This window comes from Mycolicibacterium sp. HS_4_1 (genome assembly GCF_054515875.1).
This window is the reverse complement of record NZ_CM137261.1, coordinates 517194-1424538: the sequence shown is the minus strand read 5'-3', so window position 1 is coordinate 1424538 and position 907345 is coordinate 517194. Positions and strand designations below refer to the sequence as shown.

Genomic DNA, 907345 nt, shown 5'->3' with positions numbered 1-907345 from the left:
GACACCATCCGCAAGGCCCTCATCGCCTACCGCGTGATGGCCTGGGCGACCGGTATCTGGCTCATCGCCCTCTGCTACGAGCTGGTGGCGCACTACGTCTTCAACGACGTCAGCCTGAACTGGATCGGCATCGTCCACGGCTGGGTGTACTTCATCTATCTGCTGTGCACGTTCAACCTGGCCGTCAAGGTCCGCTGGCCGCTGGGCCAGACCATCGGCACCCTCTTCGCCGGTACGGTCCCGCTGCTCGGCATCATCGTCGAGCACTTCCGCACCGAAGACGTGAAGAAGCGCTTCGACCTCGCCTGACGCCGAAGGCATTCGCGACTGTAACCGCAGGGCGGTAATCGGGCCCGGAAACCGCCGTGGCGTTACGGTCGCGGTGCTCACCCAACCGTCACGACGCTTGTAGCCCAGCAGGCCACACCGCGTCGGTCAGGTCGCGTGAGAGTCGGATGGTCACGTCGTCGACCGCACAGCGCGATGCCCTCGCATGAGCGATTCTGCGCAACACGACGCCGCTGGGGTCACGCGACGTAACTCGAATGACGAGCCAACCCATCTCAATCATTTCCTCGATCCGCGCGATGTCCTTGCGAATCTGATCGGGATCCATGTGGTGCCGGCCCTCGTATTCGACCGCAATCTTCAGTTCGGGCCACGCGAGATCGACCACCCCGATCACGACACCGTATTCGTTGTAGATCGGGTGCTGGCTGACCGGTCGTGGAAAACCTGCTTTGACAAGCAACAGCCGCAACCGCGTCTCGCCCGGCGATTCGGCGCCAGGGTCCACCAGCGAGAGTGTCACCCGAGCCCGCTTCAGGCCTCGCCGCCCAGGGTGGCGTTCGACAGCCGCCTCGACGTCCGCGACCGTCAACCGCGCCGCCCGAGCCAACGCGTCGATGGCCGCGACCGCGACGTCCTCGCGACACCGGCGAGCCAGGTCAACGGCTGTGCGCGACGGCGTGGTCAGCCGCATCTCGCCGATCGCGCACACCTCATCACCATCCAAAGTGTCCGCCCACGCCACGATGCCGCGCGCGGGCCGTCGATTACTGTGAATGATGTTGGCCGGCAACGCCGCATCGATGTACCGGGCTCCGTGGAGCGCGGCCGCAGAGAAGCCCGCGAGTACACCCGTGCGTCTGGATCGCAACCAAGCCGCCTTGGCCCGCATGATCGCAGTCGGCTGCGTGCCCCGCGGCACATACACATCCTGGTGGACGGCAACGAAATTAGTTCGCAACTGATGACGCGTCAGCCTGCCCACAGCCAATGCCTCGCTGCCGATGAATGGCTCCCCCATGATGGCAGTGTGCCCAGCCGCCGGCCGCTGACCAAGGCGCAGCGACGAAGCCCTGTGCATAACCCGGCGAACCCCGTCGCGACCGTAACGCCACGGCGGAAACCGGGCCGGAAAACCGCCGTGGCGTTACGGTCGCAGCACCAGCACGACCTCAGCCCAGCCGCTTGAGCACCTCGACCGCCAACTGCTCGCCGCGGTCCTCCTGCAGGAAGTGCGACGCACCTTCGATGCGGACCTGCTCGTCGACGGTCGGAATCAGGTCGACGAACGCCTCGCCAGCGCGCGGGTACGGGAACACCGGGTCCTGGTCGGAGAACGCGACCAGCGCCGGCTTCTCCCAGCGCGACAGCGCGTCGGTGACGGCCTGCATCTCGGCAGCGCCGGCGGCGTCTTCAGTGATCGGCACCAAAAGCGGGAACTGCGCGGCGCCCGCCTTGGACTCCACGGTGGGGAACGGCGCGTCGTAGGCGGCGACCACCTCGGGTGACAACTCTGTCGTCGTCGCACCCTGAATCACGAAGCCGACGGGCAAGTCAGGGTTGGCCTCCGCGAAGGCACGCCACGCCATGAAGCCCTTCGAGACCCGGCCTGTGAACAGCCCGGTGTTGAAAATCGCCAGGGCGCCAACCTGATCCGCGTTCTCCATCGCCCACCGCAGGCCGATCGGTCCGCCCCAGTCTTGCACGATGGCGGTGGCATCCTGCAGCCCCAGACCGCCCAGCACGCGCGTCACCAACTCCACGTGCTTGTCATAGCTGTACCACCGGCGATCGGTGGGCTTGTCGGAGCGACCGAAGCCCGCATAGTCGGGCACGATCACCCGATGGCCGGCCTCGACGAACGGGCCGATCATCTTGCGGTACAGGTACGCCCACGTCGGCTCGCCGTGGAAGCAAACGATGGGCTTGCCGTCGCGCGGCCCCTCGTCGAGGTAGTGCATGCGCAAGCCGTCGATGTCGACGTAGTTGGGGGCGAAGTCGTAGCCCAGCAGATTCGCGAATCGCTCATCGGGGGTACGGAAGACCTCAAGGTTAGTCATGTGGTCAAGTTAGCCATTGTTGACCGACCGGTCAACTACCAATTAGAGTCCACAGGTGCCCCGGACTTCCGACGCCCGTGACCGCCTGGTCGCGACTGCCGCCCGACTCTTTCTCGAACGCAGCTACCAAGCCGTCGGGGTCGATGAACTGTGCCGCGCCACCGACATCCGCAAAGGCAGCTTCTACCACTACTTCTCATCGAAATCCGAGCTGGCCAAAGCCGTTATCGACCTGCACGCCAAGGCATTTCAACGTCAGCTCGCCGGCTCCCCCACCGCGACCCCGGCCGAGAAGCTGCACGCGGTACCCGACGCGATCGGCGCCATCCAATCCGCCCTCGAAGCCCAATTCGGCCGCGCGGTGGGCTGCCCGTTCGGCAACTTCGCCGCCGAACTGTCCACCACCGACGACGATCTGCGCGCGCACCTCGCACACACCCTGGCCGCGATGCAGCATCACCTGGCGCTCATCTGCCAGGAAGCCCTGGCCGACGGAACCCTGCGTCCGGGTACCGATCCCGAACAGCTCGCGCACGCACTACTGGCGCAGTATCAGGGCATCATCCTGCTGGCCAAGCTGAACGATTCTGGCGTCGCGCACCTCGCACCCGCGCTGCACGACTTCATCAACGGATACCTGGTCACGCCGTAGCTCACGCGCACCTGCTGGCCAGGCGGCTCTCATCACATCCTCGGGCATCATTCGGCCTCTCGCTCACTGAAACGCATTTGTCTACTTGTCAGACAAGTGCGATAGTTCGTCGTGCCGATCCCAAGGAGAACTCATATGCCCGCCGAACGCCCCGCTCCGCCGAACGCCGCCGTCATGCGAGGCGGACTACCCGCCGAACTCGGTGTGGGCACCATCGGCGGAATGATCGGCGGCCTCTTCGGCGGCGGCAGCGGCGTCTTCTACGTGCCGGCCCTGGAGCATTTGACCGCGCTGCCGCGGCCAACCCTGCACGGGACGGCCACCGCCGCCAACACCGCCGTTGTCGGGGTCGGCGCACTGACCTTTGCGTTGGCCGGCGGCAGCATCGACTGGAACGCCGGCATCGGCATGCTGGTCGGAGGGACGATCGGCGGCCTCTTCGGCGCCAGGCTGATCATGAAGGTGTCCCACGCCACCCTGCGCTGGCTATTCGTCACGGTGCTCTTACTGTCGGCGCTCAAGCTCGGCCTGGACATCGCCGGCGTCCACCTGCTCCAAGGCGGGGCGGCATTTTCCGCCGCTGTCGTTCACAACTGGATCTACGTCGCGCCGGTCTCGCTGGCCAGCGGGCTGCTGATAGGCGCCTGGGCCGCAGCAGTCGGCCTGGGCGGCGGGCTACTCGCCGTTCCCGCACTGATGATGTTGTTCGGCTGCGACCTGCATACGGCGATTGGAACATCGCTGCTGATGTTCGTCCCGAACTCGATCGTCGGATGGATCATGCACGCCCGCCAAGGAACAGCGTCACCCCGGCTGAGTCTGACCCTCAACGTCGGCGCGCTGCCGGGGGCGATTGCCGGCGCAGTGCTGGCCCTGGTCCTGAACGCCAAGGCACTGTCGGCGACATACGCCGCCTTCTGCCTATTCGTCGCAATCCGCGAACTGATCCGGATGTACCGCGCACGATCCCCACAGATCGACGCCGAACCCCAGGACATCGTCGTCGCTATCGCCGATGCGCCATGAGAGCCGAGACTAGCCCGCAGCCAACTCCCGCAGCGCCGGTACCAACTGCGCCAACGCGCGCCCGCGGTGTGACGCCGCGTCCTTCTCGGCAGGCGTCAGCTCCGCGGCCGACACCGAACCACCGGCCGGTACGAAGATCGGGTCATAGCCGAATCCACCGGACCCCCGCGGCTCCCGCGCGATAACGCCCGGCCACTCACCGCGCACCACCACCGAACCTGCGGCGGAAACCAGCGCGCAACACGACACGAACGCCGCACCGCGACGGTCGTCGGGCACATCCTCGAGCTGCCCGAGCACCAGCTCCAGATTCGCCCGGTCATCCCCATGGCCGCCGGCCCACCGCGCCGAGAGCACGCCGGGCATGCCGTTCAACGCATCGACCGACACTCCGGAATCATCTGCGATGCAAGGAATTCCGGTGGCCTCGAACCCGTCGCGGGCCTTGGCCAACGCGTTCTCCTCGAACGTCGCCCCGGTCTCGGGCGCCTCGGGGTACTCGGGCACATCGGCCAACGACAACAACGTCAGACCGACAACACCCGCGGCATCAAGGACGCGCTGCAGCTCCGCCAGCTTCTTCGCATTGCGCGAAGCGACCAGAAGCTCAGGCACCAAATGCCTTCTTCGCGGGCCCCGTCGGCTCGGGCAGCACACCCGGATACGGCAGCTCCAGAGCCTCGCGCTGCAGCGCGAACAGCTGGTCGCAGGCAGCCAAAGCCGCGTCCAGAAGCTTGTCCAGCGTCGAGCGCGGGAACGTCGCACCCTCGCCGGTCCCCTGCACCTCCACCAGGGTCCCGGTGTCGGTGGCGACGACGTTCATGTCGACCTCCGCGCGCGAGTCCTCGGTGTACGGCAGGTCCGTGCGGACGCGGCCGTCGACCACACCCACCGACACGGCAGCGATGGCACACGACAGCGGCCGCGGATCCTTCAACCGTCCGGCCGCGGCCAGGTAGGTGACAGCGTCGGCCAACGCCACATACGCGCCGGTGATCGCTGCAGTGCGGGTACCGCCGTCGGCCTGCAGCACGTCGCAGTCGATGGCGATGGTGTTCTCGCCCAGGGCACTCAAATCAATGCACGCACGCAGCGAGCGGCCGATCAACCGGCTGATCTCCTGGGTCCGCCCACCGACGCGGCCCTTCACCGACTCGCGGTCGGAGCGGTCATGCGTGGCGGCCGGCAGCATCGCGTATTCGGCGGTCAGCCAGCCCAAGCCGGAACCCTTGCGCCAGCGCGGCACGCCTTCGGATACCGATGCCGTGCACATCACGCGCGTTTCACCGAACTCCACCAACACCGACCCCGCAGGGTGGTTGGTGAATCCTCGGGTGATCTTTACCGGGCGGAGTTCGTCGTCAAGGCGACCGTCTTCTCGTCGGGACACCCGACAACCCTAGCGGGCCGCCCTGAGCACGGCGGTGACTTACCGGCGGGTGATGTCGAACGACTCGTTGCAGACCACGCCGTGCACGGGTCCGTCGAACTCGGCCTTGGCCTCGCTGATGACGTCCTCGCGGGACGTCCACGGCGGGATGTGGGTCAGCAGCAGCTCTTTGACGCCGGCCTCGCGAGCCGCGCGGCCGGCCTCGGTGCCGGACAGGTGCAACTTCGGCGGACGGTCGGGAGAGTCGGTCCACGACGCCTCGCACAGGAACACGTCGGCACCGCGAGCCAGGTCGACCAACGCGTCGCAGTAGCCGGTATCCGCGGAGTAGACGAGCGTCGCGCCGGACGGATCGGTGAAGCGCATGCCGTACGACTCGGTCGGGTGGCAGACCAGGCGCGGCGTCACGGTCAGCGAGCCGATCTCGACGTCTTCGCCGTCCACCCAGACCTTGATGTCGAAGATGTCGGTGATGTCGTCGATCTCGCCGCCCTCGGGTGACGACGCCGCACCGAGCCGGTGCCAGGTGGCCGCCGGCCCGAACATCAGCGCGCGGCCGACCGGCGGATTCGGGTGGTAGCGCCGCCAGACGAACAGCCCTGGCAAGTCCAAACAATGGTCGGCATGCAGATGCGACAGCAATATATTTACCGAACCCGGATCGGCATGACGCTGCAGTGCGCCGAGCACCCCGCCGCCGAAGTCGATAACCATCGGCGTGGTGTCCGGAGCGGTCAGCAGATAGCCCGAGGCCGGAGAATCCGGCCCACCCACGCTGCCGGAGCAACCGAGAATGGTGAGGCGCACACCCCTAGCTTGCCACGCCGACACGCCCTGCGACGAAAAGACGGCACCTTTGGGCGGCCAGTTTCTCGATTACTCCCGAAAGCGATACCGATCACGCTTGGGGCAGCGCGATGGGCGGCGAATGCCGAATTCAGCAAATTACGTCGGAATCGACGGCAGGGCTGCGCCCTTACGCCGTTCGCGCGCTTCTCTTTCCGGACTGCTCAGCAAATACGCGGCGAGCACACCGGCGATGCCACCGCACAGATGGCCCTGCCACGACACGCCGAAGGTGCCCGGCAGCGCGCCCCACAGCACACCGCCATAGACGAACAGCACCACGACGCCGACGACGATCTGCCACGCATGCCGAGTGAAGAAGCCGAACACGATGAGGAACGTCAGCCAGCCGAAGATCAGCCCAGACGCCCCGATGTGCACCGACTCGACGCCCTGCGGCGCGCCGATGTTGCCGATGAGCCACGTACCGAAACCGCCGAGCAGCCAGATGATCAGAGTGGCCGCGAGGAACCGGCCCATGCCCGCGAGCGTCACCAGGAACCCGAGCACCAAGGCCGGACCCGTGTTCGCGAGCAGGTGCGCCCAGTCGGCGTGCAGCAGCGGCGCCCACAAGATGCCCCAGAGGCCATCGGTCTCCAGCGGCCGGATGCCGTCCTGATTGAGCTCCTGATGATGCAGCGCATCCCAGCCTTCGATGAGCCACAGCAGCGCGACGAAGCTGACGATCGTGACACCGCCGACCTTCCACGTCGCAGGCGGCTTCGGCTTCGACGGAGTCGTGGACAAGTCGTGCGTCATGCTCGATCCGCTCCGCTACTCGCTGGCGTCATACCCTCAGGCTACCGACGAACGACGTCAGGCGAAGGCTCCCGGCAGCAGCTCGCGGTAGGTCGGGATATCGGCGATCGACTCCGCAGCCAGCACCCCGACCATCACGGCGGTGGCGAGCGCGTCAGCAGCAGCGGCCCCGATCTCGGAGATCAGTCGCGTCTCAGGATTCATCTGCTCCGGCGTCGCCGGGTCCGGCTCGATGTGGACCCGGCCCGTCGCCAGCGCGAAGACGGTGTCGCCGTCGACGGCGGTATGCGCCGGACGGATCGTGTGGGCCAGTCCGTTGTGCGCGGCGACGGCCACCTTCTTGCAGCCGCCCGGGCTGAGCGCGGCATCGGTCGCGACGACGGCGATGGTCGTGTTGAGCGGCTTGGGGTCTTTCACCCGGGTCGCATACGCCTCGATCTGGTCGGCCGGTGGCGGCTTCAGGCCAAACCGGGCGATCTGGTCCGCCGACCACGGCAGCCCGGTCTGCGGGTCGACGACGTGGCCGGCCGCATTGACGATGACGAGCGCCCCGACGGTGACACCATTGTCGAGCGTGACCGATGCCGTCCCGAGTCCGCCCTTGAGCGCCCCGGCCCGTGCACCCGCGCCCGCGCCCACGTTGCCGGTGGGCACGTCGGTGCCGGCATGGGCGACGGCCTGGTAGCCGAATTCGGCCGTCGGCCGGTTGGCCCACGCGCCGACGGGTAGATCGAAGATCACGGCGCCCGGCACGATCGGCACCCGCCCGCCGGGCATCTTCACGCCGCGGTCGTGTTCCTCGAGCCAGGTCATGACGCCGTCGGCCGCGGCGAGCCCGTAGGCGCTGCCGCCGGTGAGCACGATCGCGTCGACATGCTGCACGCTGTTGGACGGGTCGAGCAGGTCGGTCTCGCGGGTGCCGGGCGCTCCGCCGCGCACGTCGACCGCGCCGACGGTTCCGGGCGGCGCGAGCACGACGGTGGTGCCGGTCGCCCAGCCGCCGCCCAGGGTGGCGTCTTCGATCCGCTGGTAGTTGCCGACCAGGATGTCAGGGACGAAGGTGATGGAACCCGTCACCGCTCGTCCAGCAGACTCAGCACCAGATACTCCTGCAGATACGTCAGCCACTGATACACCTCCAGATGCCCCGCCATCGGATGATCCGGCGAAAGACGTTGCGGCCCATCGGGTCCGATGTCGAGCATGGCGCCAAGGGCCAGCCGCACGTCGTTGATCGCGGCCGCCCAGTCCTGCGCCTGCTCTTCTGTCAGTTCGAACTTGCCTGCCGGCTCCGGAAGCGAGTCCAGAAGGCGTTGCGCGGCTTGCCGTTTGGCGTCGATGATGGTCGGTTCATGCAGGCTGCGCAGTGCGCCGTTGAGGCTCTCACCGGCGGCGCGGCCGTCTGGATGCTTGGCCGGGTCGTGATAGAAGTCCGGCAGCAACCGGCGCATGGTGTCGTCGTCGGGGGGCTGCGACGGCCCGATCTTCATGCCGGTCAATTCGGCGAGTTCGTCACGCGGTAAAGCGGATTCGCGTTCGTCGAGCATCTCGATCAGCGAGCCGACCAAGTTGCGCAGCATGGTGACTTCGTGCGCTTCCAGACCCGACTTGATGCGCACGCCCGACGACGTGGTCACCCGCTTCCACTTGCGCACCGCTCAGCGGTCCTGCTGCATGGTTGCCCACAGCCCGGCTGCGTGCAGTTTGGTGACGTCGACCTCCATCGACTCCCGGCTGCCCGCCGAGACGACGGCTTTACCCTCGGTGTGCACCTGCATCATCAACTCGGTGGCGCGCACCTCGCTGTAACCGAAAAGCTTCTGGAAGACGTAAGTCACGTAGGTCATCAGATTCACCGGGTCGTCCCAGACGATGGTCACCCACGGACTGTCCAGGCCGGCCACCTCTTCGACGTCAGTCGCGGGGCTTGTCCGCGCGACTACCGTCGACGAGCTGGCACCCAGAACCATGAGCCCAGAATAGCGGGGCAGATGCGCGGTGAAGAACCAGTACGGTGAGGTCTGTGACCGCCGCGTTGCTGACCGACAAATACGAGCTCACCATGCTCGCTGCCGCCCTGCGCGACGGCACGGCGCATCGTCGCGCGTCGTTCGAGGTGTTTGCCAGGAGACTGCCGTTCGGACGCCGATACGGAGTGGTCGCCGGCACCGCGCGGTTCCTGGCGGCGCTCGCCGACTTCCGGTTCGACGACACGGCGCTGGCCTCACTGGACTTTCTCGACGCCGAGACACTGCGCTGGCTCGCTGACTACGAGTTCCGCGGCGACATCGACGGCTACCCCGAGGGCGAGCTGTACTTCCCCGATTCTCCGGTGCTGTCGATCCACGGCACGTTCGCCGAATGCGTGATTCTCGAGACCCTCGTGCTGTCGATCTTCAATCACGACACCGCGATCGCGTCAGCGGCCGCGCGCATGGTCAGCGCCTCGACCGGCCGGCCGCTCATCGAGATGGGTTCGCGCCGCACACACGAGCACGCCGCGGTCGCCGCGGCCCGGGCCGCATACCTCGCCGGGTTCCTCGCCTCCTCGAACCTGGAGGCGCAGCGGACCTACGGCGTCCCCGCGCTGGGCACCAGCGCGCACGCCTTCACCATGGTGCACACCGCGACGAGCGGTCCCGACGAGGTTGCCGCGTTCCGCGCCCAGGTCGACGCGTTGGGCGTCGGGACGACGCTGCTGGTCGACACCTACGACATCACCCAGGGCGTGGCCAACGCCATCGAGGTGGCCGGACCCGAGCTCGGCGCGGTCCGTATCGACTCCGGCGACCTGGGCGTCATGGCCCGCCAGGTCCGCGACCAACTCGACGCACTGGGTGCGCGCGGCACCAAGATCGTGGTGTCCGGCGACCTCGACGAATACTCGATCGCCGCGCTGGCCGCCGCACCGGTCGACGTCTACGGCGTCGGCACGTCAGTGGTCACCGGGTCCGGTGCGCCAACGGCGTCGATGGTCTACAAGCTGGTCGAGGTCGACGGCATGCCGGTGGCAAAACGCAGCAACCGCAAGGAATCTCACGGCGGCCACAAGGCGGCGCTGCGGTTGGCAAAAGAGTCGGGAACCATCATCGAAGAGGTGGTGTACCCGGCCGATTCACCCCCACCCGACGACGGACGGGTGCTGACGGTTCCGTTGGTGCGGTCGGGTTCGGTCGTGTGCCACTCGTCGCTGGCCGATGCCCGTGCGCGCGTCGCCGCCGGACTGCACAGCCTGCCGTGGGACGGACTCAAGCTCTCCGCCGGTGAGCCCGCCATCCCGACCCGACTGGTGGGTGCATGAGCCGCAAAACCAAAGCGACGGACGCTACAAACGTTTCTGGGCTGCTGTCCATCGCGGTATCCGCCCTCGGCGGTGCCGAGCGCAGCGGCCAGATCGAGATGGCCGAAGCCGTCGGCCATGCCTTCGACAACGGTGAACACCTGGCGGTTCAGGCCGGCACCGGCACCGGAAAGTCCTTGGCGTACCTGGTGCCATCCATCGCGCACGCCGTCGCATCGAATCAGCCTGTGGTGGTGTCGACCGCGACCATCGCACTGCAGCGCCAGCTTGTGGACCGCGACCTGCCCCGCTTGGCCGACGCCTTGGCTCCGCACCTGCCGCGCCGTCCCGAGTTCGCATTGCTCAAGGGCCGCGGAAACTACCTGTGCCTGAACAAGGTTCACAGCGGAGCCTCTGCCGAAGAAGATCTCCCCCAGGAGGAGCTGTTCAACCCTGTCGCCGCGTCGGCGTTGGGCCGTGACGTCAAGCGACTCATCGAATGGTCGTCGGACACCGAGAGCGGTGACCGCGACGAGGTGGTGCCGGGCGTGCTGGACCGCGCCTGGTCGCAGGTCAGCGTCGGCGCCCGGGAGTGCATCGGCGCCACGCGATGCCCTTACGGCACAGATTGTTTCGCCGAGAAGGCCCGCGCCAAGGCGGGTGCGGTCGACGTCATCGTCACCAACCACGCGCTGCTGGCCATCGATGCCATCTCCGAGGTCAATGTGCTGCCCGAACACCAGTTGCTCGTGGTCGACGAGGCCCACGAACTGGTCGACCGCGTCACGAGCGTGGCGACCGGCGAGCTTTCCGCAACGTCCATGGCCGTGGCACTCCGACGCGCCGCCCGGCTGGTGGAACCTGAACTGGCAGAACGCCTCGAGGCTTCCATCGCCACACTGGGGTCGGCCATCCACGATATGGAGCCCGGACGCATCGACGTGCTCGACGACGAACTCGCCACCTATCTGACGGTAGTGCGCGATTCGACGGACAAGGTCAAGATGGCGATCGATACCGCACCGTCGGACCCCACCGCCGCGGCCGCACGCAGCGAGGCCGTCACCGCGCTGACCGATCTCAGCGACACCGCGTCCCGCATCATCGACTCGTTTGTGCCGGCCATCCCCGACCGCTACGACGTGGTGTGGCTGGACCGCGAAGAGTCCAGGGGCTCAGTGCGTTACGTCCTGCGAGTAGCTCCGCTGTCGGTGGCCGGGCTACTGCGCGGCCGGCTGTTCGGCGAGGTGACCGCAGTGCTGACGTCGGCGACGCTGACCATTGGCGGGCGCTTCGAATCGATGGCCCGAGCGTGGGGACTGTCGGCGCCCTCGGAAGAGGATGCCTCCACGTCGTCAGCTCCTCGGTGGAAGGGCATGGACGTGGGTTCGCCCTTCTCCCACGCCAAGTCGGGAATTCTGTATGTCGCGAAGCATCTGCCGCCACCAGGACGCGACGCCGCTCCACCGGAGCAACTCGACGAAATCTACGAGCTGATCACCGCTGCCGGCGGACGTACGCTCGGCCTGTTCTCGTCGATGCGCGCCGCCAAGACCGCCGCCGAGATCATGCGTGAACGGCTCGACACCCCGGTGCTGTGCCAGGGCGAGGACTCGACGTCAACGCTGGTGCGCCGCTTCACCGAAGACGCCGAGACGTCGCTGTTCGGCACGCTGTCGCTGTGGCAGGGCGTCGACGTGCCGGGACCGTCGCTGTCGCTGGTGATCATCGACCGAATTCCGTTCCCCCGCCCCGACGATCCGCTACTGACGGCGCGCCAGCGGGCCGTTGCCGCACGCGGCGGCAACGGATTCATGGCGGTGGCGGCATCGCACGCCGCGCTGCTGCTGGCGCAGGGCGCGGGGCGACTGCTGCGCAGCGTCAACGACCGGGGCGTCATCGCGATCCTGGACTCCCGGATGGCGACGGCGCGCTACGGCGGATTCCTGCAGTCGTCGCTGCCGCCCTATTGGTCGACGACCGACCCGGTTCGGGTGCGCAGCGCACTGGAGCGGCTGGCTGCATCCAGCTGACGAGACTCGTGGGCCGTGCGCCCGCGGTCTGCGCCGCCCGCAGCCCACAGCCCCGGGGAACTCCTTCCCCACCACTTCACGTCAGGACCTGTCAACCGAGGCTGACACCGTCAGCATGTGATGACAATGTCAGCCCATGCTGTCGGGTCCGGATCGCACACGTTGCAGACAGAGGCGACACGCCCGACGTCGATCACAACCCACGCAGCCGCTCGACATGGTCGCGCTGCAATTCGGCTGCCCGCGTGAGGAACTCGGTGATCAGCTCGAGCTGTTTGGTGCTGTATCGGCTCAGCAAGCTGCGCTCCCCCTCGGCCACCAGCGGACCGATGAGTTCGAAGGCGCGCTCACGCGCACCTGCGGTGGCGTGCACCAGCAGTTTGCGGCGATCACTCGGGTGCGCTGAGCGCGTCACATAACCGACCTTCTCCAAGCGGTCGAGCATCGTCGTGGCGCTGCCGGTGGTCAGACCCAGCCGGTCGGCCAACTCCCGCGGGGTGAGGCCATCCGGCGTTTCCTGGATCAGGATCTCGAGACACCGCGCATCCGTCGTGTTGATGCCGAGCAGCCGCGCGACCTCGCGGTCGAAGTCGTCGACCGCCGCCTGATAGGCCTGCACCGCCGCACCCAGACGGTCCGTCACCGGTTTTTCGCTTGACAATCGAGCGATCTTCCTTTCATTCTATTGCTTGATAATCAAGCTATCTGATTGTCGAGCCATCTGGCGAGATACCGAGGAACACGCATGACCGAAGCACTCATCATCGGCGCCGGGGTTGCCGGCCCGGTCCTGGGCATCGCGCTGCAGCGGGTGGGAATCGACGCGCACGTCTTCGAACGCTCCCCGTCCGGCGCCGACCTCCGCGGCGCCTGGCTGAACTTTCAGGCCAACGGCATGGATGCGCTGCGCGCTGTCGATGCAGCCGGGCCGCTCGAGAACCTGGGTTACCCGAACGACGCCATCAGTTTCATCACCGGCAGCGGTAGAGAGCTGGGCCGAATTCCCATGGCCGCACGGCGCCCGGACGGCCAGCTGTCGGTCATGATGCGTCGCGCCGACCTCTACCGCGAACTCAACGCGCTGGCCACCGAACGCGGTGTGCACTATAGCTACGGCACGGAGTTCGTCTCCGCGACAACAGCTTCCAACGGCCGGGTCCGTGCGCGATTCGCCGACGGCAGTACCGCGACCGGCGATCTTCTGATCGGCTGCGACGGGATTCATTCGGCAGTGCGCCACACCATCGACCCGCACGCTCGCGCGCCCCGCTACGTGCCGGTACTCAACGTCGGGGGTTACATCCCGAACTTCACCGTCGACGTGCCGCCGCGCGAATTCCGGATGCAGTTCGGCACCCGGTGCTTCTTCGCCTGGTTCCCGACCCCGGACGGTGGCACCGTCTGGTTCGCCAACCCACCGATGGCCCGCGAACCCGAACGCGGGGTGTTGTCCGACATGACCGACGCCGACTGGCGAAACTGGCTGCACCAGTTGATGTCCGGCGATACCGGACCCGCCCACGACATCATCGACGCCGCGCCTGGCCCGATGATCGGGTGGGCCACCTACGACCTACCGGTGGTCAAGCACTGGCACAACCACCGCAACCAGATCATCATCGGCGACGCCGCCCATGCCACCGCACCATCGGCAGGCCAAGGCGCGTCGATGTCCGTCGAGGACGCCGTCATACTCGCGCAGTGCCTGCGCGATTGCCCTGACATCCCAACGGCATTCACGACATTCGAATCGCTGCGCCGCAGCCGGGTGGAGAAGATCGTCCGCCACGGACACCGGTCGGCCAACAGCAAGGCCGCCGGCCCGGTAGGGCGGTTCCTGCGTGACCTGATTCTGCCGGTGGCGTTCCGGCAGGCCGCCAAAGACGACGGCCGCTCGATGATGTGGCTGCAGGGCCACCACATCGAGTTCGACCACACCGTCCAGCCGGTGCCTGCCTAGTTACACCGGCAGGCGCACCACGAACCCGGACTCCAGCGCCACCCACAGCGCGCCATCACGATCGACGGCCAACCCGTGCGGCTCGCTGCCCGGCGGCAGATCGAATGTCGAGACCTCGCCGTCGGCGGTGACCCGGGCGATGGCATCTGCGCCCCACAGACTCACCCACACGCCATCGGCCGCATCGGCGACCACCGCGTGCGGCTTGCCCGGCAGGTCCAATTCCTGGATGGCGTCATTCAGCGGGATGCGGCCCAGCTTGCCCGCACCAATTGCGGTGAACCACACGGCATCGTCATGGGTGGCGCAGATGCCGACGGGCCCCGCGGACGGCGTCGGAGTCTGCCGGACCGACAGCTTGCCGTCCACCGTCAGTCGCCCGATGGCAGACTTCTGATTCAGCGTGAACCAGAGTGCACCGTCGCCGCCTCCGGTGATCATCGACGGCATCCCGCCGGGCGCGGCGACCTGCTCCACGACGCCGTCGGCACCTACGCGACAGACCGTCCCAGCGTCCATGGCGGTGAACCAGACGGCGTCGTCGGGTCCGACTGCGATGCCGAATGGCGCACTGCCCGAATCTAGTTCAACGAACGTCAGGGCACCGTCACCATTGATCCGGCCCAGCCGGTCGGTGCCGGCACAGGTGAACCACATCGCCCCATCGGAGCCCGCGCAGATCTGCATCGGCCGGCTGTCGGCACCGACTTCGAACAGCCGCACGGCACCGCGGGCGTCAACCCGGGCCACCGAACCTGCCGACACCAACGTCACCCACATCGCGCCGTCCGGGCCGGCCGCCAGCGCGTACGGTCCACCATCGACCGCAACAGTCAGTGCACTCACGCCAGCGTGACCAGCCCGAGTTCGTTGTCGGCGGCCAGCAATGCGTTGTGCGGCAACACCCGAACGGTGTACCCGACGGGCCCGGCCACCGGCAGCGGCGTGGTTGCCGAGAAGACTTCGACGCCACCCTCGCCGGAATTCGTGTGCGTCATGGGCACCGTCACCGGGTCCACCAGTTGGTCGCCGGCGTCGACCCGTCCCAGAACCGCTTGCACCACAACTTCGTCGGTGCGCAGACCAGCCAGCTGCACCTTGGCGGTCAGCGACAACTCCGAACCCAGCAGCGGCGTATCGGGCAGCCCGTAGCTGTCGACGTCGGTGATCTGAATCTTCGGCCAGGTCTCGGTCACCCGCTGGCGATAGGCGGCCAACGACCGGGCCGCACCGAACGGCACGCCGTCGATCGGCTCTATCGTGTGCCGGAACGACTGCGCCGCAGGGCCGTAATACTTCTCGGTGTAGTCGCGCACCATGCGCGACGCCAGCACCTTCGGCCCGAGCGACTGCAAGGTGTGCCGCACCATCTCGACCCATCGCATCGGCACGTCGTGCTCATTGCGCTCGTAGAACTTGGGCGCCACCGAGTGCTGCATCAGGTCGTACAGCGCGGCGGCTTCGAGGTCGTCGCGGCGGGTCTCATCGGTGACGCCGTCAGCAGTCGGTATTTCCCAACCGTTTTCGCCGTCGTACCACTCGTCCCACCAGCCGTCGCGGATCGAGAGGTTAAGCCCACCGTTGAGCGCGCTCTTCATGCCCGACGTGCCACACGCTTCCAGCGGACGCAGCGGGTTGTTGAGCCACACATCGCAGCCCCAGTACAGCACGCGGGCCATCGACATGTCGTAGTCCGGCAGGAATGCGATCCGGTGCCGCACCTCGGGCCGGTCGGCGAATTTCACCACCTGCTGGATCAGCGCCTTCCCGCCGTCGTCGGCCGGATGCGACTTGCCCGCGACGATCAGCTGCACCGGCCGCGACTCGTCGAGCAGCAGCCTTTCCAGCCGCTCCGGGTCGCGCAGCATCAACGTCAACCGCTTGTACGTGGGCACCCGGCGAGCGAAGCCGATTGTCAACACCGACGGATCGAAAGCCGTTGCGATCCAACCGAGTTCGGCCTCGGTGGCACCGCGCTCCAGCCACGAACGCCGCAGTCGCGCCCGCACATCGGCAATGAGCATCCTGCGCAGCTGCGACCGGATCCACCACAGGTGGCCAGGGTCGACGTCGTGCAGCCGCTGCCACAGGTGCGGCTCCCCCGCCGCCTGGTCGACCGCCTCCATGCCCTCGACGCCGACCAGCTCCCGGCCCAACTCCAGCCACTTCGGCGCCGCCCACGTGGGCGCGTGCACGCCGTTCGTGATCGAGCCGATGGGAACCTCGGCCTGGTCGAATCCCGGCCACAGTTCGTTGAACATGCCGCGGCTCACCCGGCCGTGCAGCAGGGACACCCCGTTGGCGCGCTGCGCGAGCCGTAAACCCATGTGTGCCATGTTGAATTTGCTCGGGTCGTCCTCGGCACCGAATGCGACCACGCGGTACAGCGGCACCTCGGGCAGCAGCGGTGCGGCGACGGTGTCGTCGAAGTAGCGGCGCACCATCTCGACAGGGAACCGGTCGATGCCCGCCGGCACCGGGGTGTGGGTGGTGAACACGGTCGACGACCGGACGACCGTCAGCGCGGTCTCGAAGTCCAGTCCTGAGCCGCTGATGTACTCCCGAATACGTTCCACGCCAAGGAAACCCGCGTGGCCTTCGTTCATGTGATAGACCTCGGGCGCTTCGATGCCCTCGATCTCGGTGAACGCCCGGATGGCGCGGATGCCACCGATGCCGGCGAGTAGCTCCTGCTTGATCCGGTGTTCCTGGTCGCCGCCGTACAGCCGGTCGGTCACCGAACGCAGCTCATGGTCGTTCTCAGGGATGTCGGAGTCGAGCAGTAACAACGGAACTCGCCCGACCTGCGCCACCCATACCCGCGCCCGCAGCACCTGCGACTCCGGCAGGTTCAGGGACACCAGGGTCGGTTGGCCGTCCGCGCCGGTCAACAGCCGCAGCGGCAGACCCTGCGGGTCGAGCGACGGGTAGTTCTCGTGCTGCCAACCGTCGGCCGTCAGCGACTGCTTGAAATAGCCGGACCGGTAGTGCAGCCCGACCGCGATCAAAGGCAGGCCGAGGTCCGACGCCGACTTGAGATGATCACCCGCGAGGATGCCCAGACCACCGGAGTAGTTGGGCAGGACTTCCGCGACGCCGAACTCCATGGAGAAATAGGCGATGCCCTTCGGCATCGCGGGGCCGCCGTCCTCGGCATGGTCGGCCTGCTCCTGGTACCACAGCGGCCGGCTCAGATAGTTGTCCAGATCGGTGGCGCGGTAGTCCACCCGGCCGACGAAGTCCTCGTCGGCCGCCAGTTCGTCGAGGCGCGCGGGGCTGACCGCGCCGAGCAACGCCACCGGGTCGGCGCCAACCTGTTCCCACAGCACCGGATCGATCTCCGCGAACAGCTCCTGAGTGGGCGTGTGCCAGGACCAGCGCAGGTTGATGGACAACCGCTCCAGGGCGGCGAGACGTTCGGGCAGGTGGGCACGGACGGTGAACCGACGGAGGGCTTTCACACAAAAGAACCTTACTGACATTTTTTCCACGTGCAGGGTCAGTTCAGCGACGGCGCACGACGCATCCAGCCGCTCACTGCCCCTGGGGTGTCATCGACTACTACGGTGGGTATCAGAAGCACGGGCGGGCCATTGAGGCCACTACGGTGCGTAGTGGCATGTGCCCGGGTAAGGAGTGGTTTGGGTGGCCGGTCGGATCGAGATCGACGACGTCGCACCAGTGGTGTCCGCAGGCCGATATCCCGCCAAGGCCGTGGTGGGCGAAGTGGTTCCGATCAGTGCCACCGTGTGGCGCGAGGGGCACGACGCCGTCGCCGCAACGCTGGTGGTGCGCTACCACGGACCCACCTACCCGCAGCTCGCTGAAACCCCGCCCGGTGCAACGGCGGTGCCGGCTCCGCCTCGCGCAAAAATCAAGCCCACCCGGCTGCCCATGGCACAGGGCTTCACGCCCGACGTGTTCCACGGCCAGTTCACGCCCGACGAGGTCGGATTGTGGACCTTCCGGGTCGACGGCTGGGGCGACCCGATCGCGACGTGGCGACACGCCATCACGGTCAAGCTCGAGGCGGGGCAGAGCGAGGCCGAGTTGTCCAACGATCTGCTGGTCGGCGCGACCCTTATGGAGCGTGCCGCGACGGCCGTCCCCCAGGACGACCGCACGCCGCTGCTCGCAGCCGCGAGGCGGCTCCGGGAGCCCGGCGACCCGTATGCCCGAGCCGCGGCAGCGTTGGCGCCCGACGTCACGGACCTGCTGCGCAAGTACCCGCTACGTGAATTGGTCACGCGCGGAGAGCAATACGGCATCTGGGTCGACCGTCCGCGGGCCCGGTTCAGCTCCTGGTACGAGCTGTTCCCCCGGTCCACCGGCGGCTGGGACTCCGAAGGCCGACCGGTGCACGGCACGTTCTCCACGACCGCCAAGGCCATTCCACGGGTTGCCGCAATGGGTTTCGACGTCTTGTACCTGCCGCCGGTGCATCCCATCGGCAAGGTGCACCGCAAGGGCCCGAACAACAGCGTCACCGCCGCACCCGGCGACGTCGGTTCTCCGTGGGCCATCGGCAGTGACGAAGGCGGGCACGACGCGGTGCACCCGGACCTCGGGACCATCGCCGAGTTCGACGACATGGTCGCCACCGCCCGCGACAACGGCCTTGAAGTGGCTCTCGACCTGGCGCTGCAGTGCGCACCTGATCACCCGTGGGCCAAGGAGCACCCGGAGTGGTTCACGGTGTTGCCCGACGGCACCATCGCATACGCGGAGAATCCACCGAAGAAGTACCAGGACATCTACCCGCTGAACTTCGACAACGACCCGGCAGGCCTGTACGACGAGGTGCTGCGCGTGGTCAAGTTCTGGATGTCGCACGGCGTCAAGATCTTCCGTGTCGACAATCCGCACACCAAGCCGGCGAACTTCTGGGCCTGGCTCATCGCCCAGGCCAAGAACATCGACCCCGACGTCTTGTTCCTGTCCGAGGCGTTCACCCGCCCGGCCCGGCTCTACGGCCTCGCGAAACTCGGCTTCACCCAGTCGTATACGTACTTCACGTGGCGTAACTACAAGTGGGAGATCACCGAGTTCGGCCAGCAGATCGCCGAGTACGCCGACTTCTACCGACCCAACCTGTTCGTCAACACCCCCGACATCCTGCATGCCGGCCTGCAGCACGGCGGCCCAGGGATGTTCGCGATCCGCGCGGTGCTGGCTGCCACGCTGAGCTCATCCTGGGGTGTCTACTCCGGCTATGAGTTGTTCGAGCACCTGCCGGTGCGCGAGGGCAGCGAGGAGTACCTGGACTCGGAGAAGTACCAGTTGCGGCCGCGGGACTTCGAGGCGGCGCTGGCCGGCGGCCGGTCCCTGGAGCCACTGCTGACCCGGCTCAACGAGATTCGGCGCGTGCACCCGGCGCTCGGCCAATTACGGACCATCAAGTTCCATCACATCGACAACGATGCGATGTTGGCGTACAGCAAGTTCGACCCCGTTACCGGCGACACCGTCCTTGTGGTGTTGACGCTCAACGCATTCGGCCCCGAGCAAGCAACGCTGTGGCTGGACATGGGCGCCCTCGGCATGGAGGAACACGACCGGTTCTGGGTGCGAGACGAGATCACCGGTGAGGAATATCAATGGGGCGCAGCAAATTACGTACGACTGGACCCGGGCAAAGCAGTAGCCCACATCCTGAATATGCCGCAAATCCCGTACGACAAACGGCTGAACCTCCTGCGGAGGCAACCGTGACCAGCCACCTCCGGCCACCCACCGCCGACCTGGCCCGACTGCTGGCCGGCGAGCACCACGACCCGCATTCGATCCTGGGCGCGCACGAATACGGCAAGCGCACCGTCATCCGGGCACTGCGTCCACATGCCACCGGCGTCACGGCGCTGATCGGCAAGAAGCGCTACCCGATGGAGGCCATCGAGGATGGCGTGTTTGCCGTCGAGGTGCCGTTCACCAAGCTGGCCGACTACCGCTTCGAGGTCGAATACCCAGGCGACGTCTTGCACGTCACGGCTGACCCGTACCGCTTTCTGCCGACGCTCGGCGACATGGATCTGCACCTGCTGGCCGAGGGGCGCCACGAACGCCTCTGGGAAATCCTTGGTGCCCAACCCCGTTCGTTCACCACACCCGACGGCGTCGTCGACGGGTTCTCGTTCGCGGTGTGGGCGCCCAATGCCAAGGGCGTCAACCTGATCGGCGACTTCAACCACTGGGACGGCAGCGAGGCCCCGATGCGGGCACTGGGCTCGTCCGGGGTGTGGGAGCTGTTCTGGCCCGGGTTCGAAGCCGACAGTCTGTACAAGTTCCGCATCCGCAGCGGCAACGGAGCAGTCAGCGATCGCGCCGATCCGATGGCCTTCAGCACCGAGGTGCCGCCGCTGACGGCGTCGAAAACCTTTGTCAGTTCCCATGTCTGGAACGACGACGCATGGATGACCGCCCGTGCCGAGCTGAACCCGGTATTCGAGCCCATGAGCACCTACGAGGTGCACCTCATGTCCTGGCGCCCCGGGCTGAGCTACCGGGAGCTGGCCGTCGAACTCACCGAATACGTGGTGGCGCAGGGCTTCACGCACGTCGAGCTACTTCCGGTGGCCGAGCACCCCTACGGCGGCTCCTGGGGTTACCAGGTGACGTCGTACTACGCGCCGACCTCGCGGCTCGGCACACCCGACGACTTCCGGTATCTGGTCGACACGCTGCACCAGGCCGGCATCGGCGTGATCGTCGACTGGGTGCCCGCGCATTTCCCCAAGGACTCGTGGGCACTCGGTCGCTTCGACGGCACGCCGCTGTACGAGCACGCCGACCCTCGGCGCGGCGAGCAACTCGATTGGGGCACCTACGTTTTCGACTTCGGACGCAACGAGGTCCGCAACTTCCTGGTGGCCAACGCGCTGTACTGGCTCGAGGAGTTCCACATCGACGGCCTCCGCGTCGACGCCGTCGCCTCCATGCTGTACCTCGACTACTCCCGCCCCGACGGCGGTTGGACGCCCAACATCTACGGCGGCCGGGAGAACCTGGAGGCCGTGCAGTTCCTGCAGGAGATGAACGCCACCGTCCACAAACTGGTCCCCGGCATCGTCACCGTCGCCGAGGAATCCACCTCGTGGCCTGGCGTCACCCGCCCGACAAACCTTGGCGGCCTTGGCTTCTCGATGAAGTGGAACATGGGGTGGATGAACGACACCCTGGACTACATCAGCCACAACCCGGTGCATCGCAGCTATCACCACCACGAGATGACGTTCTCGATGCTGTACGCCTACAGCGAGAACTACGTGCTGCCGATCAGCCACGACGAAGTCGTGCACGGCAAGGGCACACTGTGGACCCGGATGCCCGGCGACGATCACGCCAAGGCCGCAGGCCTCCGGCAGCTCCTGGCCTACCAGTGGGCCCACCCGGGCAAGCAATTGCTGTTCATGGGACAGGAATTCGGCCAGCGCGCCGAGTGGTCCGAGGAACGAGGACTGGACTGGTTCCAGCTCGGCGAGCACAGCTTCTCCACGGGGGTGCAGCAGCTGGTCCGCGACATCAACGGCATCTACCGCGACAACCGCGCGCTGTGGTCCCGCGACAGCAATCCCGAGGGTTACTCGTGGATCGACGCCAACGACTCGAACAACAATGTGCTGAGCTTCCTGCGGTTCGGCGACGACGGGTCGGCCATCGCCTGCGTCTTCAACTTCTCCGGTAGCGAGCACTCGCAGTACCGGCTGGGCCTGCCGCACACCGGTACCTGGCACGAACTGCTCAACACCGACGCCACCGTCTACAACGGTGCCGGCGCAGGCAACATGGGCGTGGTCGAGGCCACCGACGACCCCTGGCACGGCCGGCCCGCGTCCGCGGTCCTGGTACTCCCGCCACTGTCAGCGCTGTGGCTCAAGCCCGCCGAGTAGACCGCGAGCAGAGATCAGTAGAGGGCGTTGGCGAGGTTGCGCCGGCCGGCGATGACCTCAGGGTCGGCCGGGTCGAACAGGTCGAACAACTCGATGAGCCGGGTCCGCACGCGGGTCCGGTCGTCGCCCGAAGTCTTCTTGACGAGCGCGATCAGCCGGTTGAACGCAGCGGCGACGTCGCGCTGGAACAGCTGCACGTCGGCGGCCGCGAAGGCCAGGTCGATGTCGTCGGGTGAAGCATCGGCGAGGCGCACGGCTTCCGGCCGCTGCGCAGACGCACGCTGCAGGAACGCGATCTGCTGCACGGCACCCTTGGCCTCGACGTGCGCCGGGTCGGCGTCGAGGATCGCCTGGTACGCGGCCAAGGCCGCGTCGAAGTCTCCGTTGTCCAGGAAGTCCCGGGCCTGCGCGAGTGCGGGGTCGACCTGCTCCTCCTCGCCCTCGGCGCCGCTACCGAGCTTGCCGGCGGTCGCCTGCAGCAGCGAGTCCACCCAGCGTCGCAGCTGATCAGCCGGCTGGCCGCCCTCGAAGCTCGTGATCGGCTGTCCCCCGGCCAACGCCACAACCGTCGGTACGCCCTGGATACCGAACATCTGCGCAATGCGCGGCGCGGTGTCGACGTTGACCGTGCCGAACGACCACTTGCCGCCGTCTTCGGCCGCCAGCGCGGACAGCGTCTGCCCCAACTGGACGCTCGAGTCGCTGCGCGGCGACCACAGCAGCACCACGACGGGCACCTCGCCGGAGCGGATGAGCACCTCGGCTTCGAGATTGGCCTCGGTGATCTCGATGCCACCGGGTGCGCCACCGGCAGCGGCAGCGCCTTCGGCGGGACGGTTCTTGAGCGCGGAGAGGTCAACCGCACCAGCCAGCGCGGGACCGATAGGACGCGGACGAGTCACGCTGTCCAGTCTGTCACGCGACGGCTGACGTCTCCGGTTCGGCCTCGGCCGCAGGAGCACCGACAGCCAGGGCCCCGCTTCGTTCGGCCCAGCGCAGGAAGATCACACTGGCCAGCGGCACGATGCTGGCCAGCGCCGCCGACACCCACGTGACCGGGGACCAGCGCGCAGCCCGGCCTACGACCAGTCCGGTGGCCAGGAACGCCAGAAACACCACGCCGTGGACCATGCCGAAGATGTGCACGCCGATCTCGGTCCGGGGCGTGCCGAGGTACTTGAAGTACATGCCGGTCAGCAGCCCGATCCAGCTGAAGGCCTCGGCCAACGCGATCAGACGAAACCAGCCCGCCACCCGGGACACCACAGCGCTCATGGCGCCATTGTGCCCGAGTGACGGGCTGACTACTACGAGGCGTAGTTCACACCTCGTCGTCGCCGAGATGACGGTAGCTGACGAAAATCGGCGGAAAACCGTCATCAAGCGCCATCTCGGCGGGGAAAACTAGGGACGACGCAGGATCAGGGCGTCGCCCTGACCACCGGCGCCACACAGCGCCGCCACCGCGTACTTCCCGCCCCTGCGCTGAAGCTCGAGAGCGGCATGCAGGGTGATGCGGGCGCCGGACATGCCGATCGGGTGACCGATGGCGATGGCGCCACCGTTGACGTTCACCTTGGCCGGGTCGACGCCAAGCTCCTTGGTCGAGGCCAGCGACACCGCGGCGAACGCTTCGTTGATCTCCAGCACGTCCAGCTGGTCGACCGTGATGCCCTCACGCTCGACGGCCTTTTTGATGGCGTTGGCCGGCTGGCTCTGCAGCGTCGAGTCCGGACCGGCGACGACGCCGTGCGCCCCGATCTCGCACAGCCAGGTCAGGCCCAGCGACTCGGCCTTTTCCTTACTCATCACCACGACGGCACACGCGCCGTCCGAGATCTGCGACGACGAACCGGCGGTGATGGTGCCGTCCTTGCGGAACGCCGGCTTCAGGCCGCCCAGGGACTCAGCCGTGGTGTTGCCCCGGATGCCCTCGTCCTCGGCGAACTCGATCGGGTCGCCCTTGCGCTGCGGGATGGACACCGGCACGACCTCGTCGGCGAAGACGCCGTCCTTCCAGGATGCGGCGGCCTTCTGGTGCGACTGCGCGGCGAACTCGTCCTGCTCGGCGCGGGTGAACTTGTCCTGGTCGTTGCGCTGCTCGGTCAGGGCGCCCATCGGCTGGTCGGTGAACACGTCGTACAGACCGTCGTACGCGAGGTGGTCCAGCGCGGTCACGTTGCCGTACTTGTAGCCCTCGCGGCTCTTGGGCAGCAGGTGCGGCGCCTGGCTCATGGACTCCTGTCCACCGGCCACCACGACCTCGAACTCACCGGCGCGAATCAGCTGGTCAGCGAGCGCGATGGCGTCGATGCCCGACAGGCACATCTTGTTGATGGTCAGCGCCGGGACGTCCCACGGAATGCCGCCGCCGACGGCCGACTGACGCGCCGGCATCTGGCCCGCACCGGCGGTCAGGACCTGGCCCATGATCACGTAGTCCACGATGGACGCGTCGGCCTCACCATTCGGGAAGGCCTTTGCCAGAGCACCCTTGATCGCGAGAGCCCCCAGGTCGCTACCCGAGAAGTCCTTCAGCGAACCCAGCAGTTTGCCCACCGGGGTGCGGGCTCCAGCAACAATTACCGAGGTCGTCATTTCCATCCTCCAACAAATCTGTAACGGCTAATGTGGCCGATCACACAGGCGCAAATTCGGTCGTCTCAGGTTACCTTTACGTTATGACCACCGAACACGTCGATGCCCGTCCCGCGCTGGCCAGCGCCCTGGTGACCGCCATCGATCATGTCGGCATCGCCGTGCCGGACCTGGACGTCGCGATCCGGTGGTACCACGACCACCTGGGCATGATCGTCCTGCACGAAGAGGTCAACGAGGACCAGGGCGTCCGCGAAGCCATGCTCTCCGTCCGCGGCGCGCCGGTCGGCAGCGCCCAGATTCAGCTGCTGGCGCCGCTCGACGAGAAGTCGACCATCGCCAAGTTCATCGACACCCGCGGCCCCGGCCTGCAGCAGCTGGCCTACCGGACCAGCGACATCGACGCCCTGTCCGAGCGCCTGCGCGCCGAGGGCGTCCGCCTGCTCTACGACGCCCCGCGCCGCGGTACCGCCGACTCGCGCATCAACTTCATCCACCCGAAGGATGCCGGTGGCGTGCTGATCGAGCTGGTCGAGCCGGCCGCCGAAGCACACTGACGCGCCGCTCGCGCCCCAACTAGGACCACCTTCGGGTCGGTCCTCTGTTCCCCCGATTCGCCCAGCACGGCGTGTGCCAATGCCGTCGGTCTTCGGCGTCGTCGACCCGTAGCACCACCACATGCGCAGTGCCCGGGCGAATTTCGTGATCGCACCCCGGGCACCGATACGTCTTGACGGCACGCGAACCGGCAACCGGACGTACCTCGTAGTCGTATCCGTCGGGCCCGGTCTCCACCCGGCGCGACGACAGCCCGAGCAGCGGCGGCGGGTCGCGCCGAGACCGCTCCGGACGTCGCCGAGGCATCAGAACAACCGGAACTCGTCGTTGTCCATGCCGCGCATCTTGTCGTAGTCCAAAGTGACGCAACGGATTCCGCGGTCAGTCGCCAACGTGCGAGCCTGCGGCTTGATCTGCTGGGCGGCGAAGACGCCGGCCACGGGCGCCAGCAAGCTGTCGCGGTTGAGCAGGTCGAGATACCGCGTCAGCTGCTCGACGCCGTCGATCTCGCCGCGGCGCTTGATCTCCACCGCGACCGACGCACCGGTCTCGTCCCGGCACAGGAGGTCCACCGGACCGATCGGCGTCGGGTACTCCCGTCGCACCAACGTGTAGCCGACACCCAGCAGCTCGACGTGCTCGGCGAGCAACTCCTGCAGGTGCGCCTCCACACCGTCCTTGACCAGACCGGGATCGACGCCGAGTTCATGGCTGGAGTCGTGCTCGATGTCCTCGACGGTGATCCGCAGCTGCTCGCCGGCCTTGTTCTCGACGACCCAGACCAGAGCCGAAACCCCGTCCGCCGCCGTCTCCTCCACAGTCCAACACGGCGGCGTCATCCAGTTCAGCGGCTTGTAGGCACGGTCGTCGGCATGCACGCTCACCGACCCGTCCGCCTTGAACAACAGCAGGCGACGGGCTGACGGCAGATGTGCGGTCAAACGTCCGACGTAGTCAACGGTGCACTGGGCGATCACGAGACGCACCCGACCCACCTTAGGGGCACTGAATCCGGGTCCGGACTCGCCCCACGAACTAGGCTGACGCCCAATGACTGCGGACCAGACCGGGACGACGCGCCTGGCACGGCTACGGGAAGCCATCACCCCGCGTACCAGCTTGCAGGCCAGGCCCGAATACGGATCGTGGATTCTGGGGCGCGTCTCCGAAACCCAGCGCCGCCGCCGGATCCGGATCCAACTGATCCTGACCACGTTCGTGATCGTCGCGAACATGATCGGCGTCGGCGTCTCGATTCTCATCGAGACGGTGCTGTTCCCGACCCCCAACGTCTTCCGGTCCGACGTCTGGTGGATCACCACGATCGTGGCGCCGGCGTACATCATGCTCGCCTTCCTCGTCGGCGTGGTGTGGGCGACCAACAGGGTGATTCAAAGCGTGCGGTGGGCCATCGAAGAACGCACTCCCACAGTCGAGGACCAGCGCAACACCTTCCGGGCACCGGGCCAGCTCACGCGGGTACTGCTGTTCCTATGGGGCGCCGGCGCCGTACTGCTGACGACGCTGTACGCGTTGCACGACACGCAGTTCATTCCCAAACTGCTGCTGGGTGTCACGTTCCCCGGCATCGTCGTGTCCACCAGTTGCAACCTGTACACCGAGTTCGCGCTGCGCCCGGTCGCCGCCGACGCCCTGCAGGCCGGGCGCCCGCCGTCGCGGCTGGCCCCGGGGATCATGGGCCGAACCATGGTGGTGTGGGCATTCGGCTCGGGCGTTCCGATGCTGGGCGTGCTGTTGGCCGCGGTGTTCGCGCTGACCCAAAACACCCTCACGCCAACCCAATTCGCCTTCGCCGTGCTGGTGCTGGCGGTGTTCGCGTTGGTGTTCGGCGCGCTCTTGATGTGGATCGTGGCGTGGCTGACGGCAAGCCCGATCCGCATCGTGCGAGAGGCCCTCAGCCGCGTCGAGCGGGGCGACCTGACCACTGATCTCGTGGTCTTCGACGGCACCGAATTGGGCCAGCTGCAACGCGGATTCAACTCGATGGTGCACGGGCTGCGCGAACGTGAACGGGTGCGCGATCTGTTCGGCCGCCACGTCGGCCGCGAAGTCGCGGCCCTGGCCGAGCAGGAAAAACCAGAACTCGGCGGCGAAGAACGCCACGCGGCGGTGATCTTCGTCGACGTCATCGGCTCCACCCAACTGGTGACCAGCCGCCCGGCCGCCGAGGTCGTCGAACTGCTCAATCGCTTCTTCGCCGTGATCGTCGACGAGGTGGACCGCCACCACGGGTTCGTCAACAAATTCGAGGGCGACGCGGTGCTGGCGGTGTTCGGAGCGCCGGTGTCACTGCAGTGCGCCGAGGGTGACACGCTGGCCGCCGCCCGCGCCATCGCGTCACGGTTGCGCGACGAAGTGCCCGAGCTCCAAGCCGGGCTCGGCGTCGCCGCCGGGACGGTGGTGGCCGGCAATGTCGGGGCCAAGGAGCGGTTCGAGTACACGGTGATCGGCGAACCGGTCAATGCGGCAGCCCGACTGTGCGAGCTCGCCAAGTCCGTGCCGGGTCAGCTGGCGGCCGCCGCGGACATGCTCGACGCGGTCAGCGAATCGGAAAGAGTGCACTGGGCTTTGGGCGACACCGTCACGCTGCGTGGGCTGTCCGAGCCGACGCGGTTGGCCGTTCTCGCCTGAAATTCATAACTGCTTCACACAGATCCGGAGGATCATGGTGAGCATGAAGCGACATTCCGCCATGGCCGCCGCCGGCGCACTCGCCATGTCGTTCGTGCTCGCACCGCTCGCCGCTGCCGACATTTACGACACCAGCGGTTCGGCAGCTGACGTCATCAATAATCTGCAGTCCGAGGGCTACCTCGTCCACATCAACTGGACCAACGGCTTCGACGTCAAACCGCTCGATGTCTGCTGGGTCACCGGCGTGAACAACCCGGGCAATTTCAAACCCGGCGGGCCCGTGGCCGCAACCGTCTACGTCGACGTGCAGTGCCCCAACCACGAGTACTGAGTCACACCTGCGGGTAGGGCGCGAAGCGGCTGTCGAATCCGGCCTTGCGCTGATCGAGGGCCGCTTGCCGTTGTGCGGCAGTGACATACACGGTCCCGGGCGGCAGGACCGTGCTGAGGTCGCTCAGCGCGACCACCTGTGAACTCACCTTCGGCAGATCGGTGCCGGTCGTGTCGATGTCCTGGAAGCGGATCGAAATGGTGCCCTGGTTCAGTCCGCCCGTGGATACCCAGTTCGCCACGCCGGGGTCCGTCGGTGACACCACGATGGTGTAGCTGCCGTCCGGGTTGGCCACCGATTGGGCGATGTTGAGGCTGGTCTGCTGATCCCAGTAGTTCTTGGTGACGGTCCAGTCGTTGGTCACCGGTACGACGAAATAGCCCGCATCGCCGGGCTTGATGGTCAGCACCAGCGCCTCGTCGTTGGCCAATTGGAAGTACCCCGGGCTCTGGACCTGTGTCGACAGGAACGTGGCATTGCTCGCCGGGTCGGTGAACACGTTGGGCGCCTTCTGCTTTCCGGATGAATCGTGTGTGGCGACCGACATGTACTGCGGCTCCATCTGCAGTCCGAGGGCCAACACCACCGAGGCCTCCAGCCCCTTCAGGAACGTCGGCATCACCGGCAGCGGCGGGACGAGCGAGACCAGATTGGTCAGCATCGAATTACCGGCCACGAACGAACCAAGGCCGGGAATGGCGAAGCCACCGATCTGCGCGAACAAGCTGTCCGGAGGGCCACCGACCCGCTGGATCGACAGACTCATCGGAGACTGAGCATTCCAGTCTGACAACGTGTTTCGGGCTACGATCAACGTGGTGTTGGCCGGAATCTGAAGATGGTTGGTCTCGCCCTGAGCGGCCGGGCGCGAACTCACCGTGACCGCGAAGGTGCCGTCGGGGTTGATCTGCATGTCCTTGGCATTGAGCACCGCCGCTGTGGTCCCACCCAGGCCGGTCAGCACACTGAACGTGGTCTCGGCGGGCATCTGACCGGGCGCGAACTTGCCCGTGATGACGTACGTCGACGTCGAGTTGACCCCCATCATCCGGTAGATGGTGTCCGGATTGTCATAGAGAATCCGGGTACCCGTGACGGACTGACCGAACCAATCATGCGGCGGCATAACCATTTCCAGCACCGTCGGGTTCATGGAGTTCAGCAGTTGGTACTCCATGGCGGCCTGTTGAGCGTACTCGTTGACCGCTTGCCCCAGCTGGCTCAGGTTCCCCCGGTCGGGCCCGCCGGCCTGGGAGTACTGCTGCTTGGCATTGATCTGGAACCCAAACGTGAGGATCGCCTTCATGAGCTGCATCGGCAGCGTGTTGACGATGGCGTTGGCCTGATTCTCCGCGGCCAGCTGTTGGGACGTGCCGAGCACCGTGGCGGTGCTCGGGAGCGTCGTCGGCGCGGCCGCCAATGTCGTTGTCGCGGAGGATGACGCGTTCTCCCGCCGGGTGACGCCGAGCAGTGCGGACAATGCCGCGTTCTGCAGTGGCGCTATGGGGTTTCCGGACGCATTCGCCGTCCCGGTCCAGCCCACTGCCGCAAGCGCATGCGACACCGCCGAGGTCGTCGCAGCGATCGGCGCACCGATCGACGCCACGGGCGCGGCCACATGCACCCTCGGCACGGTGCTCACGGGTGCGTCCGCGTTCGCGACCGCCGCCACCTGCTCCTTCGAGGGCTTGTCAGCCGCCTGCACGGTCGGTGCGGTGGAGACCTTCTTGGTCGTGGGCTTCGTGTCAGAATCCGACACCTTGTCGGCCGAGTCCTTCGCCGACGACGGCTTCGCCACGTCCGTCTTGCCCGACGGCCGCTTCGACGACTTCTTCGCCGAATTCACTTCGCCAGAGGGCTTGTCGCCCCTGCCGGTCTTCGGGTTGTTCGCGTCAGATTTCTCCCCGCCACCCTTGGCATTACTCTCGCCCTTGGCATGACTCTCTGACGACGACCCACCGGCGTCGCCCGGCGCGGCGAATGCGACGCCCGGGCTGTTCGCCACGGCCACGCCAATGCCCAGGGCGACGGCCAACGCACCAACCCGGCCGACGAATCTGGCTGCGCCCGTGGGCAACTGCTCACGACTATTCATTGACCCGCGCCTCCCGTGCACCCCGACTAGAACGCGTTTCAGGTATAACAGGGCCGCACTCGCGCGTCAGCTATTTGCGAGACAAATGATTAAATATGTCTCGCGAGCCACGTTGATGTCGATTTTCCGCTAGTACTTGGCACGGCTGCATGCCATTGTCGAAGACATGTACGACGACTTCGACCGCTGCTACCGGGCAGTCCAATCCAAGGACGCCCGGTTCGACGGTTGGTTCGTCACGGCCGTCCTCACCACCGGCATCTACTGCCGCCCCAGTTGCCCGGTCCGGCCACCGTTCGCGCGCAACGTCCGCTTCTACCCAACCGCGGCCGCGGCGCAACGAGCGGGCTTCCGGGCGTGCAAGCGCTGTCGGCCCGATGCGTCGCCGGGGTCGCCCGAGTGGAACATTCGCACCGACGTGGTCGCCCGCGCGATGCGCTTGATCGCCGACGGCACGGTCGACCGCGAGGGTGTCACCGGGCTGGCCGCCAGGCTCGGCTACACCACCCGGCAGCTCGAGCGTCTACTCCAGGCCGAGGTCGGCGCGAACCCCTTGGCGCTCGCCCGGGCCCAACGGAGCCAGACCGCGCGGGTACTCATCGAGACCACGAAGCTGCCCTTCGGGGACGTCGGTTTCGCCGCAGGATTCTCCAGCATCCGCCAGTTCAACGACACCGTTCGCGAAGTATGCGCACTGACGCCCACCGAGCTCCGCCAACGGGCACAGGCACGGTTCAAACCAAACGAAACCACCGGCACGGGAACGCTTTCCGTCCGACTGCCGGTCCGCACGCCCTTCGCCTATGAGGGAGTGTTCGGGCATCTCGCGGCCGGCGCGGTGCCCGGCGTCGAAGAAGTGCACGACGGCGCCTTCCGACGCACCCTCCGACTTCCCAACGGCACCGGGATCGTCGGCCTGTCGCCCCGCGTCAACCACGTCCAGTGCACACTGGTCCTCGACGACTTCCGGGACCTGGCCACCGCCATCGCCCGATGCCGACGACTACTCGACCTCGACGCCGACCCCGAGGCCGTCATCGACGTCCTCAACGCCGACAGGCACCTGGCACCGATCGTCGCCAAGGCCCCCGGCCAACGAATCCCCCGCACGGTCGATGAGAACGAGCTGGCGCTGCGCGTGGTCATCGGCCAGCAGGTGTCCATGAAGGCCGCGGCAACGCATACCCGTCGGCTTGCGGTCGCCTACGGCACGACGATCGACGATGCGATGGGTGGCCTGACCCATGTCTTCCCTTCCGTGTCGCAGCTGGCCGAGATCGATCCCAGCCACCTCGCCTTCCCCGAGTCCCGTCGACGCACCCTTGTCGCATTGATCGACGCCCTCGCAGCCGGCACCGTTGAACTCGACGCCGGATCAGACTGGCTGCAGGCTCGTACCCAGCTGGCCGAACTACCCGGGATCGGACCATGGACAGCGGAGGTGATCGCGATGCGGGGCCTCGGCGATCCCGACGCCTTCCCCGCCAGCGATCTCGGAGTCCAGGTCGCGGCCAAACAGGCTGGATTACCGGACAATGCACGTCAACTGATCGAACACAGTGCGCGATGGCGCCCGTGGCGCGCGTACGCCACACAACATCTATGGACTTCCTTGGATCATGCGGTCAACCAGTGGCCGCCACTGACCAGAGACACGACGCAATCACCACAACAGGAGCAGGCATGAGCGCCACCTTTCAGACGCGGACGATGCAAAGTCCGGTCGGCACCATCACCCTCGCCGGACGCGATGGCCGGATACGACATCTGCGGATGGACGAACAAACCTACGAACCCAGCCACGACGGTTGGGAGCCCGACCAGACGGCATTTCAGGATGCGGTAGATCAACTCACCGCCTACTTCGCCGGTGACCTCCAGGAATTCGATCTGGAACTCGACCTCGTGGGTACTGGATTCCAGCGCCGCGTATGGGGCGCGCTGTTGACCATTCCCTATGGCGAGACACGGTCATACGGCGAAATTGCCTTGCAAGTCGGATCACCTGGTGCTTCACGAGCCGTGGGTTTGGCGAATGGGCATAATCCGGTGGGCATCATCGTGCCGTGCCATCGGGTGATCGGGGCGAATGGCAGCTTGACCGGATATGGCGGTGGATTGGATCGCAAGAAATTGCTTCTGGATCTCGAGAAAAGCCGGTCAGGAGCTGACGAGCCGACGCTGTTCGATTGATCGAATGACGTCGGCCGGCGCCGCGACTTGCGCGGCGCCGAAACGTAAAATGCCTCAGCCCCCGATTTTCATCGGGGGCTGAGGGCTAATTTGTGTTCGGCGGTGTCCTACTTTTCCGCCCGTGCAGGGCAGTATCATCGGCGCTGGCAGGCTTAGCTTCCGGGTTCGGGATGGGACCGGGCGTTTCCCTGCCGCTGTTGCCGCCGTAACTCTATTTAATTACGCCTCCACCGGGTGTTATTTGGTGGTGGGGTGTGGTCTGTTCGACTCGTATGTGGGTTGTGGTTGCGGGCACGATTGATGTGCAATGTTCTTCGTCTTGTTTTACACACGATTGGTTTTTTTGGGTGTGTGTAAGTTTTCGGCCGGTTAGTGCCAGTTCCCTAAACCCATTGCTGGGTGTGCAGGTCTGGTCTATCGATCCCGTGGTCTGCGGGGGGCCTTATCCCTCTAAAAGGGTGAGAAACCTGGTCTTGGAAGAGGTTTCCCGCTTAGATGCTTTCAGCGGTTATCCTGTCCGAACGTAGCTATCCAGCGGTGCCCCTGGTGGGACAACTGGTAGACCAGAGGTTCGTCCGTCCCGGTCCTCTCGTACTAGGGACAGGTTTCCTCAAGTTTCTGACGCGCGCGGCGGATAGAGACCGAACTGTCTCACGACGTTCTAAACCCAGCTCGCGTGCCGCTTTAATGGGCGAACAGCCCAACCCTTGGGACCTGCTCCAGCCCCAGGATGCGACGAGCCGACATCGAGGTGCCAAACCATCCCGTCGATATGGACTCTTGGGGAAGATCAGCCTGTTATCCCCGGGGTACCTTTTATCCGTTGAGCGACACCCCTTCCACTCGGGGGTGCCGGATCACTAGTCCCGACTTTCGTCCCTGCTCGACTTGTAGGTCTCGCAGTCAAGCTCCCTTGTGCACTTACACTCAACACCTGATTGCCGTCCAGGTTGAGGGAACCTTTGGGCGCCTCCGTTACATTTTAGGAGGCAACCGCCCCAGTTAAACTACCCACCAGGCACTGTCCCTGGACCGGATATACGGTCCGAAGTTAGAAGCCCAATACGATCAGAGTGGTATTTCAACAACGACTCCACACACACTGGCGTGTGCGCTTCACAGTCTCCCACCTATCCTACACAAACCGTACCGAACTCCAATACCAAGTTGTAGTGAAGGTCCCGGGGTCTTTTCGTCCTGCCGCGCGTAACGAGCATCTTTACTCGTAGTGCAATTTCGCCGAGTCTATGGTTGAGACAGTTGAGAAGTCGTTACGCCATTCGTGCAGGTCGGAACTTACCCGACAAGGAATTTCGCTACCTTAGGATGGTTATAGTTACCACCGCCGTTTACTGGGGCTTAAATTCTCCGCTTCACCCCCGAAGGAGTTAACAGGTCCTCTTAACCTTCCAGCACCGGGCAGGCGTCAGTCCGTATACATCGTCTTGCGACTTCGCACGGACCTGTGTTTTTAGTAAACAGTCGCTTCTCACTGGTTTGTGCCACCCCCTCCCGCTACCCACCGCAAGGGTGTTGACGGTATGGAGGTCCCCCTTCTCCCGAAGTTACGGGGGTATTTTGCCGAGTTCCTTAACCATAGTTAACTCGTACGCCTTAGTATTCTCTACCTGACCACCTGTGTTGGTTTGGGGTACGGGCCATGTGTGCACTCGCTAGAGGTTTTTCTTGGCAGCATAGGATCACCGAATTCGCCTCACTCGGCTATGCATCACCTCTCAGACATATGAACGACGGATTTGCCTATCGTTCGTCCTACAGGCTTACCCCGGTATTACCACTGACCGGTACGGCTACCTTCCTGCGTCACCCCATCGCTTGACTACTACCCACCAGGGTCCCACGCAGCCGGCAACACGTGATCCCCGAAAGGATCATCACGTGCCATTTGGATGGTTAGCACAATGGATTCATCACGGACGCACACACACGGGTACGGGAATATCAACCCGTTGTCCATCGACTACGCCTGTCGGCCTCGCCTTAGGTCCCGACTCACCCTGGGCGGACTGGCCTGCCCCAGGAACCCTTGGTCTTTCGGCGGGCAAGGTTCTCACTTGCCTATTCGCTACTCATGCCTGCATTCTCACTCCCACACCCTCCACAGCTCCATCACTAGGCTGCTTCACTGGATGCAGGACGCTCCCCTACCCATCCTTGCGGATGCCGCGACTTCGGCGGTGTGCTTGAGCCCCGCTACATTATCGGCGCACAATCACTTGACCAGTGAGCTATTACGCACTCTTTCAAGGGTGGCTGCTTCTAAGCCAACCTCCTGGTTGTCTTCGCGACTGCACATCCTTTTCCACTTAGCACACGCTTAGGGGCCTTAGTCGGCGATCTGGGCTGTTTCCCTCTCGACGCACGGAGCTTATCCCCCGCCGTCTCACTGCCACGCTTTTGTCTTACCGGCATTCGGAGTTTGGCTGACGTCAGTAACCTGGTGAGGCCCATCGGCCATCCAGTAGCTCTACCTCCGGCAAGAAACACGCAACGCTGCACCTAAATGCATTTCGGGGAGAACCAGCTATCACGGAGTTTGATTGGCCTTTCACCCCTACCCACAACTCATCCCCTCAGTCTTCAACCTAAGTGGGTTCGGGCCTCCACGCGGTCTTACCCGCGCTTCACCCTGGCCATGGGTAGATCACTCCGCTTCGGGTCCAGAACATGCCACTACACCCTTACGGGATACGCCCTATTCAGACTCGCTTTCGCTACGGCTACCCCCCACGGGTTAACCTCGCGACATGTCCCTGACTCGCAGGCTCATTCTTCAAAAGGCACGCCATCACCCCACGTAAACGAGGGCTCTGACGGATTGTAGGCACACGGTTTCAGGTACTATTTCACTCCCCTCCCGGGGTACTTTTCACCATTCCCTCACGGTACTAATCCGCTATCGGTCATCAGAAGGTATTTAGGCTTACCGAGTGGTCTCGGCAGATTCACAGCAGATTTCACGGGCCCGCTGCTACTCGGGAACACCATCAAGGCAGACATCGGGTTTTCACGTACGGGACTCTCACCCTCTACGGCAGGCCATCCCAAGCCACTTCCGTTAACCACGACATTTTTTTACTGCCCTCCAGCCAGGTAGAACTGGAAAGATAGGTCCCACAACCCCGCACACACAACCCCTACCCGGTATCACATGCATACGGTTTAGCCTCATCCGCTTTCGCTCGCCACTACTCACGGAATCACAATTGTTTTCTCTTCCTACGGGTACTGAGATGTTTCACTTCCCCGCGTTACCTCCCACACCCTATATATTCAGGCGTGGGTAACACGACATAACTCGTGCTGGGTTTCCCCATTCGGACATCCTCGGATCAACGCTCGGTTGGCAGCTCCCCGAGGCTTATCGCAGCCTCCTACGTCCTTCATCGGCCTCTGATGCCAAGGCATCCACCATGCGCCCTTAAACACTTACGACACAAAAAACCAATTGAAAACAAGAATCAAAATTGCACATCAACACACACAGAACAAGCAACCCAGAAACCGAAGCCTCCGGGCACCAATTCAGCGCGCATTAGATGCTCGCAACCACTATCCACGAATCAAACACCACACCCCACCACCAAAACCGGTGAGGCAACAACAACCCCCACCACCCCCAACGGGATGATGTCCCCCACCCCAAAGGGCGGAAGCGAACGGGCCTGTTGTCTCAGGACCCAACAGTGTGTCTGGCAATTCTTTCGATCAACGTGTCATCCCAGCTGATCAGCGTTCGTTGTCATATGCACCCGCCGGACAAGCCCACTACAGGCGCCGGCGACAATCCCAACCATGAACCCCGACACTGTTGCCGGCATGGGGGAAAACCCCGAAGGGCATGTAAATGGTGCTCCTTAGAAAGGAGGTGATCCAGCCGCACCTTCCGGTACGGCTACCTTGTTACGACTTCGTCCCAATCGCCGATCCCACCTTCGACGGCTCCCTCCACAAGGGTTAGGCCACCGGCTTCGGGTGTTACCGACTTTCATGACGTGACGGGCGGTGTGTACAAGGCCCGGGAACGTATTCACCGCAGCGTTGCTGATCTGCGATTACTAGCGACTCCAACTTCACGGGGTCGAGTTGCAGACCCCGATCCGAACTGAGACCGGCTTTCAAGGGATTCGCTCCACCTCACGGATTCGCAGCCCTTTGTACCGGCCATTGTAGCATGTGTGAAGCCCTGGACATAAGGGGCATGATGACTTGACGTCATCCCCACCTTCCTCCGAGTTGACCCCGGCAGTCTCTTACGAGTCCCCGCCATAACGCGCTGGCAACATAAGATAGGGGTTGCGCTCGTTGCGGGACTTAACCCAACATCTCACGACACGAGCTGACGACAGCCATGCACCACCTGCACACAGGCCACAAGGGAACTGATATCTCTACCAGCGTCCTGTGCATGTCAAACCCAGGTAAGGTTCTTCGCGTTGCATCGAATTAATCCACATGCTCCGCCGCTTGTGCGGGCCCCCGTCAATTTCTTTGAGTTTTAGCCTTGCGGCCGTACTCCCCAGGCGGGGTACTTAATGCGTTAGCTACGGCACGGATCCCAAGGAAGGAACCCACACCTAGTACCCACCGTTTACGGCGTGGACTACCAGGGTATCTAATCCTGTTCGCTCCCCACGCTTTCGCTCCTCAGCGTCAGTTACTGCCCAGAGACCCGCCTTCGCCACCGGTGTTCCTCCTGATATCTGCGCATTCCACCGCTACACCAGGAATTCCAGTCTCCCCTGCAGTACTCTAGTCTGCCCGTATCGCCCGCACGCCCACAGTTAAGCTGTGAGTTTTCACGAACAACGCGACAAACCACCTACGAGCTCTTTACGCCCAGTAATTCCGGACAACGCTCGGACCCTACGTATTACCGCGGCTGCTGGCACGTAGTTGGCCGGTCCTTCTTCTATAGGTACCGTCACTTGCGCTTCGTCCCTATTGAAAGAGGTTTACAACCCGAAGGCCGTCATCCCTCACGCGGCGTCGCTGCATCAGGCTTGCGCCCATTGTGCAATATTCCCCACTGCTGCCTCCCGTAGGAGTCTGGGCCGTATCTCAGTCCCAGTGTGGCCGGTCACCCTCTCAGGCCGGCTACCCGTCGTCGCCTTGGTAGGCCATTACCCCACCAACAAGCTGATAGGCCGCGGGCCCATCCCACACCGCAAAAGCTTTCCACCACACACCATGAAGCATGCGGTCATATTCGGTATTAGACCCAGTTTCCCAGGCTTATCCCAAAGTGCAGGGCAGATCACCCACGTGTTACTCACCCGTTCGCCACTCGAGTACCCCGAAGGGCCTTTCCGTTCGACTTGCATGTGTTAAGCACGCCGCCAGCGTTCGTCCTGAGCCAGAATCAAACTCTCCAAACAAAAACTACCCATCCACAGACAGGCCGAATTCGAATCAGAAAAATCCGATCACAAACAAAAGACACCAAACAAACTGGCATCAAAAAACAACCACACCCCACAAACGGGAAAACACGAGGCATGGTCAAAAAACAACAAACAAAAACCACCAAACACACTATTGAGTTCTCAAACAACACGCCGTTTTCGGGCAACCCCACCAACCTACTACCTCTTGGTCGGGCTGTCAAGCTCTTGCTCTGGGCTTTGTTGGCCCCGCTCGCTGCTGACTTGGAATACATTAGCGGGCTGATCTTGATTTTACAAAACGGCTGCATATGGGCGGTTTTTCGCCCAAAACGCGTCACGCGGCAGTCCGGCGGAAGGCTCAGCGCGACACGCCAACGGCCGTCAACTGACTCGTTCGACCTCCGCGCCCAGACTTACGAGGTTCTCCACGAACAACGGGTATCCGCGATCGATGTGGAAAACGTCATGAACCTCGGTATCGCCGTCGGCAACCAATCCCGCCAACACCAAACCGGCGCCGGCACGAATATCCGAGGCCCACACCGGTGCACTCGACAATTGCGGAATTCCGCGGACCACCGCGTGATGTCCGTCGGTCCGGGCGTCCGCGCCCAGGCGGATCATCTCCTCGACGAACCGGAACCGCGCTTCGAACACGTTCTCGGTGATCATCGACGTGCCCTCGGCGATGCACGCCAACCCGATGGCCATGGGCTGCAGGTCGGTCGGGAATCCCGGATACGGCAGCGTCGCGACGTTGACCGCCTTCGGGCGTTCGTACTGCACGACCCGGAAACCGTTGTCGTGCTGCGTCACGGTCGCGCCGGCATCGTGGAGTTTGTGCAGCACCAGCTGAAGATGCTGCGGGTCCACACCCGTCACCGCGACGTCGCCTCGCGTCATCGCCGCGGCAATTCCCCAGGTCGCTGCCACAATCCGGTCACCGATCACCCGGTGCTCCGTCGGATGCAGCTTGTCCACCCCGGTGATGGTGAGGGTCGAGGTCCCTCCCCCACTGACCTTGGCGCCCATCTGGTTCAGCATGTCGCAGATGTCGACGATGTCCGGCTCACGTGCCGCGTTGTGGATGACGGTCACACCCTCGGCGAGCACCGCCGCCATCAGGATGTTCTCTGTCGCCCCCACCGACGGGAACTCGAGCTGAATCTCCGCCCCGCGCAGGTGGTCAGCTTCTGCAACCACGCAACCGTGCTCGATGTTGCACCGGGCACCGAGCTGGCGCAGGCCGGATTGATGCATGTCCAGGGGTCGCGATCCGATCGCGTCGCCGCCGGGTAATGCGACTTTCGCCTTCTTGCAGCGCCCTACCAGCGGACCGAGCACACACACCGAAGCGCGAAACTGCCGGACCGCGGCGAAATCCGCGTCGTACTTGGGCTCGTCGGGCGAGGTGATCCGGGCAACGTCGCCGTCGAGCTCAACAGTCGCTCCGAGACCACGCAGCACCTCGGCCATCAACGGAACATCCAGGATGTCCGGACAGTTGGTGATCGTGGTGGTGCCTTCAGCCAACAACGCTGCGGCCATCAGCTTCAGCACGCTGTTCTTAGCGCCCCCCACGGCAACTTCGCCGGACAACCGGCTACCCCCAGTCACCACGAAACGCTCGCTCACGCGGCTAAGTGTAGACAGCGGCGGAGGCCGGTGTCAGGCCACAAAGAAGTCACCGCGAGTACGGTTTCACCATGGCTGTGCACCTGACCCGCATCTACACCCGGACCGGCGACGACGGGTCGACCGGGCTCAGCGATTTCAGCCGCGTGTCGAAGAACGATTCGCGCCTGGCCGCCTACGCCGACTGTGACGAAGCCAACGCCGCGATCGGCGTCGCGGTCTCGGCAGGCGCGCCTGATGAACGAATCCGCTTGGTACTCCTGCAGATTCAGAACGATCTCTTCGATGCAGGTGCCGACCTGTCGACTCCCGTGGTCGAGAATCCGGAATACCCGCCGCTGCGAATCACCCAGCCGTACATCGATCGGCTCGAAGCCTGGTGCGACGAGTTCAACGAGCCGCTGTCGAAGCTCACGTCGTTCATCCTGCCCGGCGGCACTCCGCTGTCGGCGTACCTGCACGTCGCCCGGACCGTGGTTCGGCGGGCGGAGCGTGCGGCCTGGCAGGCAATCGATGAACACGGCGACAGCGTCAGCGTCCTGCCGGCCAAATATCTGAACCGGCTGTCGGATCTGCTGTTCATCCTGTCGCGGGCCGCGAACCCCGACGGTGATGTGCTGTGGCAGCCCGCCGCGGGACGCGGCAATGGGGAAACAGCGGAGGGATCGTAATTCAGACCGCGCGGCGCCGGGACCGCGGCGACGGCCGGGCCTCGAGCCACGACGTGAAAGCCGTCAAAGCTCCACGGTCCAAAGCTATTTCGTAACCCCTGCGCCGTTCGGGACTGTTGTCACGCAGCTCAAGAATGACCGTCTGATCGGTCATGATGTCGAATTCGTCGCCCCGCGGGGCGCGGCGTCCGACGACTTCCAGGCCACGACGGGACAGTCTGCGGTCGGGCCACCAGCGCAGGCTCGACAAACGATAAAAGCCGGCCTCACCACCGCGGTAGCGCATGACTCCATGCCGCCACCCGTGGCCGCCGGCAGCTGGGTAGTCGCGCAGGATGGCGGCGGTGCCGCCAACCTGACGCAACTTCCACAAGCGATAACTCAGTGCGGCAACAGCCAGCACCAACACACCGACGAGCGCGACCATCATCAACATGGACGCGCTCATCGGAGTATCAGTCGAGCTGGCCTACGGCGCGCAGACGCGCCCGGCCCCACGCAGCGGTCGCCTCGTCGTCCGACGCGGCATCGGCCTTGGCCGCATGCGCATCGATCTCCGACTCCAGCGCCGCATCTTCCACGAGAATCCGCACGGTCTCCTCGGTCACCGAGAGGAACCCACCGGACACCGCGATCCGCAGATCATCCTCGCCCTCGCGCTCGACCCGGACCATCGCGTCCTCGACCAGCTGGCCGACCAACGGGATGTGCCGGGGCAGGATGCCGATCTCGCCGGCGGTGGTGCGAGTGAAGACGAATGTGGCCTTGCCCGTCCACAGCGCGCGCTCGACGGCGACGATCTCGACGTCCATTTCGGCCATGTCACACCACCTTTCGACTGTGTTGTTTGCTCTTCGCGCAAGCGCTCAGCGCATGGGTAACCAACGAGATCACAGCTTGGCGCCGAGGCTTTCGGCCTTCTTCGCCAGGTCGTCGAGACCACCGATGAGGAAGAACGCCTGCTCCGGCAGGTGGTCGAAGTCGCCCTTGGCGAGACGGTCGAACGCCTCGATGGTCTCCTTCAGCGGCACCGTCGAACCCGGCTGGCCGGTGAACTGCTCGGCGGCCATCATGTTCTGGCTCAGGAAGCGCTCGATCTTACGTGCGCGGTACACCAGCACCTTGTCCTCTTCCGACAGTTCGTCGATACCGAGGATGGCGATGATGTCCTGAAGGTCCTTGTAGCGCTGCAGGATTCGGATGACTTCCTGAGCAACCCGGTAGTGCTCGTCGCCGACGATGCTGGGGTGCAGGATCGTCGAGGACGACGCCAGCGGGTCCACGGCCGGGAAGATGCCTTTGGAGAACACCGCACGAGAGAGCTCGGTGGTGGCGTCCAGGTGGGCGAACGTGGTGGCCGGGGCCGGGTCGGTGTAGTCGTCGGCGGGCACATACACGGCCTGCATCGAGGTGATGGAACGACCACGGGTCGAGGTGATGCGCTCCTGGAGCTCACCCATCTCGTCCGCCAGCGTCGGCTGGTAACCCACGGCCGAAGGCATACGACCGAGCAGGGTCGAGACCTCGGAACCGGCCTGGGTGAACCGGAAGATGTTGTCGATGAAGAGCAGCACGTCCTGGTTCTGCTCGTCGCGGAAGTACTCGGCCATGGTCAGGGCCGACAGCGCGACGCGCATACGGGTGCCTGGTGGCTCGTCCATCTGGCCGAACACGAGCGCGGTGTCCTTGAGCACGTTCGCGTCCGCGAGCTCGACCCACAGGTCGTTGCCCTCACGGGTGCGCTCGCCGACGCCGGCGAACACCGAGGTACCACCGAAGTTGCGGGCGATACGGTTGATCATCTCCTGGATCAGAACCGTCTTGCCCACGCCGGCACCGCCGAACAGGGCGATCTTGCCACCACGCACGTACGGCGTGAGCAGGTCGACGACCTTCAGACCGGTCTCCAGCATCTCGGTGCGGGGCTCCAGGTCGGCGAAGGCCGGCGGCTTGCGGTGGATGGACCAGTGCTGGAAGTCCTTGCCGTAGCCGGGCTCGTCCAGGCAGTCACCCAGCGCGTTGAACACGTGGCCCTTGACGCCGTCGCCGACGGGCACCGAGATCGAGGCGCCGGTGTCGCGAACGTCGGTGCCACGCACCAGGCCGTCGGTCGGCTGCATCGAGATGCAGCGCACCAGGTGGTCACCGAGGTGCTGCGCAACCTCGAGGGTCAGGGTCTTGGCCAGCGCACCGAAGGTGATGTCGGCGTGCAGGGCGTTGAACAGTTCGGGCACCGAGCCACGCGGGAATTCGATGTCCACCACCGGGCCGGTGATGCGAACCACGCGACCAGTGGTCTTGGTCTCTACAGCAGAAGTCATATCTCTCTTCGCTTCCTACGGGGCCTATTTCGCGTCGGCCAGCGCGTTGGCGCCACCGACGATTTCGCTGATTTCCTGGGTGATCTGGGCCTGGCGCTCGCGGTTCGCGGCGAGGGTCAGGGCCTTGATCAGGTCGTCGGCGTTGTCCGTTGCCGACTTCATGGCGCGTCGACGCGAAGCCGACTCCGAGGCCGCGGCCTCAAGCAGTGCCGCGTAGACACGCGTCGCGATGTACCGCGGCAGCAGCGCATCGAACAACGTGTCGGCGCTCGGCTCGAACGAGTACAGCGTGTGGACGCCGGTCGGCTCCCCCGTGTACTCGACGGCCAGCGGTGCGATCCGCACGGCCTCGGCGGTCTGCGACAGCATCGACTTGAACTCTGTCGAGACGATGTGCAGTTCGTCGACACCCAAGATGCCGTCGGCTCCCGGTCCGTCACCCTCGTCATCGGCACCCGCCATGAATGCCGATACCAGCGTGTCGGCGATTTCCTTGGCGTTGACGTACTCCGGACGCTCCGAGAAACCGGTCCAGGACTCGATGACCGAACGCCCGCGGAAGCTGTAGTAGCCCAAGGCCTTTCGGCCGACCACATACAGCACCGGTTCCTTGCCCTCTTCACGCAACAGCGAGAACAGTTCCTCGGCCCGGCGCAGCACGTTGGCGTTGTAGCCGCCGCACAGGCCGCGGTCCGACGACACCACCAGCACCCCGGCACGCCGGGGATTCTCCCGCTCGACGAGCAGCGGGTGATCCAGCGCGCTGGCTCCCGCAAGCTCGGTGAGCATGTTGGTGATCTCAGTGGCGTAGGGCCGGGCTGCATCAACCCGGGCCTGCGCCTTGGCGATCCGCGACGTGGCGATCAGCTCCTGCGCCTTCGTGATCTTCTTGATCGACGAGGCGGATTTGATACGTCCGCGTAGCTCGCGCAGTGTGGCTGCCATTGGTTACCTAGGCCTTCTTCGGTGCCGGCTTGTGGACCTTCACCGACTCCTGGCCGAGGTCAGCGGGATCCAGTGCCTCGGCAGCGGCTTCCTTGACGACGACCGAGCTGCCGTCGGTGGCGGCGAAGCCCTTCTTGAACTCGTTGATGACCGAGACCAGCTTCTCCTCGTTCTCCTCGGAGAGCTTCTTCGTCGACTTGATGCCGTCGAGGATGTCGGCGTGGCTGGCCTTCACGTGTTCCAGCAGCTCCGCAGAGAAACGTGAAACGTCCTCGACCGGAACCGAATCCAGGTGGCCCTGAGTGCCGAGGAAGATCTCGATGACCTGGTCCTCGACCGCCAGCGGGCTGTACTGCGGCTGCTTGAGCAGCTCGACCAGGCGAACACCGCGGTCCAGCTGAGCCTTCGAAGCAGCATCCAGGTCCGAGGCGAACGCCGCGAAGGCCTCCAGCTCGCGGTACTGCGACAGGTCCAGACGCAGCGAGCCCGCCACTTCCTTCATGGCCTTGATCTGGGCGGCACCACCGACACGGGACACCGACACACCGACGTTCACGGCCGGGCGAACACCCTGGTTGAACAGGTCGGACTCCAGGAAGCACTGGCCGTCGGTGATCGAGATGACGTTGGTCGGGATGAACGCCGAAATGTCGTTGGCCTTGGTCTCGATCACCGGCAGACCCGTCATCGAACCGCCACCGAGCTCGTCGGACAGCTTCGCGCAACGCTCCAGCAGACGGGAGTGCAAGTAGAAGACGTCACCCGGGAAGGCTTCGCGGCCCGGCGGGCGACGCAGCAGCAGCGAGATGGCGCGGTAGGCGTCGGCCTGCTTGGACAAGTCGTCGAACACGATCAGGACGTGCTTGCCGTTGTACATCCAGTGCTGGCCGATGGCCGAACCGGTGTACGGGGCCAGCCACTTGAAGCCGGCGGGGTCAGAGGCGGGAGCCGCGACGATGGTCGTGTACTCCATGGCGCCACCCTCTTCCAGCGCACGCTTCACGCTGGCGATGGTGGTGCCCTTCTGGCCGATGGCGACGTAGACGCAGCGCACCTGCTGCTTCGGGTCGCCGGTCTCCCAGGCCTCGCGCTGGTTCAAGATGGTGTCGACGCAGACGGCGGTCTTGCCGGTCTTGCGGTCACCGATGATGAGCTGGCGCTGGCCGCGGCCGATCGGGGTCATGGCGTCGATGGCCTTGATACCGGTCTGCAGCGGCTCGCTGACGCTCTGGCGCTGTACGACCGACGGGGCCTGGAGCTCGAGGGCACGACGGGTCTCGGCCTTGATCTCGCCCTGACCGTCGATGGGCTCGCCGAGCGGGTTGATGACGCGGCCGAGGAACTCGTCGCCGACCGGCACCGAGAGCACCTCTCCGGTGCGCTTGACCTGCTGGCCCTCTTCGATCTTCGCGAAATCACCCAAGATGACCGCACCGACGCTGTGCTCGTCGAGGTTCAGGGCCACGCCCAGAACACCGCCGGGGAACTCGAGGAGCTCCTGCGTCATAACCGAGGGCAGACCCTCGACGTGTGCGATGCCGTCACCGGCGTCGACGACAGTGCCGATCTCTTCACGATCGGTCGAGGCCGAGAACGTCGTTACGTAGTTCTCGATGGCACCTTCGATATCAGCAGCCGAGATTGTCAACTCTGCCATGGTTTTTGGTCTTCCTAGTCTTGGGTGTTTCGGAGTTAGTCGGGCAGCCGGTTGGAGGCGGCAGCCAGTCGTGACGAGATGGAGCCGTCGATCACCTCGTCACCGACGGTGATGGTCAGACCACCGAGGAGGCTCGGATCGACATGCAGCTGGACGGACACCGGGTGGCCGTAGATGCGGGTCAGGACCGACGCGAGTCGGGTCCGCTGGGCATCGGACAGCGCCGCGGCAGCCTCCACGTGGGCAACAACCTCACCACGGCGGGCGACTGCCAGCTCGGCCAGATCGAGGACCGCCTGGTCGGCACGTTCGCCGCGCAACAGGCTCACGGTCTGCGTCAGCAGCGCCTTGACGGTGCTGTTGAGCGCGCCGTGGGCACCGGTAAGCACGTTGTCCAGCAAGGCAACTCGGCTGTCGACCGGAGTGCCGTAGTCACCGAGCAGCGTCGACAGGCGCGGCTGCGCGTCCAGCACACGGCTGAACCGGAACAGCTGGTCCTCGACCTCGGCGACCTCACCGTTGACCTCGGCCCGCTTGATCAGCGCCAGGCGAGCGACGTGCTCGATGGCGTCGACCAGATCGGGCTGCTCCGACCACCGCGACGACACCGCGGAGCGCAGCAGCTCCAGGGCGGGGGCGCCGATCTTGCCGGACAGCACCGCATCCAGCAGGGTGACCTTGGGGGCCGAGTTGTCGGCGGGTTCGGCCAGGTGCCGGGCGAGGTTGTTCTCGGTCAGCAGCAGCCGGACGACGGCAGCCAGATCATCGGCCAGCGCGGTCAGCGCCGCCGCATCGAGACTGCCTGCAGTGGCGTCGAACTTGGTGACCAGCGCGTTCAGTGAATCCCGGCTCGCGGCCCGCAGCTTCACCTCGGCGTGGGTGCCGACCTCAGCGGAGGACGGCGCCATCTGTTCCAGATCCGCGAGGAAGCGGTCCACGGTGCCGGCCTGAGCGGCGGGCTCGGCGACGTACCGGCGCACCAGTTCGTCGGCCTTGGCCACCGACTCCGCGCCCAGCTCCTGACGGAGCTCGCGGATCACGCCCTGACGCATCAACTCGACGTGCTGGCCGCCCTGCGCCTTGATCCGCTCAGCGTCGATAGCGGCCTGCTCGGAGAGCTGCTCGACGATGCGCTGCGAATCGTGCCGGGCCTCGTCGGTCACCTTGGCCGACTCTGCATTGGCGTCGGCGAGAGCCTTGGCGTGCATCTTGTCGGCGTCGGCGAGTTTCTGTGCAGCTTCGGCACTTTCGGCCAGCGCGACACGAACGGCTTCCTGCTGCTTGGCCATCAAGCCCTTCACCGGAGGCACGACGTACTTCCAGATGATGAACACGATGACGGCAAAGCCGATCAGCTGCCCGATGAAGATTTCCATCTAGTGGCTCCCGCCTGATTTCACGTCAGATGCCAACTCCACACCGAGGATGCGGCTCGCCAGCGTCTGGGACAGGTTGTCGACCGACGACTGCAGTTCGGCCTCTGTGGACTGCCGCTGCGCGGACAGTGCCTGGTCGGCACCTTTGAGGGTTTCGGCCACCTCACCACTTGCCGCTGCACGCGCCTGGTCGACGACCTTGCGGCCCTCGTTGCGGGCCTCGTCACGGATGGCCGAAGCCTCCGTACGGGCACCCGCCATCGCCGCGTTGTAGTCCGCCTCTGCGGCGGCCACCTGCTCAGCCGACTTCCGGTTGTCAGCAGCGGTCTTGGCCAGCATTTCCTCGCGTTCGACCAAGACCTTGCTGATCGGTGGCACAACCCACTTGCCGATCACGCCGAGCACGATCAGGAAGATGATCAGCACGACGAAGAAGGTCGCGTTGGGGATCAGGAAGTTCTGACCCCCGCCACCCTCTGCTGCTGCCTGGCCCGAGGCCAGGATGGTTGCGCTCAATTCACCCATGTCGACGGATTACGACAGGCCCGGGGTGGCGAACACGAAGAGCGCCATGAAGGCCAGGTTGATGAAGTACGCGGCTTCCACCAGACCGACGGTGATGAAGAACGGGGTGAACAGGCGGCCCTGGGCCTCCGGCTGGCGGGCGATGCCCGAGATCAGCGCGTTACCGGCAATACCGTCACCGATACCGGCACCGATGGCGCCACCGGCCATGATCAAGCCACCGCCGATGAGGGCGCCCTGGATGATAGTGGCGTTCGTTGCTGCGTCGGCCATTCTCTTTTTCCTCCTTGGTAACTGGTAGCTGCGCTACCAGGGTCTTATTTGTGGTTCCTACAGGTCTTGCGGGACTTAGTGGTGCTCGTCGAGTTCCATCGACTGGCTGAAGTACAGGATCGTCAGCAGCGCGAAGATGAACGCCTGGATCAGACCGACGAACAGGTCGAAGGTCTTCCAGATGGCGTTCGGCGCCCACTGCACGTACCAGGGGAACATCGCGATCAGGGCGACCAGGATGCCGCCGGCGAACATGTTTCCGAAGAGTCGCAGAGACAGCGAGACCGGCTTGGCGATCTCCTCGACGATGTTGATCGGAGCCAGGACCGCGACGTGACCCTTCAGCAGCTTCTTGAAGTGGCCGAAGACACCCCGGCGCCAGATGCCCGCAGCGTGGTAGCAGAGGAACACGAACAGCGCGAGCGCCAACACGTAGTTGATGTCCGAGGCCGGCGGGGCCAGCAACTCCTTCGCGCCACCGTCTTCCCCACCGAACTGCACCGGCAGGACCGAGAGCCAGTTGGAGATCAGGATGAAGGTGAAGATCGTGACGGCCAGCGGCAGCACGAACGGAGCGACCTTCATACCGATCGCGGTCTCGATCTGCTGGCGCATCTGGATGGTGATGGCCTCGAAGAACAGCTGAACACCGCCGGGCACTCCGGTTGAGGTCACCTTCGCCTTCACGAAGAAGGCCAACGCGATGACGATGACCGCAGCCACGCTGGTGGCGATGATCGTGTCGACGTTGAAGGTGTAGCCCCACAGCTCGTGCTGCTCGTGGTGGCCGACCTCGATGGCGGCCTCGGCGGCGAATTGTTGAATCACTTGGGTCGTCAGTCCTTTGCTTCTGATCCGTCGTGTGCTTCTGGTTGGTCGACGCCGGCACCACCGTCACGCTGGCCGGCGCGGACCTTCTTCATCACCGGCAATGCGGTGCTCATGACAAGAATCGCCTGGAACAGCGCCACCCCGAAGAGGACGCCGATACCGGCCGGCTTGAAGAACCAGGTGATCAGCAGGGCGATCACCGAGATGACCACCAGCCGCATCGCGGAGTTGGCTGCCATCTGCATCTTCAGTGGGTGATCCTTGGCGGTGACCTTGGCGACCGCGCGACGGACCATCAGGGCGTTGGTCAGACCGAGCGCCATTCCCAGACCGAAGAAGGCGCCGAACTTGAGATTGCCGCTCACTGCGTAGCCGCCGCCGAGCGCGATGGCCGTCACGAGAAGAGAGACAGCAAACAAACGCACGGGCCGAAAAGCCACTGCCGGCAACACCAGAGGCGCGTCCTGCGCTGGTGTCGTCATGGTGTTCACCTCAATCCCGCGGTCACGAGTGCCGTCCCCATATACCTGGCAATCCTGTGTGCGTGCCCACAGAGCGTATCGAAGGTCACATCGAGCGCGTCGGGCACACTGGAATCACCCAAGGGGAAGCTCCCTTTGTCGGTCGTCATTCGGCGCCGATCGGCTTGTGCGAACCGATGGGCCGGGCCGGCAACCCGCGAGGTTTTTCGGGTTCTGCCAGAACCGTACCACATGGTGGGCACCCAAAAACGGGCACCTACTACTTTTTGTCGTACTCGCCTTCTGGCAGGTCATCGCGCCGCCGCAGGAGCGGAATCAAGGTGAAAATAGCGGCCAGCAGGATGGCCCCGAGCATCACCGCACCCGTGTATCGGGGGTCGAAGAAAATGGTGCTGGCCGCCCCCAGCGCCACGATGCCCACCCATAGGTAGATGAGCAGCACGACGCGGCGGTGCGAGTGGCCGATCTGCAGCAGCCGATGGTGCAGATGCATCTTGTCGGGACTGAACGGGCTCAGGCCCGCCCGGGTACGACGGACGATCGCCAGCAGCATGTCGAGGGCGGGCACGAACATCACCGCAACGACCAACAGGAACGGCGACAGCAAAGCAAACACATCGCGCGCGCCGTAGGCGTTCTGGGAAATCGGACCGGCTGCGGTGGTCGACGCAGCGGCCAGCATCAAGCCGATCAGCATGGACCCGGAATCCCCCATGAAGATGCGGGCCGGATGGAAGTTGTGCGGCAGGAACCCCAGGCACGCGCCGGCAAGCACCACCGAGATGACGGCCGGCGGGTAGAACAGCACGTCACCGCCGTGGTCACGCAGCAGCCCGACCGAGAAGATGCAGATGGCCGACGCGGTGATGAGGCCGAGCCCGGCAGCCAGACCGTCGAGCCCGTCGACGAAGTTCATCGCGTTGACGATCGACACCGTCAGCGCCAGGGTCAGCAGGATGGACGACGCCTGGTCCAGCACGATGGTGCCGACGCCGCCGATCGGGATGTACAGCACACTCCACGCGACACCCATGGTGACCAGGACGCTGGCCGCGGTGATCTGGCCCGCGAACTTGGTCAGCGCGTCCAGGCCCCAGCGGTCATCGATCAGGCCGATGAGCATGATCAGGCCGCCCGCCACCACGACCGCCGGCATGCCCGACGAATAGACGAAACCTCGCGTCAGGGCGGGCAATTGGGAGGCCAGCAGCACGGCGGCGACCACCCCGATGTACATCGCCAGCCCGCCCATGCGCGGGACCGGCTGGACGTGGACGTCACGTTCGCGCGGGTAGGCGACCGCACCGAACCGGAAGGCCAGCGCCCGCACCCAGCCGGTGGCGAAGTAGGTGATGATCGCCGCGGTGAGACCGACCAGCACCAGCTCTCTGAGCGGGACCCCGGTGCCCCGGTCGATCTGCGCGAGCAGCCGGCCTGCGTCGGCAACTACGGTCACGACATCTCGCCGGTCAGGGACTTCAGTTCGACGCCGAGCACCTCGGCGATCTGCGCGACGGAGATCGGTCCTTCGCGCAGCACCCGCGGCGTCGCGCTGGTGAGGTCGACGATCGTGGATGCGGCCTGCTTGGTCGCCGGTCCGGCGTCCAAGTACACCTCGACCTTGTCGCCCAGCTGCGCCCGCGCCTCCTCTGCATTGACGGCGGGCGACTGGCCGGAGATGTTGGCGCTGGACACAGCCATGGGGCCGACCTCGCGCAACAGCTCGATGGCCACGGGGTGCAGTGGCATGCGCAGCATGACGCTGCCGTTGGTGTCACCGAGGTCCCACGACAGCGACGGGGCCTGCCGCACCACCAGGCTCAGCGCACCCGGCCAGAACGCCTCGATCAGGTCGCGCGCAGACGGCGGCACGGAGTAGACCAGGCCGTCGATGGTGCGCCAGGAGCCGACCAGGACCGGGACGGGCATGTTGCGACCCCTCCCCTTTGCGGCCAGCAGCGCCGCCACCGCCTCGCTGTTGAAGGCGTCGGCGCCGAGCCCGTAGACGGTGTCGGTGGGCAGCACGACCAGGCGACCGCCCTTGAGCGCACTGATCGCGGAGGCGATCCCAGTGCCGCGCTTGACCGCATCGCCGCAGTCGAACGTCTCCATCTATGACTCCTCACGCAAGCATTCGTCGGTTGCCATGACCCGTTTACCGTCGAGTCGCGGTCACGAACCGGGGCCGCCCGGTCAGATCGCGCCGTGCGGTGATGCCTCCGAACGTACCGTCGCGCTCCAACGCGGCCACCACCTGATCCGCCGTGGTGTCGTCGTGCTCGATGCCCAGTGCGCCGCCGGGCCGCAGCAAGCGCGCCGCCAGCGCGATGATCGGCACGATGACCGACATGCCGTCGGGCCCACCGAACAGGGCCGCGGCCGGGTCGTGGTCGATGACTTCGGGATCGAGCTCGGCACCGTCCGGGATGTACGGCGGGTTGGATACCAGCAGGTCCACTGTGCCGTCCCTGTCTGCCAGCAGGCTGGGAACAGTGACGTCGGCCTCCAGCACCTCGACGGCGGTGCCGGCACAGTTGCGCCGGGCGTAGACCAGGGCCTCCGGGGATTTCTCGACGGCCACGATCTTCGCCTGCGGCCAGGTGTGCGCCAACGCCAACGCCAGCGCGCCCGATCCGGTGCACAGATCCACGATCACCGGGCTCGGCGGCACCGGCTGCTTCATGGCCCACTCCAGCAGTGCCTCGGTCTCCGGGCGGGGAATGAACACTCCCGGGCCGACCTGCACCTCCACCGGGCCGAATGCTGCCGTTCCGATCAAGTGCTGCAAGGGAATTCGCTGCGCACGCCGTTCCACCAGGTCACGGAAATGCGGATAGAACGCGGCCTCGGGCTCGGTGAACATCACCCGGGCCCGGTCCACCCCGGCAGCGTGCGCTGCGAGGTATTCGGCGTCGACCCGGGCGGAGTCGACGCCCGCGGCGGCCAGCACGGCAGCCGCGTCAGCGATCGCTTGTCGGACGGAGCTCACTCTTGCGGGTCACTCCTGCGAGAGCCGGGCCTGCTTGTCGGCGGCCGCCAGGGCGTCGAGCAGCGCGTCCATGTCGCCGTCGAGCACCTGGTCCAGGTTGTGGGCCTTGAAGTTGATGCGGTGATCGGCGATCCGGTTCTCGGGGAAGTTGTAGGTCCGGATGCGCTCGCTGCGGTCGACGGTGCGGATCTGGCTGGCGCGGTCGGCGGACGCGTCCGCCGAGGCCTGCTCTTCGGCCAGGGCCTGCAGCCGGGCGGCGAGCACCACCATGGCGCGGGCCTTGTTCTGCAGCTGCGAGCGCTCGTTCTGGCAGGTGACGACGATACCGGTGGGCAGGTGCGTGATGCGGACCGCCGAGTCGGTGGTGTTGACGCCCTGACCGCCCTTGCCGGACGAGCGGTAGACGTCGATACGCAGGTCGGATTCATCGATCTGGACCTGCTCGACGTCCTCGGGCTCCGGGTAGACCAGGACGCCGGCTGCCGAGGTGTGCACGCGCCCCTGGGATTCGGTGACGGGCACGCGCTGCACGCGGTGGACACCGCCCTCGAATTTCATGCGCGACCACACGCCGTCGGCCGAGTCGCCCTTGCCGGCGATGGTGATGGTGGCGTCCTTGTAGCCGCCGAGGTCCGACCAGGTCTCGTCGAGCACCGTCACGGTCCAGCCGTGGCGCTCGGCGTACCGGATGTACATGCGCGCAAGGTCGGCTGCGAAAAGGGCCGATTCCTCGCCGCCCTCACCGGACTTCACCTCGAGGACGACGTCGTCGGCGTCGTGCGGATCACGCGGGGCCAGCAGGTCGGTCAGCTTGGCGTCGAGTTCGGCGACGCGGGCCTCCAGCTCGGGCACCTCCGCGGCGAACGCGGCGTCCTCGGCGGCCAGCTCGCGGGCCGCTTCGAGGTCACCCCGGGCAGCCTCGAGCTTGCGATAGGTGACGACGATCGGCGACACCTGCGCGAACCGGCGACCGACCTTGCGGGCCGCGCCGGCATCAGCGTGCAGGTTCGGGTCGCCCAGCTGCCGTTCGAGATCGGCGTGCTCGGCCAGCAGTGCCTCGATGCGGGGCGCTGTGTCTGTCTCTGCCACTTGAGGACTCCTGCGGTTGTCTGTGCCGGGTGCCGGATACGAAAACGGCGCCCGGACCTGACGCGAATGCGACAGATCGGGCGCCGTGAACGAAGCTAGCTCTCGGACGCGGCCTTCGAGCCGGTGTTGCGCTTGCCGTACCGCTTCTCGAAGCGGGCCACGCGGCCGCCGGTGTCGAGAAGCTTCTGCTTGCCCGTGTAGAACGGGTGGCACTGCGAGCACACCTCGACCACGATGTGGCCGCTTTCCTTGGTGCTACGAGTCTGGAAGCTGTTGCCGCAACCGCAGACCACGGTGGTCTCGACGTATGCGGGGTGGATACCCGATTTCATTTCATGGTCCTCTGTGATCGATGGCGCCGGGTCGCCCGATTATTCGGACGTGAACCGGAGCCGAGGGGGTTCGGCGGTCGATTATGCCAGGTCAGCCGCCAAGGTCCTAAACGCGGCCGGGCCGCCGACTATTCCTGGGCGCCGCGCCGGCCCAGGTCGGCCAGGCGATGCTCCAGGAATCGTCGTTCGGGGTCGGTCGCGGCCAGTGTCAGGGCGCGTTCGAACGCGGTTCGCGCCTCGTCGGTCCGGCCCAGGCGCCGCAGCAATTCCGCCTGAGTCGACGGCAGGTAGCGGTAATCGCCCAGGTCAAGCGCGTCGATGAGGTTCAGCGCCCGCGCGGGGTCCCCGGCCTCGGCGATGGCCACCGCGCGATTGAGGGCCACGACGGGCGACCTGGTCAGCTGTTCGAGCCGCTCGTACAAGACCACGACCTCGTGCCAGTCGATCCGCTCCTCGGCCTGCAACGAGGCGATGGCGGCCTGCAGTACATAGGGCCCGCCGGCCAGCCGCAAAGCCAGCGCGCGATCGAGCGCTGCCCGTCCGGCATCGACCTTGGCCTGGTCGTGCAACGTGCGGTCCTGCTCGGCGAGCGGCACCACGCGGCCGTCGACCACACGGGCCGCTCGTCGCGAATCGTGCAGCAGCATCAGCGCCAGCAGCCCGTAGGCCTCGGGCTCGTCGGCCAACAATTCCGCGAGGAGCCGGCCCAGCCTGATCGCTTCGGCAGCCAGGTCGCCGCGCTCGGTGAAGCCCTGGTTGAAGATCAGGTAGATCGCCGCGAGCACCGCCGCCACCCGGTCGGGCAGCAGCCGGTCCGCCGGCAGGGCGAACGGGATGTTCGTCGCCCTGATCTTGGTCTTGGCGCGGGAGAGCCGGCGCTTCATCGTGTCCTCGGAGACCAGGAACGCGCGCCCGATCTCGGCCGTCGTCAGCCCGCCGAGGGCCCGCAGGGTGAGGGCCACCTGGGCCTCGCGGGCCAACGCCGGATGGCAGCACATGAAGATGAGCTGCAGGCGTTCGTCGCCGATGGTGCTGTCGTCGAGGTCGATCTCGTCCATGGTCGTCGCCTGTCGATCCGCTTGCAGCAGCCGGGTTTTGGCGCGCAGCGTCTGCTCGCGGCGCAGCCGGTCGACCGCCGCATTGCGTCCGGTCCGCACCAGCCAGGCCACCGGCGCGTCTGGCACGCCGTCGCGGGGCCACCGCTCGGCAGCGCGGACGAACGCCTCCTGCGCGGCATCCTCGGCGAGCTCGAAGTCGCCGAGGATGCCGATGAGCGCGGCCAGGACGCGGCCCCAATCCCGCTCGAAGATCGCGTCGATCAGCGCCTGGCCCCTTCCCGTCGCTTCGCTCGCCATGGACCCTTCCCGTCGCTTCGCTCGCCCTAGACCTCCCCCGGCATCTCGAAGAGCGGACGTACCTCGACGGCACCGCCGAGGCGTACCGCCGGAATCCGTTGTGCCCACTCCAAGGCTTGGTCGAGGTTGTCGGCGTCGATGACGAAGTAGCCGGCGAACACCTCTTTGGTGTCGGCGTACGGGCCGTCGGTGATCAGGCCGTCGGCACGCACCGTGGTGGCCGTCTCGACGGGCTGCAGATGGCCGCCACCGACGCACTGCGGCTCGACCCGCAGAGCCATGTACTCCGCGCTCAGCGCGGCCTGCTCGGCTTCGGTCAGCTCCGCGTCGTGACTACCGGGCCGGGTATAGATCAGCGTTGCGTATTTCATCGTGGTCTCCTTCGGGGTTGATCGTCCAACAGCAGGGAGACGAACGGGAACCCATCAGGGGGACACGACGGCAGAAATTAGTTTTCGGGCAGCCGGCCGTACTCGGTACCGTCGCGCTTCCACAGCACCCGGCCGGCCGGATCCGCGCCCAGGGCGACCAGTTCCCGCTTGAGAATCTTGTTGGTCGCGGTGCTGGGCAGGTCGTCGGCCAGCCAGACGTACCGCGGCCAGGACTTCGGTGACATGTCCGGCTGCGCGGCCAGGAACTCCGCGAACGGCTTCGGGTCAAGAGTCTGCCCATCGCGCAGCACCATGGCCGCCATGACCTGGTCGCCGACGAACTCGTCGGGCACCGGGTACACGGCGACCCGACTGATCACCGGGTGCCGCAACAGGATTCGCTCGATGGGCGCCGCGGTGATGTTCTCCCCGTCCACCCGCATCCAGTCGGCGGTACGGCCGGCCAGGTAGATCCAGCCGTCCGCGTCGCGGTAGGCCAGGTCGCCCGACCAGTACATGCCGTGCCGCAGCCGCTCATCGGTGGCGCCCTGGTCGTTGTGGTAACCGCGGAACATGCCGCTGCCGTTGGTGTTCACCAGCTCGCCGGTGGCTGCCTCGGCGTTGACGAGCGCACCGGCCTCATCGAATCGGGCCACCGCGCATTCGGTCACGGTCTCCGGGTCATAGATGGCCACGCCCGGAAAACCCTGTCCGATACTGCCCGCCGGGGTGCCTTCCGACCGCGTGATGATGATTGCGAGCTCGGTCGAGCCGAAGCCGTCCCACACGTCGCAGTCGAAGCGGCGGCTGAATTCGTCGATGTCGCGGTCGGCGGCCTCATTACCGAACGCCACCCGCAGCGGGTTGTCGTGGTCGTCGGGCTGCTCGGCGGTCGCCAGGATGTAAGCCAGCGGCTTGCCGACGTAGTTCATGTAGGTCGCGCCGTAGCGGCGGATGTCCGGGAGGAAGCTCGAGGCGGAGAACTGCGCGGGCGCCATCGCCGCTCCGGATCCGAGTGCGACGCCCCAGCCTGCGTAGACGCCGTTGGAGTGGAACAGCGGCATCGCCAGGTAGCAGGTGTCGGCCGCGGTGAGGCCGTAGCGCTGGACGAGTGCCGCGGCGGAGAACAGCACGATGGAATGGGCCACCTCGACGGCCTTGGGCTCACCGCTGGTGCCCGAGGTGAAGATCATCATGAAGGTGTCGTCGGGTCCGACTTCACGATGCGGGGTCAGGTCCTGCTGAGGCCACTCGGTCGCGGTGACGTCGATGACGGTGACGCCCGGCAGGTTGACGTCCTGGAGTAGCTCTCGACCCGCCCGATCTACGAGCAGAATCTGACATTCGACGCGCGCGATGTCCCGGGCCAGCGCCGCACCGCGGCGGGTGGTGTTGATGCCACACAGCACGTAGCCGCCCAGCGCCGCGGCGGCCAGCGCCGTCAGCATCTCGGGGGTGTTGCCCAGCAGGGTGCCCACGTGCAGGGGCCGCAGCGGGTCGGCCTGGCCGATCAGGGCGGCGGCCTGTGCCTGCGCTCCGGCCACGTACTCTCGCCAGGTCCAGGCCGTCTCGCCGTACTTGACGGCGACGGTGTCCTGGCCGGCGCGCTCGCGAAGCAACTGCTGAAGGGTGTCCGCCATTTAGGCTCCCGGTGCGGCGGGGGTCACGACAACCACCCGCAGTGAACAGATTCTTGAAAGTGTCTACCATTGTTGAGGGGTAGCGCAATAGCATCTGCGCCCTGGCAGAATCGTCGTTCGCCCGGTTGACATGTGAGGAGATACCCGGTGGCAAGCCCAGAGTCCCCGAGGAGCGTGCGCGATCGACTGATCGACGCCGCTGAAGAGTGCATGCGCGCCAAGGGAATTCGCGCCACGACGGTATCCGAGGTCGCCGAGGCCGCCGGCGTCTCCCGCGGTTGGCTCTACCGGCACTTTCCCGACAAGGTGACGCTGCTGGGCGCGGCGATCGTCCGCCTGAACAACGCCTACTGGTCTGACGCGCACGCCATGCTGGCGTCGATCGACGGCCTGGACAACCAGATGGTCACCGGAATCCAGCACGGGCGCACCGCATATGACGATCCCGGCGCCCTGCTGATGAAGCTGCGCGTCGAGGAACCCGACGAGTTCGCCGCCTGCGCCGGCGCCGGCGTGCAGGGCCTGGTGCCGGACCTCGCCGATTTCTGGTCCCGCTATCTGGTCGCCGCCCGCGACAACGGCGAAATCCACCCCGACACCGATATCGATGAAGCCGCCGAGTGGGTCGCGCGCGTCATCCTGTCGCTGGCCACGATGCCCGGGCAGCGGCTGGACGCCAACAACGCCGACGAACTGCTTGCACACGTGCGCCGCTACGTGATGCCGGGGTTGAAGGCCCAGCCGTAACGGTCGCCCCCTCGTCAGAATGCACTGAAGGCCGCAACTCGGGCAGAGTTGCGGCCTTCAGTTTCAAGAACGGCGACGGTTTAGTCGTTGTCCATGTTGCCCGGCGCGGTCTTGGAGACCTGGACCAGGAATTCGTAGTTGGTCTTGGTCTTACGCAACTGGCTCATCAACAGGTCGATGGCCTGATGCGGGTCCAGACCAGACAGCACGCGGCGCAGCTTGTGCACCACCGCGAACTCGTCGGTGGACAGCAGCAGTTCGTCCTTACGGGTACCGGACGGGTTGACGTCGACGGCCGGGAACACCCGGCGCTCGGCGATCTTGCGGTCCAGCTTGAGCTCGGCGTTACCCGTGCCCTTGAACTCCTCGAAGATGACGGTGTCACCGGTCGAGCCGGTCTCGACCATCGCGGTGGCGATGATGGTCAGCGAGCCACCGTGCTCGATGTTGCGGGCCGCGCCGAGGAAACGCTTCGGCGGATACAGGGCGGTGGAGTCCACACCACCGGACAGGATGCGGCCCGACGCCGGCGACGCGTTGTTGTACGCGCGGCCCAGCCGGGTGATCGAGTCCAGCAGCACCACGACGTCCTTGCCCTGCTCGACCAGGCGCTTGGCCCGCTCGATGGCCAGCTCGGCGGCCTGGGTGTGGTCTGACGGCGGACGGTCGAAGGTCGAGGCGATGACCTCACCCTTCACCGACCTCTGCATGTCGGTGACCTCTTCCGGACGCTCGTCGACGAGCACCACCATCAGGTGGCATTCCGGATTGTTCAGGGTGATCGCGTTGGCGATGTCCTGCATGATCGTCGTCTTACCGGCCTTCGGCGGGGACACGATCAGCGCGCGCTGGCCCTTACCGATCGGCATGATCAGGTCGATCACACGCGTGGTCAGCCGGTCGGGCGTGGTCTCCAGGCGCAGACGCTGGTTCGGGTACAGCGGGGTGAGCTTCTGGAAGTCCGGCCGGTTCTTGGCGTTCTCCACGGGGCCACCGTTGACACTGTCAAGGCGGACCAGCGGATTGAACTTCTGGCGCGGGTTGTTCCCACCCCCGGTGTTCTCGCCCTCGCGCGCCACCCGCACGGCGCCGGTCACCGCGTCACCGCGGCGCAGGCCGTTCTTGCGGACCATGTTCATCGAGACGTAGACGTCGTTCGGGCCGGCCAGATAGCCCGAGGTGCGGACGAACGCGTAGTTGTCCAGCACATCCAGGATGCCGGCGACCGGCTGCAGGACGTCGTCCTCGCGCAGTTCGGTGTCGGCGTTCCCGCCCTGGTTGTCGCCGCGCTCGCCACGACGACGACGGTCGCGGTCCCGGAACCGGCGGCCACGACGGCCCTGACGGCTGTCGTCATCGTCATCGTCGTTGTTGGAGTTGTTGTTGGTGTTGCCACCCTGGGCGCGGTTGCCACCCTGGTTGTCGCCACCGCGGTTGCGGTCACGGTTGCCGCCCTGGTCGCGATTGCCACCCTGGTCGCGGCCGCCGCCCTGGTTACCTTCGGACTTGTTCCCGCCCTGGTTGCTGTTGTCGGCGTTCCGGTCGCGGTTGCGCTCCTCGCGAGGTGCCTCGGCGTTGTCCGCGTTCTCGGCCTTGCCGGCGGCCTTGTCGCCGGCATCGCCGGATTCGCCCTCAACGGCCCCCCCGGCACGGCGCGATGCGCCACGACGCTCGCGACGCGGCGGCTGCTCGGCAGCTGGCGCGTCAGCGGCGGCGTTGTTCGCGGCCGGAGCCTGAGCTTCCTTGGCCTCGGTGGCGGCGTCGCTGCCGTTCACGGCCTCGGCGGCCTTGGTTTCGTTCTTGGCCTCGGCCTTGGGCTCGGCGGCCTTGGCGGCCTTGACCTCGGCCTTGGCACCGTTGGCCTCGCCGCGGTGTTCGCGGATGGCGGCGATCAATTCGCTCTTGCGCATGCCGGAGGTGCCCTTGACGCCGGCTTCGGCGGCGAGCGCACGCAGGTCGGGGAGCAGAAGACTGGTCAGCGATCCAGAGCGTCCGGCCGCCGGCGCTTCAGTTGCCGGGGCATCGGTATTGCCGTCGGCGGTGAAGAGGTCCGTATCAGTCACGGATTTCCTTTCTGTGCCCTCGCACGTCTGATCAGGCGAGGGTTGGGTTCGCAGTCGGACGGCTTCCCCGAACCGCATTCGTCAAATGCCCTGGTCAGCTGAGGCACTGCAACAGCCACGCACCGGGATTTGCCGCCGTGCGGCGAACCATCAGTCCACGAGTTGAACATCAAAGAGAAGAGTGGTCGTCCTACCGTAGGCGCAGGTACTAGAGCCTGCGATTGCTGGACGTTGCGAGAATATCTCTGATCCGACAATGAAGCAAGAAATGCCACTCCGGCGTGTGCTTTCCGTTAGACGCCGGCACCGACGATCCAGCGAACCCCTTGGCCCACCGCCATCTTTTCAACTGCGAAACCGTTGGCAGCGCCGAACTCGAGGACTTCGGCGGGCAGCTCGGGTTCAGTGCTGAATGCGATAACCGCAGGTCCAGCACCGGAAAGCACCGCTGCCACACCAGAACGCCGGAGCATCGCCAGATATTCCGCGGAGGCCGGCATGGCCGCGGCGCGCTGCGGCTGATGCATCACGTCTTCGGTGGCTGCCATCAGCAAATCCGGGCGCTGCGTCAGCGCCACCACCAACAGCGCGGCGCGGCTGACGTTGAAGGTGGCGTCCGAATGCGCGATGAGCTCCGGGAGCACTGCCCGGGTCTCCGCGGTCGAGGAGCGCACCTGCGGGATCGCCGGGAACAGGTGGATGTCGGGATGCAGCGTCAGCGGTGCGGCTGCGTAGGTGGGGCCGGGTGCGGTCCAGGACACGACAGCACCCCCCAACACGGCGGCGGAAGCGTTGTCGGGATGACCTTCGAACTCCGACGACAGTTGAACCAGCTGATCGAGCGTCAGCGGCTTCGAACCCGATTGCGCGATAAGACCATTGGCGACGGCCAAGCCGCCGACCACCGCTGCCGCCGACGAACCGAGGCCGCGCGAATGCGGAATGACGTTGCGGCACTTGATGTTCAGACCGGGAACCGAGACACCACCGACCGCCAGGCCACGCCGGATGGCCCGCACGACCAGATGGGACTCATCGCCCGGAACCTGCCCGGCCCCCTCCCCCGTCACCTCGATGACGAGGCCGGAATCGGTTGTCTCCGCCTGAATTTCGTCGTACAGGCTCAATGCCAGGCCCAGGCTGTCGAAGCCGGGGCCCAGATTGGCACTCGAGGCGGGGACGACGGCGGTGGCGAGCAGGCCGGCGGGCAGGTTCTCGGTCACTGGTGTCAGACCAGTCCGAGCTGTTCGACCACGGCGGTCGGATCGACCGGGATGGCCTTGACCTCGGGCATGCCCTTGAGCGCGGTGTCGGGGTCCTTCAGGCCGTTGCCGGTGACGGTGCACACCACGGTCGAGCCGGGCTTGACCCAGCCGTCCTCGATGGACTTGAGCAGGCCGGCGATGCTGGCGGCCGAGGCCGGCTCCACGAAGACGCCTTCGGCCTTGGCGACCAGGTGGTACGCGGCGAGGATCTCTTCGTCGGTGGCGGCGAGGAAGCGGCCATCCGACTGCTCCTTGGCGGCGACGGCGCCGTCCCACGAAGCCGGCGAGCCGATTCGGATCGCGGTCGCGATGGTCTCGGGGTTCTTGACGGGCTCACCGAGCACCAGCGGCGCCGCGCCGGCGGCCTGCGTGCCGAGCATGCGGGGCAGCCGGTCGGAGACGCCGTCACGGTGGTATTCGCTGTAACCGCGCCAGTAGGCGGTGATGTTGCCGGCGTTGCCGACGGGCAGCGAGTGCACGTCAGGCGCGGTGCCGAGCGCATCGACGATCTCGAACGCCGCCGTCTTCTGCCCCTCGATACGGACCGGGTTGACGGAGTTGACCAGGGCGATGGTCGGGTAGTCGGCGGTCAGCTTGCGCGCCAGCTCCAGACAGTCGTCGAAGTTGCCGTCGACCTGAATGATCTTGGCGCCGTGCATGACTGCCTGCGCCAGCTTGCCCATGGCGATCTTGCCCTGCGGGATCAACACCGCGCAGGTGATGCCCGCGCGCGCGGCGTACGCGGCCGCCGAGGCCGAGGTGTTGCCGGTGGACGCGCACAGCACGGCCTTCTGGCCGCGCGCCACCGCGTCACTGACGGCCATGGTCATGCCACGGTCCTTGAACGAACCGGTCGGGTTCAGCCCCTCGACCTTCAAATGCACGGTGCAGCCGGTCAGTTCACTCAGCCGCTTGGCGTGGATCAGCGGCGTGCCGCCCTCGAGCAGGGTGACGGGCGTCCAGTTCTCGGTGCCGGGCAGACGGTCCCGGTAGGCCTCGATGAGGCCGGGCCACGGCTTGTGCACGCTCATTACTTACTGGTTCCTTCCATGCGCAGCACGCTGTTGATGCTCTGCACTGCTTCGTGCTCGGCAAGGGCCGCAACGGTTTCCGACAAGGCTTCGTCGGTGGCCCGGTGGGTGACCACGACTATGCGGGCGCCGCTGCGCTGACCGACCTCGTCCTCCATGCCCTCCTGGCGGACCTCGGCGATGCTCACCTTGCGTTTGGCGAATTCGGCGGCGACAGAAGACAGCACACCCGGGATGTCCGCGACATTCATGCTGACGTAGTAGCGGGTCTCGATCGCACCGATGGGCGCGATGGGCAGCTTGGCGTACTTGGACTCGCGCGGACCCCGGCCACCCTGTACCCGGTTGCGCGCAGCCATGACCACATCCCCCATCACGGCCGACGCCGTCGGAGCACCACCGGCACCGCGGCCGTAGAACATCAGCTCACCGGCCGCTTCCGCCTCGACGAAGACGGCGTTGAACGCGCCGCTGACCGAGGCCAGCGGGTGCTCCAGCGGCACCAGCGCCGGGTAGACGCGAGCCGAAACCCGTTGTTTGCCTTTACCGGTGGTCAGGCGCTCACAGATGGCGAGCAGCTTGATGGTGCAGCCCAGCGCCTTCGCGGACTCGAAGTCCGCGGCGCTGACCTTGGTCATGCCCTCGCGGTAGACGTCGTCGGCGGTGACCCGGGTGTGGAACGCGATGGACGCCAGGATGGCGGCCTTGGCGGCGGCGTCGTAGCCCTCGACGTCGGCGGTGGGGTCGGCTTCGGCGTAGCCCAGCACGCCGGCTTCGGCGAGTGCGTCGGCGTAGTCGGCGCCGGTCTCGCTCATGGCCGACAGGATGTAGTTGGTGGTGCCGTTGACGATGCCGGCCACCCGGAGCACGACGTCACCCGCGAGGGACTGGGTCAGCGGGCGGATCACCGGGATCGCGCCGGCCACGGCGGCCTCGAAATACAGGTCCACGCGGGCCTTTTCGGCCGCCTGGGCGAGTTCGCCGGTCGACTGTGCCATCAGCGCCTTGTTGGCGGTGACCACCGACTTGCCCTGCTCCAGCGCGGTCATGATGGCCTTGCGGGCGGGCTCGACGGGACCCATGAGCTCGATGACGATGTCGACGTCGTCGCGGGAAACCAGCGCTTCGATGTCATCGGTGAGCATGTCGACCGGCACGCCGCGGCCCTTGGCGACCTTGCGGACGCCGACGCCGCGCAGCTCCAGGGGCGCACCGATGCGAGCGGCCAGGTCGTCGGCGCTGTCCTTGATGATCCGGACCACCTCGGTCCCGACGTTCCCGAGTCCGAGAACTGCTACGCCGATTGGCTTTTCACTCATTGACCACTCACCTCCAGGCTCAATAGGTCTTCGATGGTCTCCCGACGCAAGATCAGCCGGGCGTTGCCGCCGCGCACCGCGACGACGGCGGGACGGGTCAGCAGGTTGTACCGGCTGGACATCGAGTAGCAGTAGGCGCCGGTGGCCGCGACGGCGATCAGGTCGCCGGGCGCGAGATCGTCGGACACCCAGGTGTCGCGGACGATGATGTCGCCGGTCTCGCAGTGTTTTCCGACGATCCGGGCCAGCGTCGCCTGCGCGCCGCCGGCGCGCGACACCAGGCGGGCGTCGTACTGCGCGTCGTACAGGGACGGCCGGATGTTGTCGCTCATGCCGCCGTCGACGCTGACATAGCGCCGATACTTGTCGGCCGACACGGCAACGTCTTTCACGGTGCCGACCTCGTAGAGCGTGATGGTGCCCGGACCCGCGATGGCCCGGCCCGGCTCCACGACCAGCTTGGGCGTGGGCAGGCCGACGGCCTCGGACTCGGCCTTCACGATGGCTTTGAGCTTGTCGGCCAATTCCTTCATGGGCGGCGGGTCGTCGCTGGGCAGGTATGAGATACCCAGTCCCCCACCGAGATCCATGACGGACATCTGCGCGGTCTTCTCGACACCGAATTCGGCGACCACGTCGCGCAGCAGGCCGATGACGCGGTGTGCGGCGATCTCGAAGCCGGCCACGTCGAAGATCTGCGAGCCGACGTGGCAATGCAAGCCGACCAGACGCAGATTGTCGGTGGCGAAGACCTTGCGCACCGCATCCATGGCCGCGCCACTGGCCAGCGAAAGACCGAACTTCTGGTCCTCGTGGGCGGTGGAGATGAACTCGTGGGTGTGCGCCTCGACGCCGGGGGTCACGCGGACGAGCACGTCCTGCACCACGCCCGCGGCACCGGCGATGGCCTCCAGGCGCTCGATCTCGATTTCGGAGTCCAACACGATGTGCCCGACGCCGGCCTTGACCGCGGCCGTCAGTTCCGGAACTGATTTATTGTTGCCGTGCACCGTGATTCGCTCAGCCGGGAACTCGGCGTGCAGGGCCACCGCCAGCTCGCCGCCGGTGGCGACGTCGAGGCACAGGCCTTCCTGCGCGACCCAGCGCGCGATCTCGGCACACAGGAACGCTTTTCCGGCGTAGTGCACGTGCTCGCCGCCCCCGAAGGCGTCGGCGATCTCGCGGCAACGGGAGCGGAAGTCGTCCTCGTCGATGACGAACAGCGGGGTACCGAACTGCTCGGCCAGTGCGCCGACCGTGACGCCGGCGATGCTGACCTGGCCGTCGGCGCCGCGAACGAGGTTGCGTGGCCAGACATTCGGCGCCAACAGGTTGATCTCGTCGGCCGTCCCCGGCTCCTCCGGCACCACGTTGCCGGTGGGCTGTCCGCTCACATCCGCTCCGGAGCGCTGACGCCGAGGATGTGCAGACCGTTGGCGATGACCTGGCGGGTGGCCGCGCACAGCGCGAGCCGCGCCCGGTGCAGGTCGCTGTGCTCTTCGTCGCCCATCGGCAGCACGCGGCAGGAGTCGTAGAACCGGTGGTAGTCACCAGCCAGGTCTTCGAGATACCGGCACACGCGGTGCGGTTCACGAAGGGCCGCAGCGGTTTTGAGTACCCGCGGGAACTCGCCGATGGTGCGCATCAGGGTGGCTTCACGGTCGTGGTCGAGCAGGTCCAGGTGTCCGAGGTCGACCTGCAGGCCGAGGTCGGCGGCGTTACGTGCCAGAGCCGACAGCCGGGCGTGCGCGTATTGCACGTAGTAGACCGGGTTTTCGTTGGACGCGCTGGCCCACAGCCCCAGGTCGATGTCGATGGGGCTGTTCACCGACGACCGGATCAGTACGTAGCGGGCCGCGTCCACGCCGATGGCGTCGACGAGGTCCTCGAGGGTGATCACGGTGCCGGCGCGCTTGCTCATGCGCATCGGCTGGCCATCCCTGACCAGGTTGACCATCTGGCCGATCAGCACCTCGACGGTGTCGGGGTCCTCGCCGAGCGCGGCCGCGACGGCCTTCAACCGGCCGATGTAGCCGTGGTGGTCGGCACCGAGCATGTAGATACACAGGTCGAACCCGCGCTGGCGCTTGTCCAGGTAGTACGCGATGTCACCGGCGACGTATGCCGGGTTGCCGTCGCCCTTGATGACGACGCGGTCCTTGTCGTCACCGAAGTCGGTGGTGCGCAACCAGATTGCGCCGTCCTGCTGGTAGATGGAGCCGTTGTCGCGCAGCTTCTCGATGGCCTGCTCCACGCGGCCCGAGGTGTGCATCGAGTCTTCGTGGGTGTAGACGTCGAAGTCGGTGCCGAAGTCGTGCAGCGACTGTTTGATCGACGTGAACATCAGCTCCACGCCGAGTTCACGGAACACTTCCTGGCACTCGTCGGCGGGCAGGGTCAGTGCATCGGGCCGCTTGGCCACGACGTCAGCTGCGATGTCCTTGATGTAGTCGCCGCCGTAGCCGTCCTCCGGCGCCGGCTCGCCCTTGGCGGCCGCGACCAGGGAGCGGGCGAAACGGTCGATCTGCCCGCCGTGGTCGTTGAAGTAGTACTCACGGATGACGGTGGCGTCCTGCGTGGCCAGCAGCCGGCCCAGCGCGTCACCGACGGCGGCCCAGCGGGTGCCGCCGATGTGGATGGGCCCGGTCGGGTTGGCCGAGACGAACTCCAGGTTGATGTGGCGGCCCTTGAGATCCTCGGACGTGCCGTAGCGGTCCCCGGCCCCTAATACGTTGAGAACGACGACGCTCTGCGCGGACGCCTCGATGCGCAGGTTCACAAAGCCCGGACCGGCAACAGTGGCGTCGGCGATACCCTCGGCGTCGTTCAGCCGCTCTGCGAGCCATTCAGCCAGGTCACGTGGGTTGACGCCGACCTTCTTGCCCAGCTGCAGCGCCAGGTTGGTGGCGTAATCGCCGTGCTCGGGGTTACGCGGACGCTCGATGGCGACTGTTTCGGGCAGCGCGGCGATGTCCAGGTCGTGTTCGACCAGGACCACGGCGGCGGTGTTCTTGAGCAGTTCAGCCAGATCGGCGGGGGTCACGGGGGTCCATCCTATGGGCTGAGCTGCTCACGCTTGTCCTCGCCTGCTGGTTGACTGGTTGTCCGCTGACGGTTGACACCGATTCGGGAGCCGGGCTACCGATGCGCTAGTCTGTGATCGCCCAACGGCGCCGCTGGCTGGCCAGCATCAAGCGCCCCCGTAGCTCAGGGGATAGAGCGTCTGCCTCCGGAGCAGAAGGCCGCAGGTTCGAATCCTGCCGGGGGCACTTTCCAACTCACGCAGGTGCGATTCCGCCCACCTTGCCGTCCCAAGAATTCCCCAAGCCGTCCGGCGCATTCTGTGGTCACCACGACCCAGACGAGGACGGACCAAACTCATGAACCGACGCATCGCAGCACTGGCAGGCGCCACGTTGGCGACCTGCGGTATGGCGCTGTCAGCTCCCGCCCAGGCCGGTCCCCTGCCGCCGCACACGTGGTGCCCGGGCGACAGCATGACCTACTCCCGTTACGACATGTCGTCGGGACCGGGGGTCGCGTACCAGTGGGACATGAACGTCTGCCACACCTGGTACTTCGTCAAGGGCAGCCTGGGCAACGTGCCGTATCAGGGCCACCTACCCAGTGGCGTCTGGGACGGCGACAATCCACCCGACGTTCGTCAGGATTCGTGCGACTTCTGTTCGTAGGCGATCAGCGACGGCCACTACCCGCGTTATAGCCCGGTGAAGCCACGTCCGCTTCCGACAGATCGAACGGTGCCGGCGCGATGACGTCAGGGGTGAACAGATTGCCGCCGGTCGGAGCACCTACTTCGGCGGGCGCTGCGCTCTCGGCCGGTGGCGCGCTGATGATCTCGCTGGTCCCGACCGGGCCCTCGTCCATGTCCACGGCCTCACTGGGTGTGCCACCGATCTGCGGGCCGGGGACCCAGACCATGAGGTCCTGCATGCCGTCGTTGTAGACGACGCTGTTCGGGACATCACCGACGACGTCGAAGTAGAGCTTTCCGGTCGCCGTTCCGCCAGGTGGTGCCGCGGGCACGTTCCCGCCGATGACCCGGTAGTTCTCTCCGCTCTCGGCGCGGGCGTTGAAGAACGCGGTGATGGGGTTGGCCCAGCCACCGAGCCCTTCGACCTTTACGGTCGCCGAGTAAAGCTGGCCGTTGTGCGGTACCGGGTCCGAACTTGGGTGCAGACCCTTGACCGTGTAGCCGATTTCGTTCAGCGCCTCCTGCTGACCGAACGGCTTGATGTTGTTGGCCGCCGAGGCGGATCCCGCCGCCGCGACCATGCCGAACGCGATCGCGGCGATACCCACGGGCGCCACAAATTTGATCTTCACCGTTACTCCCCTTCGTCCCGCCAGGCAGTGTCCAACGCGGAGGTTACCTCGCCGATCAGCCATCGCGAGCAGTAACGCTCATGGCAATGTCGCCTTGGCGGGTGGCGTCGACCTCGATCTCCGTCGCCACCGAGCGTCAGCGACGCGCCGCCGGTCAGGATCGAATCCGGAAAGGTCGAGAAGCTCTGCGCCACCGGCACATGCCAGCAAACATCTCATGTGGTCGACAGCCAAGCCGCGGCAAAATAAGCATCCAGGCCGTTAATTTTCGGCAACTGCACTGCACGCGCAGCGCGGCAATGCGACGATTCGAGCCGTGACCGACTCCCACGACATCGCCCAAGCGGCTCGCCTCCGAGCAGAACTGTGGCGCCAGGTCGAGGAGATATCGCTCGAACTCGAACAAGCTGAACGCCGGGAGCGCCGCCTGTCCGACTGGCGCCACCGCACGAGTCGCCGGTTGCGCACCGAACTCTACGAAGCGCACCACCTCATCGATGCACTCAATAGACGCTTCCCGGCCCTGGACGCCGTCGACCCCAGCCTCGACACGTCAGAGCCCTACCCGCTATCGAGCTGACCTCTGCGTGTTGGCGGCGTGTCTCGTCGAAAACATTTACCGCGCATAGGCGAACGGCTACAACCAGGCGAGCGCAGCGACCACAAGCGCCTCGGTACCCGTGTCCAGCGTCGGCTGAACCACCGGGCCGAAGGTCGGCGAGTGGTTCACCGGGATGTCCTGGCTGATGCGGCCGGCTTCGGCCGCGCGCGTGAACTCGGCGGCATCGATGCCGCCGAACATCCAGTACGTGTACGGCACCCCCAGCGCCCGCGGGATGTCGCTGAAATCCTCACTCGCGGCCACCGGTGGGATCGTCAGGGCCCGGTCGCCGAAGTGCTCGACGAACGCGTCATGTGCGCGGGTGGTGGCAGCTTCGTCGTTGTCGGTCACCGGGAACTGGTCGTAGAAGTCGAATTCCGGGTCTTTCGGGGAATCCGACGCCTGGCATTCGGCGACGACAATGCGTTTGATGGCCGCGATCACCGCAGTGCGCACGGCGTTGTCGTAGGTGCGCAGGTTCAGTTCCAGCACCGCGTGGTCACCGATGATGTTGCTCTTGGTGCCCGAATTGATGCTGCCGACGGTGAGCACGACCGTCTGGCTCGGCTCGACTTCGCGCGACACGATGGTCTGCAGCCGGATCACGATCATGGCGGCCAGCACGACGGGATCGATGGTGGCGTGCGGCATGGACCCATGGCCGCCGCGCCCGTACACCGTCACCCGAATGCTGTCTGCGGCAGCCATGACCGGCCCACTACGGGTGCCGACGTATCCGGCCGGTGCCGGAGCGACATGCTGGCCCAGCGCCACGTCGACCTTGCCGACGATGCTCGCCAGCCCGTCGGCGACCATGCCGGCGGCACCGCCACCGACCTCTTCTGCGGGCTGGAACAGCGCAATCGCCGTGCCCTGCCAGTGCTCTCGCCCGCCGGCCAGCAGCGCGGCCGCGCCGAGCAGGCAGGTGACGTGAGTGTCGTGGCCGCAGGCGTGCATAACGGGCACGTCCTTGCCGGCCGCGTCCGTAGCCCGGACCGTGCTGGCGTAGGGCAGCCCGGTGGCCTCGGCGACCGGCAGGGCGTCCATGTCGGCGCGCATCAGCACCGACGCACCGTCACCGTTGCGCAGAATGCCGACGACTCCGGTACCGCCGACGCCGCCGGTCACCTGGTAGCCGAGCTCATTCAGCTTGTCCGACACCAGTTTTGCGGTGCGATGTTCCTGATGTGACAACTCCGGATGCTCATGCAGGTCCCGGTACAGGTCCTCCTGCCACACCCGCACCTCGGGCAGGCCGGCCAGCACGTCGGTCGCACGACTCATAGTGCTGCCTCTCCGGTGAAGTCCTTGACCACGTCGGCCACCCGGCGCAACTGGTCGATGTCCGAACTGGTCGGAATCAGATGTACCTCGTCGGTGCCGATGTCATCGAATTTCTGCAGTACATCGAGCAATTCGTCTTCGGTGCCCGCCCACCCCGTGGTCGGCGCCATCGCATCGACATATTCCTCCGGAATCCAGTTCATGTACCGGCGTAGGTGACGGTGCACCTGGTTGCGTGCCTCGTCCTTGTCACCGAGAGCGAACCAGAACGAGGTGGCCAAGTGCGGCTTGGGTTTTCCGGCCTCGGCCCAGGCCGCGCGGGCGACGTCGAACAGCTCACTCTCGCGTTCCACGTTGAGATCCAGCGTGGTGCCGGCCATGCCGTCGGCCCAATTCGCCGCACTACGTACGGTTTTCGGCCCGATGGTGCCGACCAGGAGCCGCGGCCCGCCCGGCTGAACGGCTGTGGGGCCGACGGGCAGCACGGATTCGGTGAGCTTCTCCCCCGCCCAGACGCGCTTCATCAATGCCACCCGCTCGGCCATGCCGCGCATGGTCTGGGTGTCGGGATCGGCGCCCACGGCGTGGTAATCCTCATGGCGGCCCCCGACGCCGATGCCGACGGTGAGCCGTCCGCCACTGAGCATGTCGCCGGTGGCAAGCGCTTTCGCGAGCATCACCGGATCGTGCAGTTGCGGGACGATGACGGTGGTGACCAGGCGCACCCGGTCGGTCCAAGCGGCCAGCGCACCGAGCAGGGTCAGGGAATCGGGATTGTCGAAGGCGATGCGCTCGCCCCAACACAAGGACGAGAAGGGCCCGCCGTCGATCACTCTCGCCCACGCCGTCAGCGTCGCCGCATCGAGGTTGGGCTCCATCACTGGCATCGTCATCCCGATCTGCACACAGCCGATTCTGGCACGCGCATCCAGCGCCAGGGGCCACGTTGCCCGACCCGGCACGGGGAGTGGACGTGCCGGCAACCCCGGGTGCAGCGACAACCGGTGGGGGTAAACCCCCACAAGAGTCGCGGGAAAACGCCGTGTCTCCGCACTCGGCCGGTGCCTAAGTTGGAGGCATGGTTGCAACAGCTACAGGCCCCGCCTCGGCCGAGCCGACAAATCCGAAGGCGGCGCCGCCCGTGCAGCGAGACCTCGGTGTCGTCCCCACGGCGTCGATGATCGTCGGCGCCATGGCCGGCATGTTCTGGTTCTGGATACCGCTGTCTCTGCTCATCCTGGCCGTCACCTCCATTCCCTCGGTGATCGGGACTGTGCTGGGCGGAGTCCTGTTCGTCTACGCCGTCCGCGCCACCGACCGGGTGGAACGGCTACGCAGCGAAGCGGTGTTCGCCTTCAACATCGCCACCCCGTCCCGAAAGATGACTCCCTACATCGGTTTTCAGGGATGGGTCCACCAGCTCTGGCTGGACGTCAGCAGCGGCCGGTTCTGGAAGGTGCTGGCCCACAGCTACCTCCGCATGGTTTTCGACATTTTCGCGGTCGGATTGGCGTTCACACTTCTCGCCTTCGCACTGATCGGGCCCGCCGCGGCGACCGCGATCGACAACAGCGACGCCGCCGCCGGTCTGAGCTTCATCTCACCGCCGCTGTCTTGGCTGCTGGCCGCCATTGCGCTGGCTGCCGCCGGAGCCATCCTGGTGTTCGGTCCCCGGGTTGACGCGGTGATCGACCGGTGGCTGCTGCCGTCGTCACCGACCGAAGCCCTGCAGCACGAGGTCAGCGCCCTGCACCAGGCCCGCCGCGGCGCGGTGTCGTCGGCATCCACCGAACGGCACCGCATCGAACGCGACCTGCATGACAGCGTGCAGCCCCGGCTCGTGTCGTTGGCCATGACCATCGGGCTGGCCCAGACCAAGCTGGACTCCGACCTGCCCGAGGCTCGCAAGCTGATCGCCGAGGCCCACGACGACGCCAAAGCCGCACTCCTCGAACTACGAAATGTGGTGCGCGGTATCGCGCCGACGATCCTGGCCGACCGCGGACTGGATGCCGCACTGTCGGCGGTAGTGCAGCGCACCGAAACTGCCGGTGTCCCGGTGACGCTGGAACTACAACTGCCGAAACGCTTTTCCGACGAAGTCGAATCGTGCGCATACTTCGTGGTCGCCGAGTCATTGACGAACATCGCCAAGCACGCCAAAGCCACTCACGCCGTGGTCTCGGTGCGCTACCACGAGCCCACCGACCAGCTGCACATCTCGGTGTTCGACGACGGTATCGGCGGCGCCCAATCCGATGGCGACGACACCACGGGACTGCGCGGGCTGGGCGAACGAGTGCGCGCGGCGCGCGGCACCTTCACCGTCTCCAGCCCGGAAACCGGAACGACGACCGTGACGGCGGTACTGCCATGCGCATTGTGATCGCCGAAGATTCGGCCCTGCTGCGCGCGGGCATCGAGCGCATCCTGACCGACGCCGGCCACGAAGTGCTCGCCGGGGTGCCCGATGCCACGGAGCTGCTGCATGCCGTCAACGAGCACAAGCCCGACCTCGTCATCGTCGATGTCCGGATGCCACCGACGTTCACCGATGAAGGCATCCGCGCCGCCGCCCTGCTCCGCAGCCAGAATCCCGAGTCACCGGTGCTGGTGCTCTCACATTACGTCGAAGAACGCTATGCGGCGGACCTGATCGCCTCGGACACAAGGGGCTTCGGGTACCTGCTGAAGGACCGGGTGGCCGACGTCCCCGCATTCCTGGACGCGGTCAACACGGTCGGCACCGGCGGGACCGTCCTCGATCCCGAAGTGGTGTCACAAATCCTGGTGCGCACGCACCGCCGCTCGACCCTGGCCGTGCTCACCCCACGTGAGCAGGAGGTGATGCAGCTGATGGCGGAGGGCAAGACCAACTCGGCCATCGCGACCCTGCTGCACATCTCGATCGGCTCCGCGGAGAAACACATCGCGTCCATCTTCACCAAGCTCGACCTGGCCCCCGACGACAGCGAGAACCGGCGGGTTCTCGCCGTCTTGCGCTATCTCGAATCCTGAAGAGAGAAAAGGATTTTCCATGACTTCGAATGTGAACTTCGAACCAGTGACCGCGCCGGTCCCGGCAACCGCGCCCGCACTGTCGCCGGGCGGGCGCTCGGCGATCCGGACGCTGCTGGTCCTGGTTGCTCTGCTGGGAACGGTGTCTGCCGCGGCCGGGCTCGGCGGTTTGGCGTGGGGCATCAGCTCGGTACGCGTGGCCGCCGAAACCGAAACACTGCCGGCCGATATGAGCACCCTCACCATCGACACCGGCGACATGCCCACGGCTGTCCGGATCACCAGCGACCGCAACGTCCGTGAGCCGCGCGTGCGGATGCGCCTGCTGAATACCTCGCGCGACGACCAGCAGGCACTGAAGGTGACGCGGACCGGCGGCACCGTCGGGCTGACCGTCACCGGCACCCCGTCCCCGCTGTTCGACTTCGGTCCACCCGGGGAAATCACCGTGACCCTGCCACCCGATGTCGCACACCGGCTTTCGGTCACCGCCAAGCAGCAGGTCGGCGTCCTGCTGAGCCAGACCGACCTGGACCAACTGACCGTGCGCAACACGGACGGCGCCGTGGTGCTCGGCGGCAACGCCCGCCGCATCGAAATCCACACGCAGAGCGGCGACGTCCAGACCCGGGACCCGATCGTGGTCACCGACGCCTTCATCGCCGACTCCACCGACGGCCACATCGGGGTGGACTTCAAGGAGGCGGCCCCGCGCACCGTGAACGTCACCAGCCAGAACTCCGACGTCGACATCACCCTGCCGCCCGGCGGGCCCTACCTGGTCCGGGCCCAGGCCGGCGAACAGGCGAAAGTGCGGGTTCCCCAGACCGACGATGCGTCTCGCGCCGTCGCGCAGGTCACCGCGCGGGCGGACGAGGGCAGTGTGGTGATCGCGACGCGTCGCTAGCCGTCTGGCCGCACGCCTCGACGCGGCGCGTTCCTCGCCGCTTGATCGTCGCCGCGGCTAAGCGCCGGTGAACGGGCCCACCCGCAACGTCGGGTACGCCGTGCTGGCACAAGCGGTATCGGCATGGCCGATGATGATCGGCTCGGCTTCGCCCGGCAGGTTGACCTGTAAGCCACTGACCGGCACGGCATCACAGTCTGCCGGGAAGTTGCCCGCGTTGACGACACCCAGGTTCGCCGACGTGGACTGGCCGGGTTCGATCACCACCACGCCGATGGTGTCGGGGTCCTGGCTCGCGGCCACCCCGACGGGATGGTTGTCAGAGCCCGCGATGAACGCCACCGCCGGATAGCCCGACATGCTGCACGGTGCGTCACCGGAGTTCTTCAGGATCACCGGATAGAACGTGGTGCCGGCGGCACCGTCGGGCGGGCCGAGGCTGGGCGTCAATTGCGCACTGGCGCAACGTGGTACTTGAACGGGGTCGGCATGAGCGACAGCGATCGGCCAGGCACACGCGACCGCCAACGGGACAGCGACAATGGTTCGCACACCGGCTCCCTTCACGACGCTCATCCGAGCCCGGCCATGATGTCGGCTACCGACCCCGACCGGATTTTCCGGAATCCGCTGCCCGCCCATACGTTTGTTCCGTCCGGATCACCAGCGGCAACGGCAGCCTTCCGCACCGGACTGGTCAGGTAGTGCACCTCCGGATAGCCCAGCGGTGCCTGCTCGTCGTGTTCCTCGATGAACCTGTTCCGCAGTCCTCGCGCGTAGCGACCCGAGAAGGCTTTGGTGACAACCGTTTCGGTGAACCTCGGGTCGACGAGCGCAGCGCGGTGCGCCGGGCTGGAGCCGGACTCGTCGGCGAGCAGGAACGCGGTGCCGAGTTGCGCGGCCACCGCACCGGCCGCGATCACCGCGGCCACGTCGTCGGCCGTCATCAGGCCGCCGGCCGCAACGACCGGCAGATCCGTGGCGGCAAGCACGTCGGCCAGCAGTTCGGTGAGCGGCTGAGTCGCGGGCGCGGCCAGCGGGTCATAGGTGCCGCGATGACCCCCGGCCCCGGGTCCCTGGACGGCGAGGGCATCGACGCCGGACGCGACGGCCACCCGGGCTTCGTCGGCAGTGGTGACCGTCGCGACGGTCGTGATGCCGGCCTGCCGCAATCGCGTGCACTCGTCGGCGGTGGGCCCGCCGAAGGTCAACGACACGACTTCGGGCCGCAGGTCGACGACGACGTCGAGCTTGGCGGCCCAATCGTCGTCGTTGAACGTGGGTTCGCCGAGCGCGGCCCCGTACCGCGCGACCTCGCCGGCGAGGTCGTCGGCGTAGCGCTCGATCTCGCGAGGCTGGGCGGTACTGGGCTGGGACGCAAAGAGATTCACGCCGAGCGGACCGGTGGTCAGCGCGCGCGCAGCGGTGATGCGATCGGCGAGCGCCCGAGCCGTCAGATAGCCGGCAGCCACAAATCCCAGGCCACCGGCCGCCGAGCCTGCCGCAGCCAGCTCTGGCGTCGTGGGCCCGCCCGCCATGGGCGCGACGATAACCGGAACTGCCAGCTCACGTAGATCGAAGGCCATGCCTAGATCATGACAGGCCGACGCCGCGCGCACCGGCAGTGACGCGGCGCGCGCCACCGGGTAGAACGGAGAGACATGGCCATCACCTTCAACCACACCATCGTCCATTCGACCGACCGCGCGGCCGCGGCCACTTTCTTCGCCGACCTCTTCGGCCTACCGCCCGCGAGAGAATTCGGGCACTTTCTCGCCGTCGAACTGAACCACGGCGTCAGCCTCGACTTCGCCCAGATGCCGGACGGCACAGCAATCGTGCCGCAGCATTACGCGTTCCTGGTCTCCGAGGACGAGTTCACCGCGATCTACGGCCGCATTGTCGAACGCGGACTGCAACATTGGGCCGATCCCCGGGGACAGCATCCCGGCGAGATCAACCACAACGACGGCGGTCGAGGCGTCTACTTCCAGGATCCCAGCGGGCACTACCTGGAGATCATCACCAAGCCGTACGGCTCGGGCGGCTGAGCACCTGGCCTGCCAGCGTCTCTGCGCCCTGCAAGGTCGTCACCACCGTATCGGTCGAGGAAGATGACCGTGACGTCAGCGACAGGGGTCACTACTCGGCGACGGGAGAACGTTCGATCTGCTCACGCAGGATGTCGCCGTGCCCCGCGTGGCGCGCGAAGTCCTCGATCGCGAGCAAGTAGATGAATCGCAGGTTGACCTCGCCAAGGCGGGGGTGCGTTCTGACCTCGTCGAGATCGAACTGGGCAGCGATTGCACGGGAACGTTCACTGGCGCTTTCGAATTCGGCGATCACGTCGGCCACGGCCTCATCGCCGTCGACAATGAAGCTGGCGTCACCCGCCGTCGTACCTCCGCCACATTCGCTCTCGGGCACTGCACCGAGGATGTGCTGGAACCAGATTCGCTCGGCGACCGCCGCGTGCTTGAGCAACCCGATGGGGGTGGTCATCGACGCAACGAGACGGCGGCGGGCATCGATATCCGGCAGGCCGCGCACGGTGTTGACCAGTTCGGCGCGGTTGCGGTCGAGCGTGCTCTCCAGCAACCGGCGTTCAGACCCGGTAGTGATTTGCGGTATCGACCATGTCGTCATTGTCGGCTCGATTCTGTTGACGTGGATATCGAAATATTCTGTTGTGCTTGTGATTTCATGGTCGAGACCATTCCGCTGCGCGTTGGTCGACCACCTTCAGCCCCGAAGGTGGCAGGCGAGGACACTTGCGGCGAGGTGCGTTGGACGTGCGGAGCCGCACAAACAGATCTGCTGGGCCGGCGATTCAGGCAACGGCCTACGCGGCTGATCTACGGAACGAAGGCCGGCCCGGGCCGGCGTTGCGTCCGAGGCTACCAGGCCGGCGCGCGTAGATCGACGGAAGCGGCTAACCGTGGCCGCGGCGCGCTTCCTGTGTCCGGTAGTCCCCCGCCAAGGAGCTGACGTGGTCAGGCAGCTTGCCGGTGGCGACGTCGGCGAGGCTGGTCTGCTCGAGCACCGAACGCATGCTGGCACGCAGGGCGCGCCACACATCGGTGAGCGCGGCCGTCGGTCCGGAGTACGGCAGGTCGCCCAACCCAATGTCCCGGACGCTGGCCAGCGGACCGTCGATGCAGCGCAAGACGTCGGCGATGCTGATGTCCCCCGCCGCACGGGCCAGTTCGTACCCGCCGTCACGGCCGCGATGGCTGCGCACCAGCCGATCGGTACGCAGGTTGGTCAGGATGTCGACCAGAAACTGCGCGGGGATGCCCTGCGCCTTGGCCAGGTCCTCGGTTTTGACCAGCGCACCGGCCTCGGCGGCGGCCAGTTCGACCATGGCGCGGACGGCGTACTCCGCCTTGGCTGACATCCGCATCAGCCAATCATGCCATTCCGGGTCGGATTAGTCCGGAATAGCCGCGGCGTCGGCCGCGACCACCGCCACCAGATCGGCGAGGCCGGCCAGACTTGCCGCCTGCAGCGCCACAGCCGGCACCGCCTGCCCATCTGGGCCGGCCAGGGTCCGGGTCGCGGTCGCCGCGGCCACGACCGTCGGGGCGTACCCGAGACTGAACGCGCCACGCGCGGTGGAGCTCACGCACATGTGCGTCATGAAGCCGGCGAGCACCAGGTTCGAGGCACCCAGCGCCTTGAGCCGCGCGTCGAGATCGGTCTGCACGAACGAGTTCGGGAACTGCTTGACGATCACCGGCTCGTCGCCGCGCGGACCCACCCGGTCGACGATCGCGCCGATATCGGCGCCGATGTCGTAGAGCGAGCCCGGCCCGTCGTCGTGCTGAATATGGATGACGGGAATGCCGGCGGCGCGGGCACGGTCGAGCAACACGGCGGTCTCATCGAGTGCGGCCTGCACGCCCTCGAGTTCCATCACCCCTTGCGTGTAGGTGTTCTGGCAGTCGATCAGCACCAGGGCCGAGTCCGCGAGACGGACGGGTTCGACAGGCAGGCTGGACAATTCACGCAGGGTGGGGCGAGTCATCCGGTTAGCTTCCAGGAGCCGATCTTCGCCGGCACTCAGTTGTTGCCGTTGAGGCCCGGATGCAGACCGGGTGCCACGTTCGGCGCTCCCGGTGCGGTGACGCCCGGGCTGAACAGATTGCCTCCGGTGGGGCTGATGGTCTTCTCGGTCGGCACCACCGACGAAGACGGCGATGTCGTCGTGGCCGTTGTGGTCGTCGTCGTTGTCGTGGACGGCGACTGCCCGCCGTTGTTGCTGCAGCCCGCGGTGAGCACGCCCATCGCAACGAGAGCGGCACCGCCGGCCGCGACCATCAACCTCCGAGTGGACAGAAATGTGCTCATGCGATCCCAAAGTAGCCCTGACCGGGCGTTATCGCCACCGCTGGCTCAGCCGCCGGGCTGCTGGCCAAGGATCGCCGCGCCCAGCCAGCGCCTGATGAAGGCCCTCAACTCTGCAGGGGTGCGTCCGTCGCCGGCCGGCGCAAGGAAGTAGGACAGCATGATGCGCAGCGTGAATTCGACAAGCTCGCGAAGCGCCGTGTCGTCGTATCCGTAACTCGCCCAGTCGACGTCGAACCGGGTGATCATCTGCATGCCGAAGTCCTGCGCCTCGGCCGATGCCATGTCACTGCTGTGCGCGCTGACGTACGGCGCCGACATCAGGATGCCGAGGTGCGGCGTCCGGGTCACCGCGTCGAGCGTGTAGAGCACACCTTCCGTCATCGCGTCGGCCGGATTGTGGATCCCGCGCACATGCTCGCTGAGCTGGTCCAGAAATCCGTCGACCGAGGCGATGGCGGCTGCCCGCATCAGGTCGTCGGCGGTCGGGAAGTACCGGTACACCGTCTGCCGGATGACGCCGAGTGATTCGGCGACGTCGGCGATGGTGATCGCGGTCCCCGTACTGGACAGCAGTTCGACGGCAGCGGCGACGATGCGCCGGGTCGCCTCGTCGTCATCGGCGGGCGGCTCCCCACCCCAACCGCGACGTTTGCGTGCCATTCGCCGGACGGTACACGCCGGAGGCCGCCGCGGGCATTGACGGATGCGCCCGCGCACTGTAACCATACACAGAAGACGCTGTTTGTATGATTACTGATCGAGGTGCCCGATGACCGACCTCCAGGTCCGCAAGATGCGGTTCGCTTTCGCGGACCACCCCGTGCCGTTCCTCTGGAACGAGACCAACCCAGCCTTCTCCGCGATGGCAAATGCGGTGTCCTTCTTGGCAATTGCGTTCGAGAAGATGATCGTCAGCACCATGGCCGAGGCCAAGCCGCTACTGACCGACCCTATGATCGCCGAAGAAGCCGATGCCTTCGTCCGGCAGGAGGGCCAGCATTCGATGGCCCACCGGGCACATGCCCGAGGGCTCATCAAGGCCCACCCGGCGCTCAAAGAGACGCTCGACGACGTGATCGCCGCGTTCGACGACCTCGTCGCCAACAAGCCCCTCAAGTACCGGCTGGCCTACACCGCCGATCTGGAGGCGACGTTCACGCCCGTCTTCAAGTTGATGCTCGACCATGACGACACGTTGTTCGCCCCGGGCGACGACCGCGTCGCGTCACTGTTCCTGTGGCACTTCGTCGAAGAGGTCGAACACCGCAGCTCGGCGCTGATCATCTACAACGGCCTGGTCGACGATCCGTGGTATCGCATGCGGGTGGCACCGTCGATCTTCAAGCACGTCATGGACTGCGTACGGACGGCGTGCGACGGGTTCAACAAGCATCTGCCGCTGGAAGTCCGCAAGGTCGACGCACTGTCGGCGTTCGCGCTCGAACGCCGGAAGAACACCATCCTGAAGCGGCTGGGCCGGATCCCTGACTTCGGACCGTTCACCAGCGCGTTCCACGACCTTCCGCTCCGCGAGCAATTGGCGGCGCTGTCCGGCATCGTCCGCAGCCAGATCCCGGGCCACAACCCGGAGCACGAGAAGCTGCCCGCACTGGCGACCGAATGGTTCGATCGCTACGACGCCGGCTACGACGTCACGCACTGGTACACCGCCGGAAAGCAGGCCGCCAATGTCTGATCTTTGTTCGCCGACGTTCGCTGATCTAGCTGGGCGCCTTGGGTTTTCCTGTAAGACGGCCGGCGGCCTGGTCGAGGTCCGCAACCCCCTGCAGCTGGAGAACTGGACCCTGCCGGTCCTCGAGCTGACGGTGATCACCGGTGCGGTACTGACCCTCGTCTACGCGATCATCCGCCTCCGGCGCCACGGTGACGCCACGAATATCGCCCTGTGGTTCGGCGCGGTGGCCTATCTGCTGATCATCGAACCGCCGCTGTACTTCCCGGCGGCCTTCGGCATCGCCGACCGGGTCGACACCATGTTCGCGCACAACGTGTTCACGGTGGACTTCCTCTGGGGCCGGCTGCCGCTGTACATCGTGGCGATCTATCCGATGATGGCGACCGTCGCGTTCGAAATCGTCCGCAGCCTAGGGGTTTTCCGGCGCTACGGCACCCTGATCGGTGCCGTGTGCGTGGGCTTCGTCCACCACGCGTTCTACGAGATCTTCGACCACCTGGGCCCGCAGCTGCGGTGGTGGGAATGGTCGGTGCACAACCCGATGAACCAGCCGATGTTCGACTCCGTGCCGCTGCCCAGTGTGGTGGTCTTCGCCGCGCTGTGGCCGATGTCGCTGGCGCTGTGCGTGCAGTTCTTCGTGGGCCGGCACGCTGATCGAGGCCGCCGCTTCACCGGTGTCCAAATCCTTTGGCGCACTGTGGTCGCCGGGGTGTTGGCTTCGTTGGGTACTGCAATCCTGCCGCTGCCCGCGACCGTGATCGGCGGTGTGACCGGCAGCAGCACCGCGGGCGGCATTGCCTATGCGGCCGAACTGGCGGCTGTCTGCGCCGTGGCGGTCTGGGCGCTGGTCTCGCAGTGGCGCCGGCTGCGCAGCACCGTGGCCAGCCCGACTGAGCCACGCTATGCGAGCCCGCCGTGGTTGGTCGGATACGCCGTCGCCTACCTGGTCGTCATGGCTGCGCTGTGGGCGAGCGCGCTGCCCGCCTACTTCAGCGCGGTCAACGGCGTTACCGCACATGGCGATCCGATCGGCAGCCTGTGGTACACCGTCGTGTGCTTCGCGATCGCGGTCATGTGCATCGCCGCGGCACGGACGGCCGCGCCCGCCAAATCGAATGCGCCGCTGCCGGTTACCGCGTCGGCGTAGTCGTAGGCACCCAGATCAGGCCCTCCCACGAGCAGAATCCATGGCTTCAATCACGAGGCATCTTCGACCATCGTCATTGATGCCAGGTACTTCTCCGGGCCCTCAGAAGTCCCTGAGTGTAAAAACCATGGGCAGGTCGCCACTTCGATTGCACCCAGGTACTTTTCCACCTCTTCCGGCGCTCAACGCGAAGCCGTCCGAGATAGCCGAAATGGCTGTGGAAACCAGACGTTTCCACAGCCATTTCGTCGATGTTGCGGCGGCTACTGCGCGGCAGTGACCGCCAGTACCCGCTCGGCTAGTTCCGGCCGGCACACGATCAGGTCGGGCAACTTCGGGTCTTCGCGGTTGTAGACCAGCGGCGAGCCGTCGATGCGCGAGGTGTGCAGTCCGGCCGCCCGGGCCACCGCGACGGGCGCGGCGGAGTCCCACTCGTATTGCCCACCGGCGTGGACGTACACGTCGGCCCGGCCCTGGATCACGGCCGCGACTTTGGCTCCGGCCGAACCCATTTCGACCAGAACACCGCCGAGGGCGTCCCGCACCGTGAGGGCGATGGCCGGCGGACGGGTGCGCGACACCACGATCCGCGGCGGACCGTCGACCGCGCTGGGGGCGGCCACCTCGGGCGTGTGCAGCGTGGTGTTCTGTGCGGGCAGCGCCACGGCGCCGGCGACCAATTCGCCGGACTCCCACAGCGCCACGTGCACGGCCCAGTCGTCCCGGTCCAGCTCAGAGAACTCGCGCGTGCCGTCGAGCGGATCGATGATCCACACCCGGTCGGACGCCAGCCGGGTGTTGTTGGCCCGCTCTTCCTCCGTCGCTTCCTCGGAGAGCACCGCGTCGCCGGGGCGCAGCCGCGCCAGCTCCGTCATCAGGAACTCGTGAGAACGCTTGTCCCCCGCCGCTTTCCGCTCCGCGGCGGCGGCATCGGCGTACTCGGCTCGCACGTCCAGCAACAGGTCACCGGCACGGGTGGCGAGTCGCTCTGCGACGTCGTGATCGATCATCGAGCCGCCACCAGCATGTCGACCACACGCTGCGCCTGGGCGTCCAGATCGTCCGGCGACAGCTTCAGGTCCGGGTTCTTCGGCCGTTGGTAGGGGCTGTCGATGCCGGTGAAGTGCGTGATCTCACCGGCCCGCGCCTTGGCGTACAGCCCCTTGGGGTCGCGGGCCTCGCAGTCGGCCAACGGGGTGTCCATGAACACCTCGAAGAACTCGAATCCCTGGTCGGTGTGAACCTTTCGCGCCAGCTCACGATGTTCGTCCAGCGGGCTGATGGCCGGCACCAGCACGATCTGACCGGAATCGGCCAGCAGCGTGGCGATGTGAGCCAGCCGGCGCAGGTTCTCCGAGCGGTCTGCCATGGAGAAGCCCAGGTCGGAGTTCAGCCCGTGGCGCAGGTTGTCGCCATCGAGAACGTAGGCGGGACGGCCCAATTCGAGCAACTTGCGCTCGACCAGCATGGCCACCGACGACTTGCCCGAGCCGGACAGACCGGTGAACCACACTGTGCTGCCCTTGGACAGCCGGTCCTGCGCCGTGACCAGGTTGGCGTGCCGCACCGCATTCGGGCTCGCGGACCGGCTCGCGGCCGGCGTGGTGTCGCGCACCATGCCTGCGGCGACCGTGCCGTTGGTGTCCGGGTCGATCAGGATGAACGACCCCGTCACCGCATTGCGCGAGTACTCGTCGAGCAGCAGCGGCTGCTGCGTGCGCAGCGTGACGCGGCCGAGTTCGTTGAGCTTCAACGCCGTTGCACTCTTGTCGCGGTGCAAGGTGTTGACGTCCAGTCGGTAGTCCAGGTCCACGACCCGGGCCCGCGTGGTCCGGGTGGTGTGCTTGATGATGTAGTCCCGGCCCGGCTCGAGCGCCGCATCGTCGGACATCCAGCACACCGTGGCGTCGAATTCCTGCGTCGTGTACGGCTGGTTGTGCACCCGGGCGATCATGTCGCCACGCGAGATGTCGATGTCATCGGCCAGATGGACCGACACCGCCATGGGCGCGAACGCCTCCTCGAGCGGACCGGTGGGGCCGTCGATCGCGGTGATGGTGCTGGTCTTTCCCGCTGGAAGAACGACGATTTCGTCGCCGGGACGCATGACGCCACTGGCGATGGTGCCCGCGTAGCTGCGGTGGTCGGCGTGCTCGTGGGTCTGCGGCCGGATGACGTATTGCACCGGGAAGCGGGCGTCCTTGAGGTTGCGGTCACCGGCGATGTACACCTCTTCGAGGTGGCTCAGCAGCGACGGACCCTCGTACCACGGGGTCTTGTCCGACTTGGTCACCACGTTGTCGCCGGTCAGCGCCGACAGCGGGATGGTGGTGACGTCCTGGATGTCCAGGCGGGCCGCGAACTCATGAAAATCATCACGGATGGTCTCGAATTGCTTTTGGTCCCAATCGATCAGGTCCATCTTGTTGACTGCCAGCACGATGTGCTGGATACCGAGCAGCGAGGCCAGGAACGCGTGCCGGCGCGACTGCTCGAGCAGGCCGTGACGGGCGTCGACCAGCACGATGGCCAGCTGCGCCGTCGAGGTACCGGTGACCATGTTCCGGGTGTACTGGATGTGCCCCGGGGTGTCGGCGATGATGAATTTCCGCTTGGCCGTGGCGAAGTAGCGGTAGGCGACATCGATGGTGATGCCCTGTTCCCGCTCGGCGCGCAGGCCGTCGGTAACCAATGCGAGGTCGGTGTACCCGTGGCCACGCTCCTTGGAGGTGCGCTCGACGGCAGCCAGCTGGTCTTCCATGACGGCCTTGCTGTCATAGAGCAGCCGGCCGATCAGCGTGGACTTACCGTCGTCCACCGAACCGGCAGTGGCGATGCGAAGCAACGTTGCCATCAGAAGTAACCCTCTCGCTTACGGTCTTCCATGCCGGCCTCAGAAATCCGGTCGTCTGCGCGGGTCGCGCCGCGCTCGGTCAGTCGGGACACCGCGGTCTCGGCGATAACTTCCTCGACAGTCGAAGCCTCCGACTCGACGCAGCCGGTGCAGGTGACGTCGCCGACGGTGCGGAAGCGCACGGTCTTGGTGATCACCGGCTCGTCCTCGCGGGGCTTCAGGTATTCGTGCACCGCGAGCAGCATGCCGTCGCGCTCGAAGACCTGACGCTCGTGGGCGTAGTAGATGCTCGGCAGCGCGATCTCTTCGGCGCCGATGTAGGCCCAGATGTCGTACTCGGTCCAGTTCGACAGCGGGAAGACGCGAATGTGCTCGCCCTTGCGGTGCCGCCCGTTGTACAGGTTCCACAGCTCGGGTCGCTGGTTCTTGGGGTCCCACTGGCCGAACTCGTCACGGAAGCTGAAGACGCGCTCCTTGGCGCGGGCCTTCTCCTCGTCGCGGCGGGCGCCACCGAAGGCGGCGTCGAACTTGTTCTCGCGGATGCCGCGCAGCAGCGACACGGTCTGCAGCGGGTTACGCGACGGGCCGTTGTCGACAACGCGGCCGGCGTCGATGTCTTCTTGCACGCTGGCCACAACCAGGCGCAGGTTGTACTTCTCGACCAGGGCGTCGCGGGTGGCGATGACCTCTTCGAAGTTGTGGCCCGTGTCCACGTGCATGACGGGGAAGGGCAGTCGGCCCGGCGCGAACGCCTTGATGGCCAGGTGCAGCATCACGATCGAGTCCTTGCCACCGGAGAACAGCAGCACCGGCCGCTCGAACTCCGCGGCGACCTCGCGGATGATGTGGATGGCCTCGGCCTCCAGCGATCGCAGATGGCTCAATTCATATTTGGCGGCCCGCTGGTCCACCTTGGACGCCTCGGCGGCGTCGGGAGTGACGGTCATCATTTCCCCGTAAAGTTGGTAGAACTGGTCAAGATAAGAACCATGGTGAGAATTTACGTGGCCAGTGGTGCAGTGTCAACGTTTGCGATCTCCCAGATCAGCCGGAGCAACACTCCGTCGTGGCCAACGATTTCCCGGCTCCGCTGACGCGCGCTCCCGCGGACCGCGGCAGCTGCCACGACTCGACGATGGTCAGCGCCATCACGACTCCGAGCACCAGGAACGTCGCCGGGTACGACCCGATCCGGCTGAGCAAGAGCGCCCCCACCGCAACGCCGAGGCCCGCGGCAAGTTCCTGCACAGCGGCGTTGAGGGTGTTGGCGTGGGTGAGATCATCGCCGTCGACGTCCGAGAACGCCAGGTTGTTGTAGGCGGTGAAGCCAACCGACCGCAACGCACCGCTGACGTACAGGACCACCGCGATCACCGGTAACGGTAACGAGGGCCGCAGTGTCGCCAGCAACCCGAAGCAGGCCACCGACGCGACCCCGTTGACGAGCAGCACGGTACGAATCCCGAAGCGCCGCATCAGTGGAGTCGTTGCCGGCTTGATCGTGAGGTTGCCGATGAACAACGCCGCCACCATGGCACCGGCCACCAACGGGTTCCAGCCGAATTCCAGCTGGAATTGCAGGGTCAGCAGGAACGGCACCGCAACGATCACGAGCCGGTAGAGGGAGCCGGCGCTGACGGTGATCCGCAGGGTCCGCACGCGCAGCACCGGGAGGTCGACCAGAGGCGAATCGGTACGCAACAGATGCCACACCGCGGCGACCAGCAGCACGGTCGCCGCGGCACCGCAGCCACCGACGAGAGACCAGTCCGTGCCCGCCACCCGGATGTGCTCGAGCGCGACGAGCGCAGCGCCGATGCCGCCGCTCAGCGCCAGCATGCCCCGCCAGTCCAGTGGGCGGCCCGCCGCTACCGACCCGCCGCGAACCAGCCTGAGCGACAACAGCACACCGAGTACCCCGACGGGGATGTTGACAACGAAGATCCAGCGCCAGGACCCCACGGTCACGATCGCGCCGCCAAGCACCGGGGCCAGCACGGGTGCCGCCATCGCGGGCCAGGTCAGCACGGCGATGGCGCGCATCAGATGGGACTTGTGACTGTCCCGCAACACCGCGAGTCTGCCGACCGGCACCATCATGGCACCACCCACCCCCTGCACGATCCGCATCGCGACCAGCATCGGCAATGAGCCACTGAGCGCACAGCCGACCGAGGCCAGAGTGAACACCACGATGGCCGAAATGAACACTCGCCGAATCCCGTAGCGATCCGCCAGCCAGCCTGTGACCGGAATCAGAACCGCCACCGTGACCAGGTAGGCCGAAATCGCAGTATTCACATCGATGGGTTTCGCCCCCAGCGACGTGGCGACCAGGGGAATGGCCGGCGTGATGATGGTGCCGTCGAGGACTTCCATGAAGTAGGCGCCGGCCACCAACAATGCCAATGCCTTTGGGAACGGTGGACTTTGGTCAGGGGCCACGGCCGCAATGTAGCCCGTCAACCTGACAACTGTGCCGATCGTCCAGGTGCCTGAGCCGGTGGGTGGGTTCGGCGGTGCCCAGCTGCGGCGCCGCGAGACGAGAACGACTCGGCCACCCCACGCTTCCGGCCAGGTAGGCATCACTACCTGCCAGGTAATTGAATCGACTACGCGCCGCGCGCACACTTCGATGTCATGAGTCCGCACACCGGCGCCGAGGTCATGGCGCAGTTCATTCCGCAGTCACCGCTGGTCGCCAAACTCGGCATCGTCGCCGACGCGCTCGACGCCCCCGAGGTGCGGCTGCGGATGCCGTGGGACCCGTCCAACACCACACTCGCCGACATGGTGCACGGCGGCGCGATCGCAGCGCTGGCGGACGTCACCGTGATGGCTGCGGCGTGGTCGACCGAGCAGGCGCCGGAATCGCTTCGCGGCGTGACGATCTCGATGTCGGTTCAGTACCTGGCACCGGCCCGGTCGACCGACCTGATCGCCGTCGGACGCGTCCTGCACCGTGGAAAGTCGTTGATGCACTGCGAAGTCGAGATCACGACTCCCGACGACAACCCGGTGGCCAAGGCCGTCGGTACCTACAAGATCGGGTGAGCGCAGATGCCGGATTCAGGCGGACACAACGTCATGCCTCGGATCGCAGTCAGCATGTGGCTGCAATCCGAGGCGTAGACGCGTGCAGAACTCAGTGGGGTGCTTCGAGGTCGTACACCGTGGCGCCGCCGACATCGAGCTTGGCGAAATGCCCCGTCACCCATGCGGTGATCTCCGCGGCACTCCCCCGTTCGCGACCACCCGGCCCCGGACCGCGCTTGTGATCGCCGGCGATGAAGTAGTGAATCTGGCCGTCCTCGACATACTGGCGGAACTGCACCAGGGTCGGTGCGTTGTCACCCCCGGAGAAACCACCGATCGCCATCAACGACTTGCCGGTGCTCAATTCCAGATCTCCGGCCTGGAAGGAGCCGACCGTAGCGGCGGCCCACCGGCTGTTCGTGCCGCGGATCAGGTTCTCGAGTTCGGCGTTCGGCCCACTACGGCCGGGCCCGCCGGGCCCGCCGCCCGGCCACGAGTCACCGCCGGGGCGCGGCGGGCCGGACATCGACCCGGGACCACTGCTGTGACCTTGCGCCACGTTGTACACGGCGAATGAGGCCGATCCGGCCAGGCCGGCGACGATCGCGACGCCGGCGATGACGGCCACCAGCCGTCCGGAGCGCTGCCCCGCCACCACGATGGCCACCGCCGACAGGACCGCCACCACCGCGATGCACCAGCGCAGCGCGGGCATCCAGTGCGGGGTACGGGACAGCAGCGCGAATGCCCAGCCGGCCGAGACGACGAGCAGCGCCGCGAGCAGCAGACGGGCCGGCAGCGTGTCCCGGCGCTGCCACAGGTGCGCGACCGTCATGCCCGCCAGTGCGGCCACCGCCGGCGCCAAGGCGACGTTGTAGTACGGGTGCACCGTGCCGTCCATGAAACTGAACACCGCACCGGTCACCAAAAGCCAACCGCCCCACAGCAGCACACCAGCGCGCCCGAGGTCGGTGCGCGGAGCGCTGACACTCGCCCACAGCAGCAGCACCAGGCCGATCAACGCCACGGGCAGCAACCACGACACCTCGACGCCCATCGACGGGCCGAACAGTCGGGTGATGCCGGCGTGCCCGCCGAAGAACAGACTGTCCCGCATTCCACCGCCGGGGCCGCCGCTGGGACGGTCACCGCCGGTGATCCGCTCGATGCCGTTGTAGCCCAAGGCCAGCTGCAGCAGGCTGTTGTCGGTGGACCCGGCAATGTACGGACGGGCGTCGGCGGGCCAGAGGCTGACCAGCGCCAAGTACCAGCCCGCCGAAACCACGAGGGCCGCAGCCGCCATCAGCAGCGCCCTGACCCGGCGCCAGAGCCCGAACGGCGCAGCGATCAGGAACGCCAGGGCCAGTCCCGGTACCGGCAGGAACGCTTGCAGCATCTTGGTCAAGAAGGCGAAGCCGACGATGGCTCCCGTCAGCGCCATCCACCGGGCCGACGTGGCGAACGCTGTGGACTGGATGGCCCGCACCGTGCAATAGGCCGCCGCGATCAGCAGCAGCACGAGCAGTGCGTCGGGGTTGTTGAACCGGAACATCAGGGCCGCAACGGGAGTCACGGCCAGCACCAGGCCGGCCAGCAGTCCGGCGGCTGCGCCGCTGGTGCGCCGGACCGTCGCGTAGAGCATGCCGACCGCGGCCACGCCCATGAGGGCCTGCGGCAGCAGCATGCTGAACGCACTGAATCCGAATACCCGGCCCGACAGGCCCATCAGCCACAGCGCGGCCGGAGGCTTGTCGACCGTGATGGCGTTGCCCGCGTCAAAAGACCCGAACAGCAGCGCTTCCCAGTTCTGGGTTCCGGCCTGCGCCGCGGCGGCGTAGTAGGAGTTGGCCCAACCCGACGAGCCGAGCGCCCACAGGTACAGCACCGCAGTCCCGGCCAGCAGCGTCAACAGCGCGGATCGTTCCCATACCGGGCGAGTCCAGATTGCCGTGCCGCGGCGGGGTTTCGGCAAATGAGCGACAGGCGGCGCAGTGGCGATCACGAGCGGGTCTCCTCGGAGGAAGTTGTGGTGCAGGTCAATTCGTGCGCTTGGGGTGGAACACCCAGCCACGCAGCAACACGAATCGCACCGCGGTCGCGAGCAGGTTGGCGGCCACGAGCACGCTCAGCTCGACGAGGTGATGGGCATGGGGCACGAACACGTGGAGTCCCGCGAGCGCGCCACTGGTGATCGCCAACGCGATGCCGAAGACGATCAGCCCTTCGAACTGGTGCCGTGTCGCACTGACGGCACCGCCGCCGCGGACGCCGAAGGTGAAGCGGCGGTTGGCCGCGGTGTTGACGACCGCGGTGATCAGCAGGGCGACCAGGTTGGCCGTCTGCGCACCGAGCGGCGCGTGCATCATCATGAACAGCATCAGGTAGGCCAGGGTGGATGCGACGCCGATGCTGCCGAACCGGACGACCTGACGCAGCAGCGACCGGGGCGCTCCGGACCTGGGCGACGAACCCAGCTGGGCGGCGATGGTGTGCACCGGGATGGAGCCGTTGGCGAAGCCGCGCAGCAGGCGACCGACGCCTTTGAGGTCGGCGGTGGCGGTGGCGATGATGTCGACCCGGCTGTCGGGGTCGTCGACCCAGTCCACCGGGACCTCGTGGATGCGCAGCCCGGTGCGCTCGGCCAGCACCAGCAGTTCGGTGTCGAAGAACCAGCCGGTGTCCTCGACGAGCGGGAGCAGGGCCTGCGCCACATCGGCCCGGATGGCCTTGAAGCCGCACTGGGCGTCGGAGAACTTGGCGGCGAGCGCGCCGCGCAGGATCAGGTTGTAGCAGCGCGAGATGAACTCCCGCTTGGGTCCGCGCACGACCCGGGAGCTCCGGGACAGCCGGGTGCCGATCGCCAGGTCCGAGTGGCCGGAGATCAACGGCGCCACCAGCGGGCCGAGAGCGGCCAGGTCGGTGGACAGGTCGACGTCCATGTAGACCAGCACCGGTGACGGAGAGTGCGACCACACCTCGTGCAGTGCCCGGCCCCGGCCCTTGAGCTCGAGGCGCACGACGCGGACGTTGTCGAATTCGGCGGCCAGTTCGGCCGCGACCTGCGGGGTGTCGTCGATGCTGGCGTTGTCGGCGATGGTGATCTGCACCGGGTACGGGAAGTGCTCTTCCAGGTGTCGGTGCAGACGGCGGATCGCGCCGGGCAGGGCAACCTGCTCGTTGTAGACGGGGACCACCACGTCCAGGACCGGAACACCGGCCGCCTGAGCAGCAACCGCCGCGTTCTGGCGGGTGGTGAAGCGGCGCTCCATGTCGCTCTCGAGCACGTTTGTCATGTCACCAATATTTGGGCCACAGCTTTAGCCCGCCATGGGGTGAAGCTATGCGCAAGCTATGTGTTTTGCGCGGCGAGTTGACGCGGGTGTGCCAGGTCATAGACGACGGTGCCCTCGACCGTGGTGGCCGTGAAATGCGAGCTCACCCAGGTGGCGATCTGCTGGGATTCCTGGGTGCCGGCGTCCTGGCCGCTGTTGCCCTGTCTCGGGTGACCCCAGCCCATCTTGACGTCGCCGTCGATGAAGTAATGAATCTGGCCGGTGGCGACGTACTGCTGGAACTGCGCGAGGGTCGGCGCCGGATCGGTGCCGTTGAAGCCGCCCACGGCCATCACCGGGGCCCGCGCGGCCAGTTGGTAGCCCGCGGCGTTGTTGGAGCCGACGACGGCGGCCGCCCACCGATACTTCGCGGCGTCGGTGCCCAGCAGTGTGGTCAGGGCTGCCCCGGGTACCGGCGAATCGAGGAGGCCGCCGCCCGGCTTGAGTCCTTGCGGCGGTGCGCCCAGCGCCTGGCCGGGCCGGCCCGCCGGCCCCCGGCGCGCACCATGTCCGGACGGCGGACCCCATCCACCGTGCGCGTCGGCCGGTCCCACCGACGGCATCGCGCCGGTGTGTGAGACGCCGGCAGTGGCAACCGAATACACCGCCGGCGCAGCCAGGCAGGCCGCCACCGCCACTGCGGCGGCGAGCCGAGCCGGGCGGAATCGCGGCGGCACCAGTAACAGCGCCACAGCGACGGCACCGATGGTCGGCACCACCACCCGCAGCCAGTTCAGGCTGCCGCCGCGGCTCAGCAGGATCTCGACCACCGCCACGGTGACGACCACTGCGCCCGCCATGGCGAGCCGTGCCGGGATCGCCGTACGGTTGTGCCACATCAGCACCGAGCCGATGCCGAGGCACGCGCCGATGGCCGGCGCCAGCGCAACGGTGTAGTACGGGTGCACGATGCCGTTGGCGAAGCTGAACACGGCCGCGGTGAAAACCAGCCACCCACCCCAGATGATCAGGGCCGCCCGCGTCGTATCGGTGCGCGGCGCCCGGCGGGTCAGCCACAGCCCCGCCACCAGACAGATCAGGGCCGCAGGCACCAGCCATCCCGCGTAGGTTCCCATGCTCGGGCCCAGGAGCCGGTCCCAGCCGGCGTCGAAATTCGGATTGCCGAGGCCGCCGGGCTCGTTGCCGCTCAACCGGCCCACGCCGTTGTAACCCAGAGCCAGTTCGATGATCGAATCGTGTTGCGATCCACCGATATACGGCCGCGCCGAAGATGGCCACAGTTCGACAAGCAACAGGTACCAACCGCCCGAGATGACCATTGCCGCCGCGGCGCCGAGCAAGCGCCACCACCGCGCACGCAGCCGCGACGGCCCGGCCACCAGGTACGCCGCGGCGAACGCCGGCAGCACCAGGAACGCCTGCAGCATCTTGGCCAGGAACGCGAACCCGGCAGCCACGCCCGCGGCGAGCAACCAGCCACGGCCGGCGTCTTCCTCACAGGCGCGTTGCACGCAGTAGGCGCTGATCACCAGCAGCAGGACCAGCAGCGCATCGGGATTGTTGAACCGGAACATCAAGGTGGCAACCGGCGTCAGGGCGAACACCGCCCCGGCCAGCAGCGCGGCGGCCGGTCCGGCAGCGCGACGGACCGCGGCGTAGAGCACCGCCACCGCGGCCACTCCCATCAAGGCCTGCGGCACCAGGATGCTCCACGAGCTGAGCCCGAAAAGCCGCACCGACAGGTCCATCACCCACAGCGCGCCTGGGGTCTTGTCGACGGTGATGGCATTGCCGGAGTCGCTGGCACCGAACAACATCGCGGTCCAGTCGCTGGCACCGGCCTGTGCCGCCGCTGAATAGAAGCTGTTGGCCCAACCACTCACCGACAGGTTCCACAGGTACAACACAGCCGTCGCCGCCAGCAGGACGCCGAGCTGGAGCCACTCCCCGACGGGACGGCGCAATACGGAGGTCACCAGTCTTATTGTGCGCGTGCTGGTTAGGCGGACGTGGAGGCGACGCTATGCGGTGGCTGTGAGACCGAACCCGCCGCAACCGCAGGCAACCGCACCGTGAATACGGTCGCACCGGGTCGGCTGTCGACGCTGATGGTGCCGCCGTGCGCCTTCACCACGGCGACGACGATAGCCAGCCCCAGCCCGGTGCTACCGGCCTGCCGGGACCGCGACGAGTCACCGCGGGCGAACCGCTCGAACACCTCGGGCTGCAACGCTTTTGGAATACCCGGGCCGTCGTCGGCGACGCTGATCACCGTCGCGTCCGGATCCGCCGACAGCGCGATGGTCACCGATGTTCCCGCCGGCGTGTGCGTACGGGCATTCGCCAACAGGTTCACCAGCACCTGGTGCAGCCGGGCCGGATCACCCTCGATGATGACGGGTTCGTCGGGCAGATCCAGCGACCAGTCGTGATCGGGACCGGCGACGTGGGCATCACTGACGGCATCGACGACCACTTGCGACAGGTCGACGCTCTCCATCTCCAGCGGCCGGCCCGCATCCAGTCGCGCCAGCAGGAGCATGTCCTCGACGAGCCGGGTCATGCGCGCAGTCTCGGATTCGACGCGGTTCATCGCGTGGGCGACGTCGGCGGGCAGCTCGTCGCTCTTGCGTTGCGCCAGCTCGGTATAGCCGCGGATCGCGGCAAGCGGTGTGCGGAGTTCGTGACTGGCGTCGGCCACGAACTGGCGCACTCGCGTCTCACTGGCATGACGGGCCGCGAGGGCGGCGGCGATCCGGTCCAGCATGCGGTTCAGCGCCGAACCCAGTTGGCCCACTTCGGTGTGCGCGGCAACCGGGTCGACGTGCACGATCTCCGTCGGCAGCTGCACCTCTCCCCGGTCCAGTTCCCGGTCTGCCACGTCGCGCGCGGCGGCGGAAACCCTTGACAGCGGGGCGAGCTGGCGCCGGATGATCCAGACGCCGACCGTCGTCGCGCCGATCAGTGCCAGCGCCCCCACCGCACAGAACATGCCGAGCACCCACAGCAGCGTGTTGTCGACGTGTCTGGTGGGCAGCCCGGTCACGATGGTCTGCGGCCCGCCGTGCCGAGGATGCAGGCCGATGACGCGGTAGCGGCCCAGCCCGTCGATCTCCATGGTCCGGATCTTGCGGTCCGGCGGCACCTGCGCCAATTGTGCTGTGGCCGTGGTACTCAACGACGCGCGACTGCCCTCGGAGGTGATGACGCCGGCGTCGACCTGGCCGCGCAACACCACCGCCCCGAGGGTGCCGACGGCCTGCCCGGGCGCATTGAGGAAACCCGGGCCGGGGCCGGCCTCGGGGTCGAAGCGCATGCGGAAATGCGGATCCATGGACGGCCGCGGCACCCCACCGGTCAGGGGCGGCGCCATGGGCGGTGGCGGCAGCTCGAAGATGGCGGCCGAGCGCCGGCCCGCCTCCAGCACCTGGTCGTTCAGCTGGTGCAACAGAAAACGTTGCAGCGCAAACTCGGTCGCCGCACCGACGCTGATGATGACCAGTGCCAGCAGCAGTACCTGGGTGACCAGCAAGCGGACCCGCAGCGACCAGCTCCGCGGCTGCCAGATCCGCGTGCCGGACGCCTCAGCGGGCAGGTCGGAGGACATATCCGGCGCCACGCAGGGTATGGATCATGGGCTCGCGTCCACTGTCGATCTTCTTGCGCAGGTAGGACACATACAGCTCAACAATGTTGGAGCGGCCGCCGAAGTCGTAGCTCCACACCCGGTCGAGAATCTGGGCCTTGCTCAGCACCCGCTTGGAGTTGCGCATCATGTAGCGCAACAGTTCGAACTCGGTGGCGGTCAACGTGACCTGCTCGCCGCCGCGCGTCACCTCGTGACTGTCCTCGTCGAGCACCAGGTCGCCGACGACGATCTGCGCGCCGCCGGCCTCGTTGGCCACCCCTGTGCGTCGCAGCAGCGCGCGCAGTCGCAGCACCACTTCCTCGATGCTGAACGGCTTGGTGACGTAGTCGTCGCCGCCCGCGGTCAAGCCGGCAATGCGGTCCTCGACCGAATCCTTCGCGGTCAGCAGCAGCAGCGGCAGCCCCGGAATCTGCTCACGCAGCTTGCGCAGCACGTCGAGCCCGCTCATGTCGGGCAGCATCACGTCCAGCACAACCACGTCGGGCGGGTTGTCTTTGGCCAGCGCGATCGCGGTCGCACCATCGCCGGCGGTGGCGATATCCCAGCCCTCGTAGCGCAAGGCCATGGAAACGAGCTCGGCCAGGACCGGCTCGTCGTCGACGACCAGGACGTTGATCGGCTTCCCGTCGGCCCGGTGCATCACGACACGCGGGGTTTCACTGTCACGGGCGGGACTGCTGGGACCACTCACAGCTCTATTATTCGCACTGGTGTAGGGCGCGACTGTGACAACTCTATGTGCCAGCTATGAATCCCGATCCCGCCGAAACGGTATTCCAGCAGGCTGCTACTCGAACTTCCCCTGCTGGAATGCCGTTTCGGCGGCAGAGCGGCTAGCCCTGCGGGTTGGTGTTCGGGGCCTGACCCGCGAACAGCGGCGCCTTGCCGGTGATCGAGGGCGCCGCAAAAGTGACGGGCACGGTCGTGCTCGTCGTGATCAGCGTGCTGTCGGCACTCGTCGACTGAGACGGGGCGGCCAACACGCCCACACATACCGCTGCCGCACCCATCGCGGCGCTTCCGCCGATGATGCCGATCGCCCATTTCATGGTGATGCCGGAAGTCTCTGCTCGACTCATGGGTTCCCTCCCGTGTACTTGGGACCACTGCGCTGCGCCGCGCCCTCGGGGCGCGCGGCCGGTCATATATTCCAAGTCAAGCGCGCCAATCTGACAGAGCGCTGGACTGGTTCTGCCAGTTCGCCAACGCCGCCATCGCCCATCTGAGAGGCCGCTGGACTGCTTCTCTCGGTTGTCAACGCCGCCACCAAGCCGGTAATTCCGCCCCGGGCCGCCGTCATCTCTTAACCTGTGCGCATGCGGTTTTCGGTGAGCGGCCCATGACGCGGTTCCTGATCCGCCGATTGTTCAACTACGCGATCCTGTTGACGCTGGCGACATTTCTCACTTTCGCGCTCACGTCGGTGACCTTCCACCCGCTGGACAACCTGCTGCAGCGCAACCCCCGCCCGCCGCAGTCCGTGATCGACGCCAAAGCACACGACCTCGGCCTCGACAAGGCGCTGCTGCCACGCTACGCCAACTGGGTATCCGGGGCCGCACATGGCGACTTCGGGAAAACCGTTACCGGGCAGCCTGTTTCAGAAGAGTTGGGACGGCGGGTGTGGACCAGCCTGCGACTGGTGGCCATCGGATCGATCCTGGGCAGCATCATCGGCGTGATCATCGGGGCCTGGGGCGCGGTCCGGCAGTACCGGCTCTCCGACCGGACCATCACCGTGCTGGCCCTGCTGATTCTCAGCGCTCCGACATTCGTCATCGCCAACCTGCTGATCCTCGCCGCGCTCGGCGTGAACGAGGTGCTGGGATTCCAACTGTTCCAGTACACGGGCGAGACCTCGCCGTACGCGGCAGGCGGCTGGCCCGGTTTCGTCGACCGGCTCCAGCACCTGGTGCTGCCCACGACGACGTTGGCGCTGGCCGCCATCGCGGGATACAGCCGCTATCAGCGCAACGCGATGCTCGACGTACTCGGCCAGGACTTCATCCGTACCGCACGCGCCAAGGGCCTGACGCGACGCCAGGCGCTCTTCAAACACGGCCTGCGCACCGCGCTGATCCCGATGGCCACGCTATTCGCCTATGGGGTCGCCGGGCTGGTCACCGGCGCGGTGTTCGTCGAGAAGATTTTCGGCTGGCACGGCATGGGTGAATGGATGGTGCAGGGCATCCAAGGTCAGGACGCCAACATCGTCGCCGCGTTCACATTGTTCTCCGGGACCACGATCCTCATCGGCGGCCTGCTGTCCGACATCGTCTACGCCGCCCTCGACCCCCGGGTACGGGTCTCATGAGCGTCCAGTTCGGGCTGCCCCGCGCCCGGTTCGCATCGCGCCGCACGCTGGTGACGCGGCGGTTCGTCCGCAATCGTCCCGCGGTGCTGTCCCTCGTGCTGCTCGTGACATTGTTCGTCGGCTGCTACGCGCTGCCGCCGCTGCTCCCCTACTCGTACACCGACATGGACTTCGACGCGCTGCTGCAACCACCGGACGGCCGGCACCTGTTCGGCACCAACGCCCTCGGGCAGGACGTCTTCGCACAGACGTTGAGGGGCATGCAGAAGTCGATGCTGATCGGGGTCTGCGTGGCGGTGATCTCGACAGTCATCGCCGCAACGGTCGGCTCGGTCGCGGGTTACTTCGGTGGCTGGCGGGACCGGGCCCTGATGTGGATCGTGGACCTGCTGCTGGTAATCCCCGGGTTCATCCTCATCGCGATCGTCACACCCCGCATCCGGCATCAGAGCACGGTCCTGTGGCTGGTGATCCTGCTGGCGGCGTTCTCCTGGATGATCAGCTCACGCATGGTGCGTGGCCTGACCATGAGCCTGCGCGAACGCGAGTTCGTCACGGCCGCACGGTATATGGGTGTCAGCCACGCCAGAATCATCGCGCGACACATCGTGCCGAATGTGGCCTCGATCCTCATCATCGACACGACGCTCAACGTGGGCATGGCGATCCTCGCCGAAACCGGTTTGAGTTTCCTGGGTTTCGGGATCCAGCCGCCCGACGTATCCCTGGGCACGTTGATCGCCGACGGCACCCCGTCGGTCACCACATTTCCCTGGGTCTTCCTGTTCCCGGCCGGGGTCCTGGTGGTGATCGTCCTGTGCGCCAACCTGGTCGGTGACGGCCTGCGCGACGCGCTCGATCCCTCGGCGCGGCCCCGGCGGCGGGCGGTGAAGCGATGAGCGCGCAACTGCTCGAGGTCCGTGACCTCACCGTCAGCTTCCAGACCTCGGACGAGGACGTCTCGGCGGTGCGGGGCATGAACTTTCACATCGGCCCCGGCGAGGTGCTGGCGTTGGTCGGCGAGTCCGGTGCGGGTAAATCGGCCACCGCCATGGCGGTGGTGGGCCTGCTACCCGAGCATGCTCAGGTGACCGGCTCGGTGACACTGCAGGGCAAGCAGCTCATCGGGCTCGACGACGCCGCGATGTCCGAAGTGCGCGGCCGCGTGATCGGCACGGTATTCCAGGACCCGATGTCGGCACTCACCCCGGTGTACACCGTCGGCGACCAGATAGCCGAAGCCCTTCGCGTGCACGACCGTTCAGTGGCGCGGCATACTGCGCGCAAGCGGGCGGTCGAACTGCTGGAGCTGGTCGGCATCAAACAGCCCGAGGCCCGCGCCAAGGCATTCCCGCACGAGTTGTCCGGCGGCGAGCGGCAGCGCGTCGTCATCGCCACCGCGATCGCCAATGACCCCGACCTCATCATCTGCGACGAACCCACCACGGCACTCGACGTCACGGTGCAGGCGCAGATCCTCGACGTGCTGCGCACCGCCCGCGACGTGACGGGCGCCGGGGTGCTGATGATCACCCACGATCTGGGGGTGGTCGCCGAATTCGCCGACCGCGCCATGGTGATGTACGCCGGCCGGGCGGTGGAGACCGCGCCGGTGGCGAACCTGTACCGCGACCGGGTGATGCCCTACACCGTCGGCCTACTGGGATCGGTGCCGCGGCTCGATGCCCCACAGGGCTCGCGGTTGGTGCCGATTCCCGGTTCACCGCCGTCGATGGCCGGCCTCGCGCCGGGCTGCCCGTTCGCGCCGCGCTGCCCGCTGGCGGACGACGACTGCCGGGCGGCCGAGCCGGCGCTGCTCGAGGTCGAGCCCGGGCATGCCGCCGCGTGCATCCACACCGACCAGGTGACGGGCCGCAGCGCGGCCGAAATCTACGGGGTGGCAACCGAACCCGAGGTGGTGGCGGATGACGACGCCGACCGGCCCGTGGTGCTCACGGTCAGCGACCTGGTCAAGACCTTCAAACTCAGTGGCGGAATGTTGCGGCGCAAGGTCGGTGAGCTGCGGGCGGTCGACGGCGTCAGCCTGCAGCTGCAGCAGGGCCGGACCCTTGGCATCGTCGGCGAGTCCGGCTCCGGCAAGACCACCACGCTGCATCAGATTCTGAACCTGACGGCGCCGCAATCGGGTTCGATCACGGTGCTCGGTCATGACGTGGCCGGCCTGAACCGCGAGACGCGGCGGGAGCTGCGCGGCGACCTTCAGGTGGTGTTCCAGGACCCGGTGGCCGCTCTCGACCCCCGGCTGCCGGTGTTCGATGTCCTGGCCGAACCGTTGCGGGTCGGCGGGTTCGACAAGAATCGCATCGAGGACCGCGTCAGCGAGCTGCTCGGCATCGTCGGCCTGCGGAACGAGGACGCCGCGCGCTATCCCGCCGAGTTCTCCGGTGGGCAGAAACAGCGCATCGGCATCGCCCGCGCGCTGGCCCGTCAGCCCAAGATTCTGGCGCTCGACGAACCGGTGTCGGCACTGGACGTCTCGATCCAGGCCGGCATCATCAACCTGCTACTTGACCTGCAGCAGCGCTTCGACCTGTCGTATCTGTTTGTCTCGCACGATCTTTCCGTGGTCCGGCATATGGCCCATACCGTGGCGGTGATGTACAAGGGCGCTGTCGTCGAACAGGGCGACGCCGCACAGGTTTTCAGTGATCCCCAGGACCCCTACACCCAGCGGCTGCTGGGTGCCGTGCCGCAGCCGGGAGGTGAAGATGGATTCTCGTCGTAGCCGACTGCTGACGGTCCTGGTGGCCGCGATGGCTACTGTCGCGCTGGTCATCACCATCGGCGGCTGCTCGAGTCAGTACCGCGGATCCAGCGCCGGCGCACCGAAACTCGGTGCGGCCAACGACCTCAACCCGCGAGATCCGTCGACCCTGATGCAGGGCGGCAATCTGCGGCTGGCGCTCACCGCGTTTCCGGACAACTTCAACACGCTGAGCATCGATGGCGGTACCGCCGACACCGCCTCGATCCTGAGGCCGACCCTGCCACGGGCCTTCATCGTCGGCCCCGACGGTTCGACGACCGTGAACCACGACTACTTCACGGACATCCAGCTCACCAGCACCGACCCTCAGGTGGTCACCTACACGATCAACCCCAAGGCGGTGTGGAGCGACGGCACCCCGATCACCTGGCAGGACATCGCTTCACAGATCGCCGCGACGCGGGGCAAGGACCCGGCTTATCAGATCGCCAGCCCCAATGGCAGTGAACGCATCGCATCGGTGACCCGCGGCGTCGATGACCGGCAGGCGGTCATGACCTTCACCAGCCACTACGCCGACTGGCGCGGCATGTTCGCCGGCAATGGCATGCTGCTGCCGAAGGTTTCCACGGCCGACCCCGAGGTGTTCAACAAAGGCCAACTGACCACGCCCGGCCCGTCGGCGGGACCGTTCGTCATCTCGAATGTCGACCGCGCTGCGCAGCGAATCACGTTGACCCGCAACCCCCGCTGGTGGGGCGCCCGGCCGCTGCTGGACAGCATCACGTTCCTCGTACTCGACGACGCCGCCCGGATCCCGGCGCTGCAGAACAACGCCATCGATGCCACCGGGCTGGGGTCGATCGATGACATGGTGCGTGCCCGACGCACCAAAGGTGTCGACATCCGCACCGCCCCAGGCCCCCTTTGGTCGCACCTGACCTTCAACGGCGCGCCCGGTTCGATTCTCGCCGACTCGGCGCTGCGCCACGCCATTGCGATGGGCATCGACCGGCAGACCATCGTCACGGTCCTGCAGCACGGCCTGGTGGACCACCCGGTGCCGTTGAACAGCCACATCTACGTCGCCGGCCAGCAGGGCTATCAAGACAACAGCGGCGGAGTGCCTTTCGACCCGAACGCCGCGCGGCGAGAGCTCGATACACTGGGCTGGACGCTGCCTGCCGGCCGCTCGGTGCGGGAGAAGGACGGCCGGCCGTTGAGCGTCCGGCTCGTCTTCTATGACGCCTCCGGAGGCCGGCAGATCGGGCAGATCGTCCAGAAGACCCTCGCCGAGATCGGCGTCCGGCTGGAGCTGGTGGTGTCCTCGGGCGCAGACCTGTTCAGCCAGTACATCATTCCCGGCAACTTCGACATCGCCGCGTTCGCCTGGCAGGGCGACGCCTTCCCGTTCGGCGGTCTGACCCAGATCTATGCCGCCGACGGCGAGAGCAACTTCGGCAAAGTCGGCAGCCCCGAAATCGACGCCAAGATCGAGCAGACTCTCGACGAGCTCGATCCCGTCAAAGCCCAGGCGCTGGCCAACCAGCTGGATCGCATGCTCTGGGCGGAAACGTTCAGCCTGCCGCTTGCGCAGTCTCCCGGAAACGTTGCGGTCCGAAGCACTTTGGCCAACTTCGGCCCGGCAGGTCTGGGCGACCTGAACTACATGACGATCGGGTTCACCAAGTCCTGAGCTGGCGGATGGCCCGCGGCAGCGCGGCCGGCACCAACGCCTCCGCGGCCGCGGCGGTCGTGATGCCCCGAACCATCAGACGGATCGCGAAATCCAGCGGTTCGTTGTCCAATTCTGTTGCCCGGTCCGGTAGCCCGGCGTGCTCGCCGGCAACCACCGCAGCGGCGATGGCCAGCGCCGACCCCTCCCGCATGTCGAGCACACTGTGCCCCGCGGACGGCAGTTCCAGCAGTACCGCGTCCGGAATCAGCGCCGCGACCCGTCGCGCGACCGCCGGCGGCGTGATCAGGTCACGGCCGCCGGAGATCACCACGGTGGGCCAGTCGAATCCCGGCATCGCCGACACCAGATCGAACGGCTCCGCGACGAAATCGGCGTCGCCGGTGGCAGATTCGCGATATGCCAGTGCCGGGTCGATCGGCAGACCGTCAGGTTCGGGGGCGTAGTTGAGCTCCTGGTAACCGATGTGCTCGACGAGATCGGGTTCGTGCCGATACGGCGTCTTGCTATCGAACAGCAGCTTGGTGCTGTGCCCGATGGCGTGCCACAACAATCCCCGTCCGGTGAGCAGCAACTCGAGCTGCTGCTCGAGCACCTCCGGACCGACCAGGCCGTACAGCCCGGTCGCCAATTGCACCACCCAGGGCGTCAGTTTCCCGTCCGCGGCCAGGTCCCGGACCCGCCTCGCCAGGCCCTCGGTCGACGGCGCGGTGCCCTCCCATAACGCGGCCCGGGTGGCTTCCCGCACCGCCTCGATGTCATCAGCGCAGAGCAGCGGTGAGTCCAGCACCATCGCGTGCACCCTCTCGGGATGACGGACACCGACACCCGCCGCCAGGTAGCTGCCATAGGACGTGCCGTAGACCACCGCCGACCGGGCGCCGGCGTCCTCCACCACCGCCGCGATGTCGTCGACGGCGGCCTCGATGGTCAGCGCCGCAGTGGGCAGATCGGCGCCGGCGTCGTCGTGCCGGGACATCCCGATGCCGCGGTGCTCGACCATGATGACGTCCAGGCCCGCAGCCGTCGCCCGGCGGCGCAGATTGTGGTAGTGCCCGATCGAGGCCGCGCCCGGCCCGCCGGGGATGATCACCAGCGGACGGTCGCTGGGCGGGCCCGTCCGCACGTAGAACAGATCGAATTCCTCTGCGCCGCTTGGCCGGACCGGTCGGCGCACCGACGTCACCCCGGGCAGTGTCGCGAGCTTGTCGTGCGCCCGGCGGCGTTTGGCGTTCATGGTCATCGAGACTCATTGTGCCGTGCGCAGCTTCGGCATCACTGAGAGTCCGGAAGCGACTCCTCAGGCAGTGATGAGGTCGGCGGCTTTCTCCCCGATCAGGACGCTCGGGGCGTGCGTGTGGCCGCGGATGATCGTCGGCATCACCGAGGCGTCGGCCACCCGCAGCCCGTCGACGCCACGTACCCGCAGCTGCGGGTCGACCACGCTGGCCTCGTCGGTGCCCATCCGGCACGTCGTGGTCGGGTGATAGAGCGTGTGTGACGTGGAGGCCAGGGCCAGCTCCAGCGTCATGTCGTCGAGCTCACGTGCGCCGACCGGCCGGGCGATGTCGCCGAGCAGGCCTTTCAGCGCCGGCGCCTGGGTCATGTCCGCCAGCATCCGCAAGCCCGCCAACAACGCCGTGCGGTCGGCACCCTCGGGGTCGGACAGGTAGCGCGGGTCGATGACCGGCTTGGCCAGCGGATCAGCCGACGCCAGGCGGATGGTGCCGGTGCTCTTGGGCTTGACCAGAATGGGTCCCATCGCCACCGCATCGCGCGGGTACGCCTCGCCGATGCCTTCGTCGAAGAACGGCGCGGGCGCGAAGATCAGCTCGATGTCGGGCTGAGCGAGATCGGGGTTGCTGCGCACGAACCCGTATGCCTCACCGACGTTCGACGTCAGCATGCCGCGGCGACGGCTGAGGTAGTTGAGCAGTTGCACCGGCTTTTCGGCGCTGACCAGGGTCTCGCAGTTGGCGTCGAATCCGAGCAGCACCACCAGGTGATCCAGCAGATTCGACCCGACGCCAGGCGCATCGTGGACGACGTCGATGCCGTGCTCGGCCAAATGCTCGCGTGGACCGATGCCGGACAGCATCAGCAGCTGCGGGCTGTTGATCGCACCGCCGGACAGGATCACCTCGCGGCGCGCCCGGACGATCTGGCGACGGCCGTCCGCCTCGTACTCGACGCCGACCGCCCGGCCGTCCTCGATCAGTACCCGCGTCGCGGCGGCGCCGGTGCGCAGGTGCAGGTTGGACCGCCGCAGTGCCGGCCGCAGGTACGCGTCGGCGGTGCTCCACCGGGCGCCGCGGCGCTGGCAGACCGTGGTCTCGACGAATCCCTCGTGGCCGCACTGCTGCGCGGCCTCCAGCCACGCGGCGGTGATGCCGCGCGGGCTACGCTGTGGGCTGAGCATCAATGGCCCGGCCTCGATCCGGTCGAAATACTTCTCCACGGCCGCGTACGACCATTCTTCTCCGGCGAGCTCGCCCCACTCGTCGTAATCGGAGGGCATACCGCGGACCCACATCATGGCGTTCATCGACGACGAACCGCCGAGGGTCTTGCCGCGCGGCCAGAAAATCTTCCGGTCGGCGAGCTGGGGCTGCGGCTCGGTCGAGTAGTTCCAGTCGAATTCACCGCAGAACAGCTTCGCGAAAGCCGCCGGGATGCGGATGAACTGATTCTTGTCGGCGGCCCCCGCCTCGAGCACCACCACCTGCGAGGCGCCGTCGGCGCTCAGACGATCAGCCAGCACCGCACCGGCCGAGCCGGTCCCTACGACGACGAAATCAGCGATCACGGCCGCAGTCTGTCACGAAAAGGGCCCCGTCACGGGCCTAAGCGGTGAGCTCGATTCGCGTGGCGTCCTCGACACTGGCGTAACGCTCTGGGCTGCAGGTCAACACGATGACCTGGCCGTCACCGCCGACCGCGTCGAACACCTCACCCATCCGCGCCAACCGGCCCGCATCGGTGAACCCCAGTGCATCGTCGATGATCACCGGGACGGTGTCCTCTTTGGCCACCAGCGCCGCCCCGGCGAGCCGGGCCACGATCCCGAGCTGTTCCTTGGCCCCACCGGACAGGCTTTCGTACGGCACCGTGGTGCCGGCGACGGTGCGGCTGCAGATCCGCAGATCACTGTCGACCTCGACGGTGAAGCTGTCGCCGAACACGATGCGCCCCAGCCGTTCCACCTCGGTGCGGAACGGCGCCACGTACCGCTGCCGGGCCTGGTCGCGGTGCCGGCCCATCACCGTGCGCAGCAGCTCAGCCGCCCGGGCGCGACGGCCCACCGCGGCATGCTCGGACTCCGCGTGCCGCAGCGCCACCTCGGCGACATCGAGTTGGCTCTGCCGCCCCTGGGTTCCGTACACCTTCAATTGTGCTGCGACGTCGCGCAATTGGTCATCGAGTTCGCGGCGCCGGGCACCGATCCGCGCCGAATCCGCAATGGCCGTTGCCAGTTCGGCATCGACGACGTCGGGTGTGGTGGCCGCCAGCGCGGTGGCCAGTTCCTGTTCGCGCGCCGTAGCGGCGGCAGCCTGCTCTCCCAGCGTCGCCACGCGCCGGCTCAACGTGGCGTCGTCTTCGACGTCGCGCTGCCGAGCCAGTCGCTCGGTGGCCTCGGCGAGCGCGGCCGTCGCCGCGGCCACCTTCTCGCGGGCGACTGTCGCCGCAGTCAGCGCGGCAGCCACGGCCGCCGTCGCCGCGGTCGCCGCATCCCGGCACTGCTCATAATCGGTTGCCGCACGACGTTGTTCGGCGTCGGCGGCCTCCAGCTCCGCCCGCACAGCCCCGACATCGATGGGACCGGTGTCGCCGAACTGCTCCTGCAGCGTCGCGAGCCGAGCCGCGAGCACCTCGACCGTATCGGCGCCCAGCAGCGTCTGCCGGGTGACGGTCAGCCGATCACGCTCGGCCTCCAGGTCGCGCCGGCGGGTGTCCAGCGCACGCGCGGCCTCGACATCGGCCACACCGTGCGGCTGTAGTGCAGCCGCCAGGGCACTGCGCGCGGCGTCGAGGACAGCGCTGGTATCCGCGGCTGGGGTGCCGGGCAGCACCCGTACGGTCAGCAGACCCGGGAGCTCCACGTCGGTCCGACCGCCCACGCTGGTGGCCCATTCCGTCCCGGCGGACAAGGTGACGTCCTGGTCTGCGACCCGCAGCTGCACGTCACCTTGAGCAACCAATTCGATTCGCGCCGAGGCGAGTTCAGCAGCTGCGGCAGCGCGATCCACAGCCGCGGCGGCCGTTTCGATGGCGCGCATGCCCGCCGTGGTCAGCGTGATCTTGGCCAGCTGCTCGGCCACCACCGCGAGCTCCTCGGCGGCGGTCCGCACCCGCTGCAGTTGGCCGGCCAGCCGATCGGCTTCGGCGCGCTGCGAAAGCTGGTCCACCACCCGCCGCGCCGCGTCCAGGCGCGCCCGACCGGCGTCCACCACGGACCGCGCCACTGCCACGGCGGTATCCGCGGTCTGCTGGAGCTGCGCCGCGGCCACCTGCTGCTGCCCGGCGTGCTCGGCCGCGGCGGTCAGGTCACCGATGCTGCCGGTCCGCTGCTCGACGTCGGCCTGCAGCCGCCGCCGCTCGTCCAGCGCACTCCGCGCTGCTGTCGCCGTGGCCACCGCAGCTTGCGCCTGCACCCGCGCCTGAGCGAGCTCGTCGCGGATTCGCGCCACGGCGCCGGCCGCCTCGCGGGCCGCGGCCAGCCGCACGTCAGCGGCCGTCAATTGTTCTGCGGCCGTGGTCAATTCAATGGTCAGCTCACCGTGTCGCCGAACCGCGTCGTCGACCTCGGCCACCGCTGCGGTGCGCGCGGCAACCTCGGCCTGTGCGGCTTTGAGGCCCTTGATGGCCTCGGCCCACACACCGGTGGGACGGCCCGTTTGGGTGAAGTACTTCAAGAACTCGACGTCGATCCGGTCGACCAGCAGCGGTTCGTTGCCTGACAGGGCACCCTCGAGCGCACCGGCCTGGCCGGCCGCGACATCGAGTGCCCGCGCCAGCGCATCGCAGCCGGCCAGATCGACCGGCACCGTGGCCGCGGACTGCAGGATGCGCTGGGCCCGCCAGAGTTCGGTGTCGACGGTCTCGTCGAGCATGGCCCGCACCCGGTCGTGCGCCTCGTCGCCCGTGAGCTGCTCGCGCCGCGGCGCCAGGACGGTCAGCCGCGTCTCGGCCTTCTTGTGGAACCGCTTGTAGTACTCGAACCGGTAGGGGCCGGTGGAGATTTCGGCGGTCACCTCGGCGCCCACATCGGCATGCGTCGGCTTGACCTGCTTGACCTCTTTCTTGGTCGAGCGGTCCTTGGACTCCAACAGCAGATCGAGTGCCTCGATCATGGAGGACTTACCGATCTCGTTGGCGCCGGCGACCACCACCACGCCGCGGTCGGGAAAATCGATCTCGCGGTGAGTGATTCCGCGGTAATTGGTCAGGATCAGGCGGTGCAGCTTCATGCCGCGGTGCCTCGATCCACCAGACGCAGCAACAGTGCGAGAGCCGCACGGGCGTCCTCTGCGTCGTCACCCGATGCACTTGCGGTGCCGACCAGTTCGTCGACCGCTGCCGCGGCGAACCCGCCGATGCCCAGGTCCGAGAATTCGCCGTCCGCCGGAACAACAACGAGGTCGGTATGCCGCTCCCAGGTGGTGAGTGCCGCGAACAAGCGCGCGTAACGATCCAGGCAGGCGTCGAGCACAGCCTTGTCGGAAATGGTCAGCGACCCCGTCAGTGCCAGCCGGACCACGGTGCGCTCCTTGTCCGGCAGGCCGTCGAGATTCAGGTCCAGGTCGGCGATATCACGATCCGTGTCGACGATGCGCCGCAGCGTGACGAACCGCCACTGCCCCACCCGCCGGGCCTCGACCGTCACGTTTTTAGCCTCAGCTGCGACATCCAGGTCCACCACCAGCACGTGGCCCGAATCTGCTTCGATGTCATCGTAATTCGTGACTTCCGGCGCACCGGAGTACCACACCCGTCCGGTGCTGCCCACCTCGGTGCGAGAGTGCTTGTCCCCCAACGCCACATAGTGCACAGCGCCACGGCGCACGGCGGCCTCGACGGCGTCCAGCCGGATCAGCGCCGGTTTGGTGGGATCAGGATCGAGGACGTCAACCCCGCCGTGGCCCACCACAATTCGGGTGACGCCGTCGGCCGGAAGGTCACCAACCACATCGCCCGTCAGGTCCGTGGTGGGCGCCTTGGAACGCCACGGCGCACCGACGATCTGCACCCCGGGCCGCAGCTCATGCACACCGTCGAGCACCGTGACGTTCGGCGGGCATTCGGCCAGGAACAAGGTGCTGGTGTACACCGACGACGGATCCAGCGGATCGTGATTGCCGGGCAACAGGAAGACCGGGACCTTGATGGCCCGCATGGCCTCGAGCGACAGGCTGACCTCACGCGGGTCAAGCTGGTTGTGCTCGAAGACGTCGCCCGCCACGACGACGAACTCGGCACCGACCTCAGCGCACAGAGCACCGAGGCGAGCCACCGCATCACGACGTGCGGCCGAGTAGCGCGGCTGCGCCTCACCGCCCAGGAAATGCCGGGTCATACCGAGCTGCCAGTCGGCGGTGTGGACGAAACGCATGGGGCGAGTGTAAATCCGGGCACCGACAACTCCGGGGATCTACGGTGGGCGGGTGACGGGAACCCGAACATTGATCCTGCTGAGGCACGCGAAATCCGACTATCCCGAAGGTGTCGCCGACCACGACCGGCCGCTGGCCAAGCGCGGCATCCGCGAGGCGGCACTGGCCGGGGAGTGGATTCGGCAGCATCTACAGCCCGTTGACGCCGTCCTGTGCTCGACCGCCACCCGAACCCGGCAGACGCTCGCCCACACCGGGATCGACGCACCCGTGACGTACGTCGAACGCCTCTATGATTCGACGCCGGGCAGCACCATCGGCGTCATCAACGACGCACCGGAGTCGGCGAACACGCTGCTGGTGATCGGCCACGAACCGGTCATCTCATCAGTCGCCCTGGGTTTGGCGTCGCCCGACACCAGTGACCGCGAGGTGACCGAACAAATTGCGATGAAGTACCCGACATCATCGATCGCGGTCCTGCACACCGACCGGCCGTGGGCAGAGCTGGAACTGGGCAGCGCCACGCTGGTGGAGTTCCACATCCCCCGGTAGAACTGCCGCACTCTCCCCCGCGAGCGGGAGGTGCCCCCACAACGCGACTCGTCCCTCGCCGCTTGATCGTCGTACGGCGGGTCAGGAGTTGGTGGCGAGCGTCAGCTCCATCAGCTTGGTGGCCATACCGCAGGTGTCCGCACCCGGCCCCTGCGGGTTCACCCACCAGCCCACGACACCGGCGGCGTCGCTGGCCACACCGCACGAACCGTTGGGGTCGTTCGGGTGCATGATGATCGACTTCACGCCGGCGATCGCCTTGTTCTCGTACTTGTAGTTGAGGTGCTGGGCGACCTTCGTCTCCTCGTCGAGGCTGCCCTGCTCGTACCAGAACCGGGTGATGTCGATGAGGCCCGCGGACTGGTTCAGCGCCTGCCAGCGGCAGACCGCACCCACGAAGGTGCTCTGGATGTCCAGCGGGTCGGCACCGACCGTCTTGGCCAGCACGTCGTTGGTCAGCACATCGCACTCTTTGAGCAGGTTGGGGTACGAGTCGGCCGAATGCTCACTGCCGCCGCCGGCACCTTCCTTCATCGCGGTGCCCTCGACCGACCGCGCGCATCCCACGAGCGCCAGCGCAGACATCACGACGACGGCTCCAGCCAGTTTTCGCTGTGTCATTTCGCGTTCGCAATCGATTGCCGGGAGAGTTCCTTCGCGATGTCACACGGGTCGGGGAAGGGTTTCTGGGAGAAGCTGATGGACCATTCGATGAAGTCGTCATCGAACTGGATGCCGACCTCACACAGGCTCTTGCCGATCATCGGGTCCTCACCGAGTGCGACGAAACCGGAGTGGCCCTGGATGTTGATGTCGTTGACGTCGGCGCGCGTGCGTTCCTCGGTCTTGCGTTCGCGGCCGATTGGGCTGCCCCGATACCAGGTGAACGAGAAGTGCGGACCGAGGATGCCGCCATTGACCAGCCACTGGCAGCCGACGGAGTTCTTCGCGGTGTTGACGAGGCCGGCGACCTGGGTCAGCTGGCTGACGGTCTGATCACTGACGCCGCCGCACACCGGGAACATCGGGCCGTGCTTGGCCGGGCCCGCTGCCGACGGGCCCGACGGGCCGCCCGCGGGAGCGCCGCCGCTGCTGCTGCCCTGGTCCGAGCAGGCGGACATCGCCGGAATCATCGCCGCGGCAAGCACGGTCGCGGCGGCGGTCTTCACCTGTCTGCGGGTCACGCCATGCACTGTAGCGGCAGGTTCGGAGGTCAACCACCGACAGGCCGACTGACCTGGTCTTTCTACAAGCTTTCCCGGGTGTGCCACAGTAACCGCATGCTCTGGGCACTGCTGCGGCAGTACACGAGGCCGTATCGGCGGCAGCTGACGGTGGTGGCGACGCTGCAACTGATCAGCACTCTGGCCTCGCTGTATCTGCCCACACTCAATGCCCGGATCATCGACCAAGGCGTCGCCCGCGGCGACACCGCCGTCATCGGGCGACTCGGCGGCGTCATGCTGGGTGTCAGCGCGCTGCAGGTGCTGTGCGCGATCGGCGCGGTCTATTTCGGTTCCCGCGCCGGTATGGGTTTCGGCCGCGACCTGCGGTGGTCGGTATTCCGCCGGGTGCTCGGCTGGTCCAATGCCGAGGCTGTGCGCTTCGGGGCGCCCACACTGATGACACGCACCACCAACGACGTCCAGCAGATTCAGGTACTGGTGCAGATGACGTGCACCATGCTGATCACCGCGCCCATCATGAGCGTCGGCGGCATTGCGATGGCCGTGCACCAGAACGCCGGGCTGTCCTGGCTGTTGCTGGTCAGCGTGCCGGTGATGGCGATCTGCAACTACCTGATCATCTCGCGCCTCTTGCCGTTGTTCCGCAGCATGCAGCGGCTGATCGACAACATCAATCGGGTGCTGCGCGAACAGCTCACCGGCATCCGCGTCGTCCGCGCGTTCTCTCGGGAAGACGACGAACGCGAACGGTTCGCCAAGGCCAACCACGCGCTGACCGACACCACCCTGACGGTCGGCCGGTGGCAAGCGCTGATGCTGCCGGCGACGACGCTCGTGGTGAACCTCTCCAGCGTTGCGGTGATCTGGTTCGGCGGCATCCGCATCGACCACGGCCAGATGGAAGTCGGCTCGCTGATCGCCTTCCTGTCCTACTTCATGCAGATTCTGATGGCCGTGTTGATGGTGACCATCGTGCTGGTGATCCTGCCGCGGGCATCGGTGTGCGCCGAGCGGATCACCGATGTGCTCGCGACCGAGCCGACGATCGTGGCGCCCGCTGCGCCGGTGGTGCCGGACATCCGGCGCGGGGAAATACAGGTGGCGGCAGCCACCTTCGGGTATCCCGGGGCCGACGACCCTGTGCTGCACGGGGTTTCGCTGACCGCGCGGCCCGGGACGGTGACGGCCATCGTCGGATCGACAGGGTCGGGAAAGTCGACGCTGATGGCGCTGCTGTGCCGGATGTATGACGTCACCTCCGGCGCGGTACTGGTCGACGGCGTCGACGTGCGGGACTACGACCCCGAACAGCTGTGGTCGATGATCGGCGTGGTGCCGCAGCGCGGGCACCTGTTCTCCGGCACCGTCGCCGACAACCTGCGGTTCGGCAAGGCCGACGCCACCGAGGACGAGATGTGGGCCGCGCTCGGTGTCGCGTCGGCTGATTTCGTGGCGGACCATCCCGAGGGACTCGGCATGCCGGTCGCTCAGGGCGGCACGAATTTCTCCGGTGGCCAGCGCCAACGTCTGGCCATCGCCCGCGCGGTGATCCGCCGGCCGGCGGTGTATCTGTTCGACGACGCGTTCTCGGCCCTGGACGTCCACACCGATGCCCGGGTGCGGGCCGCGTTGTCGGCGGTGGCTGCCGATGCCACGGTGGTCATTGTTGCCCAGCGTCTTTCGACGGTCGCCGCCGCCGATCAGATCGTCGTACTGGACAACGGTCAGGTAGTGGCCGCCGGAACGCACTCCGAGCTGATCGAGTCTTGCCCGGTGTACCGCGAATTCGCGCAATCGCAGGCGGTTGTGGCCGGAGGCGTGGCGTGACCCGGCCGCCGTCGGCCGCGATGCTGGCTTCGGGCCAGCGGTCCGAGAACTTCCTGGGCACGGTGCTGCGGCTGGTGAAACAGCTGGCACCGCAACGCACCCGGGTCATCGTGGTGATGCTGTTGGGCACCGCGGGGATCGCGGTCGGCGTGGTCGGGCCACGCATCCTGGGCCATGCCACCGACCTGTTGTTCAACGGCGTACTGGGCCGCGGCTTGCCGGCGGGGATCACCCGCGAGCAGGCAGTGGCCGCGGCTCGGGCCCGCGGCGACAACACTTTTGCCGACCTGCTCGCAGGATCCCACGTGGTCCCGGGACAAGGTGTCGACTTCAATGCGATCGGTCATGTGCTGACCATCGCCCTGCTGCTCTATCTCGGTTCGGCGCTGATGGTGTGGGCCGAGGCGCGGCTGCTCAACACCATTGTCCAGCGCACCATGTTCACGCTGCGCGCCCGCGTAGAGGACAAGGTGCACCGGCTACCGTTGTCCTACTTCGATTCCCGGCCCCGGGGCGAGATTCTCAGCCGGGTCACCAACGACATCGACAACGTCCAGACCTCGCTGACGATCACCGTCAGCCAGCTGTTGACCTCGGCATTGACAGTGGTGGCGGTGCTGGTGGCGATGATCTGGATTTCGCCGCTGCTGGCGTTGATCACAGTGCTGACTGTGCCGTTCACGTTGCTGGCGACGCGGGTTATCACCAAGCGTTCGCGACAGCAGTTCATGGCGCAGTGGCGCAACACCGGCCGGCTCAACGCCCACATCGAAGAGACCTACAGCGGCTTCACCGTGGTCAAGACCTTCGGGCACCGGGCGCTGGCCGAAGCGAAGTTCCGCGAGCTGAATGACGATGTGTACCAGGCGAGTTTCGGCGCACAGTCGCTGTCCGGCCTGGTCTCCCCCATCACGACGTTCATCGGCAATATCAGCTACGTCGGCGTCGCGGTGGTCGGTGGCATCCAGGTGGCGACCGGGCAGATCAGCCTCGGCAGCATTCAGGCGTTCATCCAATACGTACGACAGTTCAATCAGCCGCTGACCCAGATCGCGTCCATGTACAACACCATGCAGTCCGGGATGGCCAGTGCGGAGCGGGTTTTCGAGTTCCTGGATGCGGACGAGGAAATCGCTGAAGCGGCGCCGGCTCCCGTTCGCTTGGCGGACGCAACGGATCGGGTGGAGTTCGAGCGCGTCAACTTCTCCTACGTACCCGGCAAGCCGGTGATCGAGGACCTGTCGTTCGTCGCTGAACCGGGCAGCACCGTGGCCATCGTGGGGCCGACCGGGGCCGGCAAGACCACGCTGGTGAATCTGCTGATGCGGTTCTACGAACCCGCATCCGGCCGAATCCTGCTGGGCGGTCGCGACATCGCCACGATGAGCCGAGCCGAGTTGCGGTTGCACATCGGCATGGTGCTGCAGGACACCTGGCTGATCGGCGGCACCATCTACGACAACATCGCCTACGGACGCCCGGACGCCACCGAGGCGGAAGTCATCGAGGCTGCCCGCATCGCCCGCGTCGACCATTTCGTGCACACCCTGCCGAACGGCTATCAAACGCGGCTGAACGAAAACGGCGTGAACATCAGCGCCGGCGAGAAGCAGCTGATCACCATCGCCCGAGCACTGCTGCGGCAACCCCAGCTGCTGATCCTCGACGAAGCCACCAGTTCCGTCGACAGCCGCACCGAGCTGCTGATCGCCCAGGCCACCGCAGAACTGCGCCGCAACCGGACGAGTTTCGTTATCGCGCACCGGCTTTCCACCATCCGCGACGCGGATCTGATCCTGGTGGTCAAGGCCGGCCGGATCGTCGAGCGCGGATCCCACGAGGAGCTGCTCCATCGCCGCGGGGCCTACTGGGCAATGACGCAGGCCTGACGGTCGCGTGGCCGGTCCCAACTGAGCCGAGCGTCAGGATGGTGGCAGTCCACATTCCGCGGTGTGCGGGCCTGCTGACTCGGCTCCGCCGCCGAAGCAGCAGGCCCGCGATCCGCCTATCACTGTTGAATTATCAAGGTGCGCAGAAGATTCGAGGCCGTGCGTTATGCGGCCACGTCCAGTCGCATGGTGCGGCGGTTGTAGGCCGGGATGGGTCTGCGGTGCGGGTCCACGGCCGCGGGTGGGATGAGCCAGGGGTGTCTGTCCATCCCCATGACGACGTCCCAGCCGTCGTGATGGACATTGGCGTGACACGCCGGGCACAGCAGGCAGCCGTTGCTCAGGCTGGTTTGGCCGTGGTGGGTCCAGTGCACGATGTGATGGGCATGGGTACGCCCGGGAGGTGTGCCGCATTTGATGCAGCATTGATCCCGCAGGTACAGCGCTTTGCGCAGCGGCGCCGGGAACAACCGTTTATCGCGTCCCATGTCCAGGGGTACCTGTTCGCCGTCCACGATCACCGTGGTGACAGTGGTGTCGCAGGCCAGCCGGTCCAGCGTCGCCATGCTGATCGATCCCATGAACTCGAGTTGGGCCAGGTCCGGCGCGTCAGCAGGCACCGTCAGCAGCAGTTGGGTGCGCGGCGCCGACGCGATATCCCCGCCACGCGCGGCGATATCGAGCACCGCCTCCAGGGCATCAGCGCGCCGCCGCCCCGCCGAACGGACATCAGCGGTGCCGTCCGGTTCGGGCCGCGGCGCCGACCACTGCTCCATCGCGGCCACGAATTTCGCACCCACCTCCGCATCCAGATCCGCCCGCACCTGCAGGCGCCCGTCGCTGGTCACCCGGTGATCGACGGTGTTGATCGACCGGTCCTCCGCCGCAGGCAGCCCACCCTCAGAGGCGGCCAGTCGGTTGCCCAGCCGCCGGGCCCGGTCCCCGATCTGGGCGGGGGTGGCCCCGGAGAAGAACTGCCCCACCAGATCGGTCACCTGCCCGAACCGGACCTCCTCATCCACCGGGCCCGGTGCGCGGGCCCGAATATGGTTGATGCCCTTGACGATCGCATCCACATGCTCACCGGAAATCGCCCCATCCGCGGCGTGGGCGGCCAGCGTCGGCAACGACGGTAACGCCCCACCGATACGCACCATCCGCTCCGCCACGCTCGGTGCACACCCCAACGCGATTAACAACTCCCGCAGCGTCCGCCCCTGCGAAGCCGCAACCCCACACCGATCCAGCACCCCGGTCACCGTCGCCGCCAGATGATCGATCACGCCGCGTAGCGTCACCAGCACCCGCATCGACTCGAGAGCGTCGTCTCCGGTGATGTCATCCGGAACGCCCAAACCTCGGGCAATGTCGAGGCTGGTAGCGAGATCCACTGCGATTCCCATACCACATCCTATCGAACAAACGTTCGAACAACAATGGATGTGATCGTCGGATATTGCGATGCATCAGGACATCGGTGACAGTTCGGGTTGCCTTGGCCGTGACACCTGCGCCCGAGCCTCAGGCGGAGGCTGTCGACACAGCATTGCCCCCGTGCCCCCTGACGATCTCGCATGGGCGGATCACACGCTCCGAAACGGACCCCGCCGCGGTGCTCCAGCGACAGACCCGGCACGAACACCCCGAGACGTGGCAGCCCTACGGCCGATACGGGGTGACCCGCGGCAGCCACGCGGGCACCGATTCGCAGTAGCGGCGGTAGTCCTCGCCGAACTGCGTCTGCAGCGTGGGCTGCTCGTAGAAGAACACGAACGCGGCCGTCATCAACATGAAAAGCACTGCGTACCAGAGCAGCACGGCCTGACCGAGAACCAGCGCCTGGCCGACGATGACGGTCGCGACCGCGAGATACATCGGGTTACGGACGAACCGGTGCGGCCCCGTCACCACCAGACACCGAGTAGGCGCCGCAGGCAATGGCGTACCCAGGCCGTCACTGGCGAATTTGTAGATCGCAATGAGCAGCACCGGGAGCCCGAGTGCAATCAGAACAACTCCGGCAATCCACGCTCCAGAGAGCCCGAGGAGGTCGCCCCGCCGCCAACCATCGGTGAGCAGATACGGAATCACCCCAGCCATGGTCCCGGGCACGATGACAGTGAAAACCGCACTGCGCATGAGGCCTTGACGTCGACGAGACGCCAACGAACCCATGACTCAGGCCGCGAACGCAGACGTCAGTTGAACCCGGATCACCGGATCGGAGTCGAGACGATGCCGTAGCGCACTCTCGAATTGCCAGATGGACGCGAGATCGTGGTCCAGTCGGCAGTCCACGGCCGTCGCCGCGCCCGACGGCGGCGGACTGTCGGCGATGTGGTCCGCGACGGGTTCGAGCAAGGTCCGCGGCGCCGCGAGGTAGTAGCCGGGATTCGGACCGCCGACCTCGGCCGCGTACAGCAAGCCGTGCTCAGTGATGACGATGTGCGTGGCCAGCACCCGCACCGGCCCGTGCCGTTCCGCGGCGCCCCACTCCTCGGCCGCCAACCGCCCCTGGATCACGTGTAGCCGCACGTCGTCGGTCAGGAATGTCGTGAAGTCACCCGGCCCGAGCACACGGGCAGACGCGAGATCAGCATCCAGGCCGCCGCACAGCATCTCACCGATGTAATTGAACAACCGATCGTTCATGACGCGCTCCCATCGGGCCGGTCCCTTGAGCGTGCACCCGCCCGATGGCGAACGTCAATGGTTATTCAGAGCTGCGGGCCCTCGGCACGAAGGTCGTCGACCGCGGTCATCGCGTCACGCAATTTTGCGAGCCATTCCTCGGCATGCTCACCAACGAGCCGTACCGACCAGGCCAGCGCATCGGAACGGGACCGCGCCACCCCGGCGTCGACCAGAGTGTCGAGCACCTGACGCTCCGGCTGCTTGAGTCGGGTCATCACAGGAACGGCCAAGTGAGTGAAGAGGGTTCGCTCCGAGTCCCCCACCGATACACCCCAGGCGACTTTGCGGCCGTAACGGGCTTCCGCCTCATCGGCGATTCGCATGCGCTCAGACCGGGTCTCTTCGCGGAAGCGCGCGACGCGCCCGGATGCCCGAGCAGCGGTTTCCGGGTTCTCCGCCTCGGGCAGTCGCCCGATGACGATGATCTCCTCGCGGTCGACCGTGACGTCCGGGTCTCCGGCGAACCACTCTTCCGGAAGCCGACCGGCGAACCAATCGGCGGCGTCGCCCGCGTCGGGCTGCTGCGCTTGTTGCCAGCCGCCGCGGCGGTCCTGGCCAGAATGACGTTGTCTCATGCTTACATGATTACATCGTTACAGTTGAAAGAAAACGGCCTTTCACCCCAGGCGAACACTGGTTTCGTCAGAGGTTGCGCCGCAGCATCACACCGCCGGCCACGAGCAGCGCGAGCGCAAGCAACACCGCCCAACCGGTGCCCGCGAATACGCCCACGAGGACGACGGCGATGATCGCGGGCGAGGCCAGGAACAGGATCATGCCCGGGTGCTGCTTTGCGACAGCCAGAGCGCTCTTGGCCCGAACGGGGTCGATTTCCTTGCGTGCCATGGGAACCAGAATGCCACCCGGCCCGACTTGAAGACGGAGGAAGGCCGAGACTCACCTCATAGCCCTACCTATACCCCCTATGGGTATATACTCGGGGCCATGAGTCAGGTACTTGAAGTTCAGGGAATGTCGTGCGGCCACTGCGTCGCGTCCATCACGTCAGCTGTCGAGCCACTGCCGGGCGTGACCGGCGTCGAGGTGGACATCAAGGCGGGAACCGTACGCGTTGATGGTGAGCCCGACCGGGCCGCCGTTGCCGCCGCGATCGAAGACGCCGGATACGACGTCGTCCAACCAGCATGACCACGTCGGTCACGCTGTCCGTGGGCGGTATGACGTGTTCGTCATGTGCCGCCCGAATCGAGAAGCGGCTCAACCGGATTGACGGAGTTCACGCCGCCGTGAACTTCGCGACCGAGCAGGCGGCCGTCACTTACCCGGACAGCGTGACCACCGACGACCTCGTGGCGGCCGTGGAGGCCACCGGCTATACCGCGAGCATCGACAAGGCCGATACGCCAACCGAAACGGCATACCTACCGCGGCTGTTGGTGTCCCTTGCCCTGACCATTCCGGTGCTCGCCCTGTCGATGATCCCGGCCCTGCAGTTCCCGCACTGGCCGCTGTGGGCGACGGCGCTCACCACCCCGGTGGTGCTGTGGGGCGCCTGGCCGCTGCATCACGCCGCGTGGATCAACCTGCGGCACGGCGCGGCCACCATGGACACCCTGGTGTCGCTCGGCGTTCTCACCTCGTACCTGTGGTCGGCATGGCTGCTGACCACGGGCAGCGAGCACCTCTACCTGGAGGTTGCCGCCACCGTCACGACGCTGATCCTGGCCGGCAAGTTCTTCGAGACCCGCGCCAAGCGGCAATCCGGCGCAGCGTTGCGCGCGCTGCTCGATCTCGGCGCCAAGGACGTCGCGGTACTCCGGGACGGCCACGAGGCCCGGGTGCCCATCGAACAACTGGCGGTCGGCGACACCTTCGTGGTCCGCCCCGGCGAGAAAGTCGCCACCGATGGCGTGGTGATCAGCGGGACATCCGCGGTCGACGCGTCGATGCTGACCGGCGAATCGGTCCCCGTCGAGGTCGGCCCCGGCGACCAACTCGCCGGAGCGACGGTGAACGCCGGTGGGCGCCTCGAGGTTCGGGCCACGCGCATCGGCGCGGACACCCAACTGGCGCAGATGGCGCGCTTGGTCGCCGATGCGCAGAGCGGCAAGGCCGAAGTCCAACGCCTCGCCGATCGGGTGTCGGCGGTGTTCGTACCGGTGGTCATCGGACTGGCGCTGCTGACGCTGATCGGCTGGCTGGTCGCCGGCGGCGGCTCGGTCAGCGCCGCACTGACCGCCGCCGTGTCGGTGCTGATCATCGCGTGCCCCTGCGCACTCGGGCTGGCCACGCCGACGGCACTGCTGGTCGGCACCGGTCGCGGCGCACAACTGGGCATCTTGATCAAGGGTCCGCAGGTGCTCGAATCGACCCGCAAAGTCGACACCGTCGTGCTGGACAAGACCGGCACGGTGACCACCGGAAAGATGACGGTGACCGCGGTACATACCCAGTCCGACAACGTGTTACGGCTCGCGGGTGCGCTGGAGCACGCCTCCGAACACCCCATCGCCCAGGCCGTGGCAGCCGAAGCGGCGCGTTCGGCCAATGATGCGCTGACCACGGTCACGGACTTCGTCAACCACGACGGTCGCGGCGTCACCGGCGTGGTGGACGGTCACGATGTCGCCGTCGGGCGGTACAGCTGGCTGGCCGCGGAGGCCGCGCCGGAGCTGCAGACCGCCGCACGCACCGCGGAAGCCGAGGGTCGCACGCCCGTGTGGGTGGCGATCGACGGTGTCATCGCAGGCGTCATCGTGGTCTCGGACAAGGTGAAAGACACTGCCGCCGAGGCCATCGCCGATCTCAAGAAACTGGGGCTGACGCCCGTGCTGCTGTCCGGCGACAACGCCCGCGCGGCCGGTGCGGTGGCGGCCGAAGTCGGCATCGACACAGTGATCGCCGAAGTGCTGCCCGCCGACAAGGTCGACGAGGTCAAGCGGCTGCAGGACCAGGGCCGGGTCGTGGCGATGGTCGGCGACGGCGTGAATGATGCTGCCGCCCTTGCCCAAGCCGACCTGGGACTGGCGATGGGCACCGGCACCGACGTGGCGATCGAGGCCTCGGACCTGACCCTGGTCAGTGGCGATCTTCGCGCAGCGGGCGACGCCATCCGGCTGTCCCGAGCCACGCTCAAGACCATCAAGGGCAACCTGTTCTGGGCGTTCGCCTACAACGTCGCGGCGATCCCGCTGGCGGCCATGGGCCTGCTCAACCCGATGATCGCCAGCGCGGCAATGGCTTTCAGCTCGCTGTTCGTCGTGAGCAACAGCCTGCGACTGCGCAGCTTCAAGCCCAGCCGGTAGCTACCAGATCCGGACCCAGTCGATCAGCATCTCCGCCGGGTACGTGCCGGGGCCGGGATCGCCGCCACCAGAACCCGCGACCGCGAGGTCGATGATCGGGAACAGAGTGTAGCCAGGATCGTTGAAGTGCCAGTTGGGCAACGACTTTGCCGGCACGTTGAAGTACGGCTGGGCACCGTCGGTGTAATCCAGCCAGAACCGGATGCCCGCGTCGTCCCATTGGCACCGCCACGTGTGCCAGTTGCTGTCCGGTGCGATGGTGTGCGAAACATGTTCGCCGCCATTCAGATTCGCGTGCACAGTGGTGCCGGGAGCCCAGCTCCCGTTGCCGTACCACTCCATGATGTCCACCTCGCCGCCGACGACAGGATCGCTGTTGGCCAGGTACCAGGCCGGCCAGCAACCCGGCGTCAGACAGTTGAGCTTGATCCGGGCCTCGAAGGTGTGGCCGATGCCGGCGTGGAAGGTACCGAAAATCTTGCCGCTGTAATAGGTGTTGCCGTCCTTCGCGGCGCGGATCACCAGGTTCGACTTGCCGTCCAGGAAAAGGTTCTTGCGGTCGTTGCGGTACTGGCCGACGTGCTCGGGCAGCTCCCAGTACGTCGGGTCCTTCATCGATTCGCGGGCCGTCGCGATCTCCCATTTCGAGGTATCCGGCGCCGATCCGGCCGGTCCGTCGAAGTTGTCCTCGAAGATGAGCTTTCCAGGCGTATCGGCCCGGGCCTCGGTGATCGGGAGCGTGGCGGCCAACAGGCCCAACCCCGCCATCGACATCATGCTGCGACGATCAATGTCTGGCATGCCTACCCATGTAAGCGGCGTCGCGGCCAGGGTGCAAGTCGGGGTGCGGCACCGCAGCTAGTCCACAGCGCGTCGGGCGCGGAACAATTTCACCTCGTCACGGATGCCTTTGAGCCGTCGCGCACCGGCGAATGACCAGTCGAAACCCGGTGCCTCACCGACCGCCTCACGAGCTGATTCAGCCAGGAGGACGGCACCGGGGCGGGCCACGCCCGTCACGCGGCTGGCCTGGTTGACGGGGCTACCGAACCAGTCCCCCGCCCGGCTCACGGCCACCCCGGTTGCCATGCCGGCCTTGAGCCGCGGTAGCGCTTCGTCCTCATCGGCCGCGGCGACCAGCTGTAGCAACACGTTCAACAGGGGTACCGGCTCGGCGCTGACGAGCATGACCTCGTCACCGATGGTCTTGACGAAGCGCACCGGCGGCTCAGCGAGATCACGGGCGAGGTCGGCCAGCCGCTGCGACAACTTCTCCAGATCCTCCGGCGGCAGCTCCTCGCCAAGACTGGTGAAGCCGACCAGATCGGCGAAGGCGACCGACACCTGCCCGGAGCCCGGCAGCGGCCGCCCGGCGATCCGCTCGCTGGCGCTGACCTCCTCCTCCAACAACGCGTGCAACAACTGGGTACGCAGCATGTCCCCGATCATCGGGCCGAGCAGCGGCGCAACCTCGCCGATCAGCGCGGCCGTCGCCTTCGCGCCGTCGAGTTCGCTGACCCCCGGCTGCAGGATCGCGGACAACCCTGCGAAGCGCATCACCTCGACGGTGCGGGAGAGGCCTTCGGCCATGACCTGAACCACGGCGATGACCTGGTCCTCGGGGAGCCCTAAACGGAGAAACCGTTTGGCGTACCCGATCAGCTCGCTGTCGACCGGCAGGTGCAGCGCCGCGTCGACATCATCCGTGCGAGGCCGACCGGCTGCATGCAGAATCCGTTGCAGGAGGTCCAGATCCACGCCCCACTGCGCGCTGATCTGACGAGCCGACAGCCTGGTGCCGTCATCACCCAATGCCCGCCGAGACGGCAGCAGCGTCGGTGCGAACGCCTCGGTGATCTGCTCCTCGGTGAACCCCTCGGACAGCAACCATGCGGTCAGCTCATCGGGCTCGGCTGGCTCGGCAGTGTGTTCGCTCACCCGGCCAACCTATCGTGCCTGGCAGTCCCGCAGAATGGACGCATGACCGAGCAGGAGATGCCGCTGCGCACCGGGCTGCCGGCGGTGGTCGGTTCCGCCCCACGAGTGCTGATCCTTGGCTCGTTCCCCAGCGAGAAGTCGTTGGACACCGGCGAGTACTACGCCAACACGCGCAACCAGTTCTGGCGGCTGTTGGGCGCGCTCCTCGGGTTCGACGCACAGCTGCCGTATGCCGAGCGCATCGACGCCGTCACCGGCGCCGGGGTGGCGCTGTGGGACGTTGTGCACAGCTGCCGGCGGGTCGGTAGCCTGGACGCGAACATCGATCGGAAAACGTTGGTACTCAACGACTTCAACGCCTTCTTGGCAGAGCATCCGACGATCGAGCGGGGATTGGTCAACGGACTGACGGCGTACACGTTGTTCCAGCAGGCCGACGTTGCACTGCCAGCGACTCGGCTGCCGTCGAGCAGCGGAGCACTGACCATGTCGTTCACCGAAAAACTCGCCGCATGGCGAGTAGTCGGCTGACGTTTCACCTGCGCCGATCGGGGTATGCCGGCCGAATGCGGTGTGCATCCGCATCCGGACCCAGGGGGTTTACCCATGTCACGCATCACTACGAAGCTGCCGGGATTCACGAAGTTTCTGGGTGCGGCGCTGACGGCGCTGACGATCGGTGGCCTGATCGCAGCGACGCCTGCCGGCGCATTCTCCCGGCCAGGACTACCCGTCGAATACCTGAACGTCCCCTCGGCGGCCATGGGCCGCGACATAAAAGTCGAGTTCCAGGGTGGCGGTCCCCACGCCCTGTACCTATTGGACGGTCTGCGCGCCCAAGATGACACCAACGGCTGGGACATCAACACCCCGGCCTTCGAGTGGTACAACGGTTCGGGCCTGTCGGTGGTCATGCCGGTCGGCGGCATGTCGAGCTTCTACACCGACTGGTATCAACCGGCCGTCGGCAACGGAACCACTCAGACCTACAAGTGGGAAACCTTCCTGAGCAGTGAATTACCCGCCTGGTTGGCCGCCAACAAGCACGTCTCGACCGGCGGTAACGCCGTCGTCGGGCTGTCGATGAGTGGTTCGACCGCCCTGATCTACGTCGCCTACCACCCCGACAAGTTCCGGTACGCCGGATCCCTGTCGGGCTTCCTGAACCTGTCCGACTCGTTCTGGCCATCGATGGTCGGGCTCGCGATGAACGATTCCGGCGGCTTCAACCCCGGCCCGATGTGGGGCCCGCCCGGTGACCCGGCGTGGGCGCGCAACGACCCGACGGTCAACGTCGGCAGGATCGCTTCGTCCGGCGCACGACTGTGGGTGTACTGCGGCACCGGCACGCCAGACGATCTGGCGGGCGCGACAAGCGGTGTGCCGCAGCAGTTCCTGGAGAGCTTCACGCTCGCCTCGAACACCAAATTCCAGAGCGCCTACCAGGCTGCGGGTGGCCACAACGCCACCTTCGACTTCCCGCCGACGGGTACCCACACCTGGGCCTACTGGGGTCAGCAACTCCTGCAGATGAAGCCGGACATCCAGGCCACGCTCGGCGCGCGCTAGCAGCCCACGGGTGGCCGACGATCAGCCCAGGGCCGGGCAGCTTCGAGCTGCGCACTCAGCGACAATAGCGTCGCCTCGTCAAACGGCCTGCCCACCAGCTGGATCGAGGTCGGGATACCGCTGCCGTCCAGTCCCCAGGGCACGACCGCTGCCGGTTGGCCGGTGACGTTGAACATGGCCTGGAACGGCACCCGCGCCGCGACCGACGCCAGGGTGGCGACGGCACCGCGGCGCTGGTATTTCCCGATCCGGGACGGTCCGGACGCCGTCCCCGGGGTGATCACCACGTCGACAGTGTCGAACACCGACTGCACCCGTGCGGCCAGCGCAGGTTCAGCGGCCCGGATCGCATCGATTCGTCGCTGGGAGATGAGCCCACCGATCCTGGCGAAGGCCCGGGTCCGGCGGTCCAACCGCTCCGGGTGCGGCAACGCCGACACGTCGTCGTACACCCCGCGGAAGTACCGCGGCAGGGCGTGCCCGTACACCGCTGACACCGGATAGTCGGGGTCACGCTCGACGACGTCGTGACCCAGTTCCCTCAGGAGCGCCCCCGCCTGCTGCACCGCCGCGCGTTGCTGCGCTCCCACCCGCGCGGTCACCAACGGAGGCACCTTGGTGCTCAACGCAATTCGCAGGCATCCGGGTGGCCGTCGGGCGGCCTCGACGAAGCCTCCGTCGGTGGTGGTGGTGGTGGCGGCGTCCAGGAACACGGCGGCGTCTTCCACGGTGCGGGCCAGTGGCCCGTACGCCACCAGACCGCACCACGAATCGTCGTGTGGGCTCATGGGAATCCGATCGCGCTGCGGTTTGATGCCGAACAACCCGCACCACGTGGCCGGAATCCGGATCGAGCCCATGCCATCGGAACCCAGCGCCATGGCAGCCAGACCGGCAGCGACCGCCGCGCCACTGCCGCCGCTGCTGCCGCCCGGTGCGAAACCCGGGTTCCAGGGATTCCGTGTCGCGCCGTAGGTCAGCGTCTCGGTGAAGGGCCAGATCATCATCTCGGGCACCGAGGTCTTGCCCAGGATCACCGCGCCGGCGGCGCGCAGGCGGCGGATCACCTCCGCATCCGCGGCAGCGGCCGGTCCATGGGCGGTGCTGCCGTAGGTCGTCAATTCGCCCGCCACATCGGTGTCGTCCTTGACGGCGATCGGCACGCCGAGCAGCGGTAGCCGTTCCCCCGCGTCCAGCCGGGCCTGCGCGGCCCGCGCCTGCGCCCGGGCACTGTCGGCCAGAACAACCCGGTAACAACGCAATTCGGGGTCGATACGCCGGATCCGGTCCAGATACAGTTCCACGAGTTCGGGCGCGCTCACCGCGCCGGCAGCGAGCAGCCGGGCCTGCTGGGCGGCGCCGGCGAAGGCCAGATCACGAGGGTCCATGCGGCGCAGACTACCTATCATCGGCGATGTTTTGTGGCGTACTCCCCTGGTGTGCAGCCGAGCATGGCCCGGAAGTCGTTGATGAAATGCGCCTGGTCGTACCAGCCCAAACGCACTGCCAGATCGGCGAAATCGAGATCCGGGACCGCCTCGATCTGTAGTGCCGCATGCTGCAGGCGGTAGCGGCACAGCACCCATTTGACGGGTACACCGACGTAGCGGCGGAACACTCGCTGGGTGGTGCGCTCGCTCCAGGGAGACAGCGCCATCACCTGTTCGACGCGGTGCAGCTGCAGATCCTTGCTGACCTGGTCGAGCAACGCCAACAGGTCGCGGTAGGTGGTGTCCGCGTCGGTACGGTCGCCGATCGCGTCATCGAGGGCAGCTGCCGCCTGTTCGATATCGTCGGCGAAAGACATTGGTGCGCCGAATAATTCGTCGTCAGCAGGTAGGACGCGGCCCGTCAGGGCGCCGGCGTCCCGGCCGAACCGGGCCGCGAACCCACCGGGCCGGAACCGCGCTCCCACCACCGAGCCCGACTCAGACAGCGTGGTGGTGAACACCCGCTCGACCACACCGTGCACCAGCGTCGCCGGCAACGGGTGACCGTGCCGAACGTCATCGGTGCCCCACTCGTGGGTCAGGTGCACCGCGGGAAACGTGATGACGGTGCTGTCGAACGGCTCCGCGTCACGCAAATCCCAGGTGACCGACCAGAAATTCTCAACCCAGACGGCCGCCGCGGCAGACGGTTGCCATTGCCGCAGGTCGAACACCGAGCCCGTGCCGGCACGGCCGACCACACCCAGCCTCGGAGCTGTTGTCGGGTTTTTCCAAGCCGCCACATCATCGACCCTACGAAACTGGGTGCCATGAGCGTGCAACCAATTCCCCAGGGCTACACCAGCCTCACTCCTTTCCTGGTGATTGACGGGGCCGCCGCTGCCATCGACTTCTACGTCGAGGTGTTCGGTGCTCGGCTGATCGAGAAGATGGACGCGAGTGACGGCACCGTGGCACACGCCGAACTGGACTTCGGCACCGGCCGGCTGCAATTGTCCGGTCCCAACCCCGACTACGAGCTGATCGCGCCGCCGTGCAGTGGGCCCGTCACCCACTCTGTGGTGTTGTACTGCCACAACGTCGACGCAGTCGTGGACCGGGCCGAACGCGCCGGTGCGACCATCCGGGAAGCGGCACAGACTTTCGTCACCGGCGACCGGTTCGCGTCGATCATCGATCCGTTCGGTCAGCGCTGGGCCGTGATGACGCGCGTCGAAGAGGTCGACGCCGCCGAGCGCGACCGCCGGTTGTCGGAGTGGGCGGCCACCAACGTTTGACCTGCCTGGCCTACCGTGGACTGATGGCCTGTGTGTTCTGCGACATCATCGCCGGGGAGGCGCCTGCGATCCGCGTTTACGAGGACGACGACTACCTGGCGTTCCTGGACATCCGGCCGTTCGCCCGCGGCCATACTCTGGTGGTCCCCAAACAGCACTACGAGAACCTGGTCGACACCCCGCCGGACGTGATCGCCGGGCTGGCCAAACTCGGGCAACGCATCGCGCAGGCCTCGCGCGAGTCCGGTTTGCACGCCGACGGCAACAACATCGCGATCAACGACGGCAAAGCCGCATTTCAGACGGTTTTCCACATCCATCTGCACGTCGTCCCACGGAAGACCGGCGACAAGCTAGCGTTCGCCAAGGGCATGCTGTTGCGCCGTGATCCGGACCGGGAAACCAGTGGAAAGATCCTACTGGAGGCGGTGGCGCGGCTGTCCGATCCGCAGGCAGACTTGAGCACATGAGCATGCCCTTGTGGGAGAAATACCTCGGCCTGCCGTTGCTGAAAATGCACGACCGGATCTACCAGAAGACGGAAGGCCGGATCGGGCACCAGTTTCCCGGTGTGCCACCCAGCCTGCTGCTGCATACCGTCGGCGCCAAGACCGGACTGGCCCGCACCACGTCACTGACCTACGCCAAGGACAGCGAGTCCTACCTCGTGGTCGCATCCAAGGGCGGCGAGCCGACGGCACCCGGGTGGTACTTCAACCTCAAAGCCAAGCCCAACATCGAAATCAACGTCGGGACAAAACGATTCCCGGTCACCGCCCGTGTGGTCGGCAAGGACGACCCGGACTACGCGCGGCTGTGGCAGGTCGTGAACAAGAACAACGCCAATCGGTACGCGGGCTATCAGAAGCGCACCACCCGGCCGATCCCGGTGGTCGCACTGACGCCACGTTAGAGCAGCTGCTCGGCCAGGAGCCGCAGCGTGGTCTCGCGCGCCGGCGCGGTGGCTGGATCGCAGCCCCGGCGCGCGGCGGCGACGGGGCTGACCATCACCTCGTCGACACCGAAATGCGATGCCAGGTCCCGGATTTGCTGGGCAGCCTCGCCTGGCGAGCCGACAACGGCCCGCTCCATCCCGGCGGCCACGATGGCCTGCTGAGTAGCGGTGAGCTGGTTGTTCTCGGAGTCTTCGACCAGGTCGAGCGGGCGCAGCGGTTCGCCGGTCCGCAGCCACGCCATCATCTGCAAGTTGGGCCGGATCAGCTGTTCGGCCTCGTCGCGGGTCTCCGCCACGCAGGCATTAACGGTCATGAATGTCGTTGGCTTCTCGGCGAACTCGCTGGGCCGGAATTCCTCGCGATAGGTGGCCAGCGCCTCTTCGGTGCCCTGGCCGGAGAAGTGGTGGGCAAACACATACGGCAGCCCCTTGGCTGCGGCAAGATGCGCCGAATACATCGACGAGCCGAGCAGCCACAGTTTCGGCGGGCTGACGGCGGCCGGCGTCGCCTTCAGAATATAGTTCTGGTCCAACAGGTTTCGGCCTTCGAGCGACACCTTGACGCCGCCGGGGCTCATGAGCGCGACGACGTCGTCGAGATACTCGGGAAAGCGGTGGATGTCCTCGTCGGTGCGCCCGGCCGGGCCGCGCAGCGCTATCGAGGTGACGGGGTCGGTGCCCGGCGCCCGTCCGACACCGAGGTCGATGCGCCCGGGCGCGGCCGCCTCCAGCAGCGCGAATTGTTCTGCGACCGCCAGCGGTGCGTGGTTTGGCAGCATCACACCGCCCGACCCGAGCCGGATCTGCGCGGTCTGGGCAGCCAGGTAGCCCAGTACGACCGGCGGGCTGGTGGCGGCAACCGCGGGCATGTTGTGGTGCTCGGCGACCCAGTAACGGGTGTAGCCCAGCTCGTCGGCGACCTTGGCGAGGCGCACGGTGGCGGCGAAGGCGTCGGCGGTGGACTGGTCGCTGCGGACCGGGATGAGATCAAGGACGGACAACTGCACGATTTAATCCAACCCTTTCTCACCCGATGCGATTCCCTTGGCCACGGTGAACACGTCATCGAGCATGGCCGGGGTGAGCCTGCCGGTGAACGTGTTCTGCTGGCTGGGGTGGTAGCAGCCGAGCAGACGACGCCCGTCGGGAAGCGCGGCCAGCGCGCCGTGGCCGAACTTCGGATAGGGCCGTCCCGCGCCGGTCAGGTCCAGCGCGGCCTTCCAGGCGAAGCCACCGAGCGCGACGACAACGCGGACGTCCTGGCTCGTCAGTCGCCACTCCGCGCTCAGCCACGGCTCGCACGTATCGCGTTCGGCCGGCGTCGGGGCGTTGTCGGGCGGCGCGCACCTCACCGCGGCGACCACGCGAATATCGTTGAGGGTCAGCCCATCTGCCGCATCAAGACTCTCGCCGCTGCTGGCCAGGCCGACGCGGTGCAGGGCCGCGAACAGAAAATCGCCTGAGCGGTCACCCGTGAACACCCGGCCCGTGCGGTTGGCCCCGTGCGCGGCCGGCGCCAGTCCCAGTACCCAGATCCGCGGCCGGTCCACCCCCAGACCCGCCGCCGGCCGGCCCCAGTACGGCTCGCCGGAATAGGCCTTGCGCTTGGCCACCGTCCGCATGGCGACGTCCTCACGCCAGGTGACCAGGCGGGGACACCCGCGGCAGACGGATACCTGGGCGTCGAGATCCGCCACCTCGGTGCAGCGGCGGGCCCTGGCCCGGACCTGAGCCGCGGTGCGGGCGACGGGGGTCTCGGCGTCGGCCGGGTCCCCGGGCCAACCCGAGCCGGCCGGCACCGGGGACGGGAACAACACTCCGGTTCGGGGATGCGGCAGCACCCCCAGATTCTGCGCCCCGTCCGCGCGGCTAAGCAGCGAAGCTGTCTAATTGCACGCGGTGATAGGCCGACCGCAGCCGCTCGTAGCGGTACCGGTTGTACGCCAACGGGTCGAGAACGACGGCCCGTGGCAGATGCCGCCAGGCCAGCCTCGTCGCCGACAGGTACAGGGCGTATTCCAGGCGGTTCAATGGCGTCGATCGAATGCCGAGCAGTTCCCGCATCTTCGGGTGGGCATGACGCTGACCCAACACCTTGGGCACGCGCAGTGCGATCGGCGTCAACGCGCCCCAGAACGGCAAAACGAGCCTTCGCAACCGCGTCGGGAGCAGCGCGGGCACCGGAAGCGTGTCAAAGCTGTCGTCGGCGTATTGCAGAAATGCGTTGTCCGCCAAGCACTCCTCGGCGACCCGGTCGTAGTACGCCAGCATGTCGGCAAGCGTTTCCGGCAGCTTGGCCCGCGAGCTGGGCAGCTCCAGATAGCTCGTCATCCACCGCAGGGTCTGGTAGACGACCTCGCGTTGCTCAGCGTCGAGATCCTCACCACGGATGGCGACATAGCCCCGGTAGAACAGGTTCAGCGAGCTGATGGCGATCCAGTTCCACAGTTCGGGGTCGAGCGCGCTGAATCTGGTATCCGAGAACTCGCCGTTGCCGGTCCCCCGCACGCCGGCGTGCAGCCGTTTGAGCTCCTCGGTATCGAAGCGGCGGTCCACCTCGTCGCCGAACAGCATCAACATTCCATACGCCAGCGAGCGGATGCCCCGGTCGGTGAAGTTCTCTTGAAATCGTCCCGACCAATCGACCGCTGCCGCGATCGGGCGGTACGCCACCTGGTCGAGTGCCAGGCGCCCGAAGAGACCGAGACTCAGCGGCGAGCCCAGCCACCACCGGACGTCAGCGGCCAGCTCGGCATGCGGCTGGCCCGGGGCCCATGGCTCAACTGCCGCGTCAACGGAGGTTGCCGTGCTCGTCATGGCCAATCCAATCTGTCATCAAGCGTTGATAGATGTCATGAGGCAACCATCTGTCAACACGTGTGTCAAGATTGATTCTGTGAGTGGGCCACGGCAGTACGGCGGCTTGAGCGGTGCCGACCGCATCGCCGAGCGGCGACGACGCTTCATGGCGGCCGGCCTGGACCTGATGGGCACCAAAGGCATCCCCGCGACGACCCTGCGGGGCGTCGCCGAGCGAGCCGGACTGGCCGCGCGCTACTTCGCCGAATCGTTTCCGACGATCGAAGACCTGCACATCGCGGTGTTCGACGACATCGTCGCCGAGCTGGAACAGCGCGGACTCGCCGCGATCGCCGATACCGAAGGTGGTCCGCGGGCCCGCTCACGCGCGGCCCTCGGGGCGCTGGCAGACCTCGTACTGGCGGACCAGCGCAAGGGCCGCGTGATCTTGATCGAATCCGGCTCCTCACCAGCACTCGGCCCGCGCCGCCTCGCCGAGGCTCAGCGCTTCGCCGGCATTGTCGCCGGGCTGAGCGGACCGGGTGGCTCCCCCACCGACTTGCGCCTGGCCGCGCAGTTCGTCATCGGCGGGGTCGGCGAGACGCTCACCGCCGTCCTCCTCGGAGCGATCAAGGTCGACCGCGAGCACCTTCTCGACATGCTGAACGACCTGTTGTTTGCTTCGCTACGCGCAGTCCGGCCGCCCGCCGGCGCGATCAGAACGGGATGACGGACTCACTGTTGAGGTTCAGCCACACCCGGCGCGCCCAGCGCCGCACCGGACCGGCGGACAGATGGGCGATCAGTTCCCGGTCGTCGATCAGATAGCCCCCAGGCACCCGCTGCCAGAGGCCGGCCAGCCAAAGCTCCAGGGCCACAACCGTTGTCACCGAACCGGGGGCAATGGCATCGAGGACCGCATCGGCCACGAAAGCCGGGCGACGGGTACGCACGCTGCGGCTCACGGCACGCACATGGAGTTCGATCGCGGTCGCTGACACATGCGCCCCGCGAGGGCTGCCACGCAGCGCCTCCATCTCGGCCAACATGGCCTTGCTGTACACGCTGCCAAGCGTACCCGTAACACTGTCGTTACACGGGATTAATACGCATGGCACATGGCGCGCGCCGTAACCGGTCGGCGCGCTGCTCCTAGACTTGCCGGGTGCACACCGCGCTGCCGAGCCTCATCGCCGACCTACCCGCTGACGCCGTCGTCACCGATCCGGACATCGTCGCGTCCTACCGCCAGGACCGGGCTCTGGATCCGGACGCCGGCACGCCCATCGCAGTGGTGCGGCCGCGGAGCACCGAGGAAGTGCAGACGATCCTGCGCTGGGCCAGTGCACACACGATTCCGGTGGTACCACGCGGCGCCGGCACCAGCCTGTCCGGCGGCGCGACGGCTGTCGACGGCGGCATCGTGCTCACCACCGAACGCATGCGCGACATCGTCGTCGACACGGCCACCCGTACCGCCGTGGTGCAGCCCGGGCTGCTCAACGCCGAGGTGAAGAAAGCCGTTGCGGCCCATGGGCTCTGGTACCCGCCCGACCCGTCGTCATTCGAAATCTGCAGCATCGGCGGCAACGTCGCCACCAACGCCGGTGGCCTGTGCTGCGTGAAATACGGCGTCACCACCGACTACATCCTCGGCCTGCAGGTGGTCCTGGCCGACGGCACCGCGGTACGGCTCGGCGGCCCGCGACTGAAAGACGTTGCGGGACTGAGCCTCACCAAACTGTTCGTCGGCAGCGAAGGCACGCTCGGCGTCGTCACCGAGGCGACGCTGCGCCTGCTGCCACCACAGCATCGCGGGTGCACCGTGGTCGCCAGTTTCGACTCGGTGCGCGCCGCAGCCGATGCCGTCGTGACCATTACCGGCCGGATTCGGCCGTCGATGCTGGAGTTCATGGACGACGTCGCGATCAACGCGGTCGAGGACAAACTCAAGATGGGCCTGGACCGCAGCGCCAAGGCAATGCTGGTGGCGGCGTCCGACGATCGCGGCGCCGCGGGTGTCGAGGACACCGAATACATGGCTCGTGTCTTCACCGAAGCCGGTGCGACAGAAGTGTTTTCGACCGACGACCCCGACGAGGGCGAGGCCTTCGTGGCCGCCCGGCGGTTCGCCATCCCGGCAGTGGAGGCCAAAGGCCCGCTACTCCTGGAGGACGTCGGTGTGCCGCTGCCCGCGCTGGCGGACCTGGTCGACGGGGTAGGTGAGATCGCCCGTAAGCACGACCTGCTGATCTCGGTGATCGCGCACGCCGGAGACGGCAACACCCACCCACTGATCGTCCACGACCCGAACGACGCCGAGAACACCCGGCGGGCCAACATCGCGTTCGGCGAGATCATGGACCTGGCCGTGTCGCTGGGTGGCACCATCACCGGGGAGCACGGCGTCGGCCGACTCAAGCGGCCGTGGCTGGCCGGCCAACTCGGCCCGGAGGTCATGGAACTGAATCGCCGGATCAAGGCGGCACTCGATCCCGATAACATCCTGAATCCGGGTGCGGGCATTTGATTCGGGCATTTGTAGGTCCTCAAATTCCATGGCATCTGCCGAATCTCTGAGCCGCCGCGATGCTGTATGTGTCACGTTGTGTCATCAGGCGCCGCCTTCGGCCGGCTTGTGGCAATGCCGCAGTACGCGATGGAGCCGTGGCGGTGGTGGCGCCCCGCCTGCATGATCCGCGTTCTTGTCGGCCTGAACTGCTAGGCGGTTTGCCGTCGCGGCCTGATTTCCCACGGATAGGCTGCCGATCTTTCGGGACCGGACACCGGCGAGGCCGCAGAATGTTCCGTGCATGACAGTGATCGATTGATCACCCGTGGTCGGTGCTGGGCGCCAGGCACAGTGAACTCATCGACGAGCAACCTGAGGCGCTCGTGATCCGCATGGAGTGCGTATGCCTGCAGCCACGTGTTGCACAGCTGCACCAGGAGCGGATGCAACGGAATTCGTTTATCCGCAATCAGGCTGACCAAGATACGAATCGCGGTAAATGGGTCGCCGGCACCGATGCTAACGAAGACGTGGTTGCGCTCCCGTCGATCCAATTCATGTTTGGCGGCCTCAACAAGCGACCAGGCCAAGTCAATTTCCTGCATCTTTTGCATGGCAACTGCCCATCGTGTGGTTCACTTCGACCAAGTGCTAAGTCGCACTGGCCATTTGAGGTTGTCGTCAAGTAGACGCCGACAGACGTACCCCCGTGTGGCGTCTCCGCCGTGCCCGCCAGCTCCTTGTCGAAAATCAACCCTCGACAAGACGGTGTCGCCGATCACTGGTGGTCAAAGTCCACATATCTGCCGCCGTCGGTCGCGGGTTCGCTCACATCGGGTTCCGCCACAAGTGCGGGCCTGAATGCGACGACGATGCAAGGTCTGCACTCAGCGATTCCCGGAGGAACGATTGAAGGGCCGCAACTCAGCTCGATTGGTGGTAGGAGTCCGATCCTCATTTGTGTTGGCTCCCTTCACGGCTATTGATAGAGCCTGAACGTCAAACCGGTCAGCAGCTGACGTTCTACTTGGTGATTCAGTCCGCGGGCTCTGGTCGAACCCGGCTTCAACGTTCAACTGCGTCGCGGTGCGTTGGGCGGCTGTCATGCTGTTGCCCTGTCTAGTGACCCGTGTCGGATCGCGTTGCGCCTGTGATCATTTCGTCTCATGTGCAATCACTTCGCATTGACACCGAAGCATCAAGCAGTTCGCGGGGCAGGCTGATCCGCGCCGTCTGCTCTTGACCGGGGTTGTTGTCGAGGTCTTCGAGGATGGCGGCCTGCGCGGCCGGGGGCAGGGTGTGCAGGATCGAGCGCACGCGAGCCTGACGACGAGCCACCGCCTGGCGCACCGGCATCCCCGGGGTCACCTCGATCTGCGGCGGCACCCCCTCGACCTCTTCGACACCACCATCAGCGTGACCCAGATCCGACGCGGCCTGCTCAGCAGCAGCAGTCGCGGCGTCCTTCTCCTCCGACATACCGATCGGACCGATACGACGACCGTTGAGGAACTGCTTGACCGCCGGCTCCTCACTGGTCAACAACACCTCACGAGGCCCGAACATCACCAAATGCTTGCGGTACAGCATGCCGATGTTGTCCGGCACCGTCCGCACCACATTGATGTTGTGCGTCACGATCAAGATGGTCGCGTCGATCTGGGCGTTGATGTCGATCAGCAGCTGCGACAGGTAGGCGGTACGGACGGGGTCCAGACCGGAGTCCGGCTCGTCGACCAGGATGATCTCCGGGTCCAACACCAGGGCCCGGGCCAGGCCGGCACGCTTACGCATACCACCGGAAATCTCACCGGGGAACTTGTGACCGTCGTTGGGCATACCCACGATGTCGAGCTTTTCCATGACGATCTTGCGGATCTCGGACTCGGACTTCTTGGTGTGCTCACGCAGCGGGAACGCCGTATTGTCGTAGATGTTCATCGAGCCGAACAGCGCACCGTCCTGGAACAGCACACCGAACAGCGTCCGGATCTCGTAGAGCTCCTTGGCCGAGCACTCGATGATGTTGGTGCCGTCGATGACGATCGAACCGCGCTCAGGACGCAGCAAACCGATCAGCGACTTCAAGAACACCGACTTACCGGTACCGGACGGACCCAGCATGACGCTGACCTCACCGGCGGGGATGGTCAACGTGACGTCTTCCCAGATCTTCGACGACCCAAAGGACTTACTCAGTCCGGTCACATCGATTTGGATACCCATCGAAAACTCCTCTGGTCGTTATCGAATCGCGTGGACGAGGTCTGCCGAGAGCGCGCGCAGCTGCGGGCCCCAACTACTCCAGTCGTGCTGACCACCGGTCGGAAAATCGAAGTGCCCGTTCTGGCCGCCGGCCAAGCGGAAGTTCGAATAGAAGCTGCGGCTGCTTCCTTGGGCCTGGTCGCAGTAGCCGATCATCGCCGCCGGATCACTGCAGGACACCGTCTGCGGACTGAACACCCACAGTCGGGTGTCGTTGTCGATCAACAGCCGCAGATGCGCGTCAGGGTCATGCGATTTCCACCGGCCAAATTGGGCAGCGCCCCACATCGCCTGGGTATTGACCCCACCGAACCGTTGCATTCCCTCCGTGATCGCGCCGTTGAGGAAGGTGTTGCCCACCGTCAGAAAGCCCGACATCGATCCGGCGTATCGAAACCGGTCCGGATGGAAGGCCGCCAGCGTCAATGCGGCAGTGCCGCCCTGGGCGGCACCGACGATGCCGTCGCCTCCCGATGCCAGACCTTTGTTGGCGGCCAGCCAGTTCGGTAGCTCATCACTCAGGAACGTCTCCCACTGTTTGCCGGCATCCTGTTCCCAGTTGGTGTAAAGGCTGAATGCGCCTCCAGCAGGTGCCACTACCGAAATGCCCTTACCAGCAAGGGTGTTGATCGCGTTGCCGGCAGTTACCCAGTTGCTCACGTCGGGGCTGGCGTTGAAGGCGTCGAGGAGGTAGACCGCGTGGGGGCCGCCGCTCATGAAAGCCACAGGAATATTGCGGCCCATCGCGGCCGACGGCACCATCAGCGTTTCGAAGCCGGCGGCTTTGGCGTGGCCGGCAGTCCATAGCGATACTGCGGCGACGGCGGCAAGTGCTGTCCGGAGTATGGCGATTCGTGCCATCAGCGCGACTCCTTTGCTCGAACGGTATGGGGTGGTGTTGCCATGTTGTGTTGCTGGCCAGGAATGTCGCGATGCCTATACGGGTGGGTATGCGGGCGGTGGGTATACGCCGCGCAGTGCCCAGGGCAACCAGTTCATGAAGTATTCGATTTCGTCGCTAGCGTCGTAGTCGGGCGTGGGGTCCATTCTGTTCTCCTCAATTCAGGCGATCAGGGCGTGGCGATCCGGCGCAGCACCGAGGTCAGCCGGGCGCCCCGTAAACAGCGACGAGGACGGTGCGGTTCAGACTGTTTTCTGACCACACCCCGATCTGGCTGTACGCGCAGTTCGACATGATGGCCATGTAGTCCGGGCGGTAGTACCACTGGTTCAAGATGTCGAGGTTGTTGATCGCCAGTGACGGGTTAATGGCCACGGTTTCGGCGACAGTGCCCGTGTAGCCGGCGGCTCGAGCCCGGTCCTGTGAGCTGGACCCGTCCGAACCGACATCGGCGTCCAGATCGCGATTGTTGAGGACGTCCAATGTGTGCCACTGCGCGGCCAACTGCAGTTGGGGGTTGACCTTGACGTCGTTGGTGCATCCGGCGTGGTGTTGGACGGTGTACACGTTGTCTACCACCGAGTTGTTCAGGCGGTGGTTGTCCGCATTCGCGGCCGGCTCACACACTCCAGTCGAAGTGGTCACGGCCATAATCGTCAGGGCGGCCGACGCCCCGGCCAGGAAGCGATGGCTAGGCGACAACAACGCGCAACCTTCGCCGGCGTGCATGCTCATCGGAGTGGTCCTGGGTTCTGGTATCCGGCCGCGGACTGGCGTAGTTGCCATATCTGAGCGGGGCAGAGTTCGTCGACTGCTTGGTTGACCAAATATGCGGCTTGATAGCCGTCGACCGTGCCCTGATCGCGTTTGACCGCGTTGATGATGTCGCCGTAGCCGATTTTGCGCTCCACCTGGTCGCACAAGGTGTAGCCGTAGCGCACAGCATCATCGGCGCCTGTGAAGTGGTATCCGGGCCGGACGGTGATGTTCACCAGGTAGCCCACCGCGTCCGCGCGCGCCGCACTCATGGCAACCGGGCTCAGCCCGCACAGCATTCCCCCTGCCACGGCGGCGAGCAGGCGACGGACTACAGCCGTCTTAATTTGGCAGATAGGCGATTTCGAGTTCATGGCGTTAGATCGGCTCGAATTTGGAGACCATCCATTGTCCGTCCACCTTGTCGAGGCTGACACGGACGCTGGAGGCAGTGTTGGTGGGCGGATCAGTTCCGATGGTGATGGTCTGGTCGACGAAGAGCAGGACCACCGCGTGGTGTCCATCGGCGCTGGAAGGTCCGGCGGCGGCGACAGTAGCCTGCGAAATAATGTGTCGCTCTTTGGCTCCGGGGATGACGACCTTGTCAACCAGGGCGGTATAGGCATTGCGGAAATCACCGGTGAGCCGATCTTGGGCGGCCCCCAGGTCCTTGTCGACGCTATCCGGCTTGTACGACAGCATCGCGGTGGTGATTTGCTTGGCGGCCTCGACGGCGTGCGCGCGGGAGGTCTGTTCGGCATGGAAAGTGCCGTCGGCGTATTTCAGGTATCCGATGGCTCCGCCGATCATCATCACCAGGACTGGCAGGATGATGTACACGATGCGCGTTTTCCATCGGGCACGTCGTGGCGGGCGCGGGGTATCGGGCGTGTCGGCGCTGTCGTGTTCGGCGCTGTCGACGGCGTCTTCACTGGGCGCTGAAAGCTCCTCTGCCACTGCCAAAGTGATGGAATCGGTCTCCACGGCGGCTTCCTCGACCGTCTCGCTGGTACCAGCGTCGTGGGCTTGGGTGTGAACGGACATGGCGGAGTTCCCGTCGGTTGTGGTGCAGCGGTGGTGGCTGGTCCGAATGCGGAGTGCCTGAATCATGCGACGAACTCCACGTTGGCGACCTTGGCGCTATTCCCGTTATGTTCAACGCCGATGCGCATGCGCCAGGACCGTGGCGGTGCGGTCTGGGCACCTGCCCCGGTGGAGGTTTTCACCGTTACGGCCACCAGAACTTGGGCGTGACCGGCTTCTTCGGATTCGATGCTGGCTTCGGCGACGGTTCCCTCGGACTTGGATTTTGCTTCCTTGACGGCGGCGATAAACGGTTGCGAGCGTTGGGCGAAATCGTCGTAGAACGTGCCGGTCGCCGAGTCCAGGATCCGTTGCACGTCAGCGTCTGCGCGGGTGAAGTCGATGGTGGTCAGGTTGATGGCCCCCTGACGTGCCACCGCGACGTAGAGCGCATCACGTTGCGACTGTTGGTGATTCAGGTAGACCCGGTAGCCCAGCCACCCCGCCAGCCCTGACGCTGCGAGGAACATGAGTAGGCCCAACGCCCCAGCGGCGGCCAGCCGACTGAATCGCCGCCGCAGCGACGCGGGCGCCTCGGTGTCCCCCTCGGCATCCACTGCGGTGTCGGCCAGCGCCATATCGCCGTCGCGAGAACCCTCATCAGCCACGATCGAGCCCTCGGGTTCTGGTGCCGTTGAGTCGTTTACCGCGCGCTCGGTCAGGGCTTCGCCGGCATCAACATTGTCTGCCATGTCTGCTCCTTCGCACTCTGGGCAAGGTCGGATTGGGTGTAAGTGTTGCCGTCAGGTCCGACGTAGTTGCCGGTCGTCGGGTCGTATTGGGCGACCGCTATCGGTCGCGGTTCGGCCGATAGAGGTGGTCCCGAGCCGGGCGGCAGCTGGGGAATGGCTTGTCCGGTTGAGGTGGCGTTGGGATCGCCTTTCCAGTTGTAGCCGTCGTTGAGGGGCACGTACTGTTCGTTGCTTTCGCACATCTTGACTGTCGGTGCACGCTTGCCGGGAACGGTCAAGCATGGATAGTTACGTGCGCCGCGAACGTTGAGGGCGGAGTCCTGTGGTACACGGCAGTACAGGTCGCCGGCGGGTCGGTCGGGGTAGTCCACATCGCTGGCGCTACGACGCTGTTGCGCGGGCAGGAAGCCTGTCGAACAGGTCGGCGGCAGATTCAGATTGAGGTGGAAGTCGAGGTACACGCCTTTGTACGCCTGTTTCGTGCCATCGTTGGCGACTACACCCGCCTGCAGCATCGAAACTGCCTGCGGCAAAAGCACCAGCAACTGTTCGACGGCGGGTTGATAGGCGACAGCGACCTGTCCGAGGCTGACCAGGTTGGACAGTACGACCGGCAGAGTGGGCTTGAGCCTCTCGATCAGCTGACGCGCCTGCTCCGAGGTCTGCGACCCCTTGTCGATGAAGCCAGCCAGGTCACTGTCGTGGGTTTTCAGCTGTCGGGTGATCGTCGCCAGGTTTCCTGCCCATGTCGAGACGGCGTCAGCTGTGTTGATCTGTGCGTCCAGCAGTGGCTGGGACTTGTCGATCACGGTGGTGATCGACTCGAGGTTCTTTCGGGCATCGAGCGCCAGCTGGGTAGAACTTTTGACCAGTCGGGAGAGCTCGGGTCCCAATCCACCTACCGCAGTGGATGATTCGTCGATTACGGTCTTCAGGTCGTCTTGCGGTATGGCGCGCAGGCCGTTGTTGGCCGATGCGATCAGTGTGTTGATGTCTGGTGGCACCGAGGTACGTGCGAGCGGGATCACGGTCCCGTCCGTGAGTTTGTTGCTCGAATCGCTGCGGGGCAGTAATGCGACGAACTGCTCTCCGATGGCGGTTTGGCTGTGTACCTGCGCGTCGAGGTCCGCGGGGATCGGGACGTTTGATTTGAGCTGCAAGACGGCCGCGACGCCGGAGTCGGTCAGGATCACCGATTCGACGCGGCCTACTTCGGTGCCGCGGTAGGTGACGTTAGCCCGCGGGTACAGCCCTGCGGCCTGAGGTAGCTCGATGGTGACGTTGTAGTAACCGATACCCAGATAGGCGGGTGCGCGCATGTAGCCGAAGAGCATGATCGATCCAGCAATAGCGGCCACTACGGTGAAGACTGCGAATTGGATTCGTACACGGAGACTTTGATGCATCTCAATGACCTTGATCGAAGTGGTAGGGAGCCACCAGAGGGTTGCCGGCGGTGGCTGGGCTGGGTAGCTGCCCGATGGTGCGGCCCCACTGCATTTCCAGTTGGGTGAGGTTGCCTTCCCATCGTGTGCCTGTGAAGAGCGCATTGTCGAGGCGGCTCAGTGTCAGGTCCAGAACCAGCGTCAGGTTTGCAGAGTCTCCCCGAAACCACTTTCGGACGTTTTCGGTCGGCCACGGGTAGGTGGCGAGCATGCTCAACGAGCGGGTCAACGCCGGTCCCGCGTTGGCCAGGGATTCCAGTACCGGCCCTGCGTCGTTGAGTTCGGCCAGCAGGGCATCCTTGGTTTTGTTGACCGTGTCGTGAGTGAGCGCGCTGAATTGGCCGAACCTGTCGAGGGCTTCCGCGAGGTTCTGACGCTGTTCCGAAAGCACTTGCAGTGCATCAGGAATGGTCTGCAGGGCCTTGTCGAGTACGGGCTTTCTGTCTGCGAATTGACCGGCCAGGTTGTTGAGGCCGTCGGTGGCAGCGATGATGTCGCCTTTTTGATCGTTGAGATGCCCTATGAATACGTCGAGTTGACTGATGAGGCTACGTACATCTTGTTCGCGGCCGGCGAACGCGGTGTTCAGAGCTCGGGTGATGTCCTGCACCTGCCCCAGCCCCCCGCCGTTGAGGACCGTCGACAGCGCCCCTAGTGTCTGCTCGACCGTCGGGTAGCTGCCTGCCCGGGCGAGCGGAATGAGCGATCCGTCGTGCAGTGTTCCCTGCGGGGCCTGGCCGGCTGGCGGCGCCAATTCGACATGCAAGGTGCCCAGGAGGCTGGTTTGTCCCACTTTAGCGGTGACGTTGCCGGGCAGCCGGACGTCACCGTTGACCACCATGGTGACCAAGGCGTGCCACCCCTGCCGTTCGATCTTGGTCACGTGGCCCACGGTTACGTCGCCGACACGCACCCGTGAGTTCTGTTGGATATTAGTGACATTGGGCATCTGTGCTTGAACGGTGAATGAGCCGGGACCGCCACCTTCGGTGCCAGGCAACGGTAGCGAGTTCAGGCCTCGCCACTCACATCCGGTAAGGCATCCCAGGACCGCGGCCAGCGCCACGACGAGACGAGCCATAGCTATCACGATCCACCTCCAGGCGGCATCATCATTCCCGAAAGTCCAGCGTTGGGGTCGGTCTGAACCGGCGCCTCTGCGGCCAACGGCGGTCTTGCATCGGGTGCAGCGGCCCCGATTGGTGTCGGGTTGGCAGGGGCGGACGGGCGGTAATCGGGCCGCATCCAATCTTCGGTGTAGGTCACCTCATTCGGTCTCGCCATCTGGGACACGAACGGATTGATGCCGAGTGGCGGGAAGTTGAACTGCCGGTTCTTCACGATCGGTGCCAGGTATTGAACGCACAGTTTGGCTGCCTGCTCACCACCTAGTCGCGACGCGGCTTGGATTGCGCCGCACAGGAACGACAACGGGTTCGCGAAGTTGGTCACCGAAAGAACGCCGGTAATAGCGCCGTTCGTCGGCGAGTAGATGTTGATCAGGTTCTGCGCGGCGTTGGGTGCCACGTGGAGGGCCTGTTTGATGTCGTCGAGGCTGCCGACGAGAAGCTGGGAAATCGATGTCAACTTGTCCGAGCTGGTACCGATCGCATCACGGTTGTCGGCGACGAATTTGGCTACGTCCCCCGCCGCAGTGTTGATGTCAGCGATGACGCGGCCGACCGCAGCGGGGTCGCTGGCGAGATATCCGGTCACGGCGGCGAGGTTGCGGTTTAGTTGGGCCATCGCCCCTGCACTCGACTGCAGTGCCGACACCAAAATAGACAGGTGCTTGACCGTGGTGAAGATATCGTCGCTGTGGTCTCCGAGGGCCGACATCGCTTGTGACAGTTTGATTATCGCATCCCGAATACCCGGCCCCTGGCCACGCAGGTTGTCTGCGGCCGTGTTGATGAACTGCCCGATGGGGCTGACGCCTCCTGGCGCGGTTGGCTGCAGTGCCGCGTTGAGCTTCTGCAGCTGCTCACGAAAATCATCCCATTCCATGGGGACGGCAGTCCGATCTTGCGGGATTACCGCACCGTCACGGATCCGGGCTCCACCGGTGTAGGCCGGGGTTAATTGAATCGAGCGCGACGTGACCAATTGCGGGGACAGGATCACGGCTTTCGCATCGGCTGGCACCGCAACATCACTGTCGATCCAGAAGGTGACCTTGGCCCGCTTGGGCTGGGGCTCGATCTTATCGATCTGGCCTACGGGCACGCCGAGGACGACGACGTCATCACCAGCGAAAATGCCATTGCTGTTGTCGAAATAGGCGGTGACCAGGGTCCGTCCGGTCTGCTGCAGGAACCGCATCGCGGTGATCGTGCCTCCGACAACGGCGGCTATCAGAATGGCGGCCAGGATAATTCGAGCGCGGCGACTCACGGTTGTCCTCCGGTGGTTAGCGGCTCACCAGGGGCCGGCACGTAGACGGGGGTTGGGATGGGAGGCGGCGGGACGTCGGCTGGGGCCCCCGGGGGCGGGCCGCCTGCTGGCGGCGCCGGGTCGGGTTCGTGGTACGGATAGCGCGGGTCGCCAGGATGACCGGTGATCGCATCGGGCAGGTTCATCCGCGGATCGCCGCCCTGGCCGGTGCGTGGGTACGGCATTGGCAGCGCCGGTGTTCCGGGCTGGCCAGTTTGCGGATCGTGCAATTGGGACGGCAACAGGGTGTGCGGGTCTAAGCCAAGATCTGAGAACGCAGCATCGACGAACGGCTGGACAAATTGGCCGGGCAACAAGTTGGCGAGGTACGCCTTGAAGAAGGGCCCCGAGCCAACCGACTCACCCAGGGACATCAGATAACCGGTCAGCAGGTGAAGCGATTTCTTGATTCCCTGTTTGTGGTCGTCGACCAAGGTCAGGACATCGTTGAGTTTGTCCAGCGCCGGTTTGAGTTGCTGTCGATTGTCCGCAATGAACCCTGAGAGTTGCTGGGCCAGCGCCGACAAATTGCCGGCGCTGTGTTCGAGTGCATCGCTCTGTGTTCGCAGCTGTGCCAGAAGCGCATTCGTGTCCGCGATCAGGTTCACGATCTGATCGCTGCGCTGCGCCAGTACTCCGGTGGCCTTGTTCGCATTTTCCAGCAGAGACCGGAGGCTCGCGTCACGTTCATTGAGGGTCTTCGAGAAACGTGAGACCCCGGCCAGCGCTCGCCGCAGGTTGGCCGGTGTGTCTTTGAAGGTAGTCGACAAGGTGCTCAAGGCGGTGTTGAGCTTGTCGGTGTTGAGGGCATTGACGGTACCTGCCAAATCGCCTAAGGCATCGGGCAATTGGTAAGCCGACCGGGTGCGGTCCAGCGGAATGGTTGCCGATAATGTGCCCTCGCCCCGCGGAAGGACCTCCAAGACTTTGGCGCCTAAAAGACTCTTTGTGCGAATCTGGACCTCGGTCTGCCGGCCCAGGTGCACTTCGCTCTTGATCTTGAAGTCGATAAGGACCCGCGGCCCGTCCAACCGGACGCTGGTCACCTCGCCGACGCGGAAACCGGAGACCTGGACGGCAGCGCCGGTGCGCAGTCCACTGGCCTCGGCAAAGTACGCCGAATACTGTTCTCCCCGATCAATAAATGGCAGCTCCTTGTACTGCAGCGCACCGACCACCAAGGTGGCAGTGATCGCCACGCCGGCAATGCCGACCATCACCGGATTGCGTTCCGAAAGCGATTTCATTTTGGCGCGCACCGTCCCGTCGTTTGGCTGGCGACCTTCACAAATACCGGCTGACCGCCCTTACCGTTGAGCTTGAGGATCGCGTCACAGAGGTAGAAGGAGAAGTAGTCGCCGTATATTGCCTGCCGCGACAGCGCTTGATATGCGTCGGGCAGGATGTTGAGCAGATTGTTCATATAGTCGCGGTCGCCAACCACGACTCCCGCCGTCCGATCAGCCTCTTTCACAGCATTTTTCACTGCTGGCCGGGCCTGTACCAGTAGATCAGCGAGGGACGCCGCGGCGGCGTTGGTGTGCGCGATGGCGTTGCTGATATCGGTCTTGCGTTCGGCGAGGCCCTTTACCAAGTGCGCGAGTTGATCGATAGCTTTGTCGAATTGAGCGCTTTGCTGCCCCAGGGAGCCGAGCACTGTGTTGAGGTTGGTGACAACTTGGCCGATGAGCTGGTCGCGGTCAGCCAAGGTGCTGGTGAACGCGGCAGTCTGGTCTAAGAACGTTCCTATGGCGTCACCTTGGCCTTGAAATGCCTGGATCAGCTGCTCGCTCAACGCATTGACCTGATCGGGGTCGAGCGCACGGAACAAAGGCCGGAACCCACCGATCAGCGCATCGAGATCTAGCGCCGGCGTAGTACGGTCGACGGGGATCACTTGTCCAGGAGCGAGTTTACCGACGCCGCCGACGCCCTCCGTCAGTTCCAGATACCGGTCGCCGACGAGATTGTCGTAGCGGATAGCGGCTCCCGTACCCTGGGTCAACGTCACTGTATCGTCAGCCGAAAACCTAACGTGCACCACAGCTTTGGTATCGACACTAATCTTCCCAACTTGCCCGACCTCCACCCCCGCGATACGGACGAATTCGCCCTCTTTCAATCCGCTGACGTCGGTGAATTCTGCGACGTAGGTCCTTTGGGTCTGGAACCGCAACTGCGCGAACACGAGGATCAGCGCGAAGGTTCCGACTCCACATAACGACAGGAAGATACCAAGTCGGGCTATCGTCCCACGTAGTTTGTTTCTCACGGTCGTACCTCGTGGCTGTTGGTTGAGTTCATGGTGGCGGCGGTTGAGGTCATGGTGTCGGCGGCACCGCGACTGGCTCAGGTGCAGCAGGTGGCCCGGTAAGCGGTGGCGCCGGTGGGCCACCGGGGGGCGGCTGATACAGCGGTGCGCCATCCGGTCCGTATTGCGGTGCACCGTAGGCGGGGCCTCCCGGATATGAGTCGGGGCCAGGTGCGGGTGGACCGGGGTAACGGATGCTCGGAGGCTCCGGATTGGCCCGAGTTACAGGAAAGTAGTTGGCCCAGCCGGGGAATCCGATGCCCGGATTAGGCCGGAAGTCCGTGCCGGTGCCAAATCCGGTGTTGGTGATGAGCTGTCGGACCGGCCAATTCTTGCTTGCGTCGGGTAGTGATCCACAACCCGGCTTACCGTCGGGGCCGCCTTTAGCCGCTACGACAGGGAGGTTTTCCGGGTAGCGGTAGGGATCGGAGCCGAACAGGACCGTGCCGTCGGCAATGACGGTGCGGCCGTTTCCGCCTACGGCATCTCGTCCGCCGTGGTCGAGCCACCACTTGGCACCTACCAGGGTGCACGTGTACTCCGGGTTGTACTTGAGCAGTAGATCGGCAGTTGGTTGCAGCACATTGATGGCTTGCACGAGATTGCTTTGGTTGTGGGCGAGGAAGTCTACTGCGGTGTCGCCCAAGCCAATCGTGCTCAGCAGCAGTGCTTCGAGTTGTTTCGAGTGTCCGGAGATGGTGGCTGCGGTACTTGTGACCGCGTCCATTGTCGATACGATGTCGGGCGCTGCGGTGCTGTAGGTATCAGCGAATCCCTTAAGCGAACGCCAGTTTCGATCGACATTATCCATCCGCGGGTTGATCGCCAGCAGCACCTGGTTTGCTGCCGTGGTGGCCTCCCCTATCCTCTCGCCTTGCCCGCGTACGCCGTCGGCGAGCGCCGAGAGCACGGAGTTGAGTTTGGCGGGATCGATCTGGTGGAGCACCTCTACCAGATTCTGAAATACGGTGTTTACTTCAGTGGCCACATTGCGAGACATCAGCACCGCTCCGGCGGTAATACGTTGGGGGCTGGGCTTTTCGGGGAGAGTGAGCTCGACGTACTTGGCACCGAACGCGGTTGTGGACTTGATCTCGGCGCCGACATTAGCCGGGATGAATCGCGTTTGGTCCGGGAACAGTTCCAGGCGCAGGCTTACCGGCCGAGTATCTCCGTCAATGCCAGCGACTCGGCCGACCTCCACGCCCCGCAGTTTGACCTTGGCACCGGTTTCCATTACCAGTCCGGCTCGTTCCGCGGTCAAGGTAACCGGCACGAAACTGTTCAGTGAGCCGGTGAATTGGGCGGCCGTGACGAAAATGATGGTAGTGATCGCGACGAGCAATACGATCGGCCATGCGGCTAGAGGGACGCGGTGCTGTCCAGATTGAGGTTTCATGTGCACTATCCAGAGAGGTGAAAGTCGCCGCTCTGTCCGTAGACAGCGAGGACGATAGTGGTGACGACGAACGCGGTGACGACTAGCGAGGTGCGCACGGCACGGCCTACGGCTTCACCGACACCGGCCGGGCCGCCGGAGGCCGTGTAGCCGTAGTAGGTGTGCACCAGCATGATCACTATGGCCATGGCGACCGACTGGACAAATGACCAGGCCAGGTCGGCGGGGTTGAGGAAAGTGTTGAAGTAATGGTCGTAGACACCGGCCGACTGGCCGTAAATGAAGATGGTTCCGAACCGGGCGGCCAGGAACGAACACATCACACCGACGCAGTACAGCGGCACGACCACCACCACGCCTGCGATGAGTCGCGAGGACGCCAGGTAGGACAACGAGCGCACGCCGATCACCTCCAGAGCATCGATTTCCTCGTTGATTCGCATGGCGCCCAGTTGTGCGGTAGCGCCAGCGCCTATGGTGGCCGACAAGGCCACCGCCGTGGTGGCCGGAGCAATATCACGGGTGTTGAAGAACGCCGAGGCAAACCCGGTGAGAGCCTCGACGCCGATATCGGCGAATTGGTTGTAGCCCTGGACTGCGATCAGCGCACCGTTGGCGAGGTCCAAGAATGCGACGATGACGACCGTTCCACCGATGACCGCCAGCGCGCCAGTGCCAAGGCCCATAGTGGCGATCAGCCGGATAACTTCATGGCGGTAGTTCCGGGCAGCATCACCGACAGACCCAAAAGTGCGGACGTAGAAATGGATCTGGACTGCCACACGGTTATATGCAGACGTCCACTTGCGGCCGAGGTCCGAGAGCCTCTGACTACAGCCGCTGGAAATGCTGGCACTCATAGCGTCGCCTGCATACCGACAGCGGTGGCCAGAACATTGATTGCAAACAGCGCCATGAAGGCAAAAACCACCGTTTCATTCACGGCATTGCCGACCCCAGCGGGGCCGCCACCGACAGAGATACCCTTGAAGCAGGCAATGAGCCCGGCAGCCATGCCGAAGAGGGCCGATTTCGTCAAGGCGATCACCACGTCGGCCGCGTGGGTCAACACCGTCAGTCCCGCGACGAAGGCGCCCGGCGAGACGTGCTGGACGAACACCGAGAAACAGTAAGCACCACCCAGTCCGACAAGGACGACTGTCGAGGTCAGCGCGAGCGAAATCGTCATTGCGGCAAGCACTCTGGGTACCACCAAGGCCTGGATTGGATTGATACCCATGACACGCATTGCGTCGAGTTCCTCACGAATTGTGCGTGCACCCAGGTCGGCACACATAGCGGTAGAGCCTGCGCCGGCTATGACCAGCACTGTGACGGCGGGACCAATCTGGGTGACCGCACCAAGGGCAGCGCCGGTGCCCGAGAAGTCGGCGGCGCCAAATTCGATCAACAGGATGTTGAAGACGAAGACGAACAACACGGTGTAAGGCACCGTGAGCATCAACGCCGGCAGCAGCGACACACGTGCCACGAACCAGGCCTGAGCCAGGTATTCACGCCAGGCAAGCCGGGTACGGAACAGGGTCATGAAGGTATCGACCGTGAAGGCGAAGAACTCGCCCGCAGCACGCAAAGGCCGCGATGCCGCCTGCACCGCGGTCACCATTTTCGTCCTAGCTCAATGGCCTTGGTGTACATCATCTGCCGTTCATCCTCCCGCCGCCGTCCGACTACCTTGAGGATGGTCCAGATCGCGCCTGCGCCACATCCGTAGCAGCGCGCAATAACTACCTACATATCCGTTGTCGACGCTGACATACGCGTAAAAATGCAGCCGGTGCCGGCAAAACGCGCGTCGGCTCGGTTATGGCGGGCCCAACCACGCCATCTAGTGGTTCTGCTTCCTGTACATCCGAAATCTGTTACTCAGTGCCACATTTCGATCTTCTGATCTTCTCGGTCGCCGCACGTCAAGAGATGCTATGCCGTACGTCATCACACAGAACTGGTGTAAGAACGGCGGCAAACAGCTGACGCGCCGCCACAGCGTGGTTGACCTCGTAGCCTGGTACAACGGGCATCCCGATGCCGCGGGTATCGAGGTGAACGTCACCAGCACTCGCACGGTCGTCATCGGCAACGTGGCCCTCGACATTGCCCGGATCCTGCTGCTCGACCCCGCTCGGCTGGCGGCGACCGATATCGCCGACCATGCCTTGGACACTTTGTCGGACAGCAGGATCCGCGAAGTGGTGATCATGGCTCGCCGCGGACCGCGAGCGGCTGCGTTCTCGGCTGGGACGAATGACGATCCATAGATATGGCCGAACACGCCCGCGGCGCGGCCCAGGGGCAAGTTCGTCGACGTCGAGGACATGCCCGATACCGCACTACACCGACAACGCTAGCCGCGAACCGCATTCTGGTGCGCGACCCATGCCGCGATCTGTGTGCGGGTATTGAAGCCCAGCTTCGCCAGCAGATGCTGGACGTGCGCTTCGACTGTGCGTCGGGACAGCACCAGCTCGTCGGCGATCTCCTGGTTGCTATGTCCGAGTGCGATCAGTTCAGCGATCTCGCGTTCACGTTTCGTCGGTCTGGCGATGCTGTCGGGGCCGCTATTCGGTACGGACTCTTCCAAAGCGAATGCCACGGACTCGTCGAGAGTCATGCGGTTACCATGTCGGTGGGCGGCCTGAAATGGCCGCTCACCGAGCCTGCGTGCGAGCTTGGCACTGACCTCTCGGTGGCGGAAAAAGCCAGGCACCGTGTCGACTGACATCCCCATGCCATGCCAAATTCGGTCCGCAGCACCCAGCAACACGGCGGCGCGCTCCAGTTTTCCGTCGCTGGCAGCTACCCAGGCAATGCCTTCTAGCGCCTCGGCGGTACCGATCTGGTCCCGTAATGGACGCTTGAGGCTCAATCCTGAGCGCAATAGTACGGACGCTTCGGCAAGATTCCCCCGATTCCAGGCATCCATACCTGCCGCCCACAGTGAGCTGGACCAGGCCCACGTCTCACCACGAGGAACGGTCAGCTCTCGACACCGCCGGTGAGCCTCGGCCACCTTGTCGGACTCACCACGCAGCATCGAGACTATCGCGAACAAGACCAAGGTGATTGCCGTCCCGGAGCAATCATTGGCTGCGTCGAGCTGGTCCAACGCGGCCGCCAACAGCGTGGCCGCCTGTTCGGGGTCATCGCGCGTCAGCGCCAACAAACCCTGCCCTTGCGTGACATATGCCCGGCCAGTGGCATCGACATCGCCTATCTGCTCGGCCTCGTCGAGCATCCGGGCGGCGGAATCCAGTTCACGTCGCAGGATGCACAGGCTGGCGGCTGCGTAGAGGCCGCGAACCCGCACCGGGCCAGATTCCGGCACCATCGCAAGCAGCCGCTCGGTCCAATAGCTGCCCTCTGCGAGCAGCCCACTCATCATCCAATACTGGTAGAGCGCACTGGCCATCCCGAGTCCGGCTGCCGCCTCCCCTGGCTCGGTGAGGCAAAAGTCCAGCGCGACACGGAGGTTCGCGATGTCGGCACGCAAGAGCTCCTGATCTTCGGCCAGGCGTGGGGGTGCCCAGTCCAGCATCGCCCGATTGACGATCGCCAGGTACCAGTCCCGATGCCGGCGCCGCCAATCGACTGTGTCGGCGGCGTCGCCGCCAAGCTTGTTCAGCCCGAACTGGCGGATCGTCTCCAGCAGCCGATAGCGGACCCGCCCCCGGTCTTCTTCCCGGATCAGAATGGACTTGTCGACCAGTGAGGTCAGCAGCGGCAGAACCTGCTCGGCCGGAATCCTGTCATCAGCGCAAACACCCTCGGCCGCAGCAAGTTCCACACCACCCGAGAAGACCGAGACCCGCGCCCACAGCAGTTGTTCCTCGACCGAGCAGATGTCGTAACTCCACGACATCGATGCACTCAGGGTTCGTTGCCGCGCCGGGCCACCGCGCCGCCCGCTGTCGAGCAGATCCGGCCGTGCGGCCAGCAGTCCTACCAGCTGCTCCAGGGACAGCGCCCGCAGCCTGACGGCAGCTAACTCGACCGCGAGCGGGATGCCGTCGAGTATGCGGCACAGTTCGGCGACTGCCTGATAGTTCGACTCGGTCAGCTTGAAGGTCGGCACCACCGATATCGCGCGCTCAACGAAGAGCCGCACTGCATCGTATTGACCGAAACCTTCAAACGGACACTCTGCGGTGGGTACCTCCAGCGGCAGGGTCGGGAACACGTTCTCACCTATCACCGCAATCGGTTCCCGGCTGGTAGCGAGGATGCTGACCCCCGGGCACGCGCTCATCAGCGCGTCGATCAATTGGGCACAGGCTCCCACCATGTGCTCGCAGTTGTCGAAGACCAGCAGCCGGTGTGAATCCGTCAGGTAATTAACCAGATTCTTGGCGTTCCAGCGGTTCACCGACCCCGGGAACCCCAGCGCATCGCCGACCAGGTCACACAGCAACGCGTCGTCATGCAAGTCGGCCAGCGAAATGTAGGTGATGCCATCGGGAAACGAACTGCGTACCCGATTGGCGGCCTCGATCGCCAGACGGGACTTACCAGCGCCGCCCACCCCGGTTAACGTGACCAGTCGTTCTCTGGTGGCAAGGCGAACCAGCTGCTTCAGCTCATTCGAGCGCCCGATGAATCGGGTTGTTTCCGCAGGCAAATCATCAGCAGGTCCACAAGGGAGGTCTGGTTCAGGCAAACCCATCTGACGCATCCTAGTTCGTGCTGGCACCGCCGGCACGCGATCGACTCGGCCGCGCCGACGTTGCCAGCTACAGTGGCAGTGGTGTGTCTACTTGGTCGACGTCGACGAAGTTGGGCACCCCAGCCTTTCTTCGGCGATCTCCCTTGCCGCGCCCGCCGGGGTGCCGCCGCGCTGGGCGGCGCGCTGCACAATGGCGAGGACAACGTTCTCCAGTTGCCCGATCTGTTCACGAGCATCGGATAGTTGGCGCCTATCGCGCTCGGCGGCGACCTGGATCAGGCCGCCAGCATTGGCAACATAGTCCGGCACCCAGGTGATCTGCCGGTGGAACAGTTGCTCTTCGACGTCGTCGCCGGCCAACTGATTATTGGCCGCTCCGCACACAATCGAAGCACGCAGCTTCGCAACACTTTCCGGCGTCAAACTGGCGCCCAACGCGCACGGTGCATAGACATCAATCGCGGCTTCAAACAGGTTATCGATGATGGGCAAGTCGGGGTGGGTCTGCTGGATCCGGGCCAGAGCCGGTTCATAACGCTCGCACACCACCACATCGGCGCCCGCCTCCAACAATAGATCTACCAGGCAGGAACCGACTTTGCCGACGCCCTCAACACCAACCCGCAGTCCGTGAAGAGTGCGGTTCAGGCGGACTGCCGCGGCCGCCCGGATGGCTGCCAGCACCCCGAGTGCCGTCGACAGGCTGCTGTCGCCAAACCCTCCGGCGGCCTCAGTGCGGCCCACGACGTGACGAGTCGTCTCTCCGATGACATCGAGGTCTGCCGACGTGGTACCGACGTCGGCCGCAGTCAAATACCGACCTCCGAACGAATCGACGAAGCGACCGTACGCGCGAAGCAGCGCAGGCGTTTTCAGTACTGCCGGATCACCCAGAATCACCGCCTTGCCGCCACCGAGCGCGAGGCCGGCCGCGGCCGCTTTATACGTCATCCCTGAGCTCAGTCGACTCACATCGGACAGCGCAGCTGCTTCATCGGGATAGGGGTAGAAGCGGGTGCCTCCGAGCGCGGGCCCGAGTCTGGTGTCGTGGACGGCAATGATCGAGCGCAAACCGGTCGACGGGTCCTCGCAACTCCGGACATCTTCATAGCCGGGCACATCGAGCTTCTCGATCCGCAACGTCTGTACTGCAGCACCGCTGGTGGTCATTGATCTCCTTGTTCAGATGTTGATGGCGTGGCCCTGGAGCCCATGGACGGCCTCCACAATCGCCTCGCCGAGGGTGGGATGGACGTGCACATTGCGGGATATCTCAAACGAACCGAGATCCCACTTCTGCGCGAGCGTCAGCTCGGGCAGTAGTTCCGCGGCGTCGGCGCCGACGATGTGACCACCAAGCAGCGCACCATCGCGGTCGGCGATGAGCTTGACGAATCCACCCGCGTCACCGAAGCTGTGCGCCTTGCCATTTGCCGAGAATGGAAACTTCGCAACGCGCACTTCGGCGTGCTCGCTCCGGGCCTCCTCCTCTGTCAGGCCAAACGAGGCGACCTGGGGCTGGCAGAAGATCGCCCTCGGCATCATCCGGTAGTCGCCGAGCTCCATGGTGGCGGCCTTGCCAATGGTCTCGGCCGCAACCACCCCCATGGCCTCGGCAACGTGCGCCAGTTGCAGTTTCATCGTGACATCGCCGACCGCATAGATGTGGGGTGTCGTCGTACGCATTCGCTCATCGATCACGATGGCGCCACGGGCATCGACGCTCACCCCCGCGGTATCCAGCCCGAGCCCGGCGGAGTTGGCTTCGAAACCGACAGCCACGAGAACCTTGTCGGCGGTCTTGGTACTCACCTCGCCGGCGCCCCGCTGCCAAGCTACTCTGGCGGAACCATCCTCTTCGTGTACAGATTCAACACGGGCAGAGGTGAGGACCTCGATACCGAGCTTTCGGTATGCCTTGGCCAGCTCGCGCGATACCTCGACGTCCTCGGCCGGAGTCACGCGATCGGCGTATTCGATGATGGTGACATCGGTGCCATACGCATTGAGCACATAGCCGACCTCCATTCCGATCGCGCCGGCCCCCACGATCACTATCGATTCCGGCGGATCGGGATCGATGATGAGCTGCTCGTAGGTGACTACACGATCTGAAAGCTCCACTCCTGCTAGCTGTTTCGGGCGTGCACCAGTGGCGATGACGGCGTGGTCGAAGGTGATCGTGCTCAACTGCCCGCCGTGGGTACGGACTTCGATGGTCTTCGGTCCGGTGAAGGAGCCTCGGCCGTCGATTTCGACAATCCGGTTCTTCTTCATCAGATAGTGGATCCCTGCGGCGCGGCCGTCGGCGACTTTCCGGCTGCGCTCGTGTGCGACGCGATAGCTCGCTTTGATCTCGCCGCTCAGTCCGTAGGTCTGCGCTTCGTGACAGACTATTCGTACGATTTCGGCGTTGCGCAACAACACTTTTGATGGAATGCAGCCAACATTGAGACAGACCCCTCCCCAGTATTTTTCCTCGATGACGGCGACGGACAGCCCTAGCTGGGCAGCCCGGATCGCCGCGACGTAGCCACCGGGGCCGGCTCCGAGGACCACCACGTCAAAATGTGTGACCGGCTGGGTATTCGACTCTGTCACAGCAACCCCAACCCCGGGTTCGCCACGATGGCGGCGGTATCGGCCAGCAACTGTGAACCGTGCTGCCCATCGAGCACTCGATGGTCGAAGGACAGGGCCAGTTGTAGCACCGATCTCGGTTCAATGCGTTCGCCAGTCGCAGTATCGACCACCCATGGCACGCGCCGGATGGCGCCGACCGCGAGGATCGCGGTCTCGCCCGGGTTGAGGATGGGCGTGCCGGTGTCGACCCCGAACACCCCAACATTGGTGATTGTGGTGGTTCCGCCCCGCATCGCCTCGGGGGAAGTCTTGCCCTCTCGCGCCGTGCGGGCCAGATCCGCGATCCGTTCGACGAGTTGGCTTAGACTGAGTTTGTTGGCCGCTCGGATGTTGGGTACGACCAACCCGCGCTCGGTGGCCGCGGCGATACCCAGGTTGACCGCATCTGGAATGACGATCTCTTGGGCCGCCTCGTCCCAACGGCCGTTGGCGACCGGGGTCCGGGCCAGCGCCAGCAGATATGCGCGCGCAACGAGGGCGAGCGGAGTGATCTTGGCACCGCGGAAGTCTCGATGCTGCGCCAGACGGTCCTTGAGTGCCAGAGTCTCAGTCATGTCGACCGTGACGAACTCGGTGACGTGCGGCGCAGTGAACGCCGACTGCACCATGGCGGCCGCCATGTGCTTGCGGACTCCCTTGATCGAAATCCGAGTTTCCGAATTTGGTTGCACTGCAATTGGTTCAGCTGCAGAAGACGATTCGCGGTCCAGATCGGAACCGTGTGCAGCCAGCACATCGGCCCGGGTGACGATGCCGTCGACGCCCGACGCGGCGACGCCGGCGAGGTCAATCCCCAGCACCTCAGCGAGTTTGCGAACCGGCGGTTTTGCCCGCGGTCTTGCTCCGGCGTCGTGCTGTTTCGACTCGGTAGCCCGTTGCGACGCTCGCCCGCGACGGCGTCCAACCCGTGCTTCACCGCGTGATCCATACCCCACCAACAGTTTTGGTTCCTCGGCCGCAGCCTTGGCCGCAATAGCGATGATCGGGGTGCCGACAGGGACGGTCTGTCCAGCCTGGGCCATCAGCTCAACAACGGTACCTGAGTAGGGCGAGGGCAGTTCGACCATCGATTTCGCGGTTTCGATCTCAACGATGGTCTGATTGATCTCGACCTCATCGCCCACGGCAACGTGCCAGGCGACAACTTCGGCCTCGGTCAGGCCTTCTCCCACATCAGGTAGCAGGAACAGCTCAGCGTTGTCTGTCATGACAGCTCCGGTTGTATCGGTGGTTTTTTCAGTGGCCATAACTGGCGTCACAGGCGTCGAGGATGCGGTCAACGTTGGGAAGCCAGTCCACTTCCAGCCGGCTCGTCGGATACGGGGTGTCATAGCCGGTCACCCTCAGAATCGGCGCCTGCAGGTCGTAGAAAGCCTCAGCCTGCACCCGAGCGGCCAGCTCCGCACCGACGCCGGCGCACTGCGAGGCCTCGTGCGCAATCACCAGCCGCCCGGTCCGGCGCACTGAGGACACCACGGCCGCATCGTCAATCGGCGACAACGATCGCAAATCGATGACCTCCACGTCGCGACCCTCATCGGCCAGCGCTGAAGCGGCGTCGAGCGCCATCGGAACCAATGCGCCATAGGTGACCAAGGTGAGGTCCGAGCCATTCCGCACAATTTGGGCTCTATCCCAGCGCTGCCCATGACTTGTCTTGTCCAGTTCGCCTTTTCGCCAGTACGATTTCTTCGGCTCCAGAAATATCACCGGGTCTTCACAACGAATAGCCGCCCGCAACATGTGGTAGGCGTCCTGAGAAGTGGACGGGCACACGACCCGCAGACCGGCAGTGTGAGCGAAGTACGCCTCCGGCGACTCGCTGTGATGTTCGATTGCGCCGATCCCACCGCCTACCGGGATCCGGATCACCACAGGCAGTTTCACCATCCCGCTAGAGCGGTGCCGGTACTTCGCCAGTTGGGTGATGATCTGATTGACCGCTGGAAATACAAAGCCGTCGAACTGGATCTCACACACCGGCCGGTATCCCGCCATCGCCAAACCAACAGCACTGCCGACGATTCCGGCCTCACCAAGTGGCGCGTCAACCACCCGCAGCTCACTGAATTGCTTCTGGAGCCCTTCGGTCACCCGAAACACCCCGCCCAGGCGGCCAATATCCTCGCCGATGAGAACGACCTTTTCGTCGTCTTCCATAGCCTCTCGCAAACCTTGGTTGAGGGCATGCGCCAGCGCGACCGTACTCACTTGGACTCCTCGGCTCCACGGGCGACGAACTCCAGATGTTCAGCCAGTTGCTTGTTCAACTCGGGCGTCATCTCAGCCAATGTATTTCGGAAACTTTCCCCGGGATCGGGTTCAGGCAATTGCCGACAGCCTGTCCGGAGCCGATGAGCCAACTGCGTCGCCTCACCATCGATCTCAGCCAAAAAACTCTCATCGATGCGATCGGCACCGGCAGCGTCCGATTGCAGGTAAACGCGAAGCCGCTCAATCGGATCCAGCTTCAGCCAATGGTCATTCTCCGCACCCGAGCGGTACCGCGAGTCGTCGTCGGAGGTGGTATGCGGATTGCGCCGATAGGTCACCGCCTCGATCAGCGTGGGGCCACCACCTTCGCGGGCTCGGGTGAGCGCTTCAACAGCGACGGTGTGGCAGGCGACGACGTCGTTGCCATCTACCCGAATCCCCGGGAACCCGAATCCGCGGGCTCGCTCCGCAACCGGAACTCGACTCTGAGTCGAGTAGGGCGACGAAATCGCCCACTGATTGTTCTGGCAGAAGAACACCACCGGCAGATCCTGAGTAGCGGCCCAGGTGAAAGCCTCATTGGTCTCGCCCTCACTAAGCGATCCATCGCCGAGGAACACCATCACCGCGCGGTCCCTGGTGGGATCGCCGGTGCCGATGCTGCCGTCTCGCAGCAGACCCATCGCGTACCCCACGGCATGCAAAGTCTGCGCTCCGATCACCATGGTGTACAACTGAAATCCACGCTCACGCGGATCCCAGCCACCGCTTGTCGTGCCGCGAAAAATACCCAGAAGACTGACCGGGTCGACTCCACGGCACCAGGCGACGGCATGCTCCCGGTAGGTTGGGAACAACACGTCCTGAGGCATTGCCGCCGAAGCGGCGCCTACCTGCGCAGCCTCTTGACCGAGTAGCGACGGCCAAAGTCCTAACTCACCTTGGCGCTGTAACGCGATGGCCTCAGCATCGATCCGGCGGGCCAGAATCATGTCGCGAAGTGCGACACGTAGATCGAGTTTTCCGGCGTTGAATTCGTACAAATTCGCGGCCGCTGGGACCCCCTCTGGAGCAAGGACACACCATGGTTCAACCCCTGCGATAGGCGGTGCTGCGGACATCCATACCTCCTCGATCAAAGACGTGTTAGAGATTGCAGCGCAAGCGAATACGAAGGCAAGTTCCACGCACGTTCACGCCGAACATGGACTGAATTACGCCCAGTCGGCGCCAATTTTTGCAATAATCAATTGCCCCAAGCACAGATTGGAATCCGGTCAAATCATGTCCCTCGACCGCGTCGACCGCGAGATCATCGAAATTCTCCGCCAGAATGCCCGGGCACCCGTGAGTCAGATTGCCCATCGGGTCGGCCTCTCCACCGGGCCCGTATCGCGGCGGATAGCCCGATTGGAACGGAGCGGAGTGATCAAGGGCTATGTAGCCGTCGTCGATCAACAGTCCGTCGGCGGAATCGACGCCTTCACCGAAGTGCGTCTGTTCGGCAGCATCGATACCGGTGAGATCGAGGCAATTGCTCGCGAGCTCCCGGAAATTAAAGAGGTCTATACAGTTTCGGGCGATCCGGACGTGCTGATCAGGTTCCGCGTCGACAACGCCGACCACCTGCAACGCGTCGTTAATGCCATCCGGCGATCAGGCAAGATCGCAAGCACCAAAACACTTATCGTGATGAAGACGTGGGATTCGAATACAGCCGACTACTGGTAGCGATCGCAGTCAGGCGGGGTGTGCACAGCCGAACCTGATGATCCGTTCGATACACCGGAGTCTCAAAGAATCGTTGGACCGCAACACCATTGGCCTGGCGACCATCTATCGTCACACGATGGCGTTACCAAGCAACTACACGAGACATGCATTTCGGCCGAGGAGAGGCCGCCGGCGGCTATCCAAACAACTAGATAGCCCACGGGGCATTGGGCGGCCAAACGACCATCGCCAGCCCTTTCGATGACGACACACGGTGGGCAGCTATGGCGTGTCTCGACATCAACCGATCCCGAGCTTGCGCAGCCGAGGCTCAAGATCGGTCTTGAACAGCTCCAGAAAACGACGCTGGTCCTGCCGGGGGTCATGGAACACCAGGTGGTTCAGGCCCCAGTCGACATATTGCTTGACCTTCTCGACGGCTTCGTCCGGGTCCGACGCCACGATCCAGCGCTTGGCGACCTGCTCGATAGGCAGCGCGTCGGCGGCCGCTTCCATCTCGATCGGGTCGTCGATGGAGTGCTTCTGCTCGGCCGTCAGCGACAGCGGCGCCCAGAACCGGGTGTTCTCCAACGCCAGAGCGGGGTCCGGATCGTAGGAGATCTTGATCTCGATCATCCGGTCGATGTCGTCGGGGTTCTTGCCCGCCGCCTCGGCGCCCTCGCGCATGGCGGGGATGAGCTTGTCCTTGTACAACTCCTCGCCCTTGCCCGAGGTGCAGATGAAACCGTCGCCCGCACGGCCGGCGTACTTGGCCACCTGCGGCCCGCCCGCGGCGATGTAGATCGGGATGCCACCCTCGGGCACGTCGTAGATCGAGGCGCCCTTGGTCTTGTAGTACTCGCCTTCGAAGTCGACGCGGTCGCCGAGCCACAGCTCACGCATCAACCGCACGGACTCGCGCAGCCGCGCATACCTTTCTTTGAACTCCGGCCATTCGCCTTCATAACCGGTGGCGATCTCGTTGAGCGCCTCCCCGGTGCCGATGCCCAGGAAGATCCGGTCCGGGTACAGACAGCCCATGGTCGCGAACGCCTGCGCGATGACGGCCGGGTTGTAGCGGAACGTCGGGGTCAGCACCGAGGTGCCCAGGATCAGCCGCTCGGTGCGCTCGCCCACGGCGGTCATCCAGGCCAGGGAGAACGGGGCGTGGCCGCCGGTGTGGCGCCATGGCTGGAAGTGATCACTGACGGTGGCGCTGTCCATGCCCGCCGCTTCGGCGGCCACCGCCAGCTCGACAAGTTCACGCGGGGCGAACTGCTCCGCCGACGCCTTGTATCCCAGCCTGAGTTCAGCCATGAGTTCCGTTCCTGTTCGCTTGCTTCAATAGTTGAACTCGATGAACGACGACAGCGTCCGAGCCCTGTCGCTGAGCATGCGCAATTTCACGCAATGCGGCAGCCGTGGCGGTCATCGAACTGCCGCGCCGGCGCCGCTACGGCATCCCGTCGTCGGCTGCCTGCACCCGGTGGCCACCGAACTGCCTTCGCAGCGCCGCAACCGCTTTCATGGTCGGGGATTGCACCTGCCGTGATGAGAACCGAGCGAAAAGGGCCGCCGAGATGACCGGTACGGGGACGGCTTGTCTGATCGCTTCTTCGATCGTCCAGCGGCCCTCGCCTGAATCCTCGGTGTAGCCATCGATCGACGCCAAGTCAGGGTCTGCGGCCAGCGCGGCCACGAGCAGCTCGAGCAACCACGATCGAACGACTGTCCCGTCTGTCCACGCCTCCAGGACGGCTGCGGCATCGGCGACGGGCTCGGCTGCGCGCAGCAGTTCGTACCCCTCCGCATAGGCCTGCATAAGGCCGTATTCGATTCCGTTGTGAATCATCTTGGCGTAGTGGCCTGCACCGACAGCTCCCGCATGGACAAAGGACCGGCTTCTGCGGCCGGCCGGACGTAACGCGTCGAAGACCGGACTGAGGAACTCGATGTCGGCCGGATCCCCACCAGCCATGAGGCCGTACCCATTGGCTCGACCCCAAATCCCGCCTGAGACACCGCAATCGACGAATCGAATCCCACGCTGGTTGAGAAGTTCGGCGTGAGCTGCATCGTCCAGGTAATGAGTGTTACCACCATCGATGACGAGATCGCCAGGTTCGAGCAGGTCACCGAGTGTCCGCACCACCTCGTGCGTTGCCTCGCCTGCAGGCACCATCAGCCATACGGTCCTTGGTGCTGTCAGAGAATTAACCAGTTCCGCGAGCGTCGCTGCATCTGTCACTTGGGGACGACAGTCGTATCCGATCGCGTCGTGACCGCAATCACGCAGTCGCTGACGCATATTGAGGCCCATCCGGCCTAGGCCGACGAGACCCAGTTGCATAGTTCCATCGCTCTCTTATCAGGCCACAGGTTCACGGAGTTCACATCCGGGGCTATGCGCCGATCGGCCAATACGCTTTCGACAACCTTCTTCGAGTCCTAGCGAACAGGCGAGTGCAGCGGAGCACATTCGCCTGTCGTTGGGGCCGAGAGTCAGCGCAACGCCGCCTTGAGCGCTTCAGCGGCTGCCGCCGGATCCTCTGCGCCGTAGATTGCGCCACCTGCCACGGCGACCTCGGCACCGGCGTCGCGTACTGCGGCGATCGTGCCCACTTTCACACCACCGGCAACTGAGAACGGGACGCCTGCCTCCTTGCCGTCTTGCAATAGCGTGTCGATTGAGTACCCGGGTTGTGCTTGCTCATCCAGCCCTGCGTGGATCTCGACGAACGCGACGCCGAGCTTGGAGATTTCGCGTGCGCGCTCGACCCTATTCGTCACGCCAATTAGATCGGCGACGACCTTCTTGCCATGCTTCAGGCCAGCTTCAACGGCTCCTTTGATGGTGGCGTCACCAGCGGCACCCAGGACAGTGACGAGATCAGCTCCGGCAGAAAACGCGAGGTCGGCTTCGAGGAATCCCGCATCGGCGGTCTTGAGGTCCGCAAATACTTCCTTATCCGGGTGCGCTGCCTTAATCGCACTGATGACTCCGAGGCCAGCGCTCTTAATCAGAGGCGTCCCCAATTCGATGATATCGACATAGGGGGCCACCTTGTGCGTGAGCGTGAGCGCATCGGCAGTCGTCAGTAGGTCAACTGCAACTTGTAGCTTGGTCATACTTTTTCTCCCGTCGGGTAATGCCAATTGGACGTTCATTAGTCATCCGATGTTTGCGTGCCGCCGCCACAATCTCTCCGCGGTCTGGTCGCTAGTTCTCCACAAAGACAAAAACAACGCGTCGAAGCCGAGAAGGACGGACTGCTCGAAGAGACTCCCGGCGTACTGCAGCGTGACTGCGCCGCTGTGATCCTGTTTGTCAGCGGCCGGCACCGTCAGGACTTCATCGGCCAGCTGCGCAAGCGGTGAACCTGAGGCAGTGGTCACTGCAATAACCTTGGCACCAACCCTTTTCGCGGTCTGCGCAGCAGCGACCGCCGAGGCCGTCGTGCCTGATCCAGAAACCGCGATCAGCAGGTCGCCATCATCGATCGCCGGGGCGGTTACCGCGCCTGCGACATGCACATCAAGTCCGAGATGCATCAAACGCATGGCAGCCATCTGGACAGCCAGCCCACTTCGGCCGCCTCCGACGACGAATACAGATCGGGCAGAAGTAATATGCACTCCGGCACGATCCCATGCTTCGTCTGACAAAGTGCCGAACAGGCGTTGGTTTTCAACGATAACAGTTTCCCGGCAGGCGCCAAACGAGTGTGGCTGTTCGACTTTCACGCTCACTGGCGCCCCTCTCCATCAAATGTTCCGCGCCGAATAGGCGTCAGCACGGTCCAACCCCCTCCCAATCGGCGCCGAAACGTGTGAAGATGTTCGCGAATGTTCTTGCTGCGGTCGCTAATTCATCTAGAACGACGAACTCATCGCTGCCATGGGCCACTGTCATCGAGCCCGGCCCGTACACCACCGTAGGAATGTTCACATCGTTGCGCAGAAAGCGCGCATCCGTCCCAAGATAGAGACCGCGCACGGATGGTCCGTCCTCAGCCGCATCGCGCACGAACCCCACGAACGGGTGCTCTGCGTTGAGTTCGGAGCCGGCGGCGAACGCGAGCACCTTCACGGTGCTGTCGATGTTGTCACCAGCTTCGGCGATGAGCGCCTGCAAGGTCTCCAACGCATGTTCGCGGGTTTCACCTGGCAATACCCGACGATCAACGCGCAGCACGCACGAGCTGGCGACAATATTCGGCGCCGTCCCGCCATGAATTTCGCCGACGTTGCACGTTGGCGATCCGAGCAGCGGATGATGAGCGCCGAAGTCAGCCTCCTGCAGCACTCGGACCAATCTGGCCGCGTCCGCGATCGCGGAATGCCCTGCCGCGGGGTCACTTCCGTGGGCGGCGCGACCGACCACCGTGATCTCAGCGAGGAGCACGCCTCGCTCTGCAACGCATACCTGCAGCTCGCTCGGCTCAGGGACGATGGCGGCATCCGCCGCGATAAGGCCGGCCCGCAGCAGCGCCGCAGTGCCCCAATGGCCACCGGTCTCCTCGTCGGCAACCAAGTGCAGCACAACGTCACACGACGGCGGCTGCTTTGCGTCGAAGCAAGCCCGCAGGCCTTCGATCGCGGCGGCGATGCCACCTTTCATGTCGCAGGCACCACGTCCGTAAAGCCGGCCGTCGCGCACCACCCCGCCGAATGGCGGCAGCGCCCACTCATCCTCGATTACCGGGACCACGTCGATATGCCCATTGATCAGCAACCGCCGGCGCGAGCCGGCACCGGTTCCTCGCACAGTGGCCAGAAGCGAGGTCCGCCCCGGCGCCGGTTCGAAAACCTCAGCCTTGGCCCCCAGCCCGACCAGCACATCCGACAGCAGCGGAACGATCGAACGCTCATCGCCGGGCGGATTACTGGTATCGCATCGCACCATCGCAGCGGTCAGTTCGGCGCACCGCCATTTATCCACCGCGGCCGCAGCCGCCACCTGGGCGGTCACAGATAGTCCACGACATCGTCGAGGAAACCCAGCGGCCCAATGCCCGCGAGAAACTCACGCAGGGCCGGGCGATAAACGAACAGATCAGAGAACAGGGCCCGCGCGCCGTCCCGATCACCGCTGCGAGCCAGGAGAACCGCCCGCCAGAAATCCGCCTCACGATTCTGTGCACCGAGTAGCTTGGCTGCCTCGGCGAGCCCAGCAAGCTTCTCGTGCAACACATCCGTGGCGATATTGCGGTAGGGCCCTATCATCAGGTCGGGTGCGAAGATCACCGCACCCACGACGTCGAAGGCCCGATGCAAGGGCAGCAGGCGGGACAGTTCGGCGACAGGGTCGGGATCATCGTCCACTCTGATGTCGATCAAGACCTGGTTCCACGGTGCATCAGTGCGCTGTCCGCCGTGCACCGTCAACACCGCCGACTGCGATCCGCGAATGTCGCCGCCTGCGACTTCTGCCGCTACCATCGCGGCCAGAATTCGTTCCGCCAGTGGACCATTCGCGCCTTGGTAGGCATCCATCATGTCGTGACAGACTCTGTCGCAGGACAGCATGTTGCCCTGTATCGCGACGCCGTCGGCGACCAGTCCCGTCGCGACCGGTGCGCATCGGCTGCCGGTGAACGTCGCCGCGCGACCTGCGGCATCGACGGCGCCGAGCTGGCGGTAAGCGCTCAGCGGATCCGTGGCGGTCACACGATCGACTGCAGCCTGCGCCGACGCCCCAGCCCGCATCTGCGCAACCGCGCCCGGTCCGTAGTCGACGTTGACGAAGGCCTGGGTGGCCACCACGCCGACTCCGGCCTCACCCCAGCCGACCAGCCGCCCAACGCCGAAGAAGTGCGATTGCGATCCGCAGCCCAGCTCTCCCGAGGCCGGGTCCCGCGCGACAATCGAATATGTCATGGTCTCACCGAATTCCTGTCTGGGTGTGCTGGTTAATCAGCGCGGCGACTTGGCTGGGCACCTCCACCATCGGCAGATGCCCGACCCCGTCGAGGATGACAGTGCGGCCTCCGGTGGCGGTTGCGATCTCCACCGTCATCTCCGGTGGGCACGTCGGATCGGCTGTGCCAGCCACCGCCAGAACCGGAGCCAGCACCCGACTGACAGAGTTCCGGATATCGGCCCCGAAGGCGGATCGCAAGATCGCGCCGACCACGGCTTCCGGGCGGTTGCCGGCGACGCGGATGACGTCAAGCAGCCGCGGCTCCGCACGGAATTTCGGGCCCACGATCGTAGGTGTCAGATCGGCGAAATAGCGCCGGCTCCCCATCCGCTCCAGTCGCCCGACCATCGCCTCGATCTCCTGGTGAGATGCGCCCGTGGCGAGTGTCGAACCGAATGTGGTGACGCTGAGTACCCGGTCGGGGTAGCGGGCCGCGAGCGCCAACGCGATCGCCCCGCCCAGTGAACCGCCGACAAGGTGTACGGCATCGGCGTGCAGGCCGTCGAGCACTGCGAGGACATCCGGTACGTAGCCGTCGTCGACGGTGTATGGGCCGGACCACACGGATTGCCCGTGCCCGCGCAGGTCTATCGCCACCGCGGGCATGTCGAGCAACGGGAGCACCGAGTGCCAGACCACTCCGGCAGTGTTGATGGGATGCAGAAGCACCACAGCGGTCCGCTGGTCGGCCCACCCCGAAGCGGTCACGGCCAGCTGCCCGGCCGGGCCGGGCAGTTGCCGGGACTGGAAGGTAGCCCTCATTCCGTTACATACTTCGCAGTCCCGGCCTTGGCCGCCTCACTGACGTGCATATGCCAGATTCGCCACTGCGGTGCACCGTTTCCGTCGTCGCGACGGTAGAACTCGGTGTTACGAAACCGGAGGGGCCCTGAGCTCTCCAATGTTCCCGACGGGCTGGGCAGCAACAGCTCGCACTCCCCTTCGGATGTGAGCAGCGCGACGTCACCGAAGACCTGCACGGTGGGATCGGAGGTGTCGTAGATCGCCTTGATGTTCGCCCCAATGGCGTTGAGGTTGCGCCAGAGCTTCGCCTTGTCCTCGACGCCTTGATAAGTGAAGCCGTTCAGGTTGAACTGCAGATAAGCGTCCCCAACCGGGAAGAACCCGAACATCGACTCGGCGATCAAGTCCACATTGGCTTCCAGCCACCCGTTGTGCACTGCCAGGATCTCTGCGGTGTCGGTGCCAGTTTCGGTATCAGTCATGTGTTGCCTCCTTGAATGGCTGACTAGAAGAGGGACGCGACGGCGGCCAGGGATTCTCGGCCGTTGTCCTCGATCAGTGGGACCACGACCACCTTGTCGGCACCGGCCTCGAAGAGTCGTTTGAGCGCGATCGTGGCTTCTGCGGGCGTCCCGGTGATCGACATGGCATCCACCCAGTGATCGGGCATTTCGGCGAGCACGACGTCGGCGCCGCCCCGCGACAGCATGTCGGACAACATGTCGTTACCGCCGATCGAACCGAGCATCGGGTTGGGACCGGTCGCGGCCAGATAGAAGGCGAGCGCCGGCTTGATCTGCTCTCGGCTCTGAGCGGCCGCGGCCGGTTCGACAGACATGTTGATCGCGCACAGCACGACGAGTTCAGGCTTGTCTTGCCGACCGGCCTCGGCGGCAGCGGCGTCCAGTTTGATCCGTGCGCCGCTCACGTATTCAGGCGTGGCGAGCACGCTGACCACCAACCCGTCAGCCACTTCGCCAGTGAGTGCGATGCCCTTGTCTCCAAGCACACCCACATACAACGGAACCCGCTCGGCCGGCGGGTGGGTCAGGGCCACCTCGACGAAACTGTGTACCCGGCCTGCATCGGTCACTGTCTCGGAGGCGAGCAATCGCCGCACGCCGGTGAGGGTTTCGCGCAGCGCGCTCATGGGGGAACGGACGGTCAGTCCCATCTGCGCAGTCCAGGCTGGCACCCCGTGCCCAATGCCCGGTGCGAACCGCCCCGGGAAAGCCCGCGCCAGGGTGGCGATCTCCATGGCCAGTAGTGCCGGATGGCGGACCACGGAAGAGACCACAGAGACCCCGACCCGGATCCGTTGGGTGGCACTCAACGCGATTGCCGAGGCTGCGAAACCACCGAGGAAAAAGTAATCCTCCGGCACCCAGAGCTCACCGAATCCGTTCTGTTCCACCCACTTCGTAAGACCTGCTATGTCTTCGGGTTTCGTGGTGCTGCCGAGTAGCACGCCCACCCGGTCACCGTCCACCTGTGCTGCAGTGCTCAACGCAGTCCTCTCGGGTCCTCGTCGGATAGCTCGATGGTTTCGATCGCGCCCACCGGGCAGGATTCAGCGGCCCGGATGACGGCCGCTTGCAGTTCTGGTGACGGCTGCTCGGCGAGTAAAACCACCCAGCCGTCCCGGGTGCTACCGAATACCTGCGGCGCACTTCGCTGGCAGATACCGCTGGCCATGCAGTGTTCAGACTGGACGATTACCCGTATCCCGGCCATGTCTCAGAGCCTCACGGGACGCGAATGCCATCCGCGCGCAAGAATGTTGCTGGTCCTACGCTGCGCCGGCCGGCTGCCCGCGCTGAAATCTGGGAAGCGCTCGAGGATCTTGCCCAGCACCACCGCGCCCTCAAGGCGGGCCAACGGCGCGCCGACACAGAAATGGATGCCGTGGCTGAAAGACAGGTGCCGCGACGCGTCACGCGAGATGTCGATGCTGTCTGGATCGCTGAACTGGCGCGGGTCGCGGTTGGCCGCGGCGATGATCTGGAAGCACATCTGACCGGCCTTGATTTGCTGGCCACCATACTCGACGTCGCGAATCGCCTTGCGGAAGTCCATGTGAAACGGAGGATCGAACCGCAGCATCTCCTCGATGGCTACGGGAATCATCGCCGGTTCTGACAGCAGTTGTTCCTTGAGCTCCGGATGCTCGATCATGATGGTCATCGCGCTGCCGATCAGCGAAGTGGTCGTGTCGTTGCCGGCCGACAGCAGCAGAGTCACCTGGGAAACCACCTCATCCAGCTCCAGCAATTCGCCGGACTCGGTCTCTGTGGAGGCGATGAGCGTGATCAGATCGTCCTGCGGATCAGCCTTGCGCTGTTTGACCAGAGCAGCCAGGTAATCGATCATCTCCAGCGAGGTGCGGATCGACTCGTCGCGTAACTGGCCCTGGACTCCGGCATCGAAAGTGCGCCCGAACGCCTCCGACCATTCGCGCAGCTGCGCCCACATGTCCTCAGGCACGCCCAGAATGGACGCGATCACGGCCACCGGGATGTCTGCTGCGAGGCGGGGCATGATGTCCAGTTCGTCGCCCGGCTGGTACCTGCTCAAGACCAGATCGGCAACATCCTCCGTGGTCGAGCGCCAACGACCAATCGACTGCGGGGTGAACGCGTGCCTGAAGATTGACCGGATCCGGGTGTGCTCCGGCGGGTCCTTGAAGATGAACTGCCGCGAGCTGATCGAGATGAATCGACGATGTTCGGGATCCTCGGGATCGTGAATTCCCGGGCCACCGGCGAAGAACGTGTCGTTGGAGAAGGCATCGTGCCGAGACACCATCGACCGCACATCGTCATAGCGTGTAACAATCCACGCGCCCAGGACATCGGACCAGTGCACACCTGACCCCAGTTCCCGCAGTTTGTCGTACAGGGGGAAAGGGTCGGCGACGCCGCCCAGAACCAAGTCCCGCACGATCGCCGCAGCATCGGCATCTTCGGCCGTGGTCACTGTCTACACCTCCACGATGTGGTTGAAAACCGTTATGCCGTTGAGAGTTCCATCAGAGGCAGTGGCGTCACATCGGTAATGCGCGCATGTTCACTACGTAATTTCGTACTGTCGACGCGCCACCGGTTGATTTGCATCACGAAGGCGCTCTACTCATGTCGTCACATACCGCGAACACCACCAGGGGGGCAGGCGTCCGACCACCGGTCAACGGAGAACAACAACGAAGCACAATGACTCGGCCTGAGAAAGATCCGCGACGAGGTGACCCACCCAATTTCCGGCCAACTTTTGAGCATCACCAACCGTCCTGGTGCCAGTAACTTTCTCGTTCTGGCGCAAGCGATTTACCACCTATTGGAGGTCATGAATGCTCGCCGCGGGATGCGCAAGCACATGTCCAAAAACTGAAGCAGACCGCAAAAAACCTCCGCCGCAACTACTTTCGGCAGCTAACCATTAGTGATCTCACGAGTTGCACCGAGTTGGGGTCGTACCCACTGTCCCCGCGCCACCGTCAACCCTCGCGAACAGGCCGCAGCCGGCGCCAACATCGCCGACCACTCTCAACAAATCGCGATGACCTTCGGCGCACGTGCTCGTCGCAGCGGGACCGATTCGTGTCGACGGCATCACGACGCTCAACGACTTTCCAAATGCCGAACGTCACAACTAACGCAGCACCCGAACGCCGATGAACAGGCCAGCACAGAACCGACCTAGGTGTAACTCTTGGACAGGTTGTGAACGGCGTGGTGAGCGGAAATAGGTGAGGACCTCCGGTATCGCTGTGGTTACCACACACACATCGATCACCGAGAGGTCCTCGTGTCTCACCGTAATGCCTTCCTGACTCCGCGTGGCCGTTTGGCTCTGGCTCAGTGTGTTGTTGATGACCGATGGCCGCTGGCTCGTGCTGCCGAGCGATTCCAGTGTTCGAGGGCCACGGCCAAGAAATGGGCCGATCGCTACCGCGCTGGAGGTAAGCAGGCGATGGCCGATCGCTCCAGCCGCCCGCACCGTAGCCCGCGGCGCCTGGCGCAGCGTCGCGAGCGCCGGATCATCAAGGTGCGCTTCACCCGTCGCTGGGGCCCGCACCGCATCGCGGCGCACCTACGGCTGCCCCGCTCGACTGTGGAGGCGGTCCTGCGCCGCTACCGGATGCCGCTGCTGCGTGATCTGGACCAGAACACCGGGTTGGTCGTGCGCCGACCCAAACCTCACCGCTACGAGCATCCCGCGCCCGGAGACCTGGTCCACGTCGACATCAAAAAGCTCGGTCGCATCCCCGACGGCGGTGGGCATCGCAAACTCGGGCGCCAAGCCGGACGGCGCAACCGCAGCGGGGCCGGCTACGCCTACCTGCACCATGCCGTTGATGACCACTCGCGGTTGGCGTACTCGGAGATCCTCGGCGATGAGCGCAAACAGACCGCCGCCGATTTCTGGGTCCGGGCCAACGCCTACTTCAATGGTTACGGCATCACTGTTAAGCGGGTGCTGACCGATAACGGATCATGCTATCGGTCAAAGGTTTTCGCTACCGCGCTCGGCGATGGCATCAGCCACAAGAAGACCCGGCCGTACCGTCCCCAAACCAACGGCAAGGTCGAACGATTCAACCGGACCCTGGCCACCGAATGGGCCTACGCACGCACCTACCTATCAGAGGACGAACGCGCCGTGACCTATCCCCACTGGCTGCATCACTACAATCACCATCGACCCCACAGCGGCATCAAAGGCAAGACACCCATCGACCGCCTACGCGTTCACAACCTGCCTGTGAAGAACACCTAGGCCGCTACAGCGTCTCGCCTAATCCATCAGTGCCGCTACATACAGCCGCACAAGCAGCAGGTCACATGCCTGAGACCAGCCCGATATGTCAAATTCGCCGAGGCAACGACGCTAACGTGAATACGACGTGGCGAAAAAGCCAAGTCGCCGACTCTCTGAAGCATTGACACATCCGGTCGACCGCCGTACACATAAGACATGACGGCGATTTTGTCTCACGAGGCATCCGGCTCCCCCGTGGCGTTCCAGCTTGCCGATTCCGCCGGGTGGGTCGACCCCTGGCCGATGTACCGGTCACTGCGCGACCACGACCCTGTGCATCACGTGGTGCCTGCCGGCGATCCCGCCGCCGACTACTACGTGCTGTCCCGGCACGCCGACATCTGGACCGCCGCGCGCGACCACGAGACATTCTCGTCGGCGCAGGGCCTGACCGTCAACTACGGCGAGCTGGAACTCATTGGCCTGCAAGACAACCCACCGATGGTGATGACGGACCCGCCCGTGCACACCGAATTCCGCAAGCTGGTGTCGCGCGGCTTCACCCCGCGCCAGGTCGAGGCAGTCGAGCCCAAGGTCCGCGAATTCGTCGTGCAACGGCTCGAGAAGCTCAAGGCCGCCGGCGGCGGAGACATCGTGACCGAGCTGTTCAAGCCGCTACCGTCGATGGTCGTCGCGCACTACCTCGGCGTGCCCGAGGCCGACCGCGACCAATTCGACGGCTGGACCGAGGCCATCGTCGCGGCCAACACCGCCGAGGGCGGACTGGGCAGCGCACTCGAGACGCTGGGCAGCGCGCTCGGCGACATGATGGGCTACTTCACGGCACTCATCGAACGCCGCCGCACGGAGCCCGAAGACGACACGGTGTCGCACCTGGTAGCCGCCGGGCAAGAAGAAGGGGCCGCCGACACCGTTGATCTGCTGTCGATCCTTGCGTTCACCTTCACCATGGTCACCGGCGGCAACGACACCACCACCGGGATGCTGGGCGGCGCGGTGCAGCTCCTGCACCGGCACCCCGACCAGCGCCGCCTGCTCGTCGAAAACCCCGACCTCATCGCCGAATCCGTCGACGAACTACTCCGGCTCACCTCGCCGGTCCAAGGCCTGGCGCGCACCGCCACCCGCGACGTGACCATCGGCGACACCACCATTCCGGCCGGACGCAAAGCGTTGTTGCTCTACGGCTCGGGCAACCGCGACGAACGCCAATACGGGCCCAACGCAGGCGAATTGGATGTGACGCGCGCACCGCGCAACATCCTGACGTTCAGTCACGGCGCGCACCACTGTCTGGGCGCGGCGGCCGCGCGGATGCAGTCCCGCGTCGCACTGACCGAACTGCTCTCGCGGATACCGGAATTCACCGTCGACGAGGACAGCATCGAGTGGGCCGGGGGCAGCTATGTACGACGTCCACTCTCGGTGCCGTTTACCATTTGCTGATGGCAACTGACTGGCTGGCCGGCCGACGCACCGAGGTCGCAGCGGAGGCCATCCTGGACGCCGCCGACCGCCTGTTCGCCGAGCAGGACGCCGCGACCGTCGGGATGCTCGAAATCGCCAGGGCGGCAGGCTGTTCCCGCGCCACGCTGTACCGGTATTACGAGAACCGGGACGTGCTGCACCTGGCCTACGTGCACCGCGAGGCGTTTCGGGTGTTCGCCCAAGTCGGCGAGCAGATCGCGGACATCAGCGACCCGCGCACCCGGCTGCTCGACGGAGTGGCGATCGCACTGCGCAGCGTGCGGGAAAGTCCCGCACTGTCATCGTGGTTCGTCGCCACCCAGCGGCCCATCGGCGGTGAGGTGGCCGCGCAGTCGGACGTCATCACCGGCCTGGTGGCGGCGTTCCTGTCAGATTTGTGGCCGGATCTCGAGACCGAGGCCGCGCACCGCCGGGCCAACTGGCTGGTCCGGATGATGGTGTCGCTGTTGATGTTCCCCGGCGCCGACGAAGACGACGAGCGCGCGATGCTCGACGAATTCGTGGTGGCCCAACTGGTTCCCCGGTAGTCCCGTGGCTTCGCTCGGCCCGGCGTGATCAAGCTTCCCAGTAGGCCCGCGCCTTGATGGCCTTCTTCGGAATCTGGTAGTCCTCGCGCAGCACCTTGACCACCGACCGGGTGGTCCGGTTGTCGCACGCCACCCAACCGAAGTGGTCGGAGGCGTCGAACGCCGAGGCCCGCACGGTCTCGACCAGTGCCTCGCCGTCGTTCTTGCGATCGACCCAGGTCACGGTCAGCCCCGGAGCGCCGGTACCCACCTGAAGGTCGCGGTCGTCGTCGTGCCCGGCCTCCAGATACACCTGGATGGATGCCTCGCCGATGGCCTGCAGCAGCGAGTTGATGGCCGGCAGCGATGCGGTGTCGCCGACCAGGAGGTAGCCGGCCGGCGCGGGCTCGGGCAGCTCGAAGCTGCTGCCGAGCAGCGTCACCTCGAGGGTGTCGCCGGGCTTGGCCTCCTGGGCCCAGCGGGTGGCCAGACCGTCATGGAGAGCGAAGTCGATGTCGGTGGTGCCGGCAACGGGATCGGGGTTGACCAGCGTGTAGCCGCGCTGGTGCGCCCTGTCACCGTCGGGGAACCAACCGCGGACCCACATGGTCGGGTGCACCGGCCGTTCGGCCAACAGGTTCCCGGTGGTGAAGTGCAGCCGCAGATAGTTCGCGGTGATCTGGGTGCGGCCGGTGACGGTCAGCTCGTAGTCGCCGCCCCGCCACAGTTTGACCAGTGCCCCCTGAATTCCACGCGACGGTTTCGACTCGCTCATTAGGGCAGCATAACCTAATTTAATTCATGAGTGGTTCCTCTGCGGTTTGCGCTGGCCGCAGCTATCTTCAACCCGTGTTCGGCATCCTCCGGCCGTGCCGGCATCGACTCGGCAAGGAACTCGCCGCCGTCTGGACCGCCCAGTTGTGCGGCCTGTGCCTCGCCCTCCGCGATGACTACGGTCAGGGCGGCCGGGTCGCCACCAACTACGACGGGCTCGTGGTGTCGGCGTTGGTGGAGGCACAGTCCACCTCCGCGCCCGGACGCCGGGAGGCCGGCCGCTGCCCGCTACGGGGCATGCGCAAGGCCGACGTCGCGATAGGTGAATCGGTCCGGCTCGCGGCCGTGGTCTCACTGGTGCTCGCGGCGGCGCGGGTGCGCGACCATGTCGATGACGGAGACGGGGTGTTCGCCGCCACGGGCGTGCGGCCCGCGGCCCGACGGATCGCCGACCGGTGGGTCCGGCAGGGCACCGGAGTCGGCACTGCCCTCGGCTTCGACACCACCGTGCTGATGGACGCCATCGATCGGCAACCGGCACTGGAAGCCGCTGCGGCGGCGGGCAGTTCGTTGCTCGCCGTCACCGAACCCACGGAAACCTCGGTCGCGGCGGCATTCGCGCACACCGCGGTACTGGCCGGGCGGCCGGCAAACGTGGAGCCACTGGGTGAAATCGGTCGGTTGTTCGGGCGGGTCGCGCACCTGCTCGATGCGGTCGAAGACCTGGACGCCGACCGTACGCACGGGAAATGGAATCCGGTGACCGCCACCGCAACACCGATCGGCGATGTCCGTACGACGTGCGACGACGCGGTGCTCGGCATCGAACTCGCCTTGGCCGACGTGGAATTCACCGCTGGGCGGTTGGTGCATCGGCTCCTGACCCGCGAATTACGGCGGGCCGTGACCCGGACCTTCAGCCGCGCGGGGTTCGAAGCGGCGGATGTGCCGCCCGGCGCCGGCCCTTCTGCGGCGCCATTCGGCGAGCTGCCGATCGACGGCGGCGCCGAACCCGAAGATCGCGCCGAACCTGAAGATCCCGAGGACCAGGAGAAGGAAACCAAGCTCAAGGGCGGCTGGTTCGACAGCTGTTGTGTGTGCGACTGCTGTTGTGACTGCGGGGATTGCGACTGCTGCCGCGGGGACTGCTGCGACTGCTAGTTCCGGACCCGGGTGAACCGGTGCAGTAGCCACGCCACCGGAATGGTGAACAGCGTCGTCAGCGTGAACAGCGCGAACGTCGACCCGGTCCAGATGTGCTGGTGCATCACCTCGACCATGACCAGTTCCATGACGACCAGGTGCACCAGGAAGATCTCGTAGGAAATCTCACCGAGGAAGACCATCGGCCGGCTTCCGAGCAGCCACGCGTACCAACCGCGGTTCCCCAAGCCCAGCGGCGCGACGGCCAACGTGGCGATGGCCGCGTAGAGCACCGACTTCCACAGGCTTTCCAGCAGCGTCGCCGGCGACGTGGTCGGAGCGCCGGCGATGGGTGTCGACGCGATGAGGTAGCAGACCAATGCCATTGGGATGCACAGGAATCCGTAGGCACGCACACCCATCACAGACAGCACGGATAGCAGCATCCCGCCGACGAACCAGATCAGATAGGTGGGCAACCACAGCCGGGCGCCGTCGGGTAGGAAATGCGTCGTGTGCACCAAGGTCAGCCACCCGAAGCTCGATGCGGCTAGAATCCCGAGCGCGCCGAGCAACACCCCGGGCCGCCATTGCCGCCGGCACAGCACCACCATCAGCAGGTAGGCCAACAGCGGAAGGGCAACGTAGAAAGCAGCTTCCACCGCCAGGCTCCACATCTGGGTGAGACCTTGGTGCAGCCAGGAGAACAGGTAGTTGTCGGTGTAGATCTGAGTGAGCGTGAGGTTGCGGATCAGCCCCAGCCAGGTGTGGCCGGGATTCGGGCCGGCCGTCCGGAAGTGATACAACGCGTAGGCCGCCAACACCGTGACCACGTAGGCGGGCATGATCCGCCGTACCCGGTGCCAGGCGTAACGCTGCAACGACGGTGCCTCGTAGGGCTTTTCGGCATCAGTACGAGCCAGCGCCTTCACCCACGGGGTGAACAGCAGGAAGCCCGACAGCACGAAGAAGATCGGCACGCCGATCTCGGCCCGCGAGTACATCAACCCGACGTAGTCTTGCGTGTACTTACCCGTCGTGTAGGCCGCGTGGGTCAACACCACCAGCAGAGCGGCGACAGCACGGACCCCGGTGAGTGAATCAACCCGGGTCACTTGTACTTACGCTTGCCCTCGCCTCGACCTTCGTGCTTGCCGCCGCGGCGATCGTCGTCACGGCCGCCACCCTGACGTGGCCCACGATCCTGGCGGCCGCCGCGGTCGGAGTACGAACCCCGGTCCGGACGTGCGCCACGATCCTGGTAACCGCCGGAATGCCCGCCCTTGTCCAGCTCCAGGTGAATCAACTGGCCCGAAATGCGGGTGCTCTCCAGCTTTTTGAGCGTGTCCTGGCTCAACTTGGCGGGCAGCTCGACCAACGAGTGGTCCACGCGGATGCTGATGTGCCCGAAGTCGCTGCGATTGAGCCCGCCCTCGTTGGCGATGGCGCCGACGATGGCACCCGGCATCACCTTGTGCCGCTTGCCCACCGCGATGCGGTACGTGGCCAGGTCGTCACGCGTCGACCGGGGCTTGCGTTCCCGGTCGCCGCGGTCCCCGTGGTCGTCACGATCCCGGTCGGGACGTTCACGGCGTTTCTCCGGCGGCGGCTCCTTCATCAGGAACTCTTCGCCGCCCTGGGTCTGCACGGCCAGCGCCGCCGCGATCTCGGCGAGCGGCACGTTGTTGTCGCGCTCGTAGTCCTCGATCAACCGGCGGAACAGCTCGATGCCCGGCGCGTTGAGCGAGTCGGTGAGCGAGTCACGGAACTTCGACACGCGCTGGGCGTTGACGTCGTCGACCGAAGGCAGTTGGGACTCGACGAGTTTCTTGCGCGTGACGCGCTCGATCGAGTTGAGCAAGTGCCGTTCGCGCGGCGTGACGAACAGCAGCGCGGTGCCCGAACGCCCCGCGCGGCCGGTGCGCCCGATGCGGTGCACGTACGACTCGGGGTCGTGCGGGATGTCGTAGTTCAGAACGTGAGAGATGCGTTCGACGTCAAGGCCACGGGCCGCCACGTCGGTCGCGATCAGGATGTCGATGGAGCCGTCCTTGAGCCCGTTGATGGTGCGCTCACGGACCGCTTGCGCAATGTCGCCGTTGATCGCAGCCGCGGAAAAGCCACGCGCCCTGAGCTTTTCGGCAACTTCCTCGGTGGCCTGCTTGGTGCGGACGAAGACGATCATCGCCTCGAACGGCTCAACCTCGAGCAGCCGGGTGATGGCGTCCATCTTGCGGGCGCCGGCCACCTGGATGTATCGCTGCGTGATGTTCTCAGCGGTCTGCGCCTTGGCCTTGATGGTCACTTCGACCGGGTCGTGCAGATACCGGGCGGTGATCTTCTTGATGGCCGGCGGCATGGTCGCCGAGAAGAGGGCGACCTGCTTGTACTCCGGGGTGTCGGCCAGGATGCGCTCGACGTCCTCGGCGAAGCCCATCTGCAGCATCTCGTCGGCCTCGTCGAGCACCAGATAATCGAGGTGCGAGAGGTCCAGGCTGCCCTTCGACAGGTGGTCGATCACGCGGCCCGGGGTTCCGACCACGACCTGCGCACCGCGCTTGAGACCGGCCAACTGCGGCGTGTACGACGAGCCGCCGTAGATCGGCAGCACGTTGATGTTCAGGTGCGCGCCGTACTTTCCGAACGCCTCGGCCACCTGCAGCGCCAGCTCGCGCGTCGGCGCCAGCACCAGACACTGGGTGTTGCGGCTGGTGGGGTCGATCTTGGACAACACCGGAACCGCGAAGGCGGCGGTTTTGCCGGTACCGGTCTGGGCGAGGCCGACGACGTCGGACCCGTTCAGAATCGCCGGGATGGTGGCGGCCTGGATGGGCGAGGGAGACTCGTAGCCGACGTCGGTCAGCGCCCGCAGCACCTCCGGACGGATGTTCAGGTCGGCGAAGGTGACCTCGTCGCCGGTTTCGGCGGAGGTGTCAGAAGCGGGTGCAGTGGTGGTGTTCTGGCCGCCCGAATCCGGGTCGGCTTCGGGCGAAGACGTCGTCATTATGTGAGCAGTCTAGTAGGTCTTCGTCGGCGTGCCGACGCTCTGGCGAGGTCCAGTACGCCCAGCATGGCTGACCGTACTCCCCCTCGTTCGCCTTATAGGGTGGCCGGGTGCGCTGCGCCGAACCGAAACTGATGACGATCGCGGTGGCCGCACTCGCGGCGGCAAGCCTGTCCGCATGTGGCTCGGGCGACTCGACCGCTTCCAAGACTCCCGATCCGACGGCGCCGGCCGCGGCCAAAAAATCTGCCGCACCGACCGTCGTCGCCGGTCCGAAGACCAGCGCGGCACCCGCGGACCCCTGCGCAGTCAGTCTCACCGCTCCTGACATCGCCAAGGCAGTGTCCACGCTGCCGGCGGATCCCCGCAGCAAGCAGGGCTGGAGCCCGGAGCCACTGGCCGGCAACTACAACCAGTGCGCGCCACTGTCGGTGGTGATTGTGAAAGCGAACACCAACGCCGAGCAGCCCAATACCCGCGCCGTGATGTTCCACCTGGGCCAGTTCATCCCGACCGGCGTGCCCGACACGTACGGGTTCAACGGCATCGACCTGGCCGCATCCACCGGCGACACCGTCGCCCTGAGCTACACCAACCCGGCGACGGGGCTCAAGAGCGTCGTGCGATTCCACTGGAACGGCAACGGCGTCGAGTTGATCGGCAACACGCGCTAGGTGTTCTTCTCCACCTTGTTGACGTAGTGGGGGTAGACCGAAGCGACGCTGGTGGTGAAAATCCGGCTCACCGAGACCACCGTAGCCCCGGCGTTTTGTCACCGGGCTGCCATATGGTGACGACGTGTTCCTGAGTCCGACCGATCAGACCGCGCCGGTCATCTACAGCGCGTCTGATCTCGCGGCCGCGGCGCGGTGCGAGTACGCGCTGCTGCGCCGGTTCGACGGGATGCTGGGCCGGGGACCGAAGGCCGTGGTGGACGACGATCTGTTGGCGCGCACAGCCGAACTCGGCGACGCCCACGAGCAGCGGCACCTGGAGCAGCTCCGCGAGGCGTCCGGGGACAACGTCACGATGATCGGCCGGCCGCGGCCGTATACGGTCGCCGGGCTGCTCGCGGCGGCCGAGGCCACCAGGGCAGCCGTCGACCGCCGGGCGCCAGTGATCTATCAGGCCGCGATGTTCGATGGCCGCTTCCTGGGTTTCGCCGACTTCCTGATCCTGGAGGACGGGCGCTATCGGCTTCGGGACACCAAGCTGGCCCGCTCGGTGAAAGTCGAGGCGCTCCTGCAGCTGGCGGCCTACGCCGACGCGCTGGAGCAGGCCGGGGTGCCGGTGGCACCGGAAGTCGACCTGGTGCTCGGGGACGGCACCGTCGCCAGTTATCCAGTGGCCGAACTGCTTCCTGTGTACCTGCCCCGACGCGCCGCGCTGCAGCGGCTGCTCGACGAACACCGGGCCGGTGGGGCACCGGTGTCCTGGGAGACCCCGGACCTGCGGGCCTGCCACCAATGCGATGACTGCGCGGTCGAAGTCCGAGAACGCGATGATCTCCTGCTAGTGGCCGGCATGCGGGTGAGCCAGCGGGCCCGGCTGCTCGACGCCGGGATCACCACCATGCACGAGTTGGCCGAACACACCGGTGCGGTGCCCGGACTCTCGTCCCGCATCGTGGCGAATCTCGTGGGGCAGGCGGGCCTGCAGGTCACTCCCCCGATCGAGGGCAAGCCCCAGTTCGAGGTGATCGACGCGCAGCCCCTCACCGGCCTGCCCGAGCCCGACCGTGGCGACCTGTTCTTCGACTACGAAGGCGACCCGCTGTGGACCGAGAACGGCCGGGACTGGGGTCTGGAGTACCTGTGGGGCACCCTGACCGCCACCGGCACGTTCCATCCGCTGTGGGCACATGACCGGACCAGTGAACGGCAGGCGCTCATCGACTTCCTGGCGTTGGTGCGCAAGCAGCGCAAGCGGTACCCGAACATGCACATCTACCACTACGCGGCCTACGAGAAGAGCACGCTGCTGCGGCTGTCCGGGCGCTACGGCGTCGGCGAGGCCGAGGTGGACGAACTGCTGCGAAACGGCGTGCTGGTCGACCTTTTACCGTTGGTACGCAAGAGCATTCGCGTGGGTACCGAGAGCTACAGCATCAAGTACCTGGAGCCCCTGTACATGGGCGGCGAGTTGCGCGTCGGCGAGGTCACCAAAGCCACCGACTCGATCACGCAGTACGCGCGCTACACCGAGTTGGAGGCCGCCGGGGAGCACGAGGAAGCGGCGACGGTCCTCAAGGAGATCGAGGACTACAACCACTACGACTGCCGCTCCACGCTGCGGCTGCGCGAGTGGCTGCTCGGGGTGGCGTGGGCCGCGGGCATCGCGCCCCGTGGGCCGGTCAGCGGCGGCCCGGCACGACCCGAGACCGCGGCGCCGGCCGACGACGCAACGCAGCGCGCCCTGACCAAGTACGCGGGCGACGGCACCACGGCGCGTTCCGCCGAACAGCAGGCCGTGGCCATGATCGCGGCAGCCCGCGGGTACCACCAGCGCGAGGAAAAGCCGTTCTGGTGGGAGCATTTCGACCGGATCAACAATCCGGTCGACGAATGGGCCGACAGCGCAGACGTTTTCGTGGCCACGACCACCCCGCACATCGCCGTCGACTGGAACACGCCCCCCAAGGCCCGTAAGCCGCAGCGTCAGGTGCTGCTGCGGGGCGAGATCGCCGCCGGCTCCATCCCGCCCGGTGCCGAGGTCTTCGCCCTCTATGAACCGCCCTCTCCGGCAGGGCTTTCCGACGATCCTGACGTCCGGGCCGCCGGCGCCGCCAAGGTGCTGGACTGCAACGAGGACGGCACCGAAGTGCTGATCATGCACCGCACCGGGAAAGACGGCGACGAGTTCGACCAGCTGCCGTTCGCCCTGACGCCAGGCCCGCCACCGAACACAAAACCACTGCGGAACGCGATCGAGACGGCCGCCGGCGCGGTGGCCGCCGGGTTGCCGTCGCTGCCGCCCAACGCGGTGCTGGACATCCTCTTGCGCTCCGCCCCCCGCACCGGCTCCAAGGGACCGCTCCCCCGTACCGGCGACACCGCGCGGGATATCGTTGCCGCCCTGCGGGATCTGGATTCGTCGTACCTTGCGGTGCACGGCCCGCCGGGCACGGGAAAGACCTTCACCGCCTCGAAGGTCATCGCCGACCTGGTCAACCACGACCACTGGCGCATCGGCGTGGTGGCGCAGTCGCACGCCGTCGTGGAGAACGTCCTCAACAGCGTGGTCAAGGCCGGGGTCGACGGCGCAATGGTCGGCAAGAAGCGTGCGCCGGACGACGCACCGTTCACCGACGTCCCGGACAACCAGTACGCACGCTTCATCGCGGACCACAACGGCTGCGTGATAGGCGGCACCGCTTGGGATTTCGCCAACGACGGGCGCGTCCCCCGGGGCTGTCTGGATCTGCTCGTCATCGAGGAGGCCGGCCAGTTCAGCCTGGCCAACACCATCGCCGTCGCGTCGGCAGCAAGCAATCTGCTGCTGCTCGGTGATCCGCAGCAGCTGCCACAGGTCAGCCAGGGCACCCACCCGGAACCGGTGGACGAGTCGGCCCTGAGCTGGCTGGTCGAGGGCCGGCACACGCTGCCTGCCGAACGCGGCTACTTCCTGGACATCTCGTACCGGATGCACCCGGCGGTGTGCGCGCCGGTATCGGCGCTGTCATACGACAACCGGCTGCTATCCGCTGAAAGCGTCAGCGGTGCACGGCGATTGGCCGGGATCGAGCCCGGCGTGCACCTGATGACCGTCGACCACGACGGCAACGCGACCGACAGCCCCGAGGAAGCCGAGGCGATCATCGCGGCCATCGGCGATCTGGTCGGCCGGCAGTGGTCCGACGAGGACGGCACGAAAACCCTTGGCCCCGAGGATGTTCTGATCGTGGCACCGTACAACGCGCAGGTGGTGCTGCTGCGCGAGCGGACGGACGCGGCCGGGTACGGCGATGTCCAGGTGGGCACCGTCGACAAGTTCCAGGGGCGGCAGGCGCCCGTGGTGTTCGTGTCGATGACGGCGTCGTCCGTCGCCGAGGTCCCCCGCGGCATGGGTTTCCTGCTGAACCGCAACCGGCTCAACGTAGCGATCAGCCGCGCCAAGTACGCCGCCTACATGGTGCGCTCGGCGCTGTTGACCGACTACCTTCCGTCGACCCCGGACGGGATGATCGAGCTCGGCGCATTCCTGTCGGTGACCGCATGACCATGCCGCCGCCGGGCCCGCAGACGCCTCCCGTTCACCACGTCTGGACCGCCGGCCCGTCTGACCGCCGGCACTTCACGTGGCTCTCCACTCGGCAAGCCCTGACCCGGTGGCAGCTGTGGTTGATCCTCGTGGTCGCCATCGGGTTCTCGGCGGCCGGCGCCGGATCCGCGCCGACGGCCATCGGCGTCGCGATCGTCCTACTGCCGATGTTCTTCGCCGTCATCGCGGCCACAACCTGGTACCGCGTCTATCGGGCGTTGGGCCACACCATGTTTCCCGGCGCGCAATGGGCGTCCGGATTCAACGACTACGGGTTCATGCTGGCGACCCCGGGCGGCACCGTCACGCTCGGCTGGGCCACGGTCACCGCGGTCCGGCCGAGCGCCGAGATGGTGACATTCCACACCAAGACCGGCCGTGTCGGTATCCCGAGCCCTCTTGTACCACCGCCCGCGGTCGACTACGCGCGGACTCAGATCGCCCGGCAGCAGCGATGATCGATCCCCTGATCGAACGGCTCACCGCTGCCGTCGGCGCGGCATACGTCACCACCGACTCCGACGTACTCGCCGGCCGGGTCGTCGACCACACCGGCCGCTATCGCGGCCGCGCCCGGGCACTGGTCCGTCCGGGCAACGACGCCGAAGTCGCGGCGGTACTGCGCGCGTGCCGGGACACCGGCGCCTACCTCACGGTCCAGGGTGGGCGGACATCGCTGGTCGCCGGGGCCGTTCCCGAGCATGACGACATCCTGCTGTCCACCGAACGGTTGTCGGCGGTCGCAGCGGTCGACACCGACGAACGCCGGGTCCGGGCCGGGGCCGGCGCGACCTGCGCCGCGGTCCAGCACGCCGCGGCCGCCGCGGGTCTGGTGTTCGGCGTCGATCTCGCGTCGCGTGATTCGGCGACTGTCGGCGGTATGGCATCGACGAATGCCGGCGGGCTGCGCACCGTGCGGTACGGCAATATGCGCGAACAGATTCTGGGCCTCGATGTGGCGTTGCCCGACGGCTCGCTGATACGCCGGCACAGTCAGGTGCGCAGCGACAACACCGGCTACGACCTGACCTCGTTGTTCGTCGGGGCAGAAGGCACGCTCGGAGTGATCACCGGACTTGACCTTCGGCTGTATCCGGCTCCGGCACAGCGGGTTACCGCGGTGGCCGGCTTCGACGATCTGAACGCATTGATCGATGCCGGCCGCCGATTCCGGGATACGGACGGCATCGCCGCACTCGAACTCATCGACTCGCGCGGCAGTGCGCTGACCGCCGAACATCTAGGAGTCGCCGCACCGGTGGACGGTGCCTGGCAGCTGCTGATCGAGCTGGCCGGCGACACCGATCAGACCGAGCTGCTGGCCTCCGCACTCGAGGACACCCAGCTGGTCGGCGAACCCGCAGTGGGCGTGGACATCAGCGCGTCTCAGCGACTGTGGCAGGTGCGCGAATCGATCGGCGAGATCCTCGGCTGGTACGGTCCGCCGCTGAAATTCGATGTGTCGCTGCCACTTTCCAGCATTGCCGGGTTCACCGCGCGGGCCGTGACCGTCACCGCCGAGCATGCACCCGATGCCATCCCGGTACTTTTCGGCCACATCGGCGAGGGCAATCTGCACCTGAACCTGGTGCGCTGCAACGTCTCTGACGAGACCGAACGCGCGTTGTACGGCGCCATGATGACACTCATCGCCGACTGCGGAGGGAACGTCAGCTCCGAACACGGCGTCGGCACCCGGAAACGCGACTACCTCAGCATGTCTCGCACCGATGCCGATATCGCGGCCATGCGCACGCTGAAGGCGGCATTCGACCCGACCGGTTATCTGAACCCCGCCGTCCTGTTCCGCTGATTGCGCGGCGCTTTGGGCGGTAGCGTCCATACGGTGCGCCGATACGCCCTGGCTGTTGTGACGCTGCCGCTGCTCACGCTCGCCGGACTCGAGGCGCCCGACAGCCACGCAACGCAGGCCTGCGACACCACCGATGCGAGCCGTGCACCCGCGGTGATCACCGGATTCGACGGTTACACCGCGGTGAACCTCTGCGATTACGCCGGGCCCAAGCACTACGGCTGGTCCTCGTACCGGTTCACGACGGCCGACGGCGTGCACTGCGAGCTGTACGACGGGCCGAACTCGTGGCAGTACTACTCCAGCATCACCTGCTGGGGGAAGCTGCCGGGCGTGCCGGCGGACGTGACCCAGGTCGACGTCGCCGCAGGCAGTGTGGCGACTTACGGCCAGGCGGATGTCAGGCAGAAGGAAACGCAGGACGGTGGCGTGCCCGTCGACCCGGCCGGCTACCGGCAGTTGGCGCCCGGGCAGAAGATCGTGGTCCCCGGTGCCAAGGGCTCTGTCGACGAGAACGACGAAGTGTGCGCGACGGCCGGTGACGGCGCACTCACCTGCGAGATCCAGAATCCCGGCGAAGCGTGGGGTCAGGACCAGGCGACGCACGGTTTCGTGCTGTCAGTGCAAGGCAGCCGAATCTACTGAGCAGTCAGCCAGCGTGTGAGCGGCGGCCGCGAACGTAACCTGACGGCGGAATATCCCGCCACAAATCGCCCTGCGGTTACATTCGCGAGCCGAGCTACATGGAATGCAGGCCGTAAGCGCCCGGATCGTCGTCATCGTCGCGGTAGTGGCGGCCTCGGCGTGGTGAGGCAGGCGCATCGGCCGCCACGAATTCCGGGCGATGTGAGTTGGGCCAGTGGTCGACGCGCATCGGAATTGGTGCGGTGAGCGGCTCGTCGGCCTCGTAGCGCTCATCGGCCTCGTAGTGCTCGTGACGCTCGTCCGGTTCGGTGTACCAGCTGTCCCACGACTCGTAAGCGTCCAGATTATCGCGGTCGACGGTGTACTCGACGTAGTCGTCGTCATCGGGAAAGTAGTTGGGCTCGGGCCACTCCGGAACCGATCCCCGGGACCTAACCAGCGGCATCGCCGTCGCTTGACCCCGCAGGAACAGCGCGGCGACGACACCGAACAGCGCGACGAACGCCGGGAGTAGCAATGACTGCGACATCGCGGTGGCGAACGGCTCGCGCAGGAACGGCGGCAGCGTCACGGGTGCGCCCTCACCGGCAGGTGGCCGCCCGCCCGTCGGCATCTCGGCGCTGATCCGGGATGTCATGTAGGCGGCCATGCCGGCACTGCCCAGCACCGAACCGACCTGCCGCGTCGCGTTGTAGACGCCGGACCCGGCGCCGGCCAGCCGCGGCGGCAGGTTGCGGGTGGCGGTGGCCGCCAGCGGCGACCAGATGAACGCCATGCCGATACCCATGGCAATGAACGGCAGCACCAGCTGCCAGACCGGCGTGGACGGGGTCAGCCCGAACGACAGCCAGGTCAGCCCGATCGCCAGCGCCGAGAACCCGGACCCGACGATGGGCTGCGGCGGATACCGATCGATCAGCCGGCCCACCAGCGGCGCCAGCACCCCGGACACGATCGCCATGGGCGCAGTGAGCAGCGCTGACTCCGTCGCACTCAGACCGAGGACGGCCTGGGCGTGGAACATCACCGGCAGGATCATCGCGGTGACACAGAAGCCGATGGTGGCCACAGCCACGTTGGACAGGCAGAAGTCGTTGTCGTGGAACACCGTCAACGGAATCAGCGGCTCGTCGGGGTTCACCGACTGCCAGTACACGAACGCGGCCATGAAGCCCACGCCGGCGAGGATCACCAGCCAGATCCACCACGCCCAGTCGTGCGTCTGCCCCTCCTGCAGGCCGAAGACGATGGCGAACATGCCGACGCCTGACAGCACCACGCCGAGCACGTCGAACCGGTGCCGTTCGGTGGGCAACTCGGGGACCAGGACCCAGGCCAGGGCCAGGCCGGCGATGCCGATAGGGACGTTGACGAAGAAGATCCACTGCCAGCCGAGGTGGTCCACCAGCACACCGCCGGCCAACGGACCGACCAGTGTCGCCACGCCCGCCGTGGCGCCCCACACGCTCATGGCTGCACCGCGGCGATCGGGCGGGAAGATTCGGGTGATCGTGGACAAGGTCTGGGGAGTAAGCAGTGCGGCGCCGAGGCCCTGCACCACGCGGGCGGCGATGAGCATCCCGATGCTGCCGGACAAGCCGCACCACAACGACGCCAGCGTGAACACGGCAAGGCCGGCCAGGTACAGGTTCCGCGGGCCGAAGCGGTCACCGAGCCGGCCCGCGACCAGCAGCGGCACCGCGTAGGCCAGCAGGTATGCGCTGGTCACCCAGATCACGCCGTCGTAGTCGGTGCCGAGCTTCTGCATGATGACGACGTTGGCGACGGCGACGATCGTGGAGTCGACCAGGATCATGAAGAAGCCGAACATCATGGCCCAGAGCGCGTGCCAGGGTCGACTGACTTGCGCAGTACTCACCGGCGGATCCCGGCGGAAATCAACGTGTGCATGCAGTGGGTATCAAGTCTGGGGGCCGGCGGGTGTGCCGGTCTCGACTTCGACGCTACGGATAGTCGCGAATCCGAACAAGTCAGCAAGTTCGGCCGTGCCGCCAACTGACCCGAAGGCCTACGACCGGTGGCGTTCGTGTCCCGACGTACCCATGTCGCCGACGGCCAGCAAGGCCAGCAGCGCGACCACCACGCCCGTCGTCATCACGCCCGCGAGCGCCAACTCACCATTGCCGAGCGCGCCGACGAGTGGTGCCACCGCCGCGCCGAGCCCGAACTGGGCGGCGCCCAGAGCGGCGGCCGCGGTGCCGGCGGCATCGGGGTGCCGGGCCAGTGCGACGGCGGGTGTGTTCGGGATCACCAGGCCCATCGCGGCGAGCATCGCCCAGACCGGGATCAGGAAGCCCGCCAATCCGCCGACATGCAGGGCCGCCAGCGCGACGAACCCGAGGCCGAACGCCGAAGCGGCGACCAGCGCCACAACCGCGATCTTCTGCGGGGCGAACCGGCGCAGCAGCACGACGTTGAACTGGGTGGCACCGATGAGCGCGATCGCACCGGCCGCGAACACCAGGGCGAAGGTCTGCTGATCCAGGCCATAGTGGCCCTGCAGCACGAAGGCGGCACCCGCGATGTACGCGAACAGGCCGGACATGCCGAGGGCACCGACGAGCACCAGAGCCACGAACCGGATGTCGCTGAGCACCTCGACGTACGTGCGCAAGATGGCCCGTAGTTGTAGCGGACGCCGGTCTGCGACCGCGAGGGTCTCGGGCAGCGCCAGCACCGCCACCGCCAGGATCGCGCCGCCCAATACCGCGAGCGCGGCGAACACCCAGTGCCACGACCCGCGCAACAGCACTGCGGCCCCCAGCGAGGGCGCCAACACCGGTGCCACGCCCAGGACCAGGATCAACCGGGACATCACGACGGCCGCGACCGACTCTTCGAACAGGTCACTCACCACCGCAATGGCCACGACCGAGGCAGCAGCAGCACCGACGCCCTGCAATGTGCGGGCGATGCCGAGCATTTCGATGTTCGGCGCGAACAGGCAGAGCACCGAGGCCGCCATGTGCAGCAGGATGCCGGCGATCAGGGGCCGCCGGCGACCCAGCGCATCCGACAGCGGGCCGACGATGAGCTGGCCGAGCGCCAGTCCGCCGAGTGTCCCGGTCAGCGTCAGTTGCGCGACCGATGACGACAACCCCAGCTCAGACGCGATCCGGGGCAGCGCGGGAAGGTACATGTCGATGGTCAGGGGGCCGAGCGCGACCAGCAGTCCGAGTACCACGATCATCCGGGTCCGGCTCGGCGTCCGGCCTACCTCCGACACCTCGGCGGGCGCGCCGCTATCGGCGGCGTCGCCTACCGCTGTCAGATCCACAAGGGGCGATGCTGCCATGAATATGGTTAGCAATGCATACCGGTTTTTTCTTCCCGGCAAACGGGGCGGTCGCTACTGGCCCAGATGGCGCGGCCGGAGTGATCCGCGTTACCAGCTCAGCCGGTGTGGGCACTCAGATGCCGCGCCGATCGTTGACCACGAGTTAGCCTGAATTCCTGAGTACGGAGATGGAGAGGCCGGCCGATGAGTGCTCGCTCCAGCATGAAGGGGCAGTTGCCTGTGAAGCATGACGCCCACGCCGAGGACCCTGGCGCTGCCGCCAAGGCGCTCTCGCACATCATCGAGGGCGGTGCCCGGGTGCAGGCGCCGGCAGTGGCCGCGTACGTCAACCGGTTGCGTGAGCACAACCCCGGTGCCACCCCCGCCGAGATCATCACCAAGCTTGAGAGGCACTACCTGGCCGCGACCATGGCCAGCGGCGCCGCAGTCGGATCGGCCGCGGTCTTCCCAGGCATCGGCACCCTCGTCGCGATGTCGGCGGTGGCCGCCGAGACCGTGGTGTTCCTCGAAGCGACCGCGGTGTTCGCCCTCGCGGTAGCCGAGGTGCACGGCATCCCGGTCGCTCAGCGGGAGCGTCGTCGCGCGCTGGTCCTGGCGGTACTCGTCGGCGATGCGGGCAAGCACGCCATCGGGGATCTGCTCGGCACCGGCCGCACCAGTGGCGCGTGGCTGGCCGACGGTGCCGCGACGGTGCCGTTACCGGCCGTCTCGCAACTGAATGCGCGGCTGCTGAAGTTCTTCGTGAAGAAGTACACGCTCAAGCGCGGCGCCATCGCCTTCGGCAAGCTGCTGCCCGTCGGCGTCGGCGCGGTGATCGGCGGTGTCGGCAACCGGTTGATGAGCAAGAAGATCATCGAGAACACCCATACGGCCTTCGGGCCTCCGCCGGCAAGGTGGCGCCAGACGCTACATGTGCTGCCCGAGGCGCGGGGTTAGCAAACTGTCCGCAGATTGATGCACCAATTGGTGGGCTTCCGCCGTCCGTGGAATCGGCCGACGGGTTAGCCTTAGGCGGCACGGGGGCGGGCGACCGCCAACACAACACAAGGCGGGTACGCCGGGCTTGGGTCCGGCACCCGTCGAGCAGAACGAAACGAGGCGAACAGCGGCCGTGAGCACATCACCTTCACCATTCGGTCAGAACGAGTGGCTGGTCGAAGAGATGTATCGCAAATTCCGTGAGGACCCGTCCTCGGTGGACCCGAGTTGGCACGACTTCCTGCTTGACTACAACCCCGAACCCATCACGGACGCAACGGATTCCGCCGCCGTAGCAGCCCCGGCTCCGGCGGCGGCCCCTGCTGCTCCGGCCCCCGCCGCGCCTGCTCCGGCTCCCGCCGCGGCCCCTGCTGCGCCGGCGAAGGCCGCGCCGGCCAAGGCCGCCGCGCCGGGACCGGCGCCCGCCGAAGACTCCGAGACGCAGGTGCTGCGCGGCGCCGCGGCCGCCGTCGTCAAGAACATGAACGCGTCGCTCGATGTGCCCACCGCGACAAGCGTGCGCGCCATCCCCGCGAAGCTGATGATCGACAACCGCATCGTCATCAACAACCACCTCAAGCGCACCCGCGGCGGCAAGATCAGCTTCACCCACCTGCTCGGCTACGCCATCGTCCAGGCGGTCAAGCAGTTCCCGAACATGAACCGGTACTTCGCCGAGGTGGACGGGAAGCCGACGGCGGTCACCCCGGCTCACACCAACCTCGGCCTGGCCATCGACCTGCAGAACAAGGACGGCTCGCGCCAGCTCGTCGTCGCAGCCATCAAGCGTTGCGAGACAATGCAATTCGGCCAGTTCATCGCCGCCTACGAGGACATCGTGCGGCGTGCGCGCGACGGCAAGCTGACGGCCGAGGACTTCAGCGGCGTCACCATCTCGCTCACCAACCCGGGCACCATCGGCACCGTGCACTCGGTGCCGCGCCTCATGCGCGGCCAGGGCGCCATCATCGGCGCAGGCGCCATGGAGTACCCGGCGGAGTTCCAGGGCGCCAGCCAAGAGCGCATCGCCGAACTGGGCATCGGCAAGCTCATCACGCTGACGTCGACCTACGACCACCGCATCATCCAGGGCGCCGAGTCCGGTGACTTCCTGCGCACGGTCCACAAACTGCTGCTGGACGACGCCTTCTTCGACGAGATCTTCCGTGAGCTGGGCATCCCCTACGAGCCGGTGCGCTGGCGGATCGACAACCCGGACTCGATCTCCCACAAGAACGCGCGCATCATCGAGTTGATCGCGGCCTACCGCAACCGCGGCCACCTGATGGCCGACATCGACCCGCTGCGCCTGGACAAGACCCGCTTCCGCAGCCACCCCGACCTCGACGTCAACACCCATGGCCTCACGCTGTGGGACCTGGACCGCGAGTTCAAGGTTGACGGTTTCGCCGGCAAGCAGTTCATGAAGCTGCGCGACGTGCTGTCGGTGCTCCGTGATGCGTACTGCCGCCACATCGGTGTCGAGTACACCCACATCCTCGAACCCGAGCAGCAGAAGTGGCTGCAGGAGCGCGTCGAGGTCAAACACGACAAGCCGACGGTCGGCGAGCAGAAGTACATCCTGTCCAAGCTCAACGCCGCCGAGGCCTTCGAAACCTTCCTGCACACCAAATACGTTGGGCAGAAGCGCTTCTCGCTGGAAGGCGCGGAAGCCGTCATCCCGATGATGGACGCCGCCATCGACCAGGCCGCCGAACACAACCTCGACGAAGTGGTCATCGGGATGCCGCACCGCGGCCGCCTGAACGTGCTGGCGAACATCGTGGGCAAGCCGTACTCGAAGATCTTCAGCGAGTTCGAGGGCAACCTGAACCCCGCTCTGGCGCACGGCTCCGGCGACGTCAAGTACCACCTCGGCGCCTCGGGCCACTACCTGCAGATGTTCGGCGACAACGAGATCGACGTATCGCTGGTGGCCAACCCCAGCCATCTGGAAGCCGTCGACCCGGTGCTCGAAGGCCTGGTCCGGGCCAAGCAGGACCTGCTGGCCGGCGAGCATGAGGACAGCGACGGCCACGGCCGCTTCTCGATCATGCCCATGATGCTGCACGGCGATGCCGCATTTGCCGGCCAGGGCGTGGTCGCCGAAACGCTCAACCTGGCGCTCCTGAAGGGCTACAGCACCGGCGGCACCATCCACATCGTGGTGAACAACCAGATCGGATTCACCACGGCGCCAACGGATTCGCGCTCCAGCGAGTACTGCACAGACGTGGCCAAGATGATCGGTGCGCCGATCTTCCACGTCAACGGCGACGACCCCGAGGCGTGCGGCTGGGTGGCCCGCCTGGCCGTCGACTTCCGCGAGGCGTTCAAGAAGGACGTCGTCATCGACATGCTGTGCTACCGCCGCCGCGGCCACAACGAAGGCGATGACCCGTCGATGACCCAGCCGTACATGTACGACGTCATCGACACCAAGCGCGGCGTCCGCAAGACCTACACCGAAGCCCTCATCGGCCGTGGTGACATCTCCATGAAAGAGGCCGAGGACGCGCTGCGCGACTACCAGGGTCAGCTGGAGCGCGTCTTCAACGAGGTCCGCGAGCTGGAGAAGCACGAGATCGAGCCGAGCGAATCGGTCGAGTCCGACCAGACCATCCCGCAACGCCTGCTGACCGCGGTGGACAAGTCGCTGCTGGCCCGCATCGGCGACGCACACCTGGCCCTACCCGAGGGCTTCACCGTGCACCCGCGCGTCAAGCCGGTGCTCGAGAAGCGCCGCGAGATGGCCTACGAGGGCAAGATCGACTGGGCGTTCGGCGAGCTGCTTGCCCTGGGCTCGATGATCGCCGAAGGCCGGCTGATCCGGCTGTCCGGCCAGGACACCCAGCGCGGCACCTTCACGCAGCGGCACGCGGTCCTCATCGATCGCAAGACCGGCGAGGAGTTCACTCCGCTACAGCTGCTGGCGACCAACACCGACGGCACCCCGACCGGCGGCAAGCTGCTGGTCTACAACTCGGCACTGTCCGAGTACGCGGCCGTCGGCTTCGAGTACGGGTACTCGGTGGGCAACCCCGACGCCATGGTGCTGTGGGAAGCCCAGTTCGGTGACTTCGTCAACGGCGCGCAGTCGATCATCGACGAGTTCATCAGCTCCGGCGAGGCCAAGTGGGGCCAGCTCTCCGACGTCGTGCTGCTGCTGCCGCACGGTCACGAGGGCCAGGGCCCGGACCACACCTCGGGCCGCATCGAGCGGTTCCTGCAGGTGTGCGCCGAGGGCTCCATGACCGTGGCGCAGCCGTCCACCCCGGCCAACTACTTCCACCTGCTGCGCAGGCACGGCCTCGACGGCATCCACCGCCCGCTGATCGTCTTCACCCCGAAGTCCATGCTGCGCAACAAGGCGGCCGTCAGCGACGTCAAGGACTTCACCGAGATCAAGTTCCGCTCGGTGCTCGAAGAGCCCACCTATGAAGACGGCATCGGCGACCGGTCGAAGGTCACCCGGGTGTTGCTGTGCAGCGGCAAGCTGTACTACGACCTGGTGGCCCGCAAGGTCAAGGACAACCGCGAGGACATCGCGATCATCCGCATCGAGCAGCTGTACCCGCTGCCCAGGCGCCGGCTCGAGGCGACGCTGGCGCAGTACCCGAACGCGCAACAGTACTTCTGGGTGCAGGAAGAGCCGGCCAACCAGGGTGCCTGGCCGACGTTCGGCCTGAGCCTGCCGGAACTGCTGCCGGACCGCCTCACCGGCATCAAGCGCATCTCGCGCCGGGCCATGAGCGCACCGTCATCGGGTAGCTCGAAGGTGCACGCCATCGAGCAGCAGGCCATCATCGACGAGGCCTTCGCCTAGTCCGCCAGAACGGCAAGAAATGGTCGCTGTCATCTGATGACAGCGACCATTTCGCCGTTCTGAGGGTGCAGGCCCGACCCGGGCCGCCAGGTCAACGCGTCAGCACCAGCGGACCCGATTCGGTGATCGCCACGGTGTCCTCGGTATGGGCCGTCCGAGAGCCGTCAGCCGATCGGATGGTCCAACCGTCGCGGTCGTAGCGGATGCGGTTGGTGCCTGCGGCCCACCACGGCTCCAGCGCCAGCGTCATCCCCGCCCGCAGCTTCAGGCCCCGGCCGGGTCTGCCGACGTTCGACACGTGTGGGTCCTCGTGCATGGTCCGGCCGAGCCCATGCCCGCCGAACTCGGCGTTCACCGAATAGCCGTAGTCAGCGGCGACGGCACCGATGGCAGCCGAGATATCGCCGAGCCGGTTACCCGGCCGGGCCGCGGCGATGCCGGCAGCCAGCGCCTCCTCGGTGGCCCGAACCAGCCGTACGTCGGCGGGGGCGGGTGTGCCGATGATCACGGTGCGGGCCGCATCGGCCACCCAGCCGCCGATGGACACCGCGAAGTCCATGGTGAGCACGTCACCGTCGCGTAGCCGATAGTCGTGCGGAAGACCGTGCAGCACAGCATCATTGACCGACAGACAGATGACATTGCGGAATGGGCCCGTGCCGAAGGAGGGGTCGTAGTCCCAGTAGCAGGACTGGGCGCCGCGGCGTTTGATCATGTCGCGCGCGTGGTGCTCCAGATCGAGGAGATTGACACCGATGGCGGCCAGACCGCTCAGCTCGGTCAGCACTTCGGCCACGAAGCCGCCCGTGATCCGCATCTGCTCGATCTCGGCGGCGGTCTTCAGTTCGATCATGCAGCACCCTCCGGATTGGTATTTAAATACCAGAGCAAGCCTAGCGGTATTTGAATACCGACGCTACGGTGGTCCCATGGTCCGCACCCCGCTGAGTCCCGAGCAAGTCGCGGCAGGCCGCCGGCTCGGCGCAGCGCTGCGCACCGCGCGGGGCGCCCGCACCCTCGAAGACGTGGCCCGTTCAGCGGGCATCTCACCCGAGACATTGCGCAAGATCGAAACCGGCCGCCTACCCTCGCCCGCGTTCGGCACCGTCATCGGACTCAGCGACGCGCTCGGCATGCCCCTGGAGGTCTTGGCAGATGTATGGCGACCGGCCCGGGCCGCGGCCTCATAACCGGCAGCCGGATCGGTCCGATGAGCACGCCCGCCGACGCAATCTGGGTTGGCGGATGTGGTGCGGTCCCGGCATGTCCACCTATCTGGTCAGCGCAACCAAACCTGCCGGGGATAGAACCGCGGGTATCGGCTAGCCTGACGCCAAGTCAAGACGCGTCAACACAAGGGAGTGTTCATGGAGGGCTTCGCCGGGAAAGTCTGTGTCGTCACCGGAGCCGGATCGGGTATCGGTCAAGCCCTTGCCATCGAACTCGCCCGCTCGGGCGCCAAGCTGGCGATCAGTGACGTCAACACCGAGGGCCTCGCCGAGACCGAGGCCCAGATCAAGGCCATCGGCGCCCCGGTCAAGACCGACCGTCTCAACGTCACCGAGCGCGAAGCCTTCGCGCTGTACGCCGACGCCGTGGCCGAGCACTTCGGCAAGGTCAACCAGATCTACAACAACGCCGGCATCGCCTTCACCGGCGACATCGAGATCAGCCAGTTCAAAGACATCGAACGCGTCATGGACGTCAACTTCTGGGGCGTCGTCAACGGCACCAAGGAGTTCCTGCCGCACCTGATCGCCTCCGGCGACGGCCACGTCATCAACGTCTCCAGTGTCTTCGGCCTGTTCGCCGTCCCTGGCCAGGCCGCCTACAACGCCTCCAAGTTCGCCGTCCGCGGCTTCACCGAGGCCCTGCGCCAGGAGATGAAACTGGCCGGCCACCCGGTCAAGGTCACCACAGTGCATCCCGGTGGCATCAAGACCGGCATCGCCCGCAACGCCACCGCAGCCGAGGGCATCGACCCGAAGGAACTGGCCAAGGCCTTCGACGCGAAGCTGGCCAAAACCACCCCTGAACGCGCTGCCACGATCATCCTGGAAGCGGTCCGCAAGGGCCACGCCCGCGTGCTCGTCGGACCGGACGCCAAGCTGCTGGACCTGATCATCCGAGCCACCGGCTCGGGTGCCTATCAGGACCTGTTCTCGCGGGTCACGTCCCGCGTCATGCCGTCGCGTTCGCACTGACAACTCAAGGAGCACTGATGGAGGGATTCGCCGGCAAGGTCTGTGTGATCACCGGGGCCGGATCGGGCATCGGCCAGGCATTGGCCATCGAGCTCGCCCGCTCGGGCGCGAGCCTGGCGATCAGCGATATCGACACCGACGGCCTGGCCAAGACAGAGGAACAGGTCAAGGCCATCGGCGCCCCGGTGAAAGCCGACCGCCTCAACGTCGCCGAGCGTGAGGCCTTCGAGGTCTACGCCGGCGAGGTGGTCAAGCACTTCGGCAAGGTCAACCAGATTTACAACAACGCCGGGATCGCCTTCACCGGCGACGTCGAGGTCAGCCAGTTCAAGGACATCGAACGGGTCATGGACGTCGACTTCTGGGGCGTCGTGAACGGCACCAAGGTGTTCCTGCCGCACCTGATCGCCTCGGGCGACGGCCACGTCGTCAACGTCTCGAGTATCTTCGGCCTGTTCGCGGTGCCCAGCCAATCCGCCTATAACGCAGCCAAATTCGCGGTGCGCGGCTTCACCGAGGCCCTGCGCCAGGAGATGAAGCTGGCCGGCCACCCGGTCAAGGTCACCACGGTGCATCCGGGCGGCATCAAGACCAACATCGTGCGCAACTCCACCGCCGCAGCCGATATCGACTCCGCGGGCCTGAACAAGTTGTTCGACAGGTGCGCCCTCACCACCCCGGAACAGGCCGCCAAGATCATTCTCGAAGCGGTGCGCAAGGGCCACGCCCGGGTACTGGTCGGACCCGACGCCAAGATCATCGACGTGATCGTCCGGATCACCGGATCAGGCGCCTACCAGGGATTGTTCGCGGCCATCGCCGGACGGGTGCTGCCGAAGCTCGGCTAGTGGTCGAGCGGGTGCTGGGCCAACCACGCACCCGCCACCGCCGCCGGGTCGGCACCCTTGTCGACCTGACCGATCATGTCGGTCAGCGTCGCGGTATCCAGTTCGCCGGCAATTCCGTTGAGCGCCAACACCTGTTGCTCAGCCAGGACATTGCGGCGGTACAACGGCACCACGTTCTCGGCGCGGATCAGCGCGGTCCGGTCGGTCAGCACAGTGACCCCTGCAGGTGCCGCCGGCGCCGCCGTCGAGGTCCACGCCAGTGTCACGGCACCCGCCTTCAGCGCCGCGAAAAGACTTGCGGTATCCGGAAATTCACGCGCCACCGGCAAGACGCAGTCCCCCACCCGCTTGGGATGGGCGGCCCGCACGACGACCCCGACGGACAGGTCACGGCAATGGTTCGGCAGCGCCGCGGCGTCGCGGGCACCCCATGTCGCCGCCGTCGCCTCGGTCACCGCGACGGCAGGTTTGTCCTGAGCTGACGCCGTGTAGTCGGCCGCGGCCACGCCTTCGGGCAGCGCCGAGATCATCGACCGGTACACCTGCTCGTCGGCCCGCGCCGTGGCGTGCGGGACGAACCTCGCGAGCAGTTCACCGGTCAGACCCGGTGCCACCGTGACATCAGCGGAATCGAGCGCCGCAACAGGATCCGGGACCAGCTGCACGCGGGTCGGGATACCGAAATATCCCAGCGCCGCCGAGTACAGATGGGCCAGCAGCTTCGACTCGTTGGTCGGCGCCGCACCGACCGTCAGTGCGGGGGCCGGCGGCGCAGGTTGGTCGCTGCCGCAACCCGCCGCCGTCGCGGTGAGCAGTGCGGCCAACGCCACACCGCCCGCCGCGACCCAGCGGTTCACGATGCTCAGGCTTGCGATGCGGCAGCCACTGCGGCTGCCACCGCCGGACCCACGCGCGGGTCGAGCGCGCTGGGCACGATGTAATCGACGGACAGGTCATCACCCACGACGGAGAAAATGGCTTCTGCGGCAGCCACTTTCATGGCTTCGGTGATGCGGCGGGCACCGGCGTCCAGGGCTCCGCGGAACACACCCGGGAAGGCCAGCACGTTGTTGATCTGGTTCGGGAAGTCGCTGCGGCCGGTGGCCACGACCGCCGCGTACTTGCGCGCGGTGTCCGGGTGGATCTCCGGGTCCGGGTTCGACAGCGCGAACACGATGCCGCCCGGTGCCATGGTCGCGATGAATTCTTCGGGCACCACACCGGCGGACACCCCGAGGAAGACGTCAGCTCCGTCGAGGGCCTCGGCCACACCGCCGGTGATGCCACGCGGGTTGGTGCGCTCGGCCAGCGTCGCCTTGAAGGAGTTGAGGTCGCCGCGGCCCGAGTGCACGATGCCCTTGCTGTCCAGCACGATGATGTCGCGGATACCGCTTTCGAGCATGATCTTGGTGCACGCGACGCCGGCCGCACCGGCGCCGGACACCACGACCTTGAGGTTGTGCATGTCGCGCTCGAGCACCTTGGTGGCGCCCATCAGGGCGGCGAGCACCACGATGGCGGTGCCGTGCTGGTCGTCGTGCATGACGGGGCAGTCCAGCGCCTCGATGACGCGGCGCTCGATCTCGAAACATCGCGGAGCGGAGATGTCCTCCAGGTTGACGGCGCCGAACGTCGGACGCAGCCGGATGAGGGTTTCGACGATTTCGTCGGGGTCCTTGGTATCCAGCACGATCGGGATGGAGTCGAGGCCGCCGAAGGTCTTGAACAGGGCGCTCTTGCCCTCCATGACCGGCAGCGAGGCCGCCGGTCCGATGTCGCCGAGGCCGAGGACGGCGCTGCCGTCGCTGACGACGGCGACCAGGCGATTGGCCCAGGTGTACTTCTTGGCCAGGGTCGCATCGGCCGCGATGGCGCGGCTGACCTGGGCGACGCCCGGCGTGTAGGCGATCGACAACGCGCGCTGGGTATCCAGCGGCTCGTTGAGGGCTACGGAGAGCTTGCCCCCTTCGTGGGCGGCGAAAATCTCCGCATCATCGATGACCACCTGGGGTGTGCGCACGGCACCTGACTTCTCTGACACCGCGTTAGGCTACTTCACACAAAAGCTACCCGCCGGTTACGCGTAGCATTTGCGAGGGCCGTATGGGCCTACACAGTCCGCCCCACGGGAGGTCTTGCCGCATGCCCTCGTTTCGCGCACTACAGCCTTCGAACTTCCGGCCCACCCCGAAGAAGGCCGTTACCGGCCCTGATGCCAGCTCCATCCATGTGCCGGTCGCGCGCGCCATGGTGGACTGCGGTGTCTACGTCGACGGGGCGCGCCTCCCGGGCAAGTACACCCACGGCGCCGCGGTCGCCAAGGTGCGGGAGCTGCGCGCTGATGGACAAGACGCGTTCGTCTGGATCGGGCTGCACGAGCCCGACCACCATCAGATGCAGGCCGTCGCGGACGTCTTCGGGCTGCATGAACTGGCCGTCGAGGACGCGGTCTGCGCACATCAGCGACCCAAGCTGGAGCGGTACGACCAGACCCTGTTCCTGGTACTCAAGACGGTCAGCTACGTGGCACACGAATCGGTGGCCAACGCCCGCGAGATCGTCGAGACCGGTGAGATCATGGTGTTCGTCGGCCCCGAATTCGTGGTCACAGTCCGGCACGGAGAACACACCGGGCTGGCCGGGGTGCGGCATCGGTTGGAGCAGGCGCCCGGCATCCTGAAGCTCGGACCCTATGCGGTGATGCATGCCATCGCCGACCATGTGGTGGACAGCTATCTCGATGTGACCCAGCTGGTCGAAAACGACATCGACACCGTCGAGCAGAGCGTTTTCTCGTCGCACACCCAGACCGACATCGAGAGCATCTACCTGCTCAAGCGCGAGGTGGTCGAGCTGCGGCATTCCGTGAACCCGCTGACCATGGCCTTGCAGCGCCTGCTTTCCGATCACAACGACCTGATCTCGAAAGAGGTCCGGCGCTACATCCGCGACGTCAATGACCACAACAGCCAGGCCGCCGACCGGATCACCGGTTTCGACGACCTGCTGAGTTCCCTGGTGCAGGCCGCTCTCGGCAAAGTCGGGATGGAACAGAACGTCGATATGCGCAAGATCTCGGCGTGGGTAGCCATCGCCGCGGTGCCGACCATGATCGCCGGCATCTACGGCATGAACTTCGAAAACATGCCCGAATTGCATTGGCATTACGGGTATTTCGTAGTCCTGGCGGTCATGGCGACGGTGTGCACGGGGTTGTACCGGACCTTCCGGCGCAACAATTGGCTCTAGCGCGTGAACTGACGGCAACGCGGAGCCGAACGGCATCTTTCGTAAAACGCGACGCGGAATGCCGCAGGTCAGGCATGATTTCGAGATGAAAATCGGAACCATGTCCCTCGCGGTGGCGGTGGCCTTCGCGAGCGCTGCGCTTGCCGGCGTCGCCGCGCCGGCCGCCCACGCCAACGGCGCGGACGCCGTCATCAGGGACCTCGAGAGCGAGGGCTATACCGTGAGGCTCAACTGGCTCAACGGCAACAAGCCGACGCTCCTGCCGCGCTGCACCGTAGTCCGGGTCAACAACCCATCCTCCGACGAACCGGCCGAGGGCGACGTCGTGTGGGCGGATATCTCCTGCCCGAACAACACGTCCTAGCTCGGCTCGGCAGCGCGGCGGCGTTGATCGAGGACGTCGACGCCGTCCTGCTGCCAGGCTTCGCGCATGGCGTCGGCGCCCTTGAGTCGCACCCAGGCGGCCTCGGTGGCGGTGATCGGCGTCGCGGTGAGGATCCGCACCGGCTGGTACGGCTCGGGTAGCGCGACCTCACCAATGTCACTGGTGCCCAACAGAAATGCGGTGAACGCCGCGCCCTGCCATACAGGTCCCTGAAGATCGATGAGAGCATCCGGCTCCAGGATCAGACCTTCGACGGTCGGCGCGGACGCCAGTATCGCGATCGAGCGGGCCAGACCCGGGGGCGTCGGGCCACGCAGGGACAGCACAGCTTCCGCACGTGGACCACTGATCCCGTCGGCCATCATGTCGGTCGGGTCCGCCATGGGATACCGCGAACACCCGTGGGACACATAGTGATACACGTCGCCGTCGGTCGGACCGAAGCGCAGCACTTCGATGGGGTCGGCACCGAGAAAGGTGACGCTGGCGCCCACCGGCTCGGCCGTGCTGCCGCGCCCGGCGAAATACCCCGCCACATGGGCCTTTACCGCTCCGAGAACGTCGGTCACTGCGGTAGTGACAGGTTGCGACCCGTGGCCGGGTCGAACAGGATCAGTTTGGACGTGTCCAGAGCCAGCTCGATCTTGCTGCCCGCGGTCGCCGACGACTTGGCCGAAACCCTTGCCACATAAGTATTCTCACTCGAGCCGGCGTCCACGGTGTCGTGAGCCAGCTGCTCCAGCTGGGCAGCCTGCGCGCCGGTACCTTCGATGCGGAAGTGCACGTATTTGTCGGCGCCGAGCGACTCCACCAGCTCGGCCTCGACCTCGAAGGTCAGTGACTGGATGCGCGCATAGGCGTCGATCACGGAGGCGTCGTCGAACTGCTCGGGGCGCACGCCCGCGATCAGGTCGGCCGACGGCCGGTGCCGGTCCAGCGCGGCGCGAGCCTCGTCGCTCAGGGTCACTTCACCGAACGGGAGCTGCACCCCGACATCGGTCCGGCTGGCCGGGAAGAAGTTCATCGACGGGGAGCCGATGAAGCCCGCGACAAACAGGTTCGCCGGCTCGTTGTACAGCTCGTCGGGCGTGCCGACCTGTTGCGCGACACCGCCACTCATCACCACCACGCGGTCGCCCAACGTCATCGCCTCGGTCTGGTCGTGGGTGACGTAGACGGTGGTGGTACCCAGCCTGGCCTGCAGCCGGGCGATCTCGGTGCGCATCTGCACCCGCAGCTTCGCGTCCAGGTTGGACAACGGCTCGTCCATCAGAAAGGCCTTGGGGCTGCGCACGATGGCGCGGCCCATCGCCACGCGCTGACGCTGGCCACCGGACAGCTGGGCGGGCTTGCGGTCCAGAAGTGGGGTCAGGTCAAGGATTTTCGCGGTTTCCTCGACCTTGGCCGCGATCTCGGCCTTCGGCATCTTCGCGAGGGTGAGCGGGAATGCGATGTTTTGCCGCACCGTCATGTGCGGGTACAGCGCGTAGGACTGGAACACCATCGCGATGTCCCGGTCCCGCGGCTCCTTCTCGTTGACCCGTTCGCCACCGATGCGCAGTTCGCCGGAGCTGATGTCCTCCAGCCCGGCAATCATGTTGAGTGTCGTCGACTTTCCGCACCCCGACGGCCCGACCAGGATGAGGAACTCACCGTCGGCGATGGTCAGCGACAGGTCCTGCACGGCCGTCGCCCCACCGGTGTAACTCTTGGTGACGTGGTCCAAAACGATTTCGGCCATGAATTACCCCTTCACCGCACCGGACGTCAGGCCCGCGACGATTCGTCGTTGGAAGATCAGAACAAAGATGATGATGGGCACCGTGATGACCATCGCCCCCGCGGCGATGGAACCCGTCGGTTCCTCGAATTGCGAACTGCCCGTGAAGTTCGCGATGGCCACCGGCGCGGTGATCGCCCGCTGCGTGGCGGTCAACGACAAGGCCAGCAACAGGTCGTTCCAGGCGAAGATGAATACCAGGATCGCCGCGGTGACGATGCCGGGAGCGGCCAGCGGGGCGATGACCTTCCGGAAGGCCTGCCCCGGCGTGGCGCCGTCCATCTTGGCGGCCTTCTCCAAATCCCAAGGGATTTCCCGGAAGAACGCCGACAGGGTGTAGATCGCCAGCGGCAGGGCGAAGGTGATGTACGGCAGAATCAGGCCCGGCCAGGTGTCGAACAGCCCGACGGTGCGCTCGATGTTGAACAGCGGTGTCACAAGCGAGATCTGGGGGAACATCGAGATCAACAGCGCCAGACCGACCAGCAGCCGCTTGCCCGGAAAGTCCAGGCGCGCGACAGCATAGGCCGCCATGCCACCGATCGTCACCGCGATGGCGGTGGTGATCAGCCCGATTCCGATCGAGTTGACCAGGGCCGAGCCGAAGCCGCCGCCGGTGAAGATGCCCTTGTAGTTGTCGAACGTGACCTGGCGCGGAATCAGATTGCCGTCCTTGACCGTTGACGTCGGCTTGAGTGACAGCGAGAAAATCCACAGCACCGGCAGCAGCGCATACACCACCACCAGGACGTTGACCACACCCCAACCGGCCAACCGGCCGCCGCGTGTCTGATCGCTCATGTCACCGCACCTCGGCTTCCGCCACAGGTTTTCCCGTCGCTTCGCTCGCCCCGGGCGCCGCGGCACCGAAAATCTTGATGTAGATGAACGCGATGATCGCGACGGTGGCGAAGATCAGCACGCTGATCGCCGAGCCAAGCCCGATGTTGAATGCCTTGAACAGGTTGTCGTAACCCAGGATCGACACCGAGCCGGTGTTGTTGGTGCCGCCCGTCAGCACGTAGATGTTGTCGAAGATGCGGAACGCATCCAAGGTGCGGAACAGCAGGGCGACCAGGATGGCCGGTTTCATCAGCGGCAGCGTCACTTTGGCGAACCGTTGCCAGCGGCCCGCGCCGTCCATCTGGGCGGCGTCGAGCAGATCCTGGGGCACCAGCACCAGCCCGGCCAACAGCAGCAGCGACATGAACGGGGTGGTCTTCCACACCTCGGCCAGCACCACGATGGCCAGCGACGGCAACTGCTCGGTGAGCGGAGCGCTGCCCGTGGGCAGCAGGTTCGCGAGGTATCCGGTGCCCGGCGTCCACGCGTAATACCAACTGTAAGAAGCGGCTACGGTCACGATGCCATACGGGATGAGGATGGCGGTGCGCACCACGGAGCTGCCGAACATGGTCCGGTGCATCACCACTGCCAGCGCCATGCCGAGCACGAACTCGATGGCCACCGACACCACCGTGATGCCGAGGGTGACCACGAAAGCCGTCCACCAGTAATGGTCGGTGAGGATCGTCGTGTAGTTGTCCAGCCCCACGAATCGGGTCTCCCGCGGCGCCGCGAGGTTGTCCCGGTGCAGGCTCAGCCATACCGCGTAGCCGACCGGGTACGCGGCCACGGCCAGCATCACCAACACGGCCGGGGCGATCAGTGCATACGCGAGACGGCGCTCGGGGTGGCCGATGCGGCCCGGGGCCGGTCTGTTCACTCGGCGAGCTTCGCTCACGGGATCAGTCCCTTGCCGTCGATCGCCTGTTGCACCTCGGAGGTCAGCTTGTCTGCGGTGGCCTCTGGGTCGATCTTGGTGATCGGTGCCAGCGTCGCCGAAATCCGCGTCGAGACAGCCTGATACTGCGGCGTGACGGGCCGCACCGCGGCATCGGCGAGTTGACGACGGATCACCGCGTACTGCGGGTACTTGGCCTGGAACTTGGGCTCGTCGTACAGCGATGCGCGCACCGCGGGCAGTCCGCCCTCCACAGATGTGTACTCCTGATTTGCCGCGCTGCGCATGCACCGGATGGCTTCGAAGGCCTCGGCCTTGTGCGTACTGTCCTTGCCCACAGCGAGATTCAGCCCACCGATGGTGACCTTCGCCGGCACCCCGGGTTGCACCGACGGGTAGTCCGCGAAGCCGAACACCTTCTTGCTGTCGTCGTAGGCGGTATTGAATTGCGCATCGTCGGGCGCGAAGGTGCCGACGTCGTTGATGGCGCTCTTGAGGTCCGCGCGCTCGTTCAGCGGCAGGAACGGCACGCCGCCCTTGACCGCGTTCTCGAGCATGGACGGCAGCACGAACGGCCAGTTCACCTCGAGCGCGGCCTTGCCCTGCTCGAGCGCCAGCCGGGCCGTCCCCTCGTCGGTCTGGGTGATCGACGGGTCGGCGCCGGGCGCGGTGGCCACCGACTTGATGATCTGCAGCGCCTTGACGGTCGCAGTCCGATGCTCAGGGGTGTCGGTCAAGGTGACTTTCTTGCCGTCGTCGGACAGCACGCTGCCGCCCGCACTGGTCAGCAAGGTGTTGAACCAGACCACCAGGCCCTCGTACTGCTTGCCCTGAACGGCAATCCAGCTGGGTCCACCGGCGGCATGCAGCCGGGTCGCCTGCGCCACCATCTCGTCCCAGGTGGCCGGCGGTTCGGGCATCAGATCGGCGCGGTACCAGAGCATCTGGGTGTTGGTCGTGATGGGCGCCGCGAACAGCCGGCCCTTCCACTGCGCGGTCTTCAGCGGACCGGGCAAGGTGTCGTCGGCAGCGTCGGCCTCCGCTTTTCCGGCTGGATCGTCGGCCAGGGGCACAGCCCAGCCGGCCTCGGCGAACTCTGCGGTCCACACCACGTCCAGGCCCATGATGTCGAGGCTCTTGTCGTTGCCGGTCAGCCGGCGGGCCAGCTGCAGCCGCTGATCGTCGGCGCCCTTGGGCAAACTGATCTGCTTGATACTGAAGCGGCCATCGAGCTCGGCATTGCACCGCTTGGCGAGCGCCGAGAAGGTCGCCATCTCATTGGCCGAGGTGTAGACGTTGACGACGGTGCCGCCGGCACCGGACCCGCAGGCGGACACCAACGTGGCGGCCGTGCACGCCGCCGCACCCGCTGCCAGCGCAGCCCGCAGCTTTCCCGCGCGCACCACGGACGCCTCCTGTCTCACGGGAACCTCCCGCGCGCAAACCGTAGAGCGCAGAAGGTGTGCCATGCAACATATCGTCGACGTCAGGAGCCGATCAGGTGCCTCGGTGGCGACGCCAGGAGCCGATCAGGTGGCCGGCCCCGGAAGGCTCAGAGCGACAGCCGGCCCAACAGATCACGCCCCTGCTCGGCGCACACCGGATCGCACAATACGTCGTACCGTCCGGCGACCAGTTGCATGGTGGAGCTGAAATCTCTTGTGCCGCGCGACATCGCGTATTGCACGCCGGAGGTGATCAAGCCGAAGAACACACCGGCGATCAGACCGGTGAGCAGCGATCCCCACGCGTTGGTGCCGAAAAGCCCCAGCACCAGCCCGATGAACAGGCCCAGCCATGCGCCGGTCAGAATGCCGCCGCCCAGCACGCGCGGCCAGGTGAGCCGCCCGGTGACCCGCTCGACCTGCATGAGGTCGACGCCCACGATGGTGACGTGCTGCACCGGAAACTGTTGGTCTGACAGGTAATCGACGGCGCGCTGCGCCTCGGCATAGGTCGGGTAGGACCCGATGGGCCAGCCCTTCGGCGGGGTCGGCAATCCGGGCTGTCCACCCGGGCCCGGGGTCCGGTCGGGCTGCAGCGGATTCGTCATGCCCCTGGTCTCCTGTCACTCGCCGCGGAACGCACTTCGGCTACCACGATGCCATGATCTCTTAGGCTAGGTTGGTCGGCATGACAAGTCCGGGCGCGGAGTCAGGGCAGCCCTCCTGGGATCCGTCGCAGCCGGCCAGTCCGTCGGCCCGGCCGTCCGGCACCGACGCCGAACCGACCAGCGACTACCCGGTGTACGAATACCCGCCGCTCGAAGCGCCCGGGCCCACCGCGGCGCCTTGGCAGCAGGGTCCGGCCGCGCCCCAGCCCCACTTCCAACCCCAGCCACCGACAGGCCCGTTTGCCGCGCCTGCCGGCCCACCGCCGGGCTTCTACGGTCCCCCGCCCGCCGCGCCGTACGGCCCACCGTCGGGGTTCGTGCCGCCGGCCGGCTTCCTGCCGCCCCCGATGTATTCGTCGTACCCGCCGCCGCCGGCGAACGACGGCATGGCCATCGGATCGCTGGCGTGTTCGCTGGTCGCGTTACCGCTCTATTTCATGTGTTTCATCGGTCCGGTCGTCTCGCTGCTGGGCATCGTCCTCGGCATCGTGGCCGTGATGCAGGGCAAGGGCCGGCCGCAGACCAACGGCCGCACCATGGCCATCGCGGGAATCGCCATCGGTGGCGTGTCCATCGTCGTCGGCCTGCTCGGCTTCGCGCTGTTCTACGACTGGGCGATTCACCAAGATCCGAACTTGTGATCGGCGCACGAGTCAACCGACTGGCGGTCGGCTCGGTCGTGTGCGCACTGGCCGGTGTGGTGCTGGGCCCCGTGGCGCTCATCGGCGTGGGACTCGGCGTGGTCGCCTACGAGCGGATCCCCGGCAGCGGCACCAGGGGCCGCGCTCTGGCGCTCAGCGGCATCGTGTGCGGCGCCCTGGCGTTCCTGCTCAATCTGTTTCTGGTCGTGCTCGTCCTCGGCGCGTAGCCGACCCGCTCACGCCGGCGGGCTGAACCGCTCGCCGGTGCGCGTCATCCCGGCGGCACGTCCCTTGCCCGCGATCACCAGCGCCATCTTGCGACTGGCCTCGTCGATCATCTCGTCGCCGAGCAACACCGCACCGCGGGCACCACCGGCCCGCGAGGTGTGCCATTCGTAGGCCTCGAGGATCAGCTCGGCATGGTCGTAGTCGGCCTGGCGCGGACTGAAGATCTCGTTTCCGGCGGCGATCTGGTCGGGGTGCAGAACCCACTTCCCGTCGTACCCGAGCGCCGCGGTCTGGCCTGCGACGCGCGTGAACGCCTCGGTGTCCTTCACCTTGAAATACGGGCCGTCGATGGCATTGATGCCGTGCGCCCGCGCCGCCACCAGAATCGTCATCAGCACGTGGTGATAGGCGTCGCCGACGCCGTAGCCGACGGGCTGCTCCCCGACCACCAGAGTGCGCATGTTCAGGCTGGCCATCAGATCCCCGGGCCCGAAGATCAGCGCCTGCACGCGCGGGCCACCGGCGATGGAGTCGGCGTTGGTCAGCCCCTTGGCGTCTTCGATCTGGGCCTCGATGCCGATGCCGCCGACAGGCAGCCCATGCGTGCGCTCCAGCTGGGTCAGCAGCAGATCGAGCGCCTGCACGTGCGAGACATCGCTGACCTTCGGCAGCACGATGACGTCGAGCTCGCCGCCCCCGCGCGCGACCGCTGTGACGACCTCGATCACGTCGGCGTACGTCCAGGGGGTGGTCCAGTCATTGACCCGGAGTCCACGCAGCTGGCCCGCCCAGCCCGGCTCGCACAACGCCTGCGCCACCCGGGTGCGCGCCGCGGCCTTCGCGTCGGCTGCGACCGCGTCCTCGAGGTCGAGGAACACCTGATCGGCCGGCAAGGTCTTGGCCTTCGCGATCATCTTGTCGCTGCTGCCCGGAACAGAAAGGCAGGTACGGCGGGGCCGATACACGTTCTCCACGACCCCACTCTCTACCCTGTGGTGCATGGTGGCGGTCAACAGGGTCTTCGTGGCTCGGCTCGCTGGATTGGTCGTGCTGGGCCCTGATGGAGAATCGGTCGGCCGGGTGCGCGACGTGGTCGTGAGCATGGGCGTCATCCGCCAGCAACCGCGGGTGCTCGGCCTCGTCGTGGAACTGACCACGCGCCGCAGAATATTCGTCCCGATCCTGCGAGTGACCTCGATCGAGCACAACTCCGTCACCCTCACGGGAGCGACCATCTCGCTGCGCCGGTTCGAACAGCGCCCGGGCGAGGCCCTGGTTCTCGGGCAGATCTTGGACACCCGCGTCCGCGTCAGGGATCCGGAGCTCGAACAGCTCGCCGGCCTCGATGTCGTCGTGGTCGACCTCGCCATCGAGCAGACCCGGTCGCGCGACTGGTTGGTCACCCGCGTCGCGGTGCGGCACCGCCGGCTGGGCCGACGCACCACGGTGCACGTGGTCGAGTGGCAGAACGTCATCGGGCTGACGCCGTCGGCGCTCGCGCTGCCCGGTCAGGGCGTCGCCCAGTTGCTGGAGCAGTTCGACGGCCAGCGTCCCGTCGAGGTCGCCGACGCGCTCCGCGACCTGCCGGCCAAACGCCGTCACGAAGTGGTCAGGGCTCTCGACGACGAGCGGCTGGCCGACATCCTGCAGGAGCTCTCCGAACCCGAGCAGGCCGAACTGCTCAATCAGCTGGGCACCGAGCGTGCCGCGGACGTGTTGGAAGAGATGGACCCCGACGACGCCGCCGACCTGCTCGGCGAGCTCGACGCCACCCGCGCCGCCGTGCTGCTGGACCGGATGGACCCCGATGACGCCGAGCCGGTGCGGCGCCTGCTGCAGCACTCTCCCGACACCGCCGGTGGTCTGATGACGCCCGAGCCCGTCGTCCTCGCCCCCGACACCACGGTCGCCGAGGCGCTCGCCCGCGTCCGCGACCCCGAGCTGACCTCGGCGCTGGCGTCCATGACGTTCGTGGCGCGGCCGCCGACCGCGACGCCGACCGGACGCTACCTGGGCCTCGTGCACACGCAACGGCTGCTGCGCGAACCGCCGGCCACCCAAGTCGGCGGCATCCTCGACACCGATCTGCCGGTGCTGTCCCCAAACAGCTCGCTGGCCGAGGTGACGCGCTACTTCGCCGCCTACAACCTGGTGTCCGCGCCAGTGGTCGACGACGAGAATCACCTGCTCGGCGCCGTCACCGTCGACGACCTGCTCGACCACCTGCTGCCCGCCGGCTGGCGCAGTGCCGACGGACCAGGGCCGGACTCGACCCAGGCCATCACTGACAACATCTCGGGAGCGGGCCGGTGAGCGAGCCTTCGGCACGGCAGCGCCTGGACATTCCGCGCACGTCCCGCTTCCGGCTGACGCCGCGCTTGGACGTCGAGGCGGTCGGTCGGTTCAGTGAAGGGATCGCCCGGTTCCTGGGCACGGGCAAATATCTGCTCATCCAGACGGTCATCGTGATCATCTGGATCGCCTTCAACCTGATCGCCATCAGCCTGCAATTCGACCCGTACCCGTTCATCCTGCTGAACCTGGCGTTCTCGACCCAGGCCGCATACGCGGCACCACTGATTCTGCTGGCGCAGAACCGTCAGGAAAACCGGGACCGGGTGTCGCTCGAAGAAGACCGCCGGCGCGCGGCGCAGACCAAAGCCGACACCGAATTCCTGGCGCGCGAACTGGCCGCGCTGCGGTTGGCCGTCGGCGAGGTGGCCACTCGGGACTACCTCCGCCGCGAACTCGACGAGTTGCGGACGCTGATTGCTCAGCAGAACGGCGGCAAGGGCGGATCCGGCAAACGCAAGACCGGAAAGTCACGTCCGCCGGTCGAGGAAAACGAGGCTTTCGGCGACTCCGCGGGCGGCTCCGCCCCGGCCGCCGATGAGAGTTTCCACTCGGCGGAAACATTGCTACGCCAACCGCCCGCGGAGTAGGTATGGTGACTTGAATCACAACACATGTCACCGGGGTCACTCCGGTATTCCACTTCCATAGGATGGCTTAGTGCTTATCGGGGGCGACACCGCTGACTCCGCGGACGACGCTGCGTCTGCTACTGACCCCCACGCACTTCTAGGTGAATCCGCACTGGTAGACGACACTGTCGAGGACTATGACGCCGCTGTCGCCGACGAAGCTGATCCGGCCGACGAAGGCGTCCCGGGCCGCCGCCGCCGAATGGCCCGGGCAATGCGCCGCCCACTGGCCGGCGTCGCGGTCGTCGCGCCACTCGTGCTGATGCTCGCCGTCGGCGGTTCCGCGCCTACTCGGCAAACAGTGCACAACAGCGCCACCGCGGGCGTCACGCCACTGGCGGCCGTCACACCCACCAGCCCCAGCCCCAGCAACCGGGCCGGTATGACGGTGGTGGCGTCCGATCAAGTGCCGCGCGCCCTGCACATGGATCCGACCACGGCCCTGTCTCCGCCGCCGGCGTCGCTGGTGATGGCGCCCGGCGGGCTGCGGATTCCGCCGGTCGTGCTCAACGCCTACCGCACCGCCGAGAAGATCATGGCGACCAACGCCCCGGGCTGCGGTATCAGCTGGAACCTGCTCGCCGGTATCGGTCGCATCGAATCCGGGCACGCCAACAGCGGTGCCACGGACGCGCGCGGCACCGCGCTCACCCCGATCCTCGGACCTGTCCTGGACGGCACGCTGGCCGGCAACGAGGTCATCGTGCAGAGCATCGCGGCCGGGCGGGTGACCTACGCCCGCGCACTGGGCCCCATGCAGTTCCTGCCCGGCACCTGGGCCCGGTATGCCGCGGACGCCATCGGCGACGGCAAGCCCGACGTCCAGAACGTTTACGACGCATCCCTCGCCGCGGCGCGCTACCTGTGCAGTGGCGGACTGAACCTGCGTGATCCGTCGCAGGTGCTGACGGCGATCCTGCGCTACAACAACTCGATGCCCTACGCCCAGAACGTGCTCGGTTGGGCGAAGGCTTACGTCACCGGTATCGCACCGGTCGACCTGCCGCCGATCGTCGGCCCGCCGCCCGCCATCGGCGACCAGCACCTGGACAACCCCGAGGGGCTCGGGCCGGGCCTGCCCATCAACGCGATGGGACTGCCGTCCGACGATCCGCTGGCGTTGACGCCCGCGCTGCAGATGGGACGCACGGGTCCGTTGCCCGGCCCGGCGGAGCCGAAGCAGAACTGTGCGGTGTTCTGCCTGCAAGGTGGACCTGCCCCGAGCGCGGCGCCCATTCCGGCTCCCGATGCCCCGGCACTGGACGCGCAGCAGCCGAACCCGTTCAACCTGCCACCGTTCCAGCTGCCGCCGGCTCCTCTCGCGCCGCCGCCGGCACCCGTCGCGCCGGCCCCGGCTCCCGCCCTTGGCGGCCCCATTCCGGTGACCGCCGTGGGTGTGGGCACCCCGGCCGCCGGCCCGGTCGGAGCGGCTCCTGGTCCCGCCGTCGCGCCCGCAGCGGTGGCCGCGGCACCCGGCCCCGCCGCTGCGCCACCTGCGGATCCCGGACCACCGCCGGCGCCGGCCTTCCCTGGCCTACCCTGACCAGCTGCCGGCGCGCTGACCGGCAGTTATAAACTCACAAGTAATGTCTGCTGAGCTGAATGCCGCCGTGCGTGCCGCACTGGGCAAAGTTGTCGACCCTGAACTGCGCCGCCCGATCACCGAGGTCGGCATGGTCAAGGACGTGACCGTCGAATCCGACGGTGCCGTGCACGTCGAGATTTACCTGACCACGTCGGCCTGCCCCAAGAAGACCGAGATCACCGATCGGGTCACCGCGGCCGTCATCGACGTGCCGGGCACCGGCGCGGTCAAGGTGACCCTCGACGTGATGAACGACGAGCAGCGCGCCGAACTGCGCAAGCAACTGCGCGGCGACTCCAAGGAGCCGGTCATCCCGTTCGCCCAGCCGGGCTCGCTGACCCGGGTGTACGCAGTGGCGTCCGGCAAGGGCGGCGTCGGCAAGTCCAGCGTGACGGTGAACCTGGCAGCCGCACTGGCCGCCAAAGGCCTGTCGGTCGGCCTGCTCGACGCCGACATCTATGGCCACTCGGTGCCCCGGATGATGGGCGTGCAGGATCGGCCCACCCAGGTGGATTCGATGATCCTGCCGCCGGTTTCGCACGACGTGAAGGTCATCTCCATCGCGATGTTCACCCAGGGCAACACCCCCGTGGTGTGGCGCGGGCCCATGCTGCACCGGGCGTTGCAGCAGTTCCTGGCCGACGTGTATTGGGGTGACCTCGATGTGCTGCTGCTCGACCTGCCGCCCGGCACCGGCGACATCGCCATCTCGGTGGCGCAGTTGATTCCCGGCGCCGAGATTCTCGTGGTCACCACGCCCCAGATGGCCGCCGCCGAGGTGGCCGAGCGCGCCGGCGCGATCGCGGTACAGACCCGTCAGCGCATCGTCGGCGTGGTCGAGAACATGTCCGGACTCACCCTGCCCGACGGCACCACGATGCAGCTGTTCGGCGAGGGCGGTGGCGCACAGGTTGCCGAAAGCCTCACGCGCACAGTCGGTGCCGAGGTTCCACTGCTGGGCCAGGTGCCGCTGGACCCGCGGCTCGTGAGCGCCGGCGACTCCGGCGTGCCCCTGGTGCTTTCCGATGCCGAGTCGGCTGCCGGACAAGCGCTGCGCGGCATCGCCGACAAACTGTCCAGCCGCAAGCGCGGACTGGCCGGCATGTCGCTCGGGCTCGACCCAGCTGGGCGCTGACCCCCTCCTCCGACAGGAATCGACAAGTGACACATATCCATACGCGCAGCGGCGCACAGAACGTCGGCCTGCTGAGCGTGGCGGCCTATCGCCCCGGCCGCGTCGTCACCAACGACGAGATCTGTGAAACCATCGATTCGTCGGACGAATGGATCTACTCCAGGACCGGAATCAAGAACCGCCGGTTCGCCGGCCCTGACGAGTCCGCGGTCACGATGGCGTGCGAGGCCGGCCGCCGCGCCTGCGCGGCGGCGGGATTACGGAGCTCGGACAGTGCTGATGCGCGGTCCGCTTCGCTACCCGCTGTAGACGCGGTCATCGTCGCCACCAGCACCAACTTCCGCAACACCCCGCCGTGCGGGCCCCAGGTGGCCACAGAGATTGGCGCACAGGGCATTCCGGCCTTCGACATCGCCGCGGGCTGCGCCGGATTCGGTTACTCGCTGGGCGTGGCCGCCGACATGATCCGGGCGGGCAGTGCCGGCCGCATCCTCGTGGTGGGCTCGGAGAAGCTGTCCGACGCCGTCGACATGACCGACCGCGGCAACGCTTTCATCTTCGCCGACGGTGCCGCCGCGGTGGTGGTCGGGCCGACCGAAGAGCAAGGCATCGGGCCCACCGTCGCAGGCAGCGACGGCGAGCAGTCCAGCGCCATCGTGCAGGATCTCAGCTGGATCGACTACGCCGAGAACCCCTCCGGCCCAAGGCCTTTCCTGCGCATGGAGGGCCAGACCGTCTTCCGCTGGGCAGCGTTCCAGATGGTCGACGTCGGCAGGCGCGCCATCGCGGCCGCCGGCCTGACGGTCGACGACATCGAGGTCTTCATCCCCCATCAGGCCAACGGCCGGATCAACGAGCTACTCACCAAGGGCCTGGAGCTCAAGCCGGAAACTGTTGTTGCCCAAGATATTCAGGATGCCGGCAACACGTCGGCCGCCTCGATTCCGCTGGCGATGTACACCCTGCTGGACACCGGCGAGGCCAAACCCGGCAGCCTGGCGCTACTCCTGGGCTACGGCGCGGGCCTGGCCTACGCCGCCCAGGTGATCCGGCTGCCGGGATAGCCGCTCAGCCGGCCACACTGGCCAGCTTGCGCTTCTCCTCGTAGAACCGCGCCCGCTCGTCGAGCATGCCGAGGAACCCGATCAGTTGTTCGCGCGCCTGCTCGCCGACCGGCCCGAAATCGTTGCGGTCGAAGATGTTCCAGAAGCGCAGCACCGGGACCAGCACGTCGTCATGGTGGATGCGCAGGTCGTAGATACCGGCCTTGGCGATGGTCAGCGCATTCTTCGCGAAGTCGGTCATACCCAGGCCGGGCATCGCGAAGTTGATGACCTCGCCACAGATGGCGACCATCGCCTCGTCCGGGGCGATCGCTAGGGCCGCGGCCATCAGGTTGCGGTAAAACACCATGTGCAGGTTCTCGTCGGCCGCGATGCGAGCCAGCAGCTGGTCCGCCAGCGGGCAGCCCGACGCCCGGCCGGTATTGCGATGCGAGACGCGCGTGGCCAGTTCCTGAAATGAGACATAGGCGAGCACCGACAGCGCGCTGCGGTCGCCCGCGTCGTAGCCGGCGACGGTGTGCTCCATTCGGAGCCGTTCCAGGGCAACGGGATCGACGCCGCGGGTGACGACGAGATAGTCGCGCAGCGCGATGCTGTGGCGCCCCTCCTCAGCTGTCCACTGCCCGATCCAGGTACCCCACGCACCGTCGCGCGAGAACCGGGTGGCGATCTCGCGGTGATACGACGGCAGGTTGTCCTCGGTCAGGAGGTTGACCGTCAGCGCCGTCTTGGCGACCGGGTCGAGCGGCGAGTCCTCCGGCTGCCAATCTTCGCCGCCGAGGAACGCGAAGTCACGCCCGCGGCTCCACGGGACGTAGTCGTGCGGGAACCATTCCCGCGACATCGACAGGTGCCGGTCGAGGTTCTGCGCGACGACGGGCTCCAGTTCATACAGCACAGCTGTCTGGGTATCCATGGGTCAATCCCTCCATCGGTGGTCGGCGTAGGCCCGCAACGCCACAAACCTACGATACCGTAACCTACGGTACCGTAGGTTAGCGTTCGGTGACCAGATGATGACGACCTTCAGCGCCGATCACAGGAAAAAGCCCGGTCCGTGGGCATGACCACAGACCGGGCTTTTGACCGAGGAAGTCGATCAGCCCCGCAGCGCGGAGGCGAAGATCGCCGGCAGTTTGGCCCAGCTCGGCTTCCCGGTGAACGCGGTGAGGAGCCGGCCGGTGGTCGCGGCCGTCCGGTTGTTGACGAACCACGGCGGCTTCGGCGAAATGGACAGTTCGCCGCCGATCAGCGAGCGCGGCGACGGGCGGAACGGCCCGCGTACCACCGTGCGCTCGGGCTTCTCGAGCAGGAAACCGTTGTGCACCACACCGATCCCGCTTTGCACGTCGGCCAGCGTGTGCCCGGGGAAGGCCCCCCAGGTGGCGTGCGGGGTGAGGTAGCCGACGCCGGTCCAAGCGTTCACCGCCACCGTGCCGTAGTGCAGCGCCTCAATCATGGCGTCGAAGGCCTTGCCGAGGGCCTTGATGGTGGCGGGCGCGGCGACGATGTTGACACCGAGGGTGCCGACGAAGTCCTCGTTGGCCAGGCGGGTGGCCTCGCGGACGAACTCGACGCCGGCGCTGTCCAGGTCGATGACGCCGTACACCGGCGAGAAGTACTCGGTGTTGAGCAATGCGGTGCGGTCTTCGGGATCCACCACCAGCACGCGGTCGCCGAGCCGCTGGGCCTGCGGGTAGGTCGCCTCGGCACCGGCCACCCGGGAATCGGAGCCCGGGTAGTAGGCCGCGCGGTCGGGCGCCGCGGCAATCGCCTTGGTCAGGGCTGCGACGAACTCGTCGCGCTGCGCCCATTTCGACGACAGCACGACGACCTGCGACGCCACGCAGTTGTAGCCGTTGTTGTGCAGCCGCTGGGTGGCGATGTGGTTGGCCTGGAACTCGATGTCTGCGCGGCTCCACTTGCCGGGCACGACGATGGTCGGTGACACCCCGCCGAGCTCGCTGGTGATGTCCTTGTGCAAGATCGGCTCGCCCGCGGCTTTGCGTCGGGCCCCCTCTTCGCCGACACCGAAGACAATGGCGTCGTGGGTCAGGGCGCTGCCTGTCATGTGCACGTGGTCCACCGCGTCGTGCTGCACCAGGTAGGTGCCGACGTCCGCGCCACCGGTGAGGATCCGCACCGCACCGAGCGCGATGAACGGGGCCAGCACCTTGGTCAGCACCGGCAGCAGTGGATCGGTGACCGGGTTGAGCTTGAGCGCCACGACCCTGTTGTGGGCGATCAGCTCGTACACGGTGTCCAGTGGGGCGATCGACGTGATGTTGCCCGCACCGAGTACGACGCCGATGCCGTTGGTCTTGCCCGGATCCCGCTGTGCCAGACCAGCGGTCCGCAGTGCCTCGTCCCGGCTGACACCCGGCTGCAGCCAGACGTCGGCACTGAACCCAGACAGCAGCAGCTTGTCGAAGATATTGAGCGGCAGCACTTTCACCGTGGTGCGGCCCGCGGCGGTGCCGAAGTCGGCGCCGTTCAGCGGGCTCTGGCCAGCCTCCAACTTGGCCAGGCTCGCCGACAGTGCGGCAGCCCCGGCCGCCAGCGGGTAGGGCCCGGAAATCCATTCCTCACCAACGAGCGGCGACTCCGGATTCAGCTGTTTGATTCCGGCCGCGGCCTCGACCCACTCGGCGCCGTGCCGCACCGCCAGCTGCTGCACGTCGTCGAGAATCTGGCGCCGTCGTACCAGAGGGGTTGCGGCCCAAGCCTTCTCACCTTCGGCGAGGTCATCCAGCGCCTGGTCCACCAGGGCCGTGTACGCAGTGTCCGTCATGTCCTGAATTCTCCCGGTGGTGTGGTCGGTATGGGCCGGAATCAGCCGGCGTGCGCTTCGAATTCCAGCAGCGCGTCGTTGTGGTTGTGCTCGTACGGCGTGGGCCCCTGCCCCAGCTCCCGCTTGGCGAGCAGGGCCTGGTACTGCTCGAATGGCGTGGTCCGGCCGAACTTCTTGCGAGCCTCAGCCGGGGTGTAGGTGACCGGGTTCTGGGCCGGGATCTTCATCAGCGCCGGGCCGACGATCGGCGTGGTATGCGGGGTGGTGAAGTCCAGGACCGCGAGCTCGAGGCGCGGGATGCCGGAAACCGCCCGCAGGAACGGCCGCGCGATCAGCTTGGCGATGACGTCATCGGAATAGTTCTGCGGGATACCGCCGAGGGCGCGCATCCACTTCGGCATGGTGGCGATGATGGCACGGCGCATCGGCCAGTTGAACACGCGCCGCATCCAGCTCGGGACGCGCTCGGGCAGGATGTGGTACCCGAGGTCGACAAGGTAGTTCATCATGTTCTGCGCCACCTCGGAGCTGGCCATCTGCGGCCGGTACTGCTCGAAGTACTGCTGGATGCCCGCACGCGTGCGCGGCACGTCGTCCGGGTTGATGGTCTGGAATTCGGCGGCGCGCGCGCATTCTTCCCAATACTGCAGTTCCTCGGCATCGGTCAGCTTGCCCGGCCCGAACATTTCGTAGGTGTAGAGGATCGAGTGCCACGCGGTCAGGTGGATCCACAGCTGCGAATACGGATCGTTCGCGTCGAACTGCTTGCCGCTGATCGGCTCGGTGCCGATGGCCTTGCTGTGAATCTTGACGAGGATCTCGGAGGCATCCAGCACCGACTCGGCATCGCCGAAGGCCACCAGCGCGAAGTACTGCATGGTGCGGTCGTAGCGCAGCCGGGTACGGGCATACACCTGGCCGCTGGCGTCCACCGCGGCCGCCAGGTAGGGGTCGAGGTGCTCGATGGTCACGGCGCGAGCGAAGCCCAACAGCAGCGACGTCGGGTAGCTCCACACCCGCCAGGTGACGGAGTCAGGTCCGAAGAATCCGTAGTCGGCGGCGGGCGTCAGCAACGCATCAGCGACGGGCAGTCCAGCAACGCGGCGAAATGTGGATACGGCGTCCATCGTCGTTCCCCTTTGAACGGGAAGGCGCCACCCTCTGGCGCGATCATCAGATGGTACGACACGTACCACTTGATAGCTAGACTCCGACTGATTGGATGCATCAGGCAACTCCCGACCAGGTACATGAGGTAGAACAAGGAGCCATGGCGAATGCCACCACCGGTCGCTGGGCCGGCCAACGCGAGCGCAGGCGCGCTGAGTTCATCGACGCTGCCCTCGTCGTGATCGAGCAACACGGGCCCCAGACCTCGACCGAACAGATCGCCGCGCACGTCGGCGTCAGCCGTACCAAGCTGTACCGGCACTTCGTCGACGCGGCGGACCTGCAACACTCGGTCGCACACCGGACCAGCCAGATGATCACCGCCGAACTCGCACCGGTGTGGCGGCCCGAAGGCAGCATGGCGCAGATCATCAAGGCCGGCGTGAGCGCGCACGTCCACTTTCTGACCCAGCACCCGAATCTGTACCGCTACCTGCAGCGATGCTCGATCGATGAGGGCTTCAACGCCTTCGCCGACATCAAGATCACCATCGCCAACCTGCTGACCACGGTCCTGAAGATGTATGTGGCGGCATTCGATGTGGCGGCCGACGCGGAGCGATTGTCCTACGGCATCGTCGGCCTGGTCGAAACCGCCGCGGGGCACTGGCTCGAACAGCCACTGCGCGATACCCAGGACGCGCTAATCGCCGACCTGACCCGCTGGATCTGGTTGATGCTCGACGACTCATTGCGCGCCGGTGGCGTCTACGTCGCCGCGGACGAAATCCTGCCGCCGGCGGCGGAGATCGCCGAGCACTCCGATCGGTACCGCGATCCGGCGCGGCTAGAGGCGCTGAACCTATAGACGGTCAGGTCGCGTCAGGATCGAACTGTGTCGGCCCCGGCCGCGGCGGCTGCGCCGTAGCGCCCGGCGTGGGCGGAACGCCGTTGACCTCCGGCGTGGTCAGGGGCTTCGTCTGATCCGGTGTCGCGGCGTCGAAAGCTCCGGTGATGAACGAATCGTCGCCGTCCAGCAGATGCTTGGTGAGCGCCGCCCGCGGCGTCATCCCGCGCAGCTTCTGCAGTTCACTGAGCGGTTGACGCAGATCCTCGAATTCCGGCCCGAGGTCCTGGCGCAGCTGGCCGGTCGCGGTGCTCAGGTAATCGCGCACCTGCTTGAGGCTGCCGGCCGTCCACCGGATGGCGCCGGGTAGCCGCTCCGGGCCGAGGATCACCAGGCCCGCGATGACCAGCACGAGCATCTCGCCCCATCCGATGTTGCCGAACATCAGCTGGCCGGGGTGTCTGCGTTGGGAACGACGGTGAGCGTCAAGTGCCGGCCTTCGCGGATCACCTCGATGGGCGCCGGCTGACCGATCTGCAACTGCCGCACCGCGACCACGAACTCGTCGGCATCGGCGACCTTGCGGTTACCGACCTTGACGACGACGTCGTTCTCCAGGATGCCGCCCTTGTCGGCGGGGCCGCCGCCGACGACGTTGACGACCTGGGCGCCCGAGGCAACCTTGTCGCTGGCCGACTTGGCGTTCAGGCCCAGCGTCGGGTGGAAGATCTTGCCGTCCTTGATCAGCACCTGGACCGTGGCCTTGACCTCGTTCACCGGGATGGCGAAGCCGAGACCACTGGCGCTGTCGGACAACGACTTCCCGGCCGTGTTGATCCCGATGACCTCGGAATTCATGTTGATGAGCGGACCACCGGAGTTGCCGTGGTTGATCGAGGCGTCGGTCTGGATGCCGTCGATGACGGTGTCGGTGTCGGACCCTTCGCCAGATAGCGGCACGGGGCGATGCAGCGCGCTGACGATGCCGTGAGTGACGGTGCTGCGCAGGCCCAGTGGGGCGCCGGCCGCGATGACCTCGTCACCGACCTTGACCTTGTCCGCGTCGCCGAACTTCGCGACGACCAGATTGTCGACGTTGTCGACCTTCAGCACCGCCAGGTCGGTCTTGGGGTCACGACCGACAAGGTTCGCCGGCACCTGCTTGCCGTCGTTGAACACCACGGAGATGTGGTACTTGCCGGGATCCTTCGCGGCGTCGGAGATGACGTGGTTGTTGGTGACGACGTAACCACGGCCGTCGACCACCACACCGGAGCCCTGCGATCCGTCGGTGTCACCCATCGCTTCGATGGTCACCACCGAATCCGCCACGGCGGCAGCCACTTTCGCAAACCGGCCGGCCGGCAGGTCACCATTGTCGCTGGTCTTCAAGGTGACCTTGGAGGTGGTGAAGGCCTCCACCACCTCTGCGGTCTTGCGGCCGACGACGCCACCGACCAGGCCGATCACCAACGCCAGCAGGGCCAGCACCGCGAGTGCGGTCATGGAGACCCTGCGGCCGAACAGCACGTCGCGCACGCCGAGCTTGCCGACGGGAGCGGCGACCGTCACCGGCGGCGGGGTGGGCAGTGCCGGAGTCCCGAGTGACGGCGCGGCCGACGGATCCCGCCACGGGTCCGCGACGGCGTCGTCGTCATCCGCGCTCTCGGCCTCCAGCGCACCCGCGTCGGCCGGGTGCCGCTGCAGGGAGTCGGCGGCACCACCCGGCCGCCCGAAGGCCTCCGCCAGCACGGGATCGGGCGCCTGATTGGTGGGGGTGTACTCCCCCTGGTTCCGGATCTGGTCCTCGGCGAGGAAGGAACCGGCGAAGCCGTCGGGCCTGCCGAACGCGCGCTGCGACGCCGGGTCCACCGGGGTGCGCGTCACCGGACGCGGTGCCAGACGGGGGCGATCGCCGGACATGTCCTGATTCGTCACCGGTGTTCCACTCCCCATCTGCTGGCTCTATCTGCACTGGCCGCCTGGATGGGCGGGCCGGCTACTCAAAATTTCAGACTCAACCCTACCGGCGGCGGCGACGTTCCCGCGGCGGCCGGTCGGCAAAGTCCTGGTCTTCGATTGCGGATGCCTGGACATCCGCGAACTGCGTCGATGCGTCGTTGGGGATGTTCGCCAAGGCACCCAGCAACGAATTCGGCGCGATGATCGGGCACGAATCACGCAAGGCGCTTCGGGCCTGCCCCTGAGCGTCCACCTCGGCGGCGCAATCCGGGCACTGCGACAGGTGATGGGCGGCGCGCAAGTGCGCACCCATCTGCAGTTCACCGTCGACGAATGCGGCGATGGCCTCGATGGCCAGGTGTTCCGTGGAGCCGAAGCGCCGCGGGCCGACGGGCCCGTCGCTCTGGGAGGCGAACTGAGCGGGCAGCCAGGAGAACGCACGACGGAACAACTGTCCCCGGTCGACCATCACCGTCCTCCTCTCCGCGCCACGCCTCCGTCTGCGCTGCCGTTACTACTGAATGTAGCGCGACAACCTGGAACGGATACGTCACAACGCTCAGGCGGACTTGGCGGAGATCGCCGCGGCCGCCTCGGAGTAGTCACCGGGGTGGCTGGCCAGGTACTCCCGCAACGCCTGCCGGCCACGGTGAATGCGACTGCGCACGGTGCCCAGCTTGACGTCGAGCGTCGCGCCGATCTCCTCGTACGACAGACCTTCGATGTCGCAGAGCACCACGGCGGCGCGGAACTCCGGGGGCAGCGAATCGAGCGCGGCCTGCAGATCCGGTCCGAGCCGCGAGTCGTGGTACACCTGCTCGGGGTTCGGATCGTCGGCGGGCACCCGGTCGTAGTCCTCGGGCAGTGCCTCCATGCGGATCCGGGTGCGGCGCCGGACCATGTCCAGGAACAGGTTGGTGGTGATGCGATGCAGCCAGCCCTCGAATGTGCCGGGCTGGTAGTTCTGGACCGAACGGAACACCCGGATGAAGGTCTCCTGGGTGAGGTCTTCGGCGTCCTGCGGGTTACCCGACAAGCGGTAGGCCAGGCGGTACACCCGGTCGGCGTGCTGGCGCACCAGCTCGTCCCATGACGGCATGGACGCCACATCGCCGGTGGCGTCGAACACTGCAGTGCCCGTCAGCTCGTCGCTGACTTCAGCCCAGTCCGACTCGGCCTCGGCGACCGGAACGTGGGACATATGGGTCGGGGCAAGCATCGTCGGGGCCGGACCAGTTCCCGTAATGGTGGTCGTGGCAATCTCCAGTTCGGTGGGTTCCTCGTCGTAGGTACACGACGTATCCAGACCAACCGGTACCTGGAGTCCGATATTCCCGATGCCGCGGATATCCGGCGACTGCCGGACGCCGGAATCAGCTTGCAGATCATTCACACTCGCGTGCATGGCGATTACGGTTCCCCACCCTGGTGAGGTTGATGTATGAGCATACTGAACTTTTCCTGAGAAACCGGATTCCAGGACCATGACCTGCGGATACCCCATAAATGTTCGCCAAAACTTAACGTTGCGTCCCGGGCGTGGCGCGGCGTCGCTCAGGATCAGCCCTCAGCCTCCGGAGTGGCCTTCAGAGCAGCCGCCGAATCGACCCGAAGGTCAGCTCACCGTGTTGAGCGTGTGCTGAGCGCCGGCCAGCCGGCCGTTGGTTACGCTGCGGACATGTCCAGCACCGATGACCCGACGGTTTCGGCCGGTAGTGGCCAGCCTGCGCCGGCTGGGTCGGCTCCGGCCGCCCCCGCTCCGGCGCCGACCCAGCCGGTCGCCGCTGCACCGGCCGCCGCTCCCAAGCCCAGCACGGCCGAGGCCATCGTGGAGCACGCCGAGCGGTCCATCACCGAGGAACCGATCACCGCGGCGGCCCGGGAGCGGGCAGAGGAGAGCGGAGCCAATCCGATCACCCCGGCCGTCGGCGCGCTGCTGAGCGTGCTCGCCAAGATCGCATCGGCCAAGGCCGTCGTCGAGGTCGGAACGGGCGCCGGCGTGAGTGGACTGTGGCTGCTGTCCGGCATGCGCGACGACGGTGTCCTGACCACCATCGACATCGAGCCCGAGCACCAGCGGCTGGCCAAGCAGGCGTTCGTCGCAGCGGGCGTCGGACCGTCGCGGACCCGGCTGATCGTGGGCCGCGCGCAGGAAGTCCTGACCCGGCTGGCCGACGAGTCGTACGACCTGGTGTTCGTCGACGGTGAACCCGTCGACCAGCCGCAATTCGTCGCCGAGGGCGTCCGCCTGCTGCGGCCGGGCGGCGTTATCGTCATGCACCGGGCCGCGCTCGGCGGTCGCGCCGGGGACGCCACCGCCAACGATCGCGATGTGACCGCGGTACGCGACGCCACCCGCGTCATCGCCGAGGACGAGCGACTGACCCCGGTCCTGGTGCCGCTGGGCGACGGGTTGCTGGCCGCAGTCCGCGACTAGAGATCGTCTCGCCCCGCGTTGACCCTGAACTCAGGGCGCAAAAGGCCGAGTAACCAACACCGTCACTACAGGCTCAACAGTCGAATTCCGCCGACCCGCGTCGACCCTGTACTCAGGGCACAAGAGCCCAAGTAACCGAGACCCGCACCGCAGGATCGACGGCGTGCGCACCTGATCTCATCGCGTGCCGCCAAATCTTTACGCCCCTTTGACGCAACAGGTCCTTGACGCCAGGCTGAACGCGTGTTTAGCGTACTGAACATGCGTTCAGTCGAAGACCTCACCACCGTCGCCCGCATCCGCGACGCCGCGATCGAACAGTTCGGCGAGCACGGGTTCTCGGCCAGCGTCCGCAGCATCGCCGCGGCTGCCGGAGTCAGCGCGGCATTGGTGATCCATCACTTCGGGTCGAAAGAGAAGCTGCGCGAAGCCTGCGATGCCTATGTCATCGAAACGGTCCGGATCGCCAAGACCGAGTCGATGCAGAACGCCAGCCCGAGCGCGTGGTTCGCCCAGCTCGCCGAGATCGAATCCTTCGCGCCCATGACGGCCTATCTGATGCAGGCCCTGCAGACCGGCGGCGAACTGTCGAAGTCTTTGTGGCAGAACATGATCGACAACACCGAAGGCTACCTGGAAGAGGGCGTCCGCGCCGGCACCATCAAGCCGAGCCACGACCCCAAGGCGCGCGCCCGATTCTTGGCACTCACCGGCGGCGGCGCCTTCCTGACGTACATCCAGCTGCACGACAACCCATCGGATTACCGGAAGGTGCTGCACGACTACGCGCAGGACATGCTGTTGCCCGCTCTCGAGCTGTACACCGAGGGCCTGATGTCCGATTCGACGATGTACGAGGCGTTCCTGGCCCAACAGGAATCAGGCAACCCCATCGTCACCACCACCGAGGAGTGAATGTGAACGCCGCTACAGACGCCATCGAAATCGACACCCTGACCAAGAACTTCGGCGCGGTCCGGGCGCTCGACGGGCTGAATCTGAGAGTCCAACGGGGTGAGGTCCACGGCTTCCTGGGCCCCAACGGCGCCGGAAAGTCGACGACCATCCGCGTCTTGCTCGGGCTCGTCCGCGCGGACTCCGGCATGGTCCGTCTGCTCGGTGGCGATCCGTGGACCGACTCTGTGGCTCTGCATCGCCATATCGGTTATGTGCCAGGCGATGTCACGCTATGGCCAACCCTGACCGGCGGTGAGACCATCGACCTGTTGGCCCGCATGCGCGGCGGCATCGACGAGAAACGCCGCACCGAACTCACCGAGCGATTCGACCTGGACCCCACCAAGAAGACCCGCACGTACTCGAAAGGCAACCGGCAGAAGGTCTCGCTGATCTCCGCGTTTGCCTCGAACGCCGACCTGCTGCTGCTCGACGAACCCAGCAGCGGCCTGGATCCGTTGATGGAGAACATCTTCCAGCAGTGCGTTGCCGAGTCCGCCCACCGCGGTACCACCGTCCTGCTGTCGAGCCACATCCTGGCCGAGACCGAACGGCTGTGCCAGCGGGTGACGATCATCCGTGCCGGCCGGACCGTCGAGACCGGAACGCTGGATTCGATGCGGCACCTGTCGAGCACCACGATCAAAGCCGACATGATCAACAACCCGGGCCGGATCGACCATCTGCCAGGGGTTTCCGACATCGTCTTCGACGGTCGGATGCTCACCGCCCGGGTCGAATCCGAGAGCCTCGGCGCCGTCATCAAAGCGCTCGGCGATGCCGGCGTGCGCTCGCTGGTGAGCCAACCGCCGACGTTGGAGGATCTGTTCCTGCGGCACTACGGCCACCACGACCAAGGTCGTGCGCGCCGCGAACCCGAGGAGGTGCGGGCATGACCGCCGTCCTGGCGCGGCCGGCGCAGCCCGGTCGTGCTGCCGCGGGGTCGTCCAGCTTCGCCGGAACTCTTGGGCTGCTTCGTCTCTACCTGCGTACCGACCGCATCGTGCTGCCGCTGTGGGTACTGCTGCTGTCCCTGCCGCTGTCCACGGTGTACATCGGCAGCATCGCGGCCGTCTACCCCACCGCAGCGGGGCGCGCCGGTTTCGTCGCGAGCATCATGGCCAGCCCGGCCCAGCGCGCGATCTACGGCAACATCTACAACGACAGCCTCGGCTCCGCCGGCATCTGGAAAGCCGGCATGTTCCACGTACTGATCGCTGTCGCCGTCATCCTGACGATGATCCGGCACACGCGCGCGGACGAGGAGGCCGGACGCACCGAGTTGATCGAATCGACGGCCGTCGGCCGCAACGCCGGCCTGACCGCCGCGCTGCTGATCACCGGCGGTGCCTCTCTGCTGACCGGGCTCATCGGATTTCTCGGCCTACTGAAAGCCGATGTGCCCGTTATGGGTTCACTGGCGTTCAGTTGCGCGCTGGCCGCTTCCGGGCTGGTGTTCACCGCCGTGGCCGCCGTGGCCGCCCAACTCTCCGCCAGCGCCCGCGTCTCCCGCGGCATTGCCTTCGGAGTACTCGGCGCCGCGTTCACCCTGCGTGCCGTCGGCGACGCCGGCGGCAGCGAGCTCTCCTGGGCATCGCCGTTGGGCTGGTCCCTGTTGGTGCGCCCGTATGCCGGTGACCGGTTCGGAGTGCTGGCGCTGCATCTGACGCTGACCGCCGCCCTGGTGGTACTGGCGTACCAGCTCCAGGGTGCCCGCGACGTCGGCGCCGGGATGTTCGCCGAACGGCGCGGCCGGCCACGGGCCACCGGATTGCTCAGCGGGCCAACGGGGTTGGCCTGGCGTCTCTGCCGCGGCTCGGTAGTGGTGTGGACCATCGGACTCGGGCTGTACGGACTGTTGGTCGGCAGCGTCGTGCACGGTATCGGCGACGAGCTGGGCGGTAGCGGCTCGGCCCGCGACATCATCACCCGACTCGGCGGCACCGGCGCACTGGAGCAGGCGTTCATCTCGATCGCTTTCAACATGCTGGGAATGGTGGCCGCCGCATTCGCGGTCTCGCTGGCGCTGCGGCCGCATCAGGAGGAGAGCGGCCAGCGCGCCGAGACGCTGCTCGCCGGGGCGGTGAGCCGAACCCGTTGGCTGACAGGCTATCTGGTCATCGCTCTGGCCGGGACGACCGCCGCGATGCTGACGTCAGGCCTACTGGCCGGATTCACCTACGGCGCCGCAGCGGGCGACATCGGCGGCAAGCTGCCGCTGGCATTGGGCTCTGCGGCCGTGCAATTGCCCGCCCTGTGGCTCCTGGTGGCGGTGACGACGGTGTTGTTCGGCGCGGCGCCGCGGTTCACCCCGGCGGCATGGGGCGTGCTGGTTGGGTTCATCGCGGTGTATCTGCTTGGCTCACTGGCGAATTCACCGCACTGGCTGTTGGACCTCGATCCGTTCAGCCACGTCCCGCGAGTCGGTAGCGGAGGCTTCACCGCAATCCCCCTGGTGTGGCTGCTGGTCCTGGATGCGGCTCTGATCATCGTGGGCACCTTGGCCTTCCGGCGCCGCGATCTACGGTAGGAGAAACCATGAAACTGGCCATGCAGGCGCTCGCGTCGGCCGTCCTGGGCATCATCTTCTTCGCCGTGTTGCTGTGTGTACCGGCCGGCACCATCCACTACTGGCAGGCCTGGGTTTTCATCGCGGTGTTCATGATCGCCACCATGGGTCCAAGCATGTACCTGGCGGTGAAGCACCCCGAGGCGCTGGCCCGGCGGATGCACGGCGGTCCGAAGGCCGAGACCCGACCCGTACAGAAGCTCGTCATGTGGGCGGTCCTGACGTCGGTGTTCGCAACCGGGGTGGTCAGCGCCCTGGACTGGCGGTTCGGCTGGTCGAGCGTGCCGACGGCGGTGGTGGTGCTGGGCAACGCCGTCGTGGGTGTATCGCTGGTGGCAGCCCAGTGGGTGGTGATCCAGAACAACTTCGCGGGCGCGAGTATCTCCGTCGAGGCCGGACAGCCCGTGATCTCGACCGGGCTGTACGGCATCGTGCGGCACCCCATGTACATCTGCGCGCTGATCATGATGTTCGCGACCCCGCTCGCGCTCGGCTCCTACTGGGGACTGGTGCCGGTGATCGCGAGCGCACCGGCGCTGATGATCCGGATCTTCGACGAGGAGAAGATGCTGCGCGCCGAGCTGCCCGGATACATCGACTACACCCACAAGGTGCGCTACCGCTTGCTGCCGTACGTCTGGTAGATCGTCGCCGACAAAGTGCCCACTCGCGACAGCATCAATGACACAATTCAGACGTTCGTGCGGCCGACGTCAGGCGGCACGTCTTCGGCTCCGGTACCGCGGCGCAGACCGCGGCCGTCACCGACCCTGGCGCGTTCACCAGTTCCGGACAGTGGATTCCCGTCGTGATCGGGGCCGTCACCGCGCTGGTGGTCTCCCTGACCAAATCCACGGTGCGGCCCGTCGCGAACGTGGCCACCGGCGGCCTCGCGGCCCGCGTGTTGAGCACTGTGGAAGACGTGGCCAGTGTCGGGCTGGTGATCATCGCCATCGTGGTGCCGGTGTTGGTTGTCGTCGCGCTCGCGGCTCTGGTCTGGGCGGCGGTCACGCTGCTCCGACGCAGGAAGCGGCGCAAGGCCGGCGACGCGGCCGGCTAAATCCAAACGCCCTTACCGACTGCGACTACACCGCCGGCGCTGACCGAAAAGCGTTCGCGGTCCTTCTCCAGGTCGACACCGACCATCTCGCCGGGTCCGACGACCACGTTCTTGTCCAAGATCGTGTGCCGGACCACCGCTCCCCGACCGACCCGCGCGCCGGGCATGATCACGCTGCCCTCGACGATGGCGCCGTCGTCGATCACTACGTTGGACGACAGCACCGAGTTGCGCACGGACGCAGCCGAAATGATGCTGCCCGCGCCGACCACCGATTCCTGCGCCGAGCCGCCGTTGACGAACTTGGCCGGGGCCAGGTGCTCCGATTCGCCGAGGATGGGCCAGCGCCGGTTGTAGAGGTTGAACACCGGGTGCACCGACACGAGGTCCATGTGGGCGTCGTAGAACGCGTCGAGTGTTCCGACATCGCGCCAGTAGCCGTGGTCACGTTCGGTGGCCCCGGGCACCTCGTTGTCGTTGAAGTCGTAGACGGCGGCCATTCCGTCGGCAACCATCTGCGGAATGATGTTGCCGCCCATGTCGTGATCGGAGTCGTGGTTCTCGGCGTCCACGCGGATGGCGTCGATGAGCGCCTTGGTGGTGAACACGTAGTTGCCCATGGAGACGAACGTCTGTTCCGGATCGTCGGGAGTGCCCGGCGGGTCCGACGGCTTCTCGACGAAGCTGCGGATGCGGCCTGACTCGTCGGCGTCGATGCAGCCGAATGCCGACGCCTCGGCCCGCGGCACCCGGATGCCGGCGACCGTCGCGCCCGCTCCGCTTTCGATGTGGAACCGCACCATCTGCTCGGGGTCCATGCGGTACACGTGATCGGCGCCGAAGACCACGATGTAGTCGGGGTCTTCGTCGTAGACGAGGTTCATCGACTGGTAGATGGCGTCGGCCGAGCCGGTGTACCACCGCGGCCCGAGCCGCTGCTGCGCCGGAACCGGGGTGATGTACTCACCGGCCAGGCCCGAGAGCCGCCAGTTCTGCGAGATGTGCCGGTCCAGGGAATGCGACTTGTATTGCGTCAGAACACAAATCCGCAGGTAACGGGCGTTGACGAGGTTGGAGAGCACGAAGTCGATGAGCCGGTAGGCACCGCCGAACGGTACCGCGGGCTTGGCTCGGTCCGCAGTCAGCGGATACAGCCGTTTGCCCTCGCCGCCGGCCAAGACGATTCCCAGCACCTGCGGCTGTTCCCTCATGGCACCAAACCTAATAGGCGCCAACCGAAGCGGCCAGACATACGCGAGAACCTGTTACGCGTTAACGTCATCGACATGCGGGTGGCGATGATGACTCGGGAGTATCCGCCGGAGGTCTACGGCGGCGCGGGCGTGCACGTGACCGAACTCGTCGCGCAGCTGACGAAGCTGTGCGACGTCGACGTCCACTGCATGGGTGTGCACCGCAGAGATGCGTTCGTGGCCCAGCCCGACCCGCTACTCGCCGGGGCCAACGCGGCCCTGACGACGCTGTCGGCGGACCTGGCGATGGTCAACAACGCCTTCGCCGGTCCGGCCGCCGTACCTACGGTGGTGCACTCGCACACCTGGTATACGGGGATGGCCGGACACCTCACCGCGCTGCTGCACGGCATCCCGCATGTGCTGACCGCACACTCGCTGGAACCGAGACGGCCGTGGAAGGCCGAGCAGCTCGGCGGCGGCTACCGCATCTCGTCGTGGGTCGAACGCACGGCGATCGAAGCGGCCGACGCCGTCATCGCGGTCAGTGCGGGCATGCGGGCCGACGTCCTGGCCACCTACCCGCAGCTGGACCCCGCGCGAGTGCACGTAGTGCGCAACGGGATCGACACCGACGACTGGTATCCGGTGGAGGCGGGCCAGACTCTGGCCGACCTGGGGATCGATCCGGACCGGCCGATCGTGGCGTTCGTCGGGCGGATCACGCGGCAGAAGGGCGTCAGCCATCTGATCGCGGCAGCCCACCGGTTCGACCCGGACGTGCAGCTGGTGCTGTGTGCCGGCGCACCCGACACCCCGGAGATCGCCGCCGAGGTGGCGGCCGCAGTGAAGGAGCTCAGCACGACGCGTGCCGGGGTGCACTGGATCCAGGAGATGCTGCCGACCGAGAAGATCCGCGAAATTCTCGCGACGGCAACAGTTTTCGTCTGCCCATCGGTCTACGAACCGCTGGGCATCGTCAACCTCGAAGCCATGGCCTGCGGGACCGCCGTGGTCGCCTCGGACGTCGGCGGCATCCCCGAGGTGGTCGGCGACGGCATCACCGGACTCCTGGTGCACTACGACGCCGCCGATGCGGTGAGGTTTGAGACGGGGCTCGCGGTCGCGGTCAACGCCTTGGTCCGCGACCCCGACCGGGCCCGCACGTTCGGGGAGGCCGGCCGTCGGCGGTGCATCGAGGAATTCTCCTGGATGCAGGTCGCCGAGCAGACGCTCGGCATCTATCGGAGCGTCTGCGACTGAACTAGCTGGTGACGTTCTTCAGTTCGTCGCCCAGGGCTGCGGCCTCATCGGGGGTCAGCTCGACCACCAGACGACCGCCACCTTCCAGCGGTACCCGCATGACGATGCCGCGCCCCTCTTTGGTTGCTTCCAGTGGACCGTCTCCGGTCCGGGGCTTCATCGCCGCCATCGGGTGCTCCCTCCGCACGCGCCCGGACCGCATCCACGGTCCCGGATCAAGGCCGGAACAACCCACTGGCGCGGGTCGGCTCACGGCACTGAACTGCAACTGAACTATGTCTATTGTTCCCTATCGCTACCTGTGGGTGTGAAAGACCCGCCCGTGAGGCCTTTGATCAGCTGTGCGGGGGCACCCAACACGACTCCACGTGGTCGTCGACCATCCCGGTGGCCTGCATCAACGCATACGCCGTGGTCGGGCCGACGAACCGAAATCCCCGGCGCTTCAGCTCCTTCGCCATGGCCACCGATTCCGGCGTGGTCGCCGGGACCTGCGCCAGGTCGGCCGGGCGGGGCCGCGGTGGGGGTGCGAACGACCACAGCAGCTCGTCGAGGTCCAGACCACCGTCGATCACACGGGCGTTGGCGATGGTCGCCTCGATCTTGGCGCGGTTGCGGACGACGCCCGGATCGGCCAATAGCCGGTCGATGTCCTTCTCTCCGAAGCCGGCCACCTTCGCGACGTCGAACCCGTGAAACGCGGCCCGGAAGTTCTCCCGCTTGCGCAGGATGGTCAGCCAAGACAGGCCGCTCTGGAACGCCTCCAACGACACACGCTCGAACAGGGCCTGCGTGCCACGCAACGGGCGACCCCATTCGGTGTCGTGATAGTCGCGGTACTGCGTGGCGTCGGCGGACTCGCCGATGACGACCCAGCCGCACCGGATCTTGCCGTCGGGCGCGGTCACTGCTCGGAGTCCGCGGTTTGCGCCCGCAACGTCGTCAACTCGCCGCGCAGCGAGTCCAGTTCCTGTGCCAGCCGGTCCAGCACCCAGTCGACCTCGCTGGTCTTGTAACCGCGCAGGGTCTGCGTGAACTTGACGGCGTCGACGTCAGCACCGGTGACGCCGGAGGCGGGCAGCACGGTGGCCGTGGTGCCCCGGGCCAGTGGCGGCAGTTGCTCACCGCGGCCGAACAGGACCGTGCCCAAGGCGAACAGCACCACCGCGACCAGGATCAGCACCACGAGGTAGATCAGAATCAGCGTCACACCGATGATCCTGCCGGATCACCCTGACAAGTGGGATCAGCGCAGGGTGTTCATGGCGGGACGGTCGATGAGCGACACCGTCGACGTCCGCGGCGTGTAGTTTTCACCGTCGGCGAAGAACTGGGTCAGTCCGACGCCCGAATCGCTGATGCCGCAGCGCGACAGCAGCGTGGCGATCACCTGGCGGCTCATCGCGGCCAGCTCTGTCAGCGGCCGGTTGCGATGCGTGCGCACCCCGAGATTGACTTGCGCGATGGCATCGAGACCCAGCTTGTCGTAGGTATCGATCAGCAGGCCGATCTCGACGCCGTAGCCCGGCGCGAAGCCCACCGATGTCAGCAGCTCCCGCGTGCCGGCGTATTCGCCGCCCAGAGGCTGCAGCAGGCACGTGAGCTCGGGCCGCAGCGAAGCCAATAGCGGGCGGGCCACGAGCTCGGTGACGCGACCGCCGCCGTTGGCGTCTTCAGCGCCGCCCACCTTGAGCGGACGCCGATAGAAACCCTTGACCAGGTGCACACCGTCGGCGAGCAGCAGCGGACCGAGCAGCTTGGGCACGAACATCGGGTCGGGGTCGAGCAGATCGGAGTCGACGAACACGATGATGTCACCGGTGGTGGCTGCCAGCGAGCGCCACAGCGCCTCGCCCTTGCCGGGCTGCACCGGCACCTCGGGCAGCGCTTGTTCGCGGCTGACGACCCGCGCCCCGGCCTCGATGGCACGCAGCTCGGTCTCATCGGTCGAACCGGAGTCGAGGACCACCAGCTCGTCGACCAGGCCACCCAACAGTGGGCTGATGCTGTCGATGACGTCGGCGACGGTCTCTTCCTCATTCAGCGCGGGCAGCACCACCGAGATGGTCCGGCCGGCCTTGGCGGCCTCGAGTTCGGCGATGGTCCAGGTGGGCCGACTCCAGCTCCGTTCGGCCAGCCACGCATGGCGGGCGATCGATTCGGCGGTCATTTCGGGCATTAGGGTCACGCGAGTCCCCTCACTGTTCGGCTCGGTGGACGCCCGCCCTGGATCGACGCGACCATTTCCAGCACGCGTCGGGTGGGGCCCACCTCGTGCACCCGGAACATGGCGGCGCCGTCAGCGGCGGCGAGTGCCGTCGCGGCCAGCGTCCCCTCCAGGCGCTCGGTCAGTTCGACACCTAGAGTCTCCCCCACAAAATCCTTGTTACTGAGGGCCATCAGCACTGGCCATCCGGTATTTACAAGATCTTTCACGTGGCGCAACAAACTAAGACCGTGGTAAGTGTTCTTGCCGAAATCGTGCGTCGGGTCGATCAAGATCGCGTCCTTCGCAACGCCGACATCGACGGCATGCTGCGCAGCTGACGTCACCTCGGCGATGACGTCGTCGACCACGCCCCGCTCGGTGACGCCGTAGTTGACGCGGAAGGGCCGAGTGCGCGGCACCGCTCCGCCGGTGTGCGAGCAGACCAGCCCCGCACCGAATTCGGCGGCCACCTCCGGTAGCCCGGGATCGGCGCCGGCCCAGGTGTCGTTGATCAGGTCGGCTCCGGCCGCGCAGGCCTGCTTGGCCACACTGGCGCGCCAGGTGTCGACGCTGATCAGTTGGTCGGGATATTCGCCCCGGAGCCATTCGATGAACGGCACCACGCGCGCGATCTCCTCGTCGGCGTCGACGGTGCTGCCCGGCCCGGCCTTGACGCCGCCGATGTCGATGACGTCGGCGCCGTCTTCGATGGCCCGGCGCGCTGCCTTCTGGGCAGCGCCGTCGCTGAAGGTCGCCCCCCGGTCATAGAACGAATCCGGGGTGCGGTTCACGATCGCCATGATCAGCGCGCGATCGCCGGCCACCTGGCGACCCAGGAACTGGCCCCGTGGAGAGGACTGCACGGCTCCCAGGCTATCCGGCTGCCGCAAACCTGCTGATTGTGCGGGTGCGGGTAGCTCGTAGACGCCTACCGTGGCTTCTTGCCGTCCTTCACCTCGGCCGGGTAGTCGGGGTAGAAGGGCACGTAGCCCTCGTCACGCCCGGCCAGCACATAGACCGGGTCCGTCACCTCGTCGCCGTAGCCCTGCTTACGCAGATCGACCTTCTGGCTCTTGAACGTCGAGGTGTGCGCCAGCGCGGGCACGATCCGGATGAACAGCGGCACCGCGTAGGCGGGCAGGTGCTCGAAACCGGCCTTCGCCAGTGCGGCGCCGTCGAACTCGGCACCGTCACGCAACTGCACCGAGGCCATGCCGGCGCGGCCGCCGCAGCCCGGCACCTCGACCCCGTAGACGGTGCATTCCTCGACCTGGTCGTCGGCGCCGAGCGCGGCCTCGACCTCGGTGGTGGCGACGTTCTCGCCCTTCCACCGGAAGGTGTCGCCGAGACGGTCGGCGAACGCGGCGTGCGCGAAGCCCTGCGACCGCATCAGGTCACCGGTGTTGAACCAGACGTCGCCGTCCTTGAACGCGTTGCGCACCAGCTTCTTCTCGCTGGCCGACTTGTCGGTGTAGCCGTCGAACGGTTGCAGGCCGTTGACCTTGCTGAGCAGCAGGCCCGGCTCGCCACGCTTGACCTTGCGCAGCCGGCCGTCGGGGCCGCGGGCCGGCTCGCCGGTCTCCAGGTCGTACTCGACGTAGACGACGGGCGACGGGCAGATGCCGGTCGTCTTGTCGATGTTGAACACGTTGACGAAGCCGGTGTTGCCCTCGCTGGCGGCGTAGAACTCACACACGCGCTTGATGCCGAAGCGGGAGGTGAACTCGTCCCAGATCGCGGGGCGCAGCCCGTTGCCGGCGATGACGCGCACCTGGTGCGCCTGGTCCGTCGGCTTGGGCGGCTGGTTCAGCAGGTAGCCGCAAATCTCGCCGATGTAGATGAACGCGGTCGCCTCGTACCGGATGACCTCGTCCCAGAAGCGCGAGGCGGAGAACGACCTGCCCAGCGCCAGCGCGGCGCCGGCGTTGAGGGCCGACGACGTCGCGACCGTCAGGGCGTTGTTGTGGTAGAGCGGCAGGCAGCAATACAGGGTGTCGCTGCTGTTCAGGCGCAGCCCCAACCCGCCGAACCCGCCGAGCGCGCGCAGCCAGCGGTAGTGCGTCATGACGCTGGCCTTGGGCATGCCGGTGGTGCCCGAGGTGAAGATGTAGAACGCCTTCTCCTTGGCCAGGATCTGGCTGGTGCCCACCGGGTTGGCGGTCGACTGGCCGATGGCGAGCTCACGCAGGTCCTCGACCGAGATGAGGCCCTTGGTCAGCTCAGGGTCGGCGCCGCACTCGGTGACGGGCTCGAGGAAGTCCGACTCGGCGACCAGGACCTTGGCGCCCAGCAAACCCAGGCTGTGCGCAAGGACATTGCCGCGCTGGTTGTAGTTGATCATCCCGGCGACGGCGCCGCACTTGACCGTCGCCAGCATCAGCAGCACGGCGTCCGGCGAATTGCGCAGCATGATGCCGACGACCGAACCCGGGCCGACGCCCTTGGCCGCGAGCACCGACGCGTAGCGGTTCACCGTCGCGTTGGCCTGGCCGTAGGTGATGTGGTGGTCGTCGAACTTGATGAAGACCTTGTCCTTGTTGGCCTCGGCGCGTTCCTGGAACACCTTGCCGATGGACGTCTTCGCCGTCGGGCTGGCACCGAAGCCGGTGATCAGACCCCGAAGGATCACCGGGGCGTCGGAGAGGAAACCGGGCAGTTGCTTGGCAATTTCAAGCAGGCCGACGCCGGTGCGTGATGTCTCGTCACTCATGCGTGGTGAGCCTAATGAGCGGTGTGACCCGGTGCACAAGCAGCTATGGCTTCGTCGATGTCCTTCGCGACCACCAGCCGGTCGAGCGCGGCCTGCTGCACGTATCCGGTGTCGACCAGGGTGTGCAACCAGGTCAGCAACCCGTCGTAGTGGCCGTGCGGATCGAGCATGACCAGCGGCTTGTCGTGCATGTTGAGGTAGCCGGCTGTCCAGGCCTCGAAGAACTCCTCCAGGGTGCCAATGCCACCGGGCAGCGCGATGAACGCGTCGGACCGGTCCTCCATGATCTGCTTCCGCTCGCGCATGGTGTCGGTAACGATCAGTTCGCTCGCGTTCACATCGGCGAGTTCACGGTGCACCAGTTTCTTCGGGATGACGCCGACGGTGCGGCCGCCGTTCTCCCGGGCACCGTCGGCGACGGCGCCCATCGCCGAGACGTTGCCGCCGCCGGACACCAGGGTCCAGCCTTTCGCCGCGATGGCCCGGCCGACGTCGCCGGCGAGGGTCAGCAACTCAGGATGGCGAGGACCGGCGGCGCAGTAGACGCAGACGGCGTAGGCATTTTCCGCATTGTTGTTGTCGGCCAGCACAGCACAACGCTAATCGAGCGGTGCGGCCCGGCGCGCAGCCATAGGATCGGACGGTGGTGCTCAGCCAGCTGAAAGCGGGCGTCGAAACCCGGTGTGGTGCGCTGCTGACCGGTGCCCGTGGGTCCGGCAAGACCACCGCGGCGCGGGCCGCGTACGACGAGCTGACACCGGGGTTCGAGCGCGCAGCGTGGATCAACGGCACCGCGGCCGACTCTGCTGTGCCATTCGCCGCGTTCGAGCGGTTGTTCACGGTGCCCGAGACGGGACGCACGGTACAGGTCCTGCAAGCGGCGCGGGACGCGCTCGGGACTGGACTGCTGCTGGTTGTCGACGACGGGCATCTGCTGGACCGGCTCTCCGCGTCGCTGGTGTATCAGCTCGCGGTGTCCGGCGCGGCGCGGGTCATCGTGACCGCGGCAGCCGATCATTTCCTGCCCGAGGGCATTTCGGCTCTGGTGCGCGATCGGCTGGTGGTTCCGGTGGCGGCCGAGGAACCGGATGCTGCCGCCGTGCCCGCGGCTCCGGAGCCGGCGCTGCCGCCTCTGGACGATGACGGCGTCGTCGCCCGGCTGCGGCGCGCGGTGCGTGCACTTGATGCCGCCGACGAACAGCCCGGGGCCGAGTTGGCTGCCGCCGCCGGCGATGCGCTGCGCCTGGGCGATCTGGAGTTGGCGGAGCGACTTGGCCGGGCAGCGCTGCCGGCAGGCGGCCTGGCTGCCCGCGTGACAATGAGCTACGCGCTGGCCTGGCAGGGCCGCGGGCTGGATGCCGATGCTGTACTGGCCGAGGTCGACGCGGCGGTGCTGTCCGAGCCGGAACTGATGGCGTGGGCACTACCCCGCGCGGCCAACCAGTTCTGGATGCTGTCGCAGCCCGAACGCGCGACCGCCTTCCTGCGCACCGTCCGTGGCCGGGTGCAGACGAGGGCCGCGCAGGTCACGCTGGACGCCTTGTCCGCGACGTTCGCGATGAATGCGGGCAACCTCGCGAAAGCCATGCAACTGGCTGACTCGGTGTTGGCCAGTGCGGACCCCAGCGATACCGCGGTCGGCTGGGCGGCATCGGCAGCAGCGCTGAGTTGCGCTCGCACGGGCCGGTTGACCGAGGTGGACGCCTTCGCCGACCGCGCCCTGGCCGCCGGGCAACCGGGGCTGCTGCGGTTCACGAGTGGCCTCGGCCAAACGACGGCCCTGCTGTTGGCGGGCGAGCCGGACAAGGCTCAGCAGCTGGCTCGAGAACTCATCGACTTCACTCAGTCCCAACAGCCTGGGCGAGCCATCGGCGAGGTGCTACTGGCCGATGTGCTGATCGCGCGCGGTGAGCTCGACGCGGCCATCGAATTGCTGCAGGACGCCGCAAAGGTACTGTCGCCCACCGGATATTCGTGGGGCCCGCTGGCCTGGATGTTGTTGGCACGGGCCCTCGGCCAGCGCGGTGCGACCGCTGAGGCGGGCCGGGCACTTTCGCGCGCCGAGGCCCGGCACGGGCTGAAGTCGATGTTGTTCGCGCCCGAACTGGCGCTGGCTCGCGCCTGGACCACCGCGGCGCGGCGGGACCGGCACGGCGCTATCGCCGCCGCCCGCGAGGCGTTCCGTGCTGCCGAGCGGGGCGGGCAGTCGGCCGTGGCGCTGCGGGCCCTGCACGACGCGGCGGTCCTGGGCGACGTCCGGGCCGCGGGTTGTTTCGACCGCATCGACCTCGACTGTGCCTTCGGCCGGCAGGCCCGAGTGGTGGCGGCGGAGGTCGTCGCCGATCGGGCCTGACCATTTGCCGCAGGGCAGGTCGCCGACACCGCCATAGGATTGACCGCAACGGGACATCGAGGGGTCAGGTCATGGGCGATCGGCTACACGTCAATACCGAGGGTGTACTGGGCATGGCCCGCGTGCACGACGCGGTCGCAGCAGGGCTCGGTGAGCTCCAGAACAGCGGTGGTCTCGGGGAGTCCGTTGGCCCCGCGAAGACGCACGGGCTGATCGCTTTCGGGATGAATTCGGCGCTGGGCGGCGTCATGGCGCGCCGGGACAACATTCTGCAGTCGACGGGAGCGGCCGGCCAGCAGATGTCCGAGCAGTTGCACCGCGCCGCGGAGTCCTACCGGGCCGGTGACGAGCAGGGCGCGCGGGGCCTGTCCTCGGCGGCCGAGGGCATTCCCGGCGGCGGCGGCGGTGGTGTCAGCGCCGGCACGCCGGGCGGTCTCGGCGCGGCGGTGCCGGGCAGCCCGGCCGCCGGCGGTGGCGACGTGGCGCAGACGCTCGGTCAGGTGGGCCAGCAGGCCGGGCAGATCGCGCAGGGTGTCGCGCAGACGTTGGGCCAGATTCCCGGCCAGTTGGCGCAAGGCCTCACCGGGGTGCTCAGCGGGATAGCCAGTGGCCTGGGTGGCATCGAAGGTGTCGGCGCTGGGCATGCGGCCGGTGCCGGGCTCGGCGGGCTGGATGATCCCAGCGGGGTGGACTCCGTTGGCGAACACGGCAAGTCCGACGCCGACGATCAAGACCGGGACCGTCAAGACCGTCGGGATCCGGAGCGCCACGAAAAGGGCGAGGACGACAACCGGATTTTGTCGGTTGAACACCGACAGCCCGGCGGGTCCGATGTGAACGAAGCCGGGCCGACGGCCGGCGCCGCTCCCCCGCCGCGCCGGCCGGCCCAGACCCGGCCGCAAGACATTTAGGCTGAGCCTCGCGTTGAGTGTGCGTGGGCGCAGACAAGTGCCGAGTAGCGATCAGCTGCGATGCACAGTCAATCGCAGCCTGGGATTGAGTGTGCACTGCGACAGACAAATGTCGAGTGGCGATCGGCTGGGACGCACGGTCAACGAGGTGGTGCCGCAGAGTGGCGTTGACTGTGCGTGGGCGCAGACAACGTCGAGTGCCACCCAGCAGTGATGCACGGTCAACTGCGCTCGGAGGCACACCCGGGCAGCGTCATCCACCGCTCGATGCCGATGGCGGCGAGGAACCGCTCGTCGTGGCTGACGACGATGAAGGCACCTCGGTAGGCGTTCAGCGCGGCCTCCAGTTGCGCGACGCTGACCAGATCCAGGTTGTTGGTCGGTTCGTCGAGCAGCAGCAGGTGCGGCGCCGGTTCGGCGTACAGCACGCAGGCCAGCGTCGCGCGCAGCCGCTCCCCACCGGACAGAACCGATACGGGCAGATCAATTCTGTTGTCCTGGAACAGGAACTGCGCCAGCAGGTGTCGCCTACGCGTGACACCCAGGGTCGGCGCCCAGGTCATCAGGTTCTCCAGGACACTGCGCTGTTCATCCAGCAGGTCGAGGCGCTGCGACAGATAGGCGATGCGGCCGCCGCCGCGGGTCAGAGTGCCGGCATCGGGCTGGAGGTCGCCGTTGATCATCCGAAGCAACGTGGACTTTCCCGCGCCGTTGCGACCGGTCAGGGCGATGCGTTCGGGGCCGCGGATATCGAGGTCGATCCCGGCCCCGGCCCCGGCCCCGTTGCCGTTGCCGTTGCCGGCGAACAACATCCGGCCACCGCGCTGGATGTTCAGCCCGGTCGCACTCAGGACGGTCCGGCCTGCGGGCACTTCCGTGTTCGGCAGGTCGAGCGCGATGACATCGTCGTCCCGCACCGCGCGTTCCGCGGCGTCGAGGCGGGCCCGGGCGTCATCGACGCGACGCGCATGGACCTCGTCGGCCCGGCCGGCTGACTCTTGAGCGTTGCGTTTGAGTTGTCCGGCAATGATTTTCGGCAGGCCGGCGTCTTTGACGTTGCGGGCGGCGGTGCCGGCACGACGTGCGGCGCGTTCCCGGGCCTGCTGCATCTGCCGTTTCTGGAGTTTGAGCTGCGACTCCGCGTTGCGCATCTCGTCTGCCGCGGCACGTTGCCCGTCAGCCACCGCGTCCTGATAGGCCGTGAATTTCCCGCCATAAAACTGGATGTCACCGTCGCGCAGTTCCGCGATGCGGTCCATGCGATCCAGCAGTGCGCGGTCGTGGCTGATCAACAGCAGGGCGCCCGAGTAGCGGTCCAGCTCATCGTACAGCCGTTGTCGTGCAACGGAATCCAGGTTATTGGTGGGCTCGTCGAGCAGCAGCACATCGGGCCGCCGAAGCAGTTGTGCGGCCAGCCCCAGGATGACGACCTCTCCGCCGGACAGGGTGCCGAGCACCCGGTCGAGGGGGACGTCGAGGCCGAGCCGCGCCAGCTGCGCGATGCTGCGTTCCTCGATGTCCCAGTCGTCGCCGATCGCGGCGAACACCGCCTCGGAGGCATCACCGTCCGCCAGCGCAGTCAAGGCAGCCAAAATAGTTGCCACCCCGAGCATTTCGGCGACGGTCAGATCGGTCACGAAGGGCAGCGTCTGTGGCAGGTAGCCGAGCGAGCCGTCGATGGTGACGCGGCCTCCGGTCGGCTGCAGCTCTCCGGCGATGAGTTTCAGCAGGGTGCTCTTACCGGCACCGTTGGGGGCGACCAGTCCGGTGCGACCGGCACCGACGGTGAACGACAAATCCGAGAACAGCTCGGTGTCATCGGGCCAGGCAAACGACAAATGGGAACACGTAATAGAAGACATGCAAAAGCTCTCGCGAGAGTGACAGGGGCAGGGCGTACTCCGGTTATCCGGAGATGTCTTCTCCCAGCATGTTTCGGCCCACCTCGGTTGACAGCAGTTGCAAAGCCCACGGTACTCGTGTGCGCAACTGATTTATCTCCGGTCAGTAACCGCGCAGCTGATCCAGCTGTCGCCGTTCACGTTTGGTGGGACGGCCCGCTCCCCGATCACGAACAGGCACCGCGGGTATCGTCTCTTTGGCGGGCGGCGGCGGGCTGCGATCGATCAGGCATTCCGGCACGATGGCCGCACCCACGCGCTTGGCGATCGGCCGGATGACCTCCACGATGCGCTCGCGGCCCTCGATCCGGACCCGGACCTCGTCGCCCGGGCTGACCAACTGCGCAGGTTTGACGGGCACACCGTTGACTCGGACATGTCCGGCCCGGCAGGCCGCGGCAGCCAGGGCCCGGGTCTTGGTGATCCGAACCGCGAAAATCCAGCTGTCGACGCGGACGCTACTCAACGTGTCAGGTACCGCCGCAGTATGTCGGTGACCACGGTGATCTCCGCCGTCGACACCCGTTCGTCGACCTTGTGCGCGAGGTTCGGGTCGCCCGGTCCGTAGTTGACGGCCGGAATACCCAGGGCGGCAAAGCGTGCCACGTCGGTCCAGCCATACTTGGCCCGCACCTGTCCCCCGGCGGCCGCGACCAGTGCGGCCGCGGCAGGCTGCGTCAGCCCCGGCAGTGCACCGGCTGCGGAGTCGGTGAGCTCGATGCGGACATCGAGACCGGCGAACACCTCGTGCACATGCGTGAGCGCCTGCTCGACACTGCGGTCCGGGGCGAACCGGAAGTTCACGGTGACCGAGCCGGCGTCGGGGATGACGTTGCCGGCGATACCGCCGTCGATCCGGACCGCGGAAAGACCTTCTCGGTAGACGCAGCCGTCGATGTCCACCTGGCGGGCCCGGTAGCCGGTGAGCCGGTCGAGGATGGCACCGAGCTTGTGAATCGCGTTGTCGCCCAGCCACGATCGTGCCGAATGCGCGCGGGTGCCGGTGGTGTGGATGATGACGCGCAACGTGCCCTGGCAGCCGGCTTCGATGAGGCCGCCCGAGGGCTCGCCGAGGATCGCGACGTCGGCCTCGAGCCAGTCGGGCAGTTCACGTTCGATGCGGCCGAGTCCGTTGGCGCTGGACTCGATCTCTTCGCAGTCATACATGACGAGGGTGATGTCGTGCGTCGGCTCGGCAATGGTGGCGGCGAGGTGCAGGAACACCGCGTCGCCGGCCTTCATGTCGGAGGTGCCGCAGCCCCAGAGTTCGTCGCCGTCGAGCCGGCTCGGCAGGTTGTCCGCCGCGGGCACGGTGTCGGTGTGCCCGGCCAACAGCACGCGCGACGGCCGGCCCAGGTTGGTCCGCGCCAGCACGGCGTCGCCGTTGCGGATCACCTCGAAGTGCGGGGCCTGCGCCTTCAGCGCGGTCTCGATCTCGTCGGCGATGAGCTGTTCGTGCCGGGATTCGCTGGGGATGTCGACCAGCGCGGCGGTCAGAGCGATCGGGTCGGCGGTGAGATCCAGCATTCAGCCAGGTTAGTCGGTCCGCCGGTTCAGGCGACCGCGCGCAGGGCCCGGATGGCCGGCGCGGTCGAGGCGCCCAGCAGTGTCGAGCGGTCGGCCGGGTAGCGCACATCGATGACGGCATCGTCGCCGAACCGGTAGGGCTTGCCAAGAACCAAGCCCGCCAACTGCTTTCGCATCCGCGACAGCTCGGCTCGCACCGTGACCACCCGGCTCCGGTCACCGTAGAGGTCCTCGGCCAGCTCCGACGCCGACCTCCCGTTCCGGTGTATCGCCAGCACCAGCAGGATTTCGGCGTGCCGCAGCGAGATGTCATGGCGCCACCCACCGAACTGGCCGGCCATCTCGAGGACGGGCGCACCACGCAGGTCCAGGACCACGCGGGTGGCGGCCGCGTCGTCGTCGGCCGCGGCGGTCGATGGCCGGACCAGCCACCCGCCGGGCAGAATCTCGACCTCGCACCGGCCCAACGTAGGGATCCAGACCCGGCCCGGGGCCAGCTCGTCGGGCAGCAGAATCCGGTTGTGCAGCGGCATCTGATCGACAGCGGCCACCCAGCCGTCGGCGTCGACGGCCAGCGCCGGACTGCCGATCCGCGCGAGAATGGGCGCGGCGACCATTCGCAGCCGGTTCAGCGTCCGGTCATGTTGCTCGCGTAGGTGGGATTCGGCGAGTCGCGCGACGGCATCGACCAGCGCGACGGTGGTGGGATGCACCGTCGAGGCCGGCCCGGAGACGTCGACGACGCCGATCACCTGGCCGGTGCGCGGGTCGCGGACGGGTGCGCCGGCGCAGGTCCACGCGTGATGGCTGCGCAGGAAATGCTCGGCGGAGAACACCTGCACGGCGCGGTTGGACGCCAGCGCGGTGCCGATGGCGTTGGTGCCGACGGCACCCTCGCCCCAGTTGGCGCCCTCGACGAACCCGAGCCGGTCGGCCTTGCCGAGCACCGCCGCGGATCCCGACCGCCATAACACGCGGCCCCGGGCGTCGGCCAGCACCAGGATGTTGTCCCCTTCGGCGACAATGGATTCCAGCCCCCTGGACACCTCGTCGAGCACCGCGAGCAAGCCCGATGACTTGCGCAGTGCGTCCAACCCGGACGCCTCGATGACCGGTGGGATGTGGGTGTCGGGGTTGACGCCCCGGGCCAGCATCCGCTGCCAGGATTCGCCGATGACGTCGCGGGGCCGCGCGGGCGCGCGGCCGCCGGACATGGTCGCGTCGTAGACAGCCGACATCAACCGCGCGTAACTGCGCGGGTCCTCGCCAACGGCTACCGCTGGTTCAGGCACGGCCGGGCTCTGCATCATCGCCGATTGTGCTCCGCATGTCAGCGATAAACCAGACCGCCGTCGATCAGACCCGCCTGCCCGGTCATGTAGTCGGCGTCCGGTCCGGCCAGATACGACACGAACCCCGCTACGTCGTCCGGGGTTTCAGCGCGGCCCAGAGCAATCCCGCCGACGAACTTCGCGTACGTCTCGCCGACCGGCGCGCCGGTGAGTTCGGCGAACCGCTTGTCGATCTCCACCCACATATCGGTGCCCACCACGCCGGGACAATAGGCGTTGACGTTGATGCCGTCGGCGGCATGCTCCTTGGCGGCGGCTTGGGTCAAGGCGCGCACGGCGAATTTGGTGGCGCTGTACGGCCCGAGCATGGCGAAGCCGTCGTGCCCGGCGATCGACGAGGCGTTGATGATCTTGCTGACTTTGCCGTTCGCCTGGTTCCCGAGTTCTTTGAATTTCGCGACGGCGGCCTGGATGCCCCACAGCACGCCGTCGACGTTGATGGACCACAACCGCTGGAGGTCCTCGGGCGTCACGTCGACGAGCGGGCCGACCAATGCGACACCGGCGTTGTTCACCATGATGTCGAGCCCGCCGAGTTCGGTCGCGACGTAGTCGACGGCAGCGAACACTTGATCCCGGTTACCGACGTCGGCCACGAAAGTGGTGAATTTTGAGCCGATTTCGGATATCTCGGCGGCCACCTCGGCCAGCGGGTCGGCTTCGATGTCGACGAGTGCGACGTCGGCGCCGTCGCGGGCCAGTCGCAGCGCGATGCCACGTCCGATGCCGCGGCCGGCACCGGTGACCAGGGCGACTCTTCCTGTCAATGTCATTGCTGTTTCTCCGCTCATCGCGTCGGGTCGACCAGAACCTTCATCTTGTTCCCCGCGTGCAGCGCTTCGAACCCCTCGCTGACCACGTCGCCTATCGGGATCTGGGCCACCCATCCGGTGGTGTCGTAGGCACCTTGCGCCATCAACGCGATGACAGCTTCGAAGTCGGCGCCGGTGTAGCAGAGCGAGCCCTGGATTCGGGACTCGTTCATCACGAGGCGCAAAAGCGGGGTCTGCAGCGGCTTTTCGTAGATGGCAACGCTGACCATGGGTTTGCGCGATCCGACGCAGGCCAACGCGGTCTCGACGGCGGGGGTGACGCCGGCGGCGTCGAACACGGCGTCGGCTCCGGCGCCGTAGGTGTGGTCGGCAATGAAGCCCGGCACGTCGGTGGCTGTCGGGTCGAGCGTGACGGCGCCGAGCGCTTCAATGGCCGCCCGCCGGGTCGGCGACGGCTCGACGACGAAGACCTCCTGAAGTCCCTTGCCCCGCAAGGCGAACCACAGCCCGATGCCGATCGGGCCCGCACCGAACACCATCGCGGTGTCACCGGAACGGACGTCGCCGAGAGTGGCGGCGTGGTAGGCGACCGACATCGGTTCGACGAGCGCTCCGAGTTCCAGCGAGACGTTGTCGGGCAATCGGTGCAGCATGTTCGTCGGCACGACGGTGTATTCGGCCATGCCACCGTCGGACATCAGGCCGTGGAAGCCGATTTGCTGGCAGACGTTGTAGTTGCCCGCCGCGCAGGGTCCGCAGTGGCCGCATTTGTAGATCGGCTCGACGGCCACCCGGTCGCCCTCGCGCCATTCGGTGACGCCGGCGCCGACAGCCGTGATGATGCCGGAGAATTCGTGGCCCAGCGTCAGTGGCAGCTCCTGGTGGGTCAGCGGATGCGGCTGCGTGGGGACGAAGATGGGGCCGGCGTAGTACTCGTGCAGGTCGGTGCCGCAGATGCCGTTGAAGCCGACCTGCAGTTGCACCTGGCCCGGCCCGGGGGTCGGGATGGCGACGTCCTCGACCGAGACTTTGTTGGGACCGTAATAGACAGCTGCTCTCATGAGCCCAGTTGTATGTGACGGCGACCACATCCCGACAGAGTTGCAGGGGGTTGCAACGCTGCAACGTGGTGCAACTCTTGTCGGAAGTTGCGCCCTGGCTGTGTCCTGAGTCACATGACCGCAACACTGGAACCCACAACCGCCGTCTCTCCGCAGCAGCGTGTCGAGACCTGGCTCGCCAACTTCGAAGCGGCGCTGGCCGCACAGGACATCGACGGCGTGGTCGGGATGTTCGCCGTCGACAGCTTCTGGCGCGACCTCGTCGCCTTCACCTGGAACCTCAAGACCGTCGAAGGACGCGACCAGATCGCCGGCATGCTGCGCGCCCGACTGGCCGACACCACTCCATCCGGGTTCCGGATGCGCGAACCCGCCACCGCCGACGGCGACGTGACGTCGGCATTCATCGAGTTCGAGACGGCCACCGGGCGCGGCTCGGGGCACCTGCGGCTGCGTGGCGACGAAGGTTGGACGCTGCTGACGACACTGCAGGAGCTCAAGGGCCATGAGGAACGCAAGGGCGCGACGCGGGTGCTCGGCGCCGTGCACGGGTCCGATCCCGACCCACGCTCGTGGGCCGAGAAGCGCGCCGAGGAAGAGGCGACACTGGGCCGCGAGAAGCAGCCCTATGTGCTGGTGATCGGCGGCGGCCAGGGCGGTATCGCGCTGGGTGCGCGGCTGCGTCAGCTCGGCGTGCCGGCCATCGTCGTCGACAAGCACGACCGACCCGGTGACCAGTGGCGGGGGCGGTACAAGTCCCTGTGCCTGCACGACCCGGTCTGGTACGACCACCTGCCCTACCTGCCGTTCCCGGCCAACTGGCCGGTGTTCGCGCCGAAGGACAAGGTCGGTGACTGGCTGGAGTTCTACACCAAGGTCATGGAGGTGCCGTACTGGTCACGCACCGAATGCCTCTCGGCCACTTATGATTCCGAGGCCGGCCGGTGGACCGTCGAAGTGAATCGTGACGGCGAGCAGCTGACCTTGCATCCGACGCAACTGGTGCTGGCAACCGGGATGTCCGGAAAGCCCAGCATCCCAACGCTTCCGGGCCAGGACGTCTTCGCCGGCGAACAGCACCACTCGAGCCAGCATCCGGGGCCGGACCGCTACGTGGGCAAGAAGGTCGTCGTGGTGGGGTCCAACAACTCCGCGCACGACATCTGTAAAGCCCTGTACGAGAACGGCGTCGACGTGACGATGCTGCAGCGCTCGTCGACCCACGTCGTCAAATCGGATTCGCTGATGGACCTCGGTCTCGGGGATCTGTACTCCGAGCGGGCGGTGGCCGCGGGCATGACGACCGAGAAGGCCGACCTGACGTTCGCGTCGCTGCCCTACGCCATCATGGCCGATTTCCAGCGACCGATCTACGACGCGATCCGGGTGCGGGACAAGGACTTCTATGACCGGCTGGAGGCTGCCGGGTTCGAACTGGACTTCGGCGACGACGACTCCGGGCTGTTCATGAAGTACCTGCGCCGCGGCTCGGGCTACTACATCGACGTCGGTGCGTGTGAGCTGGTGGCCAACGGGTCGATCAAGCTGGCACACGGCCAGGTGTCGCACCTGACCAAGGACGCGGTGGTGCTGGCCGACGGCACCGAGCTGCCCGCCGACGTCGTCGTCTACGCGACCGGCTACGGGTCGATGAACGGCTGGGCCGCCGACCTGATGGGCCAGGAGATCGCCGACCGCGTCGGCAAGGTGTGGGGCCTGGGCAGCGGGACGGCCAAGGACCCCGGTCCGTGGGAGGGCGAGCAGCGCAACATGTGGAAGCCGACGCAGCAGGAGAACCTGTGGTTCCACGGCGGCAACCTGCACCAGTCGCGGCACTACTCGCTGTACCTGGCGCTGCAGCTCAAGGCCCGTTATGAGGGCATCCCCACGCCGGTCTACGGCCTGCAGGAGGTCCATCACCTGCAGTGAGCTGGTTTCCGCGCGAGCTGGGGGCACCGCCCTCTCCTGGGTGGTGCCCCCAGTTCCGCGCTGGTTCAGTAACCTTGGCCAACGTGACTTCTTCTTCTGGTGCATCCGGCATCGGCATCGCCACCATCACCGCCGACGGAACGGTCCTGGACACCTGGTTCCCCGCGCCCGCGCTCTCGGCCGACGCCGCGGCCGGCCCGGTCCCCGCTGAGCTGGAAGCCCTCGTCGGCACCGATGAGGATCGCGGCGTGCGCACCGAGATCGTGCGGACCACCATCGCCTCGCTGGATGACAAGCCCGCCGACACGCACGATGTCTGGCTGCGACTGCACCTGCTGTCACACCGTCTGGTCGCGCCCCACGGCGCCAACCTGGACGGCATCTTCGGCCTCCTGACCAACGTGGTGTGGACCAACTTCGGCCCGTGCGCGGTCGAGGGCTTCGAGACCGTCCGCGCCAAGCTGCGCCGTCGCGGCACCGTCACCGTGTTCGGCGTAGACAAGTTCCCCCGCATGGTCGACTACGTGCTGCCGAGCGGCGTGCGCATCGCCGACGCCGACCGCGTCCGCCTGGGCGCGCACCTGGCGTCGGGCACCACGGTCATGCACGAGGGCTTCGTCAACTTCAACGCCGGCACCCTCGGCACCTCGATGGTGGAGGGCCGCATCTCGGGGGGCGTCGTCGTCGATGACGGGTCCGACGTCGGTGGTGGCGCGTCGATCATGGGCACGCTGTCCGGCGGCGGCAAAGAGGTCATCTCGGTGGGCAAGCGGTGCCTGCTGGGCGCCAACGCCGGCCTGGGCATCTCGCTCGGCGACGACTGCGTCATCGAGGCCGGCCTGTACGTCACCGCCGGCACGAAGGTGACCACCGCCGACGGTCAGACTGTCAAGGCCAAGGAGCTGTCCGGCTCGAACAACCTGCTGTTCCGCCGGAACTCGGTCAGCGGCGCGGTCGAGGTCGTCAAGCGTGACGGCACCGGCATCACCCTCAACGAGGCGTTGCACGCCAACTGATCAGATATCGAGCACCACATCGCTTTCCGGTGCGGCCGAGCAGATCAAGACGGCTCCGACTCGGGGAGGTTCGAGCGGTTCCCGGATATATGTAGTTGTGCCCGCGATGATTTCGGTCTCGCACAGGTGACACACACCGCTTCGGCAGGCGAAGCGGGTCGGGACATCGCAGGCGTCAGCCAGGTCGAGAAGGCTGTCGTAGTCCGGCGACCACTGCACCGTGAGCCCGCTGCGGGAGAAGACCACGGCAGGACCGGTGCCGGCCCGGCCCGATGGCGGATGCGGGGCCCGACGAGCCACTTCGTCGACGACGCCGGGATGTATCGAAGGTAAGGCGCCGAACGTCTCGGTGTACACCCGCGCCGGATCCAAGCCGGCGGCCAGGAGGCCATCCCGAACCTCAGCCATGAAATTGGTTGGCCCACAAACGTATGCCGCCGCGGCTGGCGGCAGGCCCAGCGCAACCAACATCGCCCGGTTCAATCGTCCTTGAGTCTGTGTATAGATGGTCTGCTGACGTGCGTTGGGAAGTGTCGCAATCAGCGCATCGATTTCGGCTGCGAAAGCATGTGTTTCACGATTCCGCGCGGTGTGCAGCCACCAGATTTCCCGGCCCCTGTCTGTTGCGGACAGCCAATGCAGCATTGCCAGAACCGGAGTTACTCCGATACCGGCGGAGACCAAGACCACCGGGGAGGTCTCGCCGGTGAGACAGAAATCGCCGCGAGGGGCGGCGACCTCGAGCACAAGCCCTGGGACCGCGTGGGCGTGCAACCAGCTGCTGACCATCCCCCGCTCTTCTCGTTTCACGCTGATGCGGTAGGCACTGGGGGTGGGGCTGCCCGATATCGAGTAACTCCGCACCGGTGCCGGTTCACCGGCCTGCGGAACCCTGATCGTGAGGTACTGGCCGGCAAGCGGTCCCGGTAACGGGCTGCGGTCCTGCTCTTTCAGCCAAATGGACACCACTGCCGAGGTTTCATGGTGCACTGCAGTCACTTGCAACGCACGAAACCCGTTCCACCCCGGTTCGGTCCCGATAGGCGGTCCGGTAAGAACCCCTGAGGCCTCGTGCGCCGCAAGCATGTCGCGAAACGACTGCAGCCAACCGGTGCTCAACGCCGGAACTTCGACGATCTTGCGAAGTTGCCCCCTATCTCGATCCGGCAGGTAGAGCAGTGCATCGACATCACTGACGCTGAGCTCATGAAGTCCGCGCCGAGTCCTGACCACGTCGTCACCGGCACGCACCTGACCTTCCCTGATGACACGGAAGTAGAATCCTGGGCGACGTTGGGAGACAAGCAGTTTGGGCATCTGCGGCTCATTGAGCCGAATCCCCAGACGAAAGCAGGTGACGCGGGGCTGGGTGACCTCGAACTCGGCATCTCCGATGCGGTAGCGATCGCCTATACAGACCTCGTCGTCAGCGAGTCCACTGACGGTGAAGTTCTCGCCGAAGTCTCCCGGTGCGAGATCGTCTCGGGCCAGGTATTCGCCCCAAAAGTCATAGGACTCCGTCTGGTAAACCATGACCGCGCGCTGTTCGCCGCCATGACCTGCTAGATCGCCTTGACCATCGCCGTCGATGTTGAGCCGCCGCACCATGACTGGACCATCGACCGGCGTCTTCCAGATACCGGTCACAATGGTGCTGTTCTTCCATGGCACGTGCTTGGGCATACCGACGTTGACCGAGACGAGCGTGGCCACATGCGCCTCCTTGCGTAACCTCGACAGCTTCGGAAAAGCCGCTGCGCCGTCGCATCAACATCTTCGCGCGCTGGCGACCGGAATGGCTACCCCGGAGACGTCGCCAGTCGCAGCGTCGTCACAGTCGCCTGACAGCGAGGGATCAGCCCGTGGTCATGGGTGAAATCGTGCGCGACATCTGTACCGCGGCCGCGTCACGCCGTACGATCGTGAAGGGTTCCAGGGGCGAATCCGCCTTGCAGTCAGTGCGTTTCACTGGCCGCAACGTCGTCGTCCGATCTTCGCATACAAATGCCAAGCCACAGAGTTCTTCCCGTCAACGGAGGCCGACCCCAATGTCACGAGTCGCGGTGATCACCGGAGCCAGCCGAGGAATCGGTGCGGCGACCGCACGGGTTCTGGCCGACCGCGGGTTTCGAGTGGTCGTCAATTACCGCGCCAGCGCCCAGGAGGCCGACGAAGTGGTCGCGGCCATTGCCGCGGCCGGCGGTGAGGCGATCTCGGTCGGGGCGGACGTGACCGTGGCCGACGACATAGCCGCAATGTTCGCAGCCACTGAGCGACGCTGGGGTCCGGTCGACGTGCTCATTCACAATGCGCTGATTCCTTACGACATCACATCGTTCGCCGACCTGACCTGGGAGCAGCTCGGCGGCAAGCTGGACCGCGAGCTACACGCCGCGTTCCTTCTCACCAAAGCTGCTGTGCCAGGTATGACGTCCCGCGGCTATGGCCGGTTGCTCTACCTCACCGCCGCGCCGTCGCGGCACCCGCGCAACGGCATGATCAACCTCGGCGTGGCCAAGGCGGCCATGAATCAGTTTGTCCGCTATGTAGCGCTCGAGTTGGCGCCGCACGGCATCACCGCCAACCTGGTCGCTCCGGCCACCGTGCAGGGAAGTTCGATGAGCGAGAAACTGACGGCGGCGCAACTGACCACACTCGGTGCCGCTGCGCCCATGGGACGACTGGTCACCCCCGACGAAGTGGCCAACACGTTGGCCTTCTTGGCCGGTGAAGATTCGGGTTTCACCACGGGGCACTACTTCCCGCTCGACGGCGGCTTGACGATGGACTGAATGCGACTGCACTACAACAGCTCTCATCACGATCGGGAAAGGACCCCGAGCCATGGACACGATCGACCTGGCCTACGTCGGGCGCGGTATCCACGAGGAGTTGATTGCTTATGTGGCAGATCAGGAAGGCTTCTTCGAAGACGAGGGAGTTCACGTCGCGATGCGGGACGGCACTCGTTGGGACGTGACGCGGGTCCGTACCTGTGCGACGATCGGGCTCGGCCGGGCGGTGTTGTCGCGGCTGACCGACGGCTTTCAATGGGCCGTGCTCAGTGCCAACACCGATCGTCCGCTGTTCTGGTTCCTCGGTGGCCCCGACATCAAATCGATGGCCGACCTCCGCGGTCGGCGCCTGGCAGTACACGCCCCAGATAGCCCGCCAGGTTGCTTCGCGCGCATCGTCCTGCGCAAACACGATCTGGACCCGGATCGCGACCTGCACTGCGTGGCAAGGCATCCCGGCGACTATCAGATGGACCTGCGGCAGCTTCGCGACGGTTCGATCGACGCGGCCTACGTCGGAAGCACCATCGGACCAGAACAAGTCGCCGAGGAGGAAGGCTTCCATGTACTGGCCTGGGTTGGCGATCACTTCCAGATTCCCACCGTGGGAATCGCCGTTGACCCGGCCCACAACCCGATTGACAGCCCGGCTGTGGAGGCGCTGGTGCGAGCCAACCGACGGGCGCTCAAACTCTTCGCCGACCAACCCGATCTGGCGGTCAAGTACATCGCATCGTTTCTTGACCGGATGACCCACCAAGAGGTGCAGTGCTACTACGAGCGCTACATCCAGCCGTACTACACCTCAGACGGGGAGGTGAATATCGCCGCCGCCGGTCGCGCGATCGATGCGGTTGCGGCCGAACTCGGAGTCCCCACAGTGGCAGCGGACGCCATTTACGTCGGGCACCGCTGAGCGGTAGCTAGACACCGACGCCGGTGACCTTGTCGATGGTGATGCGGGTGAGGAATCCCGGCGGCGCGTCGGGGCCCGGGAACTGGCCGACGAATTCCGGCGCCATGACCGCAGTCAGTCGCCGCAGGACCTCGGGCGACCCACCCTCGACGATGCGGGCGGTACCGGTGATCGCAAGGTACGGCTTGACGTGGGCAGCGCCCCGGTCGTCGCCGATGATGGTCAGCGCGACCCGGCCGTCGCGGCGCATGTTCCGCACCTTCTTGCGCTCGGCGCGGTGCGCGCTGACCAGTTCGTCGCCGTCAGGGGTGGATTGCAGCTCCACCCAAACCACCGAAACCTGCGGGCTGCCATCCTCGTTCAGGGTGACGAGCGTTGCGTTGGCGCCGCTTCCGATGAGGGCGCGGGCTTCGTCGCTGAGTTGCATGACATCTATAAGGCCGTGGAGACGTGCGGCATTCCCGCACGCTCACCACCCTCGAACGTGCGCGAACGGCGCGCTGAACACGGCGTGTCGCACGCGGACACGCACGCTCGCGGGAGTTAGACGAGGAGCTTCTTCTGCACCTTGCCCATGGCGTTGCGGGGCAGGCCGTCGACGATGCGCACTTCACGCGGCCGTTTGTGCACCGAAAGCTGTTGCGCCACAAAGTCGATGAGCTCCTGTGACGACGCCGTTCCGACCACGAACGCGACGATCCGCTGTCCCAGGTCATCGTCGGGCATGCCGACCACTGCAGCTTCGGCCACCCCGGGGTGGCCCAGCAGGACGGTCTCGATCTCCCCGGCGCCGACCCGGAAGCCGCCCGACTTGATGAGGTCCACCGACTCGCGGCCGACGATGCGGTGCATTCCGCCGTCGTCGATGACGGCCACGTCGCCGGTGCGGTACCAGCCGTCGTCGCCCAGCACCTCGGCCGTCGCCTCGGGCCGGTTGAGATAGCCGCTGAAGATTGTCGGCGCCGAAACTTCAAGACGGCCAATGGTGTCCCCGTCGTGCGGCACCGCAGACCCATCTTCGGCAACCAGCCGCGTCTGCACCCCCTCCAGCGGCAGCCCCACCCAGCCGGGCCGGCGTTCGCCGTCGATCCGGGTGGACAGGGTGATCAATGATTCCGTGCTGCCGTAGCGCTCCAGCGGCGCATGCCCGGTGAGCCGTACGAGGTCGTCGAACACCGGCACCGGCAGTGCCGCACTGCCCGACACGAGCAGCCGCGCACCGCGCAGCGCCTCGGCGGCCGCGGCGTCGGCCACCACGCGGGACCAGACGGTCGGCACCCCGAAGTACAGCGAACCGGCCGCCGCGGCGTAAGCAGCCGGCGTGGGTTTGCCGGTGTGCACGAAGCGATTTCCGATTCGCAGCGAGCCCAGCAGCCCCAGGATCAGTCCGTGCACGTGGAACAGCGGCAGGCCGTGCACCAAGGTGTCGGCCGGGGTCCAGGCCCAGGCCTTGGCCAGCGCGTCGATATCGGCAGCGATGGCGCGCCGGCTGATCACCACGCCCTTCGGCAGCCCCGTGGTGCCCGAGGTGTACATGATCAGCGCCGTCGAATCGGGCGACGGCTCGGCGTAGCGGTGCCAGGACCGGGCGTGCAGCCGCACCGGAATAACAGGTAGTCCTTCGGTTTCCTCAGGCGCCTCGCCCAGCCACGCCTGCGCACCGGAATCGGTGATCATGTGCCGACGTTCCGCCGTGCCGACGTCGGCAGGCACCGGAACCACCGGCACCCCCGCGATCAGGCAGCCCGCGACGGCCAGCACTGTCGTGGCCGTCGGCCGGGCCAGCACCGCCACCAGAGAGGCACCCGCGACCCGCTCGGCCACCGAGGTCGCGGCGCCGACCAGATCGCTGCGCGACAACACCGCGCCGTCGATGCGTACCGCGTCTTCGAGGTCGTGCCCGGCAGCGATGACGGCGGGGTTCAGAGAGGTCAGCAGCACATCGCGAGGCTACTCGCCTGTCCAGGGGCAGCGAATGTCGACCGCGTCGTCCAGGGACACGTGACACACAGCAACATGCGGGGAACACAATCCTTCTGAGTATAGTTCTCAATACTCAGAGATGTCGGTGATCCCGTACGGTCGCCACCCCCATGCGCAGCGAAGTTTTGATGACCATCATCCTCGACGTCCACGACGTGGAGGCGACTACATCCAGGAGAAAGCTCACCCATGAACGCGACCACCCCCGCCATCAAGCACCCGTCGCGGCGCCTGATCGTCGATCTGCCACATTCCTACGACGCCGCCCGCACCCTCTATGAAACCCTGGTGCCCGAAGTCGATTACGGCCGCTTCTCCCAACTGGCCACCTGGCAAGCCCACCTCGACCTCGCCGACAGCAACGCACCCCACGGGTTCATGTACTACTACCGCGGCGACGTCACCGCGATCATGGCCACATCGACAGCCGGCTGGAAAGCCACCCAGTACTTGATGGGCAACCACACCATCGCAGAGCGCATGTTCCGCCACGACCCAAGCGTGATGCTGCACGCGCCGCTGCGAACACTGCTCTACGCCGATCCCGTCGGCCATACTCACCTGGCCGTCGACCAGCCCAGCTTGCTGTTCGACAGCTACCACCATCCCGAAATCAGCGCTGTCGGTGCCGAACTCGACGCGCTGCTTGCCCAGCTCATAGTGCAACTCGGCGCACATCCTCCGGCACATCTCAACCAGGCGGCGACCGGCGCAGGCCGCCTCCAGTAGCCACCCGCCGCGCGATAAGGGCGGTCCTGTTGCCTGTCGGCGATACTGGAGCTGTGATCGAACGCGTCGGCTCCCGTGAGGTGTACCGCAACAACTGGATGTCCGTGCGCGAAGACGACATCCGCCGCCCCGATGGCACCACCGGCATCTACGGGGTGGTGGACAAACCCACGTACGCACTGGTAATCGCCCACGACGGCGACCGCTACCGCATGGTGGAGCAGTTCCGTTATCCAATTGGGTTGCGGCGCTGGGAGTTTGTGCAGGGCACGGCACCGGGCACACTGGACGGCAACGAGCCCGCGCCCGCAGATCTGGCCGTGCAGGAACTCCGCGAGGAGACCGGGCTGCGAGCCGGGACGTGGGAAGTGTTGGGCCAGTTGGATGTCGCACCGGGGATGTGCAGCCAGCGCGGCTGGGCCTACCTAGCGACCGACATCACCGAAGGCGAACACGAGCGTGAGCATGAAGAGCAGGACATGCACAGCGAGTGGTTCACCGCCGGGCAGATCGAGGACATGATCCGCGGCGGCGACATCACCGATGCGCAAACGCTGGCGGCGTGGACGCTGCTGCGGTTGCACATGGCCCGGTAAGGCAATCCTGCCAACTCGGGTAAACATCGCGCCACCTGGGATGATGACGTTCCCGCCACCTGTTGATCTGGGTACAACACCCAGCAGGAGGCAGCAACATGAAGACGATCAGCGGTTTTGCACAGCAGACAGTGGGTCGTTACGTTCTCGCAGGCGCACTGGCAGTCGGAGTCCTGGTGTCCCCGATCGTGTGGTCGTTCACCGACGACAGCCAGAAAGCTCTGCCGGAAACCGTTGTGGCGTCGCACAACAACCACGGCATCGATCAGCTGCAGTGGCTCGAAGACATCCAGCCACACGCTCAGGCGCCGCGCGTCGACACCACGGTGCACCAGAGCCACTGATTCGTCGCCGGCCGGCGTCTTTGCGCAAGAAGAATTTTCACGCTTGATCTCAACCAAAGTTGAGGTCCTACCGTCGGGCTCATGCCCCAGACAGAAGTGATCGTCGACCGCATCGTCCTGCAGGACGGCTTCGTCCCCGTGATAGACATCAGCAGCGCCCGCAGCGGCGACCCGTCTCATCGCCAGGCGGTGGCCGCGGCGATTGGCCGGTGCTGCGAGACCAGTGGCTTCCTGATCCTTGTCGGCCACGGCGTGCCCTACAAAGCCATCCACGACGTCAAGCACGCCCTGCGCGAGTTCTTCGCGCTACCGCAGGCCGAGAAGGACCGCGTCAGAGCGCAGCCCGGCGACCCGCTGGCCCGCGGATTCAGCAGCGCGGGCAAGCTTGCAGCCACCAATGACGGCGCGGATGTCGAGGCCGAACATCAGGAGCCGGACCGTGTCGAGAAGTTCGTCCACTTCCCGCTGGGCAACCCGGAAGGCCTCAGCGGTACCGGCTGGACCGACGCGCGCGTGGCCGTCGTCGAGCGGTGGCCCGAACTCCCGGGTTTCCGCGCCGCATACGAGCGCTACTACACCGAAATGGCAATGCTCGCAACCGAACTGTCGCGGCTATTCGCACTCGCACTCGGCCTGCGCGAGGACTGGTTCGACAGGTCGATCGACCGGCACCACTCCAATCTGATGGCCAACTACTACCCCGCCGACGACCGGCCGGCCGGCGAGATCCGGCTGAGCCAGCACAGCGACTGGGGCAATCTGACCATCCTGCTGCAGGACGGATCGCAGGGCGGGCTACAGGTTCGGGGTGACCGCGGCGAATGGCTCGACGTGCCGGTGGTCCCCGGCGCATTCGTCATCAACATCGGAGACCTGCTGGCCCGGTGGACCAACGACCGCTGGGTCAGCACTGTCCACCGCGTGGTGAGCAGTGGCGATGGCGGCGAGCGGTACAGCCTGCCGTTCTTCCATCAGCCCAACTTCGACGCCGTGATCGAGTGCATCCCCACGTGCGCAGCCGCTGACAATCCGCCGCGGTACGAGCCAGTGGTGTCGGGGCCGTATCTGCTCGACAAGCTCAAGCTGGCCTACGCGCTCTGAGGGGACGATTCACCGAAACAGGTTCTCGGACAACGGTGTCGGAGAACCGAATCGGTGCGCCGTCACCGCTATCGCCTGCTCCTGCAGGAACGTCAACAGCTCGATCCGCCCGGCTTCGACAACCGGCCCTGCGTAGAGCGCAATGCCGACATTGCCGGCACTGTCGCGAGCGAACTGTTCGCGGCTGCCGCCGAGCAGGCGAACCCGCCCAGGTCCTTTGTCGCGCAATGTGTTCCGCCACGCCACCGCATCTTCTACCCGGCAGACGACGCCGGCGGTCGCCATCGTCTCGGCAATCGCCTGATCGAGCGGAAAGGCAGTGGAGACGGCGAGGGGCGAACCGGCCAGGATTCCCGCGCCGACCACCCGCAGCACAGCTGCCGGAGCAGCGTTCTCGGCGCGCACCGTCACCGGCACCGGCAGGTACCGGAAGACGTTCTTCTCCGCCATCAGGGCCGACACATCGCGCGCAACGCCGAACTCCGTCGCCCAGGCATGGGCGTCGGATCCGAAGGACCGCTCGAGGAAACCCAGTTCTCCGGGGTCCAGTCCGACAGTCTTTGCGGCATCCAGGATCGCGCGTACCGATGGTGATACCGAGGCGGTCTGGGTGGCCGGCGCGGAACGCCAATCACTGAGTCCGATCAGGTAATTCGGACCTCCGGCCTTCGCGCCCGCACCAACCGCCGACTTCTTCCACCCGCCGAAAGGCTGACGCCGCACGATCGCCCCGACGGTCGAGCGGTTCACATAGGCATTGCCGGCCTCGACCCGGTCGAGCCAGCGTTCGACCTCGCCGCGGTCCAGGCTGTGCAACCCTGCCGTCAGGCCGTAGTCGACCCGGTTCGCAATGGCGATCGCCTCGTCGAGGTCATTGGCGGCGATGAGGCCCAGGATCGGACCGAAGTATTCGGTGAGGTGGAATTCCGAGCCGTATCGAACTCCCGTCTTCACTCCGGGTGACCAGAGCCGCCCGGTGTCATCGAGTTGGCGAGGCGCCACCAGCCACTGCTCCCCAGGCGAGAGCTGCGTGAGTGCACGCAGCAGCTTGCCGTACGCGGGTTCGATGATGGGGCCCACCTGCACGGTCGGATCTGTCGGGTAGCCGACCTTCAGGGAGGTGACGGCATCGACGAGCTGGTCGCGGAACCGCGCGGACCGGGCCACGGAGCCCACCAGAATGCCGAGCGACGCTGCCGAACACTTCTGACCTGCGTGCCCGAAGGCTGAGTACACCAGGTCTTTCACCGCGAGATCGAGATCAGCATGCGGGGTGACGATGATGGAGTTCTTGCCACTCGTCTCGGCCAGCAGCGGCAAGTCGGGCCGGAAGCTGCGGAACAATTCCGCGGTCTCGAAGGCTCCGGTGAGGATCAGCCTGCTAACCCGCGGGTCGGATACCAATTGCCTGCCGAGTTCGCCCTCGTCGAGGTGCACCAACTGCAGCACATCTCGCGGCACGCCGGCGTCCCAAAGCGCCTGCACCATAACGGATCCACACCGCCTGGCCTGACCGGCAGGTTTGATGATGACGGGACTACCCGCGGCCAGCGCGGCCAGCACCGATCCGGCGGGGATCGCCACCGGGAAGTTCCATGGCGGCGTGACCACCGCCAATCCGGCCGGCACCGCGACAGCACCGTCGACGGCGTCGAGATTTTCTGCTTGTGCCGCATAGTAATTCGCGAAATCGATGGCCTCCGACACCTCGGGATCACCCTGATCCAGGGTCTTGCCGCACTCGGAGGCCATCACCTCCAGCAATACCGCCCGCGCTGCCTGCAGCGTTGCCGCCGCACGCCGAAGGACTGCCGCCCGCTGCGCACCAGCCAATGCAGCCCATGTCGCGCCCGCGGTCACCCCCTCGCCGATGATCCCGTCGAGCACGGACGCGCTCGAGACGGTGTGCTCGGCGACCAGCTCCGTGCCCGCCGACGACGCGGCGATCCGGTCGGTGATCGCCCGTCCCCACAGTCGATTGCCGGGCAGTGCCGGATCGGTGTCGGCGACATTCGCGAACCCACCGGCCGGGCTCACCGCCTTGTTCGGATCGTCGGTTCGCCTGTCCTGTCGGCGATTCGGCTCCGGAACACCGGCTCCCCCCGTCGCTTCGCTCGCCCCAACGTCGTCGATTGCGGCCAGCGAGGCCACGAACCGATCCTTCTCGCGCCGGAACAGCACCTGGTCGTCGTGCAGCTCGAACACCGCGGACATGAAATTGTCCTGGCTGGCACCCTCCTCCAACCGGCGCACGAGATAGGCGATCGCCACGTCAAAGTCCCTGGGATGCACCACCGGTACGTACAGCAACAGACCGCCGACGGTGCGCCGGACGGCCTCGGCCTGCGCCTCGGCCATCCCCAGCAGCATCTCGAACTCCACGTGATCCCGGACGCCGCGCCCCCCGGCGAGCGTCCACGCATAGGCAATATCGAAGAGGTTGTGTCCGGCGACACCGATACGCACATTCGCGGTGTGGCCGGGCTGCAACGCGTAATCCAGCACCCGCTTGTAGTTCGTGTCCGTGTCCTGTTTGGTCGAGAAGGTCGCCAGGGGCCAGCCGTGCAGCGCGGCCTCCACATGTTCCATCGGCAGGTTGGCGCCTTTGACAAGCCGAACCTTGATGCCGGCGCCACCCCGCTCGCGGCGCGCACGAGCCCAGTTCTGCAGTCGCATCATCGCGCTCAGAGCATCGGGCAGGTAGGCCTGCAAGACGATCCCGGCTTCGAGGTGCAGCAGTTCGGGCCGGTCCAGCAGCTTGGTGAACACTGCCATCGTCAGTTCCAGGTCGCGGTACTCCTCCATGTCGAGGTTGATGAACTTCGCGGTCGGCGCGGTCACGGCCTGGGTGAACAACGGCAGCAGGTTGTGCGCGATGTGGTCGACGGCCTCATCGAACGCCCACGGCGAGTGCGGCGGCACGGTGGCCGAGACCTTGATCGACACGTAGTCGACGTCGGGACGGGCCAGCAGCCGCTGCGTGCCCTCCAGCCGGCGGGCCGCCTCGGCCCGCCCCAGCACGGCCTCACCGAGCAGATTGATGTTGAGCCTGACGCCTCGCTTGCGGATCCGTGCGATGGAGCGTCCGAGGCGGGCGTCGGTCGCGTCGACGAGGAGGTGACCGACCATCTGGCGCAACGCATTTCGGGCGATCGGAATGACCAAGCCGGGTGCGATCACCGACACCAGGGCACCGAGCTTGATCAACAGCCGTTCATGCATGGGCAGGAAGCCGGGGGCGTTGCGCGCGAGGGCACGCAGGTTGGCAGCCGCAACCTTATGGTCTTCGGGCCGGATCACGCGGTCGACGAATCCGACGGTGAAATCCAGGCCATGCGGATCACGCAGGACATCAGCCAATCTGCGGCCGGCCGGGGCCACGGGCAGGCGCGCGGCGTCGTCGAGCCAGTACCGGACCTGGGCCACCACCTCGGTGAGCAGGTCGTCCTGTTCCCGGCTCAGCTGTGCCATCTGCCCATCATGGACACGCAAGACACTTAAAGCACAGGCTTCGGCAGCTCGACGTGGACTGAATCCCAACCAGGGTGGGAAGTTAAGCGAGCCGGGAGACGGCGGCGGCGATGCGCTCGTCGGTCGCGGTCAGCGCGATGCGCACGAACTGCTCACCGGCCGGGCCGTAGAACTCGCCGGGGGCCACGAGGATGCCGCGCTCGGCCAGCCAGGCGACAGTCGCACGCCCGGACTCGCCGCGGGTGGCCCACAGGTACAAGCCGGCCTCGGAGTGCTCGACGGTGAATCCGGCGCCGCGGACGGCGGCCAGCAGTGCGTCGCGGCGCTTGGCGTAACGGTCCCGCTGGACGCGCTCGTGTTCGTCGTCGTCGAGGGCAGCGACCATCGCGGACTGCACGGGCGTCGGGACGATCATCCCGGCGTGCTTGCGGACCGCGAGAAGTTCGGCGACCAACGCCGGGTCACCGGCGACGAAACCGGCCCGGTAACCCGCCAGCGACGACGTCTTGGACAGCGAGTGCACCGCGAGCAGACCGGTGTGGTCACCGTCGCAGACATCGGGATGCAGGACCGACAGCGGCTGGGCGTCCCACGACAGCCCGAGGTAGCACTCGTCGGACGCGATGATGACACCGCGCTCGCGCGCCCAGCCGACGACCTTGCGCAGGTGGTCGACACCGAGCACCTTGCCGGTCGGGTTACTGGGCGAGTTGAGGTAGATCAGCGCGGGCGACTGCGGCCCGATCTGGGTCAGCGAATCGGCCCGCAGCACCTGGGCCCCCGCCAACCGCGCCCCGACGTCGTATGTCGGGTAGGCCAGCTCGGGCACCACGACGGTGTCCGCGGCCCCCAGCCCGAGCAGGGTCGGCAGCCAGGCGATGACCTCTTTGGTGCCGATGACCGGCAGTACCGCCTGCTCCGGCAGGCCGGTGATGCCGTACCTGCGCTGCAGGGCAGCCACCGCCGACGCGCGTAGCGCCGGCGTACCGGCCGTCGCCGGGTAACCCGGTGCGGCACTGGCAGCGGCGAGCGCCTCCCGGATGACGTCGGCCACCGCATCTACAGGCGTGCCGACGGACAGATCGACGATGCCGTCCGGATGGGCACGTGCGGTCGCGGTTGCGTCAGCCAGGGTGTCCCAGGGGAATGTAGGCAGACGCCCCGAAACGGGCCGAGCGAGGTGGCTCGTCTTGCGCGGAGTCACTCGCCCTGCGGCGCGAGATCCTTGACCGCCTGCGGGTCGTTGTCGGTCTGGCCGACCTTCGACGCACCACCCGGCGAGCCGAGCTCGGCGAAGAAGTCGGCGTTGTTCTGGGTGTATCCGCTCCACTGATCGGGGACATCGTCCTCGTAGTAGATGGCCTCGACGGGGCAGACGGGCTCGCACGCGCCGCAGTCCACGCACTCATCGGGGTGGATGTACAGCATGCGTGCACCCTCGTAGATGCAATCGACCGGGCACTCTTCGATGCATGCCTTGTCTTTGACGTCGACGCAGGGTTCGGCAATGACGTACGTCACCGGTAGTTCTCCTGTTCCAGGGGGCTGCTGGCTCGTCAGGAATCAACGAGCAGACGTCAGTATGGTGCGCCCGTACCGAAGCGTCTGGCTCAGTGTTACCTAACTTCACGCGCCGCCCGAAAAGGGTGACGCGTGGTTACTGACACTAGACGTTGCACATACCGTCCGACTAGCTCCTACCCACAGCTTTTTACGCGTGTCATTTATTGCTTTGCAATTTGTTGCATAGGACCGTCGGTAGCACCTACGCTCATGCCGTGGCCCTCCCCCACGCGATCCTCGTGGCGCTCTGCGAACAAGCCGGTTCCGGCTATGAATTGGCGAACCGCTTCGACCGGTCGATCGGCTACTTCTGGGCCGCCACCCACCAGCAGATTTACAAAACGCTGCGGGCCATGGACGCCGACGGCTGGGTCAGCGTCGAAGTCGTCGCGCAGCACGGGCGGCCGGACAAGAAGGTCTACTCGGTGACGGACAGCGGCCGGGCTGAACTCGAACGCTGGATCGCCGAACCGCTCACCGGCCGCGGCAGTTCCGTCACCGACGCGCGCACTCGCGAACTCGCGGTGAAGCTACGCGGGGCGGCATACGGATCCATGGAGAGCACCGGCGCCCTGCACGAGCAGATTCACGCGCTGCGCGCTGAACGCGCGGCACTGCTCGACACCTACCTCGGCTACGAGAAACGTCAGTTCCCCGACCCCTCCACGCTGACCGGCAGCGCGCTGCACCAATACCTGGTGCTGCGCGGCGGTATCCGCGCCGAGCAGGGGTCGGTGGACTGGTTGGACGAAGTTCTGCTGGCATTGAGAGGAAACCGATGACTGTGCCGCATTCAACGCCCTATCCGAACCTGTTGTCCCCGTTGAACCTTGGGTTCACCACGCTGCGCAACCGGGTGATCATGGGCTCGATGCACACCGGCCTCGAGGACCGCGCCCGCGACACCGGCAAGCTGGCCGAGTACTTCGCCGAGCGGGCCCGCGGCCGCGTCGGGCTGATCATCACCGGCGGCTACGCGCCCAACCGCACCGGTTGGCTGTTGCCGTTCGCGGCCGAGATGCTGTCGTCGAGCGACGCGCGCCGCCACCGCCGGATCACCACGGCCGTCCACGCCGAGGGCGGCAAGATCCTGCTGCAGGTGCTGCATGCGGGACGCTATGCGTACCACCCACTTTCGGTCAGCGCATCGTCTATCAAAGCCCCGATCAACCCCTTCCGGCCGCGCGCGCTCCGTGACGTCGAAGGCACCATCAACGACTTCGTGAAGTGCGCGCTGTTGGCCCGCGAAGCCGGGTACGACGGCGTCGAGATCATGGGCAGCGAAGGCTATCTGCTCAACCAGTTCCTGGCGCCGCGCACCAACAAGCGCACCGACGCCTGGGGCGGCACACCAGAGAAGCGCCGCCGGTTCCCCGTCGAGATCGTGCGGCGCACCCGCGAGGCCGTCGGCCACGACTTCATCATCTGCTACCGGTTGTCCATGGCCGACTACGTCGAAGACGGCCAGACGTGGGAGGAAATCCTCACGCTGGCAACGGAAATCGAAGCCGCCGGGGCGACGATCATCAACACCGGCATCGGCTGGCACGAAGCGCGGGTGCCGACCATCGTCACATCGGTGCCGGACAGTGCGTTCGCGGACATCAGCAACGCGGTGGCCCAACACGTCACCATTCCGGTGGTGGCCTCCAACCGGATCAACATGCCGCAGTCCGCCGAACAAATCCTGGCTGACGGCGCGGTGCAACTGATCTCGATGGCCCGCCCACTGCTCAGCGACCCGGACTGGGTCCGCAAGGCGCAGCACGACGCCGCCGACGAGATCAACACGTGCATCGCCTGCAACCAGGCCTGCCTGGACCACGCCTTCGTCCACAAGACCGTGTCGTGCCTGCTGAATCCGCGGGCCGGGCACGAGACCACGCTGGTGCTGGGCAAGACCCGGGTCACGAAGCGGGTTGCGGTGGTCGGCGCCGGACCGGCCGGACTGGCAACCGCCGTCACGGCCGCCGAGCGCGGACACGACGTGACGCTCTTCGAGGCCGGCGACCATATCGGTGGCCAATTCGATCTGGCCCGGAGGATTCCCGGGAAAGAGGAGTTCAACGAGACCCTCCGCTATTACACCACGATGCTGACCAAGCACCGGGTGGACGTCCGGCTGGGCACCCGGGCCACAGCCGACGAACTTTCCGGCTACGACGACGTCGTGCTTGCCACCGGTGTCGCGCCGCGTATGCCCGACATCCCGGGCATCGACCACCCGATGGTGCTGTCGTACGCGGAGGCGATCACCGGGGCGCCTGTCGGCAAGCGGGTGGCCGTGATCGGCGCCGGCGGCATCGGTTTCGACGTCAGCGAGTTCCTCACGGTGGACGAGTCGCCCACCCTCAATCTGAAGGAGTGGCGGGCGGAGTGGGGCATCGCCGACGGCGGCGACTCCCGCGGCGGCTTGACCACACCGATCCCCCTGCCGCCGGCCCGCGAGGTGTACCTGCTGCAACGCACCAGGGGCGCCCAGGGGCGCGGGTTGGGCAAGACCAGCGGCTGGGTGCACCGGGCGTCGATCAAAGCCAAAGGCGTGCAGCAGCTGTCCGGGGTGAACTACGAGAAGATCGACGACGCCGGGCTGCACATCAGCTTCGGATCGGACCGGTCCGGGGCGCGTGTGCTCGAGGTCGACAACGTGGTCATCTGCGCCGGCCAAGAGTCGGTCCGCGACCTCGAAGACGGCTTACGCCGCATCGGGATCACGCCGCATGTCATCGGCGGCGCCGCCGTCGCGGCTGAGTTGGACGCCAAGCGGGCCATTCGGCAGGGCACCGAGCTCGCGGCGAACCTGTAGTTCCGCCACTGGTCGGGCTGCGGCCCTACGTCGAGAGTGGGTGCTGCCGCGCCGCGCACAGCGTGTCGTCACCAACAAGCCCCACGCTCGGCGTAGCCGCCCGCGCGCACGCGCGGCGGGTTACGACGCGCCGCTACCCCACACCGCGCGAGCGCCGGAGTCGCCGATACGCACGATCTGATAGATCGACGCAACGCCGATCAACACGGCCAGCACCACCACCACAACGCCGGCCAGGCCACGCCGTTCGCCGAGGCGTGCGCCCCAGCGGTGCAGGAACGCGAGCGCCAACGACACCACCAGCAGCCCCAGCACGAAATAGATGGCGGTGTCGCCGAGTTCCGTGTGTTCGTGCAGGGTCGGTGTCCTGTCCTTCTGCTGGTGCTCCAGCCACTCGCCGGCCTCGGTGGCCAGCGGGGTCAGCACCGTCAGCACCACGGACAGCACCAGCGTCAGCCAGACGAGACGCTCCCGCGCGGCCGTCCAGACCGCGCAGAGGATCACCAAAATCGCGGTCAGTGGCACCAGGACCACGATGAAATGGACGAAAAATGGGTGCGCGGGTATGTCCGAGATGGTGTTCACCCGTCAATTTTCACCGCGATCGGACGTAAATGCACATCGACCGCCGCGTGTCGTCGCACATTTGTGCCCGCTGAGCGAAGTCAGGCGGCCAGTGGCGAGTAGTCGGTGCTGCGCTGGCGGGCCGGGCGACCGATACCTTCGGCGATGGCGACCAGCTCCGCGACGGTCTTGGCCGAGCCGTTCTCCGAGCCCGCCATGCGGGAGATGGTCTCCTCCATGAGCGTGCCACCGAGATCGTTGGCACCGCCCTGCAGCATCACCTGGGTGCGCTCGACGCCCAGCTTGACCCACGAGGTTTGGATGCTGGGAATCCGGCCATGCAGCATGATCCGCGCCAGGGCGTGCACGGCGCGGTTGTCGCGGTGCGTCGGCCCCGGCCGCGCCCCGCCGGCCAGATACAGCGGCGACGACTGATGCACGAAAGGCAGCGGCACGAATTCGGTGAAACCGCCTGTGCGGTCCTGAATTCCGCGCAGCACGTTCAGGTGACCCACCCAATGCTTCGGCGTGTCCACGTGGCCGTACATCATGGTCGACGACGACCGCAGCCCCACCTCGTGCGCGGTTGTCACGACGTTGATCCACTCGGCGGTCGGCAACTTGCCCTTGGTGAGCACCCAGCGGACCTCGTCGTCCAGAATCTCGGCCGCGGTACCCGGGATGGTGTCGAGTCCGGCTTCACGCAGCGCCGTCAGCCATTCCCGCACCGACAAGCCACTGCGGGTCACGCCGTTCGCGATCTCCATGGGCGAGAAGGCATGCACGTGCATCGACGGCACCCGCTTCTTCACCGCACGCACCAGATCGGCATACCCGGTGACGGGTAGCTCGGGGTCGATGCCGCCCTGCATGCAGACCTCGGTGGCCCCGGCGACGTGCGCCTCCCAGGCGCGGTCGGCGACCTCGTCGACCGACAGCGAGTAGGCGTCGGCGTCACCCTTGCGCTGCGCGAAGGCGCAGAACCTGCAGCCGGTGTAGCAGATGTTGGTGAAGTTGATGTTCCGGTTGACCACGAAGGTGACGTCGTCGCCGACGACCTCACGACGCAGCGAATCCGCCAGCGCCGCTACGGCATCCAGAGCCGGGCCGTCGGCGGTGGCCAGCGCCAGGTACTCGTCGTCGGTGCAGCCGCCCGGGTTGCGTTCCGCGGAGCGCAGAGCCGCGAGGACGTCGATGTCGATGCGTTCGGGGGCACGGGCCGCCAGCTCGGAGACCTTCTCGCGGATGGACTCCCAGTCACCGAACGCGCTGCCGAGGTCGCTGCGCGTCTCCGTCAGCCGGCCCTCACTGTCGATCGCGGTGTGCAGATCGGTGCGGCCCAACGACTCTGACGCCTCGTCGGGCTCCTGCCACGGCAACCCGACGGGGTTGACGTCGCGCGCCCAGCCGGTGTCCGGGTCCGCCAGGGCATCCACGTGCCCGCGCACGCGCGGGTCGATCCATGCCGCCCCGGCCTGTACGTAGGACGGTTGCGCCGTCAGCCGCTGGACCAGGTCGTACCCGGCTTCGGCGGTGATGTCGGCCAGATCGTCGAGAGCCGGCCAGGGCCGTTCGGGGTTGACGTGGTCGGGCGTCAGCGGCGAGACCCCGCCCCAGTCGTCGACCCCCGCGCCGATCAGCGCCAGGCACTCCGCGCGCGACACCAGATTGGGCGGTGCCTGGATCCGCATCTTGGGTCCGAGTACCAGGCGCGCTACCGCGATGGTGGCCAGGAAATCATCGATCCCGGCATCGGGTGTCGCGGCCATGGCGGTGTGATCCTTGGCCCGGAAGTTCTGCACGATGACTTCCTGAACGTGCCCGAACTCCTTGTGGGACTTGCGGATCGCGTGCATGGTCTCGGCCCGCTCGGTGAGCGTCTCACCGATGCCCACCAACAAGCCGGTGGTGAACGGGATGGACAGCCGGCCCGCATCGTCGAGCGTGCGCAACCGCACCGCCGGGTCCTTGTCCGGGCTGCCGTAATGCGCCAGGCCCTTGGTCTCGAACAGCCGGCGCGACGTGGTCTCCAGCATCATGCCCATGGACGGCGCCACAGGCTTGAGCCGCGACAGTTCCGACCAGCTCATGACGCCGGGGTTCAGGTGCGGCAGCAGACCGGTTTCCTCGAGGACGCGGATGGCCATGGCACGCACGTAGTCGAGGGTGGAGTCATAGCCACGCTCGTCGAGCCATTGCTTGGCTTCGTCCCAGCGGTCCTCCGGGCGGTCACCGAGGGTGAAAAGCGCCTCTTGACAACCCAACTCGGCGCCGCGGCGGGCCACGTCGAGAATCTCGTCGGGCTCCATGTACATGCCCTTGCCCTGCGCGCGCAGCTTGCCCGGCACCGTCACGAACGTGCAGTAGTGACAGGTGTCGCGGCACAGATGGGTGACGGGGATGAACACCTTGCGCGAGTACGACACCGGAAGCCGGCCGGTGGCGCCCCGCCGTCCCGCCGCTTCCAACCCGGCGTCACGGACGCGGGCGGCGCTGGCGCAGAGGTCGACAAGGTCGTCGCCGCGAGCCGTCATCGCGATCGCCGCCTCGTCCACATTCAGCGAAACACCGTCACGGGCACGGCGCAGGACGCGGCGTAAAGCGGACGAAGAAGGCGCGGCGAGCGGTGGGACCACGGGAATGGGCAGGTCGGCGCCGTTCGAGGGGTTCAGAGCCACTTCCGTGTAACCCCGGTGGTGTCGGCGATCATCCACGCGTCTCACATTTTGAAACCACTGCGCCCGGCATACCGGCCACAGTAGCGCCAGCGCGTTCGCCTGGTGCGGGCCGCATGCCCCGACACACGCGGCAAACGCGCTGACTGCTGGGTGAATTTAGTGACGAGCGCGTAAGTTCAAGGCGTCGGGACGCGATCATTTCGAGGAGCCATGGTGTCCGTTTCTCTCCGTCCGTATCTGATGGCGGGCGCGGCCGCGGCGACCGCCACTGCCCTCGCGCTGACCCCGATTCAGGTAGTTCCCGCTGACGTCGCGGTCCCCGCGCACCCGACCACAGCCCAGCCCCACCTGACCGAGGCCATGGTGAAACTGCTCGCCGCGGCCGGCAATATGGCCTCGCCCAAGCCAGCCGCGGGCGTCGTCCCCAACATCGGTCAGAAGGTCGGCCCCAACCCGTTGGCAGCGGTCCCCTTGGCCGCCGCGCCCGTCGTCGGTCCGCAGAACGCGGCCAGCGACTGGCTGACCGGTGCATACCAAGGCATTCAGGCATGGGTCGACTGGGGCGTCAACTACGCGACCGACCTGCTCTACTGGGCCGGCTGGTTCGTACCGTTCTCGGGCACCATCGCCGCGCAGACCGACATCTTCTACTGGACACTGATCCGGCCCGTCTCGGACAACATCTTCTATCAGGCCGTTGTCCCGATCGTGAACGATCCACTCAACCTCGGCGTGTGGGTCAACGGCATCGGCAACGCGATCCGTTATTCCGTCAACGACGTCATCAACTTCGGCATCGCCGAGTTCAACTACTTCCTCGGCTGGCTCATCCCGCCGATCCCACCATTGCCGCCCATCGGGTCACTGGCGGCCACGACGCCCACCCTCGATTCGATCGCCAAGTCTGTGCAGACCGCGCTGACCAGCCTGGCCGCCGCGATCAACCCGGCCAAGACGTCCACGAAGGCCGACCCCGCCGCCAAGCTCGCGCCGACGGCCGCGCAGACCCAGGCTCCGGCCGAGAAGCCGGCCAACGTCGACACCACCACCGAGAAAGGCACTCAGACCGAGGCCACCGGCACCGGGCAGCCACAGGTCAGTGAGCCGAAGACTGAGCTCAAGACCGACCCGAAGACGGATCCCAAAGCCGACCCGAAAACCGACCCCAAGGCTGAACTGAAGACAGGGCCGGAGACGGATCCGAAGGCTGACACCAAGCCGGACCCCAAGGCCGGCGCCCCTGCCGCAGGTGACACCGACGGATCGGTCGCCCAGCAGCAGGACGACACCAAGGCAACCAAGCCCGTCAAAAAACCCGGTAAGAAGGCCGGCGACAAGGCCCGCGACAAGGCCGGGACCACGAACCCGGCGGACAACCAGGCCGCGGGCGGCGCCGGCACGACCGACACGAAGCCCGGTAACGTCCGGGGCGGAAAGCCCAAGGGCGAGAAGACTGCCGGCCAGTCGAGCAATGCCGGTTCCAGCACCGGCAGCCAGAATAGCGGCTCGGACAACCACCGCAAGGCCGGCACGCAGGGCTGACGCCCAGCCTCGATCGAGCGGCTAACCCGACAATCGAGCCCGCCTCCGGGCGTGGCGCCACAGCACCACGCCTGGCGGTGTCGCACCGAACAGCAAGAAGATCAACGGCGACGCCTGCATGATTCCGGTGCCGCCGAACACGACGTCATCGCCCGGGCCACCGAGCAGCAGGATCACAACGGTCGACAGCCAGACCCACATCGGGAGCGCGGCCAGTCGAGGAATAGACGTCCATTGCAGGCAGGCCCAGACCAGGGCAGCGTTGACCAGCCCACTGATCAGTGCACTGATCGGGAACGGCACCGAGCCGAGATAGAGCGGCAGGAACAGGGCACCGGCGATGGCCGACAGGGCGCCGTCGAACCCCAGCACACCGAGCATCAATGCGCGCGCCCGACCGGAGTCGGCGCGCACCGGGGCAGATGTCAGGTCGGGATGCTGTCGAGCAGACCAACCAGAGAACCGACGACCCACTGATAGTTGTCGCCAAGGCCCTGCAGGTGCTGCAAGTTGGGGTCCAGATCCGAATCCATGGCGGCTACCCTACTCCCCCCGATCCCGGTGTCACGTCAGGTTTATCCCGCTGAGTAGGTCTGTTTCGAAACCACGGCCGTCACGCTCGCCCGCCGTGCCGTCGACCAACGTGTAGTGCTCGCGCGCAGTGATCGGCAGCGCGATGTTGTTGGACAGCGCAAAGACCCGGCCGCTCGGCTCCACCGTCACCTGCGTTTGGTGGGCGCGCATGGCGGCGACCTTGGCCGGCAGGTGGTCCGGCGTATCGATGACGGCGTCGATGCGGTGGCCGAGGTCGAACGGCAGGGCACTGGCCGGGATTCGCACCCAGCTCTCAGGCAGTTCGATCCCGTTCAGCGATTCCAGGGCCTCGGCCATCGACTCACCGTCCATCACGGTCCAGTAGAACTTCGGCACCTGCCAAGGCTCGCCCGGGTGCCCGTCAGCCGACGACGCAGCGACCGCAGCCGTCGTCACCCGGTGGGCCTGGACGTGGTCGGGGTGCCCGTAGCCGCCGTCGGGGTCGTAGGTGACGACAACATGCGGGCGGAAGTCCCGCAGCACGGCCACGAGCTCGGCGACCGCCTCGTCCATGTCGGCGTCCGCGAATCGCTGACGGTGCCGCGCCGGGCTGCCCTCCATACCGGAATCGCGCCATCGCCCGGCCCCGCCCAGATACCGCGGCTGGTCGACACCCAGTTCCCTTAGCGCCAAGGTCAATTCACCGACGCGGTAGCCGCCCAGCTGGTCAGCTCCGTCGACCGCCAACTGCGCCCACCGGGAACCGATGACCTCCCCCTCTTCACCCAGGGTGCAGGTGAGCACCCGTACGTCGGCGCCGCGGGATGCGTAGTGCGCGATGGTCGCTCCGGTAGTGAGTGTCTCGTCATCCGGATGGGCGTGGACGAACAGCAGCCGTGGGGTCTCCATATCCCCCAGGCTGGCATACATTCACCCGGTGACGCGACGTGCGCTTGAGTTCGGCAGCGCGGTGCTGCTCACCGGCCTGCTCGCCGGCGTCGCCGGAGCGACGACGGTGTCGCTGCTGCACGCCGTCGAACACCTCGCCTACAACTATTCCTACGGGCTGTTACTCGACGGCATCGGGGCCAGCTCGCCGGTCCGCCGCGCGCTCGCGCCGGCCGTCGGCGGGGCGCTGGCCGGATTCGGTTGGTGGATTCTGCGCCGCCGCAGCGGCGTGCCGTCATTGTCGGCGACCATCGCCGGAAAGAAGCCGATGCAGCATCTGCCCATGGCGGCCGACGCGGCATTGCAGGTCGTGGCTGTCGGGTCAGGCGCCTCACTGGGCCGGGAGACGGCACCACGTCAATTGGCCGCGGTACTCAGCAGTTACGGCACGACATGGCTCGGCCGGCTCACCGCGTCGACCATGGGCACGCTGACGGCCCGTGACCGCGAGATTCTGCTCTCTTGTGCCGCAGGTGCCGGCCTGGGCGCGGTGTACAGCGTGCCGCTCGGCGGGGCCTTCTTCGCCGCGCGCGTCATGATGGGCACCTGGCACCCGAAGGTGGTCGGCACGGCGCTCCTCACCTCGAGCCTGGCGGTCGCGGTGTCGCACCCCATCACCCACTTCGAGCGCAATCTCGTGTGGCCCAATCCGGCACTGTCCTACCAGTTCACCATGCTGGCAGTGGCCATCGCGCCGTTGGCAGTAGTCGTCGGCTTGACCTTCAACCGGCTCGTGTTGCTCGCCGGCCCCAAGCCGCAACTGACTTCGTGGGTCCTGATCCCCGGGGTCGCACTGGCCGGCCTGGTCACCGGCATCTGCTCGATCTACCGCCCCGAACTGCCGGGCAATGGCCGCAGCGTCCTGGTCGTCGCCGTCGGCTCCGACCTCACCCTCGCCGCCGCAGCCGTCATCCTGCTGCTCAAACCGCTGCTCACCGCGCTGTACCTGCGGTTGGGCGCGGTCGGCGGCTTGATCACCCCGGCCCTGGCGACCGGCGCGGCCGCGGGAACGGTTGCCACGCTTGCTCTCAACGACCTTGCCCACACCAACCTTCACGTGGCGGCGGTGGCACTGACCTGTGCGGCCGGCGTGCTGGCGATAACGCAACGCGCACCGGCATTCGCTGCACTCTTCGTGTGGGAGCTGGCCCATCCGCCGGTCTGGTTGCTCCTGGTTTTCGCGGTGGCCGCGTTCTCGTCGCACGGCATCCGGCTACTGCGCGAACGGACGCTCGCCACGACGGGTGAGAGCCCGAAACGGCTGTGGCCCTCCACCTTCCGGTAGAGGGCCACAGTTCCGATCAGCTACATGAACTACTCGGCGTGACCGCCGCAGGCTCAGGCTGCAGCATGGCTGGGCTTGTCAGCTTTGGCTGCCGCTTTCGGCTTGGTCGCGGTACCCGCGCCTGAGTCGCCGGCCTTCGACGAGCCTGCCTTGGCGTCACCCGACGTGGTCGAACTCGATGTGCCGGCACCTGACTTCGCCCCACCCGACGAGCCCTTGGCACCCGCCGCCGCACCGTCCGTGCTCTTACCGGAACCGGATTGGCTTGTCCCGGTGGAGTCCGCACCCGACTTCGTCGACCCCGCACCGCCGGACGTCGTGCCGGTGCCCTTGGTCGACGAACCCGACGTGCCGGACGAACTCGACGACTCCGAGGTACCCGAGGTGCCCGAGCCGCTGGGCGTCGTGGCCGAAGTCGGTTCTGCCGCACCGGTCTTGGTGGTCGAGGCCGGCACATCCTCCTTCGTAGTGCTCGTCGCACCAGCAGGCGTGGAGGCAGTGGCCCCGGTCGCCGATGTGGCGGCGGGCGTCGAATCCGCGGGCGTGACCGCGGGCACCGCCGCGGGGTTGGTCGCCTTGGGCGCCGTCGCGGCAAGGGTGCTCACCTTCACCGCGGCGGCCGTGGTGGCCGTCGCAGGATCCGTGGTCCCGGTCGAGGTGTTCGGATTCACGTTCAGGGCGGTCTGAATCGTGCTGGCGATGAACGGCACAGCAGTGGTGACGAACTGATCGACCTGCTTGATGACGTCGATCGTCACGTCCGCGATCCCGTGCTGGACAGCGTTGATGACGTTGATCGGATTCAGCGTCGTAACCGCCTGCAGCACACTCTGAAAGCTGCTCACCATCTGCTGAACAATCGGCTTGACGGTGACGCAGTCACTGCAGCCGATTCCGAGCGTCGACCCGACGGCGTAGATGACCAGCGACTGAACGGTGGTGATCATTGCCGGAACCAACGCCGAGGCGACGGCAAACGGCCGCTGCACAATGTTCTGAATCGGCTGCGAAATTCCCGTGATGAGCTGCAGTCCCCCCAAGATGATGCCGCTCTGGAAGGCGTCGATGGCGCCGTTGACATTTCCGGTGGCCAGCTGTGCGCCGACCGCCTGAAGCGTGCTGGGCAGTGCCGCCCCGATGGTTCCCAGCCCCCCGGCGACGTTGCCGATGAGCTGCTGCGCCTGCTGCAGGGTGTACAGCTGATTGATCACGACTTGCCGAAGCAGCGGATTGATACTGGTTTCGGCGGTGTTGGCGGTGTCGCCGAGCAATTGCTGGATCGCGGTGACGATCGGGCCGAATACCTCGAGCGGGTTGTCCAGGGCGGTCAACTGGACCGCAGGCATGTGCACCTGGGGCAGCGTCGGCGCATGTAGAGCCTGGCTCGGGACGACCGGAGCGACAGCGATGACGCCGGCACCCGCCAAGGCAAGACCCGCGTTGACATAGGGCCTCATCGTTAGCTGCATTACTTTCCCTCTCGATTGTGACGGTGATCTCAGTGGGCGCGCGCCGCAAAATTTACTCGCCGGTAAGTTGCAAAGCAATATCAATTTGTGACTTCCCAGCAACTTCGATGATCGATATATGACAACAACGTCAGTTCAACACCACAGCTCACTGGCCATAAATGCGACCGCAGCGACCTTAAGGCCAAATATCAGCAAACATTTTTAAGGCTGTTCCTCAATCGCGAGCTCGTTGACTGAGGGATGCCGCAGCAACCTATAGAACAGCTTGTTAGCTGGGCTTTGTGTCCCTGGAGCCACGCGGAGCGTAATTTGCCGAAGTGCTTTCAAACGGAACTACCAGACCAATTGAGGCGAAAGCCGGCCGCGACGGACGCAACGCGGCCGCCACCACCGCCGAACTCGACAGCAGACTTTTCCCTGACGCGGAGCGGCTCAGGACCCTCACAGGTGCCGGGAGCAGATCAGGGAACCTTGACCCACTTGCCCGCGTCGCCGACGATCCCGACCGGGACGGCGCCGGTGAGGCTGACGTTCTGCACCGTGGGCCCGGCAGCGACGATCGTGGTGTCCTGCAGGATCGGCAACACCGTCTCCATGGCCCAGAGCTTGGGCTCCAATTCACCCAGCACATCGGCGATGCTCTCGGTACCGGCCAGGGCCGCATCGATCTTCGGCTGAATTGTGTGGTCGCAGATACCGGTCAAGTTACTGGGAGCCTGCACCAGCTGATCGCCACCGAGCGGCTTGGGCAGCGGAACGATCGGCGCGGTGGAGGTCACCGTGGGTGTCGGCGATTGAGTCGTCGGCGGCTGCGGTTGCGGCGCAACGGTTTTGGAGGTCGATGTCGGCTGCGGGGCAGGGGCCGGGGGCGTCGTGGTCGACACCGCCGTGGCCTCCAGCCCCGGGCAGCCGTACCGCGACGCCAGCACCGTCGCCAGATCACCACCGGCATGGCGCCAGCCGACGATCGCATCGACCCGCTGCAGACCGTCCGCGTACAGCGCAACCGGATCCATGGCCAGCACCGTGGCCTCGATCCCGACGCTGCGCAGTTGGTCGGCCGCGGTGTTCGCCACGGCGACGGAGGTCGGGTCGTTGGCGGCGACACCGATGGCCAGCTCCAGCGGTTTGCCGTCCTTGACCAGCCGATCATGTCCCGGTGGCGGCGGCGCGCCGGGCGGCGACGGCAGCGCGACAGCGGGCTCGATGTTGTATCCGGCCTGGTGAAGCAGGTCCATCGCGGCGTTGCGGTCCAGCGCCGGCGGCGCCGTCGGCACGTAGCCGGGGTCGGACGGCGTCCGCACCTGGGCCTGCGCCAGTGTGACGGTGTTGTCGCTGCCCGCGCCGACGGCCGCCAGCAGGCCGACATCGAGCAGGCCCAGCAGCGCCTTGCGGACCTGGATGTCGGTCAGTCCCGGGCGCTGCGCGCGCAACGTCAGCTGCATGACCCGGGGGGTGACGATCCGCGCGGTCCGCACGCCCGGGATGGCGGCGAGTTGCGCGAACGTCGCCTGCCCGCCGTGCACCTGGGCCACCTGGGTGTCCCGGTTCCGGATCGAATCAGCAAGGGCGGCAGCCGATCCCCCACGCCGGAACAGCACCTGGTCCGGCACCGACGGCACGCTCCAGTAGCGGTCGTTGCGCGCCAACAGGATTTCGTCGCGCTGCGGATCGATGCTCTCGACGCGGAACTGACCGCCCGTCACCGGCATGGCCCGCGCCAGTCCGGCAGCGAAACCGCCGGGCACGTCCTTGACGATGTGCGCGGGCAAGATGTTGTTGAACAGTTCCCGCCAGGCCGGGTACGGCCGGGCGAACGTCACGACGGCCGTCTTCCCACCGTCGACCGACTGGACACCGGTCACCAGGTCATAACCGGCCGGGTCGACGACGCCGGGCTGGCTGACCATCTGCCGCCACTGGTACCAGTAGTCGTCCGCGGCGATGGGTGCGTTGTCGGTCCACTGCGCCTCGGGACGGATCTTGTATGTGACGGTGAACGGGTTCTGATTGGTCACCTCAGCCGACAACAGCAACGACGGGTCGAGTTCCCAGCGCGATCCCGACGGCGACGCCGGATCGGCGATGGGCCGGAACGAGCTCGGCAGAACCAGTGCCGAGATCGCCGCGTTGACCGGCGACTGGTCGGACTGCAGATGCGGGTTGAATCCGGGGCCGATCCAGTCGATGGCCATGATGATCTGGTTCATCTTGGGCGGCGGTGGGACGACCGTTTTGGTCGTTTCGGTGCTGCGTGGCGCCGGTGGCGGGCTCACCGTGCAGCCGGCCAGTGCCAGGACCGATACGAGTGCACCAGTCGTCATCAGCTGGCGGCGGGCGGTCGGCACGCCGTTCAGGGTATCGGCTGGCTACTGCGCGACCACCATCGTGACCACTTCCCCGTCGCTTCGCTCGCCTCTTGGGTGACCAATTCGCGTCGCTTCGCTCGCCCCGGATGGTCCACAATTTGCGGTATGGGCCTACTGCCGAAGCCGTACACCCCGCTCTCCGACGCCGACGTCGCCGATGCGCTGAGCCGCGCCGTCGCGATCATCAACCCGTTGCTCGACGTGCTGTCAGAAGCCGATCCCATCGGGCTGCGCAAGCGCACCCACCGCCTGCTGCGACCGCCCCGCCGGGTGGGCGATCTGGTCCGTCGGCTGCGGGTGCGGCACCGCCGCGCCGAGGCCGGCCGCAGCCCCAGCACCACAGACCGTGCGCTGAACGCGGGTGCCCACCTGATGAATGCCGCCGATCTGCCCGGCACCGCCGCCTGGGAACGGATGAGCCGCGACGAACGCATCCACTGGTGGGTGCACCGCGTCGGCGCGTTGAACACGCTCGTGGTGGCCACGCCCGGGCTCTTCGGCTGGCTGGCCCGGGTGCTGCCGGTGAGCGAGTTGGCCGGGTTCGTCAACCACGCCATCGTGCTGTGCGCGGTGTCCCGCGAATACGGCGTCACCGATCGGCGCGAGCAGGTGCGACTGCTCGCCGCGGTGCTGTGCCATCGGCAGTTGCCCGAAGACTTGCCAGACGACCGGGCCGTGTCGTCCGCGAGTCCAGAGCCGCTTCCCGAAACGCCGCCGCCGGGCTGGAAGCCGCTGGAGGCCATCACGTCGTCGATGCCGGTGGTGGTCGTCAAGACCGTCTGGCAGCTGGCCGGCATCCTGCGCGCGACGTTCGACGAGATCGCCAAACGGCCGCAGCCGGCCAAGTGGTGGCAGCGCATGAGCGCGCTGCCCTGGGTCGGCGCGGTCTCCACATACTTCGGCGAGCGCGGCGCGCTGAACAAGGCGGCCCATGAGGGTGTCGCCTGGCTCGATCAGAACCAGAAAGCGGGCTAGCGCACGTCGTGAAAACGCTTGCGCCAACCCGCTTTTCGGCTTGTTGAGTTAGTTGCGGGCCTTCTCGCGGGCCTTGGCGCGGGCCCGCAGGCTGGCCGTCAGCTCGACCTTGCGCACGCGCACGACCTCAGGGGTGACCTCGACGCACTCGTCCTCGGCGCAGAACTCCATGGCCTGCTCCAGCCCGAGCTCCAGGGGCCGCGCCAGCGTCTCCATGACGTCCGCGGTCGAGCTGCGCATGTTGGTCAGCTTCTTCTCGCGGGTGATGTTGATGTCGAGGTCTTCGGCGCGGGGGTTGATGCCCACGACCTGGCCTTCATAGGTGTCCTGGCCCGGCTCGACGAAGAACTGGCCGCGATCGGACAGCTGGATCATCGCGAACGGCGTGATGGTGCCGGTCCTGTCGCTGACCAGTGAGCCGGTGTGCCGGGCGCGGATCTCGCCGGCCCAGGGCCGATAGCCCTCGAACACGGCGTTGGCGATACCGGTGCCACGAGTCAGCGTCAGGAAGTCGGTGCGGAAGCCGATCAGGCCACGGCTGGGCACGATGAAGTCCATCCGGACCCACCCGGCGGCGTGGTTGGTCATCTGCTCCATGCGGCCCTTGCGGGCGGCCATCAGCTGGGTGATGGCGCCGAGGAACTCCTCCGGACAGTCGATCGTCAGCTCTTCGAAGGGCTCGTGCAGCTTGCCGTCGATCTGCCGGGTGACCACCTGCGGCTTGCCGACGGTCATCTCGAAGCCTTCGCGGCGCATCTGTTCGACCAGCACGGCCAGCGCCAGCTCACCACGGCCCTGAACCTCCCAGGCGTCGGGGCGGCCGATGTCGACGACGCGGATCGACACGTTACCGACAAGCTCGGAATCCAAGCGGGACTTGACCATTCGCGCCGTCAGCTTGTGCCCGGAGACCTTGCCGGCCAGCGGCGAGCTGTTGGTGCCGATGGTCACCGAGATGGCGGGCTCGTCGACGGTGATGCGCGGCAACGCGTGGGCGTGCTCGGGGTCGGCCAGGGTGTCGCCGATCATGATCTCCGGCATGCCCGCGACAGCGACGATGTCGCCGGCGACGGCCTCGGTGGTCGGGGTGCGCTCGACACCGACGGTGACCAGCAGTTCGGTGATCTTGCCGGAGGTGATGACGGGTGCGCCGTCGACCTCACGCATCCAGGCCACCTGCTGGCCCTTCTTGAGCTTGCCCTTGTAGATGCGGACCAGCGCCAGACGGCCGAGGAAGGCCGACGCGTCGAGGTTGGTGACCAGCGCCTGCAGCGGAGCGTCCGGGTCACCCTGGGGCGCCGGGATGTGCTCGAGCAGCACGTCGAACAGCGGGTCCAGGTTCTCGCTGTCGGGCACCTCGCCGTTGGCGGGCTGGACGGTCGAGGCGACACCGGCGCGGCCCGAGGCGTACAGGGTCGGCAAGTCGAGCGCCTTCTCGGCGGCAGCCTGGGCTTCTTCGTCCAGATCAGAGGCGACGTCGAGCAGCAGGTCGTGACTCTCCTCGACGACCTCGGCGATGCGGGCGTCGGGCCGGTCGGTCTTGTTCACCACGAGAATGACGGGCAGGTGCGCGGCCAGGGCCTTGCGCAGCACGAAGCGGGTCTGCGGCAGCGGGCCCTCGGAGGCATCGACCAGCAGCACGACGCCGTCGACCATGGACAGGCCGCGCTCGACCTCGCCACCGAAGTCGGCGTGGCCGGGGGTGTCGATCACGTTGATGACCGTCACGGAGCCATCGGAATTATGGCGGTGTACTGCCGTATTTTTTGCCAGGATCGTGATGCCCTTTTCCTTCTCAAGGTCACCCGAGTCCATGATGCGTTCGGTCGAGTCGTCGCCGCGGTGGGTCAACGCTCCAGACTGCCGCAGCATGGCATCGACGAGGGTCGTCTTGCCGTGGTCGACGTGTGCGACGATGGCGACATTTCTGAATCCGGCGCTGGCCTGCTCACTCACGCCCAAGATTGTCGCAGCGAGGGGGTCGGTTTGCGAAACTGCGGACGCCCTGAGGAAACTGCACATCGATGAAGGCCAGCAAGCTCGCCGGGGCGAAACCGAAGAAGAAGTGCTGCCGCAGCAAGCCCCGGTGCAAGCGGTGTCCGCTGGTGCTGCACAAGGTCGAGAAGGCAGCGCACCACGGGGTGCACGGCAAGGATCTGGAGAAGGTCTACAAGCGCGCCCGCAAGGCTTGATATACAGCTATTGACCTGCCTCTTTTCTGGTTTCGCGAGTAGGGTGGAAGCGTCTCGTCAGCTCCACGGAACCAGCGCGAGGAGGTCGTCGTAATGACCGTCTACGAAGTGTTGACCGGCATTGTCGGGTTCGTGTTGGCGCTCGGCGCAACGGCCGCGATATTCGCCGGATTGGCCAATTGGGCCGGCGGGTTCTTCGTGGTGAGGTGTGCTGCGTGTCACCATTTGGCGTTCTCCACGGTGAACAAGCCGAAGACCGCCTGCCCGCATTGCAAGTACCCCGCGCTGCTGCATCCGCTGTACACAGCCCAGCACGGCACCGCGATGGCGTCGGCCCGCGTCGTCGGCGACAAGCTGCACTACTGAGTCAGACTCTGAGCCAACGCCGCCTTCAGCTCGGCCAGCCACGCGCGGTCCGCAGGCACCCACGGCAGGTCGTCGAGTTCGGCCGCACCCACCCAACGCACGGCATGGTGGTCATGAGCGTGGGGCGCGTCGTCGGTCGATACCCGGTACGCCCGCAACGTGACGGTGGCGGACAACCGCACGTCCTCGCCCATCCTCTTCCCGACGGCCACCATGACCCCGAGTTCTTCGTGGAGTTCGCGGGCCAGCGCCTGCTCGTCGGTCTCCCCCGGCACAACTTTTCCGCCGGGCAGCTCCCAAAGGCCGGCGAGCTCCGGCGGCCGGTTGCGCTGAGCGACCAGGAGTTTGGCGTCGGCGATCAGGGCGCCCGCGACGACGATCACGGCCTTGACGGTACTTGCCGCTCGGCCTGCTACGTCGAGCGTGGCGACTACCGCGGCGATCGGCCGTGTGTCGTCGCCGCTAAGCGCCACGTTCGACACCGCGCTTCATCGGTAGTCGCCACCTCGCGGCCCGAATCGCGTCGTTGACACGCCACACCACTCGCTGCGGCTCACGCATCATGGCGGCAGTCACCCACACATTGCGCCATCCGATTCGTTCCAGGCCTTCCGTGTACTCGAATTGCCATGACCTTCGTCCCAAGGTCCAGTCGAGGTCCTCGTCACATTGGACGACGACCTGCCATTCCCGCCATCCCATATGAGCGCGAGTGAATACCGGCCCGAATTCGTCGCCCAACACGATTTGGGTTTCCAGACGCGGCAGGTACGCGTTCGTCAGCAGCGTCCGGACACGCGACTGAAGCGCAGTCTCGGCGCCACCGTCGGCAATACCGACCGTGGCTCCCAGCCGTCGGACGCCACGCAAGCCAGGGCGAGCAGCCGCAATGGCCCAGACATCCGATATCTCCAACCCGGTCGATCGGATCAACGCATCGAGAATCGGAACCGCTACGGACGCCGACAGCAGACGACCGAGGTCGAAGGCGGTACGCGCCGGTGTCGTTACGCTCATGCCGCGGACTGTGCAAACTTCTTCCGGCGCAAGGTCGTACGAATGGACGACCAAACCTGACGGACTGCGCCGATCGTTGCGCACGACGACTGCCGGGAGGTCTGGGTCAAGCCATTCGGCGCGATGCACCGCCGCTGCGGATACACCGGCCAGAACCGCGCTGGACCCGGCCGCCAACCACGCTGCCCGAGCCTTGAGCTCGGCGGTCATCACCGTGTCGTTGGCTACGTAGACATCGCGGAACACCGCATGGTGGTAATTGCGGAGTCGATGTTCGGTGAGCGCGCCGGCGCGTAACGCCTCCGAACCGCGGAAAGGTTCATCCATGCCGTCACTTTCGAAGCCGGCACCGACAGAAACACGAACGCGAACCACGGTTATCCACAGGAAGATCGGCAGATTGTCCGGGCCGATCCAACTCCGTCGCACGCCGAACGTGACGGCTAGCGAGATGACGCGCCGCTGCCACCACCGACAACACGCACGCTCGGCGTAGGGGTCTGAGCCGGAGTACGTTCGAAACCATGGCCGTCCTCACCGATGAACAAGTAGACGCCGCACTGCCCGAGGGGTGGGAACGAGCCGACGGCGCGCTACGCAGGTCCGTGAAGTTCCCGGCGTTTCTCGACGGTATCGACGCCGTCCGCCGGGTGGCGGTCCACGCCGAAGCCAAAGACCATCACCCAGACATCGACATCCGTTGGCGGACAGTCACTTTCGCCCTGGTTACGCATTCCGAAGGCGGCATCACCGACAAGGATGTCGCGATGGCCGAGGACATCAACGGGCTCGTCTAGCAGGCTCGGTCAGCGGGCTCGTCTCGCCATCCAGCCCAGCGTCACCACCGTCATCACCGGGTAGATCAGCCCCGCCCATGCCAGGTACCACGGACGGCTGATCACCCAGATCGTCGGCTGGGCGAAACTCAGCAGCCACGGCACCCCGACGATCATCAGCACCAGCCAGGTCCAGCGCAGCGCCCGCGCGCTGGACAGTTCCGCGAACGGCCCGTGCCATAGCCACATCATGAGCGGGATCAGCCATACCCAGTGGTGGGTCCACGAGATCGGCGAGAACAGCAGCCCGAACAATTGCACGACGAGCAGCGCACCCAGCCGATCGGGCCGGTCCGGACCGTAGACCGCGCGCCAGGCGAACACGGCCAGCACGGCGGTCAGCACCACCGCGATCACCACGGCGGGCTCGAAACCGGCGTCATGCCCGACGATGCGCGAGATCGCGCCGCGCCAGGACTGGTTGAACGACGTCGCGACCGGGCCGATGCGATTGGCGTCGCCCAGTAGATCGGTGAAGTAGTAGAGCGCCTGATCCCGCAACACCAGCCACGACACAAGCACGGTGCCGACGAACGTGACGGCGGCGAAGATCACCACGCCCCAGCGGCGGACGCCGAGGAAATAGAGGCCCGTCACCGCCGGCGTCAGCTTGACCCCGGCCGCCACGCCGACCAGGAAGCCGGACCACCACCAGCGGGTGCTGTAGACCGCATAGAGCACGCCCAGCACGAGGACGACGTTGATCTGCCCGTAGTCGAACGTGCTCCGCAGCGGCTCGGTCCAGATACCGATGGCCGTCCACGCCATGGCCAGCCGGTGCGCGGGATCCCCTAATCCGATGAGCCGCAAGCTGATCCACACCACGCCGTAGAGCGCAGCGATGATGCCGACCTGCCAGAAGAATGCCAGCAAACCGAACGGCACGAAGTGCAGCGGATAGAACAGCACCGCCGCGAACGGCGGATAGGTGAACGGCAGCGGGAAGTCGGGCGTCTGGTCTGCGTAGACGTAGTCGTACAACGGGTGGCCGCTGCCGAGTGTCGTCGCGCCGCCGACGTAGACGTGGAGGTCGACGAAGTTGGCCCCGTTGGGCACCAGGTAGGTCCATCCGAAGCGCGCGGCGACGCTGAGCGCCAGCATCAGTGGCGCCCAGCGCAGAACTGATCGCGTGGCGGTGTTTATCGCACGACTGTAACGGTCGGTCACCCTTCGCCTTCCGATCAGTAACGGATCTATAAATGCCACACGTGTCACTTGAGTAACACCAGTAACGGCATACCGTCGGTTCTGACGCGCCACCACTGGACCGGGAGGACCCCCAAAATGCGCAAACGCACCAAAGGAAAATTGTTGGCCACCAGCATGATTGCCGCCGCCGGCGCAGTCCCGGTGGCGATCGCCCTGAGCGCTGTCGCGGCCGCCGACCCGGCTCCCGCGGCCCCGGCACCCGTCGTGCCCGGCACGCCGCTGGTGAACGAACTCGCCCAGGCTCCGGTCCAGGCCCTGTCGGGCGTCACCCAGGCCCTCACCGCGGGCGCTCCGGCCGCAGCTCCGGCCGCTCCGGCCGCTCCCGCCGCCACCGCCTCGGTGACCCTGCCGCAGAACCTGGTCCCAGGCGCCACCGCGCCGGCCGCGGCCACTGCACCCGCACCCGCAGCCGCTGCCGCTGCCCCGGCCCAGGGCATCATCCCCTCGGCCAATATCAACCTGCCGCAGATTCCGGGCTCGCCCGTGCCGCTGCCGAAGCAGATCGCCTTCCCGGGTGACCTGACCTCGCTGCTGCCTGCCGGTACGCCGCTGGCGAACCTGCTGCCCCAGCCCGCTGCCGCCGCCGTTCCTGCTGCGACCGCCGCGACCTCGCCGCTGGCTGCTGCCACCGCACCGCTCGCTGCGACCTCGCCGCTCGCCGCGCCGCTCGCCGCCGCTACCGCACCGCTGGCCGCGGCTGCTCCTGCCGCGGCAGCTCCGCTGGCCGCTGCCACCGCACCGCTCGCGGCGCCGCTGGCTGCCGCTCCGGCAGCGTCGACTCCGCTGGCGACCGCGCCCGCCGCCGTTGCCGCGGCCGCGCCGGCAGCACAGGCCATCCCCGGTGTCGTGCCGGGACTCATGAGCCTGACCAGCTTGGCGCCGGTCATCACCTCCGGCTTGCCGTGATCCGCAGCGTAACCAGATAACCGATACGAAACCGGGGAGAGTCATGCAATCGAGGAAGCTGTTCGTCGCACTCGGCGCAGCCGCCGCACTCACGATCAGCGCGGCCACTGCCGCCCACGCTGATCCGGCGTCGCCACTGCCGTTGCCGCTGCCCATCGATGGTCTGCAGGCTCCTGGCCTGCCGGCCATGCAGACTCTTGCCCCGGTGATCCAGCAGGCCGCCGCTGATCCGGCGGGCGCCGCGGAGCTGCTCATGGCAGCAGCCCGGGCGTTCGCCGGCAGCAAGGCCGCACCGTCGGATTCGAAGAATCTCGCCAACGCGGTGAACCAGTTCGCGGCCGACCCGGCTGCCAACCACGTGCCGGCTCCCGGCGCGGTACCGGGCGCCGAAGCTCACCTGCCCGCCGGCGTCGACCCCGCACACGCGGTCGGTCCGGTGGCTGAAGCCGCTCCCGCATCAGCCCCCGAGGCGGCGCCGGCACCGGCTCCCGCGCCCGAGGCGGCCCCGGCTCCTGCTCCGGCACCCGCCGCAGCGCCTGCTCCGGCACCCGCGCCGGCGCCTGCTCCTGCTCCTGCTCCTGCTCCTGAAGCTGCACCGGCCGCCGCGCCGATCACCCAGGCCGCGGCGACCGTCCCGGCTCCCGACGCCGCACCGGCTGCGGCGCCGGCGGCTGCTCCGGCTCCGGCCGGCGCCTTCGGACCGGGCACGCCCATCACGCAGGACTTCATGTACCCGTCGATCAGCAACGGCTGCCTCGCCGACGGCGGAAACGTCCTGGCGACGGCCATCTCGGTCGCCGGCCCGGCGAAAATTCCGACCCCGGGTCCCGGCCCTGGCCAAACCGCCTACGTGTTCACCGCGGTCGGCACGCCCGGCCCGGCCGCCGAGCAGAAGCTGCCGCTGAACGTCACCTGGGTCAACCTGACCACCGGCAAGTCGGGCAGCGCGACCCTCAAGCCGCAGGCCGACATCAACCCGCAGGGGCCGACGACGCTGACCGCAATCGTCGACACCGGCTCGGGCAGCATCATGTCGACCATCTTCGGTCAGGTGACGACGACCGAGAAGCAGTGCCAGTTCATGCCCACCATCGGTTCGTCGGTGGTGCCGTAAACCCTCACCTGATGTGCAGAAAGGACGCCCGGAGTGACCACACTCCGGGCGTCCTTTCTGCGTAGAGCTAGAGCTGAATCTGGCCGCCGTCGACAGCCAACTCCGCGCCGGTCATGAAGCTGCTCTGGTCCGAGGAGAGGAACAGTACGGCGGCAGCGATTTCGTCAGGACGACCCAGACGCTTCATCGGCACCTGAGCGGCCATACCGTCGAGCAGGTCCTGTTTCTGATCAGCGGGTGCCAGGCCGGTGAGCCCTGGAGTTTCGATCGGGCCCGGAACGATGGTGTTGACCCGGATTTTGCGGTCGGCCAGCTCGGCGGCCCAGGTCCGGCCCAGAGACCGGATGGCAGCCTTGGACGCGGCGTAGAGCCCGAAAGCCGGGATCCCTTCGGAGGCGGCGGTGGACCCGGCGAGCACGATCGAGGCGCCCTCGTTCAGCAGCGGCAGCGTCTTCTGCACGGTGAACACCGTGCCGGCCACATTGCGGTCGAAGTTGTCCCGGTAGTGCCGCGGTGTCACATCGGCGAGGGTGGCGAAGTCGCCGCCGCCGGCATTGGCGAAGACGATGTCGAGCCCCGCGCCGTGCTCGGCGATTTCGGCGGCCAGGCCGTCGAGTTCTTCGGGCTTGCTGATGTCGCTCTGCACACCGTGAGCGCCGATGGCGGCGGCCGCCTCGTCGAGTCGAGTGCGATCACGACCGGTGATGAAGACGTACGCACCCTCATCAGCGAGGCGCTTCGCGGTCGCCAGGCCGATGCCTGACGTCCCTCCGGTGACCAGTGCTGTCTTGCCGTCGAGCTGTCCCATGATCGGGCTCCTTGTCTGGGTGGATGGCGCTTTCACCCGTATCAACTTAGGTGATGTATCACCTATTCCCCACTGCTCAGCACCGTCCACAACCTCACGATGCGGTCATCGGCCATCTCGGCCACGTCGAAACCCGACGCCACCGTGACCTCGCCCGCGGCGCGAACCTCCCATGCCAGGAACCCCAGGCCACGGGTCTGGCGAACCGGGCCGGCCTTCGCAAAACGCAGACCGGTCAACTTTTTCTGCAGTTCAGCGGCTTTGGCGTTCAGTTGGTCGTGGCCGATGGCGACACCATCGTCATCGATCCACTGCACATCCTCCGCATAGGTCTCGGCAATCGCGGCCGCACGCCACTGCGGGTCGCGCTCGTCGAACACGGCCAGCAGGTTGGCTTCCATCAGGCGGGTGACGACTTCACTCATTGCGCAACTCCAGACGATTTAGGTGATAGATCACCTAAATCTAGCTTGGTGTCGGCGGCAGCGAGCTGTTGTGATCGAGGTTGACGTGGATGTGCTCCAACGCGGCGGTGAACGGGCCGAGCAGGTTCTCCGGCAACGGATCGAAGAACAGGCTCCGGACCAGGTCGACGTGCCCGGGCGCAGCCTCGGCGATCGCCCGCCGACCGCTCACGGTCAGCACGACATTGGTGGTGCGGCCGTCCTGGGCGCTCGGGCGGCGCTCGGTCAAGCCACGTTCTTCCATGCGCCGCAGTTGATGCGAGAGCCGGCTGCGTTCCCAGCCGATCTGTGCGGCGAGGTCGCTGACCCGCAGTCCGGCGTCGTTGTCGCCGGAGAGCGCCACCAAGACGTCGTAATCGGCCAGGGACAGCCCGGAATCGGCCTGCAGCTGGCGGTTCATCTCGTAATTCATCCGCAGCTGCACCCGCATGTACGCCACCCAGGCCCGCTGCTGCTGTGGCGTGAGCCATCCCCGCTCGGGCGTCTCCCCCACCTTTCTCGGCGTCACGCCCGTCAGTATGACGTGCGTGACGCCGGCAGAAAGGGGGCGAGCTGTTGTAACGACACAGCTCGGCACCACCCGGCACACAGCAGCGAGCGTGGCCGCCCCCGAGGCAACCACGCTCGCTGATGTGTTGGCTCAGTAAGCCATGAACAGGATCATCTCGCGGTCATATTCGCGACCGGGGTGCTGCTCGGCGAGATGGGCCTGCGCCTTCTCGACCAGATCGTCCTCGTCCTTGCCGGAAATCGCCTCGCCGCAGGGGCAATTCAAGTGTGTCTTAGCCATACACATCACCTTCCCATATGCGGCATTGCCTACATCACAAACTATGCAGACAAATTGTTCTTGATCTGGGTGTCCTGCATCTTGGCGATCGCCAGCGCACTGTCCGACGGCACCGGGTCGTTCGGCGCGCTCTCGAACTCGAGATTGGCCAGCACTTTGCCCTGCGTGAAATACACCTCCGTCACCGCCTTTGCACCATCGGGTGACATACCGGTGGCCATGAAGCCTCCGTCGCCGACGTCAACGGGCTGCGGTTCGGCGGTGACCTCTTTGGCGAGGGAAGCCTTGAAACCTTGCAACGACTGCACCGCCGCCGCGGGGCTTTCGTCGACGAAGATGGCGAACAAGAGGACCTCGCCCTTGGCGGCATTGGTCAATGTCTGCCCGATTCCGGGCTGTCCATTGGGATTCTGGACGGCTTCGCCGGCGGTGAAGCTCGGGTCGACGTCAGCCGGCTTGAGCAGCAGCTTGCTGTAGTCAGCTCCTTGGGCCGCCGGAGCGGGGGCAACGGCGGCGCTCGACGTGGTGGCGGTCGTCGCCGAAGACGACGACGCTGACGACGTCGCCGAAGACGACGCGGACTCCTTGTCATCACCACCGCACCCGGCCACGGTCATGCCGAACAGCAATGTCGCGGCGAACAAGCCGGCCGTCGTGGTCTGCGCAATCGTCATGAAGGAGTCCTCCCGTACTCACACCGAAGTTGGCGTCCCATCACTTCTACAGCGGCCCGGCGCCTTCCGGAGGACAAATTGACGAAGATGACTATTGCGGTGTGGGTGTCGTCTGAAGACCGACAATTCATGTGTGTTCCAGCCATGCCGAACGACGTTGGTTACGCATGATGGTCGGTATGGAGATTTACGACGTCATGCGCACGACCGGTGCCGTCCGCAAGTTCAGCGGCGAGCCCCTCCCCGACGAAGTGCTCGAGCGCATCCTCGACAACGCGCGGTTCGCCCCGAGCGGCGGCAACCGGCAGGGCGCGCGGGTGATCGCGGTGCGTGACGTCGACACGCGCAAGAAGCTGGGTGAACTGTCCAAACCCGGCGCCAGGCAGTACGTCGCGCAGATCGCCGCCGGCGAGGGCCCCTGGAACCCGTTGCGGCCCTGCGGTGTCGACCCCGCGGTCGTCGAGGCGACGCCGGTTCCGGACGGCATGGTCACCGGCACCTTGTTGGGCGCCGACGTCGTACTCGTGGTGTGCCTGGACCTCGGCGTGGCCGCGGCGTTCGATCAGCACCTGGACCGCATCGGCGTGATCAGCGGTGCCTCGATCTACCCGTTCGTCTGGGGCATTCTGCTGGCCGCCCGCAACGAGGGCTTCGGCGGCGTGCTGACCACCATGGTGGTCGCACAGGAGCCCGCCGTGCGCGAACTACTCGGCATCCCCGATAACTACGCCGTGGCGTGCATGCTGCCGCTGGGCAAGCCGGTCAAGCAGGTGACCAAACTGACCCGACGGCCGGTCTCGGAGTTCACCACGCGGGAGCGGTTCGACGGTCCGCCGTTGTGATCGCGTCGAGCGTGGGGCTTTACGAGGAAAACCGCCGCCGGAATTTCCTCGTCATCCCCCACTCTCGAAAGTAAGTTCAGGCCTTGGCTGCTTTGGCGGCCGCCTTCATCTGCTTCTTGTAGGCGCGGACCTGATCCAGTGAGCCCTTGTCGACGACGTCGGCGACGGACATGTGGGTGCCCTGCTTGCCGTAGTCGCCGGCGGCGGCGCGCCAGCCGTCGGGCGTGACGCCGTACTGCTTACCGAGCAGCGCCAGGAAGATCTTGGCTTTCTGCTCACCGAATCCGGGCAGCGCCTTGAGGCGGCGCAGCACCTCTTTGCCGTCGGGGTCGCCGGTGGTCCACAGGGCCGCCGCGTTGCCGTCGTACTCGTCGACGATCATCTGCGACAGGGCTTGCACCCGCTTGGCCATGGAGCCCGGAAAGCGGTGCACCGCAGGGGTTTGCGCGAACAACTCGGCGAACTTGTCGGGGTTGAAGTCGGCGATCTCGCGGGCGTCGAGACCACCCATCCGGTCCTCGAGCTTCTTCGGCCCGGCGAACGCCACCTCCATGGGGATCTGCTGAGAAGTGGCAACACGATTACTCGCGAGGCGGTCAGCCAACTTCTTCGGGCCGGAGAAGGCCACTTCTAGGGGTATCTGCTGGTCAAGACACATACCTACCAACAGAGCGAACGGACACTCAGTCAGCAGCTCGTCGGCTTCAGGGTCTTGTGCAAGACAAAGGGTCATCGCGTCACCTCTCGACAAGCCGACGACATGCGGTCGCCTGCGGCTTCTACAGAAAACAGAGTAGTAACCAGGTGCGCCGCCTATCCGCGAGGCTTAGACGCTGAGTCAAGCCATCTCTCGATTTCTCGATGCTCCTGTCTGTTCTTGCGAAAGCACGTCAGGTGTACGAAGACGTGCCACCAAGGACAGTTCTCATGGTTATCTTCGACGCGCTCAGGTACGTTGCGGTCTAGTTCGATCTTCCACGTACGTGCCATCGAATCGCGGAACTCGATTGAGTACTCCTCTGCCGGGAATCGAGAACCAAAAAAGGTCACGTCCTTGAATTCACCAGCCTTCACGTGGCCACTGTCCAAGCTCTGCCCTTGCAAAATCCCGCCGCTGACTTTGCTCCAACGGGTTCGCAGCTCATCGACTTCCGCGGCAGTGAGGATGCGACGCCTACGACTCCTCTCGTGTGCGAGAACGTCGCGGAACGAGTGCCTTCGCGCCTGAACAGGTGTCACGTCGAAAATCGACTCATCCGAGAAGTTGTGCACCCGCGCAACAATCTTGTCAGCGGTCCGGTGCTCCGTATCAAACGAGATATGCAGCGCTTGCGCCTTCTCTTCGCGGCGCAGGTTGGCAACGTAGAAATACGCCGCAGTCCCAACAGATATGACCGTTCCGAACGCGCCGAACCAGTTGGCGACTGTGCCCCAGACTTCAACGTGAAACGGGACTTGCCACAGTTCGTTAGTAGCCAAGGGGTAGCTCGGAATGTTCGACATGCAGCAGATGCTATGCAAGACGTGCGACAGCCCTTTGAAGCTGCCAAACTCCGTTTGCTGGCCCTTCAGTTCGCGCTGCTTAGCGCCGGTTGGCGGGCGGGGCCATTACCAGTTCCGGGGTTACGTGTTGATCATCCACGGTGAGGATGCCGAATCCGCGTTGCCAGTTTTCAGCTCTCCCCATGCCTCGGGCGGTTCGTACGTCGACCAGGTTGCCGACTTCCGCGCCGGTCACGGTCGACTGAGCTACCCCGCCGGAGGTGACCGTTTGAGAGCACAGACCGAGCCGACGCGTGTGCCCCATCACGACAGACTTGCCAAACCGACGTGCCGCGCCCAACGCCGTGTTGCCGGGTACTCGACTGTCTTCATGGGAGCCGTTGCTGCCCGTGCTGATCCACCCCGGAGCGATGTCGTAGAACGCGGGCAGTTGTATTACCTCGTGGCGACGATCAAAGGTTCCCGTGTGAACTCCGATAGGCCCGTCGAAGTTCTCCCTGAGTTGATCGAGCAGGTCCGTTGACGCTTCGATGCAGACGATTTCGTCGGGCCGCATCTCGGATACCGACGCAGCCAACCAGGCGAGAGCCTTCGCGTCGACCTTCGGTTCCACCATTCCAGTTATCAAGATGCGCTTGGTCATCCGACGCACCCTAGACACTTGACATTGCACGAAATCAACAGGCATGCAACGGGTTATGTAACAGGATAAGCAGCCTACGTGGCCTTGCTTTCGCTCGCCGCTCGGAGCTTCTCAGCGGTTTGAGTGAGCGATTCCAGATCACCACCCACGAGTGGCTCTAGAACTTTGATCGTCTTGGCTGTGGTCTTTCCACCAGCCCTGCCGGGGGATCGCTCCAATAGCCCTTTGCGGGTTGCCTGCCACAGATGGTTCTTGATCGCGGCAGGTGACTTGTTGGTCAGCTCTGCGAGATGGTCCAGCGGCTTGTCCTGGCCATGCTTGACAACGTCGACATAGACCCGCGCCAGCAGGGCGAGATACTCCGAGGTGATCGCACCTTCTGCAGCGTGCTCGACCAGCAGACCGGTCAGCTTGTCTCTGGACTGCTGACGAAGTCGTTGGAAGCGCTTGGAGTGGGTCAAACTCGCCCGCAGCCGGTCCAACGCGTATTTGAAATCTACGTCCCTCAGCACTGTCTGCGACAGCCCGCCTGGTGGGCATGTTTCAGGGTCAGACGGATAGATCACCAACACAGCGGGGCCACCCTGGGTCTCACCTTCGGGCCACTGCATCTCGGCTACCCATTCCATGTTTGGCCCGAGATCGACAGTTACCGAGTACTTATCGTCCTTGACCTGCCATTTCTCCATATCGACACACTAGCATGGTTAACTGCCTTGTCTCACCAGTTAGACATGTTGTATGGTTTCACTCGTCAGCGATGACAACCACCACAGCAGAGAGCAGGAGAAACGAATGCCAAAGCGGGCCAAACCAACTAGGAGACAAGGCAATTGACCACATTCGCCAACGCACAGCGCGTGAAGTCGGGCCGCGTCATCGCAGAACCATTCTGGCTGTATGTCACGCAGCCGACACCGGACACCGTTGCCGTCTACCGGAGCATCGGTGTCAAGGACACCGACCCGATGATGAAGCCGGTCCACGAGCTGACTGCTGGAGCCGACGTGATCGACCGCCGAACAGTCGATGACGAGTACATGATGGACGGCAAGGCCGAGTACACGCTGTACACCGCAGCAGCACTCGCTGATGCCGCATGAGCCTATGGTCCGGTCCATTCAAGGACTTCCAGTACTGGGCAGACCTTGCGGAGAACGAACCCGACTTTCTGATCGACGGCATGCTTCACGCCGCGACCAACACCGTGTCCGGTAAGCCAACGGTTGGCAAGACCCGATTTGTAGCTGCGATGGCAGCGGCAATCGCCAAGGAAGACAAAGAGTTCTGCGGATCCGAGATCGTAGGAGCCGGTCCGGTGATGGTCGTCTCTACCGATGCAGGAGAAACGCGTCGATGGGGCCTACGGATGCGCGAACACGGCGTACCCGATGGCCGTGTCGGCATCGCCAAGTTCAACCCGTTGGATTGGCGGCTGTACGAGGGCCAGGCGCGCTCTGCCCGTCTGCTGATCGTAGACAACTTGACCGGATGCCTGGGAGACAAACGGATCGGCGACGATGACGCCGCACGGGCGCTGTGCACTCCACTCGCTGAGATCGCCGAGAACGGAACCACGGTGCTGCTGATCGCACACTCGGCCAAGAACTTCGAAGCGCAGTCAGGCCGGTACACCCCGACCGGGGTAATGGGATCGACCGTATATCAGGCATGGGAGCGGTTGAACCTGCACATCCACGATGTGACCGAACCGAATACGCGTGCTGTGGCGATCCGCTCGAATGACCACGGAAACCGGGACATCCTGCTACAGGCCGAATGGGGTCGGTCGTCGGCTACGTGGTCACTACTCAGCGTGAAGGAAGACACCCGCCAGCGCAGCGAGGAAGCGCACCAGCGCCGACATGAGTTGTTCGACCTCGTGGTTGAACACCCAGAGCTGTCGACCATCGGCAGCCAGCGGGAGGTAGGTAGGCGACTGTATGCCGCCGACCCTGAGAAGTTCGAATCCGCTGATGCCGCCCGAATCGCCTTCGGACGGGCCAAGAAATCAGCGGGAGGCGAGTTCATCGACGGACGTTGGCAGCATGTGGCCTGACCTAGGTGGAACGGTGGAACCCCCCCTTTGTTTCCAACCCCCCGTGATCCACGTTTTTGTGCCGCCCGTGGTGGGCGGCTTCGGTTGAGGAAAGAGAAATAGCCAGCTCTCGGGCTGGCTCACTAAGCGGCCTTCGAGGCCGCAAATGGCAGCGCCCTTGGCGGGGCGCTGCTCTCCGATTCACAACCCGCCGTCAAAGGCGGGTGATGTCACTAGCCCGCGTCACCAAGCACGGGCATCAATCACCTACAGAAAGAGACGACAAGACACACCATGACTACCGGCAGGAGGGCGCATCGCCGCGCCACCGATTGGGACAAGCTCATACCTGAGGCATACGCCGAGAACGCCGTTGACGACTACGACCTGGTCGAGATTGTCGACCTTGACGACCAGTTCCGTGCGTTTCACTACTCGGCGTACGGTGCCGAAGTTGGCCACGACGGAGACGACGACTCGAAGCTAGTCCGAGTTCGCTCCAGCCGTGTCGGAACCGGTGACCAAGACGAAGCGTTCGACGCAGACAAGATCGACCCGACCAAGCGCCACACCTACGACCAAGTGCAGGTTAAGAGCGAGCCGGTCGACTCTGTGGCCGGCCAAATCGTCTCCGATGGTCACGGGTTCCTGGTTGTAGACAAGCGCAGCCGCCCGTGGAAGACAGCTCCGCGGACCAACTGCGCTCACTGCGCTGGTGAGATGCCAGCGCCGGATGTCACCCGGTTCAAATGCGAATTCGAGCCCGACGACATGAAGGGCTGCAAGTGCTCTGGCTGCACTCTTCGCGACCAGGTGGCCCGTGGTCACGAACGCAACACCGGCCAGCCGAAGAAGTACTGCACGCCAGAGTGCCGACGACTGGCAGACAACGAACGCAACCGATGGAAGCGCGCCGTCGCCAAAGCCGAGAAGCTCGGTATCGACCCGCCAGCCGAACCCGAAGACAAGGGCTTGAAGCTGGTACAACACAACGGCCTGAGGTCCAGCGTGGAAGGCACCGGGCACCGATACGTCGCGAGCACGGCCAGCGGACTACCCGAAGGAGTGCCGCGAGCGTGAAGCCGCCGAAGTATTCCGTAACCAGTAGAGGGGTATCTCCCCAACCCTTCGTTGTGGTTGAGACGACAGCTCCCTGATTGCTTCCTGGCCGGGGAGCTGTCGGCTCCCCTCACCCCCCACCATTGCGCCTCTGGCTTCATGCCAGGGGCGTATTTGTTTTTGCCCATGTTCCTGTTCAAACAGATTGGAGGTGAACCGAAATGGTCACCGTGTGCCCGCAAGGGCACGAACTCAAGTCGAGCGCCGACCGAGACGCAGACGGTTGGTGTAGACATTGCCGCAAGCAGAAGAACGCCACCTATCGCAGTCGACAACGTTCGGCCTTAGTGCTGGCGATGGCGTTGGAGTCGCACGGCATAGAGGTGACGAGACGCGATCCGCCCGTTGACCTTCAAGCGTTGGCGTCAGCGCTCGCCAGCGGATACGTACCCCACCAGGCAGCCCGAATACCTACAGAAGCAAAAGAACTCGCCCAGCGATGACGCTAGGCACCAATCTAGGCCACCCCGAACGGGTGGCCTTTGTTGTCACCACACCCCGAGAGGAATCACACATGTTCGACCAGAAATCGATCGCCGAGAACGTCTCCCGCTGGACCGGCCTTGAAATCAAACTTCCGAAGGAACTCGCCAGCGCCGTAGAGGTTTTCGAAGCTCTGCTGTGGACCGAGGTTAGTTATCAACCCGTGTTCGACGCCGACGACGTGACCCCCGCCAATGCCGAAGACAAGATTCGTCGGTTCGCCGAAGAGCTTGCCCTGTCTGGCTCCACAGGCGGACTGTCGCTACTCGAGGACGCGAAGCGCCGCGCCATCGAAGCCAAAGCCCGCATTGTCAACGCGCTCGCGAGAGTCGCTGTGCCGGAGGTTATCGAGCAGCTGACTCCGACGTTCAACGAGCACGCAAACGCGTACATCGAAGCCGTGAAGAAACTCGGTCCCAGTGTCCCAATTGAGTTGGACAACCCACATCAGCTCAAGTTCACCGCTGAGAACCTGGTGTCATGGGGGGCCGAAGCTGTCGCCGCATACGGCACAGCGCAGCAGGAAGCCCAGTACCTCAACCGGATTAGCAACTGGGTTGCCAACACAAGCCACCTGGCCGGGTTCGTCTCGAAAGACATGGAACGGACGCTACGCATCCTGCGCCCGACCACGATGAGGGAACTCATCAAGCTCGATGCAGCTGCCAACAACCAGGATCCGACACTCGCCGCGATCGATCCAGTCTTGTTCACCGCAGCGAAGCTGGGTATCGAGTTCGGAATCAACACTCTCACGGAAGCCAGCAGCATCCGCGAGAGCTTGGAATCCGTTGTCCTGGACGGATACCAACAGGGACGGCACAAGTCTCAAAACTGACGGCTTCTCTGTTTGTCCCCAAGAAGCAAACTACCCAACTCAGAGAATCGCACGAATGACTAACCAACACAACAGAATCAATCGCAAGACCAGCGCCGCGGCATTGCTCGCGAAGCGACTGGCCGCGACCGCAGGCGAGAAGACGCAGCCCATAGCCGACAGTCTCGCTCAGGCCATCGGCCAGCGACTCGAAGCACGCGGAATCACGCGTGTACCAAGGCTTCCCGTCAACGAGCCAGAACAGAACTGGTACGACCTGGCCGTTGAGAACCACCGGCGACAGCACGGTTTGGAAGCACAGCGGCAGGACCACGTCGCTCCACTCCCCCTCAACGGGGCTGGAGTACTTCGAGCCGCACTCGGCGGCGTCGGCAACGTGGGAACCATCAACGGCGGCACGTCGTGACAGTCGGCAACTTCGTGCCGGTACCTGCTCACGATCCGTTTGAGGTCTGGCTGGCTCGCGTAGAGGCGCACGAGAAGTCAACGGGACGCGAACCTTGGACGCGAGACCCCGAGGAACGCCGAATGCTCTGGGAACGCAAGTACTCCCGGCCAGCTCCGCCGGTTGGCTTGTTCACTGACCTAGCTGACATTCGAGGCACGTCGTGAGCGAGCCGTCATTCCAAGTCGCCAAGGCTCCATACCTAGTTGCCGTGGGCGATGGAACTCGGCTGCGGGTCTACCGAAGTCTCGCAGTGAGCACAGCGTCACCGGCCTACCTCGAGGTGGCCGACCACATAGCCGATCGCGGCATGGTTCTGATCGGGACCAAGACCGGACCTTTTGACGGCATGGCCGGTCGAACCGAGCAATCGCATTACGGCACACCAGAAGCCCGCCATCTCTGGTACGCCACCAATCAACAGGAGGGCTGACGCAGTTCAACCAAACACTTGCAATCCCTTGCAAGGCCCAGAGCCGTTGTTGCTCTGGGCTTTTCTCTTACTGAATCGCCCCGAGTTTGGTGCACACCTGGTTATGGGTGTGCAGCCTCGGATTGGGCTGTCTTCGTAGCGTAGTAGATCTGCTCGTACTCGATCGGTGGGATGCGGCCCAGTCGGTGCATGAGCCGATGGGTGTTGTACCAGTGCACCCAGTCGGCGGTGAGCAGTTCGACGTCGGTCAGGCGGTGCAGGGGGCCACGCCGCAGCGGTGAGTCGTCGCGGACGGCCTCGGTCTTGTACAAGCCGATGGTGGTCTCGGCCAGGGCGTTGTCGAAGGCGTCCCCGACCGTTCCGATCGACGGCACCAATCCCGATAGCGACAAGGTCTCCCCGAACCGCACCGAGGTGTACTGCGACCCCGCATCTGAATGGTGAATTGTATTGCCCGTCAATGGGTTACCCTCACGGCGCCGTAGCTCGGCGGCGTGCTGGATCGCCCGGCGTACGAACCGGTCTTCCTTGCTCGCTGAGCAGGTCCAGCCAACGATCCGTCCGGCGTAGGCGTCGATGGCGAACGCGGTGTAGACGAACACCCCGCCGGCCAGCCGGACATAAGTGAAGTCGGCCACCAGCAGCATGTTAGGGGCCGGCACCCGGAATTGGCGGTCCACCAGATCCGGAGCGCGGTCGGCCGCCGGATCGGCGATGGTGGTGCGGACCTTCTTGCGCCGGCGCACACCCTGCCAGCCGTTGGCCTTCATCAGGCGCTCGACGGTGCAGCGGGCCACCGGGATGCCCTGGCGCTGTAGGTGCGCCCACATCTTCACCGCGCCATACAACGACTCGGGCTTGCGTCGGCCCGCCTCGTCAGGTTCGTAGTAGCCGGCCAACACCTCGGTGATGACGGTGTCCCACAAGGCCCGCGCCGACGGCGGTCGGGCCAGCCAGGCGTAGAAGGTTCTCGGGGCGATCTGGCAGCCATGCTCGGACAGCACGCGGCAGATCGGAGCGACCCCGAACCGAGCGCGATGCTCGGCGATGAACCCGCAAATCAGCGGTGTCGCGGGTCGCTCTCCCGCGCGAAGAAACTTGTTGCCGCCTTGAGGATTTCGATGGTTTCCTCAAGCTCACGGTTCTTACGTTTGAGTTCCCGCAACTCCCGTGCGGTATCGGACGGGACACCATCGCGGACCCCGGTATCGACCTCGGCCTGGTTGACCCACCGGCGCAGCGATTCGTAGGACACCCCCAACCGCTTGGCGACCGCGGTGATGCAGGCCGTGCGGGTTTCGTACTCCTCGGCATGGTCAGTGACCAGCCGCACCGCCCGGGCCTTGAACTCCTCGTCGTACTTCTTCGGCATGATGCGGACAACCTTCCCTCGAAAGAAGGTGTGCATCAAACTCGGGGCGATTCATACATACACAGAAAGGAGTAGCCCGTGGCAGCTAAGAAGCCTGGTATGGCAACCGGGGTCGAGGTAGCCCGTCTCTCTGTCAAGGTCAGCCCTGACACCAAAGACTTTCGATCAGACCTGAAACGTCAGCTCGAGACCATCGAAAAAGCGATGGTCGCGAAGATCGCCGTAGAGCCCGATATGGACGGCTTCCGCAAGAAGATCAAGGCCGAGACCGCTGGTCTCAAAACCAAGATCAAGGTTGACGTCGATCAGTCAGCGGTAACGCAGCTCTCTGGACTCTCAAAGACGTTAGACAGCATATGGAATTCGGCACCCTCCGCTAAAACAGTAGGCGGCGGCATTAGCGCGGGTCCGTTGGTTATGGCTGCTGCAGCAGCCGGACTACTGTTTGCAGCCGCCCCAGTGGTTGGTCTCGTCACCACAGCTCTCATGGCACTACCAGGTGTCGTGGCAGCAGCAGCAACACCTATAACCGCGCTGACCTTGGGCCTGGACGGGTTCAAGAAGTCCGCCGAAAGCATCAAGCCCGAGTTCGATCACCTCAAAAAGGTGATGTCTGATGCGGCGCAGACGCAGTTCTCTCCAGTGTTTCAGAACCTGGCCAACACGATCTTTCCGACGCTGGAGCGTTCGCTACCGAACGTCACCGCAGGCCTAGCTCAGATGGCACAAGGCGCAATCGACGCGTTCAACCGCACGGACAACGCAGCCAAGTTCGAGAACTCGATCAACCGAATCTCCACGGCGCTCAACGACATGCGACCCGGCGTAGACGGGTTCACATCTGGGTTCATCGGTCTAATCGATCAGTTCACGCTCAAGCTGCCCGGTATCACCGAGTGGTTCAACAACTCGGGCAAGGGCTTTGACGAGTGGGTCAAGAAGATCTCCGGTGACGGGAGCCTGTCGACTGCGTTCGATGGCCTAGGCGAGACCATCAAGACGGTGTTGAACTTGCTTGCCGATCTGGGCAAGCAGGGCATTGAGTTCATGGGCAACCCTGACAACCTGAAGGCGTTTCTCGCGACGCTGCGAGGTATTGCTGACTCCCTCAAGGAGATTGGCGAGCTGTCCGGCAGGCTGAATAACTTCCTGTCGCTGCCCGAGCGCATGGCTCCCGGCGTCAAGGACTACGCCGACCTCTATAAGCAAAACGGCGTAGCCAACGAGGCTGAGCTGCTGGCCAAGAACCGCCAGCGAATGTTGGAGCTACAGCAGAAGGCATCTAACGACGCGATGTCTAAGCTCATGCTCCCGGCCAACATGCCGGGTGCTCCCGGTGGCCCTCCTGGTGTAGTCGACAACTTGATCGACAGCTTGAGCAAGGTGCCCGCAGCAGTCGCACCGGCTCAGGATGCAGTCAAGAATCTGGCCAACATCCCGATTCCCGCGAACTCTCCGATTGACACGCTGCTGAAGCCGCCTGACGCCAACGCGGTTGCCAAAGCTGCTGAGCCACTCAAGGCTCAGGCCGCCGAGTACCAGAAGTTCGTCGACAACATCACTCAGCAGGTCCGAGGTTCGTTGTCTCAGGCGACATCTGGGCAGTCGCTTCCCGCTCCGAACTTCGATGAGTTCAAAGCCGCATGGACCGGCCTTATCGCGTTTGTGAACTCGCAGGCGTCACTGATCACCGGGGCTCTCGCAGCGATCACCTCCGCTGTCAGCACCGAGCTGGGCAAGCTCGGAGGCATTGGCTCTGCTGCAGGTTCCGCCCTGATGTCTGGTCTGACCTCAGGCATGCAAGCCGGTGAAGGTGCGCTGATCGCGTACGTCAAGACGATCGCGCCGAAGGTTGCCGCGAACAAGGGTCCGATCCCGTTCGACCTGAAGGTGTTGCAGCCCAACGGCGAAGCCCTCATGCAGGGCCTCGGTAAGGGTATGGAGAACGGATTCCAGCCTGTTCTGGATCAAGCCAAGGACATGGCTGGTCGGATCGCAGACGCGTTCGCTACAGGCACCGACCCAACAGGCAACCTCGCTGGATTCACCAAACCGGAAGTGACCAGGATGGAGAAGGCCCTCGCGTTTGAACAGAAGCGACTGGAGTCGCAGGCGAGAGCCCTTGAGTACCAGGCATCTCAGGCTGGTAAGGGTGCCATAGCCGACTCACTCAAGGCCCGAGCCAAAGAGCTGCGAATGCAGAAGGACCAGTTCAGTCTGCAAAAGGACATGCTCAACCTGACGAAGGAGTACTCCGATGTAGTTGGCGAAAGCTCCAGCGGAGACAACCCACTGGTAAAGGCTACTTCGGGGTTGATGGGTGTTCCGGTCGATTTCGCGAAAGCGACTGGCAAGCAGTTCATGTCGGACCTTGGCATCTCTGGCAACGGGTTCATCTCGAAGGCTGTGACTGAAGGCATCTCGTACGTGTTCAACATCGGTTCGGTTGACGAAGCGTTGTCGATCAAGGACCGCGAGACCGCAAAGAACGCAATCAGCATGTTGGGTCGCTGATGAGCGCACGTAGTGAACGATGTCAGCGAGACGGTTGCCTCAAGCCTGCTGGGCGCACCGGTTGGTGTTCGAGCATCTGCCTGCTGGTTGACCGTGAGTTAGACAAAACACAGCGTGTGTGCACTGCGGTTAGTGACGCAGGAGAGTTGTGGTCTGCTGCAGTAGGACTCAGTGACGCACTCACGGAATACCTTGCAACACAACAACGCTTGCGTAGGAAGGCCTTGGCCGATGGCATGTCTAGCGCCGACGTACGAGAACTCTTATACGGCCCGCGCCGACGAAAGTAGCTCTGACCTGGGGGTTCGGTTCACCCTGGACCCCCAGGGGGGGTACCCCTCCTGCCCCGGCTCCCGACCGGTCCGTGATGCGGACGCCCTATCCAGTACGGGTTTTGAAGCTTTGAGCATTACAGACAACGAAGGAAATCAACGATGGATGACACCACCGACGGCAGCCACGCGCCGCCAGCAACAGCGTGGTGCGGAAAGTGCCGCACGCATAGGCCAGTCACCGACTTTCACAGGTCGAGCCGCAACAAAAGCGGTCGCCAGTCGCACTGCAAACAGTGCATGTGCGCCGCGAGAGTCAAGTCCTACCAAGCGAATCCGCAGCAGGCAGCCGAATACAACAGGCAGTATCGAGAATCGAACGCCGGTCGCAAGAGCGAGGTAGACCGCGCATACCGCGCCGAGAATCCGATCACCGAGCGACTACGCAGAGGCAAGAATCGTGCCATCAAGGCCGGATTGCCGGCAGACGACATCACCACCGAGGAACTACTAGCCGACTGGCAACGTCGAGGTATCGATCCGACGCTGTGCGTCTACACCGGAGAGCCGCTGGAGGACGGCTGGCACATCGATCACACGGTGCCACTGAGTCATCCGAGCACACCGGGGCATGTCGTGACCAACCTTGTGCCGTGCAATCCCCTACCCAACCGAACCAAGGGACGTCGGCACTGGATCGACTACCTTGCCGACCGAGCGCAGGCCGCGCATAGAAAGGCAATCGCCTGATGAGCTTATTGAACAGCGGAACCGAGACCGTCAAGGTCTTTCCCGAGGAGACCATCACCGATGCAGACGGCAACCAGATGACTCAAGCATCCAAGATCGGCACCGACTACCGTGCCAGGGTCCACCCGATCAGCGCCATTGAGACCCAAGAAGTTGGGTTCGAGTCGAAGACCCGTTACCGGCTTCGGTTAGTCAGATACCCCGGTGTACTTGGAGCACAGTCACAGGTCGAATGGCGCGGCAACCGGTACTCGATTGATGGGGAAGGAATGGTCCACACCGGCAGCAGCCGTACCGCCCATGTCGAGTATGTGATGGTTCGCAAGTAATGACCGAACTCAGAAGGACGACACCGCCGAAGCGGTGCCGCCTTCTGCCTTCACCTACTAGTTGGGGAACACCTGGACAGCTGCCTTGCCGCTACCGGCGCGACCGCCGTAGTCGATCGTCACGAACCAGTGCCCGTCAGACGGCACCTGGAGAACTACCGGGGACCGGTTGTAGTGGCCCCCGAAGTACTCGTGCCGCTGGCCAGAGGAGTAGGCCCGGTAGTTGTAAGCGTCGACCAGCTTCACGTTGGCCTCGGTCCCCTGAAGGGTGACGCGGACGCCGGTGCCTGCGGTCTGCTGACCCAGGTCCCAATAGTTGTACTGCACGGTGAATCACCTAACCGACACGTGGTTACAAGTCGTCACTCGCGACACAAGTAGTCCAGTTTTCTGGACATTTAGTCCAGTTTTTTGGACTTTTTGTGCGGTTGGGCCTATGGTCAGTGGAGTAGTTGCGAAGTACATACTGACCAGAGTCCTAACCGGGAGCGACAAGCCCTAGCGGTTAGGACGCTTGTCGTGTCTCCGCTAATATTACACCTAGGGTGCGACAAGCCGAATAGACACAACGTAGGGCCACGCCCTAGGCCGGTTGACGACCCGACTAGGCGAACGGATCCTCATTCGGATCAAAGCCAGGAACCCAGCGATCGAACACAGGAGAGCCGTCGGCCCTCTTGCCCGCAAACACAAACCTGACCCCGGCATCGATCAGCAATTGCCTACGGTCAGAGTCCTGCCAGACCTCCTCGTAGGTCTGCCCGGTCGTCTCAGTCACCCAGCCAGCCGCACGCGACGGCATAGCCGCGAGCTGGTCTCGCTTGGCCACCTGAGAGCGCATCCGCTCCAGCCAACCACTGGTGTCTTCTGGGGTGGTCAATAGGCCAGCATCTGACTCCATACGCAGACGGTCAATCGTCGCGTTGACCTGGTCCAGCTGTGCCGAGTGATCCTCACCAGGTACGAATACGCGCTTGGTGACCTCTTCATCTCCCCACAGCGTCAGAAAGTATGCCTCCAACGCCGAGTCTGCTACCTCTGCGTTGACGCCCATTCCGTTGCAATTCAAGGGAGTTCGTCCACACCGGTACGTGCGCCATTCCCCCATGTCGCCATTGGCCAGCCGCTTACGCGTCGTCTGCTGAGCCATCTGGGAGCCACAGACCGACTCATCAGAGCCGTTGACCCCAGAACGTTTCCCCTCGCACGCTGGGCAGCCGGTGCAGCCGCAGAACCCAACACCCAACATCCTGTTGGTGGTCTTGCTCGGAGTCCGCTGCCCGATCCTTCGGAGCTGGGCAGCCTCTTGTATCTGCTTCCACGTATCAGCGTTGAACGTCGGAGGCCCGAGCCTGATCGGCTCCCCGTCCGTGTCGAGCACGGTCATAGCGTGCTTGCCTCTGCCGGTCATCTTGAGCCCTTGGGTTCGCGGTGAGGTCAGTCCGTCAATCACTACGTTGACCGTCCACGGTCGGGCCTTGGCCGGTTTACCTTTGGCCATCCTGGCCCGGTCCATATTGGTTAGCGCGCCAGACTCGTTGAGCCATGCGGCGATGCGGATGAACGACCAGCCGTCGAGCAGACGCTGAGCCATCTGCTCTAGCAGTTCCTTGCCGACGGGGTCAGTATCGAGACCCTTGCCCTTGCCGCTGGGATGGTCGACAACCTTGAACCCCAGCGGAGGAACCCCAGACGCCCACCGATCCATACCCCTCAGGGCACGGTGCGAGTCTTGCGCTCGAGTCTTAAACCGGTTCAGCTCGAGCTGAGCGAAGAACGAACCGAGGTATACGAATAGCTCAGCCATCATCGCGTCTACGCCCTTGGTTGCGCCTGGCCGGTAGTTCAGCGTCAGCCCGTCATCTGCGAACGCTACGACCTTGTGCCGCTCCTCAGCCCAGCGGGCGAAATCGACACAGTGACGCGTCGAGCGGAAAGCACGGTCCATCTTTGACCAGACGACTACGTCCCACTTGGCCGAGCCCTCCTCCGTCAGCCACGGCCCTAGGTCTGGCCGATCCTCTGGCCGCTTCTCAGCGGAGACCCCGAGGTCTTCAAATGTGCCAACAATTGCGTAACCCTTGGCCTCTGCCCACTTGGTGGCGCTCTCCAACTGAGCCAGGTGTGAGACCTTCTGGGGGCCTTGGACAACGGACACCCGAGCACCCACCAGGGCTCGAAGCGGGGGTTGAGTCATGGTTGCAATCGTATGGGAATCTGCTGATCGAGAAGCATCCCGACCAGCAGCGCGAACGGATTGGACTCGAGCAGTGCGTCGGCGGACGGCTCCTGGACCAGCTGCAGCTTCGACATCAGGCCAGTTTAGGACGCGGCTCCGCACCGGCTGAGCCGCGAACGGATTCCGCCGGTTCAGAGTTTCCGCCTCGGTGCGATGTGCGAACGTGTAGGCCGATAACCGATGACATGCCTGTAGGGGGAAACGGACATGAGACGTGCAGTCGCGGCTTTTCTCGCAGCGATGGCCACCGCTGTTGCCCTGGCCGGCGCGGCCAGCGCCATACCGGACCAGGGCACGCCGGAATTCGACCAGTACCTGCAGGGCCTGGAGCGCAACGGCTACAACCTGAACCCGGATACCGCATGGCGCGTTGCCCACCAGGCCTGCATCGGCGGTATCCCCGGCTACATCAACCTCGAACTGGCCGCCCAGGGCGTCATCGGCCCCGGCGCCCAGCAGCGCGTGATGGACGTGGCCCGGAAGTACGCCTGCCCGGTTCAGTAGTCGCTCTCACGCACTGGCCAGCAGGCCTTTGAGTTCCGCGCGACCGTCCTCGTCGAGCGGCAACAGCGGCGGACGCGGATCGCCGGCGTTGCGGCCCAGAAGATCCAGCCCGGCCTTGACGGTCGTCGGCAGCCCGCCGGCGACGATGAAGCGCAGCAGCGGCGCGAGCTCGTCATAAATCGCCTGCGCGCGGGCCCGGTCACCGGCGCGGACCGCGTCGTACAGGTCGACGCACCGCTGCGGGCGCAGATTCGGTGCGGCCGTGCACCATCCGGACGCGCCGGCCAGCAGCGCGTCGAGCACCAGCGGGTTGCTGCCGTTGTAGAACGGCAGCGCGCCGCCGGAGAGTTCCTTGATGCGCAGCATCCGGGTGAGGTCGCCCGTCGATTCCTTGACCATGCGGACGTTGTCGATGTCGTTGAACATCCGCACGAGCAGTTCGGGGGCCATGTCGATGCCACTGGTGGCCGGGTTGTTGTAAACCATGATCGGCAGGTCCACTGCGGCCGAGATGCTGGCGTAGTGCTGGATGATCTCCCGCTCAGTCAACTTCCAGTAGGAGATCGGCAGCACCATCACCGCGTCGGCACCGGCCCGCTGCGCATACCGCGCACGCCGAATCGTGTTGGTGGTGGTCAGCTCCGACGCGCCGACAATCACCGGGACCCGGCGGTTGACGGTGCCGACCGTGGTGTCGACGACGGCGTCGAACTCGGCCTCGGTGAGGTACGCCGATTCGCCGGTGCTGCCCAACGGTGCGATGGCGTGCGCGCCGGTGCTGACGAGGTGCTCGACGACGGCGGCCAGGGTGTCGGTGTCGACGGTGCCGCCGTCAGCGGTGAACGGGGTGATGGGGTAGGCGATGATGCCGTGGATCTCGGTCATGGTTCAGGTCCTTTCCAGGGTCGGTCAGTTGTCGAGCGCGTCGGGGTGGCGCACCAGGGCACGCCGCGCGTAGTAGGCGAAGTTGGCGACGCTGCGCTTGGGCGTCAGCGTCCAGTCGTGCGCCTCGCGGGCCAGCCGGTCCGGCAGCGGAGCGATGGTGCCGGCAGCCATGGCAGCCAGCTGCAGCTTGGCGCCGCGCTCGATGAGCATGGCCAGCGAGCAGGCTTCCTCGACGCTGGCGCCGGCCACCACCTGTCCGTGGTGGGCCAGCAGGATCGCCTTCTTGTCCCCCAGCGCAGCGGAGATGATCTCGCCTTCCTCGTTGCCGACCGGCACGCCGGGCCAGTCCTTCAGGAAGGCGCAGTCGTCGTACAACGGCGCGATGTCCATCTGCGAGACGATCAGCGGGACTTCGAGCATCGACAGTGCCGCGACGTGGAACGGATGCGTGTGCACGATGCAGTTCACGTCCGGCCGGGCGCGGTAGATCCAGGAGTGAAAACGGTTGGCGGGGTTGGCCATTCCGCCGCCATCGAGGACGCCCAGGTCTTCGTCGACGAGCAGCAGGTTGCCCGCGGTGATCTCGTCGAATCCCAGCCCGAGTCGCTGGGTGTAGTACGTGCCGGGCTCCTCGGCGCGCGCGGTGATCTGCCCGGCCAGCCCCGAATCATGCCCGGCGTCGAACAGCGCCCGACAGGTCAGCGCCAGCTTCTCACGGACGCTCAGATTCGAGTCAGCGAAATGACGGTTCATCCCGTCTTCGGCGCGCTGCATCAGTTCACTCTTGGAGTCATGCATGGTGTCGGTCATTCGGTACTCCCCTCGACTTCGGCGCGCGGCCGCGCCTGGATGACACATTGCAGACCATAGGACACATTGTGTCCTTCAGTCAATGAGATATCCTGGTTGGCGTGAGTGGCTTGTTGCGTGCGGTGCGCCAGCAACGCGGGATGACGCTGGAGGAGCTGGCAGCCGGCACCGGGCTGACCAAGAGCTACCTGTCGAAGGTCGAGCGCGGCCACAGCGTGCCGTCGATCGCCGCCGCGCTCAAAATCTCGCGGACGCTCGATGTCGATGTGGCGCAACTCTTTTCCGATGATCCCGAAGTCAGCACCTTCACCGTCGAGCGGGTATCCGACCGCGGAGCCGTTCGCAATCATGCGATCGCCGCGGGCATGCTGGGCAAGGCCATGTCACCGTTCCTGGTGCGCCCGGGCCGTCAATTCGCCACCCATGCGCACCCGACGCATCCTGGCCAGGAGTTCGTGTTCGTCCACGCGGGAACCGTCGAGCTCAACTACGACGGCCGCCTCGTGGAGCTGGCGGTAGGTGACTGCGCCTATTTCGACGCGGCCACGCAGCACAAGCTCCGTCAGGTCGGCGACGAGACCGCCGAGGTGATCGTCGTGACGTCTTCCCCCGCGCCGCGCCGCTGAGGAATGCCCGCGGGTCACGACGGTGTTGCCCTACCCGTGCTCCAAACTCGAACCGTGACCTCGCGCCTTGGGTTCCCGCTACTCGCCTACGCCTTCGCCGCCATCATGCTCGGCACCACGCTGCCGACGCCGATCTACTCTCTGTACGCCCACAACCTGCACTTCGCGGTCCTGACGACGACGGTCATCTTCTCGGCCTATGCCATCGGCGTGCTGGCCGCGCTACTGCTGTTCGGCCGCTGGTCCGACGCCGTCGGCCGACGGCCGGTGCTGATCGCGGGGGCCGTCGCCGCCATCGCCAGTGCCGTCGTCTTCCTCTACGCCGACAGCGTGCCATTGCTGCTCCTGGGCCGGCTGTTGTCCGGCCTGTCGGCTGGCATCTTCACCGGTACCGCGACGGCCGCCGTCGTCGAGTCGGTGCCGGAGGACCGTCGCGAACAGGCCGCAGCCGGCGCCACGATCGCCAACATCGGCGGGCTGGGCGCCGGCCCGGTCGTGGCCGGCCTGCTGGTGCAGTACGCGCCGCGCCCGCTGCAGCTGCCGTTCCTCGTGCACATAGTGTTGGCGGTCCTGGCGATCGTGGCGGTATCGCTGGTCCCGGAGACCTCGAGCCGTGCCGGCCGGATCGGTTTCCAGCGGCTGTCGGTCCCCGCCGAGGTCCGGGCGACGTTCATCCTCGCGGCCACGGCCGCGTTCGCCGGGTTCGCCGTGATGGGCCTGTTCACGGCGGTGGCGCCGGCGTTCGTCAGCAACGTGATCGGCATCGACAATCACGCCGTCGGCGGCGCGGTCGCGGCGTCGATCTTCGTCGCCTCGGCGGCCGCTCAGCTGGCCGGACGACGCCTTCATCCTCCTCGGGCCGTCGCGCTGGGCTGCGCCATCCTCGTCGTGGGCATGGCAATTCTTGCTGTGGCACTGCAACTTTCATCGCTGTCGGGTCTGTTGACCGCCGCCGTCGTGGCAGGCGTCGGGCAGGGCATCAGCTTCAGCCGCGGCTTGGCGGCCGTTGTCGAAGGCACTGCGACCGAGCGGCGCGCCGAAGTCAGTTCGACGTACTTCGTGGTGGCCTATGTGGCCATCTCGCTACCGGTCGTCAGCCTCGGGTTCGCCGCCCAGCGCTGGGGCCTGCAGGCAGCCGGGGTCAGCTTCGCGGTCATCATCGCCGCCCTCGCCGCGGTCTGCCTGGCTGCCGTTCTGTGGCAGGAACGCCGCAGGTCAGCGTAATTTGAGTAGCACTACCTAGGGGGTCGGCCCTTACGTTCAAACGCATGACCACCCGCGTCTTTCCTTCTGCTGCCGAGATCGCGCAGCGCACGCCGGCCGATCGTGACCGCGCCATCGACGTCATCCGCATCGTCTCGCTGATCGGCGTCGTCGCCGGTCACACCATCATGGCCACCAGCATGATCGAGCACGACGTGTTCCGGTGGGGCAATCTGCTCACCACCTCGGTGGTGTTCCAAGCCCTGACGTGGATCTTCCAGATCATGCCGCTGTTCTTCTTCGCCGGTGTCGCCGCTTCGGCCGGCTCGTACCGCAGTGGGATGAGCTGGGGCGGTTGGCTGCTCAAGCGCTGCACCCGGCTGTACCGGCCGGTGTTCTACTACCTGGCGTTCTGGGCCGGGGCGCTGCTGATCCTGAAACCGCTGCTACCGATCCACGTCTACGAACCCATCGCCGGCATCAGCATCCAGCTGCTGTGGTTCCTGGGTGCCTACGTCATGGTGCTGGCCGCGGTGCCGCTACTGCTCCGGATCACCACCGTCGGCCGGCTCGTCGCGTCAGTGGCCGGTACCTACGTCCTGGTCGCGCTCGTCGACGCCATCCGCATCAACGACCACTCCTGGTCGGCGCTGGGTTATGTGAACTTCGTGGTGTGGCTGATCCCCGGCATGTTCGGGGTGGCGTACCGCCGTGGCCTACTGACGGCCGCCAACGCGCTGCGCGTCGGATTGGCCCTGCTGGCGGTCAATGTCGCGATGGTCTGGGTCGGACCCTATGAGCTGAGCTTGGTCGGCATCGAGACGCAGCACATCAAGAACATGACGCCGCCGTCGCTGCTGCTCGCTGGTCACGCAATCATGATGTGCGCGTTCGCCATTGCCGCCGCCCCGGCCATCAGCCGCTGGGCCGCCCGGCCGCAGGTGTGGCGCTTCGCGGTGATCGGCAACACCGGCGCGATGACTCTCTACCTCTGGCACATGCCCGCACTGCTCGGTATGCACCTGGCCTTCGATCTGGCCGGCCTGCCCCGCTATCCCGGCCAGCCGCACTTCCTGGTGCTGAGCGTCTACCAGGTGGCGCTCATGGCGGCGCTGGTCGCCGGGCTGTTCCTGCTGCTGCGACCGCTGGAGAACAACCCGCTACCGCTGTGGGACGGCGGCCGGGTCTCGGAACCGGGTTGGCGCAGCGCAGCCGTCGGCACGCTGTTGGTGATCGCCGGCGCCGCGACGTTGGCGTCGGTCGGCTGGGGCCTGAAAGACACCGGTTTGCAGTGTGTTTCGGTGCTGCTGGCCGCGCTGGTAGCGGCTCGGGCACTGGCCCGGGACTAGCCGCTCTTGCGCCGGAACTCCCGCCGACCGCCGCCGACCGCGCCGTGCGACTTGTTCTGCTTGGCGCCGCCGTCCCGGTGGGCGGTGGCGCCGGCGGAACCGGCCTTCTTACGTTCGAGCGCCTCGCGGAACTTGCGCTTGGTCTCGTCGGACGATGCTGAACCTTCGGCGGAGTTCTCGGGCATGCACGCAGACTAGCGCGTTCACAGCAGGCCGGGCGGCATCCCATACAGATGGGTTACGGGCATGGTGAACAGGACCCGGCGGTCGGCGACCATGGCCCGCCGGTAGTCGTCCCAGTCCGGGTGTTCACCGGAGATATTGCGGTACAAGGCAATCAAGCCTTCGACGGTGTCGTCGTCGGGCGACGCGGCCGGTGGGCTCAGCACCGCATCGCCCTCGGCGACCGCATACGCCCAGCCGTCGTCGGACCGGACGTAAATCGACGCCCGGGCATCGCGCCGCAAGTTTCGGGTCTTGGCCCGGGGTTCGGTGATCGAGACCCCGATGGTGACGGCGCGTGGGTCGAAGTAATAGGACACGTTCGACAGCTGCGGGCGACCGTCGCGTTTGATGGTGGCCAGCACGCCCAGCGAATTGTCGCTGAGCAGCGCGAGCAGCTTGTCTTCGAAGACCTGACGGGTCATGGCACCCAGCGTACGGCGCAACTGCCTACCATTGGGCGTCATGACGGAGTTCGTGTGACGCGCTACGCGGTATTTCTGCGCGGCGTCAACGTCGGCGGGGTGAATCTGAAGATGGCCGACGTGGCAGCCACCTTGCGGCAGGCCGGTTTCGATGACGTGACGACGCTGCTGGCCAGTGGCAACGTCGTGCTGTCCAGTTCCGCGAAAGCGTCCACGGTACGCGCGAAAGCCGAAGCCGCGCTGCGGGAATCATTCGGGTATGACGCCTGGGTGCTGGTATATCCGGGCGACGAACTGCGGACCATCTCCGCGGATTTCCCGTTCGAGCGCGAGGTCGACGGCCATCATTCGTACGTGACATTCGTCAGCGATCCGGACGTGCTCGACGAATTGGCGGGCTTGATCCCCACCTCCGGCGAGACGATCCAGCGCGGTCACGGTGTTCTGTACTGGCAGGTGGCCCGCGGTAGCACCCTCGACAGCCCGCTCAGCAAGACCATGGCCAAGAAGCGCTACAAGTCGTCCACCACCACCCGCAACCTGCGGACCGTCGAGAAAGTGCTGGCTGCCGTATGAGCTCACCGCAGAAGATCGACGGCACCACGCTGACGGGCGTCTCCGAGACGGCGCTGATGACCCTGCAGGTCCGGGCCAGCGAGGCGCGCCGGCCCGACGGCATCATCGACGATCCGGTCGCGGTCGAGCTGGTGGACCGCATCGACTTCGATTTCGCCAAGTTCGGTTATTCGAGGCGGCCCGACATGGCGATGCGCGCGTTGGCGTTCGACCGCGCTACCTGCGACTATCTGCGCGAGCATCCGAAGGCCACCGTGGTGGCGCTGGCCGAAGGTCTGCAGACCAGCTTCTATCGCATCTCCGCCAGCGACGTGGGTACCGAATTCCGTTGGCTGACAGTTGATCTGCCGCCGATGATCGAGGTCCGCAGCAAGCTGCTGCCCCCTTCGGACCGGGTTGCGGTGTGCGCACAGTCGGCGCTCGACTACAGCTGGATGGATCGGGTCGACAGCTCCGAGGGCGTCTTCATCACGGCCGAGGGCCTACTGATGTACCTGCAGCCCGAGGAGTCGTTGGGGCTGATCGCCGAGTGCGCCAAGCGGTTTCCGGGCGGACGGATGATGTTCGATTCGCCGCCCGCGATGTTCGCCCGACTGGTGGGCCGCGGGATGCGGACCTCGTTGCGCTACCGGGTGCCTCCGATGCCGTTCACCCTGTCGGCAAGCCAGGCCGCACGATTGGTCGACACCATCCCGGGAATTCGGGCCGTCCACGACGTCGAGTCCCCCGCCACGCGCAGCCGGGTGCTCAACGCCATCATGCGCGCGGCGCAACGGACGTCGCTGCTCGACCCGGTGCGCCCCGCGATGACGCTGCTGGAGTTCGGCTAGTCGCCTCGCGCCGTATGCGCTGACAGACAGCGAATACGGGCCCCGTCCGGCAATATGACCGGATGATTCCCCTCGCCTGGACGCCGGTCGGTCCGGACGCCCCTGTCGTCGCCCCCGATGAACGGCTGAGCTGGCCGCGCACCATCGGCATCGGCGCCCAGCATGTGGTGGCCATGTTCGGCGCCACCTTCCTGGTGCCGGTGCTGACCGGTTTCCCGCCCGCCACCACGCTGTTGTTTTCCGGTATCGGAACCATCGCTTTCCTGTTGATCACCGGAAACCGGCTGCCGAGTTATCTCGGGTCGAGCTTCTCGGTGATCGCGCCGGTGACAGCCGCGACTGCCGCGCATGGCAGCGGCAGCGCGCTCGGTGGTCTGATCGCCGTGGGTCTGCTGCTGGTCCTGGTCGGCGCGGTGGTCCATCTGGTCGGCACGCATTGGCTGGATCTCACGCTGCCGCCGGTGGTCACCGGCGCGATCGTCGCTCTCATCGGGTTCAACCTGGCTCCCGCGGCGAAGAACAATTTCGAGAAGGGACCGCTCGTCGGCCTGGTGACGCTGGTGCTGCTGATCGCGACGCTGGCTTTCTTCCGGGGCATCATCGGCCGGCTTGCCATCTTTCTGGCGGTGGTCATCGGTTACCTGCTGGCGCTGGCCCTCGGTGAGGTCGATACGACCGCCATCGCTTCTGCCGCATGGATCGGGCTGCCCGAATTCCGCAGTCCGTCATTCAGTCTGGCGGTCCTGCCGATGTTTCTGCCGGCGGTGATCGCGCTCATCGCCGAGAACATCGGGCATGTGAAATCCGTGGGTCAGATGACCGGGAAGGATCTGGATCCACTGATTGGACGGGCGCTCGCGGCGGACGGGGTGGCCACCGTGCTGGCCGGTGCCGGCGGCGGTTCGGCCACCACCACCTATGCCGAGAACATCGGGGTGATGGCCGCGACGCGCGTCTACTCCACCGCCGCATATTGGGTGGCCGCCGCGGTGGCTGTCCTACTGTCGTTGTGCCCCAAGGTCGGAGCCGCGATCTCCGCCATCCCGCCGGGTGTGCTGGGCGGGGCGACAATCGTCCTGTACGGCCTGGTCGGCATCCTCGGCGTGCGGATCTGGCTGACCAACCGGGTGGACTTCTCGCAGCCGATCAACCAGATGACCGCCGCGATACCGCTCATCATCGGCATCGCCGATTTCACCTGGCGCGCCGGACCATTGACGTTCACCGGTATCGCGCTCGGTTCCGTTGCGGCACTGGTGATCTACCACGGTATGCGCGGGCTCACGGCCCTGCGCGGCGGGACGCGCTACCCGGCCCAGACGTCCTCGACATAGCGGTCGGTGCTGACCAGACCCGCCAGCCAGGCGCGGGCCGCATCGTCGTCGGCGCCGGTCCGGCTGCGGTAGATGTCCTGGAACGCGGCGCGCACGGCAGGCGCCATCCGGGCGCCGTCGCCGCACACGTAGACGTGGGTGTCATTGTCGGGGTTGCCGAGCATGTCCCAGACTTCGTCGGCGTCCGCAGCGATGCGGTCCTGCACGTACTTGACCTCATCACCGGCTCGGGAGAACGCCGGCCGCATCCGGACGATGCCGAGGCGCTCGGCATCCTCGGCCTCGTTCCGGAACAGGTAGTCCACGTCAGGGTGTCGTACGCCGAAGAAACACAGCGCTGCGGTGAACGGCTCCCCCGCCTCCAGCGCGCCGAGGCGATCTCCGATGAAGCCGCGGAACGGGGCGACGCCGGTACCGGCACTGACCAGGATGACGTTGCGGGCCGGGTCCGCACCGGCGCGAAAAGCCTGCCGGGCCGGGTCGACACGCATCCGAATCTGCTGCCCTGGCACAGCATCCGCGAGGTAGCTGGATGAGACGCCGCGGAACACGCCGGTTCCGGAGCGGGCCGGCCCTTCGAGCACGCCCACCACCAGCTCGACTTCACGGGCCCGCCGGCGCGACGACGTCGCGATCGAGTAATGGCGTGGTGACATCGGTTCGAAGAGTTCCAGCAGCTCCGCACGGCTGAGCTGGGTGGCCGGAAACTCCACGAGGCATTCGGTGATGCTGAGCGCGCGGGTCTCGGGATTGTCGGCCAATGCGGTCAGCGCGGCGCGTTCCGGTGGGCACGGGTTCGCCGCCGCGAGCCGCGCGAGTTGGCTGCGGGTCGCCGGTCTGCGGAGTTCGAGAAAGTGCGTAAGCAGTTCGCGCACAGTGACTTCCCGGTCGATCGGGATGGCCCGCCGCGTGCTGCGCCGGGGATTGATCGAGATCCGACGATCGAGGCGCAGGTCCAGTAGTTCGGCGACCTCGTCGACGAGTGCGGGACTGTTGTCCGGCAACACAGTGAGGTGATCGCCCGTCTGATAGTCGACGCCGTCCGGCAGCGCGATGCGGATCAACCGCTTGTCCTGCCCGAACTCGGAGCCGGTGTCCACCAACGGAATGTTGTCCAGCACCGTGGCCGGCTGCACCTGGTAACGGGCGTCGATCGCCGCGGTGACCGGCCCGTCGATGGCGCGCAAGTCGTAGAGCGACTCCTCGGCCACGGGTTCATCCGCGGCAACCACACCGAAGACACTGCCGAGCGCATTCCACAGTGCCACGGAGAAGTCCTCCACCACACCGGCGAAGTCACCCGACGTGTCGGCTTCCGCCATCGGAAAGAGTTGCGTGGCACCGAGTTCCGCGAGCCGGGCATCGATGCGCCGGGGTATGGCCATGTAGGTCTCGGCCCAGTTGCGGTCACCGACACCGAGCACCGCATACGGCACCGCCGGCACCCGATCCGCCGTTTCGTCCAGCCAGTCCATGAATGCGCGGGCGTCGTCGGTCGGCATCCCGTTGTACGACGCGGCGACGATCACCACCGCCCCCTGGTCCGGCAGCGCGCCCGCCGCGGAATCCAAAGCGGCAACGGTCGTTTCGTAACCGAGGTCGACGGCTTCGTCGCCGAGCTGCTGAGCCAGCGACCGGCAATTGCCGAGGTTCGACCCATGCAGCACAAGCAGTTTCGTCCCGGACGGCACCGCCACGCGGGATTGGGTCACCGGCGCCACCGTGACGGCGGCGGGAGCCTGCCGCCGTTCCTCCGGGGTTCGGCGAATGAGCCGCAGATGGAAGCCCTCCGGCTTGCGCAGCAGGTCGCTGTGAGTGCGGAGGGTGTAGTGCTCGACGTCCACGAACCGGTAGCGGTGCACCAGAGTCGCGATCGCCATGGTCGCTTCGTGCAGCGCGAATTGGCGTCCGATGCACGACCGTGCGCCGGTCCCGAACGGCTTGAACAGGTTGACCGGACGCTGCCCGGCCCGCTCGGTGTCGAACCGATCGGGGTCGAAGATGTCGACGTTGTCGCCCCACTCCGGTTGCCGGTGTAATGACGAAGTCAGCACCGTCACCGCTGCACCGCGCCCGACGGGATACTGGCCGCCGATGACGGTGTCTGCCAATGCCATTCGGTCGAACTCGCGTACCGGCGGGGACAGCCGCAACGTCTCGTCGATGATCCGGCGGATGTAGGTGAGCTTGCCGATCTCATCGAATGCCGGCACATGGTCGTCGCCGGGGCCGAACACCGCGTCGGCCTCCGCCTGCGCGCGGTGGAGCACCGCCGGGTTCTTGACGATGCTGTATAGCGCCGTCGGCATCACCGTCGACGTGGTGTCCTGCCCGGCGACCATGAACGTGGCGATCTGGTTGCGGATGCTGGCGTCGTCGAGGATCGGTTTCCCGTCGGGACCAGGCTGCAGCATCAGCACCAGGAGGTCGTCCAGGTCGGCCTCGCCTGCGCGGTGGCCGGCGATCAGCTCCGCAATGAAGGCGAAGAGATTGGTGCGCTCGGCCTCGAAGACCGCCTGGTCGGCACCCGGTCCGAGCAGTATCTGGTTCAGCGCGGCTGCGAAACTGGCGGGGACGTCGGCAAGGCCGTCGTGCTGAAAGGAGTCGAACCTGGCGCCGAACCCGGCCAGGCCCACGGTGTCCATGGCCAGCTTCGCCAGATCACCCGCCACGTCCACCGAGCGGGTACCGACGGCCGCGTCCCACTGCTCCACCAGCTGGCGGTTGATGTCGAGCATCGCGGGGTGATAGCTCCGCAGTCCACTGAAGCTGAAGCCGGGAATCAACAGATCGTGGGCCTGCTGCCAGCCGTCCTCACCGGTGTAGGCAGTGAACAACCCGTTGCCGGCGAGCGGGCGGAACCGCGCCAGGCGGTCGGTGAGGGCTTTGGCGAACCGGGTCTCATCGCACAGCTCATCGACCAGCGCCAGGGAGCAGGCGTACAACCGCCGACTGCCGCCGAAGTCGGCGTAGAACAGCGGGCCGTATTCCTCCGTCAGCAAATCCAGCGGCAACGAATACGGCCGCCCGGGCACCGGCCCGGGCGGCAATTCGACGCCGACAGCTGAAGGGAGACCGGGGATCTCGGGCGGCACGGCTGGCAACTTCATACATTCCGTCGCTTCGCTCGCCTTAGATGTCTCCATTCACGCCAGCGTAAACGGCCGCCCTGAGTGCCGATCAGGAAATCGGCACGAACTCCCGAGCTTCGGTGCACGCAGCGGCCGTGAACCGCAGGTTCGGGTCCGCCACCGCACCGTGGCGCAACATCTCGCGGTCGAAGTTGTAGTTCATCGACATCACCCACGGCCCCGAGGCACCTTGCCGCGGCAGCGTGTCAGCGACCCGCTGCACGTACCCGGCGGCGAAGTCCAGCAGCGGCTTGGTCTCCATGCCGGCGTCGCCGAACACCGGCCGCACGCTATCGAATCCATTGGCGTCCATGTGCTTCAGCAGTCGGCAGAAGTGCTCGCACAAGAGCCCGACCTTGAGGGTCCACGAGGAGTTCGTGTAGCCGAAGGCGAAGGCGAAGTTCGGCACACCCGACAGCATGATGCCCTTGTAGGCGACGGTGTCGGCGAAGTCGACGGCCTCGCCATCCACGGTCAGCGTCATGCCACCGAACAGCTGAACGTTCAAACCTGTTGCGGTGACGATGATGTCGGCATCCAGGTGCTGCCCCGACTCCAGCTCGATACCGGTCTCGGTGAATGTCGCGATGCGGTCGGTCACCACCGACGCTTTGCCGCTGCCGATGGCCTTGAACAGGTCGGCATCCGGAACCGTGCACAGACGCTGATCCCACGGCTTGTAGTTGGGGCTGAAATGCGTGTCGACGGGGTATCCCTCGGGCAGCTGCCGGGCGTTGGTCCAGCGGATCACGCGTCGGGCGGCGGCCGGGTACTTCTGGCACAGGGTGTACACCGCGCGCTGCCGGATGACGTTCTTCCGTCGAGCCAGGGCGTAACCGCGATCAGCGCCGAGCACCCGACCGGCCACGTTGGCGAAGGTGTCCTTGGCCGGCACCGGAAGGACGTACGTCGGTGAGCGCTGCAGCATGGTCACGTGCGCGGCGGTGTCTGCCATCGACGGCAGCAGCGTGACCGCAGTTGCCCCGCTGCCGATGATGACGACCTTCTTGCCAGCGTAGTCGAGGTCCTCGGGCCAGTGCTGCGGGTGCACGACCTGGCCCGTGAAGCGCTCGCGGCCCGGGAACTGCGGCGTGAAACCCTCGTCGTAGCGGTAGTAGCCGCCGGCACAGAACAGCCAGTTGGCGGAGATCTGCATCAGTTCGTTGGTATCGGTCCGCTCGACATCGACGACCCAGCGCGCGGTAGCACTGTCCCACGCGGCGCCGAGCACCTTGTGGTGGAACCGGATGTTGCGGTCGATGTTGTTCTCGCTGACCGTCTCTCGCAGGTAGGCCAGAATCTTGCCGGCGGAGGCGATGGCGTCCTCGTCGCGCCACGGCTTGAACTCATAGCCGAACGTGTGCAGGTCGGAGTCCGAGCGAATGCCGGGGTACCGGAACAGGTCCCAGGTGCCACCGGTCGCGCCACGGGACTCCAAGATGGTGTACGTCCGTCCGGGATGTTCCTTCTGCAGGTAGAAAGCGGCACCGATGCCGGAGATTCCGGCGCCGACGATCAGCACGTCGACCTGGTTGGTGGTGGCGGTGTGCTCCATTGCGACTCCCTGTTGGCGGTGGTGGGCGTGGAAACAATGGTCGGACCCAGCAACCCCTCAGTGAAGGCCAAAATATCCCAACTTTGATGATTTGCGGTGCACTATGCACCAGCGCGATAGCCTGATCCCATGGACGACACTCAGCCATCAGCGCAGGTACGCGAGCTGATTCGGCAGTGCGCACAGGTGGTCGTCAACGCCCGCGCGGAATGGCTCGACGAACTCGACCGCGCCGTGCTGGGCGCCAATCCGGCCATCGCTTCCGACCCCGAGCTGGCCGCGGCCGTCAGCCGCAGCAACCGCTCGAATCTGCTGTTCTGGGGTGCGGCCAACGTGCGCGATCCCGGCGCACCCGTACCGCCCAACGCCGGCGCCGAGCCCATGAGCGTCGCCCGGGAAATGGTCCGGCGCGGCGTGGACTCGTACACCCTGGACGCCTACCGGGTCGGCGAAGGCGTGGCGTGGCGGCGCCTGATGGACATCGCCTTCGAGCTGACCACCGACCCGGCCGAACTGCACGCGATGCTCGACGTGTGCTCGCGGTCCATCAGCGACTTCATCGAAGCCACCCTGGCCGCCATCGCCGCCCAGATCGAACTCGAGCGCGACGAACTCACCCGCGGCAGCCACGCCGAGCGGCGCGCAACGGTCGCACTGCTCCTCGAGGGCGCCCCGATCCCCCGGCAGCGCGCCGAAAGCCGCCTGGCCTATGGACTCGGCGGCAACCACACCGCCGCCGTCATCTGGACCGACAATCCAGATGGTGATCTATCGCAATTGGACCGGGCCGCTGAGGCTTTCGGGCAAGCTGCGGGCGGCCGACCACTGAGTGTGCTGGCCAGTACCGCCACGCGGTGGGTGTGGGCACCAGGTTCGGTCGATGTCGACTCATTGACACCTGCCGCCGGACGCGAAGTCCGGATCGCGGTCGGGTCGACAGGCACCGGGGTGGACGGGTTTCGGCGCAGTCACTTCGATGCGATCACCACGCAACAGATGATGGCGCGACTGCACTCACCGCAGCAGATCGCGGAGTACACCGACATCGAGATGGTCGCGCTGCTGACCGCGGATGCCGACCGCGCCGCAGTCTTCGTCAAGCGCGTACTGGGTGATCTGGAATCGGCGGGCCCGGAATTGTGCTCTGCGGTCCGGATATTCGTACGTGAGCAGTGCAACGTCTCCCGCGCCGCCGGCAAACTCTTCACACATCGCAACACCCTGTTGCGCCGACTGGCCCGGGCCGACGAACTGCTACCACGGCCGCTGTCGGAGAACAGTGTCGAAGTGGGCGTCGCACTGGATGTGTTGCATTGGCGCGGTTGAGATTTCACCGTACCCAGATCACTGATCGAAATGTGGTGCGACGCCTCATCCCCGCGCTGCGCACCAGCGCTGGCGCTGCGGGCGCGCCGGCTCTTCATCGGCACTCGCGGTCGGGAGCCGTCAACCTGAGCTGACAATGTCACGTTCTGTGACAGCTCCCAGCGCGCCCCAATCGGGAGCCCGGCAGTGGTCTGGAGTTGAGGCACGAATGTGCACGCAGGTCGCCGGCTCCGCGAAATCGGCGATCTGGCCGCACACGCGCGGAGTCGCCCCGGGGCCTACTCGAACGCCGCGTCCAGATACCGCAGCGCGTCGGCCTTCAGCACACCCAACGCCCGGGCGGTGTCGGCGAACGCGTTGGCCGCATCCACCATGGCGGCAGCAGCTGGGTCGGCCGCAGCCACGAAAGTTCCTGACCTCCCCCGAGTTTCGAGAACGCCCGCGGCCTCCATCTCCCGGTAGGCGCGAGCCACGGTATTGGCCGCCATCCCCAGCGTGCCGGCCAGCTCACGGACGGTGGGCAGCCGGGTCCCGGCGGGCAGGCGGCCACTACGAATGGCATCGATGATCTGCACCCGCAGCTGGTCGAACAAGGGTCCTGCGTGCGGGTCGAGGTGCACCCATTCACCGAAATCGGTCATCAGCCGAGTATGGCCGATGGCGCTCAACCCCATTCTCGCCGTCGGCGAGTGGCCCAGATCACCCGAAACCCGATAACGTGGGCTGATGCGGGTGACGGTGTTCAGCGGTGCGGGGATGTCCGCCGATAGTGGCGTGCCAACCTTCCGGGACGCCGAGACCGGCCTGTGGGCCAACACCGACCCCTACGAGATCTCAAGTTCGGACGCCTGGCGCCGGCACCCGGAGCGGGTGTTCGCCTGGTATCTGTGGCGGCATCACATGATGGGCAACGTGTCCCCCAACGACGGGCACCGCGCGGTGGCCGCATGGCAGGACTACGCCGAGGTCGACGTCGTCACCCAGAACATCGACAATCTGCACGAACGGGCCGGCAGCACTCGCGTGCACCACCTGCACGGCAGCCTTTTCCACTTCTATTGCGACAGTTGCAAGGCCGATTTCGAGGGCGCGCTTCCGCCGATGCCGGAGCCGGAAATCGCCGTCGAACCACCAGAGTGCTACTGCGGCGGGCTGGTTCGGCCCAACGTCGTGTGGTTCGGCGAGAACCTGCCGTCCGGCGCGTGGCACAACTCCGTCGCGGCGGTCAGTGCCGCCGACCTGGTGATCACCGTCGGTACGTCGTCGGTGGTATACCCGGCGGCATCCCTGCCGGAAGCAGCTGTGCAGCAGGGTATTCCGGTGATCGAGGTGAATCCGCAGCCCACCCCGTTCTCCGATCAGGCCACGGTGTCCCTGCGGGAGACAGCGGCGACGGCGCTGCCCACCTTGTTGCAGCGGCTGCCCGAACTGCTGCCCATGATCAAGCAGGCCTGACTCTGGCCCAACCGCTAGTTAGGCCGGACCGCCCGGCCCAATGCCACTTCCGCCAGCGGCACCCAGCCTGGCAGCATCAGCACCCGCCGGGCGTCCACGACCTGGAATCCCGCACCGGCGATGCTCTGCTCGGTTTCGCGGTGCGCGTGGCAGTTGCCGGAAATCTTCGGCCAGAACGTCGAATCCAGGAAGCGCTGCACCCGGCCGCGCACCCCGCCGCTGGCGACGTGCTCGAAGTAGCGCAGCTCACCGCCCGGCTTGAGACGCGAATACATCTGCCGCAAAACACTTTCCGGCTGGTCGACCGAGCACAGCACCAGCGAGCACACGACTGCGTCGAACAGATCGTCGCTGTCGAAGTTCTCGACGGTCTCGGTGCGCACGGTCACCGGCACGGGCGCGGTCAGCGCCGCCTCCCGCGCCAGCGGTGCGAGCCGCACCTCGGGCTCGACGGCCACCACTTCGGTCACGGTGTCCGGGTAGAAGGCGAAGTTGGTTCCGGTGCCGGCACCGATTTCCAGCACCCGGCCGCTGAGTCCGGCCAGGTTCTCCTGGCGCAGTTTGGTCATGAACTTTCGTTCGCGTGACGACATCGCGATCCACATGCGGGCGAAGAACGGGTTGTCCACCGTCGTATCGGTCATCGTCAGGAGCCTTTCAGTCGCTCGACCAGCTGCTGCGGCGTATCCGGGCCGCCCAGTCCTTTCACAATGCCACCGAGACACGCAGCACTGAGCACCCGGTCCGCGAACTCCTCGAAATCACCGAACGGCAGATACGGCCGCGAGATGAACAGGGCCGCCAGGCCGTGTGCCACCGTCCACAATCCGAGCGCCGTCACCGTGACGTCTCCCGCATCTCCCCGGGGATAACTCCCCTCGTCCATCAGCGCTTGCACCGAATCCCGCATGTGTACAAATGCTGCGGCGTCGAGGGCCTGATCCACGTCGCTGCCCGGCTGCCCCTCGGACATCATGGCGATCCGGTACAGCTCCGGGTTCTCCCGGGCGAAGCGGACGTACGCCAGCCCTTGGGCGCGTAGCCGGTCGATCATGGTCGGTTGCTCGGCGGCCACGTGTTGCATGACCTGGTCCAGTCGCTCGAAGTACCGCCCGCACACCGCGTCCAGCAATGCGTCCTTGTCGGCGAAGTGCAGGTAGATCGACGGCGGGGTGACACCGACCCGTTGAGACACCGAGCGGATGGACACCGCCTTCTCCTGATTGGATTCGAGAAGCAATTCGGTTGCCGCGTCGATGATTTCGTCACGCAGCTGGTCACCCGACCCGCGCGGGGAACGACGCCGCCTGGCCGCTGTCATTGCGCGCCGCACGCCGACGGCACGGGCGCGGACTCACTGATGCCGATGTGCTTGTGCAGCCGGGCCAGCGGCGCCGGTGCCCACCAGTTCCACCGCCCCATCAGGTGCATGAAGGCCGGCACCAGCACTGTGCGCACGAGGGTGGCGTCCACCAGGACGGCGATGGTCAGCCCGAGGCCGAACATCCGCATGAACGACACTTCCGCGGCGATCAGCGCGCCGAACGATATCGACATGACCAGCGCCGCGGCGGTGATCACCCGGCCGGTGTGGGCCAGCCCGAGCGCCACGCTCTCGTCGTTGTCCTGCTCCACGAGCCAGAATTCGCGGATGCGAGCCACCAGGAACACCTCGTAGTCCATGGACAACCCGAACGCGATACAGAACAACAGCACCGGCATGTTCGAGGCCAGCGTCCCCGTCGCAGTGGTGCCGAGCGCACCGAGATGGCCGTCCTGGAAAATCCAGACCAAGGCGCCGAAGGCAGCGGTGAGCGAAAGGACATTGAGCACAACGGCTTTCACCGGCAGCACCACGCTGCCGGTCAGCAGGAACAACAGCCCCAGGGTGATGAGGGCAATGACGGCCAGCACCCACGGCAGCCGATCGGTGACGGCCCGCACGCTGTCGTGGCTGATCTGCGCGATGCCGGCGAGCTGTACGGCGCGCCCGTCCGGCCCCCTGACCGCGTGCACCGCATCGAGTTGCGCCTGCGACGCGTCGGAGAACAGCGGCGCGCTGCTGCCGATGGTCAGGAAGGCGCTGCCGTCGACGATCGCAGTGCCGGGGCCGGCGGGCCCGACCTTCCGGCCGCCGGCGAAAGTGCCGGTCGGCGCCGACACTTCCGTGACCGCAGCGATGCGCGACAGGTCGGCGGCGTAGGTATCGAAGGCGGCCGGCGACAGCCCTGCCGCGTTGGGAATGACGGCCGTGATGTCGGTCGCCGAATTGTTGGCGAAGTCGTTGCGCAGCTGGTCGCCCACCTGATGTGCAGACGCAGAATCGGGCAGCACCCGTTCGTCGGGGAATCCCCACTTCGCGCCGAGGAACGGCGCCCCCAGCACCAACAGCAGTACGACGACGGCCAGCCCGGCCGACACCGAGCGGCGCATCACGGCCTTTGCCGCGCGGTACCAGAACATCTCCTGCACCGGCTTGGGCGCGGCGCTGCGCCGGAACAGGAACGACAGGCTCAGGGAGTCGAGCCGGTCGCCGAGCAGCCAGATGGCCGCCGGCGTGACGATCACCGCCGCCGCCGCGGCGAACGCGACCGTCGCGATGCCGGCGTAGGCGATGGAGGTGAGGAAGTACATGGGGAACATCAGCATCGCGGCCATCGACAGACCGACCGTCGTGGCCGAGAACAACACCGTGCGTCCCGCGGTGACCATGGTGCGGATCAACGCCCGGTCCCGGGGCTGTCCCTCGGCCACCTCGTCGCGATACCGACTGATGATCAACAACGTGTAGTCGATGGCGAGCGCCAGACCGAGGGCGGTGGCCACGTTCAGCGCGAACACGGACACGTCGGTGAAGAACGTGATGGTCCGTAGCACCGCGAGCGTGCCGGTCATCGCCAGGCCGCCGACCAGGATCGGCAGGGCCGCGGCAACCAGCCCCCCGAAGACCCACACCAACACCAGGAAGCTCAGCGGCACCGCGATGGATTCCATGACAAGCAGGTCGTGCTCGGTCTGCGTGTTGATCTGGGAGTAGACGATGGCCCCGCCACCGGCTTTGACGGTGACGCCCGGGCGGTCGTGCACCACTTGGTCGGCGAGTTCCCGCGCGTATTTCTGCGCGTTGTTCTCGCCGCCGTTCATGCCGGCCACGATCAGCCCCGACTTACCGTCCTTGCTGATGAGCTCGTCGGCCGCAGCCGGCGGCACAGTCCAGGCCGAGGACACATAGGCCGCGTGGGGTGAGGCTTTCAGATGGTCGACGATGTCGCGGGCGGCCGCGGAAGCCGCCGGCCCATGCACCCCGTCGGGCGCGGTGACGGTAACCAGCATCGGCATGTCGCCCTGATGAAACTTGGTGGCCAACAGCCGGCTGGCTTGCGACGACTCCGCTTTCGGGTCTTGGAAACCACCGGCCGGCAGGGTCTTGACCACCGGGACGCCGAAGATCGCCGCAGCGATCAGGACCAGCCCGGCCAGCGCCAGAATTCTCTTCGGCGCGGCGATGGCCAGCAGCGCAATGCGGTTCAGCATGAACTCCCCTTCGGATAACATCGCTAAGTTATCGGCGATAACTCAAACGTGTCAACAGTGGCCCGCAGTGATCACGAGATTTATTGACGTCCGGTTCAGGTGGTCGACCAAGTGTTACCGAGGTGACGGTCATCATGTTTGCTACTCGCCAGTGAACTAAGGCGCGATCCGGGGCGCGAAAAGCGCATCAAGATCGGCTGTGGCCTTGCGGAATGAGTCCTACTCACGGGTCACTTAGCGACCCGGCTCAGCCAACCTACCCAGCGGTAAGAATTGCCAGTGTTTTCCGAATCGTGACTCAAAGATTTCTTAATAGCGACCCATAGCCTCATAGACATGTGGATCGACGACACCAACGCAGATGTCATCAAAGTAGATTTCGATGCCCTGTACCACGGGGACGTCCTGATCGAGGGTGACACGTCCGAGCAGTTCCCCGACCTCGCCGAGGCTGTCTGATTCCGCGGGTTCACCCGCGAGTCTGACGCCGCGCCGAAGGCGACGCCTGTGCGCTGAACCGCGCACAGGGACTCGTAGGGTGATTTCCAGCGTCAAAGCCGCCGACCGATAAGGCCGGCGGCTTTTGTTGTGTCTGGGCCGGAGCCCTCGCTGACGCCTACAGCCCTAGGTGTAACTCTTGGACAGGTTGTGAACGGCGTGGTGAGCGGAAATAGGTGAGGACCTCCGGTATCGCTGTGGTTACCACACACACATCGATCACCGAGAGGTCCTCGTGTCTCACCGTAATGCCTTCCTGACTCCGCGTGGCCGTTTGGCTCTGGCTCAGTGTGTTGTTGATGACCGATGGCCGCTGGCTCGTGCTGCCGAGCGATTCCAGTGTTCGAGGGCCACGGCCAAGAAATGGGCCGATCGCTACCGCGCTGGAGGTAAGCAGGCGATGGCCGATCGCTCCAGCCGCCCGCACCGTAGCCCGCGGCGCCTGGCGCAGCGTCGCGAGCGCCGGATCATCAAGGTGCGCTTCACCCGTCGCTGGGGCCCGCACCGCATCGCGGCGCACCTACGGCTGCCCCGCTCGACTGTGGAGGCGGTCCTGCGCCGCTACCGGATGCCGCTGCTGCGTGATCTGGACCAGAACACCGGGTTGGTCGTGCGCCGACCCAAACCTCACCGCTACGAGCATCCCGCGCCCGGAGACCTGGTCCACGTCGACATCAAAAAGCTCGGTCGCATCCCCGACGGCGGTGGGCATCGCAAACTCGGGCGCCAAGCCGGACGGCGCAACCGCAGCGGGGCCGGCTACGCCTACCTGCACCATGCCGTTGATGACCACTCGCGGTTGGCGTACTCGGAGATCCTCGGCGATGAGCGCAAACAGACCGCCGCCGATTTCTGGGTCCGGGCCAACGCCTACTTCAATGGTTACGGCATCACTGTTAAGCGGGTGCTGACCGATAACGGATCATGCTATCGGTCAAAGGTTTTCGCTACCGCGCTCGGCGATGGCATCAGCCACAAGAAGACCCGGCCGTACCGTCCCCAAACCAACGGCAAGGTCGAACGATTCAACCGGACCCTGGCCACCGAATGGGCCTACGCACGCACCTACCTATCAGAGGACGAACGCGCCGTGACCTATCCCCACTGGCTGCATCACTACAATCACCATCGACCCCACAGCGGCATCAAAGGCAAGACACCCATCGACCGCCTACGCGTTCACAACCTGCCTGTGAAGAACACCTAGGTCCCGACCGATGACCTCACGCATGATCTCGTTGGAGCCCGCCCAAATCTTGGTGACACGGGCGTCCTTCCAGGCCCGCGCGACCCGGTACTCGTTCATGAAGCCGTAGCCGCCGTGTATCTGGACACAGTTGTCCAGAATCTCGTTCTGCACCACCGAACTCCAGTACTTGGCCTTCGCCGCGTCGATGGCGGTCAACTGACCACTCAGATGCGCCGCCACACAATTGTCGACATAGGCCTGCGTCACATCGAGTTTGGTGACCAACTCAGCGAGCAGGAACTTGTTCCATTGCAGTGAGCCGATGGCCTGGCCGAACGCCTTGCGCTCCTTGGCGTATTCGACGGTGTCTTCCAGAATCCGCCGGACGTGAGCGAGATTGGCCACCGCAACGCTGATGCGTTCCTGAGGCAGCAGCGTCATCATGTGGATGAAGCCCCGGTCGACCTCACCGATGATCGCCGACTCGTCGACCCGCACGTCTTCGAAGAACAGCTCCGCGGTGTCCGCTTCGGGCTGGCCGACCTTGTCGAGCTTGCGGCCACGCGTGAACCCGGGCATTCCCGTTTCCACGGCGAACAGGGTGATGCCCTTGGAGCCTTTCTCCGGCGCGGTTCGCGAGGCGACGATCACCATGTCGGCCTGGGTCCCGTTGGTGATGAACGTCTTTGAGCCGTTGATGACGTAGCTGGAACCATCCTTGACCGCGGTCGTCTTCAACGCGGCGAGATCCGATCCACCGGACGGTTCGGTCATCCCGATAGCGGTGATCATCTCGCCGCTGCAGAACTTCGGCAGCCACCGACGCTTCTGTTCCTCGGTGGTCAGCGTGACCAGATACGGGGCGGCGCAGTCATAGTGAATGGTGAAAGCCGACGCCGCCACGGCACTGGACCGCGAAAGTTCTTCACACAGCACGGTATTGAAGCGATAGTCGCCCGCGGCACTGCCGCCGTACTCTTCGGGCACCTCCAGCCCCAGATACCCGTTGCGGCCGGCCTCCAGCCACACCTCGCGGTCGATGTAGCGCTGCTCGATGAATTTGTCTTCATTCGGCTCGATGTGGCGAGCGACGAATTCCCGCACCGATGCCCGGAAGTCGTCGTGATCTACCTCGAACAAGCTGCGCTGCATATCAATGTCCTTAACGCGTACCGGGTCGCTTACGGCCAAAAGCTACCTGGCCACCCGCCGCCGAACGAACTGAGGGCTGTGACCCTTCCGGAGTCACAGCCCTCAGCGCACTACATCAGAACTAGACGGACGCCAGCTCGGCTTCGCCCGCGCCGACCATCCGGGCCAGGCGGCCCGTGATGATCTCCTCGGCCTCGCCGACGATGCGGCTGATGAGCTCGTCGCACGTCGGGATGTCGTGGATCAGGCCCATGACGGTGCCGGCGGTCCAGATACCGGCGTCGATGTCGCCGTTCTCGAACACCTTGCGGCCGCGCACACCGGCCACCAGATCCTTGACGTCCTCGAACTGGCCGCCCTTCTTCAGGATGTCGACCACCTCACGCGAGACGGCGTTGGACGCCACCCGCGCGGTGTTCTTCAAGCTGCGGAAGATCAGCTCGGTGCCCCGCTCGTCGGTCGCCACGATGGCTTCCTTGACGTTCTGGTGGATGCACGACTCGACGGTGCACATGAAGCGCGTGCCCATGTTGATGCCGTCCGCACCCAGCGCCAGCGCCGCGACCAGGCCGCGGGCGTCACCGAAACCGCCCGAGGCGATCATCGGGATCTCGATCTCCTTGGCCGCGGCCGGGATCAGCACCAACCCTGGCACGTCGTCCTCACCGGGGTGACCGGCGCACTCGAAACCGTCGATGCTGATGCCGTCGACACCCAGGCTCTGGGCCTTGACCGCGTGACGCACCGAGGTGCACTTGTGCAGGACCTTGATGCCGTTGTCGTGGAACATCGGCAGGTGCGGGCCGGGGTTGGAGCCGGCCGTCTCGACGATCTTGATGCCGGCATCGACGATCACCTGGCGGTACTCGTCGTATGGCGGCGGGGTGATCGACGGCAGGATCGTCAGGTTGACGCCGAACGGCTTGTCCGTCAGGTCGCGGGTCTTGGCGATCTCATTGGCCAGATCCGCCGGCGTCGGCTGCGTCAACGCGGTGATGAAACCCAGACCGCCCGCATTGGCAACGGCCGCAACCAGTTCCGCGCGACCGACCCACTGCATACCGCCCTGGGCGATCGGGTGCTCGACACCGAAGGCCTCGGTGAACTTCGTCGTGAGGCTCATATGGACATCTCCCTCTGTTGAATGCTCTTCGCGCAAGCGCTCATCGCGGGGCCATACGGATCGCGCCGTCGAGGCGGATGACCTCGCCGTTCAGCATCGGGTTCTCAATGATGTGCTGCGCCAGGAAGCCGTACTCGTCCGGATCACCCAGGCGAGCCGGGTGCGGCACCTGCTGGCCCAGCGACTTCTGCGCCTCCTCGGGCAACGAGCCCAGCAGCGGCGTCTTGAACAGCCCCGGGGCAATGGTGCACACGCGGATCAGCTCACGCGACAGGTCACGGGCGATCGGCAGGGTCATACCGACGACGCCACCCTTGGACGCCGAGTACGCGGCCTGACCGATCTGGCCGTCGAACGCCGCCACCGACGCGGTGTTGATGATGACGCCCTTCTCACCGTCGACCGCCTCGGTCTTGGCGATGCGCTCAGCCGACAGCCGGATCACGTTGAACGTGCCGATCAGGTTGACCTCGACCACCTTGCGGAAGCCGGCCAGCGGGAACGCGCCGTCCTTGCTCAAGGTCTTGATGGCGTTACCGATACCGGCACAGTTGACGTTGATGCGTACCGGACCCATCTCCTCGGCCGCGTCCAGCGCCGCGGCGACGCCGGCCTCGTCGGTGACGTCGGTGGCAACGAACTTGGCGCGCGGGCCCAGCTCGGCGACGACGTCCTCACCCTTGAGGTCGATGACCACGACACTGCCGCCGGCGTCGAGCAGACGCTTGGTGGTCGCCAGGCCCAGGCCCGACGCACCACCGGTCACGACGGCGACGGAATCTTTGATCTGCATTGATGCAATTCCCTTCTTGTTACGGAAATCTGTAGCGCCCGCCGGGGCCTCAGGCCCAGTCGCGCAGAACCGACTCGGTGTCGGAACCGGGCACGCGGGGCGGCGTCGGAATACTCGGCACGCTGCGGGAGAACCGCGGCGCCGGCATGGGCTCGAGGTTGCCGCCGTCTTCCGCCGAGAACCGGAAGAAGGTGTCGCGCTCGGTGATGTGCGGCTCGGTCTCGACCTCGGCGAAGCTCAGGACCGGGCTGACGCACGCGTCCGAGCCGGTGAACACCTTGGTCCAGTGATCGCGGGTCTGTGCCTTGAAGGCGGCCGTGAAGATGTCCCGCAGCTCGGGCCAGCGGGCAACGTCGTTCTGGGCGGGCAGGCTCGCCGGGTCCAGTTCCAGCTTGGCCAGCAGCTCGGCGTAGAACTGCGGCTCGATGGAGCCGACGGCCACGTACTTGCCGTCCGAGGTCTCATAGGTGTCGTAGTACGGCGCGCCGGTGTCGAGCATGTTGGTGCCGCGCTCGTCGCTCCACATGCCCTGCCGACGGAAGCTCCACATCATCTGCATGAGCACGCTGGAGCCGTCGACCATCGCGGCGTCGACCACCTGGCCCTTGCCCGAGGTCTGCCGCTCGAACAGCGCCGACAGGATGCCGACCAGCAGGAACATCGACCCGCCGCCGAAGTCGCCGGCCAGGTTCAGCGGCGGCACAGGACGCTCGCCCTTACGGCCGACAGCGTGCAGCAGACCGTTGAGGGAGATGTAGTTGATGTCGTGGCCGGCCTGCAGGGCACGCGGGCCGGTCTGGCCCCAGCCGGTCATCCGGCCGTAGATCAGGCGCTCGTTGACCTTCGCGCAGTCATCGGGGCCCAGGCCCAGCCGCTCGGTGACACCCGGGCGGAAGCCTTCGATGAGGACGTCGGCCTTCTTGATCAGGCTCAGGACCAGCTCGCGGCCTTCGTCACTCTTCATGTCGGCGGTGACCGACCGGCGGTTGCGCAGCATGGAGTCACCACTGGGCTGACCCGACTTGCTGGGGCGTTCCACACGCACCACGTCCGCACCCAGGTCTCCGAGAATCATCGCCGCGTGCGGGCCCGGGCCGATGCCGGCCAACTCGACAACGCGCAGTCCCTGCAGTGGTCCAGCCATTTAAATGCACCTCTTGGTCGATCGGTTCGAGCCCAGTCGTATTGACCGCGACATAGCTTACTTGTATAACGAAGTCTGTCTAGTGCGGGCATGTGGCCCGCTGGTGAAACTGGGGTACTGAATGACTTACACCGGATCCGACGATCTGACCGTCTCCCTGGACGACGGCGTGTTGTCCGTGACGCTCAACCGGCCGGACACACTGAACTCGCTGTCGCTGGGAATGCTCGAACTTCTCGGCGATGCGGTGCTCCAAGCCGCGACCGACCGCGAGGTCAAGGTGGTCCGGTTGGGCGGCGCGGGTCGGGGTTTCTGCTCCGGTGCGGGCCTGGGCGCCGAGGACCAGGACGCCAAGAAGTTCGACGCGGCAGCGGTTTTGAATGCCGCCAACCGGGCCGTCGCGGCATTGGTGAACCTGCCCAAGCCCGCGGTCGCGGTGGTGCACGGCGTCACCGCCGGTGTCGGGGTGTCCCTGGCGCTCGGGTGCGACATCGTCCTGGCGTCAGAGAAGTCGTCCTTCCTGCTGGCCTTCACCAAGATCGGGCTGATGCCCGACGGCGGCGCCTCGGCTCTGGTCGCCGCGTCGATCGGCCGGGCCCGGGCCATGCGGATGGCGCTGCTCGCCGAGAAGCTGCCCGCCACCGAGGCATACGCCGCCGGCCTGGTGAGCTCGGTGCATGCGGCAGACGAACTCGACGCCGAGGTCGATCGCGTGCTCGCGGTGCTCAAGTCCGGCCCGGCCGTGGCCCTGCGCAAGACCAAGCAGGCCGTCAACGACGCCACCCTGACCGAGCTGAACAACACGTTCGCCCGCGAAACCGCCGGGCAGATCCAGCTTTTGCACGCCGCCGACTTCCGGGAGGGCGTGGCGGCCTTCCAGCAGCGCCGGCTGCCGGTCTACTCCGACGTCTGACCGGTGATTTGTGCACGTCTTTCCGCGCCGGCCGCGGAAAGACGTGCACAAATCGCTTGACGGGCGCGGGACCATGGATTGGTGAGTTCCCAGTTCGACGTCGAGGCGCCTGAACCGCGGACCACTGACCGCTGGCGGGTGTTCGCGCCCTTGCGCTTCCGCGAATACCGCCTGCTCATCGCTGCCGTCTCACTGTCCATCTTCGCCGAGGGCATGTGGACGGTCGTGGCCGCGCTGCAGGTCATCGCGCTGGACAACGATCCGGCCGCGCTGTCCCTGGTGGCGACCTGCCTGGGTACCGGCCTGGTGTGCTTCGTGCTGGTCGGTGGCATCGCGGCCGACCGGCTGAACCGACGCAACATCATCATCATCGTCGAGGTCGTCAACCTCGCCGTGGTGTCGACCGTCGCTGTCCTCAGTTGGACTGGAACGCTGCGCCTTTGGCACATGGCGGTCGCCGCGACGTGCCTCGGCATCGCCGTCGCCTTCTTCTTCCCGGCCTACAGCGCACTTCTCCCCCGGCTACTGCCGGCCGAACAATTGTTGGCAGCCAACGGCATTGAGGGCATGGTGCGCCCGGTGCTCCAGCAGGCGATCGGCCCGGCCGCTGCCGGTGTACTGGTCGGGCTGACGTTCCCGCGGATCGGTGCGACCACCGTCGCTGCGTTGTTCGCGGTGGGCTTGGTGCTGCTGATCGCGACCAGACCCGCTGCCGTCGCATCCATCGATGAGCCCGCGGAGCACAAGCACGTACTGCACGATCTGCGTGACGGTTTCACGTTCATGACCCGCACCCCATGGTTGCTGTGGACGCTGTTGGTCGCGAGTGTGTACGTGCTGGTGGTGCTCGGACCCATCGAGGTGCTGGTGCCATTCATCGCCGAGCAGCGATTCACCGACGGCCCGCGCGCCTACGGTTTCATCATGGCCGGGTTCGGAATCGGTAGTGCCATTGGCGCGTTGGCGGTTTCGTCGACCCGTATGCCGCGGCGGTACCTGACGGCCATGATGGCAATCTGGGGTCTGGGTGCCCTGCCGCTGATCGTCGTCGGCAGCACCTGGTCGTTTCCGCTGATGCTGGCCGCGTCGTTCGGTGTCGGCATCGGAGACGGAGCCAGCATGGTGATCTGGGGAACGCTCCTGCAGCGACGGGTGCCGACCGAGATGCTGGGTCGAGTGTCGAGCCTCGACTTCTTCGTCTCGTTGGTATTCCTGCCGGTGTCCTACGCGATCGCCGGACCGCTGTCGAAAATCATTGGCATGCACTGGATTTTCCTGGCATCCGGCTTGGTGCCGGCGGTCCTGACCGCCATCGCCTGGACCGCGGGCAGGATGCGCGCCGACGAACTCGCGCACCCGCTGTGATTTCGGGGTTGCAGCCAAGGTCCACAGGGAGCCTGAGGTTCAACCAGTGGGCGAAAAGTCCCTGAGTGCAATCGCCAGAACGAACTGCCGGTGGCGATTGCACTCAGGGACGTCTCGCGGCGCTGGACGGTGCCTGGCTTCAAACAGCCTGGCTACCAATGCCTCGTGATTGAAGCCAGGTACTTCCAGCCTCGCGTCTTCCTGTTTACCCTGCGCTCAGGGTCACGCCCACTCGACGTTTCGTACCTTCGCAGGGTCGACGACCCCTAGCCGCGGTGCAGTGTGAGCAGGTGCTCGTAAACCTGGCCGTTGATCTGGTTGTGCTTGATCTCGTCGTCGGTCAGCTCACGCCGCACCTTGCCCGGCACCCCGGCGATCATCGTCCCCGGCGGCACCACAAACCCTTGCGGCACAACGGTTCCGGCCGCGACCAACGAGCCGGCGCCGATCCGCGCGCCGTTGAGCACGATGGCGCCCATGCCCACCAACGCACCGTCCTCGACGGTGCAGCCGTGCAGGACCGCGTTGTGCCCGACGCTCACGCCCGCGCCGACCTTCACCGGGAAGCCCGGGTCGACGTGCACGGTGCAGCCGTCCTGAATGTTGGAGCCTTCGCCGATCTCGATGGGCTCGAACTCGGCGCGCAGCGTCGCGCTGTACCAGACGCTCGCCCGCGCGGCGAGCGTCACCTGGCCGAGCACCGATGCGGTCGGCGCGACCCACGACTCGTCGTGCAGCTGTGGGGCGTGGCCCTGGATGGGAAGAATGAACGGTCCTGACATGCGCCACATGGTAGGTCGCGCGCCCGTCCGGCCCAGAGTGTGGCGCAATCTGTGCGATTCGTGTCGGTTCTGCCACGGTTCTCCCGCAAGCACCACCGGCCACAGTGATGCGGTGACGCTCACCTCGATGACAGCGGCGCCGCCCCGTACTGCGTGGGCGGTGGCTGCGGTCAGCTTCCTGGCCATCCTGTTACGTCGGACGCGGGATTTCGCTCCTGCTGCTGCCTTCGCTGCTTTCCCCACACGCCGACCCGGGCACGTGGGTGTTCATCGTCTTCTACGGCCTGGACTGGGTTGCCACGGTGCCGCCCACGATCGCGCTGTGCCGCGACTACATCGGCGATCAGTCCCCTGTGGTGTTCGGGTGGGTGTTTGCCGCGCATCAGGTCGGCGCGGCGGTCGCAGCGGCGGCGGCCGGCTGGCTGCGCGACCTGCAAGGTAACTATGACCTGGCCTTTCAACTGGCCGCAGCCCTGTGCGCGGTCGCCGCGGCATTGTGCTTCAGCGTGCGAAAAGTGCAGGTCAGAACCGCCTGACCAAAGCGGACCGCCGGTAGCTGATTTTGCTGTTTCACAGCGCCAGCCATTACCATTCGACGGGCGCCACGCCCCGGATGGGGTCTCCCCGGTCGGGCAGGGTGCGCGTCATGAACAGCTGAGGAGCCGAACCATGAAGACTCGCACCAGCAGATTTCTGGGCGTAACCGCGGCCGTCGCCGCCCTGACCGCATCGCTGCCACTGGCAGTGTCCGCCTACGCAGACCCGCCGCCGCTGCCGCCGCCGACCAACAAGACGGTGGACCCGCAGGGCCCCGGCTGCGACAAGGTCAAGGCGGGCATGCCCGACCTGAAGACGTTGGTCAACAAGCCGGTGAGCGCCGTGCTGGCCAGCATTCCGTCGATCAGCACGTTCAACTCGGCGGTGTCCGGTGGCCTCAACCCCGCCGTGAACATCACCAGCGTGCTGGACAACGGCCCGTACGTGGTCTTCGCGCCCACCAACGACGCCTTCGCGGCGCTGGACCCGGCCAAGCTCGAGTCCTTGAAGGCCGACCCGGCGGCGCTGACCAGCCTGGACTACTACCACGTGTTCCTCGGCGTGCTGGGCAATGACACCGTCAAGGGCCAGCGTCCGACGCAGCAGGGTACCCAGATCAAGGTGACCGGCGACGGCGGCGACATCAAGATCAACGACAAGGCCAAGCTGGTCTGTGGCGCGATCGAGGCGAGCAACGCCCGCATCTACGTGATCGACTCCGTGCTGGACCTGGCGGATGCCCCGAGCCCGGTCACCGCCGCGGGCAGCGAGACCTCGACGTCGTCGACGTCCTCGACGTCGGCCACCACGACCACGTCGACCTCCGCGGCCCCGAGCGCCGCCGAGTCGTCGGCTACGTCTTCTGCGGCCCCGACCACCACGTCGGCCGCTCGGTAGCCAACCAGCTCAAAGAATCGGCGCCCCCGCACCACGTTGTGCGGGGGCGCCGATTGGCTTTGGCGGGCCCTACAGCCCGCGCCTGCTGAGCCGACTAGAGACCCAGATCGCGGCCGATGATGTCCTTCATGATCTCGGTGGTGCCACCGAAGATCGTCTGGATGCGGGCGTCGCAGTAGTCCCGCGCCACGCGGTACTCCATCATGTAGCCGTAGCCGCCGTGCAGCTGCACGCAGCCGTCGATGACCTTCTTGGCGGTCTCGGTGCAGAACCACTTGGCCTTGGCCGCTTCAACCGCCGATAGGTCGTCGTCGAGCACGCCCTCGAGGCACCGGTCGATGTAGCGCTCGCACACGTCGAGTTCGGTGTCCATCTCGGCCAGCAGGAACCGGTTGTGCTGGAAGCTGCCGATCGGCTGGCCGAAGGCCTTGCGGTCCTTGGCGTATTGCAGTGTCTGGCGCCAGGATTCCCGCGCGCCGGCGATCGCCGAGATCGCGATGCCGAGCCGCTCTGACGGCAGGTTCTGCATCAGGTGGTAGAAGCCGCGCCCTTCCTGGCCGAGCAGATTCGCCTGCGGCACCCGGACGTTCTCGAAGTGCAGCTCCGAGGTGTCCTGCGCGTGCAGACCCATCTTGTCCAGCTTGCGGCCCCGCTCGAAGCCTGCCATGCCACGCTCGACGACCAGCAGCGTGAAGCCCTTGTGCCCGGCTTCGGGATTGGTGCGACACACCACCACGACCAGGTCGCAGTTGATGCCCGACGAGATGAATGTCTTGGAGCCGTTGATGATCCAGTCGTCACCGTCGCGCACGGCCGACGTGCGGATGCCCGCCAGGTCACTGCCGGCGCCGGGCTCGGTCATCGCGACGGCGAGGATCAGCTCACCGCTGGCGATGCCCGGCATCCACCGCGCCTTCTGCTCGTCGTTGGCGAGGTGCTTGAAATACGGTGCGACGACGTCGTTCTGGAGGCTCAGCGACGGCGCCGGGCCGCCGTAGCGGGCCAGCTCCTCGTCGATCACGGCGTTGAAGCGGAAGTCGTCGGACCCGCCGCCGCCGAACTCCTCGGGCATGTTGAACCCGATCAGGCCGTACTTGCCGGCGGCGACGAACGCCGACCGGTCGACCATGCGCTGTTCTTCCCACTTCTCGGCGTTGGGGACGAGCTCACGCTCGATGTACTGCCGGGTGGATTCCCGGAGCGCCTCATGCTCCGCTTCGAATACTGTCCGCTTCACGATTTCTTCTCCGTCACTTGGCTTTCCATACAGGCTGACGTTTCTGCGCGAACGCCAGCGGGCCTTCTTTGGCGTCCTCGGACTGCAGCAGGGTGACGAACTCGCGGTTGGTGCGCTTCCAGCCGTCCTTCTCGTCGGTCACCACGCCGTCGTCGGCGCCGTACGCCACCCGCTTGCTGGCCTGCACGGCCAGCGGCGCGTTGGAGGTGATCCGTTCCGCCAGCGCCAGAGCCGCGTCGACGACCGTGCCGTCGGGGACCACCTGATTGATCAGGCCCCAGCGCAACGCGTCGGCCGATGTCATGGGCTCGCCGGTGAACATCAGCTCCAGTGCCACCTTGCGCGGCAGTTGCTCGACGATCCGGAACACGCCGCCCGCACCGGCGATCAGGCCCCGCTTCACTTCCGGCAGGCCGAATTTCGCGCTCTGCTCGGCGACCACCAGGTCGCTGGCCAACGCCAGTTCGGTGCCGCCACCCAGCGCGGTGCCGTTGACCGCCGCGATGGTGGGCTTGTCGATGAAGTGACTGACGTAACCAGCGAAACCCCAGTCGGTGTGGTCAGGGTGGAAGAGGTTCTCGCCGCGCGAGAGCGCCTTGAGATCCGCACCGGCACAGAACGATTTGTCGCCGGAGCCGGTGATCACCACGGCCCGGATCTCGGGGTCGTCCTGCGCAGCCTGCAGCGCGTCCCCGACGCCGATGCTGACGGCCTGGTTGACGGCGTTGCGGGCTTCCGGCCGGTTGATCGTGATCAGCAGGACGTTGCCCCGCCGCTCGGTCAGCGCGCCGGGTTCGGCGGAAACCGAGGTCACAACAGCTCCAGGATGGTCGCGTTGGCCTGGCCGCCGCCCTCACACATGGTCTGCAAGCCGTACTGAATTCCGTTGTCCCGCATGTGATGCAGCAGGGTGGTCATGATGCGGGCGCCGGAGCCGCCGAGCGGGTGACCCAGGGCGATGGCGCCGCCGAGCGGGTTCAGCTTGTTCTCGTCGGCGCCGATGTCCTTGAGCCAGGCCATCGGAACCGGGGCGAAGGCCTCGTTGACCTCGAACACACCGATGTCGCCCACGCTCAGGCCGGACTTGGCCAGTGCCTTCTGCGTGGCGGGAATGGGCGCGCTCAGCATCAACACCGGGTCGGCACCGGCGAGGACGCCGGTGTGCAGGCGGGCAAGAGGCTTGAGCCCCAACTCTTTTGCCTTCTCGGCGGACATGATCAGCAGCGCGGCCGAGCCATCGGAGATTTGCGAGGAGTTACCGGCGTGGATGACACCGTCTTCCTTGAAGGCCGGCTTGATGGCGGCCATGGACTCGACGGTGCCGCCGCGGCGGATGCCGCCGTCCTCGGTCACGATATTGCCGTCCTGGTCCTTGATGGCCGCGATCTGGTCCTTGAACGCGCCGGCATCCTGTGCGGCGGCGGCCTTTTCGTGCGAGCGGAGGGAGAACTCGTCGAGCTGGGTGCGGGACAGGCCCCACTTCTCGGCCATCATCTCGGCGCCGGTGCCCTGATTCGGCGTCTCGCTGTAGCGGGCGCGGAAAGCCTCGGGGTACGGGTGCCCGCCATTAGCGAGCGACGATCCCATCGGGGTGCGCGACATCGACTCGACACCACCGGCGACGACGACGTCGTAGTGGCCGGCGACCACACCGGCGGCGGCGAAGTGCACGGACTGCTGGCTGGAGCCGCACTGGCGGTCGACGGTGACACCGGGGACGGTCTCGGGCCAGCCGGCGGTCAGCACCGCGGTGCGGGCGATGTCGAGGGCCTGCTCACCGGCCTGCATGACGCAGCCCCAGATGACGTCGTCGACGAGCGCGGGGTCAACGCCGGCACGCTGCACCAACGCATTGAGGACCTGCGCCGACAGCTCGGCCGGGTGCACACCCGACAGGGCCCCGTTGCGCTTTCCGATGGGCGACCGGACCGCCTCGACGATGACTGCTTCAGCCACGGACTTCTCCTTCAACGTTGAATTGACACCCGTAAACATGCTTTATCAGTGAACATAGAACAGTAGGTTTACTAGGTCAACCTACTAGTTGGTAGGCAAACGCCGTCTTCAGGAATGCACGGCCTGCGTCGCCGCACATGGTTTACTGAGTTGCCTAACACGAGGCCAGCGATTCGGTTCAAGGAGGGCCATAGATGGCGCAGACTCCGCCGTTGTCGCCGATGATCGACCCACGTACTGTGCCATCCGCGGCCAGCGGCCCCATCCGCTCCCCCAAAACCGCCGAACTGGTGGCCGGCACCTTGCGCCGCATGGTCGTCGACGGCCAGCTCAAGGAAGGCGACTTCCTGCCCAACGAGGCCGAGCTGATGGCGCACTTCGGGGTCAGCCGCCCGACGCTGCGCGAAGCCGTTCGCGTCCTGGAATCCGAACGCCTGGTGGAGGTACGGCGCGGCTCGCGCACCGGCGCCCGCGTCCGCGTGCCCGGGCCGGAGATCGTCGCCCGCCCCGCGGGTCTGCTGCTGGAACTGTCCGGCGCGACCATCGCCGACGTGATGACCGCGTGGTCGGCCATCGCGCCGATCGCGGTGCGGCTGCTGGCCGAGTCCGGGAGCAAGGAAGCGTTCGACGAGCTCGACACCATGCTGGCCGAGTACGTGCCGTCCGGGTACGAGTCCGGCCGGATGGCCGAGACGACAGCTGATTTCTACCGGCGCATGGTCGAGCTGTCCGGCAACGCGACGCTGACCGTCATCACCGGCATGCTGCAGGAGATCACCGTCCGGCACACCGCGTTCGCGATGCGCGAGAACCGGCCGCTGTCCAAAGCCGATTACGACATCGTGATGCGCTCACACAAGCGGCTCATGACGCTCATGCGGTCCGGCAATGGCGCCGCCGCCGAGGCGCATTGGCGCAAACACCTCGATATTGCGAACAGCCTGCTGTTCGCCGGCATGGAGGACGTCAAAGTCCGCGACGTCATGCGCTAGTGACGTCGTAGACCGGCACGTCGTCGGCCCACGGCTGGCGGGTCACCATGTCGCGAACCTTGACGTAGCCGCTCTCGAATTCGCCGGTGGCGGCATCGACCAGACGGTACTGCTGCGTCTGCCGATGGATGGGCTGCGCGTCGAGCATGACGATCCGCACCTCGCCCGGCTCGAACCGGCAGCGCTCCTGCAGCGCCGCCACGAGTTGCTCGTTGGACATGTGGCCGTCGCCGAAGTTCCAGCCGATGGCGGTCGAGACGATGCGCTCGCCGTCGGTCAGGACATAGTCGTCCTCGTCGTACCCGGCCATGGCGCGGTGCGCGAGCGTGAACAGCGCACGGCCGTGCGTGTTGAAGGCGCGGAACGCATAGCCCATGTACATCGGGATCTGCGCGGCTTCCTTGCTGCCATAGAACTTCTCGAGCTGCGCGGCGGGCATGCTGGCGATGGCGACGATGTTCTTCTCGATCTTCTCCGAGGCCGACGGCTTGAGGCACCACAGCGAGGTGTCCCAGTTGCCGGCGTAGTACCGCATGCCCGGCAAGAAAGACACCTTGCGCGGGAACAGGTTTCCGAGCACCACCGTGCCCGCGACGACCGCGAACAGCACGATGGGCCACGGTGAGGTCAGGTCTGTGATGCCGATGTCGGCGTGCCCGACGAACAGCGTCACGACGCAGAACATCATGAAGACGTTCCATTCCAGCGGCACGCCCATCGGGATCGCCGACAGGATGCCGAAGTGGAAGCACAGCATGACGAACGCGGCGATATACGTCGGCCAGCCGCCGTGGCTGAAGAACAGCACCAGCGGCACCCCGCCCTCGATGACGGTGCTGAAGTGCGCCATGAACCGGGACGGGCGGCCGGGGCGCAAGTCGTCCGGGAAGTGTTCGAAGAACGCCCGTTTGATGAACTTGGGCCGCAGCACCGGGTTGTTGCTCATCATCGTGGAGATGACGAACGGGAAGTGGTGGTTGAGCTTCGAGGTCGCGGCGCCCAGCCAGATCACCATGCACACCAGCTTCGCGGCGATGATCAGGTCGACGCCGTAACCGGCGAACAGGAAGGCGACGGTGAACGAGCCGTAGACCTCGCCGCGGGCGGCCAGGAAGATCACCTTGTCTCGCAGGCCGGCCAGGGCGAGCACGCCCAGAATTGCCCAGATCTGCCACATGGGGAGCACGCCGACGGCGGTGTGCAGTCCAGGCGCCGGGCCGGTGCCGTCGGAGCAGAGGGCGACGACGAGCAGGACCAGCAGCGCGCCGTAGAGCAGCACATCAACGGGGGTCCGGGTATCGCCACGCGTCAGCGGGATGCGGCCGGGCCACGGTGGCAGACGAATGGTCTTCGGCCGCAGCCAGTACAGGATCGAACCCATGGGCGGGAAGAAGCGGTTGTTGAGCGGCCCGAAGCCGCAGCCGAGGCCGACGACCTCGAACAGCATGGTGTAGAGCACGACCTTCTCGAAGACGATTGGCTCGGTCCACCATGCCGCGACGTTGGTGAAACCGTCGATCCCCTTGGTGGACAACGCGACAAGCCAGCCACCGAGGATGTACAGGCCGATCTTGAGGACGTAGAACAGGTGCAGCGCCACTGGGGTTCCGAAGCCGGTCTCGGCCCAGTGCCGGGCCATCGGGACGATCTTCTGAGCCCGGGTGCCCTTGCTCCACTCCGCGAAGTCGATGACGGGGGTGTCCTGTTTGAGAAAGCCCATAGCCGTCAGACTAGAACGTGTTCTAGTCTGACGGAATCAGATCCCCAGAGTTGATTCCGCGGTCAGGGCGCAAAAATTCGAGACATCAGCACCTGGACACAGCACCGACGCGGGGCACTCAGACCTTGGCGGGTGGGCGGAAGAAGATCAGCAGCTGGCCGATGCCGCCGGCCAGGCCCAGCACCACGGCGATGGTCAGCCCGCACCAGCCGTGCAGCAGGTGGTAGAAGCTGCTGCCGCGGAACAGCAGGCAGTCCAGGCTGTAGCGGCCCGCGCCGGTGCCCGCGATGGCCACCGCCGCGACACCGAGTATCAGGTTGTACTCCCAGCCCGACTTCACGATGAAAAAGCCGTTGTCGCGGTGCACGGTCCAGGCGGCCACCACCATCAGCGCCACGAAGCCCGCGGCGGGGATCGGGGTCAGCAGGCCGACCGCCAGGCCCAGGCCGGCCAGAAGTTCGGTGCTCGCGGCCAGCCGGGCGTGCAGCATGCCCGGCTTCATGCCGATGCTGTCGAACCAGCCGGCGGTACCCGGGATGCGGCCGCCGCCGAAGAACTTGTTGTACCCGTGCGCGGCCATGGTCAGGCCCAGCACCACCCGCAGCAGCAGGATCGAGAAATCGTAAGCAGTCACGCGATGAATCTAGCCCGCAGTATCCAGAACTGCCGACAACCGTTCCACATACGAATCGACATCCGGTAAGGCCGACGGTGAGGCGTGCACGCTGATCGTCACGGAGTCTCCGATGCCGTGCACGCCGTGCGTCAGCCCCATCATCGGGGAGAGCGCCGGAAACCCGGCGGTCATCAGCACCGGGCAACCACCGAACGTCAGATCGGCCGAACCCCGGTTGACGCTGGACACGACCGTGTGGCCGGCGACCGTCGCCGACCGTGCGTGCACGTCGAATTGCGCTGTGCCCCAGCGCAACATTCGTGCCGGCACCGCCGCGGTGGCGGCATCGGCGGCCGCCGCCGCGGGATGCTCGAAACGCCGGCGCCGCGCGGCGAGTTCCGCTTCGATCCGGGCCGCCCGCTCATGGAACGGCAGTTGCGGGTGCAACGCCACGCCGACGTTGCCGAAGTGGTTGTTGGCGTGGCGTATCCCGGGTTTCGCCATGGGCACCTCGGCCCCGAGCGCGGTGACGCCACCCAGCTCGGCCGACAGCGCCTCCGAGATGGCGGCCAGCGCACCGACCGTCACCGTCGGCCCGGGCAGTTCCGCACGTCGACGGACCACCGTCCGCAGCGCATACGGCGGCTCGGGCCACTCGTTGGTCTGTTGCACGGGCCACGAATCTGCCGGTGCGGCAACAACACCCGATTCCGTGTCTCGCACCAGCTGACGGTGCGCGGCGCTGGCCCGCAGCGCCAGATATGGCAAGGCCCACGCCCCCAACCGGCGCGGGATCACCTCGGGTACCGGCTGGTCCCGGCCGAACATCCGGGCTGCGAGCGCCGCCGACCGTCTGCCGTCCGCCAGCGAGTGCGCCATCTGCACGACGGCAACGGTGCCCGGCCGCGCGGCCCCCGGCATACCCTCGATGCCGGTGAACACGTGCAGCCGCCACGGCCGCACCATGGCATCGAGTTGGTCATCAGCCAGCGAGCCGATCGCGTCCAGGCATCGGGACCACGACGTGTCGTCGAGTTCGTGCACGACGGACCAACCGGCCGTGACGTCGTACGGCACCCAGCACGGATAGCGCCACGAGTCCGAGTCGTCGATGCGGACCAGCAACTCCGGGCATGCAGTCACATTGCGACGTACTGCCGCCAACGCCTGGTCCAGGTGGGCCGGCGCACCGGCAAAGCCATACAGCAGAAACGCGTCGTTCGGGATTTTCGCCGACATCCAGAAGCTCTGGGCGTCGACGGCGGCCATCACACCGGTTCGAACTTGGCGATCAGCCACTGACCCCCCAGTCGTTCGAGGGTCACCCGCGCGCTGGTCGGGGTACTGGTCGGCGGCTGGTCACCGATCCGGACGGTCTGGTTGACGAACACCAGCACGACGGCATGGTTCTTTTCGACCGACACCGCGGCCGCGGCCGGCACCGATGTCGCCGCCGAGATGTGCCGCTGTTCGGCACCGGGGATCACCGACTTGGTCAGGGTCGTGTACTCGTCCAGGAATGGCGTGGTGAGCAGCTTGCGGGCGTCGGTGAGCTGCCTGCGGACGGTGTCGGGCTCGTACGACAGCAGAGCGACCGTGCCGTCGCTGGCCACCTTGATCACCGCGGCCTGCTCGGCCTCGTTGCTGTGATTGGCGGTGAGGTACCACAGGCCGCCCGCAGCGGCCGCGAGCACCAGCGCCAGCGCCGGCAGCACCCGGTACGCCGTCACCCGCGCCCACTCGACCCGGGGTTTTTGCGGTTTTGCCTGCGGCACAGCATCATTGACCGATACCGGTTCGGCCTCAGGCTCCGTCGCGTCGGGCTCCGCCTCCTCGAGCTGCGCCTCGGCCTCCGTCGCCTCGAGCTCCGTCTCAGCCGACTCGTCGGGTTCGTCCATCGCGTGCTTGCTCATTGGATCGGCTCCACGTTCGACACCTTGGCGCCCTCGCCCACCTTCTGCATCGTCAGCCGCACGCGCCAGTAGCGGTCCCGTTGCGGTGCTCCGCTGCCGACCTCGGTGTGCACCTTCACCGCCACCAGCACCACGCCGCTGGTCTCGTTCACCGAATCCACGCCCGCCTCGGTGACCGTGCCGACCGACACGGACTGCTGCTGTTTAACCGAGTCGACAACGGCCGCCGAGCGCTGTTTGAAGTCATCGAAATAGGCCCCGGTCGAGGTGACCAGCGCCCGCTTGATGTCGTCGTCGACGTGCCGGTAGTCGATGGTCGTGAGATTCACCGCGGACTGCTTCCCGGCAGTCAGGTACATCTGCCGCAGAGCGTCGTCGCGACGCATCTGCAGCTCGCGCTGGCCGAGCCAGGCCACCAGCGCGCCCAGCGCAGCCACCACCACAACGCCCACGATCAAGGCCGCGATCACGCGGCTATCCCGTTTGGGCGCAGCCTGTTTCAGGAAGGCGAAGGCTTCATCGTCGGAAGCGGCCGGTTTGTCGTCGTCGGCATCCGGCGTCACATCGTCGACGCTCGCCGCTGCGTCGTCCACCTCGTCGGGGCTCCTGTGCCGCCCGTGCTCGTCAGCCATGTGCCTTCCTCCCGTCGCACGCCCGGCTTGGGCGGCGACACCTCGGCCGAGTCTAGAGACCAGCCGTGACCAGGGTCATGTTCGGTTCAGTTAGTACAGCTCGGTAACGTGCAGGTGAAGTGACGAGAGGATTCCAGTGAGCACCGACGAACGCACTTCCCCGACCGATGGCGGCAGCAATCCACAAACGGTGCGGTTCCGCGGTATCGGCGAGCTGACCCTGGTCGCCGACGAGTGGAACCGCGACGCGGAAATCGCTCAGGACAAGCCCACCATCCTCATGCTGCACGGCGGCGGCCAGAACCGGTTCTCCTGGAAGAACACCGGTCAAATTCTCGCCGACGCCGGGTTCCACGTCGTCGCGCTGGACAGCCGCGGCCACGGTGACAGCGACCGCTCCCCCACCGCCAATTACTCACTCGAGACGCTGACCGGCGACACCCTGCAGGTGATCTATCAGATCGGCCGGCCGGTGGCCCTGATCGGCGCCAGCATGGGCGGCTTGACCAGCCTGCCGGTCTCGCACGAGGCCGGCCCGGAACTCGTCACCAAGCTGGTGTTGGTCGACGTGGTGCCGCGGTTTGAGAAGAGCGGCAGCGCACGCATCCGCGACTTCATGTTCAGCGGCATCGACGGCTTCGCCTCGCTCGAAGAGGCCGCCGACGCCGTCGCGGCGTACCTGCCGCACCGCGCACGGCCGCGCAGCGTCGAAGGGCTCAAGAAGAACCTGCGGCTGCGCGACGGCAAGTGGTTCTGGCACTGGGACCCAGCGTTCCTCACCGCTCCGGGCGACGACCCGTTCGAGCGCGCCGAGATGCTCGAGCATGCGGCGATCAACCTCGAAATCCCGATCCTGCTGATCCGCGGCAAGCTCTCTGACGTGGTCAGCACCGAAGGCGTGCAGGACTTCCTGCAGAAGGTGCCGGGCGCGCAGTTCGTCGAGCTGTCCGACGCCGGACACACCGCCGCCGGCGACGACAACGACGCGTTCACCGACGCGGTCGTGCAGTTCGTCCGTCAATGACCCGATCACGGGTCGTCGCCTTGATACTTGAGCGGTGACGGTAGAGCTGGTCGCCATCTGTGTTCTCGCCGTGGTCGTGGTCGCCGAGGCCATTGCGTTGCGGGTGACACGCACCCGGCTGCGGGCTGCGCGGCAGGAGATCGAGGCGTTGCGCGCGCCGTCCGAGCCCCGCACCAACGTGCTGCTGGCCAGCGGCAAGGCAGCCGTGAAAACGATGTGGCAGACCGCCAACCTGATCAACAAAGAGGGTTTCGGCGGTGCGATGCGGTCATCGATCGAGGAGCTGGCCGGCTGGGCCGAGGTGGAACGGCCGGACCTGGCCAAGCTGGCGCCGACCGGCCGGGTGGCAATCGTGTTCTCGGACATCGAGGGATCCACGGCCCTCAACGAGCGCATGGGCGACCGGGCCTGGGTGCGGCTGATCGATCACCACGACAAGTTGGTCAGCCGGTGCGTCAGGAAACAGTCCGGGTACGTCGTGAAAAGTCAGGGCGACGGTTTCATGATCGCCTTCGCCGAGCCCGAGCAGGCGGTGCGCTGCAGCATCGACATGCAACAGCAATTGGCCAAGGCCCCGGGCGGCATTCGGGTCCGCATCGGCATTCACACCGGAAAGTCCGTGCGCCGTGGCGATGACCTGTTCGGCCGCAACGTCGCCATGGCGGCCCGGGTCGCGAGTCAGGCGGACGGCGGCGAGATCCTGGTGAGCAAGGCCGTGCGAGATGCCCTGTCGGGCACGGCTTCTTGCGCGGACATCGTCTTTGACGACGGCCGGGCGGCGGAGCTCAAAGGCTTCGCCGGCGATCACCGGCTCTATGCGGTGGGCTGGCCGCCGGAGTCGGCCAGCCGCTGATGCAACCGGGCGCGAATATCGTCCGCGGTGTACGACTCGCGCTTGCGCTGATCTCGCGCGACCAACACACCACCGGCGACCACGCCCGCAACACCCGCCAGGCCGACCCACTTCCACACGCCGCGCATGGAGTCATTATGGACGAGCGAATCGACGCGGAGTGTCTAAGCTGCCCAGATGACTGGTAACGCGGTGACACTGGAGCGGGCGCTGGCCGAGACCCGGACCGGCGACATCTGGTTGTTCCGTGGGGCTTCCAAGCCCGACCGCGCCATCCAGGCGCTCACCAATGCTCCCGTGAACCATGTCGGGATGACGGTCGCCATCGACGACCTGCCGCCGCTGATCTGGCACGCCGAACTCGGCGACAAACTGGAATGCTTGTGGAGCGGCAGCCACCACCGCGGCGTGCAACTCAACGACCTGCGCGCCGCTGTCGAACGGTGGGTGTACGTCTACGGGCAGCGGTGTTGGCTGCGACAGCTGACGCCGTACGCCAGCCGCGAGCAGGAAGACCGGGCACTGAAAGTGGTGGCGCGCATGGACGGCACCGCGTTCCCCACCACGATGAGGTTGACGGGTCGGTGGTTCCGCGGGCGGGTACCCGTGGTCAGCGACTACACGCGTGGAATTCCCGTGGTGCACCGCAAGGTTCGCGAAACCGCAGAGCGCGACAAGAACCGTCGACGGACTGCGGGGCTCGAGACCGCGTACTGCGCGGAGACGGTGGCCATCACCTATGAGGAGATGGGACTGCTGGTCACCGAAAAGCGCGAAAACTACTTTGATCCGGGCTCGTTCTGGAGTGGTGATGCGTTGTCTTTGACGCCGGGATACCACTTGGGCGACGAGATCGAAGTGCTGGCCTGACCTGCAGGTCCGGTAATCCGGCGAAAAATTTCAATCGCCGTCAATGGAGTCGAATGGCGACTAGCATTCGTGCGTAAATTCCGAGTAATCGGCAAGCTGCCAGGAGTCGTCATGCGAATGAAAAGCGCGCTCATTGCATCATGGATTGCCGCTGCCGCGATCGGCGGAGCGGTCAGCCTGGCCCCGCTGGCCAGCGCCCAGCCAGACCCCGATGTGCCTTATGGCGGCGATGAATTCGAGGCTCCCGGGCAGGGTCCCAATCCGGACAGCTTCGGCTTCCACGATTCGAGTCACGACGAGAAGGACACGTCCGCCGGCGATACCGACGTGCCGTACTGATCGCCCTATTCGCGGCGGTAGCTGAGATCGGCGCGGGTGCGCCGGCACATCCGGTCGATGATCTTCACCCGGCCGCGGTACATCACCACCGTGCGCGCACGGCGCACCGGCGGAATGAAGTCCAGCGATGACCACACCGTGGTGGCCGCCATCGTCAGCCCGACCAACGGCAGCACCACCGGGTTGATCCTCGGGAATCCGAGCACATCGGAAACGTCATCACCCAACGCGGCGCGCGCCACCACCGAGTGCAGTTGCGGCAGCAGCCACCGCGCCGCCCGGTGGCTGGGCTTGTTGCCGGTGACGCCGTAAATCTCGGGATACGCCTCGATCAGCGCAATGCCGAGTTCGGTGGATCCGGCGTCGGGGGCGATCACCTCGTCGAGGAACATCCACAGCAGCCTGCTGGTGTCCGACTCGGTGGCCGGGATCAGGTTCGGGTGCACTCCGACGATGTAGGCGATGTACCGCCACAGATGCACGATGGCCTCGCGGTCCTTGCGGCGCAGGCGATTACCGGCCATACCCGCAACGACCATGGGCACCAGCGTGAACGCGACGATGACCGAGCTGAACACCTGCTGATGCACCGCGAAGCGGCCCTCATCCCAGTCGGCGCGCTTGGGCATGCCGGACCGCAGGAACGCATGGGTCAGTCGAACCCGCACCGACGACTGGAAGCCCACCGCCCCGCGGCGCAGCGAGCCCGGGGTCGTCACGGCCGACAGCCACGACAGGGTCTCGACGGCACGCGTACCGGCCTTGTCCCGGGTATCGCCGGCCCGCAGCAGCACCGCGTTGCCGTCCGGCGTGGTGTACGTCAGCGCCAGTCCGACGAGCAAGCTCGGGGCCAGCAGCGGACCCATCCGGCTGATGACCTCGGCCCCGCGCTGCAGCTTTTCCGGGTCCACCCAGTACGGCACCTCCTCGACCGCGGCGAAGAATTCCCGCAGCACGGGCGGCGCGTCCTCGACGGTGTCGATGCCGTGGGCCAGCGCCTGTTCGAACTGGCCTCGCAGTTCTTTGCCGCCCGGCCCCTTCATGGCCGCCACGACCGCGTCAGCCAGCGGATCTCCGGTCACGCCGTATTTAGCGAAGCCCTCGACCTGCGCTCCAGTGGGCCGCAGGTCCTCGGAGAGAAACTTCGGCAGCAGCCGCAGCAGGGTTGAGTTGGCCAGCTCGGGACTCGGGACCCGCTCATAGAGTCCGGTCGTCGACCGAGCGTCGAGTGATGTCATACATCTAATTTAGAGTCAGACTCTAAATTAGGCAATGGCGACGGCGCGCGCCAGTAGTTCTCGGGCCTGGAGCAGGCATTTTTCAACCTCATCGGGCGTCAACCGCGCGTTGTCGGTGCGTAGCGCCAGCGCAGCGACCCCGTTCCATGCCCCGAACAGGAAGTACGACAGCATCCTGCTGTCGACGGCTTTGACCTCTCCGTTGTCGACCGCCGCCTGGATTCGCTGCTCGAAAGCGTTGCGCAGCAAGTCAATCCGCTCAGATACTTCGCCATCGAGCGGATTGCTCGGTCCGCCAAGGGCATTCACCGAGAGATAACGGGTCAGCGCAGGCCGGTCGACCAACAGCCGCATATAGGCGACACCAGCCTCAAGCACCTGTTCGAACGCGGTGCCCTCGGCGGCATAGGCCGCCATCAATTCGGCCATCGAGGCATCGAGCAGCCGCTGGATGACCGCGGATACCAAGGCATCCTTGCTGCCGAAGTGCACGTAGACCGAAGCCGGTGAGATGCCGGCGACCTCGGCCACGTCTTCCATGCGGATCGCGTCCGTCGAACGATCGGCAAGCAGTTGCTCGGCCGCATCGAGCAACGCGGCCCTTGTCCGCATCCGGCGGCGTTCCCCTCTGACCTGTGCAGGATTCTCCGCGGCGCTGCTCATGCCCCTGACCCTAACCGCAGCCCGGCGGTCGTTGAGCCGGGCCGCGAGCCGATATCTCGTTGGGCGAAGGTGTTGGTGGTGGTTGGAAGGGTTGGTACCACCACCATTGGGCGCGTTCCCCGGTTGGTCCGGGGCACGGGGGCACATCAGGACGAGGTGTGGTCGGTGGCCGCGCCAGGGATCCACCATGCAGTTCTCGGCCCGCGGCGTCGGTGACAACGAGGCGATCGGCGGGTCCGGTGATGGTGATGACGCGCTGGTGGTGCAGTCGGTGGTGGTAGGGGCACACCAGGACCAGGTTGTGCAGTTCCGTGACCCCGCCGTTCTCCCAATGGATGATGTGGTGCGCGTGTAGGCCACGGGTGGCGCCGCAGCCGGGAACTACGCAGCAGCGGTCGCGGTGTTCGAGGGCGCGGCGCAGGCGGCGGCTGATGGTGCGGGTCGACCGGCCGGCGCCGATCGGCTGCCCGTGGCGCTCGAGCCACACCTCGCACATCGCGTCGCACAGCAGGTACGCGCGTTCGTCGTCGGTCAGCGCCGGGCCCAGATGCAGTGCCGCCGCGTGCTTTTCTGCGTCCAAGTGCACGACCACGGTGGTGTACTGCCCATGCGGGCGCAGTGCGACATCGGCGTCCCAGCCGGCCTCGACCAGGCTCATGAACCCATCGACCCGATTGGGGAACGGCGGCGCCTGCTCTGACACGGCTTCTCCGCTGCCGTCGGTGTCGTGGTCGCGTTTCCAGTCCGCGACCAACGCATCCTGATGCGAGGCCATCGCCGAGTCGAACTTGGCGGCTTCCAGCTTCGGCAACCGGATCGTGTACGTCGCCGACCCGTCCTCGTGCGTGGTCTTCTTGATCGACCGCTCCGACTCAGGCTTCGATTCCGGCTCGGGCTCGGGGCGGGGTTCCAGACTGACCGCCTTCCGCAACTGGGTGACCGTGGCGCTTTCCGCGAACTGCGCGTAATGCTCATCAGAACCCTCGGCGGCGTGCTCTGCGACCACGCCGACCTGATCCAACGACAACCGGCCCTCGCACATCGCCTCAGCGCAGCGCGGGAATTCCTCGAACCGGTGCGCGACGGCCACCATGACTTCCGCATTACGGGGCGACACCCCGGTTTTCCACGCCACCAAGGCAGGAAGCGACCGAGCCCCCGTCGCGCCCCACAGCCCATCACGGTCGATCTCGGCCACGATCTCCACCAACCGGCCGTCGATCGCGTTGCGCTGACCGATCAACTCCCCGATCTCATCGAAGAATGCGTCGATACGCTCGCACGGAGAGGCCGGAGCATCCAAAGATGTTGCGGCGGTGGACATGACACCATCAAAGCAGAGGGCACCGACAAGTTTGGGCCGTGGCGGTTCGACACCACGGACTATCAGCAGTTTATGAGTCCAAATCCAGCAGCCGCTTGGGATGCATGCCGTCGACCTGCCCGATGAACGGCGGATGGATGCTGTAGCCCAGCATGCGGCGGATGTCCTCCGACACCCGGCGGACGGTATCGCGGGTCATCGACAGCGTGAACGCCTCCTGCGGCCGCAGCCACGGCTCGCAGTATTGAGCGGTGACGGCCAGCCGCGGACGGTCGGTGCGGTTGGCTCCACCGCCGTGCCACAGCGTGCCCGGGAAGAACACGCATGACCCGGCTTTCATCACCACGGGCCGGCGTTCGACGTCGTCGCCAGGCAGCTGGTCGCCCCAGCGGTGACTGCCGGGGACGACGTCGGTGGCCCCGTTGTCGTCCGTGAAATCGTCGATGGCCCAGATGGTCGCCGCACCCAGCGCGGCGCGGGGACGCGGCAACGGGTAGAAACCGTCGTCGGTGTGCAGCATCTGCGCCTGTTCGCCCGGCAGGATGTTGATCACCTGCAGCATCGACAACAGGTAGTTCGGCAGGAACATCCGGTCCAGCAGCGCCAGCACCCGCGGATGGTCGGCGATGACATCACACGCGCTCGCCTTGTTCAGCACGCTGTAGATTCGCTGGGTCAATCTGCCCTCAAATCCGTTGCGGCCGTGCAGGTTCAACAGCGGTGCAACCGCTTCGCGAATCCCGTCCAGCTGGGCCGCGCTGAGCAGATCGGGCAGGACCACGTAGCCGTCGCGCATCATCGTGGCGAGGTCGCCATCAACGACCGCGGGGTCGATCGCCGCGCCGCTGCTCGCGGTGCGGCGATACGTCCCGGCCAGGTCGCCACTCAAATCCGCCAACGATGACACTTCAGTACTCATAGCCCCACTCCCGCCGGAAACATAACCGAGTTCTGTTATGTTTCGGACTATGGCACGCGCCCCGATCGGACGTCAACAACTTCTGACCGCCGCCCGCCACGAACTGGTACGCGGTAACGGAGTGCTCGAACTGAGCGCACTCACCCGCCGGGCCCAACTGAGCACCGGCGCCCTCTATCACCATTTCGGGTCCAAAAGCGGGCTGCTCGCCGCGGTGTACGACGACTTCTACCACGGGCTGCGCAACGCGATCGCCGATGCGCACCTGCCCACCGACGCCGACTGGGGTGTCCGCGAGCGCGAGCGCACCCGGCATTTCGTCGTCTATCACTTCGACGATGAGCTGGCGCCGATCCTGCTCGGCCGCGCCACGCTGGACCCGGAACTCGCCGAACTCGAAGCAGTCCATCTCCAGACCATGAGCGAGGCCGCGGCCGACAACATCCGCCACGGCCAGGAGCTCGGCCAGCTGCCCGGCGACATCGACCCCGCCAGCGCCGGCGCGTTCGTCATCGGCGGCCTGCGGCACAGCATCGCCCAGCAGCTCAGGGCGACACCGCGCCCGGACCCGGATCTCGCGGCCGAACGGCTGTGGCACCTGACCGCCGCGGCGCTGGGGATCGCGTAATCACCCCGCCGCCGTGTCCGTTCATCGGATACTGAACGCACCAACCGGCGGGAACGACGAAGGAACGCTCATGAAGGTGCTGGCGTGGTCACTGTGCGCGCTTACGGTCGCGCTCGCCGCGGGCTGCTCGACTCAGCACTCGGCGCCGGCACCCTCGACGGTGACCGTGACCGCTCCTCGGCAGACCAGCGCGTCTCCCGTCACGGCGACGTCGGCCGCGCCGCCCCTGACCGGAACAGTAACGGCGCCGGCCACCCAAACCCCCTCGGCAGCAACACAACTCGGGCCTTGTCAGGACAACGACCTCGAAGTCACGGTCGGGCCGCTGCAAACGGCCAACACTCAGCGCCGCGTCGTGGTGTCGTTCCGCAACACCTCATCACGCGGTTGCACCATGGTCGGTTACCCCGGCGCGGACCTGGTGACGCCGGCCGGCGGCGTCCTGATCAACGTGCCACGGCGACCGGCCAACGCGGCACATCGGCTAACCCTGCAACCCGGCGACATCGCCACGGCCGACGTGTCGACGTCCGCGGTGGACACGGGCACGGGCAATACATGTGCCCGCTGGGGGCAGCTGGTGGTCACCCCGCCCGACGACTTCACGTCCCACCCGATGGGCATCGACCTGCCGATTTGCAACGCGAGCATCAGTTCGGTCGACTGACCCTGCCGCGGACGGCCCATGCGGCAGCGGTCACCGTGAACGGACCAGCGCCCAGCCGTTGGCGCGCAACCGTTTCCAGCTGTGTTCGAGCCTTGTCATCGAGGCGCTGCACATAGTCACCCGCGACGCCGACGCCGTATGTGTACGGCTCCCACCACTCGGCAAAACTCGGGTGCACGACGTCAACCGCGATGAGCTCCTCCCGCACGTCACTCAGACCCGCGGCACGGAAGACGTCCGTCAGGTAGCCGCGCGGCGCACCCGAGACCAGGCCCTGATCGTCTGCGTCCGGGTCAATGGCATGCACCGCATCCCAAAATGGCGTGAGCGCACCGCTTTTGGCGTCCCACATACAAGCCGCGACGACGCCGCCATTGCGCGTCACCCGCGCCATCTGGCTGACACCGCCCACGGGATCGGTCATGAAATGGACCACCAGCTGGGCCAGCGCGGCATCGAAAGCCCCCGTGCCGTAAGGCAATCGCTCGGCGGTACCGAGGCGGACATCGACCGCCGGGAAGCGCTCGCCGACCGCATCGACGAATGTCGGCGACGGATCGACGGCCACAACGCTGGCCCCGGCAGAGTGAAGATACGCCGTCAGCGCACCGGGGCCACAGCCCACGTCCAGCACCGTGCCACTGACCCCGCAGAAGGCGCCGAACACCTCCGCAAGAGGCTCGGCATACCGGCCCATGTAGCGGCCGTACGCTTCCGGTGAGACGACGAAGCCCACCAGCAGATGCTAGGCCGCGAACCGGGGCTACACGCCGAATTTTGCCCTTGCGTCGTCAGTCACCGGAGTGAAGAGGTTGACCAGGTTGCCGTCGGGATCGCGGAACATCAGTGCGCGGTTTCCCCAGGGCATCGTGGTGGGCTCGGTGACGACCTCGTCGAGCCGGCCTCGCAGACGTGCATATTCGGCGTCCACGTCGGCCACGATGAACTCGATGATGGCGCTTCGGTTCGCCGCGGGCTCAGCGGAGCCTGCCCCGAACAGCGGGACGGTCTTGACGCTGCCGATAGCCAAAGTACCTACCGGCGTTGGGATTTCCGCGAACATTTCGTTGGCCCAGACCGCCGCGGCGCCGGTGACCAGTTCGTAGAAGCCGACCAGGCTCGGCACGTCGGCGGTGATGATGCGGGTGGAGACAAGCTTCATGGCGGGCACGTTATCGGCACCCACCGACAACCTCGCTGGGCCGAGAGGGCTTGATGAGCGAGGGATCGAGAATGCCGGCTGTCGTCAGAACCCGTTGACGAGCAACACATAGGCCAGGGTTCCGGCGCCGACACTGAGAAGCGTCCGTCGCCCGCCGCGTAGGTGGACGCCCGCGGTGAGCGCCACCGCGAATGCCGCGAATGCCAAGCGGTTGCCGTCGACGGCAACCGAGCGGAACGTGCTCGCCGCGAGAATCACCACGATGCCGACCGGCATCCAGGCGGCCATCGTGTTGACGAAGCGGGACTTTCGCAGGGGCTGGAGAATCGCGAACGGCACCGCACGCAACGCCAGATTGATGCCGAAGACGGTGGCCAGGACGGCCGCGAGGTACTTGAGATCAAGCACGACGCGACCGCCCCAGGAGGTAGCGCGCGACCAGCGCGGCGATGAACAGCAGCAGCCCGACGAACAACGCCGCGTGCGGCGCAATCACCACCGCGAGCGAGAAGCTGAGGGCGGCGAGCAGAAGCGAGGGCACGCCATCGCGGGATCGGCACGCGTCGAGCGTCAGGGTGACGAACAGCGCGCACAGTGCGAACTCGAGCCCTTCGATACGGGCCGGCAGCAGCGACCCGAGCAGGACGCCTGTCAAACCACCGCCGACCCAATAAAACTGGAACGCGGCCTGCATCGAGACCAGGCGCCACGACGTCCAGCCGCGCGGTTTGGCGGCGGTGACCGCGTACGCCTCGTCGACCAGCGTGTAGACCGAGTAGGCACGCGCGACTCGGTTCCGCACGACGTGCAGCGGGAACGTGAACGCGTAGAAGACGTGGCGGAAGTTCACCAGGAACGCGGTCAGCGCGATGGTGGCCAACGGGGTCGCGGCGGCGATCATGCCGATCAGCAGTAGCTCCAGCGAGCCGGCGAAACACGCGATGGACAGCGCAGGCGCGACCCACCAGGGCAAGCCCGCCTGGATGACCAACAAGCCGAAGGCGACGCCGATCGGGTACATACCCAGGCCGGCGGCGAGCGACGCCCGCACACCGGCGGCGATCTCCGCCTTTCGCGATGCCGGCGCCAGAGTAGCCATGACAACAATGATCCCAGGTCGAGCGCAGAATATGGTTGCCACTTAGTGCCCTACCGACAGGTATCGGGCAATAATTGGTTATGGACCGCCTTGATGCAGCAATAATTGACGTCCTACGCGAGGATGGCCGGATCGCGAATGTCGCACTGGCCGAACGGGTCGGGCTCACTCCGGGGCCATGCCTGCGCCGGGTGCAGCGACTCGAAGCCGACGGCGTCATCGTCGGCTACCAGGCCCAGATCTCACCCGCCGCCGCCAACCAGAGCTTCGAAGTGCTTCTCGACATCGAGATCACGGACTTCGACATGACGAGCATCGAGTCTTTCGAAGACAAGATGGCCGCGTATCCCCAAGTCCTCGAACTCCATCGACTGTTCGGGTCGCCGGACTACCTCTGCCGCGTCGCGGTCGCGGACCTCGCTGCCTACGAGCAGTTCTTGACCAGCAAGGTGCTGTCCATCCCCGGCATCCATCGCGTCTCGTCGCGGTTCCCGATGAAGACGATCAAGTCCCTGCGGCCTACGTAAATCCGTCGAGGGGATGACCGCCAACCGCAGTTCGGCGCGAACAACGGCCCGAATGAGGCCGGCCAAACGTACGGCGAGATGACGGAGTCGCTCATCGCCTGGTGTCATCACGACCGTGAGCCCTGTGCACGAAAATCGTGCCGATCGGGTGCACAGCCCTCACAGTCGATGGCTCAAGCGGGATGGCGGGCAACCTACGCCCGACACGGGATCAGTGCACGAGTTTGAGCCCCACCACGCCGCCGACGATCATCACCAGGAAAACCGCCTTTAGCACTGACGTCGGCTCGTCGCCGGTCGCCATCGCGTAGACCACAGTGAGCACGGCGCCGATTCCCACCCAGACCGCGTAGGCGGTTCTGACCGGAAGATCGCGCATCACGTAAGCCAACCCCGCCATGCTGGCAACGATCGCAACTGCGAACACGATGCTTGGCGACAGTCTGCTGAACCCTTCGGATTTGCCCATGGCTGTTGCCCACACCGCTTCGAGGACACCGGAAATGACAAGAACCACCCACGCCATGACGTTTCTCCCGGGCCGTCTTGTCGCACACCGGGTACGGCACCCATCGTCCGGGAGCCTCCGTTAAGGCTCTGTTACGAAGTTCTCACACGTGCTATCGGGTGGCAAGGTCAGCTCGGGCGATGGACCTCACTACTAGGGGACAAAGTCACCGCCGACGCCGATGGCATTGTGACGCGGATCGCTGGCGTCGTAGCTTCGTGTTGGAGGCCACGATGCCTGAATTCATGAGCGCCAGCGACGCATTCACCTGGGCGATGGAAAGCGATCCCCGCTTGCGATCGACGGTAGTGACGGTGATCTTGTTGGAGCACGTACCGGACTGGAGCGTCGTGCGCTCGCGATTCCAGCTGATCGCCACGAAGCTACCGATGTTGCGCAAACGGCTGGTCGAGTCGGTGCCGCCGGCGCCGCCGCGGTGGGTGCATTGCCGCGACTTCGACCTCGACTTCCACCTCTCCCGGGTGTCGGCGCCTGAGCCGGGAAATCTTGACGTCGTCTTGGAAATGGCGCGGCGCGCGGCCATGGATGAGTTCGACCACGCCCGCCCGATGTGGGAGGTCACGTTCATCGACGGCCTGGCCGACAGCGGTGCGGCGGTGGTGTGCAAGTTCCACCACTCGTTGACCGACGGCTTGGGCGGCGTGCAGATCGCGATGACGCTGTTCGACCTCAGCGAGGAGCCGCGGCTGATCGGTGAAGAGGTTGTCGAACCCCACATCCCGGGCCGGCACCTCTTGCAGGGCTACCGAGCCTCCATCGGCTACGACGTGGGACTGTTGTCGGCGGCCGTCCGCGGCGCGCTGCGGGCGGGACCCTCGTTGGCGCTGAACAGCATTCGCCGTCCGCTCCAGACGGCATCGGAGGCGACCGAGTTGGTGGCGTCGGTGTATCGCACCGTGCGACCGGTGAACCGAACCGGTTCCCCATTGATGACGAAGCGCTCGCTGGTTCGGCGCCTCGGGGTGTTGGAAGTGTCGAGACCCCGATTACACGAGGCCGCACATCGCGGCGGCGGCGCACTCAATGACGCATTCGTTGCCGGGATAGCCGGCGGACTGCGCCACTACCACAACAAGCACGGCGTCAACGTCGGTGATCTGCATCTGACCATGCCAGTGAGCCTGCGAACCAAGGACGACCCCATGGGCGGCAACCGGATCACCCTGATGCGGTTCGACGTGCCGGTCGGAGTAGCCGATCCCGCACAGCGGATCAAGGCGATCAACAAACGCACGCAGCAAGTGCGTCATGAGAAGTCGCTGCCCTATACCCAATTGATCGCCGGCGCCCTCAACTTGATGCCGCGCTGGTACATCGGGTCGATCCTGCGCCACGTCGACTTCCTCGCCAGCGACGTGCCCGGCATCCCGGTACCGGTGTATCTGGGTGGCGCAAAAGTGCGGGCGCAGTACGCATTCGGGCCGACGATCGGTGCTGCCGTCAACGTCACACTGTTGACCTACGTCGATACCTGCTCATTGGGAATCGACGTGGACACCGGCGCGATCCCGGATTTCGACGCGTTCCGCGACTGCCTGGTCGCGGGCTTCGACGAGGTCCTGGCCCTCGCCGATTGATACTCGCTAGACGTTGGCGCGAATCTCCACCACGTTGTGTCGCCGATAGATGACGCCGGCCCCCGTGAACGATCGGCCCCGGCACCCTAACTGCGGTTGGCTCTCACTGCCTCGTGAATCAATGCCTTGAACGCGTCTGCGTCCAGTTCGTCGCCTTCGTGCAGATCAATGGCACGCCGGACTCCCGCGTCGAGACTCGCGTTGAACAAATGATCCGGGTCGTTCAGGGACGCGCCTTTGGCGAAGGTCGTCTTAACCTTGTCCTTGTACGTCTCCACCGTGCAGATGAGGCCGTCCAATGAAAACGTCGGCACACCGTCGGGGTTGGACGGCTTGCGCCACTTGGACTCCTCGACGACATCGGGTTCGGCTTGTTTGATCAATGACCGCAGCTTGTCGACTCGATCGATGCGCCAATCCCCACTCACAGCCGTCAATGTACTAGGCACATGTGGCTGTCACCGGAGGTGGAGAAGATTGCGCGATTGCGCAATCTTCTCCACCCTCGGGGCACTGCCCGGACCTACACGTTGAAGCGGAACTCCACCGAATTGCGTCACCGATAAACGTCTCGCCGGTGACGCACGTCGATAACCCGAACCACGATTCTGTCGTCGTGAATCTCGTAGATCACCCTGAAGTCACCCCGGCGCGCAGAGTATCTACCTGCGAGGTCATTACGCAGCGCCTTTCCGACCCGTAACGGGTTGTCCGCCAGAACGTTCGTAATGAACTCCCAACAGGCAGCCGCAACCTCCTCTGGCAACTCCTCAGACAGGCTCCTGCGAGCGCGGCGGGTCAGCTCGATCCGATACGCCGCTATTTCACAATCCCTTTCGCACGGAGTTCCGCCTCAACCTCGTCAGCGGAGTAGAGGCGCCCGGCAGTGATATCGGCATCCGCCTCCCGCATTGCGGCCATCGCGGCTGCGTCGCCGAGGATGTCCAAAGTCTCCATGATCGAGTCGTAGTCATCGGCACTGAGAAGCACTGCTGCTCGACGGCCCTGGCGGGTTACCTCGACACGCTGATGCGTGCGCACGGCCTCATCAACCAGCTTTGAGAGGTTCGCGCGAACTTCTGCGAGCGGAAGCGTCTCCATGTACAGAATTCTAGCGTCCAATTCGCCCCTGGTCCTGTGGTGGCTGAACCACTCGGATCGTTCGGCGAACCAAGATCGAGAGTGAGCCGTATGCACGAAATCGACGCCGACCGCGTGCGTACCCCTCACATCCGCAGCTACACGTTAAATCTGAACTCCACCACGTCCCCGTCGACCATGACGTAGTCCTTGCCTTCCATCCGGACCTTGCCGGCGGCCTTGGCAGCGGCCATCGAGCCGGCCTCGACGAGGTCATCGAAGGCCACGATCTCGGCCTTGATGAAGCCCTTCTCGAAGTCGGTGTGGATGACGCCGGCCGCCTTGGGTGCGGTGTCGCCCTGGTGGATGGTCCAGGCGCGCGCTTCCTTGGGTCCGGCCGTCAGGTAGGTCTGCAGCTTCAGCGTCCGGAAACCGGCGCGCGCCAACGCATCCAGGCCGCGCTCGGTCTGGCCGATGGACTCCAGCAGCTCCGCGGCGGACTCGTCGTCGAGCTCCAGCAGCTCGGCCTCGATCTTGGCGTCCAGGAACACGGCTTCGGCCGGTGCCACCAGAGCCGACAGCTCGGCCTTGCGCGCCTCGTCCGTCAGCACCGACTCGTCGGCGTTGAAGACGTACAGGAACGGCTTGACGGTCATCAGGTTCAGTTCCCGCAGGATCGACCAGTCCTTGCCGGTGGAGAACAGCGTCTTGCCCTCGTTGAAGATCGCCTGGGCGGCCACCACGGCGTCGAGTATCGGCTTGCGGTCCTTGTTGGTGCGGGCTTCCTTCTCGAGCCGCGGCAGCGCCTTCTCGAGGGTCTGCATGTCGGCGAGGATCAGCTCGGTCTCGATGACCTCGATGTCGGACTTGGGGTCGACGCGGCCATCGACGTGCACGACGTCGTCATCGGCGAAGGCGCGCACCACCTGACAGATGGCGTCGGCCTCCCGGATGTTGGCCAGGAACTTGTTGCCCAGGCCCGCGCCCTCGGACGCGCCCTTCACGATGCCGGCGATGTCCACGAACGTCACGGGCGCCGGGACGGTCTTCTCGGAACCGAAGATCTCGGCGAGTTTGTCTAGCCGCGGGTCGGGCAGCGGCACCACGCCCTCGTTGGGTTCGATCGTTGCGAACGGATAATTAGCCGCGAGCACGTCATTACGTGTCAACGCGTTGAACAGCGTCGACTTTCCGACGTTCGGCAGACCGACGATTCCCAGGTTCAGACCCACGAGTTCGACAGTTTAAGTGTCGTGACCCAAGAGGTTGTTGACGGCGTGCCTGCTTGAAATGGGGAGGACCTCCTGACGGAGTGGATGTGTCTGGCATTCACCCGTAGGAGGTCCTCGTGTCTCACGCTAACGCCCGTACCAATCTGTTCGCTCGTCGCCTGATCGTTGAGCGTGTCGCCGCTGGTTGGCCACCGGCGCATGTGGCCGAGCAACTCGGTATTTCACGGTCGACGGTGTACAAGTGGCTGCGCCGATATGCCGAAGGCGGTGAGGCGGCGTTGGCCGACCGCTCATCACGCCCGAATCACATGCCCCGGCGCACCAGCGCCCAGGTCGAGAAGAAGGTGCTGGCCGCCCGGGCCCGCCGCAAGCGTGGTGCGGTGGTGCTCGCCGCCGAACTGAATCTGAATCCGTCGACGATCGGACGGATTCTCGCGCGCCATCAGGTGCCGCATCTGTCGGCGATCGATCCGATCACCGGCACGTCGGTGCGCACCTCGCGGCGCCAACCGAACCGCTATGAACACCGCACCCCTGGGGCCATGGTCCATGTCGATGTCAAAAAGCTCGGCCGAATCCCCCGTGGTGGGGGTTGGCGGTTGCACGGACGCGACGCCAAAGTGTCAATTGCCAACCGGCACAAGAAAACCAAGATCGGCTACGACTACATCCACACCGCTATCGATGACCGCACCCGGCTGGCCTACAGCGAAGTGCACACCGATGAAAAAGACCTGACCTGCGCAGCGTTTTTGCACCGAGCCTTGCTCTGGTTCGCCGGCCACGGCGTGCGCACGAGGCGACTGCTGACCGACAACGCCTTGGTCTACCGCCGCGGCACCAACTGGGGCTGGGTGTGCTCCGCGTGGCAGCTCAAACGCCGCTTCATTAAACCCGGCTGCCCCTGGACCAACGGCAAAGCCGAACGCTTCAACCGGACCCTGCTCACCGAATGGGCCTACGCCCGCCCATGGACCTCCAACAGCCAACGCACACACGGCCTTGACCGATTCCTCGACCACTACAACACTCAACGAGGCCACTCCGCCCTCAGCGGAAAACCACCCATCAGCCGGCTCGCCGCCTGACAACAACGTGTCAGGTCACGACATTTAAGCGGCGCCACACTGTTCCAAACCCCACCTATCGGCGCTATGGCAGGAATTGCCGGTACGGTCTAGGAGTGTCAGCAGAGCATCATGGGCCCGAAGCCGCCCTCGATCGCCGCTCGGCGCTGCCCAGCATCCCGGGAATCCCCTGGTGGGGAGCCATTGTGCTGGCCGTCACAGCCACCGCGATCGGCTTCGCCTACGACGCCGGCACCGGTGACAAAGAACTCAGCGCTTTCTTCACTTTCTGCTACGTGGCCGGCTGTGTACTCGCTGTGCTCGCGGTGCGGCGGTCCGGCATTTTCACCGCCGTCATCCAGCCGCCGCTGATTCTTTTCGTTGCTGTTCCCGGCGCGTACTTCATGTTCCACAGCGACAAGATCGCCGGCATCAAGGACCTGCTGATCAATTGCGGGTATCCGCTGATCGAGCGTTTTCCGACGATGTTCTTCACCGCAGCGGCGGTTCTCGTCCTCGGCCTGGTCCGCTGGTTTGTCCTGCCGCAGTTCCTGACCTACGAGGACGACGAGGACGAGGCAGTCGCCGAGGCCAAGCCGCGCCGCACCCGCCGCCAGGCCGACGACGAAGACGAAGACGTCGCGCCCGCCGGACTGGCCGGACTCGCCGCAACGCTGTCGGCCAAGCTCACCAAGCTGACCACCGGTCAGACGCCGCGCAGTACCCGCACCCGGGCGACCCCGTCGCGTCGTTCGTCAGCCGACTCACCGCGCCGTAGCTCCGCCGATCCGCAACGCGCACCGCGTCCGGCACGTGCCCGTGCGCACGCCGGCGACACCGAGCTGATCGATCCGGTGCCGGGTCAGATGCGGCGGCCGCGGCCCGCTCGCCCACGCCCGGCAGCCACCGACCCGTATGCCGTTCCCGACGAGCCCCGTCGTCGCCCGCGACCGGCCACCGACCCGCGTGAACCGCGTCGCACCCCGCCGCAGGAGCGCTACGACTACCGGGAGCCACGGGAGCGGGATCGCTACGAGCGGCCGTCACAGCGCCCGGCCGCGTCCGAGCCGCGCCGTCGTCGCTACGCCGACGATCCGTACGAGCCCAGCGACCGCTACCAGTCCCCCGCTCGGCCGTCGCGGAGCGCGCCGCCCAGCGGCGCCCACCACCCGGTTTCCCGGGTGCGGTACCGCGGTTCAGACGACGACGCCGCAGCACCCGAGCCAGGTGAGCGCCGTCCGCGTCAGCCCCAGAACTGGGACTGACGCCGGCCGCGTCACCGCTCGGAAAAGCGCTCGAAAATCAGTGCCGGGCCGGACGAATCTCGCGCGGCAGCGCGAAGACCAGCGTCTCGTTGGCGGTGGTGACGGGCTGGACCGTGTCGTAGCCGAATTCCGCGAGGCGCTCGAGCACGCCGCGCACCAAGATCTCGGGCACCGACGCACCTGAGGTGACGCCGACCGTCGTGACGTTCTCCAGCCACGCCGGATCGATGTCCTCGGCGTAGTCGACCAGCTTGGCCGCGTTCGAGCCGGCATTCAGCGCCACCTCGACCAAGCGCACCGAGTTCGACGAGTTGCGCGAGCCGACGACGATCACCAGCTCGCATTCCGGGGCCATCGCCTTGACCGCAACCTGGCGGTTCTGGGTGGCGTAGCAGATGTCGTCGCTGGGCGGGTCCTGCAGCGTCGGGAACTTCTCCCGCAGTCGCCGCACGGTCTCCATGGTCTCGTCGACGGACAGGGTGGTCTGGGACAGCCAGATGACCTTGTTGGGATCCCGCACCGTCACCTTGTCGACGGCGTCGGGGTTGTCGACGACCTGTACATGGTCAGGTGCCTCGCCCGCGGTGCCGACGACCTCTTCGTGGCCCTCGTGGCCGACCAGCAGGATGTCGTAGTCGTCGCGGGCGAAGCGCTTGGCCTCGTTGTGCACCTTGGTGACCAGCGGGCAGGTGGCGTCGATGGTCCGCAGATTACGCGCCGCGGCTTCCTCGTGCACCGTCGGCGCGACGCCGTGGGCCGAGAACACCACGATGGCACCCTCGGGCACCTCATCGGTCTGCTCGACGAACACGGCCCCGGCCTTGGCCAGGGTGTCCACCACGTAGCGGTTGTGCACGATCTCGTGCCGCACGTACACCGGAGCGCCGTGCTTTTCCAGTGCCCGCTCGACGGTCTCCACGGCGCGGTCGACGCCTGCGCAGTAGCCGCGCGGCTCGGCGAGCAGCACGCGCTTGCCGGTTTTGCTCATCGCGGCGCCGGCGACCGAAACGGTGGCGCCGGGAATGCCCATATTGATCGTCGGTGGCATGGCTCAAGGGTACTGACCACCGCCAAGCCCCAGCCAGCCGTACTCTGGCAAGCATGTCTACTGCGCCCTACGGAGTCCGGCTGCTGGTCGGCGCGGCTGCGACCGCGCTCGAGGAGACCATTCGGCTCCCCCACACCATCCTGACCTACCCGATGACTCTGGCCAGTCAGTTCGCTCAGCTGGTCATGAAGATGCAGCAAGACCTGGCCGAACTGGTCAACAAGGGCGACGAGACGCTCGAGCAGTGGTTCCCGCCGAAGGATGAGCAGCCGGAGTGGGCCACCTTCGACGAGGATCTGCTGGACGCGGCCCCCACGGACACGGCTGCCCCCACCGAACAGCCCGACGGCGCCCGCCTGACCGAGGGCCGCTTCGCGCTGTACAGCACCGGTGCCGCCGACGCCCCGAAGCCGGCGACGAACGGTTCGGCCAACAACGGAGCGGTTGTGACCCCGGCCGTCGTCGACGATCTGAGCTACGCCGACCTGACGCTGGCTCAGCTGCGGGCGCGGCTGCCCCAGCTCAAAGTGGACGACCTCGAGGCGCTGCTGACCTACGAGAACAACACGAAGTCCCGCGCGCCGTTCCAGACGCTGCTGGCCAACAGGATCACCCGCGCGACCGCGAAGTGATGCGGTGACGTCGGCTGCCGCAGCGGCCGAGAACGAGAACTCGGCCGAGAATCCGTGGCCGGTCCGGGCGGTGTCCACCCGGGTGGCCAAGTACATCGACCGGCTCGGCACCATCTGGATCGAGGGCCAGCTCACCGAGCTGAAGTTGCGCCAGTCGACGGCGTGGATGGTGCTGCGCGACCCGGCCGCCGACATGTCGCTGTCGGTCAGCTGCCCGCGTGCTCTGGTCGACGACGCCCCGGTCCCGCTGTCCGAGGGCACCCAGGTGATCATGCTGGGCAAGCCGCAGTTCTACACCCGCAACGGCTCGTTCTCGTTGCGTATCAGCCAGATTCGCGCGGTGGGCATCGGCGAGCTGCTGGCTCGGATCGATCGGCTACGCCGGCTGCTGGATGCCGAGGGTCTGTTCGATCCGCGGCTGAAGCGCCCGATTCCGTTCCTACCGGGCACCATCGGCCTCATCACCGGTCGGGCCTCGGCAGCCGAGCACGACGTCGTCACGGTCGCCGAAAGCCGTTGGCCCGCGGTTCACTTCGATATCCGCAACACCGCTGTGCAGGGCACCAATGCGGTGCCACAGATCGTCGAGGCCCTGCGCGCCCTGGACGCCGCACCGCACGTGGACGTCATCGTGATCGCACGCGGCGGCGGCAGCGTCGAGGACCTGCTGCCGTTCTCCGACGAGACGCTGTGCCGCGAGATCGCCGCCTGCACCACCCCGGTGGTCAGCGCCGTCGGGCACGAACCGGACAACCCACTCTGCGACCTGGTCGCCGACCTGCGGGCGGCCACCCCGACCGACGCTGCCAAACGCATCGTCCCAGACGCCGCCGCCGAACAGGCGTTGGTGACCGACCTGCGCCGGCGCAGCGCACAGGCGCTGCGCAACTGGGTGCACCGCGAAGAGCGCTTCATCGGTCAACTGCGCGGCCGCCCGGTCCTGGCACAGCCACTGCACGCGCTCGACGTCCGCGCCGAGGAGATCACCCGCGCGGTGGCAGCCGCGCGGCGCGATATCCGGCGGCTGATCGCCACTGAAACCGACCATGTCGGCCACCTGTCGGCCCGGCTGGCCACCCTGGGCCCGGCCGCGACGCTGGCGCGTGGGTACTCCGTGGTGCAGAACCTGTCGGCAGCCGGCGCGGTCCTGCGGTCCGCACAGGATGCCCCGGCGGGAACCAGACTCCGAATCCGGGTGGCCGACGGCGCCGTCACGACCGTGAGCGAAGGAATATATGACGAACATTAGTCAGCTTGGCTACGAAGATGCCCGCGACGAACTGATCGAGGTTGTCCGCCAACTGGAGGCGGGCGGGCTCGATCTCGATACCTCGCTGCAGCTCTGGGAAAGGGGCGAACAGCTGGCAAAACGGTGCGAAGAGCACCTGGCCGGCGCGCGCAAGAAGGTCGAGGACGCACTCGCCGCGGGCGCCGACGACGAAAATTGATCACCGCGGTAATTTCCGCAGCGCCCTGTTAACTGGAACACGTTTCAGTTATGCTCCTGCATCATGCGTGATGCTTCCCTGACCACAGACCTCGGCCGCGTGCTGGTAACCGGCGGGTCTGGCTTTGTCGGCGCCAACCTGGTGACCGAACTGCTCGACCGTGGCCACCACGTCCGGTCGTTCGACCGGGTGCCGTCCCCGCTGCCGGCCAACCCGAATCTGGAGACGCAGGTCGGCGACATCACGAACCCCGACGACGTCGCGGCAGCGGTCAAGGATATCGACACGATCATCCACACCGCGGCGATCATCGACCTCATGGGCGGCGCGTCCGTCACCGACGAGTACCGCAACCGCAGCTTCGGCGTGAACGTCGGTGGCACCGAGAACCTGGTGAAGATCGGCCGGGCCGCGGGCGTCAAGCGCTTCGTCTACACCGCCTCGAACAGCGTGGTGATGGGTGGTCAGGACATCCAGAACGGCGACGAGACCATGCCGTACACCGCTCGCTTCAACGACCTCTACACCGAGACCAAGGTCGCCGCCGAGAAGTTCGTGCTGTCGCAGAACGACATTGAGGGGGACGGGTCGGGCTTACTCACTTGCTCCATCCGGCCCAGCGGCATCTGGGGCCGGGGCGACCAGACCATGTTCCGCAAGGTGTTCGAGAACATCCTCGCCGGCCACGTCAAAGTCCTGGTGGGCAACAAGAACATCAAGCTGGACAACTCCTACGTGCACAACCTGATCCACGGTTTCATCCTGGCGGGCGAGCACCTGGTGCCGGGCGGTACCGCACCCGGGCAGGCGTACTTCATCAACGACGGCGAACCGCTCAACATGTTCGAGTTCGCCCGCCCCGTGATCACCGCGTGCGGCCGCAAGCTGCCAACCTTCTACGTCTCCGGCAAGCTCGTGCACCGCGTGATGATGGCGTGGCAGTGGCTGCACTTCAAGTTCGCCCTGCCCGAGCCGCTGATCGAGCCGCTGGCCGTGGAGCGGCTGTACCTGAACAACTACTTCTCGATCGCCAAGGCCAAGCGCGACCTCGGCTACGAGCCGCTGTTCAATACCGAGCAGGCCATGAAGGAGTGCATGCCGTATTACGTCGACCTCTTCCGTCAGATGGAAGAGGCGGACGCTGCGAAGTAGCCGCCACGAAACCCCGACGGCCCGTGTGCCTCTACTCAGCGGTAGAGGTGCGCGGGCCGTTTGGTTGACTGCTCGATGTTGGCCGAAGCGGCGACGAGCAGATCGGTCCCGAGCGCGATGAGGGCGCGGGCGGCCGCGATCTCCTCGCCGATCATCGGCGCACTCGGATCTTTGGGATTGCGGTAGGCATCCCCCGTCGTGGCGATGGTGTCGTCACGGAGCCGGGCATGCGCCGAGGCGTGGGTGTGAACATCGTCCTCGAAGAACTCGATCTCGACGTGCCACTTGTTGGTCAGATCCTTGTCGTACATGTCGATCACCTTCCCAATTCAAGGGTGCGCTTTGCGCCGCCTGATGTCGACACGTGACGAGTGCCGATCGGGGCCGTTCTGGCGCCACGGGAGTGCATCGAGCGACTCGTCGAGGAATTCGGCGCCGCAACACCCGGCTGCTTCCCCGGCCGCCATCTCAATGCCCGCCGTGCAGTGACTTTCGTCCCTGGTGCGAGCGCGGTCGCACAGTGTGAGCTAACAGTGACGGACAGTCGGGTATCGGAGGCATCATGTCAGAGGCAATGGTCGCGATGCGGCGGCGGTCAGACTTGGACCCGGCGCTGATAAGCGCTATGGAAACCGCACCCACTCAGCGTGATTTCTCAACGCGCACCGCGGATGTCGGCGATCGGGGCGCAGGGCCGACCGACTGGGCTGTACTGGTCGTAACCCGGGGTCCGCACCCTGGATCGCGGTTCCTGTTGGATTCGCCCGTCACGTCCATCGGCAGGCTGCGCGATAGCGACATCTTTCTCGACGACATCGCCGTTAGTCGGCGGCACGCCGAAATTCATTGGGACAGTGGCACATTCTCGTTGGTGGACGTGGGCAGCCTGAATGGCATCTCCGTCAATGGTCAGCCGATCGATCCGACGGCGTCGCTGAACAGCGGTGACCTGGTACAGATCGGCGAGATTCAACTTGTCTTTCTTACCCACCCAGCCGTAACGACCTCAGGGCACCACCGAGCAAACGTTGGAAATGAAGGCAACAAGCCCGATATCCGGAATGAGGCATGCGTGTGCGCGCAGCCCCGCTAGCGGCATCGAGCTTCGCGATCTTGGGCGAGAAAACGGCCGCGATTGCATCGCGGCCCAGACGTGCGGGCGCAATAACCGTCTGAGCAGGAGGAGCAAGACCTGTGAGGAAAGATGACACCGCCCTGATCGAAGATGTCATCGAGCAGTTGAAGGCCAACCCGCAATGTTTCTGATGTGCGCGACCGCATCAGGACGGAACTGACGCGCACCCTCGATCGGGAACTGAACCACATCGACATCCAAGCCAGTGACGGCGACGTCACCTTGAGCGGCACCGTGCAATCGCTATCGGAAGCGGCTGCAGCCCGCCGGGCGGCGCGGGCGAACTGGAGCGCCGCGGCGTGCATTTCGCTATGGCCAGAACCAATTCTGCGGTCCGCGCCGGCTTGGCGCGAAGCGGCCTGCGGGCGCGGGCGCGACATCGCGCCGGACCAGCTAGATGGGCACACCGCCACTGAGCAAACTCGGTCGGAGGGCGTGGTCCAGGACGCGACGGCTGAGCCAGAAAGGCCGGCGCAGAAGTCCCGCTGACGACCAACCACGGGGACCTTCGCCTCTGCTCAAGCCGATGGCCGCAAGGAACACTGAGACGTCAGGAAAGACGGTCCCGGGGCGGATTCACGATTTTCTGTGGTTACCGGAAAAGAAGGGGATATCGAGTGGACCGACGTTCGCCGAGAGGGCGATCAGGGCTGCCAAAGATCGATGACATCACCCTTGGCAGCCTCAAACAGATCATCAAGATCGTTGGATCTCTCGCGCCTCTCTTCGCGTTTTGGTTCATCTCCATGGGGCATTCACTGGTGCGGCTGCAGATCGGCGTATATACGGGAATTGCGCTGTTGATTGTCATGGCGTGGGCACGGTTGACGCGCGGAATGATGTTGTGGGCGACCGGTACCTTCTTTACCGTCGCGCTTGTTCTTGCGGTTTGGCTGAAAAACGCGTGGGTCATTCGACACCTAGGCGTCTTTCCATCGGCCATTCTCTTTGTGGCCGTTATGCTTTCGATGATTATGGACCGACCGTTCGTCGAGAACTACGCCCGCGAAAGTGCGACTCCCGAGGAGCGTGAAACGGTTTCATTCATCCGCACCTGTTTTGTGCTGACCAGCTTTTGGGCAGCCATGCTCCTCATCATGGCGCTGCTGAGCGTGGTCCAACTGGCCCACCCAGGTTCGGGTCAGCTGATGTATCTCATCGCCCAGCTTGCCGTCCTGGCTCTAGCACTGGCCTACCAGGCGTCCTACATCGTGCACGTCAAACGCAAACGGTCGGCCGTGGCGCAGGATTCCGGGGCGCCTATCTGACCCCGCACCTGACAGTGATGACTTTGCGCGCCGACCGCGGATGACTTACCGGCCGTCTCAATCAGCATGCGAATAGCGCTGTCGAGCTGTATCATTCAGTCCCGGGCCCTGTCGGCCTCAGCTTCGGCGAAGGCGCGGTATTGCCCCGGCCATAAGAACCCGAAGAACGCGCTGAATTTGCGAGGCGGTGCGCCCACAGGCGACATCAGTGACCACTGCGCAACGCTCCCAGTCAAAAAATGATGTCGGCCGAACTTCTAGCCCTCCCAGACTGCTCCGGGATCGAAACCGCCTTCTTCGCTACGGGTAGACCGTGCAGCAACTCATGCCGCCGATTCCGAGCACATACAGGTGGCGCGCTCCACCACCAAACCGCCGCCGCCGCTGGTGACCAGTACCGAATTACAGCGACGCAGCTGAACGTCCGTCGAACTCGTACCGGAATCGTCGGCACACACATAAAGTCGAACGGACACAGGAATTTCCGCTTCGACCGAGGAGCTCTGTCATGTCCGACGGCAAACCCAACATCCTGGTGATCTGGGGTGACGACATCGGCATCAGCAACCTGAGTTGCTACAGCGACGGGCTGATGGGTTACCGCACCCCCAACATCGACCGCATCGCCGCCGAGGGCATGCGCTTCACCGACTCCTACGGCGAGCAAAGCTGCACCGCAGGCCGGGCGGCGTTCATCAGCGGGCAGAGCGTGTACCGCACCGGCATGAGCAAAGTCGGCATCCCGGGCGTCGACATCGGTTGGGCCGCAGACGATCCAACCATCGCCGAGCTGCTCAAGCCGCTGGGCTATGCCACCGGCCAGTTCGGCAAAAACCACTTCGGTGACCTCAACAAGTACCTGCCAACCGTGCACGGGTTCGACGAGTTCTACGGCAACCTCTACCACCTCAACGCCGAAGAAGAACCCGAGCAGTTCGACTACCCACACAAAGACCAGTTCCCGCTGCTGTACGAGAAGGCGCTGCCCCGTGGAGTGATGAATTGCAAAGCCACCGCCGAGGTCTCCACCGAACCCGACGACCCGAAGTTCGGTCCCGTCGGCAAGCAGACCATCGAGGACACCGGCCCGCTCACCGCCAAGCGGATGGAGACCATCGACGACGACATCGCCGACCGCACCGTCGACTACATCAAGCGGCAGCACGAGGCCGGTAACCCGTTCTTTGTCTGGTGCAACTTCACCCACATGCACCTGTACACGCACGTAAAGCCCGAGAGCCGCGGGCAGGCCGGGCTGTGGCAGTCCGAATACCACGATGCGATGATCGACCATGACAAGAACGTCGGCACGGTGCTGGACGTCCTGGACGAACTCGGCATCGCCGACGACACCATCGTCATCTACTCGACCGACAACGGCCCGCACCGCAACACGTGGCCCGACGGCGGCACCACCCCGTTCCGCAGCGAGAAGAACACCAACTGGGAAGGCGCATTCCGCGTACCGGAGATGATCCGCTGGCCCGGAAAGATCAAGGCGGGCACCGTCTCCAACGACATCATCCAGCACCACGACTGGCTGCCGACACTCCTGGCCGCCGCAGGTGACCCCGACATCGCCGAGAAGCTCAAGAAGGGTCACAAGGCCGGCGCCGACGGCGATACCGAGTACAAAGTGCACATCGACGGGTTCAACCTGCTGCCGTACCTGATGGGCGAGGCCGAGCACAGCCCGCGTCGCGGCTTCTTCTATTTCAACGACGACGCCGAACTGGTCGCGATGCGCTTCGAGAACTGGAAGATCGTCTTCGCCGAGCAACGCTGCCAAGGGACGCTGCGAATTTGGGCCGAGCCGTTCACGCCCCTGCGGGTGCCCAAGCTGTTCAACCTGCGCACCGACCCGTTCGAGTATGCCGACATCACGTCGAACACGTACTACGAGTGGTTCCTGCGGCGCGACTTCTTCGCGTTCTATGCGACGGCGATGGCCGCGGCGTTCCTCGACACCTTCAAAGAGTTCCCGCCGAGGCACCCACCGGCCAGCTTCAGCATCGACCAGATCGTCGAGAAGCTCCACGAGTTCCTGGCCGCGGACTGAAGGCGCTAGGTGTTGGACTCCTGGAACCACGGCCCGACGAAGGCGGCGATCGTCGACTTCGTCGGGCGCGTCACGACCCCGGGCCCCGATTTCGTTGCGCCAGAAGACCGAGTCGCGGTCTTCGACAACGACGGCACGCTGTGGTGCGAGAAGCCGGCGTACATCCAGCTGGATTTCCTGATGCGGCGGCTGGCCGCGCAAGCCGCGGTTGATCCGGCGCTGGCCGCTCGGCAGCCCTACGCCGCAGCCGCTTCGGGCGACCTGGAGTGGTTCGGCGCGGCCGTCACCAAGCACTACCAGGGTGACGACAGCGATCTGAGAATCCTTGCTGTTGGCGTGCTTTCGGCCGACGACGCCATCACCGTCGGCGAACTCGCCGGACGGGTGACGACGTTCTTCTCCGAGGTGCGGCATCCGACGCTGGACCGGCCGTACACCTCGTGCGGCTACGTGCCGATGATCGAGTTGCTGCGGTACCTGGAATCGAACGGATTCACCTGCTACATCGCTTCCGGCGGCGGACGGGATTTCATGCGGCCGGTCACCGGCGCTATGTACGGCGTCCCACCCGAGCGCGTGATCGGCAGTTCCGTTGCGCTGCAATACAAAGACGGTGAGCTGTACACCACGTCGCGGCCGGAGTTCCTCGACGACGGCCCGGTGAAACCGGCCCGCATCTGGGGTCGCACCGGCCGCCAGCCGATCTTCGCCGCGGGCAATTCCAACGGTGATATCGAGATGCTCGAGTACTCCCGCTGCTTCCGGCTGCTGGTGCGGCACGACGACGCCGACCGCGAATTCGATTACATCGCAGGGGCGGAGCGGGTGCTGGAGTTGGCGAAAACCGAAGGGTGGACCGTCGCGAGCATGCAGTCCGACTGGGCCGAGGTGTTCCCCCGTTGACCCTGGTGTGGATTCCGGGACAGACCGCGGTGCTGGGTTCCGACGAGCACTACCCTGAGGAGGCCCCGGCCCGCGAGGTCACCGTCAACGGCTTCTGGATGCAGCCCCACCAGGTGACCAACGCCGCGTTCGGCGCCTTTGTCGAAGCCACCGGCTACGTCACCGTCGCTGAACGGCCGCTCAATGCCGCCGACTATCCGGGCGCACCCGCCGAGAATCTGCAACCGGGCTCCATGGTGTTCCGCCGCACGCCCGGCCCCGTCGACCTCCGTGACCTCAGCCAATGGTGGACGTGGACGCCGGGCGCGTGCTGGAACCATCCACGTGGCCCGAAATCGTCGCTGCGGAATCGCGAGCACCATCCCGTCGTCCACGTGGCGTTCGAGGACGCGGCCGCGTACGCCGACTGGGCCGGATTGACCCTGCCCACTGAGGCGCAGTGGGAGGTCGCGGCGCGCGGTGGCCTGAATCGCGCCACCTACACCTGGGGCTCCGAACCCGAGCAGCCCGGGCAACCGTTGGCCAACTTCTGGCACGGCGAGTTCCCCTACCTGCCGGACACCGGCTACGGCCAGACCACACCGGTGGGCAGCTTCCCCGCCAACGCTTACGGCCTGTTCGACATGGCGGGCAACGTCTGGGAGTGGACCACCGACTTCTACGGCGCGACCAAAAACAACCAACCGTGTTGCGCCGCAGACAGTTACGACCCCGATCAGCCAGGGAAGCCAGTACCACGCCGGGTGATCAAGGGCGGGTCATTCCTCTGCGCGGACGGCTACTGCCTGCGCTACCGGCCGGCAGCCCGTCGTCCCCACGCAGTCGATACGGGGATGAGTCACGTCGGATTCAGGTGTATACAGATTGAGTAATCTGTTCACTCCGGTCGGGGTGACACGACCGCCTTGGCCCAGGAGAACCCAGTGAGCACACAGCGCAGCGCCCTCATCGTCGGCGGGGCTTCCGGTATCGGCTGGGCCTGCGCCCGGGGTCTGGCCGCGCAGGACTACCGCGTCGTCATCGCCGACCGGAACGCCGAACTCGCCGCGGCCCGTGCCGCCGAACTCGGCGCACCACACACGGCGGTCGTTGTCGAGGTGACCGACGAGGCGTCCGTCGCCGCCGCCTTCGAGCAGGCCGGCGAACTCGACGCCGTGGTCAGCTGCGCCGGGTTCTCGACCTTCGGACTCATCGTGGACATGCCGGTCGCCGATTTCCGCGCCGTCGTCGACTGCTGCCTGACGGGCTCGTTCATCGTCGCCAAGTACGCCGGCCGCCGGCTGCGCGAGGGCGGGTCGCTGGTGTGCATCTCGTCGCTCAACGGCCGCCAGCCGGCCATCGGTATGAGCGCCTACAGCGCCGCCAAGGCCGGCCTGTCGATGCTGACCGAAGTGGCCGCATTGGAGTTGGGTCCCAAGGGAATTCGCGTCAACGCCGTCGCCCCCGGCTTCGTGCATACCCCGCTGACCGAGGGCGCGGCGCTGATCCCCGGTGTCGTCGACGAGTACGTGGAGAACACCGCGCTGGGCCGCGCCGGCACCCCCGAGGACATCGCGAATGCCGTGCTGTTCCTGTGTTCAGAGCAGTCGTCATGGATGACGGGCGAGGTGCTGGACCTCAACGGCGGCGCGCACCTGAAGCGCTATCCGGACATCATGAGTCACATTCTCAAGCTCGCGTCGGGGTAGCCGCCGGCCCGAAATCCGACAGAATCACCGTCATGGACACCGATTTCACGGTCACCCAGAAGCGGGCACTTGCCGTCGCGACGGTTCTAGCGGTCGGATTCGGCGCGTATTTCCTGCGCGGCCAGTTCATCCTCGTCGTGATCGCCGGAGTGGTGGCCTACCTGTTCACCCCGTTGTTCCGCCGACTCTCCACGCGGCTGAGCACCGGCCTGTCGGCCACCCTGACCTTGCTGGCCGCACTGGTCATGGTGATCGTGCCGATCGGCGCCGCCATCGCCATCGGCGTCGTCCAGATCGGCAACATGGTCCGCAACGTGTCGGACTGGGTGAGCCGTACCGACATGGGCGCGGTCGGTACCCGTTCGCTGCAGGCCGTCAACGACCTACTGGCACAAATCCCGTTCCTGCACGACGTGACGCTGACGCGTGAGTCGCTCCAGAAATGGATCATCACGTTCGCGCAGCGCGCCGGCGAGTGGGGCCTGAACGTGCTGCAGGACGCCGCGGGCGGACTGTTCGGCGCATTGGCCGGCGCGGTGATCTTCCTGTACGTGTTCATCTCGCTGCTCACCAACGGCGACGAAGTGGTCCTGCTGATCCGCCGGCTCAATCCGCTCGGCGAGGAGGTCACCGACCTCTACCTGGCCAAGATGGGCGCCATGGTGCGCGGGACGGTCCTGGGCCAGTTCGTCATCGCCCTGGCCCAGGGTGTGGCCGGCGCGATCTCGATCTACATCGCCGGATTCCACGACGGGTTCTTCATCTTCGCGATCCTGCTGAGCGCGCTGTCCGTGATCCCGCTGGGCGGCGGTGTCGTCAGCATCCCGTTCGGGATCGGCATGGCGCTGTTCGGCAATGTCGGCGGCGGTCTGTTCGTCATCGCGTTCCACGTCCTGGTGGTCACCAACATCGACAATGTGCTCCGGCCGATCCTGGTGCCGCGGGCCGCCCGGCTGGATTCGGCGCTGATGTTGCTTTCGGTGTTCTCCGGGATCGCAATGTTCGGTTTCCTGGGCCTGGTGATCGGGCCAGTGCTGATGATCGTCGTCGTCACCACGATCAGCGTGTATCTCGCGGTCTACAAAGGCGTTCCGCTCAACGAACCCGACCCCGACGAACGCCCGGGCCACCTCGCCCGGCTCGTCGCCGCGATCCGGGCCCGCCGAACACCGCCCGCTACGGCAGCGGCGCCGCCTTCTGCGTCGCCTCTGCCAGAGTCCGGTAGTCCGCCGCACTCGCCGACCCACTGACTGCCACCTGCGCCGGCCCGGTCGGACCATTGAGCTTGGCCGTCCAGATCGGCTCGGTGCCCTGCTGGTCCTCGCCTGCGCCCTCGTAGACCACCCAGTGCACGCCGCCCAGGTCCTGCGCCCCGGTCGGGTACATGCCGCTGTGGATCGAGGACACCAGCTTCTCCTCGTCGGCGTTGCTCTGGATCAGCGCCACGTACATGCCGGCGGCCGTGAGATAGCCCACCTTGGACGTCACCGCCCGCGCGGACTGCTTGGTGACGGGGTCGGTACGGCCGCCGTCGATGCTGCCTCGCGATCCCGAATTGGCGTGCCACCCGTCCGGGAGCACCGGCACCCGGATCGGAATGTGCAGGGCGGCCGAGTCGGCCTTGAGCGCGGCCGGCGCGTCGTATTGCGGCGCCGGGCCCTTACCTGGCCCTTGCGGCGCGAACGAGCACATCCCAAGCATCCCGGCCAGGGCGACGCACGCCACCACCAGCGGCACGATGGACCACAACATGTCGCGGCCGTCCTGCAGCAGCCGGTCCTTGGCCGGGCGGGGCACCGGTACCGACTGGCCCTCGGCGACCACCTTGGGTTCGGCGGCGGGCCGCCCATCGGCTGCTGGGGCGGGCGGACCCCCAGGCTCCGGGGATGATGACGTCACGGTGCTCAGTATCCCAGCTCCCCGAGGCGCACTGCCTAATGGGACAATTTGCGCATGACGCCTTCGCGCCGGGAAGCCCCAGACCGCAACCTCGCACTCGAACTGGTCCGCGTGACCGAAGCCGGCGCCATGGCCGCCGGCCGCTGGGTCGGCCGCGGCGAGAAGGAGCGCGGCGACGGCGCCGCCGTCGACGCCATGCGTGAGCTGGTCAATTCGGTCTCGATGCGCGGCGTCGTGGTCATCGGAGAGGGCGAGAAGGACCACGCCCCGATGCTCTACAACGGCGAAGAGGTCGGCAACGGCGACGGTCCGGACTGCGACTTCGCCGTCGACCCCGTCGACGGCACCACGCTGATGAGCAAGGGCATGCCCAACGCCATCTCGGTGCTGGCGGTATCCGAGCGCGGCACCATGTTCGACCCGTCGGCCGTGTTCTACATGAACAAGATCGCCGTCGGACCCGACTCGGCCGACGTCATCGACATCACCGTGCCCATCGGCGAGAACATCCGCCGGGTCGCCAGGAAGCTCAACGAGTCGGTGGCCGATGTCACGGTGTGCATCCTCGACCGGCCCCGGCACGCCCAGCTGATCAGCGACGTCCGCGAGGCCGGTGCCCGCATCCGGCTGATCTCCGACGGCGACGTGGCGGGCGCCATCTCTGCCTGCCGCCCCGAATCCGGGACCGACATCCTGGCCGGTATCGGCGGCACTCCGGAGGGCATCATCGCCGCGGCGGCGATCCGTTGCATGGGCGGAGCCATCCAGGCCGTCCTGGCTCCGACGGACGACGCCGAGCGTCAGCGGGCCCTGGACCGCGGCTACGACCTGGAACGCGTCCTGACCACCGAAGACCTGGTGGCCGGTGACAACGTCTTCTTCTGCGCCACCGGCGTCACCGATGGCGACCTGCTCAACGGCGTCCGCTACTTCGCCGGCGGCTGCACCACCCAGTCGATCGTCATGCGGTCCAAGTCCGGCACCGTCCGGATGATCGAGGCCTACCACCGGCTGTCCAAGCTCAACGAGTACTCCGCGGTGGACTTCACCGGAGACCTCTCCGCCGCGTACCCCCTGCCGTAATTTCCGTTCACCTCAACAAAAGGGAGCACATGTCCGACAACGCTGTCGAAGTGGAGTACCGGATCGAGCACGACACCATGGGCGAAGTCCGGGTGCCGATCAACGCCCTGTGGCGCGCGCAGACGCAACGGGCGGTGGAGAACTTCCCGATCTCGTTCCGCGGCCTCGAGCGCACTCAGATCCGTGCGCTGGGTCTGCTCAAGGGCGCCTGCGCACAGGTCAACAAGGACCTGGGCCTGCTGGCCCCCGAGAAGGCCGACGCGATCATCGCCGCCGCCGGTGAGATCGCCGACGGCCTGCACGACGACCAGTTCCCGATCGACGTGTTCCAGACCGGCTCGGGCACCAGCTCGAACATGAACGCCAACGAGGTCATCGCGTCGATCGCGGCGCGCAACGGCGTTGATGTCCACCCCAACGACCACGTCAACATGTCGCAGAGCTCCAACGACACCTTCCCCACCGCCACGCACATCGCGGCGACGGAAGCTGCTGTGCGCCACCTGATCCCGGCGCTGGAGGTGCTGCACGAATCGCTGGCCAACAAGGCCCGCGCATGGCGCACCGTCGTCAAGTCCGGTCGTACCCACCTCATGGACGCGGTGCCCGTCACCCTGGGCCAGGAGTTCGGTGGCTACGCCCGCCAGATCGAGGCCGGCATCGAACGCGTCAAGGCGACGCTGCCCCGCCTGGGTGAACTGGCCATCGGCGGCACCGCCGTCGGCACCGGACTGAACGCCCCTGACGGCTTCGGCGCCAAGGTCGTCGAGGTGCTGGTGAACCAGACCGGCATCGCCGAACTGCGCACCGCCACAGACTCTTTCGAGGCCCAGGCCGCCCGCGACGGGCTCGTCGAGGCGTCCGGCGCGCTGAAGACCATCGCGGTGTCACTGACCAAGATCGCCAACGACGTGCGCTGGATGGGCTCGGGCCCGCTGACCGGCCTCGGCGAGATCCAGCTGCCGGACCTGCAGCCGGGTAGCTCGATCATGCCGGGCAAGGTGAATCCTGTTCTGCCCGAAGCGGTTACCCAGGTCGCCGCGCAGGTCATCGGCAACGACGCGGCCGTCACCGTCGGCGGCCTGTCCGGCGCCTTCGAGCTGAACGTCTACATCCCGATGATGGCCCGCAACGTGCTGGAGTCCTTCACGCTGCTGTCCAACGTGTCCCGGCTGTTCGCCGCCAAGTGCATCGACGGCCTCGTCGCCAACGAGGACCACCTGCGCACGCTGGCGGAGTCGTCGCCGTCGATCGTGACGCCGCTGAACTCGGCCATCGGCTACGAGGAGGCCGCCAAGGTCGCCAAGGAAGCCCTCAAGGAGAAGAAGACCATCCGGCAGACGGTCATCGACCGCGGCCTGATCGGCGAGAACCTCTCCCTGGCCGAGCTGGACAAGCGCCTCGACGTGCTGGCCATGGCGAAGGTGAAGGACGGCGAGTAGTTTTCTCTGCACGAGCAGGCGTCACCCCCCCCCAAGAAATCACCGATTTTTGGGGGGGTTTTCGCGTTCTTCCGCCCGCTGGGCACTCGACAAGCGAATGACTTGTGGCGTTGTTGACCCTGCGCTGATGGTCACGAAGTTCGAGTAGCGAAGACCCAGGCCCCAGGATGAACGTGAGGCCGGGCCGAGCAGTCCGAGGTTGCGCCTCGGGCGCATTTCACATCGCAGGTGAAGCGAATGTGAACAGCTCCTTACTGGACGGATACTGCCGGGAAACGGTAATCGACCGATGCATTTGCGATTGTGTGGCAATGACGGCCGACCTCACCGAGTCCCATCGAGGTGCCCGGCTGGACGCCGTCCCATGCATGGTGCACGGGCGCTATCACCTGCCCCACACGCATGCCGATGAGCCGCCGCCCAAACCCCAGGCCGATGTCCTCAAACTGGTGACGACCTCGCCGGGTCAACGAAATGCCGACGTGCTGCAGGCCCGGCTGTTCATCGAACTGCTCGAAGACGAACTGGCCGAACTGAATTCGCATCTGGCGGCGACCGAGCGACGGGCTGCCAAGCAGGGCGCCGACAAGCATCGCGACGTGTTGCGCAAGCGGATCGCCGGCATCATGGCGATGCTCGATGCGATCGGAGACCGCTTCCCCACTGCCTAGTCTGACGGCAATCAGCTACTGCCCGTTGTTCACGCCACCGGAGTTGGCGCCCGGGATGTCCGTGATCGGGATGTTCGGCATCGGGGCCGGCGAGGGGGTGTTGGGCAGCGTCGGAATCTCGGCCGGCGGAATGTCGGTCAGATCGTTGACCGGCGGCCCGTTCTCGCGGCTGCCGTAGCTGGTGCCCGGCTCTCGGTGGCCGACCATCTGGCTGACGGTCACCATGTGGTAGCCGTTGGCCTTGAGCACCGGGATGAACTGCTGCACGAGATCGACAGTCGACGAATAGGTGTCATGAAACAGCACCACCGAATTTGGCTTGATCTGTGTCATCAGCATGTATCGGGTGGCCGCGGTGTTGGAGTCGTTGGCCCAGTCGAACGGGATGACGTCCCAGTTGATGTCGGCCAGGCCCTGCTTCTTGGCCTCGGCGAGCACGGCATCGTTGATCAGGCCGCCTGCGGTGCGGAACAGCTTGGGCCGCTGGCCGGTGGCCTGTTCGATGGCGTCAGTGGCCTTGGACAGCTGTGACGGGATGTCCTCCGGCGGAATGGTCGTCATGTTGGGGTGTTCCCAGGTGTGCTGCCCGAGCTCCATGCCGGCCTCGACGACGCGCTTGGCGCCGGCCGGGTTGGCCGCGACCTTGTTACCGATCTCGAAGAACGTCGCCTTGGCGTCGTTGTCCTTCAGGATTTTCAGCAGCCGGTCGGTGTACGGGCTGGGCCCGTCATCGAACGTGAGCGCAATGCACTTGTACTTGCTGCAGTCGACCTCGTCGGCCTTGGCGACGTGACCGGTCTCGCAACCCACCACGACGATGGTGATACCGGCGCAGACGCCGAGCACGGTCCGCCAATAGGCCCAGGACAGGCTGTCGGGTCGGCGCGGCACAGGAGAAATTCTAGCGGCCGCGGCTGAGTGGTCCCTGGCATGGGCGTTTGTGGGCGCTAGCACCACCGCCACATGTAGGGCTAGCAGCGTGGTGACCGAGCTTCTGGTCGAGCAAGGTTGACCACACGACATCGGAATGAAGGAGCAGTTCATGAGTACGACGGTTCGCGAGGATCTGATCTTGTCGCATGCGGTGTTCACGGCCGAGGTGCAGGCGCCGTTCGATCACGTCGACATCGCGCGGTGGCTGAAAACACTTCCTACACACGAATATCAGCGCTGTGCCCCTGGCGACCACAAGGCAGCCGGCTACACCGTCGACGACGATGGCACGCCGATGTCGATCAACGTGGAGATGATCGGCACCGGATTGGTGGTGCAGCAATATCGGTTCGAGGTCGCCGAGCCGCACTACTGCCGAATGGTATCGCTGTCCGATGTGTTGACCCCGCTCGGATGGACCAGCACGCAGGTCATCTGGGAGCTACAGATGGAGCAGGTCGGCGGTGACCTCTGCCGCTACACCAACACGGTCACCTCACACCCGACCGAGCACTTCCTCGGCTTCATCGCCCAGCACGGGCAGACCTTTGCCGAGGCGGCCGCGGCCCGTCAGGATGCCTCGGGGCGCCACTGTCGCGTCGAGACCCCGCGATATGCCCAGAGCATCGCCCGCTGGGCGATCGATCGCGCCGCAGCCGCGGCCTAGCCACTCAACCAGGTAAGGACACTTCGCATGCCCTCAGCAGTGCTGTTCGACCACCCCGGCGACCCAGACGTCCTGCAATGGCAACCGGTGGACCCCGTGCTTCCCGGGCCGGACGAGGTGGTGATCGGGGTCGTGGCGGCCGGGATCAACAACGCCGATCTGCTTCAGCTGCGCGGGCGGTATCCGGTGCCGCCTGGGGCGCCGCGCCCACTCGGATTGGAATGCGCGGGAACGATCCTCGCGGTGGGCGCAGGAGTCACCGGCTGGTCGCCGGGTGACGAGGTGTGCGCCTTGCTCGACGGCGGCGGCTATGCCGACCAAGTCGCGGTTCGCGCCACCCAGGTCATGCCGATCCCAGCAGGGTTGAGCATGATCGAGGCCGCCGCGATCCCTGAGGTGGCCTGCACGGTGTACTCCAACCTCGCCATGGTCGCCGGACTCGCCGAAGGGCAGAGCGTGCTCATCCACGGCGCCGGGGGCGGCATCGGCACCTTCGCCATCCAGTGGGCCGCCGCGATCGGCGCTGACGTCATCACCACCGCCGGCAGCGACGACAAGGCCCGCGCTGGACGCGATCTCGGCGCGCGGCGGGCGATCAACTACCGCAGCGAGGATTTCGTCGCCGCCACTCTGGCCGCCACCGATGGCCGCGGTGTCGACGCCATCCTCGACGTGGTGGGCTCGGACTACTTGGCGCGCAACGTCGAGAGCCTGGCGCCGGACGGGCATCTGGTGGTCATCGGCGGTTCCACGGCCCCGGCCATGTTGGATCTCGGCCTCCTGATGGCCAAGCGAGCCAGCGTCACCGCCACGATGCTGCGGGCCCGCCCAGCCGATCAGAAAGCCGCAATCGTCGCCGGTGTCATCCGAGAGGTGCTGCCCTTGTTCGAGACAAAGGCCATCCGCGCGGTGGTCGACACCGTCCTACCGCTATCCGATGCCGGACGAGCTCACCGGCTACTGGAGTCCGGAGAGACTGTCGGCAAGGTCATCCTCGACAACCACGTCACGGCAGGGTGCCGGGGGTGATCTCCTCGAGCATCTCGGTGACCAGCGCTGCGATCGGCGAGCGCTCGCTGCGCATCAGGGTGATGTGCGCGAACAGCGGGTGGCCCTTGAGCTTCTCGATCACCGCGGCGACACCGTCATGCCGACCGACGCGCAAGTTGTCGCGCTGGGCGACGTCGTGCGTCAGCACCACCCGCGAGCCGGAGCCCAGCCGGGACAGTACGGTCAGCAGGACGTTGCGTTCGAGTGACTGCGCCTCGTCGACGATGACGAAGGAATCGTGCAGCGAGCGGCCGCGAATGTGGGTCAGCGGCAGCACTTCCAGCATTCCGCGGGACAGCACCTCTTCCAGCACCGCCGGACTCGCCAGTCCTTCGAGGGTGTCGAAGACGGCCTGCGCCCACGGACCCATCTTCTCGCTCTCGCTGCCCGGCAGGTAGCCGAGGTCTTGTCCGCCAACGGCATACAGCGGCCGGAACACCACGACCTTGCGCTGGGTGCGCCGCTCGAGCACCGCCTCCAGACCGGCGCACAGCGCCAGCGCCGACTTGCCGGTGCCCGCCTTACCGCCGAGGGAGACGATGCCGACGGATTCGTCGAGCAGCAGATCGAGGGCGACGCGTTGTTCGGCTGACCTTCCCCGGAGGCCGAACACTTCGCGATCACCACGGACCAGCTGCACCCGCTTCTCGGCGTTGACCCGGCCCAGCGCGTGGGAGGTCCCACCCAGCAGCCGAATTCCGGTGTGGCACGGCAGATCCCGCGCCTCAGGGAGGTCAACCTCGCCGTCCGCGAACAACATGTCGATGTCTTCCGGCGTGGCGTCCATCTCGGTCATGCCGGTCCAGCCGGACGTGACGACGTCCTGCGCGTGGTACTCGTCGGCGAGCAGGCCCACCGCTCCGGCCTTCACCCGCAGCGGAATGTCCTTGCTGACCAACGTGACTCGCTTGCCTTCGGCGGCGAGGTTGGCGGCACAGGCCAGGATGCGGTGGTCGTTGGTGTCGGTACGGAATCCGGACGGCAGCACGGACTGATCGATGTGATTCAGCTCAACCTGGAGCGAACCGCCTTGTGTCCCAACAGGAATCGGCTGGTCCAGCCGTCCGTGTTCCAAACGCAGGTCGTCGAACATGCGCAGGGCCTGGCGTGCGAACCATCCCAGTTCATGGTGGTGACGTTTACCCTCCAGTTCACTGATGACCACCAGGGGGACAACCACCTCGTGCTCGGCGAAACGCGTGCAGGCCCAAGGATCGGACAACAGCACGGAGGTGTCGAGCACATAAGTACGGACCTGCGAATCAGACACGTGGCGCTCCTCGGCCCGTGCGGCCCCACACGAGCTCTTCGGTGGACGCAGCGGTACCTGGGCCGGGACCGGCCCCTAACACTTGGGTGCCGCCCGGATAGCAGAGCAATTCGCTAGCCATCACCGGCGACGCTACTCCCGGCGGCCGCCCCACGCTGACGGCGCGCCGTGACTGTTTTGTGACGTCTAGATGAACTGGGCGAGCGACGGTTCGTCGCTGAGGCCCCACGCCTTGATGCGGTCGGAGATGACGGTGCGCAGCGCGGCGGCGTCGAAGATGCCGGCGTCAGCAACGACCTGGACCTTGTCCTGGTAGGCGTCGATGTCCGCACCGATGACCTCGATGGCCGCGGCCCGGGCGGCGATGGCGGCGATGGTCTCGTCGCGGTGCGTCTCCAGCAGGTGCCCGACAAGGTTGGCGAAGAATTCCTCGTGCCGCTCCTCGTCACGTGCGATGCGGCCGACCATGGCGGCGAGCACGGGCTCTTCGATCTGCGCTTGCAGGTTGCGGGTGAAGACGGCGTGCGCACGCTCGAAGAACGCCATGAAGACCAGCGTCTCGATCTGGCTGAGCTTGTCGGCCCGGTAGCCCTTCATGACGTGCTCGACACGCACGTCCTCGTTGGCGGTCGGGTCGATCTGGCGGGTGACCACCAGGTAGTTGCGCAGCGCGATGGCGTGCAGGTGCTCCTCGGCGGTCCAGCGACCCAGCCAGCGGCCCCACTTGTCCTCGAGGATGAAGTGTTCGACCAGCTCACGGTGGTAGCCCGCGAGGTTGTCCTTGGTGATGAGCAGGATTTCCAGCGCATCGGTGACAGGCTTGGGAAGGGTGACGCTCGAGGCATCCCAGTCCGTGCCGCCGAGGAAGGCGAAGTTCTCGCCCTGCTCGAACGGCACGTAGTCGTGGGCGTACCAGGCTTCCTCAGTCGCGAGGTGCCGGGACAGCTCGGTGTCCACCACGGGCTCGAGCTCGAGGGTCAGTGCGTTGGCAACCGGTTTCTCAGCCATAAAAGTAACTGTAACCCGAATTCACATGTTTTTGAAATCAGGCCCGCCGAAACGTAACCAATACGCGACGAGCGTGGGGCCTGTGACCGAAATCTCGCGATTTCGCGGTCACAGGCCCCACGCTCGGCGCCGAAAATTCAGAGCGTCAGACCCGGGTACAGCGGGTTGGCGTCGAGCATCTCGGCCGATGCCGCGCGCACGCGGTCGGCGGTGCCGTCGGCCAGCGTGTACTTGGCCTTGGACGGCCCGTTCGGGCCGGCGTCGGCCGAAGCGTTCTTGAGCACGTCGACGACGAGCTCGGCGACCTTGTCGAACTCGTCCGCGCCGAAGCCGCGCGTGGTCAGCGCCGGGGTGCCGAAGCGGATACCGCTGGTGTACCAGGCGCCGTTCGGGTCGTGCGGGATGGAGTTGCGGTTGGTCACGACGCCGGCGTCCAGCAGCGCCGACTCGGCCTGCCGGCCGGTCAGGCCGAACGACTGCACGTCCAGCAGCACCAGGTGGTTGTCGGTGCCGCCGGTGACCAGCGTCGCGCCGCGCTTGAGGAAGCCTTCGGCCAGCGCCTTGGCGTTGTCGGCGACGTTCTGTGCGTAGGTCCGGAACTCGGGCCGGCGGGCCTCGGCGAGCGCAACAGCCTTGGCGGCCATGACGTGCGACAGCGGGCCGCCGAGCACCATCGGGCAGCCCTTGTCGACGGCCGGGGCGTATTCCTCGGTGGCCAGCACCAGGCCGCCGCGCGGGCCGCGCAGCGACTTGTGCGTCGTCGTGGTGGTGATGTGGGCGTGCGGCACCGGGTCCTCGTCGCCGGTGAAGACCTTGCCGGCGACCAGGCCGGCGAAGTGCGCCATGTCGACCATCAGAGTGGCGCCGACCTCGTCGGCGATCTCGCGCATCTTGGCGAAGTTCACGCGGCGGGGGTAGGCCGAGTAGCCGGCGACCAGCACCAGCGGCTTGAACTCGCGGGCGGCAGCGGCGACGGCGTCGTAGTCGATGAGGCCGGTCTGCGCATCGGTGCCGTAGCTGCGCTGGTGGAACATCTTGCCGGAGATGTTGGGGCGGAAGCCGTGCGTGAGGTGGCCGCCGGTGTCCAGCGACATGCCCAGCAGGCGCTGGTTGCCCAGCTTGTGGCGCAGCTTCTCCCAGTCCTCTTCGGACAGGTCGTTGACGTGCTTGGCGCCGAGCTCGGCGAGGCCGGGAGCCTCGATGCGGGTGGCCAGGATGGCCCAGAACGCCACCAGGTTGGCGTCGATGCCCGAGTGCGGCTGCGCGTAGGCGTACGGCGCGCCGAACAGCTCGCGCGCGTGCTCGGCGGCCAGGGCCTCGACGGTGTCGACGTTCTGACACGCGGCGTAGAACCGGTGCCCGACTGTGCCCTCGGCGTACTTGTCGGAGAACCAGGTGCCCATGGTCAGCAGCACCGCCGGCGACGCGTAGTTCTCGCTGGCGATCAGCTTCAGCGAACTGCGTTGGTCGGCAAGCTCTTTCCGGGTCGCGTCAGCAACGCGGGGCTCAACCTGCTCGATGACCCGCAGCGCCGCCTGGTAGGCCTCGCTGGCGGTGGCGGCGTAGCCGGCACTCAGGCCGGAAGCGCCAGAAGCGCCTGACACAGTCGAATCCAAGGTCATGCGTTCAGCCTAATAGGCGGGGGTTTGTGACCCCAAGACGACCCGACCAGGTCAGGCGGCGCGCAGGCTCGACGGGATCAGCGGCTCGTCGAGCAGGCGGCCGAACCGCGCGGTGAGGGTGACGTCGTGCGGCCGGGCGTCCAGCCAGCCGCGCAGCAACCGGTAACCCTCGACATAGGTCGACGTGTACGCCCGCCACAGCGGCGACGACAGGAACCTCATGGATTGCCGGGCCCGTTCCGGGCCGGTCAGCAGCCAGCGCTGCAGGAAGGCGACGACGTCGTCGGGGTCGCGATGTTCGTCGTGCAGCATCAGCGCGGCATCCTGGCGGACATCTGCCAGCGCGGCAGTGGCCGACGAAATCGCTTCTGCGCGTTCACCGTCGAAACGCAGGCCCAGATCGTTGTAGATCTCGGACGCCCAACTGCCCCAGTCCGGACCTATCGCGGCGTAGAGAGCCAGGTCGGCGAGCCCCTCCGCCATCAGGCATTGCGGGGTGTTGACCAGGAAGATCGTCTGCTCGGCCTGATGCTGACCGGCCACCAACCCGAACTCTTTGCGGCAGTGTTCGGTGTGGTGACCCGGGTACGACTCGTGCGCCACCAGCCGCGGCAGGTTCGACATCTGCTGTTTGAGGTCCGCGTTGACCGCGACCGTCGACCGGTAATTGCCCTCGTAGTAGTTGAATCCGGACCACGGCTTGTCGGTGACGATCTCGTAGTTGATGGTCTCGGTGTCCGGCAGCGGGAAGTCGGCACGGACCCGGTCCCGCAGCGCGGACGAGAACGCGTAGATGCACTCCTCGAGGCGCTCGGCCGGAATCTCTTCGGCTGACCGGTGGGCCTGCATGCGCTCGACCAGCGGGCCGCTGCCGCCCAGCGCTTCGTCGAGCGCCCGGTGTGCCTCGCGGTACCGGTCCTCGTCACCTTTGGCGATCGAGACGTCGAAGTAGTCGCGGACCTCGTCGACGAAGCCGACGTCCGCCCCCGCGAACTTGCGACCCGCGCAGTCCAGGGCCCGCAGATGAGCCTTGAGATAGTCCGCGCGCTGTGAGTTCAGCCCGGAGCCGTCGACCTCGTCGTGCAAGCGGCGTGCCTGCCGGGCCAGGGCCGCGGGGTCCGGCGCGGGCTCGTCGGCGACCGCGCGCCGCAGCGCGGGGTCCCCGGTGAACGAGTCGACGTATCCCTCCTCGATGCGGTCGAACCGCAGACCGAGCAGCAGGTAGTCGCGGATCAACCCTTCGGCGGCGGTGTCGGGAACCGGCATCGCGATATGCCCAGTGCTCATACCCGCCCACGTTAGCCGGTACCCCCGCGTTCACCGCCCGGCAATTACTGCAAGACTGAGCACATGCCGCGGCCGAGCGAGCCGAGTCCGTACGTCGAGTTCGACAGGCGCCAATGGCGCGCACTGCGTATGGCGACTCCCCTGAAACTGACTGCTCACGAGCTACTGGGCCTGCGCGGTATGGGCGAGCAACTCGACCTGCTGGAAGTCGAAGAGGTCTACCTGCCGCTCGCCCGGTTGATCCACCTGCAGGTCGCCGCCCGGCAGCGCCTCTTCGCGGCCACCTCCGAGTTCCTCGGCGAACCGCAGCAGAGCCCGGACCGCCCGGTGCCGTTCATCATCGGCGTGGCCGGCAGCGTCGCCGTCGGCAAGTCGACAACCGCCCGTGTGCTGCAGGCGCTGCTCGCCCGGTTCGGCCACCACCCGCGCGTCGACCTGGTCACCACCGACGGTTTCCTGTATCCCAACGCCGAGCTGATGCGGCGAAAGATCATGCACCGCAAGGGCTTTCCCGAGAGCTACGACCGCCGGGCGCTGATGCGGTTCGTCACCGCGGTCAAATCGGGCGCCGACCAGGCGTCCGCCCCGGTGTACTCGCACCTGATCTACGACATCGTGCCGGGCGAGAAGATCGTCGTCCGGCACCCGGACATCCTCATCATCGAGGGTCTCAACGTCCTGCAGACCGGGCCGGCCCTGATGATCTCGGACCTCTTCGACTTCTCGGTGTACGTCGACGCCCGCATCGAGGACATCGAGCAGTGGTACGTGTCGCGGTTCCTGGCGATGCGCGCCGGTGCGTTCTCGAACCCGCAGTCGCACTTCCACCACTACTCGACCCTGACCGACGAGCAGGCGATCTTCGCCGCCCGCGACATCTGGCAGTCCATCAACCTGCCCAACCTGATCCACAACATCCTGCCGACCCGGCCGCGCGCGACCCTGGTGCTGCGCAAAGACGCCGACCACTCCATCAACCGCCTGCGCCTCCGCAAGCTCTAGGCAGCGATTTGTGCACGATTTTCCGCGACCGTCGCGGAAAATCGTGCACAAATCCCCAGAGAATCAGGCGCGGCGGACGCCGGCGTACTGCAACTCCGCCATCGCCAGTGTGTAGACCGCGCTGACGATCATCATCGCCACGCCCGTCGTCGTCAGCGGCCAGACGTCGTCGACGACCGCGAGTATCGCAGCGATGGTGAAGCCGACGTTGCCGATCGCGATGACGATGCCGGGGCGTCGCACGGCGGCCATGGTCGACAGCCCATAGACGCCGACGCCATAGCCGACGAGGACCGCGGCCAGCACATCGACGGCCGACTGCGGAATGCCGGACGCCGACGCCACGGCGCCGCCCGCAGCCGCCATGATGACGCCACCGGCGCCGCTGATGAGGGCGTCGGCGCGCAGGGCCAGGCGCAGCAGACGGTCGGACCGGACGCGAACGGGTGAGGTGATGGTGGTCATGAGGTTTCCTTTCGGGGTTGGTGATTTGTGCACGGTTCGGTCCGCTGAGCGCACCGAATCGTGCACAAATCGCTGGAGAGGGCCGGCGCGGGGACGTCAACTGCAACCTCTGTCAGCGACGCCCCCGCCCGGCGGGAAAGGAGTCACGCCAGACGGCGCACTCCGAGGTACTGCAGCCAGGCGCAGCCCAGCCCGACGGCCATGACCGACAGGACCAGGACGTTGCCCGCGGCGGTCAGCGGAAGCACTCCGGACGCCAGCACGCCGAGCACCGCGACGGTGGCGACGAGATTGCCGATCAGCACGCCGGTCCCGACGCGCCGAATCCTGGGCACTGCGGCCATGACATAAAGGGCGACCCCCCACGCAACCAGCACCGCGCCGATGATCCATTCGGATGTCGCCGACAGCCCCGATAAGCGGGACAGCGGATCCGCGGTGAATGCCATCAGCAGGCCGGTCAGCGCGCACAGCGTGCCGTCGACCCGGAGGGCGAAACGGAGCAGGGAATCGGAACTGTCGGACAGTGGTCGGGTGTGGAGTCCGGGGTTGATTGCGGTCATGGCGGTCGCTCCTTGCGGTGCCGGTTGGGGGACACCCATGACACTGCTCGGACCGAGCTGCCCGGTCTGTACAAAACACTGCCGATTACTGCCAGGGACTGCCAAACGCAGGTCAGCGCCCCGACGCGGGCTAGGGCGTGTCTGACAAAAGTTTCAGGTGTGGTGCCTGAGACTTGAGGAATGTCGCGGTTCCAATTGCTCTCCGATGCCCAGTGGTCGTTGATCGAGGATCTGCTTCCGGTTCGAACGGGTAAGCGGGGCAGACCTTTCCAGGATGCTCGGTCGATGGTTGAGGGCATCATCTACCGGTACCGGTGTGGCATTGCCTGGCGTGACGTGCCGCAGGTGTTCGGTCCGTGGCAGTCGATCTGGACGTGGCACCGGCGGATGAGCGCCGACGGTACCTGGGATGCGGTGTTGGCCCGGTTGCTGGCGGCCGCTGATGAGGCCGGGATGATCGATTGGGCGGTGGCGGTCGATTCCACGATCGCTCGCGCGCATCAGCACGCCACGAACCTCACCCGTGACACAGGGGGCTGGGTCGAATTACACGAATCTGGCGATCGAGCCGCCTGACCACGGTATTGGCCGCTCCCGCGGTGGGTTAACCAGCAAGATTCACCATCTGGTCGACGGTCGCGGGCGGCCGTTGGTGGTGCTCGTGGGCGCCGGTCAATCCCACGATGGCCCGGTGTTCGAGCATTTGCTCGCCCATCTGCGAGTCGACCGCCCCGGCGGCGGACGGCCCCGCACCCGCCCCGATCGCGTCCGCGCAGACAAGGCCTATTCGAGTCGAGCCACCCGGACCTTGCTGCGGCGACGCCGGATCGGCGCGGTGATCCCGGAACCTTCCGATCAGGTCGCCAACCGGAAACGACGGGGCTGCCGTGGCGGCCGGCCCCCGGCCTTCGACGCCCAAGATTACAAGGGCCGCAACGTCGTTGAACGCAACTTCAATGACGTCAAGCAATGGCGCGGACTGGCCACCCGCTACGACAAGCTCGCCATCGTCTACCGCGCCGCAGCAGTCCTGAGAGCGGTCACCCTGTGGCTACCCCATTTGTCAGACACGCCCTAGCCCAACGTGGACACCGGGGTCCCGCGCAAGTCGGCGGCGATCACCCGGGCGGCAGCGTTCTGCCAGTTGTGCAGCGACCGCTGCGGCACCTCGGTGACGAACCACTGCCACGCCTGGCGCGCCACGGGGTCCAGCCCCGCCGCGGTGGCGTTCTGCGCATAGGCGCGCACCCCGACGACGTACGGGAAGTACAGCGAGTTGTAGTGCCGCCACTGCTCGGTGGTGCCGAAGTCGCCGCCATCACGCGGCTTGAGCGCCGCGATGCGATCAGCCAGCAAATCCTTGAGTTCGTTGGCGCGCTCCAACGGCTGGTCCGGCGCGCCGCGGCGGGCCAATCTGTCGTCGATCACCGGCAGCGTCGTCAGCGGGGAGGCGACGAGCTTGGAGAGGTCGGCGTAGTGGCCCAGCGCGCGACGGGTCAGCCGGACGAAAGTCTCGTCATCGACGTGGTCCAGCGGGTTGGTGGCGCGCAGCGGCAGCGCCGCCTCGGTGCGACGCAGTGCGGCGCGGTCTGCCCGCAGATCCGGCTCTCCGGAGAACGCCAGCCGGTCCAGCAGTCCGGACAACGGATCAGCGAGCACGTTGATGGCGATGGCCACCGCGAGACTCGTGAACAGCAGCACCATCAGCGCCAGAGGCTTGTCGGTGACCGCGAGCCCGATCAGCACCTGACCGCCGAACAGCACCGACACCGCCATGCTGCCGACCAACGAGCGGCGCATGCCGGCACGCAGGGCCTGTCCTTCGTCGAAGGCGTCCCACCATGCGACCGCGATACCGAGCAGCAGCACGTCGAAGGCCGCGGACGCCAGCACCAACCAACTGGGCAGCAGCCCCAGCGGGATCAGCAGGATCGCGTTGCCGAGCCCGAAGAACAACGTCGCCGCCACCACGGGCGCGACGATCTTGCGCGACGACGCACCGCGGCGCAGCCGTCGCACCGCCAGCACGAGGGCCCCGAACGCCGATAGCGCGATGGCCGCGACCATCACCCAATGCCCCGGCCGCAGCGGCGGATGCACACCGCCGGAGAGCCCGGCCCCGACCAACGCGACGGCTGCCACCGCAGCCACGACAAGGGCGCCCCATCGGCTGCGCGCGGTATCGACCGGCCGGGCCAGTTCGAGCAGCACGGTGAGCCAGGCGATGCCGGGCAGCACCGCCAGATACGCCTCGACGTGACTGAGCGGACCGGTCGGTGAGTGGCCGGCCAGCCGGATCGCGTCGACGGCGACCACAACGGCGAAGCTGCACAACCCGACCGCGGACCACGCCAGGATCGGCTTACGGGGATCGCGCGCCAGCAGGTACAGCCCAAGCCACCAGCTCAGGGCGAAGACCACTGCCGACAGCGCAGCCATGTCTTCAGTTTGGCACGAACGCTATTTTCCGTAGCGGCGGTTGCGCAGCGTGTAGTCGCGCAGTGCGCGCAGGAAGTCCACGCGCCGGAACGCGGGCCAGTGTGCGTCGGTGAACCACATCTCCGAATAAGCGCTCTGCCACAACAGGAATCCGCTGAGCCGCTGCTCCCCCGAAGTGCGGATGACGAGGTCGGGGTCGGGCTGGCCGGAGGTGTAGAGGTTCTCCGAGATGGCGTCGACGGTCACCGCCTCGATGAGCTCCTCTGCCGTCGCGCCGTTGGCCAGGGCCTTGCTCAGCAGGGTGCGGACAGCGTCGGCGATCTCCTGCCGGCCGCCGTAGCCGACGGCGACGTTGACGTGGAAGGAGCCGGCGCCGGTGTGCTCGGTCGTCGACTCGACGGCGTCCCGCAGTCGTTTGGCCGGTTCCTCACCCAGCAGTTCCAAGTCGCCGACGGTGCGAACGGTCCAGTGTTTGTCGGGCGCGCAGATCTCTTCGACGACGTCGGTGATGATCTCGATCAGCGGCTCCAGCTCCTGCGGGTCGCGCTGCAGGTTCTCGGTCGAGAGCAGGTAGATCGTCGCCATCTCGATGCCGGCCTGCTGGCACCAGCGCAGCACCTCGGCGATCTTGGCGGCGCCCATGCGGTAGCCGTAGCTGACGTCGTCGTGACCTGCCTCACGTGCCCAGCGCCGGTTTCCGTCGCACAGCAGCGCAATATGGCGTGGCAGTTGCGCTTTCGAGTGCGCTAGCTCCTGACGCAGCCGCAGCTCATAGAGCCGGTACGCCGGTTCCTTGAGGCGCGGAGGAATGATGTCCACGAGAAACCAGACTACTGTGGACTTCTGGGTATCCCATGGGTGTTAGTGGAGGAACGTTGACCGCTCCGAGCAATACAGGTCCGGCTGCCGCCGACCCGGGGAAGATATCGTCGAACACGGCCTCGAACACCACCAAGCCCTACCGTGCGGCCGCGGTACTTCGGCACTCGGAAACGCTGCCCGATGTGATGGTCGAAAGCGTCGTCGAAATCCTGGGCAGGCCCCGGGCCCGCGGCTGGATCCACGTGTACTCGGCCGTGGTCGCGTTCGTTGCCGGCGCCGCACTGGTTTCGGTGTCGTGGGCCCTGCAGGGCACTCGCGCCGGCTTGGCGACGTTGCTGTACACCTTCACCATCGTGGCGATGTTCGCCGTCAGCGGCACGTATCACCGGGTGACGTGGAAGTCACCGAACGCGCGCATGTGGATGAAGCGCCTCGACCACTCCATGATCTTTATCTTCATCGCCGGCAGCTACACGCCGTTCGCGCTGCTGGCGGTGCACGCCGACGGCTGGCTGCTGTTCTGGATCGTGTGGGGCGGCGCCCTGGCCGGGGTGGCGTTGAAGATGCTGTGGCCGACGGCGCCGCGCTGGCTCGGAGTGCCGCTTTACATCCTGTTGGGCTGGGTCGCGGCCTGGTTCATCGGCCCGATCCTGGAGGGCGCCGGCGTCACCGCGGTCGTGCTGCTGATCGTCGGCGGCGCGCTGTACTCGATCGGCGGCGTGCTCTACGCGCTCAAGTGGCCCAACCCGTGGCCGCGGACGTTCGGGCACCACGAGTTCTTCCACGCCTGCACCGCGGTGGCGGCCATCTGCCACTACATCGCGATGTGGTTCGCGGTCTTCTCCGGGTGATTTGTGCGCGATTCAGTCCGGTGAGCGGCCCGAATCGTGCACAAATCGCTTAGAACTGGGTGACGTTCGCGGGGCCCCAGTACGCCTTCATCGATGTGATCTTGGCCTCGGCGTCGAAGTTCATGGTGCTGATGATGTCGATGCGCATGGCGCTGTTGACGGTCAGGCTCCAGTAGAACGCGGCCTCATGGCCGCAGACCCGCAGCGTGTGCAGCTCGTGGGAGTTCTTGGTGCCCGCGATGTTCGAGTAGAAGCCGTGGATCGTCTGACGGCCGACGTGCACCTCACCGCCGACCGGGTCCTCGATGGCGGCGTCGACGGCGTACAGCTCCGCGATCCCGTCTGCATCGGCGACGTCGACGAGGTCCAGGTAGCGGTTGACGTTTTTGGTGATCTGCTCGGCGCTCGGCATGCGCCGCACGCTACACGGCCACGCCGAGCGCATCGGCGAGATCCCCCGGCGTCGTCACCGGGAGGTCACACAACTGTCCGCGGCAGACGTACGCGGCATCCTGACCGTTCACCGGGCCGCGTCCGTCCAGCAACGCCGACGACCCTTCCGGACCACCGACGACGATCGCTCCGCCCGGCGCGAACCTGCGTGCCGCACTGAGCAATTCCGATTCCGGGTCGGTGCAGACCACCGCGATCTGGATGGGTCCGCGCACTGCCGTTTCGGTGACCGCCAGCCAGTGGCCGCCGCCCCGCGGCGAGCGGGCGAGGATCGGGGTCGCCGACGCCAGCGTGGCAGCGGCGGCGGCGACATACCGCTCCGGCTCAGAAGCCAGGTGGGCAAAGGTCAGCAGCGCCTCGGCGACCAACGAGGCGCCCGACGGCGTCGCGCCGTCGACCGGGTCGGAGGGACGCACCAGCAAGGCCTCGGCGTCATCGGCAGTGTCGAACCAGCGGCCGCCCTGGTCCGGATCCGTGAAGTGCGTCAGCGCGGTGTCCAGGAGCGCTTGCGCGGCGTCGAGCCAGGACTGATCGCCGGTGACCTGATACAGCGTCAGCAGGCCCGTCGCCAGGGCCGCGTAGTCCTCCAGAATTCCGGCACTGTCCCCGACCGCACCACCCAGGCTGGCTCGCCGCAGCCGGCCGTCGACCAGATGCAGGTCCAGCAGCCCACGGGCACAACCCGTTGCCGCGTCGAGGAATTCGGGCTTCCCGAGCGCGACGGCGGCCTCCGCGAGAGCGGTGACGGCGAAGCCGTTCCAGGCGGTGACGACCTTGTCGTCTCGACCCGGCTGCGGCCGCAGCGCCCTGGCCGCCATCAGTTTCGCGCGGACCTGCTCGAAGCGTGCGGCATCGTCGGGATCGGCCGCCAGCTGCAGCACCGAACTGCCGGGCTCGAACGTGCCGGCAGTGGTGACCTCGAAAAGCGAAGCGGCCCAGTGTCCGTCGTCGTCCCCCAGCACGGAGACCAGCTCCGCGGGCGTCCACACGTAGGTCAGGCCCTCATGTCCGGCCGTGTCAGCGTCCAGCGACGAGACGAACATGCCGCCGGCACCGAGGTCGTCGATGATGAACCGCGCTGTCTCCTCGGCGACCTTGCGCGCCAAGGCGTTTCCGGTCAGTCGCGCCCAGTGCGCATATACCCGCAGCAGCAAAGCGTTGTCGTACAACATCTTTTCGAAATGCGGCACTACCCACGAGGCGTCCACACTGTACCGGGCGAAGCCGCCGGCCAGTTGGTCGTAGATGCCGCCGCGCGCCATGGCGCCGCACGTACGCTCCACCGCATCCAGACCGGACCCGGTGCGTTCGTAGTGCCGCAGCAGAGCTTCCAGCAATGCCGAGGGCGGGAACTTGGGTGCAGCCCCAGAGCCGGTGCCGAAGCCACCTCTGTCGGTGTCCTCGTCCCGCAGCACGGCGGCAACGGCGTGGTCGCACAGTTCGGGCGAAGGGACCGGTCCACCCGACGGCAGTCCGGACGACATCTTGCGCAGCTCGGAGGCGATCTGGTCGGACGCCTTCTCCACCTCGTCCCGCCGGTTCTGCCAGGTGTCGGTGACCGCCGAAAGCAGCTGCAGGAAGCTGTCTTTCGGGTAGTAGGTGCCGCAGAAGAAGGGCCGGCCGTCGGGCGTCAGGAAGCACGTCATGGGCCAGCCGCCCTGTCCGGTCATCGCGACGGTGGCACTCATGTAGATCGCGTCGAGGTCGGGACGTTCCTCCCGGTCGACCTTGATGCACACGAAACCGGCATTGGCCACAGCGGCAACGTCCGCGGACTCGAAGGACTCGTGCGCCATCACGTGACACCAGTGGCACGCCGCATAGCCGATCGACAACAGGATCGGCACGTCCCGTCGCGCGGCCTCGGCCAGCGCCTCCGGTGTCCACTGCTGCCAGTGCACCGGGTTGTCGGCGTGCTGGCGCAGGTACGGGCTGGTGGCCTGGGCGAGGGTGTTCACCGGGCGCCGATCAAGCGGCGAGGTACGAGCCGCGATGAAGAGCCCGATACATCAGAGGTTGCCATCCTTCGAGTCTGACCCAGCTTCTGGCTTGTCCGCATCCTCGCGCCCAGCATCGGCCGCCGGAGCCTCCGGCGACACGCCACCGACGGTGCCGTCGTCGACCGCCTGATCCGGTTCCGGATGCGCGGGGTCGAAGGATTCGGGCAGCTTGCGCAGGTGCCGGTTCATCGACCAGACCAGGGCCACGACGGCGATCAACAGGACCAGCGTGATCACGAGCCCGGCGGGGCTGGCCTTGCCGAAGTCGGGACCCGTCTGGCGTGGGCCCTCGGCCAGCAGGATGGTGAGCGGAACAGAAATCACAGTGATACTCCCGTGAACAGATCGGTCTCGGGCAACGTCACCGGAACCCTGGATCGGGCCAATTCGTACTCCTCGGTCGGCCATAGCCGCTGCTGCCATTCGATGGGCGCGCGGAAGAAATCGCCGTTCGGGTCGATCTGCGTGGCGTGGGCCAGCAGCGCCTGGTCCCGCTGCTCGAAGAAGTCGGCGCACTCGATGCGGGTGGTCACCCGGTTGGCGAACGGATCGTGGTCGGGGTCCCAGTGCTGCAGCCACTTCTCGAACGGCCCGACTTCCCCGTATTTGGCGAACTCGTCCTGCAGCAGCTGCATGCGCCGGCGCAGGAAGCCGTGGCCGTAGTACAGCTTCGAGATGCTCCAGGGATCGCCCTCGTCGGGGAACCGCACATGGTCGGCGGCCGCTTCGTAGGCGGCCATCGACACCTGGTGGCAGCGGATGTGGTCGGGGTGCGGGTAACCGCCGTTCTCGTCGTACGTGGTGATCACGTGCGGCCGGAACTCGCGGATCACCCGCACCAGCCGGCGGACGGGCTCTTCGATCGGCACCACCGCAAAGCAGTCGTCGGGCAGCGGCGGCAGCGGATCACCCTCGGGCAGCCCCGAGTCGACGAACCCCAACCAGTGGTGCTCGACGCCCAGAATCTCGGCGGCCTTGGCCATCTCGTCGCGACGGACCTCGTGGATCCGGCCGTGCACCTCGGGTAGGTCCATCGCCGGATTGAGGATGTCGCCGCGCTCGCCCCCGGTCAGGGTCACGACCATGACCCGGGCGCCGTTGGCCGCGTATTTGGCCGTGGTGGCCGCACCCTTGCTCGACTCGTCGTCGGGGTGCGCGTGCACCGCCATCAACCGCAGTTCGCTCACGTGTGCCTTACCTACTGTCTCTACTCGGTGGGACAACTCGATGCAGTCCAACCATGTCGCTGGGTTCTATAGTTCCAGTCCAAGTAATTCGAACCGACCGATGGGCACCCAAAGCAGCCATGATCGAGCGTCCGACCGCCCGCTACGGGCAGCAGCGCATGTCCCGGCTGACCCGTCGCCGCATCGCGATCGGCCTCACGCTCCTCATCGTCGTTGCTGGTGTAGCGCTTGCCTTCGTCGGTTTTCAGCGCCTGGGGACGTCCCCGGTCAAGGGCGAGTTGAGCAGCTACAAGCTGGTCGACAACGAAACGGTGGCGGTGACGATCTCGGTCACGCGCGAGGACCCGGCCCAGCCGGCGGTGTGCATCGTGCGGGCCAAAGCAGCCGACGGCAGCGAAACCGGGCGGCGCGAGATCCTGATCGCACCGGCAGCGGCCAAGACCGTCCAGGTGACGGCGGTGGTGAAGTCGACAAAACCGCCGGTCGTCGGCGACGTCTACGGCTGCGGCACGGACGTGCCGTCGTACCTCGTCGCGCCCTGAACGCCGGCCGGGCGGCCAACCGTCGGGCGAACTCCGAACTGCGAAATCATGACAGTTTGGAGACGCCCAAGTGGTACGCTTGCTCAGTACACGGTTCCGACTGGGGCCGTGTATTGCTGCATTAGCGGGCACCTGCTGGCACCTTCGGGGGGACCCAGAACCTAGCGACGCCCTCGCCATCGCAGCACCGCCGGCCCCAAGCAACGGGGCAACCCCGGACACGACGCCCGGGTATACACGCACGCTTACAACGACAGGAGAGCAGCAGACATGACCGATACCCAGGTCACCTGGCTCACCGAAGAGGCATTCGAGCGCCTGAAGGCTGAGCTCGATCAGCTGATCGCGAACCGCCCGGTCATCGCTGCCGAAATCAACGACCGCCGCGAAGAGGGCGACCTCCGCGAGAACGGCGGCTACCACGCAGCCCGCGAAGAGCAGGGGCAGCAGGAAGCCCGCATCCGTCAGCTGCAGGACCTCCTGAGCAACGCCAAGGTCGGTGAGGCACCGAAGAAGTCCGGTGTGGCACTGCCCGGCTCGGTCGTCACCGTCTACTACGACGAGGACCAGAACGACACCGAGACGTTCCTCATCGCCACCCGCCAGGAGGGCGTCACCGACGGCAAGCTCGAGGTGTACTCCCCCAACTCGCCGCTCGGCCACGCGCTGATCGATGCCAAGGTCGGCGAGGTGCGCAGCTACACGGTGCCCAGCGGCGCCACTGTCAAGGTCACCCTGGTCAAGGCCGAGCCCTATCACGCCTAGTCCTGCCACGGCCTGCCACGACCGGCTGGCCACCGGCTGACCATCCATGGCTCAGATCGCCGAAGACCTGTATCTGCTGCTCCTGGACAATTCGTCGGCACAGCCGGGTCTGGACCAACCACGTCGGCACCGGGTGTTGTCCGGTGCCGTCCTGCTGGACCTGGCGCTGGCGTGCCGTATTCGGCCCGCCGCGCCAGGTGACAGCGCACCCGACGGCCACCTGGTCGCCCTTTCCGGCGACGACGTCGTCGACCCCGTATCGGCGCCGGCACTGGAGTTGCTGCGGCAACGTCCGCGACGACCTGCCGCGGTGCTGTCCAAGCTCCGTAAAGACACCGAGAGCAGTCTCATCGACCAACTGGAGCGCGCCGGGCAACTGCGACGGCAGCCGTTGGGCGGCAACAGGTTCCGTCCGCAGTTTGCGTTGCCAATGACGGACCGGGCGCGAGTCGGCCGGGCTCGTTCGGAGATGCTGTCGGCGCTGTTCGATCGCAGACCACCCAGTCCGGCGACGGCAGCCATCATCACGCTGCTGCACACCGTCGACGGTCTGGGTTCCCTGATGAGCCTCAACGACCGCGGCTGGCGCTGGGTGCATGCGCGCGCCGGCGACATCGCCAGCGGGCATTGGGTCAACGAATACGAGACCGGCGTCGCCGAGGTGAACCTCGCCGTCACCGCCGCCGCGGTACGGGGCGCCCTCGTCTCCTGACGACCCGGCTAACCCAGCGCCTGCTCCAGGTCACCGACCAGGTCGGCCACATCCTCGATGCCGACCGACAGCCGGACCAGGTCGCTCGGCACCTCCAGCTGCGAGCCGGCGGTCGACGCATGCGTCATGGCACCCGGCAGCTCGATCAGCGACTCCACCCCGCCCAGCGACTCGGCGAGGATGAAAATCTCGGTGCGCGAGCACAATTCGCGGGCGGCCTGCTCACCGCCGCGCAGCCGCACCGACACCATGCCGCCGAATCCACTCATCTGCCTGGCGGCCACCTCGTAGCCCGGATGACTGGACAGTCCCGGGTACAGCACTGTCGCAACCGCCTTGTGGTCGTTGAGGAATTCGGCCACCCGCAGAGCATTTTCGCAGTGCCGCTGCATACGCAGCGGCAGCGTCTTGAGGCCGCGGTACGTCAGGTAGGCGTCGAACGGACCCGGCACCGCGCCGGCACCGTTCTGCAGGAACGCGAACTTCGCGTCGAGCTCTTCGTCGCCCGTCACCAGTGCGCCGCCGACGACGTCCGAGTGCCCGCCGATGTACTTGGTGGTGGAGTGCAGCACGATGTCCGCCCCAAGCGACAGCGGCTGCTGCAGCGCCGGCGAGGCAAAGGTGTTGTCCACCAAGACCTTCACCCCCGACGTCGCGCCGATCTGCACGATGCCCGCGATGTCGGCGATGGACAGCAGCGGGTTGGTCGGGGTCTCCACCCAGATCAGCCGGGTCTTCGATGTGATCGCCGCGCGCACCTCGTCGAGGTTCGACAGCTGCGCCGGCGTATGCGTGATGCCCCACTGGGTGAACACCTTGTCGATCAGCCGGAAGGTGCCGCCATAGGCGTCGTCGGGGATGACGATGTGGTCGCCCGGACGCAGCAGAGCACGCAGCGCGCAGTCGGTGGCGGCCATGCCGGAGCTGAACGCGCGCGCGTAGTTCCCACCCTCGACCGCGGCCAGCAGCGTCTCCAACGCGGACCGGGTCGGGTTACCGGTGCGGGCGTACTCGAAACCGCCACGCAGCCCGCCGACACCGTCCTGCGCGAACGTCGAACTGGCGTAGATGGGGGTGTTTACGGCGCCGGTCTGTGGGTCCGGCCGGAACCCGGCGTGGATTGCGCGGGTGGACGGCCCGTAGGCCCGGTAGTGGTCTGCCTGGCTGCGCTGCTCACTCACAGGCGCCAGCCTAGTCGCGCAGTTTGCGTCCTTGGGGGTCGGGAACGTTCCCCATCAGGATCATGATGCCGTCGATCAACGGCCAGATGGCGCCGATACCGCAGGTGACGAGTGAGACGACGAGCTGCAACACACCGATGTTCGTGTAGCCGAGATAAAATCGCCCGACGCCGAGGCCGCCCAACAAGATCTGCAGCAGGCCGGCCGTCACCTTCGACTTGTCCGACAACGGCAGCCCGGTCAACGGGTCCCGACCGAACGGCGCGGACGGATCGAACGCATACTGCGGCGCATAGCCATAGCCCGGTGGCGGGTAACCCGGCTGCTGCGCGTACCCCGGCGGCGGGTAGCCGGGCTGCTGCGGATACCCCGGCTGTTGCGGGTACCCCGGATATCCCGGTTGCCCGAACTGCGACTCACCCGGTTGCTGCGGTGCGGACCCGTCGCCGGGCTCGTATGGATTCGACATGGCGTCCCCTAGTAGGTAGTCGTTGTGGAGCCGGTGCTGCCCACGATGAGCGCGATCAGGCCGAAGTAGAACAGGGCGATCAGCGCGAAGATGGCCAAACCGATATAGCCGACGATCATGCCGGCGAGGGCCATGCCCTCGCCCTCCTCACCGCTCTGCTTGATCTGCGACTTGGCCAGATGCCCGAAAATGACGCCGAGAATCGAGGTGGCCGCACACGTCGCCAGGCCCAGCAGCGAACAGACCAACGACGCGATGGCCAGCCCGTTGGTCTTCGGCACCGGCGCGTAACCCATGGGCATCATGCCCGGCATCGGCGGCATGCCCGGATATCCCTGAGCTACAGGCGGATACGGCGCGGCCGGCGGCGGGTAGCCGGGGCCCGGGTAGCCGGGGCCTGGGTATTCGGGGCCCGGGTATCCGGGGCCGGGGTATCCGGTGACCGGCGGCGGGGTAAACGCCTCCGGCGCCGGCGTCGACGGGTAGGCCTCCGTGCCGTAGGCCGGGAGCGGCGGCATCCCGTAGGCCGGGGTCGAAGCCTCCGGCTCCCCCGCACCCTGGTTCTGGTCGTGCTCAGTCATCGTTCACCCCGTCTATCCGAGCCCTGAGCGACCAGCGTAGCCGGGGCCGGCACTCGCTTTCCGGCGAACTCCCGGTGTAGAACTGCACCATGACAGCCTCGATCGACAACTTGCTGGGCACTGACGACCTGCTGAGCGCCGAGGACATCGAATTGCGCACCATGGTCCGCCAGTTCGGCGAACAGCGGTTGCGTCCTTTCATCGCCGAGTGGTTCGAGAACGGTTCAGTACCCGTTCGGGAGATCGCAGCGGAAGTCGGCAAGCTGGGCCTGCTCGGCATGCACCTCACCGGGTACGGCTGCAGTGGTTCGACCGCAACGGCATACGGGCTGGTGTGCCAGGAACTCGAAGCGGTCGACAGCGGAATCCGCTCGCTGGTGTCGGTGCAGGGGTCGCTGGCGATGTTCGCGATCCATCACTGGGGCAGCGAGGAACAACGCGAGCAGTGGCTGCCCGGAATGGCGGCCGGCGATTTGATCGGCTGTTTCGGTCTCACCGAACCGGACTTCGGATCCAACCCTGGCGGCATGCGCACCACCGCCCGCCGCGACGGTGCTGACTGGATCCTCAACGGGTCGAAGATGTGGATCACCAACGCTTCCGTCGCCGACGTCGCGGTGGTGTGGGCCCGCGCCGAGGAAGGCGTGCTGGGATTCGCGGTGCCCACGGACACACCGGGTTTCAGCGCCCGGGAGATGACGCACAAGATGTCGCTGCGGGCCTCGGTCACCTCCGAATTCAGCCTCGACGACGTGCGCCTGCCGGAATCGGCCCGACTGCCCGGCGCCCGCGGCCTGTCCGGTCCGCTGAGCTGTCTGTCGGAGGCGCGCTTCGGCATCGTCTTCGGCGCGGTCGGCGCGGCACGTGATTGCCTGCAGGCGGCCCTGGACTACGTCGGCACCCGCACGGTGTTCGACAAGACGCTCGCGGAGTACCAACTGACGCAGGCCAAGATCGCGGACATGGCTGTCGAACTGGGCAAGGCACAGCTGCTCGCGCTGCAACTCGGCCGACTCAAAGACGCCGGGAAGATCCGGCCCGAACAGGTCAGCGTCGGCAAGCTGAACAACGTGCGCGAGGCCATCAAGATCGCTCGGCAATGTCGAACTCTGTTGGGCGCCAACGGCATCACCCTGGAGTACCCGGTGATCCGGCACGCCAACAACTTGGAGTCGGTCCTGACCTACGAGGGCACATCCGAGGTACACCAGCTGGTGATCGGGCAGGCCTTGACGGGAGTCAGTGCGTTCCGCTGACGGGGGTGCGCTTGCGTGGCGGTGTCACGCAGACCGTCTCCATGACCGAGTCGGCGAACGTCTGCCGCTTGGCATCCCACAGCGGCCGCAGGTACCCGACCATCGACAGGTCGGTCAGATGTACCGCCTGCCGTAGCAGAGACCGCGCGAAACCTATTGGTGCCCCGGAGGTTTCACCGACTACCCGCAAGTGCAGCGCGGTCTTGCCCAAGCTGGCGCCGGTGCGTCCCTGGCGGTAACCGAAGTTCCAGACCAGATACCCGACCATCAGCACCCAGGTCGCGACGAGGCTGACGTAGCCCAGCGTCGAGTAGCCGTCGCCGCATTGAGCGCCACCGTCGAATGCGGAGGTATCGGTGTCGCACAGCCGGTCTCGGGTGAACCAGACCAGCGCCGCACCGGTCGCGGCGAGTACGAGCAGCGGCAGCAGGTCGATGACGGTGGCAACAGCTCGTCGCCACCACGGCGCATACGTCATCAACGGGTCGGCACGCAGACGGTCGACATGATCTTGTCCGCCAGGGTCTGCCGCTTGGCATCCCACAGCGGGAACAGGTACCCGGCAAACACCGGGACTGCGTCGACGAGGTGGGCCAGCTGCCGTACCACCGACCGGCCGAAGCCGACGGGCTCGCTCGTCTTTTCGTCGATCACCTGGAAGTGGAACAGCCGCTTACCCAGGCTGGAGCCTGTAGTGCCTTGCAAATAGCCGTGATTCCACACCATGAACAACACCGCGATGACGATGCCGGCCAGCCAGATCAGCACGCCGGCGACAGAGTTCCCGGTGGCACAGAACGGGCCGATGCTGTAGTCCGCTTGATCGGCAAGGCATTTCGTCACGCGCTGGGATCGCTCGATCAGTCCGCCGACGATGATGACGAACAGCGGGGGAACCCGGTCGACGAGGCTTGCCGCCACGCGGGCCCACCAAGGTGTGTTGTTCACGTCGTCCTGTTCCATGTGGTGCCGTCATGCCTGTTCGGGGGCCGCGACCAACCGGCCACGTCCCCCGAACAGGCCACGGCGTTACGGCGTCAGCGGGGCGACCTGACCGCCGCTGAGGCGACGGTAGGTGTACACCAGCATCAGCGAGGCAACCGGACCGGATATCAGGACGCCGACGCCGCAGGCGAGCACGCCGGCCGCGGCGATCAAACCCGCCACCAGCCAAACCAGGATCACCTGTCCGACATTGGCTTTCACGATGTCGATGCTGGCCTTCACCGCGTCGATCGGTGACAGATTGCGATCGACCAGGGCCGGGTGCGCGAACATCGCGAACAAAGCGACGATCAGACCGGGGATGACGCACAACACGTAACCGATACCGACGAGCACGCCAACGATGAGCGTCAGCAGGATCATCGGGCCGATGTAGCGCGGCTTGAAGAACGAGCCGATGGTGGTCGGCTGTCCGTCTGCGATGCCCAGCAGGCCGACGTACTGAGCCGACGAGATGGCCGCCGCGACCACCAGCAGCACGAGGTAACCGAGCACCAATACGGCGATGCTGGCCGGCCCCAGCGAGGTGACGTTGTACGAGTAGCTGAAGCCGGCGTCGTCCGCCGAGTAGCTGGACATCGAAGTATCGGCCAACCCCAGGACGCCGAACTCCACGATTGTTGCGATCACACCGACGATGAGGCTGTAGACCAACATCGACACGATCAGCGGTGCCGGGTTCTTGGTGAACTTGTTCCAGGCCCACGACAGCGCATCGCCGATGCTGAAGGCGGCCGCACCGCCCGGTGCACCGTACGGGTACCCGGCGGGCGGGTACGCACCCGGAGGCGGAGGGGCGAAGCCACCCTGCGGCGGCGGGGGCGGCGGGTAGGCACCGCCCGGCGGGGGCGGCGGGTATCCGCCTTGCGCGGGAGGCGGGAAGCCACCCGGAGGCGGGGGCGGGTAGCCGCCCTGCGGCGGCGGCGGGTAGCCACCCTGCGGAGGCGGCGGGTAGCCACCGGCCGGAGGCGGCGGAAAGCCACCGGCCGGCGGTGCCTGCGGAATGTATTCCGTCGGAGCACCCCCCGGAGGCGGCGGGGGGAACCCACCCGGCGGTGGCTGCGGAATGTACTCCGTCGGCTGATTAGCGTCCGGCGGCGTGCCTTCCGTCGGTTGGTCCGTCATCTTTCGTCCCTCCGAGCGATGTGGATGTGGCGTTTCTAGTTACAACGGTGAACTACACGTACAACGAAATGAACGGCGCTATAGGCACATTGCGAATAACAAACCAAATGCACAGTACCGTCAAAACAACTGGTGCGGCCCAGCGCCGATGCTGCCAACTGGTGATTCGCCGACCTGTGACGCGGCCGTAGGTCCAGGCGCCATAGGACCAGATCAGCAACACCAAGGCGACCAGACCGACCGCATTGAAGTGCAAAGCAGCCGAGAGCTGGCCGTGCATCAGCGAATACAGCATTCGCATGCTGCCGCAGCCGGGGCAATCGATGCCCAACAGCGCCTTGGTGGGGCAGACCGGAATCGGCCCGCCGGGCACCGTCGGGTCGCTCAGCCACACCGCGCAACACGTGACGCCGGCGGCGGCGGCAACGCCGAGCGGCCCGACGAGCGGGCTAACCGCCGTGGGCCGCTGCAGGTGTTGCATGCCTCTGGTCCGGCTAGCCGGAGTACGACGAATCGAACGAAACCGCGCCGATCAGCATCAGAACCACATAGATCACGGCCACGACGACACCGGCGATGGCACCCCACATGGCCCACTTCTTGGCGTCGGCCGCGGCGGCCTGGGCCAGGTCGGGCCGGCCCTGCGCCCACAACCCGCTGACCTGCGTCGCCTTGACGATCGACACGATGCCGAACGGCAGGCAGCAGAAGATGGTGACGAGGATGCCCCACACCAGGTTGTTGTCCGGTGGCCCGCCGGCACCGGGATAGCCACCGGCCTGCGGGTAACCGCCCGGCGGAGGCGGCGGGAAGTTACCCGGAGGGGGCGGCGGGAAATTCCCGGGCGGCGGAGGCGGGTACTCGGTCATCGTGGCCTTTCCAAAGGTGAACAGCGAGACACGAACGGTCCCGCCCTATCGGAGAAGATAAGTCAATCTCCCCTGCTTGGGTGACTATTTAGGCGAGCCGCCCTGCGACAGGAAACCGAGCAGATCGTGCCGGGTCAGCACCCCGACGGGCTTGCCGTCGTCGACGACCATCACGGCGTCGACCTCGCGCAGTTCCTTGGCCGCCGCGGACGCCAGCTCGCCGGCACCGATCAGCGGCAGCGGCGGGCTCATGTGCTGCGCCACCGCGTCGGCCAGTTTCGCCCGGCCTTCGAAAACCGCTGAGAGCAGCTCACGTTCGGACACGCTGCCCGCGACCTCACCGGCCATCACGGGCGGCTCGGCCCCGACCACCGGCATCTGGGAGACGCCGTACTCACGCAGGATGCTGATGGCGTCACGCACCGTCTCCGACGGATGCGTATGGACCAGGTCCGGCAGCGCCCCGGACTTGCCACGCAGCACATCGCCGACGGTGTGCTCCTCCGGCGTGCCGTCCAGCCGGCTGCGCAGGAAGCCGTACGACGACATCCACTCGTCGTTGAAAATCTTTGACAGATAACCTCTTCCGCCATCCGGAAGCAGGACGACGACGACGGCGTCCGGACCCTCGCGCTCGGCCACCTTGATCGCGGCGACCGCGGCCATGCCGCAGGAACCGCCGACCAGCAGGGCCTCTTCGCGCGCCAGGCGCCGGGTCATGTCGAACGAGTCGGCGTCGGACACGGCGATGATCTCGTCGGGGATACTCGGGTCGTAGGCCGACGGCCAGAAGTCCTCACCGACGCCCTCGACCAGGTACGGCCGGCCGGTGCCGCCGGAGTACACCGAGCCCTCGGGGTCGACGCCGACGATCTTCACCCGGCCACCCGAGACCTCTTTGAGGTAGCGGCCGGTGCCGGTGATGGTGCCGCCGGTGCCGACGCCGGCCACGAAATGTGTGATCTTGCCGTCGGTGTCGGCCCAGATCTCCGGGCCGGTGGTCTCGTAGTGGCTGGCCGGGCCGTTCGGGTTGGAGTACTGGTCGGGCTTCCACGCGCCGTCGATGTCGGTGACCAGGCGGTTGGAGACGCTGTAGTAGCTGTCCGGGTGGTCGGGAGCGACGGCTGTCGGGCAGACGACGACCTCGGCGCCGTACGCGCGCAGGACATTCTGCTTGTCCTCGCTGACCTTGTCCGGGCAGACGAAGATGCACTTGTAACCGCGCTGCTGCGCGACGATGGCGAGCCCGACGCCGGTGTTACCGGAGGTCGGTTCGACGATGGTCCCGCCGGGCTTGAGCAGTCCGGCTTCCTCGGCGGCGTCGATCATCTTGATCGCGATGCGGTCCTTGGCGCTGCCGCCGGGGTTGAGGTATTCGATCTTGGCTGCCACCACCCCGGAACCCGCTGGGACAACTGAGTTCAGTTGGACCAGAGGCGTATTGCCGATGAGCTCACTGACGTGCCGGGCGATGCGCATGGGTACATGTTGTCAGGCCGCACCCCGGTCGCGCATGCGGGATTACCAGGTTGCCTCGCGGATGTACTCGCCGATCTGCTTGAGCGACCGGTCGGCCTCCTTGACCAGCGGGGTCGCGAGCTGGAACACGTGCATCTGGCCGGGCCACACATGCACCTCGACCGGGACACCGCAGGCGGCCAGCATGTGGGCGGCCTTACGCGCGTCGTTGAGCAACACCTCGGAGCCGGAGACGTGGATCAGGGTGCGCGGCAGACCGGGCTCGATGTGGTCGAGCGGCTCGTAGATCTCTTCGGGCTGGCCGTCGACGATGTGGCGCTTGGCGGCGTGCTCGATGAGTTCGACCAGCGCGTCGAAGGCATGCGGCGGGAACATCGCGTCGGACTTCATGTTCGGGTGCTGGGCCCGGCTGTCGTTGTCGATCTCGAACAGCGGCGACATGGTCGCCACCGCGGCCGGCAACTCGCCCTCCTCCTGCAGCTTCTCGGCCAGCGCCAGTGACAGATAGCCGCCCGCCGAATCCCCGGCGAGCACGATCTGATCCGGCTCGTAGCCCTTCAGGCGCAGCCAGCGGTAGGCGTCGTGGCAGTCCTCGAGCGCCTCGCCGATCGAATGCTTGGGGATCATCCGGTAGTCGACCACCAACACGGGAGCGTCGGCGTACTTCGACAGCGCACCGACCACCCGACCATGGGTGTGCACGCCGCAGGTCAGGAACGCCCCGCCGTGCATGTAGAGGATGACGCTGCGCCTGCCGTCGGCCGGCAATACGCCTTTGGCCCGCACCAGGTGCGCCGTGCAGTTCGGCAAACCGATGGTGGCGCGGACGGTGCCCGGCTCGGGCCGCATGACGCGGGCGACGAAGTCCACCATTCCCCACGGCCAGGGCGCCTTCGGAACGTAGCTACCGATGGTCAGAGTTGACTTGATAGCGAGTGTCGCGGCCACCGACATCAGGCGGCCGGCCAGGCTGGGACCGTCCTCGACGATCTCTACCGGCGCGCCGTCGCTGACCGGATAGCGGCGTGGTTTCCGCCCTTTAGCAGCACTTATAGCAACACTATGGGTTCTGACAACCCTGCTCGGTGCGGTCATCGCCACCACTCCTACGCCTTTGTAGTTCCGGTGCACTTCGTTATTTACGTCACTAAATAGACAACCCGCGTAACTTAGCTTGCCACCGGTATCTAGATCAACAATCAAAGTCACCGAATTGATGCCCCAGTCGATATGGTCACGTGACCGCGCCACCCGCGGTTCATCGACCTGCGAATCTCCGCAACCCACCTAAACTGAACACCGTGGGCACACGTGCACCGCGCCGGACGACCATCGCTCTGGCGACCGCAGCCACCATTGCCTCGACGGGTTCGTTCTACGTCGGGGCACGGAACCTCTTGAGCGGCCAGGCGGCCAAGGCGCGCCGGGTGATCCCCAAATCGTGGGAGGTCCCGCCCCGCGCCGACGGCGTCTACAGCCCCGGCGGCGGACCCGTCGAGAAGTGGCAGCGCGGGGTGCCTTTCGACCTCCATCTGATGATCTTCGGCGACTCCACCGCCACTGGATACGGCTGCCGGGTCGCCGACGAGGTGCCCGGAGTGCTGGTCGCCCGCGGGCTGGCACAGCAGTCCGGCAAACGAATCCGGTTGTCCACCAAGGCAATCGTGGGGGCGACCTCGAAGGGGCTGTCCGGCCAGATCGACGCCATGTTCGTGGCCGGCCCGCCACCGGACGCGGCGGTCATCATGATCGGTGCCAACGACATCACCGCCGTCAACGGCATCGGGCAGTCGGCCCGCCGACTCGGCAACGCCGTGCAGCGCCTGCACGCCAGCGGCGCGGTGGTCGTCGTCGGCACGTGTCCGGATTTCGGCGCCATCGCCGCCATCCCCCAGCCCCTGCGCCTCGTGGCCCGCAACCGGGGCCTGCGGCTGGCGCGCGCGCAGGCCGGTCAGGTGCGTTCGTACGGCGGCGTGCCGGTGCCGTTCTCCGACCTGCTGGCACCCGATTTCCTCAAGGCTCCCGAGGTGCTCTTCTCGTCGGACATGTTCCATCCGTCGGCCGCCGGATACTCGCTGGCCGCCCAACAGCTGCTGCCCGCGCTGTGTGAAGCGTTGGGCGAGTGGACAACTGACTCGCCGCCGGCATCCGCGCTGGTCTCCCGGACCGCGGACGTGACGAGCCTGCTGGCCCGGCTGGCCGGCATGGCGCGCGTTTGGCGTCGCACGACAGGCGTACCCGCGCCGATCGTCGCTCCCGTCACGGGATAAATTCGCCGGGAAGCAATTTTTGGATCCTTAGGAGCCCGTCATGCCCGAAGCCGTCATCGTCTCCACCGCCCGTTCCCCCATCGGCCGTGCCGTCAAGGGCTCGCTGGCCACCATGCGGCCCGACGACCTCGCCGCCCAGATGGTGCGCGCCGCCCTGGACAAGGTCCCCGCGCTGGACCCGCGCGACGTCGCCGACCTGATGATGGGTTGCGGACAGCCCGGCGGTGAGGCCGCCTACAACATCGGCCGCGCCGTGGCCGTCGAGCTCGGCTACGACTTCATGCCGGGCACCACCGTCAACCGGTACTGCTCGTCGTCGCTGCAGACCACCCGCATGGCCTTCCACGCCATCAAGGCCGGCGAGGGTGACGTGTTCATCTCCGCCGGTGTCGAGACCGTGTCCCGCTTCGGCGTCGGCGCCGCCGACGGCGCCCCGAACAGCAAGAACCCGCTGTTCGACGAGGCTCAGGCCCGTACCGTCAAGCAGGCCGAGGGTGCCACCGAGTGGCACGACCCGCGCGAGGACGGCGTGCTGCCCGACGTCTACATCGCCATGGGCCAGACCGCCGAGAACGTCGTGCTGCACACCGGCATCAGCCGCGAGGACCAGGACCACTGGGGCGTCCGTTCGCAGAACAAGGCCGAGGAAGCCATCAACTCGGGCTTCTTCGAGCGCGAGATCGTCCCGGTCACCCTGCCCGACGGCACCGTCGTCTCCAAGGATGACGGCCCGCGCGCCGGCACCACGTACGAGAAGATCAGCCAGCTGCAGCCGGTGTTCCGCCCGAACGGCACCATCACCGCCGGTAACGCCTGCCCGCTGAACGACGGCGCCGCCGCCCTGGTGATCATGAGCGACGCGAAGGCCAAGGCCCTGGGCCTGACCCCGCTGGCTCGCATCGTCTCGACGGGTGTGTCGGGTCTGTCCCCGGAGATCATGGGCCTGGGCCCGATCGAGGCCGTCAAGCAGGCCCTCGGCCGCGCCAACATGGCCATCGGTGACGTCGACCTGTACGAGATCAACGAGGCCTTCGCCGTGCAGGTGCTGGGCTCGGCCCGTGCCCTGGGCATGGACGAGGACCGCCTGAACGTCTCCGGCGGCGCCATCGCCCTCGGCCACCCGTTCGGTATGACCGGCGCCCGCATCACCACGACGCTGATCAACAACCTGCAGACCCACGACAAGCAGTTCGGCATCGAGACCATGTGTGTCGGTGGCGGCCAGGGTATGGCCATGATCATCGAGCGGCTCAGCTAGTTCGACCTCAGGCGATGGCCCCGCGCTTCGGTGCGGGGCCATCGTTTTGCGTTGACCCTGTACTCCAGGCGCAAAAGTTCGAGTGCCTTGCGCCTCAGATACAGGGTCAACGTGTTCCTGGGGAGTTCTGGCGTTGACCCTGAATCCTTGGGCTAACTTGCGCGTCCGGCGCTGGGAGACGGCAGAAATACTGCAGGATTTCGTCGATACAGCGCCCGCGCCCACGCGCGATTCATCCATCCGCTGATCTCTGCACGACGATGACCGGCGGCCACTTTCACAATCGTCCACCCAAGACCGGCGAGGTATTCATTTCGCGCGATGTCATAGCCGATCTGGGACCCGTGCTGCTCACCGTCGTACTCCACCGCCAACATCAATTCCTCCCATCCCATGTCCAAGTAGTACTTGGGCCTGCCGTCGGGGCCTGGCACCGGAATCTGGGTCTGCGGCCGCGGAAAGCCTTCGTCCATCAGCAACAGCCTCAACCGGGTTTCTTTCGGGGATTGGGCACCGGCGTCATAGAGATCCAGGGCGCGCTCCAGTTGGCGCAGCCCGCGGGTGTGGTGGTGCCGGCTCGCCACCGCGCGAACGGCGTCGGCAGTCAAACTCGTCGCCGCACCTAGAGCGTCGAGTCGTGCAACGGCGTCGTTGAGATGGCCCCGGCGCCCGAGGTCGAATGCCGTACGGGCGGGCGCGGTCACCGAGATGCCCTCAATCTGACGAACCTCACCCTCGAGGACCAGGTCGTCGCGGACGACGACGTTCCGCGGCGGACGGGTGTTCGCGTAAATCAGCTCGATGGGCGCGTCGTCAGGTACCCAGCGAGCGCCGTGCAGCGCGGCTGCAGCACTCCCGGCAATGAGGGCCCGGCGCCCAGACCACAACCATGCGGCCTTTGTCCGCTGCCGCAACGACGGGTCCGTTCGCTTGTCCAGGTAGACGTTCGGCAGTATCGCCCGGTAGCGGCGACGAAGCTCGTAGCGGGTGAGCGCCCCCGCCACGACAGCCTCGCTGCCGAGGAAGGGCTCGGATTCGATGTGCATGCCGATACGGTCTGGCGACGGGCCGACGTCAGAACCACGACAACGACAGCCGGAGCCACGGTGTGTGGATCAACTGCGATCTGTGCACAACTCACGTTGAGCCTGAATACGCGGCGCGCCGGTGCGGGCAGATCGCGCCATGCGTACAGGGTCAAGGCCTCGACGGGCGAGCGGGACGTTCACCCTGAATCGGCGCCGCAAGAGTGCGAGTACCGCGCGCCATCAGTACAGGATCAACCGCAGGCGGCGTCCGCCCCATAGACTTTCGGCCCAATGATCACCATCGGAACCCCTCTGTCACCCAGCGCGACCAAGGTCATGCTGCTCGGCTCCGGCGAACTCGGTCGCGAAGTACTGATCGCGTTGCAGCGCCTGGGCGTCGAGACCATCGCCGTCGACCGCTACCCGAACGCACCGGGACACCAGGTGGCCCACCACGCCCGGACCATCTCGATGACCGATCCCGACCAGCTCAAGGCGCTGATCGAGGCCGAGAAACCGGACCTGGTGGTGCCCGAGATCGAGGCCATCGCGACGCCGGCGCTGCAGGAACTCGAGGATGCCGGTGTGGTGCGGGTGATCCCGACTGCCCGGGCCGCCCGCCTGACCATGGACCGCGAGGGCATCCGCCGGCTGGCTGCTGAGGAGCTCGGGGTGCCGACCAGCCCCTACAAGTTCTGCGATTCGCTGGAGGAGCTGCAGGACGCCATTGACGGCGCCATCGGCTACCCCTGCGTGGTCAAACCCGTCATGAGCAGCTCGGGCAAGGGCCAAAGCAAACTCGACGGACCGGACGACGTCGCGAAGGCCTGGGAGTACGCGATGGGCGGGGCACGCGTCACCAATACCCGGATCATCGTCGAGGGCTTCGTCGACTTCGATTACGAGATCACGCTGTTGACCGTCCGCGCCGTCGGGGCGAGCGAAGCGACGGGAGAAAACGCGGACGCTGACGGCGCCATCGTTACGAAGTTCTGCGAACCCATCGGGCACCGCCAGGTCGCCGGCGACTACGTGGAGAGCTGGCAGCCGCACCCGATGTCGGCCGCGGCCCTGGCCAATGCCCAGCAGATCGCGCACAAGGTCACCGAAAACCTCGGCGGGCAGGGCGTTTTCGGTGTCGAGTTGTTCGTCAAGGGCGACCAGGTGTGGTTCAGCGAAGTCAGCCCACGGCCGCACGACACCGGGATGACGACGATGATCACCCAGTGGCAGAACGAGTTCGAGCTGCATGCCCGCGCCATCCTCGGCCTGCCCGTGGACACCTCACTGAAGAGTCCAGGCGCCAGCGCGGTGATCTACGGTGGCGTCGAGGCCGAGGGCATCGTCTTCGACGGCGTCGATGACGCCCTCCAGGTGCCGGGCACCGACCTTCGCCTGTTCGGCAAGCCGGAGAGCTTCCGGACCCGCCGGATGGGTGTGGCCCTGGCCCGGGCCGACGATGTCGACACCGCACGCCGCAACGCCGCCGAGGCCGCGAGCCGGGTCATGCCCCGCGCGGTCTGATCACGACGCGAAGAAGGGGCGCCCGCCGAAGCGGACGCCCCTTCTCTCGGAACAGAGCTAGTCGTTGTTGAAATAACTAAGCAGTCGCAGGATTTCGACGTACAGCCAGACCAGCGTGACGGTCAGGCCGAGGGCGACGCCCCACGCCGCCTTCTCCGGCGCACCGGCACGGATCATCTGATCCGCGGCGTCGAAGTCGACCAGGAAGCTGAATGCCGCCAGCGCGATGCAGACCAGCGAGAAGATGATCGCGATGGTGCCACCGCTGCGCAGGCCCATGCCGGCGCCGCCGCCCACACCGAACATGCCTAGCACCAGGTTGCCGAGCATCAGGGCAAGGACACCGAACATGCCGGCGACGAGCATCCGGGTGAACTTCGGGGTGACGCGGATGGCGCCGGTCTTGTAGACGACGAGCATGCCGAAGAACACACCGAAGGTGCCGAGGATGGCCTGGCCGATCAGGGCGCCGGCGTTGGCGCCGGACACCGCGAAGTTGGCCATGACGAACGAGAAGGCACCGAGGAACATGCCCTCGAGCACGGCGTAGGTGAGGACGATGGCCGGGTTGTCCTGCTTGCGGCCGAACGTGGCGATGAGCACCATCACCAGGCCGCCGAGGGCGCCGATCATGGCCAGCGGCCCGGCCAGCGCCAGGTTGGACATGATCACGAAGTACGAAACGACCGCGCTGACCGACAGCACCGCCAGCGTGATGCCGGTCTTGGTGACGACGTCATCGATGGTCAGCGGGCGGGCGAAGCCGGCCTGCTGAGGTGGGTATTGGGTGTATGGCTGGGCCATGGTCTGCTGGGCACCGTATGCGGCGGCGCCACTACCGAATTGCGCGTAACCGCCCTGCGACTTGGGCAGGGAACGAAATATCGGGTTGCTGCTCTCGCGCACCGTCTGGGTTCCTCTCCTGAAGCTGTGGTCCATCTGCTGACGAACACCCACACAACGTACGGCTTCGGGTGTTGGTTCCCGGCGAGACGGAGAAACTGGGAACTTACTGTGAAACGGTACCTGGTCGGCGTGGGCAGTGCGCAACGATCTAGATTGCTTACCGTGGCGGAAAACGAGGATATCCTAGTAAATGTCGAGAACGGCGTCGGCGTCGTCACGCTGAACCGACCGAAGGCCATCAATTCGCTCAATCACGTGATGGTCACGGGCCTCGCCGACGCACTCAACGCATGGGAGCACGACGACAGCGTGCGCGCGGTCCTGCTGACCGGCGCCGGCGAGCGCGGCCTGTGTGCAGGCGGTGACGTCATCGCGCTCTATCACAGCGCCAAGGCCGGAGACGACAACGCCAGGACCTTCTGGCACGACGAATACCTGCTCAACGCACACATCGGCCGTTACCCCAAGCCCTACGTCTCGCTGATGGACGGCATCGTGATGGGCGGCGGCGTCGGCGTCGGCGCCCACGGCAACATCCGCGTCGTCACCGAGAAGACCAAGCTCGGCATGCCCGAGGTCGGCATCGGCTTCATTCCCGACGTCGGCGGCACCTACCTGCTGTCGCGGGCGCCTGGACTGATCGGTCTGCACGCCGCGCTCACCGGTGCGCCATTCTCTGGCGCGGACGCCATCGCGCTGGGATTCGCCGACCATTTCGTCCCGCAGGCCGACCTCGCCGCCTTCCGCGACCTGATCATCAGCACCGGTCCGGACGCGGCACTGGCGAAGTACGCCGTCGAGCCACCCGCCAGTGAGCTGCTGGCGCAACGGCATTGGATCGACGAGTGCTACGCCGCCGACACTGTCGAGGAGATCTTGGCGGACCTGCGCGGTCACGCGGCCGCCGAAGCCAACGCCGCGGCCGACCTGATCGCCACCCGGTCTCCCATCGCGCTGACTGTCACACTGGAGGCCGTGCGCCGCGCCGCGAAACTACCGACCCTCGAAGACACCCTCGTCCAGGAGTTCCGAGTCTCGATGGCGTCACACAAGTCCCATGACTTCGTGGAGGGCATCCGAGCCCAGCTCGTCGACAAGGACCGCAACCCGCAGTGGTCCCCCGCTAGCCTGTCGGACTGCACCGCCGCCGACGTCGACGCCTACTTCGTCTCCGCCGACCCCGACCTGACTTTCTAGGAGCCCTCATGACTTTTGAAACCATCCTGGTCACCCGCGACGACCGCGTCGCCACCATCACCCTGAACCGGCCGAAGGCACTCAACGCGCTCAACAGCCAGGTGATGACCGAAGTCACCACGGCCGCAGCCGAACTCGATGCCGACCCGGGCATCGGCGCCATCATCGTCACCGGTAGCGAGAAGGCCTTCGCCGCCGGCGCCGACATCAAGGAGATGGCGAGCCTGACGTTCGCCGACGTGTTCTCACAGGACTTCTTCGCACTGTGGAACAAGTTCGCCGCGACCCGCACCCCCACCATCGCGGCCGTCGCCGGCTACGCGCTCGGTGGCGGTTGTGAACTGGCCATGATGTGCGACCTGCTGATCGCCGCCGACACCGCCAAATTCGGCCAGCCCGAGATCAAGCTGGGCGTGCTGCCCGGCATGGGTGGCAGCCAGCGCCTGACGCGCGCCGTCGGCAAGGCCAAGGCGATGGACCTGATCCTCACCGGCCGCAACATGGACGCCGAGGAAGCCGAGCGCTGCGGCCTGGTGTCGCGCGTCGTCCCAGCCGACAAGCTGCTCGAAGAGGCCAACGCGGTCGCCAAAACGATTGCCGGCATGTCTCTTTCGGCGTCGCGCATGGCCAAGGAGGCCGTCAACCGCGCCTTCGAGAGCACGCTCGCCGAAGGTCTGCTGTACGAGCGCCGGCTGTTCCACTCGGCCTTCGCCACCGACGACCAAACCGAGGGCATGGCGGCCTTCACGGAGAAGCGCGCGCCGAACTTCACGCATCGGTAAAGTCGAGCGGTGGCTGACACCGTTCACGACGCCGATCCTGCCGACGACGACGGCACCGCTGTCGCGGTCGCCGAGCCGTCGAATGAAGAGTCGCTCGTAGCGAAACTGGAAGAGCCGCCATCAGATTGGTGGGTGCGCCACTACACGTTCTTCGGGACCGCGGTGGGTCTGGTCTTCGTCTGGCTGTCGATGACCCCGTCGCTGTTGCCGCGCGGCCCGCTGTTCCAGGGCATCGTCAGCGGTGCCGCCGGCGCGTGTGGCTACGGCCTCGGGGTGCTCAGCGTCTGGCTGGTGCGCTACATGCGGTCAAAGGACAGCAGCCCCAAGGCGCCCCGCTGGGCCTGGCTGACCCTGATCGGGATCGGTGCCATCGGCCAGGTGCTCGCGATCATCTGGTTCCACGTCTGGCAGGACGAGGTCCGCGACATGATGGGCGTGTCCCGGATGACATTCTGGGATCACCCACTCACCGCGGCCTATTCGATTCTCTTCCTGTTCGGCTTCGTCGAAATCGGCCAGCTGATCCGCAAATTGGTGCGGTTCCTGGTACGTCAGCTGGAGCGCATAGCCCCACCGCGGGTGTCCGGCGTGGTGGCGGTGCTGCTGATCATCGTGGTGGTCGTGGAAGTGTTCAACGGCGTCGGCGGCAGATACGCGATGTCCTATATCAACCAGACCTTCGCCTCGGCCAACGACGAGGACGCCCCCGACAACCTGCCTCCGACAACACCATTGCGCTCGGGTGGGCCGGGCTCTCTGACCACCTGGTCGTCGCTGGGCCGGCAGGGCCGCATCTTCGTAGGCAACGGACCGAGCGTCGAGGAACTGTCGAAGTTCAACGGCAGCAGGGCAATCGAGCCCATCCGCGCCTACGCCGGCCTGCACTCCGCGGACAGCATCCGGGCGACGGCCAAGCTGGCCGCCCAGGAACTCAAGCGCACCGGTGGACTCGAGCGCGCCGTCGTCGCCGTCGCCACCACCACGGGCACCGGCTGGATCAACGAAGCCGAGGCCGCATCGCTGGAATACATGTACAACGGCAACACCGCGATCGTGTCGATGCAGTATTCGTTCCTGCCCAGCTGGATTTCGTTTCTCGTCGACAAAGCGAACGCACAGGAGGCCGGCCAGGATCTCTTCGAAGAGGTCGACGCGCTGGTGCGGCAGATGCCCGAGGCCAAGAGGCCGAAACTGGTGGTGTTCGGCGAGAGTCTGGGTTCGTTCGGCGCTGAGGCCCCGTTCCAGGCGGTGAACAATCTGGTGGCTCGCACCAACGGTGCGTTGTTCTCCGGGCCGACGTTCAACAACCCCATTTGGACCCAGCTGACGCGCTACCGCGACGCCGGATCCCCGGAGAAGCTGCCTATCTACGACCACGGCCGCAACGCCCGTTTCGCGTCGCGCCCGGAGGACTTGAACCGTCCGGCCGATGCTCCGTGGGATCACCCGCGGGTGGTCTACCTACAGCACGCGTCCGACCCCATCGCCTGGTGGAACCCCGATCTGCTGTTCGCCCGGCCGGACTGGCTGGACGAGCCGCGCGGCCGCGACGTCTCCCCGCGGATGGAGTGGATTCCCGTCGTGACGTTCCTGCAGGTGTCGGCCGACATGGCCGTCGCGGTCGACGTGCCGGACGGGCACGGCCACGTATACGTCCGTGACGTCGCGAACGCGTGGGCCGCTGTGCTGCAGCCTCCGGGATGGACTCCCGAGAAGACGGAGCGGTTGCGTCCCCTGCTACACCCAAGCGCCGGCACGTAGCAGCACCGAGGCCGCCGTCCCGCCCAGCAGGCCTTCGGCCACCAGAGCCCGGTAACCACCGATGACGTCGGTGGCCCGGTACAGCCCCAGATCCTGCAGTGCCGCGGCGGCCAGACTCGAGGTGTAGCCCTGCGAGCACAGCACCACCCACTCGACGTCGTCGCCGGTCGCCTGCGGCAGGCGGGCGTCGCTGGTCGGGTCGCAGCGCCATTCCAGGACGTTACGTTCCACCACCAGCGCGCCGGGAAACTCGCCCTCGACGGCGCGCTGCGCGGCCGGCCTGATGTCCACGAGCACGGCGCCGCGGCTGAGCGCAGCCGGGATTTCGGCGGCGGGCAGCCGAACCAGCCGCTCCCGGGCCACGTGCAACATCTTGTCGACTTTGCTCATCACGATTCCCGTCGCTTCGCTCGCCCTCGCCACGTTTCCCGTCGCTTCGCTCGCCCTCGCCACGTTTCCCGTCGCTTCGCTCGCCCCGGCCATTCAGTCCCCCTCGGGCTTGTCGGTGAGTTCGGTGTAGACGCGACGCAGCTTCTGGCTGTCGGTGACGTCGTAGTACGACATGGCGGTCAGCGGCGGCGAATAGGCGTGCACGCTCAAGGTGGGATGCGACGCCGTCGGCTGCTCACCGCCGGCCCGTACCACGTCGTGGACCCATCCCAGCGGGAACGCCGCCTGGTCACCGGCCGCCAAGGTGCGTTGGCGCAGCCGGCGGCCGTCCCAGCGGGTTTCCGCCAGGGCGCCCGACACCACGGTCAGAGCGCCCAGCGATCCGCCGTGGTCGTGCAGCTCGGTGCTGCGCTCGGGAACCCAGCTGATCAGCCAGAGGTCCAGTTCATCGTCGCCGTACAACCGGCGGTACCAGCGTTCTTCGAGCGGCAGGCCGTCGGCGGGCAACAGCCGGTCGTAGCGGCCACTCAAGACGTCGTCTGCGCACCGGTCGGTGGCGTGCAGCAGGTCAGCGAGGCGCAATCGGGTCGGCGCCAGGGAATTGGGACGAGAAACAGAAAAATCTGTCAGGACGGACATGACGGAACTCCAATGCAGAAAACGAACGGTGGGCTAAGCCCTCACAAGGCCGGGCTCAAGCCCGACAACACTGCGCGTTCTGCACTGCCATGTTCCCCATGGTGGCGGCCCCACTGCCTGCGGGGAAGGGTTAGCGTCAGGGTGATCCTGAATGCAATCGGATCTAGATTGGCAATCATGCCGACCAACGTCACCCGGGCCGCGCTGCTCACCGCCACTGCCTTGACCGTGCTCACCGGCTGCGGTCAGGGCAAGCAGGCGGGAACGGCTCACACGCCGGCCGCCGAGCTACCCACGCAGACGCAGGAACGCCCGGTACCGGGCCGCGTCGCCGTCTCTCCGGGCGGTGTGACGACTGCCGTCGACGTCCCGTCGGCGGCGACCGAGTCCGAGTTCGGTCAGGCCTGCCATGCCGCAAAACTGTGGATGGACGCTCAGCACGCCGATCCGGCGACGCTCGTCGAGCCCTATCTGAGCATCTTGCAACGGCCGCAAACACGTGATCCCGGTAACTTCAACACTCCGTGGACCGAGCTCACAGCAGCCCAACAGGCCGGGGTGATCATGGCCGCGACCGGCGCATCCAGGGGCGAATGCGGCTGATCACCGGCCTTCACTGGGGATTCGCTGAGTCTGCGGCGGTGCCCTAAAATCGGTGCTGCTGCCGTCCGATCACACTGACGCATCCACGCGGGCCGCGGTGATAGCAAACTACCGACCGCCCGGATCCGACCGGCAGTCCCCACGTACCCGCGAGGCCCGCCGAGATGAACGCCATGACCGCATCCCCGCGGGGTCGCACCTGAGCACCTCCGAGCTCGAGCGCAGCGACTCCGCCCGCCACCGTCTTCCAGCCCGGCACCGCCGGAGCCGGCTGCAAAGCCTGCTCAGCACGCGGGTGGGCTGGGATACCGTCGGCCGCGTGGCGCTCGCGCTGGTCACCGCGGTGGCCGTGGCTGCGACGGGTCTGGGCTGGTGGACGGTGCGCGGCGCGTTGCACGGCATCACCGTCAGCGACGCCCTCGGGGCGGACGCGCCCAAGTCCACCGGCGGCGCGATGAACATCCTGCTGATCGGCCTGGACTCCCGCAAAGACCAGCAGGGCAACGACCTGCCGCAGGCGCTGCTGGACAAGTTGCACGCCGGCGATTCGGACAACGGCGGCTACAACACCAACACGCTGATCCTGGCGCACATCTCCGCCGACAACCATGTGGTCGCGTTCTCCATCCCGCGTGACGACTACGTGCGGGTGACGGGCATCCCCGGGTACGACCACATCAAGATCAAAGAGGCGTACGGCCTGACCAAGGCCAACGCCATGCAGCACCTCATGGACAAGGGCGTCACCGACCAGGCCGAGCTGGAGCGCAAGAGCCGCGAGGCCGGACGCGCCGCGACGCTGGCCGCGGTCCGCAACCTGACCGGTGCGCCCATCGACTACTTCGCCGAGGTGAACCTCGCGGGCTTCTACGACATCGCCGAGAGCCTCGGCGGCATCGAGATCTGCCTGAATCACCCCGTGTACGACGACTACTCGGGCGCCGACTTCCCGGCCGGCCGGCAGACGCTCGACGCCTCGCAGGCCGTCGCGTTCGTGCGGCAGCGCCATGGCTTGGACAACGGCGACCTGGACCGCACCCACCGCCAGCAGGCGTTCCTGATCTCGGTGATGCACCAGCTCCAGCAGGACGGGTCGTTCAGCGATCTCGGCAAGCTGAACCAACTGATCGGCGTCGCGCAGAAAGACGTCGTGCTCTCGGCCGGATGGGGCCAGGAACAGTTCAAGCGGATGGGCGAGATCGCCGGCGGCGCCAACGTCCAGTACCGGACCCTGCCGGTGGTCCGGTACGACAACATCGACGGCCAGGACGTGAACATCGTCGACCCCGTGGCCGTCAAGACCGAGGTCGCCAAGGCCTTCGGTCTCAAGCCGCCGCCGGAAGCGACGACGACCTCGACACGCAGCACGTCGACCGAGCCGTCCACGCTGGACAAGGCCGCAGACACGACAGGCAACACGGGCACCACGACCAAGCCATCCAAGACCGCAGTCATCGACGTCATCAACGGTTCCGACGTCACGGGCCTCGGCCGGCAGATGTCGCAGATCCTGGCCGATCTCGACTACAACATGGGCCAGACCCGAAGCTCGCAGGACGGCGACCTCAGTTCGACGGCCGTCGACTTCGGCGCCGGCGCGGACGCCGAGGCCAAGCACCTGGCAGAGCTGCTGGGCATCGACGCGGTCCGGCCCGACCCAGCGGTTCCTGCCGGCCGCATCCACATCACGCTGGGTCCGGGCTACCAGGTGCCCGACACCCTGGACAGCGTGTCCATGGCCGCGGCCAAGTCGTCCAACTACGACACGACGTTGCCGACGCCGGAGTCCGGGCCGCCGGTGCGGGCCAACGGCGGAATCCCCTGCGTCAACTGACGCACTTCAACGCAGTACGGTCGGCGCTCACCCACAGCGCTTATATCCACTAATCAAATTGGGCACCGCAACAACGCCTCGGCGCTATTAGTTTGATTAGTCCAACGAACTAATTCGAGGCGCTACAGAGCCTCGAAATCGGGCACCACCGCCATTTTCAGAACACAAAGCACAACTAACAAATGTGTCCGTCGACCAGGCAAAACGTCGCAAAAGCAATGAGGTCAGCTAACGAATGCGACCATTTTCCCAACTACCGACCAGTAATTGTGCTTTGACTCACACAATGGTGCACACTATGGAGTGTCTCACTCATTGTCGAAGGGATGAGCTCAATGGTTGCTCCTCAGCACGTACCGGTCGCTCGGGCCCACGGTGGCGCGGTCAACGGGCGCCGGGTGCTCTTCATGGGCATCCTCCTGCTGCTCATCGCGGTCGCCGCCGTCAGCGGCATCCTCTTCGCCCTGAGCAGCGGGCAGCCGCAGGTGGCCCTGATCATCGGCCTCATCTCGGCGGCGTTCTTCTCGCGCATCCGCTGCTGACGCCATCTCGTCTCGCCCCAGCCTGATCCGCACGCCAAAATAGGGCTATGCGGGTCGCACTGGTCCTTGGCAGCGGCGGCGCCCGAGGCTACGCCCACATCGGAGTCATCGACGCGCTGCACGAGCGCGGATTCGACATCGTCGGGATCTCCGGTTCGTCCATGGGCGCCCTCGTGGGCGCGCTGCAAGCCGCCGACAAACTCGACGAATTCACCACGTGGGCCAGCGCCCTCACCCAGAGCGCGGTGCTCCGCCTCCTCGATCCGTCCCTGACTGCTGCCGGAGTGCTCCGGGCGGAGAAGATTCTGGCGACCGTCCGCGAGATCATCGGCCCGCGGAACATCGAGGGCCTGCCGATCCCGTACACCGCCGTCTCGACCGACCTCATCGCCGGAAAATCGGTCTGGCTGCAGCGCGGGCCCATCGACGCCGCGATCCGGGCCTCCATCGCCATCCCCGGCGTCATCGCCCCACACCTCCTGGACGGCCGACTGCTGGCCGACGGCGGCATCCTCGACCCGCTGCCCATGGCGCCGCTCGCGGCGGTCAACGCCGACCTGACCATCGCGGTCAGCCTCAACGCCAGCGACCCCGCTCCCCCGACGGACTCGCCCAGTGCGACAGCAGAGCTCTTGGCTCGGATGCGCCGCAGCACAACCTCTTTGATCGACCGGGCCGCGGCGAGCACCCTGCTCGACGGCCCGACGGCACGCTCGGTGCTCACCCGCTTCAGCAACGCGGTCGACAGCATCGACCACGTGGCCGACACCGACGCCGACACCGACACCGAAGACGACAACCCCGTGCCGCGACTCGGCGGGTTCGAAGTCCTGAACCGCACCATCGAAATCTCGCAGGCCGCGTTGATGCGGCACACCCTCGCGGCGTACCCGCCCGATCTGCTGATCGAGGTCCCGCGCACGGTATGCCGCAGCCTGGAGTTCTACCGCGCTGAAGAAGTCATCGAGATCGGGCACGAATTAGCCTGCGCCGCAATTGATTCCCTCAATCTCGGCGGTTAGGTAAGGAACGCGGCCACCTCGGCTGCCACGCGGCGGCCCTGCACCCGGCCGGCCTGCGACGACGGAATGCGGCAGGCCGGATCCAGCGGATCGGCGCCGAAGGCGGCGATGGACTCGGCGTCGGCGTAGATGGCACAGGCGCTGCCCGCGAAACTTCTGACGTCCGCGCCGGGGCCCGGCCCGAACGGTGACGGCGAGTCCGCGAGCGCCGGGACCAGGACGATCGCGGCGTCACAATCACCGACCGCGATCATGTTGACGCTGCTGCCCATGCCACCGTCCATGAACCGTCGACCGCCGATGGTCACCACCGGCCAGGCCCCGGGTACCGCGCAGCTGGCCTCGACGGCGTCGACCAGGGAAACTCCCGACTCGCGGGTGAACACCACCAACTCGCCGGTGTCGATGTCGACGCCGGTGATGCGCAGGTCATGGTCGGGCCACTCGTTCGACGGCAGCCGACGTTCGATGACGTTGCGGCGCACCGCGGGGTCGACGGTTTCCGCGGCGGCCGCCACTTTCCCGAGACGCTGCAACTGCTCGGCGCGGCTGCCGGTGGCCTGGGACATCGCGTCCACGAACAACTCCATGACGCCGTCGATCTTGATACTGGGCCGGATCTCCGCCGATTCGGTGGCGATCTGGCGTTCGAACAGCTCACCGATGCTCAGCGCACTACCCAGCTGCGCACCGACCGCCGAGCCCGCCGAGGTGCCAAGCACCACGTCGGCATTGCGAACCGCCGCCGCGATCTCGGGGGCTTCGTCGGCAATTCCCTGCAGGACGCCGGTCTCCCAGGCAATGCCGGCAATGCCGCCACCTGCCAGCACCAGTGCACGCTTGGTCATTAGTTCATCTAACATGACGCGCCGCGCGCCGAGGGAACGTCATCCCACGAGGAGGTCGGAAAGATGCTCCAGCGACCGGCCGGCGTAGCCCTTCCACAACTTGCCGAACACCGGCAGCAGCGGAGCGGTCAGCGCGCTGCGCGGGTGCAGGGTCCAGCGCCAGGTGATCTTCGTGCTGGGATGCTGCCCGCCGGAAACGTCCTGGAACATCCACATCCCTTGCACGCCACTCACCAGCGGCGCCAGCGGCCCGGTGATGTCGGACAAGGTGTAGCCGAACGAGTGCGGCTCGTCGTACGAGGTCAGGGTCTCGGCCATGGTGCCGCCACCGGTCAGCAGGATGGTCCGGGTCTGCCCCACCGCGTCCCAGATGCCGGTCTGGTCGCGCACGGCCTTGATCGGCGGGATGGGTCCGTACCAGCGACAGAACAGCTCATTCAGGGGAATCGGGGCGGTGCCGCTGAACGCCTCGGCCACCGGGACGGGAACTATTCGTGATTGCTCGACCACCACTGCCTGCGCCATGATGGCGATCGTAACCAACGAAGCTGACCACTGGAGTGTCATGACCTCAACGATGCGGGCCCAACGGTTCTACGCCGACACCAAAAAGGTTGTCGTGGAGGACGTTCCGATTCCAGAACCAGGCCCGGGCGAGGTGCTGGTCAAGGTCGCGTACTGCGGCATCTGCCACTCCGACCTCAGCCTCATCAACGGCACGTTCCCGGCACAGCTCCCGGTGGTCACCCAGGGCCACGAGACCTCGGGCACCATCGCCAAGCTGGGACCGGGCGTCACCGGCTGGGCTGAGGGCGACCGCGTCGTCGTCGCCGCCGGCAAGCCGTGCATGGAGTGCGTGAACTGTCTGCGTGGCGACATGTCGAACTGCCTGCGGATCCGGCTCATGGCATTCGCATACGACGGCGGCTGGGCCGAGTACACCGTGGCGCAGGCCTTCGGGCTGACCCGGGTGCCCGACAACGTGCCACTGGAGCAGGCCGCGATCCTGGCCGACGCGGTGTCCACGCCGTTCGGCGCCGTCGTCCGGACCGGCCATGTGGGCATCGGGGAATCCGTCGGCGTGTGGGGTGTCGGTGGGCTCGGGACGCACATCGTGCAGTTGGCCCGGCTGGTCGGCGCGGCACCGATCATCGCGGTCGACGTCAACCCGGCGGTGCTGGAGCGCGCACTGGAGGTCGGTGCCGACTACGCGTTCGACGCGCGTGACCCGGAGTTGGCGGCGCAGATCGCGCAGGCGACCGGCGGGCGGATGCTCGACGTCGCGTTCGACGCCGTCGGCAGGGGGTCGACGTTCGATCAGGCGCTGGCATCACTGACCGTGGGTGGCCGGTTGGTCGGGGTCGGGATGAGCGCCGACGCCCCGACGATCGGCCCGACGTCGTTCTTCAACCTGAGCAAGAAGCAGGTGCTGGGACATCTGGGCTACCAGAACGCCGACATCGGCACCCTGGCCACGCTGGTGTCCCGCGGCCGTCTGGACCTCACCCGCTCGATCAGCGAGATCGTCCCGCTGGAGGACGTCGCCGAAGGAATCGCGAAACTCCATCGGGCCGAAGGCAATCCGATCCGGATACTCGTGCAGCCCTAGCCGAGGGCACCTTCCGCGAGCGTGCGGGTCTGTACCCCGACACGCCGCTTGCGGCAGGCCATCTGCGCACACTCGCAGCCGGCGAGCGCGACGTTATTGCTCGTCAGCGGAGCCTGGGCGTCGCCTTCGCGCTGAAGAACGGAAGGTCCAGATAGGTGGCGATACCCGGTTCCGCGGCACACACCGCCGGCACGGAGTTGACGCAGTGGGCGGCGGTGGCGACGACGCCGGGTTCGGGTCCGTCCTCTCCGACCAGTCCCTGAAAGCCCTTGATAGACACGGTGAAGTCCGGATTGCCCTTGACCTCCATCTCGTAGCGTTGCCCTTCGGGGCCGAAATCCCATGCGGGGTCCAGATTTTCCTCACCCATGAACCAGTTGACGGTGACGCGGACGACGACCTCGTCGCCGACGACCGCCTCCCAGTGAAACTTGCGAGCCGCCACCTGGCCGGGCTGGATCGGCCCCAGCGGTGAGTCGATCGGCGCGGAGGCCACCGCAATCTCTTGGCGGGCGCGGATTTTCGGGTCGGCATTGAATCCGAACTCGTCGACGCACATCCGGACGGCCTGGATGAAGCCGCTGTCCAGTAGCTTCTGCATCGGGCCGGTCAGCGCCTTGTCCGGCGTCTCGCCGAACCCCATCACGTGCCGCAGCACGTCCGGTGCTTCATAGGTCCGCAGATCCGAGAACTCTTCAGCCCGAACGAAAGTCACGCCGGTGGACATCACCGAGAACAGCAGTGGGAACTTCTCGCTGATGCCGCCGGGTGCGATGCCGGTGCCGTGCAGCGTGGCTCCGCCGGCCAGCGCGGCTTCGCGCATCGGCGCGCCCTGCTTCTCGCTCGGATACACCCAGCCGACCGGCGTCACCACGTTCTTGCCGGACCGCAGCAGCGCGGCGACCTCGTCGGGGTTCGGCAGCAGCGGGGCGTAGATGACGGCGTCGGCGTCCAGGTCGACGATGTCCTGAATGTTGTTTGTGGCGGTGACGCCCAGCCGCTCACCGCCGATGATGTCACCAACATCCTTGCCGTTCTTGGCTTCCGAGTGCACCCAACAGCCGACGAGTTCCAGGTCCGGATGTTCCAGCACGCCTTTGATCGCAGCGACGCCGACTCCGCCGGTTGCCCACTGCACGACCCGCAACGCCATGAAACCTCCCGAGCACCGCCAGAACTAGAACGCGTTCTAGGTTGTATACCACCGGCTCGGCGCTGGAGACCAGACCTTTGGGGTCTTGACTAAAGGCGCCGCGCGTGACTGAACTACAGGTAGTAACGAAAGGAACCCCATGGCCAAGAATCGTGTGTTCGTCGTCGGCGTCGGCATGACCAAGTTCGAGAAGCCCGGCAGTCGCGAAGGCTGGGACTACCCGCAGATGGCCAACGAGTCGGGCAACAAGGCCCTCGCCGACGCCGGCATCTCGTACGACCAGGTTGAGCAGGGCTACGTCGGCTACTGCACCGGCGATTCGACCTCCGGCCAGCGCGCCCTGTACGAGCTCGGCATGACGGGCATCCCGATCGTCAACGTCAACAACAACTGTTCGACGGGTTCGACCGCGCTTTACCTTGCCGCACAAGCGATCCGCGGCGGCCTCGCCGACTGCACCATGGCACTGGGCTTCGAGAAGATGCAGCCGGGGTCTCTCGGCGGTGGCGTACAGGACCGCGAATCGCCGCTGGGCCGGCACGTCAAGGCCCTGGCCGAGATCGACGAGTTCGCCTTCCCGGTGGCGCCGTGGATGTTCGGCGCGGCCGGTCGTGAGCACATGAAGAAACATGGAAGCACTCCGGAACATTTCGCGAAGATCGGCTACAAGAACCACAAGCATTCGGTCAACAACCCGTACGCCCAGTTCCAGGACGAGTACACCCTCGACGACATCTTGTCGGCCAAGATGATCTCCGACCCGCTGACCAAGCTGCAGTGCTCCCCCACCTCCGACGGGTCGGGCGCGGCGATCGTGGCCAGCGAGGCGTTCGTCGACAAGCACGGGCTGGCCTCTCAGGCCGTCGAGATCGTCGGGCAGGCCATGACCACCGACTTCGCCTCGACCTTCGACGGCAGCGCCGCCAACATCATCGGCTATGACATGAATGTCCAAGCCGCCCGGAAGGTTTACGACCAGTCGGGCCTGGGCCCCGAGGACTTCCAGGTCATCGAGCTGCACGACTGCTTCTCCGCCAACGAGCTCCTGCTGTACGAAGCCCTGGGCCTGTGCGGCGAGGGTGAAGCGCCGCGACTGATCGACAACAACGACACCACCTACGGCGGTCGCTGGGTGGTCAACCCGTCGGGCGGGCTGATCTCCAAGGGCCACCCGCTCGGCGCGACGGGCCTGGCCCAGTGTTCCGAACTGACCTGGCAGCTGCGCGGCACCGCCGACAAGCGCCAGGTCGACGGCGTCAACGCTGCCCTGCAGCACAACATCGGCCTGGGCGGCGCCGCCGTCGTGACGGCCTACCAGCGCGCCGAACGGTAATCGTCCTCTGCCGAGCTGGGGGTACCTCCCGCAAGCGGGAGGTACCCCCAGCTCGCGCTAGATGGTGACGACCTCGTAGGCGCCGTCGGCGTACCGGGCGCGGATGGTCTTCTTGTCGTACTTGCCGACGCTGGTGCGGGGCACCTGATCGACGAACGTCCACCGTTCAGGGAGCCACCAACGAACCACCTTGTCCGCCAGGAATTCTCGCAGTTCCGCGGGCGTCGCCGTAGCCCCTTCGTGCAGTACCACGGCGACCAGCGGGCGCTCCTGCCAGCGGTCGTCGGGCACTGCGACCACGGCGGCCTCCAGCACCGCGGGGTGCGCGATCAGATGGTTCTCCAGCTCGACCGAGGAAATCCATTCGCCGCCGGACTTGATGACGTCCTTGGCCCGGTCGGTGAGGGTGACGAAACCGCAGTCGTCGATGCGCCCGACGTCGCCGGTGCGTAGCCAGCCGCTGTCGAACTTGCCGGAGTCATAGCCCAGGTAGTAGCTGCCCGTAATCCACGGCCCCCGGACCTCGATCTCGCCGACGGCCTCGCCGTCGTGCGGCAGCGGTGCGCCCGCGTCGTCGACGACCCGGACCTCGACGCCACACATCGCGCGGCCCTGCGTGGCCCGCGTCGCCCAGTGCTGTTCTTCGGAGACACCCGGCAGCGGCTTGGCCGTGGTGGCCATCGGCGACGTCTCCGTCATGCCCCACAGCTGCTGGATGTAGACGCCGTGGCGTTCCTGGAACGTCTTCATCAACGACACCGGCACGGCGGACCCGCCGCACGCAACCAGACGCAGCGACGAAATATCGTGTGCGGGGCCCTTTTCCAGGCAGTGCTGCACGTCGTTCCAGATGGTCGGCACGGCGGCGGCGACGGTGGGCCGGCAGGTCTCGATCAGATTGATCAGCGAGGCGCCGTCGAGGAAGCGGTCCGGCATCGCCAAGTCGGCGCCGGCCATAATCGCGGCATACGGCAGCCCCCAGGCGTTGGCGTGGAACATCGGCACGATGGGCAGCGCGACGTCGTCACTGCCGATCCCCAGCGCGTTGCTGGTGCACGTCGCCAGAGCGTGCAGAAAGCTCGAACGATGGCTGTAGACAACGCCTTTCGGATTGCCGGTAGTACCGCTGGTGTAGCACATCGCGGCCGCGGACCGCTCGTCGAGCTCCGGCCAGTCGAACGCGACGGGCTGGGTGGCCAGTAGTTCGTCGTACCGCAGGACGGTCTTGCCCTCCGCAGCAAAGACGGCCTCGAGCGGCGCCAAATCCCCTGCGCCGACGGCGATCACGGTATGCACGGTGTTCAGCTGCGGCAGCACCGGAGCCAGCTGGGCGGCCAGCGAAATGTCGACGATGATGATCTGGTCCTCGGCCTCGTTCGCGATGTACGCGATCTGCTCGGGCGACAACCGGATGTTGAGGGTGTGCAGCACGGCGCCCATCGACGGAATGGCCAGGTAGGCCACCGTGTGCTCGGCGTTGTTCCACATGAAGGTGCCCACCCGCTGGTCTCCGGTGATGCCGAGACCACGCAACGCGTTGGCCAGCCGGCCCGCCTGCTCACCGATCTCGCGGTAGGTCGCAGTGCGGTACTGCCCGTCGCCGAGCGCCGTGGTGACGGTCCGCGAGGAATTCAGGCCGATCGCATGCCGCATGATCGTGGCGATGGTGAGCGGGGCGTCCTGCATCGTACTGAGCATCGTGAATTTCGCCTCTGGGTTGCTGCCGCTGGGATGTCGAGATGCTAGCCGACCCTGCCAGGTAGGAGGATGATTGGCGTTAGTACGACAGGAGAAAATCATGCGCGGGAATTGGACGCTGACCGCGGCGACCGCAGGGGCCGCGCTGACAATGCTGGCGCCGGCGGGATTGGCTGCCGCCGAAACGGCGCAAGAGACCATCAACCGGCTGCAGTCCGAGGGCTACGTGGTCACGATCGACAAGATCGGGACGGGTCCGATGGACCAGTGCACCGTGACCAGTGTGCGCAACCCACAGCAGACCACGCAGTGGGTGCCATGGGTCGGCCCGGGCCTGGGCCGCAACAACAATTCGATTCTGCTGCCGCAGACCAGCAAGACCATCTCGGTGTCGCTCGACTGTACGGGCAGGCAGCACTGATCCCACAGACGCCAGAACGCCCCCGCCGGCAGGCGGGGGCGTTCTGTTCGGACTATCAGACGGTCGCGGGCTCCAGGGCGCGGACCTCGTTCATGGCGACGGACTTTGTCGCCATGAACTGCGAGTAGAGCAGCGGCTTGGGAGCCTCGACGGCGACCGCGGTGACGTCACCGGTGACGTCCGCGACGTACAGCCGCGAGCCGTCACGGCTGACGGTGACGCAGGACGGCTGGACGTCCGCGGTGATGGTGTCGACGACCACGTTGGTCTGGGTACAGAACACCGAGACCCGGTCGTAGTCGACGACGTAGGCGCGGGTGCCGTCAGCGGCGAGCACCAGCTGGGTCGGGGCGTCACCGACGGCGAAGCGTCCGCGCACCCGGCCGGCGGCCAGGTCGACGACGTGCACCTCACCACGGGCGGTCAGGTCCGAGGTCAGCACGTAGGCGGTGTTGTCCGGGCCGAGAGCCAGGCTGCGGATCGGGGCACCGATGACGATGGTGTTGCGAATGCGGGCGGTCTCGGTGTCGACGACGACCAGCTGGCTGCCCACCTCGTCGGTGGTGGCGACGTAGAGCCGGCGACCGGTGTGGTCGACCGTGAGCGCATCGATGCTGATGGCCGCACCAGTGGCGATCTCGATGGTGCCGACGCGTTCGGCGGTGATGTCGATGACGGCGACGTCGATGTAGGCGTCGCCGGCTCGGCCGGCGAACACGCGCTTGCCGTCCGGGCTGACGGCCAGGGCGCTGACGCCGGAGGCCAGCGGGTAGGCGGCGAGCTCGGCACCGGTGGCGACGTCGATGACGGCGACGCCGTCGAACTCGGCGCCGGACACGGCGACGTAGGCCCGGTCGTCGGTGGCGACGACCGCGAACGGCTCGCCGTCGACGGCGATATCGCGGATGCTGCGGCTGCGCGGTTCGATCAGCGACACGATGCTGTCGGCGTAGCTGGTCGCGACCAACTGACCCGCGCTCTCGGCGATGTCGGCGATGGTGCCGCGGCCGACCTGCGCGATGTCCATAATTCCGCGCTGCGCCTGGGCGCCAGCCCGCCTCGCTTTTGCACGAGCGTTATTATTTGCCACGATCTTCGGTACCTCCGCCAGCGCGGCAACGCGCCGGTAGTCGATTGCCCGTCCGGGTGCGCCCGGATGAGCGCTGCTTTCAAGAAGTGTAGTGATCCCCACCGACATTCCGGACAGCTTCAGCGACGGCACATCGCGAATTACTCAGACGCTCTTAAGGGTTACTTAAGGTGCGAATTGTTATGCACTTGTTATCAAGAGCAATCAGCGCCCCCACCAGCGAAGACGCTCGCGAAAATCAAATTGAGCAAACATTGGCAGACGTCGTTTCTGAGGATTTCGAAACGCCGTTTCCCGACATTCCCGGACAAAGTGAGCGAAACATCACACCGCGACACGAACGCATCCAATCCCATCCGTACCATCAGCACGATACAACTCAGAACCCACTTCCGTTCATCAAGATCGTGGCAGTGCCGAGACCCGCCTGAGCCGGCGTTGATATTCGCTGTTATCGATGAGTTCACATTTCGTTCATGATGAGACGGGCGTCACACTCGAAGTTGCGGAGTGGCGGTCGACATCCGAATCGACCATCGTCAGTTCATCGAACGGATCGGCACCGCTGAGCACCGCGTCGGCCTTCACCCGGTCGATCGTCCCGGTCCACGCTCCGATCAGCACAGCGGCGACCGCGTTGCCCGAGAAGTTGGTGACGGCCCGCGCCTCCGACATGAACCGGTCGATGCCCACGATCAGTCCGATGCCGTCCAGCAGGTCCGGCCGGTGACTCTGCAAACCGCCGGCCAGGGTTGCCAGGCCCGCGCCGGTGACCCCGGCCGCGCCCTTCGAAGCGACGATCATGAAGGCCAGCAGCGCCAGCTGCTCCCCGATTGCCAGTGGCCGACCCATGGCGTCGGAGATGAACAGCGCCGCCATGGTCAGGTAGATCGCGGTGCCGTCCAGGTTGAACGAGTAGCCGGTCGGCACCACCACGCCCACGGTGCTGCGGTCCACGCCGAGGTGCTCCATCTTGGCGATCAGCCGCGGCAGCGCCGACTCCGACGACGACGTCGAGAAGATCAGCAGGTACTCGCGGGCCAGGTAGCGGACCAGCCGGAAGATGGACATCCGCGTCACCGACCACAGCACCACTCCGAGCACGCCGAACACGAACACCACGCAAGTCACGTAGAAGCCGAGCATCAGGGTCAGCAACTGCGTGACCGCGCGCCAGCCGGTCTGGCCGACGACGCCGGCCATGGCGCCGAACGCGCCGATCGGGGCCAGCCACAGGATCATGCTCAACACCCGGAACACCAGTTTCTGAAGGTGCTGGACACCCAGCAGGATCGGTTCACCGGCGGTCCCCATCGCCTGGACGGCGAACCCGACCAGCAGCGCGATGAACAGCGCCTGCAAGACGTTTCCGCTGGTCAGCGCGGACAGCATGGTCTCGGGGATGATGTGGGCGACGAAATCCATGAGGCCACCGGCCTCGTGGGCCTTTTCGGCGAGTTTCGCGCCCTGGCCGGTCACCTGCGCCGACAGGTGCATGCCCGATCCAGGGCTCAGCAGATTACCGACGACCAGGCCGATCGCCAGCGCCACCGTCGACATGGCCAGGAAGTAGCCGAGTGCCAGGCCACCGACCTTGCCGACGGTCGCGGCCTTTCGCACCGAACCGATGCCCAGCACGATCGTGCAGAAGATGACCGGCGTGATCATCATCTTGATCAGGCTGACGAACAGAGTGCCGAGGACCGCGATGTCCTTGCCCACCCCGGGCGCGATCAGGCCGACGGCCACACCGCCGGCAACGGCGATGAGCACGGCGATGTACAGCCAATGCGTGCGGTCGCGGCGGGGCGCTTGAGTAGTCATGTCGACAGTCCTCCGACTTCGAGTTGCAAATCTTCTGCAAGGATGTTGAGCCAGAACGTGAGGCACGTCACGCATATGTTCATTTCGTTCACGGAAGTTCACGCGGACGCGAAGGGCACGAGGATTTCACAGAAGGACGCCGTGATGCGCAGTTGGCCGGCCGCGCCGCGCTGGTCCCTGGCCGGCCAGATCGTCGCCCTGCAGATCGCCATCATCATCGTGGTGGTGGCGGCCGGGAGTGCGCTGGCGGTGGTGCAATCCCGCCGTACCAACGACGCCGCGGCCAAGCAGCTGCTCACCGGCATCGTCACGGCGCTGGCCGATGCGCCGTCGACCGCAGCCGCACTGCAGACGGGGAAGGCCACGGAAGTCCTTCAGCCAGTGGCCGAATCGGTACGGGTCCAGACCGGTATCGCGTTCATCACCGTCATGTCGCCCGACGGCACCCGCTTCACCCACACCGACCCGCGCCAGATCGGCGGCCACTACCTGGGGACCATGGCGCCGGCGCTGCAGGGCCAGACATTCACCGAGTTCTATACCGGGACGCTGGGCCGGTCGGTGCGCACCATCGCCCCGGTCCGGGACGGCTCCGGCCGCGTCGTGGGTCTGGTCGCCGCGGGCATCACCGAGACGACCCTGACCGCGCAGTGGCGCCACCAGATTCCGGTGATCATCGTGATCGGCCTTGCCGCCCTTGGCCTTTCGCTCGCGGGTACGTGGCTCATCCGGCGCCGGCTGCTCCGGCAGACCAATGGCCTGCGGCCGGACGAGCTGCGGGTGATGTACGAGCATCACGACGCCGTCCTGCATTCGGTGTCCGAGGGCCTCCTGGTGCTCGAGAAGGGCCGCGTCGCCCTGGCGAACGACGAGGCGCGCCGCCTGCTGGCCCTGCCGCCAGGGGCCGTGGCGCTGTCCGATCTGCCGGAGTTCCTGCGTGCGGCCGATCCCGGCGTGCGCGACGAGGTTCACGTCACCGACGAGCGGGTGCTGGTGGTGAGCCGGTCACCGGTGTCCGGCACGTCCGGTTCGGAGGTCGTGACGATCCGGGACCGCACCGAATTGCAAAGCACCCTGGGCGAACTCAGTTCGTTGAAAATACTCACCGACTCGCTGCGGGCGCAGGCGCACGAAGCGGCCAACAAGCTGCACACCGTGATCACCATGGTCGAGATGGGCCGTCCCGCCGATGCCGTCGCGTTTGCCACCGACGAATTGGAGCTGTCCCAGCGACTCGTCGACCGGCTGTCCAGTGAGGTCCGCGAACCCGCACTGGTTGCGCTGCTGCTGGGCAAGAGCGCGCAGGCCCATGAACGCGGTATCGAGTTCACAGTCACCGCGGACTCTCAATTGCCCTCGGACACTTCATATCTGCCCTTGACCGGCCAGGAGATGGTGACAGTGCTGGGCAACCTGATCGACAACGCCATGGATGCGTGCGACCGCGATGAGCCGTGGGTCGAGGTGACGGTGCGCTGCGAGCCCGGAGCCGAACTGCTGATGCGGGTGGCCGACAGCGGCGCCGGCATGGACCCGGAAGCCTTCGAAAACGCCATGCGCCGGGGCTATTCGACGAAAACCGCTCCGGGACACGGGTTGGGACTGGCGCTGGTGGCCCAGGTGGTGAAGCGGCACGGCGGCACGCTCTCCTCCGACGTCAGCTACGGGTCGGTGGTGTCGGTGACGATTCCGGCGGTGCCCGCATGACCAGGGTGCTGATCGTCGACGACGACCCGCTGATCGCCGAGGCGCACCGCACGTACGTCGAACGGCTGGAAGGGTTTTCCGTGGCAGCGGTGGCCCATACCGCGCGTGAGGCGATTCAGAACGCCACCCGGGCGACCACCACGGACGAGCCCGTCGACCTGGTGCTGCTGGACCTCGGGCTGCCCGACGCCAGTGGCATCAACCTGGCCTCGGCGCTGTCGGGGCTGCGTCCGGCCCCGGACATCATCGCCATCACCTCCGAGCGCGACCTGGAGATGGTGCGCGCCGCCGTGGCCCACGGCGCGCTGGCGTATCTGCTGAAACCGTTCACCTTCGCGGCGTTCCGGGACCGGTTGGAGCGCTATCAGCGGTACCGCACGGCACTGCCGTCCGGGGTGGACGCGGCGAGCCAGGCCGAGGTGGACCGGGCGCTCGCCGAATTACGCACCGGCGCAGACAAATCTGCGGCCCCGAAGGGCGCCGCCACTCTGACCAACGACGACATCGCCCGCGCGGTGCGGGACAGCCCCGACGGGCTGACCGCGGACCAGGCCGCGAAGGCCGTCGGCGTGGCCCGGGTGACTGCCTGGCGCTATCTGGAACGGTTGGCGGAGGACGGAACCGTCACGCGCCGAAGCGAATACGGCGGGACGGGCCGGCCCAAGACGCGGTACCAATGGCGTTGAGCGGGCCTGCCAGGTGTGACAGCATCGGACCATGAGTCGCGACGACAATCCAGAGGCCCGCATCCGCGAGCTCGAGCGCGCGATGAATCAACAGGCCCGGGCCTCGGAGTTGACGGAGCCCGGCCAAGCGTGGTCGTCCCGCGCACCGGCGGCGCGTATGCCGTACCTCAGCCGGCCCCGAAACACCTGGCCAGCGCCACCCTCGGTGCCCAGTGTGTCGGCGTCGAAGAGCCGTCGCCTGATCTTCGCGGTCGTCATCCTCGCTGTGCTGGCGGGTCCGTTGATCGCGGGAATCGTCGCCTTCGCCAACCTCACGGGCAAGAAGCACACCACGTTCCTCCCACCCAGCGCCGGCAGGCAGCCCAGCGCCTCGGTCTCGGCGCCCACCCCGGCGCCGTCCAGCGAGGAGTCCTCGGTGGTCGTCAACGGCACGACGGTTATGTCCGGGCCTGGCCTCGTGGAACTGCCGCCGCAGTCCGACGATCCGGGAAGGCCCATCCAGATCGCGGGCGTGCGGGGCCGCCGGACGCTGGAATGCAATGACCGCCCGGTGAACATCAGCGGGGTGTCCAACAGCGTCACCATCACCGGGCACTGCGCGACGGTCAACGTGTCCGGCATCGACAACACGGTGGTGGTCGACTCTGCCGACAAGATCATCACGTCCGGCATGGACAACCGGGTGACCTATCACTCGGGCACACCCGAAATTCCCACTCCCGGTGGGTCCAACACCGTCAGCCGCGGCTGAACCGCCGGCGCGTCAATTTCCCCCGAATCGGGGGACGACGGCCGTCCGTCGCGTCCATAATCTCGTTGCCATGGCGCACAAAGGAAACGACGACTGGACCCGGCCCGCAGCTCTTGCCATCCCCAAGGAGGGCTACTTCGAGCTCACGCGCGGGCGCTACGGACCCGTCTATCCGCAGACGCCGGCGTGCTACGGCTTCAACATCATCGCCAAGGTCCTCGACGGCCACGAGCAGGCCATCCGCGACTACGGCAAGCAACTCGAGACCGCCGTCGCCGCCCAGCCCGACGTGCTGGCCCCGCTGAAGCTGCACTACCTGCGCTGGCAGCTGTTCGACGTCGGCTCCGGCCTGCACTTCCAGTACCAGGGCATCTTCGACACCGATTTCGACAAGTACACCGAGGACGCCGTCAAGCTGTTCAGCTCGACGGGCATCACCACCGCGTTCACCCATCTGGAGGGCTTCCCGGAGGACTGGCAGACCAACCCGGAGGCGTTCATCATGTTCGTCCGCGAGCACCAGGTGCCCAGCTTCCTGGAGTACGGCGAGTACCCGTACGTGGCGTCCGTCGAGATCAAGAAGGCCCTGCGGCTCAAGGCCGCATTCTCCGACATGTTGGACCAAATGCAGTGACAGCACTCGAATTCGACGACATCCAGCACATCATGCTGACCGGGACGCCCCACCTCACCGGCCGGTACGAGTTCCTGTCGTTCGACACCGCTGAGGCCGGGCAGGCCTGGCTGGCCGAGATGGTCTCGCTCGTGCAGTCGGCAACCGACGTGCGCAAGACCGTCAACATCTTCAAGCGGTGGGTCAACCTTGCCTTCACCTGGAACGGCTTGCGCGCGTTGGGAGTTGATGAGGAGACCCTGGCCACCTTCCCGGCCGAGTTCCGCGAGGGTATGGCCGCCCGCGCCGACATCCTCGGCGATACCGGCGCGGCCGCACCCGAACACTGGGTCGGTGGACTGGCGGGCGACGATCTGCACGCGATCGTCATTCTCTTCGCCCGGGACGAGGACGAGCGGGTGCGGTGCGTCGGCGAGCACGACGCGCTGCTGGCCCGGTGTCCCGGAGTGCGGACGCTGTCGCATCTGGACCTGGCGGCCACCCCGCCGTTCGAGTACGACCACGATCACTTCGGGTACCGCGACCCGATTTCCCAGCCGCAGATGCAGGGGTCGAGCGAGACCTTGATCCCCGGCGCCGGTGGTGCGCTGGCTCCCGGCGAATTCCTCCTCGGTTATCCGGATGAGGACGGTCTGGTGTCGAATCATCCTGCTCTCGAAGCGCTTTCGCGTAACGGGAGCTATCTGGCATACCGCCGACTCGAGGAACACGTCGGTGTCTTCCGCGATTACCTGAAGCAAAATGCCGAAGACGCCGAGGGCCAGGAGCTACTGGCCGCCAAGTTCATGGGCCGCTGGCGCAGCGGGGCGCCACTAGTGCTGGCGCCGGAGCGCGACGATCCTGAGCTCGGCGCGGATCCCATGCGCAACAACGATTTCGACTACGCCACCATGGATCCATACGGCTACAAGTGTCCGGTCGGCTCGCATGCGCGCCGGCTCAACCCCCGCGATAGCGAGCCGAATCCCAATCGGCGCAGGATGATCCGGCGCAGCGGCACCTACGGCCCGGTACTGCCCGAAGGCGCGGCCGACGACGGTGTCGAGCGCGGAGTCGGGATGTTCCTGATCTGCGCCAGCCTGGTACGGCAATTCGAGTTCGCCCAGAACGTCTGGATCAACGACACGGCGTTCCAGGAGCTCGGTAACGAACACGACCCCATCTGCGGCACCCAGGACGGCACGCTGGATTTCACGATTCCGAGGCGTCCTATCCGCAAGGTACACAAGGGGTTACCGGCATTCACCACGCTGCGCGGCGGGGCATATTTCTTCCTGCCCGGCCTGAACGCGCTGCGCTATCTCTCGACTTTGAAGAATTAGGAGACATCATGGCAACACAGTCCTACGCCCGCACGTACAACCAGGCCCACATCACTCGCCCACACAACGGCCACCGCCGGGTCAGCATCTATTGGTCGTGGAGCTACCCGTGGGAGGCGCAGCGCGACCCCGCACTGCTGTACAACCGGTTCTCCACCATGACCGAGGTTCGCGCCGCCACATGGCCGGCCTACGAAGGCCCCGAGTACAGCCCGCGGGAGTTCCTGCAGGGGGTCGACGGCACGCTGGAGCTGTTCCACCGCTCGTCCCTGTCCTTTCAGGACGTGGCCGGCGCCACAACCGGGCACCCGGTGGCGGTGTTCCAGCGCGTCGATCAGGCCGGCTACCGGCTGCCGATCGATGAGCGCATCCTGAACGACACCGACACCCTGATGATCTTCGGATTGGACCACCTACTCGGCGACGAGGCGGCCACGCCGGAAGAGATAGCGGCGATCCAGCAGTGGCTCAAGCGCGAGGGCGCGTGCCTGATGCTGGCGCCGCACCACGACGTCGGCTTCACCGACGACAAAGAGCAGCAGCAGATGGAGTACCTGCACCATGGCGACCCACTGACGCCGCGCGTCCAGAACTTCAGCGGCTACGCCCGCTCGCTGCTGACCGGCCTGAACATCCCGGTGCACAACACCTGGGGTCTGCGTCCCGCAACGGTCGAGGGCACCAAACAGATTGTGCCGCTTACCGCTTTCCGCGATCTGGACTCGGCGGGCCTGCTGCGCGACGTCACCACCCTGGCCCTGCACCCGCACCTGCCGCACTACCAGTTGACCGCGCCCGAGGGACCGGAGCTCCGGGTCCTGGGCCGGCAGCCGATCGAGATGAACCGACCCCACCCATTCACCCTCGCGGGCAACACCGAGTTCAACGCACTGATCCACATGCCGCCGTCCGGTGAGCGCGCCGGCGACATCGTGCTGGTCGACTCGACGCATTTCACGACTCTCTTCGGCGCCAGCGGGAGCCTGAAATCGTTCTGGCGCAATCTGGTGACAATGTGACGCTGAGCGATCCCGCGCGTCACCGTGATGATCACGGTGGTGCTGATCGCCGAGTTCACGATGCTGATCCCGTTCTCCAGGTTCCTGGCCCGCAGGGCCTGACCGGTCAGTGCTGGTCGAGTAGACCGAGGCGGCAGGCTTCGGCCACCGCTTCGGTGCGCGACGACACCGACAGCTTGCGGTAGATCGATTTGGTCTGGCTCCTCACCGTTTCCCGACCCAGGTGCAATTCAGCAGCGATCTTCTGCAGGGACAGGTGGGTGGCCAGGTGCGGTAGCAGGCGCAGCTCGGCCGCGGTCAATGCCGACCGCGGACCGTGCTGCGCATGTGCGGCAAGCAATTCCCGCACCCGCACCAACCGCTGCTGCACCGCGGCGGCCTCAGGCTCCCGACGGCAGGCCAGCTGCCCCGCATCCAGATGCCGACGGCACACCTGCGGGTCGTCGATCTCGAGGGCAGTGGCCGCGGTCAGTGCATGCCCCAGTGCCGCGGTACGCGCAGCCAGCTCACCGAGCCGTTCCAGCAGCCGTTCGGTGCCCCGCATGGCTTCCCGGGCCCCGGCGACGTCACCACGATGCCCGCGCACCAGGCCGTCCACCGCGTAGACCACGACCATCGGCACCAGGTCGCACAGGTCACGGGAGTCGACGATGCTGCGGGCCTGCGCGCCGCGTTGCGCCGCGACGACAACGGCCCCGTCGTCGAGGTCCAGCAGGGCGAGATGGGCCAGCGCGACGGCCCGGAAGCCGGGGAGGTCGTCGAGGACCGGCAGCGACGATTCCAAAGTGGCCCTAGCATTTTCCGCGTCACCGATCATCGACAGGGCCGCGCCCTTGACCGATGCCGCGGCACCCCACCAGGGGTTGACCAGGTGATCGCCGGCAGCGCACACCGTGTCGGCGTGCCGCACCATCTCCACCAGACCGCCGATACCGATGACGGAACCGACCAGGGCCGCAGCCACTTTCACCGACGTCGTACCGTCGGCCAACTCCTGGCCGTGGTCTCCCGCAGCTGCCAGCAGCAGCGACCGCTGGATCAGCTCGGCATCCCCCAACGTCACGCCCAGCCAGGCGCGGGCGATCGCGGCATCGGGGTACTGGGTGAAGACGTGTTCATCGAGCAGGCTCAGTCGTCGTGCCAGAACCCCTGCGCGCCCGTCGAATCCGAGCCGCACGGCATCGCGCTCGACCAGCGCCGCGGCGTGCGCCGGGTCGTCGGCCGATAAAGCGTGAAGCAACGCTCTGTCGACGTCGCCGGCACGCTCCAAATGTTGGGCTGCCCGTGAGGCCAGCCCGCGGAACCGCGCCGGATCCCGGTTGCGCAGCTGCGCCCGCAGCAGATCGGCGAATAAGCCGTGATACCGGTACCCGATGCCGTGCTCATCGAGCGCGACCAGGAACAGGTTTCCGGAGGCGTGGATGGTCCGGAGCATATCGGCTGAATCATCGCGCTGCAGAACGCTGTTCAGGTCATCGGCACTGAAGTGGTCGAGAACCGCCGATTCGACGAGGAACGTCTGGACCGTCGAGTCCAGGCGGCCCAGCACCTCCTCGACCAGATAGTCCGCGACCAGCCGGTGGCGTCCGGTGATCGCGTCACCGGAGGCGCCGTCGCGCAACGCCATCGCCGCCATGACGACGCCGGCCGCCCAGCCCTCGCAACGCTCGACCAAGCGCGCAGCCGTCGCCCCGGCTGGGCCGCCCACGGATTCGAGCGCCGATTCAGCTTCTGCCACAGAGAGTTTCAGCTGCTCTGTGCCGATCTCCAGCAGGCCGCCCTGCAGCCTGCGGCGCGCCAGGTCGAGCGGCGGCGCGTACCGGCCGGTCAGCGTCAGCGTCGTCGATTCCGGGGTCAGCTGGACCAGAGCGCGCAAGGCCGACACTGCTGCGTCGTGCGTCAGCTCGTGCACGTCGTCCAGCACCAACACCATTGGACCGGCGGATTCCAGCGCCGCCACCACCGCCGGTACCAGTTGGGTATCAACGGCCCGGCCGAGTCCGCGCAGGTACTGGACCGTCGCGGCCTCGACCGGCGCGACCTGGTCCAGCGCGGTCACCAGGTGGAGCAGGAGGTGGGCCGGATCGTTGTCCAGGTGGTCCAGCCGCGCCCAGGCGAACGGCCGAGGGTCGGCGTCGTCCCACAGCGCCACCGCAGTCGTCTTGCCGTACCCAGCCGGTGCGGTCACGGTGACCAGGCTCGCGTCCGACGCGAGCAGAGTCCGGGTGACCGCCGGCCGCGCGACGACGGCGCGACCCAGCCGCGGGGGACCGTAGGTAGCCGTCGGGATGTGCCCGCCCCAGCCTTTCGCTACCACGTTCGCATCGTAGGTGCGATGTTCGCGGCCGCCCAACCGCGCCGTTTTTGGCCATTCCGGCGAATACGTTGATACGGTGCGCTCAACGACGGGAGCCACCATGGGCAATGCAATTCGTTCGGCGGCAATCGCGGCAGCAGTGATCGGCCTCGTGGCAGGGTGTGGCAGCGGATCCGACTCCGCCAAAGGATCGTCGAGCGCGGCCTCGACCAGCGCCACATCGACGAGCACTGCGTCGTCAGCATCAGCAGGCGCGGCCAGCCCCGCGCAACTGCAGGCGCTGGTGCCGACCCCCGCCGGCACTGCCCAGACCTACGGGCCAGACGCCGTGGCGGACAATGGGATTCACCTCAAATTCAAGGTGACGGGCTCCCCCACTGATGTGGTTACCGCGTACAAGGCCGCACTCGAAGGAAAGGGCTGGACCGTCACCACCATCGTGTCGTCCGACGGCGGACCGGGAGGTGGCGGCGGCGCCACCTACACCGGAACCCACGGCGACAACTACGGCGTGTTCGACGGCGGCGGATTCGGCACCGAGACGTACCTCAACGTGTGCGCCTGGCCGACGAAACCGGCCCAACCGAACTGCAGTCGAAAGCGCTGATTGCGCGAGACAGTACTGCCGCTCACATTGCGCGCAACAGGGCAGCGCGCCCCTTGACGCGAAGTTTCTCGAGTGTGGAGTCGCGCAGTTCCGATTTGCGCTGCAGCATTCGCTCGCCCAACGAGTTCGTCGAGCGCGTCGCTTCGTGCGTCAGACTCGGGCGGCAGTGCGCTGATCCTCTTGCACAGACCGCGGAGCACCTCGTGATGGTCGAACAACACGTCGTAGGCGTTCATCGCGTCACCCCGCGCACCTCGACCATCCCGTTGCGGATACGGGTCGGATAAGTCGGCAAGTCCGCGGTGGCGGGGCCGCGCATCACCGCACCGGATTGACACGAGAAACGTGAGCCGTGCCATGGGCACACGATCCGGTCCCGATCGATCCACCCGTCGTCCATCGGAGCACCCAGGTGCGGGCAATTCTCGCCGGTGGCCAGCACCTGAGAGTCGTTGCGGTACAGCACCATTCCGACGCCTTCGACCTGCACGCGTCGCGGTTGGCCGTCGAGATCCGCAATCGGCAGAACGGGTGTCCAGTGAGAACGCCTGCGCCGCGTCCCGGAGCGGTCCACACCGGTACCCCATCCGTAGACCATGGCACCGCCCAGATAGCCGCTGCCGAGGGTGATCCCGTGGCCGAGCGCACTGGCTGCTACGGCGCGTGCCTGACGCCCCCGACCGCGGTCCCGCCAGGAGAGCGCGTAAAGGCCCGTCGCGACGGCATTCAAAGCGCCGTGGGCCAGGCCCAGCCGACGCGATCGTTCTTGCGTATGTTGCCAGTCCGTCATACCGGTCGCCGCCGCTCCGACGCTTCCCACCAAGCCGACTCCCAGGGCGAATCTCGCGGCGACGCGCCACTCCGGCGCGCGCCGCGCCATCAGTCCGATGGCATCCATGGCGATAGTCGTTGTCGCGGCACCGATGGGCACGGCGGTCAACGCCGGATGCAGCGGGTGTCCCAGCCAGGTTCCGTGCAGCGCATTGGCGACCTGATCACGACGACGTCCCATGGCAGCGAAGACTAACGTCATGAAGTGCTCGAGCCGGTAGCTTGGTCGATCCAACCATTCCTGCTTTTCGACTGCCGTACGTACGGCCGGACCCGATCTCCGGAGCCGCGTCAGAACACTTTGCGATGGCTCAGCCACGGTCTGTCTCCTCTCGTGCGCAAGATGCGGGTACCCCGGCTTCGAAGGGCTCAATCACCCGGACGCCCACTGTCGACGCAATCTCCCACTGCGCTCTTCTCACGCGTGCGATCCGAGATCACGGCACCCCGTTTCATGGGGACGAGACGGCTGGAGTACGAGGGCCGATTCGCCACCGTAGCGGTCGCGGACGCCAGTCCGAAGCTGGCGCTGCGTAAGGAGGGAATTCCCTTCGGCACCAACCATTTATCCGGCCTGGACATCGTGACTGCGCTGACCCAGACGGGGGGGAACCTGCCGACATCGAGCGGCAAGACCGTGTGGGCGCGCGTCGGTCTCGAAAATGTGGTGCTTACGGGTTGATGGTGTTCTCGCCGTCTTGGCGGCCCCAGACGTACTCGGATGCGAACGGCGAGCCGAGGCCGAAGTGGTTGTACGGCGCGATCGACGCACCGGTGTCCAGCACCATGTAGGGCATGGGCCAGATGTCCCTGGTCACCGTCCAGCAACCGGGCCGGCCCATGGGCCCGCCCCGGGCATTGATGCGGGGCAGGTTGTCGGGGTAGACGTACTGGTTGGCGGCCCCCACGAGACTGGTATGGGACACCAGGGAGTAACCGTTACCGCCGACTATCGGCGTTGCGACGGCCACTGCGCGCGGCAGAGCCCTTATGCCGCAATCGATCTCGGGGCTGTACTTGTCCAGCAACTGGGACGTCGGGAGCAGATCCTGGACGGCTCGGACCAGGTACGGGCCGCCGCGTTCGAAGATGTCGCCGCCGGTGTTGCCGAAACCGACCGACGCCATCAGCGCCTGATCGATGTTGTCGCGCTGGTCGTTCAATGTGCGTTCGGTGGTCACCGCGTTCTTCAGGCCGTCCCACAGGTCGGGCGACGCCTGCGCGTACACCTCGGTCAGGTCGGCGAGCGCCTTCGTGTCGTGCCGGAAGCTCGGCATCCGCTGGTTCAGGTCGGCCAGGATGACGTTGCCGTTGACCAGTGATTGCCCGAACTTGTCACCGAGCCCGTCGAGCGCCTCCGCCGCGGCGGTCAGCGTCTGGTTCAGCTTCACCGGGTCGACCTGTTCGGAGATCGCGGTGACGGTCTCGAACAACGTGTTGAACTCCGTGGTGACGCTGACGGCGTTCACGGTGTCGCCGGCCTTGAGGCGCTGCGGTGTCGGGTTCGGCGGCGAGGTCATGGAGATGTACTTGTTGCCGAAAACCGTTGTGGCGAGCAACTTGACGTCCACGTTGCGCGGCAGCACCGACATATACTGCGGATCGACATCGAGGATCAGTTTGGCTTCGGGACTTTCGCTTGGAGCCGTCACTGCTTCGGTGCCCTTCAACCGGCCGATCGGTACCCCGTTGTAGGTGACCTTCGAGCCGTTGTCCATCGACAGCCCGGCGCGACTCGCCAGCACGTACACCTCGGCTTTGGTGGCGAAGGACCCACGGAACTGCAGCCAGGTGAGCGTCAGCCCCACGGCGGCGACGAGCGCCATCATGAGGCCGGCGATTTTGTACGGCGGGGTGCGATCCCTGTTGAGCGGGGCACGGATCTGGCCCGTAGCGACGGGCGGCAACGGCGGCAGTGGCGGCCGCGGTTTCGTCATGGCACTCCAGCGTCAGATCGAGGTGTGGCGGGGCGCCGTTGCCCAACCCTGAATCGATGTCGACTGGTATGCAGGGTACGACCGTCGGCAGGCTGGTGATGCGCAAAATGGCAAACCTGTAGCAAACCGCAAATTGACGCGGCGACTACTCAATGGCCACCTTCTCGCCATCACAAAGTCGGTGCCGCCAAAGTGGGTACGACTGTTAGCAAATTGAGGGACGCCGTCTTGGCCGGCGCTAGGGGGCCGCCTGGGGAGTCACCAGGAATTTCTCACCAGTGGCTTTCTTGAGGCAGCTGTTGAACGCCTCGGGCTTGAGCAGGCCGGCCAAGGAGACTTCCTGCGTATAGGTGCTCGCGAAGGTGGTGGTGAGCTCCGCGGCCACGCGGGCCCGCAGCCTGCCGATGACCTCGGCCCCCGCGCCGGCGAGGAACGGCGTGAGCAGCCAGCCGCCGACGCCCCACGCCATACCGAAGCTCCGGGTCAGGACGGTGGGGCTCGTGTCGAGGCTGCCGTAGATGTACACCTGCTTGTGGACGGCCGAACCGTAGCGGGAGTACTGCGTCGCGGTGGCGTTGGCCGCCTGCTCCATGCCGTTCAGGATCTGACTCGCCAGCGTGCCCCCACCGATGGCGTCGAAGGCCAGCGTCGCGGACGTGGCTTTGAGCGCGTCGACAAGGTCCCGCTCGAAAGTCGTTGCGGCGGAGTTGCATACGTGCGTCGCACCGAGGTTGCGCAGGATCTCTTCCTGCTCGACCTTGCGGACGATGTTCACCAGCGGCACCCCGTCGGCAAGACAGATCTTGGCCAGCATCTGGCCCAGGTTCGACGCCGCGGCCGTGTGCACCAGGCCCGAATGTCCTTCCCGGCGCATGGTTTCCACCATGCCCAGCGCGGTCAGCGGATTGACGAACGACGATGCGCCGTCCTTCGCCGTCGCGCCGTCGGGCAGCACCAGGCAGGCTACGGCCTTGACCACGCGGTACTGCGAATACATGGCGCCGCCGGCGATGCCCACGGTCTTGCCGAGGAGTGCCTGCGCCGCGGCCGACTCTCCCGCCGCCACGACGGTGCCCGCACCTTCATTGCCGACCGGAAGTGATTGACCGACACGGACGGACAGCTGCGCCAGCGCCCCGGGTGGCAGCGGCGCGGTGACGACGGGACGCGCCGGGGTGCCCGTGACCGTCGCCGCCGACATGTCGGCGCCAGGGATCAGCAGTCCCAGATCCGACGGATTGACCGGTGATGCCTCGACTCGGACGACAACTTCGTCGGCAGCCGGTTTGGGGACGTCGACGTCATGCAGCGAGAGTTCGAGCATGCCGTGCGGTGTCACCAACGACCGCAATTCCAAACCGGTCTCGGGTGGTGCTTCGGTCATTGGTATGCCTCCGATCGTCGAACCCTCACCTGAACAGTAATGCGGCGGCAGCGCCATGACCGGCGATCGCCGACGGAAAAAGGACTGCTACCCAACATGAGTGATCCGACCATGCACCACCGGCTCTACTCCGCTGGGTAGCAGTCATTCATCGACGGTCGTCCCTGCGAGTCACGCAGTGATCCGGTCGTGCGCAAACCACGCGCGACAACGAGCGGCCATCTGACACTGCAACCAGTCCTATATGCGTGCTCGTGCGCGTCGTTGACCGCTATCCCTTTCAGCAGATGAAGACGAGCAGTCATTTCTCCGCAGGTGCAATGCGCCTGCCAGCGCACACCCACCGGCATGACCGAAACCATCCCCGTGCCCGACGTCGAAGTGCTTCTCGTGAGGGAAGTTGGCTCGGTCATGCGCGCGCGCCGATGGCGGTACCCGCGCTGATCACTGCGGCTGCGGCGGAATGACGAATCCGATTGCCACCGTCGCGGTTTCGGCATGACATTGTGATCGCTTCCTGTCTCCGCCGTTAGGCGGGCGAGCTGACTGCACCGCAGGCGTACTTGCGATCCCCCAACGCGCGCCTGCGTTCGCCGCGCTGTTCGCGTGGGAGCTCGCGCGTCCACCCGTCTGACTGCTCCTGGTGTTCGTGCTGACGTCGCGCGGTATTCGGCTGCTCCGCGAACAGTCGGCCGCCGCGCCGATCGAACATCCAAAACGATTGTGGCCCTCCGCCTTCCAGTAGAGGCCACCACCTGTTCAGCTACTCGGTTCCGGCGGGACCGCCGCCAGCGCCGCCGGCCGCAGCGTGGCTGGACGAGCCCTCACTGCTCCCTCCGGCCTTGGTGTCGCCGGTCTTCGTCCCACCACCCACCAGAGCTACACCCGCAGCGACTTACGGCCATCGTCAGCTGCATTACCCCACCCCTCGATTGTGTCAGCGATCTCAGCCCGCGGCATCGCCAAATTAACCCACCAGTAAGTTATAAAGCAACAGTTTTCGCGAATTACAGCTACTTCCAGAATGGCCAGACCCCACACGCGTCAGCTGAACAGCCCAGCTCATAGGCCACATAGAGGACAGTCAAGCGCCCAGCGCCGGGCTGGCAGCAAACTACACACGCGCAGTGCCCGAATGGTCCACGTGTATTGCCCGGGACCTACGGAAGCAACCTTGGAGCTCCCTGCGAGCAGGCAATTGCCTACATGGCGCCACTTCGACCGGAGTTTGCCGATCCGTTTTCAAACAAGACAGCCACACCAAACGAGGCGAAGCCGGGATAGCACTACCGGGATGACACCGGGACGGCCACTGCTACCGCCGAACGCGGCACTGCGCACGCATGCCGCCGCTTGCGATACCCACCGTCCCGACCGAAAGGCGCCTGCGACTCACCCGCGGCCACGACGGTGCCCGTGCCTTCGTTTCTGACCGGCGGCAGATCAAATCGGCAAATAGAACGCCCGTTGAGCGCCCTCGACTTTTGTCGCACATTCAATTAACCAAATTTAATTAATCACATTTAGTTAAACATCTTTAGTTAAACGAACTTAGCTAGATGGATTTAACCAAACACATTAGAGGAACGGTTTGCTGAGAACTGTTCTAAAAGTCGATAACCAGCAATGATGCATCTCGATCCAGATTGCGATCGAAAGGGTACCGCAACGAATATAAAAATACTTGCGGAATTTGACTTCTACCGAGGTAACCTCCCCGGTGTCACGACCGTCAATTAAGGAGAGATGGCATGCAGGTTGCCGTTCCACCACGGATCAATATGGGTATTGCGCTGGCGGGTGCCGGTGCGATAGCGCTGGCCCCGATCGCCCAACCGATGCCCGCCATCGCCGAACTACAAGCGCGAGCGGTGTCCTCGGCGAAGGTTGCTCTCACCGCAGCAGTGAACCCGATCGAGCAGTGGGGGCAGATCATCCGAGACGCTCTCGCCAACGGCGGTACGCTCGTCAATACCTACATGCAAAACCCCGCACCGATCTTGCACCAGCTGCTCATCAACGGCCTCGGCTACGGCGGGCAGACGTTCGCGGCACTGCAATCCTCGTTCGGGAATCTCGTCGACCAATTGCGGTTGGACAACCCCTACGGCTTCCCGGCAGGGCTTCAACACGGCGTCAGCCAGATTCTGGCGGGCCAGATCTACGACGGTTACAACACGCTGTTCAGTGCCGGGCTCGGACTCATCATCGGTCCGGTCTTCCCGCTGCTCGAACTACTTCAAATTCCGGTCACCATGGCAAAGAACTTCGCGAACGCCGTCGCCGCGGCCCCCAGCGTTCTGGTCGGCGTGGGATTCGGAGTCATCGGCACCGTCAACGGCACCATGCAGGCGGCCGCATTTCAAGCGCAGGCCGTCCTGGACGCCCTGAAAGCCAGGGATTTGCCGGGCGCGGTCAATGCGCTTGTCGCCACCCCCGGCGCAATCGTCAACGCGGTGCTCAACGGTTTTGCCTTGTCCGGCGCCCCTGGGCTGCTCACCTCAGGCGGACTGATCGACCAGGTGATCCAAGGCCTCAACGCGATCGCCCACGCGATCGCTCCGACTACGTCCACGTCCCTCGCGGCGAAGGTGGCCGATGCCGGACCGTCCGCTGTTCCGTCGGCTGCTTTGTCGGCTGCGACGGTCACGCTGGGCGCCGAGAAGGTGACGGCGCCTGATACCGCGAAGACCGCGGCGACGAAGACCGCGGCAGCAGAACCCGCCGCGGCGGCGCCAGTCGCCACGGGGCCAGCCGCAGGGTCACCCGCCACGGCTTCGCCCGAGACGCCTTCCACCGCAACCGAACCGAAGTCGGAATCGGGTACGACTTCGGGCAGCGCCACCACGCCAACCGGTGGCACCGGCTCCACCGACACGACCGGCGGCACCACGGCCGGTACATCCGGTACGGCCGGTGAGCCCACGAAGCCCAGCGGATCGACCGGGAGCCAGACGGGCTCGGGCAGCACCACCACGCCAAACGGTGGCACTGCCACGACCGGCGGCACCAAGACCGGTACACCCACCAAACCCGCCAAGCCCAGCGCATCGACCGGGAACCAGACGGGCTCCGGCAGCACCACCACGCCAAACGGTGGCACTGCCACGACCGGCGGCACCAAGACCGGTACACCCACCAAACCCACCAAGCCCAGCGCATCGACCGGGAACCAGACGGGCTCCGGCAGCAGCGGTAGCGGCGCATCTGCATCCGGAGGTGGCGCTTCCCACGCCGCCGCGTAGTCACACCCTTTTCAAGACCAGTGGGCCCCGCTCATGAGCGGGGCCCACTGCCATCTGGTGTCGCGAGGGGTCGCCAGACATGCAGCGGCCCCCGAGCTTTGGTTCCTGGTTTGGATAGACCGACGGGCTCGGGGGCCGGAGGCTGTGGGAATTCGCCAGCGCACGAAGGTGATTCACTTGTGCGTAGAGCAACGAACACACCCGGCGCTCCGAAGCTGACCGCCACCCCACATGTCCGTGAGTCAATCAGTTTCCCGGACCACCGCATTCCTTGTGCGCGAGCGACCCGCACTCCCGAAGTCTGGGGCCGATATCAGCTTTTCGCTTCCCGCTCAACCGAGCGCAGGATCGTGGCGTCTAGCGGTCAGTGTGACGCTCGACAGCAACCAGACACCCTGTGCACCAACGAGTTCAGCGAAATAGAACGGAATCTCCTGGCATTGCACGCCAGGTCCGCGCGCCTCATGGGATACGGCGACGGCCGTGGCGCACAACAGCTGAACCTTCGTGGAAGTTCACGCCCTTGAGCAACATGCGGTCCATACGAGCGTCGCTGGCGCGATCGATCAACGCCCAATTCAACTGCGCCTCATCAGCGCACCGATCGACGTCATACCCAATGAGTCGACTGCGAAGATGGCAATCGCCGCGGTGGCCGCCGCGCAGTTCGCGGTTCTGGCGATCGACGCCCCCTACTGGGGATAGGGATCCAATTCACGCATCTGCTTCAAATGAGCTTGCTGCAACTCTTCCGTACGGCTGAGGAACCCGACGATCAGGGCAATCTCCGCCGCGTTGTAGCTCAGCAGCATCTTGCCGCCCTGATCCAGCAGCGGGGCGGTGAGTTCCGAGATGCGGCGAGCCGCAAGTTCTGTGCCCAACACAATTACTCGGCGGTGATCGGTCGGATGTAGCGATCGGCTGACGTATTTCAGCTTTTCCAGGCGGTTGAGCACGATCGTGGTGCCGGCGGCGGTGAGGCCGAGCCGGTCAGCCAGAAGTCCCGGCGTCGTTGCCTTCTCGCCCGTAAGGAGAATGTGTAACAGGGCACGTAGATCTGTGTGATTGACGCCGAGCATCCTCATCAGTTCGTGCGCCAATTCGTCGACAGCTCCGTGAAAAGATTCCAGTCTTCTCTTCAGGTCTGCGGCGATCCGAGCGAGTTCACCTGTCATCGGACGAAAGACCTCCCCCAAGGTGTCCTTTATGACTGGGCCTGATCATAGCGATGGCCGAGTGGTTCCGGATGGAATTATTGACGCTTGGACTAGAAAATGGCAATGACCCTCGACTGGGCCGGTCATTCCGCCCAGTCGAGGGCCGTTCACCGCTGCGCTTCCCCAGGTCATGCACTGAATCTGACCTGATCCGATCAGCGCCGTCCATATGTGCAGTCGGCTATTTCTTGCGCGCCAACCGGCGTTAGGTGACGGTCGTGGTGGTGAGCGTCGGAGACGGGTTCGGGTAGCACGCGGTTGCGACGTCGATTTGAGGAACAAGCGGCGGTTTCACGGTGGTGGTGAAGGTCATGCCGGGGTCGGCATAGCCGGTGCCGGCGTACTTGCTGGTAATTGAGCCGGGAGCGTTGGCCGTCACGTTGATGGTGACCTGGGGAGGTGTGTACGTCGCGCCGCCGGCAATTGGGCCGGGAACAGTGAGCTCGACGTTACTGCCCACGAGGGCCGTCGTGCCGGCGACAGATCCACCGGACGCGCTGGAGGAGACATATGTTGAGTTGGCCGGGACCGGGATGAGCATCTTCATATTGCTGATCTTGACGACCGTAACACCGGCCGCCGACGTCGGAACCGTCGATGAACCCGGTGCAATGGTAATGGCCACAGGAGAACCCGCGGTCACCGAACTGGGCGCGGTGGTCGTAACCGAGGTTGTCATACTCGACGTTCCAACCGAGGCCTGACAACTCCAATTCACAGAGACAGCTGCATGTGCCGTCCCGGCCAGACAGAGTGCGGCGGCGAGGGCCATCGGAGTGATAGCGCCGGCACGACGCAACGTGGACGTATTCGATCGCATTGTTATCTCCAAGAGGTGAAGTAACGACGTGGCCGGAATGCCGCGCCGCGGAACTGCAAAGGAAAAATAACTCGCCTCCAGTCAAATTCCGTGCACATATTGAATACGTTTCGATAGCCGTGTCGCATTCATTAATTGTTATTCACTATTCAGTATTGAGAATTCACAAAAGAAAACTATTACCAGAGAAGTATTGAATGCGTAATTTCATGCGCCCAAACCAGGAACCAGGGCTCCGGCGGGCCGCTCCAGGTCTGTCGCCCCTCGAGACACCAGACGGCAGTGGGCCCCGCTCATGAGCGGGGCCCACTGGTCTTGAAAAGGGTGTGACTACGCGGCGGCGTGGGAACCGCCGCTGCCGGAGCCGGTGCTACCCGAGCCCGTCCCGCTCGCGGCCGATCCGCTCGGCTTCGTGGGCTTCGTAGGCTTCTTGGGCTCGCCGGTTTTGCCGGGCTTACCGGTCTTGGTGCCGCCAGTGGAGCCGGTGCCATCGTTTGGCGTGGTGGTGCTGCCCGAGCCCGTTTCGCTTCCGGTCGATCCGCTGGGCTTGGTGGGCTTGGTGGGCTCGCCGGTTGTGCCGGTCTTGGTGCCGCCGGTTGTGCCGGTGCCAGCGTTCGGCGTGGTGGTGCTGCCCGAGCCCGTCTCGCTTCCGGTCGATCCGCTGGGCTTGGTGGGCTCACCGGTCGTGCCGGTGCCACTGGTTGGCGTGGTGGTGCCGCCCGAGGTCGCGCCCGATTCAGGCTTCGGTTCGGTTGCGGTGGAAGGCGTCTCGGGCGAAGCCGTGGCGGGTGACCCTGCGGCTGGCCCCGTGGCGACTGGCGCCGCCGCGGCGGGTTCTGCTGCCGCGGTCTTCGTCGCCGCGGTCTTCGCGGTATCAGGCGTCGTCACCTTCTCGGCGCCCAGCGTGACCGTCGCAGCCGACAAAGCAGCCGACGGAACAGCGGACGGTCCGGCATCGGCCACCTTCGCCGCGACGGGCGCGGGGGACGCGGCCGCCGCCGCGGCCGGCACCGGTGCGCCAAGCGCTTGCGCGATGGCGTCGCGAACGGCAATCACCAGTATGGGAACCACGCCAGATCCGGGAGCCAGAAGCCCCCCGAATCCCGTCGGTCCATACCCGTTGAGGAAGGCGTTGGTGAGCACGGCCGGGGCGTTGACGATCGCGTTCAGCGCCGCTCCGACGTTGCCGGCGCGCACCCCGTCGTACACCGCTTGCGCAGTATCCGCAAACGCGCTCTCGACGCCGCCAACTGTGCCGAGCACTGAAAAGCCAATACCGACAATAAGATCGGGGAGTAGTTTGGCTACGTTGGCGACGTTCTGCATAACCTTGCCGGGGATATTGAGCGTCTGACCTTGCAGCAGTGCGAAGCCGGGATTTACCACCAAGTTGAGCACGGCGCCCCATGCCGTGTTGATGCCTGCGCTGATCTGGCCGGCGGCCAGCTGTTGAGCGGCCTGCTGAAAAGCCTGCGGAAGTGCCGTCACGGCCGTGACGAAACCGTTGCCGGCTGCGCCCAGGTCAGTAGCGATGGTGTTCGCGTAGCCGAGCTGGTTGATGAGGATCTGCTTAAGAATGGGAGCCGGGTCGGCCCACACCTGCTGGCCGAGGGCCGAAATGTTGTTGAACGTTGTTGTCAGGACCTGCGCCCATTCGCTGATGGGATTGACCGACGCGGTCAACGTCGTCGCGAGGCTTGACACCGGAACCGCCGGCAGGTGTACCTGCTGCGGTGACACCACTATCGGTGACAGCGCGATGGCACTCGCTCCGATCAGTGCCACACCGCTGGTCATACCGGTCCGGACAAACGTTTGCATAACTCCCCCTCAGTAATCAGTAACGTGAACTCGCAAATTAATGCACACTGATCGCGGCGTGGGGTGAATTCCGCCGAAAATTCTGAAAATTCTTGCGGAGCTCTTTTCGTTATTCGATGTTGAAATTCAACGGCAGAAAGTTAACCGTCTGAGGTAATCAACTTCATAAAGCTATTAGCGCAAAGATGTTTGAAATGCCGAATATGAATCGCCCCGGAAACCAGGACTCCTGACCTTCGGTTCGAGGATGCAGACGCGCCCACGGAGTCGTTCTCGGGAAACATGCCGACCAGCTGTCGCTATAGCCGAGGAGAAGGCAGCTGCGGTGCGGATGGTCCGGAAGCTGCGCGCCGGTGCGTAGTTCGGGTACGAGAATTCGCGCTGGGCGAAGCGGCGACCAGTCCAGTCGCACGTCCGCAGCGGAGGCCTACGCCGAGAGTGCGGCATATCGGTGCGTTCACCGGCGTGTCGTCACGGCAGCCCGCACTTTCGACCGAGCACCGCACACGCTCGGCGTCGCTAGAGTCGGGCAGATGGTGGCCGAGTCGGCATCGCCCACCCCTGTACAGCGCTCGAATGCTTGCGTGGTGGGATTCCCGGATCGCGGAAAGCTAGAGGCGACTGGCAGCGAAATCGGCTGCCTCCGTGACCTTTCCGGACTGCACGTAGGAGCCGTGGGCACCGACGTCGAACCCGCCATCCACCCAGCAGATCGGGTCACCCGGGGCGCACTCGTCGATGGAATTGGCCGCGTACTGCGGTGCCAGCTCGGGCAGCGGTCCGCCGGCGAGCATGCCCGCGAAACCGGTGCGGGGTGCGCCGAACAGTGCGGTGGCGGCCACGCGACTGGCGAGCTGGGGTGCCGCGTTGGTGGCTCCTTCGATGACCGCCGCACCCTGCGAGTAGCCACCGAGCACCATCTTCGTCTTGGGGCAGGTGGCCGCGGTGGACTCGATGACTGCCCGCGCGGCGTCGATGCCGGCGGGCGTGCTGACGGCGAAGTCGCTGCTCGCCGGGTAGTCGACGGGCGTCGCCTCGACCGAGCGCGGCGCGATCCGGGCAGACAGGTCGTCAACGAAGGGGCGCCCGACACTGCCCAGGCCCGGCCCCTCGCTGGTACCGCGGGCGAACACCACCTGGACATCGGGGCACGGCGCCGCGGCGGCGAGTGCGGGGGCGATTGTCGGGATGGCCGGGGCCAAGGCGACGACTGCAAAGATCAACGCGAGGTTGCGGGTCATACCAACCGATCGTAGGCAACCGACGCGAAACTTCTCATACCTTCGTGACACACCCAACGACCGGTACGGCGTGTTCCGACGAATGCGATAGCGAGCAGGCCAGGCAGATCACCAGGCCTCTCTCTGCGGTTATCTCAAGACCTGGTGCTGTCGGCGCCTGCGGGTTTGGTGGTGGCGGCGATGGTCTGGTTGAGGGTGGCGATGGCGACGGTGGGGTCGCCGTCGGGGTTGGCTTTGCCGTCGGTGAGGTATCCCTGCACGGCGACGGTGGTGCCGGGTTTGAGCACCCAGTCCGCGGCGGTGGGTATCAGTTTGTTGGCGGTGATCACCACCGAATGTGTTGCGCCGTCGCCGGTGAGGGCGCTCGCTGAGCCGCCCCACGATTTGCTCGGCGCGGTCGGATCGACCAGGGTTACCGAGGCCATACCGACGGTGGTGCCGCTGTAGGTCAACCGCACCTTGATGGGCCGTGGCGGGCAAGCTGTTTGGCAGTCAGAGCTGTCGCCCTCTTGCCATACCGCGTCCACGCTCAGGGTCGCGCCCGTGCCTTGTGAGGCGACGCAGTATCCGGTGGAGCTGTCGAATGCCGATCCGGTCTGGCAGTGCTTGATGCCGACGGGGCCGGCGGGCCCGCATTTCTGGTAGGCGGTGGGGTCACCGGGGACCGGGATGTAGGACGCGGTGCCTCCGCTGACGTTGGCTTCCGAGCAGGTCTGTGGCGGGGCTTGCCGGAAGTCGGTGCTTGGTCGCGCTGCCGCGGGCCCGGTGCCGGCCAGGCACGCCGCCGTCATGGCGGCGGTGATGCCCCAGCCGATTCTGGTGGCGGTCATGCGCATTGCAGGCTCCTTTGCGTTGTCGGTTGTCAGCAACCGTCGCCGATGGTGTCCATGGCCTTGGGCAATCGGGGTGCCGGTACGGCCATGTTGTTGTAGCCGGGGTTGGCCGATTCCCAGCCGATCATGTAGCACACACCCGGGCGCTCGACCAGGTTGGCTGTCCAATTGTTCAGTGTCGGTTCGCATGTGGCCGCGTCGATGTCACTGATGCGGATAGCGCGGTCGGGCTTTCCGGGTTCGTGCAGCCACTCGATGAGGTTCCCGAAATGCGGCAGCGTGCATGGCCCGGCTGCGTGTGCCGTCGACGTCGACGGCTGGGGTGACGACGACACCGGGGCCGGTGCGGCGTCGTGATGACCGGAACAGCCGGCAACCAGGGCGGCCACGACCGCCCCGGCCCCGGCTAATCCGTTGCGTTGTTTCACGAACTCGGCGACACCCCGGCGGGCACCTGGACCGGCGGCGGACCCGACGGTGCCGGCTCCGGTGTCGCAGCCGGCGTGGCCGCCGCCGGCTGCCCGCTGGCCGCCTCCAAGATCGGCGCCGGCTGCCCCGGCACCGCGGGCGCGGTGGTCGGCTGCGCCGACTCGGAGCCCGGCGCGGACTTGGGCGCCGCACCGCCCGGATCCTCCAGAGCCGAGCCCTCCATGCCGGCTCCGATATTGGTACCCGGGGCCACCGTGGGCAGCGTGGGGTTCGGACTCATCCCGGCCCCGATCCGGTACCGGGTACTGCTGGAGGTCAGCAGGTTCGCCTTGTTGGGGCTCAGCCCCAAGGCGCTGCCGGGCAAGCCGTCGGCGTTCATCGCCGGATCAACACTGGCCGCCGCCCGGACACCGCGAGCGTCGTAGGCAGCCGGCGGCGGGCTGGTGATCCAGTTCGGGGCGAACGTGTAGCTACCCATGGTCGGGCTCACCGGTGCCGGCGGCCCGGGAAACCACGGCAGCACCGGTGGGGCCGGCTGGGCATCGGCCACCCCCGGCGCCAGCGGTATCGCCAGCAACCCCAGGATCACACCCAGCGCCTTGGGCCCTAGTCCTTTGCGCGACATGATGATTCGATTCCCCTTGCGTCAGATCTTGCTCGGGTCGCCGTAGATCGCGAACTCCGTGTGCGACTTGGCAGTGGAAATCCTCAGGTAGGCATAGGACCGAATGTTGACATCACCACCGCAGGCGTCGGCCTTGATGTGAATGTTGTCGATGTCGAGCATCGCGGTGCCACTATCGGACAAGGCCATGTTCGCCAACGGCAGATCCACGATGACACCCGGCTGGATCACCGTCTGCACGAACCCGGCCGCACCGATCGTGCCGCTGACCCCGGTCAACGGCAACCCGGCCGACCCCGCCGCACCACCGGTACCACCGAGCTGCAGACCGGTCGACACGTCGGACTGGCACCCCAACTGATACCCCAGAATGAAGATGCTGTCGGTGATCGGGCTCGACCCACCGGTCGCGGTCGCCGTCCCCGACGCGGTCACAAAGCCCTCCCGCGAGTTCACCGCCGCGGCCAGGTTCGGCACCGAATTGATCGACTCATGATCAATCTTGATCTGCAGATGCCACCCATCACGGCTGACCTTGTCGTACACCTGCGGAGCCATCTCGGCAGGATCGGCATGCGCGACTTGCGGGGCAATCGCCGCGGTGGTGCAAAGCACCCCGCCCGCGGTACACATAGCGGCAACTGCCAGAGTTGCGGCCCGCAGTGGAGCTGCAGCTGTCATCGAAATGCCTCACTTTCCAACATGTTTAGAGCTTCTGGCGCGCAGACCCGCGCTAGTACGGCGAGACCGGCTCGCAGCTAGCAGCACGGTAACAACGCTTGGTGATGTCAACGTGATTTTTAACGGATTCCATACGGCACGGTCCCGCGAATATCCACGCAACTACCGCGTCAGCGACCTCCCGAATCGGGAGACAGCTTGACCAACGCCGGTCGGGGCGGTGAGCAGAACACCGAAGTCGAGCGTGCGGGCGGCGCCGGAAGCGTTTACCAGCGGGCAGTCGTCCGCGCTGCGCTTCACCGGCGAAGATCATGCGCTCACGGCCCTGTTCAATCGCGTTCCGCGCGAGTCCGACAAGCTCGCCGGTCACCTTGCGAATGACGGCCTTTTCACCGACATTGGCTCTACTGAGCGCTCGGAAAATGTTCACCGACAATAGAATCGGGCGCCACGCAGGCTGGGTCGAGAATCGGCCAATCCAACGCTGCCCGTCCCCACGGAGAAACTCCTACCGGTGCAAGGGATCGGGGTACCGATGGGCAGTCGGTGATTGCGCATTCGTGACGACAGCACGCTTGGCCGACGCAGCCGTTGCCGTGGGTCCGGCCAGCACCAGCCCATGGCCGAGCGGGATTTCGCCGAACAAGTCGAACCGACCCTGACGCTTGGCGACCTCGGTCCCCGCGATCGCCAGTGTCCCTGTGATGATGCAACGCCCGGATTCGATCGCTGTGATCCGACCTTGCCGAACCACCAGAACCACCAGGTCCATGTCGAAGGAGATGGACAACTCCACCTCGATGGTGCCGGCCGACTTGCCGTTGACGAACACCTCGAGAGTCCATGGGTGACTGAACTCGATTTGGTGCGTCACCAGCTTCACCGTCTCCCGGGCGGCCGCGTTGTCGCGGGTACGGCGGGCGGCCTCCACGAGTTCCTTGAACTTCGCCCATCCGTCGACCGCCAGATCGAGCAGGTTCAGCGACAGGAGCTCATCGGTTTGCGTAGCTACGCCGCTCTCGACGAGGGGCGAAGCCCCGGGAAAGCGGGCAACGAGGTTACTGACCGTTCCGCTCTGGTGCAGCGAGTCGGCAAGCGCCCGCGCCGGTTGGACCGACGCATCGCCGTACAGCAGGTCTCGCACGGTCACCGTCTCAGTCAACGCGGATGCGATCATCATCCACCCCTCTCAAGGTCACGACATCGGGCTGAGAATGCACTGCGACTTGCACGGCGTACGTCACTTCGCCGGCCGCTGGCGTCGCACGCAACGCGACGACCGCAGGGCTCCCGGGCCGCACGGTCACCCGGACCCGCGGCGGCCGAAGTGCGCGGCGACTGACGTGGACGGCCGCGGCCAATAGGACCACCGCGATGACCGCGGCGACCAAGACGAGCGGCCACCATTCATGCGGCGGCGGTGGCGTTGGGAGGATGGGCGGCGGTGACACCGTGGGTGTCGTGATGGGCGGCGGCACCGGCAGACCCACGGTCACGATGGTGAATTCTCCGGTGTCCCAGGCTGATCCATCCAAGCAGGAGGCACGCACCGTGTGGCTGCCCACCGCGGCATCGGAGGGGACGGCGAACCATGTCACGAAGTTGCCCAATCCATCGACATCCACCTCGAACCGTGGCGGGGCGCCATCCCACGACAGCCGCACCGTCCGCGCGTGGTCGGCGCAGGTGAACTGCGAGCCGAAGGCATGCACCGGATCTCCGGGATGTCCTTGTGTCGGCTCGAGCGAGATAGCCGCCGCCGGGGTTCCCTGGTTCGTCACCGGGCTGACGACCGTGAACTGCTGACTGGCTGCGACGTCTGGATCGTCGGCGCAGGCGGCCAGCACCGTGTACTCGCCGGCGGATACCGTCGCGGGAACAGTGAACGGAACACGAAAAGTGAAGGGCGAGGCCGTGATCGACGGAGTTCGGTTACCGTCCCAGAACAACTGCACGGTGCCGCTGTCCGGGCAGGCGAAGCCAGTACCCGTCGCCGTCAGTTCCGTGCCCGCGGCTCCCTTTGAGGTGCTCAGAGTCAACGTGGGCTTCGGGGTCTCGACCACCGTGAAGGGTGCGCTAGCCATAACTGTCGTCTTGTGCGGGGCCCCGCATACCGCGGTGACGGTGTGTGCGGTGGCCGGGCCGTCCGGAACGGTGAACGCCAGACTGCCGACGGCGGGGTCAACGGCCTTGGCGGCCAAGGATTGGCCGTCCCACTGCAGGTGCGGAGCGTCGAGACACGTGCCGAAGCCCTTAGGTGTAGCCGTCACCTGCGAGCCGGCGGGCCCTTCTACGGGATCCAGTGTGAGAGTGGGCTTGTCGGTCGCATTGACCGTGAACGACGCCGAAGCCATCGTGCGCGCCCCATCCAGGAGCCGGCACACCGCGGTGACCCTGTGTGCACCGCCTGGACCATCCGGCACGGTGAACGTCAGATCGCTGTCGGCAGACAGCGCCCCGCCGTCCCACAGCAGGTGCGGGGTGTCCTCGCAGTAGTCGAAGCCCCTGATGGTGGCCGTGACTTGCGTTCCCGCGGCGCCGTGGGGTGGCGCCACCGCGAGGGTGGCCGTGTCCGGGTCCGGCGCAGGTGCCGGTGGCAATGACTTGAGCGCAGCTGAAGTGGTCGTCGTGGGCGCGGTCGGCGACGGCACAGTCGTTGTTGACGACGTGTCGGCGAAGACCACGCCGGTGCCCGCGAATGCGATGGCTAACGAGATCGCGCATCCGCGGGCCAGCACACCGGCCGCGCGGCGGGAGTAGCGGCGAGAACGTAGCGCACCCATGGCGGCTCACCTCCTCTCCCCTGAAAGCATCAGGCGATGGAGCCAGGCCCTCGCGAGTAGCGCGGTACTCGTTTCTCAGGTGAGGCTGCCGGGGAGGTGAAGTGCTGACGGGGTTGTGGGCGCAGTACCAGCTGAGTGCCCCCGTCGGACTCGAATCGATTTCACGGTGCAGATCATTCGCGCGGCCACTCATAAGACCAGCAACCCCACACCCACCGAGTTTCCAACCAACACAGGGAAGCTCTTCACCTAGTCTCCCATCGCTTACTGAGACGCAGTCAGCTCTCAATGCCTGTCAAGGTTCCTGGGTTTGGGTGCAAACTGTGAACCGGCGCGCGGGGTGGGTATACCCGCCGTCTGAACATCCGTCGAGGGTCGTGGTGTTGAGGATGACCATTGTTGGCTTGATTTTGCTGGAGATGTTGGGGTCAGCACAGTTCACCTTGCTGACAAGCGGACCGAGTGCGATGCATGTGGTGCTGTCCCACGCCAGATCCAGGCACGCTGTGTATTGGCCCGTGCTTTGGGAATTGTGGTAGTAGGAGCGGTCGGTGTCACCGCACTCCTGCGGAGTATTGACCCTGCGTACGACGCGGTAGGTGTTCTGGAGTGAGTTGCAGTCAACGATGGACAAGATGGCATCGGTGGTGGTGCCGGATAAGTTCGCGCAGGCCCCGACAGGTGCTTGAGCCTCGCCGTTCGGGGTCAACGTGGGCGGGCCCACGAACTGGCCAGGGATGTTGGCGAAATCAGGTGATGGCTTGGGCGGGGCGTCGGTCTGCGATGTGCTGGGACTCGCGTTCGACGCTGATTCGACCTGCACGCACCCGGTTAGGCACGCGATGCAAGCAAGAAGAACGACGGGCACATGCCGTGCCGCTTTCCTGCACTCTCGCCATGGCTCCAGTGCCATCGTTCGGTACGGCATACGGCTGCTCCACGTCGGCACACTCCGTGGTCTGCGGTAGTTTGTGCTCAACCGACGCTCCATCCGACAATGCGATCGCCGTCGGGCGTGTGATCCTGGACGTTGCATATCTGCCACGGATGATTGGCCGTGTTGAACGTTACCGTCCAGTTGACTTTCTTCGTTGACGACTCACCTAACATGTACACGCGCGTAATTTCTACTTGAGCGACCGTTTTATCGGCGCTGCGTTGCGAAACGAATACGCTGTCAATCTGCGCCTTCTGAATGAGTTGATTGCGCACGATCTGACTCTGATGAAATTGATCGGCGGGCGTCTTAGCCAACTGTTCGCGCAGCGGACCGCAAGTCATGCTGTTTAGAAGTTCGGGCATCGAAAGCTGTTTCGATTCCACGTACCGTCGCAGATAGGACAAGTCTGCCTCGGTTACGCCAATCTGCTCACGCTCGTGCTGTCTCGCGACAAAAACCCATGTGATAGCGCCGGCTGCGAGGGCTGTAACTACGGCGAGAAGAATGTACGTGCGGCGACCCGTCAAGTCCGTTCGCCTCATGATGGACGGCCCTCGTCTGAAATATCGTGAATCGATCGCACGCGTTGGGTCTCAGCGGTAGAGCCGAACCAGTAGATACTGTTGCGCGAGTTCAACCCGGAATTAGCAAATGATATTTCGCGGTAAGGGTGCGACTCGATGTCCGCCGCAAAAATGATATTCGCAAGATCCTCGGCCGACAAATTTCCATAGGATTCGAGACTATCCTCAACGCTTATAACATCCCCGATTATCAGTTCTGTTGCCGTATTCTCATGCACGAGATAGATGAAGTCACCCTCAGCCCAAGCAGCAAGCACATTGTACCGCCACGGCGACTGCGCTTTTCTCATACAGTTTAGCAATTCGATCAGTGTGGATCGTGCAAATTCACTGTCAGCCATCAGCGCGGCTTCCCGGGATTCCTGGGTATCGTATTCATTATCTGTGGACAGATTTCACTACCAACACAGTACATCGTAATAATACCTTTTTGTAGCCCATCGGTTTCGCCCGCGTTGACGGTCTCGACGATAACCTCCAGGTCGGCAATATGCTCACTGTCACAGCCAAGCCCCATTTTGTCGCATTCCCACACATTTATCGGTGCGGTGTACTTGATAGCCGAACCACCGCAGGGAACCGGGTCCTTCAGCATCCCGATCAGTGCGTAGATGGAATCGAGATTTGTTAGTCCGTGTTTGTGATAAATCTTGTCGTAGCCGTACCCCCTTCCTCGTCCGCTTCTCGCAGTTGGGTCCCAGTAGCCCCGTCGGAGAATGGTCAGTCGCCCCTGACTGTCGCTGGTGGCAACCAGTACTTCATTGTTTCTGCTGCTCGTGTCCGCGCCCGCGTCATCGTCTTGTTCGCCGCACTGATTTTTCTGGCCGTCGTCTTGCGTCGGCTGATGTTTCTGCGGCCCAGCTTGCTCGGGTGCGCAATTGCATTGGCCGAGGCCGGGGAGATCGCGGCCGGGGGTGGGACGCCCACCTGTCATCGATCCACCCGCGCCGGCGCCAACTTTCCACACCGACGAGCCGTTGCTCACCTGGTAGAAATCCGCGGCCTGCTGGCATTGCTGTTGACGTTGCGTAGAGTCCTCGTCTCCGCGCTGATTCTGGTCGTTCGATTGGGATTGTTGCCCCTGGCTCGGTTGGGCTTGTTGAGGCTGCTGCTGCGGAGCTGACGGCACTACCGACACCGACGGCTGTGCCGCCGTTTGTAGCGGAGCGTCGTAATCAGGTGGTTGGCTGCCGTTGGCTGGCTGCAACTGCTGCGGGTAGTTGGGGGCCTGCTGGGAGCCGTCCTGGCCACTCGGGCTTTGCGGAGCGCCGGAGTTGTAGATGGATATGCCGTTGCCCTGGTCGGGTGCCGGGTAGGAGCCGCTGTTGTACCCGTTGGGGGGGCCGCTGGGCATATCCGGTGGCTGCATGGGGAAAGGCGGGGCACCGCCCGAGCCGCCACCAGAACCCCCGGTCGGGCCGGTCGGGGGTGGTTGTCCGGTGGCCCCAGGCAGCGCCGATAGGCCGGCCTCGCCGGGAGTGTCGCGGTTGATTACCACGACCCCCGCGACCAGCACCGCCATACCCGCTGTTGCTGCCATCGCGCGTTGCAGGCCGCGGCATACCCGCGTTCGTTTCGCCACAGATCTAGCCCCCCCTATCCCCAGATAGCGCCGCGCACTCCCCTACACGGTCAGCTCGGGGCGATCATCATGGATAGCGGACTGGCACGTCAATAGGCGTGGGCGTGTCGGGTAGTTAACAATGCGTGTCGTCGCGGTGCGTCCGAACTTCTGCAACCCACCTCCCAAAATGCGGCCGCGACGCGCTGGTATTCAACATCGGGTGGGTATTCGAGCAAATACGTCATCGGCGCTCGCCTCCGGCGATTCGCTCGAGTCGCTTAGTGCACAACTCGGCTCGCAGGCCGCCGATATCCAAATGGAAGTTCAAAATTTCGGGGTCGCCGGAAAAACTCGGACACAAACCCGGACCGTGTCCGCCCCCCGGGGTCGAATATTTTCGACGGGGGGCGATCACAACGCGGAGAGGGGGAGTCGGGCATCAGCAGAGTGGCGGGCGAAACGCCAAGCGCCGGTCGAGTGCCACCGCGGTTCGACGGCTCGGTTGCCGAGTACATCAGCAAGACATGGCCGAGATGGATGCACGACAAGTTCAACCGTTGGAACGTGCCCGATGGCAACGATCGAAAAGTACGAGACTGTTTCGGGCACAACGCTTTACCGTGCCCGACATCGAACATCGGATCGGCGGCAGCCAGACAAGCGAGGCCAGCGTCAAGGTCGTTCAGCGGACGCTCGGGCACTCGTCGGCGGCGATGACGCTGGACGTAGACGCCGACTTGTTCGATGACGATCTCACCGGAGTTGCCGACAAGTTAGATGAGACCGTGGGCAGAATGTAGGCGCGGAGCCGGTCAGGCACCAGCCAGCAAGCCTGAAAATCGCCTCTACCAGCCAGAATGGCGGCGTTAACTCGAGTGCCCCCAGTCGGACTCGAACCGACACTTGGCGGATTTTAAGTCCGCTGCCTCTGCCAATTGGGCTATGGGGGCTTGATGAAGCGGCTATCAACCTATGACGCGGACACCAGCCCGCTGAATCCGACCCCAACCACAGGCCGGAGGAGCCGGCGCACCCTAGAACGTCGGCCGCGCGTCCTCATCCACCACGCCCAACACCTCGGAGGCCGGCAGCGGCGGGCTGAGGAAGTAGCCCTGCAGCACATCGCAGCCGAAATCCCTTAACTGTGCGGCTGATTCGGCGCTTTCGATCCCCTCCGCGACGGTCTCGAATCCGAGCTTGTGCGCGAGGTCGATGATCGCGCTCACCACCACAGCAGCGCGCTCGTCGACCGTCACCCGTGCGATGAAGTCCTGGTCCAGCTTGATCTCGTGGATCGGCAGGTCGGAGAGGTACGTAAGCGCGGAGTACCCGGTGCCGAAGTCGTCGAGGGCGATCCTGATGCCGCGGTTGGCCAAGTCGGCCAGCACTGTTCGGGTGTCTTCCATGTTGTCGACGAAAAGATCTTCGGTGATCTCGACTGCGAGCGCCGTCGGCGGCAACCCGCGCTCGTCCAAGGCCTGACATAGCTGGTCCGGCAAGTTCAGGTCGCTCAGCAACGGCGCGAAAAGATTAACGGCCACAGGCACTTTCGCCTCGGCAGTGTACCACTGCAGGGCGTCGTCGAGCGCCATGTGGACCACCAGACCCGTGGCCTGGCCCATCAGGCCGTGCTGACGCACCAGCGGCAGGAAGTCCGCCGGCCGCAGTAAACCGCGGTCGAAATGGCGCCAGCGCAACAACGCCTCCACGCCTACGACCAAGGCGGTGCGCGCGTCGAATTTCGGCTGATAGACCAGCGACAGTTCGTCCCGGTCTATTGCCTGACGAAGTTCTACGAGAAGCTCTGAGATGGCGTTCACCCGCCCGTCATCGACGCCCGCACCCTAGGCAGACCATTGAACCAGCGTGGCATCGCAATCCGATCGTTTTCAACGCCGCCCGGGTTCGGCGCGCTTCTCCTCGTACATGAGTCCGTCAGCGCGGGCCAGCAGCTCTTCGAGCGTGCCGGTGTCGGCAGGCCACACGTGCAGCAAGCCGATGCTGGCCGAGAGCCGGTAGATGCGATCGTGGGTGTCGTTGAACGTCTGAAATGCGTCCAGAATCCGCCTTCGGAGGACCGACAGCCCCTCGGGCTCACTGACCAGGACGCAGAACTCGTCCCCGCCCATCCGCCCGACGATGTCGGACCTGCGCAGCGTGGCACGCAAGACCGTGGCCACATCGCGAATGAGCTCGTCACCCATCTCGTGGCCATATTCATCGTTGACGCGCTTGAGCCCGTTGACGTCGAGGAAGGCCACCAGAGCGCTGTGCCCATTGCGCTTCGCCAGTTCGAGGGCAGGCTCGGCGCGCAGGAAGAAGCCGCGGCGGTTCAGTAGCCCGGTCAATTCATCGGAAATCGACAGCTGGTGGATTTCCGCTTTGGCTTTCTCGAGATCGGCCGTGCGGTCACGCACCCGTTCTTCGAGTTCGGTATAGACCTGAACGTTTTCCATCGCGATCGACGTCGAATCGGCCAGCGCCTGCAGCAGTCCGATCTCTCGGGAAGAGGGCTGCCGCGCATACGACCAGTAATTGCCGATGGCCCCGATCGGATCGAGCGTCCGGATCGGCACCATGACCATGCTCTTGACGAACGTGGGTCGGTACGCCTCGTGCGGCACGCGGGCGTCCAGGTCGATATCCGGAATCACCGCCGCGTCCTTGTTCAGCATCGCCCAGCCGCTGACACACGCTTCCATCGGGAACCGCATGCCCTTCCACAGCGGCTCGATCGCGTCCTCGTCGGCGTAGAAGCACTGTCCGTTGTCCCGGAGGATGAAGGTGGCGCCGTCGCAGCCAGTCAGTTCCCGTGCGGCGGTACGGACGATGCGCTGGACGTCGGGCAGACTGCGAGCCATCGACAGCTCCTGGACCGCCTTCATCAGGCGCTCCATGCCCCGGGTGTAGTCGGCGTCCGTGAACTCGCCACCAGTGATCGGCTCAGGTGCCAAGGCTTCTGCGGTCACTGGGCCTCCGTAGGTCCGGGCAATCACTCAAGGCAACTCGACGGGAAGATTATTACGTCTCCGTCAATATAATGGTTGCTGCCGCTACAGGGAGATGAAAGCGAACTTTTCGAACGGATCTCGCGAAGCCGGCCAGATTCGGGTCCTAGAGCCGATGTGACGAGGCCACACTCGGAGTCACTTTGCCACCAAACACCCAGCTTCGAGTGCTAGCTTCGCGCGGTCCTGGAACCGAGCCATCTTTGCTGGGAGTTAACTCGTGAACACGCTGGTCCGTCTGATCGCCGTCCTGATCATCCCCGTCGTCCTGCTGGTGGGCGGCTGCGGGCACAAACAGGCATCGACGGGAAACAACGCCAGCTCGTCGGAGTCCATCCCCGCCGATCCGTCGGGTGACGCCGGTGACGCGGCGCCCATCGCCCAGACCTGCCCGGCGCAGGCCACCACGTCGTTCGCCAAGACCAAGTTCGTCGCGCACAGCGGCCTGGCCTTCGGCGCGTTCCACCGCTGGTTGTGGAAGCCGTTCCAGGCCGGCACCTTCAAGAAGGGTGCCAGTGGCCGGATCACGGCATTCGTCAAGGGCGGCCTCGCGGCGCTGTTCGTGAAACGCGAGGTCCGGCTGGCCGCCACCGACGTGCAGGCCGATCCCACGTTGTGTAAGGCGATCATCGCGCCGCTCGACAAGCTCGGCGACACCGTCCAGGCCGCGTTCGACAAGCTGAAGGGCGGCGACGCCAGCGGCATCACCGACCTGAACTCCTCGATCGGATCGATCGAATCGACCTCTCAGAAGGACGGCATAGCGATCCAGGAGGACGAGAACGCCGACCTGACCAAGAAGCCGGCCTAATCCCTCGCGTCACTCAAGGGTTTTGGCCAGCTTCTTGGGTCAGGGCCGGCCAGGATCACAACGTGACCACGGGCCAATCATTCGCGACACGGGCCATCACATTGAAATAGTTGGTCATGGTGTTCAGCGCCACGTTGGCAACCACCTCGCCGATCTCCTCGTCGGAGATCCCCGCGTCGCGCGCAGCCGCTAGTTCGGCGTCGTTCACGTCGCCGGCGTTCTCGGCGATGGCGACTGCCAGCTTGAGCAAGGCAGCGATGTGCGGGTCATCCGACTCGGCACGGCGGGCGTTGTCCAATTCCACGGCATCGATCTTGGCGAACTTGGCGCCCGTGAAGGTGTGTGCCGACAAGCAGTACTCGCAACCGTTGAGCTGAGCGGACGCGATGGCGAGCCGCTCGCGTACGGCGGGCTTGAGAGTGCCGCCAGCCGCCGCGCCGGACAGTGCCAGGTAGCTCTGCAGCAGGGTGGGGCTGTTGGCCATCACCTTGGTCATGTTGGGAGTCTGGCCCATCGACTTCTTCACTTGCGCAAGCAATTCGGCGGCCTTACCGGTCGCGGCCTCAAGCTCGATGGGGGCGAAGTTGGTCATCGGCGTTCCTTTGTTAGTCCATCCGCCTAAGGGATAGAGCGACGTTTATCCGTTAGAAGCTGTACCCGAGCTTCTAACGGATAGAACACCATCTATCCGTGATAAAATTCCGGGCGTGGCCACCAGTACGCCCGCCTGGATGCTTCCGGATGAGCCAGCCCCGGTGCGGCTGATGAACACCATCTGGGCAGATACCCGCGGCGTACACGACGAACTGACAAGCCCGACGGTGCTGCGCGACTGGCTGGCAGACGTCACCGAGCACGACCGCCGTGTACTGGGCAAGCCGAGTCCAGCCGAACTCAACGACGCCGTCCTGTTGCGCGACAGCCTGCGACGATTGGCTGCCCACGTCACCGCAGACGATCGCCCGACGGCCCAGTCTCCCGTCGGCGAGGTCAGCCAAGCGATCGACGTGGTCAACGGGCTCGCCGCCGACCGTCCGCGCGCCGAACTCACGCTGCACAACGGAGCACTGGGCGCCGTCAGCGCGCAGGTCACCTCACCCATACGAAGTGCGCTTGCAGAACTCGCATACCAAGGCGTCGAGCTGCTCGCCGGACCAGAGGCGATCAACCTGCGAGCCTGCCGCGCACCCCACTGCGTGCTGTACTTCGTGAAATCACGGCCGCGCCGCGAGTGGTGCTCCGAAATGTGCGGCAACCGCGTCCGAGCCGCCAGGCATTATGCCCGAATCCGCACAAGTCAAGCTTAGGCCCGACGCAGCAGGAGCGAGCGCTCCGCCTCGTTGCTGCTGAGCGTGGCAGCGTGAGCGAACGCCGCCGACGCTTCCGCTGTTCTGCCCAAGCGCTCCAACAGATCTCCGCGCACCGCGTGCGGCAGAGGTGACCGGGGCAGCGGATCGGGACCGAGCGCGTCGAGCACGGCCAGGCCCGCCTCGGCGCCGTGGGCACGTCCGTGCGCGACCGCGCGGTTGACCTCGATGACGGGACCCGGCGCGGCGAGGGCCAGCACGTCGTAGAGGTCCGCGATCCGCTGCCAGTCGGTGTCCTCGGCCCGCATCGCGCGGGCATGGCAGGCCGCGATGGCCGCCTGCAGAAAGTAGGTCCCGACGGGAGTGCCCGCCTGGGCAAGTTTCTCGGCGCGCTCGAGCACCTGCAGTCCGCGGCGTCGCAGCAGGTGGTCCCAGCGGGCCCGGTCCTGATCGTCCAAGAGCACCGGCGCTCCGTCCCGATCGATTCGAGCCGGAATGCGCGACGCCTGGAGTTCGACAAGTGCTTGCAGCCCAAGAACATCCGGGATGTCCGGCACCATGGCGGCCACCGTGCGCGCCAGCCGGATCGCTTCGAAGCACAGGTCCGGGCGCGTCCAGTCTTCGCCGGCGGTCGCCACGTAGCCCTCGTTGAACGTGAGGTAGATGGCGGCGAGCACGTCGTCGATCCGGTCGATGCGCTCAGCCCCGACCGGCAGCTCCATGTCCGCGCCGATGAGGCTCTTCTTGGCGCGGCTGATCCGTTGCGCCATCGTCGATTCCGGCACCAAAAAGGCGCGGGCGATCTCGGCCGTGCTCAGACCCGACACCAAACGGAGCGTCAACGCCGCGCGCGACGCCGCAGGCAGCTCGGGGTGACAGGTCAGGAACATGAGCCGAAGCACGTCGTCTTCGATGAAGTCGAGCTGCCCTTCGAAATCCGGCATGTCGACCTCCTCCAGCCGGTGCCCGACTTCCTCGGTCTTGCGGCGCAGCGTCTCGGCGCGGCGGATGTGGTCAATGGCCCGTCGCTTCGCCGCGGTCATGAGCCAGGCAGCGGGGTTGGCGGGGATACCGCGGTCCGGCCATTCCTCCAGCGCGGCGACGAGCGCATCCTGCGCGACGTCCTCGGCGAGGTCGATGTCACGAGTCATGCGAGCCAGCGCCGCCACGAGGCGTGCCGATTCGGCACGCCACGCGGCGGTCACGGCCTCAGCGGTTGTCACCTGGGGCAGGCACCCGGTTCCTGGTCGGGTGCTCCCTCAATCAGATGCATTTCGACGCGGCCCTCCCACTCGGGCCAGTTCTCGCGATGGAGCTCGGTGAACGAACGGGCTCCTTCGACGGCCTCGGCGTGGTTGCGGTACTCGAGCACGGCGTAGCCGCCGATGATCTCTTTGCCCTCGGCGAACGGCCCGTCGGTGGTGCTGAGCTGACCGGAACGGACCTGGTAGCCGATCCGGTTCTCCCCCTGCCCCAAACCGCCACCATCGACATAGATGCCGTCAGCGGCGTTCTTGCCGACGTACACCTCCATCGCGTCCATCAGTGCCTGCGGCGGCGGACCTTGGTTGGGATCCATGATGACCAAACCCATGTAGCGCATTGCGGTGACCTTTCGTCGTCGAGTCAATCCTTCACATACACGTCGAACGGGCGGGGCCGATTTCGACATTGCTCCGGAAATGACTCGTGATCGAGCGAAAGCTCATCGCAAGTTGAGGGGAAATCCGCGCGCGGCGAAGCGCCCTAGACATCCATCTCGACGAGCACCCGGCGCAGCAGCTTGCCGGTTGTGTTGCGCGGCAGCTCATCGATGAACACCACGTCGCGTGGCACCTTGTGGCGGGCCAGGTTGTTCTTGACGAACGCCTTGATCTCGTCGGCGTCCTGCGCCGCGCCCGGCTGCAACACGACAAATGCCCGCAGGCGCTTCCCCCATTCGACGTCGTCGACGCCGACCACAGCCGCGTCAAAGATGTCGTCGCGCTCGGCGAGGAGTTCTTCGACTTCCTGCGGGAAGACGTTCTCGCCGCCGGAAACGATCATGTCGTCGTCCCGGCCGTCGACGAACAACAGCCCATGGTCGTCGAAATGCCCCATGTCGCCACTGGACATGTAGCCGTCGATGATCTGCTTGGTCCGGCCGTCGGTGTAACCGCTGAAGGGTGCGCCGTTGCGGACAAAGATGCGACCGCGACGGTTTTTCTCGTTGATGCGGCGGTCGTTTTCGTCGTACAGCACCACCTCGCACGTCACCGGTGCGCGTCCGGCGGTACCCGGCGCGAGGCGCAGTTCGGCCGGGGTGGCGACGCTGGCAATGGCGCATTCGGTCGAGCCGTACAAGTTGTAGAGCACGTCGCCGAAGATGTCCTGGACCCGGTTGGACAGCTCGGGACTCAACGCCGACCCGGCGATCAGGATCGTGGTCAGCGACGAGGTGTCGTACTTGCCGATCACCTCGGGCCCCAGCTCGACGATCCGGTGCAGCATCGTCGGCACCGCGACGAGCATCTGGGCCTTGTGCTCGGCGATGAGCCGCAGGGTCCGCTCGGCGTTGAATCGCCGGGCCGTCACCACCTTGTTTCCCAACGCGGCGCCGACGGTGTAGGTGGCCCAACCCGTGCTGTGGAAGATCGGCGAGACGATGACCATGGTTCCCTTGCGCGGGAACGGAATTCGATCGATGATCTGCGCTGTCGCCAACGGTGACACCGAGCTGCGCGGCGCACCCTTCGGTAGGCCTGTCGTCCCGCTGGTGAGGATCACCGAGCCACCCGCCTTGCTCGGCGCAGGCAGCGGCTCGGTGGAGTTGGCCGTGACGATCGCGTCGAGGGTCTGTGCGCCGGCCGGGATTTCAGCGCCCTCGTCCACCCAGGTCAACACGCGCGGCATGTCCGCGGGCAGCGCGTCGAGCAGTCCGAGGAACTCGCTGTCGTGCAGCACGACCTTGACGCCTTCGCGCTCACAGACCTGGGCGAACTGCGGTTTGGCGAACCCGGTGTTCATCAGGACCAGCCGGGCGCCGAGCTTGCCGCACGCCACCATGGCAAGGATCAGGCCACGATGGTCCCGGCACAGCAGCCCGACCACAGAACCTTCGGTCACTCCCAGGCCCCGGAGCCCGCGAGCCAGCGCCCAGGACTGGTCGTCGACCTGCCGGTAGGTCAGCGTGCCGCGTTCATCCACCAACGCCGGCAGACCCGCGTATTTGCGCCCACCCTGGATGGCCATCGACGCCTGAGGGCCGAAGATCGGCGCATTCTTCGCGGTCTCCAGCATCACGCCAGGGTTGGCCAAATCCAGAAAGCCGGTCTCGTACAACCGGCGTACCGCGTTCGCGGACTCCGCAAGATGGTTCAGTTTCTGGCGGAGTCCACCCACGATGTCGAACACCTATGCCTCCCGAGTTCGAGGGGTGATCGACCCCACACGAATGGCACGTTAGCCGGTTGCACGCGTCGAGGACACCACCTACCCGGAACTGGGCACGGTACGACGTCAGCTGCGGCCGTGGCAGCTGGTACCTGATGCGCCCCTTGGTCTCTGCGCTGCCGCGGTCTCGACCTGACCGCGCACAAAGACTAGCGGTTTCCTGACACCAGCGACCCCACGTGTTTCCGGGGTGTAAAGACGCCGGACACCACCGGTGGATCGTCGGTCCACATGATGCGAAAAACCCCGCTGAACTGGGAAAACAAACGGCTATCCGAAGCAAATCACGCCCCGATATACTCCCCGAATATGATCCATGTCACTGGGCCCGCAAGGACTCCGTAAATGAACGCACAGGGCCCGTAAGGAAAGCATCAAGATCGGGGCCTGACCCCCTGTCGCGGCGTTTACTTCGCCTCGTGGGCGCCGCCGAGACGCGCCCGAAACGGAGCCAACATGTCTGTCGCGATTTTCGTCGTGCTGACCATCGCATTGTTCGCGGTGCTCGGCCTGATCCAGAAGGCGGTGGAGCGCCTGTGAACTACGCCAACGCCATCGGCCTGGTGCTATGTCTGGTGATCGCACTGTTCCTCGTCGCCGCACTACTCTTCCCGGAGCGGTTCTAGTGAGCACAACCGTCGCAGGAATCACGTTCCTGCTCTCGCTGATCGTCGCGCTCGCCGCAGTACACGTGCCGTTGGGCGACTACATGTTCCGCGTGTACACGTCCGAAAAGCACTCGCGCGCAGAACGTCTCATCTACAAGGCGATCGGAGCAGATCCGCACGCCGAGCAGAACTGGGGTGCCTACGCCCGCAGCGTGCTGGCGTTCTCCGCAATCTCGGTGCTGTTTCTGTTCACCCTGCAGCTTGTGCAGGACAAACTGCCGCTGCACCTGAACAACCCGGCCACCCCGATGACCGCTGACCTGGCGTGGAACACCGCCGTCAGCTTCGTCACCAACACGAACTGGCAGGCCTACTCGGGTGAGACCACCCAGGGCCACCTGGTCCAGATGGCCGGCCTTTCGGTGCAGAACTTCGTCTCGGCCGGCGTCGGTATGGCCGTGGCCGTCGCACTGGTCCGCGGCTTCGCCCGTCGCCACGCGTCCGAACTGGGAAACTTCTGGGTCGACCTGGTGCGTGGCACGATTCGAATCCTGTTGCCGCTGGCCGCCATTGCCGCGCTGATTCTGATCGCCGGCGGCGCTATCCAGAATTTTCATCTGCACGACCAGATCGCCAACACCCTGGCCGGCGCGCAGCAGACCATCACTGGCGGCCCGGTGGCCAGCCAGGAAGCCATCAAAGAACTGGGCACCAATGGTGGCGGTTTCTTCAACGCCAACTCCTCGCACCCCTTCGAGAACCCCAACGCCTGGACCAACTGGGTCGAGATCTTTCTCCTGCTCGTGATTTCGTTCTCGCTACCGCGGACCTTCGGCCGTATGGTCGACAGCCGCAAGCAGGGTTACGCGATCGTCGCGGTCATGGCGACCCTGGCCGTCATCAGTGTCAGCCTCATGATGCTGTTCCAGAGCCAGCACCACGGCACGGTGCCCACCGCTGTCGGCGCGTCGATGGAAGGCGTGGAACAGCGCTTCGGCGTGGCCAATTCGGCGGTATTCGCCACCGCCACAACCTTGACCTCCACCGGCGCGGTGGACTCGTTCCACGACTCGTACACCTCGCTCGGCGGCATGATGACGATGTTCAACATGCAGCTCGGTGAGGTGGCGCCGGGCGGTACCGGCTCGGGCTTGTACGGCATGCTGATCCTCGCGGTGATCACGGTCTTCGTCGCCGGCCTCATGGTCGGGCGTACCCCTGAGTACCTGGGCAAGAAGATCACCCCGCGTGAGATCAAGCTGGCCGCAAGCTATTTCCTGGTGACCCCGCTGATCGTGCTGACCGGCACCGCTTTTGCCATGGCTCTACCAGGTGAACGCGCGGCGATGCTCAACTCCGGCCCGCACGGCCTGTCGGAGGTGCTGTACGCCTTCACCTCAGCCGCCAACAACAATGGCTCGGCGTTCGCGGGTCTGTCGGTCAATACGGTCTGGTACAACACGGCTTTGGGCCTGGCCATGCTGATCGGCCGCTTCCTGCCGATGATCCTGGTGCTGGCGCTGGCCGGTTCGCTGGCCAAGCAGGGCAGCACTCCCCCGTCCATCGGCACGCTGCCCACGCACCGTCCGCAATTCGTCGGCATGGTCGCCGGCGTGACGCTGATCCTGGTCGCCCTGACCTTCCTGCCGGCGCTGGCGCTCGGCCCCCTTGCTGAAGGAATCCACTAAATGTCCACCAAAACCGCAACCGTCGGGGTCGCTGACCCCGACCACCCCGCGCCGACCCAGGGCGCCAAGGGCAAGAGCCGAGTGCAGGGCGGCCTGCTCGACCCGAAGATGCTCTGGAAGTCGATGCCGGACGCTGTGCGCAAGCTGGACCCGCGCACCCTGTGGCGCAACCCGGTGATGTTCATCGTCGAGGTCGGCGCCGTCTGGTCGACCGTTCTGGCAGTGCTCAACTCAAGCTGGTTCGCCTGGCTGATCGTGTTCTGGCTCTGGCTGACAGTCATTTTCGCCAACCTGGCCGAGGCGGTCGCCGAGGGCCGCGGTAAGGCCCAAGCTGACAGCCTGCGAAAGGCCAAGTCCGACGCAGTCGCCCGCAAGCTGGTCGGCTGGGCACCCGGCCGTCCCGGCACCGAAGAACAGGTCGCCGCACCGCTGCTGCAGCAGGGCGACATCGTCGTGGTGGAGGCCGGACAGGTTATCCCCGGTGACGGCGATGTGGTGGAAGGCATTGCCTCCGTAGACGAGTCGGCCATCACCGGTGAATCCGCACCGGTGATCCGGGAATCCGGCGGCGACCGCTCCGCAGTCACCGGCGGCACCACCGTGCTGTCCGACCGGATCGTCGTGCAGATCACCCAGAAGCCCGGCGAGAGCTTCATCGACCGCATGATCGCCCTGGTCGAGGGCGCCAACCGGCAGAAGACGCCCAATGAGATCGCGCTGAACATCCTGCTGGCCGCCCTGACGATCATCTTCGTGTTCGCCGTCGCAACCCTGCAACCGTTGGCCATCTATTCCAAGGCCAACAACCCGGGCGTGCCCGACACCCAGGCGCTGGACGGCTTCGGCGTCACCGGCATCGTGATGGTCTCACTGCTGGTCTGCCTGATCCCGACGACCATCGGCGCGCTGCTCTCCGCCATCGGTATCGCCGGGATGGACCGCCTGGTGCAGCGCAACGTGCTGGCCATGTCCGGCCGCGCCGTCGAAGCTGCCGGTGACGTCAACACGCTGCTGCTGGACAAGACCGGCACGATCACCCTGGGCAACCGGCAGGCATCGGACTTCCTCCCGGTGCCCGGTGTCACTGCAGAGCAGCTCGCCGACGCGGCGCAGCTGTCCAGCCTGGCCGACGAGACCCCCGAGGGTCGCTCAATTGTGGTGTACGCCAAGGATGCCTATGGTCTGCGCGCCCGCACCCCGGGCGAGCTGACCGGAGCCAATTGGGTCGAGTTCACCGCGAAGACCCGGATGTCCGGTGTCGATATGGAGGATGGACAGTCGCTGCGCAAAGGCGCGGCCAGCTCAGTGGCGGACTGGATTCGCACCAACGGCGGCACGGTGCCCGTCGAACTCGGCGAGATCGTCGACGGCATCTCCGCCGCCGGCGGCACGCCCCTGGTGGTGGGCCGCATGGCCAATGGGCGGGCCGAGGTGCTGGGCGTCATCCACCTCAAGGACGTCGTCAAGCAGGGTATGCGGGAACGGTTCGACGAGATGCGCAAGATGGGCATCCGGACCGTCATGATCACCGGTGATAACCCATTGACCGCCAAGGCGATTGCCGACGAGGCCGGGGTCGACGACTTCCTGGCCGAGGCCACGCCCGAGGACAAGCTGGCGCTGATCAAGAAGGAGCAGGCCGGCGGCAAGCTGGTCGCGATGACCGGTGACGGCACCAACGACGCCCCCGCGCTCGCCCAGGCGGACGTCGGCGTCGCGATGAACACCGGCACCTCGGCGGCCAAAGAGGCCGGCAACATGGTCGACCTGGACTCAGACCCGACCAAGCTCATCGAGATCGTCGAGATCGGCAAGCAGTTGCTGATCACCCGTGGCGCACTGACGACGTTCTCCATCGCCAACGACATCGCGAAGTACTTCGCGATCATCCCGGCGATGTTCGTGGCCCTGTTCCCGGGCCTGGACCTGCTGAACATCATGCGGCTGCACAGCCCACAGTCAGCAATCCTGTCCGCGGTCATCTTCAACGCACTTGTCATCATCGCGTTGATCCCGCTGTCGCTGCGCGGTGTCCAATACACCCCGAGCAGCGCATCAAAACTGTTGAGCCGCAACCTGTATGTCTATGGACTGGGTGGCATCATCGCCCCGTTCATCGGCATCAAGCTCATCGACCTCATCATTCAGTTCGTCCCTGGGATGTCTTAATCATGAATATTGGCAACCTGATTCGCCTGCACTGGGCGGCGCTGCGCGCACTGCTCATCCTGACCGCCGTCACCGGCCTGGCCTATCCCGTGGTCGTCTGGGGTATCGCCCAGATCCCCGGCCTCAAGGACAAAGCCGACGGCTCCATCGTCACAGCGGGCGGCAAGATCGTCGGCAGCTCGCTGATCGGCCAGCTGTTCACCGACACCAAAGGCAATGTGCTGCCGCAGTACTTCCAGAGTCGGCCGTCGGGCGCCGGCACCAACGGGTACGACCCGACGGCCAGCGGTGCCAGCAACCTGGGCCCGGAGAGCATCGTCGACACGCCCGGTGACCCGGCACAGATCAAGGCCGGCAAGTCGGCAGCCGACGCCGGGTTCAAGGCCAGCCTGCTGACCCAGGTGTGCACCCGTAGCTACGGTGTCGCCGATACCGAAGGCCTGGACCACGCCGCCGGCGCGCGTCCGTTCTGCACCTCGGACGCCGTGGGTGCGGTGCTGTCGGTCATTGGTCCGCGCGACGCCACCGGCAACGTCACCAACCCCACTCGGGTGGTCAGCGTGAACCAACCGTGCGAGACCACCAAGGCGCCGTTCGCGGCGACCTATGAAGGTGTGCGCGTCGAATGTGCCAAGTACGGCGAGGATTACACGGCCGGGCAGATCGTCGCGGTTCGGGGCTCGGCGCCGTCCGACCCGCAGGTTCCGGCCGACGCCGTCACTGCCAGCGGTAGCGGCCTGGACCCGGACATCTCGGTCGACTACGCCGACCTGCAGGTGGGCCGGATCGCCAAGGTCCGACACATCTCGGCTGACCAGGTCCGGGCCCTGGTGAAGGACAACACAAGTGGCCGCGCCCTGGGCTTCATGGGTGAGCCCAGGGTCAACGTGTTGCAACTCAATCTGGCGTTGGATAAGCGGTACCCGCTCGGGTCATCTGCCGGACTTCGTCCGGCCACCAGCTGACCTACTGGACAATAGGACACATGGAAGTGCCGGACAAGCGGGGCGAGTTACGCATCTACCTGGGTGCGGCCCCTGGCGTGGGCAAAACCTTCGCGATGCTCGGCGAGGCGCACCGCCGCATCGAACGCGGCACCGACGTCGTCGCCGCCGTCGTCGAGACACACGGCCGCAAGAAGACGGCCGAGGCACTGGCCGGCATCGAACGCATCCCGCCGCGGTTCATCGACTACCGCGGCGGGACGTTCGCCGAACTGGATGTCCCGGCGGTGTTGGCCCGCCACCCCGAGGTGGTGCTGGTCGATGAACTGGCGCACAGCAATACGCCCGGCAGCAAGAACGCCAAACGCTGGCAGGACATCGAGGAATTACTCGACGCCGGAATCACCGTCATCTCCACCGTCAACGTCCAGCACCTGGAGAGCCTGAACGACGTCGTCGCCCAGATCACCGGCATCGAGCAGCAGGAGACGGTGCCGGACGCCGTGGTGCGCAGCGCCGCGCAGATCGAGCTGGTCGACATCACACCGGAAGCGTTGCGCCGCAGGCTCTCCCACGGCAACGTGTACGCACCGGACCGCGTCGATGCGGCGCTGTCCAACTACTTCCGGCAGGGCAACCTCACCGCGCTGCGTGAGCTGGCGCTACTGTGGCTGGCCGACCAGGTTGACGCCGCCCTCGCGAAATACCGCGCCGAGCACAATATTTCGGAAACCTGGGAGGCGCGCGAACGCGTCGTCGTGGCGGTCACCGGTGGCCCCGAATCAGAGACCCTGGTACGCCGCGCGTCACGCATCGCCTCCAAGTCGAGCGCCGAACTGATGGTGGTGCACGTCGTCCGCGGCGACGGCCTGACGGGCGTCTCGGCCCCGCAGATGGGCAAGGTGCGCGAGCTGGCCGCCAGCCTTGGCGCCACGCTGCACACCGTCGTCGGCGGCAGTGACGGTGACGTCCCCTCTGCGCTACTGGATTTCGCGCGCGAGATGAACGCCACCCAGCTGGTGCTGGGCACGTCACGCCGCTCACGCTGGGCGCGGCTGTTCGACGAGGGCATCGGCGCCAAGACCGTGCAGCACTCCGGCAAGATCGACGTGCACATGGTCACCCATGAGCAGTCCCAGCCCGGCTGGTCGTGGTCGACGGCGACGCGCGGACAGCGGCACCTGACTTCCTGGCTCGCCGCCATCGTCGTGCCCGGCATCATCACGGCCATCGCCTCGCTGCTGGATCCGTTCCTGCACGTCGGCGGCGAGAGCGCGGTGTACTTCATCGGCGTGCTGATCGTCGCGCTGCTCGGCGGCGTCGCCCCGGCCGCCCTGTCGGCGGTGCTGTCCGGGCTGATGCTCAACTACTTCTTCGTCGCCCCGCGGTACAGCTTCACCATCGCCGACCCGGACAGCGCCCTCACCATCGTGGTGCTGCTGGCCGTCGCGGTCGCGGTCGCCGCACTGGTCGACGGCGCGGCCAAACGGTCCAGAGAAGCCCGCCACGCCTCGCAGGAAGCCGAACTGCTGGCCCTCTTCGCCGGCAGCGTGCTGCGCGGCGCCGACCTGAACACACTGCTCGAACGCGTCCGCGAGACGTACGCGCAACGCGCCGTCAGCCTGCTGCACGAAGAAGAGGGCATCGTCGCCTGCGTCGGCAAGGACCCCTGTGTGACAGTCGATTCCGCTGACACCGCCATCGAGGTCAGCGACGACGAGTACTGGCTGCTGATGGCCGGCCGCAAGACCGAGGCCCGCGATCGGCGCGTGCTCGGCGCCGTCGCCCGCCAAGCTGCCGGTCTGGTGCGGCAACGCGCGTTGGCCGAAGAAGCCGGCCGCGCCGAGGCCTTGGCCAAAGCCGACGAACTGCGCCGCTCGCTGCTGAGCGCCGTCAGCCACGACCTGCGCACGCCCCTGGCAGCGGCCAAGGCCGCGGTGTCGAGCCTACGGAGCGAGGACGTCGGCTTCTCCCCCGAGGACACTGCCGAGCTGCTGGCCACCATCGAGGAATCGGTGGATCAGCTGACCGCGTTGGTGGGCAACCTGCTGGACTCCTCGCGGCTGGCCGCCGGGGTGGTGAAGCCGGAGCTGCGGCGGGTGTACATGGAAGAGGTCGTGCAGCGAGCCCTGCTCGGAATCAGTCGCGGGGCAACGGGTTACGCGAACCGTGGACTCGACCGGGTGAAGGTCGAAGTCGGCGACGCCGTTGCGCTGGCCGATGCGGGCCTGCTGGAGCGGGTGCTGGTCAACCTCATCGACAACGCGCTGCGCTACTCCGCGGGCAGCGTGGTGCGGGTGAACGCCGGGCAGGTCGGCGACCGGGTACTGATCACGATCGTCGACGAGGGACCGGGCATCCCCCGCGGCACCGAGGAGGAGCTGTTCGCGCCGTTCCAGCGCCTCGGCGACCACGACAACAGCACCGGTGTGGGACTTGGGCTTTCGGTCGCGCGCGGATTTGTCGAGGCAATGGGTGGCACCATCTCCGCCACCGATACGCCCGGCGGCGGGCTGACCGTCGTGGTGGACCTGGCAGCCGCGGGAAAGGACAAGGCGTGACACGGGTTCTGGTCATCGACGACGAACCTCAGATTCTGCGTGCGTTGCGGATCAATCTGTCGGTGCGTGGGTACGACGTCACCGTCGCGGCCACCGGCGCCGAGGCGTTGAAGGCCGCCGCCGAGCACAAACCCGACGTGGTGATCCTGGACCTCGGCCTGCCCGACATGTCCGGCATCGACGTGCTGGCCGGGCTGCGCGGTTGGCTCACGGCTCCGGTGATCGTGCTGTCGGCGCGCACCGACTCGATGGACAAGGTCGAGGCCCTCGACGCCGGCGCTGACGACTACGTGACCAAACCGTTCGGCATGGACGAGTTCCTGGCCCGGCTGCGGGCCGCCGTACGACGCGGCGCCGCCGCCTCCGAGACCGACGAGCCCGTCGTCGAAACATCGTCATTCACAGTCGATTTGGCCGCCAAGCGGGTGACCCGCAGCGGCAACGAGGTGCACCTGACCCCCACCGAGTGGGGCATGCTGGAGATGCTGGTGCGCAACCGCGGCAAGCTGGTGGGCCGCGAGGAACTGCTCAAAGAGGTGTGGGGCCCCGCGTACGCCAAGGAGACCCACTACCTGCGCGTGTACCTCGCGCAGTTGCGTCGCAAACTCGAGGTCGACCCGTCCCACCCCAAACACCTGCTGACCGAGGCCGGGATGGGCTACCGCTTCCAGGAGTAGCTCGACGCACAGAAATCGCCAACTGTTTGCCTGACACGGGTTACCGGCAGTGCAAGGCTGGAGCGCGACGTCCTCCCACGAATGCACCTGTGAAAAGGCTGGAAATGGCAGACAATTCGCGCGCGTACAACAGTGTCTGGCAACTGCGGGGCGACGCCTGGTGCCGCCTCGAAGAGGCCGCCGACCGCCTGACCCGGACCACCACCGTCGGCGATCTCAAGGAGCAGTACGTCAGCATCTGCCGAGAGCTCCTCGCGACGCTGACCCCGCTGGAACCGTATTGGGCGTACCCCGGTTCCCTCCAGTTCGCCAAGGTGCAGCGGTTGTTCAGCGCCGGCGCCTACGACAAGTTCGCCAAAGCCGTCGCCCGCATCAACCGCGCGCTCACCACCGAGTCCTACCGGACCGGCGACGTCGACCACGCCGGCATGGACGACACCGAGATGTTCCCCACCGACCCGCGCACGCTGGAACAGCAGCCCGTCACCCGGCGCGAACAGCTGTACTTCGAGGTCCTGATCGTCGAGAAGATGACCGAGGCCCAGGAGCAGGCGCTGCGCGCAGAGGTTCGCAGCTGGCGCCGGCCCGACGACGAGTTCGTCTACGAGCTGGTGGTGGTCGCCAGCGGTGACGAAGCGTTGATCGCGGCCCGGCTGAACGTCAACCTGCAGGCCGTCGTGATCCGGCGCCGATTCAGCCACCAGTCCGAGCGCGACCTGTCGACGCTGGCGCAGTTCGTCGACACCAAGGTCTCCGCGGTGCTGGACGACCACAAGTCGCCCGACGAACGCGCACAGATTCTCGCGTCGTCACTGCAGGAACTGCGGCCCGAACTCGACCTGTATCTCATGACGGAGATCGAGGTCGAAGACATCGCCGGCCGCCTTGGCCCCCACTTCCGCCGGGTGTTCCACGCCCGCGAGGGTGTGCTCGAACTGCACCTGTCGATCCTGCAGGGCGTCGCCGAGCGTTACCGCACACCGTTTTTCAGCGCGCTCAAGCAGTACAGCCACCGGCCCACCGGGGTGTTCCACGCGCTGCCGATCAGCCAGGGCAAGTCAATTGTCAACTCGCACTGGATAAAAGACATGGTGAGCTTCTACGGGCTCGACGTGTTCATGGCCGAGACGTCCGCGACCTGCGGCGGACTGGACTCACTGTTGGAGCCGACGGGGCCACTGCGTGAAGCACAGCAGCTGGCGGCAGAGACGTACGGTTCGCGGCGCACCTACTTCGTCACCAACGGCACGTCGACGGCCAACAAGATCGTGACCCAGTCACTGGTGGCGCCCGGGGACATCGTGCTGCTGGACCGCAACTGCCACCAGTCGCACCACTACGGAATGATGATGGCGGGAGCCAACGTCATCTACCTCGAGGCGTATCCGCTGCCCGACTACACCATGTACGGCGCGGTGCCACTGCGTGAGATCAAGTCAAAGTTGTTGGCACTCAAGAACGCCGGCAAGCTCGACCGCGTCAAGATGATCTCGCTGACCAACTGTACCTTCGACGGCATCGTCTACGACGTGCAGCGGGTCATGGAGGAATGCCTGGCCATCAAGCCCGACCTGGTATTCCTTTGGGACGAAGCATGGTTCGCGTTCGCGCGGTTCCACCCGGTATACCGCGACCGCACGGCCATGGCGTCGGCCCGCCGGCTGCGCGACAAGCTGGCCGAGCCTGAGTACCTCGCCGCCTACCAGCGTCAACTGAAAGCGGACATCGAAAAGCCGCCCACCGACCAGGAACTGCTCGAACGCCGGCTGATCCCGGACCCGGCAAAGGCGCGCGTGCGGGTATACGCATCGCAGTCGACACACAAGACGCTGACCTCGCTCCGCCAGGGTTCGATGATCCACGTGTTCGACCAGGACTTCGAGCAAAAGGTGGCCGAAGCCTTCCACGAGGCGTACATGGCACACACGTCGACCTCGCCCAACTACCAGATTCTGGCGTCGCTGGATCTGGGCCGGCGGCAGGTGGCGCTGGAGGGTGTCGAGCTGGTGCAGCGTCAGATCGAGAATGCCATGCAGTTGCGGGACGCCATCGATAATCACCCGTTGCTGAGCAAGTACATGCGGTGCCTGCGCACATCGGATCTGATCCCCGATGAATTCCGGGCCAGTCACATCGAGCAGCCGCTGCGCTCCGGGCTGCAGAACATGATGACCGCCTGGGATAAGGACGAATTCGTCCTGGACCCGTCCCGGATCACCCTGTCCATCGGGCACACCGGCTACGACGGCGACACCTTCAAGCGCGAGCAGTTGATGGACCGGCACGGCGTGCAGATCAACAAGACTTCGCGCAACACGGTGCTGTTCATGACGAACATCGGCACCACCCGCAGTTCGGTGGCCTTCCTCGTCGAGGTGCTGGTGAAGATCGCCGCCGAGCTCGACGAATCGGTCTCCGAGATGGGCCTCGGTGAGCGCAGCCGGTTCGAGCAGAAGGTGCGCCGCCTGACCACGCCGTCGGCCTCGCTGCCGAACTTCAGCGGGTTCCATCCGGTGTTCTGCGACGTGACCTGGACCAACGGCGCCATACCCACGCCGGAAGGCGATGTGCGCCGCGCCTTCTACCTCTCCTACACCGACACCAACTGCGAATACCTGACCACCGATGAGGTGTTCGAGAAGTTGGACAACGACGTGGACGTCGTCTCGGCGACGTTCGTGACGCCATACCCGCCGGGTTTCCCCGTGCTGGTGCCGGGCCAGGTGTTCAGCCGCGAGATCCTCACCTTCCTCCGCGACCTCGACACACCCGAAATCCACGGCTACAACCCGGACTTCGGCTACCGCGTGTACACGGAGAAGGCGATCGAGATGTGCCGGCCGGTCATCACCGCGGCAGCGCAGATTGCCACGCCCGCGGCTCCTGCACCCGAGGCGGTCGCGGCGCCCAAGCCTAAGAAAAGCGCCGCCAAAGCGAGTAGTTGACGCCGGGCGGCCATCGCCGAAATTGGATAGGCAAGGCCAACGCAAACCAGCCCGCAGTTCATCCCCGATGCTTAGTTGCGCTAGGTATGTGTTAGGTCACACCGACCGCGTGGAATCGCAGCTCCCCGATTCGGCTTATACCAGGCAACTGGTAATTCAAGGGACGGGGAATACAACATGAGCGCCATTCGTATCGCGGCGGGCAAGGCGGCATTGACCGCCGTGGCTGCCTTCACGATCATCGCCGGCGCCATCGCCGGCCCGGTCGCCACCGCCAACGCCGCCGACGACTCCTGTGCGAACGTCGAGGTCGTCTTCGCCCGCGGCACCTTCGAAGCGCCCGGCGTCGGAGCCACCGGTCAGGCCTTCGTCGACGCACTCAATGCCCGCATGCCCGGCCGGAACATCGACGCCTACGGCGTGAACTACCCCGCCTCCCTGGACTTCGGCCAGGCCGCCGACGGCGTCGCCGACGCCACCAACCGCATCGAGTCCATCGCCGCCTCGTGCCCCGCCACCAAGATCGTCATCGGCGGCTACTCGCAGGGCGCGGCCGTCGCCGGTTACAGCACCATGAGCAGCGTGCCGGCCGGATTCGTCCTGCCCGCCGGTATCAGCGGCCCAATGCCCACGTCGGTCGCCTCGCACGTCGCCGCCGTCGTTCTGTTCGGCACCCCGAGCCCGTTCGTGCTGAGCGTTGCCGACCGCAGTGCGCCCGCCATCAACATCGGCGGGGCCTACGCCGGCAAGACCATCCAGCTGTGCGCCCCTGGCGACCCGATCTGTGGTGGCGGCATGGACCGCTCCGCTCACAGCGCCTACAAGTTCAACGGCATGGCCAACCAGGCTGCAGACTTCGTCGCCCGCCAGCTGGGCGCCCCCGCCGCACCGGCCGCCCCCGTGGTCCAGGCATCGGACGACACAGCCAACTGAATCACCCCCTGCCGACGGCCGGAAGTCAGTCTCACGAGGACTGGTTCCGGCCGTCGGTCTGTGATGCCGGCGTCCCGACTCCTACACCGAACGTGTCGCTTACCGTTCATTTTTCGCGCGCGTCACCGCGCTGGTCGTCACACTCGGCGTAGCACCCTGACATCGACCAGTAGCTCCCGCGACCTTCACTCGGCTACACGATCGAACTATGGTGAAGTAGTCATATCTCGATAAGCCGAGACAAACAGGGGTGAACAGTAATGAAGGTTTCCACCAAGAACGTGTCCACTTGTGGCTGTCAGTGCAACGCCTGCCGCGACGGACACCACTGCCACAACCGCCCGAACTGCAAGGTCTAGCCAGAAATCTCGAGCGTCGACCGTGGGGGTTGACGAGGGAAGCCCCAATTTTCCGCGTAGACCCCCGCGCTCGGCGCAAGGTCAGACCGACAGCGCGATGCCGTCCAAGATGTCGTGCTCGCTGACCACCAATTCCGTGATCCCCGCTCGCTGACCGAATTCGCGGGCCAATTCCTCGACGACGATCGAGCCGCCGCCGATCACCGGCACCCGGCCCGGGTGCATGGGGCCGAGCTCGGCGCGTTGCGCACGGGGCATCGCGATCAGCTCGTCACACACTTTCACCACTTCGGGAATTCCGATGCGGGACAGGTGAATCGCCTCGGAGTCGTACTCCGGTAGGCCCAGCGCCAGAGCGGCAATCGTGGTGAACGTGCCGGCCACGCCGACCCACGTCGCCGCACCTTCGAGCGGCACCACGTCAAGGGCTTCGGCCAACTTCTCGCGGACCACGGCGCGCGCGGCGGCCACTTCGTCGGCGGTGGGCGGATCGGACTGTAGGCAACGCTCGGTGAGTCGCACGCAGCCGATGTTGGCCGAGAAGCTGGCCACCACGTCGGCAACGGCAGGGCCGGAACCGCCGAGCACCACCTCGGTCGAACCGCCGCCCAGATCCACGACCACGAAAGGTCCTGTGGCCGGGTCCAATTCACCGACGGCACCGCGGAAGGACAACGCGGCCTCCTCGGTCCCGGTGATCACCTCGGCCACCGCACCCGGCATCACCCGACCCAGTTGGCGCGCCGTCAGGGCGAAGAACTCGTCGCGGTTGCCGGCGTCGCGGGCCGCCGAGGTCGCGACCATGCGCACTTTCGTCACGTCGTGCGTCAGCATCACCTCGACGTAGTCAGTCAGTGCGGCCTCGGTACGAGCCAATGCGGCGGGCGCGAATTGTCCTGTGGCGTCGACACCTTCGCCGAGGGTGACGATCCGCATCTCGCGGTGGACATCCTGCAGCCGCCCATCGGACACGTCGGCAATCAGCAGCCGGATGGAATTGGTACCGCAGTCAACAGCAGCGACTCGCGAACTCACACCCACACCTTCGGATCCAGAATCCCGGCCATCGCCGGTTCGACCGCCAACAATGCCAGCGCCTCGTCGCCAAAGGGATTGACGCCCGGGCCTTTTGCCAACGAATGCGCCATCACCACGTGCAGGCACTTCACCCGGTCCGGCATCCCGCCGCCGGAGAACGTCGTGCCCAGCGATTCGATGGCGTCCCGCTCGGCCAGGAACGACTCGTGCGCCCGCAGATACGCCGCCGCCAACTCTTCGGAGTCCTGCAGGCGTTCGGTCATGTCCTTCATCAGACCGGACGACTCCAGCCGGCTCGCCGCGGCCGTCAGCGCCGGATGGGTCAGGTAATACAAAGTGGGAAAAGGAGTTCCGTCGGGCAACCGCGGCGCGGTCTTCACCACGCCGGGTTCACCATTGGGGCAGCGGTAGGCGATCTCCAACACACCGCGCGGTTCGCGCCCCAGTTGGGCCGCAACGGCTTCCAGATCAGCAGCGTCAACCACCGGGCGGCGCCTGAGGTGCGGGCTCGTCGGTCGGGGGCACGGCATCGTTCGGGGTGACGCCATCCGGGCCGGGCGGCACGACGGCCGGAGCCGGCGTAAGCCCGTGCGGCTGATCGGCAATGGTGTGCCACAGCGCGGTGTACCAGGGCTGGTTGCTCTTCGCGGTGGGCGACGGTGCGGGCGCGACGGGTGCCGTCACGGCGCCGGGAGGCAGTTGCACCTGATACGGGATATCGCCCGGCATCACGAAGCCCAACCGCTCACGGGCCTGCGCGGCGATGTACACCGGGTCGGCCAGCTTCACCTTCTGCTGCTCCAAATTCTTGATCTGCGAACGCAATTGGGCCTCAGCCGTGGCCAGCTGCTGCATCTCGGTGCGCTGCGCGAAGAACGTCCGCACCGGCCCGGCGATGGTCAGGGTCAGCACGCACACGACGACGGCGAGAATCGCCGCCCGCCGCGCCGCTGAGCCCAGCCGCTGCTCGGCATGGTGCTCGACCGACTCCGCATACGACTGCCGGATCGGCTCCGCGACGGGGGCCGGCAGGCTTTCCGGGACCCGGCGCGGCTCGGCCTTGGGCCGGCTACCCGCCTTGGCCGCCGACGTGCCGGCCCCGGCGCGCCCCCGCTTCGCCTCGCCGGGTTTGGCGGGGCGAGAGGCGGGGGAACGCCGCTTGGGATCGGCCATATCGGTAGGTCAGACCCGCGAAACTACTTGGCTTCCAGCGCGAAACGCGGGAAAGCCAGGTCGCCGGCGTACCGCGCGGCGTCACCCAGGGTCTCCTCGATGCGCAGCAGCTGGTTGTACTTGGCGACACGCTCGCTGCGGGCCGGGGCACCGGTCTTGATCTGACCGCAGCTGCACGCCACGGCCAGGTCGGCAATGGTGGTGTCCTCGGTCTCGCCACTGCGGTGGCTCATCATCGACTTGTAGCCGGCGGCGTGGGCCAGGGCAACAGCGTCCAACGTCTCGGTGAGCGTGCCGATCTGGTTCACCTTCACCAGCAGCGCGTTGGCTGCGCCCTTCTCGATGCCCTCTTCCAGCCGCTCCGGGTTGGTGACGAACAGGTCGTCGCCGACCAGCTGGACGCGGTCACCGATCGCCGTGGTCAGCGCCACCCAGCCGTCCCAGTCGTCCTCGGACAGCGGGTCCTCGATGGACACCAGCGGGAAGGAATCCAGCAGCGAGGCGTAGAACTCGGCCATCTGCTCAGCGGTGCGGGTCTGCTTCTCGAAGGCGTAACCCGTTCCGTCCGTGTAGAACTCGGTGGCCGCGACGTCGAGGGCCAGCGCCACGTCGCTGCCCAGCTTCAGGCCGGTGGCGTCGATGGCGGTGCTGATCAGTTCGAGCGCGGCGTGCGTGCCGGCGACGTCGGGCGCGAAGCCGCCCTCGTCACCGAGGCCGGTCGACAGCCCCTGCTTCTTCAGCACGGACTTGAGCGAGTGGTACACCTCGGCGCCCCAGCGCAGCGATTCCTTGAAAGTCGGGGCACCGATCGGGGCGACCATGAACTCCTGGACGTCGACGCCGGTATCGGCGTGGGCGCCACCGTTGAGGATGTTCATCATCGGCACCGGCAGGATGTGAGCGTTCGGGCCGCCGATGTAGCGGAACAGCGGCAGGCCGGCGGAATCGGCAGCGGCCTTGGCCACTGCGAGCGAGACACCGAGGATGGCGTTGGCGCCGAGGCGCGACTTGTCCGGGGTGCCGTCCAGGTCCAGCAGCGCCTGGTCGATGATGCGCTGGTCGTCGGCGGCCTGGCCGATGACGGCAGGGGCGATCTCGTCGAGCACGGCCTCGACGGCCTTCTCGACACCCTTGCCGAGGTAGCGGGCGCCGCCGTCACGCAGTTCGACAGCCTCGTGCTCACCGGTGGACGCACCCGACGGCACGGCCGCGCGGGCGAACGTTCCATCAGTCAGAGCAACCTCGACCTCGACCGTCGGATTTCCCCGAGAGTCGAGAATCTCGCGGGCTCCGACCTGTTCGATGATTGGCACTTGGGTCTCCCTTTGGCGTCACGGACTCGTGCGAACGCCCATCAGCCTAAACGGTGCCGGGCGCAGGAGTGTGTCAGCTACCCCGGCCGATCGAATACCTATCTTTGGCGCCCGTTGGCATATGCCGTCGCCCAGTCGCGCACAGCACGGGCGTAGTCGTCCGACATGTTGTAGGCGTGCAGCGCGTCCATCCAGCCACGCGGGCTGGACAAATCCTTGCCGCGGTAGCAGAGATAACCAGCCGCTGACAGCGCCGCGTCATCGATGTTGTCGGGACTGGCGAAGCCGGTGTTGTTGGCGTCGACGCCGTACAACCGCCAGGTGTCCGGAATGAACTGCATGGGCCCCATGGCGCGGTCGACGGCGCTGTCGTTGTCCATGTTGCCGAGATCGGAGTCCGAAATCCGCAGGTTGTTCATGGTGCCATCGAGCGGCACGCCGCGAATCGGGGGCGTGACGTCGCCGTTCGGCGCGATGGTCGCGCCGCGGTAGGTGCCGTGATGACTCTCGACCATGCCGATGCCGGCCAGCGTCGTCCACGCGATGTGGCACTTGGGGTTCTCGACCTCGGCGACGCGAGCGGCGTACCCGTACGCCTCGAGCGCCATGACCGGAATGCCCAGCGGCGGTGCCAGCTGCTGGGCCCAGTCGTGCAACTGGTCGGCGCCACGACCCTTCACATGAGTGTTGATCGCGGGCACGGGCGGTCCCGCCGGCGGCGGCACTCCGCGCAGGTAGCCGGGCTGAAACGAGCAACTCGAGGCCATCAGCAGCGCTGTCGCGGCAACGACAGCGCTCGCCCGCAGCCACCGCGCTCGCAACACCGGTACTCCCCCACGCACTGAGATTCTCGACGGATTCGTCGTCCCGTCATCGTCGCATGCCGAGCTGAGTGCACCCGGAAGCGCGAGCTTTCCGGCACGGAACTACGACGGTCGCCCGTCCGCTGATAAGGTTGGCTTGCCTTCCTTTGGCAAGGCAAACCTGTGTTGCTGTTTAGTCTATCTAAGGATTGCGGATGACGACCACTTTCGCGGTCTCGACATCGCTAGCTGCCGCAGGCCCCGGCATTTCCTCACAGCTGTTTGGCAGCTTGCTGATCGGCCTCCGCGAAGGCCTGGAGACTGCGATCGTCGTCACCATCCTGATCGCCTTCCTCGTGAAGTCCGACCGCCGCGACGCCCTCAAATGGGTCTGGCTCGGAGTTGCCGGCGCCATCGCGATGACCATCGGCGTGTTCCTCAGCATCCAGCTCAGCGAGAACACCATCTCCGGGCTGGCAGCCGAGGCCATCGCCGGCGTCGCCTCGTTCGTCGCCGTGGTCATCGTCACCACGATGGTGCTATGGATGCGCAAGGCCGCCGCCACCATCTCCGGCGAGCTGCGCAGCGACATGGCGCGCGCCCTGGAATCGGGCGGTTGGGCGGTCGCCACGCTGGCGTTCCTGGCCGTCGGCCGCGAAGGCGTCGAGACGGCGCTGTTCATGGTCGGCTACGCCAATGCCGAGACCGCCTGGCCGTTGACCGGACTGTTGATCGGCGTGCTCATCGCCATCGCGTTCGCCTACGGCATGTACATCGGGTCGCTGCGGATCAACTTGGCCAAGTTCTTCAAGTACACCGGCGCCTTCCTGGTCGTGGTCGCCGCCGGCATCTTGTCCTACGCCATCGGCGCGCTGCAGACCGTCGGCTGGCTGCCCGGGCTGGGCGCCAAGGCCTTCGATCTGACGGGCGCCTTCAACTGGTCGTCGTGGTACGGCCAGGTGATCCAGGGCGTCTTCAACGTCAGCCCGACACCATCTGTCCTGCAGTTCGGCTGCTGGCTGGCTTACCTGTTGATCGTCCTGACGCTGTTCCTGCGACCCGTCGCAGCCAAACCGGCCCCTGCTGCCCCCCTCGAAAGGTCCGCTAAGTGAATCTCGCCGCCCTGAACGCCAAGGCCGGTCTGACCGCGCACGCCAGGAGCAAGACGGTAATCGCCTCCGCAGCCCTGCTCGCCGGCCTGACCGCGGTCTCCGCGTGCACCTCCAAGTCGGACGAGAACAAGTCCGCATCGGGCGAGATCACCGTGACCGCCTCCGACGACGCCTGCAAGCTGTCGGCGACATCGGCCAAGACCGGCGCGAGCACGTTCGTCATCACCAACAACGGCACCAAGGTCACCGAGTTCTACGTCTACGGCCCCGGCGACAAGGTGATGGGCGAGATCGAGAACATCTCCCCCGGCCTGCAGCGCAAGCTGATCGTGCAGCTGCCCGAGGCAGGCACCTACAAGACCGCGTGCAAGCCCGGCATGGTCGGCGACGGCATCCGTGGTGATTTCACCGTCACCGGCAACACCGTCAAGATCGACGACACCGGCAAGTTCAAGGACGCCGCCGACTTCTACAAGAAGTACGTGATCGCCCAGACCAGCGACCTGGTGCCCGCCACCGAGGCTTTCGCCGCTGCGGTGAAGAAGGGTGACGTGGCCGGCGCCAAGGCGCTGTACCCGAAGGCCCGCACCTACTACGAGCGCATCGAGCCGGTGGCAGAGTCGTTCCCGAACGACCTGGACCCGCGCATCGACCTGCGCGAGGCCGACGTCAAACCTGGCGACAAGTGGACCGGCTTCCACCGCTTGGAGAAGGAGCTGTGGGTCACCGGTCTGCAGCCCGACAGCGGCGCGGTGGCCGATCAGCTGGTCGCCGATGTCAAGGAGCTCGACGCCGGCGTGAAGGATCCGAAGTGGACCATCGACTCCACCAAGATCGCCGGTGGCGCGCAGGGCCTGCTCGACGAGATCGCCAAGACCAAGATCAGCGGTGAGGAAGACATCTTCAGCCACACCGACCTGTGGGACTTCCAGGCCAACGTCGACGGCTCGCGCACCGCGGTCGGTTCGGTGGACCCGATCCTCGACGAGCGCAACCCCAGCCTCGGCAAGGACGTCGACGCGGCTTTCGACAAGGTCCAGACGCTGCTGGACAAATACCGCCAGGGCGACGGCTTCGTGTCCTACGACAAGGTCACCGAGCCTGAGCGCCAAGAACTTTCGCAGGCGATCGATGCGTTGAGCAAGGAGGTCAGTGAGGTGCAGGGTGTCGTCGCAAAGCAGTGACACTCAGCCGGGGACCACTGAACCGGCCGTGACCGAACACGCCGCGCCCGGCGGACTCAGCCGGCGCAAGCTGTTCGGCGCAGCCGGGGTGACAGCCGCTGTGGTCGGCGCTGCCGCCACCGGCGCGCTGGCCGGCCGCTCCTCGGCGGCCATGGTCGAGGACAGCCTGAGTAAGCCGGTGCCGTTCCGCGGCAGCCACCAGGCGGGCATCGTCACCGCCGCGCAGGACCGGATGCACTTCGCCACCTTCGACGTCACGACGGACAAGAAGGCCGACGTGGTGGCGATGCTGAAGAAGTGGACGGAGATGGCCGAGCGCATGACGCTCGGCGAAGAGGCCGTCGCACACGGGGCCATCGGGCTGAACCCGTACGCGCCACCGGCAGATACCGGTGAGGCACTTGGCCTTTCACCCTCTGCCCTGACCCTGACCATCGGTTTCGGCCCCAGCTTCTTCCGCAAGGACGGCAAGGACCGGTTCGGCATCGACGATCAGCGGCCGGCACATCTGGTGGACCTGCCCAAGTTCCGCAACGAGAAGCTGGACCCGGCGCGCTGCGGCGGCGACATCGTCGTACAGGCCTGCGCCAACGACCCGCAGGTCGCGGTGCACGCCATCCGCAACCTGGCCCGCGTGGGCTTCGGCACCGTCGCGGTGCGGTACTCGCAGCTGGGGTTCGGCCGCACATCGTCGACCACCCGGAACCAGTCCACCCCGCGAAACCTGTTCGGGTTCAAGGACGGAACGAACAACATCAAGGCCGAGGACACGGCGGCCATCGACAAGTACATATGGGTCGGCACCGGCGACGGACCGGCCTGGATGGCGGGCGGCTCGTATCTGATCAGCCGACGCATCCGGATGCTCATCGAATCCTGGGACCGCACAACGCTGTTGGAGCAGGAGCGGGTGATCGGACGACAGAAGGGCAACGGCGCACCCAACGGGTACACCGACGAGTTCACCCCGCTGGACTTCGACAGCAAGGGCGCCGACGGCGCGCCGATGATCGACGTCGACGCGCACGTGCGCCTGGCCTCCCCCGAGGCCAACAACGGCGTGCAGATTCTGCGCCGCGGCTACAACTTCACCGACGGCTCAGACGGTTTCGGCCATCTGGACGCGGGGCTGTTCTTCATCGCCTTCGTCCGCAACCCGGCCGAGTCGTTCATCCCGATGCAGACCAAGCTGTCCACCAACGACGCCCTGAACGAATACATCACGCACACCGGCAGCGGCATCTTCGCCTGCCCGCCAGGTGTGCGTGACGGTTCGTCGGACTACTGGGGTTCGACGCTCTTCGGCTGATTGCCGGGCTGGTCGGCCGTGCGGTAGCGGTTGTAGAACGCGAGTGATGCGACTGCCGCGGCGGCACCGATCACGCCCCACAGCGCGATCTGGAAGACCAGCGAGCCGAACAGGAAGTCGTAGGCGAAGGTCAGATACAGCGACCAGGCCGCCCGGTAGCCCGACCAGAAGGCCAGCAGGCCGGTGCTGATCGCGATGATCAGGCTCTGCTGACGATCGAAGCGGTTGACGTGCTGTTCGATGGCGGCGGGCAGTTTCATGGTGATTCCTTCCTCAGGTTCTTCGGACGCTCGTCGGTCGGCGTCGTTGGAGCAATCACACCGGGGCCGCCCGGCTACCGATCCCAAGTTCTGGGGTTGGCGGGTGGTCCATCGAGCGTGCGTGCACTCAGATGGCAACTGCTGTGCGCTGGGCGGTCTACCTGCATATTCGTGGTAGCACTTCGCCGCCCAACGCACCGCCCCGCCATCAGGCGCTTACGTCGCTGACCCCGGCATGAGTCGATCAGCGCGCCTCTGTGCGACAACATCGGTCGATCCGGCGGTCCTGCCGCCAATGTAACGCCACGGCGAAAAAACGCGCCCGAAGCCGCCGTGGCGTTACGCCCGCGCGCAACTCGGACGGGCCTTACGCCTGCCTCGACTCAGACGTCTTGAACCGGCCAGTGCTCCCGCCACTCATCCTCTGACACCGCACCCAGCGCTGCGGCATCCAACTCCACCGCCACTTCGTCGCCGCGGCGGGCGGCGACGATGCGGCGCTCGGCCTCGCGCACGTTGTCGATGAACTCCAGAGCCACTGTGCGCAGGGCACTTTCGGCGTCGACGTGGGGCTCGAGGGCCACCGAGGTGAGACCGGGCGGAAGCAGATCGGCGGGCAACCCGGCCGTACCGGTCCGTTCGATCAGCTTCTGCGCCAGGGCCAGCGCCGGCAGCGCCGTCGGCACCTCGTCCATGCACGACGTCCGCGCAGCCTTCTCCATGGCCTTGCGCTCTTCCCACTGCGCAATCTGGTCTTCCAGCGAAATCTCCTGCCCGGCAAGCACTGCCGGTACCCGGTTGCCCAGTTTACGAATCAGCGTGTCGGCGACGTCATCGATGCCGAACGGGTGCAGCGGCGCATCCTCGGCGATGCGCGCGTGAAACAGCACCTGCAGCAACACATCCCCGAGTTCCTCGCGGACGTCGTCGGCATTGCCGCCCCGGACCGCGTCGAACAGCTCGTAGGTCTCTTCCAGCAGGTACCGGCGCAGTGAGTCGTGCGTCTGCTCGCTCTCCCACGGCCCGTTGGTGCGCAGCTTGTCCATCATCGTGACAGCGTCGATGAGTCGCTCACCGGGCTGAGAACCGTCCGCCGCGATCAGCCTCTCGCCTGCGGCCAGCCGGGCGCGCACCTGTGGATGCTCCGGATCGGAGGACAGCAGCACCGGTGCCGGGTTGTCGGAATCGCCGTAGGCCGGCCGGCCCGACGGCAAGGACCACGGCACCTTCACCGGCAGTTCCTCGGTGTACTGCACGTCGCCGGTCAGCAGGACCAGCGCATCGATCGGCATCAGGGACGGACGCCGCGGATCGACCAGGACGACAGTCATTTCGACTGCCCCGGCTCGCCCACCGCATTACCTCTCAGGTCGGTTATATCCACTTCACCAGCCGCTCTCCCGTCGAGCACCAGCAGCAGTCCGGCCACCGCGCGCGCCAGCTCCAGGTCGCGGATGCGGGGCGCGCCCACGCCGGCACCGGCCCGTGGAATGGGGATCTGCACCGTTGAGGTCGTCGCCCGGTACGTCGCGCCGGGGTACATCCGCTTGAGCCGCAACTGACCGGAGTCCATGAGCGTCAGCGGCGTCACCCGGATGGTCGCGTCCGAGATCGCGGTGACCTCGGTGACGCCGTACTCGCGGCACAGCAGCCGCAAGCGAGCGACCGCGACGAGCCGCTGCGCGGGTTCGGGCAGCGGGCCGTAGCGGTCCACCAGCTCCTCGACGACGGATGCGACGGCCGCGTGATCGGACGCGGCGGCCAGCCTGCGGTAGGCCTCGAGCCGTAGCCGGTCGCTGCCGATGTAGTCCGGCGGCAGGTGGGCATCGATCGGCAGATCGACCCGCACCTCCTTCGGTTCCTCCACGGCCGCAACGGTTTTCCCATCCACCGCGGCGCGGTAGGCCTCCACGGCCTCGCCGACCAGCCGGACGTACAGGTCGAAGCCGACGCCCGCGACGTGCCCCGACTGCTCGACACCCAGCACGTTGCCGGCGCCGCGGATCTCCAGGTCTTTCATCGCAACCGCCATACCGGCACCCAGATCGTTGTTCTGCGCGATGGTGGCCAGCCGGTCGTGCGCGGTCTCGGTGAGCGGGACCTCCGGCGGATACAGGAAGTACGCGTAACCGCGCTCCCGGCTGCGGCCGACGCGGCCACGCAGCTGGTGCAACTGTGACAGACCGAAGGTGTCGGCCCGCTCCACGATCAGCGTATTGGCGTTCGAAATATCAAGGCCCGTCTCGACAATCGTGGTGCAGACCAGGATGTCGTACTCGCGGTTCCAGAAGCCCTCGACGGTCTTCTCGAGCATCTCCTCGGGCATCTGCCCGTGGGCCACCACGACGCGCGCCTCGGGCACCATTTGACGCACCCGCGCAGCCGCGTTGTCGATCGACTTCACCCGGTTGTGGATGTAGAACGCCTGCCCGTCGCGCAGCAGCTCGCGACGCAGGGCGGCAGCGACCTGCTTGTCGTCATGCGGCCCAACGTAAGTCAGCACCGGGAAGCGTTCCTCGGGCGGCGTCAGGATGGTCGACATCTCCCTGATACCCGCGAGGCTCATCTCCAGGGTGCGCGGGATCGGGGTGGCGCTCATGGTCAGCACGTCGACGTGTGTGCGCATCGACTTGATGTGCTCCTTGTGCTCGACACCGAACCGCTGTTCCTCGTCGACGATCACCAGGCCGAGGTCTTTCCAGGTGACACCGGTCGCCAGCAGCCGGTGGGTACCGATCACGACGTCGACCGAGCCGTCCTGCAAACCCTGTACTACAGCACGAGATTCGGCCGGATCGGTGAATCGCGACAGCCCCTTGACCGTCACTGGGAAGCCGGCCATGCGGGCGGTGAAGGTCTGCAGATGCTGGTCGGCCAGCAGCGTCGTCGGCACCAGCACCGCGACCTGCTTGCCGTCCTGCACGGCCTTGAACGCCGCGCGGACCGCGATCTCGGTCTTGCCGTAGCCGACGTCACCGCAGATGACCCGGTCCATCGGCACCGGCTTCTCCATGTCGGCCTTGACCTCGGTGATGGCGGTCAGCTGGTCCATGGTCTCGGTGAAGCCGAACGCGTCTTCCATCTCGGCCTGCCACGGGGTGTCCGGGGCGAACGCGTGCCCCGGCGCGGACTGGCGCTTGGCGTACAGCGACACCAGCTCGCCGGCGATCTCGCGAACCGCCTTGCGCGCCTTGGTCTTCGTGTTGGTCCAGTCGCTGCCACCGAGGCGGCTCAGCGTGGGCTCGGTGCCGCCGACGTAGCGGGACAGCTGGTCCAGCGAGTCCATCGGCACGTACAGCCGGTCGGATCCGCCACCGCGCTTGGCCGACGCGTACTCGAGCACCAGGTACTCGCGCCGCGCACCGCCGACCACGCGCTCGGTCATCTCGACGAACTTGCCGATGCCGTGCTGGTCGTGCACCACCAGGTCGCCGGCAGTCAAGGCCAGCGGGTCGACGACGTTACGCCGTTTGGCGGCAAGTCTTTTACCTTCGGTGACCGCCGCCCGGTTGCCCGTCAGATCGGTCTCGGTGATGATGACGAGGTTGACGCCGGGCAGCACCAGACCGTCATGCAACGGCCCCTTGAGCACGCCGACGACGCCGGGCTTCGGCGCCGCACCGGGCTCCAACATCGTTGCTGCGACGTCGGATTCGCCGAGTTGCTCGACGACACGGTGCGCGGTACCGGTACCCGGGGTCACCACCGCGGCGAGCCCGCCGGTGGCGATGTGCGCCCGCAGCATCGCGAAGATCTCTTCGAGGCTCTGCTGGCTGCGGGCCGACGGCGCCGGCCGGACGTCCACCTCGAGCGCCGTCTCGTTGGCCAGCTGGCTCAGCGTCCACCACGGGTGACCGCCGGCGGCCGCGGCTTCCCGGACCTCCGCGAAGTCCCGGAATCCCGAACCACCAAGCTGCTCAACGTCAATCGGCGCGTCGCCGCCCACAGCGGCCACCGACCACGAGGCTTCCAGGAACTCCCGGCCGGTCTTGATCAGGTCGGCCGCGCGGGTGCGGACCTTCTCCGGATCGCAGATCAGCAACGGCGCACCCGCGGGCAGTCGATCGGTGAGCAACGCCAGTTCGCCGGGACGCAACACGGGCAGCAGCGCTTCCATGCCGTCGACCGGGATACCCTCCGCCAGCTTCGCCATCATGTCGGCGACGCTGCCGGTGATCTGGTTGTCGCTGCTGGGCAGGCCGGCCCCGATCGCGGCGGCGCGTTCGCGGACGTCGGCGGTCAGCAGCAGTTCGCGACAGGGCACCGCGATCACCGACTCGACGGCGATCTCCGGAATGGAGCGCTGGTCGGCCACCGAGAACATCCGCATCTCGGAGACCTCGTCGCCCCAGAACTCGACCCGCACGGGGTGCTCGGCGGTTGGCGCGAAGACGTCGAGAATGCCACCGCGGACGGCGAATTCGCCGCGCTTGCCGACCATGTCGACGCGCGTGTAGGCCAGCTCGACCAGTCGCGTCACGGTGTCGTCGAAGTCGGCTTCACCGCCGATGGTCAGAGTCACCGGCTCGGCGTCGGTCACCCCGCCGGCCAGCGGCTGCAGTAGCGACCGGGCCGTGGTGACGACGACCCGCAGCGGCGGACCGAGCCGGGCATCATCAGGCAGGGCCAGCCGGCGCAGCACCGTCAACCGGGCACCGACGGTGTCGACGCCGGGCGACAGCCGCTCGTGCGGCAATGTCTCCCACGACGGGAACAACGCCACGGCGTCGCCGTAGACGGCCCGCAGTTCGGCGGTGAGATCGTCGGCCTCGCGGCCGGTGGCGGTGACCACCAGCACCGGGCCCGCAGCAGCCAGCGCGGCCGCGACCGGCAGCCGGGCGCTGACCGGGCCGACCAACGCCTGCTCGGCGACGCCCTCGGCGGCATGCCGCGTCAGTTCCTGCAGGCCAGGATCGGTGAGTGCGAGTTGGACGAGCCCCGCCAACGGGGTTTGGATCGATTGCTGCCCCGGGGAGGTCATGATGCCACCGATTGTAGTTCGCAGGACTTCGTCAATATTGGGCACCGTCCCGTCAAGGGATCGTCAACGGGGCGCTCACGCGGCGATTTCCGGCGCAGGGTGGAGTCATGACACTGCTCGACATCCTGCCGTCCCTGCGGGGCGCCATGCGTCCGCGCATCGACACCACCATCTGGCCGTCGACCACCCAGGTCGACGCCTTGGGACGACTCTGCGTCGGGTCCGTTGCGCTGGCCGACGTCGCCGACGAGTTCGGCACACCCGCATACGTTCTGGATGAAGCCGACTTCCGCAAGCGGGCCCACCACTACCGCGCCACGTTGCGCGGTGTCGAGGTGGTCTATGCCGCGCAGTCCCTGCTGACCAGGACCGTCGCCGGCTGGGTGCATGACGCCGGCCTCGGCATGGCGGTGTGTTCGACGGCCGAACTGGCCACCGCCCTCGCCGGTGGCATGGACCCCGCGCGCATCGTGGTGCACGGCAGTGGCAAGTCGGTGGACGAACTGGCAACGGCGGCCGGCGCCGGCGTCGGTCGCATCGTGCTCGACTCCCCCATCGAAATGGCCTATCTGGCCGGGGTCGCGCGCCGGCCGCAGGCGATGCTGCTGCAGATACTGCCCGGGGTCGACGTGCTGCCGTTCGTCCGCCGGGCGCTGACCACCCCGCAACTGCCGTTGGTGGGGCTGTACTGCAATCTGGGCACGCAGATCGCCGAACCCGAGGTCTACGTCGAGGCCGTGCGCCGCATGGTCGACACCATGGCCGATGTGCGGACCACCCACGGCGTGGTGCTCACCGAACTGAACATCGGTGGCGGGCACGCCATCGCCTACCGGACCGGAGAACCCGAACTCGACGTGGCGGCACTGGCCGACTTCCTGGAAGACGCCCTCGATGCCGCCTGCGCCGCCAACCGGTTCCCGCGGCCCCGGCTCGTCGTCGAACCCGGCCGGGCGATCAGCGGCCGCGCCGGGGTGACGCTGCATCGCGTCCAGTCGGTGTCGACCCGTACCGACGGCAGCGGTGTCATAACCGTCGACGGCAGCCACCCGCACTCCGCACCGATCGCGAATTACACCGTGGCCCTTGCCAACCGGCACCCGCTCGGACCCACACGGCGGTCCACGATCGTCGGCCGCGACGGCACCCCCGTCGCCGACGATCTCGAACTGCCCGACGACGTCCATCCCGGCGATCTGCTCGCCACCGCGTGCACCGGCGCCTACCACCACAGCATGGCCTCGAACTTCACCATGACGACCCGGCCACCGGTGGTCGCCGTCTGCGACCGTCGCGTGCGGCCGCTGATCCGGCGCGAGACGACCGCGGACCTACTACTGCGCGACTGCGGGTAACGGCGTCAGCCGAGCATGAGCTTGGGTGCCGACTCTGCGCCGAATGTCGCACACGAGCTCATGTTGGGCAGGGCAGAAGTCAGCCTTCGTGCAACTCGGGGTCTGCCTCGAGATGGGTCAGCCCGTTCCACATCAGGTTGACCAGGTGCGCGGCAACGACTTCCTTCTTCGGCTCCCTGGTGTCGAGCCACCACTGCGCGGACATCGACACCGATCCCACCAGCGCCTGGGCGTACAGCGGCGCCAGCTCGGGGTCCAGTCCCCGCCGGGAGAAGTCGCCGGCCAGGATCGACGACACCTGGTTGACGGCGTCGTTGAGCAGGGTCGAATACGTACCGGACGCGATGCTGGTCGGGGAGTCCCGAATCAGGATGCGGAACCCGTCGGTGTGTTCTTCGACGTAGGTCAGCAGCGCCAGCGCCACCCGCTCGACCCGCACCCGCGACCGGTTGTTGGTCAGCGACGACGTGATGCCGTCGAGCAGTGCGGACATCTCACGGTCGACGACGACGGCGTACAGGCCTTCCTTACCGCCGAAATGCTCATAGACCACCGGCTTGGAGACATTGGCGCGCTGCGCGATCTCCTCGATGGACGTGCCGTCGTAACCCCGCTCGGCGAACAGCGACTTCGCGATCTCGATGAGCTGCTGACGGCGTGCACTGCCGGTCATGCGCGCGCGAGGGCTGCGCGCTCCGTTCTCCGCCGCTGCCATGATCGCCAGCGTATCCGCTTGCACTAGAGTCTCTGGCGAGTAATCCGTCGTGGTGTAATCGGCAGCACCTCTGATTTTGGTTCAGATAGTTCAGGTTCGAGTCCTGGCGACGGAGCAGCGAGTGCGGCTTGCCGAGCGAGCCAACAGGCAGAGCTTGCCGATCGATGCGTCGCTCGGCATAGAGAGAGGCCCATGTGACGACTCGAGGCGAAGCCGCTGTCATCGTCCTGGCGGCCGGGTCGGGCACCCGGATGCGCTCCGACATCCCGAAGGTCCTGCACACGCTGGCCGGCCGCAGCATGCTCGCGCATGCCCTGCACGCCGTGGCCAAGGTCAACCCGACGCACCTCGTCGTGGTGGTCGGCAAGGAACGCGAGCGCGTCACCGCACACGTGCACGAGATCGCGGGCGGACTCGACCGGACCATCACCGTCGCCATCCAGGACGAACAGCTCGGCACCGGGCACGCCGTCAGCTGCGGCCTGTCGGCCCTGCCTGCAGACTTCGCGGGCACCGTCGTCGTCACCGCCGGTGACGTGCCGCTGCTCGACGCCGACACCCTCGCCAATCTCGTCGACACCCATGCCGCCGCCACCGCGGCCGCGACGGTGCTCACCACCACCGTCGCCAACCCCACCGGCTACGGCCGCATCCTGCGCACGCAGGACCACGAGGTGATCGGCATCGTCGAGCAGGCCGACGCCACCGAATCCCAGCGCGCCATCCGCGAGGTGAACTCCGGGGTGTACGCCTTCGACGCCGCCGCACTGCGCTCGGCGCTGAGCCGGCTGCGGTCGGACAACGCCCAACAGGAGCTCTACCTGACCGACGCCATCTCGATCGTGCGCGGCGACGGCCAGATCGTCCGGGCCCACCACATCGACGACAGCGCGCAGGTTTCCGGTGTCAACGACCGGGTGCAGCTGTCCGAGGTGGCCGCCGAGCTGAACCGCCGGATCGTCGCTGGTCACCAACGCGCCGGCGTCACGGTCATCGACCCGGGCACCACCTGGATCGATGTCGACGTCGCCATCGGCCGCGACACCGTCATCAAGCCGTGCACCCAGCTTCTGGGCGCCACCGACGTCGGCGCGAAGTGTGTCATCGGCCCCGACACCACGCTGACCGACATGGAAGTCGGCGACGGCGCCGAGGTGATCCGCACGCACGGGCAGCTCGCGGTCATCGGTGCCGGCGCCACCGTCGGCCCCTTCACGTACCTGCGGCCGGGCACCGAACTGGGCGCCGACGGCAAGCTGGGTGCGTTCGTCGAAGTCAAGAACTCGAAGATCGGCACCGGCACCAAGGTGCCGCACCTGACCTATGTCGGGGACGCCGACATCGGCGAGTACAGCAACATCGGCGCCTCCAGCGTCTTCGTCAACTACGACGGCGAGAACAAGAACCGCACCACGATCGGTTCGCACGTGCGCACCGGCTCGGACACGATGTTCGTCGCCCCGGTGAGCGTCGGCGACGGCGCCTACACCGGGGCCGGCACCGTCGTCCGCGAGGACGTACCGCCTGGCGCGCTGGCCGTTTCGAAGGGTGAGCAGCGCAACATCGAGGGCTGGGTGGAGCGCAAGCGGCCCGACTCCAAGGCCGCGCAAGCGGCCAGGAAAGCGCGCGGCGAAAGCTGATCCCGACATCTGATGTTGGCAATCCGGTAACCCGGCAACAGAACCGGGTTACCGATAAGTACGATTACGGCGTATCGAGCCCCCACCGCGAAAGCAGCACACAGTGGCCACGGATTGGACCGACAACCGCAAGAATCTGATGCTCTTCTCGGGGCGCGCGCACCCCGAGCTGGCCGAACAGGTCGCCAAAGAGCTCGGCATCGAGGTCACCCCGCAGACGTCCCGGGACTTCGCGAACGGCGAGATCTTCGTCCGTTTCGACGAGTCGGTGCGTGGCTGCGACGCCTTCGTGCTGCAGAGCCACCCCGCGCCGCTGAACCAGTGGCTGATGGAGCAGCTCATCATGATCGACGCGCTCAAGCGCGGGTCAGCGAAGCGGATCACCGCGATCCTGCCGTTCTACCCGTACGCGCGCCAGGACAAGAAGCACCGCGGCCGCGAGCCCATCTCCGCGCGCCTGGTCGCCGACCTGCTCAAGACCGCCGGTGCGGATCGCATCGTCTCGGTCGACTTGCACACCGATCAGATTCAGGGCTTCTTCGACGGCCCGGTCGACCACATGCGCGGGCAGTCGCTGCTGTGCGGCTACATCGGTGACAAGTACGGCGACTCCGACCTGGTCGTCGTGTCCCCCGACTCGGGCCGCGTGCGCGTCGCCGAGAAGTGGGCCGACTCCCTGGGCGGCGTGCCGCTGGCCTTCATCCACAAGACCCGCGACCCGCTGGTCCCCAACCAGGTCAAGGCCAACCGCGTCGTGGGTGACGTCAAGGGCAAGACCTGCATCCTGACCGACGACATGATCGACACCGGTGGCACCATCGCCGGCGCGGTCAAGCTGCTGCGCGAAGACGGCGCCAAAGACGTCATCATCGCCGCCACCCACGGTGTGCTGTCAGACCCGGCGGCTCAGCGCCTGGCCGACTGCGGCGCCCGCGAGGTCATCGTCACCAACACGCTGCCCATCACGCCGGACAAGCAGTTCCCGGCCCTGACCGTGCTGTCCATCGCGCCGCTGGTGGCTGCGACCATCCGCGCGGTGTTCGAAAACGGCTCGGTCACCGGCCTTTTCGACGGTTCCGCATAGGAATGTCCAGCGCGTCCAATGGGCGGCCCGCCGCCGTTATCTACCACAACCCGAAGTGCTCGACCTCCCGCAAGACGCTGGATCTGTTGCGGGAGAACGGCATTGAGCCTGAGGTCGTGCAGTATCTGAAGACGCCGCCGACTCGCGCCGAACTGGTCGAGATGATTGCCGCGGCCGGTATCGACGTCCGCACCGCGGTGCGCAAGCGCGAAGCGCTCTATGCCGAACTGAATCTGGCCGACGCCACCGACGAGCAGCTGCTGGACGCCATGGCGCAGCACCCGATCCTGATCGAGCGGCCGTTCGTCGTCACCGCCAAGGGCACCCGGCTGGCCCGCCCGATCGACGCGGTCCGCGAGATTCTGTGATCCTGCTGCGCGCGGCCGCGGTGTCGGTGTCCATCGCCCTGGCACTCACTGCGTGCGACGCGAAAACTCCCGACTACAAATCGATCTGGTCGACGACGCCGACGACCACCACGACACCCGTGGACAAGGCCAGCCTGATTCCGTTCCCGGACTACCTGAACAAGCTCGGCGTGCAGAGCAAGCAGGTGGTCCCCGACCAGCTCACCGACCTCAAGGTGACGCTGCCCCGGCCGCAGGGCTGGACGGGATACAAGAACCTCAACTACTCGCCCGGCACCGTGGCCATCGCCAAGAACGACACCTACCCCTTGGCAATGCTGATGGTGTTCCAGCTGTCCGGCGACTTCGACGTCAAGGACGCTCTCCGGCATTCCGACGCCGACGCGCTGCTGTCCGACAACTTCAAGAAGCTCTACAGCTCGGGCGAGGACTTCCAGGGCTACCCGTCGGCCATGATCGAGGGCAGCTACGACCTGCACAACCGCCGGATGCAGTCCTACAACCGGATCGTCATCGCCCAGCCGTCCCCACCGCGACCGGGTATCCACTACCTGATCCAGCTGACCGTCACCACCTACGCCGAACAGGCCAAGGACCAGGCCGGTGACATCGAGGCGATCATCAAGGGCTTCTCGGTCGGCCCCAAGTAGCGGCACCGCACTAAGCTCGCCGTCATGAGCGAATGGACCGGCCAATGGACGAATGCCGACCTGCCTTCTTTCGCCGGCCGCACCGTCATCGTCACCGGTGCCAACAGTGGCCTCGGTGAGGTCACCGCCCGCGAACTGGCCCGCGTGGGCGCCAAGGTCATCCTGGCGTGCCGCAACACCGCCAAGGGCGACGTTGCCGCCTCAGGTATGACCGGTGACGTCGAGGTCCGGCCGCTGGACCTGCAGAGCCTGGCCTCGGTGGGTGCGTTCGCGGAGGCTATCGACAAAGTCGACGTCCTGATCAACAACGCCGGCATCATGGCGGTGCCCTTCTCGCTGACCGAGGACGGCTTCGAGAGCCAGATCGGCACCAACCACCTGGGGCATTTCGCGCTGACCAACCTGCTGTTGCCGAAGATCACCGATCGGGTGGTCACGGTGTCATCGATGATGCACCTCCTGGGATACATCAGCCTCAAAGACCTGAACTGGAAGTCGCGGCCATACTCGGCATGGTTGGCGTACGGGCAGTCGAAGCTGGCGAATCTGCTGTTCACCAAGGACCTGCAGCGCCGGTTGTCGGTGGCCGGGTCCCCGGTGCGGGCACTGACCGCACATCCGGGCTATTCGGCGACCAACCTGCAGGGCCAGACCGGCAATGAGTTCGGCGACAAGTTCTGGATCGCCGCCAACAAGGTCGCCACCGACGCGTCCTTCGGTGCCCGTCAGACGCTGTTCGCAGCGTCCCAGGACCTGCCGGGCAACACGTTCGTCGGGCCGAAATACGGCATGCGCGGGCCCACCGGACCGACGCAATTGATCAAGCCGGCCGCCCGGTCGGCGCGCACCGCGACTGCCCTGTGGGACCTTTCTGCCCAGCTCACCGCCACTGAATTTCCACTGTAGGGGGCGTTTCCGCTAGTCTTGCTGACGATCACGGCGAGGGTCGGTCCGCTCGGACCACCGTCATCGACGGGAACTTCACAGCACTGATGTGCGCTGATATCCCAGCCCTGGCCGTGCCACCCAGTAGATACGGCATCAGGAGCGATTCACATGGCCAAGAAGGCCTCCCCCACCAACAATCTGACCGCTGAGGTCCGCACCCGGACCGGCAAGGGCGCCTCGCGTCTGGCCCGTCGTGAGGGCCGCGTGCCCGTCGTCCTGTACGGCCACGGCACCGAGCCGCAGCACCTGGAGATCAACGCGCGCGACTACGCCGCCGTGCTGCGTAACTCGGGCACCAACGCGGTGCTGACCCTGAACATCGCCGGCAAGGAGCAGCTCGCGCTGACCAAGCAGGTCGTCGTTCACCCGATCAAGCGCAACATCGAGCACGCCGACCTGATCGTCGTGAATCGCGGCGAGAAGGTCACGGTCGACGTGAGCATCGTCGTCGAGGGTGACGCCGAGCCCGGCACCCTGGTGGCCCAGGACACCAACACCATCCAGATCGAGGCCGACGTCCAGTCGATCCCCGAATCGCTGACCGTTTCGGTCGAGGGCATCGCGGCCGGCACCCAGATCCTGGCCGGCCAGGTCGAGCTGCCCAAGGGCGTCACGCTGGTGACCGACCCCGAGGTGCTGGTCATCAACGTCGTCGCGGCGCCGACCGCTGAGGACCTCGAGGCAGAGGGCGCCGGCGCGGAGAGCGGCGCTGCCGAGGCTGCCGCCGCGGGTGAGGCGGCCGCAGAGGCCGCTGCCGAGTCGGAGTAGTCCACTTGGCCGAGCCACTGCTGGTGGTCGGCCTGGGCAATCCTGGGCCGCGCTACGAAACAACGCGGCACAATGTTGGATTTCTGGTTGCCGACATCCTGGCCGATCGCATCGGCGCAGGATTCAAGGTGCACAAGAAATCCGGAGCTGAAGTCACCACGGGCCGGCTGGGAGGCCGGTCCGTGGTGCTGGCCAAGCCGCGCACCTACATGAACGAATCCGGTAGGCACGTAGGACCTTTGGCGAAGTTCTACTCCGTCGCCCCGGCCGATGTCGTGGTAATCCACGACGAGCTGGACATCGACTTCGGCCGCATCCGGCTCAAGTTCGGCGGCGGCGAGGGCGGCCACAATGGCCTGCGGTCCATCGCTTCCGCATTGGGCACCAAGGACTTTCAACGGGTCCGCATCGGCGTGGGGCGGCCGCCGGGGCGTCAGGATCCAGCGGCGTTCGTGCTCGAGAACTTCAATTCGAAGGAACGTCCCGAGCTGGGCACCATCCTCGAACAAGCCGCCGACGCAACAGAATTACTGCTACAGCAAGGCGTCGAGGCAGCGCAGAACACCGTCCACGCCTGGTAGGCCGCACCATGACATTGAAGGACGGGATCCGGTGGTCGTCATTCCAGTGGATGATGTCGACGCCTTCGAGGTCTGTGCCATCGAGATCGAGGACGAATTCCAGCACTGTGGGACAGTGGACGAGAGCAAGTGTTGCAGGCCGGATTCAGTCATCAAGCATTCTCCAAATAGCTTTGGCGCAGTGCGCCTTTGACGATTTTCCCGGCCGGTGTACGCGGTAGCTGCTCGATGAAGTCAACCGAGCGTGGCGCTTTGTAATGCGCGATTTGTGCGCGAGTGTGGTCGATCAGCTCACGCGCGAGCGCCTGCGAGGGTTGCATCGACGTCGCGAGTTCAACGATGGCTTTGACCTGCTCGCCCATCTCCGAATCGGGTATGCCGATCACTGCGACATCCAGCACGGCGGGGTGCAGAGCCAGTGCGTTCTCCACTTCCTGGGGGTAGATGTTGACCCCGCCGGAGATGATCATGAATGACTTGCGGTCGGCCAGATAGAGATAGCCGTCCTCGTCGACCGATCCCAGATCGCCAACCGCCGTCCAGAATGGATGGACGGGATGTGTTGCCGCAGAGGTTTTTTCGGGGTCGTTGTGGTATTCAAAAGGTCGGCTGTCACGCTCGAAGTACACGGTACCCACCGATCCCGTCTGCACCTCGCGGCCCTCGTCGTCGCATATGTGGATCACACCGAGCACACTTCGCCCCACCGACCCGGGATGTGCCAGCCAGTCCGTGCTGTCGATGAACGTCATGCCGTTGACTTCGGTGGAGCTGTAGTACTCGTAGATGATCGGGCCGAGCCAGTCGATCATGGCGCGCTTCACCACTACCGGGCACGGTGCCGCAGAGTGGATCACGACACGCAGGCTCGACACGTCGTACCAATCGCGCACCGATTGGTCGAGCTTCAGCAGTCGCACGAACATGGTCGGCACCATCTGGGTGACGGTGACGCCGTATTGCTCGATGTAGTGCAATGCCTTCTCGGCATCGAACTTCTCGACCAACACCACTGTTGCGCCCAAGGCCTGGACCATCCCGCACCAGCGCAGCGGCGCAGCGTGGTAGATCGGCGCAGGAGAGAAGTAGACATCGTCGGCGACGATTCCGTAGAGCCGCTGGGCAATTGCCACCGGCGCGTCCCCGGGTTCATCGACTTCGCGGTCGGGAAGCGGTGGTCGAACCCCTTTCGGAAAACCCGTGGTTCCCGACGAGTACAACATCACCGCGCCGGCGGGCTGACTTTCCAGTCTCGGTCCAGCGCAGGCCAACGCCGCCTCGAACGAGTCGAAGCCGTCCACGAATCCGCCGAACGCCAGCCGCACGTCCAGGCCGTCGGTCGCCGCCAGCACCGACTGCGCCAGCTCTCCCAACGACGCCGAGGCGATGAGGACCTTTGCGCCGCAATCGCGGACGATGTAACTCGCTTCCCCTACCGTCATGTGGTGATTGATGGCGCACAGATACAGGCCCGAACGTTGTGCCGCCCACAACGCCACCAATGCTTCGGGCGCATTATCCGAGAGCAGGGCGACAACGTCACCGCGCCGCAACCCCGCATCGGAAAGCACGCGTGCCAGCGCGGCAGAGTCGTCCTCGAGTTGCCGATAGCTGATGGTTCGTCCGGTCTCGGCGACGATGACGGCGGGACGATCAGGTGCGAGTTGAGCGTGAAAGCCCGGATACATCCCCGTCCTCACTCTGTTCTGGCCGACTCGGACACGACGACCGCGTAGATCCGCTTGCGTGGATCGTTGGTCATGTCCATATGAATGAATTTGGGTTCGGTGTATTCATCGAGTGCACCGGGACCCAATTCCCGGCCCAACCCGCTCTGTTTGACCCCGCCGAACGGGTATCTGGCGTCGATCATGTGCCAGTCGTTGACCCACACGGTGCCCGTCTCGAGTCGGCGAGCAATCGCCAGTGCGCGCTGCGGGTCTACGCTCCACACCCCCGCCGACAGTCCGTAGTCGCTGTCGTTGGCGATGGCCACGGCCTCGTCATCGTCGGAGAAGGTCAGCACTACCAGCACCGGCCCGAAGATCTCTTCGCGCGCGATACGCATGTCATTGGTGGCTCCGGTCAGGATCGTGGGCGCCACCCAATGCCCCTCGGCCAGTGCGGGATCCACCGGTACCGCGCCTTGGAAGGCCAGCTTGCAGCCCTCTTCCTGGCCGAGCGCGATGTATTTCTCGACGCGCGCCTTCTGTTTGGCCGAGATCAGCGGGCCCACGTCGGTGGCGGAGTCCATCGGATCCCCCAGGACCAGCGACTCCACCCGGGCCACGAGGCGGCGCACGAATTCATCGTGGATGGATTCGTGAACGAGAAGCCTCGTGCCCGATTCGCAAGCCTGCCCGCTCATCAGGAGGAACGCGAACACCGAGCCGTCAACGGCAAGGTCGAGGTCGGCATCATCGAGGACGATGTTGGCGCCCTTACCGCCCAGCTCCAGCGTGACCTTCTTCACCGTGTCGGCAGCAGCGCGCATGACGCCTTTGCCGACCTGCGTTGAGCCGGTGAACGCCACCTTCCGGACATCGGGATGCTCAGCCAACCGCGCTCCGACCACCGGCCCCGCACCGGTGACCACATTGAGCACTCCGGCCGGCAAGCCCACTTCATCTGCAGCCCTGGCCAATTCGAGCAAGGTCAGCGGTGTCTGGTCATCGGGTTTGAGCACAACGGTGTTGCCCGCTGCAAGCGCCGGTCCCAGTTTCCACACCGCGAGTAGCAGCGGAAAATTCCAGGGCACGATGCCCGCGCATACTCCCACCGGGTCCTTGACGATCAATCCTGTTGCCAGCGTTGGCTCTTCGATCAACGGCCCATTGCACTGGAATTCGTACGTACGGGCCATATCCGCAAAGTACTTCAGATGGGCCACCGAGTAACCGATCAAGAACGCTCCCGCACCCCGGATCGTGGCGCCGTTCTCCCTGACCTGCAGTTCCGCCAGCTCGGACGCGCGGGCGGCGAGATTTTCGGCGATGGCATCGAGGTAGTCGGCTCTCCGGTGTGCGGACATGTTGCGCCACAGACCGATATCGTGCGCAGACTTCGCGGCCGCGATCGCGTCCTCGACCGCGCCTAGGTCGCCGTACGCCACCGTCGCAACGGCGGCACCCGTGGCCGGAGAAGCGACCTCGATGGAAGTTTCGGCATCTCGCCACTGGCCGTCGATGTACATCTGGTAGTGCGGAAGTTCGCTCATTTGGCGCGTACTTTCTGTTGGTTCAAGCCCCGATAGAACTGACCGATCCGCGGCGGGACGGGGAGGTACGACGCGGTCCAGCGATTCCAGCCTTCGATGTGCCGGTGTTGGTCCCCGATGCGGAACCGTCGGGCAACGTTCAGAACCGGATCAGGCCACGCAGATTCAGGCCGTTGTGCAGGTCCTCGTAACCCTGGTTGATGTCCTCGAGGTTGTACTCCCGGGTGATCAACTCATCGAGCTTGAGGCGACCGGCCTGGTAGAGCTCGAGCAATCGGTGAATGTCATTACGCGGATTCGATGATCCGAAAAGACATCCCCTGAGCTGCTTTTCGTACAAGGTGAGATCGAACAACGACATGTCCACCACGGTGTCGGTGGGATGTGGGATCGCGGTCATCACCACCCGGCCGCGCTTACCGACCAGGCTCAGCGCCTGGGCCACGTACGCTCCTTCACCGCTGTCGGTGGTGACAACACAGACATCGGCCATGGTCCCGCGGGTCAGCTCCGTCACGATCTGTTGCGCCTCTGCGACATCGGCGGCGGTATGGGTGGCACCGAACTCCAGCGAGCGTTCCCGCTTGTAGGCGACCGGATCGAGCGCCACGACGTGTCGCGCGCCGGCAATCCTTGCGCCCTGCACAGCGTTGGTACCCAATCCGCCGACGCCCATCACCACCACGGTGTCACCGTCCCGGGTCTCGCCGGTGCGCACGGCAGCCCCGTAGCCGGTGGTGACACCACAACCGACAAGTGCCGCCTTGTCCAACGGAATGTCCTTGTCCACCTTCACCACTGATGAGATCGGAACGACGGTATATTCCGAGAAGGTGCCGAGTACACACATCTGGCCGATGTCGTGACCGCGGCCGTGGAACCGGAATGTGCCGTCGAGTTGAGGGCCGGCCATGATGGCTGCGCCGTACTCACACAGATTGCTCATCCCGCGCGAGCACGGCCGGCACCGGCCGCAGGCCGGAATGAAGCTGAGCGCCACGTGGTCCCCGACCTCGACCTCGGTGACACCGGGGCCCACCTCGGCCACCACGCCGGCCCCCTCGTGCCCGCCCACAACCGGCATGTGGTTCATCGGCATGTCCCCGGTGACCAGGTGGTCGTCGGAGTGACACAAACCGCTGGCGGCCAGTTTCACCATCACTTCGCGTTCGCGCGGGCCGTCGAGATCGAGTTCTTCGACCTCCCATTTCTGGTGCAAGCCCCACAAGACAGCAGCTTTGGTTTTCATCGGATGTATTCCTCTCGGGGTCAGCGGTTTTCGGGGGTCCAGGTGGCGGGCAGGCTGTTGATGCCGTTGATGAAATTGGCCACCTGGAAACGCGGCTCGGGTGCCGAAATGTCCGGGATACGGGTATAGACCTCGGTCAGCAGTGAGCGCAGCATGGTCCGCGCCAACGCGGCACCCAGGCAGAAGTGCGGGCCACCGCCACCAAAAGCCAGGTGCGGGTTGGGATTACGCAAGATGTCGAACGTAAACGGATCCTCGAAGACGTCCTCGTCACGGTTCGCCGAGATGTACCAGAGCACCACCTTGTCGCCGACCTTGATGTCCTTGCCCCGGATCGAGAAGTCCTCGATCGCGGTGCGCCTCATGTGCAGCAGGGGCGACGCCCAGCGCAGCACCTCTTCGACGGCGGTATCGACCCGGCCCTCGACGTCGGAGGCAAGCAGATCACGCTGATCGGGGAATTTCGACAGCGCGTGAATGGCATGTGCCGAGGCATGCCGAGTGGTGTCGTTGGCCGCTACGGCAAGCAGCACGAAGAAGGCCTTCAGTTCGTCGTCTGACATCTTCTCGCCGTCGAACTCGGCCTGCACCATCCAGGTCAGCAGATCGTCACCTGGGTGGGCCCGGCGCTCGGGGATCAGGATCGACGCCACCTCATGCAGGTCCATCACGGCGCCGCCGAACAACTCGAGCGCAGAACGGTCGCCGCAGACCTCCGGATCGGTCCAGCCGAGGAGTCGCTGCCCGGCGTTGATGGTCTTTTCATGGATCTCGCCCGGCGGCAGGCCGAAGAAGCTACCGAAAAGCCGGCCGGGGAGCTTTACCGAGACCAGCTCGACGAAATCGCCCTCACCGAGGTGAGACATTTCGGTGATCAGGTCGCGGGCGTGGCCCTGGATCCAGCCCTGCAGCCTGCGCATGTTGCGGGGTTTGAAGGCGTCCATGGTGATTCCACGCAACTGGCTGTGCCGCGGAGCATCCATCGCGATGAACGATTGTGCGATGTGGATCATCTCGGGCGGAAAGTCCTCCATGGTGATGCCCTGCGCGGAGGAGAACACCTCGGTGTGCCGACTGGCCATCCGGATGTCCTCGTGCTTGGTCAGCGACCAGAAACCTTTGGTGTTCTGCTCCGGTGGCAGCAGGTCAGAGTCCGCCGGCCGGCTCCAGGACACCGGATCCTCTTGTCGCAGAATGGAGAAAGCCGCATCGCGTACCTCAGGCGGGTTCGCCCAGAACTCGCGAGCACTGAGGTCGACTTCATAATTGGTCGGGGTGGCGGTGGTCATCGTTGTCCTTTCGGGCCCGTCCGCCATCTGTGGTCCAGCTCACGTGGCGGAATGCAGCCAGTCTTGGACTACGCCGCCGTGAAATCTGCTGCCGTACGGGCCAACTGCGGGTCCGCGCGGGCCACTTCAGCGCGCCGCGCGGACCTGAGTTATCCGACCGGCACCACGAAAGAGGCCGCCAACCCGCCCTCATCCCGGGCGGAGAACGACAGCGAACCACCGAGCGCTTCGACAATCTGGGCGACGATCCACAGGCCCAATCCAGCCGTGCCGCGCCGGTCCGACAGGCTGACGAACTTCCCGGTCAACGCGCTCATATGCTCTGCCGGTACCCCTGACCCGAGGTCGAGGACGTCCACTCGCAACTGGTGGCCGTCACGGGCACAGAGCACATCGATCGGCCGGCCCCGGCCATGTCGCGCCGCGTTCTCCAGCAGATTGGTGAGGACTCGCCGCAGCCCTTGCGCGTCAACCTGCACGGTGCCGGCGTCGTCGCCGACCGACACCCGGAGCCGGGACGGATCCACTCCCGCCGCATCACCGGCCTCTGCAATCAACTCCGTCAGCACGACACGGCGCACCCGGCCGGTGGAGAAGGCCGGTTGACGACTCAGATTGACATCGGCCAACGCATCGAGCATGTCTGAGAGATGACGCGCATGCCGGACAGCGAGCGCTATCGCTGCCTGTGCCTCGTCCGGCGCCATGGGCTTGTCGTCGGTGAGTGCGCTGGCCAGGGCGTCCAGCGATGCAACGGGAGTTCGGAACTCGTGCAGCAGAACCTGCAGGCCCTCCTGCTGAGCTTCGTAGGACCGCAAGAGCCGGGCGCGCAGGTCACGCTCTTCCTCGGCCGCAGCGTGTTCGGCCTCGGCTTCGACGAGAGCTCTGACGCGGGAACGATCTTCGCGTTCGATCAACACCGCGAGCCCGCCGCTGAGGACCGCGATGAACACCAGATAGAGAGCCCACCAGGCGCCTTGGACTACGCCGGGCAACTCGGCTCCGCCGGCCGATGGTGAGCAGACGACGATACCGAGATAACCGACGCCAACGACAACCGCAAGGCCGATGGACTCGATGAACGTCAATCGCGCCGCCGAGGCGATGACCACCAGAACCAGGACCAGGACCAGCGGGCTGGCCGCTCCACCGGTCAGCCAGACCAGAAGCAACGTCAGGCCCGCATCGGCCGCGGAGATCAACCACGCAAACGCCGTGTGGCGAACCTCGAAACGAGGCAGGGCCATCACGATCGCGGCATACCCGAGCGCGATCACCAGCACGACCACCAGGGTCGTGGTGTGGCGGCGCATCCACTCCGGACCGGCGAGGACCAATACCGCGATGGAGACCACCACGGCGAATCGCACGGCGACCACCACCCGCGCCATCCCGTACCCGTCCCCACCCGGGACCACGAGTGCCTGAAGTCGGCGGACCAGAGTCATCGGTATGTCCTCACGGTGGTTCTACCGATCTCGACGTGCACAGCGATTAGCATCCCGCACGTGAGCCAGCGTCATGGGCGAAAACCGTTTGTCGTAGTCATCATTGATGACCACGAGCTGTTCGCCGAAGGTCTGGAGCTGCTGTTGACCCGGGACTGGGGCGACCAGTTCGTCATCGGGGGCCGTACCACCTTCGTCGAGGAGGCCGCAGACCTCGTGCTGTCGTGCGATGCCGACCTGGCAATCGTCGATCTTTCGATGCCGCCGCTGGGCGGTGTCGCCGCCATTCGGCATATCCGCACACGGCGCCCCCACACCCGCATACTTGCCTTGTCCGGTTCCGCTGACCCGCAGTTGGCCGAGGATGCGCTGCGCGCCGGCGCCGATGGATTCCTCTCCAAGACAGTTCACCCGGAAGCCCTGGCCGCACCGCTGATATCGATCGCCGCGGGGCTGCGGGTACTGGATCCCGCTGTGCTGGACCGGCTGCTGACCAGTACCCAACGGCCGGCAATGCAGATCCTGAAATCGCTGACGCCGGCCGAACTGAAGCTCTGGAGACTGCTCGCCACGGGTGCCGAGACGGCCGATATCGCCGAACGAATGGTGGTGTCCGAACGTACCGCCAAACGCATGATTGCGTCGCTACTGAATAAAATTGGTGTCAGCAACCGGATTTCAGCTGCCGCAATGGCCGGCCGATGCGGGCTGCTCGACGATTCCGGCGCTGACTAACCGCAATGTCAAGTCACCCGCAGCGCTTGAGCCGGGCACATCGCAGCGGCACGCACGACGGCCTCATACAGACCGGGCGAGGGATGTTCATCGAGGATCACCACCTGGTCCGCCCCATCGGGTAGATCGAACACGTCGGGGGCAGCCAGTAGGCACTGGCCGTGTCCGTCACACAATCCGTAATCAACGGCAATGTCCATCTGCGTCTCCTCGTCATCGATTCTCGAGGCGAGTATGGAACGAATTCTGCACTGGCGAACGGGGCCACGCGCGCCAATCTTGGCCCCTCAGGGCCACGCCCGCCGTACGGGTTCCCAGCGCCGACACCACCGCGCTCGACCGGTCGATGCGCGCCCATCACCAGCGAAATATTTTGCCCCACATATGATTTCGTGAGTAAAACCGAAAACGAGGACATTCATGGGCGAATGCCGGTGAATCGAGAGTCGAATTCACAGGAGTGCGAGTCAATGACGCGAAACACCAAGTGCCGGAATGCCGGATGCGCAACCAGCCGGCAGAAGGCCGATTACTGCCCGCAGATATGTTGCCGGTCAACGGCATCGGTGTAGCAGCTGCGGCGACCCTGAGCACCGACCCGCGAAGCTTGAGTGTCGTCATAGGTGCGGGCCTCCGGGATCACCTTGATGGCCACACTGCCATTCGTCTCGCAGGTGGAGTGACTGCCGGAGTCCTGGCAGGTCGGGCGGGCACCTGCGACGGGCGCCATGATGCCGCTGACCGAGGCCAGGCCCACCAGCAGAGCGGCCATCCTGCGCTTGCCTTGATGAGTCATGTCACCTTCTCACTATCAGGGAAGGCCGCCTGTCCCTGTCCCGCAATGACGGGCTGAGAACCACCAACCGCGCCTTCCATCAACGCATGTTAGGTCGACTATATGTTTCGTCCAGGTGTCTGTGTCATTAACTCATGGCGAACTCACATATAGCTGAACAGCCGAAATGCGTTGACCTGGCGGTCTGAGAAATACCGGTGAGCAACGTCACCGAACGGCCGAGGAACTCTCGCCCACAACGGAATTCGCAAACCGCCGGTCGCGTGACTCAGCTCATGGGCAGGACCAGGCGAGCGTGGGCGACTCCGGCGCAAGCGGCGTGTTGTTGGCCGCCGCTCGATTGAACGCGTCCTGGCGGGCCACCTCGACCGTCGGTCCGGCACCACCGGCCACCACACCGGTTCCGGGGGCGTCCACGTTCACGATGCACAGCCGGTCGTTGGTGACCTCGTCACTGGTGCACTGGTCAGCACCAGCGCGCTGACACGCCGCGGTGACCGCCGCTGCGGCAGCAGGGACGTCAGGCCCGGTTGCGGAGAAACCGACGATCGCGCCGTCCTGCACCCCAGAGCCGACCGCCGCGGCGATGTCATAGGGGTTCTCGACCACACCGGCCGATCCGTCAGCACAAGCGGGCGCCGCAGCCATGACACTCGCGCCGAAGACTGCCACCACAGCCGCAATCACACGCCCCATGAAATGCCGGTCCTCTCGTCAATAATTCAGCGAGAGATTACCCGGGGTTCACAGCCTTCGCTCAGGGAAGGGAACAATCCCACACTCGGGAACCAAAACGAAAACCCTCGATTTCCGGGGAAATCGAGGGTTTTCCACAAAGCTCGCGCAGAAGACTAGCCGGTGACGAGCTCCACCGAGTTGGCGCGACGGAGCTTGCCGGACGGCGTCTTCGGGATGGTGCCCGGGCCGAGCACGACGACGTTGCGCGGCCGCACATCGACCTCGGTCACAACCTCGTGCGCCACCTGATGCTCAATCCGGCGCACCTCCACCGGGTCCTGCCAGGCGTTGGATTCGACTGCGACAGCGAAGGTTTCACGCGAATGGCCGGCGTCGAGGCGCACCGCGACGGCGCAGCCCGGCCGCACACCCTGCACGCGGCCCGCCGCCCGCTCGATGTCCGTCGGGTAGATGTTTCGGCCCGCCATGATGATGACGTCCTTCACGCGGCCGCACACCACGACGTTCTGTTCCTCGGTGATGTACCCGAGGTCACCCGTGTCGTACCAACCGCTTTCGTCCTGCGTCGGCAGGAAGCCGGCCATGGTGATGTAGCCGGGGGTCACCGACTCGCCACGCAGCTGGATGACGCCGACACCGCGCTCGGGCAGGACGTTGCCGTCCTCGTCGACGACGCGGGCCTCGAGGTCGCGCAGCAGCGGACCCAGCGAGGCGAGGCGGCGGGTGTTGCCCTTCGCGGCGGGCACGGCGCGACGCAGCGCGGCCAGCAGGTCGGCGTCGACCTCGTCGACCACCAGACCGGCGTTGCACGGCGAGAACGACACGGCAAGACAGGTCTCGGCCATGCCGTAGGCCGGCAGGATGGCCGACGCCTTCAAGCCGAACGGCTTGCCGGCATCGATGAGGTCTTCGACATCGGCAGGGTCGACGGGCTCGGCGCCGGACAGCGCGAAGCGCAGGGTGGAGAGGTCATATTCGCCCGGCTTGGCCTGGCGACGCAAACGCTTGGCGAACAATGCGTAGGCGAAGTTCGGGGCCGCCGTCATGGTGCCCTTGTACTTGTCGATGAGCTTGGCCCACAGCAGGGTGTCGCGCAGGAAGTCCATGGGCGTGACCTTGACCAGCTCGGCACCGAAGTACATCGGGATGGTGAGGAAGCCGACCATGCCCATGTCGTGGAAGCAGGGCAGCCAGCTGACCATGACGTCCTTGTCGACGTCGTACTCGGCGCCGATGAACATGGCCTCTGCGTTGGAGTAGATGTTGCGGTGCGTGATCTGCACGGCCTTGGGCGACCCGGTCGAACCCGAGGTCAGCTGCATCAGCGCGAGGTCGTCTTCGCCGGTCTCGACGGGATCGATCGGCTCGGCTGCCAGCAGGTCGTCGACCTTGAGGACCTGCAGGCCCTTGTCCTCCAGCACGGGGATGGCGACCAGGAACGGCTCGGAGACGATGACGGCCTTGGCGTCGATCATGCTGATGACGTTCATGGTGTCTTCAGCCCAGACGGCCAGGTCGGTACGGGGCGTCGGCTGGTGCAGCATGGTGAGGCTGCCGCCGCGCATCCAGATGCCCTGCACCGTCGGCGCGATCTCGACCGGGAAACCGGCCAGCACGCCGATCCTGTCACCGTGACCGATCCCGGCAGCTGCCAAGCCGCCGGCGATGCGCCGGGCGCGCTCGTGGACCTCGCCCCAGGTGTGCCGCACCGGCTCGTGCGGCTCACCAGTGACCATGCCGCGCTGCGAGGTACGAGCGTTGTAGTACATCTTGTCGGTAAATCGGCTCACGACAACCTCCTGAGGTCAGGCGCCACTGCCCGTCGTTCCATAGTCCGTCCGGTGGTAGGCGCACTCGTAGAGGCGCGCACGCACAATTCGGCCGCGGTTATATCTCGAATCGATGGCTCCCATCGCGAGAGCGCCGCTGCCCTGGCACGCCTCGATCCCTCACCGACACTGCCGGTGAGAGAAACCATTGCGTTCCACGCCTGGCCGCTGGCATACACCATCGATCATCTTAAGAGACTCTTAAGTAGCTAACAAACTGTCGGCCGAATTGAGTGCTGGGTCACACCACGATCAGGTCTGCTTGCTGGGCTCCGGCACCACCCTGGCGCCATGGACGGGGCCGCTGGCCACGCGTACCGTCCGGCACACCCCGGCGCCGGAAAGCTGGGTGCCAACCTCGATCGCGTCCTCGGCAGAGGCACACAGGAACGCGCACGTCGGCCCCGAACCGGACACGATGCCTGCCAGCGCACCCGCTTCGACGCCCGCCCGCAGCGTGCGTCGCAACCCGGTGTCCAGACTGACGGCCGCGGCCTGCAGGTCGTTGCCCAACAGCGGCGCGAGTTGCCGAGGGTCACCCGACGCCAACGCGGTCAGCAGCGGCTCGGGGTCCTCCAGCGCCGGCGGGCCACCCTCACGAGTGTCGGCCCGTAGGTTGTCCAGTTCAGCGAACACTTTCGGCGTGGACAACCCGCCCTCGGCGAAGGCCAGCACCCAATGGAACGTGCTGCGCGCCAGCACGGTCGCCAGCTGCTCGCCGCGGCCAGTGCCCAGGGCGGTGCCGCCGTGCAGCGCGAATGGCACGTCGCTGCCCAGTCGTGCGGCCAGCGTGTGCAGGTCGCGCCGGGGCACGCCCAGCTCCCACAAGTTGTTCATCGCGACCAGCACGGCGGCCGCGTCGGCGCTGCCGCCGGCCATACCGCCCGCCACCGGGATGGCCTTGTCGATCGAGATGGCCACATCGGGCGCGCGGCCAACGTGCTCGGCCATCAGTTCCGCGGCCCGCCAGGCCAGGTTGCGGTGGTCCGTCGGCAGGCCCTCGGCGCCGTCGCCGAACATCTCCACCGACAGCAGGTCCGCGTTGCGCACGGTGACCTCGTCGAACAGAGAGACCGCGTGAAAAACCGTGGTCAGCTCGTGGTAACCGTCATCACGGCAGTCACCGACACCGAGGTACAGGTTCACCTTGCCCGGCACACGGACGGTCACCGAGCCCGTGGGTACCCACTCAGAAGCAGTGTTTCCATCCGACGCAGACACGCCACGACATTAACGCCCGCAGCGAGCGTCACAACACCAAGTGGGGAGAAACCGGGCCCGACAGGCTCAGTGGGTGGCGTCGACCTGCTGGTCGGACTCCGGAGCTTCGATCTGCTGGCCGGCCCGCTGCTCGCGGTCCAGCTCCCCCGAACGCTGCAGCAGCCGCACGAAGTCGGCGATCGCCAGGGTCTCGCCGCGGCGGGCCGGATCGATGCTGGCGGCCAGCAGACGCTCGGCCGAGGCATTGCCCGAGCCCGCCCATTCGGCGAAGGCATTGCGCGACGTCTTGCGCCGCTGCGCGAAGGCGATGTCGATCAGGTCGAACACCTGCGAGCGGAAGCCGTCGTCGGTAGGCCACGGCGTCGTCTCGTGCCGGTCGATCCGGACCAGACCCGAGTAGACGCGCGGAATGGGCCAGAACACCGTCGGCGACACCATGCCGTAGCGCCGCACGTTGCCGAAGAACCGCACCTTGGCGCTGGGCACCCCGTAGTCCTTGGTACCCGGGTCGGCGGCGAGACGCTCGGCGACCTCGGCCTGGACCATCACCATGACGGTGCGGATGGTCGGGAACTCCGAGAGCAGGTGCAGGATGGCCGGCACCGCGACGTTGTACGGCAGGTTCGCGACCAGTGCGGTCGGCTGCTCGTCCAGGTCGGACGGCACCAGGTCGAGCACGTCGCGGTTCAGCACCGTCAACCGGCCGATCTCACTGTGGGAGTGCTCCGCGATGGTGGTCGGCAGCTGGCGAGCCAGGACCGGATCGATCTCGACGGCCGTCACCTTCGCGCCCCGGTCCAGCAGCGCCAGGGTCAGCGAACCCAGACCCGGGCCCACCTCCAAAACGTGGGACTGCCGATTCACTCCCGAGGCCGACACGATGCGGCGCACCGTGTTGGCGTCATGCACGAAGTTCTGTCCGAATGCTTTACGCGGCCGGAAATCCAGCTCTTTAGCCAGATGCCGGATTTCAGTTCGACCGAGTAGCCGGATCGTCATCGTGCCCCAATTCTCCCGCTACACACAGGCCAGGCACCCCAACCTTGGCGGGCTCGCGTCACTTCAGCAATCGCGATCTGCTCTTCACGTGTCGCAAGATCAGCTCTCGAAGCATAACGCAGACCACCGTTCCGCTCCCAGGTGTTCTGGTCAAATTGGACGCCACCGTAAAAACCGTTGCCGGTGTTGATGGCCCAGTTACCACCCGCCTCACAATGCGACAGCGCGTCCCAGGCAGCGCCTTGAGCCACCGCGGGCACCTCGGTGCCGGGTTTCGCGCCGACCCGCAGCACACCGTCGCGCGCCGGGGTCAGCACCTGGTTGGAGACGGGAAGCCGGCCGGTCTCGACACCGTTGACCGTGGCAACCGCGAAGGTGACGTTCTGGGTGCCGGGCTGGCCCGGATCGTCGACGACCTTGCGGCTCATGTTCAGCGCCGGGTCGGGCACGGTGTTCATCGTCGGGGGCAGCGGCGACTCCGTGGTCACCTGCTGCAGCCGGATGCGGGTCACGTCGATCTCCATGCCCTCGGTCACCGGGGTTGCCGCGGCGGGGACGACGACGTCGCGCTGCTCGAGCGGCACGCCGGCGGTGGCCAGCAGCCCGGCCACGTTGGCCGCGGCCAGGTGCACCTGGCGCACCACACCGCCGTCGTTGATGGTCACGTTGCGGGCGCTGACCACCGGGAGCGACATGCCGGCCAGCGGCACGCGGGTGGCGCGGTCGGCCGCGACGGGAGCGGTGTCGGTCATGGACAGCTGCTTGAGGGCGTCCTGCACCGTGGCGGCGGTGGTCCACACCTGGCGGGTGTTCTGGCCATCCAGCGAGACCTCGAGCGGGCGGCTCCGCCGCAGCACGATGTTCTCGGACTCGTGCACTTCCTGGTCGGCCGCGGGGAACAGGTCGTCGCGCTCGCCGACGGAGAAGCCGTTCTCGGCCAGGACGTCACCGATGCGGGTCTTCATGGTCTGCACCGTCATCGGTGCACCATCGATGGAGAGGGTGACGGTCTTGTGGTTCGCGACGGCGAACCCGCCTGCGACGGTCAGCGTGGCGAGGAAAGCCCCGGTCACGCCGCGCAGCATCGGCGAGCGCGCATCATGCAACTTGGTCAGAAAGTTCAAAACGTCGATCCCGTGTCTTTCGGGCCCGAGGTGGCCTCGAGCAGCGGCCGCGGTGACCGCATAAAAGCCACCTCGACCGGGTTGATCACAGAACGGTAACGAACATCCCCGGGAGGCGGCAACCTGGACAAATGCTACAGTCCATAGCCTTTCGAAGCATTTTCCGAGGTCACCGCGGCAATTTCGGCCGCTGAAGAAGCTCTGATCTCCGCCAGCGCGCGGACCGTGTACGGCAGGCAATACGACTCATTCGGCGCCCCGCGGAACGGGTGCGGAGTCAGGAACGGCGCGTCGGTTTCGACCAACAGCAGCTCCGCCGGAATGATCGCGGCGGCCTCGCGCAGCGCGTGCGCGTTCCGGAAGCTGACGGTGCCGGAGAGGCTCATGAGCCAGCCGTGGTCAGCACAGGTGCGGGCCATCGCCGCGTCCGACGAGAAGCAGTGGAAGATGACCGTCTCCGGCGCGCCCTCGGACTCGAGCATGTCGAGGACCTCGGCGTCGCCGTCCCGGTTATGGATCATCAGCGGCTTGCCGACGCGTTTGGCCAGGTCGATGTGCCAGGCGAAAGCCTCGCGCTGCGTCGCCTCGTCGGCGCAGCCGTCGAGCTTGCCCGGCCAGTACATGTCGATGCCGGTCTCCCCCACCGCGACCACCCGCGGGTCTGTCGCCAGCGTTTCCAGGGTGCGTTTGGCCTCGTCATCGAGGGCGCCCGCGCGGGTCGGATGCAGTGCGACGGCGGCGTACACCCGCGAGTCGGCATGCGCCGCGCCCACTGCCCACTCGGCGGCCTCGAGGTCGTCGGCGATGGTCACGACCTTTTCGACGCCGACGGCCTGGGCACGGTCGAGGATCACCCGGATGCTCTCGGCGTCGGTCGCGCCGCACGCGTCCAGGTGGGTGTGGGCGTCGATCAGGCCGGGCAGCGGTTCCGGGGCAGGCGGCTTCTCGCGTTTGGCGCTCACAGCGACACCTTAAGGTGGGGGCAACATGAGCAGCCAGAATTCCCCCGGCGCCCAGGGGCCCTTCTACATCACGACCGCCATCGCGTACCCGAATGGCGCCCCGCACATCGGGCACGCGTACGAGTACATCGCCACCGACGCGATCGCCCGGTTCAAGCGGCTCGACGGCTTCGACGTCCGCTACCTGACCGGCACCGACGTGCACGGGCAGAAGATGGCGGAGGCCGCCGCGGCCGAGGGCATCACGGCGGCGGAGCTGGCCACGCGCAACTCCGACGTCTTCCAGGCGCTGCAGGAGAAGCTCAACATCTCCTTCGACCGCTTCATCCGCACCTCCGACGCCGACCACTACGAAGCGTCCAAGGAGATCTGGCGACGGATGTTCGACGCCGGGGACATCTACCTAGGCACCTACGCCGGCTGGTACTCCGTGCGCGACGAACGCTTCTTCGCCGAGGACGAGACCGAGGTCCGCGAAGACGGCCGGTTCGCCATCGAGACCGGCACCCCCGTCACGTGGACCGAGGAGCAGACCTACTTCTTCAAGCTGTCGGCCTACACCGACCGGCTGCTGGCGCACTACGACGCGCACCCCGAGTTCATCGGGCCGGACGTGCGCCGCAACGAGATCATCAGCTTCGTCTCGGGTGGGCTCAAGGATCTGTCGATCTCGCGGACGACGTTCGACTGGGGCGTTCCGGTCCCCGGCCACCCCGAGCACGTCATGTACGTGTGGGTCGACGCGTTGACGAATTACCTGACGGGCGTGGGCTTCCCCGACGAGGCATCGCAGACCTTCCAAAAGTACTGGCCCGCGAACCTGCACATGATCGGCAAGGACATCATCCGGTTCCACAGCGTGTACTGGCCGGCGTTCCTGATGTCGGCCGGAATCGCCCTTCCGGAAAGGGTTTTCGCGCACGGCTTCATCAACGTCAAGGGCGAGAAGATGAGCAAGTCGGTGGGCAACGTGGTGGACCCCATCGCGCTGATCGACGCCTTCGGCCTCGATCAGGTGCGCTACTTCTTCCTGCGTGAGGTGTCTTTCGGGCAGGACGGCAGCTACAGCGAAGAAGCCATCATCGGCCGCATCAACGCCGACCTGGCCAACGAACTGGGCAACCTGGCACAGCGCTCGCTGTCGATGGTGAACAAGAACCTCGGCGGAATCGTCCCGGAGCCGGGCGAATTCACCGCCGCCGACCTCGAGCTGCTCAAGCAGGCCGACGACCTGCTTGACACCGTGCGCGGGCACTACGACATACCGGCCATGCATCTGGCCTTGGAGGCGATCTGGCTGATGCTGGGTGCCGCCAACCGCTATTTCTCGGCCGAGGAACCGTGGGTGCTGCGCAAGTCACCCGCCGAGTCGGACCAGAAGCGCTTCGGCACGGTGCTGTACACGACGCTCGAGGCGGTCCGGATCGCGGCACTGCTGGTGCAGCCGGTGATGCCGGAGTCAGGGGGGAAGCTGCTCGATCTTCTCGGGCAGGACGCCGAGGCCCGGGATTTCCGTGCGGTGGGTGCCCGGCTGACACCCGGAACCGTGCTGCCGACACCCGAGGGCGTTTTTCCCCGCTATCAGCCCCCGGCCGACTAGCCAGCGCGCCCAGAGGGCACCTTCTGCGATTCCTCGCCAAAGGTTCGGCAGAATTTGCCATCTCGGTGAACGAGAGTAGTGAGCTGCGCCACATCGACGGCCTGGATGTCACATTCCGGGCGCCGCTGGTGTCTTGAGGGCATAACCAACCCGAAGGAGATGCAGTGATGACCGGAAACCAGAAGCCCAACCGCGTCGTCGTCATCGGTGGCGGATACGCCGGCGCGCTGGCGGCCAATCACGTTCGGATGCGCGACGACAGCGGCTGCCCTGTAGACGTCACTCTCGTCAATCCGCGGCCCAAGTTCGTCGAACGCATCCGCCTGCACCAGCACGCGGCCGGGAACTACGACGCCGCCGTCGGCTACGACACGCTGCTGGCTGACGACGTACGCCTTGTGGTCGACACCGCCACCCGCATCGACGCCGCGGCCCGCACCGTCGAGCTGGCGTCCGGTGACACCCTCGACTACGACTACCTGATCTATGCCGTCGGCAGCACCGCAGCGGTGCCGGCGTCGGTACCGGGCGCCGCCGAATTCTCCTATCCCCTGGCCGAATTCGAGCAGGCGGAGCGGCTGGCGGCCCGGCTGCAGGACGTGCCGCTGTCCGCGCCGGTGGTGGTCATCGGCGCCGGCCTGACCGGCATCGAGGCGGCTTCCGAATTCGCCGAGGCCGGTCGCAACGTCGTGCTGGTCGGCAACAAGCTCGGCCCATCGCTGAGCGCACCCGCACGCCGCTCGGTGGCCAAGGCCCTGACCAAGCTGGGCGTGACGGTCGTCGAAGGTGACGTCAGCTCCATCACCGCCAACCGGGTGACCCTGGCCGACGGACGCTTCGTCAGCAGCGCGGTGACGGTGTGGACCGCCGGCTTCGGCACCCCAGAACTGGCGACCGCAAGCGGGCTGCGCACCGACGACCTGGGGCGGTTGCTCACCGACGAGACCCTGACCAGCATCGACGATCCGCGGATCGTCGCCACCGGCGACGCCGCCGCGCCGTCAGGCCGGCCGCTGCGGATGAGCTGCCAGGCCTCGAGCCCACTGACCGTGACGGCCGTGGGGACGGTGCTGAGCCGGATCGCCGGCACCGAGCCCAAGACCCTCGACCCCGTGTTCGCCGGATCGTGCATCAGCCTGGGTCGCCACACGGCGACCATCCAGATCGCCCGCAAGGATGACTCCTCCACCAACTACTACATCGGCGGTCGGGTCGCCGCGAAGCTGAAGGAGACAATCTGCAAGGGCACGCTGTGGGGCATCCGGCGAGCTGCCCGCAAGCCCAGTGCGGTGTTCGTGATGAAGGGCGGTAAGCGCGCCGAACGACTGGCCGAGGCCGTCACCGCATGACGGGCTCAGCCAGCGCCGCAGGGGGTGAACACGCCGAGCGGTTCACCCACCTGCGGCCGCTCCTCTTCACCATCGCCTACGAAATCCTGGGCTCCGCAACGGAATCCGATGACGTGCTGCAGGACAGCTACCTGAGGTGGGCCGAAGTCGACCTCGACACGGTGCGGGACACCAAGTCTTATCTCGCCCAGTTGGTCACCCGGCAGGCCCTGAACGCGTTGCGAGCCGGTGCGCGGCGCCGCGAGGAGTACGTCGGCCCGTGGTTGCCCGAACCACTGCTGCTCGATGAGCGCGACGCCTCGTCGGATGTCGTACTCGCCGAATCGGTTTCGATGGCGATGCTCGTGGTCCTCGAAACCCTGGGCCCCGACGAACGGGCCGTGTTCGTGCTACGGGAGGTCTTCGGTTTCGACTACGACGAAATCGCCGGCGCCGTGGGCAAATCCACCACAGCAGTCCGGCAGGTGGCGCACCGCGCTCGTGAACACGTGCAGGCCCGCCGCAAGCGCTTCACGCCCGATACCGCCAAGTCCGCCGAGGTGACGACGCAATTCCTCACGGCGGCCGCGACCGGTGACCTGGACGGCCTGATGACCCTGCTGGCCCCCAACGTCACCTGGACCGCGGACAGCGACGGCAAGGTCAGCGCCGCCCGCCGGCCGGTCTACGGCCCGGACAAGGTCGGGCGACTGCTCCTGGGGCTCATGCGCGGCGCCGCGGAATACCCGCAGGCCCGCTTCGACCTCGCCACGTACAACAACGCGCCGGCGCTGGTGCTGTACCTCGGCGAAAAGCTCGAGGGCGTCATCCTGATCGAGATCGAGGATGGCAAGATCAGCCACTTCTACGCCATGCGCAACCCCGACAAGCTCGGTGGTGTGCTGGTCGAGCGGGAGATCCGGCGGACCGTCTGACAAGCTGTGGGGCGTGCGAGTCGAGCGGTTGGCCGACCTGGGCGACGCCCCGGGCGTCTTGAAGGCTGTCGCCGAGGCTGCCGCTCTTCGCGGATTGCCGCCGCCGGCCGCACTACTGGGTGACTGGTTCGGCGCGACGGCCGTCATCGCGCCGAGTGTGGCCATCGAACCGATCGCCCCCGCCGAAGTATTCGACGCGCCAACGGGTTCCGGCGAGGTGATCGGCGGCGGTTGGTTCGGCTACCTGTCCTACCCGGACGGAGACAGCCGGATCCCGGTGGCGGCGGGCGGCTGGTCAGATTGCGTGCTACGGCAGGACGCCGACGGGCAATGGTGGTACGAAAGCCTTTCCGGCACAGCGGTTCCCGACTGGATCGCCGCCCTGCAGCCGGCCCGGCCCGCGCCGTACGCCATCGAATGGCGTCCCCCGGACCGCGCCAGTCACCGCGCCGGCGTGTTGTCCTGCCTGGAAGCGATCGCCGCCGGCGAGGTCTACCAGGCCTGCGTCTGCACCCGCTTCACGGGGCAGATCTCCGGTGCGCCCATCGACTTTTTCGTCGACGCGGTGACGCGGACCGCGCCCGCCCGGGCGGCGTTCGTCGCGGGCGAGTGGGGCGCGGTGGTGTCACTGTCCCCCGAACTCTTTCTGAGCCGTCGCGGCGAGGTCGTCACCTCCAGCCCCATCAAAGGCACACTGCCCCTTGATCATTCACCGTCCGACCTGGCGTCCTCGGTCAAGGATGTCGCCGAGAACATCATGATCGTCGACCTGGTTCGCAACGATCTGAGCCGCGTCGCAACCACCGGGTCGGTCCGGGTCCCGGAACTCCTGGCGGTCAAACCCGCACCGGGCGTCTGGCACCTGGTGTCGACGGTGGCCGCGCAGGTTCCGGCCGCGACCCCGATGGCAGCCGTGCTGGACGCCACCTTCCCACCGGCGTCGGTCACCGGCACCCCGAAGTGCCGCGCCCGTGAACTCCTCGCCGAGTGGGAACCCTATGACCGTGGCATCTATTGCGGCACGGTTGGTTTGGCATCACCGCTGGCCGGGACCGAATTGAATGTCGCGATCCGGACGGTCGAATTCGACGCCGACGGCGCCGCGGTGCTGGGTGTGGGCGGCGGCATCACCGCCGACTCCGATCCCGACCGCGAGTGGGACGAGTGCTTGCACAAGGCCGCGCCCACAATCGGGCTCCATCTTTCTCGCGAGTAGGGGGCACCTCCCGCTTGCGGAAGAACTGTCAGCCGCGGGATTTGAGGACGGCGTCGTAGAGCTCGCGCCGCGAGGGCGCGCCAGGGTTCTCGGCGACCACCTGAGCACAGGCGTCTTTGACACGCGCGCCGTCGTCCACGAGTTCCTCCACCAGCCGTACCAAGGTGTCCACATCTGCCACCGGCGTCGCCCCCGCCAGCACCACGGTGATCTCACCGAGCACGCCGTCGGCGGCCCACTCGGCCAGTTCGCCGAGCGTCCCCCGACGGATCTCCTCGTGGGTCTTGGTCAGCTCGCGGCACACGACGGCACGGCGGTCCGGCCCGAGTGCCGACACCGCGTCGGCGAGACATTCCGCCAGCCGCCGCGGCGACTCGAAGAACACACACGTCCGCCGCTCGGTCGCGAACCCGGCCAGCCAGGCCCGGCGCCCTTTGCGGGGTGCGAAGCCTTCGAAGCAGAACCGGTCCGACGCCAGGCCGGACACCGCCAGCGCCGTCGTGACCGCCGACGGGCCGGGCAGACACGACACCGGTAACCCGGCTTCGGCGCACGCCGCCACCAACCGGTATCCGGGATCGCTGATCAGCGGCATGCCGGCGTCGCTGACCACCAGCACCGTCTCCCCCGCGGCGATCGACTCCACCAGGCCCGCCACCCGCGCCGCCTCGTTCTGGTCGAAAAAGCTCACCACGCGCCCGACGGGCCGCACATCCAGCGACGCAGCCAGGGCACGCACCCGCCGGGTGTCCTCGGCGGCGATCACGTCGGCACTGCCGAGCGCCTCGATGAGGCGGGCCGAAGCGTCGCCGGGCTGGCCCAGAGGAGTGGCCGCGAGCAGCAGCCGACCGGCGCCATACGGTGTTGTCACACCGGACAGCCTACGATCGCTGACGTGACCGCCCCTGCTCTCGACGCGTCCGACGCCGAGCGCGAGGTGCCCGTGATCAGTCCGGCACCATTGACCCCCGCCGCCGATTTCGGCCCCACCGACCGGCTGCGCGGCTGGACCATGACCGCGCTGATCACCGCGCTGGCCGCGATCACCCGGTTCCTGAACCTGGGCTCGCCGACCGATGCGGGCACCCCGATCTTCGACGAGAAGCACTACGCGCCACAGGCCTGGCAGGTGCTGCACAACCACGGAGTCGAGGACAACCCCGGTTACGGCCTCGTGGTGCACCCCCCGGTCGCCAAACAGCTGATGGCCATCGGCGAGTGGATTTTCGGCTACAACGGCGTCGGCTGGCGGTTCTCCGGTGCGGTCTGCGGCGTCGTCCTGGTACTGCTCGTAGCGCGAATCGTGCGGCGCATGACGCGCTCGACGCTGCTGGGCGGCATCGCCGGGCTGCTGATCATCGCCGACGGCGTCAGCTTCGTGTCGGCCCGCACGGCGCTGCTGGACGTCTATCAAGCAGTGTTCATCGTGGCGGCGTTCGGCGCGCTCATCGTGGACCGCGACCAGATGCGCGCCCGCATGCACGTCGCGCTGACCGAGGGCCGGATCGCCGAGACCGTGTGGGGCCCGCGCCTCGGCGTGCGGTGGTGGCGGTTCGGCGCCGGCGTGCTGCTGGGGCTCGCGCTGGCGGTCAAGTGGTCGGGCCTCTACTACATGGTGTTCTTCGGCTTGATGACCGTCGCTTTCGACATTTCGGCCCGGCGCGCGTACCGCGTAAAGCGGCCGTGGCTGGGCACGCTGCGGCGCGACGTCCTGCCGGGGATGTGGGCGCTGACGCTCATTCCGGTCGGGATCTACCTGGCGTCGTATGCGCCGTGGTTCGCGTCGGAAACCGCGATCGACCGGCACATGGAAGGCCGGAACATCGGCGACGGACCGTTCGCGGCGCTGCGCTCACTCTGGTACTACACCCACGACGTCTACCGCTTCCATTCCGGGCTGACCAACGCCGCGGGCAACCATCACCCATGGGAGTCCAAGCCGTGGACGTGGCCGATGTCGCTGCGGCCGGTGCTCTACGCCATCGACAACACCAACGTGCCGGGCTGCGGTGCGCAGTCGTGCGTCAAAGCGGTGATGCTGGCGGGGACGCCGGCCATGTGGTTCATCGCGGTGCCGGTGCTGGCCTGGGCCGCGTGGCGGACGTTCGTCAAACGCGACTGGCGGTACGCCGCCGCGCTCACCGGCTACGCCGCGGGGTACCTGCCGTGGTTCGCGGACATCGACCGGCAGATGTACTTCTTCTACGCGACGCCCATGGCGCCGTTCCTGATCATCCTGATCACGCTGATCCTCGGTGACATCCTGTATCCCAGATCGACGGAACCGGAACGACGAACGCTCGGGCTGCTGGTCGTGTGCTTCTACGTCGCGCTGGTGATCACCAACTTCGCCTGGATGTACCCGATCCTGACGGGGCTGCCGATCTCGCCGTCCACCTGGAACATGGAGATCGTCCTGCCTTCGTGGCGCTAGCGCGCATCGAACGCCTGTGCGATAGGATCGCGGGGTGTCCTTGGCGGTTCAGGGTTCGCTGTTCGACCATGCCGAACGGCGGTGGCTCGGCGACGGCGCCTGGGTCGACGTCCGCGCCGGCTGGCTGACGGGCGCCGACAGCCTGTTCGACGAGCTGCTGACCGCGATTCCCTGGCGCACCGAGCAGCGCCAGATGTACGACAAGGTGCTCGACGTACCGCGTCTGGTCAGCTTCCACGACCTGGCCCGGGAACGGGCACCGCATCCCGGCCTCGCGCGCCTGCGGGTGCGGCTCAACGACGCCTACGCCCACGAACTCGGCGAGCCGTTCACCACCGTCGGCCTGTGCCTGTACCGCGACGGCGCGGACAGCGTCGCGTGGCACGGCGACACCATCGGCCGCAGCAGCACAGAGGACACCATGGTCGCGGTGCTCAGCCTCGGCGCGACACGGGTTTTCGCGCTGCGCCCGCGCAACCCGGCCGCAGACGGACGGCGCGCGAGCCTTCGGCTGCCGCAGGACCACGGCGACCTGCTGGTGATGGGCGGGTCGTGTCAGCGCACCTGGGAGCACGCGGTACCGAAGACCGCCCGCCCCACGGGGCCGCGGATCAGCATCCAGTTCCGGCCACGCAACGTGCGGTAATCACTGCGACCCGGACGGCCGTGCCTAAGTTCCGCGTACCGCGGTCACCGACTTGGTGAGCAGCTCCGTCGCCTTCTGCGTATTCACCGGCACGACGGGCTTGTCCGGCGCGACGAGCGAGTTGGCCGTGACGATCACGAGGAACCTGCCGAAACCGGCGACATAGTTGTAGAGCTGGCCCGAGGCCGGCTTGCCGCCGGCCACCGTCTCGAGGAAGCGGCGGGTGCCCAGCGTTTTCACGCCGTCGATGGCCGGCGCGGGCACCTCTTCGACCAATCCCCGCACGCCGGTGCCGGAGAAGGCGACTTTCTTGCAGGCGTCACCCGGATCGGCGGGCGCGATGGGCTCGGACGTCTCGACCGCGAGGATGACGAACCGGTTGCCCTGACCTTCGGCGGTGACAGCGGTCATATTGCCCTTGGCACCTGGGGAAACGGCCATGCCGGAGGCGAACTTCGCGCAGTCCGGGGGCTCGAACTTCAGGCCCGGCGGCAACGTCTGCGGGGCGAACGCGCGGGGGTCGATGCCCGTCGGCGCGACCGTCTTGACCTGGTAGTCCGACCCGAAAGTGCCCTTCAGGTCAAGGATTTTCGTGATGTCGGGGTCAGCGACCACCTGGGCGTGAGTCGTGCATGCCGCCACCAGACCGGCGGAGGCCACCGCGAGCACCGTTCTGCGCATTATGGCGAATCTACCGGGCCAACCCGTCCGCGGCCGGGATGCCCCGCACCGACCGCACAGCTGCCGCCAACAAAGTCGCCGGGAGATCCGCCGGCAGGGGCGGCGCGCCGGCCCCGGGATCGGTCACCATGGTGACCGAAACCGCCAGCGTATCGACGTACGCGATCAGAGTCGTTGCCTGAGAATGGGTTTGCGCGCCGTTCTCGACACTGGTGGTGATGTGGGCCGTCATGCCCAGCGTGCGAGCCTCGGCGATCCTGGGCGCGTCGACGGCGTCGACGGCCGCCCGGGCCCGGCCCGCGCTCAGTGTCCAGCTGGAACAGTCGCGGGCGACCTCGGGCGCGGGTGCGCCGCCGGGCGCCGCAGTTGCGTACACGATGCCGCCCGGGCCCGACGCCGACCAGCCGCGCACACCGTCGGCAGGCGCTGCCACCAACGCCGCGCAGTCCGGCGGGTCCGCAGCCGACTCGGACGACATGCCCCAGAAGGTTGTCGGCACAGCCGGCGCGGGCAACGGGCCGAACTCGTAGCTCTGCAACTCGTTGGGCAGCTGTTGGCGCATCCGGCCGATCGCGGCGGGGTCGGCGGGCTTCGCGGCCGCAGTGGTGGTCGGCCTCGCGGCTTCGGTGGTGGGCCCGCACGCAGCACACAACAGAACCGCTGTCGACCACGCGAGTACGCGCATTTGCTGTTGATAGCACGGCAAACCCGCCGACCCCGGCCAATGCCCGACGCCACGCCGGAACCTCTTTTGCGGACGCCTCGCCGGGACGAAAGCTCACGCCACTGCCCACCTCCGCCCCGTAGTCTGCATCCGACGACAGGAGACGGAAATGTTGCCGATGAGGGTTGCCGGCCTCGCGCTGGCCGTGACCGTGAGTGCGCTGGGCGCGAGTGCATGCAACTCGGGCTCGAAACCGGCGTCGTCGACGTCCGCTTCCAGCAGCGCCTCGAGCACCAGTGCCGCGGCAGCACCAACCTCGTCGGCCCCTGCCGCGCCCGCAGCGCCGAAGAAGACCATCCAGGACTACCTGCGCGAGAAGAACATCACCGAGCAGCAGCTGCACCCCGGCTCCCCCGGCGCCCCGACGCTGACCATGCCGCTCCCCCAAGGGTGGGTGGACGCCGGTCCGCTGACCCCGAAAGATGCTTGGAGCGCAAGCAAATTCGATGATCCGGGCATGAAGGCCGACCCGCCGACAATCGTCGTTCTCGTCTCGAAGTTGCCCGGTGGCAATGCCGATGAGGTACTGCAGTACGCACCCGGCGAGCTGCAGAACCTACACAACTGGCAGGACGCCGGCACCAACTGCAACGCCAAGCTCGGCGGGTTCAAGGCGTGTCAGGTCGGCGGCATGTACAACCAGGACGGCAAGGATCGGCTGATAGCCCAGAAGACGGCGGCCATCCCGACCAAGGACGGCGTCATCGTGTTGCAGATCAACGCCAGCGGCACCAAGGACACGATCGGGCCGCTGATGGACGCGACCGCGGCGATCGACAAGTCGCTGACCATCACCGCGCCCTGAGGCCCAGGCGCCGCGATTCAGGCGCGGGAGAACGCTGACGCCGCAGCCACCTGTGCGGCCGTCGGCCGCACCCCGGTGTAGCGCTCGAACTGTTCGGCGGCTTGCAGAGCGATCACCTCGGCGCCCGTGATGACGGGAATCCCGGCCGCGCGGGCCGTGCGCACCAGTGGCGTCTCCGACGGCAGCGCCACGACATCGAACACGGTGTGCGCCTTGGCGATAACGTCGGGTTCGAAGGACAGATCGCCGGCTTCGGCGCCGCCGGCCATACCGATCGGGGTGACGTTGACGACGATGTCCGCGCCGCCTGCGGCGTCGGCCGCGTAGCGGTACCCGAGGCGATCAGCCAGCCGGCCGCCGGTCTCCGGATTGCGGGCCAGGATGGTACCCGTCTCGAATCCTTTGTCCCGGAAGGCCGCTGCCACCGCGCTGGCCATTCCGCCACTACCGCGGATGAGCAACGACGCGGCACGGTCCAGGCCATGCTCCTCGATGAGCCGGGCGATCGCCAGGTAGTCGGTGTTGCAGGCGGTGAGCCGTCCCGCGTCGTTGACAATGGTATTGACCGAATTGATCACGCGCGCAGACTCTTCCAGCTCATCGACCAGCGCGATGACATCCTCCTTGAACGGCATGGACACCGAGCAGCCACGGATGCCCAGGGCCCGGACGCCACCGATCGCGGCGACGATGTCCGTCGTCGTGAAGGCTTTGTAGATGAAATCCAGGCCCAGCTCGTTGTAGAGGTAGTTGTGAAAGCGGGTACCGATATTGCTGGGCCGGGCGGCCAGCGAGATACACACCGCGGTGTCTTTGTTCAGCAGCGGCCGCCCGGAGTACAGCGAATCCGTCATCAGCCGACCGCCTTGATCACATGCTGTGCCAGTGTGTAGATGTCCCGATACTGCTTGCGTGACAACGACAATTGCGCGGGCTTCGGGACGTCGAACTCGGTGACGATCATGTTGCGGTCGTCGCGCTCCCAGGTGGCGCCGTAGCGCTCGAGGATCTTGCGCATCGGGAAGTTGTCGGACAGCACCCGCGCCGCGAACCGCTCGATGCCGGAGCTCCGGGCGGCGGGCACCAGCGCATCCATCAGGAAGGTGCCGATACCCCGGCCCTGATAGTCGTCACCGACCATGAAAGCCACCTCGGCGACCGTCGGATTCTCGTGCAGCCGAACGAATCTCGCGTCGGCAACCATGGGCCCGTCGGGTCCGTCCACACCGTCGGTCAGCACCCAGACGAAGTGGTCCACGTAGTCGACCTCGAACAGGTAGGCCATCAGTGCCAGGCTGGGCTGGTAGGCCGTCTGGAACCGGCGGTAGATGGTCTCGGTCGAAAACCGGACGGGCCCCTGACGCACGCGCGGGTTGTCACCCGGCAGGACGGGCCGTAGGTACATCTGACTGCCGTCGCGCAGCTTCACCGGAAGCGGCGTGATGAACTCCGCGAGCCGTTGCCGCGCCGTGCGCACCAACCGCTCGGCCATGCAGGGCACGTCGAGCATGGCGGTCAGAGCGTCGTGCCCGCCGACCCACCCCGCCAGCGGTTCGGTGACCAGCACCGTGGCATTGCGGGTGCCGCCCCGCAGCAGCGCGATCTCGCCGACGATCAGACCCGGGCCGATGTTGTGAACGATGAGCTCACCGTCGGGGGCGGCATGCGTCACCCGCGCACTGCCGGCGCTGATCAGGATGAACGACGACGCAACTTCGCCCTGCGTCATCAGTACCCTGCCCGGTTCGGCCGTCAGGGGACGCAGCAAGGGAGCGAGCCGGTCGAGGTCCTCCCGGCGACAACTCGCGAAGAACCCCAACGAAGCCAGTTCATCCGTCGTCGATTCCGGCACGCAGGAAACGTTACCGGCGGAGGGCATGCCATGTAGCGCCGTTTCGCGCGGCCTTCGACACAGCTTATTGAAAACAATTTTCGACAACGCGGACCGTCTCGGGTATCGTCGGCGGCGCTTTAATGAAAACGATTTTCACTTAGCCGACGGAGGTTCCCATGAAGGCCGGCATCCACCCCGACTACCACCACGTGGTCTTCCAGGACGCCACCACCGGACGCACGTTCCTCACCCGATCCACCGCCACCAGCTCCCGAACCATCGACTGGCAGACCGCAGACGGCGTTCACACCTACCCCCTGATCGTCGTCGACGTAACCTCGGACTCACACCCGGTGTGGACCGGCAAGCGGCAGATCATGGACACCGCGGGCCGCGTCGAGAAGTTCAATCGCAAGTACGGTCGATGATCTTGCCGCGGGTATCCCCTTGCCCCCGCGAAACATTCGCACCCCCTTCTCGCAACGCCCGCCCCCGGCCGCGCCCCGGGTGCCACACGCGGGGCGCGGCCACCGCCGCAGCCTGGGATTGGCAGTTGCACGCCCGCTGCCGCGGACTGCCGGCCGAGGTGTTCTATACCGGTGACGGCGACCGCGGCGCCCGGCGAGTCGCCCACGAAGAACACGCCAAACAGATCTGTCACCATTGCCCGGTGCTGCACGAATGCCTCGGCCACGCCATGGACGCCGATGAGCCCTACGGCATCTGGGGCGCGACCACACCGAAGGAACGCGCCGCGTTGCGAAGTTCACAGGCTTTTATTAGCTGATCTAGCAAATCTGTCGGTACCTTGGTGACATCACCACGACACCGATGGGAGCCACGATGGGATTCGGACCGCCACAGGGCCGGCCGACTGTCACCGACGACGAGATCGCCGCCATCATGGACCCACCGCAACGCGTCCGCACACTACGAAATATATTGGACGCCACGGGGGATGCACTCGAACCGGCGATCGACCTATATCGGCCCTACGTGACCGGCCTCGACCGCCTGCCCCGCGACGGCCGCTTCCTTCTGGTCGGCAATCACACGGCGTTCGGCTTCGCCGAGATACTGCTGATGCCGTATTACACGCGTCGCGAACTCGGCGTGCAGGTGCGCCCCCTTGCAGAACGGGGCCTGGCACAGGCCAAGGGCTTTGGCGGCGACCTGGTGGCAGCGTTCGGTGGCGTGGTCGGCCACCCCGATACGGCACGAGAACTCATGCGGCACAACGAGACTGTGCTGGTATTCCCCGGTGGCGGGCGCGAGATGCCCAAGTTCAAGGGCGAGGAATACCAGCTGAAATGGGAAGGCCGCAGCGGTTTCGCCCGCGTGGCCATCGAAAGCGGGTATCCGATCGTGCCGGTCGGCCTGGTCGGCAGCGACGACGTCTACGAACCCCTCTTCGAACGCGACAGCGCGCTGGGTCGCCTGAGCCAGTCCATCGGCGAGCGGTTCGCTGGGCGTACCGACATGGCGATGCCCCTGGTGCGCGGCATCGGTCCGACGCTGATTCCGCGCCCGCAGCGTATGTACCTCAAGTTCGGCATGCCGATCAGCACGACGGCACCAAACGGCACGACCGACCACGCCCGGTGGGTGGAGACGGTCAAGTCGGCGACTCAGCAAGCGCTGGAACAGATCCTGGCCGATTTACAGGAGATCAGGTCCGGTGATCCGTATCGGAGTCTGAATCCGCTGGCCTGGACCCGCGCGGTCCAGCCGCCCGAGTCCGTCCGCTGCGCGGGCTGAACGGCGCGGCCAACACGCCGTCAGCCTGCAACGGGCACGTCACCTGCCGATGATGAAGACGGCGGCGGCCGGGACGCCGTAACGTAGGTCGCCATCAGGCACAGGGCCTCATGCACCCGCCTGCGGCGGAAAGGCTTTGCGAGATGGCATTCACCGACTATCGGCAGCTGACGGTGAGTCGGCGCGACAACGGCGTCCTGCTGATCACCCTCGACCGGCCCGAGAAGTACAACGCCGCCGACGAAGGCATGCACGCCGAACTGGCCAACATCTGGAAGGACGTCGCGGCCGACCCGGACACCCGGGTGGCCGTCATCACCGGTGCGGGAAAGGCATTCAGCGCCGGCGGGGACCTGGCCATGGTCGAGCGGATGGCCGGTGACTATGACCGCGTCTCGCACATGCTCGGCGAGATGAGCGACCTGGTCTACAACATGATCAACTGCGACAAACCGATTGTGTCCGCGATCAACGGCGTCGCGGTCGGCGCCGGCGCCGTGGCCGCATTGCTGGCCGATGTCGCCATCATCGCCGAGGACGCCAAGATCGGCGACGGCCACGTCAAACTCGGCGTGGCTGCGGGCGATCACGCCGCGATCATCTGGCCGTTGCTGGCCGGGACGGCGAAGGCCAAGTACTACCTCATGACGGGCGAGATGATCGGCGGCGTCGAGGCCGAGCGCATCGGCATGGTCGCCAAAGCCCTTCCCCGCGAAGAGGTTCTGGACGAAGCACTCCGGGTTGCCGACGTGCTCGCCACAGGTGCCCAGCAGGCGATCCGGCTGACCAAACGGGCGCTCAACAACTGGCTCCGCAATGCCGGCCCCATCTTCGATCAGTCCGCGGCCTACGAGATGTTGACGTTCCTCGGGCCGGATGTGGTCGAGGGGTACACCGCGCTGCGCGAGAAGCGCACGCCCCAGTTCCCGTCCGCGCGCTAGCCGCAGGAGCCGAAATGACCTGGCAGCAGATCGAACCCTTCCTCGTAGCACTTGCCATCGGGCTGCTGCTCGGTTTGGAGCGCGAACGCAGTCATGCCCGCAAACTGCCCGCCGGGTCGCGCTCGTTTGCCCTGCTGTCGCTGGCCGGCGCCGTCGCGGCCGGTTTCGGCCAATGGGTCATCGTGGCGGTATTCCTCGGCGTCGGCACGCTGCTCGCGCTCGCATACTTCCGAACCAGCCAGGAAGACCCTGGAACCACCACAGCGACAGCCGCGCTCGTCGCGTATCTCCTTGGCGCCCTGGCCTATTCCCGGCCAGCGCTGGCAGTCGCCCTCGCCGTCGTCGTAGCCGGCCTGCTCGTGTCGAAAACCCGCATCCACCAGTTCGCCCGCGACATCGTCACCGAGGTCGAGCTGGAAGACGCGATCAAGTTTCTCGTCGTCGCCTTCGTGATCCTGCCGCTGCTGCCCGACCGCGGGCTCGGACCGTACGGCGTTCTCAACCCGGCGAAGATCTGGCTTCTCGTTGTCCTGCTCACCGGCATCGGTTGGGTGGGGTACATCGGTGTGCGAGCCCTCGGGCCAGAACGCGGCGTACTCGTCACCGGCATTGCCGGCGGGTTCGTCTCTGCGAGCGCGACAACGGCGTCCATGGGCCGGCTCAGCCGAACGACAGCGAGTTTGCGGGCGCCCCTGGCCAGCGCTCTGCTGGCCAGCTTGGCCACCTTCGTGCAGCTCCTCATCGTGATCGGAGTCGTCGACGCCGACGTGCTGCGCCGGCTCTGGCCGCCCGTGGCTGCCGGTGCCGTCGTACTGATCGGTCTTGCCGCCCTCGTCTACCGGGGAACCGGCCGACCCGCTGAGAACGCCGCTGCCCCAAGCGAAAACACCGAGCCGGCGCCCGCAAGTCGACCGTTCGCCCTGCGGCCGGCACTCATCCTCGCCGCCGTGCTGACCCTGGCTCTGCTGGTCGGACGGTGGGGCGCCGACGTCCTCGGCACCGAGGGCACCGTGCTCGCCGCCTTCGCCGCGGGCCTGGCCGATGCGCACGCGGGTGCGGTCGCCGCCGCCAGCCTCGCCGCGAAGGGTGCTATCACCGTCGACACCGCACTGGTCGCGGTGGCAGCCGCGCTCGGCTCCAATTTGATCGTCAAGACGGTGCTGGCGTTCACCGCCGGTGGTCGCCGGTTCGGGCTGCGTTTTCTCGCCGGCATGACGCCGCCGGCCGTGGTCTTCGGTGTCGTCCTGGCCCTGACGATGGCCTGAGCCTGACAACCCGTCGACGACTCGAGTTGCCGCCGACGCGTCCGCCCGCTTGTGCCGAAAGTCCCATCGCCTCTGTTCCTTTGGCACCAGCGGGAGCCTGCGGGAAGCCGGACGATGGTCGCAGCAGCGGAAGGAGCGGCACATCATGATGTTCTGGTATGGCCACAACATGGGTGGCTGGGGCTACGCCGGGATGGCCATCGGCATGTTCCTTTTCTGGGCGCTGGTGCTCGGCGGCATCGTCGCGCTGATCCGGGTCGCCGGTGGCGATCAACGCAACCGCATCCCCGCCCCCACCGAACCCGACGCACGCCAGGTACTCGCCGTGCGATTCGCGCAGGGTGACATCACGGAGGCGGAGTACCGCGAGAAGCTGGCGGTACTGCGCGAGCACGCACGAACGTGATCTCTCAAGACGGGCTGTGAGAGGTCGTCACGACGTCCTGACACGTGAACGCCCTACGACGCAGCAGGTTCCGCCCGAGGCAGAGACAATCCCACTTGTCAGGTGTGCAGGACGACCGGAAGGCGCGTTGGCCCACGCAGCGAACTGTTGGTCGACCACGTCGTCGGCCCGGTCGCCGAAATTCGTGAGACTCGAGTAACGAGCTCGCGCAGAACCGCCTGCGCCTCCATCCGTGCCAGCGGTGCGCCTAGACAGAGGTGCGCGCCGAAGCCGAAACCGACGTGCGTACGTGGATTCCGTTCCACGCAAAAAGAGTTGGGATCATCGAATGCGAGCGGATCACGGTTCGCGGCGCCGAAGGACAGCAGGACGCGCGAACCGGTCGGAATGGTCACCTCTCCGACCCGGTAAGGCGCACGGGTGTAGCGGTAGAGATTCTGAACAGGACTGGTATACCGGACATGCTCTTCGATGGCCTGCGGGATGAGGTCCGGATTCGCCCGGATGATGTCGTACTGGTCCGGATTGTTCGCGTACGTGTCGAGCATGCCGCCGAGAAGGTTCGTGGTGGTTTCGTTGCCGGCGATCAGGAGCAGGATGGCGATCTGGAACAGTGCCTCATCGGTCAACGCGCCGTCTGCGCTGTGTTGCACCAACCGCCCGAGAACAGTATCGGAGCCCTTGAGGTCTCCGGCCTTCAAATGCCGTAAGAAGTAGCGGCGCAACGCCATCGCAGCGCGCATGGATTTCGCGGTGCCGATCAGACCCGGCACGGTTGGCGTGAAGTTGATCAGTCGGGTGCTTTCGTCTGACCATCGGCGAAAGTCGGCGATATCGCGATCGGGGACGCCGACGATCGCGGCAATGACCCGTAGCGGCAGTGGGACCGTCAGTCGCTGCACGGCGTCCGCACCGGGGTTGGCGATGAGGTCGTCGACGAGTTCCGCGGCGAGCCCGTCTATCGTGGCGCGCCAACCATCCAGCGCCCCTTTCGTGAACGCGGGTTGCACCTGCTTGCGCAGGCGGCTGTGCAGGTCGTCGCCGGTCACCACGACAAGGTCGGCAACCATCTGAATCCGGGTCACCCCTTGGCTGCTCGTGACTTCATCGGTGTCCCGTAAGGCCGCCCGGACATCGTCGAGCCGGTGCAGAATCCACGTGGACCGCCTGGGGCTGTAGTGCACCCGGCCGCCCCGATGCAGCGCGGCATACGCGCTGTGGGGGTGTGCGGCGGTGCCCGGGTCCAGCGGGTCATAGTCGGTGTTGATCGCGCCAGTCCAGGCGCGATAGCCCAGACGACGGGCACGAACGGCTGCGGAGACGTTCAGTCGGCCGGCGGCGATCAGTGGGGACAACGCCGAGGCGGCGTCGCGCGATGCCTGCGCGATGGTCGTGGTGGGCACCTCATCAGCGTCCGGCCGTGCCATCGGCACCGTCAACGGATCGCACCGAAGTTGAAACGCGCAGCTCCGGCTGGGCCTGTGGTTGCGGCGGAAGATCCCATTCCGACCAGGCGATATGCGTGAGAAAAGAACCCGAAAACGTCTCAAGGTGATAGAACGAATTTCGCTTCTATCCCGGAGGAGGTCCACGCGATATGCGTCGACATGACTGGGTACTCGGCGCGGACCGCAATGCCGAAGCCCTTGACCGGATCCTGGCCACAGCCTCGGAACTCGTGTCCCGCAACGGGTTCGAAGCATTCACCATCGAAGCCGTTGCCACCGAACTGCACTGTTCCCCGGCTACCGTTTACCGCCGGGCCGGAGGTAAGGCCGCGATCCTGGAGCGGCTTGTATCGGTTTTCGCCGAACAGATCCTCAGCTCCATCCGACATGCCGTTGCGGGCCTGGAGGGTACCGAGCGCGTGGTGACCGCCATCATGGTCGCGTTGGACTGCATGCGGGCCGAACCGCTGGGCAAGTTGATCATGGGCGATATCCGCCCCAATCACGACGGTGGAACGGTGACCACCTCACCGCTGGTCGCCACGTTCGCCGAGGAGATGCTCGGACGCCACGACCCGCTCGCCGCGCACTGGCTGATCCGGATCACGTTGGCGCTGTGGTACTGGCCGCTCAAAGACAGAAGATCTGAATACGAACTTGTGACGCGGTTCGCCGGCCCGTCTGCCATGTTGGGCCTGGGCGAATCCCCGTCAGCCTGAACTGCTCAATCTCTGTGGAGCTAAGGGGAATCGAACCCCTGACCTTCTCGATGCGAAAAGCGTCCTCGAAGGCGGTCAACGTCCGCAGCGTCGCCCGTATTTTGGCGTCAGCCGTGCCCCGCCGATTGGCTTAGCATCAATTGAGGTGTGGACCTTGTCCGCCCGCACTGGGGGAAGTGGGAATCAGCTCGATGGTGAACTTTGCACAATTACGCCATGCGCAAGCTGCGCTGTGGACAACAGCCGCCAATGACATGCGCAATGCCGCGTCTCAGTGCGAGCGCGTCAATCAGGACATACATCGCAATGGGGTACAACCACTCGACGAGCACTGGTCCGACCATGTCGGCGCGCTCGCAAAAGACGCGCTGACAACACTGGCCGTCCGCGCTGAAACGACATCCATCCTCGCCAGAGCCACCGTCGATCCACTCGATACCCTCAGCCACGCCGTTACCATCGCCCAGAACGAACTCGAAAATGGTGTGCGCATGGCGGAAGGCGCCGGGTTCGTCGTCAATCAGGAAACCGGCGACATCACCGCTCCGCCATCCATGTCGCAGGACAAACTCGCGACGAAAATGACGATATTGGCCGAAGCTCACCGGTTGATTGCGGATGCCATCGAAGCGGCAACTCAAGCCGACGGACTATGCGCTGGCGCCCTGTCCGACGTCTTCAATGACAACGACCAGAGTGATGTCGGTAAGGCCCAAGGAATTCAGGCCGATAATACCCGCAACGCCTTGGCGGAAATCCGTGACACGCTTCCGGACGGGCTGCCACCGGATGACGTCAGGCAATGGTGGAACAACCTCACCACTCAGGAGCAGTATGACTTGGAGCGCGCGTGCCCTGTTGAGTTGTATGACTTGAATGGGATTCCGGACAAAGTCAAAAAGGATATGGACCGCCCCGACCTTGGTTATAGTTCGGTCGGCACGGTCAGATACGCGATCACAAATTACAATAACGACAAACTGGACGTCTTCCCGGACAACTGCACAAATTTCGTGTCTGATTCCTTGAGCTATGGCGGCGGCATGAAACAGAAGGAGGATTGGTATCTGCCGCGCCACTACGACCGAGACGGATGGAGTGACGGCACGCGGGGTGGGTCGGATATTTTGCCACCCGGTTTCACACACACACCGACGTGGGCAGCAGCACAAAATAATCGAGATTACTTTTTGCACCACGGGGGTCACGTTGTACAGACCGACCAGGCGAGGCCAGGCGACGTTATCTACTACACGATGACGCAGGACTACACGGCGCCGGACGGCAAGCACATGAGCCCAGGAGAAACGCATCACGCCGCGGTAGTGACCGGAGTGTTGCCAGACGGCCAAGTGCTGTACACACAGCACTCAGACTCGGCCAAGAACTACCCACTCAATGGCCGGCTACCCGAATTCGAGCAAGCATACGGCCAGCAGAAAATCGAGATCGTCCAACCCAAGGTCACTTGGTAAACGTGCACTTGATAACGGAGGCTACCCATGAGCGATGACATCAACATCGAGCCCGGCGAAGTGAAGGCAAGCGGTCAACGCCTGGGCGAATTGGCGACAACAGCTAAGGCGCAGACGAATAGTTACTTCACATCGCAAGCCAATGCGGCGCGGGCAAACCCGGGATTTGCCACGGGTCCTCGACTGGTTGAATACGCGAACAAATTGCACAATCAGATGAATGGCTTCATCGACGATTTGACAGCGAATGGGAAGAAAATCATTTCGGCGGCCGAGAATGTCGCTCAGACGGATTCAGACACCGCGACCGGATTTAGTAGGGAAATGTCCTCGCTAAACGGCTTGTCACAGCCGGCAGTGGCGAATCGCTAACCGAATGGACAGCGCAATCACGGAATTTCAGATGTATTGGCCGGCCCCAGATACATCTGCCGCTCCGCTACCGTCGGCACCCAGGTACTCACCGGCGGCAGTACGAAGCGCCTCGGCCTCATCACGAAGACCCATTAGAACGAGGCGGAATCCGTCACTCCATTCTTCCCATGCGGACCGGCAAGCGTCAGCCGCGACGCCTTTCCAGCTACCGTCGAGCAGGCCTGCAACTTCAGCGGCAACGGCGTGGTATCGCTCGAATAACTCATCGGCAGTAGTGTCCGCGCCTTGAGCCGCTGCGCACAGATCCACCGGGTTGACGTGCAACTCCCCACTCATGAGAACAACGCCTTGTTGGTTTGTATCGTCTCTGCGAACGCACTGTGCGCGTTGGCCGATGCCGATCGGAGGCGCTGGACACCTTCCGACATCTGCCGAGCCCCTTGAGCCCATTCGGCATGCGCCTTGGAGTGCGCAGCTGCCGCAGTACCTCGCCACTGTGCGTGCAGGCCGTTCACGCGGCCATCCAGATCATCCAGTCTTGCATCGATCTCGCCCGAAAACCGGGCAAGTTGTCCGATCAAGCGGTCCAACTCACCCAGCTTCACCGTTACGACATTGTCTGCCATACCGATACCCTCCCCGTCCGATATCAGTTACGACGTTACCTTCGATTTCTGGCCACTCCCGACGCTAGTCACGTGTCGCTCCGGTAGGCACCACTAGCGATGCTTCGCCAACTGACCAGAGAGATCCACCGTCCAATAGCTGACCGACGTTCGCACTGCCTCGTCACCGAAAAATGCTGCGCGACAGGTGAACTCCATCGCGGCCTGCTCGCCCGAACGTCCAGGCGATGCCACCGAGCCCGATACTCCCCACAGCGCAACGACCTTCGAAGCGTCGAACCCAAGGCGAACGTGGTCGTCTTCTGTGACGATGTCTGCTCGCGCCTTGACTCCGTCGAAACGTGCCTGAGCTGGAGCCGCCAGATCCTGTCGCACCGCAGACTCACAACGATCTATGGCGACTGCCTGGCGGGCATCCGGTCGAAGCCCGAACCAATGTGTCTGCGACCCGACAATCGCCACTACCCCGAGCATGGCAGCCACGATGAGCGCTCCAACGACCCAACGGCGGGACTTCCAGCGATTGTTTGGGCTTACCGCCGCAGCACCGCCAGCCACCTCATCGTCGACCATGCAGATTCCCCCTCGAAATCCTCAGTCGCCTGCGGTCGACAGCCGGGGCGTGGCCCCGCGTGGGGCTCTCCTGCTCATCGAACTGCTCAATCTCTGTGGAGCTAAGGGGAATCGAACCCCTGACCTTCTCGATGCGAACGAGACGCGCTACCAACTGCGCTATAGCCCCTTGTACCGGAAGCAAAGGCTACCAGCACCGGTCTGCAACCCGAAAATCAGCTACTGACCAGACGCCCGGGGCAGGTCATAGTCCCTGGACATCCGGGTGTATTCCAGGTGTTCGAAGATCGGATCCTCGTCATCGATGTCCAGCACCGCGGCGCCCGGACGCCGCAAGCGAGAAGGGACGACGTCGAATTCCTCATCCTGGGTGTTCTCGACGCCATGCCGGGACCGCATCATCCGCTGGGCGCGCCGGCGCCGCAGCTGCTCTTCGATCCGGGTCTGCCGACGCAGGTAGGCCAGGTACAGCACCGAGGCCGCGCTGACCATGCCGCAGAACCACCACCACATGCTCGACGCCAGCGAGAAGGCCACAACTCCGGTGACCAGGATGGCCACAGCCATACCGGAGAGCATGCGGCTGCGGAAGCGGTATTTGCGCTCGGCGGCCGCGACGGCGGCCTTCGACTCGTAGCGGCTCCGTCGCGCCGTCGACATCGAGTCGGCCAGCTTCGGCTCGTCCTCCGACACCGCCTCGACACCCGAGGTGTCGTCGACGTACTCGTAGTCGTGCTCTGTGCCGTCCTCGGCTTCCGCCGGAGTCCCGTCCGCGGTCTCGGCTACGGCCTGTTCCTCGTCAACCTCGTCAGCTGCAACGGCCTCGTGGACGTCGGTGGTCGGCTCGGCCTCGGTTTCGGACCCGGCTCCGGGCTCGTCGGCGTCCGCCGCGGCCATCTCGTCGGTGAGCGCTTCCTCGGGCCCGAAGTCGACCTCCGAGATGGTCCGGATCGCCATGGTCGGCGTGGCGACCTCATCGAAAAGCGTTGGCTGCACAGGATTTTCCGGCTCAGGAACGGCTTTCATCCGACCCGACGCCCCAATCGGCAACGCTCCGGAATCCATCTCGACGACCTCGACGTCGAGATACTCCGATTCTTCGACGACGACCTGGCCGACCAGCACCACCGAACGCGGCGAATCCGCCTCGGGGTCGGCGACCGGGATCGAGTCGGTGGTCGCGTCGCTGCGCGCCAGGTCTTCTTCGAACGCGGTGAGGTCCTCGTCCTGTTTCCAGTGCGGATCGCTGTGATGACCGGCGGCGGGCCCACTGCGCCGTCGCAACCGGCTGTTGCCCTGCGTGTTGAGCACACGGGTCGCCAATGCGACATCGCTCGTCCGGCGGACGTTCTCGCGCTTGCTGATCAACATCGGCACCAGCACGAACAACCACAACACAACGAGGGATATCCACAGTAGGGATTGGGGGATGCTTGGCATGTCGCCGGCTCCTTTCCCCATCAGATTAGGTCTGTGACCAGCGCATCCGAAGCCGACGCGCCAGGGTCAATTACACACCTGTAATTCATTACTTACAAGCACATCAGTCGCAGATGTCACATCTGCAACACAGTCTTATTTGCGATTTGCGCACATTTCCCCGCGCCGCGTACCCAAATTGCTCAGACCCAGGTAGCTCGACCATCCCTGACCAGCGCCGATGACGCGGACTGAGCCATCTCTTCCACGGTCATCGCCACCAGCAGGTGGTCCCGCCAGGCGCCGTCGACTTCGAGGTAGCGCCGCAGCAGGCCCTCCTCCCGGAAGCCCACCCGCGCGAGCACCGACCGGCTCGGACCATTTTCCGGTCGGACGGTCGCCTCGATCCGGTGCAGTCCGACCGGACCGAAGGCGTGGTCGACACCGAGCGCCAGCGCGGCCGTCGCGATCCCGCCGCCGGTGAACTGCCGCGCCACCCAGTAGCCGATCCACGCCGACCGCAGGGCTCCATGCGTCACGTTGCCGATGGTCAACTGCCCGCAGAACTCACCGTCCAACTCGATGACATAGGGCAGCATGCGGCCACGCCTGGCCTCCGACCGCAAACCCGAACACAGCGCAGGCCACGACGAAACAGCATGGCGCGCAGTCCAATCCACCTCACCGACCGGCTCCCAGGGCTCCAGGTGCGCCCGGTCGGTCAGCCGCATCCGGCTCCACACGGGGCCGTCGCGCAACCGCACCGGCCGCAACCGCACCACCCCGGCACGCACGCGGATCGGGCCGACCGACAACGGCCAGCCCGGATGCATCGCACTCGAACGCAGCAAGTTCACGAATCAGCCGCGCTGTGCAAGAAAGGCCACCTCGACCGATTCGCCGGTACGAATCTGCTCGGCCTCCGTGGGCACGATCACCAGACAGTTCGCCTCAGCAAGGGTGGCCAGCAGGTGCGACGCGCCGGGGGCACCGCCCAGCGCCTGCACCAGGTACTCGCCGGTGTCCTGGTCGCGCATCAACTGGCCACGCAGAAATCCCTTGCGCCCCACCACCGATGAGATGGGCGACAACGTGCGCGCCGGCACCACGCGCCGCATCGGCTGCCGCTTGCCCAGCGACATCCGGATCAGCGGACGCACCATCACCTCGAAAACCACGAGGGCGCTCACCGGGTTGGCCGGCAGCAGGAAGACCGGCACCCCGTCGCGCCCGAGCTGCCCGAAACCCTGCACCGATCCGGGGTGCATCGCGATCCGGGCGACCTCCATCTCTCCCAGCTCGGCGAGCACCGCGCGCACGCCTTCGGCCGCCGCGCCACCGACAGCGCCCGCGATCACCACGATCTCCGACCGATTCAACTGGCCTTCGATCACGTCGCGCAGAGTCTTGGGGTCGGCGTCGACGATGCCGACCCGGTTCACCTCGGCGCCGGCGTCGCGGCCGGCAGCGGCCAGCGCATAGGAATTCACGTCGTAGACCTGGCCATTGCCGGGCGTTCGGGAAATGTCGACCAGCTCACCGCCGACGGAGATGATCGTCAGCCGCGGCCGCGGGTGCACCAACACGCGTTCACGGCCCACCGCCGCCAGTAGTCCCACCTGGGCCGGCCCGATGATGGTGCCGGCACGCACCGCAACGTCGCCGGGCTGCACGTCATCCCCGGTTCGCCGCACGTAGGCGCCGGACCGCACCCCGCGCAGGACCCGTACCCGCGATTCGCCGCCGTCGGTCCAGCGCAGCGGCAGCACCGCATCGGCGAGAGTGGGCATGGGCGCACCGGTCTGGACCCGTGCGGCCTGACGCGGCTGCAAGCGGGTGGGCGTGCGTTCACCAGCGGCGATGGTCGAGACGACGGGCAGGGTGACGTCACTGCCACCGCCGGACTCCGCGCCCATCACGTCGACGCTGCGGACGGCGTAGCCGTCGATGGCGGCCTGATCGAATCCGGGCAGTGGCCGTTCAGTGACCACCTCTTCGGCGCACATCAGACCCTGCGCTTCGGCAATCGCTACCCGCACCGGCCGCGGCGCCACCGCCGCAGCCGCAACCCGGGCCTGCTGTTCCTCAACCGAACGCACAGCTCGCCTTTCTGCATACCTCGTACACCGTGGCTGACCACATGCTCGCGCATGTTCGGGCCAACCGTACCGCCGGTGTCAGGCGCTCAGCGCTCGGCAAGACCCAATCGCTCGACCAACCAACGCCGCAATTCCGGGCCGTAGTCGTCGCGTTCCAACGCAAAGTCAACCGCAGCTTTAAGGTAGCCGCCGGGATTTCCCAGGTCGTGTCGGGACCCGCGGTGCACGACCACGTGTACGGGGTGTCCGTCCTCGATGAGCAGCGCGATGGCGTCGGTCAGCTGGATCTCGCCGCCGACACCCTTCTGCACCCGCCGCAGCGCGTCGAAGATCGCGCGGTCCAAGATGTAGCGGCCGGCCGCGGCGTACGGCGACGGGGCATCCTCGGCCTTGGGCTTCTCCACCATGCCCTTGACGCGCAACACATTCGGATTCGCCGCATCGGGCACCGTCTCGACGTCGAACACGCCGTAAGCGCTGATCTCGTCCCCCGGCACCTCGATGGCGCACAGCACGCTGCCGCCGCGCTTGGCCCGCACCTTCGCCATGGTCTCCAGGACCCCGGTCGGCAGCACCAGGTCGTCAGGCAGCAAGACGGCGATGGCGTCCTCGTCGGGCAGCAGCACCGACTCGACGCAGCTGACGGCGTGCCCCAGGCCCAGCGGTTCGGCCTGGACGACCGACTCCACCTTGATCAACGCGGGCGCGCGCCGCACCTTCTCGAGCATCACATGCTTGCCGCGCGCCTCGAGCGTTCCTTCCAAGATGAGGTCCTCGACGAAGTGCGCAACGACGCCGTCCTTGCCCTCCGAGGTCACGATCACCAGTCGCTCGCCACCAGCGTCAGCCGCTTCGGCAGCAACCAGCTCGATGCCAGGGGTGTCGACGACCGGCAGCAACTCCTTGGGGACGGTCTTGGTGGCAGGCAGAAAACGCGTGCCCAGACCAGCCGCCGGCACCACCGCGGTGCGCGGCATCGGCACTGAAGTCTGTGTCGTCATTGTTCACACGATAACGGCATTGCCTCGATCTGCCCTAGCGAGGTGCGCCTTGTCGCAGTCGGCGGCAACGTCAAAGTGGCCATTACCTGGACAGGTGTACAACACTGCGGGAGCAAATATGACACGGTGGTAAGCGTGAGCCCCGGGGTCGAAAAGGACGAGCTGCGCAAAGCCATCCTGCGCAGACGCCGCGCCCTGGCGCCCGAGCAGAGGCAGGCGGCCGCCGATGCGCTGGCCCGACAGATACCGGAATTGGTGGTCTCCGGCGACGTGGTGTGCGCCTACATGCCGATCGGCACCGAGCCGGGTTCGCCCGCGATGCTGGACGCCCTGACCGAAGCGGGCGCCGAGGTGCTGTTGCCGGTGACCCGCCCCGACGCCCCCCTGAGCTGGGGCCGGTACCGACCCGGACACCTCACGGAAGCGCAATTCGGGCTGCTCGAACCGGCCACACCGCATCTGCCACCTGACGCGATCAAACACGCACGGATGATCCTGATCCCCGCGCTGGGCGTCGACCGCGCCGGAAGCAGGCTCGGCCGCGGCGCGGGTTTCTACGATCGGTCACTGCCGCTGGCTGCACCGGACGCGTTGCTCGTCGCAGTGGTGTACGACGACGACGTCTTGCCGGCGCTGCCCGCCGAGCCGCACGACGTACCCATGACGCATGCCCTGACCCCGAGGTCAGGGCTGGTCAAGCTGGGTAGTTAGGAAAAGCGGGGCGTCAGTCCTTGCCGCAGGTACATCCCGGTCCGCAGTTGCAGTTCTCACAGGTGCAGTCCGGGTTGTCGCAGCCGCCCTTGGTGATATTGCCAGTCATGCGCACAATGCTATGCGTCCCGCCGTCGTACCGGAGACATTTGGCCCTGCCACCAGCCCATCGCGGCCGCCGACGCGGGAATGCCCGACACCGAATAGCTGTTTTGGCACTTAAGCCGGTAGAGTGCTAACAAGTTTGACGACCTCGGAGGTTTACGTGCCGACCTATTCCTACGCGTGTACCGAGTGCGACAACCGGTTCGACGCGGTGCAGGCCTTCAGCGATGACGCGCTGACCGAATGCCCGAAGTGCCACGGCCGGCTGCGCAAGCTGTTCGGTTCCGTTGGCGTGGTCTTCAAGGGCAGCGGCTTCTACCGCACCGACAGCCGCGACTCGAAGAGCTCCAGCACCGCGGCGGCTCCGGCCAAGAGCGAGTCCAGCTCCAGTTCATCGGACTCCTCGTCTTCGTCGAGCAGCAGCAGCAGCACGAAGTCGACCGCACCGGCCGCCGCAGCGTCCAGCTGAGTTATCCACAGGCCGGATGCCGTCCGGCCTGTGCTTCCAGCGCAAAATCCCTACCGTTACGGCATGGGGGATTCGCTCGACGCGCCGTTGATCGGCCGACTGACACAGAAACTGCGGCCCGATTGGGCCAGAACCACCGCCGCGCGCCGAGTCGTCGCTGGATTGCTGGTGATCCTGGCAGCCGTCATCGAGTTCCGACCGGACCCCCGAATCGGACTGGTGCCCGTCGTCGTCGCCAAGCATGACCTGGCCCCCGGCTCGTCCTTGACGGCCGCTGATGTCGTCATCGAATCGCGTTCTGCACCAAGCATTCCCGACGGTGCACTGCACGAATCCAGCGCCGCGGTTGGCTCGACACTGGCCGCTCCCGCACGGCGCGGTGAGGTCATCACCGACGTGCGACTGCTCGGTTCGCGGCTTACGACTGCTGCTGCCGGCCCCGACGCGCGCATGGTGCCACTGCATCTGGCCGACGCCGCGCTTCCGGATCTGCTGCGCTCGGGCGACGTCGTGGACGTCTTGGCCGGACCGGAAAACACCGGCGCGGCCGCCGATCAGACGGCCGAGGTCATCGCCACCGACGCCCGGGTGGTGCTGGTCTCCGAACGCCTCACGGCACCGACGAGCGCCGACGAACGCGTCGTACTCGTTGCCCTGCCGCGGCACAGCGCCAATGCCGTCGCCGGCGCGGCTCTGCATCGCGCGATCACCGTCACTCTGCACTGACGAGCGAAATTTGCCCGGCGGCCGATTTCGATTTCGTCACCGGACCGCATCTGTTGCGACCGTGAGGCCGCTGACTACTGCGCGAAGCCAAGGTCAGTCTTAACGTTCCTGGGTACAGGCCGTATCACAGGGAGGGCAGTCATGTTCAAGGGCTTCAAAGCGTTCCTCATGCAGGGGAACATCGTCGATCTGGCCGTCGCCGTCGTCATCGGCGCAGCGTTCACCACCCTGGTGAAGGCATTCACCGATCAGGTGATCCAGCCGCTGATCTCGAGCATCGGCGCCGGCGGCGACCACTCATACGGTGTGCTGCGCATCCACCTGCTCGGCGACAACTACATGGACCTGAACGCCGTCCTGAGCGCGACGATCAACTTCGTTCTGGTCGCAGCCGTCATCTACTTCGTGATTGTGCTGCCCTACAGCAAGTTCCGCAACGCCAAGGAGGAAGCGGTCAAGAAGGAAGTGGAGTTGCTGACCCAGATTCGCGACCTGCTCGAAGTGAAGAACGTGAAGAACGAAGAGACGAAGTAGCCGATACGGCGGAGCCCCCGGCCAGTGGCCGGGGGCTCCGTCATATCTCGGTGCGAACCGCCCGAATCAGTTCATGTTCCAGGGTTCGCCGTAGGTGGTCACCGAGTCACCGGTCTTAGCGATCAGGCGGGCGAATGGTCGCAGCAGCACACCACCAGCCGCACCCGTCACAGTGCCGTGGGCGTTCGACACCGCCACGCCGCCGGCCGGACCGGACACATCCACCGAGAACGTCGCGACCTCCTGAATACCCGGACCATTGCCCAAGTCAGCCGAAATCGACACACCCGGGAACAGGTTCGGCGTGATGATGCCGCCACCGATCGCCGGGAAACCAAACGGGTTCACATCATCGAGCAGGATGTTCGGCGTGGTGTAGCTGAAGTTGATACCCACACCCAGCGACCACGGGAAACCGATCTGGTAACCCAGCTCCAACGTCCCCGCGAACTGATCACAACCCTTGCCGTCGCACTTGTACTTCGCCCGGCCCGAATGGAACCACTCACGCGTCAGCCGGTTGCGGTCCAACGGGAACACACCATTGAGGAACGTGTCCCACTGCTGCACCGTCAACGTCCGATCCTGACCATCGACCAGGCTCAGCTCATTGTCCAGACCCGCATGAGACGTACCCGCGCCCAGAAACAGCGACGACAGCGCCGCCACCAGTGCCACCAGCACCCGACTGAATGCCCTCATGATTCCCGCTTTCTGGGCTCGATGGTCCCGTGAAGTTCCCGTAGACGACGAGAGCGGCGTCAACAAGACCAGATCGCTGGCATTGTTGACGCCGCCCCGAATGCGTCGTCGGCGCCCAGCATAAGGCCTGGGCGCATCCGAATTGACCTAGTTCATGTTCCAGGGTTCGCCGTAGGTGGTCACCGAGTCACCGGTCTTGGCGATCAGGCGGGCGAATGGTCGCAGCAGCACACCACCAGCCGCACCCGTCACAGTGCCGTGGGCGTTCGACACCGCCACGCCGCCGGCCGGACCGGACACATCCACCGAGAACGTCGCGACTTCCTGAATACCCGGACCGTTGCCCAAGTCAGCCGAAATCGACACACCCGGGAACAGGTTCGGCGTGATGATGCCGCCACCGCCGCCGTAGATGAGGCCTCCCGCACCGACCGCGAACGGGTTCACATCATCGAGCAGGATGTTCGGCGTGGTGTAGCTGAAGTTGATACCCACACCCAGCGACCACGGGAAACCGATCTGGTAACCCAGCTCCAACGTCCCCGCGAACTGATCACAACCCTTGCCGTCGCACTTGTACTTCGCCCGGCCCGAATGGAACCACTCACGCGTCAGCCGGTTGCGGTCCAACGGGAACACACCATTGAGGAACGTGTCCCACTGCTGCACCGTCAACGTCCGATCCTGACCATCGACCAGGCTCAGCTCATTGTCCAGGCCCGCATGGGCCGTACCTGTTCCAAGGAACAACGACGACACTGTCGCTACGGTCGCTACCAGCACCCGACTGAATGCTTTCATGGTCCCCACTCTCTGGGCTTGATGTTCCATATAAAAGTTCCTTGCAGACGAGGGGCGGCGTCGACAGGGCCGACTTGTGGCCTGTCGACGCCGCCCCGAATGCGTTGTCGGCGCCCAGCATAAGGCCTAGGCGCTGCTGCCGTGCACCTAGTTCATATTCCAGGGTTCTCCGTAGGTGGTGACGCTATCACCGGTCTTGGCGATCAGGCGGGCGAATGGTCGCAGCAGCACACCACCAGCCGCACCCGTCACAGTGCCGTGCGCGTTCGACACCGCCACGCCGCCGGCCGGACCGGACACATCCACCGAGAACGTCGCGACCTCCTGAATACCCGGACCATTGCCCAAGTCAGCCGAAATCGACACACCCGGGAACAGGTTCGGCGTGATGATGCCGCCACCGATCGCCGGGAAACCAAACGGGTTCACATCATCGAGCAGGATGTTCGGCGTGGTGTAGCTGAAGTTGATACCCACACCCAGCGACCACGGGAAACCGATCTGGTAACCCAGCTCCAACGTCCCCGCGAACTGATCACAACCCTTGCCGTCGCACTTGTACTTCGCCCGGCCCGAATGGAACCACTCACGCGTCAGCCGGTTGCGGTCCAACGGGAACACACCATTGAGGAACGTGTCCCACTGCTGCACCGTCAACGTCCGATCCTGACCATCGACCAGGCTCAGCTCATTGTCCAGACCCGCATGAGACGTACCCGCGCCCAGAAACAGCGACGACAGCGCCGCCACCAGTGCCACCAGCACCCGACTGAATGCCCTCATATTCTCCCTAGCTCAGTAGGCGTGCCAGCAAGCTGACCGCGCGACCGTCGCAAGACCTCCATGTACGCCGCGTAGGCGAACTTCACATGTTGCTCTTACCTATTGCTCATCGTTGACACGAGGAAGATATCGGCGTACGCAGCGTCCGGCAATGCGAACGACGCACAGACCGCGCATGTATTCCCGTTGCTGAAATGTTTGCTGGGAACTAGCTGAAAACCGGGGCCGACGCTACCGGCCGGTTGGGTTGAAACAGGGCGGAAACATGGTCTCAACGCACCCGCTGACCGGCGTAATCGCGAGTTAACATCGGCTGCGGCGGCCGTTTGGTGAAAGCCGGTGCTCAGCGATGGTGCGGGGGAACGTTTTCCCGTAACCAGCGATCCCGGTCACCATCTCCGGATGCGGACTGCTCGTTACATTCATCCCGAGTAACGTCTGGCAAAACGTCGCCAAACACCTTGTTAACTAGATCGCGCGAGGGCTGCGTGTCGCTCATCACAGTTTTCCGATTGTGTGACCAAGATCACAATTTGCTGAAGTGAATCGTTCAAGCTGGACGAACTTCATGATTACCCCGTTCGACCGACGCCCCAGGCGGAGCTCCAGCTATCAGATGTCGAGGCTGGACAGCTGCGCGATGATGTAGGCCGCCAGCGGTCCCAGCGTGGCCATACCGTCACGCACCGACGCGCGCGAGCCCGCGATGTTGACCACGAGCGTGCTTCCGGAGACTCCCGCCAGGCCACGCGAGAGGCCCGCGTCCGAGATACCCGCCGCCAAGCCCGACGACCGCAGCGCCTCCGCAATACCGAGCAGCTCACGATCAAGCATGGTGCGCGTGGCTTCCGGCGTCACATCGCGGGGGCTGACCCCGGTACCGCCGACGGAGATGACGAGGTCGACACCACCGATCACCGCGGTGTTGAGGGCGTTGCGAATCTCGATCTCGTCGGCCGGGACGACGACCACGCCGTCGACAAGGAAGCCGGCCTCACCGAGCAGTTCGGTGACCAACGGGCCGCTGTGATCCTCTTCGCCGTGCGCCGTGCGGTCGTCCACGACCACGACAAGTGCGCGCCCGGCCAATTCCCCTGCCTGTTCCATGCCTGTCACCGTATATCCCGCCTCTGACATCGAACTCGGCCCCGCGCCCATCACTGCTGAGCCTTACCGAGGGTCACCTGAACCGTCTGCGGTTTGCCCGCGGTGTCCAGGTAGGTCAACGTGACCTTGTCACCGGGGGCCTTCGAGCGCACCGCAGCAACCAATGCGTCAGCGCTGCTGATCACCCTGTCATCCACCTTGGTCACCACAACACCGCTGGGCAGGCCGGCCGACTGGGCCGCGCCGCCGTTGGTCACGTCGACGATCTTGGCGCCGTCGATGGCCTTGTCATTACCCACCTGCACGCCGAGCGACGCGTGGCTGGCGATGCCGTTCTTGATCAGTTCGTCGGCGATGCGTTTGGCTTGGTCGACCGGAATCGCGAAGCCCAGACCGATCGAGCCGCTCTGCGACTGGCCGGAATCCCCGCCCAGCGTCGCGATGGCCGAGTTGATACCGACCAGCTCGCCACTCATGTTGACCAGCGCGCCACCGGAGTTACCGGGGTTGATCGCGGCGTCGGTCTGGATGGCGTCCAGCACGGTGTTCTGGTTCTTGGCGTCGCCGCCCGCGGCGACCGGGCGGTTCAGCGAGCTGATGATGCCCTCGGTCACGGTGCCCTGCAGACCCAGCGGCGAGCCGACGGCCACCACCTGCTGCCCCACCACGAGGTTGGACGACGAACCCAACTGGATGGGCGTCAGTCCCGAGACGCCCTTGGCCCGCACCACGGCGATGTCGCTGCTCGGGTCGGTGCCGACGATCTGGAAGGTGGCGGTGTTGCCGGTGTTGAACGTGACCTTGGTCTGCACCGGCGGAGCCCCGGGTGGTATGCCTGGAGCATCCTTGGCGCCGGCCACCACGTGGTTGTTGGTGAGGATCAGCCCGTCCGCGGACAGGATGATGCCCGAACCCTCTTCGGAAGACCGGCCCATGTCGGTCTCCAGCTTCACCACACTCGGCACCACCTTGGCGGCCACCTGCTCGACCGAACCGATCGGCGCGTTGCCGGCGTGCTGTCCATGTGCGGCACCGCCCAACGGAGTCGAACTGTTCGAATAGTCAGGCTGGGCCAGCATCACGATGCCGCCGCCGATGCCCGCCGACACCAGTGCCACGGCAGCCATTCCGGCAACCAGAGGCCCTGTGCGGGAACGGCTTTGCGGTCGCGCCGCGACGGACGGCCGGCCATTCTGCTGGCCGGTGCGGTAAGGGTCGTACGGCTGCGAACCGTACTGCCCGGTCGAGTACTGACCGGTGGAGTACGTGCCGGTCTGGTGCTGCCCCGTCGGGTACTGACCGGTGGCGTAGCTCCCCGTGGGGTACTGCCCGGTGTTCTGGCCTTGCTGATGGGTGGCGTACCGCCAGTCGTACGAGGACCCCGGCTGCTGCGACGCGCCGTAGCCCGGCGCGGACTGATAGGAATCAGGACGCCGACCGGACTCGGGCTGCTGCGAGTACCTCGGGTGATTCGTCATTACTGGTCGACACTCTTCCTGTATTTCCGATTCGCTGCCGGGACAACGAACGACATGGCCCAACGGTGCCCTTTTGGGCTGAGAATCCACTGAGACACCACTGGCCGCACCCTAGACTTCCTCCCCCGTCCGGGCAGCTTCATTTTCCGTGGTCACGCCCGTTACGTCCAGCCCAGAGGGCCGGTGTGTTGCGGTCACGCCGGAGGGCCGCCCCGGCAGCACGAGATGGATCGAAGTGCCCGGCGGCGTCCCGCCCGGGACGGTGTCCTCGATCCGCAGTGCGCCACCGTGTTTGAGCACCACCTGCTTGACGATCGCCAGCCCCAAGCCGGAACCGGGCATCGCCCGCGCCGTCGTCGACCGGTAAAAACGCTCGAACACCAGGGCGCGCTCCGGCGGCGGGATACCCGGCCCCCAGTCGGACACCACCAGCTCGGCATGCGTCGGGTCGATGCGCCCCAGCCGGACCCGCACCACCGAGCCCGCCGGGCTCCACTTGGCAGCGTTGTCGAGCAGGTTCAGCACCGCCCTGGACAACCCGGCACCGTCGCCGTACACCTGCCAACCGGCGATGTCGACGTCGAAGTCAATGTCGTTGCGACGGCGCCGGACTCGTTCCAGGCTGCGGTCGACGACCTCGGCCATCTCGACGGGCTCGTGGATCGTCACGCCGGCGTCGTCGCGGGTCAGGTCCACCAGGTCACCGACCAGTGTGGACAGCTCCTCGATCTGGGCGATGACGTCGGCTTGCAGACCCGTCATCTCCTCCTCCGGGAACGGCGGCGCCCCGGGCGCCATGGCCGCCATCAGCAGTTCGACATTGGTCCGCAGCGACGTCAGCGGTGTGCGTAACTCATGACCGGCGTCCGACACCAAGCGGGCCTGCCGGTCCCTCGACTCGGCGAGCGCCCGCAGCATCATGTTGAAAGCCTCTGTCAGCCGGGCTAATTCGTCGTTGCCGTAGACCGGGATGGGGCGCAGGTCGTCGGTGCGGGCCACGCGTTCGGTGGCCTCGGTCAATCGGGCCACCGGTCTGAGCCCGGTACGCGCCACGGTGCCGCCGGCGATGGCGGCGACGGCCATACCGATTCCACCCACGATGAGCAAAATGGTGCCGAGGCGCTTGAGCACCTCACTGGTAGGGCCCAGATTCTTGGAGATCAGCAGCGAGTTGCCCGACTGCAGGTGCACGGCCAGCACACGCTGATAGTTGGTGGTGCGCAACGACATCAGCAGCTTGCCGGCGATGACGTCCCTCTCCGGCGCCCCGAGCGGCAGCGTCTGCCCCTGCTGGTTCGCGGTATAGATGGACTGCCCCGGAATGACGTACATCGCGTTGACGTCCGAGTACGCCGTGCCTTCGATCGCCTTGCCGGGGTCGACGGCCAGGGAGCCGCTCTCGATCAGCAGTTGCGCGCGGCTGTGCAACTGGTTGTCGATGTCGCCGTACAGCGCCTTGGAGACCACGACGTACACCGCGACCGACATCAGGACGACGACCATGGCCACCATCGACATCGCGAGCAGCATGACGCGCCATTTCAGCGACACCGAACTGGCGTCATGTTGCACCGGACCGTCCGGCGTCGTCACCGGCATCTGCGGCACTTCCCGCATCTTCCGGTCCACCGCCACGCGAACCTTGTCGAACATCATCAGGGTGGGGTCTCACGCAGCACGTAACCCACGCCGCGCACGGTGTGGATCAGGCGCGGTTCTCCCTCGGCCTCGGTCTTACGGCGCAGGTACCCGACGTAGACCTCCAGGGCATTGCCGGACGTCGGAAAATCGAAGCCCCATACCTCTTCGAGGATCCGGCTGCGGCTGAGCACCCGGCGCGGGTTGTGGATCAGCATCTCGAGCAGCGAGAACTCGGTGCGGGTCAGGCTGATCGACCGAGAGCCCCGGGTGACCTCGCGGGTGACCGGGTCGAGGCTGAGGTCGGAGAAGGTCAGGGCCGCCGATTCGGTGCCCTCAGCGGGTCCGGTCCGGCGCAGCAGCGCACGCATCCGGGCGAGCAGCTCCTCGAGCGCAAATGGCTTCGGCAGATAGTCGTCGGCGCCGGCGTCGAGACCTGCGACGCGTTCGTCGATCGAGTCGCGCGCCGTCAGCATCAGCACGGGAAGGTCATCACCGCTGCTACGCAGCTGACGACAGACACCACGGCCGTCCAACCGGGGCATCATGTCGTCGAGCACCACAGCGTCGGGCCGGTCGCTGGAGATGCGCTCCAGCGCCTCGACACCGTCCTGGGCCAGTTCGACCGAGTACCCGTTGAAAGTCAGTGACCGACGCAATGATTCACGCACAGCGCGGTCATCGTCGACTACAAGGATTCGCACAGGCACAGTCTCACCCCACCATCTGAGAGCGGACTGAGAAGACGCGCCACACGGACGCGAGAAAAACTGTTACGACGCCGAAGTCGAGGTCGGTTCAGACGCGGCGGTCGAGGTCGATCAGACCCAGACGCGCGGCCTTGAGCAGACGACGCGGCACCTTGTGCGCCTGACCTGCGACGTTCACGTTGACCAGGCCGGTAGCCTCGGCCTTCCACTGCGCGCGACGGCTACGGGTGTTCGAGCGCGACATCCTGCGCTTGGGCACAGCCATGATGTGCACCTCTCTAACTAAACGGAATTGCTTGCGGTCAGCCGCGCGACGTACGAAGGCCGGCAGAATCTACTTCGGTCCTCGCGTGCGCAGCGATTGCACCTCAGGATAGCCGCCGACCTGCGTAGGCTCCAAAACGTCGCCCCAACCGGGCAACACGCAACCCCGAACCCCCTTGACTCGGTACCGCTAGTACCGACTAACCTCCCTACCGGTTGGTTGAACGACGGGAGTGTGTGTGACATCACCAGCAGTCCGGATCGGAAACTGCTCAGGGTTCTATGGCGACCGGATGGCGGCGATGCACGAGATGCTCGCCGGCGGTGAACTGGACTACCTGACCGGCGACTACCTCGCCGAGCTCACCATGCTCATCCTCGCTCGAGACCGGGCCAAGAACTCCGACCTCGGCTATGCGAAGACCTTCCTGCGCCAGCTCGAGCAGTCCCTGGGCCTCGCCCTGGACAAGGGCGTCAAGATCGTGGCCAACGCCGGCGGCCTCAATCCGGGCGGCCTGGCGACCGCCGTGCGGGTACTGGCCGAGCGACTCGGCCTGTCCGTCAACGTGGCGCACGTCGAGGGCGACGACCTCGTCGGCCGTGCCGCCGAGCTGGGCTTCGGCACCCCACTGTCGGCCAACGCCTACCTCGGCGCCTGGGGCATCGTGGACTGCCTGAAGTCAGGGGCCGACGTCGTGGTCACCGGCCGGGTCACCGACGCCTCGGTGATCGTCGGACCGGCCGCCGCGCACTTCGGCTGGACCCGCACCGACTACGACGCACTCGCCGGCGCGGTCGCCGCGGGCCACGTCATCGAATGCGGCACTCAGGCGACGGGCGGCAACTTCAGCTTCTTCACCGAGATTCCCGACCTCATCCGCCCCGGGTTCCCCCTGGCCGAGATCGCCGCCGACGGCTCGTCGGTGATCACCAAGCACCCCGGCACCGGTGGCCGCGTCAGCGTCGACACCGTCACTGCGCAGCTGCTCTACGAGATCACTGGGGCGCGCTACGCCAACCCCGATGCCACCCTGCGAGTCGACTCGCTCGAGCTGACGTCCGACGGCGAGGACCGCGTGCGCATCTCCGGAGTACGCGGCGAGGCGCCGCCGCCCACGTTGAAGGTGTCGCTCAACAGCATCGGCGGTTTCCGCAACGCCGCGTCGTTCGTCCTCACCGGCCTGGACATCGAGGCGAAGGCGGATCTGCTGCAGCGCCAGCTGGAAGCGAGCATCACGGATCGCCCGGCCGAAGTGCAGTGGACGCTGGCCCGGACCGACCACCCCGACGCCGACACCGAGGAACGTGCCAGCGCCTTGCTGCACTGTGTGGTGCGCGATCCCGATCCAGCCAAGGTGGGCCGCAAGTTCTCGGCAGCCGCAGTCGAACTCGCGCTGGCCAGCTACCCGGGATTCACGACCACCGCGCCCCCGGGCGACGGGCAGGTGTACGGCCTGTTCAAGCCCGGCTACGTCGACGCGACATTGGTGCCGCACGTGGCGGTGCTGGCCGACGGCACCCGGGTCGACATCGCACCGTCCGCGGAGACCCTGGCGCTGGGCCCGGTCGATGATCCGTCGCTGCCCGAGCCGCTGCCCGCCGAGCCCACCCGCCGGGCACCGCTGGGCACCATTGCCGGAGCCCGCAGCGGCGACAAGGGCGGTGCGGCCAACGTCGGCGTCTGGGTCCGTGCTGACGACCAATGGCGTTGGCTGGCACACACTTTGACGGTCGACAAGCTGCGTGAGCTGTTGCCCGAGACGGCCGAGCTGCCCGTGACGCGACACCTGCTGCCCAACCTGCGCGCCATCAACTTCGTCATCGAGGGCATCCTCGGCGAAGGCGTCGCGTACCAGGCCCGATTCGATCCCCAGGCCAAGGGCCTCGGGGAATGGCTACGAACCCGTCATCTCGATATCCCGGAGGAACTTTTTTCGTGAGCATCTGGACCACACCCGAACGTGACGCACTGCGAAAGACCGTGCGCGCGTTCGCCGAACGGGAGATTCTGCCCCACGTCGACGAGTGGGAGCGCAGCGGTGAGCTGCCCCGCTCGCTGCACGAGGCAGCCGGTGCGGCGGGCCTGCTGGGTGCCCAGGCGCCCGAATCCGTCGGTGGTGGCGGCGGCGACGGCGCCGACGCGGTGATCGTCTGCGAGGAGCTGCATTACGCCGGCGTGCCCGGTGGAGTCTTCGCGTCGCTGTTCACCTGCGGCATCTCCACGCCGCACATGATCGCCTCGGGCGACCAGCGGCTGATCGACACCTACGTGCGACCGACGTTGCAGGGCAAGATGATCGGCTCGCTGGCCATCACCGAACCCGGCGGCGGCTCGGACGTCGGGCACCTGACCACGCGCGCCGAGCGCGACGGTGACGACTTCATCATCAACGGCGCCAAGACCTACATCACCTCGGGTGTGCGGGCCGACTACGTGGTGACCGCGGTGCGCACGGGCGGCCCTGGCGCGGCCGGTGTTTCGCTGATCGTGGTGGACAAGGACACCCCCGGCTTCACCGTCAGCCGCAAGCTGGAGAAGATGGGCTGGCGCTCGTCGGACACCGCGGAACTGTCCTATGTCGACGCCAGGGTGCCGGCTGCCAACCTCGTCGGGCCGGAGAACTCCGGCTTCCTGCAGATCGCGGGCGCCTTCGTCTCCGAGCGGGTCGGCCTTGCCGCGCAGGCTTACGCGAGCGCGCAGCGCTGCCTGGACCTGACCGTGCAGTGGTGCCGGGACCGCGAGACGTTCGGCCGGCCGCTGATCTCGCGGCAGTCGGTGCAGAACACCCTCGCCGAGATGGCACGGCGCATCGACGTCGCCCGGGTGTACACGCATCACCTGGTCGAGCGGGAGCTCGCCGGGGAAACGAACCTGATCGCCGAAGTCTGTTTCGCGAAGAACACCGCCGTCGAGGCCGGCGAGTGGGTGGCCAACGCGGGCGTGCAGTTGTTCGGCGGCATGGGCTATATGGCCGAGTCGGAAATCGAGCGGCAATACCGCGACATGCGCATCATCGGCATCGGTGGCGGTACCACCGAGATTCTGACCTCACTGGCCGCCAAGACGCTGGGGTTCCAGTCGTGACACAAGCAAGTAGCGGAGCGGATTGCGCATCATGACCCAGTTGAAATCCCGGCTCGACACCGCGTCGGCCGGATACACCGAAGCTGCCGCCGCAATGACGGCCAAGCTCACCGAGCTGGATGCCGAGCACGCCAAGGCGCTGGCCGGCGGCGGCGCGAAATACGTCGACCGCCACCATGCCCGTGGCAAGCTCACCGCGCGTGAGCGCATCGAGCAGCTGGTCGACCAGGACTCCCCGTTCCTGGAGCTGAGCCCGCTGGCCGCGTGGGGCAGCGACTTCGTCGTCGGCGCCAGCCTGGTCACCGGCATCGGGACGGTCGAAGGTGTCGAGTGCCTGATCGTCGCCAATGATCCGACCGTCAAGGGCGGTACCAGCAACCCATGGACGCTGAAGAAGATCCTGCGCGCCAACCAGATTGCGCGGGAGAACCGGCTTCCGGTGATCTCGATGGTCGAGTCGGGCGGCGCGGACCTGCCCACCCAGAAAGAGATCTTCATTCCGGGCGGCGCGATGTTCCGCGATCTGACCCGGCTGTCGGCGGAGGGCATTCCGACCATTGCGCTGGTGTTCGGCAACTCTACCGCCGGCGGCGCCTACATCCCCGGCATGTCCGACCACGTGGTGATGATCAAGGAGCGCTCGAAGGTGTTCCTGGCCGGGCCGCCGCTGGTCAAGATGGCCACCGGCGAGGAGTCCGACGACGAATCCCTCGGTGGCGCCGAAATGCACTCCCGCACATCGGGTCTCGGCGACTACTTCGCACAGGACGAGCTCGACGCCATCCGCATCGGCCGCCGCATCGTGGCCCGGCTGAACTGGCACAAGCAGGGCCCGACGCCGGCGCCGGTGGTGCCACCGCTCTACCCCGAGGACGAACTGCTGGGGATCGTCGGCGCCGACCTGCGCATCCCGTTCGATCCGCGCGACGTCATCGCCCGCATCGTCGACGGTTCGGACTTCGACGAGTTCAAGCCGCTGTACGGCTCGTCGCTGGTGACCGGCTGGGCCACGCTGTGGGGCTACCCGGTCGGCATCCTGGCCAACGCGCGCGGCGTGTTGTTCAGTGAGGAATCCCAGAAGGCCACCCAGTTCATCCAGCTGGCCAACCGCGCCGACACGCCATTGTTGTTCCTGCACAACACGACCGGCTACATGGTCGGTAAGGCGTATGAGGAAGGCGGCATGATCAAGCACGGCTCGATGATGATCAACGCCGTCTCCAATTCGAAGGTGCCGCACATCTCGCTGCTCATCGGCGCCTCGTACGGCGCCGGTCACTACGGCATGTGCGGCCGGGCCTACGACCCCCGGTTCTTGTTCGCCTGGCCCAGTGCAAAGTCCGCGGTGATGGGTGGCGCGCAGCTGGCCGGCGTGCTCTCCATCGTCAGCCGGGCGGCCACCGAAGCCCGGGGCGGCCAGGTCGACGAAGCCGCCGATGCGGCGCTGCGTGCCGCCGTCGAAGCGCAGATCGATGCCGAATCGCTGCCGGCGTTCCTGTCCGGCCGGCTCTACGACGACGGCATCATCGACCCCCGCGACACCCGCACCGTGCTGGGAATGTGCTTGTCCGCCATTGCCAATGCCCCGATCGAGGGGACGTCGAACTTCGGCGTCTTCCGGATGTGACCATGGAAATTGCTGCCGCCGAACGTGAGCTTGTGCACGAGTTTTCGGTGATATCTCGAACACAAGCTCACGTTCGGCCGGAGGAAAAATGATTCAGAAAGTACTGGTGGCCAACCGCGGTGAAATTGCTCGCCGGGTGTTCGCCACCTGCCGCCGGCTCGGCATCGGCACCGTCGCGGTGTACACCGATCCCGACGTTGCCGCGCCCCACGTCGCCGAGGCCGACGACCGGGTGCGGCTCGAGGGTCGCACCGGTTATCTCGACGCCGCCCAGCTGATTGCCGCGGCCAAGGCCTCCGGTGCCGACGCCATCCACCCCGGCTACGGATTCCTCTCGGAGAACCCCGATTTCGCCGCCGCAGTGCAAGACGCCGGGCTGACGTGGATCGGCCCACCGGTGGCCGCGGTACAGGCCATGGGCTCCAAGATCGAGGCCAAGAAGCTGATGTCGGCGGCCGGCGTTCCGGTACTGACCGAGCTGGACCCCGACTCCGTAACGGCCGACCAACTGCCGGTGCTGATCAAGGCTTCCGCCGGCGGCGGCGGCCGCGGCATGCGGGTGGTTCGCGAATTGTCCGCGTTGCCGGCCGAAGTCGCGGCCGCGCAGCGCGAGGCCCAGTCCGCATTCGGCGACCCGACGGTGTTCTGCGAGCGCTATCTGGCCAGCGGGCACCACATCGAGGTTCAGGTGATGGCCGACGCGCACGGCACAGTGTGGGCCGTCGGCGAACGCGAGTGCTCCATCCAGCGGCGCCACCAGAAGGTCATCGAGGAGGCACCGTCCCCGCTCGTGGAGCGGACCGCGGGCATGCGCGCCAAGCTGTTCGAGGCGGCCCGGCTGGCGGCGACCGCGATCGGTTACACCGGCGCCGGCACCGTGGAGTTCATGGCCTCCGGAGAAGATGGGGCGGACGGTGAATTCTTCTTCCTGGAGATGAACACCCGCCTGCAGGTCGAGCACCCGGTCACCGAGGAGACCACCGGACTCGATCTGGTCGAGCTGCAGCTGGCCGTAGCGGATGGGCGACGGCTCGATCAGGAACCACCGGTGACGCAAGGACATTCGATCGAGGCCCGGCTCTACGCCGAGGACCCGGCGAAGGACTGGCAGCCACAGGCGGGCACGATGCACCGATTCGAGGTGCCGGGTACCCGAACCGAGTTCAGTCTGCTGGGCCGCGCCGGAACGCGCGTCGACTCCGGCATCGTCGACGGTTCGGTGGTGTCGGTGTTCTACGACCCGATGCTGGCCAAGGTCATCTCGTTCGCACCGACGCGCGACCGGGCGGCGGCGATCCTCGCCGACGCGCTGTCCCGGGCGCGCATTCACGGCCTGCGCACCAACCGCGACCTGTTGGTGAATGTGTTGCGGCACCCCGCCTTCCTGGCCGGTGACACCGACACCGCGTTCTTCGACACGCACGGCCTGGCCGAACTGGCGGCGCCCACAGGCGCGGACATCACGCTGGCCGCCGTCGCCGCCGCCCTGGCCGACGCCGCGCACAACCGCGCCACGGCAACGGTTTTCGCCGCCGCGCCGAGCGGTTGGCGCAACCTCGCGTCGGGGTACCAGAGCCGTTCGTACAGTGACGCAGCCGGAGCCGAGCATCAGGTGCGGTACCGGTTCACCCGCGACGGCGTCGAGCTTCCCGACTGCGACGACGTGACTGTGGTGACCACCGATCCCGCTCGCGTGGTGTTGGCACGGAGCGGCGTTGAGCGGTCGTTCGACGTCGCCCGGTACGGAGCCGACGTGTTCGTCGACTCCCCCGGCGGCGCTATCCACCTGGTGACTCAGCCGCGGTTCCCCGATCCGGACTCCGCCGTCGCCAAGGGCTCGCTGCTGGCGCCGATGCCCGGCTCCGTGGTGCGCGTCGGCGCGACCGTCGGCGACCAGGTCACGGCCGGCCAGCCCCTGATCTGGCTGGAAGCCATGAAGATGGAACACACCATCGCCGCACCGGATTCCGGTGTGCTCGCCGAACTCAACGTGCAACCCGGGCAGCAGGTCGATGTCGGCGCTGTCATGGCCCGCATCGAACCCCCCGTAAACCCCGAAGGAGAATGACAAATGAGCTTCATCGAATCCGAAGAGCGCAAGGCGCTGCGCGAGGCCGTCGTCGGGATGGCCGCGAAGTTCGGCCAGGACTACTTCCTGGACAAGGCCCGCGCCGGGCAGCACACCGACGAATTGTGGGCTGAGGCCGGCAAACTCGGCTTCCTGGGCGTCAACATGCCCGAGGAGTACGGCGGTGGTGGTGCCGGGATGTACGAGCTGAGCCTGGTCATGGAAGAGATGGCCGCAAACGGCTGTCCGCTGCTGATGATGGTCGTCTCGTCGGCCATCAACGGCACCATCATCTCCAAGTACGGCACCGAGGAGCAGAAGAAGCGCTGGGTCCCGGGTCTCGCGGACGGCTCGCTCACCATGGCTTTCGCGATCACCGAACCCGACGCCGGCTCCAACAGCCACCGCATCACCACGACGGCCCGCCGCGATGGCAGCGACTGGATCCTGTCCGGGCAGAAGGTCTTCATCTCGGGCATCGACCAGGCGGACGCCGTGCTGGTGGTCGGACGCACCGAAGACCACAAGACCGGCAACCTGAAGCCGGCGCTGTTCGTGGTGCCCACCGATGCGCCGGGCCTGACCTGGACCAAGATCGAGATGGAGATCATCAGCCCGGAGAGCCAGTTCCAGGTGTTCCTGGACGAGGTGCGGCTGCCGGCCGATGCGCTCGTCGGCTCCGAAGACGCCGCCATCGCGCAGCTGTTCGCCGGGCTGAACCCCGAGCGGATCATCGGTGCGGCCATGGCCGTCGGCACCGGTCGTCTCGCCATCCGCACCGCCACCGAGTACGTCAAGACCCGCCAGGTGTGGAAAGTCCCGGTCGGTGCTCATCAGGGCATCTCGCACCCGCTCGCCCAGATTCATATCGAGCTCGAGTTGGCCAAGCTGATGATGCAAAAAGCCGCGACGCTGTATGACGCCGGTGACGACTTCGGCGCCGCCGAGGCGGCCAACATGGCCAAGTACGCCGCCGGTGAAGCGTCGGTGCGCGCCGTCGATCAGGCTGTGCAATCGTTGGGCGGTAACGGCCTGACCAAGGAGTACGGCATCGCCGCCGCCGTCACCGCATCGCGGTTGGCGCGGATCGCTCCCGTCAGCCGGGAAATGGTGCTGAACTTCGTCGCACAGACCTCGCTGGGCCTGCCGCGCTCGTACTGAACAGGAACCCCATGACCGCCCTTGTGCATTACTCCGTCGAAGACGGCGTCGCCCGATTGACGCTGGATTCACCGCACAACCGCAATGCGATGTCGACCGCACTGGTAGACCAGCTGCGGCAGGGCCTCATCGATGCGGCCGACGATCCGGGCGTGCGGGTGGTGGTGCTCGGCCACACCGGCGGCACCTTCTGCGCCGGCGCTGACCTCAGTGAAGCCGCCGGACGCGATCCCGGCGACCTTGCCACGGCCCGCGCCCTGGAGGCCGCAAGGTTGCTGCGATCGATCCTGGAGCTGCCCGTTCCGGTGATCGCCGCCATCGACGGCCACGTCCGGGCGGGCGGCATGGGACTGATCGGTGCCTGCGACCTGGTTGTCGCAGGCACCGCAAGCACCTTCGCATTGACCGAGGCCCGAATCGGCGTGGCGCCGTCGATCATCTCGCTGACGCTGCTGCCGAAGATGACGGCCCGTGCGGCGGGTCGCTACTTCGTCACGGGTGAGAAGTTCGGTGCTGAGGAGGCCGAACGGATCGGCCTGGTGACCATCGCGACAGACGACGTACCTGCCGCGGTGGCGAAACTGACCGATGAGATCACCAAGGGCTCACCGCAGGGTCTGGCCACGTCGAAGGCGCTGACCACGGCGTCGATCCTGGCTGATTTCGACCGCGATGCCGAGAAGCTGGCCAAGCAATCGGCAGAGTTGTTCGTCTCCGACGAGGCACGGGAAGGCATGATGGCCTTCCTGCAGAAGCGGCAGCCGAACTGGAGTAAGTGATCCACATCCCGTAACGGATATGACGTCGATGCGGCCACAGTTTGTAACAGCAGCCTTGCAAGTTGCTGTGATCGTCGTAGGCTCGATTTGATGAGCACCCCAGGTTCGCGCGCACAGATGCGCGCCGCCGATACCGACCGGATACAGGTCGCTCACCTCCTCAGCGACGCGGCCGCGCAGGGGCGGCTGCCGATGTCCGAGTACGAGGACCGACTGAACCGCGCCTATTCGGCGCAGACGTACGCCGAACTGTTGAAGCTGAGCGCCGACCTGCCGTACATCACCACCGCACCGTGGGAAGCGGGCGGCGAATGCCACCCCGCGCCCTCGACGTTGCTGCTGGCGATCATGAGCGGATTCGAGCGGCGGGGCCGCTGGAACGTGCCACAGCGGCTGACGTCGTTCTCGTTGTTCGGCGGCGGCGTCATCGATCTGCGGTACGCAGATTTCACCTCTCCCGACGTCGAGATCCACTCCTACTCGATCTTCGGTGGCCAGACGATCCTGCTGCCACCGGAGGTCAACGTCGACGTCCACGGTGTCGGTGTCATGGGCGCGTTCGACCACCTCGGGCAGCGGGGCACCCCCGGGGCCCCGCGCGTCACCATCCGTGGCTTCTCGCTGTGGGGCCGCGTCGGCATCAAATCCAAGAAGCGCAAGCCTCCGCCCTCCTAGCTCCCTCACGACGAGCTTGCGCAGGGGCTGGACCTCCCACGAGCGTGCGCGTCTGCCCCCAACACGCCGTCATAGGCGTGCACATTGGTGACGTTCGCGGCCGACGAGCGTGACAAAACTACACAGCATCGGGTACTCGGGCTCATAGCGCGCACTTAAGCTCGCCCTTCACCATTGCGTCATGCCCACGCAGTCAGCGGAGTGGATGGCCACGGCACGGCTGTTGCGCCGCACCGGTTTCGGCACCACCGGTCGCGCCGTCGATGCTGCCGTCGCGCAACCGGACCATCTGACCGCAGCGCTCGACTCGCACCCAGAGGCCGATCCCGGCGCCAAATCGACGCCCCTGCCGGAGTTCCGCGCGTCCATCCCACCCGGCAAAGGCGCGACCGCCGCAGCGCGGAAGGAGTACAACCGCGGTCTCAACGATGAGATGCACACCCTGTCACAGTGGTGGCTGAACCGCATGGTGGCGGTACAGCAGCCGGTCCACGAGAAGCTGACTTTGCTGTGGCACAACCACTTTGCCACCTCTGCGCGCAAAGTCCGGGCCGCAGGGCTGATGGCCATACAGAACCAGAAACTACGGACCGGCGCACTCGGCGACTTCCGGTCGCTCGCGTACTCGATGCTCACCGACCCGGCCATGCTGCGCTGGCTGGATGGTCAGCAGAACACCGAGAAGGCCGCCAACGAGAATTTGTCTCGCGAGTTCATGGAGCTCTTCGCGCTCGGCCACGGGAACGGCTACACCGAATCCGACGTGCGAGAAGGGGCCCGTGCACTGACCGGGTGGGTGATCAATGACGGGCAGTCCAGCCTGGTCCACAAACGGCACGACGCCGGAGACAAGACCGTGCTGGGTGTGACGGGTGCCCTGGACGCCGCGGGATTCTGTGACGCCGTGCTGGCACGACCGGAGTCTGGCGAGTTTGTGGCGCAACGGCTCTGGCAGCAACTCGCGTCGGACGACCCGCCGTCGGCGCCGACGTTGTCTCGACTGGTCGGCGCATACGGCACCGACCGCGACTTGAAGGCACTGACCCTGGCCATCCTGACCGACCCGGAGTTTCTCTCCCACCCCGCGTCCCTGGTGAACACTCCGGTGGAGTGGACCGTCGGGCTGGTGCGTGCCCTCAAGGTGCCGACGACGCGGAATGCGCAGCTGATCGACCAAACCCTGAAAATGCTTGGCCAGCAGCCCTTCTACCCGCCAGACGTCGGTGGCTGGCCGCGTGGCCAGGCCTGGCTGTCCACCGCGGGCGCAGGAGTGCGGCTACGCGCGGCCACCGCGCTGGCCCGTAAGGGTGACCTCTCCGCCATATCCGACGCGGCACCGTCGGATCGCATCGACGCGGCCGGATACCTGCTCGGCATCGGCTCGTGGTCGGACCAGAGCGCAGCCGCGCTGCGCCCCCTGGTCAACCGCCCACCCGAACTGGTGGCCACTGCGGCGAACACGCCCGAGAACCTGACGTCGTAGGGGTGCACATGGTTGAGATGAATCGGCGCAGGTTTCTGTTCGCCAGCACGGGATTGACCGCGGCGGGACTGCTGGCCGGCGCCACCTTCGGATTGCCCGACCTGCTGCAGGCCGCGCACGATCGTCCGCTGGCACAGGGCTCGGGCGTCCTGGTGCTGGTCACGATGTACGGCGGCAACGACGGCATCAATACGCTGATCCCCTACGCAGACTCGGCCTACCACCAGTCCCGGCCCGAATTGGCTTACGCCGCATCCGATGTGCTGCATCTGGACTCGGCGCTCGGGTTGAACCCCGGGATGCCCGGGCTGGCCAAACTGTGGCAGCAGCAGCAATTGGCGGTGATCCGCGGAGTCGGCTATCCCAAACCCGACCACAGTCATTTCCGATCGATGGACATCTGGCAGACCGCCTCGCCGGACGAGCCGGTGGCTACCGGTTGGATCGGACGGTGGCTCGACGCGACCGGGGACGACCCGCTGCGCGCGGTGAACGTCGGCACGGTCCTGCCGCCCCTGGCGGTCGGCGAAAAAGTTACCGCTGCAGCACTTTCGGTCAATGGTGACCATACGGTCAAGTCGTTCGCCAACACCATCGACGCCCTGGGCACACCGGCCGCTCAGGACACTCCGGCCATGGCGATGGTGCGCCAGTCGTATCGGGCCGCGCAGACGACCGACGCTGCGCTGCAGCCCGCCACGCAATCCGATACGCGGCCCGCATCGCACAAGGGTAAGTCGCCGACCACGAAGGACAAGTCGGACAATGCCCTCGCTGACCAGCTCGGGGTGGTGGCACGCTGCATCAAGGCCGGCGTCCCGACGCGGGTGTACAGCGTGAGCTTGGGCGGATTCGACACTCACGCCAACGAACGCGGGACCCAGCAGCGGCTGCTGAGCCAACTCGACACCGCGGTGACCGGCTTCCTCGACCAGATGGCCGGCGACCCGCACGGAAGAAACGTTGTGCTGATGGCGTATTCAGAGTTTGGTCGCCGAGTACGCGCCAACGCGTCGCAGGGCACCGACCACGGCACGGCCGGCCCGATGTTCATCGCCGGCGCCCCGGTCAAGGGTGGTTTCTACGGCGACGAGCCGTCACTGACCGATCTGGACAACGGAGATCTGAAGGTCACCACCGACTTCCGCGACGTCTATCACGAGGTCCTCGCCCGGACGCTCGGGGCAGATCCGGACCCCGTGGTGGGCGGGGGCCGCAAGGACGTCGGCTTCCTCGCGTGATCAATCCGGGGTAACCCCAGGCCAAGGCATCCCGCCAGTTGACTGTGCACCTACGCAGCCGGCCACCTCGATCTTTGTCTGCGTAGACGCAATCTCAATGCGCACAGGACTTTTGCTTGTCGACTGCTCAGCAGCCAAAGAGCGGGGGTACTTAAAGCTATCGGCGTCGAGCCCTACGCCGAATGTGCAGCTTTCTATGCCGGATCCCGTCCGCAGCGCCACCAGAAGCTGCACGTTCGACGTAGCACTCGGGACGATATGGGTGTTCGACGCCCGGATGGATTCAGCGCCGGCGCCGCCGCGAGCGCAGGTAGTCACCGACGACGGCCGCACCCAATCCGTCGAGTTCCGGCACCACGACACGTCCTTCGACGCGGCGCGCCACCTGGTCGATGAACCGGGCCAGGCCGGGATCACTCCCCAACCGGAAGATGGTGATCTGCGCGCCCATTCGGGCCACCTCGTCGAAGCTGCGCACCGTGAAGGCGATGGTGCGCGGATGCGGTGGGTAGTCGAAGAACGTCGCCGGCGGCTGAGCCGCCGATCTGGCTCCAGTCCCGTTTCCATACACCTCCAGATGGGCCGTCGGCTCACCGTCGGTGACGACCAGGATGACCGGCTGTGCATTGGGATGCCGACGCAGATGCCGGCCGGCGAGCAACAGTGCGTGGTGCAAATTGGTGCCCTGCTCGTAGACGCCTTCCAGCCCGGTCAGTTCAGCCGCCGAGACGGTGCGGGCATGCCGGCCAAAAGCGATGATCTGCAACGCATCCGAGCGGAATCGGGTGCTCACCAGGTGGTTGAGCGCCAGCGCGGTGCGCTTCATCGGCAGCCACCGATTCTCCATCACCATGGAGAACGAGGTGTCCACCAACAGCGCCACCACGGCCTGGGTGCGGGTCTCGGTTTCCGAGATCTCCACATCGTCGACGCTGATCCGCAGCGGGCCGTCCTGACCCGTACCCGCCTGCCGCAGCACCGTGTTGGTCAACGTGCGCGTCACGTTCCAGGGCTCGGTGTCACCGAACTGCCACGGCCGGGTGGCACCCGTCAGTTCGCCTGCCGCACCCGCCCGGCGGGTATCCCGTTCGCCGTGCCTGCCGGAAAGCTGTTGCGCTACATCGCGCAGCGCCGCCTGCCCGAGCTGGCGCATGGCTTTGGGCGACAACCGCCACTGCCCGTCCGAGCCACGATCCAGGAAGCCCTGGTTCATCAGGGTGCGTTCCAGCTCCGCCAAGGCCCGTGCGTCGACGGCGGCCTCGTCACCCAGTTGCCGGGCCAGCATGTCCAGATCAACATCGTCCATCTGAGCACCGGCGTAACTCTGCGAAAGCTGTTCCGCCAGCTGCTCCAACTCAGCGATATCCTCCATCGCCTGAGCGGCCTCACCCATACCCAGCGGATTGTTGCCCGTGAAACTCCGTTCCCCCGTCCAGTCCTCACCCGGGCGGGCAGCCTGCAGGTTGGCGTCGAGTCGGCCGAGCGCGTTCATCAACGACGGCGACCCGAAGGCCTGCTGTGCCAACGCATCCAATTCGGCTCGCTGATCCGGGGACAGGCTGTTGCGGAATCGCTGCGCAGCCGCGGCACGCTGGGCCAGGGAGTCCAGCAGCTCGTCGACATTCTGCGGATTCTCCGGGAAGAACTGGCCGTGCTTGGCCATGAAGTCCTGGAAATCCTGTTGGGTGTCTTCACCCTTGGCGTGTTTCTCCAACAGGTTGTTCAGGTCGTCGAGCATGTCACTCACGGCCTGCCGGTCCTCGTCGGTGGCGTTCTCCAGCGCATCCTTCATGCCCGCGAACCGCTGGTCCAGCATCTCCCGGCCCAACAGATCCTTGATCTGGTCGTACTTCTGCCGCGCTTCTCCCGAGCGCCAGTCGTATTCGGAGAGCTCCTGCACGGCCTTGGCCGGTGACGGCGACAACGACTCCAGCTGCAATTCGCCGAACCGCGCGTCGTCGTCGAGAGCCCGGGCCAGTTCCTTGCGTTCGGCGAGCACCGCCTCGTCGAGCAGCTTCTTGATCTCCTGTAGCGTGCCGTCAAGGTTGTTGCGCGACAGCAACTCCCGCCGACGCCGGTTGGCCTCGGCGGCCAGCCGGTCGGCGCCGCGCATGTTCTGGGTACCGCGCCGCAGCAGCTCGGACAGCGCGCGCCGGGGCGACGCGCCTTCCATGACGTCCTGCCCGATCTGCTCCAGCGCCTCCCGGAGATCGACGGGAGGCGCCAGCGGGTCGGGGCCGCCGGTGTAGCGCGAGTACCGCGAGAGGTTCCTATGCCCCATGGCCGCACTCCTCAACGCAGCTCGTCCCTCGCTGCTTGATCGTCGTCCGGCTAGCCATATACCGTTTCGCCGTCGTCAGAGGTCTTGTCGATGCGCTTGGCCAGATATAGCGCTTCCAGCGCCAGCTCGACGGCCGCCGCCCGCTCGCCGTCCGACTGCGCACCCAGCCGGTCGGCGACCGCATCGATCACCGGCAGGTCAGGCAGCGCGGCCAGCACGTCCTTGGCCGACACCCGCTCGCCCGTCGTCACCGGTGAATCCCCTTCCACCGCAGCGACCAACGACCCGACGTCGATGCCACCGAGCAGCCGCTGTGCGGTGTCTGCGGTCGCGCGGCGCAGCAAGTGTTCCAGCACCGCCTGCTCACGTCCTTCCTCGCCGGACTCGAATTCCAGCTTGCCGCGCAGCACGCCGATCACCGTCTGCAGATCGACCACGCGGGCCACGGGGTCTTGCTCACCCAGGATCGCGGAACGATGCTGGGCCGCCGCACCGACGGTTTCCGCCGCAGCGATGGCGAACCTGGCCGAGACGCCCGACCGCTGATCGATCGACTGCGACTCACGCAGGTACCGCGCAAAGCGAGCCAGAATTTGCAGCAGGTACTCCGGCACCTCGGCGCCCAGGTGCGCCTCCTGCTTGATGACGCCCACCTCGGCGTCAAGCTCCAGCGGGTAGTGGGTCCGAATCTCGGCACCGAAGCGGTCCTTCAGCGGCGTGATGATGCGGCCACGGTTGGTGTAGTCCTCGGGGTTTGCGCTGGCGACCACGAGCACGTCCAGCGGCAGACGCAGGGTGTAGCCGCGGACCTGGATGTCGCGCTCCTCCATCACGTTGAGCATCGCGACCTGAATGCGCTCGGCGAGGTCGGGCAGCTCGTTGATCGCGACGATGCCGCGGTGCGCCCGCGGGATGAGGCCATAGGCGATGGTTTCCGGGTCCCCCAGGCTGCGTCCCTCGGCGACCTTGATGGGGTCGATGTCGCCGACCAGGTCGGCGACGCTCGTGTCGGGCGTTGCCAGCTTCTCGAAATAGCGCTCACTGCGGTGTTGCCAGGTGATCGGGAGGTCGTCGCCTGAATCCGCGGCCCGGCGGATCGACTCGGGCGTGATCGGCGAGTAGGGGTGCTCACCGAGCTCCGAGCCCGCGATGACGGGCGTCCATTCGTCCAGCAGCCCGACCAGACCGCGCAACAGGCGGGTCTTGCCCTGGCCGCGTTCACCGAGCAGCACGACATCGTGCCCGGCGATCAGCGCGCGCTCGAGCTGTGGCAGGACGGTGTCCTCGAATCCGAAGATGCCGGGCCAGACGTCCTTGCCGTCAGCCAGCGCTGCCAGCAGGTTCTCGCGGATCTCGGTCTTGATGCCCCGTTCGCGGTGGCCCGTTGCTTTCAGCGCGCCGACGGTCTTGGGCAGATCGGCTGGCAGGTCGTTAGGTGATGTCACGACCTCCACGCTACGACGGTGCTTCGTGACCGGCAGCACCTTGGGCTCCGGACCTTTACCCAGTACCCTCGGTATCGTGAACTCGCTCGACTGGACTCACCGCCCCACCGACCTCGAGTTCGGCCCCGCCGCGTGGCAGAGCCGACTGCTCGGCGGGTTGACCGCGGTGTTCGTCCGCCCGGTAATCGCCCTGCTCACGCTCATTGGCATGATCGTCAACCGGTTCCATCCCGACCTGGTCCAACGCGGCCGCTACGACATCATTGACGGGCCGTTCCGCGCGTTCCGCGCGCTGCCCGGCACGACGGTGACACCGATCGCGTTGGACGACTGCGACGCCGAATGGATCGTCGCGCCGAACGCCCAGGCGTCCGATCGCGTGATGATCTACTTCCACGGTTCGGCGCTGATCACCCTCGGCCTGAACTCGCACCGCCGCTGGGCCAGCAAGCTCTCGGCCGCGACCGGCGCGCGGGTGCTGAACGTGGGCTATCGACTGGCACCGCAGGCCCTGATCGAGGACGCCATCGCCGACGGCGTGTGCGCCTACCGACTGGTGTTGGCCTCCGGCGTCGACGCGAAGAAGATCGTGTTCGCGGGCGACTCTGCCGGCGGCCTGATCGCTACCGGCACCGCACTCGCTGTGCGTGATGCGGGCCTGCAGGTGCCTGCCGGCCAAATCCTGCTGTCGCCGCTGACGTCGTCCGACATGAATCTGAAGTACAACGCGATGCTCGAACACCGCGATGTGCTGTTCCCGTTCATGGCGGTGAAGTACCTCTACGACGTGTTCGCGACGAAGAACGGCACCCATCCGGTGCCGGAGATGCCGACCGAAGCCGACCTGCACGGCCTGGGACCGACGCTCCTGCAGGTCGGCAACAGCGAGATGCTGCGCAACGACTCGTTCGCGCTCGCCGACGCGCTGCGCGCGGCCGGCGCTCTCGCCTGGGTTCAGGTCTGGGACAAGGCGATGCACATGTTCCAGCTGAGCTTCGACATCAACCCGGATGCCCGCAAGGCCGTCACCGAGATCGTGGACTTCTTCGAATACGCCACCACGCAGCAGCCCCGCGAGGTCGCCTCTTAACCACGCGCCGACCATTCGGCGCGCAGAAAGGTGAGCAGCCGCCGAGCCGCGGGCGTGACCGCGGTCGACGCCCACGCGAGTGCGATCTCTCGCTGATAGGTGTTGGGTGTCAACGGAATTTCCCGCACCTTGCGCGACGTGTGCTCATCATGCGGTAGCAGCGCAATACCCATCCCCCGCCCTACGAGCTCGCGGATCGTTGAGAATTCGGTGATCTCCACCGGCACGTGTGGCGTGAATCCCGAGTCACGGCACCAGCTTTCAGTCGCCTGCCGCAGGTGATAGCTGGCCGGGTTGGCGATGAACGTCTCGTGTCGCAATTCGTCCAAGCGGAGACGACGACGCGCGGAGAGCGGATGGGCCGCGGGTAACACGGCCCGGATCTGTTGGCCGCCGATCACCACATGGTCGACGTCGCCGGGCGGAGGGATGACCACTGCCACATCGAGCGTCCCGGCGTTGAGGTCTGCGGCCAGTTCGCTGCCGTGAGCTTGTTTGATCTGCAGCCTGATTCCCGGTGCGCGCCGGTGGAATTCGGTGATCAGGCTGGGAACCACGCCGGCTCCCATGGTCAGGGGGAAGCCGAACCGGATGGTGCCGTACTCGGGGTCGGCTTCCCCTGCAATCGTCTCGATGGTGACTTCGAGCTCACGCAGCGGACGCCGCGCCCGCTCGGCAAGCTGCACTGCGGCCGGTGTCAGACGCACCGACCGCCCCTCCCGAACGAGCAACGGGACGCCCAACGTCTTCTCCAACGCATGAATGCGGCGGCTCATCGACGACTGCGGAATCCCCAGACTGTCAGCGGCCCGGGTCATGTGCCCATCGTGGGAATCAAGTTCCTCGAGCGCCCGCAGTTGCGGTGCGAGCTGGCTCATCCATTGATCCATATTCGGATGGTAATGGCCAAAACATTCATTGGACGGATTGAATACCACGGAGTGATGCTGGGTACATCGAGACAAGGAGCAACAATGCCTACCGTCGAACCCGAAATCGCCGACGTTCTCCTCATCGGTGGCGGCATCATGTCAGCCACGCTCGGCGCCATGATCAGCACGTTGGAGCCGAAGTGGCGAATCGTGTTGATCGAGCGAGCATCCGACATCGCAACCGAGAGCAGCGGACCGTGGCACAACGCCGGCACCGGCCACTCGGGCTATTGCGAGCTCAACTACATGCCCGACCCAGCCGACGGCTCGGTGGCCGTCGAGATCGCGAAGCAATTCCATCTGTCCCGACAATGGTGGGCATACCTGGTCGACCAGGGCCTGCTCGATCCGACGACGTTCGTCCATGGCACGCCCCACATGGATGTGGTGTTCGGCGACCACGACGTGGCGTACCTGCGGCAGCGGTTCGAGACCCTCAGTGCCGACCCGATGTTCGCCGATCTCGAGTTCAGCGATGATCCCACGACAATCGCCGGCTGGGCGCCGCTGGTGATGGCGGGCCGCGACCCGGCGCAAGAGGTCGCGGCAACCCGGCACCCCGGCGGCACCGATGTCGACTTCGGAGCGCTCACGCGCGGATTGACCCGAATCATCACCTCGAACGGAGGCGAAGTCCGGCTCGGTCATGATGCGCACCGACTGCGCCAGGATGCGGACGGGACCTGGCTCGTCAGCGGTCGACGTATCGACGCGCGCAACAGGTTTCAGCTGAGGGCGCGGCACGTGTTCGTCGGCGCCGGCGGTTTCGCCCTGCGCCTGCTGCAGCGCGCGCACCTGCCAGAAGTCCGGGGCTACGGTGTCCTGCCCGTCGGCGCAGCCTTTCTCCGATGCTCGCAACCCGACGTCGTCGCCCAGCATGACGCCAAGGTCTACGGCCAGGCCGCGATAGGCGCCCCACCGATGTCGGTGCCGCACTTGGACAAACGGGTGATCGCCGGTGAGGACTACCTGATGTTCGGCCCGTATGCGACGTTCAGCACCAAGCTCCTCAAGGGCGGCAAGCTGACCGACTTCTTCACGACGCTGCGGTGGCACAATCTGCATGTGCTGGCCGCCGCGGCCGCGCAGAGTATGCCGCTGATGCGCTACGTGATCAGCGAGTTGCTGACCACACGCAGCGGGAAAATCAAGCAGCTGCAACGGTATTACCCGGACGCCGATCCCCAGGACTGGGAGTTGGTGCCGGCGGGACAACGTGCCCAAATGGTCACCCCGGACGCCGAACACATCGGTGCACTGCGATCAGGAACCGAGCTCGTCTGCTCGGCAGACGGCTCGATCGCCGGACTGCTGGGTGCCTCACCGGGCGCCTCGACCGCCGTGCCGATCATGCTCGAGCTGTTGCAGCGGTGCTTCCCCGAGCGCTGGGCCATCTCCTGGCACGTACGCCTGGACACCGCACTTGCCAACCGAGACACCGAGGTACGGCTGGGCCTCTGACGCCAAGTGGCCAGGTTCGCACGAAACATCCGCGTGCAAGCCTGGCCACTTGCGACAATGAGACCTTAGTGGGCGAAGTGCCGAGCCCCCGTCAGGTACAGCGTGATGCCCGCAGCCGCGGCGGCCGCGGTTACTTCGTCGTCGCGGACCGAACCGCCGGGGTGCACAATGGCTTTCACACCAGCGTTGGTCAGGGTCTCCAGGCCGTCCGGGAACGGGAAGAAGGCATCGGAGGCGGCAACAGCGCCGCGTACCCGGTCACCGCCCCGCTCGACCGCGAGCCGGGCCGCATCGACCCGGTTCACCTGGCCCATGCCGACCCCGACCGTGGCGCCGTTGGCGGCGACCACGATCGCGTTCGACTTCACCGCACGGCACGCACGCCACGCAAACACCAAGTCGGCCAACGTTTGCGGGTCGGCCGGCGTACCGGTCGCCAGGGTCCAGTTCGCCGAGTCGTCACCGGGCGCGTCCAGCGCGTCGCGCTGCTGCACCAGCAGGCCACCGCTGACCTGACGGTATTCGACTGCGGCGCCCTCAGGTTCCGACGCCACCAGGATGCGAATGTTCTTCTTGCGGCTCAGGATTTCGACGGCGCCCGGTTCGAACGCGGGGGCGACGATCACCTCGGTGAAGATGTCGGCGACGGTCTCGGCCATCTCCTCGGTCACCGCCGTGTTGGCTGCGATGACGCCACCGAACGCGCTCAGCGGGTCGCACTCGTGCGCCTTGCGGTGCGCGTCGGCAACCGAGATCGATGACACCGCAATGCCGCACGGGTTGGCGTGCTTGATGATCGCCACACAGATGTCCTCGTGGTCGAACGCTGCCCGCCACGCCGCATCGGCGTCGGTGAAGTTGTTGTAGGACATCTCTTTTCCGTGCAGCTGCTCAGCCTGAGCCAGACCTGGCCAGCCGGCGTCGTCGCGGTAGAGCGCGGCCTTCTGGTGCGGGTTCTCGCCGTAGCGCAGCACATCACTGCGTCGCCAGGTCGAACCGAGCCAAGCGGGCATGCCGGCAGCGGACGCCTCGTCGTCGCCGGGCACCAGCACCGACCCCATCCAGGACGCCACGGCCACGTCGTACTCGGCGGTGTGCCGGAAAGCCACCGACGCCAACTTCTTCCGCTCTTCGAGCGTGAAGCCGCCGGCCCGGACGGCGGCCAGTACACCGTCGTAACCCAGCGGGTCCACGACAACGGCGACGCTCGGGTGGTTCTTCGCCGCGGCACGCACCATCGACGGGCCACCGATGTCGATCTGCTCGACGCACTCGTCCTCGGACGCACCCGACGCCACGGTCTGCGTGAACGGGTACAGGTTCACCACAACGAGTTCAAACGCCTCGACGCCGAGCTCGTCCAGTGCAGCCAGGTGCTCGGCCTTGCGGGTGTCGGCCAGCAGGCCGGCGTGCACGCGCGGATGCAGCGTCTTGACCCGGCCGTCCAGGACCTCCGGGAAGCCCGTGACCTCTTCCACGGGGGTAACCGGAATACCCTCGGCAGCAATGGTTTTCGCAGTCGATCCGGTCGATACCAGGATCACGCCGGCCGCGTGCAGCCCGCGAGCCAGCTCCGGCAGGCCGGTCTTGTCGTACACGCTGATCAGCGCCCGTCGAATCGGTCGTCGCGTCATCCTATTGCTCCTCACCTCCGCGGCACCCGATGGCCGCCTTTCGCCCACTCCACGTCACACCGCGGAGGGCTACCGCGGCGATCACATCTACCAGCAGTCGTCGCTCGACGACCTTGATCCGTTCGTGCAGCGACGATTCATCGTCGTCGTCGAGTACCAGCACCGGCTCCTGCGCCAGGATCGGCCCGGTATCCGTGCCCGCATCCACCAGGTGCACCGTGCTGCCGGTGACCCGCACCCCGTACGCGAGGGCCTCGGACACCGCATGCGCCCCGGGAAACGACGGCAGCAGCGCGGGATGGGTGTTCAGCACCCGTCCCTGGAAGCGCGAGAGAAACATCGGTCCGAGAATCTTCATGAAGCCCGCCGAGACCACCAGGTCCGGCTCATGGGCTGCGACCGCTTCGGTCAGTGCGACGTCCCACGCCGCCCGGTCGGCGTGGTCGCGCAACTGGGTCGTGAACGTCGCCGCGCCTGCGGCCGCGCCGACCTCCAGCGCCCGGCAATCGCGGTCCGTTCCGACCGCCACGACATGCGCCGGGTAGTCCCCGACGGCTGCTGCCAGCACTGACTCGAGCAGCGAGCCGGTCCCCGACGCCAGGACGACGAGCCGCGCCGGCGCTGTCGGGGGGACACGGAGCGGTTGCTGCACGCAAGCAGCCTAGTGGCCACGTCGGCTGAGCCGACTAGTGGCCGTCGTCGTCGACGACGAAATGCGCCTCAGGGTCCTCGTCAGGGTCGAAAGCGACGGGTTCGCCGATGCGATCGGTCGTGCCGGACTGATACGCCTCTGCCGGCGCCGGGGTCATGTCCGGTTCCGGACGCGCCGGCCGGCGGGGTTCAGCAGGTTTCGCCTCCGGCTCGGGCTCGGGGACAGGCTCCGGCTCCGCAGTCTGTTCGAACGCCGGGCCACCGGCGAAGTGCGAATCGTCATCGACAGCCGCAGCGGTCGCCGTCACGTCACCGAACAGCTTCTCGGTCACAGGTTCGTCGTCCTCGACGGCATCGGACGCGCCCGGTTCCTTGTCATACGGTTCGTCGTCCACCGGTACGACGGGCGCCGGTGCGACGGGCGCCGGCCGTTCGGGCCGACGCGTCAGGCCACCGGCCATCACTACCGTCAGGCCACCGATCGACACGAACCACAGGAACACTGCAGGCCCGAACGTCGTCTGGTCCACGCCGAGCTCACCGAAGTTGCCCAGGCGACCGCTGCCCGCGATCGACAGCAGGACCATCATCACCGCAGCGAGCAGCGACGCCACCGCCAATTTGGCGAACGCAATCGGCCAGGGGGCCGGACGCCGCGCGCACTGCTGCCCCACCGCCACGGCCGAGGCTGCCGCGACGATCAGCAGCGCCACCCACACCGGGCCGAGCGGCGGCGACGGCACCGCGGCCAGCACCGGCACGGCAGGAACGTCGCCGCCGAGCACCGTGAACGAGCTGAACGTCGCCAACCCGATGTGCACGCTGGACCCGACAGCCACCGCCGCCGCTCCGACCATGACGTTCGGGATGTACAGCGCGGACAGCACGGTCAGGCTGAGCTGGCCGAACACCGAATCAGTGATCCCGAAGAGGTCATGCATGGTCCCCCAGTGCACGACCATCGAGCCGACCGCGACCAATCCCGACAGCCCGAGGAGCGCCAGCACGCCGGCCATCGCCGCGCGCAGGGCCTCGGGAAGCCAGTACGGCAGGTGGGCGTCGGTCAGCAGTCGCCCCTGCAGTCGCGAGCCGACGCCGATGGCCGCACCGAAGGCATGTACGGCCAGGACGCAGCCGAACGCCTGGAGCGCGCTGGGCGTCTGCAACTCGGTGAGCACAGACGACGCATCATGGATCACCGCGATCGCAATCGCCGCAATCAGCAAAGGGCCACCGAGCGCTGACGCGACGATCCACCGCACCACGAACCATGACGCACCCGGCCGCGTCGCGGCCGCCGTGGTGCGTGCGGTGCCCCAGACCATCGCCAGCAGCGGGGCCAGCGGCATGACACCGAGTTCGGCACCGGCGATGGACACGGGCACGCCGTGCACGCCCAGCCACATGCTGGCCATCGCACCGAACGCGCCGGTCAGATCACTGTTGGCGATGACCAGCTGGATCAGCACCAGCGCAGCGATGATCGCCAGGGCGATGCCCGACGGGCCGAACGCAACCCGAAGCAGGTCACGCGCCTGGCGCGTACCGACTGGTCGGTTATCCACTAGCTGGGTCACTCCTCGCGAGGTCTTCACCCGCCTGTCGCGAGTGCCCTAGCGATTATGACGACGCCGGACCCGATTACTGCGGAGCCGGGGGCTGCTGGAAAGTCGTTGTCGGCTCCGAGCCGGACCCCGGAGCACCCGGAACACTCGGCGTCGAGGTGTACGACGACGATCCGGCTACCGGCTCAGCGGCCGAAGATGCCTGGCCGGACGACTGCTGCGGGGCCGACGACTGGCCGGCCGACTGCTGCGGCTGACCGAACGCGGGGAACCCGGTCGGAGGGGTCGGCGGACCGGAGTCGGCACCGTGCTGCGGCGTGCCCTGCGGACCGGTGTAACCGCCGATCGGCCCGTTCTGAGCCTGCGGCTGGTAACCACCCTGCTGGCCGAAGTGCTGGCCGGTCTGCTGACCGTACTGCTGCTGCGGCTGCTGGCCGTAGTACTGAGCCTGCGGGTTGTAGCCTTGGGCCGGGCCGCCGTAGTTGTACGGATCGGGCTGCGGGCGCGGCGCCGGGGGCTGGATGACGCCGGCGTCCAGCAGCAGCGCCGCCACGGCGCTACCTGCCTGCAGGACCGACAGCACCAGCACGGTGTAGAGGCCCCACTCGACCTCCACACCCTTGGGCGCCTGCACGATTTCGTTGATCACCAGCAGCAGAGCCAGCACCGCGAGGATGGCGACCCACGACTTGAAGCTCTTCTGCTTGGGCAACAGGCTCACACCGGCGAGCAGCGCGGCCAGCACGGCGACCACGATGGGCGCCTGGGTCAGGATGCTGCCGGTGCCCGCATCCAGGCCTCCCGCACCCCACTGGGGCGCGAAGTTCAAGCCGAAGATGAGCAGGCCGAGCGCCGCGACCGCGGTGGTCAGGTACTCAGGCAGTTTGCTCGGGCCGGCCGGCGCAGCGGGCGCAGCCGGGATCTGCTCGGGCAGACGATTGAACTGCTGGGTCGGCCCCGAGTACTGATTGTTGTACTGGCTGGGCTGCTGGGCGGGCGGGTAGCCGGAGTTACCGGGCTGGTACGTCATGACCTCTCCTGTACTGCTCGACTCGACCAACCACGCTAGCGCACTTCACTGCGGGTGCCCTGCATCAGTTGGACCCGCAAAGTACGGTCCTGACCGGCCGCGACAGCCTCGAGCAAACTTCCCGGCGCGTCACGCGGGGATGCGGATGGGACTTTCCGCAGCGTCCTGTTCGGCCGCCTCGATTTCCCGCACCAACGGCAGCACCTTCGCGCCGAAGTACTCGATTTCTTCCTGGAAATGCAGGAAGCCACCGAGGATCAGATCGACTCCCCGTTTGCGGTACGCAGCAATCCGTTCGGCGATCTGTTCCGGGGTTCCGATCAACTTGGTACGAAAACCGTCGTTGTACTGCACCAGATCCTCGAAGCTCGAGTCCGCCCACATGCCCTTCTTGTCGCCGGTGGCGTTGCCGGCCTGTTGCACCGCCTGCCGGAACCCTTCGACGGCCGGCCGGTTCGCCTTCGCGACGATTTCCTTGAGGACTTCCTTCGCTTCCTTTTCGGTATCGCGCGCGATGATGAAGCCGTTGAGCCCAAAGCGGACTTCGCGGGCAACCTGGCGGGCGTGGTCGCGAACATCCACGACTTGTTCGGTCACACCATCGAAGTCCCTGCCGTTGGAGAAGTACCAGTCGGCGTAGTGGCCACCGTTGCGGCGCGCGGCGCTCGAATTGCCGCCCTGGAACAGTTCGGGGTTCGGGCGCTCCGGTGTGTTGAGCGGCTTGGGCTTCAGCGTGAAGTCATGGATGCGGTAGAAGTCGCCGCGGAAATCCACGTCGTCCTCGGTCCAGATCTTGCGCAGCACCTGGAGGAATTCGGCACTGCGCCGGTATCGCTCGTCATGCTCGAGCCACGGCTCGCCCAGATGGGTGAATTCGTCCTTGAACCAACCCGATACGACGTTGACGGCGAAGCGGCCATTGGACAGGTGGTCGGCCGTGGCGCCCAGTTTGGCGAGCACGGCCGGCTGCCACAGACCCGGATGAACGGCCGCGATGACCTTGAGCCGTTCGGTGGCCAGCAGCAGCGCGAGGCTGAAACTCGTTGACTCATGCTGGTATTCGGCGCCGTAGCTGGCCTCGTACCGCACCTGACTGAGGGCGTACTCGAAGCCGTTGTTCTCCGCGGTCTGGGCGAGTTTCTTGTTGTACTCGTAGTTCCAGTCGGTGCGTTGTTCGATGTCGCTGGTCACGAGGCCGCCGCTGACGTTGGGCACCCAGTAGGCGAACTTGACGTGGTCGGCGATGCGTTCGGTCGTCATGCGTCCATGTCAACAAGCGAGGTGCACCGCCGTCGTGGGTAACGTTCGCGATGAAGTTATCTCCGACTTGGTTCACAGGCGTCTCGCGCCTGAGCTTTCAGGAAAAACGCCAGGTAATCCCCCTTGTCGAGGTTTCTCGCCACCCCCTCTTGCGCCCCGATACTGAAACACGTTCTAATCACGGTATGGACTACGGGCTCGTACTTTTCACCAGCGACCGCGGCATCAAGCCCGCCGCCGCCGCCAAATTGGCCGACGACCACGGCTTCACCACCTTCTACGTGCCCGAACACACGCACATTCCGATCAAGCGCCAGGCCGCACACCCCACCACCGGCGACGAGACGCTGCCCGACGACCGCTACATGCGCACGTTGGATCCGTGGGTGGCGCTCGGCTCGGCCGCGGCGGTCACTTCGCGCGTGCGACTGTCCACCGCAGTGGCGCTGCCCGTCGAGCACGACCCGATCACCCTGGCGAAATCCATTGCCACGCTGGACCACCTGTCCGGTGGCCGGGTATCGGTCGGTGTCGGATTCGGTTGGAACACAGACGAACTCCAGGACCACAACGTCCCGCCGGCACGGCGGCGCACCATGCTCCGGGAGTACCTGGAGGCCATGCGCGCGCTGTGGACTCAGGAAGAAGCCGAGTACGACGGCGAATTCGTGAAGTTCGGTCCGTCGTGGGCGTGGCCGAAGCCCGTGCAGTCGCATGTCCCGATTCTGGTCGGCGCAGCCGGTACCGAGAAGAACTTCAAGTGGATCGCCAAGTCGGCCGACGGCTGGATCACCACACCGCGCGACTTCGACATCGACGAGCCCGTCAAGCTGCTCCAGGACACCTGGGCCGCGGCCGGACGCTCGGGCGAACCGACCATCGTCGCGCTGGACTTCAAGCCGGACGCCGACAAGTTGGCGCGTTGGAAGAAACTCGGCGTGACCGAGGTGCTGTTCGGGTTGCCGGACAGCGACGAGGCCACCGTGTCGGCGTATGTCGAGAAGCTGGCGGGGAAACTGCGCGACTTCGCGATCTGAGATTCGGCCGGGCGCATTTGGCGTCGGCGCTTCCTAGTCACACTCGATCTGCGGCGGTCAAGGTTCCTTGACTGCCGCAGATCACTGTCATTTTCCGTCGGGTTCTGATTGCTGGCCGCCATAAACTGTTACCTATGGGGTGGGTCGTTAGGGCCTGGCGTGCCGTCGCAGTTCTGGCGGCAGCATCACTTCCGCTCATGGCGTGTTCGCAATTCAAGGACAGCTCGCATATACCCTCCATCCCGCGCGATGTCGGTTTTCCAGACCTCAATGCTTTCACGGCAGCAGATCTGGCCGAGTATTCCCGAGGCCGCGGAGCTGACTCGATTCTCACGTTCTCCACGCCCACGGGTCAACGTTGCCACCTTCCTGCCGATCGCGGTTCACAACCGACGGAAATCCGTTGCGTCGGACCAGTTCCAGGCCGACCACACGAATGGTCTATCAGCGTCCAACGCGGCCGCACGGCGCACATATCCGTCTATCTCAACAAAGGCTGATCTGTCCCCGCTGTTTCGAGCCGCGGTCATGCGAGTTGAGGGATCGAATAGGTGGATGTCCAGAGCGTTTCGAACTCCGTGGGGCTGATGTTACCGAGGTAGCTGTGGCGGCGTTCGACGTTGTAGAAGTTGTCGATGTAATCGGCCATGGCGGCGGCCAATTCGATGGTGGTGGCCCACTTGCGGGTGTTGAGTAGCTCGACCTGCATCCGGGCCCAGAACGACTCCATGGCGGCGTTATCGAAGCAGTCGCCCACCGTGCCGAATGAGCCGAGCAGGCCCCATCGGCGCATGTTCTCCCCGAAGCTCCAGGACGTGAACTGCGTGCCGTGATCGGTGTGCAGAATCGTTGAACCACTTCGGTTTCGGCTTTCGACGGCCATGTTGACCGCATTGTTGACCAATGCGGTGTCCGCGGTAGTTGAGAAGGTGCGGGCCACGATCATCCGGGAGAAGCAGTCCAAGATCGCGCAGCAGTACACCTTCCCATCACGCGCGGGGTGTTCGGTGATATCCGTGCACCAAAGTTCGTTGGGCCTGCTAGCAGTGAACCGTCGATTGACCAGGTCAACTGGGGTGTCGACGCCGATCAGGTTAGGTTTTCGCCGCCCGGGGCGCGGCAACCCGTAGAGACCTTGCTCGGACATGATCGAGTTGACAAGTTTGTGGTTGACGTTCATGTCGTAGTCGGCCAACAGCGCAGCGCGCACCCGCTTGCGCCCGTAGGTACCGCGGGATCGCTGATAGATCTCGGTGATTGTGTCAGCCACAATTAACCGCCGCACCTCACGGTCCGGGACGGGCCTGCGCCGGTGATACTGCAACAGGGAACGGGCCAATCCGGTTATCCGGCAGGCAGATCGGGCTGAGTGTCCTCGCGCGATCAGTCCCTCAGCGATCGCGCGTCGGCGTTTTGGGGGCACCACCGCCTGTTCGTCGAATAAGGCGCACGCGTCGCGTGTCAACGCCAACTCGGCCTCGAGTTGGGCGATGCGCTTGTGGGCGGCTGCCAGTTCGTCGGCCTCCACGCTCGGGGTGCCCTCGATGACGCCGGCATCGATGAGCGCTTGATGTTTCCAACGGAACAGCGTCGCCTGGCAGATACCGGTTTCGGCAGCCAACACGGCTACCGGTTCACCCGACCGAAGCCGGGCAACGATTTGCCGACGCACCGACGACGAATACTGACGGGGCATGTGACCTCCCGATGATCACTCTGCCCTCGACTCTCACAACCGTGGACCAACAACACGGGTACAGATCAGGCGGACCTGGAATGTGGGAGCCCCCTGCTCCGCCGTCACCCACATTGCCCAACCACCACGTGCTGAGGGCACATGGGAACGATGTCGCCTGCGGCGTCATCGACAACGGAACTGCCGCTTGCCACATCGGTGAACACGGTTTCGTACTCGCGGCTAGCGAACCCACCCTGTTCTGACACCCCGAGATCGACGAAACGGTCACGGAACCTACTGCGAAAACGACCTCTCGTTAATCTCGCCGAGTGAGGATCAAGCCAGTACAGCTCGATTACCCTCGTAGGTCGCGCTGACGACAATCTTCGCCCCCAGCGGCTCGCCGTCACACAGCAGCGTCATCAATTCCGCGTCGGTAGTCGTGGCCAAGAACCGGCTCCCGTCGGCATCGAGACGCCCGATGATGATGCCAGTGTTGGGAGTCCAGTCGTATCGGACCGTGTAGGTCTCGATGGTCGCGGGTCCGTTGGCATGCTCGGTGACGGCGACCGTCGGCCACGACGCGACCTCCGCGCACAGTTCGACACTGTTGTCGGCGACCCAGTCAGCGGGCTCGGTCGAATAGATGCCCACCGAGAACTTGCTGGCGATGCCGCCGTTCGCGCCTACCAAGGCGAATTCGCCTGGGTTTTCCCGCATTCGGGTGACCGCCTCAGCAATACCGTGCAGCGAATAGTTGTTTCCCGGGCCGCCGAAGTACGGCAGGCCGCCCGTCAGCGTCAGACCTCGCGGGTCGTCAGCGTCCAGACCAACGCCGTCACAGATGTTGAACACCGGGAACGGGAAGCAGCTGTACAGATCAAACACCGAGACCTCATCGATCCCAATTCCAGCCACCCGCAACGCTTCTCGCACGGCCAGCACCGAGGCCGGGCTGGCACCGACATCGGGACGGTCGAGCAGCTTCTGCTCCTTCATGTCCGCATGGCCGCGCAAGTAGACCCACTTGGATTCCGGCACACCGAGTTTGCGCGCCGACTCCACGGACATCAGCAAGGCGGCCGCACCCATATTCACCTGGTCGCGGGCCACCATCAGCCGCGGATACGGGTCACAGATCATCCGGTTCTTGTCGGTGACGGTCACCAGCTCGTCAACAGTGCGCTCCACCGGCGCCGACGAATACGGGTTCTTGGCCGCGACTTTCGACATCGTGGCGAACAGCTCCCCCATCGCCTGCCGGTAGTCCTGCACGGACAGCCCAAGCCGCGCACGCCGGGCGTTGTCCAGCAGGCCGTACTGCACCGGCGCACCGATCAGCCCATGCCGAACGGTGTACTCGTCGAAGATGCCGTCGTAGCCGTAGCCGCGGTCTTCGAGCTGGCCGTCGATGGTCTCGGAGTGATCGGGTTTGTCGTCCCGACCCTTGAAGTACCGGATGCTGGACGTGTTTTCCGACCCCATGATCATCACGACGTCGGCGCGGCCGGCCACGATTTCGCCGGCGAATTCGGTGATCAGGTGTTGCGGACTCTGCCCGCCGATGACTTCGAGAACAGCGCGGGCCGGATCAGCGCCAATGCGTTGCGCCACGGAGCGCGGATAGTTGTTCGACTTGCCGAGCGGAGACGGAACGTGGCCGGAGATTTCGAACTGGCGGGTGCCGGCGACGGTATCGATCGCGGCAGAGACCGCGTCAATGTCGGCGCCGGTGTCCTGCAGCGCGGCCTGTGCGGCGGCGGTAGCCAGGTCGACCGACGACATTCCTCGGTAGTCGGGGTCTTCAAGGCGCTCGGTGAACTGACCGACACCCACGATCACCGGCGTACGCGGATCGACACCCATTACAAACCTCCAGACACCTGTTAATTCGATAGGCTAACCGATCGCGATGCCGACGCGACATTGCGGGTAGCTGCACATTTGCGTCGGGAGACACTCGCCAAGCGAAGTACGGTTGAGTGATGGGTGGACCAAATCTGCATGTCGACAACGCTGAACTGGAGTCGGCAGCTCGCAAGTTGGCCAGCTTGAGCAGCGACCTGACAAACAGCGCGGTCGTCCACGGGCTCGCCACCGCCGAGGACCAACCAAGCGGTACCGCGGCGGCAGCCGTAACCGCCGCGGCCGATCACGTGGCAGGAGTCTGTGCAGGTGATCTCAAGGCATTTGGCGACAAACTGGCGCAGGCGGCCAAGTCCTATTCCGCGACGGACTCCGATGGCGGACAGCGTGTGCTGACAACTATGCACACGGACCGATAGCGGAGCAGCCACACATGGTGGAGATGCCAACGCGCACCGAAGTCGAGAACTGGAAATCAGACCACTTGGCGAGTGCGGCTGACGCATGGACTCGACAAGCTCACACGGTCGAGGACATCTACGGCAGCGCCCAACAGGCAGTTGCCGAACCTACGTGGCACGGTAGTGCCGCCGACAGCGCCCACGACAGAATGTTCAGTGACATCGTCCGAGTGCGGACCGCTATGGAAATGCTCCGCAAGGCTGCGGGCATTGCCAAGAATGGCGCGGACCTACTGGCCGGTTTGAAACGCAGCGCCATCGAGGCGATTTCCAACGCCGAGCGTCAGTTCTTTTCCGTGAGCGACAATCTCCGTGTCACCGACCGCATACCAAAAGTTCTAGTCGGCCCACTGCTTATGGTCCGCGATCTCGCTCGCGCTGCTATCGAAGCGGATATCCGAGGCAAGGCGTTGAGCCTCGCCGCGACCGATGAACAGATCGCGAGCCAACTTAGGCCGATTGCGACCAGTCTGCGCGAGTTCAAGACGGATCGACCTGGAGGTCCCGCCGGACCTGGAGCGTCAGGAGATCCAAAAATCACTGGGCCCGCCGGCCCACTCACCAGAGACGACGACAAAGCCGACCTCAATGCCACCATTCCCGGCACCGGCATTGTGATCAGCGGGGACGGACGCAATGGGTATCCAACCCTCAACGGCGAACGAAATCCCCTCGACGTCGGGAACCCACGCGACAAAGGTGACCCACATGGCCAAGACGTCGTGAGACCGTTGCCCACAGGCACAGCCGCTGGGCCGGAGGGGAAGCAATACGCCATGTACGGGGTCGTCCCGTATGCCCGCACTCCGGAGGAAGGGTACGCAGCGGCCGACACGACGGTCGTTGACCTCGCGGACCCCTCAAAGAGCATCGGTGTACTTCGCGGCATATCGCAGGCCAGCGCAGCGTACGACCCTAAGACTAACCGCATGTACGTCGTGGGAAATCCCGATCCACTCTCGAGGCAACGCATTCTGTATCAGTCCGCCCCGATCGACCCCGCCCACCCAAACGACTGGGTCAACACCGTTCAACCGATCGGACCAATCAACGGCCTGCCTGGGGACCGCGAGAACCAGCTGGTGGTTCTCAAAGGTGGCGGCTTCATGCTGGTTGGGTCGGATGCATATACCGACCCGACGCGTCATGCAGTGAGCGCAGTAACCGCCGCTACTCCCCAGGGTCTGCTGAATGCAACGCCAACCGACCTATTTCCGCCTTCGCAACACAATTGGCCAGGAGGCGCAGCTCCCTATGGGCCTACCGTCGTTGATACGACCTACGATCCGGTCACGGGGAAGGAAAACGTAGAAATACGTGTGAGCACTTGGGAGGCAAATCCAGGCTGGGTACCAACGCCAGAGCATCCACGTCCTGATTACAACCCGAATACGTATAAGTCGAGCGTCACCGTGCAGCACTAACCTCAAGGACGGATCTGTGAGTATCGCGTACAAATCCCTAGTCTTTTTAGCATCAACGACTTCCAGTCTCGTCGCTGCAGCCACGGGTCTGACGTCGACGGCGATTGCGACTGCAGCCCCACCCGGATTTCCTGATATCGCCAGCTTCACCCAAGTTAACCCGGCTCCATTCGCCCGTCCGTTGACGCGGGATCAGCGATGGGAAGTCGGCTACTTGTTCTTTCGCACGCCTGACGGAATGAATTGCGCAATCGGACCAACGTCCTGGTGCTCGGGTGCAGTACCCGGCCTTCCGGCGCAAAAACAGTCGGTATGCCCGTCTGTACACCAGGGTGCATCGCCCGCAGAATCATTCGCTTTCGGCCAGTCAGACCAACCGTGCATTCAGACGAATGACGCTATGTTGAACATCGGCCAGAAGCTGACTGATGATGCACACGAAGTTACTTGCGTCGTTGGCACCGACAGCCTCACCGCCTGCATCAACACCGCCACCAACCACGGCTTCGTTCTCCGCCCTTCGGGCAGCTGGACCTTTTAACCCACGACAACCTAAACGTACAACTTCCTAGACGTACATCTATTTCGACGTACAATTGCAGTCATGAATTGGCCCATCAGACCCATGTCTCTCGTGGTCGGCGGCGTCGTCCCGCCCGAGAACGTGGTGGGCCGCGTCCGCGAGCAGCAGGAGATCCTGGCCAGCCTCCCCGACGGCGGCGCCGCCCTGGTCGGCGACCGCCGGCACGGCAAGACGTCACTGGCCCGCCTCGTGGCGCACACCGCACGACTGCAGGGCCTCACGGTCGTCTCGGTCAGCGCCGAGCGACAGACCTACGCCGAGTTCGTCACCGCCCTCGCCGCCGAACTCGGGCGCGCCGACAACGCCCTGCGGCAGGAAGTCGACCGCTGGAAGGTCGCGGTTGGTACCGGGCCTTTCAAGTTCGAGCGGATCCGTGTCGACGCCGCGCTCGATGATCTGCTGCAGCGCGCGGTGGCCCGCACCAAAAACGGCCCGCTGGTGTTGTTCATCGATGAGGTCACCGTGTTGGCCCGCAACCTCGAGCGCGAGAAGCCCGGCGGCGGAGACGCCTTCCTGCACCTGCTCCGCCGGTTCCGCCAGGAGCATTCCGGACGACTCGCCACCGTCTTGTCCGGTTCCATTGGTTTTCATCATGTTTCGGAGGACGCGCTCAGCTCCGTCAACGACATCCGCAAGGTGACCGTCGGCCCGATTCGCCACGACCACGCCACGTACCTGGCCGAGTGCCTGCTACTCGGCGCGAACGTCCCGACCACCGACCGGCACCTGGTGGCCGAATCCGTTGCGACTGCCGCCGAGAATGTCCCGTACTACATCCAGCACCTGGTCGCAGCCGCAGCACGGGAGGGCTCTGTGCAGCCACACCGGATCGGCGAACTACTCGCGGCCGCGATCGTTGACCCGCACGACCCGTGGGACCTCCGCCACTACCGCGACCGACTGCGAAACTACTACGGCGACGACGCCCCCGCGATCGCCGCCCTCCTCGACATCTACGCCTATGCCCCAACACCTTTGAGTGTCGATGCAACCATCCAGTTCCTGCAGACCGAGGGCTCACCGATCCGCGACCGCGACCAGTTGGTGTCCTTCATCGAGCGTTTGGAACAGGACCATTACCTGCGTCGCGTCGGCAACGACGATGCCTTCGCCTCCGGCCTGGTGCAATCGGCATGGCAAGCCATGAGGCGGTAGGCCATGACCCACCCCGCTTTCTCCCCCGGCACCGTCGACCCCGCCGAACTCGACGCCCGCACCGTCGGCCGCGCTGCACTGCTGAAGCGGCTGACGGACCGCCTCGTCAGCTCAGCACAGGACGGCTCCCGCCCGCACACCTTGCTCGTCGCGCCGCGCGGTGCCGGCAAGACCCACACCATGCAGGTCGCGATCCATCGCGCATTGAAGCAGCGCAAAGCCGCGAAAGCCACACTGCTGCTGACACTTCCAGAGGATGCGCTGGCCATCGGCAGCTACCCTGACCTCCTCGTCGAGCTGCTACGCACGCAGGGCCCCGATGTGGCCGCACGCGCACGCGACCTCCGTGGCGACGCGCTGGAACTGGAACGGGAAATCCTCGATCTCGCCGCGGGCAGGATGGTGCTGATCGCGATCGAGAATGCCGACCGCATCTTCGACGCTATCGGCGAAGCGGGCCAGGGCAGCTTCCGCGCCTGGGTCGAAACATCCACCGCAGTACTGGTATTCGCGACAGCACCGGCACTGTTCCCGGGCGTCTCGTCGCGCACCCACCCGTGGTACGGATCGTTCATCATCGAGGAGCTCCCCGACCTCACCGACGCTGACATCGCCGAGTTTCTCACCCAACACGCCCGCGATCGCGAATTGGCTTCGTACGTCCAGACTTCCGGGGGGCTATCCCGTATCGACGACGTCACCCAACTCGTCGGCCGCTCCCCGCGGGTTTGGCAGATCATCGCGGAGATCGCCGACGGAGCCGCGTTCGAAAGCGTCACTCCCGCCGCCGATGCGGCCCTGGAACAGCTCACGCCCCACTACCAGCAACTCCTCTGGCAGCTGCCTGCCGGCGAGCAACGCCTGATTGTCGAACTGGCCCGCGCTGACGGCCCACGCACCGTCACCGATCTTGCTGCAGCCGTGGGGATTTCGAATCAATCGGCCTCAGCAGCCTTGGGCCGGTTGACGGCCGGCGGCTGGGTCCACCCCGCAAAATCGGACTCCGGCGATCGCCGCGCCACCTGGTACGACCTCAGTGATCCGTTGCTCCGCAACTACTTGCACTACCGCGAGCGCCGCGTCCCCTAACGCCGAGATGATGGTTTCTGACGAAAAATCGCCCAAACACGTCACAAACCGCCATCTCGCCGCCAAACACAACAGGCCCCCACCAAAAGGTAGGGGCCTGTTGCGCAGAGAAATTACAGCGACTGCAGGATCTCGCGAGCCAGCGCAGCGGTGGCCGACGGGGTCTTGCCGACCTTCACGCCGGCAGCCTCGAGGGCTTCCTTCTTGGCCTGTGCGGTACCCGACGAGCCCGACACGATGGCGCCCGCGTGGCCCATGGTCTTGCCCTCGGGAGCGGTGAAGCCCGCGACGTAGCCGACGACCGGCTTGGTGACGTTGGCCTTGATGTAGTCGGCGGCACGCTCTTCGGCGTCGCCACCGATCTCGCCGATCATCACGATGACCTTGGTCTCCGGGTCCTTCTCGAACGCCTCGATGGCGTCGATGTGGGTGGTGCCGATGACCGGGTCGCCGCCGATGCCGATGGCGGTCGAGAAGCCGAAGTCACGCAGCTCGTACATCATCTGGTAGGTCAGGGTGCCGGACTTGGAGACCAGACCGATCGGGCCCTTGCCGGTGATGTTGTTCGGGGTGATGCCGACCAGCGCCTCACCGGGGGTGATGATGCCCGGGCAGTTGGGGCCGATGATGCGGGTCTTCTGACCCTTCTCGACGTTGTAGGCCCACGCATAGGCGCTGTCCTGCACCGGGATGCCCTCGGTGATGACGACCAGCAGCGGGATCTCGGCGTCGATGGCCTCGATGATGGCGTCCTTCGAGAAGGCCGGCGGCACAAAGGCGATCGACACGTCGGCGCCGGTCTCCTTCATGGCCTCTGCCACGGTGGCGAATACCGGCAGCTCGATGTCGTTGCCGTCCTTGTCCACGTGCGAGACCTTGGTGCCGGCCTTGCGCGCGTTCACGCCGCCGACGACCTGGGTGCCGGCCTTCAGCATCAGCTTGGTGTGCTTGGTGCCCTCACCGCCGGTGATGCCCTGGACGATGACCTTGGAATCCTTGTTCAGGAAGATAGACATAAGTTGTTGGCTCCCTTACTTGTTCGCCAGCTCGGCGGCTTTGTCGGCACCGGAATCCATGGTCTCGGCCTGGATCACCAGCGGGTGGTTGGCCTCGGCCAGGATGCGACGGCCCTCTTCGACGTTGTTGCCGTCGAGACGGACGACCAGCGGCTTGTTGGCCTCGTCACCCAGCATTTCCAGAGCCTTGACGATGCCGTTGGCGACCGCGTCACACGCGGTGATGCCACCGAAGACGTTGACGAAGACGCTCTTGACCTGGCTGTCGTTCAGGATGACGTCCAGACCGGCGGCCATCACCTCGGCCGAGGCGCCACCGCCGATGTCCAGGAAGTTGGCAGGCTTGACGTTGCCGTGGTTCTCACCGGCGTAGGCGACGACGTCCAACGTCGACATGACCAGCCCGGCACCGTTACCGATGATGCCGACCGCGCCGTCGAGCTTGACGTAGTTGAGGTCGTGCTCCTTGGCCTTGAGCTCGAGCGGGTCGGTGGCTTCCTTGTCCTCGAACTCGGCGTGGCCGGGCTGACGGAAGTTAGCGTTCTCGTCCAGGGTGACCTTGCCGTCCAGGGCCAGGATCTGGTCGTCGGGGGTGCGAACCAGCGGGTTGACCTCTACCAGGGTGGCGTCTTCGGCGACGAAGACCTCCCACAGCTTCTGGATGGTCACGGCCGCGGCGTCGAGCACCTCGGCGGGCAGGTGGCCCTTCTCGGCGATCTCGCGAGCGAAGGCCAGGTCAACACCCTTGACGGCGTTGACGGCAACCTTGGCGAGACGCTCCGGCTTGGTGGCGGCGACCTCTTCGATCTCCATGCCACCCTCGACCGAGCACATGGCGAGGTAGGTGCGGTTGGCGCGATCGAGCAGGAAGGAGATGTAGTACTCCTCCGCGATGTCGCTGGCCTCGGCAACGAGCAGCTTCTTGACGATGTGGCCCTTGATGTCCAGGCCGAGGATGTTCTGCGCGTGGGTGAGGGCGTCCTCCGGAGTGGCGGCGTACTTCACACCACCGGCCTTACCACGACCGCCGACCTTGACCTGCGCCTTGATCATGACGGGCTTACCGATCTCCTCGGCGATCGCCTTGGCATCATCGGCGGACTCGGTGACCCGGCCCGGAGTAGTAGGGACGTTGTGCTTGGCGAACAGCTCTTTCGCCTGGTACTCGAAGAGATCCATGAGCTCTGAGAAATCCCGTTCTGTCTGCGTTGACGATTGAATTCACTTCAGCGTTGGGCCGCACTGGCTCGTTGCGCACTGTATCTATGTACGCGTGAGTAGCCAGCACCGCCTAGCACCCATGTGGTACATCTCACCCGACTGCCACGGGTGAGGCAAATCACACTTCCTGCCCAATGACATCGATAGGTTGCCAACAGGTTCTGATTTTCAGTACCGTCATGGGCGGTCTCGGTAACGGTACGGTCACGGAGCAAAGGAATTTTCGGTTGGCTGAGCACGATTCGTCTGGCACTCCCCTCGGAGAAGCGACGAACGCCGGCGTCAACGAGAACGCTGCCCGCACCATCAAGCTGTCCACCCGCGCTGTGAGCCCTGCCGAAGTGACCGACATCATCCCGTTCAATGAGTTCGGCGATCTACATGATCTGGACCTCTCCGAGAGCGCCTTCGACCGTGATTCCCGCGTCAACGCCGCCCCCGAGCTCGACGATCTGAACGATACCGACGACGAGACTCCCCTGACCCTGACTGTTCCGGCCGAATTCCGGCAGCCCGAAGGCGCCCAGCGCCTCTCTGTGAGCGCCTACCGCGACAGCCACACCGACAACAGCAACGGCCTGGACGACACCGACGTCATCGATCTGCGTGCGAGCCGTGGCTCCCATCGCAAACCTGAGCCCGTCCATGGTGTGAAGGGCCGACTGGTCGCCGCGGCCATGGCTGTCGGCGCCACCGCCGCCGCCGGGTATTCGATGATGGCTAGCGCCGATCAGCCGACCAGCACCAAGCTGGCCGCTGATCAGGTTGTCCGGGCGGACGGATCGGCCGGGTCATCTGATGGCATCCAGATCGTCAACGTCGAACCGGCCGCCTCATCTGGGGCGGTGCACGCCCAGGAACTGGCCAACGGCGCCGCCTACGCGCAGGAGCGCGCCGAGCGCGAAGCCCGCCTGGCCCGCCCGCTGTTCGTGATGCCGACCAAGGGTGTGTTCACCTCCGGTTTCGGCTATCGCTGGGGTGCGCTGCACGGCGGTATCGACATCGCCGGCCCCATCGGCACCCCGATCGTCGCGGTTTCGGACGGCGTGGTCGTCGCCGCGGGCCCGACCGCCGGTTACGGCGCCTGGGTCAAGGTCCGCCACTCGGACGGCACCGTGACGCTGTACGGCCACGTCAACACCTGGGTGGTGTCGGTTGGCCAGCGCGTTTTCGCCGGCGACCAGATCGCCACCATCGGCAACCGGGGCAACTCGACCGGCCCGCACTGCCACTTCGAGGTACTCCTCGGTGGCAGCCAGCGCATCGATCCCGTGCCGTGGCTGGCACAGCGTGGCCTGAGCCCGGGTAACTACGTCGGCTGATCCGTGAAGGACGACAACACCGCCGACGGGCCAGCCCAGACGCACTTGTCCGACCCCACACAGACTTTCGGACGCCAGTCCGGCCCTGCATTCGCGCAAACGCCTGATGATGACGCCAAGACAGGCCTGATCCGTCGCGCTCCGACAGGTGCCATCCCGGTCGTGCACTCCGCTGACGACAGCGCCCCAGCGACCAGCATCATCCGGCGCATACCGACCGGCGCGATCCCGGTGGCCGATGCTCCGCAGACCAGCATCATCGAACCCGCGGCCACTGGCCTGATCCTGCCCGGACTGGTCGAACCCGACGCACCGGGGACCACCCACCTCGCGGCACCCGGCCACGGCAAGGACGCGGCCCCGAAGCCTCCAGCCGGCCCGTTCGCCGCCTGCGCCACCGCCACCGCCTGCATCCTGAGCGGCTGGGCCACCGCGGTCATCGCGACGTCTCTGATCGCCGGATGGTGGCGTACCGACCCGCTGTTCTGCGTCGCCATCGGTTTCCTCGCCGCGGTATCCGCGGGGGCGACCATCGGCGGACAGATCGCGGTGCTGCTGCGCCACCGGACCGGCCGCATGCTGGTTGTGGTCGGCGCTCTGGTGACGCTGGTGATCTTCGCCAGTTTGTTCGTCGCCGGGGCAAAACTGCCGCCGATCGTCTACGGCATCCCGGTACTGCCCATCACGAGCATGGTGCTTGCGATGCTGCCTGTCACCGGGCGTTGGTGCACCAAAACCTGACGGCGCCAACGTGAATCCCGCTAAAAATCAGCGAGATCGCACCACCGTGTTTTGCGCGCGACGACGCTAAAGCTTCTGTACCGGCGCGTGGTTGTGCATCAGCTTGACCCGGCCGGAGCTGCCGAAGTCGATGAGCGACATAGCCGATTCGCCGACACCGCTGACCTCTTCTACCCGTCCCAGGCCGTACTTGTCGTGGGTCACGCGGTCACCTGGTGAGAGCACCACCAGCGGCTTGTTGCGATTAGGGGCCGGCCGCATGGGCGACGGGCGTCCACCACCCAGACCACCACCACCTGATCCGCCGGAGCCGTAGCGACCCGGCGCCGACAACGATGGCGGCGGCTCGACCCGTCGCCAGTCGATGAGCTCCTGCGGAATCTCTTGCAAGAAGCGCGATTCCGGGTTCAGCATGGGTTGCCCCCATGACGACCGCACCTTGGCACGGCTGAGGTACAGCCGCTGCCGGGCCCGGGTGATGCCGACGTAGGCCAGCCGCCGCTCCTCGGACAATTCGGTCGGATCGCCGAGTGCGCGCATGTGCGGGAACATGCCGTCTTCCCAGCCGGTCACGAAAACCACGGGGAATTCGAGACCTTTGGCGGTGTGCAGCGTCATCATGGTGACGACGCCGTCGCCGTCCTCGGGGATTTCGTCGGCGTCAGCCACCAGCGAGACACGCTCCAGGAACGCGGCCAACGCCCCGGTGTCGGGCACGTCCTCGTCGAGCTCCTCTTCCTGAAGGGCCCGTGCGTTGGCCAGGTCGGTGCTGAATTCATGTGCGACGCTGACCAATTCGTTCAAGTTGTCCAGCCGCGCCTGATCCTGCGGATCACTCGACGCCTCCAGCTCGCGGCGGTAACCGGTGCGGTCCAGCACCGCCTCGACCAGGTCACCCAACTCACCGTCGAGTCCGCCGCGCAGGCTGTCCAGCAGCTCGACGAAACTGGCAATTGCCTTCTCCGAGCGGGAGTTCAGCATCGGCACCCGGCCCTCGGCGGCGGCCTGCAGCGCGTCGTTGAAGCTGGCGCCGGTGTTCTCGGCGTACACCGCCACACAGGCTTCGGCCCGGTCACCGATACCCCGGCGCGGGGTGTTGAGGATGCGCCGCATGCTCACCGAGTCGCCCGGATTGTCCAGCACCCGCAGGTACGCCACGATGTCGCGAATCTCCTTGCGCTCGTAGAAGCGCATGCCCCCAACGACTTTGTACGGGATACCGGCACGGATGAAGATGTCTTCCACCGACCGCGACGAGTTGTTGGTGCGGTAGAACACCGCGACGTCGCCGTAACTGAACTTGGTGTCGATGCCGCTGCCTTTGGTGGTCAGCGTGTCGATCTCCTCGGCGATGAATCGCGCCTCGTCGTGCTCGTTGTCGGCGACGTAGCCGACGATCAACTCACCCTCGCCCGCGTCGGTCCACAGCTTCTTGTCCCGGCGGCCGGCATTGCGGCTGATGACCCCGTTCGCGGCCGACAGGATGTTCTGGGTGGACCGGTAATTCTGTTCCAGCAGAATCGTTTTCGCGTTCGGGAAGTCGCGCTCGAAATCCTCGATGTTGCGGATGGTCGCGCCGCGGAACGCGTAGATGGACTGGTCGGCGTCGCCCACGACGCACAGCTCGGCGGGCGGGACGTCATCGGCGCCTTCGGGCGCGTGGTGCCCGACTAGCTCACGCACCAGCACGTACTGCGCGTGGTTGGTGTCCTGGTATTCGTCGACCAGGATGTGCCGGAAGCGGCGCCGGTAGTACTGCGCGATCTGCGGAAAGTTCTGCAGCACAGCGACCGTCTCGCCGATCAGGTCGTCGAAGTCCATGGCGTTCGCGGCACGCAGCCGGCGCTGGTATTCGCCGTACACCTCGGCGACGATGCGCGGCAGCTCCTCATCGGCCTCAGACGCCTCCGAGGCGGCCTGCAGCGGGTCGATCAGTTCGTTCTTCAGGTTCGAGATCGCGGTCGCCAGCATGCGCGGCGAATACCGCTTGACGTCGAGGTTCAGGTCCTTGCCGACCATCATCAGCAACCGGCGCGAGTCGTCGGCGTCGTAGATGGAGAAGTTGGAGTTCAGCCCTGGCAGCAGCGACGCCTGGTTGCGCAGGATGCGGACGCACGTGGAGTGGAACGTCGACACCCACATCGACTTGGCGCGCGGGCCGATCAGCTGGACCACGCGTTCCCGCATCTCGGCGGCTGCCTTGTTGGTGAAGGTGATGGCCAGGACCTGACCGACGCCGACGTCGCGGTTGGCGAGCAGATAGGCGATGCGCCGGGTGAGCACCGCGGTCTTGCCCGAGCCGGCACCGGCCACGATCAGCAGGGGCGAACCCTCGTGCAGCACAGCAGCACGCTGCTGCGGGTTGAGGCCGTCTAACAACTGGTCTGTGTCGGGGGCAGTGCTGGTCACATTGGGGCTCGTCATATCAGCTCAAACTTACCGCCGGGGTGCGACAACCCACGCATTTCCCCGTCGCTTCGCTCGCCCCTTTGCGCTGGCACGGGCCGGGATGGCACACTCGAAACGTGCTCAATGCGCAGCAGCGATTTTTCTACGGGTACCGGACGCCGGTACCCGGGGTTTAGCTGCTTCCCTTCAGCCCCGTGGTCCGCATCCGGATCCGGGGCTCGTTTGTTGTGTGAGGCCTGAATTCGGATGACACCAGAATCCACCAACAGCGAGGAAAAAATGTCTCCCGAAAACACGGCAACCGAAACCGAACTCCCCAACATCGACGAGCTGCGCCGCGAGATCGATGAGCTTGACGCCGCCATTCTGGCGGCCGTCGCCCGTCGCACCGAAGTGTCCAAGATGATCGGCAAGGCCCGCATGGCCTCTGGCGGCACCCGACTGGTGCACAGCCGTGAGATGAAGGTGATCGAGCGCTACAGCGAGCTGGGCCCCGAGGGCAAAGACCTCGCCATGCTCCTGCTGCGCCTGGGCCGCGGCCGCCTCGGCCACTGATCAACTCCGCGAGCGTGCGCGTCTGCGCACGACACACCGCAGTTGACCGCCAACGACGTCGCACTCGACGACGTTGAGCGCGACGTTTGTGCACAGAGTTCACCGCGTGTCGCGCGCAGACTCGCACCTCGCGTTAAGAGGTGAGGGCGATGTACTTGGTGTCGAGGTACTCCTCGATGCCTTCGGTGCCGCCCTCGCGGCCGAATCCTGACGACTTCACGCCGCCGAACGGCGCCGCCGGGTCGGAGATGACGCCGCGGTTGACGCCGACCATCCCGCTCTCGAGTGCCTCGGACACCCGCAGCGCCCGATCCAGCGACTGCGTGTAGATGTAGGCCGCCAGTCCGTACTCGGTGTCGTTGGCCGCGGCGATCGCCTCTTCCTCGGTATCGAAGCCGGTGACGGGGGCAACGGGTCCGAACACCTCTTCCTTGAGGATGCGGGCATCGGCGGGCACGTCGGCCAGCACCGTCGCGGGATAGAAGTAGCCCGGCCCGCCAGGAGCGGTGCCCCCGACAGCGACGGTCGCCCCACGCGAGACCGCGTCGGACACCAGGTCGGTCACGGCGCCGACCTGTTTGGCGTTGATCAGCGGGCCGAGCGTCGCGTTCTCGTCGAGGCCGTTGCCGAGCCTGAACTCGCTCATCCGCTGCACCAGCTTCGTGGTGAATTCCTCGCGAACCGAGTTGGCGACGTGGAAGCGGTTGGCCGCCGTGCACGCCTCGCCGCCGTTGCGCATCTTCGCGAGGATCGCGCCGTCGATCGCGGCGTCGATGTCGGCGTCGTCGAACACCACGAACGGCGCGTTGCCGCCCAGTTCCATCGACATCCGCAGCAGCTTCTCACCGCCCTGCTGCACCAGCGATCGGCCGACGCCCGTCGACCCCGTGAAGGTCAGCTTGCGCAGCCGGCCGTCGTTCATGAGGGCCTCGGTCAGCTCGCCGGGGCGAGTAGTCGGGAGGACGGACAGCACACCCTTGGGAAGGCCGGCGTCGTCCATCAGCTTGGCCAGCAGCAACATGGTCAGCGGAGTTTCCGCGGCGGGTTTGACCAGCATGGTGCAGCCGGCCGCCAGCGCCGGGCCGATCTTGCGGGTACCCATGGCCAGCGGGAAGTTCCACGGTGTCACCGCGTAGCACGGGCCGACGGGCGACTTGGTGACGACGATCCGCCCGGTACCGGCCGGGCTCGGCGTGTAGCGCCCGCCGATGCGCACGGCCTCCTCGGCGAACCAGCGGAAGAACTCGGCACCGTACCTGACCTCACCGCGGCTCTCGGCGAGAACCTTGCCCATCTCGAGCGTCATCAGCGTGGCCAGATCCTCGGCGCGGGCGGTGATGGTCTCGAAGACCGATCGCAGGATTTCACCCCGCTCGCGCGCCGGAGTTGCCGCCCAGTCCTTCTCGACGGCGGCCGCCGCATCCAGCGCGGCGACGCCGTCCTGTGGTGTCGCGTCGGCGACGCGGGTGATGACTTCTTCGGTGGCCGGATCGAGCACCTCGAAGGTGGCCTGGCCGGCGCGCTCCTCACCACCGATCCAGAGGCCAGTTGGGACAGACGACAGCAAGGCGGCGATGTCCATACACCCATCATGTACGGCAGCGTTTCCTACGTCACACTAGGGTTTGAGACATGGCTGATCACACTCCCGCTGCCGACATCTCGACCACCCCAGCCTGGAAGGCGCTCACCGCGCACCACGCCGCGGTTGAGGCCACCACGCTGCGCGAGCTGTTTGCCGACGATCCGGAGCGCGGCCGCGAGCTGACGCTGACCGTCGGCGATCTGTACATCGACTACAGCAAGCACCGGGTGACCCGCGAGACGCTGACGCTGCTGCTCGACCTGGCCCGGGCGGCCGGCTTGGAAGAGCGCCGCGATGCCATGTTCGCCGGTCAGCACATCAACACCTCCGAGGACCGCGCGGTGCTGCACACCGCGCTGCGGCTGCCCCGTGGTGCGTCGCTGGTGGTCGACGGTCAGGACGTGGTCGCCGACGTGCACTCGGTGCTCGACGACATGGGAACGTTCACCGACCGGCTGCGCAGCGGTGAGTGGACCGGCGCCACCGGGCAGCGCATCACGACGGTGGTCAACATCGGCATCGGTGGCAGTGATCTGGGGCCGGTGATGGTCGACCAGGCGCTGCGCCACTATGCCGACGCCGGCATCTCGGCCCGGTTCGTGTCCAACGTCGACCCGGCGGATCTGATCGCCAAACTCGACGGACTCGACCCTGCCACAACGCTTTTCATCGTCGCGTCGAAGACGTTCTCGACGCTGGAGACGTTGACCAACGCCACGGCCGCCCGGCGCTGGCTGGTCGCCGCTCTGGGTGATGCCGCCGTCGCCAAGCACTTCGTCGCGGTGTCGACCAACGCAAAGCTGGTGTCGGAGTTCGGCATCGACACCGCCAACATGTTCGGCTTCTGGGACTGGGTCGGTGGCCGCTACTCCGTGGACAGCGCCATCGGGCTGTCGGTGATGGCCGTCATCGGCAAGGAACGGTTCGGCGAATTCCTGGCCGGTTTCCATCTGGTCGACGAACACTTCCGCACTGCGCCCCTGGAGGCGAATGCGCCTGCGCTGCTTGGCCTCATCGGGCTGTGGTACTCGGATTTCTTCGGCGCACAAGCCCGTGCGGTGCTGCCCTACTCCAACGACCTGGCCCGGTTCGCCGCCTACCTGCAGCAGCTGACCATGGAGTCCAACGGCAAATCGGTGCGCGCCGACGGCACCCCGGTGAGCACCGATACCGGCGAAATCTTCTGGGGCGAGCCGGGAACCAACGGTCAGCACGCCTTTTACCAACTGCTGCATCAGGGCACCCGGCTGGTGCCGGCCGACTTCATCGGGTTCAGCGAGCCGACCGACGACCTGCCCACCGCCGACGGCACCGGCAGCATGCACGACCTGCTGATGAGCAACTTCTTCGCCCAGACCCAGGTGCTGGCGTTCGGCAAGACCGCCGAGGAGATCACGGCCGAGGGCACCCCCGCCGACGTCGTCCCGCACAAGGTGATGCCCGGGAACCGGCCCACCACTTCGATTTTGGCGACCAAGCTGACGCCGTCGGTGGTCGGCCAGCTGATCGCGTTGTACGAGCACCAGGTCTTCACCGAGGGCGTCGTCTGGGGCATCGACTCGTTCGACCAATGGGGCGTCGAACTGGGCAAGATGCAGGCCAAGGCGCTGCTGCCGGTCATCACGTCCGACGCCGCGCCCGCCCCGCAGTCCGACAGCTCGACCGACGCCCTCGTCCGCCGCTACCGCACCGAACGCGGCCGCGTTTCCTAGCGATTTGTGCACGAAAATCCGCGGCTGGCGCGGATAATCGTGCACAAATCACTAGGCGAAGTACTTGGTGAAGCGCGGCGGCATCAGCTTCATCACCTCGACCAGCGGCCACCACGGCCAGCCGGGGACGACGGCGCGGCCCTTCTCCTTCTCGATGGCGTCGACCATGGCCTTGACGCCGGTCTCGTTGTCGACCATGAGCATGGTGGAGTTGGACTTCGCGGTCATCTCAGACTCGATGTAGCCGGGCTCCAGGACGGTGACCTTGATCGGGCCGGACGGGTACTCGGCGCGCAGCGACTCACCCAACGAGGTGACGCCGGCCTTGCTCGCGGCGTACGCGGCCTTGTAGCCGGGCACCCCGACGTTGCCGAGCACCGACGACACCAGAACCAGGTGGCCCCGGCCCGCAGCCTTGAACATTTCCAGCGCGGTCTCGATCTGCACCAGCGCCGCAACAAGATTCGTCTCGATGGTGGCCTTGTTGGCCCACAGCTTCCCGCCACCCAGCGGGTAGCCCTTGCCGATGCCTGCGTTGACGATGACGCAGTCGATGCCGCCGAGCTGGTCGGACAGCTCCTCGAAAACCTTGGGCACCTGGTCGTGATCGTTGACGTCCAGCGCCGCGATGGCGACGGTGACGCCGGGGTACTTCGCCGTCAGCTCCGCCTTCAGCTCTTCGAGGTTGTCCAGGCGGCGGGCGCACAGTGCCAGGTCGCGGCCTTTGGCGGCGAACTGCCGGGCCATACCCGCGCCCAGGCCCGAGCTCGCGCCGGTGATGAGGATCTTCTGCCGAGTCATGACTGCAGCGTAGCCAACTCGACACCCGTCAAGAAAGGTCGGAGGGTGCAGGATCGACGTATGAAGCTCGCCGCACTGTTGGTTGCCGTGTTGGGAATGACGTCGACGCCTCTCGCCCACGCCGACGACGATCGACTGTTCCGCCTGGTCGACACCGCGGCCCAGCGGCTGCAGACCGCCGACCCGGTGGCCGCGGTCAAGTGGATCAAGGGCGGCTCGATCGAGGATCCGGCACGCGTCGACGCGGTGCTGGCCGCGGTCAGTGCACAGGCCCGCAGCGCCGGCGCCGACCCGGCGTTCGTCCGGAAGGTGTTCACCGACCAGATTCACGCCACCGAGGGCATCGAGTACCAGCGGTTCAGTCAGTGGAAGTTCGATCCGGGAACCGCGCCCACTACGGCACCCGATCTGTCCGAATCCCGCACGGCGATAGACGGTTTCAACCGCACCATGGTCGCCGAGATGGCCGCGCAACAGGGCGTTCTGCAGAGCTCGAGCTGCGCACCCGCGCTCGACGTGGCCCGCACCCAGGTCACCGCGAACCGACAGCTTGATCCGCTCTACCAGCAGGCACTCGCGGCCGCCATCAAGAACTACTGCAACTGAATCACTTGAGCAGCTTGGACATTCGCCGGTCGGCGAGAATCTTGCCACCCGTCTGGCACGTCGGGCAGTACTGAAAGGACTTGTCCGCGAAAGACACCTCACGCACCGTATCCCCGCAGACGGGGCACGGTAGCCCGGTGCGGGCGTGGACCCGGAGGCCAGAGCGCTTCTCGCCCTTGAGGGTTGCCGCGCCCTGGCCCACCGATCGGGTCACCGCGTCGGAGAGCACCGAGATCATCGCGTCGTGCAGAGTCCCCAGCTGCTCGTCGGTCAGCTTGCCCGCGGTCGCGAACGGCGAAAGCTTGGCCACGTGCAGGATTTCGTCACTGTAGGCATTACCGATCCCGGCGATCACCCGCTGGTCGGTGATGACGTTCTTGATCCGGCCGGTGTTCCCGGCCAGGACCGCGCCCAACTCCGCCGGTCCCAGCGACAAAGCGTCGGGGCCAAGGGATGCGATCTGCGGCACCGCCAGCGGATCGTTCACCAGCCAGACCGCCAGCCGCTTCTGGGTTCCGGCCTCGGTGAGGTCGAAACCCGGTGCCTCACCCGGCTTTCCGAGATGCACCCGCAGGGCGATGGGCCCCTTGCCCGGTTTGAGTGGCGCGGCAGCCAGCTTCTCCGACCAGCGCAACCACCCTGCCCGGGACAGGTGCGTGATGAGATGCAGGTCGCCGACCTGCAGGCCCAGGTACTTGCCCCAGCGGCCCGCTCCCGTCACCTCGTGGCCGTACAGCGCGGTCGGCGGCGGGTCGAAGGTCTTGAGCACGGACAGGGCGGCGACGTCGACGCGGCCCACCGGCAGACCGACCGCATGACGACGCAGGTGATCGGCGAGCGCCTCGACCTCGGGAAGTTCCGGCATGGGTTCAGGCTAGCGACTCGATGTACCGCATGCTGTACACATGGCAGACCGCTCGGCGCCCGCCCCGGCCACGAACCCGCTGCGACGCATGCTCGTCATGAACGCCGTACCGCGTCGCTGGCCGTTCGCCCTGCGGGCCGCGGTCTGCATGATGGTGCCGATTTTTGTCGGGTGGGCCGCCGGAGATGTGTCCGCCGGGCTGGTCGCCACCATCGGTGGCTTCACTTCCCTGTACGGCAGCGGGCGCCCGTACCTCAACCGCGCGATGTATCTCGGCGCGATCGCCGTCTCGTTCGCGGTGGTCGTCGCGCTCGGCGACTGGGCGGCCGCGAGCCCATGGTCCGGAGTGCTCGTCGTCACGGTGATCGCGATGATCGCCGTGCTGATCTGCCAGGCACTGTCGGTCGGGCCGCCCGGCGCCTACATGCCGGTGCTGGCCTGCGCGGCGGCGGTCGGGATCGCGACCGAGCATCTGAGCCCATTGTGGCTGGGCGTGCTGGTGCTGGCCGGCGGTGCGTTCTCATGGGTGGTCCATATGACCGGCGCACTGGCCCGCCCGCGTGGCCCGGAGCGCGCCGCGGTAGCCGGTGCCGCCGAAGCGGTGGCCACCTATATCGAAACCACGTCGCCCGACGCCCGGCACCGCGCCGCGCAACTCCTGCACGAAGCCTGGATCATCCTGGTGACGTTCCAGCCGATGCGCCCCAAACCGGATGACGCCCTGTTCCGGCTCCGGATGACGAACCGCCGGCTGCACGTGTTGTTCGCCGAGGCGATGGCGGCCGTCGACCGCGGCCACCCGATGTCGGTCGAGGGCGCCGTGCTGGCCCGGCAACTGGGCTCGGTGCCCGACGACATCGGCGGCAGTTCCGAGGGTCTGATCCCACTGGGACGCCCGTCGGTCGGGACCCTGCTGCGACGGGCGGTGGCGCCGGGAGCTCCCCCACTTACCGCGGCCCTGCGCACCGCGGTCGCCGTCGCGATCGCCGGTACCGTCACCGTCGGCCTGAACATGGACCACGCCTATTGGGCGATGGCAGCGGCGGTCCTGATGCTGCACCAGGGCTTCGATTGGCGACGCACGGTACAGCGCGGCATCGAACGCACGCTGGGCACCTGGCTCGGCCTGGTCCTGGCGGGCGGCATCTTGATCGCCGCGCCGGGTGGGCCCTGGCTAGCCCTGATCGTCGGCACGCTGCAGTTCCTGATCGAGATGTTCGTGGTGCGCAACTACACCGTCGCGGTCGTCTTCATCACGCCCGCAGCGCTGACCATCGCGTCGGGCGGTCACCACATCACCAACGTGCCCGACGTGCTGCTCGCCCGCGGTATCGACACCGTGATCGGTTGCGCGGTAGCACTTCTGGTGCTGTGGTGCACGCGGAGCGGACATGCCGCGGCGCGCCCGGCACAGGCGATCGCCGCGACGCTGGATGCCGTCGCCGTCGTGGTCGGGCATCTGGCCGCGGCAGCGGTATCCACCGGGCAGGCCCGCAATGACCGGCGCGATCTGCAGTTGCGCGCCATGGCCATGCTCCCCGTGTACGACACCGCCATCGGCGGATCGGCCCGGAGCCGGGTTGCGGCAGAACGACTTTGGCCGGCCATCGTCGCCACCGAGCAGCTGGCCTACCGGACGTTGGCTGCGGCATGGGCCACCGAACGGTCCGGCGCCCCGGTCACGCCGGGCGACGCCGAGCAGCTGACCACCACGATCGGTGGCCTCGCCGACGCGATCCGCAGCGGCCGGCACGTCGACCACATCACCGAACCACCGGCCTTCGGCGCCAGCGAAATACAGGCGATTCAGGCGTCGCTGGCCTAGGGATTTTGTGCACGATTTAGTACGCAGAGCGGCCCTTTTCGTGCACAAATCGCTAACGCTCGATGGCGCGCTGCACCAGACCCAGCGCCCAGCCGACCACCGACAGCAGGATCGCCGCCCAGATCGCGGTGAACCAGAACTGGTCGATCGCCAGGCCCCAGTGCGTGGTGTGCTCGGTGATCCACGAGGTGATCCACAGCATCCAGGCGTTGATGACGATGTGGATCAGGCCGAGCGTGAGGATGTACAGCGGAATCGCGAACAGCTGCACGATCGGCTTGATGATGGCGTTGACCAGCCCGAAGATGAACGCGACGACCAAGATGATGCCGACCCGCTCCAGTTGGGAACTGCCCTCGACGAACACGAAGTGGATACCCGGCACCATGCGGGTGACCAACCACAACGCCAGACCGGTCACGCAGGCTCGCAGCAGCAACGATTTCATACCGTCGATTCTGCCCGCAACAGATAGGTGTCCATGATCCAGCCGTGCCGGGCCCGAGCTTCGGCGCGCTCGCGCGTGATCCGGTTGCCGACCTCACCGATGGTGCCGGCGATCAGCATCTCGTCGGGGGTGCCGAGGTAGGCGCCCCACCAAATGCGGGTCTGCGGTGGGCATTCCAGGAACGAGCACTCGCCGTCGAGCATCACGACCGCGGCCCCGGCCAGTCCGGTTTCGCGCAGCTGACGGCCCGTCGTGATGAGCACCGGCTCCCCGATGTTGTTGAGCGGTATGCGATGTCGGGCGGTGAGCGCCTGGATGGCGGTGATGCCGGGAATGACGTCGAACTCGAACGCGACGTGTTCGGCGACGCGGTCCAGGATGCGCAGAGTGCTGTCGTAGAGCGACGGATCACCCCACGCCAGAAAGGCCCCGACGCCGTCGGGTCCGAGTTCGGTCTCGATGGCCTCGGCCCACAGCCGGGCCCGCGCGGCGTGCCAGTCCGCCACGGCCTCCTGATAGTCACCGTCCTTGGCCCGCTTGGGATCCGGCAGTTCCACGAGCCGGTAGTCGGGCTTCTCGATGAACCGCTCGCAGATCAGCCTGCGCAACGCGACAAGATCGTCCTTGATGTCGCCTTTGTCCATGGCGAAGAAAACCTGGGTGTCATTGAGCGCCGTGACGGCCTGGGCGGTGACGTAGTCCGGATCGCCGGCACCGATACCGATGACGTGGATGGTGCGCATGCACCGAAGAGTATCGGGGCGTGTAGCCGCACCCTTCAACCGCGCGACGCGAACCCAAGGTATGCGGTACCCGGGGTATTGACTAACGCCGGAGGGCGGACGTAGCTTCGGAGTACGGACACTTCAGAAGGGGATGTCAACGATGACAGCTTCGTTCAAGGGCCAGACCACGCGCGCGGAATTCGCCGAGCGCCTGCTCAAAGGCTCGGTACGTAAGTCTTATGCGCCGATCGTCGACATCGACTGGGATGCGCCGATCGACCCCGACAAGTACTTCCTGCCGCCGAAAGTGGTGTCGCTCTACGGCACGCCCCTCTGGGACTCGATGAGCCGGGCCGAGCAGATCGAGCTGTCGCGCCAGGAGCTCGTGAACACCTTGTCGGCAGGCATCTGGTTCGAGAACATTCTCAACCAGGCCCTGCTGCGCAAGGCGATGCATCAGGACCCGACCGCGAGCGCCACTCACTACGAGCTGACCGAACTCGGCGACGAGACCCGCCATATGGTGATGTTCGGCAAGGCCATCGAGAAGGTCGGCGCCGACCCGGTGCGGCCGAAGTGGTACCAGCGCACGATCATCAACATGCTGCCGTTCGCCTTCCAGGGCTCGGTGCTCTGGGTTGCCGCTCTGATCGGCGAGGAAATCTTCGATTCGCTGCAGCGGCAGATGATGGACGACCCGGAGCTGCAGCCAATGGTGCAGCGGCTCATGCGGATTCACGTCACCGAAGAGGCTCGTCACATCCAATTCGCCCGCGACGGGCTGCGCAAGCGCGCGCCGGAGATGTCGTGGCCGAAGCGCTTCTGGGTGGGCAATCTCAACGGCCTCGGCGGCTTGTTCTTCCGATTCCTGTTCACCAACAAGGTCCAGTACCGCCGCGTCGGCCTGGACGCGCGGGCCGCGCGGCGGATGGCGCGGACGTCTCCGCACCGGATCGAGACGCAGATCGCGGGCTTCGCCCCACTGGCCTCGTTCCTGGAGGAAGTTGGACTCCTCGGCCCGATCGCGCGCCGGTTGTGGCGACGCACCGGATTTCTGCCCGGCGGCCGAATCGTTCCGGCGGCCCGCGCGGATGTCGCGGACCCCGAAGACCTGTACGACGGGCCGGCCACCATCGACGGCCGCGAGGTCCGCGCCCGGCTGGCCGGGCACCTCGACCCGATTGACGGCCAGTATCACTGGCGTGGAACGGTTTTCGAGTCCCTCGATGAATTGCCCCGCGGCCCCGTCACCGTAGCGGTCGGCGAACGCTCCGCGACAGCGCGGGTCACCGAGCGCAGCCAGCAGGGCGGCTACGCCGTCAGCGGCGCCGGTTTGCCGCCTTTCCCACTCACATAACCTGCCGCCAGCAGCCCCACCGCGAACACCGCACCGATACCGCCAGATATCAGCAGTGGCACCGTGCCGTCGGCGCCCCACGCCAGACCGGCCCACAACCCGGCGATGAGGACGGCAAAACCGCTGGCGCCCTGAAACACACCTTGGGCACTGGCCTGCACGTCGGGGCCGACCAGTGAAGACACCCAGGCCTTGCCAACCCCGTCTGTGCATCCCGTGAACAATCCGTAGATACCGATCAAAAGCCATGCCGCGACGGTGTTCTCGGTCAGCCCCAGACCTAGGTAACCCACCGCGAAGAACGTCAGACCGATGCCGAACACGGCAGCGCGCGGCATCCGGTCTGATAAGTGTCCGGCCGGATAACTCGACAGGGCATACACCGCGTTGTAGGTGACATACGCCAAAATGACCTCGACGACGGAGAAGCCGATCTCGTTGAGCCGCAACAACAGCAGCGCATCAGGGAAATTCACCAAGCCGAAGATCACCAACAGCCCCGCGACCCGCCAGTAGCGCTGCGGCAGATCGCGCACCCGCCCGAACAGTGGGGTCCGGCCGGCCGCGGTTGCCCGTCGGGGTTCCCGTACGAGGTACACCAGTGCCACGCTGAGCACGGCAGGCACGACTGCCACCCACAGCAAGGGCGGGATCTGGTGGTCCAGAAGTTCGTAGCCGGCGAGGCCGAGTAACGGACCGACGACGGCGCCCAACGTGTCCATGGTCCGGTGGAATCCGAACACCCGCCCCCGTGCGGCGTCATCGATACCGGCGACCAGCAGCGCATCGCGGGGCGCTCCACGCAACCCTTTACCCAGCCGGTCCACCACGCGTCCGGCGAGCACCCCCTGCCAGACTCCGAATGCCGCGACCATGACCTTGCCGAGCGCTGCCAGACCGTAACCGGTGGCGATCATGGGTCGCCGGGCAAAGCGGTCACCGAGCGGACCTGACGCCAGTTTGGTCAGCGACGCGGCACCTTCGGCCGCACCTTCGACGATGCCGACAACCGAAGCCGGCGCCCCGAGGATCGTCGTCAGGTAGATCGGCAGCAAGGGATAGAGGAGTTCACTCGCGGCGTCCTGCAGAAAGGACACCGCAGACAGGACCCGGACGTTGCGGGTCAGCCATGGCCTGCGGAGCGGACCGACGCGTCGGGGTCGCATCAGCTCATGATGCCGAACAGATCTGTGTTTCGCGAGACACAAAACTAGAACACGTTCTACTATGGTCGCCATGCGGTTCACCTATGCGGAAGCCATGACCGATCCGAAGTACTACATCCCGTTGGCGAAAGCCGCTGACGAGGCCGGATACCACGCGATGACCATTCCGGACAGCATCGCGTACCCGGCAGTCTCGGACTCGAAGTATCCCTACACCGCGGACGGCAGCCGCGAGTTTTTGGACGGCAAGTCTTTCATCGAATCGTTCTCGCTGATCGGTGCCCTGTCGGCCGTCACGACCAAGCTGCACTTCAACATCTTCGTGCTGAAGCTGCCCATCCGGCCGCCGGCCCTGGTGGCCAAGCAGGCCGGATCGCTGGCCGCGATGTTCGACAACCGCCTGGGCCTCGGCGTCGGCACCAGCCCCTGGCCCGAGGATTACGACGTCATGGGCGTACCGTTCGCCCGCCGAGGCAAGCGCATGGACGAGTGCATCGACGTCGTCCGGGGCCTGACCTCGGGTGACTACTTCGAGTACCACGGCGAGTTCTACGACATCCCCAAGACCAAGATGACGCCGGCGCCGACCAAGCCGGTGCCGATCCTGGTCGGCGGCCACGCCGACGCCGCGCTCAAGCGCGCCGCCCGCAACGACGGCTGGATGCACGGCGGCGGCGACCCGGCCGAGCTCGACCCACTGCTCAAGAAGCTCGCCCAGTACCGCGAATCCGAAGAGCGCATCGGGCTCTGCGACGAGTTCCAGATTCACGTCATCTCGATCGACGGGTTCACCGTCGACGGTGTGAAGCGCCTCGAGGACAAGGGCGTCACCGACGTCATCGTCGGCTTCCGCGTGCCCTACATCATGGGCGAGGACACCCAGCCGCTCGACGAGAAGATCAAGCACCTGGAGATGTTCGCGGAGAACGTCATCGCCAAGGTCTAGCGTTCCGCCGCCGGCCGGCGACACTACTCGTCGATGATGTGCACTGCGGCCTCCTCGGCGGAGGCCGCACTCCCAGCGATGCCGACGTCCCCGGCGAGCAGCTCACCGTCCTGCTCGCCGGCCACGAGCCGGCCGGATCGCCGGTCACCGACCTCGTCGTCGCCCCACTGCTCGTCGGGACCTGCCACCGGGTCCAGCTGCGTCGCCGGGTCTGGCTCTTCCTCGGCGAGGAGTTCATCGAGCGTCTCGTGATCCCGGGGTTCACGCCACGCATCCGGCGGCTCATAGCCCTCGTCCAGAAGGTCGTCGACGCCACGGTCGATCAGCATGTCTTCCTGAGTCAGCTGATCGTCATCGTCGCTGCTGTACTCACCCGAGCCGCTCATGTCACCACCTTGCCACGGATCGCCGGGCCACGCGAGCAGAGAGTTACAGCGAGCGGCTGATGATCTCTTTCATGATTTCGCTTGTGCCGCCGTAGATCTTGTTGACGCGCGCCGCGGCGTAGGCTCGGCCGATCGGGTACTCCAACATGTAGCCGTACCCACCGAAGAACTGCACGCAGCGGTCGACGACGGCGACGCCCTTGTCGGCGGCGATCAGCTTGCCCATTGATGCGGTCGCCGGATCGTTGTTCCCGTTGATCAGTTCCTGGATGCAGTAGTCCACCGTGGTCTTGATCGACAGCACCTCGGCCTTGAGCTCGGCGAGCTGGAATCGGTTGTGCTGGAACTGGATCAGCGGCTTACCGAAGGCCTCGCGCTGCTTGGTGTACTTGATGGCCTCGAGCACGGCGGCCTCGGCCATGCCGGCGCACACGGAGCCGATGATCAGCCGCTCGCGGGCCAGTTGCTCCATGAGCTGGTAGAAGCCCAGCCCCTCCTGCGCGCCGAGCAAGTTGGCGACCGGCACCCGCATGTCGGTGAAGAACAGTTCGCGGGTGTCCTGGCCGTGCTGGCCCACTTTCTCCAGGACGCGACCGCGCTCGAAGCCCGGCAGGTCGTTCACCTCGGCCACGATCAGCGAGACGCCCGCCGCGCCCTTACTGGGGTCGGTCTTCGCGACGATGACGACCATGTCGCAATGGGTTCCGTTGGAGATGAACGTCTTCGACCCGTTGATGACGTAGTGATCACCGTCGCGGACGGCGGTGGTGCGGACTGCCTGCAGGTCGGACCCGGTGCCGGGTTCGGTCATCGCGATGGCCAGCACGGCCTCACCGCTGATGATCTTGGGCATCCAGCGGGCCTTCTGCTCCGCATTGGCATAGGTGTTGATGTAGTGCGCCACGATCGGCGAGTGCACGGTCCAACCCGAGGCCGAATCATGAGCCAGCGCAAACTCTTCCGCCACGATCGCGGACAGACCGAAGTCGCCGCCCGCACCGCCGTATTCCTCCGGCAGGTCCAGGCCGAGCAGGCCGGCGTCGCCGAGCTTGTTCCAGAACTCGCGGTCGACCTGGTGGTTCTTGGCCCACCGCTCCTGGTTGGGCGTGGCCTCCTTGGCCAGGAACGACGCGGCATGCTGACGCAGCTCACGGTGCTGATCGGTCTCCCAGCTGGCCCGGTAGTTCGGGAATAGTACTGACATTGGTCCACCTCGCTGATTGCCGCGCTATACAACTGTATAGGCCCCTGTTCATGTGTACAGTACATTGCACTGGTTGTCGATGGGAGGTCTGATGGTTGATCCACGGGCAACCGTCGACGATCTGACGGCCAAGGCGCGCATCCGCAATACCGCCCTGGATCTCTACGCCAGACACGGTGAAGACGGAATCTCCCTGCGCGCCATCGCCTCCGAGGCCGGCGTCGCGGTGGGCCTGGTGCAGCACCACTTCAAAACCAAGGCCGGCCTGCGGAACGCCGTCGACCAGTTGGTGGTCGACTACTTCGCGGGCGCCCTGGCCGAGGTGTCCGAAGACGCCTCGACGGCCGTGCGCGACGATGCCGTTCGGGACATGCTGCGCGCCAATCCCGCGGTGGTCGACTACGTGCGGCGCGCCCTCCTGCAGCCCAATGTCGCCGACAGCCACTTGGTCGACGTGATCGTCGACCTCACGCAGCGCGAGGTCCGGGCGGCCCGCAAGACGGGTCGCGCCTCGACCACTCGCCGCGAGAACATCCAGGTCGTCGCCGTCTTGGCGAGGCAGATGGGCGAACTACTGTTGGCACCCATGGTCGACGCGGTGTGGCAGCGAGTAGCACCGGACACCAACCCACCACGGCTGCGGGTCAGCGTCGACGAGGCGGGGCAATGACAGTCAGCGTCGACGAATTCGAGGTCGCCGACACCGCAGAGTCCTGGACCGCCGCCGGGTTCACCGTTGATCCCGACGGCGTGTGCCGAATCGGTGGAGTCCGGATCCGGTTGGTCGGACGTGACCACGGCACCGGCATCGTCGGGTGGTCGCTGCGCGGTTTGCCGTCCGGCCAGCCGCTCGACGGCATCCCCACCACGCGGTCGGACGCACCTGCCTCCACTGGAGCCGAACACGCGAACGGCGCCCTCTCGGTCGACCATGTCGTGCTGTTGTCGCCTGACCTGGATCGGACCGTCACGGCGCTCGCGGCAGTCGGTGTCCGCCCGCGCCGCGAGCGCGACGGGCAACTCGGCGGCCGGCCGATGCGGCAGATCTTCTTCCGCCTCGGAGAGGTGATCCTCGAGGTCGTCGGCTCTCCCGAGACCAAGGGCGACGGCCCATCGACGCTGTGGGGCCTGACGTATGTCGCGCGCGACATCGACGCCACCACCGCGTTCTTCGGCGACCGCACCGCACCGGTGAAGCCGGCGGTGCAACCCGGACGCCGGATTACCACGCTTCGACATCGAGAATTCGGGATGTCGGTCCGCACGGCGATGATCTCGGCCCCTATTCTCAGCCCATGAGCGACTCCGCCACCGATGCCGTCGTGGTCATCCACACCGACGGCGGCTGCCGCCCCAACCCCGGCCCCGGCGGCTGGGGCGCGGTGCTGCGCATGCGTCATCACGTGCGGGAAATGTGCGGCGGCGAGCCCGGCGAGACCAGCAACAACCGCATGGAGCTGACGGCGCCCATCATGGCGCTCGAAGCGTTGACACGGCCCGTGGTGGTGCACCTGCACACCGACAGCACCTACGTCCGCAACGGCATCACCAAATGGGTGCACGGCTGGGAACGCAATGGCTGGATGACGGCGGCGAAGCAGCCGGTCAAGAACGTCGACCTCTGGAAGCGACTGCAGGCCGCTTGCGCCCGGCACGAGGTCGAGTGGTTCTGGGTGAAGGGACACGCCGGCGTCGCCGACAACGAGCTGGCCGATCAGCTGGCGACTCGCGGGCTGGAAGAGGCTGTCGCCCTCGCACTCACTCCCATGTGACCTCCGCCGGCGTCTTGTCCGGGCGCAGCCCGCGCCAGCTGGGTTGCCGCAACCGGCCATCCGAGGTGCGCTCGCTGTAACGCACCTCCCCCACCACCTCGGGGCGTACGTATGTCACGCCTTTGGCATCCATCGTGGAAAGCGTTGCAGTAAAAGGTGATTCACTGGTTTCCAGCGGTGCCAGCAGCGCCCGCAGGTCGCCCAGCATCTTTTCGGTGAACCCCGTGCCAACCCGCCCGGCGAACTGCAGACCGTGCTCGCCGGGCACCCCGACCAGCAGCGCCCCGATGCCACTGGTGCGGCCGCCTTCCCCAGCGCGCCAGCCGCCGATCACCACTTCCTGTGTGCGCCACAACTTATCCTTGACCCATGCCTCCGACCGGCCCGGCCGGTATCCGGAATCCCATTTCTTGGCGACCACTCCTTCAAAGCCGCGGCCACTCGCGGCCTCCAGGGGATCGTCGGCAGGCAACAGCGGCGGTACCGTCAACGCGCCATCGGCGGCCAGCGCTTCCAACAGCTTTCGTCGATCTCGGTATTTTGCGCGGGTCAGGTCACGTCCGTCGAGGGACAGGATGTCGAAACACCAGAATTCGATGTGACTGCGCGGACCGCGGTTCTGCATTGCCTGAAAACTCGGTACGCCATCCTGCAATGCCACCACCTCACCGTCCAGGATCACGTGGTGATCGGCGAGATCGGCTGCCAACGACTGCAATTGCGGGAATTCCCCCGTGATGTCGCGGCCGCTGCGCGAGGTGAGCCGGATCCTGCCGTGGTCGGCGTCTACGAGAAGCCGGTAGCCGTCCCACTTGCCCTCGAAGGCCCACTGGTCCGACGACAGTCGACTCACCGATCCGTGGGTCGCCAGCATCGGTTGCAGCTGCTGCTCTTTCATCCGGCGCACCAGCCAGTTCTTGCCGTCGGTCTGGATGAGCACGTACCGGCCGGAGACCCGGTTGCCGTGGAGGTTGACGATCACCTCACCGTTTTCGCCTGCGTCCCGGAACTTCTCGGTGTCGTAGGTGCCCGAGTCCCAGATCGAGACGTGTCCACCGCCGTATTCACCCTTGGGGATATCACCTTCGAAGGTGGCGTACTCCAGCGGATGGTCTTCGGTGTGCACCGCCAGGTGGTTGACGGTGGAGGTGTCCGGAAGGTTCTTCGGCACAGCCCAACTGACCAGCACCCCGTCGCGTTCCAGCCGGAAGTCGTAATGCAGCCGGCGGGCATGATGTTCTTGAATGACGAACCGATTGTTCTGACCCGACGCGGGCTGGGCCGCCGGGACCGGCTCCGGTGTCCGGCCCGGGTCCCGCATGCTGCGGTAGGTGGTGAGCCGATCGGCCACCGGCGCATCGCCATCCATGCCGGCGAGCAGATCACCGTCGCGCGCCAAGCGGGCCAGTACCTCGTCGAACCGCAGCTGCCGCAACTCCGGGTCGTCGAGTTCGTCCCAGGTGCGCGGCGCCGCGACGGTCGGCTCGTCGCGGCCGCGCAACGAATACGGCGCCACGGTCGTCTTAGCCGCGGAGTTCTGACTCCAGTCCAAAAACACTTTGCCGGCCCGCAGGCTGCGGGTCATGGTCGCGGTGACCAGTCCACCCATCGATGATTCGAGTTGCTGGGCAACACGTTTGGCGACGGTCGACGCACCGCGCGAGCTGACGGGCGAGGCCAGCGGTACATAAAGGTGCAAACCCTTGCTGCCGCTGGTCACCGGATACGCCGCCAAATCCATGCCGGCGACCAGTTCGCGTACCGCGCGGGCCACCCCGCACAGCTGGGCCATGGTGATGCCTTCGCCGGGATCGAGGTCGAACACGATGCGCGTGGCGGGTCCCGGAGCCAGGACATCGCCCGCCCCGCCTCGCCCGCCCGCCCCGACAAAGCGCCATTGCGGCACATGCACTTCCAGGGACGCCTGCTGGGCGATCCAGGCCAGTCCCTCCGGAGTGTCGATGATCGGGTAGACGGTGGTTCCGCTGCGATGCGTGATGGCACCGCGTCCCAGCCACTCCGGCGCCGACGACGCCAGCTGCTTCTCGAAGAACGGCTGCTGCGCAACACCATTGGGCCACCGTTTACGGGTGACGGGACGACCCGCGATGTGCGGCAACATCGCATCGGCGACGGCGAGGTAATAGTCGAAAACGTCGGCTTTGGTCGTGCCGGTCGACGGGTAGAGCACCTTGTCCGGGTTGGTCAGCCGCACCCGTCCGAATTGCTCCACACCTCGAGTATCCAAGCCGTGACGCGATAATGGGCCATACTGGGGTATGCGGTCCATCTGGAAGGGGTCAGTAGCCTTCGGGCTGGTCAATGTGCCAGTGAAGGTGTACAGCGCCACTGAGGATCACGACATCAAGTTTCATCAGGTGCATGCCAAGGACAATGGCCGCATCCGATACAAGCGGGTGTGCGAGGTCTGCGGCGAGGTAGTCGAGTTTCGGGATATCGCGAAAGCGTTCGAATCCGAGGACGGGCAGACCGTCATCATCACCGACGAGGACATCGCCACCCTGCCCGAAGAGCGCAGCCGCGAGATCGACGTGGTCGAGTTCGTTCCGGCGGAGCAGATCGATCCCCTGATGTACGACCGGAGCTATTTCCTGGAGCCGGACTCGAAGTCGTCCAAGTCGTACGTGTTGCTCGCGCAAACGCTGGCCCAGACCGATCGGGTGGCGATCGTGCACTTCTCGCTGCGCAACAAGACGCGGCTTGCGGCGTTGCGGGTCAAGGATTTCGGCAAGCGCAACGTGATGATCGTGCACACGCTGTTGTGGCCCGACGAGATTCGCGACCCTGATTTCCCGGTGCTGGACAAGGAAGTCGAGATCAAGGAGGCCGAGTTGAAGATGGCCGGCCAGGTGGTGGACTCGATGACCGAGGACTTCCACCCCGAGCAGTTCCACGACACCTACCGCGAACAGATGGAAGAGCTCATCGAGGCAAAGATCGCGGGCGGCGAGGCATTCTCCACAGAGGAAGCGGCGACCGAACTGGACGCGACCGAGGACGTCTCCGATCTGCTGGCCAAGTTGGAGGCGAGTGTCAAGGCCCGCAAAGGCTAATTGGAACGTGTTCTAGAAATCTGCTCCGGCAGCGCCTCGATCTTGCTAGCGTGCCTAACAACAACCGATACGAGGCGAGTGAGGCACACGTGATTCTGGATAGATTCCGGCTCGACAACCAGGTAGCCGTAGTAACCGGTGCGGGCCGCGGCCTGGGCGCCGCCATCGCCATCGCATTCGCCGAAGCGGGTGCTGACGTGGTGATTGCCTCCCGCACCGAGTCGCAGTTGCAGGACGTGGCAAGGCAAGTCGAGCAGGCCGGCCGGCGGGCTCACGTCATCGCCGCCGACCTCGCCCACCCGGAGGAGACAGCCAAGCTCGCCGCAGCGGCGGTCGAGGCGTTCGGCAGACTAGATGTCGTCGTGAACAACGTCGGCGGCACCATGCCCGCCCCGCTCATGTACACCTCGACGCAGGATCTGAAAGACGCGTTCACGTTCAACGTGGCCACCGCGCATGCGCTCACGCAGGCGGCCGTGCCGCTGATGCTCGAGCATGCCGGCGGCGGCAGCGTCATCAACATCACCTCGGCCGTCGGCCGGTTGGCGGGCCGTGGCTTCGCCGCCTACGGCACGGCCAAGGCCGCGCTGGCCCACTACACGAGGCTGGCCGCGATGGACTTGTGCCCGAAGATCCGGGTCAACGGCATCGCGCCGGGTTCGATCCTGACCTCGGCGCTGGACATCGTCGCCTCCAACGAGGCGTTGCGTGACCCCATGGAGAAGGCCACCCCGCTGCGACGCCTCGGCGACCCCGAGGACATCGCCGCCGCCGCGCTGTATCTGGCCTCGCCTGCCGGTGCCTATGTCACCGGCAAGGTGCTCGAGGTCGACGGCGGCCTCACGTTTCCCAACCTCGACCTGCCCATCCCGGACCTGTGAGGAACGCTATGTCTGAATTTTCGGCACCGCCGAAGCAAATGCCAATCAAAGTCGCCGCAGTCGGCACCGGAAACGTCGGCCGCCATGCCCTGACTCAGCTCATCACTGACCCTGCCTACGAACTGACCGGCGTCTGGGTGTCCTCTGCCGCCAAGACCGGCAAAGACGCCGGAGAGCTTGCCGGACTTGATGTTTCGACCGGCATCAAAGCCACCGACGACCTCGGTGCCATCCTCGCCGGGAAGCCGGACTGCGTCGTCTACACCGCCATGGCCGACAACCGCCTGCCCGAAGCACTGGAAGACTATCGGCGCATTCTGGCCGCCGGAGTAAACGTCGTCGGCAGCGCGGCAGTGTTCCTGCAGTATCCGTGGCAGGTCCTGCCGGCCGAACTGATCGCACCGCTCGAGCAGGCGGCGAAAGAAGGCGGATCGTCGCTGTTCGTCAACGGCATCGACCCCGGTTTCGCCAATGACCTTCTCCCCCTTGCGCTCATGGGCACCTGCCAGAGCGTCGAGCAGGTCCGGTGCATGGAGATCGTGGACTACGCCACCTACGACAGCGCGACGGTCATGTTCGACGTGATGGGGTTCGGCAAGCCCATCGACGAGTTACCGATGCTGCTGCAGCCGGGCGTGCTGAGCCTGGCCTGGGGTTCCGTGGTCCGCCAGCTGGCCGCCGGCCTCGGCATCGAACTCGACGAGCTGACCGAGACGCACACCCGCGTGCCGGCGCCCGAGGACTTCGACATCGCGTCGGGCCACATCCCGGCCGGCACCACGGCGGCCATGCGGTTTGAAGTGCGCGGCATGAAGGACGGACACCCGGCCGTCGTCCTCGAGCACATCACCCGCCTGCGCGGCGACCTGTGCCCCGACTGGCCGCAACCGGCCCAGGAGGGTGGTTCCTACCGGGTCGAGGTGACCGGCGAGCCGTCGTACGCCCTTGACCTGTGCCTGAGCAGCCGCAAAGGCGACCACAACCACGCCGGACTCGTTGCCACCGCAGCACGGGTGGTGAACGCCATCCCGGCGGTCGTGGCCGCCGAACCGGGCATCCGCACGACGCTGGATCTGCCGCTCATCACCGGGAAAGGCCTGTACCGCCCCAACTGACGACGCCGAAAATAGAGTCATTCGTCGCTAGCGGGTGACCCACCTCTCAGAGCCAGAATCAGGGCGAACTTACGCAAAAGTCAGTTCGCCGATTGTCCGATTCTGAGCCTTTGAAGGGGCCCGCTATGCACACCGCCGCTCGACCGTTCGCTTCCGTCGGCGTGTCCCTGGCCGGGGCCGCGGCTATCGCCGTCGCCCCGGTCGTGGCGCCGACCGTCAGTACCCAGATTCACCACATGGAAGCTCAGATCGAGCGCACCGCCGTACGTCTGACCGCCGCAGTCAATCCGTTCGAGGCATACGCACAGGCGTTCAACAACACCGTCGCCAGCCTGCAGACCATCGTGAGCACGGCACAGACCAACGGGCCGACGCCGATCCTCACCGCAGCGCTCAACAATCAGCTTGCCGCGCTGCAGGACCTGCTGAAACTGGTGTCGTCGCCCGGTTCGGTGAAGGTCGATCCCAGCTCCCAACCGGCCGTGCCCTTCCCGTCGGCTCCGCCGCTGTTGAACGCGCTCGGCACCACGCTCGGCCAGATCGGCACCAACCTCACGACCGCGGTGCCACCACTGCTGGCCGCCGCCGTCAACGACCTGACAAAGGGCAACGTCGAGGATGCGACCAATCAGCTGCTGCTCGTCGGCTTGAACGCATTGATCCCGCTGACGAATCTGCTCACGCCCGCCCTCAACTCCGTCGCCTATCCGCTGCAAGGTCTGGTCACCGCGATCGACAAGCTCGGTCCGCTGGGGGCCATCGCCGCCAACCCGCTGCAGAACGCCGTCAATGTCCTCAACACGCTCGGCCAAGGGTTCGGTGGGCTGCAGCCGTCGAACGCCCTCGTCATCGTCGGTGGTCTGCTTGGCCCGCTGATCCAGGCACCGGCAGCGATGGCCGCCGCGGTGCAGGACGTCATCGATGCCACGCGCACCGGCGACCTCGGCAAGGTGGCCGGTGCGCTCGTCTCGATTCCCGCGACGATTCTGAATGGCGTCCTCAACGGGGGTTATGGCCCCGACCTGTCGACCGTGATCGACACCGGTCTGCCCGGTGTGCCGGTGTATGGCGGCGGCCTGCTGACTTCCTTCGGCATCAACATCGGCGGTGGCCCGCTCGGCTTCACCGTGAACCTCCCGGGCCCGGTCGCCGCACTGCAGCTGCTGCAGAAACTCGTCGCCGACGCGCTCAAGCCGCCGCCGGTCACGACGACAACGACGGCGGTCGCCGCCACCGCGCCCGTCGCTGCCAACTCGGTGCCGGCCACTGCCGCGACGACCGTCGCGGTACCGGCCTCGACAGTCGTCAAAGCCCTGCCCGCGAAAGCGACAACGGACGCCACGAAGCCCGCTGACCAGACCACGACGAAGACGGATACCACCAAAACGGATGCAACGAGCCCGGCGGAAACTTCCATGAAACCCGTTGCAACAAAGCCCGATTCATCGACAGAAGCCGGCACGGACACGGCAACCAGCACCACCGGCGCCACCAAGCCCACGGCCCCGGGTAGCACTGACGCCGCGCACACGGGCAGCGGGCAGACCGGCGCCAAGGGCGAGGGGACGACTGCTGACCACACCAAGGGTGGCGATGCCAAGGGCGGCGTCAAGGGCGGGGATGCCAAGCCCGACACCAAGTCCGACTCGACGCCCACCAAGCCCGGCACGACGAGCACCAAGCCCGCCAAGGCGTCCGCCGGTGCAGGCCAGACAAAGGACGGCAAGAGTACTCACGCCAAGTAGGACCACGAATGTTGGCTTGTGGTCGAGGATCTCGGGGGTTCTCGACCACAAGCCGATACTCACCGGCGAGCTAGGCTGGCGCCGCCTGAATCAGCATGTCCGCCAACGCCGCGGTGGCCGGCGTCAGACGGCCCACCGGCTGCGACGCCAGATAGACCTGCCACACGACACTTCGCCTCAATGCGATGGCGCGCAGATCGTCGAATTCCGCGCATTCCGACGCGGGCATGAAGGTGGTTCCCAGCCCCTGACGAACCAGTTCACCGACCACCGAGAAGCCGGCCGGAATCACATGGACGGGCCGCGACTGACTCCCCGCCGCGAGAAATGCGTTGTCCATCAAGGAACGAAAGCCCCAGTCCGGCGGAAACCCGATCAGGTCCTCGTCCGCCAGGTCGATCAGACTGACCACTTTCTCCGCCGCCATCGGGTGGTCGTCGCGGCACACGAAGAACATCGGTTCCTCGAACATCAAGCGCATGTCGAGCTGCGGCGGAAATCGGTTGGGCACCGAGACCAGAGCCAGATCCAGCGAGCCGTCGACAAGTGCCGAGAGATATGCCGAGGCACCAGCTTGGTTGAGTTGCAACCGAAGTCGCACGAAGGGGTGCTCCCGGTGAAACTCGCCGAGTACCCCCGCGACATTCATCGGGCCGTATGAGATCAATGATCCGAACTCGACGGTACCCATCAGCCGGCCGCGACTGGACGCGACCGATTCGGCGGCTGCCCCCGCAACGCGCAGCAGTTCGTGCGCCTGAGCGAGGAGGCGTTCGCCGGCGACCGTCAGCTCGATCTGCTGACGGGAGCGGTCGAACAACTGGACACCGAGCTCACGCTCCAGCTTCGCAATCGACGTCGAGACGGCGGACTGCACCACGTGGACGCGGCGTGCCGCGCGCGTGAAGCTGCGCTCGACGGCAACCGCCACGAAGTGCTCGACCTGCCGTAGCTCCACGCCGCAGATTATCTACGTCATAGATGTGTCTTATCAATATCTGTCATTAGACGTGTTGACCGATCGGATGTCTCATGGTTCTTGTGAACATCGCGTCGACGCAGCTCATCGGGCGCGACGCCGAACTCGCGGCCCTGCGGGACGCCATCGCGTCACCGCCCCATGGACAGGTGATCGTCATCTCCGGGGCATTGGGCTCTGGCAAGACCTCCCTGCTCGCCGAAGCCGAGCGACAAGCACGTTCGCTGGGCCATCGCGTTCTCGGCATCGCCGGCCTGCCCGGCGAGATCGACACCCCGCTGGGTGGCCTGCACCGGCTGCTGCGGGCACTCAACGACGCCGAGGCCAACCCGTATGGTCGCGCCAACATCATCGAAACCCTTTTCAGCACACCGTTGTTCGGCGATCAGATCCATACCGCCAGATTGGCCGCGGCACTACTCGAACTTTTGGACGCGGTGCCGCGACGACAGCCGGTGCTGGTCACGGTCGACGACGCCCACTGGCTCGACGAGCAATCCCGCAGCGTTCTGCTGTTCGCCGCCCGGCGCAAGCGCGGGCCGCCCGATCACTGTGGCGCTGACCCTTCCTGACACTGTCGCAGCGACGGGACTGGCGGGCCGGTCGGCTCTCGAGATTCCGCTGGCACCAATGCTCCTCGACCAGTCGATCGCGCTGCTAGAGGCGCAACCCACACCACCGGGCGGACTGCTCCGTGAGCAGATCATCAAACAGTCCGCGGGCAATGCCGCCGCGATCATCCACTTTTCCAGCACGGCTACCGGCGCGACGCCCACGGCGGGTTGTGCACCGGACCCGTTGCCGTTGCCGATCAGCGCCCACGCGGTCTACGCACAGCATCTGGCGCACCTGCCCGCAGCCACGCGCGCCGCGCTCGTCGTCGTCGCGGCCGCGTCCGCCGCCGACCTGCGCACGCTGCCGCCCGGAGTGCTGACCGACCCGGCGGTTCTGGCCCCGGCAGAGACCGCGGGCATCGTGCGTATCGAGGCCGCACGCATCAGCCCCATCAATCCCCTCATCCGCTCTGCGGCCTATTACGGGGCGCCGCTGACCACGCGGCAGGATGCGCACCGACTCCTGGCTGACGCGTTGAGTACGTCCGCATTGAGTACGCCGCCCCAGCGCGAGGTCTGGCACCGAGCCCATGCTGCGTCCTCCACCGCCGGCGGTCCGCATGACCGAATCCGGGCATTGACCGCCCGCGGGATGGCCACGATGTGGAATGACGGGCGGGCGGCGGCCGAGGCCCTCCTGGCAGTGACCGTCGAAGCGCTCGGAGTCGACCCCGAATTGGCGTGGGAACCGCTGCGCGTGGCGGCCTCCGCGACTTTCCTGTCGGGTGATCCAGCCGCGTATCAGGGGACGGCGCAAGCGCTACAGCGGTTGGACGACGCGATGCCGGTGCCGACCGGCAGCTCGGCAACCTCGCGGCTGTGGATCCGAGCGGTGACCGACTCTCCGCGTGCGCGCGCCGACTTGGCCGCGTTCACCGCCCCGCCGGCCGGCGGCCTCGGGGCCCTGGAGTTGAGTCTGATCGGCCTGGCCGCCGGCGTGACCGACGAGTCAGAGCTCAGCATCCGCAGTCTGCGCGTCGCGCAGTCCTTGATGACACCACATGACTCGACGCACGGACAGGCGCTGACGGCGGCGATCCTGGCCTGGTCGTGTATCGACTCCGGCCGCTGGGACGAGGCGCTCAGAATCACCAGCCAGCTGCACACCCTCGGCGCCGTCAGCGATCAACCACTGATCATCGCGACCGGGGACCAGATCCGAGCCACGGTCGCCGCCCGCCGCGGCGACACCGCGTCCGCTCGCGACCACATCGGCGCCGCCCTGAATGTCGTTGATTTCCAGGACAACCGGTTGCACGCGGCACGGGCACATCACGTCCTCGGGCTGATCAACCTCGCGGCCGGCAACGATCTCGGGGCCTACGGTCATCTGTCCGAGTTGTTCACCGACTCCGGCGTTCCTCTGCACCAACACGTGTCCTACCGCGCTTTCGTCGACTACGCCGAGGCAGCTCTGCGGACGGGCATGGTCGACGACGCGCGGCGCACGTTCACTGCCGCACTGACGCACCTACCGCAGCCGCACTCCGCCCGCCTCGACCAGCTGGTGAACCACGCCTCGGCGCTGCTCAGCGTCGGGGAGGCCGGCGACATCCTGGCCCGCACGCTCGCCGACGCCGCCGGCGAGCAGTGGCCATTCGAACGCGCCCGGTTGCGGCTCAGCTACTCGGGCTGGCTGCGGCGAAGCCGGCGACGCAAGGAAGCGCGCCGGCACATCTCAGCCGCCTTGGCCACCTTCGAGACGCTGGGTGCCACACCGTGGCTAGACATCTGCGCCCGGGAACTGCGCGCATCGGGCGTCGCGACGGCAGCGTCGGGGACGCCATCCACCGAACAATTGAGCCCCCAAGAGCATCAGGTCGTCTATCTCGCCGGACGTGGCCTGACCAACCCGCAGATCGCGGCCCGACTTCAGCTTTCGACCCGCACCGTGTCCGGATACCTCTACCGCTCGTTTCCGAAGCTGGGCGTCACCAGCCGGCATCAGATCCGCGATATCCCGCCGCCGCCCGACGGGCGCGGGGCCGCCGGCTGACGTATTTCCCCAACAGGCAGGTTTCGGCTACCCTAACTTTTCTATTCGAATGACCGGATGGAAAGTGAGCGCAGTGCTGACCGAGAGCCGCACCTCGTCGCGTCCGACGTGGTCCTTACTGGGCCCGGCGTTCGTGGCGGCCATCGCCTATGTAGATCCGGGCAACGTCGCGGCCAACATCAGCGCGGGCGCGAAGTTCGGTTTCCTGCTGGTGTGGGTGATCCTGCTGGCCAACGTGATGGCCGGCCTGGTGCAGTACCTATCGGCCAAACTCGGTCTGACGACCGGCCGGTCACTCCCCGAGCTGGTGGCCGAAAACTGCCGCACACCAACCCGGCTCGCGTTTTGGTTCCAGGCCGAAATGGTCGCGGTGGCAACCGATCTCGCCGAGGTCGTGGGCGGCGCCATCGCGCTGCAACTGTTGTTCGGCCTGCCCATGCTGCTGGGCGGCGTGGTCACCGGCGTGGTGTCCATGTGCCTGCTGTCGGTGCAGAACCGGGGCGGCCAGCGCGCCTTCGAACGGATCATCGCCGGGCTACTGATGATCATCACGCTCGGCTTCGTCGCCAGCCTCCTCGTCGACCCGCCCCCTCCGGGCCACGTACTCGGCGGCATGGTGCCGCACTTCGCCGGGTCCGAGAGTCTGCTGCTGGCCACCGCGATCCTGGGCGCGACCGTCATGCCACACGTCGTCTACCTACACTCCGGCCTGGTCCGGGACCGGCACGGGAAGCCCGAGACCGGCGCTCCGCTGCGTCACATGCTGCGCGTCACGCGCTTCGACGTCGGCCTCGCGATGGTGGTCGCGGGCGCGGTGAACCTGGCGATGCTGCTGGTCGCGGCGACCCACCTGCAGGGCGTCAAAGGCACCGACACCATCGCGGGCGCGCACGCCGCGGTCGGCAATGCCCTGGGCCCGGCGATCGCACTGTGCTTCGCCATCGGCCTGCTGGCTTCAGGCCTGGCGTCCTCGTCGGTCGGCGCGTACGCGGGCGCGATGATCATGCAGGGCCTGCTCAACCGGTCCTATCCCCTGCTGCTGCGCCGGGCCGTCACGGTCATTCCGGCGTTGGTGGTGTTGGCCATCGGGTTCGACCCGACGCGCGCGTTGGTCATCTCCCAGGTGGTGCTGTCGTTCGGCATCCCGTTCGCGTTGATTCCGCTGGTGCGGCTGACCAGCAACCGCACCGTGATGGGCGAGCACGTCAACCACCGCATCGTGACGGCATTGGGATGGGCTGTGGCCGTGCTGATTTCGGGGCTGAACGTGATACTGATCTGCCTCACCGTCACGGGCTGATCGCTACCGCGATCTCGCCACTGCGGACCGCCACGACCGACAGCAGCGTCGCGCCGAGTCCGTGGCTGTGTTCGACGGTCGCGCCGTTGAGAAAGATGTCGCCGGATGCGCCCCGCGTGTCCGTAAGGTCGAACACATGACGAGAGATTTCCGCTTCGGAGTCGGCCTGCGACACACCGGCGGCCGGTCAGCAGTGCAAGACGCGGCGCGCCGCGCTGAAGACCTCGGTTACGACGTCCTCTTGGTGCCCGACCATCTGGGCGCTCCGGCCCCGTTTCCGGTGCTTGCGACGGCCGCCGCGGCAACCACCACCATGCATCTGGGCACCTTCGTCTTCAATGCCTGCTTCTACAAGCCGGCGCTGCTGGCCCGCGATATCGCGGCCATGCGCGATCTGACCGAAGGACGATTCGAAACCGGCCTGGGCGCCGGCTACGTCAAGGAAGAGTTCGACGCCGCCGAACTGCCGTTTCCCAGCGCCGGAAAACGAGTGGAGTACACCGCGCACGTCACCTCGTATCTGCGCACCCAGCTGCCCGACGTACCGGTCATGATTGCCGGCGCCGGCGACAAACTGCTGACCGTCGCTGCCCAGCAGGCACAGATCATCGGGCTGACCGGCGGTGGGCCGCGCACCGACGACCACGATCCGCTCGCCGAGCGAATCTCCTTCGTGCGCAACGCCGCCGGCGCCCGCTTCGATGAGCTCGAGCTGAACCTGGCCATCACCGCGGTTCCGACCGACGGATCCGGAATCCCGAACCTGTCCATCACCCGGCACTTCCAGCCCGACCTCAGCGACGCCGAGCTGATGACGACGCCGGGTGTGCTCAGCGGCAGCACCGCCGATATGGCGGCCCGGGTCAGCGAGCTGCGCGAACGTTACGGGGTCAGTTATTTCATTGTCCAGCAACAGCATTCGGAGACCTTTGCGAAGGTCATAGCAGAACTTCACTGAGGGCCCGCGCGGGAACGTTTGGGCCCACGAGTCCAGGGGTATGAACAGCCACGTGCTGAAGGAATTAGAAGGCCGACGGATCGCCATCCTCGCCGCCGACGGGGTCGAGAGAGTCGAGCTCGATGAACCGCGCGCCGCGGTCGAGGACGCCGCGGTGACGTTCGTCCGCTCCGGTAAGCCTGTCGCCGCCATCTGTCACGGCCCGTGGACCCTCGTCGAAGCCGACGTCGTCCGCGGCCGCAAAGTGACCAGTTATCCCAGTGTTCGCACCGACCTTCGTAACGCCGGGGCCACCGTCGTCGATCAAGCAGTGTGTATCGACGGCAATCTCATCACCAGCCGTTCGCCCTCCGATCTACCGGCGTTCTGCGAGGCAATCACCGAGGCGTTGGCGAGCAGTCCCGCCCAGACCTGAAGTCCGGGCTGAGGCAGCCATGACCACTCGTAACCCGGCTGACGTGGCGGAAGCGGCCCCCGGCATCCGGCAGCGCAACTTCGTGTTCCTCGCTGTCGTCCTCGGCATGCTGCTGGCCGCACTCGACCAGACCATCGTGGCGACGGCGCTGCCGACCGTCGTCGCAGACCTGGGCGGTGCCGGCCACCAGTCCTGGGTCGTGACGAGTTACCTGCTCGCCTCGACGATCGTGACCGCAGTGGTCGGCAAGCTCGGCGACACCTTCGGCCGCAAGCGGGTCTTCCAAGTCGCCATTCTGTTGTTCTTGACCGGGTCCGTGCTGTGCGGACTCTCGCCGTCGATGGGGATGCTGGTCGCTTCGCGCGCTCTGCAGGGCCTGGGTGGTGGCGCGATCACCGTGACGGCCGTGGCGGTGATCGGCGAGGTCATCCCGTTGCGCGAAAGAGGCAAGTACCAAGGCGCTCTGGGCGCGGTGTTCGGCGTCACGACTGTCGTCGGCCCGCTGCTCGGCGGGTTGTTCACCGACCATCTGGGTTGGCGCTGGGCGTTCTGGATCAACGTACCGGTGGCCGTGGTGGTCATCGCGATCGCGGCAGCGGCCATTCCCGAGTTGGCCCGCGCCGGCCGGCCGGTCGTCGACTATGCGGGCATAGTCCTGGTCGGGCTCGGCGCCGCGGGTCTGACGTTGGCAACCAGTTGGGGTGGCACCACCTACGCGTGGGGTTCAGCAGTGATCATCGGGTTGTTCGTCGTCTCGGTGGCGGCACTCGTCGGCTTTGTCATCGTGGAACGCCGTGCGCCCGAACCGATTCTGCCGATCCGCTTGTTCGCCAACCCCGTCTTCACGGTGTGCTGTGTGCTGTCGTTCGTCGTCGGGTTCGCGATGCTCGGTGCGCTCACGTTCCTGCCCACCTACATGCAGTTCGTCGACGGCGTCTCGGCCACCGCGTCGGGACTGCGCACCCTGCCGATGGTGGCCGGTCTTCTCGTCACCTCATTGAGCAGTGGCGCAATCGTCGGCCGTACCGGCCAGTACCGAATTTTCCCGATCGCCGGCACCGCCATCATGGCGCTGGGGTTCGTGCTCCTGTCGCGGATGGACGCCGACACCTCGACGCTGACCCAATCGCTGTTCCTATTGATCCTCGGCACCGGCATCGGGCTGAGTATGCAGGTGCTGATTCTGGTGGTACAGAACACCGTCGACTTTTCCGACCTGGGCGTCGCGACCTCAGGTGTGACGTTCTTCCGCACCATCGGCAGTTCCTTCGGCGCGGCGATTTTCGGCTCGATGTTCGCGAATTTCCTCGGCGACCACATCCCGTCGGCCATCCGGGCCAGCGGCGCACCCCCCGATGCGGCGACATCGCCGAAGGCGCTGCACAGCCTCCCGCACGAGACCGCCGCGCCGATCATCAACGCCTACGCCGATTCCCTGAGTCACGTGTTTCTGCTGGCGGCGCCGGTCGCGGCCGTCGGGTTCGTCCTCGCGCTCTTCCTCAAACAGGTGCCGCTGCGTGACGCCGCCGCGAGCGGCAGCACCGACATGGGTGAGGGTTTCGGCATGCCGACCACCGAGTCGCCGGAGAAGCTCCTCGAAGTCGCTGTCGGCCGGTTGTTGCAGCACAGCAACGGCATTGACCTCGAAGCGGTGGCGCGCACCTCGAACAGCCGGTTGGGCACCGCACAATTGTGGGCGCTGATGCTGATCTACCGATACGCGGCGGTGACCGGTGCGGCAGACCTGCTCGACATCGCCGACGACCGGCGGGTACCACGGCAGGTCCTCGAACCGACCTTCGATCGGTTGGTCAGCACCGGATTTGCGACGCGCTCGGGAACCGAATTCGCACTGACGCCCGCAGGCTCAGCCGAGGTGGGTTCAGCGCGCAATGTCATCTCGATCTGGATCACCGAAACACTCACCCAGTCAGATGAATTCCAGGGTGCGCCCGAGCGTATTCATGTGCAGAGTGCACTGGACCGTATTGCCCGTGGTGTGCTCGTCGAACGGGAGTCGGCCCGGCGCGATAGTCGGCCGCCGAAACTCGGCCCACCGCAGCGGTATATCGCCGAGCAGCCCACCACTCGGATGCGCGGGGCCCGGCCAGAAGAGCCACCGACTCGCCCATTCCGCCCGCACGCCAGCATGCCCCACAGCTGACATGTGGCCGGGACGGTCCCGTTTGCGGTTGGTGGGTTGAGAACCAGGACTGCGGGTATATGACGACCGGTGACTGGAGGGTGCGGCCGTGTCGGGCGATCCGCATCCATCGCACACCGAAGCACAGCGAAAGGACACGCCATGAAGTTTTCAATTCGATTCACCGGCCTGATCCCGGTACTGGCCGCAGTACCGGTCTGCCTCAGTCTGGCCACGCCGACAACAGCCGCCGCGGAAACTGATTGCAGTCCCGCATCCGTTGCGAACACCGTCAGCTCGGCAACGGGGGCGGCCAGTAACTATCTGACAGCGCATCCCGACGCCAATCAGGTTGTGGTGGCGGCATATTCGCAGCCCCGGCCACAGGCGTCGGCCAACCTCCGCGCGTACTTCACGGCACATCCCCAGCAGTATCAGGACCTGCGCGGGATTCTGTCGCCGATCGGCGACACTCAGCAGCGGTGCAACGTGACGGTCTTGTCGCCCGACTTGGCCACTGCCTACGCCGAATTCATGGCCGGATAAGGCAGTCTGCCCCCACTGGGGCGCCATGATGAGATGGAACGACGCCGACCGGGCCTGGGAATGCCCGCCGCACGGTTCGCGGTTCGCCGCCGACGGGCGACTACTGGAGGGACCCACCACCCGCGGCCTCTCGCCGGTCTCCGACGCACGCTGAGCCCGTAATCGGTGTCAGTCCGCCGTCACTTCGAACGGCGGCCGGCGGCCGGCGGCCTTGCGCAGCGCGCTGTTGTCGTCCTCCAATTCGAGGATCCTGGTGATGCCGGCGATGTTCACTCCCGAGGCGACCAAGGCGACGATCCGCCCGATGCGGGCCACGTCGTCAGCGCTGTAGCGGCGGGTGCCACCGTCGGTGCGCGCCGGCGCGAGGAGTCCGTGGCGTTCCCACAGCCGGAGTGATTGTGTTGGCGCACCGGATAGTTCCGCGGCCACCGTGATCCCGTACACCGCATGATCGGATGCCGGACCGGCCGCAGCGGCTCCTTGGCTCGGCGGCAGCAGCCGGCGATCAGCATCGTTCACAAGGTTTCCTGTTCCACTACTTGCTTCCAATCATGCACTGGCGCTATATAAAAATCTATGTGGTTTGGCACAGATAAGCTAGACCGAATCGCGCAGGTGATAAGCAAAAGGATACGTGAGGTGATCGCCATGCCGATGCACACTGATCCGCTCCGTCACCTTGGCCGTCACGCTCAACCCGGTCTCGGCAGTACCTGACCGGCCGACTGCCCTCCTCGACCATCGGTCGTTCAGGAATCGCCGGGGAACGGGGATGTCAGCCGGCGGTCAACGCTATCGGTGGCGAGGCCGCGTTGCGCTCAGTCGGGTTCGGGCACGTCAAACGCTATCTGCTCGGTAGCCACCCTCGCCACCAATCGCCGGCTAGGCGGCCCCGATGCGGGCCACCCGGGGAAATTGATGCCCCTTTGTTCCTAACGGACAACGATTTGGGCCAGACCGGCAAAAGATTGTCTCGGCGGTACCTGGGTCACACTGCGCTCGCGCCGTACCGTTCTTGCATCAGCTTCCCGTTGAGAAACACCAAATATCAACGGAACAAACACATTTCACCAACCTCAGGAGCCCTTCCATGTTCGAGGTCAACTTCATAGTCGACGCCATCGTCCTCTACGCCATCGGTCTGTGGCCGCTGCTGCTGGTCGTCGCCGCCGCCGGCGTCCGGTGGTTCAACGCCCGCCGCAGCGCCGCCGCTGCCGCTGCCGCTGTCCACTCGTTGCCGCAAGTCACAGCCGGTATGGCGCCCGCCCGCAAGCGCACCTTGGCCTACGCCGCCGGCCAGTAACAATTGCCGTTTCAGCCATTCGCGAGTCGCACCCACATCCCCAGATAGACAGGCAGCGCTCCGCTGGGGAGCACTCCGAAATGGCTGGCGACGGAACCGTGAGTTTGCCACACCCTTGGCCCACCGGCCTCCGAGACCGACAGCGACGAACGCCGGTGGGACCCCCTTCGCGCGTTCCTGCGCAACAGCTCGAGCCACGAATCCAGGGCCGACCCGCTTCACCTGCACGTCAAACCCGGTGAAGTACGGCGTACAGCGCGCCGGCGGGCGCCGCGGCCGGCCCGTCGATGAGGACCGCATCCACGTGGAAGTCGCGCTGCTGCTTTGCCATTGGTTTGACAGCGCCGCGCTCGCTCCTTAACGCAATCTGTGGATTCCGGCAAAGTCCGTACGCCATCGGGGGCGACAAGGGACGCTGTTGAAAGAACCAGCAGCGCCACCGGGCGCTGCCGTAACCGAGGAGCGATTGGTGTACGCACGCTCAACCACGTTTCAAGCCGAACCGGCATCGATCGATGCCGGTATTGCGTACATGCACGACACCGTGCTGCCCGCCCTCGAAGAGCTGGGGGCGGCAGGAATGTCGCTGATGGTGGACCGGCGCCTCGGACGCTGCATCGCCACCAGCGCGTGGGAGTCCGAAGCGGTGATGCACTTGACGGCGCACGCCGCGCGGCCGCTCGGGGAACGGGCAGCGGAGCTGCTCCACGGCACCCGGAGGGAGGTCAACGAGTGGGAGGTCACGGCACTGCACCGCGATCACCGCGCACCCAAGGGCGCGTGTCTGCGGGTTGCCTGGCTCTCGGTCGAACCACACCAGGCTGACCTGCTCACCGACTTCTACCGGACGCTGGTACTGCCGGACCTGGAGAAACTCGAGGGGTTCTGCAGCGCCAGCCTCCTGCTCGACAAGCCCTCCGGACGCGCCGTGTCATCCGTGACGTTCGACAACGCCACGGCGTTGGACAACAACCGTGAACAGGCCAGTGCGCTGCGCACCGAGAAGCTCGCCCAGCTGGGCGGCAGCCTGGTCGATATTTGTGAGTTCGAGCTGGCGATCGCTCATCTGCGAGTGCCCGAACTGGTCTGATCGACCACGCGCCGGACCGGTTGCTGGGACTCGGCGTGTCGGCTCTTCCTGCGGCACTTGCGATCTTGGAGCTGTCAGCTCATGCTGACGTTGTCACCACATGCTGACATTGTCACCCGACACTGACAGCTCCCAGCGCGAACCACTGCTCACAACTCCTTCGCGTTGCCGGCAGAGCGTCACCCGGCGGGTACACCCCACGCGCCACGCCGCAGCAGTCGCAGGCCGTTGAGCCCGACGATGATCGTCGAACCCTCGTGGCCAGCCACGCCCAAGGGCAAGGGCAGCGTTCCGGCCAGGTCCCAGACCACCAGTACCGCGATGAATGTCGCCGCGATGGCCAGGTTGGCCATCACCACGCGGCGGGCCCGGCGAGACAGCGCGATGACCGCCGGGATGGCACGCAACTCATCGCCGATGACGACGGCGTCGGCGGTCTGCAACGTCAGGTCGGCGCCCGCGCCGCCGATCGCGATACCAGAATTCGCGGCCGCCAGTGCGGGCGCGTCGTTGATGCCGTCACCGACCATGGCCAGCCGGCTGCCGTCGGCCTGCAGGTCCCGGACCGCGTCAACCTTGTCGTGTGGCAGCAGTCCGGCGCGCACCTCGGCGATGCCGACGGCGTCAGCCAATTGTCTTGCGACAGAGTGATTGTCGCCGGTGAGCAGCACCGGCTGCCGGCCAGTCACGGTCGTGACAGTCGCGACCGCCATCGCGGCGTCAGGGCGCAGTTGGTCGGTCAATCCGAGGACAGCGACAGTGCGACCGTCGACGCTCACGACCACCGCGGTGTGGCCACGCTGTTCGACTGCTGCTGCCGCAGCGCCATCCGCAGCGGCCGCGGGAGAAGTCACGCTGATCACCCGGCCGTCAATGGTGGCCCGGACCCCGCGGCCGGGTGCTGCCACGAAGTCGGTGGCGCGCGGCAGCGCCAGGCCGCGTGCCTGCGCCGCACGGACGATGGCCGCACCCACCGGGTGCTCGCTGGGATGCTCCGCCGCCGCCGCCAGCATCAGCACGCGTTCCTCGGTGAAATCACCTGCCAGGACGTGGATTTGTGCGAGTTCCGGGGTGCCACGCGTCAGCGTTCCGGTCTTGTCGAAGGCCACCCGGGTCGTCGCGCCGAGTTGTTCCATCACCACCGCCGACTTGACCAGCACGCCGTGACGTCCGGCATTGGCGATCGCCGCCAACAGCGGCGGCATCGTGGCCAGCACCACCGCGCACGGGGACGCGACGATCATGAAGGTCATGGCGCGCAGCAACGCCTCCCGCACCGAGTCGCCCGCGAGCAGAGGGACTACGAAGACCGCGAGGGTGACGGCGACCATGCCGATCGAGTAGCGCTGCTCGACCTTCTCGATGAACAACTGGGTACGCGCCTTCGTCTGTGCTGCCTCTTCGACCAGCGCCGCGATACGTGCGGCCACCGATTCGGCAGCCCGGCGGTCCACCCGGATCCGCAAGGCCCCCGTGCCGTTGAGGGTTCCGGCGAACACCTCGTCGCCAACGCCCTTGTCGACCGGCAGCGGTTCGCCCGTGATGGTCGCCTGGTCGACCTCACTGGCGCCATCGATCACCGTGGCATCGGCGGAGATCCGCTCCCCGGGCCGCACCAGCACCACGTCGCCGATGGCCAACTCCGCGGCAGGCACCACCTGCTCGCCGCCGCCCGTCTCTCGCGTCGCGGTGTCGGGGGCGAGGTCCAGCAGACCTCGGACCGAATCCTCGGTACGTGCGGTCGCCAGCGCTTCGAGGGCACCAGAGGTCGCGAAGATGACGATCAGGAGAGCGCCGTCGGTGACCTGACCGATGGACGCCGCACCGATGGCGGCGACGACCATCAGCAGGTCGACATCGAGGGTCTTTTCCCGCAGGGCCTGCAATCCGGCCAGTGCCGGTTCCCAGCCGCCGGTCACGTAGCAGGCCAGATCCAACACCCACCACACCCACACCGGCCCGCCGGCCAGCTGCACCAGCAGCCCGACTAAGAAAATTGCCAAAGCCGCTGCAGCCCAGCACATCTCGGGCAGGCTGAACCAACCCCGGCGCAACCGGTTCACCGCCACGCCGGCCGCCGCGGGCCGGTCGGCCTGAGTCACCGTCGCCACGACGCACCTCGCAAAAACATGCAACCAACGTTATCAGAACAAATGAATATGTCTTCATGTGTGCGTCTTAGTACACTGGAACGATGGGACATGGTGTCGAGGGGCGTGATCGCCCGACCGGGCGTCTCGACGCCGACGCCGCAGCTCAGGTGGCCACCACGTTGCAGGCGCTCGCCACCCCGAGCCGGTTGATGATCCTCACCGAGCTGCGCCAAGGCGCCTGCTCCGTCACCGACCTCGCCGACTCGATCGGACTGGAACAGTCCCTCGTCTCCCACCAGCTCCGACTGCTGCGCAACCTCGGGCTCGTGACCGGCACTCGCAGTGGCCGCAGCATCGTCTACAGCCTGTACGACAATCACGTCGCGCAACTGTTGGATGAGGCCGTCTACCACAGCGAGCACCTGCGACTCGGGCTGGCGGACCGTGCGGGCGACGCCGGCTGACCTGCTGACGTTGGCAATCGCCGGTGTTCTGGCACTGAGCGGATGCGCCGGCAGCCCGCCGGGGCCGCAGCATCTCCCCTGGCAGCGGCTCGGAACCGCTGATTTGACCGGCGGCACACCACAACTGTGGGAGTTCAAGCCGGACAGCTGAAAGTGTCAAGCGGGCTTGATCGCGGTGAGGATGCGCGTCGCAGGCCGAATCAATGCTGTCCCGACCTGCTGGAAACCGTTGTCTGTCAACATATCCCGATATCGGCGGATGCCGATGGATTCTGGATCCATATGCTTGCTGAGGAGCCGGGTCAACAGCCCGTGCAGACCCACGTTCGCCAGATCCGCCAGCAGCAGGGACCCGCCCGGTCGCAGCACCCGCCACATCTCGGCGATGGCTGCGTCCCGGTCGCCTTCCGGGATGTGGTGCATCGCGAAGGTGCACGTGACCACGTCGAACGAGCGGTCCGGCAGGTCAAGTGCTTGCGCGACACCGTGTTCGAACCGGCAGTTCGATCGGCGCGAGTGCGCGCGGACATACTCGACCATCGCCGGCGCGGCGTCCACGCCGAGGACCTCGCCGCCCGGGCCCACGAGCTCGGCCAGAGCCGCCACCAATGCCCCTCGGACGCACCCGCGCCACTTTGGCACCGTGCGCTGATCGAGCTGATGATCGAGCATGGCTACGACCGGGTGACCGTGCAGGATGTCCTCGACCGCGCCGATGTGGGGCGCTCGACGTTCTATGCCCACTACCGCAGCAAGGACGACCTGCTGGTGGTCAGCGGCACCGAATACCTGCGGGCAGCGATAGCCGAGCGGAACTCCGATTCGGTGCGCACACTCTTCGACCTCGCCGAAGGCCACCCCGAGGTGTACCGCACCTTGCTCGGCCCGAAGAGCAGCGCGGTCGTGATCCGCGGGGCCCGCCAAATGGTGGCCGACATCCTCTCCGACCAACAGATGGACGAACCGGATGCCACCTTCCTATCGTGGGGGCTGGTCGGGTTGCTCGGGGCGGTCGCCGAGGGGCGCATCAGTGCCGATGCCGGCTACGCCGTCGTCCAACCGTCCTTGCGACGGTCGACGTAATCAGCGAGGCGAGGAGAACGCGTGTCCACGACACCCACGAGCACCAACGTCGCGACCTTCGAACGATTCCACTGCAGCTGCAACAGCGGTGACATCGACGACATCGTGAGCACCATCGATGAGATCTTCCTGCCCGACGCCGTCGTCCATTCGCCGCTGGCCGCGGGTTCCGGCACCGAAACGATGAAGCAGATATGGCGCCTGCTGCTGCGGGCATTCCCGGACATCCACGTCATCGTCGAGGACACCATCGTCGATCATGACAAGATCGCCTCGCGCCAGACGGTGACCGGGACGCACCGCGGCGAGTACCGCGGCCTGGCACCTACAGGGAAAGCCGTGGTGTACGAAGAGATATTCGTCATCCGGTTCGCCGACGGGCAGATCGCCGAGGTCTGGGGTGTGGTCGACACCTTGACCCAACTGCGCCAGCTCGGTGCGATTCGCCTCTAGCGCGCGGGATACGCGTGAATCAGTGCCGTCGTGAGCTTCGGCACTGCGTGGACCAGGTGATGTTCGGCGTCGTGGGCGATCTGGTGGGCCTGCGCCAGGCTGAGCTCCGGATCGAGGTCGAGTTCGACGTCAGCATGCAGGCGGTGGCCCATCCAGCGCATCCGCACGCTGTGCACCGAGCGCACCCCCGGTTCGGCCGCCAGGGACCGCTCGGCGGTATCCACGAGTGCCGGGTCGACGCCATCGAGCAAGCGGCGGAACACATCTCGCACCGCGGTGCGCAGCACGGCCAGGATCGCGACCGTGATGATCAACCCGACGATCGGGTCGGCCAGCGGATATCCCAGCGCCACGCCGGCGGCGCCGAATAGCACCGCCAGTGAGGTGAACCCGTCGGTACGCGCATGGATGCCGTCCGCGACCAGCGCCGCCGAACCGATCTGACGACCCACGCGGATGCGGTAGACCGCCACGGTCTCGTTTCCGAGGAAGCCGACGAGCCCGGCCAGTGCCACCCAACCCACGTGATCGATGACGTGTGGGTGGAACAATCGCTGCACCGCCTCGTAGCCGGCGATGATCGCTGACAGCGTGATCATGCCAATCACGAACAGCCCCGCGACGTCTTCCACCCGGCCGAAGCCATACGTGTAGCGGCGGGTTGCGGCCTTGGTACCCAAGGCAAATGCGATCCACAGCGGCACCGCGGTCAGGGCATCGGAGAAGTTGTGAATCGTATCGGCCGCGAGCGCGACCGACCCCGATATCACCACGATGACGATCTGCAGCAGCGCGGTGAGTCCCAGCACCAGCAGGCTGATCTTCACGGCCCGGATGCCCGCCGCGCTCGATTCGAGTGCACTGTCCACGCTGTCCGCCGCGTCGTGCGAGTGCGGCGCGAAGATCCCCTTCACCGTGCCCCAGATGCCGTGGGAGTGCCCGTGCCCGTCGTCGTGGTCATGGTCATGGTCATGGTCATGACCATGGTCGTGCGCATGACCGTGGTCGTGCGCATGACCGTGGTCGTGCGTATGTCCCTGACCGCGATGGTGCGGCCCGCTCACTGTCGGCGGACCTTTCGCGTACCCGCATCCAGATTCCGGACATCGGGATCCTGCCGGTGGTGGGCCGGGACACCGGGTCCGGCATGCTCGGCATTGTGGACGGCATCCACCACCAATTGGCGGACGTGCTCGTTCTCCAGGCTGTAGAAGATCGACGTCCCGGAACGGCGCGTCTGCACCAGGCGGGCCATCCGGAGCTTCGCAAGATGCTGTGACACCGACGGGGCCGGCTTGGCGACCCGCTCGGCCAGTTCGTTGACCGACAGCTCGGAATCGCTCAACGCCCACAGAAGATGGACGCGCGTCGGGTCGGCGAGCATCCGGAACACTTCGACCACCAGCCGCACCTGGTCGTCGGCGAGGGGCGCCGGCACCTCGTTACCTGCATTCATACGCAGATAATAGACCTTACGCGCAGCCTCCACGCACGAAGTGGTGGTCAGCCCCGCGGTCGGCCAGATCGAAAACGTCGACGGCATGCGAAAACGGCTTCGGCGGCACTATTCGGTGCCACCGCGAGCTTCCCTTGCCATGACCGATCGTGAACACCTACCCGGCGAGTCACCAGAACGCAATTCAGCAACCGCGTGCGGATGTAACCCGCACTGCTGCAGAAAATGTCGGCAGGGTCAATCTGCCTGCTACAGTCCGGCTGTGTCTGGTGGTCAACCGGCGCGAATTGGCACTGCGGAGAGGATTACGGCAATGGTGTTCACCAAATCGGTCGCCCAGCGGGCGGTCGTGGCTGCTGCAGGAGCCGCAATGGCCGTAATGGCCGCGATGTCCATAGCCCTGCCGATGTCGGGTCAGGCGCTGGCCGACGCGCCGAAGGCACCCAACTGCACTCCCGCGGACCTGGCCGGTGTCGCTGCGGGCGTCGCCGCAGCGGCCTCCGCCTACCTGTTCACCCACCCGGACGTCAACGACTTCTACGCCAGCCTGCAGGGCAAGCCGCGCGATGAGGTGGCCAAAGACGTGCGCGCCTTCTTCGACGCAAACCCGCAAGCGCACGACGAACTTCGGGGAATCCGTCAGCCCATGACCGATTTCCGGGAACGCTGCGGCCTGGCACAGCCCGACGCGCCGCTGCTGGGCGAATGATGTCTACCGCACCGTTACGCCCCCATCGTCGGCTGATCGCCGCCGCGCTGGCCACAGCAGCTGTACCCGGGTTGCTCGCCATCATCCCCGCAGGCACCGCGAGTGCCGACGTCTGCTTCGGCGCCGGACGCCGCATCACGGTCAGCGGATGCACCGACTTCGGCGCCGTCGCTCCGTACGTGCCGCCGCCGGCGTACTACGCACCGCTACCCGAGGACATGCCGCCGCCTCCCCCGCCGCCGCCCGTCCAGGGCTGCGTGGGCTGGAACGGGCGCTGGGTCAGCGCCAACACCTGCCGCTAAATTCCAGCGAGCCGCGGACCACGGCGGTCAGTACGCCCTTGCGGCGGCCGGCTGGTCCGCGGCGTCACCGCGCCCGCGCCACGCCCAGTGCAGGCGCCTCGCTGCCGCCAATACCCCGCCGGGCGCGTGCGGCTGACCGTAGTGAATGAGCAACGTGACTCGCCGCTGCCCTGAGGCGATCGGCATGTTGGCATGCAGGCTGCGGTAGCCCCAAAACAAGTACACGTCACCGACATTCATGTCGACCACGGTCGGGCCGCCGGGGCGGCCGAGGCTTTCCAAGATCCGCTGCCGGAACGACGCACTCTGGTGGACGATCTTCTCGACGATGTTCACTATCACCGAACGACGGAACGGCCGCTTGTTGAAGTAGCCGACCAGCTCACCCGACTGGCCCGGTCCTGCGTCGGGGATGAACAGCGGGACAACCATGGTCACCACGCTGGCGTCGTAGTGGAACCACCAGGCATCACCGTCGGCATGCGGCCCGGCCACGATACGCACGGCAGTCCCGGCCAGTTCATGAGCACGGTCCGGGAACCGCTGGCGGACGATACTGTCGAGAAATTCACGAACTGAGTCGCTGCCCATGAACGCGTGAATCGACTGAAGGTGTCCTTCCTGCGGCGACAGGACGAAATGGTCGCGCTCACCGAACGCGGCCAGCCAGCGATCGATTTCGGCCCGAGAATCAATCACCCAGTCCCATTGGACTGCGTTTGCTACCCGTGCGACACCCGTCGCGTCGAGTTGGCGCACGATATCGACGGGATCGCACGCGTTCATGTCAAATTCACACATTTCGACGGAAGTGTAGACAATCAGAGAACGTCATTACCACGATTGCTGCGATTTGACATTTGCTCCGACATGGTCATGGAATTCGGCGCCGCGAACGAGCGATTCTGCAATTACGTAAATACTCGGAGATATCCGCACATCACATCTCGTCACCACAGTTCGGGGCGGGGCTCACCGCCTTTGTGGTCTATCAGCGTCGCCCCGGCTACCTAGCCACGACGGGCGACGTCGTCGCTGAGAATCTTGGGCCAGGTCTGGACATCACCCGGGGTGTGGGCAACGGTGAGCGTCGACTGGGGCAGCAGTGCGGCCAGCGACTCCGCGGTCGACAACGGGTGCGCGACGTCCCCGACCCAAGCCAGAATCGTGGTCGGCACATCGATGCGGGTGAGGGCCTCAGGGGCCGGCAGATCACTGAGAGCGGCACCACGAAACAGCGACGGCAGCAGCGCATCGGCGACATCGGGAACCGTTTCGGGCGCCCCGACCGTGGCGGGGGGCGGACTCACGCCGCGCGTCGAAGCGATGAATGCCCCGACGCCCTCAGTTTCGATAAGCTCCGCCGCAGCAGCATAATTCGCGGCCTGTGCCGCCCGGGTCTCCCATGCGGTGGCCGGCACCATCAGCGTGAGACCGGCGAAGCGGTCCGGCTCACGGGCAGCAGCGTGCAGCAGCGTGCCGGTTCCCATGGACGGCCCGACTCCGTGCACCCGTTCGCCTGGAAACCATTGGTCGAGCAGTCGCAGTAGATCCTCGGCGAGGTTCTCCCACCGGTAGTCTTCCGGGACCTTTCGGCCCGTCGACTTGCCGTGACCGCGGGCGTCGTAGCGCAACAACCGCGTCCCGCTGAGTCCTCTACCCAGGTCGAGGTTGAGCACTCGGTCACGCGCGCGACTGGACGTCAGCCCGTGCAACTGAACCACCGGATGACCACCTTCGTCGCTGAGCTCAACCGCAAGCTCTGCTCCGGGGACCACGAAAGTGGGCATCACGCAACTCTTTTCATGACCGGCCACCTCACCGCGGAGCCGACCGCGCTGACCGAGCATTCAGGCTATCCGGAGCGCTAGGGTACCGCCATGCGACTCACCAACGTGGCGCACCTGCGGCTGCCGTTCGGACGACTCTGGGGCTACGACGTGTCGTCGTCTGGCCTCGGTCGGCAGCTTCCGGTGTCCTTTGACCAGCACATACACGTTGGTGCAGGCGACCGGCCCGGCTCTTGGATGGCCCTGTCCATTCGGTTACCTGCAAGCGTCAGCCGCGAATCGCTGGCGGACGCGTGGCTGGCGGTGATCGCGCGCCACGGCACCCTACGAACGGCTTTCACACCTGGCCCGGACGGCGACCCGCAGCTGTATGAGATCAACGTCGGCCCTGGCAGCTGGGTCGAGCATCAGATCGCTCCGGGACAGGCGGTCAACGACGCCCTGCAGGCTGTACTCAACGCGACGTGTTCCCCCTTTCAGCGGCCCTCGCACCGGTTGTGTGTTTTGGAGACTGCCGCAGGATTGACGGTGGTCATCGCTGCCGACCATGCCCACGTCGACATGTGGTCGATGCTGGTGATCGCGCGGGACCTGCTGGCGGCGCTCGCCGGCCGTCCGTTCGCTTCCGCCTCGGTCCCGGCGTTCGTCGAGCACACACAGGCACTGCTGGACCGTCCTACTGCGCCGGAACCTGTACGCGCACGGTGGGCACACATCATCAGCGAAAGCGGCGGGGTGATGCCGCGATTTCCGCTGCCGTTGGGTAACTCTGGAACCCATCCGGAGCGCGTCGAAGTGCGCGATGTGTTCGATGTCGACGACGGCGCCGCGTTCTCCGTGCAGGCCCGCAACGACGGCGTCTCGACGCTCGCCCTCGCGGTGGTTGCCATGACTGCCGTCACCCGCGAGTTGGCGGATGCACCGCTGCGGGCCGTCTTCCCGGTACACAGTCGATTCGAAGACACTTGGCACGACTCGGTGGGCTGGTTCATCACCAATTCTGTCCTCGAGTCAGCGATTGCCGAGCCGGGGGCCGCAGCCGAGGCAGTCAGGGAAGCGGTGCAACTCGGCTCATGGCCACTGGCCGAGATACTGGCGCCCTGGGGCGGAATGCCCATGGCGCCAGGCATGTTCGCGATTTCCTGGCTGGATCTGCGCCGCCTCCCCGTGCGCATCGACGCGGTCGGACTCGACGCTCAATATGTGGGTGCCACCATCGACACCGACGGCGTCATGCTCTGGTTCATCCAAAACGAGTCCGGCCTGCATCTGCGCTGTCGCTATCCCGATACCCCCGAGGCGCGGACGAATGTCGGGGCCTGGCTCGACCTGCTGGTGGCGCGCCTGCAGGCGCTGGCGCAATCCTCGGTGCGCGGTCTGCTCCGGGTCGCCGATCGCACATTTCGCATTCAGCGAGCGGCCCGCGAAGACGTGGCGGCGATTGCCGCACTGCTGTCCGACGACGAATTCGGCGAGGATCGTGAAGGCGCCGAGCTGGAGCGGTACGAGGCTGCCTATGACGTCGTGGTGCGCGATCGTTCGAACTACTTGGGGGTGGTCCGGGACAGTTCCGGCGTGATCGTCGCAACCGTGCAGTTGACGGTCATCCCCGGGCTCTCCCGCGGTGGCTCCACCCGGCTGCAGATCGAGGGACTCCGGGTGGCCGGCGCCGAACGCGGACGCGGTCTGGGAACCGCAGTCGTCGAGTGGGCACACAACTACGGACGGGCTCACGGAGCTCAACTCGCGCAGGTGACCACCGACGAGGCACGAGAACGGGCTCGAGCGTTCTACGACCGGCTCGGCTACCGCGCCGCCCACGTCGGGCTGAAACGGACCATCTGAGTCCGGTACCGACGGCATCGATGGATCGATCGATACGACGAACACGGCGCGATCGCGAGCCCGATTTCGGAACGCCCGAGCCGGCTCGACCCGGGCCCGGGCCTGATGACCCCTAATGCGGTGACGAAGGCCCCGTGACCGGGATGTACTCGCGCTCCTACCGTCCTGAGTGGCAGTGACTTTCGGGCGACGACGAGTGGAAGCGAGAAGCGAAAATGCCGGACGGGTCGACGCATCGGGGAATTCTGGTCGCAGTCGACGGGTCGGACCGTTCTACGGCGGCTGTGCGGTGGGCGGCGCGTGAGGCCGCGATGCGCAATGTCGCGCTCACGATCGTGCACGGAATGTCGGTCCCGCTGCAGGGCTGGTCGGATTGGCCGCAGACACCGACCGATACCCCCGCGGATACCCCCGCGGACCTCGGTCCATGGCGGGACGAACAGGGCCAGCAGATCCTTGAAGAAGCGCGGCGTGTCGCCTGTGAAGCCGCCAAAGACTGTGATGTGGTGCAGATCACGACCGAAGTGTTGCTGTCCCCGCTCGTGCCCGCGCTGATCGATCTGAGTAACGAGGCGCAGATGATCGCGGTCGGCTGCCGAGGACGCGGGCCACTGCAGCGCGTATTGCTCGGATCGGTCAGTACCGCGCTGGTGCATCACGCTCACTGCCCGGTCGCGGTGATCCACGATGAAGCAGCTCCGGGACCGCAGGCACCGGTTGTAGTGGGGATCGACGGCTCGCCGGCCTCGGAGCTGGCCACCGGCATCGCCTTTGATGAAGCCTCATGGCGCGGAGTTGAACTAGTGGCGGTGCACGCCTGGTGGGATGCCGACGTGTCCGAGCTCCCCACTGCGCAGTGGTCAGTTATCGGGTCTGCGGCCGAGGAAGAGTTGGCCGAGCGCCTCGCCGGGTGGCAGGAGCGCTACCCCGATGTGCGGGTGCGCCGTGTGGTGGTCGTGGATCAGCCCGCCCACCAACTTCTGGCTGAAGCCGAGCAGGCCCAACTGGTCGTCGTGGGTAGCCGAGGCCGAGGTGGATTCGCCGGAATGTTGCTCGGGTCGGTCGGCACCGCGGTGGTTCACGCGGCCCGGGTGCCGGTCATCGTCGCGCGGCAGCGCTAACCTTCCGCTGCTACCAGCAGTCCGTCCTTTGTTGCCGCGCCTATGGGCGGCGCCTCGGCATCGCAACGGATGGGTGGTCAGCTATGTGGACTCGCGCATCGACCCATCATGGCAACCAACCGGCTCAGCGGACGAACTCGGCCAGATCGGGTGGGGTAGATGCGGGGCCCTTCATAGACGTCAACTGGCGTGCGTAGGGCGGTCGATGGGAGCTGATAGTGACGACGGCTCCGTGGTTAGTGATTTCCGCTGGCGATGATCCTGATCATTTTGAGGTTGATGCGGACGAACCGCCAGAATTGGACGGCCAGGTTTTGACGCATCCGCATTGTCGCGCGCGTGGGCAGCGGGGCTTCGGCGATGCGCTCGGCCGTCCGGAGGTTCACCTCCGAGTCGCTGTTGTTGTCATACATGGCAACGCCTTTCACTCCGGGATCAACCACCACAGCGGTCTGGCCTTGGCCTTGTAGATGAACAGGTAGTGCAGCAGCAGCTTGATCCAGTGACCAGCCAGGCCCAGCTCACCGGACGTGCCGGCGATGTCGCGGCCGGTCTCCGGATATGTCGAGCGGTCGGGCACCACCGGGTACATCGTCATCGCGGCGGCTGAGCCCTTGCGCAGGCCGGTGCCGGCCGACGCGACGCACGCCGCGCCCATGGTGGCCATGGAGGCGCGGTGGGCGGCGGCGCCGGGGTGCTTGATGCGGTCGCGGATGGTCTCGGCCACTGTTTTTGCCATGACGCCCGACGGCATGCCTGTTCTCGGCGGGCTGGGGGTAATGACCGTTCCGGTGACACTGGTGCGCGGCTGGGAGATCGGGTGCGGCGGCGCGAAGGCGATGCCTGGGGCGAAGATGTTCGGGTAGGCGCTCGACTCGTAGGTGTGCGGCCAATCTGCGGCGGACCACTGGTCATACGGCTTTCCCGAGTAGTCGGCGTCGACCTTGAGGAAGCCCGACGGCGCGAACAGGGTGGACGTGATGTCGTTGCCGTTCTTGTCATAGGCGGTGAGGCTGGCGCCCTTGAACGGCGGCAGCAGCATCGCGAAGTCGAAGTCCAGTTCGTGCTCCGTGCCGTCGAGCTGCTCATACCGCAGCTTGCCGTCCATGACCTCGTGCACCGCGGCTTGGGTGATGGCCCTGACGCCGCGCTCGCGGAACAGCGACTCGGTCCATAGCCGGCTGGACTGGACGAAGCCTTTGTCGACGAAGGTCATGCCGTTGACGCCGAAGTCGCCCAGCTCGTATTCGTTGGTGAGGTAGACGATGTCGGCGAGGTCACGCACGCCGGCGGCGCGCAGCACGTGCTCGACGTTGAAGGCGTATTCGAATGCGGCGCCCTCGCAGGTGCAGGTGCCGTGACCGACACCGATGACAAGGCGCTGTTTCTCGCCGGCCTTGAGCTTGGCGATGACCTCGCCCAGCGCTCTGGCCGCTTCGACAGCGTGGTCGGCGGTGCATACCGAATACGAGTGTCCGTCGGGACCGAGCCCGGGTGTGGCCGCGAAGTTCAGCTGGGGGCCGGTGGCATTGATGAGGTAGTCGTAGGTGAGGGTGGCGCTCTGGCCCCGGCGCTGTTCGTCGGTGTAGGTGAAGTCCACCGACGGCGACGAGTTATCCGCGGTCCCCTCCGGGCGGATTGCGGTGGCCAACCCTTGGTGGAAGATGATCCCCTTACGCTTGTAAATCGGCGCGAGCGGAATCAGGACCTTCTTGGCGTCCATCCGGCCGACGCCGACCCAGATGTTCGATGGGATCCAGTTCCAGTCGGCGTTGGGGGAGATTACGACGACCTCGTGCGTGTCGGGTAGCCAGCGGCGCAGATGCAGGGCCGCTGTGTGTCCTGCGATGCCGGCGCCGAGGATGACGACTCGTGCCATTGGCGCTCCTTGGTCAGACCAGGCCGGCGGGTAGTCCTCGTGGGCTGCGTCGGTGTCTGGAACTCATCTGCCGTGCAATGGATTCGGCTTGCGGACCCACCAGATTCTCGATCACTATCCCGCCAGTGCAGCCGCATGATTAGGGCCGAAAGTCCCCGCACCGGCAGGCCCAACGGAACGACCTTTCGTCGAGGTGGCATACCGGAGGCGCCGGACAACACGGTGAGACGATCGGTTTAGTCTGGGCCGCAACGTAATTGCCGATTCATGCACAAAACGCAAGAGCAACTCGAAGCCGCCTGAGCGCCCGAAATTGGACAGGCCTACCTACAGACCAGCCGCTTGACCCTCACGGGACGTGATCGCCACGCTCGCATCACAGACACCTCAACGCGAGCCCAAATACCGCCATCAGCAGTTCGCCGTCTAGCATGAGGCGTCCCTGTGGGTTTTCGACACCTATTTCGATAGGTTCCCCGCCCCCGGGGACCTGTAGAAAACCCCGAGAGCCCTGGATAACCTGGTTGACGTTTTGGCGCGCGGAACGCGGCAAGCCCGATTTCGGAACGCGCCGGGTCTATCCCGCTGCGGGGACCGCCGGTTGCCGGTCAAGCCAGTCGGCCATCTCCAACGGCGTGCGTGGCAGAACCGTGCCGAAGACGTTCAGTTCGCGACTAGACCTGACCGCATGCATCGCCTGCTTGTCCGAGTAGACGGCATCGCAGTACGCCACCGCGACGGCCAATGCGTCGATGTCGTGTACGTCATTGGAGGTCCAGTTCTTGGACGCATTTTTGAAGTAGTGGGTCTTCATCGCGATCGCCACGCGGGTCGAGGGCATGCCGTCGGTGAACCGATGAGCAATCTCCGGTGTGGGCAGGACCTCATCGGGTGCGCGCCCGGACTCTGCAAGCTGGCCAGCGATGATCTCCTTGAGCTCGACGCCGACTTCGTTGACTGTGACGATCGAGCGCAGCTTGTCCATCGGATAGCCGGGGTCTGCGTCGATCGCTGCGGCCTGCGCAATCTCTCGATTGGCGCGGCTGTCGAGAATCGACCGCCAGTTCCCGGCGGGATGCCCAGTGTCGCCGCCGTTGAGGAAGAACAGTTGAGCCTCACGCTGCAGGACAGCCAGGAACTGATCGAGGGTCTGCTGGCCAGCGTTCTCGCGGATCCTGTCGGCGGCCGCGGCCCCTTCGCCCTCGAGTGACACTGACGTCACAAGGCCGAACGGGTAGCCAGCGCCGAAGCCGAGCAAGTCCAGCGGCTTGAGGTCGAAGATCTGCGGGCCGACCAGCTCGGCGAGCGAGCCTTCGACCTCGAACTGCTGAATGAGAGGCCTGCCCAGCATGTAGGTGAAGTTCGACAGCTCACCCATGACATCGGCGATATCGGCGCGCTGCCGAGGATCCTTGATCGCGGTGACCTCCATCAGGTGTGTTGCCGACAGAACGAACACTGCGCGGCCATCGGCCGCGGCCCGACGTGCACTGGTCAGAAGCTCCCTGTTGCCGTCCGGCGCCACCTTGCTAAGGACGACTTTGGCCATATTGATGTAGTGGTTGAGATCGAGGTAGACCAGGGCCGGCAGCCTGCTAGGCAGATTCAGCCGCGGCGGCCACACGACATCCTCGAGGATCGTGAATGCACTGTTGGTCATGGTCACCTCTCCGCCACCGCTTCGCATGTCCGACCGCCTCATGGTCTAACTGCCAGATGAGGCAGCGCAATGTGTTTTCTGAACTCGGACGACAAATCTGGGCCCACAATTTGGTACCGTCTCGAAAGGCTATGTGGTTCAGTCCATTTCACTGGAGCAAAGGGTGAAGGCGTTGGAGGAAATCGCCGCGCACGTGCGGGCATCGGTGCATGTCGCATTGTCGAAGGCCAGACGGGCCGGTTGGCATGTCGTCCGCGGTGACCTCATGGAGCTCGCAGACGGGCTGCGGCAGGCCACCGAATGCGGACGGGAGCCATACGCTCGCATCGTGCGCGCGCGGTCCTCCGACGATGACGTGCAGGTACTTCGTCCGCGGACCGAGCAGCAAGCGCCCGCCCGCTCGCTGAGCGGGCAGTTTGGTTCTGGAGCGTTCCCGTTCCACACCGACGGCGCACATCTGGACATGCCGCCGGATTTCGTGTTGTTGGCCGCCAAAAGTACGGGAGCTCGGGACGTGCCGACGCATCTGCTGCGGTTTCCGGTACCTCACCCTTCACTGGAGATCAACGAGGACATGCGATTGGGAGTGTTTCGCGTGGACGCGGGCACCAACGGGTTCTATCGGGTCGGCCAGTTTGCCGATGGGTTGTCACAGGACTGTGTCCGATTCGATCCCGGCTGCATGAGTCCCGTCGATCCGCGGTCGCGCCGCCTTGCTCATGCAATATCGTCGAGTTCGCCTGATTACTCGCACATCTGGCGCGACCCCAGGGAGATACTCATCGTCGACAACCACCACGTCCTGCATGCGCGCGACGATGCGAGCGCGGCCCAGGACCGAGAGCTCCATCGACTGCTGTTGTCGGGCGTGGGTGTCTGATGGCGGACAGGTCTTTCGACTACGAGCCGATCTGGCTCAAGGCGGTGGCGTTCACCAACCGAGCCCTCAACCTCACCGATGATTTCGAGGAGCGGGCATTCTGGGCGGCATGCGCGCTCGAACTGCTCGGCAAAGCAGCGCTGACTAAGGTCAACCCAGCCTTGATTGCCGATATCACCCCCGACGCGCAGTCGCTACTCATTGCCACCGGATTGCATGAGGACGCATCGCATTTTGTGTCGGTACAGGCCAAGACGGTATTCATGCGATGTCAGTCGCTGTCGAAAGGATTCGACCTTGTCAGGGCGAAGCGGATTGCGGGCAACCGCAATGGCTATCTACATTCCGGGGCGCCATTTTGTACCGGAATCCCCGCTGAACGCTGGTGGGAGGAGTACTGGCCGTTAGTGAGCATCTTGCTCGCCGAACAGGGCAAGGAACTTGCCGACCTGGTCGGCGCCGACCGCGAAGACGAAATCAACACCATCCTGGCGCGGTCACGGCAACACGCAGAGCAGCGGGCCCAAGCGCTCATCGATCGCGCGAAGCTGATGTACCAGCGGCTGCAACGCGATGAACTCACCGAGGCAGACCTCGCCGCTATCCGGTCCCGCGCCAGCGGCCACTTCGACTATATTTCCGGGCACACGTGCCCGGCCTGCGGCAACGAGGGCACACTTCGCGGCGGCACTACCCTGGAATCCGAGGACGTATACGACTACGACGAGAACGACAACTACATCTACACCGTTCGGGAAATAGCGACCGACGAATTCGGATGCCGATCGTGCGGTCTACTGCTGCGGGGCCCCGAAGCCGTGAGCTACGCCGACTTGCCGTCGTCGTTCGAGTTTCGCGAGGAAGGCCCCGACGAGTTCGAACCCGAATACGGCAACGACTGAACCCACACCGCCCGCGCACTGGCCAGCGGTCAGAGGATTTGTTGTGGTGCAACGTATTAAAGATTCACGACGAGATGCGTGCGTCGATGGCGTGAACAGTTTTGATGGCATCGTGGCCCAGTTCGGGGTCGTGGGCATAGTGGTGACGCAGCAGATCTGCAGTGTCTGCGTTGACCACGCCCTGAGCTCACGGTTCCGTTCGTCGATTCCAGCCATTCCGGCAGCTTCATCCATGCTCGTACCCGCGCCCCACTGCCAGCCCACGACGACGATCAGTGTTGCGGTGGGTTGTCCAGTAGGACCGCGAGTCGCCGGCCAACGCCGAGTGCCGCGTCTGCCTCGGCTTGCGTCAGCTCCGATGCGGCAGCCGCCCTGACCACGAATTCTGCTTCGTCGGCGAACAAATTCTGGAAGCGGATGTATACATCGCGGACTGCGGGATCGACGACTTCGCCTTCAGCGTCAACCCGCGGGTCGTAGGTGTCGGCGGCAACAGCTTTCACTGTAGCGAAGCGGGCAGCCATCTCGGACAGGTTGTTTCGCGAATCCTGGTTCGCGAGCGGGGTGACGATGGGAATGGTTGGGCCGGTCGGTGAGGTGCGAGGCGCAGGTCGCGATACGTCAGAATCGTCGACGGCACGAAATGGGTCACTGGACAGGATGGAGGCCAGGAACTCTGGCAGGTCCGAGTGGTTGGAACCAAACGGCACTACGGTGATGTGTTCTTCGGGGCGATGTTCGGTCTCGGCCGCCTGAACGTCATCATTGCGCACGAGGCGGTAATGCGAGTATTCGCTATTCGGATAGGTGCGCAGCCAGTTCCGAAGCGCGGTGAAGTTGGGATCGCGCAGACCGGCACCGAAGCCGCAGAAGAGAACTGTCTTGCCCCACACCAACATTCGAAGAAATTCAGCGGAATGCTGATCATTGAGCACGTCCGCGTAAGAGGACGCACCGAACACAACTGATATCGGGTCACGCCAATAGCCGTGTAGGTGGATGATCGCATGATCGTCGCGATGAAACACGCGCTGGATTGTCGTGTTGTCGCGCCAGGTGACAGTCGGCCATCCTGTCGCATCTGACGCGATGTCGTCGTAATTCGTCGTTGCGATAAGTGATCCACGCTCTGCGTAGCGCCGAATGACATCAGTAAGAGCGGTATCTTCGATATGAAGTGAACCGACGGCTTCCCGCAGCCATTTGCCGTAGTCCGCACCCAGGCGCCCGCCCAACCCGCTGGTTGCTTTCTCGGCTGCAGCTATAAGGTCGTCATCGTATGGACTGTTGACATCGGCTTTGGCGCGCTCGGCCCATGTTTTGTCACGATGGCCAAGTTCGACACATCGGTCGATGGCATGGTTCACCAGACCCGTCCACGAGCTCAGGGGGTGGCGGTTGGTCGCGGCCGCCGAGATGCCTGCGCCGAGGATGAGGACCAGTTGGTTTTTCGACAGCGCAGTACGCATCGCGTTGACTGCTGAAGCGACTCGGTTGTCGTTCATCGGCTACTCACCAGCTTCAATGTCAGTTCCCACTTCGGGCTCGATCGTGATGACATGCGGCCGTAGCGTTGGAAATTGGGCTAGCACCGCCTGGTACAGATCGGTTCCGCGCGGACATTCGAGGGTGACGAGCATGGTCCACCTAAGCGGTGCAGTACCGCTTGTCATCGTCGCGCGCTCGCGCGAGTAGTGTGCCAACTCGATCTGGGGTTGCACCGGCGCCGCGTCTTGAACCTTGTGATCGATGACTTGCACCGATTCCCATTTACCGCTGGCTCGTCTGCTGGCTTCGGTTTTTGATCGAACTTTCCAGCTACGTGTCATCGGCGTACCCGCCGGCTCCCAACCTTCGGCCCTCAGTTGGGCGACCTTCTCTGCGTCGCGAGTCAGGCTGAGCTCTTTGGTTTTCCCTGCGGGTGAGGTGAATTTGTAGACCGTGTTGTCGGGGCGGAAGGCGACCTCCAATCCTGCACCGACATAGTCACCGGCGTCAGTGGCGTTGACTTCCGATGTAGACACAAGCGTGATCCGTATATCGACCGGCGCAGGCATCCCCTCGGGCATCGGGAGGGCAAGAACGTCGACTTCGCCACGGACTGTTTGGCCTTCGTACAGGACGTGCACGATGTGTGATTCGTTGTAGTCGATCTCGGGGTAGTCCGACGGCAGGTGGCCATATCCGACATGGTCGTGCTCCTGACCTCTGGAGGTCTCCGCGAAATGAACAGCGCAGCACCGCAACACCGTCGAGGTCCGGTAGTCCAACCCCAAACGGCTAGCGGCCCTGGCCAATCCGTGCACGACCAGTGGTGCCGCACAACTTGTTCCCTTGAACTGCAGCGGGGTTCCGTCGTTGTCCACGGCCACAAACGGCTCCGCCTCCGACCCGCCAAACGCGATGCCGGTAGGCAGAATTTGTGCTGCAGTGCGACCTGGACCTTTGGCGCTATAGGAAGCTCCAGTGTTACCGGCCGGGCTGCCGGTCGCTCCGACGGTGATGCCGTTGACCGTGTCGGCTGGGACAAGAACCCGATTCAGGCCAGTGACTGCGTCCAGATCGCCATTGTTCCCCGCAGCGACGACAAACAGCACATCGTGCTCAAACGACAGTTGGTCGATGGTGGATGTCCAGCGGTCAATATGGTCATCGGTCACAATCAAATCAGGACCGATGCACACGAGTACCACATCGAATTCATTGTTGCGCACCACATCTGCGATGGTGTCCAGCAGCCAGTACATCTGCAGGTCGTGCTCGCGGCCAGCCTGCGGGATCGCCGCATAATGAGTGATGTCCACGTTGGCCGGCGGTGGCAAAACCTGGCCGGTGAGGTGACCGTAGAGCATCGCACTGGTCACCAAGGCGCCGTGAGCTCTGCTGGCCACAGTCGGTGTTGGCGTACCGATTTCACATCCAACGACCCTGCCCTGCCAGATATCACTGTCGTCTTCAACGCCGCCGTCGAAGACGGCCACCTTTAGTGGCGGTACACCCGTACTCGCAGCTGGACCCGCCCGTTGGAACTCCAGCGGCAGATGATCCATGGGGATCGGCGTCGGTAACTGTCGCAACTGTGGCATTGGTTGGCACAGCCGTACCGAGTTGTGGTTCAGGATTTCTCGCAAGCCCTCACTACCGACCCTGGCCGGGATGAATGTTGCTGTGTCGCTGTTCCTAATCCACGCGTCCTCGATCGTTCCGCCCGATGCAGAAACCAAGGCTCTGACGCTTTCGACAATGGCCTCACCGGCCGGCGAGGGCGCGCCGGTATTGTCAGGTTGTCCGTGCAGCACAATCTCGACGAGCACCTGTTCTTGATCATCGGTCGGCTCCTGATCACGTTGCGCACCATGAGCGACACTGATGGTGTTGACAGCCTGTATGCCGTCTTGAATTTTTCCCGATGCCGTAGCCGAGTCCAGCGCGATCTGCTGCAGCGTCTGCAGACCGTTATCAGGGGTGGCAACATACACCGTTCGTTCGTTGTTGCGGACCGCAGAGCCTACGTGCACAAATCCACATTGCTTGAAGAGTTGCTTCGGATACCACGAGGCTGCCAGCGCATACTCGTGCAGCACGATCTCCAAGATGGGCCGCCCACCGATATACCGACCGTCGATGGACGTCAAAACCTCTGCGGCAGAAGCTGCTTGGGATACTACTCGTGCAGCGGCATCGGCAAGGGATACAGGCCATTCCTTCCCACCACCCGATGAGGGGGGACTGACGTCGAGCTTGAGGGTCTCGCCCCTCACAAGAAGTGGCCTGTTAGCCGCTGGATCGAACTGCGGATTGCCGAAGTCGCCACCCACGCTGGAGGTCATCGGCTCAGCTTAGAGCGCGATGCGGATTTCACCGCCGATTTCTGATCTTATTTTGCACGGTGGTGTGGCTGACGCCAACCACCGAAGCAATCTTGCGTTGTGAATAGCCGCGATCAGCAAGAGCCTCGATGACCCCGGGTTGATCTGCGCAGTCGAAACCATTGAGGCTGAACAACTCCAGGACATCGGAGAGCTTCGGCGCCCGGTTCTGCATTCCCGCCGCTCGCCGGATTCGCAGTGCGTACGTTGCGATGTCTGAGCCCGACCAGTCGTCGGACATCGACGCCACCAGTGCCGCGTCCGAATCCGACAGGGCCGGGATGTGAGTCTGCCAGATTCGTTCGCGCGCAGCCTTTGTGGGTTTAGGCAGGCATACCGCGACCTCAAATCGCCTGTGCACCGCCGCATCCAGCAGCTGGGGGTGATTGGTGGCACCGACCAACAGGTGATTTTCGGGCCAGCTATCCAGCGCGAGCAGCAAAACATTGACCAGGCGCCGGATTTCACCGATATCGGAGCTGCTCGATCGAGCGCTGCCGATCGCGTCGAATTCGTCGATGAACAGCACCGCGTCCGTATCAGCAGCCGATTCCAGTGCAGCGACGAGGTTTTGGCTGCTTCGGCCGAGTTGTTTGTTCATCACCGCGGCCAGGTCCAGCCGTAGCAGCGGCCGGCCCAGCTGTGCGGCGATCCATCGTGCGGTCATCGTCTTGCCGGTTCCCGGGTCACCGGTCAGCAGAAGCGTGCGGGTAGCTGGGATGCCGAGGGACTTGAGGGACTCGCTGCGGTACTCCGCAACAATCGAAGCCAACAACCGCTGGACGGAGGTATCCAGCACGGGGTCAGCGAGGTCGGCGTCGTCCCAGGCCAGACTCTCCGGCAGTTCTACTTCCGGTTGATCGTGCGGCAGCTGGAACCGGTGGCCAGGAACGCGTCGCGGACCTGCCCACTGCGATAGGCCGCCGTCGTCGTGCACCGCCGTTGGGCCAGCTGGAGCGGTGATCGTTGACACGGCGGCGAGCAAACTTTCCAACAAGGCTGGATTGGTGGTCAGTGCAGTCGGCGGACGACGGAGCACTCGACCGAGCATCTGCTGCATCCGCGCCGGGTGGCCCCGCAAGCCGGCGGTGACAGCGTCGACGAACTCCGCAGACTGCGTGTCCAGTTCCGCGCGGAAAGCTCTGATGCCGCCTACTTGTGCAGTTGCCACTCGCCCATCCTGACATGTGTCGATATCGATCGCGAACCCGGCAAGTCTCGGTGACGTATCGGCCGATCTTGCCACCGCGGTGCGATTCCCGCTGGATTAATCATGAACCCGGGGTCCGACAAGTCACGTTGACGTGCGGTGACGGCCGCACGACGACTACGTGTCGTGGCGAACTGCACTCCGCCGGCAACACCAGTCACATCACTTCCCTTTGAAACATCGGTCACATCACCGCAAACACCCGCTGTAGGTGTCGCACCCCACCGCGTTGTCACGAGCTCGCACCCCGGTCTACGATGCTAGTTTCTATATTGGAAATTAGCATGTTGGAATTGGAACCATGGACATCGACGCGCGGTCCCGAGTCCTGACGGGCAGGTTTGAGGCAATACGCCTCTGGAGTGCCATCAGTCGGTTCCCCAAGCCGGAGTTCACCACGGGTCAACTAGCGTCGATCACCGATGTCTCGTCGGCGACCTGCTCGAAGGAACTCAAGAAACTCACCGCGATCGGCCTGCTCAACGCAACATCGCGCCGCGGCAACTACTCGCGCAACGAATCCGACTTCTGGTCCCTCGCCAACACTCTCGCCGACACGTGGTCCGAGCATGACGATGCGCCGACCCCCTAATCACGGTGCGGGATACCGGATAACCGCACACCCTGTTGCCGGCAGTTCGGTGCGCGGATACCCCTCTCCGAAACAGACCCCGACTAGCGCGGCCACCCACCAACACGGGCTCCGCCGATATCGTTCGCGGAAATCCGGTGCCGGATGGCGCGTGTCACGCTGCAGAAACACGGCGTCCAAAACCGATAATCCAGCTGTGGCCGACGAGCGCGTCAATACCAACAGCTCAACGGCTCCCACTCGGTTTCTGCTGGATACCAACGTCATTATCGCGTTGGAGCCGTATGCCGGCCAAATGGAAGCTGGTATGACCCCGGCCGCGACCTTCGTCCGACTTGCAATGAAGCAAGGGCATCACGTCTTTGTTCACCCTGCAAGCCGCGACGAACTCGCCGAGGGATCCGATCCGACTCGCGTGCAACAGCGGATGGCCGAACTCAAGAAGTTCGACCTGCTGGCCGAGTCACCGATCAGCTCAACGATCAGTAACGAGCTCGGCCCTGTCGAATTGGACAGCAACGACCACCGGGACAGAAGGATTCTGGCGGCGCTGAATTCGAATGCCGTGAATTTCCTTGTAAGCGATGATGTTCGCCTCGGGCAACGAGCGAAACGTATCGGCGTCGGCGACCGGGTCCTTACCTTGGCCGATGCGGCCGCGATGCTTGAGGGATTCGAACCGTCGATCGCGCCACCTCCGCCGCGAGTCACAGTGCTGCCACCATATGCGTTAGACCTCGAACAAGACATCTTCGACAGCCTTCGAATCGAGTACCAGCCGGACTTCGATGACTGGATCGCCAAGGTTCAGGCCGACTCGTCGAATCGCGAGTGTTTCGTCATCGAGGAGGCCGATGGGACCTATGCGGCCATCGCGATCGTGAAGATCAATGAGTCTGACTGCGCCTACCCATTCACGCAGCCGGTGTCGAAAATCTCCACATTCAAAGTTGCTGAACAGTTTTCAGGATCGCGGTACGGAGAATTGCTGCTGAAGGCAGTGCTGCGGTCGCACTATGATCATGGAGTCGGCAGCGCGTATGTCGAGGTGTGGCCGCACCACCAGCCGCTTATCGACTTCTTGGGGCAATTCGGCTACGTCGAGGGCGCGCAGTCCGCGCGCGGCGAACTCGTTCTGCTCAAAAGCTTTCAGCCGCGCGACAAGAGCCTGCCGCCGCTCGACTACCACATTAGATATGGGCCACCGGCTATCTCGACGGATGCCTCGGTGTTCGTCATCCCGATTCGCGCGCACTGGCATGATCAGCTCTTCCCCGAGTGCGCATCCGATGCAGTCGGAGACCAGCTCACTTTCCCCGACATCGCCGGCCAAGCGACACGACCGTGGGGGAACGCGTTACGAAAAGCCTACTTGTGCAACGCGCCAACGAAGCAGGTGCGCCCGGGCGATGTAATCCTGTTCTACCGGTCGGGCCTGCAGGTCGTTTCAGTTGTCGGCGTCGTGGAGCGCACACACCGCACCTCCGCCCCGGATGAAGTGCTCAATCTTGTTGCGGGGCGCACGGTCTACGGCACCGACGACATCTCAGAGCTCGCAACACATTCCCGCGGTGTACTTATCCTGCTGTTTCGTAAGGATCGTGACGTCGAGCCACCGTGGACCGACTCAGAGCTCATTGCCAATGGCGTGCTTAACGGTCCGCCGCAAACGGTAACCAAGGTGAAGGAGGTTGGCACCCAATGGGTTCACCAACAACTGGCCGACAGGTAGTTCTATCTGTACATCCCCGGTTCGCCGAAGCCATCATGGACGGACGCAAACGGGTCGAGTTTCGTAAGCGGCCGCTCGCCGACGACGTGACCCGCGTGTGGGTGTACGCCACCGCGCCAGTGCAACGGATCATTGGGTACTTCGAGGTCGAACGCACCATTACGGCTGCACCACAAGTACTTTGGCGCAAGTTTTCCAAAGTCGGGTGCATCGACCGCGTCGACTTCGATCGGTACTACGCCGGAAGCGCCTCCGGCGCAGGCATCGGCATCAGAGCTGCCGTCCGCCTTGAAACGCCACTGGCGATATCTGAACTCCTGCCGTCGGGGGTGCCGCCGCAGAGCTTCGCGTACGTGAGTCCACCCTCTGATCACCAGAACGCGAGAACACATCATCAACTCGCTCGGGCCTGAATCGATCCATAGGAGGCCGCAGCTACGTCATGTTGCAGCACAACAGTTTCCTTCAACCTAGGTGTCGACTGTTTCGGCCAGTGTCCCGCTGAGCCCCACCTGGTAGCAGCCACCGAAGATCGGGATACACGACTGGCTGGTCGTACGTCGGCCGCGTCGTACTTCTGCACGGGGTGCTCGCTCTAGTTAATCCTCTATCAAAGTTAGGTCGGAATCAGTATGCGGTGAACCGACAACCCAGCACCTGATACGCCAGGTGCCCGGTCACTTCGGGTGCCTATGGTCTGTGCGAGTTCCCTAGGGACACAGTAGGTTTCATCCCAAGATGGGTGTGAACGAATTGTCTTTGAGGTGACCATGTTCCGTCCGGGCCGACGCCGTGCCCGGCTGGACGGGTAACAATCCCTGCCGGGGCTGGGCCGACTTCGATTGCCACGCCATGGGGCCCAGTCGGATTATCGGCGCCGGCGCCTGTCCGTCCGAAACGGCGCTTAGGACATCCAGAACGCGATGGCGTGCATGCCGCTGCTCAATGCAACGGTGGTTGGCAACCGCCCGGCGACGTCGAAGCAGACAGGGTCGGTCGATACATGACCTTTGCCGACCGTTGCTCCGCCTATGGCACGCGAGTTTGCCCGAGCCGGCGAAATTGATCGGTGCGCATGCGGACCTCACTGACCGATGGTCCACGCAGACCGCTGAGCCACCGAATCGCGGCAGGCAGTGTCGGTCAGCTGACAGTGTGACGGCGCAGGCACTGGATCACACCCATAGTTCGAGGGTGACAGCTTGTGCGCTCTCGACACCATTTGCCCTCGTGAAAAGGACCATCCGCGATGTACCGACTCCATGAGCTCAACACAAGATGCCCCCTACGCGGACCATGGGCCTGCCCCCGCGATACGGGCGCAGCGCGATGCGGTGTGCCCTGCTCGAACCCGGCGCCGCGGCCACGACATCGCTTTCGCCAGCAGAGTTCGACGTGATCATGGTGCGGAGACTTCGGCCATGTGCGCCCTCAGGTTTCCCGTCGCTTGGATTGGGATGCGACGTCTGCTACTCGCGCCAGCAGGCCATGAGGCCGCTGATTCCGAATATTCAAGGTACCCAGCGACATTGCTTCCCGTGGTGATTGCCATTGCCGCATCTCTGCAGGCCGCTTCGGCGCCAGCGAGCATTGCGCGCAGGCGGGGGCCCATTAAAGTAGTCGGTAAGTACGTAGTAAGTACGGAGGTTTATGGTGGCGTCCATGTGGGTTGGTGCACGGGGTGGGTGGCTCCATCGTGCGGGGTTGCTAGTGCTCACCGTGTGTTGTGTAGCGGTTGCGCTGTCCCCCGCAGGGGCGGCGGACCCGAATCAGCGGGCGGTTGATCCGCCACCTGGGGTCGATGCGGCAACGGATTTGGCGGTGCCGACGGCCGACGTCGCGGTCCCGGGCGGTACAGACTCCACTGCCGGCCCGGGGTTGGTGAGGGCTGCCGGGCCTGTCGGGGGCCAGGATCTCGAACACCGGCATTTTTGTGCACGCAGCCCCGTGGTCGCTGTCCGATCAGGGCAAGCGCAACGTCAGCCACGGCTGCATCAACATTAGCCCCGCCAATGCGAAGTGGTTCATCGACAATGTGCAACGCGGCGACCCGGTGGTGGTCAAGAACTCTGTCGGCATCTACAACCAGAACGATGGAACGGACGACTGGCAGCGCTAAACACGTTCTGCCACACCATCGCTGACTTCCTGCGCCCGTCTTGCCGGCACTGCGCGATGACACCAGGAGCAGTGGCCCAGACCCCGTTGATCGGCGAAGCATTCGGAGAGGCGTTGTGATGTTCGATTACCGAGATCCAAATTTGTGGTTGGGTGTGGCGTTGGTGATCATGGGCGTGGCCGTGGGGATCGTCACGCGAAGCGCTCCCGGTTGCGGCTGCCGTCGTACCGGCAGCGACACCGAGGACGCGAGGGTAGCGGTGCCGTGGCTGATGGTGCTCGCAATGGTTGTCGGCGTGACGATCATCGTGTACTCGTTCACCGGTTCCGGCACCGGATTCCGCGGCAGCCAAGGCACCGCGACACCGTCCACATCGGTCGCGCCATCGGTGCCGCCGGCCATGGCCATCACTCCACTGGACGGGGTCGGTGAGGTGGATCCGCTGAGCGCTGTGGCGGTGACCGCCACAGCGGGAACACTCGCCGATGTCGTGATGCTCTCGGACCGGGGTGATCGCATCGGTGGGATCATGACGCCGGACCACCTCACGTGGAAACCGGCAGTCCCGCTGGTCTACGGGCGCACCTACACGGTGACGGCCACAGGGGCTGGAAGCGACGGGGTGCGTCGAACGCAGGTGTCGACTTTTTCGACGCTCACGCCGCGCAACCAAACCAAGGCGTACCTGACCACTACGGCGGGGACGGCACTGACCGATGGGGCTACCTACGGTATCGGGGTGGTGGTTGTCGCTCATTTTGATGAACGAATCAGCGACCGTGTCGCTGCCGAACGACGGTTGTCGGTGACGACCTCCCCGCCAGTACCAGGATCCTGGTACTGGCTGGACGATCAGAATGCGCACTGGCGACCTGAGCACTATTACGCGCCGGGCACCGTCGTCACCGCTGCAGCCAACATTTTCGGCGCGCAGCTCGGAGATGGCCTGTACGGGCAGGAGGACAGCCACGTCGGCTTCCAGATCGGCGACGCGCACGTGTCGATCGCCGACGACGCCACCAAACAGGTTCAGGTGTACGACGGGAATACTCTGGTGCGCACCATGCCGACCTCGATGGGCCGAGGGGGAACGGAAACCATTGCCGGCAAGGATATCTCGTTTTGGACTCAGCGCGGCACCTACACGGTGATGGACAAGGCGAGCCCGGTGGTGATGGATTCCTCGACCTATGGCTTACCGATCAATTCGCGGCTGGGATACAAGGAATCCATCAAGTATGCGACCAGGATCAGCACCGATGGGATCTATCTGCATCAGCTTGACAGCACCGTGTGGGCGCAGGGCAACACCGACGTGTCCCACGGCTGCCTAAACCTCAATGCCGATAACGCCCAGTGGTTCTACGATTTTTCCCGGCCGGGTGACGTGGTGGAGGTCCGAAACACCGGCGGCGAGCCGCTGCAGGTCTGGCAGAACGGCGATTGGAGCGTGCCGTGGGCGCAGTGGCTGGCCGGCAGCGCGCTGACATAAGGCTCTGTGCTGCTTCAGTATTCGATAATCCGCGTGACGTACTGGGTCATCCCGCTACGGCGTACCGGGGACAACTTGACCGGTACCCCGTTCTGCTGGGCCTCAAGCATCTTGCCGGCTCCCAGGTAGAGGGCTTCATGCTGGCTACCGCCTGGCCCCCAGAACAGGATGTCGCCCCGGCGGGCTTCAGACAGGGGAACGTGCCGGCCGGCGTTGTACTGGTCACCGGAATAGCGCGGCAGCAGGACTCCGACGCCGGCAAAACCGTAGCGGGTCAACCCCGAGCAATCGAACCCGACTATGCCGGCGCCGTCGTCGACGCCGCGGCTCGGTCCGGTCAGGCTGCCCCCACCCCATGAATACGGCACACCGATCTGGCTGGCCTCGCGGCGGATGACGTACTCGACCGCCTGCCGGCCCGACACTCGGTACCCGCGACCGGGCGTGAAGGCCGGGGCCGAAGCACTAGCTGTTCTTCACAGGCAGGTTGTGAACGCGTAGGCGGTCGATGGGTGTCTTGCCTTTGATGCCGCTGTGGGGTCGATGGTGATTGTAGTGATGCAGCCAGTGGGGATAGGTCACGGCGCGTTCGTCCTCTGATAGGTAGGTGCGTGCGTAGGCCCATTCGGTGGCCAGGGTCCGGTTGAATCGTTCGACCTTGCCGTTGGTTTGGGGACGGTACGGCCGGGTCTTCTTGTGGCTGATGCCATCGCCGAGCGCGGTAGCGAAAACCTTTGACCGATAGCATGATCCGTTATCGGTCAGCACCCGCTTAACAGTGATGCCGTAACCATTGAAGTAGGCGTTGGCCCGGACCCAGAAATCGGCGGCGGTCTGTTTGCGCTCATCGCCGAGGATCTCCGAGTACGCCAACCGCGAGTGGTCATCAACGGCATGGTGCAGGTAGGCGTAGCCGGCCCCGCTGCGGTTGCGCCGTCCGGCTTGGCGCCCGAGTTTGCGATGCCCACCGCCGTCGGGGATGCGACCGAGCTTTTTGATGTCGACGTGGACCAGGTCTCCGGGCGCGGGATGCTCGTAGCGGTGAGGTTTGGGTCGGCGCACGACCAACCCGGTGTTCTGGTCCAGATCACGCAGCAGCGGCATCCGGTAGCGGCGCAGGACCGCCTCCACAGTCGAGCGGGGCAGCCGTAGGTGCGCCGCGATGCGGTGCGGGCCCCAGCGACGGGTGAAGCGCACCTTGATGATCCGGCGCTCGCGACGCTGCGCCAGGCGCCGCGGGCTACGGTGCGGGCGGCTGGAGCGATCGGCCATCGCCTGCTTACCTCCAGCGCGGTAGCGATCGGCCCATTTCTTGGCCGTGGCCCTCGAACACTGGAATCGCTCGGCAGCACGAGCCAGCGGCCATCGGTCATCAACAACACACTGAGCCAGAGCCAAACGGCCACGCGGAGTCAGGAAGGCATTACGGTGAGACACGAGGACCTCTCGGTGATCGATGTGTGTGTGGTAACCACAGCGATACCGGAGGTCCTCACCTATTTCCGCTCACCACGCCGTTCACAACCTGTCCAAGAGTTACAACTAGCGCGGGACCCGAACCCGAGGCTGCCCAAAAAATTGCGCCCCAAATCCATCACCGTCTGGGTGGCCGCGGTAGTGGCCTGTAGCGACGCGTTCGCGATGGCCACGGGATCCCCGGGCGCCCCCGCACTCGCCCGCATCGGCAGCAACGGATCCCAGCTCTCGCCGCTGGCATGTGCCGACATCGGCACGGCCAACGCCAGTGACACCAACCCCGCGACGACGCTGGTCCGGCGCGCAAACTGTCCGGCTTTGATCACGGTTGTCCTCCCGCAGCGACACAACTACGCACTTAATACGTATGTATCTGCACCGCACATCACACGGGACGCACGAGTAACTATCATCACGGGTATCACTTCGGTAACGAGCGGTGTGTCGCCCAGGGAGGAGCGCGTCACTGGGTTAGCTTTCACCGTTTCGGTGGAAGCGGTCGACGCGGTAGACAGGACCGTGGTGCGAAACGAAAGACGGGGGCAGCGAGTGCGAATTCGCGGGTTCGGCGAGCTCGAGGCGGTCATCATGGACCGCGTGTGGTGCCGCGCGGAGCCGGCCACCGTACGCAACATTTTCGATGAGCTCAGTGTCGACCGGCCGATTGCCTACACCACCGTGCTGTCGACCATGGACAACCTGCACAAGAAGGGATGGTTGACCCGCGAACGGGTCGGCAAGGCGTTCGAGTATCGGCCGGTTCTCACACGCGAGGAGCACACCGCCCAATTGATGCATGCGGCGTTTGATGACGGCGGGGACGCTGAGCTGGTCTTGGCGTTCTTCCTACACACGCTCGACAGGAACCAGTCGGCGCGCGTGCGGGCGGCGCTGCGGCGAATCATCGACGGAACGGGCCGATGACCACACTGGCGATCTTGATGGTGGGCTACGCCTGCGTTGCGACATGGTTGGGGCCTCGGCCGCTGGCCAGACTGACCCGCAGCGTCATTTCACCGGGCCTGAGCGTCGTGGTGTGGCTCGTGGCGGTGATGAGTGTTGTGGGTGCGTGGGTAGGTGCACTGGCGGTCGCCACCGCCGATGTGCTCAGCGATGCACTCCATGGCCGGGTGCCGTCACTGTGTGTTGAGATCGCCGGCCGTGTCGGCCACGTGGGCCTGCCGGGCGCCCTTGGGTGGGTGGTCGCGATCGCCGCCATGGCATTCGGGTATCTCGTGACCGTGCGCTGGGCCAGGCGGGTCGTGTTGGTGGCGCGGCGGTTGACTCGCCAGAGCTACCAGCACGCCATCATGGCCAGGGCTGTGGGCACGCACACGAACGTCCCTGGGGTGGTGGTGGTTTCGGCCACCCGGCCGGCCGTCTATTGTGTGGCGGGTCGGTGCCCGGCCATTGTTGTCACATCGGCCGCGCTGACCGCTCTCGATGCGCCCGAACTAGCGGCCGTCCTGGCCCACGAACGAGCGCACCTGTCCGGGCGCCACCATCTGCTCTTGACGATCCTGCGCTCATTGGCCACGACACTGTCGCGGTTGCCGCTGTTCGCCGCGGCGGCAGCGGCGGTGCCCCCGTTGCTGGAGATGTGCGCCGACGACCGTGCCGCGCGCCGCTACGGTGCTGCACCGCTGCTGCGCGGCCTGTTGGCGCTCGTCGGCGGTGCGCCCGCCCCCGCCGAGGTCCTCGGGGCCGCGGAGAGCGCCGTACTGGTGCGGTCGCGGCGACTCGCGGCACCGCCCACCGCCGGCCGTCAATGGCGGCACCGTCTCACGATCGCTGCCATTGTCACCGCGATCGCTGCTCTACCAATACTTTTCGCCGCCGCGCTGCTCTGTCAGCGCTAACGATCGTCTTCGCCGCGGCCATCGCCGCCCACGCTGCAGCCAACCAAGGACCAGGGCCGTCGCGCCGATACCTACCAACATTAGGTGCAGGAGAGGTCCCCAGCGGGTGGCGGCAGTCAGCGTGGTGTTCAGCCCCACCTGGGTGTCCAGGTAGGCGGGTTCGAAGAACCTGGTGCGGGCCAGTTCTCGGCCATCGGGCGCGATGACCGCACTGATGCCGGTGGTGCCGGCAACCACGACGTAGCGGTCGTGTTCGACGGCCCGTAGCTTACTGAAGGCTAGGTGCTGCTCACTCATCGTCGCGTTGAAGGTGGCATTGTTGGTTGGCACGGCCAGCAGCTGCGCGCCATTGAGCACCGATTCGCGGGCTGCCCGGTCGAAGACGACCTCCCAGCAGGTGGCGACCCCGACCGGTACGCCTGCGGCGTGCACCACTCCGCTGCCGTGCCCGGGCACAAAGTAGCCCGCGCGGTCGGCGTAGGCCGACAGGTGCCGAAAGAAGCTTCGCCACGGTAGATATTCGCCGAATGGCAGGACGATCTGTTTGTCGTGTCGGTCGCCGGGACCACCGCCGGGGTTCCACACGATCACCGTATTGGTCGTCGCCGGGTGATCGGGCGTCCAGTCCGGGTGCATCAACACCGCCCCGACCAGGATGGGTGCGCCGATCGCGCGTGCGGCGCTGGCGATCTGGTGGGCCGCGTCGCGGTTGCGGAGCGGGTCAATGTCGGAGGAATTCTCCGGCCAGATCACCAGATGCGGCTGCCGGGCGCGGCCGGCACGCACGTCGGCCGCCAGGCGCAGGGTTTGGCTGACATGGTTGTCCAGCACGGCGCGGCGCTGCGCGTTGAAATCCAGCCCGAGCCGGGGCACGTTGCCCTGCACGGCCGCGACCGTCACGGCGGTATCGCTGGCGACGGCGGCCCCTGATCGCTGAACGTCCGGCGAGATCACCGCCACGCCCAGCGCTATCGCACAGAGACACAAGCCGGGAAGCTCCACCGCGGGGAAAGGCGAGAGTGAACGCCGCCCAGGAGGGCGCCACCGGCGTATCGCCACGGCGATGGCCGTCACGCTGAATCCACCGAGCACCACCGCGAACGACAGCAGCGGCGCGCCGCCGAGCCGCGCCAATGGCAGCAGTGGGCCGCTCGTCTGCCCGAAACCGACAATCCCCCAAGGAAAACCGCCGAATGGGACGGTGGATTTGAGCCATTCGACGCCGGCCCACACACCGGCGAGCCACAGTGGCCAGCCGGGCCGGCCTCGAACAACGGTGGCCAATGCACCGAACATGCCGGGAAACACCGCGCAGAACACCACCAGAGCCAGCCACGGCGCTGCACCGACGAGCGCGCCGACCCACGGCAGCAGCGCCGCGTAGGAGGCTGCACCGAACACCACGCCATAGCCGAATCCACTGGTGGCGCTGATGGATTCGCCGGTCAGGACCCAACCCAACAGTGCGAAGGCGATGAACGCGGTGAACCACCAGTTCACGGGCGGGAAGCTCGCGTACAGCAGCAGCCCCGCACCCGCACTGACGGTGATTCGCCTCAGCGTGGGCCGGCTCGCTACATTTCGGGCTGCGCCGCCCGCGTCGGGACATTGCTGGGATGGCGGGTCCGATCTCACGCGACCTACGGTACTGGTACGTAGATGCCGCCGTGCCGAACCGCAGGTGGCGGCGTTGGCCTACGCTTCCTCGATGGCGCCGAATGTACGTCGGTGGCGGTCGGTGCACGAGTTACGTTGACTGCGCGAAGAATTGGTCGGCATCGGTCGCCCAATCGTCTGGCGGTATGGCCTGCAACCGGCCGAAGGGGTAGGGACGACCGGTTGCAGGAGCACGCGACGGCACTACGGTGTCCAAGGGTGCCAGAGCCGTCCGCGCTGGCGTGAAACATTGTCACCTTGCGGACACATCGCTAGCGAAGGTCCGCTGTGGGCGGCATCCTTCGCGGATGCTCACCCCTCCTGGACGCAGCGAGTGTTGGCCATTGCCGACGGGTCAACCCGTCATCGCGTGGCGCACGAATCCGGCGGCATGGCCGCTTCCCGTCCAGGAAGGCTCGACTGATGGCGGCCTCTGACGACTCGATGCTGGGGTATCTCAAGGACCAGCTGGACAAGCCGCTGACGGTGGTCGGGGGCTTTGTGAAGATGAGCATTCTCACCTTTAAAGCCTTGGCGACAAGACCTTTTCAGTGGAAGGAGTTCGTCCTTCAGAGCTGGTTCCTGATCCGGGTGGCCTTCCTGCCCACGCTGGCGGTCTCCATCCCGCTGACGGTGCTCATCATCTTCACACTGAACATCCTCCTCGCGGAGTTCGGCGCGGCCGACGTCTCCGGCGCCGGCGCGGCCCTGGGTGCTGTCACGCAGCTGGGCCCGCTGGTGACGGTGCTGGTGGTCGCCGGCGCGGGTTCGACGGCCATTTGCGCAGACTTGGGCGCCCGGACCGTGCGTGAAGAGATCGACGCCATGGAGGTGCTGGGTATCGATCCGATCGAGCGGCTGGTGGTGCCCCGGGTGGTCGCCTCCACGTTCGTGGCCTTCATGCTCAACGGCGCGGTGATCGTCATCGGTCTGGTCGGTGGCTACTTCTTCGGCGTGTACATCCAGAACGTCAACGCCGGCGCCTACGTCTCGACCCTCACGCTGCTAACCGGTTTCCCCGAAGTGGTGATCTCCGTCGTCAAGGCCACCACCTTCGGTCTCATCGCCGGCCTGGTCGGCACCTACCGCGGCCTGACCGTGTCCGGTGGGTCCAAGGGTGTCGGCACCGCGGTCAATGAAACGCTGGTGCTCAGCGTCATCGCGCTGTTCGCGGTCAACGTGGTGCTCACCACCATCGGTGTCAAGTTCGGGACGGTGGCGGGATAGCAACACCTGCGGTTCCCGTCATCGCACGCGTGTGGACTCATCCGAACCGGTGCATGACCGCCGCCACGACCCGATCAGCGGCATCCTCCTGGAAGAAATGTTTAGCACCGTAAAGCTGTACGACGTCGACATCGCGGAACGCCGCCCGCATGCGCGGAACCACCTGTTCATAGCGAAAGAGCGCGTCGCGCATCGGGAAGGTGATCAGCAGGGGCCGGTCGCCCAGGACGCGCGGGACCGCGGCGGCCAGCTCGGCCAGCCACGGGTCAGCGGCCCGTAGTTGCCGCGGAAACTCTGCGAGGCCCACGCGGGCCGCAGCCGTAGGCTGTACGGCCCGATAGTGCTGCATCTCGGCCGGAGTGAGCGTGCGCGTCACCGCATGTTTGAGCGCGACGTCGACGAAGACATTGCGATGCCGGAGGAGCCATTGCAGGGGCGCGCTGGACATGATCACGCTGAATGCGCGCGCTCGAAAATCCAGCGGCCAGAACCAGGTGTTCCCGAGCACCAACCCAGTGACGCGAGCAGGCACCGATACGGCCATGCCGAGTCCGACCGGTCCGCCCCAGTCGTGTGCCATCACGATCGCATCGCGCAGATCGAGACCGTTGACGAGCTCGGTTGCGATTCGGGCGTGCTCGGCCGGGGTATAGCCGTATCCGACGGGTCGGTCAGAGAGCCCGAAACCGGGCAGATCGACGGCCACACAACGAAAATGCCCACGCAAGCCCCGAATGATGTCGCGGTACAGGAAACTCCACGTCGGATTGCCATGGAACATGATGATCGGTCGTCCCTGACCTTCGTCGATGTAATGCACTGGGCCCGCTGAACTTTCGAAAAACCGGGACTGGAACGGATATAGCTCAGCAGAAGGCGTGAAGTCGATCATCGGCTCACTGTGGCCAACCGCGGCTACGGCGGCAAGGGCATTGTCTCTGAACTGACACTGCGGTCGTCCCGCCGGTCGTTGACCGGCAGGCGCCGCGGGCTTGGTGGTACGTGCGGGTTCGTCAGCGGCCCAGGGCACCGCCGATCGGGCCGCACCGTTGGGTTGGGGACGTCCGCTATAGCCGCAGCGGGATGCCGCTGCCGGCGCGCCGGCAGCGGCATCCCGCGCATGAGAGCTGTAGCCACAACGCATGAGAGCTGTAGCCACAAACCCTAGCCGGCGGGGTTCGCTGGCCTCCTGGTCAAGCCGGCGACCACGGCGCGCTGCAGCTCCCCGAGCACCGACCACAACGGCGGGAGCCCGCGGGCCCCTCGGTACACCAGTAACCCGAGAATCGCCCCGAACACCGCGTGCGCGAGGTACACCGTGGTCTGAAATTCAGACACGCTCACCGTGGCGAAGATGCCGCCGATCCCGAGCGAGCGCGGCAATGGACCGCTGACAAAGCCGTAGCCGAGCACGAGTCCGTAGCCCATACCGATCAGCGACGCCGCCCACATCTTGCCCGCCGGGAAACCGCCCATGATCAGCGCGAAGATCACCCCGAACAGGGCCCCGTTCCAGTAATGGTCGAGGTAGCCCAGGATCGTCGAGCTGGTGCTCGGGCCGACCATGATGCGGCCGGTCGCCTTGATCCCCATCAGCATCGGCAAGTCGCCGGGCATGGTGTGAAAGATCCGAAACCCGCTGTAGCGCACCACCTCCAACCCGATCGTGGCCAGTACTCCAGCGGCCGCTCCGACGATGATGCCCCGCGCCAGCCGCCGCCAGCCGGCGGCGACGGCCAGCGCGAGCACCAACACGACGACGACCGCGGCGGGAACCCCGACGTGCAGCAGCAGCGACTGAAAAGTCCACCGCTCGGTGGCGGCGAGCGCGAACAGTTCGGCACCACCGACCGCAGCGGCCGCCATCACGATGCCGGTGGCCGCCAGCTCCGCGATGATCCTCCACAACGCGGCCGGGCCGTGCCGTGCGGTCACGCGACGGCGCCGGCGACCATGGCCGCGGCCTGCGACATCTTCTGGCCGCCATCAGCCAGCTTCGGATCAACCGCGGCAAACATCGGCGCGGGGTCGAAGTAGCTGACGTGCGCCTTGCCGTCATCGCCGGCCCAGACCAGGATCCGCAGCGGCAACACCGTGCCGATCGCCGGGTTCATTTGGAAGAACATCTTGCCCATGCTGGGGTTACCGACGAAGAAGGTATGCGCGCCAGCCAGATTCAGCCCGGTCGGCTTGAGTGCCGCGGCCTGATCAAGATCCCCGAGAATCATCATGCCGTTCGAGGACACCGCCGCCTTGAGCGCATTGAGCGCGTCATCAAAGCTGCCTCGAGCATCAACGGTTTTCAGCGTCAGGGCCTGAGGTGCCGACGGGTGGCCCATGCCGCCGCCGGTGGCCGCTTTGGTGAGCATGGCCGCCGCGTCGGACATCTTCTGGCCGCCGTCGGCGAGCTTGGGGTCGACCGCCGCGAAGGACGGTTTGGGGTCGAAGTAGCTGACGTGCGCCTTGCCGTCATCGCCAGCCCAGACCAGGATCCGCAGCGGCAACACCGTGCCGATCGCCGGGTTCATTTGGAAGAACATCTTGCCCATGCTGGGGTTGCCGACGAAGAAGGTATGCGCGCCAGCCAGATTCAGCCCGGTCGCTTTGAGTGCGGCGGCCTGATCAAGATCCCCGAGAATCATCATGCCGTTCGAGGACACCGCCGCCTTCAGCGCATCGATGGTGGCGGCGAAATCGGCGTTGGAGTCGGCGGTCACCACCGACGCGGTTTCGACCGCCGGCACGGCGGCGTCGGCCGACGAGTTGACGCCGGCGGCGGCGCTGGCGCTGGTCGGGGTACTGGCCTGATTGGTGTTGGGTTTGGTGCTGGTTGCCCCGCTACAGCCGGTCGCCGTCAGTGACACCGTCGCCGCCGCGGCGATAGCACTCAGCAGGATCGATCGTGTGCGGGTGGTCGTGCTCGGGGCCACTGGGTTCTGCCTTTCAACAATGTGTTTGGGAATGCCAACAATTCGGAGCGAAACACCCCGGGGCCCAACGTGCTGCGCCCCGCACGCGGCGCGGCGTAAATGGTCAGCGATGTGACAAAGGTGGCGCCCCGCGGCAGGCGATGGCATTGAGTGGGACATGCACGACGCACCGCCACGGCAGCGCGGGCCACACCCGGTGGCCCACCCTGTCGAGCGTGCACCCAGAATGCGCCAGCACGAGGAGATGACCGATGACAGACCTGCACTCGAACAATGCGGTACCCGCCGGCGGCACTGATGTTGTCGAGGTCTATTGGCGGCCGGGCTGCCCGTTTTGCCTGGCGCTGATGGGCCCGCTGCGCCGATCGGGTCTGCCGCTGCAGGAAATCAACATCTGGGAGGACCCCGCGGCGGCGGCGCGGGTGCGGTCGGTGGCCGGCGGCAATGAGACTGTGCCTACCGTGTTCGTCGGCGACCAGGCCATGGTCAATCCCAGCTTCCGTCAGGTGCTGACGGCCGCCGGTGGTGACCGTCGTGAGCGTGCACCGCGCTGGTGGGGCCGGTTGCTCGGCCGCTGAGCGACCCCGTGCGTATGACTCGGTCCGCCCGCCGGGGCGGCGCGCATGGGCGGGCGGTGTGCCCGCGGCTCACCGGCGCGCTGGGCTCTGGTACCCGTCGCGGGCGACCGTTGCGGCCGGTAGTCATTTACGGGCCGGCTCGATGAGCGCGGATAATCCGGGTGTCCCACGATTGCGTGTCGGGCTGGCCGGGCTGCAGTGTGCGCTGGCCCACGGGGCAGCGCAGCATCGCAGCGGCCTTGACCACGTTCGGTCCACTGAGGCCCTGCCCACATGACCGAACTCGACGACGATACCGGCCCGCCAGCGCACGCCCCTGCGATCGGCACCCCGCGCGTTTGGGCACGCGTCGCCTCGGCGGTCACCACCGGTGCCGGCGCCCGATCCTGGTGGCGGTGGCCGCTGCCGCTGATCGTGGTCGCCCCCATGCTGGCGGTGGGCTACGGATTCGGGGAGCGTGCACCCGTCTTTCCTGAAGGCGCGGCCTTGGCGTTCGGGGTGCTCGTGGTCGGCCGATCCGACTGGGCCGGGTCCTTCTGGCGGCTAGCAGCGCTGCCGACCATCTGTGCCGTCGCCGGCACCCTGCTCGCCGGACTACCGCTGCCGAAAATGGCCGCTGAAACGGTAGCTCTCGGGCTAGCCGTGGCGATAGCTCAAGTCGCCGGCGGGCGCCTGGGCCCGGTCATTTCCGCGGCGGTGCTGCCGGTGGTGTTCGGCGTTACCTCGTGGCTGTATCCGGCGGCGGTGGCGGCGATCTGTGTGAGCCTGGCGGCGCTGTTATCGGTGCCAGCACTGCGCGAGCAGGCGGTCGAACCTTCCGGGCCGCACCGGTGGCGGTGGACGTCGCTGGTGGCATTCGGCATGGTCGCGAACGGCTGGATCGTCGCGGCGACGGTGGTGTTGCCGTTGCCGGCGGTCGCGGTGGCACCGCCGCTGCTGGTTGCCGCCCTGGAGTGGTGCACCCAGGGCGCCCAGCAGCCCACGGTTGCGCTGCGGCGCTGGGCCTTGTTGGTGGCCGCTGCGGCGATCGGCGGCGCCGCCTCGGCGGTATGCCCGGTGATCGCGCCCGGGCTGACTGCGACCCGTGTCGTGATGGCCACGACGATTCAGCTGGCCGCGGCCGCGGCCGTGTTGATCCTGCTGGCGTTCACACGCGAATACGCCTATCCCGCACTGGCGATCGTCTTGGTGCCTAACCTGGTCGCGCCGATCAGCGGCTGGAGTTACACCCTGGCCATCGGCGCCGGCGCCGGCGCGCTGTTCGCCGGCGGCTGGGTCGTGGCGGCCGCCGGACGCGGCGGCGCAGGGCTGTGGGCAGCGGCGCGCCACCGGCCGCATCAGCGTCACACCTGACACACCAACCGCTATGTGGCACACATAGCGGTTGGCGGATTCACGCGGCGAGCCGTCAGCCGGTCTTGGCGCGCAATCCAGTCACATCGATCAACGCAATCTCGGCGTAGCGCACGCTGATCAGGCCGTCGCGTTCGAAGTCTTTGAGGATCTTGTTGAGCGACGGACGCTGCACACCCAGCATCGCGGCCAGAGTCCGCTGCGCGAGTTGAACTGTGCCGTCGGTGGATTCATCGAGGAGCAGCTGGGCCAGCTGGGCCGGCAGCGGCCTGCCCAGCAGGCCGATCAGCCGCGCCTGGCTAGCCGATACCCGCTGGGCCACCGACGACAGCCAGCGCCGGGCGATTCTGGGATGGGTGGCCAGCAGCCCCTCGAAATGTGCCCGATCCAGGTACAGGCAGGTGCTGTCCTCCAGCGCGCGGGCGGTGTAGGCCATCGGCATATCCAGCAGCAGCGGGATATCGCCATCGACATCTCCGCCGCGCAGCACGTCCACCACGGCGCGGCGGCGCCCGGAACCGACGGCCAGTTCCACCTGTCCCTGGCGCACAATCCACACCCCGCAGGGTTCCTGACCCAGTGCGAAAAGCACTGTCCCGGTCTCGAATTGGCGTGCGGTCAAGCTGCCTGCCAAGGCAGAAAGATCATCGGGATGCAGGGGTGCGGCGGCCCCTCGGCCCACGCAGCGCGCCACCCATGCCGCCTGACGGATTTGCGGATCAGCAGGTTCAGTGCCGCCGGCGAGCATGCTGATCGCCTGCCGAAAACCCGGACCGCGGTGTTCGCTACCCATAATGTCTCCTCGTTTCTTGTCATCCTGCTGACACATCGCGGGTGCGCGCAAGAACAACCCGGTTGTGTGGGGTGCGCACACACCTGCTTGCACCCACCAACACGGAGGAGAATCGATATGACAACCGCAGCAGCCTCAACCGCCAGCGGCAGCAGTATCGTTCGTAGTCTAGTGCGCGGCGCCGTCGCCGGCGTCGTGGCTTCGATGGCGATGGCGATGGTCGCGATGTTCGTGTCCACTGCGATCAAGCACACCGGCTTTTTCACCCCGCTCTATCACATTGGCGCTACATTCTGCGGCCCCGACGCCATGATGCAATCCGCGCATGCCGCCATGGCCGGCGATTCGTTTACCTTCATCTGGGGTCCTGCCGTGGTCGGCGCCATGATCCACATGATGGTCGGCGCCATGTACGGCGCGATGTTCGCCGTGCTGGCCCAGATGGCGCGGCTGCACGGCGCCGTCCTGATCGGTGCGGCCATGATGTGGGGTCTGGTGGTGTTCGCGATCAGCTCCTGGATCGGGCTGCCCATCGCGGCCGCGCTGTTCGGCGGCGGCGACACCGTGAGCAACATGGCGCAAATCGTCGGCTACGGGCCCTTTGCCATCGAACACCTGATGTACGGGGCGGCACTGGGCCTGGCGCTCCTGCGGCCCGCCAAGACCCGATAACCAGCCGAATCGACCATCCCCCTCCGAGAGGGGCCAGGTTGCCGTGGCCTGGCCCCTCTCCCCCATCAGGGGCAAATACCTTGCCTGACAACGTGTTTTGCCCACCCGAACACTCCATCTGCCCGGTTGGCGGACTTCCAGCACTCAGATCGTTCCGGCACCTGCAACGACCGCGACTCACCGGGCCACGCCCCACGCGCGGGCCGCATTGTTGCGTCGCGTCCTCATCGAACATGTTGACCTGCAACGGCAATCACCATTTTCGTGATCCGGGTAACCACCCGCGGCGCACCACCGCTCATACCAGCACCGCCATCACGAGGAGCACCGGGCGATCGCGGCACCCCACTGGATCGCACGACGCATTCAGGACCACCTGGTGCGGTACCGCTTGGCGAATTTCATCACCGGCTCTTCCACTGTGTAGTACGTGACGGCCGAGACCGCCAAGGTCACCGCGAGGACGAGCGCCACGTTGCGCAGCATGCCGGGCAGGGTGTCGCCGGCCATCAGGCCCCACCGGCCCGCCAGCAGCATGAGCGGGAAATGCCAGAGATACGCCGACAGCGAGACCTTGCCGACGAACCGGAAGGGCGCGGTGTCCAGCAGCTCGGCCAGCCCGGACCGCTCCGCGCGGAACAGCGGCGCGACGATCACCAGGATCCCCAGCGCGCACAGCACGGCCAGTGCCGATGTGGCATAGGGATTGGCGAGCGCGATCAGGCCCAGCATCACCACGCCGACCGGGAACATCGCCAAGAAGCTGTACAGCCGGACGCGGCGGCTGAGCTTCTCGCGAATCACCTTGTGCTCCATGGCCACGACCAGCACCGCGGCGGCCATGCCGAACGCGAAGGTGTCCGAGTTCGTCAGGAAGGTCTTCGTGTAGACGGCGACCCAGTTGGCGCCCCAGTTGATCTGGGTCGGATCGGTCAGGTGCAACGCCGAGATCATCCACGGTACGAAGGCCCGCCCGATGAATCCGAGGGCGATCAGCAGCGCCGGCCCGAGCGACACGATCAGCCACGGCCGCATCGTGGCGCGCCGGCCGAGGGCGAACAGCAGCATGCCCAGCAGCGGGATCGACAGGTAGAAGGCATATTCCAGCGTCAGCGACCACGACGGGTTCAGCCCCGTCTGGAAGTACTTCGGGATGTACGACTGGGTCAGGGTGAGGTTGGCGATCAGCTGCCACGGGTCGGTGATCATGCCGGTGCCGTCTTCGGTGCGGGTCGGCTGCAGCGACGCGTTCTGCACGTAGACGATCTGCAGCAGGTAGTTGCAGAGCAAGAAGATCACCAGGTAGCCGGGCAGAATCCGGGCGATCCGGTGGACGGCGAAGTTCGCGGTGCTCGGCAGTTCGCGCTGCTCGATCAGGTTGCGCACGTACGGCAGGAACAGCAGGAACCCGCTGAGTGCGTAGAAGAAGATCAGCGACAGCCCGACCAGGTTGGTCTTCCAGTGGTAGGCGGTCAGGGGTGAGTAGTGACCGGTGACGTGCATGACGGCGACGCCCAGGGCTGACAGTCCGCGGGCGCCGTCCAGCCCGATAATTCGGGCCCGGAACCGGGTCGCCGTGGCCACGGGCGCGTTCACTGCTGAACTCTCGGGGTCAGTGCGGGCATGCCGCCAATGACGCAGGGCTATCGGCGGCCGAACGAAGGGCCACGCCACGGCCGGCCATCGAGGCGGTCAGTGCCGAGCGCCGGCGAAGGTGCCCAGCCAGGTGGTCAACGCGTACAGCGCCGCGTAGGTGCCGACCGCGACGGCCACGGTGGCCGCCAGCCGCCCACGCCAGCGGCGGACACCGCCGATTGTGCAGTGATCGCGCCGGCGCAACGCGATCGCTGTCAGCGCGACCAGCATCCCCAGTCCGCCGAGGCGGAACCACCATGCGTAATGGTCATAGAGTTTATCGCCCCAGGCCAGCGCGGTGGCACCACTGACGACGCCGAACAGTGCCAGCACGGTGGGACCCACGCAGCACAGCAGGCCGAACGCGCCGCTGGTGATTCCGATCCGCCAGATCGGCAACGCTCGATCCGCCGTGGTGGCCGCCGGCTCGTGACCCGGTTCGGCGCCGGTAACCGCCCGTTTCATCGGGTGCCGCCCAACCAGCGTGGTAACCGTTCGGCCACGGTAGGGCCCGGCCCCTCGGGCTCGCCGTGGATTTCGACGCCATGCCAGAACGCGACATGGTTTTTGATCCGCCGCGCCAGCGGGCTGGGCTTGGGGTAATACCAGGCGGCGTCGATGTTGGCGATGCCGTCGACCTCGAGGGTGTAGTAGCGGGCCATGCCTTTCCAGGGGCACACCGACTTGGTGCGGCTGTCGCTGAAGTACTCCCGCCGTACCGACTCCGGCGGGAAATACTCGTTGCCCTCCAGCCGCACGGTTCGCGGTGCCTCGGCCACCACCACCCCGTTCCACACTGCTCGCATCACGGCCCGAACTCCTCACTAATTGTTGCGGTTCTACCGTTCAAGGACATCACCGGTGGGCGCCGGAGTCCACGACACTGTCATCGCGGTGACAACCCCGGTAGCCGGGGATGACGGGCGCACACCCTCGGTGCCGAAACGGGCGTGTCAGCGCGCTGACAGTTGGGCTGCCTGGGCGGCCCGTTCGCAGCACTGTGGGAACCGATACCACTATTTGCAATGCGATGAGGAGCCGTGATGGTCGAGTTCACCGTGCACACCCCCGACACCGCCCCGCAGGAGGCCCAAGCACTGTTGGAGCAGGTGAAAAAGCACACCGGATTCATCCCCAACGTCTACGGCGTGCTTGCCGAGTCCCCTCAGGCGTTGGCGGCCTATCAGGGCCTCTCGGAACAGTTCGGGCGCAGTTCGCTGTCCACCGCGGCCAAGCACGTGGTGTGGCTGACCGCCAGTGAACGAAACGGTTGTCGCTACTGTGTGGCCGCACATTCGGCCGCGGCGGCCGCCGCCCGCGTCGGTCAATCCGTCATCGACGCGATCCGCCACGAGAAGCCGATCGATGACCCTCAGTTGGAGGCGGTGCGCCAATTCACCGCCAGCCTGGTCGACGACACGGGCTGGGTCAGCGAGGACAAGGTACAGGCCTTCCTCGACGCCGGCCACACGCGCCGTCACGTCCTGGACATCATTACCGGGGTAGCGCAAAAGACCTTGTCCAATTACACCAATCATCTCGCGCACACACCGCTCGATGAGGTGCTGGCGCCGCTGGCCTGGACGCCGGCCTAGCCGCCTGTCCAGCGTTTCTCGCCCGCCGACGGCGCACTCCTGCGACGATGCCCGTGTCGTCTCCGCGCCACCCCGCAATGAGAGGTCACACCCCAGCCATGGCTGATGCCAAAAAGGAACGTGACGAGGTGTTCGTCGAATACACCAAGTCCATCTGTCCGGTATGCAAGGTGGTCATCGATGCCCAGGTCAACATCCGGGCCAATAAGGTGTATCTGCGTAAACGCTGCCGCGACCACGGGCCGTTCGAGGCGCTGGTGTACGGCGATGCCCAGCGCTACGTGGACAGCATGCGGTTCAACAAGCCGGGCTCGATCCCGTTGCAGTTTCAAACCGAGATCGCCGAGGGTTGCCCGTCGGACTGCGGCCTGTGCCCGGAGCACAAACAGCACGCCTGCCTGGGCCTGATCGAAGTGAATAGTCACTGCAATCTGGACTGCCCGATCTGTTTCGCCGACTCCGGGCACCACCGCGACGGCTTCGCCATCACCATGGAGCAGTGCGAACGGATGCTTGATGCGTTCGTGGCCGCCGAGGGTGAACCTGAGGTGGTGATGTTCTCCGGTGGCGAACCGACTATTCACCGCCACCTTTTGGACTTCATCGACGCCGCCCAGGCCCGCCCGATCAAATCAGTCATGATCAATACCAACGGGATTCGGTTGGCCACCGATCGGCAGTTTGTCGCCGAACTGGCCGCCCGCAACGTCGGCCGTTACGTGGGGATATATCTGCAATTCGACGGCTTCGATGAACGCACCCACCGCGAGATCCGGGGCAAGGACCTGCGTGAGATCAAGCGCCGGGCGCTGGACAACTGCGCTGAGGCGGGCATCATCGTGAACCTGGTGGCGGCCGTCGAGCGCGGTGTCAACGACCACGAGGTCGGTGCGATCATCCAATATGGCATCGCGCATCCGGCGGTGCGGTCGGTGGTGTTTCAGCCGGTGACCCACGCGGGCCGGCACCTGCAGTTCGATCCGCTGACCCGCCTGACCAATTCCGATGTGATCGAAGCGGTCGCCGCTCAGCTGCCTGACTGGTTCGGCATCGATGATTTCTTCCCGGTGCCGTGCTGTTTCCCGACGTGTCGCTCGGTCTGTTACCTGCTGACCGATGGTGAGCACGTGCTGCCGATTCCCCGTGTGCTGGAGGTCGAGGACTACCTCGACTATGTGTCCAACCGGATCGTGCCCGATGCCGCGATCCGCGAGGCACTCGAAAAGCTGTGGAGTGCTTCGGCATTCATGGGGACTGCCAGTACGACCGAGTACCTGGCCCGCGCCGCGAAGGCCCTCGATTGCGCCAACGCCTGCGGTATCAATCTGCCCGAGGCGCTCGCTGAGCTGACCGACCGCGCGTTCGCGGTCGTGGTCCAGGACTTTCAGGATCCGTACACCCTCAACGTCAAGCAATTGATGAAGTGCTGCGTCGAGGAAATCACCCCGGATGGGCGGCTCATCCCGTTCTGCGCCTACAACTCGGTCGGCTATCGCGAACAGGTTCGGGCGTCACTGACGGGGGCCGACGTCCCCGATGTCGTGCCCAACGCCACAGTGTTGCAACCGATCCTGGTGTCGACGCCGCACGGGTCCAAGAGTGTGCCTGGTGCCGTCCGCGGGCAGGCCATTTCCCCCGACACCACCAACGTGGGGCAGCGGGCGGTGCAGCCGTGAGCACACCTGAGGAGATCAAATCCTGCTGCGCGCAGTTCTATTCGTCGGACGCGGTCGCGGCGCTGCTGGGTGAGTCTTACCATCCCGGCGGTGCCCGGCTCACCGGCCGGCTCGCCGATCTACTGCAGCTGCGGCCCGGTCAACGGGTTCTTGATGTGGCCAGCGGGCCCGGCGCGACCGCCCGGCTGCTGGCTGCCGAGTATGGCGTCCGCGTCGACGGGGTGGACCTGGCCGCGCCGATCGTGCAGCAAGCCCGTGAGCGGACCGCCGCCGGGTTCGCCCAGCGGGTGAGTTTTCATCTCGGCGATGCCGAACACCTGCCGCTGCCCGACGGCAGTGTCGACGCGGTGATCAGTGAATGTGCCTTCTGCACCTTCCCCGGCAAGCCCTCTGCCGCTGCGGAATTCGCTCGCGTGTTGCGTCCCGGTGGGCGGCTGGGGCTGGCTGACGTCATCACCGCTCCCGACGGACTGCCCGGCGAGCTGCGCACCCTGGCCGGATGGGTGGCCTGCGTCGCTGACGCTCGCCCGCGCCAGTACTACACCGACCTGTTCGCCGCGGTCGGGCTGCGCACCATCCACGTCGAAACCGGCGACGACGCGCTGCTGCGGATGATCGATCACATCGAAGCGCGAATTCGCCTGCTGCACATCACCCGCGCACTCGACCGCGTCGGAATCGACGCCGACCAAGTGCTGCGCTACACCGCCATCACGCGACGCGCCGTCGCCGACGGGCTGCTGGGCTACACGCTCATCGTCGCCGAAAAATCCACCGGCGCCGGGAGTCAGCAGGCCGCCCCGCCAACAACTGCCGGCGATATCGTCGGCACGTCCTGAATTCTGGCCTCGCCTAGCGTGGGGCCAGAATTCATGAGAGCTCTTCGGCGATCTCGCGCAGCAGGGCTGCCTTGCCCTTGGCGCCGACGATGCGCTTGACCGGTCCGCCGTTCTTGAACAGGATCAGGGTCGGGATCGAGACGACCTGGAAGTTACGGGCGGTCTCGGGGTTGGCGTCGACGTCGAGCTTGGCGACGGTCAGCTCCCCGGCCTTCTCGCCGGCCAGTTCCTCGAGCACCGGGGCGATCATCTTGCACGGCCCGCACCAGGTCGCCCAGAAGTCGACCAGGACCGGGGTGCTGCTCTTGATGACATCGCTGTCGAACGAACCGTCGGTGACGGCCAGCGTTGCGCTGCCCTCGCTCATGTAATGCTCCTCTCGGGTGAACTCTGTGGGGGAAGGACGATCAGCTGTGGTCGGCCAGCCAGCGCTCGGCGTCGATGGCAGCCGCACAGCCGCTGCCGGCCGCGGTGATGGCCTGGCGGTAGGTGTGATCCACCAGATCGCCGGCGGCGAACACACCGTCCAGCGATGTGTTGGTGGTGCGACCGTGCACCTGGACGTAGCCCTCGTCATCGAGGTCGACCAGGCCGCGCACCAGGTCCGACCGCGGGTCGTGCCCGATGGCGACGAACACACCGGTAACCGGAAGCTTGGTCTCCTCGCCGGTGACGGTGTTGCGCAGGCGCAACCCGCTGACCTTCGAATCACCTTCCACCTCAACAATTTCGGTGTTGGTGACGAAGTTGATCTTCTCGTTGGCCTGGGCGCGCTCGAGCATGATCCGCGATGCGCGGAACTCGTCGCGGCGGTGGATCAGCGTGACCGAACGGGCGAAGCGGGTGAGGAACGTCGCCTCCTCCATCGCGGAGTCGCCGCCGCCGATGACGGCGATGTCCTGGTCGCGGAAGAAGAAACCGTCGCACGTGGCGCAGGTGCTGACGCCCTGGCCGATCAGCTCCTGCTCGCCCGGCACGCCGAGGTGACGGGCTGCCGCGCCCATCGCGAGGATGACCGCGCGGGCCTGATAGGTGTCGTCGCCGACTGTGACGGTCTTCACCGGACCGTTGAGGGATACCGCGTCGACGTCCTCCATGCGCAGGTCGGCGCCGAACCGCAGCGCCTGCTCGCGCATTTCGTCCATCAGCTCGGGGCCGGTGATGCCCTCCTTGAAGCCCGGGTAGTTCTCGACCTCAGTGGTGGTCATCAACGCGCCGCCGAACTGGACACCTTCGAAAACCAGCGGCTTGAGCTGGGCACGGGCCGTGTACACCGCTGCGGTGTAGCCGGCCGGGCCGGAGCCGATGATGATCACGTCGTGCACAGCCGGGGAGAGCGAAGCGACGGGGGAATCGGTATCTGGGGTGGTCATGGCCGCCTTTCATATGGCTCTGGTCAGGCTCATACCTGAAGTAGCGTCGTGCCGGGAGTCGGTACGAGGCCACCGACGCTGGGCTTGCGCGTAACGACCAATCCAGGTCGATGATGATGCGGACACGATGACGTGGCATCCACAGTGTCATTCTGCTGACACCTATGGCGAGTGGTGTTGGCTTCGACCCGGTTTCGGCCTTCAGGAGGTGTTCGATCGCTGACAATGTCGGCGGCGGGCCGTTTGCGCGATCGCTACCGTCCGCTCATGCCGTCAACGATGCAACCCCACGATGCCGCAACCCGCCGCACCCTCGGTCAGCGGATACGTCGAATGGCCTCCGCCGCCCAGCGCGATGCAAGGTCCCCGCAGCCATCGCCGTTCGGGTTCCCGTCCCCGAGTGTCACGCCGGCGCGGGCCACCAGGCGGGGTCGTTGGCGTCGACGGCTGGCAGCGGGCGCGGCGGCGGCCACCGTCCTGCCTGGCCTGATCGGAGCCATCGGCGGCTCGGCGACAGCGTCGGCCTTCTCCCGACCGGGTCTACCCGTCGAGTACCTCGATATCCCGTCCGCGGCGATGCACCGCACCATCCGGGTGCAATTCCAGGGCGGCGGTGCGCACGCGGTGTATCTGCTGGACGGCCTGCGCGCGCAAGACGACTACAACGGCTGGGACATCAACACCGCCGCGTTCGAATGGTTCTACCAGTCCAGCTTGTCCATCGTGATGCCAGTCGGCGGCCAGTCCAGCTTCTATAGCGACTGGTACAAACCGGCGTGCGGTAACACTGGCTGTCAGACCTACAAGTGGGAAACCTTCCTGACCACTGAGCTCCCGCAATGGCTCGCCGCCAACCGCGGTATCTCGACAGCGGGCAATGCGGTCGTCGGCTTGTCGATGGCGGGCAGCTCGTCTCTCACCCTGGCCGAATACCACCCCGACATGTTCACCTACGCCTCCTCGCTTTCGGGTTTTCTGAACCCGTCAGAGGGCTGGTGGCCGTTCCTGATCAACATCTCGATGGGTGACGCCGGTGGCTTCAAGGCCGACGATATGTGGGGCCCCTCGAGCGACCCGGCCTGGCAACGCAACGACCCTATGGTGCAGATCCCCCGCCTGGTCGCCAACAACACGCGCATTTGGGTCTACTCCGGCAACGGCACACCCAACGAGCTGGGTGGCTCTGACCTGCCGGCCACTTTCCTGGAAGGTCTGACGGTGCGCACCAACCTGACCTACCGCGACAATTACGTCGCCGCCGGCGGCCACAACGGCGTATTCAACTTCCCCGACAACGGCACGCACACCTGGGCTTACTGGGGCCGCGAGCTACAAGCGATGAAACCGGACCTGCAACGCACCCTGGGTGCCACCCCCACCACCTGACCGGCCAGTGACGCGATGACGCGCCCGCCGGGTCTCGGTACTGCACCGTCGGCGCGCCGCGACACCACTGCAAAAGGCCACCAACGTCCCCAGTGACGCCGCACGGAAACGGTTGCCGAATATGGCATTCATGCTCATCACCTGTTTCAGCCTGCTACTGGCCGTAGCGGTGAATTCCTGCAGTGTCTACCTGCAAAAGCACCGCCACATATACGACAAGTACCAGCACGGGTTGCTGCTGCACGCGCTCATCATTCTGCCGTTCTGGCTGCTCTTTGGGTTCTTCGCCGGGACATTGGACCGCAACTACCGGCTACCCACGGTATCCCTGCCAGCCTTAGGATATGCGTTGGCGGCCGCAGCTACATTCATATTCATTGCGGCGGTGAGCACGCTCGGGCCCGGGTCACTCATAAATAGCAACTTCTTCACGCAGACGATCGTCGCACAAAAAGGCATCTATAAATTCTTGAGGAACCCGATCTACGACAGCTACTGGTTGTTATTTTTCGCGTTAGGTCTCATCGCGTCCAACGCAGCATTTTTCATTATTTCTGGACTGAGCTTTATTGGCCTGAATGTTATCGAAAGTCGGATTGAGAGAATTTGACTGGGGCTATCGTCAGGATGCCCACGATCGGTGACGGACCTGTCGCAGGCGAATTCACTCAGGACCTGGGTGCCGTAGTGAACTGCGATCGGCCATCCAGGCCGGCCCTCGGATCGATAACGATCCGCCCGTTTCCGGGCAGTGTGGGCCGAGACTATGAACATTTTGGCTAACTGTCGCATACGTCCAACCGGATTCTACGACCAGGCGAGCAAGACACAATCGAGCACGCGGGGTCAACGCCGCGTTGGCGTGGGAAATGAAGGCCTCCTAATTGGCGAAGCGGTTCCTAGACAGCTCCCACGCCACAACCGGAGACCCTCGTCTGTCTCGTCGGCAGGGCCAATTCAAAGGCAAGCGGGAACAACGTCTCTGGACATCTAGTTAGGGCGCTACGCGGGCAACATCCATACCGCGGTTGAGTCGGCGAGGAAACCGTTGCCGTAGAATTCAGCCGGTTGCGGAGGGGTCGATTCCTCTGCGGATTTCGCCGGGCGCGTGTTCGGGGGCGGTGAGGTCGCGGTGTGCCGAGGAGTGCAGCTGCCAGGGCACGCTGGTGACCATCACGTCGGGCTCGAATAGCAATCTGCCCTTGAGTCGCAAGGAACTCTGGTTGTGCAGCAGGTTCTCCCACCAGCGGCCGACGACGTATTCGGGGATGTACACGTTGATAGCGTCGCGGGGACCGCTTTGCCTCTGTTTCTTGATGTAGTTCAAGACGGGACGGGTGATTTCACGGTAAGGCGACTCGATGACCTTGAGCGGAATATCGATGTTGAGTTCTTCCCATTCGCGCGCCAGCGCTCTGGTTTCGGTGTCGTCGACGTTGACGGTGAGCGCGGTCAGAGTGTCAGGCCTGCTTGCCCGTGCAAACAGCAGAGCGCGTTGAGTTGCCTTGTGCCAGCCCGATATGAGCACGATGGTGTGGATCCTGCTGGGCAGCGTCGGCTCGTCGTCGTCTGCGGTGCGTAGCTCGGCGCGCACCGCCGCGTAGTGCCGGTGAATGCTTTGCATCAGAACGCACAGCACCGGAATGGCGATCACCACCAGATAGGCGCCATGGGTGAACTTGGTGATCATGACCACCACCAGGACCACACCGGTGAAACAGGCGCCGAACGCGTTGATGGCCCGTGCGCGGTGGATCCTGTATCGCTGCGCGCGCGTGGTGGCATCGGCCAGCTGTCGGTTCCAATGCCGGACCATGCCCGCTTGGCACAACGTGAACGAGGTAAAAACGCCGACGATGTAGAGCTGGATCAACCGGGTAGCCGAACCGTCGAAGGCGTAGATGAGGCCGCCGGCGATCACGGCAAGCAGGAGGATGCCATTGGAGTACGCCAGCCGGTCACCGCGGGTGTGTAGTTGCCGGGGCAGATATCGGTCTTGGGCCAGGATCGAGCTGAGCAATGGGAAGCCGTTGTAGGCGGTGTTCGCGGCCAGGATCAGGATCAGCGCCGTAGCGGCCTGCATATAGAAGAACATGATGCTGTTGTTGCCGAAAACAGCGGCCGCGATCTGGGCGATCACCGTGCGCTGCGGATCGGTGTTGCAGTCGCCGGGGAACCCGACGAGGTCGCAGGTGTTTTCGACGACCCGGGTATGTGCGATCAACGCCAGCGCGGTCACGCCCGCGAACATTGTGATTGAGATCACGCCCATCGCTGCCATGGTCCGGGCGGCGTTGAGCGCCTTGGGTTTCCGGAAGGCTGGTACTCCGTTGGAGATGGCCTCCGCGCCGGTGAGGGCGGTGCAGCCCGACGAAAAGGCACGCAGTACCAAAAACGCAACGGCGACCGACGTCAGACCGACCTGCTCGGCGTGAATGCCGTAGTTCGCGCTCTCGGCCTGCGGCGCATTTCCGATCAGCGTCCGAAACAAGCCGATTGCAATCATCAACATCACGCCGGCGACGAACGCGTAGGTCGGAACGGCGAATGCCTGCCCGGATTCACGCACCCCGCGCAGATTCATCGCGGTCAGCAACACGATGAAGCCGAGATTGATTGCGACGCGATACGGATTGAGTTCGGGGATCGCCGAGATGATGTTGTCAACGCCGGCAGCGACGGACACAGCAACTGTCATCACGTAGTCGACGAGTAATGCCGCGGCCACAATCAACGCCGGCAGCGGCCCCAGATTCATGGAAACGACCTCATACGACCCACCCCCACTGGGGTAGGCCTGCACCACCTGCCGGTAGGACAGGACCACCACGGCCAGAAGCACCACGACCGCGGCGGCGATCCAGGGCGCCAGGTGCAGATAGGCCAGCCCGCCAAGCGTCAGGATGAGCAGGATCTCTTGAGTCGCATAGGCGACCGAGGACAACGGATCACTGGCGAATACCGGCAGGGCGATGCGTTTGGGCAGCAGGGTGTGGCCGAGTCGGTCACTGCGGAACGGTCGACCGACGACCAATCGCTTGAGCACTGATGTCGGTGACGGCACGACATCGGAGCCTACTGTTGATCAACCAACATTGATGTCGCCGCAGACGTATGGATTCCGTAAAAGTCCAGGTAGCGGATGTATGGATTCCGTAGGGCCTCTTCAACCTCACCGCCTGGCCCCTTAGTGTGCGTCGAATGCCGTCCCCAGGTGAATCCGACTCCGTGCCGAGCTTGCGGGAGTTGGTGAGTCATCGGCACGTCGTCGAGCTACTCGACGCGCTCGCGCACGGGCCGATGACCCTGGCAGAAATCAGGTCGAATGTCCCCACCGGGCGGCGCGGATTGGCGGCGGCGTTGCGGCTCGTTGCCGCGCGTGGACTGGTGGCCAGAAGCGACAACGGAAGCTGGGACACCGACGCGCCCATGAGCGTGGTCTATCGACCCACCGAAGTCGGCCGCCGGGTGATCAACGCGCTATCCCGCTTCTCGGTCTGGACGGCGATGCTCGAGAGTGCAGACGCTCAGGAAGATCGTGCCTGGAATCGGTAACCCAGGCCGGCTTCGGTCAACAAATGGACGCGGTGGGCCCGCCGTGAGCAGTTCCACGTGGCCGACCAGCTTGCCGCAGTTGCGCATCAGCAACGCGAGCATGCCGGCTACGACGGGCGACATTTCGCCGTGAATCTCGAGGACAGCGACGAGCGCGTCGTTGGAATGTGACACGGGAAGGGTTTCGTCAAACTCACAGCCCACCAGGCGAGCCGAATTCTGGTCGGCGCCGCCTCCATCGGGCAACGTGGACGGCAAGGTGCTCGCCATCCTGGCGCACGCGACACACGCTCACGTTCTGCTTCGAGTAGCCCGGTGCGGCAGTGTCACCACGGAGACAGTGTACGGATATTGGCGGCACGCCTCGGTGTTGACTCAGCTATGACAACGGCATTCGTGCTCTCCGGTGGCGCGAGCCTGGGTTCAGTCCAGGTCGGCATGCTGCTCGGTCTGGCCGAGGCCGGAATCATCCCGGATCTGATCGTCGGCACCTCTGTCGGCGCGCTCAACGGCAGCTGGGTCGCCGCACGGCCCGACATCGCGGGGGTCGGCGCGCTTGCCGACCTCTGGCGATCGCTGTCGCGCAACGACGTGTTCCCCACCCGCCCGATCATCGGATTGCTGGGATTTCTCGGTCTGCGCTCAAGTCTGGTACCCGATGCGGCCCTGCGGCGACTGCTCACCGACCACCTCGCGTTCACTCGGCTCCAGGACGCGTCGATCCCCTTCCATGTGGTCGCCACCGACGTGCTCTCGGGCCAGGACGTGTTGCTGTCGTCTGGAGATGCGGTCGACGCGATCACTGCCAGCGCTGCCATTCCCGCTGTCTTCCCACCGGTGAACGTCAACGGGCGCGACCTTTTCGACGGTGGCGTCGCGAACAACACCCCGATCTCGCATGCGGTTGCGCTGGGCGCTGACGTGGTGTGGGTGCTGCCCACCGGCTATGCCTGCGCACTGCGCAAGTCGCCCCGCGGCGCTCTGGCGATGGCGCTGCATGCGGTGACACTGGCGGTCAATCAGCGGCTCGCTGCCGATGTCGCCCGCTTCGAAGCGGCGGCCGATTTGCGGGTCATCCCACCACTGTGCCCGATCGCGATCTCACCCGTCGACTTCTCGCACTCGGCGTCTCTTATCGAGCGGTCGCACGCGGCGACGCGCCAATGGCTGGCCGCCGGCCATTGTATTGTCGGCCAGGCAGCACTCCTGGAACCGCACCGTCATTGACAGACGTTGCCCAGCAATGCAATTGACGAATCCAAGCTAAGACCCCTTCAGCGAGCCTGTGCGCACCGTCTAGGAGCGGCCGTCGCGTCGGTGCGCGAGAATCCAGGGCTGATGCGAAATACCTTGTGCACCACCAACCTGCGTATCATCGCCTCCATCGATCCGGTCGGTGAGCTTCGCCGTCTTGGAGGGTGCTTGCGCACCGGCGACGACGCACGGCGACTGCTGTCGCCGAGATCGCGGTGACAGTCCCAGCGGCGACCACCCAGGGGTTGGTCAGCCAGGAACCGAGTGCAGTCAGCACACCGCCGGCCAGCAACGCCGGTCCCGCGCAGCACAGGGCCGTCAGCGCCACGGCACCAGCCGCCAGACCCGCTACGCCCGCCCCGTGCTCGCCGGGGCGGCGGCGTCGCGACCGTGTAGAGATGTTCACCGCATGTCCTTCGCAATAGCAGGTGTTCCAGCGCCTCCTTGGTCGCAGCGGTCCGTGATGCGGGGACAGCACGACAGGGCCGCGGCGTTGTCGGCGGCCAGTGCTCGCGCGAGGTGCACCAGTTCGGCCACGCGGACATCACCGACCGAATACCGCAACTTGCGGCCATCGCGGCGCGCGACCACGTACCCGCAGTCGGTCAGACACGACAGGTGCACCGAGACGCGTGGCTGCGAAATCCCTACGTGCTCCACGCATTCGGCGACCGTTCTCTCGCCCGGCAGGATGAACTCCAGGAGCCGCAACCGAGTCGGGTCCGACAGCGCCCGGAAGAACCGGGCTGTGGTGTCCGAATGTCGGCACGCACCCTCAAGCGCCCCGTCGCCCACGTGGCCGGTGTGCGCCTTGGGAACTAACGCCTGGGAGGCGGCCACCGCGTCTCCTTTCCTCCAACTATTCGGCTATGCATATAGTATCGGTAGGTGTTGCTATTCGCCATAGCGAATAGCAACACCGGTCGGATCAAGCCCGGCCTCGGCCACCCCACCGCGAGTCAGCGGATCGGCATCAGCAACGGAGGCACGTCATGGAGCACCGACGGTCAGGATTCGATCTGGCGATTGTCGGGTCCGGGTCGGCGGGATTCGCTGCCGCGATCGCCGCCCGCGGGAAGGGCGCATCGGTGGTGATGATCGAATCGGGCACCGTCGGCGGCACCTGCGTCAACAATGGATGCGTGCCGTCGAAGGCATTGCTAGCCGCCGCCAGCGCCCGGCACACCGCCGCGACCGCCGACCGGTTCCCTGGCCTGGGCGCCACCACGATCCCGGTCGACGTCGGCGCGCTTATCGCCGGCAAGGACACGCTCGTGCGGCAGTTACGTGATGCCAAGTACCTCAACCTAGCTGCGACGCATGGATGGGAAATCCTTGCCGGTACAGCGAGATTCGTCGACGGCCCGGCCCTGCTGGTGAGTGGACACGACGGCCAGCAGACCCACATCGAGGCGACGCGGTATCTCGTCGCCACCGGATCGGCGCCGTGGGTCCCCTCGATCGATGGGCTCACCGAATCCGGCTATCTCACCTCGACGACGGCCATGGCCCTCGACGCCGTGCCGGGGTCCATGGTTGTCGTGGGCGGCAACGCCGTCGGCCTGGAACAGGCCCAGCTGTTCGCGCGGCTCGGCACCCGCATCACCGTGATTGAGGCCCGCGAGCGCCTCGCCCCCTTCGACGACCCGGCCCTGTCAGCCGCGCTCGAGCAGAACTTGGCGGCAGAAGGCATGACCATTCATACCGGTGCCACCCTCACCCGGCTTGACCGTGACGGCGAGCAGGTGCGCGCCACCGCCACGATTGCCGACGCATCCGTGAATTTGACCGCCGAACACGTACTCGTCGCTACGGGCCGGCGCCCCGTCACCGCAGGATTGGACCTAGATACGGTCGGAGTGAAGACCGGTCCCGTCGGTGAAGTCATCGTCGACAAGTATCTGCGCACCAGCAACAACCGCATCTGGGCGGCCGGGGATGTCACCGGCGGGCCCCAGTTCGTTTACGTCGCCGCAGCCCAAGGAACCCTGGCCGCCGACAACGCCTTCAGCGACACAGCACGCGTCCTCGACTACACCGCCCTTCCCCGTGTGACATTCACCAGCCCCGCCCTCGCCGCCGTCGGGCTCACCGAAGCCCAAGCCACCGCCGCGGGCATCCCCACAACCGCACGCACACTGCCGCTGACACACGTTCCGCGCGCGCTGGCCGACCACGACATCCGCGGTCTGATCACCCTCGTCGCACACGCCGAGACCGCACAGCTCATCGGGGCCCACATTCTGGCCGAAGGAGCCGACGAGATCATTACCGCCGCCACCTACGCGCTCGCCGCCGGGCTCACCGTCGACCAGATCGCCACCACCTGGCACCCCTACCTCACGATGTCCGAAGGCTTGAAACTGGCCGCCCAGACCTTCACCCGCGACGTCGCGACACTGTCGTGCTGCGCATCCTGAACACAATCCCGATGCCCGATGGCGCACACTCAACCCGCCAAGCCGACCTGCCGGTGCTGCCCGCCAACCTACTCACGACCCGCCGGACCGTCGACACCGCATCGGGGCAGACAGCGCCACACCTGCGATGCCATCATCGAGAACTCAGCCCGCACCTGATCAGCGGATATTGTTGTCACGCCGCGTGATTCGCCGCCCTCGGCACCGTCTCTGCACCCCGACCACGTCACCCGCACGCGGCCGTTCCCGATTCGATCTCCGCCGTCAACTCTGCTGACGAACCTGAATCGTCAGAGTGCCCGTCGTCCGGTCAAACCGGCCCGTCGCGGCTGAACTGTCGGCGCCAGGCGAGTCACCGGCCTGCGGTGAAGAATTCGCAAGCCTGCCCGGACAGGAGAATGCGCGCACCCACAGCTGTGTTCGCGAACATCCCCTACGACAGTTCGGCGTGTTGCCGCCGCGTCTGTGCAATGAGCCTTGTCAGCGGGCAGACACTTCGCTGGTGACGAGCCGGCATGGCTGATGCACTCGGTTATCGCCCCGCGAGGAGGGTCACCGCCGTGATACCGAACATGCTCTACCCCAGATCGACTGAACCGACGTCCGGTTGGTGGGTATCCCCGGACCACAACCCCATTCCCGTGGACGCCACACGCGGACTCTACCGAGCAGTGTCGCACTGTCAATGCCGCACGCTGTGAGGGCTTAACATGAACGGACGCAGCATTTTTCACCTGGCAATCAATGCGTTTGTGGCCGCCACGATGGGCACGCTGGCGACTCCTGCCATAGCAGCGGGTTCGCCGTCGTGCGACGACGCGCACTGTGTTCCCTACGTCGCCCACAATGTCACGGCCGGCACCGCGTGCACATTTCGCAGTGCCTACGTCTTCGGCTTGGACGCCGCCGGCAACACTGTGGTGTGTACGTCAGTGAACACCTGGTTTGCGTCCCCGCCGCTCATCGGTGTGCGCCTTTTGACCAGCCCCTGCGATGGGACGGCTGCAGCGCAGGCGCCCGATGGAATGCCATTGGCGTGCAACGCTCGCAGCTGGACCGATGACTCCGGCCTGCTCTACGCCCGTCAGGCCATTCCGACGTTCGCTCCGATCCTTCGGTAGTCCCGATACAAACGGTCAGCGGACGCCGCCGCTGGCCCCGCGGTCGGCGGGTGGTCTGATTTCCGGTCGTGAGATTCAGATGTGGTGGGCTGCAACGCTGTCGCCGCACACCGGACCAACATCGGTTCCTCGGGGTGAGCGCACTCCACGGCGTGCGCTCACCTCTCGCTGACCGGTTCCTCGGCAGCGTGCTCAGGTGCGGTGTGTTTGCGGCGGCGAACGCGCCAAAGCAGCGCCACCGCGGCCAGAATCAGGATGGCGGCCGCCAGGGGCCACGCGCCGATGGTATTGACGTGATCAGCCAGCCACGTCTGCGCCTGGGCGGCAGTGCCGATGACCGGATCGTCGGGGCTGGAATCGAAAAAGAACAGCCGAATCTCGTAGTAACCGTAGTAGGCAACGTACAAACCCGTCACGAGCACGAGGGCGCCGGCCGCTCGACTCACATAGGGCAGTACCCGACGAAGGCCATCTGCGGCCATGGAACCGGCCAGCGCGACGGCCAGCGCCGCGACCCCCACCGTGATGGTCATACCGCCGGCGTAAGCCGCGAAGGCCAACACGCCAGTCAGCATGGAGCCTTGCCTAAACGTTGCTCCGATCACCGCCAGAAAGGGTGCCACGGTGCACGATAAGGATGCCAGCGCATAACTGACGCCGTAACCGTACGACGACCGCAACTGTGAGGTCGGGGCGCCGCCACGCAGCCGCGGCATCACCACCGCCAGGTCTTTGCCTGCGAGCAGCCAGGCCCCCAACCCGACCAGAAGTATCCCGATAACAACGGTGACAAACGGCAAATAGCGCTGCGCTGTCGCCAACACCGGTGAGATCGCCAACCCGAAAAGCCCGAACACGGTGAGAAATCCACCCGACATCGCCGCCGTGGCAGCCAAAGCCCGGCCGACCGCACGTACCGTCGACGCCTCACCGCTTGCATCCGCCGTCACCAAGCCCAAATACGCCGGAAGAAAGGCAAACCCACACGGATTGAGCGCGGCAACCAATCCGGCCGCCAGCGCAAAACCCAGGACCGACGAATCGATCACGAACGCGAAATGCCCGAAACTCGCTGGGACAACTGCCCTTCGGGCATCGCACCACGCACGACGTCGATACCTCCGGCGGGGGTGACGAACGCGAAAGCCGGCTGCTGAGTGACGCCAAACTTCCCCCACACCACCTCGTCCGTATCGGCCAGTTGGGTAAAGCCTTGAACGCCGAATTTCGTGACGAACGCATTCATCTGGGCCGGCGCACCCAAGGCGCCCACCCCCACGAAAGTCACCGCAGGGTTGGCCGCGGCGATCCGCGCCACCAGCGGAGCCTCCCGCTGGCACACCGAACACCACGGTGCCCAGAACCACAACACCGCCGGTTTACCCGCAAGGCTGTGCCCTGAGAATGACTTCCCGTCGACCGTCATGGCGCTGAATTGCAGCTGCGCCGGAATCGAGGGGTCAGTGGCCAACCCGCCGGCGGTCGCACCGGCCGATGAGGCCGGTACGGCCGTCGGACCGGTCGCGCTCTGTGGGCTACATCCGGAACCAATGGCGGCGATCACCGCCAGCGACGCGACCAAGCGAGCGGTCATCGCGTTCCCCCACCCGCGGAGGTGCGGCCGAGTTCGAGCACCTCATCGACCGTCCACTGGTCGTCAGCGTGGCGACCGTAATGCGCGGCGGCCACCGTGCCATCGGGCAAGATGAAAAAGTCAGCGGGCAAACTCAAATGCGTCGACCCGTCGCCGCCGCCGACACCCGCATTATCAGGATCGTCACGGTGCCCCAACACATTGGCATAGCCTTTGAAAGCCGTCTTCATCGCCCGCGGATGGGCCAAAGCCCGCATCCCCGCGTCCACCCCAAATTCGCGATACACATTGCGCTCCGGATCAGCCACCACCGCAAACGGCAGCAGCGCGTGATAGCCCTCCAGCGCCGAGGCTGGCGAGTGAAAAAACACCACCTCGTTGATCCCCGCCTCAGCCACCTCGCGGTGACGCGTCGCGAAAGACCTCAAGTGCAGGTGACAGATCGGGCACCCCGCGAATCGCCTGAACTGCAGATGCGTAAGACGCGTTTGCGCAGGAACGGTGACCGAGTCACCGGTGATGGTGGCATATTTCCGGGCGGTGATCACGGCCCCGGGAGACAATTTCTCAGACATTGCATTCGTTGTACACGCCACCGGGCCGCCGAAACATCCCCATTGTCAGCACGCTGACAATGGGGACCGAACTAGCCCAAGTTTCCGACTACTTGACGGTCGGCGAGGTCGGGCTCGTCGATATCCCAACGGCCACCGCCCGCGTTCTCGCACGTCCCCGAGGTCCGCCGTTAATCCGTGCCCGCATATATGCTCTGGGGCTATCAAGGTGCGGACTCAGCGAGTCATGCTATTGATTTTCTGCTGCACGTGATTTCGCAGCGTCGCCCGTGTCGTCGGACGGCTGCGCAGGTGTCGCCCGTTCTGTCCATGCGTCGTAGTCTTCGGCGGATACCAGCACTGCGTCGCCGGTTCCCGACCTAATGAGTAACTGATCGTGGTTGGTGATGACGTGATCCAGCAGCTCCTCCCAACGGCACGGTGCCTCCACGATCTCGGGGGGAATGCCACGTAGTGCGTTCGGAAGGCGCGCCGGTGCGCTATCCCGGTGGGTCGAGCCTGTCGAAGGACTGTGCTGTGTAGGTGGTTTTTGTGTTGCCGCCGGGTGTTGTTTCAGTTTTCATGATGGCCCGCACGCGAATTCGTTCACCTACGGCCAGTCCTCGGGTTTGGCTCGGATCGATGCGGCCGAGTTTGACCGTAACGGGGTCCCCGTCGTCTTGTTGGATCACCCAGGCACTCACCGCGGATACAGTGAGATATTCACCGGTGACGACCACCGGCTGTTCGTCAAGGTTGGCATGTTCGACGACATAAGCCATGTGTCGGGCGGCGCGGGCGGTGACGCTGACCCGTCGCGTTGCCCGTGACGGCTGCCTCCAGTCGATGTCGACGTCAAAGTCGGCGCGGTCCAACGTTTTTGCCAGATCGCGCACAGCCGAGGCCGTACGCGGGCCCATATCGCCGAGCTGGTGGACAAACGCGGACTGCTCCGGTTCGGGTCCGATGTCGTTGCCGGCGGTGAAGACATCGATGGCCGCGCCGACGGCGGTGTCGAGCATCTGGTCGTCGGTTTCGAATTCGTCGAGCATCCCCGCTGGTCCCGCCTCGTCGGCCGGAGCAACCGCCGGCATGAAGGTCAGGATGATCGAACCGGGCGCGGGTGCGGTGGTCAACAGCAGCTCGGTGCGTCGCTTAATGTCGGCATTGGGCTTGCGGCCCAACGCTTTATCACCTGTCTGTGCTGCACCGACCGCGGTTGCCAAGCGTTGAAGTCCGGTCATAACGCGGGCGACCTCAGTCACCCGGGCTGCCGAACCGGTCACACCGTCGCCGGAGATACGGATACTGCCTTCGGATCCCAGGGTTCGACCGATTGGCTCACGGTCGCGCATGGACTCGATCCCGATCCGAGACAGGTCCTCAGCGGTGGTCCACTCCGGCAACGTCGCAGCGAATTCAGGATCCGCTGTCGCGGCCAACAATGCTTCCTGTAGCCGGTCGAGCTCCTCTTCAGGTGAAGTCACGAATGATCACCTCCACATAGCCGCGCCGCGGGAACGCGTCTTCACGGACCGGTTCCGCGCCACGCGCACCGGAGGCCAGGCGCTGCACCTGATCATCCATCTCGCCACGAAACATCGTGTAGGTGGAGTAGTACTCGTCTCGGTAGCGCATGTCGGGTTGGCAGTGCCAGTGCAACAGCCGGGTATCGACCCTCACCCCCAAGGCTTCGTGCACTTTGCCCGGTGCGGCGAAAGCGCTCAGCGCTTTTGCCACCGGCGGGTGCACACCGGCGCTGTTCACTTCGATGTCTTCAGCCCAGTAGACGCACTGCACCCATTCCGGCTCGGGTGCATCAGAGACGAACGGGCCGTGCAGCCAGACGGCGTTCACCGGAACCAGGCGCTCCAATACTTTGGTCGCCGACGTCCAGTCTCGCCACAATTCGGCGCGGCGCTCGCCGCGGCCGGCCACGAACCGGGCGTGCAACTCGTCTGTGGTCGCCCGGTAACGCCCCGGCGGCAACATTCCGTCTGGCCCCAACTCTGGTAACACCGCCCACCCCCGTTGTGTGTCGGCCCCGCGCCCCACGGAGCCCTCCCCGGATTCAGCCGACGGTGCACACCATCGATGCCGCACCGTCGGCTGGCGGCACATCGCTATCGATCACGCCGTCGCCAACTGTATTGAACTGCGCCACAGTGGTTTCGTCGATCGCGGCAATCACTGCACGGGCCGCTAACGCTAACGGCTGGTCGGCCAAACCGCTGTCGGCCAGCGCCGCCTCCAATTGGTCCCGCGCCGCCAGCAATGCGCCGAAGCCAGGTGCGGCAGCGGGAGCCTGTGAGGCAACGAACGCGCGTAGCAACTCGTCGAGGGCACGGCGCTGGCGGGTGTCCATGCGCTGCGCTTCGGCGGGCAGTTCATAGCGGTCGGCTGCCGGTGGGCGTACGCCCACCGCCGCGAAAGCTGTTGCCTCAGGCACTTGGGCGAGATAGGCAATAGCCCGGATGGAGGCGTCGGTGGGCCGGGACGCGTACGTGCCCTGGCGCAAGCGGTTGAGGGTGGCGTGGGAAATATCGTGGCCAGCCTGCTGCGCAACCTCCGCCAAGCGCCTGCCGGACGCTCCACCATTGCGCTTGACCGCGATTTCGATCAGGTCCATCAACGATTTGCTGGTCTTGGCCATCACCGCACCTGCCTTATATCTGCGACGGAGTTGCGCGCCTGCTGGCTCCTTATTGTTCTGCCACATGTAACACGAGTCAAGCGCAACACGCCGCGCAGCTTCACCCGCAAACGCTTTCACGATTTGTATCGTGACATACGTGTCATGTGTCACCAAATCGGACGTCGTCCTCGTTATCCGCCGGCGGTCGCCACAGCGGTCGCCCCAGGGCATGCTCGAGCTTGGCCAGGGTTCCAATGTCACACAGCACCGCGCCGGCCAGAATCCGCCCGATCGTGGTGTGGGCCACGCCGGTGGCCGACGCCAGGGCTCGCTGACCAGTCCGCGTTTCAGCCATCACCACGCGCAGAGTCCTAGCCAGGTGTTGAGCCGCGGCCGCCGACGGCGGCGCGTCGGCGGTCAGTTTCCCGTCAGGCCACGCGCCTGCAGCCAGATAGGTAATAGGCGGTTGATCGCCATGGCTGCGCGACATGAGCCGACGATAGCGCTCGCGCCCCTGGTCGGGCTGTGTGCCGTCGATCACCCTGGCCAGCGTGGGCTTGGTGCATATATGCACCACGTGCGAGGGTGCCGCGGTGACTTTACCCATTCACCTTTTGGACACCTGTCATGAGTGCGCAATTAACCTTGCCGCTGCCGTGGGGCCCGGCCATGGCTGAGGGCAGCCTGGTCACCGCCGTGGACACGGTCGTCGCCGCCTGGACCGTTGACGGCACCATGTCCGAGCAGACGCTGGACAAATTCGCCTTACTCGCACGCCGATTCACCCGGTTCGCCGCGGCCTACGACATCACCACCCTCGCCGGCGCCGACGAGGACCTGGTCACCAAATTCGTTGCCGCCAAAGGCCGCACCCGCCACGGCACGGTCGGCACAGCAGCGGTGGCGACCATGCACAACCGCCGCGCGGCCCTGCGCGCATTCTTCCGCACCGCCCGCCAGCTCGGCCTGACGCTCGATGACCCCACCACCGACATCGCCGTGCCCGACCGCGAAGCGACCACCTTGCGGCCTTTGCGCGACGACGAGGCGGCGCTGGTGCGGCTGTTCTCCGAGCACGCCACGCCCACCCGGCACGCCGCCACCACCGCGATGCTGCTGGCCGGGGCGCACACCAGCGAGCTCGGCTTCATCGCCATCGCCGACATCGACACCACCGCCCACACCGTCCGGGCACATGGCTCCAGCAAGCACCGCGCCCGCCGCCTGCCCCTGGACACCTGGGCCCGCCGGGTGATCGACGAACGCATCACTTATCTGACCGACCGTGGTCTCGGCCCCGACACGATCGTATGCACCGGGTCCGATGGGTCCGACGCCCAGCGCCAAGCCAGGGTGTGCGTCACCGTCCGCGATGTGCTGACCCGCGCCGGACTGACCGGCAACGCCGGCATCAAGCCGTCTTCGCTGACCGCCTACGCCGCGCGCTGCGTGTTCGAGGACACCGGACGTGTCGAAGCTGCAGCCCAACTCATCGGATCCGGCTCCCTCGATGGCACCGCGACCCTCATCGGCTACCAGTGGCGCCAGGACGACTGATCGTCCCATGACTGCCCAGCACCGTTCGTCGCGCCGCACCCGCGCCAACGCCTACGGTGCCCACCGCATCAATCAGCACGAGCGCGACGCGATCCCCACCCCGTTCGACCACACACTGCTGGAAATCGAACGGGTCCATGCCATCGCGTCCTACCCGGCGTTGTACAAGATCGCCGATCTGATCCCCGATCGCCCTGCCAACAGCCCCGGGCGGCCGGCGCACTATCCACCCTGGGTCTCGGTGATACACCGAGCGCTGCAGGGAGTGTTCGGTAGCGCCAACATGGCCAGCCGGGTCATGGGCAATTCCGAGTACTGGCAGATGTTCCGCGACCAGGCCGCCAAATTCGGCAAGACCGCCCGCGCCAAACCACCACGACGGCACCACCACGTGTACGCGCAGGAGCGTCTCGATGCCCACGTCGACGCGCTACACCAGGGAATGATCGACGCCGCCGCCACACTGGCCCACCAACTCGGCTGTCTTAGGCCAGATAAGCGCGTCTCTCGCACCAAGCCGAGCCGCGGGCAGTTCGTCACCGCCGACGGCACCGTCCTGGCGGCACCCGAACGTCCATCCACGACCGAGAAGAAGAAAGCCAAGGGCAGGGCCACCGTCCACGCCGGCTTTGAAGTCGAACGCGGCGAGGACTCCAAAGCATGGAGCTACGGCACCAAGTTCGCCATCATGAGCACACGCCCGGACAACACCCGCAATCTGCGCGTCGTCCTCGACACCATGCCCGTTCCGCCAGGCAAAGGCTACAAAGGTGAAGCAGGCATCGCCCTGAAAATGCTCGACCGTCTCAACGCCCGCCCTGACCTACGCATCGACGGCATCTGCTACGACGGCGCCTTCCGCGGCACCCACATCGACCACGTGATGAAACGCGGCATGATCGCCCTGGTCCCCACACACGCCGGCACCGCTGTGCCCACCGCATTCGGCACCATCAAATGCGGCTGCGGAGACGACCACGAACTCTGGACCGACAAGGGCAGACTGCACGAGCGGACCATCCTGGACACCGGTGAAACCCATCTCCATCCGTTGCCCGTGACCCGCGTCTTCGACCGCCACACTCCCAGAGGCACCTACCGCTGGTACATCGAATTCGCGCCCCTCTGCGGAACCGTGACCAAAGTACGCATCGATAACACCGAAGACGATGACAAAAAGGGCTACAAGCGCGCCGAGCACCTGCGCCAATTCACCAAAACCGAAGAAGGCACCAGCCTCTACGACCGCTGCTACGGATGGCGCGAAGACTCCGAATCACTCAACAACACCCTCGACCGCACCCTCTACGGCGGCCGCATGCCCGCACACTCCGCCACCCGACAACACGGTGTGATGATCGGATTTGCCTTGGGCCGCAACGCAATCGCCGCATACCTGCATCAAAAACAGCAGCAGCGTAAAACCGCCTGAACACCCCACAGGGGATAGATCTACCCGCAGGCCAGTCACATACAACTCACCCCTCACACCGACCACGCCAGCATCACAATCACCGCGTCGACGCGAGCCCAAATACCGTCACCGCCAGTTCGCCGTCTAGCATGAGTCGTCCCTTAGGGTTTTAGACACCTATTCCGATAGGTCCCCCGCCCCCGTAGCTCAGGGGATAGAGCACGGCTCTCCTAAAGCCGGTGTCGCAGGTTCGAATCCTGCCGGGGGCACTTTTTCCGCGTCGCTTCGCCGAGCGTGTGGGCTTCCTAGACCCGTCTCGGCGTGTCGTCTCGTCAACCCCCACGCTCGGCGTGGGCGCTAACCCGGCAGGTAGATCAGCCTGGCCAGGACCACCGTGATCACCATGGTCAGCGCAAGAAGCGGTACGCCGACCTTGGCGTAGTCGGCGAACTTGTAGCCGCCGGGCTCCATCACCAGCATGTTTGTCGGCGACGACACCGGGGTGACGAACGCGGCGGAACACGCGATGGCGACCGTCATCGCAAACCCCTGCGGCGAGACGTGCAACGCTTGCGCCGCTTCGATGGCCACCGGCGCGATGAGCACCGCCGTCGCAGAATTCGAGACGAACAGCGCGACCACCGCCGTCACCAGGAACACCACCGCGAGCATCGCGGACGGCCCGAGGTCGCCAAGTGTCTGCACCAGATGGTTGGCGATGAGCGTCGTCGTCCCGGTCTTGGCCAACGCGGTGGCCAGCGGCAACATGCCCGCGATCAGGACCAAGGTGTTCCAGCTGATCAACCGGTAAATGCTGTCGACGCGGACACAGCCCGCGGCGACCATGGCCAGCGCCGCGAGCAGCGCCGCGGCGGCGCCGGGAAGCCAGCCGAGCGCCATACACGCAACCATGGCAACCAGGATTGCCACCGCAGCCCGCGCCCGGCCCGGCGCCACCAGTCGCTCCTGATACTCGGTGGGCATGTTCAGCAGGATGAAATTCCGGCGCGTATCACTGAGCTGCTCGATGTCATCCCAACTGCCGCCGACCAGCAGTGCGTCACCGAAGTCGAGCGTGCGACCAGGCAAGTCCTCGGTGATCGATCGGCCGCGGTGCCGGATGGCCAAGACTGTCACCCTGTGCGCGGTGGCCAGGTCCAGGTCGGCGAGGGTGCTGCCGATGGACTTCGATTCCGGCGCAAGCATCACCTCGGCGACGCCGGCGATCTGCAGCACCTCACGGCGCTCGTCCTCGGCGCGCGGACCGGTCACCTGGCAACGAAGGTCTGCTGCCACCGCGGCAGTCTGCTCCGCGTCGATGAGCGTGAAGACCAGATCGCCTGCCTCAAAGATCGTTTCGGGCTGCGGCGATAGATATCGGGGAGTGCCGCGGTCGCGCTTTTCGAAGCCGAGGAGATCGAGTCCATAGCGGTCGCGCAGTAATTTTCGTTGCGCGGCAACCGATTGTCCGACCAACGGCGAGTCCGCTGACACGTGCAGCAAGTGCCACCGCGTCTTCAGGCCGTAGGACTCGAGCACGTCGAAGGTGGACGCGCCCTCGGCGTCGGCGGATCCGGTTCGGTTGCGGCTCAACAGGTTGAGACCGATCACCAACATGAATACGACGCTCACGGCGAGCGCGGCCACACCGAACGGCGTGAATCCGAAGAACCCGAGCGTTGGAGTGATGCCCCGCTGAGTGAGTAGCCCCTCGATAATGACGTTGGGTGACGACGCAATTGACGTCATCATGCCGCTGATCATGACCGCGACGCACAACGGCATCAGCATCCGTTTGCGATTCAACCCCGTCTTCGCCGTGATCGTGACAACCACGGGAATGAGCATCGAGACGATCGCCGACGAATTCATGACCGAGCCAATGCCGGCGGCCAACACCATGACCAAGGCGACGAGCCGGGATTCGCTGCGGCCACCGACCTTGACGATGAACTCGCCGAGGCGCTGAGTGACCCCGGTGTTGACCAAACCCGCACTGACGATGAAGATTCCCGCCAGCAGAATCACCACCGGCGAGCCGAAGCCGGCCAGCGCCTCGGTCGGTGTCAGCACTCCGCTGATCATCAACGCGACCACCACCAGTAGGCCGACGAGGTCTGCGCGCGGACGCCCCCACACAAACAGGCCGACCGCACCGGCCATGATGGCAACCACGATCCACATGTGGTGAGTCACTGGCGCAGCAGCACTATCAGTTGGCCGACTTCATGAACCGCAGGTAGCACGCTCCGAATATCAGCACGATCCCGATGTTCGCCGTCAAGCGGGGCCAAAAATGGTGACGAAACAGCAGAACGTCGACGCCCACGATGATCGCGATCATCGTCACCGCGTAGGCCGCGAGCAATACCTGTTTGCCCATGCCTTGTTTCTACTCCGAAGCGCTGGGTTCCAAGGCTGGAACGCACCGACCAGCCGCCGGCGGTTGGTGCTGGAGCCTAGGGCAGCAGGATGTAGCTCATCCCCGGGACGTGCTGGGTGTCGCGGGTCCACCAGGCGAACGGGCCACCGTGCGACTCGTTGTTCATCTCCGTGATGTTGATCGAGCGGCCGGACACCGAATTCACCCACGCCACATGGCCGTACTCGCTGACGCCAGGCAACTCGGACGGATACACCGCGATGGACCGGACCTGCGGTTCGTCCACGACTGTCCAGCCACGAGACCGGGCAGAGTCGGCCCATAGCTTGGCGTTGCCGTGGATGTCCGGGTAATAACCCACGTTCTCGAAGGCCTTTTGCAGTGCACCCCAGGTGCATTGACCGGGCCCGCCGGAGTTCGAAGCCTGAACCGCACCCATGGTTCGGGCGGGACCGGAAGACTGTTGGCCAACGGGTTGGCCGGACTGCTGTCCGTAGCCGGTCGGGTCGATGAACACCGGGGAATCGGCGTTGCCAGGTGGCGCCGTCAGTACCCCTGCGGCGGCGATCAAAGCAGCCGCCAGCGTGCCACCCACATACGACTTGAAGCTCATGGCGTACATCCGTCCCCCCGATCAAGCGAACGAACCGATGCTTTGATCAAATCACAATTCGGTCACGATTAGACACAAATTCAAAAACATGGCTTGGCAAACTGTCAAGTTTTGCTCAAGAGATGCTGATCACTGGGTTGGAGTGCGCTACCGGTCCAACCGGAATAGCAGGTTGTTCCGCACTGCCGGCCATTCGACATCGAGGATCGAATACACGACGGTGTCGCGCCGGGAGCCGTCACTGAGCAACTGATGTGAGCGCAGCACCCCGTCGAGCTTGGCTCCGAGCCGCTCAATTGCCGCGCGACTCGCCGTGTTGAAGAAGTGGGTTCGGAGCTCCACTGCTATACAGTCGAGCGCTTCGAAAGCGTGCCCGAGCAGTAGCAGCTTGGCTTCGGTGTTCACGCCGGTCCGCCGAACCGACTCCGCATACCAGGTGGCACCGATCTCCAGACGCCGGTTGGGACCGTCCGCGTTCAGGTAGCTGGACGACCCGATGAGCCGGCCGTCGAGCGAGCGCACGACGAACGTCAGGCCGGTATCGGGCCGCTGCACGGCCAAGCGGGTCCGTACCCACTCCCCCGCGGTCGCCGGCGACGGCGCAGACGTGAACCACAACCGGCCCGGGTCCCCATCGGCGGCGGCCTCGGCGATCTCCGGTACGTGATCCTCGGTCAGCGGCTCCAACGAGACCCAGCGCTGTCCCGTCAGCGCCACCGGCTCGACGAACCCCATCACGAACGCCAGGCGACGACCGAGGCCAGCACCGAGAGCACGATCGCGAGCACGGCCGCCGCCAAACCCACGTACAACCCGTACGACGCGACCACGGGGCTGTGCACGTACAGCACGTGATACCAGATGCCCAGCGCGGCCAGCCCCGCCGAAAGCACAAGGGCCACAACAGAAGCAACGCGCGCAGAGAGCCGGCGCGCGGCCATCGCAGCCGCCACCAGCAGGCACGACGACAGCAGGACCATCAGTTGGCCGACCCCGAAACCCGGTGGCGGGACGGTGATGTGCCCGACCTTGCCGCCGACGGCGTTCGCGTGCCCCGCGGGGCTCGACAGCCAGGGCAGCCAGGCACTGACCAGCAGCACCACCGCGCACAGTGCCACGATCCAGGCGGGCCGCAACCGTTCCATGACATGAGCGTATCGATCAGCCGACGCCGCCATCGGGCCGTAGCCTCAAGTGCCATGACGGATCTCCCCGATTGGGCGCGGCAGCTGGAACTGTCGCCGCATCCGGAAGGCGGCTGGTACCGCGAGACGTGGCGCAGCGAGCTGACCATCCCGCAGTCCGCGCTGCCCGCGCAGTATTTCGGCCCGCGCAGCGCCGGGACGGCGATCCTGTTCCTGCTGATGCCCGGCCAGCAGTCCGCCTGGCACACCGTGCACAGCGCCGAATTGTGGCTGTTCCACCGGGGCAGTCCGCTCCTGCTGGAGGTCGGGGCCGACCGGACCACCGCCAACACTGTGCTGCTCGGCGCGGATGTCGCGGCGGGCGAGCAGCCGCAGGCCTTGGTCCCGCCCGGCCACTGGCAACGCGCCCGGCCGCAGCCCAGGCGAGCGGAGCGACGGGGAGATGCAGATGACGAGCCCACCTTGGTGAGCTGCGTCGTGGTGCCCGGCTTCGACTTCGCCGACTTCGCGCTCACTCCGGCAGGTCGGTAGGGCTTATGGAGGGGCACGTCATCGTCTGCGGTACCGACGCGCTGGCCAACCGCATCACCGAGGGGCTGCATGCCGCAGGCGCGACGGTGGTGGCGATCCATGAACCCGCCGGCCTCAAGCAGGCCATGGTCGCCAGTGCCGCAGCCATCGTGTGTGCCGGTGACGACGACGCCATCAACCTCGAAATCGCGCTGTTGGCAAGGCAGGTCAACCCCACCGTCCGGGTGGTGACCCGGCTGGCCAACACCGTGCTGCGCGCCGCGGTCGCCCAGGACAACGGTCCCGGCGCGGTCCTCGACGTCGCCGACCTCGCAGCGCCTTCGGTCGTGGAGGCCTGCCTGGCCCGCACCACGCACACCATCTCGGTGGCCGGGGTGGATTTCGTCATCTCCGGCACCGAGGCCCCGCGCGACGCCACGTTGCGGGAGATGTTCGGCGACCTCGCCCCGGTCGCCGTCATCGGCGGTGAGAACTCAGAGTCCCCCGGTGAGGTGACACCCTGTCCTGGAAGGGATTTCAAGGTTCGCGCCGGGGACTGGACCGCCATGATCGGCACCGCCGAGGAATTGGCCAACGCCGGCATCACGGTGCCACGCCCATTGACCAGCCGCACACACCGCCCATGGCCACGCCGGGTGATCGACGCACTGCGCGTCATCCGCGACGACATCAACCCCATTTTCTGGTGGGCCCTCGGCACGTCGGCGTCGCTGCTGCTCGGGTCGACGGCGCTGCTGCGCTTCGCGTACCGCAACCCGACCGGCATGAGCTGGATCGATGCGCTGTACTTCTCGACCGAGACCATCGCGACGGTCGGCTACGGTGACTTCAGTTTCCTGCACCAACCAACGTGGTTGCGGCTGTGGGGTATTGGGCTCATGTTCGCCGGCGTCACCACGACGGCCATCCTGGTCGCGTTCGTGGCCGACGCGCTGCTGTCCCGTCGTCTCGGCAATTCGTCCAGCCGCCGGCGGGTCCAGCACCTGCGTAACCACGTCGTGGTGGTGGGGCTCGGCTCGTTCGGTATCCGCGTCGTCAGCGACCTGACTGCAGCGGGCTACGACGTCGCCGTCATCGAACTCGATGAGTCCAGCCGGTACCTGGCGCAGGCCGCGCAGTTGGACGTGCCGGTGATCTTCGGCGACGCCACCCTGCGGCAGACGCTGGAGCTGGCGCGGCTGGACCGGGCCCGCGCCGTCGCGGTGCTGACCCAGGACGACATGGTCAACATCGAGACCGGCATCGTGCTGCGCGAGATGCTCAGCACCCGCATGCTGCCCGAGATCGACCGCCCCCATGTCCCGCTGGTGCTGCGGATCTATGACCGCACGCTCGGGGCTGCGGTGGCCCAGCGTTTCGGCTTCGGCCATGTCCGGTCGACGGTCGAGCTGGCGACCCCGTGGTTCGTCGGTGCGGCGATGGGCTTACAGGTGCTGGGCACGTTCTCGGTGGGCCAGCAGTCGTTCACCGTCGGCGGCGTCCACGTCGACGCGGGCAGCGCACTCGACGGCATGCGGATGGCCGAGGTGCCGACACAGATCCGGGTCATCGCCATCACCCGGGATGGGGTCACTCGTCGCAGGCCGCGTCGCGACACCCAGCTGTGCGCGGGCGACACCGCGTATCTGGTCGGCCCGTATCGCGAGCTGATCGATACGCTGCTGACCGGCCAGCGGACGACGTAACGCCACGATCAGGCGGCGATCATCAGGTCGATGGACAGCTGGTCGCAGATGGTGTGGGTGGTCGGCCAGTCGCCCCGCTGCGTCGCGCGGGCAAGTTCCTCGGTGAGCGGGCTCTGCACGTCCAGCTCGGCCAGCCAACCGGCGACGGTCGCCGCGACGCGGTCTGCGGTGACACCCACAGCGTGGCGATCGTGGAGCTGGTCGACGATCTCGTAGGTCGGCCCGAAGGTGATAGCTGCCCGGTGCTGGTGCCGCCAATGGATGTTCATGTCGGTAAGAGCGCCGAGCACCTGGAACTACGACACTTTTCCGGGAACTTTTTGAGCCCATCTCATCGAGGTATTCAGTCACTCTCTTAGTTGTAGTAACGTGCCGGCAATGGACGTCTGGATCCTCGGCGGCTACCAGAGCGATTTCGCCCGCAACCTGCACCGAGAAGGTCTGGATTTCGCCGATCTGACCGCTGAGGTGGTCCGCGAAACCCTGACCGCGGCCAAGACGCGGGCCGCCGATATCGGCGTCGTCCACGTCGCGAACGCATTCGGCGAGATGTTCACCGCGCAAGGTCACCTGGGCGCCATGCCGGCCACCGTCGACGAGGGGTTCTGGGACACCCCCGCGACCCGGCATGAGGCAGCGTGCGCATCCGGCAGCGTCGCGACCCTCGCGGCGATGGCCGATCTGCGTTCCGGCGCCTATGACAGCGCGCTGGTCCTCGGCGTCGAGCTGGAGAAAACCGTGCCCGGGGACACCGCCGCGCAGCACCTCGGCGCCGCGGCGTGGGCCGGCCACGAGGGCACGGACGCAAAATTCATGTGGCCGTACATGTTCAGCCTCGTGGCCGACGAATACGACCGCCGTTACGGTCTCGACGACATCCATCTCGACGCGATCTCGGGGCTGAACTACGCCAACGCGAAGGCCAACCCGAACGCCCAAACCCGCTCCTGGTCGGTTGACCCACGGTCCAATCCGCCTGTCGAGGGCCGCATCCGGCGGTTGGACTGCAGCCAGTTGACCGACGGCGGCGCCGCCGTGGTCCTGGTGAACGACACCTACCGGCGTAATCACCCCGCGGTCCGGCCCATCGCCCGCATCGACGGCTGGGGCCACCGCACCGTCGGACTGGGGTTGCAGCACAAGCTCACCCGCTCCGCCGCCGACCCGTACGTCCTGCCCCACGTGCGCCGCGCCGCCCTCGACGCATTCGAACGGGCGCGAATCGGCCTTGACGATCTCGACGGCGTCGAAGTGCACGACTGCTTCACGCCCAGTGAGTATCTGGCGATCGACCACCTGGGTCTGACCGGACCCGGCGACTCGTGGAAAGCCATCGAGAACGGCGACATCGAGATCGGCGGGCGACTGCCGGTCAATCCCAGCGGCGGGCTGATCGGCGGCGGACATCCGGTTGGTGCGTCAGGAGTCCGCATGCTGCTCGATGCCGCCAAGCAAGTCAGCGGCACCGCCGGCGCATACCAGGTCGAAGGTGCAAAAACCTTCGGCACCTTGAACTTCGGTGGGAGCACCGCCACCACCGTCAGCTTCGTCATCGGGTCCGCCCAGGAGGTCTCATGAACACCGGCGTCGTCGCCAAGTACCTGTCCACGCTGCCCGAAGATGACGACCACCCGTACCGCACCGGAGCCTGGCGACCACAGACCACCGAGTGGGACGCGGACGACCTACTGGCCGTCGAAGGCGAAATTCCCGCCGACCTGGACGGGGTGTACCTACGCAACACCGAGAACCCGCTGCACCCGGCGTTCACGTTCTACCATCCGTTCGACGGCGACGGCATGCTGCACATCGTGGGCTTCCGAGACGGAAAAGCCTTCTACCGCAACCGATTCGTGCGCACCGATGGCCTGCTCGCCGAAATCGAGGCGGGTGGCCCGCTGTGGCCGGGCATCGCCGAACCCGTCGAACTGGCCCAACGCGAACACGGTTGGGGCGCCCGCACCTTCATGAAGGACGCCTCGAGCACCGACGTGACGGTGCACCGCGGCATGGCGCTCACCAGCTTCTACCAGTGCGGCGACCTGTATCGCATCGATCCGTACACCGGAGACAACCTGGGCAAGGAGGACTGGCGCGGCGGCTTCCCCACCGATCTCGGGGTGTCGGCGCATCCGAAGTCCGATGACCACACCGGCGAGCTGCTGTTCTTCAACTACGGCAAGCAGGCGCCGTACCTGCACTACGGCGTCGTCGACGAGAACAACGCGCTGGTGCACTACGTCGACGTCGAGCTACCGGGGCCGCGGCTGCCCCACGATATGGCGTTCACCGAAAACTACGTGATTCTCAACGACTTTCCGTTGTTCTGGGATGCGGAGTTGCTGAAGCACAACGCGCACATCCCACGCCTGCACCGGGACCTCCCATCGCGGTTCGCCGTCCTCCCGCGCCGCGGGAGCGCCGACCAGGTGCGCTGGTTCGAAGCCGACAGCACCTACGTCCTGCACTTCACCAATGCCTACGAGGACGGCGAAGAGATCGTGCTCGACGGGTTCTTCCAAGGCGAGCCCGCGCCAAGCGTGGGCCTCGAGAACGGCATGGATCCCAAGTGGCAGCGCGTCTTTCGCGGCCTGTCCCTCGACGGCATGCAGACGCGGCTGCACCGCTGGCGGTTCAACCTCGCCACCGGGCAGACCCGGGAGGAGCAATTGTCCGACAGCATCACCGAATTCGGGATGATCAACTCCGCCAATGCGGGCCGCGACTATCGATACACCTACGCCGCAACCGGGAAATCCGGCTGGTTCCTGTTCGACGGACTGGTCCGGCACGACCTGCACACCGGATCCGAACAACGATTCACGTTCGAGGACGGCGTGTTCGGCAGCGAGACGGCCATGGCACCGCGTGTGGGCAGCGTCGGCGAGGACGACGGCTACCTGGTCACCATCACCACTGATATGAACGCCGACGAATCCTATTGCCTGGTATTCGACGCAGCGCGGGTCTCCGACGGGCCGGTGTGCAAACTTCAGCTGCCGGAACGCGTCTCGAGTGGCACGCATTCCACCTGGGCCGCCGGCGCGCAGCTGCGGCGCTGGCGCGAGTGATGGCGCCCGGCCCGGACGTCAATGCCGTGGGCCGGATGCTCGGACTGCTCGGCGACGAGTGGACCCTGCTGATCGCCCAGCAGGCCCTACTGGGCGCCACCCGCTATGCGCAGTTCGCCGACCGGCTGCCGATCTCCAACTCGGTGCTCAGCCGGCGACTGAGCATGATGACCGCGGCCGAGCTGCTGAACCGCGTTGATTACCAGTTGAATCCGCCGCGCCATGAGTATCGGCTCACGGGACGCGGCAGGTCACTCTGGCCGGTGCTGGTGTCGATCTGGGCGTGGGAGAGCCGGTGGGTGCCCGAGCACGACCTTCCTGCGATGCGGCACGGACTGTGCGGCCAGGAGTTCTCCCCTGCCCTGACCTGCCGGGCCTGCGGCAGCCTGGCCGACGAGAAAAGCCTTGTCGCGCAATGGGGCCCGAGCGGGTCGTGGCCACGTTCCATGCCGGTGTCGGCCACCCGACGGCGCTCGCACGCCGATCGCAGCGCCCAAGCCGATCTGTTCCCGCAGACCATGAACATCCTCGGTAATCGATGGGCGTTCGCGACGATGGTCGCCACGTTCGTGGGGACCACCCGGTTCACCGATTTCGCCGAACAACTCGGCGCCCCACCGGGATCACTGGCCGACCGGTTGCAGATCCTGGTGGCCAATGACGTGATGGCGGCCGGCGACGGCCGATACCGGCTCACCGAGAAAGGGCGGGCGGTGCTGCCGATCATCGTCACCGCGCTCGACTGGGCGCAGCGGTGGTTCACCGCGCCGGAAGGCCCGGCGGTGATCCTCACCCACTCGCGGTGCGCACAGGAGTTCCATGCCGAACTGGCGTGTGACCAGTGCCGGGAGTCGCTGCGCGGGTCTGAGATCGAGCAGCGTCCAACGTGAAGAAGGTGGCGAGAACGTTCTCACCACCTCCCCCACGCGCGATCAGTCCTTCAGCGAGGACAGGTTGAACGCCGCACCGGTGCGATCGGTGACCGCCGCCAGCCGCCCATACGGGGTGTCCTCGGCGGCGCGCACCACGGAGCCGCCGTTGGCGGTCACCAGTTCGACGGTCTTGTCGACGTCGTCGCTGCCGAGGAAGAAGTTCCACGTGGAACGGTCCAGGCCCGGGATCACCGTGCCATCCATCACGCCGATCAAAGGGGTGCCGTCGAAGCTGGCTGTGCTGTAGCGGAACTCGTCGGTGTCGGACTCGGTCTGGAGCTGCCAGCCGAAGACCGCGGTGTAGAACTCGCCGGCCTTGGCGAAGTCCGTCGTGGTGAGCTGGAACCACACCGGGGCGCCGGCTTCCTCGTACGCTTCGAAGCCCTGGTGCCCGGCCGGCTGCCACAGTCCGAAGAAGGCGCCCGTCGGGTCGGTGAGCATCGCCATCCAGCCCTTCTCGGGTACCTCCATGGCTGGGATGCAGGTGGTGGCGCCGGCGGCGACCGCGGCGTCGATGGAGGACTGGATGTCGGCGGTGTGCAGGTACACGGTCCAGGCGTCGGGGGCGTTCCAGTCCGGATCGCTGGCCATCATGCCGCCGACGTAGCGGCCGTCGCGCCGGGCATTGACGTAACCGCCGTAGTCGGCTCCCGGGTTTTCGTAGTCCCAACCCATCACGGCGCGGTAAAACGCCTGGGCGCCGGCCACATCAGAGGTGGCGAGGTCGATCCAGACGGGTGCGCCCAGCGGGGTTGCGGTACGAGTGGCCATGATGTTCTCCCTAGACGAGTGACGGGGTGGTCATCGGTACAGACAAGCACCCCGGCGAAAACTCATCGCGGAGCCGCCAACGGAAGAAGGTGGCGAGAATCTCGAGAATTCTCGCCACCTTCTTGCGCTCGGACGGGGTCTACACCGACGCGAACAGCGCCTTGAACTTCTCCAGCGAGTGGTGGATGTCGGACCGCAGCGCGGCCGCCACCACCATGCCGATGGGGCCGAACAGGGCCGGACCACCCAGGTGGACGTCGAACGCCACGTTCGAACCGGCTTCGGCCGGCGTGATCTTGGCCATCAACTTGACCCGGACGCCGCCCTTGCCGACACCGTTGAGGGTCAACGACCCCGGCGGGTTGTAGTGCACGATGGTCCAGTCGACCCGGTTCAGCATGCCCTTGACCTCGACGACGGACGAGATCTGCGTGCCCTTGCCCAGGGCCTCGGGCAGCGTGCTCCGCCACATGCGGTGGATGGACAGCCAGTCGTCGTACCGGGAGAGGTCCGACGCTGCCTCCCATGCCTTTTCCGGGGACAGGGGTACTTCGATAGAACTTGCGAGCTTTGCCATGACTACTGCTGTTCTTGCGTCCCCTCGGCCGACGGCGCGGCGGGAGCCTCAGCAGGCTGCTCGCCGGCCACAGCCTTCTTGGCGGCTTCCTGAGCGCTGTCGACGACGCTCTTGAACTTGCCGTCGGTCTTCTCGTCGACGATGTCGCCGACCTTCTCGATGGCGGCCTCGACCTTGTCGGCGTTCTGCGCCGCCAGGTCCTTCACCTTGTCCAGAAATCCCATGATTCCCACCCTATCTATTGCCGGATTGTCCGGTGAACGTCCTTATTGTTCATGCCTCGTCGGTTCGCCACAACCGCCGCGGTTCGCCCAGCCAGCGGCCCTGCAGCCACCACAGCACCTCGATCGCACCGGCGCCGACCAGGCCGATTCCGACGGCCGCCGAGGTCAGCGCCAGGTTCGACGAATCGAGCATGAACTGTTGCTGCGCCCAGGGAATCGAAAATATCACCACGTATGCCAACGCCGACGCGGCGACCAGGGCCACGCGCCACCACTCGTACGGCCGGGCCACCACCGCCAGCACCCACACCGCGGACACCAGCAGCGTGATCAGGGCGGCCGTGGACGCCTGGTTCTGCTGAACCTCGTCGGCGTATTTCCCGTGGTAGGCCAGCAGGTACGAGGTGAACGTCGCGGCACCGACCACCAGGCCCGACGGCAGCGCGGCCGTCATCACCCGGCGCACGAAACCGTGGTGTGCCCGTTCATTGTTCGGCGCCAGCGACAGGACGAACGCCGGAATGCCGATGGTGAACCAGGCCGCGATGGTGACGTGGATGGGCTGGAACGGATACAGCACGGGCTCGGTGCCGAAGAACCTGGCCGACAAGCCCGCCAGCCCGACGAGCACGGCCAGCAACACCGAGTAGACCGTCTTGGTCAGGAACAGGTTCGAGACCCGCTCGATGTTGCCGATGACCCGGCGCCCCTCCCCCACCACATAGGGCAGGGTCGCGAACTTGTTGTCCAGCAGCACAATCTGCGCGACGGCGCGGGTCGCCGAACTGCCCGAGCCCATCGCGACACCGATGTCGGCGTCCTTGAGCGCCAGGACGTCGTTGACGCCGTCGCCCGTCATTGCGACGGTGTGGCCGCGCGACTGCAGCGCATGCACCATGGCGCGCTTCTGGTCCGGCCGGACACGGCCGAAAGTGGTGTACTCACTGACGGTTTCGGCCAGCTGCTCCGGGTCGTCCGGCAGATGCCGGGCATCGAGCGTCTCGCCGTGCAGGCCGAGCGACCCGGCTACCGCGCCCACCGACACCGCGTTGTCGCCGGAGATCACCTTGACCGAGACATGTTGATGCGCAAAGTACTCCAGCGTCTCGCCGGCATCGGGGCGGACGCGCTGCTCCAGGGTCACCAGCGCCGCGGGGGTTACCTCACCGGGCGCGTCGGGAGCGTCCACGGGGCGGTCCGAGGAACCCAGCAGCAGCACCCGCAGGCCTTGTGCGCCAATCTGTTCGGCTTGCTCGGCCTCGGGTGAACCAGCGGCGAGCAAGACGTCGGGCGCGCCGAGCACCCAGTTGCCGTGCTCGCCGTAGGACACCCCGCTCCACTTGGTCGCCGATTTGAACGGTGCGTTCGCGGTCTGGGTCCAGCCCGGCGGCAGCTTGTAGGCCTCGGCGATGGCGGCCATGCTGGCGTTGGGCCGGACGTCGTCGGCCGCCATCTGGGCCAGCACCGCCGCCGCGTCGTCCGAGGTGAATGTGCTGAGATCGCTGACCCGCATCCCGTTTTCGGTCAGCGTCCCGGTCTTGTCGGCGCACACCACGTCGACCCGGGCCAGACCCTCGATGGCCGGCAGTTCCTGCACCAGGCATTGGCGCCGGCCCAGTCGAACCACGCCGACGGCGAACGCCAGGGACGTCATCAGCACCAGGCCTTCGGGCACCATGGGCACCAGCGCGCCGACGGTTCGCAACACCGACTCTTTCCAGCCCACGCCGGTGACGGTGAACAGCTGGGTGTAGATGATCAACGCGCCGGCCGGCCAGAGCAGGTAGGTGATGAACTGCAAGATGGTGTTGATGCCGCTGCGCAGCTCGGACTTGACCAGGGTGAACTTGCTTGCCTCGTCGGCCAATTGGGCCGCGTAGGCCTCGCGGCCGACCTTGGTGGCGCGGTAGGAACCGCTGCCGGCCACCACGAAGCTGCCCGACATGACGGTGTCGCCGGGGTTCTTGTCGATGGCGTCGGCCTCACCGGTGAGCAGCGACTCGTCGACCTCGAGGTTGGCGCCTGCCAGGACGATTCCGTCGACCACGATCTGATCGCCCGCGCCGAGCTCGATGACGTCGTCCAGCACCACCTCTGCCGGAGACCGTTCCTGTGTGCCGGACTGCCTGCGCACCAATGGTTTTGCCTGCCCAACGATGGCCAACCGGTCCAGGGTCTGCTTGGCCCGCAATTCCTGGATGATGCCGATGGCGCTGTTGGCGACGATCAGCAGCCCGAACAGTCCGTTGATCACCGAGCCCGTCGCCAGCACGATCAGGAACAGCGTCCCGAGGATCGCGTTGATGCGCGTGAAGACGTTGGCGCGGACGATCTCCGAGACACTGCGGGCCGCCCGTGTCGGGACGTCGTTGGTCTGGCCGGCCGCAACGCGTTGCGCTACTTCGTCATCCGACAGGCCTGCGGCCGCCGCGGTGCGTTCCGGGTCCTCGACAGTCACGCTTCATCCCCCACAAAGTCGGGATTTGTGCACGAAAAGGTACGGTCAGCGAGCCGTATCGTGCACAAATCGCTGGTTACGGGCGCCACCACTCATCCAGCCCCGGCAGCCGCGCCGGTTCCACGCGTTGCCCCGGCATCGGCACCGCGACATCCACCGACTCGTCGCGCGCCGCGATGATCATCCGCTCGACCGGCTCGGACCAGGGGTGCGGCGCCAGCCGGAACGTCGCCCAGTGGATCGGCACCAGCAGGCCGCTGTCGGTCACATCGCGATGGGCCCGCACCGCGAACTCCGGATTCATGTGGATGTCCGGCCAGCCCGGGTGGTACGCGCCGATGGGCATCAGGGTCAGGTCGAACGGGCCGTAATCGGCACCGATGTCGCCGAAGCTCTTGGTGTAGCCGGTGTCGCCGCCGAAGAACGCCCGGTGCTGCGGGCCTATCAACGCCCAGGACGCCCACAGGGTGGTGTTGCGCGTGAGGAAGCGTCCGGAGAAGTGCCGGGCCGGTGTGCACACCAGAGTCAGCTCGCCGAGGTTCGCGCTCTGATTCCAGTCGAGTTCGACGATGCGCTCGGCCGGGATGCCCCACCAGCGCAGGTGCGCGCCGATACCGAGCGGCACGAAGAACTTGGCGCGCTGCATGCCGGCCAGCTGCGTGATGGTGTCGATGTCGAGGTGGTCGTAGTGATCGTGGCTGATGATCACCGCGTCGACCGCCGGGAGCGCCTCCAGCGGCGCGGGTACCTCGTGGAGCCGCTGCGGACCGACCGTCCGGGACGGCGAGCACCGGCGGCTCCACACCGGATCGGCCAGCACGCGGTAGCCGTCGATCTCGATCAGCGCCGAGGAGTGGCCGAACCAGGTAACCGCCAGGTCCCCGGCAGGGAGCCCGGGATCGGGTACCACCAGCGGGATGGGCATGGGCGGGCGCTGCAGCTCGCTGCTGGTCAGCAGGTCACGAACCAGGCCGGCCTGCTGTTCGCGGCTCAGCTCCGTACCCGACGGCGGCTCGAGGTTGACGAACACCCCGTCGTGATAGTTGGGCGACTCGGCAGCCACTGCGTTGATGTTCACCGGCCCGGCACCGAGTGCGGCGGGCGCTCCATTGAGTGCTCGCACCACCCAGCCACCGGCTACCAGAGCCGCCGTTCCCCACATCAGCCGCAGTGCCCGTCGCAGCATCAGGCGCCCTGGAACCTCGGCGGCCGCTTCTCGAACCGGGCCACCTGGGCCTCGATCACGTCGGGGCTGGCCCAGGCCTTGTTGAACATGCGGGTGTGTTCGCCGCGGACGGTGTCGTAGGCACCGTCGTCGTTGAGCACGCGCTTGGAGTGCGCGACCGACAGCGGGGCGTGCCCGGCGATCTCGGCAGCCCAGGCCTGGGCGTCGGCCAGGGTGCCGGCGCGGTTGATCATGCCGGTCAGCAGCGCGGTGTCGAAGTCGAGCCGTTCGGCGGCGATCAACATGCCACGGGCCCGGCCGTGCCCGACCAGCGACGTCAGCCGGCGAATGCTCCAGTTGTCCAGCGCCAGGCCATATTTGGCGATCGGGAACTGGAAGTACGTGCCCGGGGCCGCGACCCGCAGGTCACAGATCATGGCGAGGATGACGCCGGCGCCGATCGCCGGGCCGTTGAGCGCCGCGATGATCGGGATCGGGCTGGCATCGATGGCCAGGTTCAAGGCCAGTGCCTTGTCCGGCAGTTCCTTGGCCACGCCCTCGGCATCGGAGAGGTCGGCGCCCGCGCTGAACACGGTGCCCTGCCCGGTCAACACGATCGCGCGGGTGTCGGCCGGTGAGGCCTTCTCGATCTCTTCACGCACGCCGTCGACGAGTGCGCCGTTGAGCGCGTTGCGTCGCTCGGGTCGCTGCATTTCCAGGGTCAGGACATTGCCGTCCCGGGTCACTCCGATCATTCGGCCAGCCTAAGCGGTACGACGATCACTCGGCGAGGCGCGAGGCCCGTTGCGGAGTCACGCGGGTGTTCTGGTGCAACGATTGGCGCGTGCCGCCTACCTCGCCCGACCAGCCCAGGGCGAATCAGATCGCCCACCTGTTGACGCTGGTCGCGACCAACGCGATCCCCGCGGTGGGCTGGTTCTCGCAGGATTGGTCGGCGGCGATGACACTGATCGTCTACTGGTTCGAGACCGTCGCCGGACTGCTGTTCATCTACGCCCGAGGCGTCCTGCAGCAACGGTGGAACCCGCGCCGCGGCCACTTCCGGTACGAAGCGCCGCGGTCGAAAGGGCCAGTGCGGCCGCGAGGGGCAGTCGGGACCGAGGCCAAGCCCGGTTCCTTCATCAAGGGGTTTTTCTTCATCAACGCCGTCTTCTGTGCGGCGCACGGCGTCTTCATCGCAGTGATCCTGCTGATCCTCAGCCACAACGGAAATGCCGAGCTGGTGGGTCTGGACTGGCGCAGCGCGGGTATCGGCTGCCTGCAGATCCTTGTCATTGCCGTCATCGACTTCCTGGTGGACGTGCCGTACCTGCGCCGGTGGTCGTTCGGCGTGCTGGAGCAGACGGCCAATCGGAGCTTCGGCCGGGTCGGCGTCGTGCATCTCGCGCTGATCTTCGGCATCTTCGCCGCCGCCGTGAGCAACTCGCCCACCCGGATGTTCGGGGTATTCGTGGTGCTGAAGACGCTGTACTCGCTGAGTACCGCACTGCCGCAGTACGAGCCGGCCATGCCGCCGGCGTGGCTCAGCCGGGCGATGAACCGTGTCCGGCGGCAACCGAAGGGGCAGCGGTTCGAAGAGATGTGGGTCCAGGACCAGGCCGTCGAGGCCAGGCGCCGGGTGCGAAACGACGAAGTGTGGACCGGGGCGGGCAGGGAGCCGATTAGCCTGACCGGGTGAGCCGGACCGGAGCACGTCAGTTCTTCGACGCCATCCTCGACGACGGATCGTTCCACAGCTGGGACGGACCGCCGCTGGACGTCGCGGTGAGCGATACCTACCGCGCCGAGCTGGCCGACGCGACGCTGCGCACTGGTCTGGACGAGTCGGTCCTGACCGGTGAGGGCACCGTCTCCGGCCGACGCGTAGCCGTGCTGGCCTGCGAATTCGACTTCCTGGCCGGGTCGATCGGAGTAGCCGCCGCGGAGCGGATCACGGCGTCGGTGCAGCGCGCGACCGCACTCGGATTGCCGCTGATCGCCTCGCCATCGTCAGGCGGCACCCGCATGCAGGAGGGCACCGTCGCGTTCCTGCAGATGGTGAAGATCGCGGCGGCCGTCGAGCTGCACAAGAAAGCGCACCTGCCCTACCTCGTCTACCTGCGGCACCCCACAACCGGCGGGGTCTTCGCATCCTGGGGGTCGCTGGGGCACCTCACGGCCGCCGAACCGGGTGCCCTGATCGGCTTCCTCGGGCCGCGCGTCTACGAACAGCTCTACGGCGAGCCGTTTCCCGACGACGTGCAGACGGCCGAGCACCTGTTCGCCCACGGGGTGATCGACAGCGTGGTGCCGCTGGACAAGCTGCGTGGCGTCATCGATCGGGTCCTGACGGTCGTCACCGACCCGCCCGAACCCGGGATTTGTGCACGAAAAGGTACGGCCAGCGACCCAGATCGTGCACAAATCACGGAAACCACGGCATGGGAGTCCGTGGAGGCGTCGCGGCGGGCGGACCGGCCGGGCGTGGACTACCTGTTGACGCACGGCGCGACCGACCGGGTGCTGCTGTCCGGAACCGGGCGCGGCGAATCGGGGACGACGCTGCTCGCGCTGGCCCGGTTCGGCGGGCAGCCCGCGGTGGTGGTCGGGCAGCGCCGGGTGATCGGCGGCCTCGTCGGGCCACGCGCGCTGCGGGAGGCGCGCCGCGGCATGGCGCTGGCAGCGGGGTTGCAGCTGCCGCTGGTGCTGGTGATCGACACCGCGGGGCCCGCGCTGTCGCGCCAGGCCGAGGAGGACGGTCTCGCCGGTCAAATCGCGCTGTGCCTCGCCGAACTCGTCACGCTCGACACCCCGACGGTGTCGGTGCTCCTGGGTCAGGGCAGCGGCGGCCCGGCGCTGGCGATGGTCCCGGCCGACCGGGTGCTCGCCGCGCAGCACGGCTGGCTGGCTCCGCTGCCGCCGGAAGGCGCCAGCGCCATCGTCTACCGCGACGTCGACCATGCCCCCGAACTTGCTGCCGCCCAAGGAGTTCGGTCTGCGGACCTGTTGAAGGCCGGCATCGTCGACGTAATAGTGCCCGAGGATCCCGACGCCGCCGACAATCCGGTCGGATTCACCGAACGGCTGGCGGCCACCATCGCCGCCGAGCTGCACGCGCTGCACACCGTGCCCGCCGCCCAGCGACTCGGGGTGCGGCTGCAGCGCTACCGGCGGATCGGTGTACCCGACAGCTGAGTCGGCGCGATGGCATGCTGGACAGGGTGCAAACGGCGATGCACTTCTGGTGGCTGATCTTTCCGCTGAGCGGGGTGATCGGCGGTGCTCTTCGGGCCATTGCGGTGGCGAACGATCGGCGCGCCGAACGCCGGCTCGAGCGCTACCGCATCAAGCAGCAGACCAAGATCGCCGTCGCCGAAGCGGCGGGACGGGGCCGCGTCGACGCCGCCACCGAACGGCGCGCCATCAGCAGGGTGCTGGCCCAGCACGACGACACCGACGGCCGGTGGCTGAGTTACGAGTTGGACGTCGCCAAGCTGCTGGACTTTCCGACGATGACGAACCTGCGGGACCCGCTCACCGTTGCCTTCCACAAGGCCAAGAGCCGCGCCGACCTGCTGCGCCCGTCGACTCCCGACGACCTGGCCGGCGATCGCGACGCCCAGATCGAATACCGAGACGCCGTCCATGAATACGCGTCGGCGTTCGACGTCGCCGAGGCCGAGGCGGTCCGCCGGCGGCGCAGCGATTTTTCCGCAGAGGACCAGGGGCGGTTGGCCCGGGCCCAGCACCTGCTACGGGTCGCGTCCGATCCGGCGGCCACCCCGAGCGAGCGGCACAACGCGTACAGCAAGGCCCGCCGGGAACTCGACGGACTCATCGCTCTGCCCGCGGTGACGCGCGCGGCGATCGAACGCCGGATCGCCGGCGAGATCGAGGCCTGATCCGTCGCCTGGCTCAGGCCTCGTCGAGGTAGCGCTGCAGCGTCGGCGCGAGCCAGTGGATGAGGTCGCCGTCGCTCATCGCGACGATCGGCGGCAACTTTAGGACGAACCGGCACATCGCCATGCCGAGTACCTGCGTGGCAATCAAGCCGGCACATCGCGCCGGGTCGGCGGGTTTGAGCCGGGCGATGGCGGGCCGCAGCTGGTCGGCGAAGATGCTCTGCATCCGCCCCGCCGCGTCGGCATTCGTGGTCGATGAGCGCAGCAGCACGATGAGGCCTTCGTCCTGGGTCCAGCGGTCCAGGAAATGCGCCACCAATGCGGCGCCGAGTTCCGCCCTGGGGACGTCTGACAGGTCCGGGAACCGCAGATCGAATTCGGCTGCGGCGGCGAACAATTGGTCCTTGTTGCCGAAGTAGCGCATCACCATCGACGGATCGATGTGCGCGTCCGCGGCAATGGCCCTGATGGTCGCCCCCTGGTAGCCGGTCGTCGCGAACCTCTCCCGGGCCGCCGCCAGGATCACGGCCTTGGTCTCCTCTGACGATCTACGCATGCCAACAACTGTATGCCAACACTTGTTGACTTCGATACCGAAACGCGCAACCATGGCTATGCCAACAACTGTTGGCATACGCGGAAGGAGACACAGATGACTGACACCGATGTGCTGATCGTCGGAGCCGGCCCCACCGGACTCGCCCTCGCCGCCGCCCTACAGGCCCGCGACGTCGACGCCCTCGTGGTCGACCGCCTGGCAGCCGGAGCCAACACCTCGCGCGCCGCGGTGGTCAATGCCCGCACACTCGAGGTACTCGAGGAACTGGGCGTGGCTGAACGCCTCGTTGAGCTGGGTATTCACGCCCCGCGGTTCACCATCCGCGACGGCCACAAGACGCTGATCCCGGTCGATTTCAGCACACTGCCGAGCCGATACCCCTACAGCTTGATGGTGCCGCAATGCACCACCGAGCGGGTGCTGCTGGACCGCCTGGCCGAACTCGGCGGCAAGGTTCTCCGACCCAAGACCCTGACCCGTGTCACCCAGGACGGCGAGGGCGTCACCGCACACCTCGATGACGGCGAGACGATCCGGGCGCGGTACCTCGTCGGCTCCGACGGCATGCACAGTGTCGTCCGGGAGCAGTCGGGGATCGGGTTCAGTGGCGGACAGTACGGGCAGTCCTTCGCCCTCGCCGACGTCCGCCTCACCGGTGATGTCACGGCGAGCGAGGTGATCCTGTTCTGGGCGGCCAGCGGTATGACGGTCGTCGCTCCACTGCCCGGCGGCACCTACCGCATCGTCGCGCCCGTCGACGCGGCGCCCGAAAACCCGTCCGCCGCTTTCGTCCAGGAACTGCTCGACACCCGCGCTTTCGGGCCAGGCCGAGTCACGGTGACCGACGTCGAATGGGGATCCCGGTTCCGGGTGCACCACCGCGTCGCCGACAGCTACCGCGCCGGTCGGGTGTTGCTCGCGGGCGACGCCGCCCATGTCCACAGCCCGGCCGGCGGCCAAGGCATGAATCTGGGCATCCAGGACGCCCTTGCGTTGAGCGATTCCCTGGCAACGGTTTTGGCGACCGGACGCGACGCGGCGCTCGACGACTACAGCGCAGCCCGGCGCCCCTTGGCGCAACAAGTCATCGCCCTCACCGACCGGCTGACCCGGCTGGCGACGCTGCCGGGACCACTGCTCCCCACCCGGAATCTGGCGATCGGGCTCATCGGCCGCCTCCCTGCCGTGCAGCACCAGCTGGCGTGGCGACTGTCCGGGCTGGCCAACCGCTGAGCTGGTCCCGACAGCGGAAAAGCCGGGCCTGGTCTTCGGGGGTGACCAGGCCCGGCAGCTCATTTCCGCTCAGCCGTTGCAGCAGTGCGACTTCTTCGGCGACGGCGGCACATTCAGCGCCGGGTTGCGATCGAAGAAGCTGACCGGCTTGAGCTTGAATCCGGCGTAGTCCACCGGCATCACCGGCCAGTCCTCAGGCCGCGGGAAGTGCGTCAACCCGAAGGTGTGCCACACCACGATGTCCTCGCCCTCGATGTTGCGGTCCTGCGCGACGAAGGACGGCAGGCCGCCATCACCCGGATGCTGGTTCACGAACTGGCCGGCCGGATAGCGTTCGGCCGGATCGTATTTCGTCACCCACAGGTGTTTAGTGGCGAAGGCCGCCCGCTTGGCGATGGAACTCGACGGGTCGGCCAGCAGCGTGGGCTGCCCCTCGGGGTGCAGCGCGTAGCCGACGTTCTGGCCCAGCCGGTTCCGCTTGGTCGGGTTGGTGATGTGCCACACCCGGGCCTTGAGGTTGTCGGCGGTGCGCATGGCGTCGAGCTCGTGGGTCAGCTTGGTCTTCTGCGGGCGAAATGCATTGCCCCACGGGTTGTCCGGGCCCATCGGAACGCCGACGGCATCCACCTCCTCGACGGTGTTGGTCAGCCCGTCGACCGCCATGTCCAGCCGCGCCGAGAACATGTGCTGGTGGAACGGCGCGCCCAGGCCCGGGGCCATCTCGGTGGAAAAGCCATCCGGCCCACGGTAAGCCGACGCGAACACGATGCCGGTGGCCTTGGCCTCCAGCTCGATGGTGCCGTCGAGGTAGAGGTACCAGTAGAAACCGTAGTCGTAGTTGCCGATGGTGAGGAAGAAGGAGATCACCAGACGACGCGACCGGCGCACCTCGGCCATGCCGTTGAACATGTCGGTGTGCTTCCACAGCACGCCGAAGTCCTCCTCGTGCAGGCAGATTGCGTTCTTCATCAGCTTGGGCTCGCCGTTCTCGTCGGCGATGGTGACGTCGAAGTACTTGATCTCACCCAGGCAGTCGCAGCCCAGTTCGAGGGCATTGGTGTAGCGGCCGAACAGGTACTCGCCCTGATCGAAGTAGTTCTGCCAGTACCGCACCGGGGACGGATCGGCGTAGGGCACCACCATCTCGGCGATGGACGCCCGGTACACCACCGGCCGCCCGTCGATCGACAACTGGTGCAGGGTCAGACCCTCGCGGACATCGAAGCCGAAGCGGAAAGACCAGTCAGCCCAGGTGATCTGGTTGCCCGCGACGGTGAAGCTCGCGCCTTCGGGCTGCGTGATCTCGATGGGCTTGAGATCGGTGCGGGCGGGAACGGCATGCGGTGCGGCGTCCCACTCGCCACGCTCGGTGGGCAGCGGCAGCTCGATCTCATCGATCACCTTGACAACCTTGCGTCCCGTGAGGTCGACGTAGGCGACCACGCCGTCGATCGGGTGCGCCCAGGGCAGGTCGGCCGCGTCGTACTGGTAGAACGCCAGCACCCGGACGATGCGCCGGCCCACCTCGTCTTCGTGTCCGAATACGCCGGCCGACAGCGGAACCGCCCGCACGTCAGTCGGATTCAGCTTGCGCTTGGTCATCGCCTCGATCCACTCGGGGCAGTCGAGGAGGAACGCTTCGATGTCCTCGAACTCCTGGTCCAGGATCGGTACGTGACCGTCGCGCGTGCTGTCGATCGTCACCTCACTGATCACGCGGCCCTCGGTCACCGACACCACCAGATCGGAGCCCTGCCCCGTGGCCCGGTCCAGCAGCAGCACCCGGGCGCGGCGGTCCATGTCGTCGCCGGGGCGGAAGGCCAGCACATCGTTCTTGTGCGGCTCCTCCAACGCGACGAACACGAAGCGGACGCTCTCGCCGAGCAGACCGTGGGCGTCGACGATGCGGCGGACCGCGCGGATTTCGTCGGCACTCAGTGGGGTGAGCGGATGGTCAGGGACTGTCGTCACCTGGGGTTCAATAGTGGCAGTCATCGTGCGATCTCCTTTGCGATATCAGGGTTTTCGTTCTTTTGAGTTCCGGCGTGTGGCCGCGCGACCGCGACCACGATGCCGCCGACGAAGGCGCCGACCAGCAGGACGCCGAGGATCGCGGCCATGGTGCTGGAGCCACCGACCAGCAGCGGCAGGTTGACCGCGGTCATCACCGACAGGACGGCCAGGCCGACAAAGCCAAGGCTCGGCGCGATGACGGTGTGCCATGGCCGGGTATCGAGGCGGGTGCGGCGGAAGAAGACGATGACGGCTGCCGAGGTCAGGGTCATCAGCACCACGATGCCCACCGATGCCGCGCCGACGAACCAGGTGAACACCTGCGTCACCGGGTCCAGTCCGGCCACCACCGACGCTCCGACGAGCACCAGCGCCGAGAGGGTCTGCGCGAAAGAGGCGATGTGCGGGGAGTCGTGCCGCGGGTGCGACCGACCGCAGCGCTCGGGCAGCGCCCGGGTGTTACCCAGCGAGAAGATGTAGCGGGCCAGCACGTTGTGGAACGACAGCAGCGCGGCGAAAAGACTTGTGATCAAGAAGATCTGGACCAGGTCACCGGCCACCGCACCGACATAGCGGGTGGCGGTCTCGGTCAGCATGGTCGCGGGATTCTTCGTCGCCTCGTCGACCGCGCCCGCATCACCCCAGGCGCTGACCAGCGCCCAGCTGCTGAGCGCGTAGAAGCCCCCGATGAGCAGCAGTGCGGCGTACGTCGCCCGTGGGATGGTGCGCGCCGGATCACGTGCCTCATCGCGGAACACCGCCGTGGCCTCGAAGCCGATGTATCCGGCCAGCGCGAAGATCAGCGCGATCCCCGGGGCGCCGGAGAAGAAGTTGTCCGAGTGCAGCACTGCCGCCGAAAGCCCCTGTGCACCCCCATGCCCGATGACCGCGGCGTTGATCACCAGCACGATGCCGACTTCGCAGACCAGCAGGACGCCCAGGACCTTGCCCGACAGTTCGATGTGCCGGTAGCCCAGGACGCCGGTGACCGCCATCATCACCAGGGCATAGAGGTACCAAGGCATCGACGGCCCACCGTGCGCCGTGATGAGCTCGTTGATGGACGCGCCGATATAGCCGTACACACCGACCTGCACCGCGGTGTACGACAGCAGGGCCAGGAACGCGGCGCCGAGTCCGGCATGCCGGCCGAAGCCGCCCGCGATGTACGTATAGAAGGCGCCGGCTCCGGTGATGTGCCGGGCCATCGCGGTGAAGCCGACCGCGAACAGCAGCAGCACCGCGGTGCAGACGACGTACGACGCCGGATACGCCGCCCCGTTGCCGGCGGAGATGCCGATGGGAAACGTGCCGGCAACGACGGTCAGTGGCGCAGCGGCGGCGACGACCATGAACACGATTGCCACCGGGCCGAGACGGCCCGTCAATCGGTTGGGTTGAGCGCCGGCGCTTCGACCGGCATCGAGAACTGCGTCAGTTGTCATGGCAACACCTTCGCTGGAATTGAATGTGAATTGGTTGCGGCACGGTAAGGCTTCGGTGAGTTCAAATGAGAATTGCCCGCGCGGCGAATTCTCATTCGACGGCGAAATTTACAGCGCGATGTTGATGGCTTTTGTCTGGGTGTATTCGGCAATGGCGCCCGCACCGAGTTCGCGGCCCCAGGCCGATTGTTTGTAGCCACCGAATGGCAGCGCGGTATCGAACGCGTTATGGCAGTTGACCCTCGACCCATTGACCGTCGACGTACATCTGCTGCGGACGGGAAATGAAATCGGTGGTCCGTGGGTCCAGATCGGTACTGAGCGCGGCTGTCATGGAAGCCATGTTTACGCCTCGATGTGGTGCGCGTCACCACTAATTCCGAATGGGTATTCGGCGAATTCTGATTCTCATTTGACATGGCTTCGCCATTCTCATTCGAGCCGCCCGATAATCGCAGCTCGTGTCGATCAACGGGTATCGGCGGCCCATGTCTGGCCGCGCTCTTCCGCTCCGATTCTCATTTGAAGATTTTCGATGTTTACCCGACAACGCTGCCGGGGTCGGTGGCGATCGGCTACCTTCCGACGAATGGGCCCCACCCGAACCATCCGCAGCCGCTCGCCGGTCGCCGGGCTTCAGCGCGCACAGCTGACCTTCACTCAGGTTCTGGGGCAGTCGGTCTCGGCGGTGGCCCCATCGGCGGTGATGGTCACCCTCCCGGCGCTGGTCCTGCCGGCCGCCGGCCGCACCACGATCGCGGTGTTCATCCTGACGGCCCTCATGATGACCGCCGTCGGGTACTGCATCACGCAGTTCTCCACCCGGATGGTCGCCGTGAGCGGGCTGTACAGCTACACCGTCAAGGGCTTGGGCGCTGTGCCCGGCGTTGCGGCCGGGTGGTCACTGGTGATCGGCTACGCCGCCGCGGCGATGGCCAGCGCCCTCGGCGCGGCCAGCTACATCGCCGCCCTGCTGGGCCGGGTCGGGGTGCCCGGCGGTAAACCCGTCATCGCCGGCCTGACCATTCTGGTCGGCGGCGGCGCGCTGATCCTCATGGTCCGGGGCATCAGGTTGTCGGCGCGCATCTCACTGGCCGTCGAATTGTTCGCGATCGTGGTGGCCGGCATGGTGCTGATGATCGCCTTCGGCGGCGCGGTCACGGGCGCCGCCGCATCCTCGAAAACGATTGCAGAGGCCCCACATTCGGCACTGGGCTTCGCCCTCCTGCTCGCCATCACCTCATATGTGGGGTTCGAGAGCGCGAGCACCGTGGCCCGGGAGGCGCAGCGCCCGTTCGTCACCGTGACCCGGGCCATCCGCTGGACGCCGCTGGCCCTCGGCGCGCTCTACACCTTTGCCGCGGTCCTGCAGACCACCGGCACCATCCGCACCCGGACCGGGTCGACACCTATCGTGCTGTCCCTACCCGACTCCGCCGACACCTTGGCCGGCGCGCTGTCCATCGCGATGGAGTTCGGCATCACCGCGTCGTGGATCGCCTGCGTGATCGGCTCCAGCACGGCGTTGTCCCGCACCCTGTTCGCGATGGGACGCGAGGGTCTGCTGCCGGGCGCCATGGGCCGCGCCCATCGGCGGTACCGCACCCCGCACGTCGCACTCAGCATCGCGATGCCGCTGATCGTGGCCGTACCGGTCGGCTACCTCTTCGCCGCGGAGTCCAGCCGCGACGTTCTCATCGGCCTGCTCGCGGTATCCGCGCACGGCTACATCGTGGCGTATCTGCTGGTGTGTCTTGCCACTCCGGCCTTCCTCCGCCGGATCGGCGAGCTCACCACCGTCCCGATGATCGTCGGGCCGGCCACTGCCGCCACCATGGTCGCGATCATCATCTGGGCTGCGCTATCGGTGGCGTCACCGGTGTGGATCGCCACTGCGGTCTACTCCGTCCTGTTGGCGTTCGGTCTGGCGGCATTCCTGGTGCGCCGCCGGACGGTTACCGGTCTGGCCGACCGCGTCGGGGTGTTCGACGAGACCGTCGCCGGTGACGTGTTCGCCGACTACAACCCGTGGGAGGTGCGCCGATGAGCCCGGCCGACGGTGCACTGTCCGGCCGCCAGCCCAAGGCGGTGCAGAGCGCGCTGCAGGTGCTCGAGGCCGTCGCCGTGGCCGGCACCGGCGTTACCGCGAAAGACATCGCCGAGCACCTGTCCATGCCATCGGCCACCACGTACCGGCTGCTGAATCTCCTTGTCGCCGACGGCTACATCGTGCGGCTACCCGACCTGTCGGGGTTCGCACTGGGCCCGCGCATGGGCTTGCTGATCGACGCAGCGGTCTCCCCCACCGTGTGCACCAAGGCCCGCGAGACGCTGGCCGAGCTGCGACTCTCGGTGCGCTTCGGCGTGCACCTGTTCTACTTCACCAACACCTCGGTGCGTATTGCCGACCCCGACGGAGAATACCCACCGCCTGCAGACGAATCAGTGCTGAACCGACACCTGCACGCCAGTGCGGTCGGCAAGTTGTTGCTCGCCGAGAAACACGACGCCGATACGCTGCTCGGCCTCACGCCGGCCGCCCTCACCGACCGCACCGTCACGTCGAGATCGGCGCTGGCCGAACAGCTCACCGAGATCAGGGCGCATGGATACGCGGTCCAGATCGGTGAGCTGCGGGCCGACTGCGCCTGCGTCGTGGTGCCGGTTCGATCCGCCGCCGCGACCCTGGTCGCCGCGGTGGCGATGTCCGGCCGGGCCGAACAGGAACAGCTCCTGAAGCGGCAGATTCCGGTATTGCAGGACTATGCAGCCCAATTGGGCCCGCTACTGGCCTGACGCCGCGGAGTGCCGGCGCGCCAACCGGCTTGCGGATCAGCTGTGCCACAGGCTTGCCTCGGGACGCGTCCTGTTTGCGGAATTGACGCATTCGTCGGTACTGTGCGACAGTCGTCGGGGACAAATCCAGATAAGCACAGCAATGCAATGCATCGGACGGTCAGCATGGGAATTCGGCTGCTTACAGTGCATCAATTGGTTGTTCTACTGCAGTCGGCAAACCAAATCGAGTTGCTGCTGAGCGTGGCGGCCGGGACCGCGTCGATCGTCACGGCTGCGCGTGACGCCGTAGGTGACGTTGCCGCCTGGGGTCCGGAGCGCGGGCACTCGGAATTGTGCACCTGCAAAGACGGCGACACGTCCCACTGCCCCGCGCGCGACTCACTCTGAGCTGCTGAAAGTCGTCGCCCAGAGGTGGGGCACGGCACCACGGCAGCCACACCCCACCTCGACAGCTCTCAACCGCCGATCGCCTCGGCGACCTTGACCCCGACCAGCACCACGGCCACCACCAGGTAGCCACGCAGCGCCACCATGCCCGCCACCCGCAACGGCGACCAGGCCGGCCGATCCAGGGTGTCCAGAGCGGGAGTGCGGAACTCGTCGCGCTCCTGCCTCAGCAGAGCCTTCCGGACAGTGCGATCGTCCGGTTGCTCATCCAGATCCTCCACCTGCTCGGGGTCCAGACCACCCAGTTCCTCGGCGACCTCCACTGCGGCCTGTTTCCGCTGTGTGCGCCGCGACCGCAGCGTCGCGCCAGCGATGGCCCCGCCACCGAGCACGCCGACGGCAACCCCGACGCCGAAGCCCCACTCGAGCTGTGCGGCAGTCAGATTCGGGAAGAACGTCGCAGCGGTCAGGGCCAGGGACAGCAGTACCAAGGCCCACACGATCACGCCGGCCATGATGTTCTGCCGCATGGTGTTGACCCACGGACCCAGCACTGCCCTGTCGTTGCACAGCAGAACCAGGAACACCGTCGCCGACGGCAGCAGAACCCCGGCCAGCGCCTGCACGCCCTGGGTGAGCAGCCCCAGCACGTGATCCGGGCTGAATGACACCGCGGCTGCCACCCCCAAGAGTGCGGCGTAACCCAGGTAGAAGGCCGGTGCCTCACTGACCTTCCAGTGCAACGAGTGGCGCTTGCCCAAGGTGTCACCCAGCGCGTAGGTGGTGGCGAGCCCGACGGCATTGGCCCCGATGAGCGACGCGTCCAGCAGCAGGATCGCGAACAGCGCGCCCGCGGTGTGAGACACGTGCTGACTCAGCTGATGTGCCACGTCACCCGCATCGGTGAAATTGCCGGCCGCGCCGGTACCGGCGAGCCCGAACGCGGCGGCGGCCATGATCGCCACCGCACCCACCATCACCACGACGATGCCGATCCAGAGGTCGATCCGCTCGTAACGAATCCACTTGGGGGTCAGGCGCTTGTCGACGATGTTGGACTGCTGGAAGAACAACTGCCACGGCGCGACAGTGGTGCCGACGATGGCCACGATCAGCAGCAACAGCGTCGAGTTCAGGCCACCCGGGAACGACGGGATCAGGCCGCGCGCAGTGTCCGACGCCGACGGGTGCACGATGAATGCCAACGGGAAGATCACGATGTTGATGGCGATCAGCGCGAAAACGAAGCGCTCCCAACGGCGGAACGAACCGCCGGCCACCACGGCGAACAACAGCACCGCGGCGAGCGGCACCGAGATCGACTTGGGCAGCCCGAAGTAGCTCAGCGCCATCGATACCCCGACGAATTCGGTCACGATGGTCAAGGCGTTGACGACGAGCAGGTCACCAACACTGAACGCACCCCAGAACTTGCCGAAGCGCGCGAAGATCAGGCGGGCGTGCCCTACGCCGGCGACCGCACCGAGCCGCACCACCATTTCCTGGTTGACGTACAGCACCGGAATCAGCAGCGCCAGCGTCCACATCAGTGCCATGCCGTAGTTCTGACCGGCCTGCGCGTAGGTCGCCACGCCGCCGGCGTCGTTGTCCCCGACCATGACGATGAGGCCGGGCCCCATCACCACCAGCAGCATCTTCAATCGCTGCCGGCGGCTGCGACCGGTGCTGGTCTCGTCGGTGCGGATGGTGCCGAGCGCGCCGACGATGTCGCCGACGTGCGCGGTGTCGAGCACTGCGGTGCTCGGTGAATCACGTTGCGTTGCTGAGGCTTCGCCAGAAGGGCGCGGGGTACGAGCGAAAAGGGCCATGTCGAGACTCCTCTCGGGAAAGGGCAGCACAACAGGGGTCCGCCCACCGGAATCGGTGGGCGGACCGTGCGGCCTAGCGGATCAGAAGTGGGGGTGCGCCCCGAGAGACGCCGAGATCACCGCGAGCGGCGTGTACGACATCTGAAGGTTGTGCCGTTCCTGCGGGGTCAGCCGAGCGCGAACGCTCACCCGACGAACAACGCGATTTACTGCGGCACTACGGAATACGGTCATGACAGGTCTCCTGCAGGGATAATTCCCGCGAGCCTGCGTCAGGCACCGTCGATCAGACGGCCATGCCGATGAAGAGCCGGCAAGGTCGCGGGAGGATGGAAATGAAATTGTCGGAGTTGGGTTTTCGCTCCGGACTGGAACTCGGACCGTCGCCAGGTTTCATGTGTCCTCACCTCCTCGCCGTCAGGCCCCCACCGGGGACAGTTGTGCCACAGAACTACGACAACACGCATGGGGAGGACACAGCGTCCACACCGGCCATAACGGTCCGGTGCATCTCGACGCCACGCACACCCCTCTCGTCAGAGCTTCGGCACTGAACGACGTAATCCACCGAGGCGGATAGCCACTTTGGGTAACCCCTTAATCCGGGGAGACCTGTCCTGACCCTGGGCGTCTCTCGACGTCGTCGGATCAGTGGCTTTTGTTCGTTCAGGAGCCTCGCCTAGCGAGGTGCTGACTTTTGGAAGATAGACCCGATGATCGGGCACCGTCAAGTTGAATGCATGCCCCGGTGGCCGGGCATCGGTCCGGCGGATCAGCGATCGAGGTGCGCTCCGAGCGAAGCCGAGATCACCGCAAGGGGCGTTTGCGACAGCTCGAGATTGTGGCGTTCCTGCGGGGTCAGATGGGCGCGCCGACGCATAAACTTCGTTACCCGGCGGACAGCGTCCTTACGAAAAACCGTCATGGTGCGCTCCTATCGACATCTGCCCCGCCGGCCCGAATGCCGGGCGGCCGATGCGCAGACCCATACCCACCAATGACAGCACGTAAACGTCAACCATGCGCCGGATGTAGCCGTCAAAACCGCGCTAATAATTCGGCGGCGTGGCCGCCGGCATGGGGTTGCCCGTCGAGCGGGTCACCCCAGCCCGAAGATGCGGATGCTCTCGGCACGCATGTCGACCTTGCGGACCTTCCCGGTGATCGTCATCGGGAATTCGTCGACGACGTGCACGTAACGCGGAATCTTGAAGTGCGCCAGCCGATCTGCGGTGAATTCGCGGATAGCGGCGGCGTCCAGCGGGGCAGCACCGGGGCGCATCCGCAGCCATGCGCAGATTTCCTCGCCGTAGCGCGCATCGGGCACCCCGATCACCTGCGCGTCCTCGATGTCCGGGTGCGTGTACAGGAACTCTTCGACCTCGCGCGGGTACACGTTCTCGCCACCGCGGATCACCATGTCCTTGATGCGGCCGACGATGGCGCAGTAGCCGTCGTCCCGCATCACCGCAAGGTCGCCGGTGTGCATCCAGCCCTCGGAATCGATCGCTTCCCCGGTCTTTTGGTCGTTGTCCCAGTACCCGAGCATCACCGAATAGCCGCGCGTGCAGAACTCCCCCGGCTCGCCACGCGGCACCGTCTCACCCGTTTCCGGGTTGACGATCTTCACCTCGAGGTGGGGGTGTACCCGGCCGATGGTCGCGGTGCGACGGTCCAGGTCGTCGTCGATGAGGGTCTGGCAGGACACCGGCGAGGTCTCGGTCATGCCGTACCCGATGGCCACCTCGGCCATGTGCATGTCAGAGACGCAACGCTTCATCACCTCGACCGGGCACACCGAACCGGCCATGATGCCGGTGCGCAGGCTCGACAGGTCACGGTCGCCGAACGACGGATGGTTCTGCATGGCGATGAACATCGTGGGGACGCCGTAGACACCCGCGCACTGCTCGGATTCGACGGCATCGAGCGTCGCCGCGGGATCGAAGCCGCGGGCCGGAATCACCACGGCCGCACCATGGGTCATACATCCGAGCACGCCCATCACCATGCCGAAGCAGTGGTAGAACGGCACCGGGATGCACAACCGTTCGCCCGGCATCAGCTTGATGCCCTCGGTGGTGAAGTAGCCGTTGTTCAGGATGTTGCGGTGCGACAGCGTCGCACCTTTCGGGAATCCGGTTGTGCCCGAGGTGTATTGGATGTTGATCGGATCGGCGTTGGACAACGTGGCCTGCCGGGCGGCCAAATCGCCGGCACCGACGGCCGCACTCGCGGCGCGCAACTGATCCCAATCCGCGCTGTCGAGGAAGACCACGTCGCGCAGGCTGGGTACCTGCGGACGAACCTCCTCGATCATCGCCGAGTAGTGGGATGTCTTGAACGACGTGGCCGAGATCAGCATCCGCATCCCGGACTGGCCCAGCGCATAAGCCAGTTCATGTACCCGATAGGCAGGGTTGACGTTGACCAGGATGGCGCCGATCTTGGCCGTCGCCAGCTGCGTCACGATCCACTGCGCACAGTTCGGTGACCAGATGCCGACCCGGTCACCTTTCTCGATGCCACGGGCCATCAATCCACGGGCGAACAAATCGACTTCGGCGTTCAATTCGGCGTACGTGTACCGCAGTCCTTGCGCGCGGTCGACCAGCGCCAGGGTATCCGGATGGGCCGCGGCGGTGCGTTCGAAATTGGCTCCGATGGTCTCTTCCAGGATCGGAGTGTCGGTGGGCCCCGCGTCGTAGCTCAGCATCACTTCAACAAATCCTCGTAACGGTATTCCGACGCGATCGGGGTGCCGGCCGCGTGCGCCTGATCTTCGCGCGTACGCAGGTCGACGCGCCGGATCTTGCCCGAGATGGTCTTGGGGAGATCGCCGAATTCCACCCGGCGGACCTTGAGGTACGGCGCCAGGTGGTCGCGGGCGAATTCCATGATGGACCTTGCGGTCTCCTCGTCAGAACTCCAGCCCGCAGCCAGGCAGACGTAGGCCTTCGGCACGGAGAGCCTGGTGTCGTCGGGCTGCGGCACCACCGCGGCTTCCACCACCGCGGGATGCTCGATGAGCACGCTCTCCAGCTCGAACGGCGACACCTTGTAGTCCGACGACTTGAACACGTCGTCGGTGCGGCCGATGTAGGTGATGTAGCCGTCGCCGTCCCGGGAGGCCACGTCACCGGTGTGGTAGTAACCGCCCGCCATGACGGCCGCATTCCGTTGCGGGTCACCGAGATAACCGGTCATGAGGTTCAGCGGCTGCGCGCTCAGCTCCAGGCAGAGCTCGCCTTCGTCGGCCTGCTCACCGGTCACCGGATCCACCAGCACCACAGGCACGCCCGGCATCGGCCGACCCATCGAACCGGCCTTGACCGGCCGGCCCGGGGCGTTGCCCACCAGCAGGGTGGTCTCGGTCTGGCCGAAGCCGTCTCGGATGGTCAGCCCCCAGGCGTCCTGCACCTTCGCGATGACATCGGGGTTCAGTGGTTCACCGGCACCGAGAAGCTCGCGCAGCCCTTCGGGTTTGGCGCCGAGGTCGGCTTGGATCAGCATCCGCCACACGGTTGGCGGCGCGCAGAAGGTGTTGACACCGGCGCGGCGCAATTGGCCCATCAGCGCGGCGGCGTCGAAGCGGCTGTAGTTGTAGACGAAGATGGTCGCCTCGGCGATCCACGGCGCGAACACACAACTCCAGGCATGTTTGGCCCAACCCGGCGAGCTGATGGCCAGGTGCACGTCGCCGGGCGACACCCCGATCCAGGCCATCGTGGTCAAGTGCCCGACGGGATACGAAATCTGCGAATGCTCAACGAGTTTGGGCTTGCTGGTGGTACCCGAGGTGAAGTAGACCAGCAGCGGATCGTCGACCACGGTGACGGCGGCGAACGGACCCGCCGAAACCACTTGGTACGCATCGGCGTAGCGGTGCCAGCCCGGCACCGAATCACCGACAACAACCCCGGTGTACTGCCCGTCGACGGACGAGAACTTGTTCGCGTCCGCAGCACCCGTCACCACGAAGCCTGCCCCGCCACGGGTGATCCGGTCGGCCAGGTCCGCCGGGCCCAGCGCTTCGGTCGTCGGCATCACCACCGCGCCGAGCTTGGCAACCGCCAGCATCGACTCCCAGAGCTCGACCTGGTTGCCCAGCATGACGATGACCCGGTCACCCTTGCCGACACCCAGCGCCTGCAGCCACGTCGCCACCTGGTCGGATCGGTCGGCCATCTCCGCGAAGGTGTACTGCCGCTCGTCGCCGCCTTCTTCGGTGATCCACAGCGCCGCCTGCCCGGCCCGTTCCGGGCTGCGGGCGATGACGTCGAACCAGTCGGTGGCCCAGTTGAAGGTGCCGGTGAGCCGTGGCCAGCTGAACGAATCGACGGCCTGCGCGTGGTCACCGATCGATGCCACGAGACGGTCCCGTGCCTCTCGGTACTGCTCGGTGTTGGTCGTGATCCCAGCGTCTGTCGGCATGAACGTAGGATCTACGTCACAGCCATCCACCCGCTACCCCCGAAAGAGGGTACTGACCGTGACCACCGGCCCCTCTGTGCTGCGCCCGCGCGACACCGACGCGGTGCGCGCTGAGCTGCGGAGAATCGGCACCGAGGGCGCGGTGCCGGTGATGTTCGGCGGTCAGGTGCACGACGACGCGCTGCTGCTCACCGAGTTCTACGGCACCCGGGGCGGCGGGCTCCGCGGCCTGATGGTGCGGTCGGCGTTCGGTCTCGGCGGGGCCAGCATGGTGTCGGGACAGCCGCTCGCGGTGGCCGACTACCGGCATGCACCGTCCATCACCCACGACTACGACAGGCCCGTGCTCTCCGAGGGCATACGGTCGGTACTGGCGGTGCCGGTCGTCGTCGACGGCCGGGCCCGGGCCGTGCTCTACGGCGCCTACCGGTCCAGTGCACCGTTCGGCGGCCGCACCGTCGACCTGATGCTGACGTCGGCACGGCGGCTGTCCGACGAGCTGACGATTCGCGACGAGGTGGACCGCCGGTTGCGGTTGCAACAGGCCCAGACTGCCGACACGGCGGTGAACACCGAACACGTCCGTCAGGTGCATGCCGAGCTGCGGCGGCTGGCGGCCGGTGGCCATCCCGTCGCACCGGGCGTCCTCGGCGCGCTCGCCGACCGGCTGGCCGCAGCCCTGGCCGGCGGGCCGGCAGCCGTCGGTCCGCTGAGCCCGCGCGAGCTCGATGTGCTGGCGCAGATCGCGTTGGGCTGCACCAATACCGAAGCCGCCGCGCGGCTGTCCCTGAAGCCGGAGACCGTCAAGAGTTACTTACGCAGCGCCGCAACGAAACTCGGTACCCACACCCGGCACGAGGCGGTGTCGAAGGCCCGCCAGCTGCGGCTGATCCCCTGACCGGTCAGGCCAGCGAGTCGATCCAGGCGCGGTGCAGCGCCGCGTATCGCCCATTCTGAGCGACCAGATCGTCGGGGGCACCGTCCTCGACAATGCGCCCGCCGTCGAGGACCAGGACCCGATCCGCGGACTGCACGGTGGAGAGCCGGTGCGCGATCACCAGCGCGGTGCGCCCCGCCAGCACCGTGGCCAGTGCGCGCTGCACGATGCGCTCGGTCGGGATGTCCAGCGAGGACGTCGCCTCGTCGAGGATCAGCACCTTGGGGTCGGCCAGGAACGCGCGGGCGAATGCCACCAATTGCCGTTGCCCCGCTGACAGCCGGCCGCCGCGATTGGCGACGTCGGTGTCGTAACCGTCGGGCAGCGCGGCGATGAACCGTTCTGCGCCAACAGCTTCCGCGGCCGCGCGAATCTCGGCGTCGGTGGCGTCGGGCCGGCCGAACCGGATGTTGTCGGCGACGCTGCCGGCAAACATGAAGTTCTCCTGCGTCACCATCACCACGTGCTGACGTAACTCGGTCTGGGCGATGGACCTCAGGTCGATGCCGTCGAGGGCGACCGTGCCGGTGACCGGGTCGTAGAAGCGGGCGATGAGCTTGGCGATGGTCGTCTTCCCCGCGCCGGTGGCACCCACGAGAGCGACGGTCTGCCCCGCTGGCACCGTCAGATTCAGCTCCGGCAGCACCGGTCGCTGCGCGGTGTAGCCGAAGCTGACACCGTGAAAAGCGATGTCCCCCTTGACCGTCGTGAGGGTGGCCGGGTCGGTGGGATCCATGATCGCCGGTTGCTGTCCGAGCACCCCGGCCAGCTTCTCCAGCGCCGAGGCCGCCGACTGAAAGGTGTTGAAGAACTGCGAAATCTCCTGCATCGGTTCGAAGAACATGCGCAGGTACAGCAGGAAGGCCGTCAACGTGCCGATGGTCATGCGGCCGTGCAGCACCAGGTACCCGCCGTACAGCAGCACGATGGAGGTGGTGAGGTTGCCGATCAGCTTGACCGCGGGCATGAACACCGCGAGCAGCGTCATGGTGCGTTCGTTGATGGCGCGGTAGTCGTCGACGACGTCGTCGAAGATCTGCTGGTTGCGCGGTTCACGCCGGTAGGCCTGCACCGCTTTGATGCCCGTCATGGTTTCGACGAACTGGACGATCACCAGCGCCGCGCGCTCACGGACCGTGCGGTACGTCTTGGACGATTCGCGTCGGAACCAGGCGGTCAGGAGCACCAGGAGCGGGAAGGCGCCCAGGCACATCAACCCGAGCCGCAGGTCCAGCGTCACCAAGAGCACCGCGGTGCCGCCGAGGGTGAGCACGGCGGTGATGAGGCTGTCGAAACCCGTCGACAGCATGGTCTGGATGGCTTCGATGTCGTTGGTGGACCGGCTCACCACGCGGCCGGACGTGTAGCGGTCGTGGAATGCCACGTCGAGACGCTGGAACTGCCGATACACCCGGCGGCGCAGTTCCAGCAGCACCTTCTGGCCGATGCGGCCCGACCGGTTCAGGAAGAACAGCCGGAAACTGGCCTGCAGCACGACGACGCCACACAGGGCCGCCACGATCTGCATCAACTCACGGGCCGGTCCGCCCTGCAGGATCGGCGGGATACCGTGATCGATGCCACGCTGCACCAGCAGCGGAACCGACAGGCGGGCAGCGTTTTCCACCACCACGACCAGCCCCAGCAGCAGGACCGCGACGCGGTACGGCTTCAGCAGCGAGCCCAACAGAGCGCGGGCCTCGCGACGCCGAGACAGGCTTTCATCGATGGGCAGGTCCAGGGCCACCTCGACCGTCTGGCCGCGCCAATCATTGATGCTCATCGGTGTTCTCTGCTCTTCGCGCAAGCGCTCATCGCTTGCGCACCTCTTCGGCCTCATCGGTCTGCTCCAGATAGAGCTGCTCGAGGCGTTCGCGCTCGGCGTCCTGCTCCCAGTCACAGCTGCGTTCGGCGCCGTCGTCGAGCTCGTCGTCGGCGGACAGCAGATACCGGTATTCGGGTGCCTGCGCCAGCAACTCGGCGTGCGTGCCGATGCGGGTGATGGTCCCGTTCTGCAGCAACGCCACCCGATCGGCCAGCAGCACAGTCGACGCCCGATGCGCCACCACGATGCCGGTGACCGCCCTCAGCACGCGCCGCAGCGCGACGGTGACCTCGGCCTCGGTGTGCATGTCCAGAGCCGACAGGGTGTCGTCGAGCACCAGCAGCGACGGCGCGGCGAGAATGGCGCGGGCCAGTGAAAGACGTTGCCGCTGACCGCCGGACAAGCTCATGCCCTGCTCGCCGATGCGGGTGTCCAGGCCGAACGGCAGATCGTAGACGAACTGGGCGGCGGCGATGTCGACGGCCGCGCGAATCTCGTCGTCGGTAGCGGGATCGTCGGCGCCTTGTCCTGAAATCGGCCGGCCCAGGGTGAGATTCTCGACGACGGACATGGAGAACAGCGTCGGGTCCTCGAAGGCGGTGGCCACCGCGCGGCGCAAGGCAGGCAGCGACAGCTCGCGGATGTCCCGCCCATCGAGCAGGATGGCGCCCTCGGTGACGTCGTATAGCCGCGAGAACAGCGCGGCCAGCACCGATTTCCCGGACCCCGTCGCGCCGACCAGCGCCAGCGTCTGACCCGGTTCGACCGTCACCGACACGTGGCGCAGGGCCCAGTCGTCGGGCTCCGCGTCCGGGAAGCGGAAGCCGACGTCGCGCAATTCGAGGTGACCGCCGCGCGGCACCGCATGCACCGGACCATCAGTGATATCCACCGGGGCGTCGAAGATCTCGGCAACGCGGTTGGCCGCGGTCATCGACTCCTGCATCATCGACAACAGGTAGCCCAGCGATGCGATGGGCCAGACCAGCGAGAGCATCATGGTGATGAATGCGACCAATGTGCCCATGGTGACCAGGCCGTGCCCGGCCGCGTACGCACCGAATCCCAGCACCAGGATCAGTGTGAGGTTGGGGATGACCTCGAGCAGCGCCCAGAAGCGCGCCGACACCGCCACCTTGCCCACCTCGGCGTCGTACAGGGCCGTCGCCCGCTCGTCGAACCGCTCGTAGACGTAGTCCTCGCGGCCAAACGATTTGATCACCCGCAGCCCCAGCGCCGATTCCTCGACATGCGTTGCAACATGGCCGGATTGGTCCTGCGCCTGCCTCGACAACACCGTGAACTGCCGCTCGAACCGGAAGATCGTGATGGTCACGGGCAGCACCGACGCCAGCACCACCACGCCCAACGGCCAGTACATGGCCAGCAGAATGGCCGTCACCACCACGATCTGAATGGTGTTGAGTACCAGGAACAGCAGGCCGAACCCGAGGAATTGACGAATGGTGCCAAGATCGTTCATCACGCGGGACAGCAGTTGCCCCGACTGCCAACGCCGATGGAACGACATCGGCAGAATCTGCAGCCGCGCGTAGAGCTCCTTGCGGATGTCGGCCTCGACGCCCATGGTCGCGCGGGCCCCGAGCCAGCGCCGGATGAACCACAGCACCGCCTCGACAAGCCCCAGGGCCAATGCGGCCGAACCGAGCACCCACAGGCCGTGCTGATCCTGGTGCCGGACCGGGCCGTCGATCACCGCCTTGGTCACCAACGGAATCGACACCGTCACGCCCAGGCCGACGAACGCGGTGAGCAGCATGGCGCCCCAACGGCCGCGGTACGGCCCGAGATACGGCAGCAGGCGCAGCAAGTCCGCCGATGCACGCTGACGCCGCGGCACCGGCGCTATCGCCGGAGCCGAATGCAGGGGCTGGGTTACATCAGACACAACAACTTCAATGCTCGCACGTGCCACCGACAATCCCATGGCACGGCGGACTGACCGGTTCAGATGAAACCCAGATACCCGACGAGTCCGGCCGCAGCCACCACGATCAGCGGGTTGAGCTTGGTGCGCATGAAGATCACGGTGCACACCGCCGTGACGGTGTACGCCCGCCAGTCATGGTCGGCGGCGCGGCTCATGACCAGCGACGCCGCCAGGATGAGGCCCACCGTCAGCGGCGCAAACCCCTTCTCGACCGCACGGCGAAGTTTCGAGCGTTCGGCCTTCTGCCAGATCAGCGTGATGGCGTAGACGAATGTCGCGGCCGGCACCACCATCGCGACCATGGAGATGACGCCGCCGATGATCGCCCCGGGAATGCCGGCGACTTTCAGCCCGGCGCCGTACCCGACCATCGACACGATGAGGATGCTCGGCCCCGGCGCGGTCTGGGAGATCGAGAACAGGTCGGCGAACTGGCTGTTGGTCAGCCAGTGCCTGCCGTTGACGGCGTTGATGTGCATTTCCGGCAGCACCACGTTGCCGCCGCCGATGGACAGCAACGACAGCATGCCGAACAACCCGATGAGCTGCGAATAAGTGGAAAAGGCCGCAGAACTCACGCGCGATCCGCCTCCGGCTCCTCGCTGACACTCATGATGCCGCTGCGGCGCGCTCCCGCGGCCACGCCCAGATCAGGCTGAGCGGCGCCAGGATGGCCAGCGTCCCCAGCAGCGGAAACCGCAGGACGCCATTGAGCACGAAGGCCCCGGCGAACAGCAGGACCGGCACGACGCCCGTCAGGCACTTCTGGCCGGTCTTGAGCACCATCGTCAGGGTCAGGGCCACCGCGGCCGCCGACGCGCCGTGCAGCACGCCCTTGACGGCGGGGACCTCCTTGAACCGGAAGTAGACGAACGACAGCACCAGCACGATCACCAGAGGCATGGCGCACAAGCCGATTACCGCCGCCGCAGCACCGAAGAAGCCGCGCATCTTCGTACCGGTGAAGACCGCCATGTTGACCTGATTGGCGCCCGGCAGAATGCGGCACATCGTGCTGGCCGAGAGAAACTCGGCGTCCCCGAGCCAGCCCTTCTCCACCACCAGCACCTCGCGCGACCAGGCCGACAACCCGCCACCGAACGACGCCAGCGCGATGTGGTTGAACGTCAGGACCAACTCGAACAACGAAACCCGTTGGGCCGTCGAGTCGATCTGGTCACTCATGAACCAACTCGGGGTCATGCGGGAAGTCGTCTTCGTGGTGCTGCGAAGAGTCGAGCGGGTCCGGCGGCTCGTAGTGGTGCGAGGTCTCCCAGTCCGACTCGAACACCGCGCTCAGCTGCGCGACGGCCTCCGGATCGTCGACCATGACACCCAGTTCGCGGCGCAGGTCGAAGGCGCTGCGGTCGATGTTCATCGAGCCCACCAGGGCTTCGTGGTCGTCGACGATGACCAGCTTCGCGTGTACCCGCAGGTTCTTCTGCTTACGCACCTTCGCGCCGAACCGGCGCAGCGTCCGCAGTGACGCGAACGTGTCGAGGATGTCCCAGTCGCTGATGCCGTGCCGGCCACCGCACAGCACATGGACATTCACGCCACGACCCACCGCCGCCGCGATGTGATCGAGGATGACGGCGTCGACGTACTTGGGATGCTGGATGCGCAGGTGATGTTGCGCCGTGTCGATGAATTTCGCCATGTGGTACCGCGAATTCGAGTTGCTCCAGAGCAGCCCGTGGTACGACGACGGCTCCCAATCGGTGTGCGACCAGTCGGCGTCGAACACCTCGACGATCTGTGCGATGTGCTCGGCGTCGGTGGTGATGACGCCGTAGTCGCGGGTGAGGGTGAAGTACTTCTCGCACAGATTGAACGTGGCCACCAGAGCGGCCGTCTCGTCGACCACGATCGACTTCTCGTGCGTCACATAGAACGTCGGGTTGGACCACTGCACGTTTACGCCGGCGTCCGAGAGTTGCTCGAACGTGTCGTCGTTGGCGCGGTCCCCGCCGGACCGGGCGGGGTTGAGCATGACGCGCACCGCGACGCCCGCCCGGTGCCTCTCGATCACCGCCGCCACGAGGGACGGCTCGGTGAACGTGAATTGTTTGATCAGCAGCGATTTCTGCGCCGATGCGATGAAATCCCGCACCGGCTGCACACCATCATCGGGTTGAACGATGACTCGCGGCGACACAGGCCCCATAAGCGCCGGATGCTAGCACCGAATGGTGGCTGCCAGACGTGCCTCCGTCAATTACGGATGGCCATCGGGCAAGATGAGGCCCATGGATAGCGGAAGCGCCTCTCCCCGCCTGCTCGTAGTCGACGACGACCCGGACGTGCTGGCCTCACTGGAGCGCGGATTGCGGCTGTCCGGTTTCGAGGTGTCGACCGCGGTCGACGGTGCCGAGGCCCTGCGCAGCGCCACCGAATTCCGGCCGGACGCCATCATTCTGGACATCAACATGCCGGTGCTGGACGGCGTCAGCGTCGTCACCGCACTGCGCGCCATGGACAACGACGTGCCCGTGTGCGTGCTGTCGGCCCGCAGCTCGGTCGACGACCGCGTCGCCGGGCTGGAAGCCGGTGCCGACGACTACCTCGTGAAGCCGTTCGTGCTCGCCGAGTTGGTGGCCCGCGTGAAGGCGCTGCTGCGCCGGCGCGGCGCGACGGCCACGTTCTCGTCCGAGACCATCTCGGTCGGGCCCCTCGAAGTCGACATCCCCGGCCGGCGGGCCCGCGTCAACGGCGCCGATGTCGACCTGACCAAGCGTGAGTTCGACCTGCTGGCCGTGCTGGCCGAGCACAAGACCGCCGTGCTGTCCCGCGCCCAGCTGCTGGAGCTGGTGTGGGGCTACGACTTCGCCGCCGATACCAACGTCGTCGACGTGTTCATCGGCTACCTGCGCCGCAAGCTGGAGGCCAATGGGGCGCCGCGACTGTTGCACACGGTCCGCGGCGTGGGGTTCGTGCTCAGGCAGCAATAGGCAGCAGACGGTGAACACGCTGGCCCGGGTCTTCCGCCGCACTCCATCGCTGCAGTCCCGCGTCGCGTTCGCCACCGGTATCGCCGCGGCCATCGTGGTCGGGATCGTCGGCACCATCGTGTGGATCGGCATCACCAACGACCGCAAGGAACGCCTGGACCGGCGGCTCGACGAAGCGGCGGGGTTCGCCATCCCGTTCCTGCCCCGCGGGCTCGACGAGATCCCGCGGCCGCCGCACGACGAGAACGTCGTCATCACCGCCCGCCGGAACGGCCAGGTCAGCTCGAACTCGAATGTCGTGCTGCCCGAGCTTCCCGTCGGCTATGCCGACACCGACGTCAAGGGCATCGGCTATCGGGTGCGCACGGTGCAGATCCACCTGCCAGACCCGATGTTGGTAGCGGTGGGCGCCACGTACGACGCGACGATCGTCGACACCAACAACCTGCACCGCCGCGTGATCGCGTTGTGCGCGTTCGCCATTGGCGCGGCCGCCGTGGCGGGCTGGGCACTGGCCGCGTTCGCGGTGCGTCCGCTCAAGCGGCTCGCCCAACAGACCCGCGACATCGATCCGGAAGGCCAGGACGGGCAGGCCCCCCACATCGACGTGCGCGGTGCCACGGAGGCCGTCGAAATCGCCGACGCGGTCAAAGGTTTGGTGGAACGCGTGTGGGAGGAGAAGGGCCGGACCAAGGCCGCGCTGGCGTCGGCCCGTGACTTCGCCGCGGTGTCGGCTCACGAGCTGCGCACCCCGCTCACCGCGATGCGTACCAACGTCGAAATCCTGACCACGCTGGATCTTCCGGACGAACAGCGCAAGGAGGTGCTGGGCGACGTCGTCCGCACCCAGTCGCGCATCGAGACCACATTATGGGCGCTCGAGCGGCTGGCCCAGGGCGAGCTCTCCACCGTCGATGACCATGTGCCCGTGGACATCACCGATCTCCTGGACCGAGCCGCCCACGACGCCATGCGGGTGTATCCCGACCTGGAGGTGTCCCTGGTCCCGGCGCCGACCATCATCATTGTGGGACTTCCTGCCGGACTGCGGCTTTCGGTGGACAACGCGATCGCCAACGCGGTGAAGCACGGCGGCGCGTCGAGAGTTCAGCTGTCGGCGGTCAGTTCGCGCGCCGGAGTCGAGATCGCCATCGACGACGACGGCTGTGGCGTCCCCGAAGAGGAACGGCTGAAGGTGTTCGGCCGGTTCAGCCGCGGTTCCACGGCGTCGCACTCAGGCTCGGGGCTGGGCCTGGCTCTCGTCGCCCAGCAGGCCGAACTACATGGCGGGACGGCGACATTGGAGACCAGCCCCCTCGGTGGGACCCGGCTGCTGCTGCGTCTGCCCGGGCATCGCTAGAGGCTATTTCTAGGCGTTGACCGTGCGCTGACGTTCACAAAGTTCGAGTAGCGAGCACCTGGACGCACCATCAACACGGGCCGACATGATGCCGCGAACAGGGCGGAAAGTACGTGAGGTCAGTCGCGCTGGGTATCTGCCGGTGGTTATTGAACTCAGGGACGTCGGACGGCCGGAAAAGGTACCTGCGTTCAATCTGCTGCCGTACCCGTCTACTGATTGAAGCCACGTACTTCTCGGACCCGGCTGACTGCGAACTGACGGCGCAGGAGTGCCGAGGCGCTCGCGTGAGGCAAGGGCTCAGCCGAGAGTGATCTCGACCCGGCGGTTCTTCGCCCGTCCGTCCTCGGTGCTGTTGTCGGCGATCGGGTTGGCGGAGCCGGCACCGCGAGCAGTCACCTTCGCGGCCAGGACGCCGTTCGAAACCAGAGCGGCGGCAACGGCTTTGGCGCGGGTGTCACTGAGTTTGAGGTTGACGGCGGCACTGCCTTGATTGTCGGTGTAGCCGATCACGGTGACCGTCCCATTGGGGCAACCGCCCTTGATCTTGTCGGCGACCTGGCCCAGCACCCGGCGGGACTCCCCCGTCATCTGCGAGCCGCCGGTGTCGAAACTGATCGGGCTGCGCAACAGCTCTGTGACGTCGGCCTGCACCTTCGCGCAGGGGCCGCCGGCCGGGGCGGGCACAGGCGCGGGTGCCGATGACGGCGCCGGCGGCGCGACTGGGCCACCGGGCGCGGGAATCTGAATGTTGTTGGCCAGCTTCGCGCCGGGGAACGACAGCGCCGCCGCGCTCTGCACCTCGCCCGCGACATCGAGGTTCGGGGCGGTGCCCATCAGCGTGATGGTGGCGCCGTCGATGGACAAACCGAAATCCGAGATGGGATCAGCGGCCGACAGGACGTTGCCGACAACCGACATGTCCGGGGTCCCGGCGCCGTCGACCACAGTGGTCTTGTCGTCGAGAGTGGCGCTGCGCCACTGGGCCCTCACCGCGTCGGCCAGCTCGGACTTCGACCGGGTGTTGGCGAGGTTGCCGGTCAGGGTGACGGTGTTGCCATCACGCGTCAGCGCGAAGGGTGCCGACGTCAGCTCGGGCGGCGCCGGAACCGGCGCCGCGGAGACCGCTATCGAACTCGGGGCCTGGTGCTCATCGGAGCTGCCGAACACCACCCAGCTGACGACCGCGACGACGGCTACCACGACAGCCACTGCAGCGACCTGGCCGCGCGTGCCGAGGCGACGAACGCTGCCGGACGGCGCGGTGACGTCAGCTGTGTCCGGCATGCAAAACCCTCCCTGAAAACAAGTTCGAGCCTAGAGCCCGGCAGCTGTGGAGACGGCTCGTTGCCGCCATGACACGCCACAACCGCCGGACCCTAAGCCCGACAGCACGTCGATCAGGTCAGCGGACGCCGACGAGGTCGATGACGAAGATGAGCGTCTTGCCGGACAGGCGGTGCCCACCACCGGCGGGGCCGTAGGCCTGTGCGGGCGGGATGGTCAGCTTGCGCCGGCCGCCCACGCGCATCCCGGGGATGCCGTCCTGCCAGCCCTGGATCAGGCCGCGCAGGGGGAATTCGATGGTCTCGCCGCGGTTCCAGGAGCTGTCGAACTCCTCACCGGTGTCGTACTCGACGCCGACATAGTGGACCGTGACGTTGCCGCCCGGCACCGCCTCGGCGCCGTCGCCGACGATGACGTCCTCGATCACCAGCGAGTCAGGTGCCGGGACGTCCGGGAATTCGATCTCAGGTTTGGTGTTAGCCACGGGGACCACCGTAGTCGGGCACCTGCCGCGGGTGGACAGGAACCGTGTCCCTAGTGGCGACGCAGTCGGCTCAGCAGGTCGCGCAGCGTGGCCAACTCGTCGGCGTCCAATGTGGCAAAGACCGGCGGGGCCGGATCGTCGATCTGGCGGATGCCGCGTGTCACGGCCGCTCCGGCGTCTGTGAGCGAAACCAGTTTGCATCGCCGATTGTCCGGATCCGGCTGGCGCACAACCAGTCCGCGTTCTTCCAGATCGTTGATGGCGACGGTGGCGGCCGGGGCATCCATGGCGGTCGCGGCGGCGATTTCCTTCGCCGTCATGGCCTTGGCTTCCAACCGGCGCAGAATTCGGGCGCGGCTGAACGGCAACCCGGACCGCTCGACCACGGCGCGTTTCCAGCTGTCGCGGTTCTCGACCACGACGGCGGCCATGGTCTGCCAGACCTCGTCGGCCAGCGAATCAGTGGACATGGGCCGGCTCCGGGGCGGGGGTACCTTCGATCAGCGGAGCCAGCCGCTCCGCGGAGCGCAGGCCCCGCTGTGAGGTCGAGACGACGCCGAGCGCGACGATCGCCAGGCCCACGCCGAGGCACATCCACCACAGCGGCCGGGCCTGGGTCCCGAAGTCCGCGGCACCGGACAGCGCCGGGCCGGCGATCGAGCCGCACAGTGCCACACCGATACTCACGCCCACCTGCCGGCTGGTAGACGTGACGGCCGCCGCAGCGCCGGCACGATCTACGGGCATACCGCTGACCGCCGCGTTGGTGATGGGTGCGTTGACCATGGCGAACCCCATGCCGTACACCGTGAAGATCAGCACCACGTGCCACATCGGCGTGGTGCCGGTCAGCGTCGTCAGCAGGAGAGCAGCCGCTGCCATCAAAACGCCCGCGGTCAGCAGGGACGGACGCGCGCCGTAGCGTCCGACGATCCGTCCGGACAGCGGCGAAAAGATCAGGGCGCCAACGGCTATCGGGAGATAGATCAGGCCGGTGTGGATGGCCGAGTAGTGCCGTTCGGTCTGCAGGTAGAACGACATCATGAACAGGAACGCACCCCAGCCGGTGAACGCCAGGATCGCCGTGACCGTAGCCGAGGCGAACGGGATGCTGCGGAAGAAACGCAGGTCGATGAACGGGTCGTGGCGGCGCCGTTCGTAGCGTAGGAAGGCGACGAGTGCGACCACCGCCAGCACGGCGATCGACACGGTACGGACACTGGTCCAGCCCATGCCCGGCCCTTCGATCAGGGTGAACACCAGGCTGAACAGGAACAACACTGCCAGCCCCTGGCCGACCGGATCGATATTGCGCATGGTGGCCGATTTGCTCTCCGGGACGAAGATGGCAGTCAGCACGATGGCCGCCAGGCAGATCGGCAGATTGATCCAGAACACCGCACGCCAACCGACCGTCTGGATCAGCAGGCCGCCGACGGTGGGCCCCAGCGCCATCGAGATGCCGACCACTGCGCCCCACAATCCGAGCGCCCGGGCCCGCTCCACCCTGCCGGTGAAGACCTGCGAAATAATCGACAGCGCAACGGGATTCAGCATCGAGCCGCCGATACCCTGGAGGAGACGGGCGCCGATCAACGCGTCCGCGGTCGGCGCCAGGCTGCACAACAGCGAACCGAATGCGAAGACCGTCAGGCCGATCTGGAATACCCGGCGACGGCCGAACCGGTCGCCGGTCGCGCCGGAGAGCATCAACAGCGAGGCCAGCACCAGGGTGTAGACGTCGACGACCCATTGCATCTGGGCGGGCGACGCACCGAAGTCGGCGCGGATCGACGGGATCGCGACGTTCACGATGGTGGCGTCCATCGACACGATCAGCAGACTCAGGCAACAGGAGATCAGGATGATCGTCTTGCGCCGTGAGTCGAGCGCGCCGACGGTTGTATTCACACAACTATTGTGAAACCACAACTGTTGCTGATGCAACGTCGGGGCGCAGTGACATGGGCGACATGAGCAGGAACTGGCCACTCGCCGGCCGCGAGCGAGCCCGAAATGCGCACGAAAAACGGCGTGTCGCCGGGCAAACACGCACGCTCGTGAAAAAGAGACGGCCCCTGGCGCGAAGTGCGCGAGGGGCCGTGTCCGTGAACCTAGTGGGCGGGGTAGTCCCGCTCGGTGTAGCCGGTGTAGATCTGGCGCGGGCGGCCGATCTTGGTGCTCGGGTCGGCGCTCATCTCGCGCCAGTGCGCGATCCAGCCGGGCAGGCGGCCGAGGGCGAACAGCACGGTGAACATGCGGGTCGGGAAGCCCATGGCCCGGTAGATCACGCCGGTGTAGTAGTCGACGTTCGGGTACAGCTTGCGCTCGATGAAGAAGTCGTCGGTGAGGGCGATCTCCTCCAGCGACTTGGCGATGTCCAGGAGTTCGTCGTCGCCGCCGAGCTTGCCGAGGATCTTGTCGGCCTGCTCCTTGACGATGCGCGCCCGCGGGTCGTAGTTCTTGTAGACCCGATGACCGAAGCCCATGAGCTTCACGCCGTCTTCGCGGTTCTTGACCTTCTTGACGAAGTCGCGGACGTCACCGTGCTCGGTACGGATCTTCTCGAGCATCTCCAGCACAGCCTGGTTCGCGCCGCCGTGCAGCGGGCCCCACAGCGCGTTGATGCCACCGGAGATCGAGGTGAACAGGTTGGCCTGCGACGAGCCGACCAGACGCACCGTCGACGTCGAGCAGTTCTGCTCGTGGTCCGCGTGCAGGATGAACAGCATGTCCAGGGCGCGGACCAGCTCCGGGTCCACCTGGTAGGGCTCGGCCGGCAGGCCGAACGTCATCCGCAGGAAGTTCTCGACCAGGTTCAGCGAGTTGTCCGGGTACAGGAACGGCTGACCGACCGACTTCTTGTACGCGTAGGCCGCGATGGTCGGTAGCTTGGCCAGCAGGCGGATGGTCGACAGCTCGACCTGCTCGGGATCCTTGGGATCGAGCGAGTCCTGGTAGTAGGCGCTCAGCGCGTTGGCCGCCGACGACAGCACCGGCATCGGGTGCGCGTTGCGCGGGAAGCCGTCGAAGAACCGCTTGAGGTCCTCGTGCAGCAGGGTGTGCCGCTGAATCTTGTTGGTGAACGCTTCCAGCTCGGAGGCCGTCGGCAGCTCCCCGTAGATCAGCAGGTAGCTGACCTCGATGAAGTTCGACTTCTCGGCGAGCTGCTCGATCGGGTACCCGCGGTAGCGCAGGATGCCTGCGTCACCGTCGATGTAGGTGATGGCGCTCTTGGTGGCCGAGGTGTTGACGAAACCACCGTCGTACGTGGTGTAGCCGGTCTTGGCCAGCAGCGAGCCGAGCTCGATGCCGTCCGAACCCTCGGTGGCATTCACGATCTTGAGATCGATCTCGCCCCCGGGATACCGGAGGTTGGCTACGTCGTCAGAGCTGGAGGTGTCGGCCACTTGAACCCCTTTTGCGGTGTCGACCTTTTGCGGTGTCGGCAGGTGAAACGTCCGGAACAAGACGGTAGTCGTTAAGAGAACTATGTGCTTGCTCGGGTCGTCATAACCCCGTTGTCGAATATCAGCTGCGCGCCACCTGGTAGCGCACGAACGCGGGTACCACCAGGACCGACACGACGACACCGACCACAACCAGCACTCCGCCGCCCGTCGCAGCCACCGTCGTACCCACCACCGCGGCCGCCGCACCGTGCACCGCGTCGGCAATCCGAGGGCCGCCTGCGACCACGACGGTGAAAACGCCCTGCAAACGGCCGCGCACCTCGTCGGAGGCCGCTTCCTGCAGGATCGTGCTCCGGAACGCCGCCGAGACCATGTCCGCCGCACCGCCGACGGCCAACAGCACCAGCGCGATCCAGAGGAATCCGTCGTCGGGCCGGCCCGTGGCCTGGCCGACCGCGAGCCCGAAACCGGCCATGGCCGCGCCCCACACCACGATCGAGACCACCACCGCCAAACCCTGCCTGCGGACCCGGGGCAGCCACCCCGAAAACACCCCGCCGGCGACCGCGCCGACGGCCATGGCGGCCGACAACAGCGCCATCGCGGTCCCGCCCGCGACCGGTCCGCCGAAGTTCTCGTGGGCCATCTGCGGAAACAGCGCCCGCGGCATGCCGAGGATCATCGCGATGAGGTCGACCACAAAAGACATGAGGACGACCCCGTTGCCCGACAGGTGCCGAAGGCCGTCCAGTACGGCCGCGAAGCCCCAGCGTGAGGTGTCGTCGTCGACCGAATGCTCGGGCGGCATCGGGGTGAGCCGAAAAGTCGCCCAGATCGGCACGATCGTGGTGAGGGCGTCGATGAAGTACAGCGTCGACAGGTCCACCCACCGCAGCAGCACGCCGGCGAGCAGCGGGCCGATGATCGCGCCGGCCTGGAACACCGTCATGTTCAGCGAGTTGGCGGCGGGCAGCTGCTCGGCGGGCAGCATCCGCGGGATGGCGGCCGAGCGGGTCGGCGAGTTGATCGCGTAGAACGCCTGCTGTACCGACAGCAGGCACAGCACCAGCCACACGTTGTTGAGGCCGGCGGCGGCCTGCACCCACAACAGCACCGACGCCACGGCCAGCCCACACGACGCGATGATCAGCAGCAGCCGGCGGTCCATCGCGTCGGCCCAGGCCCCGCCCCACAGGCCGAACACGATCAGCGGCACGACACTGAACACGCCCGCCAAACCGACGTACGCCGAGTTCTCCGTCAACGCGTACAGCTGGACCGGCACCGCGAAGATGGTCAGGTTGGCGCCGACGACCGTGACGACGCTGGACCCCCAGAGCCGACGGTAATCCGGGTTGCGCAGCGGTGTGGTGTCGGCGATCAGACCTCTCATCGGAGGGCGAGCGAAGCGACGGGAAGGGTCACGGCTGGAGCCGTTCGATGCGGTCGCCCGTGATACGGATCCGGTTGTGTACCCGGTTCTCCCGGCCCTGCCAGAACTCGATCACTTCCGGGGCGAGCAGGTACCCGCCCCAATTCGGCGGCACCGGTACCTCGGGCACGTCGGCGAAGCGCTCGGTCACGGCACGCAACTGTTCCAGCAGCGCCGCCCGCGAGGCAATCGATTTTGATTGGTGTGACGCCCACGCGCCCAGCTGCGAACCACGCGGCCGCGTGGACCAGTACTCAGCGGTGTGCTCCGCGTCGACTTTGGTCACCGCGCCGCGGATGTGGATCTGCCGGCCCACCAGGTACCACGGGAAGGTCGCCGACGCATAGGGCACGGCGGCCAGCTGCTCACCCTTGTCGGAGTCGTAGTTGGTGTAGAAGGAGATGCCGGTCTCTTCGACGGACTTGCACAGCACCGAGCGGGTGACCGGATGACCCTCCGCATTGACGGTGCCCAGCACCATCGCGTTGGGTTCGGAGACCCCGGCCTGCACGGCGTCGGCCATCCAGTCGCGGAACAACGCCAACCAGCCCCGGTCCAGCCAGTCGACGTCGAGGTCGACACTGCCGTCCTTCTCTGTCGAGCCGTATTCGACCCGCATCCGGGCCAGATGATCTGCCGACTGTTCCACGTGATCGGATGCCATGCTCGGCGACGGTACGCCCATGCGGTGACACAATGCAGACATGGCGTCAGAAGCACCCGCGAACCATGCGGTATTCGTCTCGGCGGCAACAGCTTTCGCGGACCTGGTGACACGCGTCCCAGCCACGGCCTGGGCCGGTCCCGGGATCAGCGACTGGGACCTGCGGTCCCTGGTCGGGCATACCTCTCGGTCCCTCATCACCGTCAGTAGCTACCTGCGTACGCCGGCCGACCGCGAGGACGTGACCGGACCGGCGCACTACTACGCGCTGCTCCGCAGCTACGCCTCCAACAGCCCGGACATCGTTGAGCGCGGCCGTGAAGCCGGGCGCAATCTGGGGCCCGATCCCTCGGCCAAGGTCGCCGACCTACTGCGCCAGGTGCGCAGCGATCTGGACGGGGCAGGAGATCCGCTGATCGCCGTGATCGGCGGTCTGGGCATCCGGCTGAGCAATTACCTTCCGACCCGCGTGTTCGAGTTGACGGTGCACAGCCTGGACATCGCGCGGGCCACCGGAATGGATATCACCCTGCCTGACCAGGCGCTGCGGGACGCCACAGTGCTCGCCGCGCAGATCGCGGCGCTGACCGGTCAGGCCGCAGCGGTGCTTCCGGCGCTCACCGGACGCGGTGGTCTACCGGCCGGTTTCTCCGTGGTCTGAGCGTTTGTTACCGGCCGGTAGGTCCTCGCCCATCGGCTAGTGGAACAATTTCGGCATGACCGAGGCAATGTCAGTGTCGACGCCGCAGATCCCAGAGAACTTCGTCGCCGGTTTGGAAGGCGTCGTGGCCTTCACGACCGAGATCGCCGAACCGGACAAGGACGGGGGCGCGCTGCGCTACCGCGGCGTCGACATCGAGGACCTGGTGAGCCACCGCGTCACATTCGGTGACGTCTGGGCCCTGCTGGTGGACGGCGAATTCGGCCGGGGCCTACCCGCTGCCGAACCTTTCCCGCTGCATGTGCACTCGGGCGACGTTCGCGTGGACGTCCAGGCCGCTCTGCCCACGCTGGCGCCGATGTGGGGCTTCCAGCCGCTGCTCGACATCGACGACGACACCGCCCGGGACCAACTGGCGAAGACGTCGGTGACCGCGCTGTCATTCGTCGCGCAGTCGGCCCGCGGCATCTACCAGCCCGCGGTGCCGCAGCGCATCGTCGACGAATGCCCTACTGTCACAGCACGTTTCATGACCCGTTGGCAGGGCGAGCCGGACCCGCGGCACATCGAGGCCATCGACGCCTACTGGGTGAGCGCCGCCGAGCACGGCATGAACGCGTCGACGTTCACCGCGCGCGTCATCGCCTCGACCGGAGCCGACGTACCCGCGTCGCTGTCCGGCGCCATCGGCGCCATGAGCGGCCCGCTGCACGGCGGCGCCCCGGCCCGCGTGCTGCCGATGATCGAGGAGACCGAACGCACCGGCGACGCCCGGGGCGTGGTCAAGGGCATCCTGGACCGCAAGGAAAAGCTGATGGGCTTCGGGCACCGCGTGTACCGCGCCGAGGACCCGCGGGCCCGCGTGCTGCGCGCCACGGCCAAGCGCCTGGATGCGCCGCGCTACGAGGCCGCAGCCGCACTGGAGCAGGCCGCGCTGGCCGAGCTGCGTGAGCGGCGGCCGGACCGGGCCATCGAGACCAACGTCGAGTTCTGGGCCGCGGTCATCCTCGACTTCGCCCAGGTGCCCAGCGCGATGATGCCGGCGATGTTCACCTGCGGCCGCACCGCAGGCTGGTGCGCCCACATCCTGGAGCAGAAGCGGCTGGGCAAGCTGGTCCGTCCCGCGGCCATCTACGTCGGCCCGCAGCCGCGGAGCGCGAACTCCGTGACCGGCTGGGAAAGCATCGCTCACAGCTGACACTTCGGGCTCGGTTTCTTGTCACCGATGAGAAGTAGCGTTGGAGATGGTCATAACGATTGACCCCAATCCACGCAGTACCGCTCGCCAGGAGAACCCGATGACCGAATCTCAGACCTTCCTCGCCCCGCACCTCGTCGTCGGCGACGGTGCCGCCGCAATCGACTTCTACGTCAAGGCTTTTGGCGCTACCGAGCTGGGCCGGGTGCCCGGCCCCGACGGCAAGCTCATGCACGCCGCGCTGACCATCAACGGGTCGAACGTCTACCTCAACGACGACTTCCCCGAGATGTGTGGCGGCAAGTCGCAGACCCCGACGGCCTTCGGCGGCACGCCGGTCACCATCCACCTGCAGGTGCCCGATGTCGACGCGGCATACCAGCGCGCCATCGACGCCGGCGCGCGGGAACTGATGGCCCCGCAGGACATGTTCTGGGGTGACCGCTACAGCCAGGTGGAGGACCCGTTCGGCCACCACTGGTCGCTGGCACAGACCGTGCGCGTGGTCAGCCCCGAGGAGATCGAAGCCGCGATGGCCCAGCAGGGCGCGTAGCGACCCTGGATTGGTGCACGATTTTCCGCGGCCGGCGCGGAAAATCGTGCACCAATCGCAGTCAGTCGAGGGCAGAGAGCAGACGCTGGCGCAGCGTCGGCTTCGGCGCGCCGGCGGCAGCGGTCAGCATCTCGGCCACGTCGATGAACTTGTCACGTGGCCGGTCTGCGCCGCCGCGGGCGATCTCGGCCGCATCGATGGCCCGCCATCCGGCCATATCGACCACGTCCGGCCACCGGTCGCGGATGAGCTGGTGCAGCGCACCGGTTTTCGCGGTCGGCTCGGCGAGTCGGCTGGCGTTGTAGTCGGCGACCAGCCGATCCACGGTGTGCGCGGCGCACGACTTGTTGGTGCCGATGAAGCCCGTCGGGCCCCGCTTGATCCACCCCGCCACATAGCTGCCGCGAACCGGCTTGCCGGTGGCCGGATCGATGACACGGCCCTCGTCGTTGGGGACCACACCGGCGGCGTCATCGAACGGTAGACCGCGAATCGCCTTGCCGTGGTAGCCGATTGACGTCAGCACCAGGCCGGCTTCGAGCTGCCGGGCCTCGTCGGTGCCGGTCACGGTGAATTCGATGCCGGTGACCTTGTCCGAGCCGAGCACCCGCGCCGGGGTCAGCTCGTAGGCCAGCCGGATCCGCGGCCGGGTGGCAGGTACGGAACTGTCGGCCAGCTTGGCGAGGATCTCGAGCTTGTGCCGCGTCATCGGATCTAAGGGAGCGTCGGTTTCTGCTTCTAAGTCCCGACGGACCAGCTCATGGTCGGCGGCGTCGAGCACTACGTCGCACGTCGAGGTCAGGCCGATCAACTCCGGCAGGGTGAAGGCCGAATGGATCGGGCCGCGCCGGGCCGCGATCACCACCTCGCGCACCTTCGAGTCGCGCAGCGCGGCCAGGGCGTGATCGGAAATATCGGTGCGCGCCAACGCATCCGGATCGGCGGTCAGGATGCGGGCCACGTCGAACGCGACGTTGCCGTTGCCGATGAGCACCGCCCGCTCGTGACTCAGGTCGACAGGCAGGTGCGAGAACTCGGGGTGCCCGTTGTACCAGGCCACCACCTCGGTGGCGGTTCCGGTTCCGGGCAGCTCCATGCCCTCGATGTCGAGGCGCTTGTCGTTCGGCGCACCCACCGCGTACAGCACGGCGTGGTGGTGCTCCAGCAGCTCGGCGTGCGTGATGTCCCGACCCACCTCGACGTTGAGGTAGAAGTCAAGCCCACGACGCTGCGTGATCTGGTCGAACAACCGCGTCACGCCCTTGGTGCTCTGGTGGTCGGGGGCAACCCCGGCACGCACCAGCCCGTAGGGCGTCGGCAGCTTCTCGAAGATGTTGACCCGGACCCCGCGCTGGGTCAGCAACTCGTCAGCGGCATACATGGCAGCCGGCCCGGAACCGACGATGGCCACCCGCAGCGGACCGTGCGGTCGTTGGTCGACCGCCGGGGCGTCGGGCACCGGCGCCAGCTTGGACGTCGGCGGGAGCTTGCCCTCGTACTTCGGGTAGAAGGACGCATTGAGCTCGATGAACGGCAGCTGCGCTTCGGTCAGCTTGGTGTCCGGCTTGATCGCGCCGACCGGGCAGGCGGTGACGCAGGCGCCACAGTCCACGCAGGCGGCAGGATCGATGAACAGCATTTCGGCGGTAGCGAAACCCGGCTCGTCCGAGGACGGGTGAATGCAATTCACCGGGCATGCGAAAACGCATGAACCATCGCTACAGCACGACTGGGTAATTACGTGAGGCATGTCGTGCGTCGTCTAACTTTCTAGAGTTTCAGAAGATCAGGCGGCGACCACGACGTGCTGGCGCTGCGGCTCGCTGCGGTACCGGCTGGGCGGGCCGTCGATCTTGCAGATCTTCCACATGACCTTGGCCAGCGGGTTCATCAGACCGGTGTCGTACGCCAGCATGCGCACGTCGGAGAACATGTTGCGCAGGAACATGCGCGACTCCGGGGCGTCGAAGAACAGCTCGTCGCGCACCGAGCGCGGGATGTCGAACGTCTTCCAGAAGACGCGCGGCGGCACGATGATGGCCGAGCACAGGATGCGCATGGTCAACGGCACGAACAGCGACAGCCAGAACTTCTTCCAGCGGCTCAGTTCCGGAACGCGCTTGTGCAGGTACTCGTGGGCGAACGAGATGTGGCGGGCTTCCTCGGCTACGTGAATGGCCATGACCCGCTCCATGATCGGGTGCAGCTCCGACCCCTCACGCAGGATGTTCTTCTGGGTGTGGTCGATGGGTTCCTCGCCGGCGAGCACGCCGAAGAAGAACGGGATGGGTGCCGGGCCGGCGGCCAGCGGGATCAGCGGCTGAATCCACTTGAGCAGCTTGGGCATACCCGGTACGTCAACACCCATGTGGTTGACCATCTCCTGGAACATCAGGGTGTGATTGCCCTCTTCGATGGCCTCGTGGGTGCAGTAACGGAACTCGGGCGAACCGTTCGGAACCCAGAACGCGTACTCCATGAGGCCGCGGATCAGGATGTTCTCGAAGTGCAGACCTACCTTGGCGACGTTGGCCTGGCGCCACATGCCGATCGCGATCTGGCGTTCCTGCGACTGGGCCTGGTACCACGGGTGGCCACCGAGCGGGTCGGTGTCCGGGAGGATCCAGCGCGGGTCGTTCGGGACCACAGCGAATTCAGGCGAGTCCCACGCGATGTCGGTGTACGGGTTGAAGTTGCGCCGCACCGACCCCTCGGACAGTGTGGCGAGCTTCTCGACGTAGACCTGGTCATCCAGCACGTCCATGTTCCGGCGCCAGCGACGAATCATGCGGGTACGAGCCATTTTCGAGCCTCCCAAGGCTTTTGTGTCAGCTTTACATTCGGCTGCCTTATGCCTAACGGTACCGGGGGTACCACCTAAAAACTAGTGCCCGCCATCACACATCCCCAACCACTTTGTGACGCCGATCACACGATCCGCACGCAAAGTGGAGCAACCAGGCGGATCCCGCGGTCACCGGGCCGTCGACCTGCAACTACGCTGGCACCATGGCTGAGCTCACCATCCCCGCCGACATCAAGCCCGCCGACGGACGCTTCGGCTGCGGCCCGTCCAAGGTTCGCCCCGAGCAGCTGACCGCGCTGGCCGCCGCCGGCAACCTCTTCGGCACCTCACATCGCCAGGCCCCGGTCAAGAACCTGGTCGGTCGCGTGCGCGACGGTGTCAAGCAACTGTTCGCCACCCCCGACGGCTACGAGGTCATCCTCGGCAACGGCGGCTCGACCGCGTTCTGGGATGCCGCCGCCTTCGGCCTCATCGACAAGCGCTCGCTGCACCTCACCTACGGCGAGTTCAGCAGCAAGTTCGCGTCGTGCGTCGCCAAGAACCCGTTCGTCGGCGACCCGATCATCATCAAGGCCGACGCCGGCAGTGCGCCTGCGGTGCAGTCGGACCCCGACGTCGACGTCGTGGCCTGGGCCCACAACGAAACCTCGACCGGTGTCGCGGTGCCGATCCAGCGGCCCGCCGGTGACGCGCTCGTCGCCATCGACGCCACCTCGGCCGCCGGCGGTCTGCCGGTCAACATCGCCGACACCGACGCCTACTACTTCGCGCCGCAGAAGAACTTCGCCTCCGACGGCGGCCTCTGGCTGGCCGTGATGAGCCCCGCCGCGCTGGCCCGGGTCGAGCAGATCGCCGCCACCGACCGCTGGGTACCCGACTTCCTGTCGCTGCCCATCGCGGTGGAGAACAGCCTCAAGAACCAGACCTACAACACCCCGGCGATCGCGACCCTGATCCTGCTCGCGGAGCAACTGGACTGGCTGAACGGCAACGGCGGCCTGGACTGGGCCGTCAAGCGCACCGCCGACTCGTCGCAGCGGCTGTACTCGTGGGCCGAGTCGCGTCCGTTCACCACTCCGTTCGTCGCGGACCCGGCACTGCGGTCCCAGGTGGTCGGCACCATCGACTTCAACGACGACGTGGATGCGGCGGCCGTGGCAAAGGTGTTGCGCGCCAACGGAATCGTCGACACCGAGCCGTACCGCAAGCTGGGCCGCAACCAGCTGCGCGTGGCCATGTTCCCGGCCATCGACCCCGACGACATCAGCGCCCTGACGGCGTGCGTGGATTGGGTTGTCGAACGCCTGTAGTACGGCTCTCCGCACAATCACGAACACGATCCGAGGCGCGCAGCTCAGCAAGAGGTGCGCGCCTCGGTGTGTCAGCACGATTACGAGTCGATAACGCAGTAGGGTGAGCCGTTAAGCCGCGTCCTAGGAGGTCACCAATGAGGGAACTCAAGGTCGTCGGACTCGATGCCGACGGCAAGCGCATCATCTGCGAGACCCCCAACGGTTCGGCCACCGCTGACAAGTTCTTCTTGCGTGTCGATGATCGCCTGAAGGCAGCCGTCCGCGGCGACCGGGCCGCCAGTAACCAGACGCAGATCGAGGTCGAGGTGCCCAACTCCCTGCGCCCCCGCGACATCCAGGCCCGCATCCGTGCCGGCGCCTCCGTCGAGCAGCTCGCCGCAGCCGCTGGGGTGAGCCCGGAGCGCGTCATGCGCTTCGCCCACCCGGTGCTGCTGGAGCGGTCCCGCGCCGCCGAGCTGGCCAGCGCGTCGCACCCGATCCTGCCGGACGGCCCGTCGGTGCTGACCCTGCTGGAAACCGTGACCGGCGCCCTGATCTCCCGCGGACTCGATCCCGACGCAACCAAGTGGGACGCCTGGCGTAACGAAGACAGCCGGTGGACCGTGCAATTCGGCTGGAAGGCCGGACGCTCGGACAACGTCGCGCACTTCCGGTTCAGCCCGGGCGCCCACGGCGGCACCACCACCGCTTTCGACGACGCCGCCACCGAGCTGATCGATCCGAACTACACCCGCCCGGCCCTGCGGTCGGTCGCACCGCTCCCGCAGCTGCATTTCGAGGAGTCGGTCGCCGAGATCCCGATGCCCGCGTTCGTCCCGGAACCAGAGCCCGCCGCCCCGGAACCTGCACCCGCCCCGGTCGTCGTCATGACGCCGGCACCCGTCGCTCCCCCGGTGCCCGCGGCGCCTGTCGCCCCGCCGGCTCAGGCCCCGGCGCCGGCGCCTGAGCCGATCCCCGCTCCCGAGCCGGCCGCCGTCGCCGAGACCCCCGAGCCGGCCGCACCCGCGCCGCGTCCACGCAAGAAGAAGCCCGAGATTCCGGCCTGGGAAGACGTGCTGCTCGGCGTCCGGGCCAACGGCCAGCGCTGACCCGGCGATTGCGCGTCGACTCTGAACTGAGGGCCCGCGCTACTCGCGCTTTTGCGCCATAGCTACAGGGTCAACGCCCGGTGAGGCTAGCTGGACAAAGCGATGGCCGCCGTCGCGATCCACCCCAGCGCCACGCCCGCAGCGGCGCCCCAGACGAACCAGCGCCATACGGGGCGGACGCGCCAGCTCCACACTGTCGGGGCCAGGCCGCCGACTGCCACCGCGTTCAAGCCCACCGCCAGCAGCGGATGCACCCGGAGCAGTCCGAGGGACAGGACGATGATGGCCGCCGCGGTCAGCGCGGCCACGAATGCCGACACTGTCAGTCCGGTGCCCCAGGGCGTCTGCGTCGGCGTCGTCATCTGAGCCAACTTAGCCCGCCGCCCTGGCACGTTCGTAGAACGCCAGCGCAGCGGCCGTCGCGACGTTCAGCGAGTCGGTCCCCCGCGACATCGGAATGCGCGCCCGCACCTCGCAGGCCCGCATGGTGTGTTCGGTGAGCCCCGGGCCTTCCGCTCCGACCAGCACCCCGACCTTCTGGTTCGCCAGCGGCGCGAGGGCATCGGACAGCGGCACGGACCCTTCCCCGGGCGTCATGGCGATCAGATGAAAGCCGTTGTCCTGCATCAACTTCAGATCACCCGGCCACGACTGCGCGCGGGCGTAGGGCACCAGCAGCGCATGGCCCATCGATACCCGGACCGCGCGCCGATACAACGGATCGGCACAGCCGGCGCCGAACACCACCGCGTCGACGTCGAGCCCCGCGGCATTGCGGAAGATCGAGCCCAGGTTCTCGTGGTCGTTGACGCCCTCGAGCACCGCGACGGTCCGAGCACCCTGCAGCACCTCGGACACCGACAGTTCGGCTGGCCGTGGCGCCGCCGCCAGGACGCCCCGATTCAGGTGAAAGCCGACGACCTCGGCCATCACCTCGGCACTGGCGCGGTAGTACGGCACACCGCAGCCGGCCAGGTCGTCGGCCAGTTCGCGGAGCCGGCGGTCGGTGCCGAGGAACGCGCGCGGGCTGAACCGGGAGGCCAGCATGCGCTGCGCCACCAGTACGCCTTCGGCGATCACCAGACCTTTGCCCGACGGCAGATCGGGGCGGCGGTCGACGCTGTTGAGGTCACGGAAATCGTCGAGCCGGGGATCAGCGGGGTCGGTGACGTCTTCGACAATCACGTCGATGACGCCGTCACCACCGTCGTCGACCTCCGTTACGGCGCTCACTGGCCTTCGTCGATGATCGCGAACATCAGGTCCGCCGCGGCGAGCAAGGTCGCGCGGTCCTGCTCCTTCAGCTTCTCGAGCCGGCCCTGCAGCCATTCCATGCCCGCCCGGCGCTCCGCCTCGAACAGCTCCGCGCCGGCCGGGGACACCGCGACGAGCACCTGGCGCCGGTCGTCTGGATGCGAACTGCGTTCCACCAGGCCCAGTTCGAGCAGCGATGCGATGACGCGCGTCATCGACGGCGGCCGCACCCGCTCCCGGGTGGCCAGCGTGCCCGGCGTCATCGGGCCGTCCTTGGCGAGCGTGGCCAACGCCGACAACTGCGTCAGGGACACCGGGGAATCCGGACGACGGAACCGCAACTGCCGGGCCAGCCGCACGACGGCCAGCGACAGGTCATTGGCCAAGCGGTCATCGGCGTCCGTCACGAGCAGATAGCGTACCGATCGATCGACTAGCGTTAGAGGAGATGGCCACGCCTGCGCACGAACAACCGGCGGCACCCGAGCCGCCGGCTCTCCCCGACCGCCTGCTCGACCCGGTCCCCCTGATCGTGGTCGCCGCAATCGGCTGGCTGGTGGCGGTGGTGTTGGCCTTCACTGTCGCTGCCCTGCACGACTGGCGGCCGGTGACCGTCGCGGGCCTCGGGGTCGGAGTACTGGGCACCTCTATATTTCTGTGGCAACGCAGCGCAGCCCGTCGCGGCGCTCGAGGTGCCCAACGCGGCCTGCGCTGACCTGGAACGTCTCGACAAGGGAGAGCCCAATGGCTGGAGAAGCACCTCTGCTGCAGGCAGACATCATCATCAACGCGCCGGTGGCCAAGGTCTGGGCTTTGATCTCCGACCTCGACAACATGCCCAAATGGAGCCCACAGTGCCGGGTGATGAAGGCGATCGGCGCCGTGAAGGTCGGCACCAAGACCGTCAACCTCAACCGGCGGGGCGCGATGTTCTGGCCGACCACCTCGACCATCACCGCCCTGGACCCGCAGAAGAAGTTGTCGTTCCTGGTCAACGCGAACGGCACTGAGTGGACCTACGAGCTGGAGCCCGCCGGCACCGGCACCAAGGTGACCGTCAGCCGACATGCGGAGAACGGCGTCAAGCCCATCTCGGGCGCACTTGTCGACCGCTTCATGGGTGGCGTGCCCACGTTCGAGCAGGAACTGGTCGACGGCATGAAGACCTCGCTCAGCCGGATCAAGACCGCGGCCGAGAGCGCCTCGAACTAAGTACCGAGGTCGAGCACGCCGTCGTCGAAGGGCTCGAAGGCCGGTGAGCCGATGGGCTCCGGCGGCGGCGTGTCCGAGTGGGCGCCACAGCCGTACTCCGCCGACACCACGCGTCCGTCGGCCGACAGCTCGTTGGCGCAGACCCCGAACACCAGGCCAAGCGAGCCCGACAGCGGCACGTAGAAACCACATCCGCGGCACGTCCGCCGGGTGGCGCGAGCCATGGCGGCGTTCGGGCCGAAGTCGCCGTCCTGCCAGCGCTGCGCAGCCTCCGTCCGGCCCCAGTCGCTGAGCACCTGCTTGCGACCGAAGCCGATCTCAGCAGCCACCTCGTCAAGCTCGGGATCGCCGGATGCCAGGTAACCGGGCACCAGGCGGGGATCGTTCGGGGCCGGAGCCAGCAGATCACCCGGGCTCAGGTCACCCGGCTGTACGCGCTCATGCCACGGCACCCACTCCGGGGCCAGCAGCGCGTCCGGGCCCGGCACCAGGACCACTTCACTGACGGTGGTGTGGTCGGCGCCCGGATAGGTCGCCAGCACCACTGCCCACTGCCAGCCGTGGTAGCCGGACATCGAGGCGAGGAACCGATGGGTCACCGAAGCCGGGTCGTCGAAGCTGGCGCCCAGGTAATCACCGACGACGCCCTCGCCGCTGAATTCGATGATCGCGGCGCGGGCCTGGTCGACGGCGCCCATCAGGATCGGGGTCAGGTCGGGCAGGTCGGCCTGTTCGACAACCGCCTCAGGGGCGGCTTCGGTGTCCGGCGCTTGCTCGGTCTCCACAGTCGGAACCTCCACCGCCGGAACCTCGTCGGCCGGGGACTCGTCGGCGACGGCCTGCTGCGGCGCGGCGACGACGTCCGCGACCTCGGCGGATTCCGCTGCCTCAGCAAGAGCCTCGACGCCCGCCACGGGTTCCGCGGTGGCTTCAGGGGCCGGCACCTCGACCGGCGCCTCGGTCGGCGTCGACTCGTCCGGCGTCGCGGCTGCCGATTCGGTGTCATTGGGCGTGTCCATCGCGTTCAATACTGCCTGACCACCCAGGACAAGGCCACACCGCCTGCCTGCGCGCCGCTATCGGCAGCATGGGGAACAATCGTGCCCATGAGTGGACCGCGGGATGCCGGGAGGTCGGGGGATCCCCGCTACTACCCGCCGCGCCCACCGCGCCGCCCTGACGAAGAGCATCCCGGCATGGCCAACTACCCGAGCGATCCTGGCCACTCCCGCCGCCGGCCGCCACCGCGGGGCTCGTCGTCGCACAGCGACAACCGGTGGCTGCCGCCGCTCGACGACGAGCACCACGACGGCCACGACTACGACCGGTACTACGACCGTGGCTTCGACGACGGTTACGACGACCGGCGGCGCGACCATGAGGACCGTCGGGGCTACGCCAATGGCGAGAAGATCACCGTCACCCGCGCCGCCGCGCAGCGCAGCCGGGAGATGGGCACCAAGGTCTACGGCTTCGTGCACCGCGCTGCCACCGCCGACGGCGCCGACAAATCCGGTCTGACGGCCCTGACGTGGCCCGTTGTCGCGAACAACGCGCTCGACGCGGCCATGGGCGTCGCGCTGGCCAACACCTTGTTCTTCGCGGCGGCCTCCGGCGAGTCCAAGAGCAAGGTGGCCCTGTACCTACTGATCACCATCGCGCCGTTCGCGGTGATCGCCCCTCTGATCGGACCGGCGCTCGACCGGGTGCAGCACGGTCGCCGGGTCGCCCTGGCCGTGTCGTTCGCGCTGCGTGTCGTGCTCGCGCTCGTGATGATCGGTAACTACGACGGCGCGACCGGGAGCTATCCGCCCTGGGTGCTGTACCCGTGCGCGCTGGGCATGATGGTGCTGTCCAAGTCGTTCAGCGTGCTGCGCAGTGCGGTGACGCCGCGGGTGCTGCCGCCGACCATCGATCTGGTCCGGGTGAATTCCCGGCTCACCATGTTCGGGTTGCTGGGCGGCACCGGTCTGGGTGGTGGCCTCGCCGCCGCTTTCGAGTACACCTTCGGGCTGATGCATCTGCCGGGCGCGCTCTACGTCGTCGCCGTCGTGGCCGTCGCGGGCTCGGTCCTGACCATGCGCATCCCCAAATGGGTCGAGGTCACCGAGGGCGAGGTGCCGGCGACGCTGTCGTACCACGCACCGACCGAGCAACTCCGGCACCCGCATCACGGCAAGTCCCCGCGACAGCCGTTGGGCCGCAATATCATCACGTCACTGTGGGGCAACTGCACCATCAAGGTTCTGGTCGGGTTCCTGTTCCTCTATCCGGCGTTCGTCGCCAAGTCGCATGACGCGAGCGGCTGGGAGCAGCTGAAGATCCTCGGGCTCATCGGCGCCGCCGCGGGCATCGGTAACTTCGCCGGCAACATCGCCAGTGCCCGGCTGAAGCTGGGGCAGCCCGCACAGGTAGTGGTGCGCGCGACCGTCATCGTCACCGCCGCCGCCATCGCCGCCGCGGTGGCCGGCAACCTGATGGTGGCCGCGGCGGCAGCGCTGATCACCTCGGCAGCCACGGCGATCTCCAAAGCGTCGCTGGACGCCTCGCTGCAGCACGACCTGCCCGAGGAGTCGCGGGCGTCGGCCTTCGGCCGGTCCGAGTCGGTGCTTCAGCTGGCCTGGGTGATCGGCGGCGCCGTCGGTGTGCTGATCTATACCGACCTCTGGGTCGGGTTCACCGCGGTCAGCGCCCTGCTGATCCCCGGGCTGGCCCAGACCCTCGTGAGCTACAACGGAGGCTCACTGATCCCGGGCTTCGGCGGCAACCGGCCCGTACTAGCCGAGCAGGAGGGCCCCTTGCCTGAACGACAGACCGATCCCACAGTGCCCCACGGGATGCGCCAAGGATGGATATGAAACGAGTTCTCTCGCTATTGGCAGTGGTCGCGGTGCTGTCGGCAACGGCCACCGGGGTACTGATCTGGCGGCTGACGCGGCACCAGGGTCCCGACTTCCCCGAAATCAGCGCCTTCACCGATGGCCAGCTCGCCCGGGTGGGGCCCTACCGCTACTGCGACGTACACCTGAAGGCGTGCGACGTGCCCGCGACCACCGGCGAGCTGCATGTAACGGCGCGCCATCCCGTTCAGCTGTCGGTGCCGCAGGCCATCGCGCGAGCGCCGTGGGTGCTGCTGCTCGCCTACGAAGACGGCGGCTCCGCGGTCCGCGAGTTCCGGCCGGACAAGCGACTGGCCGTCACCATCCCGACCGTCGACCCGCATCACGGCAAGTTGCTCGGTCTCGCGGTCCAGCTGCCTACCCTGGCAAGGGATTCCGACGGCAACGAGTTCCCGCTACCGCACGCCGAGTGGTCGGTGCGGACCGTCTGGCCGTAACCGCGAATGGCCACTTGTTGCACGGATTTTCGCGATTTCCGTGTCACAGGTGGCCACTCGGCGTGGGGGTCAGGCGCCGTGGCCGGCCGGCACCCGCTCGCCCGCACGGACCGGACCGGGTGGCGTGCCGTCACCGAAAGGCCTGCCGCCCAACGCCTCCCGGCCGTGCGGCAGGAGCCAGCCGGCGAGCTCGGGGCCCTTCGGCACGATCTGCGTCGGATTGATGTCCGCGTGCACGATGTAGTAGTGCTGCTTGATTTGTACGAAGTCGACGGTGTCGCCGAAACCGGGCGTCTGGAACAGGTCCCGGGCATACGCCCACAGCACCGGCATCTCGGAGAGCTTGGACCGGTTGCATTTGAAATGCCCGTGGTAGACGGGGTCGAACCGAGCCAGCGTCGTAAACAGCCGCACGTCGGCCTCGGTGATGGTGTCTCCCACGAGATACCTTTGGCCGCTGAGCCTTTCGGTCAACCAGTCCAACGCAGTGAACAGTCGGTCGTACGCGGCGTCGTACGCCTCCTGTGACCCGGCGAAGCCGCAGCGATAAACCCCGTTGTTGATCTCGGTATAGACGCGCTGCGCAACCTCGTCGATCTCGGCGCGCAGATACTCCGGATACAACTGCGGCGCACCGTCGCGGTGGTAGGCAGTCCATTCGGTGGACAGGTCCAGCGTCAGCTGCGGGAAGTCGTTGGTCACGACCGCACCGGTGGGCACGTCGACGATCGCCGGCACCGTGATGCCCTTGGGGTAGTTCGGGTCACGCTTGAAGTACGCGTCCTGCAGGCGCGGAATCTTCAGCACCGGGTCGACGCCACCGGGGTCCAGATCGAACGTCCAGCTGCGCTGGTCGTGCGTCGGACCACAAAAGCCAATGGAGAGAACGTCTTCCAGGCCCAGGAGTCGGCGAACGATGATGGCGCGGTTGGCCCACGGACAGGCCCTGGCGACGATCAACCGGTACCGGCCCGGTTCGACGGGAAAATCGCCACCCGCCTCCGGACCATCTGCTCCGCGCGTGCGCGAAGTTATCCGGGTGCTGATGTAGTTCGTGTCGCGGGTGAATTCAGAACCTGAGTTGACGTAGGACACGACCCCAGTCTGCTCGCCCGACGTTGGCTTGTGTGCGTGAAATCAATCGATTTTCGAACACAAGCCGACGTTCGGCGCGGCGATCAGGCGTCGAGCTCGCGCGCGACGGCCTTGACCACCTCGGACACCTTGCGGGCGGTCTTGCGGTCGGGGTAACGGCCCCGGCGCAGCTCGGACTGCACGACGTCCTCGAGGAGGGTGATCATGTCCGACACCATGCCGTGCAGCTCGTCGGGCGTGTGCTTGTGCTCGGGAGCCGACGCCTCGCGACGGGTGCGCGACAGGCTCGGCGGCGGGTCGATCAGCTTGAGGCTCAGAGCCTGCGGACCACGGCGGCCGGCGGCGACGCCGAACTCGACGCGCTGACCGGCCTTGAGACCTTCAACGCCGGCGGGCAGCGCCGAAGACCGGACGTAGACGTCCTCGCCCTCTTCCTGTGAGAGGAAGCCGAAGCCCTTCTCCGTGTCGTACCACTTAACCCGGCCGCTTGGCACTGGTCTCACCTGCTCGTTCTCAACATACGGTTACATAACGAAAGCGCCCCACCTCCGCAGGACGCGTTGGCGTTGATTCTACTCGGCCACCTCAGATCGCAGCATCCCCATTACTCGGTAGGCTGAAGGTTCTATTTATAGGAGGTGACATGCGCCTGGTCCTGAACATCATCTGGCTGGTTTTCGGTGGGTTCTGGCTGGCGCTTGGCTACTTCCTCGCCGCCCTGATCTGCTTCATTCTCATCGTCACCATCCCGTTCGGCGTCGCCGCGGCCCGCATTGGCGTGTACGCGCTGTGGCCGTTCGGCCAGACGGTGGTCGACAAGCCCGGTCCGCGTCCCGGTGCGTTGGTCGGCAACGTGATCTGGCTGGTGTTGTGCGGCTGGTGGTTGGTGCTCGGCCACATCGCCACCGCCATCGCCCAGGCCATCACCATCGTGGGCATCCCGCTGGCCCTGGCCAACCTCAAGCTGATCCCGGTGTCGCTGCTGCCCCTCGGCAAGCAGATCGTCCCGGTCGATCAGACACACCCTGCTCCGGCCTGGCAGAGATAGATGACGCTCACGCCTCTCGGCCTGCCCACCGTCGTCCGGCCCGTCGGCGCGGCGCCCGCGTCCGGACCTCTGATCGACACATATGGCCGAGTGGCGGCCGACCTGCGCGTCTCCCTGACCGACCGCTGCAACCTGCGCTGCACCTACTGCATGCCGGCCGAGGGCCTGGACTGGCTGCCAGGTGCCGACCTTTTGACGCTCGACGAGCTGACGCGGCTGATCGGGGTGGCCGTGACCCGTCTGGGCATCACCGGCATCCGGTTCACCGGCGGTGAGCCGCTGCTGTCACCCCATCTGGAGGACGTCGTCGCGGCGGCGGCCGCGCTACAACCGCGGCCGGCCATCGCCGTAACCACCAACGGCGTCGGACTGGCCAAACGTGCGTCGGCACTGAAGAAAGCCGGGCTGAATCGCGTCAACGTCTCGCTGGACACGTTGGACCCGGACCGGTTCGCGGCCATCACCCGGCGCCGCCGGCTTCCCGAGGTGCTGGACGGCCTGGCCGCCGCGAAGGATGCCGGTCTGAGCCCCGTCAAGGTCAACGCGGTGCTCGACCCGGAAACGGGCCTGGACGACGCCCCGGCGCTGTTGCATTTCTGCCTCGAGCATGGCTACCAGCTGCGCATCATCGAGCAGATGCCACTGGATGCGGGGCACCATTGGCAGCGCGGTTCGGTCCTGCAGGCCGACCAGATTCTGGCGGCCCTCCGCCGGGAATTCACCTTGCGCCCGGACCCGGCACCGCGGGGTTCGGCGCCGGCCGAGCTCTGGCAGGTGCACGACGATGGGACGGTGCTGGGCACCGTCGGCGTCATCGCGTCGGTCTCCGCGGCGTTCTGCGGCACGTGTGACCGCACCCGGTTGACGGCCGACGGCCAAGTGCGCAGCTGTCTGTTCTCGCAGCAGGAGACGGACTTACGGGCGTTGCTGCGACGCGGCGCCGACGACGATGCGCTGGAAGCCGCCTGGCGGGCCGCGATGTGGGCCAAGCCGGCGGGCCACGGAATAAATGATCCGGGTTTCGTCCAGCCGGCCCGCCCGATGAGTGCGATCGGCGGCTGACATTGACCGAAATGCTGGTGACGGTGCGCTATTTCGCCGCCGCGAAGGCCGCAACCGGGATCGAGACCGAAACGTTGCAGCTCAATGAGGGCGTAACCGTCCGCGATCTGGTGCACTCCATTGGTACGCGTGGGGCAGATGTGGCAAAAGTGCTCTCACGCTGCTCGTTTCTGCGCGACGGCGTCGCCGTGCGCGATCTGGACACCGCCCTCGCTACGGCTGAGACGATCGATGTCCTTCCCCCCTTCGCCGGCGGCTAACTGTGAAATGCCTCACATAACGAAACAGTAACGACCTGGCTGAAGCCAGCCTGACCGGCATTGATACCTGCAAAAACGCCGAAACAGCCAGCGGCTTTAAAGTCCTCTCATAATTTGCTGGAGGCCGAAACGCCGAAAATCGGCCGAGGTGACGGAACCCACCCGACCCGATACCGTCATCTCTCAAGCCAGAGCAACCCTTTGGCACCCGCACTTGAAACGCCTAGCTCCATCCATCAAGTGCGGCCGACGACAAACCCGTGGATGGAGGCGGGGGACCCAACCGGTCCACCGAAGAAATCAGGACCAGGAGCCTCGGCTCCTTGGGGTGAAGCCTGCTTTGCAGGCCGGGCAACCTCTCCAGCCCGAACCCGACAGCTGACCTCGCAGGCGTTGACGAGAGGACTGCTTTTTCTATGAGTGGACGCCACCGTAAACCGACCACGTCCAGCGTCTCTGTCGCCAAGATCGCCTTCACCGGCGCGGTCCTGGGTGGCGGCAGCATCGCCCTCGCAGCTCAGGCCTCCGCCGCCACCGACGGCGAATGGGACCAGGTAGCCCGCTGCGAATCCGGCGGCAACTGGGCCATCAACACCGGCAACGGCTACCAGGGCGGGCTGCAGTTCTCGCCCAGCACCTGGAGCGCCCACGGCGGTGGCGAGTACGCCCCGGCCGCGAACATGGCCAGCAAGGAAGCACAGATCGCTGTCGCGGAGCGCGTCCTGGCCAGCCAGGGCCGCGGTGCCTGGCCGGTGTGCGGACACGGCCTCTCCGGCTCCACCCCGCGCAATGCGGTGAATACCCCGGTCAAGGCTCCCGCCCCCACGATCGACAACACCGAGCTCAACGCCCCGGCCGATCCGGCTCCGGTGCAAGACGCCGCCGCTCCGCTGGACGCACCGGCACCGGCTCCTGACGCCCCGACCATCGTCAACGTCGCCAACGACGTCCCCGCTCCCGAGGCGCCGGCCCTGGACGTACCCGAAGCCCCCGCTCCCGCCCCCGAGGCTCCTGCCCCGGCTCCGGATGCCCCCGTCGTCGACGCACCCGCCCCGGATGCCCCCGCCCCGGCCCCGGCGCCCGTGATCCAGGCCGCCAACTGGGACACCAACCAGGCTCCCGCCGACAACGGCGCCTGGGCGCTGCACGCCAAGCAGGACCTGCCGGCCGACCCGGCCCCGGTCGTCGACGCGCCGGCTCCGGCGGCTGACGCCCCAGCCCCGGCTCCGGCCCCGGCTGCCCCCGCCGCGCTGCAGACCCCGCCGGACGGCACGCCGCACCTCGCCAGCCCCGCCAACCTGCCCCCTGGTTCGACCATGGAGCCGACCGATACCGGCGAGAGCTCCAACATGAGCTATCTCAGGGAGCTGTGGCACGCGGTGCAGAACAAGGACATCTCCGGCCGCGACGCCCTGCTCGCTGTCGCCTCGACGCGGACCGGCACGCCGGGCGGCGACATGCAGGCTCCGCCGAACGCTCCGGCGCCCGGCCCGGCCCCGGCTGCCGACATCGCGCCGGCTCCGGCCAACTAGTACGTATGAAGAAAAGCGCCTCGGTCATCGACCGGGGCGCTTTTCTTTGCGGTTGACCCTGATTCCAGGGCGCAGAAGTTCGAGTAGCCCGTGCCACCATCACAGGCTCAACACAAAACCTCGGCGGACGTCAGGCGGAGCCGACCCACTCGTCGGTGCCGTCGGTGAAGAACTGGTGCTTCCACACCGGCAGCCGCTCCTTGACGGTGTCGACCAGGAGCGCGCAAGTCCGGAAGGCCGCGGCGCGGTGATCGGCCGATACCGCCGCGACGAGGGCGGCGTCCCCGATGTTGAGCACGCCGATCCGGTGGCTGACGGCGATGGCTCGCACGCCTTCGGAGGCGGCTGCGACGTCGGCAGCAACCTCGGCCAGTACCTCAGCGGCCGACGGGTGCGCCGAGTACTCCAGTCGGGTCACCCCACGGCCGCCGTCGTGGTTGCGCACGACGCCCGCGAAGCTCACGACCGCTCCCGCGGCGCTGTGGTCGACCAGGGCCTCGTGGGAGGCGACATCGATCGACGATTCACTGAGGTCGGCACGCAGCACGATCACCCGGCATGGTCCTTTCCACTGAGCTGGTCCAGCGCATGGTCCAGCACCCCGGCCAGCACTCCCAGCCCGTCCTTCACTCCTCCGGATGACCCCGGCAGGTTGACGATCAAGGTCCGGCCGGCCACGCCACACACGCCACGCGACAGCACCGAAGTGGGGACGTGGGGCAGGCCGGATTGGCGGATCGCGTCGGCCAGCCCCGGGATCTGGTAGTCCAAGACCTCGAGGGTGGCCTGCGGGGTGGCGTCGGTCGGCGATATGCCGGTGCCACCTGACGTAAGGACGACATCCACGTCGTCAGCGATGGCCCGGCGCAGTTCGACCCCTACCGGCGTCCCATCGGTGACGACGACTGGCGCGGGCACGTCGAATCCGCGCTCGGCGAGCCAAGCGACGATCAACGGGCCGGTGCGGTCCTCGTAGACACCGGCGGCGGCGCGGGTGGAGGCGATGACGACGCGGGCGGTGCGGCCCACGTTGGCTGTCTGTTTCTTCGCGCAGGCGCTCATCAGTTCCGTCTGTTCTTCGCGCAGGCGCTCATCACCGCTCCCAGAGTCCGGTCTTGCCGCCCTCCTTGCGCAGCACGCGGATGTCGTCGATGCGCGCGGCCGGGTCGACGGCCTTGATCATGTCGTACAGCGTCAGCGCGGCGACACTGACGGCGGTGAGCGCTTCCATCTCGACGCCGGTGCGGTCGGTGGTGCGCACGGTCGCGGTGATGCCGATATCGGCACCGCCGGCGCCAGCCTCGAACGCGACCTCGACCTTGGTCAGCGCCAGCTGGTGGCACAGCGGGATCAGGTCACTGGTGCGCTTGGCGGCCATGATGCCGGCCACGCGAGCGGTCGCGAGGGCGTCACCCTTGGGTAGGCCGCCGCTGGTGATGAGGTCGACGACGTCGGCGCGGGTGCGCAGGACGCCCGCCGCGAGGGCGGTGCGCCGCGTGGCGTCCTTGGCGGACACGTCCACCATGTGGGCCGCACCCGATTCGTCCAGGTGCGAGAGCTCCACGGCTATTTGTTGACGACGGTGACCGGGTGCGTGTACGGCAGCGTCTCGGCCGGCAGCGGGAACTCCAATTCGCCGAACGGCGACAGCGCGCCGGTACGGTCCGTTGCCAGCTCACTCACGGCGTGGTCGTCACCGGACACCTCAGGCCAGCCGTTGTCGACGTACTGGTTCTTCTTCTTCTCAGCCACGGAGACATTGTGGCAGGCGCTGCGGCCGCTGGCGAGGCCGGGAGGCTGCTTTACGCTGGTCAGCAATGATCGACGATTCCCCGGGTGTGCCGTTGGGCTCCTGGCTGGCCGACATGTCGGATGCGCAGCTGGTGCAGCTGCTGCGCGCCCGCCCCGACCTTACCCAGCCGCCACCGGCAACCCTGTCAGCGCTGGCGGCCCGGGCGCAGTCCCGGCAATCGGTCAAAGCCGCGACCGACGATCTCGACTTTCTACAGCTGGCGGTGCTGGATGCCCTGCTGACGCTGCAGGCCACCTCCATCGCCGTGCCGACCGGCGCGCTGTTCAAACTGCTGGCCGGCCGCGCCACCAAGAAGATCGTCACCTCGGCGCTCGATGAGCTGCGGACCCGCGGCCTGGTGTGGGGCGGCGACTCGGTGCGAGTGGTGTCGGAGGCGGCGTCGGTGCTGCCCTGGTATCCGGGGCAGGTCACGGTCGAAGACCCGGACGGCGACGGCATCGCCGAGAAATTGGCCGGCATCGACACAGCACAGCGGGAGCTGCTGGAGCGACTGGCCGACGGGTCACCGATAGGCCGAACCAAGGACGCGGCACCCGGTACGCCCGCCGACCGCCCGGTGCCGCAGTTGATCGCGATGGGCCTGCTGCGCCGCATCGACGACGAGACGGTGATCCTGCCGCGGCTGGTCGCCCACGTGCTGCGGGGCCAGCCGCCGGGGCCGGCGACGTTGACGCCGCCGGTGCCGTCGACGCCGGTTCTGGCGGAGGCCGACGTCGACGCGGCGGCCGCCGGCTCAGCCATCGACGTGCTGCGGGAAGTTGAGCTGGTCCTCGAAACCCTTTCGGCGACACCGGTTCCCGAGCTACGTAGCGGCGGTCTCGGCGTCCGCGACGCCAAGCGGCTGACCAAGGTCACCGGTATCGACGAGCAGCGGCTGTCGCTGATCCTGGAACTTTGCGCGTCGGCCACGCTGATCGCGTCGGGCATCCCGGACTCCGACGACTACGACGACGGCCCGTACTGGGCACCGACCGTGGCCGCCGACCGGTTCATCGAATCGAGCGCCGCCACACGCTGGCATCTGCTGGCCACCACCTGGCTGGACCTGCCGTGCCGGCCCGGCCTGGTCGGCAAGCGCGGCCCGGACGGCAAACCCTATGCCGCCCTGACCAATGCGCTGTATTCGTCGGCCGCGCCGCTGGACCGCCGACTCCTGCTGACGGTGCTCGCCGAGCTGCCACCGGGTAGCACCATGGACACCGCCACCGCTTCGGCGGCGATGCTGTGGCGCCGGCCGCGCTGGACCGCCCGGCTGCAACCGGAGCCCACCGACGAATTGCTCACCGAGGCACATGCTTTGGGCATGGTCGGCCGCGGCGCCATCGCCGGGCCCATCCGGCTGCTGCTGGCGGGCGCGCCCGAAGAAGAGGTCACTGCCGCGATGGCGGCGGCCCTGCCCGACCCGATCGATCATTTCCTGCTGCAGGCCGACCTGACGGTCGTCGTCCCCGGGCCGCTGGAACGCGACCTCGCCGACCAGCTGGCGGCCGTCGCGGACATCGAATCCGCGGGCGCGGCAACGGTTTACCGCATCAGCGAGCAGTCGATCCGGCGCGCCCTGGACACCGGCCGGACCGCCAGCGAGATCCACACCCTGTTCGCCCGGCACTCCAAAACACCTGTGCCGCAGGGACTCACCTACCTGATCGACGACGTGGCCCGCCGGCACGGGCAGTTGCGGGTCGGCATGGCATCGTCGTTCATCCGATGCGAGGACCCGGCCCTGCTGGCGCAGGCCCTGGCCTCCCCCACGCTCGAGCAGCTGAGCCTGCGGGCGCTGGCCCCGACTGTCGCGGTGTCCCCCGCCCCGATCGCCGACGTGCTCGCGGGCCTGCGCACCGCGGGCTTCGCCCCGGCCGCCGAGGACTGGTCGGGCACCATCGTCGACTTGCGCCCGCTCGGGGCGCGGGTGTCCACGCCCATTCACCGTCGCACCTTCCGGCACCCCCAGCCGCCGAACGAGAAGACGCTCGGTGCGATCGTCGCCGTCCTGCGCCAGACCGGCCGCGGCGGCAACGGGGAGCGGCTGGACCCGGCGGCCGCCATCTCGTTGCTGACCGACGCCGCGCTGACCCAGTCATCGGTGGTGATCGGCTACGTCGACGCCGCGGGAGTGGCCACCCAGCGCGTGGTGTCGCCGGTGAACGTGCGCGGCGGCCAGCTGACCGCCTACGACCCGGCCGCCGGACGGGTCCGCGAGTTCGCCATCCACCGGGTGACCTCGGTCGTCGCGCCGGAATAGGGAGTTCCGGGGCCGCGTTTCCTCCACGAGCTGGAGGTACCTCCCGCTTGCGGTGGAAATGGACCGCTCGACTGCGTCTGGATAATGGACCGGATGGCCTGCGAGCAAGTAATGGAGTGGATGGCGCATGACTGACGGACCCCTGATCGTCCAGTCGGACAAGACGGTGCTGCTCGAGGTCGACCACGAGCGGGCCGGGGCGGCGCGGGCGGCGATCGCACCGTTCGCCGAACTGGAGCGTGCGCCCGAGCACGTGCACACCTACCGGATCACGCCGCTGGCGCTGTGGAACGCGCGCGCCGCGGGCCACGATGCCGAGCAGGTGGTCGACGCGCTGGTGTCGCACTCGCGCTACGCGGTGCCGCAGCCGCTGCTGGTCGACATCGTCGACACCATGGGCCGGTACGGGCGGCTGCAGCTGGTCAAGCATCCCGCGCACGGGCTCACGCTGGTGAGCCTGGACCGCGCGGTGCTCGCCGAAGTGCTGCGGAACAAGAAGATCACCCCGATGCTCGGCGCCCAGATCGACGACGACACCGTCATCGTCCACCCGTCTGAGCGCGGCCGCGTCAAGCAGATGCTGCTGAAGATCGGTTGGCCCGCAGAGGATTTGGCCGGCTACGTCAACGGTGAGGCACACCCGATCACGCTGGAGCAGGACAGCTGGAAGCTGCGCGACTACCAGGAGCTGGCCGCGGACTCATTCTGGGCCGGCGGGTCGGGCGTCGTGGTGCTCCCCTGCGGCGCGGGCAAGACGATGGTCGGCGCGGCAGCCATGGCCAAGGCCGGGGCCACGACTCTGATCCTTGTCACCAACACCGTCGCCGGCCGGCAGTGGAAACGCGAGCTGATCGCGCGCACCTCACTGACCGAAGAAGAGATCGGTGAATACTCCGGCGAGCGCAAGGAGATCCGGCCCGTCACCATCGCGACGTACCAGGTCATCACCCGCCGCACCAAGGGCGAGTACAAGCACCTGGAACTGTTCGACAGCCGCGACTGGGGCCTGATCATCTACGACGAGGTGCACCTGCTGCCCGCGCCGGTGTTCCGGATGACGGCCGACCTGCAGTCCCGCCGGCGACTCGGCTTGACCGCCACCCTGATTCGCGAAGACGGCCGCGAGGGCGACGTGTTCTCACTGATCGGGCCGAAGCGGTACGACGCCCCGTGGAAGGACATCGAGGCACAGGGTTGGATCGCGCCGGCCGAGTGCGTCGAGGTCCGGGTCACCATGACCGAGAACGAGCGCATGACGTACGCGACCGCCGAGCCCGAGGAGCGCTACAAGCTCTGCTCGACGGCGCACACCAAGATCGCGGTGGTGAAGTCGATCCTGGCCCGGCATCCCGATGAGCCGACCCTGGTGATCGGCGCCTACCTGGATCAGCTGGAAGAACTCGGCCAGGAGCTGGACGCCCCGGTGATCCAGGGCTCCACCAAGAACGCCGAACGCGAGGCGCTGTTCGACCAGTTCCGGTCGGGTGAGATCCGCACGCTGGTGGTGTCGAAGGTGGCCAACTTCTCCATCGACCTTCCGGAAGCCTCTGTGGCCGTTCAGGTTTCGGGGACGTTCGGGTCGCGGCAGGAGGAGGCTCAGCGCCTGGGTCGGCTGCTGCGCCCCAAGGCCGATGGCGGCGGCGCGGTGTTCTACTCGGTGGTCTCGCGCGACAGCCTCGACGCCGAGTACGCCGCACACCGGCAGCGCTTTCTCGCCGAGCAGGGCTACGGCTACATCATCAAAGATGCCGACGACCTGCTAGGACCCGCTATTTAGCATCACCGCGCTCGCAGAGCGCGCGATGACGTTCATTCCGCCTAACGCGCCGGCTGTTTGACGACCGTCAGCAGCACCACCGAGTCGGCGAGCGCCTTCAGGCTGTGCCGGCTGGACGGGATGATGATGTGGTCGCCGGCCATCCCGTCCCAGCTGGCCTGTTCGGCGACGAGCCGCACCCGGCCCTGCAGCACCTGAAGGGTGGCCTCGCCGGGGCTCTCGTGTTCGGCCAACTCGTTGCCGTCGGCGAGCGCGATCAGCGTCTGCCGCAACGCGTGCTCGTGGCCGCCGAAGACCGTGTGTGCGCTGCGCCCGCCGTTGCCGTTCTTCGCGGCGTCCAGATGCTGACGGGCCAGGGCGGTCAAAGAGATCTTCTCCATGCTCTGACTATCCGCCTCAGCACAGCCCGTGGCGACCCTTTGGCGGTTTAAATCACGCGCAGCGAATCCCCCTCATTGGGGAAACGCCGAGCCAGTGCGTCGAGCATCCGCTGCACCTCCAGGAGCCGCCGACGCAGCGCCAGCAGCGCGTCGGACGGCCGCCCCGAACCCGGTTCCCCGGTGCTCTGCCCACGTCGGGATCGACGCTCCAACAACGTCATCTGATCTTCCAGATCGGCAACCTCGTCCAGTAGCAGCGCCGTGAACAGGCGCGATTGCGCGAGGTCGGCGCGGTGCGCGGGCCGGGGCCGGGTATCGACCCGCGACCGGCCGCTCACGACACCGGGGCGCACCGTGCGCCGGGTGGCAGTGGCATGTGAGGGGATCGGCACCGGAACGGCTCGGCGTCCGGTTTCGCGCGTCGTCGGCAACATGGCGCAATGATCACCGAGGTTGCACCTTTGCGCTACCAGCCGTTCATCTTCCCGACCGGGACCAGACACCTGGCAGTAACGGCCGGAGCCGAGCCCCGCCGCGCTACACGACGACGTAAGTCGAGTCGATCACCTGATTGTTGACGAGGAGCTTCACCCACACGAACAGGGTGCCGACTGTATCGAGGCCACCGGTCCGGTGCGCGTAGTCGCCTTGCCCCGCAGGCAGTCCGCTCGGTGACGGGATGTGGACATAATCCAAGATGTGCGGAGCGGTAAACGAGTTCGTGTGGTCGAGCACGTACCAGTCGACCGCAAAAGGCGGCGACGTCGCACTGCCGCTGTTGAGCACCTCGATGAACATGTCCATCTCGACGCCCCGCGGAAATCCGGGTGGGACGCTCGCTACCGGTGGCACGAGATGTAGATCCCCTATCGGAGGCAATTTGGTTTGGAAGTCGAACGTGTTCGACGTCGCCTGCCCGCCACTGTTGACCGCAGTGACTTGCCACTGATATGTCGTCGCCTCATTGAGCGGCGGGGGCGTGTAACTGGTCGTCGTCACGGTCTGGCTGACAACTGAACCGGGCATGGCCTGGATATGGAACGAATCGGCACTCTGGGGCGTTCCGGCGGCTGGGTCCTTCCAGACGAACGTCGGCTGCAAACCAACGTTATGCGCGCCATTTGGCGGCTGCAGCAGAATCGGCGCCACCGGGTACCTCTTCGTGACGGTGACCGGCGGCGTGGGATCCCCGTGCTGACCGCACATGGTCTGCGTACAGGACAACTGTTGACCCACTTGCAACGTCGCCGACAGCGGGACAGGCGTGGCTTCGAGGTTACCAACCGAAATCGCCGAGCCCAGCCATTGATTTCCGGCGGTGTAGACGTCGATGAGCGCGCCGGCAGCTTTCGAATCAACGAAGCAGTAGTTGTAACCGGCGTCGACGGGCTGCACAAAACTAGGTTGCGGAACCGGACCGGGATACACGGGGAAGGGACCGTATTTCATCCAATTGCCGCCACACCCTTGAAGATTGACAGTGACCTGCTCCCCTGCAATCAACGCGGGACTGACCGGAATCAGCGCAGCGATCTGGCCCTTACCGATCATGTTGTAGTAACCGCTGATGTGTTGGCCATTTTGATTGGTCATGAACACCAGAAAATTGCCAGGAATCGACTGCACCTCGACATAGACATACGCTGCACACGCATAGAGGTCGCTCACCTGGAGGCTGTCCGGCGATTGCGGCTGGCTGGCGACCTTCGATTTTGCCGACGGCCCCTTCTTACCGCCGCACAATTCCATGTGTGCTTCAAGCGTTGCCCCCGCCGACAGCGGTGGCGTGGTGAACGTGTAGGTGACGTCCGGGGCATCGGTTTCTCCGAGCTGCTGACCGTTCTCCGAGATCACTACCCGAACGCCAGGGATCAAATTGCCGAGAGCCACATGGGTGGTGCCGGGACAGGCAGTCGCGAGAAAGGTAGGCGCGTTGAGTTTGCCGACCGATTGCACGACGGCCGACGCGAACCCCGATGCCGTTTCCAACGGCGGGCCGGGTTCTTTGCAGCTAAAACCTTGCCGCACCCTGATCACGTCATTGATGACCAGCGGATTGATCCAGATAGGGCCTTGCGAAAGAGCGTAAGGCACAGTTTCTTCAGGCGTGGCGCTGTTGTTCCGGTATACCTCGACATAGGCGCCATCCACAACGCCTGCGAGGGACAGGCTGTTCTGACACTCGATCAGTGGTTGCTGAATTTGCGGCGGCAACAACGGCACCGGCGCAGCGGTCGCCGGGGGTGTCACCTGCGACGCCGTCACGCCGTTGCAGGCGTCCTGCCGGAGCGTCAGGCTTTGCCCGACGAACACTGTCGGGTCGTAGACGATATCGACGTTGCCATTGGCTGAAATCGCTGACCCTGCAGCCTGATTGCCTACGAGCGCTTGCACATTCGCTCCCGGCAGCGCGCCGGTGGCCCAGACCGCCCGACCGCAGCCGTGCAGATGGGTCTGCAAGGTCAGCGCGCTCAACTGCGACGGGACGCCCTGCACGACAACCGGGAGGCTGGCCGGGCTGGAGTCTCCATTGAATGTCTGACGCGCAGTAACCGTCTGATTGGCCTGCAATGCAACGCCCACGGGATAGGCACTATCGGAGACGGTCGAGACATGCGAACCCACAGCGTTGCCATTGACGATGATCTCGATAGTGGCTCCAGCGATATTGCCGCGAACTTCCACTGTTGTACTGCAAGCGCTGAGCGGTCCGACTACTTCTGGCGCAAATAGGCTCATTTCCGTTCGCTCCTCAGAGATTGCCCCCGGGCACGGTTTCAAGCATTTCCTCGCACTGGCCTGGACGCTACGGGTACCGCACGCGGCAATATCAGAAATAGCGCAATTCACAGCAACCATTACGATTGCCGTGAAATTCGTTAATGCAAGTAATCAAGATGCGGATACGCACATCACGAAATCGGGAGCCGGCCGCCCGAGACCACCCCCAGAACTGCTCAACCCACACCGGCGGCCGCAGCGGCGGTGCGTCGACCAGAAACCCGTCCATGCCGGCTAGGGCGTGTCTGACAAATGGGGTAGCCACAGGGTGACCGCTCTCAGGACTGCTGCGGCGCGGTAGACGATGGCGAGCTTGTCGTAGCGGGTGGCCAGTCCGCGCCATTGCTTGACGTCATTGAAGTTGCGTTCAACGACGTTGCGGCCCTTGTAATCTTGGGCGTCGAAGGCCGGGGGCCGGCCGCCACGGCAGCCCCGTCGTTTCCGGTTGGCGACCTGATCGGAAGGTTCCGGGATCACCGCGCCGATCCGGCGTCGCCGCAGCAAGGTCCGGGTGGCTCGACTCGAATAGGCCTTGTCTGCGCGGACGCGATCGGGGCGGGTGCGGGGCCGTCCGCCGCCGGGGCGGTCGACTCGCAGATGGGCGAGCAAATGCTCGAACACCGGGCCATCGTGGGATTGACCGGCGCCCACGAGCACCACCAACGGCCGCCCGCGACCGTCGACCAGATGGTGAATCTTGCTGGTTAACCCACCGCGGGAGCGGCCAATACCGTGGTCAGGCGGCTCGATCGCCAGATTCGTGTAATTCGACCCAGCCCCCTGTGTCACGGGTGAGGTTCGTGGCGTGCTGATGCGCGCGAGCGATCGTGGAATCGACCGCCACCGCCCAATCGATCATCCCGGCCTCATCAGCGGCCGCCAGCAACCGGGCCAACACCGCATCCCAGGTACCGTCGGCGCTCATCCGCCGGTGCCACGTCCAGATCGACTGCCACGGACCGAACACCTGCGGCACGTCACGCCAGGCAATGCCACACCGGTACCGGTAGATGATGCCCTCAACCATCGACCGAGCATCCTGGAAAGGTCTGCCCCGCTTACCCGTTCGAACCGGAAGCAGATCCTCGATCAACGACCACTGGGCATCGGAGAGCAATTGGAACCGCGACATTCCTCAAGTCTCAGGCACCACACCTGAAACTTTTGTCAGACACGCCCTAGTCACTGAGCGCGGGGATGACCTCGCGCTCGAAGGCCTCGATGCTCGACCTGTCGTACGCGGCTTCCGGGAAGTAGATGATCGCGTACTCGCACCCCAAGTCCTTCATCTTCCGGAGCCGCTCCACAACCTGTTCCGCTGTGCCACAGTCCGACTCGGCCGACGACATGCTCGCCAGCATCGCATCGACGGCAGCCTCGTGCGCGACGGCGACCTGACGCTCCCGGATGCGCGCGATGCGGGCCGCGACGTCGGCCTCGGACTCCCCGATCACCACGTTGAAGTTCGCCGAGCGGACGATGCCGGCGTAGTCGGTACCGACTTCGCGGCAATGCTGTTGCAGCACTTCCGATTTGTGCGAGAAGCCGACGGGCTCGGACGTGAAGTTGGTGTACTGCGCGTACTTGGCGGCGATCTTCAGCGTCACCTTCTCACCGCCACCCGCGATCCACAGCGGAATACCGTCCGCCTGCAACGGTTTCGGCTGCACGATGGCACCGTCAACCTGGTACTGCTTGCCGTCGAAGCTCACCACTCCGTCGCGCCACGCGGTGCGCATGATCTGCACGCCCTCATCGAGCCGCGCCAGCCGCACGCCGGCCGACGGAAAGCCGTAACCGTAAGCGCGCCACTCGTGTTCGTACCAGCCGCCGCCGATACCCATCTGCACCCGGCCGCCGGAGATGATGTCGGTGGTCGCGGCGACCTTCGCCAGATACGCGGGGTTGCGGTAGCTGATCGCGGTGCACATCTGGCCCAGCTTGATCCGCGACGTCGTCGCCGCGTAGGCCGCCATCAACGTCCACGCTTCATGCGTGGCCTCCGCGGTCGGCATCGGCACGGTGTGGAAGTGGTCGTAGACCCACAGCGAATCCCACGGGCCACCGTCGGCATACGCGGCGAGGTCACGCATCACCTGCCATTGATCCTGTGGGGCGATGCCCACCAGATCGAGTCGCCAACCTTGCGGGATGAACAGTCCGAAGCGCATGGTCCCGACTTTAGGACGGCCCGGGCGCAGGCGCGCTCGAACGTCGCCGTCAATCGGCGTCGGTCGCCACCGGGCACCGCACTTAGGCTGGAGAACATGGCACCAGAGTTGCGCGTCGAACCACAGGCCCTGACTGCCGCGGCGGGCACCATGACGTCGTGCGGTTCGGCCATCGGCGCTCTCACGCCGGGCGAGCCCCTGAATTCGGCCGCTGCGGGCATGCCCGGACTCGCCACCGGTGCCGCGTGCCAACGCGTGGGCCCGCAACTGAACACCGACTGCCAGAACATGGGCAAGGCAGTCACCGGGTTCGCCGACTCACTGCGCACCGCGGTGACCAAGTACCAGAGCACCGATGCCACGGCAGGCGCCGCCATCGGAAAGACCATGCCCGGCCACTGAACCGCCCGACCAGACGCGAAATCCGCCGTTCACCCACCGTTCGAACTGTGTCCCTACGATCCGCCCTTACCCACCGACGCTGCGGGTAAGGCAGGCGCAGCCGGTGTCGCAGCCGAGTCCGGGCAACCATTGCCCCGAGACGGGTGAAAACATCAGGAGCACAACATGATCGACACGCTCGAGATCGGCTTGCGGATCGGGGCCGGCCTGGCCCTGGGCGCCGCCATCGGCATGGAGCGGCAATGGCGTTCCCGTAATGCCGGGCTGCGCACGGCCGCGCTCGTCAGCCTCGGCTCGACCCTGTTCGTCGTCATGGGTGGGTACTCGTTCACCGGAGTGCATGCCGACCCGACCCGGGTGGCCGCCCAAGTGGCCTCCGGCATCGGCTTTCTCGGCGCCGGCGTCATCATGAAGCAGGGTGCCACCATCTCCGGTCTCAACACCGCGGCCACGCTCTGGGCTGCCGCGGCGGTCGGAGCGCTCGCCGGCGGAGGCATGCTGGTGCCCGCGGCGATCGGCGCGGGTGCCGTCATCGCGGCCAACGTCGTCCTGCGGCCCATCGGGCGCACCCTGGACCGCCATCAGGGCCCCGGCACCGAGAAGACGTCCGCCGAATACCGGTTCGAGGTGCGGTGCCCGACCAGCGCGGAGACCCGGATCCGCGGACTGGTGTTCGACGCCATCTCGCGCCCCAACCTCACGGTGCAGTCCATCGCCGCCACCGACCTGCCCGACGACCAGGGCGTCCGGATCGCCGCCACCGTCATCGCCGACGAACGCGACGACCACCAGATCGAAGCCGCCCTCGCCGATGTCATCAAGGCACCCGAGGTGACGGCCGTACGGTGGACCGCCGACGAGATGTCCCTGGCCGACTAGCGCATGAGGTCGGTTAGGGAGCCAGCAGCATCTTGTATTGCGCGGCCGTCTCCTGCCGTGCGCCGGTGTCACTCGCGTTGTGCACGGAGATGACGGAATTGTTCAGCGCGGCAAAGCAATAGAAGACCGAACCGTTGGTCATCGTCGGATCGACCTCGGATTGCACGCAGCGGCTTCCCCGCAGGAAGTCGACGGCATTCACCGGATGCGCCGCCACCTCGACGCGCGCGGTGAGGTCGGCAAGATCGTTCACGAGTTTGGCCGCTGCCGCCGCATCGCGCACCTGGTAGACGGTGGTGTGGTTGTAGGTCATCGAGTGCAGTCCCGCTGCCGCGAAAAGCGGCGCGGTGTCGACGGGATCATCCTGGAACTGCAGCGCGGCCCGCGGTAGATAGGTACCGGCCTTGGCGCTGAGCGGGCGAGTGCTCGGCGGGTCCGGGTAGGTGGGCGGCGACATCGTGTGCGACAGCAGGCCGGTCGGATCCATGGCGAGGGATGCGAACTGCGCCGGATCGGTCGGTACGAACTGATCGATCCGCGGCACCTGCGCGTCCAGCGTCGCGGCAATCGCCGCCACGGCACTGTCCTGCTGTGGCGCGTAGACGAGCTGGCCCAGCACGTACTGGCCGTGCGGGGTGAACGAGTACATCGTCACCGGCTGATCGGGGCTGACGCTCGCGGTGTAGCTGTACGTGGTCGCCCGGGCCTCGGGATGTCCGGGGATGGGTACCGGGTGATCCACCGCCGGCGCCAGCCCCGCAACCGCGGCGGCCAGGTCAGCGGCGGCCGCGGCGGCCGCAGCCGCGTCGGGGAAGCGCAGGACGGCGTTCATCAACCGCCACTGCTCGGGGTCCAGCCGATCGGATGCAAAGCCATAGAGCAGGTGGTGCGCCTTCACTGTGTCGGCCACCCCGGCCGGTATGACCGTGCCGAGTGCCGCGGCATCGGTGATGACGACGGCCCGTGACAGCCCCGGTACCACCATCTGCGGATCGACCTCCCAGGGACCGACGACGTTGTCCGCCATCCGGCGGGCGTCGATCTGGGCACCGATCAGCGGCGCTCCCGCCAGACCCAGCGGCGCCGTGGGCGTCACCGGGAAGTTACCGCTACCAAGGAGATTCACATCGACCGCGGCGGGTGCGTGAGCGCCTTCGGCCGTCCCCGCCTCGGTGCTGGCGCAGCCTGCCACCACCAGCGTCGCCAGCGCCACCAGTACCAACCGCGGGGGCATGGGTCAGCCCGGCACGCGGTTGTTGATCTTCAGCCCCGCGAACAGCGCCAGGACCAGCACGAAGAACCCGACCCGGGTCCAGCTGCCGCTGGCGTCGCCGCGGATGGTCTGGTAGCCGATCTGCGCCTGCAGGTTGGCGTAGACACGGGTCAGCTGGTCGAGGGTCTCGGCCCGGAATGTCTCGCCGCCGGTTATTTTGGCGATCTTCTGCATTGTGACGTCGTCGGTCGGGACGGGCACTTCCTGGCCCTCGTAGGTGATGACGCCCGACGGGGTACCGAACGAGATGGTCGAGATCACGACGCCCTGGTCCTTGGCCGCCCGCGCCGCGGTAAACGCACCGCGGGGGTCGTTCGGGTCGGCCGGCACCGTCTCTTTTCCGTCCGACATCAACACGATGTGGGCCGGCGGCGGGCCGTCCCCGCCTCCCATGACGGCATCCAGGGTGGCGATGGCCTGCAATGCCGTGAAGATGCCCTCGCCGGTCGCGGTACGCGGTGCCGGTTCCAGCGAGTCGATGGTGCGCGCCACGACGTCATGGTCGCTGGTCGGTGCCACCAGCATCGTTGCGCTGGAGGAGAATTCGACCAGTCCGACGCTGATGCCGTTGGTCAGGCCGTTGACGAACGTTTTGCCTGCGCTCTTCGCCGCTTCGATACGGCTGGGTTTGACGTCGGTGGCGATCATCGATTCGGAGACGTCGATGACGAGCATGACGACGGCGCGGTTCCGCGGAATGCGGATGTCGTGCGTCGGCCCGGCCATGGCGGTGGTGAGCAGCAGCAGCGCGACCACGAGCAGGACGGCCGGCACGTGGCGCCACCGGGACTGCGTCTTCGGGCGGGCCGCGACGACCTGCTCCAGCAGCTCGGTGTTGGCGAACCGCAGGACGCGCTTGCGGCGGGCCTTGCGTAGCAGTAGGTAGATGGCGACGGCCCCGACGACCGCGATCAGATACAGGAAGAACCAGGCACTGGAGAACCCGGACAGCGTCAGTGGCCCGACAAAGGGGATCTCCAACAGGCACTCTCCGTTGCGTTCGGCGTCGGTCCCTCAGACCGATATGGGGCAATCGTACCGACGCGAATGATTCTGGCACCGGATGCGGCTGGTTCCGGACGCCGTCAGCCCGTCAGTCCGACAGGCCGAGCGCCGCCATGGCGCCGTCCACGGTCGCCCGTTTCAACTGGTCCGCAGGAGCGTCTGGGAACTGCAGGCAGCAGTCCTGGAGACCGCCGAAGGCGATGACGGCGCGGGCGGACTGTTCGAGGGTGGGGCGACGCCCGAAGACGACCTGGTGATCGGTGCCGACGGCCTGCACTCCGGGGTCCGGCAGCTGACCTTCGGTGACCAGGCCCGGGAAGTGTTTCTCGGCGGCTATCTGGCGGTGGTGTCGGTGCCGAAAATGCTTGCGCCCAAAGGTGAAATGAGCGGGTATCTGGCGCCGCGGAAGATCGCCATGGTGTACAGCGCCGACCACCTCGAGGATGCCCGGGCGGTGTTCATGTTCCGGACCGACCAGCCGCTGGACTACCACCACCGCGATATCGCCGCTCAGCAGCGCCACTTGAGGAAGGCGTTCGAGGGCGTGAGTCCCGAAGTCGACCACTGGCTGGGAGAACTGGACACCACCCCCGCGTTCTACTTCGACGCGATCACCCAGCTGGAGATGAGCACCTGGTCGCGGGGGCGGGTCACGCTGATCGGTGATGCCGGGTACTGCCCCGGCCCGGGGGTCGGCGGCAGCACCAGCCTGGCGGTCTACGGCGCGTACGTTCTGGCGCACGCCTTGACGGCAGCCCGCGGCGATCACCCCGCCGCATTCGCCGCCTGTGAGCGCACCATGGCCGCGCCGGTGGCCGGCAGCCGCGCCATGGCGCGGGTCAACGCCAAGACCATCGTGCCCGGAACCAATTGGGGCGCAAGGGCGCTGCTCGGCGTCGCGCGCACGCTGTCGGTCTTGCCCAGCGGCCTCACGCAGCGGCTGGCCCGGCTCAACTCGAACGGCGTCCGGCTGTACGACACCATGCCGCTGCCGGACTGACGTCTTCCGGTGTGGCCGAAGCCGCTGCGATGTCACCCGTTTTCGCTACGTTGGGTTACATGGCCCTTTCCAAGGATGAACGCGAAGAATTTCTGGCCGAACCACACATCGGGGCACTGTCGGTCCACGCCGGCGCAGACCGCGGCCCCCTGACGGTGCCGATCTGGTACTCGTACACGCCCGGCGGCAAGCTGTGGCTGCTGACCGGGCTCGGCTCTCGCAAGCACAAGTTGATCGAGGCGGCGGGGCACCTGTCGCTGATGGCCGAGCGCCTGGAGCCCACTGTCCGCTACGTCGCCGTCGACGGTCCGGTGCTCAGCATCGAGACGGGCACCGATGAACAGCTGGTCGAGATGGCCGAACGGTACCTCGGCGAGGAGAAGGCCCCGGCCTACCTCGAGATGGCCCGGCGCGAGCACGGCCCCAGCGTGACAGTCACCGTCGACCCGAAGCACTGGCTGTCGGCCGACCTAGGGTCGCTGTGACGCCATGTCGTCCCGGCAGCGCTTATTCCGGTTCTTCTACCGGCTCGGCTTCACTCCGTGGGACGGGCATCCGCTGGCCACCAGCCTGCGTGAGCTCGTCGAGGGTGACGGAGCGCTGACACCGGGAACCGCGCTCGACATCGGTTGCGGCACCGGTGACAACGCGCTGTATCTGGCCGGGCTCGGCTGGGACGTGACCGGCGTCGACTACGTCGCGACGGCGGTCCAGAAGGCACGGGCCAAAGCCGCCGAGCGGGACGCTTCGGCCCCCGGCTCCGTGCGGTTCGACCAGGCCGACGCCACCCGGCTCACCGGCCAGGGCATCGGCGCGGACTTCGGGCTGATCATCGACAACGGCTGCCTGCACGGCATGAGCGCCAACGACCGCGACGCCTACGTGGGCGAGGTGACGGCGGTAGCGGCGCCGGATGCACGGCTGCTGATCGTCGCGTTCGTCCCGGGCGCCTTATTCGGGGTGCCCGGGATCGACCCGGCGGAGGTGCAGCGGCGGTTCGCGCTCGGGTGGACGCTACTGTCCAGCGGTGACGAGCCGGGCCTGAACCGCGGCGACAAGAACCCGGCGCGGTACTACCTGTTCGCCCGGCGGCGCACCTGACCGTTCGCGGTCAGCCTCCGGAGCCAAGCTGTCGGCGTCCGGGCGTAGCGTGGCCCCATGGGCGAACTTTCCGACGATGTGATCGCTTTTCTCTCCGAAGGCACACGCACCGCGGTGCTCGGCTGGGTAGCGGCCGACGGTCGGCCGCTGTCCGCACCCGTGTGGTTCGTGGTCGACGACGGTGCGCTGGTATTCAACACCGGCAAGGACACCGCCAAGGGGCGGGCGCTGGCCCGCGACCCACGGGTGGTGTTGTGCGTCGACGACACCACCCCGCCGTACGCATTCGTCCAAGTTCAGGGCATCGCGTCGATCAGTGAGGATCCCGACGAGCTGCTCGACATCGCCACCCGCACCGGCGGCCGCTACATGGGCGCCGACCGCGCCGAGGAATTCGGCAGGCGCAACGGCGTGCCGGGCGAACTCGTGGTCCGGGTCAAACCCACGAAAGTCATTGCCGCGTTTGACGTGGCGGATTGAGGAGATCATGGCCGACCTCTCCGCCTTCGCCGAGTTGTCCGCACGCGACCACGGGCTCTGCGTGCTGAACACCCTGCGCGGTGACGGCAGCATCCAGTCCTCGGTGGTCAATGCCGGGGTGATGCCACATCCGAGCACCGGTGAGCCGGTCGTCGCGCTCGTCGCCATCGGCGCCACCCGCAAGCTGCGCAATCTGCGCGCCGATCCCCGGACTTCCGTTGTCGCACATGCCGGTTGGCAGTGGCTGACGGTCGAGGGCACCGCCGAGGTCATCGGCGCGGACGACACTGATGCCGAGACCCTGCGGGTGTTGTTACGCAACGTCTTTACCGCCGCCGGTGGGACGCACGACGACTGGGACACCTACGACCGCGTCATGCGCGAAGAAGGTCGCGCCGCGGTGCTGATCTCACCGACTCGGGTGTACTCGAACCCTGCGCGATAACCCCCAGGAAACGCGAAAACCCCCAAACCCGTAGGGATTTGGGGGTTTTCGCGATTGTTTGCGCTAGCTGACTAGCTCTCCAGCGAAGCCGGCGGCAGGAAGCGGTCGCCGTACTTGGCGGCCAGTTCCTTGGCCCGGGCCACGAAGGCCGCCTTGCCGACGCCGAGCTCGCCCTGGTAGCCGACGATGAACTGCGCCGAACCACCGGTGTACGGCGGGAAGCCGATACCCATGATCGAGCCGATGTTCGCGTCAGCGGTCGAGGTCAGCACGCCCTCGTCGATGCACTTCTGGGTCTCGAGTGCCTCGGCGAACAGCATGCGGTCGATCATGTCCTGCAGCGGCAGTTCGGTCGAACCCGAGTTGAAGGCGTCCTTCAGACCCGGCCACAGCTGAGTGCGCTTGCCGTCGACGTACTCGTAGAAGCCCGCGCCCTTCAGGCGCGACGGGCGACCGAGTTCGATCATCTTCTCGACGACAGCCTCGGCCGGGTGCCCGACATAGGTGCCACCCTCGGCCTCGACGCCCTCCTTGGAAGCCACGGCGATCTTGTGCATGAGCTCCAGGTTGAGCTCATCCGAAAGCTGCAGCGGAGCCGCTGGGTAACCGGCCTGCGAACCAGCCTGCTCGATGGACGCGGGCGCGACGCCCTCGCCCAGCATGGCCAGCGCCTCGTTGACGAAGGTGCCGATCACGCGCGAGGTGAAGAAGCCACGGCTGTCGTTGACGACGATCGGGGTCTTCTTGATGGCGAGGGTGTAGTCGAAGACCCGGGCCAGCGCCTCGTCAGAGGTCTTCTCGCCCTTGATGATCTCCACCAGCGGCATCTTGTCGACAGGCGAGAAGAAGTGGATACCGATGAAGTCCTCCTGGCGCTTCACGCCGGTCGCCAGACCGGTGATGGGCAGCGTGGAGGTGTTCGAGCCGAGCAGCGCGTTGGGCTCGACGATGTCCTCGATCTCCTGGAACACCTTGTGCTTGAGTTCCTGGTTCTCGAACACGGCCTCGATGACGAAGTCGACGCCCTTGAGGTCGGCCGGGTCAGCGGTCGGCGTGATGCGGGCCAGCAGCGCGTCGGACTTCTCCTGAGTGGTCTTGCCACGCTCGAGGGCCTTGGCCTCGATCTTCTCGGAGTAGTTCTTGCCCTTGTCGGCGGCTTCCTGCGTGACGTCCTTGAGGACGACCTCGTAGCCGGCCTTGGCCGACACGTAGGCGATACCGGCGCCCATCATGCCCGCGCCCAGGACGCCGATCTTCTTGATGTCCTGCTTGGCGATGCCCTGCGGGCGCGATGCGCCGCCGTTGATGGCCTGCAGGTCCAGGAAGAACGCCTGGATCATGTTCTTCGCGGTCTGGCCGGTGACCAGGGTGGTGAAGTAGCGGCTCTCGATGCGCGACGCGGTGTCGAAGTCGACCTGCGCACCCTCGACGGCGGCATCCAGGATGGCGCGCGGCGCGGGCATCGGGGCACCCTTGAGCTGCTTCTTGAGCAGCGCCGGGAAGGACGGCAGGATGCCGGCCAGGCCCGGGCTCGACGGGGTGCCGCCGGGCATCTTGTAGCCCTTGACGTCCCACGGCTGGGTGTGGGCCTCGGGGTTGGCCTTGATCCACGCCTTGGCGGCGGGGACCAGTTCCTCGACGGTGTCGACGAGTTCGTCGACCAGGCCGGTGGCCTTGGCCTTGGCCGGGGTGAAGCGGGTGCCCTGGCTCAGGACCTCCATGAAGGCCTTCTGGATACCGAACATGCGTACGGTGCGGGCAACGCCGCCACCGCCCGGGAGCAGACCCAGGGTGACCTCGGGCAGACCGATCTGGCTGCCGCGAACGTCGGCCGCGATGCGGTGGTGGCACGCGAGCGCGATCTCCAGGCCACCGCCGAGGGCGGCGCCGTTGATGGCGGCGACGACGGGCTTGCCCAGGGTCTCCAGGGCGCGCAGGTCGGCCTTGATGGTTTCGACCATTTCGAAGGCTTCGGCCGCATCATCGGGGCCGATGTTCATCATGCCCTTGAGGTCACCGCCGGCGAAGAAGGTCTTCTTCGCGCTGGTGATGACGACACCGGTGATGGAGTCCTTCTCGGCAAGCAGGCTCTGCACCGCGTAGTGCATCGACTCCTTGTAGTGCTCGTTCATCACGTTGGCCGAACCGGTCGGGTCGTCCATGGTCAGGGTGACGATGCCGTCGGCATCCTTGTCCCACTGAATTGTCTTCTCAGCCATTGCTTTCAATCTCCCTAGACGCGCTCAATGATGGTGGCCACGCCCATGCCGCCGCCGATACACAGCGTCAGCAGCGCACGCTTGGCGCCGCGGCGCTCAAGCTCGTCGACCATGGTTCCGATGATCATGGCGCCGGTGGCGCCCAGCGGGTGGCCCATCGCGATGGCGCCACCGTTGACGTTCAGCTTCTCGTCCGGGATGTTCAGGTCCTTCTGGAACTTCAGGACGACCGAGGCGAAGGCCTCGTTGATCTCGAACAGGTCGATGTCATCGACGGTCAGGCCGGCGCGGTCCAGCACCTTCTTGGTGGCCGGGGTCGGGCCGGTCAGCATGATGACCGGGTCGGCACCGCTGGTGGCGGTGGCCACGATGCGGGCACGCGGGGTCAGGCCCTGCGACTTGCCGGCAGCCTCCGAACCGACCAGCACCAGCGCGGCACCGTCGACGATGCCCGAGCTGTTGCCACCGTGGTGGACGTGGTTGATCTTCTCCACGAAGTGGTACTTCTGCAGCGCCACGTCGTCGAAGCCGCCCATGGCGCCCAGACCCGCGAACGCGGAGTTGAGCTTGCCCAGGCTCTCCAGAGTGGTACCGGGGCGCATGTGCTCGTCGTGGTCCAGGATGGTCAGGCCGTTCTGGTCCTTGACCGGGATGACCGACTTGGCGAAGTAGCCGCCCGACCACGCCGCGGCGGCCTTCTCCTGCGAGCGCACCGCATAGGCGTCGACGTCTTCGCGCGAGAAGCCCTCGATGGTGGCGATCAGGTCGGCGCCGATGCCCTGCGGGACGAAGCCGATGCGGTAGTTGGTCTCCGGGTCACCGGCCCACGCGCCGCCGTCCGAACCCATCGGGACGCGGCTCATGGACTCGACACCACCGGCGTACACCAGGTCGTCCCAGCCGGAACGGACCTTCTGGGCGGCCAGGTTCACGGCCTCCAGGCCGGAGGCGCAGAAGCGGTTGAGCTGGAAGCCACCGGTGGTATCAGGCAGCTTGGCCACGAGCGCGGCGGTCCGGGCGATGTCGCCACCCTGGTCACCGACCGGCGAGACGCAGCCCATGATGACGTCGCTGATCAGGTTCTCGTCGAGGTCGGGATTGCGGCGACGCATTTCGTCGATCAGGCCGACGATGAGGTTGACCGGCTTGACCTCGTTCAGTGCACCGTTGCGCTGCTTGCCACGGGGCGTGCGAATGGCCTCATAGATGAAGGCTTCTTCGGACATGTATTTGCTCCAGGTCCTATTGAGATGGGGTTGTGGGTGCGGCTACCGGCAGGTAGACGGTCCCCTGCACGGAAGCGTAACAGGCCCTCCCAACCAGGTGGTTGGGAGAGTGCGGCCCACCACCCACAAGCGTGCGGGTCTGCACAGCGACACCCCGCCAGCGGCGTACAAGGCGCACACGCTCGCGGCCGACGAATGCGCGTTGACCTGCCATTTCTTCCGATTCGGTAGCTGCCGACCTCGGCACCCGCCGGTGCTAGGACTGGCTGAGCGCGCAGGGCCTGTAGCGCCGAAGAAACGTGTTGACCCTGAAACCACGGCGCATTCGTGCGAGAAGGCCGAGCCCTCACTACAGGCTCAACACCGCAGGTGGCCGGAAGCCCGTTGACCCTGAACCCACGTCGCAATCGCGCGAGTGGACACCGCCCTCACCGCAGGCTCAACGCCTATTCGACCTAGGCGACAGCCTTCACGAACTCCGCGATCTCGCCGACCGCGCGACGGGCGTCGGGGTTCGAGAAGGCGAAGGCCTGGAAGACGTGGACGGTGCGGTCGAAGACCTGTAGCCGCACCGGGACACCCGCCTCGGCGAGCCGCTCGGCCATCAGCTCCGAATCCGGCCGCAGCGCCTCTTCGGAACCCACTTGCAGCAGGAACGGGCCGAGACCGCGGAGGTCGGCGTCGACCGGAGACGGGGTCGCTTCGCGCGCTCCGTTGTGCAGCAGGAAGACCTCGCTGATCATCCGCAGAAAATCGACCGGGAACATTGCGTCCGGAATACGCTGCGCTGCTTCATATTTCGGTGTCATGTCACCGTCGGTGGCAGCCGAGAGGAGCACACAGCCGGCGGGCGGCGCCATTCCCAGGTCGCGCACCGTCACGGCGGTCATGGCCGCGATGAACCCGCCGGCGGAGTCACCGGCCAGCACGATGTGCTCCGGCTTCACGCCCTGTGCCAGCACGTAGCGGTAGGCGTCGACGCCGTCTTCAACCGCGTCTTCGACGAGGTGGCGCGGGCACAGCCGGTATCCCACCGACAAGGCGCGTGCGCGGCTGTCGCGGGCGATGTGACTGACCAGCGGGCGGTGGCTGTTGATGCCGAGTGCGATGAACGCCGACCCGTGGAAATAGATGATGACGCGACCGTCGACCGGAGCAGTGGTCTCGTTCCAGACCCATTCCGCCGGGCAATTCGGCAGCTCGACTTTCTCGGTGCGCGATCCCCGCACGGGGGGCATCCAGTTCGTCACCCGCTCCGAACCGTCGTAGGCGCGGTCCAGCAGGAGCTGCGGGAACCGCTTGTTGATGGCGAGCATGACCTTGGTCAGCAGGAACAGCAGCGGCTTCACAGCCCTGAGCAGGTAGGACTCGGCGACCGAGTGCCAGTTGGCCTTGCCCATCCACTCCGGGCCGGCGTAGGTGGCGGTTTCCGGCACCGAGCTCTCGGCGGGATCGTCGATCCGTTCGGCACTGGTCATAGGGCCTCCTTTTGCGACATTGCTGTGCCGAGACTAGATCAGCTGCCTAACACCGGCTCGACATGCTGAGATCGCTTCGGCACGGCACGATGGACAGGTGTCGGCCCCCCAACATCGCGTCCCGGCGGATGCGCTCGAGCGCATCGACACCCTGTTGTCCCGCGTCGACGCCGACCTCGCGGCGCGGTTTCCAGGGGACGGCCCAGCCGTGCAGCCCATCCATACCGTCTACGTCAGCGCGGCCGACGCGACTCCCGACACTCCTGCACAGTGGGGTCAGGCCGCGCTCGAATTGCTGGACCAGCACCCGGAGGTCTTCGCTGAACTCGGCGACAAGACCACTGTGGCACTGGTGCGCGACCAGCTCACCGCAGCGCCGATTGCCGACTTACGCCTGGATTTCGAGGATGGCTATGGCCACCGCGGTGACGACGTGGAGGATCGCGACGCGGCACGGGCGGCGGCGACCCTCCCCGCACTCGGATTGAGCCACTGCGGAATTCGCATCAAGGGGCTGACCACCGCAGAGCGCCGACGCGCCGTGCGCACGCTTGAGTTGGTGCTCGACGCCGGCGCCGTCGACGGATTCGTCTTCACCGTGCCGAAACTGCGTGCGGTCGAACAGGTCACCGCGGCAGTCTGGCTGTGCGAGGCATTGGAGACCGCGCACGGTCTGGCCGATCACACGCTGCGCTTCGAGCTACAGATCGAGAGCCCGCAGGCGGTACTCGGCCCCGACGGGACCGCGACGCTCGCCCGCGCGATCCAACTCGCCGACCACCGGTGCAGCGGATTGCATTACGGCACTTACGATTACAGCGCCGCATGCGGAATCGCACCGCAACATCAGGCCCTCGATCACCCCGTGGCCGACCACGCCAAAGCGGTGATGCAGACCGCCGCCGCTCAGACCGGCGTCTGGATCGCCGACGGCTCGACGCAGGTGGCTCCGGTCGGCACCGAAGAGCAAGTGGTGCAGGCGATCCGGCGCCACCATCGGCTCGTCACCCGGTCACTTGAGCGGGGTTTCTACCAGGGTTGGGACATGCATCCCGGTCATCTGGTGACGCGATGGCTGGCCACCTTCACTTTCTTCCGGGCCGCCATGTCCGCCGCGGCGCCACGGCTGCAGGCTTACCTGGACCGCACCGGCGGCCCTATCGTCGACGAGCCCGCGACCGCCGAGGCGTTGGCTGCGGTGGTGCTGCGCGGGCTGGACTGCGGCGCATTCGGCGCCGACGACCTACTCGCGATCGCGCCGGGCGCCACCGTCGAAGTCCTACGAAACCTCAAGAACCGAAAGCTGTCATGACTGAATCATTGCCGGACTTCACCTGGCTGCCGGATCTCGCGCTACGGAGCCTCGGCGGGGCGGTGATCTGGGCGAACGATGAACTGTTCGCGGAGAAAGAAAATCTCATCTCCCCCGGTCCCTCGGCATATCGTCCGGCATCGTTCGGGCACAAGGGGCAGGTGTACGACGGTTGGGAGACCCGGCGACGGCGCGACGCCGGCCACGACACCGCAATCGTGCGGCTCGGTGTACCCGGTGTCATCCGCGGCGTGGTCGTGGACACCGCATGGTTCAAGGGCAACTATCCGCCGGCCGTCTCCGTCGACGCCATCGAGGTCGACGGATACCCGACCGCCGAACAGCTGGCCGTCGACCCCGGTTGGGTCCCGCTCATCGAGCGCTCGCGGGTGTACGGGGACACCCGTAACAACTTCGAGGTCTCCTCGGAACAGCGATGGACGCATGTGCGCCTCAACATCTACCCGGACGGCGGTGTGGCGCGGCTACGGGTGCACGGGGAAGGCCGCCCGGACAAGCGATTTCTCGGCGTCGGCCCCGTGGACCTGGCTGCGCTGGAGAACGGCGGTCTGGTGCTCGACGCCTCGAATCGCTTCTACAGCTCGCCGCAGAATCTGATCTTCCCCGGACAAGCGCAGGTGATGGGCGACGGCTGGGAAACCGCCCGCCGTCGCGACGATTCCAACGACTGGGTACGCATCCGGCTAGCGGGATCAGGCCGGGTGCGGCTCGCCGAGATCGACACGTCGTACTTCATCGGGAACAGCCCGGGGGCAGCGGCATTGACCGCATTGCGCGCCGACGGACAGTGGATCGAACTACTGCCCCGCACCGAACTGCTGCCCGATACCCGGCACCGCTTCCTCATCGACGCCGGCGACGTGGTGTCCGAAGCGCGACTAGACATCTATCCGGACGGAGGATTGGCTCGATTGCGGCTGTTCGGGGAACTCGCGTGAGCTACCCACGCGACCTGGTGGGCTATGGCGGCACCCCGCCGGACCCGCAATGGCCCGGGGGCGCAGCCATTGCCGTGCAGTTCGTCCTCAATTATGAAGAGGGCGGGGAGAACAACGTGCTCGACGGGGATGCGACCTCGGAGACGTTCCTGTCCGAGATGACCCCGGCCGACGCGTTCCCCAATCGGCACATGAGCATGGAGTCGCTCTATGAGTACGGCTCGCGCGCCGGATTGTGGCGGATACTAAGGGTTTTCGAGCGTCGGGATATTCCGCTGACCGTCTTCGCGGTGGCGCGGGCCCTGCAGCGCAACCCGGAGGCGGTGGCCGCATTCGATGAACTCGGACACGAGATCGCCTGCCACGGCCTGCGGTGGCAGTCCTACCAGCTGACCGACCGTGACACCGAACGCGAGCACATGGCAGAGGCGGTGCGGATCCTGACCGAGCTCACCGGCGCCGCGCCGCGGGGCTGGTACACCGGCCGGGACTCCCCGCACACGCGGGAGCTGGTGGTCGAGCACGGCGGGTTCGTGTACGACTCGGACTCCTACGCCGATGATCTGCCGTACTGGGTCCGCGTGGCCGACACCGACCATCTCGTGGTGCCGTACACCCTCGACACCAACGACATGCGTTTCGCCTCTCCCGCAGGCTTTTCCAACGGCGAGGAGTTCTTCGCTCATCTGCGTGACGCGTTCGACGTGCTCTACGCCGAAGGTCTGGGCGGCAGCCCGAAGATGCTGTCGGTCGGGTTGCACTGCCGCCTGGTCGGCCGGCCGGCCCGCAGTGCCGCGCTGGAACGATTCCTCGACCACGTGCAGTCACACGACCGGGTGTGGCTGGCCCGGCGCATCGACATCGCCGAGCATTGGCGCGCCGTGCACCCGGCCCGCTAGCGTTCGCGCCGGACGGTGTACCGCTTGGCCGGCGGCGTCGCGAACTCGCCGCGTTTACCGGTGCGCAGACCCATTCGCACCAGTGCCTGCACCGTCAACGTTGCGGCGCTCACCCCGTCGACCACCGGCACCCCGAGCTCGGCGGTGATCGCCGCGCACATCTCGGCCATGCCCGCACACCCCAGCACGATGGCATCGGAACCGTCGGCCTCCAGCGCCTCCCGGCAGGCCTCGGTGACGACCTTGCGCGCCGTCGGGTCGGTCTCCAGGTCGAGCACCGGAATGTCGCAGGCGTGGATGCCCATGCAGAACCGTTGCATCCCATAGCGTTCCGCGAGATCGGCGGCTCGGCCCATGGTGCGCGACAGCGTCGTCACCACGGAGAAGCCCCGGCCGAGGTGGCTGGCGGTCTGCATGGCGGCCTCGGCGATGCCGATGACCGGCCCGGCCGCGACCTCCCGCGCCGCGTCCAGTCCCGGATCACCGAAGCATGCGATCACATAACCGTCGACACCGGCGTCCTCACCGCGCTCGATTGCCTGGAGCAGACCCGGCACGCTCATCGCCTCGTCGTAGTGGCTTTCGATCGAAGGTGGACCGTACTCGGACGTCACGGCAACGATATCGACGCCGGGCGCAGCCACTGCCTGTGCGCAGCGGCCGATTCCAGCGGTCATAGATCGTGTGGTGTTGGGGTTGATCACCCAGATCTGGCTCATACCAAGAACTCCCACGAGAGTGGGTGCACTGTCCGCCCGGTCACGACACCGACTCGGCGACGAACCGGTCGCGGACAGCCAGTACCCGGTAGAGGCCGAGTGCGACGCCGCAGCCGATGAACCAGCTGTACTGCGCCGCAGTATGCATGCCGTACACGCTGCCCGCCAGAAGCACCGGAAGTGCCGCGAGAGCCGCACCGGAAACGGTGGCGATGACCGCTACCTTGTTGTATCCCTTGGTGTACCAGTACTTTCCGGACGCGGCCATGGTGAACAGGTCGTCGACCACCACCTTCTGCTTGCGCACCAGGTAGAAGTCGGCGAGCAGCACGCCGAACAGTGGACCGATGAAGGCACCCAGGGTCTCGAGCGTGTAGTGGATCACCTCAGGGTTGTTGTAGAGGTTCCACGGGGTGATCAAGACCGAGCCGACCGCGGCGATCATGCCGCCCGCACGCCAGCTGATGCGCTGCGGGCTGACGTTGGAGAAGTCGAACGCCGGGCTGATGAAGTTGGCGACGATGTTGATGCCGATGGTCGCGATGGTGAAGGTCAACGCGCCCAACACGATTGCGAAGGTACTGTCGATGCGGGCCACGGTTTGTACGGGATCGGTGAGCAGTTCGCCGAACACCGGCAGCGTCAGCGACGCAGTGACCACGACCAGCACCGAGAACACCAGGAAGTTGACCGGAAGCCCGAGGAAGTTGCCTTTCTTGACTGCGGCGAACGACTTGCCGTAGCGAGAGAAGTCGCCGAAGTTGAGCATCGGACCAGAGAAGTAGGACACCACCAAAGCGATCGCGCCGAGCATCACCGGAATCGAATCGAGGCCGGTGTACTTGACCGCGCCGAGGTTGAGATCGATTGCGCCCCAGCCGGCTTTGTAGATGAGGTAGCCGCAGAGCATGAACATGACGACGTAGACGGCGGGACCACAGAAGTCGATGAACCTGCGGATGGCTTCCATGCCACGCCAGAAGACGCAGGCCTGCAGCACCCATAACAACAGGAAGCTCGCCCAGCCCAGTACCGGCAAACCGAGGAAGCCGTGGGTGCCGAGGTCGGCATACGGAGCCAATGTCGGAAACAGTTTGAGCAACACCACATCCAGGGCCGCCGACGCCAAATAGGTCTGGATGCCGTACCAGGCCACCGCGATCAGACCGCGGATGACGGCCGGGATGTTCGCCCCCAGCACGCCGAACGCGGTACGACAGATCACCGGATACGGCACGCCGGAAGCCTGGCTCGGCTTGGCGACCAGGTTGCACAGGAAGTAGACGAGGGTGATGCCGATCAGCAGCGCCACCAGCACCTGCCAACTGGCCAGACCCAGCGCGAACAGACTGCCTGCGGTCACATAGCCGCCGACGCTGTGCACGTCGGACATCCAGAACGCGAAGATGTTGTAGGAACCCCAGCTCTGCTTGCCCAGCGGGGCGAGGTCCTCGTTGGTCAACCGCGGGTCGTAATCCGGTTTGATGACGCCGCCACCGATCGGGTGGCCGGCGGCCTCGACGATGTCACCTGCTCCGACCACCGCGCCCGGTGGGGTGATGTCCTTGGGGACGAGGGTGTCAGTCATGCTGGAAAACGCTAAGAATGCAACGTTTCCCCGCTGTTTCCGCGGGGATATGCGCCAATTGCGAAAAAGATATATCCGCCGCTACGCCAGCAGTCCCGCGTCGGTCGGTAGTGTGGCGATCACCGCGTTGAGCCGGACAGCATGGCTTTCCGAGACAGCGATCAGGCGCTCCGCATCACCGGCGACGAAGGCCTCGACCATCGCGCAGTGATCGGCATGCAGGTGTGCCCGGTCGTCACGGCTGACATGCACCATGGACTGCACGGGTTCGGTGACATTCCACGCCGCCTCCAGCATGTGCAGCAGCCGATGCATGCGCGACGGCCGGGTGAGGGCGGCGTGCAACTCCCGGCTCTGCCGGTGGTAGGCGCCCGCGTCGTCGTCGTGGATCGCCTGCTGCAGCCTGACATTGACCGCGACCGCGGCCGCACGGTCGGCATCCGTGGCGTTGGCCACGGCGACGGCCAGCGATGCCGACTCCAAAGCCTCACGCACGATGTACATTTCGCGTAGTTCCTGTGTGGTCAAGAGGGCCACGGTGTAGCCGAAGTTGGGCTGGTGCTCCACCAGCCCCTCCCCGATGAGCGTTTTCAGCGCCTCCCGCACCGGAATTTGGCTGACGCCGAACACGTCTGCCACGTCGGCCAATGGGATCGGCGTACCGGGCGGCACCCCGCCGTCGAGGACCGCACGGCGCAGTTCGTTCAGCACCCCCTGCTGTGACGGCGCGGTCCCATCCGCCACCAGCTGCCCGAGCAGGACGGAACGCCGGTGGGGCCGCATACCCGCAGCATAGGAGGCCGTTGTTGCCGATCCCGTTTCAATGACGTTTCGACTCAGTTAGCCCCGGTCACGTGTTGAGCACGGCGTGGGCGGCGTTGTAACCCGGGATGAAGTTGACGGCCGGGCCACCGTGGCAGCCCGCGCCGCCCAGGTAGAGCCCCTGCACCGGCAGCTCCTGGTCGAGGTAGCCCCGCGGACCGGGCCGGTTGGGTCCCATCTGTTCGGGATGGATCAGCCCATGGCAGTAGTCGCCGCCGGGAGCGCCGAACATCCGGTCCATGTGCCGCGGCGTGAACGTCGTATGCCGCAGGATCAGCTTCTCGAAGTTGGGTGCCACACGGGTGATCTTGTCGATAACCCGTTGTCCCATCTCGCGTTTCATCGAGCCGTAACTGGCGGAGTCACCTGCCCCCTCTTCTACGGGGAACCACAGCGCGAACGCCGACGACGCATGCTTGCCCGGCGGCGCCAGCCCGGGATCCAGGACCGAGGGAATCTGCCAGGCGATGGACGGGTCGGACGGCACGATGCCCCGCCTGCTGTCCTCCCACTGTTGCTGCAGTTCTTCCGGAGTGCTGAAAAGGCCTATGGTGCCCTGCAATTCGGGGTTGTTCAGCATCTCGTATGGCTCGGCGAACTCCGGGGTGCCGTCGAGCGCGAAGTGCATCTGCAGGTAGCTGCCGCGGTGGTCGACGCGCGTATAGCGGGCCCGCACGTCGTCGGGGGCGGCACCGCCGAGCAGCCGGTCGACCGTCAACGAGGGAGCCAGCGACGAAACCACCACGGGTGCAGCGATTTCCGTGCCGTCGTCCAATCGAACCCCCGTAACCCGGCCGTCGGCGACGGTGATGGCCGCGACTGCGCTGCGCAACCGGACCTCTCCGCCGTGCGCGACGAACGCGCCCTCGAGGTGCTTGGCCAGCGCGCCGATGCCGCCCTTGAGCTTTCGCATGAGCGACGCACCGTCGGTGGGGACGGCGAGGCCGAAGGCCAGCGCGGCAGCGCTGCCCGGGGTGGCCGGGCCGCGGTAGGTGGAGTTGCACGCCAGCACTGACAGCATGCCGCGGATGGCACCGTGCTTGTCCTTGTCCGGCAGGTAGCGGTCGAGGACGTCCGTCACCGAGCCGAAGAGCATGTCGGTGATGGCTGAACGCTCGAATTCGTTTGTGGCGCAGGCATACATCTCGTCATAGGTCTTGGGCGGAAGCCCGGCATCGAACCTGCCGAGGGCTCGCGCCGGCGCCATGCTCCAGGCCATCAGCCCGGCCATGCCGTTGACGGCCTCGGCGCCGTGCACCTCGTTCATGTGGGTGAGCAGCTTCATGGGGTCGGAGTAGAAGAGCAACGGCTCGTCGCCGATGCCCCGCATGTTGACCGACATGACTTCCTGCTCGACGCTCGGCACCTCGTCGAGGCCCAGCTCCTCACTCACTTTGAGCGCCGTCGGGAACTGTTCGGACCCGGCGATCTCGAATTTGAAGCCGTCGAACAGTTCGACGGTCGAGGCCATACCGCCGGAGTACAGCTTGGCTTCCAGACACAGTGTGCGCAGGCCGGCTTTCTGCAGTATCACCGCCGAAGCCAGCCCGTTGTGCCCCGCTCCCACCACGATCGCGTCGAATTGAGCCATGTCCGCAGACTGGCACCGCCGGGCCAGTTATGTCAATAGTGACAAAACTTTGGGCAACGAAACTCAGACCGCCCCAGCGGCCAGCTGATCGAGCGCCTGGTGGCACATGCGCGCCAGATCGGCCAGCGACCGCTCCGCGCCCAGCATCCACACCTCCATCGCGCCGAACACCGCGGCGGCGATGGTCCGCGAGGTCACCGCGATGCGCAGCCGGTCATCCGACCCACCGTGCCGGGCCAGATGCTCGGCGATGGCGTCGGCGAAGTCCGCCTCGACCTGCCGGATGTGGCTGACGATCCGTTCGGCGTCGAGCTCCTGTTCGCGCAGCGCGGCGATCTTGGTGACGGCGCCAAAGTCGTACGGGAAAGCGAAGATCGCGGCCTGCACCGCCATCAGCACCGGTTCGTCGGCGGGCCGTCCGGCCAGCGCGGTGCGGAACCAGTGCAGGCCGGCGTCGTAGTCGGCGAACAGCAACTCGTGTTTGGACGTGAAATGCCGATAGAACGTGCGGAGGGACACTCCGGCATCCGCGGCGATCTCCTCGGCGGTGGTGCCCTCCACACCCTGCGCCAGAAAGCGGACCAGCGCCGCCTGTTGCAACGCCTCACGCGTGCGCTCACTACGAACGGTCTGCGGGGGCCGAGCCATTCCAGTACCGTACCGCAGAATGTTTTGTCATGATTGACAAAACATTTCGCGGCGAGCAGACTCCGCTGGCATGGTCTCGCTCATCGTCCACGCGCTCCTCGGACTGATCACCATCGCGTTCATCGTCAAGCTCAACCCGGCCGTCTTCCGCAGGCCCGCAGGCGGACCCGCGTTCTCGGCCCTCGAAGCGGCCTACTACGTGATCGGCATCGCCTCGATCGCTATCGGCTACTACTTCAACACCAAGTTCGTCATGGATTACCAACCGCCCGATGGCAATCCGATCACCGGACCAGGCAGCTGGTCGGACTACATCCGGCTGATGTTCGTCAACCCCGCGGCATCCTCGGCCGGCCAGGACTACACGATCATCAACGTCATCCTGCTGCCGTTGTTCACCATCGCCGACGGCCTGCGACGCGGCATCCGGCAGCCGTGGCTGTTCTTCGTCAGCAGCCTGTTCACCAGTTGCGCCTTCGCGCTGGCGTTCTACTTCGCCGTCATCGCGCGGCAGCAGCGGCATCAGGGCGCGGCCGACAACACCAGGAGTTCTGCGACAATCCCGGGGTGACACCACCGAGGATGGTCGCCCGCCTACAGCCCTACGCCTCCACGATCTTCGCCGAGATGTCGGCGCTGGCCGCGCGCGTCGGCGCCGTCAATCTCGGCCAGGGCTTTCCCGACGAAGACGGCCCGGCGCCGATGCTCGCAGTGGCGCAACAGGCCATCGCGGACGGCGTCAACCAGTACCCGCCCGGCCCGGGCATTCCCCAGCTGCGCCAGGCCATCGCCACCCAGCGCAAGCGGCACTACGGCATCGACTACGACCCGGACACCGAGGTACTGGTCACCGTCGGCGGCACCGAAGCCATCGCCGCCGCGGTGATCGGGCTGGTCGAGCCAGACAGCGAAGTGCTGATCATCGCCCCGTTCTACGACTCCTACTCCCCGGTGATCGCGATGGCCGGCTGCCGCCGGGTCGTCGTCCCGCTCGCGCCCGACAACAGTGGCCCGTCGGTGGCCCGCCACCGTGGCTTCGCCATCGACATCGACCGGCTCCGCGCCGCGATCACGCCTCAGACCCGCGCCCTGATCCTGAATTCACCGCACAATCCGACAGGCATGGTCGCCAGCCACGACGAGCTGGCGGCCATCGCGGCGCTCGCCATCGAGCATGACCTGTTGGTGATCACCGACGAGGTCTACGAGCAGCTGACGTTCGACGGCCATCAGCACCGGCCGCTCGCCGGTTACCCCGGCATGGCCGAGCGCACCGTCACCATCTCCAGCGCCGCGAAGATGTTCAACTGCACCGGCTGGAAGATCGGTTGGGCCTGCGGACCCGCCGACCTGATCGCCGGAGTCCGCGCCGCCAAGCAGTACCTGACGTATGTCGGCGGCGCGCCCTTCCAGCCTGCCGTCGCGCACGCACTCGACCACGAGGACGCCTGGGTCGAGGCACTGCGCACGGCGTACCGCGGCAAGCGGGACCGGCTGGCCGGCGCCCTGACCGACATCGGCTTCGAGGTACACGACAGCTTCGGCACCTACTTCCTGTGCGCCGACCCCCGGCCCCTGGGGTACGACCACAGCACCGCGTTCTGCGCGGGGTTGCCCGAGCGGGTCGGCGTCGCGGCCATCCCGATGTCGGCGTTCCTCGACCCGTCCTCCCCTGACTCAGCGGGCTGGAATCACCTGGTGCGCTTCGCCTTCTGCAAACGCGACGACACCCTGGACGAGGCGATCAGCCGGCTCCGCACCCTGTGATTTGTGCACGAAAAGGTACGCGTAGCGACCGTTTTCGCGCACAAATCGCTCCGGTGCGGACTAGCCGTAGAGACGAGTCACCCGGGCCCGCAGCCGGTCAACCGCAGCATCGAGCACCAGTTTGCGGGCCCGGCGCAAGATGAACTCGGGAATGGGGGCGACAAGGTCCACGATGATGTCGAACCGCACCCGGGTCCGATCGCCCTCACGAGTCAGTTTGTACTCGGCATGTTGTCCACGCTGTTGGAAGGTATCGGCCGCGTCCCACACCATCCAGTCATCACCCCAGTGGTACTCCAGGAGTTCCCTGTCGGTGAAGCCCATGATCTTCACAGTCGCTTTGACGTGATGAGGACGACCGTTGGGATACCGATCCAGTACCTGTAATTGCCGGTGCAAGCTGCGCCATTGCGACGCCTCGTCCATATCGGCAAGCGCATCCATGATGGCTTCGGGCGAGGCGTCGATCACCAGCTCTCGGGACGCCATAACTGCCATAAGGGCAAATTTAGTCCTCCATACCCGCCTCGGGTAGGGAACGCGCCAGCTAACTTTCCAACCGTTACCAACCGACCTCGTCGATCGGTGTGGTCTGCTGCGGCGGGGCACCGACGGGTCCCGACGGGGTCCGGGAGAACCGCGGCGCCGGGGCAGCCTGGTCGACACCGTCGACGGTGACGATCGTCGACCTGGCCCGGAGGTGTTCACCGGCCGCCGCCTCGGTCCAGTTGAGCACGGGAGTGACGCAGGCGTCGGTGCCGGCAAACGTCGCGGTCCACTCGGCACGGGTCCGGCTCGCGAAGCGGGCAGCAAAGATGTCCCGCATCTCGTCGTACCGCGCGAGGTCGAACTGGTTGGGCACCTCGGCCGGTTCCAGACCAAGGCCGGCAATTAGCTGAGCGAAGAACTGCGGCTCAATGGAGCCGACCGCCATGTAGCCGCCGTCGGAGGTCTCGTACACCCGGTAGTACGGGGCGCCGCCGTCCAGGAGGAACGACTCGCGCTGGTCCTTCATCACACCGGTGGACTTCATGGTCCACATCATCTGGGCCAGCATGCTGACGCCGTCGACCATCGCCGCATCGACCACCTGGCCGCGGCCGGACCGTTCGCGTTCGTACAGCGCCGTCACGATGCCGATGAGCACCAGCATGGAACCGCCGCCGAAGTCGGCAACCAGATTCAGGGGTGCGACCGGCGGCCGGTCGCGGTAGCCGATGGCCGACAGCGCGCCGGTCTGCGACAGATAGTTGATGTCGTGGCCCGCGCTCTGCGCCAGCGGGCCGTCCTGCCCCCAACCGGTGATCCGGGCGAAGATCAGGCGGGGGTTGACGGCTCCGCACTCGGCCGGACCGACGCCGAGGCGCTCGCACGTACCGGGACGGAAACAGTCAAGCAGCACATCGGCTTTCGCGGCCAGCGCGAGCAGCGCGGCCGGGTCGGACTTGACGTCCAGGTCGACGATCCGCTTGCCGCGGTGCAGCAGGTCGACATTCTCGGCCGGCATGGTCAGCCCGCCGGGACGCCGGACCCGCACCACGTCAGCACCGAGGTCGGCCAGCATCATGGCGGCGTGCGGCCCGGGGCCGATCCCGCCGAGTTCGATCACCTTGACTCCGGCCAATGGCCCCGCATTCGTCATCCCGCGACGTTAGCCCATGGGTCGCAGCGGCTGAATCCCGGTGTGCGTCAGGCCTTCTTGTTCTTGGCCATGAACTTTTTCAGCCCCTCGGTGGCGGTCTCGGCGCCACCGCTGACGCTGCGCTTCAGCAGGAAGCCCGGGATGGGCACCACCGGGTCGACGGTGATCTCGAACTTCACCTTCGTTTTTGGGCCGGCCTTGTTGTCCACCGGCGTCAGCGTGTAGCGCGCTTCCTGCTTCTTGAGCGACGACGAACGGATCAGCACCCAACTGCCCGTCAGGTCCGTCCAGGTGTACTCGAGGATCTGATCGTCGGCCATGCCGGCCGCCTTGATGGTCATCTTGGCCTGCTTCGGCCGGCCGTTTTCGTAGGTGTCCAGGACCTCGGCCTTGGTGTACTGCGGCGACCACACGGGCGTCTGCGCAAGATCGGCGATGACGTCCATGATCTCTTCAGGGGTTGCCTCGATGGTCACTTCGTGCGACGCGCTGACTGCCATGGCGCGACCATAGACCACCCGGCCACGCGCCGTGACCGGGATGGTGCAACCAGCGGGACGATCCGGTTAGTGGATGTTCGCCTGAATCTTCGCGGCGATGTCCGCGGCCGCCGTCACCGGTGCCTTGGGGGTGCAGGCCTCGACGTCGATGATCAGATTCGAGACCAGCTGCAAAACATGCTGGCACCAACGGGTTTCCGGCCCGGCGCCCCGGGTGATGGGCATCGCCAGTTTGGTGTCGGTGCGCTCCAGGTCGCCGGACAGCCACTTGGGCAGCGGCTTGTCGTTGAGCCGGATGTTGACGTGGTGGTTGGTGCACTTGGACCACCGCTCGGCCGACCGGTTGAAGAGGTCGCGGGCCGACTGGGACGTCGGGTAGTACACGACCGACTGTGCGGCCAGGTAGTCCCACTGATCGGTGTCGGGTACCCGCAACGTCTGACGCCGCACGGCCTTCCAGTCCTGGCCGCTCTTCGCGTCCTTACCGTCCTTCGAGTAGATGGCGGACTCGACGATCTGCCAGACGCCGAGGCAGTTCAGGTTCGGCAGCAGGTTGTGGTTGTCGTCCATGCCGTCATTCGGCGGACGCCCCACCATGCCGGTGGTACCCATCGTCTTGTTCAGCTCGTCCGGGGTCAGCAGCAGGTTGTCGATGCTCGACTCGGCAACCGTCGTCGGGGTGGCCGGTGTCGGCGTGCCCGTCTTACCGCCGCAGGCAGCCAGGGCCAGGCACAGCACGGCAACGCCGAAGGCGTGTCGCTTCACGTGTTCCTTATATACCCGCGCGCTCAGGCGTGGGTACCGGCCGCGGCGCACTCGCGCTGGACGGCCTCGGCGTTGGTGTTGACCTCGTTCGCGGTGGTGTCGAGGGTGCCGCCCCTCATCCCGATGCCCATCTTGACGAACAACTTGGCGGCACCGACCGACCAGGACCGCATCGGGTTGGCAATCTCCGGCGACAGGCCCGGAGTATTGGCGGCGTCCATGGCGACCTTGGCAGACGATTCCAGACTGGACCGACCAGCCTGATTACTCTGAGCAATGTAAGGGTCGTTGCCGTCCAGGTCGTCCGCGAAATTGCTGTAGCCCTCTGCCGCATTGTCGAGCGCGGCAGCGAATTGGGCACATGCTTGCGCAGCAGCGGGGTCAGCGTTCGAAGCGGTGACACCGGACGCCTGGACCGACGCGCTGGCATCCACCGGGGCGGGGGCCGGGGCATCGGGATCAGCCTCCGCGGAGGGCTGCCCAAATACCCCCGCGCCCAAGACGATTGCGGCCGCTGCCGCGAACCTCATCCAGACGTGTGAAGACTTCACGGTTTCCTCCAAGTCATTCGCGCCGCGTCCACCGGAGACCTTGTGCCCACCTGGCTATGACGGACGCTCGGCGTTCGACGCTCCAACGGTCGGGGCTCTAGATGGCCGTTTGGTTAACGCAAGTCAAACCGATGATTTCCAATCCCCGTCGGTTGCATTGCACTATTCACTGAATGACGTAGATCACACCCGCTGAACAGCACGTTCAGCGGTCACCGACCACCACAAATACCTCCACCAATACACGCATATTTGCCAGTCGCCCACTGGTCGATAACGGAGGGGCAAGTTTTTGCGGTCTGTTAACCGTCCGGCAACCCATCCATTAGATGCTCCGCAGCGACACAAACACAGCAACTACAGCGCTCACAGGGGCGCTGTAACAACCGATTACGAGAGGCGCGCTCATCATCATGTCGAACCGCTATGCCATGTTGGCAGCCCTTTGCGTGCTGCTCCCGGTCGGCACCGCGCCGCTGGCAGCTGCCGACCCCGCCGATGGCCCGGCCGTCGCACCGATCAACGCGCCGCTGCCCCCCGAAGGCGCGGTCCCGTCAGGCCCCGCCGGTGTCCTGGACACCCCCGACGGCTGGCACCTGCAGGTCACCGGTACCAACGAAACCCAGCTGCCGGTCGCCCCGCTGACCACCGCCATCACCTCGCGTGAGTACTGGGTCGCCGGCACCTTCACCGGCACCGTCACCGGTGGCGGCAAGACCAAGCTGACCGGCGGCACGTTGGAGGCCGGCGAGCAGATCGGCTGCGGCATCATCTCCGACGAGACCGAGATCAACCCGAGCCTGGGTATCACCCCCGGTGTCAGCCTCACCGCCCTCCCGACCTTCGGTCTGTCCGCGAGCCTGCAGGGCAAGATCTACCTCAAGCCCGGCACCGTGACCACCGTCGCCATCGACAAGAAGTCGTTCAAGGGCACCACCGCCCGCGTCAGCATCACCGGCGTGCGGATCAAGACCGACCAGTGCGCCGGCCAGTCCTTCATCCGGTCCTACGCCACGATGACCAGCTCCACCGACAACACCGATGACGTCATCACCTACCTGGGTGTGACCAAGGCCGTCTAAGCAGCGATCCACGTCGTTGCAGTCCCAAAACTCACCCAGTCAAACCTGAAATACGAAGGGCATTACCACCGTGTTCAAACCTTTCGCCGTTTTGGCCGCAGCGTGCATGCTGCTGCCCGCACCGCTCGCACAGGCAGACCCCAACGACGGCCCGCCGGTGGACACCGGTGTCGTCGCCTCCGACGAACCCGCCACCGTCACCTCGCCGGACGGCTGGGTGCTGACCGTCAAAGCCGAGAACGAGTCCCAATTGCCGGTTGCGCCGTTGACCACCGCGGTCAGCTCGCGTGAGTACCTGGTAGGCGGCACCTTCACCGGCACCGTCACCGGTGGCGGCAAGACCAAGCTCACCGGCGGCACCCTGGAGGCCGGCTACCAGATCGGCTGCGGCATCGAGCTCGGCCAGATCCGTCTGATCGGATCTGCCGGTATCTCGGCAACCTCGTCGTTCGTCGCGCCGATCCCCACCGGCGTCTCCTTCCCCCTGTCGGGCACCCTGGAAATCCACCCGAAGCCGGGCACGGTCACCCAGGTGCCGGTGGACAAGAAGACCTTCAAGGCCGCCCCGGTCCGCGTGACGCTGAAGGACACCCACATCAAGGTCGACGGTTGCGTCGGTCAGTCGTTCATCCGTTCCTACGCGACGCTGACCAGCTCCACCACCGACACCGATGACATCGTGGCCTACTACGGCATCACCAAAGCCGTCTAATGGTCAGCAGTAAATTGATGGGCAAGGCCGCGGCGGCTGGCATGATCGCCGTCGCGGCGTCCATCGCCTTCGCAGGATCGGCTTTTGCCGACTGGAATTCACCGGTTCCTACGCCGGGGAGTAACGACCAGACCGACTCCATCGCCAATCGCGCCGCCGAGGCCCTGGGTCCGGCTCCGCTGTCGGAGGCGAATATGCCGGTCCTGGGCGCTCCGCTGGGAGCGGCCGGAGTCAATGTGCTGGGGCAACGTAGCAACAACACCGATCCGGCGGCCGCTCCCCCGGCTGGTGTGCTCGGACTGCCTCCAGGCACACCTGGTTTGAGCGCCGATACGGTGCTGGGCCAGAACGCTGCTCCGTCAGCCCCCGGCGGCGGTACCGGCACGGTTCCGAACCTCAACCCGTTCAACAACGCCTACGGGGTGCAGCAATGCCTCAAGCCGTCGGCGCCGGGCAAGTGTGAGGAATTCGGGGTTGATCCAGGGCAGGAAAACGCCGACATCAGCCCGCACGACTGGGTTCACCGGTACATCGACATGTACCACGACGGCCGCCTGCGGGGTGGATCGCTGAGCCAGTGGAATCAGCAGCAGTTGGGCGAGGCGCTCCCGGGCACTGCGCCCCCTCCAGGGACCAACATCCCGCCGGGACTCGCGCAGTACTACGAGCCGCCAGACCCCCCGGTTGCACCGGGAGCACCGGCGCCGCCGCCGGCGCCGGCTAACTGAACACACGGTTTGGGCCCGTCAACTCCGGTTGACGGGCCCAAATCGTCTGTGCCACCTGACTGTCGTCGCCCCAGGCGCGAACCACTCCCGCCAGTCCGCGCGATCTGGCATTCACACAGCCGCGTCATTTCGGCCGCAACGCACGCGACCGTCCCGTATACAGAAACCATGACGGTAAGCGCCGGTCTGTGCGGCATCGGCGGATTGGCAGGCGCCCTCGGCATCTGGGCAGCGCTGACCAGCGGGACCGCGGTCGCATACGCCGACAACGGTTCCGGCCACGATGCGGCCGGCGGCCCCAAGAGCTCGACTGCCGGTTCCACACCGCACACCGGAAGCGACAGCTCGACCAAGCGCACCGACCCGCCGGCCAAGCCGACCACCAAAACCGAGTCTGACCAGGGCGCGGCAGCGGATCACTCGAACCACCACCCGCCGAATCCCGTTGCCGCGAAACCCAAACCACCCACGACTTCGGCAGTTACCCCAAGCGCACCGAAGACGAGCCACGCCAGACCCGTCGCCGCGCAAACCACTGCCACCAGCACGACCGCTGCCGCCGCGGCAGTCCCCTCGACCGTGACCCCGGCGGCACCGACAGCCGTGCCGGCCCCGCCGAACAATCCGGCCGCGTGGTTCCAGCCGCTGATCTACAACCCGCTGCACACCGGCCTCGAAGGCTGGATCAACAGTCCGCTCGGGCAGGGCGTCGACGGCGTCATCAACCGACTGGCCGGCACGTACGTGATCGGCAACGGCCGCACCGGCACCGCGACCGCGCCCAATGGCACCGCCGGCGGGTGGTTGTTCGGCGACGGCGGAGCCGGCTGGGACAACACGGAGGCGACGGTCTCCGGAGGCAACGGCGGCGCGGCGGGAATGGTCGGCAACGGTGGCCGAGGCGGGGCCGGCGGCGCCGGAGCGTCCGGCGGCACGGGCGGGGCCGGCGGCTTCCTGATGGGTGTCGGCGGTCGAGGTGGCGACGGCGGTGCGCAGGCCGGCGGGACGGGCGGGTCCGGCGGCAAGGGTGGCAACGGTGCCGGTCTGCTGTTCGGTGCCGGTGGTGGCGGTGGCCGAGGCGGTGACGGCGCCGACGGCGGCCGCGGTGGCAACGGCGGTTCCGGCGCCTTCGTTCTGGGCATCGGCGGTACCGGCGGGGACGCCGGGAACAGCGGAGTCGGTGGCGGTTCCACAGGTCTGCCGGCGCTCGGTGGCGCGGGCGGCAATGCGGGACTGCTGGGCAACCACGGCGCGGTCGGCACGTCTGGTACGGGCGCCGCACTCATCCAGACCGGCGCGAACAGCTCCATGCTGTCCGTCACGCCGACCGGCGTGTGGTTGACCAACAGCAACGGGCAGGTCGTGCTGCTGCACGGGTTCAACGAGGTGTACAAGCTGGCGCCGTACGAACCGTCGGCCAGCGGCTTCAGCGAGGACGACGCCGCATTCCTGGCAGCCAACGGCTTCAACGTGGTGCGGCTGGGCGTCATCTGGGCCGGCGTCGAGCCCCAGCCCGGCGTGTACGACGCCGCGTACGTCAAGTCGATCCAGCAGACCGTCCAGATGCTCGCCGCACACGGCATCTACACGATCATCGACATGCACCAGGACCTGTACAGCGCCTCACTCGGCGGCGAGGGTGCCCCGGAGTGGGCCACGCAGACCGGTGGACGGCCCAACCAGGGCTTCGGCTTCCCCGGCAGCTACTACCTGAACCCCGCCGAAACCACGGCGTGGGACAACTTCTGGAACAATTCGAACGCCGCCAACGGCATCGGGCTTCAGGACAACTACGCCAAGGCCTGGGAAACGGTCGCCGGTAACAACAGCGTCATCGGCTACGACATCATGAACGAGCCTTTCCCGGGCACCTCGTGGTTGCCGACGCTGCTCGGCAGCCCGTTCTACGCGGACCAACAGCTGACGCCGATGTACAACCAGGTGGCAGCGGCCATCCGGGCCGTGGATCCCAACACCGCACTGTTCGTCGAACCCGCCAACCCCGCGGTCTCCGAAATACCCGCGATCCTCGGCGCGCCAGTCCAGCTGGGCACCATCAACGACGCGAAAGTGGTTCTGGCATTTCATGATTACTGCGCAGGATCGGCCACCAGCAGCATCTGCGGCTGGCTGGCGAACCAGCAGGCCGGCACCGCAAACGCCTACGGCAAGGCCAACAACATTCCGGTGTTCATGGACGAGTTCGGCGCCTCCAACCTGCCATCGGATTTGAACGCCGAAATGAGCGCTGCCGCAAAGTATCTGATGGGCTGGTCGGAGTGGGCCTACTCCGGCGTCGGTGACATCACCACCAGCGGCAGCACCAACGGTGAGTCCGTGGTCTACGACCCGGCCCTGCCACCGACGGGCAGCAACGTCAACACCACCAGCCTGCAGACCCTGGCCGCACCATACCCACAGGCGGTCTCCGGCACCCCGCTCGGCTTCTCAACTGCCAACGGGGCCTTCACCTTCAGCTACTCGACGGCCAAGGCGGACAATTCGGGCAACTTCGCGGTAGGTGCACAGAGCACCCTTTCGGTACCGGCCGTCGCGTACCCGAACGGGTATACGGTGGCCGTCACCGGCGGCCACGTGGTCTCGGCCGCGAACGCACCGACGCTGGTGATCGCATCGGACACCGGGGCAGGCATCGTTCGAGTAGTTGTGACAGCAACTCCCTAGCAGCCCAAAGCAATTCAACGCGTCTACGGCATGGCTGCGGCTAGTGCGGCTGATCCTGCTGCGGGAGCGGGCCAGGGGCAGCTCCCGGGGTACCCGTCAGAGACACCGCGGCCCAGTTGTTCCCGTTCTCCCAAACGGCGACTTCCATTTGCTGCATAGCGCAATTCGAGATGAGGTCCTTGGTGCCGTGGCTCTCCCAGAATTCCATCGCGGCCTTGTCTTTCGCACTGGCCTGCCGCCCGGATGGCCACGGTTCGGTACTGAGGATATTGCGCGGATCGACTGTGTTGAAGTTATCCATCTCACCGATCGCGGTGGGGTAGTACCCCTGTTGATTCAGTAGATTCTCGGCCGTCGGAGCGAAACCCCCTGGTGCATTCTTCGCACCGTTGTGCGCCACCATCGCTTGCGCCAGGTGCAGAGCCACGTTCGCCAAGGGCGCCGCATTGCCATAGGCGGGACAACCCGACGCCAAGTGCGCATCGTTGATGAGATTCCACAGCTCGGCCGACTCCAACTCCGAAGCCGAGGCGACCCGCATCCCCAGCATCGACGTGGCCGTCAGCGAGGCGAAGGCCATGGTTGCGCCGATGATTACCGTCGATTTCATCACTGCTCCCGTTCGTTGTCGACCGCGTTGCGGCGGTGCGCCGGCCCCGACACTGACCTCCGCGCCGGGCCTGAAATCGGGCTACTGCCCAGGAATTTGATATGCGCATCTGCCTGACGAGTGTTCGGTCAGTGGGACGGCCCGGCCGTCCACCAGGATCGCGCAGTCGTGAGTCCCGTGGTGATCGGTGTAGTTCAACGCCAGGTATTTGCTTCCCGTCACCTGCACGGTCTGAGACCAGGGTGTCGACACCCACGAGGTGGAGTTCGCCGGATAGACCGGGGTGCCGGGGTCAGGAATGACGGAGAAAACATCACCACCACCGAGTACCTGGAATGTGACGGTGTGTTCACCAGGCGATCCAGAAGTGTTCTGCGGCTTCAGGCCACCCGTGGCGCCCACCCCCGCATTGGCATTCTCCTGCCAGGTTTCCGTACGTCTGGCAGGGCTGACGCACACCGCGTCACCGTCGTACCCTTCACGCCAGACCAATCCGGAGACACACGTCTTTGGCCCGTAGGCTCCTCCACCGGGTACATAGCCTTGACCGCTCGCCGCGGCCGCGTTCTCAGACTGAACTTCCTGCGCGATATTCACTGGTACACAAACGCTGTCGCTGGGCCTAGGGCGTGTCTGACAAAAGTTTCAGGTGTGGTGCCTGAGACTTGAGGAATGTCGCGGTTCCAATTGCTCTCCGATGCCCAGTGGTCGTTGATCGAGGATCTGCTTCCGGTTCGAACGGGTAAGCGGGGCAGACCTTTCCAGGATGCTCGGTCGATGGTTGAGGGCATCATCTACCGGTACCGGTGTGGCATTGCCTGGCGTGACGTGCCGCAGGTGTTCGGTCCGTGGCAGTCGATCTGGACGTGGCACCGGCGGATGAGCGCCGACGGTACCTGGGATGCGGTGTTGGCCCGGTTGCTGGCGGCCGCTGATGAGGCCGGGATGATCGATTGGGCGGTGGCGGTCGATTCCACGATCGCTCGCGCGCATCAGCACGCCACGAACCTCACCCGTGACACAGGGGGCTGGGTCGAATTACACGAATCTGGCGATCGAGCCGCCTGACCACGGTATTGGCCGCTCCCGCGGTGGGTTAACCAGCAAGATTCACCATCTGGTCGACGGTCGCGGGCGGCCGTTGGTGGTGCTCGTGGGCGCCGGTCAATCCCACGATGGCCCGGTGTTCGAGCATTTGCTCGCCCATCTGCGAGTCGACCGCCCCGGCGGCGGACGGCCCCGCACCCGCCCCGATCGCGTCCGCGCAGACAAGGCCTATTCGAGTCGAGCCACCCGGACCTTGCTGCGGCGACGCCGGATCGGCGCGGTGATCCCGGAACCTTCCGATCAGGTCGCCAACCGGAAACGACGGGGCTGCCGTGGCGGCCGGCCCCCGGCCTTCGACGCCCAAGATTACAAGGGCCGCAACGTCGTTGAACGCAACTTCAATGACGTCAAGCAATGGCGCGGACTGGCCACCCGCTACGACAAGCTCGCCATCGTCTACCGCGCCGCAGCAGTCCTGAGAGCGGTCACCCTGTGGCTACCCCATTTGTCAGACACGCCCTAGTCAGGCGTGGCACTTGCCCGGGGATATCGCCGGGAATGCAACCTCCGTCAGCGGACGCCGTCGGCGGCGCCGCTACTGCGCCCAGCACGCTGACCGCGGCCGCACACGCCAGCCCCAACGCCGCCCAGCGGCACGCGAGAACGCGAATGACCATGAAAGCGGACTCCTTTCGATATCCCGACAGCGGGTCACCAGAACCGGTCATGTCAGGAAGCCTGTTTGCATTTGCGGATAGCAATTTGAGCGCTAGTCCTTATCCGACATGAGCATCCGCTCTCGAGCGGGTTCATCCGAGGTCGCCGGGCGGTGGAGGTAACGGCCCGCAATACCCGGCATGCTGCTGAGTACCGAGCACCGTTCCGCACCGATATGAATTCCACTCGAGATTCTCGCGCCGGGTATCCGGCGTGACACACGTTGCATCACCGTCGAATGCCTGCCGCCAGACCAACCCTTGCCGGCAGCTCTGCGGACCGTACGCACCCTGGGGATCGACTTCGCCTGCGGCGCGGGCATTTTCCGCGGCCGTACGGGTCCGATCTTCGGTCCGGACGCAGACCGCGTCACCGACGCGCGCCTCCCGCCAGACCAGACCCGGCGAACAGGTATTCGGCCCGTAGGGTAGGGGTGGATTCGCCCAGGCCGGTTCTGCGCCCACGACCGCCACCGACACGGCTAGTGTCGCAATGGACAGCACTGTTGTGCGAGAAGCGCTGGCGCACTTGATCATATTCGCGTCACTTCCTATCCGGTGCGATGGCCCACGGTTGATCAATGCGCGCCCATGTCAACAGTCCAGTAGTGACCCCACGGACCGCCGGTGAACTCGGCGGCACCGGCGTCGGTCAGGCCACAGTTGAGGATGAGGTTGCGATGGCCCCAATTGTTCTTACCGCCGTCGTCCTGCATCCAGAACTGCAGGGCGCCCGCCTCCGAGGAAAACCCATCGGCGACGATCTCTCCCGTGGACCCATAACCGGCTTGCGTGATGGGGCCGCCCTGATCCGTTTCCAGCCCGCCGCTCGCGGTCTTGTGCATATTCGGGTAATTGTTGACCGTTACCTTGTCCATGGTGGCGATGTAGCCGTTGTGCGTGGATGCGGTGTTGTCCAGTGCTCCGGAATCGGCGAACCTTGACGAGCAGGCCTTGGTAGCCGCCCCTGAGGTATCCCATGGCTGACCGGTATTGGGATCCTTCGTGTGCGGTGGGTACTTCTCCGGATGCAGCCGGGCATCATTGACGGCCGCCAGCAGGGCAGCATCGGCGCCTCCGCTACCAGGGGCCGCCACAACACCACCCGGGTTGAACCCGGGCTGTGGTTTGAGCCCGCCGGTGTTGCCGACCCCGGCGTTGGCGTTTTCCTGCCACGTCACGGTGCGCCGCTCCACGCTGACGCAGACCCCGTCACCATCGAACGCCTCCCGCCAAACCAGGCCCGACACACAGGTCTTGGGCCCATACGCGCCACCGCCGGGCACATAGCCCTGCCCACTCGCCGCAGCTTGATTCTCCTTCTGCACGGTGCTCGCAACATCTTTGGTCGCGCAGACGTTGTCGCCGGCCCGGGCGTTGCGCGGGACCAGCCCCGTTTGGTTGTTGGGAATGCAGCCCCCATCGGCTGTAGCCATCGGGGTCAGACCAACCCCGTTGAGAGCTGCGATCGTCGCGGCACACAGCCCCACCACCGCGAAAATGCGCCCCGCACCGTGCGCACACCCCATCGCTCCGAAGTCACTGCTAGACATGAGAATTGGATGTTCCTCTCCGCATTCCCGACAACTCGACGCTAGATCTCGTCACAGCAGACAGGAAATAAGGAGTTTCCCTACAATTTGGCAATGTAGTTCGGGGACCGAGGCGTCAGAAGGGCCGAACACTCTCCTTGGTCGCACATGGTCCGCGGTGTCGTGGGGACGACCGCCACAGTGCGCAGGTCAGACGCTCGACGATGGCTGGATGGTCGATCACGTCGGCCAACTCCCGTCGGGTGCGATCGGGCCACAATGTGGTCCCGAGTTCGACGAAAGTCGACTACGCATCCTTGAGCGCCTCCGCGGCCGCGCATTGGGGGTTTTACTACAGTTTCGCGGGCTCACACCTCGGGCTGGCTATTGGTCGGGGCGGAGTCAATTCGTTTGCCGTCGTTCATCACCTGGTAAAGCTCGACGCGGGAATGGACGCCCAATTTGCGGTACACCCGGGACAGGTTCACCTCGACGGTCTTGCGGGTGATGAACAACGTGGACGCGATTGCGTGGTTGGTCGCTCCAGCCACCGCCAAATCGGCTACCCGCTGTTCGGTCGGGGTGAGCCCCGGCACCCGCGGGCGCCCGGCACGCCGTGCCAACTCGATCCGAGTCTGGTCCGCCCACAGTCGGGCACCCAGCCGCTCGAAGATTTCCAGAGCCTCAGCCAACGTCGCCTGCGCCGAGGACGTCCGGCGAAGACGCCGCTGTAGTCGCCCGATCAGCAGCAAGGTGCGGGCCCGCTCGAATGGCATATCGACCCGCTCGTTGTATTCGAGAGAGGCTTGCGCACGATCTGCCGCGGCCGCGAGATCGCCGCGGGCGGCCAGAAGCATTGCTCGACAGCGACAAGCCGCTGCCAACATCCATGCCCGATCGAGTCGCTGTCCGTTTCGTTCCAGCGCCTCGATCAACGGCTCGGCCTGATCGACGCTGCCGAGTCCGATCATCGCCTCGGCTGTATCGGGAATGAATGTGCCGCCGAGCATTTCGGTGTAGTCGGGCATGAATTGCAGCATCGGCATCAAGGGTTCGGCGGCCGTCACCGCATTCGCGTGATTGCCGAGTGACAGTTCCAGAAAACACAGCATTGCGATCACCCATTGAGATATTCGCAGGTGGCCGGTCCGCACTGCGGCATCGAGTGCTGCGGCCAGATCCCGCCGGGCGTCATCGACTCTGCCGAGATACACCGCCACGGTCGCCTGCACCGTCAGTGCCACGGACATCGGTGCATCCCCACCCAATTGGCGGGCCCGTGCGAGCGCGTCATCAGCGGTCGCGACCGCGCTGCCGAAATCACCACGCCACACGTCGAACAGAACCAATTGGAAAGCGATGAACATCATTTCGCCTTCTTCGCCCAGAGCAATGCAGCGTCGACCGACCGCCGCCAGCTCCTCCCGAGCGGCGGCGAACTTGCCAGTCCAGCCCAGCAACAGCAGCCGCTGCACATTCGGCCGAAATGCCACGGGGACACGTGCGTGCGGGTTGCCCAGTTCGACCGCTCGACGGACGTCATCCACGGCGACGCCGCCCCCACTCATGAAAGTCAGCATCGCCCGCATGCCGAGCGCCCGGCCGAGCGGCTCCGAAAGCTCGAGGCGTTCAGCAATACTGACCGCTTCGTCGCCCAGGACGAGCGCCTCATCGATACCGCCCATGTTCAGGCTCGCAAAGGCCAAGCCACTGACGATGTCCACCCGCAGCGCGGAATCACCGACGCAGTCAGCCAACGCACGCCTGCCCATCTCAGCCGCGTCGGCGAAGCTGTCGTCATAGAGCCGCACCAACGCCAACGTCTGCAGGGCTTCAGCGCGTAGCAGACCAGGCGGTAGCTGCGCTATCGCCGTCTCCAGCGTTTCACGTGCCAGGACAGGATCGCCCGCATCAAAGAGACACTCCGCCAAGTTAATTCGTCTTCGATCCGACGCACCACCAAGGTTGATCGCCATAGTCAGCAGTTCGGCTGCCGCCGCGGGCGCACCGCGGCCCCGCGCCGTCCGGGCAGCGGAGTCAAGCGCCTGCAGAGTCGCAGGCGTACCGGCCGGATCACTGAGCGCCAGATGTCGAGCACGCAGTTCTGGCTCCCCGACGATCCCGGACAGCCTGCGGTGCATAGCCCGCCGGCGCGGTGCAGGCGCATCGGCATGCACCGCATGGGCGAGCAGTGGATGGGTGAAACAGACACGGTTCCCATCGAATGTGACGATGGACTGGGCCTCGCACTCAGCCAGAAGCACCGCCAGTTCTTCTGGTGTGACACCGACCGCCCGAGCCACATCGCCGACCGTGGGGGTGGCGAGGGTGGCGAGGGCCAGCAGCGCCTCGCGCGCCCGTTCGCCGACGTTGTTGACCCGAAGCCGCGCGAGCGTGCCCAGACTGTCAGGCAACGTCACTTCCGCGGCAGCGCCCTGCCGATCGATCTCACGCGCCAATTCGATTGCATAGAAAGGGTTTCCGCCCGAAATCTCATGTATCCGGCGCATCACCGGACGCCCGACACGCAGCCCCAGCCGGGCGACAAGTATCTCGTGCAGTTCCGTTAATGTCAGGGGCGACAACCGTATGCGCTGAACGGCATCGGGATTTTGTAGCGCAAACCGATCTGTCGCCGGCACGTCAAGTCCGGTTCGAGCGGTGCACAACAATGAGATTCGTGCGGTCAGTCGGCGCTCAACGAATGCCACGACGGCCGCACTCGAGGCATCAAGCCACTGCACATCGTCGATCGCCAGCAGTACCGGTGTGTCCGCGGCGATCAAGTCGAGCACCGCGAGAAAGGCCGCGCCGACCGCGCGTTGATCGACGGCCGAAGTATCGGCGGTGTGCTCGATCAGCAGTGCGGACGCCAATCCGTGGCGCTGGGGTGCCGGTAGGTTCGCCCACAGATCCGGATCGACGTCGCACATCAGATCAGCCAACGTCGCGTACGCGAGCACCGACTCCGCCTCGCTGGTTCGCGCCGTCAGCACACGGATACCCCGGCTGCGCGCACGGTGGACAGCGGCCAGCCACAACGTCGTCTTACCGATACCGGCGTCACCCTCGATGACCAAGGCCGTGGGTTTGCCATCGATATCGTCGAGCAGATCGCCGATGCGCCGACTCTCCGCCCCCCGGCCGGTCAGCTCGTTCACCATTGGACGATTCGGCGGGCGGCCGTCTTGGATAGCCGTAGCAGGGAGCTCACGATCGATGGCCTCCTTCGCTCAACTTGATGCTGAAGTGGCTCCGACTCAAGCTTCGAGGCAAAGTTGCGCAGGGAACGAAACTGTCAATTGTCCGCGAATTCCACGACAGATTTTACCGGTCGTCAGCTGTCGCCGCCGAACTAGGCGCTCGCGTCAGCGGCAGCGAACGTTCAGGTTCTGACAGATCATGCCGACGCCGCCCCATCGGGACACGGTCGCGCCGCCCTCATCGCGCGGGTCCACCGACAGCGCTGGAGTCGACGTCACCAGCTGATCGATGATCGACGGCACGATGGGCAGAGTCGGGTCGGGCTGCGCGTGGGCCAAGCCGCCCGTGGTCGTCACGCCGAGAACGCCGAACGCACAGGCCGCCAAGCGGGGCACCCACATGCGCGTCATGGTTCTTCCTCGGGCCGAACTGATTGATGTCATCCCACGATATGCCGCTTACCCTTGCGCGTCGATGTCGCATCTCGATCACAAATGCGGAACAACTTGAATTTTGGTGGAACGTGTTGGCCCGCAAGTGAATCGTCGGCCGCTTACCGTTTCGGCCGTGAAGCCGATTCGCGTGCTTTTTCGCCGCGCCGCGGCTATCGCTGTGTGCGTCGTCATCACCGCACCGTTGACACCGCCCGCGGATGCCGATCCGGCAGCCGTGACTGACGTCGCGCCAACGCCTGACGGCAAGGTTGCGCCCGGCACTCCCGTCTCCGTCAACACGCCCGACGGTTGGACCCTCACGCTCGGCGCCCGCGACGAGTCGCAGGTGCCGGTGGCGCCGTTGACGACCGCGGTGTCGTCGCGCGAATACCTCGCCAGCGGCATATTCATCGCCTCGCTGGTCGGACCAGACGAACCGCGGGGGCTGCTCGAAGTCGGTTACGAGGTCGGGTGCGGCATCGATATGAGCACGTCGAACGGTGTGACGTTGGCCGGTAGCACCGGCGTGACGCCGTCGGTCGGGGTCTCCGGGCCGTTGGGCGCGCTGCCGACGGGAATCGTGCCCGTGCTCTCCACGCCGGTGAACGGCGTGATCACTGTCGGGCTCAAACCGGGCTTCGTGCTCGTGGTGCCGGTCAACAAGAAGGAATTCAAGAGCGCCAACCCCTGGGTGATGATCAGCAACTTCCACATCAAGATCGATGGCTGCGTGGGTCAGTCCTTCATCCGCTCATACGCGACGCTGACGCGGCAGACCGATCAATCGGACGTCGTGCTGTCCTACGTGGGGACCACGACCACCGTTTAGCCGGGCGTAGCGTGACGATTGTGTCCACCGAGCCGAACAACCACTACCACCACCTGGCATTCGGCCCCGATGCCCTGGATCGCCAGCAGCGCAACGGCAGCTATCAAGCGTATGGACGGCACACCGAGCGCGCGGACGACGGCCCGCAGCACCTCGATGACCGCGAGCTGCTGATGATCCGGCGGGCGGATCAGTTCTGCCTGGCCACCGTCACCCCCAACGGTTGGCCATACCTCCAATACCGCAGTGGCCCAGCCGGATTCGTCCGGTACCTGCCCGAAATCGACCGGCTACGGTTCATCGATCTACCGGGCAACAACCAGTTCGTCACCCTGGGCAATCTGGCTGCCGACGACCGGCTGGCGATGTTCTTCGTCGACTACCCGCGGCGCACCCGGCTCAAGGTCTTCGGCCGTGGTGCGGTCATCGAGGACGGGCCGCAGCGCGAGATCGAGATCGCGGTCGAGGCGTTCGACTGGAACTGCTCGCGCTCCATCATTCCCCGCTTCGATCGTGAGTACCTGCGCGAGCTGGGCGAGGCATACCAAGCCAAGTTCGACAGTCGAGAGGCCGAGCTGCAGGCCGAGATCGACACGCTCAAGGCGCGGGTGGCAGAGCTGGAGACTCAACCTCCCGCGAGGGCCTCCCGGAATTCCTCCGAGACGTAGAACGGAATGAGCCGGCGCCGCAGTACCGACTCGAGGTAGCCCCGTTCATCGAGCAAGGCAATCACCGGAGGGCCGAAGCGTAGGGCTTCCTCGATCATGTCCTCACGCCCCACGCCGAGGTCGAGCAGCAGATCGTAAAGGCTGACATCGCCGTACTTTTCGAAGACGTGGTCGATGCCCTCATCGAGGAGCGTGCGGAAGTAATCGGTGTCTCGAAAGGTGCGCCAGAACTCGTAGATCGGCACGACCGCGTCCTCGACGTCGTCGGCCGAAATCACCGAAATGGCAGACGCCAGCGGGCTGTTGAGGTTGCTGCGCCACAGGTCGTTGAGCGCCTCGGCGAGTACATCTTCGTCGGCATGCGTGTGGGCGAGCAGAAAGCGGGCGCCGCGACGCGCCAGATCCTCGGCGCGCACCTCCAACCGTTCGACCGGGCCCTGCGGCATCCGGGCGCCGACTGCGCCGAACACGCGGCCCAGCCGGCCACGAGCCAGCGACCTGCCACCCTGCGTGACGGATTCGGCGAGCGAGTGCTGCACCAGCGTCACACAGAATTCGGTGAACGCCTCGCTGCTCAGGATCCGCTCCAGCACTCGCTGCGTGACGCCCATCTCGATCACCATCGCGCTGAGCTCACTGAACCGCCGCCCGTCGATGACGTCGCCGAAACGGGTGTCCGAGGAAGCGGTGAGCTGAAACAGCCGCGTGGCAATCTCGCTGACCAGTTCCGCGATGCCGCCTTCCACCGGCACCTGCACGGCGTACTTCGCGGCGACGTTCTTGATCATCGTGGGCGTCACGGCGTCGGACAGCGTGATCTCCGACGCTTCCAGGAGGGCGTGCTCGATCTCGTCGAGCACCAGGCTGTGGTAGTTCTCGCCGCGCAACTGCTGCATGGCGAACGCCACCTGCGCATCGAGAAGACGGGCGGCGACCGGTTCGAGCTGCGACTCGAGGTCGTCGGCCGGCTCCGGGAAATTGGTCATTGCCAGCACCCTACCCAGGTGCACTCATCGGCTGCGGGTTGCAAGTTCGGGCTCTTCGGCACTCAGCGGCGCACCGTCGGACTGTGCCCCACACCGGACTGCGGCACCGATGTGGGCGGACCGTTCTGCCGCATACTCAGGCAAGCGCCCAAGCTGCCACCGACACATGGCACACCGTTGATGGTCGGCACCGGGCCACCTGATCGGTTCCCGGTGGGATCGAAAGCCGCGGCGTCAGCGGCCGCTCCCGGCGAAAGGCCGATGGCCAGCGCCCCGCATGCCGCCAGGTAGGTGCCTATTCGAAGGAGATTGGCCATCATCGCCACGCTTTCACCCGCTCAATGGCCAACATAGCCCTGACTGTCGTTGCGACCAACGCGGCCATTTGCGGCGGGCTCTCTATGCGCTCGGTGCCACTAGTCAGAATTCATACTCCGCGTCGTTCGGTGCCGGCGGGTGTATCTATGCGGTCATCGTCTCCCTGACACCCACAGTTTGGAGAAGCGAATGAGTGGAGGGACAAAGGTGTCGGACCCGGTCGCTATGGTCAGTCCCGCAGCGATGTGCTGCACGTATCGAGCTGGAGGCCACCGATGGCAAAGACCGTGTTCTACAGTTTCTACTACGAGCGTGATGTTCACCGCGTCCAGCTTGTCCGCAACATCGACGCCCTCGAAGGGCAACCGCTCCTCAACTCGCAAGACTGGGAGAAGGTGCGGGGTCGCGGCCAGCAGGCCATACAGAGCTGGATCGATGAGCAGATGCGGTACAAGCGGGCGGTCGTCGTATTGATCGGGCAGCAAACGGCCAGCCGGCCATGGGTCAGGTACGAGATTCAGAAGGCCTGGAACGAACGCAAACCGCTGCTGGGTGTACGAATCCATGGCTTGTCATCGATGGGCAGCGTGGACCGAGCAGGCCCCGATCCGTTCGTAGTCGCTGGCCTGGGTTCGGCAGGCATTCCGATATTCGATCCGACCCGTACCGACTCGCAAAGTACGTACGCGGCACTGCGCCAGAATCTCGCTTTGTGGTCTGACCGGGGAGTTAAACGGCTGTGAGTCTCTACACGGAAGAATTTTTCCGCAACAGGGTCAGCGGCTTCACCGCGAGCGCAGCCGAAACCTCCCTGCGGACCGCGGCGAAGTCGGCGACAGGAGAGTTCGATATATTCCTGAGTCACAGCGTCCGCGATGCGCGCGTAATACTTGGCGTCCGAGACTGGCTCATTTCACAAGATCTGCGCGTATATGTCGACTGGATCGACGACCCTGAGCTGGACCGCTCGGCGGTGTCCCGTGCGACGGCGGCACGCCTACGCGAGCGGATGGTGAACTCGCGTAGTTTGATCTACGCGTCGTCACGTTCTGCGCAGAAATCACGTTGGATGCCTTGGGAGCTTGGGTATTTCGACGGCGTGAAGGGTAGTCAGCAAGTCTCGATCATGCGCCTCGACAGCTCCAGGAGCGACAAGTTCGTCGGTGAGGAGTACCTCGACCTGTACAAACAACTCGAGGCGGTCCGCGCGAACGGCAAATTACAGCCATATGCTGTACTGCCTTCGCGTAGGCAAGCCGAGTCGTTACGCTCTTTCAGCAAAGCTGCAGGTCGCTACGAAGACTTGGTATAGCCATGACTGACGAAAGCCGCATCGAACCCGACGACCTAGACCAGGCCGACCATCACAAACACATGGACTTCGTCCAGGCCATTATCACCAGGCTAGCGAACAACTCATTTCTCCTGAAGGGTTGGGCGCTGACGTTAGCCTCCGCGGTATTAGGTTTCGCGATTACACAGAAGCACGCTGGTCTCGCACTCGCGGCGCTCGTACCGGTGGCGGCATTCTGGCTACTCGATACCTACTACCTCCGCCAAGAGCGCGCCTTCCGCGACATGTACGTCGATATCGCCGCAAAACGCGTGCGCGAATTCAGAATTGAGCCGCAGCCCTATGCAGAAAAGCAGAGTTGGCGGAAGGCGGTGTTCTCCGTAAGTCTCGGCATCTACTACGGCGCGATAACCGTACTTACCATCGTCGTAGCGGCCATTCTGGCCGTCGTTACCGCAATGCCGGACCAGCACAATCAGCAAGCCCCTACTAAGCCGCCGCCTACCAACACAACCGCTGGGTCGCCGTCACCGATCCCGTCGTCCAGGACGGCTACCCCAAGTCCTGTCGAATCGCCTCCGCATTCTGCCGAACCGCCTACGGCGCCCGAGCCGAAAATCCATGAGTCGCCGGCGGCAATTCGTTAGTGGCGGTCCATCGCCACACGGATACCTTCCGCTGCTGAATTTAACTGTGCGACCGACCATTCCGCGTCTTCGGGCCATAGATCAGGCATCCGATCGCCGTCTTTCCGCGGAACCACGTGAACATGCAGGTGGAAGACCGACTGACCTGCGGCCACTCCGTTGGACTGAATAATGTTCATACCCTCAGCGTTCGTCGCTTCTGCAACGGCAACGGCAACTCTACGGGTGGCATCCGCCAGATCATGCGCCTCGCGTTCGCTAACCACCCAGATATTTGGCAGGTGAGACGTTGGAACAATAAGCGTATGACCCAGAACGGCAGGAACATCCGGAAGGAAGGCTACAACTTCGCTCGTGCGCAGCACCTCGCGAGCTGGCGCCTGCCCGGCAACGATCGCACAGAAGGGACACTCGTTCGGATACTTGTTAGTATCCATCGCCACCTCGCGAGATCGCCACGCTGTCACCAGCTACTTCTATATCCATATGCAAGGGTACCGAGTCGCTGTCGACCGACTCACTTACCCTGAACACGGCAATGCCCTGAAGTGTTCCGGCCTGAATCACGATCGCCGCGCAAGTTTCGAACAACGCGGTGGATAGTTCGTATGAGCGCGAGATCCAGCCATACACCGACAGCTTTTCGTCACGGCTACTATCGATCGACAACAACAATCGTGACAGTCATTCCAGGCTGCGAGACATCGATTCTCAGATCATTCTCAAGCCCCCGCGGATTCTCGACCCATCCGTCCGGGTCGAAAACAATACAGATCAGGTGGCCGATGTTCCCGATGCCCTTGTAGCGGTCGCGGTCGACAATTAATTGCTCGCCAACTTCTTTGTGCGTCAGCGATTTGGAAGCGTGCTTCAACTCGATCCCGATGGCATACGCGGGCAGAAGATAGTCAATACGGCTGTTCGAGCCCGCATACGAAGGTATGTACTCTTCGTCTCTGACGTCGTCGAAGAACAGCTTCAGAAGCGCCTTGAAGAGATATTGATCGTCCCATTCGTTGGAGAACTCAATCGTCGGCTTGCCCCGGGGATGTTTGCGCAGGCTTCGCTGCACAAGGACAAATTGTTCAGCGATGGCCTCGATCACCTTCGCGGCATCCAGTCGTGTACCGGCGAAGCCGACGATACCCGGCGACGACGCCGTCTTGACGGTTCCATTGATCAGTTTTAGAAAAAGCTCGCCGATGATCTTCGCTTTGCTCGCACACGACCTCGATGCAGCGGACCAGTCGCCGGCAGTGAATCGGTCGGCCTCATCCTTACCTTTGAGCGCGGAACGAGTGTCGAGATCGTTCAGAAGTGCCATGCTGAGGAGTCGGCCGTGCGGAGCATAGTTATCGCCGAAGTGCTCGACGAAAAGATCGTCGATATCTATTCGCCGTGTAGGAAGCGCGATGCTCCCCGGCTGTGCCGTCAGATAGCGAAGCCGAGCCACCAGAGCATCGAACCCGTACTCCGGCCGATTCATGTTCCAATGGACGACCAGCGCCTCTTGATAGGACCCGAGCCTGGCGAAGAAGCGGCGTAGAAGGTCAAGTTCGAGATCAGCCGGAGCTACGCCCTTCGGTGCATCGGTACGACTGAACGCAGACACGTCACCGCTGCCAAGGTCGTAGATTGCGATGCTCGCAACGCCTGGCGGGTAATCCTTCGCAGTAATGATGGATTCGCACGCATAGTGGACAGCAACGATGGCTTCGTTCGCTTCGACAGCGCGCGAAAGCTGCTCGAGAGAGTGTTGCGGCCTAGTCAATCCCATCTCCGACGTCAGTACTGGACTCAAACTGCAAGATTTGCCCGCTGGCGATATCGAATGCGGTCAGCGGCCGCCCGCGGACGGTTCCACACCCGGTGTCCAGGCATACCAGATGCGGCGAAACGAAAGGCACATTAGTCGCTTGAACAAAATGGCCGAAGAATGTGCGCCGCCGCGGCCACGGACCACTGTGGCCGAAGATCCTTGAATTACCGCGCCCCGCCACCGCGGCATCTGTCCGAAGCGTGACGTCGAGAGGGTCGAATCCGGTGTGAGAGAAGAGGTAGTCATGGGTCTCAAGAAACGAAGGCAGCGACTCCAGCAGCTTTCTGTGACGAACGTCAAATCGTTCGCGAAATGCCCGCGCGGGATCATCCGTGATGTCGTCCATTAGGTAGGACTTAATGGTGGCAAGGCCCCCATGAGCAGCGAATTCTTCTAGTGGTCCGCCATCAAGGAACTTCAAAAGTTCATGCTCGTGGTTGCCACGAAGGAACACAAAGCGCCCGTCATCATATTCAGGTGCATTAGCCAGGACGTCCAGTACCAGTCGGCTGTGCGGACCCCGATTCACGTAGTCACCGAGAAGCACCAGCGGCTGTCTTCGCTCCCGGGCTAGCGCGAGCAATGCCTCCAGTGGCGCCACCTCACCATGGACGTCGCCTGCCACAATCGCAGTTGCAAAGCGGTCCATGCTTAGGATGGCGGGAGCGTCAAGAGGGAGTAGTCGATCTGGGCATTGCCGGCGATTGCATGCTCCAACTGCTTGGACACAAGCGGATAGCGACCAATGGACCATACAGTGATCGCTTCAAGAGTTTTGGGCACGCCGGTTGGTAGCGGTACGTCCAGCAAATGCACACCGCTGCCAAGAAGTGCCTCGAAATCTTCAACGATTGAACTCCGAAGCTGAGCTGCGACGGCCGGAACACCGGCCACACGTGCCGCGGCCTCCACATCGAAGATCGGGTTGCCAAGCTCCGCTGTACGCACGTACAACGCAGAGCGAACAGTGAATCGTGCCAGGTTGTCTAGCAGCGGGCGGTATTGTGCCGCATCAGATTTCGACATGGCTTCAAGAAGGACCCGTAATTCTGTCTTCAAGCGGAGATACGTCGCCGGCTCTCGATACGCACCCAACGCGGCAGACACCAAGTTATAAGGGTCAGACAGCACGATACCCTCGTCGATCAGGTGCCGCACGAAGAGGCTGCCGCGCTCGGCCATGCAGGTTAGATGGGCCGCCGTGTAGACCGTCACGTTCATCGAGCCGATGGCGTACGAACGCGGATTGTCCTCGACAAGCTGGAGGACGTCGATGTCGCTGTCATCTCGGGACGTACCCCGCGCCCGGCTCCCATATAAGACGAGGCCGCGGTTGTCGTCACCAAATTCGCCCAGCAGTCGCCTCACTAGGTGTGTCGCATGTGCTGCGGTCACGTGAGGCCCCCTTCGTCTGTTTCAAACCAAATGTAGACGACGCATCCGACAGTGCAGCGCTACGACGCTCTGCCCAAAAGTCGGCGTCGGCAAAGCAGGGATCCGTGCCCCGCTACCTAGTCACGCGGGCCGGCCGAACGAGATCAGACGATGAGCCGACCTCGGTTCCCACAAACCGCAACCCCCACCTCGGGACCTGCGACTTAAACATCACGCAGCATCCACTGCACCTCCGTAGGGTTCAACAATGCCCCAGCTTGCACGCGGCGAGTACGCCACCGGAGTTGGGATTGGTAGCGCCGTAGTGATGGTCCACCTTGTCCCGTACGGGCGTACACGATGCGGGAGGACGCGATCATGTGGTGGACGATTCCGGCGGCGGTGGTCATCGCGTTCGACGCGGCGATCATTTTACTCTTAGCAACCGCCAAGCGACGGGGGCTTCGGCGCCTTCGAACTACCCGCGGCGGGAGCTTCGGGTCTGTTGCCGATGCCGGCGCTGCCGGCTGGGCTGCCGGTGCTGACTTTTCGGGCTGCGGCGAGGGAGGCCACGGGGCGCACTCGGGCTGCGGTGGTGGGCACAGCGGCTGCGGTGGTGGGGGCGGCTGTGGTGGCGGGAGCGGCTGACGATCGCGCTGCGGACATCGACGCATGACCTTCAAAAAAGAATCCGATGTGTCGTATGTGCCAGATTCGGATCCCCGCGGATGCGCCCCAAATACCAGAAAAACCACCCGTCTCCAGGTGGTTCTTGAAGTGGCCAGGGCCGGGATCGAACCGGCGACCTTCCGCTTTTCAGGCGGACGCTCGTACCAACTGAGCTACCTGGCCGGAAGGGCAAGTTGCCTCGCCGTTCTGGCGACCCTGACGGGACTCGAACCCGCGACCTCCGCCGTGACAGGGCGGCGCGCTAACCAACTGCGCCACAGGGCCTTACGCACTGCTTGCTCCGCGTTTCCGCGTTGCGTACCCCCAACGGGATTCGAACCCGTGCTACCGCCGTGAAAGGGCGGCGTCCTAGGCCACTAAACGATGGGGGCCAATCCGAATCTCTTCGGGGGCACTCTCAACGTTTCCGTTGGGAGCTTCGATAGCTTAGGGCACGACTGCCTCACGGCCCAAATCGGCACTACAGACCGCTCGCCGCCCAACAACGACCTGCCCTGCAAGGCGGCCGGGCGGGACGCAGTATCCTGTCTCCCACGCCCCTATAGCTCAGTCGGTAGAGCTACGGACTTTTAATCCGCAGGTCCCAGGTTCGAGCCCTGGTGGGGGCACAGAAACGGCCATCGAGCCGACGTTTATTCGTCGGAAATAGCGCGGTCCAAAACCGCTGCTACCTGCGGGTGCACCTTGCCGCGCCCCATGTAGACGTCTTGCGTCATCGACACCTTCGCGTGCCCGAGCTGGTCGGCCCCGAACCTCGCAGGCAGCCCAGCCTCATCGATCAGAGTGGCCACCGACTTGCGGAACGAATGACTCGTCACGTCTGGCACCCCGAGGCTCTCCCGCACCGCGCGCCACTGCTTGTTGAAGTTGTCCGGATCGCGGTGGGTACCAGCCGAGGACGGGAAGATCATGGGCTGTTCGCCCCAGAAGTCTCGGCCGCGGCGGGCGGTCAGCATCGCGGCCGCGAACAGAGGTAACGGGACGGTGCGGCCGGCTGACTTCGTCTTGCCACCGTCGAGCCGGCGCAGGCCCTCGCCGGCGACGCGCGCGACCTTCCCGGACACGGTCAGCGTTCCAGACTCCTCGTTGAAGTCCTGCCAGCGCAGGGCGAGCAGCTCGGCACGGCGCAACCCCGTTGCGGCCAGCAGAGTGATCGGGTCGACGAGGTCGGCAGCCTGACACGCCTCGGATGCGCGCAGCTTGCCGATGAGGTTACGGAGCTGCATCCCATCGAGCGACGGAGCGCCTTTCGGAGGCGCGGCCGACTGGATGCGATCAACCTGCATCACGGGATTGGCGCCCAGGACGTCATCGAGGACCGCGATCTGCAGCGCGGCCCGAAGCAGGGTGCGGCTGTGGCGTGCCATCCCCGCGCCATGGGCCTGGCGCATCGACCTGATGACGGCATTCATGCGGCCCGGCGTCGCTTCGCCGACCCGCAACGAGTCGCTGTACTTCGCCAGCTTGCGGGCCGCGCTGCGGTAAGTCGTCAGTGTCGCAGGCGATTTGCCGTCCTCGGCCAGCCGCTGAAGGTGCGCCTCGACAAGCTCGCTGATCCTAGTGTCGAGGCTGATTTCGCCCGACTCCCCCGGCGCCCGTCGGCTCTTCAGCGCTTCAACCAGTGCATCCTCAGCGAGCTTGCCGTACTGGTCGTTGCACCCGACCGGGCTGCGCCGCTCGACTCGCCGTGTGACCCCATCAGCATCACGAAAACGGCAGTGCGCCAGCCACACTCCACCACCGACCGCAGTTCGGGTGATCTTTCCGTGCTGCCCTATCCGCAGCGGAGGCCTACCCGCCATCGTCGGCCACTACAGCGTCAGCGACCGGCGGGTACGTGCTCGGCCGACCCCGCAGTGCTGCGTTGATCTGCTCAAGCAACTTCTCGGCGACGACGATGTCGGACACCAGGGACTCCGCGGCTGAATTCCCTTCAGCATCACCTGAATCACGTAGCCGCGCAGCGAGTTTCGTCAACGACCCGATCCGCGACTGCTGGGCAATCCGCTCGCGAGAAAGCTGCACCAGCCGCGCCCCGTCACTGATCTCTCGTGCCGCTTGTACATCGTGCAGCCATTGAGCCTCGTCCGCCTCCTGCGTCTTCGGCTCGAACTCGGGGAGAAACAGTGTCTCGCCAGAAAACCAAGTCGCAGCGACTATCGACGGGTACTCCTCGCCCGGGACAACCTCTACGAGCCCGTCTGGGAGGTCTGGAAACAACAGCCGGATCGGCGGCACGCGAAGAGCCCATGCCAGCACACACAGTTCGGCGGTTGAAACGTATCGACGCCTCCGGTTTTCGAGGTCGGCAATCGTTGATCGCGAGATGGGGAGCCCTATCTCCGCCGTACGCTCTGCCAGCCATTGCGCCGAGCGGTCACCGCGCAGCGTTTTGATCGCCGCGCCGATGCGCTGGGCTTGTGCGACATCCCATGTTGTGGCCACAAGACGCAATACTACAGGTACTTGTGGGAATTGCCTGGCATGTGTCAAGATTCCCACAGAACCATTACTAGTTGTGTTCTGCAGCCACAACGAAGGGAAGAGGCCAATGACTCTCGCGGCATCGACTGAGGACTACTGGCTGACACGCCTGGAAGTCAGTGAGCGACTTCGTCTGCCAGTGAAGACGCTCGCCGTATGGGCGAGCCAGGGCACCGGCCCACGCTACGCCCGCTTCGGCCGGCATTGCCGATACCGACTCAGCGACGTAATCGCCTGGGAAGAAAAGCAATTCGGCCCGGATGTGGCCTGATGCGGGACCTGCCGCAGGCCGACCACTGCGACCTTGGCCTGATTCCCGGCTCGGATCACACCGAGGATCTGCGACCTCGCCGAAATGAGAGTGCCCCCGGTCGGTGCGCCAACACCGCCGGAGGCGATTCGAACCACCACCACGCTAATGAGGAGCTCTGACATGACTGTACAACTGACCGGCGTCTGCCGTCACTGCACCGTTCGCATTGAAGCCGGCGAAACGTGTGATTTCTGCAGGCGATACACGCCCACGACGACATTGCTGGACACCGCCGTGAAGGTCGCGAATCAGGCCCGCCAAGACGTCAGCGATGCGATCGCTGCCCTGCCCACCGACGCGCCACTGTGGTCGCGCGTCGACCTGGTTGCCGCGCTGGGCTACCTTCGCCTGGCCAGCGTAAAGATCACCAAGGCCGCCGAACGCATCAACGAGTCGGTGACCCAATGAGAAGCGAAGCGCCAATCCTGCTGCGCAGCACCTTCGTCGGTCTCGACGACGTTGGTGCGCCGGACTACAGCATTGCCCTTGCGGTATGCGCGAACGGCGAGCACTGGCCCTGGCTGGTGGGCCCCGACGCCGACGCTGATGCCACGGTTTGCGTTCCCTCCCACGAGGAAGTCGGGGAGCTGCCTGCGAACTATCAACGGTTGGTGCGGGAGATCGCCTACCGCTGCTGCCGACGCACCCAATCCGGCGGGCGGTGCATGAACAAGGTGATGTGCGCAGGGAGCGCCTGCCACCGTCACCGGGCGACGAGTAAGGAGGTCGACCAGTGACCGACGTTGTCGATCTGGACCGCCCTACAGAAGCCATGATCCGGCGGGCGGCGGCTGACAGGATCATGCACAAAATCGAGGAGCTGGCCGCCGACGTTCTCGACCTCACCGATTTGTGGTCGCGAACCCGGCAAGCCGACTTCAATGTCGTCGATCTCGTCCGCATCGCCGAACTGCTCGGGTGCTCGCTCACCGAACTGATCGGTGGAACACAGTGACCGCATCGCAGAATGCGGTCACTGTGGGGCGCTGCAGGGGCTCGTGTTGAGCGGTCAACTCGTCGGCGAAGTCATCTCCGCGGCTTTCGAGCTTCGAGCGCGAGGGCTGTCGGAGGGTGGCTTTCACGCTCTGGTGGCCATCGCGGAGAAGGCGCACACACAGAGCCGGGAAGCCTCGGTGCGGTGGGATCACCTTCGCGCCGGCCTCTACGGCGTCTCCAAGCGCACCGCTGAGCGAGCAGTTCGCGACCTCAAGAGCCACGGCTTGATCACTGTCGTCCGACCCGGATTCAACAACGGACATGGCACCGCAGCAGCTCCGATCTACAGGATCGAGCAAATAACCGATGCCGACACCCAGATGTCGGCATCCACATCCACCGATGCCGACACCCAGATGTCGGTATCCACCCCGACCGATACCGACAAAATCGCGACCGATACCGACAAAACAGGTACCCGATACCGACACCCAGGTGTCGTACTTGACGTTTCTATTGACGGTCCCATTGACGGGGAGGGCGCGCCTGCGCCCTCGCTCCCCACCAATCAAGTTCCATCCAGGCAAACAGCACGCGGACCCTACGGGCCGCGCTGCCCCAAGCACATCCACGACCCCAACCCACCGGATTGTCCCGGCTGCCGTGACGCCCGACTGGCTGAGCGTGATGCACGGCTGGCCGACGAGGCGAGCCAGAAGACAGATCGCCAGTCGATCCGCACCGCGATCGACCTCTGCGACGACTGCGACGAGTTCGGCCTGCTGCTTCACGGCCCACCGATGACCGCCTGCCCTCGCCACCGGAACTTCCGCAGCATCGAAAGGGCATCAGCATGAACGACGCAGTCCGATCCGCCATCGACTTCGAGGGGTTCGGCTTGATCGCGTTTGAAACGCGACCAAGACCAGCCGCGGCCTCTGAATCATTTTCCCGGCGCCGGGAAATTGCTCTGGCCACCACGGTCTGGACGTGGGTGTCCGTCGTCGTGGACACCCTGCACCGAATCAACGAGAACTGAGGAGCTCGACGTGAAACAGCACCGCATCAAAGACTTCGACGCCCGAGCGTGGGTCGTCGGCGGCCCCAACCCGGTCGTGTTCATGCAGCTCGGCATCATGCGATTCACCGCGTCGGTCGATGAGGCCGAGGCGTTCGGCCGTCAACTCCTGCAGGTCGCCAAGAAGGTCCGCGATGCTTCGTAGCACCAGCGACATGCTGCTTCTGCGTTGGCGCACAGCGCAGTTACTCCGGGCGGTGGTCCACGGCGACGCAGAGCAAGCCCGCGCTCTACGTGAGGCCATGCGCATCGAGAAACTCGACGGCCCCGACATTAGCGACGAGATGAGCTTGCTGGTCCGGCAATTCGGCCACCGGCCCATCTGGGCGCTCACCCAAGAGTGCGCCCGCCTGTGGCTGAAGGTGTCCGCCATCTGCGTCCACTGCCACAGGATCAGCCAGCAGCGAGACAACGCCGGCGTGTGCGCGGCCTGCATCACCAAGGAGGCCTCGTGATCGGTGCCGTGCATGGAGTGCTGCTCGAAACCGCTGATGCGCAATACATCCTCGCCGCGTTCGACGCCCTGCTCCGGGACCGCCGCCCGTCCGCACAGCTGGCCCACTTCGTCGACCGGTTCCGCAAAACTGTTGCCGCCACTGGCGTTTCTGGGCAGAACGCTGACGTAAACGCCAGAAAACTTGGCACACAGGCCGATTCGACCGAATATCGGCCCTATGACGTACTCACCAGCGGGCAGGCCGCGAACATCCTTGGCATCAGCGCCAACGGAATCCGCGACCTCGCGCGCCGGGGCACCGTACCGGCTTATCGTGCCGGAGGACGGTGGCTATATCCAGCGGCGCCCATTGTCGCTCGAGCAGAACGGCGCGCAGCCAACCGGAGCTGAACGTGCCTGAGCTGCGGATCTACGACGACATCGGTTATGGCGCCGTGACCGCCGCGTGGGTAGCTGACCAGCTCGAAAAGCTCTCAGCAGCAGCGCATATCGACATCCGCATCAACAGCACCGGCGGATCAGTATTCGACGGTGTCGCCATCCACAACGCCATCGCCCGCCACCCAGCGAAGACCACCGTCCACATCGACGGCCTGGCGGGCTCGGCCGCCAGCTTCATTGCCATGGCCGGCGACGAGATCGTCATCAACCGCTACGCCAAGATGATGATCCACGACGCCAGCGGCATCTCGGTCGGAAACGCCGCCGACATGGGCGCCGCCATGGCGATGCTCGACCAGCTCAGCCACACCATCGCGCAGATGTACGCCGACCGCGCCGGCGGCACCCCCGAACAATGGCGCCGCGCGATGCTCGCCGAAACCTGGTACAGCGCAGACGCCGCCGTCAAAGCCGGCCTGGCAGACCGCGTCGACACCGAACCCGCACAGGGTCGCGTTTCAAACGCGACCCCCGCACCCCTGCAGCGCGCCGTGGCCGTCGCCGCCGCGCGCCGCCAACGCCGAACCCTCACCAACCAGAAAGGCTGACCATGTCCACCACACTGCCCAACCCCCGCGTCTACGCCCCCGGCGCAGACGTCACCGCAGAAGCCACTGCCGACATCACCGCCCGCCGGTTCGTCGCCATCAGCGGCAACCGAACCGCCGGCGGCAACCTGTCCGTCGCCCACGCCACCGCAGCCGGCCGTGTGTTCGGCGTCTCCGGTAGCGACGCCGCCACCGGCGACCTGGTCACCGTGGCACGCGACGGCGTACTCAAGGTGATCGCCGGCGGCAACATCGCCGCCTTCGCCGAGGTAGAAGTCGGCACCGCCGGCCGGGCAATCACCAAAGCGTCCGGGGTGGCCGTCGGCTACGCCGTCACCGGAGCAGCCAACAACGGCATCGCCGAAATCTCCCTCTACTGAACAGGACTGACCCATGGCAAACGCACTCATCCCCGAGCTGAACGGCCGCCGACTCACCGTCGACATCGCGCTCAAGCAGCCCACCATCATCCGCGCCAAGATCGCCGAACTGGCCGACTCACAGATTCTCCTGCCGAAGTTCTTCCGCCACCTCGGCCAGCCCATCCAGGGCGGCGGCATGCTCTACACCGTCGTGCAGGCATCCGACTTCTTCACCAGCGACGTCGAGAAGCGCAACGCCCGATCCGAGTACAAGGTCGTCGAGGGCGTCGATCCTGACCCCACGCTCGCCAAGGTCGAAGACTGGGGCGGCAAGTTCCAGGTCGGACAGGAAGAGATCAATCGCAACGCCATCGACTACCTGGCCCAGCAGACCACCCAGCTGGCCAACACCATCGCCCGCAAGCTCGACGTGCGCGCCATGGAGGTCGTCAAGGCAGCGGTCACCGGCGCCAACACCGTGGTTGGGAACAACTGGTCGAACCTCGTCACGATCGGTCCTGAAACGAGTCTCACGCCTTCGGGACAGCTGCCCACCGCTGACCTGTCTACCGCGCAGCTGGCAAGCGATCTGCAGGAACTCGGCGTCAAACACGACCTGCTGGTCGTTCACCCGGAAGAGGCGCACAGCCTGCGCGTCGCCTACGGCGACAAGCTGCAAGCCATGCTCGACTCCGCCGGTGTCGGACTGTTCGCCAACCCCCGCATCGATCCCGGCGTCGGCTGGGCCATCCAGTCCGGCCAGGTCGGCACCATCGGATTCGAGGCGCCCCTCACTGTCGACGTGTGGGAGGACAAGGCCACCCGCTCCTGGTGGGTCCAGGCCTACGTCATCCCCGCCATGGGTGTCGATCGCCCGTACGCCGCCAAGAAGATCACCGGCCTCGCCGGATAAGGAAGGGACCAAACCATGGCACTCACATTCGACGACACCCAGGCCACCGCACTCCTGGGTCCACTCGGCCTACCCGCCGACACCACCGACGCCGCCACCATCGTCGCGACCGTCGTGGACGCCCTGGCCGCCGACAACCTCACCAACGCCGCACCCTCGGCCATCATCGCCGCAGCCGAGAAAGCCGGCCTCGAAGTCATCGACCCCGACACCCTCACAGCACTACGCGCCGACGCCACCGAAGGACGCCAACTCAAGGCAGCAGTCGAACGCCAACGCGTCGAGGATGTCGTCAACAGCGCTGTCAACCGCGGCGCCATCACACTCGCCCGCAAAGAGCACTGGGTCAACCTCATCGCCGCCGACCCAGCGATGGCCGCCGTCCTCAAGAACACACCCGACGAGACCGCCGTGCCGTTGACCGCCATCGGACACAGCAACGAACCCCAGGACGGCAAGGAACACCCCGACGACGGCTGGAACTGGTGACAACGCCAGTGGCCCCCACCCCCGAAATTCTTGAGGGGCGGGGGGGTTGGCTCCTGACCCCCGAATCAGGAAATCTTTTTTTCCGCGGGGCCGCGAAAACTGCGCTGAACTGCGGTAATAACCGATTTGGACAGGTGGTGAGCCGCGCATGGATCCGCTGATTCTGATGATCGAGCCGGAACTCGATGAGCGTGCCGCCACCGCCACGATGACGCGGGCCCAGCGCGTCTACGAGCAGGGTGCCCGGGACATCTCGAGGGTTATGCGCGAGCAGATGGCTGGGGGAACGGCCGCGGCGGGTCAGGGTTTCGATGAGTTGGAAACCAAAGCCCGCAAGGCATATCTGGCGATGCAGGACGCCTCAGACAAGGTCGCGGCGGCCGAGCGTAAGCACCAAGCGGCGGTGGCGAACGGCGCGGCGAACGCGGAGTCGTTGGGCCGGCGCGTGGAGCGGGCCCGACTGGCTGAGATCGAGGCGATCGAGAGGGCGACGGCCGCCTATAACGAGTATGGCCAGGCAGCTCAGCGGGCCGGTGAGGCGGGCGAGAACGCCGGCCAAGGAGTCCTCGGAGGATTGCGGGGCGTGGCGGCTGGTGTGCGCAGCGCGGGCGGCGAGCTGGCGGGCGGATTCATGGAGGGGTTCGCCGGTTCCTCGGCGCTTCTGCGCCTTGGTTCATCTGCCGGGCCTATTGGCCTCGCAGTGGCGGGCGTCGCGGCTATCGGTGCCGTCTCCGGCAAGGTGCTGGCCGACAACATCGCTGCCGGTATGGAGCAGCTAAGGATGCGCGACCTATTCCAGGCACGTCTGGGCGTCGACAGCGCGGCGATGGAGAAGTTCGGCAATTCTGCCGGTACCGCTTTCTCAAAGGGTGTGGGCGAGTCGGTCGAGGACAATCTGAAGACCATCTCCGCGGGGATCCGTGCGGGTCTGATTGGGCCGAAGTCATCGGATGCTGATCTGGCGAAGTTCACCGAGCGGATGACCACCACCAGCAAGATCACGGGCCAGGACCCGACCGAGATCGCAAACAAGTCCCGCAACATCGTCCGCAACGGGCTGGCGCGGGACTACGCCGAAGTGCTGGACCTGCTGAACTCGGCGGCCGGCAAGCAACTGGACATCAGTGGTGACCTGCTGGACACCACAGAGGAGTACAGCACCGCGTGGCACGGGGTGGGGCTGTCTGCCGCGGATGCGTTCGGCTTGATGAAGCAGATGTCCGATGCGGGTATCCGGAACACCGACGTGGCAGCGGATTCCCTCAAAGAGTTGTCGATCAACGTGTCGGATGATTCGAAGACGACGCGGGCTGCGTTGGTGGCGTTGGGTTTTGACGCCGACGAGATGAACCGGAAGTTCGCCGAGGGCGGCGCCACCGCGCGCGATGCGTTCGGTGCGGTGCTGACGGCGATGCAGGATATGAAAGACCCGCAGGATAAGAACAATGTCGGGTTGGCGCTGTTCAAGACGAAGTGGGAAGACGCGAAGACCGCCATCGAGGCAGCGAATCTCAAGACCGCGGCGACGGACATGGGGAAGGTCGCCGGGGCGACCGATGACGGAACCAAGAAGCTCAACGAGCATGCCGATGCGTGGACAAACCTTGGTAACCATATCGGGGAGATGTGGGACAAGACCGAACGGAAACTCGCCGACGGTTGGCTAGGGAAGTTCGTCGGTAAGACGTTGCCGGACTGGTTGTCTCATGGCTTTGACTTGGCCCTGGATTTGGGTACGGGTGGCGCTCAACTCCTGGGCTTGGACCCTCTGGGGTTGCACGATAAGCCAGCGCAGCCGCGCGTGTACGGGCCGCCCATGCCCAAGCCTCAATCGACGCCGTTCAGCTTGAATCCGCTTGCGTCCGGCGGGCAGCCTGGCGGCCCATCGCCTTTCGGTTTGCAGGCCATGATCGGCGGCCCTGGGCAGCCGGCTCCCGCGCCGCCAGCGTCGGCGGACTACCGCGCTTGGTACGGGCCTGGTGCCATCAAGCCGCCGGCGGGTCCTGATCCGGGGCATGGCCCGCAGTCGCATATGGCGACGGGGGACGACGAGAAGAAGGCGAGTCTCCCGCCGACGCCGGTGCTGCCGCTGACCTACACGTCGACCGCCGGTCTCCCGGCGTCGATCGCGAACGCACAACAGAGTTTGGATGAGCGCAAGCACGACGTCGCCGAGAAGGAAGCCCGGCTGCACCAGCTCGAGCAGTCCAATGTGGCGACCGCTGACGATATCCAGAAGGCACGCAACGATTTAACGAAGGCGCAGCAGGATCAGCTGAAGGCTGAGCAGTCGCTCACCGACGCTCGGATAAATGCGACCAAGCAAGCTAACAAGCAGCTAGCCGGGCTGTCGTCGGACCTAAACGACATGGGCTCGCAGCTCGACAAGGACTTCGGTATCTCCAAGGGCCTCGGCGGGATCATCGAGAACGCGGTCAAGGCACTGGGCAATGCTCTGGCGGCCCCGTTGTTGCAGGCGTTGGGGTTTGTGTCGAAGGCCAATCCGAACGAGGGCTCTGGCCTGGTCGGCGTCATGGCCGCCAACGGCGCGTTTGGCTCCCAGTACACCCCGGGTGCGATTGCTGCTGCGCAGATGCCAGGCACCATGGGAATGCTGCCGGGATATACCACCGCGCAAGGGATTCCCGGCGGCTCATCGTCCTTCGCGCCGCCTGGGATGGCCCAGCCCGGTGAGTCGGCACGCGAATTCGCGCATCGGGTGATGATGCCGTACTGGCAGAGCCAGGGCCTCACGGTCGGGGACCACCAGGCGGACAAGTACGGCGAGCATCAGAATGGCGCGCTGGACATCATGGTGCCGAACCTGGCCGCGGGCAATCAGGTTCTCTCGCAGGTACTTCAGGATCCGAACGTCTACGGCGCGATCTTCAACAACCAGACGTACGGCTACGGCCACGGCCTGACGCCGCAGGACTACAGCGCAGGGCACACAGGGAACCCGACTCAGGACCACCAGGACCACGTGCATGCTTGGTACAAGCCCGGTGGTGGCGGCAACATCGCGCCCAGTGTGCAGCCGACTTACCCGGGGACGATTCCGGCCGGTGGCGGTGGCCCCATGTACCCGGGAACCGGTATGCCGCAGGCGCTTCCGGGCGTCTCGCCGCTGGGTGGTGTTGGACCGGCGATGGGCGGGGGTACCGCTTACCCGTCCCAGGGCGGTAACAGCGGCAACATCCTCGGCGGCATGGCGATGGACGGCATCATGGCCGCTACGTCCGGCCTGGACATGATGTTCCCCGGCGCAGGGTCCCTCGCGAAGATCGGCATCCAGGTCGCCAACCGCACCATCGGCTACGGCGCCCAGAACATGGGGATCCTCGCCAACGGTGTCGGCGAGTTCCTCTCCGTTGGCGACAACCCCAAGGGCAGCCTCGGCGCTGGTTGGCTGGGCAAGCTGGCTGGTGGGATCGCCGGTGCCGCGCCCGCCCTGCCGAACCTGGCCGGCGGCGGGAAGAAGCCGCCCGGGCCGATGGAACAGGCCACCGGCGGGCAACAGGGCAACACGACGATCGACCAGAGCGACCGCCGCATCAACGTGACCGCGCGCGAGGGCGCCAGCGGGCAAGAGCACGGCGAACAGATCGCCTCACACCTCGAATCCGCGTACTCGCCCCCGGGGCGGCAGTGAGGTTGCGAGCATCTTACCGGCGCCAGTAAAAACCTCCCACCAGGCTTTTTCGGGTCAAACCGAAAACGTCCGGACCCTTTCAACCGTTTGGGTAAAAAGGGTCGTATTTCAAATGCGACCAAGATTTCGGGCGACGTCACGACCCTTTTTGCGGGCGCCCGCAAAGTGTCCGGGAGGGTCGCATTTCAGATGCGCCCCCGAAGGGTCCGATTTCAAATCGGACCCTCTAGCCTCGATTCGTCTTGGCGATTAGGTCGAGCAACTGCGCACGCGCGAGAGTCGACACCGGCAGGCGGCGCTCAGATGCGATCGCCTCAAGCGCGTCCAGCTCCCCGGGGTTGAGCCAGACTTTCAGCACCTTCGCGCGTGCCCGGTTCGGCCGGCTGACCTTCACATGCGGCGGCAGCGGCGCACCATCATCAGGCAACTCCTCTGTGGCCTCAGCCGCGGCGACCTCCTCGTCGATGAGCCGCTTCAGCGCGTCCCGGTCCATGTCTCTTATGTTCCTCTGAGGGCGTTGGGCGAACAATCGAATTTTCAGGATGGTGCGATTTGAAATCTGACCAAGGCGACGCCGAGTTCAAGACGTACAGCCTCGCGGAGGTTGTCGCGATGATCGACACCGGCCTCAAGGATCCGGTGCGCTGGCTGAGGGAGCAGATTCGGTCGGGGCGGGTGACGGCGCGGAAGATCGGCCGGGACTATCGGATGACCCGCAGCGACATCCGCGAGTTGCTCGACGGATGCAAGAACCCGCGGCCGCCGGCGAAGCCGGTGGTTGAGCTGCCGGAGGTTCCGACTCTGACTAGCGTCTCGCCACGGCGTCTCCGGAAGAGGGACTGATCCTTCTTCCGCCAAACCGGCACACGGTGCACAAAGACAGCGTGATTTAGGTGCAATGCCTCGCGGATCGACTTAGGCGCGTCGTAGCCTCTTCCAGGCTCTGGATGTAGGTCGCGATCTGCTCATCCGTGGAGAACCGGCGGGACTTGATCGTCACCGATTTCAGCTCCCCCGACTTCCACAGTTCGAACACCAGTGTCCGGCTCACGCCGCCCAACTTCGCGGCCGTCCCACGCCAATCGTTCAACCAATTGCTCACGGCCAAGATGATCTGACGCTTATTCGACTGAAATGCTCGGGACACGCCGAGAATCAACAGCAATCAACAAGCGTTCACCGAGACGCAAAGCAGTTGTGTCACAGAGCTATCCGCAATCATTGCGGCGTGTCGAGAATCATCGCCTGCAAATCCGCAGGTCCCAGGTTCGAGCCCTGGTGGGGGCACCACAAGCACCACAAGTCCGTGAAATCAGTAGCCGGACTAATCGCGGTGGATAGTCTTGCGGCGTGACCAACACCGCCGATGCAGCCCAGCTCGAGTTCATGAACTCGATGTTCGCGACCACCATCCCGGCCGCCCACGGCCTGGGCGTCAGAGTCGTCGAGGTCCGACGCGGGTTGGCCGCCACTACAGCCCCAATCTCAGGTAACGGCAACCATTTTGGCGTGATGTACGCCGGCGTGCTGTTCACCGTCGCCGAGGTGCTCGGCGGGATTCTTGCGCTCACCGCATTCGACCAGAGCCAGTTCTATCCACTGGTCAAGGACATGTCGATCCGGTACAAGGCGCCGGCCAAATCCGATGTGCGGGCACAAGCCGAGATGAGCGACGCAGACATCGCGCGGATCGAAGCCGAGGCCGCAGCGAACGGCAAGTCCGAGTACGTCGTCGAAGCGATCGTGACCGACGCCGACGGCACGGTCGTGGCCACCACCAAGGCGACCTGCCAGCTCCGCCGGAAGTAACCGCCGGCGCCTATTTCGCGGGCATCTCCAGTTCCGCCACGCGTTCCTGCACCGCCTGACTGATCGCGGCGGTGAACCGGTCCGCCATCATCTGCGCGGCCAGCGGCCGCAGATTCGGCACCACCTTGGCGATCCGCGCGAGGTACACATTGGGGTCCTCGGCCTCCTGAATCCGGCTGAAGACGACGTCGGTCACCTCATTGGCGAGGGCGTCGATGTGCTTGTCGACGACGCCGGCCAGGCGGCGGACGTCCTCGGCCGGGACGTTGGTGTCGCGCAGGTTCATGGCCGCGCCCAGGACCGACTGCCGGACGCTGAAAGTGCCGTCGTCGAGGCGCCGGATGGCCCCGAGCGCTTCGAGGGTCTCGAGCGCGCGGGCGTCCAACGACAGACCCGCGCGTTGTTCGAGTTCGCGTAGGTCGACGGTCTCGTCGTCCGCCGGGCTCCACGGTGTGAGAAGTGCCGCACGCACCGCGAGGTCATGGGCGGTTGCGCCTTCCGGCAGCCGCGCCAGCACCTTGGTGATGGCCGCCAGGGTGTAACCGTGCTGCTGCAGCTGCTGCACCAACTCGAGCCGAATGCGATGCGCCGCACCGTAATACGCCAGGCGACCGCGCCGCTCGGCCGGCGGCAGCAGGCCGCTCTCGTTGTAGAAGCGGATGGTGCGCACCGTCGTGCCGGTGCGCGCGGCCAGTTCGTCGATGGTGAATTCCTCGACTGTGACATCTGCCATTCCACGAAGTATAGACACCAACATTCCGACTGTGCCAGTGTTACTGGCACAGTCACATGTCAACATGAAATGAGAGCCACATGACCCTGCCGAAGCCCTCTGGCACCACCGAGGTCGTCATCACTGGCGCCTCGTCCGGAATCGGAACCGAATTCGCCCGGGTGCTCGCCGCCCGCGGCTACAACCTCTTTCTGGTCGCACGTCGCCAGGACCGACTCGACGCCCTGGCCGACGAACTGCGCGCCGAGCACGGCGTCGGCGTGACGGTGCGGCCGTGCGATCTCGCCGACGCCACCCAGCGCCAGACCCTGATCGAGGAACTGCGCAGCCGGCCGGTTGCCGGCCTCATCAACAACGCGGGTTTCGGTACCAGCGGCGCCTTCCACACCCTCCCCATCGACCGCGAGCGCGAGCAGGTTGAGCTCAATATTGTTGCGGTGCAAGAACTCACCCACTCCGTCCTGCCGGGCATGGTGGAGCGTGGCGCCGGCGCCGTCCTCAACGTCGCCTCCGTCGTCGCCTTCCAGCCCATGCCGTCCATGGCGACCTACGGCGCGTCGAAGGCGTTCGTCAACTCGTTCTCGGAGGCCGTCCACGAAGAGCTGCGCGGCACCGGCGTCTCCTGCACCTCGCTGTGCCCCGGACCGGTCCCCACCGAATGGGCCGAGATCGCCTCGGCACACGAGTTCAGCCTGCGACCCGCCCAGGTTTCCCCCGCGGACGTCGCAATCGAGGCCGTCGACGGCATGCAGGCCGGCTCCCGCCAGGTGATCCCCGGCACCGTCGTGAAACTCATGGCCATCACCGGCTCCATCACTCCCCACGCCCTGCTGCTGCCGGCCCTGCGCCTGGCCCGCAAGGCCCTGGGCTGACAACCGACCACACTCAAGAAGGGACCTCTGCCGTGAACCTCTCCGACCTCACCGCACTGGCGACCAAGCCCGTCGCCGCCATCACCGCCAAGCCGCTGGCGGCCTTTGCCAGCGTCATGAACACCCCCATCAAGACCCGCCCGATCTACCTGCAGGCCGTGGTCGACGCCCTCACCGGCTATACCCTCGAAGACGCCGTCGCGGGCAAGATCGTGGTGATCACCGGCGCCTCGGCAGGTATCGGTGAGACCACGGCGCGCCGCATCGGCGCGGCCGGCGGCGAGGTCGTGCTGGTGGCCCGCACCCGGGAGAACCTGGAGCGCGTCGCCGACGACATCCGCGCCGACGGCGGCACCGCGCATGTGTACCCCTGCGATCTGAGCGACCTAGACGCCATCGGTGACATGGCCGGCCAGGTGCTGGCCGACCTCGGCCGCGTCGACATTCTCATCAACAACGCCGGCCGCTCCATCCGCCGCTCGCTGGAGCTGTCGCACGACCGGATGCACGACTACCAGCGGACCATGCAGCTCAACTACTTCGCCCCTGTCCAGCTGATCCTCAAGTTCACGCCAGGCATGCGCGAGCGCGGCTTCGGGCACATCATCAACGTGTCCTCGATCGGCGTGCAGACCAAGCTGCCGCGCTTCGGCGCCTACATCGCCAGCAAGTCTGCACTGGACGGACTGTGCGACACGCTGCAAGGTGAGACGGTGTCGAACAACGTCACCTTCACCACGGTGCACATGCCGCTGGTGCGGACCGCGATGATCGCCCCGACCAAGATGTACGACCGCTTCCCCACCCTCACGCCCGAGCAGGCCGCGAGCACGCTGTGCGACGCGATCATGCACCGCCCGCGCCGGCTGAGTCCGCCGTCGGGCCAGCTGACCGCCCTCACCGACGCGCTCAGCCCGCGGCCATTCGACCTGGTACGGAACAAGGTCTACTCGATGTTCGGCGATTCGGCCGCTGCGCACGCAACAGCCGAAGAATCAGCCGAAGCCGTTGTGGTCGAATAGAAGAGGAACTTCATGCGGGGCGAGCGAAGCGACGGGAAGAAGATGGACCTGAACTCACTGCTTGCCGAGCCGGCCCAGCGGGCCGGCCTCGAAATCCGCGCCCTCGCGGCACTGGTGCGGGCCGGCGCCATCGGCGTCGACCTGCCGCACCGGTTGGTGCAGGTCCTGCAGGCGCTTGCCACGTACGGTCCGTTCGGCGCCGCGCCGCGCATCGCCGCGATCCGCCATGGTGCGTATCCGGCGATCGCCGACGAACGCGGCGAAATGACCTACGCCGAGTTCGATGAGGCAGTCGACCGGATTGCCAACGCATTCCGGCAACGGCTGGCTCCGGGCGACACTGTCGGCATTCTCTGTCGCAACCACCGCGGACCCCTGATCGTCGCATTCGCCGCGTCCCGCGCCGGGGTCAACGCGGTATGGCTGAACACCGCGTTCTCGGCCCGCCAGGCGGCGGAGGTCGCGAACCGCGAAGGCGTCGACTTGCTGGTGCACGACGTCGAATTCACCGACCTGATCGCCGACGTCGAAGCCAGGAAGGGCAGGTTCGTCGCCGATATCGACAGCGCGAGTGACGATCTCGATGCCCTCGCGGCCGACGCGTCACCGAAGGCACCGCCGGCACCGGCGAAGCCCGGGAAGATCATCCTACTGACGAGCGGGACGACGGGCACCCCCAAGGGCGCACCGCGCGCGGAGCCACGCAGCTTCATCCTGCCGGGCGGTCTGTTGGAGCGGTTGCCGATGCGTGCTCGCGAAGCCACCATCATGGGGCCGCCGCTGTTTCATGGCACCGGACTGCTGATCGCCATCATGACCATCGCCCTGGGCTCGAAGTTGGTGCTGCACCGCAAGTTTGAGGCAGAGCAGCTGTTGGCGGACATCGAGAAGCACAAGGCCACCACCGTGTGCGTTGTGCCGGTCATGCTGCAGCGCGTGCTCGGACTCGGCGACAACACGGTCCGCAGCTACGACACCTCGAGCCTGCGCGCCGTCTTCTGCGCCGGCTCCCAGCTGCCGGCCGCCGTCGCCACCGCAGCGCAGGACCTGCTCGGTGAGGTGGTCTACAACCTCTACGGCTCAACCGAAGTCGCACTGGCGACCATGGCCACACCGGCCGATATCCGCGAGGCCCCGACGTCGGTCGGCACGCCGATGCTCGGCTGCCGGATCAAGATCTTCGACGACACCGGCCACGAGGTCCCGTCGCCTGGAACAGGCCGGATATTCGTCGGCGCGGCAACACAATTCGAGGGTTACACCGGTGGCGGCTCCAAGGAGTTCATCCACGGATTGATGGCCAGCGGCGACGTCGGACACTTCGATGAGAAGGGCCGGCTGTACATCGACGGCCGGGACGACGACATGATCGTCTCCGGCGGGGAGAACGTGTTCCCGGTCGAGGTCGAGGAACTGCTCGCCACCCACCCGGCCATCGTGGAAGCCTCTGCCATCGGCGTCGATGACGAGGAATTCGGAAAACGCCTGCGCGCCTTCGTGGTCACCACCGCGGGAACCCAGATTTCGGAAGCAGAGGTCAAGCAGTTCGTCAAGGACAACCTGGCCCGCTACAAGGTGCCGCGCGAGGTGGTGTTCCTCGACGAGCTACCGCGCAACCCCACCGGCAAGGTGCTCAAGCGGGACCTGGCCGCCCGGACGGACTGAGCGGCGCGGCCGTCAGCCGCAACCTCCGCATCCGCGGGACGCATCAACCGGGGCGGCCACGCTCGGCGCGCAACAGGCGTCACCCCGCCACGCGTCGACGCCTTCCTTCACCGCGACGCCCGCGATCACCAGTGCGGCGATCGGGTCGGCCCACGCCCAGCCGAGGAAGGAGTTCACCACCAAGCCGACCAACAGCACGGCCGACAGGTACGTGCACAGCAGCGTCTGTTTGGAATCGGCGACCGCCGACCGCGATCCGAGCTCACGGCCGGCGCGACGCTGTGCGTACGACAACACCGGCATCACGACCAGGCTCACCGCCGCGAGTCCGATGCCGATGGGCGAGTGCCGGGCTTCACCGAATCCGAGCAACCCGCGGATAGCGTCGACGGCGACGTACCCAGCCAGCGCGAAGAACGAGAAGGCAATGATGCGCAGTGCGATCTTCTCGCGCGCTTCGGGGTCGGCGCCCGCGAACTGCCAGGCGACCGCAGCCGCCGAGGACACTTCGATCACGGAATCCAGACCGAAGCCGACCAACGCCGCCGACGACACCCGCGTGCCTTCCGACAGCGCGACGACGGCCTCGACGATGTTGTAGGAGATCGTCGCCCCGACCAGCCATCTGATGCGGCGCGCCAACTGACTGCGGCGCGTGTCGGATAGCGTCATCGGTCGCACTCGCAGGGCTCACCGTCGGCGCCGACGCACACGCAGTCGGGATCCACCGCCAGGACCAGCCCCATGAGGTCGCCCAGCGCGCGGCCAATTCGGCTGTCCGCCAGTTCGTATCGCATCCGGCGACCTTCAGGGACCGCCACCACCAGGCCACAGCCCCGCAGGCAGGTCAGGTGATTGGAGAGAATCTGCCGGGAGACTCCCAGCTGATCGGCCAGATCTGACGGATAGCCGGGAGTCCGATTCAGGCTCAACAGGATTCGCGTGCGCGTCGGGTCGGACAGAGCACGACCGAACCGCGCCAACGCATCGATGTGCTGCAGCGTCGCCATGCACAAACAATACATCTTTCCATGTATCCAGAAAAGAATGTATCAAAGGCCGATCACTCGGCCTGCCGTCAATCGCCATGGCGCCCGGGCTTGTTGTGGCCCTTGCCTTTGCCCTGACCGTTGGGCGGCGGGACATCAGCCGACGTCGGGGTCGATATCGGAGCCAGCGTGGAGGTCGGTATCGGCGCCGGCGTGCTGGTCCCGACCGGCGCCGGCGTCGCGGGTCGCGATGCGGCATCGACGATCACGGCGATCACCGTCACCGCAGCCACCAGAACTGCCATGCCCCACAACAGGATCCGCGACCGGCGCCTCGGGACCAAGAGCGGTGTGGTTACCGGATCGGGTAGCGGGTTGCCGAGCACCAACGTCGGCGGCCGCCCCACCGGAACCGCGCCATGCAGGGCCGCGCGCATCTCGTCAGCGCCGGCGAACCGCAAACGGTGGTCGCGAGCCATCGACCGTTCGACAACACTCACCAGTGCCGGGTCGACATCCGGCCGCAACACGTTGAGCGGCACCGGATGCCCCTCGGAAACCGCGCGGGTGAGCGCAACCAGATTGCGCCTGCGGAAAGGGCGGCCGGCCGGTCAGGCCCTGGTATGCCACGACGCCGACGGCGTAGAGATCATCCGCGACGGTCGCCGGTCGCCCCGACAGTCTCTCGGCGCTGAGGTAGCCCATGGTCCCCACGATCTGGCCGGCGATGGTGTGGCTCGATTCGGCGCTCTTGGCAATGCCGAAGTCGGCGATCTTCGCCGACCCGGAATCGGCCAACAGGATGTTCCCGGGCTTGATGTCCCGGTGCAGAACGCCGGCCGCATGGGCCACCGCGAGCGCCGAGAGCACATCGTCGAGCACTGACCGGACCTGCTGCGGGGATAGCGGCCCCGCGGCAATCGCATCCGCCAACGTGCGTCCCGGCAGCCGCTCCATGACGATGTACGGCGTGCCGTCGTGCTCGCCGTAGTCGTGTACCGCGACGACGTGCGGATGGTTCAGGCCCGCCGCGGCGCGCGCCTCGATCTCGAAACGGCGCCGGAAATCCGGTTGCCCACTCAGCGGCGCGTGCAGCAGTTTGACGGCCACCGGACGCTGCAGCTGGACGTCCCAGGCGTCGCGGACTTCCGCCATGCCGCCGCGCCCCAGCGTCCCCCGCAACTGGTAGCGGTCGGCAAGAACACCGGGGTGAGGCATGACCCCACGCTAGCCCGAATCCCCCTCGGCCGACCCGCCGAGTTCAGCCGGCGGTCGGCCTGCGGCAGCGCCCTCAGGCGCTCTTCGCGGTGGCGATGTCGACGGCCAGTGGCCCGATCACCGCCATGATCTGCTGCACCGTCCGCGCCGGCACGCCCGCCGCGGCCAGGCTCTCACTCAGATACCCGCCCACCAGATTGAAGTGCCGCATGGTGATTCCGCGCCCGCGGTGGATGTCGCGCATGGACGCTCCGGTGTAGGGCTGTGGCCCGCCCAGCGCAGCGGCGAAGAATTCCACCTGCCGGCCTTTGAGCCGTGACATATTGGCGCCGGCGAAGAAGCCGGCAAGTTCGGCATCGGCCAGCACCCGCTCGTAGAAGTCCGCCACCACCTGCTCGAGTGCTTCGGCCCCTCCGATCTGCTCATAGATGCTCGTCATGCATCGAGAAAACACCGGCCGTGTTGCCTGCCCATTGCTCGACCGTGACCCAGCGGCTAATTCGATCTCACAGACCCCTCGAATTGCTGCGAGTACCGCAAAACGCCTGGCTCAGTCGACCTTTGGGCAGTAGAACTGCGGCTGGCCCCGATATTCGAGGGGCGGCAGGTTGCGCGCTGGGGTCTGCACCAGCGGCGAATCGGCAGGCAGCCGACCGGTCGCGCGGTCCATCGCCGATCGCTTACGCGGATGCATCAGTCTGCGCTTCGGGCCGTATTTGGAGACCAGGGTGATCACGCCACACAGCCGGTCGTGCACCCACTGCTGACGGGCAGACCAGGAGTACCCCATCAGCTCCCGCACCGGCGGGTCGTAGAGGGCCACCGTCATGAACGCGAGGAAGCGCTGCATCACCTTGAGGTTCTGGGCCCACAACCAATCCGGAATCCATTGCAGTGAAGGATGTTTTGGCATGGTCGACAAATCCATGACCTCGCGCGCCGCATAGTTGTTCTCCAACACGTTGCGACACATGTGATCCCAGTAAACCTGGAAGTCCTCCCAGGTTTTCGGCACCGGCCGCATGCTCATGCCGTACATGCGGTACCAGGTGACATGCTCGTCGAACAGCTGTCGTTTGTCCGCTTCGGAGAGGCCGCCGCCGAACTTCTCGGCCGCCAGCAGGGTGGATTTGAAGAACGTCGCGTGCGCCCAGTAGAAGACGTCGGGGTTCAGCGCGCTGTAGCGGCGTCCCTGCTTGTCAACGCCCTTGATCCCGATGTGATAGTCACGCACCTCGGCCCCGGTCTGGGGCGCGCGGTCACCGTCGAACACCACGCCGCCGATCGGATAGATCGACCGAAGCAGCCGGGGAATGCGCTCCATGAAGAAGATCGAATGCTCCTCCACCGCCGCGCCGAGCTGGGGATGCATGTTCTGCATGGAACCCGCCCAGGTGCCCTGGAACAGCCCGGTCCATTGGCCGAAGTACTTCCACGTCAGCGAATCCGGCCCCAGCGGGACCGCGTCATAGCCGCCAGGCGAAGCCGGGCAGCCGGCAGCCGCGGGCGCAGAGTCGCTGGTCATGGGGCATGTGTCGGAAGTATTTTGAGTCACCGGCATTCTTTCCTGGATGTCAGCGGGTATCCTGACTACACGCGTTGTCAGCCATAGCCTAGGAGTCACGTGCCTTCCGGTCAACGACAGGGCCGCTGGTCCACCGTCCCTCTGGCGGACCGCCCGACGCGGCGCCGCGAGGCGCTCATCGACGCCGGCATCGCCGCGCTCGGCCATTCCGCCGGCCCGGCGGCCACCGTCCGCGCGGTGTGCCGCACCGCCGGCCTGACCGAGCGCTACTTCTACGAAAGCTTCACCGACCGTGACGATTTCGTCCGCGCCGTGTACGACGAAGTGTGCACCACCGCCATGGCGGCACTGACCTCATCGCAAAGCCCGCGCGACGCCGTCGAGCGATTCGTCACGATGATGGTCGACGATCCCACCCGCGGCCGCGTCCTGCTGATCGCCCCGGCCCAGGAGCCGGTTCTCACCCGCTCGGGCGCCGACTGGATGCCAAGTTTCATCGAACTGCTGCAGCACAAGATGTTCCCGGACGACGACGCCGCCCGGCGCGCCTTGGAAGCCACCGGCCTGGTCGGCGCCCTCACCGCTTTGTTCACCGGATATCTGAACGGCAAGCTGCCGGTCACGCGAGAACAGTTCGTCGACTATTGCGTCGACATGCTGATGAGCCGGGTGCCATCGCACCGGTAACACGCAACAAACCGCGACATCACAGTTCAGAATCACCGATCGGACATGCGTCACAGCAACTTGATGTCACTATCCGACACAGATACTCTGAATGCTACCAACAGGTACAGATACATCGGGAGCCGCCATGACAGCCGACTACACCGACCTGCAGCTCCTGCACGAGCTTGAGCCGGTGGTCGAGACGCTCATCGACCGCCATATGAAGATGCGCAAGGACTGGAACCCCCACGACTACATCCCGTGGAAAGAGGGCAAGAATTACTATGCTCTCGGCGGTCAGGACTGGGACCCGGAGCAGGCCAAGCTCTCCGAGGTCGCGCAGACCGCCATGGTCCAGAACCTGCTGACCGAGGACAACCTGCCCTCCTACCACCGCGAGATCGCGATGAACATGGGCATGGACGGTGCGTGGGGCTTCTGGGTCAACCGCTGGACCGCCGAGGAGAACCGGCACGGCATCGCCCTGCGCGACTACCTGGTTGTCACCCGTAACTGCGACCCGGTCCAGTTGGAGGAACTGCGTGTCGAGCAGGTCACCCGCGGCTTCTCGCCAGGCCAGAACCTGCAGGGCGACCTGTTCGCCGAGAGCCTGTTCGACTCGGTCATCTACGTGTCGTTCCAGGAGCTGGCCACCCGCGTCTCACACCGCAACACTGGCAAGGCCTGCGACGAGCCCGTCGCCGACCAGCTGCTGCAGCGCATCTCGGGTGACGAGAACCTGCACATGATCTTCTACCGCGACATCTCCGCCGCCGGTCTGGACATCAACCCCAACCAGGCGATGGCGTCGCTGCACCGGGTGATCAAGAACTTCAGAATGCCCGGGTACACCGTGCCCGATTTCCGCCGCAAAGCCGTGGTCATCGCTGTCGGTGGCGTGTACGACCCGCGCATCCACCTGGATGATGTGGTCATGCCGATCCTCAAGAAGTGGCGCATCTTCGAGCGCGAGGACTTCACCGGTGAGGGCGCGCGACTACGTGACGACCTGGGTCTCCTGATCAATGAGCTCGAGGAAACCTGCGAGAAGTTCGAGGTCGCCAAGGAGCGTCGCCTCGAACGTGAGCGGAAGATGGCCGAGAAGAAGGCCATGAAGAACCTTCTGGTGTCGACATCAGCGTCGTAAGCCCGGAACGAGATGCCACGCAGTCGGCCCGATCTCTACAGATCGGGCCGATCTCGTTGCGCTCCCCGGTCGTCCTCGCCCCCATGGCGGGTGTGACGAACGTCGCCTTCCGGACGTTGTGCCGCGAGCAGGAGCTGGCCCGGGTGGGCACGGTGAGCGGCCTGTACGTCTGCGAGATGGTCACCGCGCGGGCACTGGTCGAGCGGAACGCCGCCACCATGCACATGACGACGTTCGCGCCCGAGGAATCACCCCGCTCCCTGCAGCTCTATACCGTCGACCCAGCCACCACGTACGCTGCGGCCAAGATGATCGTCGACGAGAACATGGCCGACCACATCGACATGAACTTCGGCTGCCCGGTGCCCAAGGTCACGCGCCGCGGCGGCGGCTCGGCGCTGCCCTACAAGCGCAAGCTGTTCGGCCAGATCGTCGCGGCGGCCGTGCGCGCCACCGAAAACACTGACATTCCGGTCACCGTGAAGTTCCGGGTCGGGATCGACGACGCCCACCACACCCACCTCGATGCCGGCCGGATCGCCGCCGAGGAAGGTGCCGCTGCCGTCGCGCTGCACGCCCGCACCGCCGCGCAGCGCTACTCCGGCTCGGCCGACTGGGACCAGATCGCCGCACTGAAGGCCCATGTCACCAGCATCCCGGTGCTCGGCAACGGCGACATCTTCGATGCCAACGACGCGCTACGGATGATGACCCAGACGGGATGCGACGGCGTCGTCATCGGCCGTGGCTGCCTGGGCCGGCCGTGGCTGTTCGCCGAACTGTCGGCGGCCTTCAGCGGGCAGCCCCGTCCCACACCGCCTACCCTCGGCGAGATCGCCAACATCATCCGCCGTCACGGTCAGTTGCTCGCCGATCACTTCGGCGAGGACAAAGGCATGCGTGACATCCGCAAGCATGTCGCCTGGTACCTGCACGGCCTGCCCGCCGGCGCCGACCTGCGCCGCGCGCTGGCCCTGGTGAAGACCCTGGCCGAGCTGGACGAACTTCTCACGCAACTGGATTCGGACGTACCGTTCCCGGATTGCGCGGAGGGCCCGCGGGGCCGGCAGGGGTCGCCGGGTTCCGTAGTACTGCCCGAAGGTTGGCTCGACGATCCCGACGACTGCACGGTGCCGTTCGGCGCCGACATGGTCAACTCCGGCGGGTAACCGTGAGCGACCGCGACCGGACCACCCCCGGTGAGGGTGACGGCGATGCTGCCGGCGACAGCCCCTGGGTAACGCGTACGACGCGGGCCTCGGGCCCGGTCCGGGCGCCGTGGGAACGGGCCGGTCTACAGGGCCAACCGGACGACGAGGTCACCGGCAGCCATGGCGGCGGCGGTGTCACGGTCGCAGAACTCATCGCCCGTCTCTCGGGCGGCTCGGTGCCGCCGGCGCAGGCCATCGAGGCACCCGCGCTACCGAAGGCCGCTTCGCAACCCAAGGCCCCGGAGTCACGGCGGCCCGCGCCGCGGACGGCACACCCGTCGCGCCCCGAACCGACGCCCGAGCCCGTCAGCCCACCGCCGGCCCCGACTTCCGGGGAACGGGCGCGCACCCCCCGGCCACGGCCCGAATCAGAGCCCGTCACAGAGGTTTTCGACGCGCCGCTCGTCCCGCTGGACGAGCGGGTGTCGCCACCCGAGCGGCCGCGCGCCGTGGTGCGCACCGACGTACGGAACTACATCGACAACCCTGAGCGCCCGAGGCATGCCGATGCGCCGCCACCCGTCGATCACCACACCCGCCATCGGTTCGCGGTGGCGGGTCGCATCATCATCGCGCTGGCCGCCGTCATCGCGCTGTCGACAACCGGCGCCGCCTGGCAATGGCAGAACGTCAAGAACAACAACATGAACAAGGTCTCGGCGCTGGACCTCAACTCCCGCGACATCGTCGACCCCAACGCGCAGTTCGGTGACGAGAACTTCCTGATCGTCGGCGTGGACAGCCGCTACGGCCAGAACGCGGACATGGGCGCCGGTACCACCGCAGACGCGGGCGGTATGCGCTCGGACACCATCATGCTGGTGAACATCCCGGCCAGCCGCAAACGCGTTGTGGCCGTGTCCTTTCCGCGCGACCTGGCCATCAAGCCGACGCAGTGCGAAGCCTGGGACCCGAAGACCGGCGGCTACGGCCCCCTGTATGACGAGGACACCAAGAGCTATGGCCCCGACGAGGTTTACACCGAGACCAAACTGAACTCGGCCTACGCCTTCGGTGGCCCCAAGTGCCTGGTCAAGGTGATACAGAAACTTTCCGGCTTGTCGATAAACCGTTTCATGGCAGTCGATTTCGCCGGTTTCTCGAAACTCGTCGACGCTGTCGGCGGCGTCGAGGTCTGCAGCACCACACCCCTCGAGGACTACGAGCTGGGCACCGTCCTGGATCATGCGGGCCGGCAGGTCATCGACGGTCACACCGCGCTGCAGTACGTCCGAGCCCGCCAGGTCACCACCGAGGTCAACGGCGACTACGGCCGGATCAAGCGCCAGCAGATGTTCCTGTCCTCCCTGCTGCGGTCGATGATCTCCAAGGACACCTTCTTCAACCTCGGCAAACTCAACAACGTCGTCAACCTCTTCATCGACGACTCGACAGTCGACAACATCACCACCAAGGACCTGGTGCAGCTGGGCCAGTCCATTCAGGGCCTCAGCGCCGGCCGCGTCACGTTCGTCACGGTACCCACCGGGGTCACCGACTCCGAGGGCAACGAGCCGCCGCGGGTCCAGGACATGCGCGCGCTGTTCGACGCGATCATCAACGACGACCCGCTGCCTGAGGAGCGCAACTCCGACAACACCCCGGTTCCGTCCACCCCGGCCGCGCCGAGCCCGGCCTCGTCGGACGGTGAACAGGTGAACACCACGACGACCGACCCGAGCCAGGTGACGGTCCGGGTGTCCAACTCGACCGGCCAGGACGGCCTGGCCGCGACGGCAACCAAGGAGCTCGAGCAGCACGGCTTCACCGTCACCTCCCCGGACGACTACCAGGGCCAGGTGACGGGGACGACCGTGTTCTTCTCGGCCGGGCATGAACAAGCCGCCGCGACGGTGGCATCGTCGTTGCCGAACGCCCACGTCGAGCAGGTTTCCGGCCTGGGAGACGTGGTGCGGGTGGTGCTCGGGACCGATTTCACCACCGTCGGAACCCCGGCTGCCAGCGGCTCGGCGGCACAGCTGCGGGTGACGCACGGCAGCCTGTCCGGCGAACCCACCAAGCTGCCCGAGGACCTCAGCGTCACCAACGCGGCCGACACCACCTGCAAATAGCATCCGACCTGTCGCATTCACCGGCCGTTCATTGCCAGATCACGGCAAGTCCAGGGGCCAGAAAGTAGTCTGGAGCGCATGCGTACCGCGTACCACGAGCAACTTGAGGGCCTGACCAACCGTCTGGGCGAGATGTGCGGACTGGCAGGTGTTGCCATGGAGCGTGCAACCCAGGCCCTGTTGCAGGCCGACCTGGTACTGGCCGAGCAGGTCATTTCCGACCACGAGCAGATCGCCAGCCTGAGCGCGCAGGCCGAAGAGCAGGCCTTCGTGCTGCTGGCGCTGCAGTCGCCCGTCGCCGGTGACCTGCGGTCCGTCGTCGGCTCCATCCAGATCGTCGCCGATGTGGACCGGATGGGCGCGCTGGCGCTGCACGTCGCCAAGATCGCCCGCCGTCGGCACCCGCAGCACGCGCTGCCTGAGGAGGTCAACGGCTACTTCGCCGAAATGGGCCGCCTGGCAGTCGAATTGGGCAACACCGCACAGGAGGTGTTGCTCACGCAGGACCCCGAGCGCGCCGCCCGGATTCAAGAAGAAGACGACGCGATGGACGACCTGCACCGTCATCTGTTCAGCGTGATGATGGACCGGGAGTGGAAGCACGGCGTGACCGCCGCGGTCGACGTGACGCTGCTCAGCCGCTTCTACGAGCGCTTCGCCGACCACGCCGTCGAGATCGCACGCCGGGTGATCTTCCAGGTCACAGGCCGTTTCGCCGACGACGACGGCCTGCCCACCATCCGCTAGGGCCGCTCGGCAGGCACCAGGCGTACGCCGTCCCGGCCGGCGGCCAGCAGGTCCCGCAGCATCTTCGTCAGCACCGACAGTTCCGCGGCGGTGTAGCGCGACAGGAAGTCGTGCCTGCCGGCATCCATCTCGTCGTGCATGCGCTGATGCACGGCGATCAGGAGGTTTCCGTCCGCGGTGGGACTCAGCTGCAGCTCTTTGCGGTTGCCCGGTAGGGGTGACCTGGTGACCAGGCCGGCGTCGACAAGGCGCTGCACGTGCTTGGACACCGTGCCCTTGAGTTGGTCGGCGCGGGCGGCCAGGCCCACGACGCTGATCGGCCCGTCGGCGAGCACCGCCAGCAGATGCAGGCTGAGCGTGGGCAGCTCACGCACGGTGCGTTCGAGCCGCGGTGGGCAGTGTTCGGCAAGGTAGTCACGCTCGGCATCGCTCTCGTCGCTGTCGAACTTGTCCCCCACCGCACCGACCAACCTACTGATCTCGGTGATCAGCGCCGACTTGGTTTTCATGGAAACCATCTTGCCATCCGGCGGCTGCCCGTCATATAGTTTCCGCAGAAACTATTTTCACCCGAGGGAGCACACATGAAGGCAGCGGTCGTGCACGAGTGGGGCCAGCAGCCCCGGTACCTGGATTTCCCCGAACCTCAACCTGGCGACGGTGCCGTCGTCGCCACTGTGGAGGCGTCTGCGCTGACCAACCTCAGCCGCATGGTGATCATGGGAAAGCACTACAGCAGCAAGGAAATCGAGCTTCCCGCCATCGCCGGTGTCGACGGCATCGCCCGACTCGACGACGGCACCCGCGTGTACACCGGGTCACTGGCCCCGTACGGGCTGATGGCCGAGCGCACCCTCGTCGTCCCGAGCGGCGCCGTCCCAGTGCCCGAGCACGTCGACTCGGTGACCGCCGCCGCCGTGCCCAATCCCGGCACCTCCGCGTGGATGACGCTGGACTATGGCGCCCAGACCAAACCCGGCGACCACGTACTGGTCCTCGGTGCCACCGGCGTCACCGGATCGTTGGCAGTGCAGTTGGCCAAGTTCGTGTTCGGCGCAGGCCGCGTCGTGGTCGCCGGCCGCAACCCCGAACGGCTGAAGTGGCTGCGCACCGTCGGGGCCGATGACGTGATCCAACTCGGGACTGACGATCTCACCGAAAGCGTTGTGGCGCAGCACTCTGCACGACCGTTCGACGCCGTCATCGACTATCTGTGGGGCACGGCCGCACAGCAGACACTGGCCGCCCTGGCAGCCGCGCATTCCTCGACCCACTTCCACGCCACGCGGTTCATCCAAGTCGGATCGATGACGGGCGAGAGCATCAGCATCGACGCGGCGACGTTGCGCAGCACGGGAATTACGCTTCAAGGCGTGGGGATCGGTAGCGTGCCGCCCGATGCCGTCAAGCGGGCTCGCACCGAAGGCCTGCCCCGGTTGTTCGCCATGCTGGAGACCGGCGAACTGCAACTGACGACCGTCGCCCGCCCGCTCGCCGACATCGAAAACGTCTGGGCGACAAAGGAACCCTCCGGCACCCGCGTCGTCATCACGCCGTAGCGGGGCGGCCCCGTCCTCACCCGCAGATCGACGGTGCGAGCCGGTAGCCGGCCCCACGGATGGTGCGAATGAACTCGCCGTGTTCGGGATCGTTTCCCAGCTTGCGGCGCAGCCGCTTGACATGCACCGCAACGGTATTGGTGTCCGACGGGTGGCCCCATACCGCGTGACTGATCTCCTCGCTGTTGGCGACCGTGCCACGCTGCTCGATCAGATATACCAACAGGTCGAGTTCCCGTTGGGTGAGCTGCACGTCACGGCCCCGGACCTGGGTTTCGTAACCGTGCCGGTCGACGCGGATCGGTCCGGCGATCAGCACCGCCGGCTCGGGTCCCGCGGTCAATGCGAAACGTGCGATGGCGGCGATGTCGTAGGGGCGCGCGACGACGGCCGACGCCCCCGCAGCCAGAATCGGTCGGGTCAAGTCGTCTTCACCCGGCGCAGCGCCCACCAGGATCGGCAGTCGAGACGCCGTGCGGATCACTGAGGTGATGCTGGTGGCGTCGACAGTTGCGGTGCGGCTGGCGATGACCAACACATCGGGAACGCCAGCACCAACCGCCAGCAGTGTCTCGGCGCCGTCACGGCACCAAAGGGTGGCGATCCCGGCCCGAGCGGCGTCATCCATGAGGCTGCCGGCGATCGTCGAGTCGCCTTCACACAGCACAAGACTGCCGCGTGGCACGCCCAGTGCCGCACGGTGTGTGCCCGGTGCCATCGGCGCGTTCCTTCGCCGCACCTCGATGGTCAACGCGTGCCGCCCACCCTTCCTGTGGTGCCGGCGCTGCTCGCCCCCGACCGTTGAGCAGCCCGTGGGAACTAGCCGAACCGCCCGGAAATGTAGTCCTCGGTGGCTTTCTGACCCGGATTGGAGAACATCTTCTCGGTGTCATCGATCTCGACCAGCCGCCCCGGCTTGCCGGTGGCTTCCAAGTTGAAGAATGCCGTCTGATCACTGACCCGGGCAGCCTGCTGCATGTTGTGGGTCACGATCACGATGGTGTAGTCCTGCTTGAGCTCCGCCACCAGATCCTCGATGGCCAGCGTCGAGATGGGGTCCAGCGCCGAGCACGGCTCGTCCATCAGCAGCACGTCGGGCTGGACCGCAATCGCCCGGGCGATGCACAACCGCTGTTGCTGACCACCGGACAAGCCTGAACCCGGCTTGTCGAGACGGTCCTTGACCTCGTTCCACAGGTTGGCGCCTTTGAGCGAGCGTTCGACGACCTCGTCGAGCGTCTTCTTGTTACGCACGCCCTGCAACTTCAGTCCAGCCACCACGTTGTCGCGAATTGACATGGTGGGGAACGGGTTCGGCCGCTGGAACACCATGCCGATGGTGCGCCGCACGCCCACCGGATCGACACCGGCGGCGTAGATGTCCTCGCCGTCGAGGAGCACCGAGCCCTGCACGCGGGCACCCGGGGTGACTTCGTGCATGCGATTCAGCGATCGCAGCACCGTGGATTTTCCACATCCCGAGGGACCGATGAACGCGGTCACGCTACGGGGCGGCACCGACAGCGAGACGTCGGCAACGGCGTGGAAGGCGCCGTAATAGATGTTGACGTCTTTGAGGTCGATACGTTTGGCCATGACGAAAGTTCCTGTCGATTCAGCGTTTGCGAGTGAGCAGCCGGGTCGCGGCCGCGGCGGCCAGGATCAGAATGGCGACCACGATGATCAGGGTGAGGGCGGCGCCCCACACCCGTAGCTGCCCGGCGGGCTGCGGGTTGATCAGCTCGGTGTAGATCAGCAACGGCAGCGACGCCATGTTGCCGTCGAACACATCGAAGTTGATCGAGCGGGCGTAGCCGACGAGCACCAGCACCGGTGCCGTCTCGCCGATGATGCGGGCGATCGAGAGCAACACGCCGGTGATGATGCCGGGCAGGGCCGTCGGCACCACGATGCGAGTGATGGTCTTCCACTTCGGAATTCCCAAGGCGTAGCTGGCTTCCCGCAGATCGTTGGGCACCAGTTTGAGCATCTCTTCGGTGGATCGGACCACCACTGGCAGCATCAACAGCACCAGGGCCAAGGAGACGGCGAACGCGCTCTGGGTGAAGCCCAGCGTGGTGATCCACAAGCTGAAGATGAACAGTGCGGCCACGATCGAGGGCACGCCGGCGAGCACATCCACCATGAAGGTCGCGGTGCGGGCCAGCCGGCCACCGCCATACTCGACAAGGAAGACCGCGGCCATCACCCCGAGCGGGATCGCCAGTACCGCAGCGATACTCGCCTGTACGACGGTGCCGTACAGCGCGTGGTACACACCACCGGCGAACTCTTCGGGAAGCACGCCCTGCAGCGACCGGGTCCACCAGGTGGAGCTGATGATCGCGCGCCAGCCGCGTTCGATGACGATGTAGAGGACCCAGGCCAGCGGAATCAGCGCGATCCCGAACGCGGCGGTCACCAGCGTCGTGGCCGCCGCGTTCTTGATGCGCCGGCTGACCGCCGTCGGGTGGAACGTGGGGCTCTTGATCGGCTCGTCCAGTGTGGCGACATTCATCTCAGTTGATCCTCGATCCGGCGATGGCGCGTGCCGTCGCATTGACCGCGAAGGTCAGCGCGAACAGGACGAAGCCTGCGGCAATGTAGGCGCCGGTGGGCAGCGGGGAGCTGAATTCGGCTGCGGCCGAGGCGATTTTGGACGCAAAGGTGTATCCGCCGTCGAACAGCGACCAGTGGCCTACCTTGGCTGCCGAGCGAAGGATGATCAGTACCGCGACGGTTTCACCGAGCGCACGCCCCAGGCCCAGCATGGCCGCGGCGATCACTCCGCTACGACCGAACGGCAGCACGGTCATGCGCACCACTTCCCACTTGGTCGCGCCGAGCGCTTGAGCGGCTTCGATGTGCGGAATCGGCGTCTGGCGGAACACTTCCCGGCTGACCGAGGTGATGATCGGCAGGATCATCACCGCCAGAACGATGCCGGCGGTGAAGATGGTGCCGCCACCGGCCAGAGACACGTTGCCCTCTTTGAAGAGAAACAACCAGCCCAGGTTCCGGTTGAGGAACTCAGCCACCGGCGAGATCTGAGGCGCCAGCACAAAGATGCCCCACAAACCGAAGACAATCGAAGGGACCGCGGCCAGCAGGTCCACCGCGATGCCGAACGTCCGTGACAACCGCGCCGGGGCGTATTGCGTCAGAAACAGAGCGATACCGATAGCCACCGGCACCGCCAACGTGAGCGCAAACCCGGCGCTGAGCACGGTGACCATGAACAGGTCGGCGATACCGAACGCGAGGTGGTCGCCGTCAGAGGTGAGGAACCGGCTGCTCGTGAAGAAATTGTCGTGGTTGGCCATGAGAGATGGCACGGCCTGCACAAGCAGGAACACTGCAATCAGCGCGATGGCGATGACGATCGTGGCCCCCGCGGCGACCGCGATCGCCTTGAAGATCCGGTCGCCGAGCGCGCCGTTGCTGGTCCTCATCGGGGTGGCCGTCGGAGGGGACGGAGTCGGATCAGACATCCTTGGATTGTCCCCCTGTGCGGGTGCCGCCGTCGACGACGGCACCCGCGGGGTTCCCGAAATATCGGGTTGTAACGCCATGAGAACTCAAATCAGGAGATCGCGTTGACGGCGGTCGTCAACTTCGACTGGAACTCGGCCGGGATCGGGATGTATCCGTTGCTGTCCAGTCCCTTCTGGCCACCGGTGATGGTGGACTGCAGGAACGCCTTGACGGCCTTACCCGTGTCGGCGTCGGCGTACTTCGAGCACACGATCTCGTAGGTGGCCAACACGATCGGGTAGGAACCGGCCTGCGTCGGCTTGTAGAACGTGGCGGTGTCGAGCACCAGGTCGTTGCCCTGACCCTTCACCTTGGCACCGGCGATGGTCTTACCCACGGTGTCGTTGGTGATGTCGACCGCTTCCGGGCCCGCCGAGGTGATGATCTTGGCGCTGTTCAGGCCCTGGGCCTTGGCGAAGGACCACTCGTTGTACGTGATCGAGCCGGGCGTGTTCTTGATGGCCGCGGAGGTGCCCTCGTTGCCCTTGGCGCCTTCACCGACGCCGCCGGCGAACGACTTGCCGGCGCCCTTGCCCCAGGCGCCGTCGGAGGCCGCGTCCAGGTACTTCTGGAAGTTGTCGGTGGTGCCCGACTCGTCGCTGCGGAAGACCACGTGGATCGGGTCGGCGGGCAGGTTGACGCCGCTGTTCAAGGCGGCGATGGCCGGGTCGTTCCAGGTCTTGATCGCGCCGTTGAAGATCTTGGCGGCGGTCGGGCCGTCGAGGGCCAGCGAAGTCACGCCGGGCACGTTGTAGGTGACGGCGATCGGGCCGAATACGACCGGCAGGTTCCAGGCGTCCGAGCCGCAGCGCGCCTTGGCCTTGTCGTACTCACCCTTCTTGGCGTTCAGCGGGGAGTCCGAACCACCGAAATCGGTCTGATTGCCGACGAATTCGCTGACGCCGGCACCCGAACCGTTGGAGGTGTAGTTCAGGGTGTAGCCCGAGCAGGCCTGCTCGTAAGCGTTGACGAACCGCGTCATGGCGTTGGCCTGCGCGGACGAACCGCTGGCCTTGAGCGACTTCTTGCCACCGCACGCGATGTTGGACGAACCGCCGTTGGCGCTCGAGCCGCCCGACGACGAGTTGTTGTCGCTGCCACAGGCCGACAGCGCCAGGGCGCCGGCGGCCACCAAGCTCACGGAGACACCAAATCGGTTGAGCTTCACAGAACTCCCTCACAGAGTCAGGGTGGCGACCGCATCGTTGGCGCCACCACGGTCAAAGAGCACGGAAGCAACGTTCCGCCGGCCGGATCACTCACCGCCCGGGACCAGAACCTAAGCGCACACCGTGAACGTCCGGCCCCGCCACTATGAACGGAAGATGAACCATCCTGGGAACGCCACTCGTCTCGGTATTGCACCCATCGCGACGAAACGAGCTAATCGAAAAGCGTTCGAGCCCTTGCCCGCTCCCGGAAAACGAGCGGAGGCCGTCAGGCCTGTACGTACGCGACGTCGGCGTTGTACAGCTCGAACCCGAGACGTCGGTATGTCTTCACCGCCGCGGTGTTGTCTGCCTCGACATACAGCAGTACGGTCCCGTCGGCTCCCAGCCGCTCGGCCAGGTAGTGCAGACCGGCCAGTGTCAGCAACGCACCGAGTCCGCGGCCCTGGGCGTCGGGCCCTACCCCCACGACGTACACCTCGCCGATGCCGGAGGCGTCAGAACCTTCGGTGTCCGGAGTCCGATGAACTTTCGTCCAGTGGAAACCGAGCAACCGGTCCTCGGCCGCGTCCGCAGCAGAGTCATACGCCAAGAAGAGCCCCGCCGGGTCGAACCACGACTCACCCCGGCGCTCGTCCACTTCCGCGCGCGTCCAGCCACCCTGCTCGGGGTGCCAATGGAACGCGGCGTTGTTGACGCGCAGTAGTTCGGCGTCGACCTCGGGCCCTGGATAGGTGGTCAACCGCACACCGGGCGCTGCGGGCAGCGGCGGCAGCGCGGACAGCGAACGGCGCATCTGCCACAGCTCGCGCACCGCGGTCAGGCCCAGCGCCGCAGCAGTGGCCCGGGCGCCGTCGAGGTTGCCGTGTGCCCAGATTCGGGTTGCCGGACCACCGGTGGCCAGGCCGGTGCGGATCAGTTCGCTGCCGATCCCGCGGCGCCGCGCCGGGGCGGCGACGACCGCCTCGGCCATGTCCGGCGCGAGGTTCAGATATCCGACCAACTCACCAGAGTCGTGGGCCAGCAGATGCCGGGTGCGCTCCAGGGGCAACTCCCGGAGCACCTGGTCCCCCACCGGGGCCACCCCGTCGGCGGCGGTCGTCGCCGACACGAGTGCGCGGATGGCCGTCTGATCGGCAGCAGTCAGTGCGGTGTGCCAGGTCAGGTCCGTCACTGGGCGGACTGGGTCTGGCGAGCGCCGTTGTCGACGTCACCCGAGTCGCCGTCGTCCTCGTCATCGACGTCGTCGACCGACTCGGCGGCACCGTTGGCGCGGCCACGCGCCGGCCGGACAGCCTTGTAGCCGACGTTGCGGACAGTGCCGATCAGCGACTCGTAGTCCGGGCCCAACTTGGCGCGCAGGCGCCGGACGTGCACGTCGACGGTCCGGGTGCCGCCGAAGAAGTCGTAGCCCCACACTTCCTGGAGCAGCTGGGCCCGGGTGAACACCCGGCCGGCATGCTGTGCCAGGTACTTCAGCAGCTCGAATTCCTTGTAGGTCAGATCAAGTGGCTTGCCACGCAGCCGGGCTGTGTAGGTGCCCTCGTCGATGACGAGTTCACCCAGCGTGATCTTCCCGGCGCTCTGCTGGTCGGCGACGCCGTTGCGGCGTCCCACCAGCAGTCGCAGCCGGGCGTCGATCTCGGCCGGCCCGGTGCCGGGCAGCAGGATTTCGTCGATACCCCATTCGACGTTGACGGCCACCAAACCGCCTTCGTTGACCACCGCCACGACGGGCACGGACGCGCCGGTGCTGCCCAGTAGCCGACAGAGTCCGCGGGCGGCCGCGAGATCGGTGCGCGCGTCGACGATCGCCACATCGGCGTTGCCGGCTTCCAGCAACGACGACACCTCAGTGGGTGCCGGCCGCACGCTGTGCGGCAGTAGCGCCAGCGCCGGGAGCACAGACTCCGGGTGCGGGTCGACGGTCAGTAACAGAAGATCCAACGGGTCCTCCAGTGCGTCCGGAGCCGCGCCGGACACGCCCCCGGCGACGACGCTGTCGCGGTTCGGTCCGATTCAACTCCGGAGAATCATGGCTGACACGTGGCCGTAACCGGCCAACGATCAACTAACGATAGCTTGCCACCTGCGATTTAGCGGCTTGGAACGGCCTGTCTCGGCTCCGCGCGGCGGGGCGTACGCCAGAATGTCCGGATGCGTAAGGTGCTGACACGGCTGCTGATCTCCGCAGCCGTACTGATCCTCGTGGTCATCGGCACCGATTTCGGGTTCGCGATCTTCGCCGAATACCGGATGGCCCGCAGCGTCCGCACGGCCGCCCACCTGCACTTCGATCCGTGGGTCGCGATCCTCGGGTTCCCGTTCGGAACCCAGGCCGCGCGTGGCCGCTATCAGCAGGTCGAGGTCAAGGCCGGGGGGGTGGCGCACCCCGTCGTGGGGAAGGCCTCGCTCGAAGCCACGCTGTATGACATGGTCGCATCGCCCAAGTCCTGGCTGATCGGCCCCGACGCCAAGCTCACGTCGGCCAGGCTGGAGAGCCGCATCATCATCGACTCCACCCACGTGGGCCGCTTCATGAACATCAAGGACCTGCTCGTCGAGGCCCCGCCGAACGAGAGCGACAATGCGGCCGGCGGCACCACCGAATCCGGCATCTCCGACAATCACGGCCTCGTGTTCACCGGGACCCCGACCGCCGCCGGCCTCGACAAGCGCGTCAGCGTCTCGGTGGACCTGTCCATCACCGGCGCCGACCACACCGATCTGGTGTTCACCGCCACCGAGGTGCTGACCGGTCCGGGCACCGCCGAAGAGCCGGTGCCCGACGACAAGAAGGCCGCGGTGTTTCGCGCCTTCTCCACCACGATGCCGGGCATGAAGCTGCCGTTCGGGCTGGCCCCGACCAGTGAAGGCGCCCGTGGCTCCGACGTCATCATCGAAGGCATCGCCTCGGGAGTAACCGTGCCGCTGGATGGGTTCAGACAGTCATGAACTCCACGGTTCTGGTACTGACGGTCCTTGTCGCCGCCCTCGGGATCGCGTACATCATCGGCCGGCTGCTGACCCTGCGCGCCGGCTTGATGAAGGAAGTCCCGCCGGCCGAGCCGTCTGCCGAAGCCGACAACTCCGATCTCGGTCTGTCCGCCACGGGCCCGACCGTCGTGCATTTCAGCGCCACGTGGTGCGGACCGTGCGCGGCCGTACGCCGTGTGGTCGACCAGGTGTGTGACGACCTCGGCGTCGCGCATGTCGAACTCGACCTGGACGCCAATCCCGTTGCGGCCCGACGACTGTCGGTGCTCTCGTTGCCGACGACGTTCATCTTCGACGCTTCCGGGCAGCAGCGGTACCGCACCGCGGGCGTCCCGAAATCCGCTGATCTGCGCGAGGCCCTGCTACCGCTGTTGGCTTGAGACCCCGGATGTTGGGTAAGGTGTGTGCCGTGCTATCCCCCCGCGAGCTCCTGCTCACCAAGCGCCGCGCAGTAGATCTGTGCCGCGTTGCGGGTTGTTGCTGTTGTTGTTGTAGCTGCTGAGTAGCCGCGCCGCCGTTTCGTGCTGCGCTCCGAGCAGTTTTCCGCGGCGGGCCGCGAATCAGACTCTGCGGTCGCCTCCCCGTTACCAACAACAGGAGCTTTCCCATGTCGGACAATTCCATCGAAACCCCGCAGGTCGACGTGCGCGGACCCCGCTTCGCAGCCTGGGTCACCACCGGCGTGCTGATCGCAGCGCTGCTGGCCTCGGCGACGAGCCCACTGGCGGCCGCCGCGATTCTCGGCGTGCAGGCCGTGGTGTTCGCTATCGGTGCGGTCGGAGGACCGCGCAAGCACCCGTACGGCCGCACCTTCGCCACCTTCATCGCGCCGCGACTGGCGCCGGTGACCGAGAAGGAACCGGTCGCACCACTGAAGTTCGCACAGCTCGTCGGGCTGCTGTTCGCCATCGTCGGATTCGTCGGCTTCGCGACGGGTATCGCCGCACTGGGGCTGGGCGCCACGGCCTTGGCTTTGATCGCCGCTTTCCTCAACGCCGCCTTCGGCATCTGCCTGGGCTGCCAGATCTACCCGCTGGTGACGCGACTGCGCCGCACGGCGATCCCCGCCACCAGCTGAACCCAGAACTCACAAGCAACCCGAAAGGAATTCGTACATGGCACGTTCCGACGTCCTGGTCTCGACCGAATGGGCCGAGAACAACCTCGACACCCCCGGCGTGGTGTTCGTCGAGGTCGACGAGAACACCAGCGCCTACGACGACGAAGGTCACATCCCCGGCGCCGTCAAGCTCGACTGGCGCGATGATCTGCAGGACTCGGTCAAGCGTGACTTCGTGGACCAGCAGCAGTTCTCGAAGCTGTTGTCCGACAAGGGCATCAGCAACGACGACACCGTCATCCTGTACGGCGGCAACAACAACTGGTTCGCGGCCTACGCCTACTGGTACTTCAAGCTGTACGGCCATGGCGACGTCAAGCTGCTCGACGGCGGCCGCAAGCGCTGGGAACTCGACGACCGCCCGCTGGTGAAGGACGCCGCCGTCCGCCCCGCCACGACGTACGTGGCCCAACCGATCGACAACAGCATCCGCGCGTTCCGCGACGAGGTGATCGCCGCGATCAACACCAAGAACCTGGTCGACGTGCGTTCGCCCGACGAGTTCTCCGGCAAGATTCTGGCTCCCGCGCACCTGCCGCAGGAGCAGAGCCAGCGCCCCGGCCACGTGCCCAGCGCCATCAACGTGCCGTGGAGCCGGGCCGCCAACGACGACGGCACCTTCAAGTCCGACGAGGAGCTGGCCAAGATTTACGCCGACGCCGGCCTCGACGGCGAGAAGGAGACCATCGCGTACTGCCGCATCGGTGAGCGTTCGTCGCACACCTGGTTCGTGCTGCAGGAATTGCTGGGTCACCGGAATGTAAAGAACTACGACGGCAGTTGGACCGAATACGGCTCCCTGGTGGGCGCCCCGATCGAGTTGGGAAATTGATATGTGCTCAGCACCCAAGCAAGGCCTGACGCTGCCGGCCAGCGTTGACCTGGAGAAGGAAACCGTGATCACCGGCCGCGTCGTCGACGGCGCGGGTCAGCCGGTCGGTGGCGCGTTCGTGCGGCTGCTGGACAGCACCGACGAGTTCACCGCCGAGGTCGTGGCGTCGGCCACCGGTGACTTCCGGTTCTTCGCCGCCCCGGGCACCTGGACGCTGCGTGCGCTGTCCAAGGTCGGCAACGGCGACGCCGTGGTGGCGCCGACCGGTGCCGGCATCCATGAGGTCGACGTCAAGGTCGCCTAGTTTCATTCGGCCGCGAGCGGCCGTGTTTGTACCCCGGCACTCCGTGCCCGGACGTACAGATGCGGCCGCTCGTCGCGTCTGAGGGACCGGTGCGGCGCACGTCACACCCGCGGCGCGAGTAATCTGTCTCTCCGTGGTTCTTTTCTTCGAGATCATGCTGGTCGCGGCCTCGCTGGCCATCACCTGGTTCGCGCTCTACGCGCTCTACCGGCTGATCACCGACGAGTCGTGACGTCCGCTCAGGACCCTCAGGGCCCCAGCGACGAGAGCGCTGAGCTCGGCCTGCCGGCCAGTTCCGGCGACCGCGCCATCGCGGCGGCCGCCGATCGCGCCAAGGCCACGGCCGCCCGCAACGTGCCCGGGTTCGACGACCTGCCGCTGCCCGCGGATACCGCCAACCTGCGCGAAGGCGCACATTTCAACGACGCCTTGCTGGCCCTGCTGCCACTGGTCGGCGTCTGGCGCGGTGAGGGTGAAGGCCGTGACTCCGCCGGCGACTACCGGTTCGGACAACAGATCATCGTGTCGCACAACGGCGGCGACTACCTCAACTGGGACGCCCGCTCGTGGCGGCTCGACGAGAACGGCGACTACGCCGGTCCGGGGTTGCGTGAGACCGGCTACTGGCGGTTCGTGAACGACCCCGACGATCCCCACGGACAGGACGAGTCCCAGGCCATCGAGCTGCTGCTCGCGCATTCGGCCGGCTACGTCGAACTGTTCTACGGTTCCCCGCTGAACCAGGCTTCCTGGGAGCTGGCGACCGACGCCCTGGCCCGCAGCAAGTCCGGCGTCCTGGTCGGCGGCGCGAAGCGGCTGTACGGGATCATCGAGAACGGCGACCTGGCCTACGTCGAGGAGCGCGTCGACGCCGACGGCGGCCTGACCCCGCACCTCTCCGCTCGCCTGTCCCGCTTCGTCGGCTGACGGGTTCTTAGTTTTTCGTCCAGATGGACGAAAGGGCTGCGATACCCCTCGGATCGCGACCATTTCACCAACTTCTGCTCCACGCACTCAAACGTGAGAGCCGCCCCAGACATGGGGCGGCCCCCGAGCCAAGGTTCCTGGTTGGACAGACCGGAAGGCTCGGGGGCCGGGTGACTGCGGGAATTCGCGAGTGCGCTCGGACGAATTACCCGGCGCTACTAGCGGGCAGCCACCTCACATGTCCACAAAGCAATCAATTTGTCGGACCACCTCCTTCCCTGTGTACGTGCGACCGTACTCCCAGCCCGGAGCCCCGACAACCGATTTTCCTCGGGCTCAGAACTGCCCGTCGATCAGCTCGGCCATCAACCTCTCGAAGGGCGATGCCGCCAACGCCCGACCGTCCAGGGTGTGCACCCGCGCCGCCAAGGTGATTGCCGACAAGAGCCAAACCCCTTGCGCAGCAAGCAAATCCGAACTGCTCACAGGGCGGTACACACACTCGACACCCCGCGCCTCGGCGGCCGCGAACAGCGCGCGCTGGGTAGTCGACGGCAGGATCGACGACGCATCGGGCGTCACCAGAACCGGGTTGCCATCAGTTCCGGAGACCGCCAGGACGACAGCGGACCGCGGTCCTTCGAGTACCGCGCCGGCGGCATCGACGAACACGGCGTCGCCGGCGCCGGCCCGTTCGGCGTGACGCAGTGCGGCCACGTTCGCCGCGTACGACAGTGATTTGGCGGCGGCCAGGGGCCAGTGCGGGCGCACCAGCGTCACGACCGCGACGCCGTCCCGCCGGGCGGCGGCGACGCGCTCCGGTACCGCCGAGACCATCGCGAAGGCCACGACGCCGTCGACCCCGCGGCCGAGCACCAGCCGCAGCACGGCCTCGCCCTCAGACCACTGGCCGACCGCGGCCGCTGCGGCTGCCCGCCATCGGTCGGAGTCGGGGCATGGCAGCCCGGTCAGTGCAGCCGAACCCACCAAGCGCGTCAGGTGCTCATCGAGCAGGACGACCACACCGCCCCGCACCAGCGCGGTCTCGAAGACACCGTCGCCCCGGGAGAACACGGGATCGTCGGCGCGAATCGACGCCCGGCAGCCGTCGACGGCGACGACGATCGGCGGGGCGGTCGGCCGCGGGGTGGTCACGGCCAGAAGGCTAGCCGGGCGGCGAACTAGGCTCGAAGTATGAGTGCAGCGAGTAGCGGAGGCGGATCGCGTATGACGGCTGTTCCCGCCCCCGAATCCGGACCCGACGCCGGCGCCGTCTGGCACTACGGCGATCCGCTCGGGGAGCAGCGTGCCGCCACCACCGAGGCCGTCCTTGTGGACCGCGGCCACCGCGCCACCATCCAGCTCACGGGCGATGACCGACTGAGCTGGCTGCACACCATCTCCAGCCAGCACGTCAGCTCGCTGCCGGAGGGGTCCGTCGCGGCGAACCTGAGCCTGGACGGGCAGGGTCGCGTCGAGGACCACTGGCTGCAGACCGAACTCGGCGGCGTCACCACACTGGACACCGAGTCGTGGCGCGGTCAGCCGCTCACCGACTTCCTGCGCAAGATGGTGTTCTGGTCCAAGGTCGAGGTGAACCCCGCCGATCTCGCGGTGCTGTCGTTGCTCGGCCCTGCCGTCAACGAGCTGGGTCTCCCGATCCCGGACACCGAATGGGCCGCGACGCTGCTGCCCGAGGGCGGTTTCGTGCGCCGCGTCGGCCCGCAGGAGGTCGATCTGGTGGTTCCCCGTGCCGATGTGCCGATGTGGCGCCGGCGGCTGAGCGACGCCGGCGTCCGGCCCGCCGGGCTCTGGGCCTACGAAGCCCTGCGGGTGGCGGCACTGCGGCCGCGCCTCGGCGTCGACACCGACGAACGGACCATCCCGCATGAGGTCGGCTGGATCGGCGGCCCTGGCGTCGGCGCCGTGCATCTGGACAAGGGCTGCTACCGCGGCCAGGAGACCGTCGCGCGCGTCCACAATCTCGGCAAGCCGCCCCGCATGTTGGCCCTGCTGCATCTGGACGGCGGTGACGATCGTCCCGCGACGGGTGATCCGCTGCTGGCCGGCGGCCGCGCGATCGGCCGTATCGGTACCGTCGCCGAGCATGTGGATCTGGGCCCGGTCGCGCTGGCGCTCATCAAGCGCGGCGTGCCCGCGGACACCGAGCTGACCACCGGCGGCGAATCCCAGGTGCCCGCCGCGATCGACGCCGACTCGCTACCGGAGGCAGACACGTCCGCGGGTGCGGGCCGGGCCGCGGTGGACCGGCTGCGCGGCGGCGCCCGGTAGGCCTCCCGGGCGAGGTCCGGCCCCGATTCGCCCTCGGGACGCCCGGGTGAGGGTGGCCTGCCAGCATGAGACCGTCGGGCACGGTAAGCTAACGGCAGGACAATAAACACACTCAGATCGGAGCCGCCTGCACATCGGGCCGCTCCGTTATTGCGCGAGGGGGTCCCTTATGGGCCGCGGCCGGGCAAAGGCAAAGCAGACCAAGGTTGCTCGAGACCTTAAGTACAGCTCACCGCAGACCGATTTCACTCGGTTGCAGCGAGAGCTCTCGAACGACTCCGTTGGTTACAGCACCAGTGCCATCGATAACGACCTGGACGACGACGACTCGGACGACGAGCCCGCCGGCCGCTGGGCCGTACCCGAAGACGACTGGCGTCACTAGACCCCACGAGCGGCCCTGATCTCAGGGCCGCCGGCCCAGCCCCCGCGCGCGACGTCATGGTCAGAAGCGCGGGTGCTGGCCCACCAACTCGGCGCGAACGCTGCTCTTGCCACCCTTGTTGACGGTGCCCAGGGTCCAGCAGTCCAGATGCCGGGCAGTCAGAATCGCCAGTGCGCGGTCGGTGTCCTCCGGCGCGACGACGGCGACCATGCCGACACCCATGTTGAACGTCTTCTCCATTTCGGCACGCTCCACACGGCCGCGCTGCGCGATCATCTGGAACACCGGTGCCGGCGTCCAGGTACCGCGGTCCATCTCGGCGGTCAGGCCGTGCGGGATGACGCGTTCCAGGTTCCCGGCCAGTCCCCCGCCGGTGACGTGGCAGAAGGTGCGCACCTGGGTTTCCGCGGCCAGCGCCAGGCAGTCCTTGGCGTAGATCCGAGTCGGTTCCAGCAGCTCTTCACCGAGCGTGCGGCCGAATTCCTCGACGTGCCCGGACAGGCTCATGCGGTCGATCTCGAGCAGCACCTTGCGGGCCAGCGAGTAGCCGTTGGAGTGCAGTCCGGTGGCGGCCATGGCGATGATCACGTCGCCAGGGCGGACGTTCTCGGGGCCCAGCAGATCGTCGGCTTCGACGATGCCGACGCCGGTGGCGGAGATGTCGTAGTGGTCGGGTTCCATGAGGCCCGGGTGCTCGGCGGTCTCACCGCCCAGCAGCGCACAGCCGGCCTGCACACAGCCTTCGGCGATGCCGGAGACGATCTCGGCCACCCGCTCGGGCACGGTGCGGCCCACGGCGATGTAGTCCTGCAGGAACAGGGGTTCGGCGCCGCACACCACGAGGTCATCGACAACCATCGCGACAAGGTCGATGCCGACGGTGTCGTGCTTGTCCATGGCCTGCGCCACGGCAAGTTTGGTGCCCACACCGTCGGTCGACGAGGCCAGCAGCGGCTCTCGGTATCCGGGTTTCAGGCCGAACAACCCGGCAAAACCTCCGAGGCCGCCCCGGACCTCGGGGCGGGTGGCCTTCTTGGCGTGGGGCTTGAACAATTCGACGGCGCGATCGCCTGCCTCGATGTCAACCCCCGCCGAAGCGTACGAGGCGCCAACCGATTCAGCTCGCTCATCCTGGCTAGTCATCGGCCCCAAGGCTACCGGGCGCACCCTGACGGATGCACCTCGCGCCTGTTGACGGCCGTCAGGTCAGGGGCGACGCAGGGCTGAGGCGTTGTCGTTGTCGACGGTCAGCGGCACGCCGGTGCGGGCCGCGGACGCCAGCATGTGCTCCACGACGTTCTTGCCGAGGGCAGCCTCGCCGGGCAGTTCGATCGGGTAGTCACCGTCGAAGCAGGCCGCGCACAGCCGGGTGGCGGGCTGCTCGGTGGCGGCGATCATGCCCTGTCGGCTGATGTAGCCCAGGGAGTCGGCGCCGATGGCGTGCCGGACCGCCTCGAGCATCTCGTCTTCGCTCGCCTCGGTGCTCTTGGCGTTGGCGATCAACTCGGCCGGGGTGGCGAAGTCGATGCCGTAGAAGCACGGCCACTTCACCGGCGGCGACGCGATGCGCACGTGCACCTCGACGGCACCGGCCTCGCGCAGCATGCGGACCAGGGCGCGCTGGGTGTTGCCGCGGACGATCGAGTCGTCGACGACGATCAGCCGCTTGCCGCGGATGACTTCCTTCAGCGGGTTGAGCTTGAGGCGGATACCGAGCTGGCGGATGGTCTGCGACGGCTGGATGAAGGTGCGCCCGACGTAGGCGTTCTTCATCAGGCCCTGCCCGAACGGGATGCCAGAGCCCTGCGCGTAGCCGACGGCGGCGGGCACACCCGATTCGGGTACCCCGATGACCAGGTCGGCGTCGACGGGCTTCTCCTGCGCCAGCCGGCGGCCGATGTCGACGCGGGCGGCGTGGACCGAGCGGCCGGCGATGGTGCTGTCGGGGCGGGCCAGGTAGACGTACTCGAAGACGCAGCTCTTCGGGGTCGGGTTGGCGAACCGGGTGGAGCGCACCCCGTCGGCGTCGATGGCCAGCAGCTCACCGGGTTCGATGTCGCGGACGAACGAGGCGCCGACGATGTCGAGGGCAGCGGTCTCCGAAGCGACGACCCAGCCACGGTCCAGCCGACCGAGGGACAGCGGTCGCACGCCGTGGGGGTCGCGCGCGGCGTAGAGGGTGTTCTCGTCCATGAAGGTCAGGCAGAACGCACCACGAACCTGCGGCAGCAGTTCCAGAGCGGATTGTTCCAAGGTCGAGTCGGCGGCGCCGTGGGCGAGCAGGGCGCCCAGGATGTCCGAGTCGGTGGTGGCGGCCACGTGGCCACGTGCGTTGATCAGGCCGGCTTCGCGGGCCCGGGCTGCCAGTTCGGCGGTGTTGACCAGGTTGCCGTTGTGGCCCAGCGCGACGCCGGTACCGGCGGCGGTGTTGCGGAACACCGGCTGCGCGTTCTCCCACGTGGTCGAGCCGGTGGTGGAGTAGCGGCAGTGGCCGACGGCGACGTGGCCGTGCATGGCGGCCAGGGTCTGCTCGTCGAATACCTGGCTGACCAGACCGAGGTCCTTGAACACCAGAATCTGGGAGCCGTCGGCGACGGCGATGCCCGCCGCTTCCTGCCCTCTGTGTTGCAGCGCATAGAGGCCGTAGTAGGTGAGCTTTGCCACATCCTCACCAGGGGCCCAGACCCCGAATACGCCGCATTCCTCGCGTGGTTCGTTCTCGGTCTGTTCGGTCACGATAGGGCTGCTCCCGGGGAGGCGGTTGGTGACAAGGACGAGTCTACGGTCCAGCGGGGCGCGAAACGGAATCGATTGGCGTGTCCGGCACCGCGTTGCGCGCGCCGGCGGGCACTGCGCGCCGGTCTCCGACCCCGTCCCGACGGGGCGGGGCGGAGGCCCAGGCGGCTCGGGATGACCACCGGCCCACCGCAATCCAGCTGTTTAACTGGTCTTCATGGGGAGTCAACTTTCAGCGCAGTCCGGCACAGGCGTCGCCGATTCCGTCGCCGAAACTCGGCCGCGACCCTGGCCCACCGTGACGAAGATCGCATTCAGATTCTGCTTTCTGTACTTCGGCCTGTTCTGTCTGTTGTTCGCTCAGATCACCTTCGCGTTCTTCGGGATCATCGGCGAGTGGCTGCCCAAGCTGGCGGTGATGTGGCAGATGGCCGTGCTGGGCCCGGCGGTCCAATGGGTCGGCCGCGAGGTCTTCGGCGTCGAGGCGGTGCTGCACCAGGATTCCGGCAGCGGCGATCAGACGGCCGTCTGGGTACTGGTGTTCTGTCTGGTGGCCATCTCCGTCGCGGGGACCGCGGTGTGGACGCTGGTGGACCGGCGGCGGCCCGACTACGCCCGGCTGTCGGCGTGGTTCCTGACGTTCCTGCGGTTGTGCGTCGCGGGACAGATGCTCTTCTACGGGTTCGCCAAGCTCGTACCCACACAGATGCCGACGCCGCCGCCGAGTGCCCTGCTGCGGTCTTACGGCGACTTCAGCCCGGCCTCGGTGCTGTGGCTGCAGGTGGGCAGCTCCCAGCCCTATGAGATGACGCTCGGCGCCGTCGAAGTGCTGGCCGGTTTGTTGATGTTCCTGCCGCGTACCGCGACCCTGGGGACGCTGCTCGGTCTGGCCAGCATGGCCCAGGTGTTCCTGTTGAACATGACCTTCGATGTGCCGGTCAAGATCTTGTCCGGGCACCTGTTGTTGATGAGCCTGGTGCTGCTCGCCCCGCAGCTGCGCCGGCTGACGGACCTGTTCGTCCTACAACGCCCGTCGGAGCCGGTCAGCCAACCGGCACTGCTGCGCTCCGAGCGGGCCAATCGGCGAGCCGCCGCCGTGCAGGCCACGCTGGGACTGTGGATCGTCATCGGCTGCGTCTGGGGCAGCTGGCAGGCGTGGCACACCTACGGAGGTGGCAGTGCCAAGCCCGAGCTGTACGGGATCTGGGCGGTCCGGGAGTTCAGCGTGGACGGCAAGCCACTGCCGCCGCTGACCACCGACGAGATCCGTTGGCAACGCGTGGTTTTCGAGAAGCAGGGCGCGCTCACCTACCAGCGGATGAACGGCGAGTTGGTGGACGCACCGGCGACCATCGGTGCCGACACCATCACAGCGACCGAGCCCGGCGGCGCGACGCTGGCCGAGTTGAGGGTGTCGCACCCGTCGGCCCACGAGTTGCGACTGACCGGCACATTGCAGGGCCGCCTCGTGCAGATCGCGCTCGATCAGGTGGACCTCAACCAATTCACCCTGCGCAACAGGGGCTTTCACTGGGTGCAGGAGTACCCGTTCTTCAAGTGAGCGCTACACGTCGACCAGTGGCAGCCACGGGCCGATCTCGCGGGCCCGCGAACCCGACAGCTCGACAGCGCCTGCGGCGTCGTCGAGCGACACCAGCCCGGTAGCCAGCCGCAGCCAGGTGCGCGGGTCGGTCTCGACGACGTTGGGTGGGTTGCCGCGGGTGTGACTGAGGCCCGAAATACATTGCACCGCAACGAAAGGTGGCACCCGCACCTCGACGCTGGCGCCGGGGGCGACGGCCGCGAGGGTGCGCGCCGTCAGCCGGACGGCGTCGGCGATCGCGGCGCGCGGCGGCGTTTCGTTCTGCTCGTCGCGCAGCCAGTCGGCGACCAGCAACACCGCCGCCCGCGTCGCCGCCGGGTCGGGCGCCTTTCGCGTCACCATCTCAGCGATTTGTGCACGATTTGGTTCGCTGAGCGGACCTTTTCGTGCACAAATCACTCATGTGAGAACAGCGCGGGCAGCACGGCTTCGGAAGTCCGACGGAGCTCCTCCAACGTGACGCTGAACTGGCCCTGTACCTCGACCGACTCGCTGCCCGGGTCCACCACTCCGATGCGGACAGCCGGTAGCTCGCGGGCCTCGCACATCGCCATGAACCGGCTCTCCTCGGTGCGCGGCACCGCGACCAGCACGCGACCGGCCGACTCGGAGAACAGTTGAATAAACGCGTCGGAAGCCGATTCACATCCGGAGGGAAGCAGGACCCGGCAACCGGTTTCGCCGGCCAGGGCCGCCTCGACGACAGCCTGGATGAGCCCGCCCTCGGACAGGTCGTGGGCGGCCGAGATCAGGCCGTCACGCGAACCGGCGGTCAGCACCTCGGACAGCAGCTGCTCACGGGCCAGGTCGACCTTGGGCGGCACACCACCGAGGTGGTCTGCGGTGACCTGCGCCCAGACGGAGCCGTCGAACTCGTCGTGGGTGTCGCCCAGCAGGATCAGGGTCTCGCCCGGCTCGAGGCCGATACCGGTCGGGATGCGGCGGTGCACATCGTCGATGACGCCGAGCACGCCCACCACCGGGGTCGGCAGGATCGCGGTGGAGCCGGTCTGGTTGTAGAAGCTGACGTTGCCGCCGGTGACCGGAATGCCAAGGGCCGCACAGCCGTCCGCGAGGCCGCGCACTGCCTGCGAGAACTGCCACATGACGCCCGGGTCCTCCGGCGAACCGAAGTTGAGGCAGTTGGTCACGGCCACCGGGGTCGCGCCGGTGACGGCGACATTGCGGTAGGCCTCGGCCAGCGCCAGCTGCGCGCCGGCGTACGGGTCCAGCTGGGTGTAGCGCCCCGACGCGTCGGTCGACACCGCGATGCCGCGGCCGGTGGCCTCGTCGATGCGCAGCACGCCACCGTCGGCGTGCTCGGCGAGGACGGTGTTGCCGCGGACGTAGCGGTCGTACTGCTCGGTGATGAAGGCGCGGCTGCACAGGTGCGGGCTGCCGAGCAGCTGCAGCAGAGTGGCGCGCAGTTCGTCGCCGGTCTTGGGCCGGGTCAGCTTGGCGGAGGTGTCGGCGATCAGCGCGTCCTGGGTATCGGGACGCTGGACGGGCCGGTTGTACACCGGGCCCTCGTGGGCGACGGTGCGCGGCGGCACGTCGACGACGGTCTCGCCGTGCCAGCTGATCTTCAGCCGGTCGCCGTCGGTGACCTCACCGATGACGGTCGCCAGCACGTCCCACTTGCGGCAGACGGCCATGAACGCGTCGACATTCTCGGGTGTCACGACCGCGCACATCCGCTCCTGCGACTCGCTGGAGAGCACCTCAGCGGGCGTCATACCGGTCGCGCGCAGCGGCACCTTGTCCAGGTCGATGTGCATGCCACCGTCGCCAGCCGATGCCAATTCCGAAGTGGCACAAGATAATCCGGCACCGCCAAGGTCCTGGATACCGACCACGAGGTGCGCCGCGTACAGCTCGAGGCAGCACTCGATGAGCACCTTTTCGGTGAACGGGTCACCCACCTGAACACTCGGCAGCTTCTTGCGGCCGGCACCCGACTCATCACCGGAGAAGGTGTCCGAGGCCAGCACCGAGACGCCGCCGATGCCGTCCAGACCGGTGCGGGCACCGAACAGGATGATCTTGTTGCCGGTACCGGACGCGAAGGCCAGGTGCAGGTCCTCGACGCGCAGAGCGCCGACGCACAGGGCGTTGACCAGCGGGTTACCGGCGTAGGAGGGGTCGAAGATGGTCTCGCCGCCGATGTTCGGCAGGCCGAGCGAGTTGCCGTAGCCACCGACACCGCGGACCACACCGTCGAGTACCCGGCGGGTGTCGGGCGCGTCGGCCGCGCCGAAACGCAGCTGGTCCATGACCGCGACCGGGCGGGCGCCCATGGCCATGATGTCGCGCACGATGCCGCCGACACCCGTGGCCGCGCCCTGGTAGGGCTCGACGTACGACGGGTGGTTGTGCGATTCGACCTTGAAGGTGACGGCCCAGCCGTCACCGATGTCGACGACGCCGGCGTTCTCGCCGATGCCGGCCAGCATGCCGGCGCGCATCTCGTCGGTAGTGGTCTCGCCGAAGTAGCGCAGATGCACCTTGGACGACTTGTAGGAGCAGTGCTCGCTCCACATCACCGAGTACATGGCGAGCTCGGCATCGGTCGGCCGACGGCCGAGGATCTCGCGGATGCGCTGGTACTCGTCATCCTTGAGACCGAGCTCGCGATACGGCTGCGGCTGATCAGGCGTGGTAGTCGCGTTATTGACGGTATCGACCGAGGACGTCACGACAGAGAGTCTATCGTTGCCGAACTCGCCGGCCCGCCACGGCGAATGCGGGCTACTCGGTCCCGCTGATGAGTACCTTGAGCAGCGCGGGACGCCGCAGAATGAGGGCCGCCCAGATCAGCAGGCCGAAGGCCACCGCGAAGACCACCGGGAACCACGCCTCCTGGTGCATGTCGACAGTCACCGCGCCGCCGAGATAGGCCGTCAGCCCGACCGCGCCCAACACCGCGGTGCGGGGCACAACCCACGCGATGACGCAGGCCAGCAGCACCCACCCGATGACGTAGGTCTGGTACGGCGGAAAGCCGATCGCCTCGGTCGCCGTGCGAGCGAACTGCGCGCCGAAAATCTTCGGGATGGCATCGGCCAGCAGGAACAACACGAGCACCGCGCTCAGCGCCAGGCCGATCTTCTCCGGTTTTGTGCGGCCGGCGATTGCGGCCCGTGCGTTCGATGCCCCTTTTGTGTCAACCATGGCGGACTCCGTTCTCGATCGAGGTTTCAACACCTTGTAGACCGACGTAAACACAGAGAATCATCGCGACTGCGTTCACAGCCAGCGGCTAAGTAGCGCCAACGTAGGCCTTATCCAGCGGATTTAGCGTAGCCAGATGAGACTCCACCTGGGCGTCAACCGGGGCGCGCTCGCGATGATCGCCGTGATCGCAGCCCTGGCGTGTATCTGTGCCGGCGCGATCGTCGTCGCGTCCAAGGCGTGGCATGCCGCGTCTGAGCCCTACGTGTCGACCGGTGTCGAGCTGGTCGAGCAACAGGCGGGTCAATAAGCCGTCAGGCCGCGCCCGCTATGCAGAACGCATTGCCCTCGGGGTCGGCCAGCACCACCCACCGGGCCACCTCGCCGAAGGCGTGCCGTTCGGTCTCGGTCGCGCCCGCGGCCTTGAGCCGCTCGAGCTCCGGCTCGATGTCGCCTTCCAGATGGAAGTCGAGGTGCAGCCGGTTCTTGCCGGGCGTCGGATCGTCGACCTGCTGGAAGCCCAGGTTCGGGCCTTCGGCCAGGTTGACGACGAAGAACTCCCCCGGCATCAGCGTGTGCACCTTGCCCCCGAACTGCGCGGCCCACCAGTCGGCCAGCGCCTGCGCGTCGGCGCAGTCGAATGTGACCATCTCCACTTTGAGTGCCATGGCCCGACTGTAGGTCAGGCCGGCGACAAGAACGCCTGCAGCGCCGCGGCATAGGCCGGTACGTCGAGCGCGCCCATCACCTCGCGGGCCGAGTGCATCGCCAGCTGAGCAGCGCCGACGTCAACCGTTGGGATACCGGTGCGCGCGGCCGTCATCGGGCCGATCGTGGAGCCGCACGGCAGGTCGGCGCGGTGTTCGTAGCGCTGCAGCGGCACCCCGGCCTGGGCGCAGGCCAGTGCGAATGCCGCGGCGGTCCGACTGTCGGTGGCGTACCGCAGGTTGGGCTGAACCTTGAGCACCGGGCCGCCGTTGACCTCGATGAGGTGGCCCGGCTCGTGCCGCTCCGGGTAGTTCGGGTGCGTGGCATGCGCCATGTCGCCGGAGGCCACCATCGACCCGGCCAGCCGGCGCAGCAGGTCTTCCCGCGTTCCGCCGGCGACCAGGACGATGCGCTCCAGCACCGTCGGCAGCAGGTCGGACTGCGCACCGTGGTCGGACGTCGACCCGACTTCTTCGTGGTCGAACAGCGCGAGCACCGGAATGTGCTGCGCGGGGTCGGCGGCCAGGAATGCCTCCAGCCCGGCGTAGCAGGTGCCCTGGTTGTCGAGTCGGGGCGCGCTGATGAGCTCGCTGTCGACGCCGATCAGCCGGGACGGCGTCAGGTCGTGAGTCATCAGATCGGCGCCCAGGACGTCGGCGGCGTCCACGTTCGCGTGCTCGGCGACGTAGCCGATGAAGTCGCGGGTTCCGGTCCCGACACCCCACACCGCGTTGACGTGCCGCTGCGGGTCGAGACTGACGCCCTTGCGGTCGTCGGACAGGTGGATGGCCAACTGCGGCACCCGCAAGATCGGGTCGTCGATCCGGACCAGCACGTCCGCCACGGTATTGCCGCGCCGCACCGACAGCCGGCCGCTGATGCCGAGGTCGCGGTCCAGCCAGGAGTTCAGCCAGGCGCCGCCATACGGCTGCAGAGCCACCACTTGCCAACCGCTGACGAACCGGTCCGGATGCTGCTTGACCCGCAGGTTGGGGCTGTCGGTGTGACCGCCGACGATGCGGAACGGCAGCGGTTGACCGGCGGTCTTCCAGGCGACCAGTGAGCCGGCCCGCACGGTGAAGTAGTTGCCAGTGGTGGCGGGCCAGGCCTCGGTCTCGGCGAGTTCGGTGAACCCGACGGCGGTCAGCCGCGCGGCCACCGTCGCGCACACGTGGAACGGCGAGGGCGACGCGTCGATGAATCCGCAGAGGCCCGCGGCAGTAGCTCCGGTCATGAGGCCATCATCACCCGGAAATCCGGAGCCGTTGCCGCTAGGGTCGGATTCGTGTGTCCCGCACGGCCTCAGCCCGTACTCACCACGTTGACGTCCGCCGCGATCTTTCTCATCGCCACCATCGATGAGGGCGCCGAGACCGAAGTGCACGAAGCGCTCTCCGGGCTGTCCGGACTCGTTCGGGCAGTCGGATTCCGCACGCCCGCAAGCCGTCTGAGCCTGGTGGCCGGGATCGGCTCGGACGCCTGGGATCGCTTGTTCAGCGGTCCGCGTCCAGCCGGTCTCCACCGGTTTCCCGAATTGCACGGCACGCGCCACCACGCCCCCTCGACGCCGGGCGACCTGCTGTTCCACATCCGGGCCAACGCCATGGACGTGTGCTTCGAGCTGGCGAGCCAGATCCTGAAATCGCTCGACGGCGCGGTGACGGTGGTCGACGAGGTCCACGGCTTCAAATTCTTCGAGAATCGCGACCTGCTGGGTTTCGTCGACGGCACCGAGAACCCGGACGGTCCCGATGCCGTGGTCGCGGCGCAGATCGGTGACGAGGATCCCGAATTCGCCGGTGGCAGTTACGTTCACGTGCAGAAGTATCTGCACGACATGGCGTCGTGGGAGTCGCTCAGCGTCACCGAGCAGGAACGGGTGATCGGCCGTAGCAAGCTCGAGGACATCGAGATGGCCGACGACGTCAAGCCGCCCAACTCGCACGTGGCACTCAATGTGATCGAAGACGCCGACGGCAACCAGCTGCAGATCGTCCGGGCCAACATGCCGTTCGGCCGCGTCGGCTCAGGCGAATTCGGCACGTACTACATCGCCTACTCGGCTGACCCCAGCGTCACCGAACGCATGCTGCGAAACATGTTCATCGGCGATCCGCCGGGCAACACCGATCGCATCCTGGATTTCTCCACCGCGGTCACCGGCGTGTTGTTCTTCACTCCCACGGTGGATTTCCTGGACGACCCGCCGCCCCTGCCCGCCGCCTCACCGGCCGAACCCGAACCCAAGTCCACCGGCATCCTGTCCATCGGCAGCCTGAAAGGTAACCCGCAATGAACAACCTGTACCGCGAGCTGGCTCCCATCACCTCGCCCGCATGGGCGCAGATCGAGGAGGAAGCGGCCCGAACCTTCAAGCGGCACATCGCCGGTCGCCGGGTGGTCGACGTGAGCGAGCCCGGTGGACCGACGACGGCAGCGGTCAGCACGGGACACCTCGTCGACGTCACGTCGCCGGGTGACGGTGTGCAGGCGCACCTTCGGGAAGCGCGCCCACTGGTCCGCCTTCGGGTGCCGTTCACGGTGTCCCGCACGGCCATCGATGACGTCGAACGCGGCGCGCAGGACTCCGACTGGGACTCGGTCAAGGACGCCGCCAAGAAGCTCGCGTTCTCCGAGGACCGGGCGATCTTCGAGGGCTACCCCGCCGCCCAGATCGAGGGCATCCGGGCCGCCGGCTCCAACCCCGCGCTGGCGCTGCCGAGCGATCCGCGCGGCTACCCGGACGTGATCTCTCAGGCCCTGTCGGAGCTGCGACTGGCCGGCGTGGACGGGCCGTATTCGGTGCTGCTGTCGGCAGACGCCTACACCAAGGTCAGTGAGACCACTGAGCACGGCTACCCGTTGCTCGAGCACCTCAATCGACTGGTCGACGGCGACATCATCTGGGCGCCCGCGATTGATGGCGCGTTCGTATTATCCACGCGCGGAGGCGATTTCGATCTGCAGCTGGGCACCGACGTGACCATCGGCTACCTGTCCCACGATGCCGAGACGGTGCAGCTGTACCTGCAGGAGACGCTGACGTTCCTCTGCTACACCGCCGAGGCGTCGGTCGCGTTGGGCGCGTGATGTCCTTGCGACGCGATCGCGATTGCAGAGCTCCCGAGCGGCAAGGACGTTGCCGCAGCAGGCCCGTGCCCGCAGACAGCCGATGACAGCGGCAACCTCGGGGCCTCGAGACTCGTGCTCGGGACCTATGGCCCTGCCTGCGGCCGTCCCGCGTCGGTAGCGTTCCGGCCATGTCCACCGATGCGCCGGTAATCTCGACTCTCTCCGAGACCGAATGCTGGACTCTGATGGGAACCGTCGAGTTGGGACGACTCGTCACGTGCGTTGATGGCTGGCCGGAGATCTTTCCGGTGAACTTCGCCGTACAGCACAGAACCGTGCTGTTCCGCACCGCCGAAGGCACCAAATTGGTCAGCTCGGCGATCAACAAGCACGTGTTATTCGAAATTGACGGTAACACCGCCGACGACGGCTGGAGTGTGATCCTCAGGGGAACGGCGCGCACCCCACACACCGATGACGACCTGGAGGAAGCCCGGCGGGCATGGCTATTCCCCTGGACGGCAACGCCGAAGCCGCATTTTGTCCGCATTCACCCGTTGCGGATTACCGGGCGCCGATTCGTTTTCGGGCCCGAGCCCACGAGTGATCCGAACGTCAAATGAGGTTCTGCGCCTCCCGCTCGAAGCATAGGTGGGTGTGGCTACCGCCACGACCCGTCCCGTGAGGGAAATGGATGCGACGTATGGCCAAGCATTGGTTGGTGATGGAGGGCGACGGACCGCCGGCACGGTTCGGCACCCGCTTGGCCGGTGCCGGGCGGCATCTGCCTGCCACTCATTTCACGACCGACGAATTGATGGCGCGCACGCGGCACCACACGCACATCGATTTGGAGCGATTGACCGGTATCCGCGAACGCCGCGTCTCGGTGGGAGATGAAGACTCCCAGACACTTGCGACCACGGCCGCCCTCGATTGTCTAGACCGGGCGCACCAGAGTGCCGCGGAGCTGGATGTGGTGATCAGCTGCAGCATCACGAAGTTTCGCGACGGCTTGACACAGTGGGTGGAGCCGACGATGAGCAGCGTCGTCGCACATGCCATCGGAGCGAAGCAGGCCATGACGTTCGATCTGTCCAACGCGTGCGCCGGAATGCTCACGGGCGTAACGGTTCTCAACAATTGGATCCGACAAGGAGCCGTCCGGCGCGGGTTGGTGGTAAGCGGCGAATACATCTCGCAACTCGGCCAGAACGCGGCGCGCCATATTCGCAGCATCATGAGCAACGAACTCGCCTGCCTGACATTGGGAGATGCCGGTGCCGCGCTGCTCCTCGAACGTGCCCCAGTCGGGTCGCCTGGGATCAGCCTCGCCGGCTTCACCACCGTTGCCGACTACAGCCGGCTGTGCCTGGGGTATCCGAAGGGCAGCGATCCTGGAGCTCGAATGTTCACCAAGTCTCGTGAGATTCAGCGGGCCGCCATCTCTGACACCCCGCTGTTGTTGCACGAAGCCCTCGACGCGGCCGGCATCTCGATCCACGACATCGATCACGTGATCACTCATCAGACCTCGGCGCGCGCGATACGCAAGGGCATGGCTGCGGTTGCGGCCTCGTTCGGTGACAGTCCCCGGCACGACGCCGTGATCACCGTTGATCGCTACGGAAACACCGCGTCGACCACGCACACCGTGGCCCTTGTCGAAGAACTCGAAGCCGGGCGGATCCGCCCCGGCGAGACCATCGCCCTGATCGCGCTGGCATCAGGCCTGGAGATCGGCGTCGTTCTCCTCACCGTGGACGAGGAGCTGGTGAACCACTTTGGGCACAGTCATTGATCGTCTCGCCGTCACCAGCGGCGGGTGGCGCAACCGGCACAGCGCGTTACGACTCGCGGTCGCCGCGGCACGAACCTGTCTGAATGAGGCCGGAACCGACCCCGACGATGTGGACCTTCTGGTCAACGCGGGCATCTACCGCGACCGGAACCTGGCGGAGCCTGCGCTCGCGGCGCTGATTCAGGAGGATGTCGGAGCCAACGCCGAGGACCCACACGCCGACGCTCACGGCACGTTCTCGTTCGACATAGCCAACGGGACCTGCGGCGTGCTCACCGCACTGCAGATCGTCGACGGCTTCCTGCGGTCACACACCATCGACCGTGCACTGGTCGTCGCGAGTGACGCCGACCCGGGCCACGGTATGAGCCAAGGCTTTCCGTTCTCCCCTGCCGGGGCGGCACTGCTGTGCGGCTGGACAGGCGACGACTATGGACTCGGGCGCGTCCACTGGATCAACCTACCCGATAATGGCGAGACCTTCAGTGCCACAATCGGACTCGAAGATAGACGTAATGTGCTTCGAGTCAGGCAGTCCGCCACCATGGACGAGCGGTTCGCCACCGCTGGAAGTGAGGTGGCCCGAAGCTGCCTCCGGGAGGCATCGCTCGAACTCGCCGACGTCGACATGATCGTCGCTGCTCCGGCCCGGCAGGAATACCGCGCCGCACTGGCCACCCACCTCGGGGTGCCGGTAGACCGGGTCACCGTCGCAGACGACGAGAGAATGCACACCGCCTCGCTTGCCGCCGCATTCCATTGTGCGGCCGAAGAACTCCCACCCGGTGCCCGCATTCTGCTCATTGCCGTCGGCGCGGGGGTGACCGCAGGGGCGGCTCTGTACCGAGTGGCGCCCGTAGCGGCTTCGCGTGCATCGCGCCATTGATCACCGATAGCGGTCTCGCCCGGCGCAGCAGCGCAGAAGTTTCATTCGTCCTGACTGGCTGACGCCGCGTCGTGTTGGCTGCGACGTCGCGAGTTGGCATGCGCAGCCAGCACCCGCACACCATCCTCGATGCCGCGGGCCAGCTTGTCGACGTCGGGGGCGCTGTCGTAGTCGGCGGTAATCCCGAAGACAAAACTCTCTGAGTAGCTGAGCATCGCTATGCCGGTGCGGAGACGAAGTGCGATCGGCGGGATCGGCAGGATCTCCAGCACCTCCCGGCCCATCACGCGCTGCCGCTCTCGGGGTCCCGGTACGTTCGTCGCCAGCGCGGTCACCGCGCTCTGCGGCAATCGCGTCAGCAGCCGAATCAGCCCTGCCGACAAGGCAAACGGCAAGGCCCGCGCCGCCGAGAGCACCGCGCTGCCGCCTTCCCGCTGTCCGCTCCCTTTGGCTTTCGTGAGTCGGCGGTGCACAATTTCCAGCTGCTTGATCGGGTCGGGCTCATCGACCGGCAAGAGCGGCAGCATCGCCGACACCCGGTTGTCGGTCAGATCGAAGTCGTTCGCGCCGCGCATCGACACGGGCACGAGCGTTCGCAAGGCCTGGTGTCCCGGCGTTTCTCCGCGGTCGGTCAACATCGCCCGGTAGCTGTTGGTGATCGCGGCCAGCGCAACGTCGTTGAGCGTCACGTCGAAAGCCCGGCACACGTCGCGCATGGCGCCGAGGTCCACCTTGGCCGCGCTGTAACGACGCATCGTGGCGACGGGTCCATTCAGCGACGACTCCCCCGCGGTGGTGAGCACACTGACCGTCAGCTCTGCGGCGCCGACCAAGGCATGCTCCGCGGCACCGGCTACAGCCAGCGTCGCACGCCAGGTGTCACCTATCCAGTTCAGTGGATTCGCGCTCGGCCGCAACAACCCCAGGATGGGCTTCCCGGACTCCTTGGCGGCGCGAATGCTGGTAGCGAAAGTCTCGCGCGCGCCGTCATCGCCGAGCTTTGTCAGTATCTGCGTCGTCGCGATTCCGTCGGCAATACAGTGGTGGATTTTCACCAGCACCGCCCACCGACCGTCGGTGAGCCCTTCGATGATCCAGCACTCCCAGAGCGGGCGCTCACGGTCCAGCCTTCGCTCCATGATGCTGGCGATCATCCGGAACAGCTCGGCGTCATCACCAGGGTGCGGCAGCGCGATCCGATGGAGGTGATGCGCAATGTCGAAGTGGGGGTCCTCCACCCATTCCGGTGGGCCCAGATCCAAGGCGTGTGTGTGCAGTTTCTGTGTGCACCGTGGAATGTGTTGCACCCGTTCGGCAAACGCTGAAACAAGCTCACCGTAGTCAGGGGGCGGTCCCTCAACAATCGAGATACCACCGACCGCCAGACTGACATGCGGATCGGAATCCTCGGCCTGCAGAAAAGTGGCGTCAAGGATGGTCAAGTGCTCCATTCGGTGACTATGTACTCGCGGCGCTCGTCACGACAGGGCCGCAAGTCTTCGACCTTCGGGCACCACGTCCTTCGGCTGACGGTGCCCCGGAAGGATCTCGGTCGCCGGGCATCGGAATGCCACCCATTCGAGTGACTTTCGCCCCTGGCTCGCGGCGAGCTGCTGTGGCACGTTGACATTCTGGCGCAAAGTGCGGAAGCAAACACTTGGGTACTCCAGTGGCGATCCGTTACGGCACGACGTGCCACTGGGGATAGCGTTGGCCAGCAACGGCTCTGGTCGCATCCGACGTTGCGTAGCGCGGCAGGAGAGGAACAGGCCCATGGGAGAACTCCAATGACCATTGATGAGGGTTCCACAACCGCTGCCGCAGCGACCATGGCTTCGATGTTTCTCGACCGGGTTGAGAAGTCGTGCGACAAGGAGGCCTTCCGTTATCTTGTTGGCGGCGAATGGGTCTCGACGACCTGGCGGGAGACCGCCGACCGCGTCGAAGCACTGGCCGCCGGACTGCTGGCGCTGGGCATCGAACCCGAGCAGCGAGTCGGTCTCGCGTCGAGTACGCGATACGAGTGGATGGTGGCCGACCTGGCGATCATGTGTGCCGGCGCCGCCACTACCACCGTGTATGCCAACACCAACGCCGGCGACACCGCCTACATCCTGTCCGACTCGCAATGCCGCATCGTGTTCGCAGAGGACACCACACAACTGGCGAAACTGACCGAACGCCGCGCCGAATTGCCCGACCTCACCAAGGTGGTGCTGTTCGACGGCACCAGCGACAGCGACTGGGTGGTCACCCTGGCCGACCTGGCTGAATTGGGCGACAAGTTCCTGCTCGACCATCCCTCGGCGGTGTGGAAACGAACTGCCGAAATCGCCCCTGAGCGGTTGGCCACGCTGATCTATACCTCGGGAACCACCGGACGGCCCAAAGGGGTCCGGCTCTCACATTCGGCCTGGGCATATGTGGGGACGGCAGTCGCCGAGCTGAAGATCCTCGACGAGGACGACCTCCAGTTGCTGTGGTTGCCGATGGCCCACGCGTTCGGCAAGGTCCTGCTCACCGCGCAGCTGGCGTGCGGGTTCGCCAGCGCGATCGACGGGCGGGTCGACAAGATCGTCGACAACCTCGCGGTGGTCAAACCGACGTTCATGGGCGCGGCACCTCGGGTGTTCGAAAAGGCGCACGCCCGCATCGTCACCACCCAGCAAGCCAAGGGTGGGCTCCGGTCCTGGCTGTTCACGGCCGCCTTCTCCACAGCACTCGAACTGGACCGCCGGCGGCGCGCGGGCGGGTCCGCAACGTTGCCCAAGGTGTTGCTCTGCAAGCTGTTCGACCATCTGGTGTTCAGCAAGGTGCGGGCGGCGTTCGGTGGACGCATCCGGTTCTTCATCTCCGGCGCGGCACCGCTGAACCGCGACATCGGCGAGTGGTTCCACGCCGCGGGCCTGTTGATCCTGGAAGGCTACGGCCTGACCGAGACCGCGGCCGGAACGTGTATCAACCGGCCCGACCACTACAAGCTGGGTACCGTAGGGCTGCCCTTCGACGGTACGGCGCTACGAATCAGCGACGACCGGGGCGAAATCCAGATCCGCGGCCCGGCCGTGATGGATGGCTATCACAACCTGCCAGACAAAACGGCGGAAGCATTCACCGACGATGGCTGGTTGCGCACGGGCGACGTGGGCACGATCGATGCCGACGGGTTCCTCAGCGTCACCGGCAGGATCAAAGAGATCTTCAAGACCTCAGGTGGCAAATATGTCGCCCCCACGGCGATCGAGACGAAGTTCATGGCGATGTGTCCGTATGCCAGCCAGTTCATGGTGTTCGGAGAGGGCCATAACTACTGCGTGGCATTGATCGCCCTTGACGCCGACATGATGTCCGGGTGGGCGGCTGAGAACGGTCTCGAAGGCGCGACGTACCAGGAACTGGTCGAGGCACCCGCGGTGCGGGACTTGATCGCCGGGTATGTGGAAGCGCTCAACGCTGACCTCAACCGTTGGGAGACCGTCAAAAAGTGGGCGCTGCTGGACCACGATCTGTCCGTCGAGGGCGGTGAGCTGACACCGTCACTCAAAGTGAAACGCGCCGTTGTGGCCGACCAGAATCAAAACATCCTCGATGCTTTTTACAGCTGATCGACCGCCTGTAAGCGTCGGCGACTACGCCTTCAGGACCGCGTCGAGCGCCGAGAAGAAGATGCCGAGTCCGTCGTCCGACGGGCCGGTGAGGGCCTCGGTGGCGTGCTCAGGGTGCGGCATCAGTCCGACGACGCGTCCGTTGGCCGAGCTGATCCCGGCGATCGAGCGCATCGAGCCGTTCATGTTGTCGCGGTAGCGGAAGACCACACGGCCTTCGCCTTCGAGTTCGTCGAGCACGTTCTCCGACGCGACGTACCGGCCTTCGCCCGACTTGAGCGGGATCAGGATGTCGGCGCCGTTCTCGTAGCGGCTGCTCCACGCGGTCGACGTCGCGGTCACCTCGAGCCACACGTCGCGGCAAATGAAGTGCAGACCCTGGTTGCGGGTGAGCGCGCCCGGCAGCAGTCCGGCCTCGCACAGCACCTGGAAGCCGTTGCAGATGCCGAGGACGGGCATGCCCTTGCCTGCCGCTTCCACGACCGACGTCATGACGGGCGCGAACTTGGCGATGGCACCACAGCGCAGGTAGTCACCGTAGGAGAAGCCACCGGGAACGATGACGGCGTCGACGCCCTTGAGGTCAGGATCGGCGTGCCAGAGGCTGACGGCCTCGCCGCCGACGGCCCGGACCGCACGCGCCGCATCGACGTCGTCGAGCGTGCCGGGGAAGGTGATGACACCAACCTTCGTCGTCACACGTCCTCCCGGTGCACCGAGAAGTCCTCGATCACGGTGTTGGCCAAGAGCGTCTCGGCGACGTGCTCCAGCGTCTCGTCGGACACGCTGTCGTCGACCTCGAGCTCGAAACGCTTGCCCTGCCGAACGTCGGACACTCCGGTGATCCCGAGGCGCCCCAGCGCTCCGACGATCGCCTGGCCTTGCGGGTCCAGGATCTCGGCCTTGGGCATCACGTGCACAACGACGCGGGCCACGCGCGCTCCTTTGTTCGGGTCGGATTGCTCGACTGGGCGAGCGCAGCGACGGGAATATGCAGAGTTACTCTACCGGCGCCCTCGTTGGCGGCGATGCCCGCACAATGGGGTGCATGGAGCTGACGCACTTCGGACATTCCTGCCTGCTGGCCCGATTCACCGACGGCGACGCGAACGCGACGGTCCTGTTCGACCCCGGCAACTTCTCGCATGGGTTCGAGGGCATCACCGGACTGGACGCCATCCTGATCACCCATCAGCACCCCGACCACGCCGACCCGGCGCGCCTCCCTGCCCTGGTCGAAGCAAACCCGCAGGCCAAGCTGTATGCCGACCCGATGACCGCGGCGCAGCTGGGCGGCTCGTGGCAGGCGGTACACGTGGGCGACACCCTGTCCATCGGGCACCTCACAGTGCGCGGAGCCGGCGGTAAGCACGCCGTGATCCACCCGGATATCCCGATCATCGACAACATCTCGTACCTGGTCGGTGATGCTGGTCACGCCGCCCGGCTGATGCACCCCGGCGACGCGTTGTTCGTGCCGGACGAACCGGTCGAGGTGCTGGCCGCGCCGGCCGCCGCGCCGTGGATGAAGATCGCCGAGGCCGTCGACTTCCTGCGTGCCGTCGCGCCCCAGCATGCGGTGCCGATCCATCAGGGCGTCGTCGCCGAGCAGGCCAAGGGCATCTACTACGGCCGACTCGACGAGATGACGTCCACCGACTTCCGGGTCCTGACGCCCGAGCAGGAGACGCGGTTCTGAGCACCCGGCGCTTCCTGGTGTGGTGGCCCCTGGTGGGGTTCACCGCGGCGATCGTGCTCGGCCTGGCTGTCAGGTCGGGCGATTCTGCCGTGGATCGCTGGTTCATGGAGACGTCGCACGACCTGCTCGGCCCGCACCCGTACTGGATGCTGCTGCTGAATCGGGTGCGGGTGCTGGTGCCGCTCTACCTGCTGGCGATAGTCATCCCGCTGTGGCGGCGCGAGCTCCGGCTGGCCACCGTGACCGCGCTCTGCCCCGTCATCTCGATCATCGGCGCGAAGGTGCTCAAGGTGCTGTTCGGCCGGCCCTGGTACGGCGAGAATCTGGCGTATCCCAGCGGCCACACCACGGTGGCGATCACCGTCGCGGCCATGCTGGTGCTCGCGGTCGGGATTCATCCGTGGAGTGTCGCGCTCGCCGTAATCGGCGCCGCCATCCCGTCTATCGGCATGGCCAGCAACGGCTTCCACTACTTCACCGACATCATCGGCGGCCTGCTCTATGCGACCTCTATGGTGTGCCTGGCCATCTTGGCGGCTGGGCCGCAGGCGTTGCACCATTCACGAACCAGGGGCGCCTCGCACTGGGGAAGTGGAATTGGTCGGCGGTAAACCTCAGCCGACGGCGGCCGCCGCGGCGCGTCCGGCAGCCCGGCCCGAGAAGATGCAGCCACCCAGGAAGGTGCCTTCCAGCGCCCGGTAGCCGTGCACCCCGCCGCCACCGAAACCAGCTGCCTCACCGGCGGCGTACAGTCCGTCAAGCACTCCACCCTGCGGCGTCAGCACCCGGGAGTCCAGGTCGGTGTGCAAGCCGCCCAATGACTTTCGGGTCAGGATGTGCAGCTTGACGGCGATCATCGGGCCGACCTTGGGATCGGTCAGCCGATGAGGGCCGGCGATGCGGGCCAGCCGGTCCGGCAGGTAGGAACGCGCGGCGCGGTAGGCGACGGTCTGGCCGTCGCTGCTGAGCTTTCGGGTCATCTCGTTGTCGCGGGCGGCGACCTCGGCTTCGACGGTCGCGTAGTCCAGCGGCACGACGTCGGGCACGGTGTTCATGGCAGCCACCAAGTCCCGCAGCGTGTTGGCCGACACGAAGTCCACGCCCTTGTCCACGAACGCGCGGACCGGGGCGGGCCCGCCGTTTCGGCTGCGCGCCAGCACTTCCCGCAGGTTCTTGCCCGTGAGGTCGGGGTTCTGCTCCTGGCCCGACAGCCCGAATTCCTTCGCGATGATGCTCTGGTCGAGGACGAACCACGTGTAGTCGTAGCCGGTTTGGCAGATGTACTCGAGCGTGCCGAGGGTGTCGTAGCCGGGGTACAACGCGTCGGGCAACTTCTTGCCGGTGGCGTCCAGCCACAGCGACGACGGGCCCGGCAGGATGCGGATGCCGTGCAGCGGCCACACCGGGTCGTAGTTGGTGATGCCCTCGGTGTAGTGCCACATCCGGTCGTTGTTGATGACGCTGGCGCCGGCGGCTTCGCTGATGCCGAGCATGCGGCCGTCGACATGCGCGGGTACGCCCGACAGCAGCTGCCCGGGAACCCGGCCCATGCGCTTGGGCCAGTTCTGCCGCACCAGATCGTGGTTGCCGCCGATACCACCGCTGGCGACGATCACCGCCTGCGCCCGGAATTCGAACTCCCCCACGGTGTTACGCGACGACGCTGCGCCGCGGGCAGTGGCCGACGGTTCCAGCACCGCGCCGCGCACACCGGTGACGGCACCGCCGTCGACGATGAGCTCGTCGACCCGATGCCGGTGGGCGAACTTCACTCTCGGGTGGCCGACGACGCGTCGGGCGAAGACGTCGACCAAGGCCGGACCGGTGCCCCAGGTGATGTGGAAGCGGGGTACCGAGTTGCCCGGCCCTTTGCCATCCCAGCCGCCGCGTTCGGCCCAGCCGACCAACGCGAACGTCTGCAGGCCACGTTCTCGCAGCCAGCTGCGCTTCTCGCCGGCGGCGAAGTCGACGTAGGCCCGCGCCCACTGCTCGGGCCAGTGGTCTTCGTCGCGGTCGAATCCTGCCGTGCGCAGCCAATCCTGCAGCGCCCGCTCGTAGCTGTCGCGGATACCGACGCGGCGCTGTTCGGCGCTGTCGACGAAGAACAGTCCCCCGAACGACCAGAACGCCTGGCCACCGATGTTGGCCTCGTTCTCCTGGTCGACGATCAGCACCGACCGACCACGCTCCAGCAGTTCAGCGGCGGCGACCAGTCCGGCGAGCCCCGCCCCCACGACGATGACGTCAGCATCCATGGCGCCACGCTAGCGCCCCGGGCGTTACGCCGCGTCGGTTAGGGCCGGGCTCGGCGTCCACTCGTAGGCCGCCGGGACACAGCCGTGCATGAGCGACAGATCGACGGCGTCGAGCATGGCCTGCCGCGGCCCGATCCGGCGCAGCTGGCCGGCGGCCACCGCCAGCCGGACGGTGCCGCCGCGGCGCGCCGTCCGCTCGGCAGCCAGCACCAGGGTCCGACACCACCAGGGTTCGGTGAGAAAGCCTTCGCCGACACCGAGAACCCGGGCCCGCAGCGTTGTCGACCGCACCAGATCGATGATTCCGCTGTCCCCGGCCAGCATCCGGAAACCGTTGCGCGGCAAAGCCGTCACGGTGCCCTGTGACGCCGTCCAGCCGGGCGCGGCGAACAGCCGGGTGCGCAGGCCGAGGTGTTCGAGCACCCGGTCGGCACCCATCAGCCGCAGGTTGGCCTCGTGAGCGGGCAGGGCGGCGAATTCGCCGCGACGCTTCTTGCTGGCCGCTTCGTCGAATCCGTGCAGGACTACGGCGGCGCCGTCGGCACGGCGCGTGGTCAGCCAGTCGACCGTGGCGGCGTCGCGGTCCAGGCGGTAACCACCCTTGAGCCGCGGGGCGACCAGCAGCGACGAGGGAATCCGGCGCGCATCGAGCTCGGAGCAGAAGTCGGCGACATCGCCCAGCGTGCGGTCCCGGATGCCCGAGATCGAGACGATCAATTGGCCAGCCATGCAAGCAGTGTGACAACTTCAGGTGTCCCATTGGTTGCCGTGACATTGGTGCCACCTGAACACTTCCATTTCCCGCGAGCGTGCGTGTCTGCGCGTGACACGCCGCCGCGGGCGTGCAGAAACGTCGCGCTCGCCGGCCCGGCTCGCGGGAGGTGGGGTTGCGGGAATTGGGGGCTAGCCGGAGAAGAGGATTCGGGCGAGGCGCTCGGCAGTGTCGACGGGGTCGTCATCGGAGACGGCGCCGTTGAGCGTCAGCAGCGCGAAGCCGTGCACCAGGGACCAGGCGGCCAGGGCCGCGCCCTCGGGGTCGCGCTGGGCGTTGGGATCGGTCAGGGTCGCGACGCCGCGCGTAAGCTCGGCCGCAGCCTCGGCTTCGGCGGCGCGCAGGGCCGGGTCGGTCGCGTCGTAGAGCATCTTGTCGAACATCACCGCGTAGTAACCGGGCCGGTCGAGGGCGAACTGCACGTAAGCCCTTGCGGCATAGGCGAATTCGGGTTCGGCATCATTGAGCGCTGCGGCCAGCAGCGTGAAGCCCTCGGTCGCCAGTGCGGTGAACAACCCACGCCGGTCGGTGAAGTGATGCGCAGGTGCCGCGTGCGACACCCCGGCGGCGCGGGCCAGTTCGCGCAGCGAGATACCGTCGGCACCGCGTTCGGCAACCAGTACCGCCGCCTGCGCCAGGATGACGGACTTCAGGTCGCCGTGGTGGTAGCTGTGCCTGGCCATGACCGCATCCTATCTTGACAGTGACAAGTTCCAGGTTATCCTTCAATCTAGGCGTTGACTAGATTATGGAGGCGCAGCTCATGGCCGTTCTTCTCGCTCTCGTGCTGGGCAGTTTGGCCGCGCGGACAGCCGGCTGGCTCGGGGTCGGCTATCTCGACAGCTGGCCCGGTGCCATCGCGGTCGGCCTGGCCCTGATGTTCACGATGACCGGCATCGCCCACTTCACCCCGGGCATGCGGCGCGACATGATCGCGATCGTCCCACCGCGGCTGCCGTCACCGGAACGGCTGGTCGCCGTCACCGGCGTGCTCGAACTACTCGGCGCTGTCGGGCTGCTATTTCCGCCCACGCGCGTCGCGGCCGCCATCTGCCTGTTCCTGCTGATGCTCGCCATGTTCCCGGCTAACATCTACGCCTCGCAGATGCCCGACACCCCGCCGTCGATGACCGCGAATTTATGCGTGCGCTCCGTCCAGGAGGTCGTCTACCTGGCCGCCGCCGTATTTGTCGCGGTCCGCGGTGGCTAACACCCAGGCGTACTGGAACGCCGCTTCCTTCCAGCGTTCGTAGCGCCCACTGGTGCCACCGTGCCCGGCGGCCATCTCGGTCTTGAGCAGCACAGGACGGTCGTCGGTCTTGGTGACGCGCAGGGCCGCAACCCATTTCGCCGGCTCGACGTAGTACACCCGGGTGTCGTTCAGCGACGTCATCGCCAGGATGCTCGGGTAGTCCTGGGCCGTCACGTTCTCGTACGGCGTGTAGGACTTCATGTAGTCGTAGACGTCCTTGTCCGCCAACGGATTACCCCACTCGTCCCATTCGGTGACGGTGAGCGGCAGCGACGGATCGAGGATGGTGGTCAGCGCGTCGACGAAAGGCACCTGCGCCAGAATCCCCGCGAACAGCTGAGGCGCCATATTGGCCACCGCACCCATCAGCAGACCGCCGGCGCTGCCGCCGAGGGCCACCAGGTTCTCCGGCCGGGTGACCCCGGTGGCGATCAGATGCTCTGCGGCACTGATGAAATCGGTGAAGGTGTTCTTCTTCGCCAGCAGCTTGCCGTGCTCGTACCAGCCTCGCCCCAGCTCACCACCGCCACGCACATGGGCGATGACGAACACCACACCGCGATCCAGCAACGACAGCCGGGCGATGGAGAAGCGCGGGTCCTCGCAGGACTCGTAGGCGCCGTAGCCGTACAGCAGCGCCGGCGCGGGGTTCGGCGCGCCGGCCCGCTGGATGATCGACAGCGGCACCTTCGTGCCGTCGGCGGCGACGGCCCAGTCGCGGCGCTCGAGATAGTCCTCCGGCCGGTAGCCCCCGAGAACCGGCTGCTCGCGCAACAGGATTCGTTCGCCGGTGGCCAGAACCAGGTCGTAGATCCGCACCGGGATCACGAACGACGTCGCCCCCAACCGGAGCCGCGGTGACGACCAGTTCGGGTTACCCGACAGACCGACCGACATCAGCTCCGATTCGAAGGTGATCTCCTGCGGTTCGCCGTAGTTGCCGTCGGCCCCCAAGGGCCACAACTGGATTCGCGGCAATGCCTCGCGCCGGTAGCTGACCACCAGTTGGTCCGCGAACGCATCGACACCGTCGAGGCGGACGTCGTCGCGGTGTTCGATCAGCGTGCGGGTGTGCTCCAGGCCAGCCAGCGGAGCGTCGGACACCGGCGCCTCCACCAGGGTGAAGTTCTCGGCGCCGTCGTTGTGCAAGATCAGGAACCGGTCTTCGCCGCCGATCACCGCGTGCTCGACCGAATACTCCACAGAGTCCTTGCGCGGCAACACCACAGTGAACTCGGCTTTGGAGTCGCCGGCGTCGGCGTAGCGCACCTCGGAGGTGACGGCACTGCCGGCGGCGATGAAGATGTACTTGTCACTGCGCGTACGCCCGACGCCGACCCAGAACCGCTCGTCCGATTCGTGGTGCACCTTCTCACCGGGCAGCCCGGAGCCCAATCGGTGCCGCCACACCGTGTCCGGCCGCCAGGCCTCGTCGACGGTGACGTAGTACAGCGTGCGGTTGTCGGCTGCCCAGGTACCGCCGGCGCCGATGCCGGTGATCCGGTCGTCGTACAGCTCGCCCGTGCGTAAGTTCTTGAACTTCAACGTGTATCGCTCATCGCCGACGGTGTCGACCGAGTACGCGAGGATGTTGGCGTCGACGCTGACGGTGGCCGCGCCGAGCGAGAAGAAATCATGCCCTTCGGCCTCGACGTTCTCGTCCAGCAGCACCTGCTCGCCGGGGACCTCGGTGTGCTCGTCGAGTTGCGGCGGCGTCCAGTCGTCGGGATCGCTGATGGGACACCGGCAGTGCACGCTGTACTGCTTGCCCTCGAAACTACGGGCGTAGTACCACCAGTCGCCGCGCCGGGTCGGCACCGAGAGGTCGGTCTCCTTGGTGCGGGCCTTGATCTCGTCGAAGATCTTCTGCCGCAACGGTTCCAGCGGCTCGGTGATCTCCTCGGTGTAATCGTTCTCCGCATTCAGCAGCGCGATCACGTCGGGATCGTTCTTGTCCCGCATCCACTCGTACGGGTCGACGAACACGTCGCCGTGGTGCTCGCGGCGGTGTTCAACCTTCTTGGCGACAGGAGGCGTACCCATGCTCATGCACCGACCCATTCGGAGAAGCGGCGGCCCGAAATCCGTTCGTACGCTTCGATGTACCGGGCCCGGGTGGCCTCGACGATGCCGTCGGGCAACGCCGGTGGCGGGGTGTCGCCGGCGCGGTCCCAGCCGGAGTCCGGGCCGGTCAGCCAGTTCCGGACGAACTGCTTGTCGAAGCTGGGCTGCACCACACCCTCGGTATAGCCCTCCACCGGCCAGTACCGCGACGAGTCCGGTGTCAGTACCTCGTCGGCCAGCACCAACCCGCCGTCGACGTCGACCCCGAACTCGAACTTAGTGTCCGCCAAGATGATTCCCTTGGTCAGCGCGTGCGCGGCAGCCGCGCTGTAGACCTTGAGGGTCTCGTCGCGCAGCTGCGCGGCCCGCTCGGTACCGACCAGCTTCTCGACGGCGTCGAACGCGATGTTCTCGTCGTGCGCACCGATCTCGGCCTTGGTCGCCGGCGTGAAGAGCGGCTCGGCGAAGCGGCTGGCCTCGGTCAGCCCGGCAGGCAATTCGATGCCGCACACCTGACCCGTGTTGCGATAGTCGATGAGCCCCGAACCGGTGAGGTACCCACGCGCCACACATTCGACCGGCATCATCTCGAGGCTTCGCACCACCAGGGCGCGGCCCAGCACCTCGGCGGGGATGCGCTCGTCGTCGGCGGGGCCGGCGAGGTGGTTGGCGGTGCCCAGCTGCTCGGCCAGGTAGTCGAAGAAAAAGACGCTCATGGCGGTGAGCACCCGGCCCTTGTCCGGGATCTCGCTGTCCAGGACATAGTCGAAAGCCGAGATCCGGTCCGACGCGACGAACAGCAGGTGGTCGTCGTCGATGCGATACAGATCGCGAACCTTGCCGCTGGTCAGATGCCGGTAGTCGGACAAAGCTGGGCGCATCGGACCACCCTATCTGTTGGGATGGGAGGCATGAGTTCGCGCTACGTGCCCTACGCCCGGACGCCGGGCCGGCTGCTCGGCCAGCTGACCAGCGACATCGTCGCGTTGGTGTGGTTCGCCATCTGGATCTCGGTCGGCGTCGCAGTCCACAGCGCCATCGCCACCATCGCCGACGTCGGACGTCAGGTGCACGACGGCGCCGACGGTGTCGCCAACAGCCTGGGCTCGGCCGGCCACAACGCCGACGGGATTCCCCTGATCGGGAAGGCCTTCGGAGGCCCGCTGCGGTCGGCCAGCAGCGCGGCGGTCGACATCGCGGGCGCCGGCGACAGCCTCAACAGCACCGCAGGCTGGCTCGCCTGGGTACTCGCGCTGGCGGTCGCGCTGCCGCCGATCCTCGCCGTGGCGATGCCCTGGCTGGTGCTGCGGATCCGGTTCTTCCGGCGCAAGTGGACGGCGGTGACGCTGGCGTCGACCGATGCCGGCGAACAACTCCTGGCACTGCGGGCGCTGGCCAACCGGCCGTTGGCCAAGCTCACGGAGGTTTCCGACGACCCGGTGACAGCCTGGCGCACCCACGACACCATCGCGATCCGCAAACTCGCGGCGCTGGAGTTGCGATCTGCGGGACTGCGTCCGGCCCGGCCCACGTCGTCCTGACAGCCGGCGCCGATCGTTCGGGCGTTTGCGCTTGCATTGCCGCTGAGTCGTTGCTTCACTTGGAAGCCGTCGGCAATGTTTTTCAGGACTTCTCTGGCTGATCGCTCCAGCAGCGCGGGCGCCGCCAGACCGCGAATTCCTGCGCTATTGATCGCTGCACCTGATCGCTCCGCAGTCCTGTATCCATCAATTTCGGCGCCCGACCCGTCCAACTGAAATCTGGCAACGAACACCGGTTGTAGTGCTCGTGAACCGTGCAGGCATCGCACGCGTGTATCGAGCACCCGTACCAACGTCCGGGCCGTCGCTGTCGACGGCCGACCAGCGCGCACGATCCGCAGCCCGGCCGTCGGCCAGGAGAGGAAGCCATGGCAGATCAACTCAAACCGCATTTTGCGGATGTCCAAGCGCACTATGACCTCTCGGATGATTTCTTCCGGCTGTTCCTGGATCCCAGCCAGACCTATAGCTGTGCATATTTCGAGCGTGACGACATGACGCTGGAACAAGCACAGATGGCGAAGATCGACCTCGCGCTGGGCAAGCTGGGCCTGACGCCGGGGATGACAGTGCTCGATATCGGCTGCGGCTGGGGCGCCACCATGCGGCGCGCGATCGAGAAGTACGACGTCGACGTCGTCGGGCTGACGCTGTCCAAGAACCAGGCCACGCACGTAGAGCAACTGCTGGACGGGTTGGAGACGACACGCTCGCGCCGCGTGCTGCTGGAGGGTTGGGAGCAGTTCCGAGAACCTGTCGACCGGATCGTGTCCATCGGCGCGTTCGAACACTTTGGCCACGATCGCTATCCGGCGTTCTTCCAGATGGCCTACGACGTCCTTCCGGCCGACGGCGTCATGCTGCTGCACACCATCTGCGGCTTCGACCCGCGGAACGCCAAAGAACTTGGCATACCGCTGACTTTCGAGCTGGCCCGGTTCATCAAGTTCATCACGACCGAGATCTTTCCGGGCGGGCGCCTGCCGACAACCGAGATGGTGCAACAGCGTGCCGGCGAAGCCGGGTTCACAGTGACCCGGGTGCAATCACTGCAGCCCCACTACGCACGAACGCTGGACCTGTGGGCCGAAGCACTCCAAGCGCGCCGCGACGAGGCGATAGCGATGCAATCCGTGGAGGTCTACGACCGGTACATGAAGTATTTGACGGGCTGCGCAAAGGGTTTCCGGCTCGGCCAGGTCGACGTCAACCAGTTCACGCTCGAAAAGTCGTGACCATCAGGTGCCGAAGCCCGGTGTGGCGGTTGCTCCGCGTCCATTCCGGTGGCTCGACAACCTGGATGTCCGGGAACCGGGTCAGCAACTCCTCGAACAGCACCCGCAGCTCCAGCCGGGCCAGGTTGGCGCCTAGACAGTAGTGCAGCCCCTGCCCGAAACCCAAGTGCGGGTTGGGTTTCCGGGTCACGTCGAAGGTCATGGGATCGGTGAACACCCGCTCGTCGCGGTTGGCCGACCCTTCCCAGACGACCACCTTCTGCCCCGCCTCGATGGTGCATCCACCCAGCTCGACGGTTCGCGTGGCGGTGCGACGCTTTGACGGTGACGGCGACGTCCAGCGCACCATCTCCTCGATCGCCGAGGGCAGCAGCGACAGGTCCGAGCGCAGCAACGCCAGCTGAGATGGGTTCTCGCACAATGCCAACAGGCCGCCGGCCACAGAATTCCGGGTGGTCTCCGCACCGGCGCTGAACAGCAGGTTGAAGAACAGGTACACCTCGAGGTCGGAGACACCCTCGGCGTTGGCGACCACCGACAGCATGTCGTCAGTGGGCTCCGCCCGCTTCGCGGCGATCAGCTCCATGCCGAAGTTGTACATCCGGGATCCGGCTTCCTCCACGGACAACCGGGTGATGGCAGCCGTGCGCGACCCGCCGAAGTCGAAGCTCGGCTCGATGGCCTCGAACAGCCAGTGCCGTTGCGACTCCGGGATACCCATCAGGATGCAGATCATCTGCATCGGCAGCTCGGCGGCGATGTCGACCAGGAAATCAAAAGGCTGCGACGGGACCACCGCGTCCAGCAGCGCCTGGCTGCGCACCCGGAGGTCGTCCTCGACCCGCGCGATCATCCGCGGTGTCAGCCCCGACGACACCAGCCGCCGGATCTCCGCGTGCCGCGGGTCATCCATCATGTTGAGCACCTGGCCGGCGATGGACAGGTCCTGGATCAGCGTCCCGCCGAACGGCCGGGATCCGCCCGTCACCGACGAGTACGTCACTGGATCACGCAGCACCGCAAGGGTTTCCGCGTGGGTGGCGACCGACCAGAAGCCCTCGCCGTCCGGGGTGTTCTCGGTCGGCTCGTGCCAGTACACCGGAGCTTCGAGGCGGTGCCGCGCGAACAGCTCGTGCGGGAAGCCCGACGCGAAGTTGTCGAGGTCGGTCAGGTCGACCCCGGCCAAGCTCCCCGCCAGGGTCACAGGATGGCGCCCGAGGTGTACTGGGCCGCCTCCGGGTACTGCGCGACCAACCGGTCCACCGCCGCCACGACCGCGTCGACCTGATCGCCGGCGGCGCCGCTGAAAGCCTGCTTGTCGGCCAGCGCCGCGTCGAGCTCGACACGGTCCAGCGGAAGGCGCGGATCGGCGGCCAGCCGGTCCAGAAGGTCTGGCTCCACACCCTTTTCGCGCATCGCCAGCGCCACCGCGACGGCGTGTTCCTTGATGACCTCGTGCGCGGTCTCGCGGCCGACGCCGACGCGCACCGCGGCCATCAGGATGCGGGTGGTCGCCAGGAACGGCAGGTAGCGGTCCAGCTCCCGCTGGATCACTGCCGGGTAGGCGCCGAACTCGTCGAGAACCGTCAGGAACGTCTCGGTCTGGCCGTCGATCGCGAAGAACGCGTCCGGCAGTGCGACCCGGCGCACCACCGAACAGAAGACGTCGCCTTCATTCCATTGCGCCCCAGCGAGTTCCGCGGCCATGGAGCCGTAGCCGCGCAGGACGACCTGCAGGCCGTTGACGCGTTCACACGACCGGGTGTTCATCTTGTGGGGCATTGCCGACGAGCCGACCTGCCCCGGCGCGAAGCCCTCGGTGGCAAGTTCGTGGCCGGCCATCAGCCGGATGGTGTGCGCGAAGGACGACGGTCCGGCGCCCAGCTGCACCAGCGCGGACAGCACGTCGTGGTCGAGCGACCGCGGGTACACCTGGCCGACGGAGGTGAAAACCTCAGTGAAGCCCAAGAATTCGGCAACCCGGCGCTCCAGGTCGGCCAGCCGCGAGGCGTCGCCGCCGAACAGGTCCAGCATGTCCTGCGCTGTCCCCATCGGGCCCTTGATGCCACGCAGCGGGTACCGGTCGATCAGCTCGCGCAGCCGGGTCAGCGCGATCAGCGTCTCCTCGGCGGCCGAGGCGAACCGCTTGCCCAGCGTGGTGGCCTGCGCCGCCACGTTGTGCGACCGGCCGGCCATCACCAGGTCGCGGTACAGCGCGGCGCGCTCGGCCAGCCGCGCCACCACGGCGACCCCGTGGGAGAACACCAGTTCCAGCGACTGCCGGATCTGCAACTGCTCGACGTTCTCGGTGAGGTCGCGGCTCGTCATGCCCTTGTGGACGTGCTCGTGGCCGGCGAGCGCGTTGAACTCTTCGATGCGCGCCTTGACGTCGTGCCGGGTCACGCGCTCGCGCGCGGCGATGGACGCCAGGTCCACCTGCTCCAGCACGCGCTCGTAGTCGGCCAGCACCCCGTCGGGCACCGACACACCCAGCTCGGACTGCGCGCGCAGCACGGCCAGCCAGAGCCGGCGTTCGGCGACAATCTTGTTCTCCGGCGACCAGATGGCCACCATCTCGTCGCTGGCATAACGATTGGCCAGCACGTTGGGGATGCTCACGGAGCTACAGCCTACTAACCCCGCTTATAGGGCGACCCGGCGTTCTTGGTCGAAGGGGGCCAAGACGTCGATGACGTCCACGAGGGTGGCCCGGGCCGTCGCCCGGGGGCCGTCACCATCGCTCACCATCGAGGCCACCACTGCCCCGTCCACCGCGCAGACCAGGGCCGTCAGCAGTTCGGCCCGCACCGAGCGCCCAGACCGCTCCACCACCTCGATGACAGCATCGGACCGCTGCTTGAGGATGCGTCGCTGCACGTCGCGCAGCCCGGGCTGGCGGGCACAGGCGATGTACCGCTCGTAGCGGGAAATCAACTGGTCAGATGCCCGGTTACCGTCGCCGACCAGCAGATCGACCAGCAGATCCGCCGTCGCGTCCGCCCCGCGGCGGCGCCGTGACAGCGCCGAGACCTGCATGCGCAGCTGCTGAGATTCGGATTCTCCGACATGCTCGACCGCCTTTTCGATGAGGTCGTCGAGGGAGGAGAAGTAGTAGGTGGTGGAGGCCAGCGGCAGCCCGGCTCGCTGCGCCACGGCGCGGTGCCGGACGGCGTCGAAGCCGCCCTCGCACAGCAGCTCGGCGGCGGCGCTGACCAGCGCATACCGCCGTCTTTCCCCCTTGGGGGTCACTGCTGTCATCACCCTGTAAATGCTGCCAGGAATGGTCTCGCGGCGATCACGATTTCACGTAATCCATTAGGCAATGCTCAGAAATGCCGATGGCATGATGGCGGCCATGGCAGAGCTGACCCGACGTGCCGTCCTCCGTCTCGGAGCCGGCGCCGCTGCAGGGGCCGCCGGCGCGTTCGCGTTGGGGTCGACGTTCAACCGCCCGACGGTCACCGCAACCCCGGTGACCATGACGAGCGTCGGATCGCCTCTCGCGCCGCCGCCGCTGGCCCCGCAGGCGCAGGAGCCCGCACCCACCTACGTGGCCGGTTCGTTCGTCTCACAGGCCCGCGGCGGTATCTCCACCAGCTGGGCCATCGCCCGCCCGCCCGGCCAGACGGCGCCGTTGCGCCCCGTGATCGCGCTGCACGGGAAGGGTAGTGACGCCGCTACGGTCATGGCGGGCGGCGTCGAACAGGGGCTCGCCCAGGCCGTGGCCGCGGGCCTGCCGCCGTTCGCCGTGGTGGCCGTCGACGGCGGTGGCGGCTACTGGCACAAGCGGGCATCCGGTGAGGATTCGGGCGCGATGGTGCTCGACGAGCTGATCCCGATGCTGTCCTCGCAAGGCCTCGACACTTCGCGCGTGGGTTTCCTCGGCTGGTCGATGGGCGGCTACGGCGCGCTGCTGCTCGGCGGCCGGCTCGGGGCGGCCCGGACCGCGGCGATCTGCGCTGTCAGCCCCGCGCTGTGGACGTCGTCGGGTGCGACGGCTCCGGGCGCCTTCGACGGCGCAGCCGACTACGCGGCCAATTCAGTGTGGGGTCTGCCCGGGCTGGCCGGCATCCCGATCCGGATCGACTGCGGCGACAGCGACCCGTTCTACTCGGCCACCAAGCAGTTCATCGCGCAGCTGCCGAACGGCGCCGCCGGCGGGTTCTCCCCCGGCGGCCACGACGGCTCGTTCTGGAGTTCGCAGCTGCCGGCCGAGATCTCCTGGCTGGCACCCCTGCTCGTCCAGTGATTGCACAAATCCCCGTTAGAGCGAGATGCGGCCTTCGGCGGCGGCGAGGCCGATGTCGGTTCGGAAGTGGCTGCCCGGCAACCGAATTGACTCGATGATTCGGTAGGCCTCGGCCCGCGCGGCGGCCAGGTCCGCGCCGGTGCCGACCACCGACAGCACGCGGCCGCCGGAGGAGACGACGCTGCCGTCATCGCGGCGGGTGGTGCCCGCGTGCAGCACGCCTGCGGTCTCCGATCCGGTGATCACGTCGCCGACGCGGGGGCGGCCCGGATAGTTCTCGGCCGCTACCACGACCGTCACCGCCGAGCCGTCTTTCCACCGCAGCGCACCGAACGTATCCAGCGTGCCGGTCGCGGCGGCGTTCAGCAGCGCGCCCAGCGGGGTCTCCAGCAGCGCCAGCACGGCCTGCGTCTCGGGATCGCCGAAGCGGCAGTTGAATTCGACGACGGCCGGCCCCTTCGAGGTGATGGCCAGGCCGGCGTACAGCAGCCCGGAGAACGAGCTGTCACGCCGAACCAGTTCGGCGGCAACGGGTTTGACGACCTCGTTGACGATCTGGCCGACAACCGCGGCGGGCAGCCACGGCAGCGGCGTGTAGGCGCCCATGCCGCCGGTGTTGGGGCCGCTGTCGTTGTCGCCGACGCGCTTGAAGTCCTGGGCGGGCAGCAACGGCACCACGGTCTCGCCGTCGACGACGCAGAACAGCGACACCTCAGGTCCGTCGAGGAAAGACTCGAGCAGCACCGGGTGGCCGGACTCGAGCAGTTCGGCGGCGTGCGCGCGAGCGGCCTCACGGTCGGCGGAGACGACGACGCCCTTGCCGGCTGCCAGACCGTCATCCTTGACGACCCACGCCTGCTGGCCGGCCGGCGGTCCGAAGCGGTCCAGTGCGGCGTCGAGGTGTGCGGGGTTGTCGACGATCTCGCTGGTCGCGGTGCGAACCCCGGCGGCGGCCATGACGTCTTTGGCGAACGCCTTCGAGCCTTCGATGCGCGCAGCGTCCTTACTCGGTCCGAAGCAGGCGATGCCGGCCGCGCGCAGGGCGTCGGCCACGCCGAGCACCAGCGGCACCTCGGGGCCGATCACGACGAGGTCGGCGGCCAGCTTCTTGGCCAGCGCCACGACCTCGTCGGCGGCAGTGATGTCGACGTCGTGCTGCTCAGCGACGGCGGAGGTACCGGCGTTGCCGGGAGCGACGGCCAGGTAGTCCACCTGGGGGTCGCGGCTCAGGGCGAGCAGCAGGGCATGTTCACGGGCACCGGAGCCGATCACGAGGACGCGCACAGCCACACCCTAATCTCCAGGCGGCCCCGCCTTAAACTGGACGGGCTCGACGCACGCGAGGAGGTCTGCACCGGTGGAACCGCTGGATGCCTTCCTGCTGATGTGGGAACGGGCTCGCGCCACTTTCGGCGAAGGCGTTCCGCATGACCGCACCGAGTTCGACAAGAGTGCCGAGCTGCGCGGGTTGCAGGACCAGGTCAAGGCGGCAGGTCCGGGATCGCACTGGAGCGGCGCCGCAGCCGACCGCTACGCCGACGCCAACGACAGGCACGCCCAGGCCCTCGGCCGGCTGGCCGACCTCGACAAACGCCTGGGCGACGAGCTCGAGCGGTCGGCGGACGTGGTCAACGGCGGGCGCCGCCAACTCGACGCGCTCAAGCACTGGGTGACCGACCTCGCCGACGAAGCCAAGAAGACCCCGACTGCCGCCGCCGACCACGCGCTGTGGGCCGCGATCGGCAAGGCCAGCGGCGACGTCGCCGACATCATCGCGCGCTCCCACACCGACCTGTCGGGGGTCGCCGGGCGGATCCAGAGTCTCGACAGCGAGTTCGACGACTTCTGAGGGGCTCAGACCGTCGGATGCTGACCCTGCATCCACGCACACATCTTTGTGACGTCACCGCCCGGTCAACGCGGGAGTCACCCGGTACCCAATGCCTTTGATCCAGAGCTGTCGCAAATCGCGACATTGTCATCATGCGCTGACAACGTCAGCCGATGCTGACACCTTCAGATCGCAAGTGCCGCAGAGAGAGAGCTGGTCTCCGTCCGCTAGACCACCGTCAACGGCAGGGACTTGCGATCCTCGAAGACCCACGCCGCTCCGCTGCTCACCTTGCACACCGAGACCTCTCCGAGCTCCTTCGCCGGGGTGTCGGTTTCGATGAACCGCACGGTCCAGTCGCTCGCGTCGCCGGAGACTTCTGCGCGCAGCAGCGGGTTGACCGCCGTAGCGATCGCCTGCAGCGGCAGGTCGGCCTCGGGAGACACCAGCGCGATCCAGGCGCCGTCCTCGTGGGCCGGCGACGGGTACACGTGGGCCTCTTCCGCCGAAACATCGACGGAGACATACGCAGCCGGGTTGAGGAGCGGATGCAGCTCCAGCACCCGCAGGGCACCGGCGGCGTCGTTCGGCAACCCCAGCACCCGCTGGATGCGCTCGGCTGCCACGCCCGAGATGCCGATCAGCGACTTGGTGCGGATCGACCGTTCCTTCTCCGTGCCCCTGTCCTCTGCGGACCCGCTGCAACGGGCCCGGACCGCCAGTGCGAAAGACAGCATCAGCAGGTGCATCTGCAGACACACCTCATCGGCGATACGCACCAGCGCCGAGTGCGAGAAGGCCGAGAAGTCGACGTCGCTCACCAGCGGGCCGGAGTAGTCGGCCTGCCCCTCGTCCGCGGGATCGATGTCATCGAGCTCGCACCGGTACGCATTGGTCGCGCCGATGATGTCGAGCTGCGGGATGAACCCGACCTCGGGATACGACTCATCGATGATGACGGTCCACGCGCAGGCCGGCGTCCGGTCCCCCGGCACGCGCGGCGGCCGGTGGATGGGCCGCACCTGACAGCGCCGGTTGGTGGCCAGCGCCGTCGCGTCGAACGTCGGGTCCTCGATGTCGTGGCACATGCCGCGCACGTAATCGGGCCCCATGGGCTCGACGTCCAGCAGCGCGCCGCAGTGGTCCAGGTGGAACTCGCCGTGCCAGCGGTCGTGCACGGTATACCGGAAATCCATGAACTGCGGCGGCGCACCGATGTCCAACTGCAGGCCCTTGAAGATCGTGATGACGTCCACGCCTTCGTATTTCAGTGCCTTCTGCATCCGCTTGGTGTAGAGCGGGCTGGACCCGGCCCACTCCTCGATGGCGATCTGCAGCATCTCTTCCCGGCCGAATTCGACGATGCACCAGGCCATTCCGGAGCGGTCGATGAGCTGCCCGATCAGCAGCAGCTCGGGCACCAGGGCCGCGAGCTGCGCCCGCGACAGCGAGGCGTACCTACTTGTCATCGAGCTCGCTCCCGGTGGTCATCTTGACCGCGGCGTTGACGTTCGCCCTGCGGTCCTCGGCCACGCCCTTCTCGGCTGCTTTGCGCCGCCGGGCCACCACCTTGGACACGGTGCCGTTGAACGCCGAACCGAGTGGGAAGCCGAGGTACTGCGTGAGGAAGATGCCAATATCTTTGAGCTCGGCCTCGGTGAATTCCTCGTTGAGCAAGGCGGCGTTGACCTGAATCTCGGCGAGGTCCTGGGAGCCGACGGCCGTGACGCATGTCAACGTCATCAGCCGCTTTTCCCGCATGCTCAATCCGGGCTTGCTCCAGATGGTGCCGAACAAGTGGTCCACGGTGAGGTCGAAGTACGGGTCGCCCTCGATGTTGGGCATCTCCCAGCCGTAGACCTCGTTCATCTTCGCCAGGCCTTTGGCGCGCAACTCGTCCATCATGACTCCTTCGAATGCGGTACGCCGAGGCCCTCGGCGAGGTTGGCCAAAGCCAGCTCGGCAAGCGGAAGCTCGACTCCCACAGCAGAACCCAATCCGAGGGCCAGCATGAGGTCCTTCTCCGCCAGACCCCGGGTGTGGACGAACATGTTGTAGAGAAAGTGGTCGGGGGCCAGCGGCTTGGTGTCGTCGCGCGCCATGATCGCACCGGGGCCGCCGGACTGCGCATCGCTGTGCCGCACGACGCGGCCCAGCTTCTGCAGGTCGATGCCGGAGGCCTCGGCCAGCTTCTGCGCCTCGCATGCGGCGGCAAAACCGATGAAGGTCAGCATGTTCCGGGCCAGCTTCATCTTGGTGCCCGCGCCCGGTTCGCCGGCGCGCACCACCAACGACGCCCACTGCTTGAAGACGGGCTTCACCTTGTCGTAGGCCTCGTCGTCGGCCCCGACCATGACGGCCAGTTCGCCCTTGCTCGCCGCCCCGGCACCACCGCTCACCGGTGCGTCGACGATGTGAATCCCCTTGGGCCGCAGTTGCTCGGCCAGCTCGACCGCCGTCGTCGGCTCGATCGTGGAATGGATCGCGATCACCGTGCCGGGCTCGGCGTGTTGAGCCAACTGTGCCACAACGTCCCGGACCTGCTCGTCGTTGAGCACGGTCACGCTGATCACGTCAGCCTTGGCCACCTCCGCGACGCTGTCGGCCAGCGTGGCGCCCAGTTCCGCGAACGGCGCCATGGCCTCGGCACGCATGTCGAAAACGATGAGCCCGCCCGGCCATTCGGCCAAGCGCTTGGCCATCGGCGCGCCCTGATTGCCGAGACCGATGTACCCCAGTGTCACGTCAGAACTCATGACCGGATGATCTGTCCGCCGTCGACATTGAAGATCTGCCCGGTGATCCAGCTGGCCTCGTCGGACAGCAGGAACAGGCACATGCCGGCGAGGTCTTCCGGGGTGCCCATCCGCGCCAGCGGCAGGGTCTGCACAATCTGCTTCACGATGGCCTGGGGGGTGGTGCTGCGGTTGGCCTCGGTATCGATGGGTCCCGGCGCGATCGCGTTGATGCGGATGTTGCGCCACCCCAGCTCACGGGAGAGTTGCTGCGTCAGACCGTTGATCCCGACCTTCGCCAAACCGTAGAAATTGGCGTAAACCCATGCTGCCGTGGAGGACTGGTTGACGATCGACCCGCCGCCGCGCTTCTCCATGTGCGGAAAAACCGCGCGGGTACACACCAGCGCACCGTCGAGGTTGACGCTCATGAACTTGCGGTAGTAGTCCCAGTCCACGGTCAGCAGGCCGTCGAGTTTCATGCCACCGAAGATCGCGGCATTGTTCACCAGGTAGTCGATGCCGCCGAACTCGGCCACGGCTTGCGCCGCCATGTCATTGGCCGAATCGATGTCGGAGACGTCGACGCGTACGGCCAGGGCCTTGCCGCCTTCGGCCTTGATGCCGGCGGCCACCTTCTCCGCGCCTTCGACATTGATGTCGGCGATGACCACGGCGGCGCCTTCGCGGGCCAGTGCCTCGGCGTAGACCTGACCGATGCCGCCGCCGGCCCCGGTCACGATGCCGACCTTGTTCTCGAACCTGCCCATGATGTCCTCTCGTCTAATTCTTCTGAGTCAATGGTTTTGGTGTGCCGGCGGCTAGGTGGCCAGCGTGGCGATGCACTTGGTCTCCAGATACTCCTCGAACCCGGCAACGCCCATCTCCCGGCCGTTGCCGGACTGCTTGTAGCCGCCGAACGGCGCGTCGGCGGAGTACCAGACGCCACCGTTGACGTTGACGGTGCCGACGCGCAGCCGGGCTGCCACGCCCGCCGCACGCTGCGGGTCGGCCGAGAACACGGTGCCGGACAGGCCGTACGGCGAGTCGTTGGCGATGCGGACGGCGTCGTCGTCGCCGTCGTGCGCGATGACGGTGAGCACCGGTCCGAAGATCTCCTCGCGGGCGACGCGCGCCGAATTATCCAGCCCAGCAATGACGGTCGGTTCGATGAAGAATCCGGTGTCGCGGTCCGCAGGACGGCCGCCACCGCAGGCGAACGTGCCACCCTCCTCGATCGCGAGGTCGAGGTAGCTCTGCACCCGGTCACGCTGGCGCGCCGAGATCACGGGACCACAGACGGTCCGCGGGCTGGACGGATCGCCGGGCTTGATGCCGCCCATCGTCCCGGCCGCAGCCGCGACCGCCTCGTCGTAGCGGGCCCGCGGCACCACCAGCCGCGTGGTGATCGCGCAACCCTGGCCGGCGTGCATCGACGCCGTGAACGCGGCCATCGCACAGGCGCCGGCCACGTCGGCGTCGTCGAGTACCAGAAACGCCGACTTCCCACCGAGTTCCAGGAACACCTTCTTGATGGTGGCCGCGGCGTCGGTCATCACGGCGCGGCCGGTGGCGGTGGAACCGGTGAACGAAACCATGTCCACGTCAGGGTGTTTCGACAACATGGCACCGACGCCGTGGTCACGGGACGTGACGATGTTGACGACACCCGCCGGGAAGTCCGTGTGCTCGGTGATCAGTTGGCCCAGCACCGCAGCGGCCCACGGGGTGTCAGGTGCGGGCTTGAGGATCAGGGTGTTGCCCGCCGCCAGTGCCGGCCCGACCTTGGCCAGATTGATCTGGTGCGGGAAGTTCCACGGCGTGATCGCGCCGACGACACCGACGGCCTCGCGCGCGATGGTCCGGTCGGTCGGAATCCCCTGCGGGGTGGCGTGTCCCAGATCGGTGGTCCACTGGTAGCCCTCCGCGGTGTCGGCAGCGAAGCTCAGGTCTTCGATCGGCCCGTCCAAGTGTGCTCCGGCGGTGAGCATCCGGGGTGCGCCGACCTCCGAGATGGTCAGCTCGCGCAGTTCGTCGGCGTGGTCACGCATGGCCTGCTGCAGCTGCCGCAGACAGCGCACCCGCAGTTCGACATTGGTGGACCAGTCGGTCTCGTCGAAGGCTCGCCGCGCGCCGTCGATGGCGTCGGCCATATCCCCCACCGTGGCGTCGGCCGCCACGCCGAGGACTTCCTCGGTCGCGGGATTGACGGTCGGGAACGTACCGCGCGAACCCGGCACCAATTTTCCGTCGATGAGAAGGCGGCTTTCGCGATCACCCAACAAGGCCATCTGCACTCCTGCCCACTGGACGAAGTCCAGCAATGTGATTTTGGTTGGACAGCTGTCCGACAACGTTCAGTCGAACCATAACCTCACGGGCCGTGGAGTAGCAAGGGTCCCGCGAGACCAGCGCTGCTGATATCGGCGTAAATGCTGATTTAACTGGTTCTTTAGGTCACCACCTTGCTTCCATAACGCGCCATCGGCTAACTTGGACATGTGTCCAGCGATGCAGTGGCCGCAGTAACAGATACCGACCAAGAAGCGGACGACCAGCCGCGTAACCGCCGCCAGGAGGAGACCTTCCAGAAGGTCCTCGCCGCCGGCCGCGAGATGCTCCGGGAGTCGTCCTATGCCGACCTGACGGTGCGCGCCGTCGCCGCGCGCGCCAAGGTGGCACCGGCGACGGCCTACACCTACTTCTCGTCCAAGAACCACCTCATCGCCGAGGTGTACCTGGACATGGTTCGGCAGGTGCCGTACTTCACCGACGTCAACCAGTCGATGTCCAGCCGAGTCGAACAGGCACTGCGCAGCCTTGCGCTGGTCGTGGCCGACGAGCCCGGCGTCGCAGCTGCTTGCACGACAGCCCTGCTGTCCGGCGACGACGAAACCGTCCGCAAGGTGCGTGACCGCATCGGTGGTGAGATCCATCGTCGCATCCGCTCGGCCGTCGGCCCCGATGCCGATCCCCGACTGCTGTCAGCCCTGGAGATGACGTACTTCGGTGCACTCGTCAACGCCGGCAGCGGCGTCTACACCTATCACCAGATCGCCGACCGACTGTCTTATGTCGTCGGACTTATCGTGGGAGACAACGCATGACGACGAATACATCCCCGCCGCGGGAAGTCGAGCTGCTCATCGATCCGTACAGCTACGACTTCCACGAGGATCCGTATCCGTACTACCGGCGGCTGCGGGAAGAGGCGCCGATCTACCGGAACGACAAGCTCAACTTCTGGGCACTGTCCCGGCACGAGGATGTGCTGCGGGGTTTCCGCAACAGCACGGCCCTGTCGAACAAGCACGGCGTCTCGCTGGATCCGATCTCACGTAACGACGAAGCCCATCGTGTGATGTCCTTTCTGGCCCTTGATGATCCGGCGCACCTGCGGCTGCGCACCCTGGTGTCCAAGGGCTTCACGCCGCGGCGCATCCGCGAGCTGGAGGGCCGGGTCACCGAGATCGCCGTCCAGCATCTCGACGAGGCGTTGCAGCAGAACAGCTTTGACTACGTCGACGACTTCGCGGGCAAGCTGCCCATGGACGTCATCAGCGAACTGATGGGCGTCCCGCAAGACGACCGCGTGCGTATCCGCGCGCTGGCCGACGGTGTGATGCACCGCGAAGAAGGGACGGCCGACGTCCCGGCGTCCGCCATCGCCGCATCGGGTGAGCTGCTGATGTATTACGCCGACATGGTCAAGCAGCGCCGCAAGAGTCTGTCCGACGATCTCACCTCGGCGCTGGTGGAGGCCGAGATCGACGGCGACAAGCTCACCGATGACGAGATCATGGCCTTCCTGTTCCTGATGGTCATCGCCGGTAACGAGACCACCACGAAACTGCTTGCCAATGCGGCGTATTGGGGATACAAGAACCCCGACCAGCTGGCCCCCGTCTTCGACGACCACGAGCTGATCGCCCCGTGGATCGAGGAGACGCTGCGCTACGACACCTCCAGCCAGCTGCTCGCCCGGGCGGTCGTCGAAGACCTCGAGTTCTACGGCACCACCGTCCCGGCCGGTGAGGTGCTGGTGCTGCTGGCCGGTTCGGCCAACCGCGACGAGCGGGTGTTCGACCAGCCCGACGAATACCGCATCGGCCGCGACATCGGTTCGAAGCTCGTGAGTTTCGGCAGCGGCGCCCACTTCTGCCTGGGCGCCCACCTGGCCCGGATGGAAGCCCGGGTCGCCCTGACCGAATTGTTCAAACGTATCCGCGGCTACGAGGTCGACGAGGACAACTCCGTCCGCGTCCACTCGAGCAGCGTCCGTGGATTTGCCCATCTCCCAATGACAGTGAAGGCACGATAAATGGCCCGTTTTGAACCACACCCCGCCCGCAGGCCCGCCATCGTGGCCGGCGCCTCCTCGGGCATTGGTGCCGCGACGGCGACCGCACTCGCCGCCCACGGCTTCCCGGTCGCCCTCGGCGCCCGCCGGGTGGAGAAGTGCCAGGAACTCGTCGACCAGATCAAAGCCGAAGGCGGAGAGGCGATTGCGCTGCCGCTCGACGTCACCGACACCGGGTCGGTCGAGAACTTCGTCGCCAAGGCCACCGCGGCGCTCGGCGACATCGAGGTCCTGGTCACGGGCGCCGGCGACACGAACTTCGGCCGGCTGCACGAGATGAGCACCGACGAGTTCGCCCAGCAGCTGCAGATTCACCTGGTCGGCGCCAACCGGATGGCCCGCGCCGTCCTCGACGGCATGGTGGAACGCCGGCGCGGCGACCTGATCTTCGTCGGGTCCGACGTCGCGCTGCGCCAGCGCCCGCACATGGGCGCCTACGGCGCCGCGAAGGCGGGTCTGGTCGCGATGGTGACCAACTTGCAAATGGAGCTCGAAGGCACCGGCGTGCGCGCCTCGGTCGTGCACCCGGGCCCGACCATGACGTCGATGGGCTGGAGCCTGCCGGCCGAGAAAATCGGTCCGGCCCTTGAGGATTGGGCCAAGTGGGGCCAGGCCCGGCACAGCTACTTCCTGCGCGCGGCCGACCTGGCCCGCGCCATCACCTTCGTCGCCGAGACCCCGCGCGGCGGATTCATCGCCAACATGGAACTTCAGCCCGAAGCACCGCTGGCCGAAGCCAAGGAACGTCAATCGCTCGCTCTCGGCGAAGAAGGGATGCCTGATCAATGACCATTACCAAAGAGGTACAACGGGTTTCCGGTGGCAAGGAGGAGCACGGCCACCTGGAGGAATTTCGCACCGACCCGATCGGACTGATGCAACGCGTCCGCGACGAGTGTGGCGATGTCGGCTGGTTCCAGCTCGCGGACAAGCAGGTGGTGCTGCTGACCGGGGCCGAAGCCAACGAGTTCTTCTTCCGCTCCAGTGACAGCGAACTCAACCAGGCCGAGGCCTATCCGTTCATGACCCCGATCTTCGGTGAGGGCGTGGTGTTCGATGCCGACCCCGAGCGTCGCGCCGAGATGCTGCACAACACCGCGCTGCGCGGCGAGCAGATGAAGGGTCATGCCGCCACCATCGAGCGCGAAGTCCGGCGGATGACCGAAAACTGGGGCGACTCCGGCGAAATCGACCTATTGGAGTTCTTCTCCGAGCTCACCATCTACACCTCGACGGCCTGCCTGATCGGCCCCAAGTTCCGCAACCAGCTCGACTCGCGGTTCGCGAACTACTACCACCTGCTCGAGCGCGGCACCGATCCGCTCTGCTACGTCGACCCCTACCTGCCCATCGAGAGCTTCCGCATCCGCGACGAAGCGCGGGCCAATCTCGTGGAGCTGGTGCAGGAGGTCATGGACGGCCGAATTGCCAATCCACCCACCGACAAGAGCGACCGCGACCTGCTCGACGTTCTGGTGTCCATCAAGGACGAAGAGGGCAACCACAGGTTCAGTGCCAACGAGGTCACCGGCATGTTCATCTCGTTGATGTTCGCCGGGCACCACACCAGCTCGGGTACGTCGTCGTGGACCATGATCGAGCTGCTGCGACACCCCGACTTCTACGCCAAGGTCCAGCAGGAGCTCGACGACCTCTACTCCGACGGCCAGGAGGTGAGTTTCCATGCGCTGCGCCAGATTCCGAATCTGGACAACGCCCTCAAGGAGACCCTGCGGCTGCACCCGCCGCTGATCATCCTGATGCGCGTCGCGCAGGACGAGTTCGAGGTGGCCGAGCACCCGATCCACAAGGGACAGATGGTGGCCGCCTCGCCGGCGATCTCCAACCGGATTCCCGAGGACTTCCCGGACCCCGACGCCTTCAACCCCGACCGATACGAGAAGCCGCGCCAGGAAGACCTACTCAACCGGTGGACCTGGATTCCGTTCGGCGCCGGCAAGCACCGCTGCGTGGGGGCGGCATTCGCGCAGATGCAGATCAAGGCGATCTTCTCTGTTCTGTTGCGCGAGTATGAGTTCGAGATGGCCCAGCCGCCGGAGAGCTACCAGAACGACCACTCGAAGATGGTCGTCCAACTGGCGCGGCCCGCCGCCGTCCGCTACCGGAAGCGTGCCTGAAGTGGGCGGCTACCGCGTTGAAGTCGACCGCGACCTGTGTCAGGGCCACGCCATGTGTGCCCTGGAGGCGCCGGACTACTTCAACGTCCCCAAGCGCGGCACCGTCGAGATTCTCGACGAGACCCCGCCTGACGACGCGCGCGACGAGATCGAGCGCGCCGTCGCCGAGTGCCCTACCCAAGCCCTGTTCATACGCGAAACCAGCTGAAAAAAAAGGACAAGACAATGACGTCATTTCCCCGCGCACAACTCGAAGAGTGGGTCGAGCGGTGGCTGCAGGTCAACCGTGCTGCCGAGGCGGCCGGCGACTGGAAGCCCATGGCCGACTTCTACACCGACGACGCCACGTACGGCTGGAACATCGGGCCCAAGGAGGACGTGATGTGCCTCGGCGTCGATGAGATACGCGAAATTGCTTTGGGTTTGGAGATGGAGGGCCTCGAGGGTTGGAAGTACCCGTACCAGCGGGTCGTGATCGACGACAAACAGGGCGAGGTTGTCGGTTTCTGGAAGCAGATCGTGACTGATCCGGACGACGCGTCGGCCCCCGCGCGCGAGATCTATGGCATCGGCGGCAGCTGGTTCCGGCTGGAGAACGTCGACGGTGAACCCAAGATCGCCTGGCAGCGCGACTTCTTCGACTTCGGCCACGTGCAGAAGCTCTATCTGGACCTGATGACCGCGGGCAAGTTATCCAAGGGCATGCAGCAGCGCATCCAGCGCAGCCTGGCCGGCGAGCAGCTGCCGGGCTATTACCCGCTGGGCGAGGCCCCCGTCCCGATCTGGTGAAAACCGGCCAAGCAGTTGGTTGGAGGGCGGGGTGTGACGAACGTAACTATTCCCTCTAGTCTGACTGGAACAGGTTCTAGTGGAAGGCACGTGCAATGAAGACAAAAGGTGCTCTCATCTGGGAGTTCAACCAGCCGTGGTCGATCGAGGAGATCGAGATCGGCGACCCCGTCAAGGACGAGGTCAAGATCCAGATGGAAGCCTCGGGCATGTGCCACTCCGACCACCACCTGGTGACCGGTGACATTCCGATGGCCGGCTTCCCGGTCCTCGGTGGCCACGAGGGTGCCGGCATCGTGGTCGAGGTCGGCCCGGGTGTGGACCATCTCGCCGTCGGCGACCACGTCGTGCTGTCGTTCATCCCGTCGTGCGGTGAGTGTCCGTCGTGTCAGGCCGGCATGCGCAACCTGTGCGACCTGGGCATGTACCTGTTGACCGGCACCGCGGTCTCCGACGGCACCAATCGCGTGCACGCCGCCGACGGGACACCTGTCATCCCGATGACACTGCTGGGCACGTTCAGCCCGTACATGGTGGTCCACAAGAGCTCTGTGGTGAAGATCGACCCGTCCATCCCGTTCGAGGTCGCCTGCCTGGTCGGTTGCGGCGTCACCACGGGCTACGGCTCAGCGGTCCGCAGCGGCGACGTGCGCCCCGGGGACGATGTCTGCATCGTCGGCGTCGGCGGTGTCGGCACCGGCGCGCTGCAGGGTGCGCTCAACGCCGGCGCCCGCAACGTCTTCGTCGTGGATCCTGTTGAGTTCAAGCGTGACAATGCCCTGAAGTTCGGCGCCACGCACGCCTACCCGGACATCTTCAGCGCCATGGCCGGCGTCGCGGAGGTCACCGAGGGTCGCATGGCCACCAAGACCATCGTCACCGTCGGTGAGCTGCACGGCGAGGACATCGACAACTACCTCAACATCACCAGCAAGGGCGGCACGTGCGTCGTGACGGCAGTCGCGAACATGGCCAGCCTGGACGTCAAGCTGAACCTGGCGATGCTGACGCTGATGCAGAAGCGCCTGCAGGGCACCATCTTCGGCGGCGGCAATCCGCACCACGACATCCCGTCGCTGCTGGCGATGTACAAGGCCGGCCGCCTCAACCTCGACGACATGGTCACCCGGCAGTACAAACTGGAGCAGATCAACGAGGGCTACCGGGACATGCTGGAGGGCCGCAACATCCGCGGTGTCATCCGGTACACCGACGCCGACCGCTGAACCCACTTCCGCCGAGTCGGCCTGGGGGCACCTCCCAGGCCGACTCGGCGTTGTTTGCAGGAGGAGAACGCTTGTCCGAGAATCCCGTTGTCACAGCGTCACAATCGTCGTGGCGCTGCGTCCAGAGCCACGACCGGGAGGGCTGGCTGGCGCTGATGGCCGACGACATCGTCGTCGAGGACCCGATCGGCCAGGCCGTCACCAATCCGGACGGCACCGGCGTGAAGGGCAAGGAAGCGCTGGCTGCCTTCTATGACACCAACATCGGGCCCAACCAGTTGACGGTCACGTGCGAGGAGACGTTCCCCTCCAGCTCACCGGACGAGATCGCCTACATCCTGGTGCTGCGCACCGAGTTTCCGAACGGCTTCGTGGCCAGTGTCCGCGGTGTCTTCACCTACAAGGTCAACGGCGAGGGACTGATCACCAACCTGCGGGGCTACTGGAACCTCGAGGCGATGGAGTTCGAGCAGCCGGCCGAATAGCCACTCATGCCAAGCTTTTCGCAGAAATCCGTGCGTTAGCGGGCCATTCGCGTCCATGGGTCACGGCACTATGCTCGTCACCATGCCGTCCGTCTTCAGCATGATCATCAACCGCGACCTGCCGGGCCGATTCGTCTACGAGGACGACGACGTCGTCGCGTTCCTGACCATCGAGCCCATGACCCAGGGCCACACCCTCGTCGTGCCCCGGGCCGAGGTGGACAACTGGCAGGACGTGGACCCCGAGCTGTGGAACAAGGTCATGGCGGTGTCGCAAAAGATCGGCCGCGCGGTGTGCCAGGCCTTCGACACCGAGCGGGCCGGCATGATCATCGCCGGGCTCGAGGTGCCGCACCTGCACGTGCACGTGTTCCCGGCCCGTAACCTGTCCGACTTCGGGTTCGCGAACGTCGACCGCAACCCGTCACCGGAATCACTCGACGAGGCTCAGGCCAAGATCGTCGCCGCCCTCGGCACCGCCGGCTGAGCCGGCCAATTCGGCAGAGTCGGCCGCGCCGTCGATGCGCGGCAGGCGCACCGTGAACCGGCAGCCCTGCCCCGGCGCGGTGGTCACCGTGACGACGCCCCCGTGCGCCCGCACCAGCGAGTCGACGATCGACAGCCCGAGGCCCGTGCCGCCGCTGGACCGGGTGCGGGACGAGTCCGTGCGGTAGAAGCGCTCGAAGATGCGCTGCGCGTCCTCGGCCGACAGGCCCGGACCCTGATCGCAGACCTCCAGCACAGCATCGCTGCCCGCGGTGCCGACGCGCACCGTGATGCCCCCGGACTCCGGGGTGTGCTGCACCGCGTTCATCACCAGATTGCCCAGCACCTGGCGCAGCCGGGCTTCATCACCCATGACTTCCGGGGTGCCGGGACCGTCCAGCACTTCCAGCGACACCGCCCGCCGCGGCGCGATGGATCGCGCGTCATGCACCGCGTCGGTGGCCAGGATCAGCAGGTCGACGGGACGCTGCTCCAGCGGTCGCTGCTGGTCCAGCCGGGCCAGCAGCAGCAGGTCCTCGACCAGCAGGCCCATGCGGCGCGCCTCGCTCTCGATGCGGCTCATCAGCATCTCGATATCTGTGGCGGCGCCCTGCCGGTACAACTCGGCGAATCCGCGAATGGTGGTCAGCGGTGTCCGGAGCTCATGACTCGCGTCGGTGATGAAGCGCCGCATCCGTTCCTCGGAGGTGCGCGCCTTCTCCGCCGACTGTTCCGACGACGCGACCGCGTTCTGAATCTGCGCGAGCATTCCGTTGAGCGCCAACGACAACCGGCCCACCTCAGTGCGTGAGTCCCGTTCCGGAATACGACGGTCGAGCTGGCCGGCCGCAATGTCGGCGGCTGTGCGCTCGACCTCGTCGAGGGGCCGCAGGCTGCGGTGGACGGCGACATAGCCGGCGATACCCAGGATCAGCAGCACCGCGGCCCCGATGCCGACCTGCGACCACGCCAGCGCGCGCACCGTCGATGCCACGTCGGAAAGGTCGATCGCCACCGTCGTCAGTTCGCCGTCCGGGCCGCGCACCGTCATGGCGCGCCATTTCACATCGGAGTGCTGGATCGAGCCGACTGTCGTCGGCACGGGGCCGACGTCATTGCTGTCCGGCAGCGCGGGCTGGGCGTCGTTGTCATTGACGGCGATCCACACCCGGCCGTCGGGGTCGATGCCGCGGACGTAGAAGTTCGACGGCGGCCGCGCCGGGTTCGGGCCTTCGATGGGCGGAGCCGGGATGCGCCGCGGCTCCTGCGCCCAGCTGCGGGACGCGTCCAGCAGCGTCTCGTCGACGCGGTTGATCAGGCTGTGCTGCATGATCGACGTGACGGCGATGCCGGAGGCCAGCAGACCGCAGGCCGCCAGCAGCACGGTCGCGGCGACCAGCCCCACGCGCAGGGGAATGCCGCGCCTTGTCCCGTCGCTTCGCTCGCCCAGCCGGCGTGTCATCACTCCATTGTTGGCGATGTCCCGCCAAAAGTGTCTCAGCGCAGTCTGTTCTTCGCGCGAGCGCTCATCGGCGCCATCTGTTCTTCGCGCGAGCGCTCATCGGCGCCATCTGTTCTTCGCGCGAGCGCTCATCACCGCGGCTCGCGGAGGACGTAACCGACACCACGCAACGTGTGCAACAGACGCTTCTCGCCGGTGTCGATCTTGCGGCGCAGGTACGACACGTACGACTCGACGACGTTCACGTCACCGCCGAAGTCATAGCGCCACACGTGGTCGAGGATCTTCGGCTTCGAGAGCACGGTGCCGGCGTTGATGATGAAGTAACGCAGCAGGGTGAACTCGGTGGGCGACAGCGAAACGGGCTCGCCGGCCTTCCACACCTCATGGGTGTCCTCGTCGAGTTCGATGTCGGCGAACGTCAGGCGGGCGCTGCGCGGTTCTTCGACGCCGCGGCCCGTGCGGCGCAGGATCACCCGCAGCCGCGCCACGACCTCTTCGAGGCTGAACGGCTTGGTGACGTAGTCGTCACCACCGAGCGTGAGGCCGGCGACCTTGTCCTGCAGGCTGTCGCGGGCGGTGAGGAAGAGGGCGGGCGCGTCTATCCCGTCGGCGCGCATCCGGCGCAGGACGCCGAAGCCGTCCATGCCGGGCATCATGACGTCGAGGATCACAGCATCGGGCTTTACCTCGCGCGCCTTGTCGAGCGCGGCCGGGCCGTTGGAGGCCGAATGGACCTCGAAGCCCTGGAACTTCAGACTGACGGAAAGTAGCTCGACGATATTGGTCTCGTCGTCGACTACCAGGATGCGTGCTTCGGGCGTCGCCTCGGGAACTGCAGCCATGGCCATGAAGCCATGGTCCTCGCGGCCCTTAAATCCTCCCTGCCCAGTAGCTGTGAAGATACTGTGAGTCACACAGGCATTTGCCAGGCCCCTCGCACCTCACGCCCACCAGGTGTGACCGGCGCCATACACTTGGCCGATGGACCTGGGTAAAGCCCTGTCAGACCTGGCCGTCACGCCGCTCCGGATCGCCAGCGCCGGCCTCGAGATCGCCGGCGGCGCGCTGTCGAGCGTGCAACACGCGCTCGGCGACACCA

The 907345-nt window shown here is 66.1% G+C and carries 894 protein-coding genes, 9 tRNA genes, 3 rRNA genes, 10 pseudogenes and 3 riboswitches (2 of these 919 only partly in view); of the genes and pseudogenes, 405 read left to right on the top strand and 511 right to left on the bottom strand.

Annotated features, from left to right (window positions below; translation table 11 throughout):
- On the top strand, positions 1–309 hold the 3' portion of the coding sequence (locus tag ACX12F_RS06835; protein ID WP_459368856.1) for a DUF3817 domain-containing protein. Its footprint begins 33 nt before the window's first position; 309 of the gene's 342 nt are visible here — the last part of the coding sequence; its start codon lies beyond the left edge, outside the window; its stop codon occupies positions 307–309.
- Positions 310–397: 88 nt separating this feature from the next.
- On the opposite strand, the gene ACX12F_RS06830 is transcribed toward ACX12F_RS06835, so the two are convergent.
- Positions 398–1309: an endonuclease domain-containing protein gene (locus tag ACX12F_RS06830; protein WP_459368855.1), complete on the bottom strand. Its 912-nt coding sequence runs from the start codon at positions 1307–1309 to the stop codon at positions 398–400.
- Positions 1310–1460: 151 nt separating this feature from the next.
- On the bottom strand, positions 1461–2348 hold the full coding sequence (locus tag ACX12F_RS06825; RefSeq protein ID WP_459368854.1) for a haloalkane dehalogenase: 888 nt from the start codon (positions 2346–2348) through the stop codon (positions 1461–1463).
- Positions 2349–2403: 55 nt separating this feature from the next.
- Here ACX12F_RS06825 and ACX12F_RS06820 point away from each other — a divergent pair, with 55 nt between their 5' ends.
- Both ACX12F_RS06820 and ACX12F_RS06815 read left to right on the top strand, forming a co-directional pair.
- On the top strand, positions 2404–3000 hold the full coding sequence (locus ACX12F_RS06820) for a TetR/AcrR family transcriptional regulator (RefSeq protein WP_459368853.1): 597 nt from the start codon (positions 2404–2406) through the stop codon (positions 2998–3000).
- A 135-nt stretch (positions 3001–3135) separates the two neighbouring features.
- Positions 3136–4026, top strand: a complete 891-nt coding sequence (locus ACX12F_RS06815; RefSeq protein ID WP_459368852.1) for a sulfite exporter TauE/SafE family protein — start codon at positions 3136–3138, stop codon at positions 4024–4026.
- 9 nt (positions 4027–4035) lie between these two features.
- Here the strand turns inward: ACX12F_RS06815 and rdgB are convergent, their stop codons facing one another.
- The 7 genes from rdgB to clpS form a co-directional block, all read right to left on the bottom strand.
- Entirely contained in the window at positions 4036–4641 is a 606-nt protein-coding gene (gene rdgB, locus ACX12F_RS06810; RefSeq protein ID WP_459368851.1) for an RdgB/HAM1 family non-canonical purine NTP pyrophosphatase, read from the bottom strand.
- Positions 4634–5416: a ribonuclease PH gene (gene rph / locus ACX12F_RS06805; protein ID WP_459368850.1), complete on the bottom strand. Its 783-nt coding sequence runs from the start codon at positions 5414–5416 to the stop codon at positions 4634–4636. Before rph ends, rdgB begins: the two co-directional genes overlap by 8 nt.
- Positions 5417–5455: 39 nt before the next feature.
- The gene (locus tag ACX12F_RS06800) at positions 5456–6223 is read right to left on the bottom strand and encodes a cyclic nucleotide-degrading phosphodiesterase (protein ID WP_459368849.1); all 768 of its coding nucleotides are present in this window, start codon (positions 6221–6223) and stop codon (positions 5456–5458) included.
- A 138-nt stretch (positions 6224–6361) separates the two neighbouring features.
- Positions 6362–7021 carry a rhomboid family intramembrane serine protease gene (locus ACX12F_RS06795; protein WP_459368848.1) on the bottom strand — a complete coding sequence of 220 codons (660 nt, stop codon included), beginning with the start codon at positions 7019–7021 and terminating at the stop codon, positions 6362–6364.
- Positions 7022–7078: 57 nt separating this feature from the next.
- On the bottom strand, positions 7079–8098 hold the full coding sequence (locus tag ACX12F_RS06790) for a P1 family peptidase (RefSeq protein ID WP_459368847.1): 1020 nt from the start codon (positions 8096–8098) through the stop codon (positions 7079–7081).
- Complete coding sequence (gene aosR / locus ACX12F_RS06785; protein WP_459368846.1) at positions 8095–8676, bottom strand: oxidative stress transcriptional regulator AosR; 582 nt, start codon at positions 8674–8676, stop codon at positions 8095–8097. Before aosR ends, ACX12F_RS06790 begins: the two co-directional genes overlap by 4 nt.
- 3 nt (positions 8677–8679) lie before the next feature.
- Positions 8680–8991: an ATP-dependent Clp protease adapter ClpS gene (clpS, locus tag ACX12F_RS06780; protein WP_133428166.1), complete on the bottom strand. Its 312-nt coding sequence runs from the start codon at positions 8989–8991 to the stop codon at positions 8680–8682.
- Between the two features lie 53 nt (positions 8992–9044).
- Here clpS and ACX12F_RS06775 point away from each other — a divergent pair, with 53 nt between their 5' ends.
- Positions 9045–10322 (top strand): nicotinate phosphoribosyltransferase, encoded by a 1278-nt coding sequence (locus ACX12F_RS06775; RefSeq protein WP_459368845.1) that lies wholly within the window; start codon positions 9045–9047, stop codon positions 10320–10322.
- The gene (locus ACX12F_RS06770) at positions 10319–12334 is read left to right on the top strand and encodes an ATP-dependent DNA helicase (RefSeq protein WP_459368844.1); all 2016 of its coding nucleotides are present in this window, start codon (positions 10319–10321) and stop codon (positions 12332–12334) included. The genes ACX12F_RS06775 and ACX12F_RS06770 overlap by 4 nt, the downstream gene beginning before the upstream one ends.
- A gap of 193 nt (positions 12335–12527) precedes the next feature.
- Here ACX12F_RS06770 and ACX12F_RS06765 read toward each other — a convergent pair whose 3' ends face one another.
- Positions 12528–12977 carry a MarR family transcriptional regulator gene (locus ACX12F_RS06765; RefSeq protein WP_459368843.1) on the bottom strand — a complete coding sequence of 150 codons (450 nt, stop codon included), beginning with the start codon at positions 12975–12977 and terminating at the stop codon, positions 12528–12530.
- Positions 12978–13079: 102 nt separating this feature from the next.
- Here ACX12F_RS06765 and ACX12F_RS06760 point away from each other — a divergent pair, with 102 nt between their 5' ends.
- Positions 13080–14294, top strand: a complete 1215-nt coding sequence (locus ACX12F_RS06760) for an FAD-dependent oxidoreductase (protein ID WP_459368842.1) — start codon at positions 13080–13082, stop codon at positions 14292–14294.
- Here ACX12F_RS06760 and ACX12F_RS06755 read toward each other — a convergent pair whose 3' ends face one another.
- Complete coding sequence (locus tag ACX12F_RS06755) at positions 14295–15140, bottom strand: virginiamycin B lyase family protein (RefSeq protein ID WP_459368841.1); 846 nt, start codon at positions 15138–15140, stop codon at positions 14295–14297.
- Complete coding sequence (glgP, locus tag ACX12F_RS06750; protein WP_459368840.1) at positions 15137–17755, bottom strand: alpha-glucan family phosphorylase; 2619 nt, start codon at positions 17753–17755, stop codon at positions 15137–15139. Before glgP ends, ACX12F_RS06755 begins: the two co-directional genes overlap by 4 nt.
- Positions 17756–17939: 184 nt before the next feature.
- On the opposite strand from glgP, the gene ACX12F_RS06745 reads away from it, so the two are divergent.
- Positions 17940–20006: an alpha-1,4-glucan--maltose-1-phosphate maltosyltransferase gene (locus ACX12F_RS06745; protein ID WP_459368839.1), complete on the top strand. Its 2067-nt coding sequence runs from the start codon at positions 17940–17942 to the stop codon at positions 20004–20006.
- Entirely contained in the window at positions 20003–22180 is a 2178-nt protein-coding gene (gene glgB, locus ACX12F_RS06740; protein WP_459368838.1) for a 1,4-alpha-glucan branching protein GlgB, read from the top strand. Before ACX12F_RS06745 ends, glgB begins: the two co-directional genes overlap by 4 nt.
- Positions 22181–22194: 14 nt before the next feature.
- Here glgB and ACX12F_RS06735 read toward each other — a convergent pair whose 3' ends face one another.
- The 3 genes from ACX12F_RS06735 to ACX12F_RS06725 form a co-directional block, all read right to left on the bottom strand.
- Entirely contained in the window at positions 22195–23082 is an 888-nt protein-coding gene (locus tag ACX12F_RS06735) for a tetratricopeptide repeat protein (protein ID WP_459368837.1), read from the bottom strand.
- 13 nt (positions 23083–23095) lie between these two features.
- Positions 23096–23455, bottom strand: coding sequence for a DUF3817 domain-containing protein (locus ACX12F_RS06730; protein WP_459368836.1), 360 nt, complete (start codon positions 23453–23455; stop codon positions 23096–23098).
- Positions 23456–23584: 129 nt separating this feature from the next.
- The gene (locus ACX12F_RS06725) at positions 23585–24778 is read right to left on the bottom strand and encodes an acetyl-CoA C-acetyltransferase (RefSeq protein ID WP_459368835.1); all 1194 of its coding nucleotides are present in this window, start codon (positions 24776–24778) and stop codon (positions 23585–23587) included.
- A gap of 83 nt (positions 24779–24861) precedes the next feature.
- Between ACX12F_RS06725 and mce the strand changes: the two genes are divergently transcribed.
- Complete coding sequence (gene mce / locus ACX12F_RS06720; RefSeq protein WP_459368834.1) at positions 24862–25335, top strand: methylmalonyl-CoA epimerase; 474 nt, start codon at positions 24862–24864, stop codon at positions 25333–25335.
- Between the two features lie 19 nt (positions 25336–25354).
- Here mce and ACX12F_RS06715 read toward each other — a convergent pair whose 3' ends face one another.
- A complete protein-coding gene (locus tag ACX12F_RS06715) occupies positions 25355–25645 on the bottom strand; it encodes an Rv1322 family protein (protein WP_459370265.1) in 291 nt (96 codons plus the stop codon).
- The gene (gene nucS / locus ACX12F_RS06710; protein ID WP_459368833.1) at positions 25642–26322 is read right to left on the bottom strand and encodes an endonuclease NucS; all 681 of its coding nucleotides are present in this window, start codon (positions 26320–26322) and stop codon (positions 25642–25644) included. Before nucS ends, ACX12F_RS06715 begins: the two co-directional genes overlap by 4 nt.
- 64 nt (positions 26323–26386) lie before the next feature.
- Between nucS and ACX12F_RS06705 the strand changes: the two genes are divergently transcribed.
- Complete coding sequence (locus tag ACX12F_RS06705) at positions 26387–27988, top strand: adenylate/guanylate cyclase domain-containing protein (protein WP_459368832.1); 1602 nt, start codon at positions 26387–26389, stop codon at positions 27986–27988.
- A 43-nt stretch (positions 27989–28031) separates the two neighbouring features.
- On the top strand, positions 28032–28322 hold the full coding sequence (locus ACX12F_RS06700; protein WP_459368831.1) for a hypothetical protein: 291 nt from the start codon (positions 28032–28034) through the stop codon (positions 28320–28322).
- Between the two features lies 1 nt (position 28323).
- On the opposite strand, the gene ACX12F_RS06695 is transcribed toward ACX12F_RS06700, so the two are convergent.
- Positions 28324–30417, bottom strand: coding sequence for a DUF1214 domain-containing protein (locus ACX12F_RS06695; protein WP_459368830.1), 2094 nt, complete (start codon positions 30415–30417; stop codon positions 28324–28326).
- Positions 30418–30583: 166 nt separating this feature from the next.
- Between ACX12F_RS06695 and ACX12F_RS06690 the strand changes: the two genes are divergently transcribed.
- Together ACX12F_RS06690 and ACX12F_RS06685 are read left to right on the top strand one after the other, a co-directional pair.
- Positions 30584–32104 carry a DNA-3-methyladenine glycosylase 2 family protein gene (locus ACX12F_RS06690; RefSeq protein WP_459368829.1) on the top strand — a complete coding sequence of 507 codons (1521 nt, stop codon included), beginning with the start codon at positions 30584–30586 and terminating at the stop codon, positions 32102–32104.
- Positions 32101–32610, top strand: coding sequence for a methylated-DNA--[protein]-cysteine S-methyltransferase (locus ACX12F_RS06685; RefSeq protein WP_459368828.1), 510 nt, complete (start codon positions 32101–32103; stop codon positions 32608–32610). Before ACX12F_RS06690 ends, ACX12F_RS06685 begins: the two co-directional genes overlap by 4 nt.
- Before the next feature lie 94 nt (positions 32611–32704).
- On the opposite strand, the gene rrf is transcribed toward ACX12F_RS06685, so the two are convergent.
- From rrf to murA, 4 genes are all read right to left on the bottom strand, one after another.
- Positions 32705–32818, bottom strand: a 5S ribosomal RNA gene (rrf, locus tag ACX12F_RS06680).
- Between the two features lie 141 nt (positions 32819–32959).
- Positions 32960–36066: ribosomal RNA gene (locus tag ACX12F_RS06675) — 23S ribosomal RNA — on the bottom strand.
- A gap of 426 nt (positions 36067–36492) precedes the next feature.
- Positions 36493–38009 (bottom strand): 16S ribosomal RNA (locus ACX12F_RS06670).
- Together the 16S, 23S and 5S rRNA genes form the textbook arrangement of a ribosomal RNA operon.
- Before the next feature lie 390 nt (positions 38010–38399).
- Positions 38400–39653: a UDP-N-acetylglucosamine 1-carboxyvinyltransferase gene (gene murA, locus ACX12F_RS06665; RefSeq protein ID WP_020104139.1), complete on the bottom strand. Its 1254-nt coding sequence runs from the start codon at positions 39651–39653 to the stop codon at positions 38400–38402.
- Positions 39654–39724: 71 nt separating this feature from the next.
- Here murA and ACX12F_RS06660 point away from each other — a divergent pair, with 71 nt between their 5' ends.
- Positions 39725–40324, top strand: a complete 600-nt coding sequence (locus tag ACX12F_RS06660) for a cob(I)yrinic acid a,c-diamide adenosyltransferase (protein ID WP_459368827.1) — start codon at positions 39725–39727, stop codon at positions 40322–40324.
- Between the two features lies 1 nt (position 40325).
- Here ACX12F_RS06660 and ACX12F_RS06655 read toward each other — a convergent pair whose 3' ends face one another.
- From ACX12F_RS06655 to fadD1, 18 genes are all read right to left on the bottom strand, one after another.
- The gene (locus tag ACX12F_RS06655; protein ID WP_459368826.1) at positions 40326–40772 is read right to left on the bottom strand and encodes a DUF2550 domain-containing protein; all 447 of its coding nucleotides are present in this window, start codon (positions 40770–40772) and stop codon (positions 40326–40328) included.
- A 7-nt stretch (positions 40773–40779) separates the two neighbouring features.
- Positions 40780–41145: a F0F1 ATP synthase subunit epsilon gene (locus ACX12F_RS06650; protein WP_043397041.1), complete on the bottom strand. Its 366-nt coding sequence runs from the start codon at positions 41143–41145 to the stop codon at positions 40780–40782.
- Between the two features lie 69 nt (positions 41146–41214).
- Entirely contained in the window at positions 41215–42645 is a 1431-nt protein-coding gene (gene atpD, locus ACX12F_RS06645) for a F0F1 ATP synthase subunit beta (RefSeq protein WP_459368825.1), read from the bottom strand.
- Positions 42646–42669: 24 nt separating this feature from the next.
- On the bottom strand, positions 42670–43590 hold the full coding sequence (locus ACX12F_RS06640) for a F0F1 ATP synthase subunit gamma (RefSeq protein ID WP_459368824.1): 921 nt from the start codon (positions 43588–43590) through the stop codon (positions 42670–42672).
- A 7-nt stretch (positions 43591–43597) separates the two neighbouring features.
- A complete protein-coding gene (gene atpA, locus ACX12F_RS06635) occupies positions 43598–45247 on the bottom strand; it encodes a F0F1 ATP synthase subunit alpha (protein ID WP_459368823.1) in 1650 nt (549 codons plus the stop codon).
- Between the two features lie 35 nt (positions 45248–45282).
- Positions 45283–46623: a F0F1 ATP synthase subunit B/delta gene (locus tag ACX12F_RS06630; protein WP_459368822.1), complete on the bottom strand. Its 1341-nt coding sequence runs from the start codon at positions 46621–46623 to the stop codon at positions 45283–45285.
- A complete protein-coding gene (locus tag ACX12F_RS06625) occupies positions 46624–47148 on the bottom strand; it encodes a F0F1 ATP synthase subunit B (protein WP_459368821.1) in 525 nt (174 codons plus the stop codon). It abuts the gene before it with no gap.
- A 9-nt stretch (positions 47149–47157) separates the two neighbouring features.
- Entirely contained in the window at positions 47158–47421 is a 264-nt protein-coding gene (locus tag ACX12F_RS06620; protein WP_020104130.1) for a F0F1 ATP synthase subunit C, read from the bottom strand.
- A gap of 75 nt (positions 47422–47496) precedes the next feature.
- A complete protein-coding gene (atpB, locus tag ACX12F_RS06615; protein ID WP_313888593.1) occupies positions 47497–48249 on the bottom strand; it encodes a F0F1 ATP synthase subunit A in 753 nt (250 codons plus the stop codon).
- 8 nt (positions 48250–48257) lie between these two features.
- A complete protein-coding gene (locus ACX12F_RS06610) occupies positions 48258–48734 on the bottom strand; it encodes an ATP synthase subunit I (RefSeq protein WP_459368820.1) in 477 nt (158 codons plus the stop codon).
- A 259-nt stretch (positions 48735–48993) separates the two neighbouring features.
- The gene (locus tag ACX12F_RS06605) at positions 48994–50190 is read right to left on the bottom strand and encodes a glycosyltransferase family 4 protein (RefSeq protein ID WP_133764101.1); all 1197 of its coding nucleotides are present in this window, start codon (positions 50188–50190) and stop codon (positions 48994–48996) included.
- The gene (locus ACX12F_RS06600) at positions 50187–50846 is read right to left on the bottom strand and encodes an L-threonylcarbamoyladenylate synthase (protein WP_459368819.1); all 660 of its coding nucleotides are present in this window, start codon (positions 50844–50846) and stop codon (positions 50187–50189) included. The genes ACX12F_RS06605 and ACX12F_RS06600 overlap by 4 nt, the downstream gene beginning before the upstream one ends.
- A gap of 43 nt (positions 50847–50889) precedes the next feature.
- Entirely contained in the window at positions 50890–51723 is an 834-nt protein-coding gene (gene prmC / locus ACX12F_RS06595; RefSeq protein ID WP_459368818.1) for a peptide chain release factor N(5)-glutamine methyltransferase, read from the bottom strand.
- A gap of 9 nt (positions 51724–51732) precedes the next feature.
- Positions 51733–52812: a peptide chain release factor 1 gene (prfA, locus tag ACX12F_RS06590; RefSeq protein WP_459368817.1), complete on the bottom strand. Its 1080-nt coding sequence runs from the start codon at positions 52810–52812 to the stop codon at positions 51733–51735.
- Between the two features lie 95 nt (positions 52813–52907).
- Positions 52908–53144, bottom strand: coding sequence for a 50S ribosomal protein L31 (gene rpmE / locus ACX12F_RS06585; RefSeq protein WP_455982682.1), 237 nt, complete (start codon positions 53142–53144; stop codon positions 52908–52910).
- 128 nt (positions 53145–53272) lie between these two features.
- On the bottom strand, positions 53273–54499 hold the full coding sequence (locus ACX12F_RS06580; protein WP_459368816.1) for an RNA polymerase sigma factor: 1227 nt from the start codon (positions 54497–54499) through the stop codon (positions 53273–53275).
- Between the two features lie 26 nt (positions 54500–54525).
- Positions 54526–54870, bottom strand: a complete 345-nt coding sequence (locus ACX12F_RS06575) for a YciI family protein (protein ID WP_459368815.1) — start codon at positions 54868–54870, stop codon at positions 54526–54528.
- Between the two features lie 77 nt (positions 54871–54947).
- A complete protein-coding gene (fadD1, locus tag ACX12F_RS06570) occupies positions 54948–56510 on the bottom strand; it encodes a fatty-acid--CoA ligase FadD1 (protein ID WP_459368814.1) in 1563 nt (520 codons plus the stop codon).
- 210 nt (positions 56511–56720) lie between these two features.
- Here fadD1 and ACX12F_RS06565 point away from each other — a divergent pair, with 210 nt between their 5' ends.
- On the top strand, positions 56721–57257 hold the full coding sequence (locus tag ACX12F_RS06565; protein ID WP_459370264.1) for a TetR/AcrR family transcriptional regulator: 537 nt from the start codon (positions 56721–56723) through the stop codon (positions 57255–57257).
- 80 nt (positions 57258–57337) lie between these two features.
- On the opposite strand, the gene rho is transcribed toward ACX12F_RS06565, so the two are convergent.
- The 6 genes from rho to argS all read right to left on the bottom strand — a co-directional run bounded on the left by rho (position 57338) and on the right by argS (position 65978).
- On the bottom strand, positions 57338–59320 hold the full coding sequence (rho, locus tag ACX12F_RS06560; protein WP_459368813.1) for a transcription termination factor Rho: 1983 nt from the start codon (positions 59318–59320) through the stop codon (positions 57338–57340).
- 293 nt (positions 59321–59613) lie between these two features.
- A complete protein-coding gene (gene thrB / locus ACX12F_RS06555) occupies positions 59614–60543 on the bottom strand; it encodes a homoserine kinase (RefSeq protein ID WP_459368812.1) in 930 nt (309 codons plus the stop codon).
- Positions 60544–60548: 5 nt separating this feature from the next.
- Complete coding sequence (gene thrC / locus ACX12F_RS06550) at positions 60549–61616, bottom strand: threonine synthase (RefSeq protein ID WP_459368811.1); 1068 nt, start codon at positions 61614–61616, stop codon at positions 60549–60551.
- Positions 61616–62935, bottom strand: coding sequence for a homoserine dehydrogenase (locus ACX12F_RS06545; RefSeq protein WP_459368810.1), 1320 nt, complete (start codon positions 62933–62935; stop codon positions 61616–61618). The genes thrC and ACX12F_RS06545 overlap by 1 nt, the downstream gene beginning before the upstream one ends.
- Entirely contained in the window at positions 62932–64398 is a 1467-nt protein-coding gene (gene lysA / locus ACX12F_RS06540; protein WP_459368809.1) for a diaminopimelate decarboxylase, read from the bottom strand. The genes ACX12F_RS06545 and lysA overlap by 4 nt, the downstream gene beginning before the upstream one ends.
- Entirely contained in the window at positions 64326–65978 is a 1653-nt protein-coding gene (gene argS, locus ACX12F_RS06535) for an arginine--tRNA ligase (RefSeq protein ID WP_459368808.1), read from the bottom strand. The genes lysA and argS overlap by 73 nt, the downstream gene beginning before the upstream one ends.
- 153 nt (positions 65979–66131) lie before the next feature.
- Here argS and ACX12F_RS06530 point away from each other — a divergent pair.
- Positions 66132–66204: transfer RNA gene (locus ACX12F_RS06530), tRNA-Arg, on the top strand.
- A 111-nt stretch (positions 66205–66315) separates the two neighbouring features.
- Positions 66316–66627: a hypothetical protein gene (locus ACX12F_RS06525; RefSeq protein WP_459368807.1), complete on the top strand. Its 312-nt coding sequence runs from the start codon at positions 66316–66318 to the stop codon at positions 66625–66627.
- Between the two features lie 4 nt (positions 66628–66631).
- Here the strand turns inward: ACX12F_RS06525 and ACX12F_RS06520 are convergent, their stop codons facing one another.
- Positions 66632–67282 carry a DUF1942 domain-containing protein gene (locus tag ACX12F_RS06520; RefSeq protein ID WP_459368806.1) on the bottom strand — a complete coding sequence of 217 codons (651 nt, stop codon included), beginning with the start codon at positions 67280–67282 and terminating at the stop codon, positions 66632–66634.
- A gap of 316 nt (positions 67283–67598) precedes the next feature.
- Here ACX12F_RS06520 and ACX12F_RS06515 point away from each other — a divergent pair, with 316 nt between their 5' ends.
- On the top strand, positions 67599–67862 hold the full coding sequence (locus ACX12F_RS06515; protein ID WP_459368805.1) for a hypothetical protein: 264 nt from the start codon (positions 67599–67601) through the stop codon (positions 67860–67862).
- Between the two features lie 57 nt (positions 67863–67919).
- Here the strand turns inward: ACX12F_RS06515 and ACX12F_RS06510 are convergent, their stop codons facing one another.
- A complete protein-coding gene (locus ACX12F_RS06510) occupies positions 67920–69167 on the bottom strand; it encodes an amidohydrolase (protein ID WP_459368804.1) in 1248 nt (415 codons plus the stop codon).
- Complete coding sequence (locus ACX12F_RS06505; protein ID WP_459368803.1) at positions 69164–70060, bottom strand: LLM class flavin-dependent oxidoreductase; 897 nt, start codon at positions 70058–70060, stop codon at positions 69164–69166. Before ACX12F_RS06505 ends, ACX12F_RS06510 begins: the two co-directional genes overlap by 4 nt.
- Before the next feature lie 185 nt (positions 70061–70245).
- Between ACX12F_RS06505 and ACX12F_RS06500 the strand changes: the two genes are divergently transcribed.
- From ACX12F_RS06500 to ACX12F_RS06490, 3 genes are read left to right on the top strand one after another with little or no spacing between them, the layout of a single operon-like run.
- Positions 70246–71553, top strand: coding sequence for a sensor histidine kinase (locus ACX12F_RS06500; RefSeq protein WP_459368802.1), 1308 nt, complete (start codon positions 70246–70248; stop codon positions 71551–71553).
- Positions 71541–72185, top strand: a complete 645-nt coding sequence (locus ACX12F_RS06495; RefSeq protein WP_459368801.1) for a response regulator transcription factor — start codon at positions 71541–71543, stop codon at positions 72183–72185. Before ACX12F_RS06500 ends, ACX12F_RS06495 begins: the two co-directional genes overlap by 13 nt.
- 19 nt (positions 72186–72204) lie before the next feature.
- Positions 72205–73092, top strand: coding sequence for a DUF4097 family beta strand repeat-containing protein (locus ACX12F_RS06490; protein WP_459368800.1), 888 nt, complete (start codon positions 72205–72207; stop codon positions 73090–73092).
- 57 nt (positions 73093–73149) lie between these two features.
- Here the strand turns inward: ACX12F_RS06490 and ACX12F_RS06485 are convergent, their stop codons facing one another.
- Together ACX12F_RS06485 and ACX12F_RS06480 are read right to left on the bottom strand one after the other, a co-directional pair.
- Positions 73150–73644 (bottom strand): DUF4232 domain-containing protein, encoded by a 495-nt coding sequence (locus ACX12F_RS06485; protein WP_459368799.1) that lies wholly within the window; start codon positions 73642–73644, stop codon positions 73150–73152.
- A 20-nt stretch (positions 73645–73664) separates the two neighbouring features.
- Positions 73665–74678, bottom strand: a complete 1014-nt coding sequence (locus tag ACX12F_RS06480; RefSeq protein ID WP_459368798.1) for a nitronate monooxygenase — start codon at positions 74676–74678, stop codon at positions 73665–73667.
- Positions 74679–74753: 75 nt separating this feature from the next.
- On the opposite strand from ACX12F_RS06480, the gene ACX12F_RS06475 reads away from it, so the two are divergent.
- Positions 74754–75143 carry a VOC family protein gene (locus tag ACX12F_RS06475; RefSeq protein ID WP_459368797.1) on the top strand — a complete coding sequence of 130 codons (390 nt, stop codon included), beginning with the start codon at positions 74754–74756 and terminating at the stop codon, positions 75141–75143.
- A 91-nt stretch (positions 75144–75234) separates the two neighbouring features.
- Here ACX12F_RS06475 and ACX12F_RS06470 read toward each other — a convergent pair whose 3' ends face one another.
- The 5 genes from ACX12F_RS06470 to ACX12F_RS06450 form a co-directional block, all read right to left on the bottom strand.
- Positions 75235–75738, bottom strand: a complete 504-nt coding sequence (locus tag ACX12F_RS06470) for a DinB family protein (protein ID WP_459368796.1) — start codon at positions 75736–75738, stop codon at positions 75235–75237.
- A gap of 286 nt (positions 75739–76024) precedes the next feature.
- A complete protein-coding gene (locus ACX12F_RS06465; RefSeq protein ID WP_459368795.1) occupies positions 76025–76495 on the bottom strand; it encodes an Rrf2 family transcriptional regulator in 471 nt (156 codons plus the stop codon).
- Between the two features lie 27 nt (positions 76496–76522).
- Entirely contained in the window at positions 76523–77119 is a 597-nt protein-coding gene (locus ACX12F_RS06460; protein WP_459368794.1) for a cysteine hydrolase family protein, read from the bottom strand.
- 35 nt (positions 77120–77154) lie between these two features.
- Positions 77155–77442, bottom strand: a complete 288-nt coding sequence (locus tag ACX12F_RS06455; RefSeq protein ID WP_459368793.1) for a hypothetical protein — start codon at positions 77440–77442, stop codon at positions 77155–77157.
- Positions 77443–77487: 45 nt separating this feature from the next.
- Entirely contained in the window at positions 77488–78102 is a 615-nt protein-coding gene (locus ACX12F_RS06450; RefSeq protein WP_459368792.1) for a TetR/AcrR family transcriptional regulator, read from the bottom strand.
- Between the two features lie 109 nt (positions 78103–78211).
- Here ACX12F_RS06450 and ACX12F_RS06445 point away from each other — a divergent pair, with 109 nt between their 5' ends.
- Both ACX12F_RS06445 and ACX12F_RS06440 read left to right on the top strand, forming a co-directional pair.
- A complete protein-coding gene (locus ACX12F_RS06445; RefSeq protein ID WP_459368791.1) occupies positions 78212–79138 on the top strand; it encodes a metal-dependent hydrolase in 927 nt (308 codons plus the stop codon).
- Positions 79131–80285: a DUF7802 domain-containing protein gene (locus ACX12F_RS06440; RefSeq protein ID WP_459368790.1), complete on the top strand. Its 1155-nt coding sequence runs from the start codon at positions 79131–79133 to the stop codon at positions 80283–80285. The genes ACX12F_RS06445 and ACX12F_RS06440 overlap by 8 nt, the downstream gene beginning before the upstream one ends.
- Before the next feature lie 263 nt (positions 80286–80548).
- Here ACX12F_RS06440 and ACX12F_RS06435 read toward each other — a convergent pair whose 3' ends face one another.
- From ACX12F_RS06435 to ACX12F_RS06420, 4 genes are all read right to left on the bottom strand, one after another.
- Entirely contained in the window at positions 80549–81295 is a 747-nt protein-coding gene (locus ACX12F_RS06435; protein WP_459368789.1) for a 3'(2'),5'-bisphosphate nucleotidase CysQ, read from the bottom strand.
- Positions 81292–83139, bottom strand: coding sequence for a sulfate adenylyltransferase subunit CysN (gene cysN, locus ACX12F_RS06430; RefSeq protein WP_459368788.1), 1848 nt, complete (start codon positions 83137–83139; stop codon positions 81292–81294). The genes ACX12F_RS06435 and cysN overlap by 4 nt, the downstream gene beginning before the upstream one ends.
- On the bottom strand, positions 83139–84089 hold the full coding sequence (gene cysD, locus ACX12F_RS06425) for a sulfate adenylyltransferase subunit CysD (RefSeq protein WP_459368787.1): 951 nt from the start codon (positions 84087–84089) through the stop codon (positions 83139–83141). Before cysD ends, cysN begins: the two co-directional genes overlap by 1 nt.
- 94 nt (positions 84090–84183) lie before the next feature.
- A complete protein-coding gene (locus tag ACX12F_RS06420) occupies positions 84184–85548 on the bottom strand; it encodes an MFS transporter (protein WP_459370263.1) in 1365 nt (454 codons plus the stop codon).
- Between the two features lie 231 nt (positions 85549–85779).
- Between ACX12F_RS06420 and ACX12F_RS06415 the strand changes: the two genes are divergently transcribed.
- Entirely contained in the window at positions 85780–86193 is a 414-nt protein-coding gene (locus ACX12F_RS06415) for a PaaI family thioesterase (protein ID WP_459368786.1), read from the top strand.
- A gap of 91 nt (positions 86194–86284) precedes the next feature.
- Here the strand turns inward: ACX12F_RS06415 and ACX12F_RS06410 are convergent, their stop codons facing one another.
- The 6 genes from ACX12F_RS06410 to ACX12F_RS06385 all read right to left on the bottom strand — a co-directional run bounded on the left by ACX12F_RS06410 (position 86285) and on the right by ACX12F_RS06385 (position 94196).
- On the bottom strand, positions 86285–88177 hold the full coding sequence (locus ACX12F_RS06410; RefSeq protein WP_459368785.1) for an ArnT family glycosyltransferase: 1893 nt from the start codon (positions 88175–88177) through the stop codon (positions 86285–86287).
- Positions 88178–88211: 34 nt separating this feature from the next.
- Positions 88212–89444 (bottom strand): bifunctional glycosyltransferase family 2/GtrA family protein, encoded by a 1233-nt coding sequence (locus tag ACX12F_RS06405; protein ID WP_459370262.1) that lies wholly within the window; start codon positions 89442–89444, stop codon positions 88212–88214.
- An 80-nt stretch (positions 89445–89524) separates the two neighbouring features.
- Entirely contained in the window at positions 89525–91453 is a 1929-nt protein-coding gene (locus ACX12F_RS06400) for an ArnT family glycosyltransferase (protein ID WP_459370261.1), read from the bottom strand.
- 14 nt (positions 91454–91467) lie between these two features.
- Positions 91468–93075 (bottom strand): sensor histidine kinase, encoded by a 1608-nt coding sequence (locus tag ACX12F_RS06395; protein ID WP_459368784.1) that lies wholly within the window; start codon positions 93073–93075, stop codon positions 91468–91470.
- On the bottom strand, positions 93053–93757 hold the full coding sequence (locus ACX12F_RS06390; protein WP_459370260.1) for a response regulator transcription factor: 705 nt from the start codon (positions 93755–93757) through the stop codon (positions 93053–93055). Before ACX12F_RS06390 ends, ACX12F_RS06395 begins: the two co-directional genes overlap by 23 nt.
- Positions 93758–93950: 193 nt before the next feature.
- Positions 93951–94196 carry a hypothetical protein gene (locus tag ACX12F_RS06385; protein WP_459368783.1) on the bottom strand — a complete coding sequence of 82 codons (246 nt, stop codon included), beginning with the start codon at positions 94194–94196 and terminating at the stop codon, positions 93951–93953.
- Positions 94197–94456: 260 nt separating this feature from the next.
- Between ACX12F_RS06385 and ACX12F_RS06380 the strand changes: the two genes are divergently transcribed.
- The 4 genes from ACX12F_RS06380 to ACX12F_RS06365 are packed head-to-tail and all read left to right on the top strand — an operon-like array spanning position 94457 to position 99855.
- Positions 94457–95431 (top strand): oligopeptide ABC transporter permease OppB, encoded by a 975-nt coding sequence (locus ACX12F_RS06380; protein WP_459368782.1) that lies wholly within the window; start codon positions 94457–94459, stop codon positions 95429–95431.
- A complete protein-coding gene (locus ACX12F_RS06375) occupies positions 95428–96330 on the top strand; it encodes an oligopeptide ABC transporter permease OppC (protein WP_459368781.1) in 903 nt (300 codons plus the stop codon). Before ACX12F_RS06380 ends, ACX12F_RS06375 begins: the two co-directional genes overlap by 4 nt.
- On the top strand, positions 96327–98177 hold the full coding sequence (locus ACX12F_RS06370) for an oligopeptide ABC transporter ATP-binding protein OppD (protein WP_459368780.1): 1851 nt from the start codon (positions 96327–96329) through the stop codon (positions 98175–98177). The genes ACX12F_RS06375 and ACX12F_RS06370 overlap by 4 nt, the downstream gene beginning before the upstream one ends.
- Positions 98161–99855 (top strand): oligopeptide ABC transporter substrate-binding protein OppA, encoded by a 1695-nt coding sequence (locus ACX12F_RS06365; RefSeq protein ID WP_459368779.1) that lies wholly within the window; start codon positions 98161–98163, stop codon positions 99853–99855. Before ACX12F_RS06370 ends, ACX12F_RS06365 begins: the two co-directional genes overlap by 17 nt.
- Here ACX12F_RS06365 and ACX12F_RS06360 read toward each other — a convergent pair.
- The 4 genes from ACX12F_RS06360 to ACX12F_RS06345 are packed head-to-tail and all read right to left on the bottom strand — an operon-like array spanning position 99842 to position 106465.
- Entirely contained in the window at positions 99842–101098 is a 1257-nt protein-coding gene (locus ACX12F_RS06360) for an alpha/beta fold hydrolase (protein WP_459368778.1), read from the bottom strand. The two genes, ACX12F_RS06365 and ACX12F_RS06360, sit on opposite strands and share 14 nt — an antisense overlap.
- Before the next feature lie 57 nt (positions 101099–101155).
- On the bottom strand, positions 101156–102661 hold the full coding sequence (locus tag ACX12F_RS06355) for a GMC family oxidoreductase (RefSeq protein ID WP_459368777.1): 1506 nt from the start codon (positions 102659–102661) through the stop codon (positions 101156–101158).
- Positions 102662–102698: 37 nt separating this feature from the next.
- Complete coding sequence (locus ACX12F_RS06350) at positions 102699–105323, bottom strand: AAA family ATPase (RefSeq protein ID WP_459368776.1); 2625 nt, start codon at positions 105321–105323, stop codon at positions 102699–102701.
- Positions 105320–106465 carry a metallophosphoesterase family protein gene (locus tag ACX12F_RS06345; protein ID WP_459368775.1) on the bottom strand — a complete coding sequence of 382 codons (1146 nt, stop codon included), beginning with the start codon at positions 106463–106465 and terminating at the stop codon, positions 105320–105322. Before ACX12F_RS06345 ends, ACX12F_RS06350 begins: the two co-directional genes overlap by 4 nt.
- Before the next feature lie 52 nt (positions 106466–106517).
- Between ACX12F_RS06345 and ACX12F_RS06340 the strand changes: the two genes are divergently transcribed.
- A complete protein-coding gene (locus ACX12F_RS06340) occupies positions 106518–107021 on the top strand; it encodes a SixA phosphatase family protein (protein WP_459368774.1) in 504 nt (167 codons plus the stop codon).
- An 81-nt stretch (positions 107022–107102) separates the two neighbouring features.
- Here ACX12F_RS06340 and ACX12F_RS06335 read toward each other — a convergent pair whose 3' ends face one another.
- Together ACX12F_RS06335 and ACX12F_RS06330 are read right to left on the bottom strand one after the other, a co-directional pair.
- Positions 107103–107642: a DUF3558 domain-containing protein gene (locus ACX12F_RS06335; protein ID WP_138229071.1), complete on the bottom strand. Its 540-nt coding sequence runs from the start codon at positions 107640–107642 to the stop codon at positions 107103–107105.
- On the bottom strand, positions 107639–108154 hold the full coding sequence (locus ACX12F_RS06330) for a DUF3558 domain-containing protein (protein ID WP_459370259.1): 516 nt from the start codon (positions 108152–108154) through the stop codon (positions 107639–107641). The genes ACX12F_RS06335 and ACX12F_RS06330 overlap by 4 nt, the downstream gene beginning before the upstream one ends.
- A gap of 147 nt (positions 108155–108301) precedes the next feature.
- On the opposite strand from ACX12F_RS06330, the gene ACX12F_RS06325 reads away from it, so the two are divergent.
- Both ACX12F_RS06325 and ACX12F_RS06320 read left to right on the top strand, forming a co-directional pair.
- On the top strand, positions 108302–110035 hold the full coding sequence (locus tag ACX12F_RS06325) for an ABC transporter ATP-binding protein (protein WP_459368773.1): 1734 nt from the start codon (positions 108302–108304) through the stop codon (positions 110033–110035).
- 20 nt (positions 110036–110055) lie between these two features.
- Positions 110056–111924 carry an ABC transporter ATP-binding protein gene (locus ACX12F_RS06320; protein ID WP_459370258.1) on the top strand — a complete coding sequence of 623 codons (1869 nt, stop codon included), beginning with the start codon at positions 110056–110058 and terminating at the stop codon, positions 111922–111924.
- A 164-nt stretch (positions 111925–112088) separates the two neighbouring features.
- On the opposite strand, the gene ACX12F_RS06315 is transcribed toward ACX12F_RS06320, so the two are convergent.
- The 5 genes from ACX12F_RS06315 to ACX12F_RS06295 form a co-directional block, all read right to left on the bottom strand.
- Positions 112089–113327, bottom strand: a complete 1239-nt coding sequence (locus ACX12F_RS06315; protein WP_459368772.1) for an HNH endonuclease — start codon at positions 113325–113327, stop codon at positions 112089–112091.
- Between the two features lie 256 nt (positions 113328–113583).
- Entirely contained in the window at positions 113584–114036 is a 453-nt protein-coding gene (locus ACX12F_RS06310) for a methyltransferase family protein (protein WP_459368771.1), read from the bottom strand.
- A 66-nt stretch (positions 114037–114102) separates the two neighbouring features.
- Entirely contained in the window at positions 114103–114576 is a 474-nt protein-coding gene (locus ACX12F_RS06305) for a glucose-6-phosphate dehydrogenase (RefSeq protein WP_459368770.1), read from the bottom strand.
- Between the two features lie 65 nt (positions 114577–114641).
- Complete coding sequence (locus ACX12F_RS06300) at positions 114642–115193, bottom strand: ATP-binding transcription factor AbmR (RefSeq protein WP_459368769.1); 552 nt, start codon at positions 115191–115193, stop codon at positions 114642–114644.
- Positions 115194–115260: 67 nt separating this feature from the next.
- Positions 115261–115464 carry a hypothetical protein gene (locus ACX12F_RS06295; protein ID WP_459368768.1) on the bottom strand — a complete coding sequence of 68 codons (204 nt, stop codon included), beginning with the start codon at positions 115462–115464 and terminating at the stop codon, positions 115261–115263.
- A gap of 99 nt (positions 115465–115563) precedes the next feature.
- On the opposite strand from ACX12F_RS06295, the gene ACX12F_RS06290 reads away from it, so the two are divergent.
- Both ACX12F_RS06290 and ACX12F_RS06285 read left to right on the top strand, forming a co-directional pair.
- Positions 115564–115767, top strand: a complete 204-nt coding sequence (locus ACX12F_RS06290) for a cation transporter (RefSeq protein WP_459368767.1) — start codon at positions 115564–115566, stop codon at positions 115765–115767.
- The gene (locus ACX12F_RS06285) at positions 115764–117884 is read left to right on the top strand and encodes a heavy metal translocating P-type ATPase (protein ID WP_459368766.1); all 2121 of its coding nucleotides are present in this window, start codon (positions 115764–115766) and stop codon (positions 117882–117884) included. The genes ACX12F_RS06290 and ACX12F_RS06285 overlap by 4 nt, the downstream gene beginning before the upstream one ends.
- Here ACX12F_RS06285 and ACX12F_RS06280 read toward each other — a convergent pair whose 3' ends face one another.
- Positions 117885–118685, bottom strand: coding sequence for a glycoside hydrolase family 16 protein (locus tag ACX12F_RS06280; RefSeq protein WP_459368765.1), 801 nt, complete (start codon positions 118683–118685; stop codon positions 117885–117887). It lies immediately after the preceding gene.
- Positions 118686–118742: 57 nt separating this feature from the next.
- On the bottom strand, positions 118743–119822 hold the full coding sequence (locus ACX12F_RS06275) for an adenylate/guanylate cyclase domain-containing protein (protein WP_459368764.1): 1080 nt from the start codon (positions 119820–119822) through the stop codon (positions 118743–118745).
- Between the two features lie 42 nt (positions 119823–119864).
- Here ACX12F_RS06275 and ACX12F_RS06270 point away from each other — a divergent pair, with 42 nt between their 5' ends.
- Positions 119865–120353: a DNA-deoxyinosine glycosylase gene (locus ACX12F_RS06270; protein ID WP_459368763.1), complete on the top strand. Its 489-nt coding sequence runs from the start codon at positions 119865–119867 to the stop codon at positions 120351–120353.
- 75 nt (positions 120354–120428) lie between these two features.
- Positions 120429–121391: an esterase family protein gene (locus ACX12F_RS06265; protein ID WP_459368762.1), complete on the top strand. Its 963-nt coding sequence runs from the start codon at positions 120429–120431 to the stop codon at positions 121389–121391.
- Here the strand turns inward: ACX12F_RS06265 and ACX12F_RS06260 are convergent.
- Both ACX12F_RS06260 and ACX12F_RS06255 read right to left on the bottom strand, forming a co-directional pair.
- A complete protein-coding gene (locus tag ACX12F_RS06260; RefSeq protein WP_459368761.1) occupies positions 121388–122779 on the bottom strand; it encodes an amidase in 1392 nt (463 codons plus the stop codon). The two genes, ACX12F_RS06265 and ACX12F_RS06260, sit on opposite strands and share 4 nt — an antisense overlap.
- A 17-nt stretch (positions 122780–122796) precedes the next feature.
- On the bottom strand, positions 122797–123624 hold the full coding sequence (locus ACX12F_RS06255; protein ID WP_459368760.1) for an AraC family transcriptional regulator: 828 nt from the start codon (positions 123622–123624) through the stop codon (positions 122797–122799).
- A 27-nt stretch (positions 123625–123651) separates the two neighbouring features.
- On the opposite strand from ACX12F_RS06255, the gene ACX12F_RS06250 reads away from it, so the two are divergent.
- The 3 genes from ACX12F_RS06250 to ACX12F_RS06240 are packed head-to-tail and all read left to right on the top strand — an operon-like array spanning position 123652 to position 125032.
- Positions 123652–124119, top strand: coding sequence for a VOC family protein (locus ACX12F_RS06250; protein WP_459368759.1), 468 nt, complete (start codon positions 123652–123654; stop codon positions 124117–124119).
- 23 nt (positions 124120–124142) lie between these two features.
- A complete protein-coding gene (locus ACX12F_RS06245) occupies positions 124143–124589 on the top strand; it encodes an HIT family protein (RefSeq protein ID WP_459368758.1) in 447 nt (148 codons plus the stop codon).
- Positions 124586–125032 carry a nitroreductase family deazaflavin-dependent oxidoreductase gene (locus ACX12F_RS06240; RefSeq protein ID WP_459368757.1) on the top strand — a complete coding sequence of 149 codons (447 nt, stop codon included), beginning with the start codon at positions 124586–124588 and terminating at the stop codon, positions 125030–125032. Before ACX12F_RS06245 ends, ACX12F_RS06240 begins: the two co-directional genes overlap by 4 nt.
- Here the strand turns inward: ACX12F_RS06240 and ACX12F_RS06235 are convergent.
- Genes ACX12F_RS06235 through ACX12F_RS06225 form a run of 3 tightly spaced genes read right to left on the bottom strand, consistent with a single transcriptional unit; the run spans position 125029 to position 127897 of the window.
- Positions 125029–126081: an LLM class flavin-dependent oxidoreductase gene (locus ACX12F_RS06235; RefSeq protein ID WP_459368756.1), complete on the bottom strand. Its 1053-nt coding sequence runs from the start codon at positions 126079–126081 to the stop codon at positions 125029–125031. The two genes, ACX12F_RS06240 and ACX12F_RS06235, sit on opposite strands and share 4 nt — an antisense overlap.
- 3 nt (positions 126082–126084) lie before the next feature.
- Positions 126085–126915, bottom strand: a complete 831-nt coding sequence (locus tag ACX12F_RS06230) for a uracil-DNA glycosylase (protein WP_459368755.1) — start codon at positions 126913–126915, stop codon at positions 126085–126087.
- Positions 126916–126943: 28 nt separating this feature from the next.
- Positions 126944–127897 carry an oxygenase MpaB family protein gene (locus tag ACX12F_RS06225; protein ID WP_459368754.1) on the bottom strand — a complete coding sequence of 318 codons (954 nt, stop codon included), beginning with the start codon at positions 127895–127897 and terminating at the stop codon, positions 126944–126946.
- Positions 127898–127970: 73 nt separating this feature from the next.
- Between ACX12F_RS06225 and ACX12F_RS06220 the strand changes: the two genes are divergently transcribed.
- Positions 127971–128603, top strand: a complete 633-nt coding sequence (locus ACX12F_RS06220) for a TetR/AcrR family transcriptional regulator (RefSeq protein ID WP_459368753.1) — start codon at positions 127971–127973, stop codon at positions 128601–128603.
- Here ACX12F_RS06220 and ACX12F_RS06215 read toward each other — a convergent pair.
- Entirely contained in the window at positions 128590–128937 is a 348-nt protein-coding gene (locus ACX12F_RS06215; protein WP_459368752.1) for a hypothetical protein, read from the bottom strand. The genes ACX12F_RS06220 and ACX12F_RS06215 overlap by 14 nt on opposite strands.
- Before the next feature lie 101 nt (positions 128938–129038).
- Between ACX12F_RS06215 and ACX12F_RS06210 the strand changes: the two genes are divergently transcribed.
- Positions 129039–130403 carry an FAD-binding oxidoreductase gene (locus ACX12F_RS06210; RefSeq protein WP_459368751.1) on the top strand — a complete coding sequence of 455 codons (1365 nt, stop codon included), beginning with the start codon at positions 129039–129041 and terminating at the stop codon, positions 130401–130403.
- Between the two features lie 191 nt (positions 130404–130594).
- Here ACX12F_RS06210 and ACX12F_RS06205 read toward each other — a convergent pair whose 3' ends face one another.
- The 15 genes and pseudogenes from ACX12F_RS06205 to ACX12F_RS06135 form a co-directional block, all read right to left on the bottom strand.
- Positions 130595–130999: a hypothetical protein gene (locus ACX12F_RS06205; RefSeq protein WP_459368750.1), complete on the bottom strand. Its 405-nt coding sequence runs from the start codon at positions 130997–130999 to the stop codon at positions 130595–130597.
- 550 nt (positions 131000–131549) lie between these two features.
- The gene (locus ACX12F_RS06200; RefSeq protein WP_459368749.1) at positions 131550–132611 is read right to left on the bottom strand and encodes an ABC transporter ATP-binding protein; all 1062 of its coding nucleotides are present in this window, start codon (positions 132609–132611) and stop codon (positions 131550–131552) included.
- An 18-nt stretch (positions 132612–132629) separates the two neighbouring features.
- On the bottom strand, positions 132630–133511 hold the full coding sequence (locus ACX12F_RS06195; RefSeq protein WP_459368748.1) for an alpha/beta hydrolase-fold protein: 882 nt from the start codon (positions 133509–133511) through the stop codon (positions 132630–132632).
- A 75-nt stretch (positions 133512–133586) separates the two neighbouring features.
- Positions 133587–134202, bottom strand: a pseudogene (locus tag ACX12F_RS06190) (CAP domain-containing protein).
- Between the two features lie 80 nt (positions 134203–134282).
- Positions 134283–134618: a DUF732 domain-containing protein gene (locus ACX12F_RS06185; RefSeq protein ID WP_459368747.1), complete on the bottom strand. Its 336-nt coding sequence runs from the start codon at positions 134616–134618 to the stop codon at positions 134283–134285.
- A 67-nt stretch (positions 134619–134685) separates the two neighbouring features.
- Positions 134686–135351 (bottom strand): Rv1363c family protein, encoded by a 666-nt coding sequence (locus tag ACX12F_RS06180; RefSeq protein ID WP_459368746.1) that lies wholly within the window; start codon positions 135349–135351, stop codon positions 134686–134688.
- A gap of 62 nt (positions 135352–135413) precedes the next feature.
- On the bottom strand, positions 135414–136082 hold the full coding sequence (locus ACX12F_RS06175; protein ID WP_459368745.1) for an Rv1363c family protein: 669 nt from the start codon (positions 136080–136082) through the stop codon (positions 135414–135416).
- A complete protein-coding gene (locus tag ACX12F_RS06170; RefSeq protein WP_459368744.1) occupies positions 136049–137488 on the bottom strand; it encodes an MCE family protein in 1440 nt (479 codons plus the stop codon). The genes ACX12F_RS06175 and ACX12F_RS06170 overlap by 34 nt, the downstream gene beginning before the upstream one ends.
- Before the next feature lies 1 nt (position 137489).
- Entirely contained in the window at positions 137490–138608 is a 1119-nt protein-coding gene (locus ACX12F_RS06165; RefSeq protein WP_459368743.1) for an MCE family protein, read from the bottom strand.
- Between the two features lie 5 nt (positions 138609–138613).
- Complete coding sequence (locus tag ACX12F_RS06160) at positions 138614–139921, bottom strand: MCE family protein (protein WP_459368742.1); 1308 nt, start codon at positions 139919–139921, stop codon at positions 138614–138616.
- Positions 139918–141207: an MCE family protein gene (locus ACX12F_RS06155; protein WP_459370257.1), complete on the bottom strand. Its 1290-nt coding sequence runs from the start codon at positions 141205–141207 to the stop codon at positions 139918–139920. Before ACX12F_RS06155 ends, ACX12F_RS06160 begins: the two co-directional genes overlap by 4 nt.
- Positions 141204–142232, bottom strand: a complete 1029-nt coding sequence (locus ACX12F_RS06150; RefSeq protein ID WP_459368741.1) for an MCE family protein — start codon at positions 142230–142232, stop codon at positions 141204–141206. Before ACX12F_RS06150 ends, ACX12F_RS06155 begins: the two co-directional genes overlap by 4 nt.
- Positions 142233–142281: 49 nt before the next feature.
- On the bottom strand, positions 142282–143670 hold the full coding sequence (locus tag ACX12F_RS06145) for an MCE family protein (protein ID WP_459368740.1): 1389 nt from the start codon (positions 143668–143670) through the stop codon (positions 142282–142284).
- A 5-nt stretch (positions 143671–143675) separates the two neighbouring features.
- Positions 143676–144530: an ABC transporter permease gene (locus ACX12F_RS06140; RefSeq protein WP_459368739.1), complete on the bottom strand. Its 855-nt coding sequence runs from the start codon at positions 144528–144530 to the stop codon at positions 143676–143678.
- Positions 144527–145297 carry an MlaE family ABC transporter permease gene (locus ACX12F_RS06135; protein WP_459368738.1) on the bottom strand — a complete coding sequence of 257 codons (771 nt, stop codon included), beginning with the start codon at positions 145295–145297 and terminating at the stop codon, positions 144527–144529. The genes ACX12F_RS06140 and ACX12F_RS06135 overlap by 4 nt, the downstream gene beginning before the upstream one ends.
- 316 nt (positions 145298–145613) lie before the next feature.
- Between ACX12F_RS06135 and ACX12F_RS06130 the strand changes: the two genes are divergently transcribed.
- The gene (locus ACX12F_RS06130) at positions 145614–145949 is read left to right on the top strand and encodes a hypothetical protein (RefSeq protein ID WP_459368737.1); all 336 of its coding nucleotides are present in this window, start codon (positions 145614–145616) and stop codon (positions 145947–145949) included.
- A gap of 86 nt (positions 145950–146035) precedes the next feature.
- Here the strand turns inward: ACX12F_RS06130 and ACX12F_RS06125 are convergent, their stop codons facing one another.
- The 6 genes from ACX12F_RS06125 to ACX12F_RS06100 all read right to left on the bottom strand — a co-directional run bounded on the left by ACX12F_RS06125 (position 146036) and on the right by ACX12F_RS06100 (position 154329).
- Positions 146036–148351 carry an ATP-binding protein gene (locus tag ACX12F_RS06125; protein ID WP_459368736.1) on the bottom strand — a complete coding sequence of 772 codons (2316 nt, stop codon included), beginning with the start codon at positions 148349–148351 and terminating at the stop codon, positions 146036–146038.
- Between the two features lie 87 nt (positions 148352–148438).
- Positions 148439–149521: a Glu/Leu/Phe/Val dehydrogenase dimerization domain-containing protein gene (locus ACX12F_RS06120; RefSeq protein WP_459368735.1), complete on the bottom strand. Its 1083-nt coding sequence runs from the start codon at positions 149519–149521 to the stop codon at positions 148439–148441.
- Positions 149522–149533: 12 nt separating this feature from the next.
- Positions 149534–150952: a dihydrolipoyl dehydrogenase gene (lpdA, locus tag ACX12F_RS06115; protein WP_459368734.1), complete on the bottom strand. Its 1419-nt coding sequence runs from the start codon at positions 150950–150952 to the stop codon at positions 149534–149536.
- Positions 150949–152202, bottom strand: a complete 1254-nt coding sequence (locus ACX12F_RS06110; protein ID WP_459368733.1) for a dihydrolipoamide acetyltransferase family protein — start codon at positions 152200–152202, stop codon at positions 150949–150951. Before ACX12F_RS06110 ends, lpdA begins: the two co-directional genes overlap by 4 nt.
- Before the next feature lie 28 nt (positions 152203–152230).
- The gene (locus ACX12F_RS06105) at positions 152231–153190 is read right to left on the bottom strand and encodes an alpha-ketoacid dehydrogenase subunit beta (protein WP_459370256.1); all 960 of its coding nucleotides are present in this window, start codon (positions 153188–153190) and stop codon (positions 152231–152233) included.
- Positions 153191–153201: 11 nt separating this feature from the next.
- A complete protein-coding gene (locus ACX12F_RS06100) occupies positions 153202–154329 on the bottom strand; it encodes a thiamine pyrophosphate-dependent enzyme (protein WP_459368732.1) in 1128 nt (375 codons plus the stop codon).
- Between the two features lie 163 nt (positions 154330–154492).
- Between ACX12F_RS06100 and ACX12F_RS06095 the strand changes: the two genes are divergently transcribed.
- Complete coding sequence (locus tag ACX12F_RS06095; protein ID WP_459368731.1) at positions 154493–154939, top strand: Lrp/AsnC family transcriptional regulator; 447 nt, start codon at positions 154493–154495, stop codon at positions 154937–154939.
- A gap of 282 nt (positions 154940–155221) precedes the next feature.
- On the opposite strand, the gene fgd is transcribed toward ACX12F_RS06095, so the two are convergent.
- The 11 genes from fgd to ACX12F_RS06040 all read right to left on the bottom strand — a co-directional run bounded on the left by fgd (position 155222) and on the right by ACX12F_RS06040 (position 164564).
- Positions 155222–156238: a glucose-6-phosphate dehydrogenase (coenzyme-F420) gene (gene fgd, locus ACX12F_RS06090; protein ID WP_459368730.1), complete on the bottom strand. Its 1017-nt coding sequence runs from the start codon at positions 156236–156238 to the stop codon at positions 155222–155224.
- A gap of 136 nt (positions 156239–156374) precedes the next feature.
- The gene (gnd, locus tag ACX12F_RS06085) at positions 156375–157271 is read right to left on the bottom strand and encodes a phosphogluconate dehydrogenase (NAD(+)-dependent, decarboxylating) (protein WP_459368729.1); all 897 of its coding nucleotides are present in this window, start codon (positions 157269–157271) and stop codon (positions 156375–156377) included.
- A 152-nt stretch (positions 157272–157423) separates the two neighbouring features.
- The gene (gene hxlA, locus ACX12F_RS06080) at positions 157424–158050 is read right to left on the bottom strand and encodes a 3-hexulose-6-phosphate synthase (RefSeq protein ID WP_459368728.1); all 627 of its coding nucleotides are present in this window, start codon (positions 158048–158050) and stop codon (positions 157424–157426) included.
- A gap of 42 nt (positions 158051–158092) precedes the next feature.
- On the bottom strand, positions 158093–158671 hold the full coding sequence (gene hxlB, locus ACX12F_RS06075; RefSeq protein ID WP_459368727.1) for a 6-phospho-3-hexuloisomerase: 579 nt from the start codon (positions 158669–158671) through the stop codon (positions 158093–158095).
- A 40-nt stretch (positions 158672–158711) separates the two neighbouring features.
- Complete coding sequence (locus ACX12F_RS06070; protein WP_459368726.1) at positions 158712–159893, bottom strand: M20 family metallopeptidase; 1182 nt, start codon at positions 159891–159893, stop codon at positions 158712–158714.
- A complete protein-coding gene (locus tag ACX12F_RS06065; protein ID WP_459368725.1) occupies positions 159890–160801 on the bottom strand; it encodes a DUF1028 domain-containing protein in 912 nt (303 codons plus the stop codon). The genes ACX12F_RS06070 and ACX12F_RS06065 overlap by 4 nt, the downstream gene beginning before the upstream one ends.
- A 4-nt stretch (positions 160802–160805) precedes the next feature.
- Complete coding sequence (locus ACX12F_RS06060; protein ID WP_459368724.1) at positions 160806–161606, bottom strand: alpha/beta fold hydrolase; 801 nt, start codon at positions 161604–161606, stop codon at positions 160806–160808.
- Positions 161603–162070 (bottom strand): nuclear transport factor 2 family protein, encoded by a 468-nt coding sequence (locus ACX12F_RS06055; RefSeq protein WP_459368723.1) that lies wholly within the window; start codon positions 162068–162070, stop codon positions 161603–161605. Before ACX12F_RS06055 ends, ACX12F_RS06060 begins: the two co-directional genes overlap by 4 nt.
- 23 nt (positions 162071–162093) lie before the next feature.
- Positions 162094–163095 (bottom strand): LLM class flavin-dependent oxidoreductase, encoded by a 1002-nt coding sequence (locus ACX12F_RS06050; RefSeq protein WP_459368722.1) that lies wholly within the window; start codon positions 163093–163095, stop codon positions 162094–162096.
- The gene (locus tag ACX12F_RS06045) at positions 163092–163283 is read right to left on the bottom strand and encodes a ferredoxin (protein WP_459368721.1); all 192 of its coding nucleotides are present in this window, start codon (positions 163281–163283) and stop codon (positions 163092–163094) included. Before ACX12F_RS06045 ends, ACX12F_RS06050 begins: the two co-directional genes overlap by 4 nt.
- Positions 163284–163325: 42 nt before the next feature.
- Positions 163326–164564 carry a cytochrome P450 gene (locus ACX12F_RS06040; RefSeq protein ID WP_459368720.1) on the bottom strand — a complete coding sequence of 413 codons (1239 nt, stop codon included), beginning with the start codon at positions 164562–164564 and terminating at the stop codon, positions 163326–163328.
- Positions 164565–165392: 828 nt separating this feature from the next.
- Between ACX12F_RS06040 and ACX12F_RS06035 the strand changes: the two genes are divergently transcribed.
- The 3 genes from ACX12F_RS06035 to ACX12F_RS06025 all read left to right on the top strand — a co-directional run bounded on the left by ACX12F_RS06035 (position 165393) and on the right by ACX12F_RS06025 (position 168382).
- A complete protein-coding gene (locus ACX12F_RS06035) occupies positions 165393–166364 on the top strand; it encodes an IS481 family transposase (RefSeq protein ID WP_459367750.1) in 972 nt (323 codons plus the stop codon).
- Between the two features lie 198 nt (positions 166365–166562).
- Positions 166563–167813 (top strand): cytochrome P450, encoded by a 1251-nt coding sequence (locus ACX12F_RS06030; protein ID WP_459368719.1) that lies wholly within the window; start codon positions 166563–166565, stop codon positions 167811–167813.
- Positions 167813–168382, top strand: coding sequence for a TetR/AcrR family transcriptional regulator (locus tag ACX12F_RS06025; RefSeq protein ID WP_459368718.1), 570 nt, complete (start codon positions 167813–167815; stop codon positions 168380–168382). Before ACX12F_RS06030 ends, ACX12F_RS06025 begins: the two co-directional genes overlap by 1 nt.
- A gap of 28 nt (positions 168383–168410) precedes the next feature.
- Here ACX12F_RS06025 and ACX12F_RS06020 read toward each other — a convergent pair whose 3' ends face one another.
- Entirely contained in the window at positions 168411–169136 is a 726-nt protein-coding gene (locus ACX12F_RS06020; protein ID WP_459368717.1) for a siderophore-interacting protein, read from the bottom strand.
- A gap of 74 nt (positions 169137–169210) precedes the next feature.
- Between ACX12F_RS06020 and ACX12F_RS06015 the strand changes: the two genes are divergently transcribed.
- Positions 169211–170296, top strand: coding sequence for a DUF5685 family protein (locus tag ACX12F_RS06015; RefSeq protein ID WP_459368716.1), 1086 nt, complete (start codon positions 169211–169213; stop codon positions 170294–170296).
- On the opposite strand, the gene ACX12F_RS06010 is transcribed toward ACX12F_RS06015, so the two are convergent.
- Complete coding sequence (locus ACX12F_RS06010; protein ID WP_459368715.1) at positions 170293–171393, bottom strand: acyltransferase family protein; 1101 nt, start codon at positions 171391–171393, stop codon at positions 170293–170295. The genes ACX12F_RS06015 and ACX12F_RS06010 overlap by 4 nt on opposite strands.
- On the bottom strand, positions 171390–173282 hold the full coding sequence (locus tag ACX12F_RS06005) for a DEAD/DEAH box helicase (protein ID WP_459368714.1): 1893 nt from the start codon (positions 173280–173282) through the stop codon (positions 171390–171392). Before ACX12F_RS06005 ends, ACX12F_RS06010 begins: the two co-directional genes overlap by 4 nt.
- 134 nt (positions 173283–173416) lie before the next feature.
- Here ACX12F_RS06005 and ACX12F_RS06000 point away from each other — a divergent pair, with 134 nt between their 5' ends.
- From ACX12F_RS06000 to ACX12F_RS05980, 5 genes are all read left to right on the top strand, one after another.
- Positions 173417–173956 carry an LppP/LprE family lipoprotein gene (locus ACX12F_RS06000; RefSeq protein WP_459370255.1) on the top strand — a complete coding sequence of 180 codons (540 nt, stop codon included), beginning with the start codon at positions 173417–173419 and terminating at the stop codon, positions 173954–173956.
- Positions 173957–174080: 124 nt separating this feature from the next.
- Positions 174081–177500 carry a TM0106 family RecB-like putative nuclease gene (locus tag ACX12F_RS05995; RefSeq protein ID WP_459368713.1) on the top strand — a complete coding sequence of 1140 codons (3420 nt, stop codon included), beginning with the start codon at positions 174081–174083 and terminating at the stop codon, positions 177498–177500.
- Complete coding sequence (locus tag ACX12F_RS05990; RefSeq protein WP_459368712.1) at positions 177497–178000, top strand: hypothetical protein; 504 nt, start codon at positions 177497–177499, stop codon at positions 177998–178000. Before ACX12F_RS05995 ends, ACX12F_RS05990 begins: the two co-directional genes overlap by 4 nt.
- Positions 177997–179355, top strand: a complete 1359-nt coding sequence (locus ACX12F_RS05985; RefSeq protein WP_459368711.1) for an FAD-binding oxidoreductase — start codon at positions 177997–177999, stop codon at positions 179353–179355. Before ACX12F_RS05990 ends, ACX12F_RS05985 begins: the two co-directional genes overlap by 4 nt.
- A 33-nt stretch (positions 179356–179388) precedes the next feature.
- Positions 179389–180000 (top strand): hypothetical protein, encoded by a 612-nt coding sequence (locus ACX12F_RS05980; protein WP_459368710.1) that lies wholly within the window; start codon positions 179389–179391, stop codon positions 179998–180000.
- A gap of 94 nt (positions 180001–180094) precedes the next feature.
- Here ACX12F_RS05980 and ACX12F_RS05975 read toward each other — a convergent pair whose 3' ends face one another.
- Complete coding sequence (locus ACX12F_RS05975) at positions 180095–181834, bottom strand: DHA2 family efflux MFS transporter permease subunit (protein ID WP_459370254.1); 1740 nt, start codon at positions 181832–181834, stop codon at positions 180095–180097.
- Positions 181835–182029: 195 nt separating this feature from the next.
- Positions 182030–183316: a Bcr/CflA family efflux MFS transporter gene (locus tag ACX12F_RS05970; RefSeq protein ID WP_459368709.1), complete on the bottom strand. Its 1287-nt coding sequence runs from the start codon at positions 183314–183316 to the stop codon at positions 182030–182032.
- 186 nt (positions 183317–183502) lie between these two features.
- Between ACX12F_RS05970 and ACX12F_RS05965 the strand changes: the two genes are divergently transcribed.
- Positions 183503–184255, top strand: a complete 753-nt coding sequence (locus ACX12F_RS05965; protein ID WP_459368708.1) for a hypothetical protein — start codon at positions 183503–183505, stop codon at positions 184253–184255.
- Positions 184256–184430: 175 nt separating this feature from the next.
- On the top strand, positions 184431–188123 hold the full coding sequence (locus ACX12F_RS05960; RefSeq protein WP_459368707.1) for a multifunctional oxoglutarate decarboxylase/oxoglutarate dehydrogenase thiamine pyrophosphate-binding subunit/dihydrolipoyllysine-residue succinyltransferase subunit: 3693 nt from the start codon (positions 184431–184433) through the stop codon (positions 188121–188123).
- A gap of 91 nt (positions 188124–188214) precedes the next feature.
- Here the strand turns inward: ACX12F_RS05960 and map are convergent, their stop codons facing one another.
- Positions 188215–188976 (bottom strand): type I methionyl aminopeptidase, encoded by a 762-nt coding sequence (gene map, locus ACX12F_RS05955; RefSeq protein ID WP_459368706.1) that lies wholly within the window; start codon positions 188974–188976, stop codon positions 188215–188217.
- Between the two features lie 76 nt (positions 188977–189052).
- On the opposite strand from map, the gene ACX12F_RS05950 reads away from it, so the two are divergent.
- The 3 genes from ACX12F_RS05950 to ACX12F_RS05940 all read left to right on the top strand — a co-directional run bounded on the left by ACX12F_RS05950 (position 189053) and on the right by ACX12F_RS05940 (position 191175).
- On the top strand, positions 189053–189313 hold the full coding sequence (locus ACX12F_RS05950; protein ID WP_138229038.1) for a helix-turn-helix domain-containing protein: 261 nt from the start codon (positions 189053–189055) through the stop codon (positions 189311–189313).
- Between the two features lie 177 nt (positions 189314–189490).
- Positions 189491–190327 carry an SDR family NAD(P)-dependent oxidoreductase gene (locus ACX12F_RS05945; protein ID WP_459368705.1) on the top strand — a complete coding sequence of 279 codons (837 nt, stop codon included), beginning with the start codon at positions 189491–189493 and terminating at the stop codon, positions 190325–190327.
- Between the two features lie 17 nt (positions 190328–190344).
- A complete protein-coding gene (locus tag ACX12F_RS05940; protein WP_459368704.1) occupies positions 190345–191175 on the top strand; it encodes an SDR family NAD(P)-dependent oxidoreductase in 831 nt (276 codons plus the stop codon).
- Here ACX12F_RS05940 and ACX12F_RS05935 read toward each other — a convergent pair.
- Complete coding sequence (locus ACX12F_RS05935; protein ID WP_459368703.1) at positions 191172–192032, bottom strand: glycine betaine ABC transporter substrate-binding protein; 861 nt, start codon at positions 192030–192032, stop codon at positions 191172–191174. The genes ACX12F_RS05940 and ACX12F_RS05935 overlap by 4 nt on opposite strands.
- Positions 192033–192037: 5 nt before the next feature.
- Complete coding sequence (locus tag ACX12F_RS05930) at positions 192038–193180, bottom strand: NAD(P)-dependent malic enzyme (RefSeq protein ID WP_459370253.1); 1143 nt, start codon at positions 193178–193180, stop codon at positions 192038–192040.
- A 137-nt stretch (positions 193181–193317) separates the two neighbouring features.
- On the opposite strand from ACX12F_RS05930, the gene corA reads away from it, so the two are divergent.
- Positions 193318–194424 (top strand): magnesium/cobalt transporter CorA, encoded by a 1107-nt coding sequence (gene corA / locus ACX12F_RS05925; RefSeq protein WP_459368702.1) that lies wholly within the window; start codon positions 193318–193320, stop codon positions 194422–194424.
- 85 nt (positions 194425–194509) lie between these two features.
- A complete protein-coding gene (locus tag ACX12F_RS05920; RefSeq protein ID WP_459368701.1) occupies positions 194510–194788 on the top strand; it encodes a hypothetical protein in 279 nt (92 codons plus the stop codon).
- On the opposite strand, the gene ACX12F_RS05915 is transcribed toward ACX12F_RS05920, so the two are convergent.
- The 6 genes from ACX12F_RS05915 to ACX12F_RS05890 form a co-directional block, all read right to left on the bottom strand.
- Entirely contained in the window at positions 194785–195378 is a 594-nt protein-coding gene (locus ACX12F_RS05915; protein ID WP_459368700.1) for a suppressor of fused domain protein, read from the bottom strand. The two genes, ACX12F_RS05920 and ACX12F_RS05915, sit on opposite strands and share 4 nt — an antisense overlap.
- Positions 195375–196550, bottom strand: coding sequence for an ABC transporter ATP-binding protein (locus tag ACX12F_RS05910; RefSeq protein ID WP_459368699.1), 1176 nt, complete (start codon positions 196548–196550; stop codon positions 195375–195377). The genes ACX12F_RS05915 and ACX12F_RS05910 overlap by 4 nt, the downstream gene beginning before the upstream one ends.
- A gap of 3 nt (positions 196551–196553) precedes the next feature.
- Positions 196554–197390, bottom strand: coding sequence for a carbohydrate ABC transporter permease (locus tag ACX12F_RS05905; protein WP_459368698.1), 837 nt, complete (start codon positions 197388–197390; stop codon positions 196554–196556).
- A gap of 1 nt (position 197391) precedes the next feature.
- Positions 197392–198315: a carbohydrate ABC transporter permease gene (locus ACX12F_RS05900; RefSeq protein WP_459368697.1), complete on the bottom strand. Its 924-nt coding sequence runs from the start codon at positions 198313–198315 to the stop codon at positions 197392–197394.
- Between the two features lie 14 nt (positions 198316–198329).
- Positions 198330–199739 carry an ABC transporter substrate-binding protein gene (locus tag ACX12F_RS05895; RefSeq protein ID WP_459370252.1) on the bottom strand — a complete coding sequence of 470 codons (1410 nt, stop codon included), beginning with the start codon at positions 199737–199739 and terminating at the stop codon, positions 198330–198332.
- A 146-nt stretch (positions 199740–199885) separates the two neighbouring features.
- Positions 199886–200386: a YflT domain-containing protein gene (locus ACX12F_RS05890; RefSeq protein WP_260942470.1), complete on the bottom strand. Its 501-nt coding sequence runs from the start codon at positions 200384–200386 to the stop codon at positions 199886–199888.
- 80 nt (positions 200387–200466) lie between these two features.
- Here ACX12F_RS05890 and ACX12F_RS05885 point away from each other — a divergent pair, with 80 nt between their 5' ends.
- Together ACX12F_RS05885 and ACX12F_RS05880 are read left to right on the top strand one after the other, a co-directional pair.
- Positions 200467–201087, top strand: coding sequence for a DUF4190 domain-containing protein (locus tag ACX12F_RS05885; RefSeq protein ID WP_459368696.1), 621 nt, complete (start codon positions 200467–200469; stop codon positions 201085–201087).
- Entirely contained in the window at positions 201084–201314 is a 231-nt protein-coding gene (locus tag ACX12F_RS05880) for a DUF4190 domain-containing protein (protein WP_163911593.1), read from the top strand. Before ACX12F_RS05885 ends, ACX12F_RS05880 begins: the two co-directional genes overlap by 4 nt.
- 9 nt (positions 201315–201323) lie before the next feature.
- On the opposite strand, the gene ACX12F_RS05875 is transcribed toward ACX12F_RS05880, so the two are convergent.
- Entirely contained in the window at positions 201324–202289 is a 966-nt protein-coding gene (locus ACX12F_RS05875) for an HpcH/HpaI aldolase/citrate lyase family protein (RefSeq protein ID WP_459368695.1), read from the bottom strand.
- 25 nt (positions 202290–202314) lie between these two features.
- On the opposite strand from ACX12F_RS05875, the gene ACX12F_RS05870 reads away from it, so the two are divergent.
- The 5 genes from ACX12F_RS05870 (at position 202315) to ACX12F_RS05850 (ending at position 208083) form a co-directional block, all read left to right on the top strand.
- Entirely contained in the window at positions 202315–203628 is a 1314-nt protein-coding gene (locus ACX12F_RS05870) for a magnesium transporter MgtE N-terminal domain-containing protein (RefSeq protein ID WP_459368694.1), read from the top strand.
- A complete protein-coding gene (locus ACX12F_RS05865) occupies positions 203625–204257 on the top strand; it encodes a DUF1003 domain-containing protein (RefSeq protein ID WP_459368693.1) in 633 nt (210 codons plus the stop codon). Before ACX12F_RS05870 ends, ACX12F_RS05865 begins: the two co-directional genes overlap by 4 nt.
- A 256-nt stretch (positions 204258–204513) precedes the next feature.
- Positions 204514–205842 carry a lytic transglycosylase domain-containing protein gene (locus ACX12F_RS05860; RefSeq protein WP_459370251.1) on the top strand — a complete coding sequence of 443 codons (1329 nt, stop codon included), beginning with the start codon at positions 204514–204516 and terminating at the stop codon, positions 205840–205842.
- Positions 205843–205885: 43 nt separating this feature from the next.
- Complete coding sequence (locus ACX12F_RS05855) at positions 205886–207019, top strand: Mrp/NBP35 family ATP-binding protein (protein ID WP_459368692.1); 1134 nt, start codon at positions 205886–205888, stop codon at positions 207017–207019.
- A 26-nt stretch (positions 207020–207045) separates the two neighbouring features.
- Positions 207046–208083, top strand: coding sequence for a beta-ketoacyl-ACP synthase III (locus ACX12F_RS05850; protein ID WP_459368691.1), 1038 nt, complete (start codon positions 207046–207048; stop codon positions 208081–208083).
- Between the two features lie 4 nt (positions 208084–208087).
- Here the strand turns inward: ACX12F_RS05850 and ACX12F_RS05845 are convergent, their stop codons facing one another.
- The 3 genes from ACX12F_RS05845 to ACX12F_RS05835 form a co-directional block, all read right to left on the bottom strand.
- Positions 208088–208999 (bottom strand): acyl-ACP desaturase, encoded by a 912-nt coding sequence (locus ACX12F_RS05845; protein WP_459368690.1) that lies wholly within the window; start codon positions 208997–208999, stop codon positions 208088–208090.
- Between the two features lie 183 nt (positions 209000–209182).
- On the bottom strand, positions 209183–210874 hold the full coding sequence (locus ACX12F_RS05840) for an aldehyde dehydrogenase family protein (protein ID WP_459368689.1): 1692 nt from the start codon (positions 210872–210874) through the stop codon (positions 209183–209185).
- Positions 210875–210915: 41 nt separating this feature from the next.
- Positions 210916–212001 carry an oxygenase MpaB family protein gene (locus tag ACX12F_RS05835; protein WP_459368688.1) on the bottom strand — a complete coding sequence of 362 codons (1086 nt, stop codon included), beginning with the start codon at positions 211999–212001 and terminating at the stop codon, positions 210916–210918.
- 143 nt (positions 212002–212144) lie between these two features.
- On the opposite strand from ACX12F_RS05835, the gene ACX12F_RS05830 reads away from it, so the two are divergent.
- Positions 212145–212852 (top strand): TetR/AcrR family transcriptional regulator, encoded by a 708-nt coding sequence (locus ACX12F_RS05830; RefSeq protein WP_459368687.1) that lies wholly within the window; start codon positions 212145–212147, stop codon positions 212850–212852.
- A 4-nt stretch (positions 212853–212856) separates the two neighbouring features.
- Here the strand turns inward: ACX12F_RS05830 and tatB are convergent, their stop codons facing one another.
- The 4 genes from tatB to sigE all read right to left on the bottom strand — a co-directional run bounded on the left by tatB (position 212857) and on the right by sigE (position 216012).
- A complete protein-coding gene (gene tatB / locus ACX12F_RS05825; protein ID WP_459368686.1) occupies positions 212857–213276 on the bottom strand; it encodes a Sec-independent protein translocase protein TatB in 420 nt (139 codons plus the stop codon).
- Entirely contained in the window at positions 213276–214769 is a 1494-nt protein-coding gene (gene htrA / locus ACX12F_RS05820; RefSeq protein ID WP_459368685.1) for a serine protease HtrA, read from the bottom strand. Before htrA ends, tatB begins: the two co-directional genes overlap by 1 nt.
- Before the next feature lie 85 nt (positions 214770–214854).
- The gene (gene rseA, locus ACX12F_RS05815; RefSeq protein WP_459368684.1) at positions 214855–215262 is read right to left on the bottom strand and encodes an anti-sigma E factor RseA; all 408 of its coding nucleotides are present in this window, start codon (positions 215260–215262) and stop codon (positions 214855–214857) included.
- A gap of 90 nt (positions 215263–215352) precedes the next feature.
- Positions 215353–216012 (bottom strand): RNA polymerase sigma factor SigE, encoded by a 660-nt coding sequence (gene sigE / locus ACX12F_RS05810; RefSeq protein ID WP_459370250.1) that lies wholly within the window; start codon positions 216010–216012, stop codon positions 215353–215355.
- A 459-nt stretch (positions 216013–216471) separates the two neighbouring features.
- On the opposite strand from sigE, the gene ACX12F_RS05805 reads away from it, so the two are divergent.
- The 6 genes and pseudogenes from ACX12F_RS05805 to ACX12F_RS05780 form a co-directional block, all read left to right on the top strand.
- Entirely contained in the window at positions 216472–217230 is a 759-nt protein-coding gene (locus ACX12F_RS05805; RefSeq protein ID WP_459368683.1) for an O-methyltransferase, read from the top strand.
- Between the two features lie 261 nt (positions 217231–217491).
- On the top strand, positions 217492–218145 hold the full coding sequence (locus ACX12F_RS05800) for a TetR/AcrR family transcriptional regulator (protein WP_459368682.1): 654 nt from the start codon (positions 217492–217494) through the stop codon (positions 218143–218145).
- Positions 218142–219083: an ABC transporter ATP-binding protein gene (locus ACX12F_RS05795; protein ID WP_459368681.1), complete on the top strand. Its 942-nt coding sequence runs from the start codon at positions 218142–218144 to the stop codon at positions 219081–219083. The genes ACX12F_RS05800 and ACX12F_RS05795 overlap by 4 nt, the downstream gene beginning before the upstream one ends.
- Positions 219080–220717 carry an ABC transporter permease gene (locus ACX12F_RS05790; protein ID WP_459368680.1) on the top strand — a complete coding sequence of 546 codons (1638 nt, stop codon included), beginning with the start codon at positions 219080–219082 and terminating at the stop codon, positions 220715–220717. Before ACX12F_RS05795 ends, ACX12F_RS05790 begins: the two co-directional genes overlap by 4 nt.
- 8 nt (positions 220718–220725) lie before the next feature.
- The gene (locus ACX12F_RS05785) at positions 220726–221400 is read left to right on the top strand and encodes a methyltransferase family protein (protein ID WP_459368679.1); all 675 of its coding nucleotides are present in this window, start codon (positions 220726–220728) and stop codon (positions 221398–221400) included.
- A pseudogene (locus ACX12F_RS05780) lies at positions 221401–221816 on the top strand (DUF4126 domain-containing protein); the annotation flags it as partial.
- Here ACX12F_RS05780 and glgC read toward each other — a convergent pair.
- On the bottom strand, positions 221813–223027 hold the full coding sequence (gene glgC, locus ACX12F_RS05775) for a glucose-1-phosphate adenylyltransferase (protein WP_459368678.1): 1215 nt from the start codon (positions 223025–223027) through the stop codon (positions 221813–221815). The pseudogene ACX12F_RS05780 and the gene glgC sit on opposite strands and share 4 nt — an antisense overlap.
- Before the next feature lie 75 nt (positions 223028–223102).
- On the opposite strand from glgC, the gene glgA reads away from it, so the two are divergent.
- A complete protein-coding gene (gene glgA, locus ACX12F_RS05770; protein ID WP_459368677.1) occupies positions 223103–224272 on the top strand; it encodes a glycogen synthase in 1170 nt (389 codons plus the stop codon).
- 1 nt (position 224273) lies between these two features.
- On the opposite strand, the gene ACX12F_RS05765 is transcribed toward glgA, so the two are convergent.
- From ACX12F_RS05765 to ACX12F_RS05735, 7 genes are all read right to left on the bottom strand, one after another.
- Entirely contained in the window at positions 224274–224441 is a 168-nt protein-coding gene (locus tag ACX12F_RS05765) for a DUF3117 domain-containing protein (protein WP_005059648.1), read from the bottom strand.
- Positions 224442–224607: 166 nt separating this feature from the next.
- A complete protein-coding gene (locus tag ACX12F_RS05760; RefSeq protein WP_459368676.1) occupies positions 224608–225180 on the bottom strand; it encodes a DNA-3-methyladenine glycosylase I in 573 nt (190 codons plus the stop codon).
- Complete coding sequence (locus tag ACX12F_RS05755) at positions 225177–225482, bottom strand: DivIVA domain-containing protein (RefSeq protein ID WP_459368675.1); 306 nt, start codon at positions 225480–225482, stop codon at positions 225177–225179. The genes ACX12F_RS05760 and ACX12F_RS05755 overlap by 4 nt, the downstream gene beginning before the upstream one ends.
- Positions 225483–225518: 36 nt before the next feature.
- Complete coding sequence (locus ACX12F_RS05750) at positions 225519–226442, bottom strand: glucosyl-3-phosphoglycerate synthase (protein ID WP_459368674.1); 924 nt, start codon at positions 226440–226442, stop codon at positions 225519–225521.
- Between the two features lie 14 nt (positions 226443–226456).
- Positions 226457–227281: a dihydropteroate synthase gene (gene folP, locus ACX12F_RS05745; RefSeq protein ID WP_459370249.1), complete on the bottom strand. Its 825-nt coding sequence runs from the start codon at positions 227279–227281 to the stop codon at positions 226457–226459.
- Between the two features lie 128 nt (positions 227282–227409).
- Positions 227410–229191, bottom strand: a complete 1782-nt coding sequence (gene fadD6, locus ACX12F_RS05740; RefSeq protein WP_459368673.1) for a long-chain-acyl-CoA synthetase FadD6 — start codon at positions 229189–229191, stop codon at positions 227410–227412.
- Positions 229192–229202: 11 nt separating this feature from the next.
- Positions 229203–229778, bottom strand: coding sequence for a cytokinin riboside 5'-monophosphate phosphoribohydrolase (locus ACX12F_RS05735; protein ID WP_459370248.1), 576 nt, complete (start codon positions 229776–229778; stop codon positions 229203–229205).
- A gap of 104 nt (positions 229779–229882) precedes the next feature.
- Between ACX12F_RS05735 and ACX12F_RS05730 the strand changes: the two genes are divergently transcribed.
- Both ACX12F_RS05730 and ACX12F_RS05725 read left to right on the top strand, forming a co-directional pair.
- Positions 229883–231544, top strand: coding sequence for a tetratricopeptide repeat protein (locus ACX12F_RS05730; RefSeq protein WP_459370247.1), 1662 nt, complete (start codon positions 229883–229885; stop codon positions 231542–231544).
- 71 nt (positions 231545–231615) lie between these two features.
- Positions 231616–232455, top strand: coding sequence for a type VII secretion target (locus ACX12F_RS05725; protein WP_459368672.1), 840 nt, complete (start codon positions 231616–231618; stop codon positions 232453–232455).
- A gap of 221 nt (positions 232456–232676) precedes the next feature.
- Here ACX12F_RS05725 and ACX12F_RS05720 read toward each other — a convergent pair whose 3' ends face one another.
- The 6 genes from ACX12F_RS05720 to ACX12F_RS05695 form a co-directional block, all read right to left on the bottom strand.
- Positions 232677–234317, bottom strand: a complete 1641-nt coding sequence (locus tag ACX12F_RS05720) for an ABC-F family ATP-binding cassette domain-containing protein (protein ID WP_459368671.1) — start codon at positions 234315–234317, stop codon at positions 232677–232679.
- 142 nt (positions 234318–234459) lie between these two features.
- Positions 234460–234822, bottom strand: coding sequence for an RNA-binding S4 domain-containing protein (locus ACX12F_RS05715; protein ID WP_459368670.1), 363 nt, complete (start codon positions 234820–234822; stop codon positions 234460–234462).
- On the bottom strand, positions 234819–235883 hold the full coding sequence (gene dapE, locus ACX12F_RS05710) for a succinyl-diaminopimelate desuccinylase (RefSeq protein WP_459368669.1): 1065 nt from the start codon (positions 235881–235883) through the stop codon (positions 234819–234821). Before dapE ends, ACX12F_RS05715 begins: the two co-directional genes overlap by 4 nt.
- A gap of 26 nt (positions 235884–235909) precedes the next feature.
- Positions 235910–237190 carry a GAF domain-containing protein gene (locus tag ACX12F_RS05705; protein ID WP_459368668.1) on the bottom strand — a complete coding sequence of 427 codons (1281 nt, stop codon included), beginning with the start codon at positions 237188–237190 and terminating at the stop codon, positions 235910–235912.
- Between the two features lie 23 nt (positions 237191–237213).
- Positions 237214–238008, bottom strand: a complete 795-nt coding sequence (locus ACX12F_RS05700) for an acetoin reductase (protein WP_459368667.1) — start codon at positions 238006–238008, stop codon at positions 237214–237216.
- 14 nt (positions 238009–238022) lie between these two features.
- Positions 238023–239069, bottom strand: a complete 1047-nt coding sequence (locus tag ACX12F_RS05695; RefSeq protein WP_459368666.1) for a 2,3-butanediol dehydrogenase — start codon at positions 239067–239069, stop codon at positions 238023–238025.
- A gap of 114 nt (positions 239070–239183) precedes the next feature.
- Between ACX12F_RS05695 and ACX12F_RS05690 the strand changes: the two genes are divergently transcribed.
- Together ACX12F_RS05690 and dapD are read left to right on the top strand one after the other, a co-directional pair.
- Complete coding sequence (locus ACX12F_RS05690; RefSeq protein ID WP_459368665.1) at positions 239184–240998, top strand: NAD(P)-binding domain-containing protein; 1815 nt, start codon at positions 239184–239186, stop codon at positions 240996–240998.
- Positions 240999–241081: 83 nt separating this feature from the next.
- Positions 241082–242014 carry a 2,3,4,5-tetrahydropyridine-2,6-dicarboxylate N-succinyltransferase gene (gene dapD / locus ACX12F_RS05685; RefSeq protein WP_459368664.1) on the top strand — a complete coding sequence of 311 codons (933 nt, stop codon included), beginning with the start codon at positions 241082–241084 and terminating at the stop codon, positions 242012–242014.
- On the opposite strand, the gene ACX12F_RS05680 is transcribed toward dapD, so the two are convergent.
- The gene (locus tag ACX12F_RS05680) at positions 242015–243727 is read right to left on the bottom strand and encodes an MOSC domain-containing protein (RefSeq protein ID WP_459368663.1); all 1713 of its coding nucleotides are present in this window, start codon (positions 243725–243727) and stop codon (positions 242015–242017) included. It abuts the gene before it with no gap.
- 335 nt (positions 243728–244062) lie between these two features.
- On the opposite strand from ACX12F_RS05680, the gene ACX12F_RS05675 reads away from it, so the two are divergent.
- The gene (locus ACX12F_RS05675; RefSeq protein ID WP_459368662.1) at positions 244063–244806 is read left to right on the top strand and encodes an SDR family NAD(P)-dependent oxidoreductase; all 744 of its coding nucleotides are present in this window, start codon (positions 244063–244065) and stop codon (positions 244804–244806) included.
- 52 nt (positions 244807–244858) lie between these two features.
- Positions 244859–245725, top strand: a complete 867-nt coding sequence (locus tag ACX12F_RS05670; RefSeq protein WP_459368661.1) for an ABC transporter substrate-binding protein — start codon at positions 244859–244861, stop codon at positions 245723–245725.
- Between the two features lie 7 nt (positions 245726–245732).
- Here the strand turns inward: ACX12F_RS05670 and ACX12F_RS05665 are convergent, their stop codons facing one another.
- Together ACX12F_RS05665 and ACX12F_RS05660 are read right to left on the bottom strand one after the other, a co-directional pair.
- Positions 245733–246152, bottom strand: coding sequence for a TIGR03618 family F420-dependent PPOX class oxidoreductase (locus ACX12F_RS05665; protein WP_459368660.1), 420 nt, complete (start codon positions 246150–246152; stop codon positions 245733–245735).
- 116 nt (positions 246153–246268) lie between these two features.
- The gene (locus ACX12F_RS05660) at positions 246269–247666 is read right to left on the bottom strand and encodes an acyl-CoA synthetase (protein WP_459368659.1); all 1398 of its coding nucleotides are present in this window, start codon (positions 247664–247666) and stop codon (positions 246269–246271) included.
- A gap of 231 nt (positions 247667–247897) precedes the next feature.
- On the opposite strand from ACX12F_RS05660, the gene ACX12F_RS05655 reads away from it, so the two are divergent.
- The 4 genes from ACX12F_RS05655 to ACX12F_RS05640 all read left to right on the top strand — a co-directional run bounded on the left by ACX12F_RS05655 (position 247898) and on the right by ACX12F_RS05640 (position 250478).
- The gene (locus ACX12F_RS05655; RefSeq protein ID WP_459368658.1) at positions 247898–248437 is read left to right on the top strand and encodes a DUF302 domain-containing protein; all 540 of its coding nucleotides are present in this window, start codon (positions 247898–247900) and stop codon (positions 248435–248437) included.
- 98 nt (positions 248438–248535) lie between these two features.
- A complete protein-coding gene (locus ACX12F_RS05650) occupies positions 248536–249033 on the top strand; it encodes an NUDIX domain-containing protein (RefSeq protein ID WP_459370246.1) in 498 nt (165 codons plus the stop codon).
- Between the two features lie 98 nt (positions 249034–249131).
- Positions 249132–249377, top strand: coding sequence for a hypothetical protein (locus ACX12F_RS05645; protein WP_459368657.1), 246 nt, complete (start codon positions 249132–249134; stop codon positions 249375–249377).
- 81 nt (positions 249378–249458) lie between these two features.
- The gene (locus ACX12F_RS05640) at positions 249459–250478 is read left to right on the top strand and encodes an isopenicillin N synthase family dioxygenase (protein ID WP_459368656.1); all 1020 of its coding nucleotides are present in this window, start codon (positions 249459–249461) and stop codon (positions 250476–250478) included.
- Positions 250479–250487: 9 nt separating this feature from the next.
- On the opposite strand, the gene ACX12F_RS05635 is transcribed toward ACX12F_RS05640, so the two are convergent.
- From ACX12F_RS05635 to fdxA, 3 genes are all read right to left on the bottom strand, one after another.
- A complete protein-coding gene (locus tag ACX12F_RS05635) occupies positions 250488–253949 on the bottom strand; it encodes a bifunctional proline dehydrogenase/L-glutamate gamma-semialdehyde dehydrogenase (RefSeq protein ID WP_459370245.1) in 3462 nt (1153 codons plus the stop codon).
- An 82-nt stretch (positions 253950–254031) separates the two neighbouring features.
- Positions 254032–255153, bottom strand: coding sequence for a succinyldiaminopimelate transaminase (gene dapC / locus ACX12F_RS05630; protein ID WP_459368655.1), 1122 nt, complete (start codon positions 255151–255153; stop codon positions 254032–254034).
- Positions 255150–255470 carry a ferredoxin gene (fdxA, locus tag ACX12F_RS05625; RefSeq protein ID WP_029121628.1) on the bottom strand — a complete coding sequence of 107 codons (321 nt, stop codon included), beginning with the start codon at positions 255468–255470 and terminating at the stop codon, positions 255150–255152. The genes dapC and fdxA overlap by 4 nt, the downstream gene beginning before the upstream one ends.
- A 257-nt stretch (positions 255471–255727) precedes the next feature.
- Here fdxA and ACX12F_RS05620 point away from each other — a divergent pair, with 257 nt between their 5' ends.
- Both ACX12F_RS05620 and ACX12F_RS05615 read left to right on the top strand, forming a co-directional pair.
- Positions 255728–256294: a PadR family transcriptional regulator gene (locus ACX12F_RS05620; protein WP_459368654.1), complete on the top strand. Its 567-nt coding sequence runs from the start codon at positions 255728–255730 to the stop codon at positions 256292–256294.
- On the top strand, positions 256291–258318 hold the full coding sequence (locus ACX12F_RS05615) for an FAD-dependent oxidoreductase (protein WP_459368653.1): 2028 nt from the start codon (positions 256291–256293) through the stop codon (positions 258316–258318). The genes ACX12F_RS05620 and ACX12F_RS05615 overlap by 4 nt, the downstream gene beginning before the upstream one ends.
- Positions 258319–258438: 120 nt before the next feature.
- Here the strand turns inward: ACX12F_RS05615 and ACX12F_RS05610 are convergent, their stop codons facing one another.
- Together ACX12F_RS05610 and ACX12F_RS05605 are read right to left on the bottom strand one after the other, a co-directional pair.
- Positions 258439–258903: a DUF2231 domain-containing protein gene (locus tag ACX12F_RS05610; protein WP_459368652.1), complete on the bottom strand. Its 465-nt coding sequence runs from the start codon at positions 258901–258903 to the stop codon at positions 258439–258441.
- Positions 258904–258983: 80 nt separating this feature from the next.
- On the bottom strand, positions 258984–261560 hold the full coding sequence (locus ACX12F_RS05605; protein ID WP_459368651.1) for a bifunctional FO biosynthesis protein CofGH: 2577 nt from the start codon (positions 261558–261560) through the stop codon (positions 258984–258986).
- 213 nt (positions 261561–261773) lie between these two features.
- Here ACX12F_RS05605 and ACX12F_RS05600 point away from each other — a divergent pair, with 213 nt between their 5' ends.
- Positions 261774–263102: a hypothetical protein gene (locus tag ACX12F_RS05600; RefSeq protein ID WP_459368650.1), complete on the top strand. Its 1329-nt coding sequence runs from the start codon at positions 261774–261776 to the stop codon at positions 263100–263102.
- A 21-nt stretch (positions 263103–263123) separates the two neighbouring features.
- On the opposite strand, the gene ACX12F_RS05595 is transcribed toward ACX12F_RS05600, so the two are convergent.
- Positions 263124–263576, bottom strand: coding sequence for a hypothetical protein (locus ACX12F_RS05595; RefSeq protein WP_459368649.1), 453 nt, complete (start codon positions 263574–263576; stop codon positions 263124–263126).
- Positions 263577–263666: 90 nt separating this feature from the next.
- On the bottom strand, positions 263667–264545 hold the full coding sequence (gene mshB / locus ACX12F_RS05590; RefSeq protein WP_459368648.1) for an N-acetyl-1-D-myo-inositol-2-amino-2-deoxy-alpha-D-glucopyranoside deacetylase: 879 nt from the start codon (positions 264543–264545) through the stop codon (positions 263667–263669).
- A gap of 28 nt (positions 264546–264573) precedes the next feature.
- On the opposite strand from mshB, the gene ACX12F_RS05585 reads away from it, so the two are divergent.
- The gene (locus ACX12F_RS05585; RefSeq protein WP_459368647.1) at positions 264574–265869 is read left to right on the top strand and encodes a chloride channel protein; all 1296 of its coding nucleotides are present in this window, start codon (positions 264574–264576) and stop codon (positions 265867–265869) included.
- 53 nt (positions 265870–265922) lie between these two features.
- On the opposite strand, the gene ACX12F_RS05580 is transcribed toward ACX12F_RS05585, so the two are convergent.
- Together ACX12F_RS05580 and ACX12F_RS05575 are read right to left on the bottom strand one after the other, a co-directional pair.
- Positions 265923–267326 carry a hypothetical protein gene (locus ACX12F_RS05580; RefSeq protein WP_459368646.1) on the bottom strand — a complete coding sequence of 468 codons (1404 nt, stop codon included), beginning with the start codon at positions 267324–267326 and terminating at the stop codon, positions 265923–265925.
- Between the two features lie 476 nt (positions 267327–267802).
- Complete coding sequence (locus ACX12F_RS05575) at positions 267803–269665, bottom strand: ABC transporter family substrate-binding protein (protein WP_459370244.1); 1863 nt, start codon at positions 269663–269665, stop codon at positions 267803–267805.
- Between the two features lie 150 nt (positions 269666–269815).
- Between ACX12F_RS05575 and ACX12F_RS05570 the strand changes: the two genes are divergently transcribed.
- A complete protein-coding gene (locus tag ACX12F_RS05570) occupies positions 269816–270685 on the top strand; it encodes a hypothetical protein (protein WP_459368645.1) in 870 nt (289 codons plus the stop codon).
- A 48-nt stretch (positions 270686–270733) separates the two neighbouring features.
- Here ACX12F_RS05570 and typA read toward each other — a convergent pair whose 3' ends face one another.
- Positions 270734–272641: a translational GTPase TypA gene (gene typA, locus ACX12F_RS05565; RefSeq protein ID WP_459368644.1), complete on the bottom strand. Its 1908-nt coding sequence runs from the start codon at positions 272639–272641 to the stop codon at positions 270734–270736.
- A gap of 68 nt (positions 272642–272709) precedes the next feature.
- Between typA and ACX12F_RS05560 the strand changes: the two genes are divergently transcribed.
- Together ACX12F_RS05560 and ACX12F_RS05555 are read left to right on the top strand one after the other, a co-directional pair.
- Positions 272710–272877 carry a hypothetical protein gene (locus tag ACX12F_RS05560; protein WP_459368643.1) on the top strand — a complete coding sequence of 56 codons (168 nt, stop codon included), beginning with the start codon at positions 272710–272712 and terminating at the stop codon, positions 272875–272877.
- 93 nt (positions 272878–272970) lie between these two features.
- Positions 272971–273243, top strand: coding sequence for a hypothetical protein (locus ACX12F_RS05555; RefSeq protein WP_459368642.1), 273 nt, complete (start codon positions 272971–272973; stop codon positions 273241–273243).
- On the opposite strand, the gene ACX12F_RS05550 is transcribed toward ACX12F_RS05555, so the two are convergent.
- Both ACX12F_RS05550 and ACX12F_RS05545 read right to left on the bottom strand, forming a co-directional pair.
- Positions 273237–273626 carry a (deoxy)nucleoside triphosphate pyrophosphohydrolase gene (locus tag ACX12F_RS05550; protein WP_459368641.1) on the bottom strand — a complete coding sequence of 130 codons (390 nt, stop codon included), beginning with the start codon at positions 273624–273626 and terminating at the stop codon, positions 273237–273239. The two genes, ACX12F_RS05555 and ACX12F_RS05550, sit on opposite strands and share 7 nt — an antisense overlap.
- Positions 273627–273705: 79 nt before the next feature.
- Positions 273706–274587 carry a hypothetical protein gene (locus ACX12F_RS05545; RefSeq protein ID WP_459368640.1) on the bottom strand — a complete coding sequence of 294 codons (882 nt, stop codon included), beginning with the start codon at positions 274585–274587 and terminating at the stop codon, positions 273706–273708.
- 197 nt (positions 274588–274784) lie between these two features.
- Here ACX12F_RS05545 and ACX12F_RS05540 point away from each other — a divergent pair, with 197 nt between their 5' ends.
- Entirely contained in the window at positions 274785–275057 is a 273-nt protein-coding gene (locus ACX12F_RS05540) for a 4a-hydroxytetrahydrobiopterin dehydratase (RefSeq protein ID WP_073698502.1), read from the top strand.
- A gap of 9 nt (positions 275058–275066) precedes the next feature.
- On the opposite strand, the gene ACX12F_RS05535 is transcribed toward ACX12F_RS05540, so the two are convergent.
- The gene (locus tag ACX12F_RS05535; protein WP_459368639.1) at positions 275067–276197 is read right to left on the bottom strand and encodes a mannosyltransferase; all 1131 of its coding nucleotides are present in this window, start codon (positions 276195–276197) and stop codon (positions 275067–275069) included.
- 183 nt (positions 276198–276380) lie between these two features.
- Here ACX12F_RS05535 and ACX12F_RS05530 point away from each other — a divergent pair, with 183 nt between their 5' ends.
- The gene (locus tag ACX12F_RS05530; protein WP_459368638.1) at positions 276381–277211 is read left to right on the top strand and encodes a hypothetical protein; all 831 of its coding nucleotides are present in this window, start codon (positions 276381–276383) and stop codon (positions 277209–277211) included.
- 43 nt (positions 277212–277254) lie between these two features.
- Entirely contained in the window at positions 277255–278325 is a 1071-nt protein-coding gene (locus tag ACX12F_RS05525; RefSeq protein ID WP_459368637.1) for an Rv1157c family protein, read from the top strand.
- A gap of 67 nt (positions 278326–278392) precedes the next feature.
- On the opposite strand, the gene ACX12F_RS05520 is transcribed toward ACX12F_RS05525, so the two are convergent.
- From ACX12F_RS05520 to ACX12F_RS05500, 5 genes are all read right to left on the bottom strand, one after another.
- Positions 278393–279133: an SDR family NAD(P)-dependent oxidoreductase gene (locus tag ACX12F_RS05520; RefSeq protein ID WP_459368636.1), complete on the bottom strand. Its 741-nt coding sequence runs from the start codon at positions 279131–279133 to the stop codon at positions 278393–278395.
- A 62-nt stretch (positions 279134–279195) separates the two neighbouring features.
- Complete coding sequence (locus ACX12F_RS05515; RefSeq protein WP_459368635.1) at positions 279196–279558, bottom strand: nuclear transport factor 2 family protein; 363 nt, start codon at positions 279556–279558, stop codon at positions 279196–279198.
- A 40-nt stretch (positions 279559–279598) separates the two neighbouring features.
- A complete protein-coding gene (locus tag ACX12F_RS05510; RefSeq protein WP_459370243.1) occupies positions 279599–280027 on the bottom strand; it encodes a MarR family winged helix-turn-helix transcriptional regulator in 429 nt (142 codons plus the stop codon).
- Positions 280028–280237: 210 nt separating this feature from the next.
- Entirely contained in the window at positions 280238–280387 is a 150-nt protein-coding gene (locus ACX12F_RS05505) for a DUF1059 domain-containing protein (RefSeq protein WP_459368634.1), read from the bottom strand.
- A gap of 41 nt (positions 280388–280428) precedes the next feature.
- Positions 280429–281061, bottom strand: coding sequence for a hypothetical protein (locus tag ACX12F_RS05500; RefSeq protein ID WP_459368633.1), 633 nt, complete (start codon positions 281059–281061; stop codon positions 280429–280431).
- A gap of 179 nt (positions 281062–281240) precedes the next feature.
- Between ACX12F_RS05500 and ACX12F_RS05495 the strand changes: the two genes are divergently transcribed.
- Positions 281241–281903 (top strand): nitroreductase family protein, encoded by a 663-nt coding sequence (locus tag ACX12F_RS05495; RefSeq protein ID WP_459368632.1) that lies wholly within the window; start codon positions 281241–281243, stop codon positions 281901–281903.
- 76 nt (positions 281904–281979) lie between these two features.
- On the opposite strand, the gene ACX12F_RS05490 is transcribed toward ACX12F_RS05495, so the two are convergent.
- The 4 genes from ACX12F_RS05490 to ACX12F_RS05475 form a co-directional block, all read right to left on the bottom strand.
- Positions 281980–282636: an HhH-GPD-type base excision DNA repair protein gene (locus ACX12F_RS05490; RefSeq protein WP_459368631.1), complete on the bottom strand. Its 657-nt coding sequence runs from the start codon at positions 282634–282636 to the stop codon at positions 281980–281982.
- An 80-nt stretch (positions 282637–282716) separates the two neighbouring features.
- Positions 282717–283406 (bottom strand): hypothetical protein, encoded by a 690-nt coding sequence (locus ACX12F_RS05485; protein ID WP_459368630.1) that lies wholly within the window; start codon positions 283404–283406, stop codon positions 282717–282719.
- A gap of 79 nt (positions 283407–283485) precedes the next feature.
- The gene (locus tag ACX12F_RS05480; protein ID WP_459368629.1) at positions 283486–284049 is read right to left on the bottom strand and encodes a hypothetical protein; all 564 of its coding nucleotides are present in this window, start codon (positions 284047–284049) and stop codon (positions 283486–283488) included.
- Between the two features lie 74 nt (positions 284050–284123).
- The gene (locus ACX12F_RS05475; protein ID WP_459368628.1) at positions 284124–284738 is read right to left on the bottom strand and encodes a hypothetical protein; all 615 of its coding nucleotides are present in this window, start codon (positions 284736–284738) and stop codon (positions 284124–284126) included.
- Positions 284739–284882: 144 nt separating this feature from the next.
- Here ACX12F_RS05475 and ACX12F_RS05470 point away from each other — a divergent pair, with 144 nt between their 5' ends.
- The 6 genes from ACX12F_RS05470 (at position 284883) to ACX12F_RS05445 (ending at position 289405) form a co-directional block, all read left to right on the top strand.
- Complete coding sequence (locus ACX12F_RS05470) at positions 284883–285152, top strand: hypothetical protein (protein WP_459368627.1); 270 nt, start codon at positions 284883–284885, stop codon at positions 285150–285152.
- Positions 285149–286108: an AAA family ATPase gene (locus ACX12F_RS05465; RefSeq protein WP_459368626.1), complete on the top strand. Its 960-nt coding sequence runs from the start codon at positions 285149–285151 to the stop codon at positions 286106–286108. The genes ACX12F_RS05470 and ACX12F_RS05465 overlap by 4 nt, the downstream gene beginning before the upstream one ends.
- 273 nt (positions 286109–286381) lie before the next feature.
- Positions 286382–287167: a hypothetical protein gene (locus tag ACX12F_RS05460; RefSeq protein WP_459368625.1), complete on the top strand. Its 786-nt coding sequence runs from the start codon at positions 286382–286384 to the stop codon at positions 287165–287167.
- A gap of 553 nt (positions 287168–287720) precedes the next feature.
- Positions 287721–288527, top strand: a complete 807-nt coding sequence (locus ACX12F_RS05455) for a hypothetical protein (RefSeq protein WP_459368624.1) — start codon at positions 287721–287723, stop codon at positions 288525–288527.
- Positions 288528–288582: 55 nt separating this feature from the next.
- Positions 288583–288933 (top strand): hypothetical protein, encoded by a 351-nt coding sequence (locus tag ACX12F_RS05450; RefSeq protein WP_459368623.1) that lies wholly within the window; start codon positions 288583–288585, stop codon positions 288931–288933.
- Positions 288934–289225: 292 nt separating this feature from the next.
- Positions 289226–289405: a hypothetical protein gene (locus ACX12F_RS05445; RefSeq protein WP_459368622.1), complete on the top strand. Its 180-nt coding sequence runs from the start codon at positions 289226–289228 to the stop codon at positions 289403–289405.
- Positions 289406–289506: 101 nt separating this feature from the next.
- Here the strand turns inward: ACX12F_RS05445 and ACX12F_RS05440 are convergent.
- Positions 289507–290777, bottom strand: a protein-coding gene (locus tag ACX12F_RS05440) for an IS3 family transposase (RefSeq protein ID WP_459367093.1) whose coding sequence is annotated in 2 segments (ribosomal slippage) — positions 289507–290504 and positions 290504–290777 — 1272 coding nt in all. Because the reading frame shifts where the segments join, the coding sequence is not laid out codon by codon here.
- 78 nt (positions 290778–290855) lie between these two features.
- Between ACX12F_RS05440 and ACX12F_RS05435 the strand changes: the two genes are divergently transcribed.
- The 3 genes from ACX12F_RS05435 (at position 290856) to ACX12F_RS05425 (ending at position 294642) form a co-directional block, all read left to right on the top strand.
- On the top strand, positions 290856–293291 hold the full coding sequence (locus ACX12F_RS05435) for a hypothetical protein (protein ID WP_459368621.1): 2436 nt from the start codon (positions 290856–290858) through the stop codon (positions 293289–293291).
- Between the two features lie 434 nt (positions 293292–293725).
- On the top strand, positions 293726–294313 hold the full coding sequence (locus ACX12F_RS05430) for a hypothetical protein (RefSeq protein ID WP_459368620.1): 588 nt from the start codon (positions 293726–293728) through the stop codon (positions 294311–294313).
- Positions 294313–294642: a hypothetical protein gene (locus tag ACX12F_RS05425; RefSeq protein ID WP_459368619.1), complete on the top strand. Its 330-nt coding sequence runs from the start codon at positions 294313–294315 to the stop codon at positions 294640–294642. The genes ACX12F_RS05430 and ACX12F_RS05425 overlap by 1 nt, the downstream gene beginning before the upstream one ends.
- 57 nt (positions 294643–294699) lie before the next feature.
- On the opposite strand, the gene ACX12F_RS05420 is transcribed toward ACX12F_RS05425, so the two are convergent.
- The 3 genes and pseudogenes from ACX12F_RS05420 to ACX12F_RS05410 all read right to left on the bottom strand — a co-directional run.
- On the bottom strand, positions 294700–294969 hold the full coding sequence (locus ACX12F_RS05420) for a DUF1883 domain-containing protein (RefSeq protein ID WP_459368618.1): 270 nt from the start codon (positions 294967–294969) through the stop codon (positions 294700–294702).
- A gap of 277 nt (positions 294970–295246) precedes the next feature.
- On the bottom strand, positions 295247–296800 hold the full coding sequence (locus ACX12F_RS05415) for a recombinase family protein (RefSeq protein WP_459368617.1): 1554 nt from the start codon (positions 296798–296800) through the stop codon (positions 295247–295249).
- A gap of 50 nt (positions 296801–296850) precedes the next feature.
- Positions 296851–296955: pseudogene (locus tag ACX12F_RS05410) on the bottom strand (HhH-GPD-type base excision DNA repair protein); the annotation flags it as partial.
- Positions 296956–297088: 133 nt separating this feature from the next.
- On the opposite strand from ACX12F_RS05410, the gene ACX12F_RS05405 reads away from it, so the two are divergent.
- The gene (locus ACX12F_RS05405; RefSeq protein WP_459368616.1) at positions 297089–297385 is read left to right on the top strand and encodes a DUF732 domain-containing protein; all 297 of its coding nucleotides are present in this window, start codon (positions 297089–297091) and stop codon (positions 297383–297385) included.
- A 6-nt stretch (positions 297386–297391) separates the two neighbouring features.
- Here ACX12F_RS05405 and ACX12F_RS05400 read toward each other — a convergent pair whose 3' ends face one another.
- Positions 297392–298270, bottom strand: a complete 879-nt coding sequence (locus ACX12F_RS05400) for a dihydrodipicolinate synthase family protein (RefSeq protein WP_459368615.1) — start codon at positions 298268–298270, stop codon at positions 297392–297394.
- 24 nt (positions 298271–298294) lie between these two features.
- Complete coding sequence (locus ACX12F_RS05395) at positions 298295–299080, bottom strand: aldolase (RefSeq protein WP_459368614.1); 786 nt, start codon at positions 299078–299080, stop codon at positions 298295–298297.
- Between the two features lie 101 nt (positions 299081–299181).
- On the opposite strand from ACX12F_RS05395, the gene ACX12F_RS05390 reads away from it, so the two are divergent.
- Genes ACX12F_RS05390 through ACX12F_RS05380 form a run of 3 tightly spaced genes read left to right on the top strand, consistent with a single transcriptional unit; the run spans position 299182 to position 302258 of the window.
- Entirely contained in the window at positions 299182–299706 is a 525-nt protein-coding gene (locus tag ACX12F_RS05390) for a helix-turn-helix domain-containing protein (protein ID WP_459368613.1), read from the top strand.
- Positions 299707–299709: 3 nt separating this feature from the next.
- On the top strand, positions 299710–300930 hold the full coding sequence (locus ACX12F_RS05385) for an MFS transporter (RefSeq protein WP_459368612.1): 1221 nt from the start codon (positions 299710–299712) through the stop codon (positions 300928–300930).
- A 44-nt stretch (positions 300931–300974) separates the two neighbouring features.
- Positions 300975–302258, top strand: coding sequence for an acyltransferase family protein (locus ACX12F_RS05380; protein WP_459368611.1), 1284 nt, complete (start codon positions 300975–300977; stop codon positions 302256–302258).
- Here the strand turns inward: ACX12F_RS05380 and ACX12F_RS05375 are convergent.
- Positions 302255–302443, bottom strand: a complete 189-nt coding sequence (locus ACX12F_RS05375) for a DUF5302 domain-containing protein (protein ID WP_459368610.1) — start codon at positions 302441–302443, stop codon at positions 302255–302257. The two genes, ACX12F_RS05380 and ACX12F_RS05375, sit on opposite strands and share 4 nt — an antisense overlap.
- Before the next feature lie 18 nt (positions 302444–302461).
- Entirely contained in the window at positions 302462–302905 is a 444-nt protein-coding gene (locus tag ACX12F_RS05370; protein ID WP_459368609.1) for a PPOX class F420-dependent oxidoreductase, read from the bottom strand.
- Between the two features lie 54 nt (positions 302906–302959).
- Between ACX12F_RS05370 and ACX12F_RS05365 the strand changes: the two genes are divergently transcribed.
- From ACX12F_RS05365 to ACX12F_RS05355, 3 genes are all read left to right on the top strand, one after another.
- Positions 302960–303481 carry a DUF1697 domain-containing protein gene (locus ACX12F_RS05365; RefSeq protein WP_459368608.1) on the top strand — a complete coding sequence of 174 codons (522 nt, stop codon included), beginning with the start codon at positions 302960–302962 and terminating at the stop codon, positions 303479–303481.
- The gene (locus ACX12F_RS05360) at positions 303478–304311 is read left to right on the top strand and encodes a class I SAM-dependent methyltransferase (protein ID WP_459368607.1); all 834 of its coding nucleotides are present in this window, start codon (positions 303478–303480) and stop codon (positions 304309–304311) included. Before ACX12F_RS05365 ends, ACX12F_RS05360 begins: the two co-directional genes overlap by 4 nt.
- A 62-nt stretch (positions 304312–304373) precedes the next feature.
- Positions 304374–305645, top strand: a complete 1272-nt coding sequence (locus ACX12F_RS05355; protein WP_459368606.1) for a uracil-xanthine permease family protein — start codon at positions 304374–304376, stop codon at positions 305643–305645.
- Here the strand turns inward: ACX12F_RS05355 and ACX12F_RS05350 are convergent.
- Positions 305618–308755 (bottom strand): bifunctional cytochrome P450/NADPH--P450 reductase, encoded by a 3138-nt coding sequence (locus ACX12F_RS05350; protein ID WP_459368605.1) that lies wholly within the window; start codon positions 308753–308755, stop codon positions 305618–305620. The two genes, ACX12F_RS05355 and ACX12F_RS05350, sit on opposite strands and share 28 nt — an antisense overlap.
- A gap of 70 nt (positions 308756–308825) precedes the next feature.
- The gene (locus ACX12F_RS05345; protein WP_459368604.1) at positions 308826–310331 is read right to left on the bottom strand and encodes a flavin-containing monooxygenase; all 1506 of its coding nucleotides are present in this window, start codon (positions 310329–310331) and stop codon (positions 308826–308828) included.
- A gap of 129 nt (positions 310332–310460) precedes the next feature.
- On the opposite strand from ACX12F_RS05345, the gene ACX12F_RS05340 reads away from it, so the two are divergent.
- Positions 310461–311657 carry a PucR family transcriptional regulator gene (locus ACX12F_RS05340; RefSeq protein ID WP_459368603.1) on the top strand — a complete coding sequence of 399 codons (1197 nt, stop codon included), beginning with the start codon at positions 310461–310463 and terminating at the stop codon, positions 311655–311657.
- Positions 311658–311935: 278 nt separating this feature from the next.
- Here ACX12F_RS05340 and ACX12F_RS05335 read toward each other — a convergent pair whose 3' ends face one another.
- Entirely contained in the window at positions 311936–312298 is a 363-nt protein-coding gene (locus tag ACX12F_RS05335) for an Rv1152 family transcriptional regulator (protein ID WP_459368602.1), read from the bottom strand.
- An 85-nt stretch (positions 312299–312383) separates the two neighbouring features.
- Between ACX12F_RS05335 and ACX12F_RS05330 the strand changes: the two genes are divergently transcribed.
- Entirely contained in the window at positions 312384–313112 is a 729-nt protein-coding gene (locus tag ACX12F_RS05330; protein ID WP_459368601.1) for an NAD-dependent deacylase, read from the top strand.
- A 14-nt stretch (positions 313113–313126) separates the two neighbouring features.
- Here ACX12F_RS05330 and ACX12F_RS05325 read toward each other — a convergent pair whose 3' ends face one another.
- Genes ACX12F_RS05325 through ACX12F_RS05315 form a run of 3 tightly spaced genes read right to left on the bottom strand, consistent with a single transcriptional unit; the run spans position 313127 to position 316646 of the window.
- Positions 313127–313756 (bottom strand): class I SAM-dependent methyltransferase, encoded by a 630-nt coding sequence (locus ACX12F_RS05325; RefSeq protein WP_459368600.1) that lies wholly within the window; start codon positions 313754–313756, stop codon positions 313127–313129.
- 2 nt (positions 313757–313758) lie between these two features.
- Complete coding sequence (locus ACX12F_RS05320; RefSeq protein ID WP_459368599.1) at positions 313759–314433, bottom strand: TetR/AcrR family transcriptional regulator; 675 nt, start codon at positions 314431–314433, stop codon at positions 313759–313761.
- A complete protein-coding gene (locus ACX12F_RS05315) occupies positions 314430–316646 on the bottom strand; it encodes an MMPL family transporter (protein ID WP_459368598.1) in 2217 nt (738 codons plus the stop codon). Before ACX12F_RS05315 ends, ACX12F_RS05320 begins: the two co-directional genes overlap by 4 nt.
- A 336-nt stretch (positions 316647–316982) precedes the next feature.
- Between ACX12F_RS05315 and ACX12F_RS05310 the strand changes: the two genes are divergently transcribed.
- Positions 316983–317105 (top strand): hypothetical protein, encoded by a 123-nt coding sequence (locus ACX12F_RS05310; RefSeq protein WP_020099274.1) that lies wholly within the window; start codon positions 316983–316985, stop codon positions 317103–317105.
- Between the two features lie 274 nt (positions 317106–317379).
- Positions 317380–318351, top strand: a complete 972-nt coding sequence (locus ACX12F_RS05305) for an IS481 family transposase (protein ID WP_459367750.1) — start codon at positions 317380–317382, stop codon at positions 318349–318351.
- Here the strand turns inward: ACX12F_RS05305 and ACX12F_RS05300 are convergent.
- The 4 genes from ACX12F_RS05300 to ACX12F_RS05285 form a co-directional block, all read right to left on the bottom strand.
- Complete coding sequence (locus tag ACX12F_RS05300; RefSeq protein WP_459368597.1) at positions 318316–319485, bottom strand: acyl-CoA dehydrogenase family protein; 1170 nt, start codon at positions 319483–319485, stop codon at positions 318316–318318. The genes ACX12F_RS05305 and ACX12F_RS05300 overlap by 36 nt on opposite strands.
- 121 nt (positions 319486–319606) lie before the next feature.
- Positions 319607–320608, bottom strand: coding sequence for an NAD(P)H-dependent flavin oxidoreductase (locus ACX12F_RS05295; protein ID WP_459368596.1), 1002 nt, complete (start codon positions 320606–320608; stop codon positions 319607–319609).
- A gap of 40 nt (positions 320609–320648) precedes the next feature.
- A complete protein-coding gene (locus ACX12F_RS05290) occupies positions 320649–321401 on the bottom strand; it encodes a 3-hydroxyacyl-CoA dehydrogenase (protein WP_459368595.1) in 753 nt (250 codons plus the stop codon).
- A gap of 49 nt (positions 321402–321450) precedes the next feature.
- Positions 321451–322545 (bottom strand): CaiB/BaiF CoA transferase family protein, encoded by a 1095-nt coding sequence (locus ACX12F_RS05285; protein ID WP_459368594.1) that lies wholly within the window; start codon positions 322543–322545, stop codon positions 321451–321453.
- A 121-nt stretch (positions 322546–322666) separates the two neighbouring features.
- On the opposite strand from ACX12F_RS05285, the gene ACX12F_RS05280 reads away from it, so the two are divergent.
- Positions 322667–323458, top strand: coding sequence for an enoyl-CoA hydratase (locus ACX12F_RS05280; protein ID WP_459368593.1), 792 nt, complete (start codon positions 322667–322669; stop codon positions 323456–323458).
- Positions 323459–323539: 81 nt separating this feature from the next.
- Positions 323540–324823, top strand: a complete 1284-nt coding sequence (gene tet(V) / locus ACX12F_RS05275) for a tetracycline efflux MFS transporter Tet(V) (protein ID WP_459368592.1) — start codon at positions 323540–323542, stop codon at positions 324821–324823.
- A 266-nt stretch (positions 324824–325089) separates the two neighbouring features.
- Here the strand turns inward: tet(V) and ACX12F_RS05270 are convergent, their stop codons facing one another.
- On the bottom strand, positions 325090–325605 hold the full coding sequence (locus ACX12F_RS05270) for a gamma carbonic anhydrase family protein (protein WP_459368591.1): 516 nt from the start codon (positions 325603–325605) through the stop codon (positions 325090–325092).
- Between the two features lie 191 nt (positions 325606–325796).
- Between ACX12F_RS05270 and ACX12F_RS05265 the strand changes: the two are divergent.
- Positions 325797–326141 (top strand): annotated as a pseudogene (locus ACX12F_RS05265) (MFS transporter); the annotation flags it as partial.
- A gap of 133 nt (positions 326142–326274) precedes the next feature.
- The gene (locus tag ACX12F_RS05260; RefSeq protein WP_459368590.1) at positions 326275–327039 is read left to right on the top strand and encodes a fasciclin domain-containing protein; all 765 of its coding nucleotides are present in this window, start codon (positions 326275–326277) and stop codon (positions 327037–327039) included.
- 94 nt (positions 327040–327133) lie between these two features.
- On the opposite strand, the gene ACX12F_RS05255 is transcribed toward ACX12F_RS05260, so the two are convergent.
- The 3 genes from ACX12F_RS05255 to ACX12F_RS05245 are packed head-to-tail and all read right to left on the bottom strand — an operon-like array spanning position 327134 to position 330232.
- The gene (locus ACX12F_RS05255) at positions 327134–328276 is read right to left on the bottom strand and encodes an acyl-CoA dehydrogenase family protein (protein ID WP_459368589.1); all 1143 of its coding nucleotides are present in this window, start codon (positions 328274–328276) and stop codon (positions 327134–327136) included.
- 13 nt (positions 328277–328289) lie between these two features.
- On the bottom strand, positions 328290–329090 hold the full coding sequence (locus tag ACX12F_RS05250; protein WP_459368588.1) for a crotonase/enoyl-CoA hydratase family protein: 801 nt from the start codon (positions 329088–329090) through the stop codon (positions 328290–328292).
- Positions 329087–330232 (bottom strand): thiolase family protein, encoded by a 1146-nt coding sequence (locus ACX12F_RS05245; protein WP_459368587.1) that lies wholly within the window; start codon positions 330230–330232, stop codon positions 329087–329089. Before ACX12F_RS05245 ends, ACX12F_RS05250 begins: the two co-directional genes overlap by 4 nt.
- A gap of 194 nt (positions 330233–330426) precedes the next feature.
- Here ACX12F_RS05245 and ACX12F_RS05240 point away from each other — a divergent pair, with 194 nt between their 5' ends.
- The gene (locus ACX12F_RS05240; protein WP_459368586.1) at positions 330427–331224 is read left to right on the top strand and encodes a FadR/GntR family transcriptional regulator; all 798 of its coding nucleotides are present in this window, start codon (positions 330427–330429) and stop codon (positions 331222–331224) included.
- Here ACX12F_RS05240 and ACX12F_RS05235 read toward each other — a convergent pair.
- From ACX12F_RS05235 to ACX12F_RS05215, 5 genes are all read right to left on the bottom strand, one after another.
- Positions 331214–332944: a DUF3556 domain-containing protein gene (locus ACX12F_RS05235; RefSeq protein ID WP_459368585.1), complete on the bottom strand. Its 1731-nt coding sequence runs from the start codon at positions 332942–332944 to the stop codon at positions 331214–331216. The genes ACX12F_RS05240 and ACX12F_RS05235 overlap by 11 nt on opposite strands.
- A gap of 118 nt (positions 332945–333062) precedes the next feature.
- Positions 333063–333578, bottom strand: coding sequence for a DoxX family protein (locus ACX12F_RS05230; protein WP_459368584.1), 516 nt, complete (start codon positions 333576–333578; stop codon positions 333063–333065).
- Between the two features lie 9 nt (positions 333579–333587).
- Positions 333588–334829 (bottom strand): WS/DGAT domain-containing protein, encoded by a 1242-nt coding sequence (locus ACX12F_RS05225; protein ID WP_459370242.1) that lies wholly within the window; start codon positions 334827–334829, stop codon positions 333588–333590.
- A complete protein-coding gene (locus tag ACX12F_RS05220; RefSeq protein WP_459368583.1) occupies positions 334829–335473 on the bottom strand; it encodes a hypothetical protein in 645 nt (214 codons plus the stop codon). The genes ACX12F_RS05225 and ACX12F_RS05220 overlap by 1 nt, the downstream gene beginning before the upstream one ends.
- Positions 335470–336105 (bottom strand): Rv1363c family protein, encoded by a 636-nt coding sequence (locus ACX12F_RS05215; RefSeq protein ID WP_459368582.1) that lies wholly within the window; start codon positions 336103–336105, stop codon positions 335470–335472. The genes ACX12F_RS05220 and ACX12F_RS05215 overlap by 4 nt, the downstream gene beginning before the upstream one ends.
- A 136-nt stretch (positions 336106–336241) precedes the next feature.
- On the opposite strand from ACX12F_RS05215, the gene ACX12F_RS05210 reads away from it, so the two are divergent.
- Positions 336242–337129, top strand: coding sequence for an alpha/beta fold hydrolase (locus ACX12F_RS05210; protein WP_459368581.1), 888 nt, complete (start codon positions 336242–336244; stop codon positions 337127–337129).
- A gap of 34 nt (positions 337130–337163) precedes the next feature.
- Positions 337164–337982, top strand: coding sequence for an adenylate/guanylate cyclase domain-containing protein (locus tag ACX12F_RS05205; protein WP_459368580.1), 819 nt, complete (start codon positions 337164–337166; stop codon positions 337980–337982).
- Here ACX12F_RS05205 and ACX12F_RS05200 read toward each other — a convergent pair.
- Positions 337943–338110 (bottom strand): hypothetical protein, encoded by a 168-nt coding sequence (locus ACX12F_RS05200; RefSeq protein ID WP_459368579.1) that lies wholly within the window; start codon positions 338108–338110, stop codon positions 337943–337945. The two genes, ACX12F_RS05205 and ACX12F_RS05200, sit on opposite strands and share 40 nt — an antisense overlap.
- 49 nt (positions 338111–338159) lie before the next feature.
- Between ACX12F_RS05200 and ACX12F_RS05195 the strand changes: the two genes are divergently transcribed.
- Both ACX12F_RS05195 and ACX12F_RS05190 read left to right on the top strand, forming a co-directional pair.
- Positions 338160–338852 carry a guanylate cyclase gene (locus tag ACX12F_RS05195; RefSeq protein WP_459368578.1) on the top strand — a complete coding sequence of 231 codons (693 nt, stop codon included), beginning with the start codon at positions 338160–338162 and terminating at the stop codon, positions 338850–338852.
- A 111-nt stretch (positions 338853–338963) separates the two neighbouring features.
- On the top strand, positions 338964–339191 hold the full coding sequence (locus ACX12F_RS05190) for a hypothetical protein (protein WP_459368577.1): 228 nt from the start codon (positions 338964–338966) through the stop codon (positions 339189–339191).
- Between the two features lie 5 nt (positions 339192–339196).
- Here ACX12F_RS05190 and ACX12F_RS05185 read toward each other — a convergent pair whose 3' ends face one another.
- The 4 genes from ACX12F_RS05185 to ACX12F_RS05170 form a co-directional block, all read right to left on the bottom strand.
- Entirely contained in the window at positions 339197–340429 is a 1233-nt protein-coding gene (locus tag ACX12F_RS05185; RefSeq protein ID WP_459368576.1) for an oxygenase MpaB family protein, read from the bottom strand.
- Between the two features lie 27 nt (positions 340430–340456).
- On the bottom strand, positions 340457–341092 hold the full coding sequence (locus tag ACX12F_RS05180) for a TetR/AcrR family transcriptional regulator (RefSeq protein ID WP_459368575.1): 636 nt from the start codon (positions 341090–341092) through the stop codon (positions 340457–340459).
- 10 nt (positions 341093–341102) lie between these two features.
- A complete protein-coding gene (locus tag ACX12F_RS05175; protein WP_459368574.1) occupies positions 341103–342416 on the bottom strand; it encodes an HNH endonuclease signature motif containing protein in 1314 nt (437 codons plus the stop codon).
- Between the two features lie 70 nt (positions 342417–342486).
- Entirely contained in the window at positions 342487–343335 is an 849-nt protein-coding gene (locus ACX12F_RS05170; protein ID WP_459368573.1) for a phytanoyl-CoA dioxygenase family protein, read from the bottom strand.
- Positions 343336–343384: 49 nt separating this feature from the next.
- On the opposite strand from ACX12F_RS05170, the gene ACX12F_RS05165 reads away from it, so the two are divergent.
- Both ACX12F_RS05165 and ACX12F_RS05160 read left to right on the top strand, forming a co-directional pair.
- The gene (locus ACX12F_RS05165) at positions 343385–343963 is read left to right on the top strand and encodes a TetR/AcrR family transcriptional regulator (RefSeq protein WP_459368572.1); all 579 of its coding nucleotides are present in this window, start codon (positions 343385–343387) and stop codon (positions 343961–343963) included.
- Positions 343964–344033: 70 nt separating this feature from the next.
- The gene (locus ACX12F_RS05160; protein ID WP_459368571.1) at positions 344034–344630 is read left to right on the top strand and encodes a DUF4232 domain-containing protein; all 597 of its coding nucleotides are present in this window, start codon (positions 344034–344036) and stop codon (positions 344628–344630) included.
- Here the strand turns inward: ACX12F_RS05160 and ACX12F_RS05155 are convergent.
- From ACX12F_RS05155 to ACX12F_RS05140, 4 genes are all read right to left on the bottom strand, one after another.
- On the bottom strand, positions 344614–345366 hold the full coding sequence (locus ACX12F_RS05155) for a class I SAM-dependent methyltransferase (protein ID WP_459368570.1): 753 nt from the start codon (positions 345364–345366) through the stop codon (positions 344614–344616). The two genes, ACX12F_RS05160 and ACX12F_RS05155, sit on opposite strands and share 17 nt — an antisense overlap.
- 27 nt (positions 345367–345393) lie before the next feature.
- Entirely contained in the window at positions 345394–345792 is a 399-nt protein-coding gene (locus tag ACX12F_RS05150; protein ID WP_459368569.1) for a VOC family protein, read from the bottom strand.
- A gap of 84 nt (positions 345793–345876) precedes the next feature.
- On the bottom strand, positions 345877–346200 hold the full coding sequence (locus tag ACX12F_RS05145; RefSeq protein WP_459368568.1) for an AzlD domain-containing protein: 324 nt from the start codon (positions 346198–346200) through the stop codon (positions 345877–345879).
- Positions 346193–346891, bottom strand: a complete 699-nt coding sequence (locus ACX12F_RS05140; RefSeq protein ID WP_459368567.1) for an AzlC family ABC transporter permease — start codon at positions 346889–346891, stop codon at positions 346193–346195. Before ACX12F_RS05140 ends, ACX12F_RS05145 begins: the two co-directional genes overlap by 8 nt.
- Before the next feature lie 80 nt (positions 346892–346971).
- Between ACX12F_RS05140 and ACX12F_RS05135 the strand changes: the two genes are divergently transcribed.
- On the top strand, positions 346972–347418 hold the full coding sequence (locus ACX12F_RS05135; protein WP_459368566.1) for an Lrp/AsnC family transcriptional regulator: 447 nt from the start codon (positions 346972–346974) through the stop codon (positions 347416–347418).
- A 211-nt stretch (positions 347419–347629) separates the two neighbouring features.
- Here ACX12F_RS05135 and ACX12F_RS05130 read toward each other — a convergent pair whose 3' ends face one another.
- Positions 347630–347944 (bottom strand): DMT family transporter, encoded by a 315-nt coding sequence (locus ACX12F_RS05130; protein WP_459368565.1) that lies wholly within the window; start codon positions 347942–347944, stop codon positions 347630–347632.
- A 9-nt stretch (positions 347945–347953) separates the two neighbouring features.
- Positions 347954–348019, bottom strand: a riboswitch (guanidine-III (ykkC-III) riboswitch).
- A 140-nt stretch (positions 348020–348159) separates the two neighbouring features.
- Between ACX12F_RS05130 and ACX12F_RS05125 the strand changes: the two genes are divergently transcribed.
- Positions 348160–349524, top strand: a complete 1365-nt coding sequence (locus ACX12F_RS05125; protein WP_459368564.1) for a wax ester/triacylglycerol synthase domain-containing protein — start codon at positions 348160–348162, stop codon at positions 349522–349524.
- An 86-nt stretch (positions 349525–349610) separates the two neighbouring features.
- On the opposite strand, the gene ACX12F_RS05120 is transcribed toward ACX12F_RS05125, so the two are convergent.
- From ACX12F_RS05120 to ychF, 4 genes are all read right to left on the bottom strand, one after another.
- The gene (locus tag ACX12F_RS05120; protein ID WP_459368563.1) at positions 349611–349952 is read right to left on the bottom strand and encodes a DUF1801 domain-containing protein; all 342 of its coding nucleotides are present in this window, start codon (positions 349950–349952) and stop codon (positions 349611–349613) included.
- Positions 349953–350080: 128 nt separating this feature from the next.
- A complete protein-coding gene (locus ACX12F_RS05115; protein ID WP_459368562.1) occupies positions 350081–350290 on the bottom strand; it encodes a type II toxin-antitoxin system RelE family toxin in 210 nt (69 codons plus the stop codon).
- 53 nt (positions 350291–350343) lie between these two features.
- Positions 350344–350625 (bottom strand): type II toxin-antitoxin system Phd/YefM family antitoxin, encoded by a 282-nt coding sequence (locus ACX12F_RS05110; RefSeq protein WP_459368561.1) that lies wholly within the window; start codon positions 350623–350625, stop codon positions 350344–350346.
- A gap of 137 nt (positions 350626–350762) precedes the next feature.
- A complete protein-coding gene (ychF, locus tag ACX12F_RS05105) occupies positions 350763–351836 on the bottom strand; it encodes a redox-regulated ATPase YchF (protein ID WP_459368560.1) in 1074 nt (357 codons plus the stop codon).
- Positions 351837–351952: 116 nt separating this feature from the next.
- Between ychF and ACX12F_RS05100 the strand changes: the two genes are divergently transcribed.
- A complete protein-coding gene (locus tag ACX12F_RS05100) occupies positions 351953–352924 on the top strand; it encodes an IS481 family transposase (RefSeq protein ID WP_459367633.1) in 972 nt (323 codons plus the stop codon).
- Between the two features lie 95 nt (positions 352925–353019).
- A complete protein-coding gene (locus ACX12F_RS05095) occupies positions 353020–354168 on the top strand; it encodes a DUF6542 domain-containing protein (protein WP_459368559.1) in 1149 nt (382 codons plus the stop codon).
- Positions 354169–354205: 37 nt separating this feature from the next.
- Here the strand turns inward: ACX12F_RS05095 and ACX12F_RS05090 are convergent, their stop codons facing one another.
- A complete protein-coding gene (locus tag ACX12F_RS05090; protein ID WP_138228880.1) occupies positions 354206–355216 on the bottom strand; it encodes a 4-hydroxy-3-methylbut-2-enyl diphosphate reductase in 1011 nt (336 codons plus the stop codon).
- 53 nt (positions 355217–355269) lie between these two features.
- On the opposite strand from ACX12F_RS05090, the gene ACX12F_RS05085 reads away from it, so the two are divergent.
- From ACX12F_RS05085 to ACX12F_RS05070, 4 genes are all read left to right on the top strand, one after another.
- Positions 355270–355848 (top strand): lipid droplet-associated protein, encoded by a 579-nt coding sequence (locus ACX12F_RS05085; protein WP_459368558.1) that lies wholly within the window; start codon positions 355270–355272, stop codon positions 355846–355848.
- A 4-nt stretch (positions 355849–355852) separates the two neighbouring features.
- On the top strand, positions 355853–357097 hold the full coding sequence (xseA, locus tag ACX12F_RS05080) for an exodeoxyribonuclease VII large subunit (protein WP_459368557.1): 1245 nt from the start codon (positions 355853–355855) through the stop codon (positions 357095–357097).
- A complete protein-coding gene (locus tag ACX12F_RS05075; protein ID WP_459368556.1) occupies positions 357084–357296 on the top strand; it encodes an exodeoxyribonuclease VII small subunit in 213 nt (70 codons plus the stop codon). Before xseA ends, ACX12F_RS05075 begins: the two co-directional genes overlap by 14 nt.
- Before the next feature lie 63 nt (positions 357297–357359).
- Positions 357360–358448, top strand: coding sequence for a 3-beta-hydroxysteroid dehydrogenase (locus ACX12F_RS05070; RefSeq protein WP_459368555.1), 1089 nt, complete (start codon positions 357360–357362; stop codon positions 358446–358448).
- A gap of 35 nt (positions 358449–358483) precedes the next feature.
- Here ACX12F_RS05070 and ACX12F_RS05065 read toward each other — a convergent pair whose 3' ends face one another.
- Positions 358484–358759 carry a dsRBD fold-containing protein gene (locus tag ACX12F_RS05065; RefSeq protein ID WP_459368554.1) on the bottom strand — a complete coding sequence of 92 codons (276 nt, stop codon included), beginning with the start codon at positions 358757–358759 and terminating at the stop codon, positions 358484–358486.
- A 251-nt stretch (positions 358760–359010) separates the two neighbouring features.
- Here ACX12F_RS05065 and ACX12F_RS05060 point away from each other — a divergent pair, with 251 nt between their 5' ends.
- The 8 genes from ACX12F_RS05060 (at position 359011) to ACX12F_RS05025 (ending at position 366751) form a co-directional block, all read left to right on the top strand.
- Positions 359011–359541, top strand: a complete 531-nt coding sequence (locus ACX12F_RS05060) for an FHA domain-containing protein (RefSeq protein ID WP_459368553.1) — start codon at positions 359011–359013, stop codon at positions 359539–359541.
- Between the two features lie 174 nt (positions 359542–359715).
- Positions 359716–360072, top strand: coding sequence for a BON domain-containing protein (locus ACX12F_RS05055; RefSeq protein WP_459368552.1), 357 nt, complete (start codon positions 359716–359718; stop codon positions 360070–360072).
- A gap of 128 nt (positions 360073–360200) precedes the next feature.
- A complete protein-coding gene (locus tag ACX12F_RS05050; protein WP_459368551.1) occupies positions 360201–360851 on the top strand; it encodes a hypothetical protein in 651 nt (216 codons plus the stop codon).
- A 508-nt stretch (positions 360852–361359) separates the two neighbouring features.
- Positions 361360–362910: an arylsulfatase gene (locus tag ACX12F_RS05045; protein WP_459368550.1), complete on the top strand. Its 1551-nt coding sequence runs from the start codon at positions 361360–361362 to the stop codon at positions 362908–362910.
- 9 nt (positions 362911–362919) lie between these two features.
- Positions 362920–363813 (top strand): HAD family hydrolase, encoded by an 894-nt coding sequence (locus tag ACX12F_RS05040; RefSeq protein ID WP_459368549.1) that lies wholly within the window; start codon positions 362920–362922, stop codon positions 363811–363813.
- The gene (locus ACX12F_RS05035; protein WP_459368548.1) at positions 363810–364685 is read left to right on the top strand and encodes a formylglycine-generating enzyme family protein; all 876 of its coding nucleotides are present in this window, start codon (positions 363810–363812) and stop codon (positions 364683–364685) included. The genes ACX12F_RS05040 and ACX12F_RS05035 overlap by 4 nt, the downstream gene beginning before the upstream one ends.
- Before the next feature lie 51 nt (positions 364686–364736).
- On the top strand, positions 364737–365501 hold the full coding sequence (locus ACX12F_RS05030; protein ID WP_459368547.1) for an SDR family NAD(P)-dependent oxidoreductase: 765 nt from the start codon (positions 364737–364739) through the stop codon (positions 365499–365501).
- A gap of 32 nt (positions 365502–365533) precedes the next feature.
- Entirely contained in the window at positions 365534–366751 is a 1218-nt protein-coding gene (locus ACX12F_RS05025; RefSeq protein ID WP_459368546.1) for an AI-2E family transporter, read from the top strand.
- On the opposite strand, the gene ACX12F_RS05020 is transcribed toward ACX12F_RS05025, so the two are convergent.
- A complete protein-coding gene (locus tag ACX12F_RS05020) occupies positions 366678–367400 on the bottom strand; it encodes a DUF4245 domain-containing protein (RefSeq protein WP_459368545.1) in 723 nt (240 codons plus the stop codon). The two genes, ACX12F_RS05025 and ACX12F_RS05020, sit on opposite strands and share 74 nt — an antisense overlap.
- 54 nt (positions 367401–367454) lie before the next feature.
- Between ACX12F_RS05020 and glpX the strand changes: the two genes are divergently transcribed.
- From glpX to ACX12F_RS05005, 3 genes are all read left to right on the top strand, one after another.
- Entirely contained in the window at positions 367455–368483 is a 1029-nt protein-coding gene (gene glpX, locus ACX12F_RS05015) for a class II fructose-bisphosphatase (protein WP_459368544.1), read from the top strand.
- Between the two features lie 29 nt (positions 368484–368512).
- Positions 368513–369925, top strand: coding sequence for a class II fumarate hydratase (locus tag ACX12F_RS05010; RefSeq protein ID WP_459368543.1), 1413 nt, complete (start codon positions 368513–368515; stop codon positions 369923–369925).
- 311 nt (positions 369926–370236) lie between these two features.
- Positions 370237–370596, top strand: a complete 360-nt coding sequence (locus tag ACX12F_RS05005) for a hypothetical protein (RefSeq protein ID WP_459368542.1) — start codon at positions 370237–370239, stop codon at positions 370594–370596.
- Positions 370597–370611: 15 nt separating this feature from the next.
- Here the strand turns inward: ACX12F_RS05005 and ACX12F_RS05000 are convergent, their stop codons facing one another.
- A complete protein-coding gene (locus tag ACX12F_RS05000) occupies positions 370612–371487 on the bottom strand; it encodes a polysaccharide deacetylase family protein (RefSeq protein ID WP_459368541.1) in 876 nt (291 codons plus the stop codon).
- A gap of 151 nt (positions 371488–371638) precedes the next feature.
- Between ACX12F_RS05000 and ACX12F_RS04995 the strand changes: the two genes are divergently transcribed.
- Both ACX12F_RS04995 and ACX12F_RS04990 read left to right on the top strand, forming a co-directional pair.
- Positions 371639–372196, top strand: coding sequence for a hypothetical protein (locus ACX12F_RS04995; protein ID WP_459368540.1), 558 nt, complete (start codon positions 371639–371641; stop codon positions 372194–372196).
- Positions 372197–372223: 27 nt separating this feature from the next.
- The gene (locus ACX12F_RS04990; RefSeq protein ID WP_459368539.1) at positions 372224–373225 is read left to right on the top strand and encodes an NAD(P)H-quinone oxidoreductase; all 1002 of its coding nucleotides are present in this window, start codon (positions 372224–372226) and stop codon (positions 373223–373225) included.
- Here ACX12F_RS04990 and ACX12F_RS04985 read toward each other — a convergent pair.
- The 4 genes from ACX12F_RS04985 to ACX12F_RS04970 form a co-directional block, all read right to left on the bottom strand.
- Positions 373203–374516 (bottom strand): RNA 5'-3' helicase PhoH2, encoded by a 1314-nt coding sequence (locus tag ACX12F_RS04985; RefSeq protein ID WP_459368538.1) that lies wholly within the window; start codon positions 374514–374516, stop codon positions 373203–373205. The two genes, ACX12F_RS04990 and ACX12F_RS04985, sit on opposite strands and share 23 nt — an antisense overlap.
- 186 nt (positions 374517–374702) lie before the next feature.
- The gene (locus ACX12F_RS04980) at positions 374703–375524 is read right to left on the bottom strand and encodes an acyl-ACP desaturase (RefSeq protein ID WP_459368537.1); all 822 of its coding nucleotides are present in this window, start codon (positions 375522–375524) and stop codon (positions 374703–374705) included.
- Between the two features lie 137 nt (positions 375525–375661).
- Positions 375662–377146: a glycine hydroxymethyltransferase gene (locus ACX12F_RS04975; protein WP_459368536.1), complete on the bottom strand. Its 1485-nt coding sequence runs from the start codon at positions 377144–377146 to the stop codon at positions 375662–375664.
- A gap of 51 nt (positions 377147–377197) precedes the next feature.
- A complete protein-coding gene (locus tag ACX12F_RS04970) occupies positions 377198–378433 on the bottom strand; it encodes a DUF885 domain-containing protein (RefSeq protein WP_459368535.1) in 1236 nt (411 codons plus the stop codon).
- Positions 378434–378496: 63 nt separating this feature from the next.
- On the opposite strand from ACX12F_RS04970, the gene coaA reads away from it, so the two are divergent.
- Complete coding sequence (gene coaA / locus ACX12F_RS04965; RefSeq protein ID WP_459368534.1) at positions 378497–379435, top strand: type I pantothenate kinase; 939 nt, start codon at positions 378497–378499, stop codon at positions 379433–379435.
- Positions 379436–379498: 63 nt separating this feature from the next.
- Here the strand turns inward: coaA and ACX12F_RS04960 are convergent, their stop codons facing one another.
- Together ACX12F_RS04960 and ACX12F_RS04955 are read right to left on the bottom strand one after the other, a co-directional pair.
- Entirely contained in the window at positions 379499–379900 is a 402-nt protein-coding gene (locus ACX12F_RS04960; protein ID WP_459368533.1) for a hypothetical protein, read from the bottom strand.
- Positions 379901–380043: 143 nt separating this feature from the next.
- Positions 380044–380463: a hypothetical protein gene (locus tag ACX12F_RS04955; RefSeq protein ID WP_459368532.1), complete on the bottom strand. Its 420-nt coding sequence runs from the start codon at positions 380461–380463 to the stop codon at positions 380044–380046.
- Positions 380464–380643: 180 nt separating this feature from the next.
- On the opposite strand from ACX12F_RS04955, the gene ACX12F_RS04950 reads away from it, so the two are divergent.
- A protein-coding gene (locus ACX12F_RS04950; RefSeq protein ID WP_459366735.1) for an IS5 family transposase occupies positions 380644–381541 on the top strand; the annotation gives its coding sequence in 2 pieces (ribosomal slippage) (positions 380644–380990 and positions 380989–381541; 900 coding nt in all).
- Here ACX12F_RS04950 and ACX12F_RS04945 read toward each other — a convergent pair.
- Both ACX12F_RS04945 and ACX12F_RS04940 read right to left on the bottom strand, forming a co-directional pair.
- A complete protein-coding gene (locus ACX12F_RS04945; RefSeq protein WP_459368531.1) occupies positions 381538–382902 on the bottom strand; it encodes a hypothetical protein in 1365 nt (454 codons plus the stop codon). The genes ACX12F_RS04950 and ACX12F_RS04945 overlap by 4 nt on opposite strands.
- Before the next feature lie 21 nt (positions 382903–382923).
- Positions 382924–383721, bottom strand: coding sequence for a (2Z,6E)-farnesyl diphosphate synthase (locus ACX12F_RS04940; RefSeq protein ID WP_459368530.1), 798 nt, complete (start codon positions 383719–383721; stop codon positions 382924–382926).
- Positions 383722–383825: 104 nt separating this feature from the next.
- Between ACX12F_RS04940 and trhA the strand changes: the two genes are divergently transcribed.
- On the top strand, positions 383826–384575 hold the full coding sequence (trhA, locus tag ACX12F_RS04935) for a PAQR family membrane homeostasis protein TrhA (RefSeq protein WP_459370241.1): 750 nt from the start codon (positions 383826–383828) through the stop codon (positions 384573–384575).
- A 49-nt stretch (positions 384576–384624) separates the two neighbouring features.
- Here the strand turns inward: trhA and ACX12F_RS04930 are convergent, their stop codons facing one another.
- The 4 genes from ACX12F_RS04930 to mca are packed head-to-tail and all read right to left on the bottom strand — an operon-like array spanning position 384625 to position 388215.
- Entirely contained in the window at positions 384625–384987 is a 363-nt protein-coding gene (locus tag ACX12F_RS04930; protein ID WP_459368529.1) for a nuclear transport factor 2 family protein, read from the bottom strand.
- A gap of 10 nt (positions 384988–384997) precedes the next feature.
- Positions 384998–386986: a thioredoxin domain-containing protein gene (locus ACX12F_RS04925; protein WP_459368528.1), complete on the bottom strand. Its 1989-nt coding sequence runs from the start codon at positions 386984–386986 to the stop codon at positions 384998–385000.
- Between the two features lie 51 nt (positions 386987–387037).
- Complete coding sequence (locus ACX12F_RS04920; RefSeq protein WP_459368527.1) at positions 387038–387352, bottom strand: hypothetical protein; 315 nt, start codon at positions 387350–387352, stop codon at positions 387038–387040.
- Positions 387349–388215, bottom strand: a complete 867-nt coding sequence (gene mca, locus ACX12F_RS04915) for a mycothiol conjugate amidase Mca (protein WP_459368526.1) — start codon at positions 388213–388215, stop codon at positions 387349–387351. Before mca ends, ACX12F_RS04920 begins: the two co-directional genes overlap by 4 nt.
- Before the next feature lie 119 nt (positions 388216–388334).
- Between mca and ACX12F_RS04910 the strand changes: the two genes are divergently transcribed.
- The 3 genes from ACX12F_RS04910 (at position 388335) to ACX12F_RS04900 (ending at position 390234) form a co-directional block, all read left to right on the top strand.
- A complete protein-coding gene (locus tag ACX12F_RS04910) occupies positions 388335–388757 on the top strand; it encodes a DUF4307 domain-containing protein (protein WP_459368525.1) in 423 nt (140 codons plus the stop codon).
- A gap of 270 nt (positions 388758–389027) precedes the next feature.
- Positions 389028–389522 (top strand): transcription elongation factor GreA, encoded by a 495-nt coding sequence (greA, locus tag ACX12F_RS04905; RefSeq protein WP_459368524.1) that lies wholly within the window; start codon positions 389028–389030, stop codon positions 389520–389522.
- Between the two features lie 46 nt (positions 389523–389568).
- A complete protein-coding gene (locus tag ACX12F_RS04900) occupies positions 389569–390234 on the top strand; it encodes a GOLPH3/VPS74 family protein (RefSeq protein ID WP_459368523.1) in 666 nt (221 codons plus the stop codon).
- An 8-nt stretch (positions 390235–390242) separates the two neighbouring features.
- On the opposite strand, the gene ACX12F_RS04895 is transcribed toward ACX12F_RS04900, so the two are convergent.
- From ACX12F_RS04895 to ACX12F_RS04885, 3 genes are read right to left on the bottom strand one after another with little or no spacing between them, the layout of a single operon-like run.
- Entirely contained in the window at positions 390243–391415 is a 1173-nt protein-coding gene (locus ACX12F_RS04895) for a cystathionine gamma-synthase (protein ID WP_459368522.1), read from the bottom strand.
- Between the two features lie 10 nt (positions 391416–391425).
- A complete protein-coding gene (locus ACX12F_RS04890; RefSeq protein WP_459368521.1) occupies positions 391426–391884 on the bottom strand; it encodes a TM2 domain-containing protein in 459 nt (152 codons plus the stop codon).
- A gap of 8 nt (positions 391885–391892) precedes the next feature.
- Positions 391893–392465, bottom strand: a complete 573-nt coding sequence (locus ACX12F_RS04885; RefSeq protein ID WP_459368520.1) for a DUF4190 domain-containing protein — start codon at positions 392463–392465, stop codon at positions 391893–391895.
- Positions 392466–392554: 89 nt separating this feature from the next.
- Between ACX12F_RS04885 and ACX12F_RS04880 the strand changes: the two genes are divergently transcribed.
- The gene (locus ACX12F_RS04880; RefSeq protein WP_459368519.1) at positions 392555–393721 is read left to right on the top strand and encodes an acyl-CoA dehydrogenase family protein; all 1167 of its coding nucleotides are present in this window, start codon (positions 392555–392557) and stop codon (positions 393719–393721) included.
- On the opposite strand, the gene ACX12F_RS04875 is transcribed toward ACX12F_RS04880, so the two are convergent.
- The 7 genes from ACX12F_RS04875 to ACX12F_RS04845 all read right to left on the bottom strand — a co-directional run bounded on the left by ACX12F_RS04875 (position 393705) and on the right by ACX12F_RS04845 (position 399294).
- Positions 393705–394199 carry an RDD family protein gene (locus ACX12F_RS04875; protein ID WP_459368518.1) on the bottom strand — a complete coding sequence of 165 codons (495 nt, stop codon included), beginning with the start codon at positions 394197–394199 and terminating at the stop codon, positions 393705–393707. The genes ACX12F_RS04880 and ACX12F_RS04875 overlap by 17 nt on opposite strands.
- Positions 394199–394669 carry an Rv1078 family RDD domain-containing protein gene (locus tag ACX12F_RS04870; RefSeq protein ID WP_459368517.1) on the bottom strand — a complete coding sequence of 157 codons (471 nt, stop codon included), beginning with the start codon at positions 394667–394669 and terminating at the stop codon, positions 394199–394201. Before ACX12F_RS04870 ends, ACX12F_RS04875 begins: the two co-directional genes overlap by 1 nt.
- An 81-nt stretch (positions 394670–394750) precedes the next feature.
- A complete protein-coding gene (locus tag ACX12F_RS04865) occupies positions 394751–395851 on the bottom strand; it encodes a DUF2189 domain-containing protein (protein WP_459368516.1) in 1101 nt (366 codons plus the stop codon).
- 52 nt (positions 395852–395903) lie between these two features.
- Positions 395904–396332: a DUF2752 domain-containing protein gene (locus ACX12F_RS04860; protein ID WP_459368515.1), complete on the bottom strand. Its 429-nt coding sequence runs from the start codon at positions 396330–396332 to the stop codon at positions 395904–395906.
- A gap of 13 nt (positions 396333–396345) precedes the next feature.
- Entirely contained in the window at positions 396346–396720 is a 375-nt protein-coding gene (locus ACX12F_RS04855) for a CD225/dispanin family protein (protein ID WP_459368514.1), read from the bottom strand.
- An 84-nt stretch (positions 396721–396804) separates the two neighbouring features.
- Positions 396805–398199, bottom strand: a complete 1395-nt coding sequence (locus tag ACX12F_RS04850; protein ID WP_459368513.1) for a cystathionine beta-synthase — start codon at positions 398197–398199, stop codon at positions 396805–396807.
- 42 nt (positions 398200–398241) lie between these two features.
- Positions 398242–399294 carry an alpha/beta hydrolase fold domain-containing protein gene (locus tag ACX12F_RS04845; protein WP_459368512.1) on the bottom strand — a complete coding sequence of 351 codons (1053 nt, stop codon included), beginning with the start codon at positions 399292–399294 and terminating at the stop codon, positions 398242–398244.
- 206 nt (positions 399295–399500) lie between these two features.
- On the opposite strand from ACX12F_RS04845, the gene ACX12F_RS04840 reads away from it, so the two are divergent.
- Positions 399501–400469: an SGNH/GDSL hydrolase family protein gene (locus tag ACX12F_RS04840; protein WP_459368511.1), complete on the top strand. Its 969-nt coding sequence runs from the start codon at positions 399501–399503 to the stop codon at positions 400467–400469.
- A 40-nt stretch (positions 400470–400509) separates the two neighbouring features.
- On the top strand, positions 400510–401727 hold the full coding sequence (locus ACX12F_RS04835) for an acetyl-CoA C-acetyltransferase (protein WP_459368510.1): 1218 nt from the start codon (positions 400510–400512) through the stop codon (positions 401725–401727).
- 152 nt (positions 401728–401879) lie between these two features.
- Here the strand turns inward: ACX12F_RS04835 and ACX12F_RS04830 are convergent, their stop codons facing one another.
- Entirely contained in the window at positions 401880–402773 is an 894-nt protein-coding gene (locus tag ACX12F_RS04830; RefSeq protein ID WP_459368509.1) for an endonuclease domain-containing protein, read from the bottom strand.
- Positions 402774–403046: 273 nt separating this feature from the next.
- On the opposite strand from ACX12F_RS04830, the gene purT reads away from it, so the two are divergent.
- Positions 403047–404279: a formate-dependent phosphoribosylglycinamide formyltransferase gene (gene purT, locus ACX12F_RS04825; protein WP_459368508.1), complete on the top strand. Its 1233-nt coding sequence runs from the start codon at positions 403047–403049 to the stop codon at positions 404277–404279.
- Between the two features lie 57 nt (positions 404280–404336).
- On the opposite strand, the gene ACX12F_RS04820 is transcribed toward purT, so the two are convergent.
- Positions 404337–405185 (bottom strand): Bax inhibitor-1/YccA family protein, encoded by an 849-nt coding sequence (locus tag ACX12F_RS04820; protein ID WP_459368507.1) that lies wholly within the window; start codon positions 405183–405185, stop codon positions 404337–404339.
- Between the two features lie 162 nt (positions 405186–405347).
- On the opposite strand from ACX12F_RS04820, the gene ACX12F_RS04815 reads away from it, so the two are divergent.
- From ACX12F_RS04815 to ACX12F_RS04805, 3 genes are read left to right on the top strand one after another with little or no spacing between them, the layout of a single operon-like run.
- Entirely contained in the window at positions 405348–406382 is a 1035-nt protein-coding gene (locus ACX12F_RS04815; RefSeq protein WP_459368506.1) for an enoyl-CoA hydratase/isomerase family protein, read from the top strand.
- An 8-nt stretch (positions 406383–406390) separates the two neighbouring features.
- Entirely contained in the window at positions 406391–407164 is a 774-nt protein-coding gene (locus ACX12F_RS04810) for an enoyl-CoA hydratase (protein ID WP_138228825.1), read from the top strand.
- A 9-nt stretch (positions 407165–407173) separates the two neighbouring features.
- Positions 407174–408925, top strand: a complete 1752-nt coding sequence (locus tag ACX12F_RS04805; RefSeq protein WP_459368505.1) for an alpha/beta hydrolase — start codon at positions 407174–407176, stop codon at positions 408923–408925.
- Here ACX12F_RS04805 and ACX12F_RS04800 read toward each other — a convergent pair.
- Positions 408902–409315, bottom strand: a complete 414-nt coding sequence (locus ACX12F_RS04800) for a rhodanese-like domain-containing protein (RefSeq protein WP_459368504.1) — start codon at positions 409313–409315, stop codon at positions 408902–408904. The genes ACX12F_RS04805 and ACX12F_RS04800 overlap by 24 nt on opposite strands.
- A gap of 93 nt (positions 409316–409408) precedes the next feature.
- A complete protein-coding gene (locus tag ACX12F_RS04795; RefSeq protein WP_459368503.1) occupies positions 409409–409954 on the bottom strand; it encodes a cysteine dioxygenase in 546 nt (181 codons plus the stop codon).
- Positions 409955–410131: 177 nt separating this feature from the next.
- Here ACX12F_RS04795 and ACX12F_RS04790 point away from each other — a divergent pair, with 177 nt between their 5' ends.
- The 4 genes from ACX12F_RS04790 to ACX12F_RS04775 all read left to right on the top strand — a co-directional run bounded on the left by ACX12F_RS04790 (position 410132) and on the right by ACX12F_RS04775 (position 413955).
- A complete protein-coding gene (locus tag ACX12F_RS04790) occupies positions 410132–410557 on the top strand; it encodes a lipoprotein LpqV (RefSeq protein WP_459368502.1) in 426 nt (141 codons plus the stop codon).
- Positions 410558–410756: 199 nt separating this feature from the next.
- Positions 410757–412391 (top strand): LCP family protein, encoded by a 1635-nt coding sequence (locus ACX12F_RS04785; RefSeq protein ID WP_459370240.1) that lies wholly within the window; start codon positions 410757–410759, stop codon positions 412389–412391.
- Positions 412392–412717: 326 nt separating this feature from the next.
- Positions 412718–412933 carry a hypothetical protein gene (locus ACX12F_RS04780; RefSeq protein ID WP_459368501.1) on the top strand — a complete coding sequence of 72 codons (216 nt, stop codon included), beginning with the start codon at positions 412718–412720 and terminating at the stop codon, positions 412931–412933.
- Between the two features lie 47 nt (positions 412934–412980).
- Positions 412981–413955, top strand: coding sequence for a patatin-like phospholipase family protein (locus ACX12F_RS04775; RefSeq protein WP_459368500.1), 975 nt, complete (start codon positions 412981–412983; stop codon positions 413953–413955).
- Here ACX12F_RS04775 and ACX12F_RS04770 read toward each other — a convergent pair.
- Both ACX12F_RS04770 and ACX12F_RS04765 read right to left on the bottom strand, forming a co-directional pair.
- A complete protein-coding gene (locus ACX12F_RS04770) occupies positions 413952–414803 on the bottom strand; it encodes a patatin-like phospholipase family protein (protein WP_459368499.1) in 852 nt (283 codons plus the stop codon). The two genes, ACX12F_RS04775 and ACX12F_RS04770, sit on opposite strands and share 4 nt — an antisense overlap.
- Before the next feature lie 39 nt (positions 414804–414842).
- Complete coding sequence (locus tag ACX12F_RS04765) at positions 414843–415328, bottom strand: SRPBCC family protein (RefSeq protein ID WP_459368498.1); 486 nt, start codon at positions 415326–415328, stop codon at positions 414843–414845.
- Between the two features lie 40 nt (positions 415329–415368).
- Between ACX12F_RS04765 and ACX12F_RS04760 the strand changes: the two genes are divergently transcribed.
- Positions 415369–416412: a zinc-binding dehydrogenase gene (locus ACX12F_RS04760; RefSeq protein ID WP_459368497.1), complete on the top strand. Its 1044-nt coding sequence runs from the start codon at positions 415369–415371 to the stop codon at positions 416410–416412.
- Positions 416413–416515: 103 nt separating this feature from the next.
- On the opposite strand, the gene ACX12F_RS04755 is transcribed toward ACX12F_RS04760, so the two are convergent.
- Positions 416516–417565, bottom strand: coding sequence for an NAD(P)H-dependent amine dehydrogenase family protein (locus ACX12F_RS04755; RefSeq protein WP_459368496.1), 1050 nt, complete (start codon positions 417563–417565; stop codon positions 416516–416518).
- 139 nt (positions 417566–417704) lie between these two features.
- On the opposite strand from ACX12F_RS04755, the gene ACX12F_RS04750 reads away from it, so the two are divergent.
- Positions 417705–418898 carry a lipid-transfer protein gene (locus tag ACX12F_RS04750; RefSeq protein WP_459368495.1) on the top strand — a complete coding sequence of 398 codons (1194 nt, stop codon included), beginning with the start codon at positions 417705–417707 and terminating at the stop codon, positions 418896–418898.
- A 57-nt stretch (positions 418899–418955) separates the two neighbouring features.
- Here ACX12F_RS04750 and ACX12F_RS04745 read toward each other — a convergent pair whose 3' ends face one another.
- On the bottom strand, positions 418956–420596 hold the full coding sequence (locus tag ACX12F_RS04745; RefSeq protein ID WP_459368494.1) for a long-chain fatty acid--CoA ligase: 1641 nt from the start codon (positions 420594–420596) through the stop codon (positions 418956–418958).
- Between the two features lie 100 nt (positions 420597–420696).
- Between ACX12F_RS04745 and ACX12F_RS04740 the strand changes: the two genes are divergently transcribed.
- The gene (locus ACX12F_RS04740; RefSeq protein WP_459368493.1) at positions 420697–421017 is read left to right on the top strand and encodes a hypothetical protein; all 321 of its coding nucleotides are present in this window, start codon (positions 420697–420699) and stop codon (positions 421015–421017) included.
- Positions 421018–421072: 55 nt separating this feature from the next.
- Here ACX12F_RS04740 and ACX12F_RS04735 read toward each other — a convergent pair whose 3' ends face one another.
- Positions 421073–422044, bottom strand: coding sequence for an MmpL3/TtfA transport complex stabilizer (locus ACX12F_RS04735; RefSeq protein ID WP_459368492.1), 972 nt, complete (start codon positions 422042–422044; stop codon positions 421073–421075).
- A gap of 537 nt (positions 422045–422581) precedes the next feature.
- Positions 422582–423931 (bottom strand): cation:dicarboxylate symporter family transporter, encoded by a 1350-nt coding sequence (locus tag ACX12F_RS04730; RefSeq protein ID WP_459368491.1) that lies wholly within the window; start codon positions 423929–423931, stop codon positions 422582–422584.
- Positions 423932–424075: 144 nt separating this feature from the next.
- On the opposite strand from ACX12F_RS04730, the gene ACX12F_RS04725 reads away from it, so the two are divergent.
- From ACX12F_RS04725 to ACX12F_RS04700, 6 genes are all read left to right on the top strand, one after another.
- Positions 424076–425638 (top strand): sensor histidine kinase, encoded by a 1563-nt coding sequence (locus ACX12F_RS04725; RefSeq protein WP_459368490.1) that lies wholly within the window; start codon positions 424076–424078, stop codon positions 425636–425638.
- A complete protein-coding gene (locus tag ACX12F_RS04720; RefSeq protein WP_459368489.1) occupies positions 425635–426324 on the top strand; it encodes a response regulator in 690 nt (229 codons plus the stop codon). Before ACX12F_RS04725 ends, ACX12F_RS04720 begins: the two co-directional genes overlap by 4 nt.
- A gap of 31 nt (positions 426325–426355) precedes the next feature.
- Positions 426356–427075: a DUF3060 domain-containing protein gene (locus ACX12F_RS04715; protein ID WP_459368488.1), complete on the top strand. Its 720-nt coding sequence runs from the start codon at positions 426356–426358 to the stop codon at positions 427073–427075.
- Between the two features lie 70 nt (positions 427076–427145).
- Positions 427146–427709: a hypothetical protein gene (locus ACX12F_RS04710; protein ID WP_459368487.1), complete on the top strand. Its 564-nt coding sequence runs from the start codon at positions 427146–427148 to the stop codon at positions 427707–427709.
- A 32-nt stretch (positions 427710–427741) separates the two neighbouring features.
- Positions 427742–429031 carry a Dyp-type peroxidase gene (locus tag ACX12F_RS04705; RefSeq protein ID WP_459370239.1) on the top strand — a complete coding sequence of 430 codons (1290 nt, stop codon included), beginning with the start codon at positions 427742–427744 and terminating at the stop codon, positions 429029–429031.
- A gap of 8 nt (positions 429032–429039) precedes the next feature.
- On the top strand, positions 429040–430050 hold the full coding sequence (locus ACX12F_RS04700; RefSeq protein ID WP_459368486.1) for a hypothetical protein: 1011 nt from the start codon (positions 429040–429042) through the stop codon (positions 430048–430050).
- A gap of 106 nt (positions 430051–430156) precedes the next feature.
- Here ACX12F_RS04700 and ACX12F_RS04695 read toward each other — a convergent pair whose 3' ends face one another.
- Positions 430157–432367 (bottom strand): winged helix-turn-helix domain-containing protein, encoded by a 2211-nt coding sequence (locus tag ACX12F_RS04695; RefSeq protein ID WP_459368485.1) that lies wholly within the window; start codon positions 432365–432367, stop codon positions 430157–430159.
- 100 nt (positions 432368–432467) lie between these two features.
- Between ACX12F_RS04695 and ACX12F_RS04690 the strand changes: the two genes are divergently transcribed.
- Positions 432468–432974, top strand: a complete 507-nt coding sequence (locus tag ACX12F_RS04690) for a hypothetical protein (protein WP_459368484.1) — start codon at positions 432468–432470, stop codon at positions 432972–432974.
- A gap of 232 nt (positions 432975–433206) precedes the next feature.
- On the opposite strand, the gene ACX12F_RS04685 is transcribed toward ACX12F_RS04690, so the two are convergent.
- Positions 433207–434007 (bottom strand): Rieske (2Fe-2S) protein, encoded by an 801-nt coding sequence (locus ACX12F_RS04685; RefSeq protein ID WP_459368483.1) that lies wholly within the window; start codon positions 434005–434007, stop codon positions 433207–433209.
- Between the two features lie 252 nt (positions 434008–434259).
- Here ACX12F_RS04685 and ACX12F_RS04680 point away from each other — a divergent pair, with 252 nt between their 5' ends.
- On the top strand, positions 434260–434487 hold the full coding sequence (locus ACX12F_RS04680) for a hypothetical protein (RefSeq protein WP_459368482.1): 228 nt from the start codon (positions 434260–434262) through the stop codon (positions 434485–434487).
- Here ACX12F_RS04680 and ACX12F_RS04675 read toward each other — a convergent pair.
- Together ACX12F_RS04675 and ACX12F_RS04670 are read right to left on the bottom strand one after the other, a co-directional pair.
- Positions 434477–435742 carry an MCE family protein gene (locus tag ACX12F_RS04675; protein ID WP_459368481.1) on the bottom strand — a complete coding sequence of 422 codons (1266 nt, stop codon included), beginning with the start codon at positions 435740–435742 and terminating at the stop codon, positions 434477–434479. The two genes, ACX12F_RS04680 and ACX12F_RS04675, sit on opposite strands and share 11 nt — an antisense overlap.
- Positions 435743–435980: 238 nt before the next feature.
- On the bottom strand, positions 435981–437126 hold the full coding sequence (locus ACX12F_RS04670; RefSeq protein ID WP_459368480.1) for a zinc-binding dehydrogenase: 1146 nt from the start codon (positions 437124–437126) through the stop codon (positions 435981–435983).
- Positions 437127–438877: 1751 nt separating this feature from the next.
- On the opposite strand from ACX12F_RS04670, the gene ACX12F_RS04665 reads away from it, so the two are divergent.
- Together ACX12F_RS04665 and ACX12F_RS04660 are read left to right on the top strand one after the other, a co-directional pair.
- Positions 438878–440371: a hypothetical protein gene (locus ACX12F_RS04665; protein ID WP_459368479.1), complete on the top strand. Its 1494-nt coding sequence runs from the start codon at positions 438878–438880 to the stop codon at positions 440369–440371.
- Between the two features lie 507 nt (positions 440372–440878).
- Positions 440879–441076, top strand: a complete 198-nt coding sequence (locus ACX12F_RS04660) for a hypothetical protein (protein ID WP_459368478.1) — start codon at positions 440879–440881, stop codon at positions 441074–441076.
- Here the strand turns inward: ACX12F_RS04660 and ACX12F_RS04655 are convergent.
- From ACX12F_RS04655 to ACX12F_RS04620, 8 genes are all read right to left on the bottom strand, one after another.
- Entirely contained in the window at positions 441064–441546 is a 483-nt protein-coding gene (locus ACX12F_RS04655; protein ID WP_459368477.1) for a MarR family winged helix-turn-helix transcriptional regulator, read from the bottom strand. The genes ACX12F_RS04660 and ACX12F_RS04655 overlap by 13 nt on opposite strands.
- Positions 441547–441793: 247 nt before the next feature.
- On the bottom strand, positions 441794–442213 hold the full coding sequence (locus ACX12F_RS04650; RefSeq protein ID WP_459368476.1) for a hypothetical protein: 420 nt from the start codon (positions 442211–442213) through the stop codon (positions 441794–441796).
- Positions 442214–442738: 525 nt separating this feature from the next.
- On the bottom strand, positions 442739–444091 hold the full coding sequence (locus ACX12F_RS04645; protein WP_459368475.1) for a hypothetical protein: 1353 nt from the start codon (positions 444089–444091) through the stop codon (positions 442739–442741).
- Positions 444092–444840: 749 nt separating this feature from the next.
- Positions 444841–445470 carry a cutinase family protein gene (locus ACX12F_RS04640; RefSeq protein WP_459368474.1) on the bottom strand — a complete coding sequence of 210 codons (630 nt, stop codon included), beginning with the start codon at positions 445468–445470 and terminating at the stop codon, positions 444841–444843.
- Positions 445471–445604: 134 nt separating this feature from the next.
- On the bottom strand, positions 445605–446306 hold the full coding sequence (locus ACX12F_RS04635) for a hypothetical protein (RefSeq protein WP_459368473.1): 702 nt from the start codon (positions 446304–446306) through the stop codon (positions 445605–445607).
- Positions 446307–446332: 26 nt separating this feature from the next.
- Positions 446333–446731, bottom strand: a complete 399-nt coding sequence (locus tag ACX12F_RS04630) for a hypothetical protein (protein ID WP_459368472.1) — start codon at positions 446729–446731, stop codon at positions 446333–446335.
- The gene (locus ACX12F_RS04625) at positions 446728–447357 is read right to left on the bottom strand and encodes a hypothetical protein (RefSeq protein WP_459368471.1); all 630 of its coding nucleotides are present in this window, start codon (positions 447355–447357) and stop codon (positions 446728–446730) included. Before ACX12F_RS04625 ends, ACX12F_RS04630 begins: the two co-directional genes overlap by 4 nt.
- 21 nt (positions 447358–447378) lie before the next feature.
- The gene (locus ACX12F_RS04620; RefSeq protein WP_459370238.1) at positions 447379–447990 is read right to left on the bottom strand and encodes an MspA family porin; all 612 of its coding nucleotides are present in this window, start codon (positions 447988–447990) and stop codon (positions 447379–447381) included.
- 268 nt (positions 447991–448258) lie between these two features.
- Here ACX12F_RS04620 and ACX12F_RS04615 point away from each other — a divergent pair, with 268 nt between their 5' ends.
- Positions 448259–448477, top strand: coding sequence for a hypothetical protein (locus ACX12F_RS04615; protein ID WP_459368470.1), 219 nt, complete (start codon positions 448259–448261; stop codon positions 448475–448477).
- 69 nt (positions 448478–448546) lie between these two features.
- Here ACX12F_RS04615 and ACX12F_RS04610 read toward each other — a convergent pair whose 3' ends face one another.
- From ACX12F_RS04610 to ACX12F_RS04585, 6 genes are all read right to left on the bottom strand, one after another.
- On the bottom strand, positions 448547–449188 hold the full coding sequence (locus ACX12F_RS04610) for a hypothetical protein (protein WP_459368469.1): 642 nt from the start codon (positions 449186–449188) through the stop codon (positions 448547–448549).
- A 4-nt stretch (positions 449189–449192) separates the two neighbouring features.
- Positions 449193–450821, bottom strand: a complete 1629-nt coding sequence (locus ACX12F_RS04605) for a hypothetical protein (protein ID WP_459368468.1) — start codon at positions 450819–450821, stop codon at positions 449193–449195.
- Positions 450822–451116: 295 nt separating this feature from the next.
- Positions 451117–451734: an LppU/SCO3897 family protein gene (locus ACX12F_RS04600; RefSeq protein WP_459368467.1), complete on the bottom strand. Its 618-nt coding sequence runs from the start codon at positions 451732–451734 to the stop codon at positions 451117–451119.
- 62 nt (positions 451735–451796) lie between these two features.
- Complete coding sequence (locus tag ACX12F_RS04595; protein ID WP_459368466.1) at positions 451797–452288, bottom strand: hypothetical protein; 492 nt, start codon at positions 452286–452288, stop codon at positions 451797–451799.
- A gap of 11 nt (positions 452289–452299) precedes the next feature.
- Positions 452300–452686, bottom strand: coding sequence for a hypothetical protein (locus ACX12F_RS04590; protein ID WP_459368465.1), 387 nt, complete (start codon positions 452684–452686; stop codon positions 452300–452302).
- The gene (locus ACX12F_RS04585) at positions 452686–453867 is read right to left on the bottom strand and encodes a hypothetical protein (RefSeq protein WP_459368464.1); all 1182 of its coding nucleotides are present in this window, start codon (positions 453865–453867) and stop codon (positions 452686–452688) included. The genes ACX12F_RS04590 and ACX12F_RS04585 overlap by 1 nt, the downstream gene beginning before the upstream one ends.
- A gap of 566 nt (positions 453868–454433) precedes the next feature.
- Between ACX12F_RS04585 and ACX12F_RS04580 the strand changes: the two genes are divergently transcribed.
- Positions 454434–454709 (top strand): hypothetical protein, encoded by a 276-nt coding sequence (locus ACX12F_RS04580; RefSeq protein WP_459368463.1) that lies wholly within the window; start codon positions 454434–454436, stop codon positions 454707–454709.
- 76 nt (positions 454710–454785) lie between these two features.
- Here the strand turns inward: ACX12F_RS04580 and ACX12F_RS04575 are convergent.
- From ACX12F_RS04575 to ACX12F_RS04565, 3 genes are all read right to left on the bottom strand, one after another.
- Positions 454786–454859: transfer RNA gene (locus ACX12F_RS04575), tRNA-Leu, on the bottom strand.
- 84 nt (positions 454860–454943) lie between these two features.
- Positions 454944–455729, bottom strand: coding sequence for an EAL domain-containing protein (locus ACX12F_RS04570; RefSeq protein ID WP_459368462.1), 786 nt, complete (start codon positions 455727–455729; stop codon positions 454944–454946).
- A 69-nt stretch (positions 455730–455798) separates the two neighbouring features.
- Complete coding sequence (locus tag ACX12F_RS04565) at positions 455799–456878, bottom strand: sensor domain-containing diguanylate cyclase (protein ID WP_459368461.1); 1080 nt, start codon at positions 456876–456878, stop codon at positions 455799–455801.
- A gap of 259 nt (positions 456879–457137) precedes the next feature.
- Here ACX12F_RS04565 and ACX12F_RS04560 point away from each other — a divergent pair, with 259 nt between their 5' ends.
- The gene (locus tag ACX12F_RS04560) at positions 457138–457728 is read left to right on the top strand and encodes a hypothetical protein (protein WP_459368460.1); all 591 of its coding nucleotides are present in this window, start codon (positions 457138–457140) and stop codon (positions 457726–457728) included.
- 55 nt (positions 457729–457783) lie between these two features.
- Here ACX12F_RS04560 and ACX12F_RS04555 read toward each other — a convergent pair whose 3' ends face one another.
- Entirely contained in the window at positions 457784–458320 is a 537-nt protein-coding gene (locus tag ACX12F_RS04555; protein WP_459368459.1) for a carboxymuconolactone decarboxylase family protein, read from the bottom strand.
- A 115-nt stretch (positions 458321–458435) separates the two neighbouring features.
- On the opposite strand from ACX12F_RS04555, the gene ACX12F_RS04550 reads away from it, so the two are divergent.
- On the top strand, positions 458436–459035 hold the full coding sequence (locus tag ACX12F_RS04550) for a CGNR zinc finger domain-containing protein (RefSeq protein ID WP_459368458.1): 600 nt from the start codon (positions 458436–458438) through the stop codon (positions 459033–459035).
- On the opposite strand, the gene ACX12F_RS04545 is transcribed toward ACX12F_RS04550, so the two are convergent.
- The 3 genes from ACX12F_RS04545 to ACX12F_RS04535 form a co-directional block, all read right to left on the bottom strand.
- Entirely contained in the window at positions 459032–460258 is a 1227-nt protein-coding gene (locus ACX12F_RS04545; protein ID WP_459368457.1) for an RNA polymerase sigma factor, read from the bottom strand. The two genes, ACX12F_RS04550 and ACX12F_RS04545, sit on opposite strands and share 4 nt — an antisense overlap.
- A complete protein-coding gene (locus ACX12F_RS04540) occupies positions 460255–460638 on the bottom strand; it encodes a YciI family protein (RefSeq protein WP_459368456.1) in 384 nt (127 codons plus the stop codon). Before ACX12F_RS04540 ends, ACX12F_RS04545 begins: the two co-directional genes overlap by 4 nt.
- Positions 460639–460781: 143 nt before the next feature.
- Positions 460782–462428, bottom strand: coding sequence for an acyl-CoA synthetase (locus ACX12F_RS04535; RefSeq protein WP_459368455.1), 1647 nt, complete (start codon positions 462426–462428; stop codon positions 460782–460784).
- 575 nt (positions 462429–463003) lie between these two features.
- Between ACX12F_RS04535 and ACX12F_RS04530 the strand changes: the two genes are divergently transcribed.
- The 8 genes from ACX12F_RS04530 (at position 463004) to ACX12F_RS04495 (ending at position 474992) form a co-directional block, all read left to right on the top strand.
- Positions 463004–463093: a K+-transporting ATPase subunit F gene (locus ACX12F_RS04530; RefSeq protein ID WP_020099126.1), complete on the top strand. Its 90-nt coding sequence runs from the start codon at positions 463004–463006 to the stop codon at positions 463091–463093.
- Positions 463093–464763, top strand: a complete 1671-nt coding sequence (gene kdpA, locus ACX12F_RS04525; protein WP_459368454.1) for a potassium-transporting ATPase subunit KdpA — start codon at positions 463093–463095, stop codon at positions 464761–464763. The genes ACX12F_RS04530 and kdpA overlap by 1 nt, the downstream gene beginning before the upstream one ends.
- Complete coding sequence (gene kdpB, locus ACX12F_RS04520) at positions 464764–466932, top strand: potassium-transporting ATPase subunit KdpB (RefSeq protein WP_459368453.1); 2169 nt, start codon at positions 464764–464766, stop codon at positions 466930–466932.
- A gap of 2 nt (positions 466933–466934) precedes the next feature.
- The gene (locus ACX12F_RS04515) at positions 466935–467897 is read left to right on the top strand and encodes a potassium-transporting ATPase subunit C (protein ID WP_459368452.1); all 963 of its coding nucleotides are present in this window, start codon (positions 466935–466937) and stop codon (positions 467895–467897) included.
- Between the two features lie 20 nt (positions 467898–467917).
- Complete coding sequence (locus tag ACX12F_RS04510; protein WP_459368451.1) at positions 467918–470437, top strand: DUF4118 domain-containing protein; 2520 nt, start codon at positions 467918–467920, stop codon at positions 470435–470437.
- Entirely contained in the window at positions 470434–471114 is a 681-nt protein-coding gene (locus tag ACX12F_RS04505) for a response regulator (RefSeq protein WP_043398993.1), read from the top strand. Before ACX12F_RS04510 ends, ACX12F_RS04505 begins: the two co-directional genes overlap by 4 nt.
- A 104-nt stretch (positions 471115–471218) precedes the next feature.
- Entirely contained in the window at positions 471219–474059 is a 2841-nt protein-coding gene (locus ACX12F_RS04500) for an aminotransferase class I/II-fold pyridoxal phosphate-dependent enzyme (RefSeq protein ID WP_459368450.1), read from the top strand.
- A 177-nt stretch (positions 474060–474236) separates the two neighbouring features.
- Entirely contained in the window at positions 474237–474992 is a 756-nt protein-coding gene (locus ACX12F_RS04495) for a cutinase family protein (RefSeq protein ID WP_459368449.1), read from the top strand.
- Positions 474993–475432: 440 nt separating this feature from the next.
- On the opposite strand, the gene ACX12F_RS04490 is transcribed toward ACX12F_RS04495, so the two are convergent.
- From ACX12F_RS04490 to ACX12F_RS04470, 5 genes are all read right to left on the bottom strand, one after another.
- Positions 475433–476392: a Ppx/GppA phosphatase family protein gene (locus tag ACX12F_RS04490; RefSeq protein ID WP_459368448.1), complete on the bottom strand. Its 960-nt coding sequence runs from the start codon at positions 476390–476392 to the stop codon at positions 475433–475435.
- A complete protein-coding gene (locus tag ACX12F_RS04485) occupies positions 476383–476874 on the bottom strand; it encodes a DUF501 domain-containing protein (RefSeq protein WP_459368447.1) in 492 nt (163 codons plus the stop codon). Before ACX12F_RS04485 ends, ACX12F_RS04490 begins: the two co-directional genes overlap by 10 nt.
- On the bottom strand, positions 476867–477562 hold the full coding sequence (locus ACX12F_RS04480; RefSeq protein ID WP_459368446.1) for an FtsB family cell division protein: 696 nt from the start codon (positions 477560–477562) through the stop codon (positions 476867–476869). The genes ACX12F_RS04485 and ACX12F_RS04480 overlap by 8 nt, the downstream gene beginning before the upstream one ends.
- 23 nt (positions 477563–477585) lie before the next feature.
- Positions 477586–478875: a phosphopyruvate hydratase gene (eno, locus tag ACX12F_RS04475; RefSeq protein ID WP_459368445.1), complete on the bottom strand. Its 1290-nt coding sequence runs from the start codon at positions 478873–478875 to the stop codon at positions 477586–477588.
- A 98-nt stretch (positions 478876–478973) separates the two neighbouring features.
- Positions 478974–479642 (bottom strand): lytic transglycosylase domain-containing protein, encoded by a 669-nt coding sequence (locus tag ACX12F_RS04470; RefSeq protein WP_459370237.1) that lies wholly within the window; start codon positions 479640–479642, stop codon positions 478974–478976.
- A 251-nt stretch (positions 479643–479893) separates the two neighbouring features.
- Here ACX12F_RS04470 and efeU point away from each other — a divergent pair, with 251 nt between their 5' ends.
- The 3 genes from efeU to efeB are packed head-to-tail and all read left to right on the top strand — an operon-like array spanning position 479894 to position 483283.
- The gene (gene efeU / locus ACX12F_RS04465; protein ID WP_459368444.1) at positions 479894–480790 is read left to right on the top strand and encodes an iron uptake transporter permease EfeU; all 897 of its coding nucleotides are present in this window, start codon (positions 479894–479896) and stop codon (positions 480788–480790) included.
- A 29-nt stretch (positions 480791–480819) separates the two neighbouring features.
- Positions 480820–481974: an iron uptake system protein EfeO gene (efeO, locus tag ACX12F_RS04460; RefSeq protein WP_459370236.1), complete on the top strand. Its 1155-nt coding sequence runs from the start codon at positions 480820–480822 to the stop codon at positions 481972–481974.
- The gene (gene efeB / locus ACX12F_RS04455) at positions 481955–483283 is read left to right on the top strand and encodes an iron uptake transporter deferrochelatase/peroxidase subunit (RefSeq protein WP_459368443.1); all 1329 of its coding nucleotides are present in this window, start codon (positions 481955–481957) and stop codon (positions 483281–483283) included. The genes efeO and efeB overlap by 20 nt, the downstream gene beginning before the upstream one ends.
- On the opposite strand, the gene ACX12F_RS04450 is transcribed toward efeB, so the two are convergent.
- The 3 genes from ACX12F_RS04450 to mfd form a co-directional block, all read right to left on the bottom strand.
- Positions 483256–483543: a hypothetical protein gene (locus ACX12F_RS04450; RefSeq protein WP_459368442.1), complete on the bottom strand. Its 288-nt coding sequence runs from the start codon at positions 483541–483543 to the stop codon at positions 483256–483258. The two genes, efeB and ACX12F_RS04450, sit on opposite strands and share 28 nt — an antisense overlap.
- Before the next feature lie 383 nt (positions 483544–483926).
- Positions 483927–484874 (bottom strand): nucleoside triphosphate pyrophosphohydrolase, encoded by a 948-nt coding sequence (locus ACX12F_RS04445; protein ID WP_459368441.1) that lies wholly within the window; start codon positions 484872–484874, stop codon positions 483927–483929.
- Entirely contained in the window at positions 484871–488524 is a 3654-nt protein-coding gene (mfd, locus tag ACX12F_RS04440) for a transcription-repair coupling factor (RefSeq protein ID WP_459368440.1), read from the bottom strand. Before mfd ends, ACX12F_RS04445 begins: the two co-directional genes overlap by 4 nt.
- A gap of 107 nt (positions 488525–488631) precedes the next feature.
- Here mfd and ACX12F_RS04435 point away from each other — a divergent pair, with 107 nt between their 5' ends.
- Positions 488632–489879 (top strand): diaminopimelate decarboxylase family protein, encoded by a 1248-nt coding sequence (locus ACX12F_RS04435; RefSeq protein ID WP_459368439.1) that lies wholly within the window; start codon positions 488632–488634, stop codon positions 489877–489879.
- 79 nt (positions 489880–489958) lie between these two features.
- Here the strand turns inward: ACX12F_RS04435 and ACX12F_RS04430 are convergent, their stop codons facing one another.
- The gene (locus ACX12F_RS04430) at positions 489959–490594 is read right to left on the bottom strand and encodes a TetR/AcrR family transcriptional regulator (protein ID WP_459368438.1); all 636 of its coding nucleotides are present in this window, start codon (positions 490592–490594) and stop codon (positions 489959–489961) included.
- 43 nt (positions 490595–490637) lie between these two features.
- Between ACX12F_RS04430 and ACX12F_RS04425 the strand changes: the two genes are divergently transcribed.
- The 8 genes from ACX12F_RS04425 to pth all read left to right on the top strand — a co-directional run bounded on the left by ACX12F_RS04425 (position 490638) and on the right by pth (position 496633).
- A tRNA-Gln gene (locus ACX12F_RS04425) sits at positions 490638–490709 on the top strand.
- Between the two features lie 136 nt (positions 490710–490845).
- Positions 490846–492234, top strand: a complete 1389-nt coding sequence (gene glmU, locus ACX12F_RS04420) for a bifunctional UDP-N-acetylglucosamine diphosphorylase/glucosamine-1-phosphate N-acetyltransferase GlmU (RefSeq protein ID WP_459370235.1) — start codon at positions 490846–490848, stop codon at positions 492232–492234.
- Positions 492235–492337: 103 nt separating this feature from the next.
- Positions 492338–493318: a ribose-phosphate diphosphokinase gene (locus ACX12F_RS04415; protein ID WP_455982342.1), complete on the top strand. Its 981-nt coding sequence runs from the start codon at positions 492338–492340 to the stop codon at positions 493316–493318.
- 2 nt (positions 493319–493320) lie between these two features.
- Positions 493321–493686, top strand: a complete 366-nt coding sequence (gene arsC, locus ACX12F_RS04410; RefSeq protein WP_459368437.1) for an arsenate reductase (glutaredoxin) — start codon at positions 493321–493323, stop codon at positions 493684–493686.
- On the top strand, positions 493683–494336 hold the full coding sequence (locus tag ACX12F_RS04405) for an LpqN/LpqT family lipoprotein (RefSeq protein WP_459368436.1): 654 nt from the start codon (positions 493683–493685) through the stop codon (positions 494334–494336). The genes arsC and ACX12F_RS04405 overlap by 4 nt, the downstream gene beginning before the upstream one ends.
- A 24-nt stretch (positions 494337–494360) precedes the next feature.
- On the top strand, positions 494361–495242 hold the full coding sequence (locus ACX12F_RS04400; RefSeq protein ID WP_459368435.1) for an oxidoreductase: 882 nt from the start codon (positions 494361–494363) through the stop codon (positions 495240–495242).
- A 150-nt stretch (positions 495243–495392) separates the two neighbouring features.
- Positions 495393–496052, top strand: a complete 660-nt coding sequence (locus tag ACX12F_RS04395; RefSeq protein ID WP_459368434.1) for a 50S ribosomal protein L25/general stress protein Ctc — start codon at positions 495393–495395, stop codon at positions 496050–496052.
- Positions 496053–496057: 5 nt separating this feature from the next.
- Positions 496058–496633, top strand: a complete 576-nt coding sequence (gene pth, locus ACX12F_RS04390) for an aminoacyl-tRNA hydrolase (protein WP_459368433.1) — start codon at positions 496058–496060, stop codon at positions 496631–496633.
- 152 nt (positions 496634–496785) lie between these two features.
- Here the strand turns inward: pth and ACX12F_RS04385 are convergent, their stop codons facing one another.
- From ACX12F_RS04385 to ACX12F_RS04365, 5 genes are all read right to left on the bottom strand, one after another.
- Complete coding sequence (locus ACX12F_RS04385; RefSeq protein ID WP_459368432.1) at positions 496786–498321, bottom strand: AMP-binding protein; 1536 nt, start codon at positions 498319–498321, stop codon at positions 496786–496788.
- Between the two features lie 8 nt (positions 498322–498329).
- Complete coding sequence (locus ACX12F_RS04380) at positions 498330–499850, bottom strand: aldehyde dehydrogenase family protein (protein WP_459368431.1); 1521 nt, start codon at positions 499848–499850, stop codon at positions 498330–498332.
- 139 nt (positions 499851–499989) lie between these two features.
- Positions 499990–501099: an NDMA-dependent alcohol dehydrogenase gene (locus tag ACX12F_RS04375; RefSeq protein ID WP_459368430.1), complete on the bottom strand. Its 1110-nt coding sequence runs from the start codon at positions 501097–501099 to the stop codon at positions 499990–499992.
- A 20-nt stretch (positions 501100–501119) separates the two neighbouring features.
- Positions 501120–502388: a cytochrome P450 gene (locus ACX12F_RS04370; protein ID WP_459368429.1), complete on the bottom strand. Its 1269-nt coding sequence runs from the start codon at positions 502386–502388 to the stop codon at positions 501120–501122.
- Positions 502389–502537: 149 nt separating this feature from the next.
- Positions 502538–503836, bottom strand: coding sequence for a sensor histidine kinase (locus tag ACX12F_RS04365; RefSeq protein ID WP_459368428.1), 1299 nt, complete (start codon positions 503834–503836; stop codon positions 502538–502540).
- 60 nt (positions 503837–503896) lie between these two features.
- Here ACX12F_RS04365 and ACX12F_RS04360 point away from each other — a divergent pair, with 60 nt between their 5' ends.
- Positions 503897–504571 (top strand): response regulator, encoded by a 675-nt coding sequence (locus ACX12F_RS04360; protein WP_459368427.1) that lies wholly within the window; start codon positions 503897–503899, stop codon positions 504569–504571.
- An 8-nt stretch (positions 504572–504579) separates the two neighbouring features.
- Here ACX12F_RS04360 and ACX12F_RS04355 read toward each other — a convergent pair whose 3' ends face one another.
- The 8 genes from ACX12F_RS04355 to ACX12F_RS04320 all read right to left on the bottom strand — a co-directional run bounded on the left by ACX12F_RS04355 (position 504580) and on the right by ACX12F_RS04320 (position 512201).
- The gene (locus ACX12F_RS04355) at positions 504580–504771 is read right to left on the bottom strand and encodes a ferredoxin (protein ID WP_459368426.1); all 192 of its coding nucleotides are present in this window, start codon (positions 504769–504771) and stop codon (positions 504580–504582) included.
- A 329-nt stretch (positions 504772–505100) separates the two neighbouring features.
- Positions 505101–505367, bottom strand: coding sequence for a hypothetical protein (locus ACX12F_RS04350; protein WP_459368425.1), 267 nt, complete (start codon positions 505365–505367; stop codon positions 505101–505103).
- Between the two features lie 273 nt (positions 505368–505640).
- A complete protein-coding gene (locus tag ACX12F_RS04345; protein WP_459368424.1) occupies positions 505641–506063 on the bottom strand; it encodes a hypothetical protein in 423 nt (140 codons plus the stop codon).
- Between the two features lie 155 nt (positions 506064–506218).
- Positions 506219–507856 carry a fatty acyl-AMP ligase gene (locus ACX12F_RS04340; RefSeq protein WP_459368423.1) on the bottom strand — a complete coding sequence of 546 codons (1638 nt, stop codon included), beginning with the start codon at positions 507854–507856 and terminating at the stop codon, positions 506219–506221.
- A 291-nt stretch (positions 507857–508147) separates the two neighbouring features.
- On the bottom strand, positions 508148–509116 hold the full coding sequence (locus ACX12F_RS04335; protein WP_459368422.1) for a 4-(cytidine 5'-diphospho)-2-C-methyl-D-erythritol kinase: 969 nt from the start codon (positions 509114–509116) through the stop codon (positions 508148–508150).
- 66 nt (positions 509117–509182) lie between these two features.
- A complete protein-coding gene (gene rsmA / locus ACX12F_RS04330; protein WP_459368421.1) occupies positions 509183–510115 on the bottom strand; it encodes a 16S rRNA (adenine(1518)-N(6)/adenine(1519)-N(6))-dimethyltransferase RsmA in 933 nt (310 codons plus the stop codon).
- Positions 510112–511239 carry a resuscitation-promoting factor gene (locus ACX12F_RS04325; RefSeq protein ID WP_459368420.1) on the bottom strand — a complete coding sequence of 376 codons (1128 nt, stop codon included), beginning with the start codon at positions 511237–511239 and terminating at the stop codon, positions 510112–510114. Before ACX12F_RS04325 ends, rsmA begins: the two co-directional genes overlap by 4 nt.
- A 134-nt stretch (positions 511240–511373) precedes the next feature.
- On the bottom strand, positions 511374–512201 hold the full coding sequence (locus ACX12F_RS04320; RefSeq protein ID WP_459368419.1) for a TatD family hydrolase: 828 nt from the start codon (positions 512199–512201) through the stop codon (positions 511374–511376).
- Between the two features lie 25 nt (positions 512202–512226).
- Between ACX12F_RS04320 and metG the strand changes: the two genes are divergently transcribed.
- From metG to ACX12F_RS04300, 4 genes are all read left to right on the top strand, one after another.
- Entirely contained in the window at positions 512227–513801 is a 1575-nt protein-coding gene (gene metG / locus ACX12F_RS04315; protein ID WP_459368418.1) for a methionine--tRNA ligase, read from the top strand.
- 167 nt (positions 513802–513968) lie between these two features.
- Positions 513969–515150 (top strand): NAD(P)/FAD-dependent oxidoreductase, encoded by a 1182-nt coding sequence (locus ACX12F_RS04310; RefSeq protein ID WP_459368417.1) that lies wholly within the window; start codon positions 513969–513971, stop codon positions 515148–515150.
- Entirely contained in the window at positions 515147–516064 is a 918-nt protein-coding gene (locus ACX12F_RS04305) for an RNA polymerase sigma-70 factor (RefSeq protein WP_459368416.1), read from the top strand. Before ACX12F_RS04310 ends, ACX12F_RS04305 begins: the two co-directional genes overlap by 4 nt.
- Before the next feature lie 13 nt (positions 516065–516077).
- Positions 516078–517280, top strand: coding sequence for an aminodeoxychorismate synthase component I (locus ACX12F_RS04300; protein ID WP_459368415.1), 1203 nt, complete (start codon positions 516078–516080; stop codon positions 517278–517280).
- A 28-nt stretch (positions 517281–517308) separates the two neighbouring features.
- On the opposite strand, the gene rsmI is transcribed toward ACX12F_RS04300, so the two are convergent.
- Positions 517309–518151: a 16S rRNA (cytidine(1402)-2'-O)-methyltransferase gene (rsmI, locus tag ACX12F_RS04295; RefSeq protein WP_459368414.1), complete on the bottom strand. Its 843-nt coding sequence runs from the start codon at positions 518149–518151 to the stop codon at positions 517309–517311.
- A 24-nt stretch (positions 518152–518175) separates the two neighbouring features.
- On the opposite strand from rsmI, the gene ACX12F_RS04290 reads away from it, so the two are divergent.
- Positions 518176–519714, top strand: a complete 1539-nt coding sequence (locus ACX12F_RS04290; protein ID WP_459368413.1) for a dolichyl-phosphate-mannose--protein mannosyltransferase — start codon at positions 518176–518178, stop codon at positions 519712–519714.
- A gap of 34 nt (positions 519715–519748) precedes the next feature.
- Positions 519749–520360, top strand: a complete 612-nt coding sequence (locus ACX12F_RS04285) for an alpha-ketoglutarate-dependent dioxygenase AlkB (RefSeq protein ID WP_459368412.1) — start codon at positions 519749–519751, stop codon at positions 520358–520360.
- Positions 520361–520384: 24 nt separating this feature from the next.
- Here ACX12F_RS04285 and ACX12F_RS04280 read toward each other — a convergent pair whose 3' ends face one another.
- Both ACX12F_RS04280 and ACX12F_RS04275 read right to left on the bottom strand, forming a co-directional pair.
- Complete coding sequence (locus ACX12F_RS04280) at positions 520385–521041, bottom strand: DUF5642 family protein (RefSeq protein WP_459368411.1); 657 nt, start codon at positions 521039–521041, stop codon at positions 520385–520387.
- 10 nt (positions 521042–521051) lie between these two features.
- On the bottom strand, positions 521052–521726 hold the full coding sequence (locus tag ACX12F_RS04275; RefSeq protein ID WP_459368410.1) for a DUF5642 family protein: 675 nt from the start codon (positions 521724–521726) through the stop codon (positions 521052–521054).
- A 148-nt stretch (positions 521727–521874) separates the two neighbouring features.
- Here ACX12F_RS04275 and ACX12F_RS04270 point away from each other — a divergent pair, with 148 nt between their 5' ends.
- Positions 521875–522570: an LpqN/LpqT family lipoprotein gene (locus tag ACX12F_RS04270; protein WP_459368409.1), complete on the top strand. Its 696-nt coding sequence runs from the start codon at positions 521875–521877 to the stop codon at positions 522568–522570.
- 17 nt (positions 522571–522587) lie between these two features.
- Here the strand turns inward: ACX12F_RS04270 and ACX12F_RS04265 are convergent, their stop codons facing one another.
- Both ACX12F_RS04265 and ACX12F_RS04260 read right to left on the bottom strand, forming a co-directional pair.
- Positions 522588–523424, bottom strand: coding sequence for a shikimate 5-dehydrogenase (locus ACX12F_RS04265; protein ID WP_459368408.1), 837 nt, complete (start codon positions 523422–523424; stop codon positions 522588–522590).
- Positions 523424–524449, bottom strand: coding sequence for an acetyltransferase Pat (locus tag ACX12F_RS04260; protein ID WP_459368407.1), 1026 nt, complete (start codon positions 524447–524449; stop codon positions 523424–523426). The genes ACX12F_RS04265 and ACX12F_RS04260 overlap by 1 nt, the downstream gene beginning before the upstream one ends.
- 131 nt (positions 524450–524580) lie before the next feature.
- Between ACX12F_RS04260 and ACX12F_RS04255 the strand changes: the two genes are divergently transcribed.
- The 6 genes from ACX12F_RS04255 to ACX12F_RS04230 all read left to right on the top strand — a co-directional run bounded on the left by ACX12F_RS04255 (position 524581) and on the right by ACX12F_RS04230 (position 528774).
- Positions 524581–524832 carry a type B 50S ribosomal protein L31 gene (locus ACX12F_RS04255; protein WP_459368406.1) on the top strand — a complete coding sequence of 84 codons (252 nt, stop codon included), beginning with the start codon at positions 524581–524583 and terminating at the stop codon, positions 524830–524832.
- 125 nt (positions 524833–524957) lie between these two features.
- Positions 524958–525191 (top strand): WhiB family transcriptional regulator, encoded by a 234-nt coding sequence (locus ACX12F_RS04250; RefSeq protein ID WP_459368405.1) that lies wholly within the window; start codon positions 524958–524960, stop codon positions 525189–525191.
- 56 nt (positions 525192–525247) lie between these two features.
- Positions 525248–526162: a lysophospholipid acyltransferase family protein gene (locus ACX12F_RS04245; RefSeq protein WP_459368404.1), complete on the top strand. Its 915-nt coding sequence runs from the start codon at positions 525248–525250 to the stop codon at positions 526160–526162.
- A 143-nt stretch (positions 526163–526305) separates the two neighbouring features.
- On the top strand, positions 526306–527103 hold the full coding sequence (locus ACX12F_RS04240; protein ID WP_459368403.1) for an enoyl-CoA hydratase/isomerase family protein: 798 nt from the start codon (positions 526306–526308) through the stop codon (positions 527101–527103).
- Between the two features lie 14 nt (positions 527104–527117).
- Positions 527118–528368 carry an MgtC/SapB family protein gene (locus ACX12F_RS04235; RefSeq protein WP_459368402.1) on the top strand — a complete coding sequence of 417 codons (1251 nt, stop codon included), beginning with the start codon at positions 527118–527120 and terminating at the stop codon, positions 528366–528368.
- A gap of 145 nt (positions 528369–528513) precedes the next feature.
- Positions 528514–528774 (top strand): SHOCT domain-containing protein, encoded by a 261-nt coding sequence (locus tag ACX12F_RS04230; RefSeq protein ID WP_459368401.1) that lies wholly within the window; start codon positions 528514–528516, stop codon positions 528772–528774.
- 98 nt (positions 528775–528872) lie between these two features.
- Here the strand turns inward: ACX12F_RS04230 and ACX12F_RS04225 are convergent, their stop codons facing one another.
- The gene (locus ACX12F_RS04225; RefSeq protein ID WP_459368400.1) at positions 528873–530201 is read right to left on the bottom strand and encodes a cytochrome P450; all 1329 of its coding nucleotides are present in this window, start codon (positions 530199–530201) and stop codon (positions 528873–528875) included.
- A 170-nt stretch (positions 530202–530371) separates the two neighbouring features.
- Here ACX12F_RS04225 and ACX12F_RS04220 point away from each other — a divergent pair, with 170 nt between their 5' ends.
- The 3 genes from ACX12F_RS04220 to ACX12F_RS04210 all read left to right on the top strand — a co-directional run bounded on the left by ACX12F_RS04220 (position 530372) and on the right by ACX12F_RS04210 (position 532788).
- Positions 530372–530941, top strand: a complete 570-nt coding sequence (locus ACX12F_RS04220; RefSeq protein ID WP_459368399.1) for a TetR/AcrR family transcriptional regulator — start codon at positions 530372–530374, stop codon at positions 530939–530941.
- 176 nt (positions 530942–531117) lie between these two features.
- The gene (locus tag ACX12F_RS04215) at positions 531118–532416 is read left to right on the top strand and encodes an amidase domain-containing protein (RefSeq protein WP_459368398.1); all 1299 of its coding nucleotides are present in this window, start codon (positions 531118–531120) and stop codon (positions 532414–532416) included.
- Between the two features lie 27 nt (positions 532417–532443).
- A complete protein-coding gene (locus ACX12F_RS04210; protein WP_459368397.1) occupies positions 532444–532788 on the top strand; it encodes a hypothetical protein in 345 nt (114 codons plus the stop codon).
- A gap of 27 nt (positions 532789–532815) precedes the next feature.
- On the opposite strand, the gene ACX12F_RS04205 is transcribed toward ACX12F_RS04210, so the two are convergent.
- The 8 genes from ACX12F_RS04205 to ACX12F_RS04170 form a co-directional block, all read right to left on the bottom strand.
- Positions 532816–533127, bottom strand: coding sequence for a WXG100 family type VII secretion target (locus ACX12F_RS04205; protein WP_459368396.1), 312 nt, complete (start codon positions 533125–533127; stop codon positions 532816–532818).
- Complete coding sequence (locus ACX12F_RS04200; RefSeq protein WP_459368395.1) at positions 533124–533417, bottom strand: WXG100 family type VII secretion target; 294 nt, start codon at positions 533415–533417, stop codon at positions 533124–533126. Before ACX12F_RS04200 ends, ACX12F_RS04205 begins: the two co-directional genes overlap by 4 nt.
- A gap of 93 nt (positions 533418–533510) precedes the next feature.
- A complete protein-coding gene (locus ACX12F_RS04195; RefSeq protein WP_459368394.1) occupies positions 533511–533990 on the bottom strand; it encodes a hypothetical protein in 480 nt (159 codons plus the stop codon).
- A 96-nt stretch (positions 533991–534086) separates the two neighbouring features.
- Positions 534087–534159, bottom strand: a tRNA-Ala gene (locus tag ACX12F_RS04190).
- A 50-nt stretch (positions 534160–534209) separates the two neighbouring features.
- Positions 534210–535430 carry a divisome protein SepX/GlpR gene (gene sepX / locus ACX12F_RS04185; RefSeq protein WP_459368393.1) on the bottom strand — a complete coding sequence of 407 codons (1221 nt, stop codon included), beginning with the start codon at positions 535428–535430 and terminating at the stop codon, positions 534210–534212.
- 182 nt (positions 535431–535612) lie between these two features.
- Entirely contained in the window at positions 535613–536266 is a 654-nt protein-coding gene (locus ACX12F_RS04180; RefSeq protein WP_459368392.1) for a GNAT family N-acetyltransferase, read from the bottom strand.
- A gap of 3 nt (positions 536267–536269) precedes the next feature.
- Positions 536270–537508, bottom strand: a complete 1239-nt coding sequence (glp, locus tag ACX12F_RS04175; protein WP_459368391.1) for a molybdotransferase-like divisome protein Glp — start codon at positions 537506–537508, stop codon at positions 536270–536272.
- A gap of 86 nt (positions 537509–537594) precedes the next feature.
- Positions 537595–538509, bottom strand: coding sequence for a UTP--glucose-1-phosphate uridylyltransferase (locus ACX12F_RS04170; RefSeq protein WP_459368390.1), 915 nt, complete (start codon positions 538507–538509; stop codon positions 537595–537597).
- 135 nt (positions 538510–538644) lie between these two features.
- On the opposite strand from ACX12F_RS04170, the gene ACX12F_RS04165 reads away from it, so the two are divergent.
- From ACX12F_RS04165 to mscL, 4 genes are all read left to right on the top strand, one after another.
- Positions 538645–539220 (top strand): 5-formyltetrahydrofolate cyclo-ligase, encoded by a 576-nt coding sequence (locus tag ACX12F_RS04165; RefSeq protein ID WP_459368389.1) that lies wholly within the window; start codon positions 538645–538647, stop codon positions 539218–539220.
- A gap of 265 nt (positions 539221–539485) precedes the next feature.
- Positions 539486–539794: an FmdB family zinc ribbon protein gene (locus tag ACX12F_RS04160; RefSeq protein WP_459368388.1), complete on the top strand. Its 309-nt coding sequence runs from the start codon at positions 539486–539488 to the stop codon at positions 539792–539794.
- A gap of 63 nt (positions 539795–539857) precedes the next feature.
- Positions 539858–540520 carry an SAF domain-containing protein gene (locus tag ACX12F_RS04155; RefSeq protein ID WP_459368387.1) on the top strand — a complete coding sequence of 221 codons (663 nt, stop codon included), beginning with the start codon at positions 539858–539860 and terminating at the stop codon, positions 540518–540520.
- Positions 540521–540661: 141 nt separating this feature from the next.
- The gene (gene mscL, locus ACX12F_RS04150) at positions 540662–541054 is read left to right on the top strand and encodes a large-conductance mechanosensitive channel protein MscL (protein ID WP_459368386.1); all 393 of its coding nucleotides are present in this window, start codon (positions 540662–540664) and stop codon (positions 541052–541054) included.
- 66 nt (positions 541055–541120) lie between these two features.
- On the opposite strand, the gene ACX12F_RS04145 is transcribed toward mscL, so the two are convergent.
- The 8 genes from ACX12F_RS04145 to rpmF form a co-directional block, all read right to left on the bottom strand.
- Positions 541121–541756: a porin MspA gene (locus ACX12F_RS04145; RefSeq protein ID WP_459368384.1), complete on the bottom strand. Its 636-nt coding sequence runs from the start codon at positions 541754–541756 to the stop codon at positions 541121–541123.
- 147 nt (positions 541757–541903) lie between these two features.
- On the bottom strand, positions 541904–542557 hold the full coding sequence (locus ACX12F_RS04140; RefSeq protein ID WP_459368385.1) for a porin MspA: 654 nt from the start codon (positions 542555–542557) through the stop codon (positions 541904–541906).
- A 147-nt stretch (positions 542558–542704) separates the two neighbouring features.
- The gene (locus tag ACX12F_RS04135; RefSeq protein ID WP_459368384.1) at positions 542705–543340 is read right to left on the bottom strand and encodes a porin MspA; all 636 of its coding nucleotides are present in this window, start codon (positions 543338–543340) and stop codon (positions 542705–542707) included.
- 612 nt (positions 543341–543952) lie between these two features.
- Entirely contained in the window at positions 543953–544477 is a 525-nt protein-coding gene (locus ACX12F_RS04130) for a MogA/MoaB family molybdenum cofactor biosynthesis protein (protein ID WP_133763292.1), read from the bottom strand.
- Positions 544478–544497: 20 nt separating this feature from the next.
- Complete coding sequence (locus ACX12F_RS04125) at positions 544498–545925, bottom strand: S1C family serine protease (RefSeq protein ID WP_459368383.1); 1428 nt, start codon at positions 545923–545925, stop codon at positions 544498–544500.
- Between the two features lie 111 nt (positions 545926–546036).
- On the bottom strand, positions 546037–547524 hold the full coding sequence (locus tag ACX12F_RS04120) for an ATP-binding protein (RefSeq protein ID WP_459370234.1): 1488 nt from the start codon (positions 547522–547524) through the stop codon (positions 546037–546039).
- A gap of 56 nt (positions 547525–547580) precedes the next feature.
- Positions 547581–548267, bottom strand: a complete 687-nt coding sequence (locus ACX12F_RS04115) for a response regulator transcription factor (RefSeq protein WP_459368382.1) — start codon at positions 548265–548267, stop codon at positions 547581–547583.
- A gap of 94 nt (positions 548268–548361) precedes the next feature.
- Entirely contained in the window at positions 548362–548538 is a 177-nt protein-coding gene (rpmF, locus tag ACX12F_RS04110; protein ID WP_459368381.1) for a 50S ribosomal protein L32, read from the bottom strand.
- Positions 548539–548830: 292 nt separating this feature from the next.
- On the opposite strand from rpmF, the gene ACX12F_RS04105 reads away from it, so the two are divergent.
- The 9 genes from ACX12F_RS04105 to ACX12F_RS04065 all read left to right on the top strand — a co-directional run bounded on the left by ACX12F_RS04105 (position 548831) and on the right by ACX12F_RS04065 (position 560656).
- Positions 548831–550477 carry an acyclic terpene utilization AtuA family protein gene (locus ACX12F_RS04105; protein WP_459370233.1) on the top strand — a complete coding sequence of 549 codons (1647 nt, stop codon included), beginning with the start codon at positions 548831–548833 and terminating at the stop codon, positions 550475–550477.
- Positions 550474–551622: an acyl-CoA dehydrogenase family protein gene (locus ACX12F_RS04100; protein ID WP_459368380.1), complete on the top strand. Its 1149-nt coding sequence runs from the start codon at positions 550474–550476 to the stop codon at positions 551620–551622. Before ACX12F_RS04105 ends, ACX12F_RS04100 begins: the two co-directional genes overlap by 4 nt.
- A 31-nt stretch (positions 551623–551653) precedes the next feature.
- Positions 551654–553249, top strand: coding sequence for an acyl-CoA carboxylase subunit beta (locus ACX12F_RS04095; RefSeq protein ID WP_459368379.1), 1596 nt, complete (start codon positions 551654–551656; stop codon positions 553247–553249).
- An 88-nt stretch (positions 553250–553337) separates the two neighbouring features.
- Positions 553338–555317: an acetyl/propionyl/methylcrotonyl-CoA carboxylase subunit alpha gene (locus ACX12F_RS04090; RefSeq protein WP_459368378.1), complete on the top strand. Its 1980-nt coding sequence runs from the start codon at positions 553338–553340 to the stop codon at positions 555315–555317.
- Between the two features lie 3 nt (positions 555318–555320).
- On the top strand, positions 555321–556478 hold the full coding sequence (locus ACX12F_RS04085) for an acyl-CoA dehydrogenase family protein (RefSeq protein ID WP_459368377.1): 1158 nt from the start codon (positions 555321–555323) through the stop codon (positions 556476–556478).
- An 11-nt stretch (positions 556479–556489) separates the two neighbouring features.
- Entirely contained in the window at positions 556490–557257 is a 768-nt protein-coding gene (locus ACX12F_RS04080) for an enoyl-CoA hydratase family protein (RefSeq protein WP_459368376.1), read from the top strand.
- Between the two features lie 90 nt (positions 557258–557347).
- A complete protein-coding gene (locus tag ACX12F_RS04075) occupies positions 557348–557932 on the top strand; it encodes a DUF1707 SHOCT-like domain-containing protein (RefSeq protein ID WP_459368375.1) in 585 nt (194 codons plus the stop codon).
- 181 nt (positions 557933–558113) lie between these two features.
- Positions 558114–559415 carry a DUF1800 domain-containing protein gene (locus ACX12F_RS04070; RefSeq protein WP_459368374.1) on the top strand — a complete coding sequence of 434 codons (1302 nt, stop codon included), beginning with the start codon at positions 558114–558116 and terminating at the stop codon, positions 559413–559415.
- A gap of 8 nt (positions 559416–559423) precedes the next feature.
- Positions 559424–560656, top strand: coding sequence for a DUF1501 domain-containing protein (locus tag ACX12F_RS04065; RefSeq protein WP_459368373.1), 1233 nt, complete (start codon positions 559424–559426; stop codon positions 560654–560656).
- A 283-nt stretch (positions 560657–560939) separates the two neighbouring features.
- On the opposite strand, the gene ACX12F_RS04060 is transcribed toward ACX12F_RS04065, so the two are convergent.
- Together ACX12F_RS04060 and ACX12F_RS04055 are read right to left on the bottom strand one after the other, a co-directional pair.
- Entirely contained in the window at positions 560940–562937 is a 1998-nt protein-coding gene (locus ACX12F_RS04060) for a vWA domain-containing protein (protein ID WP_459368372.1), read from the bottom strand.
- Between the two features lie 50 nt (positions 562938–562987).
- Positions 562988–564382, bottom strand: a complete 1395-nt coding sequence (locus tag ACX12F_RS04055; protein WP_459368371.1) for a sigma 54-interacting transcriptional regulator — start codon at positions 564380–564382, stop codon at positions 562988–562990.
- 76 nt (positions 564383–564458) lie between these two features.
- Here ACX12F_RS04055 and ACX12F_RS04050 point away from each other — a divergent pair, with 76 nt between their 5' ends.
- Positions 564459–565472 (top strand): alpha/beta hydrolase, encoded by a 1014-nt coding sequence (locus ACX12F_RS04050; RefSeq protein ID WP_459368370.1) that lies wholly within the window; start codon positions 564459–564461, stop codon positions 565470–565472.
- Here the strand turns inward: ACX12F_RS04050 and ACX12F_RS04045 are convergent.
- Positions 565469–566362, bottom strand: a complete 894-nt coding sequence (locus ACX12F_RS04045) for a LysR family transcriptional regulator (RefSeq protein WP_459368369.1) — start codon at positions 566360–566362, stop codon at positions 565469–565471. The genes ACX12F_RS04050 and ACX12F_RS04045 overlap by 4 nt on opposite strands.
- An 84-nt stretch (positions 566363–566446) precedes the next feature.
- Here ACX12F_RS04045 and mqo point away from each other — a divergent pair, with 84 nt between their 5' ends.
- The gene (mqo, locus tag ACX12F_RS04040; RefSeq protein WP_459368368.1) at positions 566447–567865 is read left to right on the top strand and encodes a malate dehydrogenase (quinone); all 1419 of its coding nucleotides are present in this window, start codon (positions 566447–566449) and stop codon (positions 567863–567865) included.
- Positions 567866–567930: 65 nt separating this feature from the next.
- Here mqo and purH read toward each other — a convergent pair whose 3' ends face one another.
- The 5 genes from purH to sfnG all read right to left on the bottom strand — a co-directional run bounded on the left by purH (position 567931) and on the right by sfnG (position 574005).
- Positions 567931–569499 (bottom strand): bifunctional phosphoribosylaminoimidazolecarboxamide formyltransferase/IMP cyclohydrolase, encoded by a 1569-nt coding sequence (gene purH, locus ACX12F_RS04035; RefSeq protein ID WP_459368367.1) that lies wholly within the window; start codon positions 569497–569499, stop codon positions 567931–567933.
- Position 569500: 1 nt separating this feature from the next.
- Positions 569501–570151: a phosphoribosylglycinamide formyltransferase gene (gene purN / locus ACX12F_RS04030; protein WP_459368366.1), complete on the bottom strand. Its 651-nt coding sequence runs from the start codon at positions 570149–570151 to the stop codon at positions 569501–569503.
- A gap of 34 nt (positions 570152–570185) precedes the next feature.
- The gene (locus ACX12F_RS04025; protein ID WP_459368365.1) at positions 570186–571715 is read right to left on the bottom strand and encodes a cell division protein PerM; all 1530 of its coding nucleotides are present in this window, start codon (positions 571713–571715) and stop codon (positions 570186–570188) included.
- Between the two features lie 76 nt (positions 571716–571791).
- Positions 571792–572745 carry a DUF5336 domain-containing protein gene (locus tag ACX12F_RS04020; protein WP_459368364.1) on the bottom strand — a complete coding sequence of 318 codons (954 nt, stop codon included), beginning with the start codon at positions 572743–572745 and terminating at the stop codon, positions 571792–571794.
- A gap of 129 nt (positions 572746–572874) precedes the next feature.
- Positions 572875–574005, bottom strand: a complete 1131-nt coding sequence (gene sfnG, locus ACX12F_RS04015; protein WP_459368363.1) for a dimethylsulfone monooxygenase SfnG — start codon at positions 574003–574005, stop codon at positions 572875–572877.
- Positions 574006–574190: 185 nt separating this feature from the next.
- Here sfnG and ACX12F_RS04010 point away from each other — a divergent pair, with 185 nt between their 5' ends.
- The gene (locus ACX12F_RS04010; protein WP_459368362.1) at positions 574191–575042 is read left to right on the top strand and encodes an LLM class F420-dependent oxidoreductase; all 852 of its coding nucleotides are present in this window, start codon (positions 574191–574193) and stop codon (positions 575040–575042) included.
- A gap of 526 nt (positions 575043–575568) precedes the next feature.
- On the opposite strand, the gene ACX12F_RS04005 is transcribed toward ACX12F_RS04010, so the two are convergent.
- Entirely contained in the window at positions 575569–576738 is a 1170-nt protein-coding gene (locus tag ACX12F_RS04005; protein WP_459367662.1) for an IS3 family transposase, read from the bottom strand.
- A 318-nt stretch (positions 576739–577056) separates the two neighbouring features.
- Positions 577057–578586 (bottom strand): acetyl-CoA acetyltransferase, encoded by a 1530-nt coding sequence (locus tag ACX12F_RS04000; RefSeq protein ID WP_459368361.1) that lies wholly within the window; start codon positions 578584–578586, stop codon positions 577057–577059.
- Positions 578587–578705: 119 nt separating this feature from the next.
- On the opposite strand from ACX12F_RS04000, the gene ACX12F_RS03995 reads away from it, so the two are divergent.
- The 4 genes from ACX12F_RS03995 to ACX12F_RS03980 all read left to right on the top strand — a co-directional run bounded on the left by ACX12F_RS03995 (position 578706) and on the right by ACX12F_RS03980 (position 583298).
- Complete coding sequence (locus ACX12F_RS03995) at positions 578706–579005, top strand: hypothetical protein (protein WP_459368360.1); 300 nt, start codon at positions 578706–578708, stop codon at positions 579003–579005.
- 14 nt (positions 579006–579019) lie between these two features.
- Positions 579020–580471 carry a WXG100 family type VII secretion target gene (locus ACX12F_RS03990; RefSeq protein WP_459368359.1) on the top strand — a complete coding sequence of 484 codons (1452 nt, stop codon included), beginning with the start codon at positions 579020–579022 and terminating at the stop codon, positions 580469–580471.
- 625 nt (positions 580472–581096) lie between these two features.
- Complete coding sequence (locus ACX12F_RS03985; RefSeq protein WP_459370232.1) at positions 581097–582209, top strand: ATP-binding protein; 1113 nt, start codon at positions 581097–581099, stop codon at positions 582207–582209.
- Positions 582210–582212: 3 nt separating this feature from the next.
- Positions 582213–583298, top strand: a complete 1086-nt coding sequence (locus ACX12F_RS03980) for a MarR family transcriptional regulator (protein ID WP_459368358.1) — start codon at positions 582213–582215, stop codon at positions 583296–583298.
- A gap of 113 nt (positions 583299–583411) precedes the next feature.
- Here the strand turns inward: ACX12F_RS03980 and sucD are convergent, their stop codons facing one another.
- Entirely contained in the window at positions 583412–584314 is a 903-nt protein-coding gene (gene sucD / locus ACX12F_RS03975) for a succinate--CoA ligase subunit alpha (RefSeq protein WP_459368357.1), read from the bottom strand.
- Between the two features lie 15 nt (positions 584315–584329).
- Complete coding sequence (gene sucC, locus ACX12F_RS03970) at positions 584330–585493, bottom strand: ADP-forming succinate--CoA ligase subunit beta (RefSeq protein ID WP_459368356.1); 1164 nt, start codon at positions 585491–585493, stop codon at positions 584330–584332.
- 269 nt (positions 585494–585762) lie between these two features.
- Between sucC and ACX12F_RS03965 the strand changes: the two genes are divergently transcribed.
- Together ACX12F_RS03965 and ACX12F_RS03960 are read left to right on the top strand one after the other, a co-directional pair.
- Complete coding sequence (locus ACX12F_RS03965) at positions 585763–586857, top strand: M23 family metallopeptidase (RefSeq protein WP_459368355.1); 1095 nt, start codon at positions 585763–585765, stop codon at positions 586855–586857.
- 153 nt (positions 586858–587010) lie between these two features.
- Positions 587011–587598 carry a hypothetical protein gene (locus tag ACX12F_RS03960; RefSeq protein WP_459370231.1) on the top strand — a complete coding sequence of 196 codons (588 nt, stop codon included), beginning with the start codon at positions 587011–587013 and terminating at the stop codon, positions 587596–587598.
- Between the two features lie 66 nt (positions 587599–587664).
- On the opposite strand, the gene pcrA is transcribed toward ACX12F_RS03960, so the two are convergent.
- Positions 587665–590022 (bottom strand): DNA helicase PcrA, encoded by a 2358-nt coding sequence (gene pcrA, locus ACX12F_RS03955; protein WP_459368354.1) that lies wholly within the window; start codon positions 590020–590022, stop codon positions 587665–587667.
- A 231-nt stretch (positions 590023–590253) separates the two neighbouring features.
- Between pcrA and ACX12F_RS03950 the strand changes: the two genes are divergently transcribed.
- A complete protein-coding gene (locus ACX12F_RS03950) occupies positions 590254–590562 on the top strand; it encodes a chorismate mutase (protein ID WP_459368353.1) in 309 nt (102 codons plus the stop codon).
- A 133-nt stretch (positions 590563–590695) separates the two neighbouring features.
- Here ACX12F_RS03950 and ACX12F_RS03945 read toward each other — a convergent pair whose 3' ends face one another.
- A complete protein-coding gene (locus ACX12F_RS03945) occupies positions 590696–592144 on the bottom strand; it encodes an NAD-dependent succinate-semialdehyde dehydrogenase (RefSeq protein WP_459368352.1) in 1449 nt (482 codons plus the stop codon).
- 50 nt (positions 592145–592194) lie between these two features.
- On the opposite strand from ACX12F_RS03945, the gene pgi reads away from it, so the two are divergent.
- Complete coding sequence (gene pgi / locus ACX12F_RS03940) at positions 592195–593859, top strand: glucose-6-phosphate isomerase (RefSeq protein ID WP_459368351.1); 1665 nt, start codon at positions 592195–592197, stop codon at positions 593857–593859.
- A 51-nt stretch (positions 593860–593910) separates the two neighbouring features.
- Here pgi and ACX12F_RS03935 read toward each other — a convergent pair whose 3' ends face one another.
- Positions 593911–594660 (bottom strand): SDR family oxidoreductase, encoded by a 750-nt coding sequence (locus ACX12F_RS03935; protein ID WP_459368350.1) that lies wholly within the window; start codon positions 594658–594660, stop codon positions 593911–593913.
- A gap of 60 nt (positions 594661–594720) precedes the next feature.
- On the opposite strand from ACX12F_RS03935, the gene ACX12F_RS03930 reads away from it, so the two are divergent.
- Complete coding sequence (locus tag ACX12F_RS03930; protein WP_459368349.1) at positions 594721–595266, top strand: chorismate mutase; 546 nt, start codon at positions 594721–594723, stop codon at positions 595264–595266.
- Position 595267: 1 nt separating this feature from the next.
- On the opposite strand, the gene ACX12F_RS03925 is transcribed toward ACX12F_RS03930, so the two are convergent.
- On the bottom strand, positions 595268–596131 hold the full coding sequence (locus ACX12F_RS03925) for an Fpg/Nei family DNA glycosylase (RefSeq protein ID WP_459368348.1): 864 nt from the start codon (positions 596129–596131) through the stop codon (positions 595268–595270).
- A 40-nt stretch (positions 596132–596171) separates the two neighbouring features.
- Here ACX12F_RS03925 and ACX12F_RS03920 point away from each other — a divergent pair, with 40 nt between their 5' ends.
- Positions 596172–597956 (top strand): FUSC family protein, encoded by a 1785-nt coding sequence (locus ACX12F_RS03920; protein WP_459368347.1) that lies wholly within the window; start codon positions 596172–596174, stop codon positions 597954–597956.
- Positions 597957–598008: 52 nt separating this feature from the next.
- Here ACX12F_RS03920 and ACX12F_RS03915 read toward each other — a convergent pair whose 3' ends face one another.
- Both ACX12F_RS03915 and cobF read right to left on the bottom strand, forming a co-directional pair.
- Complete coding sequence (locus ACX12F_RS03915) at positions 598009–598404, bottom strand: phage holin family protein (RefSeq protein ID WP_459368346.1); 396 nt, start codon at positions 598402–598404, stop codon at positions 598009–598011.
- Positions 598401–599147 carry a precorrin-6A synthase (deacetylating) gene (gene cobF, locus ACX12F_RS03910; RefSeq protein ID WP_459368345.1) on the bottom strand — a complete coding sequence of 249 codons (747 nt, stop codon included), beginning with the start codon at positions 599145–599147 and terminating at the stop codon, positions 598401–598403. Before cobF ends, ACX12F_RS03915 begins: the two co-directional genes overlap by 4 nt.
- 142 nt (positions 599148–599289) lie before the next feature.
- Between cobF and ACX12F_RS03905 the strand changes: the two genes are divergently transcribed.
- Positions 599290–600486, top strand: coding sequence for a diiron oxygenase (locus ACX12F_RS03905; protein WP_459368344.1), 1197 nt, complete (start codon positions 599290–599292; stop codon positions 600484–600486).
- On the opposite strand, the gene ACX12F_RS03900 is transcribed toward ACX12F_RS03905, so the two are convergent.
- Positions 600441–601652, bottom strand: coding sequence for an MFS transporter (locus tag ACX12F_RS03900; protein ID WP_459368343.1), 1212 nt, complete (start codon positions 601650–601652; stop codon positions 600441–600443). The genes ACX12F_RS03905 and ACX12F_RS03900 overlap by 46 nt on opposite strands.
- A 70-nt stretch (positions 601653–601722) precedes the next feature.
- On the opposite strand from ACX12F_RS03900, the gene ACX12F_RS03895 reads away from it, so the two are divergent.
- Positions 601723–602598, top strand: coding sequence for an LLM class flavin-dependent oxidoreductase (locus tag ACX12F_RS03895; RefSeq protein ID WP_459368342.1), 876 nt, complete (start codon positions 601723–601725; stop codon positions 602596–602598).
- Between the two features lie 23 nt (positions 602599–602621).
- On the opposite strand, the gene ACX12F_RS03890 is transcribed toward ACX12F_RS03895, so the two are convergent.
- Positions 602622–602984 carry a DUF5709 domain-containing protein gene (locus tag ACX12F_RS03890; RefSeq protein ID WP_459368341.1) on the bottom strand — a complete coding sequence of 121 codons (363 nt, stop codon included), beginning with the start codon at positions 602982–602984 and terminating at the stop codon, positions 602622–602624.
- Positions 602985–603027: 43 nt separating this feature from the next.
- Positions 603028–604188 carry an acyl-CoA dehydrogenase family protein gene (locus ACX12F_RS03885; RefSeq protein ID WP_459368340.1) on the bottom strand — a complete coding sequence of 387 codons (1161 nt, stop codon included), beginning with the start codon at positions 604186–604188 and terminating at the stop codon, positions 603028–603030.
- A 91-nt stretch (positions 604189–604279) separates the two neighbouring features.
- Here ACX12F_RS03885 and ACX12F_RS03880 point away from each other — a divergent pair, with 91 nt between their 5' ends.
- Genes ACX12F_RS03880 through rnhA form a run of 3 tightly spaced genes read left to right on the top strand, consistent with a single transcriptional unit; the run spans position 604280 to position 605960 of the window.
- Positions 604280–604858 (top strand): TetR/AcrR family transcriptional regulator, encoded by a 579-nt coding sequence (locus tag ACX12F_RS03880; protein WP_459368339.1) that lies wholly within the window; start codon positions 604280–604282, stop codon positions 604856–604858.
- Complete coding sequence (locus tag ACX12F_RS03875; RefSeq protein WP_459368338.1) at positions 604855–605487, top strand: VOC family protein; 633 nt, start codon at positions 604855–604857, stop codon at positions 605485–605487. The genes ACX12F_RS03880 and ACX12F_RS03875 overlap by 4 nt, the downstream gene beginning before the upstream one ends.
- Positions 605484–605960 carry a ribonuclease HI gene (gene rnhA / locus ACX12F_RS03870; protein WP_459368337.1) on the top strand — a complete coding sequence of 159 codons (477 nt, stop codon included), beginning with the start codon at positions 605484–605486 and terminating at the stop codon, positions 605958–605960. Before ACX12F_RS03875 ends, rnhA begins: the two co-directional genes overlap by 4 nt.
- On the opposite strand, the gene ACX12F_RS03865 is transcribed toward rnhA, so the two are convergent.
- Positions 605947–608193, bottom strand: a complete 2247-nt coding sequence (locus ACX12F_RS03865) for an ATP-dependent DNA ligase (RefSeq protein ID WP_459368336.1) — start codon at positions 608191–608193, stop codon at positions 605947–605949. The two genes, rnhA and ACX12F_RS03865, sit on opposite strands and share 14 nt — an antisense overlap.
- Positions 608194–608239: 46 nt before the next feature.
- Here ACX12F_RS03865 and ku point away from each other — a divergent pair, with 46 nt between their 5' ends.
- The 4 genes from ku (at position 608240) to ACX12F_RS03845 (ending at position 612775) form a co-directional block, all read left to right on the top strand.
- Entirely contained in the window at positions 608240–609034 is a 795-nt protein-coding gene (ku, locus tag ACX12F_RS03860) for a non-homologous end joining protein Ku (RefSeq protein WP_459368335.1), read from the top strand.
- A gap of 89 nt (positions 609035–609123) precedes the next feature.
- A complete protein-coding gene (locus ACX12F_RS03855; RefSeq protein WP_459368334.1) occupies positions 609124–609915 on the top strand; it encodes an SDR family oxidoreductase in 792 nt (263 codons plus the stop codon).
- 38 nt (positions 609916–609953) lie between these two features.
- Entirely contained in the window at positions 609954–611030 is a 1077-nt protein-coding gene (locus ACX12F_RS03850) for an NAD(P)H-dependent amine dehydrogenase family protein (protein WP_459368333.1), read from the top strand.
- 125 nt (positions 611031–611155) lie between these two features.
- The gene (locus ACX12F_RS03845; RefSeq protein ID WP_459368332.1) at positions 611156–612775 is read left to right on the top strand and encodes a hypothetical protein; all 1620 of its coding nucleotides are present in this window, start codon (positions 611156–611158) and stop codon (positions 612773–612775) included.
- A 70-nt stretch (positions 612776–612845) separates the two neighbouring features.
- Here ACX12F_RS03845 and ACX12F_RS03840 read toward each other — a convergent pair whose 3' ends face one another.
- Positions 612846–613733, bottom strand: a complete 888-nt coding sequence (locus ACX12F_RS03840) for a LysR substrate-binding domain-containing protein (protein ID WP_459368331.1) — start codon at positions 613731–613733, stop codon at positions 612846–612848.
- A 74-nt stretch (positions 613734–613807) separates the two neighbouring features.
- Between ACX12F_RS03840 and ACX12F_RS03835 the strand changes: the two genes are divergently transcribed.
- The 3 genes from ACX12F_RS03835 to ACX12F_RS03825 are packed head-to-tail and all read left to right on the top strand — an operon-like array spanning position 613808 to position 617664.
- Positions 613808–614326, top strand: coding sequence for an ATP-binding protein (locus ACX12F_RS03835; RefSeq protein ID WP_459368330.1), 519 nt, complete (start codon positions 613808–613810; stop codon positions 614324–614326).
- A 58-nt stretch (positions 614327–614384) separates the two neighbouring features.
- The gene (locus ACX12F_RS03830; protein WP_459368329.1) at positions 614385–616364 is read left to right on the top strand and encodes a helix-turn-helix transcriptional regulator; all 1980 of its coding nucleotides are present in this window, start codon (positions 614385–614387) and stop codon (positions 616362–616364) included.
- A gap of 49 nt (positions 616365–616413) precedes the next feature.
- Positions 616414–617664 carry an Nramp family divalent metal transporter gene (locus ACX12F_RS03825; RefSeq protein WP_459368328.1) on the top strand — a complete coding sequence of 417 codons (1251 nt, stop codon included), beginning with the start codon at positions 616414–616416 and terminating at the stop codon, positions 617662–617664.
- Here ACX12F_RS03825 and ACX12F_RS03820 read toward each other — a convergent pair.
- Positions 617654–617800 (bottom strand): hypothetical protein, encoded by a 147-nt coding sequence (locus tag ACX12F_RS03820; protein WP_459368327.1) that lies wholly within the window; start codon positions 617798–617800, stop codon positions 617654–617656. The two genes, ACX12F_RS03825 and ACX12F_RS03820, sit on opposite strands and share 11 nt — an antisense overlap.
- Here ACX12F_RS03820 and ACX12F_RS03815 point away from each other — a divergent pair, their 5' ends adjacent.
- The 5 genes and pseudogenes from ACX12F_RS03815 to ACX12F_RS03795 form a co-directional block, all read left to right on the top strand.
- A complete protein-coding gene (locus ACX12F_RS03815; protein ID WP_459368326.1) occupies positions 617801–618622 on the top strand; it encodes a TIGR03621 family F420-dependent LLM class oxidoreductase in 822 nt (273 codons plus the stop codon).
- A 40-nt stretch (positions 618623–618662) separates the two neighbouring features.
- Positions 618663–619037, top strand: a complete 375-nt coding sequence (locus tag ACX12F_RS03810; RefSeq protein ID WP_459368325.1) for a DJ-1/PfpI family protein — start codon at positions 618663–618665, stop codon at positions 619035–619037.
- Between the two features lie 19 nt (positions 619038–619056).
- Positions 619057–621201 carry an MDR family MFS transporter gene (locus tag ACX12F_RS03805; RefSeq protein ID WP_459368324.1) on the top strand — a complete coding sequence of 715 codons (2145 nt, stop codon included), beginning with the start codon at positions 619057–619059 and terminating at the stop codon, positions 621199–621201.
- Between the two features lie 141 nt (positions 621202–621342).
- Positions 621343–621726, top strand: a complete 384-nt coding sequence (locus tag ACX12F_RS03800; RefSeq protein WP_459368323.1) for a heme-binding protein — start codon at positions 621343–621345, stop codon at positions 621724–621726.
- Position 621727: 1 nt separating this feature from the next.
- Positions 621728–621880 (top strand): annotated as a pseudogene (locus ACX12F_RS03795) (Rieske 2Fe-2S domain-containing protein); the annotation flags it as partial.
- Positions 621881–621894: 14 nt separating this feature from the next.
- Here ACX12F_RS03795 and ACX12F_RS03790 read toward each other — a convergent pair.
- Entirely contained in the window at positions 621895–622245 is a 351-nt protein-coding gene (locus ACX12F_RS03790; RefSeq protein ID WP_459368322.1) for a MerR family transcriptional regulator, read from the bottom strand.
- A 571-nt stretch (positions 622246–622816) separates the two neighbouring features.
- On the opposite strand from ACX12F_RS03790, the gene ACX12F_RS03785 reads away from it, so the two are divergent.
- Positions 622817–623029: a hypothetical protein gene (locus ACX12F_RS03785; RefSeq protein ID WP_459368321.1), complete on the top strand. Its 213-nt coding sequence runs from the start codon at positions 622817–622819 to the stop codon at positions 623027–623029.
- Between the two features lie 469 nt (positions 623030–623498).
- Positions 623499–624119, top strand: coding sequence for a hypothetical protein (locus ACX12F_RS03780; protein WP_459368320.1), 621 nt, complete (start codon positions 623499–623501; stop codon positions 624117–624119).
- A 179-nt stretch (positions 624120–624298) separates the two neighbouring features.
- Here ACX12F_RS03780 and ACX12F_RS03775 read toward each other — a convergent pair whose 3' ends face one another.
- Positions 624299–626230 carry a heavy metal translocating P-type ATPase gene (locus ACX12F_RS03775; RefSeq protein WP_459368319.1) on the bottom strand — a complete coding sequence of 644 codons (1932 nt, stop codon included), beginning with the start codon at positions 626228–626230 and terminating at the stop codon, positions 624299–624301.
- A gap of 83 nt (positions 626231–626313) precedes the next feature.
- On the opposite strand from ACX12F_RS03775, the gene ACX12F_RS03770 reads away from it, so the two are divergent.
- Positions 626314–626676 (top strand): ArsR/SmtB family transcription factor, encoded by a 363-nt coding sequence (locus tag ACX12F_RS03770; protein WP_459368318.1) that lies wholly within the window; start codon positions 626314–626316, stop codon positions 626674–626676.
- A gap of 156 nt (positions 626677–626832) precedes the next feature.
- Here the strand turns inward: ACX12F_RS03770 and ACX12F_RS03765 are convergent, their stop codons facing one another.
- Entirely contained in the window at positions 626833–627348 is a 516-nt protein-coding gene (locus ACX12F_RS03765) for a class I SAM-dependent methyltransferase (protein WP_459368317.1), read from the bottom strand.
- Here ACX12F_RS03765 and ACX12F_RS03760 point away from each other — a divergent pair.
- Both ACX12F_RS03760 and ACX12F_RS03755 read left to right on the top strand, forming a co-directional pair.
- Positions 627337–627759, top strand: a complete 423-nt coding sequence (locus ACX12F_RS03760) for a TetR/AcrR family transcriptional regulator (protein ID WP_459368316.1) — start codon at positions 627337–627339, stop codon at positions 627757–627759. The genes ACX12F_RS03765 and ACX12F_RS03760 overlap by 12 nt on opposite strands.
- Before the next feature lie 21 nt (positions 627760–627780).
- On the top strand, positions 627781–628212 hold the full coding sequence (locus tag ACX12F_RS03755; RefSeq protein ID WP_459368315.1) for an ester cyclase: 432 nt from the start codon (positions 627781–627783) through the stop codon (positions 628210–628212).
- Here the strand turns inward: ACX12F_RS03755 and ACX12F_RS03750 are convergent.
- Both ACX12F_RS03750 and ACX12F_RS03745 read right to left on the bottom strand, forming a co-directional pair.
- Positions 628209–629276, bottom strand: coding sequence for a cation diffusion facilitator family transporter (locus tag ACX12F_RS03750; protein ID WP_459368314.1), 1068 nt, complete (start codon positions 629274–629276; stop codon positions 628209–628211). The genes ACX12F_RS03755 and ACX12F_RS03750 overlap by 4 nt on opposite strands.
- The gene (locus ACX12F_RS03745; RefSeq protein WP_459368313.1) at positions 629273–629668 is read right to left on the bottom strand and encodes an ArsR/SmtB family transcription factor; all 396 of its coding nucleotides are present in this window, start codon (positions 629666–629668) and stop codon (positions 629273–629275) included. Before ACX12F_RS03745 ends, ACX12F_RS03750 begins: the two co-directional genes overlap by 4 nt.
- A 313-nt stretch (positions 629669–629981) precedes the next feature.
- Here ACX12F_RS03745 and ACX12F_RS03740 point away from each other — a divergent pair, with 313 nt between their 5' ends.
- Complete coding sequence (locus ACX12F_RS03740; protein WP_459368312.1) at positions 629982–630377, top strand: heme-binding protein; 396 nt, start codon at positions 629982–629984, stop codon at positions 630375–630377.
- Positions 630374–630679 carry a hypothetical protein gene (locus ACX12F_RS03735; protein ID WP_459368311.1) on the top strand — a complete coding sequence of 102 codons (306 nt, stop codon included), beginning with the start codon at positions 630374–630376 and terminating at the stop codon, positions 630677–630679. The genes ACX12F_RS03740 and ACX12F_RS03735 overlap by 4 nt, the downstream gene beginning before the upstream one ends.
- Positions 630680–630706: 27 nt before the next feature.
- Here the strand turns inward: ACX12F_RS03735 and ACX12F_RS03730 are convergent, their stop codons facing one another.
- Together ACX12F_RS03730 and ACX12F_RS03725 are read right to left on the bottom strand one after the other, a co-directional pair.
- Positions 630707–631480, bottom strand: a complete 774-nt coding sequence (locus tag ACX12F_RS03730) for a hypothetical protein (protein ID WP_459368310.1) — start codon at positions 631478–631480, stop codon at positions 630707–630709.
- Positions 631481–631689: 209 nt separating this feature from the next.
- The gene (locus ACX12F_RS03725; RefSeq protein ID WP_459368309.1) at positions 631690–632469 is read right to left on the bottom strand and encodes an alpha/beta fold hydrolase; all 780 of its coding nucleotides are present in this window, start codon (positions 632467–632469) and stop codon (positions 631690–631692) included.
- A gap of 90 nt (positions 632470–632559) precedes the next feature.
- Between ACX12F_RS03725 and ACX12F_RS03720 the strand changes: the two genes are divergently transcribed.
- Together ACX12F_RS03720 and ACX12F_RS03715 are read left to right on the top strand one after the other, a co-directional pair.
- Positions 632560–634314, top strand: coding sequence for a GNAT family N-acetyltransferase (locus ACX12F_RS03720; RefSeq protein WP_459368308.1), 1755 nt, complete (start codon positions 632560–632562; stop codon positions 634312–634314).
- Between the two features lie 215 nt (positions 634315–634529).
- On the top strand, positions 634530–635435 hold the full coding sequence (locus ACX12F_RS03715) for a universal stress protein (protein ID WP_459368307.1): 906 nt from the start codon (positions 634530–634532) through the stop codon (positions 635433–635435).
- Positions 635436–635671: 236 nt separating this feature from the next.
- On the opposite strand, the gene ACX12F_RS03710 is transcribed toward ACX12F_RS03715, so the two are convergent.
- The 3 genes from ACX12F_RS03710 to ACX12F_RS03700 form a co-directional block, all read right to left on the bottom strand.
- A complete protein-coding gene (locus ACX12F_RS03710) occupies positions 635672–635848 on the bottom strand; it encodes a hypothetical protein (RefSeq protein WP_459368306.1) in 177 nt (58 codons plus the stop codon).
- 11 nt (positions 635849–635859) lie between these two features.
- Complete coding sequence (locus tag ACX12F_RS03705; protein ID WP_459368305.1) at positions 635860–637314, bottom strand: NAD(P)/FAD-dependent oxidoreductase; 1455 nt, start codon at positions 637312–637314, stop codon at positions 635860–635862.
- Positions 637315–637891: 577 nt separating this feature from the next.
- Positions 637892–638974, bottom strand: a complete 1083-nt coding sequence (locus ACX12F_RS03700; RefSeq protein WP_165682365.1) for a hypothetical protein — start codon at positions 638972–638974, stop codon at positions 637892–637894.
- A gap of 163 nt (positions 638975–639137) precedes the next feature.
- Here ACX12F_RS03700 and ACX12F_RS03695 point away from each other — a divergent pair, with 163 nt between their 5' ends.
- The gene (locus tag ACX12F_RS03695) at positions 639138–639854 is read left to right on the top strand and encodes a Fe(II)-2OG oxygenase family protein (RefSeq protein ID WP_165682366.1); all 717 of its coding nucleotides are present in this window, start codon (positions 639138–639140) and stop codon (positions 639852–639854) included.
- Between the two features lie 44 nt (positions 639855–639898).
- The gene (locus ACX12F_RS03690; RefSeq protein ID WP_459368304.1) at positions 639899–640756 is read left to right on the top strand and encodes a hypothetical protein; all 858 of its coding nucleotides are present in this window, start codon (positions 639899–639901) and stop codon (positions 640754–640756) included.
- Positions 640757–641028: 272 nt separating this feature from the next.
- Here ACX12F_RS03690 and ACX12F_RS03685 read toward each other — a convergent pair whose 3' ends face one another.
- The 3 genes from ACX12F_RS03685 to ACX12F_RS03675 all read right to left on the bottom strand — a co-directional run bounded on the left by ACX12F_RS03685 (position 641029) and on the right by ACX12F_RS03675 (position 645796).
- A complete protein-coding gene (locus ACX12F_RS03685) occupies positions 641029–642261 on the bottom strand; it encodes an SIR2 family NAD-dependent protein deacylase (protein WP_165682368.1) in 1233 nt (410 codons plus the stop codon).
- Positions 642262–642264: 3 nt separating this feature from the next.
- A complete protein-coding gene (locus ACX12F_RS03680) occupies positions 642265–644340 on the bottom strand; it encodes a S8 family serine peptidase (protein ID WP_240919539.1) in 2076 nt (691 codons plus the stop codon).
- Positions 644341–644614: 274 nt separating this feature from the next.
- A complete protein-coding gene (locus tag ACX12F_RS03675) occupies positions 644615–645796 on the bottom strand; it encodes an AAA family ATPase (RefSeq protein ID WP_165682370.1) in 1182 nt (393 codons plus the stop codon).
- A 340-nt stretch (positions 645797–646136) separates the two neighbouring features.
- On the opposite strand from ACX12F_RS03675, the gene ACX12F_RS03670 reads away from it, so the two are divergent.
- The 3 genes from ACX12F_RS03670 to ACX12F_RS03660 all read left to right on the top strand — a co-directional run bounded on the left by ACX12F_RS03670 (position 646137) and on the right by ACX12F_RS03660 (position 648572).
- The gene (locus ACX12F_RS03670; protein WP_165682371.1) at positions 646137–646427 is read left to right on the top strand and encodes a helix-turn-helix domain-containing protein; all 291 of its coding nucleotides are present in this window, start codon (positions 646137–646139) and stop codon (positions 646425–646427) included.
- 196 nt (positions 646428–646623) lie between these two features.
- On the top strand, positions 646624–648159 hold the full coding sequence (locus tag ACX12F_RS03665; RefSeq protein WP_205895710.1) for a GNAT family N-acetyltransferase: 1536 nt from the start codon (positions 646624–646626) through the stop codon (positions 648157–648159).
- A 35-nt stretch (positions 648160–648194) separates the two neighbouring features.
- Complete coding sequence (locus ACX12F_RS03660; RefSeq protein ID WP_205895712.1) at positions 648195–648572, top strand: ASCH domain-containing protein; 378 nt, start codon at positions 648195–648197, stop codon at positions 648570–648572.
- Positions 648573–649063: 491 nt separating this feature from the next.
- Here the strand turns inward: ACX12F_RS03660 and ACX12F_RS03655 are convergent, their stop codons facing one another.
- The gene (locus ACX12F_RS03655) at positions 649064–649192 is read right to left on the bottom strand and encodes a hypothetical protein (protein ID WP_459370230.1); all 129 of its coding nucleotides are present in this window, start codon (positions 649190–649192) and stop codon (positions 649064–649066) included.
- Between the two features lie 876 nt (positions 649193–650068).
- On the opposite strand from ACX12F_RS03655, the pseudogene ACX12F_RS03650 reads away from it, so the two are divergent.
- Together ACX12F_RS03650 and ACX12F_RS03645 are read left to right on the top strand one after the other, a co-directional pair.
- Positions 650069–650278: pseudogene (locus tag ACX12F_RS03650) on the top strand (L,D-transpeptidase); the annotation flags it as partial.
- A gap of 271 nt (positions 650279–650549) precedes the next feature.
- Entirely contained in the window at positions 650550–651770 is a 1221-nt protein-coding gene (locus ACX12F_RS03645) for a L,D-transpeptidase (RefSeq protein WP_165682410.1), read from the top strand.
- 14 nt (positions 651771–651784) lie between these two features.
- On the opposite strand, the pseudogene ACX12F_RS03640 reads toward ACX12F_RS03645, so the two are convergent.
- Together ACX12F_RS03640 and ACX12F_RS03635 are read right to left on the bottom strand one after the other, a co-directional pair.
- Positions 651785–652216: pseudogene (locus ACX12F_RS03640) on the bottom strand (NlpC/P60 family protein); the annotation flags it as partial.
- A gap of 19 nt (positions 652217–652235) precedes the next feature.
- Positions 652236–653207: an IS481 family transposase gene (locus ACX12F_RS03635; RefSeq protein WP_459367660.1), complete on the bottom strand. Its 972-nt coding sequence runs from the start codon at positions 653205–653207 to the stop codon at positions 652236–652238.
- Between ACX12F_RS03635 and ACX12F_RS03630 the strand changes: the two genes are divergently transcribed.
- Together ACX12F_RS03630 and ACX12F_RS03625 are read left to right on the top strand one after the other, a co-directional pair.
- The gene (locus ACX12F_RS03630) at positions 653199–654170 is read left to right on the top strand and encodes a BlaI/MecI/CopY family transcriptional regulator (RefSeq protein ID WP_459368303.1); all 972 of its coding nucleotides are present in this window, start codon (positions 653199–653201) and stop codon (positions 654168–654170) included. The genes ACX12F_RS03635 and ACX12F_RS03630 overlap by 9 nt on opposite strands.
- Positions 654167–655105, top strand: a complete 939-nt coding sequence (locus ACX12F_RS03625) for a M56 family metallopeptidase (RefSeq protein WP_165682374.1) — start codon at positions 654167–654169, stop codon at positions 655103–655105. Before ACX12F_RS03630 ends, ACX12F_RS03625 begins: the two co-directional genes overlap by 4 nt.
- On the opposite strand, the gene lnt is transcribed toward ACX12F_RS03625, so the two are convergent.
- Positions 655064–656740, bottom strand: a complete 1677-nt coding sequence (lnt, locus tag ACX12F_RS03620; protein ID WP_165682375.1) for an apolipoprotein N-acyltransferase — start codon at positions 656738–656740, stop codon at positions 655064–655066. The genes ACX12F_RS03625 and lnt overlap by 42 nt on opposite strands.
- A gap of 444 nt (positions 656741–657184) precedes the next feature.
- Here lnt and ACX12F_RS03615 point away from each other — a divergent pair, with 444 nt between their 5' ends.
- Positions 657185–657988 carry an MlaE family ABC transporter permease gene (locus tag ACX12F_RS03615; protein WP_165682376.1) on the top strand — a complete coding sequence of 268 codons (804 nt, stop codon included), beginning with the start codon at positions 657185–657187 and terminating at the stop codon, positions 657986–657988.
- A 37-nt stretch (positions 657989–658025) separates the two neighbouring features.
- Here the strand turns inward: ACX12F_RS03615 and ACX12F_RS03610 are convergent, their stop codons facing one another.
- The 3 genes from ACX12F_RS03610 to ACX12F_RS03600 all read right to left on the bottom strand — a co-directional run bounded on the left by ACX12F_RS03610 (position 658026) and on the right by ACX12F_RS03600 (position 660705).
- Positions 658026–658880: an alpha/beta fold hydrolase gene (locus ACX12F_RS03610; protein WP_165682377.1), complete on the bottom strand. Its 855-nt coding sequence runs from the start codon at positions 658878–658880 to the stop codon at positions 658026–658028.
- 272 nt (positions 658881–659152) lie between these two features.
- On the bottom strand, positions 659153–659923 hold the full coding sequence (locus tag ACX12F_RS03605; RefSeq protein ID WP_205895718.1) for a hypothetical protein: 771 nt from the start codon (positions 659921–659923) through the stop codon (positions 659153–659155).
- Positions 659920–660705: a DUF302 domain-containing protein gene (locus ACX12F_RS03600; RefSeq protein ID WP_459368302.1), complete on the bottom strand. Its 786-nt coding sequence runs from the start codon at positions 660703–660705 to the stop codon at positions 659920–659922. The genes ACX12F_RS03605 and ACX12F_RS03600 overlap by 4 nt, the downstream gene beginning before the upstream one ends.
- 464 nt (positions 660706–661169) lie before the next feature.
- Here ACX12F_RS03600 and ACX12F_RS03595 point away from each other — a divergent pair, with 464 nt between their 5' ends.
- Positions 661170–661496 carry a glutaredoxin domain-containing protein gene (locus ACX12F_RS03595; RefSeq protein WP_165682378.1) on the top strand — a complete coding sequence of 109 codons (327 nt, stop codon included), beginning with the start codon at positions 661170–661172 and terminating at the stop codon, positions 661494–661496.
- Between the two features lie 273 nt (positions 661497–661769).
- The gene (locus tag ACX12F_RS03590) at positions 661770–662849 is read left to right on the top strand and encodes a hypothetical protein (protein ID WP_165682379.1); all 1080 of its coding nucleotides are present in this window, start codon (positions 661770–661772) and stop codon (positions 662847–662849) included.
- A gap of 55 nt (positions 662850–662904) precedes the next feature.
- Here the strand turns inward: ACX12F_RS03590 and ACX12F_RS03585 are convergent, their stop codons facing one another.
- Positions 662905–663642, bottom strand: a complete 738-nt coding sequence (locus ACX12F_RS03585; protein WP_165682380.1) for a Crp/Fnr family transcriptional regulator — start codon at positions 663640–663642, stop codon at positions 662905–662907.
- Positions 663643–663759: 117 nt separating this feature from the next.
- Here ACX12F_RS03585 and ACX12F_RS03580 point away from each other — a divergent pair, with 117 nt between their 5' ends.
- Positions 663760–664314, top strand: coding sequence for a hypothetical protein (locus tag ACX12F_RS03580; protein WP_205895720.1), 555 nt, complete (start codon positions 663760–663762; stop codon positions 664312–664314).
- 366 nt (positions 664315–664680) lie between these two features.
- Here the strand turns inward: ACX12F_RS03580 and ACX12F_RS03575 are convergent, their stop codons facing one another.
- The 3 genes from ACX12F_RS03575 to ACX12F_RS03565 form a co-directional block, all read right to left on the bottom strand.
- Entirely contained in the window at positions 664681–665910 is a 1230-nt protein-coding gene (locus ACX12F_RS03575; RefSeq protein WP_165682381.1) for an acyltransferase family protein, read from the bottom strand.
- A 96-nt stretch (positions 665911–666006) separates the two neighbouring features.
- Positions 666007–666414 carry a hypothetical protein gene (locus tag ACX12F_RS03570; RefSeq protein ID WP_205895721.1) on the bottom strand — a complete coding sequence of 136 codons (408 nt, stop codon included), beginning with the start codon at positions 666412–666414 and terminating at the stop codon, positions 666007–666009.
- The gene (locus ACX12F_RS03565; RefSeq protein ID WP_165682382.1) at positions 666411–666758 is read right to left on the bottom strand and encodes a DUF427 domain-containing protein; all 348 of its coding nucleotides are present in this window, start codon (positions 666756–666758) and stop codon (positions 666411–666413) included. The genes ACX12F_RS03570 and ACX12F_RS03565 overlap by 4 nt, the downstream gene beginning before the upstream one ends.
- Positions 666759–666992: 234 nt before the next feature.
- On the opposite strand from ACX12F_RS03565, the gene ACX12F_RS03560 reads away from it, so the two are divergent.
- The 3 genes from ACX12F_RS03560 to ACX12F_RS03550 all read left to right on the top strand — a co-directional run bounded on the left by ACX12F_RS03560 (position 666993) and on the right by ACX12F_RS03550 (position 670059).
- Entirely contained in the window at positions 666993–667544 is a 552-nt protein-coding gene (locus tag ACX12F_RS03560) for a carboxymuconolactone decarboxylase family protein (protein WP_165682383.1), read from the top strand.
- Between the two features lie 98 nt (positions 667545–667642).
- Positions 667643–669220 (top strand): radical SAM protein, encoded by a 1578-nt coding sequence (locus ACX12F_RS03555; RefSeq protein ID WP_205895722.1) that lies wholly within the window; start codon positions 667643–667645, stop codon positions 669218–669220.
- Positions 669217–670059, top strand: a complete 843-nt coding sequence (locus ACX12F_RS03550; RefSeq protein WP_205895723.1) for a class I SAM-dependent methyltransferase — start codon at positions 669217–669219, stop codon at positions 670057–670059. The genes ACX12F_RS03555 and ACX12F_RS03550 overlap by 4 nt, the downstream gene beginning before the upstream one ends.
- A 31-nt stretch (positions 670060–670090) precedes the next feature.
- Here ACX12F_RS03550 and trxA read toward each other — a convergent pair whose 3' ends face one another.
- On the bottom strand, positions 670091–670426 hold the full coding sequence (gene trxA / locus ACX12F_RS03545; protein WP_165682384.1) for a thioredoxin: 336 nt from the start codon (positions 670424–670426) through the stop codon (positions 670091–670093).
- Between the two features lie 40 nt (positions 670427–670466).
- Positions 670467–671432: a thioredoxin-disulfide reductase gene (gene trxB, locus ACX12F_RS03540; RefSeq protein WP_165682385.1), complete on the bottom strand. Its 966-nt coding sequence runs from the start codon at positions 671430–671432 to the stop codon at positions 670467–670469.
- Between the two features lie 267 nt (positions 671433–671699).
- Between trxB and ACX12F_RS03535 the strand changes: the two genes are divergently transcribed.
- Both ACX12F_RS03535 and ACX12F_RS03530 read left to right on the top strand, forming a co-directional pair.
- Positions 671700–672818: an esterase family protein gene (locus tag ACX12F_RS03535; RefSeq protein ID WP_459368301.1), complete on the top strand. Its 1119-nt coding sequence runs from the start codon at positions 671700–671702 to the stop codon at positions 672816–672818.
- 121 nt (positions 672819–672939) lie between these two features.
- Positions 672940–673428, top strand: a complete 489-nt coding sequence (locus ACX12F_RS03530; RefSeq protein ID WP_165682387.1) for a methyltransferase — start codon at positions 672940–672942, stop codon at positions 673426–673428.
- Between the two features lie 60 nt (positions 673429–673488).
- Here the strand turns inward: ACX12F_RS03530 and ACX12F_RS03525 are convergent.
- Both ACX12F_RS03525 and ACX12F_RS03520 read right to left on the bottom strand, forming a co-directional pair.
- Positions 673489–673689, bottom strand: a pseudogene (locus tag ACX12F_RS03525) (leucine zipper domain-containing protein); the annotation flags it as partial.
- A gap of 189 nt (positions 673690–673878) precedes the next feature.
- Complete coding sequence (locus ACX12F_RS03520) at positions 673879–675882, bottom strand: APC family permease (protein ID WP_165682388.1); 2004 nt, start codon at positions 675880–675882, stop codon at positions 673879–673881.
- A gap of 137 nt (positions 675883–676019) precedes the next feature.
- Here ACX12F_RS03520 and ACX12F_RS03515 point away from each other — a divergent pair, with 137 nt between their 5' ends.
- Positions 676020–676373 (top strand): methyltransferase family protein, encoded by a 354-nt coding sequence (locus ACX12F_RS03515; RefSeq protein WP_459368300.1) that lies wholly within the window; start codon positions 676020–676022, stop codon positions 676371–676373.
- 381 nt (positions 676374–676754) lie between these two features.
- The gene (locus tag ACX12F_RS03510; RefSeq protein WP_165682390.1) at positions 676755–677600 is read left to right on the top strand and encodes a patatin-like phospholipase family protein; all 846 of its coding nucleotides are present in this window, start codon (positions 676755–676757) and stop codon (positions 677598–677600) included.
- Between the two features lie 145 nt (positions 677601–677745).
- Here the strand turns inward: ACX12F_RS03510 and ACX12F_RS03505 are convergent, their stop codons facing one another.
- Both ACX12F_RS03505 and ACX12F_RS03500 read right to left on the bottom strand, forming a co-directional pair.
- Positions 677746–678033, bottom strand: coding sequence for a mercuric ion transporter MerT (locus ACX12F_RS03505; protein ID WP_459368299.1), 288 nt, complete (start codon positions 678031–678033; stop codon positions 677746–677748).
- Positions 678030–678422, bottom strand: a complete 393-nt coding sequence (locus tag ACX12F_RS03500; protein ID WP_165682416.1) for an ArsR/SmtB family transcription factor — start codon at positions 678420–678422, stop codon at positions 678030–678032. The genes ACX12F_RS03505 and ACX12F_RS03500 overlap by 4 nt, the downstream gene beginning before the upstream one ends.
- 197 nt (positions 678423–678619) lie before the next feature.
- Between ACX12F_RS03500 and merA the strand changes: the two genes are divergently transcribed.
- Together merA and ACX12F_RS03490 are read left to right on the top strand one after the other, a co-directional pair.
- Positions 678620–680047: a mercury(II) reductase gene (merA, locus tag ACX12F_RS03495; protein ID WP_165682391.1), complete on the top strand. Its 1428-nt coding sequence runs from the start codon at positions 678620–678622 to the stop codon at positions 680045–680047.
- 710 nt (positions 680048–680757) lie between these two features.
- Positions 680758–681168 (top strand): hypothetical protein, encoded by a 411-nt coding sequence (locus ACX12F_RS03490; RefSeq protein ID WP_205895727.1) that lies wholly within the window; start codon positions 680758–680760, stop codon positions 681166–681168.
- Positions 681169–681326: 158 nt separating this feature from the next.
- On the opposite strand, the gene ACX12F_RS03485 is transcribed toward ACX12F_RS03490, so the two are convergent.
- From ACX12F_RS03485 to ACX12F_RS03450, 8 genes are all read right to left on the bottom strand, one after another.
- A complete protein-coding gene (locus tag ACX12F_RS03485; RefSeq protein ID WP_165682392.1) occupies positions 681327–682217 on the bottom strand; it encodes a cytochrome c biogenesis CcdA family protein in 891 nt (296 codons plus the stop codon).
- Complete coding sequence (locus ACX12F_RS03480; RefSeq protein WP_165682393.1) at positions 682214–682762, bottom strand: redoxin domain-containing protein; 549 nt, start codon at positions 682760–682762, stop codon at positions 682214–682216. The genes ACX12F_RS03485 and ACX12F_RS03480 overlap by 4 nt, the downstream gene beginning before the upstream one ends.
- The gene (locus ACX12F_RS03475; protein ID WP_205895728.1) at positions 682759–683337 is read right to left on the bottom strand and encodes a peroxiredoxin-like family protein; all 579 of its coding nucleotides are present in this window, start codon (positions 683335–683337) and stop codon (positions 682759–682761) included. Before ACX12F_RS03475 ends, ACX12F_RS03480 begins: the two co-directional genes overlap by 4 nt.
- Before the next feature lie 229 nt (positions 683338–683566).
- On the bottom strand, positions 683567–683767 hold the full coding sequence (locus tag ACX12F_RS03470; RefSeq protein WP_165682394.1) for a type II toxin-antitoxin system prevent-host-death family antitoxin: 201 nt from the start codon (positions 683765–683767) through the stop codon (positions 683567–683569).
- A 49-nt stretch (positions 683768–683816) separates the two neighbouring features.
- Entirely contained in the window at positions 683817–684803 is a 987-nt protein-coding gene (locus ACX12F_RS03465; protein WP_165682395.1) for a hypothetical protein, read from the bottom strand.
- The gene (locus ACX12F_RS03460) at positions 684790–685308 is read right to left on the bottom strand and encodes a DUF6932 family protein (protein WP_205895729.1); all 519 of its coding nucleotides are present in this window, start codon (positions 685306–685308) and stop codon (positions 684790–684792) included. The genes ACX12F_RS03465 and ACX12F_RS03460 overlap by 14 nt, the downstream gene beginning before the upstream one ends.
- A gap of 79 nt (positions 685309–685387) precedes the next feature.
- Positions 685388–685969, bottom strand: a complete 582-nt coding sequence (locus tag ACX12F_RS03455; protein WP_165682396.1) for a hypothetical protein — start codon at positions 685967–685969, stop codon at positions 685388–685390.
- A gap of 142 nt (positions 685970–686111) precedes the next feature.
- Entirely contained in the window at positions 686112–686558 is a 447-nt protein-coding gene (locus ACX12F_RS03450) for a helix-turn-helix domain-containing protein (protein ID WP_205895730.1), read from the bottom strand.
- Between the two features lie 20 nt (positions 686559–686578).
- Here ACX12F_RS03450 and ACX12F_RS03445 point away from each other — a divergent pair, with 20 nt between their 5' ends.
- From ACX12F_RS03445 to ACX12F_RS03435, 3 genes are all read left to right on the top strand, one after another.
- Positions 686579–687508: a tyrosine-type recombinase/integrase gene (locus ACX12F_RS03445; protein ID WP_205895731.1), complete on the top strand. Its 930-nt coding sequence runs from the start codon at positions 686579–686581 to the stop codon at positions 687506–687508.
- A 7-nt stretch (positions 687509–687515) separates the two neighbouring features.
- The gene (locus ACX12F_RS03440) at positions 687516–688940 is read left to right on the top strand and encodes a hypothetical protein (protein WP_205895732.1); all 1425 of its coding nucleotides are present in this window, start codon (positions 687516–687518) and stop codon (positions 688938–688940) included.
- Positions 688941–689118: 178 nt separating this feature from the next.
- A tRNA-Arg gene (locus ACX12F_RS03435) sits at positions 689119–689191 on the top strand.
- A gap of 88 nt (positions 689192–689279) precedes the next feature.
- Here ACX12F_RS03435 and ACX12F_RS03430 read toward each other — a convergent pair.
- The 5 genes from ACX12F_RS03430 to ACX12F_RS03410 form a co-directional block, all read right to left on the bottom strand.
- Complete coding sequence (locus tag ACX12F_RS03430; RefSeq protein ID WP_459368298.1) at positions 689280–691106, bottom strand: SLC13 family permease; 1827 nt, start codon at positions 691104–691106, stop codon at positions 689280–689282.
- A 28-nt stretch (positions 691107–691134) separates the two neighbouring features.
- Positions 691135–691305 (bottom strand): hypothetical protein, encoded by a 171-nt coding sequence (locus tag ACX12F_RS03425; protein WP_459368297.1) that lies wholly within the window; start codon positions 691303–691305, stop codon positions 691135–691137.
- A gap of 76 nt (positions 691306–691381) precedes the next feature.
- Positions 691382–691918: a CHAP domain-containing protein gene (locus ACX12F_RS03420; protein WP_459368296.1), complete on the bottom strand. Its 537-nt coding sequence runs from the start codon at positions 691916–691918 to the stop codon at positions 691382–691384.
- A gap of 147 nt (positions 691919–692065) precedes the next feature.
- Entirely contained in the window at positions 692066–692656 is a 591-nt protein-coding gene (locus ACX12F_RS03415) for a GNAT family N-acetyltransferase (protein ID WP_459368295.1), read from the bottom strand.
- The gene (locus ACX12F_RS03410; RefSeq protein WP_459368294.1) at positions 692653–693063 is read right to left on the bottom strand and encodes a hypothetical protein; all 411 of its coding nucleotides are present in this window, start codon (positions 693061–693063) and stop codon (positions 692653–692655) included. Before ACX12F_RS03410 ends, ACX12F_RS03415 begins: the two co-directional genes overlap by 4 nt.
- Before the next feature lie 54 nt (positions 693064–693117).
- Between ACX12F_RS03410 and ACX12F_RS03405 the strand changes: the two genes are divergently transcribed.
- The gene (locus tag ACX12F_RS03405; RefSeq protein ID WP_459368293.1) at positions 693118–693594 is read left to right on the top strand and encodes a cupin domain-containing protein; all 477 of its coding nucleotides are present in this window, start codon (positions 693118–693120) and stop codon (positions 693592–693594) included.
- 5 nt (positions 693595–693599) lie between these two features.
- Positions 693600–695279, top strand: a complete 1680-nt coding sequence (locus tag ACX12F_RS03400; protein ID WP_459368292.1) for an NAD-binding protein — start codon at positions 693600–693602, stop codon at positions 695277–695279.
- Between the two features lie 8 nt (positions 695280–695287).
- On the opposite strand, the gene ACX12F_RS03395 is transcribed toward ACX12F_RS03400, so the two are convergent.
- On the bottom strand, positions 695288–695548 hold the full coding sequence (locus ACX12F_RS03395; RefSeq protein ID WP_459368291.1) for an Rv2628 protein family: 261 nt from the start codon (positions 695546–695548) through the stop codon (positions 695288–695290).
- Positions 695549–695657: 109 nt separating this feature from the next.
- Between ACX12F_RS03395 and ACX12F_RS03390 the strand changes: the two genes are divergently transcribed.
- Genes ACX12F_RS03390 through ACX12F_RS03380 form a run of 3 tightly spaced genes read left to right on the top strand, consistent with a single transcriptional unit; the run spans position 695658 to position 699240 of the window.
- On the top strand, positions 695658–696857 hold the full coding sequence (locus ACX12F_RS03390; protein ID WP_459368290.1) for an acetyl-CoA acetyltransferase: 1200 nt from the start codon (positions 695658–695660) through the stop codon (positions 696855–696857).
- Positions 696854–698350, top strand: a complete 1497-nt coding sequence (locus ACX12F_RS03385) for a carotenoid oxygenase family protein (RefSeq protein WP_459368289.1) — start codon at positions 696854–696856, stop codon at positions 698348–698350. The genes ACX12F_RS03390 and ACX12F_RS03385 overlap by 4 nt, the downstream gene beginning before the upstream one ends.
- Positions 698350–699240 (top strand): winged helix-turn-helix transcriptional regulator, encoded by an 891-nt coding sequence (locus tag ACX12F_RS03380; protein WP_459368288.1) that lies wholly within the window; start codon positions 698350–698352, stop codon positions 699238–699240. The genes ACX12F_RS03385 and ACX12F_RS03380 overlap by 1 nt, the downstream gene beginning before the upstream one ends.
- Positions 699241–699282: 42 nt before the next feature.
- Here the strand turns inward: ACX12F_RS03380 and ACX12F_RS03375 are convergent, their stop codons facing one another.
- The 6 genes from ACX12F_RS03375 to ACX12F_RS03350 form a co-directional block, all read right to left on the bottom strand.
- On the bottom strand, positions 699283–700053 hold the full coding sequence (locus ACX12F_RS03375; RefSeq protein ID WP_459368287.1) for a VOC family protein: 771 nt from the start codon (positions 700051–700053) through the stop codon (positions 699283–699285).
- 139 nt (positions 700054–700192) lie between these two features.
- The gene (locus ACX12F_RS03370; protein WP_459368286.1) at positions 700193–700630 is read right to left on the bottom strand and encodes a type II toxin-antitoxin system Rv0910 family toxin; all 438 of its coding nucleotides are present in this window, start codon (positions 700628–700630) and stop codon (positions 700193–700195) included.
- A gap of 2 nt (positions 700631–700632) precedes the next feature.
- Positions 700633–700854, bottom strand: coding sequence for an antitoxin (locus ACX12F_RS03365; RefSeq protein ID WP_459368285.1), 222 nt, complete (start codon positions 700852–700854; stop codon positions 700633–700635).
- A 49-nt stretch (positions 700855–700903) separates the two neighbouring features.
- The gene (locus ACX12F_RS03360) at positions 700904–703312 is read right to left on the bottom strand and encodes an HAD-IC family P-type ATPase (protein ID WP_459368284.1); all 2409 of its coding nucleotides are present in this window, start codon (positions 703310–703312) and stop codon (positions 700904–700906) included.
- A 76-nt stretch (positions 703313–703388) separates the two neighbouring features.
- Positions 703389–704498: an MBL fold metallo-hydrolase gene (locus tag ACX12F_RS03355; RefSeq protein ID WP_459368283.1), complete on the bottom strand. Its 1110-nt coding sequence runs from the start codon at positions 704496–704498 to the stop codon at positions 703389–703391.
- Positions 704498–705232 carry an enoyl-CoA hydratase gene (locus tag ACX12F_RS03350; protein ID WP_459368282.1) on the bottom strand — a complete coding sequence of 245 codons (735 nt, stop codon included), beginning with the start codon at positions 705230–705232 and terminating at the stop codon, positions 704498–704500. Before ACX12F_RS03350 ends, ACX12F_RS03355 begins: the two co-directional genes overlap by 1 nt.
- Before the next feature lie 89 nt (positions 705233–705321).
- On the opposite strand from ACX12F_RS03350, the gene ACX12F_RS03345 reads away from it, so the two are divergent.
- The 3 genes from ACX12F_RS03345 to ACX12F_RS03335 are packed head-to-tail and all read left to right on the top strand — an operon-like array spanning position 705322 to position 708379.
- On the top strand, positions 705322–706176 hold the full coding sequence (locus ACX12F_RS03345) for a DUF6498-containing protein (protein WP_459368281.1): 855 nt from the start codon (positions 705322–705324) through the stop codon (positions 706174–706176).
- Positions 706173–707672, top strand: coding sequence for a carboxyl transferase domain-containing protein (locus ACX12F_RS03340; protein WP_459368280.1), 1500 nt, complete (start codon positions 706173–706175; stop codon positions 707670–707672). Before ACX12F_RS03345 ends, ACX12F_RS03340 begins: the two co-directional genes overlap by 4 nt.
- Positions 707673–707686: 14 nt before the next feature.
- Complete coding sequence (locus tag ACX12F_RS03335; protein ID WP_459368279.1) at positions 707687–708379, top strand: hypothetical protein; 693 nt, start codon at positions 707687–707689, stop codon at positions 708377–708379.
- Positions 708380–708392: 13 nt separating this feature from the next.
- Here the strand turns inward: ACX12F_RS03335 and ACX12F_RS03330 are convergent, their stop codons facing one another.
- The gene (locus ACX12F_RS03330; protein ID WP_459368278.1) at positions 708393–708935 is read right to left on the bottom strand and encodes a TetR/AcrR family transcriptional regulator; all 543 of its coding nucleotides are present in this window, start codon (positions 708933–708935) and stop codon (positions 708393–708395) included.
- Positions 708936–709031: 96 nt separating this feature from the next.
- Here ACX12F_RS03330 and ACX12F_RS03325 point away from each other — a divergent pair, with 96 nt between their 5' ends.
- Positions 709032–710171, top strand: coding sequence for an FAD-dependent monooxygenase (locus ACX12F_RS03325; RefSeq protein WP_459368277.1), 1140 nt, complete (start codon positions 709032–709034; stop codon positions 710169–710171).
- A 69-nt stretch (positions 710172–710240) separates the two neighbouring features.
- Here the strand turns inward: ACX12F_RS03325 and ACX12F_RS03320 are convergent, their stop codons facing one another.
- The 3 genes and pseudogenes from ACX12F_RS03320 to ACX12F_RS03310 form a co-directional block, all read right to left on the bottom strand.
- Positions 710241–712166 (bottom strand): primary-amine oxidase, encoded by a 1926-nt coding sequence (locus ACX12F_RS03320; protein WP_459368276.1) that lies wholly within the window; start codon positions 712164–712166, stop codon positions 710241–710243.
- Positions 712163–713629, bottom strand: a complete 1467-nt coding sequence (locus ACX12F_RS03315; RefSeq protein ID WP_459368275.1) for an APC family permease — start codon at positions 713627–713629, stop codon at positions 712163–712165. Before ACX12F_RS03315 ends, ACX12F_RS03320 begins: the two co-directional genes overlap by 4 nt.
- Positions 713630–713737: 108 nt before the next feature.
- Positions 713738–713869, bottom strand: a pseudogene (locus ACX12F_RS03310) (aldehyde dehydrogenase family protein); the annotation flags it as partial.
- Between the two features lie 349 nt (positions 713870–714218).
- Between ACX12F_RS03310 and ACX12F_RS03305 the strand changes: the two are divergent.
- Entirely contained in the window at positions 714219–715676 is a 1458-nt protein-coding gene (locus tag ACX12F_RS03305; protein WP_459368274.1) for an APC family permease, read from the top strand.
- Positions 715673–716425 (top strand): IclR family transcriptional regulator, encoded by a 753-nt coding sequence (locus ACX12F_RS03300; protein WP_459368273.1) that lies wholly within the window; start codon positions 715673–715675, stop codon positions 716423–716425. Before ACX12F_RS03305 ends, ACX12F_RS03300 begins: the two co-directional genes overlap by 4 nt.
- A gap of 458 nt (positions 716426–716883) precedes the next feature.
- On the opposite strand, the gene ACX12F_RS03295 is transcribed toward ACX12F_RS03300, so the two are convergent.
- The 4 genes from ACX12F_RS03295 to ACX12F_RS03280 all read right to left on the bottom strand — a co-directional run bounded on the left by ACX12F_RS03295 (position 716884) and on the right by ACX12F_RS03280 (position 723060).
- A complete protein-coding gene (locus ACX12F_RS03295; RefSeq protein WP_459368272.1) occupies positions 716884–718644 on the bottom strand; it encodes an NRAMP family divalent metal transporter in 1761 nt (586 codons plus the stop codon).
- 521 nt (positions 718645–719165) lie between these two features.
- Positions 719166–719338: riboswitch (M-box (ykoK) riboswitch) on the bottom strand.
- A gap of 78 nt (positions 719339–719416) precedes the next feature.
- On the bottom strand, positions 719417–719569 hold the full coding sequence (locus tag ACX12F_RS03290; protein ID WP_459368271.1) for a hypothetical protein: 153 nt from the start codon (positions 719567–719569) through the stop codon (positions 719417–719419).
- A gap of 174 nt (positions 719570–719743) precedes the next feature.
- Positions 719744–721360 carry an AMP-binding protein gene (locus ACX12F_RS03285; RefSeq protein WP_459368270.1) on the bottom strand — a complete coding sequence of 539 codons (1617 nt, stop codon included), beginning with the start codon at positions 721358–721360 and terminating at the stop codon, positions 719744–719746.
- A complete protein-coding gene (locus tag ACX12F_RS03280; RefSeq protein WP_459370229.1) occupies positions 721360–723060 on the bottom strand; it encodes an AMP-binding protein in 1701 nt (566 codons plus the stop codon). The genes ACX12F_RS03285 and ACX12F_RS03280 overlap by 1 nt, the downstream gene beginning before the upstream one ends.
- A 76-nt stretch (positions 723061–723136) precedes the next feature.
- On the opposite strand from ACX12F_RS03280, the gene ACX12F_RS03275 reads away from it, so the two are divergent.
- A complete protein-coding gene (locus tag ACX12F_RS03275) occupies positions 723137–723976 on the top strand; it encodes a LuxR C-terminal-related transcriptional regulator (RefSeq protein ID WP_459368269.1) in 840 nt (279 codons plus the stop codon).
- Between the two features lie 4 nt (positions 723977–723980).
- Here ACX12F_RS03275 and ACX12F_RS03270 read toward each other — a convergent pair whose 3' ends face one another.
- The 5 genes from ACX12F_RS03270 to ACX12F_RS03250 form a co-directional block, all read right to left on the bottom strand.
- Positions 723981–725798, bottom strand: a complete 1818-nt coding sequence (locus tag ACX12F_RS03270) for an ABC transporter ATP-binding protein (RefSeq protein WP_459368268.1) — start codon at positions 725796–725798, stop codon at positions 723981–723983.
- Positions 725799–725826: 28 nt separating this feature from the next.
- Entirely contained in the window at positions 725827–727749 is a 1923-nt protein-coding gene (locus tag ACX12F_RS03265) for an ABC transporter ATP-binding protein (RefSeq protein ID WP_459368267.1), read from the bottom strand.
- 59 nt (positions 727750–727808) lie between these two features.
- A complete protein-coding gene (locus ACX12F_RS03260; protein ID WP_459370228.1) occupies positions 727809–728318 on the bottom strand; it encodes a chromate transporter in 510 nt (169 codons plus the stop codon).
- An 82-nt stretch (positions 728319–728400) separates the two neighbouring features.
- A complete protein-coding gene (locus ACX12F_RS03255; RefSeq protein WP_459368266.1) occupies positions 728401–728976 on the bottom strand; it encodes a chromate transporter in 576 nt (191 codons plus the stop codon).
- Positions 728969–729958: a phospholipase D-like domain-containing protein gene (locus ACX12F_RS03250; protein ID WP_459368265.1), complete on the bottom strand. Its 990-nt coding sequence runs from the start codon at positions 729956–729958 to the stop codon at positions 728969–728971. The genes ACX12F_RS03255 and ACX12F_RS03250 overlap by 8 nt, the downstream gene beginning before the upstream one ends.
- An 82-nt stretch (positions 729959–730040) precedes the next feature.
- Between ACX12F_RS03250 and ACX12F_RS03245 the strand changes: the two genes are divergently transcribed.
- Both ACX12F_RS03245 and ACX12F_RS03240 read left to right on the top strand, forming a co-directional pair.
- The gene (locus tag ACX12F_RS03245) at positions 730041–730742 is read left to right on the top strand and encodes a response regulator transcription factor (protein ID WP_020098913.1); all 702 of its coding nucleotides are present in this window, start codon (positions 730041–730043) and stop codon (positions 730740–730742) included.
- Between the two features lie 10 nt (positions 730743–730752).
- A complete protein-coding gene (locus ACX12F_RS03240) occupies positions 730753–732102 on the top strand; it encodes a sensor histidine kinase (protein ID WP_459368264.1) in 1350 nt (449 codons plus the stop codon).
- 300 nt (positions 732103–732402) lie between these two features.
- Here the strand turns inward: ACX12F_RS03240 and arfA are convergent, their stop codons facing one another.
- The 7 genes from arfA to pdxH all read right to left on the bottom strand — a co-directional run bounded on the left by arfA (position 732403) and on the right by pdxH (position 739382).
- Entirely contained in the window at positions 732403–733389 is a 987-nt protein-coding gene (gene arfA, locus ACX12F_RS03235; protein WP_459368263.1) for a channel-forming protein ArfA/OmpATb, read from the bottom strand.
- A 118-nt stretch (positions 733390–733507) separates the two neighbouring features.
- On the bottom strand, positions 733508–733873 hold the full coding sequence (locus ACX12F_RS03230) for an FKBP-type peptidyl-prolyl cis-trans isomerase (protein WP_459368262.1): 366 nt from the start codon (positions 733871–733873) through the stop codon (positions 733508–733510).
- A 50-nt stretch (positions 733874–733923) separates the two neighbouring features.
- The gene (locus tag ACX12F_RS03225) at positions 733924–734343 is read right to left on the bottom strand and encodes a MarR family transcriptional regulator (protein ID WP_459368261.1); all 420 of its coding nucleotides are present in this window, start codon (positions 734341–734343) and stop codon (positions 733924–733926) included.
- Positions 734333–735784, bottom strand: a complete 1452-nt coding sequence (locus ACX12F_RS03220) for an MFS transporter (protein WP_459368260.1) — start codon at positions 735782–735784, stop codon at positions 734333–734335. The genes ACX12F_RS03225 and ACX12F_RS03220 overlap by 11 nt, the downstream gene beginning before the upstream one ends.
- Positions 735785–735987: 203 nt before the next feature.
- On the bottom strand, positions 735988–737283 hold the full coding sequence (locus ACX12F_RS03215) for a citrate synthase (protein WP_459368259.1): 1296 nt from the start codon (positions 737281–737283) through the stop codon (positions 735988–735990).
- A gap of 121 nt (positions 737284–737404) precedes the next feature.
- Positions 737405–738679, bottom strand: coding sequence for an MFS transporter (locus ACX12F_RS03210; protein WP_459368258.1), 1275 nt, complete (start codon positions 738677–738679; stop codon positions 737405–737407).
- 28 nt (positions 738680–738707) lie between these two features.
- Complete coding sequence (gene pdxH / locus ACX12F_RS03205) at positions 738708–739382, bottom strand: pyridoxamine 5'-phosphate oxidase (protein WP_459368257.1); 675 nt, start codon at positions 739380–739382, stop codon at positions 738708–738710.
- 40 nt (positions 739383–739422) lie between these two features.
- Between pdxH and ACX12F_RS03200 the strand changes: the two genes are divergently transcribed.
- From ACX12F_RS03200 to ACX12F_RS03190, 3 genes are all read left to right on the top strand, one after another.
- A complete protein-coding gene (locus ACX12F_RS03200) occupies positions 739423–740043 on the top strand; it encodes a maleylpyruvate isomerase N-terminal domain-containing protein (protein WP_459368256.1) in 621 nt (206 codons plus the stop codon).
- A 55-nt stretch (positions 740044–740098) separates the two neighbouring features.
- Positions 740099–741241: a citrate synthase 2 gene (locus ACX12F_RS03195; protein ID WP_459368255.1), complete on the top strand. Its 1143-nt coding sequence runs from the start codon at positions 740099–740101 to the stop codon at positions 741239–741241.
- Positions 741242–741341: 100 nt separating this feature from the next.
- Complete coding sequence (locus ACX12F_RS03190; RefSeq protein WP_459368254.1) at positions 741342–741794, top strand: VOC family protein; 453 nt, start codon at positions 741342–741344, stop codon at positions 741792–741794.
- Between the two features lie 61 nt (positions 741795–741855).
- On the opposite strand, the gene ACX12F_RS03185 is transcribed toward ACX12F_RS03190, so the two are convergent.
- Together ACX12F_RS03185 and ACX12F_RS03180 are read right to left on the bottom strand one after the other, a co-directional pair.
- Positions 741856–743544 (bottom strand): 4Fe-4S binding protein, encoded by a 1689-nt coding sequence (locus ACX12F_RS03185; protein ID WP_459368253.1) that lies wholly within the window; start codon positions 743542–743544, stop codon positions 741856–741858.
- Positions 743545–743580: 36 nt separating this feature from the next.
- On the bottom strand, positions 743581–744597 hold the full coding sequence (locus tag ACX12F_RS03180) for an AurF N-oxygenase family protein (protein WP_459368252.1): 1017 nt from the start codon (positions 744595–744597) through the stop codon (positions 743581–743583).
- Between the two features lie 206 nt (positions 744598–744803).
- On the opposite strand from ACX12F_RS03180, the gene serC reads away from it, so the two are divergent.
- Together serC and sepH are read left to right on the top strand one after the other, a co-directional pair.
- Entirely contained in the window at positions 744804–745910 is a 1107-nt protein-coding gene (gene serC / locus ACX12F_RS03175; protein WP_459368251.1) for a phosphoserine transaminase, read from the top strand.
- A gap of 137 nt (positions 745911–746047) precedes the next feature.
- Positions 746048–747001 (top strand): septation protein SepH, encoded by a 954-nt coding sequence (sepH, locus tag ACX12F_RS03170; protein ID WP_459368250.1) that lies wholly within the window; start codon positions 746048–746050, stop codon positions 746999–747001.
- 86 nt (positions 747002–747087) lie between these two features.
- Here sepH and ACX12F_RS03165 read toward each other — a convergent pair whose 3' ends face one another.
- From ACX12F_RS03165 to ACX12F_RS03155, 3 genes are read right to left on the bottom strand one after another with little or no spacing between them, the layout of a single operon-like run.
- The gene (locus ACX12F_RS03165) at positions 747088–747363 is read right to left on the bottom strand and encodes a DUF2537 domain-containing protein (protein WP_459368249.1); all 276 of its coding nucleotides are present in this window, start codon (positions 747361–747363) and stop codon (positions 747088–747090) included.
- A 10-nt stretch (positions 747364–747373) separates the two neighbouring features.
- Positions 747374–748234, bottom strand: coding sequence for a TrmH family RNA methyltransferase (locus ACX12F_RS03160; RefSeq protein ID WP_459368248.1), 861 nt, complete (start codon positions 748232–748234; stop codon positions 747374–747376).
- Positions 748231–748662, bottom strand: coding sequence for an Rv0880 family HTH-type transcriptional regulator (locus ACX12F_RS03155; RefSeq protein ID WP_459368247.1), 432 nt, complete (start codon positions 748660–748662; stop codon positions 748231–748233). The genes ACX12F_RS03160 and ACX12F_RS03155 overlap by 4 nt, the downstream gene beginning before the upstream one ends.
- Positions 748663–748703: 41 nt before the next feature.
- Between ACX12F_RS03155 and ACX12F_RS03150 the strand changes: the two genes are divergently transcribed.
- Positions 748704–748970, top strand: coding sequence for a DUF2530 domain-containing protein (locus ACX12F_RS03150; protein ID WP_459368246.1), 267 nt, complete (start codon positions 748704–748706; stop codon positions 748968–748970).
- Between the two features lie 29 nt (positions 748971–748999).
- A complete protein-coding gene (locus ACX12F_RS03145) occupies positions 749000–749467 on the top strand; it encodes an SRPBCC family protein (RefSeq protein WP_459368245.1) in 468 nt (155 codons plus the stop codon).
- Here ACX12F_RS03145 and ACX12F_RS03140 read toward each other — a convergent pair.
- Complete coding sequence (locus ACX12F_RS03140) at positions 749464–750165, bottom strand: DUF3027 domain-containing protein (protein ID WP_459370227.1); 702 nt, start codon at positions 750163–750165, stop codon at positions 749464–749466. The two genes, ACX12F_RS03145 and ACX12F_RS03140, sit on opposite strands and share 4 nt — an antisense overlap.
- 408 nt (positions 750166–750573) lie before the next feature.
- On the opposite strand from ACX12F_RS03140, the gene ACX12F_RS03135 reads away from it, so the two are divergent.
- Together ACX12F_RS03135 and ACX12F_RS03130 are read left to right on the top strand one after the other, a co-directional pair.
- On the top strand, positions 750574–752325 hold the full coding sequence (locus tag ACX12F_RS03135) for an MFS transporter (protein ID WP_459368244.1): 1752 nt from the start codon (positions 750574–750576) through the stop codon (positions 752323–752325).
- Positions 752322–752804: a DUF2771 domain-containing protein gene (locus ACX12F_RS03130; protein WP_459368243.1), complete on the top strand. Its 483-nt coding sequence runs from the start codon at positions 752322–752324 to the stop codon at positions 752802–752804. The genes ACX12F_RS03135 and ACX12F_RS03130 overlap by 4 nt, the downstream gene beginning before the upstream one ends.
- A 69-nt stretch (positions 752805–752873) precedes the next feature.
- Here the strand turns inward: ACX12F_RS03130 and ACX12F_RS03125 are convergent, their stop codons facing one another.
- Both ACX12F_RS03125 and ACX12F_RS03120 read right to left on the bottom strand, forming a co-directional pair.
- Positions 752874–753899: a glutathione S-transferase family protein gene (locus ACX12F_RS03125; RefSeq protein WP_459368242.1), complete on the bottom strand. Its 1026-nt coding sequence runs from the start codon at positions 753897–753899 to the stop codon at positions 752874–752876.
- Positions 753900–753982: 83 nt separating this feature from the next.
- The gene (locus ACX12F_RS03120) at positions 753983–754393 is read right to left on the bottom strand and encodes a cold-shock protein (RefSeq protein ID WP_073697818.1); all 411 of its coding nucleotides are present in this window, start codon (positions 754391–754393) and stop codon (positions 753983–753985) included.
- A 149-nt stretch (positions 754394–754542) separates the two neighbouring features.
- On the opposite strand from ACX12F_RS03120, the gene ACX12F_RS03115 reads away from it, so the two are divergent.
- The 4 genes from ACX12F_RS03115 to ACX12F_RS03100 all read left to right on the top strand — a co-directional run bounded on the left by ACX12F_RS03115 (position 754543) and on the right by ACX12F_RS03100 (position 757801).
- Positions 754543–754947 (top strand): YccF domain-containing protein, encoded by a 405-nt coding sequence (locus tag ACX12F_RS03115; RefSeq protein ID WP_459368241.1) that lies wholly within the window; start codon positions 754543–754545, stop codon positions 754945–754947.
- On the top strand, positions 754948–756009 hold the full coding sequence (gene moaA / locus ACX12F_RS03110) for a GTP 3',8-cyclase MoaA (RefSeq protein WP_459368240.1): 1062 nt from the start codon (positions 754948–754950) through the stop codon (positions 756007–756009).
- An 11-nt stretch (positions 756010–756020) separates the two neighbouring features.
- On the top strand, positions 756021–756269 hold the full coding sequence (locus ACX12F_RS03105; protein WP_459368239.1) for a MoaD/ThiS family protein: 249 nt from the start codon (positions 756021–756023) through the stop codon (positions 756267–756269).
- A gap of 240 nt (positions 756270–756509) precedes the next feature.
- Positions 756510–756677, top strand: a riboswitch (cyclic di-AMP (ydaO/yuaA leader).
- A gap of 8 nt (positions 756678–756685) precedes the next feature.
- Positions 756686–757801: a transglycosylase family protein gene (locus tag ACX12F_RS03100; protein ID WP_459368238.1), complete on the top strand. Its 1116-nt coding sequence runs from the start codon at positions 756686–756688 to the stop codon at positions 757799–757801.
- 130 nt (positions 757802–757931) lie between these two features.
- Here ACX12F_RS03100 and ACX12F_RS03095 read toward each other — a convergent pair whose 3' ends face one another.
- From ACX12F_RS03095 to ACX12F_RS03080, 4 genes are read right to left on the bottom strand one after another with little or no spacing between them, the layout of a single operon-like run.
- Positions 757932–758354: a molybdenum cofactor biosynthesis protein MoaE gene (locus ACX12F_RS03095; RefSeq protein WP_459368237.1), complete on the bottom strand. Its 423-nt coding sequence runs from the start codon at positions 758352–758354 to the stop codon at positions 757932–757934.
- Entirely contained in the window at positions 758351–758863 is a 513-nt protein-coding gene (locus ACX12F_RS03090) for a MogA/MoaB family molybdenum cofactor biosynthesis protein (RefSeq protein WP_459368236.1), read from the bottom strand. The genes ACX12F_RS03095 and ACX12F_RS03090 overlap by 4 nt, the downstream gene beginning before the upstream one ends.
- Before the next feature lie 31 nt (positions 758864–758894).
- Positions 758895–759326 carry a cyclic pyranopterin monophosphate synthase MoaC gene (moaC, locus tag ACX12F_RS03085; protein WP_459370226.1) on the bottom strand — a complete coding sequence of 144 codons (432 nt, stop codon included), beginning with the start codon at positions 759324–759326 and terminating at the stop codon, positions 758895–758897.
- Between the two features lie 41 nt (positions 759327–759367).
- A complete protein-coding gene (locus ACX12F_RS03080; RefSeq protein ID WP_142239794.1) occupies positions 759368–759553 on the bottom strand; it encodes a hypothetical protein in 186 nt (61 codons plus the stop codon).
- 65 nt (positions 759554–759618) lie between these two features.
- Here ACX12F_RS03080 and ACX12F_RS03075 point away from each other — a divergent pair, with 65 nt between their 5' ends.
- Both ACX12F_RS03075 and ACX12F_RS03070 read left to right on the top strand, forming a co-directional pair.
- On the top strand, positions 759619–761856 hold the full coding sequence (locus ACX12F_RS03075; RefSeq protein WP_459368235.1) for a helicase-associated domain-containing protein: 2238 nt from the start codon (positions 759619–759621) through the stop codon (positions 761854–761856).
- 127 nt (positions 761857–761983) lie between these two features.
- Entirely contained in the window at positions 761984–763633 is a 1650-nt protein-coding gene (locus tag ACX12F_RS03070; protein WP_459368234.1) for a DNA repair helicase XPB, read from the top strand.
- Between the two features lie 41 nt (positions 763634–763674).
- On the opposite strand, the gene ACX12F_RS03065 is transcribed toward ACX12F_RS03070, so the two are convergent.
- The 5 genes from ACX12F_RS03065 to ACX12F_RS03045 form a co-directional block, all read right to left on the bottom strand.
- Positions 763675–764013 (bottom strand): cupin domain-containing protein, encoded by a 339-nt coding sequence (locus ACX12F_RS03065; protein ID WP_459368233.1) that lies wholly within the window; start codon positions 764011–764013, stop codon positions 763675–763677.
- A 47-nt stretch (positions 764014–764060) separates the two neighbouring features.
- The gene (locus ACX12F_RS03060; RefSeq protein WP_459368232.1) at positions 764061–764447 is read right to left on the bottom strand and encodes a hypothetical protein; all 387 of its coding nucleotides are present in this window, start codon (positions 764445–764447) and stop codon (positions 764061–764063) included.
- A gap of 103 nt (positions 764448–764550) precedes the next feature.
- Positions 764551–766698, bottom strand: coding sequence for a hypothetical protein (locus ACX12F_RS03055; RefSeq protein ID WP_459368231.1), 2148 nt, complete (start codon positions 766696–766698; stop codon positions 764551–764553).
- A gap of 330 nt (positions 766699–767028) precedes the next feature.
- A protein-coding gene (locus ACX12F_RS03050; protein ID WP_459366735.1) for an IS5 family transposase occupies positions 767029–767926 on the bottom strand; the annotation gives its coding sequence in 2 pieces (ribosomal slippage) (positions 767029–767581 and positions 767580–767926; 900 coding nt in all).
- 46 nt (positions 767927–767972) lie between these two features.
- Positions 767973–768965, bottom strand: coding sequence for an LLM class F420-dependent oxidoreductase (locus ACX12F_RS03045; RefSeq protein WP_459368230.1), 993 nt, complete (start codon positions 768963–768965; stop codon positions 767973–767975).
- Positions 768966–769061: 96 nt separating this feature from the next.
- Here ACX12F_RS03045 and ACX12F_RS03040 point away from each other — a divergent pair, with 96 nt between their 5' ends.
- Complete coding sequence (locus ACX12F_RS03040; protein WP_459368229.1) at positions 769062–769367, top strand: type VII secretion target; 306 nt, start codon at positions 769062–769064, stop codon at positions 769365–769367.
- Positions 769368–769535: 168 nt separating this feature from the next.
- Complete coding sequence (locus ACX12F_RS03035; protein WP_459370225.1) at positions 769536–770246, top strand: MgtC/SapB family protein; 711 nt, start codon at positions 769536–769538, stop codon at positions 770244–770246.
- Between the two features lie 13 nt (positions 770247–770259).
- Here the strand turns inward: ACX12F_RS03035 and ACX12F_RS03030 are convergent, their stop codons facing one another.
- From ACX12F_RS03030 to ACX12F_RS03020, 3 genes and pseudogenes are all read right to left on the bottom strand, one after another.
- A complete protein-coding gene (locus tag ACX12F_RS03030) occupies positions 770260–771480 on the bottom strand; it encodes a DUF7373 family lipoprotein (protein WP_459368228.1) in 1221 nt (406 codons plus the stop codon).
- 3 nt (positions 771481–771483) lie between these two features.
- Positions 771484–772500: a VWA domain-containing protein gene (locus tag ACX12F_RS03025; protein ID WP_459368227.1), complete on the bottom strand. Its 1017-nt coding sequence runs from the start codon at positions 772498–772500 to the stop codon at positions 771484–771486.
- A gap of 112 nt (positions 772501–772612) precedes the next feature.
- Positions 772613–772774, bottom strand: a pseudogene (locus ACX12F_RS03020) (TetR/AcrR family transcriptional regulator); the annotation flags it as partial.
- Positions 772775–772777: 3 nt separating this feature from the next.
- On the opposite strand from ACX12F_RS03020, the gene ACX12F_RS03015 reads away from it, so the two are divergent.
- The 5 genes from ACX12F_RS03015 to ACX12F_RS02995 are packed head-to-tail and all read left to right on the top strand — an operon-like array spanning position 772778 to position 775550.
- Positions 772778–773524 carry a Rossmann-fold NAD(P)-binding domain-containing protein gene (locus ACX12F_RS03015; RefSeq protein ID WP_459368226.1) on the top strand — a complete coding sequence of 249 codons (747 nt, stop codon included), beginning with the start codon at positions 772778–772780 and terminating at the stop codon, positions 773522–773524.
- A gap of 59 nt (positions 773525–773583) precedes the next feature.
- Positions 773584–774009: a pyridoxamine 5'-phosphate oxidase family protein gene (locus tag ACX12F_RS03010; RefSeq protein WP_459368225.1), complete on the top strand. Its 426-nt coding sequence runs from the start codon at positions 773584–773586 to the stop codon at positions 774007–774009.
- A 4-nt stretch (positions 774010–774013) separates the two neighbouring features.
- Positions 774014–774625: a class I SAM-dependent methyltransferase gene (locus ACX12F_RS03005; RefSeq protein ID WP_459368224.1), complete on the top strand. Its 612-nt coding sequence runs from the start codon at positions 774014–774016 to the stop codon at positions 774623–774625.
- Positions 774626–774682: 57 nt separating this feature from the next.
- The gene (locus ACX12F_RS03000) at positions 774683–775105 is read left to right on the top strand and encodes a PPOX class F420-dependent oxidoreductase (protein WP_459368223.1); all 423 of its coding nucleotides are present in this window, start codon (positions 774683–774685) and stop codon (positions 775103–775105) included.
- Positions 775106–775112: 7 nt separating this feature from the next.
- Complete coding sequence (locus ACX12F_RS02995; RefSeq protein ID WP_459368222.1) at positions 775113–775550, top strand: TIGR03618 family F420-dependent PPOX class oxidoreductase; 438 nt, start codon at positions 775113–775115, stop codon at positions 775548–775550.
- Positions 775551–775621: 71 nt separating this feature from the next.
- Here the strand turns inward: ACX12F_RS02995 and ACX12F_RS02990 are convergent, their stop codons facing one another.
- The 3 genes from ACX12F_RS02990 to ACX12F_RS02980 form a co-directional block, all read right to left on the bottom strand.
- Positions 775622–777769 (bottom strand): 3-hydroxyacyl-CoA dehydrogenase NAD-binding domain-containing protein, encoded by a 2148-nt coding sequence (locus ACX12F_RS02990; protein WP_459368221.1) that lies wholly within the window; start codon positions 777767–777769, stop codon positions 775622–775624.
- A gap of 14 nt (positions 777770–777783) precedes the next feature.
- Positions 777784–778995 carry an acetyl-CoA C-acetyltransferase gene (locus ACX12F_RS02985; protein WP_459368220.1) on the bottom strand — a complete coding sequence of 404 codons (1212 nt, stop codon included), beginning with the start codon at positions 778993–778995 and terminating at the stop codon, positions 777784–777786.
- Between the two features lie 455 nt (positions 778996–779450).
- Positions 779451–780473 (bottom strand): alpha/beta hydrolase, encoded by a 1023-nt coding sequence (locus ACX12F_RS02980; protein WP_459368219.1) that lies wholly within the window; start codon positions 780471–780473, stop codon positions 779451–779453.
- Positions 780474–780570: 97 nt separating this feature from the next.
- On the opposite strand from ACX12F_RS02980, the gene ACX12F_RS02975 reads away from it, so the two are divergent.
- From ACX12F_RS02975 to puuE, 3 genes are read left to right on the top strand one after another with little or no spacing between them, the layout of a single operon-like run.
- Positions 780571–781785, top strand: a complete 1215-nt coding sequence (locus ACX12F_RS02975) for a DUF6986 family protein (RefSeq protein WP_459368218.1) — start codon at positions 780571–780573, stop codon at positions 781783–781785.
- The gene (gene alc / locus ACX12F_RS02970) at positions 781782–782744 is read left to right on the top strand and encodes an allantoicase (protein ID WP_459368217.1); all 963 of its coding nucleotides are present in this window, start codon (positions 781782–781784) and stop codon (positions 782742–782744) included. Before ACX12F_RS02975 ends, alc begins: the two co-directional genes overlap by 4 nt.
- Positions 782741–783643, top strand: coding sequence for an allantoinase PuuE (gene puuE, locus ACX12F_RS02965; RefSeq protein WP_459368216.1), 903 nt, complete (start codon positions 782741–782743; stop codon positions 783641–783643). Before alc ends, puuE begins: the two co-directional genes overlap by 4 nt.
- On the opposite strand, the gene ACX12F_RS02960 is transcribed toward puuE, so the two are convergent.
- From ACX12F_RS02960 to ACX12F_RS02940, 5 genes are all read right to left on the bottom strand, one after another.
- Positions 783640–784362, bottom strand: a complete 723-nt coding sequence (locus ACX12F_RS02960; RefSeq protein ID WP_459368215.1) for an aspartate/glutamate racemase family protein — start codon at positions 784360–784362, stop codon at positions 783640–783642. The genes puuE and ACX12F_RS02960 overlap by 4 nt on opposite strands.
- A 40-nt stretch (positions 784363–784402) precedes the next feature.
- On the bottom strand, positions 784403–785950 hold the full coding sequence (locus tag ACX12F_RS02955; protein ID WP_459368214.1) for an NCS1 family nucleobase:cation symporter-1: 1548 nt from the start codon (positions 785948–785950) through the stop codon (positions 784403–784405).
- An 81-nt stretch (positions 785951–786031) separates the two neighbouring features.
- Positions 786032–786733 carry a GntR family transcriptional regulator gene (locus ACX12F_RS02950; RefSeq protein WP_459368213.1) on the bottom strand — a complete coding sequence of 234 codons (702 nt, stop codon included), beginning with the start codon at positions 786731–786733 and terminating at the stop codon, positions 786032–786034.
- Between the two features lie 67 nt (positions 786734–786800).
- Complete coding sequence (locus tag ACX12F_RS02945; protein ID WP_459368212.1) at positions 786801–788363, bottom strand: phytoene desaturase family protein; 1563 nt, start codon at positions 788361–788363, stop codon at positions 786801–786803.
- Positions 788364–788426: 63 nt separating this feature from the next.
- Positions 788427–789011, bottom strand: coding sequence for a TetR/AcrR family transcriptional regulator (locus ACX12F_RS02940; protein WP_459368211.1), 585 nt, complete (start codon positions 789009–789011; stop codon positions 788427–788429).
- Between the two features lie 70 nt (positions 789012–789081).
- Between ACX12F_RS02940 and ACX12F_RS02935 the strand changes: the two genes are divergently transcribed.
- Both ACX12F_RS02935 and ACX12F_RS02930 read left to right on the top strand, forming a co-directional pair.
- The gene (locus tag ACX12F_RS02935) at positions 789082–789582 is read left to right on the top strand and encodes a DUF2834 domain-containing protein (protein WP_459368210.1); all 501 of its coding nucleotides are present in this window, start codon (positions 789082–789084) and stop codon (positions 789580–789582) included.
- Positions 789583–789593: 11 nt separating this feature from the next.
- The gene (locus ACX12F_RS02930) at positions 789594–790778 is read left to right on the top strand and encodes a pyridoxal phosphate-dependent aminotransferase (RefSeq protein ID WP_459370224.1); all 1185 of its coding nucleotides are present in this window, start codon (positions 789594–789596) and stop codon (positions 790776–790778) included.
- Between the two features lie 60 nt (positions 790779–790838).
- Here ACX12F_RS02930 and ACX12F_RS02925 read toward each other — a convergent pair whose 3' ends face one another.
- From ACX12F_RS02925 to ACX12F_RS02905, 5 genes are all read right to left on the bottom strand, one after another.
- On the bottom strand, positions 790839–791276 hold the full coding sequence (locus tag ACX12F_RS02925) for an SRPBCC family protein (RefSeq protein ID WP_459368209.1): 438 nt from the start codon (positions 791274–791276) through the stop codon (positions 790839–790841).
- Positions 791277–791340: 64 nt separating this feature from the next.
- Positions 791341–792420 (bottom strand): CaiB/BaiF CoA transferase family protein, encoded by a 1080-nt coding sequence (locus ACX12F_RS02920; protein ID WP_459368208.1) that lies wholly within the window; start codon positions 792418–792420, stop codon positions 791341–791343.
- A 47-nt stretch (positions 792421–792467) separates the two neighbouring features.
- Positions 792468–792920 (bottom strand): SRPBCC family protein, encoded by a 453-nt coding sequence (locus ACX12F_RS02915; RefSeq protein ID WP_459368207.1) that lies wholly within the window; start codon positions 792918–792920, stop codon positions 792468–792470.
- Between the two features lie 66 nt (positions 792921–792986).
- Complete coding sequence (locus tag ACX12F_RS02910) at positions 792987–793685, bottom strand: sensor domain-containing protein (RefSeq protein WP_459368206.1); 699 nt, start codon at positions 793683–793685, stop codon at positions 792987–792989.
- 23 nt (positions 793686–793708) lie between these two features.
- On the bottom strand, positions 793709–794236 hold the full coding sequence (locus tag ACX12F_RS02905; protein WP_459368205.1) for an Rv2240c family protein: 528 nt from the start codon (positions 794234–794236) through the stop codon (positions 793709–793711).
- Between the two features lie 413 nt (positions 794237–794649).
- Here ACX12F_RS02905 and ACX12F_RS02900 point away from each other — a divergent pair, with 413 nt between their 5' ends.
- From ACX12F_RS02900 to ACX12F_RS02885, 4 genes are all read left to right on the top strand, one after another.
- Positions 794650–795318: an MspA family porin gene (locus tag ACX12F_RS02900; RefSeq protein WP_459368204.1), complete on the top strand. Its 669-nt coding sequence runs from the start codon at positions 794650–794652 to the stop codon at positions 795316–795318.
- A gap of 70 nt (positions 795319–795388) precedes the next feature.
- Positions 795389–796030 carry an MspA family porin gene (locus ACX12F_RS02895; protein WP_459368203.1) on the top strand — a complete coding sequence of 214 codons (642 nt, stop codon included), beginning with the start codon at positions 795389–795391 and terminating at the stop codon, positions 796028–796030.
- Positions 796030–796758, top strand: coding sequence for a hypothetical protein (locus tag ACX12F_RS02890; protein WP_459368202.1), 729 nt, complete (start codon positions 796030–796032; stop codon positions 796756–796758). The genes ACX12F_RS02895 and ACX12F_RS02890 overlap by 1 nt, the downstream gene beginning before the upstream one ends.
- Positions 796759–796926: 168 nt before the next feature.
- Entirely contained in the window at positions 796927–799443 is a 2517-nt protein-coding gene (locus ACX12F_RS02885; protein WP_459368201.1) for a cellulase family glycosylhydrolase, read from the top strand.
- Positions 799444–799483: 40 nt separating this feature from the next.
- Here ACX12F_RS02885 and ACX12F_RS02880 read toward each other — a convergent pair whose 3' ends face one another.
- A complete protein-coding gene (locus tag ACX12F_RS02880; RefSeq protein ID WP_459368200.1) occupies positions 799484–800053 on the bottom strand; it encodes a hypothetical protein in 570 nt (189 codons plus the stop codon).
- Positions 800054–800134: 81 nt separating this feature from the next.
- Positions 800135–800650 carry a hypothetical protein gene (locus ACX12F_RS02875; protein ID WP_459368199.1) on the bottom strand — a complete coding sequence of 172 codons (516 nt, stop codon included), beginning with the start codon at positions 800648–800650 and terminating at the stop codon, positions 800135–800137.
- Positions 800651–800725: 75 nt separating this feature from the next.
- Between ACX12F_RS02875 and ACX12F_RS02870 the strand changes: the two genes are divergently transcribed.
- Positions 800726–801623 (top strand): IS5 family transposase gene (locus ACX12F_RS02870; RefSeq protein ID WP_459366735.1). Its coding sequence is split into 2 segments (ribosomal slippage): positions 800726–801072 and positions 801071–801623, totalling 900 coding nucleotides; the frame shifts between segments, so codons are not numbered across the junction.
- A 771-nt stretch (positions 801624–802394) separates the two neighbouring features.
- Here ACX12F_RS02870 and ACX12F_RS02865 read toward each other — a convergent pair.
- The 3 genes from ACX12F_RS02865 to ACX12F_RS02855 form a co-directional block, all read right to left on the bottom strand.
- A complete protein-coding gene (locus ACX12F_RS02865; RefSeq protein WP_459368198.1) occupies positions 802395–803369 on the bottom strand; it encodes a CAP domain-containing protein in 975 nt (324 codons plus the stop codon).
- A gap of 347 nt (positions 803370–803716) precedes the next feature.
- Positions 803717–806512: a helix-turn-helix transcriptional regulator gene (locus tag ACX12F_RS02860; RefSeq protein ID WP_459368197.1), complete on the bottom strand. Its 2796-nt coding sequence runs from the start codon at positions 806510–806512 to the stop codon at positions 803717–803719.
- 204 nt (positions 806513–806716) lie between these two features.
- A complete protein-coding gene (locus tag ACX12F_RS02855) occupies positions 806717–806962 on the bottom strand; it encodes a hypothetical protein (RefSeq protein WP_459368196.1) in 246 nt (81 codons plus the stop codon).
- A 172-nt stretch (positions 806963–807134) separates the two neighbouring features.
- On the opposite strand from ACX12F_RS02855, the gene ACX12F_RS02850 reads away from it, so the two are divergent.
- Positions 807135–807815 (top strand): MspA family porin, encoded by a 681-nt coding sequence (locus tag ACX12F_RS02850; RefSeq protein ID WP_459370223.1) that lies wholly within the window; start codon positions 807135–807137, stop codon positions 807813–807815.
- Positions 807816–807835: 20 nt separating this feature from the next.
- A complete protein-coding gene (locus ACX12F_RS02845) occupies positions 807836–808483 on the top strand; it encodes a pyridoxamine 5'-phosphate oxidase family protein (RefSeq protein WP_459368195.1) in 648 nt (215 codons plus the stop codon).
- Here the strand turns inward: ACX12F_RS02845 and ACX12F_RS02840 are convergent.
- Positions 808441–809469 carry a hypothetical protein gene (locus ACX12F_RS02840; protein WP_459368194.1) on the bottom strand — a complete coding sequence of 343 codons (1029 nt, stop codon included), beginning with the start codon at positions 809467–809469 and terminating at the stop codon, positions 808441–808443. The two genes, ACX12F_RS02845 and ACX12F_RS02840, sit on opposite strands and share 43 nt — an antisense overlap.
- A 62-nt stretch (positions 809470–809531) precedes the next feature.
- Positions 809532–809786 (bottom strand): hypothetical protein, encoded by a 255-nt coding sequence (locus ACX12F_RS02835; protein ID WP_459368193.1) that lies wholly within the window; start codon positions 809784–809786, stop codon positions 809532–809534.
- Between the two features lie 276 nt (positions 809787–810062).
- On the opposite strand from ACX12F_RS02835, the gene ACX12F_RS02830 reads away from it, so the two are divergent.
- From ACX12F_RS02830 to ACX12F_RS02820, 3 genes are read left to right on the top strand one after another with little or no spacing between them, the layout of a single operon-like run.
- On the top strand, positions 810063–810530 hold the full coding sequence (locus ACX12F_RS02830; protein WP_459368192.1) for a TIR domain-containing protein: 468 nt from the start codon (positions 810063–810065) through the stop codon (positions 810528–810530).
- Entirely contained in the window at positions 810527–811099 is a 573-nt protein-coding gene (locus ACX12F_RS02825; protein ID WP_459368191.1) for a TIR domain-containing protein, read from the top strand. The genes ACX12F_RS02830 and ACX12F_RS02825 overlap by 4 nt, the downstream gene beginning before the upstream one ends.
- A 2-nt stretch (positions 811100–811101) precedes the next feature.
- Positions 811102–811728 carry a hypothetical protein gene (locus ACX12F_RS02820; RefSeq protein ID WP_459368190.1) on the top strand — a complete coding sequence of 209 codons (627 nt, stop codon included), beginning with the start codon at positions 811102–811104 and terminating at the stop codon, positions 811726–811728.
- Here ACX12F_RS02820 and ACX12F_RS02815 read toward each other — a convergent pair.
- The 7 genes from ACX12F_RS02815 to ACX12F_RS02785 form a co-directional block, all read right to left on the bottom strand.
- Positions 811725–812165 carry an HIT family protein gene (locus ACX12F_RS02815; protein WP_459368189.1) on the bottom strand — a complete coding sequence of 147 codons (441 nt, stop codon included), beginning with the start codon at positions 812163–812165 and terminating at the stop codon, positions 811725–811727. The two genes, ACX12F_RS02820 and ACX12F_RS02815, sit on opposite strands and share 4 nt — an antisense overlap.
- Before the next feature lie 218 nt (positions 812166–812383).
- On the bottom strand, positions 812384–813505 hold the full coding sequence (locus tag ACX12F_RS02810; protein ID WP_459368188.1) for a PD-(D/E)XK nuclease domain-containing protein: 1122 nt from the start codon (positions 813503–813505) through the stop codon (positions 812384–812386).
- Positions 813492–814196: a metallophosphoesterase gene (locus ACX12F_RS02805; protein ID WP_459368187.1), complete on the bottom strand. Its 705-nt coding sequence runs from the start codon at positions 814194–814196 to the stop codon at positions 813492–813494. The genes ACX12F_RS02810 and ACX12F_RS02805 overlap by 14 nt, the downstream gene beginning before the upstream one ends.
- Positions 814197–814198: 2 nt before the next feature.
- The gene (locus ACX12F_RS02800) at positions 814199–814942 is read right to left on the bottom strand and encodes a nucleotidyltransferase domain-containing protein (protein ID WP_459368186.1); all 744 of its coding nucleotides are present in this window, start codon (positions 814940–814942) and stop codon (positions 814199–814201) included.
- A 757-nt stretch (positions 814943–815699) separates the two neighbouring features.
- A tRNA-Phe gene (locus ACX12F_RS02795) sits at positions 815700–815773 on the bottom strand.
- A 25-nt stretch (positions 815774–815798) separates the two neighbouring features.
- Positions 815799–815875: transfer RNA gene (locus tag ACX12F_RS02790), tRNA-Asp, on the bottom strand.
- A 34-nt stretch (positions 815876–815909) separates the two neighbouring features.
- Positions 815910–815982 (bottom strand) — tRNA-Glu (locus ACX12F_RS02785).
- A 164-nt stretch (positions 815983–816146) separates the two neighbouring features.
- On the opposite strand from ACX12F_RS02785, the gene ACX12F_RS02780 reads away from it, so the two are divergent.
- A tRNA-Lys gene (locus ACX12F_RS02780) sits at positions 816147–816219 on the top strand.
- Positions 816220–816243: 24 nt separating this feature from the next.
- Here ACX12F_RS02780 and ACX12F_RS02775 read toward each other — a convergent pair.
- Together ACX12F_RS02775 and ACX12F_RS02770 are read right to left on the bottom strand one after the other, a co-directional pair.
- The gene (locus ACX12F_RS02775) at positions 816244–817413 is read right to left on the bottom strand and encodes a site-specific integrase (protein ID WP_459368185.1); all 1170 of its coding nucleotides are present in this window, start codon (positions 817411–817413) and stop codon (positions 816244–816246) included.
- Positions 817403–818056, bottom strand: coding sequence for a hypothetical protein (locus tag ACX12F_RS02770; protein WP_459368184.1), 654 nt, complete (start codon positions 818054–818056; stop codon positions 817403–817405). The genes ACX12F_RS02775 and ACX12F_RS02770 overlap by 11 nt, the downstream gene beginning before the upstream one ends.
- A gap of 106 nt (positions 818057–818162) precedes the next feature.
- On the opposite strand from ACX12F_RS02770, the gene ACX12F_RS02765 reads away from it, so the two are divergent.
- From ACX12F_RS02765 to ACX12F_RS02705, 13 genes are all read left to right on the top strand, one after another.
- Positions 818163–818366, top strand: a complete 204-nt coding sequence (locus ACX12F_RS02765) for a helix-turn-helix transcriptional regulator (RefSeq protein WP_459368183.1) — start codon at positions 818163–818165, stop codon at positions 818364–818366.
- Between the two features lie 162 nt (positions 818367–818528).
- Positions 818529–818816 carry a hypothetical protein gene (locus tag ACX12F_RS02760; protein WP_459368182.1) on the top strand — a complete coding sequence of 96 codons (288 nt, stop codon included), beginning with the start codon at positions 818529–818531 and terminating at the stop codon, positions 818814–818816.
- Positions 818813–819145: a hypothetical protein gene (locus ACX12F_RS02755; protein WP_459368181.1), complete on the top strand. Its 333-nt coding sequence runs from the start codon at positions 818813–818815 to the stop codon at positions 819143–819145. Before ACX12F_RS02760 ends, ACX12F_RS02755 begins: the two co-directional genes overlap by 4 nt.
- Positions 819142–819363, top strand: a complete 222-nt coding sequence (locus ACX12F_RS02750) for a hypothetical protein (protein ID WP_459368180.1) — start codon at positions 819142–819144, stop codon at positions 819361–819363. Before ACX12F_RS02755 ends, ACX12F_RS02750 begins: the two co-directional genes overlap by 4 nt.
- Before the next feature lie 133 nt (positions 819364–819496).
- Positions 819497–820201, top strand: a complete 705-nt coding sequence (locus ACX12F_RS02745; protein WP_459368179.1) for a hypothetical protein — start codon at positions 819497–819499, stop codon at positions 820199–820201.
- 192 nt (positions 820202–820393) lie between these two features.
- Positions 820394–820567, top strand: a complete 174-nt coding sequence (locus ACX12F_RS02740) for a hypothetical protein (RefSeq protein ID WP_459368178.1) — start codon at positions 820394–820396, stop codon at positions 820565–820567.
- Positions 820557–820877, top strand: coding sequence for a hypothetical protein (locus ACX12F_RS02735; RefSeq protein ID WP_459368177.1), 321 nt, complete (start codon positions 820557–820559; stop codon positions 820875–820877). The genes ACX12F_RS02740 and ACX12F_RS02735 overlap by 11 nt, the downstream gene beginning before the upstream one ends.
- The gene (locus ACX12F_RS02730) at positions 820874–821269 is read left to right on the top strand and encodes a helix-turn-helix domain-containing protein (protein WP_459368176.1); all 396 of its coding nucleotides are present in this window, start codon (positions 820874–820876) and stop codon (positions 821267–821269) included. The genes ACX12F_RS02735 and ACX12F_RS02730 overlap by 4 nt, the downstream gene beginning before the upstream one ends.
- A 2-nt stretch (positions 821270–821271) precedes the next feature.
- Positions 821272–821868, top strand: a complete 597-nt coding sequence (locus tag ACX12F_RS02725; protein WP_459368175.1) for a head maturation protease, ClpP-related — start codon at positions 821272–821274, stop codon at positions 821866–821868.
- A 2-nt stretch (positions 821869–821870) separates the two neighbouring features.
- Positions 821871–822248: a capsid cement protein gene (locus ACX12F_RS02720; RefSeq protein ID WP_459368174.1), complete on the top strand. Its 378-nt coding sequence runs from the start codon at positions 821871–821873 to the stop codon at positions 822246–822248.
- A 13-nt stretch (positions 822249–822261) separates the two neighbouring features.
- Complete coding sequence (locus ACX12F_RS02715; RefSeq protein ID WP_459368173.1) at positions 822262–823143, top strand: major capsid protein; 882 nt, start codon at positions 822262–822264, stop codon at positions 823141–823143.
- A gap of 15 nt (positions 823144–823158) precedes the next feature.
- The gene (locus ACX12F_RS02710; protein ID WP_459368172.1) at positions 823159–823632 is read left to right on the top strand and encodes a hypothetical protein; all 474 of its coding nucleotides are present in this window, start codon (positions 823159–823161) and stop codon (positions 823630–823632) included.
- 148 nt (positions 823633–823780) lie between these two features.
- Positions 823781–827284, top strand: a complete 3504-nt coding sequence (locus ACX12F_RS02705; protein ID WP_459368171.1) for a phage tail tape measure protein — start codon at positions 823781–823783, stop codon at positions 827282–827284.
- 226 nt (positions 827285–827510) lie between these two features.
- Here the strand turns inward: ACX12F_RS02705 and ACX12F_RS02700 are convergent, their stop codons facing one another.
- Positions 827511–827777, bottom strand: a complete 267-nt coding sequence (locus tag ACX12F_RS02700; RefSeq protein WP_459368170.1) for a CopG family transcriptional regulator — start codon at positions 827775–827777, stop codon at positions 827511–827513.
- Positions 827778–827836: 59 nt separating this feature from the next.
- Between ACX12F_RS02700 and ACX12F_RS02695 the strand changes: the two genes are divergently transcribed.
- A complete protein-coding gene (locus ACX12F_RS02695; protein ID WP_459368169.1) occupies positions 827837–828127 on the top strand; it encodes a helix-turn-helix domain-containing protein in 291 nt (96 codons plus the stop codon).
- A 46-nt stretch (positions 828128–828173) separates the two neighbouring features.
- Here the strand turns inward: ACX12F_RS02695 and ACX12F_RS02690 are convergent, their stop codons facing one another.
- Complete coding sequence (locus ACX12F_RS02690) at positions 828174–828386, bottom strand: hypothetical protein (RefSeq protein ID WP_459368168.1); 213 nt, start codon at positions 828384–828386, stop codon at positions 828174–828176.
- A gap of 248 nt (positions 828387–828634) precedes the next feature.
- Here ACX12F_RS02690 and ACX12F_RS02685 point away from each other — a divergent pair, with 248 nt between their 5' ends.
- Positions 828635–829093, top strand: coding sequence for a PaaI family thioesterase (locus tag ACX12F_RS02685; RefSeq protein ID WP_459368167.1), 459 nt, complete (start codon positions 828635–828637; stop codon positions 829091–829093).
- A 10-nt stretch (positions 829094–829103) separates the two neighbouring features.
- Here the strand turns inward: ACX12F_RS02685 and ACX12F_RS02680 are convergent, their stop codons facing one another.
- Positions 829104–829826: a MerR family transcriptional regulator gene (locus ACX12F_RS02680; RefSeq protein WP_459368166.1), complete on the bottom strand. Its 723-nt coding sequence runs from the start codon at positions 829824–829826 to the stop codon at positions 829104–829106.
- Positions 829827–829906: 80 nt separating this feature from the next.
- On the opposite strand from ACX12F_RS02680, the gene ACX12F_RS02675 reads away from it, so the two are divergent.
- Genes ACX12F_RS02675 through ACX12F_RS02665 form a run of 3 tightly spaced genes read left to right on the top strand, consistent with a single transcriptional unit; the run spans position 829907 to position 833385 of the window.
- Complete coding sequence (locus ACX12F_RS02675) at positions 829907–830698, top strand: SDR family NAD(P)-dependent oxidoreductase (RefSeq protein WP_459368165.1); 792 nt, start codon at positions 829907–829909, stop codon at positions 830696–830698.
- Positions 830699–830730: 32 nt separating this feature from the next.
- Positions 830731–831720 carry an SDR family NAD(P)-dependent oxidoreductase gene (locus ACX12F_RS02670; RefSeq protein WP_459368164.1) on the top strand — a complete coding sequence of 330 codons (990 nt, stop codon included), beginning with the start codon at positions 830731–830733 and terminating at the stop codon, positions 831718–831720.
- Positions 831721–831732: 12 nt separating this feature from the next.
- Entirely contained in the window at positions 831733–833385 is a 1653-nt protein-coding gene (locus tag ACX12F_RS02665; RefSeq protein ID WP_459368163.1) for an AMP-binding protein, read from the top strand.
- A 12-nt stretch (positions 833386–833397) separates the two neighbouring features.
- Here the strand turns inward: ACX12F_RS02665 and ACX12F_RS02660 are convergent, their stop codons facing one another.
- The 6 genes from ACX12F_RS02660 to ACX12F_RS02635 all read right to left on the bottom strand — a co-directional run bounded on the left by ACX12F_RS02660 (position 833398) and on the right by ACX12F_RS02635 (position 837117).
- Entirely contained in the window at positions 833398–834057 is a 660-nt protein-coding gene (locus ACX12F_RS02660) for a cation efflux transmembrane domain-containing protein (protein WP_459368162.1), read from the bottom strand.
- Positions 834054–834395: an ArsR/SmtB family transcription factor gene (locus tag ACX12F_RS02655; protein WP_459368161.1), complete on the bottom strand. Its 342-nt coding sequence runs from the start codon at positions 834393–834395 to the stop codon at positions 834054–834056. The genes ACX12F_RS02660 and ACX12F_RS02655 overlap by 4 nt, the downstream gene beginning before the upstream one ends.
- 68 nt (positions 834396–834463) lie before the next feature.
- A complete protein-coding gene (locus ACX12F_RS02650) occupies positions 834464–834853 on the bottom strand; it encodes a hypothetical protein (protein ID WP_459368160.1) in 390 nt (129 codons plus the stop codon).
- Complete coding sequence (locus tag ACX12F_RS02645) at positions 834816–835592, bottom strand: serine/threonine-protein kinase (protein WP_459368159.1); 777 nt, start codon at positions 835590–835592, stop codon at positions 834816–834818. Before ACX12F_RS02645 ends, ACX12F_RS02650 begins: the two co-directional genes overlap by 38 nt.
- A gap of 73 nt (positions 835593–835665) precedes the next feature.
- Positions 835666–836031 carry a group I truncated hemoglobin gene (locus tag ACX12F_RS02640; RefSeq protein ID WP_459368158.1) on the bottom strand — a complete coding sequence of 122 codons (366 nt, stop codon included), beginning with the start codon at positions 836029–836031 and terminating at the stop codon, positions 835666–835668.
- 111 nt (positions 836032–836142) lie between these two features.
- Complete coding sequence (locus ACX12F_RS02635; RefSeq protein WP_459368157.1) at positions 836143–837117, bottom strand: oxygenase MpaB family protein; 975 nt, start codon at positions 837115–837117, stop codon at positions 836143–836145.
- A gap of 99 nt (positions 837118–837216) precedes the next feature.
- On the opposite strand from ACX12F_RS02635, the gene ACX12F_RS02630 reads away from it, so the two are divergent.
- The 5 genes from ACX12F_RS02630 (at position 837217) to phoU (ending at position 842963) form a co-directional block, all read left to right on the top strand.
- The gene (locus ACX12F_RS02630) at positions 837217–837804 is read left to right on the top strand and encodes a TetR/AcrR family transcriptional regulator (RefSeq protein ID WP_459368156.1); all 588 of its coding nucleotides are present in this window, start codon (positions 837217–837219) and stop codon (positions 837802–837804) included.
- Between the two features lie 127 nt (positions 837805–837931).
- Complete coding sequence (locus ACX12F_RS02625) at positions 837932–838933, top strand: acyl-ACP desaturase (protein WP_459368155.1); 1002 nt, start codon at positions 837932–837934, stop codon at positions 838931–838933.
- 83 nt (positions 838934–839016) lie between these two features.
- A complete protein-coding gene (dusB, locus tag ACX12F_RS02620; RefSeq protein ID WP_459368154.1) occupies positions 839017–840102 on the top strand; it encodes a tRNA dihydrouridine synthase DusB in 1086 nt (361 codons plus the stop codon).
- 2 nt (positions 840103–840104) lie between these two features.
- A complete protein-coding gene (locus ACX12F_RS02615) occupies positions 840105–842216 on the top strand; it encodes an LCP family protein (RefSeq protein WP_459368153.1) in 2112 nt (703 codons plus the stop codon).
- 78 nt (positions 842217–842294) lie between these two features.
- A complete protein-coding gene (gene phoU / locus ACX12F_RS02610) occupies positions 842295–842963 on the top strand; it encodes a phosphate signaling complex protein PhoU (protein ID WP_459368152.1) in 669 nt (222 codons plus the stop codon).
- On the opposite strand, the gene ACX12F_RS02605 is transcribed toward phoU, so the two are convergent.
- A complete protein-coding gene (locus ACX12F_RS02605; RefSeq protein ID WP_459368151.1) occupies positions 842960–843472 on the bottom strand; it encodes a MarR family transcriptional regulator in 513 nt (170 codons plus the stop codon). The two genes, phoU and ACX12F_RS02605, sit on opposite strands and share 4 nt — an antisense overlap.
- A gap of 75 nt (positions 843473–843547) precedes the next feature.
- Between ACX12F_RS02605 and ACX12F_RS02600 the strand changes: the two genes are divergently transcribed.
- Positions 843548–844522: a quinone oxidoreductase family protein gene (locus ACX12F_RS02600; protein WP_459368150.1), complete on the top strand. Its 975-nt coding sequence runs from the start codon at positions 843548–843550 to the stop codon at positions 844520–844522.
- Between the two features lie 16 nt (positions 844523–844538).
- Here the strand turns inward: ACX12F_RS02600 and ACX12F_RS02595 are convergent, their stop codons facing one another.
- The 7 genes from ACX12F_RS02595 to ACX12F_RS02565 form a co-directional block, all read right to left on the bottom strand.
- Complete coding sequence (locus ACX12F_RS02595; RefSeq protein ID WP_459368149.1) at positions 844539–845273, bottom strand: winged helix-turn-helix transcriptional regulator; 735 nt, start codon at positions 845271–845273, stop codon at positions 844539–844541.
- Between the two features lie 68 nt (positions 845274–845341).
- Positions 845342–846118 carry a phosphate ABC transporter ATP-binding protein PstB gene (pstB, locus tag ACX12F_RS02590; RefSeq protein ID WP_459368148.1) on the bottom strand — a complete coding sequence of 259 codons (777 nt, stop codon included), beginning with the start codon at positions 846116–846118 and terminating at the stop codon, positions 845342–845344.
- 19 nt (positions 846119–846137) lie between these two features.
- Positions 846138–847040, bottom strand: coding sequence for a phosphate ABC transporter permease PstA (gene pstA / locus ACX12F_RS02585; RefSeq protein ID WP_459368147.1), 903 nt, complete (start codon positions 847038–847040; stop codon positions 846138–846140).
- Between the two features lies 1 nt (position 847041).
- Positions 847042–847974, bottom strand: a complete 933-nt coding sequence (gene pstC / locus ACX12F_RS02580; RefSeq protein ID WP_459370222.1) for a phosphate ABC transporter permease subunit PstC — start codon at positions 847972–847974, stop codon at positions 847042–847044.
- 131 nt (positions 847975–848105) lie between these two features.
- Positions 848106–849224, bottom strand: coding sequence for a phosphate ABC transporter substrate-binding protein PstS (pstS, locus tag ACX12F_RS02575; protein ID WP_459368146.1), 1119 nt, complete (start codon positions 849222–849224; stop codon positions 848106–848108).
- A 269-nt stretch (positions 849225–849493) separates the two neighbouring features.
- Entirely contained in the window at positions 849494–850399 is a 906-nt protein-coding gene (gene mshD / locus ACX12F_RS02570) for a mycothiol synthase (protein WP_459368145.1), read from the bottom strand.
- Positions 850396–851172, bottom strand: coding sequence for a winged helix-turn-helix transcriptional regulator (locus tag ACX12F_RS02565; protein WP_459368144.1), 777 nt, complete (start codon positions 851170–851172; stop codon positions 850396–850398). The genes mshD and ACX12F_RS02565 overlap by 4 nt, the downstream gene beginning before the upstream one ends.
- 210 nt (positions 851173–851382) lie before the next feature.
- Between ACX12F_RS02565 and lmeA the strand changes: the two genes are divergently transcribed.
- From lmeA to ACX12F_RS02530, 7 genes are all read left to right on the top strand, one after another.
- Positions 851383–852180, top strand: coding sequence for a mannan chain length control protein LmeA (gene lmeA / locus ACX12F_RS02560; RefSeq protein WP_459368143.1), 798 nt, complete (start codon positions 851383–851385; stop codon positions 852178–852180).
- Positions 852177–852602, top strand: coding sequence for a thioredoxin family protein (locus ACX12F_RS02555; RefSeq protein WP_459368142.1), 426 nt, complete (start codon positions 852177–852179; stop codon positions 852600–852602). Before lmeA ends, ACX12F_RS02555 begins: the two co-directional genes overlap by 4 nt.
- An 8-nt stretch (positions 852603–852610) precedes the next feature.
- The gene (locus ACX12F_RS02550) at positions 852611–852724 is read left to right on the top strand and encodes an Ms5788A family Cys-rich leader peptide (RefSeq protein WP_459368141.1); all 114 of its coding nucleotides are present in this window, start codon (positions 852611–852613) and stop codon (positions 852722–852724) included.
- Positions 852725–852829: 105 nt separating this feature from the next.
- Positions 852830–853300, top strand: a complete 471-nt coding sequence (locus ACX12F_RS02545; RefSeq protein ID WP_459368140.1) for a DUF4395 domain-containing protein — start codon at positions 852830–852832, stop codon at positions 853298–853300.
- 37 nt (positions 853301–853337) lie between these two features.
- Positions 853338–854174, top strand: a complete 837-nt coding sequence (locus tag ACX12F_RS02540; protein WP_459368139.1) for a sulfurtransferase — start codon at positions 853338–853340, stop codon at positions 854172–854174.
- Position 854175: 1 nt separating this feature from the next.
- Positions 854176–854478 (top strand): DUF1416 domain-containing protein, encoded by a 303-nt coding sequence (locus tag ACX12F_RS02535; protein WP_133762383.1) that lies wholly within the window; start codon positions 854176–854178, stop codon positions 854476–854478.
- Between the two features lie 282 nt (positions 854479–854760).
- Positions 854761–855405 carry a heme-binding beta-barrel domain-containing protein gene (locus tag ACX12F_RS02530; RefSeq protein ID WP_459370221.1) on the top strand — a complete coding sequence of 215 codons (645 nt, stop codon included), beginning with the start codon at positions 854761–854763 and terminating at the stop codon, positions 855403–855405.
- A gap of 336 nt (positions 855406–855741) precedes the next feature.
- Here ACX12F_RS02530 and ACX12F_RS02525 read toward each other — a convergent pair whose 3' ends face one another.
- On the bottom strand, positions 855742–856530 hold the full coding sequence (locus tag ACX12F_RS02525; protein WP_459370220.1) for an aminodeoxychorismate lyase: 789 nt from the start codon (positions 856528–856530) through the stop codon (positions 855742–855744).
- Between the two features lie 102 nt (positions 856531–856632).
- Between ACX12F_RS02525 and ygfZ the strand changes: the two genes are divergently transcribed.
- Both ygfZ and ACX12F_RS02515 read left to right on the top strand, forming a co-directional pair.
- Positions 856633–857697 (top strand): CAF17-like 4Fe-4S cluster assembly/insertion protein YgfZ, encoded by a 1065-nt coding sequence (gene ygfZ / locus ACX12F_RS02520; protein ID WP_459368138.1) that lies wholly within the window; start codon positions 856633–856635, stop codon positions 857695–857697.
- A 169-nt stretch (positions 857698–857866) separates the two neighbouring features.
- A complete protein-coding gene (locus ACX12F_RS02515; protein ID WP_155900680.1) occupies positions 857867–858082 on the top strand; it encodes a DUF3073 domain-containing protein in 216 nt (71 codons plus the stop codon).
- Positions 858083–858142: 60 nt separating this feature from the next.
- On the opposite strand, the gene purM is transcribed toward ACX12F_RS02515, so the two are convergent.
- Both purM and purF read right to left on the bottom strand, forming a co-directional pair.
- On the bottom strand, positions 858143–859225 hold the full coding sequence (gene purM / locus ACX12F_RS02510; RefSeq protein WP_459368137.1) for a phosphoribosylformylglycinamidine cyclo-ligase: 1083 nt from the start codon (positions 859223–859225) through the stop codon (positions 858143–858145).
- A gap of 63 nt (positions 859226–859288) precedes the next feature.
- Complete coding sequence (purF, locus tag ACX12F_RS02505; protein ID WP_459370219.1) at positions 859289–860821, bottom strand: amidophosphoribosyltransferase; 1533 nt, start codon at positions 860819–860821, stop codon at positions 859289–859291.
- 295 nt (positions 860822–861116) lie between these two features.
- Between purF and ACX12F_RS02500 the strand changes: the two genes are divergently transcribed.
- Positions 861117–862379: a DoxX family protein gene (locus tag ACX12F_RS02500; RefSeq protein WP_459368136.1), complete on the top strand. Its 1263-nt coding sequence runs from the start codon at positions 861117–861119 to the stop codon at positions 862377–862379.
- Positions 862380–862382: 3 nt separating this feature from the next.
- On the opposite strand, the gene ACX12F_RS02495 is transcribed toward ACX12F_RS02500, so the two are convergent.
- From ACX12F_RS02495 to ACX12F_RS02485, 3 genes are read right to left on the bottom strand one after another with little or no spacing between them, the layout of a single operon-like run.
- Complete coding sequence (locus ACX12F_RS02495) at positions 862383–862763, bottom strand: sterol carrier family protein (RefSeq protein ID WP_459368135.1); 381 nt, start codon at positions 862761–862763, stop codon at positions 862383–862385.
- 53 nt (positions 862764–862816) lie between these two features.
- A complete protein-coding gene (purL, locus tag ACX12F_RS02490) occupies positions 862817–865117 on the bottom strand; it encodes a phosphoribosylformylglycinamidine synthase subunit PurL (protein ID WP_459368134.1) in 2301 nt (766 codons plus the stop codon).
- Positions 865118–865169: 52 nt separating this feature from the next.
- Entirely contained in the window at positions 865170–865592 is a 423-nt protein-coding gene (locus ACX12F_RS02485; protein ID WP_459368133.1) for a DoxX family protein, read from the bottom strand.
- A gap of 136 nt (positions 865593–865728) precedes the next feature.
- Here ACX12F_RS02485 and ACX12F_RS02480 point away from each other — a divergent pair, with 136 nt between their 5' ends.
- Complete coding sequence (locus tag ACX12F_RS02480) at positions 865729–865902, top strand: hypothetical protein (RefSeq protein WP_459368132.1); 174 nt, start codon at positions 865729–865731, stop codon at positions 865900–865902.
- Positions 865903–865906: 4 nt separating this feature from the next.
- Here the strand turns inward: ACX12F_RS02480 and ACX12F_RS02475 are convergent, their stop codons facing one another.
- Positions 865907–866260 carry a VOC family protein gene (locus ACX12F_RS02475; protein WP_459368131.1) on the bottom strand — a complete coding sequence of 118 codons (354 nt, stop codon included), beginning with the start codon at positions 866258–866260 and terminating at the stop codon, positions 865907–865909.
- 14 nt (positions 866261–866274) lie between these two features.
- Positions 866275–867534: a M18 family aminopeptidase gene (locus ACX12F_RS02470; RefSeq protein ID WP_459368130.1), complete on the bottom strand. Its 1260-nt coding sequence runs from the start codon at positions 867532–867534 to the stop codon at positions 866275–866277.
- A gap of 51 nt (positions 867535–867585) precedes the next feature.
- On the opposite strand from ACX12F_RS02470, the gene ACX12F_RS02465 reads away from it, so the two are divergent.
- The 5 genes from ACX12F_RS02465 (at position 867586) to ACX12F_RS02445 (ending at position 872059) form a co-directional block, all read left to right on the top strand.
- The gene (locus ACX12F_RS02465; protein ID WP_459368129.1) at positions 867586–868596 is read left to right on the top strand and encodes a Dyp-type peroxidase; all 1011 of its coding nucleotides are present in this window, start codon (positions 867586–867588) and stop codon (positions 868594–868596) included.
- The gene (locus ACX12F_RS02460) at positions 868593–869390 is read left to right on the top strand and encodes a family 1 encapsulin nanocompartment shell protein (RefSeq protein WP_459368128.1); all 798 of its coding nucleotides are present in this window, start codon (positions 868593–868595) and stop codon (positions 869388–869390) included. The genes ACX12F_RS02465 and ACX12F_RS02460 overlap by 4 nt, the downstream gene beginning before the upstream one ends.
- A gap of 170 nt (positions 869391–869560) precedes the next feature.
- Positions 869561–869995 carry a pyridoxamine 5'-phosphate oxidase family protein gene (locus tag ACX12F_RS02455; RefSeq protein ID WP_459368127.1) on the top strand — a complete coding sequence of 145 codons (435 nt, stop codon included), beginning with the start codon at positions 869561–869563 and terminating at the stop codon, positions 869993–869995.
- Positions 869996–870075: 80 nt separating this feature from the next.
- A complete protein-coding gene (locus tag ACX12F_RS02450; RefSeq protein WP_459368126.1) occupies positions 870076–871173 on the top strand; it encodes a 3-oxoacyl-ACP synthase III family protein in 1098 nt (365 codons plus the stop codon).
- Positions 871157–872059, top strand: a complete 903-nt coding sequence (locus tag ACX12F_RS02445; protein ID WP_459368125.1) for a 3-oxoacyl-[acyl-carrier-protein] synthase III C-terminal domain-containing protein — start codon at positions 871157–871159, stop codon at positions 872057–872059. The genes ACX12F_RS02450 and ACX12F_RS02445 overlap by 17 nt, the downstream gene beginning before the upstream one ends.
- A gap of 41 nt (positions 872060–872100) precedes the next feature.
- Here ACX12F_RS02445 and ACX12F_RS02440 read toward each other — a convergent pair whose 3' ends face one another.
- Positions 872101–873510 carry a wax ester/triacylglycerol synthase family O-acyltransferase gene (locus tag ACX12F_RS02440; RefSeq protein ID WP_459368124.1) on the bottom strand — a complete coding sequence of 470 codons (1410 nt, stop codon included), beginning with the start codon at positions 873508–873510 and terminating at the stop codon, positions 872101–872103.
- 336 nt (positions 873511–873846) lie between these two features.
- Here ACX12F_RS02440 and ACX12F_RS02435 point away from each other — a divergent pair, with 336 nt between their 5' ends.
- Entirely contained in the window at positions 873847–875664 is a 1818-nt protein-coding gene (locus ACX12F_RS02435) for an AMP-dependent synthetase/ligase (RefSeq protein ID WP_459368123.1), read from the top strand.
- Between the two features lie 24 nt (positions 875665–875688).
- Here the strand turns inward: ACX12F_RS02435 and purQ are convergent, their stop codons facing one another.
- Together purQ and purS are read right to left on the bottom strand one after the other, a co-directional pair.
- Positions 875689–876363, bottom strand: a complete 675-nt coding sequence (gene purQ / locus ACX12F_RS02430) for a phosphoribosylformylglycinamidine synthase subunit PurQ (RefSeq protein ID WP_459368122.1) — start codon at positions 876361–876363, stop codon at positions 875689–875691.
- On the bottom strand, positions 876360–876599 hold the full coding sequence (gene purS, locus ACX12F_RS02425) for a phosphoribosylformylglycinamidine synthase subunit PurS (RefSeq protein WP_459368121.1): 240 nt from the start codon (positions 876597–876599) through the stop codon (positions 876360–876362). The genes purQ and purS overlap by 4 nt, the downstream gene beginning before the upstream one ends.
- Before the next feature lie 113 nt (positions 876600–876712).
- Between purS and ACX12F_RS02420 the strand changes: the two genes are divergently transcribed.
- Positions 876713–877363: an MBL fold metallo-hydrolase gene (locus ACX12F_RS02420; protein ID WP_459368120.1), complete on the top strand. Its 651-nt coding sequence runs from the start codon at positions 876713–876715 to the stop codon at positions 877361–877363.
- Positions 877364–877395: 32 nt separating this feature from the next.
- Complete coding sequence (locus tag ACX12F_RS02415) at positions 877396–877974, top strand: phosphatase PAP2 family protein (protein WP_459368119.1); 579 nt, start codon at positions 877396–877398, stop codon at positions 877972–877974.
- Between the two features lie 3 nt (positions 877975–877977).
- On the opposite strand, the gene ACX12F_RS02410 is transcribed toward ACX12F_RS02415, so the two are convergent.
- The 3 genes from ACX12F_RS02410 to ACX12F_RS02400 all read right to left on the bottom strand — a co-directional run bounded on the left by ACX12F_RS02410 (position 877978) and on the right by ACX12F_RS02400 (position 881073).
- Positions 877978–879618: an FAD-binding dehydrogenase gene (locus ACX12F_RS02410; RefSeq protein ID WP_459368118.1), complete on the bottom strand. Its 1641-nt coding sequence runs from the start codon at positions 879616–879618 to the stop codon at positions 877978–877980.
- A 24-nt stretch (positions 879619–879642) separates the two neighbouring features.
- The gene (locus ACX12F_RS02405) at positions 879643–880347 is read right to left on the bottom strand and encodes a DUF2334 domain-containing protein (protein ID WP_459368117.1); all 705 of its coding nucleotides are present in this window, start codon (positions 880345–880347) and stop codon (positions 879643–879645) included.
- Positions 880348–880521: 174 nt separating this feature from the next.
- Positions 880522–881073 (bottom strand): TetR/AcrR family transcriptional regulator, encoded by a 552-nt coding sequence (locus ACX12F_RS02400; protein ID WP_459368116.1) that lies wholly within the window; start codon positions 881071–881073, stop codon positions 880522–880524.
- Positions 881074–881153: 80 nt separating this feature from the next.
- Here ACX12F_RS02400 and ACX12F_RS02395 point away from each other — a divergent pair, with 80 nt between their 5' ends.
- Complete coding sequence (locus ACX12F_RS02395) at positions 881154–881600, top strand: DoxX family protein (RefSeq protein ID WP_459368115.1); 447 nt, start codon at positions 881154–881156, stop codon at positions 881598–881600.
- Here ACX12F_RS02395 and ACX12F_RS02390 read toward each other — a convergent pair.
- Both ACX12F_RS02390 and ACX12F_RS02385 read right to left on the bottom strand, forming a co-directional pair.
- Positions 881529–883685 (bottom strand): S9 family peptidase, encoded by a 2157-nt coding sequence (locus ACX12F_RS02390; RefSeq protein WP_459368114.1) that lies wholly within the window; start codon positions 883683–883685, stop codon positions 881529–881531. The genes ACX12F_RS02395 and ACX12F_RS02390 overlap by 72 nt on opposite strands.
- Before the next feature lie 2 nt (positions 883686–883687).
- The gene (locus ACX12F_RS02385) at positions 883688–884587 is read right to left on the bottom strand and encodes a phosphoribosylaminoimidazolesuccinocarboxamide synthase (RefSeq protein ID WP_459368113.1); all 900 of its coding nucleotides are present in this window, start codon (positions 884585–884587) and stop codon (positions 883688–883690) included.
- 30 nt (positions 884588–884617) lie between these two features.
- Here ACX12F_RS02385 and ACX12F_RS02380 point away from each other — a divergent pair, with 30 nt between their 5' ends.
- Both ACX12F_RS02380 and ACX12F_RS02375 read left to right on the top strand, forming a co-directional pair.
- The gene (locus tag ACX12F_RS02380) at positions 884618–885247 is read left to right on the top strand and encodes a hypothetical protein (protein ID WP_459368112.1); all 630 of its coding nucleotides are present in this window, start codon (positions 884618–884620) and stop codon (positions 885245–885247) included.
- Between the two features lie 368 nt (positions 885248–885615).
- Positions 885616–886482, top strand: a complete 867-nt coding sequence (locus tag ACX12F_RS02375) for a cyclopropane mycolic acid synthase family methyltransferase (RefSeq protein ID WP_459368111.1) — start codon at positions 885616–885618, stop codon at positions 886480–886482.
- On the opposite strand, the gene ACX12F_RS02370 is transcribed toward ACX12F_RS02375, so the two are convergent.
- The 3 genes from ACX12F_RS02370 to ACX12F_RS02360 are packed head-to-tail and all read right to left on the bottom strand — an operon-like array spanning position 886463 to position 889740.
- A complete protein-coding gene (locus tag ACX12F_RS02370; protein ID WP_459368110.1) occupies positions 886463–887686 on the bottom strand; it encodes a cytochrome P450 in 1224 nt (407 codons plus the stop codon). The genes ACX12F_RS02375 and ACX12F_RS02370 overlap by 20 nt on opposite strands.
- Entirely contained in the window at positions 887683–889101 is a 1419-nt protein-coding gene (purB, locus tag ACX12F_RS02365) for an adenylosuccinate lyase (RefSeq protein WP_459368109.1), read from the bottom strand. Before purB ends, ACX12F_RS02370 begins: the two co-directional genes overlap by 4 nt.
- A gap of 24 nt (positions 889102–889125) precedes the next feature.
- Positions 889126–889740 carry a TetR/AcrR family transcriptional regulator gene (locus ACX12F_RS02360; protein ID WP_459368108.1) on the bottom strand — a complete coding sequence of 205 codons (615 nt, stop codon included), beginning with the start codon at positions 889738–889740 and terminating at the stop codon, positions 889126–889128.
- Between the two features lie 85 nt (positions 889741–889825).
- On the opposite strand from ACX12F_RS02360, the gene ACX12F_RS02355 reads away from it, so the two are divergent.
- Positions 889826–890731, top strand: coding sequence for an alpha/beta hydrolase (locus ACX12F_RS02355; RefSeq protein WP_459370218.1), 906 nt, complete (start codon positions 889826–889828; stop codon positions 890729–890731).
- Between the two features lie 15 nt (positions 890732–890746).
- On the opposite strand, the gene purD is transcribed toward ACX12F_RS02355, so the two are convergent.
- Entirely contained in the window at positions 890747–892015 is a 1269-nt protein-coding gene (purD, locus tag ACX12F_RS02350) for a phosphoribosylamine--glycine ligase (protein WP_459368107.1), read from the bottom strand.
- A gap of 73 nt (positions 892016–892088) precedes the next feature.
- Between purD and ACX12F_RS02345 the strand changes: the two genes are divergently transcribed.
- Positions 892089–892580 (top strand): EspA/EspE family type VII secretion system effector, encoded by a 492-nt coding sequence (locus tag ACX12F_RS02345; RefSeq protein WP_459368106.1) that lies wholly within the window; start codon positions 892089–892091, stop codon positions 892578–892580.
- Positions 892581–892789: 209 nt separating this feature from the next.
- Here the strand turns inward: ACX12F_RS02345 and ACX12F_RS02340 are convergent, their stop codons facing one another.
- Genes ACX12F_RS02340 through ACX12F_RS02320 form a run of 5 tightly spaced genes read right to left on the bottom strand, consistent with a single transcriptional unit; the run spans position 892790 to position 897588 of the window.
- Positions 892790–894031 (bottom strand): hypothetical protein, encoded by a 1242-nt coding sequence (locus ACX12F_RS02340; RefSeq protein WP_459368105.1) that lies wholly within the window; start codon positions 894029–894031, stop codon positions 892790–892792.
- Positions 894021–894464: a carboxymuconolactone decarboxylase family protein gene (locus tag ACX12F_RS02335; protein ID WP_459368104.1), complete on the bottom strand. Its 444-nt coding sequence runs from the start codon at positions 894462–894464 to the stop codon at positions 894021–894023. Before ACX12F_RS02335 ends, ACX12F_RS02340 begins: the two co-directional genes overlap by 11 nt.
- Positions 894464–895318 carry an NAD(P)-dependent oxidoreductase gene (locus tag ACX12F_RS02330; RefSeq protein WP_459368103.1) on the bottom strand — a complete coding sequence of 285 codons (855 nt, stop codon included), beginning with the start codon at positions 895316–895318 and terminating at the stop codon, positions 894464–894466. The genes ACX12F_RS02335 and ACX12F_RS02330 overlap by 1 nt, the downstream gene beginning before the upstream one ends.
- Positions 895315–896067, bottom strand: coding sequence for an SDR family oxidoreductase (locus ACX12F_RS02325; protein WP_459368102.1), 753 nt, complete (start codon positions 896065–896067; stop codon positions 895315–895317). The genes ACX12F_RS02330 and ACX12F_RS02325 overlap by 4 nt, the downstream gene beginning before the upstream one ends.
- A 51-nt stretch (positions 896068–896118) precedes the next feature.
- Positions 896119–897588 (bottom strand): aldehyde dehydrogenase, encoded by a 1470-nt coding sequence (locus ACX12F_RS02320; RefSeq protein WP_459368101.1) that lies wholly within the window; start codon positions 897586–897588, stop codon positions 896119–896121.
- A gap of 210 nt (positions 897589–897798) precedes the next feature.
- On the opposite strand from ACX12F_RS02320, the gene ACX12F_RS02315 reads away from it, so the two are divergent.
- The 9 genes from ACX12F_RS02315 to ACX12F_RS02275 all read left to right on the top strand — a co-directional run bounded on the left by ACX12F_RS02315 (position 897799) and on the right by ACX12F_RS02275 (position 904782).
- Positions 897799–898404, top strand: a complete 606-nt coding sequence (locus ACX12F_RS02315; protein WP_459368100.1) for a TetR/AcrR family transcriptional regulator — start codon at positions 897799–897801, stop codon at positions 898402–898404.
- Positions 898401–899618: a cytochrome P450 gene (locus ACX12F_RS02310; RefSeq protein WP_459368099.1), complete on the top strand. Its 1218-nt coding sequence runs from the start codon at positions 898401–898403 to the stop codon at positions 899616–899618. Before ACX12F_RS02315 ends, ACX12F_RS02310 begins: the two co-directional genes overlap by 4 nt.
- A complete protein-coding gene (locus tag ACX12F_RS02305; RefSeq protein ID WP_459368098.1) occupies positions 899619–900446 on the top strand; it encodes an SDR family oxidoreductase in 828 nt (275 codons plus the stop codon).
- A complete protein-coding gene (locus ACX12F_RS02300; protein ID WP_459368097.1) occupies positions 900443–901795 on the top strand; it encodes a lanosterol 14-alpha demethylase in 1353 nt (450 codons plus the stop codon). The genes ACX12F_RS02305 and ACX12F_RS02300 overlap by 4 nt, the downstream gene beginning before the upstream one ends.
- Before the next feature lie 52 nt (positions 901796–901847).
- A complete protein-coding gene (locus tag ACX12F_RS02295) occupies positions 901848–902003 on the top strand; it encodes a ferredoxin (protein ID WP_459370217.1) in 156 nt (51 codons plus the stop codon).
- 17 nt (positions 902004–902020) lie between these two features.
- Positions 902021–902584, top strand: a complete 564-nt coding sequence (locus ACX12F_RS02290; protein ID WP_459368096.1) for a nuclear transport factor 2-like protein — start codon at positions 902021–902023, stop codon at positions 902582–902584.
- 95 nt (positions 902585–902679) lie between these two features.
- Complete coding sequence (locus tag ACX12F_RS02285; RefSeq protein WP_459368095.1) at positions 902680–903810, top strand: NDMA-dependent alcohol dehydrogenase; 1131 nt, start codon at positions 902680–902682, stop codon at positions 903808–903810.
- Positions 903811–903881: 71 nt separating this feature from the next.
- Positions 903882–904295, top strand: a complete 414-nt coding sequence (locus ACX12F_RS02280; protein ID WP_459368094.1) for a nuclear transport factor 2 family protein — start codon at positions 903882–903884, stop codon at positions 904293–904295.
- 82 nt (positions 904296–904377) lie between these two features.
- Positions 904378–904782 carry an HIT family protein gene (locus tag ACX12F_RS02275; RefSeq protein WP_459368093.1) on the top strand — a complete coding sequence of 135 codons (405 nt, stop codon included), beginning with the start codon at positions 904378–904380 and terminating at the stop codon, positions 904780–904782.
- On the opposite strand, the gene ACX12F_RS02270 is transcribed toward ACX12F_RS02275, so the two are convergent.
- Positions 904729–906243, bottom strand: a complete 1515-nt coding sequence (locus tag ACX12F_RS02270) for a sensor histidine kinase (protein ID WP_459368092.1) — start codon at positions 906241–906243, stop codon at positions 904729–904731. The genes ACX12F_RS02275 and ACX12F_RS02270 overlap by 54 nt on opposite strands.
- A 131-nt stretch (positions 906244–906374) precedes the next feature.
- Positions 906375–907094, bottom strand: coding sequence for a response regulator transcription factor (locus ACX12F_RS02265; RefSeq protein WP_020098732.1), 720 nt, complete (start codon positions 907092–907094; stop codon positions 906375–906377).
- Positions 907095–907227: 133 nt separating this feature from the next.
- Here ACX12F_RS02265 and ACX12F_RS02260 point away from each other — a divergent pair, with 133 nt between their 5' ends.
- On the top strand, positions 907228–907345 hold the 5' portion of the coding sequence (locus ACX12F_RS02260) for a hypothetical protein (RefSeq protein ID WP_459368091.1). 1178 nt of this gene lie beyond the right edge of the window; 118 of the gene's 1296 nt are visible here — the first part of the coding sequence; it begins with the start codon at positions 907228–907230; the stop codon falls past the right edge of the window.

Excerpts from the sequence above, each read along its gene's own strand:
- ACX12F_RS03430 (WP_459368298.1), bottom strand. The coding sequence starts at position 691,106 with ATGTGGATCGTGGTTGCCATCATGGCCGGTGCGGTCGGCCTGTTTGTG.
- ACX12F_RS03720 (WP_459368308.1), top strand. The coding sequence starts at position 632,560 with ATGCGACTCACCAACGTGGCGCACCTGCGGCTGCCGTTCGGACGACTC.
- arsC (WP_459368437.1), top strand. The coding sequence starts at position 493,321 with ATGTCCAGCGCGTCCAATGGGCGGCCCGCCGCCGTTATCTACCACAAC.
- ACX12F_RS02515 (WP_155900680.1), top strand. The coding sequence starts at position 857,867 with ATGGGCCGCGGCCGGGCAAAGGCAAAGCAGACCAAGGTTGCTCGAGAC.
- ACX12F_RS03875 (WP_459368338.1), top strand. The coding sequence starts at position 604,855 with ATGACAGTCAGCGTCGACGAATTCGAGGTCGCCGACACCGCAGAGTCC.
- ACX12F_RS05950 (WP_138229038.1), top strand. The coding sequence starts at position 189,053 with ATGGTCCGCACCCCGCTGAGTCCCGAGCAAGTCGCGGCAGGCCGCCGG.
- ACX12F_RS05555 (WP_459368642.1), top strand. The coding sequence starts at position 272,971 with ATGACCGTCTACGAAGTGTTGACCGGCATTGTCGGGTTCGTGTTGGCG.
- ACX12F_RS06440 (WP_459368790.1), top strand. The coding sequence starts at position 79,131 with ATGTCTGATCTTTGTTCGCCGACGTTCGCTGATCTAGCTGGGCGCCTT.
- ACX12F_RS06495 (WP_459368801.1), top strand. The coding sequence starts at position 71,541 with ATGCGCATTGTGATCGCCGAAGATTCGGCCCTGCTGCGCGCGGGCATC.
- ACX12F_RS06500 (WP_459368802.1), top strand. The coding sequence starts at position 70,246 with ATGGTTGCAACAGCTACAGGCCCCGCCTCGGCCGAGCCGACAAATCCG.
- ACX12F_RS03710 (WP_459368306.1), bottom strand. The coding sequence starts at position 635,848 with ATGTATGACAACAACAGCGACTCGGAGGTGAACCTCCGGACGGCCGAG.
- ACX12F_RS04020 (WP_459368364.1), bottom strand. The coding sequence starts at position 572,745 with ATGACGTACCAGCCCGGTAACTCCGGCTACCCGCCCGCCCAGCAGCCC.
- pstB (WP_459368148.1), bottom strand. The coding sequence starts at position 846,118 with ATGGCCAAACGTATCGACCTCAAAGACGTCAACATCTATTACGGCGCC.
- atpA (WP_459368823.1), bottom strand. The coding sequence starts at position 45,247 with ATGGCAGAGTTGACAATCTCGGCTGCTGATATCGAAGGTGCCATCGAG.
- ACX12F_RS05870 (WP_459368694.1), top strand. The coding sequence starts at position 202,315 with ATGGTGGCGGTCAACAGGGTCTTCGTGGCTCGGCTCGCTGGATTGGTC.
- ACX12F_RS06505 (WP_459368803.1), bottom strand. The coding sequence starts at position 70,060 with ATGACGATGCCAGTGATGGAGCCCAACCTCGATGCGGCGACGCTGACG.
- ACX12F_RS04365 (WP_459368428.1), bottom strand. The coding sequence starts at position 503,836 with ATGACTCTGGTCCGCCGACTTCAGGCACTCGTGGTCCCGGGTGGGGAC.
- ACX12F_RS02865 (WP_459368198.1), bottom strand. The coding sequence starts at position 803,369 with ATGTCTAGCAGTGACTTCGGAGCGATGGGGTGTGCGCACGGTGCGGGG.
- ACX12F_RS05540 (WP_073698502.1), top strand. The coding sequence starts at position 274,785 with ATGGCCGTCCTCACCGATGAACAAGTAGACGCCGCACTGCCCGAGGGG.
- ACX12F_RS02835 (WP_459368193.1), bottom strand. The coding sequence starts at position 809,786 with ATGGCCAATCTCCTTCGAATAGGCACCTACCTGGCGGCATGCGGGGCG.
- ACX12F_RS06365 (WP_459368779.1), top strand. The coding sequence starts at position 98,161 with ATGGATTCTCGTCGTAGCCGACTGCTGACGGTCCTGGTGGCCGCGATG.
- ACX12F_RS05010 (WP_459368543.1), top strand. The coding sequence starts at position 368,513 with ATGTCCGACAACGCTGTCGAAGTGGAGTACCGGATCGAGCACGACACC.
- ACX12F_RS04095 (WP_459368379.1), top strand. The coding sequence starts at position 551,654 with ATGACCCAGTTGAAATCCCGGCTCGACACCGCGTCGGCCGGATACACC.
- ACX12F_RS05060 (WP_459368553.1), top strand. The coding sequence starts at position 359,011 with ATGTCAGAGGCAATGGTCGCGATGCGGCGGCGGTCAGACTTGGACCCG.
- ACX12F_RS05700 (WP_459368667.1), bottom strand. The coding sequence starts at position 238,008 with ATGACATTGACAGGAAGAGTCGCCCTGGTCACCGGTGCCGGCCGCGGC.
- ACX12F_RS04510 (WP_459368451.1), top strand. The coding sequence starts at position 467,918 with ATGGAAGTGCCGGACAAGCGGGGCGAGTTACGCATCTACCTGGGTGCG.
- ACX12F_RS05370 (WP_459368609.1), bottom strand. The coding sequence starts at position 302,905 with ATGACCCGTCAGGTCTTCGAAGACAAGCTGCTCGCGCTGCTCAGCGAC.
- ACX12F_RS04900 (WP_459368523.1), top strand. The coding sequence starts at position 389,569 with ATGGCTCAGATCGCCGAAGACCTGTATCTGCTGCTCCTGGACAATTCG.
- ku (WP_459368335.1), top strand. The coding sequence starts at position 608,240 with ATGCGGTCCATCTGGAAGGGGTCAGTAGCCTTCGGGCTGGTCAATGTG.
- ACX12F_RS03850 (WP_459368333.1), top strand. The coding sequence starts at position 609,954 with ATGCCAATCAAAGTCGCCGCAGTCGGCACCGGAAACGTCGGCCGCCAT.
- ACX12F_RS02355 (WP_459370218.1), top strand. The coding sequence starts at position 889,826 with ATGATGGCGGCCATGGCAGAGCTGACCCGACGTGCCGTCCTCCGTCTC.
- ACX12F_RS02720 (WP_459368174.1), top strand. The coding sequence starts at position 821,871 with ATGTCCACCACACTGCCCAACCCCCGCGTCTACGCCCCCGGCGCAGAC.
- ACX12F_RS03990 (WP_459368359.1), top strand. The coding sequence starts at position 579,020 with ATGGTGGAGATGCCAACGCGCACCGAAGTCGAGAACTGGAAATCAGAC.
- ACX12F_RS03900 (WP_459368343.1), bottom strand. The coding sequence starts at position 601,652 with ATGCGACCCCGACGCGTCGGTCCGCTCCGCAGGCCATGGCTGACCCGC.
- ACX12F_RS06155 (WP_459370257.1), bottom strand. The coding sequence starts at position 141,207 with ATGAAATCGCTTTCGGAACGCAATCCGGTGATGGTCGGCATTGCCGGC.
- ACX12F_RS03785 (WP_459368321.1), top strand. The coding sequence starts at position 622,817 with ATGTTCGAGGTCAACTTCATAGTCGACGCCATCGTCCTCTACGCCATC.
- fgd (WP_459368730.1), bottom strand. The coding sequence starts at position 156,238 with ATGGCTGAACTCAGGCTGGGATACAAGGCGTCGGCGGAGCAGTTCGCC.
- ACX12F_RS06600 (WP_459368819.1), bottom strand. The coding sequence starts at position 50,846 with ATGGAGACGTTCGACTGCGGCGATGCGGTCAAGCGCGGCACTGGGATC.
- ACX12F_RS04690 (WP_459368484.1), top strand. The coding sequence starts at position 432,468 with ATGGGCAATGCAATTCGTTCGGCGGCAATCGCGGCAGCAGTGATCGGC.
- ACX12F_RS02655 (WP_459368161.1), bottom strand. The coding sequence starts at position 834,395 with ATGGCGACGCTGCAGCACATCGATGCGTTGGCGCGGTTCGGTCGTGCT.
- ACX12F_RS06045 (WP_459368721.1), bottom strand. The coding sequence starts at position 163,283 with ATGGCCAGCGGTATCTGCCAGCGAAGTGCGCCGCAGGTATTCGGTAGC.
- ACX12F_RS04665 (WP_459368479.1), top strand. The coding sequence starts at position 438,878 with ATGCAGGTTGCCGTTCCACCACGGATCAATATGGGTATTGCGCTGGCG.
- ACX12F_RS06360 (WP_459368778.1), bottom strand. The coding sequence starts at position 101,098 with ATGACCATGAACGCCAAACGCCGCCGGGCGCACGACAAGCTCGCGACA.
- ACX12F_RS03625 (WP_165682374.1), top strand. The coding sequence starts at position 654,167 with ATGACCACACTGGCGATCTTGATGGTGGGCTACGCCTGCGTTGCGACA.
- ACX12F_RS06475 (WP_459368797.1), top strand. The coding sequence starts at position 74,754 with ATGGCCATCACCTTCAACCACACCATCGTCCATTCGACCGACCGCGCG.
- ACX12F_RS05490 (WP_459368631.1), bottom strand. The coding sequence starts at position 282,636 with ATGACCCTTTGTCTTGCACAAGACCCTGAAGCCGACGAGCTGCTGACT.
- ACX12F_RS03090 (WP_459368236.1), bottom strand. The coding sequence starts at position 758,863 with ATGAGCGCCTGCGCGAAGAAACAGACAGCCAACGTGGGCCGCACCGCC.
- ACX12F_RS04370 (WP_459368429.1), bottom strand. The coding sequence starts at position 502,388 with ATGACCACCGCCACCCCGACCAATTATGAAGTCGACCTCAGTGCTCGC.
- ACX12F_RS04245 (WP_459368404.1), top strand. The coding sequence starts at position 525,248 with ATGGGATTCGGACCGCCACAGGGCCGGCCGACTGTCACCGACGACGAG.
- ACX12F_RS06285 (WP_459368766.1), top strand. The coding sequence starts at position 115,764 with ATGACCACGTCGGTCACGCTGTCCGTGGGCGGTATGACGTGTTCGTCA.
- ACX12F_RS04865 (WP_459368516.1), bottom strand. The coding sequence starts at position 395,851 with ATGACGGACCAACCGACGGAAGGCACGCCGCCGGACGCTAATCAGCCG.
- ACX12F_RS05175 (WP_459368574.1), bottom strand. The coding sequence starts at position 342,416 with ATGTCCACCGCCGCAACATCTTTGGATGCTCCGGCCTCTCCGTGCGAG.
- ACX12F_RS03515 (WP_459368300.1), top strand. The coding sequence starts at position 676,020 with ATGCCGTCCCCAGGTGAATCCGACTCCGTGCCGAGCTTGCGGGAGTTG.
- merA (WP_165682391.1), top strand. The coding sequence starts at position 678,620 with ATGGAGCACCGACGGTCAGGATTCGATCTGGCGATTGTCGGGTCCGGG.
- glgA (WP_459368677.1), top strand. The coding sequence starts at position 223,103 with ATGCGGGTGGCGATGATGACTCGGGAGTATCCGCCGGAGGTCTACGGC.
- ACX12F_RS06380 (WP_459368782.1), top strand. The coding sequence starts at position 94,457 with ATGACGCGGTTCCTGATCCGCCGATTGTTCAACTACGCGATCCTGTTG.
- ACX12F_RS03370 (WP_459368286.1), bottom strand. The coding sequence starts at position 700,630 with ATGGCAAAGCTCGCAAGTTCTATCGAAGTACCCCTGTCCCCGGAAAAG.
- ACX12F_RS05130 (WP_459368565.1), bottom strand. The coding sequence starts at position 347,944 with ATGGCGTGGGTGGTTCTTGTCATTTCCGGTGTCCTCGAAGCGGTGTGG.
- ACX12F_RS06305 (WP_459368770.1), bottom strand. The coding sequence starts at position 114,576 with ATGAACGATCGGTTGTTCAATTACATCGGTGAGATGCTGTGCGGCGGC.
- ACX12F_RS02390 (WP_459368114.1), bottom strand. The coding sequence starts at position 883,685 with ATGGGTACGCCTCCTGTCGCCAAGAAGGTTGAACACCGCCGCGAGCAC.
- ACX12F_RS04500 (WP_459368450.1), top strand. The coding sequence starts at position 471,219 with ATGGCAGACAATTCGCGCGCGTACAACAGTGTCTGGCAACTGCGGGGC.
- ACX12F_RS05845 (WP_459368690.1), bottom strand. The coding sequence starts at position 208,999 with ATGGATACCCAGACAGCTGTGCTGTATGAACTGGAGCCCGTCGTCGCG.
- ACX12F_RS06290 (WP_459368767.1), top strand. The coding sequence starts at position 115,564 with ATGAGTCAGGTACTTGAAGTTCAGGGAATGTCGTGCGGCCACTGCGTC.
- ACX12F_RS06770 (WP_459368844.1), top strand. The coding sequence starts at position 10,319 with ATGAGCCGCAAAACCAAAGCGACGGACGCTACAAACGTTTCTGGGCTG.
- ACX12F_RS04640 (WP_459368474.1), bottom strand. The coding sequence starts at position 445,470 with ATGACCCGCAACCTCGCGTTGATCTTTGCAGTCGTCGCCTTGGCCCCG.
- ACX12F_RS06315 (WP_459368772.1), bottom strand. The coding sequence starts at position 113,327 with ATGGGAATCGCAGTGGATCTCGCTACCAGCCTCGACATTGCCCGAGGT.
- ACX12F_RS03475 (WP_205895728.1), bottom strand. The coding sequence starts at position 683,337 with ATGTCTGAGAAATTGTCTCCCGGGGCCGTGATCACCGCCCGGAAATAT.
- mscL (WP_459368386.1), top strand. The coding sequence starts at position 540,662 with ATGTTCAAGGGCTTCAAAGCGTTCCTCATGCAGGGGAACATCGTCGAT.
- ACX12F_RS05165 (WP_459368572.1), top strand. The coding sequence starts at position 343,385 with ATGGCACGCGCCCCGATCGGACGTCAACAACTTCTGACCGCCGCCCGC.
- ACX12F_RS04480 (WP_459368446.1), bottom strand. The coding sequence starts at position 477,562 with ATGGCCGATCCCAAGCGGCGTTCCCCCGCCTCTCGCCCCGCCAAACCC.
- ACX12F_RS05235 (WP_459368585.1), bottom strand. The coding sequence starts at position 332,944 with ATGGGCTTTCTCAAACAGGACACCCCCGTCATCGACTTCGCGGAGTGG.
- ACX12F_RS02440 (WP_459368124.1), bottom strand. The coding sequence starts at position 873,510 with ATGGAGCACTTGACCATCCTTGACGCCACTTTTCTGCAGGCCGAGGAT.
- ACX12F_RS02435 (WP_459368123.1), top strand. The coding sequence starts at position 873,847 with ATGACCATTGATGAGGGTTCCACAACCGCTGCCGCAGCGACCATGGCT.
- ACX12F_RS05430 (WP_459368620.1), top strand. The coding sequence starts at position 293,726 with ATGGATGACACCACCGACGGCAGCCACGCGCCGCCAGCAACAGCGTGG.
- ACX12F_RS04715 (WP_459368488.1), top strand. The coding sequence starts at position 426,356 with ATGAGTCGCGACGACAATCCAGAGGCCCGCATCCGCGAGCTCGAGCGC.
- ACX12F_RS03490 (WP_205895727.1), top strand. The coding sequence starts at position 680,758 with ATGAACGGACGCAGCATTTTTCACCTGGCAATCAATGCGTTTGTGGCC.
- ACX12F_RS02715 (WP_459368173.1), top strand. The coding sequence starts at position 822,262 with ATGGCAAACGCACTCATCCCCGAGCTGAACGGCCGCCGACTCACCGTC.
- ACX12F_RS05400 (WP_459368615.1), bottom strand. The coding sequence starts at position 298,270 with ATGACCGAGATCCACGGCATCATCGCCTACCCCATCACCCCGTTCACC.
- ACX12F_RS04375 (WP_459368430.1), bottom strand. The coding sequence starts at position 501,099 with ATGAAAACCAAAGCTGCTGTCTTGTGGGGCTTGCACCAGAAATGGGAG.
- ACX12F_RS05640 (WP_459368656.1), top strand. The coding sequence starts at position 249,459 with ATGCCCCAGACAGAAGTGATCGTCGACCGCATCGTCCTGCAGGACGGC.
- ACX12F_RS06170 (WP_459368744.1), bottom strand. The coding sequence starts at position 137,488 with ATGCATCAAAGTCTCCGTGTACGAATCCAATTCGCAGTCTTCACCGTA.
- dusB (WP_459368154.1), top strand. The coding sequence starts at position 839,017 with ATGGCGGGTGTGACGAACGTCGCCTTCCGGACGTTGTGCCGCGAGCAG.
- clpS (WP_133428166.1), bottom strand. The coding sequence starts at position 8,991 with ATGGTTCTGGGTGCCAGCTCGTCGACGGTAGTCGCGCGGACAAGCCCC.
- ACX12F_RS04435 (WP_459368439.1), top strand. The coding sequence starts at position 488,632 with ATGACACTGCTCGACATCCTGCCGTCCCTGCGGGGCGCCATGCGTCCG.
- ACX12F_RS04125 (WP_459368383.1), bottom strand. The coding sequence starts at position 545,925 with ATGACGAATCACCCGAGGTACTCGCAGCAGCCCGAGTCCGGTCGGCGT.
- ACX12F_RS02755 (WP_459368181.1), top strand. The coding sequence starts at position 818,813 with ATGAGAAGCGAAGCGCCAATCCTGCTGCGCAGCACCTTCGTCGGTCTC.
- ACX12F_RS05750 (WP_459368674.1), bottom strand. The coding sequence starts at position 226,442 with ATGACCGCCGAATCGATCGCCCGCCATGCGTGGCTGGCCGAACGGAGC.
- ACX12F_RS03535 (WP_459368301.1), top strand. The coding sequence starts at position 671,700 with ATGCCGTCAACGATGCAACCCCACGATGCCGCAACCCGCCGCACCCTC.
- ACX12F_RS05945 (WP_459368705.1), top strand. The coding sequence starts at position 189,491 with ATGGAGGGCTTCGCCGGGAAAGTCTGTGTCGTCACCGGAGCCGGATCG.
- ACX12F_RS06300 (WP_459368769.1), bottom strand. The coding sequence starts at position 115,193 with ATGAGACAACGTCATTCTGGCCAGGACCGCCGCGGCGGCTGGCAACAA.
- ACX12F_RS03320 (WP_459368276.1), bottom strand. The coding sequence starts at position 712,166 with ATGACTGCCACTATTGAACCCCAGGTGACGACAGTCCCTGACCATCCG.
- ACX12F_RS03405 (WP_459368293.1), top strand. The coding sequence starts at position 693,118 with ATGACGGATCTCCCCGATTGGGCGCGGCAGCTGGAACTGTCGCCGCAT.
- ACX12F_RS05300 (WP_459368597.1), bottom strand. The coding sequence starts at position 319,485 with ATGCAGCGCAGCTTGTTCGAGGTAGATCACGACGACTTCCGGGCATCG.
- ACX12F_RS04730 (WP_459368491.1), bottom strand. The coding sequence starts at position 423,931 with ATGACTACTCAAGCGCCCCGCCGCGACCGCACGCATTGGCTGTACATC.
- ACX12F_RS05800 (WP_459368682.1), top strand. The coding sequence starts at position 217,492 with ATGCGTTCAGTCGAAGACCTCACCACCGTCGCCCGCATCCGCGACGCC.
- ACX12F_RS05805 (WP_459368683.1), top strand. The coding sequence starts at position 216,472 with ATGTCCAGCACCGATGACCCGACGGTTTCGGCCGGTAGTGGCCAGCCT.
- ACX12F_RS03390 (WP_459368290.1), top strand. The coding sequence starts at position 695,658 with ATGGACGTCTGGATCCTCGGCGGCTACCAGAGCGATTTCGCCCGCAAC.
- ACX12F_RS05510 (WP_459370243.1), bottom strand. The coding sequence starts at position 280,027 with ATGCGGGTGCAGCTGCGGATGAATTACGAGATGAACCGCCAGCTGCAG.
- ACX12F_RS03045 (WP_459368230.1), bottom strand. The coding sequence starts at position 768,965 with ATGCGCTTCGGACTGTTCATCCCGCAAGGTTGGCGACTCGATCTGGTG.
- lmeA (WP_459368143.1), top strand. The coding sequence starts at position 851,383 with ATGCGTAAGGTGCTGACACGGCTGCTGATCTCCGCAGCCGTACTGATC.
- ACX12F_RS04835 (WP_459368510.1), top strand. The coding sequence starts at position 400,510 with ATGCCCGAAGCCGTCATCGTCTCCACCGCCCGTTCCCCCATCGGCCGT.
- ACX12F_RS03800 (WP_459368323.1), top strand. The coding sequence starts at position 621,343 with ATGAAGTTTTCAATTCGATTCACCGGCCTGATCCCGGTACTGGCCGCA.
- ACX12F_RS03075 (WP_459368235.1), top strand. The coding sequence starts at position 759,619 with ATGATCGACGATTCCCCGGGTGTGCCGTTGGGCTCCTGGCTGGCCGAC.
- ACX12F_RS05045 (WP_459368550.1), top strand. The coding sequence starts at position 361,360 with ATGTCCGACGGCAAACCCAACATCCTGGTGATCTGGGGTGACGACATC.
- ACX12F_RS04280 (WP_459368411.1), bottom strand. The coding sequence starts at position 521,041 with ATGCGCAGAACGGTGCTCGCGGTGGCCTCCGCCGGTCTGGTGGCGGCA.
- ACX12F_RS02555 (WP_459368142.1), top strand. The coding sequence starts at position 852,177 with ATGAACTCCACGGTTCTGGTACTGACGGTCCTTGTCGCCGCCCTCGGG.
- ACX12F_RS04700 (WP_459368486.1), top strand. The coding sequence starts at position 429,040 with ATGGCAACACAGTCCTACGCCCGCACGTACAACCAGGCCCACATCACT.
- ACX12F_RS03660 (WP_205895712.1), top strand. The coding sequence starts at position 648,195 with ATGGACGGACGCAAACGGGTCGAGTTTCGTAAGCGGCCGCTCGCCGAC.
- ACX12F_RS05705 (WP_459368668.1), bottom strand. The coding sequence starts at position 237,190 with ATGCAGAGCCCGGCCGTGCCTGAACCAGCGGTAGCCGTTGGCGAGGAC.
- ACX12F_RS02265 (WP_020098732.1), bottom strand. The coding sequence starts at position 907,094 with ATGGCCATGGCTGCAGTTCCCGAGGCGACGCCCGAAGCACGCATCCTG.
- ACX12F_RS05395 (WP_459368614.1), bottom strand. The coding sequence starts at position 299,080 with ATGACCGACACCATGCATGACTCCAAGAGTGAACTGATGCAGCGCGCC.
- ACX12F_RS06140 (WP_459368739.1), bottom strand. The coding sequence starts at position 144,530 with ATGAGTGCCAGCATTTCCAGCGGCTGTAGTCAGAGGCTCTCGGACCTC.
- ACX12F_RS03010 (WP_459368225.1), top strand. The coding sequence starts at position 773,584 with ATGGCCCTTTCCAAGGATGAACGCGAAGAATTTCTGGCCGAACCACAC.
- ACX12F_RS02930 (WP_459370224.1), top strand. The coding sequence starts at position 789,594 with ATGGTCGCCCGCCTACAGCCCTACGCCTCCACGATCTTCGCCGAGATG.
- ACX12F_RS06580 (WP_459368816.1), bottom strand. The coding sequence starts at position 54,499 with ATGGCGAGCGAAGCGACGGGAAGGGGCCAGGCGCTGATCGACGCGATC.
- ACX12F_RS04685 (WP_459368483.1), bottom strand. The coding sequence starts at position 434,007 with ATGACGTTAGTCTTCGCTGCCATGGGACGTCGTCGTGATCAGGTCGCC.
- ACX12F_RS03410 (WP_459368294.1), bottom strand. The coding sequence starts at position 693,063 with ATGGAACGGTTGCGGCCCGCCTGGATCGTGGCACTGTGCGCGGTGGTG.
- ACX12F_RS03290 (WP_459368271.1), bottom strand. The coding sequence starts at position 719,569 with ATGACGGTTTTTCGTAAGGACGCTGTCCGCCGGGTAACGAAGTTTATG.
- ACX12F_RS04005 (WP_459367662.1), bottom strand. The coding sequence starts at position 576,738 with ATGCCCCGTCAGTATTCGTCGTCGGTGCGTCGGCAAATCGTTGCCCGG.
- ygfZ (WP_459368138.1), top strand. The coding sequence starts at position 856,633 with ATGACGGCTGTTCCCGCCCCCGAATCCGGACCCGACGCCGGCGCCGTC.
- ACX12F_RS03195 (WP_459368255.1), top strand. The coding sequence starts at position 740,099 with ATGACCGAGGCAATGTCAGTGTCGACGCCGCAGATCCCAGAGAACTTC.
- ACX12F_RS04740 (WP_459368493.1), top strand. The coding sequence starts at position 420,697 with ATGCGCGGGAATTGGACGCTGACCGCGGCGACCGCAGGGGCCGCGCTG.
- ACX12F_RS06395 (WP_459368784.1), bottom strand. The coding sequence starts at position 93,075 with ATGTCCTCCGACCTGCCCGCTGAGGCGTCCGGCACGCGGATCTGGCAG.
- ACX12F_RS03925 (WP_459368348.1), bottom strand. The coding sequence starts at position 596,131 with ATGCCGGAACTTCCCGAGGTCGAGGCGCTCGCCGATCACCTGCGTCGT.
- ACX12F_RS02475 (WP_459368131.1), bottom strand. The coding sequence starts at position 866,260 with ATGGCACTCAAAGTGGAGATGGTCACATTCGACTGCGCCGACGCGCAG.
- ACX12F_RS04850 (WP_459368513.1), bottom strand. The coding sequence starts at position 398,199 with ATGCGCATCGCCCGGCACGTCAGTGAGCTCATCGGCAATACGCCTCTG.
- ACX12F_RS02375 (WP_459368111.1), top strand. The coding sequence starts at position 885,616 with ATGGCAGATCAACTCAAACCGCATTTTGCGGATGTCCAAGCGCACTAT.
- ACX12F_RS04930 (WP_459368529.1), bottom strand. The coding sequence starts at position 384,987 with ATGCCGAGCGCCGAGCAGATCACCAAAAACGTCAACCGCTACCTGGAC.
- ACX12F_RS05560 (WP_459368643.1), top strand. The coding sequence starts at position 272,710 with ATGAAGGCCAGCAAGCTCGCCGGGGCGAAACCGAAGAAGAAGTGCTGC.
- ACX12F_RS05575 (WP_459370244.1), bottom strand. The coding sequence starts at position 269,665 with ATGACGACTGGTGCACTCGTATCGGTCCTGGCACTGGCCGGCTGCACG.
- ACX12F_RS05150 (WP_459368569.1), bottom strand. The coding sequence starts at position 345,792 with ATGAAGCTTGTCTCCACCCGCATCATCACCGCCGACGTGCCGAGCCTG.
- ACX12F_RS05790 (WP_459368680.1), top strand. The coding sequence starts at position 219,080 with ATGACCGCCGTCCTGGCGCGGCCGGCGCAGCCCGGTCGTGCTGCCGCG.
- ACX12F_RS04600 (WP_459368467.1), bottom strand. The coding sequence starts at position 451,734 with ATGGCACTGGAGCCATGGCGAGAGTGCAGGAAAGCGGCACGGCATGTG.
- ACX12F_RS05530 (WP_459368638.1), top strand. The coding sequence starts at position 276,381 with ATGCGCAAACGCACCAAAGGAAAATTGTTGGCCACCAGCATGATTGCC.
- ACX12F_RS05215 (WP_459368582.1), bottom strand. The coding sequence starts at position 336,105 with ATGGCTGACGAGCACGGGCGGCACAGGAGCCCCGACGAGGTGGACGAC.
- ACX12F_RS04980 (WP_459368537.1), bottom strand. The coding sequence starts at position 375,524 with ATGGCTGAGAAACCGGTTGCCAACGCACTGACCCTCGAGCTCGAGCCC.
- ACX12F_RS05885 (WP_459368696.1), top strand. The coding sequence starts at position 200,467 with ATGACAAGTCCGGGCGCGGAGTCAGGGCAGCCCTCCTGGGATCCGTCG.
- ACX12F_RS02710 (WP_459368172.1), top strand. The coding sequence starts at position 823,159 with ATGGCACTCACATTCGACGACACCCAGGCCACCGCACTCCTGGGTCCA.
- ACX12F_RS04745 (WP_459368494.1), bottom strand. The coding sequence starts at position 420,596 with ATGCTCAGTACGATGCAGGACGCCCCGCTCACCATCGCCACGATCATG.
- ACX12F_RS02995 (WP_459368222.1), top strand. The coding sequence starts at position 775,113 with ATGGCCGACCTCTCCGCCTTCGCCGAGTTGTCCGCACGCGACCACGGG.
- ACX12F_RS05125 (WP_459368564.1), top strand. The coding sequence starts at position 348,160 with ATGCCTGAATTCATGAGCGCCAGCGACGCATTCACCTGGGCGATGGAA.
- rseA (WP_459368684.1), bottom strand. The coding sequence starts at position 215,262 with ATGGTCGACCGGGGACAGTTGTTCCGTCGTGCGTTCTCCTGGCTGCCC.
- ACX12F_RS02700 (WP_459368170.1), bottom strand. The coding sequence starts at position 827,777 with ATGGACCGGGACGCGCTGAAGCGGCTCATCGACGAGGAGGTCGCCGCG.
- ACX12F_RS03745 (WP_459368313.1), bottom strand. The coding sequence starts at position 629,668 with ATGAATGCAGGTAACGAGGTGCCGGCGCCCCTCGCCGACGACCAGGTG.
- ACX12F_RS04130 (WP_133763292.1), bottom strand. The coding sequence starts at position 544,477 with ATGTCAGAGGCGGGATATACGGTGACAGGCATGGAACAGGCAGGGGAA.
- ACX12F_RS06685 (WP_459368828.1), top strand. The coding sequence starts at position 32,101 with ATGAGCGCCACCTTTCAGACGCGGACGATGCAAAGTCCGGTCGGCACC.
- ACX12F_RS02945 (WP_459368212.1), bottom strand. The coding sequence starts at position 788,363 with ATGGCTCAATTCGACGCGATCGTGGTGGGAGCGGGGCACAACGGGCTG.
- ACX12F_RS04885 (WP_459368520.1), bottom strand. The coding sequence starts at position 392,465 with ATGACTGAGCACGACCAGAACCAGGGTGCGGGGGAGCCGGAGGCTTCG.
- glgC (WP_459368678.1), bottom strand. The coding sequence starts at position 223,027 with ATGAGGGAACAGCCGCAGGTGCTGGGAATCGTCTTGGCCGGCGGCGAG.
- ACX12F_RS05360 (WP_459368607.1), top strand. The coding sequence starts at position 303,478 with ATGAGCTCACCGCAGAAGATCGACGGCACCACGCTGACGGGCGTCTCC.
- mqo (WP_459368368.1), top strand. The coding sequence starts at position 566,447 with ATGCCTACCGTCGAACCCGAAATCGCCGACGTTCTCCTCATCGGTGGC.
- ACX12F_RS04230 (WP_459368401.1), top strand. The coding sequence starts at position 528,514 with ATGATGTTCTGGTATGGCCACAACATGGGTGGCTGGGGCTACGCCGGG.
- ACX12F_RS02775 (WP_459368185.1), bottom strand. The coding sequence starts at position 817,413 with ATGGCGGGTAGGCCTCCGCTGCGGATAGGGCAGCACGGAAAGATCACC.
- ACX12F_RS05345 (WP_459368604.1), bottom strand. The coding sequence starts at position 310,331 with ATGGAGCACACCGCCACCACCAACCAGGTCGACGTGCTGATCGTCGGC.
- ACX12F_RS04990 (WP_459368539.1), top strand. The coding sequence starts at position 372,224 with ATGCCCTCAGCAGTGCTGTTCGACCACCCCGGCGACCCAGACGTCCTG.
- ACX12F_RS04680 (WP_459368482.1), top strand. The coding sequence starts at position 434,260 with ATGGGGACGAGACGGCTGGAGTACGAGGGCCGATTCGCCACCGTAGCG.
- alc (WP_459368217.1), top strand. The coding sequence starts at position 781,782 with ATGACTGAATCATTGCCGGACTTCACCTGGCTGCCGGATCTCGCGCTA.
- ACX12F_RS04255 (WP_459368406.1), top strand. The coding sequence starts at position 524,581 with ATGAAGGCCGGCATCCACCCCGACTACCACCACGTGGTCTTCCAGGAC.
- ACX12F_RS06640 (WP_459368824.1), bottom strand. The coding sequence starts at position 43,590 with ATGGCAGCCACACTGCGCGAGCTACGCGGACGTATCAAATCCGCCTCG.
- ACX12F_RS06320 (WP_459370258.1), top strand. The coding sequence starts at position 110,056 with ATGCTGGCTTCGGGCCAGCGGTCCGAGAACTTCCTGGGCACGGTGCTG.
- ACX12F_RS04275 (WP_459368410.1), bottom strand. The coding sequence starts at position 521,726 with ATGCGCGTACTCGCGTGGTCGACAGCGGTTCTGTTGTGTGCTGCGTGC.
- ACX12F_RS02320 (WP_459368101.1), bottom strand. The coding sequence starts at position 897,588 with ATGGCCTTGTTGGGTGATCGCGAAAGCCGCCTTCTCATCGACGGAAAA.
- ACX12F_RS03810 (WP_459368325.1), top strand. The coding sequence starts at position 618,663 with ATGAACAGCCACGTGCTGAAGGAATTAGAAGGCCGACGGATCGCCATC.
- ACX12F_RS06325 (WP_459368773.1), top strand. The coding sequence starts at position 108,302 with ATGCTCTGGGCACTGCTGCGGCAGTACACGAGGCCGTATCGGCGGCAG.
- ACX12F_RS06055 (WP_459368723.1), bottom strand. The coding sequence starts at position 162,070 with ATGACTGATACCGAAACTGGCACCGACACCGCAGAGATCCTGGCAGTG.
- ACX12F_RS05005 (WP_459368542.1), top strand. The coding sequence starts at position 370,237 with ATGACGGCCGACCTCACCGAGTCCCATCGAGGTGCCCGGCTGGACGCC.
- ACX12F_RS05970 (WP_459368709.1), bottom strand. The coding sequence starts at position 183,316 with ATGGCAGCATCGCCCCTTGTGGATCTGACAGCGGTAGGCGACGCCGCC.
- ACX12F_RS03985 (WP_459370232.1), top strand. The coding sequence starts at position 581,097 with ATGTCTCTCGTGGTCGGCGGCGTCGTCCCGCCCGAGAACGTGGTGGGC.
- ACX12F_RS05635 (WP_459370245.1), bottom strand. The coding sequence starts at position 253,949 with ATGGCACAGCTGAGCCGGGAACAGGACGACCTGCTCACCGAGGTGGTG.
- ACX12F_RS05225 (WP_459370242.1), bottom strand. The coding sequence starts at position 334,829 with ATGGCCGCCGTCGACGCCCAGAGCTTCTGGATGTCGGCGAAAATCCCG.
- ACX12F_RS03335 (WP_459368279.1), top strand. The coding sequence starts at position 707,687 with ATGCTGGACAGGGTGCAAACGGCGATGCACTTCTGGTGGCTGATCTTT.
- ACX12F_RS03980 (WP_459368358.1), top strand. The coding sequence starts at position 582,213 with ATGACCCACCCCGCTTTCTCCCCCGGCACCGTCGACCCCGCCGAACTC.
- ACX12F_RS04540 (WP_459368456.1), bottom strand. The coding sequence starts at position 460,638 with ATGCGCTACATGGGTTTGGTCATCATGGATCCCAACCAAGGTCCGCCG.
- ACX12F_RS06280 (WP_459368765.1), bottom strand. The coding sequence starts at position 118,685 with ATGCCAGACATTGATCGTCGCAGCATGATGTCGATGGCGGGGTTGGGC.
- ACX12F_RS05580 (WP_459368646.1), bottom strand. The coding sequence starts at position 267,326 with ATGAGGCCCTATGTCAACGCGGGTCTTGCCTTGGCGGGTGCCGGCGTC.
- ACX12F_RS05525 (WP_459368637.1), top strand. The coding sequence starts at position 277,255 with ATGCAATCGAGGAAGCTGTTCGTCGCACTCGGCGCAGCCGCCGCACTC.
- rsmA (WP_459368421.1), bottom strand. The coding sequence starts at position 510,115 with ATGACGATCCGGCTACTCGGTCGAACTGAAATCCGGCATCTGGCTAAA.
- ACX12F_RS03200 (WP_459368256.1), top strand. The coding sequence starts at position 739,423 with ATGGCGTCAGAAGCACCCGCGAACCATGCGGTATTCGTCTCGGCGGCA.
- ACX12F_RS03440 (WP_205895732.1), top strand. The coding sequence starts at position 687,516 with ATGACTGCCCAGCACCGTTCGTCGCGCCGCACCCGCGCCAACGCCTAC.
- ACX12F_RS06650 (WP_043397041.1), bottom strand. The coding sequence starts at position 41,145 with ATGGCCGAAATGGACGTCGAGATCGTCGCCGTCGAGCGCGCGCTGTGG.
- ACX12F_RS05520 (WP_459368636.1), bottom strand. The coding sequence starts at position 279,133 with ATGGGACAGCTCGACGGCAAGACAGCACTGGTCACCGGAGGGACGTCA.
- ACX12F_RS02305 (WP_459368098.1), top strand. The coding sequence starts at position 899,619 with ATGGCCCGTTTTGAACCACACCCCGCCCGCAGGCCCGCCATCGTGGCC.
- trxA (WP_165682384.1), bottom strand. The coding sequence starts at position 670,426 with ATGAGCGAGGGCAGCGCAACGCTGGCCGTCACCGACGGTTCGTTCGAC.
- ACX12F_RS02325 (WP_459368102.1), bottom strand. The coding sequence starts at position 896,067 with ATGGGCAGGTTCGAGAACAAGGTCGGCATCGTGACCGGGGCCGGCGGC.
- ACX12F_RS04270 (WP_459368409.1), top strand. The coding sequence starts at position 521,875 with ATGTTGCCGATGAGGGTTGCCGGCCTCGCGCTGGCCGTGACCGTGAGT.
- ACX12F_RS02680 (WP_459368166.1), bottom strand. The coding sequence starts at position 829,826 with ATGGCAGATGTCACAGTCGAGGAATTCACCATCGACGAACTGGCCGCG.
- ACX12F_RS04720 (WP_459368489.1), top strand. The coding sequence starts at position 425,635 with ATGACCAGGGTGCTGATCGTCGACGACGACCCGCTGATCGCCGAGGCG.
- ACX12F_RS05330 (WP_459368601.1), top strand. The coding sequence starts at position 312,384 with ATGCGGGTGACGGTGTTCAGCGGTGCGGGGATGTCCGCCGATAGTGGC.
- ACX12F_RS03610 (WP_165682377.1), bottom strand. The coding sequence starts at position 658,880 with ATGATCGACTTCACGCCTTCTGCTGAGCTATATCCGTTCCAGTCCCGG.
- ACX12F_RS03250 (WP_459368265.1), bottom strand. The coding sequence starts at position 729,958 with ATGGGGCCTGTGTCGCCGCGAGTCATCGTTCAACCCGATGATGGTGTG.
- ACX12F_RS04945 (WP_459368531.1), bottom strand. The coding sequence starts at position 382,902 with ATGGCTGCGCTGTCGGCAGTGGTCTTCGCCCTGAGCTGGTGGCTTGGG.
- ACX12F_RS03560 (WP_165682383.1), top strand. The coding sequence starts at position 666,993 with ATGGTCGAGTTCACCGTGCACACCCCCGACACCGCCCCGCAGGAGGCC.
- ACX12F_RS04010 (WP_459368362.1), top strand. The coding sequence starts at position 574,191 with ATGGACTACGGGCTCGTACTTTTCACCAGCGACCGCGGCATCAAGCCC.
- ACX12F_RS02920 (WP_459368208.1), bottom strand. The coding sequence starts at position 792,420 with ATGACGAATGCGGGGCCATTGGCCGGAGTCAAGGTGATCGAACTCGGC.
- ACX12F_RS03190 (WP_459368254.1), top strand. The coding sequence starts at position 741,342 with ATGACCGAATCTCAGACCTTCCTCGCCCCGCACCTCGTCGTCGGCGAC.
- ACX12F_RS02985 (WP_459368220.1), bottom strand. The coding sequence starts at position 778,995 with ATGTCCGAAGAAGCCTTCATCTATGAGGCCATTCGCACGCCCCGTGGC.
- ACX12F_RS05270 (WP_459368591.1), bottom strand. The coding sequence starts at position 325,605 with ATGTCAGGACCGTTCATTCTTCCCATCCAGGGCCACGCCCCACAGCTG.
- ACX12F_RS04470 (WP_459370237.1), bottom strand. The coding sequence starts at position 479,642 with ATGGCCTCGAGTTGCTCGTTTCAGCCCGGCTACCTGCGCGGAGTGCCG.
- ACX12F_RS06695 (WP_459368830.1), bottom strand. The coding sequence starts at position 30,417 with ATGAATAGTCGTGAGCAGTTGCCCACGGGCGCAGCCAGATTCGTCGGC.
- ACX12F_RS04675 (WP_459368481.1), bottom strand. The coding sequence starts at position 435,742 with ATGACGAAACCGCGGCCGCCACTGCCGCCGTTGCCGCCCGTCGCTACG.
- ACX12F_RS03295 (WP_459368272.1), bottom strand. The coding sequence starts at position 718,644 with ATGGCCCTTTTCGCTCGTACCCCGCGCCCTTCTGGCGAAGCCTCAGCA.
- ACX12F_RS03330 (WP_459368278.1), bottom strand. The coding sequence starts at position 708,935 with ATGCGTAGATCGTCAGAGGAGACCAAGGCCGTGATCCTGGCGGCGGCC.
- ACX12F_RS02940 (WP_459368211.1), bottom strand. The coding sequence starts at position 789,011 with ATGGCTCGGCCCCCGCAGACCGTTCGTAGTGAGCGCACGCGTGAGGCG.
- dapE (WP_459368669.1), bottom strand. The coding sequence starts at position 235,883 with ATGCTGGATCTCACCGCCGACCCGATCGCTCTGACCGCCGCGCTGGTC.
- sfnG (WP_459368363.1), bottom strand. The coding sequence starts at position 574,005 with ATGACGACCGAACGCATCGCCGACCACGTCAAGTTCGCCTACTGGGTG.
- ACX12F_RS05340 (WP_459368603.1), top strand. The coding sequence starts at position 310,461 with ATGGACGACACTCAGCCATCAGCGCAGGTACGCGAGCTGATTCGGCAG.
- cysN (WP_459368788.1), bottom strand. The coding sequence starts at position 83,139 with ATGGCAACGTTGCTTCGCATCGCCACTGCCGGTTCGGTGGACGACGGT.
- ACX12F_RS06005 (WP_459368714.1), bottom strand. The coding sequence starts at position 173,282 with ATGACGACGTCTTCGCCCGAAGCCGACCCGGATTCGGGCGGCCAGAAC.
- ACX12F_RS05315 (WP_459368598.1), bottom strand. The coding sequence starts at position 316,646 with ATGCTGAACCGCATTGCGCTGCTGGCCATCGCCGCGCCGAAGAGAATT.
- ACX12F_RS02855 (WP_459368196.1), bottom strand. The coding sequence starts at position 806,962 with ATGACGCGCATGTGGGTGCCCCGCTTGGCGGCCTGTGCGTTCGGCGTT.
- mce (WP_459368834.1), top strand. The coding sequence starts at position 24,862 with ATGACCACCGAACACGTCGATGCCCGTCCCGCGCTGGCCAGCGCCCTG.
- ACX12F_RS05310 (WP_020099274.1), top strand. The coding sequence starts at position 316,983 with ATGTGGATCGACGACACCAACGCAGATGTCATCAAAGTAGATTTCGAT.
- ACX12F_RS06465 (WP_459368795.1), bottom strand. The coding sequence starts at position 76,495 with ATGCGGATGTCAGCCAAGGCGGAGTACGCCGTCCGCGCCATGGTCGAA.
- ACX12F_RS03285 (WP_459368270.1), bottom strand. The coding sequence starts at position 721,360 with ATGCTGAGCTACGACGCGGGGCCCACCGACACTCCGATCCTGGAAGAG.
- ACX12F_RS02410 (WP_459368118.1), bottom strand. The coding sequence starts at position 879,618 with ATGGATGCTGACGTCATCGTCGTGGGGGCGGGGCTCGCCGGACTGGTC.
- ACX12F_RS05170 (WP_459368573.1), bottom strand. The coding sequence starts at position 343,335 with ATGAGTACTGAAGTGTCATCGTTGGCGGATTTGAGTGGCGACCTGGCC.
- ACX12F_RS04775 (WP_459368500.1), top strand. The coding sequence starts at position 412,981 with ATGCGGGTCGCACTGGTCCTTGGCAGCGGCGGCGCCCGAGGCTACGCC.
- atpD (WP_459368825.1), bottom strand. The coding sequence starts at position 42,645 with ATGACTTCTGCTGTAGAGACCAAGACCACTGGTCGCGTGGTTCGCATC.
- map (WP_459368706.1), bottom strand. The coding sequence starts at position 188,976 with ATGATCGAACTGAAGACCGCCGCCGAGATCGAGCAGATGCGGATCACG.
- ACX12F_RS03365 (WP_459368285.1), bottom strand. The coding sequence starts at position 700,854 with ATGGGATTTCTGGACAAGGTGAAGGACCTGGCGGCGCAGAACGCCGAC.
- ACX12F_RS02330 (WP_459368103.1), bottom strand. The coding sequence starts at position 895,318 with ATGAGTTCTGACGTGACACTGGGGTACATCGGTCTCGGCAATCAGGGC.
- ACX12F_RS04205 (WP_459368396.1), bottom strand. The coding sequence starts at position 533,127 with ATGAGTGGGGAGTTGCACGTCAACCCGGTGGATCTGTGCGCAGCGGCT.
- ACX12F_RS06265 (WP_459368762.1), top strand. The coding sequence starts at position 120,429 with ATGTCACGCATCACTACGAAGCTGCCGGGATTCACGAAGTTTCTGGGT.
- ACX12F_RS06525 (WP_459368807.1), top strand. The coding sequence starts at position 66,316 with ATGAACCGACGCATCGCAGCACTGGCAGGCGCCACGTTGGCGACCTGC.
- pcrA (WP_459368354.1), bottom strand. The coding sequence starts at position 590,022 with ATGACGAGCCCCAATGTGACCAGCACTGCCCCCGACACAGACCAGTTG.
- ACX12F_RS06490 (WP_459368800.1), top strand. The coding sequence starts at position 72,205 with ATGACTTCGAATGTGAACTTCGAACCAGTGACCGCGCCGGTCCCGGCA.
- ACX12F_RS03270 (WP_459368268.1), bottom strand. The coding sequence starts at position 725,798 with ATGAGCATCAATGATTGGCGCGGCCAGACGGTCGAGGTGGCCCTGGAC.
- ACX12F_RS02335 (WP_459368104.1), bottom strand. The coding sequence starts at position 894,464 with ATGGACGAGTTGCGCGCCAAAGGCCTGGCGAAGATGAACGAGGTCTAC.
- ACX12F_RS05200 (WP_459368579.1), bottom strand. The coding sequence starts at position 338,110 with ATGCGCGGCGTGTGGAAGTGGGTCGGCCTGGCGGGTGTTGCGGGCGTG.
- ACX12F_RS02275 (WP_459368093.1), top strand. The coding sequence starts at position 904,378 with ATGCCGTCCGTCTTCAGCATGATCATCAACCGCGACCTGCCGGGCCGA.
- ACX12F_RS04875 (WP_459368518.1), bottom strand. The coding sequence starts at position 394,199 with ATGACGTATGCGCCGTGGTGGCGACGAGCTGTTGCCACCGTCATCGAC.
- ACX12F_RS05515 (WP_459368635.1), bottom strand. The coding sequence starts at position 279,558 with ATGAGTGAAGTCGTCACCCGCCTGATGGAAGCCAACCTGCTGGCCGTG.
- ACX12F_RS05280 (WP_459368593.1), top strand. The coding sequence starts at position 322,667 with ATGACTTACACCGGATCCGACGATCTGACCGTCTCCCTGGACGACGGC.
- ACX12F_RS03315 (WP_459368275.1), bottom strand. The coding sequence starts at position 713,629 with ATGACAACTGACGCAGTTCTCGATGCCGGTCGAAGCGCCGGCGCTCAA.
- ACX12F_RS05140 (WP_459368567.1), bottom strand. The coding sequence starts at position 346,891 with ATGGCTACTCTGGCGCCGGCATCGCGAAAGGCGGAGATCGCCGCCGGT.
- ACX12F_RS04430 (WP_459368438.1), bottom strand. The coding sequence starts at position 490,594 with ATGGCAGCGGCGGAGAACGGAGCGCGCAGCCCTCGCGCGCGCATGACC.
- ACX12F_RS03530 (WP_165682387.1), top strand. The coding sequence starts at position 672,940 with ATGGCATTCATGCTCATCACCTGTTTCAGCCTGCTACTGGCCGTAGCG.
- ACX12F_RS04000 (WP_459368361.1), bottom strand. The coding sequence starts at position 578,586 with ATGGGTGTCGATCCGCGTACGCCGGTGATCGTGGGTGTCGGTCAGTTC.
- ACX12F_RS03325 (WP_459368277.1), top strand. The coding sequence starts at position 709,032 with ATGACTGACACCGATGTGCTGATCGTCGGAGCCGGCCCCACCGGACTC.
- ACX12F_RS05655 (WP_459368658.1), top strand. The coding sequence starts at position 247,898 with ATGAACGCGACCACCCCCGCCATCAAGCACCCGTCGCGGCGCCTGATC.
- ACX12F_RS02300 (WP_459368097.1), top strand. The coding sequence starts at position 900,443 with ATGACCATTACCAAAGAGGTACAACGGGTTTCCGGTGGCAAGGAGGAG.
- ACX12F_RS05240 (WP_459368586.1), top strand. The coding sequence starts at position 330,427 with ATGGCGCAGACTCCGCCGTTGTCGCCGATGATCGACCCACGTACTGTG.
- ACX12F_RS04955 (WP_459368532.1), bottom strand. The coding sequence starts at position 380,463 with ATGACCGCAATCAACCCCGGACTCCACACCCGACCACTGTCCGACAGT.
- ACX12F_RS02990 (WP_459368221.1), bottom strand. The coding sequence starts at position 777,769 with ATGGCTGAGAAGACAATTCAGTGGGACAAGGATGCCGACGGCATCGTC.
- ACX12F_RS06795 (WP_459368848.1), bottom strand. The coding sequence starts at position 7,021 with ATGACGCACGACTTGTCCACGACTCCGTCGAAGCCGAAGCCGCCTGCG.
- moaC (WP_459370226.1), bottom strand. The coding sequence starts at position 759,326 with ATGGTGGACGTGTCCGCCAAGGACGCCACGCGGCGCACCGCCCTCGCG.
- ACX12F_RS05855 (WP_459368692.1), top strand. The coding sequence starts at position 205,886 with ATGTCTGCTGAGCTGAATGCCGCCGTGCGTGCCGCACTGGGCAAAGTT.
- ACX12F_RS06000 (WP_459370255.1), top strand. The coding sequence starts at position 173,417 with ATGACGATCGCGGTGGCCGCACTCGCGGCGGCAAGCCTGTCCGCATGT.
- ACX12F_RS03740 (WP_459368312.1), top strand. The coding sequence starts at position 629,982 with ATGGTGTTCACCAAATCGGTCGCCCAGCGGGCGGTCGTGGCTGCTGCA.
- ACX12F_RS06415 (WP_459368786.1), top strand. The coding sequence starts at position 85,780 with ATGAGTCCGCACACCGGCGCCGAGGTCATGGCGCAGTTCATTCCGCAG.
- ACX12F_RS02625 (WP_459368155.1), top strand. The coding sequence starts at position 837,932 with ATGACAGCCGACTACACCGACCTGCAGCTCCTGCACGAGCTTGAGCCG.
- ACX12F_RS05965 (WP_459368708.1), top strand. The coding sequence starts at position 183,503 with ATGAGTGCTCGCTCCAGCATGAAGGGGCAGTTGCCTGTGAAGCATGAC.
- ACX12F_RS05025 (WP_459368546.1), top strand. The coding sequence starts at position 365,534 with ATGGACACCGATTTCACGGTCACCCAGAAGCGGGCACTTGCCGTCGCG.
- folP (WP_459370249.1), bottom strand. The coding sequence starts at position 227,281 with ATGGCGATCGTGAACCGCACCCCGGATTCGTTCTATGACCGGGGGGCG.
- ACX12F_RS03715 (WP_459368307.1), top strand. The coding sequence starts at position 634,530 with ATGCCGGACGGGTCGACGCATCGGGGAATTCTGGTCGCAGTCGACGGG.
- ACX12F_RS06510 (WP_459368804.1), bottom strand. The coding sequence starts at position 69,167 with ATGAGTCGTGCGACCGACGTGCTGGCCGGCCTGCCCGAGGTGCGGGTG.
- rnhA (WP_459368337.1), top strand. The coding sequence starts at position 605,484 with ATGAGCGACTCCGCCACCGATGCCGTCGTGGTCATCCACACCGACGGC.
- ACX12F_RS02675 (WP_459368165.1), top strand. The coding sequence starts at position 829,907 with ATGACCCTGCCGAAGCCCTCTGGCACCACCGAGGTCGTCATCACTGGC.
- ACX12F_RS02765 (WP_459368183.1), top strand. The coding sequence starts at position 818,163 with ATGACTCTCGCGGCATCGACTGAGGACTACTGGCTGACACGCCTGGAA.
- thrC (WP_459368811.1), bottom strand. The coding sequence starts at position 61,616 with ATGAGCGTGCACAAGCCGTGGCCCGGCCTCATCGAGGCCTACCGGGAC.
- serC (WP_459368251.1), top strand. The coding sequence starts at position 744,804 with ATGGCTGAGCTCACCATCCCCGCCGACATCAAGCCCGCCGACGGACGC.
- ACX12F_RS06060 (WP_459368724.1), bottom strand. The coding sequence starts at position 161,606 with ATGAGGGCTACCTTCCAGTCCCGGCAACTGCCCGGCCCGGCCGGGCAG.
- ACX12F_RS05385 (WP_459368612.1), top strand. The coding sequence starts at position 299,710 with ATGCCCGCGGGTCACGACGGTGTTGCCCTACCCGTGCTCCAAACTCGA.
- ACX12F_RS06195 (WP_459368748.1), bottom strand. The coding sequence starts at position 133,511 with ATGGCACGAATCGCCATACTCCGGACAGCACTTGCCGCCGTCGCCGCA.
- ACX12F_RS05180 (WP_459368575.1), bottom strand. The coding sequence starts at position 341,092 with ATGAGCAGCGCCGCGGAGAATCCTGCACAGGTCAGAGGGGAACGCCGC.
- ACX12F_RS05110 (WP_459368561.1), bottom strand. The coding sequence starts at position 350,625 with ATGGAGACGCTTCCGCTCGCAGAAGTTCGCGCGAACCTCTCAAAGCTG.
- ACX12F_RS05075 (WP_459368556.1), top strand. The coding sequence starts at position 357,084 with ATGACGAACATTAGTCAGCTTGGCTACGAAGATGCCCGCGACGAACTG.
- ACX12F_RS06385 (WP_459368783.1), bottom strand. The coding sequence starts at position 94,196 with ATGAGTCGAGCAGAGACTTCCGGCATCACCATGAAATGGGCGATCGGC.
- kdpB (WP_459368453.1), top strand. The coding sequence starts at position 464,764 with ATGTCCACCAAAACCGCAACCGTCGGGGTCGCTGACCCCGACCACCCC.
- ACX12F_RS04580 (WP_459368463.1), top strand. The coding sequence starts at position 454,434 with ATGGCCGAGATGGATGCACGACAAGTTCAACCGTTGGAACGTGCCCGA.
- ACX12F_RS03845 (WP_459368332.1), top strand. The coding sequence starts at position 611,156 with ATGCACACCGCCGCTCGACCGTTCGCTTCCGTCGGCGTGTCCCTGGCC.
- ACX12F_RS02915 (WP_459368207.1), bottom strand. The coding sequence starts at position 792,920 with ATGGCAGTCAGCGCGTCGCACGAAGTGACCATCGAGGCAACCCCTGAA.
- ACX12F_RS04845 (WP_459368512.1), bottom strand. The coding sequence starts at position 399,294 with ATGACCGCACCGAGCAGGGTTGTCAGAACCCATAGTGTTGCTATAAGT.
- rpmF (WP_459368381.1), bottom strand. The coding sequence starts at position 548,538 with ATGGCTGTGCCCAAGCGCAGGATGTCGCGCTCGAACACCCGTAGCCGT.
- ACX12F_RS05830 (WP_459368687.1), top strand. The coding sequence starts at position 212,145 with ATGGCGAATGCCACCACCGGTCGCTGGGCCGGCCAACGCGAGCGCAGG.
- sepX (WP_459368393.1), bottom strand. The coding sequence starts at position 535,430 with ATGCCAAGCATCCCCCAATCCCTACTGTGGATATCCCTCGTTGTGTTG.
- ACX12F_RS02830 (WP_459368192.1), top strand. The coding sequence starts at position 810,063 with ATGGCAAAGACCGTGTTCTACAGTTTCTACTACGAGCGTGATGTTCAC.
- ACX12F_RS02880 (WP_459368200.1), bottom strand. The coding sequence starts at position 800,053 with ATGAAATCGACGGTAATCATCGGCGCAACCATGGCCTTCGCCTCGCTG.
- ACX12F_RS04780 (WP_459368501.1), top strand. The coding sequence starts at position 412,718 with ATGAGCTCAATGGTTGCTCCTCAGCACGTACCGGTCGCTCGGGCCCAC.
- ACX12F_RS02290 (WP_459368096.1), top strand. The coding sequence starts at position 902,021 with ATGACGTCATTTCCCCGCGCACAACTCGAAGAGTGGGTCGAGCGGTGG.
- ACX12F_RS04635 (WP_459368473.1), bottom strand. The coding sequence starts at position 446,306 with ATGCGCATGACCGCCACCAGAATCGGCTGGGGCATCACCGCCGCCATG.
- ACX12F_RS04310 (WP_459368417.1), top strand. The coding sequence starts at position 513,969 with ATGACCGGAAACCAGAAGCCCAACCGCGTCGTCGTCATCGGTGGCGGA.
- ACX12F_RS05460 (WP_459368625.1), top strand. The coding sequence starts at position 286,382 with ATGACTACCGGCAGGAGGGCGCATCGCCGCGCCACCGATTGGGACAAG.
- ACX12F_RS05295 (WP_459368596.1), bottom strand. The coding sequence starts at position 320,608 with ATGAGCCTCACGACGAAGTTCACCGAGGCCTTCGGTGTCGAGCACCCG.
- ACX12F_RS04395 (WP_459368434.1), top strand. The coding sequence starts at position 495,393 with ATGGCCAAGAAGGCCTCCCCCACCAACAATCTGACCGCTGAGGTCCGC.
- ACX12F_RS06565 (WP_459370264.1), top strand. The coding sequence starts at position 56,721 with ATGCGCGCCAAGGGAATTCGCGCCACGACGGTATCCGAGGTCGCCGAG.
- ACX12F_RS03305 (WP_459368274.1), top strand. The coding sequence starts at position 714,219 with ATGGGCCCCACCCGAACCATCCGCAGCCGCTCGCCGGTCGCCGGGCTT.
- ACX12F_RS06120 (WP_459368735.1), bottom strand. The coding sequence starts at position 149,521 with ATGACCACCAGCGGTGCTGCAGTACAGACGTTGCGGATCGAGAAGCTC.
- ACX12F_RS02760 (WP_459368182.1), top strand. The coding sequence starts at position 818,529 with ATGACTGTACAACTGACCGGCGTCTGCCGTCACTGCACCGTTCGCATT.
- ACX12F_RS05465 (WP_459368626.1), top strand. The coding sequence starts at position 285,149 with ATGAGCCTATGGTCCGGTCCATTCAAGGACTTCCAGTACTGGGCAGAC.
- ACX12F_RS03380 (WP_459368288.1), top strand. The coding sequence starts at position 698,350 with ATGGCGCCCGGCCCGGACGTCAATGCCGTGGGCCGGATGCTCGGACTG.
- ACX12F_RS05835 (WP_459368688.1), bottom strand. The coding sequence starts at position 212,001 with ATGGACGCCGTATCCACATTTCGCCGCGTTGCTGGACTGCCCGTCGCT.
- ACX12F_RS06175 (WP_459368745.1), bottom strand. The coding sequence starts at position 136,082 with ATGGCAGACAATGTTGATGCCGGCGAAGCCCTGACCGAGCGCGCGGTA.
- ACX12F_RS06350 (WP_459368776.1), bottom strand. The coding sequence starts at position 105,323 with ATGAAGCTGCACCGCCTGATCCTGACCAATTACCGCGGAATCACTCAC.
- ACX12F_RS04090 (WP_459368378.1), top strand. The coding sequence starts at position 553,338 with ATGATTCAGAAAGTACTGGTGGCCAACCGCGGTGAAATTGCTCGCCGG.
- ACX12F_RS03590 (WP_165682379.1), top strand. The coding sequence starts at position 661,770 with ATGACCGAACTCGACGACGATACCGGCCCGCCAGCGCACGCCCCTGCG.
- ACX12F_RS05675 (WP_459368662.1), top strand. The coding sequence starts at position 244,063 with ATGTCACGAGTCGCGGTGATCACCGGAGCCAGCCGAGGAATCGGTGCG.
- ACX12F_RS06345 (WP_459368775.1), bottom strand. The coding sequence starts at position 106,465 with ATGCGTTTCGTCCACACCGCCGACTGGCAGCTCGGTATGACCCGGCAT.
- ACX12F_RS04080 (WP_459368376.1), top strand. The coding sequence starts at position 556,490 with ATGACCGCCCTTGTGCATTACTCCGTCGAAGACGGCGTCGCCCGATTG.
- ACX12F_RS05260 (WP_459368590.1), top strand. The coding sequence starts at position 326,275 with ATGAAGACTCGCACCAGCAGATTTCTGGGCGTAACCGCGGCCGTCGCC.
- ACX12F_RS06025 (WP_459368718.1), top strand. The coding sequence starts at position 167,813 with ATGGCAACTGACTGGCTGGCCGGCCGACGCACCGAGGTCGCAGCGGAG.
- ACX12F_RS02605 (WP_459368151.1), bottom strand. The coding sequence starts at position 843,472 with ATGAAAACCAAGTCGGCGCTGATCACCGAGATCAGTAGGTTGGTCGGT.
- ACX12F_RS04555 (WP_459368459.1), bottom strand. The coding sequence starts at position 458,320 with ATGACCAACTTCGCCCCCATCGAGCTTGAGGCCGCGACCGGTAAGGCC.
- ACX12F_RS05190 (WP_459368577.1), top strand. The coding sequence starts at position 338,964 with ATGCGAATGAAAAGCGCGCTCATTGCATCATGGATTGCCGCTGCCGCG.
- ACX12F_RS02950 (WP_459368213.1), bottom strand. The coding sequence starts at position 786,733 with ATGCGGCCCCACCGGCGTTCCGTCCTGCTCGGGCAGCTGGTGGCGGAT.
- ACX12F_RS06065 (WP_459368725.1), bottom strand. The coding sequence starts at position 160,801 with ATGACATATTCGATTGTCGCGCGGGACCCGGCCTCGGGAGAGCTGGGC.
- ACX12F_RS04145 (WP_459368384.1), bottom strand. The coding sequence starts at position 541,756 with ATGAGGGCATTCAGTCGGGTGCTGGTGGCACTGGTGGCGGCGCTGTCG.
- ACX12F_RS04800 (WP_459368504.1), bottom strand. The coding sequence starts at position 409,315 with ATGAGCAAAGTCGACAAGATGTTGCACGTGGCCCGGGAGCGGCTGGTT.
- ACX12F_RS05320 (WP_459368599.1), bottom strand. The coding sequence starts at position 314,433 with ATGACAGCGGCCAGGCGGCGTCGTTCCCCGCGCGGGTCGGGTGACCAG.
- ACX12F_RS03145 (WP_459368245.1), top strand. The coding sequence starts at position 749,000 with ATGGCTGGAGAAGCACCTCTGCTGCAGGCAGACATCATCATCAACGCG.
- ACX12F_RS02820 (WP_459368190.1), top strand. The coding sequence starts at position 811,102 with ATGACTGACGAAAGCCGCATCGAACCCGACGACCTAGACCAGGCCGAC.
- ACX12F_RS05070 (WP_459368555.1), top strand. The coding sequence starts at position 357,360 with ATGCGTGATGCTTCCCTGACCACAGACCTCGGCCGCGTGCTGGTAACC.
- ACX12F_RS04795 (WP_459368503.1), bottom strand. The coding sequence starts at position 409,954 with ATGTCCGTCCTGACAGATTTTTCTGTTTCTCGTCCCAATTCCCTGGCG.
- ACX12F_RS04495 (WP_459368449.1), top strand. The coding sequence starts at position 474,237 with ATGAGCGCCATTCGTATCGCGGCGGGCAAGGCGGCATTGACCGCCGTG.
- ACX12F_RS06435 (WP_459368789.1), bottom strand. The coding sequence starts at position 81,295 with ATGATCGATCACGACGTCGCAGAGCGACTCGCCACCCGTGCCGGTGAC.
- ACX12F_RS02885 (WP_459368201.1), top strand. The coding sequence starts at position 796,927 with ATGACGGTAAGCGCCGGTCTGTGCGGCATCGGCGGATTGGCAGGCGCC.
- ACX12F_RS02805 (WP_459368187.1), bottom strand. The coding sequence starts at position 814,196 with ATGGACCGCTTTGCAACTGCGATTGTGGCAGGCGACGTCCATGGTGAG.
- ACX12F_RS02495 (WP_459368135.1), bottom strand. The coding sequence starts at position 862,763 with ATGGTGACGCGAAAGGCGCCCGACCCGGCGGCGACGCGGGCGGCGGTG.
- ACX12F_RS02840 (WP_459368194.1), bottom strand. The coding sequence starts at position 809,469 with ATGACCAATTTCCCGGAGCCGGCCGACGACCTCGAGTCGCAGCTCGAA.
- fadD6 (WP_459368673.1), bottom strand. The coding sequence starts at position 229,191 with ATGAGTGACGAGACATCACGCACCGGCGTCGGCCTGCTTGAAATTGCC.
- ACX12F_RS04105 (WP_459370233.1), top strand. The coding sequence starts at position 548,831 with ATGGCGGCGATGCACGAGATGCTCGCCGGCGGTGAACTGGACTACCTG.
- ACX12F_RS06110 (WP_459368733.1), bottom strand. The coding sequence starts at position 152,202 with ATGACAGACAACGCTGAGCTGTTCCTGCTACCTGATGTGGGAGAAGGC.
- ACX12F_RS05485 (WP_459368630.1), bottom strand. The coding sequence starts at position 283,406 with ATGTCGAACATTCCGAGCTACCCCTTGGCTACTAACGAACTGTGGCAA.
- ACX12F_RS05910 (WP_459368699.1), bottom strand. The coding sequence starts at position 196,550 with ATGGCCGAAATCGTTTTGGACCACGTCACCAAGAGTTACACCGGTGGG.
- ACX12F_RS03185 (WP_459368253.1), bottom strand. The coding sequence starts at position 743,544 with ATGCCTCACGTAATTACCCAGTCGTGCTGTAGCGATGGTTCATGCGTT.
- ACX12F_RS03825 (WP_459368328.1), top strand. The coding sequence starts at position 616,414 with ATGACCGGATGGAAAGTGAGCGCAGTGCTGACCGAGAGCCGCACCTCG.
- ACX12F_RS04760 (WP_459368497.1), top strand. The coding sequence starts at position 415,369 with ATGACCTCAACGATGCGGGCCCAACGGTTCTACGCCGACACCAAAAAG.
- cysD (WP_459368787.1), bottom strand. The coding sequence starts at position 84,089 with ATGATGACCGTCACTCCCGACGCCGCCGAGGCGTCCAAGGTGGACCAG.
- ACX12F_RS02660 (WP_459368162.1), bottom strand. The coding sequence starts at position 834,057 with ATGACGCTATCCGACACGCGCCGCAGTCAGTTGGCGCGCCGCATCAGA.
- ACX12F_RS02535 (WP_133762383.1), top strand. The coding sequence starts at position 854,176 with ATGTGCTCAGCACCCAAGCAAGGCCTGACGCTGCCGGCCAGCGTTGAC.
- ACX12F_RS03670 (WP_165682371.1), top strand. The coding sequence starts at position 646,137 with ATGGACATCGACGCGCGGTCCCGAGTCCTGACGGGCAGGTTTGAGGCA.
- ACX12F_RS02960 (WP_459368215.1), bottom strand. The coding sequence starts at position 784,362 with ATGAGCCAGATCTGGGTGATCAACCCCAACACCACACGATCTATGACC.
- ACX12F_RS05380 (WP_459368611.1), top strand. The coding sequence starts at position 300,975 with ATGACCACCCGCGTCTTTCCTTCTGCTGCCGAGATCGCGCAGCGCACG.
- ACX12F_RS06660 (WP_459368827.1), top strand. The coding sequence starts at position 39,725 with ATGGCTGTGCACCTGACCCGCATCTACACCCGGACCGGCGACGACGGG.
- ACX12F_RS04075 (WP_459368375.1), top strand. The coding sequence starts at position 557,348 with ATGAGCACCCCAGGTTCGCGCGCACAGATGCGCGCCGCCGATACCGAC.
- ACX12F_RS02650 (WP_459368160.1), bottom strand. The coding sequence starts at position 834,853 with ATGGCTCGCGACCACCGTTTGCGGTTCGCCGGCGCTGACGAGATGCGC.
- ACX12F_RS05720 (WP_459368671.1), bottom strand. The coding sequence starts at position 234,317 with ATGTCTTCTATTACGTGTTCCCATTTGTCGTTTGCCTGGCCCGATGAC.
- ACX12F_RS03770 (WP_459368318.1), top strand. The coding sequence starts at position 626,314 with ATGGGACATGGTGTCGAGGGGCGTGATCGCCCGACCGGGCGTCTCGAC.
- ACX12F_RS06130 (WP_459368737.1), top strand. The coding sequence starts at position 145,614 with ATGCCGTACGTCATCACACAGAACTGGTGTAAGAACGGCGGCAAACAG.
- ACX12F_RS03890 (WP_459368341.1), bottom strand. The coding sequence starts at position 602,984 with ATGAGCGGCTCGGGTGAGTACAGCAGCGACGATGACGATCAGCTGACT.
- ACX12F_RS04350 (WP_459368425.1), bottom strand. The coding sequence starts at position 505,367 with ATGACTCATCAAGGCAAGCGCAGGATGGCCGCTCTGCTGGTGGGCCTG.
- ACX12F_RS06470 (WP_459368796.1), bottom strand. The coding sequence starts at position 75,738 with ATGACGACATGGTCGATACCGCAAATCACTACCGGGTCTGAACGCCGG.
- ACX12F_RS02540 (WP_459368139.1), top strand. The coding sequence starts at position 853,338 with ATGGCACGTTCCGACGTCCTGGTCTCGACCGAATGGGCCGAGAACAAC.
- ACX12F_RS04140 (WP_459368385.1), bottom strand. The coding sequence starts at position 542,557 with ATGAAAGCATTCAGTCGGGTGCTGGTAGCGACCGTAGCGACAGTGTCG.
- ACX12F_RS02385 (WP_459368113.1), bottom strand. The coding sequence starts at position 884,587 with ATGCGCCCAGCTTTGTCCGACTACCGGCATCTGACCAGCGGCAAGGTT.
- ACX12F_RS04735 (WP_459368492.1), bottom strand. The coding sequence starts at position 422,044 with ATGGACATCGCGCAGGTCGGCCGCGGCACCATCGCCGACATCGCCGAG.
- ACX12F_RS04195 (WP_459368394.1), bottom strand. The coding sequence starts at position 533,990 with ATGGTCGACGATGAGGTGGCTGGCGGTGCTGCGGCGGTAAGCCCAAAC.
- ACX12F_RS02400 (WP_459368116.1), bottom strand. The coding sequence starts at position 881,073 with ATGGCCAGGCACAGCTACCACCACGGCGACCTGAAGTCCGTCATCCTG.
- ACX12F_RS04855 (WP_459368514.1), bottom strand. The coding sequence starts at position 396,720 with ATGACCGAGTACCCGCCTCCGCCGCCCGGGAATTTCCCGCCGCCCCCT.
- ACX12F_RS06455 (WP_459368793.1), bottom strand. The coding sequence starts at position 77,442 with ATGAGCACATTTCTGTCCACTCGGAGGTTGATGGTCGCGGCCGGCGGT.
- ACX12F_RS03685 (WP_165682368.1), bottom strand. The coding sequence starts at position 642,261 with ATGAACGACAACCGAGTCGCTTCAGCAGTCAACGCGATGCGTACTGCG.
- ACX12F_RS03135 (WP_459368244.1), top strand. The coding sequence starts at position 750,574 with ATGAGTGGACCGCGGGATGCCGGGAGGTCGGGGGATCCCCGCTACTAC.
- ACX12F_RS05290 (WP_459368595.1), bottom strand. The coding sequence starts at position 321,401 with ATGCAGATCAAAGATTCCGTCGCCGTCGTGACCGGTGGTGCGTCGGGC.
- ACX12F_RS04210 (WP_459368397.1), top strand. The coding sequence starts at position 532,444 with ATGAGCGATGACATCAACATCGAGCCCGGCGAAGTGAAGGCAAGCGGT.
- ACX12F_RS03375 (WP_459368287.1), bottom strand. The coding sequence starts at position 700,053 with ATGGCCACTCGTACCGCAACCCCGCTGGGCGCACCCGTCTGGATCGAC.
- ACX12F_RS05325 (WP_459368600.1), bottom strand. The coding sequence starts at position 313,756 with ATGACCGATACGACGGTGGACAACCCGTTCTTCGCCCGCATGTGGATC.
- ACX12F_RS03180 (WP_459368252.1), bottom strand. The coding sequence starts at position 744,597 with ATGGCTCGTACCCGCATGATTCGTCGCTGGCGCCGGAACATGGACGTG.
- ACX12F_RS03830 (WP_459368329.1), top strand. The coding sequence starts at position 614,385 with ATGCTCCTCGACCAGTCGATCGCGCTGCTAGAGGCGCAACCCACACCA.
- ACX12F_RS05920 (WP_459368701.1), top strand. The coding sequence starts at position 194,510 with ATGAAAATCGGAACCATGTCCCTCGCGGTGGCGGTGGCCTTCGCGAGC.
- ACX12F_RS05670 (WP_459368661.1), top strand. The coding sequence starts at position 244,859 with ATGGACACGATCGACCTGGCCTACGTCGGGCGCGGTATCCACGAGGAG.
- ACX12F_RS06545 (WP_459368810.1), bottom strand. The coding sequence starts at position 62,935 with ATGAGTGAAAAGCCAATCGGCGTAGCAGTTCTCGGACTCGGGAACGTC.
- ACX12F_RS04170 (WP_459368390.1), bottom strand. The coding sequence starts at position 538,509 with ATGACGACACAGACTTCAGTGCCGATGCCGCGCACCGCGGTGGTGCCG.
- ACX12F_RS02360 (WP_459368108.1), bottom strand. The coding sequence starts at position 889,740 with ATGACAGCAGTGACCCCCAAGGGGGAAAGACGGCGGTATGCGCTGGTC.
- ACX12F_RS05665 (WP_459368660.1), bottom strand. The coding sequence starts at position 246,152 with ATGCAACTCAGCGACGAAGCCCGCGCCCTCATCGGAAGCGGCGCCAAC.
- ACX12F_RS02340 (WP_459368105.1), bottom strand. The coding sequence starts at position 894,031 with ATGACAAGTAGGTACGCCTCGCTGTCGCGGGCGCAGCTCGCGGCCCTG.
- ACX12F_RS03140 (WP_459370227.1), bottom strand. The coding sequence starts at position 750,165 with ATGGGCGCCGTCGACCAGGCCCGCGCCGCGATCATCGAATTCAGCGGC.
- ACX12F_RS04200 (WP_459368395.1), bottom strand. The coding sequence starts at position 533,417 with ATGGCAGACAATGTCGTAACGGTGAAGCTGGGTGAGTTGGACCGCTTG.
- ACX12F_RS02640 (WP_459368158.1), bottom strand. The coding sequence starts at position 836,031 with ATGACGAGCATCTATGAGCAGATCGGAGGGGCCGAAGCACTCGAGCAG.
- ACX12F_RS02705 (WP_459368171.1), top strand. The coding sequence starts at position 823,781 with ATGGATCCGCTGATTCTGATGATCGAGCCGGAACTCGATGAGCGTGCC.
- ACX12F_RS05160 (WP_459368571.1), top strand. The coding sequence starts at position 344,034 with ATGAAGGTGCTGGCGTGGTCACTGTGCGCGCTTACGGTCGCGCTCGCC.
- glmU (WP_459370235.1), top strand. The coding sequence starts at position 490,846 with ATGCGCTCCGACATCCCGAAGGTCCTGCACACGCTGGCCGGCCGCAGC.
- ACX12F_RS05905 (WP_459368698.1), bottom strand. The coding sequence starts at position 197,390 with ATGAGCGATCAGACACGCGGCGGCCGGTTGGCCGGTTGGGGTGTGGTC.
- ACX12F_RS04995 (WP_459368540.1), top strand. The coding sequence starts at position 371,639 with ATGAGTACGACGGTTCGCGAGGATCTGATCTTGTCGCATGCGGTGTTC.
- ACX12F_RS02285 (WP_459368095.1), top strand. The coding sequence starts at position 902,680 with ATGAAGACAAAAGGTGCTCTCATCTGGGAGTTCAACCAGCCGTGGTCG.
- ACX12F_RS06370 (WP_459368780.1), top strand. The coding sequence starts at position 96,327 with ATGAGCGCGCAACTGCTCGAGGTCCGTGACCTCACCGTCAGCTTCCAG.
- pstA (WP_459368147.1), bottom strand. The coding sequence starts at position 847,040 with ATGAATGTCGCCACACTGGACGAGCCGATCAAGAGCCCCACGTTCCAC.
- ACX12F_RS06100 (WP_459368732.1), bottom strand. The coding sequence starts at position 154,329 with ATGTCCGCAGCACCGCCTATCGCAGGGGTTGAACCATGGTGTGTCCTT.
- ACX12F_RS02270 (WP_459368092.1), bottom strand. The coding sequence starts at position 906,243 with ATGACACGCCGGCTGGGCGAGCGAAGCGACGGGACAAGGCGCGGCATT.
- ACX12F_RS04725 (WP_459368490.1), top strand. The coding sequence starts at position 424,076 with ATGCGCAGTTGGCCGGCCGCGCCGCGCTGGTCCCTGGCCGGCCAGATC.
- ACX12F_RS04515 (WP_459368452.1), top strand. The coding sequence starts at position 466,935 with ATGAATATTGGCAACCTGATTCGCCTGCACTGGGCGGCGCTGCGCGCA.
- ACX12F_RS05065 (WP_459368554.1), bottom strand. The coding sequence starts at position 358,759 with ATGTACGACAAGGATCTGACCAACAAGTGGCACGTCGAGATCGAGTTC.
- ACX12F_RS06245 (WP_459368758.1), top strand. The coding sequence starts at position 124,143 with ATGGCCTGTGTGTTCTGCGACATCATCGCCGGGGAGGCGCCTGCGATC.
- mshB (WP_459368648.1), bottom strand. The coding sequence starts at position 264,545 with ATGGAGACCCCACGGCTGCTGTTCGTCCACGCCCATCCGGATGACGAG.
- ACX12F_RS03700 (WP_165682365.1), bottom strand. The coding sequence starts at position 638,974 with ATGACCAACAGTGCATTCACGATCCTCGAGGATGTCGTGTGGCCGCCG.
- ACX12F_RS06405 (WP_459370262.1), bottom strand. The coding sequence starts at position 89,444 with ATGGAGCGCCGCTTCACCACCCGCCAGAACGCGGCGGTTGCTGCTCAG.
- ACX12F_RS03725 (WP_459368309.1), bottom strand. The coding sequence starts at position 632,469 with ATGCCCACTTTCGTGGTCCCCGGAGCAGAGCTTGCGGTTGAGCTCAGC.
- ACX12F_RS02645 (WP_459368159.1), bottom strand. The coding sequence starts at position 835,592 with ATGCCTCACCCCGGTGTTCTTGCCGACCGCTACCAGTTGCGGGGGACG.
- ACX12F_RS05335 (WP_459368602.1), bottom strand. The coding sequence starts at position 312,298 with ATGACCGATTTCGGTGAATGGGTGCACCTCGACCCGCACGCAGGACCC.
- ACX12F_RS03915 (WP_459368346.1), bottom strand. The coding sequence starts at position 598,404 with ATGAAATCGTTGCTGCTGCGAGCCTGCGTGACCGGTCTGGCGTTGTGG.
- purH (WP_459368367.1), bottom strand. The coding sequence starts at position 569,499 with ATGACGCGACGACCGATTCGACGGGCGCTGATCAGCGTGTACGACAAG.
- ACX12F_RS04655 (WP_459368477.1), bottom strand. The coding sequence starts at position 441,546 with ATGACAGGTGAACTCGCTCGGATCGCCGCAGACCTGAAGAGAAGACTG.
- ACX12F_RS06830 (WP_459368855.1), bottom strand. The coding sequence starts at position 1,309 with ATGGGGGAGCCATTCATCGGCAGCGAGGCATTGGCTGTGGGCAGGCTG.
- ACX12F_RS06330 (WP_459370259.1), bottom strand. The coding sequence starts at position 108,154 with ATGATTCCGGCGATGTCCGCCTGCTCGGACCAGGGCAGCAGCAGCGGC.
- ACX12F_RS05840 (WP_459368689.1), bottom strand. The coding sequence starts at position 210,874 with ATGACGGACACTGCGTACACGGCCCTGGTGGACCAGGCGCTGGATGAC.
- mfd (WP_459368440.1), bottom strand. The coding sequence starts at position 488,524 with ATGACCTCCCCGGGGCAGCAATCGATCCAAACCCCGTTGGCGGGGCTC.
- trxB (WP_165682385.1), bottom strand. The coding sequence starts at position 671,432 with ATGACCACCCCAGATACCGATTCCCCCGTCGCTTCGCTCTCCCCGGCT.
- ACX12F_RS05725 (WP_459368672.1), top strand. The coding sequence starts at position 231,616 with ATGGGCGATCGGCTACACGTCAATACCGAGGGTGTACTGGGCATGGCC.
- ACX12F_RS06390 (WP_459370260.1), bottom strand. The coding sequence starts at position 93,757 with ATGCACCGGGCCGACGGGAAGCCGATCAACGTCCTGGTCGTCGACGAC.
- ACX12F_RS05135 (WP_459368566.1), top strand. The coding sequence starts at position 346,972 with ATGGACCGCCTTGATGCAGCAATAATTGACGTCCTACGCGAGGATGGC.
- ACX12F_RS02405 (WP_459368117.1), bottom strand. The coding sequence starts at position 880,347 with ATGGCTGGCCAATTGATCGTCTCGATCTCGGGCATCCGGGACCGCACG.
- ACX12F_RS04790 (WP_459368502.1), top strand. The coding sequence starts at position 410,132 with ATGCCGACCAACGTCACCCGGGCCGCGCTGCTCACCGCCACTGCCTTG.
- ACX12F_RS03570 (WP_205895721.1), bottom strand. The coding sequence starts at position 666,414 with ATGAAACGGGCGGTTACCGGCGCCGAACCGGGTCACGAGCCGGCGGCC.
- ACX12F_RS06700 (WP_459368831.1), top strand. The coding sequence starts at position 28,032 with ATGAAGCGACATTCCGCCATGGCCGCCGCCGGCGCACTCGCCATGTCG.
- ACX12F_RS03995 (WP_459368360.1), top strand. The coding sequence starts at position 578,706 with ATGGGTGGACCAAATCTGCATGTCGACAACGCTGAACTGGAGTCGGCA.
- ACX12F_RS04770 (WP_459368499.1), bottom strand. The coding sequence starts at position 414,803 with ATGACCAAGCGTGCACTGGTGCTGGCAGGTGGCGGCATTGCCGGCATT.
- pdxH (WP_459368257.1), bottom strand. The coding sequence starts at position 739,382 with ATGGCATCCGATCACGTGGAACAGTCGGCAGATCATCTGGCCCGGATG.
- ACX12F_RS05185 (WP_459368576.1), bottom strand. The coding sequence starts at position 340,429 with ATGACATCACTCGACGCTCGGTCGACGACCGGACTCTATGAGCGGGTC.
- ACX12F_RS04705 (WP_459370239.1), top strand. The coding sequence starts at position 427,742 with ATGCTGACCGGGACGCCCCACCTCACCGGCCGGTACGAGTTCCTGTCG.
- ACX12F_RS06295 (WP_459368768.1), bottom strand. The coding sequence starts at position 115,464 with ATGGCACGCAAGGAAATCGACCCCGTTCGGGCCAAGAGCGCTCTGGCT.
- ACX12F_RS02455 (WP_459368127.1), top strand. The coding sequence starts at position 869,561 with ATGTCCACCGATGCGCCGGTAATCTCGACTCTCTCCGAGACCGAATGC.
- ACX12F_RS02955 (WP_459368214.1), bottom strand. The coding sequence starts at position 785,950 with ATGACTGACACCCTCGTCCCCAAGGACATCACCCCACCGGGCGCGGTG.
- ACX12F_RS06240 (WP_459368757.1), top strand. The coding sequence starts at position 124,586 with ATGAGCATGCCCTTGTGGGAGAAATACCTCGGCCTGCCGTTGCTGAAA.
- ACX12F_RS05195 (WP_459368578.1), top strand. The coding sequence starts at position 338,160 with ATGACTGGTAACGCGGTGACACTGGAGCGGGCGCTGGCCGAGACCCGG.
- ACX12F_RS05475 (WP_459368628.1), bottom strand. The coding sequence starts at position 284,738 with ATGGAGAAATGGCAGGTCAAGGACGATAAGTACTCGGTAACTGTCGAT.
- ACX12F_RS03595 (WP_165682378.1), top strand. The coding sequence starts at position 661,170 with ATGACAGACCTGCACTCGAACAATGCGGTACCCGCCGGCGGCACTGAT.
- ACX12F_RS06095 (WP_459368731.1), top strand. The coding sequence starts at position 154,493 with ATGTCCCTCGACCGCGTCGACCGCGAGATCATCGAAATTCTCCGCCAG.
- ACX12F_RS04590 (WP_459368465.1), bottom strand. The coding sequence starts at position 452,686 with ATGGCTGACAGTGAATTTGCACGATCCACACTGATCGAATTGCTAAAC.
- ACX12F_RS02900 (WP_459368204.1), top strand. The coding sequence starts at position 794,650 with ATGTCGAACCGCTATGCCATGTTGGCAGCCCTTTGCGTGCTGCTCCCG.
- ACX12F_RS03920 (WP_459368347.1), top strand. The coding sequence starts at position 596,172 with ATGGCAGACCGCTCGGCGCCCGCCCCGGCCACGAACCCGCTGCGACGC.
- ACX12F_RS04765 (WP_459368498.1), bottom strand. The coding sequence starts at position 415,328 with ATGGCGCAGGCAGTGGTGGTCGAGCAATCACGAATAGTTCCCGTCCCG.
- gnd (WP_459368729.1), bottom strand. The coding sequence starts at position 157,271 with ATGCAACTGGGTCTCGTCGGCCTAGGCCGGATGGGCCTCAATATGCGT.
- ACX12F_RS03945 (WP_459368352.1), bottom strand. The coding sequence starts at position 592,144 with ATGGACATCGCCGCCTTGCTGTCGTCTGTCCCAACTGGCCTCTGGATC.
- ACX12F_RS04085 (WP_459368377.1), top strand. The coding sequence starts at position 555,321 with ATGAGCTTCATCGAATCCGAAGAGCGCAAGGCGCTGCGCGAGGCCGTC.
- ACX12F_RS06760 (WP_459368842.1), top strand. The coding sequence starts at position 13,080 with ATGACCGAAGCACTCATCATCGGCGCCGGGGTTGCCGGCCCGGTCCTG.
- ACX12F_RS03835 (WP_459368330.1), top strand. The coding sequence starts at position 613,808 with ATGGTTCTTGTGAACATCGCGTCGACGCAGCTCATCGGGCGCGACGCC.
- ACX12F_RS06825 (WP_459368854.1), bottom strand. The coding sequence starts at position 2,348 with ATGACTAACCTTGAGGTCTTCCGTACCCCCGATGAGCGATTCGCGAAT.
- ACX12F_RS06620 (WP_020104130.1), bottom strand. The coding sequence starts at position 47,421 with ATGGCCGACGCAGCAACGAACGCCACTATCATCCAGGGCGCCCTCATC.
- ACX12F_RS06445 (WP_459368791.1), top strand. The coding sequence starts at position 78,212 with ATGACCGACCTCCAGGTCCGCAAGATGCGGTTCGCTTTCGCGGACCAC.
- fadD1 (WP_459368814.1), bottom strand. The coding sequence starts at position 56,510 with ATGGCGGACACCCTTCAGCAGTTGCTTCGCGAGCGCGCCGGCCAGGAC.
- ACX12F_RS04710 (WP_459368487.1), top strand. The coding sequence starts at position 427,146 with ATGGCGCACAAAGGAAACGACGACTGGACCCGGCCCGCAGCTCTTGCC.
- purT (WP_459368508.1), top strand. The coding sequence starts at position 403,047 with ATGATCACCATCGGAACCCCTCTGTCACCCAGCGCGACCAAGGTCATG.
- ACX12F_RS05285 (WP_459368594.1), bottom strand. The coding sequence starts at position 322,545 with ATGGCTGGACCACTGCAGGGACTGCGCGTTGTCGAGTTGGCCGGCATC.
- corA (WP_459368702.1), top strand. The coding sequence starts at position 193,318 with ATGCCCTCGTTTCGCGCACTACAGCCTTCGAACTTCCGGCCCACCCCG.
- ACX12F_RS04305 (WP_459368416.1), top strand. The coding sequence starts at position 515,147 with ATGACGGGCTCAGCCAGCGCCGCAGGGGGTGAACACGCCGAGCGGTTC.
- ACX12F_RS06705 (WP_459368832.1), top strand. The coding sequence starts at position 26,387 with ATGACTGCGGACCAGACCGGGACGACGCGCCTGGCACGGCTACGGGAA.
- ACX12F_RS05495 (WP_459368632.1), top strand. The coding sequence starts at position 281,241 with ATGGAGATTTACGACGTCATGCGCACGACCGGTGCCGTCCGCAAGTTC.
- sigE (WP_459370250.1), bottom strand. The coding sequence starts at position 216,012 with ATGCTTGCCCCGACCCATATGTCCCACGTTCCGGTCGCCGAGGCCGAG.
- ACX12F_RS03735 (WP_459368311.1), top strand. The coding sequence starts at position 630,374 with ATGATGTCTACCGCACCGTTACGCCCCCATCGTCGGCTGATCGCCGCC.
- ACX12F_RS02600 (WP_459368150.1), top strand. The coding sequence starts at position 843,548 with ATGAAGGCAGCGGTCGTGCACGAGTGGGGCCAGCAGCCCCGGTACCTG.
- ACX12F_RS03165 (WP_459368249.1), bottom strand. The coding sequence starts at position 747,363 with ATGACGACGCCGACGCAGACGCCCTGGGGCACCGGACTGACAGTGTCG.
- ACX12F_RS03555 (WP_205895722.1), top strand. The coding sequence starts at position 667,643 with ATGGCTGATGCCAAAAAGGAACGTGACGAGGTGTTCGTCGAATACACC.
- ACX12F_RS06250 (WP_459368759.1), top strand. The coding sequence starts at position 123,652 with ATGAGCGTGCAACCAATTCCCCAGGGCTACACCAGCCTCACTCCTTTC.
- moaA (WP_459368240.1), top strand. The coding sequence starts at position 754,948 with ATGACGCTCACGCCTCTCGGCCTGCCCACCGTCGTCCGGCCCGTCGGC.
- ACX12F_RS05570 (WP_459368645.1), top strand. The coding sequence starts at position 269,816 with ATGGGCCTACTGCCGAAGCCGTACACCCCGCTCTCCGACGCCGACGTC.
- ACX12F_RS03130 (WP_459368243.1), top strand. The coding sequence starts at position 752,322 with ATGAAACGAGTTCTCTCGCTATTGGCAGTGGTCGCGGTGCTGTCGGCA.
- ACX12F_RS06030 (WP_459368719.1), top strand. The coding sequence starts at position 166,563 with ATGACGGCGATTTTGTCTCACGAGGCATCCGGCTCCCCCGTGGCGTTC.
- ACX12F_RS02735 (WP_459368177.1), top strand. The coding sequence starts at position 820,557 with ATGCTTCGTAGCACCAGCGACATGCTGCTTCTGCGTTGGCGCACAGCG.
- ACX12F_RS05455 (WP_459368624.1), top strand. The coding sequence starts at position 287,721 with ATGTTCGACCAGAAATCGATCGCCGAGAACGTCTCCCGCTGGACCGGC.
- ACX12F_RS05650 (WP_459370246.1), top strand. The coding sequence starts at position 248,536 with ATGTCCGTGCGCGAAGACGACATCCGCCGCCCCGATGGCACCACCGGC.
- ACX12F_RS02890 (WP_459368202.1), top strand. The coding sequence starts at position 796,030 with ATGGTCAGCAGTAAATTGATGGGCAAGGCCGCGGCGGCTGGCATGATC.
- ACX12F_RS05505 (WP_459368634.1), bottom strand. The coding sequence starts at position 280,387 with ATGGCTAAGACACACTTGAATTGCCCCTGCGGCGAGGCGATTTCCGGC.
- ACX12F_RS05535 (WP_459368639.1), bottom strand. The coding sequence starts at position 276,197 with ATGCTGGCGCTCAGCGTCGCCGCGCGCTTCGGATGGACCTACCTGGTG.
- ACX12F_RS03245 (WP_020098913.1), top strand. The coding sequence starts at position 730,041 with ATGGATAGCGGAAGCGCCTCTCCCCGCCTGCTCGTAGTCGACGACGAC.
- efeU (WP_459368444.1), top strand. The coding sequence starts at position 479,894 with ATGACGACCACTTTCGCGGTCTCGACATCGCTAGCTGCCGCAGGCCCC.
- ACX12F_RS04445 (WP_459368441.1), bottom strand. The coding sequence starts at position 484,874 with ATGACTGTCGTCCTGGTCGATCCGCGGCGTCCGTCCCTGATGCCGATC.
- ACX12F_RS03420 (WP_459368296.1), bottom strand. The coding sequence starts at position 691,918 with ATGAGCTTCAAGTCGTATGTGGGTGGCACGCTGGCGGCTGCTTTGATC.
- ACX12F_RS04890 (WP_459368521.1), bottom strand. The coding sequence starts at position 391,884 with ATGTCGAATCCATACGAGCCCGGCGACGGGTCCGCACCGCAGCAACCG.
- ACX12F_RS06270 (WP_459368763.1), top strand. The coding sequence starts at position 119,865 with ATGACCGAGCAGGAGATGCCGCTGCGCACCGGGCTGCCGGCGGTGGTC.
- sucD (WP_459368357.1), bottom strand. The coding sequence starts at position 584,314 with ATGTCTATCTTCCTGAACAAGGATTCCAAGGTCATCGTCCAGGGCATC.
- ACX12F_RS02635 (WP_459368157.1), bottom strand. The coding sequence starts at position 837,117 with ATGACCAGCGACTCTGCGCCCGCGGCTGCCGGCTGCCCGGCTTCGCCT.
- ACX12F_RS06610 (WP_459368820.1), bottom strand. The coding sequence starts at position 48,734 with ATGACGACACCAGCGCAGGACGCGCCTCTGGTGTTGCCGGCAGTGGCT.
- ACX12F_RS02450 (WP_459368126.1), top strand. The coding sequence starts at position 870,076 with ATGGCCAAGCATTGGTTGGTGATGGAGGGCGACGGACCGCCGGCACGG.
- cobF (WP_459368345.1), bottom strand. The coding sequence starts at position 599,147 with ATGCGCACCATCCACGTCATCGGTATCGGTGCCGGCGATCCGGACTAC.
- ACX12F_RS03065 (WP_459368233.1), bottom strand. The coding sequence starts at position 764,013 with ATGGAGAAGATCTCTTTGACCGCCCTGGCCCGTCAGCATCTGGACGCC.
- ACX12F_RS05890 (WP_260942470.1), bottom strand. The coding sequence starts at position 200,386 with ATGACGAATCCGCTGCAGCCCGACCGGACCCCGGGCCCGGGTGGACAG.
- metG (WP_459368418.1), top strand. The coding sequence starts at position 512,227 with ATGAGCAGCCAGAATTCCCCCGGCGCCCAGGGGCCCTTCTACATCACG.
- ACX12F_RS04810 (WP_138228825.1), top strand. The coding sequence starts at position 406,391 with ATGACTTTTGAAACCATCCTGGTCACCCGCGACGACCGCGTCGCCACC.
- ACX12F_RS06690 (WP_459368829.1), top strand. The coding sequence starts at position 30,584 with ATGTACGACGACTTCGACCGCTGCTACCGGGCAGTCCAATCCAAGGAC.
- ACX12F_RS06725 (WP_459368835.1), bottom strand. The coding sequence starts at position 24,778 with ATGACGACCTCGGTAATTGTTGCTGGAGCCCGCACCCCGGTGGGCAAA.
- ACX12F_RS05450 (WP_459368623.1), top strand. The coding sequence starts at position 288,583 with ATGACTAACCAACACAACAGAATCAATCGCAAGACCAGCGCCGCGGCA.
- pstC (WP_459370222.1), bottom strand. The coding sequence starts at position 847,974 with ATGAGGACCAGCAACGGCGCGCTCGGCGACCGGATCTTCAAGGCGATC.
- ACX12F_RS03585 (WP_165682380.1), bottom strand. The coding sequence starts at position 663,642 with ATGGGTAGCGAACACCGCGGTCCGGGTTTTCGGCAGGCGATCAGCATG.
- ACX12F_RS02470 (WP_459368130.1), bottom strand. The coding sequence starts at position 867,534 with ATGACCGGAGCTACTGCCGCGGGCCTCTGCGGATTCATCGACGCGTCG.
- ACX12F_RS05355 (WP_459368606.1), top strand. The coding sequence starts at position 304,374 with ATGATTCCCCTCGCCTGGACGCCGGTCGGTCCGGACGCCCCTGTCGTC.
- ACX12F_RS04880 (WP_459368519.1), top strand. The coding sequence starts at position 392,555 with ATGACAGCCTCGATCGACAACTTGCTGGGCACTGACGACCTGCTGAGC.
- ACX12F_RS03645 (WP_165682410.1), top strand. The coding sequence starts at position 650,550 with ATGGTGCTCGCAATGGTTGTCGGCGTGACGATCATCGTGTACTCGTTC.
- ACX12F_RS05645 (WP_459368657.1), top strand. The coding sequence starts at position 249,132 with ATGAAGACGATCAGCGGTTTTGCACAGCAGACAGTGGGTCGTTACGTT.
- ACX12F_RS02925 (WP_459368209.1), bottom strand. The coding sequence starts at position 791,276 with ATGGCAGTTATGGCGTCCCGAGAGCTGGTGATCGACGCCTCGCCCGAA.
- phoU (WP_459368152.1), top strand. The coding sequence starts at position 842,295 with ATGCGTACCGCGTACCACGAGCAACTTGAGGGCCTGACCAACCGTCTG.
- ACX12F_RS03445 (WP_205895731.1), top strand. The coding sequence starts at position 686,579 with ATGAGTGCGCAATTAACCTTGCCGCTGCCGTGGGGCCCGGCCATGGCT.
- ACX12F_RS04235 (WP_459368402.1), top strand. The coding sequence starts at position 527,118 with ATGACCTGGCAGCAGATCGAACCCTTCCTCGTAGCACTTGCCATCGGG.
- ACX12F_RS03450 (WP_205895730.1), bottom strand. The coding sequence starts at position 686,558 with ATGGGTAAAGTCACCGCGGCACCCTCGCACGTGGTGCATATATGCACC.
- ACX12F_RS06450 (WP_459368792.1), bottom strand. The coding sequence starts at position 78,102 with ATGGCACGCAAACGTCGCGGTTGGGGTGGGGAGCCGCCCGCCGATGAC.
- ACX12F_RS04240 (WP_459368403.1), top strand. The coding sequence starts at position 526,306 with ATGGCATTCACCGACTATCGGCAGCTGACGGTGAGTCGGCGCGACAAC.
- ACX12F_RS02935 (WP_459368210.1), top strand. The coding sequence starts at position 789,082 with ATGGTCTCGCTCATCGTCCACGCGCTCCTCGGACTGATCACCATCGCG.
- ACX12F_RS03060 (WP_459368232.1), bottom strand. The coding sequence starts at position 764,447 with ATGTTGCCGACGACGCGCGAAACCGGACGCCGAGCCGTTCCGGTGCCG.
- ACX12F_RS03950 (WP_459368353.1), top strand. The coding sequence starts at position 590,254 with ATGACACCAGAATCCACCAACAGCGAGGAAAAAATGTCTCCCGAAAAC.
- ACX12F_RS02295 (WP_459370217.1), top strand. The coding sequence starts at position 901,848 with ATGTGTGCCCTGGAGGCGCCGGACTACTTCAACGTCCCCAAGCGCGGC.
- ACX12F_RS05765 (WP_005059648.1), bottom strand. The coding sequence starts at position 224,441 with ATGGCGGCGATGAAGCCCCGGACCGGAGACGGTCCACTGGAAGCAACC.
- ACX12F_RS03455 (WP_165682396.1), bottom strand. The coding sequence starts at position 685,969 with ATGGCCAAGACCAGCAAATCGTTGATGGACCTGATCGAAATCGCGGTC.
- ACX12F_RS03225 (WP_459368261.1), bottom strand. The coding sequence starts at position 734,343 with ATGTCCACTGATTCGCTGGCCGACGAGGTCTGGCAGACCATGGCCGCC.
- ACX12F_RS03930 (WP_459368349.1), top strand. The coding sequence starts at position 594,721 with ATGAAGCTCGCCGCACTGTTGGTTGCCGTGTTGGGAATGACGTCGACG.
- ACX12F_RS03615 (WP_165682376.1), top strand. The coding sequence starts at position 657,185 with ATGGCGGCCTCTGACGACTCGATGCTGGGGTATCTCAAGGACCAGCTG.
- ACX12F_RS06200 (WP_459368749.1), bottom strand. The coding sequence starts at position 132,611 with ATGGGTATCCAAATCGATGTGACCGGACTGAGTAAGTCCTTTGGGTCG.
- ACX12F_RS06815 (WP_459368852.1), top strand. The coding sequence starts at position 3,136 with ATGCCCGCCGAACGCCCCGCTCCGCCGAACGCCGCCGTCATGCGAGGC.
- ACX12F_RS04860 (WP_459368515.1), bottom strand. The coding sequence starts at position 396,332 with ATGCAACACCTGCAGCGGCCCACGGCGGTTAGCCCGCTCGTCGGGCCG.
- ACX12F_RS04120 (WP_459370234.1), bottom strand. The coding sequence starts at position 547,524 with ATGCCGGTGACGACGCCGGACGGTCCGGTGCAACATGACGCCAGTTCG.
- ACX12F_RS06730 (WP_459368836.1), bottom strand. The coding sequence starts at position 23,455 with ATGAGCGCTGTGGTGTCCCGGGTGGCGGGCTGGTTTCGTCTGATCGCG.
- ACX12F_RS06260 (WP_459368761.1), bottom strand. The coding sequence starts at position 122,779 with ATGGACCCTCGTGATCTGGCCTTCGCCGGCGCCGCCCAGCAGGCCCGG.
- ACX12F_RS03105 (WP_459368239.1), top strand. The coding sequence starts at position 756,021 with ATGCTGGTGACGGTGCGCTATTTCGCCGCCGCGAAGGCCGCAACCGGG.
- ACX12F_RS03255 (WP_459368266.1), bottom strand. The coding sequence starts at position 728,976 with ATGAGTGACCAGATCGACTCGACGGCCCAACGGGTTTCGTTGTTCGAG.
- ACX12F_RS06630 (WP_459368822.1), bottom strand. The coding sequence starts at position 46,623 with ATGGAAATCTTCATCGGGCAGCTGATCGGCTTTGCCGTCATCGTGTTC.
- ACX12F_RS03395 (WP_459368291.1), bottom strand. The coding sequence starts at position 695,548 with ATGAACATCCATTGGCGGCACCAGCACCGGGCAGCTATCACCTTCGGG.
- ACX12F_RS03805 (WP_459368324.1), top strand. The coding sequence starts at position 619,057 with ATGACCACTCGTAACCCGGCTGACGTGGCGGAAGCGGCCCCCGGCATC.
- ACX12F_RS05500 (WP_459368633.1), bottom strand. The coding sequence starts at position 281,061 with ATGACGATTGCGCAGACCACGACGGCCGGCTTGTTCGCCGCGACATTG.
- ACX12F_RS05990 (WP_459368712.1), top strand. The coding sequence starts at position 177,497 with ATGACCATGCCGCCGCCGGGCCCGCAGACGCCTCCCGTTCACCACGTC.
- ACX12F_RS06625 (WP_459368821.1), bottom strand. The coding sequence starts at position 47,148 with ATGGGTGAATTGAGCGCAACCATCCTGGCCTCGGGCCAGGCAGCAGCA.
- ACX12F_RS02480 (WP_459368132.1), top strand. The coding sequence starts at position 865,729 with ATGAGACTCCACCTGGGCGTCAACCGGGGCGCGCTCGCGATGATCGCC.
- ACX12F_RS04830 (WP_459368509.1), bottom strand. The coding sequence starts at position 402,773 with ATGCACATCGAATCCGAGCCCTTCCTCGGCAGCGAGGCTGTCGTGGCG.
- ACX12F_RS04345 (WP_459368424.1), bottom strand. The coding sequence starts at position 506,063 with ATGGGGCGTGTGATTGCGGCTGTGGTGGCAGTCTTCGGCGCGAGTGTC.
- ACX12F_RS04385 (WP_459368432.1), bottom strand. The coding sequence starts at position 498,321 with ATGTATCCGGGCTTTCACGCTCAACTCGCACCTGATCGTCCCGCCGTC.
- ACX12F_RS04355 (WP_459368426.1), bottom strand. The coding sequence starts at position 504,771 with ATGGACATTGCCGTTGATTACGGATTGTGTGACGGACACGGCCAGTGC.
- ACX12F_RS02810 (WP_459368188.1), bottom strand. The coding sequence starts at position 813,505 with ATGGGATTGACTAGGCCGCAACACTCTCTCGAGCAGCTTTCGCGCGCT.
- ACX12F_RS03765 (WP_459368317.1), bottom strand. The coding sequence starts at position 627,348 with ATGCTCGATCATCAGCTCGATCAGCGCACGGTGCCAAAGTGGCGCGGG.
- ACX12F_RS03300 (WP_459368273.1), top strand. The coding sequence starts at position 715,673 with ATGAGCCCGGCCGACGGTGCACTGTCCGGCCGCCAGCCCAAGGCGGTG.
- ACX12F_RS04585 (WP_459368464.1), bottom strand. The coding sequence starts at position 453,867 with ATGGCGGTGCTGGTCGCGGGGGTCGTGGTAATCAACCGCGACACTCCC.
- ACX12F_RS05220 (WP_459368583.1), bottom strand. The coding sequence starts at position 335,473 with ATGAGCAAGCACGCGATGGACGAACCCGACGAGTCGGCTGAGACGGAG.
- ACX12F_RS02980 (WP_459368219.1), bottom strand. The coding sequence starts at position 780,473 with ATGACCAGTGCCGAACGGATCGACGATCCCGCCGAGAGCTCGGTGCCG.
- ACX12F_RS06165 (WP_459368743.1), bottom strand. The coding sequence starts at position 138,608 with ATGGCTCGTCTCGTCGTGGCGCTGGCCGCGGTCCTGGGATGCCTTACC.
- ACX12F_RS05090 (WP_138228880.1), bottom strand. The coding sequence starts at position 355,216 with ATGCCACCGACGATCAATATGGGCATTCCCGGCGCCACCGTTTCGGTC.
- ACX12F_RS04910 (WP_459368525.1), top strand. The coding sequence starts at position 388,335 with ATGATCGAGCGTCCGACCGCCCGCTACGGGCAGCAGCGCATGTCCCGG.
- ACX12F_RS06125 (WP_459368736.1), bottom strand. The coding sequence starts at position 148,351 with ATGGGTTTGCCTGAACCAGACCTCCCTTGTGGACCTGCTGATGATTTG.
- ACX12F_RS06335 (WP_138229071.1), bottom strand. The coding sequence starts at position 107,642 with ATGACACAGCGAAAACTGGCTGGAGCCGTCGTCGTGATGTCTGCGCTG.
- ACX12F_RS04045 (WP_459368369.1), bottom strand. The coding sequence starts at position 566,362 with ATGGATCAATGGATGAGCCAGCTCGCACCGCAACTGCGGGCGCTCGAG.
- ACX12F_RS05690 (WP_459368665.1), top strand. The coding sequence starts at position 239,184 with ATGACCGCAACACTGGAACCCACAACCGCCGTCTCTCCGCAGCAGCGT.
- rpmE (WP_455982682.1), bottom strand. The coding sequence starts at position 53,144 with ATGAAATCGGGTATCCACCCCGCATACGTCGAGACCACCGTGGTCTGC.
- ACX12F_RS02860 (WP_459368197.1), bottom strand. The coding sequence starts at position 806,512 with ATGGTGAACGAGCTGACCGGCCGGGGGGCGGAGAGTCGGCGCATCGGC.
- ACX12F_RS04620 (WP_459370238.1), bottom strand. The coding sequence starts at position 447,990 with ATGTGTACCGCGGGCGGGGTGCTTTGCACCACCGCGGCGATTGCCCCG.
- ACX12F_RS06480 (WP_459368798.1), bottom strand. The coding sequence starts at position 74,678 with ATGGCCTTCGATCTACGTGAGCTGGCAGTTCCGGTTATCGTCGCGCCC.
- ACX12F_RS03005 (WP_459368224.1), top strand. The coding sequence starts at position 774,014 with ATGTCGTCCCGGCAGCGCTTATTCCGGTTCTTCTACCGGCTCGGCTTC.
- ACX12F_RS04065 (WP_459368373.1), top strand. The coding sequence starts at position 559,424 with ATGGTTGAGATGAATCGGCGCAGGTTTCTGTTCGCCAGCACGGGATTG.
- ACX12F_RS06135 (WP_459368738.1), bottom strand. The coding sequence starts at position 145,297 with ATGGTGACCGCGGTGCAGGCGGCATCGCGGCCTTTGCGTGCTGCGGGC.
- ACX12F_RS06375 (WP_459368781.1), top strand. The coding sequence starts at position 95,428 with ATGAGCGTCCAGTTCGGGCTGCCCCGCGCCCGGTTCGCATCGCGCCGC.
- ACX12F_RS02550 (WP_459368141.1), top strand. The coding sequence starts at position 852,611 with ATGTTGGGTAAGGTGTGTGCCGTGCTATCCCCCCGCGAGCTCCTGCTC.
- ACX12F_RS05985 (WP_459368711.1), top strand. The coding sequence starts at position 177,997 with ATGATCGATCCCCTGATCGAACGGCTCACCGCTGCCGTCGGCGCGGCA.
- glpX (WP_459368544.1), top strand. The coding sequence starts at position 367,455 with ATGACGCCTTCGCGCCGGGAAGCCCCAGACCGCAACCTCGCACTCGAA.
- ACX12F_RS06020 (WP_459368717.1), bottom strand. The coding sequence starts at position 169,136 with ATGAGCGAGTCGAAACCGTCGCGTGGAATTCAGGGGGCACTGGTCAAA.
- ACX12F_RS02485 (WP_459368133.1), bottom strand. The coding sequence starts at position 865,592 with ATGGTTGACACAAAAGGGGCATCGAACGCACGGGCCGCAATCGCCGGC.
- tatB (WP_459368686.1), bottom strand. The coding sequence starts at position 213,276 with ATGTTCGGCAACATCGGATGGGGCGAGATGCTCGTGCTGGTCATCGCG.
- ACX12F_RS05785 (WP_459368679.1), top strand. The coding sequence starts at position 220,726 with ATGAAACTGGCCATGCAGGCGCTCGCGTCGGCCGTCCTGGGCATCATC.
- ACX12F_RS02545 (WP_459368140.1), top strand. The coding sequence starts at position 852,830 with ATGTCGGACAATTCCATCGAAACCCCGCAGGTCGACGTGCGCGGACCC.
- ACX12F_RS03150 (WP_459368246.1), top strand. The coding sequence starts at position 748,704 with ATGGCCACGCCTGCGCACGAACAACCGGCGGCACCCGAGCCGCCGGCT.
- ACX12F_RS04225 (WP_459368400.1), bottom strand. The coding sequence starts at position 530,201 with ATGGCACGGCCGGACGCTGATGAGGTGCCCACCACGACCATCGCGCAG.
- ACX12F_RS03350 (WP_459368282.1), bottom strand. The coding sequence starts at position 705,232 with ATGATCGGAGTGACCCGGGACGGCAATGTCCTGACCCTGGAAATGCAG.
- ACX12F_RS04135 (WP_459368384.1), bottom strand. The coding sequence starts at position 543,340 with ATGAGGGCATTCAGTCGGGTGCTGGTGGCACTGGTGGCGGCGCTGTCG.
- ACX12F_RS04970 (WP_459368535.1), bottom strand. The coding sequence starts at position 378,433 with ATGAGCACTGGGCATATCGCGATGCCGGTTCCCGACACCGCCGCCGAA.
- ACX12F_RS03885 (WP_459368340.1), bottom strand. The coding sequence starts at position 604,188 with ATGTCAGTACTATTCCCGAACTACCGGGCCAGCTGGGAGACCGATCAG.
- ACX12F_RS03260 (WP_459370228.1), bottom strand. The coding sequence starts at position 728,318 with ATGCTGTCGTTGCTGTCCATCGGCGGCGGCAACGTGGTGCTGCCGGAA.
- ACX12F_RS04750 (WP_459368495.1), top strand. The coding sequence starts at position 417,705 with ATGGCCAAGAATCGTGTGTTCGTCGTCGGCGTCGGCATGACCAAGTTC.
- ACX12F_RS05085 (WP_459368558.1), top strand. The coding sequence starts at position 355,270 with ATGTCTACTGCGCCCTACGGAGTCCGGCTGCTGGTCGGCGCGGCTGCG.
- ACX12F_RS05615 (WP_459368653.1), top strand. The coding sequence starts at position 256,291 with ATGACTGTGCCGCATTCAACGCCCTATCCGAACCTGTTGTCCCCGTTG.
- ACX12F_RS06655 (WP_459368826.1), bottom strand. The coding sequence starts at position 40,772 with ATGAGCGCGTCCATGTTGATGATGGTCGCGCTCGTCGGTGTGTTGGTG.
- ACX12F_RS04625 (WP_459368471.1), bottom strand. The coding sequence starts at position 447,357 with ATGTCGCGCAAAGGACTAGGGCCCAAGGCGCTGGGTGTGATCCTGGGG.
- ACX12F_RS02380 (WP_459368112.1), top strand. The coding sequence starts at position 884,618 with ATGAGTTCGCGCTACGTGCCCTACGCCCGGACGCCGGGCCGGCTGCTC.
- ACX12F_RS05425 (WP_459368619.1), top strand. The coding sequence starts at position 294,313 with ATGAGCTTATTGAACAGCGGAACCGAGACCGTCAAGGTCTTTCCCGAG.
- ACX12F_RS04220 (WP_459368399.1), top strand. The coding sequence starts at position 530,372 with ATGCGTCGACATGACTGGGTACTCGGCGCGGACCGCAATGCCGAAGCC.
- ACX12F_RS04265 (WP_459368408.1), bottom strand. The coding sequence starts at position 523,424 with ATGACGGATTCGCTGTACTCCGGGCGGCCGCTGCTGAACAAAGACACC.
- ACX12F_RS04960 (WP_459368533.1), bottom strand. The coding sequence starts at position 379,900 with ATGACCACCATCACCTCACCCGTTCGCGTCCGGTCCGACCGTCTGCTG.
- ACX12F_RS03460 (WP_205895729.1), bottom strand. The coding sequence starts at position 685,308 with ATGTTGCCGCCGGGGCGTTACCGGGCGACCACAGACGAGTTGCACGCC.
- ACX12F_RS03880 (WP_459368339.1), top strand. The coding sequence starts at position 604,280 with ATGGTTGATCCACGGGCAACCGTCGACGATCTGACGGCCAAGGCGCGC.
- ACX12F_RS03580 (WP_205895720.1), top strand. The coding sequence starts at position 663,760 with ATGACAACCGCAGCAGCCTCAACCGCCAGCGGCAGCAGTATCGTTCGT.
- ACX12F_RS02665 (WP_459368163.1), top strand. The coding sequence starts at position 831,733 with ATGCGGGGCGAGCGAAGCGACGGGAAGAAGATGGACCTGAACTCACTG.
- ACX12F_RS05940 (WP_459368704.1), top strand. The coding sequence starts at position 190,345 with ATGGAGGGATTCGCCGGCAAGGTCTGTGTGATCACCGGGGCCGGATCG.
- pgi (WP_459368351.1), top strand. The coding sequence starts at position 592,195 with ATGGCTGATCACACTCCCGCTGCCGACATCTCGACCACCCCAGCCTGG.
- ACX12F_RS03385 (WP_459368289.1), top strand. The coding sequence starts at position 696,854 with ATGAACACCGGCGTCGTCGCCAAGTACCTGTCCACGCTGCCCGAAGAT.
- ACX12F_RS05375 (WP_459368610.1), bottom strand. The coding sequence starts at position 302,443 with ATGCCCGAGAACTCCGCCGAAGGTTCAGCATCGTCCGACGAGACCAAG.
- ACX12F_RS04400 (WP_459368435.1), top strand. The coding sequence starts at position 494,361 with ATGAGCGAATGGACCGGCCAATGGACGAATGCCGACCTGCCTTCTTTC.
- ACX12F_RS03070 (WP_459368234.1), top strand. The coding sequence starts at position 761,984 with ATGACTGACGGACCCCTGATCGTCCAGTCGGACAAGACGGTGCTGCTC.
- ACX12F_RS03895 (WP_459368342.1), top strand. The coding sequence starts at position 601,723 with ATGCGGTTCACCTATGCGGAAGCCATGACCGATCCGAAGTACTACATC.
- ACX12F_RS03905 (WP_459368344.1), top strand. The coding sequence starts at position 599,290 with ATGACAGCTTCGTTCAAGGGCCAGACCACGCGCGCGGAATTCGCCGAG.
- ACX12F_RS03935 (WP_459368350.1), bottom strand. The coding sequence starts at position 594,660 with ATGACTCGGCAGAAGATCCTCATCACCGGCGCGAGCTCGGGCCTGGGC.
- ACX12F_RS06575 (WP_459368815.1), bottom strand. The coding sequence starts at position 54,870 with ATGAAATACGCAACGCTGATCTATACCCGGCCCGGTAGTCACGACGCG.
- hxlA (WP_459368728.1), bottom strand. The coding sequence starts at position 158,050 with ATGACCAAGCTACAAGTTGCAGTTGACCTACTGACGACTGCCGATGCG.
- ACX12F_RS02310 (WP_459368099.1), top strand. The coding sequence starts at position 898,401 with ATGACGACGAATACATCCCCGCCGCGGGAAGTCGAGCTGCTCATCGAT.
- sepH (WP_459368250.1), top strand. The coding sequence starts at position 746,048 with ATGAGGGAACTCAAGGTCGTCGGACTCGATGCCGACGGCAAGCGCATC.
- ACX12F_RS02420 (WP_459368120.1), top strand. The coding sequence starts at position 876,713 with ATGGAGCTGACGCACTTCGGACATTCCTGCCTGCTGGCCCGATTCACC.
- ACX12F_RS04450 (WP_459368442.1), bottom strand. The coding sequence starts at position 483,543 with ATGAAACTGCCCGCCGCCATCGAACAGCACGTCAACCGCTTCGATCGT.
- ACX12F_RS03400 (WP_459368292.1), top strand. The coding sequence starts at position 693,600 with ATGGAGGGGCACGTCATCGTCTGCGGTACCGACGCGCTGGCCAACCGC.
- ACX12F_RS04155 (WP_459368387.1), top strand. The coding sequence starts at position 539,858 with ATGGGGGATTCGCTCGACGCGCCGTTGATCGGCCGACTGACACAGAAA.
- ACX12F_RS04605 (WP_459368468.1), bottom strand. The coding sequence starts at position 450,821 with ATGGGTGCGCTACGTTCTCGCCGCTACTCCCGCCGCGCGGCCGGTGTG.
- arfA (WP_459368263.1), bottom strand. The coding sequence starts at position 733,389 with ATGCCGGACACAGCTGACGTCACCGCGCCGTCCGGCAGCGTTCGTCGC.
- ACX12F_RS05975 (WP_459370254.1), bottom strand. The coding sequence starts at position 181,834 with ATGATGTTCGGCTTCTTCATGATCCTGGTCGACTCCACGATCGTCGCC.
- ACX12F_RS04260 (WP_459368407.1), bottom strand. The coding sequence starts at position 524,449 with ATGCCCTCCGCCGGTAACGTTTCCTGCGTGCCGGAATCGACGACGGAT.
- ACX12F_RS03355 (WP_459368283.1), bottom strand. The coding sequence starts at position 704,498 with ATGCTGCGACGGGCACTGCGGCTGATGTGGGGAACGGCGGCTCTGGTA.
- ACX12F_RS03100 (WP_459368238.1), top strand. The coding sequence starts at position 756,686 with ATGAGTGGACGCCACCGTAAACCGACCACGTCCAGCGTCTCTGTCGCC.
- ACX12F_RS03760 (WP_459368316.1), top strand. The coding sequence starts at position 627,337 with ATGATCGAGCATGGCTACGACCGGGTGACCGTGCAGGATGTCCTCGAC.
- ACX12F_RS03730 (WP_459368310.1), bottom strand. The coding sequence starts at position 631,480 with ATGTGTGAATTTGACATGAACGCGTGCGATCCCGTCGATATCGTGCGC.
- ACX12F_RS04070 (WP_459368374.1), top strand. The coding sequence starts at position 558,114 with ATGCCCACGCAGTCAGCGGAGTGGATGGCCACGGCACGGCTGTTGCGC.
- ACX12F_RS02395 (WP_459368115.1), top strand. The coding sequence starts at position 881,154 with ATGGCCGTTCTTCTCGCTCTCGTGCTGGGCAGTTTGGCCGCGCGGACA.
- ACX12F_RS05480 (WP_459368629.1), bottom strand. The coding sequence starts at position 284,049 with ATGACCAAGCGCATCTTGATAACTGGAATGGTGGAACCGAAGGTCGAC.
- ACX12F_RS03115 (WP_459368241.1), top strand. The coding sequence starts at position 754,543 with ATGCGCCTGGTCCTGAACATCATCTGGCTGGTTTTCGGTGGGTTCTGG.
- ACX12F_RS03480 (WP_165682393.1), bottom strand. The coding sequence starts at position 682,762 with ATGACCGCTCGCTTGGTCGCGTCGCTGGCGGTGATCGCCGCCATTGGT.
- ACX12F_RS03000 (WP_459368223.1), top strand. The coding sequence starts at position 774,683 with ATGGGCGAACTTTCCGACGATGTGATCGCTTTTCTCTCCGAAGGCACA.
- ACX12F_RS05545 (WP_459368640.1), bottom strand. The coding sequence starts at position 274,587 with ATGGATGAACCTTTCCGCGGTTCGGAGGCGTTACGCGCCGGCGCGCTC.
- ACX12F_RS04670 (WP_459368480.1), bottom strand. The coding sequence starts at position 437,126 with ATGACCGAAGCACCACCCGAGACCGGTTTGGAATTGCGGTCGTTGGTG.
- ACX12F_RS04755 (WP_459368496.1), bottom strand. The coding sequence starts at position 417,565 with ATGGCGTTGCGGGTCGTGCAGTGGGCAACCGGCGGAGTCGGCGTCGCT.
- ACX12F_RS04060 (WP_459368372.1), bottom strand. The coding sequence starts at position 562,937 with ATGGGGCATAGGAACCTCTCGCGGTACTCGCGCTACACCGGCGGCCCC.
- ACX12F_RS04975 (WP_459368536.1), bottom strand. The coding sequence starts at position 377,146 with ATGACCTTGGATTCGACTGTGTCAGGCGCTTCTGGCGCTTCCGGCCTG.
- ACX12F_RS03510 (WP_165682390.1), top strand. The coding sequence starts at position 676,755 with ATGACAACGGCATTCGTGCTCTCCGGTGGCGCGAGCCTGGGTTCAGTC.
- coaA (WP_459368534.1), top strand. The coding sequence starts at position 378,497 with ATGCCGCGGCCGAGCGAGCCGAGTCCGTACGTCGAGTTCGACAGGCGC.
- ACX12F_RS02460 (WP_459368128.1), top strand. The coding sequence starts at position 868,593 with ATGAACAACCTGTACCGCGAGCTGGCTCCCATCACCTCGCCCGCATGG.
- ACX12F_RS05405 (WP_459368616.1), top strand. The coding sequence starts at position 297,089 with ATGAGACGTGCAGTCGCGGCTTTTCTCGCAGCGATGGCCACCGCTGTT.
- ACX12F_RS06145 (WP_459368740.1), bottom strand. The coding sequence starts at position 143,670 with ATGAAACCTCAATCTGGACAGCACCGCGTCCCTCTAGCCGCATGGCCG.
- sucC (WP_459368356.1), bottom strand. The coding sequence starts at position 585,493 with ATGGATCTCTTCGAGTACCAGGCGAAAGAGCTGTTCGCCAAGCACAAC.
- ACX12F_RS03705 (WP_459368305.1), bottom strand. The coding sequence starts at position 637,314 with ATGGCACGAGTCGTCATCCTCGGCGCCGGCATCGCAGGACACACAGCG.
- ACX12F_RS05350 (WP_459368605.1), bottom strand. The coding sequence starts at position 308,755 with ATGAAGTTGCCAGCCGTGCCGCCCGAGATCCCCGGTCTCCCTTCAGCT.
- ACX12F_RS03210 (WP_459368258.1), bottom strand. The coding sequence starts at position 738,679 with ATGAGAGGTCTGATCGCCGACACCACACCGCTGCGCAACCCGGATTAC.
- ACX12F_RS05695 (WP_459368666.1), bottom strand. The coding sequence starts at position 239,069 with ATGAGAGCAGCTGTCTATTACGGTCCCAACAAAGTCTCGGTCGAGGAC.
- ACX12F_RS03040 (WP_459368229.1), top strand. The coding sequence starts at position 769,062 with ATGGCACCAGAGTTGCGCGTCGAACCACAGGCCCTGACTGCCGCGGCG.
- ACX12F_RS06205 (WP_459368750.1), bottom strand. The coding sequence starts at position 130,999 with ATGCAAAAGATGCAGGAAATTGACTTGGCCTGGTCGCTTGTTGAGGCC.
- ACX12F_RS06460 (WP_459368794.1), bottom strand. The coding sequence starts at position 77,119 with ATGACTCGCCCCACCCTGCGTGAATTGTCCAGCCTGCCTGTCGAACCC.
- ACX12F_RS03425 (WP_459368297.1), bottom strand. The coding sequence starts at position 691,305 with ATGGGCAAACAGGTATTGCTCGCGGCCTACGCGGTGACGATGATCGCG.
- ACX12F_RS03815 (WP_459368326.1), top strand. The coding sequence starts at position 617,801 with ATGACGAGAGATTTCCGCTTCGGAGTCGGCCTGCGACACACCGGCGGC.
- ACX12F_RS04380 (WP_459368431.1), bottom strand. The coding sequence starts at position 499,850 with ATGAGCGAACTTCCGCACTACCAGATGTACATCGACGGCCAGTGGCGA.
- ACX12F_RS06180 (WP_459368746.1), bottom strand. The coding sequence starts at position 135,351 with ATGTCCGTTCACACCCAAGCCCACGACGCTGGTACCAGCGAGACGGTC.
- ACX12F_RS05860 (WP_459370251.1), top strand. The coding sequence starts at position 204,514 with ATGCGCCGCCCACTGGCCGGCGTCGCGGTCGTCGCGCCACTCGTGCTG.
- ACX12F_RS02815 (WP_459368189.1), bottom strand. The coding sequence starts at position 812,165 with ATGGATACTAACAAGTATCCGAACGAGTGTCCCTTCTGTGCGATCGTT.
- purM (WP_459368137.1), bottom strand. The coding sequence starts at position 859,225 with ATGACTAGCCAGGATGAGCGAGCTGAATCGGTTGGCGCCTCGTACGCT.
- ACX12F_RS03030 (WP_459368228.1), bottom strand. The coding sequence starts at position 771,480 with ATGCCCCCGCGGTTGGTACTGGTGGCGCTGGCGACGCTGGTGGTGGCA.
- greA (WP_459368524.1), top strand. The coding sequence starts at position 389,028 with ATGACCGATACCCAGGTCACCTGGCTCACCGAAGAGGCATTCGAGCGC.